General features: G+C 67.0%; 898 protein-coding genes, 4 tRNA genes, 3 pseudogenes and 3 riboswitches (2 of these 908 running past the window's edge). Of the genes and pseudogenes, 377 read left to right on the top strand and 528 right to left on the bottom strand.

What is annotated here, in order from left to right:
• Both OG976_RS20215 and OG976_RS20210 read right to left on the bottom strand, forming a co-directional pair.
• Positions 1 to 2,398 carry the 5' portion of a UPF0182 family protein gene (locus tag OG976_RS20215; RefSeq protein ID WP_328352687.1) on the bottom strand. Its footprint begins 611 nt before the window's first position, so the window shows 2,398 of its 3,009 coding nt (coding positions 1-2,398); its start codon is at positions 2,396 to 2,398; the stop codon falls past the left edge of the window.
• A 103-nt stretch (positions 2,399 to 2,501) separates the two neighbouring features.
• Positions 2,502 to 3,524, bottom strand: coding sequence for a YlbL family protein (locus tag OG976_RS20210; RefSeq protein WP_328352684.1), 1,023 nt, complete (start codon positions 3,522 to 3,524; stop codon positions 2,502 to 2,504).
• Positions 3,525 to 3,605: 81 nt separating this feature from the next.
• Between OG976_RS20210 and OG976_RS20205 the strand changes: the two genes are divergently transcribed.
• From OG976_RS20205 to OG976_RS20195, 3 genes are read left to right on the top strand one after another with little or no spacing between them, the layout of a single operon-like run.
• Complete coding sequence (locus OG976_RS20205) at positions 3,606 to 5,000, top strand: zinc-dependent metalloprotease (protein WP_328352681.1); 1,395 nt, start codon at positions 3,606 to 3,608, stop codon at positions 4,998 to 5,000.
• Positions 5,001 to 5,036: 36 nt separating this feature from the next.
• Entirely contained in the window at positions 5,037 to 5,879 is an 843-nt protein-coding gene (locus OG976_RS20200) for a TOMM precursor leader peptide-binding protein (RefSeq protein ID WP_328352678.1), read from the top strand.
• Position 5,880: 1 nt separating this feature from the next.
• Positions 5,881 to 7,230, top strand: coding sequence for a macrolide-binding ATPase MABP-1 (locus OG976_RS20195; RefSeq protein ID WP_328363823.1), 1,350 nt, complete (start codon positions 5,881 to 5,883; stop codon positions 7,228 to 7,230).
• Between the two features lie 42 nt (positions 7,231 to 7,272).
• Here OG976_RS20195 and OG976_RS20190 read toward each other — a convergent pair whose 3' ends face one another.
• Both OG976_RS20190 and OG976_RS20185 read right to left on the bottom strand, forming a co-directional pair.
• On the bottom strand, positions 7,273 to 7,542 hold the full coding sequence (locus OG976_RS20190) for a WhiB family transcriptional regulator (protein ID WP_328352675.1): 270 nt from the start codon (positions 7,540 to 7,542) through the stop codon (positions 7,273 to 7,275).
• A gap of 135 nt (positions 7,543 to 7,677) precedes the next feature.
• Positions 7,678 to 7,833: a hypothetical protein gene (locus OG976_RS20185; protein WP_328352672.1), complete on the bottom strand. Its 156-nt coding sequence runs from the start codon at positions 7,831 to 7,833 to the stop codon at positions 7,678 to 7,680.
• A 172-nt stretch (positions 7,834 to 8,005) separates the two neighbouring features.
• On the opposite strand from OG976_RS20185, the gene tpx reads away from it, so the two are divergent.
• Both tpx and OG976_RS20175 read left to right on the top strand, forming a co-directional pair.
• Positions 8,006 to 8,500 (top strand): thiol peroxidase, encoded by a 495-nt coding sequence (tpx, locus tag OG976_RS20180; protein ID WP_328352669.1) that lies wholly within the window; start codon positions 8,006 to 8,008, stop codon positions 8,498 to 8,500.
• Between the two features lie 91 nt (positions 8,501 to 8,591).
• Positions 8,592 to 9,995: a DUF1254 domain-containing protein gene (locus tag OG976_RS20175; RefSeq protein ID WP_328363820.1), complete on the top strand. Its 1,404-nt coding sequence runs from the start codon at positions 8,592 to 8,594 to the stop codon at positions 9,993 to 9,995.
• Position 9,996: 1 nt separating this feature from the next.
• Here the strand turns inward: OG976_RS20175 and OG976_RS20170 are convergent, their stop codons facing one another.
• Complete coding sequence (locus tag OG976_RS20170; RefSeq protein WP_328352666.1) at positions 9,997 to 12,096, bottom strand: ATP-dependent DNA helicase UvrD2; 2,100 nt, start codon at positions 12,094 to 12,096, stop codon at positions 9,997 to 9,999.
• A gap of 92 nt (positions 12,097 to 12,188) precedes the next feature.
• On the opposite strand from OG976_RS20170, the gene OG976_RS20165 reads away from it, so the two are divergent.
• Positions 12,189 to 12,440, top strand: coding sequence for a mycoredoxin (locus OG976_RS20165; RefSeq protein WP_328352663.1), 252 nt, complete (start codon positions 12,189 to 12,191; stop codon positions 12,438 to 12,440).
• 73 nt (positions 12,441 to 12,513) lie between these two features.
• Here OG976_RS20165 and nudC read toward each other — a convergent pair whose 3' ends face one another.
• Both nudC and OG976_RS20155 read right to left on the bottom strand, forming a co-directional pair.
• Positions 12,514 to 13,431, bottom strand: coding sequence for an NAD(+) diphosphatase (nudC, locus tag OG976_RS20160; protein ID WP_328352660.1), 918 nt, complete (start codon positions 13,429 to 13,431; stop codon positions 12,514 to 12,516).
• 4 nt (positions 13,432 to 13,435) lie between these two features.
• Entirely contained in the window at positions 13,436 to 14,509 is a 1,074-nt protein-coding gene (locus OG976_RS20155; protein WP_328352657.1) for a potassium channel family protein, read from the bottom strand.
• A 51-nt stretch (positions 14,510 to 14,560) separates the two neighbouring features.
• On the opposite strand from OG976_RS20155, the gene OG976_RS20150 reads away from it, so the two are divergent.
• The gene (locus tag OG976_RS20150; protein ID WP_328352654.1) at positions 14,561 to 14,965 is read left to right on the top strand and encodes a DoxX family protein; all 405 of its coding nucleotides are present in this window, start codon (positions 14,561 to 14,563) and stop codon (positions 14,963 to 14,965) included.
• Here OG976_RS20150 and OG976_RS20145 read toward each other — a convergent pair.
• Complete coding sequence (locus tag OG976_RS20145) at positions 14,940 to 18,215, bottom strand: ATP-dependent helicase (protein ID WP_328363817.1); 3,276 nt, start codon at positions 18,213 to 18,215, stop codon at positions 14,940 to 14,942. The two genes, OG976_RS20150 and OG976_RS20145, sit on opposite strands and share 26 nt — an antisense overlap.
• On the bottom strand, positions 18,176 to 21,331 hold the full coding sequence (locus OG976_RS20140) for an ATP-dependent DNA helicase (RefSeq protein WP_328352651.1): 3,156 nt from the start codon (positions 21,329 to 21,331) through the stop codon (positions 18,176 to 18,178). Before OG976_RS20140 ends, OG976_RS20145 begins: the two co-directional genes overlap by 40 nt.
• Positions 21,332 to 21,377: 46 nt before the next feature.
• On the opposite strand from OG976_RS20140, the gene OG976_RS20135 reads away from it, so the two are divergent.
• Positions 21,378 to 22,175, top strand: coding sequence for an alpha/beta fold hydrolase (locus OG976_RS20135; protein ID WP_442930364.1), 798 nt, complete (start codon positions 21,378 to 21,380; stop codon positions 22,173 to 22,175).
• A gap of 2 nt (positions 22,176 to 22,177) precedes the next feature.
• Entirely contained in the window at positions 22,178 to 22,474 is a 297-nt protein-coding gene (locus OG976_RS20130) for an MGMT family protein (RefSeq protein WP_328352645.1), read from the top strand.
• Here OG976_RS20130 and OG976_RS20125 read toward each other — a convergent pair.
• The 3 genes from OG976_RS20125 to OG976_RS20115 form a co-directional block, all read right to left on the bottom strand.
• On the bottom strand, positions 22,471 to 23,325 hold the full coding sequence (locus OG976_RS20125) for a TIGR02569 family protein (RefSeq protein ID WP_328352642.1): 855 nt from the start codon (positions 23,323 to 23,325) through the stop codon (positions 22,471 to 22,473). The two genes, OG976_RS20130 and OG976_RS20125, sit on opposite strands and share 4 nt — an antisense overlap.
• 36 nt (positions 23,326 to 23,361) lie before the next feature.
• Positions 23,362 to 24,540 (bottom strand): adenylyltransferase/sulfurtransferase MoeZ, encoded by a 1,179-nt coding sequence (moeZ, locus tag OG976_RS20120; RefSeq protein WP_328352639.1) that lies wholly within the window; start codon positions 24,538 to 24,540, stop codon positions 23,362 to 23,364.
• Between the two features lie 160 nt (positions 24,541 to 24,700).
• Positions 24,701 to 25,738, bottom strand: coding sequence for a DUF3152 domain-containing protein (locus OG976_RS20115; protein WP_328352636.1), 1,038 nt, complete (start codon positions 25,736 to 25,738; stop codon positions 24,701 to 24,703).
• Positions 25,739 to 25,900: 162 nt separating this feature from the next.
• On the opposite strand from OG976_RS20115, the gene OG976_RS20110 reads away from it, so the two are divergent.
• Positions 25,901 to 26,578, top strand: coding sequence for a TetR/AcrR family transcriptional regulator (locus tag OG976_RS20110; protein WP_328352633.1), 678 nt, complete (start codon positions 25,901 to 25,903; stop codon positions 26,576 to 26,578).
• Here OG976_RS20110 and OG976_RS20105 read toward each other — a convergent pair.
• Positions 26,575 to 26,829 (bottom strand): DUF3107 domain-containing protein, encoded by a 255-nt coding sequence (locus OG976_RS20105; protein ID WP_328352630.1) that lies wholly within the window; start codon positions 26,827 to 26,829, stop codon positions 26,575 to 26,577. The two genes, OG976_RS20110 and OG976_RS20105, sit on opposite strands and share 4 nt — an antisense overlap.
• Positions 26,830 to 27,005: 176 nt before the next feature.
• Here OG976_RS20105 and OG976_RS20100 point away from each other — a divergent pair, with 176 nt between their 5' ends.
• A complete protein-coding gene (locus OG976_RS20100; protein ID WP_328352627.1) occupies positions 27,006 to 27,569 on the top strand; it encodes an MmpS family transport accessory protein in 564 nt (187 codons plus the stop codon).
• On the opposite strand, the gene OG976_RS20095 is transcribed toward OG976_RS20100, so the two are convergent.
• Entirely contained in the window at positions 27,570 to 28,283 is a 714-nt protein-coding gene (locus tag OG976_RS20095) for a ferritin-like fold-containing protein (protein ID WP_328352624.1), read from the bottom strand.
• Positions 28,284 to 28,533: 250 nt separating this feature from the next.
• On the opposite strand from OG976_RS20095, the gene OG976_RS20090 reads away from it, so the two are divergent.
• Together OG976_RS20090 and OG976_RS20085 are read left to right on the top strand one after the other, a co-directional pair.
• Entirely contained in the window at positions 28,534 to 30,069 is a 1,536-nt protein-coding gene (locus OG976_RS20090) for a DEAD/DEAH box helicase (protein ID WP_328352621.1), read from the top strand.
• 20 nt (positions 30,070 to 30,089) lie between these two features.
• Positions 30,090 to 31,319 (top strand): Rv3212 family protein, encoded by a 1,230-nt coding sequence (locus OG976_RS20085; protein ID WP_328352618.1) that lies wholly within the window; start codon positions 30,090 to 30,092, stop codon positions 31,317 to 31,319.
• Here the strand turns inward: OG976_RS20085 and OG976_RS20080 are convergent.
• A complete protein-coding gene (locus OG976_RS20080; RefSeq protein ID WP_328363814.1) occupies positions 31,316 to 32,098 on the bottom strand; it encodes a ParA family protein in 783 nt (260 codons plus the stop codon). The genes OG976_RS20085 and OG976_RS20080 overlap by 4 nt on opposite strands.
• 90 nt (positions 32,099 to 32,188) lie before the next feature.
• Between OG976_RS20080 and OG976_RS20075 the strand changes: the two genes are divergently transcribed.
• From OG976_RS20075 to OG976_RS20065, 3 genes are read left to right on the top strand one after another with little or no spacing between them, the layout of a single operon-like run.
• On the top strand, positions 32,189 to 32,800 hold the full coding sequence (locus OG976_RS20075; RefSeq protein WP_328352615.1) for an acid phosphatase: 612 nt from the start codon (positions 32,189 to 32,191) through the stop codon (positions 32,798 to 32,800).
• The gene (locus OG976_RS20070; RefSeq protein ID WP_328352612.1) at positions 32,797 to 33,894 is read left to right on the top strand and encodes an isochorismate synthase; all 1,098 of its coding nucleotides are present in this window, start codon (positions 32,797 to 32,799) and stop codon (positions 33,892 to 33,894) included. Before OG976_RS20075 ends, OG976_RS20070 begins: the two co-directional genes overlap by 4 nt.
• On the top strand, positions 33,891 to 34,394 hold the full coding sequence (locus OG976_RS20065; RefSeq protein ID WP_328352609.1) for a GNAT family N-acetyltransferase: 504 nt from the start codon (positions 33,891 to 33,893) through the stop codon (positions 34,392 to 34,394). The genes OG976_RS20070 and OG976_RS20065 overlap by 4 nt, the downstream gene beginning before the upstream one ends.
• On the opposite strand, the gene OG976_RS20060 is transcribed toward OG976_RS20065, so the two are convergent.
• Together OG976_RS20060 and OG976_RS20055 are read right to left on the bottom strand one after the other, a co-directional pair.
• The gene (locus OG976_RS20060) at positions 34,371 to 34,763 is read right to left on the bottom strand and encodes a hypothetical protein (RefSeq protein ID WP_328352606.1); all 393 of its coding nucleotides are present in this window, start codon (positions 34,761 to 34,763) and stop codon (positions 34,371 to 34,373) included. The two genes, OG976_RS20065 and OG976_RS20060, sit on opposite strands and share 24 nt — an antisense overlap.
• Positions 34,764 to 34,779: 16 nt before the next feature.
• Complete coding sequence (locus tag OG976_RS20055) at positions 34,780 to 35,265, bottom strand: GtrA family protein (RefSeq protein WP_328352603.1); 486 nt, start codon at positions 35,263 to 35,265, stop codon at positions 34,780 to 34,782.
• Between the two features lie 81 nt (positions 35,266 to 35,346).
• Here OG976_RS20055 and OG976_RS20050 point away from each other — a divergent pair, with 81 nt between their 5' ends.
• Positions 35,347 to 36,315 carry a diacylglycerol/lipid kinase family protein gene (locus tag OG976_RS20050; protein ID WP_328352600.1) on the top strand — a complete coding sequence of 323 codons (969 nt, stop codon included), beginning with the start codon at positions 35,347 to 35,349 and terminating at the stop codon, positions 36,313 to 36,315.
• A 238-nt stretch (positions 36,316 to 36,553) separates the two neighbouring features.
• A complete protein-coding gene (gene whiB1, locus OG976_RS20045; protein WP_328352597.1) occupies positions 36,554 to 36,808 on the top strand; it encodes a transcriptional regulator WhiB1 in 255 nt (84 codons plus the stop codon).
• 87 nt (positions 36,809 to 36,895) lie between these two features.
• Here the strand turns inward: whiB1 and OG976_RS20040 are convergent, their stop codons facing one another.
• Positions 36,896 to 38,392, bottom strand: coding sequence for a sensor histidine kinase (locus OG976_RS20040; protein ID WP_328352594.1), 1,497 nt, complete (start codon positions 38,390 to 38,392; stop codon positions 36,896 to 36,898).
• A 5-nt stretch (positions 38,393 to 38,397) separates the two neighbouring features.
• Entirely contained in the window at positions 38,398 to 38,613 is a 216-nt protein-coding gene (locus OG976_RS20035; RefSeq protein WP_328352591.1) for a biotin/lipoyl-binding carrier protein, read from the bottom strand.
• Between the two features lie 117 nt (positions 38,614 to 38,730).
• Between OG976_RS20035 and OG976_RS26840 the strand changes: the two genes are divergently transcribed.
• Positions 38,731 to 38,805 carry a 50S ribosomal protein bL37 gene (locus tag OG976_RS26840; protein WP_369299095.1) on the top strand — a complete coding sequence of 25 codons (75 nt, stop codon included), beginning with the start codon at positions 38,731 to 38,733 and terminating at the stop codon, positions 38,803 to 38,805.
• A 37-nt stretch (positions 38,806 to 38,842) separates the two neighbouring features.
• Here the strand turns inward: OG976_RS26840 and rsrA are convergent, their stop codons facing one another.
• Both rsrA and OG976_RS20025 read right to left on the bottom strand, forming a co-directional pair.
• Positions 38,843 to 39,139, bottom strand: a complete 297-nt coding sequence (gene rsrA, locus OG976_RS20030) for a mycothiol system anti-sigma-R factor (protein WP_328352588.1) — start codon at positions 39,137 to 39,139, stop codon at positions 38,843 to 38,845.
• Complete coding sequence (locus OG976_RS20025) at positions 39,136 to 39,783, bottom strand: sigma-70 family RNA polymerase sigma factor (protein ID WP_328363811.1); 648 nt, start codon at positions 39,781 to 39,783, stop codon at positions 39,136 to 39,138. The genes rsrA and OG976_RS20025 overlap by 4 nt, the downstream gene beginning before the upstream one ends.
• A 245-nt stretch (positions 39,784 to 40,028) precedes the next feature.
• Here OG976_RS20025 and OG976_RS20020 point away from each other — a divergent pair, with 245 nt between their 5' ends.
• Both OG976_RS20020 and OG976_RS20015 read left to right on the top strand, forming a co-directional pair.
• The gene (locus tag OG976_RS20020; protein WP_328352585.1) at positions 40,029 to 40,520 is read left to right on the top strand and encodes an aminoacyl-tRNA deacylase; all 492 of its coding nucleotides are present in this window, start codon (positions 40,029 to 40,031) and stop codon (positions 40,518 to 40,520) included.
• Positions 40,521 to 40,525: 5 nt separating this feature from the next.
• Complete coding sequence (locus OG976_RS20015; protein ID WP_328352582.1) at positions 40,526 to 41,374, top strand: SDR family oxidoreductase; 849 nt, start codon at positions 40,526 to 40,528, stop codon at positions 41,372 to 41,374.
• A gap of 23 nt (positions 41,375 to 41,397) precedes the next feature.
• On the opposite strand, the gene OG976_RS20010 is transcribed toward OG976_RS20015, so the two are convergent.
• Both OG976_RS20010 and OG976_RS20005 read right to left on the bottom strand, forming a co-directional pair.
• Positions 41,398 to 42,936: an aldehyde dehydrogenase family protein gene (locus OG976_RS20010; RefSeq protein WP_328352579.1), complete on the bottom strand. Its 1,539-nt coding sequence runs from the start codon at positions 42,934 to 42,936 to the stop codon at positions 41,398 to 41,400.
• A gap of 55 nt (positions 42,937 to 42,991) precedes the next feature.
• A complete protein-coding gene (locus tag OG976_RS20005; RefSeq protein WP_328352576.1) occupies positions 42,992 to 43,753 on the bottom strand; it encodes an SOS response-associated peptidase in 762 nt (253 codons plus the stop codon).
• Positions 43,754 to 43,796: 43 nt separating this feature from the next.
• On the opposite strand from OG976_RS20005, the gene aroA reads away from it, so the two are divergent.
• Genes aroA through OG976_RS19990 form a run of 3 tightly spaced genes read left to right on the top strand, consistent with a single transcriptional unit; the run spans position 43,797 to position 46,976 of the window.
• Complete coding sequence (aroA, locus tag OG976_RS20000) at positions 43,797 to 45,089, top strand: 3-phosphoshikimate 1-carboxyvinyltransferase (protein ID WP_328352573.1); 1,293 nt, start codon at positions 43,797 to 43,799, stop codon at positions 45,087 to 45,089.
• Positions 45,086 to 46,075: a ribosome small subunit-dependent GTPase A gene (gene rsgA, locus OG976_RS19995; RefSeq protein WP_328352570.1), complete on the top strand. Its 990-nt coding sequence runs from the start codon at positions 45,086 to 45,088 to the stop codon at positions 46,073 to 46,075. The genes aroA and rsgA overlap by 4 nt, the downstream gene beginning before the upstream one ends.
• Positions 46,076 to 46,118: 43 nt before the next feature.
• On the top strand, positions 46,119 to 46,976 hold the full coding sequence (locus OG976_RS19990) for an aldo/keto reductase (protein WP_328352567.1): 858 nt from the start codon (positions 46,119 to 46,121) through the stop codon (positions 46,974 to 46,976).
• Between the two features lie 3 nt (positions 46,977 to 46,979).
• Here the strand turns inward: OG976_RS19990 and OG976_RS19985 are convergent, their stop codons facing one another.
• The 10 genes from OG976_RS19985 to OG976_RS19940 all read right to left on the bottom strand — a co-directional run bounded on the left by OG976_RS19985 (position 46,980) and on the right by OG976_RS19940 (position 56,337).
• Positions 46,980 to 48,173: a cytochrome P450 gene (locus OG976_RS19985; RefSeq protein ID WP_328352564.1), complete on the bottom strand. Its 1,194-nt coding sequence runs from the start codon at positions 48,171 to 48,173 to the stop codon at positions 46,980 to 46,982.
• A 3-nt stretch (positions 48,174 to 48,176) separates the two neighbouring features.
• Positions 48,177 to 48,632 (bottom strand): 2,4'-dihydroxyacetophenone dioxygenase family protein, encoded by a 456-nt coding sequence (locus OG976_RS19980; protein WP_328352561.1) that lies wholly within the window; start codon positions 48,630 to 48,632, stop codon positions 48,177 to 48,179.
• Positions 48,633 to 48,717: 85 nt separating this feature from the next.
• Positions 48,718 to 49,449 carry an HAD family hydrolase gene (locus OG976_RS19975; RefSeq protein WP_328352558.1) on the bottom strand — a complete coding sequence of 244 codons (732 nt, stop codon included), beginning with the start codon at positions 49,447 to 49,449 and terminating at the stop codon, positions 48,718 to 48,720.
• 2 nt (positions 49,450 to 49,451) lie between these two features.
• Positions 49,452 to 50,342 carry a phosphotransferase gene (locus tag OG976_RS19970; RefSeq protein ID WP_328352555.1) on the bottom strand — a complete coding sequence of 297 codons (891 nt, stop codon included), beginning with the start codon at positions 50,340 to 50,342 and terminating at the stop codon, positions 49,452 to 49,454.
• A gap of 248 nt (positions 50,343 to 50,590) precedes the next feature.
• A complete protein-coding gene (locus OG976_RS19965) occupies positions 50,591 to 51,841 on the bottom strand; it encodes a fatty acid desaturase family protein (RefSeq protein WP_328352552.1) in 1,251 nt (416 codons plus the stop codon).
• Between the two features lie 70 nt (positions 51,842 to 51,911).
• A complete protein-coding gene (locus OG976_RS19960; protein WP_328352549.1) occupies positions 51,912 to 53,054 on the bottom strand; it encodes a ferredoxin reductase in 1,143 nt (380 codons plus the stop codon).
• Positions 53,055 to 53,113: 59 nt separating this feature from the next.
• Positions 53,114 to 53,623: a DUF6912 family protein gene (locus tag OG976_RS19955; RefSeq protein WP_442930363.1), complete on the bottom strand. Its 510-nt coding sequence runs from the start codon at positions 53,621 to 53,623 to the stop codon at positions 53,114 to 53,116.
• 9 nt (positions 53,624 to 53,632) lie between these two features.
• A complete protein-coding gene (ppk2, locus tag OG976_RS19950; protein ID WP_328352546.1) occupies positions 53,633 to 54,505 on the bottom strand; it encodes a polyphosphate kinase 2 in 873 nt (290 codons plus the stop codon).
• A gap of 78 nt (positions 54,506 to 54,583) precedes the next feature.
• Positions 54,584 to 55,693, bottom strand: a complete 1,110-nt coding sequence (locus tag OG976_RS19945) for a sensor histidine kinase (protein ID WP_328352543.1) — start codon at positions 55,691 to 55,693, stop codon at positions 54,584 to 54,586.
• The gene (locus OG976_RS19940; protein WP_328352540.1) at positions 55,687 to 56,337 is read right to left on the bottom strand and encodes a response regulator transcription factor; all 651 of its coding nucleotides are present in this window, start codon (positions 56,335 to 56,337) and stop codon (positions 55,687 to 55,689) included. Before OG976_RS19940 ends, OG976_RS19945 begins: the two co-directional genes overlap by 7 nt.
• 173 nt (positions 56,338 to 56,510) lie before the next feature.
• On the opposite strand from OG976_RS19940, the gene OG976_RS19935 reads away from it, so the two are divergent.
• The 3 genes from OG976_RS19935 to OG976_RS19925 all read left to right on the top strand — a co-directional run bounded on the left by OG976_RS19935 (position 56,511) and on the right by OG976_RS19925 (position 60,435).
• Complete coding sequence (locus OG976_RS19935; protein WP_328352537.1) at positions 56,511 to 57,866, top strand: alpha/beta hydrolase; 1,356 nt, start codon at positions 56,511 to 56,513, stop codon at positions 57,864 to 57,866.
• Positions 57,867 to 57,920: 54 nt separating this feature from the next.
• Positions 57,921 to 59,684, top strand: coding sequence for an ABC transporter ATP-binding protein (locus OG976_RS19930; RefSeq protein ID WP_328352534.1), 1,764 nt, complete (start codon positions 57,921 to 57,923; stop codon positions 59,682 to 59,684).
• A 112-nt stretch (positions 59,685 to 59,796) separates the two neighbouring features.
• Entirely contained in the window at positions 59,797 to 60,435 is a 639-nt protein-coding gene (locus OG976_RS19925) for an MspA family porin (RefSeq protein ID WP_328352531.1), read from the top strand.
• A gap of 10 nt (positions 60,436 to 60,445) precedes the next feature.
• Here the strand turns inward: OG976_RS19925 and OG976_RS19920 are convergent, their stop codons facing one another.
• Entirely contained in the window at positions 60,446 to 61,855 is a 1,410-nt protein-coding gene (locus OG976_RS19920; RefSeq protein WP_328352528.1) for a WS/DGAT/MGAT family O-acyltransferase, read from the bottom strand.
• Positions 61,856 to 62,071: 216 nt separating this feature from the next.
• On the opposite strand from OG976_RS19920, the gene OG976_RS19915 reads away from it, so the two are divergent.
• Complete coding sequence (locus tag OG976_RS19915) at positions 62,072 to 62,530, top strand: Rv3235 family protein (protein ID WP_328352525.1); 459 nt, start codon at positions 62,072 to 62,074, stop codon at positions 62,528 to 62,530.
• A 9-nt stretch (positions 62,531 to 62,539) separates the two neighbouring features.
• Here OG976_RS19915 and secA read toward each other — a convergent pair whose 3' ends face one another.
• From secA to OG976_RS19775, 28 genes are all read right to left on the bottom strand, one after another.
• On the bottom strand, positions 62,540 to 65,341 hold the full coding sequence (secA, locus tag OG976_RS19910; protein WP_328352522.1) for a preprotein translocase subunit SecA: 2,802 nt from the start codon (positions 65,339 to 65,341) through the stop codon (positions 62,540 to 62,542).
• Positions 65,342 to 65,478: 137 nt separating this feature from the next.
• A complete protein-coding gene (gene hpf, locus OG976_RS19905; RefSeq protein WP_328352519.1) occupies positions 65,479 to 66,153 on the bottom strand; it encodes a ribosome hibernation-promoting factor, HPF/YfiA family in 675 nt (224 codons plus the stop codon).
• Positions 66,154 to 66,448: 295 nt separating this feature from the next.
• Positions 66,449 to 67,078, bottom strand: coding sequence for a ComF family protein (locus tag OG976_RS19900; RefSeq protein WP_328352516.1), 630 nt, complete (start codon positions 67,076 to 67,078; stop codon positions 66,449 to 66,451).
• 30 nt (positions 67,079 to 67,108) lie between these two features.
• Positions 67,109 to 67,276, bottom strand: a complete 168-nt coding sequence (locus OG976_RS19895; protein ID WP_328352513.1) for a hypothetical protein — start codon at positions 67,274 to 67,276, stop codon at positions 67,109 to 67,111.
• A gap of 207 nt (positions 67,277 to 67,483) precedes the next feature.
• Entirely contained in the window at positions 67,484 to 67,756 is a 273-nt protein-coding gene (locus OG976_RS19890) for a hypothetical protein (protein ID WP_328352510.1), read from the bottom strand.
• Positions 67,757 to 68,077: 321 nt separating this feature from the next.
• A complete protein-coding gene (locus OG976_RS19885) occupies positions 68,078 to 68,335 on the bottom strand; it encodes a hypothetical protein (protein WP_328352507.1) in 258 nt (85 codons plus the stop codon).
• A gap of 34 nt (positions 68,336 to 68,369) precedes the next feature.
• Positions 68,370 to 68,825, bottom strand: coding sequence for a hypothetical protein (locus tag OG976_RS19880; RefSeq protein WP_328352504.1), 456 nt, complete (start codon positions 68,823 to 68,825; stop codon positions 68,370 to 68,372).
• Positions 68,826 to 68,986: 161 nt separating this feature from the next.
• A complete protein-coding gene (locus OG976_RS19875; RefSeq protein WP_328352500.1) occupies positions 68,987 to 69,649 on the bottom strand; it encodes a hypothetical protein in 663 nt (220 codons plus the stop codon).
• A gap of 213 nt (positions 69,650 to 69,862) precedes the next feature.
• Positions 69,863 to 70,675, bottom strand: coding sequence for an Imm61 family immunity protein (locus OG976_RS19870; RefSeq protein WP_328352497.1), 813 nt, complete (start codon positions 70,673 to 70,675; stop codon positions 69,863 to 69,865).
• The gene (locus OG976_RS19865; RefSeq protein WP_328352494.1) at positions 70,662 to 70,931 is read right to left on the bottom strand and encodes a hypothetical protein; all 270 of its coding nucleotides are present in this window, start codon (positions 70,929 to 70,931) and stop codon (positions 70,662 to 70,664) included. Before OG976_RS19865 ends, OG976_RS19870 begins: the two co-directional genes overlap by 14 nt.
• A gap of 34 nt (positions 70,932 to 70,965) precedes the next feature.
• Positions 70,966 to 71,421, bottom strand: a complete 456-nt coding sequence (locus tag OG976_RS19860; RefSeq protein ID WP_328352491.1) for a hypothetical protein — start codon at positions 71,419 to 71,421, stop codon at positions 70,966 to 70,968.
• Positions 71,418 to 71,750, bottom strand: a complete 333-nt coding sequence (locus OG976_RS19855; protein WP_328352487.1) for a hypothetical protein — start codon at positions 71,748 to 71,750, stop codon at positions 71,418 to 71,420. The genes OG976_RS19860 and OG976_RS19855 overlap by 4 nt, the downstream gene beginning before the upstream one ends.
• Positions 71,751 to 72,297: 547 nt before the next feature.
• The gene (locus OG976_RS19850; RefSeq protein ID WP_328352484.1) at positions 72,298 to 72,858 is read right to left on the bottom strand and encodes a hypothetical protein; all 561 of its coding nucleotides are present in this window, start codon (positions 72,856 to 72,858) and stop codon (positions 72,298 to 72,300) included.
• 391 nt (positions 72,859 to 73,249) lie between these two features.
• Positions 73,250 to 73,846 carry a hypothetical protein gene (locus OG976_RS19845; protein ID WP_328352482.1) on the bottom strand — a complete coding sequence of 199 codons (597 nt, stop codon included), beginning with the start codon at positions 73,844 to 73,846 and terminating at the stop codon, positions 73,250 to 73,252.
• Complete coding sequence (locus tag OG976_RS19840) at positions 73,846 to 76,386, bottom strand: WXG100-like domain-containing protein (RefSeq protein WP_328352479.1); 2,541 nt, start codon at positions 76,384 to 76,386, stop codon at positions 73,846 to 73,848. The genes OG976_RS19845 and OG976_RS19840 overlap by 1 nt, the downstream gene beginning before the upstream one ends.
• Before the next feature lie 27 nt (positions 76,387 to 76,413).
• On the bottom strand, positions 76,414 to 76,704 hold the full coding sequence (locus OG976_RS19835; RefSeq protein ID WP_328352476.1) for a WXG100 family type VII secretion target: 291 nt from the start codon (positions 76,702 to 76,704) through the stop codon (positions 76,414 to 76,416).
• On the bottom strand, positions 76,697 to 77,011 hold the full coding sequence (locus tag OG976_RS19830) for a WXG100 family type VII secretion target (RefSeq protein WP_328352473.1): 315 nt from the start codon (positions 77,009 to 77,011) through the stop codon (positions 76,697 to 76,699). The genes OG976_RS19835 and OG976_RS19830 overlap by 8 nt, the downstream gene beginning before the upstream one ends.
• Before the next feature lie 93 nt (positions 77,012 to 77,104).
• The gene (locus OG976_RS19825; RefSeq protein ID WP_328352470.1) at positions 77,105 to 77,632 is read right to left on the bottom strand and encodes a VOC family protein; all 528 of its coding nucleotides are present in this window, start codon (positions 77,630 to 77,632) and stop codon (positions 77,105 to 77,107) included.
• Positions 77,633 to 77,646: 14 nt separating this feature from the next.
• Positions 77,647 to 79,389: an MtrAB system accessory lipoprotein LpqB gene (gene lpqB, locus OG976_RS19820; protein ID WP_328363805.1), complete on the bottom strand. Its 1,743-nt coding sequence runs from the start codon at positions 79,387 to 79,389 to the stop codon at positions 77,647 to 77,649.
• A gap of 23 nt (positions 79,390 to 79,412) precedes the next feature.
• Positions 79,413 to 81,050 carry an MtrAB system histidine kinase MtrB gene (gene mtrB, locus OG976_RS19815; RefSeq protein WP_328352468.1) on the bottom strand — a complete coding sequence of 546 codons (1,638 nt, stop codon included), beginning with the start codon at positions 81,048 to 81,050 and terminating at the stop codon, positions 79,413 to 79,415.
• Complete coding sequence (gene mtrA, locus OG976_RS19810) at positions 81,047 to 81,733, bottom strand: two-component system response regulator MtrA (protein ID WP_071947075.1); 687 nt, start codon at positions 81,731 to 81,733, stop codon at positions 81,047 to 81,049. The genes mtrB and mtrA overlap by 4 nt, the downstream gene beginning before the upstream one ends.
• A gap of 53 nt (positions 81,734 to 81,786) precedes the next feature.
• Positions 81,787 to 82,419, bottom strand: a complete 633-nt coding sequence (locus OG976_RS19805; RefSeq protein WP_328352461.1) for a dTMP kinase — start codon at positions 82,417 to 82,419, stop codon at positions 81,787 to 81,789.
• Positions 82,420 to 82,435: 16 nt separating this feature from the next.
• Positions 82,436 to 83,719 carry a lipase family protein gene (locus OG976_RS19800; RefSeq protein WP_442930551.1) on the bottom strand — a complete coding sequence of 428 codons (1,284 nt, stop codon included), beginning with the start codon at positions 83,717 to 83,719 and terminating at the stop codon, positions 82,436 to 82,438.
• Between the two features lie 100 nt (positions 83,720 to 83,819).
• Positions 83,820 to 85,280 (bottom strand): adenosylhomocysteinase, encoded by a 1,461-nt coding sequence (gene ahcY / locus OG976_RS19795; RefSeq protein ID WP_328352455.1) that lies wholly within the window; start codon positions 85,278 to 85,280, stop codon positions 83,820 to 83,822.
• Positions 85,281 to 85,387: 107 nt separating this feature from the next.
• Entirely contained in the window at positions 85,388 to 86,020 is a 633-nt protein-coding gene (gene alkX, locus OG976_RS19790) for a TetR family transcriptional regulator AlkX (protein ID WP_328352453.1), read from the bottom strand.
• A gap of 8 nt (positions 86,021 to 86,028) precedes the next feature.
• A complete protein-coding gene (locus OG976_RS19785; protein WP_328352450.1) occupies positions 86,029 to 86,217 on the bottom strand; it encodes a rubredoxin in 189 nt (62 codons plus the stop codon).
• Entirely contained in the window at positions 86,214 to 86,387 is a 174-nt protein-coding gene (locus OG976_RS19780; protein WP_328352447.1) for a rubredoxin, read from the bottom strand. The genes OG976_RS19785 and OG976_RS19780 overlap by 4 nt, the downstream gene beginning before the upstream one ends.
• On the bottom strand, positions 86,384 to 87,550 hold the full coding sequence (locus OG976_RS19775) for an alkane 1-monooxygenase (protein ID WP_328363802.1): 1,167 nt from the start codon (positions 87,548 to 87,550) through the stop codon (positions 86,384 to 86,386). Before OG976_RS19775 ends, OG976_RS19780 begins: the two co-directional genes overlap by 4 nt.
• A gap of 220 nt (positions 87,551 to 87,770) precedes the next feature.
• Between OG976_RS19775 and OG976_RS19770 the strand changes: the two genes are divergently transcribed.
• On the top strand, positions 87,771 to 89,177 hold the full coding sequence (locus tag OG976_RS19770; RefSeq protein ID WP_328352444.1) for an FAD-dependent oxidoreductase: 1,407 nt from the start codon (positions 87,771 to 87,773) through the stop codon (positions 89,175 to 89,177).
• Here the strand turns inward: OG976_RS19770 and OG976_RS19765 are convergent.
• The 5 genes from OG976_RS19765 to OG976_RS19745 all read right to left on the bottom strand — a co-directional run bounded on the left by OG976_RS19765 (position 89,134) and on the right by OG976_RS19745 (position 94,269).
• The gene (locus tag OG976_RS19765; protein WP_328352441.1) at positions 89,134 to 90,054 is read right to left on the bottom strand and encodes a cation diffusion facilitator family transporter; all 921 of its coding nucleotides are present in this window, start codon (positions 90,052 to 90,054) and stop codon (positions 89,134 to 89,136) included. The genes OG976_RS19770 and OG976_RS19765 overlap by 44 nt on opposite strands.
• A 14-nt stretch (positions 90,055 to 90,068) precedes the next feature.
• Positions 90,069 to 91,295, bottom strand: a complete 1,227-nt coding sequence (gene manA / locus OG976_RS19760) for a mannose-6-phosphate isomerase, class I (RefSeq protein ID WP_328352438.1) — start codon at positions 91,293 to 91,295, stop codon at positions 90,069 to 90,071.
• Between the two features lie 7 nt (positions 91,296 to 91,302).
• Entirely contained in the window at positions 91,303 to 92,376 is a 1,074-nt protein-coding gene (locus OG976_RS19755) for a TobH protein (protein WP_328352435.1), read from the bottom strand.
• Complete coding sequence (locus OG976_RS19750) at positions 92,373 to 93,767, bottom strand: phosphomannomutase/phosphoglucomutase (RefSeq protein WP_328352433.1); 1,395 nt, start codon at positions 93,765 to 93,767, stop codon at positions 92,373 to 92,375. The genes OG976_RS19755 and OG976_RS19750 overlap by 4 nt, the downstream gene beginning before the upstream one ends.
• A gap of 76 nt (positions 93,768 to 93,843) precedes the next feature.
• The gene (locus OG976_RS19745) at positions 93,844 to 94,269 is read right to left on the bottom strand and encodes a DUF3499 domain-containing protein (RefSeq protein WP_328352430.1); all 426 of its coding nucleotides are present in this window, start codon (positions 94,267 to 94,269) and stop codon (positions 93,844 to 93,846) included.
• A gap of 160 nt (positions 94,270 to 94,429) precedes the next feature.
• Here OG976_RS19745 and OG976_RS19740 point away from each other — a divergent pair, with 160 nt between their 5' ends.
• A complete protein-coding gene (locus OG976_RS19740; RefSeq protein WP_328363799.1) occupies positions 94,430 to 94,852 on the top strand; it encodes a metallopeptidase family protein in 423 nt (140 codons plus the stop codon).
• 7 nt (positions 94,853 to 94,859) lie between these two features.
• Here OG976_RS19740 and OG976_RS19735 read toward each other — a convergent pair whose 3' ends face one another.
• Entirely contained in the window at positions 94,860 to 95,213 is a 354-nt protein-coding gene (locus OG976_RS19735) for a WhiB family transcriptional regulator (protein ID WP_328363796.1), read from the bottom strand.
• A 297-nt stretch (positions 95,214 to 95,510) separates the two neighbouring features.
• Between OG976_RS19735 and cofD the strand changes: the two genes are divergently transcribed.
• Genes cofD through OG976_RS19720 form a run of 3 tightly spaced genes read left to right on the top strand, consistent with a single transcriptional unit; the run spans position 95,511 to position 98,391 of the window.
• The gene (cofD, locus tag OG976_RS19730) at positions 95,511 to 96,512 is read left to right on the top strand and encodes a 2-phospho-L-lactate transferase (RefSeq protein ID WP_328352428.1); all 1,002 of its coding nucleotides are present in this window, start codon (positions 95,511 to 95,513) and stop codon (positions 96,510 to 96,512) included.
• Complete coding sequence (locus OG976_RS19725) at positions 96,509 to 97,852, top strand: coenzyme F420-0:L-glutamate ligase (RefSeq protein ID WP_328352426.1); 1,344 nt, start codon at positions 96,509 to 96,511, stop codon at positions 97,850 to 97,852. Before cofD ends, OG976_RS19725 begins: the two co-directional genes overlap by 4 nt.
• Entirely contained in the window at positions 97,849 to 98,391 is a 543-nt protein-coding gene (locus OG976_RS19720; RefSeq protein WP_328352423.1) for an NUDIX hydrolase, read from the top strand. The genes OG976_RS19725 and OG976_RS19720 overlap by 4 nt, the downstream gene beginning before the upstream one ends.
• Positions 98,392 to 98,406: 15 nt before the next feature.
• On the opposite strand, the gene OG976_RS19715 is transcribed toward OG976_RS19720, so the two are convergent.
• The 4 genes from OG976_RS19715 to rfbD form a co-directional block, all read right to left on the bottom strand.
• Positions 98,407 to 99,315 carry a DUF559 domain-containing protein gene (locus OG976_RS19715; protein WP_328352420.1) on the bottom strand — a complete coding sequence of 303 codons (909 nt, stop codon included), beginning with the start codon at positions 99,313 to 99,315 and terminating at the stop codon, positions 98,407 to 98,409.
• A 118-nt stretch (positions 99,316 to 99,433) separates the two neighbouring features.
• Entirely contained in the window at positions 99,434 to 100,510 is a 1,077-nt protein-coding gene (locus OG976_RS19710; RefSeq protein ID WP_328363793.1) for an NDP-sugar synthase, read from the bottom strand.
• Positions 100,511 to 100,515: 5 nt separating this feature from the next.
• Positions 100,516 to 101,403 (bottom strand): glycosyltransferase family 2 protein, encoded by an 888-nt coding sequence (locus OG976_RS19705; protein WP_328352417.1) that lies wholly within the window; start codon positions 101,401 to 101,403, stop codon positions 100,516 to 100,518.
• A gap of 17 nt (positions 101,404 to 101,420) precedes the next feature.
• Complete coding sequence (rfbD, locus tag OG976_RS19700) at positions 101,421 to 102,278, bottom strand: dTDP-4-dehydrorhamnose reductase (RefSeq protein ID WP_328352414.1); 858 nt, start codon at positions 102,276 to 102,278, stop codon at positions 101,421 to 101,423.
• Positions 102,279 to 102,417: 139 nt separating this feature from the next.
• Here rfbD and OG976_RS19695 point away from each other — a divergent pair, with 139 nt between their 5' ends.
• Both OG976_RS19695 and OG976_RS19690 read left to right on the top strand, forming a co-directional pair.
• A complete protein-coding gene (locus OG976_RS19695) occupies positions 102,418 to 103,845 on the top strand; it encodes an LCP family protein (RefSeq protein WP_328363790.1) in 1,428 nt (475 codons plus the stop codon).
• Positions 103,845 to 104,552: a TIGR03089 family protein gene (locus OG976_RS19690; protein ID WP_328352411.1), complete on the top strand. Its 708-nt coding sequence runs from the start codon at positions 103,845 to 103,847 to the stop codon at positions 104,550 to 104,552. The genes OG976_RS19695 and OG976_RS19690 overlap by 1 nt, the downstream gene beginning before the upstream one ends.
• On the opposite strand, the gene OG976_RS19685 is transcribed toward OG976_RS19690, so the two are convergent.
• From OG976_RS19685 to OG976_RS19655, 7 genes are read right to left on the bottom strand one after another with little or no spacing between them, the layout of a single operon-like run.
• Positions 104,533 to 106,284 (bottom strand): amidase, encoded by a 1,752-nt coding sequence (locus OG976_RS19685; protein WP_328352408.1) that lies wholly within the window; start codon positions 106,282 to 106,284, stop codon positions 104,533 to 104,535. The genes OG976_RS19690 and OG976_RS19685 overlap by 20 nt on opposite strands.
• Positions 106,285 to 106,293: 9 nt before the next feature.
• Positions 106,294 to 107,130, bottom strand: a complete 837-nt coding sequence (locus tag OG976_RS19680; RefSeq protein WP_328352405.1) for an ABC transporter ATP-binding protein — start codon at positions 107,128 to 107,130, stop codon at positions 106,294 to 106,296.
• The gene (locus OG976_RS19675; RefSeq protein WP_328352402.1) at positions 107,127 to 108,122 is read right to left on the bottom strand and encodes an ABC transporter ATP-binding protein; all 996 of its coding nucleotides are present in this window, start codon (positions 108,120 to 108,122) and stop codon (positions 107,127 to 107,129) included. Before OG976_RS19675 ends, OG976_RS19680 begins: the two co-directional genes overlap by 4 nt.
• Positions 108,119 to 109,009, bottom strand: a complete 891-nt coding sequence (locus OG976_RS19670) for an ABC transporter permease (protein WP_328352399.1) — start codon at positions 109,007 to 109,009, stop codon at positions 108,119 to 108,121. The genes OG976_RS19675 and OG976_RS19670 overlap by 4 nt, the downstream gene beginning before the upstream one ends.
• Complete coding sequence (locus OG976_RS19665; RefSeq protein ID WP_328352395.1) at positions 109,006 to 109,953, bottom strand: ABC transporter permease; 948 nt, start codon at positions 109,951 to 109,953, stop codon at positions 109,006 to 109,008. Before OG976_RS19665 ends, OG976_RS19670 begins: the two co-directional genes overlap by 4 nt.
• A gap of 1 nt (position 109,954) precedes the next feature.
• Positions 109,955 to 111,592: an ABC transporter substrate-binding protein gene (locus OG976_RS19660; protein WP_328352392.1), complete on the bottom strand. Its 1,638-nt coding sequence runs from the start codon at positions 111,590 to 111,592 to the stop codon at positions 109,955 to 109,957.
• A gap of 13 nt (positions 111,593 to 111,605) precedes the next feature.
• Complete coding sequence (locus OG976_RS19655; protein ID WP_328352388.1) at positions 111,606 to 112,673, bottom strand: agmatine deiminase family protein; 1,068 nt, start codon at positions 112,671 to 112,673, stop codon at positions 111,606 to 111,608.
• 344 nt (positions 112,674 to 113,017) lie between these two features.
• On the opposite strand from OG976_RS19655, the gene OG976_RS19650 reads away from it, so the two are divergent.
• From OG976_RS19650 to OG976_RS19635, 4 genes are all read left to right on the top strand, one after another.
• Positions 113,018 to 114,103, top strand: a complete 1,086-nt coding sequence (locus tag OG976_RS19650; protein WP_328363787.1) for an agmatine deiminase family protein — start codon at positions 113,018 to 113,020, stop codon at positions 114,101 to 114,103.
• Positions 114,104 to 114,175: 72 nt separating this feature from the next.
• Complete coding sequence (locus OG976_RS19645) at positions 114,176 to 114,751, top strand: TetR/AcrR family transcriptional regulator (protein ID WP_328352385.1); 576 nt, start codon at positions 114,176 to 114,178, stop codon at positions 114,749 to 114,751.
• Positions 114,752 to 114,788: 37 nt separating this feature from the next.
• Entirely contained in the window at positions 114,789 to 115,784 is a 996-nt protein-coding gene (locus OG976_RS19640; protein WP_328352382.1) for a cation transporter, read from the top strand.
• Complete coding sequence (locus OG976_RS19635) at positions 115,781 to 116,590, top strand: biotin--[acetyl-CoA-carboxylase] ligase (protein WP_442930550.1); 810 nt, start codon at positions 115,781 to 115,783, stop codon at positions 116,588 to 116,590. The genes OG976_RS19640 and OG976_RS19635 overlap by 4 nt, the downstream gene beginning before the upstream one ends.
• Here the strand turns inward: OG976_RS19635 and OG976_RS19630 are convergent.
• The 3 genes from OG976_RS19630 to OG976_RS19620 are packed head-to-tail and all read right to left on the bottom strand — an operon-like array spanning position 116,587 to position 119,499.
• Positions 116,587 to 117,744 (bottom strand): acyl-CoA dehydrogenase, encoded by a 1,158-nt coding sequence (locus OG976_RS19630; protein ID WP_328352380.1) that lies wholly within the window; start codon positions 117,742 to 117,744, stop codon positions 116,587 to 116,589. The two genes, OG976_RS19635 and OG976_RS19630, sit on opposite strands and share 4 nt — an antisense overlap.
• 41 nt (positions 117,745 to 117,785) lie before the next feature.
• The gene (gene purE / locus OG976_RS19625) at positions 117,786 to 118,295 is read right to left on the bottom strand and encodes a 5-(carboxyamino)imidazole ribonucleotide mutase (RefSeq protein WP_328352378.1); all 510 of its coding nucleotides are present in this window, start codon (positions 118,293 to 118,295) and stop codon (positions 117,786 to 117,788) included.
• Positions 118,288 to 119,499, bottom strand: a complete 1,212-nt coding sequence (locus OG976_RS19620; RefSeq protein ID WP_328352375.1) for a 5-(carboxyamino)imidazole ribonucleotide synthase — start codon at positions 119,497 to 119,499, stop codon at positions 118,288 to 118,290. Before OG976_RS19620 ends, purE begins: the two co-directional genes overlap by 8 nt.
• A 67-nt stretch (positions 119,500 to 119,566) precedes the next feature.
• Here OG976_RS19620 and OG976_RS19615 point away from each other — a divergent pair, with 67 nt between their 5' ends.
• Positions 119,567 to 120,259 (top strand): GtrA family protein, encoded by a 693-nt coding sequence (locus tag OG976_RS19615; RefSeq protein ID WP_328352372.1) that lies wholly within the window; start codon positions 119,567 to 119,569, stop codon positions 120,257 to 120,259.
• On the opposite strand, the gene OG976_RS19610 is transcribed toward OG976_RS19615, so the two are convergent.
• A complete protein-coding gene (locus tag OG976_RS19610; protein WP_328352370.1) occupies positions 120,181 to 120,732 on the bottom strand; it encodes a PH domain-containing protein in 552 nt (183 codons plus the stop codon). The genes OG976_RS19615 and OG976_RS19610 overlap by 79 nt on opposite strands.
• 99 nt (positions 120,733 to 120,831) lie before the next feature.
• On the opposite strand from OG976_RS19610, the gene OG976_RS19605 reads away from it, so the two are divergent.
• The 7 genes from OG976_RS19605 (at position 120,832) to OG976_RS19575 (ending at position 128,289) form a co-directional block, all read left to right on the top strand.
• The gene (locus OG976_RS19605; RefSeq protein WP_328352367.1) at positions 120,832 to 122,460 is read left to right on the top strand and encodes an acyl-CoA carboxylase subunit beta; all 1,629 of its coding nucleotides are present in this window, start codon (positions 120,832 to 120,834) and stop codon (positions 122,458 to 122,460) included.
• Between the two features lie 67 nt (positions 122,461 to 122,527).
• Positions 122,528 to 122,803: an acyl-CoA carboxylase subunit epsilon gene (locus OG976_RS19600; protein WP_328352364.1), complete on the top strand. Its 276-nt coding sequence runs from the start codon at positions 122,528 to 122,530 to the stop codon at positions 122,801 to 122,803.
• Between the two features lie 28 nt (positions 122,804 to 122,831).
• Entirely contained in the window at positions 122,832 to 123,473 is a 642-nt protein-coding gene (locus OG976_RS19595) for a Maf family protein (RefSeq protein WP_328352361.1), read from the top strand.
• Positions 123,474 to 123,493: 20 nt separating this feature from the next.
• The gene (locus OG976_RS19590) at positions 123,494 to 124,390 is read left to right on the top strand and encodes a sulfurtransferase (protein WP_328352358.1); all 897 of its coding nucleotides are present in this window, start codon (positions 123,494 to 123,496) and stop codon (positions 124,388 to 124,390) included.
• Entirely contained in the window at positions 124,387 to 124,806 is a 420-nt protein-coding gene (locus OG976_RS19585; RefSeq protein WP_328352355.1) for a SufE family protein, read from the top strand. The genes OG976_RS19590 and OG976_RS19585 overlap by 4 nt, the downstream gene beginning before the upstream one ends.
• Positions 124,807 to 124,920: 114 nt before the next feature.
• Entirely contained in the window at positions 124,921 to 126,708 is a 1,788-nt protein-coding gene (locus OG976_RS19580) for an acetyl/propionyl/methylcrotonyl-CoA carboxylase subunit alpha (protein WP_328352352.1), read from the top strand.
• A 96-nt stretch (positions 126,709 to 126,804) separates the two neighbouring features.
• Positions 126,805 to 128,289 (top strand): sugar transferase, encoded by a 1,485-nt coding sequence (locus tag OG976_RS19575; protein ID WP_442930362.1) that lies wholly within the window; start codon positions 126,805 to 126,807, stop codon positions 128,287 to 128,289.
• On the opposite strand, the gene OG976_RS19570 is transcribed toward OG976_RS19575, so the two are convergent.
• Positions 128,255 to 128,995 (bottom strand): SDR family oxidoreductase, encoded by a 741-nt coding sequence (locus OG976_RS19570; protein WP_328352347.1) that lies wholly within the window; start codon positions 128,993 to 128,995, stop codon positions 128,255 to 128,257. The genes OG976_RS19575 and OG976_RS19570 overlap by 35 nt on opposite strands.
• A 17-nt stretch (positions 128,996 to 129,012) precedes the next feature.
• Here OG976_RS19570 and OG976_RS19565 point away from each other — a divergent pair, with 17 nt between their 5' ends.
• Together OG976_RS19565 and OG976_RS19560 are read left to right on the top strand one after the other, a co-directional pair.
• Positions 129,013 to 129,363 (top strand): DUF1707 SHOCT-like domain-containing protein, encoded by a 351-nt coding sequence (locus OG976_RS19565; protein WP_328352345.1) that lies wholly within the window; start codon positions 129,013 to 129,015, stop codon positions 129,361 to 129,363.
• Between the two features lies 1 nt (position 129,364).
• The gene (locus OG976_RS19560) at positions 129,365 to 129,682 is read left to right on the top strand and encodes a hypothetical protein (protein WP_328352343.1); all 318 of its coding nucleotides are present in this window, start codon (positions 129,365 to 129,367) and stop codon (positions 129,680 to 129,682) included.
• Here OG976_RS19560 and OG976_RS19555 read toward each other — a convergent pair.
• Positions 129,679 to 130,236 (bottom strand): nucleotidyltransferase family protein, encoded by a 558-nt coding sequence (locus tag OG976_RS19555; protein WP_328352340.1) that lies wholly within the window; start codon positions 130,234 to 130,236, stop codon positions 129,679 to 129,681. The genes OG976_RS19560 and OG976_RS19555 overlap by 4 nt on opposite strands.
• Before the next feature lie 33 nt (positions 130,237 to 130,269).
• Between OG976_RS19555 and OG976_RS19550 the strand changes: the two genes are divergently transcribed.
• The 5 genes from OG976_RS19550 to OG976_RS19530 all read left to right on the top strand — a co-directional run bounded on the left by OG976_RS19550 (position 130,270) and on the right by OG976_RS19530 (position 134,828).
• On the top strand, positions 130,270 to 132,168 hold the full coding sequence (locus tag OG976_RS19550) for a solute carrier family 23 protein (protein WP_328352335.1): 1,899 nt from the start codon (positions 130,270 to 130,272) through the stop codon (positions 132,166 to 132,168).
• Positions 132,165 to 132,674 carry a 2-oxo-4-hydroxy-4-carboxy-5-ureidoimidazoline decarboxylase gene (gene uraD / locus OG976_RS19545; protein ID WP_328352332.1) on the top strand — a complete coding sequence of 170 codons (510 nt, stop codon included), beginning with the start codon at positions 132,165 to 132,167 and terminating at the stop codon, positions 132,672 to 132,674. Before OG976_RS19550 ends, uraD begins: the two co-directional genes overlap by 4 nt.
• A 4-nt stretch (positions 132,675 to 132,678) precedes the next feature.
• Positions 132,679 to 132,999, top strand: coding sequence for a hydroxyisourate hydrolase (gene uraH / locus OG976_RS19540; RefSeq protein ID WP_328352329.1), 321 nt, complete (start codon positions 132,679 to 132,681; stop codon positions 132,997 to 132,999).
• Between the two features lie 2 nt (positions 133,000 to 133,001).
• On the top strand, positions 133,002 to 134,168 hold the full coding sequence (gene hpxO, locus OG976_RS19535; protein WP_328352327.1) for an FAD-dependent urate hydroxylase HpxO: 1,167 nt from the start codon (positions 133,002 to 133,004) through the stop codon (positions 134,166 to 134,168).
• A gap of 219 nt (positions 134,169 to 134,387) precedes the next feature.
• The gene (locus OG976_RS19530; protein ID WP_328352324.1) at positions 134,388 to 134,828 is read left to right on the top strand and encodes an STAS domain-containing protein; all 441 of its coding nucleotides are present in this window, start codon (positions 134,388 to 134,390) and stop codon (positions 134,826 to 134,828) included.
• Here the strand turns inward: OG976_RS19530 and OG976_RS19525 are convergent.
• From OG976_RS19525 to OG976_RS19510, 4 genes are all read right to left on the bottom strand, one after another.
• Positions 134,799 to 135,524: an RNA polymerase sigma factor SigF gene (locus OG976_RS19525; RefSeq protein ID WP_442930549.1), complete on the bottom strand. Its 726-nt coding sequence runs from the start codon at positions 135,522 to 135,524 to the stop codon at positions 134,799 to 134,801. The two genes, OG976_RS19530 and OG976_RS19525, sit on opposite strands and share 30 nt — an antisense overlap.
• Before the next feature lie 62 nt (positions 135,525 to 135,586).
• The gene (locus OG976_RS19520) at positions 135,587 to 136,024 is read right to left on the bottom strand and encodes an ATP-binding protein (RefSeq protein ID WP_328363782.1); all 438 of its coding nucleotides are present in this window, start codon (positions 136,022 to 136,024) and stop codon (positions 135,587 to 135,589) included.
• Between the two features lie 146 nt (positions 136,025 to 136,170).
• On the bottom strand, positions 136,171 to 137,388 hold the full coding sequence (locus OG976_RS19515) for a glycosyltransferase (protein ID WP_328352319.1): 1,218 nt from the start codon (positions 137,386 to 137,388) through the stop codon (positions 136,171 to 136,173).
• A 66-nt stretch (positions 137,389 to 137,454) separates the two neighbouring features.
• The gene (locus tag OG976_RS19510; protein WP_328363780.1) at positions 137,455 to 138,945 is read right to left on the bottom strand and encodes an FAD-dependent oxidoreductase; all 1,491 of its coding nucleotides are present in this window, start codon (positions 138,943 to 138,945) and stop codon (positions 137,455 to 137,457) included.
• A gap of 217 nt (positions 138,946 to 139,162) precedes the next feature.
• Between OG976_RS19510 and OG976_RS19505 the strand changes: the two genes are divergently transcribed.
• Both OG976_RS19505 and mbp1 read left to right on the top strand, forming a co-directional pair.
• Positions 139,163 to 139,348 (top strand): Rho termination factor N-terminal domain-containing protein, encoded by a 186-nt coding sequence (locus OG976_RS19505; protein WP_328352316.1) that lies wholly within the window; start codon positions 139,163 to 139,165, stop codon positions 139,346 to 139,348.
• 13 nt (positions 139,349 to 139,361) lie between these two features.
• Positions 139,362 to 139,604 carry a microaggregate-binding protein 1 gene (gene mbp1 / locus OG976_RS19500; RefSeq protein ID WP_328352313.1) on the top strand — a complete coding sequence of 81 codons (243 nt, stop codon included), beginning with the start codon at positions 139,362 to 139,364 and terminating at the stop codon, positions 139,602 to 139,604.
• A 47-nt stretch (positions 139,605 to 139,651) separates the two neighbouring features.
• On the opposite strand, the gene OG976_RS19495 is transcribed toward mbp1, so the two are convergent.
• Both OG976_RS19495 and OG976_RS19490 read right to left on the bottom strand, forming a co-directional pair.
• On the bottom strand, positions 139,652 to 139,972 hold the full coding sequence (locus OG976_RS19495; protein ID WP_328352310.1) for an ArsR/SmtB family transcription factor: 321 nt from the start codon (positions 139,970 to 139,972) through the stop codon (positions 139,652 to 139,654).
• Entirely contained in the window at positions 139,969 to 140,394 is a 426-nt protein-coding gene (locus OG976_RS19490) for an SRPBCC family protein (RefSeq protein ID WP_328352307.1), read from the bottom strand. Before OG976_RS19490 ends, OG976_RS19495 begins: the two co-directional genes overlap by 4 nt.
• Positions 140,395 to 140,521: 127 nt before the next feature.
• Between OG976_RS19490 and OG976_RS19485 the strand changes: the two genes are divergently transcribed.
• Both OG976_RS19485 and OG976_RS19480 read left to right on the top strand, forming a co-directional pair.
• Positions 140,522 to 141,355 (top strand): FAD binding domain-containing protein, encoded by an 834-nt coding sequence (locus OG976_RS19485; protein WP_328352304.1) that lies wholly within the window; start codon positions 140,522 to 140,524, stop codon positions 141,353 to 141,355.
• Positions 141,352 to 144,096: a molybdopterin-dependent oxidoreductase gene (locus OG976_RS19480; protein WP_328352301.1), complete on the top strand. Its 2,745-nt coding sequence runs from the start codon at positions 141,352 to 141,354 to the stop codon at positions 144,094 to 144,096. Before OG976_RS19485 ends, OG976_RS19480 begins: the two co-directional genes overlap by 4 nt.
• On the opposite strand, the gene OG976_RS19475 is transcribed toward OG976_RS19480, so the two are convergent.
• From OG976_RS19475 to OG976_RS19465, 3 genes are all read right to left on the bottom strand, one after another.
• The gene (locus OG976_RS19475; protein ID WP_328352298.1) at positions 144,041 to 144,718 is read right to left on the bottom strand and encodes a sensor domain-containing protein; all 678 of its coding nucleotides are present in this window, start codon (positions 144,716 to 144,718) and stop codon (positions 144,041 to 144,043) included. The genes OG976_RS19480 and OG976_RS19475 overlap by 56 nt on opposite strands.
• Positions 144,719 to 144,727: 9 nt before the next feature.
• The gene (lat, locus tag OG976_RS19470; RefSeq protein ID WP_328363777.1) at positions 144,728 to 146,053 is read right to left on the bottom strand and encodes an L-lysine 6-transaminase; all 1,326 of its coding nucleotides are present in this window, start codon (positions 146,051 to 146,053) and stop codon (positions 144,728 to 144,730) included.
• Between the two features lie 192 nt (positions 146,054 to 146,245).
• Entirely contained in the window at positions 146,246 to 146,719 is a 474-nt protein-coding gene (locus OG976_RS19465; protein WP_328352295.1) for an Lrp/AsnC family transcriptional regulator, read from the bottom strand.
• 30 nt (positions 146,720 to 146,749) lie between these two features.
• On the opposite strand from OG976_RS19465, the gene hglS reads away from it, so the two are divergent.
• Entirely contained in the window at positions 146,750 to 147,994 is a 1,245-nt protein-coding gene (gene hglS / locus OG976_RS19460) for a 2-oxoadipate dioxygenase/decarboxylase (protein ID WP_328352292.1), read from the top strand.
• Positions 147,991 to 149,580 carry an L-piperidine-6-carboxylate dehydrogenase gene (gene amaB / locus OG976_RS19455; protein WP_328352289.1) on the top strand — a complete coding sequence of 530 codons (1,590 nt, stop codon included), beginning with the start codon at positions 147,991 to 147,993 and terminating at the stop codon, positions 149,578 to 149,580. Before hglS ends, amaB begins: the two co-directional genes overlap by 4 nt.
• On the opposite strand, the gene OG976_RS19450 is transcribed toward amaB, so the two are convergent.
• Complete coding sequence (locus OG976_RS19450) at positions 149,577 to 150,023, bottom strand: ester cyclase (RefSeq protein WP_328352286.1); 447 nt, start codon at positions 150,021 to 150,023, stop codon at positions 149,577 to 149,579. The two genes, amaB and OG976_RS19450, sit on opposite strands and share 4 nt — an antisense overlap.
• Before the next feature lie 33 nt (positions 150,024 to 150,056).
• Complete coding sequence (locus tag OG976_RS19445) at positions 150,057 to 151,331, bottom strand: nucleotide disphospho-sugar-binding domain-containing protein (RefSeq protein WP_328352283.1); 1,275 nt, start codon at positions 151,329 to 151,331, stop codon at positions 150,057 to 150,059.
• A gap of 99 nt (positions 151,332 to 151,430) precedes the next feature.
• On the opposite strand from OG976_RS19445, the gene OG976_RS19440 reads away from it, so the two are divergent.
• Positions 151,431 to 152,078, top strand: a complete 648-nt coding sequence (locus OG976_RS19440; protein ID WP_328352280.1) for a TetR/AcrR family transcriptional regulator — start codon at positions 151,431 to 151,433, stop codon at positions 152,076 to 152,078.
• On the top strand, positions 152,075 to 152,329 hold the full coding sequence (locus tag OG976_RS19435) for a hypothetical protein (protein ID WP_328352277.1): 255 nt from the start codon (positions 152,075 to 152,077) through the stop codon (positions 152,327 to 152,329). Before OG976_RS19440 ends, OG976_RS19435 begins: the two co-directional genes overlap by 4 nt.
• Positions 152,330 to 152,336: 7 nt before the next feature.
• Here the strand turns inward: OG976_RS19435 and OG976_RS19430 are convergent, their stop codons facing one another.
• Both OG976_RS19430 and OG976_RS19425 read right to left on the bottom strand, forming a co-directional pair.
• Entirely contained in the window at positions 152,337 to 153,440 is a 1,104-nt protein-coding gene (locus OG976_RS19430; RefSeq protein ID WP_328352274.1) for an epoxide hydrolase family protein, read from the bottom strand.
• Positions 153,441 to 153,457: 17 nt separating this feature from the next.
• Positions 153,458 to 153,724 carry a hypothetical protein gene (locus OG976_RS19425; RefSeq protein ID WP_328352271.1) on the bottom strand — a complete coding sequence of 89 codons (267 nt, stop codon included), beginning with the start codon at positions 153,722 to 153,724 and terminating at the stop codon, positions 153,458 to 153,460.
• 68 nt (positions 153,725 to 153,792) lie between these two features.
• On the opposite strand from OG976_RS19425, the gene OG976_RS19420 reads away from it, so the two are divergent.
• The 7 genes from OG976_RS19420 (at position 153,793) to nei2 (ending at position 164,254) form a co-directional block, all read left to right on the top strand.
• Positions 153,793 to 154,161, top strand: coding sequence for a heme-binding protein (locus OG976_RS19420; RefSeq protein WP_328352268.1), 369 nt, complete (start codon positions 153,793 to 153,795; stop codon positions 154,159 to 154,161).
• Positions 154,162 to 154,185: 24 nt separating this feature from the next.
• Entirely contained in the window at positions 154,186 to 154,401 is a 216-nt protein-coding gene (locus tag OG976_RS19415) for a ferredoxin (RefSeq protein ID WP_328352265.1), read from the top strand.
• Entirely contained in the window at positions 154,398 to 155,792 is a 1,395-nt protein-coding gene (locus tag OG976_RS19410) for an NAD(P)/FAD-dependent oxidoreductase (protein WP_328352262.1), read from the top strand. Before OG976_RS19415 ends, OG976_RS19410 begins: the two co-directional genes overlap by 4 nt.
• A gap of 13 nt (positions 155,793 to 155,805) precedes the next feature.
• Positions 155,806 to 157,065, top strand: a complete 1,260-nt coding sequence (locus tag OG976_RS19405) for a cytochrome P450 (RefSeq protein ID WP_328352259.1) — start codon at positions 155,806 to 155,808, stop codon at positions 157,063 to 157,065.
• 51 nt (positions 157,066 to 157,116) lie between these two features.
• Positions 157,117 to 161,628 (top strand): ATP-dependent helicase, encoded by a 4,512-nt coding sequence (locus OG976_RS19400; protein WP_328363774.1) that lies wholly within the window; start codon positions 157,117 to 157,119, stop codon positions 161,626 to 161,628.
• 439 nt (positions 161,629 to 162,067) lie between these two features.
• Positions 162,068 to 163,471 (top strand): HNH endonuclease signature motif containing protein, encoded by a 1,404-nt coding sequence (locus OG976_RS19395; RefSeq protein WP_328352256.1) that lies wholly within the window; start codon positions 162,068 to 162,070, stop codon positions 163,469 to 163,471.
• 9 nt (positions 163,472 to 163,480) lie between these two features.
• Positions 163,481 to 164,254, top strand: coding sequence for an endonuclease VIII Nei2 (nei2, locus tag OG976_RS19390; protein ID WP_328352253.1), 774 nt, complete (start codon positions 163,481 to 163,483; stop codon positions 164,252 to 164,254).
• On the opposite strand, the gene OG976_RS19385 is transcribed toward nei2, so the two are convergent.
• From OG976_RS19385 to OG976_RS19375, 3 genes are all read right to left on the bottom strand, one after another.
• Positions 164,223 to 164,768 carry a DUF1269 domain-containing protein gene (locus OG976_RS19385; protein ID WP_328352250.1) on the bottom strand — a complete coding sequence of 182 codons (546 nt, stop codon included), beginning with the start codon at positions 164,766 to 164,768 and terminating at the stop codon, positions 164,223 to 164,225. The two genes, nei2 and OG976_RS19385, sit on opposite strands and share 32 nt — an antisense overlap.
• Positions 164,769 to 164,840: 72 nt before the next feature.
• Positions 164,841 to 165,221: a DUF1330 domain-containing protein gene (locus tag OG976_RS19380; RefSeq protein WP_328352247.1), complete on the bottom strand. Its 381-nt coding sequence runs from the start codon at positions 165,219 to 165,221 to the stop codon at positions 164,841 to 164,843.
• A gap of 1 nt (position 165,222) precedes the next feature.
• Complete coding sequence (locus OG976_RS19375) at positions 165,223 to 166,095, bottom strand: alpha/beta fold hydrolase (protein ID WP_328352244.1); 873 nt, start codon at positions 166,093 to 166,095, stop codon at positions 165,223 to 165,225.
• A 71-nt stretch (positions 166,096 to 166,166) separates the two neighbouring features.
• Here OG976_RS19375 and OG976_RS19370 point away from each other — a divergent pair, with 71 nt between their 5' ends.
• Complete coding sequence (locus tag OG976_RS19370; protein ID WP_328352240.1) at positions 166,167 to 167,180, top strand: AraC family transcriptional regulator; 1,014 nt, start codon at positions 166,167 to 166,169, stop codon at positions 167,178 to 167,180.
• Here OG976_RS19370 and OG976_RS19365 read toward each other — a convergent pair.
• From OG976_RS19365 to OG976_RS19355, 3 genes are read right to left on the bottom strand one after another with little or no spacing between them, the layout of a single operon-like run.
• Complete coding sequence (locus OG976_RS19365) at positions 167,166 to 168,026, bottom strand: pseudouridine synthase (protein ID WP_328352237.1); 861 nt, start codon at positions 168,024 to 168,026, stop codon at positions 167,166 to 167,168. The two genes, OG976_RS19370 and OG976_RS19365, sit on opposite strands and share 15 nt — an antisense overlap.
• A complete protein-coding gene (locus OG976_RS19360; RefSeq protein ID WP_328352232.1) occupies positions 168,023 to 169,768 on the bottom strand; it encodes a glycerol-3-phosphate dehydrogenase/oxidase in 1,746 nt (581 codons plus the stop codon). The genes OG976_RS19365 and OG976_RS19360 overlap by 4 nt, the downstream gene beginning before the upstream one ends.
• A gap of 9 nt (positions 169,769 to 169,777) precedes the next feature.
• Positions 169,778 to 171,193 carry an NAD(P)H-quinone dehydrogenase gene (locus tag OG976_RS19355; RefSeq protein ID WP_328352228.1) on the bottom strand — a complete coding sequence of 472 codons (1,416 nt, stop codon included), beginning with the start codon at positions 171,191 to 171,193 and terminating at the stop codon, positions 169,778 to 169,780.
• A 134-nt stretch (positions 171,194 to 171,327) separates the two neighbouring features.
• Between OG976_RS19355 and OG976_RS19350 the strand changes: the two genes are divergently transcribed.
• A complete protein-coding gene (locus OG976_RS19350; RefSeq protein WP_328352225.1) occupies positions 171,328 to 171,810 on the top strand; it encodes a gamma-glutamylcyclotransferase in 483 nt (160 codons plus the stop codon).
• A gap of 50 nt (positions 171,811 to 171,860) precedes the next feature.
• Here OG976_RS19350 and OG976_RS19345 read toward each other — a convergent pair whose 3' ends face one another.
• The 4 genes from OG976_RS19345 to OG976_RS19330 all read right to left on the bottom strand — a co-directional run bounded on the left by OG976_RS19345 (position 171,861) and on the right by OG976_RS19330 (position 176,169).
• A complete protein-coding gene (locus OG976_RS19345) occupies positions 171,861 to 172,748 on the bottom strand; it encodes a hypothetical protein (RefSeq protein WP_328352222.1) in 888 nt (295 codons plus the stop codon).
• 114 nt (positions 172,749 to 172,862) lie between these two features.
• Positions 172,863 to 173,819 (bottom strand): UDP-glucose 4-epimerase GalE, encoded by a 957-nt coding sequence (gene galE / locus OG976_RS19340; RefSeq protein ID WP_328352219.1) that lies wholly within the window; start codon positions 173,817 to 173,819, stop codon positions 172,863 to 172,865.
• Positions 173,816 to 174,988 carry an amidohydrolase gene (locus OG976_RS19335; protein ID WP_328352216.1) on the bottom strand — a complete coding sequence of 391 codons (1,173 nt, stop codon included), beginning with the start codon at positions 174,986 to 174,988 and terminating at the stop codon, positions 173,816 to 173,818. Before OG976_RS19335 ends, galE begins: the two co-directional genes overlap by 4 nt.
• Positions 174,985 to 176,169, bottom strand: a complete 1,185-nt coding sequence (locus OG976_RS19330) for a M20 family metallopeptidase (RefSeq protein WP_328352213.1) — start codon at positions 176,167 to 176,169, stop codon at positions 174,985 to 174,987. The genes OG976_RS19335 and OG976_RS19330 overlap by 4 nt, the downstream gene beginning before the upstream one ends.
• A 37-nt stretch (positions 176,170 to 176,206) precedes the next feature.
• Here OG976_RS19330 and OG976_RS19325 point away from each other — a divergent pair, with 37 nt between their 5' ends.
• Complete coding sequence (locus tag OG976_RS19325) at positions 176,207 to 176,992, top strand: purine-nucleoside phosphorylase (protein WP_328352210.1); 786 nt, start codon at positions 176,207 to 176,209, stop codon at positions 176,990 to 176,992.
• On the opposite strand, the gene OG976_RS19320 is transcribed toward OG976_RS19325, so the two are convergent.
• Positions 176,911 to 178,023 (bottom strand): AbrB family transcriptional regulator, encoded by a 1,113-nt coding sequence (locus OG976_RS19320; protein ID WP_328352207.1) that lies wholly within the window; start codon positions 178,021 to 178,023, stop codon positions 176,911 to 176,913. The genes OG976_RS19325 and OG976_RS19320 overlap by 82 nt on opposite strands.
• An 86-nt stretch (positions 178,024 to 178,109) precedes the next feature.
• Here OG976_RS19320 and OG976_RS19315 point away from each other — a divergent pair, with 86 nt between their 5' ends.
• The gene (locus OG976_RS19315) at positions 178,110 to 178,562 is read left to right on the top strand and encodes a MarR family winged helix-turn-helix transcriptional regulator (protein ID WP_328352204.1); all 453 of its coding nucleotides are present in this window, start codon (positions 178,110 to 178,112) and stop codon (positions 178,560 to 178,562) included.
• Positions 178,559 to 180,172 (top strand): phospho-sugar mutase, encoded by a 1,614-nt coding sequence (locus OG976_RS19310; RefSeq protein ID WP_328352201.1) that lies wholly within the window; start codon positions 178,559 to 178,561, stop codon positions 180,170 to 180,172. Before OG976_RS19315 ends, OG976_RS19310 begins: the two co-directional genes overlap by 4 nt.
• Here OG976_RS19310 and upp read toward each other — a convergent pair whose 3' ends face one another.
• From upp to OG976_RS19295, 3 genes are read right to left on the bottom strand one after another with little or no spacing between them, the layout of a single operon-like run.
• The gene (gene upp / locus OG976_RS19305; RefSeq protein WP_328352198.1) at positions 180,173 to 180,796 is read right to left on the bottom strand and encodes a uracil phosphoribosyltransferase; all 624 of its coding nucleotides are present in this window, start codon (positions 180,794 to 180,796) and stop codon (positions 180,173 to 180,175) included. It abuts the gene before it with no gap.
• A 30-nt stretch (positions 180,797 to 180,826) separates the two neighbouring features.
• A complete protein-coding gene (locus OG976_RS19300) occupies positions 180,827 to 181,789 on the bottom strand; it encodes an amino acid--[acyl-carrier-protein] ligase (protein WP_328352195.1) in 963 nt (320 codons plus the stop codon).
• A gap of 12 nt (positions 181,790 to 181,801) precedes the next feature.
• Positions 181,802 to 182,968, bottom strand: coding sequence for an acyl-CoA dehydrogenase family protein (locus OG976_RS19295; protein ID WP_328352192.1), 1,167 nt, complete (start codon positions 182,966 to 182,968; stop codon positions 181,802 to 181,804).
• 128 nt (positions 182,969 to 183,096) lie between these two features.
• Here OG976_RS19295 and OG976_RS19290 point away from each other — a divergent pair, with 128 nt between their 5' ends.
• The 8 genes from OG976_RS19290 (at position 183,097) to OG976_RS19255 (ending at position 192,333) form a co-directional block, all read left to right on the top strand.
• A complete protein-coding gene (locus OG976_RS19290) occupies positions 183,097 to 183,342 on the top strand; it encodes an acyl carrier protein (RefSeq protein WP_328352190.1) in 246 nt (81 codons plus the stop codon).
• Positions 183,339 to 184,280, top strand: a complete 942-nt coding sequence (locus tag OG976_RS19285; RefSeq protein WP_328352187.1) for a DUF1839 family protein — start codon at positions 183,339 to 183,341, stop codon at positions 184,278 to 184,280. The genes OG976_RS19290 and OG976_RS19285 overlap by 4 nt, the downstream gene beginning before the upstream one ends.
• A gap of 2 nt (positions 184,281 to 184,282) precedes the next feature.
• Positions 184,283 to 186,664 carry a glycoside hydrolase family 2 protein gene (locus OG976_RS19280; RefSeq protein WP_328352184.1) on the top strand — a complete coding sequence of 794 codons (2,382 nt, stop codon included), beginning with the start codon at positions 184,283 to 184,285 and terminating at the stop codon, positions 186,662 to 186,664.
• Positions 186,661 to 187,047: a holo-ACP synthase gene (locus OG976_RS19275; protein ID WP_328352181.1), complete on the top strand. Its 387-nt coding sequence runs from the start codon at positions 186,661 to 186,663 to the stop codon at positions 187,045 to 187,047. Before OG976_RS19280 ends, OG976_RS19275 begins: the two co-directional genes overlap by 4 nt.
• A gap of 219 nt (positions 187,048 to 187,266) precedes the next feature.
• Positions 187,267 to 188,796 (top strand): hypothetical protein, encoded by a 1,530-nt coding sequence (locus OG976_RS19270; RefSeq protein ID WP_328352178.1) that lies wholly within the window; start codon positions 187,267 to 187,269, stop codon positions 188,794 to 188,796.
• Positions 188,793 to 189,650 (top strand): glycosyltransferase family 2 protein, encoded by an 858-nt coding sequence (locus OG976_RS19265; RefSeq protein WP_328352175.1) that lies wholly within the window; start codon positions 188,793 to 188,795, stop codon positions 189,648 to 189,650. Before OG976_RS19270 ends, OG976_RS19265 begins: the two co-directional genes overlap by 4 nt.
• Positions 189,629 to 190,990, top strand: a complete 1,362-nt coding sequence (locus OG976_RS19260; protein WP_328352172.1) for a teichoic acid transporter — start codon at positions 189,629 to 189,631, stop codon at positions 190,988 to 190,990. Before OG976_RS19265 ends, OG976_RS19260 begins: the two co-directional genes overlap by 22 nt.
• A complete protein-coding gene (locus OG976_RS19255) occupies positions 190,987 to 192,333 on the top strand; it encodes an O-antigen polymerase (protein WP_328352169.1) in 1,347 nt (448 codons plus the stop codon). The genes OG976_RS19260 and OG976_RS19255 overlap by 4 nt, the downstream gene beginning before the upstream one ends.
• On the opposite strand, the gene OG976_RS19250 is transcribed toward OG976_RS19255, so the two are convergent.
• Positions 192,303 to 193,403 (bottom strand): right-handed parallel beta-helix repeat-containing protein, encoded by a 1,101-nt coding sequence (locus OG976_RS19250; protein ID WP_328352166.1) that lies wholly within the window; start codon positions 193,401 to 193,403, stop codon positions 192,303 to 192,305. The two genes, OG976_RS19255 and OG976_RS19250, sit on opposite strands and share 31 nt — an antisense overlap.
• Complete coding sequence (locus tag OG976_RS19245; protein WP_328352163.1) at positions 193,400 to 194,449, bottom strand: glycosyltransferase family 4 protein; 1,050 nt, start codon at positions 194,447 to 194,449, stop codon at positions 193,400 to 193,402. Before OG976_RS19245 ends, OG976_RS19250 begins: the two co-directional genes overlap by 4 nt.
• 50 nt (positions 194,450 to 194,499) lie before the next feature.
• On the opposite strand from OG976_RS19245, the gene OG976_RS19240 reads away from it, so the two are divergent.
• The gene (locus OG976_RS19240; RefSeq protein ID WP_328352160.1) at positions 194,500 to 195,609 is read left to right on the top strand and encodes a glycosyltransferase; all 1,110 of its coding nucleotides are present in this window, start codon (positions 194,500 to 194,502) and stop codon (positions 195,607 to 195,609) included.
• 5 nt (positions 195,610 to 195,614) lie between these two features.
• On the opposite strand, the gene OG976_RS19235 is transcribed toward OG976_RS19240, so the two are convergent.
• From OG976_RS19235 to OG976_RS19220, 4 genes are all read right to left on the bottom strand, one after another.
• Positions 195,615 to 197,375 (bottom strand): hypothetical protein, encoded by a 1,761-nt coding sequence (locus OG976_RS19235; protein ID WP_328352157.1) that lies wholly within the window; start codon positions 197,373 to 197,375, stop codon positions 195,615 to 195,617.
• Between the two features lie 27 nt (positions 197,376 to 197,402).
• Positions 197,403 to 199,031: a GMC family oxidoreductase gene (locus OG976_RS19230; RefSeq protein WP_328352154.1), complete on the bottom strand. Its 1,629-nt coding sequence runs from the start codon at positions 199,029 to 199,031 to the stop codon at positions 197,403 to 197,405.
• Between the two features lie 5 nt (positions 199,032 to 199,036).
• A complete protein-coding gene (locus tag OG976_RS19225; protein WP_328352151.1) occupies positions 199,037 to 199,867 on the bottom strand; it encodes an aldo/keto reductase in 831 nt (276 codons plus the stop codon).
• A gap of 324 nt (positions 199,868 to 200,191) precedes the next feature.
• Positions 200,192 to 200,746 (bottom strand): YdcF family protein, encoded by a 555-nt coding sequence (locus OG976_RS19220; protein ID WP_328352148.1) that lies wholly within the window; start codon positions 200,744 to 200,746, stop codon positions 200,192 to 200,194.
• Positions 200,747 to 200,789: 43 nt separating this feature from the next.
• On the opposite strand from OG976_RS19220, the gene satS reads away from it, so the two are divergent.
• Positions 200,790 to 202,049, top strand: a complete 1,260-nt coding sequence (satS, locus tag OG976_RS19215; RefSeq protein WP_328352145.1) for a protein export chaperone SatS — start codon at positions 200,790 to 200,792, stop codon at positions 202,047 to 202,049.
• 13 nt (positions 202,050 to 202,062) lie between these two features.
• Here satS and OG976_RS19210 read toward each other — a convergent pair whose 3' ends face one another.
• The 4 genes from OG976_RS19210 to OG976_RS19195 form a co-directional block, all read right to left on the bottom strand.
• On the bottom strand, positions 202,063 to 205,281 hold the full coding sequence (locus OG976_RS19210; RefSeq protein WP_328352142.1) for an MMPL/RND family transporter: 3,219 nt from the start codon (positions 205,279 to 205,281) through the stop codon (positions 202,063 to 202,065).
• 108 nt (positions 205,282 to 205,389) lie between these two features.
• Positions 205,390 to 206,478, bottom strand: coding sequence for an adenosine deaminase (locus OG976_RS19205; protein ID WP_328352140.1), 1,089 nt, complete (start codon positions 206,476 to 206,478; stop codon positions 205,390 to 205,392).
• Positions 206,478 to 207,773, bottom strand: coding sequence for a thymidine phosphorylase (locus OG976_RS19200; RefSeq protein WP_328352138.1), 1,296 nt, complete (start codon positions 207,771 to 207,773; stop codon positions 206,478 to 206,480). Before OG976_RS19200 ends, OG976_RS19205 begins: the two co-directional genes overlap by 1 nt.
• Positions 207,770 to 208,183 carry a cytidine deaminase gene (locus OG976_RS19195; protein ID WP_442930361.1) on the bottom strand — a complete coding sequence of 138 codons (414 nt, stop codon included), beginning with the start codon at positions 208,181 to 208,183 and terminating at the stop codon, positions 207,770 to 207,772. The genes OG976_RS19200 and OG976_RS19195 overlap by 4 nt, the downstream gene beginning before the upstream one ends.
• A 147-nt stretch (positions 208,184 to 208,330) precedes the next feature.
• On the opposite strand from OG976_RS19195, the gene sdhC reads away from it, so the two are divergent.
• The 5 genes from sdhC (at position 208,331) to OG976_RS19170 (ending at position 214,141) form a co-directional block, all read left to right on the top strand.
• Positions 208,331 to 208,750 (top strand): succinate dehydrogenase, cytochrome b556 subunit, encoded by a 420-nt coding sequence (gene sdhC / locus OG976_RS19190; protein WP_328352136.1) that lies wholly within the window; start codon positions 208,331 to 208,333, stop codon positions 208,748 to 208,750.
• Positions 208,747 to 209,208, top strand: a complete 462-nt coding sequence (locus OG976_RS19185) for a succinate dehydrogenase hydrophobic membrane anchor subunit (RefSeq protein WP_328352134.1) — start codon at positions 208,747 to 208,749, stop codon at positions 209,206 to 209,208. Before sdhC ends, OG976_RS19185 begins: the two co-directional genes overlap by 4 nt.
• A gap of 10 nt (positions 209,209 to 209,218) precedes the next feature.
• Positions 209,219 to 210,973: a succinate dehydrogenase flavoprotein subunit gene (sdhA, locus tag OG976_RS19180; protein ID WP_328352132.1), complete on the top strand. Its 1,755-nt coding sequence runs from the start codon at positions 209,219 to 209,221 to the stop codon at positions 210,971 to 210,973.
• A gap of 1 nt (position 210,974) precedes the next feature.
• Positions 210,975 to 211,751, top strand: a complete 777-nt coding sequence (locus OG976_RS19175) for a succinate dehydrogenase iron-sulfur subunit (protein WP_328352129.1) — start codon at positions 210,975 to 210,977, stop codon at positions 211,749 to 211,751.
• An 80-nt stretch (positions 211,752 to 211,831) separates the two neighbouring features.
• On the top strand, positions 211,832 to 214,141 hold the full coding sequence (locus OG976_RS19170; protein ID WP_328352126.1) for a cellulase family glycosylhydrolase: 2,310 nt from the start codon (positions 211,832 to 211,834) through the stop codon (positions 214,139 to 214,141).
• Here OG976_RS19170 and fadD1 read toward each other — a convergent pair.
• Genes fadD1 through OG976_RS19135 form a run of 7 tightly spaced genes read right to left on the bottom strand, consistent with a single transcriptional unit; the run spans position 214,138 to position 220,538 of the window.
• The gene (fadD1, locus tag OG976_RS19165) at positions 214,138 to 215,715 is read right to left on the bottom strand and encodes a fatty-acid--CoA ligase FadD1 (protein ID WP_328352123.1); all 1,578 of its coding nucleotides are present in this window, start codon (positions 215,713 to 215,715) and stop codon (positions 214,138 to 214,140) included. The genes OG976_RS19170 and fadD1 overlap by 4 nt on opposite strands.
• Positions 215,712 to 216,122 carry a Zn-ribbon domain-containing OB-fold protein gene (locus OG976_RS19160; RefSeq protein WP_328352120.1) on the bottom strand — a complete coding sequence of 137 codons (411 nt, stop codon included), beginning with the start codon at positions 216,120 to 216,122 and terminating at the stop codon, positions 215,712 to 215,714. Before OG976_RS19160 ends, fadD1 begins: the two co-directional genes overlap by 4 nt.
• The gene (locus OG976_RS19155) at positions 216,122 to 217,324 is read right to left on the bottom strand and encodes a thiolase family protein (protein ID WP_328363768.1); all 1,203 of its coding nucleotides are present in this window, start codon (positions 217,322 to 217,324) and stop codon (positions 216,122 to 216,124) included. The genes OG976_RS19160 and OG976_RS19155 overlap by 1 nt, the downstream gene beginning before the upstream one ends.
• Positions 217,321 to 217,758 carry an acyl dehydratase gene (locus OG976_RS19150; RefSeq protein WP_328352117.1) on the bottom strand — a complete coding sequence of 146 codons (438 nt, stop codon included), beginning with the start codon at positions 217,756 to 217,758 and terminating at the stop codon, positions 217,321 to 217,323. Before OG976_RS19150 ends, OG976_RS19155 begins: the two co-directional genes overlap by 4 nt.
• Entirely contained in the window at positions 217,755 to 218,255 is a 501-nt protein-coding gene (locus OG976_RS19145) for a MaoC family dehydratase (protein ID WP_328352114.1), read from the bottom strand. Before OG976_RS19145 ends, OG976_RS19150 begins: the two co-directional genes overlap by 4 nt.
• Complete coding sequence (locus OG976_RS19140; RefSeq protein ID WP_328352111.1) at positions 218,252 to 219,358, bottom strand: acyl-CoA dehydrogenase family protein; 1,107 nt, start codon at positions 219,356 to 219,358, stop codon at positions 218,252 to 218,254. The genes OG976_RS19145 and OG976_RS19140 overlap by 4 nt, the downstream gene beginning before the upstream one ends.
• Before the next feature lies 1 nt (position 219,359).
• Positions 219,360 to 220,538, bottom strand: coding sequence for an acyl-CoA dehydrogenase family protein (locus tag OG976_RS19135; RefSeq protein WP_328352108.1), 1,179 nt, complete (start codon positions 220,536 to 220,538; stop codon positions 219,360 to 219,362).
• 93 nt (positions 220,539 to 220,631) lie between these two features.
• Here OG976_RS19135 and OG976_RS19130 point away from each other — a divergent pair, with 93 nt between their 5' ends.
• Both OG976_RS19130 and OG976_RS19125 read left to right on the top strand, forming a co-directional pair.
• Positions 220,632 to 221,216: a carboxymuconolactone decarboxylase family protein gene (locus OG976_RS19130; RefSeq protein ID WP_328352105.1), complete on the top strand. Its 585-nt coding sequence runs from the start codon at positions 220,632 to 220,634 to the stop codon at positions 221,214 to 221,216.
• Between the two features lie 150 nt (positions 221,217 to 221,366).
• Positions 221,367 to 223,103, top strand: coding sequence for an APC family permease (locus tag OG976_RS19125; RefSeq protein WP_328352102.1), 1,737 nt, complete (start codon positions 221,367 to 221,369; stop codon positions 223,101 to 223,103).
• A gap of 60 nt (positions 223,104 to 223,163) precedes the next feature.
• On the opposite strand, the gene OG976_RS19120 is transcribed toward OG976_RS19125, so the two are convergent.
• The 7 genes from OG976_RS19120 to OG976_RS19090 all read right to left on the bottom strand — a co-directional run bounded on the left by OG976_RS19120 (position 223,164) and on the right by OG976_RS19090 (position 230,235).
• A complete protein-coding gene (locus OG976_RS19120; protein WP_328352099.1) occupies positions 223,164 to 223,838 on the bottom strand; it encodes a YoaK family protein in 675 nt (224 codons plus the stop codon).
• Positions 223,835 to 225,397, bottom strand: a complete 1,563-nt coding sequence (locus tag OG976_RS19115) for a gamma-glutamyltransferase family protein (RefSeq protein WP_328352096.1) — start codon at positions 225,395 to 225,397, stop codon at positions 223,835 to 223,837. The genes OG976_RS19120 and OG976_RS19115 overlap by 4 nt, the downstream gene beginning before the upstream one ends.
• A gap of 15 nt (positions 225,398 to 225,412) precedes the next feature.
• A complete protein-coding gene (locus OG976_RS19110; protein WP_328352093.1) occupies positions 225,413 to 226,213 on the bottom strand; it encodes an amino acid ABC transporter ATP-binding protein in 801 nt (266 codons plus the stop codon).
• A 7-nt stretch (positions 226,214 to 226,220) separates the two neighbouring features.
• Positions 226,221 to 227,003 carry an amino acid ABC transporter permease gene (locus OG976_RS19105; RefSeq protein WP_328352090.1) on the bottom strand — a complete coding sequence of 261 codons (783 nt, stop codon included), beginning with the start codon at positions 227,001 to 227,003 and terminating at the stop codon, positions 226,221 to 226,223.
• Positions 227,004 to 227,018: 15 nt separating this feature from the next.
• On the bottom strand, positions 227,019 to 227,888 hold the full coding sequence (locus OG976_RS19100) for an ABC transporter substrate-binding protein (protein ID WP_328352087.1): 870 nt from the start codon (positions 227,886 to 227,888) through the stop codon (positions 227,019 to 227,021).
• A gap of 126 nt (positions 227,889 to 228,014) precedes the next feature.
• Entirely contained in the window at positions 228,015 to 228,689 is a 675-nt protein-coding gene (locus OG976_RS19095; protein WP_328352084.1) for a TetR/AcrR family transcriptional regulator, read from the bottom strand.
• A 43-nt stretch (positions 228,690 to 228,732) separates the two neighbouring features.
• Positions 228,733 to 230,235 carry a gamma-aminobutyraldehyde dehydrogenase gene (locus OG976_RS19090; protein ID WP_328352081.1) on the bottom strand — a complete coding sequence of 501 codons (1,503 nt, stop codon included), beginning with the start codon at positions 230,233 to 230,235 and terminating at the stop codon, positions 228,733 to 228,735.
• Positions 230,236 to 230,357: 122 nt separating this feature from the next.
• Here OG976_RS19090 and OG976_RS19085 point away from each other — a divergent pair, with 122 nt between their 5' ends.
• The 4 genes from OG976_RS19085 to OG976_RS19070 all read left to right on the top strand — a co-directional run bounded on the left by OG976_RS19085 (position 230,358) and on the right by OG976_RS19070 (position 234,565).
• The gene (locus tag OG976_RS19085) at positions 230,358 to 230,873 is read left to right on the top strand and encodes an Lrp/AsnC family transcriptional regulator (RefSeq protein WP_442930360.1); all 516 of its coding nucleotides are present in this window, start codon (positions 230,358 to 230,360) and stop codon (positions 230,871 to 230,873) included.
• Positions 230,870 to 232,249, top strand: coding sequence for an aspartate aminotransferase family protein (locus OG976_RS19080; protein ID WP_328352078.1), 1,380 nt, complete (start codon positions 230,870 to 230,872; stop codon positions 232,247 to 232,249). Before OG976_RS19085 ends, OG976_RS19080 begins: the two co-directional genes overlap by 4 nt.
• On the top strand, positions 232,246 to 233,244 hold the full coding sequence (locus OG976_RS19075; protein ID WP_328352075.1) for an SMP-30/gluconolactonase/LRE family protein: 999 nt from the start codon (positions 232,246 to 232,248) through the stop codon (positions 233,242 to 233,244). Before OG976_RS19080 ends, OG976_RS19075 begins: the two co-directional genes overlap by 4 nt.
• Positions 233,245 to 233,320: 76 nt before the next feature.
• The gene (locus tag OG976_RS19070; protein ID WP_328352072.1) at positions 233,321 to 234,565 is read left to right on the top strand and encodes a D-alanyl-D-alanine carboxypeptidase family protein; all 1,245 of its coding nucleotides are present in this window, start codon (positions 233,321 to 233,323) and stop codon (positions 234,563 to 234,565) included.
• 163 nt (positions 234,566 to 234,728) lie between these two features.
• Here the strand turns inward: OG976_RS19070 and yhjD are convergent, their stop codons facing one another.
• Both yhjD and trpS read right to left on the bottom strand, forming a co-directional pair.
• Positions 234,729 to 235,754 carry an inner membrane protein YhjD gene (gene yhjD / locus OG976_RS19065; protein ID WP_328352069.1) on the bottom strand — a complete coding sequence of 342 codons (1,026 nt, stop codon included), beginning with the start codon at positions 235,752 to 235,754 and terminating at the stop codon, positions 234,729 to 234,731.
• 16 nt (positions 235,755 to 235,770) lie between these two features.
• Positions 235,771 to 236,787 carry a tryptophan--tRNA ligase gene (trpS, locus tag OG976_RS19060; RefSeq protein ID WP_328352066.1) on the bottom strand — a complete coding sequence of 339 codons (1,017 nt, stop codon included), beginning with the start codon at positions 236,785 to 236,787 and terminating at the stop codon, positions 235,771 to 235,773.
• 49 nt (positions 236,788 to 236,836) lie between these two features.
• Here trpS and OG976_RS19055 point away from each other — a divergent pair, with 49 nt between their 5' ends.
• Positions 236,837 to 237,883, top strand: coding sequence for an esterase/lipase family protein (locus tag OG976_RS19055; protein ID WP_328352064.1), 1,047 nt, complete (start codon positions 236,837 to 236,839; stop codon positions 237,881 to 237,883).
• Here OG976_RS19055 and OG976_RS19050 read toward each other — a convergent pair.
• Complete coding sequence (locus OG976_RS19050; RefSeq protein ID WP_328352061.1) at positions 237,880 to 238,683, bottom strand: exodeoxyribonuclease III; 804 nt, start codon at positions 238,681 to 238,683, stop codon at positions 237,880 to 237,882. The two genes, OG976_RS19055 and OG976_RS19050, sit on opposite strands and share 4 nt — an antisense overlap.
• 49 nt (positions 238,684 to 238,732) lie before the next feature.
• Between OG976_RS19050 and OG976_RS19045 the strand changes: the two genes are divergently transcribed.
• Complete coding sequence (locus tag OG976_RS19045) at positions 238,733 to 239,572, top strand: alpha/beta fold hydrolase (protein ID WP_328352059.1); 840 nt, start codon at positions 238,733 to 238,735, stop codon at positions 239,570 to 239,572.
• A gap of 6 nt (positions 239,573 to 239,578) precedes the next feature.
• Here the strand turns inward: OG976_RS19045 and OG976_RS19040 are convergent, their stop codons facing one another.
• On the bottom strand, positions 239,579 to 241,816 hold the full coding sequence (locus OG976_RS19040; protein ID WP_328352056.1) for an NADP-dependent isocitrate dehydrogenase: 2,238 nt from the start codon (positions 241,814 to 241,816) through the stop codon (positions 239,579 to 239,581).
• Positions 241,817 to 241,989: 173 nt separating this feature from the next.
• Positions 241,990 to 242,110, top strand: a riboswitch (SAM riboswitch).
• A 44-nt stretch (positions 242,111 to 242,154) separates the two neighbouring features.
• Here OG976_RS19040 and OG976_RS19035 point away from each other — a divergent pair.
• The 5 genes from OG976_RS19035 to OG976_RS19015 all read left to right on the top strand — a co-directional run bounded on the left by OG976_RS19035 (position 242,155) and on the right by OG976_RS19015 (position 247,755).
• Positions 242,155 to 243,504 (top strand): bifunctional o-acetylhomoserine/o-acetylserine sulfhydrylase, encoded by a 1,350-nt coding sequence (locus OG976_RS19035; protein ID WP_328352053.1) that lies wholly within the window; start codon positions 242,155 to 242,157, stop codon positions 243,502 to 243,504.
• Positions 243,505 to 243,515: 11 nt separating this feature from the next.
• Positions 243,516 to 244,655 carry a homoserine O-acetyltransferase MetX gene (gene metX / locus OG976_RS19030; RefSeq protein WP_328352050.1) on the top strand — a complete coding sequence of 380 codons (1,140 nt, stop codon included), beginning with the start codon at positions 243,516 to 243,518 and terminating at the stop codon, positions 244,653 to 244,655.
• The gene (locus OG976_RS19025; RefSeq protein ID WP_328352047.1) at positions 244,652 to 245,386 is read left to right on the top strand and encodes a class I SAM-dependent methyltransferase; all 735 of its coding nucleotides are present in this window, start codon (positions 244,652 to 244,654) and stop codon (positions 245,384 to 245,386) included. The genes metX and OG976_RS19025 overlap by 4 nt, the downstream gene beginning before the upstream one ends.
• A 121-nt stretch (positions 245,387 to 245,507) precedes the next feature.
• Complete coding sequence (locus OG976_RS19020) at positions 245,508 to 246,575, top strand: GGDEF domain-containing protein (protein WP_328352044.1); 1,068 nt, start codon at positions 245,508 to 245,510, stop codon at positions 246,573 to 246,575.
• Between the two features lie 145 nt (positions 246,576 to 246,720).
• Entirely contained in the window at positions 246,721 to 247,755 is a 1,035-nt protein-coding gene (locus tag OG976_RS19015; protein WP_328352041.1) for a GGDEF domain-containing protein, read from the top strand.
• A 54-nt stretch (positions 247,756 to 247,809) separates the two neighbouring features.
• On the opposite strand, the gene OG976_RS19010 is transcribed toward OG976_RS19015, so the two are convergent.
• On the bottom strand, positions 247,810 to 248,139 hold the full coding sequence (locus OG976_RS19010; RefSeq protein ID WP_442930359.1) for a DUF3017 domain-containing protein: 330 nt from the start codon (positions 248,137 to 248,139) through the stop codon (positions 247,810 to 247,812).
• Positions 248,136 to 248,984, bottom strand: a complete 849-nt coding sequence (locus OG976_RS19005) for a bifunctional methylenetetrahydrofolate dehydrogenase/methenyltetrahydrofolate cyclohydrolase (protein WP_328352038.1) — start codon at positions 248,982 to 248,984, stop codon at positions 248,136 to 248,138. The genes OG976_RS19010 and OG976_RS19005 overlap by 4 nt, the downstream gene beginning before the upstream one ends.
• 70 nt (positions 248,985 to 249,054) lie before the next feature.
• Between OG976_RS19005 and OG976_RS19000 the strand changes: the two genes are divergently transcribed.
• The 4 genes from OG976_RS19000 to OG976_RS18985 all read left to right on the top strand — a co-directional run bounded on the left by OG976_RS19000 (position 249,055) and on the right by OG976_RS18985 (position 254,395).
• Positions 249,055 to 250,254: an NADH:flavin oxidoreductase gene (locus tag OG976_RS19000; RefSeq protein ID WP_328352035.1), complete on the top strand. Its 1,200-nt coding sequence runs from the start codon at positions 249,055 to 249,057 to the stop codon at positions 250,252 to 250,254.
• A gap of 31 nt (positions 250,255 to 250,285) precedes the next feature.
• Positions 250,286 to 252,841, top strand: a complete 2,556-nt coding sequence (locus OG976_RS18995) for an FHA domain-containing protein (RefSeq protein WP_328352032.1) — start codon at positions 250,286 to 250,288, stop codon at positions 252,839 to 252,841.
• 72 nt (positions 252,842 to 252,913) lie between these two features.
• Complete coding sequence (locus OG976_RS18990) at positions 252,914 to 253,834, top strand: NADP-dependent oxidoreductase (protein ID WP_328352029.1); 921 nt, start codon at positions 252,914 to 252,916, stop codon at positions 253,832 to 253,834.
• Positions 253,835 to 253,927: 93 nt separating this feature from the next.
• Entirely contained in the window at positions 253,928 to 254,395 is a 468-nt protein-coding gene (locus OG976_RS18985) for an MPT63 family protein (RefSeq protein WP_442930358.1), read from the top strand.
• A gap of 7 nt (positions 254,396 to 254,402) precedes the next feature.
• Here the strand turns inward: OG976_RS18985 and OG976_RS18980 are convergent, their stop codons facing one another.
• The 4 genes from OG976_RS18980 to OG976_RS18965 are packed head-to-tail and all read right to left on the bottom strand — an operon-like array spanning position 254,403 to position 258,544.
• Positions 254,403 to 254,864 carry a DUF5078 domain-containing protein gene (locus OG976_RS18980; protein WP_442930357.1) on the bottom strand — a complete coding sequence of 154 codons (462 nt, stop codon included), beginning with the start codon at positions 254,862 to 254,864 and terminating at the stop codon, positions 254,403 to 254,405.
• Positions 254,865 to 254,874: 10 nt separating this feature from the next.
• Positions 254,875 to 255,213, bottom strand: coding sequence for a DUF732 domain-containing protein (locus tag OG976_RS18975; RefSeq protein WP_328352023.1), 339 nt, complete (start codon positions 255,211 to 255,213; stop codon positions 254,875 to 254,877).
• Complete coding sequence (locus tag OG976_RS18970) at positions 255,210 to 258,122, bottom strand: MMPL/RND family transporter (protein ID WP_328352020.1); 2,913 nt, start codon at positions 258,120 to 258,122, stop codon at positions 255,210 to 255,212. The genes OG976_RS18975 and OG976_RS18970 overlap by 4 nt, the downstream gene beginning before the upstream one ends.
• Positions 258,119 to 258,544, bottom strand: coding sequence for an MmpS family transport accessory protein (locus OG976_RS18965; protein ID WP_328352016.1), 426 nt, complete (start codon positions 258,542 to 258,544; stop codon positions 258,119 to 258,121). Before OG976_RS18965 ends, OG976_RS18970 begins: the two co-directional genes overlap by 4 nt.
• 155 nt (positions 258,545 to 258,699) lie before the next feature.
• Here OG976_RS18965 and OG976_RS18960 point away from each other — a divergent pair, with 155 nt between their 5' ends.
• The gene (locus OG976_RS18960; RefSeq protein ID WP_442930356.1) at positions 258,700 to 259,410 is read left to right on the top strand and encodes a TetR/AcrR family transcriptional regulator; all 711 of its coding nucleotides are present in this window, start codon (positions 258,700 to 258,702) and stop codon (positions 259,408 to 259,410) included.
• A gap of 6 nt (positions 259,411 to 259,416) precedes the next feature.
• Here OG976_RS18960 and OG976_RS18955 read toward each other — a convergent pair whose 3' ends face one another.
• From OG976_RS18955 to OG976_RS18935, 5 genes are read right to left on the bottom strand one after another with little or no spacing between them, the layout of a single operon-like run.
• On the bottom strand, positions 259,417 to 259,968 hold the full coding sequence (locus tag OG976_RS18955) for a pentapeptide repeat-containing protein (RefSeq protein ID WP_328352010.1): 552 nt from the start codon (positions 259,966 to 259,968) through the stop codon (positions 259,417 to 259,419).
• Positions 259,969 to 259,976: 8 nt separating this feature from the next.
• Complete coding sequence (locus tag OG976_RS18950; protein ID WP_328352007.1) at positions 259,977 to 260,558, bottom strand: GTP-binding protein; 582 nt, start codon at positions 260,556 to 260,558, stop codon at positions 259,977 to 259,979.
• Positions 260,539 to 260,907, bottom strand: coding sequence for a DUF742 domain-containing protein (locus tag OG976_RS18945; RefSeq protein WP_328352005.1), 369 nt, complete (start codon positions 260,905 to 260,907; stop codon positions 260,539 to 260,541). The genes OG976_RS18950 and OG976_RS18945 overlap by 20 nt, the downstream gene beginning before the upstream one ends.
• A gap of 6 nt (positions 260,908 to 260,913) precedes the next feature.
• Complete coding sequence (locus tag OG976_RS18940) at positions 260,914 to 261,327, bottom strand: roadblock/LC7 domain-containing protein (protein WP_328352002.1); 414 nt, start codon at positions 261,325 to 261,327, stop codon at positions 260,914 to 260,916.
• Positions 261,324 to 263,993 (bottom strand): sensor histidine kinase, encoded by a 2,670-nt coding sequence (locus tag OG976_RS18935; protein ID WP_328351999.1) that lies wholly within the window; start codon positions 263,991 to 263,993, stop codon positions 261,324 to 261,326. The genes OG976_RS18940 and OG976_RS18935 overlap by 4 nt, the downstream gene beginning before the upstream one ends.
• 261 nt (positions 263,994 to 264,254) lie before the next feature.
• Here OG976_RS18935 and OG976_RS18930 point away from each other — a divergent pair, with 261 nt between their 5' ends.
• Positions 264,255 to 264,719, top strand: coding sequence for a tRNA (cytidine(34)-2'-O)-methyltransferase (locus tag OG976_RS18930; protein WP_328351996.1), 465 nt, complete (start codon positions 264,255 to 264,257; stop codon positions 264,717 to 264,719).
• 35 nt (positions 264,720 to 264,754) lie between these two features.
• Here the strand turns inward: OG976_RS18930 and OG976_RS18925 are convergent, their stop codons facing one another.
• Positions 264,755 to 265,396, bottom strand: coding sequence for a nitroreductase family protein (locus OG976_RS18925; protein ID WP_328351993.1), 642 nt, complete (start codon positions 265,394 to 265,396; stop codon positions 264,755 to 264,757).
• 24 nt (positions 265,397 to 265,420) lie between these two features.
• Between OG976_RS18925 and OG976_RS18920 the strand changes: the two genes are divergently transcribed.
• Positions 265,421 to 265,831 carry a TIGR03667 family PPOX class F420-dependent oxidoreductase gene (locus OG976_RS18920; RefSeq protein ID WP_328351991.1) on the top strand — a complete coding sequence of 137 codons (411 nt, stop codon included), beginning with the start codon at positions 265,421 to 265,423 and terminating at the stop codon, positions 265,829 to 265,831.
• An 80-nt stretch (positions 265,832 to 265,911) separates the two neighbouring features.
• On the opposite strand, the gene OG976_RS18915 is transcribed toward OG976_RS18920, so the two are convergent.
• Entirely contained in the window at positions 265,912 to 269,205 is a 3,294-nt protein-coding gene (locus OG976_RS18915) for an error-prone DNA polymerase (RefSeq protein WP_328351989.1), read from the bottom strand.
• 77 nt (positions 269,206 to 269,282) lie between these two features.
• On the opposite strand from OG976_RS18915, the gene helR reads away from it, so the two are divergent.
• From helR to OG976_RS18900, 3 genes are read left to right on the top strand one after another with little or no spacing between them, the layout of a single operon-like run.
• Positions 269,283 to 271,481: an RNA polymerase recycling motor ATPase HelR gene (helR, locus tag OG976_RS18910; RefSeq protein WP_328351986.1), complete on the top strand. Its 2,199-nt coding sequence runs from the start codon at positions 269,283 to 269,285 to the stop codon at positions 271,479 to 271,481.
• A gap of 56 nt (positions 271,482 to 271,537) precedes the next feature.
• Complete coding sequence (locus OG976_RS18905) at positions 271,538 to 272,239, top strand: DUF899 domain-containing protein (protein ID WP_328351983.1); 702 nt, start codon at positions 271,538 to 271,540, stop codon at positions 272,237 to 272,239.
• A 16-nt stretch (positions 272,240 to 272,255) separates the two neighbouring features.
• Entirely contained in the window at positions 272,256 to 272,990 is a 735-nt protein-coding gene (locus tag OG976_RS18900; RefSeq protein ID WP_328351980.1) for a VIT1/CCC1 transporter family protein, read from the top strand.
• Positions 272,991 to 273,014: 24 nt separating this feature from the next.
• Here OG976_RS18900 and OG976_RS18895 read toward each other — a convergent pair whose 3' ends face one another.
• The 3 genes and pseudogenes from OG976_RS18895 to OG976_RS18885 all read right to left on the bottom strand — a co-directional run bounded on the left by OG976_RS18895 (position 273,015) and on the right by OG976_RS18885 (position 274,579).
• Positions 273,015 to 273,371, bottom strand: coding sequence for a VapC toxin family PIN domain ribonuclease (locus tag OG976_RS18895; RefSeq protein WP_442930548.1), 357 nt, complete (start codon positions 273,369 to 273,371; stop codon positions 273,015 to 273,017).
• 122 nt (positions 273,372 to 273,493) lie between these two features.
• Positions 273,494 to 273,646, bottom strand: a pseudogene (locus tag OG976_RS18890) (type II toxin-antitoxin system VapB family antitoxin); the annotation flags it as partial.
• 66 nt (positions 273,647 to 273,712) lie between these two features.
• Positions 273,713 to 274,579: a MaoC/PaaZ C-terminal domain-containing protein gene (locus OG976_RS18885; protein WP_328351974.1), complete on the bottom strand. Its 867-nt coding sequence runs from the start codon at positions 274,577 to 274,579 to the stop codon at positions 273,713 to 273,715.
• 92 nt (positions 274,580 to 274,671) lie between these two features.
• Between OG976_RS18885 and OG976_RS18880 the strand changes: the two genes are divergently transcribed.
• The 4 genes from OG976_RS18880 (at position 274,672) to OG976_RS18865 (ending at position 278,782) form a co-directional block, all read left to right on the top strand.
• Complete coding sequence (locus OG976_RS18880; RefSeq protein WP_328351971.1) at positions 274,672 to 275,379, top strand: histidine phosphatase family protein; 708 nt, start codon at positions 274,672 to 274,674, stop codon at positions 275,377 to 275,379.
• Between the two features lie 8 nt (positions 275,380 to 275,387).
• Positions 275,388 to 275,789 carry an acyl-CoA thioesterase gene (locus OG976_RS18875; protein ID WP_328351968.1) on the top strand — a complete coding sequence of 134 codons (402 nt, stop codon included), beginning with the start codon at positions 275,388 to 275,390 and terminating at the stop codon, positions 275,787 to 275,789.
• A 32-nt stretch (positions 275,790 to 275,821) separates the two neighbouring features.
• Positions 275,822 to 277,663: an SDR family oxidoreductase gene (locus tag OG976_RS18870; protein ID WP_328351965.1), complete on the top strand. Its 1,842-nt coding sequence runs from the start codon at positions 275,822 to 275,824 to the stop codon at positions 277,661 to 277,663.
• Positions 277,664 to 277,738: 75 nt separating this feature from the next.
• Positions 277,739 to 278,782, top strand: coding sequence for a nucleoside hydrolase (locus OG976_RS18865; protein ID WP_328363758.1), 1,044 nt, complete (start codon positions 277,739 to 277,741; stop codon positions 278,780 to 278,782).
• Here the strand turns inward: OG976_RS18865 and OG976_RS18860 are convergent.
• Positions 278,773 to 280,323 carry a DNA polymerase Y family protein gene (locus OG976_RS18860; RefSeq protein ID WP_328363755.1) on the bottom strand — a complete coding sequence of 517 codons (1,551 nt, stop codon included), beginning with the start codon at positions 280,321 to 280,323 and terminating at the stop codon, positions 278,773 to 278,775. The two genes, OG976_RS18865 and OG976_RS18860, sit on opposite strands and share 10 nt — an antisense overlap.
• 31 nt (positions 280,324 to 280,354) lie before the next feature.
• Positions 280,355 to 281,041 (bottom strand): hypothetical protein, encoded by a 687-nt coding sequence (locus OG976_RS18855; RefSeq protein ID WP_328351962.1) that lies wholly within the window; start codon positions 281,039 to 281,041, stop codon positions 280,355 to 280,357.
• Positions 281,042 to 281,196: 155 nt separating this feature from the next.
• On the opposite strand from OG976_RS18855, the gene OG976_RS18850 reads away from it, so the two are divergent.
• Positions 281,197 to 282,081, top strand: a complete 885-nt coding sequence (locus OG976_RS18850; protein ID WP_328351959.1) for a fructose bisphosphate aldolase — start codon at positions 281,197 to 281,199, stop codon at positions 282,079 to 282,081.
• Positions 282,082 to 282,159: 78 nt separating this feature from the next.
• On the opposite strand, the gene guaA is transcribed toward OG976_RS18850, so the two are convergent.
• Complete coding sequence (gene guaA, locus OG976_RS18845; protein WP_328351956.1) at positions 282,160 to 283,728, bottom strand: glutamine-hydrolyzing GMP synthase; 1,569 nt, start codon at positions 283,726 to 283,728, stop codon at positions 282,160 to 282,162.
• A gap of 64 nt (positions 283,729 to 283,792) precedes the next feature.
• On the opposite strand from guaA, the gene OG976_RS18840 reads away from it, so the two are divergent.
• A complete protein-coding gene (locus OG976_RS18840; RefSeq protein ID WP_328351953.1) occupies positions 283,793 to 284,791 on the top strand; it encodes an alpha/beta hydrolase in 999 nt (332 codons plus the stop codon).
• On the opposite strand, the gene OG976_RS18835 is transcribed toward OG976_RS18840, so the two are convergent.
• The 3 genes from OG976_RS18835 to OG976_RS18825 all read right to left on the bottom strand — a co-directional run bounded on the left by OG976_RS18835 (position 284,775) and on the right by OG976_RS18825 (position 288,898).
• On the bottom strand, positions 284,775 to 286,511 hold the full coding sequence (locus OG976_RS18835; RefSeq protein WP_328351950.1) for a GMC family oxidoreductase: 1,737 nt from the start codon (positions 286,509 to 286,511) through the stop codon (positions 284,775 to 284,777). The genes OG976_RS18840 and OG976_RS18835 overlap by 17 nt on opposite strands.
• Before the next feature lie 64 nt (positions 286,512 to 286,575).
• A complete protein-coding gene (locus OG976_RS18830) occupies positions 286,576 to 287,793 on the bottom strand; it encodes a CaiB/BaiF CoA transferase family protein (RefSeq protein ID WP_328351948.1) in 1,218 nt (405 codons plus the stop codon).
• 22 nt (positions 287,794 to 287,815) lie between these two features.
• Positions 287,816 to 288,898, bottom strand: a complete 1,083-nt coding sequence (locus OG976_RS18825) for a CaiB/BaiF CoA transferase family protein (protein WP_328351945.1) — start codon at positions 288,896 to 288,898, stop codon at positions 287,816 to 287,818.
• A gap of 166 nt (positions 288,899 to 289,064) precedes the next feature.
• On the opposite strand from OG976_RS18825, the gene OG976_RS18820 reads away from it, so the two are divergent.
• Together OG976_RS18820 and fadD4 are read left to right on the top strand one after the other, a co-directional pair.
• Positions 289,065 to 289,475, top strand: a complete 411-nt coding sequence (locus OG976_RS18820; protein WP_328351942.1) for an acyl-CoA thioesterase — start codon at positions 289,065 to 289,067, stop codon at positions 289,473 to 289,475.
• Positions 289,476 to 289,479: 4 nt separating this feature from the next.
• Positions 289,480 to 291,009, top strand: coding sequence for a fatty-acid--CoA ligase FadD4 (gene fadD4, locus OG976_RS18815; RefSeq protein ID WP_328351939.1), 1,530 nt, complete (start codon positions 289,480 to 289,482; stop codon positions 291,007 to 291,009).
• Positions 291,010 to 291,036: 27 nt separating this feature from the next.
• On the opposite strand, the gene OG976_RS18810 is transcribed toward fadD4, so the two are convergent.
• The 4 genes from OG976_RS18810 to guaB all read right to left on the bottom strand — a co-directional run bounded on the left by OG976_RS18810 (position 291,037) and on the right by guaB (position 295,824).
• Positions 291,037 to 291,339 carry a hypothetical protein gene (locus OG976_RS18810; RefSeq protein ID WP_328351936.1) on the bottom strand — a complete coding sequence of 101 codons (303 nt, stop codon included), beginning with the start codon at positions 291,337 to 291,339 and terminating at the stop codon, positions 291,037 to 291,039.
• Positions 291,336 to 292,853 carry a class I adenylate-forming enzyme family protein gene (locus OG976_RS18805; protein ID WP_328351933.1) on the bottom strand — a complete coding sequence of 506 codons (1,518 nt, stop codon included), beginning with the start codon at positions 292,851 to 292,853 and terminating at the stop codon, positions 291,336 to 291,338. The genes OG976_RS18810 and OG976_RS18805 overlap by 4 nt, the downstream gene beginning before the upstream one ends.
• Before the next feature lie 246 nt (positions 292,854 to 293,099).
• Positions 293,100 to 294,227: a GuaB3 family IMP dehydrogenase-related protein gene (locus OG976_RS18800; protein ID WP_328363752.1), complete on the bottom strand. Its 1,128-nt coding sequence runs from the start codon at positions 294,225 to 294,227 to the stop codon at positions 293,100 to 293,102.
• Positions 294,228 to 294,246: 19 nt separating this feature from the next.
• Positions 294,247 to 295,824 (bottom strand): IMP dehydrogenase, encoded by a 1,578-nt coding sequence (guaB, locus tag OG976_RS18795; protein WP_328363750.1) that lies wholly within the window; start codon positions 295,822 to 295,824, stop codon positions 294,247 to 294,249.
• 100 nt (positions 295,825 to 295,924) lie between these two features.
• Between guaB and OG976_RS18790 the strand changes: the two genes are divergently transcribed.
• The gene (locus OG976_RS18790) at positions 295,925 to 296,329 is read left to right on the top strand and encodes a DUF5319 domain-containing protein (RefSeq protein WP_328351930.1); all 405 of its coding nucleotides are present in this window, start codon (positions 295,925 to 295,927) and stop codon (positions 296,327 to 296,329) included.
• A 6-nt stretch (positions 296,330 to 296,335) separates the two neighbouring features.
• Here the strand turns inward: OG976_RS18790 and OG976_RS18785 are convergent, their stop codons facing one another.
• From OG976_RS18785 to OG976_RS18775, 3 genes are all read right to left on the bottom strand, one after another.
• The gene (locus OG976_RS18785) at positions 296,336 to 297,661 is read right to left on the bottom strand and encodes an anti-sigma-D factor RsdA (protein WP_328351927.1); all 1,326 of its coding nucleotides are present in this window, start codon (positions 297,659 to 297,661) and stop codon (positions 296,336 to 296,338) included.
• Positions 297,654 to 298,235 carry a sigma-70 family RNA polymerase sigma factor gene (locus OG976_RS18780; protein WP_328351925.1) on the bottom strand — a complete coding sequence of 194 codons (582 nt, stop codon included), beginning with the start codon at positions 298,233 to 298,235 and terminating at the stop codon, positions 297,654 to 297,656. The genes OG976_RS18785 and OG976_RS18780 overlap by 8 nt, the downstream gene beginning before the upstream one ends.
• Before the next feature lie 87 nt (positions 298,236 to 298,322).
• Positions 298,323 to 299,138 carry a hypothetical protein gene (locus OG976_RS18775; protein WP_328351922.1) on the bottom strand — a complete coding sequence of 272 codons (816 nt, stop codon included), beginning with the start codon at positions 299,136 to 299,138 and terminating at the stop codon, positions 298,323 to 298,325.
• A 365-nt stretch (positions 299,139 to 299,503) separates the two neighbouring features.
• Between OG976_RS18775 and OG976_RS18770 the strand changes: the two genes are divergently transcribed.
• Entirely contained in the window at positions 299,504 to 299,794 is a 291-nt protein-coding gene (locus OG976_RS18770) for a WhiB family transcriptional regulator (RefSeq protein ID WP_133690705.1), read from the top strand.
• 52 nt (positions 299,795 to 299,846) lie between these two features.
• Here the strand turns inward: OG976_RS18770 and OG976_RS18765 are convergent, their stop codons facing one another.
• Entirely contained in the window at positions 299,847 to 300,737 is an 891-nt protein-coding gene (locus tag OG976_RS18765) for an SDR family NAD(P)-dependent oxidoreductase (protein ID WP_328351915.1), read from the bottom strand.
• A gap of 116 nt (positions 300,738 to 300,853) precedes the next feature.
• Between OG976_RS18765 and OG976_RS18760 the strand changes: the two genes are divergently transcribed.
• Genes OG976_RS18760 through OG976_RS18745 form a run of 4 tightly spaced genes read left to right on the top strand, consistent with a single transcriptional unit; the run spans position 300,854 to position 304,582 of the window.
• Positions 300,854 to 301,297, top strand: coding sequence for a nuclear transport factor 2 family protein (locus OG976_RS18760; protein ID WP_328351912.1), 444 nt, complete (start codon positions 300,854 to 300,856; stop codon positions 301,295 to 301,297).
• Between the two features lie 6 nt (positions 301,298 to 301,303).
• Positions 301,304 to 302,491, top strand: a complete 1,188-nt coding sequence (locus tag OG976_RS18755) for a sulfotransferase family protein (protein ID WP_328351909.1) — start codon at positions 301,304 to 301,306, stop codon at positions 302,489 to 302,491.
• The gene (locus OG976_RS18750) at positions 302,491 to 303,744 is read left to right on the top strand and encodes a hypothetical protein (RefSeq protein ID WP_328351907.1); all 1,254 of its coding nucleotides are present in this window, start codon (positions 302,491 to 302,493) and stop codon (positions 303,742 to 303,744) included. Before OG976_RS18755 ends, OG976_RS18750 begins: the two co-directional genes overlap by 1 nt.
• Before the next feature lies 1 nt (position 303,745).
• Positions 303,746 to 304,582, top strand: a complete 837-nt coding sequence (locus tag OG976_RS18745) for an oxidoreductase (RefSeq protein WP_328351904.1) — start codon at positions 303,746 to 303,748, stop codon at positions 304,580 to 304,582.
• Here the strand turns inward: OG976_RS18745 and OG976_RS18740 are convergent.
• Genes OG976_RS18740 through OG976_RS18730 form a run of 3 tightly spaced genes read right to left on the bottom strand, consistent with a single transcriptional unit; the run spans position 304,560 to position 306,965 of the window.
• Positions 304,560 to 305,360 carry an enoyl-CoA hydratase gene (locus OG976_RS18740; protein WP_328351902.1) on the bottom strand — a complete coding sequence of 267 codons (801 nt, stop codon included), beginning with the start codon at positions 305,358 to 305,360 and terminating at the stop codon, positions 304,560 to 304,562. The two genes, OG976_RS18745 and OG976_RS18740, sit on opposite strands and share 23 nt — an antisense overlap.
• Complete coding sequence (locus OG976_RS18735; RefSeq protein ID WP_328351899.1) at positions 305,357 to 306,208, bottom strand: DUF4349 domain-containing protein; 852 nt, start codon at positions 306,206 to 306,208, stop codon at positions 305,357 to 305,359. The genes OG976_RS18740 and OG976_RS18735 overlap by 4 nt, the downstream gene beginning before the upstream one ends.
• A gap of 28 nt (positions 306,209 to 306,236) precedes the next feature.
• Complete coding sequence (locus tag OG976_RS18730) at positions 306,237 to 306,965, bottom strand: glycoside hydrolase (RefSeq protein ID WP_328351896.1); 729 nt, start codon at positions 306,963 to 306,965, stop codon at positions 306,237 to 306,239.
• A 79-nt stretch (positions 306,966 to 307,044) separates the two neighbouring features.
• On the opposite strand from OG976_RS18730, the gene OG976_RS18725 reads away from it, so the two are divergent.
• Positions 307,045 to 308,118 carry a hypothetical protein gene (locus OG976_RS18725; RefSeq protein WP_328351893.1) on the top strand — a complete coding sequence of 358 codons (1,074 nt, stop codon included), beginning with the start codon at positions 307,045 to 307,047 and terminating at the stop codon, positions 308,116 to 308,118.
• A 178-nt stretch (positions 308,119 to 308,296) separates the two neighbouring features.
• Here OG976_RS18725 and groL (OG976_RS18720) read toward each other — a convergent pair whose 3' ends face one another.
• The 10 genes from groL (OG976_RS18720) to alr form a co-directional block, all read right to left on the bottom strand.
• Entirely contained in the window at positions 308,297 to 309,916 is a 1,620-nt protein-coding gene (gene groL, locus OG976_RS18720) for a chaperonin GroEL (RefSeq protein ID WP_328351890.1), read from the bottom strand.
• Between the two features lie 80 nt (positions 309,917 to 309,996).
• Positions 309,997 to 310,299, bottom strand: coding sequence for a co-chaperone GroES (gene groES, locus OG976_RS18715; protein WP_003887755.1), 303 nt, complete (start codon positions 310,297 to 310,299; stop codon positions 309,997 to 309,999).
• 200 nt (positions 310,300 to 310,499) lie between these two features.
• On the bottom strand, positions 310,500 to 311,504 hold the full coding sequence (locus OG976_RS18710) for an alpha/beta fold hydrolase (protein WP_328363748.1): 1,005 nt from the start codon (positions 311,502 to 311,504) through the stop codon (positions 310,500 to 310,502).
• Positions 311,504 to 311,986: a nuclear transport factor 2 family protein gene (locus OG976_RS18705; protein ID WP_328351887.1), complete on the bottom strand. Its 483-nt coding sequence runs from the start codon at positions 311,984 to 311,986 to the stop codon at positions 311,504 to 311,506. The genes OG976_RS18710 and OG976_RS18705 overlap by 1 nt, the downstream gene beginning before the upstream one ends.
• On the bottom strand, positions 311,983 to 313,086 hold the full coding sequence (gene tsaD / locus OG976_RS18700) for a tRNA (adenosine(37)-N6)-threonylcarbamoyltransferase complex transferase subunit TsaD (RefSeq protein WP_328351884.1): 1,104 nt from the start codon (positions 313,084 to 313,086) through the stop codon (positions 311,983 to 311,985). Before tsaD ends, OG976_RS18705 begins: the two co-directional genes overlap by 4 nt.
• Positions 313,083 to 313,478, bottom strand: a complete 396-nt coding sequence (gene rimI, locus OG976_RS18695) for a ribosomal protein S18-alanine N-acetyltransferase (protein ID WP_328363745.1) — start codon at positions 313,476 to 313,478, stop codon at positions 313,083 to 313,085. Before rimI ends, tsaD begins: the two co-directional genes overlap by 4 nt.
• Before the next feature lie 56 nt (positions 313,479 to 313,534).
• On the bottom strand, positions 313,535 to 314,179 hold the full coding sequence (tsaB, locus tag OG976_RS18690) for a tRNA (adenosine(37)-N6)-threonylcarbamoyltransferase complex dimerization subunit type 1 TsaB (RefSeq protein ID WP_328351881.1): 645 nt from the start codon (positions 314,177 to 314,179) through the stop codon (positions 313,535 to 313,537).
• Positions 314,176 to 314,649 carry a tRNA (adenosine(37)-N6)-threonylcarbamoyltransferase complex ATPase subunit type 1 TsaE gene (gene tsaE / locus OG976_RS18685; protein WP_328351878.1) on the bottom strand — a complete coding sequence of 158 codons (474 nt, stop codon included), beginning with the start codon at positions 314,647 to 314,649 and terminating at the stop codon, positions 314,176 to 314,178. The genes tsaB and tsaE overlap by 4 nt, the downstream gene beginning before the upstream one ends.
• Positions 314,642 to 315,703, bottom strand: a complete 1,062-nt coding sequence (locus tag OG976_RS18680) for an alpha/beta fold hydrolase (protein ID WP_328363742.1) — start codon at positions 315,701 to 315,703, stop codon at positions 314,642 to 314,644. The genes tsaE and OG976_RS18680 overlap by 8 nt, the downstream gene beginning before the upstream one ends.
• A 136-nt stretch (positions 315,704 to 315,839) precedes the next feature.
• Positions 315,840 to 317,027: an alanine racemase gene (alr, locus tag OG976_RS18675; protein ID WP_328351875.1), complete on the bottom strand. Its 1,188-nt coding sequence runs from the start codon at positions 317,025 to 317,027 to the stop codon at positions 315,840 to 315,842.
• Between the two features lie 96 nt (positions 317,028 to 317,123).
• On the opposite strand from alr, the gene OG976_RS18670 reads away from it, so the two are divergent.
• Entirely contained in the window at positions 317,124 to 317,939 is an 816-nt protein-coding gene (locus OG976_RS18670) for a GntR family transcriptional regulator (protein ID WP_328351873.1), read from the top strand.
• 5 nt (positions 317,940 to 317,944) lie between these two features.
• Here the strand turns inward: OG976_RS18670 and OG976_RS18665 are convergent, their stop codons facing one another.
• Positions 317,945 to 318,673: an HAD family hydrolase gene (locus OG976_RS18665; RefSeq protein ID WP_328351871.1), complete on the bottom strand. Its 729-nt coding sequence runs from the start codon at positions 318,671 to 318,673 to the stop codon at positions 317,945 to 317,947.
• A 25-nt stretch (positions 318,674 to 318,698) separates the two neighbouring features.
• On the opposite strand from OG976_RS18665, the gene OG976_RS18660 reads away from it, so the two are divergent.
• From OG976_RS18660 to OG976_RS18650, 3 genes are all read left to right on the top strand, one after another.
• The gene (locus tag OG976_RS18660; protein WP_328351869.1) at positions 318,699 to 319,619 is read left to right on the top strand and encodes a choline/ethanolamine kinase family protein; all 921 of its coding nucleotides are present in this window, start codon (positions 318,699 to 318,701) and stop codon (positions 319,617 to 319,619) included.
• Between the two features lie 11 nt (positions 319,620 to 319,630).
• Complete coding sequence (locus OG976_RS18655; RefSeq protein WP_328351866.1) at positions 319,631 to 322,087, top strand: GcvT family protein; 2,457 nt, start codon at positions 319,631 to 319,633, stop codon at positions 322,085 to 322,087.
• 66 nt (positions 322,088 to 322,153) lie between these two features.
• Positions 322,154 to 323,065 (top strand): hypothetical protein, encoded by a 912-nt coding sequence (locus OG976_RS18650; RefSeq protein ID WP_328351863.1) that lies wholly within the window; start codon positions 322,154 to 322,156, stop codon positions 323,063 to 323,065.
• Here OG976_RS18650 and OG976_RS18645 read toward each other — a convergent pair.
• The 3 genes from OG976_RS18645 to glmS all read right to left on the bottom strand — a co-directional run bounded on the left by OG976_RS18645 (position 323,062) and on the right by glmS (position 327,928).
• A complete protein-coding gene (locus tag OG976_RS18645) occupies positions 323,062 to 324,441 on the bottom strand; it encodes a glutamate decarboxylase (RefSeq protein WP_328351860.1) in 1,380 nt (459 codons plus the stop codon). The genes OG976_RS18650 and OG976_RS18645 overlap by 4 nt on opposite strands.
• Before the next feature lie 12 nt (positions 324,442 to 324,453).
• A complete protein-coding gene (locus tag OG976_RS18640) occupies positions 324,454 to 325,914 on the bottom strand; it encodes an NAD(P)H-hydrate dehydratase (protein WP_328351857.1) in 1,461 nt (486 codons plus the stop codon).
• A gap of 145 nt (positions 325,915 to 326,059) precedes the next feature.
• Entirely contained in the window at positions 326,060 to 327,928 is a 1,869-nt protein-coding gene (glmS, locus tag OG976_RS18635; RefSeq protein ID WP_328351854.1) for a glutamine--fructose-6-phosphate transaminase (isomerizing), read from the bottom strand.
• 54 nt (positions 327,929 to 327,982) lie between these two features.
• Between glmS and OG976_RS18630 the strand changes: the two genes are divergently transcribed.
• Positions 327,983 to 328,834, top strand: coding sequence for a dienelactone hydrolase family protein (locus OG976_RS18630; protein ID WP_328351851.1), 852 nt, complete (start codon positions 327,983 to 327,985; stop codon positions 328,832 to 328,834).
• A gap of 119 nt (positions 328,835 to 328,953) precedes the next feature.
• On the top strand, positions 328,954 to 329,994 hold the full coding sequence (locus OG976_RS18625; protein ID WP_328351848.1) for an LLM class F420-dependent oxidoreductase: 1,041 nt from the start codon (positions 328,954 to 328,956) through the stop codon (positions 329,992 to 329,994).
• Positions 329,995 to 330,084: 90 nt separating this feature from the next.
• On the opposite strand, the gene OG976_RS18620 is transcribed toward OG976_RS18625, so the two are convergent.
• The 7 genes from OG976_RS18620 to OG976_RS18590 form a co-directional block, all read right to left on the bottom strand.
• Positions 330,085 to 331,434 carry a hypothetical protein gene (locus tag OG976_RS18620; protein ID WP_328351845.1) on the bottom strand — a complete coding sequence of 450 codons (1,350 nt, stop codon included), beginning with the start codon at positions 331,432 to 331,434 and terminating at the stop codon, positions 330,085 to 330,087.
• Positions 331,431 to 331,721, bottom strand: coding sequence for a type VII secretion target (locus OG976_RS18615; protein ID WP_328351842.1), 291 nt, complete (start codon positions 331,719 to 331,721; stop codon positions 331,431 to 331,433). Before OG976_RS18615 ends, OG976_RS18620 begins: the two co-directional genes overlap by 4 nt.
• Positions 331,722 to 331,770: 49 nt before the next feature.
• A complete protein-coding gene (gene glmM, locus OG976_RS18610; protein ID WP_328351839.1) occupies positions 331,771 to 333,108 on the bottom strand; it encodes a phosphoglucosamine mutase in 1,338 nt (445 codons plus the stop codon).
• A gap of 154 nt (positions 333,109 to 333,262) precedes the next feature.
• Positions 333,263 to 333,703: a hypothetical protein gene (locus OG976_RS18605; RefSeq protein ID WP_328351837.1), complete on the bottom strand. Its 441-nt coding sequence runs from the start codon at positions 333,701 to 333,703 to the stop codon at positions 333,263 to 333,265.
• A gap of 303 nt (positions 333,704 to 334,006) precedes the next feature.
• Positions 334,007 to 334,486 (bottom strand): 30S ribosomal protein S9, encoded by a 480-nt coding sequence (gene rpsI / locus OG976_RS18600; RefSeq protein ID WP_442930547.1) that lies wholly within the window; start codon positions 334,484 to 334,486, stop codon positions 334,007 to 334,009.
• Between the two features lie 41 nt (positions 334,487 to 334,527).
• Complete coding sequence (gene rplM, locus OG976_RS18595) at positions 334,528 to 334,971, bottom strand: 50S ribosomal protein L13 (RefSeq protein WP_328351834.1); 444 nt, start codon at positions 334,969 to 334,971, stop codon at positions 334,528 to 334,530.
• Positions 334,972 to 335,160: 189 nt separating this feature from the next.
• Positions 335,161 to 336,069, bottom strand: coding sequence for a PaaI family thioesterase (locus tag OG976_RS18590; RefSeq protein WP_328351831.1), 909 nt, complete (start codon positions 336,067 to 336,069; stop codon positions 335,161 to 335,163).
• Positions 336,070 to 336,105: 36 nt separating this feature from the next.
• Here OG976_RS18590 and OG976_RS18585 point away from each other — a divergent pair, with 36 nt between their 5' ends.
• Positions 336,106 to 337,854 (top strand): glycoside hydrolase family 3 protein, encoded by a 1,749-nt coding sequence (locus OG976_RS18585; RefSeq protein WP_328351828.1) that lies wholly within the window; start codon positions 336,106 to 336,108, stop codon positions 337,852 to 337,854.
• Between the two features lie 49 nt (positions 337,855 to 337,903).
• Positions 337,904 to 338,419 (top strand): GNAT family N-acetyltransferase, encoded by a 516-nt coding sequence (locus tag OG976_RS18580; RefSeq protein WP_328351825.1) that lies wholly within the window; start codon positions 337,904 to 337,906, stop codon positions 338,417 to 338,419.
• Here OG976_RS18580 and adhP read toward each other — a convergent pair.
• The 3 genes from adhP to OG976_RS18565 all read right to left on the bottom strand — a co-directional run bounded on the left by adhP (position 338,410) and on the right by OG976_RS18565 (position 342,415).
• Entirely contained in the window at positions 338,410 to 339,471 is a 1,062-nt protein-coding gene (gene adhP, locus OG976_RS18575; RefSeq protein ID WP_328351822.1) for an alcohol dehydrogenase AdhP, read from the bottom strand. The genes OG976_RS18580 and adhP overlap by 10 nt on opposite strands.
• A 19-nt stretch (positions 339,472 to 339,490) precedes the next feature.
• On the bottom strand, positions 339,491 to 341,014 hold the full coding sequence (gene adh, locus OG976_RS18570) for an aldehyde dehydrogenase (RefSeq protein WP_328351818.1): 1,524 nt from the start codon (positions 341,012 to 341,014) through the stop codon (positions 339,491 to 339,493).
• A gap of 111 nt (positions 341,015 to 341,125) precedes the next feature.
• Positions 341,126 to 342,415 carry a helix-turn-helix domain-containing protein gene (locus tag OG976_RS18565; protein WP_328351815.1) on the bottom strand — a complete coding sequence of 430 codons (1,290 nt, stop codon included), beginning with the start codon at positions 342,413 to 342,415 and terminating at the stop codon, positions 341,126 to 341,128.
• 96 nt (positions 342,416 to 342,511) lie between these two features.
• Between OG976_RS18565 and OG976_RS18560 the strand changes: the two genes are divergently transcribed.
• The gene (locus OG976_RS18560; protein ID WP_328351812.1) at positions 342,512 to 343,087 is read left to right on the top strand and encodes a TetR/AcrR family transcriptional regulator; all 576 of its coding nucleotides are present in this window, start codon (positions 342,512 to 342,514) and stop codon (positions 343,085 to 343,087) included.
• Between the two features lie 17 nt (positions 343,088 to 343,104).
• Here OG976_RS18560 and OG976_RS18555 read toward each other — a convergent pair whose 3' ends face one another.
• Positions 343,105 to 343,749 (bottom strand): NADPH-dependent F420 reductase, encoded by a 645-nt coding sequence (locus tag OG976_RS18555; protein WP_328351810.1) that lies wholly within the window; start codon positions 343,747 to 343,749, stop codon positions 343,105 to 343,107.
• 193 nt (positions 343,750 to 343,942) lie between these two features.
• Here OG976_RS18555 and OG976_RS18550 point away from each other — a divergent pair, with 193 nt between their 5' ends.
• Complete coding sequence (locus OG976_RS18550; protein WP_328351808.1) at positions 343,943 to 344,311, top strand: nuclear transport factor 2 family protein; 369 nt, start codon at positions 343,943 to 343,945, stop codon at positions 344,309 to 344,311.
• Between the two features lie 59 nt (positions 344,312 to 344,370).
• Here the strand turns inward: OG976_RS18550 and OG976_RS18545 are convergent, their stop codons facing one another.
• Genes OG976_RS18545 through eccCb form a run of 4 tightly spaced genes read right to left on the bottom strand, consistent with a single transcriptional unit; the run spans position 344,371 to position 349,765 of the window.
• Positions 344,371 to 344,664, bottom strand: a complete 294-nt coding sequence (locus OG976_RS18545) for a WXG100 family type VII secretion target (RefSeq protein WP_328351806.1) — start codon at positions 344,662 to 344,664, stop codon at positions 344,371 to 344,373.
• Positions 344,665 to 344,684: 20 nt separating this feature from the next.
• Positions 344,685 to 344,987, bottom strand: coding sequence for a WXG100 family type VII secretion target (locus OG976_RS18540; protein WP_328351804.1), 303 nt, complete (start codon positions 344,985 to 344,987; stop codon positions 344,685 to 344,687).
• Positions 344,988 to 345,032: 45 nt separating this feature from the next.
• A complete protein-coding gene (locus tag OG976_RS18535) occupies positions 345,033 to 346,217 on the bottom strand; it encodes a type VII secretion-associated protein (protein ID WP_328351801.1) in 1,185 nt (394 codons plus the stop codon).
• Positions 346,205 to 349,765, bottom strand: coding sequence for a type VII secretion protein EccCb (eccCb, locus tag OG976_RS18530; protein ID WP_328351798.1), 3,561 nt, complete (start codon positions 349,763 to 349,765; stop codon positions 346,205 to 346,207). The genes OG976_RS18535 and eccCb overlap by 13 nt, the downstream gene beginning before the upstream one ends.
• A gap of 90 nt (positions 349,766 to 349,855) precedes the next feature.
• Here eccCb and eccD point away from each other — a divergent pair, with 90 nt between their 5' ends.
• Together eccD and mycP are read left to right on the top strand one after the other, a co-directional pair.
• Positions 349,856 to 351,139, top strand: a complete 1,284-nt coding sequence (eccD, locus tag OG976_RS18525) for a type VII secretion integral membrane protein EccD (protein ID WP_328351795.1) — start codon at positions 349,856 to 349,858, stop codon at positions 351,137 to 351,139.
• Positions 351,140 to 351,183: 44 nt separating this feature from the next.
• Positions 351,184 to 352,455: a type VII secretion-associated serine protease mycosin gene (gene mycP / locus OG976_RS18520; protein WP_328363735.1), complete on the top strand. Its 1,272-nt coding sequence runs from the start codon at positions 351,184 to 351,186 to the stop codon at positions 352,453 to 352,455.
• Here mycP and eccB read toward each other — a convergent pair.
• A complete protein-coding gene (gene eccB / locus OG976_RS18515; protein WP_328351792.1) occupies positions 352,417 to 353,763 on the bottom strand; it encodes a type VII secretion protein EccB in 1,347 nt (448 codons plus the stop codon). The two genes, mycP and eccB, sit on opposite strands and share 39 nt — an antisense overlap.
• 75 nt (positions 353,764 to 353,838) lie before the next feature.
• Positions 353,839 to 354,399, bottom strand: coding sequence for a CGNR zinc finger domain-containing protein (locus OG976_RS18510; RefSeq protein WP_328351789.1), 561 nt, complete (start codon positions 354,397 to 354,399; stop codon positions 353,839 to 353,841).
• Positions 354,400 to 354,474: 75 nt separating this feature from the next.
• On the opposite strand from OG976_RS18510, the gene OG976_RS18505 reads away from it, so the two are divergent.
• From OG976_RS18505 to OG976_RS18490, 4 genes are all read left to right on the top strand, one after another.
• Positions 354,475 to 355,479 carry an EamA family transporter gene (locus tag OG976_RS18505; RefSeq protein ID WP_328351786.1) on the top strand — a complete coding sequence of 335 codons (1,005 nt, stop codon included), beginning with the start codon at positions 354,475 to 354,477 and terminating at the stop codon, positions 355,477 to 355,479.
• Between the two features lie 54 nt (positions 355,480 to 355,533).
• Positions 355,534 to 356,181, top strand: a complete 648-nt coding sequence (locus tag OG976_RS18500) for a cutinase family protein (protein WP_442930355.1) — start codon at positions 355,534 to 355,536, stop codon at positions 356,179 to 356,181.
• A 95-nt stretch (positions 356,182 to 356,276) separates the two neighbouring features.
• Positions 356,277 to 356,936 carry a cutinase family protein gene (locus tag OG976_RS18495; protein WP_442930546.1) on the top strand — a complete coding sequence of 220 codons (660 nt, stop codon included), beginning with the start codon at positions 356,277 to 356,279 and terminating at the stop codon, positions 356,934 to 356,936.
• Between the two features lie 53 nt (positions 356,937 to 356,989).
• On the top strand, positions 356,990 to 357,679 hold the full coding sequence (locus OG976_RS18490; RefSeq protein ID WP_328351780.1) for a cutinase family protein: 690 nt from the start codon (positions 356,990 to 356,992) through the stop codon (positions 357,677 to 357,679).
• Here the strand turns inward: OG976_RS18490 and truA are convergent, their stop codons facing one another.
• The 8 genes from truA to infA all read right to left on the bottom strand — a co-directional run bounded on the left by truA (position 357,680) and on the right by infA (position 362,381).
• Complete coding sequence (gene truA / locus OG976_RS18485; RefSeq protein ID WP_442930354.1) at positions 357,680 to 358,594, bottom strand: tRNA pseudouridine(38-40) synthase TruA; 915 nt, start codon at positions 358,592 to 358,594, stop codon at positions 357,680 to 357,682.
• Complete coding sequence (gene rplQ / locus OG976_RS18480; protein WP_328351774.1) at positions 358,557 to 359,162, bottom strand: 50S ribosomal protein L17; 606 nt, start codon at positions 359,160 to 359,162, stop codon at positions 358,557 to 358,559. The genes truA and rplQ overlap by 38 nt, the downstream gene beginning before the upstream one ends.
• 71 nt (positions 359,163 to 359,233) lie before the next feature.
• Positions 359,234 to 360,286 carry a DNA-directed RNA polymerase subunit alpha gene (locus tag OG976_RS18475; protein ID WP_328351771.1) on the bottom strand — a complete coding sequence of 351 codons (1,053 nt, stop codon included), beginning with the start codon at positions 360,284 to 360,286 and terminating at the stop codon, positions 359,234 to 359,236.
• 79 nt (positions 360,287 to 360,365) lie between these two features.
• Positions 360,366 to 360,971, bottom strand: a complete 606-nt coding sequence (gene rpsD / locus OG976_RS18470; RefSeq protein WP_328351768.1) for a 30S ribosomal protein S4 — start codon at positions 360,969 to 360,971, stop codon at positions 360,366 to 360,368.
• A 14-nt stretch (positions 360,972 to 360,985) separates the two neighbouring features.
• Positions 360,986 to 361,399: a 30S ribosomal protein S11 gene (gene rpsK / locus OG976_RS18465; protein ID WP_328351765.1), complete on the bottom strand. Its 414-nt coding sequence runs from the start codon at positions 361,397 to 361,399 to the stop codon at positions 360,986 to 360,988.
• Between the two features lie 6 nt (positions 361,400 to 361,405).
• Positions 361,406 to 361,783, bottom strand: a complete 378-nt coding sequence (gene rpsM, locus OG976_RS18460) for a 30S ribosomal protein S13 (protein ID WP_167105858.1) — start codon at positions 361,781 to 361,783, stop codon at positions 361,406 to 361,408.
• Positions 361,784 to 361,984: 201 nt separating this feature from the next.
• Positions 361,985 to 362,098 carry a 50S ribosomal protein L36 gene (gene rpmJ, locus OG976_RS18455; RefSeq protein WP_025737541.1) on the bottom strand — a complete coding sequence of 38 codons (114 nt, stop codon included), beginning with the start codon at positions 362,096 to 362,098 and terminating at the stop codon, positions 361,985 to 361,987.
• A gap of 61 nt (positions 362,099 to 362,159) precedes the next feature.
• Positions 362,160 to 362,381: a translation initiation factor IF-1 gene (infA, locus tag OG976_RS18450; protein WP_005140011.1), complete on the bottom strand. Its 222-nt coding sequence runs from the start codon at positions 362,379 to 362,381 to the stop codon at positions 362,160 to 362,162.
• A 313-nt stretch (positions 362,382 to 362,694) separates the two neighbouring features.
• On the opposite strand from infA, the gene OG976_RS18445 reads away from it, so the two are divergent.
• The 4 genes from OG976_RS18445 to OG976_RS18430 all read left to right on the top strand — a co-directional run bounded on the left by OG976_RS18445 (position 362,695) and on the right by OG976_RS18430 (position 367,691).
• Positions 362,695 to 364,395, top strand: a complete 1,701-nt coding sequence (locus OG976_RS18445; RefSeq protein ID WP_328351753.1) for an FAD-dependent oxidoreductase — start codon at positions 362,695 to 362,697, stop codon at positions 364,393 to 364,395.
• A gap of 37 nt (positions 364,396 to 364,432) precedes the next feature.
• Complete coding sequence (locus OG976_RS18440; RefSeq protein WP_328351750.1) at positions 364,433 to 365,908, top strand: ATP-binding protein; 1,476 nt, start codon at positions 364,433 to 364,435, stop codon at positions 365,906 to 365,908.
• A 72-nt stretch (positions 365,909 to 365,980) separates the two neighbouring features.
• Positions 365,981 to 366,814, top strand: a complete 834-nt coding sequence (locus OG976_RS18435; RefSeq protein ID WP_328351747.1) for an LLM class F420-dependent oxidoreductase — start codon at positions 365,981 to 365,983, stop codon at positions 366,812 to 366,814.
• Between the two features lie 16 nt (positions 366,815 to 366,830).
• Positions 366,831 to 367,691: an LLM class F420-dependent oxidoreductase gene (locus OG976_RS18430; RefSeq protein WP_328351744.1), complete on the top strand. Its 861-nt coding sequence runs from the start codon at positions 366,831 to 366,833 to the stop codon at positions 367,689 to 367,691.
• Here OG976_RS18430 and OG976_RS18425 read toward each other — a convergent pair.
• Entirely contained in the window at positions 367,682 to 368,137 is a 456-nt protein-coding gene (locus tag OG976_RS18425) for a MarR family winged helix-turn-helix transcriptional regulator (RefSeq protein WP_328351741.1), read from the bottom strand. The two genes, OG976_RS18430 and OG976_RS18425, sit on opposite strands and share 10 nt — an antisense overlap.
• A 27-nt stretch (positions 368,138 to 368,164) precedes the next feature.
• Between OG976_RS18425 and OG976_RS18420 the strand changes: the two genes are divergently transcribed.
• From OG976_RS18420 to mmsB, 5 genes are all read left to right on the top strand, one after another.
• Positions 368,165 to 368,782, top strand: coding sequence for a TIGR03086 family metal-binding protein (locus tag OG976_RS18420; RefSeq protein ID WP_328351738.1), 618 nt, complete (start codon positions 368,165 to 368,167; stop codon positions 368,780 to 368,782).
• Between the two features lie 43 nt (positions 368,783 to 368,825).
• Entirely contained in the window at positions 368,826 to 369,821 is a 996-nt protein-coding gene (gene rfbB, locus OG976_RS18415) for a dTDP-glucose 4,6-dehydratase (RefSeq protein ID WP_328351735.1), read from the top strand.
• Positions 369,822 to 369,921: 100 nt separating this feature from the next.
• A complete protein-coding gene (locus tag OG976_RS18410; protein WP_328351732.1) occupies positions 369,922 to 371,442 on the top strand; it encodes a CoA-acylating methylmalonate-semialdehyde dehydrogenase in 1,521 nt (506 codons plus the stop codon).
• Positions 371,439 to 372,629: an acyl-CoA dehydrogenase family protein gene (locus OG976_RS18405; RefSeq protein WP_328351729.1), complete on the top strand. Its 1,191-nt coding sequence runs from the start codon at positions 371,439 to 371,441 to the stop codon at positions 372,627 to 372,629. The genes OG976_RS18410 and OG976_RS18405 overlap by 4 nt, the downstream gene beginning before the upstream one ends.
• Before the next feature lie 17 nt (positions 372,630 to 372,646).
• Positions 372,647 to 373,516 (top strand): 3-hydroxyisobutyrate dehydrogenase, encoded by an 870-nt coding sequence (gene mmsB, locus OG976_RS18400; protein ID WP_328351726.1) that lies wholly within the window; start codon positions 372,647 to 372,649, stop codon positions 373,514 to 373,516.
• A gap of 98 nt (positions 373,517 to 373,614) precedes the next feature.
• Here mmsB and OG976_RS18395 read toward each other — a convergent pair whose 3' ends face one another.
• The 6 genes from OG976_RS18395 to secY form a co-directional block, all read right to left on the bottom strand.
• Positions 373,615 to 374,112, bottom strand: coding sequence for a MarR family winged helix-turn-helix transcriptional regulator (locus OG976_RS18395; protein ID WP_328351723.1), 498 nt, complete (start codon positions 374,110 to 374,112; stop codon positions 373,615 to 373,617).
• A 27-nt stretch (positions 374,113 to 374,139) separates the two neighbouring features.
• Positions 374,140 to 374,853 carry an anti-sigma factor family protein gene (locus OG976_RS18390; RefSeq protein ID WP_328351719.1) on the bottom strand — a complete coding sequence of 238 codons (714 nt, stop codon included), beginning with the start codon at positions 374,851 to 374,853 and terminating at the stop codon, positions 374,140 to 374,142.
• Complete coding sequence (locus OG976_RS18385; RefSeq protein WP_328351716.1) at positions 374,850 to 375,365, bottom strand: sigma-70 family RNA polymerase sigma factor; 516 nt, start codon at positions 375,363 to 375,365, stop codon at positions 374,850 to 374,852. Before OG976_RS18385 ends, OG976_RS18390 begins: the two co-directional genes overlap by 4 nt.
• Positions 375,366 to 375,438: 73 nt before the next feature.
• Positions 375,439 to 376,236 carry a type I methionyl aminopeptidase gene (gene map, locus OG976_RS18380; protein WP_328351713.1) on the bottom strand — a complete coding sequence of 266 codons (798 nt, stop codon included), beginning with the start codon at positions 376,234 to 376,236 and terminating at the stop codon, positions 375,439 to 375,441.
• Positions 376,237 to 376,242: 6 nt separating this feature from the next.
• Positions 376,243 to 376,788: an adenylate kinase gene (locus OG976_RS18375; RefSeq protein WP_328351710.1), complete on the bottom strand. Its 546-nt coding sequence runs from the start codon at positions 376,786 to 376,788 to the stop codon at positions 376,243 to 376,245.
• Complete coding sequence (secY, locus tag OG976_RS18370; RefSeq protein WP_328351707.1) at positions 376,785 to 378,110, bottom strand: preprotein translocase subunit SecY; 1,326 nt, start codon at positions 378,108 to 378,110, stop codon at positions 376,785 to 376,787. The genes OG976_RS18375 and secY overlap by 4 nt, the downstream gene beginning before the upstream one ends.
• 288 nt (positions 378,111 to 378,398) lie before the next feature.
• Here secY and OG976_RS18365 point away from each other — a divergent pair, with 288 nt between their 5' ends.
• Genes OG976_RS18365 through OG976_RS18355 form a run of 3 tightly spaced genes read left to right on the top strand, consistent with a single transcriptional unit; the run spans position 378,399 to position 381,145 of the window.
• A complete protein-coding gene (locus OG976_RS18365; protein ID WP_328351704.1) occupies positions 378,399 to 379,325 on the top strand; it encodes a class I SAM-dependent methyltransferase in 927 nt (308 codons plus the stop codon).
• Positions 379,322 to 380,227, top strand: a complete 906-nt coding sequence (locus OG976_RS18360; protein ID WP_328351702.1) for a class I SAM-dependent methyltransferase — start codon at positions 379,322 to 379,324, stop codon at positions 380,225 to 380,227. Before OG976_RS18365 ends, OG976_RS18360 begins: the two co-directional genes overlap by 4 nt.
• A gap of 6 nt (positions 380,228 to 380,233) precedes the next feature.
• The gene (locus OG976_RS18355) at positions 380,234 to 381,145 is read left to right on the top strand and encodes a class I SAM-dependent methyltransferase (protein WP_328351700.1); all 912 of its coding nucleotides are present in this window, start codon (positions 380,234 to 380,236) and stop codon (positions 381,143 to 381,145) included.
• 32 nt (positions 381,146 to 381,177) lie between these two features.
• On the opposite strand, the gene sppA is transcribed toward OG976_RS18355, so the two are convergent.
• Positions 381,178 to 382,965, bottom strand: coding sequence for a signal peptide peptidase SppA (gene sppA / locus OG976_RS18350; RefSeq protein WP_328351698.1), 1,788 nt, complete (start codon positions 382,963 to 382,965; stop codon positions 381,178 to 381,180).
• Between the two features lie 79 nt (positions 382,966 to 383,044).
• Between sppA and OG976_RS18345 the strand changes: the two genes are divergently transcribed.
• Positions 383,045 to 384,229, top strand: a complete 1,185-nt coding sequence (locus tag OG976_RS18345) for an FAD-dependent monooxygenase (RefSeq protein WP_328351696.1) — start codon at positions 383,045 to 383,047, stop codon at positions 384,227 to 384,229.
• A 57-nt stretch (positions 384,230 to 384,286) separates the two neighbouring features.
• Here the strand turns inward: OG976_RS18345 and rplO are convergent, their stop codons facing one another.
• From rplO to rpsJ, 28 genes and pseudogenes are all read right to left on the bottom strand, one after another.
• Positions 384,287 to 384,730, bottom strand: a complete 444-nt coding sequence (gene rplO / locus OG976_RS18340; RefSeq protein WP_328351693.1) for a 50S ribosomal protein L15 — start codon at positions 384,728 to 384,730, stop codon at positions 384,287 to 384,289.
• A complete protein-coding gene (gene rpmD, locus OG976_RS18335) occupies positions 384,727 to 384,909 on the bottom strand; it encodes a 50S ribosomal protein L30 (protein WP_328351690.1) in 183 nt (60 codons plus the stop codon). Before rpmD ends, rplO begins: the two co-directional genes overlap by 4 nt.
• A 2-nt stretch (positions 384,910 to 384,911) precedes the next feature.
• The gene (rpsE, locus tag OG976_RS18330; RefSeq protein ID WP_442930545.1) at positions 384,912 to 385,625 is read right to left on the bottom strand and encodes a 30S ribosomal protein S5; all 714 of its coding nucleotides are present in this window, start codon (positions 385,623 to 385,625) and stop codon (positions 384,912 to 384,914) included.
• Positions 385,626 to 385,650: 25 nt separating this feature from the next.
• Positions 385,651 to 386,055: a 50S ribosomal protein L18 gene (gene rplR / locus OG976_RS18325; protein ID WP_328351685.1), complete on the bottom strand. Its 405-nt coding sequence runs from the start codon at positions 386,053 to 386,055 to the stop codon at positions 385,651 to 385,653.
• A gap of 3 nt (positions 386,056 to 386,058) precedes the next feature.
• Positions 386,059 to 386,598, bottom strand: a complete 540-nt coding sequence (gene rplF, locus OG976_RS18320; RefSeq protein WP_328351683.1) for a 50S ribosomal protein L6 — start codon at positions 386,596 to 386,598, stop codon at positions 386,059 to 386,061.
• Between the two features lie 21 nt (positions 386,599 to 386,619).
• The gene (gene rpsH / locus OG976_RS18315) at positions 386,620 to 387,018 is read right to left on the bottom strand and encodes a 30S ribosomal protein S8 (RefSeq protein WP_328351680.1); all 399 of its coding nucleotides are present in this window, start codon (positions 387,016 to 387,018) and stop codon (positions 386,620 to 386,622) included.
• 82 nt (positions 387,019 to 387,100) lie between these two features.
• On the bottom strand, positions 387,101 to 387,286 hold the full coding sequence (locus tag OG976_RS18310; RefSeq protein WP_083736047.1) for a type Z 30S ribosomal protein S14: 186 nt from the start codon (positions 387,284 to 387,286) through the stop codon (positions 387,101 to 387,103).
• Positions 387,287 to 387,290: 4 nt separating this feature from the next.
• Positions 387,291 to 387,854: a 50S ribosomal protein L5 gene (gene rplE / locus OG976_RS18305; RefSeq protein ID WP_328351672.1), complete on the bottom strand. Its 564-nt coding sequence runs from the start codon at positions 387,852 to 387,854 to the stop codon at positions 387,291 to 387,293.
• A 2-nt stretch (positions 387,855 to 387,856) separates the two neighbouring features.
• Positions 387,857 to 388,174, bottom strand: coding sequence for a 50S ribosomal protein L24 (gene rplX / locus OG976_RS18300; protein WP_167105947.1), 318 nt, complete (start codon positions 388,172 to 388,174; stop codon positions 387,857 to 387,859).
• Complete coding sequence (gene rplN, locus OG976_RS18295; RefSeq protein WP_024440402.1) at positions 388,175 to 388,543, bottom strand: 50S ribosomal protein L14; 369 nt, start codon at positions 388,541 to 388,543, stop codon at positions 388,175 to 388,177.
• A gap of 326 nt (positions 388,544 to 388,869) precedes the next feature.
• The gene (locus OG976_RS18290; protein ID WP_328351664.1) at positions 388,870 to 389,754 is read right to left on the bottom strand and encodes a formylglycine-generating enzyme family protein; all 885 of its coding nucleotides are present in this window, start codon (positions 389,752 to 389,754) and stop codon (positions 388,870 to 388,872) included.
• Between the two features lie 4 nt (positions 389,755 to 389,758).
• Positions 389,759 to 390,463, bottom strand: a complete 705-nt coding sequence (locus OG976_RS18285; protein ID WP_328351661.1) for a hypothetical protein — start codon at positions 390,461 to 390,463, stop codon at positions 389,759 to 389,761.
• A 21-nt stretch (positions 390,464 to 390,484) separates the two neighbouring features.
• Entirely contained in the window at positions 390,485 to 392,833 is a 2,349-nt protein-coding gene (locus OG976_RS18280) for an arylsulfatase (protein ID WP_328351658.1), read from the bottom strand.
• Between the two features lie 72 nt (positions 392,834 to 392,905).
• Positions 392,906 to 394,579, bottom strand: coding sequence for an ABC transporter (locus tag OG976_RS18275; RefSeq protein ID WP_328351655.1), 1,674 nt, complete (start codon positions 394,577 to 394,579; stop codon positions 392,906 to 392,908).
• Positions 394,576 to 396,051 carry a glycosyltransferase gene (locus OG976_RS18270; RefSeq protein WP_328351652.1) on the bottom strand — a complete coding sequence of 492 codons (1,476 nt, stop codon included), beginning with the start codon at positions 396,049 to 396,051 and terminating at the stop codon, positions 394,576 to 394,578. Before OG976_RS18270 ends, OG976_RS18275 begins: the two co-directional genes overlap by 4 nt.
• Entirely contained in the window at positions 396,048 to 397,565 is a 1,518-nt protein-coding gene (locus tag OG976_RS18265; protein ID WP_328351649.1) for a hypothetical protein, read from the bottom strand. The genes OG976_RS18270 and OG976_RS18265 overlap by 4 nt, the downstream gene beginning before the upstream one ends.
• Positions 397,566 to 397,567: 2 nt before the next feature.
• On the bottom strand, positions 397,568 to 399,481 hold the full coding sequence (locus tag OG976_RS18260) for a hypothetical protein (RefSeq protein WP_328351647.1): 1,914 nt from the start codon (positions 399,479 to 399,481) through the stop codon (positions 397,568 to 397,570).
• Between the two features lie 237 nt (positions 399,482 to 399,718).
• On the bottom strand, positions 399,719 to 400,027 hold the full coding sequence (gene rpsQ / locus OG976_RS18255) for a 30S ribosomal protein S17 (RefSeq protein WP_328351645.1): 309 nt from the start codon (positions 400,025 to 400,027) through the stop codon (positions 399,719 to 399,721).
• Positions 400,027 to 400,260 (bottom strand): 50S ribosomal protein L29, encoded by a 234-nt coding sequence (rpmC, locus tag OG976_RS18250; protein ID WP_328351643.1) that lies wholly within the window; start codon positions 400,258 to 400,260, stop codon positions 400,027 to 400,029. The genes rpsQ and rpmC overlap by 1 nt, the downstream gene beginning before the upstream one ends.
• The gene (gene rplP / locus OG976_RS18245) at positions 400,260 to 400,676 is read right to left on the bottom strand and encodes a 50S ribosomal protein L16 (RefSeq protein WP_115321961.1); all 417 of its coding nucleotides are present in this window, start codon (positions 400,674 to 400,676) and stop codon (positions 400,260 to 400,262) included. Before rplP ends, rpmC begins: the two co-directional genes overlap by 1 nt.
• A 2-nt stretch (positions 400,677 to 400,678) precedes the next feature.
• Positions 400,679 to 401,509 carry a 30S ribosomal protein S3 gene (gene rpsC / locus OG976_RS18240; RefSeq protein WP_328351638.1) on the bottom strand — a complete coding sequence of 277 codons (831 nt, stop codon included), beginning with the start codon at positions 401,507 to 401,509 and terminating at the stop codon, positions 400,679 to 400,681.
• A gap of 32 nt (positions 401,510 to 401,541) precedes the next feature.
• Positions 401,542 to 401,976 (bottom strand): annotated as a pseudogene (gene rplV, locus OG976_RS18235) (50S ribosomal protein L22); the annotation flags it as partial.
• Positions 401,977 to 401,978: 2 nt separating this feature from the next.
• On the bottom strand, positions 401,979 to 402,260 hold the full coding sequence (gene rpsS / locus OG976_RS18230) for a 30S ribosomal protein S19 (RefSeq protein ID WP_010908582.1): 282 nt from the start codon (positions 402,258 to 402,260) through the stop codon (positions 401,979 to 401,981).
• A gap of 19 nt (positions 402,261 to 402,279) precedes the next feature.
• Positions 402,280 to 403,119, bottom strand: a complete 840-nt coding sequence (gene rplB / locus OG976_RS18225; RefSeq protein WP_328351632.1) for a 50S ribosomal protein L2 — start codon at positions 403,117 to 403,119, stop codon at positions 402,280 to 402,282.
• Between the two features lie 30 nt (positions 403,120 to 403,149).
• On the bottom strand, positions 403,150 to 403,452 hold the full coding sequence (gene rplW, locus OG976_RS18220; protein ID WP_328351629.1) for a 50S ribosomal protein L23: 303 nt from the start codon (positions 403,450 to 403,452) through the stop codon (positions 403,150 to 403,152).
• A complete protein-coding gene (gene rplD / locus OG976_RS18215; protein ID WP_328351626.1) occupies positions 403,452 to 404,123 on the bottom strand; it encodes a 50S ribosomal protein L4 in 672 nt (223 codons plus the stop codon). The genes rplW and rplD overlap by 1 nt, the downstream gene beginning before the upstream one ends.
• Entirely contained in the window at positions 404,123 to 404,776 is a 654-nt protein-coding gene (gene rplC, locus OG976_RS18210; RefSeq protein ID WP_328351623.1) for a 50S ribosomal protein L3, read from the bottom strand. The genes rplD and rplC overlap by 1 nt, the downstream gene beginning before the upstream one ends.
• A gap of 14 nt (positions 404,777 to 404,790) precedes the next feature.
• Entirely contained in the window at positions 404,791 to 405,096 is a 306-nt protein-coding gene (rpsJ, locus tag OG976_RS18205; RefSeq protein WP_003883485.1) for a 30S ribosomal protein S10, read from the bottom strand.
• A 437-nt stretch (positions 405,097 to 405,533) separates the two neighbouring features.
• On the opposite strand from rpsJ, the gene OG976_RS18200 reads away from it, so the two are divergent.
• Genes OG976_RS18200 through OG976_RS18180 form a run of 5 tightly spaced genes read left to right on the top strand, consistent with a single transcriptional unit; the run spans position 405,534 to position 408,964 of the window.
• Positions 405,534 to 406,028, top strand: a complete 495-nt coding sequence (locus OG976_RS18200) for a hotdog fold domain-containing protein (protein ID WP_328351618.1) — start codon at positions 405,534 to 405,536, stop codon at positions 406,026 to 406,028.
• Between the two features lie 33 nt (positions 406,029 to 406,061).
• Positions 406,062 to 407,123: an NAD(P)H-dependent amine dehydrogenase family protein gene (locus tag OG976_RS18195; RefSeq protein WP_328351615.1), complete on the top strand. Its 1,062-nt coding sequence runs from the start codon at positions 406,062 to 406,064 to the stop codon at positions 407,121 to 407,123.
• Positions 407,123 to 407,590, top strand: coding sequence for a VOC family protein (locus OG976_RS18190; RefSeq protein ID WP_328351612.1), 468 nt, complete (start codon positions 407,123 to 407,125; stop codon positions 407,588 to 407,590). Before OG976_RS18195 ends, OG976_RS18190 begins: the two co-directional genes overlap by 1 nt.
• The gene (locus OG976_RS18185; RefSeq protein WP_328351609.1) at positions 407,577 to 408,368 is read left to right on the top strand and encodes an SDR family NAD(P)-dependent oxidoreductase; all 792 of its coding nucleotides are present in this window, start codon (positions 407,577 to 407,579) and stop codon (positions 408,366 to 408,368) included. Before OG976_RS18190 ends, OG976_RS18185 begins: the two co-directional genes overlap by 14 nt.
• Positions 408,365 to 408,964, top strand: coding sequence for a TetR/AcrR family transcriptional regulator (locus OG976_RS18180; protein ID WP_328351606.1), 600 nt, complete (start codon positions 408,365 to 408,367; stop codon positions 408,962 to 408,964). The genes OG976_RS18185 and OG976_RS18180 overlap by 4 nt, the downstream gene beginning before the upstream one ends.
• Here OG976_RS18180 and OG976_RS18175 read toward each other — a convergent pair.
• Positions 408,961 to 410,535 carry a carboxylesterase/lipase family protein gene (locus OG976_RS18175; RefSeq protein ID WP_328363729.1) on the bottom strand — a complete coding sequence of 525 codons (1,575 nt, stop codon included), beginning with the start codon at positions 410,533 to 410,535 and terminating at the stop codon, positions 408,961 to 408,963. The two genes, OG976_RS18180 and OG976_RS18175, sit on opposite strands and share 4 nt — an antisense overlap.
• 189 nt (positions 410,536 to 410,724) lie before the next feature.
• On the opposite strand from OG976_RS18175, the gene OG976_RS18170 reads away from it, so the two are divergent.
• Positions 410,725 to 411,975, top strand: coding sequence for a cytochrome P450 (locus OG976_RS18170; RefSeq protein ID WP_328351603.1), 1,251 nt, complete (start codon positions 410,725 to 410,727; stop codon positions 411,973 to 411,975).
• Here OG976_RS18170 and OG976_RS18165 read toward each other — a convergent pair.
• The 8 genes from OG976_RS18165 to mftA all read right to left on the bottom strand — a co-directional run bounded on the left by OG976_RS18165 (position 411,941) and on the right by mftA (position 419,170).
• A complete protein-coding gene (locus tag OG976_RS18165; protein ID WP_328351600.1) occupies positions 411,941 to 412,597 on the bottom strand; it encodes a TetR/AcrR family transcriptional regulator in 657 nt (218 codons plus the stop codon). The genes OG976_RS18170 and OG976_RS18165 overlap by 35 nt on opposite strands.
• A 72-nt stretch (positions 412,598 to 412,669) precedes the next feature.
• Positions 412,670 to 414,094 (bottom strand): mycofactocin dehydrogenase MftG, encoded by a 1,425-nt coding sequence (gene mftG / locus OG976_RS18160; RefSeq protein ID WP_328363726.1) that lies wholly within the window; start codon positions 414,092 to 414,094, stop codon positions 412,670 to 412,672.
• 21 nt (positions 414,095 to 414,115) lie between these two features.
• On the bottom strand, positions 414,116 to 415,528 hold the full coding sequence (mftF, locus tag OG976_RS18155; protein ID WP_328351597.1) for a mycofactocin biosynthesis glycosyltransferase MftF: 1,413 nt from the start codon (positions 415,526 to 415,528) through the stop codon (positions 414,116 to 414,118).
• Positions 415,525 to 416,271 carry a mycofactocin biosynthesis peptidyl-dipeptidase MftE gene (mftE, locus tag OG976_RS18150; protein ID WP_328351594.1) on the bottom strand — a complete coding sequence of 249 codons (747 nt, stop codon included), beginning with the start codon at positions 416,269 to 416,271 and terminating at the stop codon, positions 415,525 to 415,527. The genes mftF and mftE overlap by 4 nt, the downstream gene beginning before the upstream one ends.
• Positions 416,272 to 416,398: 127 nt before the next feature.
• Positions 416,399 to 417,589 (bottom strand): pre-mycofactocin synthase MftD, encoded by a 1,191-nt coding sequence (gene mftD / locus OG976_RS18145; protein ID WP_328351591.1) that lies wholly within the window; start codon positions 417,587 to 417,589, stop codon positions 416,399 to 416,401.
• A 2-nt stretch (positions 417,590 to 417,591) separates the two neighbouring features.
• Positions 417,592 to 418,761: a mycofactocin radical SAM maturase gene (mftC, locus tag OG976_RS18140; RefSeq protein WP_328351587.1), complete on the bottom strand. Its 1,170-nt coding sequence runs from the start codon at positions 418,759 to 418,761 to the stop codon at positions 417,592 to 417,594.
• A complete protein-coding gene (gene mftB, locus OG976_RS18135; protein WP_328351584.1) occupies positions 418,758 to 419,072 on the bottom strand; it encodes a mycofactocin biosynthesis chaperone MftB in 315 nt (104 codons plus the stop codon). The genes mftC and mftB overlap by 4 nt, the downstream gene beginning before the upstream one ends.
• 2 nt (positions 419,073 to 419,074) lie before the next feature.
• Positions 419,075 to 419,170: a mycofactocin precursor MftA gene (gene mftA / locus OG976_RS18130; RefSeq protein ID WP_167106026.1), complete on the bottom strand. Its 96-nt coding sequence runs from the start codon at positions 419,168 to 419,170 to the stop codon at positions 419,075 to 419,077.
• 92 nt (positions 419,171 to 419,262) lie between these two features.
• Here mftA and mftR point away from each other — a divergent pair, with 92 nt between their 5' ends.
• Genes mftR through OG976_RS18115 form a run of 3 tightly spaced genes read left to right on the top strand, consistent with a single transcriptional unit; the run spans position 419,263 to position 421,712 of the window.
• Complete coding sequence (mftR, locus tag OG976_RS18125) at positions 419,263 to 419,892, top strand: mycofactocin system transcriptional regulator (protein ID WP_328351574.1); 630 nt, start codon at positions 419,263 to 419,265, stop codon at positions 419,890 to 419,892.
• Positions 419,893 to 419,940: 48 nt separating this feature from the next.
• Positions 419,941 to 420,456: an RNA polymerase sigma factor gene (locus tag OG976_RS18120; protein WP_328351571.1), complete on the top strand. Its 516-nt coding sequence runs from the start codon at positions 419,941 to 419,943 to the stop codon at positions 420,454 to 420,456.
• Positions 420,453 to 421,712 (top strand): VOC family protein, encoded by a 1,260-nt coding sequence (locus OG976_RS18115; protein WP_328351568.1) that lies wholly within the window; start codon positions 420,453 to 420,455, stop codon positions 421,710 to 421,712. The genes OG976_RS18120 and OG976_RS18115 overlap by 4 nt, the downstream gene beginning before the upstream one ends.
• Positions 421,713 to 421,729: 17 nt before the next feature.
• Here the strand turns inward: OG976_RS18115 and OG976_RS18110 are convergent, their stop codons facing one another.
• Together OG976_RS18110 and OG976_RS18105 are read right to left on the bottom strand one after the other, a co-directional pair.
• Positions 421,730 to 422,911: an NAD(P)/FAD-dependent oxidoreductase gene (locus OG976_RS18110; protein WP_328351565.1), complete on the bottom strand. Its 1,182-nt coding sequence runs from the start codon at positions 422,909 to 422,911 to the stop codon at positions 421,730 to 421,732.
• Between the two features lie 71 nt (positions 422,912 to 422,982).
• Positions 422,983 to 423,429, bottom strand: a complete 447-nt coding sequence (locus OG976_RS18105; protein WP_328351562.1) for an Lrp/AsnC family transcriptional regulator — start codon at positions 423,427 to 423,429, stop codon at positions 422,983 to 422,985.
• 122 nt (positions 423,430 to 423,551) lie between these two features.
• On the opposite strand from OG976_RS18105, the gene ddaH reads away from it, so the two are divergent.
• Genes ddaH through OG976_RS18085 form a run of 4 tightly spaced genes read left to right on the top strand, consistent with a single transcriptional unit; the run spans position 423,552 to position 428,049 of the window.
• Positions 423,552 to 424,400, top strand: a complete 849-nt coding sequence (gene ddaH / locus OG976_RS18100) for a dimethylargininase (protein WP_328351559.1) — start codon at positions 423,552 to 423,554, stop codon at positions 424,398 to 424,400.
• A gap of 2 nt (positions 424,401 to 424,402) precedes the next feature.
• Positions 424,403 to 425,638 (top strand): ornithine--oxo-acid transaminase, encoded by a 1,236-nt coding sequence (rocD, locus tag OG976_RS18095; RefSeq protein ID WP_328351557.1) that lies wholly within the window; start codon positions 424,403 to 424,405, stop codon positions 425,636 to 425,638.
• Between the two features lie 36 nt (positions 425,639 to 425,674).
• The gene (locus tag OG976_RS18090) at positions 425,675 to 427,171 is read left to right on the top strand and encodes an amino acid permease (protein WP_328351554.1); all 1,497 of its coding nucleotides are present in this window, start codon (positions 425,675 to 425,677) and stop codon (positions 427,169 to 427,171) included.
• The gene (locus OG976_RS18085) at positions 427,168 to 428,049 is read left to right on the top strand and encodes a universal stress protein (protein WP_328351551.1); all 882 of its coding nucleotides are present in this window, start codon (positions 427,168 to 427,170) and stop codon (positions 428,047 to 428,049) included. The genes OG976_RS18090 and OG976_RS18085 overlap by 4 nt, the downstream gene beginning before the upstream one ends.
• Before the next feature lie 3 nt (positions 428,050 to 428,052).
• Here the strand turns inward: OG976_RS18085 and OG976_RS18080 are convergent, their stop codons facing one another.
• Complete coding sequence (locus OG976_RS18080) at positions 428,053 to 428,907, bottom strand: mycofactocin-coupled SDR family oxidoreductase (protein ID WP_328351548.1); 855 nt, start codon at positions 428,905 to 428,907, stop codon at positions 428,053 to 428,055.
• 105 nt (positions 428,908 to 429,012) lie between these two features.
• Between OG976_RS18080 and OG976_RS18075 the strand changes: the two genes are divergently transcribed.
• Positions 429,013 to 429,375: a DUF2834 domain-containing protein gene (locus OG976_RS18075; RefSeq protein ID WP_328351545.1), complete on the top strand. Its 363-nt coding sequence runs from the start codon at positions 429,013 to 429,015 to the stop codon at positions 429,373 to 429,375.
• A gap of 45 nt (positions 429,376 to 429,420) precedes the next feature.
• Here the strand turns inward: OG976_RS18075 and OG976_RS18070 are convergent, their stop codons facing one another.
• The 8 genes from OG976_RS18070 to OG976_RS18035 all read right to left on the bottom strand — a co-directional run bounded on the left by OG976_RS18070 (position 429,421) and on the right by OG976_RS18035 (position 437,322).
• Entirely contained in the window at positions 429,421 to 430,668 is a 1,248-nt protein-coding gene (locus tag OG976_RS18070; RefSeq protein WP_328351542.1) for an arginine deiminase, read from the bottom strand.
• A gap of 49 nt (positions 430,669 to 430,717) precedes the next feature.
• Positions 430,718 to 431,566 carry an SHOCT domain-containing protein gene (locus tag OG976_RS18065; RefSeq protein WP_328351539.1) on the bottom strand — a complete coding sequence of 283 codons (849 nt, stop codon included), beginning with the start codon at positions 431,564 to 431,566 and terminating at the stop codon, positions 430,718 to 430,720.
• A gap of 75 nt (positions 431,567 to 431,641) precedes the next feature.
• On the bottom strand, positions 431,642 to 431,917 hold the full coding sequence (locus OG976_RS18060; protein WP_328351536.1) for a hypothetical protein: 276 nt from the start codon (positions 431,915 to 431,917) through the stop codon (positions 431,642 to 431,644).
• A gap of 137 nt (positions 431,918 to 432,054) precedes the next feature.
• Positions 432,055 to 433,245 carry an elongation factor Tu gene (tuf, locus tag OG976_RS18055; RefSeq protein ID WP_328351533.1) on the bottom strand — a complete coding sequence of 397 codons (1,191 nt, stop codon included), beginning with the start codon at positions 433,243 to 433,245 and terminating at the stop codon, positions 432,055 to 432,057.
• Positions 433,246 to 433,336: 91 nt separating this feature from the next.
• Positions 433,337 to 435,439, bottom strand: a complete 2,103-nt coding sequence (gene fusA / locus OG976_RS18050; protein ID WP_328351530.1) for an elongation factor G — start codon at positions 435,437 to 435,439, stop codon at positions 433,337 to 433,339.
• 89 nt (positions 435,440 to 435,528) lie between these two features.
• Positions 435,529 to 435,999, bottom strand: a complete 471-nt coding sequence (rpsG, locus tag OG976_RS18045; protein ID WP_328351527.1) for a 30S ribosomal protein S7 — start codon at positions 435,997 to 435,999, stop codon at positions 435,529 to 435,531.
• Positions 435,999 to 436,373: a 30S ribosomal protein S12 gene (gene rpsL, locus OG976_RS18040; protein ID WP_036343468.1), complete on the bottom strand. Its 375-nt coding sequence runs from the start codon at positions 436,371 to 436,373 to the stop codon at positions 435,999 to 436,001. Before rpsL ends, rpsG begins: the two co-directional genes overlap by 1 nt.
• A 316-nt stretch (positions 436,374 to 436,689) precedes the next feature.
• Positions 436,690 to 437,322 carry a TetR/AcrR family transcriptional regulator gene (locus OG976_RS18035; RefSeq protein ID WP_328351518.1) on the bottom strand — a complete coding sequence of 211 codons (633 nt, stop codon included), beginning with the start codon at positions 437,320 to 437,322 and terminating at the stop codon, positions 436,690 to 436,692.
• 121 nt (positions 437,323 to 437,443) lie between these two features.
• Here OG976_RS18035 and OG976_RS18030 point away from each other — a divergent pair, with 121 nt between their 5' ends.
• Positions 437,444 to 437,848 carry a DUF3060 domain-containing protein gene (locus OG976_RS18030; RefSeq protein ID WP_328351515.1) on the top strand — a complete coding sequence of 135 codons (405 nt, stop codon included), beginning with the start codon at positions 437,444 to 437,446 and terminating at the stop codon, positions 437,846 to 437,848.
• Positions 437,849 to 437,858: 10 nt separating this feature from the next.
• On the opposite strand, the gene OG976_RS18025 is transcribed toward OG976_RS18030, so the two are convergent.
• The 4 genes from OG976_RS18025 to OG976_RS18010 all read right to left on the bottom strand — a co-directional run bounded on the left by OG976_RS18025 (position 437,859) and on the right by OG976_RS18010 (position 441,994).
• Complete coding sequence (locus tag OG976_RS18025; protein WP_328351512.1) at positions 437,859 to 438,632, bottom strand: crotonase/enoyl-CoA hydratase family protein; 774 nt, start codon at positions 438,630 to 438,632, stop codon at positions 437,859 to 437,861.
• On the bottom strand, positions 438,629 to 439,342 hold the full coding sequence (locus tag OG976_RS18020) for a PaaX family transcriptional regulator C-terminal domain-containing protein (RefSeq protein WP_328363723.1): 714 nt from the start codon (positions 439,340 to 439,342) through the stop codon (positions 438,629 to 438,631). The genes OG976_RS18025 and OG976_RS18020 overlap by 4 nt, the downstream gene beginning before the upstream one ends.
• A 23-nt stretch (positions 439,343 to 439,365) precedes the next feature.
• The gene (locus OG976_RS18015; protein WP_328351510.1) at positions 439,366 to 440,277 is read right to left on the bottom strand and encodes a crotonase/enoyl-CoA hydratase family protein; all 912 of its coding nucleotides are present in this window, start codon (positions 440,275 to 440,277) and stop codon (positions 439,366 to 439,368) included.
• Positions 440,278 to 440,365: 88 nt separating this feature from the next.
• Positions 440,366 to 441,994 carry an acyl-CoA dehydrogenase family protein gene (locus OG976_RS18010; protein ID WP_328351508.1) on the bottom strand — a complete coding sequence of 543 codons (1,629 nt, stop codon included), beginning with the start codon at positions 441,992 to 441,994 and terminating at the stop codon, positions 440,366 to 440,368.
• Positions 441,995 to 442,044: 50 nt separating this feature from the next.
• Here OG976_RS18010 and OG976_RS18005 point away from each other — a divergent pair, with 50 nt between their 5' ends.
• Positions 442,045 to 442,395, top strand: a complete 351-nt coding sequence (locus tag OG976_RS18005) for a cupin domain-containing protein (RefSeq protein WP_328351505.1) — start codon at positions 442,045 to 442,047, stop codon at positions 442,393 to 442,395.
• Here OG976_RS18005 and OG976_RS18000 read toward each other — a convergent pair.
• From OG976_RS18000 to OG976_RS17935, 14 genes are all read right to left on the bottom strand, one after another.
• Positions 442,392 to 443,264, bottom strand: coding sequence for an extracellular catalytic domain type 1 short-chain-length polyhydroxyalkanoate depolymerase (locus tag OG976_RS18000; protein ID WP_328351502.1), 873 nt, complete (start codon positions 443,262 to 443,264; stop codon positions 442,392 to 442,394). The genes OG976_RS18005 and OG976_RS18000 overlap by 4 nt on opposite strands.
• A 2-nt stretch (positions 443,265 to 443,266) precedes the next feature.
• Positions 443,267 to 444,022 (bottom strand): deoxyribonuclease IV, encoded by a 756-nt coding sequence (locus OG976_RS17995; protein ID WP_328351499.1) that lies wholly within the window; start codon positions 444,020 to 444,022, stop codon positions 443,267 to 443,269.
• A gap of 139 nt (positions 444,023 to 444,161) precedes the next feature.
• Positions 444,162 to 444,809, bottom strand: coding sequence for a dihydrofolate reductase family protein (locus OG976_RS17990; protein ID WP_328351496.1), 648 nt, complete (start codon positions 444,807 to 444,809; stop codon positions 444,162 to 444,164).
• 126 nt (positions 444,810 to 444,935) lie between these two features.
• The gene (locus tag OG976_RS17985) at positions 444,936 to 448,892 is read right to left on the bottom strand and encodes a DNA-directed RNA polymerase subunit beta' (RefSeq protein ID WP_328351493.1); all 3,957 of its coding nucleotides are present in this window, start codon (positions 448,890 to 448,892) and stop codon (positions 444,936 to 444,938) included.
• A gap of 85 nt (positions 448,893 to 448,977) precedes the next feature.
• The gene (gene rpoB / locus OG976_RS17980; RefSeq protein WP_328351490.1) at positions 448,978 to 452,475 is read right to left on the bottom strand and encodes a DNA-directed RNA polymerase subunit beta; all 3,498 of its coding nucleotides are present in this window, start codon (positions 452,473 to 452,475) and stop codon (positions 448,978 to 448,980) included.
• 363 nt (positions 452,476 to 452,838) lie between these two features.
• On the bottom strand, positions 452,839 to 455,940 hold the full coding sequence (locus tag OG976_RS17975) for a lipocalin family protein (RefSeq protein ID WP_328351487.1): 3,102 nt from the start codon (positions 455,938 to 455,940) through the stop codon (positions 452,839 to 452,841).
• Positions 455,941 to 456,039: 99 nt separating this feature from the next.
• Positions 456,040 to 458,430: a hypothetical protein gene (locus OG976_RS17970; RefSeq protein ID WP_328351484.1), complete on the bottom strand. Its 2,391-nt coding sequence runs from the start codon at positions 458,428 to 458,430 to the stop codon at positions 456,040 to 456,042.
• Positions 458,431 to 458,588: 158 nt separating this feature from the next.
• A complete protein-coding gene (locus OG976_RS17965) occupies positions 458,589 to 459,638 on the bottom strand; it encodes an ABC transporter ATP-binding protein (protein ID WP_328351481.1) in 1,050 nt (349 codons plus the stop codon).
• Between the two features lie 190 nt (positions 459,639 to 459,828).
• Positions 459,829 to 460,215: a 50S ribosomal protein L7/L12 gene (gene rplL, locus OG976_RS17960; RefSeq protein ID WP_328351478.1), complete on the bottom strand. Its 387-nt coding sequence runs from the start codon at positions 460,213 to 460,215 to the stop codon at positions 459,829 to 459,831.
• Between the two features lie 39 nt (positions 460,216 to 460,254).
• Complete coding sequence (gene rplJ, locus OG976_RS17955) at positions 460,255 to 460,785, bottom strand: 50S ribosomal protein L10 (protein WP_328351475.1); 531 nt, start codon at positions 460,783 to 460,785, stop codon at positions 460,255 to 460,257.
• Positions 460,786 to 460,996: 211 nt separating this feature from the next.
• Complete coding sequence (locus OG976_RS17950) at positions 460,997 to 461,944, bottom strand: ROK family protein (protein ID WP_328351472.1); 948 nt, start codon at positions 461,942 to 461,944, stop codon at positions 460,997 to 460,999.
• Complete coding sequence (locus OG976_RS17945; protein ID WP_328351469.1) at positions 461,944 to 462,495, bottom strand: DUF7158 domain-containing protein; 552 nt, start codon at positions 462,493 to 462,495, stop codon at positions 461,944 to 461,946. Before OG976_RS17945 ends, OG976_RS17950 begins: the two co-directional genes overlap by 1 nt.
• On the bottom strand, positions 462,492 to 466,679 hold the full coding sequence (locus tag OG976_RS17940) for an NEW3 domain-containing protein (protein ID WP_328351466.1): 4,188 nt from the start codon (positions 466,677 to 466,679) through the stop codon (positions 462,492 to 462,494). Before OG976_RS17940 ends, OG976_RS17945 begins: the two co-directional genes overlap by 4 nt.
• Positions 466,680 to 466,729: 50 nt before the next feature.
• Entirely contained in the window at positions 466,730 to 467,680 is a 951-nt protein-coding gene (locus OG976_RS17935; RefSeq protein ID WP_328351463.1) for a helix-turn-helix transcriptional regulator, read from the bottom strand.
• 61 nt (positions 467,681 to 467,741) lie between these two features.
• On the opposite strand from OG976_RS17935, the gene OG976_RS17930 reads away from it, so the two are divergent.
• From OG976_RS17930 to OG976_RS17855, 16 genes are all read left to right on the top strand, one after another.
• On the top strand, positions 467,742 to 468,347 hold the full coding sequence (locus OG976_RS17930) for a DinB family protein (protein ID WP_328351461.1): 606 nt from the start codon (positions 467,742 to 467,744) through the stop codon (positions 468,345 to 468,347).
• 11 nt (positions 468,348 to 468,358) lie between these two features.
• Complete coding sequence (locus OG976_RS17925) at positions 468,359 to 468,955, top strand: DinB family protein (RefSeq protein WP_328351458.1); 597 nt, start codon at positions 468,359 to 468,361, stop codon at positions 468,953 to 468,955.
• A gap of 92 nt (positions 468,956 to 469,047) precedes the next feature.
• On the top strand, positions 469,048 to 470,394 hold the full coding sequence (locus OG976_RS17920; RefSeq protein WP_328351456.1) for an ABC1 kinase family protein: 1,347 nt from the start codon (positions 469,048 to 469,050) through the stop codon (positions 470,392 to 470,394).
• Positions 470,395 to 470,398: 4 nt separating this feature from the next.
• On the top strand, positions 470,399 to 471,319 hold the full coding sequence (locus OG976_RS17915; protein WP_328351453.1) for an alpha/beta fold hydrolase: 921 nt from the start codon (positions 470,399 to 470,401) through the stop codon (positions 471,317 to 471,319).
• 97 nt (positions 471,320 to 471,416) lie between these two features.
• The gene (locus OG976_RS17910; protein WP_328351450.1) at positions 471,417 to 472,301 is read left to right on the top strand and encodes a cyclopropane mycolic acid synthase family methyltransferase; all 885 of its coding nucleotides are present in this window, start codon (positions 471,417 to 471,419) and stop codon (positions 472,299 to 472,301) included.
• Between the two features lie 125 nt (positions 472,302 to 472,426).
• Positions 472,427 to 473,326 (top strand): cyclopropane mycolic acid synthase family methyltransferase, encoded by a 900-nt coding sequence (locus OG976_RS17905; RefSeq protein WP_328351447.1) that lies wholly within the window; start codon positions 472,427 to 472,429, stop codon positions 473,324 to 473,326.
• 110 nt (positions 473,327 to 473,436) lie between these two features.
• Positions 473,437 to 474,135, top strand: a complete 699-nt coding sequence (locus OG976_RS17900) for a YciI family protein (protein ID WP_328351444.1) — start codon at positions 473,437 to 473,439, stop codon at positions 474,133 to 474,135.
• A 3-nt stretch (positions 474,136 to 474,138) separates the two neighbouring features.
• Positions 474,139 to 475,356 (top strand): RNA polymerase sigma factor, encoded by a 1,218-nt coding sequence (locus OG976_RS17895; RefSeq protein WP_328351441.1) that lies wholly within the window; start codon positions 474,139 to 474,141, stop codon positions 475,354 to 475,356.
• 20 nt (positions 475,357 to 475,376) lie between these two features.
• On the top strand, positions 475,377 to 476,435 hold the full coding sequence (locus tag OG976_RS17890; protein ID WP_328351439.1) for an alpha/beta hydrolase: 1,059 nt from the start codon (positions 475,377 to 475,379) through the stop codon (positions 476,433 to 476,435).
• 253 nt (positions 476,436 to 476,688) lie between these two features.
• Positions 476,689 to 477,087: a hypothetical protein gene (locus tag OG976_RS17885; protein ID WP_328351437.1), complete on the top strand. Its 399-nt coding sequence runs from the start codon at positions 476,689 to 476,691 to the stop codon at positions 477,085 to 477,087.
• A gap of 164 nt (positions 477,088 to 477,251) precedes the next feature.
• On the top strand, positions 477,252 to 479,009 hold the full coding sequence (locus tag OG976_RS17880) for a DUF4012 domain-containing protein (protein WP_328363720.1): 1,758 nt from the start codon (positions 477,252 to 477,254) through the stop codon (positions 479,007 to 479,009).
• A 47-nt stretch (positions 479,010 to 479,056) separates the two neighbouring features.
• The gene (locus tag OG976_RS17875; RefSeq protein WP_328351435.1) at positions 479,057 to 480,538 is read left to right on the top strand and encodes a polysaccharide biosynthesis tyrosine autokinase; all 1,482 of its coding nucleotides are present in this window, start codon (positions 479,057 to 479,059) and stop codon (positions 480,536 to 480,538) included.
• Positions 480,539 to 480,623: 85 nt separating this feature from the next.
• A complete protein-coding gene (locus OG976_RS17870; protein ID WP_328351433.1) occupies positions 480,624 to 481,433 on the top strand; it encodes a class I SAM-dependent methyltransferase in 810 nt (269 codons plus the stop codon).
• 58 nt (positions 481,434 to 481,491) lie between these two features.
• A complete protein-coding gene (locus tag OG976_RS17865; RefSeq protein ID WP_328351431.1) occupies positions 481,492 to 482,934 on the top strand; it encodes an O-antigen ligase family protein in 1,443 nt (480 codons plus the stop codon).
• A gap of 194 nt (positions 482,935 to 483,128) precedes the next feature.
• Positions 483,129 to 484,205 carry a glycosyltransferase gene (locus tag OG976_RS17860; protein ID WP_328351429.1) on the top strand — a complete coding sequence of 359 codons (1,077 nt, stop codon included), beginning with the start codon at positions 483,129 to 483,131 and terminating at the stop codon, positions 484,203 to 484,205.
• A 257-nt stretch (positions 484,206 to 484,462) separates the two neighbouring features.
• Positions 484,463 to 484,744, top strand: coding sequence for a DapH/DapD/GlmU-related protein (locus OG976_RS17855; RefSeq protein WP_328351427.1), 282 nt, complete (start codon positions 484,463 to 484,465; stop codon positions 484,742 to 484,744).
• Positions 484,745 to 484,779: 35 nt separating this feature from the next.
• Here OG976_RS17855 and OG976_RS17850 read toward each other — a convergent pair whose 3' ends face one another.
• Positions 484,780 to 486,150: a nucleotide sugar dehydrogenase gene (locus tag OG976_RS17850; protein WP_328351425.1), complete on the bottom strand. Its 1,371-nt coding sequence runs from the start codon at positions 486,148 to 486,150 to the stop codon at positions 484,780 to 484,782.
• 33 nt (positions 486,151 to 486,183) lie between these two features.
• Between OG976_RS17850 and OG976_RS17845 the strand changes: the two genes are divergently transcribed.
• From OG976_RS17845 to OG976_RS17830, 4 genes are all read left to right on the top strand, one after another.
• Positions 486,184 to 487,113 (top strand): SDR family oxidoreductase, encoded by a 930-nt coding sequence (locus tag OG976_RS17845; RefSeq protein ID WP_328351423.1) that lies wholly within the window; start codon positions 486,184 to 486,186, stop codon positions 487,111 to 487,113.
• 123 nt (positions 487,114 to 487,236) lie between these two features.
• On the top strand, positions 487,237 to 488,370 hold the full coding sequence (locus tag OG976_RS17840) for a glycosyltransferase (protein ID WP_328351421.1): 1,134 nt from the start codon (positions 487,237 to 487,239) through the stop codon (positions 488,368 to 488,370).
• Positions 488,371 to 488,458: 88 nt separating this feature from the next.
• On the top strand, positions 488,459 to 489,928 hold the full coding sequence (locus tag OG976_RS17835; protein ID WP_328351419.1) for an oligosaccharide flippase family protein: 1,470 nt from the start codon (positions 488,459 to 488,461) through the stop codon (positions 489,926 to 489,928).
• 241 nt (positions 489,929 to 490,169) lie between these two features.
• Complete coding sequence (locus OG976_RS17830) at positions 490,170 to 491,390, top strand: glycosyltransferase family 4 protein (protein WP_328363717.1); 1,221 nt, start codon at positions 490,170 to 490,172, stop codon at positions 491,388 to 491,390.
• A 23-nt stretch (positions 491,391 to 491,413) separates the two neighbouring features.
• Here OG976_RS17830 and OG976_RS17825 read toward each other — a convergent pair whose 3' ends face one another.
• From OG976_RS17825 to OG976_RS17815, 3 genes are all read right to left on the bottom strand, one after another.
• Positions 491,414 to 492,391, bottom strand: a complete 978-nt coding sequence (locus OG976_RS17825) for a GDP-L-fucose synthase family protein (RefSeq protein ID WP_328351417.1) — start codon at positions 492,389 to 492,391, stop codon at positions 491,414 to 491,416.
• Positions 492,388 to 493,443, bottom strand: coding sequence for a GDP-mannose 4,6-dehydratase (gene gmd, locus OG976_RS17820; RefSeq protein WP_328351415.1), 1,056 nt, complete (start codon positions 493,441 to 493,443; stop codon positions 492,388 to 492,390). Before gmd ends, OG976_RS17825 begins: the two co-directional genes overlap by 4 nt.
• A gap of 269 nt (positions 493,444 to 493,712) precedes the next feature.
• Positions 493,713 to 494,753, bottom strand: a complete 1,041-nt coding sequence (locus OG976_RS17815; RefSeq protein WP_328351409.1) for an acyltransferase family protein — start codon at positions 494,751 to 494,753, stop codon at positions 493,713 to 493,715.
• Between the two features lie 186 nt (positions 494,754 to 494,939).
• Between OG976_RS17815 and OG976_RS17810 the strand changes: the two genes are divergently transcribed.
• The 3 genes from OG976_RS17810 to OG976_RS17800 all read left to right on the top strand — a co-directional run bounded on the left by OG976_RS17810 (position 494,940) and on the right by OG976_RS17800 (position 498,017).
• On the top strand, positions 494,940 to 496,118 hold the full coding sequence (locus OG976_RS17810; RefSeq protein WP_328351406.1) for a DegT/DnrJ/EryC1/StrS family aminotransferase: 1,179 nt from the start codon (positions 494,940 to 494,942) through the stop codon (positions 496,116 to 496,118).
• A 64-nt stretch (positions 496,119 to 496,182) separates the two neighbouring features.
• The gene (locus tag OG976_RS17805; protein WP_328351403.1) at positions 496,183 to 496,938 is read left to right on the top strand and encodes an FkbM family methyltransferase; all 756 of its coding nucleotides are present in this window, start codon (positions 496,183 to 496,185) and stop codon (positions 496,936 to 496,938) included.
• Complete coding sequence (locus OG976_RS17800) at positions 496,935 to 498,017, top strand: glycosyltransferase family 4 protein (protein WP_328351400.1); 1,083 nt, start codon at positions 496,935 to 496,937, stop codon at positions 498,015 to 498,017. The genes OG976_RS17805 and OG976_RS17800 overlap by 4 nt, the downstream gene beginning before the upstream one ends.
• Before the next feature lie 127 nt (positions 498,018 to 498,144).
• Here OG976_RS17800 and OG976_RS17795 read toward each other — a convergent pair whose 3' ends face one another.
• Complete coding sequence (locus OG976_RS17795) at positions 498,145 to 498,987, bottom strand: class I SAM-dependent methyltransferase (RefSeq protein ID WP_328351398.1); 843 nt, start codon at positions 498,985 to 498,987, stop codon at positions 498,145 to 498,147.
• Positions 498,988 to 499,266: 279 nt separating this feature from the next.
• Here OG976_RS17795 and OG976_RS17790 point away from each other — a divergent pair, with 279 nt between their 5' ends.
• The 6 genes from OG976_RS17790 (at position 499,267) to OG976_RS17765 (ending at position 507,371) form a co-directional block, all read left to right on the top strand.
• On the top strand, positions 499,267 to 499,803 hold the full coding sequence (locus tag OG976_RS17790; protein ID WP_328351396.1) for an arsenate reductase/protein-tyrosine-phosphatase family protein: 537 nt from the start codon (positions 499,267 to 499,269) through the stop codon (positions 499,801 to 499,803).
• 287 nt (positions 499,804 to 500,090) lie between these two features.
• Positions 500,091 to 501,581: a sugar transferase gene (locus tag OG976_RS17785; protein ID WP_328351394.1), complete on the top strand. Its 1,491-nt coding sequence runs from the start codon at positions 500,091 to 500,093 to the stop codon at positions 501,579 to 501,581.
• Positions 501,582 to 501,877: 296 nt separating this feature from the next.
• Positions 501,878 to 502,864: an endonuclease/exonuclease/phosphatase family protein gene (locus tag OG976_RS17780; protein WP_328351392.1), complete on the top strand. Its 987-nt coding sequence runs from the start codon at positions 501,878 to 501,880 to the stop codon at positions 502,862 to 502,864.
• A gap of 479 nt (positions 502,865 to 503,343) precedes the next feature.
• Positions 503,344 to 503,787 carry a hypothetical protein gene (locus tag OG976_RS17775; RefSeq protein WP_328351390.1) on the top strand — a complete coding sequence of 148 codons (444 nt, stop codon included), beginning with the start codon at positions 503,344 to 503,346 and terminating at the stop codon, positions 503,785 to 503,787.
• A gap of 193 nt (positions 503,788 to 503,980) precedes the next feature.
• On the top strand, positions 503,981 to 505,765 hold the full coding sequence (locus OG976_RS17770; RefSeq protein WP_328351388.1) for a DUF4012 domain-containing protein: 1,785 nt from the start codon (positions 503,981 to 503,983) through the stop codon (positions 505,763 to 505,765).
• Between the two features lie 148 nt (positions 505,766 to 505,913).
• On the top strand, positions 505,914 to 507,371 hold the full coding sequence (locus OG976_RS17765) for a polysaccharide biosynthesis tyrosine autokinase (RefSeq protein ID WP_328351386.1): 1,458 nt from the start codon (positions 505,914 to 505,916) through the stop codon (positions 507,369 to 507,371).
• Between the two features lie 7 nt (positions 507,372 to 507,378).
• Here the strand turns inward: OG976_RS17765 and OG976_RS17760 are convergent, their stop codons facing one another.
• On the bottom strand, positions 507,379 to 508,473 hold the full coding sequence (locus OG976_RS17760; RefSeq protein WP_328351385.1) for a glycosyltransferase family 4 protein: 1,095 nt from the start codon (positions 508,471 to 508,473) through the stop codon (positions 507,379 to 507,381).
• A 443-nt stretch (positions 508,474 to 508,916) separates the two neighbouring features.
• On the opposite strand from OG976_RS17760, the gene OG976_RS17755 reads away from it, so the two are divergent.
• The 5 genes from OG976_RS17755 to OG976_RS26835 all read left to right on the top strand — a co-directional run bounded on the left by OG976_RS17755 (position 508,917) and on the right by OG976_RS26835 (position 513,177).
• Complete coding sequence (locus OG976_RS17755) at positions 508,917 to 509,897, top strand: hypothetical protein (protein ID WP_328351384.1); 981 nt, start codon at positions 508,917 to 508,919, stop codon at positions 509,895 to 509,897.
• The gene (locus tag OG976_RS17750) at positions 509,894 to 510,829 is read left to right on the top strand and encodes a glycosyltransferase family 2 protein (protein WP_328351382.1); all 936 of its coding nucleotides are present in this window, start codon (positions 509,894 to 509,896) and stop codon (positions 510,827 to 510,829) included. The genes OG976_RS17755 and OG976_RS17750 overlap by 4 nt, the downstream gene beginning before the upstream one ends.
• A gap of 203 nt (positions 510,830 to 511,032) precedes the next feature.
• Positions 511,033 to 511,824 carry a hypothetical protein gene (locus tag OG976_RS17745; protein ID WP_328351380.1) on the top strand — a complete coding sequence of 264 codons (792 nt, stop codon included), beginning with the start codon at positions 511,033 to 511,035 and terminating at the stop codon, positions 511,822 to 511,824.
• A gap of 2 nt (positions 511,825 to 511,826) precedes the next feature.
• On the top strand, positions 511,827 to 512,318 hold the full coding sequence (locus OG976_RS17740; protein ID WP_328351378.1) for a hypothetical protein: 492 nt from the start codon (positions 511,827 to 511,829) through the stop codon (positions 512,316 to 512,318).
• Positions 512,319 to 512,517: 199 nt separating this feature from the next.
• Entirely contained in the window at positions 512,518 to 513,177 is a 660-nt protein-coding gene (locus OG976_RS26835; protein WP_442930543.1) for a polysaccharide pyruvyl transferase family protein, read from the top strand.
• A 27-nt stretch (positions 513,178 to 513,204) separates the two neighbouring features.
• On the opposite strand, the gene OG976_RS17735 is transcribed toward OG976_RS26835, so the two are convergent.
• Complete coding sequence (locus OG976_RS17735) at positions 513,205 to 514,713, bottom strand: lipopolysaccharide biosynthesis protein (RefSeq protein WP_328351376.1); 1,509 nt, start codon at positions 514,711 to 514,713, stop codon at positions 513,205 to 513,207.
• 14 nt (positions 514,714 to 514,727) lie between these two features.
• Positions 514,728 to 516,068 (bottom strand): O-antigen ligase family protein, encoded by a 1,341-nt coding sequence (locus tag OG976_RS17730; RefSeq protein WP_328351373.1) that lies wholly within the window; start codon positions 516,066 to 516,068, stop codon positions 514,728 to 514,730.
• 275 nt (positions 516,069 to 516,343) lie between these two features.
• Here OG976_RS17730 and OG976_RS17725 point away from each other — a divergent pair, with 275 nt between their 5' ends.
• A complete protein-coding gene (locus OG976_RS17725) occupies positions 516,344 to 517,690 on the top strand; it encodes a hypothetical protein (RefSeq protein ID WP_328351370.1) in 1,347 nt (448 codons plus the stop codon).
• Between the two features lie 95 nt (positions 517,691 to 517,785).
• Entirely contained in the window at positions 517,786 to 518,886 is a 1,101-nt protein-coding gene (locus OG976_RS17720; RefSeq protein WP_328351367.1) for a glycosyltransferase, read from the top strand.
• Positions 518,887 to 518,974: 88 nt separating this feature from the next.
• Here OG976_RS17720 and rfbB (OG976_RS17715) read toward each other — a convergent pair whose 3' ends face one another.
• Positions 518,975 to 519,970, bottom strand: coding sequence for a dTDP-glucose 4,6-dehydratase (gene rfbB, locus OG976_RS17715; RefSeq protein ID WP_328351364.1), 996 nt, complete (start codon positions 519,968 to 519,970; stop codon positions 518,975 to 518,977).
• 968 nt (positions 519,971 to 520,938) lie between these two features.
• Between rfbB (OG976_RS17715) and OG976_RS17710 the strand changes: the two genes are divergently transcribed.
• Positions 520,939 to 522,381: a sugar transferase gene (locus tag OG976_RS17710; protein ID WP_442930542.1), complete on the top strand. Its 1,443-nt coding sequence runs from the start codon at positions 520,939 to 520,941 to the stop codon at positions 522,379 to 522,381.
• 56 nt (positions 522,382 to 522,437) lie between these two features.
• Here the strand turns inward: OG976_RS17710 and rplA are convergent, their stop codons facing one another.
• The 11 genes from rplA to OG976_RS17655 form a co-directional block, all read right to left on the bottom strand.
• Positions 522,438 to 523,151 (bottom strand): 50S ribosomal protein L1, encoded by a 714-nt coding sequence (gene rplA / locus OG976_RS17705; RefSeq protein WP_328351358.1) that lies wholly within the window; start codon positions 523,149 to 523,151, stop codon positions 522,438 to 522,440.
• 115 nt (positions 523,152 to 523,266) lie between these two features.
• The gene (gene rplK, locus OG976_RS17700; protein WP_328351355.1) at positions 523,267 to 523,695 is read right to left on the bottom strand and encodes a 50S ribosomal protein L11; all 429 of its coding nucleotides are present in this window, start codon (positions 523,693 to 523,695) and stop codon (positions 523,267 to 523,269) included.
• 53 nt (positions 523,696 to 523,748) lie between these two features.
• Positions 523,749 to 524,507, bottom strand: coding sequence for a transcription termination/antitermination protein NusG (gene nusG, locus OG976_RS17695; RefSeq protein ID WP_442930353.1), 759 nt, complete (start codon positions 524,505 to 524,507; stop codon positions 523,749 to 523,751).
• Between the two features lie 30 nt (positions 524,508 to 524,537).
• Positions 524,538 to 524,981 carry a preprotein translocase subunit SecE gene (gene secE, locus OG976_RS17690; RefSeq protein ID WP_328351352.1) on the bottom strand — a complete coding sequence of 148 codons (444 nt, stop codon included), beginning with the start codon at positions 524,979 to 524,981 and terminating at the stop codon, positions 524,538 to 524,540.
• A gap of 90 nt (positions 524,982 to 525,071) precedes the next feature.
• A tRNA-Trp gene (locus OG976_RS17685) sits at positions 525,072 to 525,144 on the bottom strand.
• Between the two features lie 118 nt (positions 525,145 to 525,262).
• On the bottom strand, positions 525,263 to 525,793 hold the full coding sequence (gene hadC / locus OG976_RS17680; RefSeq protein ID WP_328351349.1) for a (3R)-hydroxyacyl-ACP dehydratase subunit HadC: 531 nt from the start codon (positions 525,791 to 525,793) through the stop codon (positions 525,263 to 525,265).
• On the bottom strand, positions 525,794 to 526,222 hold the full coding sequence (gene hadB / locus OG976_RS17675) for a (3R)-hydroxyacyl-ACP dehydratase subunit HadB (RefSeq protein WP_328363711.1): 429 nt from the start codon (positions 526,220 to 526,222) through the stop codon (positions 525,794 to 525,796).
• Entirely contained in the window at positions 526,209 to 526,688 is a 480-nt protein-coding gene (gene hadA, locus OG976_RS17670; RefSeq protein WP_328351346.1) for a (3R)-hydroxyacyl-ACP dehydratase subunit HadA, read from the bottom strand. The genes hadB and hadA overlap by 14 nt, the downstream gene beginning before the upstream one ends.
• 56 nt (positions 526,689 to 526,744) lie before the next feature.
• Positions 526,745 to 526,912: a 50S ribosomal protein L33 gene (gene rpmG, locus OG976_RS17665; RefSeq protein WP_059015841.1), complete on the bottom strand. Its 168-nt coding sequence runs from the start codon at positions 526,910 to 526,912 to the stop codon at positions 526,745 to 526,747.
• Positions 526,913 to 526,951: 39 nt separating this feature from the next.
• Positions 526,952 to 527,025, bottom strand: a tRNA-Met gene (locus OG976_RS17660).
• A 37-nt stretch (positions 527,026 to 527,062) separates the two neighbouring features.
• Positions 527,063 to 527,135 (bottom strand) — tRNA-Thr (locus tag OG976_RS17655).
• 128 nt (positions 527,136 to 527,263) lie between these two features.
• Between OG976_RS17655 and OG976_RS17650 the strand changes: the two genes are divergently transcribed.
• From OG976_RS17650 to OG976_RS17630, 5 genes are all read left to right on the top strand, one after another.
• The gene (locus tag OG976_RS17650; protein ID WP_328351340.1) at positions 527,264 to 527,980 is read left to right on the top strand and encodes an MBL fold metallo-hydrolase; all 717 of its coding nucleotides are present in this window, start codon (positions 527,264 to 527,266) and stop codon (positions 527,978 to 527,980) included.
• A 159-nt stretch (positions 527,981 to 528,139) separates the two neighbouring features.
• Positions 528,140 to 528,838, top strand: coding sequence for a crotonase/enoyl-CoA hydratase family protein (locus OG976_RS17645; protein ID WP_328351337.1), 699 nt, complete (start codon positions 528,140 to 528,142; stop codon positions 528,836 to 528,838).
• A gap of 3 nt (positions 528,839 to 528,841) precedes the next feature.
• A complete protein-coding gene (locus OG976_RS17640; protein WP_328351334.1) occupies positions 528,842 to 529,432 on the top strand; it encodes a TetR/AcrR family transcriptional regulator in 591 nt (196 codons plus the stop codon).
• 10 nt (positions 529,433 to 529,442) lie between these two features.
• Complete coding sequence (locus OG976_RS17635) at positions 529,443 to 530,180, top strand: glucose 1-dehydrogenase (protein WP_328351331.1); 738 nt, start codon at positions 529,443 to 529,445, stop codon at positions 530,178 to 530,180.
• Positions 530,181 to 530,182: 2 nt separating this feature from the next.
• Positions 530,183 to 530,947 (top strand): SDR family NAD(P)-dependent oxidoreductase, encoded by a 765-nt coding sequence (locus OG976_RS17630; RefSeq protein ID WP_328351328.1) that lies wholly within the window; start codon positions 530,183 to 530,185, stop codon positions 530,945 to 530,947.
• Between the two features lie 49 nt (positions 530,948 to 530,996).
• Here the strand turns inward: OG976_RS17630 and OG976_RS17625 are convergent, their stop codons facing one another.
• Positions 530,997 to 533,279 carry an IniB N-terminal domain-containing protein gene (locus OG976_RS17625; protein ID WP_328351325.1) on the bottom strand — a complete coding sequence of 761 codons (2,283 nt, stop codon included), beginning with the start codon at positions 533,277 to 533,279 and terminating at the stop codon, positions 530,997 to 530,999.
• 334 nt (positions 533,280 to 533,613) lie between these two features.
• The gene (gene usfY, locus OG976_RS17620) at positions 533,614 to 533,925 is read right to left on the bottom strand and encodes a protein UsfY (RefSeq protein WP_328351322.1); all 312 of its coding nucleotides are present in this window, start codon (positions 533,923 to 533,925) and stop codon (positions 533,614 to 533,616) included.
• Positions 533,926 to 534,105: 180 nt separating this feature from the next.
• On the opposite strand from usfY, the gene OG976_RS17615 reads away from it, so the two are divergent.
• Positions 534,106 to 535,092 carry a hypothetical protein gene (locus OG976_RS17615; protein ID WP_328351319.1) on the top strand — a complete coding sequence of 329 codons (987 nt, stop codon included), beginning with the start codon at positions 534,106 to 534,108 and terminating at the stop codon, positions 535,090 to 535,092.
• A gap of 236 nt (positions 535,093 to 535,328) precedes the next feature.
• Here OG976_RS17615 and OG976_RS17610 read toward each other — a convergent pair whose 3' ends face one another.
• The gene (locus tag OG976_RS17610) at positions 535,329 to 536,558 is read right to left on the bottom strand and encodes an Ig-like domain-containing protein (RefSeq protein WP_442930352.1); all 1,230 of its coding nucleotides are present in this window, start codon (positions 536,556 to 536,558) and stop codon (positions 535,329 to 535,331) included.
• 197 nt (positions 536,559 to 536,755) lie between these two features.
• A complete protein-coding gene (locus OG976_RS17605) occupies positions 536,756 to 538,012 on the bottom strand; it encodes a L,D-transpeptidase (protein WP_328351316.1) in 1,257 nt (418 codons plus the stop codon).
• Between the two features lie 144 nt (positions 538,013 to 538,156).
• Here OG976_RS17605 and OG976_RS17600 point away from each other — a divergent pair, with 144 nt between their 5' ends.
• The gene (locus tag OG976_RS17600) at positions 538,157 to 539,005 is read left to right on the top strand and encodes an NYN domain-containing protein (RefSeq protein ID WP_328351313.1); all 849 of its coding nucleotides are present in this window, start codon (positions 538,157 to 538,159) and stop codon (positions 539,003 to 539,005) included.
• On the opposite strand, the gene OG976_RS17595 is transcribed toward OG976_RS17600, so the two are convergent.
• Positions 539,002 to 539,421, bottom strand: a complete 420-nt coding sequence (locus OG976_RS17595) for a hypothetical protein (RefSeq protein WP_328351311.1) — start codon at positions 539,419 to 539,421, stop codon at positions 539,002 to 539,004. The two genes, OG976_RS17600 and OG976_RS17595, sit on opposite strands and share 4 nt — an antisense overlap.
• Before the next feature lie 105 nt (positions 539,422 to 539,526).
• Entirely contained in the window at positions 539,527 to 540,063 is a 537-nt protein-coding gene (locus OG976_RS17590) for an SAM-dependent methyltransferase (RefSeq protein ID WP_328351308.1), read from the bottom strand.
• A 120-nt stretch (positions 540,064 to 540,183) separates the two neighbouring features.
• On the opposite strand from OG976_RS17590, the gene OG976_RS17585 reads away from it, so the two are divergent.
• Positions 540,184 to 541,071 (top strand): cyclopropane mycolic acid synthase family methyltransferase, encoded by an 888-nt coding sequence (locus tag OG976_RS17585; protein ID WP_442930541.1) that lies wholly within the window; start codon positions 540,184 to 540,186, stop codon positions 541,069 to 541,071.
• A gap of 16 nt (positions 541,072 to 541,087) precedes the next feature.
• Positions 541,088 to 541,972, top strand: a complete 885-nt coding sequence (locus OG976_RS17580) for a cyclopropane mycolic acid synthase family methyltransferase (protein ID WP_328351302.1) — start codon at positions 541,088 to 541,090, stop codon at positions 541,970 to 541,972.
• On the opposite strand, the gene OG976_RS17575 is transcribed toward OG976_RS17580, so the two are convergent.
• Entirely contained in the window at positions 541,973 to 543,223 is a 1,251-nt protein-coding gene (locus OG976_RS17575; RefSeq protein ID WP_328351300.1) for a KasA/KasB family beta-ketoacyl-ACP synthase, read from the bottom strand.
• Positions 543,224 to 543,327: 104 nt separating this feature from the next.
• Here OG976_RS17575 and acuI point away from each other — a divergent pair, with 104 nt between their 5' ends.
• The 3 genes from acuI to OG976_RS17560 all read left to right on the top strand — a co-directional run bounded on the left by acuI (position 543,328) and on the right by OG976_RS17560 (position 546,113).
• Entirely contained in the window at positions 543,328 to 544,311 is a 984-nt protein-coding gene (gene acuI, locus OG976_RS17570) for an acrylyl-CoA reductase (NADPH) (protein ID WP_328351297.1), read from the top strand.
• A gap of 205 nt (positions 544,312 to 544,516) precedes the next feature.
• On the top strand, positions 544,517 to 545,833 hold the full coding sequence (locus OG976_RS17565; protein WP_328351294.1) for a DEAD/DEAH box helicase: 1,317 nt from the start codon (positions 544,517 to 544,519) through the stop codon (positions 545,831 to 545,833).
• Positions 545,834 to 545,909: 76 nt separating this feature from the next.
• The gene (locus tag OG976_RS17560) at positions 545,910 to 546,113 is read left to right on the top strand and encodes a cold-shock protein (protein WP_163806794.1); all 204 of its coding nucleotides are present in this window, start codon (positions 545,910 to 545,912) and stop codon (positions 546,111 to 546,113) included.
• A gap of 60 nt (positions 546,114 to 546,173) precedes the next feature.
• Here the strand turns inward: OG976_RS17560 and OG976_RS17555 are convergent, their stop codons facing one another.
• From OG976_RS17555 to OG976_RS17545, 3 genes are all read right to left on the bottom strand, one after another.
• Positions 546,174 to 546,683: a DUF5994 family protein gene (locus tag OG976_RS17555; protein ID WP_328351288.1), complete on the bottom strand. Its 510-nt coding sequence runs from the start codon at positions 546,681 to 546,683 to the stop codon at positions 546,174 to 546,176.
• Positions 546,680 to 546,823 carry a hypothetical protein gene (locus OG976_RS17550; RefSeq protein ID WP_328351285.1) on the bottom strand — a complete coding sequence of 48 codons (144 nt, stop codon included), beginning with the start codon at positions 546,821 to 546,823 and terminating at the stop codon, positions 546,680 to 546,682. Before OG976_RS17550 ends, OG976_RS17555 begins: the two co-directional genes overlap by 4 nt.
• 105 nt (positions 546,824 to 546,928) lie before the next feature.
• Entirely contained in the window at positions 546,929 to 547,447 is a 519-nt protein-coding gene (locus tag OG976_RS17545) for a DUF5994 family protein (RefSeq protein WP_328351282.1), read from the bottom strand.
• Between the two features lie 200 nt (positions 547,448 to 547,647).
• On the opposite strand from OG976_RS17545, the gene OG976_RS17540 reads away from it, so the two are divergent.
• On the top strand, positions 547,648 to 548,871 hold the full coding sequence (locus OG976_RS17540; RefSeq protein WP_328351279.1) for a N(5)-(carboxyethyl)ornithine synthase: 1,224 nt from the start codon (positions 547,648 to 547,650) through the stop codon (positions 548,869 to 548,871).
• Between the two features lie 19 nt (positions 548,872 to 548,890).
• On the opposite strand, the gene OG976_RS17535 is transcribed toward OG976_RS17540, so the two are convergent.
• The 5 genes from OG976_RS17535 to OG976_RS17515 all read right to left on the bottom strand — a co-directional run bounded on the left by OG976_RS17535 (position 548,891) and on the right by OG976_RS17515 (position 554,346).
• A complete protein-coding gene (locus OG976_RS17535; RefSeq protein WP_328351276.1) occupies positions 548,891 to 549,694 on the bottom strand; it encodes a transglutaminase-like domain-containing protein in 804 nt (267 codons plus the stop codon).
• An 81-nt stretch (positions 549,695 to 549,775) separates the two neighbouring features.
• Positions 549,776 to 551,251 (bottom strand): glycoside hydrolase family 130 protein, encoded by a 1,476-nt coding sequence (locus OG976_RS17530; protein ID WP_328351273.1) that lies wholly within the window; start codon positions 551,249 to 551,251, stop codon positions 549,776 to 549,778.
• A complete protein-coding gene (locus tag OG976_RS17525; protein ID WP_328351270.1) occupies positions 551,248 to 552,270 on the bottom strand; it encodes a glycosyltransferase in 1,023 nt (340 codons plus the stop codon). The genes OG976_RS17530 and OG976_RS17525 overlap by 4 nt, the downstream gene beginning before the upstream one ends.
• A complete protein-coding gene (locus tag OG976_RS17520) occupies positions 552,267 to 553,418 on the bottom strand; it encodes a glycosyltransferase (protein ID WP_328351267.1) in 1,152 nt (383 codons plus the stop codon). Before OG976_RS17520 ends, OG976_RS17525 begins: the two co-directional genes overlap by 4 nt.
• 154 nt (positions 553,419 to 553,572) lie before the next feature.
• Positions 553,573 to 554,346, bottom strand: a complete 774-nt coding sequence (locus OG976_RS17515; RefSeq protein ID WP_328351264.1) for a GAF and ANTAR domain-containing protein — start codon at positions 554,344 to 554,346, stop codon at positions 553,573 to 553,575.
• 106 nt (positions 554,347 to 554,452) lie between these two features.
• Here OG976_RS17515 and OG976_RS17510 point away from each other — a divergent pair, with 106 nt between their 5' ends.
• Together OG976_RS17510 and OG976_RS17505 are read left to right on the top strand one after the other, a co-directional pair.
• Positions 554,453 to 554,584, top strand: a complete 132-nt coding sequence (locus OG976_RS17510; protein ID WP_328351261.1) for a hypothetical protein — start codon at positions 554,453 to 554,455, stop codon at positions 554,582 to 554,584.
• A gap of 162 nt (positions 554,585 to 554,746) precedes the next feature.
• Positions 554,747 to 555,199: a DUF5994 family protein gene (locus tag OG976_RS17505; RefSeq protein ID WP_328351256.1), complete on the top strand. Its 453-nt coding sequence runs from the start codon at positions 554,747 to 554,749 to the stop codon at positions 555,197 to 555,199.
• Positions 555,200 to 555,206: 7 nt separating this feature from the next.
• Here the strand turns inward: OG976_RS17505 and OG976_RS17500 are convergent, their stop codons facing one another.
• Genes OG976_RS17500 through OG976_RS17490 form a run of 3 tightly spaced genes read right to left on the bottom strand, consistent with a single transcriptional unit; the run spans position 555,207 to position 557,423 of the window.
• Positions 555,207 to 556,370, bottom strand: coding sequence for an NADH-ubiquinone oxidoreductase-F iron-sulfur binding region domain-containing protein (locus OG976_RS17500; protein WP_328351253.1), 1,164 nt, complete (start codon positions 556,368 to 556,370; stop codon positions 555,207 to 555,209).
• Complete coding sequence (locus OG976_RS17495) at positions 556,363 to 556,905, bottom strand: ferric reductase-like transmembrane domain-containing protein (protein ID WP_328351250.1); 543 nt, start codon at positions 556,903 to 556,905, stop codon at positions 556,363 to 556,365. Before OG976_RS17495 ends, OG976_RS17500 begins: the two co-directional genes overlap by 8 nt.
• A complete protein-coding gene (locus tag OG976_RS17490) occupies positions 556,902 to 557,423 on the bottom strand; it encodes a hypothetical protein (protein WP_328351247.1) in 522 nt (173 codons plus the stop codon). Before OG976_RS17490 ends, OG976_RS17495 begins: the two co-directional genes overlap by 4 nt.
• A 129-nt stretch (positions 557,424 to 557,552) precedes the next feature.
• Between OG976_RS17490 and OG976_RS17485 the strand changes: the two genes are divergently transcribed.
• From OG976_RS17485 to OG976_RS17475, 3 genes are all read left to right on the top strand, one after another.
• Positions 557,553 to 558,011, top strand: a complete 459-nt coding sequence (locus OG976_RS17485) for a DUF5709 domain-containing protein (RefSeq protein WP_328351244.1) — start codon at positions 557,553 to 557,555, stop codon at positions 558,009 to 558,011.
• Positions 558,012 to 558,233: 222 nt separating this feature from the next.
• On the top strand, positions 558,234 to 559,868 hold the full coding sequence (locus OG976_RS17480) for a fatty acyl-AMP ligase (protein WP_328351241.1): 1,635 nt from the start codon (positions 558,234 to 558,236) through the stop codon (positions 559,866 to 559,868).
• 74 nt (positions 559,869 to 559,942) lie between these two features.
• On the top strand, positions 559,943 to 560,767 hold the full coding sequence (locus tag OG976_RS17475; RefSeq protein WP_328351238.1) for a GAF and ANTAR domain-containing protein: 825 nt from the start codon (positions 559,943 to 559,945) through the stop codon (positions 560,765 to 560,767).
• Positions 560,768 to 560,774: 7 nt separating this feature from the next.
• Here the strand turns inward: OG976_RS17475 and OG976_RS17470 are convergent, their stop codons facing one another.
• Together OG976_RS17470 and OG976_RS17465 are read right to left on the bottom strand one after the other, a co-directional pair.
• Positions 560,775 to 561,530, bottom strand: coding sequence for a GAF and ANTAR domain-containing protein (locus OG976_RS17470; protein ID WP_442930351.1), 756 nt, complete (start codon positions 561,528 to 561,530; stop codon positions 560,775 to 560,777).
• 46 nt (positions 561,531 to 561,576) lie between these two features.
• Positions 561,577 to 562,284 carry a GAF and ANTAR domain-containing protein gene (locus tag OG976_RS17465; protein WP_328351235.1) on the bottom strand — a complete coding sequence of 236 codons (708 nt, stop codon included), beginning with the start codon at positions 562,282 to 562,284 and terminating at the stop codon, positions 561,577 to 561,579.
• A gap of 272 nt (positions 562,285 to 562,556) precedes the next feature.
• Between OG976_RS17465 and OG976_RS17460 the strand changes: the two genes are divergently transcribed.
• Entirely contained in the window at positions 562,557 to 563,687 is a 1,131-nt protein-coding gene (locus tag OG976_RS17460) for a fatty acid desaturase family protein (protein WP_328363702.1), read from the top strand.
• Between the two features lie 4 nt (positions 563,688 to 563,691).
• Here the strand turns inward: OG976_RS17460 and OG976_RS17455 are convergent, their stop codons facing one another.
• On the bottom strand, positions 563,692 to 565,494 hold the full coding sequence (locus tag OG976_RS17455) for a bifunctional serine/threonine-protein kinase/transporter substrate-binding domain-containing protein (protein WP_328363699.1): 1,803 nt from the start codon (positions 565,492 to 565,494) through the stop codon (positions 563,692 to 563,694).
• A 367-nt stretch (positions 565,495 to 565,861) separates the two neighbouring features.
• Between OG976_RS17455 and OG976_RS17450 the strand changes: the two genes are divergently transcribed.
• The 12 genes from OG976_RS17450 to OG976_RS17395 all read left to right on the top strand — a co-directional run bounded on the left by OG976_RS17450 (position 565,862) and on the right by OG976_RS17395 (position 577,767).
• Positions 565,862 to 566,713, top strand: a complete 852-nt coding sequence (locus OG976_RS17450) for an MlaE family ABC transporter permease (RefSeq protein WP_328351232.1) — start codon at positions 565,862 to 565,864, stop codon at positions 566,711 to 566,713.
• 36 nt (positions 566,714 to 566,749) lie between these two features.
• Positions 566,750 to 567,568 (top strand): ABC transporter permease, encoded by an 819-nt coding sequence (locus OG976_RS17445; protein ID WP_442930540.1) that lies wholly within the window; start codon positions 566,750 to 566,752, stop codon positions 567,566 to 567,568.
• A complete protein-coding gene (locus tag OG976_RS17440; RefSeq protein ID WP_328351229.1) occupies positions 567,569 to 568,942 on the top strand; it encodes an MlaD family protein in 1,374 nt (457 codons plus the stop codon).
• Positions 568,939 to 569,994 carry an MCE family protein gene (locus tag OG976_RS17435; RefSeq protein ID WP_328351226.1) on the top strand — a complete coding sequence of 352 codons (1,056 nt, stop codon included), beginning with the start codon at positions 568,939 to 568,941 and terminating at the stop codon, positions 569,992 to 569,994. Before OG976_RS17440 ends, OG976_RS17435 begins: the two co-directional genes overlap by 4 nt.
• Positions 569,987 to 571,033 carry an MlaD family protein gene (locus OG976_RS17430; RefSeq protein ID WP_328351223.1) on the top strand — a complete coding sequence of 349 codons (1,047 nt, stop codon included), beginning with the start codon at positions 569,987 to 569,989 and terminating at the stop codon, positions 571,031 to 571,033. Before OG976_RS17435 ends, OG976_RS17430 begins: the two co-directional genes overlap by 8 nt.
• Positions 571,030 to 572,148: an MCE family protein gene (locus tag OG976_RS17425; protein WP_328351220.1), complete on the top strand. Its 1,119-nt coding sequence runs from the start codon at positions 571,030 to 571,032 to the stop codon at positions 572,146 to 572,148. Before OG976_RS17430 ends, OG976_RS17425 begins: the two co-directional genes overlap by 4 nt.
• Positions 572,145 to 573,326: an MlaD family protein gene (locus tag OG976_RS17420; RefSeq protein WP_328351217.1), complete on the top strand. Its 1,182-nt coding sequence runs from the start codon at positions 572,145 to 572,147 to the stop codon at positions 573,324 to 573,326. Before OG976_RS17425 ends, OG976_RS17420 begins: the two co-directional genes overlap by 4 nt.
• A 56-nt stretch (positions 573,327 to 573,382) precedes the next feature.
• Positions 573,383 to 574,573: an MlaD family protein gene (locus OG976_RS17415; RefSeq protein ID WP_328363693.1), complete on the top strand. Its 1,191-nt coding sequence runs from the start codon at positions 573,383 to 573,385 to the stop codon at positions 574,571 to 574,573.
• Between the two features lie 13 nt (positions 574,574 to 574,586).
• Complete coding sequence (locus OG976_RS17410) at positions 574,587 to 575,150, top strand: tetratricopeptide repeat protein (RefSeq protein WP_328351214.1); 564 nt, start codon at positions 574,587 to 574,589, stop codon at positions 575,148 to 575,150.
• Positions 575,151 to 575,155: 5 nt separating this feature from the next.
• The gene (locus OG976_RS17405; RefSeq protein WP_328351212.1) at positions 575,156 to 575,935 is read left to right on the top strand and encodes a mannan-binding lectin; all 780 of its coding nucleotides are present in this window, start codon (positions 575,156 to 575,158) and stop codon (positions 575,933 to 575,935) included.
• Entirely contained in the window at positions 575,932 to 577,152 is a 1,221-nt protein-coding gene (locus tag OG976_RS17400; RefSeq protein ID WP_442930350.1) for a TetR/AcrR family transcriptional regulator, read from the top strand. Before OG976_RS17405 ends, OG976_RS17400 begins: the two co-directional genes overlap by 4 nt.
• A 138-nt stretch (positions 577,153 to 577,290) precedes the next feature.
• The gene (locus OG976_RS17395; protein ID WP_328351210.1) at positions 577,291 to 577,767 is read left to right on the top strand and encodes a hypothetical protein; all 477 of its coding nucleotides are present in this window, start codon (positions 577,291 to 577,293) and stop codon (positions 577,765 to 577,767) included.
• Here the strand turns inward: OG976_RS17395 and OG976_RS17390 are convergent.
• The 4 genes from OG976_RS17390 to OG976_RS17375 form a co-directional block, all read right to left on the bottom strand.
• A complete protein-coding gene (locus OG976_RS17390) occupies positions 577,764 to 578,414 on the bottom strand; it encodes an NUDIX hydrolase (RefSeq protein ID WP_328351207.1) in 651 nt (216 codons plus the stop codon). The two genes, OG976_RS17395 and OG976_RS17390, sit on opposite strands and share 4 nt — an antisense overlap.
• 72 nt (positions 578,415 to 578,486) lie before the next feature.
• Positions 578,487 to 578,912 (bottom strand): cupin domain-containing protein, encoded by a 426-nt coding sequence (locus OG976_RS17385; RefSeq protein WP_328351204.1) that lies wholly within the window; start codon positions 578,910 to 578,912, stop codon positions 578,487 to 578,489.
• Between the two features lie 123 nt (positions 578,913 to 579,035).
• Complete coding sequence (locus OG976_RS17380; RefSeq protein ID WP_328351201.1) at positions 579,036 to 582,134, bottom strand: DUF3427 domain-containing protein; 3,099 nt, start codon at positions 582,132 to 582,134, stop codon at positions 579,036 to 579,038.
• Positions 582,135 to 582,218: 84 nt separating this feature from the next.
• Positions 582,219 to 582,857, bottom strand: coding sequence for a GIY-YIG nuclease family protein (locus tag OG976_RS17375; RefSeq protein WP_328351198.1), 639 nt, complete (start codon positions 582,855 to 582,857; stop codon positions 582,219 to 582,221).
• A gap of 95 nt (positions 582,858 to 582,952) precedes the next feature.
• Between OG976_RS17375 and OG976_RS17370 the strand changes: the two genes are divergently transcribed.
• Complete coding sequence (locus OG976_RS17370) at positions 582,953 to 584,041, top strand: HNH endonuclease (RefSeq protein ID WP_328351195.1); 1,089 nt, start codon at positions 582,953 to 582,955, stop codon at positions 584,039 to 584,041.
• Positions 584,042 to 584,068: 27 nt separating this feature from the next.
• Here OG976_RS17370 and OG976_RS17365 read toward each other — a convergent pair whose 3' ends face one another.
• The 5 genes from OG976_RS17365 to OG976_RS17345 form a co-directional block, all read right to left on the bottom strand.
• Entirely contained in the window at positions 584,069 to 584,500 is a 432-nt protein-coding gene (locus tag OG976_RS17365; protein ID WP_328351192.1) for a hypothetical protein, read from the bottom strand.
• Between the two features lie 93 nt (positions 584,501 to 584,593).
• Positions 584,594 to 588,499, bottom strand: coding sequence for a beta strand repeat-containing protein (locus OG976_RS17360; protein ID WP_328351189.1), 3,906 nt, complete (start codon positions 588,497 to 588,499; stop codon positions 584,594 to 584,596).
• A gap of 124 nt (positions 588,500 to 588,623) precedes the next feature.
• Positions 588,624 to 593,705: a hypothetical protein gene (locus tag OG976_RS17355; RefSeq protein ID WP_328351186.1), complete on the bottom strand. Its 5,082-nt coding sequence runs from the start codon at positions 593,703 to 593,705 to the stop codon at positions 588,624 to 588,626.
• Positions 593,706 to 593,824: 119 nt separating this feature from the next.
• Complete coding sequence (locus tag OG976_RS17350) at positions 593,825 to 595,282, bottom strand: beta strand repeat-containing protein (RefSeq protein ID WP_328351183.1); 1,458 nt, start codon at positions 595,280 to 595,282, stop codon at positions 593,825 to 593,827.
• Between the two features lie 143 nt (positions 595,283 to 595,425).
• Positions 595,426 to 595,508, bottom strand: a tRNA-Tyr gene (locus OG976_RS17345).
• Between the two features lie 98 nt (positions 595,509 to 595,606).
• On the opposite strand from OG976_RS17345, the gene OG976_RS17340 reads away from it, so the two are divergent.
• The 3 genes from OG976_RS17340 (at position 595,607) to OG976_RS17330 (ending at position 598,883) form a co-directional block, all read left to right on the top strand.
• Entirely contained in the window at positions 595,607 to 596,098 is a 492-nt protein-coding gene (locus OG976_RS17340) for a YajQ family cyclic di-GMP-binding protein (RefSeq protein ID WP_328351180.1), read from the top strand.
• 79 nt (positions 596,099 to 596,177) lie between these two features.
• The gene (locus OG976_RS17335; RefSeq protein WP_328351177.1) at positions 596,178 to 597,797 is read left to right on the top strand and encodes a flavin-containing monooxygenase; all 1,620 of its coding nucleotides are present in this window, start codon (positions 596,178 to 596,180) and stop codon (positions 597,795 to 597,797) included.
• Between the two features lie 60 nt (positions 597,798 to 597,857).
• The gene (locus OG976_RS17330) at positions 597,858 to 598,883 is read left to right on the top strand and encodes an NAD(P)H-dependent glycerol-3-phosphate dehydrogenase (RefSeq protein ID WP_328351174.1); all 1,026 of its coding nucleotides are present in this window, start codon (positions 597,858 to 597,860) and stop codon (positions 598,881 to 598,883) included.
• Positions 598,884 to 598,889: 6 nt separating this feature from the next.
• On the opposite strand, the gene OG976_RS17325 is transcribed toward OG976_RS17330, so the two are convergent.
• From OG976_RS17325 to grcC1, 3 genes are all read right to left on the bottom strand, one after another.
• On the bottom strand, positions 598,890 to 599,435 hold the full coding sequence (locus tag OG976_RS17325) for a hypothetical protein (protein WP_328351172.1): 546 nt from the start codon (positions 599,433 to 599,435) through the stop codon (positions 598,890 to 598,892).
• Positions 599,436 to 599,537: 102 nt separating this feature from the next.
• Entirely contained in the window at positions 599,538 to 600,401 is an 864-nt protein-coding gene (gene htpX / locus OG976_RS17320; RefSeq protein ID WP_328351170.1) for a zinc metalloprotease HtpX, read from the bottom strand.
• 72 nt (positions 600,402 to 600,473) lie between these two features.
• Positions 600,474 to 601,481, bottom strand: coding sequence for a nonaprenyl/(2E,6E)-farnesyl/geranylgeranyl diphosphat synthase (gene grcC1 / locus OG976_RS17315; RefSeq protein WP_328351168.1), 1,008 nt, complete (start codon positions 601,479 to 601,481; stop codon positions 600,474 to 600,476).
• A 20-nt stretch (positions 601,482 to 601,501) separates the two neighbouring features.
• On the opposite strand from grcC1, the gene menJ reads away from it, so the two are divergent.
• Positions 601,502 to 602,722: a menaquinone reductase gene (gene menJ, locus OG976_RS17310; protein WP_328351166.1), complete on the top strand. Its 1,221-nt coding sequence runs from the start codon at positions 601,502 to 601,504 to the stop codon at positions 602,720 to 602,722.
• 131 nt (positions 602,723 to 602,853) lie between these two features.
• Positions 602,854 to 604,437 (top strand): phytoene desaturase family protein, encoded by a 1,584-nt coding sequence (locus tag OG976_RS17305; RefSeq protein WP_328363687.1) that lies wholly within the window; start codon positions 602,854 to 602,856, stop codon positions 604,435 to 604,437.
• On the opposite strand, the gene OG976_RS17300 is transcribed toward OG976_RS17305, so the two are convergent.
• The gene (locus tag OG976_RS17300; RefSeq protein WP_328351164.1) at positions 604,434 to 605,120 is read right to left on the bottom strand and encodes a demethylmenaquinone methyltransferase; all 687 of its coding nucleotides are present in this window, start codon (positions 605,118 to 605,120) and stop codon (positions 604,434 to 604,436) included. The genes OG976_RS17305 and OG976_RS17300 overlap by 4 nt on opposite strands.
• A 56-nt stretch (positions 605,121 to 605,176) precedes the next feature.
• Here OG976_RS17300 and OG976_RS17295 point away from each other — a divergent pair, with 56 nt between their 5' ends.
• Positions 605,177 to 606,001, top strand: coding sequence for an SDR family oxidoreductase (locus tag OG976_RS17295; RefSeq protein ID WP_328351162.1), 825 nt, complete (start codon positions 605,177 to 605,179; stop codon positions 605,999 to 606,001).
• A 287-nt stretch (positions 606,002 to 606,288) separates the two neighbouring features.
• Here the strand turns inward: OG976_RS17295 and OG976_RS17290 are convergent, their stop codons facing one another.
• The 3 genes from OG976_RS17290 to OG976_RS17280 form a co-directional block, all read right to left on the bottom strand.
• Entirely contained in the window at positions 606,289 to 606,675 is a 387-nt protein-coding gene (locus OG976_RS17290) for a hypothetical protein (protein ID WP_328351160.1), read from the bottom strand.
• Positions 606,672 to 607,241 (bottom strand): hypothetical protein, encoded by a 570-nt coding sequence (locus tag OG976_RS17285; protein WP_328351158.1) that lies wholly within the window; start codon positions 607,239 to 607,241, stop codon positions 606,672 to 606,674. The genes OG976_RS17290 and OG976_RS17285 overlap by 4 nt, the downstream gene beginning before the upstream one ends.
• A 74-nt stretch (positions 607,242 to 607,315) precedes the next feature.
• On the bottom strand, positions 607,316 to 608,455 hold the full coding sequence (locus tag OG976_RS17280; protein ID WP_328351155.1) for a glycosyltransferase family 4 protein: 1,140 nt from the start codon (positions 608,453 to 608,455) through the stop codon (positions 607,316 to 607,318).
• A gap of 88 nt (positions 608,456 to 608,543) precedes the next feature.
• Here OG976_RS17280 and OG976_RS17275 point away from each other — a divergent pair, with 88 nt between their 5' ends.
• Positions 608,544 to 609,206, top strand: a complete 663-nt coding sequence (locus OG976_RS17275) for a DsbA family protein (RefSeq protein ID WP_328351152.1) — start codon at positions 608,544 to 608,546, stop codon at positions 609,204 to 609,206.
• On the opposite strand, the gene OG976_RS17270 is transcribed toward OG976_RS17275, so the two are convergent.
• The 8 genes from OG976_RS17270 to OG976_RS17235 all read right to left on the bottom strand — a co-directional run bounded on the left by OG976_RS17270 (position 609,167) and on the right by OG976_RS17235 (position 617,033).
• Positions 609,167 to 609,691 (bottom strand): DUF3592 domain-containing protein, encoded by a 525-nt coding sequence (locus tag OG976_RS17270; protein ID WP_328363684.1) that lies wholly within the window; start codon positions 609,689 to 609,691, stop codon positions 609,167 to 609,169. The two genes, OG976_RS17275 and OG976_RS17270, sit on opposite strands and share 40 nt — an antisense overlap.
• On the bottom strand, positions 609,691 to 611,316 hold the full coding sequence (menD, locus tag OG976_RS17265) for a 2-succinyl-5-enolpyruvyl-6-hydroxy-3-cyclohexene-1-carboxylic-acid synthase (RefSeq protein ID WP_328351149.1): 1,626 nt from the start codon (positions 611,314 to 611,316) through the stop codon (positions 609,691 to 609,693). Before menD ends, OG976_RS17270 begins: the two co-directional genes overlap by 1 nt.
• A 54-nt stretch (positions 611,317 to 611,370) precedes the next feature.
• Entirely contained in the window at positions 611,371 to 612,159 is a 789-nt protein-coding gene (locus tag OG976_RS17260) for an alpha/beta fold hydrolase (RefSeq protein ID WP_328351146.1), read from the bottom strand.
• Entirely contained in the window at positions 612,156 to 612,896 is a 741-nt protein-coding gene (locus tag OG976_RS17255) for a DJ-1/PfpI family protein (RefSeq protein WP_328351143.1), read from the bottom strand. The genes OG976_RS17260 and OG976_RS17255 overlap by 4 nt, the downstream gene beginning before the upstream one ends.
• 10 nt (positions 612,897 to 612,906) lie before the next feature.
• The gene (locus tag OG976_RS17250) at positions 612,907 to 613,854 is read right to left on the bottom strand and encodes a GlxA family transcriptional regulator (protein ID WP_328351140.1); all 948 of its coding nucleotides are present in this window, start codon (positions 613,852 to 613,854) and stop codon (positions 612,907 to 612,909) included.
• A 97-nt stretch (positions 613,855 to 613,951) separates the two neighbouring features.
• Positions 613,952 to 614,374, bottom strand: coding sequence for a hypothetical protein (locus tag OG976_RS17245; protein WP_328351137.1), 423 nt, complete (start codon positions 614,372 to 614,374; stop codon positions 613,952 to 613,954).
• 98 nt (positions 614,375 to 614,472) lie between these two features.
• On the bottom strand, positions 614,473 to 615,465 hold the full coding sequence (locus OG976_RS17240; RefSeq protein WP_328351134.1) for an o-succinylbenzoate synthase: 993 nt from the start codon (positions 615,463 to 615,465) through the stop codon (positions 614,473 to 614,475).
• Entirely contained in the window at positions 615,465 to 617,033 is a 1,569-nt protein-coding gene (locus OG976_RS17235; protein WP_328351131.1) for a long-chain-fatty-acid--CoA ligase, read from the bottom strand. The genes OG976_RS17240 and OG976_RS17235 overlap by 1 nt, the downstream gene beginning before the upstream one ends.
• Positions 617,034 to 617,162: 129 nt before the next feature.
• Between OG976_RS17235 and fadD8 the strand changes: the two genes are divergently transcribed.
• Positions 617,163 to 618,761, top strand: coding sequence for a fatty-acid--CoA ligase FadD8 (fadD8, locus tag OG976_RS17230; RefSeq protein ID WP_328351129.1), 1,599 nt, complete (start codon positions 617,163 to 617,165; stop codon positions 618,759 to 618,761).
• Positions 618,762 to 618,765: 4 nt separating this feature from the next.
• Here fadD8 and OG976_RS17225 read toward each other — a convergent pair whose 3' ends face one another.
• The gene (locus tag OG976_RS17225; protein WP_328351126.1) at positions 618,766 to 619,812 is read right to left on the bottom strand and encodes a serine hydrolase domain-containing protein; all 1,047 of its coding nucleotides are present in this window, start codon (positions 619,810 to 619,812) and stop codon (positions 618,766 to 618,768) included.
• Positions 619,813 to 619,928: 116 nt separating this feature from the next.
• Positions 619,929 to 620,144, bottom strand: coding sequence for a hypothetical protein (locus tag OG976_RS17220; RefSeq protein WP_328351123.1), 216 nt, complete (start codon positions 620,142 to 620,144; stop codon positions 619,929 to 619,931).
• A 92-nt stretch (positions 620,145 to 620,236) separates the two neighbouring features.
• Here OG976_RS17220 and OG976_RS17215 point away from each other — a divergent pair, with 92 nt between their 5' ends.
• From OG976_RS17215 to OG976_RS17190, 6 genes are read left to right on the top strand one after another with little or no spacing between them, the layout of a single operon-like run.
• On the top strand, positions 620,237 to 620,956 hold the full coding sequence (locus OG976_RS17215; RefSeq protein WP_328351120.1) for an HAD family hydrolase: 720 nt from the start codon (positions 620,237 to 620,239) through the stop codon (positions 620,954 to 620,956).
• 11 nt (positions 620,957 to 620,967) lie between these two features.
• Positions 620,968 to 621,420 carry a nitroreductase family deazaflavin-dependent oxidoreductase gene (locus tag OG976_RS17210; RefSeq protein ID WP_328351117.1) on the top strand — a complete coding sequence of 151 codons (453 nt, stop codon included), beginning with the start codon at positions 620,968 to 620,970 and terminating at the stop codon, positions 621,418 to 621,420.
• Positions 621,417 to 622,049, top strand: a complete 633-nt coding sequence (locus tag OG976_RS17205) for a hypothetical protein (RefSeq protein ID WP_328351114.1) — start codon at positions 621,417 to 621,419, stop codon at positions 622,047 to 622,049. Before OG976_RS17210 ends, OG976_RS17205 begins: the two co-directional genes overlap by 4 nt.
• On the top strand, positions 622,046 to 622,951 hold the full coding sequence (locus tag OG976_RS17200) for a 1,4-dihydroxy-2-naphthoyl-CoA synthase (protein ID WP_328351112.1): 906 nt from the start codon (positions 622,046 to 622,048) through the stop codon (positions 622,949 to 622,951). Before OG976_RS17205 ends, OG976_RS17200 begins: the two co-directional genes overlap by 4 nt.
• A gap of 29 nt (positions 622,952 to 622,980) precedes the next feature.
• Entirely contained in the window at positions 622,981 to 623,829 is an 849-nt protein-coding gene (locus tag OG976_RS17195; RefSeq protein ID WP_328351109.1) for an SDR family oxidoreductase, read from the top strand.
• Between the two features lie 15 nt (positions 623,830 to 623,844).
• A complete protein-coding gene (locus OG976_RS17190; RefSeq protein WP_328351106.1) occupies positions 623,845 to 624,231 on the top strand; it encodes a VOC family protein in 387 nt (128 codons plus the stop codon).
• On the opposite strand, the gene OG976_RS17185 is transcribed toward OG976_RS17190, so the two are convergent.
• Genes OG976_RS17185 through OG976_RS17175 form a run of 3 tightly spaced genes read right to left on the bottom strand, consistent with a single transcriptional unit; the run spans position 624,228 to position 626,117 of the window.
• Positions 624,228 to 624,542 carry a DUF3349 domain-containing protein gene (locus OG976_RS17185; protein WP_328351103.1) on the bottom strand — a complete coding sequence of 105 codons (315 nt, stop codon included), beginning with the start codon at positions 624,540 to 624,542 and terminating at the stop codon, positions 624,228 to 624,230. The two genes, OG976_RS17190 and OG976_RS17185, sit on opposite strands and share 4 nt — an antisense overlap.
• A 7-nt stretch (positions 624,543 to 624,549) precedes the next feature.
• Entirely contained in the window at positions 624,550 to 624,834 is a 285-nt protein-coding gene (locus tag OG976_RS17180; protein ID WP_328351100.1) for a hypothetical protein, read from the bottom strand.
• A gap of 29 nt (positions 624,835 to 624,863) precedes the next feature.
• Positions 624,864 to 626,117: an inorganic phosphate transporter gene (locus OG976_RS17175; RefSeq protein ID WP_328351097.1), complete on the bottom strand. Its 1,254-nt coding sequence runs from the start codon at positions 626,115 to 626,117 to the stop codon at positions 624,864 to 624,866.
• 244 nt (positions 626,118 to 626,361) lie between these two features.
• Here OG976_RS17175 and OG976_RS17170 point away from each other — a divergent pair, with 244 nt between their 5' ends.
• The 5 genes from OG976_RS17170 (at position 626,362) to OG976_RS17150 (ending at position 630,631) form a co-directional block, all read left to right on the top strand.
• The gene (locus OG976_RS17170) at positions 626,362 to 626,664 is read left to right on the top strand and encodes a DUF3349 domain-containing protein (protein ID WP_328363681.1); all 303 of its coding nucleotides are present in this window, start codon (positions 626,362 to 626,364) and stop codon (positions 626,662 to 626,664) included.
• Between the two features lie 68 nt (positions 626,665 to 626,732).
• A complete protein-coding gene (menE, locus tag OG976_RS17165) occupies positions 626,733 to 627,884 on the top strand; it encodes an o-succinylbenzoate--CoA ligase (protein ID WP_442930349.1) in 1,152 nt (383 codons plus the stop codon).
• A gap of 29 nt (positions 627,885 to 627,913) precedes the next feature.
• The gene (locus OG976_RS17160) at positions 627,914 to 628,786 is read left to right on the top strand and encodes an alpha/beta fold hydrolase (protein ID WP_328351094.1); all 873 of its coding nucleotides are present in this window, start codon (positions 627,914 to 627,916) and stop codon (positions 628,784 to 628,786) included.
• Entirely contained in the window at positions 628,783 to 629,175 is a 393-nt protein-coding gene (locus OG976_RS17155) for a TIGR03668 family PPOX class F420-dependent oxidoreductase (protein ID WP_328351091.1), read from the top strand. The genes OG976_RS17160 and OG976_RS17155 overlap by 4 nt, the downstream gene beginning before the upstream one ends.
• A 100-nt stretch (positions 629,176 to 629,275) precedes the next feature.
• On the top strand, positions 629,276 to 630,631 hold the full coding sequence (locus tag OG976_RS17150) for a hypothetical protein (RefSeq protein ID WP_328351088.1): 1,356 nt from the start codon (positions 629,276 to 629,278) through the stop codon (positions 630,629 to 630,631).
• Here OG976_RS17150 and OG976_RS17145 read toward each other — a convergent pair.
• From OG976_RS17145 to OG976_RS17125, 5 genes are read right to left on the bottom strand one after another with little or no spacing between them, the layout of a single operon-like run.
• A complete protein-coding gene (locus OG976_RS17145) occupies positions 630,545 to 631,024 on the bottom strand; it encodes a hypothetical protein (protein WP_328351085.1) in 480 nt (159 codons plus the stop codon). The two genes, OG976_RS17150 and OG976_RS17145, sit on opposite strands and share 87 nt — an antisense overlap.
• A complete protein-coding gene (locus OG976_RS17140; RefSeq protein ID WP_328351082.1) occupies positions 631,021 to 632,157 on the bottom strand; it encodes a molybdopterin-dependent oxidoreductase in 1,137 nt (378 codons plus the stop codon). The genes OG976_RS17145 and OG976_RS17140 overlap by 4 nt, the downstream gene beginning before the upstream one ends.
• Positions 632,154 to 632,780: a class I SAM-dependent methyltransferase gene (locus OG976_RS17135; RefSeq protein ID WP_328351079.1), complete on the bottom strand. Its 627-nt coding sequence runs from the start codon at positions 632,778 to 632,780 to the stop codon at positions 632,154 to 632,156. The genes OG976_RS17140 and OG976_RS17135 overlap by 4 nt, the downstream gene beginning before the upstream one ends.
• A 1-nt stretch (position 632,781) precedes the next feature.
• A complete protein-coding gene (locus OG976_RS17130) occupies positions 632,782 to 633,444 on the bottom strand; it encodes a TIGR04282 family arsenosugar biosynthesis glycosyltransferase (protein WP_328351076.1) in 663 nt (220 codons plus the stop codon).
• Positions 633,441 to 634,097: a glycosyltransferase family 2 protein gene (locus OG976_RS17125; RefSeq protein WP_328351073.1), complete on the bottom strand. Its 657-nt coding sequence runs from the start codon at positions 634,095 to 634,097 to the stop codon at positions 633,441 to 633,443. The genes OG976_RS17130 and OG976_RS17125 overlap by 4 nt, the downstream gene beginning before the upstream one ends.
• An 88-nt stretch (positions 634,098 to 634,185) precedes the next feature.
• Between OG976_RS17125 and OG976_RS17120 the strand changes: the two genes are divergently transcribed.
• From OG976_RS17120 to OG976_RS17110, 3 genes are read left to right on the top strand one after another with little or no spacing between them, the layout of a single operon-like run.
• Positions 634,186 to 634,890, top strand: coding sequence for a response regulator transcription factor (locus OG976_RS17120; RefSeq protein WP_328351070.1), 705 nt, complete (start codon positions 634,186 to 634,188; stop codon positions 634,888 to 634,890).
• Positions 634,871 to 635,899, top strand: coding sequence for a sensor histidine kinase (locus OG976_RS17115; RefSeq protein WP_442930348.1), 1,029 nt, complete (start codon positions 634,871 to 634,873; stop codon positions 635,897 to 635,899). Before OG976_RS17120 ends, OG976_RS17115 begins: the two co-directional genes overlap by 20 nt.
• Before the next feature lie 50 nt (positions 635,900 to 635,949).
• Positions 635,950 to 636,570 (top strand): TIGR03085 family metal-binding protein, encoded by a 621-nt coding sequence (locus tag OG976_RS17110; protein ID WP_328351067.1) that lies wholly within the window; start codon positions 635,950 to 635,952, stop codon positions 636,568 to 636,570.
• Positions 636,571 to 636,596: 26 nt separating this feature from the next.
• On the opposite strand, the gene OG976_RS17105 is transcribed toward OG976_RS17110, so the two are convergent.
• The 5 genes from OG976_RS17105 to OG976_RS17085 all read right to left on the bottom strand — a co-directional run bounded on the left by OG976_RS17105 (position 636,597) and on the right by OG976_RS17085 (position 641,456).
• Positions 636,597 to 637,724 (bottom strand): NAD(P)H-dependent flavin oxidoreductase, encoded by a 1,128-nt coding sequence (locus OG976_RS17105; RefSeq protein ID WP_328351064.1) that lies wholly within the window; start codon positions 637,722 to 637,724, stop codon positions 636,597 to 636,599.
• 54 nt (positions 637,725 to 637,778) lie between these two features.
• Entirely contained in the window at positions 637,779 to 638,810 is a 1,032-nt protein-coding gene (locus OG976_RS17100; RefSeq protein ID WP_328351061.1) for an NAD-dependent epimerase/dehydratase family protein, read from the bottom strand.
• Positions 638,807 to 639,583, bottom strand: coding sequence for an S-methyl-5'-thioadenosine phosphorylase (locus tag OG976_RS17095; RefSeq protein ID WP_328351058.1), 777 nt, complete (start codon positions 639,581 to 639,583; stop codon positions 638,807 to 638,809). The genes OG976_RS17100 and OG976_RS17095 overlap by 4 nt, the downstream gene beginning before the upstream one ends.
• Before the next feature lie 41 nt (positions 639,584 to 639,624).
• On the bottom strand, positions 639,625 to 640,128 hold the full coding sequence (locus OG976_RS17090) for a MarR family winged helix-turn-helix transcriptional regulator (protein WP_328351055.1): 504 nt from the start codon (positions 640,126 to 640,128) through the stop codon (positions 639,625 to 639,627).
• A gap of 62 nt (positions 640,129 to 640,190) precedes the next feature.
• The gene (locus tag OG976_RS17085; RefSeq protein ID WP_328351052.1) at positions 640,191 to 641,456 is read right to left on the bottom strand and encodes a hypothetical protein; all 1,266 of its coding nucleotides are present in this window, start codon (positions 641,454 to 641,456) and stop codon (positions 640,191 to 640,193) included.
• A 585-nt stretch (positions 641,457 to 642,041) separates the two neighbouring features.
• On the opposite strand from OG976_RS17085, the gene OG976_RS17080 reads away from it, so the two are divergent.
• A complete protein-coding gene (locus OG976_RS17080; protein WP_328351049.1) occupies positions 642,042 to 642,911 on the top strand; it encodes a 1,4-dihydroxy-2-naphthoate polyprenyltransferase in 870 nt (289 codons plus the stop codon).
• Here the strand turns inward: OG976_RS17080 and OG976_RS17075 are convergent.
• Positions 642,908 to 643,219, bottom strand: coding sequence for a DUF4229 domain-containing protein (locus OG976_RS17075; RefSeq protein WP_328351046.1), 312 nt, complete (start codon positions 643,217 to 643,219; stop codon positions 642,908 to 642,910). The two genes, OG976_RS17080 and OG976_RS17075, sit on opposite strands and share 4 nt — an antisense overlap.
• 56 nt (positions 643,220 to 643,275) lie before the next feature.
• Between OG976_RS17075 and OG976_RS17070 the strand changes: the two genes are divergently transcribed.
• Entirely contained in the window at positions 643,276 to 643,428 is a 153-nt protein-coding gene (locus OG976_RS17070; protein ID WP_442930539.1) for a hypothetical protein, read from the top strand.
• Here OG976_RS17070 and OG976_RS17065 read toward each other — a convergent pair.
• From OG976_RS17065 to OG976_RS17025, 9 genes and pseudogenes are all read right to left on the bottom strand, one after another.
• Positions 643,425 to 644,600 (bottom strand): MinD/ParA family ATP-binding protein, encoded by a 1,176-nt coding sequence (locus tag OG976_RS17065; RefSeq protein WP_328351040.1) that lies wholly within the window; start codon positions 644,598 to 644,600, stop codon positions 643,425 to 643,427. The genes OG976_RS17070 and OG976_RS17065 overlap by 4 nt on opposite strands.
• Before the next feature lie 75 nt (positions 644,601 to 644,675).
• Positions 644,676 to 645,683, bottom strand: coding sequence for a c-type cytochrome biogenesis protein CcsB (gene ccsB / locus OG976_RS17060; protein ID WP_328351037.1), 1,008 nt, complete (start codon positions 645,681 to 645,683; stop codon positions 644,676 to 644,678).
• 4 nt (positions 645,684 to 645,687) lie between these two features.
• Positions 645,688 to 647,235, bottom strand: a complete 1,548-nt coding sequence (resB, locus tag OG976_RS17055; protein ID WP_328363673.1) for a cytochrome c biogenesis protein ResB — start codon at positions 647,233 to 647,235, stop codon at positions 645,688 to 645,690.
• A gap of 89 nt (positions 647,236 to 647,324) precedes the next feature.
• On the bottom strand, positions 647,325 to 648,128 hold the full coding sequence (locus OG976_RS17050; protein WP_328351034.1) for a cytochrome c biogenesis CcdA family protein: 804 nt from the start codon (positions 648,126 to 648,128) through the stop codon (positions 647,325 to 647,327).
• Positions 648,125 to 648,733, bottom strand: a complete 609-nt coding sequence (locus OG976_RS17045) for a TlpA disulfide reductase family protein (RefSeq protein ID WP_328351031.1) — start codon at positions 648,731 to 648,733, stop codon at positions 648,125 to 648,127. The genes OG976_RS17050 and OG976_RS17045 overlap by 4 nt, the downstream gene beginning before the upstream one ends.
• Positions 648,730 to 649,311 carry a histidine phosphatase family protein gene (locus OG976_RS17040; RefSeq protein ID WP_328363670.1) on the bottom strand — a complete coding sequence of 194 codons (582 nt, stop codon included), beginning with the start codon at positions 649,309 to 649,311 and terminating at the stop codon, positions 648,730 to 648,732. The genes OG976_RS17045 and OG976_RS17040 overlap by 4 nt, the downstream gene beginning before the upstream one ends.
• 65 nt (positions 649,312 to 649,376) lie before the next feature.
• The gene (gene hemL / locus OG976_RS17035; RefSeq protein WP_328351028.1) at positions 649,377 to 650,693 is read right to left on the bottom strand and encodes a glutamate-1-semialdehyde 2,1-aminomutase; all 1,317 of its coding nucleotides are present in this window, start codon (positions 650,691 to 650,693) and stop codon (positions 649,377 to 649,379) included.
• Positions 650,694 to 650,763: 70 nt separating this feature from the next.
• Positions 650,764 to 651,351: a TetR/AcrR family transcriptional regulator gene (locus OG976_RS17030; protein ID WP_328351026.1), complete on the bottom strand. Its 588-nt coding sequence runs from the start codon at positions 651,349 to 651,351 to the stop codon at positions 650,764 to 650,766.
• Positions 651,348 to 652,151: pseudogene (locus OG976_RS17025) on the bottom strand (alpha/beta hydrolase); the annotation flags it as partial. The pseudogene OG976_RS17025 and the gene OG976_RS17030, both read right to left, overlap by 4 nt.
• Before the next feature lie 189 nt (positions 652,152 to 652,340).
• Between OG976_RS17025 and OG976_RS17020 the strand changes: the two are divergent.
• Genes OG976_RS17020 through OG976_RS17005 form a run of 4 tightly spaced genes read left to right on the top strand, consistent with a single transcriptional unit; the run spans position 652,341 to position 655,818 of the window.
• Positions 652,341 to 652,973, top strand: a complete 633-nt coding sequence (locus OG976_RS17020) for a pyridoxamine 5'-phosphate oxidase family protein (protein ID WP_328351023.1) — start codon at positions 652,341 to 652,343, stop codon at positions 652,971 to 652,973.
• 57 nt (positions 652,974 to 653,030) lie between these two features.
• Positions 653,031 to 653,336, top strand: coding sequence for a FeoA family protein (locus OG976_RS17015; protein WP_328351019.1), 306 nt, complete (start codon positions 653,031 to 653,033; stop codon positions 653,334 to 653,336).
• Positions 653,333 to 655,288, top strand: coding sequence for a ferrous iron transporter B (gene feoB, locus OG976_RS17010; RefSeq protein ID WP_328351015.1), 1,956 nt, complete (start codon positions 653,333 to 653,335; stop codon positions 655,286 to 655,288). The genes OG976_RS17015 and feoB overlap by 4 nt, the downstream gene beginning before the upstream one ends.
• On the top strand, positions 655,282 to 655,818 hold the full coding sequence (locus tag OG976_RS17005) for a NifU family protein (RefSeq protein WP_328351012.1): 537 nt from the start codon (positions 655,282 to 655,284) through the stop codon (positions 655,816 to 655,818). Before feoB ends, OG976_RS17005 begins: the two co-directional genes overlap by 7 nt.
• A 67-nt stretch (positions 655,819 to 655,885) precedes the next feature.
• Here OG976_RS17005 and OG976_RS17000 read toward each other — a convergent pair whose 3' ends face one another.
• Entirely contained in the window at positions 655,886 to 656,281 is a 396-nt protein-coding gene (locus OG976_RS17000; protein WP_328351009.1) for a nitroreductase/quinone reductase family protein, read from the bottom strand.
• 21 nt (positions 656,282 to 656,302) lie between these two features.
• On the opposite strand from OG976_RS17000, the gene OG976_RS16995 reads away from it, so the two are divergent.
• Positions 656,303 to 656,683: a nitroreductase family deazaflavin-dependent oxidoreductase gene (locus OG976_RS16995; protein ID WP_328351007.1), complete on the top strand. Its 381-nt coding sequence runs from the start codon at positions 656,303 to 656,305 to the stop codon at positions 656,681 to 656,683.
• On the opposite strand, the gene OG976_RS16990 is transcribed toward OG976_RS16995, so the two are convergent.
• From OG976_RS16990 to OG976_RS16960, 7 genes are all read right to left on the bottom strand, one after another.
• A complete protein-coding gene (locus tag OG976_RS16990; protein WP_328351005.1) occupies positions 656,645 to 657,109 on the bottom strand; it encodes a hypothetical protein in 465 nt (154 codons plus the stop codon). The two genes, OG976_RS16995 and OG976_RS16990, sit on opposite strands and share 39 nt — an antisense overlap.
• Positions 657,106 to 660,021: an MMPL/RND family transporter gene (locus OG976_RS16985; RefSeq protein WP_328351003.1), complete on the bottom strand. Its 2,916-nt coding sequence runs from the start codon at positions 660,019 to 660,021 to the stop codon at positions 657,106 to 657,108. Before OG976_RS16985 ends, OG976_RS16990 begins: the two co-directional genes overlap by 4 nt.
• Positions 660,018 to 660,470: an MmpS family transport accessory protein gene (locus OG976_RS16980; RefSeq protein ID WP_328351001.1), complete on the bottom strand. Its 453-nt coding sequence runs from the start codon at positions 660,468 to 660,470 to the stop codon at positions 660,018 to 660,020. Before OG976_RS16980 ends, OG976_RS16985 begins: the two co-directional genes overlap by 4 nt.
• Entirely contained in the window at positions 660,467 to 661,069 is a 603-nt protein-coding gene (locus tag OG976_RS16975; RefSeq protein ID WP_328350999.1) for a TetR/AcrR family transcriptional regulator, read from the bottom strand. Before OG976_RS16975 ends, OG976_RS16980 begins: the two co-directional genes overlap by 4 nt.
• A 72-nt stretch (positions 661,070 to 661,141) precedes the next feature.
• Positions 661,142 to 661,531, bottom strand: coding sequence for a hypothetical protein (locus OG976_RS16970; RefSeq protein WP_328350997.1), 390 nt, complete (start codon positions 661,529 to 661,531; stop codon positions 661,142 to 661,144).
• Entirely contained in the window at positions 661,528 to 662,457 is a 930-nt protein-coding gene (locus OG976_RS16965; protein ID WP_328350995.1) for a metallophosphoesterase family protein, read from the bottom strand. Before OG976_RS16965 ends, OG976_RS16970 begins: the two co-directional genes overlap by 4 nt.
• Positions 662,454 to 662,783, bottom strand: coding sequence for a cupredoxin domain-containing protein (locus OG976_RS16960; RefSeq protein ID WP_328363667.1), 330 nt, complete (start codon positions 662,781 to 662,783; stop codon positions 662,454 to 662,456). Before OG976_RS16960 ends, OG976_RS16965 begins: the two co-directional genes overlap by 4 nt.
• A gap of 260 nt (positions 662,784 to 663,043) precedes the next feature.
• On the opposite strand from OG976_RS16960, the gene OG976_RS16955 reads away from it, so the two are divergent.
• From OG976_RS16955 to OG976_RS16945, 3 genes are read left to right on the top strand one after another with little or no spacing between them, the layout of a single operon-like run.
• Complete coding sequence (locus OG976_RS16955; protein WP_328350993.1) at positions 663,044 to 663,583, top strand: RNA polymerase sigma factor; 540 nt, start codon at positions 663,044 to 663,046, stop codon at positions 663,581 to 663,583.
• Positions 663,580 to 664,293 (top strand): QcrA and Rieske domain-containing protein, encoded by a 714-nt coding sequence (locus tag OG976_RS16950; protein ID WP_328350991.1) that lies wholly within the window; start codon positions 663,580 to 663,582, stop codon positions 664,291 to 664,293. Before OG976_RS16955 ends, OG976_RS16950 begins: the two co-directional genes overlap by 4 nt.
• Positions 664,294 to 664,321: 28 nt before the next feature.
• Entirely contained in the window at positions 664,322 to 664,594 is a 273-nt protein-coding gene (locus tag OG976_RS16945) for a hypothetical protein (protein WP_328350989.1), read from the top strand.
• Here OG976_RS16945 and OG976_RS16940 read toward each other — a convergent pair.
• From OG976_RS16940 to OG976_RS16930, 3 genes are all read right to left on the bottom strand, one after another.
• The gene (locus tag OG976_RS16940) at positions 664,591 to 665,178 is read right to left on the bottom strand and encodes a TetR/AcrR family transcriptional regulator (protein WP_328350987.1); all 588 of its coding nucleotides are present in this window, start codon (positions 665,176 to 665,178) and stop codon (positions 664,591 to 664,593) included. The two genes, OG976_RS16945 and OG976_RS16940, sit on opposite strands and share 4 nt — an antisense overlap.
• Positions 665,171 to 666,046, bottom strand: a complete 876-nt coding sequence (locus OG976_RS16935) for an oxygenase MpaB family protein (protein WP_328350985.1) — start codon at positions 666,044 to 666,046, stop codon at positions 665,171 to 665,173. Before OG976_RS16935 ends, OG976_RS16940 begins: the two co-directional genes overlap by 8 nt.
• Positions 666,047 to 666,175: 129 nt before the next feature.
• Positions 666,176 to 668,266 (bottom strand): heavy metal translocating P-type ATPase, encoded by a 2,091-nt coding sequence (locus OG976_RS16930; RefSeq protein WP_328350983.1) that lies wholly within the window; start codon positions 668,264 to 668,266, stop codon positions 666,176 to 666,178.
• Between the two features lie 132 nt (positions 668,267 to 668,398).
• On the opposite strand from OG976_RS16930, the gene OG976_RS16925 reads away from it, so the two are divergent.
• Entirely contained in the window at positions 668,399 to 669,541 is a 1,143-nt protein-coding gene (locus OG976_RS16925) for an amidohydrolase family protein (protein WP_328350980.1), read from the top strand.
• Here OG976_RS16925 and OG976_RS16920 read toward each other — a convergent pair.
• The 9 genes from OG976_RS16920 to OG976_RS16880 form a co-directional block, all read right to left on the bottom strand.
• The gene (locus tag OG976_RS16920; protein ID WP_328350977.1) at positions 669,538 to 669,777 is read right to left on the bottom strand and encodes a hypothetical protein; all 240 of its coding nucleotides are present in this window, start codon (positions 669,775 to 669,777) and stop codon (positions 669,538 to 669,540) included. The genes OG976_RS16925 and OG976_RS16920 overlap by 4 nt on opposite strands.
• Positions 669,774 to 670,277: a DUF3093 domain-containing protein gene (locus OG976_RS16915; protein WP_328350974.1), complete on the bottom strand. Its 504-nt coding sequence runs from the start codon at positions 670,275 to 670,277 to the stop codon at positions 669,774 to 669,776. The genes OG976_RS16920 and OG976_RS16915 overlap by 4 nt, the downstream gene beginning before the upstream one ends.
• Positions 670,270 to 670,719 (bottom strand): hypothetical protein, encoded by a 450-nt coding sequence (locus OG976_RS16910; protein ID WP_328350971.1) that lies wholly within the window; start codon positions 670,717 to 670,719, stop codon positions 670,270 to 670,272. The genes OG976_RS16915 and OG976_RS16910 overlap by 8 nt, the downstream gene beginning before the upstream one ends.
• Before the next feature lie 20 nt (positions 670,720 to 670,739).
• Complete coding sequence (locus OG976_RS16905; protein ID WP_328350968.1) at positions 670,740 to 671,156, bottom strand: hypothetical protein; 417 nt, start codon at positions 671,154 to 671,156, stop codon at positions 670,740 to 670,742.
• A complete protein-coding gene (gene hemB / locus OG976_RS16900; RefSeq protein WP_328350965.1) occupies positions 671,153 to 672,142 on the bottom strand; it encodes a porphobilinogen synthase in 990 nt (329 codons plus the stop codon). The genes OG976_RS16905 and hemB overlap by 4 nt, the downstream gene beginning before the upstream one ends.
• A gap of 14 nt (positions 672,143 to 672,156) precedes the next feature.
• Positions 672,157 to 673,848 (bottom strand): uroporphyrinogen-III synthase, encoded by a 1,692-nt coding sequence (locus tag OG976_RS16895; RefSeq protein ID WP_328350962.1) that lies wholly within the window; start codon positions 673,846 to 673,848, stop codon positions 672,157 to 672,159.
• 4 nt (positions 673,849 to 673,852) lie between these two features.
• A complete protein-coding gene (gene hemC, locus OG976_RS16890; RefSeq protein ID WP_328350959.1) occupies positions 673,853 to 674,824 on the bottom strand; it encodes a hydroxymethylbilane synthase in 972 nt (323 codons plus the stop codon).
• A 5-nt stretch (positions 674,825 to 674,829) separates the two neighbouring features.
• Entirely contained in the window at positions 674,830 to 676,227 is a 1,398-nt protein-coding gene (locus OG976_RS16885; protein WP_328350956.1) for a glutamyl-tRNA reductase, read from the bottom strand.
• A 106-nt stretch (positions 676,228 to 676,333) separates the two neighbouring features.
• Positions 676,334 to 676,594 carry a glutaredoxin family protein gene (locus OG976_RS16880; RefSeq protein WP_328350953.1) on the bottom strand — a complete coding sequence of 87 codons (261 nt, stop codon included), beginning with the start codon at positions 676,592 to 676,594 and terminating at the stop codon, positions 676,334 to 676,336.
• 31 nt (positions 676,595 to 676,625) lie between these two features.
• On the opposite strand from OG976_RS16880, the gene OG976_RS16875 reads away from it, so the two are divergent.
• Entirely contained in the window at positions 676,626 to 677,573 is a 948-nt protein-coding gene (locus tag OG976_RS16875) for an HAD family hydrolase (protein WP_328350950.1), read from the top strand.
• A 46-nt stretch (positions 677,574 to 677,619) separates the two neighbouring features.
• Positions 677,620 to 678,117 (top strand): FAS1-like dehydratase domain-containing protein, encoded by a 498-nt coding sequence (locus tag OG976_RS16870; RefSeq protein WP_328350947.1) that lies wholly within the window; start codon positions 677,620 to 677,622, stop codon positions 678,115 to 678,117.
• A gap of 1 nt (position 678,118) precedes the next feature.
• On the opposite strand, the gene OG976_RS16865 is transcribed toward OG976_RS16870, so the two are convergent.
• From OG976_RS16865 to OG976_RS16825, 9 genes are all read right to left on the bottom strand, one after another.
• Positions 678,119 to 679,183, bottom strand: a complete 1,065-nt coding sequence (locus OG976_RS16865) for a lysophospholipid acyltransferase family protein (protein ID WP_328350945.1) — start codon at positions 679,181 to 679,183, stop codon at positions 678,119 to 678,121.
• Positions 679,184 to 679,213: 30 nt separating this feature from the next.
• A complete protein-coding gene (locus OG976_RS16860) occupies positions 679,214 to 680,287 on the bottom strand; it encodes an SDR family oxidoreductase (protein ID WP_328350943.1) in 1,074 nt (357 codons plus the stop codon).
• Positions 680,288 to 680,357: 70 nt separating this feature from the next.
• A complete protein-coding gene (locus OG976_RS16855; protein ID WP_003402602.1) occupies positions 680,358 to 680,459 on the bottom strand; it encodes a 30S ribosomal protein bS22 in 102 nt (33 codons plus the stop codon).
• Positions 680,460 to 680,573: 114 nt separating this feature from the next.
• The gene (locus tag OG976_RS16850) at positions 680,574 to 680,840 is read right to left on the bottom strand and encodes a helix-turn-helix domain-containing protein (protein ID WP_167106680.1); all 267 of its coding nucleotides are present in this window, start codon (positions 680,838 to 680,840) and stop codon (positions 680,574 to 680,576) included.
• Positions 680,841 to 680,979: 139 nt separating this feature from the next.
• The gene (proC, locus tag OG976_RS16845) at positions 680,980 to 681,843 is read right to left on the bottom strand and encodes a pyrroline-5-carboxylate reductase (protein ID WP_328350933.1); all 864 of its coding nucleotides are present in this window, start codon (positions 681,841 to 681,843) and stop codon (positions 680,980 to 680,982) included.
• A 29-nt stretch (positions 681,844 to 681,872) separates the two neighbouring features.
• Complete coding sequence (locus OG976_RS16840; protein ID WP_328350930.1) at positions 681,873 to 682,694, bottom strand: thioesterase family protein; 822 nt, start codon at positions 682,692 to 682,694, stop codon at positions 681,873 to 681,875.
• A 12-nt stretch (positions 682,695 to 682,706) separates the two neighbouring features.
• Positions 682,707 to 683,552: a sugar phosphate isomerase/epimerase family protein gene (locus OG976_RS16835; protein ID WP_328350927.1), complete on the bottom strand. Its 846-nt coding sequence runs from the start codon at positions 683,550 to 683,552 to the stop codon at positions 682,707 to 682,709.
• 7 nt (positions 683,553 to 683,559) lie between these two features.
• The gene (locus tag OG976_RS16830; protein WP_328350924.1) at positions 683,560 to 684,552 is read right to left on the bottom strand and encodes a hypothetical protein; all 993 of its coding nucleotides are present in this window, start codon (positions 684,550 to 684,552) and stop codon (positions 683,560 to 683,562) included.
• Complete coding sequence (locus OG976_RS16825) at positions 684,549 to 685,565, bottom strand: Ppx/GppA phosphatase family protein (RefSeq protein WP_328350921.1); 1,017 nt, start codon at positions 685,563 to 685,565, stop codon at positions 684,549 to 684,551. Before OG976_RS16825 ends, OG976_RS16830 begins: the two co-directional genes overlap by 4 nt.
• 68 nt (positions 685,566 to 685,633) lie before the next feature.
• On the opposite strand from OG976_RS16825, the gene OG976_RS16820 reads away from it, so the two are divergent.
• A complete protein-coding gene (locus tag OG976_RS16820; protein WP_328350918.1) occupies positions 685,634 to 686,410 on the top strand; it encodes a hypothetical protein in 777 nt (258 codons plus the stop codon).
• A gap of 390 nt (positions 686,411 to 686,800) precedes the next feature.
• Complete coding sequence (locus tag OG976_RS16815) at positions 686,801 to 688,186, top strand: sugar transferase (RefSeq protein ID WP_328350915.1); 1,386 nt, start codon at positions 686,801 to 686,803, stop codon at positions 688,184 to 688,186.
• 21 nt (positions 688,187 to 688,207) lie between these two features.
• On the opposite strand, the gene OG976_RS16810 is transcribed toward OG976_RS16815, so the two are convergent.
• The 6 genes from OG976_RS16810 to OG976_RS16785 form a co-directional block, all read right to left on the bottom strand.
• Entirely contained in the window at positions 688,208 to 688,894 is a 687-nt protein-coding gene (locus tag OG976_RS16810; protein WP_328350912.1) for a response regulator transcription factor, read from the bottom strand.
• Positions 688,891 to 690,093: a sensor histidine kinase gene (locus OG976_RS16805; protein WP_328350909.1), complete on the bottom strand. Its 1,203-nt coding sequence runs from the start codon at positions 690,091 to 690,093 to the stop codon at positions 688,891 to 688,893. The genes OG976_RS16810 and OG976_RS16805 overlap by 4 nt, the downstream gene beginning before the upstream one ends.
• Positions 690,094 to 690,223: 130 nt before the next feature.
• Positions 690,224 to 690,979 carry a phosphoglyceromutase gene (locus tag OG976_RS16800; protein ID WP_328350906.1) on the bottom strand — a complete coding sequence of 252 codons (756 nt, stop codon included), beginning with the start codon at positions 690,977 to 690,979 and terminating at the stop codon, positions 690,224 to 690,226.
• Positions 690,980 to 691,048: 69 nt separating this feature from the next.
• Positions 691,049 to 691,561, bottom strand: a complete 513-nt coding sequence (locus tag OG976_RS16795) for a YbjN domain-containing protein (RefSeq protein WP_328350903.1) — start codon at positions 691,559 to 691,561, stop codon at positions 691,049 to 691,051.
• Entirely contained in the window at positions 691,558 to 692,895 is a 1,338-nt protein-coding gene (gene mshA, locus OG976_RS16790; protein ID WP_328350900.1) for a D-inositol-3-phosphate glycosyltransferase, read from the bottom strand. The genes OG976_RS16795 and mshA overlap by 4 nt, the downstream gene beginning before the upstream one ends.
• Before the next feature lie 65 nt (positions 692,896 to 692,960).
• Positions 692,961 to 694,250 carry an ROK family protein gene (locus tag OG976_RS16785; protein ID WP_328350897.1) on the bottom strand — a complete coding sequence of 430 codons (1,290 nt, stop codon included), beginning with the start codon at positions 694,248 to 694,250 and terminating at the stop codon, positions 692,961 to 692,963.
• Positions 694,251 to 694,445: 195 nt separating this feature from the next.
• On the opposite strand from OG976_RS16785, the gene OG976_RS16780 reads away from it, so the two are divergent.
• Entirely contained in the window at positions 694,446 to 695,195 is a 750-nt protein-coding gene (locus OG976_RS16780; protein WP_328350894.1) for an SDR family oxidoreductase, read from the top strand.
• On the opposite strand, the gene OG976_RS16775 is transcribed toward OG976_RS16780, so the two are convergent.
• The 3 genes from OG976_RS16775 to OG976_RS16765 all read right to left on the bottom strand — a co-directional run bounded on the left by OG976_RS16775 (position 695,179) and on the right by OG976_RS16765 (position 698,793).
• On the bottom strand, positions 695,179 to 696,489 hold the full coding sequence (locus OG976_RS16775; protein ID WP_442930538.1) for an Ig-like domain-containing protein: 1,311 nt from the start codon (positions 696,487 to 696,489) through the stop codon (positions 695,179 to 695,181). The two genes, OG976_RS16780 and OG976_RS16775, sit on opposite strands and share 17 nt — an antisense overlap.
• 95 nt (positions 696,490 to 696,584) lie before the next feature.
• A complete protein-coding gene (locus OG976_RS16770) occupies positions 696,585 to 697,574 on the bottom strand; it encodes a hypothetical protein (protein WP_328350888.1) in 990 nt (329 codons plus the stop codon).
• A gap of 133 nt (positions 697,575 to 697,707) precedes the next feature.
• A complete protein-coding gene (locus OG976_RS16765) occupies positions 697,708 to 698,793 on the bottom strand; it encodes a UDP-N-acetylmuramate dehydrogenase (RefSeq protein WP_328350885.1) in 1,086 nt (361 codons plus the stop codon).
• Between the two features lie 5 nt (positions 698,794 to 698,798).
• Between OG976_RS16765 and OG976_RS16760 the strand changes: the two genes are divergently transcribed.
• From OG976_RS16760 to OG976_RS16740, 5 genes are read left to right on the top strand one after another with little or no spacing between them, the layout of a single operon-like run.
• Positions 698,799 to 699,305, top strand: coding sequence for a DUF2505 domain-containing protein (locus OG976_RS16760; protein ID WP_328350882.1), 507 nt, complete (start codon positions 698,799 to 698,801; stop codon positions 699,303 to 699,305).
• Between the two features lie 21 nt (positions 699,306 to 699,326).
• Entirely contained in the window at positions 699,327 to 699,839 is a 513-nt protein-coding gene (locus OG976_RS16755) for a DUF2505 domain-containing protein (RefSeq protein ID WP_328350879.1), read from the top strand.
• 19 nt (positions 699,840 to 699,858) lie between these two features.
• Positions 699,859 to 700,611 carry a class I SAM-dependent methyltransferase gene (locus tag OG976_RS16750; RefSeq protein WP_328350876.1) on the top strand — a complete coding sequence of 251 codons (753 nt, stop codon included), beginning with the start codon at positions 699,859 to 699,861 and terminating at the stop codon, positions 700,609 to 700,611.
• A gap of 22 nt (positions 700,612 to 700,633) precedes the next feature.
• The gene (locus OG976_RS16745; RefSeq protein WP_328350873.1) at positions 700,634 to 701,455 is read left to right on the top strand and encodes a carbon-nitrogen hydrolase family protein; all 822 of its coding nucleotides are present in this window, start codon (positions 700,634 to 700,636) and stop codon (positions 701,453 to 701,455) included.
• Entirely contained in the window at positions 701,452 to 702,384 is a 933-nt protein-coding gene (locus OG976_RS16740) for an LmeA family phospholipid-binding protein (RefSeq protein WP_328350870.1), read from the top strand. Before OG976_RS16745 ends, OG976_RS16740 begins: the two co-directional genes overlap by 4 nt.
• Here OG976_RS16740 and deoC read toward each other — a convergent pair.
• The 6 genes from deoC to OG976_RS16710 form a co-directional block, all read right to left on the bottom strand.
• Positions 702,381 to 703,100, bottom strand: a complete 720-nt coding sequence (gene deoC, locus OG976_RS16735; protein WP_328350867.1) for a deoxyribose-phosphate aldolase — start codon at positions 703,098 to 703,100, stop codon at positions 702,381 to 702,383. The two genes, OG976_RS16740 and deoC, sit on opposite strands and share 4 nt — an antisense overlap.
• A complete protein-coding gene (locus OG976_RS16730; protein ID WP_328350864.1) occupies positions 703,100 to 703,474 on the bottom strand; it encodes a DUF2599 domain-containing protein in 375 nt (124 codons plus the stop codon). The genes deoC and OG976_RS16730 overlap by 1 nt, the downstream gene beginning before the upstream one ends.
• A gap of 41 nt (positions 703,475 to 703,515) precedes the next feature.
• Entirely contained in the window at positions 703,516 to 703,800 is a 285-nt protein-coding gene (locus tag OG976_RS16725; protein ID WP_328363664.1) for a DUF2516 family protein, read from the bottom strand.
• Positions 703,801 to 703,876: 76 nt separating this feature from the next.
• Positions 703,877 to 704,482, bottom strand: coding sequence for a heparin-binding hemagglutinin (locus tag OG976_RS16720; RefSeq protein ID WP_328350862.1), 606 nt, complete (start codon positions 704,480 to 704,482; stop codon positions 703,877 to 703,879).
• A gap of 70 nt (positions 704,483 to 704,552) precedes the next feature.
• Positions 704,553 to 704,948 carry a helix-turn-helix domain-containing protein gene (locus OG976_RS16715; protein WP_328350859.1) on the bottom strand — a complete coding sequence of 132 codons (396 nt, stop codon included), beginning with the start codon at positions 704,946 to 704,948 and terminating at the stop codon, positions 704,553 to 704,555.
• An 89-nt stretch (positions 704,949 to 705,037) separates the two neighbouring features.
• Positions 705,038 to 706,372 (bottom strand): DUF445 domain-containing protein, encoded by a 1,335-nt coding sequence (locus tag OG976_RS16710; protein ID WP_328350856.1) that lies wholly within the window; start codon positions 706,370 to 706,372, stop codon positions 705,038 to 705,040.
• Positions 706,373 to 706,470: 98 nt separating this feature from the next.
• Here OG976_RS16710 and OG976_RS16705 point away from each other — a divergent pair, with 98 nt between their 5' ends.
• Together OG976_RS16705 and OG976_RS16700 are read left to right on the top strand one after the other, a co-directional pair.
• Complete coding sequence (locus OG976_RS16705; protein WP_328350853.1) at positions 706,471 to 707,181, top strand: TetR/AcrR family transcriptional regulator; 711 nt, start codon at positions 706,471 to 706,473, stop codon at positions 707,179 to 707,181.
• Between the two features lie 14 nt (positions 707,182 to 707,195).
• Complete coding sequence (locus tag OG976_RS16700) at positions 707,196 to 708,053, top strand: polyphosphate kinase 2 family protein (protein ID WP_328350850.1); 858 nt, start codon at positions 707,196 to 707,198, stop codon at positions 708,051 to 708,053.
• A gap of 9 nt (positions 708,054 to 708,062) precedes the next feature.
• On the opposite strand, the gene OG976_RS16695 is transcribed toward OG976_RS16700, so the two are convergent.
• The 4 genes from OG976_RS16695 to OG976_RS16680 all read right to left on the bottom strand — a co-directional run bounded on the left by OG976_RS16695 (position 708,063) and on the right by OG976_RS16680 (position 712,371).
• Positions 708,063 to 708,938: a cyclopropane mycolic acid synthase family methyltransferase gene (locus tag OG976_RS16695; protein WP_328350847.1), complete on the bottom strand. Its 876-nt coding sequence runs from the start codon at positions 708,936 to 708,938 to the stop codon at positions 708,063 to 708,065.
• A gap of 142 nt (positions 708,939 to 709,080) precedes the next feature.
• A complete protein-coding gene (locus OG976_RS16690) occupies positions 709,081 to 709,935 on the bottom strand; it encodes a 3-hydroxybutyryl-CoA dehydrogenase (protein ID WP_328350844.1) in 855 nt (284 codons plus the stop codon).
• Positions 709,936 to 710,018: 83 nt separating this feature from the next.
• The gene (gene aceA / locus OG976_RS16685; RefSeq protein WP_328350841.1) at positions 710,019 to 711,317 is read right to left on the bottom strand and encodes an isocitrate lyase; all 1,299 of its coding nucleotides are present in this window, start codon (positions 711,315 to 711,317) and stop codon (positions 710,019 to 710,021) included.
• Between the two features lie 229 nt (positions 711,318 to 711,546).
• Positions 711,547 to 712,371: an acyl-[acyl-carrier-protein] thioesterase gene (locus OG976_RS16680; protein WP_328350838.1), complete on the bottom strand. Its 825-nt coding sequence runs from the start codon at positions 712,369 to 712,371 to the stop codon at positions 711,547 to 711,549.
• A gap of 126 nt (positions 712,372 to 712,497) precedes the next feature.
• Between OG976_RS16680 and ramB the strand changes: the two genes are divergently transcribed.
• Both ramB and OG976_RS16670 read left to right on the top strand, forming a co-directional pair.
• Positions 712,498 to 713,922 carry an acetate metabolism transcriptional regulator RamB gene (gene ramB, locus OG976_RS16675; RefSeq protein WP_328350835.1) on the top strand — a complete coding sequence of 475 codons (1,425 nt, stop codon included), beginning with the start codon at positions 712,498 to 712,500 and terminating at the stop codon, positions 713,920 to 713,922.
• Positions 713,922 to 714,458 (top strand): carboxymuconolactone decarboxylase family protein, encoded by a 537-nt coding sequence (locus OG976_RS16670; protein ID WP_328350832.1) that lies wholly within the window; start codon positions 713,922 to 713,924, stop codon positions 714,456 to 714,458. Before ramB ends, OG976_RS16670 begins: the two co-directional genes overlap by 1 nt.
• 4 nt (positions 714,459 to 714,462) lie before the next feature.
• On the opposite strand, the gene OG976_RS16665 is transcribed toward OG976_RS16670, so the two are convergent.
• The 9 genes from OG976_RS16665 to OG976_RS16625 are packed head-to-tail and all read right to left on the bottom strand — an operon-like array spanning position 714,463 to position 722,195.
• Complete coding sequence (locus OG976_RS16665; protein ID WP_328350829.1) at positions 714,463 to 714,735, bottom strand: hypothetical protein; 273 nt, start codon at positions 714,733 to 714,735, stop codon at positions 714,463 to 714,465.
• Positions 714,732 to 716,132 carry a dihydrolipoyl dehydrogenase gene (gene lpdA, locus OG976_RS16660; protein ID WP_328350826.1) on the bottom strand — a complete coding sequence of 467 codons (1,401 nt, stop codon included), beginning with the start codon at positions 716,130 to 716,132 and terminating at the stop codon, positions 714,732 to 714,734. Before lpdA ends, OG976_RS16665 begins: the two co-directional genes overlap by 4 nt.
• A gap of 34 nt (positions 716,133 to 716,166) precedes the next feature.
• Positions 716,167 to 716,715, bottom strand: a complete 549-nt coding sequence (locus OG976_RS16655) for a hypothetical protein (protein ID WP_328350823.1) — start codon at positions 716,713 to 716,715, stop codon at positions 716,167 to 716,169.
• A complete protein-coding gene (locus tag OG976_RS16650) occupies positions 716,708 to 716,986 on the bottom strand; it encodes a putative holin (RefSeq protein WP_328350821.1) in 279 nt (92 codons plus the stop codon). Before OG976_RS16650 ends, OG976_RS16655 begins: the two co-directional genes overlap by 8 nt.
• 29 nt (positions 716,987 to 717,015) lie before the next feature.
• Positions 717,016 to 717,510 carry a DUF779 domain-containing protein gene (locus OG976_RS16645; RefSeq protein ID WP_328350818.1) on the bottom strand — a complete coding sequence of 165 codons (495 nt, stop codon included), beginning with the start codon at positions 717,508 to 717,510 and terminating at the stop codon, positions 717,016 to 717,018.
• Entirely contained in the window at positions 717,510 to 719,033 is a 1,524-nt protein-coding gene (adh, locus tag OG976_RS16640; protein ID WP_328350815.1) for an aldehyde dehydrogenase, read from the bottom strand. The genes OG976_RS16645 and adh (OG976_RS16640) overlap by 1 nt, the downstream gene beginning before the upstream one ends.
• A 10-nt stretch (positions 719,034 to 719,043) precedes the next feature.
• Complete coding sequence (locus tag OG976_RS16635) at positions 719,044 to 720,333, bottom strand: GAF domain-containing protein (RefSeq protein ID WP_328350812.1); 1,290 nt, start codon at positions 720,331 to 720,333, stop codon at positions 719,044 to 719,046.
• Between the two features lie 23 nt (positions 720,334 to 720,356).
• Complete coding sequence (locus OG976_RS16630; RefSeq protein ID WP_328350809.1) at positions 720,357 to 721,136, bottom strand: acetoin reductase; 780 nt, start codon at positions 721,134 to 721,136, stop codon at positions 720,357 to 720,359.
• A gap of 12 nt (positions 721,137 to 721,148) precedes the next feature.
• Positions 721,149 to 722,195: a 2,3-butanediol dehydrogenase gene (locus OG976_RS16625; protein ID WP_328350806.1), complete on the bottom strand. Its 1,047-nt coding sequence runs from the start codon at positions 722,193 to 722,195 to the stop codon at positions 721,149 to 721,151.
• 118 nt (positions 722,196 to 722,313) lie between these two features.
• On the opposite strand from OG976_RS16625, the gene OG976_RS16620 reads away from it, so the two are divergent.
• Complete coding sequence (locus OG976_RS16620) at positions 722,314 to 724,128, top strand: flavin-containing monooxygenase (RefSeq protein ID WP_328350803.1); 1,815 nt, start codon at positions 722,314 to 722,316, stop codon at positions 724,126 to 724,128.
• Between the two features lie 3 nt (positions 724,129 to 724,131).
• Here OG976_RS16620 and OG976_RS16615 read toward each other — a convergent pair whose 3' ends face one another.
• The gene (locus tag OG976_RS16615; RefSeq protein ID WP_328350800.1) at positions 724,132 to 724,824 is read right to left on the bottom strand and encodes a GGDEF domain-containing protein; all 693 of its coding nucleotides are present in this window, start codon (positions 724,822 to 724,824) and stop codon (positions 724,132 to 724,134) included.
• Between the two features lie 32 nt (positions 724,825 to 724,856).
• Positions 724,857 to 725,096, bottom strand: a complete 240-nt coding sequence (locus OG976_RS16610; RefSeq protein ID WP_328350798.1) for a hypothetical protein — start codon at positions 725,094 to 725,096, stop codon at positions 724,857 to 724,859.
• A 196-nt stretch (positions 725,097 to 725,292) separates the two neighbouring features.
• On the opposite strand from OG976_RS16610, the gene OG976_RS16605 reads away from it, so the two are divergent.
• Both OG976_RS16605 and OG976_RS26830 read left to right on the top strand, forming a co-directional pair.
• Positions 725,293 to 727,311: a prolyl oligopeptidase family serine peptidase gene (locus tag OG976_RS16605; protein WP_328350796.1), complete on the top strand. Its 2,019-nt coding sequence runs from the start codon at positions 725,293 to 725,295 to the stop codon at positions 727,309 to 727,311.
• A 61-nt stretch (positions 727,312 to 727,372) separates the two neighbouring features.
• On the top strand, positions 727,373 to 727,684 hold the full coding sequence (locus OG976_RS26830) for a DUF2563 family protein (RefSeq protein WP_442930347.1): 312 nt from the start codon (positions 727,373 to 727,375) through the stop codon (positions 727,682 to 727,684).
• A gap of 15 nt (positions 727,685 to 727,699) precedes the next feature.
• On the opposite strand, the gene OG976_RS16600 is transcribed toward OG976_RS26830, so the two are convergent.
• From OG976_RS16600 to OG976_RS16585, 4 genes are all read right to left on the bottom strand, one after another.
• On the bottom strand, positions 727,700 to 728,437 hold the full coding sequence (locus tag OG976_RS16600; RefSeq protein ID WP_328350794.1) for a hypothetical protein: 738 nt from the start codon (positions 728,435 to 728,437) through the stop codon (positions 727,700 to 727,702).
• A 28-nt stretch (positions 728,438 to 728,465) separates the two neighbouring features.
• Positions 728,466 to 728,705 (bottom strand): hypothetical protein, encoded by a 240-nt coding sequence (locus OG976_RS16595; RefSeq protein ID WP_328350791.1) that lies wholly within the window; start codon positions 728,703 to 728,705, stop codon positions 728,466 to 728,468.
• A gap of 66 nt (positions 728,706 to 728,771) precedes the next feature.
• Entirely contained in the window at positions 728,772 to 729,506 is a 735-nt protein-coding gene (locus OG976_RS16590) for a hypothetical protein (RefSeq protein WP_328350788.1), read from the bottom strand.
• 20 nt (positions 729,507 to 729,526) lie between these two features.
• A complete protein-coding gene (locus OG976_RS16585; protein ID WP_442930537.1) occupies positions 729,527 to 731,098 on the bottom strand; it encodes a putative alpha/beta hydrolase in 1,572 nt (523 codons plus the stop codon).
• A gap of 437 nt (positions 731,099 to 731,535) precedes the next feature.
• Here OG976_RS16585 and OG976_RS16580 point away from each other — a divergent pair, with 437 nt between their 5' ends.
• The 4 genes from OG976_RS16580 to OG976_RS16565 all read left to right on the top strand — a co-directional run bounded on the left by OG976_RS16580 (position 731,536) and on the right by OG976_RS16565 (position 734,667).
• The gene (locus tag OG976_RS16580) at positions 731,536 to 731,835 is read left to right on the top strand and encodes a DUF2563 family protein (protein WP_328350782.1); all 300 of its coding nucleotides are present in this window, start codon (positions 731,536 to 731,538) and stop codon (positions 731,833 to 731,835) included.
• Positions 731,832 to 733,355: a putative alpha/beta hydrolase gene (locus OG976_RS16575; RefSeq protein ID WP_328350779.1), complete on the top strand. Its 1,524-nt coding sequence runs from the start codon at positions 731,832 to 731,834 to the stop codon at positions 733,353 to 733,355. The genes OG976_RS16580 and OG976_RS16575 overlap by 4 nt, the downstream gene beginning before the upstream one ends.
• Positions 733,355 to 733,696 carry a hypothetical protein gene (locus OG976_RS16570; RefSeq protein WP_328350776.1) on the top strand — a complete coding sequence of 114 codons (342 nt, stop codon included), beginning with the start codon at positions 733,355 to 733,357 and terminating at the stop codon, positions 733,694 to 733,696. Before OG976_RS16575 ends, OG976_RS16570 begins: the two co-directional genes overlap by 1 nt.
• 629 nt (positions 733,697 to 734,325) lie before the next feature.
• Positions 734,326 to 734,667 (top strand): hypothetical protein, encoded by a 342-nt coding sequence (locus tag OG976_RS16565; RefSeq protein ID WP_328350773.1) that lies wholly within the window; start codon positions 734,326 to 734,328, stop codon positions 734,665 to 734,667.
• Positions 734,668 to 734,698: 31 nt separating this feature from the next.
• Here OG976_RS16565 and OG976_RS16560 read toward each other — a convergent pair whose 3' ends face one another.
• From OG976_RS16560 to OG976_RS16540, 5 genes are read right to left on the bottom strand one after another with little or no spacing between them, the layout of a single operon-like run.
• Complete coding sequence (locus tag OG976_RS16560; protein WP_328350770.1) at positions 734,699 to 735,538, bottom strand: hypothetical protein; 840 nt, start codon at positions 735,536 to 735,538, stop codon at positions 734,699 to 734,701.
• Positions 735,539 to 735,567: 29 nt separating this feature from the next.
• Positions 735,568 to 736,428, bottom strand: coding sequence for a polyphosphate kinase 2 (gene ppk2, locus OG976_RS16555; RefSeq protein ID WP_328350767.1), 861 nt, complete (start codon positions 736,426 to 736,428; stop codon positions 735,568 to 735,570).
• A 28-nt stretch (positions 736,429 to 736,456) separates the two neighbouring features.
• Complete coding sequence (locus OG976_RS16550) at positions 736,457 to 736,972, bottom strand: PA-phosphatase (RefSeq protein WP_328363661.1); 516 nt, start codon at positions 736,970 to 736,972, stop codon at positions 736,457 to 736,459.
• 38 nt (positions 736,973 to 737,010) lie between these two features.
• On the bottom strand, positions 737,011 to 737,535 hold the full coding sequence (locus tag OG976_RS16545; protein ID WP_328350764.1) for a mycothiol transferase: 525 nt from the start codon (positions 737,533 to 737,535) through the stop codon (positions 737,011 to 737,013).
• A gap of 11 nt (positions 737,536 to 737,546) precedes the next feature.
• Positions 737,547 to 737,948 (bottom strand): VOC family protein, encoded by a 402-nt coding sequence (locus OG976_RS16540; protein WP_328350761.1) that lies wholly within the window; start codon positions 737,946 to 737,948, stop codon positions 737,547 to 737,549.
• Positions 737,949 to 737,988: 40 nt separating this feature from the next.
• Here OG976_RS16540 and OG976_RS16535 point away from each other — a divergent pair, with 40 nt between their 5' ends.
• Both OG976_RS16535 and OG976_RS16530 read left to right on the top strand, forming a co-directional pair.
• Positions 737,989 to 739,743, top strand: a complete 1,755-nt coding sequence (locus tag OG976_RS16535; protein WP_328350758.1) for an N-acyl-D-amino-acid deacylase family protein — start codon at positions 737,989 to 737,991, stop codon at positions 739,741 to 739,743.
• A gap of 2 nt (positions 739,744 to 739,745) precedes the next feature.
• On the top strand, positions 739,746 to 740,309 hold the full coding sequence (locus tag OG976_RS16530; protein WP_328350755.1) for a carboxymuconolactone decarboxylase family protein: 564 nt from the start codon (positions 739,746 to 739,748) through the stop codon (positions 740,307 to 740,309).
• Here the strand turns inward: OG976_RS16530 and OG976_RS16525 are convergent.
• Positions 740,298 to 741,122, bottom strand: coding sequence for an SDR family NAD(P)-dependent oxidoreductase (locus tag OG976_RS16525; protein WP_328350752.1), 825 nt, complete (start codon positions 741,120 to 741,122; stop codon positions 740,298 to 740,300). The genes OG976_RS16530 and OG976_RS16525 overlap by 12 nt on opposite strands.
• A gap of 61 nt (positions 741,123 to 741,183) precedes the next feature.
• Here OG976_RS16525 and OG976_RS16520 point away from each other — a divergent pair, with 61 nt between their 5' ends.
• The gene (locus OG976_RS16520; RefSeq protein ID WP_328350749.1) at positions 741,184 to 741,549 is read left to right on the top strand and encodes a pyridoxamine 5'-phosphate oxidase family protein; all 366 of its coding nucleotides are present in this window, start codon (positions 741,184 to 741,186) and stop codon (positions 741,547 to 741,549) included.
• A gap of 65 nt (positions 741,550 to 741,614) precedes the next feature.
• Here the strand turns inward: OG976_RS16520 and OG976_RS16515 are convergent, their stop codons facing one another.
• The 3 genes from OG976_RS16515 to OG976_RS16505 form a co-directional block, all read right to left on the bottom strand.
• Positions 741,615 to 742,463 (bottom strand): DUF559 domain-containing protein, encoded by an 849-nt coding sequence (locus tag OG976_RS16515; protein ID WP_328350746.1) that lies wholly within the window; start codon positions 742,461 to 742,463, stop codon positions 741,615 to 741,617.
• Positions 742,464 to 742,603: 140 nt separating this feature from the next.
• A complete protein-coding gene (gene groL, locus OG976_RS16510) occupies positions 742,604 to 744,229 on the bottom strand; it encodes a chaperonin GroEL (protein ID WP_328350743.1) in 1,626 nt (541 codons plus the stop codon).
• A 180-nt stretch (positions 744,230 to 744,409) separates the two neighbouring features.
• The gene (locus OG976_RS16505) at positions 744,410 to 744,973 is read right to left on the bottom strand and encodes a TetR/AcrR family transcriptional regulator (RefSeq protein WP_442930346.1); all 564 of its coding nucleotides are present in this window, start codon (positions 744,971 to 744,973) and stop codon (positions 744,410 to 744,412) included.
• An 89-nt stretch (positions 744,974 to 745,062) separates the two neighbouring features.
• Between OG976_RS16505 and OG976_RS16500 the strand changes: the two genes are divergently transcribed.
• From OG976_RS16500 to OG976_RS16490, 3 genes are all read left to right on the top strand, one after another.
• The gene (locus OG976_RS16500; RefSeq protein WP_328350740.1) at positions 745,063 to 745,962 is read left to right on the top strand and encodes an SDR family NAD(P)-dependent oxidoreductase; all 900 of its coding nucleotides are present in this window, start codon (positions 745,063 to 745,065) and stop codon (positions 745,960 to 745,962) included.
• Between the two features lie 19 nt (positions 745,963 to 745,981).
• Positions 745,982 to 746,476, top strand: coding sequence for a cupin domain-containing protein (locus tag OG976_RS16495; protein ID WP_328363657.1), 495 nt, complete (start codon positions 745,982 to 745,984; stop codon positions 746,474 to 746,476).
• A 75-nt stretch (positions 746,477 to 746,551) separates the two neighbouring features.
• Positions 746,552 to 748,249 carry a DEAD/DEAH box helicase gene (locus OG976_RS16490; RefSeq protein WP_328350737.1) on the top strand — a complete coding sequence of 566 codons (1,698 nt, stop codon included), beginning with the start codon at positions 746,552 to 746,554 and terminating at the stop codon, positions 748,247 to 748,249.
• A 10-nt stretch (positions 748,250 to 748,259) separates the two neighbouring features.
• Here the strand turns inward: OG976_RS16490 and OG976_RS16485 are convergent, their stop codons facing one another.
• Positions 748,260 to 749,075 (bottom strand): HAD-IIA family hydrolase, encoded by an 816-nt coding sequence (locus OG976_RS16485; RefSeq protein ID WP_328350734.1) that lies wholly within the window; start codon positions 749,073 to 749,075, stop codon positions 748,260 to 748,262.
• Positions 749,076 to 749,134: 59 nt separating this feature from the next.
• On the opposite strand from OG976_RS16485, the gene OG976_RS16480 reads away from it, so the two are divergent.
• The 5 genes from OG976_RS16480 to OG976_RS16460 are packed head-to-tail and all read left to right on the top strand — an operon-like array spanning position 749,135 to position 755,107.
• The gene (locus OG976_RS16480; protein WP_328350731.1) at positions 749,135 to 750,055 is read left to right on the top strand and encodes an SDR family NAD(P)-dependent oxidoreductase; all 921 of its coding nucleotides are present in this window, start codon (positions 749,135 to 749,137) and stop codon (positions 750,053 to 750,055) included.
• A complete protein-coding gene (gene moeA, locus OG976_RS16475; protein ID WP_328350728.1) occupies positions 750,055 to 751,287 on the top strand; it encodes a molybdopterin molybdotransferase MoeA in 1,233 nt (410 codons plus the stop codon). The genes OG976_RS16480 and moeA overlap by 1 nt, the downstream gene beginning before the upstream one ends.
• Before the next feature lie 36 nt (positions 751,288 to 751,323).
• Positions 751,324 to 752,037 (top strand): phosphatidylserine decarboxylase, encoded by a 714-nt coding sequence (locus tag OG976_RS16470; protein ID WP_328350726.1) that lies wholly within the window; start codon positions 751,324 to 751,326, stop codon positions 752,035 to 752,037.
• The gene (locus OG976_RS16465) at positions 752,037 to 752,891 is read left to right on the top strand and encodes a CDP-alcohol phosphatidyltransferase family protein (RefSeq protein WP_328363655.1); all 855 of its coding nucleotides are present in this window, start codon (positions 752,037 to 752,039) and stop codon (positions 752,889 to 752,891) included. Before OG976_RS16470 ends, OG976_RS16465 begins: the two co-directional genes overlap by 1 nt.
• Positions 752,892 to 752,896: 5 nt before the next feature.
• The gene (locus OG976_RS16460) at positions 752,897 to 755,107 is read left to right on the top strand and encodes an AAA family ATPase (protein WP_442930345.1); all 2,211 of its coding nucleotides are present in this window, start codon (positions 752,897 to 752,899) and stop codon (positions 755,105 to 755,107) included.
• Positions 755,108 to 755,188: 81 nt separating this feature from the next.
• On the opposite strand, the gene OG976_RS16455 is transcribed toward OG976_RS16460, so the two are convergent.
• Positions 755,189 to 755,635: an SRPBCC family protein gene (locus OG976_RS16455; RefSeq protein WP_442930344.1), complete on the bottom strand. Its 447-nt coding sequence runs from the start codon at positions 755,633 to 755,635 to the stop codon at positions 755,189 to 755,191.
• 57 nt (positions 755,636 to 755,692) lie between these two features.
• Between OG976_RS16455 and OG976_RS16450 the strand changes: the two genes are divergently transcribed.
• The 8 genes from OG976_RS16450 to OG976_RS16415 all read left to right on the top strand — a co-directional run bounded on the left by OG976_RS16450 (position 755,693) and on the right by OG976_RS16415 (position 763,446).
• Positions 755,693 to 756,103: a DUF1707 domain-containing protein gene (locus OG976_RS16450; RefSeq protein ID WP_328350721.1), complete on the top strand. Its 411-nt coding sequence runs from the start codon at positions 755,693 to 755,695 to the stop codon at positions 756,101 to 756,103.
• 216 nt (positions 756,104 to 756,319) lie between these two features.
• Entirely contained in the window at positions 756,320 to 759,226 is a 2,907-nt protein-coding gene (locus OG976_RS16445; protein ID WP_328350718.1) for a Na+/H+ antiporter subunit A, read from the top strand.
• Positions 759,223 to 759,693, top strand: coding sequence for a Na(+)/H(+) antiporter subunit C (locus OG976_RS16440; protein ID WP_328350715.1), 471 nt, complete (start codon positions 759,223 to 759,225; stop codon positions 759,691 to 759,693). Before OG976_RS16445 ends, OG976_RS16440 begins: the two co-directional genes overlap by 4 nt.
• A 67-nt stretch (positions 759,694 to 759,760) precedes the next feature.
• Complete coding sequence (locus OG976_RS16435) at positions 759,761 to 761,362, top strand: Na+/H+ antiporter subunit D (protein ID WP_328350712.1); 1,602 nt, start codon at positions 759,761 to 759,763, stop codon at positions 761,360 to 761,362.
• The gene (locus OG976_RS16430) at positions 761,359 to 761,898 is read left to right on the top strand and encodes a Na+/H+ antiporter subunit E (RefSeq protein ID WP_328350709.1); all 540 of its coding nucleotides are present in this window, start codon (positions 761,359 to 761,361) and stop codon (positions 761,896 to 761,898) included. Before OG976_RS16435 ends, OG976_RS16430 begins: the two co-directional genes overlap by 4 nt.
• Positions 761,895 to 762,167, top strand: a complete 273-nt coding sequence (locus OG976_RS16425) for a monovalent cation/H+ antiporter complex subunit F (RefSeq protein ID WP_328350706.1) — start codon at positions 761,895 to 761,897, stop codon at positions 762,165 to 762,167. Before OG976_RS16430 ends, OG976_RS16425 begins: the two co-directional genes overlap by 4 nt.
• Positions 762,164 to 762,517: a monovalent cation/H(+) antiporter subunit G gene (mnhG, locus tag OG976_RS16420; protein WP_328350703.1), complete on the top strand. Its 354-nt coding sequence runs from the start codon at positions 762,164 to 762,166 to the stop codon at positions 762,515 to 762,517. The genes OG976_RS16425 and mnhG overlap by 4 nt, the downstream gene beginning before the upstream one ends.
• Positions 762,514 to 763,446, top strand: coding sequence for an SAM-dependent methyltransferase (locus tag OG976_RS16415; RefSeq protein ID WP_328350700.1), 933 nt, complete (start codon positions 762,514 to 762,516; stop codon positions 763,444 to 763,446). Before mnhG ends, OG976_RS16415 begins: the two co-directional genes overlap by 4 nt.
• Positions 763,447 to 763,461: 15 nt before the next feature.
• Here OG976_RS16415 and OG976_RS16410 read toward each other — a convergent pair whose 3' ends face one another.
• From OG976_RS16410 to OG976_RS16385, 6 genes are read right to left on the bottom strand one after another with little or no spacing between them, the layout of a single operon-like run.
• Positions 763,462 to 764,097 carry an LON peptidase substrate-binding domain-containing protein gene (locus OG976_RS16410; RefSeq protein ID WP_328350697.1) on the bottom strand — a complete coding sequence of 212 codons (636 nt, stop codon included), beginning with the start codon at positions 764,095 to 764,097 and terminating at the stop codon, positions 763,462 to 763,464.
• Positions 764,094 to 764,429, bottom strand: a complete 336-nt coding sequence (locus OG976_RS16405; RefSeq protein ID WP_328350694.1) for a hypothetical protein — start codon at positions 764,427 to 764,429, stop codon at positions 764,094 to 764,096. The genes OG976_RS16410 and OG976_RS16405 overlap by 4 nt, the downstream gene beginning before the upstream one ends.
• 19 nt (positions 764,430 to 764,448) lie before the next feature.
• Positions 764,449 to 765,603, bottom strand: a complete 1,155-nt coding sequence (locus OG976_RS16400; RefSeq protein WP_328350691.1) for a glutamate--cysteine ligase — start codon at positions 765,601 to 765,603, stop codon at positions 764,449 to 764,451.
• Complete coding sequence (locus tag OG976_RS16395; RefSeq protein WP_328350688.1) at positions 765,584 to 766,231, bottom strand: superoxide dismutase family protein; 648 nt, start codon at positions 766,229 to 766,231, stop codon at positions 765,584 to 765,586. Before OG976_RS16395 ends, OG976_RS16400 begins: the two co-directional genes overlap by 20 nt.
• Positions 766,232 to 766,241: 10 nt before the next feature.
• Positions 766,242 to 766,703 carry a LytR C-terminal domain-containing protein gene (locus OG976_RS16390; RefSeq protein ID WP_328350685.1) on the bottom strand — a complete coding sequence of 154 codons (462 nt, stop codon included), beginning with the start codon at positions 766,701 to 766,703 and terminating at the stop codon, positions 766,242 to 766,244.
• A gap of 40 nt (positions 766,704 to 766,743) precedes the next feature.
• Positions 766,744 to 767,052, bottom strand: coding sequence for a DUF3263 domain-containing protein (locus tag OG976_RS16385; protein ID WP_328350682.1), 309 nt, complete (start codon positions 767,050 to 767,052; stop codon positions 766,744 to 766,746).
• A gap of 127 nt (positions 767,053 to 767,179) precedes the next feature.
• On the opposite strand from OG976_RS16385, the gene OG976_RS16380 reads away from it, so the two are divergent.
• Genes OG976_RS16380 through OG976_RS16370 form a run of 3 tightly spaced genes read left to right on the top strand, consistent with a single transcriptional unit; the run spans position 767,180 to position 769,509 of the window.
• Positions 767,180 to 767,773: a peptide deformylase gene (locus OG976_RS16380; protein WP_328350679.1), complete on the top strand. Its 594-nt coding sequence runs from the start codon at positions 767,180 to 767,182 to the stop codon at positions 767,771 to 767,773.
• Positions 767,773 to 768,675, top strand: coding sequence for an N-acetylglutamate synthase, CG3035 family (locus OG976_RS16375; RefSeq protein ID WP_328350676.1), 903 nt, complete (start codon positions 767,773 to 767,775; stop codon positions 768,673 to 768,675). The genes OG976_RS16380 and OG976_RS16375 overlap by 1 nt, the downstream gene beginning before the upstream one ends.
• Positions 768,676 to 768,693: 18 nt before the next feature.
• Positions 768,694 to 769,509, top strand: a complete 816-nt coding sequence (locus tag OG976_RS16370; RefSeq protein ID WP_328363650.1) for an exodeoxyribonuclease III — start codon at positions 768,694 to 768,696, stop codon at positions 769,507 to 769,509.
• A gap of 3 nt (positions 769,510 to 769,512) precedes the next feature.
• Here the strand turns inward: OG976_RS16370 and OG976_RS16365 are convergent, their stop codons facing one another.
• Positions 769,513 to 770,526 carry an NADP-dependent oxidoreductase gene (locus tag OG976_RS16365; protein ID WP_328350673.1) on the bottom strand — a complete coding sequence of 338 codons (1,014 nt, stop codon included), beginning with the start codon at positions 770,524 to 770,526 and terminating at the stop codon, positions 769,513 to 769,515.
• Between the two features lie 137 nt (positions 770,527 to 770,663).
• Here OG976_RS16365 and OG976_RS16360 point away from each other — a divergent pair, with 137 nt between their 5' ends.
• Complete coding sequence (locus OG976_RS16360) at positions 770,664 to 770,948, top strand: hypothetical protein (RefSeq protein WP_167106924.1); 285 nt, start codon at positions 770,664 to 770,666, stop codon at positions 770,946 to 770,948.
• Between the two features lie 90 nt (positions 770,949 to 771,038).
• Complete coding sequence (locus OG976_RS16355) at positions 771,039 to 771,395, top strand: hypothetical protein (RefSeq protein ID WP_328350667.1); 357 nt, start codon at positions 771,039 to 771,041, stop codon at positions 771,393 to 771,395.
• 15 nt (positions 771,396 to 771,410) lie between these two features.
• Here the strand turns inward: OG976_RS16355 and OG976_RS16350 are convergent, their stop codons facing one another.
• Positions 771,411 to 772,661 (bottom strand): MgtC/SapB family protein, encoded by a 1,251-nt coding sequence (locus tag OG976_RS16350; RefSeq protein WP_328350664.1) that lies wholly within the window; start codon positions 772,659 to 772,661, stop codon positions 771,411 to 771,413.
• A gap of 104 nt (positions 772,662 to 772,765) precedes the next feature.
• Positions 772,766 to 774,472, bottom strand: coding sequence for an MFS transporter (locus tag OG976_RS16345; RefSeq protein WP_328363647.1), 1,707 nt, complete (start codon positions 774,470 to 774,472; stop codon positions 772,766 to 772,768).
• 146 nt (positions 774,473 to 774,618) lie between these two features.
• A riboswitch (TPP riboswitch) is annotated at positions 774,619 to 774,734 on the top strand.
• Here OG976_RS16345 and thiC point away from each other — a divergent pair.
• The 6 genes from thiC (at position 774,725) to OG976_RS16315 (ending at position 781,103) form a co-directional block, all read left to right on the top strand.
• Positions 774,725 to 776,317 carry a phosphomethylpyrimidine synthase ThiC gene (gene thiC, locus OG976_RS16340; protein WP_328350662.1) on the top strand — a complete coding sequence of 531 codons (1,593 nt, stop codon included), beginning with the start codon at positions 774,725 to 774,727 and terminating at the stop codon, positions 776,315 to 776,317. (Overlaps the previous riboswitch by 10 nt.)
• Positions 776,314 to 777,150: a bifunctional hydroxymethylpyrimidine kinase/phosphomethylpyrimidine kinase gene (gene thiD / locus OG976_RS16335; protein WP_328350656.1), complete on the top strand. Its 837-nt coding sequence runs from the start codon at positions 776,314 to 776,316 to the stop codon at positions 777,148 to 777,150. The genes thiC and thiD overlap by 4 nt, the downstream gene beginning before the upstream one ends.
• Complete coding sequence (locus OG976_RS16330; protein WP_328350653.1) at positions 777,147 to 777,770, top strand: alpha/beta hydrolase family protein; 624 nt, start codon at positions 777,147 to 777,149, stop codon at positions 777,768 to 777,770. The genes thiD and OG976_RS16330 overlap by 4 nt, the downstream gene beginning before the upstream one ends.
• Positions 777,771 to 777,884: 114 nt before the next feature.
• Positions 777,885 to 779,369, top strand: a complete 1,485-nt coding sequence (locus tag OG976_RS16325; RefSeq protein ID WP_328350650.1) for a flavin-containing monooxygenase — start codon at positions 777,885 to 777,887, stop codon at positions 779,367 to 779,369.
• Positions 779,370 to 779,393: 24 nt separating this feature from the next.
• Positions 779,394 to 779,654, top strand: coding sequence for a hypothetical protein (locus tag OG976_RS16320; protein ID WP_328350648.1), 261 nt, complete (start codon positions 779,394 to 779,396; stop codon positions 779,652 to 779,654).
• Between the two features lie 192 nt (positions 779,655 to 779,846).
• Positions 779,847 to 781,103: an APC family permease gene (locus OG976_RS16315; protein ID WP_328350645.1), complete on the top strand. Its 1,257-nt coding sequence runs from the start codon at positions 779,847 to 779,849 to the stop codon at positions 781,101 to 781,103.
• Here the strand turns inward: OG976_RS16315 and OG976_RS16310 are convergent.
• Positions 781,079 to 782,758: a SulP family inorganic anion transporter gene (locus OG976_RS16310; protein ID WP_328350642.1), complete on the bottom strand. Its 1,680-nt coding sequence runs from the start codon at positions 782,756 to 782,758 to the stop codon at positions 781,079 to 781,081. The two genes, OG976_RS16315 and OG976_RS16310, sit on opposite strands and share 25 nt — an antisense overlap.
• A gap of 93 nt (positions 782,759 to 782,851) precedes the next feature.
• On the opposite strand from OG976_RS16310, the gene OG976_RS16305 reads away from it, so the two are divergent.
• Positions 782,852 to 784,138 carry a uracil-xanthine permease family protein gene (locus OG976_RS16305; RefSeq protein ID WP_328350639.1) on the top strand — a complete coding sequence of 429 codons (1,287 nt, stop codon included), beginning with the start codon at positions 782,852 to 782,854 and terminating at the stop codon, positions 784,136 to 784,138.
• Between the two features lie 43 nt (positions 784,139 to 784,181).
• On the opposite strand, the gene OG976_RS16300 is transcribed toward OG976_RS16305, so the two are convergent.
• Entirely contained in the window at positions 784,182 to 785,708 is a 1,527-nt protein-coding gene (locus OG976_RS16300; RefSeq protein ID WP_328350636.1) for a M28 family metallopeptidase, read from the bottom strand.
• A 138-nt stretch (positions 785,709 to 785,846) separates the two neighbouring features.
• Between OG976_RS16300 and OG976_RS16295 the strand changes: the two genes are divergently transcribed.
• Both OG976_RS16295 and OG976_RS16290 read left to right on the top strand, forming a co-directional pair.
• Positions 785,847 to 786,734 carry a permease gene (locus OG976_RS16295; RefSeq protein ID WP_328363645.1) on the top strand — a complete coding sequence of 296 codons (888 nt, stop codon included), beginning with the start codon at positions 785,847 to 785,849 and terminating at the stop codon, positions 786,732 to 786,734.
• Positions 786,731 to 787,444 (top strand): TIGR03943 family putative permease subunit, encoded by a 714-nt coding sequence (locus OG976_RS16290; RefSeq protein WP_328350634.1) that lies wholly within the window; start codon positions 786,731 to 786,733, stop codon positions 787,442 to 787,444. The genes OG976_RS16295 and OG976_RS16290 overlap by 4 nt, the downstream gene beginning before the upstream one ends.
• On the opposite strand, the gene OG976_RS16285 is transcribed toward OG976_RS16290, so the two are convergent.
• The 4 genes from OG976_RS16285 to thiO form a co-directional block, all read right to left on the bottom strand.
• Positions 787,432 to 788,205, bottom strand: coding sequence for an SGNH/GDSL hydrolase family protein (locus tag OG976_RS16285; protein WP_328350629.1), 774 nt, complete (start codon positions 788,203 to 788,205; stop codon positions 787,432 to 787,434). The two genes, OG976_RS16290 and OG976_RS16285, sit on opposite strands and share 13 nt — an antisense overlap.
• The gene (locus tag OG976_RS16280) at positions 788,205 to 788,960 is read right to left on the bottom strand and encodes a thiazole synthase (RefSeq protein WP_328363643.1); all 756 of its coding nucleotides are present in this window, start codon (positions 788,958 to 788,960) and stop codon (positions 788,205 to 788,207) included. Before OG976_RS16280 ends, OG976_RS16285 begins: the two co-directional genes overlap by 1 nt.
• A gap of 1 nt (position 788,961) precedes the next feature.
• A complete protein-coding gene (thiS, locus tag OG976_RS16275; protein ID WP_328350626.1) occupies positions 788,962 to 789,159 on the bottom strand; it encodes a sulfur carrier protein ThiS in 198 nt (65 codons plus the stop codon).
• Positions 789,156 to 790,223, bottom strand: a complete 1,068-nt coding sequence (thiO, locus tag OG976_RS16270) for a glycine oxidase ThiO (RefSeq protein WP_442930343.1) — start codon at positions 790,221 to 790,223, stop codon at positions 789,156 to 789,158. The genes thiS and thiO overlap by 4 nt, the downstream gene beginning before the upstream one ends.
• Positions 790,192 to 790,303: riboswitch (TPP riboswitch) on the bottom strand. It overlaps the preceding gene by 32 nt.
• Before the next feature lie 24 nt (positions 790,304 to 790,327).
• On the opposite strand from thiO, the gene thiE reads away from it, so the two are divergent.
• Entirely contained in the window at positions 790,328 to 791,011 is a 684-nt protein-coding gene (gene thiE, locus OG976_RS16265; protein ID WP_328350618.1) for a thiamine phosphate synthase, read from the top strand.
• On the opposite strand, the gene OG976_RS16260 is transcribed toward thiE, so the two are convergent.
• A complete protein-coding gene (locus OG976_RS16260) occupies positions 790,995 to 791,576 on the bottom strand; it encodes an NUDIX hydrolase (RefSeq protein ID WP_328350615.1) in 582 nt (193 codons plus the stop codon). The genes thiE and OG976_RS16260 overlap by 17 nt on opposite strands.
• Positions 791,577 to 791,703: 127 nt before the next feature.
• Between OG976_RS16260 and glnX the strand changes: the two genes are divergently transcribed.
• Genes glnX through OG976_RS16245 form a run of 3 tightly spaced genes read left to right on the top strand, consistent with a single transcriptional unit; the run spans position 791,704 to position 796,276 of the window.
• Complete coding sequence (glnX, locus tag OG976_RS16255) at positions 791,704 to 793,026, top strand: protein kinase G-activating protein GlnX (protein WP_328350612.1); 1,323 nt, start codon at positions 791,704 to 791,706, stop codon at positions 793,024 to 793,026.
• A 29-nt stretch (positions 793,027 to 793,055) separates the two neighbouring features.
• On the top strand, positions 793,056 to 794,024 hold the full coding sequence (locus OG976_RS16250) for a glutamate ABC transporter substrate-binding protein (RefSeq protein ID WP_328363640.1): 969 nt from the start codon (positions 793,056 to 793,058) through the stop codon (positions 794,022 to 794,024).
• Entirely contained in the window at positions 794,024 to 796,276 is a 2,253-nt protein-coding gene (locus tag OG976_RS16245) for a serine/threonine-protein kinase PknG (RefSeq protein WP_328350610.1), read from the top strand. Before OG976_RS16250 ends, OG976_RS16245 begins: the two co-directional genes overlap by 1 nt.
• Positions 796,277 to 796,298: 22 nt before the next feature.
• Here OG976_RS16245 and OG976_RS16240 read toward each other — a convergent pair whose 3' ends face one another.
• Positions 796,299 to 797,174 carry a cytochrome c oxidase assembly protein gene (locus OG976_RS16240; RefSeq protein WP_328350607.1) on the bottom strand — a complete coding sequence of 292 codons (876 nt, stop codon included), beginning with the start codon at positions 797,172 to 797,174 and terminating at the stop codon, positions 796,299 to 796,301.
• A 91-nt stretch (positions 797,175 to 797,265) separates the two neighbouring features.
• Between OG976_RS16240 and OG976_RS16235 the strand changes: the two genes are divergently transcribed.
• Positions 797,266 to 798,273 carry a VWA domain-containing protein gene (locus tag OG976_RS16235; protein WP_328350604.1) on the top strand — a complete coding sequence of 336 codons (1,008 nt, stop codon included), beginning with the start codon at positions 797,266 to 797,268 and terminating at the stop codon, positions 798,271 to 798,273.
• Here OG976_RS16235 and OG976_RS16230 read toward each other — a convergent pair.
• Genes OG976_RS16230 through fgd form a run of 3 tightly spaced genes read right to left on the bottom strand, consistent with a single transcriptional unit; the run spans position 798,270 to position 802,561 of the window.
• Complete coding sequence (locus OG976_RS16230; RefSeq protein WP_328350601.1) at positions 798,270 to 799,436, bottom strand: acetate kinase; 1,167 nt, start codon at positions 799,434 to 799,436, stop codon at positions 798,270 to 798,272. The two genes, OG976_RS16235 and OG976_RS16230, sit on opposite strands and share 4 nt — an antisense overlap.
• Before the next feature lie 2 nt (positions 799,437 to 799,438).
• The gene (gene pta, locus OG976_RS16225; protein ID WP_328350596.1) at positions 799,439 to 801,511 is read right to left on the bottom strand and encodes a phosphate acetyltransferase; all 2,073 of its coding nucleotides are present in this window, start codon (positions 801,509 to 801,511) and stop codon (positions 799,439 to 799,441) included.
• 39 nt (positions 801,512 to 801,550) lie between these two features.
• On the bottom strand, positions 801,551 to 802,561 hold the full coding sequence (gene fgd, locus OG976_RS16220) for a glucose-6-phosphate dehydrogenase (coenzyme-F420) (protein WP_328350593.1): 1,011 nt from the start codon (positions 802,559 to 802,561) through the stop codon (positions 801,551 to 801,553).
• 59 nt (positions 802,562 to 802,620) lie between these two features.
• Between fgd and OG976_RS16215 the strand changes: the two genes are divergently transcribed.
• Complete coding sequence (locus OG976_RS16215) at positions 802,621 to 803,355, top strand: MBL fold metallo-hydrolase (protein ID WP_328350590.1); 735 nt, start codon at positions 802,621 to 802,623, stop codon at positions 803,353 to 803,355.
• Here the strand turns inward: OG976_RS16215 and OG976_RS16210 are convergent.
• The 5 genes from OG976_RS16210 to OG976_RS16190 all read right to left on the bottom strand — a co-directional run bounded on the left by OG976_RS16210 (position 803,318) and on the right by OG976_RS16190 (position 808,151).
• Positions 803,318 to 804,682, bottom strand: coding sequence for an NtaA/DmoA family FMN-dependent monooxygenase (locus OG976_RS16210; RefSeq protein WP_328350587.1), 1,365 nt, complete (start codon positions 804,680 to 804,682; stop codon positions 803,318 to 803,320). The genes OG976_RS16215 and OG976_RS16210 overlap by 38 nt on opposite strands.
• The gene (locus OG976_RS16205; RefSeq protein WP_328350584.1) at positions 804,679 to 805,800 is read right to left on the bottom strand and encodes an LLM class flavin-dependent oxidoreductase; all 1,122 of its coding nucleotides are present in this window, start codon (positions 805,798 to 805,800) and stop codon (positions 804,679 to 804,681) included. Before OG976_RS16205 ends, OG976_RS16210 begins: the two co-directional genes overlap by 4 nt.
• Positions 805,797 to 806,867 carry an LLM class flavin-dependent oxidoreductase gene (locus OG976_RS16200; RefSeq protein ID WP_328350581.1) on the bottom strand — a complete coding sequence of 357 codons (1,071 nt, stop codon included), beginning with the start codon at positions 806,865 to 806,867 and terminating at the stop codon, positions 805,797 to 805,799. The genes OG976_RS16205 and OG976_RS16200 overlap by 4 nt, the downstream gene beginning before the upstream one ends.
• Positions 806,864 to 807,373 (bottom strand): GNAT family N-acetyltransferase, encoded by a 510-nt coding sequence (locus tag OG976_RS16195; protein WP_328350578.1) that lies wholly within the window; start codon positions 807,371 to 807,373, stop codon positions 806,864 to 806,866. Before OG976_RS16195 ends, OG976_RS16200 begins: the two co-directional genes overlap by 4 nt.
• Before the next feature lie 97 nt (positions 807,374 to 807,470).
• Complete coding sequence (locus OG976_RS16190; RefSeq protein WP_328350575.1) at positions 807,471 to 808,151, bottom strand: SGNH/GDSL hydrolase family protein; 681 nt, start codon at positions 808,149 to 808,151, stop codon at positions 807,471 to 807,473.
• A gap of 66 nt (positions 808,152 to 808,217) precedes the next feature.
• On the opposite strand from OG976_RS16190, the gene OG976_RS16185 reads away from it, so the two are divergent.
• A complete protein-coding gene (locus OG976_RS16185) occupies positions 808,218 to 809,081 on the top strand; it encodes an SDR family oxidoreductase (protein WP_328350572.1) in 864 nt (287 codons plus the stop codon).
• On the opposite strand, the gene OG976_RS16180 is transcribed toward OG976_RS16185, so the two are convergent.
• The 7 genes from OG976_RS16180 to OG976_RS16150 are packed head-to-tail and all read right to left on the bottom strand — an operon-like array spanning position 809,078 to position 814,451.
• Positions 809,078 to 809,533: a hypothetical protein gene (locus tag OG976_RS16180; protein ID WP_328350569.1), complete on the bottom strand. Its 456-nt coding sequence runs from the start codon at positions 809,531 to 809,533 to the stop codon at positions 809,078 to 809,080. The two genes, OG976_RS16185 and OG976_RS16180, sit on opposite strands and share 4 nt — an antisense overlap.
• 2 nt (positions 809,534 to 809,535) lie before the next feature.
• Positions 809,536 to 810,753, bottom strand: a complete 1,218-nt coding sequence (locus tag OG976_RS16175; RefSeq protein WP_328350566.1) for an O-succinylhomoserine sulfhydrylase — start codon at positions 810,751 to 810,753, stop codon at positions 809,536 to 809,538.
• Entirely contained in the window at positions 810,750 to 811,163 is a 414-nt protein-coding gene (locus tag OG976_RS16170; protein ID WP_328350563.1) for a rhodanese-like domain-containing protein, read from the bottom strand. The genes OG976_RS16175 and OG976_RS16170 overlap by 4 nt, the downstream gene beginning before the upstream one ends.
• A gap of 44 nt (positions 811,164 to 811,207) precedes the next feature.
• The gene (locus OG976_RS16165) at positions 811,208 to 811,645 is read right to left on the bottom strand and encodes an Rv0361 family membrane protein (protein ID WP_328350560.1); all 438 of its coding nucleotides are present in this window, start codon (positions 811,643 to 811,645) and stop codon (positions 811,208 to 811,210) included.
• Complete coding sequence (gene purT / locus OG976_RS16160) at positions 811,642 to 812,823, bottom strand: formate-dependent phosphoribosylglycinamide formyltransferase (RefSeq protein ID WP_328350557.1); 1,182 nt, start codon at positions 812,821 to 812,823, stop codon at positions 811,642 to 811,644. The genes OG976_RS16165 and purT overlap by 4 nt, the downstream gene beginning before the upstream one ends.
• Positions 812,824 to 812,844: 21 nt before the next feature.
• Positions 812,845 to 813,960, bottom strand: a complete 1,116-nt coding sequence (locus OG976_RS16155) for an AAA family ATPase (RefSeq protein ID WP_328350554.1) — start codon at positions 813,958 to 813,960, stop codon at positions 812,845 to 812,847.
• 8 nt (positions 813,961 to 813,968) lie between these two features.
• Positions 813,969 to 814,451, bottom strand: a complete 483-nt coding sequence (locus OG976_RS16150; protein WP_328350551.1) for a MarR family winged helix-turn-helix transcriptional regulator — start codon at positions 814,449 to 814,451, stop codon at positions 813,969 to 813,971.
• A gap of 90 nt (positions 814,452 to 814,541) precedes the next feature.
• On the opposite strand from OG976_RS16150, the gene OG976_RS16145 reads away from it, so the two are divergent.
• The gene (locus OG976_RS16145) at positions 814,542 to 816,632 is read left to right on the top strand and encodes an MMPL family transporter (protein ID WP_328363637.1); all 2,091 of its coding nucleotides are present in this window, start codon (positions 814,542 to 814,544) and stop codon (positions 816,630 to 816,632) included.
• Here the strand turns inward: OG976_RS16145 and OG976_RS16140 are convergent.
• On the bottom strand, positions 816,629 to 816,754 hold the full coding sequence (locus OG976_RS16140; RefSeq protein ID WP_328350548.1) for a hypothetical protein: 126 nt from the start codon (positions 816,752 to 816,754) through the stop codon (positions 816,629 to 816,631). The two genes, OG976_RS16145 and OG976_RS16140, sit on opposite strands and share 4 nt — an antisense overlap.
• Positions 816,755 to 817,015: 261 nt before the next feature.
• On the bottom strand, positions 817,016 to 819,256 hold the full coding sequence (locus OG976_RS16135; RefSeq protein ID WP_328350545.1) for a carbohydrate-binding protein: 2,241 nt from the start codon (positions 819,254 to 819,256) through the stop codon (positions 817,016 to 817,018).
• A gap of 147 nt (positions 819,257 to 819,403) precedes the next feature.
• Between OG976_RS16135 and OG976_RS16130 the strand changes: the two genes are divergently transcribed.
• Positions 819,404 to 819,541 carry a hypothetical protein gene (locus OG976_RS16130; RefSeq protein WP_328350542.1) on the top strand — a complete coding sequence of 46 codons (138 nt, stop codon included), beginning with the start codon at positions 819,404 to 819,406 and terminating at the stop codon, positions 819,539 to 819,541.
• Positions 819,542 to 819,787: 246 nt separating this feature from the next.
• Here OG976_RS16130 and OG976_RS16125 read toward each other — a convergent pair whose 3' ends face one another.
• Positions 819,788 to 820,357 (bottom strand): TetR family transcriptional regulator, encoded by a 570-nt coding sequence (locus tag OG976_RS16125; protein WP_328350540.1) that lies wholly within the window; start codon positions 820,355 to 820,357, stop codon positions 819,788 to 819,790.
• Between the two features lie 130 nt (positions 820,358 to 820,487).
• Between OG976_RS16125 and OG976_RS16120 the strand changes: the two genes are divergently transcribed.
• Entirely contained in the window at positions 820,488 to 821,276 is a 789-nt protein-coding gene (locus OG976_RS16120) for an IclR family transcriptional regulator (protein WP_328350538.1), read from the top strand.
• Between the two features lie 49 nt (positions 821,277 to 821,325).
• Positions 821,326 to 822,405 (top strand): linear amide C-N hydrolase, encoded by a 1,080-nt coding sequence (locus tag OG976_RS16115; RefSeq protein WP_328350536.1) that lies wholly within the window; start codon positions 821,326 to 821,328, stop codon positions 822,403 to 822,405.
• A gap of 30 nt (positions 822,406 to 822,435) precedes the next feature.
• Here OG976_RS16115 and OG976_RS16110 read toward each other — a convergent pair whose 3' ends face one another.
• The 3 genes from OG976_RS16110 to OG976_RS16100 are packed head-to-tail and all read right to left on the bottom strand — an operon-like array spanning position 822,436 to position 825,066.
• Entirely contained in the window at positions 822,436 to 823,119 is a 684-nt protein-coding gene (locus OG976_RS16110) for a hypothetical protein (RefSeq protein ID WP_328350534.1), read from the bottom strand.
• A gap of 19 nt (positions 823,120 to 823,138) precedes the next feature.
• Positions 823,139 to 823,771 carry a PaaI family thioesterase gene (locus tag OG976_RS16105; RefSeq protein WP_328350532.1) on the bottom strand — a complete coding sequence of 211 codons (633 nt, stop codon included), beginning with the start codon at positions 823,769 to 823,771 and terminating at the stop codon, positions 823,139 to 823,141.
• Positions 823,768 to 825,066, bottom strand: a complete 1,299-nt coding sequence (locus OG976_RS16100; protein WP_328350530.1) for an adenylosuccinate synthase — start codon at positions 825,064 to 825,066, stop codon at positions 823,768 to 823,770. The genes OG976_RS16105 and OG976_RS16100 overlap by 4 nt, the downstream gene beginning before the upstream one ends.
• A 69-nt stretch (positions 825,067 to 825,135) precedes the next feature.
• Between OG976_RS16100 and OG976_RS16095 the strand changes: the two genes are divergently transcribed.
• Genes OG976_RS16095 through OG976_RS16085 form a run of 3 tightly spaced genes read left to right on the top strand, consistent with a single transcriptional unit; the run spans position 825,136 to position 827,131 of the window.
• Complete coding sequence (locus tag OG976_RS16095) at positions 825,136 to 825,744, top strand: peptidase M50 (RefSeq protein ID WP_328350528.1); 609 nt, start codon at positions 825,136 to 825,138, stop codon at positions 825,742 to 825,744.
• A gap of 25 nt (positions 825,745 to 825,769) precedes the next feature.
• Positions 825,770 to 826,342 (top strand): hypothetical protein, encoded by a 573-nt coding sequence (locus OG976_RS16090; RefSeq protein ID WP_328350526.1) that lies wholly within the window; start codon positions 825,770 to 825,772, stop codon positions 826,340 to 826,342.
• A gap of 9 nt (positions 826,343 to 826,351) precedes the next feature.
• The gene (locus tag OG976_RS16085; protein WP_328350524.1) at positions 826,352 to 827,131 is read left to right on the top strand and encodes a site-2 protease family protein; all 780 of its coding nucleotides are present in this window, start codon (positions 826,352 to 826,354) and stop codon (positions 827,129 to 827,131) included.
• Between the two features lie 141 nt (positions 827,132 to 827,272).
• Here the strand turns inward: OG976_RS16085 and OG976_RS16080 are convergent, their stop codons facing one another.
• Entirely contained in the window at positions 827,273 to 827,914 is a 642-nt protein-coding gene (locus tag OG976_RS16080) for a TetR/AcrR family transcriptional regulator (RefSeq protein WP_328350523.1), read from the bottom strand.
• Between the two features lie 135 nt (positions 827,915 to 828,049).
• On the opposite strand from OG976_RS16080, the gene OG976_RS16075 reads away from it, so the two are divergent.
• Both OG976_RS16075 and OG976_RS16070 read left to right on the top strand, forming a co-directional pair.
• A complete protein-coding gene (locus tag OG976_RS16075; protein WP_328350521.1) occupies positions 828,050 to 828,946 on the top strand; it encodes a cation diffusion facilitator family transporter in 897 nt (298 codons plus the stop codon).
• A 4-nt stretch (positions 828,947 to 828,950) separates the two neighbouring features.
• The gene (locus tag OG976_RS16070; RefSeq protein ID WP_328350519.1) at positions 828,951 to 830,738 is read left to right on the top strand and encodes an FUSC family protein; all 1,788 of its coding nucleotides are present in this window, start codon (positions 828,951 to 828,953) and stop codon (positions 830,736 to 830,738) included.
• A 56-nt stretch (positions 830,739 to 830,794) separates the two neighbouring features.
• Here OG976_RS16070 and OG976_RS16065 read toward each other — a convergent pair whose 3' ends face one another.
• The gene (locus OG976_RS16065; protein WP_167107064.1) at positions 830,795 to 831,211 is read right to left on the bottom strand and encodes a DUF3151 domain-containing protein; all 417 of its coding nucleotides are present in this window, start codon (positions 831,209 to 831,211) and stop codon (positions 830,795 to 830,797) included.
• Positions 831,212 to 831,302: 91 nt separating this feature from the next.
• Here OG976_RS16065 and OG976_RS16060 point away from each other — a divergent pair, with 91 nt between their 5' ends.
• Positions 831,303 to 832,037: an Rv0361 family membrane protein gene (locus tag OG976_RS16060; RefSeq protein ID WP_328350513.1), complete on the top strand. Its 735-nt coding sequence runs from the start codon at positions 831,303 to 831,305 to the stop codon at positions 832,035 to 832,037.
• Between the two features lie 12 nt (positions 832,038 to 832,049).
• Here the strand turns inward: OG976_RS16060 and fbaA are convergent, their stop codons facing one another.
• Positions 832,050 to 833,087 carry a class II fructose-bisphosphate aldolase gene (gene fbaA, locus OG976_RS16055; RefSeq protein WP_328350511.1) on the bottom strand — a complete coding sequence of 346 codons (1,038 nt, stop codon included), beginning with the start codon at positions 833,085 to 833,087 and terminating at the stop codon, positions 832,050 to 832,052.
• A 124-nt stretch (positions 833,088 to 833,211) separates the two neighbouring features.
• Here fbaA and OG976_RS16050 point away from each other — a divergent pair, with 124 nt between their 5' ends.
• On the top strand, positions 833,212 to 833,877 hold the full coding sequence (locus tag OG976_RS16050) for a VTT domain-containing protein (RefSeq protein ID WP_328363634.1): 666 nt from the start codon (positions 833,212 to 833,214) through the stop codon (positions 833,875 to 833,877).
• A gap of 130 nt (positions 833,878 to 834,007) precedes the next feature.
• Entirely contained in the window at positions 834,008 to 834,262 is a 255-nt protein-coding gene (locus OG976_RS16045) for a hypothetical protein (RefSeq protein ID WP_328350509.1), read from the top strand.
• 85 nt (positions 834,263 to 834,347) lie between these two features.
• On the opposite strand, the gene OG976_RS16040 is transcribed toward OG976_RS16045, so the two are convergent.
• From OG976_RS16040 to OG976_RS16015, 6 genes are all read right to left on the bottom strand, one after another.
• Complete coding sequence (locus OG976_RS16040) at positions 834,348 to 834,998, bottom strand: SRPBCC family protein (protein WP_328350507.1); 651 nt, start codon at positions 834,996 to 834,998, stop codon at positions 834,348 to 834,350.
• Positions 834,995 to 836,137, bottom strand: a complete 1,143-nt coding sequence (locus OG976_RS16035; protein WP_328350505.1) for an XdhC/CoxI family protein — start codon at positions 836,135 to 836,137, stop codon at positions 834,995 to 834,997. Before OG976_RS16035 ends, OG976_RS16040 begins: the two co-directional genes overlap by 4 nt.
• 114 nt (positions 836,138 to 836,251) lie before the next feature.
• On the bottom strand, positions 836,252 to 837,280 hold the full coding sequence (locus OG976_RS16030; RefSeq protein ID WP_328350503.1) for a hypothetical protein: 1,029 nt from the start codon (positions 837,278 to 837,280) through the stop codon (positions 836,252 to 836,254).
• Between the two features lie 96 nt (positions 837,281 to 837,376).
• Positions 837,377 to 839,191 carry a Na+/H+ antiporter NhaA gene (gene nhaA / locus OG976_RS16025; protein ID WP_442930342.1) on the bottom strand — a complete coding sequence of 605 codons (1,815 nt, stop codon included), beginning with the start codon at positions 839,189 to 839,191 and terminating at the stop codon, positions 837,377 to 837,379.
• Positions 839,188 to 840,288: a glycoside hydrolase family 76 protein gene (locus tag OG976_RS16020; RefSeq protein ID WP_328350499.1), complete on the bottom strand. Its 1,101-nt coding sequence runs from the start codon at positions 840,286 to 840,288 to the stop codon at positions 839,188 to 839,190. Before OG976_RS16020 ends, nhaA begins: the two co-directional genes overlap by 4 nt.
• A gap of 16 nt (positions 840,289 to 840,304) precedes the next feature.
• Entirely contained in the window at positions 840,305 to 840,949 is a 645-nt protein-coding gene (locus tag OG976_RS16015) for a TrmH family RNA methyltransferase (RefSeq protein ID WP_328350497.1), read from the bottom strand.
• A 692-nt stretch (positions 840,950 to 841,641) separates the two neighbouring features.
• Between OG976_RS16015 and OG976_RS16010 the strand changes: the two genes are divergently transcribed.
• Genes OG976_RS16010 through OG976_RS16000 form a run of 3 tightly spaced genes read left to right on the top strand, consistent with a single transcriptional unit; the run spans position 841,642 to position 846,388 of the window.
• Entirely contained in the window at positions 841,642 to 842,394 is a 753-nt protein-coding gene (locus tag OG976_RS16010) for a hypothetical protein (RefSeq protein ID WP_328350495.1), read from the top strand.
• Positions 842,391 to 844,532 carry an Rv1355c family protein gene (locus tag OG976_RS16005; protein ID WP_328350493.1) on the top strand — a complete coding sequence of 714 codons (2,142 nt, stop codon included), beginning with the start codon at positions 842,391 to 842,393 and terminating at the stop codon, positions 844,530 to 844,532. Before OG976_RS16010 ends, OG976_RS16005 begins: the two co-directional genes overlap by 4 nt.
• Positions 844,529 to 846,388 carry a putative bifunctional diguanylate cyclase/phosphodiesterase gene (locus OG976_RS16000; protein WP_442930341.1) on the top strand — a complete coding sequence of 620 codons (1,860 nt, stop codon included), beginning with the start codon at positions 844,529 to 844,531 and terminating at the stop codon, positions 846,386 to 846,388. The genes OG976_RS16005 and OG976_RS16000 overlap by 4 nt, the downstream gene beginning before the upstream one ends.
• Here the strand turns inward: OG976_RS16000 and OG976_RS15995 are convergent, their stop codons facing one another.
• Positions 846,389 to 847,174 (bottom strand): hypothetical protein, encoded by a 786-nt coding sequence (locus OG976_RS15995; RefSeq protein WP_328350489.1) that lies wholly within the window; start codon positions 847,172 to 847,174, stop codon positions 846,389 to 846,391.
• Between the two features lie 206 nt (positions 847,175 to 847,380).
• On the opposite strand from OG976_RS15995, the gene OG976_RS15990 reads away from it, so the two are divergent.
• Both OG976_RS15990 and OG976_RS15985 read left to right on the top strand, forming a co-directional pair.
• A complete protein-coding gene (locus OG976_RS15990; protein ID WP_328350487.1) occupies positions 847,381 to 848,079 on the top strand; it encodes a TetR/AcrR family transcriptional regulator in 699 nt (232 codons plus the stop codon).
• Positions 848,063 to 848,725, top strand: coding sequence for a ScbR family autoregulator-binding transcription factor (locus OG976_RS15985; RefSeq protein WP_328350485.1), 663 nt, complete (start codon positions 848,063 to 848,065; stop codon positions 848,723 to 848,725). The genes OG976_RS15990 and OG976_RS15985 overlap by 17 nt, the downstream gene beginning before the upstream one ends.
• Positions 848,726 to 848,728: 3 nt before the next feature.
• On the opposite strand, the gene OG976_RS15980 is transcribed toward OG976_RS15985, so the two are convergent.
• From OG976_RS15980 to clpB, 5 genes are all read right to left on the bottom strand, one after another.
• Entirely contained in the window at positions 848,729 to 849,127 is a 399-nt protein-coding gene (locus OG976_RS15980) for a PAS domain-containing protein (protein WP_328350483.1), read from the bottom strand.
• An 18-nt stretch (positions 849,128 to 849,145) separates the two neighbouring features.
• The gene (pyrE, locus tag OG976_RS15975; RefSeq protein WP_328363631.1) at positions 849,146 to 849,685 is read right to left on the bottom strand and encodes an orotate phosphoribosyltransferase; all 540 of its coding nucleotides are present in this window, start codon (positions 849,683 to 849,685) and stop codon (positions 849,146 to 849,148) included.
• 1 nt (position 849,686) lies between these two features.
• Entirely contained in the window at positions 849,687 to 850,463 is a 777-nt protein-coding gene (locus OG976_RS15970) for an SDR family NAD(P)-dependent oxidoreductase (protein WP_328350481.1), read from the bottom strand.
• 21 nt (positions 850,464 to 850,484) lie between these two features.
• On the bottom strand, positions 850,485 to 851,273 hold the full coding sequence (gene ttfA, locus OG976_RS15965; RefSeq protein ID WP_328350479.1) for a trehalose monomycolate transport factor TtfA: 789 nt from the start codon (positions 851,271 to 851,273) through the stop codon (positions 850,485 to 850,487).
• Positions 851,274 to 851,430: 157 nt separating this feature from the next.
• A complete protein-coding gene (clpB, locus tag OG976_RS15960; RefSeq protein WP_328350477.1) occupies positions 851,431 to 853,977 on the bottom strand; it encodes an ATP-dependent chaperone ClpB in 2,547 nt (848 codons plus the stop codon).
• Between the two features lie 152 nt (positions 853,978 to 854,129).
• Between clpB and OG976_RS15955 the strand changes: the two genes are divergently transcribed.
• On the top strand, positions 854,130 to 854,453 hold the full coding sequence (locus OG976_RS15955) for a hypothetical protein (protein ID WP_328350475.1): 324 nt from the start codon (positions 854,130 to 854,132) through the stop codon (positions 854,451 to 854,453).
• Between the two features lie 4 nt (positions 854,454 to 854,457).
• Here the strand turns inward: OG976_RS15955 and OG976_RS15950 are convergent, their stop codons facing one another.
• The 4 genes from OG976_RS15950 to OG976_RS15935 all read right to left on the bottom strand — a co-directional run bounded on the left by OG976_RS15950 (position 854,458) and on the right by OG976_RS15935 (position 857,275).
• Positions 854,458 to 855,204: a 3-oxoacyl-ACP reductase family protein gene (locus OG976_RS15950; RefSeq protein ID WP_328350473.1), complete on the bottom strand. Its 747-nt coding sequence runs from the start codon at positions 855,202 to 855,204 to the stop codon at positions 854,458 to 854,460.
• A 105-nt stretch (positions 855,205 to 855,309) separates the two neighbouring features.
• Entirely contained in the window at positions 855,310 to 856,254 is a 945-nt protein-coding gene (locus tag OG976_RS15945; RefSeq protein ID WP_328350471.1) for an antibiotic biosynthesis monooxygenase, read from the bottom strand.
• 18 nt (positions 856,255 to 856,272) lie between these two features.
• Positions 856,273 to 856,839: a nucleoside deaminase gene (locus OG976_RS15940; RefSeq protein ID WP_328350469.1), complete on the bottom strand. Its 567-nt coding sequence runs from the start codon at positions 856,837 to 856,839 to the stop codon at positions 856,273 to 856,275.
• Positions 856,840 to 856,915: 76 nt separating this feature from the next.
• On the bottom strand, positions 856,916 to 857,275 hold the full coding sequence (locus tag OG976_RS15935; RefSeq protein WP_328350467.1) for a hypothetical protein: 360 nt from the start codon (positions 857,273 to 857,275) through the stop codon (positions 856,916 to 856,918).
• 82 nt (positions 857,276 to 857,357) lie between these two features.
• Between OG976_RS15935 and OG976_RS15930 the strand changes: the two genes are divergently transcribed.
• From OG976_RS15930 to OG976_RS15890, 9 genes are all read left to right on the top strand, one after another.
• Positions 857,358 to 858,026 carry a GAP family protein gene (locus OG976_RS15930; RefSeq protein WP_328350465.1) on the top strand — a complete coding sequence of 223 codons (669 nt, stop codon included), beginning with the start codon at positions 857,358 to 857,360 and terminating at the stop codon, positions 858,024 to 858,026.
• Positions 858,027 to 858,083: 57 nt separating this feature from the next.
• The gene (locus OG976_RS15925; protein WP_328350463.1) at positions 858,084 to 859,253 is read left to right on the top strand and encodes an FAD-binding oxidoreductase; all 1,170 of its coding nucleotides are present in this window, start codon (positions 858,084 to 858,086) and stop codon (positions 859,251 to 859,253) included.
• Between the two features lie 96 nt (positions 859,254 to 859,349).
• Positions 859,350 to 859,607 carry a hypothetical protein gene (locus tag OG976_RS15920; protein ID WP_328350461.1) on the top strand — a complete coding sequence of 86 codons (258 nt, stop codon included), beginning with the start codon at positions 859,350 to 859,352 and terminating at the stop codon, positions 859,605 to 859,607.
• Positions 859,608 to 859,614: 7 nt separating this feature from the next.
• The gene (gene acsA, locus OG976_RS15915) at positions 859,615 to 861,408 is read left to right on the top strand and encodes an acetate--CoA ligase (protein ID WP_328350459.1); all 1,794 of its coding nucleotides are present in this window, start codon (positions 859,615 to 859,617) and stop codon (positions 861,406 to 861,408) included.
• Positions 861,405 to 862,376, top strand: a complete 972-nt coding sequence (gene pdhA / locus OG976_RS15910) for a pyruvate dehydrogenase (acetyl-transferring) E1 component subunit alpha (RefSeq protein WP_328350457.1) — start codon at positions 861,405 to 861,407, stop codon at positions 862,374 to 862,376. Before acsA ends, pdhA begins: the two co-directional genes overlap by 4 nt.
• Entirely contained in the window at positions 862,373 to 863,398 is a 1,026-nt protein-coding gene (locus OG976_RS15905; protein ID WP_328350455.1) for an alpha-ketoacid dehydrogenase subunit beta, read from the top strand. The genes pdhA and OG976_RS15905 overlap by 4 nt, the downstream gene beginning before the upstream one ends.
• Positions 863,395 to 864,615 carry a dihydrolipoamide acetyltransferase family protein gene (locus OG976_RS15900; RefSeq protein WP_328350453.1) on the top strand — a complete coding sequence of 407 codons (1,221 nt, stop codon included), beginning with the start codon at positions 863,395 to 863,397 and terminating at the stop codon, positions 864,613 to 864,615. Before OG976_RS15905 ends, OG976_RS15900 begins: the two co-directional genes overlap by 4 nt.
• Before the next feature lie 19 nt (positions 864,616 to 864,634).
• The gene (locus tag OG976_RS15895; RefSeq protein WP_328350451.1) at positions 864,635 to 864,877 is read left to right on the top strand and encodes an acyl carrier protein; all 243 of its coding nucleotides are present in this window, start codon (positions 864,635 to 864,637) and stop codon (positions 864,875 to 864,877) included.
• 9 nt (positions 864,878 to 864,886) lie between these two features.
• Positions 864,887 to 865,789 (top strand): aldose 1-epimerase, encoded by a 903-nt coding sequence (locus OG976_RS15890; protein ID WP_328350449.1) that lies wholly within the window; start codon positions 864,887 to 864,889, stop codon positions 865,787 to 865,789.
• A gap of 85 nt (positions 865,790 to 865,874) precedes the next feature.
• Here the strand turns inward: OG976_RS15890 and OG976_RS15885 are convergent, their stop codons facing one another.
• From OG976_RS15885 to dnaK, 4 genes are read right to left on the bottom strand one after another with little or no spacing between them, the layout of a single operon-like run.
• Positions 865,875 to 866,246: a heat shock protein transcriptional repressor HspR gene (locus OG976_RS15885; RefSeq protein ID WP_328350447.1), complete on the bottom strand. Its 372-nt coding sequence runs from the start codon at positions 866,244 to 866,246 to the stop codon at positions 865,875 to 865,877.
• Positions 866,243 to 867,430: a molecular chaperone DnaJ gene (gene dnaJ, locus OG976_RS15880; RefSeq protein ID WP_328350445.1), complete on the bottom strand. Its 1,188-nt coding sequence runs from the start codon at positions 867,428 to 867,430 to the stop codon at positions 866,243 to 866,245. Before dnaJ ends, OG976_RS15885 begins: the two co-directional genes overlap by 4 nt.
• A gap of 31 nt (positions 867,431 to 867,461) precedes the next feature.
• Positions 867,462 to 868,127, bottom strand: coding sequence for a nucleotide exchange factor GrpE (gene grpE, locus OG976_RS15875; RefSeq protein WP_328350443.1), 666 nt, complete (start codon positions 868,125 to 868,127; stop codon positions 867,462 to 867,464).
• Entirely contained in the window at positions 868,124 to 869,977 is a 1,854-nt protein-coding gene (gene dnaK / locus OG976_RS15870; protein WP_328350441.1) for a molecular chaperone DnaK, read from the bottom strand. The genes grpE and dnaK overlap by 4 nt, the downstream gene beginning before the upstream one ends.
• Positions 869,978 to 870,179: 202 nt before the next feature.
• Here dnaK and OG976_RS15865 point away from each other — a divergent pair, with 202 nt between their 5' ends.
• A complete protein-coding gene (locus OG976_RS15865; RefSeq protein ID WP_328350439.1) occupies positions 870,180 to 872,402 on the top strand; it encodes a TPR repeat region-containing protein in 2,223 nt (740 codons plus the stop codon).
• An 821-nt stretch (positions 872,403 to 873,223) separates the two neighbouring features.
• Here the strand turns inward: OG976_RS15865 and OG976_RS15860 are convergent.
• Entirely contained in the window at positions 873,224 to 873,538 is a 315-nt protein-coding gene (locus tag OG976_RS15860) for a WXG100 family type VII secretion target (RefSeq protein WP_328350437.1), read from the bottom strand.
• Between the two features lie 88 nt (positions 873,539 to 873,626).
• Between OG976_RS15860 and OG976_RS15855 the strand changes: the two genes are divergently transcribed.
• On the top strand, positions 873,627 to 874,040 hold the full coding sequence (locus tag OG976_RS15855) for a GlcG/HbpS family heme-binding protein (RefSeq protein WP_328350435.1): 414 nt from the start codon (positions 873,627 to 873,629) through the stop codon (positions 874,038 to 874,040).
• Here the strand turns inward: OG976_RS15855 and OG976_RS15850 are convergent.
• From OG976_RS15850 to OG976_RS15840, 3 genes are read right to left on the bottom strand one after another with little or no spacing between them, the layout of a single operon-like run.
• A complete protein-coding gene (locus OG976_RS15850) occupies positions 874,037 to 875,251 on the bottom strand; it encodes an MFS transporter (RefSeq protein ID WP_328350433.1) in 1,215 nt (404 codons plus the stop codon). The genes OG976_RS15855 and OG976_RS15850 overlap by 4 nt on opposite strands.
• A 49-nt stretch (positions 875,252 to 875,300) precedes the next feature.
• Positions 875,301 to 876,065 carry a GAP family protein gene (locus OG976_RS15845; protein WP_328350431.1) on the bottom strand — a complete coding sequence of 255 codons (765 nt, stop codon included), beginning with the start codon at positions 876,063 to 876,065 and terminating at the stop codon, positions 875,301 to 875,303.
• A gap of 4 nt (positions 876,066 to 876,069) precedes the next feature.
• A complete protein-coding gene (locus OG976_RS15840) occupies positions 876,070 to 877,089 on the bottom strand; it encodes a TIGR03617 family F420-dependent LLM class oxidoreductase (protein ID WP_328350429.1) in 1,020 nt (339 codons plus the stop codon).
• Positions 877,090 to 877,131: 42 nt separating this feature from the next.
• Between OG976_RS15840 and OG976_RS15835 the strand changes: the two genes are divergently transcribed.
• Positions 877,132 to 877,989, top strand: coding sequence for an SDR family oxidoreductase (locus OG976_RS15835; RefSeq protein WP_328350427.1), 858 nt, complete (start codon positions 877,132 to 877,134; stop codon positions 877,987 to 877,989).
• Positions 877,979 to 878,437, top strand: coding sequence for a protease inhibitor I42 family protein (locus OG976_RS15830; RefSeq protein WP_328350425.1), 459 nt, complete (start codon positions 877,979 to 877,981; stop codon positions 878,435 to 878,437). Before OG976_RS15835 ends, OG976_RS15830 begins: the two co-directional genes overlap by 11 nt.
• Here OG976_RS15830 and OG976_RS15825 read toward each other — a convergent pair.
• A complete protein-coding gene (locus OG976_RS15825; RefSeq protein WP_328350424.1) occupies positions 878,434 to 880,173 on the bottom strand; it encodes an acyl-CoA dehydrogenase family protein in 1,740 nt (579 codons plus the stop codon). The genes OG976_RS15830 and OG976_RS15825 overlap by 4 nt on opposite strands.
• Positions 880,174 to 880,387: 214 nt before the next feature.
• On the opposite strand from OG976_RS15825, the gene OG976_RS15820 reads away from it, so the two are divergent.
• From OG976_RS15820 to OG976_RS15800, 5 genes are all read left to right on the top strand, one after another.
• The gene (locus OG976_RS15820) at positions 880,388 to 882,166 is read left to right on the top strand and encodes an alkaline phosphatase family protein (protein ID WP_328350423.1); all 1,779 of its coding nucleotides are present in this window, start codon (positions 880,388 to 880,390) and stop codon (positions 882,164 to 882,166) included.
• Positions 882,167 to 882,253: 87 nt separating this feature from the next.
• Positions 882,254 to 882,802, top strand: coding sequence for a hypothetical protein (locus tag OG976_RS15815; protein ID WP_442930340.1), 549 nt, complete (start codon positions 882,254 to 882,256; stop codon positions 882,800 to 882,802).
• A 10-nt stretch (positions 882,803 to 882,812) separates the two neighbouring features.
• Positions 882,813 to 883,745 carry an LLM class F420-dependent oxidoreductase gene (locus OG976_RS15810; protein WP_328350422.1) on the top strand — a complete coding sequence of 311 codons (933 nt, stop codon included), beginning with the start codon at positions 882,813 to 882,815 and terminating at the stop codon, positions 883,743 to 883,745.
• Positions 883,746 to 883,793: 48 nt separating this feature from the next.
• Positions 883,794 to 884,438, top strand: a complete 645-nt coding sequence (locus tag OG976_RS15805; protein ID WP_328350420.1) for a hypothetical protein — start codon at positions 883,794 to 883,796, stop codon at positions 884,436 to 884,438.
• 18 nt (positions 884,439 to 884,456) lie between these two features.
• Positions 884,457 to 885,044: a hypothetical protein gene (locus OG976_RS15800; protein WP_328350418.1), complete on the top strand. Its 588-nt coding sequence runs from the start codon at positions 884,457 to 884,459 to the stop codon at positions 885,042 to 885,044.
• Between the two features lie 3 nt (positions 885,045 to 885,047).
• On the opposite strand, the gene OG976_RS15795 is transcribed toward OG976_RS15800, so the two are convergent.
• Positions 885,048 to 886,544, bottom strand: coding sequence for a dynamin-like GTPase family protein (locus tag OG976_RS15795; RefSeq protein WP_328350416.1), 1,497 nt, complete (start codon positions 886,542 to 886,544; stop codon positions 885,048 to 885,050).
• A gap of 57 nt (positions 886,545 to 886,601) precedes the next feature.
• On the opposite strand from OG976_RS15795, the gene OG976_RS15790 reads away from it, so the two are divergent.
• Positions 886,602 to 887,045, top strand: a complete 444-nt coding sequence (locus tag OG976_RS15790; protein WP_328350414.1) for a hypothetical protein — start codon at positions 886,602 to 886,604, stop codon at positions 887,043 to 887,045.
• Positions 887,046 to 887,048: 3 nt separating this feature from the next.
• Here the strand turns inward: OG976_RS15790 and OG976_RS15785 are convergent, their stop codons facing one another.
• The 3 genes from OG976_RS15785 to OG976_RS15775 form a co-directional block, all read right to left on the bottom strand.
• Positions 887,049 to 888,875 (bottom strand): dynamin-like GTPase family protein, encoded by a 1,827-nt coding sequence (locus OG976_RS15785; RefSeq protein ID WP_328350412.1) that lies wholly within the window; start codon positions 888,873 to 888,875, stop codon positions 887,049 to 887,051.
• A gap of 91 nt (positions 888,876 to 888,966) precedes the next feature.
• Positions 888,967 to 889,974 carry an IniB N-terminal domain-containing protein gene (locus OG976_RS15780; protein ID WP_328350410.1) on the bottom strand — a complete coding sequence of 336 codons (1,008 nt, stop codon included), beginning with the start codon at positions 889,972 to 889,974 and terminating at the stop codon, positions 888,967 to 888,969.
• Positions 889,975 to 890,195: 221 nt separating this feature from the next.
• Complete coding sequence (locus OG976_RS15775; protein WP_328350408.1) at positions 890,196 to 890,732, bottom strand: Rv0340 family IniB-related protein; 537 nt, start codon at positions 890,730 to 890,732, stop codon at positions 890,196 to 890,198.
• A gap of 232 nt (positions 890,733 to 890,964) precedes the next feature.
• On the opposite strand from OG976_RS15775, the gene OG976_RS15770 reads away from it, so the two are divergent.
• The 3 genes from OG976_RS15770 (at position 890,965) to OG976_RS15760 (ending at position 898,449) form a co-directional block, all read left to right on the top strand.
• Positions 890,965 to 892,908: an Hsp70 family protein gene (locus tag OG976_RS15770; protein WP_328350406.1), complete on the top strand. Its 1,944-nt coding sequence runs from the start codon at positions 890,965 to 890,967 to the stop codon at positions 892,906 to 892,908.
• 7 nt (positions 892,909 to 892,915) lie between these two features.
• On the top strand, positions 892,916 to 895,414 hold the full coding sequence (gene iniR, locus OG976_RS15765) for an isoniazid response ATPase/transcriptional regulator IniR (protein ID WP_328350404.1): 2,499 nt from the start codon (positions 892,916 to 892,918) through the stop codon (positions 895,412 to 895,414).
• Between the two features lie 146 nt (positions 895,415 to 895,560).
• The gene (locus OG976_RS15760) at positions 895,561 to 898,449 is read left to right on the top strand and encodes a (Fe-S)-binding protein (protein ID WP_328350402.1); all 2,889 of its coding nucleotides are present in this window, start codon (positions 895,561 to 895,563) and stop codon (positions 898,447 to 898,449) included.
• A 7-nt stretch (positions 898,450 to 898,456) separates the two neighbouring features.
• Here OG976_RS15760 and OG976_RS15755 read toward each other — a convergent pair whose 3' ends face one another.
• Positions 898,457 to 898,894 (bottom strand): hypothetical protein, encoded by a 438-nt coding sequence (locus OG976_RS15755; RefSeq protein ID WP_328350400.1) that lies wholly within the window; start codon positions 898,892 to 898,894, stop codon positions 898,457 to 898,459.
• Between the two features lie 160 nt (positions 898,895 to 899,054).
• Here OG976_RS15755 and OG976_RS15750 point away from each other — a divergent pair, with 160 nt between their 5' ends.
• Both OG976_RS15750 and OG976_RS15745 read left to right on the top strand, forming a co-directional pair.
• The gene (locus OG976_RS15750) at positions 899,055 to 900,344 is read left to right on the top strand and encodes a pyridoxal phosphate-dependent aminotransferase (protein WP_328350398.1); all 1,290 of its coding nucleotides are present in this window, start codon (positions 899,055 to 899,057) and stop codon (positions 900,342 to 900,344) included.
• Between the two features lie 31 nt (positions 900,345 to 900,375).
• On the top strand, positions 900,376 to 901,626 hold the full coding sequence (locus OG976_RS15745; RefSeq protein WP_328350396.1) for a YibE/F family protein: 1,251 nt from the start codon (positions 900,376 to 900,378) through the stop codon (positions 901,624 to 901,626).
• An 8-nt stretch (positions 901,627 to 901,634) separates the two neighbouring features.
• Here OG976_RS15745 and OG976_RS15740 read toward each other — a convergent pair whose 3' ends face one another.
• The 7 genes from OG976_RS15740 to dcd all read right to left on the bottom strand — a co-directional run.
• Complete coding sequence (locus OG976_RS15740) at positions 901,635 to 901,988, bottom strand: VOC family protein (RefSeq protein ID WP_328350394.1); 354 nt, start codon at positions 901,986 to 901,988, stop codon at positions 901,635 to 901,637.
• An 88-nt stretch (positions 901,989 to 902,076) separates the two neighbouring features.
• Positions 902,077 to 902,451, bottom strand: coding sequence for a nuclear transport factor 2 family protein (locus OG976_RS15735; protein ID WP_328350392.1), 375 nt, complete (start codon positions 902,449 to 902,451; stop codon positions 902,077 to 902,079).
• Positions 902,452 to 902,470: 19 nt separating this feature from the next.
• Positions 902,471 to 903,235, bottom strand: coding sequence for a maleylpyruvate isomerase family mycothiol-dependent enzyme (locus OG976_RS15730; protein ID WP_328350390.1), 765 nt, complete (start codon positions 903,233 to 903,235; stop codon positions 902,471 to 902,473).
• Between the two features lie 14 nt (positions 903,236 to 903,249).
• The gene (locus OG976_RS15725; RefSeq protein WP_328350388.1) at positions 903,250 to 905,592 is read right to left on the bottom strand and encodes a putative bifunctional diguanylate cyclase/phosphodiesterase; all 2,343 of its coding nucleotides are present in this window, start codon (positions 905,590 to 905,592) and stop codon (positions 903,250 to 903,252) included.
• Between the two features lie 105 nt (positions 905,593 to 905,697).
• On the bottom strand, positions 905,698 to 907,035 hold the full coding sequence (locus OG976_RS15720; RefSeq protein ID WP_328350386.1) for a UDP-glucose dehydrogenase family protein: 1,338 nt from the start codon (positions 907,033 to 907,035) through the stop codon (positions 905,698 to 905,700).
• A gap of 79 nt (positions 907,036 to 907,114) precedes the next feature.
• Positions 907,115 to 908,881 carry a DUF7159 family protein gene (locus OG976_RS15715; protein WP_328350384.1) on the bottom strand — a complete coding sequence of 589 codons (1,767 nt, stop codon included), beginning with the start codon at positions 908,879 to 908,881 and terminating at the stop codon, positions 907,115 to 907,117.
• Between the two features lie 156 nt (positions 908,882 to 909,037).
• On the bottom strand, positions 909,038 to 909,148 hold the end of the coding sequence (gene dcd, locus OG976_RS15710; protein WP_328350382.1) for a dCTP deaminase. The gene runs 471 nt beyond the window's last position; only the last 111 of its 582 coding nucleotides appear in the window; the start codon falls outside the window, past its right edge; the stop codon is at positions 909,038 to 909,040.

Genomic DNA, 909,148 nt, shown 5'->3' with positions numbered 1-909,148 from the left:
GACCCGGGATGGTCAGCACCGTGATCTTGCCGTACGTATCGGGATCCGAACTGGCGCTGATGTAGGCCGCCAGGAAGTCGCGGCGGAACCGGTTCATCGCACTGGTCAGCTGGAACGACGCCGAATTGTCATTGCGGGCAAGGTCTTTGGCCACGATGTAGTACGGCGGCTGGTAGCTGCTGGCGGTCGGGTTCGGGTCCAGCGGCACGTCCCAGAAATCCGATGTCGAGAAGAACGTCACCGGGTCGTCGACGTGATACTTGGCCAGCAGCATGCGCTGCACCTTGAAAAGGTCCTCGGGGTAGCGCAGGTGCGCGGCCAGGTCCGGGGAGATATCTGCCTTCGGCTTGATCGTGCCGGGGAACACGCTCATCCACGCCTTGAGAACCGGGTCGGACTCGTCCTGCGCGTACAGCGTGACGGTGCCGTCGTAGGCATCGACGGTGGCCTTCACCGAGTTACGGATGTAGGACACCTGCTTGTCCGGGGCCAGCCGGTTCAGCGCCACCTCGTTGGAATCCGCGGTCGCCGAGGACAGCGACGTCAACTCCGAGTAGGGGTAGTTGTCCAGCGTGGTGTAGCCGTCGACGATCCACACCATCCGCTTGTTGACGATCGCGGGGTACACGGTCGAGTCGGTGGTCAGCCACGGCGCCACCGCCTCCACCCGCTGCGCGGGATCACGGTTGAACAGGATCTTGCTGTTCTCCCCGATCACGTTGGAGAACAAGAAGTTCCGCTCGGCGAACTTAGCCGCGAACACGGTCCGGGCCAGCCAGTTGCCCACCGGAACACCACCGGTGCCGGAGTAGGTGTAGTTCTTGGTCTCGGTGTTGGTCTCGTAGTCGTACTCGCGGTCGGCGCCGGTCTTGCCGACGATCGCGTAGTCGTTGGCCGTGTTGGCGATCACCGGGCCGTAGTAGATACGCGGCTGATCCAGCGGTGCCGGCCCCGGCGAGATCACGCTGCCGTTGGCCCCGACGACGCTGGCCAGGAACTCCGGGTACCCGCCATTCTGGTTGGGGTCGTTGGCAATTCCGCGCACCGTGTTGGCCGGGGAAGCGATGAAACCGTTGCCGTGGGTGTAGACGGTGTGCTTGTTGATCCAGTCGCGCTGGTTGTCGATCAGTCGGTCGGGGTTGAGTTCGCGTGCGGCGACGACGAAGTCGCGCAGACCGCCGTCGGGACCCACGTAGCGGTCGATCGAGAGCTGATCGGGGAAGTAGTAGAAGTTCTTACCCTGCTGGAACTGGGTGAACGCGGGGCTGATGATCGTGGGATCCAGCACCCGGATGTTCGACGTGGTGGCCCGGTCCGAGGCGACCTGCTGGGCGGTGGCGGGCGCGTTACCGCTGTAGTCCCGGTAGGTGACGCTCTCGTTGGTCAGGCCGTAGGCCTGCCTGGTCGCGGTGATACTGCGACTGATGTATTCGCTTTCCTTCTGCGCCGCATTGGGTTTGACGCTGATCTGCTCGACGATCATCGGCCAGCCCGCACCGATGATCAGCGAGCTCAGTAGCAGCAGCACCAGGCCGATCGCCGGAATCCGCAAGTCGCGCAGGAACAGCGCCGAGAACACCGCCGCCGCGCAGATCACCGCGATCGCCATCAGGATCAGCTTGGCCGGCAGGACCGCGTTGATGTCGGTGTAGCCGGCACCGGTGAACGGCTTGCCTACCCGGGTGTGGCTGAGTAGCTCGTAGCGGTCGAACCAGTAGGCGACGGCCTTGAGCAGCACCAGCGCACCCACCAACGCCACCAGCTGGATGCGCGCCGGGCGGCTCAGAACGCCGGTGCGTCCGGCCAGCCGGATGCCGCCGAAGATGTAGTGGCTGACCAGATTGGCCAGAAACGCCAGGAACACCGCGGCGAACAGGAACGACAGCACCAGCCGGTAGAACGGCAGATCGAAGGCGTAGAACCCGAGATCCTTGCCGAACTGCGGATCGGTGACCCCGAAGTCGCCGCCATGCAGGAACAGCTGGATCCGCGGCCAGTAGCTCTGGGCCACGATGCCGGCCAGCAGGCCGATCACCGCGGGCGCCCCGATGCCGAACAGCTTCAGCCGTGCCATCACCGCGGTGCGATAACGCGCCACCGGGTCGTTGGGCCCGACGGTCGGCACGAACACCGGCCGGGTCCGGTAGGCCAGCGCCAGCCCGGCGAACACGATGGCGCCGACCAGCAGGCCGGCTACCAGGAACACCACCAGCCGGGTGACCAGCACGGTGGTGAACACCGAGCGGTAGCCCAGCTCGCCGAACCACAACCAGTCCACATAGGTGTCGATCAGGCGGGGACCTACCAACAGCAGGACCACCACCACGAGTGCGACACCGATGAGGATTCGGCTACGCCGAGTCAGCTTCGGCATCCTGGCAGCGGGCCGCATACTCACCTGTCAGGCTCCTGTTTCGTCTCGGGCAGCGGTCACACGCTGTCGGGAGAAGTACGGACCCAACTCTACGCATCACCGCGGCACAACCGGTTTACCGCGATCCTCAGCAGCTGGGCGGACGCCCGCCGGAGGTCAGCGTGTGCAGCGAGTCGACCGCCGAGTTCAAGGTGTCGACCTTCACCAGTTCCATCGAGTCGTCGCGCATCGAGCGGGCCTCGTCGCAGTTGTCGGCCGGAACCAGGAACACCGTCGCCCCGGCCTCCTGGGCGGCCATCATCTTGTGGGTGATGCCGCCGATCGGGCCCACTTTGCCGTCCTCGCTGATGGTTCCGGTGCCGGCGATGAACTTCGAGCCGTTGAGGTCGCCGGTGGTCAGCTTGTCGACGACGGCCAGGCTGAACATCAGGCCCGCCGACGGCCCGCCGATGTTGGCCAGGTTGAAGTCGATGCTGAACGGCGCCCACGGCGCATTGAGCACGGCCACCCCGAGGTAGCCGTAGTCGCGGTCCTCGTTGTTGCCCAGCGTGATCTTCGCCGAACCCGGCGGGGCGTTCTTGCGGCGGTAGTCCAGGACGATCTCCTGGCCGGGCTTGGTGGCCTTGAGCAGCGCGGTGAACTGCTCGACGTTGGCGACCTTGGTGCCGTCGACGGCGTCGATGGCGTCACCGACCTGCAACTTCCCCGCCGACGGGCCGGGATCGTTGACCTTCTCGACCCGCACGGCCTCGGGGTATTTCAGATACCCCAGGGCGGCGTACTCGGCGCTGAACTCCGACTGCTTGAAGTCGGCGCTCTGCGACTTCTCGACGTCCTCGCGGGACTTGTTCGGCGGGAACACCAGATCGCGCGGCACCAGCTGTTCGCGCCCGGACACCCACAGCGTCAGCGCCTGCCCCAGCGTCAGGCCGTCGCGCTGGGCCACCGTCGTCATATTCAGATGCCCCGACGTCGGATGCGTCTTGGTGCCCTCGATGTCGACCACCGGCTTGCCGTCGACCTCGCCGAGGGTGTCGAACGTCGGGCCCGGGCCCAGCGACACGTAGGGCACCGTCACCACTGCCAGCAGCACACCGAAGACCACGATCGGCACGAGCGCAGCCACCAGCGTCAGAATCCGCCTGTTCACGCCGCCAAGAGTACGGGCCGGTTCACTGACAGCGTGATCGCCAGTTACCCGACCGTCGTGGCGGATGAGTACGGTTGAGCTATGGCTGACCTGCCCTTCGGCTTCTCCGCTGGCGACGACCCCGACCGGGACCAGCCGAAGAAGGACCGCGACTCCGCCGGCAACGACCCGTTCGGGTTCGGCGGCGGCGACTTCAACCCGTCTGACCTCGGCCAGATCTTCACCCGCCTCGGCCAGATGTTCAGCGGCGCGGGCGGCGCGATGGCCGGCGGATCCGGCGGCCCGGTCAACTACGACCTGGCCCGCCAGTTGGCGTCGAACTCGATCGGGTTCGTCGCACCGATCCAGGAGGGCACCGCCTCGGCGATCGCCGACGCCGTCCACCTCGCCGACATGTGGCTCGACGGCGCCACGGCGCTGCCCGCCGGCGCCACCCGCGCCGTCGCCTGGACTCCCAGCGACTGGGTGGACAACACCCTGGACACCTGGAAGCGGCTGTGCGACCCGATGGCCGAACAGATTTCGTCGGTGTGGGTGTCGGCGCTGCCCGAGGAGGCCAAGGCGATCGCCGGCCCGCTGATGGCGATGATGAGCCAGATGGGCGGCATGGCGTTCGGCTCGCAACTGGGCCAGGCGCTGGGCAAGCTGTCGCGCGAGGTGCTGACGTCCACCGACATCGGCCTGCCGCTGGGACCCAAGGGTGTCGCCGCACTGCTGCCCGAGGCCATCGAGGCGCTGTCGGAGGGGCTCGAGCAGCCACGCAGCGAGGTCATGACGTTCCTGGCCGCCCGCGAGGCGGCCCACCACCGCCTGTTCAGCCACGTTCCGTGGCTGTCGAGCCAGCTGCTCAACGCCGTCGAGTCCTATGCCAAGGGCATGAAGATCGATATGAGCGGCATCGAGGAATTGGCCCAAGGCTTCAACCCGGCCTCGCTGACCGACCCCGCCGCCATGGAGCAGTTGCTCAGCCAGGGCATGTTCGAGCCGAAAGCCACCCCCGAACAGACCGCTGCGCTCGAACGCCTCGAGACCATGCTGGCCCTGGTCGAGGGCTGGGTGCAGACCGTGGTGAGCGAGGCGCTGGGCGACCGCATCCCGGGCACCGCGGCGCTCTCGGAGATGCTGCGCCGGCGCCGGGCCACCGCCGGGCCCGCCGAGCAGACCTTCGCCACCCTGGTCGGGCTGGAACTTCGGCCGCGCAAGATGCGCGAGGCCGCCGACTTGTGGGAGCGCCTCACCCAGGCCGCCGGGATCGACGCCCGCGACGCGGTGTGGCAGCACCCGGATCTGCTGCCCCGCGCCGAGGACCTCGACGAGCCCGCCGGGTTCATCGACCGCGTCATCGGCGGTGACACCGCCAACCTGGATATCGACGCGGCGATCGAGGAATTCCAGAAGGCAACGGAGGCCGAGGAGGCCGACAGACGGGCCGAGGACGAGAAGTCGCGCGACGACGACGGGCCTGTGGATAGCTGATCCCGGGCGGCACCCTCGGGATGCCATCCTCGCCGGATGGGCCGGCTCTATGCGCTCGACCCGGCGATGCCGGTACTGCTGCGACCCGACGGCGCGGTCCAGGTGGGCTGGGATCCCCGGCGGGCCGTTCTGGTTCGCCCACCCGACGGGGTCGGGTCGGCGGAGCTGGCCGCACTGCTGCGCGGCCTGCAGGTGCCACTGGACCACGAGGCGCTGCAGCGGCTGGCCGGCAGGCATGGATTCCACGATCGCGGCGCCCTCGATGACCTGCTCGACGCCCTGCTGAGCGCCGGGGTGCTCCGGCACCGAACCGGCCGCGCCGCTCCCCACGCACTGTCGATCCGGGTGCACGGCTGCGGCCCGCTGTCGGATCTTCTCCTCGACGCGCTGCGGTGCTCGGGTGCCCGGGTGGCGCACAGCAGCCACGCCAACGCCGTCGTCTCGGCGGCCGGTGCGGACATGGTGGTGCTCGCCGACTACCTGGTCGCCGACCCGCGCGTGGTCCGCGACCTGCACGCCACCGGAGTGCCGCACCTGCCGGTCCGGGTGCGTGACGGGGCCGGCCTGGTGGGCCCGCTGGTGATCCCGGGCGTGACCAGCTGCCTGGCATGCGCCGACCTGCACCGCGCCGACCGTGACGCCGCCTGGCCCGCGGTGGCCGCGCAGCTGCGGGATGTGACCGGAACCGCGGATCACCCGACTGTGCTGGCCACCGTTGCTGTGGCCCTGGCCCAACTGCAGCGGATCATCACCGCCGTGCGCGGCACCGAGGCCGCCGGGGACCCGCCGGCCACGCTGAACACCACGCTGGAAGTCGACGTGAGCAAGAACACGATCTCAGCTCGTCGCTGGTCACGGCATCCGCGCTGCCAATGCTGACATCGGTGGTTGCCAGTATTGCGCCGTCGGGGATGATGGTGGGGTGGCAGACATCAAGCGCGGCCGCGCCGCCCGTAACGCCAAGCTGGCCAGCATCCCGGTCGGCTTTGCGGGACGGGCCGCCCTGGGCTTCGGAAAACGACTGACCGGCAAGTCCCGGGACGAGGTCAACGCCGAGCTGATGGAGAAGGCCGCCAATCAGCTGTTCACCGTTCTCGGTGAACTCAAGGGCGGCGCGATGAAGGTCGGCCAGGCGCTGTCGGTGATGGAGGCCGCGATCCCCGAGGAGTTCGGGGAGCCCTACCGCGAAGCGCTGACCAAACTGCAGAAGGATGCCCCGCCGCTGCCGGCCGCCAAGGTGCACCGGGTGCTCGACGGGCAACTCGGCACGAAGTGGCGCGAGCGGTTCAGTTCCTTCGACGACGAGCAGATCGCGTCGGCCAGCATCGGCCAGGTGCACCGGGCGGTGTGGCACGACGGCCGCGACGTGGCCGTCAAGATCCAGTACCCGGGTGCCGACGAGGCACTGCGCGCCGACCTGAAGACCATGCAGCGCATGGTCAGCGTGTTCAAGCAGCTCTCCCCCGGCGCCGACGTGCAGGGTGTGGTCGACGAACTCATCGAACGCACCGAGATGGAGTTGGACTACCGCCTAGAGGCTGAGAACCAGCGGGCGTTCGCCAAGGGCTACGACGGCGACCCGCACTTCGTCATCCCGCACGTGGTGGCCAGTGCCCCGAAGGTGATGATCACCGAATGGGTCGACGGTGTGCCGATGTCCCAGATCATCCGCTCGGGCACCGTCGATCAGCGAGACCTTTGTGGCACAAGACTTCTCGAGTTGACGCTCGGCGCGCCGGCTCGGGTCGGGATGATGCACGGCGACGCACACCCGGGCAACTTCATGCTGCGCGACGACGGCAAGATGGCGGTCATCGACTTCGGTGCGGTGGCTCCGCTGCCCGACGGTCTTCCCATCGAACTCGGACAGATCATCCGGCTGGCGCGCGACAAGAACTACGACGAGCTGCTGCCCACGATGGAGAAGGTCGGCTTCATCCAGAAGGGCGAGCAGGTCTCGGCCAAGGAGATCGACGACATGCTGCGCCAGTACGTCGAGCCGATGGAAGTCGAGGTCTTCCACTACACCCGCCGGTGGCTGCAGAAGATGGCCGCGGCCAACATGTCGGTGTCCGCCGAGCAGATCAAGACCGCGCGGGCGATGGATCTGCCTGCCAAACTTGCGATTCCGCTGCGGGTGATCGCCTCGATCACCGCGATCTCGGCCCAGCTCGACGCGCATGTGCCGACCAAGGCGCTGACCGAGCAACTGGTCCCCGGCTTCGACTGACCCGAACCCGCGCAGTGCGGGTCCGGGTCAGCCAACGGCTGCCTAGGCCGCGATCACATCCTTACGGGGACGCCCGCGGGGACGCTTGCGGGCCACGACAGTGCCCCGCTCGATAATCTCGCCACCCCAAACACCCCATGGCTCACCGCGATCCAGTGCGGCGGCAAGACACTGCCGCCGGATCGGGCAGTCCCCGCAGAGCACCTTGGCGCGCTCCAGTTCTACGGGGCTCTCAGCGAACCACAGGTCGGGGTCCCCGACGTGGCACGGCAACACCGGCAGCTTTTCCTTTCGGACTGTCAGTGCCGACATGTCCGTCACCTGCTTCCTGGTCGTGTGGCTGTAGGTATCTCTTGTGGGATCCGGGCCAGGAAGAGTGTGGAAAAACTCTGGCCACGGATCCTTTGACTTCGGGTCCGTGGCCAGTGGCTGTGTCTGGGAGCTTTCCTAGATGAAGCTCCTGTCCACGGACGCGAGGGTCGGGGCGGCGTTGGCGCGACGCTTGCGCTGGGCAGCGGCGGCATGGGCCGCCGCAATAGCGTGGGAGGTCCACGGACGATGCGCCATGGCGGCTACGCCGAAGTCACCGGTGTAGATGTTCATCGTCCGACCCTCCTCTCAACACGTCGCTGCGGGCCATTGATCAGCACACGCAGATTGCGGTTTCGAGGATAAAGCCTACCCGATTTCGCCACAAGCGATTTTCTGAGCAGGGCTTTTGCGATCAGGTCACCCGATCACCAGGCGGTTAGGTGAGGCTGACAAACTAGTGCTCATGGCACAGATAACCCTGCGTGGAAACCCGATCAACACCGTTGGAGAGCTGCCCGCCGTCGGCGCCGCCGCTCCCGAGTTCACCCTGACCGGAACCGACCTCGGCAACGTCGAGACCGGGCAGTACAGCGGCAAAGCCGTGGTGCTCAACATCTTCCCGTCGGTGGACACCCCGGTGTGCGCCACCAGCGTGCGGACCTTCAACGAGCGCGCCGCCGCCACCGGAGTGCCGGTGGTCAACGTGTCCAAGGATCTGCCGTTCGCACTCAAGCGGTTCTGCGGTGCCGAGGGCATCGAGAACGTCGTCTCGGCGTCGGCGTTCCGCAGCAGCTTCGGTGAGGACTACGGCGTCACCATCGTCGACGGGCCGATGGCCGGCCTGCTCGGCCGGGCCGTCGTGGTCGTCGGCGCCGACGGCACCGTCACCTACACCGAGCTGGTGCCCGAGATCGGCCAGGAGCCGGACTACGACGCTGCCCTCGCCGCGCTGAGCTGAGCGCTGCGAAATACACCGCACAAGGATGCTCATCAAGCATCCTTGTGCGGTGAAGTCACGCGCCATCCTCGCTGCCGTCCTGCTGATCGCCATGACCGCCGGCTGTTCCGGCGCGAACAAGCCCAAGGAGACGGCGAGCTCAGCGCCGCCCGCCACCACCACCGGGGGTGCCGTGACGCCTGAGCAGGCGCGAGCGATCGCCAAAGAGGCCTACATCTTCGGCTTCCCGATGGTCGACAGCTATCGGATCCAGTACTCCTACTTCGTCGACTCGCACAGCCCGGAGTACAAGGGCGACTGGAACCAGGTGCACAGCATCGCCCGCGTCTACACACCGGCCGACACCGCGGTCCAGACGCCGAACTCCGACACCCCGTATTCGATGCTCGGCGCCGACCTGCGCACCGAGCCGCTGGTGTTGACCATCCCGCCGATCGGGCAGGACCGCTACTTCTCGGTGCAGTTCGTCGACGGCTACACCTACAACTTCGCCTACCTCGGCAGCCGCACCACCGGCAACAGCGGCGGCACCTACCTGCTGGCCGGGCCGGGCTGGAAGGGCGACAAGCCCGAGGGCATCAACGAGGTGATTCGCGCCGACACCGATTTCGCGCTGGCCATCTACCGCACCCAGCTGTTCGGCCCCGACGATCTGGACAACGTCAAGAACATCCAGGCCGGCTACACCGCGCAGCCGTTGTCGGCCTTCCTCAACCAGCCGGCCCCGGCGGCCGCCCCGCCCGTCGACTTCCCGGTGCCGCTGAGCCCCGACGAGCAGAAGACCTCGCCGAAGTTCTTCGAGCTGATGAACTTCGCGCTGCGCTACGCCCCGGTGCTGCCGTCGGACAAGGAAGCGCGGGACCGGTTCGCCACCATCGGGATTGGCTCCGAGGGCACGTTCAACGCCGACACGCTCACCCCGGAAATGCGCACGGCGATCACCGACGGCATGGCCGACGCCTGGGCCGAGTTGGACACCTTCAAGAAGGACAAGCTGGTCACCGGACAGGTCACCTCCGGCGACCTGTTCGGTACCAAGGACGAACTCAAGGGCAACTACCTCTACCGGATGGCCGGTGCGGTGCTGGGTATCTACGGCAACTCCAAGGCCGAGGCGATGTACCCCAGCCTCAGCACCGACGCCGACGGGCAGCCTCTGACCGGGGCCAACAACTACACGCTGACATTCCCGGCCGGTCAGCTGCCGCCGGTCAACGCGTTTTGGTCGGTGACGATGTACAAGATGCCGGAAAGCCTGCTGGTGGAAAACCCCATCAACCGGTACCTGATCAACTCGCCGATGCTGCCCAACCTGGTCAAGAACCCTGATGGGAGCCTGACCATCTACGTCCAGAACGCCTCACCGGGACCGGAGAAGGAAGCCAACTGGCTGCCTGCCCCGGCGGGACCGTTCACCGCGGTCATGCGGCTGTACTGGCCCAAGCCGGACGCGCTGAACGGGACCTGGCAAGCACCGAAACTGGTGAAGGCCTGAGCTACTGGCGGGCACGCACCAGCTCGAGCACGTCGGGCCCGAACTGTTCGAGCTTGCGCGCCCCGATGCCGGGAATGGCGACCAGCGCTGCGTCGTCGGCGGGTAGCGACTCGGCGATGGCGATCAGCGTGTTATCGGTGAAGACCACGTAGGCAGGGACTTTCAGCTCCTTGGCCGTGCGTGATCGCCAGTCCTTGAGCTGACCCAGCAGCTCGTCGTCGATGTCGACCGAGCAGGTTTCGCAGCGCCGCAACATGATTGCCGGTGGCGTGCTGAGCACCGCATTGCAGACCCGGCAGCGGGGTGTGGCGCCACGCTGCCTGCGCGGCTTGTTCGGGGTGGGTTCGGCCTGGGTCTGCGGCGCGATGCCGTTGAGGAACCGTGACGGGCGACGCCCCTGCCGGCCACCCGGGGTGCGGGCCAGCGCCCAGCTCAGTTGCAAATGTGTTCGCGCCCTGGTGATTCCGACATAGAGCAGGCGACGCTCCTCCTCGACCGCCTCGCTGTCGGGGCCGTGCGCCAGGGCGTGCGAGATCGGCAGAGTGCCGTCTGCCACGCCGACGAGGTACACCGCGTCCCACTCCAAACCCTTGGCGGCGTGCAGCGACGCCAGGGTGACGCCCTGCACCGTGGGTGGGTGGCGAGCGTCGGCGCGCAGCCGCAACTCGGCCATCAGCGAGGGCAGGTCCAACTGCGGGCGGGCGGCGACTTCGTCGTCGACGAGTTCGGCCAGCGCGGTCAACGCTTCCCAGCGTTCGCGGGCTTTGGTGCCCTGGGGCGCCTCGTCGGTGAGTCCCAGCGGTTCGAGGACCGCACGGACCACGGCGGGCACCTCACCCTGGGGATCGCGGTCCGCCGCGCGCTGCAACGCCACCAGCGACTGGCGAATCTCCTGCCGGCTGAAGAACCCCTCACCGCCGCGCACCTGGAACGGCACGCCGGCCGCCGTCAGCGCCTCCTCGTACGCCTCGGACTGGGCGTTGATGCGGTAGAGCACCGCGATTTCGGCTGCGGGAGTTCCGGATTCGATGAGTTTCTTGATGGAGCGCGCCACCGCGGCGGCCTCGGCGACCTCGTCGGGATGTTCGTGGAAGGTCGGCGACGGGCCCGGGTCGCGCTGGCCGACCAGGTGCAGCTTGCTGCCCGCCATCCGGCCGCGGGCGGCAGCGATCACCCGGTTGGCCAGTGACACCACCTGCGGCGTGGAGCGGTAGTCGCGCTCCAGGCGCACGACGGTGGCCTCGGGGAACTTTCGGGAGAAGTCGAGCAGGTAGCGCGGCGAGGCCCCGGTGAACGAGTAGATGGTCTGGTTGGCGTCCCCGACGACGGTCAGGTCGTCGCGGTTGCCGAGCCACGCCGACAGCACCCGCTGCTGCAACGGGGTGACGTCCTGGTACTCGTCGACCACGAAACAGCGATAGCGGTCGCGGAACTCCTCGGCGACGGCCGGATCGTTCTCGATGGCGCCGGCGGTGTGCAGCAGCAGATCGTCGAAGTCCAGCAGGGCGATGCCGTCGCGGTTGGCTTTGAGCTTCTCGTAGGCGGCGTACACCGCTGCCACTTTCGCGGCGTCCAGCGGAACGTCGCGGCCATTGCGGGCGACCTCGGCGGCGTAGCCCTCCGGACTGATCAACGAGGCCTTGGCCCACTCGATTTCACCGGCGAGATCGCGCACGTCGTCGGTGCTGACCTGAAGCTTGGATCGATTGGCGGCCTGAGCCACGACGGCGAACTTGGAGTCCAACAGCTGCCATCCGGTGTCGCCGACGACCCGCGGCCAGAAGTAGTGCAGCTGGCGGCGGGCCGCGGCGTGAAACGTCAGCGCCTGCACCGCGGCCACCGAGGCACCCGACCCGGCCACGGCGTCCATGGCCCGCAGCCGCGCCCGCATCTCCCCCGCTGCGCGGGAGGTGAACGTCACCGCAAGCACCTGTCCGGCCGCGACGTGGCCGTTGGCCACCAGGTGCCCGATGCGCTGCGTGATGGTGCGGGTCTTGCCGGTGCCCGCGCCGGCCAGCACACACAGCGGCCCGCGCGCGGCCAGCACGGCTTCGCGCTGTTCCTCGTCCAGGCCGGTCAGATGGTCTGTGGACACCGGCATGGCGTCCATCTTGTCAGGGGGCGGCGACATTTCCCGGTGAGCGCCGCGCCGGTTGCGGGCATGCCGACGGGCTCGGCTAGGTTGAAGCACTTATGAGTGCCAGCGATTCCCAGCTCACGATGTACACGACGGGGTGGTGCGGCTATTGCCGCCGCCTCAAGACCGCGCTGAAATCAGCGGGAATTCCCTACACCGAGGTCGATATCGAGGTCGATCCCGACGCCGCCAAGTTCGTCATGTCGGTCAACGGCGGCAATCAGACCGTGCCGACGGTGAAGTTCGCCGACGGCAGCGCGCTGACCAACCCGAGCCTCAAAGAGGTTCAGGCCAAGCTCGCGAACTAGTTTTCGCGCCGAGATCGACGAAATGGCCCCGCCTTCTCGACCTTTCGCGCCCGTTTGTCGGTGTGGGCGAGCCTTAGTCCTCGGCGGCCCAGGATTCGATGATCTCGCGGGCGATCGAGATCGACCCAGGCAGCAGCAGCCGCGACGGTGAGTCGCTGCTCCAGTCCCCCTGATCGAGCGCCTCGCGGACCTCGGCGCGGGTGAACCACGCCGCTTCGGCGATCTCACCGTCGTGGAAGGTGAACTCCTGCTCGGGGTCGCCGATGGCGTGGAAGCCCACCATCAGCGAGCGCGGGAACGGCCAGGGCTGGCTGCCCAGGTACTCCACGTCGGTGACGGACAGACCGATCTCCTCGGCGACCTCACGCACCACGCACGACTCGAACGATTCGCCGGCCTCCACGAATCCGGCGATCAACGAGAACAGCCGCGGCGGCCACAGCGTCTGGCGGGCCAGCACCGCACGGTCGTGACCGTCGTGGACGAGCACGATGATGGCCGGGTCGATGCGCGGGAACTCCTCGTGACCGGTCAGCATGTTCACCCGCGACCAGCCGCCCTTGGCCAGCCGCGTCGGCGAACCGTCGTGCGCGCTGAACCGGGCCTGGTCATGCCAGTTGAGCAGCGCGGTGGCGCAGGCGACCAACTGCGCGCTGACGTCGTCGAAGACGTGCCCGGCGCGGCGCAGATCCAGCACCGCGGACTCGACGTCCTCGGGCGCCTGCAGCTCCGCCCGGACCGCCCACACATGGCGGCCGTCCTCGATCCGGCCCAGGAACACCGCGTCGGCCGGTGGCTTGTCGCCGAATTCGGTTGCCGCACCGAGCACGACCCGGCCGTCGGCGATCAGTACCTGGTTGCGGTTGTCGACACGCAGCAGCAGCGCATCGGCCCACCCCGCGATGGCGGCGTCGATATCGGTGCGCAGCGTGTCGGCGCGGTCGGCGCCGACACGCGACAGCAGGGGGATGTTGCGCAGACGGAAGGCCACTGGCTCAGTCTCCGGCGCTGCGGACGTAGAGCAGCCGGTCGGTGGTTTCCAGTGCGTCGGCGTTCGGGTCGTCGACGCGCAGCAGCTTGCCCTCGCGGACCACGCCCAGCACGATGTCGGGCAGATGGCGCGGGGACCCGCCGACCTCCTTGGGTTCGACCTCACGCTCGGCGATCGCGAAGCCGGCGTCGGGAGTCAGCAGGTCTTCGATGATCTCCACGACGCTGGGCGCACTGGTCGCGATGCCGAGCAGTCGACCGGCGGTCTCCGAGGACACCACCACCGAGTCGGCCCCGGACTGGCGCAGCAGATGCTGGTTCTCGGCCTCGCGCACCGAGGCGATGATCTTGGCCTTGGGGGCGAGTTCTCGGGCGGTCAGGGTGACCAGGACCGCGGTCGGGTCGCTGTTGGTCGCCACGATGATCGAATGCGCGTGCTGGGCACCGGCCAAGCGCAGCACGTCGGATTTGTTGGCGTCACCGCGCACCGTCACCAGACCCGCGGCGCTGGCCCGGTCCAGCGAGGTCTGGTCGGTGTCGACGACGACGATGTCGGCCGGCGCGGCGCCGTCACCGACCATCGCGGCCACCGCCGTCCTGCCCTTGGTGCCGTAGCCGATGACGACGGTGTGGTTACGCACGCTGTTCCTCCAACGCTGGATCTTGAGAGCCTGGCGCGATGCCGTGGTCAGCGTTTCCACGGTGGTACCGACCAACACGATCAGGAACGCCACCCGAAGTGGCGTGATGACCAGGACATTGACCAGTCGCGCTGTCTCGGTGAACGGCGTGATGTCGCCGTAGCCGGTGGTCGACAGTGACACCGTGGCGTAGTACAGGCAGTCCAGGAAGGTCAGTCCGCCTTCGCGGACGTCCCGGTAGCCGTCGCGATCCAGATAGACGATGAACACCGCGGCGAACAGCGCCGCGAAGGCATAGAGCAGCCGGCGTGCGATACGCCGGCCCGGACTGACGAACTTCTCCGGGATGCGCAGATAGTCGACGAGTGCGCTGTCGGGTTTGGCGGCCAGGTTCTCGTCGATCGCTTCGAGCCGGCGCCGCAATCTACCTTTGGCCACGCGACCCCATCATCTTGCGCCCGGCTACCACCACATGAGCATTATGTACCCATGCCGACGACGACAACTGAACCCGCAGTCTCCAAGAGCCAGGCGCCTGCCTACCGCACCGCCGCGATGCTCATCGCGATCGGCCTGGGCCACTTTGCGGCACCCAAGCCCTTCGACACCATCGTGCCCGCCGAACTGCCGGGCGATCCCCGGTTCTACACCTACGCCTCGGGTGTCGCCGAGGTCGGCGTCGGCGCCATGCTGCTGGTTCCGCGGACACGGCGCGCCGGTGCGCTGGCCGCGATCGCGCTGTATCTGGCGGTGTTCCCGGCCAACGTCAACATGGTGCGGCTGTGGTGGGACAAGCCCTTGCCGATGAAGCTCGCCGCGCTGGCCCGCCTGCCCTTCCAGGTGCCGATGATCACCCAGGCGGTGGCCATCAGGCGCAACGCTCCGCGCTTCTAGCTGAGCCCAGCAGGTCGACCAATTCGGTTGCCCCAAGCAGGTTTTCGGGCATAACGGTCTGGCCCGATCGCACGTAATAGAACGCTGCGCGCACTGACGATTCGGGCTGTCCGCTCAGCGCGGCCCACGCCAGCCGATACACCGCGAGCTGGACGGCCGCATGCTTGCGGGCCGCGTCGTCAGCGGGTGGCTCGCCGGTCTTCCAGTCGACCACGGTCATGGTCCCGTCGGGGTCGGGGAAGATCGCGTCGATACGGCCACGCACGACGGTGTCGCCGATCGTCATCTCGAACGGCACCTCGACATCCACCGGTGTGCGCAGCGCCCACGGCGAGGCGGTGAACTTCTCCTGCAGTGCAGACAGTTCGGCGGCCTGGACGGGGCCGTCGTCGACCGCACCGGGCAGGTCGTCGAGGTCGAAGAGCCGCTCGGCGCCGTAGAAGCGCTGCACCCACTCGTGGAACGCAGTACCGAGAATGGCGTGCGGATCCGGCCGCGACGGCAGTCGGCGCGCCAGCCGCCGGGCCGCACCCGCCGGGTCGCGGTCGAGTTCGACCAGGGCGCTGACCGACAACTGGCCGGGCAGCGCCGGGGCGACCGGCGCAGCGCTGCGGGAGCGTTCGGCCAACAGCGCGTCGACATCTGCGGCCCAGCCCTCGGGATCGTCGTCGGCACCGTCGGGCAGTGCACCCGAGATCGCCGCGCTCACCAGCGCCGCGCCGCGCTCGACGTCGGCGCGGGCGTCGCCGAGCGGGTCGGCCGGCCACAGCGCCTCACGAGGCTTGTCCTGCAGGGGGTTTCGTTCGCCATCTGCGGGCACGGGGGCCCAGTGCTCCACCTGTCCGCAGGGTTCGCCCGCCGCGACGGAGGCCTCGATGATGTCCCTGATCTCGACGAGGAAGTCCGATGGGCCACGCGGCTTGGACTCGGTGAGCCCCCAGTGGTGGCCCGACAACAGCAGGGTGTCCTCGGCGCGGGTGATCGCGACGTACAACAGCCGGCGTTCCTCGTCGATGCGGCGCTGACCGAGCTGGTCGCGGTGGGCGATGATGCACTCGGAGAGCCCTTTGCGGTCGCTGACCGTCGAGGTGTCCAGGACCGGGACACCGTGCAGGCCCGCCGCGGCACGGTCGCCGCGCAGCAGTGGCGGCAAGTCCGACGGGTCGGACAACCAGGTCCGTTTCGATGCCGTCGACGGGAACACCCGGGCGGACAGATGCGGGACCGCGACCACCTGCCATTCCAATCCCTTGGCGGCGTGCACGGTCAGGATCTGGACCCGGTCGGCCGACACACTGACCTCCGCCGGCGCCAAGCCGTTCTCGACGACCGCGGCGGCGTCGAGGTAGGCCAGCAGGCTGTCCACCCCGATCCCCGGGCGCTGGGTGTAGGAGGCGACGACATCGGCGAAGCGGTCCAGGTGTTCGGCACCGCTCCACCCCGCGGCGACCGGACGGGCTGCGCGGGCCTCGACATCGACGCCGAGGGTCCGGCGCACCTCGGCCACCAGTTCGGTCACCGGGTTGCCCAAAAGTGTTCGAAGACGGGACAATTCGTCGGCCATCTGAGTGATCCGGCGGTATCCGTCCTCGGAGTATGCCCCGGCTGAGCCGGGGTCGGCCAGCGCGTCGGCCAGACTCGCAGTGTCGGCGTCCGGCGCGGCCGCGGCGATGATCTGCTCCGGGCTGACCGCCGCAGGCCGTTGCCCGTCGAGAGTGACCGCGCGTCGCCACAGCGCGGCGATGTCGTGCGCACCCAGCCGCCAGCGCGCACCGGTCAGCACCTGCATCGCGGCCCCGCCCGCCGCCGGATCGGCGACAAGGCGCAGCATCGCGACAACGTCGGAGACCTCGGAAATCGACAGCAGCCCGGCCAGGCCGACGACCTCGACCGGGACGCCCCGAGCCGTCAGTGCCTCGGCCATCGGGCCGGCGTCGGCATTGCGCCGGACCAGCACCGCGGCCGTCGGCGGCGGGGCGCCAGCCGCGCTCGCCTGCCGGTAGCGCGTGGCGATGTGGTCGGCGACCCACTCCCGTTCGGTGGCGACATCGGTGAGCAGCGCACAGCTGACCGTGCCTGGCTCGGCTCCCGGGCGCGACCTCAGCGGGCGTACCGCGACCGAACGGCGGCGGGCCTCGGCCGACACCGCATTGGCGACGTGCAGGGTGCTGGGCGGATTGCGCCAGCTGGTCCGCAGCTCCAGCGTCGGCGCCGGGGATCCGTCCGAGCGGGGGAAGTCGGTGGTGAACCGCGGCAGGTTGGTCGCCGACGCACCACGCCAGCCGTAGATCGACTGGATCGGGTCCCCGACGGCCGTCAACGCCAGCCCGTCGTCGGCTCCCCCACCGAACAACGACGACAGCGCGATGCGCTGGGCGTGGCCGGTGTCCTGATACTCGTCGAGCAGCACCACGCGGTACCGGCTGCGCAGCTCCGCACCGACCTGCGGGCAGCCGACGGCCAGCCGCGCCGCAGACGACATCTGCGAGCCGAAGTCCATGACCTTCTCGGCGCGCATCCGGCGGTGCACGGCGTCGATCAGCGGAACCAGGGCCGCGCGTTCGGTCTGGGTGGCCAGCATCCCGAGCAGAAACTGGCTCGGCCCGCGGTCGCGCTGGTAGCGGCCGGCGGGCAGGGCGTGCACGAGACGGTCGAGCTCGACGTGCGTGTCGAGCAGCGCGTCGGTGTCGACCAGGTGCTCGGCCAGCTCGCCGGCCAGCCGCAGCACCATCGCGGTGACCCTGGCGGGATCCTTGTCGGTGTCCAGCGGTCCCGGATAGGCGCTGACCACCTGGTAGGCCAACTGCCACATCTCGGTTTCACTGAGCAGCCGGGCATCCGGCTCGACCGGCAACAGCAGGCCGTACTCGCGCAGCAGCGTGCCGGCGAACGCGTGGTAGGTGCTGACGGTCGGTGCGCCGAGCGCGGCCGGGGCACCGAGATGGCCCGCCAGGCGGGCCAGCCGCGAACGGACCCGGCGCAGCAGCTGACCGGCTGCCTTGCGGGTGAACGTCAGCCCCAGCACCTGTCCCGGCTCGGCGAATCCGTTGGCCACCAGCCACACCACCCGGGCGGCCATGGTTTCGGTCTTACCGGCACCCGCGCCGGCGATGACCACCAGCGGCCCGGGCGGAGCCGCGATCACCGCGGCCTGCTCGTCGGTGGGGGCCGGAACACCAAGGGCCTGAGCGAGTTCCGCGGGGGTGTAGGTCATGAGGGCTCCGTCCGGGGTGTGGTGTGCGCGGGGCATCCGGGCCGCATCGGGCAGTGCGTGCACCCGTCGTTGACCTTGGCGACGAACTGCGGCCCCGCGGTGGCGGCGGCGGCACCCTGTACCGTCTGGCGCCACTGCGCCTGGGTGTCCTCGGTGAGCGGGGACTGCTCACGTTCGGTTGCCCCTGCCGCACTGGGCTTTCCGATATAGACCAGTCGACCACCGCCGGGACGGTCGTCCTCGCCGACGACCCCCTCGGCGACGGCGAGCTGATAGAAGCCGAGCTGGGCGTGACGCTGGGCGTCATCCTTGGTGACCGGGCTCTTGCCGGTCTTGACGTCGACGATGACCAGGCGTCCCTGCGCATCGCGTTCGAGGCGGTCGACCCGCCCGCGCACCCGGACACCGGGGCCCTCGGCGCCCGGTTCGGCGACCAGCCCGTCCACCTCGACCTCAGTGCCGGCCTCGGTGAGTTCATGGCGGGTCGCCGAACGCCACGCCGCGAATGCCTCCAGCATGCCGCGATGCCGGTCGAGCTCATTATCGGCATACCACGACGAATCGAACGGTATTGCCGCCCAGATCTTTTCCAGCTCCGTGACGAGCTGCTCCCCGCTCTTGCCGGACTCGGCGACCAGCGCGTGCACGATCGAGCCGAGGGTGGAGCGCAAGTCGCGCCGGGCAGCACCGCCGTGCCGCTCGGCCAGCCAGCGCAACGGGCAGTCGGTCAAGGCCTGCAACGTCGACGGGCTCAAGGTGACGGTGTGCTCGGCACCGGACCACAGGGGTTGCTCGGTGCTCACCGTCGCCATGCCGTACCACTGCGCAGGGTCGGCGCCCGGTACTCCCTCGGCGGCCAGCCGGGCCAATTGTCGTGCTGCGGTGGCACGTTGCGCGTCCTCAACAGCGCCCGGCGGGGCGCAGACCACCGCGCGCAGCCTACCCACCACCGCCGCCGGTGACAGCACCGGCGGTGCTGCGACCGGCTGAGCCGTGGCGATCGCCGCCTCGGTGGTGGCCCACTGCCCGATCTCGGCGACGAACGGCGAGGGCAGCGCTGCGTCGTCGCCGTCGTCGCTGTCGACCGCGGTGACCAGCAGTTCGCGTCGGGCTCTGCCCATGGCCGCGATGAGCAGCCGGCGTTCCTCGGCGAGCAGCGGCGCCCGCACCGAGACGTCGTCGCCCAACCCGTCGAGGACGTCGAGCAGCCGTTGAGTACCCAGAATCCCGCCCCGCGGGGTGGTGTTGGGCCACAGACCGTCCTGCAGTCCGGCGATCACCACCAGCTCCCAGTCCCGCTCGAGGGCGGCGTGCGGACTGAGCACCGAGACCGTCTCGGCCGATTCGGCGCCGTCGGACTTCACCGGCGGAAGCTGAAGCGCCGCAACATGGTCGAGCAAGCCGGGCAGTGAGGCCCCGGTGGTGCGGGAGACGTAGTCGTCGGCCAGGTCGAACAGTGCCGTGACGGCGGCCAGGTTCCGTTCGCCGGCAGCGCCGTCGGTACCGCCGCGTTCAGCGGCTGTAAGCCAGCGGCGCTGCAGGCCGCTGCGTTCCCAGGCCTGCCACAGCGTGTAGCGCGGGTCCCGGTTACCGCGGTTGGCGCGCGCCGCCGCGGCCAGCACCGCCCGCACCCGGTTGACCGGGCGGCCCAGCGTTGCAGGCAGATCCGTCGATCCGGCGGTGAGCACCTCGGCGAGCAGTTCGCCGAAATCGCGGGTGGCGTCGCCCACGTTGCGGCGCAAGGCCCGTCGTAGCTGGCGCAGCGACACCGGGTCGACACGGCCGATCGGGCCGGTCAGCAGTGCCAGCGCCTGCTCGCCGTCAAGCCCGTGGCAGGTGGCCGCGAGCACCGTCAGCAGCGCTCGGGCCGCCGGCTGCTGCGCGACCGGGCCGGCCGCCGACGGCGCGGCCACCGGAACCCCCGCACCGGCCAAGGCGCGGCTCAGCGATGCCGCCGCCGACGACGATCGCACAATCACCGCCAGCTGTGACCACGGCACACCGTCCACCAGGTGCGCGCGGCGCAGCCGGTCGGCGATCAGGGCCGCCTCGGCGTGCGTGGAGGCTGCCACCCGCACGGTGACCGTGCCGCCCTCACCGGTGCCGGCCAGTGCACGCCATGGCCCGCTGCCCGGCAGCCCGGCCGCGACACCGCTGATGGCGCGCGCCAGTGCGGGGGCGCAACGGTGGGAACGGGAGAGTTCGACGACCGGAGTGTCGTTGGCAGTCAACAGCTCAGGATCGGCACCGCGGAAACCGAACACCGCCTCGTTGGGGTCACCGGCGAGCAGCGTCAGCTCGGCACCGGCGGCCAGCACCCGCACCAGCCGGGCCGCCTGTGGGTCGAGATTCTGGGCGTCGTCGACCAGCAACAGCCGGATTCGCGATCGGGCGGCGGCCAGGAGTTCGGCGTCGTTGCCGAGCGCCTCGAGTGCGGCGCCGACCAGTTCGGCCGCCCCCAGCGCCGGGACGGTGGCCTGGGGTGCCGCGGTGCCGACCGCCGCCCGCAGCAGCATCACCTGTTCGTACTGCTGGGCGAAACGGCCCGCCGCCGCCCATTCCGGGCGTCCCGACAACCGGCCGAGCCGCTGCAGCTGCAGTGGGTCCACGCCGCGCTCGGCGCAGCGGGCCAGCAGATCGCGCAGTTCGGTGGCGAAGCCGGCGGTGCTCAACGCGGGCAGCAGCTGCGCCGGCCACCCGGACACCGAGGCCGCGCCGTCGGTGAGGTCACCGGCCAGCAGCTCGCGGATGATGCCGTCCTGCTCGGCGCCGGTGACCAGCCGCGGGGGCGGGTCACCGGCGCGGGCGGCCGCCTGGCGCAGCACCGCGAACGCGTAACTGTGCACCGAGCGCACGAGGGGCTCGCGCACCACCGCGCGGCACGGTTGCGCCGAGCGGGCCTTGAGCAGCTCGGCGGTCAGCGCGCCGCGTGCAGCGGCCGCCAGTCGGCCCGAACCCGTCAGCAGCAGAACCGATTCCGGATCCGCCCCGGCGGCGATGTGGGCTGCGGCCGTCGCCACCAGCACACTGCTCTTACCGGTGCCCGGCCCCCCGACGACACGAAACGTGCCGCGCAGCCCCGGCCGCATCAGGGCGTCGGGTTCGGCGACGTCGGCCAGTGAACCGGGGTTCACGCGGTCGGGGGTGGTCATGCCGGAATGACACCACGAGGCTCCGACAAGTTCGGGCAATGGCAGCATGAGGCCTGTGAGCGACCACCTGCACGTGCACCGCTACGGCCCGTCGGGACCCGTTCAGGTGCTGGCCATCCACGGACTGACCGGACACGGCAGGCGGTGGCAGGCACTGAGCGATCGGCATCTGCCCGGCGTCGCGCTGGCCGCACCCGATCTGCTCGGCCACGGCCGGTCCCCGTGGTCGGCGCCGTGGTCCATCGACGCGAACGTGGCCGCGCTGGCCACCCTGGTCGAAGAGCAGGCGGGCGGCCCGGTCGTGGTGGTCGGGCACTCCTTCGGCGGGGCCGTGGCACTGCACCTCGCCGCCGCCTGCCCCGACCTGGTGGCCGGGCTGGTGCTGCTGGATCCCGCCATCGGACTCGACGGCGTATGGATGAGCGAGATCGCCGACGCGATGCTGGCCTCCCCCGATTACACCGACCGCGCCGAGGCGCGGAGCGAAAAGTTCACCGGCTCATGGGCTGACGTCCCAGAAGAGGATCTCGACGCCGAACTCGACGAGCATCTGATCGCGCTGCCCAACGGCCGCTACGGCTGGCGCATCAGCGTGCCCGCGATGATGTCGTACTGGAGCGAACTGGCCCGCGAGATCGTGTTCCCGCATCCGGGCACCCGCACGACGCTGGTGCGCGCGACGTGGACCGAACCGCCCTACGTCAGCGCGGAACTGATCGACGGACTGGCGTCGCGCCTCGGCACCGCCTTCACGATGGTCGATCTGGACTGCCAGCACATGGTCGCCCAGGCCAAACCGGCCGAGACCGCGGCGATCATCCGGGACATGCTCGAATCGCGTTAGCCATGGCACCGGTCACCGACGAGCAGGTCGAACTGGTCCGCCGTCTGGTGGCGTCCATCCCGCCGGGCAGCGTCGCCACCTACGGCGACATCGCCTCGGCTGCAGAACTTTCCAGCCCGCGCATCGTCGGCTGGATCATGCGCACCGACTCCTCGGATCTGCCCTGGCACCGGGTGATCACGGCGTCGGGCCGGCCGGCACCGCACCTGGCGAGACGCCAACTCGAACTGCTGCGGGCCGAGGGCGTACTGGCCGACGACGGCAGGGTGAACCTGGCGCAGGCCCGCCACACGTTCTAGAGGATCAACCGGATCAGCGCCGCGGTGCGCGCCAGACCCGGGAACGCCGCCGCCGTCGAGCGGGGATGCAGCGCATGGACCGCCAGCCGGAACATCAACGCGCGCAACAACATCTGTGGCCACTCGGGCAATGCGTTCCACCGCTCGATGAGTCCGTCGTCAGCCTCGCCCCAGGCCAGGGCGTCGACGACGACGACACCGGCCGCCCACGGCGCGGGTCGCCAATACGGGGTGATGTCGGTGATACCGGGTGCCGCCGTTCCGGCGAACAGCACGGTGCCGTAGAGATCGCCGTGCACGAGTTGGCTGGGACTCTTGGTGGGCTTGCGCAGACTGGCCAATTGGTTGATCAGTTCGATCGACCGTTCCCCGTCGGCCGAGCCGGGTGCCACCGTCGCGCCCGGCGGCAGCGACTGCAGCGGACGGTCCTCCCAGGCTGCCCGGTCGGCGGCGACGAACACGTCGACGTCACTCCACGGCGCCACCGGGGCCTGGGTCAGGAATCGGGGACGTTCGAGCTTGGCGGTCGCCTCGTGCAAGCGCACGCCCGCCGAGACCACCTCGTCGTGGCGGGGTTCGGCGGTTCCGGCGACGAAGGTGTCTGCCCGCCAGCCCGCCACCACATAGCGGCCGTCGGTCGAGCGCACCGGCCGCGCCAACCGGACACCGTCGACGAAGAGCGTCTCGCGGACCTTGGCCGACCAGGCGGCGCGGGCGTGGTCGGCGATCGTCGACAACACGACCTCACCGCAGCGCCAGCCACCCTCCCAGCCGGCGCCGAGCGGCTCCGGTTCGGCGTACTTGAGACCGAAGGCCGCCAGGACATGGTCAGGCGGACGTTCGTCGGTCATCCCGTCAGGGTAAAGCGTGCCGAGGCCGAGAGGCCGTCAGTACATGACCATGTCGGGTTCGAGTTGCCGGGCCCACGCCACGATGCCGCCCTGAAGGTGCAGAGCATCGGAGAATCCGGCCTTCTTCAACGCCGCCAGCGCCTCGGCGGAACGGATACCGGTTTTGCAGTACAGCACCGGGATCCGATCCTGCGGAATCTTGGCCAGCCCTTCGCCCGACTCGAGCGCCGACTTCGGGATCAGCTCGGCGCCACCGATGTGGTTGATCTCCCACTCCACCGGCTCGCGGACGTCGATCAGGGCGACCTTCTTGTCCGAGTCGAGCAGTTCGCGCAGTTCCTGGGGGGTCAGTGTCGAATCGTGGGCCGCGTCGGCCGCGTCCTGCGACAGCACACCGCAGAACGCCTCGTAGTCGATGAGTTCGGTGATCTTCGGCGTTTCGGGATCCTTGCGGATCTTGATCGTCCGGTACGTCATGTCGAGGGCGTCGTAGACCATCAGACGGCCCAGCAGCGGGTCGCCGATGCCGGTGATCAGCTTGATGGCCTCGGTTCCCATCACCGATGCGATCGACGCGCACAGGATGCCCAGGACGCCACCCTCGGCGCAGGACGGCACCATGCCCGGTGGCGGCGGTTCGGGGTAGAGGTCGCGGTAGTTCAGGCCCAAGCCGTTGGGGGCGTCCTCCCAGAACACCGAAACCTGGCCCTCGAAGCGATAGATCGAACCCCACACGTAGGGCTTGTGCGCAAGTACCGCGGCGTCGTTGACCAGGTAGCGGGTGGCGAAGTTGTCGGTTCCGTCGACGATCAGGTCGTACTGTTCGAACAGCTCGACGGCATTGTCGGGTTCCAGCCGCAGCTCGTGCAGGTTGACGGTGACCAGCGGGTTGATCTCCAGGATGGAGTCCCGGGCGCTCTCGGCCTTGGACCGGCCGATATCGGACTGGCCATGAATGATCTGGCGCTGCAGATTGGATTCGTCGACGACGTCGAACTCGACGACGCCGATCGTGCCGACGCCGGCGGCGGCCAGGTAGAGCAGGGCCGGCGAGCCCAGCCCGCCGGCGCCGATCACCAGCACCTTGGCGTTCTTCAGGCGCTTCTGCCCGACGACGCCCAGGTCCGGGATGATCAGGTGACGGCTGTAGCGGGCTACTTCCTGGCGGGTGAGCTCGGCAGCTGGCTCGACCAGCGGCGGCAACGGTGAGGACACCGGACACTCCTCGGGTTTCGACGGTCCCCGCTCATCTCAGCAGGTGGTCGGTTCAACGGCAAACAGAAGCCAAAGCTTCCCTCGAACGCCGCGAGCGTGCGTGTCAGCCCGGCGACACGCCGTCGGGGCGTGCCTTGAGTGCACGCTCGCGCCGGAAGACTCAGGCGATCGGATACGGCCAGGGGTTGAACCGGCACGTCTTGCCGTCGGCCTTGACGGACTCGGGGTCGAACTTCGCGGCATCGTCGTCGGCCGTGGAGAAGGTCTGCTGCATCATGATCGGCGCCAGCCCACCGTTCTCGTCGCACGGCTCGTGGGTGGTGTAGCCGATGGCGTGGCCGACCTCGTGGTTGACCAGGTACTGCCGGTAGGAGCCGACATCGCCCTGGAACGGCACCGCGCCGCGCACCCAGCGCGCCTCGTTGATGAACACCCGCCGCTCGGCGTCCGGTCCGTAGGCGGGGTTGTAGCAGGACGACTCCAGCGGAATCTCGTATCCGCAGCCCTCGCGGACGGTCATCGGGGAGGTCAGCGACACCCGGAAGTCCGGTTTGACCTCGGGGGTGCTGGCGTCGATGCGCTGGAAGGCGAACTGGGGATTGTGAATCCAGCTCTTGGGGTTGGCCAGCGTCTCGGTGACCATGCGGGCGAAGCCCTCGTCACCGCCGAACGACGCGGTGTCGACACCGTCTTCCACCTCGACGGTGTAGGTGAACACCTTGGCGGTGCCCTGGCCGACCTTGGGTGTGGTGCCCGGCACGATGCGCCATGTCTTGGCGCCGGCCTCGGTGTAGGCGCCGCCCTCGGGCAGGATGCCGGTCGGCAGGTTCGCGTCGAACGCCGTCAGACCGCGCGGCGGGGCGCCGATGATCGCGGTGCCGCTGGAGCCGATCGTCGGCGGCCCTTGCACGGCGTCGTGCGTCTCGACCGCGGGGGCGGCCGTACCGGTGATCGTCTGATAGAGCACAACCCCGGTCAGCGCGATGAGCACCGGAAGGGCGTAGGCCCGCCAGCCGTAAGTCGAGATGAACCGGCCCAGCCAGGTCTGTTTGCGCCACTGGCGGCGCTGGTCGCGGTTGGATCTGGGCCGCCCGGAATCGCCGGCGAGCGGGTCGCGCTGGGCACGCAACGGCTCACGCCATTCGCTGCGCAGCACCGGTACACGACCGTCCCCGCGATGCCCCGGGTCGTAGGTCACCGACCCAGGATGGCACAAACCGGTGGTCGGCCGACTTCCGGCGCGCCAGTACCGCCGCCCCGAGACGGCTACGGGCCAGTAACTGCACCGAGTAGTACTGTCGGTGCGACGAGCCGGTAGAGCGAGGCATCGCGTCTTGGCTGACCATCAGATTGAGGACTCATGAGCGAAATCGCCAACACGGCCGAGCGGAAAACTTCGCGGGCTGGAACTGGCGACCGTCCGGCTAGCACCCCCGCACGACGCGGCAGCCGGCTGCCTCGTGACGAGCGGCGCGGCCAGCTGCTGACCGCAGCCAGCGAAGTGTTCGTCGACCGTGGCTATCACGCCGCCGGCATGGACGAGATCGCCGATCGCGCCGGTGTCAGTAAACCTGTTCTCTACCAACACTTTACGAGCAAGCTCGAGCTGTACCTGGCAGTGCTGCAGCAGCATGTCGACAACTTGGTGTCGGGTGTGCGGCAGGCGTTGCGCACCACCACCGACAACCGGCAACGGTTGCGTGCCGCCATTGCGGCGTTCTTCGACTTCATCGAGCACGACAGCCAGGGCTATCGGCTGATCTTCGAGAACGACTACGTCACCGAGCCCCAGGTCGCCGCACAGGTCAAGGTCGCCACCGAGGCGTGCACCGACGCGGTGTTCGACCTCATCAGCCGTGACTCCGGTCTGGATCCGCACCGCGCCCGGATGATCGCGGTCGGACTGGTGGGCATCAGCGTCGACTGTGCCCGCTACTGGCTGGACTCCGATCGCCCGATCACCAAGGAAGACGCCGTCGACGGCACGGTGCAGTTCGCCTGGGGCGGACTGGCACACGTGCCGCTGACCCGAGGCTAGGCCTCGGCGGGGGCGGGTCCTGCCGCGATCCCGAAGCCGACCCGGCGCACGTCAGCGACGCCGATCTCGACGTAGGTGATCTTCGATGCGTGGACGAGAATCCGGCGGCCCTTGTCGTCGGACAGGCTCAACACGTCCGGTCCACTTCCCGACAGCGCGGCCGTCACCAGGTCTTCAACCTCCGTGGGCGTCTGCGAACTGCTGAAGACGAGCTCACGTGGGCTGTCTGCGACACCGATCTTGACCTCCACGCTTGACCCTTCCGTTCGTGTGCGCTGTACCCCAGAAGGCTAGTGGACACCGACCACCCCGGCCGCGGGCAGGCGTTCGCGGACAGCGAATAGGGCATCAAGCTGCGGTAACAGCATGGCAACGACCGCGCGCGGCGTGTCGAGAGCGGCCGTGGCCGTCCCTAACCTTGATCTCGATGACCGACAACGGACGCCGCGCAACCGGGCCCCTGTGGCAACGGGCGGCCCTGGCTGCCGCGGTTGTGCTGGTTGCCGCCGTGGCGACGACGTTCGTCGTGAAGACCGGCGGCGCGGCCAGCGTCAGCAGCGACGGCACCGCACCGAAACGCACAGTGGTGGCTACCTCGGGGCCGCACCCGTCCACCCCGCCGCCGGCACCGGTCACTGTCACCGTCGCCGGCATGCCTGCCGAAACCCCCGTCACCGTCACGCCGAGTATCCCGGCGGCAGCGGCCCTGGCCGCCCCGATGGTCGATCCACGCCAGGTCGTCTACACGGTGTCAGGCAACCAGCGCCCCGACGACCCGGTGACCATCGTCTACGCCGACGAAACCGGGACGCTGCGAACCGCCGAGAACGTCGCGCTGCCCTGGCAGCTGACCGTGGTGCCCACTGTGCCGGTCAACTACATCACGGCAAGCAGTGCGGGAAGCCAGCTCAACTGCTGGATCACCGACGCGACGGGGACGACGGTGGCCGCCCAGGCCGACAACGCGATCTCGGCGACCTGCAACCGTTAGTCAGGCCAGCCCGAGCTGACGCATCCGGTCGTCGTGCGTCTGCTGCAGCCGGGAGAAGAAGTCGGCGACCTGACCGAGCCCGCCGGGACCGGACAGCACCAACTCGACCAGCTCGTCATGGTCGGCCAGCACGTATTGCGCCTGGGTGATCGCTTCGCCGAGCAGCCGACGCGACCACAGCGCCAGCCTGCTGCGCTGACGTCCGGAGGTGGTCACCGCGTCACGAACCTCGCCGACCACGAACTGCGAATGCCCGGTCTCGGCGAGCACCGAGCGCACCACCCCGGCGATCTCGTCGGGCAGCACGTCGGAGATCTCGAGATAGAAGTCGGCGGCCATCGCGTCGCCGACATACGTCTTGACCAGGGCCTCGAGCCAGGTGCTCGGGGTGGTCAGGCGGTGGTAGTTCTCCAGCGCGGGGGCGTAGCGCGCCATCGCGGGCACGACATCGACGCCACGCGCGGACAGCGCGTCGCGCAGCAGCTCGTAGTGGCCCATTTCAGCGGCCGCCATGCTCGCCATATTGATCCGGCCGCGCAGGTTGGGCGCCATCCGGGCTTCTTCGGTCAGCCGGTAGAACGCCGCCACCTCGCCGTAGGCCAGCAGCGTGAACAGCTCGTTGATGGCGGGATGATCGGCCTGCACGCGGGACAACCCCCGCCCCGCCGCATCCGTCACATCTCCGGCGGCCGGCACCGGCTGCGAGGCACTCATGGCCGTCACTGTAGTCGCGGGCGGGACACCGAACCGGACCCAAGTCGCCGACCAGCTATGATGTGGATGGACGACGGTGACAAACCGTTGTTCAGGAAATGTGCGTGCACGCAGTGGGCCCGCCTCCCTCAGTGCAGGGCCCGGCGAATCGGCATCGAAATTCTTGAAGCCGACTCCATTCCGACAGTCAGAACTCGTGCGCGCTGGATAGCAACACGAGGACCGACTACGGAAGGCACAACGCCGCCACATGACCCCTTTGACCACACATCCCCAGCTCTCATTCGCCCAGCTCGGAGTCCGCGAGGAGATCGTCCGCGCCCTCGCTGAAGACGGCAAGGAATTCGCCTTCGCCATCCAGGAACTCACCCTGCCGATGGCGCTCGCCGGCGACGACCTCATCGGCCAGGCCCGTACCGGCATGGGCAAGACGCTGGCGTTCGGCGTGCCGATGCTCCAGCGCATCACCACCGACAGCGAGCGCGAACTGTCCGGCATCCCGCGTGGTCTGGTCGTCGTGCCGACCCGTGAGCTCTGCCTGCAGGTGTACGAAGACCTCGCCAGCGCCGCCAAGTATCTGCGCGCCGGCGATCGCAAGCTCTCCGTGACCTCCATCTACGGCGGGCGCCCCTACGAGGCCCAGATCGCCGCCCTGCAGAAGGGCGTCGACGTCGTGATCGGCACGCCCGGCCGGTTGCTCGATCTCGCTCAGCAGGGCCATCTGCAGCTCGGCGGGCTGAGCATGCTGGTGCTCGACGAGGCCGACGAGATGCTCGACCTGGGCTTCCTGCCCGACATCGAGCGGATCCTGCGCCAGATCCCCGACGAGCGCCAGGCCATGCTGTTCTCGGCGACCATGCCGGACCCGATCATCACGCTGGCCCGCACGTTCATGAAGCAGCCGACCCACATCCGCGCCGAGGGCGTGCAAGGGGCGGCCACCCACGACACCACCGAGCAGTTCGTCTACCGCGCGCACGCGCTGGACAAGGTCGAGATGGTGTCCCGCATCCTGCAGGCCGAGGGCCGTGGCGCGACCATGGTCTTCACCCGCACCAAGCGCACCGCGCAGAAGGTCTCCGACGAACTCGCCGAGCGCGGTTTCAAGGTCGGCGCCGTGCACGGCGACCTGGGCCAGATCGCCCGCGAGAAAGCGCTCAAGTCGTTCCGCACCGGTGACATCGACGTGCTGGTGGCCACCGACGTCGCCGCCCGCGGCATCGACATCGACGACATCACCCACGTCATCAACTACCAGATCCCTGAGGACGAGCAGGCCTACGTGCACCGCATCGGGCGCACCGGCCGGGCCGGCAAGACCGGTATCGCGATCACGCTGGTCGACTGGGATGAGCTCGAGCGCTGGTCGATGATCGACAAGGCCCTCAAGCTGGACTGCGCCGATCCGGCCGAGACCTACTCGAACTCACCGCACTTCTACGAGGAGTTGGGCATCCCGACCGAGGCCGGCGGCACCGTCGGCGGTGCGCGTAAGCCGCGGCAGTCCGCCAGAGGCGCCACCAAGACCGAGGACAAGGACGCCACCCGGATCAGCTCCACCGACTCCACCCGGGAACGGTCCGGGCGCTCCCGCTCGCGTCGCCGCACCCGCGGCGGCGGCGAAGGCGCCAACGGCCATGCCGACAATGCCGCCGAGACGGTGACGGACACTCAACCAGACGGATCCTCGGTCGAGTCGGCCGCCGGTGACGGCAGCCCGGCCCGCAAGCGCCGGCGCCGTCGTCGCCCGAACAAGGCGGCCGAGGCCGGCGCAACCGCGAACTGACGACCGCTATCGTCGCCTAGATGGTCAGACCTGAGCGCCGCACCAAGGGCGACCTCGTCGCTGCGGCGGCGATCGTGGTTGTCGTCGCCGTCGTCGCCGCACTGTTCTGGTGGAACAGTTCGGCGCGGGCCACGATCAGCCGTCCCGCATCCGACCCGGCACCCAACCCGGTGCCCGCTCGGGCGGTGCCCGACACCCTGCGCCAACTCTGGACGGCGACCAGTCCGCGCACGCTGAGCCCGATCGTGGTCGGCGGGACCGTCATCACCGGCGAAGGCCGCACTGTCACCGGCCACGACCCCAAGACCGGCCAGACGAGGTGGACGTTCGCCCGCGATACCGACCTGTGCGGTGTGTCCTACGTCTATGACCTCGCCGTCGCGGTCTATCCCGATATACGCGGCTGCGGTCAGGTCAGCAGCATCAACGGCGGCACCGGACGGCGCGGACCGACCCGAACGGCCTACGCGGACAAGCAGATCGTGCTCAGCTCCAGCGGCAGCACGGTGTTGGCCGCCGGCCCGACGCGGCTGGAGTTATGGCGTTCGGATCTGGTGCGAATGTTGGCCTACGGCGAGATCGACGCTCGGGTGAAACCCGTCAACCAGGGTCTGGGAACCGGGTGCACGTTGATGTCGGCGGCCGCCAGCGACGAGGCGGTGTCAGTCCTCGAAGCCTGCCGCGACCAGAAAGACCTGCGCCTGACCCTGCTCAAGCCGGCCAAGGAAGAAGACGAGCCCGACACCAAGAACGTCCCGCTGCCCGGCGTCGCCACCGATTCGGAGGCCCGCGTCCTGGCGGTGTCGGGAAGCACCACGGCGGTGTACCTGCCCTCCCCCAAGCCCGAGATCGCCGTGTACGACGTCACCGGCACCAAGGTGTCGTCCACGCTGATGTCGAAGGCCCCGGTGCTGGCCAACCCGGCGCAAGCGGTGACCAAGGCCGGCGACCTGATCACCTGGTGGACCGGCGATTCCGTCGAGGTCTTCGACGCAAAGTTGGGTTACCGCTACACCATCAACGCGGCCGGGCCGGTCCGTCCGGTGGGGCCGGCGACGATGATGGGCGGGCGGCTCCTGATCCCGCTGACCACCGGCATCGGGGTGTACGACCCGTCCAGCGGCACCAATCAGCGGGTGATCCCCGTGAGCCACCCGGCCGGCAACGGTCCGGTGGTGCCCGCGGTGAGCGGGACCCAGCTGATCGAGCAGCGCGGCGCGGCGCTGACCGTGTTCGGTCCGCCGAGCTAGATCTCCGGGGCGAACGTCGGAAGCGCCTTACCGGACTTCCAATGTTTCAGCAGCGCTGTCGCAAGCTCGCGATAAGCGTTGCCGCCCTTGTTCTTTCGCCCTGCCAACACCGACGACCCCGACGCGCTGGCTTCGGCGAAGCGGACCGTGCGAGGGATCGGCGGGGCCAGCACCGGAAGGTTATAGCGGTCGGCGACGTCGAGCAGCACGTCACGGCTGTGCGTGGTGCGCGAGTCGTACAGCGTCGGCAGCGCGCCCAGAAGCTTGAGGTTCGGGTTGGTGATCTGCTGCACGTCATCGACGGTGCGCAGGAACTGACCGACCCCGCGGTGGGCCAGCGTTTCGCACTGCAGCGGCACGATCACCTCGTCGGCGGCGGTGAGGCCGTTGAGCGTCAGCACACCCAGCGACGGCGGGCAGTCGATGATCACCACGTCGAACTGGTCGCCCAGCTTGGCCAGCGCCCGCTTGAGCGCGTACTCACGACCGGCCCGCATCAGCAGCATCGCCTCCGCCCCGGCCAGATCGATGTTGGCCGGAAGCAACGTCATGCCCTCAGCCGTGTCGACCAGCGCAGTGCTGGGCTCGACGTCACCGAGCAGCACCTCGTGCACCGACACCGGGAGCTTGTCGGGGTCGCTGCCCAGCGAGAACGTCAGACATCCCTGCGGGTCGAGGTCGACGAGCAACACACTCTTGCCCGCGTCGACGAAGGCCGCCCCCAACGACGCGACCGTGGTTGTCTTGGCCACCCCACCCTTTTGATTGGCCACCGCCAGTACTCGGGTCACCTCTCCATCCTGACAGGTTCCGGGCCCGCGCGTCCCGCCTGCCACACCCCGCCTGGTCATCGGGCAGAATGAGTGGACGTGAGCGTCGGCACCCATCGTCTGGTCCTGTTACGGCACGGCGAGACCGAATGGTCCCGGGATCGTAAGCACACCAGCACCACCGACCTGGACCTGACCGATCACGGTCGCGAGCAGGCCGTTCTGGCGGCGCTGACACTCGAGCATCTGGCGCTGGACAACCCGCTGGTGATCAGTTCGCCCCGCAAGCGCGCGCTGACCACCGCAGCACTGGCCGGACTCACCGTCGACGAGGTGTCTCCTCTGCTCGCCGAGTGGGACTACGGCGACTACGAGGGCCTGACCACCCACGAGATCCGCACCGAGACCCCGGGCTGGCTGCTGTGGACCTACGGCTGCCCGGGCGGTGAGAGCGTGGACCAGGTCAGCATGCGCGCCGACCAGGCGGTCTCCTACGCCCTGGAGCACATGGTGGAGCGCGACGTGGTGTTCGTCGGCCACGGCCACTTCTCCCGTTCGGTGGTGACCCGCTGGGTCGAGCAGCCGCTGCGCGAGGGCGCGCGCTACGGGTTCGGGGCGGCGTCGGTCGCGGTGTGCGCCTTCGAGTACGGCCTACGGCAACTCTCGGCACTGGGCTTGACGAACCACCGAGAGCCGGTCACCGGGACGTGACGGCCTCTCCCTCGTTCGTGTTGCACGGACCGGCCGGGACGGTCGTCGCCGACGGGATCAGGGCGGGTTACGACACTGCCGCTGCGGCCTCGGCGGCACTGGCCGACGGCTCGGCCGACCTGGTGGTCGGAGCGCTGCCGTTCGACGTGCGCGGCGCCGCCGCACTGTTGACCCCTCGATCGGTGACGTTCGCCGACGCGCTGCCCGCCTGGCCGGTGGCCGCGCTGCCGAACGTGCGGATCGGTGCGACCCTGCCGCCTCCCGACGAGCACCGCACGCGCATCCGCACTGCCTTGACGAGGCTTACCGATCCCGAAAATGGTTTGCAGAAGGTGGTTTTGGCGCGAGCTCTGCGCCTGGTCGCCGACGGCACCCTCGATGAGCGGATGATCCTGCGCCGGCTGGTCGACGACGATCCCGAAGCCACCGCCTATCTGACCGATCTCTCGCCGGCCGGTGGTGACTACGCCGGCACCGCGCTGGTGGGCGCCAGCCCGGAGCTGCTGGTCGCACGCTGCGGAGACCAGGTGACCTGCCAGCCGTTCGCCGGTTCGGCGGCGCGTTCGGCCGACCCGGCCGTCGACGCGGCCAACGGCGCGGCACTCGCCGACTCGGCCAAGAATCGTCACGAGCACCAACTCGTCGTCGACACCATGCGTGCCGCACTGGGACCGTTGTGCACCGATCTGGACGTGGCAGCCGAACCTCAGCTCAGCCGCACCGCCGCGCTGTGGCATCTGTCCACCCCCATCCGCGGCACGTTGCGCGATACCTCAACGACCGCAATCGATTTGGCTCTTGCACTGCACCCGACGCCCGCGGTAGGCGGTGTTCCCACCGCGGCGGCGGTGGACCTGATCGCCGAGGTGGAGGGCGACCGCGGCTTCTACGCCGGCGCGGTCGGCTGGTGTGATGCCCGCGGCGACGGCCGCTGGGTGGTGGCGATCCGTGGCGCGCAGCTGTCCGCAGACCGGCGCGAGGCCCTGGCCCTGGCCGGTGGCGGTATCGTCGCCGAATCCGACCCGGACGACGAAGTCGCGGAGACCACAACGAAATTCAGGACAATCCTGTCAGCATTGGGAGTACCGCAATGACCACACAGATCCGGCGGGCACGGCCGGGTGACGAATCCGCGATCGTCACGATGATCCGCGAGCTGGCCGAGTTCGAGCACGCCTCCGAGGAGTGCACGGTCGTCGAAAGCCAACTCACCACAGCGCTTTTCGGCGACGACCCGGTCGGTTTCTGCCACCTGGCCGAGGTCGACGGCGAGCCGGCGGCGGTCGCGCTGTGGTTCCGCAACTTCTCCACCTGGGACGGCGTGGCAGGGGTGTACCTCGAGGACCTGTTCGTGCGGGAGAAGTTCCGCCGCCGCGGACTGGCCCGCACCATGTTGGCCACCCTGGCCCGCGAGTGCGTCGACAACGGCTACAGCCGGCTGAGCTGGGCGGTGCTGGACTGGAACGTCAATGCCATTGCGCTCTATGACGCCGTCGGCGGCAAGCCGATGTCGGAGTGGATCACCTATCGGGTCTCGGGCCCGCAGTTGGCGGTGCTGGCCGCCGAATCCTCACCGCTCGTCGAGGGCACCTAGCCACTGCAGCGTGGACGGGCTGAACAGCAGCACCAGCGCCGCGATGGCGACCACGGCGATGGGGATGGCGTAGGCCCACTGGTGTGAGCCCACGCCGATGTACCAGGTGACCGGCAGGAGCAGCAGCTGGGCGAACACCGCGATCCCGCGGCCCCACCGCCGGCCCGTCCACAGTGCCCACGCCCCGGCCAGGATGCCCGCGCCGACGAGAACGAACCAGGCGGCGTTGCCGAAACCACTGACCACGTGCTGGTCGGCACCGGCGAGCCCGCGGATCACGAACACCACCGCGGCCACCACCGCGGCAGCACCTTCGAGGGCCACCAGCACGGCTGCCTGGCGCACGGGTGCGGGTGCAGGAACGGTCACGGGCCAGAGCCTAACGTCAGCGCCGAAACACCACCCAGCGCATCGCGCAGTACATGAAGATGCCCTCGCAGGCGCCCGCCCCGATCCGGGCGATCCGGTAATCCACGCCGAGGGCGAGAAGTGCGCTCGACACCCCGAGGATGAACGCCAGGTAGTTGATCACCACGACCACCACATAGACGGCCACCTGCGGGCCCACCGGCGCGTGTGACCGGAAGTTGAACGTGCGATTGAGCACGTAGCTGGCCGCAAAGGCACACCCGTACGCCAGCGACACCGCCAGCCCGAACGGCAGCCGCAGCAGACCGTGCAGAACGGTGAGCAGTACCAGGTCCAGCGCGAAGGTGGCGCTGTTGATGACAACGAAGCCCAGAAGTGTAGCGGGCACAACCTTTTTCAGGCCGAAAGGCAAGCGTTCGGAGACCGCGACGCAGGCCCAGTGAAACCGGTCGACGAAATTCGGCAGCCGGGCACCGGGATCGACGACCACGGGTGCGAGCATCCCACCGGCAGCTGACCCCTACGTGATGACTAGGCAAACTCTCTCCGACAGGGGCACCTCGCGCCGATAGGCTCTTACCTTGTGCGCGCCGTGCTGATCGTGAACCCGAACGCCACCTCGACCACCGCGGCCGGCCGCGATCTTCTGGCGCACGCGCTGGAGAGCCGCGTGGACCTCTCCGTCGTGCATACCGACCATCGCGGACACGCGATCGAGATCGCCGAGGCCGCCCGGCGCGACGGTATCGACCTGATCATCGTCCACGGCGGCGACGGCACGGTGAACGAAGTGGTCAACGGGCTGTTGGGCAAGCCCCCCGCAGTGGTGCACTCGCTGCCCGCGGTGGCCGTGGTGCCCGGCGGGTCGGCCAATGTCTTCGCCCGTGCGCTGGGCATCAGCCCCGACCCGATCGAGGCTACCAACCAGCTCATCGACCTGATCAGCGCCCACCGCAACGGTTCGCCCTGGCGGCGGATCGGCTTGATGGACTGCGGCGAGCGCTGGGCGGTGTTCACCGCGGGTATGGGAGTCGACGGCGACGTGGTGGCCGCGGTGGAGGCCCAGCGCGCCAAGGGCCGCAAGGTCACCGCGGGCCGCTACATCCGGATCGCGGTGCGCGAGATGCTCTCCAACGTGCGCAAGGAACCGCGGCTGACCCTTGAGTTGCCGGGCCGCGAGCCGGTGAGCGGGGTGCACTTCGCCTTCGTGTCGAACTCCAGCCCGTGGACCTACGCCAACACCCGACCGGTGTGGACCAACCCCGAGACGACGTTCGAGACGGGGCTGGGGGTGTTCGCGACGACCAGCATGAACGTCTGGCGAAACCTGATGCTGGTGCGGCGGATGTTGTCCAAGAGACCGGTCATCAAGGCCAAGCACCTGATCCGGGACGACGACCTGGCGTGGGTGCGCATCACGAGCGCCGACCCGGTTGCCTGTCAGATCGACGGAGATTTTCTTGGCCTGCGCTCAGAAATGACGTTCCGTGCAGTTCCGGAGGCCGTGAACGTGGTCGCTCCATCAGCTAACCAAGGCGCTGACCAGCACTGATGCAAGATCACATGTGGATTTAGAGCGCAAGTGGGTTGAGTCTAGTACAAACGGGTGAGGGCATCGAGAACCCACCCCCGCAGTGAGATTGCACACGTGTTAACTGAGTTCTATTGACATCCGCCACGGCTGTGAAACGATCGGATGCAACAACGCAGAAACATTTGTGTGCACGCGTTAACAGCCGAAGTAAAAGACAGTGCGCCGTATTGCGCACACAGTTAAGGAGTAGCGACTAATGGATTGGCGCCACAAGGCGGTCTGTCGTGACGAGGATCCGGAACTGTTCTTCCCGGTCGGGAACAGCGGTCCGGCACTCGCACAGATCGCTGATGCGAAGCTCGTCTGTAACCGTTGTCCGGTCACCACTGAGTGCCTGACCTGGGCTTTGGACTCCGGCCAGGATGCCGGCGTCTGGGGCGGTATGAGCGAAGACGAGCGTCGTGCGCTCAAGCGCCGCAACGCTCGCACCCGGGCCCGCACCGGGGTCTGACCTCCACTTCGCAATACGTAAAGTCGCGGCCCCGGCAAATGCCGGGGCCGCGACTTTTTATTTGAATGTATTGCGCATCACACTTTGCTATTGCGGGACCCGCGCGGTCGAACGCCGACCTATCGGAACGCGCAACACCACATCGGTTCCGCCACCGGGTACGTCGTGCATTCCCAGCGATCCGTCGAGCTCGGCGGAGACCAGCGTCCGCACGATCTGAAGGCCCAGCCGGTCGGACTTCTCCAGCGAGAATCCCTCAGGCAGTCCGCGCCCGTCGTCGTGGACCACGACGTCCAGCCAGCGCGCTGAGCGTTCCGCCCGGATCGTCACGCAGCCTTGTTTGGCCGACTGGTCGAATGCGTGCTCAATGGCGTTCTGGACCAGCTCGGTGATCACCATGACCATCGCGGTGGCACGGTCGGCGTCGAGGACGCCCAGCGCGCCGTCCCGGTTGATCCGGATGGGCGCGTCGACCCGGGCCACGTCGTTCATGATCGGCAGGATGCGGTCGATGACCTCGTCGAGGTTGACCTCCTCGTCCACCGACATCGACAACGCCTCGTGCACCTGGGCGATCGACGCCACCCGGCGCACGGACTCCATGAGTGCCTCGCGGCCCTCCTCGTTGTTGGTCCGGCGGGCCTGCAGCCGCAGCAGGGCTGCGACCGTCTGCAGGTTGTTCTTCACCCGGTGATGGATTTCGCGGATCGTGGCGTCCTTGGACAACAGAGCGCGGTCGCGGCGCTTGACCTCGGTGACATCCCGGATGAGCATCGCCGCCCCGGCAGCGGCGCCGTGAACCACCAACGGCAGTGTGCGCAGCAGCACGGCGGCGCCGCCGGCATCGACCTCCATACGCATGCTGGAGCCGCCCGCCAGCGAGTCGCGCACGTGCGCGGCCAACTCCTGAGCCTCGAACGGATCGGAGATCAGCGGCCGGGTGATGGCGACCAGGTTGTGGCCCTCCAGCTCCGCCGACAGGCCCATCCGGTGATAGGCCGACAACGCGTTCGGGCTGGCGTAGGCCACCACACCGTCGACGTCGAGCCGGATGAAGCCGTCACCCACCCGCGGGCTGGACCGCGACACCGCGAGGTCACCGACGTTGGGGAAGGTGCCTTCCGACACCATGTGCAGCAGGTTGCCCGCACAGTCCAGGTAGGCCTTCTCCAGGGGCGAGGAGGTGCGCCGCTCCGCCAGCGCGGTCTGGTGGGTCAGTACCGCCACCACCTGGTTGGTACAGCGCACCGGCACGGCCTCCACGTTGAGGCCGGGCTCACGCAGGGACGGGTCTCCCCCGCCGAGACCGATCTCCCCCGACGTGAACGCCTCGATCACGAACGGAAGATCGGCATCTGCGACGACGGTGCCGACGGCGTCCTTGAGCAGGACGGTCGGGGCGGTGTTGGGCCGGCATTGCGCGACGCACACCAGCGCGCCGTCGTCGCGGCGCACCCACATCAGGTAGTCGGCGAACGAGAGGTCCGCCAGCAGCTGCCACTCGCCGACCACCGCGTGCAGGTGGTCCACGGCGCTGCCCGGCAGCACCGTGTGCTCGGCGAGCAGGTCACCGAGGGTCGACACGGGAGTTAGTCGATCACGGCAATGAGGTGGCCGGCCTGGATGACGTCACCCACGGACACGTTGACCTCGGTCACGGTGCCGCCCACTTCGGCCAGCACCGGGATCTCCATCTTCATCGATTCCAGAAGCACGAGGGTGTCGCCTGCGCCGATCTGATCACCCTTGCTGACCACGACCTCGAGCACACTGGCCACGATTTCGGCGCGAACATCCTCGGCCATCTCCACCCTCACTCTGTCGTTGAAATGCTGTCCTATCGAACCACACGACCGGGTGGTCAGCGGTGTGATGGCGCCGTGAGACACTGGAGGTAACGATCAAAACCCTGGAGGTACACCATGGCCAAGCGCGGCCGTAAGAAGAAAGCTCGCAAGCACAGCAAAGCCAATCACGGCAAGCGACCCAACAGCTGACAAAAGTGCCCGGCAATCTGCCGGGCACTTTTTCGTTTCAGGGCTCTTCGCGGGTGATGATCGTCGTCCGCCTGATCTCCAGGCGTACCCGCTCGAGCAGGTAGTGCGGAGCCTTCTCGCCGCTGCACTTGGCGGCGATCAGCGTCTTGATGCGTTCCTCGACCCCGTAGTGCCGCAGGCAGGCCGGGCATTCCTCGAGGTGGTGGCGCAACCGCTCACGGGTTTCTGAGGTGCATTCCCCGTCGAGCAGCGTCCATACCTCGGCGATCACGGCGGCGCACTCCGGGTGGTCGGGGTCCACCGGCCCGATCGGGGGGCTCCAGTCCTGGCTCATGACGACACCTCCTCCGCCGCATCCTGGCCGCGGGTAAAACCACGTTCCTTGGCCACGTCAGCGAGCAGCGTGCGCAACTGGCGCCTACCGCGGTGCAGACGGGACATCACTGTCCCGATCGGGGTATCCATGATCTCGGCGATCTCCTTGTACGGAAAGCCTTCGACGTCGGCGTAGTACACCGCCATCCGGAATTCCTCCGGCAACGCCTGCAGCGCTTCCTTGATCTCGGAGTCGGGCAATGACTCCAAAGCTTCCACCTCGGCCGAACGCAGTCCGGTTGACGTGTGCTCGGCGTTGGCCGCCAGCTGCCAGTCGGTGATCTCGTCGGTCGGGTACTCAGCAGGCTGCCGCTGCTTCTTGCGGTAGCTGTTGATGTAGGTGTTGGTCATGATCCGGTACAGCCACGCCTTGAGGTTGGTGCCCTCGCGGAACGACCGGAACGCGCCGAAGGCCTTGACCATGGTTTCCTGCACCAGGTCCTCGGCGTCGGCGGGGTTGCGGGTCATGCGCAGCGCGCCGCCGTAGAGCTGGTCCATCAACGGGATCGCGTCACGCTCGAAGCGCGCCAGCAGCTCCTCGTCGGGTTCGCGCACGGCGGTATCGGCAGCGCCGGACCCGTCGGTGCCTTCGGTGTCAGTCATCGTGATTGACATGGTCCCTTCTGCCGCGGCGCCCACTCGGAGCTCCGGCAGCGGTATCGGACGGATGAGAAACGACAGCGTGAGCTCGTCGCGCACCAGAGTCATGGAGACCGACACCGGCTTCTCTCCTTCCAATCCTAGGACCGTGGCCAAGATTTTTTCGTGTGCGGTCGTATTGACCGCGCCTAGCCACACCACATAACGGGATTGGCGACCCGGGTAATTCCCCGCCTACGCTGACCGGCGTGGCAGGTGCGGCAACTCCGGCGATCGCGGCGCTGGTGGCGGCCGGTGTCGACCACGAGGTGCTGCGGTATCACCACGACCCCCGCTCGGAGTCGTTCGGTGAGGAGGCGGTGACCGCTCTGGCCAGCGAGGGCCTGGTGCCCGAGCAGATCTTCAAGACGCTGATCATCGCCGGACCCGCTGGGCTCGCGGTGGCGGTGCTGCCGGTGCCGTGGAAGCTGTCGCTGAAGGCCGCGGCCTCGGCGTTGGGCCTGGGCAAGGCGACGATGGCGCAGCGGGCGGCCGCCGAGCGGTCCACCGGATACGTCCTGGGTGGCATCTCGCCGCTGGGGCAGCGCAAGCGCCTGCCGACCGTGATCGACGGCTCGGCGCTGACGTTCGACCGGGTGGCGTGCAGCGCGGGGAAACGGGGCTGGGACGTGGCGCTGGCACCCGAAAATCTGGTTCGGATCACCCTGGCGGTCACCGCTGATATTCGCGCCCTAGGGTGAGTCTCATGACCTTCGCAGGCAAAACGTTGTTCATTTCGGGAGCCAGCCGCGGTATCGGCCTGGCCATCGCCAAGCGCGTCGCGGCCGACGGCGCCAACGTGGCGCTGGTGGCCAAGACCACCGAGCCGCACCCCAAGCTGCCGGGCACCATCTACACCGCGGCCAAGGAGATCGAAGAGGTCGGCGGCCAGGCGCTGCCGATCGTCGGCGATGTGCGCGACGGCGACTCGGTGGCCGCGGCGGTGGCAGCAGCCGTCGAACAGTTCGGCGGCATCGACATCTGCGTCAACAATGCCTCGGCGATCAACCTCGGTTCCATCGAGGAGGTGCCGTTGAAGCGCTTTGACCTGATGAACGGCATCCAGGTCCGCGGCACCTACGCCGTCTCGCAGGCCTGTATCCCGCATATGAAGGGCCGGGAGAACCCGCACATCCTCACGCTGTCGCCGCCGATCCGGCTGGAATCGCAGTGGCTCAAGCCGACGCCGTACATGATGGCGAAGTTCGGAATGACGTTGTGTGCGTTGGGAATTGCCGAGGAGCTGCGCGCAGAGGGCATTGCTTCGAACACCTTGTGGCCGCGCACCATGGTCGCCACCGCGGCAGTGCAGAACCTGCTCGGCGGCGACGAGGCGATGGCCCGCTCACGCAAGCCGGAGGTGTACTCCGACGCCGCGTACGCGGTGCTGAGCAAGCCGGCGCGCGAGTTCACCGGGCACTCCCTGCTGTGCGAGGACGTGCTGCTCGACGCCGGGGTCACCGACCTGTCGGTCTACGACTGCATCCCCGGCTCCGAGCTGGGGGTCGACCTGTGGGTCGACACCCCCAACCCGCCCGGGTACTCGCCCGCCTAGTTCTTCGGGCGCAGCCCGCTGTGCTAGTTCTTCGGGCGCAGCCCGAAGCGACGCACGCCGGTGCCCGCCATGGCCCGCATCGCCGCGATCGCGATCTTGCCCTGGCGCTTCGAGGACGAGTACCACATCAGTTCGGACTTCTGGGTGGGGATCCGGGGCGCGGTGATGGCCTGCTGCCGGCAGAACTTGATCAGCCCGCTGGCGCCGCCGGAGCGGTAGCCGATGCCAGAATCCTTCCAGCCGCCCATCGGCAGCGACGGGCAGAACACGTTGGTCAGCGCGTCGTTGATGTTGACGGCACCGCACTCCAGCCGGCGGGCCACCCGCTCACCGCGCTCGACGTCCCCGGTCCACACGCTGGCGGACAGCCCGTACTGGGAGTCGTTGGCCAGCCGGACCGCTTCGTCCTCGTCGGCGACCTTGACCACCGGCAGTGTCGGACCGAACGTCTCCTCGGCGATGCACGACATGGTCGGGGTGACGTCGGCCAGCACGGTCGGCTGGAAGAAGGTCCCGACCCCGGTCGGCTTGCCGCCGGCCAGCACCCGCGCGCCCGAAGCGACGGCCTCTTGCACGTGCCGGTCGACGATGTCGCGCTGGGCGGCGGTCGCCATCGCGCCGGTGTCGAACCTGGCGCCCTCACTCTCCTGGCCCTGCTTGATGGCGCGGACGTTCTCGGTGAGCTTGGCGACGAACTCGTCATAGACCGGGGCCTCGACGTAGACCCGCTCCACCGAGATGCACACCTGGCCGGAGTTGAACATCCCGCCCCAGGCGATGCCGTTGGCGGCGCGGTCGAGGTCGGCGTCGGCCAGCACGATCGCCGGGTCCTTGCCGCCGAGTTCCAGGCTGAACGGCTTGAGCTGCTGTGCACACGCCACCGCGACCTTGCGGCCGGTGCCCGTGGACCCGGTGAAGTGGATGTAGTCGGCGTTGTCGATCACCGCGGCGCCGGTGTCGCCGTAGCCGGTGGCCAGGGCCAGGATCGGCGGAGCGCCGACCTCATTCCAGCCGCGGACGAACTCGACGGCCGACAGTGGCGTCACCTCAGAGGGCTTGAGCAGAACCGCCGCGCCGGCCGCCAGCGCGGGCACCACGTCCAGGGCGAGCATCGCCAGCGGGAAGTTCCACGGCTCGATCATCCCGACCAGCGGGTAGGGCCGGTACACCGTGGTCAGCTTCTTGACCTTGAACAGCAGGCTGTGCGGCTTGGGGTGGCGGTCGGCGAGGAACTCCTCGGCGTTGCCCGACCAGTACTTGATCGCGTCGGCCAGGGCCACCGGCTCGAGCATGGCGTCGCCTCGGGACTTGCCGGTCTCCGACATCAGGACCTCGGTCAGGTGGTCGGTGTTGTCGAGAATCCAGTCGCGCCATTTGAGCATCCAGACCTTGCGGCCGCGCGCGCCCATCTCTTCCCATTCCTGCTGGAACAGCCGCAACTCCCGGGCCTTGGCAGCCACTGTCTCCGGACCGTCGATCGGGACGGTGCCGGCGACCCGGCCGTCGGCCGGGTTGCGGACGGTGATGATGGCCTGATCGGACTTGGGTTGGACCGCGGTCATGGCCGCTCCTCTCGCTGGGCGGAATGTGCCTGTGAGCGTAGCGGCACCCGCCGCACTAGAACAGGCCAACCGGTTGGTTGTCTGCCTCGGCGGGCTCGATGAGCTCGGGCCCGTTGTTGCGGACACTGTTGACCAGGGTCGATACCTCCCGCACCGCGAGACCGCTGATATCGGGCGGGGCGGCCAGCAGGTCGGCGGCGGCCGGCTCGTCGGGGTCCAGCCAGCGGTCCCAGTCACCCTGCTCGACGATCAGCGGCATCCGGTCGTGGATCTCGGCCAGCTGGCCGACGGCGTCGGTCGTGATGATCGTGCAGGTGAGCAACGGGCTGGCGTCCTTCTCGGGCCGCCACACCGACCACAGCCCGGCCATGAACAACGGCTCGCCGTCGGCGCGGTGCATGAAGTACGGCGTCTTGCGGGCCTTCTTGCCGGCCGGGGTGTCCGGATTCGGCATCCATTCGTAGTAGCCGTCCATCGGCACCAGGCAGCGCTTGCTCTTGGCCGAGGCGCGGAAGGCCGGCGAGGTGGTGATCTTCTCGGCGCGGGCGTTGATCAGCAGCGGGCCCTTGTTCTCCGGGGTGCCCTCGGCGGTGCCCTTCACCCAGGGCGGGACCAGCCCCCACCGCATCAGCCGCACCCGGCGGGTGGCGGTGTCCTCGGGTTGGTCGTGGCGGCGCACGACGGTCGCGACGGTGGCGGTGGGCGCCACGTTGTAGTTGGCCCCCCGGCTCTCCCCCGCCGCCGTGGCTTCGTCGATGGCCTGGATCTTTTCGGCCAGCAGGGCCGGGTCGGTGGTGACCGCGAATCGTCCGCACATACGTCCATGGTTACCCACGGGTGCGACAAGGCAGGATGTAGCCGTGAGCACCGAACTGTGGACGGCACCGAGCGCACCCGCGCCCGTGCACGCCACCGTCACGGTGCCGGGCTCCAAGTCGCAGACCAACCGCACCCTGATCCTGGCCGGGCTGGCCGCTGCGCAGGGGCAGGGAAGCACCACGATCAGCGGGGCGCTGCGCAGCCGCGACACCGACCTGATGATCGGTGCGCTGCAGACGCTGGGCCTGACCGTCGACGGCGACGGTGCCGATCTGACCATCGGCGGCGCCCTCACCCCTGCCACTGCCCGGGCCCGCATCGACTGCGGACTGGCCGGCACGGTGTTGCGGTTCGTCCCGCCGCTGGCCGCCTTGAGCACAGCGGCGGTGGAATTCGACGGCGACGACCAGGCCCGGGCCCGCCCGATTGCTCCCCTGCTCGACGCGCTGCGCGGTCTGGGCGTCGATATCGAGGGCACCGGGTTGCCGTTCTTGGTTCGCGGAACCGGCAGCGTCCGCGGCGGCACGGTGTACATCGACGCCTCGGCGTCCTCGCAGTTCGTCTCCGGGCTGCTGCTGTCGGGAGCGTCCTTCCGGACCGGCGTGACAGTGGTGCACACGGGTACGTCGGTACCGTCGGCGCCGCACATCGAGATGACGGTGGCGATGCTGCGGGAGGCCGGCGTCGAGGTCGACGACACGGTGGCCAATCAGTGGCAGGTGGCGCCCGGACCCGTGGCAGCCCGGCACTGGGACGTCGAACCGGACCTGTCCAACTCGGTGCCGTTCCTGGCCGCGGCGGTGGCCACCGGCGGCGCGGTGCGCATCGTTGGGTGGCCCAGGACCAGCGTGCAGCCGGCTGACACCATACTGTCCATCCTGAAGCTCCTGGGTTCGACTGTGCACCAGGCTGATTCGTATCTGGAGGTGCGCGGCGCGGCCGGCGGGTACCCGGGTTTCGAGGTCGACCTGCACGATGTCGGCGAACTGGCCCCGGCGGTAGCGGCGCTGGCCGCGCTGGCCCAACCGGGCTCGGTGTCCAGGCTGACCGGAATCGCGCATCTGCGCGGCCACGAGACCGATCGGCTGGCGGCGCTGAGCACCGAGATCAACGCCCTCGGCGGTGACTGTGCGGAGACCGACGACGGTCTGGTCGTCACCGCCCGCCCGCTGCACGGTGGCAGCTGGCATTCCTACGCCGATCACCGGATGGCGATGGCCGGCGCGATCGTGGGGCTCCGGGTGCCCGATGTCGCGGTCGAGGACATTGCGACCACCGCCAAGACGCTGCCGGACTTCCCGCGGATGTGGGCCGAGCTGCTGGGGCGCGATTGAGACAACGCGAGTACGACGAGTCCGACGTCAAGATCCGGTCGGGCCGTGGCTCGCGTCCCCGCACCAAGACCCGGCCCGAACATGCCGACGCGGTGTCGGCCATGGTGGTCACCGTCGACCGCGGGCGCTGGGGCTGCGTACTCGGGGGTGACCCCGACCGTCCGGTGACGGCGATGCGGGCACGTGAACTCGGCCGCACCCCGATCGTCGTCGGCGACCAGGTCGACGTCGTCGGTGACCTCTCCGGCCGCCCGGACTCGCTGGCGCGCATCGTGCGGCGAGCAGATCGCCGAACGGTGTTGCGGCGCACCGCCGATGACACCGACCCGACCGAGCGGGTGGTCGTCGCCAACGCCGACCAGCTGCTGATGGTGGTGGCCCTTTCGGACCCGCCGCCACGGACCGGCCTGGTGGACCGGGCACTCGTGGCGGCCTACGTCGGCGGCTTGCGGCCGATCCTGTGCCTGACCAAAAGTGACCTGGCCCCGGCCGAGCCGTTCGCCGGGCAGTTCGCCGATCTGGACATCACCGTCATCATCGCGGGGCGCGACGACCCACTCGACGAGGTAATGCCGCTGCTCACCGGGAAGGTGACCGTGCTGCTGGGACATTCCGGGGTCGGCAAGTCCACCCTGGTCAATCGTCTTGTTCCGCAGGCAGATCGGGCCACCGGCGAGGTATCGGGTGTCGGCAAGGGTAAGCACACGTCGACCCAGTCGGTGGCGCTGCCGCTGCCCGAGGGCGGTTGGGTGGTGGACACCCCGGGGATCAGATCGTTCGGCCTGGCCCACGTGGAGCCCGACGACGTCCTGCGGGCCTTTTCCGATCTTGCAGATGCGATCGACGACTGCCCCCGCGGATGCGGGCACCTGGGACCGCCTGCCGACCCGGAATGCGCGCTAGACGGGCTGACCGGGCCGCAGGCGCGACGGGTGGATGCCGCCCGGCGTCTGCTGGCCGCGCTGAGCGAAGCCGCCGCGTACTGACTAACTTGTTTGACATAGGCGACAGAGAGGCACTCCAGAAGTCATGACCGCAAGCTCCCAGGTTCCCCAGATCACGCTCAACGACGGCAACACCATCCCCCAATTCGGCTTCGGGGTCTTCCAGATCCCGCCCGACGAGACAGCGGCGGCGGTTCGCACGGCCCTGGAGATCGGCTACCGCCACATCGATACCGCCGAGATGTACCAGAACGAGAAGGGTGTCGGCCAAGGCGTCCGTGACGCCGGGATCGACCGCTCCGAGGTGTACATCACCAGCAAGCTCAACAACGGCTTCCACAAGCCCGACGATGCGCGGCGCGCATTCGACGCGACCATCGAGGCCCTCGGCTTCGACTACGTCGACCTGTTCCTCATCCACTGGCCGTTGCCGACTCTCTACGACGGTGACTTCGTCTCGACCTGGAAGGCGTTGGAGGAGTTCAAATCCGAGGGCCTCGCCCGCAGCATCGGGGTGTCCAACTTCCAGATCCACCATCTCGAGCAACTGGCCCGCGACACCGAGACGGTGCCCGCGGTCAACCAGATCGAGGTACATCCGTACTTCACCAATGACGCGGTGCGCGCCTACGGTATCGAGCACACCATCTTGACCGAGGCGTGGTCGCCGATCGCCCAGGGCGCCGTGCTCGACGATCTGGTGGTGGGTCAGATCGCGCAGAAGGTGGACAAGTCCCCGGCCCAGGTGGTGTTGCGCTGGCACATCGAGCGCGGTGACATCGTGTTCCCCAAATCGGTGAGCCTCGAGCGCATCCGGGAGAACATCGACATCTTCGACTTCGAGCTCAGCGACGATCAGATCGATGAACTGACCGCACTGGACAAGGGCGAAGCGGGCCGGCGCGGGCCGGACCCCGACACCTTCGCCTGGATCCCGAAGTAACCCTCAGGACGCCAGGCGCACCGGCAGCGACTTCAGTGCATTGTTGAGGTTGGAGCGGACCCGAACCGGCTCACCGGCAAGCTCGATCGCCGGGAACGCCGCGAGCAGTTCGCCGAAGAACACCCGGCCCTCCAGCCGGGCCAGGTGGGCCCCGAGGCAGAAGTGCCCGCCCATGCCGAAGGACAGGTGTGGGTTGGGCCGGCGCGCGATGTCGAACACCTGCGGACGGTCGAAGACCAGCTCGTCGCGGTTGGCCGAGGTGTAGTACATGGCCACCTTGTCCCCGGCAGCGATGGGCACTCCGGCAAGTTCGGTGTCGACGACGGCGGTGCGCCGGAAGTAGTGCAACGGATTGTCGTGGCGGATGATCTCCTCGACTGCCGTCGCGAGCAGTGCAGGCTCGGCGCGCAACCGTGCCAGTTGCCCGGGATGTCGCAGCAGGGTCAGCAGGCCCGAGGAGAGCATGCCTTTGGTCGTGTCGTTGCCGGCGGTGACGAGTTGCACGAAGAAGCCGCCGAATTCGACGTCGCTCATCGGCCTGCCGCCGAAGTCGGCATTGAGGATCTCGCTGGTGAGGTCAGCGGTTGGCTCGCTGCAACGTCGGGTTCGCGCGAATTCCATGGCGTAGGAGGCCATTTCAGCACCGGCCTGCCCTTCGGCGATCTCGGGGCTGTACAGGTCGGGATCCTGGCTCGACGTGGTGATCTCGGCCAGCTTCTGTAGGTAGGCCCAGTCCTGCCGGGGCAGTCCGAACAGCTCGCCGATCACCTGCGTCGGCAATCGGGAGGCCACGTCATGGACGAACTCGACTTCACCGCGCTCCCGCGCCTGCGCGACGATGTCGCGGCAGATCTCGCGAACCCGAACCTCCATGCCCGCAACGATTCTCGGCCGGAAGTGCGACGAGAGCGGAGCGCGATGGATCTGGTGGCGCGGCGGGTCCATGCCGATGAGCATGTTGCGGACCCGCCCGAGGGTGTCCGGCGGGCAGTCCTCGACGACGATGCCGGCGGCCGCCGACGAGAAGATCTCCGGGTGACGGGCGACGTGGACGACGTCGGCATGCCGCAGCACCGCCCAGAACCCGGGCTGGCCGTCCATCGGCTGCCAGTACACCGGGTTGGTGCGACGCAGTTCGGCGAGCGCGTCGTGCGGTACGCCGGGGACGAAGGTGTCGGGGTCGGCGAGGTCGATCATCGTCTAGCCGATCAGCACGTTAGGGGCAGGCAGGTTCGCCGCCTGGCACAGTGTGAGGTAGGTGCTCAGCGCGCTGGTGCCGTCGACCACTCGCTCGACCTGGCCGTCGGCGTCGAGGTCGAGGTTGGCGCCGTAGATCTGGAACCACACGTGGGTGTCGTCCTCGAGGACCTGCAGGCTGTGGATCGAGCCGGCGGGTTCGTAGAGGAACGAACCGGCCCGATTGACGTAGTCGTACTCCTTGTACTTCCAGGCCCCCGACGTCGTGTAGGCGTAGACCGGGCCGGTGTGCTTGTGCCGGTGGACTTCGTAACCGGCGCGGAAGACGTTCTCGACGATCCACAGGCCCTCGGCCTCTTTGACCTGAATCACCTTGAGTTTCGAGCCGTCCGGCAGTTCGACGAACGGGAGCTCGTCGGCCCCGATGTGGACTGCGGATGGGATGTCGAACGTCGTCATTGATGTCGCCTCTCTCGCGGGTTGCGGATGTGGCTCACATCATACGATGCATATTTCCGGTTTTCAACTACCTGAAATGAGTGACCTAAAGACCGACGATGCCGAGCAGGTCGCGAAAGTCGGTGATGCGGTGTTCGGGCTCGCAGTCCTGGTGGTGTTTGGTGCCCTGGTCGGAGTCGTACATGACGGTGCGCATCCCGGCTTCGCGAGCGCCGTAGATGTCCCGATGCATGTCGTTGCCCACATAGAGGGTCTTGTCAGCCGGCACGCCCATGCCGTCGAGGGCGAATTGGAACAGCCGGCGATCGGGCTTGCGGAAGCCGTGGTCACCGGAGACGACGATGGGGTTGAAGTACTCGGTGAGGCCCACTTTGTGCAATTCGCCGCGCGCATAGCTGCTCTGGCCGTCGCTGACGATGGCCAGCGGGAAATGCTCCCGCAGGATGCGCAACGTCGAGCGCACGTGCGGGTACAACTTGAGCTTGCGCCGCGTGACCCCGCGGTAGATCTCGGCCAGCGTCAACGGCAACTCGGCGAGGCGCTGCGGCGGCAACCCCCGGGTGTAGTCGCTGGCGAAGTCCTCGACGATCGAACGCCAGATGCCCGGACCGTCGAATTCCGGGTGTACCTCCGGGCTTTGGCGCTGCTGGGCCTTGAGCCGCTCGAAGTACAGATCGCGGATGTGATGGCGGCGCAGATCAATCCCCTGATAGGTGAGGAAGTGGCCGACCGCCCGGAACGCCTCTTCGCGGTGATCGTCGGTGCGGATCTCGATCAGTGTGCCGTTGACGTCGAAAGCGATGGCAGCAAGGTCCATACTCACGAAGCCTGCAGCAGCAGCTTGGCTTTGCGGACCAGGCGCGCGCCGTACTCGGGTGAAATGTAGTCGTTGCGGGCGATCCGCAGCAGGTTGAGCGCCATGAAGTACGGCACCCGCGACGTGATCGACGCGAAAGCACTACCGCGGTCGGGGAAATGGCAGCTGTACTCCCACAGGAAGTGACCGATGAAGGGCTCGGCGCGCTTGCGGGAGCCGGTGGCGAGCATGAACGCATGCTGCAATTCCCCGGCCACCCGCCCGACGTCGAACATCCGGTCCCCGCGCTTCATCCGCTCCAGGTCGATGGCGGCGACGTCCAGGCCATGGCCGAACAGGAAGTTCGCCGGGGTGGCGTCACCGTGCAGCCACACCTGGCGGTCCTGCCACATCGCCGGGCGGTCTCGCCACAGCCCTTGCAACCACAGCAGTTCCTCGGCATCCCAGTGACCGATGCGGTGGTGGCGCTCGAGCCGCTCGACGATCTGGCCGAAGTAGCGGCAGTCGACGTCGAAGTCGACGGTCTTACCGTTCGCCGTCCGATTATGTTGTGTGGCAAGAAAATACGCGAGGGCCTTCAGGCGCCAGTACAGGTGGGCGTGGTCGTTGTCCCGGATGGACCGCTCGATGGCGGCACTGAACTGCTCACCGGCGTAGAACTCCAGGGCGATGACCCCGTTGATGTCGGGTGCCACCGCCAGCGGGCGGATCACGTGGTGCGGTGAGCCGACGAGGTCGTACCCGCGCAACCGCTGAAGACTGTCGTACTCGCGGTAGGCCATGCCCGCGGCTTTGTCGCGATCCCACCCGAAGCGCGGACCGTAGAACTTGCAGATGACCCGGGCCCGGCTGTGCTTTTCCTCGTAGGCGTAGACCTCATTGCTGCCGTGCAACCGAAAGGCCCGAAACGCCGGGGACGGGGTGTGCGCGCCAAGATGGTCTCGGCAGATGCTGCCGAGAAAACCATGTAGCCGGTCGTCGCGACGGACGTAGCCGACGTACTTTCCGATAACAGCGCCTCCCGATGCCAGACAGCGAGAGGCTGTGTTCGCCGATCAGTCACCAACTGTTCATCAGCGTAATGGCGAACCGTCATCTTGGCGCGGCGAGCAAACCGCGCAGCGGCAAAAGCGTTGCCGCCCTAGGCCGACCTGGCCCGCCGCCACTCCCGGACCGCGCTGATCGCGGTCTTGAGACCACGCTTGCGACCGGTCTGCGGATCCACCCCGGCGTAGCCCGGATCGAGATCGGCGAACATCCGCTCGCTGCGAGTCTCCGGTGCGTTATCGGCGGTGTCGCGCAGGAACCGGTCCGGTAGCGACAGCTTGGCGATGGTCCGCCACGACTTGCCGTACTGGACCAGGAAAGGCCCACTGGTGTACGGCAGGTCGTACTTCTCGCAGAGTTGGCGCACCCGCACCGAGATCTCGGAGAGCCGGTTGCTCGGCAGGTCCGGATACAGGTGGTGCTCGATCTGGTAGGACAGGTTGCCGGTCATGAAATCCATCGCCGGGCCGCCGTCGATGTTGGCGCTGCCGAGCATCTGGCGCAGATACCACTGGCCCTTGCTCTCGCCCACCATGTCGGTCTTGGTGAATTTCTCTGCGCCATCAGGGAAGTGGCCGCAGAAGATCACCGCGTTGGCCCACACGTTGCGGATCACGTTGGCCACCGCGTTGGCCGTCGCCGTCGAGCGGAACGTCGCCCCCGGCGACAGCGAGGTGATGGCCGGGAATGCCACGTAATCCTTGAACAGCTGCCTGCCGGCCTTGACGCCGAACTCACGCACACGGATCAGCGTGGCCTTGCGGTCGTCGCGGCCCTTGGAGATCTTGCCGAGCTCCAGGTGCTGCAGCCCCACGCCCCATTCGAAGCCGATGGCCAGCAGGGTGTTGAACAGCAGGTTGCCGTAGAGGTTGAACGGCTTCCAGCGCTGATCGCGGGTCACCCGGATCACGCCGTAGCCCACATCGTCGTCCATGCCGAGGATGTTGGTGTACTTGTGGTGCATGAAGTTGTGGGTGAACCGCCAGTGCTTGGAGGACCCGCTCATGTCCCACTCCCACGTCGAGGAGTGAATCTCGGGATCGTTCATCCAGTCCCACTGGCCGTGCATGACGTTGTGGCCGATCTCCATGTTCTCGATGATCTTGGCCACGCCCAGGGTTGCCGTTCCGGCCCACCACGCGGATCGCTTCGAGCTGGCGGCCAGCATCAGCCGGCCGGCGATCTCGAGGCCGCGCTGGGCGGCGATGGTGCGGCGGATGTAGCGAGCGTCCCGCTCGCCCCGGGAGTCTTCGATGTCTTGGCGGATGGTGTCGAGTTCGACGGCAAGGCTCTCGATATCGGCGTCAGTGAGATGCGCGAAGACGTCCACGTCGGTGATTGCCATGTGTCAGGCCTCCCTTCAGCTTCCTACGCTACCGTAACCTACGTACCCGTAGGTTACTAGCCAGTAAACCTCATACATCGAGTACACAGTCACCGGACGGCGACGAAACGCACGTCTGAATTCGGGTGCCGGGCTCGTGCTCGGCGCCGGTACGCAGGTCACGGACATGTCCGTCGACCAGGCTCACCACACACGACTGGCAGATGCCCATCCGGCAGCCGAACGGCATCCGGACACCGGCCTGCTCCCCCGCCTCCATCAGCGAGGTCGCCGCATCCACCGTCAGCGTCTTGCCACTACGCCCGAAGGTGACCGTGCCGCCCTGACCGTGACCGGGTGCGCGGGAGGCCGCGAAGCGCTCCAGATGCAGACGATCGGCGATGCCGGCCGCCCGCCACAGTGAGTGGGCATCGTCGAGCATGCCCTCGGGCCCACAGGCCCAGGTCTGGCGCTCACGCCAGTCCGGCACCAGTTCGCCCACTCGCTGGAGATCCAGCCGTCCCTCGGTGCGGGTGGTGCGCACCGTCAGCCGGTAGCCCGCGTGGTCGCGTGCGAGCTGTTCGAGTTCGGCAGCGAACATGACGTCGGATTGCGTTGGGGCCGAATGAATGTGGACGACGTCCCCAATCTGGTCACGGCGGGCCAGGGTGCGCAGCATCGACATCACCGGGGTAACCCCGGAGCCGCCGGTCAGGAAGAGCACCGACGCCGGTGCGGGATCGGGCATGACGAAGTTGCCCTGGGGTGCGGCCAGCCGCACGATGGTGCCCGGCTGCACACCACCGACAAGGTGGGTGGACAGAAAGCCCTCGGGCATCGCCTTGACCGTGATCGCGATCGTCCGGCTCGAGCCGGATGTCACCGGGCTCGACGTCAGCGAGTAGGACCGCCACCGCCAGCGGCCGTCGACCAGCAGGCCGATCCCGACGTACTGGCCCGGCTCGTAGTCGAAGGTGAACCCCCAGCCCGGCTTGATCACCAGCGTCGCGGAGTCCTCGGTCTCCCGGCGGACCTCGACCACCCGGCCCCGCAGCTCCCGCGCCGACCACAGCGGGTTGGCCAGCTGTAGATAGTCGTCGGGAAGCAGGGGCGTGGTGATCCGGCCGACCAGTGCGCGCGCCGCATCGATCAGCGGCCGCTTTCCGGCGCCCGCGACCACCGGCCGCTCCGTGTCGACCACATGTGCACTGCTCTTGACATCGCTTTTGCCCATGTCTGCTCCTGCCGTGTCCAACCTACGGTACCGTAACTTACGGTTCCGTATCCAGGCGCTCACAGCAGTTCGAGCAGGAACGGCAGCTCTTGACTGGCATACCAGGCCAGGTCATGGTCTTGGGCATCGCCGACCGTCAACTCGGCGTCCTCGTCGCCCAGATCCGCGTCGTCGATGACGGCGATCGCGGCTTCGACAGCGGATTCGGCCGCGGCATTGTCGACGTAGGCGGCCACCACCTGGTCGAGCCCGACCCGCCCGTCGAGGCGCACCACGGCATCGTCGAGGTCGGGGCGGGACGTCACCGCGGCGTCGGGGACGTCGGCCACCAGTACCGCGCGGCGCAGTGGCAGACCCGGGCCCGAATCAGACTCGGAGGCCAGCAGCCGCAGCGAGGCCAGCGCCGCTTCACCTAGGGCGACCTCGGCGAGTTCTTCGTCATCACCCTCGGCATAGGACTCACGCAGGGTGTGGGTCACCGCGAACGCCGTACCGGACAGCGGCTGCATGGAACTGTCGACGACCAACCGTTGGAGCATGGCCAACGTGGCCGGGATATACACCCGCACCCACGAAGATTAGCTGCCGTTCTCCTGATCGCCGACGAGGGTGGACACGTAGTCGGGCACATACGTCGCCAACTCACGTGCGGGGCGGTAGTAGCTGCCGCTGATCACCGGGCGCTCCGGCAGGTCGACCTTGGGCAGATCGACCTCGTGATAGTCGATGCTCGACAGCAGGTGGGCCATCATGTTCAGGCGTGCGTGCTTTTTGATGTCGGATTCCACGACGTACCACGGGCTGTTGGGCACGTCGGTGTGCACCATCATCTGGTCCTTGGCGCGCGAGTAGTCCTCCCACCGGTAGATCGACTCCAGGTCCATCGGTGACAGTTTCCATTGCCGCACAGGATCATTGAGCCGCGAGCGGAACCGGCGCAGCTGCTCCTCGTCGGACACCGAGAACCAGTACTTGCGCAGGAGGATCCCGTCGTCGAGGAGCATCTGCTCGAAGATCGGCGTCTGCCGCAGGAACAGCGAATGTTCCTGCGGGGTGCAGAATCCCATCACCTTCTCCACGCCGGCCCGGTTGTACCAGGACCGGTCGAAGAGCACGATCTCGCCCTTGGCAGGCAACTGCTGGATGTAGCGCTGGTAGTACCACTGCCCGCGTTCGCGCTCGGTCGGCGCGGGTAGCGCCTCGATGCGAGCCACCCGGGGGCTCAGATACTCGGTGATGCGCTTGATCGTTCCGCCCTTGCCCGCGGCATCACGGCCCTCGAAGATCACCACGATGCGCGCACCGGTGTGGCGCACCCACTCCTGAAGTTTGACGAACTCTGTTTGCAGCCTGAACAACTCGGCTTCGTAGGCCTCGTTGGAGATCTTGCGAACAGACTTCTTCTTCTGTTTGCCCTTCGGTGGTGAACCGTTCGTCTCGACGTCGCCCATCGCCGCATCGTACGACCGCGCGGTCCTGTGCGCTGAGCAAGTGGATTACTGGGCGGCCCCCGATGCCTGCCGCATGAGCTAGGTGTGAATCGGCAGGGTCATCGTCAACCGGTAGCCGCCGTCGTCGCAACGCCCTGCCGTCAGCTCGCCGCCCAGCAGCTCCGCGCGTTCCTGCAGGCCGAGCAGTCCGTGCTGGGAACTCGGCAGTTGTTCAGGCGCACGGGTGGGTTTGGTGTTGGTCAACGACACACTCACCCGGTTCGGGTCGACACGCAGTGCGAGAGTGGCGCTGGCGCCGGGGGCGTGTTTGGCGATGTTGGTCAGGCCCTCCTGGACTGCGCGATAGACCGCGCGCTGCACCGGAGCCGGGGGCGCAGCACCGAGATGGTCGACGGTGTCGATGCGGGTCGGCACGCGCGAGGACGCCACGAGGGCCGCGATGTCGTCGATCCCGGGTTGTGGCGCGAGACCGACACCCGGCTCCCCAGATGGCCGCAGCACCCGGACCATCTCCCGCAACTCATCGAGAGTCCGGACACTGAGCATCCGGATCGTCCGCGCCGCATCGATCGCGGCCGAGTCGTGCGAGGTGACTTGCAGCGCACCGGCCTGCACAGCGATGAGGCTGACCTGGTGGGACACCACATCGTGCATCTCGCGGGCAAGCGCCGCCCGTTCGCCGGCCACCGCGCGCTCGACGACCAGTTCCTCTTCATGCCGCCGGACCCGCTCGATCTCGGCCAGCTTGTCCGACAGTTCGGAGCGCGCGGTGATGAGCATGCCCAGCCACACCGGCGCCGTCGAGAAGATGATGGCGTAGACCAGGTTCAGCAACGTGTCGACGCCTGAGTAGGACTGATCCCACAGTGCGGTGTAGCAGACGAAGAACGCCGCGCAGGCTGCGACGATGCCGAGCCTGGCCGGCCGCCGCTCGCCGATGGTGTAGAGCGCGATCATCGCGGCGATGACCGCTGAATCCGTCGCCACCGCTGGCAGCGCGAGTATCAGCGCCAGGTACGGCGCCCTGCGGCGGATCAGCAGGCCCGTCACCGCGATCCCGGCCAACACCCAGTGGCGGACGGGCTCGTCGGGCAGCAGCGAGCCCAACGCGTCTCCGAGGCTCAGCGCGAACACCGCGAACTCAATGAGCACCCGCCGGGTCTTCGCGCTGGGAGCGGACTTCAACATGGATCGTCGAGCAGACGTGCGCGCTGGGCGATGATCGCGGCCTCGACCCGCGACTTGACGCCGAGTTTGGACAAAATCGAGGAGACCTGGTCCTTTACTGTTCCCACGCTCGAGTACAGGGTCGATGCGATTTCCCCGTTGGAACGGCCCCGCGCCAGCAGGCGCAGCACCTGGCCTTCCCGGTCAGACAATCCGCCGATGATCCGCACCGCAGTGTCGTCGGGCCGGTCACCCAGATATCCGGCGATCACCTTGGGGCTGACCTTGTTGGACAGGACCAGTCCGCCCGCGGCCAGACTGCGCACCAGGTGCGGCAGCTGCTCGGGGTCGGTGTCCTTCAGAAGAAATCCCGCAGCCCCCAAACGCAACGCCTTCGCGATGTACTCGTCAGTGTCGAAGGTGGTCAACATCGCCACTGCCGGGGGCGACGCCAACTGCGCAAGGTCGGCAAGGACGCCCAAACCGTCCTTGCCGGGCATCCGGATGTCGAGCAGAACGACGTCGGGCCGGCAATCGGTGATGACCCGCACCGCCTGCACGCCGTCACAGGTCGCAGCCACCTCGATGTCGTCGATGGCGGACAGAATCAACTCGAATCCGGATCGGATCAGCGCTTCGTCATCGACGATGACGACTTTCAACACCCGAGTTCTCCTCGCCTGCCTGTGACGGCTTCCCCCCGAGCTTATTCATCCGCGCCGGGCCGTCGACACGAGAACACCCAACTCCAGTCAGGTGACTGGTGACAAACAGCCGATCGTCGAAAGGCGCCATCTTGCCGTAAGACGACCGGCTGCCCGATCTGGCCGATCGGTGGATGGGCGAACCAGCCCTGGCCGTCGATCATCGAATCGTGCACATGCTGGACTGGCAGTTGTTGTCCGGCCCGCTTCCCCGACTGCTGCAGATCGCGGGAATCGTGGCGGCAACATGGTTGCTGGTCCGGATGCTGAAGGGTCCGGCACGGCCGCTGGCCAAGACAACAGCGTGCGTGATCTACCTGACCGTCGCGTTCGCGGTGACGGTGGCCGGTGATGAGTTGGCCCGCAATGTGTGGAAACTCTTCCCGGACCGGATTCCGGTCTCGGTGTTGCTGTGGGCCGGAGCAGCCGTCTTCACGTTGTGCCTGGCCGCCTCGCTTGCGGTGTCCGCTGAACGCTGGGCCGTCAGTGCGGGTTTGGTGGTGTCAACGGTCATTGTGATGACCGCCTGCGCCAATCAGGTCAACGCTCTGTTCGCCGCCTATCCGACTCCTCGGGACGCGCTGGGAATGGCCCGGCCGGATGACGTGGCCCTGCCTGCGTTGCGGACTCAGACACTGGCACGCGACATGACCGGACCGTTGGAACGATCCTGGACCCCGCCGCCCAGCCTCCCCACGCGGGGAAAGCTGAGCTCTGCAGACATCCCCGGCACGGTGTCGGGCTTCGTCGCACGGCGCGCGAAGATCTACCTGCCTCCGGCGTACTTCGGCGACGTCCAACCCCGCCTTCCAGTACTTGTCCTTCTCACCGGTCAACCGGGGACGCCGCAAGACTGGGTGGGTGCGGGAAAGCTGATGCGCATCATGGACGACTTCGCCGGCGCCCACCGCGGCCTGGCGCCGGTCGTCGTCGTGCCCGACCCGACAGGCGGGCCGTTCCGCGACCCGCTATGCCTGAATTCCCCGCTGGGAAATGTCGACACCTACCTTGCAACGGACGTCCCGGCCTGGATCAAAACCCACCTCAGCGTCGACCTGCGGCCCTCTGCCTGGGCCGTCGCGGGAGCCTCCTACGGCGGGACCTGCGCTCTGCAGCTGGGCACCAACCACGCCGATGTCTACCCCAGCTTCATCGATATCGCTGGATCGGCGGAACCCACGCTCGGCGATCGTCGGCGCACTGTCACCGAAGTCTTCCGTGGCGATGAGACGGCCTTCCGCCGCGTAAATCCGTTGGATCTGCTGAATATTCGTCGCTACCCTGACAGCGCGGCTGCAATTGTGGTCGGCGACGCTGACTATGACACCCGCGGCGATGCAGCTCGGGTCCACGAGGCAACCGCAGCCGCGGGGATGCAGAGCCACCTCACCGAACTCCATGGCGCACATGACTGGCGCGTCTTCTCAGCGGGACTGGCCACCGAACTTCCCTGGCTGGCAAGACGAGTCAACCTCATCAGTCCGACTTGACGGCACGGCTGAGCATCCCGCGCTACCCGCCGTATTGAACAGGAGCCGACCAACATGTCCGACAACCGCCCCGTGGCGACCCGCCGCGGGTTGGAACTGACGCGTTTGCAGTTGCTCTGGTCGTTCGCGTCCCCGCATCGCGGCACACTGGCCGGCGGGACACTTCTGGGCCTGATCGGCTCAGCCGCCGGCCTGGCCACACCGATGATCACCAAAGCGGTGCTGGACACCCTTGGTAGCCACGCTTCGCTCGTCGTTCCCGTCGCGAGCCTGATTGCACTGTTGTTGCTCAGCGCCACAGTTCGGTGTTGGCAGGCAATCCTTCTCGGCTCCCTTGGTGAACGAGTCGTGCTCGAAGCGCGCGAGACGATGGTGAACCGCATGCTGCGCGCCACCGTCCAGGCCGTGACCAAACGACCCGCGGGCGAACTGGTCACCCGGGTGACCTCCGATTCGGTTCTGCTGCACGAGGCGGCCTCCAGCAGCGTCATCGGACTCATCAACGGGTTCGTCATGCTGGTCGGCACGCTGGTGCTGATGGCTGTGCTGGACGTGCCACTGCTGCTCGCAACGCTCGGCGCGATCGTCGTGGTCTCGATCCTGTTCCTGGTTCTCATGCCGGGTGTCGCCGACGAAAGACAGGCTGCGCAGCAACATCTGGGCCGCGTGGGCGGCACTCTCGAAGCGACGTTGCACGCGATTCGCACAGTGAAGGCCAGCCGCGCAGAGCAACGCCAGTCCGACAAGATCATCGAATCAGCCAGGGTGGCAGCCGAGCACAGCATTCGCGCCGTCCGAAGAGAATCGATTGCCGAAACCATCGCATGGGCCGGCGTCGATTTCGCGATCATCATGATCCTGACGGTCGGCGCCTGGCGGGTGGGCAGCGGCGCCATGGAACTGTCCAGTCTGGTCGCTTTCCTGCTCTACGCGTTCGGCCTGATGGACCCAGTGACCGAGTTGTCCACCAATGTCACCACGCTGCAGACGGGGATCGCCGCCGCTGGGCGCATCCGCGAGGTCCAGCAACTGGACACCGAACCAATCCTGGATTCGGGCGTGCGCCCGGCCGGCGGAGCGCGTATCGGCCAACCCGCTCTGGAATTACGTTGCGTCACAGCTGCTTACGAGGGACGTCGGGCGGCCGTTCACGACGTGAACCTGATCGTCCCGGAGCGCGGACACATCGCGATCGTCGGCCCCTCAGGGGCCGGCAAGACGACGGTGTTGTCGCTCATCATGCAGTTCCTCGTGCCCCAGAGCGGCGAACTGTTCTTCAGCGGACAACCGTATTCGACCGTCGGACATGACCACATCCGCAGCCGGCTGGCTTTCGTGGAACAGGAGACACCTGTCCTGCCGGGCACGGTCCGGGAGAACCTGCTCTACCGCGCCGGTTCGGCGACCGATCAGCAATTGCACCGGGTGCTCGATGAAGTCCGCCTGGCAGACGACATCGCCGCGCTCGAACACGGGCTGGACACCGACCTCACATCGTCGGCGATATCGACGGGACAACGCCAGCGCATCGCACTGGCGCGCGCGATCATCAAACCGTCCGAGGTGCTGGTCCTCGACGAGGCGACCGCACACGTCGACGGACTCAGTGAAGCCGCCATCCACGACTGCATTCGGCTGCGAGCCCGGGTTCAGGCTGTCGTCACCGTCGCACACCGCCTGTCGACGGTGGTCGACGCCGACACGATCGTCGTGATGCAGGACGGACGCATCCGGGCGCGGGGCACACACGCTGAACTGCTGGCATCCGACGGGCTCTACCGCAATCTGGTCGCCGCGATGCACATCCCGACCCGGTAAGCACGTCAGCCATTCGGCGGCCGACAGCGGCCTGTCGGCGGATTCCGGTCCCATTCTCGGGCCGTCAGGCTGGTCGGGTCGTGGTTGGTCGCTACCAAGTCTGAGGTGCGTCATGAAGATCGTGGGTTCCCTTTTGGCACTGGTGACGTCGGTTGTGGTCGAACTGGCCTGCGGTGCAGGAATCTCCACCGCGGGTGTCGACAACCAACTCAGCGTGGTCGACGGCCAAGGCCGCACCTTGACCGTCGAGCAGGTGGACACCTTCCTCGACGGCGTCGCTCCCCTGGACCGCAATCGGTTGACTCGCGAGTGGTTCCACTCCGGCAAGGCCGTCTACACCGTGGCCGGTGACAGGGCCGACGACTTCGCCGGCACCTTGGAGCTGGGCTATCAGGTCGGCTTCCCCTGGTCGCTGGGGGTCGGCATCAACTTCAGCTATACGACGCCCAACGTCCTGCTCGACAAGGCGTCGATCTCGCCCAACAGGTTCAATCCGTTGGGGCAGGTGATCACACCCAATCTGCTTCCGGGCGTGTCGATTAAGGCCAACCTGGGCAACGGCCCCGGCATCCAGGAGGTCAGCACCTTCTCGGTAAACGTCAAGGGCGCCACTGGCAGCGTGGCGGTGTCCAATGCTCACGGCACCGTCACCGGGGCCGCCGGCGGGCTGCTGCTTCGGCCGTTCGCCCGCCTGATCTCCAAGACCGGGGACAGCGTGACCACCTATGGCGACGCCTGGAACATGAACTGAGACAAGAGGATTACCGGGCGGCTTCGAGAAGTTCCTCGAGCGATTCGGCCAACAGCGCAGGTAGGACGTCGACGTCGCTCATAGCGTCGCGGTCGGCGTTGATGCCGAAGTACAGCATGCCGCAGTAGGACGTCACGCCGATCGCGAGCACCTGGTTGTGCAGCAGCGGTGGGACGGCGTAGGTCTCCAACAGCTTCGTTCCCGCCAGATACATCTGGGACTGCGGACCGGGCACGTTGGTGATCAACAGGTTGAACTGGCGCGCGGAGAACTGGGTGGCCACCCGGGTACCCATCGCGTGCAGCGTCGGCGGCGCGAACCCCGACAGCGTGACGATGGTGCGGGCGTCGACCAGACTGGCCGCCGCCGAGTGCGACTCGGTGGCGTGCGCGATCTGGGACAACCGCACCACCGCATTTCCTTCTCCCACCGGCAGGTCCACCAGGAACGGCGCCACCTCGCTGATCGCCTGCCCGGGACCCGAGCCGTCCAGATCTGCTTCGGGATAGACCGACGTCGGGGCCATGGCACGCACCGTCGCCGTGTTGGTCACCGGCTCGCCGCGCGACATCAGCCAGTTGCGCAGCGCCCCGGCGATGACAGCGAGCACGACGTCGTTGACGTCGCAGTCGTAGCGCGACCGCACCTTGCGGTAGTCGGCCAGCGAGCCGCTGGCCACAGTGAACCGCCGGTTGCGCGAGACCTTGGTGTTCAGCGGGCTGTCGGGTGCGGTCCCGCGCGCCACGGTGCGGGCGACATCGGTCAGCCGGCGCCCCAGATCGGCCAGCTCAGTGCTGCTGGTGGCCACATCGGTGACCGCCGAACGGACCGCCTCGATCTGCTGGCCCGGGCGAGCCAGCCAGTCCCCGACCGCCCCGAGCAGCAGCTGACGGCTGCTGGGCTCGCGCCCAGGAATCCAGATGTCTTCGCCGAATGCCGGCGGCCGCTGCGTGCGGTCGGCGATGACGTGGCCGATCTCCAGGGCGGTCATCCCGTTGACCAACGCCTGATGCGTCTTGGTGTAGACGGCCAGCCGATTCTTGGCCAGGCCCTCGATGAGGTACATCTCCCACAGTGGCCGGGAGCGGTCTAGCGGCCGCGAACCCAGCCGGGCGATCAGTTCGTGCAGCTGGGCGTCGCTGCCCGGTGACGGCAGCGCCGAGCGGCGCACGTGATAGGTGATGTCGAAGTCGGGGTCGTCGACCCATACCGGGCGGGCCAGCCCCAGGGTCACCTCACGGATCTTCTGCCGGTACCGCGGGATCTGGGGCAGCCGGTGCTCGATGGTCTCCAGCAGGGTGTCGTAGCTCAGCCCGGCGCGCGGCTTGCGCAGGATCGACAGCGAGCCGACGTACATGGGCGTCGAAGTGTTCTCCAGGTGGAAGAACGACGCATCCGATGCTGACAACCGAGTCACCATCGTTGCGCTATTCCCCTCGTCGACTAGAACCATTCCCCCGGGTCGCTCCGCTCCTGCCCGCCGAGCAACCATTCCCGTCCCGACACGGTAACCGCCACCGGCGCTCGCCCGCATGACGGGTGCACACGCGACAGCGCCGACTGTGCCATCATGACGCCAACGGTTCGCTCCTCTCCAGCGGCCGGTCACCGATCGACCGATCACCGGAGAGTGCCCATGTCCAGCGTCGTTCCCGTCGTCGACTACGAGCCCCCCACAGCACATGTCGGGGTGGGCCCGGTGCGTCTTGTCCGCAGGCCGACGCCACACCCATCGCCTCGCCCGCTGCCCCCGCAGGACAGCGCACCGATGCGGGCGGCCGGCGGTTTCGCCGACGCCGCGCTGCGCCGAGTGCTGGAGGTGATCGACCGGCGACGTCCGCTGGCCCAGTTGCGTCCGCTGCTCGCCGGTGGCCTGGTCGACTCGCTGCTGCCCGCGGTGGTGCGCCAGCAGCGCCGCTCCCCGGCGCGGCTGCGCCGGTTGCGGGTTCAGCCGGTGGGAGCAGACGGCACCGCGGCCGAAGTGGCAGCGACGTACACCCGCGACGATCGGGTGCACGCGATCGCCTGCCGGGTACAGCAGATGCCGACGCCGGCCGGCCTGCGCTGGCAGGTGGTCGCCCTGCACATCGGCTGACCCGAGCGGTCAGCCGCGGCGCAGCGTCTTCTGGTCCTTGGCCCGCTGACGCGCGGCTTCGCGGCGCTCCTTGCGGGTGCCGCCGGCCGCCGCCGACGCGGCGTGCTTGCCGCCACCGTTGCGCTTGATCTCGGCCGAACCGTCCTCGGCCGGACCCGTGTAGGTCAGCTGGCGCGAGTCCTCGTCGTCAATTCCCTTGGCGCGCAACGCCGGTGCGGCATGTCGCGCTTGGGGCTCGGCCTCCGCGGCGCCCAAGTTGGCCAGCCCCTCGGGTACCGCCACCGGCGCCACCGAAGGTGTCTGCGGCACGGCCTCGACCTGGACGTTGAACAGGAAGCCGACGGACTCCTCCTTGAGGCCCTCGAGCATGGCGACGAACATGTCGTAGCCCTCGCGCTGGTACTCGACCAGCGGGTCGCGCTGCGCCATGGCCCGCAGGCCGATGCCTTCCTTGAGGTAGTCCATCTCGTAGAGGTGCTCACGCCACTTGCGGTCGATGACGTTGAGCAGGACGTTGCGCTCCAGCTGGCGCATCGCGCCTTCACCGGCGAGCGCCTCGATCTCAGCTTCCCGCTTGGTATAGGCGTCTTCGGCGTCCGCGATGAGAGCGTCGAGCAGCTCCTCGCGGGTCAGCTCGCCGGGTTCGCCAACGGCGTCGGAGTCGATCAGGTCGTGGTGGTCGATGCCCACCGGGTAGAGCTGCTTGAGCGCGGCCCACAGCTGCTCGAGGTCCCAGTCCTCGGAGTAGCCCTCGGCGGTGGCCCCGTCGACATAGGCGGTGACGACGTCGATGAGCATGTCGTGGGCCTGCTGCTGCAGGTTCTCGCCCTCCAGGATCCGGCGGCGCTCCTCGTAGATGACCTTGCGCTGCTGGTTCATCACCTCGTCGTACTTGAGCACGTTCTTGCGGATCTCGAAGTTCTGCTGCTCGACTTGGGTCTGGGCGCTCTTGATGGCGCGGGTGACCATCTTGGCCTCGATCGGCACGTCGTCGGGCAGGTTGAGCCGGTTCAACAAGCTCTCCAGCGTTTCGCCGTTGAAGCGCTTCATGAGCTCGTCACCGAGCGACAGGTAGAACCGGGATTCGCCGGGGTCACCCTGGCGGCCGGAGCGGCCGCGCAGCTGGTTGTCGATACGGCGCGACTCGTGGCGTTCGGTGCCCAGCACGTAGAGACCGCCGACGGCGATGACGTCCTCGGCCTCCTCGGCGGCCTCGGCCTTGACCTTGGGCAGCTCTTCGTGCCAGGCGGCTTCGTACTCGTCGGGCGTCTCGACGGGATCCAAGCCACGTTCCCGCAGGCGCAGGTCGACCAGGAAGTCGACGTTGCCGCCGAGCACGATGTCGGTACCGCGGCCGGCCATGTTGGTGGCCACCGTGATCGCCCCACGACGGCCGGCCTCGGCGATGATGGCCGCTTCCTGCTCGTGGTACTTGGCGTTGAGGACGTTGTGCGGAACGCGACGCTTCTGGAACTGGCGCGAGAGGTACTCGGACCGCTCGACGCTGGTGGTGCCGATCAGGACCGGCTGGCCCTTCTCGAAGCGCTCGGTGACATCGTCGACGACCGCGATGTACTTGGCTTCTTCGGTCTTGTAGATCAGGTCGGTCTGATCCTTGCGGACCATCGAGCGGTTGGTTGGGATCTGAACCACGCCGAGCTTGTAGATCTCGTGCAGCTCGGCGGCCTCGGTCTCGGCGGTGCCGGTCATGCCGGAGAGCTTGTCGTAGAGCCGGAAGTAGTTCTGCAGGGTGATCGTGGCCAGCGTCTGGTTCTCGGCCTTGATCTCGACGCGCTCCTTGGCCTCGATGGCCTGGTGCATGCCTTCGTTGTAGCGCCGGCCGATCAGCACGCGGCCGGTGAACTCGTCGACGATGAGGACGTCGCCGTTGCGGACGATGTAGTCCTTGTCGAGCTGGAAGAGTTCCTTGGCCTTCAGCGCGTTGTTGAGGTAGCTCACCAGCGGGGAGTTGGCGGCCTCGTAGAGGTTGTCGATGCCGAGCTGGTCTTCGACGAACTCGACGCCGAGCTCGTGCACGCCGACGGTGCGCTTGCGGATGTCGACCTCGTAATGAGTGTCCTTCTCCATCAGCGGCACGATGCGGGCGAACTCGGTGTACCAGTGCGAGGCGCCGTCGGCCGGACCGGAGATGATCAGCGGGGTGCGGGCTTCGTCGATCAGGATGGAGTCGACCTCGTCGACGACGGCGTAGTTGTGGCCACGCTGCACCAGGTCGTCGAGCGAGTGCGCCATGTTGTCGCGCAGGTAGTCGAAGCCGAACTCGTTGTTGGTGCCGTAGGTGATGTCGGCGGCGTAGGCGACGCGTCGTTCGTCGGGGGTCATCTGGGCCAGGATCACGCCGACCTCGAGTCCCAGGAAGCGGTGCACGCGACCCATCCACTCGCTGTCACGCTTGGCCAGGTAGTCGTTGACCGTGACGACGTGCACGCCATCCCCGCTGATCGCGTTGAGGTAGGCGGGCAGCACACAGGTCAGGGTCTTACCCTCACCGGTCTTCATCTCGGCGACGTTGCCAAAGTGCAGGGCCGCACCACCCATGACCTGAACGTCGAAGTGCCGCTGGGACAGCACCCGCCAGGCCGCCTCGCGGGCTACCGCGAACGCCTCGGGGAGCAGGTCATCGAGGCTTTCGCCGTCGGTGTAGCGCTTCTTGAACTCGTCGGTCTTGGCCCGCAGCTCGGCGTCGGTGAGCTTCTCTACGTCGTCAGACAAGGTGTTGACATAGTCAGCCACCCCCCTGAGGCGCTTGACCATGCGACCTTCACCAAGGCGCAGTAACTTCGACAGCACTTGTTCCCCTGGAACTTATAAGAGGGAGTTTCCCTCGTGGATTGGAGACGTGAGCGCTCTCCATCCTAGGTGAAGCGCTATTGGCCACCCGTCAGCCTGACCCGGCTCGCAGCGCGAGCCGGATCAGGCTGCTGAGCTCAGGACAGCCGGATCAGGCCGTAGTCGTAGGCGTGCCGGCGGTAGACGACCGACGGGCGGTCGCTCTCCTTGTCGTGGAACAAGAAGAAGTCGTGGCCCACCAGCTCCATCTCGTAGAGCGCGTCGTCGACCGTCATCGGCTTGGCCGGGTGGTCCTTGGTGCGCACGATGCGGCCCGGCTCGTGGTCTTCGACCGCGATGTCGTCGACGGCGCTCGCCGTGTCGGACTTGGGGGCGAATGCGGTGGCGGCGTCGATCACGGCGGTCGCCTGATGCAGCGAGACCGGGGTCTTGTCGCCGTAGTGAACCTTGCGCCGGTCCTTGCTGCGCCGCAGCCGGTTCTCGAGCTTGTGGACCGCGGCCTCGAATGCACCGTAGAAGCTCTCGGCGCAGCCCTCGCCGCGGACGACGGGGCCGCGTCCGCGCGCGGTGATCTCGACGTGCTGACAGTTCTTGCGTTGGCGGCGGTTGCGCTCATGCTCGAGCTCGACGTCGAAGCGGTAGATCGTGCGATCGAACCGCTCGAGCCGAGCGAGCTTGCTCGCGACGTACACGCGGTAGTGGTCGGGGACCTCGACGTTGCGACCCGTCACCTGGACTTCGGCGTTGGGCTGGGCTTCGGAGGTCTCGTCGGTATCGGTCAGCTGGTCTGTGTTCACGGATTGGATTGACATGCTTGACAACTCGTTTCTCTTACGGGTTGCACGCACTCGGGCGTGCCCGGCCTGTCATCGATAACTGCGCCGGACAGGAAAGGCACGGATTCTCGCCCGCCGGCGCCAGAGGTCGAGGAACTCACCTCCTACCGTTTCGGCGAAGTGGCGGGCCTGCTACTAGGCCGCCCCCGTGATGTGTTCACGGTGTGTTGGCCCCGACGGTAGTCCGTGTTCACACGGCGAGCCACCTTTTCCAGGTACCAGTTTGGGTGTTCTTTGGACCTTCACAACAAGGACCAAGGACATCGGGTGCTCAGGCGTAGGCGAGGGTCAGCACAGCCGTCACTTGCGCCCCTGCGGTTCGCAGGGTGTGTACCGATTCCCGAGCCGTCGCACCCGTGGTGACGATGTCGTCGATCAGCAGCACCGGACCCTCGACGGGCCGGGTCAGACGCAGCCGTCCGCGCAGATTGTGCTCGCGTGCGGTGCTCGTCAGACCGACCGAATCGCGGACCAGCGCCTTGGTGCGCAGGGCGGCGACGACGGCGATGCCGGGGTGGTGCTCGGTGGCGGCCGTCGCGAGGCGGGTGACGGGATCGCCGCCGCGGCGGCGCGCGGCCGACGCGCGGGTCGGTGCCGGGACGAGGGTGACCGGGGTGTCGGCGATGCCCCACCTGATGAGCTGGTGGATGCCGAGGGCCAAGGCGCGCGACAGCGGGGCGACGAGGTCGCGGCGGCCGTGTTCTTTGAACGCGACGATGGCCTGGCGTCTGGCCCCGGCGTAGTGGCCGAGGGCGAACACCGGCACATCAGGGTCTACGCGCGGAGTGATCAGATGCGGTTCGTCAGCGTGGACCTCCAGGGCCGCGGCGCACCCGTCGCACCACCGGGTCGACGGCGCACCGCAGCCGCCACACTCCAGGGGAAGGACCAGGTCGAGCATCCCTGCAGTGTGGCGCCGGGGTGTGACAGCTCAGAGCCCGGCCGAGCGCCTCTCGACGTCGGCGGCCGCGCCGATCCAGACCGCGTAGGCGGCCGACGTGGCGATCTGGTCGACGACGTCCTCGTTGCCGCCGAGTTCGCGGACCTGGTTGCCGATCGCATAGCGAATGATGTCGACCGATGTCATCAATGGGCTCATGGTTGCCTCCTCGTGCCCCCGTATGACGCCACGGTAGGCCGAGAAAGTTAGGTCGGCTAGGTGATTCGCTGCGGGCTGCGGAGAGGGTGTGACGGGGGTTACTTGGGAGGGGTTCACCCACTCGGATAGCGCTTGAGGTAGACGCAGATGACAGTGCTGAGGCCAGGGTCCGGACCACTCGTGTTCGGCGCCATCTCTTCTCGTTCGTCAGATCGGTGTGCCACGGTTCCAACCCGGCTCCTGAATGAGCAACTCATCATGTTCGCGGCGACGGCAGGACTCCACGAACGCAAGTGCAGAGTCGTGCTCGACCAGGAAGTGCTCGTACTGATCGGGCGTGAGTCGGTAGTACTCCTCGTAGTCGACGACACCGATGGTCACCGGGAACGACGCGTAGTAGCCACCGTCCTTCAGATCGATGCCCAAGGAAAAGCGCTCCTCCCGAGAGAAGTACGTGTCGTCGAACCTCTTGCTTGCCATGTGTGTGCCTCCAGATTGGCGTCGACATCACCCACGCGAGCTTTGGGTTGCTCGCAGAGCTGTTAGTACAAGCGCTCGGTTGTTCAGCCCTAGGTCTCCTGCGGGAAGAGCGGACGGCCGTCGGGTGATTCGTAGCTCCTTCTGATGGTGTCGAGGCCTTGACCGACCAAGTGGGACACGATAACCAACTGCAACAATTAGCTCGCCATTGATCCGCGGCGCGTTGGTCATCGAAGCGAACCCATCCTCTTCAGATCGTCCACCCAAAGTTGCCTCTGGTCTTCATCCAGGTCGACCACTTACATCAGGCCTGTACTGCTGTCACTCTCCACTCTCAGCCCATTTGATCCGCCAGCGTGCGATGAGCACCTCGGCATCACGTGCTGATATCTCCTTGTAGTCGTAGTCGTTGTGCCCCAATTCGTACTTGCGAAGAAACTCGCTAGGCCTCCAGCTGAAGTCGCGTCTCAGCGACTCATCCCTGGGCAGCGGTTGCCCGTGCGTGCGCCGCAGGAGACCCACGGGCCGACCGGCATCATCGAGAAGAGCGAAATACGACACCGGCTCTTCCACTGTCATGACATGCCCCCCTCCGAGGAATCCGCCCACCCGTTCACAGTCGCCTGAACGCGAATCTTCCTGGCGAATTGATCGCAACGTCTGGACGCAGCAGGGCGTCGCTTACCTGTTGCACAACAGCCACTTTCAGAGCTGCAGCATCGGCCGGTAGGCCCGGCGCGTCGCCAGGTTCAGCGAGCAGTACTACACCGCCCGGCACCCCCGGCACCTCCACAGAACCCGCGGGCAAGAGCAATGCGCCCGGCAGCATCGCGATTTCCTGCTCCTCGCGATATCGGGCGAACGGCGCGACGAGCCGACCCGTGATGCTCACAATCGCCGCCAGCCACTCGGCCGTGAAATTCTCGCTGGCTACCCGCGGATCCATTGACGTCGGCAGGATTTCGCTGAGTGTAAAAGCCCGAACCGGCTTCGGCCCTGCCATACCTCGGTAGGTGATCGCAGGCATCGCCGGCAGGCGGGAAATCGTGGTGACAATGTCATCGGTCACTGCGGCCTCCGTTGAGCGTCCTCAATAGCAGCGACAGTTGCACCGGCAGCCCTGCCAACGGATTCTGATCCGTGAGCGTCGCCAATCTGTCCAACGGCGAGTCCACAGTGAGTGTTCCGGGCTGCATCGGCCTGTCTCCGACTTCCTGTGGTGCGGGCGGGTCAGGCCTTCCCTCTTGGGTTCCCAGTCCCGTCGAGCAGCTGATTCTCCAAATCCCCATATGTGATGGGCATGACGTTCATGTAGGGCCTAACGCCTGGAAATCCGATCGACTGCACATCGGGGACAGCTCCCAAAACGAACTTCTCCAAGTGCTTACGCACCAGATCCTCCTTGCCAGGCGGAAGAAGGTCGATCATGCGTTGGCATTCCGCTTCCGCCGGGGCGGTCTTACTGATCCGTTCGTCAAGTCCGAGGTCCTGCCAGATAAGGAACAGCGTCTGGAGACCGTCGTCGACCCTGAGACTGTCACCCACATTAGCGATGATGAATTTCGCGGCATCCTCCAATCGCGTGAATATCGCCTGCACACTTTCGGCGCGCTTGGATGACCTCTCCGGCTTGCGCGTAAAGACGACTTCATACCCGCCACCGTGCGCCCAATCGATTGCGTAACCGGACCACTCGCCGCGGCTCCGCCAATTGGCCCGCCCCTGCTCGATACCCTCACGGTACTTAGTCCGAAAATACAGCCGCGAGCCGTCTTGCTCGGCCGGGTCGTACGGCTGAAGTCCCGCGTTCCGCTGCGCGTCCCGGAGGCGATCGAACGCCCGGACCGCCTCTGCGACAAACCGATTCATCTCATTGCCTGGGGACGAAGCCATTCGATCTCCTAACCTCACGCGCCCGGTGGCGGAATCCGGCGGATGTAACCGCCCTTGAGCAGTTGGTCAATCAATACGTGGTTATTGAACTCATCGGCCACCACGCACTGAGTGCTTCCCTCAGCTCGATGATCGTCGCCGTTCCACCGTCGTCCTGGTGGTCACTTCGATCTGCATGTCGCCGCTGTTGGCGAATCCGATGGGTCAGCGTGCCTACAACGGCTCACCGCGGTTGTCACTCGGCTGGTAGATCAACAGGTCGTCATGGCGGCGGGCACGGCACTCGTCGGCGAACCTGACGGCGGCCTGCCAATCATCGAGGAATCTCTCGTGCTGTTCCGCCGACAAGGCGTAGTGCTCGTTGTACTCGACGATCCGGTTACTCACGGGGATGGAAAGAAAGTGCCCGCTCGTCTTCAGATCGACACCTAGAGAGTAGCGCCCCTCCGCGGAGGCAAGAGTTTCTTGGAATCGTTTATTTGCCATCGTGGTAACTGACCTTGGGACTTTAATCGGAAAAACCGGACTGCCAGAGGCGTCCAAAAACGCACCCCTAAGCTCTGCCACCGAAAACTGGAGATAGTACGACATCATGACCAACAATGCCGCACCAAGGATACTGTCCCTGGTTTCTACTATTGCTTGTCCACGAGGATCAACGAGTCGCAGAAATCCTCGATTGCACCTGCTTAGCGAATAATCCTTGGCAATATCGGCGGGTTCCATCGGGAAATCAAGGCGGAACTGACGTCGCACCGTTCGGTTATCAGCGCCAAAAGTCACCCAAAGATACCTCTCTACGGTTCCGATGTCGTTCGCCGAGAAGACAATACGCTCCGGATCGGCTCGCGAGGCTCGTGTCACGTCAAGCCAGCCAGGACGGTCAGCGCTGTAGCGCACGTAATATCGGTACTCGCCCCCGCCGTTGGAAAAGACAGCAGCGGATGTCGATTCAAATTCCGAGGACGACATTCCTGCCCCACTAGACCAAGCGACCAGCTCATCATCGAACTTAGGAATCTCCATGCGATCGTCCCTCAGCCCATTTGATCCGCCAGCGTGCGATGAGCACCTCGGCATCACGTGCTGATATCTCCTTGTAGTCGTAGTCGTTGTGCCCCAATTCGTACTTGCGAAGAAACTCGCTAGGCCTCCAGCTGAAGTCGCGCCTCAACGACTCATCTCTGGACAGCGGTTGCCCATGCGTGCGCCGCAGGAGACCCACGGACCGACCGGCATCATCGAGAAGAGCGAAATACGACACCAGCTCTTCCACCGTCATGACTTGCCCCCTTCCGAGGAATCCGCCCGCCCGTTCACAGTCGCCTGAACGCGAATCTTCCTGGCGAATTGATCGCAACGTCTGGACGCAGCAGGGCGTCGCTTACCTGTTGCACAACAGCCGCTTTCAGAGCTGCAGCATCGGCCGGTAGGCCCGGCGCGTCGCCAGGTTCAGCGAGCAGTACTACACCGCCCGGCACCCCCGGCACCTCCACAGAACGCGCGGGCAAGAGCAATGCCCCCGGCTGCATCGCGATTTCCTGCTCCTCGCGATATCGGGCGAACGGCGCGACGAGCCGACCCGTGATGCTCACGATCGCCGCCGGCCACTCGGCCGTGAAATTCTCGCTGGCTACCCGCGGATCCATTGACGTCGGCAGGATTTCGCTGAGTGTAAAAGCCCGAACCGGCTTCGGCCCTGCCATACCTCGGTAGGTGATCGCAGGCATCGCCGGCAGGCGGGAAATCGTGGTGACAATGTCATCGGTCACTGCGGCCTCCGTTGAGCGTCCTCAATAGCAGCGACAGTTGCACCGGCAGCCCTGCCAACGAAATCCAATCCGCGAGCTTCCCCATGAATGTCCCACTGCCAGCTCCCAACGTAGACGACGTCGGTCCGATCAAGACCGGGAAATCCAACTTGGACCTGATCATTTTCGGTGATACTCGGCACTCGCCCAGGAAGGTCTTTCAGGAGGAAGACGATCACTTCTGGGGAATTCCCGACATAGTTGACAGGGCCGCCGAGGATCTGGATCAGATAGTCCTCCGGCGGTGCGTCACCACGAACAGTCTTGTCGGCCGCGACTCTCACACTCATCCCTGGGAGGCTAACCAAGACGCCATCACTGACACCCTCTACGGGGTAACGCAGCGCGATAAGCCCAACCGCGAGCGTCGCCAGCCTGTCCGATGGCCAAGTCCACAGTGAGTGTTTCGGGCTGCATCCGCCTGTCTCCACTTCCTGTGATAGGGACGGGTCAGGCCTTCCCCCTTGGTGAGGTGGCCAAGCATCCATTCCCTGACAGCGTCGGCCGATTCGAGTTGATATCCAACGGTCATTTCAGTTGCCTCATAACGATTCTCACGATTCCGTCCGCCCCGAGTTCGCGCGATTCTATTGCAAAACTAGATCCCCGCGGAAAGAGAATTCCCGATTCATCGACATATGCGACGAGCTCATTATCGAACTTAGGATTCTTCATGCGATCGTCCCCCACCAATCGTACTTATCGATAGCCTCATATTTACGCCCCTAGCAGACATAGTCGACAGAGGTCTCGACGCCTCCTGGCGCCAGCAAAGCCTCAGTCGGAACATGTGGGCACGATGGTCGGAAATCTGCCAACCCTTCGCTGGTCCCTTGTTCAAATCTGCGATAGGACCGATTCGGGCATCCCATCCAAGAGCAGGTCGTCCAGCTCGTTATATGTCAACGTCAACAGTTTGCTTTCCGGTTGGTCGCCACCGACTTGCAGAACGATGTACGTAGACGGATCGTCTTTCAGCTCGAACTTTGAGACATATCGGTCTAGAGACACCTGACGCACGCGGTGATCAAGGCCAGCGTCTTCCCATCCCCACTCGATCGGATCGAGTCGGAGTCTTATCCTCAGCGACTCACCAGTTTTGAGCACGATGTATTTTCCCGCGTCATCAACGGAGGAAAAATAGCCGGATAGCGACTCAATGGGTTCGTTTCGCCGCTCGCTTGTCACTGCGGAAACAGAGCACCCACTGCCTTCGGGCTCGATTATGTATCCAGTCCAGCCTGGTTGCGGGTAGCCCGCACGAAGGTGAAGCCGGGTGCCGTCCCACACCGCTTCGTCTCTGGGCAGCTCACCTAAGAGCGAATATATGCGGCGCCACTTGTCATACTGGGCTACCAATTGGTTCAACGAAGTAGGGGCCACGTCAGCGGAATCCATATCCACTCCTTAAGCACACTAGGTTGCATTCTTCGATCACTGAAGCCTCACCACCCTCTTCAAGATCAGCATCTCGACCGGTATCGGCGTTCCGTCGAATTTGTTGACAACCACCCATTGGGGCGCACCACCAGGCTGACCGAACGCTCCCTTTACTGGCCCGTGTCGCACCTCCCAAGGCATGTCGTCCGGCACTGATCGCCCAGTTCCAACGATTCTGTGGTACTCGGTCGCGACTCCGGGGGGCATCCCGCGGGACGACAACGGAGAGTCGCTTTCCGCGGTCCAGCTCAAGGCCCGCGGGGACGGGCCAGTCAGTTAGACACGAGATCGCGCGCAGAACTCTTGCGGGATCAGTTTTGGGCGGCGACATACTCGCGAAGATCGCTCCCTACGCCCGAACGATCCTGTCCCGCGAGATGCCCGTGGCTTCAATGAAGTGTTCAACGACCAAGTCCGGGTCATCAGATCCTTGACTCAGGAGCGCGACCTTGTCGCCCGGAGCATGGGAACCCACTAGTGCGAGAGTCTCACCGGTCCGCAAGGTAAGCACGAGCGCATACTTTCCATCCTGGCCCTCGCCTGCCGGACGAAACGGCCGGCGCAAAAGGGGGGTGAGCTCGAGCAGCGGAACGTCCAGTTCCGCGATCTTCGTAGACTGACGCAGAGACGCCCAAAGCGCAGGATCGTCGGCCGGCCGAAACCGCGGTTCGGGCCACGGACGCAACGCATCTAACCGAGACGCGAGAGAAGTCAAGAATTTAGAAAGCTCTTGTTGGCTGAACTGAGGCAGTTGGTCGGAGTTGTCCAGTCGCTCACCAGACGCCAAGGCATCTTGAATCGCTTCGACATAAACCGCTGGCCCACGGCCGAGTGACTGATAACGGATCGCGCTGTCGGCATTCCACTCAACAACATCGTCAGTCAGCTCACGGGTGTATGTCAGTCCAAAGAGGATCTGATTGATAGCTGTCCGCCAGTCCGCCACTATGTCCCCTCCGGTGCCCAGAATTCGACTCTTGCAGGATCAATCACGACCCCTTGACCTGCCAGCTGCTCAAGAACCTGCAGTGTGCGAGAACGACCTGGCATGTAGTGACCACTACGATCCGTCAACATTTCAATACGGCCGTCTCTGACAATCAACTCCCCCGCTGAAGCCACCTCGCCACCTGCAAGGAGGCTCGAATGGTGGAATATTTGATATTCCTGGTATGTCGACGCGTACAAATTGCCGTGCCTGTCCATCACGAAGATCGCCCGTCCTTCGTTCCCAGGCCCGAAGGCCGACACCCCGTCACTTGTGTCGAACAGCAGACCCCGCGAGTCGTAGACCAGCCCGTCATGGATCGTAATCCGATAGAGCTCTCGGCCAGCGTCGTCGAGGTAAGTCACGCCAGGCCAGCCCATGGGACCACCGGGCCATTGCTCGCCAACGTACCGGGGCTCGATTCCTACCGTCTCAAAAGGAGAGACGCGGACAAGTAACGGAGGGATCCCATCTGGCGGGGTTTGTTCGCGCCCGCCAGATGGAGTGTCTTGGCCATCGCGTCCTGGCTCCACGGCATGGTCATCCCGGCTATTGGGAGAGTGTTCGGGATGATGAGCGCGGCCGGAGATTGGGCCGTCGCCATGACGGCCCACATCGTGCGACGCTGGCGCTTCACGGACCGGGCTTTCGGACGGGGCGTGAGGCAGATGATTGCCGCCGCCGAGCGGAAGCGATTCTTGCAAAGCCGCTCTCGATGAGGGTGCCCCCACGTGAGGAATCTCGGGCACTGCCGGCATAGACGTCGTGGAAGTGCGGGGAGAAGCAGCCGCCTCTGGTGACGTGACGCCCTCGGAAACTGCAGTTGCAGAGGGAACTTCCCCCTTCGAAGCCGGGGCGCTCTCGGCGGACTGCGTGATCGGAGGACTCGCCGAATCACCCGATGGGGCCGACGTCGGCCTCCCACCCGTCGGCGCAGGGCCAGGATCGCGGGGAGCCGGCGATCCACCAGGTTCGGGCGCCCTCGGCAATGGGCCGGGGCTGCCCGCGGACGGCTTACCGCCGTCGAGAGTCGTCTTGTTCAGCTCGTCGAGTTTCGCGGTGACACCGTCGACGCTTCGCTCCACACCACGCAAACCACCTGCCGCCGTGGCAATCTCAGCTGCTTCCCCCGCAGCCCGTTCACCGGCTGTCACTTCACCACGGGCAGCGGCTCCCTCAGCTGCCCGCACACCCGCGCCCGCTTTGGTCGCCGCTCCGCCGGGGACTACCGCCGTTGCGACGTCGAAGCCCAGCCCGCCGACACCCAGGAAGGGACGGTTGCTGGTGACGATGTCGTCGAAATGCGTGATGTCCTTGACGATGTCGATGGAGCCTTGCGGATCCGTCGCGAATGCCATGGGAGCCGTCATCGGGTTGAGGGTCTGCGCCATCTTGCCCAGACCTTCGATCGCCGCCCAGGTGCCCTTCGGGTCACCGATGGGGTCGAAGCCGGTAACCAGACCACCGACGGTATTGATCGCCCGAAGTCCGAAACCGGTGGCGGTGTCGGTGAACGCGTCGTTGATGTTGGCCACGATTCGGCCGGCGCCCTCGCCAAGGTAGTTGACCAGCTCCGCCCGCATGACGATTTCCATCGCGCGCGTGTAGTTCGTAATCCCGTTGACTAATTGCGCCAACAGATCCTTGCGCGCGGCGGATTGCCGCTTGTGGTTAGCGATGACCGCTTTGATGTCGTTAGCGACCTCTTGGATCTTCTCCTCGGCGTCATCGGTGAGCAGCTCGAAAATGGTGCCCAAGACGCCCTGGTCGATGACGGATCCGACCACTGACGCGAGCTTGTTCAGCAGGTCGCGAATCGCGTGTTGCGTGGCTTCGACATCGGTGGCGAAGCCGCTCAGTTGGTTCGCGAGCTGTTGGGCTTCGCCGGCCAGCGAGGACATCGCCGAGTCGACATCGCGGACCGCGGCTTGCATCGGCTCTTTGTCCGGCATCTGCTGGGCGCCGATCGTCGCGTAGGCACCGGCGTTCTGCCCGGTCACCGCATACAGCGGTGCGGCGAAGGCATTCCACGCAGCGGCTGCGGCTTGCAGCTGCGCGGGCTCACCGTTGGGCCACCAGTCTCCGACCAGGGCTTCGACGAGATACCACAACACCGGCGGAGTTTGGCCGGGCCCGTTGACATCTGGGGCGCCGCCCGGCGTCGCGTATACCGGAGGAGCCACCGGCGGCGGCAAGGGCGAACCCGCGCCGCTGATATCGGCAGCGGCGTCGGCGCGAGAATAGTTGGCCGCAGAGCCTTGGATCAGATATCCGATGTGACGCAACGCGTTTACGCCATTGGCGACGGCCGAGACCAATGTCTTGGCCGAGTCCTGGTAGGCCAACCCGAACGCAGCTCCTGCCGCATCCTGACCGGTATCGGCGTTGTACGCCGCGGTCAACGAACTCACCGCCGCCTCAAGAGCAGCACTCAGTCCCGCGATCGACGAGCCTGCACCGGACAGAGCCGCAGGGTCCACCCGCAACGGCTCACCCACGAGGAATCCCGACGGGGATCACGGTCGTCAGCCCCAGATTCTCAGATTCGCCTCGACCGCGCCGCTGTAGGAGGTGTGGGCGTGCGCACCAGCCGACCGCAGCTGCGCCAGCGCGTGACGCATCATGTCGGCTCCCTCCTTCCACTGCTTGTGGACTTCGGCGTGGGATTCGCTGGCGACACCGTCCCACTGCGAATGCAGGTTCGCCACCACGACGTCGCACTCCTCCAACATGGAGTCGACCACGGTCTGATATTCGGCCATGCGCTCGACGAGGTCGGCGAGCCGGTCCAGATCGACGGCGAATGCGTCAGCCACGATGGACGGCTCCCAACTGCGTCGCCGAAGCCTGCTCCTGAGCGTCGAAAGTCTGCCCGGCCTGACCAAGCCGCTCAGCAATAGTCGCCAAAGCGTGTTGTACCTTGAGCGATCCGTCATGCCACTGCTTCCAGGCAGCCCGATACGAAGTGCCCGCCGACCCTTCCCAGCTGCCGAGCACCTGCTGGGCGTCGGTGTCGAGGCTGCGCAGACCCACCTGCAGATGCTCCGCCCCGGCGGTCAGTGCCTCGCACACACCGCGCAGAGCCGCGGGGTCAACCTTCAAGACGCCACTATCCCCACTCACGAAGCAAACGCTACTGGCTATCCGCCGTTACCACAATTCACCCACTTGATCAGCAGGAAACATGAATGTGGCTAAGTAACAGGACCGGCCCCGCTACCCCATCAACACGCGGATCGGGTCGCTGCCGTCCCACTCCACGGCAGCGGTGCGCACGAAGTCCACCATCCACGACGACGTCGTGGTGAGTTCCATCAACTCGATGATCGTCGCCGTTCCACCCGGCGCCTCGAAGTAGGCGTAGCGCGCGGACTCCGCGTCCCCGCCCGACCAGACCACCGGCCATCCGGCCGCCTGCCCGGCTGCCAGTGCCGCGTCGAAGTCGTCGGCCCAGTAGGCCAGCTGGTGATAGCCGTCGCCGCCGGAATCGGTGAACTCCGAGTAGATCGACGGGCTGTCGTCGTCCTGGTGGATCACTTCGATCTGCATGTCGCCGCTGTTGGCGAATCCGATGGTCAGGGTGACGGTGCACGGTTCACCGCGGTAGGTCCCCGACTGGGTGATGCCTCGCATCACGAACCATGGGCCAACACCGAGCTTCAGCCAATCCTGCAGCGCCGCATCGAAATCGCGCACGATGTAACCGACCTGACGGATCGGTCCGGGCAGCACAGGTCCGGGCACGTGGGGTCTCCTTGTCAGCCGGGCAGCACCGGAACGGCACCGGGAACCATGAACGGCCTTACATCCGACCAGGATTGGCCATTCTCCGCGTTGGTACCCGACAGCTGCAGCACGCCGCGCGCGTCGGAAACGTAGACCGCGGACGGATTGGCCGCCACTGCGGTCACGGGCATGGCGACATTGCCGCTGGGCCCGTCGGAGTTCACCCCGTCGAGATTCACATACGACACCGGATGCGCCGGATCGGTCCTGGTGACCACAATGTCGTCGCCGGTGCGCCACGACAGCGACACCACCGAGGCGCCGAGGCCGAAACCGAGCCGGCGCGGGTAGGTCAGTGCGAACTCGCCGACGGGGGTCTGCTCCACCCCGGCCAGCACCACCTGGCCGTTGATCACCATCGCCGCGCGGGTGCCGTCCCGGGACAACTGCAGCTCGGTGATCGCACCGGGGAACGCGGATGCCACCGCGGCGGAATCGACGGGGATGCGGGCGGGTTGACCGGAGGCCTGCTCCTGGATCACCCGCACCACACTGTTGCCGTCGACCACCACCCACACCGCGTCGTCCAGCGCCCACGACGGCCGGGTGAGCGAGCGCGCGTCGGTCGCCTGCGCCGCAGCACCACCGTTGGGACCGATCCACAGCGACGACGCCATATCGGGGGCGCCGGGGCGCAACACCACCACCGAGGCGATATCGCGGCCGGTGCGCGACAGCGAAGCCGCCTTCTGGTCACCGATCGCTCCGAAGGATCCCGGCACCGCGGTGGCGCGCTGGCCGTCCAGTGACACCATCGAGCCACCGATCAGCGCGTGCACACCGGCAGAGGCACCGTCGACCGCTCCCGGGTCGGTAGCCGCCACGTCGGTGGTGCTCCAGCCCTGGGCGAAGCGGTCGTCGAGCGCGGCGCCGTCAGCGTTGATCACGTACGGGCCCTTGATATCGGAGCGGGCCAGCGTCCAAATGATCTGCGCGGCAAGCAATTGCCTGCTGTGCGGGTCGGTGGTGGTGAGATTCTCCAGCTCGACGCGCGCGCCGCCGTACCCGCGGCCGATTCCGGTCTTGCTGCCGTCCGCTCGAGTCACCGGGCCGATCATCTTCAGCGGCGCACCCATCAGGTTGCGCACCGTCTTGGCCATCTCGGGCCGCGGTCCGCCGATCAGCTTGCTCACCAATTCGGTGGCCAACTGGTCGGCATCGGAGACCGCGACATACCGCGGGTCGGGGACGACGGTCTTGCCCGTCGGGTCGACGAAGTACAGGGTATTGCGCTTGTAGGTGGCCTGGAACTGCTGCCAGTCCAGGAACACTCCGTTGGGCAGCTTGTTGATCCGCCAGCCGTCGGCGGTCTGGATCATCTCGATCGCACCGGGGTCGGGCAACTTGCCGTCGGCGGTCTCGAACACCCCAATATCCGAAAGCGAACCGAGGATGTCGGCCTTCATCGTCACCGAAACCCGTTCGACGGTGCGGGTTTCGACGAACACCACCTTGTCGATCAGCAGGGCACTGCCCTGATCGTCCCAGGCACTCGACGCCGACTCGGTGAGAAACTGCCGTGCGGCCAAGTGCCGGTTGGCCGGATCGGCAGTGGCCTTGAGGAACTCCCGCAGCAGCTGATCGGGATCCATCCCGGGGTTGGGTTTGGGCAGATTCTTGGGCTGCGGCCGCTCGACGGTCCCGATCGCTTGCGGCGCCGAGGAATTCGGCACCCCCGCACAGCCCGCCATCGCAACCGCTACCAAACCGGCCATCAAGACGGCCAGCAACCGGCGTGTCACACGCTCTCCTGCGCGGGCTCGCGCTGCCGCAGGCGTTCTGTCGCAACGGGTTTCAACGGCAACGGACTGGTGGTGACCTTGTGTCCACGCACCAGCGGCAGCGTCAGCCGGAAACAGGCTCCCTTGCCGGGCTCGCCCCACGCCTCCAAGCGGCCCTGGTGCAGCCGGGCGTCCTCGATGCTGATCGCCAGACCCAGCCCCGTTCCGCCTGAGCGGCGCACCCGCGAGGGGTCGGATCGCCAGAACCGGCTGAACACCAGCTTCTCCTCACCGGGGCGCAAGCCGACGCCGAAGTCGCGGACCGTGACCGCGACGGTGTCCTCGTCGGCGGCCATCCGGATACGCACCGGCCTGCGTTCGGCATGGTCGATGGCGTTGGCGATGAGGTTGCGCAGGATCCGTTCCACCCGGCGGGGGTCGACCTCGGCGATGACCTCCTGCTCGGGCAGTTCGACCTGCAGCTCGACTCCGGCGTCGTCGGCCAGATGCCCGACGTTGCCCAGCGCGCTTTTCACCGTCGAGCGAAGGTCCACCGCTTCCACCGACAGCTCGGCCACACCGGCGTCGTGCCGGGAGATCTCGAGCAGGTCGTTGAGCAGGGTCTCGAACCGGTCGAGTTCGTTGACCATCAGCTCGGTCGAGCGCCGCAGCGACGGATCGAGTTCCTCGGCGTGGTCGTGGATCAGGTCGGCGGCCATCCGCACCGTCGTCAGCGGGGTGCGCAACTCGTGGCTGACGTCGGAGGTGAACCGACGTTGCAGGTTGCCGAACTCCTCGAGCTGGGTGATCTGGCGTTGCAGGCTCTCGGCCATGTCATTGAACGACACCGCCAGCCGCGCCATATCGTCCTCGCCGCGCACCGGCATCCGCTCGGAAAGATGGCCTTCGGCGAACCGTTCGGCGATCCGTGACGCCGAGCGCACCGGCAGCACCACCTGGCGGGAGACCAGCAGCGCGATGCCGGACAGCAACACCAGCAGCACCAGACCACCGGTGACCATGGTGCCCCGCACCAGGGTGATGGTGCTTTCCTCGCTGTTGAGCGGGAACACCAGATAGAGCTCGAGATTGGGCACCCGTGCCGGCACCGGGGTTCCGATCAGCAGCGCCGGGCCGGAGAACGACTCGGTGCGCACCGTCGAGTACTGGTAGGAGACCTGACCGGCTTTGACGAAGTCGCGCAACGACTTCGGGATCTGCTCGACGGGTCCGGTCGCCGTCGCCGCCCGCGGCCCGTCACCGGGCACCATCAGGACTGCGTCGAAAGTGCCGGCCAGCGCGGCCCCCGACGACTGACCTGTTTTGGAGATCAGGGTGTTGCGGGCCAATTGCAGGCTGCTGTCCAGCGAGCGCGCCTCTTCACCACTGACGATTCCGCTGACGGTGTTGCGCGCCCTGTCGATCTCCTCGGTCGCGGCATGCACCTTCACGTCGAGCACGCGGTTGGTGATCTGACTGGTGAGCACGAATCCCAGCACCAGGATCACAGCCAGCGACAGCCCGAGCGTCAACACGACCACCCGCAACTGAAGCGAGCGGCGCCAAATCTGCGCGACGGCCCGACTCAGCGCGCTCGTGCCCCGAACCAAGGGGCCGGATCGCCCCCAGGGACCGCGAACGCGCGCTCGGATCACGGCGGTCCGGCCTTGTATCCCACTCCTCGAACGGTGAGCACCACTTGCGGGTTCTCCGGGTCCTTCTCGACCTTGGCGCGCAACCGCTGGACGTGCACGTTCACCAAACGGGTGTCGGCGGGGTGTCGATAACCCCACACCTGTTCGAGCAGCACATCTCGAGTAAACACCTGCCGCGGTTTACGCGCCAACGCCACCAGCAGGTCGAACTCCAGCGGCGTCAGCGAAATCTGCTCGCCCTCGCGGGTCACCTTGTGAGCAGGCACATCAATGTCGATGTCGGCGATCGAGAGCATCTCGGCCGGCTCGTCCTCGTTGCGGCGCAGACGCGCCCGGACCCGCGCGACGAGCTCCTTCGGCTTGAAGGGCTTCATCACGTAGTCGTCAGCGCCCGACTCCAGGCCCAGCACGACGTCAACGGTGTCGGTCTTGGCCGTCAGCATCACGATCGGCACACCGGAGTCCGCCCGCAGCACCCGGCACACGTCGATGCCGTTCATACCGGGCAGCATGAGATCCAGTAGCACCAGGTCGGGGCGCAATTCACGCACCGCCGTCAGCGCCTGCGAACCGTCGCCGATGACCGCGGTGTCGAAACCCTCACCCCGCAGCACGATGGTGAGCATCTCGGCCAACGACGGATCGTCGTCGACAACCAGAATCCTTTGCCTCATGGTGTCCATGGTGTCACCGAATCGCGACAAACCCCGGCTACCACACGGGCGCGTCACGACATTTACCCTGCGTGCAACGACCGGGCCAGCTCGGTGGGGTCGATGTCGGGCTCGATGATCACCCACGGGCCGCCCCAATCCGCGGCGGCCAGTTCGGCATACACCGCGGCGGTGCGCTGCTGCAGCCCGTCGTCGCGCTCGTAGACATCGCGGGCCCGCTCGGCCTCCTGCTCGGCGCGCTGCCGGGCCCGCTGGGCGGCCAGCTCGACCGAGGCGTCGAGCAGGATCTGGCGGTCGGGCTTGGGCAGCCCGAACCGGCCGTACTCCAGGTCGCCCACCCACGACACCACCTCACCGGAGCCGCCCTGGTAAAGCCGCGCCGCGCTGTAGGCGGCGTTGGAGGCGACGTAGCGATCCAGGATGACGACGTCGTAGTCCGCGCACAGCGTCGCGATGTGCTCTTTGGCGCCGGCCCGGTCGAGGGCGAACAGCACCGCCATCGCGTAGACGGATTCGGCGAGGTCGCCGTGCCGGTCGTGCAGCGCCTCGCTGGCGAGGTCGGCGTGGATGGACTCGCCGTAGCGGGGGAAGGCCAACGTCGTCACCGACCGGCCGTCAGCCTCGAAGGCCTGCTGCAGTCCGCGAGTCAGCGTGCGCTTGCCTGCTCCGTCGAGGCCTTCGATGACGATCAGCACGCAGCGAGCCTAGTGCTCAGAACCGGCCGCAGTTCGGTGCGGTCGGCAGCCCGTTGAATCGGTCGGCGATCCACTGCATCGCGGCCTCACCGTCGACCAGCATCGGCAGCGCATGATTGACCACCGCCTTGTTCAGGAACGGCGGTTCCTCGTTGGTGCGGAATTCGACGTCGGCGCCCTGGGCACACCAGTCGCGGCCGAGTTGGTTGGCGCCTGTCCACGGCACCAGCGGGTCGTAGCGGTTGCTGTTGATGAGCACCGGCGCGTTGGGCTTGAGCCGGCCGATCCGCTGCTCGTCGAAGATGCTGGAGAACGGCTCGGAGTTCACCAGCTCGGTGAGGTCCCGGTTGAAGTAGGGCTGCAGATGGCGAAACATGAACTTGGTCAACGTCTCTGCCACGCACTGGTCGGCGACCTTGTTCAGCATGTCCTCGCCACGCGGGGTCAGGGTCGCGCGGATCTCGTCGGCGTGCTCGGGGTAGGCGGCGATCACCGAGTTCAGTGCGTACCCCACCACCCCCACCAGCGCACTGCCGTCGGCGTAGGGAAACAGTTCCTTCAGATCGGCGGGCGGGGCACCGGCATAGGTGCCGACGACATGCTCCTCGGGGGCATACGTCGCGGCCAGCTCGGCAGCCGAGGCGGCCGCCCCGCCGCCTTGCGAGTAGCCCCAAAAGGCAACCGGCCCATGTGGATTCAGCGAGGTATCTGGGAGCCGCATCGCGGCCCGGGCGCCGTCGAGCATGGCGTGACCCTCGGAGAGACGGTTGACGTAGGTGTGCTGGACGCCGATCGTGCCCAGGCCCTCGTAGTCGGTCATGAAGATGGCGAAGCCCCGCGCCACCATCGTCGCGACGAACATCTCCTCGTAGTTGAACGTGAAATCCAGATACGGCGCCCAGTGGAAGCCCTGGTTGAACTGACGCGACGGCGCGCACTGGTCACCTTGGCCCTGAGTGCCCGGCCCGTAGACGATCAGTGGACGCGGCCCCGCCCCCGGCCAGTCGTTGTCGGGTTCGAAGTAGGTGCCGGTGACGACGTCGGGATTCCCGCGGCCGTCGGTGCTGCGGTACATGACCCGGGTTCCGGTGGCCATGATCGCACCGAGTTGACCGGAGGGCTCGAGCACCAGCCGCGAGGGTTCACTGCGGACGATATCGCCCGGTTGCAGCTGCGGCGGCAACGGATTCGGTGGCGTATAGAACTCGGTGTACTCGTCTTCGTTGTAGTACGGGTCCCAGGCGCGGTCAGCATGCGCCGGTGGCGGGAATGCCGTTGCGGCACCGACACATACGACAATTACCCACCGCGTCCATCGCACCTGGCGGAGGTTACATCGAGTCTGCGCACAGATCGCCGATTTCGGTCACACGGCGATCTGTACGCAGAATCGTGCGGGATCAGTACCGGTAGTGCTCGGGCTTGTACGGGCCTTCGACGTCGACGCCGATGTACTCGGCCTGCTCCTTGGTCAGCCTGGTCAGCGAACCGCCGAGGGCTTCGACGTGGATCTTGGCGACCTTCTCGTCAAGATGCTTGGGCAGCCGGTAGACCTCGTTGTCGTACTCGTCGTTCTTGGTCCACAGCTCGATCTGGGCGATGACCTGGTTGGAGAAGCTGTTGCTCATCACGAACGACGGATGGCCGGTGGCGTTGCCCAGGTTGAGCAGCCTGCCCTCGGACAGCACGATGATGGAATGGCCGTCCGGGAACACGAACTCGTCAACCTGGGGCTTGATGTTGATCCGGCGGATATCCGCATCGCTCTCGAGCCGGGCCATTTCGATCTCGTCGTCGAAGTGTCCGATGTTGCCCAGGATCGCCTGGTGCTTCATCGAGCGCATGTGATCGAGGGTGATGATGCCCTGGTTGCCGGTCGCGGTGATGACGATGTCGGCCCAGCCGATGGCCTCCTCGACCGTCTTGACCTCGAAGCCGTCCATCAGGGCCTGCAGCGCGTTGATCGGATCGATCTCGGTGACCGCGACGCGGGCGCCCTGGGCCTTGAGCGCCTCGGCGCAGCCCTTGCCGACGTCGCCGTAGCCGCACACCAGCGCGGCCTTGCCACCGATCAGCACGTCGGTGCCGCGGTTGATGCCGTCGATGAGCGAATGCCGGGTGCCGTACTTGTTGTCGAACTTGCTCTTGGTTACCGAATCGTTGACGTTGATGGCGGGGAACACCAGCTCACCGGCGGCGGCGAACTGGTAGAGCCGCAGCACACCGGTGGTGGTCTCCTCGGTGACGCCCTGGACCGACTCGGCGATCGTGGTCCACTTGGTCTTGTCGGTCTCGAAGCGTTCGCGCAGCAGGCTGAGGAACACCTTGTACTCCGCGGAGGAGTCGTCCTCGGCGGGCGGGACCACGCCGGCCTTCTCGAACTGGGCGCCGCGCAGCACCAGCATGGTGGCGTCACCGCCGTCGTCGAGGATCATGTTCGCGGGTTCGCCAGGCCAGGTGAGCATCTGCTCAGCCGCCCACCAGTACTCCTCGAGCGTCTCGCCCTTCCAGGCGAAGATCGGCACACCCTTGGGCTCCTCCGGGGTGCCGTGCGGGCCGACGACGGTCGCGGCGGCGGCATGGTCCTGGGTGGAGAAGATGTTGCACGACGCCCAGCGGACCTCGGCACCGAGCGAGACCAGGGTCTCGATGAGCACGGCGGTCTGCACGGTCATGTGCAGCGAGCCGGAGATGCGCGCGCCCTTGAGCGGCAGCACGTCGGCGTATTCGCGACGCAGCGACATCAGGCCGGGCATCTCGTGCTCGGCGAGCCGGATCTCCTTGCGGCCGAACTCGGCCAGGGACAGGTCGGCGACCTTGAAGTCGATGCCGTTGCGGGTATCGGCGGTCAGTTCAGACATGGAATAGAGCCCTCTTCATTCGTTCATTGCCGGTGAGCGCGCAGATGCGCGGTGGCGACACCCCCAGCCTGCGGGCTCGCGGGACAGGCGCGTCGGCGCTCTGACAGCTAGGGAATATCCATAACACCGTAGCGTTCGGCGAACGGCGTCATCAAACGGGCCAGGTCTGCGGCGACGTTGTGGTTGGCTTCCGGCGGCATCGAGATGTAGCTCATCGCCAGCCGGACGATCGCCCGGGCCAGCACCCCGGCGTCCTCGTCGCTGGCGCCGACCCAGCTGTCGATGAACGCGGCGGTCAGCCGCTCGGAGGCTCGGGTGATGATCGGCGCGCTGTCGGTGGTGATCATCTGCAGCAGGTCGGGCTTGGCGACACCGGTGAGCAGGGAGATCACCAGCGGGTCGGCGGCCGACTCGGTGAAGAACATCCGAAAGCCCTCGGAGAACGCCGCAAAGACGTTGCCGACGTTGGAGGTGATCGCGTCGTTGATGGCGTCGACGAGACGATCGGCCAGCCGCAGGGCGTACCCCTGCGCCAGGCCCTGCCGGGAGCCGAACTCGTTGTAGATGGTCTGCCGGCTGATGCCGGCGGTGCGGGCCACATCGGACAGGGTGATCGCCGACCAGTCCTTGGTGAGCAGTTCCTCGCGCATGGCGTCGAGCACCGAATCCCGTAGCAACGCACGCGAGGCCTCGGGATAGGGAACCCGAGGCCTCGTCACACGCGCGAGCGTAGCTGACATCGCAGGTGTCACCCGCGGGCGACTTCCACCATTTCGAAGTCGGACTTGGCCGCGCCGCAGTCCGGGCAACTCCAGTCGTCGGGGATGTCGTCCCAGCGGGTGCCCGGTGCGATCCCGTCTTCGGGCCAGCCCTTGGCCTCGTCGTACTCGAATCCGCACTGCACGCAGATGAACAGTTTGTAGTCACTCGCACTCATTTGCTGACCTCCATTGCTTCGAAGTCGATCTTCTCCCGTACACCGCAGTCCGGGCAGCACCAGTCGTCCGGAACGTCGGCCCAGGTGGTGCCGGCCGGGAAGCCTTCCCGGGCGGCACCTTTGGCCTCGTCGTAGACGTAGTCACACACCGGGCACTTGTAGGAGCTCATGCGCCGGCCCCCGCGCCATAGCGGGCCAGGATCTTCTCGCGGCGCCGCGGGTCGATGTTCACCTTGGTGATGTCACCCTTGTAGTGCTCCAGCACGCGGTGGTCCATCATCCTGCGCCACACCCAGGGCAGGTAGGTGACGCCGATCAGGGTCGCGTAGCCCGTCGGCAGTTCGGGCGCCTCGTCCATGCTGCGCAGCGTCTGGTAGCGCCGGGTCGGGTTGGCATGGTGATCGCTGTGCCGCTGCAGGTGGTAGAGGAACAGGTTGGTCACCAGGTGGTCGGAGTTCCAGCTGTGCTGGGGGGAGCAGCGCTCGTAACGGCCGTTCTCGTTCTTCTGCCGCAGCAGCCCGTAATGCTCGAGGTAGTTGACCGACTCGAGCATGGCGAAGCCGAACACCGCCTGGATGATCAGGAACGGGATCAGGGCGGGACCGAACACCGCGATCAGCGCACCGAAGAGCACCGCCGACATCAGCCAGGCGTTGAGCACGTCGTTACCCAGCCAGGTCCGGGGGTCCCAGGGGCTCTTGCCGAGCCGGCGGATACGGGCCGCCTCGAGCTTGACGGCCGACCGGGCGCTCCCCCAGACACTGCGGGGCAGGAACTCCCAGAACGTCTCACCGAATCGCGACGACGCCGGATCCTCCGGGGTGGCGACACGGACGTGGTGGCCGCGGTTGTGCTCGATGTAGAAGTGGCCGTAGCAGGTCTGAGCCAGCGTCACCTTCGACAGCCAGCGCTCCAGCGACTCCTTCTTGTGCCCCAGTTCGTGGGCGGTGTTGATGCCGGTGCCGCCGAGCACGCCGACCGAGAGCGCCAGGCCGATCTTGGCGAACCAGCTCAGGCCGCCCTCGTAGCCCAGCCAGCTCAGGTTCGACGCGGTGAACATGTAGGCGCCGAAGATCAGGCTGACGAACTGGAACGGGATGAAGATGTAGGTGCAGTACCGGTAGTACTTGTCGTTCTCCAGATACTCCATCACCTCGTCGGGCGGGTTCTGGCCGTCGCGACCGAACTTGAGGTCCAGCGCGGGCAGCAGCATGTAGATCAGGAACGGCCCGACCCAGAAGAACACCTGCGAAGCGGCGGTCCAGCCGAGCTGGTTCATCCCCCAGACGACGGGCAGCACCACGATCAGTGCTGTGGGCGCGATCAGGCCCATCAGCCACAGGTAGCGCTTCTTGTCCCGCCACTGCGTGGGTTCGACCCGGGCAGTGCCGGCATCCAACTGAGACGTCACGACCAATACCTCCATGTGAGTGCCATCACCATTGATGAGTTGACTATAGAGGTTGATTTGTCGGCTGTCTAGACAAACGCCATCCTTTTGTAAAGTTGCTGGTCCGGGTTGGCCGGCGAAGCGGGAGGGTACGAGGACCGGCATGGGCAGACCAACCGAACCCGCGCAGCGACACCACGCAATCGTCATCGGCGCGAGCATCGCCGGACTCTGCACGGCCCGGGTGCTCTCGGAGTTCTTCGACCGGGTGACGGTGTACGACCGCGACACGTTGCCCGACGCTCCCGCCCACCGAGATGCCGTGCCCCAGGACCGCCATGTGCACGTCCTGATGGCCAGGGGGGCCGCCGAACTCGAGTCGCTCTATCCGGGGCTGCTCGACGCCATGGTGGCCGCCGGCGTTCCCAAGCTCGACAACCGGCCCGAGAGCATCCACTTCGGTGCGGCCGGTCACGTCCTGGGCACCCCACACCGGCTGCGCCGTGAGTTCACCACCTATGTGCCCAGCCGCAAGCAACTGGAGTTTCAGATCCGCCGGCGCACCACGGCGCTGCCGAACGTGGCGATCCGGCGCCGGGATGTCAACGCCCCTCGCTTCGACGGTGAGCGCCAGCGGGTCACCGGTGTGCTGCTGGCCGAGCCCGGCGGCGGCCAGGTCTTCGAGAGCTGCGACCTGGTCGTCGACGCCACCGGCCGCGGCACCCGGTTGCCGGCATGGCTCGATGAATGGGGCTTCGCCAGACCACGCGAGGACAGCATCGATGTCGGGATCACCTATGCCACAATGCAATTAACAATTCCCGACGGCCTGCTCGCCGAGAAGGTCGTGGTTGCGGGCGCCTCCCGCGAGCAGCCGGCCGGTTTGGGCATGCTGTTCTACGAGGACCACACCTGGGGACTGACCACGTTCACGGTGGGCAATACGCCCGTGCCACAGAACCTCAGCGAGATGTGCTCGCTGGCCGCCAAGCTATTACCCCAAGCGCACGTCAACGCGATCGCCGCCGCCGAGCCGGTGGGCGAGGTCGCCTTCCACCGCTATCCCGCCAGCCGCTGGCGCAGGTATGACAAGCTGCGCCGCTTTCCGGCCGGGATCGTCCCCGTCGGCGACGCCGTGGCCAGTCACAACCCGACCTACGGGCAGGGCATGACCATGAGCTTCCTCCAGGCAGCACAGCTGCGTCGCCTATTAGACTCGGGCACAGACGAATTGGCTACCGAGCTGAACCGCGCGACGGCACGGGTGACGTATCCGGTGTGGACCATGACCGCGATAGGTGACCTCGTTCTGCACGGCGCCCGGGGCCGTACGCCGTGGTGGTACCGCCCGGTGGGTGAGCTCTTCGATCAGTTCCTCGGCGCCGCCGAGACGAATCCCGTTCTGGCGGAGTGGTTCCTGCGCCGTTTCAGCCTGCTCGACAGCCTGTACATGGCGCCCTCGCCGCGGATCGTCGGTGAGGCGGTGCGCCACAACATGACGCTGTGGTGGGCCCAGCGGCGCACCGCTAGCGGGTCAGCGCGCGATCGAGATCCGGTTCCAGGTAGATGACGGCGGCGGCGGGCACCTTGGCCCGCACCGCCGCCTCGGCGTTGTCGATGGTGGCGGCCACGGTCGCCAGATCGATGTTGGCAGCGAGCGCGATCTTGGCACCGACAAGCATTTCCTCGGGGCCCAGGTACTGGGTGCGGAGGTGGATCACGCGGTCCACATGCGGGGTCTGCTCGAGGGCGGCCTGAATCGCACTGCACTCCTCGGCGGTGGCGCCCTCACCGATGAGGAGGCTGTGCATCTCGACCATGAGAATGATCGCGATCACCCCCAGCAGGGCGCCGATGAACATGGTGCCCACACCGTCCCAGATCGGGTCGCCGGTCACGATCGTCAAACCCACACCCGCCAGGGCGAAGACCAGACCGATCAGCGCGCCGGTGTCCTCCAACAGCACCACCGGCAGCTCTGGGTTACGCGAGCGGCGGATGAACTGCCACCAGCTGCCCTTCCCTTTGAGCGGACGGGATTCCACCATCGCGGTGCGAAAGCTGTAGGTCTCCAAGGTGATCGCCACACCGAGGATCACCACTGCCACCATCGGTGAGGTCAGCGGCGCGGGGTGCGAGATCTTGTGGTAGCCCTCGTAGAGCGCGAAGATCGCGCCGAGGGAGAACAACACCAGGGCCACGACGAACGAATAGAAGTACCGGCTACGGCCGTAACCGAACTGGTGCAGGCTGTCCGCCTCTTTGCGGGCCTGGCGCTGACCGAACAGCAGCAGGCCCTGGTTGGAGGTGTCGGCCACCGAGTGAACCGCCTCGGCGAGCATCGACGAACTTCCGGTGATGAAGAATCCGAAGAACTTCGCCGCCGCGATACCCGCGTTGGCGGTCAGGGCCGCCAGGATCGCCTTGGTACTGCCCTCGGTCGACATGAGGTCCTCCTTCGTCAGAGGCCCACGGTAGCCCGAAACAGTTTCGAGGGCTCACCCGCCTCCAGACGAATCGGGCCGTCATCAGCGGCTACCCACGCCGAGGATCCGCGCCGCAGCGTGACCACGTCGGACTTGGCACGCACGACCACCGTGCCTTCGGTGCACACCAGAATCTGCGGCCCGTCGTGGCGCGACGGCGCGTCGATCTCATGCCCCACACTCGGCTCGTCGAGCACCAGCACCGACGTGGCGAACTCCGGCGCCGGGGTCTGGTAGACCAGCTCGATACCGTCGCGATGCGTCGGCGGGTGCAGCTTCACGTCGTCGGCCGGGGTGAAGTCCAGTACCCGCAACAACTCCGGCACATCGACGTGCTTGGGCGTCAACCCGCCGCGAAGCACATTGTCGGAGTTGGCCATCACCTCCACACCGACACCCTGCAGGTAGCTGTGCAGGTTGCCGGCCGACAGAAAGATCGCCTCACCGGGAGCCAGGCTGATCCGGTTGAGCAACAGCGCGGCCAGCACCCCGGCGTCGCCCGGGTAGCGCTCCCCCAACTCCAGGACCGTCTTGGCCTCTGCCTCGAATTCGGTTGCCCCCGAGCGCATATAGTTCACGGCGCCCTCGAGAACGGCCGGGATCAGGACGTCGAGATCAGGCTGGGGCGCGGTGATCCAGGTGGTGAACAGTGCACGCAGCCCATCGGCGTCGGACTGTCCGCTGAGCAGGGCGATGTACGGGTTGAGGTTGGCGACACCCAGGGCGGTCAGCAGCTCCACCGTGCGGGCCGCGGGCCGGAATCCGGCAAGCGCCTCGAATTGCCCGAGGGCAACCAGCAATTCGGGCTTATGGCTGCGATCGCGGTAGTTGCGGATCGGCGAATTGAGCGGCACGCCCAACCGGTCCTCACGCAGGTAACCCTCGACCGCCTGCTCCGCGCTGGGGTGGGCCTGCAACGACAGGGGCTCGTCGGCGGCGAGCACCTTGACCAGGAACGGCAACACGTCGCCGAAGCGCGCCCGCACCGCGGGTCCGAGCTGCCCTTCGGGATCGGAGCGCACGGCGTCGAGCAACGACGTCTGGGTACCGGCCGTCTCCAGGCACGCCGGGTCGCCCGGATGGGCACCGAGCCAGAGCTCAGCCTCGGGATGCGCTGTGGGAGAAGGCCTCCCGGTAAAATCGGCGATGGCTGTGCGTGATCCCCACGCATAGGTGCGTATCGCTCCTCGTAGCAGTTCCACTGACCTGCTATCCCCCTGCCAGTCTCAGGTATACCGCTGCCATCTCGAACCGGACAGCCAGCGTCGCCAGCTGTTGTTCGGCCCGCCCCGCCGGCACCTGAACTGAACCAGCTTCCCCGATGTCCTCGGCGCCCACAACTTGGACATCGTCCATACCGGCCACCCGGGCGCTCACCACCGCCCGCTCGGCCGCCAGCGTCAGCGCGAAAACCCGAGTTCGGCTCGGCAACGGCCCGTCGAGCTCCTCGTCGTGGAACAGCGCGTCGACCGGGTCAGCGAAACCTCTTGCCGCACCGCCACGAAGCGCAACCAGTGCATCGGCCAGACCGGCTGCCGCCACCGGCTGGTGGCCGACCCGCAACAGCACCGCGGCAGCATGCCGGGCCAGCGCCAGCGTGGCCGCGCCGTCGCCGGCCAGCACCGGCTGGCGGCCTGTCATGCGCTCGGCCAACGACTTGGCCGGGTTGGTGAACACTTCGCGGCCGGCGCTGTTACGCAACGCCTCGGCATCGAGTGCGTCAGCCAGTGCGGTCAGATCGGCACCCAAGGCGGGGTCGACCGCCTCGAGGGTGGCCAGACCCGCGGCCAGGTAGCGGCACAGGCCGAAATCGTCGGGCACCCACAGCCGCGGAGCCAGCACCGCGGTGCGCCCCGCAGTGGCGTCGCGCAGCGGCCCCTCGTAGGGCGCCGCCACGACTACCCGGGCGCCGCGGCGAACCGCGGTGGCCGCGGCACTCACCAATACCGGATCGGCGGGGTCGTCGCCTGCCACGACCAGAACGTCCAACGGCCCGATCCACGGCGGAGACTCGGCGGCCACCACGATCGGCTCGCCGGCCTGACCACTGAGGCAGGCGGTCAGTATCGCGCCCGCCGCCTCGGCCGGACCCCGGCCGGCTACCCAGACCACCGTTCGCGGGCGGTCGGCACGCACCGAATCCAGCGCACCCTCCTCGACGGCGGCCGCGGTGGCCCGCACCTGGGCGCCGGCCATCGCCGCCGCCCGCAACAGCCCGTCGCGGTCGGCTTCCAGCAGGCCGTCGGTGTCGTCGAAGTCCACCGTCGCGTGCGGCGAACTCATGTGACGGTCTCACTGTGGGCCGATATCTGCTCACCCACCCGGGCGACGATGCCGTCGACTTCCTCGGAGGTGGGCGCCTCGACGTTGAGCCGCAACAGCGGCTCGGTGTTGGAGGTGCGCAGGTTGAACCACACCCCGTCGCCGAGGTCGACGGTCACACCGTCGAGGTGATCGAGCGAAACAACTTGGTCGCCAAAATCTTTCAGGACGGCCTCGACGCAAGCGGGGGCGTCGGCAACCCGGAAGTTGATCTCGCCGGAGGCTTGGTAGCGCTGGTAGTCGGCCATCAGATCCGACAGCGGGCGGTCCTGCTCGCCGAGGGCGGCGAGCACGTGCAGCGCGGCCAGCATCCCCGAATCCGCTCCCCAGAAGTCGCGGAAGTAGTAGTGCGCGGAATGCTCACCGCCGAAGATGGCGCCGGTGTCGGCCATCAGGGCCTTGATGTAGGAGTGTCCGACGCGAGAACGCACCGGCATGCCGCCGCGCTCGATCACCAGCTCGGGCACCGCCCGAGACGTGATCAGGTTGTGGATCACCGTGGCACCGATCTCCCGCGCCAGCTCCCGGCCGGCGACGAGCGCGGTCACCGCCGACGGCGAGACCGGATTTCCCCGTTCGTCGACGACGAAACACCGGTCGGCATCCCCGTCGAAGGCCAGGCCGATGTCGGCCTTGGTCTCCAGCACGAATTTCTGCAGATCCACCAGATTGGCCGGCTCCAGCGGGTTGGCCTCGTGGTTGGGAAATGAGCCGTCGAGTTCGAAGAACAGCGGCAGCAGCGTCAGCGCCGACAGCGGGCCGAGCACCGCGGGCGTGGTGTGCCCCGCCATGCCGTTGCCCGCATCGACGGCGACCCGCAGCGGCCGCAGCTCGCTCAGGTTCACCAGCGACCGCAGGAACTGCCCGTAGTCCTCGAGAACATCCTGATCATGCAGCTGGCCCCGGGGGCCGTCGTAGGCCGGTACCCCGGCGATCAGATCGTCGCGGATGATCGCCAGCCCGGTGTCGTCGCCGACCGGTTTGGCACCGGCCCGGCACAGCTTGATGCCGTTGTAGGCGGCCGGGTTGTGGCTGGCGGTGAACATCGCACCGGGGCAGTTCAGGAATCCGGACGCGAAATACAGCTGATCGGTGGATGCCAGCCCGATGCGCACCACGTCGAGGCCCTGGCCGGTGACGCCATCGGCGAATGCCGCGGCCAGCGTCGGCGAGCTGTCCCGCATGTCGTAACCGACGGCAACCCGGCCGGCCTGGCTGCCCTCGTCGCGCAGCAGCCGGGCGAACGCAGCCCCGACATCAGCGACAAAGGCCTCGTCGATCTCCTCACCGACCAGACCACGCACGTCGTAGGCCTTGATGACACGGCGTACCGCGGCGGCGGCCCTGGGCATGCGGTCTCCTGACTGAGGCAACTGTTGGCCGCCAGCCTATCTGTTCAGGGGCCGCGTTAGCGGTGTCCTTCTCGGCTCAGTCGGCCGGATCGGGCAGGACCCGCAGATGTCCGCGGCGGCGACCCGAGGTCGTCGGGTGTTGCATCGCCGACGGCATGAGGCCCGCACCGGGTGCGGTGGCGTGCGCGGCACCGCTCGGGTCGGAGAACCCGGCGATCGGCGGCCCGGAGGGCAGTTCACGGCCCTCCCGCACGGCGTCGGCCAGAGCGACCAGGTCGTCGTCCTCCAGAAACTCAGGCAGCGGAGCGGCATGGCGCACCAGCTCCCAGCCGAGCGGGGCGGTGATGCGGTTGGCGTGACCGATGCACAGATCCCAGGAGTGCGGCTCGCGATTGACCGCCAGCGGTCCGACGACGGCTGTGGAATCGGAGTAGACGAACGTCAATGTCGCCACCGCGTAATGGGGGCACGCGGGCCTGCAGCAGCGACGGGCAACATTCACGCCGTGAGGCTATCGCGCGGCAATTGCAGGTGGCGGGCGGACACGCGCAGCGGCGGAGGCGTCGATTCCCAACCGTTACGATCGCTCGGTGGCCGATTCCCGCAGTTCCCGGCGAGGCGGTCGATCCGGCGGTGGCGCCGGGTCCCGCCGTGGGCGCGAGATGCGCGGCCCCTTGTTGCCGCCGACGGTACCGGGCTGGCGCAGCCGTGCCGAGCGATTCGACATGGCGGTGCTGGAGGCCTACGAGCCCATCGAGCGGCAGTGGCAACAACGGCTCACCGCTTTGGATGTCGCGGTCGACGAAATCCCGCGCATCGCGGCCAAGGATCCGGACAGTGTCCAGTGGCCCCCGGAAGTGGTGGCTGATGGGCCGATTGCGTTGGCGCGGCTGATACCGGCGGGGGTCGATGTTCGCGGCAACTCCACGCGAGCCCGAATCGTGCTGTTTCGCAAGCCGATCGAACGCCGAGCCAAGGACTCGATCGATCTGACTGACTTACTGCATGACATTCTGGTGGCTCAGGTGGCCACCTATCTCGGGGTCGAGCCGTCGGTCATCGACCCGAGTCTTGACGAGGACTAGACGATGACTAGACGATGCCGCGCTTGAGGCGACGGCGCTCGCGCTCGGAGAGCCCGCCCCAGATGCCGAAGCGCTCATCTTTCGCCAAGGCATAGTCGAGGCACGCGTCCTTGACCTCGCAGCCCAGGCAGATTCGCTTGGCCTCTCGGGTGGAGCCGCCCTTCTCCGGGAAAAACGCCTCAGGGTCGGTTTGGGCGCACAGCGCCTTCTCCTGCCACAGCTCGTCCCCCGGTTCCATCGGGAGCACATCGATGGGATCGGGCACCAAACTCAAGTGAGTGCGCGCCGTTACCCCCGAGTTCTCCGAGCCGGTAATGGTGTGCGGGGCCCCGAGCGCTCCAATGAAGTGCTGATAGGACATTTCCGCCTCCTCACCTGGTTTCGTAGATTCCTGCATGTCGCCCACTATTCGAGTGTGGCCATCCCAATTCGAACATCTGGTCGAATCTCGGTCTGCGACACCGAAAACGGCAGGTGGACCGCGAAATGACACTGGTGTGATTAGACACGCCTATGGGGGTCCGGTCAAGCGAAAGAACCAAAATTGATACCACTTTCCTCGGACAATTCGGCGAGTCGATGCCCCGGCGTGTCTCGGTGGTGACTCGATCGTGACCGCGTGCGCGCCCAAACACCCGACCGCCTAGTGTCGATCGGTGTGAAGATCACCGTTCTGGTCGGCGGCGTGGGAGGCGCCCGTTTCCTGCTCGGGGTGCAGCGATTACTGGGTTTGGGTCAGTTCGCCGACCAAAAATCCGGAGCCACAGGCGATCTTGATCACGAGCTCACGGCAGTGGTCAACGTCGGCGATGACGCCTGGATGCACGGCGTGCGGATCTGCCCGGATCTGGACACGTGCATGTACACCCTGGGCGGCGGGATCGATCCCGAACGGGGCTGGGGACATCGCGACGAAACCTGGAACGCCAAGGAGGAATTGGCCGCCTATGGCGTTCAGCCGGATTGGTTCGGTCTCGGTGACCGCGATCTGGCCACGCATCTGGTGCGCAGCCAGATGTTGCGTGCGGGATATCCGCTGTCCCAAGTGACCGAGGCGTTGTGCCACCGCTGGTCCCCCGGCGCCCGACTGCTGCCGGCCAGTGACGACCGGTGTGAGACGCACGTGGTGATCGACGACCCGCAGACCGGTGAGCGCACGGCAATCCACTTCCAGGAATGGTGGGTTCGTTATCGAGCGCAAGTGCCCACGCACAGTTTCGCGTTCGTCGGGTCCGAGACCGCCAAAGCCGGACCCGGTGTGGTCGACGCGATCACCGACGCCGACGTCGTGATGCTGGCACCGTCGAATCCGGTGGTCAGCATCGGCGCGATCCTCAACATCCCGGGCATCCGGGCCGCATTGCGCTCCACCGGCGCGGCGATCGTCGGCTACTCCCCGATCGTGCACGGAAAACCATTGCGGGGCATGGCCGACGAATGCCTGTCGGTGATCGGTGTCGAAACGTCCTCCCAGGCAGTCGGCCGGCACTACGGCGCACGCTCGTCAACCGGGATCCTCGACTACTGGCTGATCTCCGAAGGCGACCACGCCGAGATCCCCGGCGTGACGGTGAAATCCATTCCGCTGCTGATGTCCAGCCCCGATGTCACCGCCCAGATGGTCCGCGCCGGATTGGAACTGGCGGGCGTGACCCCGTGAGCCGCGAGCATGGCAGCGCCGCACCCATCGAAATCCTGCCCGTTGCGGGACTTCCCGAGTTCCGGCCAGGTGACGATCTGGCAGCGGCGGTCGCCGAGTCCGCGCAGTGGTTGCGCGACGGCGACATCCTTGTCGTCACCAGCAAGGTGATCTCCAAGTGCGAGGGCCGCATCGTGCCCGCCCCCGCCGACCCTGATGAGCGGGACGCGCTGCGCCGCAAACTGATCAACGACGAGGCGGTGCGGGTACTGGCCCGCAAGGGCAAAACCCTGATCACCGAGAATCGAATCGGACTGGTTCAGGCCGCGGCCGGAGTCGACGGGTCCAACATCGGCACAACGGAATTGGCGCTGCTTCCGGTCGATCCGGATCGCAGTGCCGCGGCCTTGCGTGCGGCCCTGCGTGAGCGGCTCGGTGTCGATGTCGGTGTCCTGATCACCGACACCATGGGCCGGGCCTGGCGTAACGGGCAGACCGACGCCGCGATCGGCGCCGCGGGGCTGCCGGTGCTCTATGCCTACGCAGGCGCGGTGGATACCCACGGAAACGAGTTGCTCGTCACCGAAGTCGCCGTCGCCGACGAGATCGCCGCCGCCGCCGATCTGGTCAAGGGCAAGCTCACCGCGGTCCCGATCGCGGTGGTGCGCGGACTTCACCTGCCTGATGACGGGTCCACCGCGGCGCGACTGCTGCGCGGCGGCGAGGACGACCTGTTCTGGCTGGGCACCGCCGAGTCGATCGAGTTGGGCCGCCGCCAAGCCCAACTGCTGCGCCGCTCCACCCGCCGCTTCGCCGAGGAGGCGGTCGATCCGACCCTCATCGAGGAGGCGGTCGCCGAGGCGTTGACCGCACCGGCGCCCCATCACACCCGGCCCGTGCGGTTCGTCTGGTTGCAGGACCGCGGCAGGCGCATCACGCTCCTGGACCGGATGAAGGACGCCTGGCGCGCCGACCTGACCGGTGACGGCAGGCCCGCCGACAGCGTCGAGAAGCGGGTCGCCCGCGGCCAGATCCTCTACGACGCACCGGAGGTCGTCATCCCGTTCCTGGTTCCCGAAGGTGCGCACAGCTATCCGGATCCGGTGCGCACTGCCGCCGAACACACCATGTTCACCGTGGCAGTCGGTGCAGCCGTGCAGGGCCTACTGGTGGCGCTGGCAGTGCGCGGGGTCGGCAGCTGCTGGATCGGCTCGACGATCTTCGCCGCTGACCTGGTGCGCGAGATACTCGAGCTGCCGCCGGAGTGGGAACCGTTGGGCGCCATCGCGATCGGCTACCCCGTCGAGCCTCCTGAGCCGCGCGATCCCGCTGCGGTGGGCGATCTGCTGGTGCGCCGATGACGGTGCGGGATTCGGCGATCGAGCTGCTGACAGACTGGCAGCCACCCAATGACAGCCAGGACACGCTTCGGCACGCGGTGCTGGCGTTCCTGTACGCCCGCGAGGATGCCTGCCAACGCAGTTGCGTACCAGGCCATATCACCGCCTCGGCGTTGGTGGTCGCCGATTCCGGTGACAAGGTGCTGCTGACCCTGCACCCGCGGCTGGGACGGTGGGTGCAACTCGGCGGGCATTGCGAGCCGGAGGATTCCGATATCGTCGCGGCCGCGCTGCGCGAAGCCACCGAGGAGTCCGGCATCGACGGGCTGAGCATCGACGCCGACCTCGGCGCCATCCACGTCCACCCGTTGACCTGCTCGCTGGGTGTGCCGACGCGTCATCTGGATCTGCAGTTCATCGCACGCGCCCCGGCGAACGCGCAGATTGCCATCAGCGACGAGTCACTCGATCTGGCGTGGTGGACTGCCGATACGCTTCCGCCCGGGACCGACGGCGCGCTGGCGCACCTGGTGGCAGTGGGCCTTTCCCGCACTCGTTGACCCGCGAGTGGCTACTTATGACACGCTTTTCGACCGGAGCCGTGGCATAAGTGGCCACTCGATGGGGCAGCCAGCCGCGATCAGGGCCGCCACGACGCGGTCGATCACCACTCCGGGCGCATGGCGTAGCAGGTCCCCGCTGACCCGGACGATCCGCCAGCCGCACGCCTCCAGTTCGGCCAGGCGGTTGATATCCCGGGCGCGCTGCGCGGGGTCGGTCCAGTGGTGGGCACCATCGAACTCCACCGCAACCTTCCACTGTTCCCACCCCATGTCGACTCGCGCAACGAAGTGACCGCAGTCGTCGAGAACATTGATCTGGGTGGCCGGAGTCGGTAGTCCTGCACGAATCAGGATCAACCGGGTCCGGGTCTCTTGAGGTGACTGCGCTCCACCGTCCACCAGCTCGAGCACTTCACGCAATTGGGCGATCCCCCGGGCGCCGCGATGTCGAACCAGCACACGATCAATGTCTTTACGGCGCAGCCGGGTTGCGTTGCACAACGCATCGATGCGGACCACGGCCATGTCGAGCCCTGGGCGACGCCCCAGGTCGAACGCAGTCCTGGCGGGCGTCGTCACTGGGATTCCCGCGACGCGACACACCTCGTCGCCGTGAAGAATGTCGCGATGGATGACGATGCCCGGCACCGGTTTACCGTTGCGTCGTACGAGCTCAGCCGGATGGTGATCGTCGATCCAGCGACATCCCAACAGCGCGGCCGCGGACAGCCCGGCTACCGTCGCGGTACCTCCCGACCAGATGTACGCGGCCTTCGCCTTGACCGTGGCGGTGACTACGCAATCCCGCGGTAGGTATACGTCACGGTGGATCGGGCGGTAGTCGCGGGCGAGGGCCCGGCGACTGACGAGGCCGGCCGACAACGCTTCAGACCCCCGCAAAGGTGCATCGATGACCGCCATAACCGCACCCTGACACGCGGAGGCCGGTCAGGTTGTCACCCATCCACAGGCCCGCGAGTGGCTACTTATGACACGCTTTTCGGCCGGAGCCGTGGCATAAGTGGCCACTCGGCCGGGGCTAGATGTCCGACGAGTAGCGGATTCCACAATCGGGGATCGTCACGCCGGGCCACACCCGAGCACCGCGCAGCAATTCGCAGCGTGCCCCGATGTCGGCACCGTCGCCGATGATGCCGTCGCGCACCAGGGCCCGCGGCCCGATCCGCGCACCGAACCCGATGATCGACCGTTCCACAACCGACCCGGCCTCGATCTTGGCCCCGTCGAAGATCACCGCGCCGTCCAGTCGCACTCCCGGCCCGATCTCGGCACCACGGCCGACCACTGTGCCGCCGACCAGCACCGCGCCCGGCGCCACCGATGCGCCGTCGTGCACCAGGCTCTCCCCGCGCCGCCCGCCCAACGCCGGCGAGGGCGCCAACCCGCGAACCAGATCGGCCGAGCCGCGGACGAAGTCCTCGGGTGTGCCCATATCCCGCCAGTAGCTGGAGTCGACGTACCCGCACACCTTGACACCGTCGGCCAGCAGGGCCGGGAACACTTCACGCTCCACCGAGACTTCGCGTCCGCGCGGGATGCGATCGATGATCTCGCGCTTGAAGATGTAGGTGCCGGCGTTGATCTGGTCGGTCGGCGGGTCTTCGGTCTTCTCCAGGAACGCCACGACGTTGCCATCGGCGTCGGTGGGCACACAACCGAATGCCCGCGGGTCGCTCACCCGCACCAGGTGCAGGGTCAGGTCGCTTTCGCGGGCGTGGTGGGCTGCCAGCATCTGGGACAGGTCCATACCGGAGAGCACGTCGCCGTTGAACACCATCACGGTCTCGTTGCGCAGCTTGGGCACCACGTTCGCGATACCGCCGCCGGTGCCCAGCGGATGCTCTTCAGTGACGTATTCGATCTTCAGGCCGAGCTTGGAGCCGTCGCCGAACTCGTCCTCGAATGTGGCGGCCTTGTAGGAGGTGCCGAGGATGACGTGCTCGATGCCGGCTTCGGCGATCCGCGACAGCAGGTGCGTGAGGAACGGCAGCCCGGCGGTGGGCAGCATCGGCTTGGCAGCCGAGAGGGTCAACGGCCGCAGCCGGGTGCCCTTACCGCCGACGAGGACGACCGCGTCGACGGCACCCGGGTTCATATCGCTCACTGAGCCTTCACCCCTTTTCCCCGTTCCCGTTTCGATTTACGCACCGCCGCACGGGAGCGCACCTTCAATGCGCCCTTCATCGTCCACCGCAGCGGCGCCTGCCACCATCCGAAATGACGGTCCGCGAGATAAATGTAGGTGCTCTCATGGTGGGCGCGTAGGTTTCGGGCCGGATCACGCCCCGTCGAGTGGCCCTTGTCATGCAGGATCTCCGCGGCCGGGACGTAGATGTTCAGCCATCCGGCCCGACCGATCCGATCTCCGAGATCGACGTCTTCCATGTACATGAAGTAGCGCTCGTCGAAGCCGCCGACCTGCTCGAATGCCGCCCGCCGGATCAGCAGGCAGGACCCGGACAACCAGCCCACCGGCCGCTCGCTGGGCTCCACCCGCTCCTGGCGGTAGGCCTTGGTCCACGGATTCGTCTTCCACACGAAGCCGACCACCGCGTGCATGCCGCCGCGCACGAGGCTGGGCAGGTGGCGCGCCGACGGATACACCGCGCCGTCGGGGTCGCGGATCAGCGGCCCGAGCGTTCCCGCCCGCGGCCACCGCTGCGCCGCCTCCAGCAGGGCGTCGATGCTGCCCGGTGCCCACACCACGTCGGGGTTGGCCACGATCACGAACTCGTCGTCGGCGGGCACCGTCGCGACCGCACGGTTGACGGCGCTGCCGTAGCCCAGGTTGCCGCCGGTGCGCAGCAGGGTGGTGCCCGGGTAGCGATCGACCGCCTCTTCGGGTGTGCCGTCCACCGAGCCGTTGTCGGCCATCACCACGGTCAGCGGCAGATCGGTGGCCACGGTCAGCGAGGACAGGAAGCGGTCCAGATGCGACCCCGGTGAGTACGTCACCGTCACGACGGTGAGCGGGCGGGTGGAGGTCACGGCGTAGAGGTTAGCGGTCAGTCGGCGACGGGCTGGGCAAGCGCCTCGGCCAGGGCTTCACGCCACGGCCGCAGCGGCGCCAGCCCGGCCTGTGCCGACATCGCCATGGACAACGCGGAGTACACCGGCCGGCGGGCGGGCTTACGCGACTGCGCCGCGCTCACCGCACGAACCCGCTCGGGGTCGGCGCCGAGCTCTTCGAACACGGCGCGGGCCTGTTGGAAGCGGCTGACGGCGCCGTCGTTGGCGGCGTGCAGGACCGGCTCGCGGATACGCGCATCCCCGGCCTCGAACAGCGCCCCGACCAGGTCTTTGACGTAGGTGGGCGAGCCGGTCTGGTCGTCGCCGACCGCAATGGTCTCGTCAGTTGCGGCCACCCGCCGCAGCATCGCGACGAAGTCGCTGCCCGAGCCGCCGGTGTACACCCAGGAGGTGCGCACGATGGTGGCGTCCGGCTGTGCGGCGAGCACCGCGAGCTCACCGGCCAGCTTGGTGCGGCCGTACACGCTCAGCGGGTTCGTCGGGTCGCCGACCTCATAGGGGTGACGTTTCTCACCGCCAAAGACGTAGTCGGTGGACACGTGCACCAGGGCGGCGCCGACCCGCGCGCAGGCGTGGGCGAGGTTCTCTGGGCCGGTGACGTTCACGGCGTAGGCGGTGTCCGGTTCGGCCTCGGCCGCGTCGACGTTGGCGATGGCCGCGCAGTTCACCACCAGGTCATCCGCGGCCACGAAACGCTCGGCTGCCGGTGCGTCGGTGATGTCCCACTCGCGGCGCGTCAGCGCGCTGACCTGGTAGCCGCGCAGGGCCGCCTCACCTGCGAGAAAGCGTCCGACCTGGCCCCCTGCACCGGTAATGACGATCCTCCTGCCCATGACTTCGAGTCTGGCACGCCGGTTTCGGCTACCGGGTATGCGCCCATCTCGCCAGTAGCCTGGGCTGATGCCTGCTGACACCGATGCAGTGACGGGCGCCCGGCGGGTGGCTCGCACTGTGCTGGCGTTGTTCGCCGTGATGGTGATGGTCGGTACCGGCGTCGCCTGGGGGAAGATCCGCTCGTTCGAGGACGGCATCTTCCACCTGAGCACAGCCGCCCTCGGCGGCGGCGGTGAGGACGACGGCGCGATCGACATCCTCCTCGTCGGTATGGACAGCCGCACCGACGCGCACGGCAACCCGCTCTCGGAGGACGAACTGGCCACGCTGCACGCCGGCGACGACGTGTCCACCAACACCGACACGATCATCCTGGTCCGCATCCCGAACAACGGGAAGTCGGCGACCGCCATCTCGATCCCGCGCGACTCCTACGTCAAGGCGCCGGGGCTGGACAAGACGAAGATCAACGGCGTCTACGGCCAGGTGAAGCTCGAGAAGATGAAAGAGCTCGTCGAGCAGCAGGGCATGGACCCCGCGGAGGCCGAGCCGAAAGCGGTGGAGGCCGGCCGCGAAGCGCTCATCAAGACCGTCGCTGATCTGACCGGCGTCACGGTGGACCACTACGCCGAGATTGGCCTGCTGGGATTCGCTTTGATCACCGATGCCCTCGGTGGCGTCGATGTCTGCCTGAAAGACGCCGTCTACGAACCACTTTCGGGTGCGGACTTCCCGGCTGGCTGGCAGAAGCTCAACGGCGCGCAAGCGCTGAGCTTCGTGCGCCAGCGCCACGACCTTCCGCGCGGCGACCTCGACCGGGTGGTGCGCCAGCAGGTCGTGATGGCTCAGCTTGCCCACCAAGTGATTTCGAGCAAGACCTTGACCAGCCCGTCGACACTGAACCAGCTGCAGGATGCGATTCAGCGCTCGGTGGTGATCTCCTCGGGCTGGGACATCATGGATTTCATCAAGCAGTTGCAGAATCTGGCGGGCGGCAACGTCGCGTTCGCGACCATCCCGGTGCTTGACGAGGCGGGCTGGAGCGACGACGGCATGCAGTCGGTGGTGCGCGTCGAACCCTCGCAGGTGCAGGAGTGGGTGGCCAGCCTGCTGCACGATCAGGACGAGGGCAAGACGGAGAAGATCGCCTACTCGCCGGACCAGACCACCGTCGAGGTAGTCAACGACACCGAGATCAACGGCCTGGCTGCCGCAGTGTCGGAGGTGTTGACCGCCAAGGGTTTTGTCGAAGGCAACGTCGGCAACAACGAGAAAGACCACGTGATCAAGAGCCAGGTGCAGGCCGCCAAGGAGGATGATCTCGGCGCCCAGGCCGTCGCCAAGGAACTCGGCGGGCTGCCGGTCGCTGCGGAGGGTTCGCTCCCGGCGGGCACGGTGCGGGTGGTGCTCGCGTCGGACTACACCGGCCCCGGCTCGGGCCTGGACGGGACGCTGCCGACGGCCGCGACGGTGGATCAGGCCGCCGGGCAGGCCGGCGATGCGACGGCTCCCCCACCGTCGCCGATCATCACTGCGGGGTCCGACGACCCCAAGTGCGTCAACTGATGAATATCGCTGACGCGGTTCTGGATCCATTGCTGCGCGCCGACCCGATGGGTCCGCGCATCACGTTCTACGACGACGCCAGCGGTGAGCGCATCGAGTTGTCGACGGTGACGCTGGCGAACTGGGCGGCCAAGACCGCCAACCTGTTACGCGACGAACTCGGCGCCGGCGCCGGCTCGCGGGTGGCGGTGCTACTGCCCGCGCACTGGCAGAGCGCCGCGGTGCTGCTGGGTGTCTGGTGGATCGGCGCCGAGGTGGTGCTCGGCGGCTCATCGGACCTCGCGCTGTGCACCGCCGACCGCCTCGATGAGGCCGACGAGATGGTGTCCGGCGGTGAGGTCGCGGTGCTGTCGCTGGATCCGTTCGGCAAGTCCGTGCCGGATCTGCCCATCGGGGTGACCGACTACGCGACCGCGGTGCGGGTACACGGCGATCAGGTGATCGGCGAGTCGCGCCCGGGCCCGGCACTCGACGGGCGGACGGTCGAGGACGTGCTGGCCGGGGCGGCCGAGTCCGCCACCTCGCGGGGGCTGACGCGCGGCGACCGGGTGATGTCGTCACTGGCCTGGTCGACACCGGCGGAGATCGTCGACAATCTGCTGTCGGTGTTCGTGGCCGGGGCGTCGCTGGTGCAGGTGGCCAACCCGGATCCTGCCGCGCTGGATCGCCGCCGCGACACCGAGAAGGTCACCCGCGATCTGAGCTGAACGCCGAGGCGAGAGCGGGGGTCCGCGGTGGTGCGGTCCGCCGACTACCGGTGGCCTCGAACGCCGCGGCGAGCACAAGCAGTGCCGTGTCGTCGTATGACCGTCCGGCGAAGGTCAAGCCGACCGGCATGCCGATGTCGGCCATCGTGCCCATCGGTACGGTGACTGTCGGAATGCCGAGGTGCCGCAGCACCAGATTGCCGTTGGCAACCCACACGCCGTTGCGCCAGCCGAGGTCCGCGGACGCCTCGTTGACGTCCATGTCGGCGAGGCCGACGTCGGCGACGGCGGGAAACACGACCGCGTCCAGGCCCAGGCGGTCCATCCAATCCTCGAGGTCGAGGCGGCGCGACTCCTCCAGACCGCTCAGGCCCTGCGCGAGATGCGGGATGTCGGTGAGCTTTTCCACCGGATGCTCGCGCACACGCGCGGGGTAGGAGGCAACGGTGTCATCGAAGCCGTCGTAGCGGTCCTTCAGTGCACCCTCGGGGTGCGGGAAGATCGTTGCGCCGTCCACGTCGGTGAGACGGTCGAGGTTGGGGTCCCCGTTGGCGCGGAGGAAGTCGTCCCACGCCCAGGCGGACAGGTCGACAATCTCCCGATGCAGGTACTCGCGAGTCACCAAGCCACGGTTAGCGATTGTCGGCGCGCCGGGCCGATCGCCCTCGTAGTTCGTGACCGCGGGGAAATCGACGAGCACAAGCTCTGCGCCCGCCGCCTTCAGGTCTCTGCTGGCGGACTCCCACAGGTCGATGATGGATGCCCGAGTTTCGATGCGCTGTCCGGTCGGCCCGCCGATGCCAGGGTGCTCGGCGGTACCTGCCTCCGGGTCCGCATTGACGTACATGCGAGGTACCCCGAAGCGCTTGCCGGCGAGCGCTGACCGCGCCGCACGTGCGCCGCGGGGTGCAAGTGCCGGGTACGACTTCGGACGCACCGCGGAGGCGCGTGGGAGCTCGATCCAAGGCTGCATCCGCCAGAAGTCACCCCGTGAATCGGTGTCGTCGGCGACGACCACGTCGAGCACCTCGAGCAGGTCCGCGACGGTGCGGGTGTGGGGCACCACGACATCCATCGTCGGCACGAGCGGCCAGTTGCCCCGCATCGAGATCACCCCGCGCGACGGTGTGTACGCGCACAGGCCATTGTTCGAGGCGGGCGCCCGCCCGCTGGACCAGGTTTCCTCACCGAGGCCGAACGCCGCGAAACTCGCCGCGGTAGCGGTGCCCGAACCGTTGGACGATCCCGAGGCGAATGCTGACGTCAGGTACTCAGCGTTGTAAGGGCTTTCGGCGCGACCGTATACGCCGCGTTGCATGCCCCCGTTCGCCATCGGCGGCATGTTCGTCAGACCAAGACAGACGGCACCGGCGGCGCGCAACCGCTCGATCGCGAACGCATCGCGCTGCGCAACAAGATGTTCGAAGGCCGGCGATCCGGCGGCCGCGGTGAGTCCGCGCACGAGGTAGCTGTCCTTGGCGGTGTACGGGATTCCGTCGAGCGGCCCGAGCACCTCGCCGCGGGCCCGGCGCTCGTCAGAGGCTTCGGCTTCGGTGAGCGCCGCCGGGTTCATCACGACGACGGCGTTGAGGCGGATGCCGCCGCGATCATAAGTCTCAATGCGTGCGAGGTAGGCGGTCACCAGGTCTACCGAGCTTACGATGCCCGACTCGAGGGCATTGCGAAGTTCGGCGATGGAGGCCTCGACTACGTCAAATGTGTTCAACGACATGCCATCCTGTCACTTGTCATCCGCAGTTGAACCACGTCCCAACGGTAGCGGTTGGGTGGCCCCCAGCGCGCGCCGTTGCGGCGTCCACCCTGGGCGGGGCACGCTGTCCAGAAGCGCACGGGTGTAGGGGTGCTGCGGATCGCTCAGCAGATCGTCTGTTCGGCCGCGCTCGACGATGCGGCCACTCTGCATGACGACGCTGTATTCGGTGACCTGCCGGACGACGGCCAAATCGTGGGTGATGAACACATACGAGATCCCCGTAGCATCACGAATATCTGCCAGCATGTTCAGAATTTGCGCCTGGATGGACACGTCGAGTGCTGACACGGCCTCGTCGAGGACCAGGACGCGCGGCTGCGCGGCAAGCGCGCGGGCGATCGCCACGCGTTGGCGTTGGCCACCAGAGAGCCGACCGGGAATGGAAGCCAGCAATCGCGCGTCTAAGCCGACCAGTTCGGCGAGCTCCTGTAGTCGTTGGGAGCTCTCGGCCTGGGGACCGCCATACAGGCGCAGCGCCTCGGTGAGCGCTTGCGCTACGGTCTGGCGCGGGTCAAGGCTGGTCGACGGATCCTGGAACACGATCTGCGCTTCGCGGGCTCGCGCGCGTCGGGCACTCGTTGCCCGTGAGGGGCGCGAGCGATCGTTGCCGCAGCAGGTGATGGTGCCGGCAGTGGGGCGCTCCAGGCCAACGATCATTCGCGCGATTGTTGTTTTCCCCGAGCCGGATTCGCCTATGACGCCGATGGATGAACCCGCCGCGAGTTCGAACGAGACGTCATCGACAGCGGCGAAGGTGCCGAAGGCCTTGCTGAGGTGTGCCACCACCAGAACCGGATCGGTCACTGCGAGCCCCCTCGCCAGGATGCTCCGACTTCGCCGGCACGCAGGCAGCGCACCGCATGCGCGGGTCCACGCGTGAGCGGCACGGGCCCCGATGCCGTGCAGCGTGGCTGCCGATGCGGGCAGCGATCCGCGAAGCCACACGAATCTGCTGCCTCCCATGCGCCGACGGGGCGGCCGGCGATCGCGGCGAGCCTCGGTGTCGGCCGTTCGAGATCAGGCCGGGCTGCGGCAAGCGCCGCGGTGTAGGGATGCCGCGGTTCGTCATGCAGTCCAGTCGACTTCTGGACTTCGACGATCTGACCGGCGTACATGACAGCGGTGCGATCGCACACCGCGGCGGCGAGATCGAGGTCGTGCGTGATGAACAACAGTGCGACTCCGGCGTTGTGGCGTTGCTCGTTCAGGATCGCCATCACTTCCGATTGCGTGGTCACATCCAGGGCGGTGGTGGGTTCGTCGGCGAGGATCAGCTTCGGATTGCCCAGCAGTGCCGAGGCAATCATGACCCGCTGCAGCATTCCCCCGGACAAGTCGCCGGGATACTGCCGCATTCTTCGGGTGGTATCGGTGATACCCACTTCGGACAGCATCTGTTGGGCACGACGGGTCGCTTCGCGCCGGTCGACCCGCGCGAGCGTTCGAAGCTGTTCGGTGAGGAAGTCCCCGACACGACGTACCGGATTGATGGCGGCTCGGGGGTCCTGGGATATCACGGCCATCTCGGTGCGGGCGCGGCGCAGCGACTCGCCGCGCAGGCTTAGCAAGTCGCGGTCGGCAAACCTTATGGTGCCGGTCGCGACAGCCCGCTCCGGCAGTAGCCGGGCGATCGCCCGCGCAGTCATGGACTTGCCCGCACCGGATTCACCGACGAGACCGAGCGCCTCGCCGCGCTCGATGGTCAGCGATACGTCGCGCAGTACCAGCCGCCTCTGGCCGGAGACGTCAAGCGTCAGGTTCAGCGCTTCGACAGCGACCAGTGGTGCGTCCGTCATGCGAGTCCCTTGGCCTGCGTGTCGTTGAGCCGCTCACCCAGAACGTTGAACGCGATCACGACAAGGACCAATGCGGTTCCGGCGGTCAAGGATTCAGCCGGGAAGCCCTGCAGGACCCCGGTTTCACCTTCCGCGGCCATCACACCCCAGTCGGCCTGTGGTGGCTGCACACCGAGCCCGACGAAGGAGATCGCGGCCAGGTCGAGTGCGGCCCAGCCGAACAGGATGGTGGCCTGCGCGACGAGCATGGGGGCGATGTTGGGGATGACGTGCCGAACGCTGATCGACCAGGCGGCGCTGCCCTGCACCTCGAGTGCCTCGATGTAGGGCAGCGATCGTTCCCGCAGCGCCGCCCCTCGGACGATTCTGGCGACGTACGGGGTGTAGGCGACCGCAAGGGATGCCGCAGCTGACCACTGGCTGGGGCCGAAGACGGCCGCGACGAGAACCGCCAGCAGCAGTCCGGGGAACGCGAAGACCAGGTCTGTGCCCGAGGAGATGAGGTTGTCGACCCATCCTCGTCGCCAGGCCGCCAGCACCGCGAGGCACGTTCCGGCGGTCATTGCGAGCACAACGACGATGAAGGCGCCGAGCATCGATGAGCGCGCACCGACCAGCAGCCGAGACAGTAGATCGCGGCCCTGGGAGTCAAAACCGAGTGGATGAGCGGGATTTCCACCGACGAACGCCTGCGTGAGGTCGCTGTGGTTGGGCGGGAACGGCGCGAGAAGGGGACCGAACGCCGCGATCACCGCTGCCAACACGATGATCGCCGCACAGGCCCAGCCGAGCCAGCCCACGCCCTTCAAACCTGGGATTCCCCTACTCCGGGCGGTGGTGAAGGTCAGGCCTGGACTGGGGGCGTGCGCGGCCGGGGTGGCCATCATGCCGCCACCGTGCCAAGACCCACCCGCGGGTCGAGCAACGCATAGCAGAAGTCGACGATGCCGTTGATCACCACGAAGGCCACAACCATGAGCAGCGAAACAGCCTGAACCACCGCAAAATCCTTGTTCTGTGCGGCCTTTACCAACGTCGCCCCCAGTCCGTTGAGGTTGAACGCTTGTTCCACGATCGACACCAAGACGATGAGTGCGGCGATGGTGAGACCGGTTACGGTCGTGATGGGGATGGCGGCGTTGCGCAGGATGTGACGGCGCAGCACCACCGATGGTGGCAACCCGCGACTAATCGCGGTGTGGACATGTTCACGCTTCGACTCGGCTCGTACCGACGTCCGCGTGATGCGGGCAACGAGCGCCAGTGACGAGCTGGCCAATGCGACGGCTGGCAGGGTCAGGTGCTTGAGTTGGTCGGTGAAGCCCTCGCCTTCTCCCAATGCCGGGAACCAATGCAGGTTCACCGCGAACACACTGATCAGGATGAGCGCGGCGACGAAGGAAGGGATGGCGGAGAGCAGCGTGGTCACCAGAAGCGCACAGGTGTCGACGAATCCGGGCTTCAGGGCGCTGACGACACCGACTGCGATTCCGACTATGACGATGATTAGCGAGGCATAGCAGACCAATTCGAACGTCGTCATCGTGCGCTGCGCAATCAGAGTCGACACGTCTTCTCTGCTGGCGATCGAATATCCGAAGTCCCCGCGCAGCGCAGCGGTCAGCCAGCGCCAATAGCGCACCGGCAGCGGGTCGTCGAGGTGGTAGCGCTCGATCAGTAACGCCCGCGCTTCCGGCGTGACCTGCCGGCCTCCGGTCAACACCGCGATCGGGTCACCCGGCGCCGCGTACATCGCGGCATAGATCGCGATGCTGGCCGCGAGTACAGTTCCGACCAGCAGTGCGCACCGCCGAACAATGAACCGCTGCAACTCACTCCGCCTTTCCGAGTCGAGCCAGCCACGGCGCCTGCATGTAGGCGAACGACGACGGAGCGCCCGTCAGCTTCTTGTTGAGGACCAGGAACGTAGCGGGGTGAACCATCGGGATCCAGGGCAGCTCAGTCATCACCAGCTTGTCGGCTTCGATGGTCGCTTGGGCCCGCCGAACCGGATCCGGCTCCGTGCGCGCCTTGTTCAACGCCGCCGAGAGATCCGCGTTGTGATAGCCCGAGTAGTTCTGCACGCCTTCGGGTTCGACGTAGGTGGAGATCAGCGCAGCGGGATCCGCGTAGTCGCCATAGGTTGTGGTGCTGAACGCGTCGACCTCGGCGCGAGCCTGCGGATCGGTGAAGAAGTTGATGTAGTTCTCCGGGGAGACGTTGTGCAGGCTGGCGGTCAACCCGATCGCGTTGGCCGCCTCCACCCACGCGTTGGCTGCGGTGTTCACACTGGCGAGTCCGGTTGAGGTGCCAATGACGAGCGGTTTACCGGTCGCACCCGCCTCCGCGATGAGTTGCTTGGCCTTGACGAGGTCTCGTTGCGGCTCCGGAGCGGCTTTCCACGCCGCCTCGAATGTGTCGCGGGCGTATCCCCACGTCCCGGGATTGGTGGACATGCGGGGACTGACCGCGTTTCCGCCGTAGACGGCTGTACTGAAGCTGCTGCGGTCGAACGCCAGCGACAACGCCTGCCGCACGCGGACATCGCCGAGAACGCCGGTGAGGTTGGCGGGGATGAAGAACTCCGTCTCGAACGACGGCCCGAGGTGGACTGTCACGGCGTCCGAGCGTTGCAACTGAGCCAAGCTCGAGGTGTCCGTGATCCAGCTACCACTGATATCGCCCGTTGACAATCCGGTGGTCAGCGCAGCCACGTCGGAGACACCATGGAAGTCGATCTCACGGGTCAGCGGTTTGAGCGTGGCGTCCCAATAGTCCGGATTGGCAGTCACTTTCAACGTCTGGCCGGCCGTCCACTGAGTCAGCCGGTATGGACCCGTGCACATGGCGCCGCCATCGGGTGTGCCGTACGTGTGCCCGCGATCGCGGGCATAGGCCTCTTCGATGACGACGCCCGCCATCGACGAGAGTTCGCCGGGAAGCCAGTAGTCTGGGCTGCTCAGGGTGAGAGTGACGGTCTCGGGATCGTCGGCGCTGATCGAGGAAACCCGGTTGAGTACGGTGCGGTAGAAACCACCCAGCGCAGCGTCCATATTGCGTCGCAGACTGAACACGACGTCGGCGGAGGTGAGCGGCCGACCGTCCCAGAAGTGCACACCGGGGCGAAGTTTGAATACTAGTGTCGTGGGCGAGCTGAAGTGATACTCGCTCGCCAGCCCCGGCACCAGGGTGCCGTCCGGCTGCTGGCGCACCAGGGACTCGCACATCGTCGAGATGACCGTGTTCTCCGGGTAGTCGAACGCGGTGGCGGGGTCGAGGGTGGTGGGGTCGCGATAGAGCGCCCAGGTCGCGGTGTCGACCGGGCCACCCGCCGGTTCCGTTGTTGCGGGAAGGCTGAGGAAGTCCCTGCTTCCACTGCCGGCCGCCGAGTCCGGAGCCGTACGGCCACCGCAGCCCGCGATCAGCATTGCGACACTCATAATCGCCAGCGGCAGGCGAACTTTCGTCATGATCATCGTCGCCCTACGCTGTCGGAGCCGGGTTCGGCTGCGGAATCTGCTGGGTGATGCAGTGCACGCCGCCACCGCCGTAGGCGACGATGTTGCCGGGAACCCCGACGACCTCTCGGTCCGGAAATGCGCGCCGCAACGTCTCCAACGCGGATTCGTCGAGTTCGTGTCCCGCGATCGGAACGACCACACCGCCATTGGCGACGTAGAAGTTGGCGTAGGCCACCATCGTGGTCGTGCCGTCGGGCAGTGTGGTCACGGGAAACTCGGGCAGCTCGAGGATTTCGAAGGACCGTCCCGCCGCGTCGGTGGAATCCCGCAATACCTTCAGGTTCGCGGCCATCCGGTCGTAGTCCGGCAACTGGGGATCGTCGCAGGTTTGGGCGATCACCACGCCAGGCCGGACATAGGTGCAGACGCCGTCGACGTGCCCGTCGGTGTGCGCGTCGTCATAATGCCCGTAGGGCAGCCAGATCACCTTCGATACACCCAGGCGCCCTTTGAGTTCCGCCTCGATGTCGTCCCGCGTCATGGCCGGGTTGCGGTTCACATTGAGCAGGCACTGCTCGGTGGTGATGAGCGTGCCTTCGCCGTCGACCGTGATGGAGCCGCCCTCCAGGATCATGTCGGAGGCGGTCCGCTCGATTCCGAGGACTTCGAGAACGCGTCGGCTGATCGTGGCGTCCTGGTCGTAGGGCAGGAAGCGCTCACCCCAGGAGTTGAATCCGAAGTCAACGGCTGACCGTCGACCCGTGTGGTCGAGCACCACCAGCGGTCCCGAATCCCGGATCCACGAATCGTCGATCGCCAGTTCGACGACTTCCACTGCGGCGCTGCACGCGGCCCGAGCTTCGTCGGCCTGGCCGGGATTGGTGATCATCAGCACCGGCTCGAAGTGGCCGATCGCATTCGCGGTCGCCGCGTACTCGGCTTTGGCCTCTTCGAAGTACGGGCCCCACAGGGTTTCGCGGGTAGGCCACGCCATCAGGCAACGCTCGTGGGGAGCCCACTCTGCGGGCATCTGCCATGCGGTCGTGCCGGCGCCATTGGCCAGGTTGTGTTCGGGTGCGATCTCGGTCATGCGGCGATCGTCGCACTAACTAAAAATTTAGTCAATGATGTCTCCGCTATCGGTACGTCCCCGCGCGCCACCATCGGCGAGGGGTCTCGCGCTCCCTGCGTCGGGAGCACCCGGCCAAGCGCAAGGGCCGTATTGGCACGTTATCGCTGCTTAGGAAGATGTTTCCGAGGTTGATACGGCTAGCGCGGGCCGCAAAGCCCAGATGCCGCCGCGACCATGAGCCTCCCCCGACGACCTCGGTGATACCCTCATTCCTGTCTGACTTTTTCGTCAGTACTGGTGCGAGCGGCCGATGGTCGCTCGATTGGCATCGCGTGCGGTGGAGCAGCTAGGAGATCACAGTGATGGTCAGGCGAGAGTTTCTTCGGTCTGGGGTAGCGGTGGTAGGTGCACTGCTGGCGGCGGGTTGCACGGACTTTGACGACCAGCGCACATGGCGGATGCCCGAGGAGGGCGAGCCACACAAGCGGACCTGGATGGCCTTCGGTGCCAGCGAGGCGATCTGGGGGGCCAAGCTGCTCCCCGAGGCCCGGCGCAATCTGGCGACTATCGCGCAGACGATTGCGCAGTTCGAACCGGTGTCGATGCTGGTTCGGCCAGCGGAGATGGAGCTGGCCCGCAGCCTTGTCGGACCGTCCGTCGAGCTCGTCGCGGCGCCGCTCGACGACCTCTGGATGCGAGATACCGGACCGGTGTTCGTGAAGCGGAACAGCGCCAAGGCCGGCGTCAACTTCAACTTCAACGGCTGGGGTGACAAGCAGGACTTCACGCGCGACGCCGGGGTCGCGGACATCGTCACCGCCCACGCGGGTGTCGAATCCCTTCACACTGGCCTGGTTCTCGAAGGCGGCGGCATCGAAGTGGACGGTGAAGGAACCGCCATCATCACCGAGAGCTGCGTGCTCAACAACAACCGCAACCCGGGGTGGTCGAAAGCCGACGTCGAGGCCGAGCTGGCGCCGCTGTTGGGCCTGGAGAAGATCATCTGGTTACCGGGTATCGCCGGCAAAGACATCACCGACGGCCACACCGACTTCTATGCCCGCTTCGCCCGCCCGAGCGTTGTGGTTGCCGGATTCGACCCTGATCCGGAATCCTTCGACCACAACGTGACCGCACGCCATCTCGACATCCTCAAGTCCGCAACCGATGCCAAGGGCCGTTCGCTCGAGGTCGTCGTCCTCGAAGCGCCAGGCCACGTCCGGCCGGACTTCGAATCGGACGATTTCGCCGCCGGCTACATCAACTTCTACCTCTGCAACGGCGCTGTGATCGCTCCGGAATTCGGCGACCCCGAGACCGATCAGCGCGCCAGGCAGGAACTGGAACGGCTCTTTCCCGACCGCCGAATCGTGCAGATCAACATCGATGCCATCGCCGCCGGCGGCGGCGGCATTCATTGCACTACCCAACAAGAACCTGCCGACTGAGACCATGATGATGCTGGATGCTGTCAATCACTCAGGCCAGCGCCGCTGCCGATTCACTAGAGCGAGGTCGTTGTGTCCGATCGTCAGACAATGATCCTGGAGGCCACCATCCGGGTGATCGCCCAAAGCGGCGTGCGTGGGCTGCGGATCGAGAAACTTGCCGCCGAGGCGGGCATTTCGACTGCGTTGATCTATTACCACTTCGGAAGTCGTGCCGGGCTAATCCGGCGAGCGCTGGACTACATCAACGATCGCGCCGCGCGCTACACCGAGCAGGCTGTGGTATCAACCAATCCGCGGGCACAGATCGAGCAGATGTTGCTCCTCGAGATCCAGGGCACGCCGACGGTCCGCGAGAACAGCATCGCCTGGGGCGAACTCAGGGCCAGCGCGGTATTCAACGACGAGCTCCGCGAGCAGCTTCGTGACGCGACACAGGCGTGGTCGACCGATCTCGAGAACGTCATCCGATTGGCGCAGGATGCCGAAGTGGCCAGTCCGACAATCGATCCCCGTGACGCCGCCGAGCGGCTCACCGCGCTGGTAGAGGGACTCAGCGAACGCTGGCTCAGCGCAACAATCACGCTCGAACGCGCACAGCACCTACTCGCCGGCGCCATCACCGCGGAACTCGGGCCTCCCCGGTAGCGACAACATCACTCGCGGCGCCGCTAAGCTAACGCCCATGTCAGTGGCATCGGAGGCCGCGGTCCTTCGGGCCGAGCGGCGCAGTCTGCACACCTACATGTTCACCATGCTCGGCTTGGCCGTGCTCGGTTTCGCCGTGTACGCCATCACCCGCGTGTCCGCCACTCAGTTGGACGGCGTCATCTCGCTGATCAACGCCGCCGCGGCCTTCATCGCGGCGCGGTTGGCGGTCACGGCATCCCGGCCGGCTGACGTCGAAAGCCCCTATGGGCGGCTGGCTTTGGAGAACTTGTACGCGCTGTTCCGCTCGTTGATGATCCTCGGGGTCGTCGTCGTGGGTGTGGTCACCAACCTCATCAAGGTGATCGACTATGTGATCACCCGAAAGGGCACCGAGCCGGAGTTCGGGGTTGCCGCGGTCTACACGGCGGTCTGCGTGGTGATCTGCCTGGGCCTGAAGTGGAACCACGAACGCAACAACCGCTCGGTCAACAACGCCTCTGCCCTGCTGAAGGTGGAGGCCACCGCGGCGAAGATGGAAGCCTTCATCAGCGGCGGCATCTGCGCCTCGCTGGTCCTGGTGGCGGTGATACCGGAGGGCACCGTCCTCACCTCGGAGACCTTCAACATCAAGGACATCGCGGACAGCATCATCGTGCTCATCTTGTGCGTGCTGCTCGTCGGCGAGCCCGTCCGGCAGATCCGCCTGGAGTTCGGCCGGCTGTCGGGCCGGCGCGCGGATCCCGCTCTCGACGAGGCGGTTCGGGCCGCCATCGCCGCGGTCTCGGCCGAACACGCCCACGAACTCGAGCACGAATTGACCCTCGTCGACGCCCTGGCCATCGCCCGCGGCAAGACCATCGAGGTGGACCTGCGGGTGGCCTACACCGGCACGATGTCGGTACACGAGCAGGACGTGCTGCGGGCCAATACCTACACCGAGCTCCGCGAGCGCATCGGCCCGCTGCGGCTGACATTGGTGTTCAGTGAGCTGCCCATCCACGAGACTCCGACGGTGGCGTCACTAGGCTGACCCGCGTGGACCGCTCCCCGCTGAACCTCGCCTCACTCCGCCGGCAGCTGGTGGGCCCCGACGGACTGCAGCGCCTCGACGTTGTCGAGGACACCGGCTCCACCAACGCCGACCTGTTGGCACGCCACGCCGCCGGGGAGGACATCACCGGAGCGGTGCTGCTCGCCGAGCATCAGAGCGCGGGGCGTGGCCGCAACGGCCGCAGCTGGTCGGCGCCCCCGCGTTCCCAGATCGCCCTGTCCATCGGGGTCGACGCCGCGAATGTGCCTCCGGCAGCGTGGGGTTGGCTGCCCCTGCTCACCGGCGTGGCACTGGTCGGTGCGGTGCAGCAGACGACCGGCATCCGGGCCGCGGTGAAGTGGCCCAACGACGTCCTCGTCGACAACGGCAAGCTGGCCGGCATCCTGGCCGAGGTCGCCGCACCCGATCCGGTGATCGTCGTGGGCCTCGGACTCAACGTCACCCTCACCCCGCAGGAGGCGCCCGACCCGCGGGCCACCTCGCTGGCGATGCTCGGCGCCACGGTGCTCGACCGCGACGCGATCACCGTCGCGATCGTGGCAGAACTGAGCGCCGCGATCCGGCGCTGGCACCACGCGCAGGGACCCAACGAAGCGCTCGTCGAGAACTACCGGCGCACCAGCGCCACCCTGGGCAGCCGGGTCCGCGCGCTGCTTCCCGGTGATCGCGAAATCATCGGCACCGCAACACAAATCGACGAACTCGGTCGCCTACTCATCGACACCGACACCGGGGTGGTGACGGTCTCGGCGGGTGACATCACCCACCTGCGCGCCGCCGACTAACGCAGCAGCGCGCGGGACATCACGACCCGCTGAATCTGGTTGGTGCCCTCGTAGATCTGGGTGATCTTGGCGTCGCGCATCATCCGCTCGACCGGGAAGTCAATGGTGTAGCCGGCACCGCCGAAGAGCTGCACGGCGTCGGTGGTGACCTCCATCGCCACGTCGGAGGCGAAGCACTTCGAGGCCGCCGAGATGAACCCGAGATTGCCTTCACCGCGCTCGGCACGCGCCGCGGCCGAGTACACCATCAGCCGTGCGGCCTCGACCTTCATCGCCATGTCGGCGAGCATGAACTGCACACCCTGGTTGTCGGAGACCGGACGGCCGAACTGCTTGCGGTCCTTGGTGTATGCAATCGCGGCGTCCAGGGCGCCCTGCGCGATGCCGACGGCTTGGGCACCGATGGTCGGGCGGGTGTGGTCCAACGTAGCCAGCGCAGTCTTGAAACCGGTACCGGGCTCGCCGATGATCCGGTCGCCGGGGATACGACAGTTCTCGAAGTACAGCTCGGTGGTCGGCGAGCCCTTGATGCCGAGCTTGCGCTCCTTGGGTCCGACCGTGAACCCCTCGTCGTCGGCATGCACCATGAACGCCGAAATGCCATTGGCGCCCTTGTCCGGGTCGGTCACCGCCATCACGGTGTACCAGGTGGACTTGCCGCCGTTGGTGATCCAGGCCTTGGCGCCGTTGAGAATCCAGTCGTCGCCGTCGGCCTTCGCACGAGTGCGCATCCCGGCCGCGTCCGATCCGGCCTCCCGCTCGGACAGGCCGTAGGAGGCCATCGCGCCCTCGGCGATCTCGGGCAGCACCTTCTTCTTCAGCTCCTCGGAGCCGCGCAGAATCAGGCCCATCGTGCCCAGCTTGTTGACCGCGGGGATCAGCGACGCCGAGGCGTCGACCCGCGCCACCTCCTCGATGACGATGCACGCCGCCAGCGAGTCCGCACCCTGACCGCCGTACTCCTCGGGCACATGCACCGCGTTGAAGCCCGAAGCGTTCAGCGCCTCGAGGGCTTCGTCGGGGAATCGGGAGTTCTCATCGCAGTCGGCGGCGTAGGGAGCGATCTCCTTCTCCGCCAGCGCACGGATCGCCGCCCGCAGTTCCTCGTGCTCCTCGGGCAACTTGAATACGTCGAAATCCGGATTTCCAGCCATCACAGCCTCCTTGCTACTCGCCGGTAACTTTACCGCGGGCTTCACTCTCCGAGTAATCGCTCCCGCAGCGCACGATCCTTCGCCAGCACCTGGGCTTCAAGGTCGTCCTGGAAGCTCGCCATCTTGTCCAGCAGCACCGGGTCGGCGGCCCCCAGAATCCGGACCGCCAGCAGGCCCGCGTTGCGTGCTCCGCCGATCGACACCGTGGCTACCGGCACGCCGGCGGGCATCTGCACGATCGACAGCAGCGAGTCCATGCCGTCGAGCTTGCCCAGTGGAACCGGAACCCCGATCACCGCAAGCGGCGTGGCCGAGGCCACCATTCCCGGCAGGTGAGCCGCCCCACCCGCTCCGGCGATGATCACCTTGATGCCGCGGCCGGCCGCGCCGCGCGCGTAGTCCAGCATCCGGCCCGGGGTGCGGTGCGCCGAGACGACGCCCACCTCGAACGGCACGCCGAACTCGGCGAGCGCGTGCACGGCGGCTTCCATCACCGGCCAGTCACTGTCGCTGCCCATGATGACGCCCACCAAAGGCCTCGTATCAGGCATGCCCGTCCCATCCGTCGGTCCACTGCGCGTGCGACAACCAGTGTGCCGCCCGCTCGGCACGCTCACGAACACGGTCCGGGTCCGCACCCGCGCGACCCACGATGTTGACGTGGCCCACCTTGCGTCCGGGCCGCGCCGCCTTGCCGTACAGGTGCACCTTGGCTTCCGGGATGCGGCCGAACAGATGGTGCAGCCGCTCGTCAAGTCCCATCGACGGTTCCTCTTGCGCGCCAAGCACATTGGCCATCACCGTCACCGGCGCGATCGCGCTGGTGTCACCGAGCGGGTAGTCCAGCACCGCCCGCAGATGCTGCTCGAACTGGCTGGTGACCGCACCGTCCATGGTCCAGTGGCCGGAGTTGTGCGGACGCATCGCCAGCTCGTTGACCAGCAGGTCGCCGTCGGTGGTCTCGAACAGCTCGACCGCCAGCACGCCGACCACACCCAGTTCGGCGGCCAGCCGCAGCCCCAACTGCTCGGCCGACGAGGCCACGTCCTCGGACAGCCCCTGCGCAGGCGCCACCACGGTCACGCAGATGCCGTCGCGCTGCACGGTCTCCACGATCGGCCACGCCGCGCCCTGCCCGAACGGTGAGCGGGCCACCAGGGCCGACAGCTCCCGGCGCATGGACACCCGCTCCTCCAACAGCACCGGCACGCCGTCGGCCAGGTAACCCTCGACCACCTCCCGGGCGTGCGCCAGGTCCCGCGTCAGCACCACGCCGCGGCCGTCGTAACCGCCGCGGACGGTCTTGACCACCACCGGGGCGCCGCCGATGCGTTCGCTGAACGCCTCGAGGTCGGCAAGGGACGACACGGCGGTGAACCGCGGGATCGGCGCGCCCAGTGCCTCGAGCTTGCGGCGCATCACCAGCTTGTCCTGGGCGTGCACCAGGGCCTGCGGGGGCGGTGCGACCGTCACACCCTCGGCAATGAGCACCTCGAGCATCTCGGTCGGCACATGCTCGTGGTCGAAGGTCAGCGCAGCGGCACCGGAGGCGGCCTTACGCAGGGCCTCCAGGTCGGTGTGGGCCCCGATCACCACGTCGGGAGCGACCTGGGCGGCCGGGTCGTCGGGGCTCACGGCGAGCACCCGCAAACTTTGGCCAAGGGCGATCGCGGCCTGGTGGGTCATCCTGGCCAGTTGTCCGCCGCCCACCATGGCGACGATCGGAGGTCTGGGGTCGTTCGGCACGGCCCCCATGGTGTCAGACCTGCGGGGCACCGGCGCTTTAGGCACACCTGGCCCTACTTCCGTAGACTCGTTCCTTGTGTCTTTCGCTGATGCCACCATCGCTCGGTTGCCCCGACCGATGCGGCCCTTTGCCGAGCGGCATCACGAACTCATCAAGTTCGCGATCGTCGGCGCCACGACGTTCATCATCGACTCGGCGATTTTCTACACGCTGAAGCTGACGATCCTCGAACCCAAGCCGGTCACCGCCAAGGTGATCTCCGGCATCGTCGCGGTGATCGCGTCCTACGTGCTCAACCGCGAATGGAGCTTCCGTAACCGTGGCGGGCGGGAACGCAGCCATGAGGCGCTGCTGTTCTTCGGCTTCAGCGGCGTTGGCGTGTTGCTCAGCATGGCCCCGCTGTGGTTCTCCAGCTATGTGCTGGAAATGCGGGTGCCGCATGTGACCCTGACCGTCGAGAACATCGCCGACTTCGTCTCCGCGTACGTCATCGGCAACCTGCTACAGATGGCGTTCCGGTTCTGGGCCTTCCGGCGCTGGGTGTTCCCCGACGAACTGGGCGGTGACCCCGACCGGGCACTGGAGTCCGCACTGACCGACGGCGGCCTGGCCGAGGCGATGGAAGACGAGTACGAAGCCGGCGGCGGTGTGGTGACTCCGCTGCGGCGGCGCCGCCGCGGAGGGCTAGGTCAGTCGGCCGGCGGCGCGGGCCTGCGCGCGGCGCGACTGTCGGATTCCTCCGAACCCAAGGTGTCGAAAACTTCGTGATACAGCAGTGAGTGCACCTGTTCTACGCGGGGAATGTCGTAGAACTCAAGGGGATCCTGCGACGCCGATTCGATGACTAAGGTGCCTGTCCGCAGCATGCGGTCGAACAGGCCGTGCCGGAATTCGACACTGTTCACCCGCGCCAGCGGGATGTCGATGCCGGTGCGGGTGAGTAGCCCGTGGCGGAACATGACCCGGCGGTCGGTGATCACGAAATGTGTTGTCAGCCAGGTGAAGAACCGCCACACCGTGAGCCAGCCGACCAGAATCACCCAGATCGCCGCGATGACGATGTAGAGCACCTTCTTGGCGGTCGGATCCCAACCGGTCCGGTTCACCAGTGCCGCGACGAACGCCGCCGCCGCAGTGCTGAGCAGCAGGACGAACACCGGGCCGATCAGCCGCTTCCAATGCGGGTGCCGGTGCAGCACGACCTGCTCGTCGTCGGCGAGCACATTCTCGGGATATCCCATGGTCATCTACTACGGCACAGCGGCCCGGATCGCAAGACACCGACACGACAGCCAGGCGCCCTTAGCGCCTCCTTAAGGTTGCCGATACCATCGTCACCCATGACGAGCGTTAAGGAACCGGCGGCCGAGCACACGATCGACATCCACACGACGGCCGGCAAGCTGGCTGATCTCCGCAAGCGCGCCGAAGAAGCGCTCCACCCGGTGGGTGAGACCGCCGTGGAGAAGGTCCACGCCAAGGGCAAGCTGACCGCTCGCGAGCGCATCCTGGCCCTGCTGGACGAGGGCTCGTTCGTCGAGCTCGACGCCCTGGCCCGGCACCGCTCCACCAACTTCGGCCTGTCCGAGAACCGCCCGGTCGGCGACGGCGTGGTGACCGGCTACGGCACCATCGACGGCCGCGAGGTCTGCATCTTCAGTCAGGACGCCACGGTGTTCGGCGGCAGCCTCGGCGAGGTCTACGGCGAGAAGATCGTCAAGGTGCAGGAGCTGGCCCTCAAGACCGGCCGCCCGCTGATCGGCATCAATGACGGCGCCGGCGCCCGCATCCAGGAGGGTGTGGTCTCCCTGGGCCTCTACAGCAAGATCTTCCGCAACAACATCCTGGCCTCCGGCGTGATCCCGCAGATCTCGCTGATCATGGGTGCCGCCGCCGGTGGCCACGTCTACTCCCCCGCGCTGACCGACTTCGTCATCATGGTCGACCAGACCAGCCAGATGTTCATCACCGGACCCGACGTCATCAAGACCGTCACCGGTGAGGACGTCACCATGGAGGAACTGGGCGGTGCCCATACCCACATGGCCAAGTCGGGCACGGTGCACTACGTCGCCTCCGGCGAGCAGGACGCCCTCGACTACGTCCGCGACCTGTTGAGCTACCTGCCGCCCAACAACTACGCCGACCCGCCGCGCTACCCCGCGCCGCCGCACCCGGGTGCGATCGAGGACAGCCTGACCGACGAGGATCTCGAACTCGACACGCTGATCCCGGACTCGCCGAACCAGCCGTACGACATGCACGAGGTCATCACCCGGATCCTCGACGACGACGAGTTCCTCGAGGTGCAAGCCGGTTACGCGCAGAACATCATCGTCGGCTTCGGTCGCGTCGACGGCCGCGCGGTCGGCATCGTGGCCAACCAGCCCACCCAGTTCGCCGGCTGCCTGGACATCAACGCCTCGGAGAAGGCCGCCCGCTTCGTGCGGACCTGCGACTGCTTCAACATTCCGATCGTGATGCTGGTCGACGTGCCCGGCTTCCTGCCCGGCACCGAGCAGGAGTTCAACGGCATCATCCGCCGCGGCGCCAAGCTGCTCTACGCCTACGGCGAGGCCACCGTCGCCAAGATCACCGTGATCACCCGCAAGGCCTACGGTGGCGCCTACTGCGTGATGGGCTCCAAGGACATGGGCTGCGACGTCAATGTCGCCTGGCCGACGGCTCAGATCGCCGTGATGGGCGCCTCGGGCGCGGTCGGGTTCGTCTACCGCTCGCAGCTCAAGGACGCCGCAGCCAAGGGCGAGGACGTCGACGCGCTGCGCCTGGAACTGCAGCAGGACTACGAGGACACCCTCGTCAATCCCTACGTCGCCGCTGAGCGCGGCTACGTCGACGCGGTCATCCCCCCGTCGCACACCCGCGGATACATCGCGACCGCGCTGCGCCTGCTGGAGCGCAAGATCGCCCAGGTGCCGCCGAAGAAGCATGGGAACATCCCGCTGTGAGTCGAACGAGCGCAGCGAGTGAGCGAACGATCCGGCCCCCTGTGACGCTGACGAAAGGCTCCGCGCTGTGAAGCACGAGGACATCACCGAGGTCAGCGACCCCCGCGACATCACGCTGGACAACCCGGAACCGGGCGTGCCCGAGATCCGCATCGACCGGGGCAACCCCACCGATGAGGAGATCGCCGCCCTGGTGACCGTTCTGGCCGGTGTCGGCGGTGGGCATCCCGCGCCGGGGCCGCAGGAGGTCAACCTGTGGGGTCACCCGGTCGACAAGCTGCGCTACACCGTGACGAGCTGGCAGCGGGTGACGCTGATGGGGCGGACCCACATGCGCAAGTGATGAGCCGCTTGCGCGAAGAGCATCGGCCATGACCCGGGTCGTTCTGGGTTCGGCGTCCTCGGGACGCCTACGGGTGTTGCGCAACGCCGGGATCGATCCGCTGGTCATCGTCTCCGGTGTCGACGAGGACGCGATTGTCGAGCGCCTCGGTCGCGGCGCCGATCCCGCCGACGTGGTCAACGCGCTGGCTCAGGCCAAAGCGGAGTCGGTGCGCAACGAACTGGACGACGAGGTCGCCGCGGATTGCGTTGTGATCGGCTGTGATTCGATGCTGTTCATCGACGGTCAGCTGCGGGGTAAACCGGGAACACCGGAACAAGCTGTGCAGCAATGGAATTCAATGGCCGGCCGAGACGGCCATCTCTACACGGGGCACTGCGTGATCCGCATCCTCGACGGCACGACCACCCACCTGCAGACCCGGGCCGCGGTCACCACGGTGCGGTTCAGCTCCCCCGGTGACACCGACCTGGCCGCCTACATCGCCAGCGGCGAACCGCTCAACGTCGCGGGCGCGTTCACCCTCGACGGGCTGGGCGGCTGGTTCGTCGATGGCGTGGACGGTGACCCGTCGAACGTGGTGGGCATCGGGCTGTCGCTCACGCACGAGCTGTTCAACGGCGTCGGGCTGTCGATCGGCGCGCTGTGGGCCGCCAATCCGGTCGGCTGATCGGCGGTAGGCTCGTCGTCGTGCCGCTTTCTGCAGATCCCAGCCCCGCCCTCAAGGACTACGCCCACCCCGAGCGCCTGGTCACAGCCGACTGGCTGTCGGCTCACCTCGGCTCCAAGGGCCTGGCGATCGTGGAGTCCGACGAAGACGTTCTGCTCTACGACATCGGCCACATCCCCGGTGCGGTCAAGATCGACTGGCACACCGACCTCAACGATCCGAACGTGCGCGACTACATCGACGGTGAGCAGTTCGCCGCGTTGATGAACCGCAAGGGCATCTCCCGCGACGACACCGTGGTCATCTACGGCGACAAGAGCAACTGGTGGGCCGCCTACGCACTGTGGGTCTTCACGCTGTTCGGCCATCAAGACGTGCGACTGCTCGACGGCGGCCGCGATCTGTGGATCTCCGACGGCCGCGACACCACGCTGGACGTGCCGAGCAAGGCCACCACCGGCTACCCCGTCGTCGAGCGCAACGATGCCGCCATCCGCGCCTACAAGGACGATGTGCTGGCCTCCCTTGGTCATTCGACGCTGATAGACGTCCGCTCACCGCAGGAGTACACCGGGGAGCGCACCCACATGCCCGACTATCCCGAGGAAGGCGCCCTGCGCGGCGGCCACATCCCCACCGCCGTGTCGGTGCCGTGGGCCAAGGCCGCCGAGGACAGCGGCCGGTTCCGCAGCCGGACCGCCCTGGAGGACGTCTACTCGTTCGTCAAGCCAGGCGACGACATCATCGCCTACTGCCGAATCGGCGAGCGCTCCAGCCACACCTGGTTCGTGCTGACCTACCTGCTGGGGATCCCGGGGGTGCGCAACTACGACGGGTCCTGGACCGAGTGGGGCAACACCGTGCGGGTGCCGATCGTGGCCGGCGAAGACCCGGGAACGGTTCCCGGCGCGTCATGACGATGCCGGCCCCCCTGGCCGAGGTGGTGTCCGAGTTCGCCGAGATGCAGGGCCAGGACAAGCTCACCTTGCTGCTGGAGTTTGCCAATGAATTGCCAGCACTGCCGCCCACCCTGGAAGAGGCGGCGATGGAGCCGGTGCCCGAATGCCAGTCCCCGCTGTTCCTGCATGTCGACGCCGCCGATGCCGAGCACGTCCGGTTGTTCTTCAGCGCCCCCGCGGAGGCTCCGACGACCCGCGGCTTCGCCTCGATCCTGGCCGCCGGGCTGGACGGGCAGGCGAAAGCAGACATCCTGGCGGTGCCTGACGACTTCTACGCCGAACTGGGCCTGGCGGCGTTGATCAGTCCCCTTCGGCTGCGCGGAATGTCGGCGATGCTGACCCGGATCAAGCGCCGTCTGCGCGACGCCGGCTGAACTTACTCATTAGTAGGGGCACCGGCTGGTCCCGGTCGATTAGGCGCCGCTTACACTGCCGTGCGAACCTGTTTTTAAAGATCGTTCTTAGAGTCGGGAAACCCAGGAGGCGCAGTGCCCAATCAGACCATCTCGAAGGTCCTCGTCGCCAACCGTGGTGAGATCGCGGTCCGCGTGATCCGGGCGGCCAGAGATGCGGGTCTGGCCAGCGTTGCCGTCTACGCCGAGCCCGACGCCGACGCGCCGCACGTGCGGCTGGCCGACGAGGCGTTCGCGCTGGGCGGGCAGACCTCGGCCGAGTCCTACCTCGACTTCGCAAAGCTCCTCGACGCGGCCGCCAAGTCCGGCGCCAACGCCGTGCACCCGGGCTACGGCTTCCTGTCGGAGAACGCCGACTTCGCCCAGGCCGTCATCGACGCCGGGCTGATCTGGATCGGCCCGAGCCCGCAGTCCATCCGGGACCTGGGTGACAAGGTCACCGCCCGCCACATCGCCGCCCGCGCCCAGGCGCCGCTGGTGCCCGGCACCCCCGATCCGGTGAAGGACGCCGACGAGGTGGTGGCCTTCGCCAAGGAGTACGGCGTGCCGATCGCGATCAAGGCCGCCTTCGGCGGTGGCGGTCGCGGCATGAAGGTGGCCCGCACCCTGGAGGAGATCCCCGAGCTGTTCGACTCGGCCACCCGCGAGGCCATCTCCGCGTTCGGACGCGGTGAGTGCTTCGTCGAGCGCTACCTGGACAAGCCGCGCCACGTCGAGGCCCAGGTGATCGCCGACCAGCACGGCAACGTCGTCGTCGCCGGAACCCGCGACTGCTCGCTGCAGCGCCGCTTCCAGAAGCTCGTGGAAGAAGCGCCGGCACCGTTCCTCACCGACGCGCAGCGCAAGGAGATCCACGAGTCGGCCAAGCGCATCTGCAAGGAAGCGAACTACTACGGCGCGGGCACCGTCGAGTACCTGGTCGGCCAGGACGGCCTGATCTCCTTCCTGGAGGTGAACACCCGTCTGCAGGTGGAGCACCCCGTCACCGAGGAGACCTCCGGCATCGACCTGGTGCTCGAGCAGTTCCGCATCGCCAACGGCGAGGCTCTGGCCATCACCGAGGACCCGACTCCGCGCGGCCATTCCATCGAGTTCCGGATCAACGGCGAGGACGCCGGCCGCGGCTTCCTGCCCGCACCCGGTCCGGTTAACAAGTTCGAGCCGCCGACGGGTCCCGGCGTCCGGCTGGACTCGGGCGTGGAGACCGGTTCGGTGATCGGCGGCCAGTTCGACTCGATGCTGGCCAAGCTGATCGTCACCGGCGCCAACCGCCAGCAGGCCCTGCAGCGTGCCCGCCGGGCTCTCGACGAGTTCACCGTCGAAGGCCTGGCCACTGTCATCCCGTTCCACCGCGCCGTCGTCAGCGACCCCGCGTTCATCGGTGACGACAGCGGCTTCACCGTGCACACCCGCTGGATCGAGACCGAGTGGGACAACACCGTCGAGCCGTTCACCGGCGGTGGCCCGGTCGACGAGGAAGAGGCCCAGCCGCGCCAGAAGGTCATCGTCGAGGTCGGCGGCCGTCGTGTCGAGGTCTCGCTGCCCGGGGATCTCGCGCTCGGCAACGGTGGCGGACCGGCCGAGTCTGGTGTGGTCCGCAAGAAGCCGAAGGCCCGCAAGCGCGGTGCCCACGGTGGTGCCGCCGCGTCCGGTGACGCGGTGACCGCACCGATGCAGGGCACCGTCGTCAAGGTGGCCGTCGAAGAGGGCCAGACGGTGGCTACTGGCGATCTGGTCGCGGTGCTCGAGGCGATGAAGATGGAGAACCCGGTGACCGCGCACAAGGACGGCGTCATCACCGGGCTGTCGGCTGAGGCCGGTGCGGCGATCACTCAGGGCACGGTGCTCTGCGAGATCAAGTAGGCGCGGCACGAATCTTTGCCGTCGTTCGCGGGGGCAGTTCGGGTCCGTTACCGCTACGCTGACCTCGGTAGGAGGCAATCCGGGGGGTGAGCGGGCATGGTGGCGAGGTCGACTCGGTCATTTGAGCCAACGACGCCTGCCCCGGTGCACTCTGCCCGGCCCGACCGGAGATCATTTGCTGCGCTGATCCGTCAGGATCCGCTGAGCACCGCCGTCACGATCGGCATCGACGTGGTGTCGGCGACCGTCGCACTGGCGCTTGTCATCTGGTGGACGGTGGCGGTGGGCGCACAGCTGCCCCCCACCTGGATGCTGGCCCTGTTCGTCCCGGCCACCATCGCTGTCATGGCGACGCGGGGAATCTACCGGCGCCGGCTCAACCGACGATTCATCCACGAGGTCGGCCCCGTCGTCGCGACGGTGGCACTGGCGTCGATGGTGCTGCTGAGCGGTCTCATCCTGGCTCACGTGCCCGAGAACCCCGAGCAGTTCGTGCTGCGGGCCTGGATCTGCGCAACCGCGATGATCTTGACGGGCCGCCTGATTCGGGCCACCGTCCAACGACGCCTGCGACTGCGCAGGCACCTGCTGTCCCCGACCCTGATCGTCGGCAACGGCATCGTGGCCCATCAGATCATCGAGCGGCTGCTCGCCGCGCCGGAACACGGCCTGGATCCGATCGGACTACTCGACACCGACTCGCCCTGGCATCCCGACCACAACGAGCCCGTTGCCGGCGTCCGGCGGATCGGTGCGCCGGAAACAATCGAACAAGCGATCCTCGACACCGGCGCCGAGGCGATCGTCATCGCGTTCTCCCGCACGCAGGACGAGCTGCTCGCCCGCGTCGTTCGGCTTGCCCACGCAACCGGATCCAGGGTGTGGGTGGTTCCCCGGATGTTCGACGTCATCGGGGAGCGGTCGACCGTCGAGCATGTGGGCGGCCTGCCGCTGCTGTCGCTGCCGCGGACGGATCCGCGCGGGTGGCAGTTCACCGTCAAACACGTCTTCGACCAGGTCTGCGGCACAGTCGGTTTGGTGCTGATCTCGCCGCTGTTCCTGACCCTGATGGCTCTGGTCCGGCTGAGCTCCCCCGGCCCGATCTTCTTCCGCCAGCCCAGAGTTGGACGTGACGGGCGGGTCTTCGACTGCCTGAAGTTCCGCACGATGCGGCTGCCCGACGCCGCCGACGGCGGGTTCGAGCTGGGCAGCGGAACCGCGCCCGGCGGTGTCGAGGGGGTGGACCGCCGGACCCGGATCGGCCGGATCATGCGGTCGACGTCGCTCGACGAACTTCCCCAGCTGATCAACGTGGTCAAGGGCGAGATGAGCCTCGTCGGGCCGCGACCCGAGCGGCCGGAATACGTCGAGGTCTTCGAAGCCCAGATCCGGCGCTACGGCGAACGGCACCGAGTCAAGGCCGGGATGACGGGCTGGGCGCAGGTGCACGGCCTTCGTGGGCAGACCTCGATCACCGACCGCGCCGAGTGGGACAACTTCTACATCGAGAACTGGTCGCTGGCCCTCGACGTCAAAATCCTTGCCCTCACCGTCCTGGCGGTCCTTCGCCGAAGCGAGTGACCCCCAGCGCGGCCCCCGGGCCGGTGACGAGGCTGTCGTCGTCGACCGTGTCGCCGAAGTAGGTGGCGGCCGGGTCGATCACGATGTCGCGGTGTTCGCCGTTGCGCGCCAGCACGGTGCGGGCCAGGTCGGCGAAGGTGATCGTCTCCGGTCCCCCGATCTCGACGACGCCTGCCGGCGACCCGACCGCCGCACGGGCCACGTGGGCGACCACCTCCGCGGCGGCGATCGGCTGGATGCGGGCCTGCGGCACCCGCACGACGTCACCCTCGGTCAGGCTCGCGACGATGGCGTCGGCGAACTCGATGAACTGGGTGGCCCGCACGATCGTGTACGGCAGGCCCGAGGACTCGATCAGCGTCTCCTGGGCGACCTTGGCCCGCATGTACCCGCTGTCGGGCAGGCGGGTGTCGCCGACGATCGACAGGGCGACGTAGTGCGCCACCCCGGCCGTTCTGGCGGCGTCGACGAGGGTGCGGGTGGAGGTGCTGAAGAACTCCATCACCGGCTCGTCGTCGAACGACGGCGAGTTGAGCACGTCGACGAGCACGTGCGCGTCCACCAGGGCGTCGGCGACACCCTGGCCCGTCAGCACGTCGACGCCGCTGTCGCGGGATGCCCGGACCACGTCATGGCCCTCAGCGATCAGGAGCTCGCATACTCCGCGGCCGATCTGCCCGCTGGCACCGAAAATGGCGATTCTCATAGAGCATGATGTACCCCGTGGGCGAGGAATCAGAACAGGTGCGGATCGGCACGGCCGAACGTGAAGACGCCATGCAACTGCTGAGCAGACAGTTCTCCGAGGGGCGCCTGACGCCGGACGAGTTCTCCGAACGCTGCGCGACGGTGAGCGCCGCGCTCACCCGGGCCGACCTCGAGCCGGTCTTCGCTGACCTGCCCGCCAAACCGGCGATCGCGCCGAGCCCCGAGCACAGCCGAGACTGGCGGGCCATCGTGATGGCACTGATCCCGTTGGTCGCGTTGGCGTTCACGATGCTGGTCCCGCACGGCTGGCTGGCCTGGCTGGCGATGCCGGTGGTCGGCGCGCTGCTCTACGGATCTCGCCGCTGAGGTGGAGCCCGTCGAAATCAATTCCGGCGCATGGTATTTGCGAGCGCTGCGCGCCGACGAACGCATCGACGACCGGTATGCCCTGGCCCAGCTCGGCGAGACCGGACCCGACTACGTCGAGGCGAGTCTGGCCGCGTGGGCATCCGACACCGGATACTCCTGGGCGGTCTGTGAACCATCGACCGGTGAACTGCTCGCCGAGGTCAGACTCGATCCGCGCAACGGTGCGGTGAGCACCAGGGCGCGCCCCGGCCACGACAACGCCGCCGCGGTGGCCGCCGACGCGGTACGCAGATTCGCGGCCGCCTTCGGCATCTAGGGCTCGTCGATATCGGCGCCGGTGGCCAGATCCGCACAGTCGACGGCCACCACGTCGGTGCGTGCGGACAGGAACCGCCGTGCCCCCTCGTCGCCGCCCAGGGTCGCCAGTAGGGCCGGCCAGTGCCGTCGCGAGATCACCACCGGGTGGCCGGGCCTGCCCTCGTAGACGGCCCTGGCGATTCCGGCTGCCGATCCACGCGCTGCCGCCAGCACCCGCGTGATCACGTCGGCGCCGATGTCGGGGGTGTCGACGGTGAGCACCACCGCGTAACCGGCATTCCCGGCCGCGTCCAGACCGGCCCGCAGTGAGGCCCCCATCCCACGCTGCCAGTGCTCGGCGAGCACCGCGCGGGCCGGCGCTGGCACCTCCACGACCGCGGCACCCAGCACCACGATCACGTCGCCGCAGCCGCCCGCCGACAGTGCCGCCACCGCGGACGCCAGCCACTGCCCCTGTGCAGCAAGCACTTTGGGCATGCCATAGCGGACTCCGGCACCGGCCGCCAGCAGTATGCCGGCGGCCTCGCCGCCGGAGTCGTCGCGCTTCGACATGCGAATAGTGTGAACTGGCGGGATTCTTGTCCCATGTCCGCCCCGACGAGGCTCACCAAGAGGGTCCACCCGGTCGACGAGGTCCTGCCTCTGCCGAAGCTGGCCACCTACGGCTTCCAGCATGTGGTGGCGTTCTACGCCGGTGCCGTCCTGGTGCCCATCCTGATCGCCAGCGCGATCAAGCTGCCCGCCGACGAACTCGTCAAGCTGATCACCGCCGACCTATTCACCTGCGGCATCGCCTCGATCATCCAATCGGTCGGGTTCTGGCGGGTCGGGGTGCGGCTGCCGCTGCTGCAGGGAGTCACCTTCGCCGGGGTCTCGCCGATCATCGCGATCGGACTGGCCCACGGCGGCGGTGCGTCCAGCCTGCTCTACGTCTACGGCGCGGTGATCGTCGCCGGTGTCTTCACGTTCCTGATCGCACCGATCTTCATCAAGCTGCTGCGCTTCTTCCCGCCGGTGGTGACCGGCACCCTGATCACCATCATCGGGTTGTGCCTGGTGCCTGTCGGTGCACACGACGCCGTCACCAACCCGCACACCGGGGAGATCGACGCCTCCAACATCCGCTGGCTGCTCTACGCGGTCGGCACGATCGCGGTGATCGTGGCGATCCAGCGGATCTTCCGCGGCTTCCTGGCCACCATCGCGGTGCTGTTGGGTCTGGTGATCGGCTGTGTGGTGGCATTTGCTTTGGGAGACATGAACTTTGACAAGGTCGGCCGCGCCGATCTGATCGGCTTCACTCAGCCGTTCCTGTTTGGTCTGCCCAAATTCGACGTCGCCGCCTGTATCACGATGATCATCGTGCTGTTGATCACCGCCGTGGAGTCCACCGGCAGCACCATCGCCACCGGTGAGATCGTCGGCAAGCGGGTCAAGGCCGACGACATCGGCAACGTGCTGCGCGCCGACGGTCTGGCCACCGTCATCGGCGGTGTCTTCAACTCGTTTCCCTACACCGCGTTCTCCGAGAATGTCGGCCTGGTCCGGCTGACCGGGGTCAAGAGCCGCTGGGTGGTGGCCGCGGCCGGCGCCATCATGATCCTGCTCGGCTTCCTGCCCAAGGTGGCCGCCGTCGTGTCGTCGATCCCCCAGCCGGTCCTGGGCGGGGCGGCGCTGACGCTGTTCGCCACCGTGGCCGTCGTCGGCATCCAGACCCTCGGCAAGGTCGACTTCACCGACCATCGCAACCTGATCATCGTGACCACCAGCCTGGCCCTGGCCTTGTGGGTCACCAGCTACCCCGACGTCGCCAAGGCCATGCCCAAGGGCGCGGACCTGTTGTTCGGCAGCGGCATCAGCGCCGGCGCGATCGCCGCGATCCTGCTCAACATCGTGTTCTTCCACACCGGCAGCCGCGGGCCGCGGGTGGCCGGCGGCGGCACCATCACCCTCGACGAGGTCAACGCCATGACCGAGCAGCGGTTCACCGAGGTGTTCGGCCATGTGGTGCAGGACGTGCCGTGGGCGGTGGGCCGTGCGTTCCAGCAGCGCCCGTTCGCCGACACCCGGGAACTCCGGGAGGCGTTCCAGGACGCGCTGCTGACCGGCTCCACCGAACAGCAACTCGAGCTCATCAACGCCTTCCCCGACCTGGGCGCCGAAGACGAGAACGGCCATGTGCTGGCCGTCGACCACGTCGCGCTGAGCAGCCTCGGCGAACAGGACCACAATGACCTGGTGGAGTTAGCCGGCGCCTACCGCGAGCACTTTGGCTTCCCGCTGGTGATCTGTGCCCGCGAGACCAAGCCGTTCGAGAACGTGTTGCGCAACGGCTGGTCGCGGATGGACAACTCGGCCAGCGCGGAGAAGGCGTTCGCGCTCATCGAGATCGCCAAGATCGCGAACTACCGGTTCAGCGAATTGGTGGCCGATGCCAACCCGATCGCGGCGGCACGGTTCACCCGGCTCGACGAGCTGACGTGAGAGCCCTCGGTCTCGACGGTTTCAACCGGCTGTCCGACCGCCAGCGGATGCATGCGCTGTTCGAGGTGTGCTCGTCGCCGATCTGGGCCCGGCGGGTGCTCGCCGGCGGGCCGTTCGCCGACGTCGAGGCGCTGCTGGACCGCGCCGACCGGGTCCTGGCCGAACTTCCCGACGCCGAACTCGACGCCGCCCTCGACGGCCACCCCCGCATCGGCGAGCGGGCCGACAACCCGTCGTCGCAGCGCGAGCAGGCCGGCGTGACCGGTGCCGATACAGCCGTGAAAGCCGAACTGGCGGAGCGCAACAGGCAGTACGAAGACACCTTCGGCTACGTCTACCTGGTGTGTGCCAGCGGGCGCTCCGCCGAGGAATTGCTGGCCATCCTGACCGAGCGGCTGGGCAACGACCCCGACACCGAGCGGCGGGTGATGCGCTACGAACTGGCCAAGATCAACCGCCTTCGGCTGCAACGGCTGCTGAGCGAGCCGCTCATGGGGCAGGCTTGAGCACATGGCACACCTGAGCACCCATGTCCTGGACTCCACCACCGGCAGGCCCGCCGCCGGGGTCACCGTCACTCTCACCGGTGGCGGCAGCAGCATGCTGACCGAGCTCACCGATGCCGACGGCCGGATCTCGGGGCTCGGCGGTGACGTGCCGACCGGTGCGCACCGGCTCCATTTCGACACCGGCGCCTACTTCGCCCGCCAGGGTGTGACCACGTTCTACCCGGAGGTCGTCATCACCTTCGAGATCACCGACGCGGCAGGCAAATACCACGTGCCGCTGCTGCTGGCGCCGTACTCGTACTCCACCTACCGAGGGAGCTGAGCGTGAAGGTCGTGATCATCGGCGCGGGGATGGGCGGTATGAGCGCCGCCATCGCGCTGCGCCAGATCGGGATCGACACCGAGGTCTACGAGCGGGTCACCGAGAACAAGCCGGTGGGTGCGGCGATCTCGGTGTGGTCCAACGGGGTGAAATGCCTGAACTATCTGGGCCTGGAACACCAGACGGCCCAACTCGGCGGCATCGTCGAGGAGATGAGCTACCTCGACGCCTTCTCCGGGGAAACCCTGTGCCTGTTCGGGATGGCGCCCCTCATCGACGAGGTCGGCCAGCGCCCCTACCCGATCGCACGCGCCGAACTCCAACTGATGCTGATGCAGGCCTACGGCCTCGATGCAATCCACTTCGGCATGAAGATGCTCGAGGTGCACGACGGCGGGGACCACGCGACGGCCACGTTCGACGACGGGACGACGGTGACCGCCGATGTCATCATCGGCGCCGACGGTGCCGGCTCGATCACCCGCGAGTATGTACTCGGCTACCCGGTGACCCGCCGGTACGCCGGCTACGTCAACTACAACGGCCTGGTCGAGGTCGACGAGCGGATCGGTCCCGCCAACAGATGGACCACCTATGTCGGTGCGGGAAAACGTGTTTCGGTGATGCCGGTGGCCGACAATCGGTTCTACTTCTTCTTCGATTCACTCGAGCCGGCGGGGCTGGAGTACGACCGCGCCACGGCCCGAGACGTGCTGCGCCGGCAGTTCGCCGGCTGGGCCCCGGGTGTCCAGGCACTGATCGAGCGCCTCGACCCGATGACCACCAACCGGGTCGAGATCCTCGACCTCGATCCCTTCCACACCTGGGTCAAGGGACGGGTGGCCGTGCTCGGCGACGCCGCCCACAACACCACCCCCGATATCGGGCAGGGTGGCTGCTCGGCGATGGAGGACGCGATCGCGCTGCAGTGGGCGCTGCGCGATCACCCCGATGATGCGTCCGCCGCCCTGGCCGCCTACCAGCAGGCCCGCAGCGGTCGGGCGGGCGACCTGGTGCTGCGGGCCCGCAAGCGCTGCGACCTGACCCATGCCAAGGACCCCGACAAGACCGCCCAGTGGTATAACGAGCTGCGAAACGAGGACGGCAGCAACATCATTCGCGGCATCGTCGGCAACATCATGGGCGGCCCCCTGACCCCGCTGCCGTAGCGCTTGCCCGAAGGTCAATAACCGAACATGAAAACGATGAGAGTTTTCTGACCAACTGTCCTTTGACGCCCCCGCAGAGTAGTGTTGGCCACAGGTTGAGTTAACAGCCGCCCGGAAACAACGTCATTGACGTGCGGGGTAGGCATCAACTCCCTGCACTTCGGGCTTCGCCACCTTGACGTGATCCACAGTACGAATCCTTCGACTGATGGAGTCACCATGTCTGTTACAGGAACAGATCGATCCCGACGTTCGGCTGCGCAACACATCGTCGATTGCCACACCGCACGTTTCACCACCCAATGGCCCGACGAGACGGTCGGCATCATCACCGTCACCGGCGAGCTCGATGCGTCCAACGCGACCGAGTTCGCCAACCAGGTCGAGCAGTGCGCCGACGAAGGCGTGCGGCTCGTGCTGGACATGAGCTCGCTGGATTTCTGTGGTACGGCTGGCTTTTCAGCCCTGCACACGGTCAACGTGCGCTGTGCGCACGCCGGGGCCCGGTGGGCGCTGGTGTCGGGTGAAGCGGTAGCCAGGCTGCTGCGGGTCTGCGACCGCGACAACGTTCTGCCGGTCGCGGCCACCGTGCCCGAGGCGATCACGTTGCTCGACGGCGAACCGCGACGGTTACTGCAACTCGTCGCGGAGTCGAGCTAGCGATTTAGCCAGCAACCGCGAGACGTGCATCTGCGAGATCCCGACCCGCTCCGCGATCTGGGTCTGGGTCAGCGATTCGAAGAATCGAAGCAGTAGCACAGTTCGTTCGCGTTCCGGAAGCGCTGCGAGTAGGGGCCGCAGCGCTTCCCGGTTCTCGATCTGGTCCAGGCTGGTGTCCACGTCACCGAGGGTGTCGAGGATCGCAGGCGCGTCCTCGTCGCTACCGCTGCCGCCACTGTCGATCGACAGTGTGTTGTAGGAACTGCCCGCGACCAGACCTTCGATGACCTCTTCGCGGTCCATCTCGAGTTCCGCGGCCAGTTCGCTCGCGGTCGGCGCGCGGCCCAGCCGTTGGGAAAGTTCGGAAGTCGCCGCGCCGAGGCGCAGATGCAGCTCCTTGAGCCGGCGCGGAACCTTCACCGACCAGCTGTTGTCGCGGAAGTGACGCCGGACCTCGCCCATGATCGTCGGCACCGCGAAGGACACGAAGTCCGATCCGGTCTCGAAGTCGAACCGGATCACGGCGTTGACCAGACCCACACGCGCCACCTGGACCAGGTCGTCGCGGGGTTCGCCTCGGCCGTCGAAGCGGCGGGCGATGTGGTCGGCCAGCGGCAGGCACCGCTGCACGATCTTGTCTCGATGACGCTGGAACTCCGCCGAGTCCGGCGGCAGCGTCGCCAATTCCCGGAACATGTCCGGGACATCGGCGTACTCGGAGTTCGTCCGCGGGGACGAACTGTTGGCCGATCGCGGGCTCACCGTACTGAGCCTGCCCGCCTCGTCGTCAGGGTGATACCGAAGATCTGCCCCTCGCCGTTGGGCTCGTGACCGTTGTGGAACGTCTGCACGTCGTCGGTCAGCGAGCTCAACACGTGCCAGCTGAAGCTGCCGGGGGTGACGACGTCGTAGGTGTCGCATTCGGTGGAGGCCTCCACCATGACGACGTCCTCGCGCGGGTCGACCACGACGACCAGGGTGGCGTCCGGGGTGGCCGACCGGATCAGCCGGGTACAGGCCTCGTCGACGGCCAGCCGCAGATCGGCGACGGCGTCGAAATCGAGGTCTTCGAAGGTTCCGACCGCGCCGACCAGAGTGCGCAGAACTGCGAGGTTCTCCAGTCGGGCGGAAACCCGGAATTCGACAGCGCTCGCGCTGCGATCCAGCGCGCTGACTCGTCGTTCGCCATCCGTCATCTGGCCTCCCGGCACGGTCGCCCCGACACTACTCCAGTCCAGGGTTGAGCTGTCCGGTGTCGTCATGGTGCGCGTCTGGTACCCGTCCGGCCACTCAGGTCAAACCTGGAGGCCCACATTGTTACCCACGACACGATGTGCGCGCTCTAGCCGGCGGGTACCTGGGCGCGCCGACCCCGGACGCTGACCAGCTGGTCATACAGCCGCACGGTGTCGGAAGCGATGCGGTCCCAGGAGTAGCGGGCGCACGCGCGATCCCGTCCGGCGAGCCCGAAGCTGCGGCGCAGGAAGCCGTCGCGCAGCACCAACAACACCGCCTCGGCGAGCTCCCTCGGACGGCGCGGAGCCACGAGTTGGCCCGTCACATCGTGCACAACGGTATCGAGCATGCCGCCCACCGCGGAGGCGACGACGGGCACACCGCACGCCATGGCCTCCAGTGGCACGATGCCCGACGGCTCGAACCACGGGGTGCATGTCAGCACATCGGCCGACCGCAAGAGCGCAGGCATGTCCTCGTGAGGGACCGCACCGGTGAACTTCACCCGCTCAGAGACACCGAGCCGGGCGGCGAGCGCCCGCAACCGCGACACCTCCGGGTCGGTATCCAGGCGATCGGCCGGCGGACCTCCGACGATGAGGTACTCGGCGTCTGGAATCGACGGCAGTGCCGCAATCATGGTGTCGAATCCCTTGCGCGGCGCGGGCCTTCCCACCGCCATGATGCGGTGAATATTGCCCTGCCGGGCGGCGGCCGGGCCTTCGGTGGTGAAGGTGTCGAGATCAACCCCGCACGGCACCACCGAGATGCGGGTCCGCGACCGCCCCAGGTGGATCAGCTCGAAGACCTCGTCGGTACAGGTTGCTGCCACCCACGTGGACTGCTTGGCGACAAGGGGTTCCAGCTTCAGCCGGGCTTCCGGCCCGCTGTCACCGATCGGGTGATGGCGCCGCTCGACCGCGCCGAGGGTGTGGAATGTCTGCACCGTCAGCACATCGCGGCTGCGGGCCGCCAGTTGGCCGGCCAGGCCCGACATCCAGAAATGGGAGTGCGCGACGTCGGGCTGGTCATCAGCCCATCGCGCGTCCAGATAGCGGGCGAAGTCACTCATGTACTCAAAGGTGGTGTCCCGAACCATCTTCCTGGGCGGACCGGCAGGCACGTGCGCGACGGTGAAACCCTGCGGGGTGCGAACCCGGTCCGGCAACTCCGGGTCGTCGCGGCGGGTGTAGACGGTGACATCCTGGCCGCGCCGAGCCAGGGCCGCCGACAACTCGGCCACGTGAATGCTCTGACTACCGGCGTCGAATCCGCTGGCCGCGGCCAGCGGGCTGGCATGCGCAGAGATCATCGCAATCTTCACCGTGCCGCCTCCACCATGTTTCGGTGGTACCCGGGGCACCAGTGGCTAAAACAGGCCGCCCGCGGCTCAGCTCGACAAACCGCGGCTGGCGGGCCCCTCCAGGACGGCGCCGTCGGGGCCGAATCGCGATCCGTGCAGCGGGCAGTCCCACGACTTCTCGGCGTCATTCCAGGACAGCACGCCACCGAGGTGGGTGCAGACCGGGGAGACGCAGCGCTGGACACCGCCGACGACGCTGCGGGCTTCCATGTGCCAGGGCGGCCCGCTGACGACCCCCGCTCCGTCGCGCAGGTGGCCGTCGCGGCGGGCGATCGGCGCGACCCAGCCCGACGCCAGGTGCCAGCCGACCTCGAGGTTGGTCTTGATCGCCGTCGTCAGGCCGGTGAGCTCGTGAGCACTCCAGCTGTCGAAGGCCCTGCCCCAGCGGGCGGGCTCGCCACCGAGGATTCGCTTGGACAGCAGCATGGCGGCGGCCACCCCGTTGGTCATCCCCCACTTGGCGAACCCGGTGGCCACGAAGAAGTGGTCGCTGCCGGGAAGGAGCGGCCCGACATAGGGCAGTTCGTCGATGGCCACGTAGTCCTGGGCCGACCAGTAGTGGGTCGGTTCGGCTCCCGGGAAGTACCGCTTGGCCCAGCTGACCAGCTCGTCATAGGAGGTCTGCGGGCTGGTCTTGCGGCCGACGGTGTGCCCGGCACCGCCGACGATGAGCCGCTCGGAACCGGCGGTGCGCGCGTAACGCACCGAGCGGCTCGGCTCATCGGTGGACAGCATCATCGGGCGCGGCACCCCACCGGGAACCTCGAAGGCCACGCAGTAGGACCGGGCGGGATGCAGGCGGGCGAAGAAGGCACCCCGATCCAGAATCGGCGTGCCGGTGGCAAGCACGCACTGGTCGGCCGCGACGACCTGCTCGGTGCCGTCGTCGGCGCGCAGCGCCAGGCGCAGCCGGCCTCCCTCGGTGGAGGCCGCGTGCACCCGGCGACCGGTCAGCAGCGGGCCACCGCGGTCACGCAGCTCCGCGATCAGAGCGTCGAGGAACGGCATCGGATCGAACTGAACCTGACCGGCCAGCCGGACACCACCGGCGAACGGGAATGCGACGTCGAGGCGGTCCACCCATTCGACGCCCAGGCCGACCGCCCGGGCAGCCTCGAATTCGGCTTGTGCCGAGGGCAATCCGCGATCGGACTGGGCGTAGGTGTAGGCATCCTCGTATTGCAGGTCCACACCGTTGTCCTGGCAGTATTGCGTCAGCCAGGCCTGCCCTTCCCGGTTGCCCTCGACGTACTCGCTCACCAGATCGACCGAGTGGCGACGTCCGATCGTGGAGAGCCTGGTGCCCTGCAGAAGGCTGACTTTGGCGGTGGTGTTGCCCGTGGTGACCGCGCCGGGGGTGCGCGCCTCGATGACGACCACCCGCTTGCCTGCGCGCGCCAGCAGGACGGCAGTCACCAGGCCGGTGATTCCGGCACCGACAACGGCCACCTCAGCGTTGGGTGCGTGGGCGGTATCGGTTCGGTGATCTTGGGCGCGGTCGAGCCACAATGACGTCATGGCCACCGCGATACCCGCGTCGTGGTCATCGAAACCCGTCGCCGACGCCAAGCGGCCAGACGGTGAGCAACGAATCGGACGGCCACGAACAATGCCTGGTCATGGAGGATCTCGACTCCGGCGAACTCCGCCCGTCAGGTGATGTTTGACCCCTGCACCCCGGTGGGTACAGGCCTTTGCGGAGGTAAATCGCAATCCTCAGCAAAGGGGGTAGGAGATGTCGAACGTCGCTACCGCGGACAGGACGGGTGTCGATGACATCCGTTTCTTTCGCCCCAGTCGGTCATGCGCCTACGAGGGCTGGACCGTCGCCGAGCTCAAAAAGAGGGCGAAGCAACTCGGAATCTCGGGGTATTCCGGGCTCAGCAAGGAAAACCTGATCGCATTGATCCGTAGTTACTGATCCGAAGGAAGTCATGTCTGACGACAACAAGAACAGCGGACCGGCCGAAGCCGTCAAGGGCATCGTCGAGGACGTCAAGGGCAAGGCCAAGGAGGCCGTCGGTACGGTAACCGGTCGCAACGACCTGGTCGCCGAGGGTGAGGCTCAGCAGGACAAGGCCGAAGCCCAGCGCGATGCCGCCAAGAAAGAGGCGGAGGCCGAGGCGGCCCGTGCCGGCGCCAAGGCTGCCGAGGAGCGCCAGAAGGCCAATCAGTAGCAGTTCGCACGATCCAAAGGCCCGGCTTCGGCCGGGCCTTTGGCGTGTCAACGTTCGGCGATGCGCTTGATGGCAGCCAGTCTGCGATCCCAGACCCGGCCCAGCCGGTCGAGTTCGGCCCCCAGCGCCGATAGCGGCCCACCGAGTGCGCGGTAGCGGACCTCCCGTCCCACCGGCAGGGCCTCCACCAGGCCACTGTCCGCCAGGATCGCGAGGTGCTTGGCGATCGCCTGCCGGCTGACGGGAAGCCGGGTGGCCAACGCGCTGGCCGACAAATCCTCGCTACCGAGCGCGGTGAGAATCTGCCAGCGGGTCTCGTCGGCCAAGACCGCCAGCACGGCCGGGATGTCGTCGAGTTGGCTGCTCATCGGAGGGTCACGTACGCGACCAGGTCGGCGAGTTCCTTCGTCCAGCCCTCGGAGTTGCCGTCGTGGTGGCCGCGCGGATCGTCGAGTTCCTCGAAGCCGGTTTCGACCAGGGTCAGCCGGGTGCCGGCTGCGGTCGGCGCGAGATCGAAGCGAACGAGGGTGGAATTGCCCGGCACCGGGTCGACGTCACGATCGCGCGCCCACCGGTAGACCAGGGTCTTGGGTTCCTCGACATGCTCGACCGCCACCCGGAAGCTGCCGTGCCCTTCCCACCCGAACGCACCCGACGATCCCGCCTCGGCAACGAATTCGGCTGTGTCGCCGAACCATTCGGCAATGAGCTCCGGTTGTGTGAGGGCATGCCACACCTTCTCGACGGGTGCGTTGATATCGATAGTGCGAGTGATGTCCAGTGTGCTCACGAGTTCTCCTGATGGTCGGCTCTAATGCAACTCCAGAGTTGCACACCACCCCGATTGATGCAACCCACCAGTTGCATTTGGATCGCTTGCGCATGCGTGCAGCCGCTGGGGCGTCTACCTTTTTGAGGTGGATCTGCCTACGGTTGAGGTCGTCGACTCCCCGACGTGCCGTGCCGACGTGTGGCCACTGGGTCCCGGTGACGCGGTGCTGGCCGGCGGGACCTGGCTGTTCTCGGAGCCTCAGCCGCACCTGCGCAGGCTGGTCGACATCACCACACTCGGCTGGGAGCCGATCACGCTGAGCGACAACGGGATCGAGATTGCCGCCACCTGTACCGTCGAGCAACTCGCCGCGCTGTCGGCCCGGCTTCCGGCACAACACCCCCACTGGCGGGCCGCGCCGCTGTTCCATCAGTGCGCAGGCGCGTTGAAGGCGTCGTTCAAGGTGTGGAAGACCGCGACGGTGGGTGGCAACATCTGCCTGTCGTTTCCTGCCGGCTCGATGATCTCGCTGTGCAGCGCACTCGACGGCACTGTGCTGATCTGGCGACCTGACGGCACCGAGCACCGGATGGCGTTGACGGACTTCGTCACCGGCGCGGCAACCAACCGGCTGGCACCCGGGGAGATCCTTCGCTCGGTACACCTTCCCGCGGCGGCGCTGCGATCCCGCACCGCCTACCGCAAGATCGCGCCGTCGACCCTGGGCCGCTCCGGTGTCGTGGTGATCGGCCGGCGGGACACCGCTGACGACGGCGGGCGCGTCGCCGTGTCGATAACCGGCGCGACGGTGCGGCCCTACGTCTTCTCCTTCACCGGCGTGCCCAGCGAAGGCGACCTGCTCGCCGCGCATGCCGTTGTGCCCGAGGAACACTGGACCGACGACGCGCACGGCGACCCGGACTGGCGGGCGGCGATGGCTCTGCTGCTGGCCCGCCAGGTTGCGGCGGACCTCGCATGATCAGCATCAACGGCGTCGGGCAGCCCGACGCCCCGCGGCCCGGGCAGTGTCTGCGCACCTATCTGCGGGAGCACGGGCACTTCGAGGTGAAGAAGGGCTGCGACGCCGGCGACTGCGGGGCATGCTCGGTGCTGGTCGACGGCCAGCCCACCCACTCCTGCATCTTCCCCGCGTTCCGGGCCCGTGACCGCGAGGTGACCACCGTCGCCGGGTTGGGCACTCAGGAGGACCTGCACCCGATGCAGCGCCGCTTCGTGGAGGCCGGTGGATTCCAGTGCGGCTTCTGCACCGCGGGGATGATCGTGACCGCCTCGGCGCTGGCCGACGGCGATGACCTTGCCGAACAGCTGAAGGGGAACCTGTGCCGCTGTACGGGTTACCGTTCCATCACCGACGCACTGGCAGGTAAGACCAACACCGAGAAGCCCGCGCAGTCCGCCGACGTCGGGCGTTCGGTCAGCCCGCCCGCCGCGGTACGGGTAGTGACCGGGACCGAGCGCTACACCATGGACTTCGAACCCGATGAGCCGCTGCTGCACCTGGCGGTGCTGGGCAGCCCGCTGCCGCACGCCCGCATCGTGTCGATCGACACCGCTGCGGCACAGGCGATCCCCGGTGTGCGCCTGGTGCTCACCCACCGCGACAGTCCGCCGATCTGGTTCTCCACCGCCCGCCACGAACTGCGCGAAGACGACCCCGACGACACCCGCATCCTCGACGACACGGTGCGCTTCGTCGGCCAGCGGGTGGCCGCCGTCGTCGCCGACACCGTCGCGATCGCCGAGAGTGCCTGCCGGGCAATCGTCGTCGACTACGAACCGCTGCCCGCGGTATTCGATCCGGATCAGGCCCGCAAGCCGGGGGCTCCCCTGCTGCACGGCGACAAGGGACCCGAGGCACGCATCGCCGACCGCGGGCGCAACATCGTCGCCGAGGTGCACGGCGAGGTCGGCGATGTCGAGACCGCCGTCGCCGCCGCGCACGCCGCGGGTGGCGCGGTTGTGACCGGCCGCTACACCACCGCCCGCGTGCAGCACACCCACCTAGAGACCCACGGCTGCACCGGCTGGCGAGATGACAAGGGCCGCCTGGTGATTCGTAGCAGCACCCAGGTTCCGTTCCTGGTGCGCGACGAGTTGTGCCACCTCTTCGGACTACCCCGCGAGGGCGTTCACGTGTTCGCCGCCCGCGTGGGCGGCGGGTTCGGCGCCAAACAGGAGATGCTCACCGAAGACATCGTCGCGCTCGCCGTGCTGGCACTGGGCAGGCCGGTGCGCTACGAGTTCACCCGCAGCGACCAGTTCACCGTCGCCCCGTGCCGGCACCCCTACCGGGTCGACGTCACCGCCGCGGCCGGCCCCGACGGTGTGTTGACCGCACTGGCGGTCGACGTCCTGTCCGACGCGGGCGCCTACGGTAACCACAGCCTCGGTGTGCTCTTCCACAGCTGCAGCGAGTCACTGTCGGTCTACCGCTGTCCCAACAAGCGGGTCGACGCTGTGGCGGTCTACACCAATCACCTGCCGTCGGGGGCATTCCGCGGCTACGGACTCGGCCAGGTGATCTTCGCCGTCGAGAGCGCACTCGACGAACTGGCCGGCCGGCTCCGCATCGACCCGTTCGATCTGCGCCGCCGCAACGTCGTCGTCCCGGGTGACGACTTCGTCGACTGGCACGTGGTCTCCGACGACCTGACGTTCGGCAGCTATGGGCTGGATCAGTGCCTGGACCTTGCGCAGTCCGCACTACGCCGCGGCAACGGCGTCGAGCCACCGTCCGGTGAGCAGTGGCGCGTCGGTGAGGGCATGGCCGTGGCGATGATCGCGACCATCCCGCCACGCGGCCACCGGGCCGAAGCCACCGTGGAACTCAATCCCGAAGGCCGCTATACGGTTTCGGTCGGGACCGCCGAGTTCGGCAACGGCACCTCGACTGTGCACACCCAGCTTGCCGCGACCGCGCTGGCCACCACCGCCGACCGTATCGAACTGCGGCAGTCCGACACCGACACCACCGGCTACGACACCGGAGCGTTCGGGTCGGCGGGCACCGTGGTGGCCGGCACCGCCGTACTAGGGGCCTGCCGTCGGCTGAGTGAGCTGATCGTCGCGGCCGCCGCCGACATCAGCGGGGCGCCGATCGCGGACTGTACGTTGGGCCCCAACGGTGTTCAGTGCGGCGGGCGATTCGTCGACTTCGCCGATCTGCTCACGGAGCCACTACGCGCGAGCGGACAGCACGACGGCTCGCCGCGTTCGGTGGCGTTCAACGTGCACGCCTTCCGGGTCGCCGTGAACGTCGACACCGGACAGGTCCGGATCCTGCAGTCCATCCAGACCGCCGATGCCGGTGTGGTGATCAATCCCGAACAGTGCCGCGGGCAGGTGGAAGGCGGCGCGGCGCAGGCCATCGGCTCGGCCTTGTTCGAGGAGATGCGCGTCGGTCCGGACGGAGCAGTCACCACGGATGCGTTGCGCAACTACCACATTCCGCAAGTAGCCGATCTGCCGGTGACCGAGGTGTACTTCGCCGACACCGTCGACGAGCTCGGCCCACTGGGTGCGAAGTCGATGAGCGAGTCACCGTACAACCCGGTGGCCCCGGCGTTGGCCAATGCCATCGCCGACGCGTGCGGGGCGCGGATGCGCAGCCTGCCCATGACCCCGGCCCGGGTCTGGCGCGCCCTCAACGTCCCGACAGCTCCCACACCGTCGCCGACATCCGGTCGGTCATCCTGGTGACCGTCGTCTGGCCGGTGTCGTCGCCCTGACAGGCCATCGCCTGCACGATCACGTTGTTACGCAGGCGGGCCTCACCGAAGCAGGTCCAGTCGAACGGGATGGCCAGCTGCGACTTGCTCCAGCGCACGGTGTCGGAGTTGATCTCGGGAACGGTGAACTTCCAGGCCGCATCACCGCCGAGGCTCATCGCCCGCTGACCGTCGCAGGCCTTGGCACTCTTGGTCCCGGTAGTGAATTGCGTTGCGGCCGAGCCTGCATCGGGATAGACGGCCACCGCTTCGGCCACCACGTGGTCATGTTTGTCACCGTCGGTGAACAGCATGACGTGAAACCCCGACCAGCGGTCGCCGAGGAAGGCGGCCATGCCCGCAGCGTCCAGCGCCGAGCAGGCCGGCACGGCCGAGGAACCGGGGATGGGCCTGGCCTGGTCGGCGTCGGTCTGCAGTTTGACCCCGACCATGTCGCGCAGTTGCGCCGGACTGATCATCACCTGATCGGTGTCATCGGCGCGCAACGGCTGGATGGCCTGGGCGGGGTTGGACACCGCGCTGCCTGCGACGGTATGCGCACACCCGGCGAGCAGCACCGCCGACAATCCCACATATGCCACCGGCAGCCGCATACCCGAATGCTAGACCGCGGCGGCCAGGACCTCTCGGACCGTCGCCACGGCACGGTCGAGTTCCGCGGGCGTGACGGTGAGGGCGGGCCGGAAGCGGACACTGTCCGGGCCGCTGCCCAGCATGATCACGCCCCGCTCCCACAGCGCGCCCAGCAGGGCGTCACGCGCTTCGGTGGTCGGCAGGCTGAACGCGCACATCAGGCCGCGTCCCCGCACGTCGCGCACCACACCGGGGAACTCGCGCGCCAGCCCGTCTAGCGACGCCGCCAGATGGGCACCCATCCGCGCGGCGTGCGCCAGCAGGCCGTCGGCCTCGATCACCTCGAGGATCCGCCGCGAACGCACCATGTCGACCAGGTTGCCGCCCCAGGTCGAGTTGATCCGTGAGCTGACCGCGAACACGTTGTCGGCGACCTCGTCGACACGCCTGCCCGCCATCACCCCGCACACCTGAGTCTTCTTGCCGAACGCCACCACGTCGGGGGTGAACCCGAGCTGCTGGTAAGCCCATGCGGTGCCGGTGATTCCGCAGCCGGTCTGCACCTCGTCGGCGATCATCAGCGCGTCGAACTCGTCGCACAGTTCGCGCATCGCGGCGAAGAACTGCGGACGGAACTGCCGGTCGCCGCCCTCGCCCTGGATGGGTTCGGCCAGGAAGCAGGCGACGTCGTGCGGGTGGGCTTCGAAGGCCGCTCGGGCCTGCCGCACCGACTCGGCCTCGATTGCGTCCATGTCGGCGCCGGGACGGATGAAGGGTGCGTCGATGCGGGGCCAGTCGAACTTCGGGAAGCGGGCCACCTTGTTGGGGTCGGTGTTGGTCAACGACAGGGTGTAGCCGCTGCGGCCGTGGAACGCGCCGGTCAGATGCAGCACGCGGGTGCCAAGGGCCGGGTCGATGCCGTGGGCCTCGTTGTATCGGCTCTTCCAGTCGAACGCGACCTTGAGTGCGTTCTCCACGGCCAGCGCGCCGCCGTCGACGAAGAACAGATGCGGCAGCGCCGGGTCGCCGAGTACGCGGGCGAAGGTCTCGACGAAGCGGGCCATCGGCACGGTGTAGACGTCGGAGTTCGACGGCTTGTTGATCGCAGCCTGGAGGAGTTCGGCGCGGAACCGCTCGTCGTCGGCCAGTGCCGGATGGTTCATGCCCAGCGCCGAGGAGGCGAAGAACGTGAACATGTCCAGGTAGCGCCTGCCATCACGGGCGTCGACCAGGTGCGCGCCCCGCGAACGATCGAGGTCGAGCACCAGGTCCAGGCCGTCGGCCAGGATGCTGCGCGCCAACACCGCGTGCACGTTCCCCGGTTCGACGGCGGGGGCGGGAGAAGCGGGTGCCATGGCGTCGTCACGCGACAAGAGTTCCGTCATTAGGCGATCCTATCGTAATTTTTACGCTTTTCTATCATGTCAAGCGCATTTTTTCCTATGCGGCCGATCGGTGGCCGGCATGCAGCAGCCCGGGAGGCGGCGGCTGGCGCCAGGTATGGACCGTACAGTAAGAAAGCAGGCCACAGAGGCTCTAGACCGGAACTATTCCGGCAGAAATACGCGATCGCTGTAAAATGTGTTTAGAATGATCGTGCTTCGAGTGCGCACGTTCGCGGCGGTGCGGATCTGCTGCAGCAGCGTTTCCAAGTCCCGCGGCGACTCGACGCGCACGAACAGGACGTAGCTCTCCTCGCCGGCCACCGAGTAACACGCCTCGATTTCGGCAATGTGTTCCAGGCGAGAAGGCGCATCATCAGGTTGAGACGGATCCAAAGGGGTGATGGCGACGAACGCCGACAGCATGTGCCCGAACGCCTCGGGGTCGACGCGGGCGCTGTACCCGGTCACCACCCCGCGCGCCTCCAGGCGCCGCACCCTCGACTGGACCGCAGACACTGACAAGCCTGTCGTCGTGGCCAGGTGCGCCAGCGTTGCGCGGCCGTCGGCGACGAGTTCACGCACCAGCGTGCGGTCGATCTCGTCGAGCTCGTGGGCCGGCTCCGCGGTGTCCGCCATGGCCGCAGACTATCGGACCGGGGCCACCGGATGAGCACACCCGCGATCCCCACCTGGCAGCTGCGCGCCCGTTTCGCCGCCGCACTCTCGGCGATGTACGGCGCCGAGGTGCCCGCCTACACCACGCTGGTCGAGGTCAGCGAGGCCGTGAACCGTGACTTTGTGGCCGCCCATCCCGAAGCCGAGCGGCTCGGGTCACTGCAGCGCGTGACCGCCGAACGGCACGGCGCCATCCGCGTCGGCAGCCCAGCCGAGTTGGCCGACGTCGCAGATCTGTTCGCCGCGTTCGGAATGCACCCGGTCGGCTTCTACGACCTGCGCGACGCCGCCTCGCCGGTTCCGGTGGTGTCCACGGTCTTCCGCCCGATCGACTCGAAGGAATTGGCTCACAACCCGTTTCGGGTGTTCACCTCGATGCTGGCCACCCGCGACGCCCGGTTCTTCGACGACGACCTGCGGTCTCGCGTCGAGCGGTTCCTCGGTGAACGTCAACTGTTCGATCCCGACCTCATCACCCAGGCACACCGGATCGCGGCCGACGGCGGTTGCGCCGCAGGCGCCGATGAGGAGTTCGTCGCCCGCGCGGTGGCCTCGTTCGCGTTGTCCGCCGAGCCCGTCGACCGGGCCTGGTACGGCGAGCTGACCGAGGTCTCGGCGGTCGCCGCCGACATCGCCGGGGTAAGCACCACCCACATCAACCATCTGACACCACGCGTGCTGGACATCGACGATCTCTACCGCCGGATGACCGACCGCGGGATCTCGATGATCGACGCCATCCAGGGACCGCCGCGCTGGAACGGACCCGATGTCCTGTTGCGCCAGACGTCGTTTCGCGCGCTTGCCGAGCCGCGCCAGTTCCGCGAGGCCGACGGCACGGTCTCCGAAGGCACGCTGCGGGTGCGCTTCGGTGAGGTCGAAGCGCGCGGGGTGGCGCTGACCCGCAAGGGACGCGAACGCTTCGACGCCGCCATGGCGGCACCCGAACCGGCCGCGGTGTGGGGTGACTACTTCCCGGACAACGATGCCGAGATGGCGTCGCAGGGCTTGGCGTACTACCACCGGGGCGACCCGTCGTACCCGGTGGTCTACGAGGACTTCCTGCCCGCCTCGGCGGCCGGAATCTTCCGGTCCAACCTCGACGCCGATACCGAAGCCGCGGCCGTCGTCGACCGATCCGGCTACACCCTCGACTGGATGGCCGAGGCCATCGGCCATCACATTCTCGATCCCTACGACCTGTACGACGCGACAGCCCAGGAGCCGCCAGCATGAGCACGACCACCGCCACCGCACTGCCCACCCGCTCCGAACTGCAGGACCGGGTCCGCCGCGCCTTCGACGCCATCGGTGCCCACGTCGCGCTGGGTGAGCCCGGCGCCCACGGCCTACAGGCCCAATCCGATCCCCCGGTCGCTTCGCTCCTGCCCGCCGGCACTCCCCTGACCGGTGACGTGCTGTTCACCGTCACCGAAGCCACCGCTGCCGATGCCGAGCTCGCCATCTCTGATGCGGCGCAGGCATTTTCGACGTGGCGCACCACGCCGGGCCCGGTGCGCGGCCAGCTGGTCGCGCGCCTGGGTGAGCTGCTGCGCGAACACAAGGCGGAGCTGGCCACCCTGGTGACCATCGAGGCCGGCAAGATCACCTCCGAGGCCCTCGGCGAGGTCCAGGAGATGATCGACATCTGCGAGTTCGCCGTCGGCTTGTCCCGGCAGCTCTATGGTCGCACCATCGCCTCCGAGCGGCCCGGCCACCGGCTGATGGAGACCTGGCATCCGCTGGGCGTGGTCGGTGTCATCACGGCCTTCAACTTCCCGGTGGCGGTGTGGGCGTGGAACGCGGCCGTGGCACTGGTGTGCGGGGACACCGTGGTGTGGAAGCCCTCCGAGCTGACCCCGCTGACGGCGCTCGCCTGCCAGGCGCTGATCGAGCGGGCCGCCGCCGACGTGGGCGCACCGGCCTCGGTGAGCCGGCTGGTGCAGGGCGGCCGCGAGGTCGGCGAACTACTGGTCGACGATCCGCGGGTGGCGCTGGTGTCGGCCACCGGTTCGGTCCGGATGGGCCGTCAGGTCGGTCCGCGCGTCGCCGAGCGATTCGGGCGGGCGCTGCTGGAGCTCGGCGGCAACAACGCTGCCGTCGTAACCCCCAGCGCCGACCTGGATCTCGCGGTCCGCGGCATCGTGTTCTCCGCCGCAGGCACGGCGGGCCAGCGCTGCACCACACTGCGCCGGCTGATCGTGCACTCGTCGGTGGCCGACGAGCTGGTCGGCCGGATCGCGGCGGCCTACCGCAGCCTGCCGATCGGTGACCCCTCGGCTGAGGGCACCCTGATCGGCCCGCTGATCCACGAAACCGCTTACCGCGACATGGTCGGCGCGCTGGAGCAGGCCCGCGCCGACGGCGGTGAGGTGATCGGTGGCGAGCGCCACCACATCGGCGGCGACGAGGGCGAGGACGCCTTCTACGTGGCGCCAGCGGTGGTGCGGATGCCCGCCCAGACCCAGATCGTGCACAACGAGACGTTCGCACCGATCCTGTATGTGCTGACCTACGACACCCTCGACGAGGCCATCGCTTTGAACAACGCCGTCCCCCAAGGTCTTTCGTCGGCCATCTTCACCACCGACGTCCGCGAGGCGGAGCGCTTCCTGGCCGCCGACGGCTCGGACTGCGGCATCGCCAACGTCAACATCGGCACCTCGGGTGCCGAGATCGGCGGGGCCTTCGGCGGCGAAAAGCAGACCGGCGGCGGCCGCGAGTCGGGGTCGGATTCCTGGAAGGCCTACATGCGGCGGGCGACCAACACCGTCAACTACTCCTCGGAACTACCGCTGGCCCAGGGTGTGCACTTCGGCTAGGAGCCCAGCAGGCTGAGCAGTTCGCCACGCCCGATCTGGTTCACCAGCGTCGCGGCGTCGAAGTAGATCCGCTCGTTGGTGATGCGGTCGCCCTCAAAGGAGAAGACCGCGATGACCGGTACCCGGAAGGCCTTGCCGGTCGGCGGCAATCCGTAGAACTCGCCGAGGTTGGTTCCCAGCAGGTCGAATTCGACGATCACCGCGTCGTCGGCGAGGTGGAATACCGCGTTCTCATGCCGCTGGTCGGGAAACGCGGTGCGCGTGGTCAGGTAATAGGTCATCACCTCGTCGTCGCCGTCGAAAACCTGCCCGGTCGGGACGATCTCGTAGCGCGGATGGCCGTTGAACGTCGCCAGGGTCCGGTCGAACTCCTTGGACACCTCGGTGTCCATGTGTTCCCTGATGGTATCGAGCCGGCGCCTGCGTAGTTCGTCGGTGAGCATGACCGGCCTTCCAGATCGACGTTCTGTACAGGTCTACTCGAACTTCCGCTGCGAAACGTTGGTTTGGGCGTATGGAGGGGACAGTGGGGACAGCACCTGCTGCTCGACGAGGTCGGCGCCGCGCTGCACACCGCCAGTGGCGGCGAAGCCGTCGGCCACCCGCTGTGCACCGTCGGTCATCGTCATCGCTTCGGACACCTTGGCCCGCAACCGTTTCGGGTTGAGCTTGGCGGCGGGCAACCGGGTTCCGCAGCGGGCCACCTCGACGCGCATCGCCACCTCCGGTTGATCCCGCCCGAACGGCACCACACACACCGGAACGCCGCGGTCGAGCGCGCGCACGGTGGCCCCCATCCCACCGTGGGTCACCGCACACACCGCCCGGTCCAATACCGGGCCGTGTGGAACATACTGCCGGACAGTCGCATTGGCCGGAATGACCAGATCATCGGGCACCCCGGCCGGGAAGGTCGCGACGACGTGCACCGGCTCGTCGGCCAGCGCTTGCAGGGCGACCACGCCGAGGCGGGAGTCGGCCTGGCGGATCGACGACGTGGTGACCAGCACGATGGGATCGGAGATCTCGGTCAGCCAGTCCGGCGCCTCGGCGTCGGTATCGGCCGCGCAGGCACCGATGAGGTGCACCCGGTCGCCCCAGTCGGGGTGCGGGTACTCGAACGGCTCTCCCCCGACCACCAGCATCAGCGGCGCGCGGCGCAGGAACTCGTCGACCGACCGCACCGGCGGTGCACCCACCCGGGCCCGCACCGCGTTGAGTCGGGGCAGCATCGGGCGGTCCATCACCTGCCAGACCACCCCTCGCAGGATGCGGTCCCTGACCACACCCACCGGTCCCGACCACGGGCGCATACCCGGGCCCACCGGCGGCACCCCCCGCGACCGCAGGAACGGCGTGAACGGAGTGAAGACCGCCCATGGGATGTCGCCGGCATCGGCAGCCGATATCGCACCCCAGCAGTTGGCATCCAGGATCAGCGCGTCGGGTTTCACCTCGGCGATCGCCCGGGCCAGATCGTCGACCTCCAGTTCGGCGCGCCGGCACAGGACGTCGATCGTCATCTTCAGCACCCCGAAGACACTGCGCGCGGTCCAGTCCGGGCTGGTGATGGCCTCGATGCGCGGGTCGACGGGCCCGGCGTGCAGGCCCAGCCGCTGGCCGGTGCCGACACCGGCGGCCGACGTGCGCAGATGGACGTCGTGACCACGGCCGGCGAGTTCGCTCAACAGCGCGCTCACCGGCAGCAGATGCCCCAGCGCCGGTGCGCCGTACGCCAGAATCGTGGCCATATACCTATCCCATACCAGGTATGGCGGCGCTCCGCTGCCGGGGAGCATCACACGTTCTTGATTCGTCAGCAGCTGTTGGACATGTGTCAGTATGGGCGCATGTCCAGCCTGCCCGCCCGGCGCCGTCTGTCGCCCGACGACCGGCGCAGCGAGCTGTTGACGCTGGGGGCCGAAGTGTTCGGGCAACGCCCCTACGACGAGGTCCGCATCGACGAGATCGCCGAACGGGCGGGCGTATCGCGGGCCCTGATGTACCACTACTTCCCCGACAAGCGCGCGTTCTTCGCCGCCGTCGTGCGTGCCGAGAGCGAGCGGCTCTTCGAAGCCACCAGCACCCCGGCCGACGACGGGCACAGCCTCTTCGACCGGCTGCGCGCCGGCGTGCTGGCCTACATGCGCTACGACGTCGAACACCCGCACGGCGCCTGGGCGGCCTACATCGGAATGGGCCGCACAGACCCCGTGCTGCGCGGCATCGACGACATCGACAACGAGCGGCAGATGCAGCGGATCATGGCCGCCGTCACCGACGTCGTCTCCGGCGATCTGGACTCCAAGGTGGAACGCGACCTCCGGGTCATCGTCTACGGCTGGCTGGCCTTCACGTTCGAACTGTGCCGCCAGAGCATCCTGGACCCGTCGGTGGACGCCGACCGGCTGGCCGACTCCTGTGCCCACGTCCTGCTCGACGCGATCGCGCGGGTCCCCGGCATTCCCGACGCGCTGAGCGAGGCGGTACGCGCATGAGTTCCAGCACCCGGATCAAGGCCGACGATCTCACCGAGGACCACGTCGGCCGATTCCTCAGCTGTCACGACCCCGAGACCGGGTTCGTCTACCCGGCCAGGATTGCGCGCATCATGCGCCGCGACGACGGCGACTCACCGGGCGTCTCGGTCTGGCTAGAGCATCCGGCGCTGCCGTCGGGCCGGCTGGCCCGCAACGGCCTGGCCCACGTCCGCTTCGAGCAGGAATTCGAACTCGTCGAACCGGACTGACAGCGCCTCAGCGGAGCGTCGCGAAGAACGCCCGCACGTCCTCGGTGAACAGTTCGGGCTGCTCGAAGGCGGCGAAGTGCCCGCCGCGCGGCATGTCGGTCCAGTGCGTGATGTTGTAGCGCGACTCGCACCAGTTACGCGGGCTGGGCACGATCTCCTTGGGGAACGCCGCCACCCCGGTCGGCACCTCCACCGGGCCACCGTCGATGAGGTTCTTGAAGCTCTGCCAGTACAACCGTGCCGAGGACGTCGCCGAGGCGGTGGCCCAGTACAGCATCACGTTGTCGAGCATCTCGTCACGGGTCAGGACGTTCTCGGGATGGCCGTCGCAGTCGGTCCAGGCCCAGAACTTCTCCACGATCCACGCCAGCTGTCCCACCGGGGAGTCGGTCAGGCCGTAGCCCAGTGTCTGCGGCCGGGTGGCTTGCTCCTCGGAATACCCTGTGCCCCAACGCACGTGCTCGGTCATACGGGCATAGGCGGCGGCCTCAGCCGGGGTTGGATCTCCCCCGCTGTCACCGCTGGGGAATCCGAGCGGCATGTTGATGTGAATCCCGATGCAGCCCTGGCCGTTTCGGCCGATCTGCTCGGTGATGGCCGAGCCCCAGTCACCACCCTGGGCGCCGAAGCGGTCGTAGCCGAGCCGGGCCATCAGCGTCGCCCACGCGGAGGCGATCTTCTCCACCGACCATCCCGTGCGGGACGGCTTGCCGGAGAAGCCATAACCGGGCAGCGACGGGCACACCACGTGGAAATCCTCGGACAGCGGCTCGATCACCTTGTGGAATTCGACGATCGAGCCCGGCCAGCCGTGGGTGATGATCAGCGGCAGCGCATCGGGATTCGCACTGCGCTGGTGGATGAAATGGATGTCCAGTCCGTCGATTTCGGTGAGGAAGTGGTCGAACCGGTTGAGCGCGGCCTCGCGGGCTCGCCAGTCGTATTCCTGCGCCCAGTAGGTGGCCAACTCGCGGGTGTAGTCCAGCGGGATGCCCTGGCTCCAGTCGTCGACGCACTCCCGCTCGGGCCATCGGGTCCGCGCCAGACGGTCGCAAAGATCAGTCAGGACGTCGTCGGGAACTGCGATGCGATACGGACGAATCTCTGTCATCGGGTGTGCGTGCCGGCTCAGAAGAAGCCGAACGCAGGGAAACCGTAGAACCCTTCTTCTTCACCAGGGAACTGCTGTGGTGTCGCATTGATCTCGGTGTTGCCTGGCGTTGCGCACTCCGTGGTCTGCCCGCCGCTGATCGCGCTGCCCTCGACGTTGACACACTGCGGCAGCGTCGGCGGAGCAATCGTGGTGTCGGCGGTGGCGACGGGTGCGGCGAGTATCGCGGCCGCGACGCCGATCCCGGCGGCGGGAAGAAGTAAGAACTGACCAATCCGTGGCATGAGCGAATGGTACCCAGTTCGCGTGGCTAAACTCTGGACAAGCCGGATATTCGGGATTTAGGAGCCGCATGAAGTCTGCAACTCGTTCGCTTGGCCGCGCCGTCGCGGTGGTTCTGAGCACCGGCGGTGTGCTGCTCGGTGCGGCCGGCGTCGCCGCCGCCGATACCCCACCGAATTGCACGGCGGCCGACGTGACCGCGGTGATGACCGGGGTGTCCGCGTCGATGACGACGTATCTGTTCACTCATCCCGATGTCAACGACTTCCTCACTGGCCTGCAGGGTTTGAGCAAGTCCGATGCCAAGCAGCAGACCAAGGACTACCTGGCCGCCAACCCCCAGGTGCACGACGAGATCGAGGCGATCCGGCAGCCCGGCAAGGATCTGCGGGCCCGCTGCGGTATTCCGCTGAAAGCCGAGATCGCCGGCGTCCTCTGATCGGGCGCATTAGTCTCGGCGCTCATGCGCTTGGTCGTCGATCTGAACAAGTGCCAGGGGTATGCGCAGTGCGTGCCGCTGGCTCCAGAGGTGCTTGAACTCGTCGGTGAAGAGGCGCTGGCCTACGACCCGAACCCCGACGAGTCCCAACGGCAGCACGTGTTGCGTGCCGCGGCGTCGTGCCCGGTGCAGGCGATCATCGTCGAGATCGACCCGCCCGCCGATCGGGACACGCTGTGACCTACCAGCTCGACCGGGTGGTCGAACAGTTCCGGGCCGAAGGCCGAATCGCCATCGTGGGCGCCTCACTGGCCGGGCTGCGCGCGGCGGAAGCGTTGCGGGAGAAAGGGTTCGAAGGCTCGCTGACCATCATCGGCGACGAGCCGCACGAACCCTACGATCGTCCGCCGCTGTCCAAGCAGGTCCTCAAGGGGTGGGTGCCCGCCGACCACACCAAGCTGCCACGGCTTCGCCGGGTGGACGCCGACTGGAAGCTCGGGGTGGCCGCGATCGGCCTCGACCGGTTCAACCATGTGGTGAAGCTGGCCAACGGCCAAGATGTCGAGTACGACCGGCTTTTGATCGCCACCGGCACCCGGGCGCGGCCCTGGCCCAACCCGGAGGAAGGCGCCCTGCAGGGCGTCTTCACCGTGCGCACCGTGGAGGACGCCACCGCGCTGGCCGCCGCACTCAAGGCCCGCCCCAAGCGGGTGCTGATCGTGGGCTCGGGCTTCGTCGGCTCGGAGATCGCCTCGGTATGTCGCGATCTCGACCTGCCCGTCACGGTCGCCGAACGGGGCAAGGGCCCGCTGATGGGCGCCCTCGGCGGCGTGATCAGTGAGATCGCCGCGGGGATGATGCGCGACGCCGGGGTGGACCTGCGCACCGGCGTGGCCGTCCAGGGGCTTTCGGGCGACAGCACCGGACAGGTGCGCCAGGCACAATTGTCCGACGGCACGGTGCTCGACGTCGACGTAGTGGTCGCCTCGCTGGGCTCGATCCGCAACGTGGAGTGGCTCGACGGCGCCGGCCTTGCCGCCGGCCAGTGGGGGCTGGCCTGTGACGCCGGCTGCCGGGCCTTCGACATCAATGGTGTGGTGACCGACCACATCTTCGTCGCCGGCGACGTCGCACGCGCGCCGCACGTCCTCTACGACTACGAGTTCATGTCCCAGGAGCATTGGGACAACGCGGTTTTCGGCGCCGAGGTGGCCGCCAACAACATGATCCACCTCGAGGTGGGCCGGCGGCCACACCTGCCGCTGCCCTCGTTCTGGTCGGGGCAGTTCGGGGTGAACATCAAAAGCGTCGGGGTGTGTTCGTTCGGCGACGAGATCGTCTTCACCCAGGGGTCGCCATCGCAGCGTCGCTTCGCAGCGGCCTACGGCAAGCGCGGACGCATCGTCGGCGCAGTGACGTTCAACCACGGTAAGTGGCTGCCGCACTACGCCTCGCTGATCGAGAAGTCGGCACCCTTCCCTCCCCCGCCACCGGGCTACGACCGGCCGGTGGACGCCGAGGTGATGCCGGCCCGCTTCCCCGATCCGCGCGAACCCGCCGGCAATCCGGACGTAGTGCTCACCGGACATGACCCGACCGACCGCAGCGCCGAGTTCCGGCCGCGGGCTTAAGGAGACTCACGTCATGGATGCCGCAACCGCCTGGGCCGAGGCGATGAAGTTCGAGAACCGCCCGAACCCCTACCCCTACTTCGAGGAACTGCGCAAGACGCCGGTGGCCAAGGTGTCGGAGAAAACCTACGTGGTGACCGGCTACCCGGAAGCGGTTGCGCTGTCGCATGATCCGCGCATCAGCTCCGATATCAGCCGCAGCCCGTCAGGTCTGTTCGGCGAGAAGCAGACCCACCTCGAACCCGCCGAGTCCGCCCAGGCGCGGGAGTCGAGCATGCTGGTCTCCGACCCGCCCGACCATGACCGGATGCGCAGGCAGTTCATGCGGCACTTCGGCCCGCCGCACTCCCCCGACCTCATCCCCAGCATGGCGGGGATGGTCGCCGACCTGGCAGGAGATCTGCTGGACAAGGTCAAGGCACGTGGCGGCACCCGCCTGGATGTGGTCGAGGACTTCTCCTATCCGATCCCGGTGTCGGTGATCTTCCGGGTGCTGGGCGCACCGATGGCCGACGAACCCAAGTTCCACGGCTGGGTGACCGACTTCATGCAGGGCGCCGACGTGGGTCCCGAGGCGCACACCGAGGAGGGCAAGGCGGCAGCCACCAAGGCTGCGACGAGCATGATGGAACTGGGTTCCTACGTCCACGATCTCGTCGAGCAGCTGAGCCGCGAACCGGCACCGGGCATGCTGTCGGCGGCGCTGCACGACGACGGTCCCGACGGCCCGGTCTCGAAGGAAGCCGCCGAATCCAACGCGCTGCTGCTGCTGGTGGCCGGCCACGATTCGACGGTCAACACCATCACCAACTGCGTGATGACACTGCTGCGCAACCAGGGTTCGTGGGACCTGGTGCGCGACAATCCCGACCTGGTGCCGCGCACCATCGAGGAGGTGCAGCGCCTGCAGGGGGCGGTGCAGTTCTTCCCCAGCCGCTGGGCCACCGCCGACATCGAGATCGGTGGCACGCGGATTCCGGCCGGTTCGGCGGTGTTCCTGGTCTGGGCAGCCGCCAATCGGGATCCCCGCAAGTTCGAGAACCCCGACCGGTTCGACCCCCTACGCCAGGACAACGAGCACCTCGGATTCGGCAGCGGCATCCACACCTGCTTCGGCGGCCCGCTCGCCAGGCTGGAGATCAACATCGCGCTGGAGATCTTCCTGCGCCGGGTGCGTTCGCCGCGGTTGGTCGTCGATCCGCCGCCGTACCGCCAGAACCAGGTGTTCCGCGGGCCTCGGCATCTCTGGGTGGACTTCGCGTCGATCGACTGAGTTGTTGTCGGTGCCACCTGGCACTCTGGTGACGTGAGTCCCGCCGACCCGATGGCCCGGTTCAGTCCGCTGACCCGGAGTTGGTTTGCGGGCACGTTCGTCGAGCCCACCCCGGCCCAGGCGCTGGCGTGGTCGGCCATCGCTGATGGGGACAACACACTGGTCATCGCCCCGACCGGATCGGGCAAGACGCTCGCGGCGTTCCTGTGGGCGATCGACCAGTTGGCGCACGAGCCGGCCGGCAAGGGCACCCGGGTGCTCTACGTCTCGCCGCTCAAGGCCCTCGCCGTCGACGTCGAGCGCAATCTTCGTACGCCGCTGACCGGGATCACCCGCATCGCCGAACGCGAGGGCGTGCCGGCCCCGCAGATCAGCGTCGGGGTGCGCTCCGGTGACACCCCTCCTGCCGCCCGCCGCGCGCTGATCACCCGGCCGCCGGACATCCTGATCACCACCCCGGAGTCGCTGTTCTTGATGCTGACCTCGGCGGCCCGCGAGACGCTCGCCGGAGTGCAGACGGTGATCGTCGACGAGGTGCACGCGGTGGCCGGCACCAAGCGCGGCGCCCACCTGGCGCTGTCGCTGGAACGCCTCGATGCGCTGCTGCAGAAGCCGGCGCAGCGCATCGGGCTCTCGGCCACGGTCCGCCCGCCCGAGGAAGTGGCCCGGTTCCTGTCCGGGGCGCGCCCGACGACGATCGTGGCGCCGCCGGCGGCCAAGACGTTCGAGCTCACCGTGCAGGTGCCGGTTCCCGACATGGCCAATCTGGAGAACAACACCATCTGGCCCGACGTCGAGGCGCGCATCGTCGACCTCATCGAAGCGCACAACTCGACGATCGTGTTCGCCAATTCGCGGCGTCTGGCCGAGCGACTGACGTCGCGCATCAACGAGATTCACGCCGAACGCTCCGGCATCGAACTGGCGGGTCCGCCCAATCGGGCGGTGCCCGGCGGCCCGCCTGCCCACGTGATGGCCAGTGGGCAGACCTTCGGTGCCGACCCACTGCTGGCCCGGGCGCACCACGGCTCGGTGTCCAAGGAGCAGCGCGCCGCCGTCGAGGACGATCTGAAGACCGGACGCCTGAAAGCTGTGGTGGCGACCTCCAGCCTGGAACTCGGCATCGACATGGGCGCAGTCGATCTGGTGATCCAGGTGGAGGCCCCGCCCTCGGTGGCCAGTGGGCTCCAACGGATCGGCCGGGCCGGCCACCAGGTCGGCGAGATCTCCCGCGGCGTGCTGTTCCCGAAGCACCGCACCGACCTGATCGGCTGCGCGGTCAGTGTGCAACGCATGCTCGCCGGCCAGATCGAGACCATGCGGGTGCCCACCAACCCGCTGGACATCCTGGCCCAGCACACGGTGGCGGCCTGCGCGCTGGAACCGATCAGCGCCGACGAATGGTTCGACGTGGTGCGCCGCAGCGCCCCGTTCGCGACGTTGCCGCGCAGCGCCTTCGAGGCCACGCTGGATCTGCTGTCGGGCAAGTATCCGTCCACCGATTTCGCCGAGTTGCGCCCGCGGCTGGTCTACGACCGCGACACCGGCACGCTGACCGCCCGCCCCGGCGCGCAGCGACTGGCCGTGACGTCCGGCGGAGCGATCCCCGACCGCGGCATGTTCACCGTCTATCTGGCCACCGATTCTGAAAAGCCCTCCCGAGTAGGCGAACTCGATGAAGAGATGGTGTACGAGTCGCGGCCCGGTGACGTGATCTCGCTGGGAGCCACCAGCTGGCGCATCGCCGAGATCACCCACGACCGCGTGCTGGTGATCCCGGCGCCGGGGCAGCCCGCCCGGCTGCCGTTCTGGCGCGGTGACGACGCGGGCCGCCCCGCCGAGCTGGGCCAGGCGGTCGGCCGGTTCACCGGCGAGCTGGCCGGACTCGATCGGGAGAAATTCGAAAGCCGCTGCGCAGAGCTGGGTTTCGCCGACTACGCGACCGACAACCTGTGGCAGCTACTCGACGACCAGCGCAACGCCACCAAGATCGTGCCCAGCGACACCACATTGCTCGTGGAGCGCTTCCGCGACGAGTTGGGCGATTGGCGGGTGATCCTGCACTCGCCCTACGGGTTGAAGGTGCACGGCCCGCTGGCGCTGGCGGTCAGCCGCCGACTGCTGGAGCGCTACGGCATCGACGAGAAACCGACCGCCTCAGACGACGGCATCGTGGTGCGACTACCGGACACCGAGGACACCCCGCCCGGCGCGGACCTGTTCGTCTTCGAACCCGACGAGATCGAACCGCTGGTGACCACCGAGGTCGGCGGCTCGGCGTTGTTCGCCGCCCGATTCCGCGAATGCGCCGCCCGTGCCCTGCTGCTACCCAAACGCCACCCCGGCAAGCGCTCGCCGTTATGGCACCAGCGTCAGCGTGCGGCCCAATTGCTCGACGTGGCAAGGAAATACCCCGACTTCCCGATCGTCCTGGAGACGGTGCGGGAATGCCTGCAGGACGTCTACGACGTTCCGACGCTGACCGATCTCATGAGCCGGATCGCGCAGCGGCGGGTGCGTCTGGTCGAAGTCGAGACGCCCACACCGTCGCCGTTCGCGGCCTCGCTGCTGTTCGGCTATGTCGGGGCGTTCATGTACGAAGGCGACAGCCCCCTGGCCGAGCGGCGGGCGGCGGCCCTGTCGCTGGACAGCTCCCTGCTCGCCGAACTGCTCGGCCGCGTCGAGCTACGCGAACTGCTCGACCCGGACATCATCGCGGCGACAGCTCGCCAGCTTCAGCATCTGTCGGAGGACCGCAAGGCGCGCGACGCCGAGGGCGTGGCCGACCTGCTGCGCCTCCTCGGCCCGCTGACCGAAGATGAAGTCGCACAACGCTGCACGGCAACCGACGTCGGCGGCTGGCTTTCTGGCCTGCACGCCGCCCGTCGGGTGCTCCCGGTGTCTTACGCCGGCCAGTCCTGGTGGGTGGGTATCGAGGACATCGGCCGGCTGCGCGACGCGGTGGGGGTGGCCGTTCCGGTCGGGGTGCCGGCCAGCTTCACCGAGACGGTGCCCGATCCCCTCGGCGAGCTGATGGGCCGGTTCGCCCGCACCCGGGGACCGTTCACGACCGCGGAGGCCGCCGGCCGGTTCGGCCTGGGCCTTCGGGTGGCGGCCGACGTGCTGGGCCGGATGGCGTTGGACGGCAAGCTTGTTCGTGGCGAGTTCGTCGCCGGCCCAGCGGCAGATCAATGGTGTGATGCCGAGGTCCTGCGCATCCTTCGCCGCCGCTCGCTGGCTGCGCTGCGTGCGCAGGTGGAGCCGGTCAGCACCAGTGCCTACGCCCGCTTCCTGCCCGCCTGGCAGCAGGTCGGCCGGTCGGCGACATCCGGGGTGGACGGCTTGGCGGCGGTCATCGACCAGCTCGCCGGTGTGCCCATCCCGGCCTCGGCGGTGGAGCCGTTGGTGTTCGGGCCGCGGGTCCGGGACTACCAACCGGCGATGCTCGACGAGTTGCTGGCCTCCGGTGAGGTCACCTGGTCGGGTGCCGGATCAATCTCCGGCAGTGACGGCTGGATCGCGTTCCACCATGCCGACACCGCGCCGTTGACGCTGCCCGCGCCTGCCGAGATCGACTTCACCGACACCCATCGCGCGATCTTCGACGTGCTGGGTTCACCAGGTGAGGCGCGCGGGGCGTTCTTCTTCCGCCAGCTCGCGCAGGGTTCGGATGAGGCGTTCAAAACTGCTCTGTGGGAACTGATCTGGGCCGGCTGGATCACCGGCGACACGTTCGCGCCGGTGCGCGCGCTGCTTTCCGGCGGCCGTCGTCTCGGCGCGAGGCGGCCCGCCGCTCCAGCCCATCGGCAGCGCCGCACGCCGCGGCTGAGCCGCTACTCGGTGGCCAATCCGCAGAGTAGGGCCGCCGACCCGACGGTGGCCGGTCGCTGGTCCGCGCTGCCCGCGCGGGAGCCGGATTCGACTCTGCGGGCGCACTTTTCAGCGGAGCTACTGCTGAACCGCTACGGCGTGCTGACCAAGGGGGCGGTGGCGACTGAGGGCGTGCCCGGCGGGTTCGCGATGCTCTACAAGGTGCTCAGCGGATTCGAGGAGGCGGGCCGCTGTCAGCGCGGGTACTTCGTCGAGTCCCTCGGTGGTGCCCAGTTTGCCGTCGCGTCGACCGTGGACCGGCTGCGCACCTATCTCGACAGCGTCGATCAGGAACGCCCCGACTACCACGCCGTCGTACTGGCGGCGGCCGACCCGGCCAATCCGTACGGCGCCGCGCTGCCGTGGCCGGGCCGTGCGGATGCTGACGCCGGACACCGGCCCGGCCGCAAAGCGGGCGCGCTGGTGGTGCTGGTCGACGGCGAGCTGGTGTGGTTCCTGGAACGCGGCGGACGCTCGCTGCTGAACTTCAGCCCCGAGGAGGAGGCGCAGCGCGCCGCCGCCGGGGCGCTGGCGGAACTGGTGGGCAGTGGCCGGGTCGGTGGCGTCCTGGTCGAAAAGCTGGACGGTGTGCCGGTTCTGGAGGCCGCAGCACACCCCGATCGCCGCGTGACAGCCGATGCCCTGGTGGCCGCCGGGTTCTCCCGCACTCCGCGCGGGTTGCGGCTGCGCTGAGCTACCGGCCATCCACACTCGTACTCACGTTGTGGTGATCGACCTGATTGTTGAACACAGCGCCGGAGCCCGGGTTGGTGGCCTCGATCCAATCCAGGACACCGCCGCTGTCCTGGATTACTGCGTGGCTGGGGGCACCAACGCTGGCATCGCCGCTACCGGCCGCATCCGCAGACGCAGGTCCGGCAAGGAGCAGCGAGCATGCGGTCAGGGCGCCGCAAACAAGGGTGACAACGTGTGTCCGACGTACGTTCATTGTCGAGCTCTCCTTCATCCAAGACATTGACAGAGCCACTGTCGGGCAATGTCGTGCGCGAGACATCGGCCAACCGGGCCATCGAGGGGATGACGAGTCTGTCCGCCTATTGGTGGACAGGTTCCACATGCCGAGGATCCTGATCGGCAAATCTTGTCGTACCCCGGTGGCATACTCGAACACATGTTCGACGACCTCGATGAGCCTGCTCTCCTCGACACCATGCAGCGCGCCCAGCGGGCCGAGCGGGTTGCCGTCGCCGAACGGATTCTCGCGGCCGGGCGGCTGGCGCAGCGCCGCATCAGCGAATCCGGGACCGACAATCGTGAGCAATGGTGCATCGACAACTGGGAAGTGCTGGCCGCCGAAGTCGGCGCCGAACTGGGGATCAGCCGCAATCGCGCCTCGTCACAGATGCAGACCGGCCTGGACCTCATCGAACGGCTACCGCAACTCGCCGTAGTTTTCGCCGCTGGTGAAGTCGAGGTTCACATCGTGCGGGCGGCGCTTCACCGCACCGGGCTGATCATCGATGACGGTGCTCTCGCCAGCATCGACCACCGCATCGCGACCAACGCGCACACGTGGAATGCGCTGTCCCGGGCCAAGATCACCGAGATCATTGACTGGTTCGTTCGAGACCTAGATCCGGATGGAATACGCAACGAACGCCATGCCGACGATGATCGTCACGTCGAAGTCGGACCGGCCCGGGACGGCGTTTCTCAGCTCTGGGGTTCAGTGCGCGCCCCCGACGCGGCGTTGTTCAGTCGCCGGCTGGACCAACTGGCCGCGACGGTGTGTTCCGATGATCCTCGGACCCGGCGGCAACGCCGGGCCGACGCACTGGCCGCGGTGGCGGCGGGCGCCTCGACGATGGCCTGCGGTTGCGGCTCGAGTGATTGCCCCGCCACCCAGACCAGCACGGCCGACACCGGACAGATCGTCATCCATCTCCTTGCCGAAGCCGAGACTGTGTCCGGTAAGGGGAACGCGGCAGGATTCGTCTCCGGTTTCGGCGCCGTGCCCGCAGACACGGTGCGGGCGTGGGCCGCCCGGGCACGGCTGCGGCCCGTGACGAGTGGCAAGGAGCTCAAGGCGGAGGCGAGCTATCGGCCGTCGCGCGCCTTGGCCGAATTCGTCCGCTGCCGCGACCTGACGTGCCGGTTCCCTGGCTGTGATCGGCCGGCCGAGGTGGCCGACATCGACCACACCGTGCCCTATCCCTTCGGTCCGACCCACCCCTCGAACCTCAAACTTCTGTGCCGGCCGCACCATCTTCTGAAGACCTTCTACGGTGGCCCTGGCGGGTGGGCCGACCAACAGTTGCCCGACGGCACGGTCATCTGGACGTCCCCGACCGGCCGTACCTACACCACGAAACCTCATGGGGCACTGTTCTTCCCGCAACTCTCGCTACCCACGGAGGAGCTGACGGCGCCCACAACCCCGACACCCCTCATCCCGGGCCGAGGTCTCATGATGCCCACCCGCCGAAGAACCCGGGCGCAAGACCGGGCGGCGCGTATCCGATGGGAACGCAACCTCAACGAGGCGCGCGCGGCCGCTGATCCGCCACCCTTCTAAGCTGGTGCAGTGCCTGAGGGCGACACCGTTTTCCGTACCGCCGCCAACCTGCGCGAGGCGCTGGTCGGCAAAGCGCTGACCCGCTGCGATGTCCGGGTGCCGCAGTACGCCACCGTGAACCTGACCGGTGACACCGTTGACGAAGTGATCAGCCGCGGCAAGCACCTGTTCATCCGAGCGGGCCAGGCCAGCATCCATTCGCATCTGAAAATGGATGGCAGCTGGCGCGTGACGCCCAGGGGCACCCCGGCCAGGCAGGCCTACAAGATCCGAATCATCCTGGAAACTGGCGATGTTCAGGCCCTCGGCATCGACCTGGGCATACTGGAGATCCTCGACCGCGAGCACGACACCGATGTCGTCGCGCACCTCGGCCCGGACTTGCTGGGATCCGACTGGGACCCGAAACTCGCCGCGGAGAATCTCGCCGCGGACCCAGGCCGGCCGATCGCCGCCGCTCTGCTGGATCAGCGTGTCCTGGCCGGGGTGGGCAACGTCTACTGCAATGAACTGTGTTTCGTGTTCGGCCGGCTGCCCACCAGCCTCGTCGGCACCCTGACAGATCCGCTGCGGGTGGCGAATCGGGCTCGAGACATGCTGTGGGTCAATCGATCACGGGTCAATCGCACCACCACCGGCAACAGTAGATCCGGTCAGGAGCTGTGGGTGTACGGCCGCGCGGGCCAGCCGTGCCGTCGCTGCGGAACCCGTATCCAGCGGGCAGAATCCGCCGACGCCACCGGCGAGCGGGTTACCTACTGGTGTCCGGCGTGCCAGCGGTGATCGGGTGACCGATCTCCGCCATGACCTTGGCCACCTGGTCCTCGAGTGAGTTGACGGTCGACTTGTCCATCCGCAGCGAGGTGGTCTTGGCGGCGCGATACAACGTCTTCTCCACCGGTTCCCGGCCATTCGGGTAGACCACGGCGATCACCACACCGGTGCTGGTGTCGAGGGCCTCACCAATCTCGTGACGCAGGCCGATGCGCAGTTCGTGCTCGGCGAAGGATGCGACGAGCGCGCCGGCCGCACCGCCGAGCAGAACACCCAGGCCGACCGGCGGGATGAAGACGCCCAGCAGGAAGCCCAGTCCGGCGCCGACACCCGCGCCGATCCGCCCGTGCCGGTTCTGGGCCTCGACGGCATGGGGCTGGCCGTCGGCGTCCTTGGTGACCAGCACTGCGGCGCGCAGTTCCATGCCGTGCTTGATCCGCTTCTCCAACTCGTGGAAATCGGTTCGGGCACGGTCGAGATCGCCGTACGCGGCTACCAGGATCAGCTCATGGTCGTCGTCCATGGCTCCATAGTGACCCAGGTCACGCCACTGCGATAGGGGCCTAAAGCCACCCCCGCGAGGGCATTGCGGCCCTCAGCCGAGCATCCACTGCGACGTGGCCACCAGGTCGCCCTGCTCCAGCGCGGCGGCGCGGTGTTCGTGCACCTTCTGGTAGTCCGGGTCGAGCACCATGTCGACGAACGCCTGCGGCGAGGGGTACTCGACCACCAGGATCGCGTCCCACCAGGGCCGCTCGCCGTCGCCGATGACGTTGTGCGGTGTGGTGCCCGCGTAGCGGACGACGCCGCCGACCCGCTCCAGGTGCGGCACCACCTCGCGGGAGTAGGTCAGGTAGTGCTCCAGGCCGTCGCCCTCATGGAACTTGAGCAGGTTGATCATCACCACCGGGGCATCGGCAGGCAGGTTGGCGAACGCCTTGAGGTTGACGGGACGGTCGTCGACGGCATTGGACATTTCAATCTCCTTGAGCAGGTTGATCATTGACAGGCAGTGGGGCGCCGATCCGCTGGCGCAGGAATGGCAGCACATGCGCGGCGACCTGGTCGGTCTGTTCCAGCCACGGCCAGTGGCCGACGCCGGGCAGGATGTGGATCTCGGCGCGCGGAAACGCCTGCGTCTGGCGGTACGCCAGCTCGGCGGGAAGGTATGCGTCGGCGCCACCCCACACCACCAGCGCATCGTGGTCGTGGATCCGCAGCCGCGGCGCCAAGGCCGCGACGTCCTCGGTGCGGGTCGACCGGTAGAGCTTGAGCACCGCTCGCTTGGTCTCGGCCGGCACCAGGTGTCGGGCGATGGCGTCGACCCACTCGCGGGAGAGCCCGGGGTTCTCGCGGCCCAGTACCGCGCGGGCGACGCCAAGGGTGGTCCGCCACATCATCAGCTCACCGAGCAATGGTGTGCGCCAGATCCGCGCCATCCGGTGCCAGCGGTAGCCGATCATCACCCCGGTGTTGAGCAGCGCGATGCTGGCGACCTGCTCGGGGTGGTCGGCGGCCCAGGTCAAGGCGAACGGGCCGCCGAAATCGTGGGCGACGAGGTGAACGCGCTCGACGCCGAGCCGGCCGATGACCCCATCGAGGAACCGCGCGTAGCCGGCGACGGTGTAGTCCCCGTCGAGGCGCCCATCGGCGGCACCGAAGCCGGGCAGGTCCGGCGCCACCACGTGGGCGAACTCGGCGACCCGCACCATCAGCGGCATCCAGTCGGCGCCGGCATCGGGGTTGCCGTGCACGAACACCACCGCTTCCCGCGGCTCTCCGTGGCCGCCGACCAGCACCGACGTGGTAAGTCCGTCGACGGTGATTCGCCGGGTTGTGATCGCCGTCATGCCAGCCATGGTGCCCCACGCCGAGGGCGGGGGCCTTGACATTCGGCGACCAAAACTTGACATTTGAGGACATGTCGATTGTGCGCGGCACGTCGCTGTCGAACTATCCGAACCTGGTCAGCCAACTCGGCGGTGATCCGGTCGCGCTGCTGAGGGCTGCCGGGCTGGAACCAGCTGCCGTCGGCCGCCACGACGTGTTCGTGCCGCTGCCGCGGGTCGCGGTGGCCATCGAGTCGGCTGCCGCCGCGACGAACACCGCGGACTTCGGCCGCCGGTTGGCACAGCTGCAGGGCATCGAGATCCTGGGCCCGGTCGGCGTGGCCGCCCGCACCGCCGCCACGGTCGCCGACGCGCTGCGCATCTTCGAGAACTTCCTGTCCGCCTACAGCCCGGCGATCAGCCTGCGCACCACGACGACCGACGACCGGGAATGCACCTTCATCGAATACCTGATGGTCGGCCGCGACCTGCCGCTGCATCCGCAGGGCAACGAGCTGTCGCTGGGTGTCACGCTTCGAGTGCTGCGATTCCTGCTCGGCAACCAGCACTCCCCGCTCGCGGTGCACATCCCGCACGAACCGCTGACCGCCGTCGAAGACTACTGGTACTACTTCGGCTGCCGACCGGTATTCGACGAGCGCACAACGGGTTTCAAGATGGGCTTCACCATCCGGACCGCGGACCTGTCTCGCCCGCTTCGGCGCGACAAGCTGGCGCATGACGCTGTGGTCGGCTACCTGAGCACCATCACCACCGCCGAGCCGCGCACCGTGGCATCGGTCGCGACGCTGGTGCGCCAGCTGCTGCCCAGCGGCACCGTCACGCTGGACCTGGTCGCCGAGCAGCTCAACATGCACCCCAAGGCATTACAGCGCCGGTTGGCCGCCGACGACACCACCTTCGCAGCGATCGTGGACACGGTCCGCCGCGAACTGGCCGAGCGGTATCTGCGTGACAGCCGAATGACGTTGGCGCACTTGGCCCGCGAACTGGGCTACGCCGAGCAGAGTGTGCTCACCCGCAGCTGCCACCGGTGGTTCGGCGGCGGACCGGCGGCCTACCGTAAACAGTTACAGGACAGCTGAACTGCAGAAGCTGCGCCGCTCTCCGCTGAGCGGGTCGTCGAACTCCAACCGCTGCGCCAGCAGCTGCAACGGTGCCGAGAAGTCGTCGGCGGCCACGTCGATCACCTCGGGATACAGCGGATCGTTGTCGATCGGCAGGCCCAGTGAGGCCATGTGCACCCGCAGTTGGTGTGTGCGCCCGGTGCGGGGTGTCAGCCGGTAGAGCCCGTCGCCGAGCGCCTCGATCAACGTTTCGGCATTGGGCTCGCCGGGCTCCTCGACGGCCTGGAAGTGGCCACGGCGCTTGATGATTCGGCTCCGTAACAGTACGGGGAACCCGACGGTCGACAACCCCGCGGAGCGCGCCAGGTAGGTCTTGCGCACCAGCCCCTGGGCGAACAGGCTCTGATAGGCACCGCGCACCTCGCGGCGCACGGTGAACATCAGCACCCCGGCCGTCAGCCGGTCCAGCCGGTGCGCCGGGCTCAGTTCAGGCAGATCGAGCTCGCGACGCAGCCGCACCAGCGCGGTCTGCGCGACGTGCCCGCCGCGCGGCATCGTGGCCAGGAAATGGGGCTTGTCGACCACGACGATGTCGTCGTCGCGGTACAGCACCGGAATCTCGAAGGGCACCGTCACTTCGTCGGGCAGGTCCCGATAGAGGAACACGTGCGCGCCGGGCGGCAGGGTCGTCGTCGTGTCGATCACCGCGCCGTCGGGGTCGACCACCTCACCGGCAACAACCTTGGCCCGTCCGTCCGGGCCGAACCGCCGCTCGAACTCGTCGGCCACATTGCCGCCCTGCAGCCGCAACCGCGCCGGCCCCAGACCGTCGCGCACCGGCAGCGGCGGTGGACGACGGCTCACACCAACGGCACCGGTTCGAGAATCTCCGCGCGGGCCTCCGGCGCCGAGGCGCGCAGCGCGTCGGCCGACTCGTCGTCGGGCTGGGCCTGCGACAGCACCTCGGCCTCCACCCGCGCCAGGTAGGTCGCCACCTCGCGGGCGCAGTCGGCGTCACTCCAGCCCAGGATCGGGGCGACGATGCCGGCGACCTCGGCCGCGCAGTCCACCCCGCGGTGCGGGTACTCGATCGAGATCCGCATCCGGCGGGCCAGGATGTCCTCCAGGTGCAGCGCCCCCTCGGCGGCCGCCGCGTAGGCAGCCTCGACCTTCAGGTACACCGGGGCGTCGGTGATCGGCTCGAGCAGCTCCGGGCGGGCCACCGCGAGCTGCAGCATATCCCCGATCAGCGAGCCGTAGCGATCCAGTAGATGGCGCACCCGGTAGGGGTGCAACCCGTAGCCGGCACCGACGCTCTGGGTCTGGTTGACCAGCGCGAAGTAGCCGTCGGCGCCCATCAGCGGCACCTTCTCGGTGATCGACGGCGCCACCCGGGTCGGGATGTACTCGGCGGCGGCGTCCACGGCGTCCTCGGCCATCACCCGGTACGTGGTGTACTTGCCGCCCGCGATGGCCACCAGCCCCGGTGAGGGCACCGCCACCGCATGCTCGCGGGACAGCTTCGAGGTCTCCTCGCTCTCACCGGCCAGCAGCGGGCGAAGGCCCGCGTACACCCCGTCGATGTCGTCGTGGGTGAGCGGGGTGGCCAGCACGGTGTTGACAGTGTTGAGGATGTAGTCGATGTCGACCTTGGTGGCCGCGGGGTGAGCCAGGTCGAGGTTCCAGTCGGTGTCGGTGGTCCCGATGATCCAGTGGGTGCCCCACGGGATGACGAACAGCACCGACTTCTCGGTGCGCAGGATGATCGCCACCTCGGAGACGATCCGGTCGCGCGGCACCACGATGTGCACGCCCTTGGAGGCGCGCACCCGGAATCGGCCGCGTTCCTTGCTCAATGCCTGGACTTCGTCGGTCCACACCCCGGTGGCATTGATCACCACGTGCCCGCGCACCTCGGTGACCGCGCCGTCCTCGGAGTCGCGGATCGACGCCCCGACCACCCGGTCGCCCTCCCGCAGCAGCGAGACCACCTGGGTGGAGGTGCGCACCACCGCGCCGTAGTGGGCGGCGGTACGGGCGACGGTCATGGTGTGGCGGGCGTCGTCGACGACGGTGTCGAAGTAGCGGATGCCGCCGATCAACGAGCTGCGCTTGAGTCCGGGCGCCAGGCGCAGGGCACCGGATTTGGTCAGATGCTTTTGCGCCGGAACGGATTTCGAGCCGCCGAGCTGGTCGTAGAGGAAGATGCCCGCGGCGATGTAGGGCCGCTCCCAGACCCGCTTGGTCAACGGGAACAGGAATGGCAGGGGCTTGACCAGATGTGGGGCCAGCGTGGTCAGCGACAGCTCGCGCTCGTGCAGCGCCTCGCGCACCAGGCCGAACTCCAGCTGTTCGAGGTAGCGCAGACCACCGTGGAACATCTTCGAACTCCGGCTGGAGGTGCCCGAGGCGAAATCACGGGCCTCGACCAGTGCCACCTTCAGCCCGCGGGTTGCAGCATCCAGGGCACAGCCGGCGCCGACGACTCCACCACCGATGACGATGACGTCGAACTGTTCGCTACCCAGGCGTTCCCAGGCCAGTGCACGTTCCGACGGCCCGAGGGCGGTCTGGGCATTGCCCGGTCGAAGGATCGGGTCGCTCATGAGCCCAGGCTAGTCGAGATCGTCGTGGGCCATCAGCCGCCGCGCGGCCTCGACGATCGAGCCGGACAGCGACGGGTACACCGACAGCGTCTGGGCCAGGTCGGTCACCGAGATGCGGTTTTGCACCGCCAGGGCGATCGGCAGGATCAGTTCCGAGGCGATCGGCGCCACCACGACGCCGCCGATCACCACGCCGGTGGCGGGCCGGCAGAAGATCTTGACGAAGCCGCGGCGCAGCAGCGACATCTTGGCCCTGGCGTTGGTGGTCAGCGGCAACATCAGGGTGCGGGCGGGCACGGTGCCGTCGTCGATCGCCGACTGCGGCACCCCGACCGCGGCGATCTCCGGGCGGGTGAACGTCGCCGAGGCGACGGTGCGCAGCCGGATCGGGGACACCCCCTCGCCGAGTGCGTGGTACATCGCGATACGGCCCTGCATCGCCGCGACCGAGGCCAGCGGCAGCAGGCCCGTGCAGTCGCCTGCGGCGTAGATGCCCGCCGCTGACGTCCGTGAGACCCGGTCGACCGGAATGTAATTGCCCGGGCCGAGTTCGATACCCACCCGCTCGAGGCCCAGTCCGCCGGTGTTGGGCACCGAGCCCACCGTCATCAGGGCGTGGCTCCCGTCGACCGTGCGACCGTCGGCCATCGTCACCCGCACGCCGTCGGAGGTCCGCAGCACCGAATCGGCTCGCGCGTTCTTCACCAGCGTCACGCCGCGCTCGGCGAACGTCTCCTCCAGCACGGCGGCGGCGTCGCTGTCCTCGTGCGGCAGGATCTGGTCGCGGCTGGCCACCACGGTGACGTCCACACCGAGTTCGGTGTAGGCGTTGCAGAACTCGGCCCCGGTGACACCCGAGCCGACGATCACCAGATGCTTCGGCAGATCCTGAAGGTCGTAGAGCTGCCGCCAGGTCAGGATTCGCTCCCCGTCGGGCACCGCGCTGGGCAGCACGCGGGGGCTCGCGCCGGTGGCGATGAGCACCACGTCGGCCTTGAGGACGCCGACCTTCCCGTCGGATGTGGTGACTCTCACACGGTGGTGCGCCATGCCGGGTACGTCGTCGATCAGCTCACCGCGGCCGGCGACGACGTTGACCTTCTCCCGCAGCAGCTGGGTGCCGATGTCGGCGGACTGCGAGCGGGCCAGGGTCTTGACCCGGTTGTTGATCTGGGGCAGTGAGATCTTGGCGTCGTCGATGCTGATGTCGAAGCCCAGTCCGGCGGCTCGTCGCAGCTCAGTGCGCACGCCGGTGGAGGCGATGAAGGTCTTGGAGGGCACGCAGTCGAACAGCACGCAGGCGCCGCCGATGCCGTCGCAGTCGACGACGGTGACCTCGGCGACGTCCTTGCCGCGGCCCGCGGCCACCAGCGCAGCCTCGTAGCCTGCCGGTCCCCCACCGATGATCACGATCCGCGTCGTCACGCAGATATCTAATCACCGGAGTCGGTGCGCTCTGGTGTCTCGGACCTATTCCCCGAGTCGCTGCGCTCCTGCCCGCCGGACCTATTCCCCGAGTCGCTGCGCTCCTGCCCGCCGGACCCTTTAGGCTTGCCCCCGTGCCGCTGTACGCCGCTTACGGATCCAACATGCATCCAGAGCAGATGCTGGAGCGGGCACCGCATTCCCCGATGGCGGGTACGGGCTGGCTGCACGGGTGGCGCCTGACCTTCGCCGGGGAGGACATCGGCTGGGAGGGCGCCCTGGCCACCCTCGTCGAAGACCCCGACTCCAGCGTGTTCGTGGTGCTCTACGACATGACGCCGGCCGACGAGGAGACCCTGGATCGCTGGGAAGGCTCCGAGCTGGGCTTCCACAAAAAGATCCGCTGCCGCATCGATCGCGAATCCTCGGACACCACAACCGATCCCGTGCTGGCATGGCTGTACGTGGTGGACGCCTGGGAGGGCGGCCTGCCCTCGGCGCGCTACCTCGGGGTGATGGCCGACGCGGCCGAGATCGCCGGCGCTCCGGACGAGTACGTCCACCACCTTCGTACCCGCCCCGCCCGCAATATCGGGCCGGGCCACGGCGGCGGCTAGGCCCGCGAGCGTGCGTGTCGGTACACCGACACGCCGTCGCAGCGCGCACTTCACGCACACTTGCGCGCAAGAAGATGTGCGTGAATGCGTTCAACCAGAGCCCGCGGCCGGCGACGCACGTCGTCGACGACGATCGGCACGGAAATCCAGCCCAGGTCCTGCAGGGCGGCCAGCTTCTCGCGGTCCCGCCGAAGAGCTTCCGCGCCCAGGTGCCACTGACTGCTGTCGTACTCGGCAGCAACCCTGTACCGCGGCCACGCGAAGTCGAGTCTGCGCAATCTGCCCCGCGAGTCGAGGAGTTCGTATTGCAGGACCGGAGAAGGCAAACCGCCGTCAATCATCACCAACCGGGCCTCGCTTTCCATCGGGGACTCCGCTCGAGGGTCGGCTAGCGGCAGGAGCTCCCGGACCGCGACGATGCCCCGTCGTCCCCGCTGCGCGAGCACAGCCTGGGACAGTCCCGCCAGGTCGCAACGCCCAGAGCGCAGGGCGGCATCAAGTACGGCCAGCGTCCGCGGGCGGCGCAACGCGCACGCCACCTCGACAGCAGTCCACGCCGGGGCGGTGGCAGGTCGGCCGGACACTTCGACCAGCGGGGCTCCGTCCCGTCGGTGCACGATCAGACCCTCGGCGGGTCGTAGCTGCCGCCCAACGGGGTTGAGTACGTGGAGATCGGGAGCGCCTTGGACGTCGAACCCGTAGGCGGACGCCGCAGTGGCCATGCAGATAGCCACCTTCTCACCACACAGGAGATCGAGACCCCTAAGCCGAAGCTGATCGTCGGTGGCTCCGCGGCAGAACACTCCCCGCCATAGGCGTTCTACCGCAGCGCATTCCAACATCATCTCGAGTTGACGCCGGCTGACGAGGGCAAGAATCTGCGCAGTTGTCGCCACCCCGCCCTGACTGTCGAAGAGGGCGGCAAGATCGTCATCCACGCGGCCGATGCTGCAACCTCGACGCAGCCCCGGAAAGTCACCCCTGTGGATAGCGAGCGTGCGTGAAATGCCCGCTGCTGCGGCGTGTCCTCGTACCGACACGCACGCTCGCGGTCAGCGCGAGCGGGTGAACTCCCAAGCGTCGGAGACGATCTCGTCGAGACCGGTGTGCTTGGGCTGCCAGCCGAGTTCGGTGACGGCCTTCTCGCTGGAGGCGATCAGCACCGCCGGGTCACCGGCGCGCCGCTCGACGTCACGCGCGGCGATCGGCTTGCCGACCACCCGCTCGCAGCACGCGATGACCTCACGCACCGAGAAGCCGGTGCCGTTACCGAGGTTGTAGATCCGGTGCGAGCCGGGCTGGGCGGTCTGCAAAGCCAGGACATGCGCGTCGGCCAGGTCACGCACATGGATGTAGTCGCGGATGCAGGTGCCGTCAGGAGTCGGCCAGTCGGTGCCGAAGACCAGGATCTCGTCGCGGGCGCCGGTCGCGACCTGCAGCACCAGCGGGATCAAGTGTGTCTCGGTGGCGTGGCGCTCCCCCAGCCCGCCGTAGGCCCCGGCGACGTTGAAGTAGCGCAAGCTGGTGGCGGCCAGGCCGTGCGCCGCGGCATACGAGGTGATCGCGTGGTCGATGGCGAGCTTGGTGGCGCCGTAGGCGTTGGTCGGCCGGGTGGGCGAGTCCTCGGTGATGGGCACCGACTCAGGCTCACCGTAGGTCGCCGCCGTCGAGGAGAACACCAGCCGCGGCGTCCCGGCGGCGCGCATCGCCTCCAGCAGCTGCAGCGTCTTGACGACGTTGCCGAACCAGTACAGCTCCGGGGACACCACCGACTCACCCACGAGCGACTTGGCGGCGAAATGCAGTACCCCGTCGAAGGATCCGTCGCCGAGCAGCCCCGGCGCGGCCTCGACCATGTCGGCCTGCACGAACTGCGCACCCCGGGGTACCGCGTCGGCGTTGCCGGTCGACAGGTCGTCGACCACCACCACCTCGTGGCCCTCTTCGAGTAGCACCGCGGCACAGACGCTTCCGACGTATCCGGCTCCGCCGGTGACGAGAAGTTTCACTCGAAATCCCCCGACTGCTCGATGACGTTCACCAGCACCCGCACGCCCACCGCCAGTGCTCGCTCATCGAGGTCGAAGGTCGGCTGGTGCAGGTCGAGTTGCGGGCCCTCGCCGCCCCACACCCCGAGCCGCGCCATCGCACCGGGCACCTCTTCGAGGTACCAGGAGAAGTCCTCGCCCCCACCGGATTGGCGGGTGTCGGCCAGCGCTTCGGGGTCGACGGCCTCGATGGCGTGCGTCATGATCTGGGTGGACCGCTCCTCGTTGACCACTGGCGGCACGCCGCGGTGGTATCGCAGCGAATGCTCGATGCCCAGCGGCGCCAGCAGACCCGAAACAATCTCGTGCACAAGATCTTCCATGCCCACCCAGGTTTCCCGGCTGGCGGTGCGCACGGTACCGGCCAGCGTGCCGGTCTGCGGAATCGCGTTGGCCGCCACCCCGGCATTGGCCGCACCCCACACCATCACCGTGCTGTGCCGCGGGTCGATGCGCCGGGACAGCACCCCGGGCAGTCCGGTGATCAGCGTGCCCATTCCGTAGACCAGGTCCGAGGTCAGATGCGGACGCGAGGTGTGCCCACCGGGCGAGTGCAGCGTGATCTCGATCGAATCGGCCGCCGACGTGATCGGCCCGGGGATGATCGCCACCCGGCCGACAGCCAGCCGAGGATCGCAGTGCAGGGCGAAGATCCGCGACACCCCGCTCAGCGCGCCGGCGGCGATCGCGTCGAGGGCACCGCCGGGCATCAACTCCTCGGCGGGCTGGAAGAGCAGCCGCACACCGACCGGCAGTTCAGGCACCGCGGCCAGTGCGGTCGCGGCGCCGAGCAGCATGGCGGTGTGCGCGTCGTGACCGCATGCGTGCGCCACGTTCGGCACGGTCGACGAGTACGGCGCGCCGGTCCGTTCGGCCATCGGCAGGGCGTCCATATCGGCGCGCAGCGCGATCCGCGGGGCATGCTCGGGGCCGAAGTCACACGTCAGTCCGGTCCCGCCGGGCAGCACCTTCGGGTTGAGTCCGGCATCGACGAGGCGCTCGGCGACGAACTGGGTGGTGGCGAACTCCTGACGGCCCAGCTCCGGATTGCGGTGGATGTGGCGACGCCACTCGACCAGATCGTCGAAGTGGGCGGCAAGCCAGGACTCGGCGCTGTCGGCGAGGCTCATGCGCGAACCCGCCGTTGCTGCAATTCCAGCACCCGGTCTCGTTCGGACGGTGTCTGTGCCAAGCGAACTATTGTGCGCGCCAACATGATTGCCCCTTCGGCGACGGCCCGGTCAGCGCTGGGCCCGGCGGCAGCCGCGGTGAAACCGGGCTGGTGAATGACCGCACCGCCGGCCTCGATGCCGACCACCGGGTGGATGCCGGGCAGCAGTTGAGTGACGTTACCCATGTCGGTGGAGCCCAGCGGGAGCGCGGCCTCGACATCGGGGGGAACGGGCTGGCGTCCGAATCGGACCATCTCGTCGCGGAACACCTCGGCCAGCCAGGCATCCGGCTTGAGTTCGGCGTAGGCCGGCGCGGCCTCGACGATCGAGTACTCGCAGCCGGTGGCCAGCGCGCCGGCGGCAAAACAACCCCGCATCTTGTCCTCGAGCGCCAGCCGCGACGCGCCGTCGGCGGCCCGCATCGTGTACTGCAGGCGGGCCCGCCCCGGGATGATGTTGGTGGCCGCTCCGCCTTCGGTGACGATGCCGTGAGCCATCTGGCCGGGCGCCATCTGCTGGCGCAGCAGCCCGATCGCCACCTGCGCGACCGTCACCGCGTCGGCGGCGTTGACTCCCAGATACGGCGCCACGGCGGCATGCGACTCGCGGCCGGTGTAGGTCACCGTCACCTCCGAGAGCGACAGCGACCGGGCGGCCGCGATATCGATCGGACCCGGGTGGATCATCGCGGAGGCGACGACGTCGTCGAACAGGCCGGCGTCGATCAGCAGTGCCTTGCCTCCGCCGGACTCCTCGGCGGGCGTCCCGATCAGGGCGACGGTGAGCCCGAGGTCGTCGGCGACCTCGGCCAGCGCCAGCGCCGCTCCCACCGCGGCGGCGGCGATGATGTTGTGCCCGCAGGCGTGCCCGATCCCGGGAAGCGCGTCGTATTCCGCGCAGATCCCGATGACCAGCGGGCCGCTTCCGTAGTCGGCGCGAAACGCCGTGTTCAGTCCACCGGCTGCCGCGCTGATCGCGAACCCGCGCTCGGCTACCAGGGCTTGGGCCTTCGCAGCGCTGCGGTGCTCGTCGAACGCCAGCTCAGGCTCGGCATGGATCGAGTGCGACAACTCGATCAGGTCGCCACGACACGCACCGACGACGTCCTCGACCCGGGTCGACGCAGTCAGCGTAGGCATCCCCGCAGTATCGCATTGCGGACTAGGCTCGCAGGCTGTGAGTCCAGACGCCGAGCACGCCGCAGCGGTGATCGCCGAGCACACCTCGGTGCCGCGCCACGACGTCGCCGTCATCCTGGGCTCGGGCTGGGCTCCAGCGGCCGACGCGCTCGGCACGCCCGCCGCCGAGGTCCCGATGTCTGGACTTCCCGGATTCATCCCACCCTCGGCGCTCGGGCACCGCGGGCGGGTGCTGTCGATCCCCATCGGATCCCACAACGTGCTGGTCCTGCTCGGCCGGATTCACGCCTACGAGGGCCACGACCTGTGCGACGTCGTGCACCCGGTGCGCACCGCGCGGGCAGCGGGCGCCGAGGTCGTCGTGCTGACCAACGCCGCGGGCGGGTTGCGCGAGGAGTACCAGGTGGGCCAGCCGGTGCTGATCAGCGACCACCTCAACCTGACGGCGCGCTCACCGCTGGTCGGGGCGCATTTCGTCGACCTCGTCGACGCGTACTCCCCGCGGCTGCGGGCACTGGCCCGCGCCGTGGACCCGGCACTGGCCGAGGGCGTCTATGCGGGGCTGCCCGGGCCGCACTACGAGACGCCCGCGGAGATCCGGATGCTGCGGACGCTGGGCGCCGACCTGGTGGGGATGTCGACGGTGCACGAGACGATCGCCGCGCGGGCGGCGGGCGCCGAGGTACTGGGACTGTCGCTGGTGACGAATCTGGCCGCCGGGATGACCGGCGAGCCGCTCAGTCACGCCGAGGTGCTGGCCGCCGGGCGGGCCTCGGCGAGCAAGATGGGCTCGCTGCTGGCCTCGGTGCTGGCCCGCCTCTGAGCCAGCCGGGCATAACCGCGGGCCATCATCGGTGCGGCGAACAGCATCAGCAGCACCCGCAGCACCTGCGCGGCGACGATGAATGTGACATTGGATCCGGTTTCCACGGCCGTCGCGAGCACCGCGTAGATACCGCCCGGGCTGGTCGCCAGGTAGCCGTCGAGCATGCTCACCCCGGTGAGCTTCGCCAGTGCCACACCCAGGCCGGCGGTCGCCACGTTCAGCAGCACGATCAGGCCCAGTGCGGCGGGCAGCAGGCGTTCGATGGCGTGCAACGACTCGCGGGTGAAGGCCACCCCGGCCTGCCAGCCGATCACCATGTAGGACACCTGGACGAGAAGGACGGGCACCGCGAGCCCGAACGACACCCCGCCGAGTTCCACCGCGATGGTCAGGGCCATCGGGCCCAGCAGCCCGGCCCCGGGCAGCCGCACCAGCCGCGCCACCACCGAGCCGACGAGCACCAGGCCGGCCAGCATCGCGATGCTGGCGTACCACGGCGCCGACTGGTTCTGCACCGGCGCACCGGACACCGCGGAGCGTTCGGCGCGGAACACCAGCGTCACGACGAGCGGCATCGTCGCGGTGATCACCGCGACGCGCAGGTACTGCACGACGGCCACGATCCGGTCGTCACCACCGAGTTCCCGGGCGATGGCCACCAGACCCGACGCGCCCCCGGCCACCAGTGCCAGGGCTCCGGTCAGCGCACTGACGTCGCGGCGCAGGCCGAGCAGCACCCCGGCCCCGATGCTCAGCAGCAGGGTCACCAGGCTCAGTGCGACGACCACCGGCCAGTGCGGCCCGAGCGCACCGAGTGCGTCGGAGTGCACCATCGTGCCGATGTAGACACCGAGGATGCCCTGGGCGGCCAGACCCGCTTTCCGCGGTACGCCGGCAGGCGCGAGCCGAGCGATCGCCAGCCCCACGCCGACGAGCAGCGCGGCGAACAGGGCCGCCGACGGCACTCCGAGCAGGTCGAGCGGCACCGTGACACCGATCGTCACCAGAACCAGCAGAACCCATCGCATATAGCAAGTATAGACTTGCATTCTCATCGTCGCTAACCCGGTGTTTCGTGGTGAGACGCAGCGGATACCAAGGTATAACTTGGCATATGAGCAATGACGCCTCAGCCCCGGCCACCGAGCTCCGGGAGGCCATGATGGCGCTGGCCCGCCAGCTGCGCCGGCACCGTCCCGACAACGGGCTGACGCTGAGCCAGCTCGAGTTGCTCGGCGACATCAACCGGGCCGTCACCACCACCCCCGCCGAGATGGCAGCCCGCCTTCAGGTCCGGGTGCAGTCGCTGACCGACAGCATCAACGAACTGGAGTCACGGGGGCTGATCTCCCGGCGCCCCGACGACAACGATCGCCGCCGCCAGCTGATCGAACTCACCGCGACCGGGCTCGACCTGCTGACCCGAGACCGGGCCCAGCGCGACGCCTGGCTGTCCGACGCGATGCGCGAACACCTGACCGACCTCGAGTTCAACCTGCTGATGCTGACCGCGCCGGTATTGCGCAAGCTGGCCGACGCCGACCACGGGGCACAATCAGTGCCGTGACACCCGAGGAATGGATCGCCCACGATCCCGACCCGGTCACCGCCGCCGAGTTGGCCGGCTGCGACGCCGACGAGCTCGCCGCGCGGTTCGCCCGGCCGCTGACCTTCGGCACCGCCGGGCTGCGCGGGCCGGTCCGTGGCGGACCCGACGCGATGAACGTGGCGGTGGTGACGCGGGCCAGCTGGGCGGTGGCCGCGGTGTTGCGCGACCGCTGCCTCGGCGGATCGACGGTGGTGGTGGGCCGCGACGCCCGGCACGGATCGGATGCCTTCGCCGAGGCGACCGCGCAAGTGCTTGCCGCCCAGGGATTTTCCGTCATCGCCCTGCCGCATCCGGTACCCACCCCGGTGGTCGCCTATGCGGTCCGTCGAACCGGCGCCGCGGCCGGTGTGCAGATCACCGCCTCACACAATCCGGCTGCCGACAACGGCTACAAGGTCTACTTCGACGGCGGCATGCAGATCATCTCGCCGACCGACCGGGACATCGAGGCCGCCACGGCCTGCGCTCCGCCCGCCGACGAGATTCCCCGGCAACCGGTCACCCCGGCGGGCTTCGAACTGATCGACGACTACGTCCGATGCGCGGCCGGCGTGCGCCGCGGAACCGGATCGGTGCCGGTGGCACTGACGGCGATGCACGGGGTCGGCGGCGAGCTCGCACTGCGCGCGCTGGCGCTGGCCGGGTTCGACGATGTGCACACGGTCGCAAGTCAATTCGCGCCCGACCCGGATTTCCCGACGGTGGCGTTCCCCAATCCCGAAGAGCCCGGCGCCACCGATGCCCTGCTGGAGCTGGCGGCGCGCACTGGCGCGGGAATCGCGATCGCGCTGGATCCCGATGCCGACCGCTGCGCCGTCGGTGTACCCACCGCATCCGGCTGGCGGATGCTGTCCGGCGATGAAACAGGCTGGCTTCTCGGCGATTACATCCTCTCGACGTTGCCGGCCGGCGATCGGGCCGGCAGCGTCGTCGCCAGCAGCATCGTCTCCTCCCAACTGCTGGCCGCGATCGCGGCCGACTACGGCGCCCACCACGTGCAGACCCTGACGGGATTCAAGTGGCTGGCCCGAGCTGACGCCGCCGTTGCCGGTGCGACCCTGGTCTACGCCTACGAGGAGGCCATCGGCCACTGTGTCGACCCCGCCGCCGTACGCGACAAGGATGGAATCAGTGCCGCAGTGCTCGCCTGCGATCTCATCACTATGCTTGCTGCACAAGGGTATTCGGTCTCCGATGCGCTGGACCGACTGGCGCTGCGGCACGGCGTACACACCACCGCCGCACTGTCGCGCCGGGTCGGCGATCCGGCGCAAGCCGCTGCGATCATGGCCGGGCTGCGGTCCAGCCCGCCCGCCGAACTGGCCGGCTTTGCCGTCACCGCCAGCGATCTTCTGCAGGCCCGCGGCCAACAGCGCACCGATGCCCTCATCCTGGCCGGCGGCGGCGGGCAAACCTCGGTACGGGTGGTGATCCGGCCCTCGGGAACCGAACCGAAGATCAAGTGCTACACCGAAGTTCGCCGAGCCGTCACCGGCGACCTGGCCGCAGCGCGCACGGCTGCTGGCGCCGTCGAGCAGCAACTTCTCGACGCGGCGCGAACCTGGTAGTCAGCGCGGCCCGAATTGACGGTCACCGGCATCGCCGAGGCCCGGCACGATGTAGGCGACGTCGTTGAGCCCGTCGTCGATCGCAGCGGTGAACAACCTGGCCTCGGGGGCGGCTTTCTCCAGCGCCGCAATGCCTTCCGGCGCGCACACCACGCACACCACGGTGATGTCCACGGCGCCGCGGCCGTGCAGCAGGCCGATCGTGTGCGCCATCGAACCGCCGGTGGCCAGCATCGGGTCGAGCACCATCACCGGCTGAGTGCTCAGATCGTCGGGCAGCGACTCCAGGTAGGGCGTGGGCTGATGTGTGCTCTCGTCCCGCGCGACACCAACGAACCCGACCTTGGCCTCGGGGATCAGCGCGTGCGCCTGGTCCACCATGCCCAGCCCGGCTCGCAGCACGGGCACCAGAAGTGGTGGCCGGGCCAGGCGCGCCCCGACGGTGTCCGTCAACGGAGTCGTGATGGTGATCTCCTCGCAGAGCAGATCCCTGGTGGCCTCGTAGACGAGCATGTGAGTCAGGTCGCGCAACGCAGACCGGAAGCCGGCATTGTCGGTGCGCTCGTCGCGCAACGTACTCAGCCGCGCGGAAGCCAGTGGGTGGTCGACGACAGTCACGTCCATGCGGTGAGACTGTAGTGGCCCCGGCGCTGGCTAGCCGAAGTCGAGCCAGCCCAGCGCCGCCTGCACCGAAGAGGGCCATTGCGCCGGTCGCAGGCCGTGCGTGCGCAACAAGGCCAGCGCGATGCGCTCCATTCCGAATCCGACGCAGGCGCTGTTGGCGACGGCGCCGTCGGCGGTGCGCAGATCGAACGTCTCGCCGAAATGGTCGCGGTGGCAGTTGGCCGACACGATCGCGGTTCCCTCGTCGAGGTCGCCGTACAGCCGGACCGTCAGCTCGGTCTTGAGGCCCTCGTCGCGCTGGTTGGCGGCCAGCATCTTGCCGACCCGGCCGAAGAACGGGTCGTTGGCCGGCACGGCCTGCGCCTGCAGGCCGAGTTCTTCGAGCACCGCCATGCCGTGCCCGACCCAGGCGTCACGATGGGTCTCGGCCTGCTCAGCGGTCCCGACGATCACGAATTCGTGCATCCGGAACGCCTGCATGCGCGCGGGGTCGATCGCCGGCTCGTGCCGAAAGCAATAGCCGTAGATGTCCATGAGCTGCCCGCCGTCGGGCAGAGCCTTCGGCAGCGTCGAGTAGCTGGGGTGGCAGGCGGCAGGCACGAGCATGGTGCCGGCCGGATGCAGATGGCCGTCCCACGGACGGCCGGCGTCACGGTCCTCCAGCAGAGCGCGATGGTCACGGTTGTCGCCGCTGAAGGTCGAGATGGCGCCCGTCAGGTTAGGGAAAGACGCGATGTAGTCGGTGTTCTCGAAGGCGGCCCGGGAGAACACCGGCGGGAATCGGAGCACCTTGGCGCGCTCGCCGTGCACCTGCTGACCCTTGCGCCGGACCGCGACGTCGATACCGTCCACGACCCGCTCGAAGTCACCGCCGCGCCCGTACAGGCCGTCGATGCCCATCGGCACCAACAGGCCCGCGTCGACCAGCTCGGCATGGAATTGCTGACGCGCCCGCTGCAACGGGTCGACCAGAACCTCACTGGTCGAGCTCACGATTCCCCCTCTTCATCCCCGGTGTACGAACGCCAGCTGGGCGTTGTTCGCGCGGATCCGGTCGTTGGACACCATCAGCTGAGGGCCGAATGCGTCCCGCAACAGCCGGCTCATGGAGGCCTCGTGGTCCTCACGGTAGCCGTTGATGCCGATCAGTTGCAGCGCTCCGACGACCACATCGACAACTGCAGCCGAAGCGCCCAGCTTCAGGTTGTTCATAGCAATGGTAAAACCGACCGTTGGCTCGGTTTGGCCCGACCGCAAAAATTGGTCGTAACGTTGCACTTCTCGCATTACCAGCGACTCGAAGCCTTGGTGCACTCCGATCAGGTCGGCCAGTTTGGCGGCACCGACTCCGCGGTCGGAACGTCCCGAGCGCGCGGCTTGGCGCATCACCTGGCGTGCCTTACCCAGCGCCGCGTCGGCGATACCCAGCCACACCGAAGCCCACAGCGTGTGCGACGAAGGCAGCATCGTGTACTCGGAGATGGTCGAATAGTCGACCGGCACAATATTTTTCGACGATGTCCTACTCGCCAGCAGGAACCCGGGACTGCAGGTGCCGCGAAATCCCAGCACATCCCAGGTGCTGGTTTTCTCCAGCGTCGTGTCGGCAGCCGGGCATACCAGAAGTACCTGGTCGTTGGCGGGGCTGTCGGGTCCGCGGCGAGCGGTGACGCAGATGTAGTCGGCGTGCTCGGCGTAGGAGATCACCGGCGCGTTCTTCTCCAGCGTGACGTAGTCACCGTCGACGCGCACCGCGCATGTCGAGGACCGCACATCACCGCCGGTGGAGATCTCGGTCGTCGCCGAGGCCAGCAGGGCTTCCCTGGCGGCGATCGTCGCGGTGAGTTCGGCGATCTCCCCGGTGCTGCCGTGGTGCGCCAGCGTCAGCGCCTGGGTGTGGTGCATGGCGAAGATCATCGCGGCCGAGCTGCACGCCCCACCGATCGCACGGGCTGCGCTGGCTAACTCCGCAATACGAACCGACCCGCCGCCCAGTGCCACCGGGAGCGAACCCGAGAGAAGCTTTGCCTCCCTCATCGCCTCCACCGCCTCGGCGGGGAACCGCGCCTTGCGGTCGACATCGTCGGCCGCCGCGGCTGCCGCCTTGATCACCGCAGATAGCTGGGGGGAGGCAGAGGTGGCCGGCCCGGGGGCGAGAAGACGGTCTTCCATGGGGGCTCTCGTGTTAGCTGAAACAGCATCGGCGCGCATCACTTCTTGACTACGGTACCAGGCAGCTAAGATGTTGCTGAGAATCGCATGGCGAACAATATGGCGATAACAATCCAGGGAGCAGGCGCATGCAGGAGCGGATTCGTGAGGTCCTCGCGGCACATGGCCGCATGCCGGTCGATCCCCACACCATCGACAGCGACGCCGACCTCTACAAGCTGGGGCTGACCTCCCACGCGTCGGTGAACGTCATGCTGGCGCTGGAAGACGAATTCGATATCGAGTTTCCCGACGAGGCACTGAAGAAGTCGACGTTCGCGTCGGTGACCAACATCGCCCGCGTCGTGGGCAGTCTCGCCGAATCACCCGTGTGAGCCTCGCCGTCTGCGCTGAGCCTGATACCCACCAGCCGCACTTCACGCATTCACCCGAGCGAATCTGGCCGGAGACGAATTGCTACTTCGATCTCTGGATCGAGTTGCTGCATGCGCTCGGGCACGACCCGGTGCCCTCTTTCGCCAGCGCCCTGTCGGCCGATCACGACGGGATGCACTGGTCGTTCCTCAAACCGCTGCCGGAAGACCTCCGCCGTCTCTACGGTCTCGAGGTGACCGAGGAGAACGTCTGGATGCCGGTTCTGGAGACCGTCGAGTCCGGTCCGCCGCGCGCCGTGCTGCACACCGTGGAGGTGGACAGCTGGTGGCTGCCTGACACCGCGGGCACCAGCTACCGGACCGAGCACGTCAAGACCACGATCGTGCCCACCCGCGTCGACCGGGACCGCAGGCTGATGTGGTACCTGCACAATGCGGGCCTCTACGAGTTGCGCGACGACGACTTCGACGGCGTGTTCGGCGAGACGTCGAGCGCACTGCTCCCCTATATCGAGGCGATCCGCAGTTACCCCGAGCGCCGCGAGGCCGACGCGGTGGTCCGTATCGCCGCCGAGCATCTGTCGCGGCGCCCGGACGGCAACCCGGTCGAGCGACTGGCCGACGGTCTGCGCGGGGCCGCCGAGTGGCTGCCCGGAGCCGGGATGCCGCGGTTTCATCGTTGGGCGTTCGCGAACCTGCGGCAGTGCGGCGCCACCGCGGAGCTGGCGGCGGACTTCGCCGTCCACCTCGACGGCATCCGGCCGGGAGCCGCGCGCGCCGAGACCCCATTTCGCGCTGTGGCGTCCGGCGCGAAGGCGGTCCAGTTCAAGATGGCCCGCCTGGCCAACGGCCGGACCGTCGACGTGGCGGCAAGCCTGGCCGAGATGGCCCGCGACTGGCAGACCGCGATGGACTCCCTAGCGGCCGCGGTGGGTTGACGGTGCTGGGTCGGTGGCAGGTCGTCCGCAGCGGGGCGGGCGAGTTCGGAACGCCGGAGGAACTGGCCGAGCTGTGGTCGGGCGGCCTCGAACTCGACGGTGTTGCGCCGGTCGCCACGCTGGCCCCGGTGGACGACGACCACGACTGGTGGCACCGCACCACACTGCAGGCCACCGAGCCGGTGGTCGTGGAGTTCGCCGGGCTGAGCTTTCCGGCCACGGTGTTCGTCGACGGGCGCCAGGCCGCACAGTGCGTATCGATGTTCCTGCCGGTGCGGGTGCCGCTGGACCCCGGTGAGCACGAGATCGCGGTGTGCTTCCACGCCCTCAACGGCTGGCTGGCCACCCGGCGCCCGCGGGGACGCTGGCGATCGAGCCTGGTCGGATCGCCCGGGTTGCGCTGGGCGCGCACCACTCTGTTGGGCCGCGCCCCGGTTTACGGCGACGTGCCCGTCCCGATCGGTTTCTGGCGGCCGGTGACCGTCACCGCGCAGCGCGCAGCGTTCGACGTCGTCGTGGGCACCGACTCCGCCAGCGGGGCCGTCGAGGTCACCGGCAGCGGGCCGGACGCCGAGCTGACGTACACAATCGACGGGCCCGACGGCCAGGCGGTCGCCGCCGGCCGCGCCACCGTCGCCGACAACGCCTTCTCCATCCGGGCTGCGGTCGGCGAGCCCGACCTGTGGTGGCCCCGCGGCTACGGCGCGCAGCCGCTGTACCGGCTGCGTCTGAGCCTCGACGGTGAGCAGATCGCGCAGCGCACGTTCGGCTTCCGCTCCCTGACCGCCCTCGAGACCGATGGCGGCTTCGGACTGCGCGTCAATGGGGTCGACGTGTTCTGCCGCGGCGCAACCTGGTTCCCGCCGGACCCGGTGGCGCTGACCGTGGACGACGCGACGGTGCGCGATCAGGTCAGCACCCTCGCCGACGCCGGCGCGAACATGATCCGGATCGTCGGCGGGCTGGTGCCCGAGCAACCGGCGTTCTTCGAGATCTGCGCCGAACTCGGCGTGCTGGTGTGGCAGGACGCCATGCTGGCCACCTTCGATCCCCCGGCCGAGCTGACCGGGGTGATCGTCGAGGAGGTCACCACGATCCTTCGGGCCGTCTCTGGTAATCCGGCCCTGGCCGTCGTCAGCGGCGGCAGTGAGACGCTGCAGCGACCGGAGATGCTCGGACTCGACGACGCCGCACGCGCGATCGACGTGATCGACGTTGCCCTGCCCGAGGCACTGGCCGGCACGGCGGCAGTTGCCTATGTCCGCTCGAGTCCGGCGCCACCACCGGGCGGCGACGACCTGGCGATCCGGCCGGACACCGGTGTCGCGCACTGGTTCGGGGTGGGCGGCTATCTGCGCCCGGTGTCCGACGTGCGCACCGCGGGTGTCCGCTTCGCCGCCGAATGCTTGGCATTCGCCAATCCGCCGTCGAACGCCGCCGTCGAACGCTACTTCGGGTCGGCCGCGGTCGCCGGCCATGACCCACGGTGGAAAGCCGGCGTACCCCGTGACCGCGGTGCGTCGTGGGATTTCGAGGACGTCCGCGACTTCTACGTCCGGGAGGTGTTCGGCGAAGACCCGGCCGCGGTCCGGCGGGTCGATCCGGAGCGATATCTGGACCTCGGCCGCCTGGCCATCGCCGAGGCGATGCTGCAGTGCTTCGGCTTCTGGCGGCGTACCGAGTCAGGTTGCCGCGGCGCGCTGGTCCTGGCCGGCAAGGACGCCCGCCCCGGTGCCGGGTGGGGTTTGCTCGACGTCGACGGCGCGCCGAAGACGGCGCTGCAGGCGCTGCGCCGGGTCTGGGCTCCTCAGTCGGTGGTGCTCTCCAACGACGGGCTGTCCGGTATCCGCGTCGACATCCACAACGACGCCCCGACCGCGGCACGCGGCGAGCTCACCCTGGCCGCCACCGACGCCACCGGACAACTTGTCGCCGAGGCGCATCGGGACATCGAGGTGCCTGCGCACTCCTCGCTGAGCTTCGTCGACTCGCAGCTGTCCGGGGTGTTCCGCGACCTGCCGCATGCCTTCCGGTTCGGGCCGCCCACCGCCGACGCCGTCGAAGCCGTGGTGCGGCTGGGCGAGCCCGCCCAGATGCTGCGCGACGCGCTCGTCGTCCACCCGCGCGGCCTGCAGGTCCACACCGGTCTTCGGGCCGTCGCCGAGCAGGTCGACGAGGCCTGGGAACTGGAGATCAGCTCGGGCGTCGCGCTGCGCTACGTCTCGATCGACGCCCCAGGATGGCGGGTGTCGGACAACTACTTCCACCTGCCTGCGGGCCGCCCCTACCGGGTGCGACTCGACGCCGAGGCAGGCACGCAGCCGTCCGGCGTGATCGGTTCACCCGACTCGTACGCCCGTGCCGTGATCGAGGTCCCTGGGTGATCGACGGGATCCGGGTCGGCTGTGACGTGGTGGCCGTGGCTGAGGTCGCCGAGTCGGTGGCGACGTTCGGCGATCGTTACCTGCAAAGGGTGTTCACCCCCGCAGAACTCGATGACTGCGCCGGATCGGCCGAACGACTCGCCGCCCGGTTCGCCGCCAAGGAGGCCGTCATCAAGGTCTTCGGCGAGCCCGACGCGCACTTCCCGCTGCAGGAGATCGAGGTCCGCAGCACCGGATCGGCGCCGACGCTGCATCTGTCCGGGGCGACCGCCGCTCGCGCCCGAGCACAGGGCTGGCGCCAGACCGAGGTCTCGCTATCGCACGCCGACTGCCACGCGATGGCCGTCGTGGTCGTCGTGTGCCCGCCCTTGCCAGCAAGTTAACGAACGACCACTCGGCAAATTTCATCCGCAAGTATCGCGAAGAGATAACGCTTGCGACACAACGTTATTTCGCGTGCATGTGGCGTCACGCCAGGAGCCCACGCTGGCAGACAGTTATCCTGGAGCAAAATTCGGTTGGTTCGCCGCGCCGAGTGGCTCCACATATGACGGGCCTGACGAGACATCTTTGGAGTGGCAATGGGCAGGAGAGCACGGTCTGTGCTGTCACGGTGGCTGACGCCGTTGTGGCCAGCGACCGTGGTGGGCATCGCCGTCGGCGCCACCCTGGGCGCATTGGCGCTGCAGTCCTCGACCGCTGCCCCCTCGGTAAGCACACTGATCCGGATCGCCCAGCCGGTAGACCCCAACCAGATCATGACGACGAATGCACCGTCGGTGGAGTCCCAGGAGAGCTACATCTCCGGTGAGATCGCCTATCTGTCCTCCCCCGGTTTCACCGCTTCACTGCGCAGCGCCCTGGGCCAGGCCGACAACCCGAACCTGACCGCCACCCAGGATTCGCAGTCCTCGATCTTGACGCTGTCGGCGACGGCGCCCACCGCCGCACAGGCCACCGGAGTCATCGACACCGCACTGCGCCTCTACAGCGACCACGTGGTCGAGCAGAACCGGCAGCGCGAACAGGCCGCGATCGACGCCCTCAATGGGGTCATCGCTGGGCTGCGCGACCAGTTCCGGATCGCGGCCGAGGCGCTCAACGCGCCGCCGCAGTTCGACGAGTTCGGCAATCCGCTGCCGCCGCCCCCGGTACCCGACACCACTGGCGTGCAAGACCGCATCCTCGCACTCGAGTCGCAAAAGTCCTCGCTGGATGTGCAGATGCTGCGCCCGCCAGGGGTGCAGGTGGTCCAGCCGCCCATCGAGATGCCGTCGACCGGCGTCCCGCACTGGTGGCTGGGCGCGGTCGGCGGCGGCCTGCTCGGCGGCATGGTGGCTTTGACGCTGGCCGTGGTGTGGCGCAAGCGATCCGGAGTGATCACCTCGATGGCCGCCCTGGAGGGCGAGGTGGCCGGCGTGCTCTGGCCTGTGGTGCGGCTGCGTTCGCACGGCGAACGCGCGAAGGTCACCAACTCCGAGGCCGAGAACGCCCGCGCGGTCTACGCCCAGCTGCCCGCCGCGCGCGGTGCGTGCATCCTGGTCGTCGGGGCGTCGGCTCAGTCGGGCACCGACGGCATGGCCCGGCTGCTGTCGTTCGCGGCAGCTGAGCACGGCCCCGTCGACACCATCCGGCAACGCAAGGCCCAAGAGGTCATCGAACGGCGGATCCTGCCGCGCAGCCGCAATTCGACGACAGTCATCATCGACGGTGGTTCACTGACCAACTCCTCGGCGCTGCCGCGGGCAGCCGGGATGGCCACCCACATCGTCATCGTGGCGATGATCGGATTCGACTCCTACCGCCAGGCGCGCATGGTGATCGCGCTGGCACGCGCACACGGTGTGCCGGTGTTCGCGGTCGGCGCCCGCCGCCGGTGGTGGAGCGTGGGCGGCCGGACTCGGTCAGCGAAAGCCGCTCCGATGCCGGAAACTCCTAGCGGAGGCCTGCATCGGGCACCCCAGGCGGTTGAGGAGCACCACGAGATCGACGAGATCGACCACACAGCGGACGATATGGCAGACGACGAGCACACGCGGTCGGACGAGAACACCGAAGACACATCCCAGAGCAAGCACGGGGCGGAGAACGCAGACAGCCAAACTGAGCGTCTGCAACTGGAGAGCGCATGAGCGCTCCGGCCATCTCCCTGGTCTGTAGCACGGTCGGTCGGACGGATGCGCTCACACGCCAACTGGACGCGCTAGTTGCATGTGAGCTTGCCGAGCAGATCGAGTTCATCCTCGTCGATCAGAGCGTGGAGCAGGCATGCGCGCAGCTGGTGGCCGACCGCGGTCTGCCCGGTCCCTGGAAGGTGGCTACCAGCGGCCGGGGTGCCTCGGTCGGGCGCAACGTGGGCGTCGGGCTGGCCACCGCGCCGGTAATTGCCTTCCCCGACGACAACTGCTGGTATGCACCCGATACCGTGCGCAGGGTGTTGACTGTTCTTGCCGAGCGACCCGACATCGACGGCCTGTCGGCCAAGCAGGTTGCTGCCGACGGGTCGCCTTCGATGCTGCGCTGGCTGGACCATGAGGTCGAGATCACCAGGAACAACTTCATGCGCACCTCGATCTGCAGCACACTGTTCCTGCGGCGCGCGGCGCTGCCCTCGGCCGCCCCGTTCGACGAGGGCATTGGAACGGGATCGCCCGGCTGGCGGGGTTCCGGTGAGGAGTCCGACCTTCTACTGCGCCTGCTGGCTGCCGGAAGCACCGTGCTCTACCGCCCCGACATCGTCGTCTACCAGGATGACGACCGCACTGAACCGGGTGAGGATTACGTCGACAAGATGCTGCGCTATGGCGTGGGCATCGGTCATCTGTGGCGCAGGCACCGGCTGCCGGTGCGGATCCTCGCCTACTACTCGGGCCGCAAGGTTGTGGGTGCGGTCGTGCGGGCCGCGCGCGGCGAGCGGATCCGGTCCCGGGCCGATCGCGCCTACCTTCGCGGCACTGTGGCCGGATGGCGGGGCATCACGCCGTGACCCAGGGCCATGAGGCGACCGCCGAGCTCAAACGCAGCTTCTCGTGGCGGGTGGTCGCCGCGGCTGCGGGGATGATCTCCACCTTCCTGCTCACGGTCATCGTGGTCCGCACTCTCGACGACAAGGACGCAGCGGGCTTCTTCGCCATCCTGGCCGCGCTGTCCATCGGACCCCTCATCGGGCGACTTGGCCTGGGGCCCAACGCGGTTCGGTTGATCCCGGCCGAGCAAGACCACGCCAAACGGCGCATCATCGCCGGAACGCATCTGCGGGCAACAGCGCTACTGACATTGCCGTCGGCCCCGGTGGTGTCGTTCTTCGCCACCGCGGGCCTGATCGGCCACGGTGACTTCACCCCGGCGTTCTTACTGACCACCGTGATCATCGTGATCGAAACGCTGCGGCTGATGCTCAGCGACATCTTCGCCGCCTACGGCCGGGTGCCGGCGTCGGTGGCGACCATGCACTACATCCGCAGCACGATGGTGCTGCCCGTGGTCGGTGTGGTGGCGTTCACCCTGGAGCGCCCGACGTTGACCGTGCTGCTGTCGGCGTACGTGGCGGTGGCCGCGCTGCAGTTCGTCGTCGCCCTGTACTACGGACGCCGCGATATCGCGATCTCGAAGTCGGTCGGCATCGCTTCACTACGCGCCGCTATCGGCAGCGGCACCCGGCTGTTCAGCCTGGAGCTGTCGGCGTTCCTGATGATGTCGGGGACGATCTGGCTGGCGAACATGACGTTCCCCGCAGTCACCGCAACGCACTACTCGGCGGCCGCCACAATCGCCATGCAGGTCACCATCCTGGAGAGCCTCTTCGCCCTGGCCGTCACACCACCTGCGGCGCGCCTGTGGGCAGACGGTAAGAAGGACCACGTGGTGCGGCTGCTGTCCAACGTCGCCACGGTCAACACGGCGATCACCATTTGTCTGGTGATCGCGCTGGGCCTCTTTGGGGGCCTTGCCCTGCAGACCGCCTACGGACCGTCGATGCGCGACGCCAGCACGCTGCTGGTGATCCTGGCCGCCAGCGGCATCGTTCAGGCCGCGTTGAATGCCAACATCTCGCTGCTGATCATCGGCGGCTTCATCAACGAGGTCTCCCGCACCGCGATGATCGTGCTGGCGATCGTGCTGCCCTGCGGCATCGTCGCGGCCATCGTGGGAGGCCCGCTGCCGCTGGCCATCGTGTCCTCGTGCGGAGTTGCGCTGCTGTCGGTCGCCGAATGGATCACCGCGCGGCGGGTGATGGATCGCGCCCCTCGCGCCCACCGTCATCTCATCGCGGCCGCCCGTGAACTTCTGGAGCGCCCGCCCGGTTCGGTGGCGCTCGGCACGTGAGCAAGCACGCCGCGCCCACCACCAGTCCGCAGGTCTGGTTCCTCTCGCCGATCGCGGTGACTCTGGTGATCGCGACGGCGGCCATCGTGCCCACGGCATTGATCGGCGACACCGCATTCCGCGCGTTGTGGCGCACGCCGAAGTCGATCACCCCGGAGACCCTGTTGATGTTCGGATGCGGCGCGTTGGCGCTGGCGTTCGGTGCGCTGGTGGCGTCGACCTCGGTGCAGCAGCGTCCGCTGGCGGTGCGCTGGCCCGCGCTCAGCGGCGACGCTCTGGAACTGATGCGACGCGCGAGCTCGCTGCTGACCGGCCTGACCGTGTTCGGGTATGCGGGATTCGCGTTCCTCATGGTTCGCTCCGGGCTCTCCCCGGGCCAGCTGTTCGGCAACTCCTACAACTCCGGGCTGTCGGTGCGTGACACCATCGGGACGATTCCCGGTGTCACAACGCTGACGCAGTGCGGCATGGCCGCGGTGGTGGTGTCGTCGATTCTGTTGACACAACGGTTCACTCGCAACGAGCTCCTGAAAATCCTTGCAGTCGTCGGCCTTTCACTGCCCCGTTCGTTCCTGTTCTCCGAACGGCTAGCAGTGCTCGAAGTGGTCGTTCCGGTGGTGGTGGTCCTGTGTGCGTGGCTGTCGCTGAGTCCGGGCCCTCGGCGCGCCTCGGCACAGCTTGCCCCGGCCATCGGCCTGCCGTTGGTGGTGGTGGTGTTCGGCGTGTTCGAGTACTTCCGCTCGTGGTCCTACTTCCGCACCCGGACCAACAGCGGTTTCGTGGAGTTCACCCTGGAACGCCTTGCCGGCTACTACACCACCGCGCTGAATAACGGGCATCTGGTGTTGCACTATCTGGATTGGCCCGGCCGGTGGCCATACGACACCATCGAGGGGTTCTGGACCGCACCGGGAGTCGAGCAGTTGGGGCTCTACACCCGGTTGACGGGCCACCCACTGCCGTACTCGGGCAAGGGCTCTGCGGTCACCCCACTGACGATCATGCTCAGCCAGCACGGCAGTCCCGAATTCAACAACCCGTCGGGCTACGTCGCGCCGTTCATCGACTACGGCGTCGTCGGCGGCCTGATCCTCTTCGTGGTTATCGGCCTCGTGTCGGGCTTCCTCTACCGCGGGTTCTGCGGGGCCAGTCCGTTCGGCCTGCTGTTGTACCCGGTCGTGTTCACCGGCCTGCTGGAGTTGCCGCGCTACATGTACTGGACGCAGGGCCGGACCATGTACACACTGGTGGCGCTGATAACTCTGGCCATCATGCTGAGCCGATCTCAGGCGAAATCGACTGCCCTGGAACCTTATCCGACACTAAGCGGGTTACCGTCCTGAGTCCAGTCCGTCGTGGTGAACGCCTCGGGCGGCGCGTTGGTGACGAACGGTGCGACCGCTGACGTATCGAGACGCAGCCCGCTGAAAGCGATACCGGACACGGTGCCGCGGTCGACGATCAACCCGACATCGCGCTGTGCCGACTCCGGCGTCGCCGTCACTGACAACCCGGACAGCCGGACGTTGGTCAACGACGTGCCGTCGCGCCCGCTGTAGACCAGGATGGCGCCGTTGACGGTGCTGGTGTCGTGGTTGGCGGCGGTCACCGTGCCGTCGGAGATGCTGACGTCGTCGACCGACCCGGTGTTGTAGGGGTCGCCCTCGGTGGCCACGTAGATGCCGGCCGCGGCGGTGTCGTTGACGCTGATGTTGCGGGCGCTGATGTGCTCACCGCCCACGACAGCCAGCCCGCGTCCGTTGGTGGTGCCGTTGACGACCGGACCGGTGATGGTGATGTGCTGACAGGGCGGCTCGCCGCCGTAGGAGACCACCGCCACCCCGTCGTCACCGGTGCCTGCCGTGGTGATCCGGGTCAGGGTGCCGTCGGTGGCTCCCCCGGTGACGTGGACGCCGTCGGCGCGGGTGTTGGCCACCCGGATGTCGGACAGCTTGAAATTGTGCGCACCGTGGACGAAGACGCCTGCTGCGGCGGATCCGTTGACGGTGATGTCGTCGAGCGTGACGCCCTGGGTGCCCAGCACGGCGAGCTTCTGCTGATTGGGTGTGCCCCAGCGTTTGCCCTCGGTGGGCGCGGTCAGGGTGAGGTTGCGGACGGTCACGTTGTCGGCGACGACCTGCACCGAGGACGTCTCGTCGTTGAGGGCCTGCAGGGTGGCGCCGTGCCCGTCGATGGTGACGCCGGGCACGCTGATCTTGAGGACACCGCCGTGACCGTAGATCCGCCGGTCCAGCGTCAGCGTCTGACCCGGCTGCAGGCTGTCGAGGCGCTGCTGCAGCGCCGCGGTCTCGTCAGCCACGGGTGCGGACTGGGCGGGCGCGGCGGTGCTCTGACAGCCCACGAGCAGACCGCAGGCGGCCACGAACGCGAGGCCGATTCTGGTGAGGCTCATCCCGCCATGCTACGAATCGCCGCCACAACGCGGTTCGCGGACGCGGCCCAGGAGTAGCGGGAGGCGTTGCGGTGACCGACGTCGACGAGTTTGTCCGCCGCCGAGGAGTCGCCCTCCAAGAGATCGGCGTGCCGCAGCAAGGCCGAGGTCTGCTGCGGGTCGAAGTACAGCGCGCCGTCCCCCCCGACTTCGGGGATCGAGGCCCGGTCGGAGGCGATCACCGGGCACCCGAGGGTCTGCGCTTCCAGCACCGGCAGGCCGAAGCCCTCGTAGAACGACGGGAAGACCAACGCGGCGGCGTGCTCGTAGAGCCAGCGCAGTTCGGCGTCGGTCAGCCGCTGGGCGACGACGACATTGTCGGCGAGGTCGGCGGCGATGCCGGCGTACACGCGGCTGTCGCCGCCCGCGCCGACGACCACCACGTGGCGCCCCGAGCCGGCCAGCGCCGCGGCCGGGGCAACCACGTTCTTGTGCCGGGCCAGGGTGCCGACGAGCAGGTAGGTGCCCGGACGCCAGGGCAGATCGGGCTGGCTGGCGGGCACGCCGGTCAGCGAGTCGGCGGCGCACCCCACCACCAGGAATCGCGACGGCTTGACCCGCAGCACCTCGGACAGCTCCCCCTTGCTGAACTCCGAGACGGTCATCAGCCGGCGGGCGGTGCGGGCCAATATCAGGTAGGCCAGCAGGTAGAAGGCGACGAAGGCCTTGCGGTAGGTCTCCGGGAAGCGGAACGGGGTGGCGTCGTGGAACGTCACGAACTGGCGCCTCTTGAGCAACGGCGCCATGCCACCGAAGTTGAGCAGCAGGCGTCCCGCGGTGGCGAACGGTAGGTAGAGCTGCTCGAAGGCCACCCCCGCCAGCGGAGCGCGCCGCACGGTGATGTTCGGGGCGACGGCCCAGGACGGAGTCCGGGCACCTTTGGGGACGTGCAACACGAAGTCGATGCCGTCGTCGGCGACCACGTGGCGGGCCAATTCCTCGGAGTAGCGCTGCACGCCGGTGAAGGGCTGCCCCAGCCACTTGCCGTTGATATGAGCCGAGGGCATCGCACCATGCTAGCGAGCAACGACGGGTCCGGCCGGGCTAGGCTTGGCCGGTGAACAGCGCACCGACGATCGCGATCGTCCACGAGCGCCTGACCGAGTTTGCCGGATCCGAACAGGTCGTCGAACAGCTCGCCGCCGAATGGCCGTCCGCGCGGATTCATGTACCGATCGCCGCCCCGGGTTCCGACCGGGGTGCGCTGCAGGGCCGTGCAGCGGTCACTCCGGTCGATCGGGTGCACCGGCTCATCGGCCGCCGATCCCACGCCGTGCTTTTGCCTTTGTTCATCCCGGCCTTCAAGCACATGGACTTCGGTGACGTCGACGCCGTCGTCATCAGTCACCATTGCGCCGCCCTGTCCGCCGTCCACGCCACCGACCGGCCGACGGTGGCCTACGTGCATTCGCCTGCCCGCTGGGCGTGGGACCCTGCGATGCGAGAAGGTGAGGCGTCGGGGTTCGCTGGGCGCACGGCACTGACGGGATTAGCCGCCCTGATCCGCCGCGCAGAAGCCCAGGCTGCACCGAAGGTCACCCAGATCGTGGCGAACTCGTCTGAGGTCGCGGAGCGGATCCGCCGGTGGTGGGGACGCGACTCAGCGGTGGTGCATCCGCCCGTCGACACCGACCTGTACACCCCCGACGACACCGTCGAGCGCGAGGATTTCTTTCTGCTGGCGGGCCGGTTGGTGCCCTACAAGCGGCCTGATCTGGCCGTCGCCGCAGCCAAGGCGGCCGGGGTTCGGCTGGTGGTCGCCGGCGAGGGCCGGATGCTGGCGGCGTGCCAGGCTGTCGCCGGACCGGAGACGACGTTCCTGGGCCGGGTGTCCGATCAGGAGATGCTCGACCTGCAGCGGCGGGCCCGCGCTCTGCTCATGCCGGGCATCGAGGACTTCGGCATCGTGCCGGTGGAGTCGATGGCGTGCGGCACCCCGGTGATCGCCACGGGGGCGGGCGGCGCGCTGGACTCGGTGGTGCCGGGTGTGAGCGGCCAGTTGGTCGCACCGGGGTCGGACACCGAGCTCGTCGCCGGCTTCGCCGACGCGCTGCGCACCTTCGAGAGCACCCAGTTCGACGGCAAGCAGGTGCGCAAGCATGCCGAGCAGTTCTCGCATGCCCGGTTCCGCGAGCAGATGCGCGCGATCGTCGAGTCGGTGGTGTGAACGGCCTAGGCCGGTTCACCCTGGATGAAGTTCAGCACTGCGGAGCGCAGCGGTACGTACACGCCCTGGTGAAACCCAGCGTGGTCACCAGTGCTGACCACCAGCTGTGGCGGTGCCGCCGAGCGCCGAAGACGATGCAGCGCAACGTCACCGCGATTGGCACTGAACAGCTGCAAGTCGCGCGGGCACAGGATGACCGTCGCGGGACAACCCCGTCGAGCCAACGGCCCGAGCGTCAGATGCGGCGCTTGAACGGCTCCCGTTAGGCCCAGCGCCGACCATGCCCGGGCGGGAAGACTGCGCTGCAAGAACCGCCTGGTGCGAGCGCGCGGCGTCTGTTCCCAGTCTTGTCCGTCGTTGTCGCCGGGCTTCACGGCCAGCCGCAACGACTTCTTCACTCGGCGCGACCACTGGAGCTGGTTGGCCAAAACGACTGAATCGCATCCATATTCCATCGCCGAGATAGCGGCGAACCATGCGCCCGAGCACATGCCGACCAGTTGGAGCCGACTTGCCCCGCGGCGAGCGTGGCGCGCCGCGGCCAGGGCATCTTCAATACCTTCCGGCGAATAGATCCGAATCTCTTCGCCGGTTCGGGCGCGTTCTGATTCACCGACCATCCGGCGGTCCCAGCGCAACGCCGTTCCGCCGGCAGCGGCGACAGCCCGCGACAACTCGACCCATTCGCGGTTCGGCCCTTGGTGGGGCGCCAAGCCGTGCGAAAAGAACGCCACCGCGGGCCGCTCCACAACAGCGTCGCCGTCATCTGCGGGCAGAGCCCGGATCGCGAACAATCCGTGCGGCGCGATTCGTTCGATCCTCTCGAAGGTGGCCGCCTTGCCCGCTTCGTCGGGGATCCATGCCGAGTCGGCGTAGCCGAGTTGGGGTGTCGAGAGAGCATCCGACACCTGGCTGTCCAGCCATCCGGCAATGAAATGTATTGCCTCCCAGGATGTTTGGGTCAGCAACTGAGTTGGTTGAGCACAATCTTCCAGGCCGTCGATGAAGACGGATTCAGTGCGCCCGTCATCTGCTAGCGAACTGATCTGTTTGTCAGCACTGGCTCTGCGACCGACAACGAAACGGTCCAGCGTCTCGGGAAACTCGCCGAGCTTCAGCGCGCTGAACTCGGCGGCGGCCGCGGCGGTGAAACGCGCCCCAATGGTCGAGACGACCCCCGGCGGGACGTCGTCCTCCCCTGCACTCATCTTGAAGAATGCGGTCTGCTCGCGGAGATATCGACGACCGGTACTGACCGGATCCCAGTAGGCAACCCGGCGAACGGACTCAGGCAACGACGACAGCGTTGGATGCAGGATCAGGCAGCCGGCTCGGACGCCGACGGCTGAGAGATCGTTGATGCCTGCACTGTGCAGGTAGTCGACCGCATGCCCGATGCTTGCCTGCCATTCGGCGACAGCGTTGTCGCGCAGCTGACCGTACGAGGAGTCACCGCAGCCGAGGTAGTCGAAACGCAGCGTGAGAATCCGGCGCTCGGCGAGCAGATCCGCCAGGACACGCAGGCCCCGCAGGTTGTCCGCGTGGTCCTTCCCCAACGATCCGCACAGGATGACTCCCCCGCGCACTTGGCCATCTTTCGGGGCGTGCACCACACCGAACAGTGGCGCTTCAGACGATCCGAAGTAGGTCGGCGTCTCCTGAACCGCTATCAGCGACTCGGCCTTGGCGACGTGCGCACCGCCGCCAATCTGGAGATCCTCAAGCATTCCAATCCCCCTGCAGCACAATACTTTCAGAGCCCCCAACCGGCCACTTCACAGAATATCGCATCGTCATTCACCCGGCCTCGAGTTGTGCACTGCGCGGCCGGACTGGATCCGCTGTGCCAGCGCATCGGCGGCGCGCATGGCAAGTTGGATGATCATGAAGGTCGGGTTCGCACTGCCTGAGGTGGGAAAGACCGAGGAACTCGCAATAGCGAGGTTGGGCACCGCGTGCACACGGAGCGAGGTATCGACAACCGAAGAACCGGGATCGGTACCCATCCGGGTAGCCCCTGCAGGGTGGGCGAGTTGGACAGCCAGGTCGACGAGGCGGACATTCGGGTCGTCGACCTCAGGAATCCATTCCAGGTCCGCGATATCGCTCAGGTGGCGATTCCAGAACCCGCGGATCTTCACGACCGCCTGACGCAGCGTGCTCTCATCCGCGTCGGTCTTGGTGAGTTCACAGCGCAGGCGAGGTTGGCCGAGTGCATCGGCAGTGTCCGACAACACCAGCCGGTTATTCCACTCGGGCAGTTGCTCGATCCACACCTTCACTTCGACGACCGCGTCGGACGGCCAGTACTTCTTCTTGATTCCGTACCGCCCCCACGCAGTCCGCGCCAGGTCAGGGATACCGGCAAGACCATAGCGAAGCAGGTTGGCCACCGCAGCGGGCCGACGGCCCCTGGCTGAGTCCAGCGCCGATCTGATCTGGGTCAGCGCTGAGGAATCGGGCAGTGTGACGCCGAAGTCGAAGTAGGCGCTGGCAGTACGGGATTCCTGTTGGACGGTCGGACGGAGTTCGAAGTGAAGATGCCGGCTCGCTCCCAGGGTCCACCGATCGGCGAAAGCAGCGTTGGCCCGACGCCAGTTCTTCGGACGCACGGTGGCAACGTTGAGACCGAAATGATCGTTGAAATAACGCCCGAGAGCGTCGCTCTCACGGGTGATCACCCCACCTGATTGGCGATCAGCCACGAGCAACAGCCGCGTGGATTCGAGTGCACCGGCTGCAATCAGGAACTCATCTGCGGTCACGGTCAGCGAGTGCCCGAAGTGGTCCACCGCCACGATGCTGGTGAGCCGATCATTTCCGTCGAAGTCGAACGTGGACGCGGTGGCACCCAGCCAGATATCGATGTTCGGCCATGACGTGATCTGCTCGCGCAGGACGTCTGCAGTATTGAGGTCGGCGGGGCTGGGACGTTTGGGCCACCGTTGCACGAATTCCGAATCGTTTCGGGGTAGGAGCCGATCGGGATCGAGCAGCGGCGCTGCGTCCTCCTCATAGGAGGCCGAGTCGACGCCCATCATCTTTTCCAGGTCGTCGGTATAGCGGTCGAGTTCTGCGACATCGAAAGGCCATGGCTGCTGTGACACCCACGGCCGCTCGGAGGTGTCGCTTCGCGAGATCGGCAGAAGTTTGCCGTCCCAGCTGGCGGAGGTGCCCCCGAGGCGGCGGTCGCGGAGGTTCCCCTCATAGTTGCCGGCCGGGTTGTCGATCAGGTCCAGCGCTTGCGTGGCCGCATCGGCGATCCCGTCAACGCCGCTTTCGATGACCACCACCCGCACACGCGGGTCGCTGGCCAGACGCGCCGCCGCCACGAGCCCGGCGACCCCGGCACCAACCACGCACACGGTGGCAGACACTGAGGTGACAGGGGCGGCCACATCGGCCAGCGTGTGAATCGCCATCCGCGTTATCCGTTTGCAAACTCTACGAGCTGCGCCAACCGAGCGGTGCTGCTGGTTTGGACGATCACCGCGCCCTGCGGTCGACGGCCGAGCGCCTCGGTGAGGATGCGGCGGACCGATTCACTCGGCAGCGTGCCACCGGGGGCGGCCCGCACCGCGTCAGCGAACAGGCTGTGCGTGATGTCGGGCACCCACGGCCGGCTCCCCCAGCTGGACTCGTCGGTCTGGATGACGTCGATCGCGTCGCGGTACCGCTCGACAATCCCATCGACGTTTCCGGCGAGGCCCGAGACACCGATGGCCCGAATCGACCCGGAGGCCTTCGCTTTTTGCAGTTCGGCGATCACATCATCGGAAATCTGGCTGTCTTCCAGCGGTTCATGGAGGTGATAGATGTCGATGTAGTCGGTGTTCAGCGCACGCAGCGAGGCGTGCAACGCCTTGCGCATCACCTCTGGCGTATACGAACGCCGCGGGTAAGGAACCAGCCGAAGTTTGTTCAGCAGTGAGCGCACCTTCCGGGCCGGCATGGCGGCCGGGCCCAGCGACGCGATCAGCGGTGTGGGCAGAAGGCCGAACTTGGTGGTGATCGTGACCGACGATCGCCGTCCCGCCAGGGTCTGTCCGAGGGCCTTCTCGGAGAGCCCGTCGCTATAGAACCGTGCGGTGTCGAAGTGGGTGATCCCGAGGTCCAGCGCTCGGTTGATGAGGGCTACCCGGGTGGCCGGATCCAGCAGGTGAGCGTGCGCGAATCCAAGCCCGATGCGTGAAATGGTGAGCCCTGACCCAGGCAAACACGTCGTGCCGCATTGCCGGCCGGGGATGTCAGTAGTCACCCGGACACCACACGACAATCGCAAGCCAAGCGCTGGGGGTAAGCATGACCACCGACCGATAGTACGCGTGACCTGGGATAGGCCGTTCGGGTGAACACTGGTGGAGCGTAACAGACCATTGGTATGTAGCAACCGCAATCGCGATAGCTGAAGGACAATTCTACCGGGCGGCTGCACCCTCTCAATGCAGATAAATACCCTGGCAGTGAGCCTCTCGGCACATTATCGGCAAAGATAGCTTGCCATTTGCTAGCAAACAATAGCAGCATATTGACCAGGCCGATTTGTTGTGGATTTGTTGTTTCCGATCCGTAGTCGGACGAGTCAGCACCCCATCAGGACGGCCTTGCCGAGCGCGAAGTACTGGTAGGTGTAGGTCACGACCCATCGCGGCAGTGAGTAGTCGTAGGTCCGGGGCACCGGCGCCGTGGTCACCGTTCCGCCGAAACACTGGTCGAAGATGTAGCGGGCCCGCACCATGTGGAAGTTCCACGACACGACGATCACGTGTGTCCAGTTGCGTTCCTTGGCAAGTCGCGCCGTGAACTGTGCCTCACCGCGAGTCGTGTACGGGTCCGGGCGAAAGCACACGACCGTGATCGTCGCGGTACCCGACGCGCACGCCGCCGTGAACTCCGCGGCGGCGCCCGGAATGCCGTCGTAGCCATTGGACAGCACGACGGTGCTTGCGTAACCCTGCCGCGCCAGGCTCAGCCCGTACTGAATGCGGCCGTCGTTCTCGCCGCCGAGGACGACGATCGCGTCGGCCTTGACCAGCGGATCGGCATGCGACCGGGTGAACAGGAAGTACCCGGCCACCCCCGGCGCGACGACGAGCGCCACCGCCACCACAGCCAACACGCGACGCAGTCTGGCCACGGGGGCAGGTTACCGGTCAGAAAGCCTCGTTAGGCTGTGCGGCATGTCTGCTGAGCTCGTTCCGGTCCGCTTGAGCGTGACCGCCGGTGACCTGTACACCCTGTGGGCGCCCCGCTGGCGCGACGCCGGCGACGAGTGGGAGGCGTTCCTGGGCAAGGACGACGATCTCTACGCCTTCGAGTCGGTGGCCGACCTCGCGGCCTTCGTGCGCACCAACACCGACAACGACCTGACCGACCATCCGGCGTGGGAGGCCCTGACCGAGGCCAATGCGCACAAGCTCGAACCGGCGACCACGGGTGCGGCCGACCTCATCGCGGTCGAAGAGCTGCTGGCCGAGAAGCCGACCGAGGAGTCGGTGACCGCGTTGACGAACACGCTGGCGGTGGTGTCGTCGATCGGGTCGGTGTGCGAGCTGCCCGCGGTGACCCGGTTCTTCAACGGCAACCCCAACCTGGGGCTGGTGTCCGGCGGCATCGAGCAGTTCACCGGCAAGGCCGGGCTGAAGCGCTGGAGCGTCATCGGTGACATCGTGGCGCGCGGCTGGGACGGCGTGCTGTCGGCCGTCGACGAGGTGCTCGCGACCCCGGAGGTCGACGAGAAGGCCTCGAAGCTGGCCGCCGAGGAGCTCGAGGAGCCCTACGAGGAAGAGATCGACGAGGTCGACGACGCCGAACCGGCCGACGAGGAGGAGACCGAGGATTCCGAGGCAGCAGCCGTGGTCGCACCGCAACAGACGGTGGTGCTCGGCGGCGACGAGGAGTTCTGGGCCGAGGTCGGCATCGACCCCGTGCGCATCCTGACCGGTTCGGGCACGCTCTACACGCTGCGGTGCTACTTCGACGACCGGCCGATCTTCCTGGGCCGCAACGGCCGCATCAGTGTGTTCCCGTCGGAGCGGACGTTGGCCCGCTACCTGGCCGACGAGCATGACCACGACCTGTCGGATCTGAGCACCTACGACGACATCCGCACCGCGGCCACCGACGGCTCGCTGCGGGTGGAGGTCACCGACGACAACATCTATGTGTTGACCGGCCTGGCCGACGACATCGCCGACGGGCCCGACGCCATCGACCGCGACCAACTCGACCTGGCAGTGGAGTTGCTGCGCGATATCGGCGACTACTCCGAGGAGGACACCGTCGACCGGCTGCTGGCGGACGACAAGCCGCTGGGCAGGTTGTTCAACCACGTGCTCGAACCCGGCGACAACCCGCGCCCCGGTCCGCCGTATGCGGCTGCCGTGAAGGACTGGGAAGAGATCGAGCGTTTCGTGGAGTCGCGGCTGCGCCCCGAGTAAGGGGCCCCGTTTTCTAGCCGGCCGAGGCGTCGCCGGTGGTTTTCTCAGGCAGACAGGGATATTCGCCGGTCGGCTGCGGGAAGTCCTCCGGCATCTCCAGGGCCCCGTCATCTTCCAGCCTGTCGTCGTCCAGCAGGGCGACGCCTCCCCCGCCCACCACAGCGGGCACAGCGGCGGCAGCAGCGGCGGCGGCTTTGGCGGCGGCCTTCTTCTTCTCCTGATACTTGACGCTGGGCGGCTTGGACGGCCACCAGTTCTTCTCACCGACCAGGACGGCCATCGCGGGCACGGTCAGCGTTCGCACGACGAAGGTGTCCAGCAGCAGGCCGACCCCGATCACGAAGCCCATCTGCACGGCAGTCAGGATGCTGCTGAAGGTGAAGGCGAGCATGGAGGCGGCGAAGATCAGGCCGGCAGAGGTGATGACGCCGCCGGTGGCGCCCACCGTGCGGATGACCGCCGAGCGCACACCGTATTTCGCTTCGTCGCGGATGCGGGATATCAGCAGCAGGTTGTAGTCGGCACCGACGGCGACAAGAACCATGAAGGCCATGCCCGGCACACCCCAGGACAGACCCTGGCCGAGGATGAACTGGAACACGATGACGCCGATGCCGAGTGCCGCGGCATACGAAATAACCACCGAGGCAACGAGATACAACGGCGCAACGAATGCGCGCAGCACCACAACGAGGATCACGAACACCACAGACAGGGTCATGATCATGATGAAGCGGAAGTCCCAGTTGTAGTAGGAGCGCAGGTCGGCGTTGACCGCCGAGAGCCCCACCATCGAGATCTTCGCATCGGCGAGTGTGGTGTTCGGCCGGGAGTCGTTGGCGATCCGCAGGATGTCGTGGATCTGGTTCATCGCCTCGGCGCTGAACGGGTTGTAGGCCGTCTGCACCAGGTAGCGGGCCGAGTGGCCGTCGTCGGAGATGAAGATCTTGGCGGCCTTCTTGAACTCCTCCTGCGACAGGATCTGCGGCGGAATGTAGAAGCCCGACATCGGCGGGTCGGCCGCCTCGCGCTTCATCGCGAGCAGGAAGGCCGAGGCCTGGTCGAGACCGTTGCCCAGGTTTCGGGTCTGGTCGACGAGCAGTTGGACACCCATCGCCAGCTGACGGCTCGAGTCGGCCAGCAGGTTGGCGCCATCGACGGTCTCGTTGAGCTTCTTCTCCACCCCGCCGGGCTCACCGACACCGAGCGCGCGGGCGGCGGCGGTGGCCCGCTGGATGTTCTTGCTCAGACCGCTCACGAGGTCGTCGAGCTTCTGGTTGCCCTCTGTCGCCTGCAGCTGCCGGCCGATGTCGGCGATAGCGGCGAACGCCTCGGAGTTGCTCGCGTCGACGATCTTCTGCAGATCGGCCCGAGAGTTGACGCACGCCGGGTCGCCGTCACAGACCGGACTCTGGTTGAGCGCGTTGAGCATTGGCTGCGCCCATCCGGTGACGTCGGTGATTTGGTTCATGTTCAGTCCCAGCGCGTCGCCGAGCGATCGCATGTTCTTCATCAGCGCCGCGGTCTTGTCGATCTGGTCGAGTGTGGTTGTGCCACCGACCTTTTGCGACATGGCATCCAGTGCGGAGGCCAGACTGCGGACGCTGGCCAGTGATCCCACCAGCTGATTGCGGATCTGGTCGAGGACGTCGGCCATCTTGTCGGCGCCACCGGTGAGCAGCGCCAGTTTGTCATCGTTGCTCGAGATCAGATTGGATGCATCGCCGAGCTTGGTACCGACCTCACCGGCCTGCCAGGTGGCCTTGGCCTGCTCCAGCATCTGCCCGGTGGGCCGGGTGATACCGCGGATCATGTCGATGTTGGGCAGCTGGGAGATGCGCTGGGCCATCTGCTCCATGTCGGCCAGCGACTTGGGGGTGCGAAGGTCGGAGTTGGGCGATTGGATGAACAGGAACTGCTGCAGGGTGCTGCTGATCGGGAAGTGCTTGTCCATCACTTCGTAGGCCCGGTTGCTCGCCGAGTCCTGGGGCAGGTTCTTGCGGTCGTCGTAGTTGAAATTGGTCAGCAGTGCGCACGCGGCCAAACCGAGCAGGATGACCAGGCTGGTCGTGAGCAGCGCGCGCGGCTTGCGCACGATCATCACCGCCGAGCGCTTCCAGAGCTTTCCGGTGAGGTCGCGCTTGCGGGGTTTGATCCAGCCGCGGCGCCCGGCGATCACGATGAACGCGGGCAACAGGGTGATGGCGCCCAGGAAGCCGACGGCGATGGTGACCGTCATGGCCGGACCCACCGTGGCGAACACCGCGAGCTTGGTGAAGGACATGCCCAGGAATGTCAGGGCCACGGTTCCCGCCGAGCCGGCGATCACCTCGCCGATGGAGTGCAGGGCGTCGACGAGGGCGTCATCCGAGGAGACGCCCGTCTTCATGATCTCCTGATATCGGCTGAACAGGAAGACGGCGTAGTCGATGCCGGCACCCATGATCATGCCGGTCATGATCATGATGGTCTGGGATCCGATGGCCAGTCCGTGCTCACCGAGGATGGCCACCAACTGCTGCGCTACGACCAGCGAGATGCCGATGGTCAGCAGCGGCATGACCATGGCCACAAAACTTCGATAGACCAGGATGAGGATGCCGAAGACCATGATCACCGTGGCGCCTTCGATCATGTGCTGATCGTTGACGCCGATCTGGTTCATGTCTTCCATGGTTGCGGAGCCGCCGACCACGTTGACCTGCAGCGACGAGCCTTCCGTCGCTTCCTTGACGGTCTTGAGGACCTCCCGGTAGGCCTCCTGGCCCGGTGGGGTGCCCATCGTCCCGGACATGCTGACCGGAAGGTTCCAGGCCTTCTGGTCCTTACTCGTCATGACCTCGCGCAACTCCGGGGTGTTGATGAAGTCCTGAACGGACGACACCTTCGGGTTTTCCTTGAGCTTGGCGACGAGATTGCGGTAGGTGGCTTCCTGCTCGGGTCCGAGTCCCGCGTCATTACTGAGGATGATCGCGGCGAAGTTGCTGGTGTCGGCTTCCTTGAAGGCCTCCTGCATCTGCTTGCCGGCGACCAGCACGGGCGCGGTCTTGGGAAGGAAGTCCGGGGAGTTCCTGGCGGCCACCGTGAACAGCGGGGTCACGAACACCAGCAGTGCCGCGGCAGCACTCACCCACGCCACGATCACCAGGACCGGGTGGCGGACGATGAACCGGCCCAGCATCTCGAAGACGTTGTGCGGGAACACGCGCTTGAGTGCGGCGCGTATGGACATCAGATAAAGGTACCTGGCGTGATAGCCATGGCCGGTATCGCCGCAGCTCAAGGACTATAACGAATGGTGCTCAATTGTGTCGGAGCGCCATGGCGACGAGCCGCCGTTCTAGCCGATGAGCACCGCGTAGCGGGGCTTGATCACCTCGTCGATGATGGCCAGTCGTTCGTCGAAGTGCAGGAATGCCGACTTCATCGCGTTGATGGTGAATCGTTCGAGGTCACTCCACCCGTAGCCGAACGCCTCGACCAGCCGGAACATCTCCTGGCTCATGGTGGTGTCGCTCATCAGCCGGTTGTCGGTGTTGACCGTGACCCGGAACCGCAGCCGCGCCAGCAGGTCGAAGGGGTGGCTGGCGATGCTGTCGACCGCCCCGGTCTGCACATTGGAACTCGGGCACATCTCCAGCGGTATCCGCTTGTCGCGCAGGATCGCCGCCAGCGGGCCCAGCACCGCGCTCCCGTCGGGTAACACCTCGATGTCGTCGACGATGCGCACCCCGTGGCCCAGCCGGTCGGCCCCGCAGAACGCCAGCGCCTCCTGGATGGACGGCAAGCCGAAGGCCTCCCCCGCGTGAATGGTGAAACGCGCGTTGTTGGCTCGCATGTATTCGAAGGCATCCAGGTGCCGGGTGGGCGGGTACCCGGCCTCGGCACCGGCGATGTCGAAGCCGACCACACCCTTGTCGCGGAAGCGGATGGCCAACTCGGCGATCTCGCGCGATCGGGCGGCATGGCGCATCGCGGTCACCAGGCAGCGCACCACGATGGGATGCCCTTCGGCGCCAGCGGCTTTCTCCCCATCCGCGAAGCCCACCAGCACGGCGTCGACGACGTCGTCGAGTGAGAGGCCGCCGTCGATGTGCAACTCGGGGGCGAACCGCACCTCGGCGTAGACGACGTTGTCGGCGGCCAGGTCCTCCACACACTCGAAGGCCACCCGGTGCAGCGCCTCCGGGGTCTGCATGACGGCGACGGTGTGCGCGAACGGCTCCAGGTAGCGCACCAGCGAGCCGCTGTGCGCGGCGGTGCGGAAGAAGGTCGCCAGGGCGGCCTCGTCGGTGGCGGGCAGCCCGTCGTAGCCGATCTGTTCGGCGATATCCAGGACGGTCGACGGCCGCAGCCCGCCGTCGAGGTGGTCGTGCAGCAGGGCCTTGGGTGCCTGGCCGATCATGTCCAGCGTGAGCGGTGTGGGCATCAGGTGATCCGATCGATGATCAGGGGGCGCGCCGGCGGGGCGTCTGAGATGCTCCAGCCGCCGTCCAGTTCGGCCATGGCGCCGGGAATCCGGTCCGGGGTGTCGGTATAGAGCGTGAACAGCGGCTCACCGGCGGTGACCGGCTCGCCCGGCCGGCGGTGGATGCGCATTCCGGCCCCGGGTTGCACGCGCTCCCCTGGGCTGGCCCGGCCCGCGCCAAGCCGCCACACTGCCAGCCCCACTGCCATCGCGTCGATATCCCCCATTGTGCCGCCCGCGGGTGCCGTCACGGTTTCGGAATGGGCACCGATCGGTAGCGGCGCGTCGACGTCGCCGCCCTGGGCGGCAACCAACGCCCGGAAGCGGTCCATCGCGGTGCCGTCGCGCAGGGTCTGCGCCGGGTCGAAGCCGTCCACCCCGGCCAGCTCCAGCATCTCGGCGGCCAGCCGCACCGTCAGCTCCACCACGTCAGCCGGCCCGCCGCCGGCCAGCACCTCCAGGGATTCGGCGACCTCCAGCGCGTTGCCGACCGTGCGCCCCAGCGGGACGTTCATATCGGTCAGCAGCGCCCGGGTCGGCACCCCGTGGGCGCGGCCCAGGTCCACCATGGTGGCCGCCAGCTCACGCGATTCGGCCTCGGTCTTGAGGAACGCGCCGCGACCGACCTTCACGTCGAGCACCAACGAGTCCGCCCCCTCGGCCAGCTTCTTGCTCATCACCGAGCTGGCGATCAGCGGCAGCGACTCTGTGGTGGCGGTGACATCGCGCAGGGCATAAATCTTGCGGTCTGCCGGGGCCAGCTCACCGGCGGCGAAGATCGCCGCACCGATCTCGGAGAGCTGTTGGCGCACTTGGGCATTAGAGATCTCCGCGGTGAACCCGGGAATCGACTCCAGCTTGTCCAATGTGCCGCCGGTGTGCCCCAGGCCCCGCCCGGCAGCCTGGGGAACGGCCGCCCCACAGGCCGCGATCACCGGGACCAGCGGAATGGTGATCTTGTCGCCGACACCGCCGGTGGAGTGCTTGTCCACCGTCGGCAGCGGCTTGCCGTCTCGGCGCAGATCGGTGAAGTCCAGCCGCACACCCGAGGCGATCATCGCCGATGTCCAGCGGGCGATCTCGGCGCGGTCCATACCCTTCAGGAAGATCGCCATCAGCAGAGCCGACATCTGCTCGTCGGCCACCCGACCGTGGGTGTAGCCGTCGATCACCCAGTCGATGGCGGCGTCGGGCAGCCGGCCGCCGTCGCGCTTGGTCCGGATCACGGTGGGCGCGTCGAATGTGAACTGGGTCACGGCTTTTCCCGACGGACGCGTTCGAGGTCGTCGGGACCGAACGCGTCGGGAAGCAACTCGGCCAGGCTCCGCGGCCCGTCGGCGTGGTCGACGAGTAGATCAGGCCCGCCATGTTCCAACAGCAGCTGCCTGCAGCGCCCGCACGGCATCAGCGCGGCGCCGGTCGCATCGACCACCGCAACCGCCACCAACCGGCCCCCACCACCGGAAACGAGGGCGCAGACCACCGCACACTCGGCACAGAGACCTACGCCATATGAGACATTCTCCACATTGCAGCCCACCACGACCCGACCGTCGTCTACCAGGGCGGCAGCCCCCACCGGGAACCGAGAATAGGGTGCGTAGGCATGCTCCGATACAGCAATAGCTTTCTGCTGCAACACTTTCCAGTCAATATCGATCGTCATGCTCGCCTCGTCACCGCCGCTTCTGAATGCATTCCGCGCTGCTCACCGCAGGCGACCCGGGAGGATTCCAGTCACCACAACGTAATTCTTTGCACCCCATGATCGGAGTTAGAGTCCAATAGTGACAGGCCAGACGTTGGAGGCGTGATGAGTACCGCGTCAACTGTGCCTGCCCCTCGCGAGAAATCCGCGGGGCGGCGGCGCACCCTCTACCGCGGCGACCCCGGTATGTGGTCGTGGGTGTTGCACCGGATCACCGGTGCCACCGTGTTCTTCTTCCTGTTCGTCCACGTGCTGGACACCGCACTCGTGCGGGTCAGCCCGCAGGCCTACAACGCGGTCGTCGAGACATATAAGACGCCGATCATCGGCCTGATGGAGATCGGCCTGGTGGCCGCGGTGCTCTACCACGCACTCAACGGCGTGCGGATCATCCTCGTCGACTTCTGGTGGAAGGGTCCCCGCTACCAGCGGCAGATGCTGTGGGCGGTCGCGGGGGTCTGGCTACTGGTGATGGTGCCCTCGCTGGTGATCATCGGCATGCACATGGCGGAGCGGTTCCTGTGAGCGCGCCCGAAAGCCGGCTCGGCCCGCCGGCCCCGATCCTGGAACGCAATCACGACCGGCCTGCCGGGCTGGACAACCCGCGCGCGCCGCGCCGCCGCGGTGGCATGCCCAACTTCGAGAAGTACGCCTGGCTGTTCATGCGCTTCTCCGGAGTGGTGCTGATCTTCTTGGCGCTCGGTCACCTGTTCATCGGGTTGATGTGGGACGGCGGGGTGTACCGCATCGACTTCAACTACGTCGCGCAGCGCTGGGCCTCCCCGTTCTGGCAGACCTGGGATCTGCTGCTGTTGTGGCTGGCCCAGCTGCACGGCGGCAACGGCATGCGCACGATCATCTCCGACTACGCGCGCAAGGACTCCACCAAGTTCTGGCTGAACTCGCTGTTGGTGATCTCGATGCTCATCGTCTTGGTGGTGGGCACCTACGTTCTGCTGACTTTCGACCCGAACATCTCCTAGGGGCGATCACATGATTACCGAACACCGTTACGACGTCGTCATCGTCGGTGCCGGCGGGGCCGGAATGCGTGCCGCCGTCGAAGCCGGCCCGCGGGTGCGTACCGCGGTGCTGACCAAGCTGTACCCGACTCGCAGCCACACCGGCGCAGCCCAGGGCGGCATGTGCGCCGCACTGGCCAACGTCGAAGAGGACAACTGGGAGTGGCACACCTTCGACACGGTGAAGGGCGGCGACTACCTCGCCGACCAGGACGCCGTCGAGATCATGTGCAAAGAGGCCATCGACGCCGTGCTGGACCTCGAAAAGATGGGGATGCCGTTCAACCGCACCCCGGAGGGCCGCATCGACCAGCGCCGGTTCGGCGGGCACACCCGCGACCACGGTAAGGCGCCGGTGCGCCGGGCCTGCTACGCCGCCGACCGCACCGGCCACATGATCCTGCAGACGCTGTACCAAAACTGCGTCAAGCACGACGTGGAGTTCTTCAACGAGTTCTATGCACTGGACCTCGCGCTCACCGAAACCCCGAGCGGTCCGGTCGCCACCGGCGTCATCGCCTACGAGCTGGCCACCGGTGACATCCACGTCTTCCACGCCAAGTCCATCGTGTTCGCCACCGGCGGCTCGGGCCGGATGTACAAGACCACCTCGAATGCCCACACGCTGACGGGTGACGGGCTGGGCATCGTGTTCCGCAAGGGACTGCCGTTGGAGGACATGGAGTTTCACCAGTTCCATCCGACGGGCCTGGCCGGGCTGGGCATCCTCATCTCCGAGGCGGTGCGCGGCGAGGGCGGCCGGCTGCTCAACGGCGAGGGTGAGCGCTTCATGGAGCGCTACGCCCCGACCATCGTGGACCTGGCACCGCGTGACATCGTCGCCCGCTCGATGGTGCTCGAGGTGCTCGAAGGCCGCGGAGCCGGACCACACAAGGACTACGTCTACATCGACGTTCGCCACCTCGGCGCGGACGTGCTCGAGGCCAAGCTGCCCGACATCACCGAGTTCGCCCGCACCTACCTCGGCGTGGACCCGGTCAAGGAATTGGTGCCGGTCTACCCGACCTGCCACTACGTGATGGGCGGCATCCCGACGACCGTCACCGGCCAGGTGTTGCGCGACAACACCACCACGGTGCCGGGGCTCTACGCCGCGGGTGAGTGCGCCTGTGTGTCGGTGCACGGCGCCAACCGGCTGGGCACCAACTCGCTGCTGGACATCAACGTGTTCGGCCGTCGCGCCGGGATCGCGGCCGCGAACTACGCGCTGAGCCACGACTTCGTCGACCTGCCGTCCGCACCGGCGGGCATGGTGGTCGACTGGGTGGGCAACATCCTCTCCGAGCACGGCAACGAACGGGTCGCCGACATCCGCAGCGAACTGCAGCAGTCGATGGACAACAACGCCGCGGTGTTCCGCACCGAGGAGACCCTCAAGCAGGCGATGACCGACATTCATGCGCTCAAGGAGCGCTACGCCCGAATCTCGGTGCACGACAAGGGGAAGCGCTACAACAGCGACCTGCTGGAGGCCATCGAGCTGGGCTTCCTACTGGAGCTGGCCGAGGTCACCGTGGCCGGTGCGCTCAACCGCAAGGAATCCCGCGGCGGGCATGCCCGCGAGGACTACCCCAACCGCGACGACACCAACTACATGCGGCACACCATGGCCTACAAGGACGGTTCTGATCTGCTGAGCGACATCAGGCTGGACTACAAGCCGGTGGTGCAGACCCGCTACGAGCCGATGGAGCGGAAGTACTGAGATGACGATTGCCCCAGAGGTCGACACCCGCGAACCCGCATTGCCGCCGATCCCGGACGGCGCGGTGATGGTGACGCTGAAGATCGCCCGGTTCAATCCCGAGGATCCGGATGCCGCCGGATTCCAGAGTTTCCGGGTGCCGTGCCTGCCGAGCGACCGGCTGCTGAACCTGATGATCTACGTCAAGAGTTATCTGGACGGCACGCTGACGTTCCGCCGGTCGTGCGCGCACGGCGTATGCGGGTCGGACGCGATGCGGATCAACGGGGTCAACCGGCTGGCGTGCAAGGTGCTGATGCGCGATCTGCTCCCGAAGAAAGACAAGCCGCTCACCATCACCATCGAGCCGATCCGCGGGCTGCCCGTGGAGAAGGACCTCGTGGTCAACATGGAGCCGTTCTTCGACGCCTACCGCTCGGTCAAGCCGTACCTGATGACCTCGGGCAATGCGCCCACCCGCGAACGCATTCAGAGCCCCACCGACCGGGCCCGCTACGACGACACCACCAAGTGCATCCTCTGCGCGTGCTGCACGACGAGCTGTCCGGTGTTCTGGAACGAGGGCTCGTACTTCGGCCCCGCGGCGATCGTCAACGCACACCGGTTCATCTTCGATAGCCGTGACGAGGGTGCCGCCGAGCGGCTGGAGATCCTCAACGACGTCGACGGCGTGTGGCGCTGCCGCACCACGTTCAACTGCACGGAATCGTGCCCGCGCGGCATCGAGGTCACCAAGGCGATCCAAGAGGTCAAGCGCGCGCTGATGTTCGCGCGCTGACACACCGCAGATAACTGAGGCTTGCGTGTGACCCGCCTCACGCGCAAAATGTGGGTTTGCTCCGACCCGGAGGGTTACCCATGCCGCTGGCCAATTCGACAGGTACAAGCCTGCGCTACGGCCTTTACGCGAGCCGCCTCGGCGGCGTGACAGTTGCCCTGGGCGCCTGCCTCGCGCTCAGCTGCCCGACCACCGCATTTGCCGACTCAGGCGACTCAGACACCTCATCGTCCTCGGTGGGTCATTCCAAGCGCGCCGCCGCAACGAGCACACCGGCCCGCAACCGCACATCCGGCAAGCCCGCCGCGGCGGCCCGCGTACCGGTGATCCGGATTCCCAAGGCCGCCCAACCTGGTCCCGTCCGGATCCGCGCCAGCGTCGATGACGCACCGGCGGCCGCGGTCTCGGCGCGGACGCCACAGCCGGCGAGCACGGTCCAATTCGCCCCTGTGCAGGCCGCCGTGACGGTGGCGGTGGCGGCCCGAACGATGAACCCGATTGAGTCGGTCATCTCCGGCGTGCTGGGCATCTTCGGTTTCAACCCCGATAGAGACCCCGACCTGTCGTTCGGCATGGCGGTGGTGGCCTGGGTGCGCCGCGAGTTCGAGCACGCGTTGTTCAACCAGGCACCGACGATCACCTACAACCAGACCACCAACAGCCTGACCGCAGGCGGCGCGATCACCGGCAATGTCGGCGCGAGCGACCCCGAGGGCGACCCGCTGAGCTACCGGATCACTCAGCAGCCCGCATCGGGCACCGTCACGATCGCCGACGACGGCACCTTCGTGTACACGCCCGCTACACCCATGCAGGCGGGCGATACCGCGCAGTTCGTCGTCGCCGTCACCGACACCGGGCTGCACCTGCACGGCCTGGCTTCCCTGCTTTCCCCGCAGACCGCAGGCACGACCACCGCCACCATCACGGTCGCCGCGATCGTCGGCGGCCAGACCCCGGCCCTGAGCATCTCCGACGCCACCGCTAACGAACCCGGCAGCGGCACGGTCGGCGACGGCTTCTGGCACACCTCTGGAAACCAGATCCTCGACGCCGCAGGCAATCCCGTCGAGATCGCCGGTGTCAACTGGTTCGGCTTCGAAAGCGACAACGGCACCCCGCACGGGCTGTGGACCCGCAACTACAAAGACATGATGGACCAGATGGTCACGTTGGGGTTCAACACGATTCGGCTGCCGTACTCCCAGGATGTGCTGCACGGCCAAACCCCCACCAGCATCAACTACTACGCCAACCCCGATCTGGAGGGCCTGTCGTCGATCCAGGTGATGGACAAGATCATCGCCTACGCCGGCGAGGTCGGCCTGAAGGTGATCCTCGACCATCACCGCAACACCGCCGGGGTCGGCACCACCGAGAACGGGCTCTGGTACAACGGCACCTACAGCGAGACCGACTGGGTCAACGACTGGGTGACGCTGACCCGCCGCTACGCCGACAATCCGACGGTGATCGGCGTCGACCTGCACAACGAGCCCTACAACGGAACCTGGGGCGGTGGCGGGGCCAACGACTGGGCCCGAGCCGCCGAACGGGCCGGCAACGCCGTCCTGGCCGCCAATCCCAACCTGCTGGTCATCGTCGAGGGCATCGGCACCTACAACAACCAAAGCTATTGGTGGGGCGGCAATCTGATGGGCGTCAAAGACCGCCCGATCACGCTCAACGTCGCCAACCGGGTGGTCTACTCACCGCACGACTATCCGAACTCGGTGTACGCGCAGACGTGGTTCTCCGGCAACGACTTCGGAACGAAACTGCCCGACGTGTTCGACAACGCCTGGGGCTACATCTACGAGAACGACATCGCGCCGATCTACCTCGGCGAATTCGGCACCAAACTGACCGACCCCAAGGATGTCATCTGGTACGAGGCCATCACCTCCTACCTGTCCGGAGATCTGGACAACAACGGCACCATCGACATCCCGGCCGGCGACGAGGGCATCAGCTGGACCTACTGGTCGTGGAATCCGAACTCCGGTGACACCGGCGGCATCCTGGCCGACGACTGGCGGACGGTCAACCAGAACAAGGTCACCTACCTGCAGCCCATCATGTTCGACTTCGGCGACGGGACAGGCACATCGGCGGCACAGTTCACCGTCAGGCTGGCCTCGGCATCCGCCCAGACGGTCACGGTGCACTACGCCACCTCCGGCGGGACGGCCACCCAGGGCAGTGACTATGTCGGCGCGTCGGGCACCGTCACCTTCCTGCCCGGCGAGACCAGCAAGACCGTCACGATCCTGGTGCTCGGCGATACCACCGCCGAGAACAACGAAACCTTCACCGTCGCATTGTCCAGCCCGACCAACGCCACGCTGTCCGACGCCATCGGCGTCGGCACCATCGTGAACGCGGTCTAGCCGACCACCTGATAACTCCTCGCGCGCGCAGCCCGCTCCCACAGCACACCGGCGCCGGCGCTCACACCGGCGGCACTGAGTTCCCGCTTGAGGATCTTGTTGGTCGCGGTGTGCGGCAGGTCGTCGTTGATGCGGACGTAGCGCGGCCACGCCTTGGGTGACAGGTCGGTCTGGGCGCCGAGGAAGTCCTCGAAGTCCTTGGGCGTCAACGACTCCCCCTGGCGCAGCACGATGGCGGCCATCACCGCGTCGCCCACCGCGTCGTCGGGTACGGCATAGACGGCGACCTGGTTGACCTGCGGAATGCGTTGCAACACCCGTTCGATCGGGGCCGCCGCCAGGTTCTCCCCGTCGACACGCATCCAGTCCGCGGTCCGGCCGGCCAGGTAGATCCAGCCGTCGGCGTCGCGGTAGGCCAGATCCCCGGTCCAGTACATCCCGTGACGCAGCCGCTCAGAGGTCGCATCGGGGTCGTTGTAGTACCCGGTGAACGGACCGGCGCCGTCGGTGTTCACCAGTTCCCCGACGGCCTCGTCGAAGTTACGCAGGTTGCCGCTGACGTCGAACTCCGCGGTGGCGCATTCGGTCACGGTGTCGGGGTGATAGATCGCGACGCCGGGCCAGCCCCTGCCGATCGACCCGGGTGGGGTGCCGTCCTCGCGGACGACGACGACCGCGAACTCGCTGGAGCCGAAGCCGTCGACGATGCGGCAGTCGAACCGCCGCGAGAATTCGGCGATATCGCGGTCGGTGGCCTCGTTGCCGTACATGACGCGCAGCGGGTTGTCGGCGTCGTCGGGCTGCTCGGGGGTGGCCAGCACGAGTGCGAGCGGCTTGCCGACGTAGTTCATGAACGTCGCGCCGTAGTGCCGGATGTCAAGCAGCAGCCGCGACACCGAGAACTTCACCGGCACCATGGCCGCCTTGCCCGCGACGGCCACCGACCAGCCCGCTGCCACCCCGTTGGAGTGGAACAGCGGCATCGACAGGTAGCAGACGTCGTCGGCGGTGATGTCGAGTTGAGCGGTCAGGCTCAGACCGCACATCACGCTCATCGCGTGGGCGAACGGCACCGCCTTCGGGTTGCCGCTGGTACCGGAGGTGAAGATCATCATGAACGGGTCGGTGCCGCTGACCTCCCGATGCGGGACAAGCGGTTCGGCGCTCGCGACGGCCTCGGCGTAGTCGGGGCCGGTGACGTCGACGACGGTGACGCCGCTCAGATCCAGGCCGTCCAGCAGCGGCGCGTGGTCAGCATCGACCAACAGCAGCTGACAGTCCGCGCGCCGGATGTCGGACACCAGTCCCTCGCCGCGGCGGGTGGTGTTGATGCCGCACAGCACATAGCCGCCCAGGGCCGCGGCGGCCATCGCCCGGGTATAGGCGGGCGAATTCGTCAGCAGGGCACCGACGTGCAGTGGCCGGTCGGGGTCGGCCATCGCGATCAGGGCGGACGCTTCGGCGGCGGCCTCGGCCAGATGCTCACGCCAGGTCCAGGTCCGCTCAGGCGACAGCACCGCGATGCCGTCGTCGGTCAGCCGTTCGCGCAGCAGCGCCTGGACGGTGTCGATCACGATGCCGGCCGGTAGCGCAGCAGGGTCATCCCGGAGTCCGCGTCGTCACAGAACACCGGTTGCAACCGCATGCCGATGGCGATATCGGTGGGCTCGACGTCGACCAGTTCGGTGGAGAACCGCGGGCCCACATCCCATTGCACCACCGCAAGCAGTTGTGGCAGCGCATCGGCCCAGGGCGGGCCGGTAGGCCGTCGGGCAATCGTGTAGGTGTATAGCGTTGCCGCGCCGTCGATTTCGCGCCATTCCAGATCGTCGGCCAGCGTTCCCGGCGCCAGGGTGCGCGGATAGAAGACGTAGCGCTGCGACGACGGCGAGTACTGGACCATGACGCGGTGCTGGGCCAGACCGTCCCAGAAAGGTTGAGACACCGGCGTCGGCTCGGGCATCGGGATCGGTTCGGCCATCAGTCCCCTCCGAGCACGAGCGCGACCTGCTCACTCATGATCCCGCCGGTGCCTGCCACGAACGCGACGTCGGCGTCGGGTACCTGCGCTGCCGCCGAGCGGCCCATCAACTGGCGGGCGGCATCGACGACGTGGTGCATGCCGCCGGACATCCCGGCCTGGCCGTACGACAGCTGCCCGCCCGCGGTGTTGAGCGGAAAGTCACCCCGAAAGGTCAAGTCCCGCTCCTTGATCCACGCCATGGCCTGACCCTTCGGACAGAACCCGGCGTCCTCCAGCGTCATCAGCACGGTGATCGTGTAGCAGTCGTAGATCGAGGCCACGTCGACGTCGGCCGGAGTGCGCCCGGCCATGGCGAACGCGCGGGCCGCGGCCCTGGCGATCGGGGTGACCATCGGATCGTGCGCGTAGGTCATGGTCTTGAAGGAGATGTGCTCACCGAATCCGGTGATCCACACCGGGCGGTGCCGCGCGCGGCGCGCCAGATCGGCGTTGGCGATCAGCACACCGGTGCCGCCGTGCACGGGCATCACGGTCTCCAGCATGTGGATCGGGTCGGCGATCATCGGGCTGCCCAGTACGTCGGCCTCCGACAGCGGCTGACCGTGAAACACCGCTCCGGGGTGGGCGCAGGCGTTGGTGCGCTGATCCACGGCGATCTTGGCCAGCGCCGTCGGGTCGTAGCCGTACTGGGCGCCGTAACGTTGCGCGATCTGCGCGAACGGTGCGTTCTGGCCGAGGTTGCCGTACGGGATCTCGTACTCGGCCTGCGGCGATCCGTAGTTGTTGCTCGACGCCCCAAACCAATTCGTGCTCGCAGCAGGCCGTCGCGCCGAGCGCGGCAGCGCCCGCGAGCCGGGCACCACGGCCAGCACGGCATCGCAGAGTCCCAGCTCGACGGCGACGGCGGCACGCCACACCATGGCCGCCGACGTCGCTCCGCCGAGGTCCACCCGTTCACCGAAGTCGATCGGCAGTCCCAGGTACTCCGAGAGCGTCGCCGGGACGAACATGTCCGATTCGGCCACTCCGTGCGAGATCAGCCCGTTGACCACCCCGGCGTCGAGACCTGCGTCGTCGAGGACCATCCGCGCCAACGCGGCGTACTGGTCGAGGGTGAACTGCTCGGGGCGGGTCGGCTTACGCTGCGCGGGCAGCTCGGCGATCCCGACGATCGCCGCCTCACCGGCCAGCCGCATCAGGAGACGCTCTCGCGCAGCGGCAGTTCCACCGTCGCCGTGCCCGGCATCAGGATGTCGGCGTCACGACGGCCGACGATGTCGAGATCGACCAGTCCCCTGCCCTGCTCCAGTCGCTTGGCGGCGACGGTGCCCCCAAAGGTCAAGGGCTGCCCGGGAAAAGCCACGCCCCGGTTCTGCACCGAGTACTCGACGAGCCGGCCGGCGCCACCGATCCAGTCGGTGACGGCGCGGGCCAGGAGCGCGGCCTGCAGCGGACCCTGAACCAGGACGTCGTCGTAGCCTTCGACGTCGCGCGCCCAGTCCTTGTCGTAGTGGATGCGGTGGCCGTTGTAGGTCGCGGCGCTGAAGAAGAACATCTGCGTCTCGTCGACGGTCACGATGAGCGATGTCAGGGCATCACCGGGTTCGACGTCGTCATAGAACAGCTGGGTCATGGTCTGGCGATCATCGACGTGGCGGCCTCGGCCACCAGTTCACGGTGCTGGTTGCGGTACACGGTGTGCCATGTGACGAGAACGAACCTGCCTGAGCGACCGTCCTTTTCGACGATCGACTCGACGGTGCGCACCATCTCGATCTCGTCGCGGTGGTAGGCGGGCATGTGGAACGTGAAGCTCTCGCCGCCGGCCATCCGCCGTGGCGCCTTCGGGAAGGCGAGGCCGCCCGACACCGCACCGGAGGACCCGTCCGGTCGCAGCCCACTGAGCGGCGTGACGCCCAGAATGGCGTACTGCAGGTACAGCGGGGGGCAGATGATGTCGCGATAGCCATTGGCGCGGGCGTACTCCGGGTCGAACCACAGCGCGTTGTCGTCGCCGACGGCGACGGCCCATCGCTGCCAGTCGCGGCGCAGGACCTCGCCGGTGGCCGTGGCCGCGACGGTGCCGACCTTCGCGGCCGTATCGGCATCGACCAGGCTGTCGGCGGTCACACGCCGTCCTTGCGCCGCAGCCGATCGGTGACCGCCGCGCGGCTGACCTGATCGTCGTCGAGCCAGGTGGCTGCCACGTCGGCTCCCCCGCCGAGTGTGGAGAAGACCCGCGCCCGCTCCGACCACAGATACAGGTCGGTCTCGACCACGTAGCCCATCCCGCCGTGCAACTGGTGGGCGTCCAGGGTCGTCCGCTTGGCGGCGGTGGCGGAATGCATTCGCGCGATGGCGGTTTCGCGAACCGCCACCCGGCCCCGACTCAGCGCGAACACGGCCGCCTGCGCGGCGAGCCGCGCGCCGGTCAGCGCGATGTGCATGTCGGCAACGATGTGCTGGGCGGCCTGGAAGGACGCGATCGGCCGGCCGAACTGGTGACGCATGGAGGTGTAGGCCACGGTGCGGTCGAGCACGGCCTCGCCGACACCCACCAGGTCCATTGAGCTCAGGGCGATCGCGGTGTTGGCCGAACGGCGGAGTTCGTCGCGGCCCAGCGGCTCGCCGTCGCCCAGCACATCGTCGGGGACGACGTCGTCGAAACGTACGCACGAAGCGTGGTGGCCGCCCATCAAGGCCAACGGCCGTTGTGTCACACCGGGGCTGTCCAGACCGCAGACGAATCCCATGGTCCGGCCGGAGGCATCCATCCCGGACACCACGATCAAATTGGCGTCGGCCGCGTCGGAAACGAAGTCGGCTGTGCCGGTGAGCCGCCACTCACCGTCGCGGGTGCGGTCGGCCCGCAGGGTGGCGGTGACGTCGGCTGCGTCATAGGCGTTCCACAATGCGGTGGTGGCCGAGGTGCTGCCGCTCGAGAGGTCGCCGAGCCATCGTTTGCGCGAGCCGTCGCCGCCGAGCAGGTTTATCGCCTGAGCGGCGATCACCGTGCTGTAGACCAGCGACGGGCACAGCGCTCGGCCGCCTTCTCGTGCGAAGATGCCGAGATCGGTGAGCGATCCACCGGATCCGCCGTACTGCTCGCAGATGCCCAGCCCCAGAATGCCCGCGGCGGCCAGCGCCTGCATCGTGTCGTCCTTGCGGGCGGCGAGCAGTCCGCGCAGCATCGAGGCGAGGTCGCGTTCGTCCTGTCCGGCAACGAGTTTCATGTCAGCGTCCGTACGACGGCATGGCGTGGCCGCGCTGGGCGATGACATCGCGCAGCACTTCGTTGGTACCGCCGCCGAAGCGCATCAGCGGCGCGAACCGATAGAGCTTCTCGAATCGGCCACCCGCCGGGGCTTCCGGGTTGCGATGGGCCAGAAGACCTTCCGCACCCAGCAGGTCGATTCCCAGATCCGCGATGCGCTGGCGCAGTTCGCTGCTGAACACCTTCTCGACGCTGACGGGCACGGTCGGGATCACTCCGTCGGACAGCATCGACGACGCCTCGTAGCCCATCAGGCCGGCCACCTCGACGTCGGCCTCAGCCTGGGCGAGCCTGCGCCGCACGGCGGGGTTGTCGATCGGCACCGTCCCGTCGCGGCGCGGCATGCGCGCCAATACCTGCAATTCGTCGAGCGCACGGCGCAAATCGCCGGCGTTGGTCAAGGCGCCGCGCTCCAGGTCGAGCGCCCCGGTGATGTAGGACCAGCCGCGGTTCTCCTCGCCGACGAGGTTGGTCACCGGCACCCGGACGTCGTCGAAGAACACCTCGTTGGTGCGGTAACCGGACCAGGCGATCAGCGGTCGGATCCGCACCCCGGGGCTGTCCACCGGCACGACGATCACCGAGATGCCCCGGTGCCGCTGCGCGCTGGGATCGGTGCGTACGCAGAGCCACTCGTGAGTGGATCGCTGTGCCCCGCTGTTCCAGATCTTGGATCCGTTGATCACCCATTCGTCGCCGTCACGGATCGCCCGGGTCCGCAGCGAGGCCAGATCGGTACCGGCGTCGGGCTCGGAATAGCCGAGGGCACAGGTCATTTCGCCGCGCGCGATCAGCGGCAGGAACTCACGCTTGTTCTGCTCGGTGCCGTGGCGCATGATCATCGGCGCGATCGAGGTGACCGTCAGATCGGGTCCTGGCGCACCCCAGTACTCGAACTCCGACATCAGCAGGTGCAGGTGCACCGCCCCCAGACCGAGGCCGCCGTACTCCGCCGGCCAGTTGAGCCCGAACCAGCCCTTGTCACCGAGTTTGCGGCGGAAAGCCGCGACCTCGCCGCCGGGGTGCTCGAGGTTGTGCTCGGCGATCTCGGCGCGCAGCGCCTCAGTGACGTTCTCTCGCAGGAATTCACGCACCTCGGCCAACCAGGCCTGCTGGTCGGCGTCGAGGTCGAAATCCACAATTGGGTACCCTAACCGATTAGTTAGTCCGTCAACCCATTATCGAGTGGTATCGACGTGTCACATTTCTTGGCCGCCCGGCATCTAGAGGGCATGACAACCACAACTCGTCTCGAACCATTGTCCCCGGCCAAGGCCACACCACTGATTCGACTGATGTACCGATGGGCCAGACGGCGCTTCGGGCAGGTGCCCGAACCACTGGCCGTCTACGCCCACCACCGGCGGCTGGTGGTAGCCAACTCCGTGCACGAGGGTCTGCTACAGCGCGGCTCGACGATCCTGCCCGCAGCGGTCCGCGAACTCGCGGTGTTCTGGACGGCCCGCACCGTCGGCTGCTCGTGGTGCGTGGACTTCGGCGCGATGCTGATGCGACTCGACGGCCTCGACGTCGACCGCCTCCAGCACATCGACGACTACCTGAGCTCACCGCTGTACACCGACGACGAGCGCGCCGCGATCGCCTACGCCGACGCCATGACGACCGATCCGCACACCGTGACGACTGAACAGGTCGACGATCTGCGCCGCCGGTTCGGCGCCGCGGGCCTGGTCGAGCTGACCTATCAGATCGGGGTGGAGAACATGCGGGCCAGGATGAACGCCGCCCTCGGCATCACCGAGCAGGGATTCGGCACGGGCGAGACCTGCCGGGTTCCGTGGGCGGACGGGCAATAAACCGCTTGATCCGTCAATTAGGCAGCGTAGAGCCACTAATTCCGAAGCCATGTAACCACGGAGAAAACAATTCCGTACATTCCGCGCGCATCTGCCACTGAAACCGTAGTCTCGTCTAGTTCTGACCGCGGCGTTTAAGCAGGAGATGCCATGAGTAAAGGCGAGCTAGCGCTCGACCCCGGCACAGCCGGGAATTCCAATACCGTCGACAGCAAGGGCCTCAAGGGCGGTGCGCTGGGCCTGGTGTCCAGCATCGTCGTCGGGATGGCGTCCACCGCCCCGGCATACTCGCTGGCCGCGACGCTGGGGCTGATCGTCGCCAGCGGCGGCGCGCTACTAGCAGGTGTGAAGGCACCGGCAATCGTGCTCATCGCGTTCATCCCGATGTACATGATTGCGGTCGCCTACCAGGAACTGAACAAGGCGGAGCCGGACTGCGGCACCACGTTCACCTGGGCATCGCGGGCGTTCGGACCACTGATCGGCTGGCTGGGCGGCTGGGGCATCATCGCCGCCGACGTCATCGTCATGGCCAACCTGGCCCAGATCGCCGGCTCCTACTCGTTCACCTTTGTCGGCGGGCTGGGCTGGAGCTCGGCGGCCGATCTGGCCAGCAGCACGCTGTGGTCAACGGTGGCCGGCGTCATCTGGATCATCGTGATGACCTACATCTGTTATCGCGGTATCGAGGTGTCGGCGCGGATTCAGTACGGCCTGCTCGGCATCGAGATGGTCGTGCTGGTCGCGTTCTCGGTCGTCGCGCTGATCAAGGTGTACGCGGGCAAGGCCGAGACCTATTCGCTGCACCCGTCGCTGTCGTGGTTCTGGCCCGGCGGCCTGGACTTCACCACCGTGATCGCGCCGGCTCTGCTCACCGCGCTCTTCATTTACTGGGGCTGGGACACCGCGGTGGCCTGCAACGAGGAGTCCGATGATCCGGGCACCACGCCGGGCCGCGCCGCCGTCATCTCCACCTTCCTGCTGCTGGCCACCTACGCGCTCGTCGCGGTGTCGGCGGTCGCCTTCGCCGGCGTCGGAACCGACGGCATCGGTCTGGGCAACGAGGAGAACGCCGCGGACGTCTTCGCCGCGATCGGCCCCGATCTGTTCGGCGACAGCCTGCTGGGCAAGATCGCGCTGATGCTGCTCGCCGCGTCCATCCTGACCTCGGCCTCAGCGTCGACGCAGACGACGATCCTGCCGACCGCGCGGACCACGCTGTCGATGGGTGTCTACCGGGCGCTGCCGACATCGTTCGCCAAGATCCATCGCACGTACCTGACCCCCACCACCTCCACGATCGCGATGGGCGCGGTGTCCATCCTGTTCTATGTGCTGTTCACGCTCGTCAGCCCGAATCTGCTGTCGGCGCTGATCGGTTCGGTGGGCCTGATGATCGCCTTCTACTACGGCCTGACCGGCTTCGCGTGTGCCTGGTTCTATCGCAAGGATCTCACCAAGAACGTCCGCGATCTGGTGATGCGGGGCATCGTCCCACTGCTGGGTGGCGTGATCCTGCTGGTGATCTTCGTATACGGCCTGATCCAGTACGCCAAGCCGGACTGGCTGGTCGACGACGAGGGCAACAACGTCACCATCTTCGGGTTCGGCGCGGTGGCGGTCGTCGGTATCGGCGCACTGGTGCTGGGCGTGATCCTGATGATCGTCTGGTGGCTGGCCTCGCCGGACTTCTTCCGGGGCCGCACCCTGTCGCGGCGCTCGAGTGCGGACCTTGTCCTCACGCCGGCCACCGCGGTCGAGCCGATGTTCGGTCTGCCGGACTCCGGTGACATGCCGACCGTCATCGCACCGGACCTGTCGAACCTGCCGCCGGGTGAGACGGCCATCAACCCCGAGACGGGCGAGGAATTCACCAAGAGCCCGTAGGCCTAGACCGGCTGCGCTGAGCGTCACCTCCCGTGTGGCGCTCGGCGCAGCCGCCGTTGGTCAGCGGCCGTGCCAGGCCACGTGGCCGATCACAGCCACGACCGCGGTCAACACAGCGCCGAGATAGACCGGACAGCCGGGGCCGGCGAGGCGCAACAACAGGGCTCCGCAGAACGCTCCGGCGACGATGACGACGATGACCCACAACCGGCGGTGGGTCAGCCACAACCAACCGGGCCCGAACAGCGTTTCGCTCGCGTATGCGGTCAGCGTCGAGGTCACCACGACCGTGGTGATGTCGGCCACCGCCAGCATCCGTGCTGTCGCGGCCTGAGCACCCATCAGGATCGCCAGTATCGCGGCCAGGCCGACGCTGAGGCCGGTGTGGCTGTCGAGGGCGACGACCGTCAACACCGATGCGACCGCGGCCATGACGACGGCACCAGTGGCGAACACGGCCGTGACCAATGGTTCCCATCCGCTCCGGCGCCGCTGCAACAGCCGGCCGACGGCAGCGGCACCCACGACGTAGGCGCCCAGCGCTACCGCCGGACCAGCGACAGGCAGTCCGTCCTCACCGGCCATACCCATCCCGAGAATCACGACGTTGCCGGTCATGTTGCCGGTGAACACCCGGTCCAGCGCGAGATAGCCCACCGCGTCGAGCAATCCGGTGACGAAGGTCAGCACCAGCATCAGCCACAGCTGAAGATGCTGACGAACCAATCCGCTCACGATTGCGGTCGCGCGTAGTGCGCCACCACCGCCGAACCGTCCGAACGTGGGTCGGATGCAGCCGTGAGCGAGCCACCGTTGTCGACGAAGACCACGTTGGCCTGACCGAGCGCCTCAGTTAGCGGCGGCACCTCGGTCGGATCGAAGCCCGCCCGACGAATCGACGCCTTCGCCGCCGGCGGCAGGTCGGCCTCGACCGTCACGGTGTCGGGGCCGCCGCCGCACTGGTTGCCGACGATGGCGCGGGGCGCCGCGACCGCATCGACTGCACCGGCCCCGCCGAGCGCGCGGAGAAGGATCTGGGCGAGGATCTGCGGCTGCCCCTGACCACCCATCGTGGACAGCACATGGGCGATCCGGCCCTGCCGCAACGTCATCGCGGGCATCAGTGTGTGCGCCGGTCGCTTTCGCGGACCGATCACATTGGGCGACAACGGGTTTAGCGAGAACCCACAGCCACGGTTGTGGAACAGCACGCCGGTCACCGGGTCAATCAATCCCGATCCGAATGCGTGGTAGACGCTCTGGATCAGCGAGACGGCGTAGCCCTCGCCGTCGACGGCGGCGATACCCACGGTGTCCCCGCGGGGCACTTGCAGCGGCGAAGCGCCTACCGATCCCGGCTCGGTGTGCTCGTTGAGGTCCACCTCGCCGAACCGGGGGTCGGCCAGTCGGTTGTCACGAAACTCGTTGCCGCGGTGGAAGGCCCGCAGGAGATCGCCCATTCCCGCGCCCACCAGATCCTCGATTGCGCCGTCAAGGACCAGCCCGAGCGCGTGCAGCAGCACGAAGCCCTGACTGTTGGGCGGACTGGTCAGCAGCGTCAAATCACCAAACTCGGCCTGTAGCGGTTCTTGGATCTCCGGCTGGAAATCGGCGAAATCGGCCGCGTCGAAGCGGGATCCGCGCGAGCGCAGGTAGTTCACCATCTGCTCGGCGAGCTCACCGCGGTAGAACGCCTCGGGCCCCTGGGCACTAAGGGCCGCGAACGTCGCGGCCAGCGCCGGCTGCCGCAGCACATCACCGACACCCAACGGCACACCGCGCGGCCGGAACACCCGATCGAAATCCTCGGTGCCGACCAGGTCGGCGTTGTCAGGGTCGACGAGGTGGGTGGCCAATGACGGCGCCACCGCGACGCCGTCCCGGGCGAGAGCCTGCGCGGCACTCAGCGTCGCACTCCAGGAGGTGCGGGAACCGAAGGCGCGCATCGTCTCCCAACCACGCACTCCGCCTGGGACGGTGACCGGATCGGCACCACGTGCCGGCAGGCTGTCGCCGTGGCGGGCGCGCAGCGCTGTGGCGTCGACGCCTGCACCCGCCCATCCCGAGGCGTTGACACAGCGCACCACACCATCCGGCGTCCGGATCAAGGCGAAGAGGTCACCGCCCAGGGCAACGTTGTGCGGGTAGACCACGGTCAGCACCGCGGCAGCGGCGATGGCGGCGTCGATGGCGGTGCCACCGTCGCGCAGCACGGTGATCCCGGCATCGGTGGCCAGGACATGTGGGGTAGCCAGCGCTGCTAGTGCTGGTTGCCCGCCTCGATCGGCAGACACGAGAACTTCACTCCTTCAGCGGATTGTGGAAAGAAAGGCCTTGGTGCGTTCATGCTGCGGGTCGGTGAACAGTCGCACCGGCGGCGCATCCTCGATGATCCGGCCGGCGTCCATGACGACGATACGGTCGGCGGCATCTCGGGCGAATCGCATCTCATGTGTGACGACCACCATGGTCATGTGCTCCTCGGCCAGCTCGCGCATTACTGCCAGAACCTCCCCGACCATCTCGACGTCCAGGGCGCTGGTCGGTTCGTCGAACAGCATGACCTTGGGCCGCATCGCCAGGGCACGAGCGATCGCGACCCGTTGCTGCTGTCCGCCTGAGAGCTGGCTGGGTCGGGCATCGGCCTTGTCGGCCAGGCCAACTCGGCTCAATAGCGCCATCGCGGATTGGCGTGCCTCGTCTTTGGCGACTCCGAGAACACGGACGGGCCCGTTCCAGACGTTCTCCGCGGCGGTCATGTGAGGGAACAGGTTGAAGTGCTGGAACACGAAGCCGATCTCGCGTCGTCGCCGCGCTAGTTCGCTGGTGCCGACCTTCTGGGTACTGTGCGGGTCGCGATGCCCGATCGGCGTCCCGCCGATGAGGATGCTGCCGCTGTCGATGGTCTCCAAGCGATTCAGCGACCGCAGCAGGGTGGTCTTGCCCGCTCCGGACGGTCCGATCAGGACGACGACCTCACCGCGCATGACATCGAGCGAGACATTGTCGAGCACCTTGCGGCCGCCGAGGGTCCGCGAGACGTTCTGCACCGAAACAATCGGAAAGCTCTCTACGCCTTGACTCTTGATAGGACTCGCACTGATGTTCATGATCCCCTCAGGCCTCGGTCAAGACGGATGCGGGAGTGCGACGAGCCCCCAGGAGGCGTTGGGTGACACGCACGCGTTGGTTGATGCCGAGCTGGCGGGTCAACCTGTTCTCGATCTCGGCCTGGATGACCGTCCAGATGGTGGTCAACGCCAGGTAGTACAGCGCCGCCACGATGAAGATCTCGAAGGTATGGAAGGTCGCCGAGCTGATCGACTGCGTCACCAGGAACATCTCGCTGACACCGATGACCGACAACACCGAGGTGGTCTTCATCATCCCGTTGAACGAATTGCCCATGGGAGGCACCATGACGCGCAATGACTGTGGCACGATGATCCAGCGCATTACCTTGGCCGGTTTCATACCCAACGACTCAGCCGCCTCGAACTGGCCCTTGGGCACCGAATCAAGGCCTGCACGAATGATTTCGGCGATGTAGGCGCTCTCGTTGATGGTCAGCCCGACGATGGCCGCCTGGATGGCCGCCTTCACCGAGAGCCCGAGTAGCGACACGTCGTGAAACTGGTAGAGCCCCACCGCCGCCAGGCCGGTGTAGATAGTCACCAGCTGCACCAACAGCGGCGTACCGCGCACTACCCAGATGTAAAGGCTTGCACACCATCGTAAGACGGCGAAGCGGGACCGGCGCAGCAGCGCAATGGCGAGGCCGACGACGGTGGCCAGCACCATCGCCACCACGGAGATGACGATGGTGAGGACCAGGCCGTCCAGGAACGGCTCACTGGGCGTGAACAACGCCTTCCAGAAGAACTGCCAATCAAAGTGCACGCCGCCGATCCCCCGTCACTTCTGAATGTCGAGATCGGTCTGGCCCCACTCGCCCAGGATCTTGGCGTAGGTGCCGTTGGCCTCGAGGTCACCGAGCGCCGTCGCGATGGCGTCGTGCAGCGCGGTGTCGCCCTTGAGCGTGGCGGCACCGATCTTGATGGTTCCGAACGGCTTTCCTGCCAGCTGGATCCGCGCGCCGGTCTTGGTGGCGTAGTACCCCAGCGTCTCGGCAGTGTCGAGATAGGCGTCGACCTGACCGTTTTGTACCTGCTGCAGCGCGACGTCGGCGTGGCTGTTGCGGGTGATGTCGATCTCGGATTTACCTGCCGCGGTGCACTTTCCGGACTGCTCGACCGTCAACTCCTCGGCGGTGGTGGCGATGGCGACGATGACCTTCTTGCCGCACAGGCTCTCGTCCATCCCGGTGATGGCGGCGGGGTGTTCCTTGGAGACCGCGATGCCGGTCCCGGAGTAGACGTAGGGCACGAAGTCGACGACCTTCTCGCGCTCCGGCTTGATGTAGAGCTGGGCCATGATCACGTCGCACTGCTTGGCCTGCAGGGTGGGGATCACCGACGAGAACGCCGTCTCGACGAAGTCGGGCTTGAGCCCCAGCTGAGCTGCGAGCGCCTTGGCGAGGTCAACTTCGCTGCCCACGAGTGCGCCGGTCTCGTCGTGATAGACGCTCGGCGGGGTGCCGTCGTTGGGCGCACAGACCTTGAGGGTGCCGGCTTCCAAGATCGCAGGTGGGGTGACCTTGGCCGGGCTACTGGGCGCCGCGGCGGTGTCCTTGGCCTCCGACGAACAGCCGGTCAGCGTCACGGCCAGCGCAGCCGCGCACACCGCAATGCCGGTCAGTGCGCGGGTAGGCAGGGTTGCAGGCATGGAGCCTCCAGAATCTGTGGGGCAGGTGGCTCGACCAGCCGTTGTCGAGGCCCCCGCGAACTGCGGGTCTATCGAACGATAGGGGACTATCGATCGATAGGCAACAGATAGCCGGGTGCTGTCCCGCTACCCCGTCCCGTTCGGCAGTTCAGCGAGCCGGGCGGTGGTCGCAGCCCGCAGTCGGGTCAGTCCGTCTCGGTCGGTCAGCAGGGCCCGCAACACGAAGTCCGCCGCCTCCAGCGGTCGTGGTCCACGGACCTCCCCGCCGGGTCCACCCTGCTCACGCAAGGTCTCGAACAGCACACCATTCATCGCGCGCTGCACGAATCCGGGTTCGAAGGCCACGAATTCCCCTGCCGCACAACCCTCGCGGACCACCCGCTCGACGAGTTCGTGAAAGAGCGCGATCCCGGCACGCTCGTCGGCGAATTCGTCGAGGCTCAGGACCGCGTCCTGATACAGGCCACGCGAGTCGAACGGCTGGTTCAGCGCTTGGCGCACATCACACGCGATGCTCAGGTGCAGCTTCTCGGCCCAGCTCGACTCCTCGGCCAGGTAGCTGGAGATCCGCGCGACCGACGGCCCCAGGTCGAGCTCGACCAACGTCCGGTAGATCGCGTGCTTGGCCTCGAAGTGGTGGAACAACGACGGCTGGCGGATCTTGACAGCCTCTGCGATGTCGCGCGTCGAGGTGCCGAAGAATCCGCGCCGCGCGAAGAGGCTGGCAGAGGACAGCAGAATGCGACCCCTGGTCGAGGACCAATCGACCTCGACGGGTTGCCAATCCGGCCCGTACTTCACCGCCAGATTGTGTCACCACCACCGGCAGGGGTGAAACGCCCGGCTAGCGCAGCGTGAAGATGGTTCGGTGCCAACCCTTTTCGGCCACTCCGGTGATGTCGCTCATTACATGCTTGATGGTGAGGTACTCCTCGAAGGAGTAGTCGCTCATGTCCTTACCGAAGCCGGAGGCCCCGACACCGCCGTGCGGCATCTCGCTGATGATCGGGATGTGGTCGTTGATCCACACACACCCGGCGTTGATCTCCCGCGAGGCCCGCTGGGCGCGGTAGACGTCGCGGGTCCACGCCGAGGCCGCCAGGCCGTACTCGGTGTCGTTGGCCTGGCGCAGCGCGTCGTCGTCACCGTCATGCGGCCGGGCCACCAGGACCGGGCCGAAGATCTCGTTGCGGTAGACCTCGGAGGTCTCGGCGACATCGGCGATCAGCGTCGGCAGATAGAAGAAGCCGGGCAGATCCGGCACTTCACCGCCGGCGACGACGCGCCCGCCCTCCTTGGGTGCGTCGGCCACCATGGTGGCCACCCGGTCGCGGTGCATCCGGGAGATCAGCGGACCCAGGTCGGTATCGGGGTCCTGCGGGTTGCCGACGACCATCTTGCTCATCAGTTCGGCCACCCCGGCGACGAAGTCGTCGTAGAGGTGGCGCGCGACGATCGCCCGGGTGGCCGCGGTGCAGTCCTGGCCCGAGTTGATCAGCGAGCCCGCCACTGCACCGTGGATCGCGGCGTCGAGGTCGGCGTCCTCGAAGACCACGAAGGGTGCCTTGCCGCCGAGTTCGAGTTGGGTGCGATGCCCGTGCACGGCGGCCGCCGACATCACCCTGCGGCCGACGGCGGTCGAGCCGGTGAAGGTGACGACGTCGACGTCGCGGTGGCCGGCCAGCGCGGTGCCGACGTCGATGCCGGAACCGGTGACGACGTTGAACACCCCGTCGGGCAGCCCGGCCTCGGTGGCCAGCCGGGCCAGAGTCAGCGTGGTCAGTGGTGTCAGCTCGGCGGGCTTGATCACCACCGAACAGCCCGCGGCCAGCGCCGGGATCACCTTCCATACCGCCATCTGCAGCGGGTAGTTCCACGGCGTGATGGTCGCGACCACGCCGACCGCCTCGCGGCGGATGGACGACGTGTGGTCACCGGAGTACTCCGCGGAGGCCTTGCCCTCGAGGTGGCGGGCTGCGCCGGCGAAGAACGAGATGTTGTCGATACTGCCGGGAACGTCGAACTCGGTGGCCAGGCGGACCGGCTTACCGGTTTGGCTGACCTCCTCGGCGGCAATCTCCTCGGCGTGGGCTTGCGCGAGTTCGGCCAGCTTGGCCAGCACAGCGGAGCGTTCTGCCGGGGTGGCGTTCTTCCAGCCGGGCAGCGCGGCCCGCGCAGACGCCACCGCGGCGTCGACGTCTGCGGCCGTGGCCAGGGCCAGTTCTGCGGCGGGGTCGCCAGTAGCCGGATTCAGCACCTGGTGGGTGGTTCCTCCGGTCACCACAGCAGCGCCATCGATCCAGCTACTGGGCACAATTCTGGTCTTGTCAGAAGTCAGTGCAGTCACACGGCAACGGTAGCCGACCCGGTTGCGTCGTGCTACGCATTCCCACGCTCAAGGTGGGTACTGACGACCAATTTCATCGATCCCGTTGCCTAAAACAACGGATTCCGTGCACAATCATGGGCATGCGAGACTCGGGTGTGCCGACCAACCGGTTTCCCGTCCGCACTGTCGGGGCGGGCGCTGCGGCATCGGCCCAACTCGACGAAATGTCGAAGTCCATCATCGAGAAGTTGCAACAGGATGGGCGGCGATCGTACGCCGGAATCGGCAAGGCCGTCGGGCTGTCCGAGGCGGCGGTGCGCCAGCGTGTGCAGCGCTTGATCGACTCCGGGGTGATGCAGATCGTCGCGGTGACCGATCCGATGCAACTCGGATTCGCCCGCCAGGCGATGATCGGCATCCGTTGCACCGGCGACACCACCAAGGTCGCCGACAAGCTGGCACAGATCGAAGCCGTGGACTACGTCGTGCTCACCGCGGGCACCTTCGACGCGATCGTCGAAGTGGTGTGCGAGGACGACGCCGAGCTGCTCGAGCTGCTCAACACAGAAATCCGCGCGGTACCCGGCGTGATCTCCACCGAGACGCTGGTCTACCTGAAACTCGTTAAACAACAATACAATTGGGGTACCCGATGACTGCACTGCAAGAAGACCTGACGGCGGAACTGTCCGCCAAGGCGGACCGGCACCTCTGGGGTCACTTCGCCCGCCACGGTCATGGCATCACACCGCCGATCATCACCCGCGGCGAAGGCTGCTACATCTACGACAGTCACGGCAAGAAGTACTTCGACGGGCTGTCCGGTCTGTTCGTGGTGCAGGCCGGTCACGGCCGCAAGGAACTCGCCGAGGCCGCAGCCAAGCAGGCCGAAACCCTGGAGTTCTTCCCGCTGTGGTCCTACGCCACTCCCCCGGCCATCGAACTGGCCGACCGGCTGGCCCACTACGCTCCCGGTGACCTGAACCGGGTCTTCTTCACCACCGGTGGCGGCGAAGCCGTCGAGAGCGCGTGGAAGCTGGCGAAGAACTTCTTCAAGCTGACCGGCAAGCCCGGCAAGTACAAGGTCATCTCGCGGGCCATCGCCTACCACGGCACCCCGCAGGGCGCGCTGGCCATCACCGGCCTGCCGGACTTCAAGAAGCCCTTCGAGCCGCTGACCCCCGGCGGCTTCCGGGTGCCCAACACCAACTTCTACCGGGCGCCGGCGCCGTATGACACCGACCCGAAGGCGTGGGGCCGGTACTGCGCCGACCGCATCGCCGAGGCCATCGAGTTCGAAGGCCCCGACACGGTGTGCGCGGTGTTCCTCGAGCCGGTGCAGAACGCCGGCGGCTGCTTCCCGCCGCCGCCCGGATACTTCGAGCGGGTCCGCGAGATCTGCGACGAGTACGACGTCCTGCTGGTCTCTGACGAGGTGATCTGTGCCTTCGGTCGGATCGGCTCGATGTTCGCCTGTGAGGACATCGGCTACCAGCCCGACATCATCACCTGCGCCAAGGGCATGACCTCGGGTTACTCCCCGATCGGTGCCATGATCGCCAGCGACCGGCTGTTCGAGCCGTTCAACGACGGCAAGACCACCTTCGGGCACGGCTACACCTTCGGCGGGCACCCGGTGTCCTCGGCGGTGGCGCTGGCCAACCTCGACATCTTCGAGCGCGAGGGCATCAACGACCACGTCAAGACCAACGCCCCGGTGCTGCGCGCCACCCTCGAGCAGCTCCTGGAGCTGCCGATCGTCGGTGACGTCCGCGGCGAAGGCTTCTTCTACGGCATCGAGCTGGTGAAGGACAAGGCCACCAAGGAGACGTTCAACGACGACGAGAGCGAGCGGCTGCTGCGCGGCTTCCTGTCGGCAGCGCTGTTCGAAGCCGGGCTGTACTGCCGCGCCGATGACCGTGGCGACCCAGTCGTGCAGCTGGCCCCGCCGCTGATCAGCGGGCCCAAGGAATTCAACGAGATCTACGACATCCTGCACCGCGTGCTCGGCGAGGCCAGCCGGCTTCTGTGAGCGCCGCCGGGAAGCCGACGATCGATCCGGTCCGGTGGCAGCCGCCGCCGGTCGAGCCGCTGCCCGACTTCGGGCCGGCCGAGCTGACGATCGTCGCGGTGCCCGGTGATCAACCCGAGGACATCGTCGTCGACGCGGACGGCGCGCTGTGGACCGGTCTGGTCGACGGCCGCGTCGTCCGCATCGACCCCGACGAGGGCACGACGACCCTGGGGACGACGGCGGGCCGGCCGCTGGGGATGACGGTGGCCCGCGACGGACGGCTGCTGATCTGCACCAGTCCCGGCGGGCTGGTGGCAATGGACCGCAACACCGGCGAGATCGCAGTGGTGGCCGAGTCGGTGGCGGGCAGGCGTCTGCAGTTCTGCTCCAACGTCGTCGAATTGCCAGACGGCACAATATATTTCACCGAGTCCACGGCGAAGTTCCGCTTCGAGCACTTCAAGGGCGCGATCTTCGAGTCACGTGGCGACGGCGGATTGTTCCGGCTCGACCCGGACGGCACGGTCAGCACCGTGCTGGAGAACCTGTACTTCGCTAACGGCCTGACGCCGACGGTCGACGGGTCGGCCCTGGTGTTCGCCGAAACCCAGGCCCGGCGGCTGTCCAAGTACTGGCTGAGCGGGCCGAAGGCAGGCACCGTCACGCCCCTGGCGGTGAACCTGCCCGGGATGCCCGACAACCTGTCGACGGGTACCGACGGGCGGATCTGGTGCGCGATGGTGTCGGCGCGCAATGCCGCGTCGGACTTCCTGTCGCCGCGTTCGCCGCGGTTGCGCACATTGGTGTGGAAGTTGCCCGACAAGCTGCAGCCGCAGATCGTCCCGACGGTGTGGGCGGTCGCGTTCGACCCCGACAGCGGAGCCGCCGTGTCGGGCGTGCATATGAAGCATCCGAACTTCGGGCTCGTCACCGGATTGGTCGAGCGTGAGGGCCGGTTGTGGATGGCCACGATCGGGCATTCGGCGGTCGCGCACTGCGCGCTGCCAAGCTAACAATTACATCAATAACCACACCAGTAACAGCGCGGCTCCCCGGATTTTCGCCCCAAATCCCCTACCCTTCGAGTCGATGGCGACCTCGAAGACCTTGTTGCGCAGCGCTGCCGCGATCGCCGCGGCCCTCTGCGTCGTCGGCACGCCCGCGATCGCGTGGGCCGAGCCGAACGCAGCACCGGACCCCAACACCTGCCCGTACAAGGTGGCGACCCCGCCTGCTGTCGACTCCTCGGAGGTCCCCGAAGCCGGGGACCCGCCGCTGCCGCTGCCGGTGCCGGCCAAGCCGGTCGGCGGTGACGCGCTGGCCAGTTGCGGGGTGATCGTCGCACCGAACACGCCGCCGGTCCCCGACGATGTCTCAGCCGAGTCCTGGGTCGTCGCCGACCTGGACACCGGCGAGATCATCGCCGCGCGCGACCCGCACGCCCGGCATCGCCCCGCGAGCATCATCAAGGTGCTCACGGCTATGCAGGCGATCAACGAACTGCCGCTGAACAAGATGGTCGAGGGCACGCAGGACGACGCCAACGCCGAGGGCACCCGGGTGGGTGTCGATGTCGGCGGCCACTACACCGTCAATGATCTGCTGCACGGCTTGCTGATGCATTCGGGCAACGATGCCGCCCACGCGCTGGCCGCTCAGATCGGCGGCATGGACACCGCGGTACAGAAGATCAACGTGCTGGCTCGCAAGCTCGGCGGCGCCGACACCCGCGCGGCCACCCCGTCGGGTCTCGACGGGCCGGGCATGAGCACGTCGGCCTACGACATCGGGCTGTTCTACCGGTATGCCTGGGAGAACCCGGCTTTCGCGAACATCGTCGCCACGCAGAAGTACGACTTCCCCGGGCATCCGGCCAAGCCCGGCGATGAGGGAGACCACCCGGGCTACGAGTTGGAGAACGACAACCAGCTGCTCTACAACTATCCGGGGGCGCTCGGCGGCAAAACGGGTTACACCGACGACGCCGGCCAGACCTTCGTCGGCGCCGCGCAGCGCGACGGCCGCCGGCTGGTGGCGGTGCTGCTGCGTGGAACGCGTCAGCCGATCGCGCCGTGGGAGCAGGCCGCGCATCTGCTCGACTACGGGTTCGCCACCCCGCCGGGGACCGCGGTTGGCACGCTGATCGATCCCGATCCGTCGCTCAAGCCGCCCAAGCCCGATGCCGACGCCGCCAAAGCCACTGCCGCACCGCTGATCCCGGCGGCCGACGCGATGCCGGTGCGCATCGGCGTCGCGGTGATCGGCACGGGCATCGTGTTCATGCTGATCATGGGTGCACGCTCGATCAACCGCAGGCCGGTGCGCGGGCGGTAGGCGGTCGCGCTTCGGGCGGCGCCGGGAAGTGGGCACCGTTTTTTGCCCGCCTCTGAGCGACTTTGGCGATTCCCGAGGTCACGATGTCGACCACCTCGGCACTGCCCATCAAAAGTCGCTCAGAGGTGGGCAAAAATCACTGTGCCCCGAAGCCCGGCGACCCCTACCGCCCCCGCCATAGCCGCGAAAGGCCCAGTCCACCAAGCGCCCCCACTGCCATGGCGCCCATCCACTGCCGCGTCGAGAGCCCCTCGTCGGGACCCACCCGCGGCGAGATGACCGCCGGCGCGGGCGCGGGAACCGGCTCGGGGCGCAGCTCCGCGGTCGACGTCGCCGCCCACGCAGTGGCGAACAGAATCAGCCGCGCGGTGATGTAGGCGAACACCATCAAACCGAGCACCGGCCCGAACGTCGCACCGGCCGGGCCGTGCACAACTGACCGCAGATAGATCGAGCCCACCAGCTTGAAGATCTCGAACGCCGCCGCGGCCAGCAAGCCGGCGCGCGCGCTGCTGCGGAAACTGATCGACTCACGCGGCAGCCGCGCGATCATCCAGGTGAACAACAGCCACGACACCCCGAACGACATCAGCCTCGAGACCACCCGCAGCCCGGTGTTCAGCCCGGGAACATCATGCACGCCAAACCATTCCAGCACCCTGGTCATCAGCGACGGATCACCCAGCGCCGTCAGCGCGATCGTCACGATGATCGCGACGAACACCGACAGCAGCGCCAGCAGGTCGGACAGTTTGGTGCGCACGAATCCCAGCGGGTCACCGCGCTGCTCACCCCACATCTGGGTCAGCGCCTCACGCAGGTTGGTGATCCAGCCCAGCCCGGCCCACGACGCAGTGGCCAGACCGATGACGCCCACCGACGTGCGGGATTCGATCGCCGACTCCATCAGCCGCACCAACTGCGTCCCGAAGTCACCGGAGACCGTCGCCCGGATGCGGTCCTCGATCTCGCTGAGCAGCTCCGGCTGGCTGGCGAGAATGAAGCCGCCGGCCGCGAAGCCCACCATCAGCAGGGGGAACAGCGCGAAGATCGTGTAGTAGGTGATCCCCGCGGCGTAGAAGTCGCCCTTGGATTTGTCGTAGCGACCCTGGGCGCGGATCACGTGGTCGAGCCAGTGGTAGCGGGCCCGCAGCCGCTCGAGGATGCCCGGTTTGGCCGGTTGCGCCATGCCAGCCTCCTGCGGGTTACACACTCGTCGGCAAAAACCCTAACCGGTCGTATACCCGTCCGATGGTCTTGGCAGACACCTCACGGGCACGCTGGGCACCGGCGGCCAGGATGGCCTGGAGTTCAGCTGGGTCAGCCAACAGCTCGTCGACCCGCTGCTGGATCGGCGTCACATACTCGACGACGGCCTCGGCGGTGTCTTTCTTGAGGTCGCCGTAGCCACGGCCCTGGTAGCCCGCCACGAGGGTGTCGATGTCAACGCCGGTCACCGCGGACTGGATGGACAGCAGATTGGACACCCCGGGTTTGGCTGCCACGTCGTAGCGGATCTCCCGCTCGCTATCGGTCACCGCCGACCGAATCTTCTTGGCCGACACCTTCGGGTCGTCGAGCAGCGAGATGAGCCCAGCGTCGGTGGCCGCCGACTTGCTCATCTTGGCGGTCGGGTCCTGCAGGTCGTAGATCTTGGCCGTCACCTTCGGGATCATCGGCTCGGGGACGACGAAGGTGTCGGGGAACCGGGCGTTGAACCGCTGCGCGACGTCGCGGGCGAGCTCGAGGTGCTGGCGCTGGTCCTCGCCGACCGGAACCAGATCGGTGTCGTAGAGCAGCACGTCGGCGGCCATCAGCACCGGGTAGGTGAACAGCCCGACGGTGGTGGCCTCGGCACCCTGCTTCTGCGACTTGTCCTTGAACTGGGTCATCCGGGAGGCCTGGCCGTAGCCGGTGAAGCAGCCCAGCACCCAGGCCAGCTCGGTGTGGGCCGGCACGTGACTTTGCACGAAGACCGTCGCCCGGGCCGGATCGATACCCAGTGCCAGATACTGCGCCGCCGTGACCAGCGTGCGCTGACGCAGTGTCGCAGGGTCCTGGGGCACCGTGATCGCGTGCAGGTCGACCACGCAGAAGTAGGCGTCGTAATCGTCCTGAAGGCCCAACCACTGCTCGATGGCGCCGAGCGCATTACCCAGATGCAGGGAGTCGGAGGTTGGCTGGACGCCGGAGAAAACGACGCGACGCGGTGAGGTGCTCATGATGGAGCAATCCTGTCATGTGGGTCCGTGGGGGCTAGCATCCTGCTTCGTGCGCACACTCACCGTTCTGCTGTCGTCGTTGGCGTTGCTCCTGGCGGCCTGCGGAGGCGGGAGCGGCAGCGGGAGCGAGAAACGGGCGGCCTCGACCGCGGTGGTGATCGTCTCCGGCGGCGATGCGACGAGTCCGTTCACCACCCCCGATCAGGCGTGCGCCACCGGGCTGGCGGCCGGCAACACCGACACCGCGCTGCGCGAGTATCTGCTCAAGCAGGGCTACACCGTCTACACCTCACCGGCGATGAACGGTCGCGGCCAGGTGACCGACCAGACCGGGTTCGGCCCGTTCGGGGTCTGCCCGATCACGTTGCCGGAGAACATGACGGTCAACTCGACGGGCAGCATCGACACCGCCGGTGAGCACCTGGCGCGCTTCGTGAACTGGCTGCACACCGACAAGGGCGTCAACGAAGTCGACTTCGTCGCCCACTCGATGGGCGGCCTCTACTCGCGGGCGGCGATCCGGGTGTTGACGTCGACGAGCTCGCCGGTGAAGGTGCGCTCACTGACCACGCTCGGCACCCCGTGGCAGGGCTCGTATCTCTCCGACTACGCCAACAACCTGGTTCCGCTGACCGACTGCCTGGGCGACAAGCTCTGTGAGTCGGCGATGAAGGTCTTCAGGGACCGGGTGTTGCAGCTGATGGCCGGGTCCGGGCGCGAGGTCAACCAGGCCTTCCTGATGGGCAAGGGCGGCTGGAACGAATTCCAGTCCGGGGTCCTCGACAAGATCCCGGTAGTGCTGGTCGGCGGCAAGAGGTTTACAAAGGACGGGCAGGTCAACCCCGCCGTGTGGCCCAACGACGGCCTAGTAGCCCTGCAAAGCGCGCTGGCCAAGGACATCACCGATTCCGTACTGCCGCATCGGCGCTGCTTCACCTTCGACGACACCCACAGCATCTTCGTCTCGAACGCGGCCGGGCTGGAATGGAAGACCGCGATGACGTGGGATCCGCAGGTGTTCGAGGTGGTGCACAACGCCATCGAAGACGCGCCGAAGGCGCTCGACGGGCCCAACCGGGAAGGCTGCCCGAGCTAGGACTCGAATTCGACGGTCACCGGCGCGTGATCGGACCACCGCAGCGCGTACGCCGCCGGCTTCTCCACCCGTCCGGTCACCGTCCGGGCCGCCAGGGCTTCGCTGGCCAGGTGGTAGTCGATACGCCATCCCGCGTCGTTGTCGAACGCCTTGCCCCGCCACGACCACCAGCTGTACGGGCCGGCCACATCGGGGTGTAGCCGCCGCATCACGTCCACCCAGCCCGATTCCATGACCTCGGTGAGCCACTGCCGCTCGCTGGGCAAAAAGCCCGCTTTCTTCACGTTGGCCTTCCAGGCCTTGATGTCGTTCTCGGTGTGCGCGACGTTCCAGTCGCCGCAGATCACCGCGGCACGCCCGTCGGCGGCCAGCTCGCTCATCCGCTTGGCCATGCCGGACATGAACCGTTCCTTCTCCAGCTGCCGGTCGGTGCCGGCTTCGCCGGTGTGCACGTACACGCTGCCGACCGTCGTATCCCCGACGTCGACCTCGATGTAGCGGCCATGAAGTTCGAATTCTGTTGCGGGCAGGCCAATCCGGACCGCGTCGAAGGGCGCGCGGGACAACACCGCAACCCCGCTTCGCCCCTTGAGATGCGGGGTGGCCGAGGCCAGATGCCATCCGTCGGCCACCGCCGGAGCCAGCGCCTCGGCCAGTTGCTCGTCGTCGGCCCTGGTCTCCTGCAGGCACACCACGTCGGAAGACGTATCCGACAGCCAGGCCAGCAGGCCCAGGTTTTCCGGCGAGCGCTCACGCACCGCGGCGCGCACCCCGTTGACGTTGATGGTCGTGACGATCACGGAGAAAACCTACCTTGCGGTACCGGCGGTATCACCTTACGGTCTGGGTATGGCTCCACGCGATCCGATCCATCTGGGGATGGGTGAACCGGTCCTGCTGCTGCACCCGTTCATGATGTCGTCCTACGTGTGGAAGGACGTCGCGCCGCGACTGGCCGCCACCGGCCGCTTCGAGGTGTTCGCGCCGTCGATGGCCGGCCACAACGGCGGCCCACCGACGCGGTCCTGGTTCCTGGACACCGCCACACTGGCCGACCACGTGGAGCGCCAGCTCGACGAACTGGGTTGGGACACAGCGCATATCGTGGGCAACTCGCTGGGCGGCTGGGTGGCCTTCGAACTCGAACGGCGTGGCCGCGCCCGCACGCTGACCGCCATCGCGCCTGCGGGCGGCTGGCACCGATGGTCGCCGGTGAAGTACGAGATCGTGGCGAAGTTCGTCGCCGGCGCCCCAGTCTGGCTGACGGCGCTGCTACTGAAAGAGCGGGCACTGCGGCTGCCGCTGGCCCGGCGGGCCGCCAGCGTGCCGATCAGCGCGACGCCGGCCGGGTTGTCCGACACCGAGCTGACCGAGATCATCGACGACGTCACCCATTGCCGGGCCTACTACCAACTGCTGATCAAGGCGCTGCTGATGCCCGGGCTGATGGAGCTCACCGAGACCGCCATCCCGACCCATCTGGTGGTCTGCGAGCGTGACCGCGTCCTGCCGCACCCGCGCTTCACCAAGCACTTCCTGGCGCATATCCCCGCCATCGACAAAGTCACCACACTCGATGGCGTGGGCCATATTCCGATGTTCGAGGCACCGGACCGGATCGTCGAGCTGATCGCCGGCTGGGCCGATGCGCACACGACGCATCGGCGCGCCGACGACCGCGGAGCCTGAGCGGGCTCAGCCCTTCGCGCTCTCCAGGACGGCGTTGAACGTCTTGCTCGGCCGCATCACCGCCGCGGTCTTCTCCGGGTCCGGGTAGTAGTAGCCGCCGATGTCGGCGTGGCTGCCCTGGACTTCGTTGAGTTCGGTGACGATGGCGTCTTCCTTCTCGACCAGCTCCTTGGCCAACGGAGCGAAGTGCGCTGCCAGCTCGGCGTCCTCGGTCTGCGCCGCCAGTTCGCCCGCCCAGTACAGCGCGAGATAGAACTGGCTGCCCCGGTTGTCCAGTTCGCCCGTCTTACGTGACGGACTCTTGTTGTCGTCCAACAGCTTTCCGACAGCGGTGTCCAGCGTGGTCGCGAGAAGCTTGGCCTTGGCGTTGTCGGTCTTGTTACCGAGGTCCTCCAAGCTGGCCCCGATGGCGAGGAACTCGCCGAGGGAGTCCCAGCGCAGGTGGTTCTCCTCCACCAACTGGCTGACGTGCTTGGGTGCCGAACCACCCGCGCCGGTCTCGTACATGCCGCCACCGGCCATCAGCGGCACGATGGAGAGCATCTTGGCGCTGGTGCCCAGCTCCAGAATGGGGAACAGGTCGGTCAGGTAGTCACGCAGGATGTTGCCGGTGGCCGAGATGGTGTCCTGTCCGCGGATCAACCGCTCCAGGGTGTACCGCATCGCCCAGACCTGGGGCAGGATCGTGATCTCCAGACCCTCGGTGTCGTAATCGGCGAGGTAGGTCTTCACCTTCTTGCGCAGCTCGTTCTCGTGCGGACGCTCATCGTCGAGCCAGAACACCACCGGCATACCGGACACCCGCGCCCGGTTGACCGCCAGCTTGACCCAGTCCCGGATGGGCGCATCCTTGACGATCGGCATCCGCCAGATGTCGCCCTCTTCGACGTCCTGGCTCACCAGCACCTCGCCGGTCTCGTTGTCGACGATGTCGGCGACGCCGGCCTGCGGGATCTCGAACGTCTTGTCGTGGCTGCCGTATTCCTCGGCCTTCTGCGCCATCAGACCGACGTTGGGCACGGTGCCCATGGTGGTCGGATCGAACTGACCGTTGGTCTTACAGAAGTTGATGACCTCCTGGTACATCCGGGAGAACGTCGACTCCGGGTTGACGGCCTTGGTGTCCTTGGTGCGGCCGTCGGCGCCGTACATTTTTCCGCCGAGCCGGATCATCGCCGGCATCGAGGCGTCGACGATGACATCGCTGGGCGAATGGAAGTTGGAGATGCCCTTCGCCGAATCGACCATCGCCAACTCGGGCCGATGCTCGTGGCATTTGTGCAGGTCTTCGATGATCTCCTCGCGCTGCGAGGCGGGCAGTGCCTCGATCTTGTCGTAGAGGTCGGACAGACCGTTGTTGACGTTGACGCCGAGCTCGTCGAAGAGGGCTTCGTGCTTGGCGAAGGCGTCCTTGTAGAACACCTTGACCGCGTGTCCGAACACGATCGGGTGGCTGACCTTCATCATGGTCGCCTTGACGTGCAGGGAGAACATCACACCGGTCTTGTAGGCGTCCTCGATCTGCTCCTCGTAGAAATCGATCAGCGCCTTCTTGCTCATGAACATGCTGTCGATGACATCGCCGGCGTCGAGCTTGACCTCGGGCTTGAGCACGATGGTCTCACCGCTGGAGGTCTTGAGCTCCATTCGCACGCTGCGCGCCTTGTCCAGGGTCAACGACTTCTCGCCGTGGTAGAAGTCGCCGTCCTTCATGGTCGCCACGTGGGTACGCGACGCCTGCGACCACTTGCCCATGCTGTGCGGGTGCTTGCGGGCATACTCCTTGACCGCATTGGGGGCGCGACGGTCTGAGTTACCCTCGCGCAGAACGGGATTCACCGCACTGCCAAGGATCTTGGAGTAGCGGGCCTTGATCTTGCGTTCCTCGTCGGTCTTGGGGTCGTCCGGGTAGTCCGGCAGGTTGTAGCCCTTGGTCTTCAGTTCCTTGATGGCAGCCGCCAGCTGGGGTACCGAGGCGCTGATATTGGGCAGCTTGATGATGTTGGCCGACGGGTCCTGGGTGAGCGCGCCGAGCTCGGCGAGGTTGTCCGGCACCCGCTGTTCCTCGGTGAGGACGTCGTGGAATTCGGCCAGGATGCGGGCCGCAACCGAGATGTCACTGGACTTGACGTTGATCCCGGCCGGCTCCACGAAGGTGCGCAGGATCGGCAGGAAGGCGTACGTCGCAAGCAGCGGCGCTTCGTCGGTGAGCGTGTAGATGATGGTCGGCTGCTCGTCGCTCATATGCTGTTTCTCCAGGCGTCGTCTTATCTCAGATTCAGTGGCGGCTATCAGTATCGCGTCGCACTCGACGCTACGTCAGGGCGGTCCGCCCATCCGCGGAGAGGTCTGCGTCACATTCTCTCCGCCGGTAACCCGCTGGCCAGCGGTCCGTTCCGTGAGTTAACCTTGACGCCGGTCATGAGTGCCAGCGTCAAGCCCCGGCTCGCTGGCCGGCAACCCTCCAACCGCGGTGGGGTGCCCCGGGTGATTGACCAGGTTGAGCAGCTGCAGCTGGCTGCACGGCAAGCGCGGGTCCGCACGACGACGGGCCCCGGACGAGAGATAGGGGCAGTTCTGTCATGAGCACACCTGAAATCGAGGACCCGAGCGCCAACTGGTCGTTCGAGACCAAGCAGATCCACGCCGGGCAGAGCCCGGACGCGGCGACGCATGCGCGGGCCCTCCCGATCTACCAGACCACGTCCTACACCTTCGACAACACCGATCACGCGGCGGCGCTGTTCGGTCTGGCCGAACCGGGCAACATCTACACCCGGATCATGAATCCGACCCAGGACACGGTCGAACAGCGCATCGCCGCCCTCGAAGGCGGGGTCGCGGCGCTGTTCCTGGCTTCCGGCCAGGCCGCCGAGACGTTCGCGATCCTCAATATCGCCGTCGCCGGCGACCACATCGTGTCCTCGCCCCGGCTGTACGGCGGCACCTACAACCTGCTGCACTACACGCTGCCCAAGCTGGGCATCGAGACGACATTCGTCGAGGATCCCGACGACCTGGACTCGTGGCAGAAGGCCGTCCGGCCCAACACCAAGGCCTTCTTCGCCGAGACGATCTCCAACCCGCAGATCGACATCCTCGACATCCCCGGAGTGGCCAAGGTGGCCCACGACAACGGGGTGCCGTTGATCGTGGACAACACCATCGCCACGCCGTACCTGATCCAGCCGATCGCCCACGGCGCCGACATCGTCGTGCACTCGGCCACCAAGTACCTCGGCGGCCACGGCACGGCGATCGCCGGTGTGATCGTCGACAGCGGCAACTTCGACTGGACGAGCGGCAAATTCCCCGGCTTCACCACCCCGGACCCGAGCTACCACGGTGTGGTGTTCGCCGACCTCGGGGCGCCGGCCTACGCGCTCAAGGCCCGGGTGCAGCTGCTGCGCGACCTGGGCTCGGCGGCATCGCCGTTCAACGCCTTCCTGGTCGCCCAGGGCCTGGAGACGTTGAGCCTGCGGATCGAACGCCACGTCGCCAATGCCCAGCGGGTCGCCGAATTCCTCGAGGACCGCGAGGACGTGGTGTCGGTCAACTACGCCGGGCTGCCCAGCTCGCCGTGGCATGAGCGGGCAAAGAAGCTGGCGCCCAAGGGAACCGGGGCGGTGCTGTCCTTCGAGCTGGCAGGCGGAGTTGAAGCGGGCAAGGCCTTCGTCAACGCGCTGACGCTGCACAGCCACGTCGCCAACATCGGCGACGTGCGCTCCCTGGTCATCCATCCGGCCTCGACCACCCACCAGCAGCTGTCGGCCGAAGAGCAGCTGGCCACCGGCGTCACGCCGGGCCTGGTTCGGCTGGCCGTCGGGCTGGAGGGGATCGACGACATCCTGGCCGACCTCGAACGCGGCTTCGCCGCGGCCACGTCACTGTCTGCGGATGCTTCCGACCCGCGGGCCGTGGCGGCCTTTTGAGGGAGCCCGACGTGACCATCTCTGATGAGCGAACCGTGACACTGCCCGCCGAGGGCGAGATCGGTGTGGTCGACATCGGCCCGCTGACGCTGGAAAGCGGCGAGGTACTCGAGAACGTCTCGATCGCGGTGCAACGCTGGGGCGAACTCTCCCCCAACCGCGACAACGTGGTGGTGGCACTGCATGCCCTCACCGGTGACTCCCATCTGACCGGACCTGCCGGTCCCGGACACCCGACCCCCGGCTGGTGGGACGGCGTCGCCGGACCCGGCGCGCCGATCGACACCAACCGCTGGTGCGCGGTGGCCACCAACGTGCTGGGCGGCTGCCGCGGCTCGACCGGGCCCAGCTCGCTGGCCCGCGACGGCAAGCCATGGGGTTCGCGATTCCCCATCATCACGGTGCGCGACCAGGTGGCCGCCGACATCGCGGCGCTGGCCGCGCTGGGCATCACCGAGGTCGCCGCGGTGATCGGCGGGTCGATGGGCGGCGCGCGGGCGCTGGAGTGGATGGTGGGCTACCCCGACCGGGTCCGCGCCGGGCTGGTACTCGCGGTCGGCGCGAGAGCGACGGCCGATCAGATCGGCACGCAGAGCACCCAGATCGCGGCCATCAAGTCCGACCCGCACTGGCAGGGCGGCGACTACCACGGCACCGGCCACAATCCGGATGTCGGGTTGCAGCTGGCCCGCCGGTTCGCCCACCTGACCTACCGCGGTGAGGTGGAACTCGACACCCGCTTCGGCAACGACGCCCAAGGTGACGAGGATCCGCTGACCGGTGGCCGCTACGCCGTGCAGAGCTACCTGGAATACCAGGGCGCCAAGCTGGTCGACCGGTTCGACGCGGGCAGCTATGTGGCGCTCACCGAGACGCTGTCCAACCACGATGTGGGCCGCGGCCGCGGTGGAGTGGGTGCCGCGCTGCGGTCCTGCCCGGTGCCTGCGGTGGTCGGTGGGATCACCTCGGACCGCCTGTATCCGCTGCGGCTCCAGCAGGAGCTAGCCGACCTGTTGCCCGAGTGCACCGGGCTCAACGTCGTCGAGTCGATCTATGGCCATGACGGTTTCCTGGTCGAGACCGAGGCGGTGGGCCAGTTGATCCGCCGGACACTGGATATCGCCGACGGTGACGGGGAACGCCGGCGGTGACCGATTCACGGCGCCAACGTTCACTGTCTTTCGGGTCCGAAGCCGCCGCCTACGAGCGGGGCCGCCCGTCGTACCCACCGGAGGCGATCGACTGGCTGCTGCCGCCGGGTGCGCGTGATGTTCTCGACCTCGGTGCCGGGACCGGCAAGCTGACCACCCGGCTGGTCGAACGCGGGCTCGAGGTGATCGCCGTCGACCCGATCGCCGAGATGCTGGAACTGCTGAGCTCGGCACTGCCCGACACCCCGGCCTTGCTGGGGACCGCTGAACAGATCCCGTTGCCGGACAACAGTGTTGACGCGGTACTGGTCGCGCAGGCCTGGCACTGGTTCGATCCCGAGCGGGCGGTGGCCGAGGTGGCTCGGGTGCTGCGTCCCGGCGGCCGGCTCGGGCTGGTGTGGAACGCCCGCGACGAACGGTCGGGCTGGGTCAAGGATCTGGGCCGCATCATCGGCCACGAGAATGATCCGTTCACCGACGACGTCACGCTGCCCGAGCCGTTCACCGACCAGGCGCGCCATCACGTGGAGTGGACGAGTTACCTGACGCCCCAGGCGCTGATCGACCTGGTGGCCTCCCGCAGCTACTGCATCACCTCGCCGGCGGAAGTGCGCACCCGCACGCTCGCCGAGGTGCGCCAACTGCTGGCCACCCATCCGGCGCTGGTCAACTCGAGCGGCCTGGCGCTGCCCTACATCACGGTGTGTGTCCGGGCGACGCTGTCTGGCTAGGCTGACCGCCATGGTGTCCGTGGAGCAATGGCTGGCCACGCTGGCCGCGGCCGGCGTGCCCGCCTTCCACTGTCGGCGCGGGAGTGACAACCTCTCAATCGTTTCACGCACACCAGAATTCATGGCTGTCATGCAGGCCGCCAGCGGCCGACTCGATGAGCGGTCGCTGTTGGCGCGACTCGACGACCAGTGGTCTTCAGCCGTCTGTGCTGTCCCATTCACGATCGCCGCGGCCGACGAACCAGCCTGGCAGTGCACGATTCACGCGGTCGATGCCGAACAGCGCGACCACTTGGCGATACTCCGTCTGCCCGAAGAGTTATCGTCGCCCACCGACGCCTATTTCACGATCGTGGAGAATTTGCCCGACGTCGTCATCCGCTACGACGACGCACTTCGTTGTCTGTATTCGAATCCGGCCTTGGCCGAATACACCGGCATCCCGTCGCGGGCCCGACTCGGCAAGACCATTCCGGAGATGGGCGACGTCGCGATCACCGGGGATCTCGAAGCGGGCTATCGTCGGGCGCTTGACACCGGCCAGCCCGTAGAAGTCGAATTCCACTATGCCGGGCCGTCCGGTCTGCACCATTATGTGGGCCGCGCGACGCCCGAGTTCGACCACGAGGGCCGGGTGCAGACGATCCTTTCGGTGGTCCGCAACATTACCGAGGTCAGGCGGCTCCAGCATCAGTTGGAGCAACTCGCCCGCACAGACCCGCTCACATCGCTGCTGAATCGGCGCAGTTTCATCGCACGGCTGGACACCGAGTTGGATCGGATCCGCCAGGGGCAGGGCGGTTTCAGCCTGCTGATGCTGGACCTCGACAACTTCAAGCAGATCAACGATCGCTACGGTCACGTGGTAGGTGACCGGGTGCTGCAGGCCGTCGGACGAATCCTGACGGAGGAAACGGGTTCGCACGACGTCGCGGCCCGGCTCGGCGGCGACGAATTCTGTGTCGCCCTGATCGACTCCGATGCGGCACGCTCCCGCGACATCGCCGAACGGATCGGTCAGCGGATCGGCAATATCACCGACGACGATGGCCATCCGGTCGGAGTCAGTGTCAGTTCGGGTCTCGCAGTGGCCGACGAGCAGAACCTGACCGCACTGGATCTACTGTCCCGCGTTGACATGCTGATGTATCAGGTGAAGTTCCGCAGCTCGACCGCCGAGGGCCGCTAGGGTGCGGACCGGGGATCAATGGCTGGGCTGGCTCGCCGCTGCACAGGTACCCGCTTTTCTCTGTCGGCGTGACGGCAATGGAGTTGACATTCTCTCGCGGACAACCGAATTCACCGCCTCGCTCGAGCATTCCACTCTCGACGAGGTGGCACTGCTGGCGGCGCTGGAGGTGGCATGGCCCGAAACGGCCGATTCATCGGCGATGACACATCTGACGGATGACTCGGATTGGCAATGTGTATTGCAACCGCTGGATGACCCACCCACCCTGTGCCTGGGGATCCTGCGGCCGCAGAGCCTGAGCCAGCGTCACGACGAAGTCTTCTTCACCACCGTCGAGACACTGCCCGACATCGTCGCCCGGCTCGACCGCAATCACCGACACCTCTACATCAATCCCGCAATCGAGCATTTCACCGGACTGTCGGCCCAGCTATTCATCGGCAGGAGTAAACGCGAGATCGGCCTGCCTCCGGAGCTGGTGGCAGTGTGGGAGCCATTGGTCGACAAGGTCTTCGACACTGAGGAGCCCGCCGAGGAAGAGCACGAGCTTCCCACTGTGCACGGACCACGCACCTTCCTCACCCGCGCAGTGCCCGAACGTTCCGCAGACGGCGCGGTCCGCACCGTGCTCAGCACCTCCAACGACATCACCGAACTCAAGGCCCTGCAGCGGCAACTGGCCGAACTCGCCCGCACCGACCCACTGACGTCGGTGCTGAATCAGCGGGGTTTCGCCGAACGACTGGAAGCCGAGCTGTCTCGGGTGCGCGACGGCCGCGGGGGCCTGAGCGTGCTGCTGCTCGACGTCAACGACTTCAAGTCCGTCAACGACACGTTCGGCCATATCGCCGGCGACAACGTGCTGATGGCCATCGGTGAGGCGCTCCAACTCGAAGCCGGGCCCGACGATTTCGTCGGCCGCCTTGGTGGCGACGAGTTCTGCGTCGCCCTCGTCGACGCCGACGCCGTGCGAGCCGCGGCGGCTGCCGACCGCATTCGCCGACGGATCAGCGGGTATCGCCCGGACGACGGCAACCCGTATGCGGTCAGCGTGAGTATCGGTCTGGCGACCGCGGGCGACAGCGATGCCACGGTGGCCGATCTCATGACGCGGGTTGATCGGCTCATGTACCAGGAGAAGTCCGGCCGGGCCGCGGCGTCCAGTGGCCACTTATGACACGGATTTGGCCCTGAAGCGTGCGTTAAGTGGCCACTCGACCAATGACGCGGGTTACGACGTGCCCAGCGGGTCGATGGTGGACGCCACGTAGATCATGATCACGCACAACGTGGTCATGGTGGCGAAGTCCAGACTGCGGGAGCGCACCACCAGCAGACCGGCGCGCTCGTCGGAGAGCACCAGGCGCAGCGCGGCGGCCACCCCGACCGCGATGCCGATCAACAGCGAACCGCGCCGCCAGAAGCCCGCGGCCACCAGCACGAAGGCCAGCAGGAACACCGCGATCACACTCAGGATCGGCCACTGCGACCGCACGACACGTCGCGTGAAGGAGACCACCTCGTCGCGCGTCGGCGGCCGGCGCTTCACCCGAGCGGTCACAGGGACCCTTCGGCGGCCTCGACGACGTTGGTCAGCAGAAAAGCCCGGGTCAGCGGTCCCACTCCGCCGGGGTTCGGCGAGATGTGGCCGGCCACCTCCCACACGTCGGGATGCACGTCGCCGGTGAGCTTGCCGTCGACGCGGCTCACGCCGACGTCGACGACCGCCGCGCCGGGACGGACCATGGCGGGCGTCAGCATGTGCGGCACCCCGACGGCGGCGACGATGATGTCGGCCTGGCGCGTCAGCGCCGCAAGGTCACGAGTTCCGGTGTGGCACAAAGTCACTGTCGCGTTCTCGGTGCGGCGCGTCAGCAGCAGCCCCAGCGGGCGCCCCACGGTGACGCCACGGCCGATCACCACCACATGGGCACCGGCGATCGGGACGTCGTAGCGGCGCAGCAGGTGCACGATGCCACGCGGCGTGCAGGGCAGCGGGGCTTCCTTGCCGAGCACCAGCCGGCCCAGGCTGATCGGGTGCAGCCCGTCGGCGTCCTTGCGGGGGTCGATCCGTTCCAGGGCGGCGTTCTCGTCGAGGTGGCGCGGCAGCGGGAGCTGCACGATGTAGCCGGTGCACTCCGGATTGGCATTGAGTTCGTCGAGGGTGTCCTCGAGCTGCGCCTGGCTGATGTCGGCAGGCAGGTCGCGGCGGATCGAGGTGATGCCGACCTTGGCGCAGTCGGCGTGCTTACCGCGCACGTAGGCGTGCGAACCGGGATCGTCGCCGACGAGAACGGTACCCAGTCCCGGGGTGTGTCCGGCGGCGGTCAGCGCCGCGACGCGTTCGGTCAGGTCGACGAAAATCTCGTCGCGGGTGAGCTTGCCGTCCAAGGTGATAGCGACCACGGATCACATTGTTCCATTGACCGGCCAGGCAGCGTTGACAGCACTGTTCACCGCATGGTCAGCTGCGACGATGAACAGTGCGCCAGATGTGTTCAGTCCGGCCAAGCTCGGCCCGATTACGCTGCGCAATCGCATCCTCAAGTCGGCCACCTTCGAAGCCCGCACCCCCGATGACGTCGTCTCCGACGACCTCATCTCGTTTCACCGGCAGATCGCGGCCGGCGGGGTGGGCATGACCACGGTCGCCTACACGGCGGTGAGCCAGGGTGGACGCACCAACGGCGGGCAGATCTGGATGCGCCCGGCCGCGATTCCCGGCCTGCAACGACTCGCTGATGCCGTGCACGCCGAAGGTGCGGCGATCAGCGCGCAGATCGGCCACGCGGGTCCGGTGGCGAATGCGCGCTCGAACAAGGCACCCGCGCTGGCACCGGTGCGCTTCTTCAACCCGCTGTCGATGAAGTTCGCCCGGCACGCCACCCGTGACGACATCACCAACGTGATCGCCGCCCACGCCTCGGCCGCCCGGTTCGCCATCGACTCCGGCTTCGACGCCGTGGAGATCCACCTCGGCCACAACTACCTCGCCAGTTCGTTCCTGTCGCCGATGATCAACCGGCGCTCCGACGAGTTCGGCGGGTCGCTGGAAAACCGCGCCAAGGTGGCCCGCTCAATCGTGATGGCGGTGCGCCGCGAGGTCGAGCGGCTGGGCCCGGCACCGATCGCGGTCACCGCGAAGCTCAACATGTCCGACGGCGTACGCGGCGGCATCAGCATCGACGAGTCGCTGCAGACCGCGACCTGGCTGCAGAACGACGGCGGCCTCGACGCCCTCGAGCTGACCGCCGGGAGCTCGCTGCTCAACCCGATGTATCTGTTCCGCGGCGACGCGCCGGTCAAGGAGTTCGCCGCCGCGCAGAAGTGGCCGCTCAACTGGGGCATGCGCATGACCGGCACGAAGTTCATGCGGGAATACCCCTACGAGGACACCTACCTGCTGCGCGACGCGTGCAAGTTCCGCGCCGAGCTCACCATGCCGCTGATCCTGCTGGGCGGCATCACCAACCGCGACACCATGGACCGCGCGATGGCCGACGGCTTCGAGTTCGTGGCCATGGGCCGTGCCCTGCTGGCCGAGCCGGACCTGCTCAACCGCATCAAGGCCGACGGCGAGGCGCATTCCGTGCGGTCGCTGTGCACGCACTGCAACAAATGCATGCCGACGATCTACTCGCGGACGATCTGCGTCGAAACGGGCGCTCCCGCCTGACGGGCGAGGCGGGGCGCTACCGATAGAGTTGGTGGCGATGAGTCGACCTTCCGCACCCGCGCTGACCGTTCGGTACGACGGGTCGGAGCGCACCTTCGCCGCAGGCCATGACGTCGTGGTCGGCCGCGACCTTCGTGCCGATGTCCGTGTAGCCCATCCGCTGATCTCGCGGGCACATCTGGTGCTGCGGTTCGACAACGGCCGCTGGATGGTCATCGACAACGGCTCGCTGAACGGCATGTTCGTCAACGGCAGGCGGATTCCGTCGGCCGATATCACCGACGGGATGACCATCAACGTCGGCAACCCGGACGGACCGGCACTGCGCTTCGCGGTCGGCCGTCATCAGGGGTCGGTCGGACGCCCGCCGCAGACGTCGTCGACGCGTGTCTCGGCGCCGCCGTCGTCACCCTCGTGGCCGGCGGCACCCAGCCAGGGCCCGGCGACCGCGAACGCCTGGCCACCGCCGCCGTCACGGCCGCAGCCCACCTATCAGCCGCCGCCGGCCTACCCGACCCGGCCCCCGAGCGCGTCGGCGCCGATGGCCCCGCCGCCGGCAGCCGCACCCACCCAGATGCGGCCGGCGGAAGGCAAGCCCGCCGCGTCGTCGAACATCGCCACGTCGATGCTCAAGATCCTGCGCCCGGGCGCGCCCAGCGAGGTGCCGCCCGGCGGCATCAAGATCGGCCGCGCGACCGACAACGACATCGTCATCCCCGACGTGCTGGCCTCGCGCCACCACGCCACGCTGATCCCGACCCCGGGCGGCACCGAGATCGTCGACAACCGCAGCATCAACGGCACCTTCGTCAACGGCACCCGGGTCGACACCGCGATGCTCACCGACGGCGACACCGTCACCATCGGCAACATCGACCTGGTCTTCGCCGGCGGCACGCTGGCCCGGCGCACCGAAACCGAGGCGGCCACCGCGACCGGCGGCCTCGATGTCCGCGGCGTGACGTGGACGATCGAGAACAACAAGACGCTGCTGGAGAACATCTCGCTGACCGCGCGCCCCGGCACTCTCACGGCGGTCATCGGGCCCTCGGGTGCGGGCAAGTCGACGTTCGCGCGACTGGTCGCCGGCTACACCCATCCGACAAGTGGCACAGTCACTTTCGAGGGTCACAACGTCCACGCCGAGTATGCCTCGCTGCGTTCCCGGATCGGGATGGTGCCCCAGGACGACGTGGTGCACGGCCAGCTGACGGTGAACCAGGCGCTGATGTACGCCGCCGAACTTCGCCTTCCTCCCGACACCACCAAGGAGGACCGCCAGCAGGTGGTAGCCCAGGTTCTCGGGGAGCTGGAGATGACCCAGCATGGCGAGACCCGGGTGGACAAGCTGTCCGGCGGGCAGCGCAAGAGGGCCTCGGTGGCACTGGAGCTGCTGACCGGTCCGTCGCTGCTGATCCTCGACGAGCCCACCTCGGGCCTGGATCCCGCGCTGGACCGGCAGGTCATGACGATGCTGCGCCAGCTGGCCGACGCCGGCCGCGTGGTGCTGGTGGTCACGCACTCGCTGACCTATCTCGACGTGTGCGATCAGGTGCTGCTGCTGGCGCCGGGCGGCAAGACCGCGTTCTGCGGGCCGCCCAACCAGATCGGCCCGGCGATGGGCACCACCAACTGGGCCGACATCTTCAGCGGGGTCGCCGGCGATCCCGACGGCGCCTATCAGCGCTACCTCGCTCAGACCGGTCCGACTCCCCCACCGCCGCCGGTGGAGAAGGCCTCCGACATCGGCGAGCCGACCCACACCAGCCTGCTGCGGCAGTTCTCCACCATCGCGCGGCGTCAGATGCGGTTGATCATCTCCGACCGCGGCTACTTCGCGTTCCTGGCGCTGCTGCCGTTCATCATGGGTGTGCTGTCGCTGTCGGTGCCCGGCACCGTGGGCTTCGGGGTGCCCGACCCGATGGGCAACGCCCCCAACGAACCTGGCCAGATCCTGGTGCTGCTGAACGTGGGCGCCATCTTCATGGGCACCGCCCTGACGGTGCGCGACCTGATTGGCGAGCGGCCGATCTTCCGCCGCGAGCAGGCGGTCGGGTTGTCGACGACGGCGTATCTGCTGGCGAAGGTGTGCATCTATGCGGTCTTCGCGATCGTGCAGTCCTCGATCGTCACCGCGATCACGATCGCGGGTAAGGGTTCCCCGACGCAGGGCTCGCTGACGTTCCTGTCGCCGACGCTGGAGCTGTTCGTGGTGATGGCGGCGACGACGGTCACCGCCGCGATGGTGGGTCTTGCCCTGTCGGCGATGGCCAAGTCGAACGAGCAGATCATGCCGCTGCTCGTGGTGGCCGTCATGAGTCAGCTGGTGTTCTCCGGTGGCATGATCCCGGTGACCGGTCGCCTGGTGCTCGACCAGTTGTCCTGGATCACCCCGGCCCGCTGGGGATTCGCCGCGTCGGCGTCGACCGTCGACCTCATCAAGCTGGTGCCGGGACCGCTGACCCCCAAGGACCGGCACTGGGAGCACACCGCGGGGGCATGGTGGTTCGACATGGCGATGCTCGGCGCGCTGTGTGTCGGCTACCTGAGCTTCGTACGATGGAAGATTCGACTCAACAGCGCCTAGATTTTAGGGCGTAGCCCGCCCGGCAACGATCAACTACGTTGGAAGAAAGAACTTTTCAACGGAGGGATGACGATGCCACGAGCAGTGAAGTTCACCCAGCACGGCGACATCGATGTGCTTGAGGTGGTCGAGGTTCCCCGACCGGTCCCAGCGGCCGGACAGGTGCTGGTCGAGATGAAGGCGGCCGGGATCAACCCCGGTGAGGCATCAATTCGCAAGGGCTTGCTGGAGTCCGTGTTCCCCACGACGTTCCCGTCCGGGGAAGGCAGCGACATCGCCGGAGTGATCGCAGAAGTCGGCCCGGGCGTTGACGGATACTCCGCCGGAGACGAGATCATCGGCTTCACCGAGACGCGATCCAGCCACGCTGACCTCGTCCTGCTAGAGGTCGCCGACCTGGTCGCCCGCCCGGCCACGGTGCCATGGGAAGTGGGCGGCGCCCTGTACGTGGCGGGCACCACCGCCTACGCCGCTGTCGAGGCGGTGAGCGTCGCGGCCGGCGATGTTGTGGTGGTCTCGGGTGCGGCAGGCGGCGTGGGGTCGATCGCGGTGCAGCTGGCCGTCCACCGAGGCGCCAAGGTGATCGGTCTGGCCAGTGCGGCCAATCACGAGTGGCTGGCAGGCCACGGGGTCATCCCGGTGGCGTACGGGGATGGAGTCGCCGAGAGCATCACGTCAGCCGCCGGCGGCAAGGTTGATGCGTTCATCGACACCTTCGGCGCCGACTACATCCGACTCGCGCTGAATCTTGGTATCGCACCGGACCGGATCGACACGATCATCAACTTCGCCGATGCCGCCGAGTTCGGGGTGAAAGCCGAAGGCAACAGCGCGGCGAACAATGCCCGCGTCCTGGGCGGACTGGTCGACATGATCGCCGCCGGTGATCTCGACATCCCGATCGCGAGCGTCTACCCGCTCGCAGAGGTCCGCGAGGCGTATCGGGAACTCGAGCAGCGCCGTACCCGGGGCAAGATCGTGCTGGTGCCGTAACAGAACTCTGTTGTCGAGACCGAAGCACGCTGACATCTGATCGTTGGCGTGTATGTCAGCCACTGTTCACCGATCCGACATACCGTGCCGGTCATGACGATGAGAACGGCGATTGTCGCCGCAGGAGTGGCTTTTTCGATCGCGATGGCACCGGTTGCGGGCGCGGCTCCCACCGACCCGACAGCGGACACCTTCGGCGGCTGGAACCGGTTGCTCGACGACGGCGGCAACGTGATCACGGTGTGGCAAGTCAGCAACCTCAAGCCGAGCAGCGACACCATCCCCGGCTACCCGCTGGCGGGCAAGCTTTGGGAGGCCACCGCAGCGGTACGGGCCGCCAAAGGCACTGTGACACCGATCATTCCGGACTTCAATGCCCGCGCCGCCAGCGGCGCCAACTACCAGGTGCTCTGGCAGGCCGCGACTCCCGCCGGCATCAGCGGCGCGACCCTGCCGCAGGGCGCCAAGTCAGCAGGCAAGCTGTACTTCGACGTGACCGGGCCGGCGCCGACCCAGGTCGTCTACAACAACGCCGGAGTCGACCTGCTGGTCTGGAAGTAGTCGGCTCTCACTGCCGCTGGTTGGGTCCCCAGTTCCAGACGGCCGGATCGGCCTGCGGGTACTGCGCACAGGCGTCGGTGGCTTTGGCGACGACGCCCTTGTTGTTGAAGAACAACTTCGCCCAGTTGCCCCAGTGTGTGGCCATCTGCTCGAAGTAGATGTCGGTCGCCGTGTCTTCGGAGTATTGCCGGCGCCCCGCGGCGTCCAGCGAGAAGAACCAGTAGATCCGGTCGCGGGCGGCGTTCTCGATGTCGACGGGCCGGTTGTTGTAGTCGATCATGTAGCGCTCGTAGTAGATCGGCGAGGTGTCGCGCGCCGCGGCCATGTACTGGTCGACTGTGCAGGCGGTCTGGATGATCCGCTTGGGGATCGGGAAGTCGTCGGTGGCGTCGGCCGCCGCCGTGCCTGGAACGATGGTCAGACCCGCGACCACTGCTGCGACGACCGCAGCTGTCTGGCGTAAATGCACTGTGAATCCTTCAGCTGGGTTGGGTGGTTGCGGCCTGCTGCAGCAAGACCTGGCGCTCTGGGCAGTAGATGGGATAGGCCAGCGCCACGAACTGCCACGCCTGCACCGTGGTGGCATTCTTCGGGAGCTGCCCGGCGACGAACCGTGCCGAGTCGGCGGCACTGCGATCGACGCCGCCATTGAGCCGCTCGCAGGCGATCTTTGCGATCCAGGCGTTGTAGTCGCGCGGACCGTAGACACCGACGGTGTGCAGTTGATTGGCGAAATCGATATCCGGGTCGGCATGCGCGGCAGGTGCCGAAGCGACCAGCAGCGCGGTGAACAGAGCTCCCACGACCAACTTGTTCACGCCATTACCTCCTCGGGCGCAGCTGCGATCTGCTGCTGCTGTTTGGGCTGCGGCCAGGGCTGGGGACGGGGACGCTGCCGGACGCGCTGCGGCCACCAGAACCAACGGCCCAGCAGCGCTGCGATCGACGGCGTCATCAAGGACCGGACCACCAGGGTGTCGAACAGCAGGCCCAGACCGATGGTTGTTCCGACCTGCCCGATGATGACCATCTTGCTCACCGCCATCGACGCCATGGTGAAGGCGAAGACCAGGCCCGCGGCGGTGACCACTGAGCCGGTTCCCACCATCGCCCGGATGATCCCGGTGTTCACACCGGCCTTGATCTCTTCCTTCATGCGCGACACCAGAAGAAGGTTGTAGTCCGCGCCGACTGCCAGCAGGACGATCACCGACATCGGCATCACCATCCAGTGCAACGGCAGGCCGATGAGGTGTTGCCACAACAGGACTGACAGGCCGAAGGATGCGGCCAGGCTGAGCACCACCGTGCCGACGATGACGGCCGCGGCGGCCAGCGCCCGGGTAAGGATCACCATGATGACGAAGATCAGGATCAGCGCTGCGATGGCGGCGATGATCAGATCCCAGTTGGCACCCTGCTGCATGTCGGCGTACATCGCCGCGCTGCCACCCAGATAGATACTGGCCCCCTCCAGCGGCGTGCCCTTGATGGCGTCCTCGGCGGCGATCTTGAGCGGCTCGATCCGGGAGGTGCCTTCCTCGGTCAGCGGGTCGCCCTGGTGGACGATGGTGAAGCGCACGGCGTGCCCGTCCGGTGACAGGAACAGCTTGATACCGCGCTTGAAATCGTCATTGTCGAAAGCTTCCGGCGGCAGGTAGAACGAGTCGTCGTTCTTGGCTTGATCGAATGCCTGGCCCATCGCCGTGTTGTCTTTGATGTTGGCCATGGTCTGGTCCTGTTGCGCCTTCTGGGCCTGATACTGGTTGAGCATCAGCTGCTTCTGGCTCTTCATCGACTCGATCATCCCCGGCATCACCGTGACCATCTGCCCGGTCAGGTCGGACATGTGCCGCAGATCAGGAAGCAGCTGCTGGAAATCGTCGGACATCGTGGCGATGCCGTCCAGGGAATCGAAGACCGAGCGCAGCGACTGACACATCGGGATGTCGAAACAGTGCGGCTCCCAATAGAAGTAGTTGCGTATCGGCCGGAACTGGTCGTCGAAGTCGGCGAGGTGGTCGCGCACCGTCGCGATGTCGTCCGAGGTGACGGCCATCTTGTCGGACATGCTCCGGGTGACCTGGGATAGCTGCTGCGTGATGCCTTCCATCTTGGTCATCGAATCGATGGTCACCTGCATGTCATCGGCTTGTTTGAGCGTGTTGGCGATAATGGTCTGCTGGTAGTCATTGTTCATGAGCTGACCAGTTCCGTTCTGGCTCAGCGAGTATGGAATCGTGGAGTGCTCGATGGGCTTGCCGTCCGGGCGGGTGATGGTCTGAACCTGGGCAATCCCGTGCACCCGCGCCAGCGCCTTGGCGATCTTGTCGATCACCAGGAAGTCGGCCGGATTGCGCAGATCGTGGTCGGACTCGACCATGAGCAGATCGGGGTTCATCTTGGCCCGGGAGAAGTGCCGTTCCGCCGCCGCGTAACCGACGTTGGCCGACACAGTGCTGGGCAGGTAGATCCGATCGTTGTAGGTGGTGTGGTAGCCGGGCAGGGTTAGGAGCCCCACCAGTGACACCGCCACAGCGCAAACCAGAATGGCGCCGGGCCAACGGACAGTCGCAGTCCCAACTGCGTGCCACAGTTTCTGCTTCCCAACACCTTTGGGCTCCAAGACGCGGCCGAAGCGACTCGCCACCGAGACCAGTGCCGGACCCAGAGTGAGCGACATGGCGACCACAATCACCATGCCGGAGGCCAGTGGGATTCCCATGGACTGGAAATAGGGCAGTCGGGTGAAGTGCAGGCAGAAGGTAGCGCCGGCGATGGTCAAGCCCGATGCCAGCACCACGTGAGCGGTGCCGTGGAACATGTCGTAATAGGCCGACTCGCGGTCTTGGCCGGCGCGGCGCGCCTCCTGATATCTGCCGATCAAGAAGATCGCGTAGTCCGTCGCCGCCGCGATCGCCAACGTAACGACCATATTGGTCGCGAATGTGGTCAGCCCGAAAACGTTGTGGTAGCCGAGGAATGCGACCACCCCCCGAGCGCCGGACAGTCCGAGCCCCATCATCACCATCACGATGAGCGTGGTGATGATCGATCGATAGACGATCAACAGCATGACGGCGATGACGCCGAACGTGACGAGCTCGATCAGCTGCATGCTCTTGTCGCCGATGACGTTCTGGTCTGTGGTGGTGGCCGCGGGACCGGTGACATAGGCCTTCACCCCCGGCGGGGCCGGGGTGTCCGCGATGACCTTGCGGACGGCCTCCACCGACTCGTTGGCGAGTGTTTCGCCCTGATCGCCGCCGATGTACACCTGAACGTAGGCGGCTTTGTTGTCGGCGCTCTGGGCACCGGAGGCAGTAAACGAATCCCCCCAGAAGTCCTGGACATGCTGGACGTGTGTGGGGTCGGCGCGCAGCTGCTGAACAATCTTGTCGTAGAAGGCGTGCGCGTCGGCGCCGAGCGGTTGATCGCCTTCGAGGACCACCATCACCGAGCTGCTGGTGTTGTACTCCTTGAACACCTCGCCGACCCGTTTGGTCGCGATCAGCGACGGCGCGTCGTTGGGGCTCATCGACACCGCACGCAGCTTTCCGACATCCTCGAGCGAGGGCACCATCGTGGTCAGCACCACGATCAGCGCGATCCAGCCCAGGATGATCGGCACTGCGAACGTGCGGATGAACCGCGGAATGCGCGGGTGTGCGCGATGGCGGGCTGCGGGGATGGCGTCGGTCGGCGCCTCGCCGACGTCGAGGCTCATGCTGACTTCACCAAACAGAAGGTCGCAGCATTCATCCCCGTTGCGGTCCTCTCCTCTTTGACCACGTCATCGACGGTGATCCGGCATCCGATGGAATCCCCATCGCCCTGGACCAGGACGTTCGGCGAGGCCGAGGGGTTTGTGGTGGTCAGCGTCACCGACCAGGGCAGCGTGACGCTCCCGGTCCGCTGGGGCCGGCCGTCGAGGTCGACGTAGTTGACCACTGCCGTCGCGCCCGAACCGAAGACTTCGTAGGTCACCACCTTGGGATCGAAATCCTCTGCGCTGTCGGAGGTTTTCTGCGTCACGATCACCGGGTTGGAACCGAAGATCGTGCGGGCGTTCGTTACCGCGACCACTCCGACCGCGACAACGACGACCACCAGCGCGGGAATCCAGATCCGGCTCAGAACCCGGGTCACTGCGCACCCCACCCAAGCGGTGTGTCGTCGACAAATCTCATGACAGGTGGCCTTTCAGCGTGGACAGCGACCCCGATTTCGGCGGTCAGCGCGGTACTGAGCGTTGCTAAGCAGAAAGCTAACGGCATAAGTGGATAAAGTCAATCCGCTTTTGTGTGGCCGCCGTTACACTGGCCCAGGTGACGCCCCACCCGACATCGGATCGCCCGTTGCGCAAGGATGCGCAACGCAACCGGCAGCTGATCATCGACTCCGCCCGCGACCTGTTCGCGCGAAAAGGACTGGAGCCCAGCCTCAACGACGTCGCTCACCACGCAGGTGTCGGAGTCGGCACGGTGTACCGGCGCTTCGCGAGCAAAGAGGAACTGCTGGAGGCGATCTTCGAGGACGGCCTGATCCAGCTGGCGGCGCTGGCCGAAGAAGCGATGCACCATGAGGATTCGTGGCAGGGGTTCGTCTGGTTCTTCGAGCAGATGTGCCAGCAGACAGCCACCGACCGGGGTCTGCGTGAGGTCGCATTCAGCAAGCGCTACGCGGGAAACCGCGTGCAGGCCGCGCGGGAACACCTGGTCCCCGCGCTGACCAGGCTCGTCGATCGCGCGCAGGCCGACGGCCACCTCCGTCCGGAGATCGCCTCCGCGGACATGCCGATCATGGGGTTGCTCATCGGCACGGTCAGCGAGTTCGCCGGTGAGGTCAGACCCGACCTTTGGCGACGTTATGTGGCGTTGTTCATCGAGGGTTTGCGCCGTCGCCCCGAGCAGGTGGCGCTGCCGGTCGAGGCGCTCAGCGAGGCCGAACTCGATCTGGCAATGCACACCTGGGAGCCGGCGGGAACTCCCGCACAATCCACCCGCGCGCAGTAACGGCAGTCATTGCCCGGTGACGTCGAGGCCGTGGGCGACGGCGAACGCCAGCGCCTGAGCGACGTCGATCTTCGCGCCGCGGCAGGCCGCAGTAGTCCACAGGGAAGCATCCACCCGCGCCCCGCGCAGGTCGGCCTGCTCGAGGCGCAGCCCGTTGGTGCGAGCACCACTGAGGTCGGCCCCACGTAACACCGTCTTGCGCAAGTCGGCCTGCACCAGGCCCGCCTCCCGAAGCCGGCAACCGGACAGGTCGACCCCACGCAGATCGGCCCCACCGAGCACAGCCAGAGTGAAGTCGACCTCGTCGAACACGGCGGGTCGCATCCGGCAGTTCTCGAATGTCGAACCCAGCATGCTGCAATTGCGAAACGTGCTGTGCCACAGCGTTGTTCTCAGAAACCGGCAGTTGCGGAACGCCGATCCCAGATGGGTCGACTCGGCCAGGTTCACCCCACCGAAGTCACATTCGGTGAACACCACCCGCTCGGTCTGCAGGCCGGCCAGGTCCTCGTCACGGAAGTCGTGGCCGACGAACTCCCGGTCGGCCCAGTTCGGCACCGGCGCCTCTACGGGTGGCTCGTCGCGAGGCTGGCCAGGGCGTACTCGCTGACCGCGATCAGCGCGTCGGTGGCCGACTTGCGATCCCTGGCATCGACGGTGATCACCGGCGTGGTGTTCGGCAGCGTGAGTGCCTTGCGCACCTCGTCAGTGGGATAGCTTGGCGCACCGTCAAATTCGTTGACCGCGATCAGGAACGGCAGCTTGCGGTGCTCGAAGAAGTCGACTGCGGGAAAGCTGTCCTGCAGACGGCGCACGTCGACCAGGATGATCGCCCCGATGGCCCCGTGCACCAGGTCGTCCCACATGAACCAGAACCGGCGCTGCCCGGGCGTGCCGAACAGATAGAGCACCAGGTCGCTGTCGAGGGTGATCCGGCCGAAGTCCATCGCCACCGTCGTCGTCGACTTGCCCGGCGTCGCCTCCAGAGCATCGACGGACGCCGACGCGTCGGTCACCATCGCTTCGGTGCGCAGCGGCATGATCTCGGACACCGCTCCGACGAACGTCGTCTTGCCGGCACCGAACCCACCGGCGATGACGATCTTCGTCGAGGCGGCTGGGCGCCCCTCAGAGGGCTCGTAGGCCACGCAGGGTCCTCCCTATGAGTTCACGGCGCTCGTCCACCGAGGAGCGATCGGTCAGTGTTGTGTGTACCCGAAGATATCCCGATGTGACCAAGTCACCGACGAGGACCCGCGCGACACCGAGAGGCAATCCCAGCGTGGCCGAGATCTCGGCTACCGACGGGCTGTCGGCACACAGGTGACAGATCCGGCCACGGACGTCACCGGAGGGCCAATGGTGCGGCAGCGCCGAGCCCACGGTCTGGACCGGGGCCTCCAGCGGCAACTCGACGGTGGTGTCGGTGCGCCCGGACGTCAGCGCATACGGGCGAACGAGATTCGCCTGCGCCTCAGGTGTCGACCGTTCGTCCATGATGGATCACGACGGTTGCGGGGCTCGACGCGACGAGGAGACGACGTTGCCCACCCGCTCGACCAAAACCGCCATCTCATAGCCGATCTGGCCGATATCGCAATTCGGGGTGGCCAGCGTGGCCAGTTGCGAGCCGTCGCCGACTCGCATCACCAGCAGGTAGCCGCCGGCCATCTCGACCACCGACTGCAGCACCTGGCCGCCCTCGAAGAGTTGCGCGGCACCGGCGGCCAGACTGGCCAGCCCCGAGGTGACGGCGGCCAGCTGCTCTGCGCGGTCACGCGGGAGCTGCTCGCTGGCGGCGATCAGCAGACCGTCCACCGACACCAGCACCGCGTGCGACACACCGGGCACCTCGCGGGTGAAGTTGGACACCAGCCAGTCCAGCGAGTTGTTCTGCGCGCGTGGCGGATAGGTCATTGCTGATCTCGTCCGTTCTCGGTGGGACCGGATTGGGAATTGGCACGCGCGGCCCGCACACCGCCGAAGTGGCTGCTGAAGGACGCGCGGACGGCCTCGGGATCGCGCCGGGGAAGATCGGGCGCCGGGGGCTGCGGAGCGGGCGGAATTCCGTTGGCCGCCACAGTGTTCGGATCGGCCGCTCCGGGAACCAGCCGCGCACCGGGCTCACGTACCGGCAAGCCGTGCTCGGTGTGGGCCTGAACCGGCACGTTGTCGACATCGCCGGCCGTAGCCCAGCCGTTGTCCCACACCGACTTCCAGTCCTGCGGCACCGCCACCGTCTTGGGGTCGACCAGGAATTCCGAGAGCATCTTCTGGTAGATGAAGTCGGTGTCGGTGTCCTCGGCCTCCGGTGCCCCCAGGTCCGCGGCCAGCACGTCGAGGTCGCTGACGTCGATGGGCGTCTCCTCGAGCGTCTTCTCCGCACGTTCGCGCGCGGTGAAGAACGACGAGGTGTTGGTCGGCTGATCGTGCGCGGCGACGGGGGCGTCGGCGGTTGTCTCGGCGTCGGCGAACCATCGCGACGGCTGCGGTTCGGGCTCCGGTTCCGGTTCGGGCTGCTGGCCGGGAGGACCGGTGATGCCGCTGGATCCCGGGGAGCGCCGGGGCAGACCGACGACCGGCTGACCCTCGACTGCCGGGGCGGCGAACAACGCCGCCCGGGCGTCCTCGTCGTCGCCGGCCTGAAGCTCGGTCTCGGCGCCGAACCGCCGCGCGTCCGGGCCGATGGGCGCACCGTGTTCGAGGAGCCCCGGCGGCACGTAGAGCTCGGCGGTGGTGCCCGAGGACGGCTGGCCTGCGATCGTGTTGCGCAGCCGCACCACCATGCCGTGCATGTGGGCGAGCCGCCCGACCACGAAAAGTCCCATGTGGCGGGTGTTGTCGGGGCTGACCTCACCGCCGGCGTGCAAGCGCATGTTGGCGATCCGCAAGTCGGCATCGGTCATGCCGATTCCGTCGTCGTGAACCTCCACCAGCACACCCGCATTGCTGGTGTGCACCGCGGTGACCCGCACCGGCGAAATCGGCGGCGAGTAGCGCAGCGCGTTATCGATCAGCTCGGCGAGCATGTGCACCGCGTCGCCGGAAACCTTGCCCACCAGGGCCGAGTCCGGCACGGTGCCGATCTCGACGCGCTTGTAGTCCTCGACCTCGGACACCGCACCGGTGATCGCACTCGCCAGCGGCAGGGAGTCGCGTTGCTCGCGGGACACCTGGGCGCCGGCGAGCACCAGCAGATTGGCGCCGATGCGCCGCATCCGGGTGGCGAGGTGGTCCAGACGGAACAGACTCTCCAGGCGCTCGGGGTCCTTCTCGTTGCGCTCCAGCCGGTCGATCAGCGCGAGCTGCTGGTCGACCAGGGAGCGGTTGCGCCGCGACATGGTTTCGAACATGTCGTTGACCAGCAGCCGCAGCCGGGCTTCGTCACCGGCGAGCAGCAGGGCCTGGGTGTGCAGCTCGTCGACGGCGTGGGCTACCTGGCCGACTTCTTCGGTGGTGTAGACCGGCAGCGGCTGCGGCTCGCGCTCGTCACCGGCGCGCACCCGGGCGATCTCCTGCTCGAGATCGGTGTGGGCCACCTTCAGCGCGCCGTCGCGCAGCGTGCGCAGTGGCCGGATCAGCGACCGGGCCACCAGGAACACGACGATCAGCGCGATCACGAACACGGCGAGGATCAACAGTGCGTCGCGGATCGCGGCGTTGCGGCGGTCGTTGGCCAGTGCCTGAACGGACTTGGTGATCTCACGGGTGGTGCCGGTGACGACTTCTGCGGCGATCGTGTCGGTGGCCTGCAACGACTGGCGCAGGTCGAGGTTGCCGACCAGCACCGCATCCGGGTTCGACATGATGCCCATTCGGCGGACCATCTCGCCCTGGAGGATCTTGACGTCCGAGGATCCGACACCGAGCACCTGGCTCATATCGAACAACGTCGACGGCTCGGTGCCGGCCAGGGTGACCATCGAGGTCCGCAGTTCCGGCTCGGCCAGCTCACCGCCCTGTTCGACGAGTAACTCCTGCATGAACATCTGGCCGCGGGCACCGACGGCACGGCTGAGGCCCTGGGTCTGGGCGCGCAGCTTCTCGTCGTCGAGGCGAACCGACCCGTTGATGGCGTCCTCGGCGGTCAGCAGGATCGGCGCATAGGTGGTGATGCGCTCGCTCAATCCAATCGAGTTGGACGAGACCGCGCCGAGCAATTTCTGCCCGCCGGCCAGGATGTTGGTGACGCCGGTGCGGACGTCGGGGGCCACCCCGATGTCGTTGACTTTGCGCTGCAGCGAAGCCCGGGCGCTGTCGAAGGTATTGGTGGCCGACGCGGTGTCGCCGTTGGACGAGTACGCCAGCAGCGCCGCCTCCAGCGCAGACATGTAGTTCTCGATCGACGGGATTATCTGGACGCGGTCGGCCGCCAGTTGTAGATCGCGTGCGGAGTTGAGCCCGGCGTAGACCCGCGCGCCACCGAAAGCCAGCGCCAGTGCGAGCGGGACGGCGACGATCGCGAACACCTTGCGCCGCACCGGCCAGTTGCGCAACGACCACCGGGACGGAACCTTCACCGGCGCGACCGGTCGCTCAGGGTCCGACGGCACCTGCCCCACCCCGTCGGGGGTGGCGAACATGGTCACCGCACTGCGGCCGGGCTGACGACCGCTGCACCGATATTCAGTGTTCTCGCCTGCTTCATTGGGACTTCCTGGTCATCGCTCACCCGTGGCATGCCAACGAGACAGCGAATTACGCCTGGCAATTCGTCGAGTATGACAGCGTTCGCCCAGCATCTCCATAGTCGTTACTGAACAGAGAGGTTGTGCGGGCGGCTCTGCGCGGCTTTACGGGGTGGCGAGCAAATTGCACTGCAGCACAACTGAGATCATCATCGGATGTTCCGGGTGATGTTTTACCAGCCGCGTATCGCGCCGAATACCGGTAACGCGATCCGCATGGTGGCCGCGACCGGATGCGAACTGCACCTGGTCGAGCCGCTGGGTTTCGACCTGTCCGAACCCAAGCTGCGTCGCGCCGGGCTGGACTACCACGATCTGGCGTCGGTGACCGTGCACCCCGGCCTCGACGCCGCGTGGGCGGCGGTCGGCGGCGCTCGGGTGTTCGCGTTCACCGCTCACGCCGAGCGGCCGTTCACCGACGTCGCCTACCTGCCCGGCGATGTGTTGCTGTTCGGGCCCGAACCCACCGGGCTGGACGAGGCGACGCTGGCCGACCCGCACATCACCGGCCGGGTTCGCATCCCGATGCTGTCGGGGCGGCGCTCACTGAATCTGTCCAACGCGGCGGCCGTCGCCGCCTACGAGGCGTGGCGGCAAAACGGCTTCGCCGGTGGGGTCTAGGGGCAGGAGCGCAGCGACCGGGGATTGGGCGTGACTCACCAGGTATCGAAGTGGGCCAGCTGCTCGGCGGGCAGCCGCTTGGCCGGCTTGAAGCTGGTGCCCTTGGTGTAGGCGATCGGGAACAACCCACCCTGGGTGTACTGCTCGAAGGGAATGCCGAGCAACTCAGCGGCCTGCTTCTCACCGTCGCCGATCAGGTGCAGCGTGGTCCAGGCCGAGCCCAAGCCGCGGGAGCGCAGCGCCAGCATGAAACTCCAGACCGCGGGGAGCAGCGAACCCCAGAAGGAGGCCTGCATACCGGCATCGGCGCCCTCCGGACGGCCCTCCAGTAACGGGATCAGGAAGACCGGGGCCTTCTCCAGGTTCTCGTTGAGGTACACCGCCGAACTCAGCACCGCGTCCATCTGCTCGTCGCGGATATCGCCGCGGACGGGGCTGGGCATGCCCAGATACGGGGTGGCCGTCGCCCGGTAAATGTCGGCGAGCGCCTTCTTCTTGGCGGGGTCCTCGACGAACATAAACTGCCAGCCCTGCGCGTTTGATCCGGTCGGCGCCTGCAGCGCGAGGTCGAGACACTCGATCAGGACCTCACGCGGCACCGGCTTGTCGAAGTCGAGCCGCTTGCGCACCGATCGGGTGGAGGTCAGGAGTTCATCAGCGGTCAGATCGAGTGTCATGTCGCCGAGACTACATTCGGGTTCATGGCCCCCGACCTGACTCCTGAAGTTACCGATCGACTCGTTGCCGATCACTACGGCTGGCTCACCACCGTGGCGAAATCCGGCCAGCCGGTGCCCAAACTGGTGTGGTTCTACTTCGACGGCATCGACGTCATCGTCTACACCGAGCCGACTGCGGCCAAGGTGCGCCACATTCGGGCCCACCCGCAGGTGAGCCTGAACTTGGACTCCGACGGAAACGGGTCGGGCATCATCGTCGTCGGCGGTGCCGCCGTGGTGGACTCCGAGGATGCCGACCCCCGCGACGACGAGCCCTATTGGGCGAAGTACCGCGAAGCGGCTGACCAGTTCGGTCTGACCGAGGCGATGGCCGGCTACAACCTGCGGCTGCGGATCAGCGTCGACAAGGTGTGGACCACCCCGACGGCGTAGCGTCCAATTCTGGTGAGCGTGCGCCAAATGCCACCCCGGTCGGCGTGTCCCTGAGCCGACACGCACGCTCGCGAATGCACTTAACGGAAGTCGCGCGAGCGGGAGTTCACCTTCATCGTGATGCGGCCCATCCGTTCGGCGATCACCGTCACCGCGCCGGTGGCGTTCTGCACCTGACCGCGGATCAGCAGGGCTGAGGCCGTCTGCGCCAGCTTGCGGTGCCGGCTCCACACCCCCGGGGTGCACAGCACGTTGACCATGCCGGTCTCGTCCTCGATGTTCATGAACGTCACGCCCTGGGCGGTGGCCGGGCGCTGGCGGTGGGTCACCGCCCCGGCGATCAGGACCCGGCTGCCGTCGGGCACGCCGAGGAGCTGATCGGCAGGGACGACGCCCATCGCGTCGAGGTCCTCGCGCAGGAACTGCGTCGGGTAGCTGTCCGGAGAGATGCCGGTGGCCCACACGTCGGCGGCGGCCAGTTCCACCTCGGTCATCCCGGGCAGCGCCGGAACGTGCGACGACGAGCCCACCCCGGGCAGCCGGTCGGGCCGCTGGGTGGCCGCCGCCCCGGCCGCCCACAACGCCTCGCGGCGGGTGACCGCGAAGCAGCCCAGCGCCCCGGCGGTGGCCAGTGCCTCGGTCTGCGGCACTGAAAGCACCACGCGTTCAGTGAGATTCAGTAGCGAGGCATACGGCCCGTTGACCGCCCGCTCGTCGACGATGCGCTGAGCCAGCTCGTCACCGATATGGCGCACCGCACCCAGGCCCAGCCGCACCTGCAGGCCATGGTTCTCCAGCGTGGCGTGGGCAAGGCTGGCGTTGACGTCGGGCCCGTGCACCTCGACGCCGTGGCGGCGGGCGTCGGCGACCAGCGACTGCGGGGAGTAGAAGCCCATCGGCTGGGCGCGCAGCAGTGCCGCGCAGAACGCCGCCGGATGGTAGAGCTTGAACCACGAGGAGTAGTACACCAGCGAGGCGAAGCTCAGCGAATGACTCTCGGGGAAACCGAAATTGGCGAATGCCTCCAGCTTCTCGTAGATCCGGTCGGCCACGTCCCCGGTGATACCGTTCCGCTGCGCCATCCCGGCGTAGAAGCGGTCGCGAAGTCGCCGCATCTTCTCGGTGGAGCGTTTGGACCCCATGGCCCGGCGCAACTGGTCGGCCTCGGCAGCCGAGAACCCCGCACAGTCCACCGCCAGCTGCATGAGCTGTTCCTGGAACAGCGGAACCCCCAATGTCTTTCGCAGGGCCGGTTCCATCGAAGGGTGGTCGTAGACGACTGGCTCCAGGCCGTTGCGCCGCTTGATGTAGGGGTGCACCGAGCCGCCCTGGATGGGGCCGGGCCGGATCAGCGCCACCTCCACCACCAGGTCGTAAAACACCCGCGGCTTCAGCCGCGGCAGGGTGGCCATCTGCGCCCGGGACTCCACCTGGAACACCCCGACGGAGTCGGCTTTCTGCAGCATCTCGTATACCGCTGGATCGGACAGGTCCAGCCGGGCCAGGTCGACCTCGACCCCCTTGTGCTCGGCGAGCAGGTCGATGCAGTAGTGCAGCGCCGAGAGCATACCCAGGCCGAGTAGGTCGAACTTCACCAAACCGATTGCCGCACAGTCATCTTTGTCCCACTGCAGCACACTGCGGTTCTCCATCCGCGCCCATTCCACCGGGCACACGTCGGCGATCGGCCGGTCACAGATCACCATGCCCCCGGAGTGGATGCCCATGTGCCGGGGCAGGTTCTTGATCTGGAGCGCCAGGTCGATCACCGGTTCGGGGATGTCCTCGATGTCGGGCGAGTCGGCCAGCCCGTTCCACCGGCTGATCTGCTTGCTCCAGGCGTCCTGCTGACCCTGCGAGAAGCCCAGTGCGCGAGCCATGTCGCGCACCGCGCTGCGCCCGCGGTAGGTGATGACGTTGGCGACCTGAGCGGCATAGTCACGGCCATAGCGGTCGTAGACGTATTGGATCGCCTTCTCGCGCAGGTCGGATTCGATGTCGATGTCGATGTCGGGCGGCCCGTCGCGGGCCGGGGACAGGAACCGCTCGAAGAGCAGACCATTGGCCACCGGATCGACGGCGGTGACCCCCAGTGCGTAGCAGACCGCCGAGTTGGCCGCCGATCCACGGCCCTGGCACAGGATGTCGTTGCGCCGGCAGAACTCGGTGATGTCGTGCACCACCAGGAAGTAACCCGGGAACTTCAGCTGGGAGATGACGTCGAGTTCCCGCTCGATCTGGGCGTAGGCCTTCGGCGCACCGGCCCTCGGACCGTAGCGCCGGGCGGCCCCGAGCATGGTCAGCTCGCGCAGCCAGCTGTCCTCGGTGTGCCCCTCGGGCACGTCGAAGGGAGGCAGCTGGGGGGCGATCAGCGCGAGCCCGAAGGCACACTGCTCACCGAGATCAGCTGCGGCGGTGACCACTTCGGGATACTCGAAGAACAGCCGGGCCATCTCGTCACCGGAGCGCAGGTGCGCCCCACCCAGCGGGGCCAACCAGCCGGCCGCGGAGTCCAGGGACTGGCGGGCGCGGATCGCACCCATCGCCATGGCCAGCCTGCCACGCCCGGGGTCGGCGACGTGCGCGGCGGTGGTGGCGACCACCGTCAGCCCGAACCTCGGCGCGAGCGCGGCCAGGACGGCGTTACGTTCGTCATCGAGCGGGTCACCATGGTGGGTGAGTTCGATACTGACCCGCTCAGCCCCGAACCGGTCGACCAGGTCGGCAAGGGCCCGAGCGGCCGCGTCCGGCCCACCGGTCGAGAGTGCTTGTCGCACATGCCCTTTGCGGCATCCGGTCAGGATGTGCCAATGCCCGCCGGCGGCCTCGGCCAGCGCGTCGTAGTCGTAGAGCGGTTTACCCTTCTCCCCGCCGGCCAGGTGTGCGCGGGCGATCTGACGCGACAGCCGGCGGTAGCCTTCCGGCCCGCGGGCCAGCACCAGCAGATGCGGGCCGGGCGGGTCGGGGGCGTCGGTGCGCGGGGTATTGCCAAGCGACAGCTCGGCACCGAAGACGGTGCGCATGTCGAGTTCCTTGGCGGCCTCGGCGAACCGCACCACCCCGTAGAGACCGTCGTGGTCGGTGAGCGCGATGGCCCGCAGATCGAGCCGCGCCGCCTCCTCGACGAGCTCCTCCGGGGTGCTGGCCCCGTCGAGAAAGCTATAGGCCGAATGCGCGTGCAGCTCGGCATAGGGAACACCGGATCGCAGCGGTTGTTCGCCTGCCGGCTGGTAGGGCTGCCGCTTTCTGGTCCAGGCGGGGCTGTCCCCGCCGTCGGCGTGCGGCTCCCCCAGTGACAGGCCGGTCCGGCGGGGCTTGCTGTTGAGCACCCGCTCCATCTCGCCCCAGCTCGGCGGGCCGTTGTGCCATCCCACCCCGTCAGCCTAATCGAACATACGTTCTAAGCGCAGGCGGTAGCGGAGAATGGACAAGAACTAGGGAAACGAGGGGTATGACGTCCGACAGGCACGATCGTGAACTGGAGTCCGAGCAGGTTTACCTGGCCGGTCTCTACGACAGGCTCGACGACAAGCGCAGGCGGGTCAAGGCCCAGTACCTCGCCTCGTACGGCGGCCCGATCGACGTTCAGGACGGCGGAACGCTGGTCGCCCGCGACGCCGAGGTGCGTGCACTGGCCCAATCCGTGGCGCGGCTGGACGTGGCCGACCACGGCTTGTGCTTCGGACGGCTGGACTCCGTCACCGGTGAGCCGCTCTACGTCGGCCGCATCGGCATCTCCGACGAGCACAGCGACCACGAGCCACTACTGATCGACTGGCGGGCACCGGCCGCCAGCGCGTTCTACGTCGCCACCGCCGCCAGCCCGCAGGGCATGCGCCGGCGCCGCCAGTTCCACTCGCTGGGTCGCCGCCTGCTCGACTTCACCGACGAGGTGTTCGGCCGACCCAATGCCGACGCCGGCGACAACAGCCCGTTCAGCAGTGACGCCGCCCTGCTTTCCGCCGTCAACGCGCCCCGCGGTGATGGGATGCGTGACATCGTCGCGACGATCCAGGCCGAGCAGGACGAGATCATCCGGCTCGACCATCCCGGCGTGCTGGTGATCGAAGGCGGCCCCGGCACCGGCAAGACCGTGGTGGCGCTACACCGCGTCGCCTATCTGCTCTACACCCAGCGTGCGCGGATCGAACGGCACGGGGTGCTGGTCGTCGGACCGAACCAGGCGTTCATGAACCACATCAGCCGCGTGCTGCCATCCCTCGGCGAGTCCGAGGTGGTCTTCATGACGGTCGGCGATCTGGTTCCCGGCCTGCACGTCACCGCCGAGGACTCCCCGAATATCGCCCGCATCAAGGGATCACGCTCGATGCTGGACGTGTTGACTGCGGCGATCGCCGACCGGCAACAGTTGCCCGAGGACCCGATCCAGATCCCACTGGCCGACATCGACATGCAGATCGCCGCCGACGCCGCCCAGTGGGCCATCGACGAGGCGCGCACCAGCGGGCTACCGCACAACCCGGCCCGCGAGGTGTTCCGGGAGATCCTCACCTATGTGTTGAGCGAACGCGCGATCTCCCGGATCGGCCGGGGCTGGCTCACCCGGGACAATCGCGAGGCCTGGGAGAAGGTGCGCACGGATGTGCTCTCCGACCTCGACGACAACGAACAGTTCGCCGCCGCCCTCGATCGCCTCTGGCCGATCCTGACGCCGCAGGATGTGTTGACCACCCTCTACACCTCGGCGGATCGTCTTCGCGCTGCCGGCGCCGACCCGTTGCTGCAGCGCGAGGACGGCGCCGCGTGGACCGTGTCGGACGTTCCACTGCTCGACGAGCTGGCCGACCTGCTGGGCCCCGACAAGCCGGCCGACGATGCCGCCGAACGGGCACGACAGGCCGAAACAGCTTATGCAGAAGGCGTATTGGACAACATGGTCGACCGCGAAGACCTGATGGACGACGAAGACCACCTGCTGGCACAGGACCTGCTCGACGCCGAGGATCTCGCCGAGCGGTTCCTCGAACGCGACACCCGCGATCTTGCCGAACGTGCCGCCGCCGACCGGGATTGGACCTACCGGCATGTGGTGGTCGACGAGGCGCAGGAGCTCTCCGAGATGGACTGGCGGGTGTTGATGCGACGCTGCCCGAGCCGGTCGTTCACGGTCGTCGGCGATCTGGCACAACGCCGTTCGATGGCCGGGGCGACATCGTGGGCAGAGATGCTCGAGCCCTACGTCCCCGGCCGCTGGGTCCACCGGCCGCTGTCGGTGAACTACCGAACGCCTGCCGAAATCATGGCCGTCGCCGCTGCGCTGCTCGCCGACTTCGCCCCTGATGTCCGGCCGCCGGAGTCGGTGCGCGCGTGCGGTGAGCGGCCCTGGTCCCGCCAGGTCACCGCGCAGACGATGGCCGCCGCCATCGAGGAATTCGTCGCATCCGAAGCCGCCCGCGAGGGAACCAGCGTCGTGATCGGGCCACCGGGTGTGCCGGGTGCCGTCGCTGCGTCTGAGACCAAGGGCCTCGAGTTCGACGCGGTGCTGGTGGTCGAGCCCGACCAGATCCTGGCCGACGGGCCGCGGGGTGCCGCCGAACTCTATGTGGCGCTCACCCGCGCAACCCAGCGGCTGGGCGTGCTACATCAACGCCCACTGCCCGCAGCGCTGACCGGACTGGCGGCGCGATGAATTACGGCCCGCCGCGGAGTCGATAGAGAGAAGACCCCGGAACAGGAGGATTCATCGTGACCGACACCGCACCACCGAAGACAGCTCTACCACCGGTCGTCGACCAGCAGGACTGGCGCACCGCACTCGATGAGCTGCGCGCACGGGAGAAAGCCGCAACCCGCGAACTCGACGCCATCGCCGCCCAGCGCCGTCGGCTGCCGATGGTCGAGATGCCGCAGTACGTCCTGATCGGCGCGGACGGGCCGGTGTGTCTGGCCGAGGTGTTCGACGGCCGCTCGCAGCTGATCGTCTACAACCACATGTGGACCGACGGCGAGCAGTGGCAATGCCCTGGCTGCACCGGTTTCACCTCCCAGTTCACCCGGCTGGAGTTCCTGGACAACTACGACGCCCGCTTCGTCATCGTCACCAATGGACCCATCGAGGAGGCGCTGGCCTACAAGAAGAGGGTCGGCAACACGATGGACTGGTACTCCTCGTCGGAGAGTTCGTTCGGCGCCGATGTCGATGCCGGCCCCGGTGCGGGTTTCGCGGTCAACGTCTTCCTGCGCGACGGCGAAACCGTCTACCGGACATGGCATACCAATGGCCGCGGCACCGAGCAGCTCAGTCACTCCTTCGCCCTGATCGACCTGCTGCCGTACGGCCGGCAGGAGGAATGGCAGGACTCCCCCGACGGATGGCCGCAGCGGCCGACCTACTCGGGCTGGTCAGGTTCCCAGGACATCGCCGCGGCCTACGGAGACAAGGTCTGAGGTCTACGCTTTCCCCGTGACCGCGACACCCGATTCAACTGATCCACAACTGCATCCCGCCGAGCCGCACCACAGCGGCGTCGGCAGCAAGCTGAACTGGCTGCGCGCCGCAGTGCTCGGCGCCAACGACGGCATCGTGTCGACAGCGGGCATCGTGGTCGGGGTGGCCGCCGCCACGGCGGAGCGCGGCCCGATCTTCACCGCAGGCATCGCCGCGCTGGCGGCGGGCGCGCTATCGATGGCCGTCGGTGAGTACGTCTCGGTGAGCACCCAGCGCGACACCGAGAAGGCGCTGCTGCACAAGGAACGCCGCGAACTCGACACCCAGCCGGCCGCCGAATTCGAAGAGTTGGCTGCCCTCTACGAGGCCAAGGGACTGTCGCCGGCCACCGCCCGCACCGTGGCCGAGGAACTCACCGACCATGACGCGTTCGCCGCGCACATCGACATCGAACTCGGTATCGACCCCGAGGAACTGACCAATCCGTGGCAGGCCGCCATCTCCTCGGCCGTCGCGTTCACGGTCGGGGCGATCCTGCCGCTGCTGGCGATCCTGCTGCCGCCGCCGTCGATGCGCGTCCCGATCACCTTCGCCGGCGTGCTCGTCGCCCTGGCCTTCACCGGGTGGATCAGTGCCCGCCTCGGCGGCGCCAATGTCCCACGCGCGATTCAGCGGGTGGTCATCGGCGGAGCGCTGGCGATGGCGATCACCTTCGGCATCGGCCACCTGGTCGGTGGCGTCGTCGGCTAGGCCCGTCGGCGACGGCGCCGCTGGTCAACGCGGATCGACGACTCGCCGCGCGTGGACGTCGGGAAGGTGGCGCGCGGCCAGTTCATAGTCGGCGTCGTCATGCAGGACTATCAATCCGTTGACAGCCGCAGTGCCACAGACGAGTAGATCGACAACCGAAAGAGCGCGCACCGCGCCCGCGAGGGCCAGTCGGTGCTGCGCGGAATCGATCCACCGCCACACGGACTTTGGCACCGGCACATCGGGGTAGACGTCGCTGAACATCTGGTTCATCTGATCGACCTCATCGGCATTGCGGGCTGACCGGCGGAACTCTGCTCGTTGCGGTTCACATGACCCGACGGCACCACTGATGAGTGCATCCGTCCACACCTCGGCCAGATTCTGTTGCCGCTGGAGACGCCAGACTGCAGAGGAATCGACCAGGAAGGAGATCAACCTCCGAGTGCCTTCTCATCGGCTCGTGCGGCGAGCCAGCCGTCGTAGTCCCAGCCGCTGGCCTGCTCGCGGGACCGGGCCAACGCTTCGACCCTTCTGAACCGTTGGACGTAGTCGCGCATCGCGAGATTGACGGCATCTTTCTTGGTATGCACGCCAGCGATCCGCATGACCGCGGCCAACGCGTCGTCGTCGAGGTCAATCTGAGTCACAGCCACGACGGACTCCTTTGTTGGCGATATATGCAGTCAGCATACATCGCCAACAAAGTGCAGGTCCGCGGGTCAGAGATACTCGGCGACGCCGTCGTCGAGCACCACCCGGGCACCTGCGCCGTCGGGCCCGGCCGCCTCGGTGCGATAGATGGCCTTGCCCGCCTCGGTGCGCCAGATGGAGGTCGTCAGCGTCTCGCCGGGGAACACCGGAGCGGAGAACCGCGCGGCCACCGCCGTCAGCTTCGAGGCGTCATTGCCGGCCAGTTCGGCCAGCAGCGCACGCCCGGCGAAGCCATAGGTGCACAACCCGTGCAGGATCGGCGTCGGGAAGCCGGCCATCTCGCGGGCGAACCACGGGTCGCTGTGCAGCGGGTTGCGGTCACCGGAGAGCCGGTAAAGCAGCGCCTGGTCCACGCGGGTCGGCGAGACGATGCGGGCGTCGGGCTCACGGTCGGGGAACTCCGGGGCGGCCGGCCGCTGACCGGGCTGGCCGCCGAAACCACCGGCCCCGCGGATCACCGCGGTGGACAGCGTCTCGACAACGAGCTCGCCGGTGGCCGGGTCGGTGCCCTTGCCGCGCAGCATGACGATGCCGTTCTTGCCCTCGCCCTTGTCCTGGATGTCGGCCACCTCGCCCACCACTGACAGCGAGCCGGACGCGGGCAGCGGCTTGTGAAGGCGGATCTCCTGGGAGCCGTGCAGCAGTAGGCCGAAGTTGAACGAGCCCACTTTGCCGACCGCGGCGAAGCCCGTGCAGCAGATCACCGCGAACGTCGGCAGTACCTGCTGGGCGATGTCGTGGCTGTTCTCGGTGGTGAACGCCAGATCGTCGACGCCGGCGCCCACACCCAGGGCGTAGAGCAGCGTGTCGCGTTCGGTCCACTCGTAGAGGTGAGGTTCGGTCACTGCTCCGATTGCCGTGGGGTCAAGTGCCATTGCGCCGCTCCTGGGGTCTCCGATGATCGGCTCAATAGTCGCACTCCGGAAAATCTCGCACGCCGAAGCCGGGGACAAGGCACGCTATTGGCATGCATCGTTCGCGTCTCCGGTCTCTTGTCGCGGTCCTGGCCGCCCTGATGGCGATGGTTCTCGTCGCCTCCTGCAGCTCTTCGGCTCCCAAGGAGCGGACGATCACCCTGACCTTCATCCGGCACGGGGAGTCCCAGGCGAACAAGGACGGGATCATCGATACCTCGGTGCCCGGTCCGTCGCTGACGTCGGCCGGTGAGCAACAGGCCACCTCGGTGGCCAATCGGCTGAAAAGCAATGACTACGACGGGATCTACGCCTCGGAGATGGTCCGCACGCAGCAGACGGCGGCACCGATGTCGAAGGCGCTGAACGAACCGGTCAACGTGCTGCCCGGACTCAACGAGATCTCCGCCGGCTGGTTCAACGGCCAGAAGATGGACAGCGCCGCCGCGACGTACATGGTGGCGCCGATGGACTGGATGCGCGGCTTCACCAACTTCAGCATTCCGGGATCGGTCAGCGGCACCGAGTTCAACGGCAAGTTCACCGCCGCGGTGCAGCGGATCTACGAAAGCGGTGACAAAAAGCCCGTCGCGTTCTCCAGCGCCGCCTCGATCATGCTGTGGACGCTGCTGAACGTGCGCAACGGCAAGGACAGCCTCGCCAGCGACCACCCGCTGCCCAACACGGGCCGGGTCGTGATCACCGGTAACCCCGTCGACGGGTGGACGCTGGTGGATTGGGACGGAATCACCGAGTTCTAAGCTCCGGTGTGGCCAACTTCAGCATGCCGTTGCGCGTGCGCTACGTCGAGTGCGATATGCAGGGCCGGGCTTTCAACGGCCACTATCTGACCTGGGTCGACATGGCCCACACCGAAGCTCTGCGCGAGCTCGTGGGCGGCATCCAGATCCTGGTGGAACGCGGTATCGACGTGGTGGTGGCCGCCGCCGAGCTGCAGTTCCGCCGCCCGGCCGGGTTCGATGACGACCTGGTCATCGAGGTCACCCTCGACCCGCCCGGCCGGACGTCGCTGCGCAGCACCTACGTGATCCGGCGCGGCGAGGACGTGGTGGCCGAGGCGACGATGATCCACGTCTGCGTGGATGCGACGACGTTCGAGAAGCAGCAGTGGCCGGACTGGTTCCGCGACGAGGTTGCCGCCGCGTCTTGACCGCAGGCTGCAGGCCGGTCACGATGTCCACCATGCGCTATGTCGTTACCGGCGGTACCGGGTTTCTTGGACGCCGGGTCGCGGCCCGATTGACCGAACTCGACGACGCCGACGTACTGGTGTGGGAACTCTGCGACGACGGCGACACCGGACCAGTCGATCACGTCGTCAACTGCGCACCAGGTTCCACCGAGGCGGCGCTCGCGCTGGCTCGCGCATCGGGAGCCCGGCTGCACCACGTGTCGTCGATCGCGGTCGCCGGTGACTATCGGGGCGAGTTCACCGAGGACGACTTCGACGTCGGCCAGCAGTTACCCAGCGCCCACCACCGCGGCGCGTTCGCCGCCGAACATCTGGTCCGCACGGGCGAGGTCGACTTCCGGATCTACCGGACGGGCGTCGTCGTCGGCGACTCACAGAGCGGAGAGTCCGACCGGATCGTCGGTCCGCTGCACTTCTTTCCCCTGCTGGCCAGGCTGTCCGTGCTGCCGGCGATCACGCCGATCCTGTTGCCCGACATCGGCCGGGTGAACGTGGTGCCGGTGGACTACGTCTGCGACGCCCTGGTCGAACTGATGCACACCGACGGCTACGACGGGCGGACGTTCCACCTCACCGCGACCGATACGGTCGGACTGCGGGAGGTCTACCGTGCGGTGGCGCGCCAGGCGGGTCTTCCGCCGGTGCGCGGGTCACTGCCCCGAGCCATCGGCGGTCCGGTTTTGGGTGCACGCGGGCGAGGAAAAGTGTTGCGGGACATGGCCGCAACCCAGCTCGGTGTCCCGCCCGAGGCACTGGATTCGGCCGATACGCCGACCAGGTTCACCACGGACGCCACGCGAGAAGCATTGACGCCGAGTGGCATTCATCCACCCACGTTCCGCTCGTACGCCCCGGCACTGTGGCGCTACTGGGCCGAGCACCTCGATCCGAAACAGACACGCACCGGCGACCCGGCCGGGCCGCTGGTGGGCAGGCACGTCATCATCACCGGCGCATCCAGCGGCATCGGCCGCGCGTCGGCGGTCGCGGTGGCACAGCGTGGTGCCACGGTGTTCGCGCTGGCGCGCAACGGTGCGGCGCTCGACGAACTGGTGGCGGAGATCCGCGCCGACGGCGGTCAGGCGTACAGCTTCAGCTGCGACGTCACCGACGACGAATCGGTGGACGCGACGATCGCCGAGATCCTGGACCGCTTCGGCCACGTCGACTATCTGGTCAACAATGCCGGCCGGTCGATCCGCCGTTCGGTGAGCGCGTCGACCGACCGTATGCACGACTACGAGCGGGTGATGGCGGTCAACTACTTCGGTGCGGTACGGATGGTGCTGGCACTGCTGCCGCACTGGCGCAGACGCCGGTTCGGGCATGTGGTCAACGTGTCCAGCGCCGGGGTGCAGGCACGCAACCCGAAGTACAGCTCATATCTGCCGAGCAAGGCTGCACTCGATGCGTTCGCCGACGTGGTGGCAACCGAAACCCTCTCGGACAACATCACATTCACGACGATTCACATGCCGTTGGTGAAGACGCCGATGATCGCGCCGTCGGGATGGCGCAATCCGGTGCCGCCGATCAGCGCCGAGCACGCCGCCGCGATGGTGGTGCGCGCCCTGGTCGACAAGCCGGTGCGCATCGATACCCCGCTGGGCACATTGGCCGACGTCGGCCAGTACTTCACACCCAAGCTGGCCCGGCGGGCCCTGCATCAGCTCTACCTCGGCTACCCCGACTCCCCTGCCGCCCGCGGTGAAACGCCGCCTCCACCGCCGGCACGGCCGGCACCGAGCCTCCCGCGCCGCCGGGCCGTCCGGCTGCGCACACCCCGGCCCGTCAAACGGGCGGTGCGACTGGTGCCGGGCGTGCACTGGTGAGGTGCCGCCCAAGCACGTAGTGCCGGGTAGGCCGGTATCGTTACCGCGGTGACGGGGGACGACAGGGCTGCAGGGCTGCCCGTCTTCGCCGATGTGGACACCGGCGTCGACGATGCGATGGCCGTGGTCTATCTGCTCGCCAGTCCCGATGCCGAGTTGGTGGGGATCGCCTCCACGGGCGGCAACGTCGACGTCGACCAGGTCTGCCGCAACAACCTCGGGCTGCTGGAGCTGTGCCGGGCCGGCGACATCCCGGTCTCGCGGGGCGCCGAGCAGCCGCTGGCTGACACGATGCGCACCGCCGAGGACACCCACGGCCCGGCGGGCCTGGGCTATGCCGACTTACCCGCTCACAGCCGCGAACTGACGTCCTACGACTCGGCCGAGGCGTGGGTCGCAGCCGCGCACGCCCACCCCGGTGAACTGATCGGGTTGGTGACCGGCCCGCTGACCAACCTCGCGCTGGCCGTGCGGGCCGAGCCGCAACTGCCGTCGCTGCTGCGGCGCCTGGTCATCATGGGCGGATCCTTCGACTACCGCGGCAACACCACACCGGTGGCCGAGTGGAACATCAGCGTCGACCCGGAGGCCGCCGCCGAGGTGTTCAGTGCCTGGGGGCGGGCTGTGGAGTCGAATACGATTGAACCGCATCAACTTCCGATCGTGTGCGGACTGAACCTGACCGAGAACATCGCACTGACACCGACGATCCTGAGCCGTCTGGCCGGTGCGGCGGGATCGACGACGGTGGCGATGAGTGTGCTCGACGCCAGGGGAACCCGGTCGGTGGCCGATAACCCGCTGATTCGCGCACTCGAGGACGCGATGCGGTTCTACTTCGAGTTCCACTTCGACCAGGGTGAAGGGTTTCTGGCCCACCTGCACGACCCGTTGGCAGCAGCCGTCGCATTGGACCCGGGCATCATCGGCACCAGGGCGGCAACCGTCGACGTGGAACTGACCGGGACGCTGACCCGGGCCATGACGATCGCGGACTGGAGCCGCCACTGGGGACGGGAACCCAACGCGCACATCGGTGTTGACGTGGACCCGGCGGCCTTTTTCGACCGGTTCATCGAACGGGTGGGGCCGTTCGCCCGAGCGCTCGGTCATTCGTAAACCCCCTCCAGGTACCACCGGCGCTGCCGATAACACAGCAGCAGCGCGGTCCCCGATTCCTCACCGGCTTGCCCGCCCACCAGCACCTGGGCCCGCGCCGTGTGTCCGGTATGGGGTTGATCGGCCTGGTCCCACCACCGTTCGTCCACCGGCCACGGCCCGGCCCACCACCTCAGCTCGCCGCGGTACTGGCCGTCGAGCCGAGCCGGCTCGGCGGTGAACATCCCACGCGATGTCACTCGGATAGGGTTACCTTGGGCGTCAAGGAGTTCCACCGGGTCGTCGAGCAGAACGGTCGGCGCCGGTTCCGGAAGCCGGCCCGGCCACGGGCGGTCGGGGTCGGCCCTGGGCACCACCTCGCCACCCAGCGGGGTCAAGGTGATGCGCTCGGCGGGCCCACGGCCACCGGACAGGACCGGCAGTTGGACGGCCTCCTGGCCCAGCAGCCCCTGCACGCGGACCAGTGCCCGGCGGGCCCGAAGCCGGTCTTCCTCCCCTACGCCGCCCCACAGCGGCAGCTGAAGTGCTTCTGCGGAAACAACTTCCACCGGTTGCAGCCGCAACATCGTCACCGGCGCGCGCGGCCGGTCGGTAGCCCGCCGGGAAGTGAGCCAGCCGTCGAGTTGCCAGCGCACCCGGTCGGCGGTGGCATCCTCGGTCAGCGGTTCGGCACACCGCCACACCCGGGTCAGTTCACCGCCGTTGGCGGTGACGGCGTGGATGGCCAGCCGGGTGCACCCGACACCGGCAGACTCCAGGCTGCGGTGCAGGGCAGCGGCCAGCGTCCGGCCCGCGAAGGCGGCGGCGTCGACCCGCTCGATGGGCGGATCGCAGTCGAGCACGGCGTCGAGTTCGGCAGGCACATCACGGCCCGACGGCCCGCGCACCGGCTCGCCGCGCGCCAATCGGTGCGCGGCCACCGCGTCGGCTCCGAACCGGGAGGCCACATCGCTGCGGGACAACCCGGCGAACTGACCCAGGGTGCGAATGCCCATCCGCCACAACAGGTCGGCCAGGTCGTCACGGCCGGGGCCCGACAGGCTCGGCTCGGTGGCGAGCTGCCGGATGGACAGCGCCGAGAGGAACTCCGCGTCCCCACCGGGTTCGATGATCCGCCCGGCCCTGGCGGCGAACACCGCCGTCGCCAACTGATCGGCGATCCCCACCTGACATTCGGCACCGGCCGCGGCGACCGCGTCGACCAGCCGTTCGGCGGCGCCCTGCTCGGAGCCGAAGTATCGGGCCGCACCGCGGACTGCCAACACCAGCAGGCCTGGCCGCAGCACCTCGGCGCGGGGCACCACCTCGTCGACCGCGGCCGTCACCCCTTCGAAGAACCGCGCGTCCCGCGCCGGGTCGGCGGCGACCACATGCAACTGCGGGCAGCGGGCCTGCGACTCGCGCCGCCGCAGCCCGCGGCGCACCCCGGCCGCGCGTGCCCCCGACGAACAGGCGATCACCCGGTTGGCCAGGGTGACCGCCACCGGTGCGGTGGCCTCGAGCCCCGCCGCCACCGCCGCGGCGACCGCGGGCCAGTCCATGCACCAGATCGCCAGGACCCGGGCTGTCACGTCAGCCGGTCCTCGACCGGATGGAGCGCCCGCTGGCCCGGACCGACAACCGCACTCGGCTGATCCGCCCGCAGCCCGGCACCGGGACACCACTGCGCCCGGCGGTCATCTCGTAGCCACGTACCCGCGCGTCGAGCCGGATCGAGGCACCTTGCCACTCCCCCCGCACGACCACCAGGGTGCAGCCCTTCTGCCGGGCCCGCGCCACCACGGCCCGCGCCCGGGTGGCGGTGACTGTACGGCCGGCCAGGCCGAGCACCACCAGATCCATGCCGTCCATCAACACCGCGGCCACCTCGACGGGGTCGGTGCCGGGATCGGGGATCACCGCAATCCGGCTCAGGTCCGCACCCATCTCCGAGGCGGCGAGCAAGCCGAAATCCGGCACCCCGACCACCGCGACATGACCGCCGCCCGCGGTCACCGCAGCGGCCATGCTCACCGGCAACGACCTGGCTCCCGAGACCACCGCCACCGCACCGCGCGGCAACCCCCCGGGAAGCAGTCCAGCCAGCGATTCAGGGATCGGCAGCAAACATTCTGACGTCGGGAGCACCTCGTCGGTGTGCTCAGCGGCCTGCCGGGTGACACCGACCTTGCCGGACACCGCCGCCATCTGCTTGCGGAGCTGTTGTAGCTGCTCAGCACGGTTAAATCGATGTTCTTCCCGGGCAAGCGCCGCCGTCATCGCCCACCTCCACCTGCGATCGAGATCCACTATGTTCGAAAGTATGTTCGATACTGTGAGTAAACACCCGCCCACCGACAGCGTCAAGCGATCGCGATGTCCTCACATCGGCTGATTCGGCGCACCAACCCGGCATTCGCAGGCACGATGAAACGATGAATACCGAGCAGGCCGGCACGATCGCCCACGGCGACGGCTTCGTCGCCGCGCTGGACCAGAGCGGCGGCAGTACCCCGAAGGCGCTGAAGCTCTACGGCATCGCCGAGGACGCCTACTCCGGGGACGAGCAGATGTTCGACCTGGTCCACCAGATGCGCACCCGGATCATCACCAGCAGCAGCTTCGGCGGTGACCGCATCCTGGCCGCGATCCTGTTCGAAGACACCATGGACCGCGACATCGAGGGCCGCGCCAGCGCCGACTACCTGTGGAACGTCAAGAAGGTCGTGCCGATCCTGAAAGTGGACAAGGGCCTAGAAGCCGAAGAGGACGGCGCGCAGGTGATGAAGCCGATCGGCGGCCTCGCGGATCTGCTGGCGCGCGCGGTGGACAAGGGCATCTTCGGCACCAAGATGCGCTCGGTCATCAAGCTCCCCGGCGGTGGGCTGGACGCGGTGGTCGACCAGCAGTTCGAGGTGGCCGACCAGATCCTGGCCGCCGGCCTGGTGCCCATCATCGAACCCGAGGTCGACATCCACTCCCCCGACAAGGCTGCCGCCGAGGACCAGCTCAAAACCGCGATCCTGCGCCGCCTCGGCGCGCTCGGCAAGGGCCGGCAGGTGATGCTGAAGCTGACGTTGCCCGACACCGACGACCTCTACCGCGATCTGGTCGAGCACCCGAAGGTGATGCGGGTGCTCGCGCTCTCCGGCGGCTATACCCGCGCCGAGGCCTGCGAGCGGTTGTCTCGCAACCACGGTGTGATCGCCAGCTTCTCGCGGGCACTCACCGAGGGCCTGACCGCCCAGCAGAGCGACGCCGAGTTCGACAAGACCCTGGATGCAGCGATCGCCGAAATAGCCGCTGCCTCAGGGACTTAGGCCGTTGAGAAGGCACTCAGAGCGACATCCAAGCAGGAATCTCGCTCTCAGTGCCATGTCAACGTAGACGCTCTTCGTCTACTCCCACTCGATGGTGCCGGGTGGCTTGCTCGTGACGTCGAGCACCACCCGGTTCACCTCGGGGACCTCATTGGTGATCCGGGTCGAGATGCGCTCGAGCACCTCGTAGGGCACCCGGGTCCAGTCCGCGGTCATCGCATCCTCACTGGACACCGGCCGCAGCACGATCGGGTGGCCATAGGTACGCCCGTCGCCCTGCACACCGACCGAACGCACGTCGGCCAGCAGCACCACCGGGCACTGCCAGATCTGGCCGTCCAGTCCGGCCGAGGTGAGTTCCTCGCGGGCGATCAGATCCGCGCGCCGCAAGGTGTCCAGGCGGCCCGCGGTCACCTCGCCGACGATCCGGATACCCAGGCCGGGTCCCGGGAAGGGTTGGCGGCCAACGATGTCCTCCGGCAGGCCGAGTTCACGGCCGACCGCGCGGACCTCGTCTTTGAACAGCAGCCGCAGCGGCTCGACGAGCTTGAACTTCAGGTCGGCGGGCAGGCCACCGACGTTGTGGTGGCTCTTGATGTTCGCCGTGCCGGTACCGCCACCGGACTCGACGACGTCGGGATACAGCGTGCCCTGCACCAGGAAGTCGACGGGGTGGCCGTCGGAGTCACCCTCGGCCAGCAGATCGCGCACCGCGCCCTCGAAGGCTCGGATGAATTCACGGCCGATGATCTTGCGCTTGCCCTCCGGGTCGTGCACGCCCGAAAGTGCTTCCAGGAAGCGTTCTTCGGCGTCAACCGTGACCAGCCGGGCACCGGTCGCGGCGACGAAGTCGCGCTGCACCTGGGCGCGTTCACCGGCGCGCAGCAGGCCGTGGTCGACGAACACACATGTCAGACGGTCACCGATGGCCCGCTGCACCAGCGCGGCGGCCACCGCGGAGTCCACACCGCCGGACAACCCGCAGATCGCTTTGCCGTCACCGATCTGCTCGCGCACCTGCTCGATGAGCGACTCGGCGATGTTGGCCGGCGTCCAGGCCGCCCCGATGCCGGCGAAGTCGTGCAGGAACCGGCTGAGCACCTGCTGGCCGTGCGGGCTGTGCATGACCTCGGGGTGGTACTGCACACCGGCCAGCCTGCGGGCGCGGTGCTCGAACGCCGCGACGGGCGCACCGGAGCTGACGGCGACGACCTCGAAGCCCTCGGGTGCCGACGTCACCGCGTCGCCGTGGCTCATCCACACCGGCTGCTTGCCGGGCAGACCCGAATGCAGTTCCCCACCAACGACTTCCATCTCGGTGCGGCCGTATTCGCTGGTACCGGTGTGTGCGACGGTGCCCCCCAGCGCCTGCGCCATGGCCTGGAAGCCGTAACAGATGCCGAACACCGGCACATCGAGGTCGAACAGGGCGGGGTCGAGTTGCGGCGCGCCCTCGGCGTACACGCTGGCCGGTCCGCCGGACAGGACGATCGCCTGCGGGTCCCTGGCCTTGATCTCCTCGACGGTCGTGGTGTGCGGGATGACCTCGGAGAACACCCGGGCCTCGCGGACGCGGCGGGCGATCAGCTGGGCGTACTGGGCACCGAAGTCGACCACCAACACAGGGCGGGGAGATTCAGCTGTCACCGGCTCAGTCTAGTGGCGGCGCTCGCGCCCAGCCGTCCGGTCGGCCGAAGGTAGCCTTCGGCTCATGAAGAAGGTGCTGGCCGGCCTGGCTGTCGGCGCAATGGCAGTGACGGCGCGCCGGTACTGGACGACCAGGGCGGCAGTGGCCGCGGTACCCGTGGACCTTCGCAGTCCGCTGTTGCCGCTGTTGACGATGGATGTGACGCCACGCTCGTTGCGAACGAGCAGGCTGGGCTACCGGGTGTCCACCCGACCGGGACCGGGGGTCGCGATGACCCGCCGCTCCATCGACGGACGGCTGCCCGTCCTCGTGCTGGCGCCGACGGCACCGTCCGGGGCCCACACCCGGCCCGCGGTCCTCTACATCCACGGCGGCGGCATGATCACCGGCTCGCCCCAGACCGAAGCCATGGGCAGTGGTGCGCTCGCCCGCCAACTGGATGCCGTCGTCGTCTCACCGGACTACCGCCTGGCTCCTGAGCATCCCTTCCCGGCCGCGCTCGACGACTGCATGGCGACCTTGAACTGGATGCGCGACAACGCCGACGAACTCGGTCTCGACCCGGACCGGATTGCCGTCGCCGGATCAAGTGCCGGTGGCGGTCTGTCGGCGGCGGTCGCGCAACGGGCGCACGACGAGGGCATCGCGCTGCGTGCCCAGGCGCTGATCTACCCGATGCTCGACGACCGCACCGTCCTGCGCGACAGCGGCGGACGTGGCCGATTCCTGTGGACACCGGAATCCAACAGGTTCGGCTGGACGGCCTATCTGGGCCGGCCGCCGCGGATGTCGGACGCACCGGCGTATGCCGCGCCGGCCCGCCGCGAGGACCTCTCCGGTCTGGCCCCGGCCTGGGTGGGTGTCGGCGACCTCGACCTCTTCTACGACGAATCAGTCGACTACGCGCAGCGTTTGACGGCCGCCGGCGTCGCATGTGAACTCGTCACCGTCGCCGGTATGTACCACGGCGCCGACGGCCTGGCGGCAAAACACCCGGCTATGAAGGACTTTCGTCGCGGAGTGGCCGAGCACCTGCGGACGTATCTCAACCCGCCGAGTTGACCGGTGTGATCGGCAGATGACGCAGCCCGCCCGGCGCGTCGACGGGAACGACCGGGTTCTTGGGGGCAATCGGGTTCAGCCGCTGGTAGGCCTGGCCCTGGGCGGGCCGCAGGTCGTCCTCGCCGGAGTTGGGCCACAACGACGCCGCGCGTTCGGCCTGCGCGGTGATCGACAGTGACGGGTTGACGCCGAGGTTAGCCGAGATGGCCGCACCGTCCATCACGTGCAGCGTGGGATAGCCGTACACCCGCTGATAGGGGTCGATGACGCCGCGCTCGGGGGTCTCGCCGATCGCCGCACCGCCGAGGAAGTGCGCGGTGAGCGGGATGTTGAACAGCTCGCCCCACGTTCCGCCGGCCACACCGTCGATCTTCTCGGCGATCCGGCGGGTCACCTGGTTGCCGACCGGAATCCACGTCGGGTTCGGCTCGCCGTGGCCCTGCTTGCTGGTGATCCGGCGCAAGCCCAGCACCCCGCGCTTGGTGTAGGTGGTGATCGAGTTGTCCAGGTGCTGCATCACCAGCGAGATCATGGTCCGTTCGCTCCAGCGCCGCGGGGACAGCATGCGCAGCATGCCGCGCGGGTCCTCCCCGGCATTGATGAACAGCTGCTTCCAGCGGGGCACGTCGCTGCCCTTCGGGCCGGGGCCGTCGGTCATCAGCGTCTGCAGCAGACCCATCGCGTTGGAGCCCTTGCCGTAGCGGCAGGGTTCGACGTGGGTGTCGGGGGTGGGATGGATCGACGAGGTGATCGCCACGCCGTGCGTCAGGTCCAGATCCGGACGCGCCTCGAGTCGGCCGGCGCCGACGATGGACTCGGAGTTGGTGCGGGTGAGCACACCGAGCTTGTCCGACAGCTTGGGCAGCTTGCCGGTGTCGCGCATCTTGAACAGCAGGTTCTGGGTGCCCCACGTGCCGGCCGCCAGGATCAGCTGACGGGCGGTGAACGTACGGGCGCTCCTGCGGGCCCACCGTCCGGTGCGCACGGTGTGAATCTCCCAGGTGCCGTCGGCACGCTGCTCGAAGCCCGTCACCGTGGTCATCGGAAAGACTTGTGCCCCAGCCTTTTCGGCCAAACCGAGGTAATTCTTGACCAGGGTGTTCTTGGCGCCGTGCCGGCACCCCGTCATGCATTCGCCGCACTCGATGCAACCCGTGCGGGCCGGTCCGACGCCGCCGAAGTAGGGGTCGGGCACGGTCTTGCCCGGGGCTTTCTCGCCGTTCGGCCCGAAGAACACCCCAACCGGGGTAGGGGTGAAGGTGTCGCCGACACCCATCTCGTCGGCCACTTCCTTCATGATGCGGTCGGCGTCGGTGAAGGTCGGGTTCTTGACCACGCCGAGCATCCGCTGGGCCTGGTCGTAGTGCGGCATCAGCTCGCCGCGCCAGTCGGTGATGTTCTTCCACTGCGGGTCGTTGAAGAACGGGGCCGGTGGCACGTAGAGGGTGTTGGCGTAGTTCAGCGACCCACCGCCGACACCTGCCCCGGCCAGGATCATCACGTTGCGCAGCAGGTGGATTCGCTGGATTCCGTAGCAGCCCAGGCGCGGCGCCCACAGAAACTCACGCAACCGCCACGAGGTCTTGGCGAACTCGTGGTCGGCGAAGCGGCGGCCCGCCTCCAGCACGCCGACCGAGTAGCCCTTCTCCGTGAGCCGCAGGGCGCTGACGCTGCCGCCGAAGCCCGAACCGATGATGAGGACGTCGAAATCCGGTTCCATCGGTCCAGTATGAACTTACTGACGGGTAACAAGCTAGATAGGGCGGGCTAACGTCCCGCCTCAGTCACTTCGACGTGACGTTCAACCCCTGGTCACCTGCCAGTTCGGCGAGCACCTCGTCGGTGTGTTCACCGGGCGCGGGAGCGTGCCGACGCACCGTGAAGGGTTCGCCGTCGACGATGGCTGCCGATCCGACGTAGGAGATCGGTCCCGCCACCGGGTGCTCACCCTCGACGAAGACATTGCGGCCGGCGATGTGCGGATCGGCAGCGACCTCCTCGACCCTCTGGTGGGCCGCGCCGAGCGCGAAGCCGTGCTCGGCGGCCAGAGCCAGCCACTCGTCCAGCGTCTTGGTGGCGATCACCTCGGCAATCAGGTGGCGTTCGGCCTCATCGCCCCAGTCGACCGAGCCATTGGACGTGTCCGCTTGTCGCCCGATCAGATCCTCGCGCCCCGCGGCCGCTGCCCACTTGTCCCAGAAGCGTTGCTCGATACAGCCGAACAACACGACCCTGCCGTCGGAGGTCTCGTAGAACTGGTATCGCGACCCCGTCATCTCGCCGCCGGATCTGGTGGCCATTCCAGACCGGTCGGTGATGCGATGGTCGTTGCGCTGCAATGCCATTGCCACCCACGCCGTCATTGCGGTCGCATCCGAACCCGCGACGTCGACGTAGGCGCCGACACCGGTCTCCCTGGCCCGGTACAGCGCCGCAACGGCATGAAGTGCGGCATGGAGAGCACCCACACTGGTCGCCTCGCCGCCGAGATTGGCCCCGTCCTGTTCGAAGGACCCTTTCTCAAGCAGCCCGTCGTCGCCGCGCTGCACTGCGTGGGCACCCACCAGCGCGTTCATGAGCATCCCATGGGTCGGAATGTTCGCGTACGGGCCGGTGGCACCAAAACCGGTGTGCTGCACATAGACCAGGCTTGGTTTACGGGCGCGCATCGCGTCTGGCCCCACTCCCAACTTGTCGCATACACCGGGCCGGTTGCCGTCGACGAAGATGTCGGCGGTGTCGATGAGACGCCAGAACGTCTCCCGGTCGGAGTCGTCTCTCAGATCCAACAGCACCGAGCGCTTGTTCCGGTTGACCTGAGCGTGCGGCACGCTCACACCCGGGACGATCTGGCCGAGAAAGTAACGCAGGTAGTCGCCGGCAGGTGGTGACTCGACCTTGATCACATCGGCGCCCAGATCACCGAGCAGCATGCCCACGGTGTCACCGTTGAGCAGTACTGCCGATTCGATTACGCGCACTCCATCTAGCAGGTTGGACACGACAAACCTCTCGTCAGAGACACTAATTCCATTCCCGCAGAACACCTGCGGCCGCGACCTCCGAACCGCCCGGCGGGGCCGGCGTACCGGGGTGGCTGCGGGAGAATCGCGGCGCGGGCATCGGTTGGATGCCTTGGCCCGAACCGAACAGCGTGCCGCGCGCGACGAGATGCGCTTCGGTCTCGGCCTCACCGAAACTCAGAACCGGCGTCACGCATGCGTCGGTGCCGTCGAAAACGGCCGCCCAGTGGTCACGATCACGGGCACGGAAGGCATCGGCGAGCGTCTGCCGCAGTTCTGCCCAGCGGGTCACGTCATTCTGGGCGGGAAGAGCCGCCGGATCCAGACCCAGACCGGCCACCAGCTGGGCGTAGAACTGGGGCTCGATCGCGCCGACGGCAACGTGCTTGCCATCGGCCGTCTCGTAGGTGTCGTAGAACGGTGCGCCCGAGTCGAGCAGGTTGACCCCACGCCGGTCGTCCCATACGCCGAGACTGCGCATGCTCCACATCATCTGCGCCAGCACCGATGACCCGTCGACCATGGCGGCATCGACAACCTGTCCCTTGCCGGACGTCTGGCGCTCCCACAGCGCGGCAAAGATCCCGACGAGCAGGAACATCGATCCCCCACCGAAATCACCGACCAGATTCAGCGGCGGTACCGGCCTTTCACCCTTGCGTCCAATGGCATGCAGGATGCCGTTGACGGAGATGTAGTTGATGTCGTGCCCGGCCTGCTGCGCGCGGGGACCGTCTTGGCCCCAGCCCGTCATCCGGGCGTAGACCAGTCGATCGTTGACCTTGGCGCAATCCTCGGGACCCAGTCCCAGCCGCTCGGTTACGCCGGGTCGATACCCCTCGATCAGCACATCGGCCTTGGCGACGAGTTGCAGCACCAGGTCGCGACCCTCGTCACTCTTCAGATCGGCCACCACGACGCGTCGGCTACGCAGCATCAGATCGTTGGCGGGCATCGGCTCTCCGGCCGGACGCTCGACGCGCACGACATCGGCGCCGAGGTCACCGAGGACCATCGCGGCGTGCGGCCCCGGACCGATTCCGGCCAGTTCGACGACACGCAGGCCGTTCAGCGGCCCGGTCATGATTTCATCCACTGGGGTGATCGCTTCCCGCCGCAAGTGTCTCCTGCAGTCATCCAAGTAGCGTAATAGTCTGCCTATTTCAGGCTGCCGGATTCCGCTTGGAATCCGAGTTTCAGCCCCCTCGGCCGGTATCCGACTCACGACATATTGCGGTAGATTATTTTGCGTGATAGAGCTGCCGCCACCCCTGCGGATCGAGCCTCGCTGGACTGACCTCGATCCGGTCGGGCACGTCAACAACAACGTGTTCCTGGTGTACGCGGAGGAGGCCAGGGCTCGCTTTCTCCAGCAGGCGCTGCCGGATGCCTGGGCTCACATCGTCGTCGTGCACAACGGCGTCGACTATCACAGCTCCGTTGTGGTGACCGACACCCTTGAGGTGACCGCGCGGGTGGAATCGATTGGCAGAACATCGTTTACCACCCTGAACACAATCGCGACCGATACCGGACGCGCCTGCGCCACCGTGCGCACCGTGCAGGTGGTCCTCGACCAGGCACAGCAACGGCCCCGCCCATGGTCTGAGGCCGAGTTGGCCACACTGAACAGCCTCAGCACCGAGTCGGCAGTTCGCTAGCGCCATGCAGATTCGCGAGCACTGCGCAGCTGACACACCCGCGGTCATCCTGCACCCATCGGCTCGGCAGGTGACGTTCACACAGCTCGAAGCCCGGGCCAACCAACTGGCCCACTACTGGCGCCGGCACGGGCTGCGACACGGCGACACCGTCGCGGTGCTCATGGAGAACAACGAGCACATGCATGCAGTCATGTGGGCGGCCCGGCGTGCGGGGCTGTACTACGTCCCGGTGAACACCCATCTGACACCAGCCGAAATCGGATACATCCTGTCCAACAGCGGCGCCACAGCGATCGTCGCCTCCGCCACGATGAGCGAGCAGTGCCGTTCGCTCGATGACTATCTGAGCGGGGTCGCCCCCGAACTCAGACTGATCACCGCACCCGCGCTGCCCGGGTGGAGTTGCTATCCCGATGCGGTTGCCGCCGAACCGGTCAGTCCCGTCGCTGACGAATCTGAAGGCGACCTGCTGCAGTACTCGTCCGGGACCACGGGCCGGCCAAAAGGTATCCGGCGCGCGCTCCCGCACCTCACTCCGGCTGAAGCACCCAACCCGCTGACCCCGCTGCTGGGCGCGCTTGGCGTCACCGCACAATCGGTCTACCTGAGCCCCGCGCCGCTCTACCACACAGCCCCGTCGGTCTGGTCGATGTGCGTGCAGGCCCTTGGCGCCACCACGGTGGTCCTCGAAAAGTTCGACGCAGAGCAGACATTGGCCTGCATCGAGCGCTACGGCATCACCCATGGCCAGTTCGTTCCGGCGATGTTCGTGCGAATGCTGAAGCTGCCCAAGCAGGTCCGCGACTCCTACGACCTGTCGAGCCTGCGGCGCGTCGTGCACGCCGCGGCACCGTGCCCGCCCGAGATCAAGCGCCAGATGATCGAATGGTGGGGACCCATCATCGACGAGTTCTACTCGTCATCAGAGGGCGCGGGCATCACGTTCATCACCGCCCCGGAGTGGCTGGACCACCCGGGTTCGGTAGGTCGCGCGATTCTGGGCACGCCACACATCCTCGACGAGGACGGCTGCGAGCTACCTGTCGGCCAGGTCGGCGATGTGTACTTCGAGGGCGGCTACGCGTTCGACTATCTCAATGACCAAGCCAAGACGGCTGCCTCCCACAACCAGACCGGATGGGCGACCGTCGGCGACGTCGGACATCTCGACCAGGACGGCTACCTCTACCTCAGCGATCGCCGGCACCACATGATCATCTCCGGCGGGGTGAACATCTACCCCCAGGAAGCCGAAAGCCTGCTCGTCAGCCACCCTCAGGTCGCCGACGCCGCCGTCTTCGGGATTCCTGATGCCGAGATGGGGCAGCGAGTCGCCGCCGTGGTGGAGACAGTCACCCCGGGCGATGCCAGCGAAGTCTTCGCCGACGAACTGGCGCAGTGGCTGCGCGAGCGACTCGCTCATTTCAAGTGCCCGCGCCACATCTGGTTCGAGGACCATCTCCCGCGAACCGATGCCGGCAAACTCTACAAGCAATCGCTCATCGAAAAGTACAGCGCGGCAACACAGTAGGCGGTCAGCGCCTTCTCCGCGACGTCGTCAGTCACTGGCGGGAAGCGGCTTGGCTTCCTTGAGCTCCAGCGCCGTCGAACCCACGCTCAACGACCCCTTGCCGGCCTTGGTCACCAGCAGCTCAGCACCATCGGTATGGACGTAGCGCTTGCCCATCAACGCACCGGCCGCAAACGCGTCGTCCAGCGCGAGGTCCCCGCTCTTCTCCGTGCCGACCGGAACAGCCGGCGCACCACCGATGCGGAGGTCGTCGAGCGCCTCGGTGCTGCGCACCACGATGACCTGGGTATCGCACACCTGGCTCTGCAGGCGACTGCCGTTCTTGATCACACTGACTCCTTTGCGGATTCGTTGAGCTCGCGCACGAGGTCGCGCCGCAGGACCTTGCCGGTGGCGTTGGTGGGCAGCTCTTCTCGAAAGACGACGCGGTCGGGAGTGCGTGAGCCCCGCAGCTGAGCGCGGACGAACTCTCGCACACCCTCCGCATCAGGTGCAGCCCCGACGGCCGGAACGACGACGGCGACGATGATCTGACCCCACGACGGATCCTCGACACCGACCACGGCGCACTCGTGCACATCGGGGTGCTCAACCAGGACATCTTCGATCTCCGCCGGGGCGATGTTCTCGCCGCCGCGGATGATCGTGTCATCGGATCGGCCGCCGATGAACAGGTAGCCATCCTCGTCGAGATAGGCGACATCCTTCGTCGGGAACCAGCCCTCATCGTCGAGCACCGAGCCGATCCCGGTGTAGCGACCCGACACCTGTTCACCCCGGACGAACAACTCTCCGGTCTCGTTCGGACCGAGAACGGTGCCGTCCTCACCACGGACCTGTACCTCGATCGTGGGCACCGGACGTCCCACCGAACCCAACCGCCGCAACACATTCGGGTCATCGGCCACGAAAGCCACCCGATGGTCCTCGGGCGTGAGCACCGCGATGGTGGAACTGGTTTCGGTGAGTCCGTAGGCATTGACGAATCCGACGTCGGGCAGCAGATTCAGCGCCTTACGGACAAGGGGTAGCGCGACTTTCGAGCCACCGTAGGCCAGCGAGCGCAGCGTCGGAAGCCTCGTATCCGCAGCGTCCAACGCGGTGACGATGCGATCGAGCATCGTCGGGACGACCGTTGCCGACGTCACCCCCTCGGCATCGACCAGTCGCACCCACTGGGCCGCATCGAACGCCGTGAGGTAGACCATCCGGCGCCCGGCGTACAGATTAGACAGCGCCGCCGAGACACCGGCGATGTGGTACGGCGGCACGCAGATCAAGGCGGCGTCGCCAGGTTGAGCGGAGTCGAAGTCGACGGTGCCCATGATGTAGCTGGTCAGGTTGTAATGTGACAGCTCAACGGCTTTCGGAGCCGACGTGGTGCCCGAGGTAAACAACACCACCGCGACGGAATCAGGGTCCGGCTCGGCCGCGCCTGCGACTGGATCGGCGGTTCGGGCCGAGGCGACAAACTCAGCTGAGGTGATTACCTGCCTACCCGAGTCACCGACCGCGTTCCGGTACTCGTCATCGACGACCACCAAGGCCTCCGGCAACCTGCCGATCAACGTGCGCAAGTTCTCCGCCGAGAGCCGGTAGTTGAGCGGCGTGAACGGCACCGCCGCACGCGCAGAGGCAAACAACAACAGCGGTAACAGCGCACCGCCGGTGCCGACGTAGGCGACGTGCCCGGCACCGGAGGCCGCCACCACGCCCGCACCGCCATCGGCCAACGCACCGAGTTCGGTCACCGACAGCCGAAGATCTCCCGACACGATTGCGGTGAGGTCAGGGTCTGCCAGCCCGCCGCCCTGGGCCATGTCCAGCAGCAACGAAATGCTCACACGACCTCGCTGCTACGCGTGACCACAAGCAGACCCGATGGGGAAGACAAAAGGCACCTCATCCACGCAGACACTGACCGTCAGCTGGTGTGTCGGATCACCGAGACACCATGGGCGGCAAGCCCTTCCCGGCCGTCGACCGGGACGCTAATTCGTTAGACAGTTATACCAGCTTAGTAGCTGCGCGAAGGGTCCTGAGGGGCGACACCGCGTTTTCACCGCGACCCTTCTGCGCGGACGAAAGCCTCAGCTGCCGACGGTCAGGCCGACCTTCTGGAATTCCTTGAGGTCGCAGTAGCCCGCCTTCGCCATCGACCGGCGCAGCCCGCCGACGAGGTTCAGTGCGCCGAACGGATCGTCGGAGGGCCCGTTGAGCACCCGGTCCAGCGACGGCCGCTCACCCACCGCGACCTGCAGCAGTGCACCGCGCGGCAGCGACGGATGGGCTGCTGCCGACGGCCAGAACCAGCCGTCGCCGAGGGCTTCGGCCGACGCCGACAGGGGCGTTCCGAGCACCACCGCGTCGGCGCCGCAGGCGATCGCCTTGGCGAGGTCACCGGAGGTGTGGATGTCGCCGTCGGCCAGTACGTGCACGTAGCGCCCGCCGGTCTCGTCCAGGTACTCCCGCCGGGCAGCAGCCGCGTCGGCGATCGCGGTGGCCATCGGCACGCTGATACCCAGCACTTCGTCGCTGGTGGTGACCCCGGAGGTGGACCCATAGCCGACGATGACGCCGGCCGCTCCGGTGCGCATCAGGTGCAGCGCGGTGCGGTGGTCGAGCACACCACCGGCGACGACCGGGATGTCGAGTTCGGAGATGAAGGTCTTGAGGTTGAGGGGCTCACCGTCGTTGGCAACCCGCTCGGCGGAGATGATCGTGCCCTGGATGACCAGCAGGTCGATCCCCGCGGCCACCAGCGTCGGTGTGAGGAGCTGGGCGTTCTGCGGGCTCACCCGCACCGCGGTGGTCACACCGGCCTCACGGATGCGGGCAACCGCCGCCCCGAGCAGCTCAGGATCCAGCGGTGCGGCGTGCAGCTGTTGCAGCAGCCGGATCGACGTCGACGGCTCGGGCTCTTTCTGAGCGGCCTCGATCACCTGGGCGACCTTGGCTTCGACGTCGGCGTGCCTGCCGATCAGGCCCTCGCCGTTGAGCACACCTAGACCGCCCAGGCGCCCGAGTTCGATGGCGAACTCCGGGGAGACCAACGCGTCGGTCGGGTGCGCGACGACCGGGATCTCGAAGCGGTAGGCGTCGAGCTGCCAGGCTGTCGAGACGTCCTGGGAGGACCGGGTGCGACGCGACGGCACGATGTTGATGTCGTCGAGTTCGTATGTGCGGCGGGCGTTTCTGCCCATGCCGATTTCCACCATGTCACGCATTGCTCGACCCCTAGCGGGCGTAGTAGTTGGGCGCTTCGACGGTCATCTGGATGTCGTGCGGATGGCTCTCCTTGAGGCCCGCCGCCGTAATCCGCACAAACTGCGCCTGCTGCAGCGCCTCGATGGTGGCCGCACCGGTGTAGCCCATCGCGGCGCGCAGGCCGCCGGTCAGCTGGTGGATCACGGTGGACAGCGGACCGCGGAACGGGACCCGGCCCTCGATGCCCTCGGGCACCAGCTTGTCCTCGGAGAGCACGTCGTCCTGGAAGTAGCGGTCCTTCGAATAGGACTTCGCGGCGCCGCGGCCCTGCATGGCACCCAGCGAGCCCATGCCGCGATAGCTCTTGAACTGCTTTCCGTTGACGAAGATCAGATCACCGGGGGCCTCGGAGGTGCCGGCCAGCAGCGAGCCGAGCATCGCCGTTGAGGCGCCCGCGGCCAGCGCTTTCGCGATGTCGCCGGAGTACTGCAGACCGCCGTCGGCGATCACCGGCACACCGTGCGGTGCGCAGGCCGCGGTGGCTTCCAGAACCGCCGTGAGCTGGGGTGCCCCGACACCGGCCACGACGCGGGTGGTGCAGATGGAGCCGGGGCCCACACCGACCTTGACGGCGTCGGCGCCGGCGGCGACCAGCGCGGCTGCCGCGCTGCGGGTCGCCACGTTGCCGCCGATGACCTCGACGCGGTCGCCGACCTCTGCCTTGACCTTGCCGACCATCTCGAGCACCAGGCGGTTGTGGGCGTGCGCGGTGTCGACCACGAGCACGTCGACGCCGGCGTCGGCCAGCGCCATGGCGCGATCCCACGCGTCGTCGCCCACGCCGACGGCCGCGCCGACCAGCAGCCGACCGTCACTGTCCTTGGTGGCCAGCGGGTGCTGCTCGGTCTTGACGAAGTCCTTGACGGTGATCAGTCCGGTCAGCCGCCCGTGGCCGTCGACGATCGGTAGTTTCTCGATCTTGTTGCGCCGCAACAGGCCCAGCGCGGCGTCAGCACTGACACCCTCCTGGGCGGTGATCAACGGCGACTTGGTCATGACCTCGGCGACCGGCTTGTCCATGTCGACTTCGAACCGCATGTCGCGGTTGGTGATGATGCCCACCAGGGATCCGTTTTCGTCGACGACCGGAAGGCCGGAGATGCGGAACCTGGCGCACATGGCGTCGACCTCGGCCAGGGTGTTGTTCGGCGAGCAGGTGACCGGGTCGGTGACCATCCCCGCCTCGGAGCGCTTGACCATCTCGACCTGGCCGGCCTGTTCGGTGATCGACAGGTTGCGGTGCAGGACGCCCATCCCGCCCTGGCGTGCCATCGCGATGGCCATCCGGGCCTCGGTGACGGTGTCCATGGCCGAGCTGACCAGCGGCACCCGCAGGCGGATCTTCTTGGTCAGCTGGCTGGACGTGTCGGCATTGGCGGGCACCACGTCGGAGGCGGCCGGCAGCAGCAGGACGTCGTCGAACGTCAACCCCAGCATCGCGACCTTGTGCGGATCGTCACCCCCGGTGAAGACGGGGTCGTACACCAGGTGCTCCAGACGCTCGGTGAGGCCGTCGATGCGGCCGGTACTGCCTTCGGCAATGGACATCGGTGGGGCCCCCATCAGCTGGCGGAATGAGAGCACCATCCTATCGGCTCGGGTAGGCGTTCCCTGGCGCGATACCCGCCGCGCTGGCTAGGGTGGAGTCGTGCGCGACCACCTTCCACCAGGCCTGCCGCCAGATCCGTTCGCCGACGACCCGTGCGATCCGTCTGCGGCGCTCGATGCGCTGGAACCCGGTCAGCCGCTCGACCAGCAGGAGCGCGCCGCCGTGGAGGCAGATCTGGCCGATCTCGCGGTCTACGAGGCGCTGCTCGCCCACAAGGGCATCCGCGGCCTGGTGGTGTGCTGTGACGAATGCCAGCAGGACCACTATCACGACTGGGATATGTTGCGCGCCAACCTTCTTCAGCTCCTGGTCGACGGCACCGTTCGCCCGCACGAGCCGGCCTATGACCCTGAACCCGACGCGTACGTCACGTGGGACTACTGCCGTGGATACGCCGACGCGTCGCTGAACGAGGCGACGTCGGACTACGACGGCTTCCGCTGATTTAGATCAGCCTGCGCCGCTTTGCGTGGCTCCGCCCCCGCCGAGTGCCGGGAGCTGGGGCATCGGCACCACAGTGGTGGTAATCACGATTTGCGGCTGCGTCTTGGGCGCCTGAACAGCCGTTGAGGGCACCGCCGCGATCACGCTCGGAGTCGAGGCGATCGCGGGCGCGGAGGCCTCCGGCGCGGTGGTGGCCGCCGACTGCTGGACAAGCGCTGTCGTCGTGGTCGCAGCCGCCGGCGCCGGTGACTGTGCGGCCGCGGCCGCACTGGTCGTCGTCGTGGTCGGCGCAGCCGTCGTGGGCGCGGCGGTGGTGCTCGTGGCCGTAGTCGCCGCGGTCGTCGTGGGTGCCGCCGTCGTGGTGGGCACCGATGTCGTGGTGGGCGCCGACGAGGTGGTAGGCGCCGCCGTCGTGGTGGGCACGGCGGTCGACGTCGACGGGACCGTCGTGGTGGGCACGGCGGTGGTCGTCGGCGGCGCGGTCTGCTCCACCGGCGAGGTCGGTTCGGTGCTCGTCGGTGCCCCCGAGGTGCTCGGGCCCGGACTTCCGACCGCGCTGGACTCTCCCGGCGTCGTCGAGATGGTGATCGACGGCAGGGTCGGCACGCTGGTCGGCGGGACTTCAGGCCCTTCCGGCGGGGTGACGACCGCGGGCACCAGCTCGGTCGCTGACGGCGGCACGGTGAACGTGATGCCCGGCGGGACGGTTGCCTGCGGGTCCTGCTGGACGACCTTTGCCGCCAACTCGTTCCACTGCTCGAGCACCTGCTGCTTCTGCGGCGCGTCTGCGACCCCGGCCACCTGGTTGTTGACCTCGACCAACTTGGCCTGGGCCGCAGGCCAGTCGCCTTGCTGGACCAGCTGCTGAACCTGTTTGAGCTGCTCCGCAGCGGAGGCGAGGGAGACCTGGTCCTCGCGGACCTTCGTGGGCTCGCCGAACAACATCGTGTGCAGCCCATATAGCGCATCGCCGGGGCCGGCGCCGTAGACGACAGCACCGAAGCCACCAAACACCAGCACACCGGCCGCTGCCGCGCCGACGATGCTCAGGCCGCGCCGGCTGCGCCCGGTGCCGGGGCTGCGCTGCTTGCGCTTCTCGACGATTCCGGAATTCAGCGCCGTGACGGCGTCACGTTCGGTGATCAGGCCGGTGGCCGGCGGCCAGCGCATCTCCTCGCGCCATTCGCCGAGCAGCGAGGCCAGCATGGCGTCGGCGTTGTCCTGCGGCGCGACCGGGCCACCGGTGGCCAGGGCGTCGAGGAACTGGTCGCTGCGCACGATGGCGTCCAGCGACGGATCGTCCCCGCGGGAGCTACGGCCGAAGTCAGGCATAGTCGCCACCCCCGGCCGCGGTGATCTCCGACTTGAGCTTGGCGAGGGCCCGGTGCTGAGCCACCCGCACCGCACCCGGGGTGCTGCCGACGGCGTCGGCGGTCTCCTCGGCCGACAGCCCGACCACGATGCGCAGGATCAGGATCTCGCGCTGCTTCTCGGGCAGCACCTGCAGCAGCTTGTTCATCCGATCGGAGGTGTCAGCCCGGACGGCCATTTGCTCGGGACCCGCTTCCAGCGAGTACCGCTCCGGCACCACTTCAGTGGGGTCGGATTTGTTGCGGGCCGCGGCGCGATGAGCGTCGGCGACCTTGTGAGCAGCGATGCCGTACACGAAGGCCAGGAAGGGGCGACCCTGATCCTGGTAGCGCGGCAGCGCCTGAATGGCGGCCAAGCAAACCTCCTGTGCGACGTCATCGGCTGAGAGGCCAACCCGCTCCGTGGTCCCCAGGCGAGCCCGGATGTACCGGACCACGATGGGGCGGATGGTCTCTACTACTTCCCGGAGCGCATCCCGACTACCGGCCACTGCCTCAGCAACGGCGGCGTCGAGACGTTCTCCTGGAATTGTCATCGACGGCGATATCTCCAACGTTACGAAGCGGGCGCTACCTGGCAGCCATTCAGCTAGACAATATCGGCCAAGGCTGACGATCGGGCGTTAGCCGGGGCACCACTGCCCGCCGCGCCGTGCGATTGCTGCAGCGCTCTCGTCGCGGATCGCCCAGACTTGCTGTGACGTAAGCGTTGTGCTTTCGAGATCAACGAGCAGACACGCCAGAGCCCATCGCAAGGGCACCAGCCCGTAGGTCAGCGCGTCGGTGAGCGCCCGTTCGGCGACCGCACGGGAGCGGTCAGGCAAGCCCGCACTGCACAGCGCAGCGGCGAGCACCACGTCGCTCTTGACCCGATGCCTGCGTAGCGCCGGCAGCGCCGCCTCGGCAAGTTCGACACCACGCTCGGCGCTCTCCAGCGCCACTGTCCCCCGCCCGCCGGCCATCGCCAGTTCGGCGCGCACCCACGCCAGCCGGATCGCCAATCGCGGCGGTGGCGCGTCGGCGCGATCCAGGACGGCGCCGGCGCGCTCCAGCAGTGCTGCCGAGGCGGCGAGCCGGCCGACCCCCAGAGCGTCGGCGGCCAGACCGACCAGAGCGTCGACGGCGGCTTCGGCTGCCTTCGGGGTGTCGCCTGCGGCGCACGCGAGCGCGAACGCACGCCCGTCCCAGCCGCGGGCGAGGCGGTGTCCGCCCAGTTGCCGCAGAAACGACGCGTGGGTGCTCAGCGCCAGCGAGGCGAGCGGGCCCGTCGGCTGGAGGCGCCGCACCGTATCGAGGTCTGCGCGGGCGCTGCTGTAGTGCCCTTGACCGCCCGCGGCAACGGCGCGCAGCCACAGGTCTTCGGGCGACTGCGCGCCGGGAAGCGGCCAGCATTCCGGATCGCCGCCGAACGCCGCAGCGGTTAGCGTGGTGGGAGTCATGTGGGGGCGACGTTATCAACACGGATCTGCAGACACGTCAGTTAACAGTTTGTGGTCGCAGTGTTACGCGCATGTCAACTACCTATTGAGCGCTAGGAAATGGCAGGCCGGCCATCCTGGGTAAATCACGGAAGTGTCACGCTGCACCCTGGCGAATTAGCACTTCAGCCGGCGACGGTGGGTCGCAATGATGAACGTGATGTAAATTCTCAAGCTGCAGTTATGTGATTGCGCACATGGCGGGACTATTGACTCCCTTTGCAAGCCACCCCTAATTTTGTGGGCACGAGTAGTCATCGGCGACAGGCTCGGATCGGTTCCACAACTCACGCGTTCGAAAGATGCGCGGGGAGAGGGGTTTTCCAATGCCACAGCCGCAGCAGCTACCCGGCCCGAACGCCGACATCTGGGATTGGCAGATGCAAGGCCTTTGCCGGGGCGTCGATTCCTCAATGTTCTTCCATCCCGACGGCGAGCGCGGCCGGGCCCGCGCACAGCGCGAGATGCGCGCCAAAGAGATGTGCCGGAGTTGCCCGGTCATTGCCCATTGCCGTTCACACGCGCTGGCGGTCGGTGAGCCCTACGGCATTTGGGGCGGCCTGAGCGAGTCGGAGCGTGAACTCCTGCTCAAGCGCGGTATCCGCCGCACCGCCTGACGCAGCAAACATCGCAAGAGGCCCATCCCGGCTCGGGGTGGGCCTCTCGGCGTCACACGGGAAGCGTTGTCCCGGTCTCCTTTTCGGCGAACGCCCACAGCCGGCGGGCGATGTCGTAGTCACTGGCAACAGCGGATCGTCCGCTCAAAGTCGGTCCGCCCTTGAGCCCCAACCTGCTGTCGATACCCACGTAACTGCCCGGCGGAATCGGCTCGGCGATGCAGTACAGCGTCGTCGCGGCGCCGGCATCGATGTCGTTGCCCAGCCGGTTGGCGGCCGACTGCGCGACGGAGTGAAACACCGCCATCACGCGCTTGTCCGACAGATTCGTCAGATTGGATGCGACCCAGCCCGGATGGGTGAGATGGCTGACGACCGGTGACCCGGCGGCACGCAGCCGTCGGTCGAGCTCGAGTCCCCACAGCATGACCGCCAGCTTCGAGCGGGCATAGGCCGGGAATGACGACCACTTGCTCGACCGAAGGTGCGGGTCGGCGAAGTCGAGGGTGCCCTGCTTGTGGCCGTCGGATCCCACGTTGATGATCTGCGACCGCACCCGTTCGAAGAGCAGATTGGTCAACGCGAACGGACCGAGGAAGTTCGTGCCGAGCATGCTCTCGAAGCCGTCGACGGTCTCGCTTCGCGCCTGGGTGACGATCCCGGCGTTGTTGATCAGGATGTCGACGTCACCGTCCAACAGGTCGGGGAAGGCTCGCACCGACGCCTGGTCGGCGAGGTCGAGTTTGACGACCTGGGTGTCACCACCGATCTCGGCGGCGCGTTGGGCGCCCAGCTCGACGTTGCGGACCGCCATCACCACCTGGGCACCCGCCCGCACCAGAGCCCGAGCGGTGCCCAGACCGACACCGTTGGTCGCTCCGGTCACGATGATCCGTTTGCCGCTGAGGTTGCCGAGTCGGTTCGCCGACCAGTGTGAAGTCACGCCGCGAGAATAGCCACCGAGTGGTTGACACGACAGCCTCCACCTGATTACCTACGAGAAATATCGAGTAATCCTGGTCACATTGACAAACTTTACAAAGAAGTGGGTCTAACGGCATGAGCGATAGCGCCCGGGAGATCGAGAACCTGATCTACACCTACGCCGAGCGACTCGACGCCGGCGACCTCGACGGCGTGGCGCAGCTGTTCACCCACGGGCGCATCACCGCCATGGAGGACGCGCCCCCCGAGGCCACCTTCGAAGGGGCGGCCGGCGTGCGGGCGATGTACGAGATGGCCACCCGCCTCTACGAGGACGGCACCCCCAAGACGCGCCACTTCACCAGCAACGTTCAGATCTATGTCGACGAAGCGGCCGGGCGGGCCGACGGCAAGGCCTACTACTGCGTCACCCAGGCCACACCGGACCTGTCGCTGCAGATCATTGTCACCGGCCACTACCGCGACACCTTCCACCTCCTCGACGGGACGTGGTGGTTCGACACCCGAGTCATGTTCGTCGACCAGGTCGGCGACACCAGCCACCATTTGAAGTTCTGAACCTCCGTGACAACGCCCTTCGATGTCACCGGCCTGACGGCCCAGGCGCAGCAGAAAGAAGGCCTGCACGACTGGGGCCCGCTGAGCTTCCGCGAACCGCTGACGGTGCTCGCCGGAAGCTATGCCACCGCGGATCTCAACGACATCGGGGGCCACATCCTGCGCTCGGGCCTCGTGCACAGCCTGCGGATGCGATTGCGCGCCCAGGAATGGATTCGGCGCTACCCGGAGATCCTGGACGAGACCATCGTCGCGCCGATCGTCGTGGTCGGCATGATGCGCAGCGGCACCACTCTGCTTCAACGGCTGCTGGCGTGCGACGACCGGTTCCACTGCGCATACGGCTGGGAGGTGGTGGAGGTCGCGCCCAAACTCGACTACCAGTGGTCGGCCCACGAGGACCCCAGGGTCGCCATCAGCGAAAAGCGTGAGGCGGTGTCGCGCGAGATGACACCCGAACTGTTCGCCATCCATCCGATGCATGCCCGCGAACCCGAAGAGGAGATCGTCTTCCTCTCTGACGCGTTCCTGTCTCATGTGCCCGAATCCGGCGCCGAGGTACCCGAGTACCGAGCCTGGATCGATACCCAGGACTTCACCCCGGCCTACGCCTACCTTCACCGGATGCTGCAATTCCTGCAGTGGCAGAAGCGGCAATGTGGTCGGACCGCACAGCGTTGGGTGCTGAAGTCCCCTGCGCACCTGGGCTACCTCGATGTGCTGCGGGCACAGTTCCCCGATCTGCATATCGTTCACATGCACCGCGATCCCCGGGACACCATCGCCTCGGGCGCGAGCCTGAACGCCACCCTGCACGCGATGCACTCCGACCACGTCGACCGAAGCCGCGTCGGTGCGCAGTGGCTCAGCAGAATGGGCTGGACCAACGACCGGGCTATGGCGGTACGTTCCAGATGGCCCGATGAGTCGGCGCGGTGCACCGACATCGAATTCACCGACGCCGTAGCCGATCCCATCGGCCAGGTGACCCGCGTGTACGACGCGATCGGCGTACCACTGACCGCACCGGCCGAGGCCGCGATGCTTCGCTGGCTCGTCGAGCGTCCCCGCGATCCGGCCCGACCGCCCTACGCCGCAGCCGACTTCGGGCTCAGCGAGGCTCAGATCGCCGAACGGTTCGCCAGCTACAACTCCCGCTTCCGTTCCGACGCAGACAGTTCGAGGAGAAGATGATGTTCGCTGACACAGATCACCCGGTCGCCACGGCCTCCCAACACGAACAGGAACTGGCGGCGCTGGAACTCATGGCACACCCGACGGTGCGCGCGGCCTACAGCACGGTCGCCGAAACCTGGCTCGGGCGGGCCAAGGCCTCCGACGCCATGCGCGCGGTGTTCGACGACGCCTTCGCCGAAGTGATGTTCTCCGCGGCGGTGTGGTCGTCCAACCAAGACAAACTGCGGCCCAAGGTCACCTGCATCACCCGGCTGGGCCACCCCGTGGGTGGGCGCGCCATTCCCGGATCACGTTGGGGGATCGACAATCCCGACAGTGTGTACCGCGTCATCCCGATCTCGGGCGAGGAGCGCTACGAGATCCGGGGCCGAGTCGGCGAGCATCGGATGACGGAGAACTACTTCACCCTCTGGGACGCCAACATGGGTACCGTCGCCGTCCTCAACGGCCGCACCATGGCGGTCGATTCCGACGGCTCCTTCGTCATCACGGTCGACTCCGATCCGGCCGGTGATCGCCCCAACCATGTTCAGACCACCAGCGACGCGCACGAGTTCTACATCCGCGACGTGTTGTTGAACTGGGAGCGCGACGATCCCAACCACCTGACGGTGCAGCGCCTCGGTGACCGTCCGACGACCCCACCCCGCACGCTCGACGAGCAGGCCGAGGCCACTGCCGACATGATGGCGTACTTCGCCAACTTCACCGGCAAGCTCAGCCACGGCGTCTACAAGATGCCGCCCAACAACTTCAACCTCGCCTGGTCGGCCGACAAGGTCGGCGCGATGCGCAACCAGGTGTACGTGATGGGCCGCTTCGATCTGGCCCCCGGCGAGGCGTTTGTCGTCGACGTCGGCGACGGCGGTGCCGAATACTTCACCGTTCCGCTGAGCAACATCTGGGGCACAACGCTGGACATCGTCGACCGAACCGGCAGCCTCAACAAGTCCCAGTCCGTCGCCAACGACGACGGCACGTACACCTATGTCATCTCCCCCACCGATCCGGGCGTCGCCAACTGGATCGACTCCGATGGTCTGCGCGAAGGGATTCTGACGCTGCGGATGGCCGAGTTCGGGCCCGACGGGCCCACCGAGGATCTGGGTGCCCGTGGACGAGTCGTCAGGCTCGACAACCTCGAAGCCCAGGTACCGGGCCTGCGCCGGGTGTCCGAGCAGCAGCGCGCGACCGAACTCGCCGAGCGCCGGGCAGCGTATCTGCGCCGGCTTCCAGAAGGGACGAACTGACATGGGCCGCTGGTTGATCACGGGGTGCTCCACCGGAATCGGGCGCGAGATCGCCCGTGCCGCACTGGAGTCGGGGCACTCCGTCGTCGTGACCGCGCGCCGCACCGAGACCATCACCGACTTCGTCGACGAGTTCGGTGACCGTGCGGTGGCGGTCGCCCTCGACGTGACCGACAAGCAGCAGATCGCCGCCGCGGTGCAAGCCGCTCAGGATGCCTTCGGTGGCATCGACGTTCTGGTCAACAACGCCGGTAACGGTTACCTGTCGGCGGTCGAGGAGGGCGAGGACGAGCAGGTCCGTAAGTTGTTCGACACCAACTACTTCGGTGTCGTCGACACCATCAAGGCCGTACTGCCGGGGATGCGTGCCAACAAGTCCGGCTACATCGTCAACATCTCGTCGATGACCGGCCTGGTGGCCAATCCGCCCAACGCCTACTACTCGTCGACCAAGTTCGCCCTGGAGGCGCTGACCGAGGCGCTGGCCCAGGAGGTCAAACCGTTCGGCATCAAGGTGAGCGCCATCGAACCCGGAGCGTTCCGCACCGACTGGGCCGCGCGCTCGATGTGGGAGTCGGACACCCCGATCGGTGACTACGAGGAAAATGTCGGCAGCCGAAAGACTTTGATCAAGGAGTTCGCCAACCACCTACCCGGCGATCCCCGCAAGGTCGCCGAGGCGGTCCTGCTGCTGTCCACCCTGGACGAACCGCCGCTGCGGTTGCTGCTGGGCCGCGACGTCCTCAAAGCGGTGCGCGACAAGATCGCCACACTGTCGGCGTCGATCGACGAATGGGAAGCGGTCACCAAGGACGTCAACTTCCCTGCCGGGCAGTAGGCGACCACGTCGGCGGGCGCTTGTCGATGAAGGCCTGTACACCTTCGAGCGCACACGGATCCATCATGTTGGCGGCCATCGTCGCACCCGCATCGTCATAGGCGGCCGCGATGCCGGTTTCGATCTGGCGGTAGAACAGGGCCTTTCCCACGGCGAGGGCGGCCCGCGGCTTGGCCACGATGCGTGCCACCAGAGCCTCGATCTCGTCGTCGAGCGCGTCGGGCTCGGCCACCCGGTTGACCAACCCCAACTCCCGGGCCTCCTCGGCGCCGACGAAGTCTCCGGTGACTAGCATCTCGAAGGCCGCCTTGCGGGGCACGTTGCGGGACAACGCAACTCCGGGGGTCGAGCAGAACAGCCCGACGTTGATGCCGCTGACAGCGAAGCGGGCGTCTGGGCTGGCCACCGCGAGGTCGCACATCGCCACCAGCTGGCAGCCGGCCGCCGTCGCCACGCCGTGCACCCGGGCGATCACCGGAACGGGCAGCCGCTGGATCGACAGCATGACCGCGGTGCACTGGGCGAACAGTTGCTCGTAGTAGTCCAGCGACGGCTCGGCGCGCATCTCCTTGAGATCGTGCCCGGCACAGAAGGCCTTTCCCGCGGCGCCCAGGACGACGGCACGAACGGTGTCGTCACCGGCGAGGGCGTCGAGGGCAGAGCCAAGAGCGGTGAGCATTGCTTCGGACAGCGCGTTGAAGGACTGCGGCCGGTTCAATGTCAGGGTGACGACGCCGCGCTCGTCGCGGTCCTGGAGCACCAGTGGTTCGCCGGTCACGGCCGGCGCCGCTTCACCAGCAGGACGAGGCCGTAGGTGATGCCACCGGCGACGGCCAGCACCGCCAGCCACGGGAGCAGCAGACCGAACAGCAGCACCGAATCGCTGGCGAGGGACACCATCGCGTCCCACCCTCGGTGGACCTGGCCGAAGAAGCCCTGATACTGATTCGGTGCCGGGCCGCCGATGCTCTGGGCGGTGAAAGTGACGTTGACTGTGCTGTAGGCGATCTGGTCGCCGAGCGCCTCGCGCTGGGCGCGCAGACTGTCCAGGTCGGCCTGCCGCTGCGAGAGAGCATCTTCGGCTTTGATCAACGCTTCGGGATCCTTGGCGTCGCGCATGATGGCCAGCAGTCGATCCACCGATGTCTGCAGTGCCTTGATCCGGGCATCGAGGTCGACCCGCTGGGCGGTGACGTCGTCGGTGGTGACCTCGGCGTGTTCGACGGTGCCGAGCGCCTTGAGTTCGCGCATGACGTCGTCGAGCTTGGCGGCGGGAACGCGCAGCACCATCGTCGTTCGGGCTCTGCCGGTTCCCGATCCCGCGTCTTCGGAGCGGCTGTCGACCCGGCCCTGCTGGGTGTCGACGATCGTGGTGGCCTTGTCGCCCGCCTCGGCGGGGTCGGCCACATTGACGATCATCGCCGCCGTCTTGACTACGTCGCGCTGCACCGGCGGCGGCGCTTTCGGAACATCCTGAGGCACAGGCGCTTGCACCGCATCAGCGGTACCGGCGGGAGCCTGCGAGGGACGCACAGGTCCGCCCGTGCACGCGGTGAGCAGGCTCAGCACCGCCAGCGCGGCGACCAGCCATCGTGCAATGCGCAGTCTTGGCGGCGTCCGGTCCATCTAGCGAGGCTAGCGCGGTGCCGCGCGATCAGGCCGGAGCTAACCGCATCGAGCCCAGGAAATAGGTTTCCTGGCCGGTCGGATATCCGCCGCCGTCGGTGGCGATGTGGACATGGTCGTAGTGGTTGGCGGTCTCGTTGCCGTAGTCCGCTGTCCAGCTCGGAGCGCCGATGCCCGGGTAGAAGCCCTGCCGCCAGATGACGTGCAGCACTCCCCAGCGCTTGGCATTGGCCAGGGCATAGCCGGCGATCTGGTTGCCCAGGTCGATGCCCTCTTTGGTGTGGTAGTTCGGGATCATCACGTCGACGGCCAGCCCGTTGGGATGCCATTTCAGCGGATCCTGCCGGTAGCCGTACATGGTGTTGATCTCCAGGAACATCACGCTGATCGCGCGCGCCACCCAGATGGTGTGGATCTGCATGTTCTTCTCGTCCACGTCGCCGGGTGGCAGGGCGAACTGGAAGCCCGCTGCGTCGGCCACCGGTGCACTGGCTGCCAGCAGTTCGGCCTCGGTAGGGGTGGTCACGTTCGGCGCGGGCAGCGCTGTCGATGTCGGCGATGCGGCCGGGGCGGCGGGACGGTGCGGGGTCTCGTGGCTTTGGGCATAGAACATCGCGCCGGAGACGACGACGGACAGCCCGGCCGCCAACCAGCGACCTGCGTTACCGCCCAGCACCTTCGCCACGACGAGCAGCTTACTTTTCTCGTCGGCGGCGATGGCGCCATTGCCACAGAACCGCGACACGCGCCCCGTCATCGACGGCTGAGGTCTCCGACGTGCAAGAATCCGCTCGGGGTGCCCCTGAAAGACAGGCGGCAAAAGCGTGGTCGTTCGAGTGACCCACAGCCATCGCGGCGTTGCTGCTCTGGTGATCGTCCTGATGGCTCTGGCGGCGGGTTGGGCAGGCGTTCTGACGCGACCTGCACCGGCGAGCGCGGATGCCGGCGCAGATCGGGTGTTCGTCGGCGCCTACATCAAGGACTTACAGGACATCGATGTCGCCGCGGAGAGTTTCACCGTGGACGTCTACCTCTGGTTGCGGTGGACGAATCCGAACATCAACCCGCCGGCCACTCTTGAAGTAATGAACTCCAACGGCTTTCAGAACACCACAACTTCGTCCACTGGAGGCGTCGCGCCCCAGATGATCTATGACGCACCGGTCGAGGAACCTGATGGCTCCAAGTACATGCTCATGAGGTACCAGGGGGTGTTCAGCAGAAAGCTCATGCTGCAGAACTACCCCTTCGACACGCAGGTGCTGCGAGTGGTGTTCAAAGACCAACGCGCGGACACCCGCACACTGAACTTCGTGCCCGACACGCGGCCGATCTCGATCAACAGGTCACTGCTGGACACGATTCCCGGATACTCGCTGGGCACCCCGACGCTGTCCATCATCGATCATCAATACGAGACCAACTTCGGAGACAGCAGAGTTCCGCCTGACGGCGTGCCCTTCTCGTGCATCACGATCGACCTTCCGGTCAAGCGGAATGCATTGCCGTACATAGTGAAACTCTTCATACCGATCTTCATCGTCGTCCTGATCACCGCGCTGATCTTCGTGCTTCCCGCTCGCCTGGAAGAGGCGCGCGCCGGCATTGGCATCACTGCACTGCTGACCATCATCGCCCTGCAGTGGAGCACAGAAGGCGACCTGCCGTCTGTCGAGTACCTGACGATGCTGGACGTGATCTACATCCTGTCGATGATCTATATCGCGGCGGCGACTGGTTATTCGGTCCTCGCCAGCCGACGCAACCACCAAGAAATGTCGCCAGCGCTGACAGCCGCACTCGACCGTCGGGTCGGACTGATCTCGCTCGGCACCTATGCCGCGCTGGTAGCGCTAACGATCTTCCTTCACGTGTACAACGCGCCCCCGGCTACCCAGTTCTTCCACTAGCGACGGCGAGCACGGCGGCGTCGGAAATTCCGGGTGCCGAGTGTGCATCGGCATACGCGCCAGGCGGCGAGTCGCGGACGAAACCGCACACTCGCGAGGCCCCAGAGACGAGTGTGGGGCTTATGTACGCAAATCGAAGAGATCGCGTACATAAGCCCCACAGTCGAGGCAGTGCTATTTAGTGCGCGTGACCGTGATGGCCGTGGCCGTCGTCGGCAGCCTCTGCCGGCTTCTCCACGATCGCGGTCTCGGTGGTGAGCAGCATGCGCGCCACCGATGCGGCGTTGACGACCGCAGAGCGGGTCACCTTCACCGGGTCGATCACACCATCGGCGATCAGGTCGCCGTAGGTCAGCGTCGCGGCGTTGAAGCCGTGCCCGGCGGGCAGTTCGCTGACCGTGTTGACCACGACGGCACCGTCGTAGCCGGCGTTGGTGGCGATCCAGAACAGCGGGGCCGACAGCGCGGCGGAGAACACCTCGACACCGAGGGCCTCATCACCGGACACCGACGCACGCAGCGGCTCGAGCGCCTTGCGTGCCTGCACCAGTGCGGAACCGCCACCGGCAACGATGCCCTCTTCGACCGCGGCCTTGGCCGCCGACACCGCGTCCTCGACGCGGTGCTTGCGCTCCTTGAGTGAGGTCTCGGTGGCCGCACCGACCTTGATCACGGCGACACCGCCGGCCAGCTTGGCCAGCCGCTCCTGCAGCTTCTCGCGGTCCCAGTCGGACTCCGAGGCCTCGATCTCGCCCTTGAGCTGCTTGACCCGATCGGCGATGGCCTCCTGCGTGCCGCCACCGTCGACGAGCACAGTGGCGTCCTTGCTGACGACCACACGCCGCGCCGAACCCAGCACCTCCAGGCCGGCGTCGCGCAGCAGCAGACCCACGTCGGGGTTGACCACCTGCGCGCCGGTGACGATGGCCAGGTCTTCGAGGAACGCCTTGCGGCGGTCACCGAAGAACGGCGCCTTGACCGCAACGGCCTTGAGCGTCTTGCGGATGGCGTTGACGACCAGGGTCGACAGCGCCTCGCCTTCGACGTCCTCGGCCACGATCAGCAGCGGCTTGCCATCCTGGGCCACCTTCTCCAGAAGGGGCAGCAGATCAGGCAGCGAGCTGATCTTGTCGCGATGCAGCAGCACCAGCGCGTCCTCGAGGACGGCTTCCTGCGAGTCGAAGTCGGTGACGAAGTAGGCCGAGATGAAGCCCTTGTCGAAGCCGACACCGTCGGTGATCTCCAGCTCGGTGTTCATGGTCGAGGACTCCTCGACGCTGACGACGCCGTCGAGGCCGACCTTGGTCATCGCCTCGCCAACGAGCTCGCCGACCTCCTCGTCACGCGAGGACACCGTGGCGATCTGGGCGATGCCGGTCTTGCCGGCCACCGGGGTGGCCGCGGCCAGCAGCGCCTCGGAGACGGCGTCAGCCGCGCGGCCGATGCCCAATCCCAGAGCGATGGGGTTGGCACCCGCGGCCACGTTGCGCAGGCCGTGCTTGATGATCGCCTGCGCCAGAACGGTCGCAGTGGTGGTGCCGTCGCCTGCGACGTCGTTGGTCTTGGTGGCCACCGACTTGACCAGCTGGGCGCCCAGGTTCTCGAAGGGATCCTCCAACTCGATCTCCCGGGCAATGGTCACACCGTCGTTGGTGACGGTCGGACCACCGAAGGCCTTGGCGAGCACCACGTGGCGGCCACGCGGACCCAGCGTCACCTTCACGGCATCGGCAAGCTTGTCGACACCGGCTTCCATTGCGCGGCGCGCGGTTTCGTCGAACTGAATCAGTTTGCTCATATGTTCTTCCTGCCCTGTTGACGCATGCCGCCCCGGAAATCACCCGCGAATGCGGGGATCGCCGGGGCGGTACACGGGTGCTACTTGTTGACGACCGCCAGCACGTCGCGTGCCGACAGGATCAAGTACTCCTCGCCGTTGTACTTGATCTCGGTGCCGCCGTACTTGCTGTAGATGACGGTGTCGCCCTCGGCGACGTCCAGCGGAATCCGCTTCTCGCCATCCTCGTCCCACCGGCCGGGGCCGACGGCAACGACAGTGCCTTCCTGCGGCTTCTCCTTGGCGGTGTCCGGGATGACCAGACCCGACGCTGTGGTCGTCTCGGCCTCATTGGCCTGTACGAGGATCTTGTCCTCGAGTGGCTTGATGTTCACGCTCGCCACGATGGAGCCCTCCACTGTTAGGGGTGCGGGTCCGGGGCTTTTCCCCGGACCTGTCGGTTTAACCAGGTGTTCGGCATACGTCCAAGCCTTCGCGCCGTCGTCGCGGGAGCCGGCGCAGGGGGTTGGCCGCGTGCCACCTAGCACTCTATACATGAGAGTGCTAGCACTCAAGGGTGGCCCGGCGCAGATTCGCCCAGGGCTTAGCCCGCCGGTGTCCCCGGCCGCTCGTGGGCCACGCGGACGTCCCCGAAAAACGCGATGACCAGCGGATTGAACAGGTCGGCCCGTTCCCACTGCAGGAAATGCCCGGCGCCGGGCAGCACGACGGGCCCGGTCCGGTCGGTGAAGGCCACCTCGCAGGCATGCACGAAGTCGGGGCTGACGACCTGGTCGTCCATGCCGTAGAGCAGCAGGGTCGGCACGTCGACCTTGCGATCCATGATGGGGGCCTCGCTGACCGCTCTGCCGTAGGCCAGCTGGTAGACCGCCCACCCCGCCCGCAGCCGCGCCTCGGTGGCGAACGGCTCAGTCATGAAGTCGACGTCGGCGTCGTCGAACGTGCCCGGCGAAGCCCACAACCGGTGGCCGTACATGCCTCCGACGTAGCGGCGGCGTTTGTCGGCCGTGTCGAGTTCGGCGGCCAGCACGTCAGGCGTCTGCCCTTGCAACCGGCGGTAGTCGCCGGTCGGTCCGTCGCGCAACACGGCCGCCGGGTCGATGCCCGCGGCGATGTAGTCCTCGAAGACCAGCGGTGGCACCGAATCGAAGAACACCAGCTTGTCGACGAAACCGTCGAACCGGTGGATCAGGTCGATCGCCACGACCCCGCCGACGTCTCCGCCGACCACGCCGCAGTGCTGGTGGCCGAGCACGTCGTGCACCAGGTGGTAGACGTCGCGGCTGTAGGCGGCGAAGTCGTAGACGTCGTCCGCCGACAGATCGGAGTCGCCGTAGCCGCGCAGGTCCGGCGCGATGACCTCGTAGCCGGCATCGGCCAGCGCGGCGATGTTGCGCCACCAGATGCGCTTGGTCTCGGGATACCCGTGCAGCAGGAGCAGCGGGTAGCCGCCCACCCCTTCGTGGATGTACGCCAGCGTCAGCCCGTCGCGGCCGGGACTGGGCGGGACCTCACTGCGGTGGAGCGTGAACGCGTCGGCGGCAGGTGCGGGCGGTTGCGCCGGCCGCAGCCGCACGTCGTAGTGCATCACCTGTCGAACGCGTCCGGGGCGATCAGCAGGTGATCGGACACGTCCCCCACCATCTCGACATCGGCCTTGCGTTCGGTGAAGTACCAGCCGTCGCCGTCGCGGGCGAATCGGTCGTAGTAGCGGCCGGCGACGATGGGCTGGAACGCCACGGCGTCGGTGGCCTGCACGACCAGGAACGTCGACCGGGCGGCAGCACTGTCACCGTCGAGATCGACGAGGGCATTGAGGACGAGGTGGCGGGTCTTGGGGGTACCCGGAGCCGCCGGGCCGGCGACATCAGATGCCGTGTCGGGAAAGCGACGGGTGGTCATCGCGAACAGGCCAGCGATGTTCTTCGCGCCGGACACGATCGGCGTCTTGGCACCGCCGAATGTGGCGCGGCTCAACAACTGCCCGACGCCGTCGAAGTCGCCGGCGTCGATGAGTTCGGCGTAGCGGTAGAGCAGTTCGGTGATCTCGAGCTTGTCGGCCGCGCTCATGCCACCTGCCCCGCGATCACCGGCAGGCCGGGGTCAGTGGGCACGTCGAGCGGGGACGGCGAGGCACCGGCGGCGATCAGATGGGCCGCGAAGGAGGCGATCATCGCCCCATTGTCGGTACACAACCGCGGGCGTGGGATGCGTAACGTCAATCCCGCTGCGGCACATCGCTCTTCGGCGAGTTCGCGAAGCCGGGAGTTGGCTGCGACGCCGCCGGCGATCAGCAGCGTCGACACTCCCAGCTCGGCCGCGGCCCGCACGGCCTTGGACGTGAGCACGTCGGCGACGGCTTCCTGGAAGCCCGCGGCCACATCGGCGGCGTTGTAGTCGGGGTGGCTCTCCACATAGCGCGCCACCGCCGTCTTCAGGCCGGAGAAGCTGAACGCGAACCGTTCGTCGCGCGGGCCGGTCATACCGCGCGGAAACGCGATGGCCCCCGCGTCGCCGGTGCGGGCCAGGTCGTCGAGGGCCTTGCCGCCGGGGTATCCCAGGCCGAGCAGTCGGGCCACCTTGTCGTAGGCCTCCCCCGCCGCGTCGTCGACGGTGCTGCCGAGTTCGATGATCGGCTCGCCCAGCGAGCGCACGTGCAGCAGGTGGGTGTGACCGCCGGACACCAGCAGGCCGACGCTTTCGGGAAGCGGGCCGTGGTCGTAGACGTCGGCGGCCAGGTGCCCGCCGAGGTGGTTGACCGCATAGAACGGCACACCCCATGCCGCGGCGTAGGCCTTCGCGGCGGCGACCCCGACCAGCAGCGCGCCGGCCAGGCCGGGTCCGATGGTGGCCGCGACCACGTCGGGCTTGTCGATCGCCGCGGTGGCCAAGGCCCGGCGCATGGTCGGCCCGAGTGCCTCCAGGTGGGCCCGCGAGGCGATCTCCGGCACCACCCCGCCGTAGCGGGCATGCTCGTCGACGCTGGAGGCCACCTCGTCGGCCAGCAGCGCCACGGTGCCGTCGGCGTTCAGGCGGGCGATACCGACTCCTGTTTCGTCGCAGGAGCTTTCGATGGCGAGGATGGTTGTCGCCGGCGGGCAGGAGCGCAGTGACTCGGGGGTAGGTGTCGCCGGCGGGCAGGAGCGCAGCGACTCGGGGAGATTTGTCATTGCGCGTCCCGTCGCATCGTGTAGGCGTCTGCGCCGCTGGCCTGGTAGTACCGCTTGCGCACACCGATCCTGGTGAAGCCGAGGCTTTCATACAGCGCGATCGCCGGCTCGTTGTCGGTGCGGACTTCGAGGAAGACCACCGAGCCGGGGCCGACGGCATCGAGCAGTTCGGTCATCATCCGCCGACCGATGCCCTTGCCCTGATACGCCGGGTCGACCCCGATGGTGTGGATCTCGAATTCGAACGGCGGGGTGCGGCCGAGCCGGGAGATCCCGGCGTAGCCGACCAGCTTGTCGTCCACCCGGGCGGCGACGTAGCGGTTGTGGGCGGCGGCCAGTTCCCGCACGAACGAGAACTCCGGCCACGGGTCGTCGCCGTCGAACAGCTGCATCTCCAGTTCCGCGCAGCGGGCGGCGTCGGTCTTCTGCAGGGGGCCGTAGACGACGTTCACCGCAACACCCCGCGTTCGGCAAGGGTCTTGGCATCCGGCCGACGCAGGTACAGCGGGACCAGAGGTGCCGGTTCGCCATCCCAGTCCGTCACTGCGGCAACGAGTCCCGCCGGTGTCGGGTAGGTGAAGTCCAGTGCGGGCAAATCGAACAGGCCGACATGGTCAGGTGATCCGGCCACCGCCTGCGCCCCGCCGACCGGTACGTCGGCGACGGCCTCGACACCCGGGCCGTCAATGCGCACACCGGCGCGGTAGCGGGCCCAGTACACCTCGCGGCGGCGGGCATCGGTCACCACCAACACCTCACCGTCCGTCAGCACACCGATGGCGTCAAGGCTGCACACCCCGTGCACGGGCACTCCGAGGGCATGGCCGTAGGCGGCGGCGGTGGCCATCCCGACCCGCAGCCCGGTGAACGGCCCTGGGCCACAGCCGACCACGACGGCAGTCAGGTCGGCCATCGTCAGTCCGGCCTGGGCCACCGCGGAGATGACGTTGGGGGTCAGCAACTCAGCGTGCGCCCGGGCGTCGATGCTGACCCGCTGCCCGAGAAGCTCGCATCGTCCGTTGTCGTCACACGCGACGACGGCGGCGGTGACGGCCGGGGTCGCCGTGTCGAGGGCCAGGACGATCCGGGTCATCGGTGGCTCCAATGCCATGTCGCGGTACGGGTTTCGCCGTCGGCGCGGCGTTCCAGCGTGATGTCGAGGTGATTGTCGGAGAGCCGCTCGGCTACGCCTTCGCCCCATTCGACGACGACAACGGCGTCCTCGAGATCGGTGTCCAGATCGAGCGAGTCCAGCTCGGCCAACAGGTCGGCGCCCTCGTTGTCGAGCAGCCGGTAGATGTCCACGTGGATCATCGCCGGATTGCCGTTGCGCCGGGCACGGTGGACCCGTGCCAGGACGAACGTCGGCGAGGTGACCGGCCCCTCGACATCCATTCCGGCGGCGATCCCCTTGGCCAGGGCCGTCTTTCCCGCCCCGAGCGGACCGGACAGCACCACGACGTCACCGGCACGCAGTTGCTCACCCAGGCGTGCGCCCAGCGCGAGGGTGTCGTCGAGGGTGGCCAGGTGCGCGGTGCCGCTGCCGATTCCGGTCTCAGCCATGGGCACGATTCTTCAGCCGGCGGGCGAACGCGACCAGTTTCGACGGCGTCGCGCGTTCGACCAGGCGCACCAGCGCGTCGTTGATGATGTCGGGGTCTTCGAGTTGGACCAGGTGGCCGGCCCCGGGGACGATCACCAGCTCGGAGTCCGGAAGTACCGCCGCCATCTCCTCGGAGTGCTTCACCGGGGTCAGCACGTCGTGGTCACCGCAGGCGATCATGGTCGGGATGCGCGCCAGCACCGGCAGCGCCGCGCTTTCGTCGTGTACCTCCAGCGCGTGCAGGAACTCCACGAGCGTGGCGATCGGAGTGTCGTGAATCATGTTCTCGGAGAAGGCCACGACGCTCGGACTCATCGAGTCGTCCCCGAACGATGCGGTGCGCAGGATCGGGCGCAGCACCGATCGGGCCGCACCGCGGGTGCGGTGCACGATCTGGGGTGCGTAGCGGGCGGCGAATCGCACCGCCTCCAGGGCCGGGTTCTGCAGGATCTCACCGAGCGGGGAGCGCGAGAGGCCTTCGGCGGCCGAGGAGATCAGCGCCGCTCCGACGATGCGCTGACCGTAGCGTTCAGGGAACTGCCGGGCGTGCGAGAGTACCGTCATACCACCCATCGAGTGACCGACCAGAACCACCGGTCCACGCGGAACCATCACCTGCAGAATGGTTTCCAGGTCCTGTCCCAGCTGTGTCACGGTGTAGGTGTCGACCGGCGCCTCAGCCGATTGCCCGTGACCGCGCTGGTCGTAGAACACCATCCGCACCTGATCGCCCCAGCGCTGCGCCAGCGCCGCGCGCTGGAAGTGAAACGACCCCATCCGCAGACAGAAGCCGTGGGCGAACACCACGGTCAGCGGTGCGGTGATCGGGCCGACTTCGCGCACCACCAGGGGCACCCCGTCGGCGGTGGTCACCACGCAGCCGCGATCGGCGTCGAGCAGAGCGAAATCCTCACCGGAGTAGGCGTCTTGGATGAACTTCTTGTGACGCAACGCGCGGGCCGCCGATACGCCGGCGGCGGTGCCGACCGCGCTCAGGCCGGCGACCCCGGCCATCAGCCCGGCCCTGCGGCCCGCACCCAGTCCGGGATTGTCGGCTTTGCGGATCAACCGCGCAGCGGCCTTCTCGGCACGGCGGGCCAGACGTTCGTCGATACCCTTGGCGCCCTTGGGCTTCGCAGTGCCCTCGGAATCAGCGGCCACCGGCGTCAGCCTCCCGGTAGGTACGCACCACCCGCCCACGCGGACTGGTGACCACCTCGTAGTGGATGGTGCCCAGCATGTCGGCCCAGTCCTGGGCGGTCGGTTCGCCTGCCGCTCCGGAGCCGAACAGGATGGCCTCGTCACCCTCGGCAACGTCGGGGCGGCCGGGGCCGAGGTTGACCACCAGCTGGTCCATGCAGATCCGGCCGACGTTGCGCCGCAACCGGCCGTTGATCAAGGCGTCGATCCGGCCGCTCAGGGTGCGGTACACCCCGTCGGCGTAGCCGATCGGGAGCAGGGCGAGGTTGGTGTCCTCCTCGGCGATCCAGGTGTGGCCGTAGGACACACCTTCGCCGGCCTTCACCGACTTCACCATCGCCACCGTGCATTTCAGCGTCATCGCCGGGCGCAATCCCATGTCGCCGAGTTCCGGGATGGGACTGAGCCCGTAGACGGCGATGCCCGGCCGGACCATGTCGAAGCCGAGGTCGGGCCGGGTCAGCGCCGACGGGGAGTTCGACAGGTGCGCCACCTCGAAGTCGATTCCGCGCGCCCGCGCCTGGGCCAGCATGTCGGAAAAGCGTTGCGCCTGAATATCGTTGAGCGGGTCGTCGGGTACGTCGCCGCTGACCAGATGCGACATGATGCCGCGCACCCGGATCGCGTCCGCGGCAATCGCCCGCTGCAATTCGGTGAGCACGCCGGGATACTCCGCGGCGCTGACACCGTTGCGGTTGAGTCCGGTGTCGACCTTGACGGTGACCTGCGCAGTGCGCCCGGTGCGTTCGACGGCGGCCAGCACTTCACCGACCTGGCGCGCGGAGGAGACCCCGATCTGCACGTCGGCATTCAGTGCGGGCGCGAAGTCGGTGCCCGGCGGGTGCAACCACGCCAGCACCGGGGCGGTGATGCCGGCGCTGCGCAACGCGAGGGCCTCGTCGATGGTGGCGACACCGAGTGCGGCGGCTCCTGCCGCCACCGCGGCGCGGGCCACCTGTGGAGCGCCGTGCCCATAGGCGTCGGCCTTGACGACCGCCATCACCTCGGCGGATCCCGCGCGCTCGCGCAGAACCCGCACGTTGTCGGCGATCGCCCCGAGATCGACGAGCGCCTCAGCAGCCGGGCCGGACACCTGAGCCGGTGTCGACGGGGTCAACGAAGTCGTGTGCATATCCATGTCACCGTCGACAATTGTCCCAGAACCGGCCCGATAACCGCCCATCCGGTCGCTGACCTCACTATTCAGGCCGCAACGGGCGGTAGAGTCGGCGCTGTGCGGGTGCTGTCGATGGGCGACGCGGTACTGGGCAAACGCCCCGATCTGAGCAGCGTGTCCGATCAGCCCGCCCATGCGCGTATCTCGGCGTGGCTGGAGAAACTCATCGTCTCGGGCCGACTGGCACCCGGTGACAAGCTGCCTGCAGAAGTCGACATCGCCGCGGCGCTGGGCGTAAGCCGCATGACGCTGCGCCAGGCATTGGGGGCCATCGAGGCCAAGGGCCTGATCCGGCGCAGCCGGGGCCGCTTCGGCGGGAACTTCGTCGAGACCTCACGGCTGGAGTTCGACCACACGGGTATGCCGGGCTTCACCGAGCAGTTGCGCCGGCTGGACATGGCCGCGGGAGCACAGGTGGTCAGTGCCCTCACGCGCGTCCCGACGGCTGAGGTACGCGAGGCACTGGGCCTCAAACGCGGGGCGCGGGTGCACGAGGTCGTCCGGATCCGCTCGGCCGACGGTGCGCCGGTGCTCCTCGAGGAGACCTATCTGCCGGCGGGGCTGTTTCCAGGGCTGCTGTCCGCGGACCTCACCGGGTCGGTGTACGCGTTGATGGCCGACGAGTTCGGCACCCCGCTGTTCTCGGCCGACGAGCACATCGAGGCCGCACCCGCCACGGCGGCGCGCGCGACGTTACTCGGTATCGCGGTGGGTGACCCGCTACTGCTCGTCACACGGACAGCACACGACCGCGACGGCGTTCCCGTGGAGTTCTCGCACGACTACTTCCGGTCCGACCGGACTCGCATCCGGGTGAAGTCGTGGGTCGACCGCGACACCCAGGCCCGGGTGGAGACCTCGCCGGCGTCCTGAGCCGATCAGCCGCGCCGGGCGCGCAGCGCAGGCAGGACGTGACCGACGAGGTCGGCAGACAGCGCGGGCACCACCGCGGGGGCCACCGACAAGAGGGCTTCGCTCGGTGCGGTGCTGACGGCGATACAGCGCATACCTGCGGCCAGCGCGCCACGCACGCCCGGCACCGAGTCCTCGAACACCAACACCTGCGACGGCGGGTGGCCGAGAAGTGCGGCGCCGGAGAGGAATCCTTCGGGATCGGGCTTGCCGCGCCGGACGTCCTCCTCGGCGACGACGATCTCGATGACCTCACCGACCGGGCTGCTCGCCAGGACGGCGTGCACGTCGTCGCGCTGCGCACCGGTGACGATCGCCATCGGTACGCCGTGCTGGGCGAGGATCTGCACCAGGCTCACCGTGTCGGTGGTGATGGGATTGTGCTGGGCGACGAGATCGCGGTAGCGCTGCTTGCGCAACTCCAGCAGCGGGTCCACATCGACTCGTGCGCCGGTGATCTCGATCGCCTTCTCGACGATCTCGCGGTCACTGTGGCCCAGCAGGTGACGGTCGTAGTCGTCCTGGCTCAGTGCCCAGTTCAGGTGCTCGTCGAAGAGCTCGCCGAAGATCTGGAACAGGATCGGCTCGTCATCGGACAGCGTGCCGTTGAAATCGAAGATGACGGCGGGGTCGGCGACCTCGGCCCACTGTGCGAGCAATTCGTGTGCTTGCCCAGATTCGGGGTACGAAGACATGGCTAATAGTCTAGTCTTTTAAAGCATGCCGTTCCTCTCCGACTCGGAACTGGATGCGCTGCTCGAGCAGTTGCCGGCGCTGGCCGGTCAACCGCGTCAGCTCGAGGAACTGTCGGGCGGTCTGACCAACCGCAACGTGAAGATCACCACGCCCAGCGGGGCGTACGTCGCGCGCTGCAGCGTCAACAGCAAGAACCTGCTCGGCATCGACCGCGACAACGAGTACTACAACAGCAGGGCCGCCGCCGAGGCGGGAGTTGGCGCGCCGGTCATCGACTACCGCCCCGACCTCGGGATCCTGCTGGTCGGCTTCCTGGAGGGCGTCACCCTGACCAACGCCGACATGCAGCGCCCCGGCGTGCTGGACCGCGTTGCCACCGGAGTCCGGGGCCTGCACTCCGGGCCGCGCTTCCGCAGCCGCTTCGACATGTTCGAACGCCAGCCTTCGTACCTGAAAGTAGTGCAGGACAATGGCTTCCGGCTGCCGTCGGACTACCTGGAGCATGCCCAGGCGTTCGCCGAGATCCAGCGGGTGCTCGACGCGACCGATCAGACCACCGTGCCGTGCAACAACGATCTGCTGGCGGGCAACTTCGTCGACAACGGTCAGCGGTTGTGGTTGATCGACTACGAATACGCCGGCAACAACGACCCCTGCTTCGAGCTGGGCAACCTCGCCGCCGAGTGTGGGCTGTCCACCGCTCAGCTCGAAGAACTCGTCAGCCTGTACTACGGGCGTCCGCTGCGCCACAAGACCGCACGAGCACGCCTGCAGGGCATCGTCGGCAAGTACGGCTGGACCCTGTGGGGGTGCATCCAGAATGCCTCCAGTGCAATCGACTTCGACTTCTGGCAGTGGGCGATGGAACGCTACGAATCGGCCGTCGCCGAATTCCGCGGTCCCGACTTCGCCCGCCTGCTCGATGACGCGCAAGCCACCGACTAAGTGAGGAAGACATGTCCCCGCAAGAGCTGCCCGACCGCGCCCAGATCGTCATCATCGGCGGCGGTGTCATCGGGACCAGCCTCGCCTACCACCTGACTAAACTCGGTCGCACCGATGTGGTGCTGATCGAGCAGGGCCAATTATCTTGTGGCACAACTTGGCACGCCGCCGGTCTCGTCGGTCAGCTGCGCGCGTCGGAGAGCGGCACCCGGCTGGTGCAGTACTCCACCGAGCTGTATGCCGAACTGGAGGCCGAGACCGGGCTGAGCGCGGGCTACAAACAGTGCGGCGGGGTGACGGTGGCACGCACTGAGGACCGGATGACCCAACTGCGCCGCACTGCCGCCAGCGCGGCGGCCTACAACCTGGACTGCGAACTACTCACTCCGGAGGAGGCTTTCGAGCACTATCCGGTGATGCGGGTCGACGACCTGGTGGGTGCGATCTGGTTGCCGGCCGACGGCAAAGCCAACCCCACCGATCTGACGATGGCACTGGCCAAGGGAGCCCGCCAACGCGGCGCCAAGGTCTTCGAGCACGTCCGTGTGCTCGACGTCCTCACCGACGGCACCGCGGTGACCGGGGTGCGTACCGACGCCGGCGACATCGAAGCCCAGATCGTCGTCAACTGCGCCGGCCAGTGGGCCAAGGCCATCGGCGCCATGGCCGGGGTGAACGTGCCGCTGTACTCCGCCGAGCACTTCTACGTCGTCACCGAGACCATCGCCGGTGTGCACCCCGACCTGCCGATCCTGCGCGATCCCGACGGCTACACCTACTTCAAGGAAGAGGTGGGCGGCCTGGTGATCGGCGGCTTCGAACCGGAAGCCAAACCCTGGGTGGCGCCGGATGCGATTCCCTACCCGTTCGAGTTCCAGCTCCTCGAGGAGGACTGGGAGCACTTTGAAATCCTCATGGAGAATGCGCTGCTGCGCATCCCGGCACTGGACCACACCGGGCTGAAGAAGCTCTACAACGGGCCGGAGAGCTTCACCCCGGACAACCAGTTCATCCTCGGCGAGGCACCGGAATGCACGAACTTCTTCGTCGGCGCCGGATTCAACTCGGTCGGTATCGCCTCGGCCGGCGGGGCGGGCCGCGCGCTGGCCGAATGGATCGTCAACGGGTCGCCCACCACCGATCTGACCGGAGTGGACATCCGCCGCTTCGCCCCGTTCAACGGTAACGTGGCCTGGCTGCACGACCGGGTCGCCGAGGTACTCGGCGTGCACTACGAGATCCCCTGGCCTAACCGGGAACTGACCACGGCACGGCCGTTTAGGCGCTCACCCGTCCACCACCTGCTGGTTGACGCGAACGCGAACTTCGGCAGCCGGATGGGCTGGGAGCGGGCCAACTTCTTCGCCCCCGAAGGCGAGCAGCCCGTAATCGAGTACTCGTGGGGCAAGCAGAACTGGCTGCCGTGGTCGGCAGCCGAACAGGTCAACACCCGCACGGCAGTGACGGTGTTCGACCAGACCTCATTCTCGAAATACCTGCTGACCGGGCCCGACGCCGAGCAGGCACTGCAGTGGCTGTGTACCGCCGATGTGGCGGTGCCGGTGGGTAAGTCGGTGTACACCGGCATGCTGAACGCACGCGGCACCTACGAGTCGGACGTGACCGTCACCCGCACCGGGGCCAGTGAGTTCCTGATCGTCAGCAGCGCGGCCACCACCGAGCGGGACAAGGACCACATCACGCACAACCTCCCGGCCGGGGCACAGGCTGAACTGGTCGACCTCACGTCGTCGATGGCGGTGTTCGGGGTGATGGGTCCGCGCTCGCGCGACCTGCTGGCCAGCCTCAGTGACGCCGACCTTTCGGACGCCGCGTTCCCGTTCGCCACCAGCCAGGTGATCTCGCTGGGCTACGCCACCGTCCGGGCGACCCGCATCACCTATGTCGGCGAATTAGGTTGGGAGCTCTACGTTCCCGCCGAGTTCGCCGTCGGCGTCTACGAAGACCTGCTGCGGGCCGGCGCGCAGTTCGGCATCGGTCGCGGCGGGTACTACGCCATCGAGTCGCTGCGCCTGGAGAAGGGCTACCGCGCCTTCGGCCGCGAACTGACCCCCAACGACAACCCGGTGGAGGCCGGCCTGTTGTTCGCCTGCAAGCTCAAGACCGACATCGACTTCCTCGGCCGGTCCGCGGTGGAGAAGGCCAAGGCTGACGGGCCGCGGCGACGGCTGGTGAGCTTCGCCGTCGACTCCCCCGAACCGATGCTGTGGGGCGGCGAGCTGATCCTGCGCGACGGCGCGGTCGCCGGCCAGGTGACCTCGGCGGCGTGGGGTGCCACCACCGGTGCCTGCGTCGGACTGGCCTACGTGCGCGCCGGTGACGACACCACCGTCACCGCGGACTGGATTCGGGCCGGCAGCTACTCGGTCAACGTCGGCGGTGAGATCTACCCGATCACCGTGTCGCTGAGGGCGATCTACGACCCCGCAGGAGAGCGGATCCGTTAGCCGCCCCTTCGACGGCGCTCCCAGGAAAGTGTGAGATCGTGCCGGGGTGTTCCGGGACGTAGTCCGATGACCGAGGTCGGCCGCCAAGGCGACGTCCGGGCTCGGCTCGAGGAGCGCTACCGGCGCCTGGCCGCGTCCCGCAAGTTGCGGCTGGCGACGGCGACCCTGGCCAGGTTCCGTGAGATCGACGGCTCCACCCTGGGCATCCTCGTCTCGGTGCAGCTGTTCACGACAGTGATCCCGCTGATGATCCTCGGCTTCAGCTATGTCGAGAACTTCGCCCAGAGCGCCAGCGCCGGCACGATCTGGATCCGGGAACTCGGCCTGGTGCATCCGACGAGCGACCGGGTCCGCGGCGCATTCGGCAGTACCGCTGGACTGCGCTCGAGTTGGACGTTCATCGGCGTCGGCGGCTTCCTGATCTGGGGAATCCCGATGGCGGTCACCGTGGCCGCGATCTTCGCCAAGGCCTGGCGGCGCGAACAGTTCGGCCTGACCCAGCGGGTGCTGCGCGGCGCGCTGTGGTTCGCGTTGTACCTGACGATGATCGTCTGCCGCGAACGAATCACGTTCGGCCACCACCACAGCAGCGAGATGCGGGTGCTGATGTTCGTGTTGGCGCAGGTGCCGGTGTGGCTGTTCTGGTCGTTGACCCCGGCACTGCTGGTGCGCAACGGCGGCCGGAGTCTCGTCCACCTGGCGCTGGCCGGACTGGCCGGCGTGGTGGTCGACGGCGTGATCATCCCGCTGTCGAGCCGGGCCTTCTTCCCGATGGTGCTCGACGGCTGGGCCGAACTCGGGCCGATCGGGATCGCGATGGCCCTGTTGACGTGGTGCGGGGTGATCGGCACCGGATGGGTCGTCACGGCCTGCGTCGGCGCGGTGCTGTGGGAGCGCAACGCCCCGTCGGACACCGTGGTCGAGGTCCAGACCGACAACCTCGGAGAGGTCTACACCCCGACGGAGTCCACCGCCTAGTGCGCGAAGTGCTCCTGGTCGAAATGGCCGTTGGGCTTGGTCGCGTCCAAGTGACCCAGCACCGCGTTGAGGTCCTCCCACAGCGAGCGGGCCAAGTCGGCGGAGAAGCCCTCCCGCACCACCACCCGCAGCACTGAAATATCCTCTGCGCCTTCCGGCATGGTGTAGGCGGGCACCTGCCAGCCGTAGGACCGCAGCGCGGCCGACACGTCGAACTCGGTGTAGCCGAAGTCGCCGGAGAGCTTGAACGCCACCACCGGGATGTCAGACCCGTCGGAGATGACGTGGAAGTGCTGACACTCTTCCAGTCGGTCGGACAACCAGCGCGCGGTGGCGGACAGGGATTGCATGACATGGGTGTATCCGGCGCGGCCAAGGCGCAGGAAGTTGTAGTACTGCCCGACCACCTGGTTGCCCGGCCGGGAGAAGTTCAGCGTGAAGGTCGGCATGTCCCCACCCAGATAGTTCACCCGGAAGACCAGGTCCTCCGGTAGAGCATCGGCGTTGCGCCACACCACGAATCCGATGCCCGGGTAGGTCAGTCCGAACTTGTGGCCGCTGACGTTGATCGACGCCACCCGGGGCAGCCGGAAATCCCATTTGAGGCCCGGATGCAGGAACGGCGCCACGAACCCGCCGCTGGCGGCGTCCACGTGGACAGGGATGTCGAGCCCCTTGTCCTTCTCGAGTTGATCCAGCGCGGCGCAGATCTCGGCGATCGGCTCGAGTTCACCGGTGTAGGTGGTGCCCAGGATGCCGACCACCCCGATGGTGTCCTCGTCGACGGCGTCGACCACCTGCTCGGGAGTGATCACATAGCGATCCTCGGCCATCGGCAGGTAGCGCGGCTCGACTTCGAAGTAGCGGCAGAATTTCTCCCACACCACCTGAACATTGGAGCCCATCACCAGGTTGGGCGTGCGGGTCTTCCAGTCCTTACCGACGCGTTCCTTCCACTTCCACTTCAGCGCCAGCCCGCCGAGCATCACCGCTTCCGACGACCCGATCGTCGATGCCCCGACTGCGCTGGCGGCGTCGTCGTCGCGCAGGTTCTCGGCATGGAACAAATCGGCAACCATTGCGATGCAGCGGCTTTCGATCGCCGCGGTGGCCGGGTATTCGTCCTTGTCGATCATGTTCTTGTCGAACGTCTCGGCCATCAGCTTCTCGGCTTCCGGATCCATCCACGTCGTGACGAACGTCGCAAGATTCAGCCGGGAACTGCCGTCGAGCATCAGCTCGTCGTGGATGAACCGGTATGCCGCAGCAGGTTCCATCGCCTCGGCCGGCAACCGCAGCGACGGGATCGGGTCGGTGGACAACCGTCCCGTGTAGGCCGGTGCAATCGACGGGGAGCGGTACTTGACGTGCGGCATGGTTCCTTCTCTCTACAGTCCTGCAACAGCTGAACGAATGTGGGCAAGGATGCGCGACGCCGAGGTGGGTGCGGGCGCGGGGCCGGGGTCGGCCGCCGAGGCATTGGCGGCGCGGGCATGGACGAACGCCGCCGCCGCGGCGGCCTGCGCCGGTGGCAGTCCCGCCGCCAGCAGCGCTCCGATCATGCCGGACAGCACATCTCCGGATCCGGCGGTCGCCGCCCACGCCCCGCCCGCGGGATTGAGGTACACCGTGCCGCCGGCAGCGCTCGGATCGGCGATGACGGTGACGTTGCCCTTGAGCAGCACCGTGGCGCCGAAACTGTCGGCCAGGCGCCGCGTCGCGGCGACCCGATCCGCCCCGGGCGCCGCCGGGTCCGATGTCGCCGGCCATCCGGCTCCGGAAGCCAGCCGCGCGAACTCGCCGGCATGCGGAGTCAGTACCGTCGGCGCGTCGCGTTCGGACACCAGATGCGGATGGGCCGCCAGCATTGTCAAACCGTCGGCGTCGACCACCACCGGAAGATCGGTGTTGAGCGCGAAAGTGAGTGCCTCGAAGGCGGTTTCATCGGTGCCCAGACCGGGTCCCACCACCCAGGCCTGCACTCGGCCCGCCCCGGCGGCGCTCGGGGCGGCGACGACCTCGGGCCAGTGCGACACCACCTCGGCGGCCGCGGAACCCGCGTAGCGCTTCATGCCCGAGGTCGCAGCCACCGCGGCGCCCGTGCACAGGATTGCCGCCCCCGGGTAAGTCGAGGACCCCGCCAGGATTCCGGTGACGCCTTGGCTGTATTTGTCGTCGCGCGACTGCGGCACCGGCCAGCGCGCCTTGACGTCGGCGGCGTCGAACCCGATCACATCGGTAGCGGGCAGTGGCAGCCCGATATCGACAAGCTCGACGCGTCCGCAGTCGGCGAGCGCGTGTACGGGTTTGAGACCGCCGAACGTGACGGTGAGGGCGGCGCGCACGGCCGGGCCCGTGATGGCGCCGGTGTGCACGTCCACACCGCTGGGAATGTCGACGGCCACCACCGGGATGCCGGCGGCGTCCACCGCGGCGAAGACGGCCGCCGCGGCAGGCCGAAGCGGACCCGTGCCGGAGATGCCGACCACACCGTCGATCACCAGATCCGTCCCGGGTGCGACCTCGGCCACCACTCCGCCACCCGAGGCGCGGAATGCCGCCAGCGCCTTGGCATGGGTGTGCTCGGGGCTCAGCAGCACTGCGGATGCCGCGGCGCCGCGCCGGCGCAGGAAGGTCGCGGCCCACAGGGCGTCACCGCCGTTGTCGCCGGAGCCGACCACGGCGCAGATACGCCGGCCCGCGATGCCACCGGTCCGACTCGCCAGCTCGCGCGCGATCGCGGTGGCCAGACCATAAGCGGCACGGCGCATCAAAACACCGTCCGGCAGGCTGGCCAGCAGAGGCGCCTCAGCGGCGCGGATCGCCTCGGCGGTGAAGTAGTGCCGCATCGGAACCCAGGTTACGTGGCGGACGGGCGTTGGCGACGCACTCTGACGCAGTGTTCACCCCCGACCCACACCGCACTCATGTGCACTCGGGGCGGGAGTCTCGCCGCTGGTGCGCGGCCGCACGGTGGCGCGCAGCAGACCGCGACTATTCGACGGTGACGGACTTGGCCAGGTTGCGCGGCTTGTCCACGTCGTAGCCGCGCGCCCTCGCCACCGCCGCGGCGAATACCTGCAGCGGCACCGTGGATAGCAGCGGCTGGAAAAGCGTTGACACAGCTGGGATTTCGAAGATGTGATCAGCGTACGGGCGCACCGTGTCGTCGCCTTCCTCGGCGATGACGATGGTGACGGCACCACGCGCCTGCACTTCGCGGATATTGCTCAGCAGCTTGGCATGCAACGTCGCGGCATTCTTCGGCGAGGGCATCACCACGATCACCGGAAGGCCTTCGTCGATCAGGGCGATCGGACCGTGCTTGAGCTCCCCGGCGGCGAAGCCCTCGGCATGCATGTACGCCAACTCCTTGAGCTTGAGCGCACCTTCCAGCGCCACCGGGTAGCCGACGTGGCGCCCCAGGAACAGCACCGCAGGCGACGCCGCAAAGGCCTGGCCGAGCTTGGTGATCGAGTCCATGTGTTCGAGCACGCGGGCCACCTGGTCGGGCATCGACTCCAGTTCGCGGTACTCGCGTTCGACCTCGTCGGGGTACTTGGTGCCGCGCGCCTGCGCCAAGGCCAGACCGACCAGGTAGTTGGCGGCGATCTGGGCCAGGAAGGTCTTGGTGGCCGCCACCCCGATCTCTGGTCCGGCCCGGGTGTAGAGGACGGCGTCGGCCTCGCGGGGAATCTGGCTGCCGTTGGTGTTGCAGATGGCCAGCACCTTGGCCTTCTGTGTCTTGGCGTGCCGAACCGCTTCGAGGGTGTCGGCGGTCTCGCCGGACTGCGAGATCGCGATGACCAGCGTGCCCCGGTCGAGCACCGGGTCGCGATAGCGGAACTCACTGGCGAGTTCCACCTCGACGGGCAGCCGGGTCCAGTGCTCGATCGCGTACTTGGCCAGCAGACCGGAATGGAATGCCGTGCCGCAGGCGACGATGAACACCTTGTCGACCTCGCGGAGTTCCTGATCGCTCAGGCGCTGCTCGTCGAGCACGATGCGGCCGTCGACGAAGTGCCCGAGCAGGGTGTCGGCGACTGCCGTCGGCTGCTCGGCGATCTCCTTGAGCATGAAGTACTCGTAGCCGCCCTTCTCGGCGGCTGACAGGTCCCAGTCGATGTGGAACACCCGGGCATTGGCGGCATCGTCGCGGCCGTCGAAGTCGGTGATGCGGTAGCCGTCGGCGGTGATCACGACAGCCTGGTCCTGGCCGAGTTCGACGGCCTCGCGGGTGTATTCGATGAAGGCGGCGACGTCGGAGCCCAGGAACATCTCGTCCTGGCCGATACCGACCACCAACGGTGTCGAGCGGCGGGCGGCCACGATGGTGCCCGGGCTGTCGGCGTTGGCGAAGACCAGGGTGAAGTGGCCTTCGAGCTGTCGCAGCACCGAGAGCACCGAGGCCACGAAATCTCCGGCGGTGGGCCCCTGGTGGTAGGCCCGGGACACCAGGTGTACAGCCACCTCGGTGTCGGTGTCGCTGGCGAACTCCACCCCCTGGGCTTCCAGGTCGTGGCGAAGCGTGGCGAAGTTCTCGATGATCCCGTTGTGCACGACGGCGAACTTGCCTGCGGCGTCGCGGTGCGGGTGGGCGTTGCGGTCGGTGGGCCTGCCGTGGGTGGCCCACCGGGTGTGGCCGAGGCCCGCGGTGCCGGCCAGGGCGGCGGGGTCGGCCTCGGCCAGCGCCTCCTCGAGGTTGGCCAGCCGTCCCGCGCGGCGGCGGACCGTCAGCCCGCCATGTCCGTCGAGCAGAGCGAGCCCGGACGAGTCGTAACCGCGGTACTCCATGCGGCGCAATGCGTCGACCACGACGTCGCGGGCCGGGCGATGCCCGACGTAAGCCACGATTCCGCACATGGGTCCAAGGGTAGTGCAGCACCGGCGGCCCAGACGGTGGGCTACGGTCATGGGGTGGCCCGGACACGGAAGCTCTTCGCGGCGCTGACCCGCCGCGGCCCACATCAGGTTTTGCGCGGTGACCTGGCATTTGCCGGCCTTCCGGGCATCGTCTACACCCCGGCGTCGGGGTTCAATCTGCCCGCTGTGGCGTTCGGCCACGATTGGCTCACACCCGCCGATCGCTACGTCAAAACGCTGGAGCATCTGGCGTCCTGGGGCATCGTCGCGGCGGCGCCCAATACCGAGCGCGGACCCGCGCCGTCGGTGCTGAACCTGGCGTTCGACCTGGGCACGACACTGGACATCGTCACCGGGGTGCGGCTGGGTCCCGGTCAGATCAGCGTGCATCCCACCAAGCTGGGCCTGGCCGGCCACGGTTTCGGCGGCTCGGCGGCGGTGTTCGCCGCGGCGGGTCTGGCCGGGGCCGGCAAGTCGGCGCCCAAGGCGGTGGCCGCCCTGTTCCCCTCGGTCACCAAACCGCCCGCCCAGCAGCCCGCGGCCACCTTGAAGGTGCCGGGCCTGGTCCTGAGCTCGCCGGATGACCCGCAGTCGCTGCGGACCGATGCCCTCGACCTGGCGCAGGCGTGGCCCGGTTCAGTGCTGCACGTCGTCAGCAAGGCCGAGTCGGCCGGTCTGGCCGAGAAGCGCCGGTTCTCCAAGGTCCTGGGCGTGCCGGGGTCCGATCGCGGTACCCAGAAGGCGGTCCGGGCGCTGTTGACCGGCTTTCTTCTCTTCCAGCTCACCGGGGATAAGGCCTATCGCGAGTTCGCCGACCCCGAAGCGGTGCTGCCCAAGACCGGCAAACCTGATCCCGACGTCGAGCCGCTCAAGCCCGAGGACCGGATCGTCGCCCTGCTGAAGTAGCCCGGTTCGGAGCCGCGAGTGGCAAGTTACGGCACGCATTCGGCGCATTTTCGTGACGTAGGTGGCCACTCGATGACACCCGCTGACCCCGACCAACCGGTTGGTGATATAACTCCGTGATGCGCACCGGTGTTTTTCTGGAGTATTCGGGCGGCTTCCGTGAGGCTGTCGAGCACATCGTCGTGTTGGAGCAGGCGGGCGTGGATATCGCGCTGGTGGCCGAGGCGTACTCCTACGACGCGGTCAGCCAGCTCGGCTACCTGGCGGCCAAGACGTCGCGGATCGAGCTGGGTTCCGGCGTGGTCCCGATCTACACCCGGACCCCGTCACTGCTGGCCATGACCGCCGCCGGCCTGGACTACGTATCCGACGGCCGCTTCCGGCTGGGCATCGGCACCTCCGGCCCGCAGGTCGTCGAGGGGTTCCACGGTGTTCCCTTCGACGCCCCCATGGGCCGGACCCGCGAGGTCATCGAGATCTGCCGTCAGGTGTGGCGGCGCGAGCGGGTGCAGCATCAGGGCAAGAGCTACCAGATCCCGTTGCCCGCCGAGCGGGGCACCGGACTGGGTAAGCCGCTGCAGCTCATCAATCACCCTGTGCGGGAAAACATCCCGATCACCATCGCCGCACTGGGCCCCAAGAACGTGGAACTGACCGCCGAGATCGCCGAAGGCTGGCAGCCGGTCTTCTTCCTTCCGGAGAAGGCCGACGACATCTGGGGCGAATCACTTCGGGCCGGAAAGGCCAAGCGCGACAAGGCCCTCGGTGAGCTCGATGTGATGGTCGGGGTGTCGTTGGCCATCGGAGACGACGTCGAGGAACGACTCGGGTGGGTTAAACCACACCTGGCGCTCTACATCGGCGGCATGGGTGCGCGCGGTCAGAACTTCTACCACAAGCTGGCCACCCGGTACGGGTACGGCGAGATCGCCGACCACATTCAGGACCTGTACTTGGCCGGGCGCAAAGCCGAAGCCATCGCCGCGGTGCCCGACGACCTGGTGCGTCAGGTGTCGCTGATCGGGCCGCGGGGCTACGTCAAGGAGCGGATCGCCGCGTTCGCCGAGGCCGGGGTCACGACCTTGTTGGCGACGCCGGTGACCGCCGACGGAGCCGAGTACGTCAAGTACGTCGAGGAACTGCAGCAGCTGCTCCCCTGATCACTGGCGTTGTGACGCAACGCTGTTCGTCGGCCGGCCGTAACAGCCGACGCTGCGCCGCAGGGACCGCGGGCCGCTGCGTCGGCTCGGTCATTGGCCGACCTGCGGCAGTTCGTCGGCGGCGATCTCACACGGCGATCTCTCGTCCTGGGCCTCGGCGTCGGGTTGGACCACGGGTGGCGGCGGGTCAAGGGGCGGTGACGGTGCGGGCGTCGTCTGCTCGGTGACGGAGTCCTCGACCGGCTCGGTGGTAGTCACGTCCCCGGTCTCGGTGCCGTCATCGGACAGGTCGTTCTCCTGACCGTCGGCGTCCGCGCCCACCGGATCGGCCTGCGGCTCAGGGGTGGCGGCGTCGGCTTCCGGTGGCGAGTCGGTGTCGCCGAGTTCGCCAACGGCCTCGGCGTCGGACACCGGAGTATCGGCCGGGAGATCCGATGCACTGGCCAGCAGAGCGCTGATTGCATCGGCGATCTGGCCGCCGAGACCCGTCAGGCCGCCTCCGACATCACCAGCGGCGGGCATCGCCGGCCCCGGCATCGCTGGCCCGGAACCGAGGGGATCCACCGGCGTTGGCGGCGGAAGTGTCTGTGGCATAGGTATTTCCGGTGCGGGCAGCGCCGGGTTCGCGGCGGCAGGCGACGCGGCAGGGCTGTTCAGGACAGCAGGGGGCGGCGGGCTCTGGGTGGCGGCGGGCACGGTGAGCGGTGCGGTCGCCGGGCCCGCCGCCCACTGTGCGGGTTGCGGTGGCGTCGCGAAGAGTTGATCAGGAACTGCGAAAGCAACTGGGCCACAGGACATCACTTGCCGGATCACGTCGGCGTAGGCGGACTCCACCGCCGTTGTCGCGGCCCGCATCGCGGCGACCCACTCGGTGCGGATGTCGGCCTCGACGTACGGGGTTATCTGGTGCACGACGACGTCGACGGCCTCAGTCCGGTCCGGTGCCGCGCTCATCACGGTCTGGGCCGCACCCAGCCATACCGGCCGCTGGCCCGCTCGGCGGTCGTCGATCACGGTCGTGGCGTGCACCTTCTCGTCGACCACCCTGAGCACGGTGTCACGCAGCTGTGCGCAGCTGTCCGCCGCGGTGCGCAGGGCGCCCGCGACGGTGGCGCCGGACTGGCAGTGTCGTTCGACGAAAAGCGCTGCGACGGAACCGGAAGCACCACTCCAGGCCTCGGCCAGGGCACGCAACCCGTCGTGCTGCAGGCGAAGTGCGCGGTCAGCGGCGTCAGCCATGGCGCTCAATGCCACGCAGTCGGTGTCGAGCACGTCGAGGTCCAGGCCGTCCTCGGCGCCGTACCACTGCAGCACCTGTGCGCCATGGGTGGTCAGATCGGAATGGCTGTAACCCAGCATGTGGCAGGCCGTCACATAAGTCTGCACGTCGGCCACCGCCGGGCGGCCCCGGTCGAGCCGACCCGCGACGTCGAACGTCATCGCAGCGCCGCCGCGGCACGCATCTCAGCCTCGGCATACTGCTGGGCACCGGCGCGCAGCGCGGCAGCAACTTCTTCGGCGGCACGCGACCACTGGGCCAGGTGGACTCTCAACTCCTCGAGTGCGGCATGCAGCCGATCGCCGCTCGCCGTGTGCGCCCGGCCCGCCGTGGACCCGCAGAACCTCAGCCCACCGGGGTGCGCGGCGGTCTCGAGCAGTTCAGCGGCGGCGCTGAACCGTTGCGCCGCAGCATGCGCCGTCGCGGTGTCCACCCGTGTGTTGCCCATGTCCGATTGGACGTACGACCGCCCTGACCGGTTCCGCGTCGGCGAAAAATCAGCCTTCGGCGCTGACCGACTCGGCCACCCGGATGGCCAACTGCCGGGCGGTGTCCTCGTCGGCGGCCTCGACCATCACCCGAACCATCTGCTCGGTTCCCGAGGGGCGCAACAGGATTCGTCCGGTGTCGCCGAGCTCAGCCTCGGCCGCACGCACCGCGCTGCGCACTGCGGGCGCTTGCGCCACGGTGGCCTTGTCGGCCACGGTGACGTTGATCAGGACCTGGGGCAGAGTATGCATCGGGGCAGCGAGCCCGGCCAGCGACGTGCGGGTCTGGGCCATCCGCGACATCAGCCGCAGGCCCGTGGCGATGCCGTCGCCGGTGGTGGCTAGTGCCGGCATGACGATGTGGCCGGACTGCTCGCCGCCGAGCGAATACTCCCCGGCCCGCATCTCTTCGAGCACGTACCGGTCCCCGACGCCGGTGGTGCGCACGGCGATGCCGGCCTCACGCATGGCGAGGTGCAGGCCCATGTTGCTCATGACGGTGGCCACCAGCGTGTTGGAGGCCAGCTCACCAGATTCCTGCATGGCCAGCGCGAGGACCACCATGATGGCGTCACCGTCGACGATCTGGCCGGCGGCGTCGACCGCCAGGCATCGGTCGGCGTCACCGTCGTGGGCCAGGCCCAGGTCCGCGCCGTGCGCGACGACCGCCGCCTGCAGTTGGTCGAGGTGCGTCGAGCCGCAGCCGTCGTTGATGTTCACGCCGTTGGGCTCGGCGTGGATGGCGATCACGCGGGCGCCGGCGGCGTGGTAGGCGCGCGGCGCGGCAGCCGAGGCGGCGCCGTTGGCACAGTCGACGACCACGGTCAGTCCGTCCAGGCGCACCGGAGCCGCGGCCCGGACATGAGTCAGGTAGCGCTCGAGGGCGTCGGCGGCGTCCAGCGCACGCCCGATGCCGGCACCGACCGGCCGCAGGCCGGGACCCTGGGCGACGAGTTCCTCGATACGGTCCTCGGTGGCGTCGTCGAGCTTGTGGCCGCCGGGTCCGAAGATCTTGATGCCGTTGTCCGGCATCGCGTTGTGCGAGGCGGAGATCATCACGCCGAAGTCGGCGTCGTAGGCACCCGTCAGGTAGGCGACGGCGGGGGTGGGCAGCACGCCCACTCGCAGTGCGTCGACACCCTCGCTGGTCACTCCGGCGATCACGGCGGCTTCGAGCATCTCGCCGCTGGCCCGTGGATCGCGGCCGATGACCGCGACCGGGCGCCCCGAACGCGTGGTGGCGGCCAGGCGCCGTGCGGCGGCCGCCCCCAGGGCCAGCGCCAGCTCAGCCGTCAGTTCCCGGTTGGCGACACCCCGGACACCATCGGTCCCGAACAGTCGACCCATGCGGACAAATCTCTCACAATTGCCGTCTCAAACCACAACCGACGACGTTATCCGCCATGTCGCCGCCAAACCGACGTTCGGGCGAGACTCGGGCCGCAACGATGACCCCCCGCACCTGCGCGGGGAGGTGCGGGCGGTACGTCGCAGCGCAGGCCTAGCGGCTCGGGGCCGCCGACGGCGTGGTCGGCGTCGCGCTCGCGGTCGGGGCCGGAGTCATAGGAGTGGGGCTCTCGGCCGGTGCGAGCGGCGCGGTCTCCGCGGCCCCGCCGTTCTGGCTGAAGGTGTAGCTCAATCCGCCGGTGACGCTGTTGCAGGCCGGAACGGTCTGGATGAGGTTGGTATCGAGGTCGGCCAGGCGCGGCGACAGGTCATCAACCGGGCACACGGCCGCGGCCAGGGACTGCGCACTGGTCAGCGACACCTCTTGCAGGACGCCGAGCCGCTGCCCGTCGACGCTGAGGGTCACGTTGAGCTTGCCGTCGCCCACGACCGACTGGGCCTCCGGGGGTGCTGCGTGCGCGAGGCTGAGGCCGCCCGCGACGAGCAGCGATCCCCCGAGCAGTGTTCCGGCGGCCGTCTTCGTGAAGGTATTCATGTTCGCTCCTTGTTCTTCTGCGTTGTGGGCAGGGATCCAAGAGCTGCGCGAGGTTTGACACACAGCCCCGAAGGTGGACATCGACCCCCCGTAAAGGTCCTTTTCTCCCACCTCGGGCAGCCGACAGCAATGTCGGCTTCTTGAGGTCTAACCTCCGGTCGGCAAACTCAAACCGAAATTTAATGATCGGCGACCCGAATGCCCCTGAGCTGCGGGGATACCGAGTGACAAGTCCCACAAAAAACTCGCCGGGTGCATCCGTACGGACACACCCGGCGAGCTCGCGTCGAAACGCGCGGCAGATCAGCGCTTGCTGTACTGCGGCGCCTTACGGGCCTTCTTCAGGCCGTACTTCTTGCGCTCGATGGCACGCGGGTCACGCGTGAGGAAGCCGGCCTTCTTCAGGGCCGGGCGATCCTCGGGCTGCACCAGGATCAGTGCGCGGGCGATCGCGAGGCGAAGCGCACCGGCCTGACCCGAGGGGCCACCGCCGTCGAGGTGGGCGTAGATGTCGAAGGCATCCACCCGGTCCACGGTCACCAGCGGAGCCTTGATCAGCTGCTGGTGCACCTTGTTCGGGAAGTACGCCTCCAGGGTGCGGCCGTCGAGGTGGAACTGGCCGGTGCCAGGCACCAGCCGGACCCGCACGACAGCCTCCTTGCGGCGGCCGACGGTCTGGATCGGGCGGTCGATGATGACGGGCTCGCGCGGTGCGGGCTGCTCGGTGACCTCGGGCGCCTCGGGCGCTTCGGTTGCCTCGGGCGCCTCGGTGACCTCAGCCACTTCGGTTTCCTCGACGTCGGCCGTCACGTCTGTCGTTTCGCTCACTGCTCCACCTGCTTGATCTCGAACGGAATCGGCTGCTGGGCGGCGTGCGGATGATCCGGGCCGGCGTAGACCTTGAGCTTCTTCTGGATCTGGCGGCTCAGCTTGTTGTGCGGCAGCATGCCGACGATGGCCTTCTCGACCACGCGGTCGGCGTGCTTCTGCAGCTCGTCACCGAGCGTGCGGGCCCGCAGACCACCGGGGTAACCCGAGTGGCGGTAGGCCATCTTGTTGGTCAGCTTGTCGCCGCTGACGGCGATCTTGTCGGCGTTGATGACGATGACGAAGTCGCCACCGTCGACATTGGGCGTGAATGTCGGCTTGTGCTTGCCGCGCAGCAGAGTTGCTGCTGCAACGGCGAGCCGGCCGAGCACCACGTCGGTGGCGTCGATGACGTACCACGAACGTGTGGTGTCACCCGCCTTCGGCGTGTACGTAGGCACAGCGCTACCTTCTTCTCTTCTCGGGTTAGGTCCCGGTGTGACCCGGGTGTCGGTCGGACGTGACGGTCGGGCCTTACATCTCGGCGACCAACACTGACCCGAGACCCCGGCTGACTCCGCGGAGAACCGCGGCGTACCGCACGCCAACGTGGCAGCTTACCTGCGACGATCCGGGCAGGTCAAAACGCGTCAACCCCGCTCGTAGGCGATGTTGGCGGTGGCCCGGACGTACTCGGTGCCGCCGGGGTCGGACATGCTGGCACTCACCGTCGCCATGCGGCGCCCCACCCGATCGGTTGCGGTGGCCATGGTGAGCGGGCGGCCGTCGACCGGGGGCGAGCGGAAATAGTAAACGCTGAGGTCAGCGATGGCGTAGGTGTCGCCGGGGCCGGTGTGGGCCTGGCCGGCCAGTGAGCAGGCCTGCCCGATGATCGACGCGATCACTCCGCCCTGGATGGCCCCGAGCACGTTGGCCATCCACGGCTGCGGGTCGACGGTCACGACCGGGTCGCCGTCGGTGGCGGCGACGGTGATGGCCAGCAGTTCGCACAGCGGGCCGCGGGCGATCTCACCGCGGCCGATCGCTTCCAGGGTGCGCCGGCCGTCCCAGCCCGCATCGATGTCGGAGATCGTGGTGTCGACGTCCGGCGGCGCGGGCGGCAGGGCGCCGGCCCGGTTCGCGATCTCGACTCGGTCGAGTTCCCGCAACGCCGCGGTGCTGCGCCCCACCCGCACCGTGCGGCCCACCCCGGAGCAGACGACGTCGCGGGATCCGTTGGTGACGGTCACCGTGGGAACGCCGTAGTGCTCATCGTGGTGAGCCATCGACGCCGTCGCGGACAACAGGTCGCCCACCCGGGCCGGGGCGCCGGCACTCAGCGCGAGCCAGGACTGCACCGTGGCCACCGGTTCGGCGAACGTGTACCAGTAGGCGCCGCTGGTGGCCGACTCCGCGGTGACCGCGTAGGCGGGCATCTCGATGACACCGCGGTGGTCGAGCAGGCTCGTCGTGAGCTGCTGGTCCAGCGCGATGCCGCCCTCGCTGCGCCGGACGGAGCCGATGGAGAAGAGCTCCTGCGGTCGGTTAGCTGTGCTCATCAGCTGGCATCCTTGCAGAAGACGAGAGGAAAGCCGATGTCCGATCCCGTGCACCCGTATCGCGACGCCGGCCTGCCGCCGCACCAGCGGACCGAGGATCTGCTGGCCCGGTTGCCGCTGGCGGACAAGGTGGGGCTGATGTTCCACACGATGGCGGTACCGGCCGGCGTCGACGAGGTGGTGCACCTGTTCGGCCAGCGGTCGCTGCGCTCCCTGCTAGACCGCGGACTTAGCCATTTCAACATCCTGGGCTCACTGGCCGACGGGCGTGCGTTCGCGCAATGGCACAACAGCGTTCAGCGGGCCGCGCTGCAGCGCCCCCTCGGTATCCCGGTCACGTTGTCTACTGATCCACGTCATCACTTCGGGGACAACCCGTTGACGCAGATGATGGCGGGCCCGTTCTCGCAGTGGCCGGAGACGCTGGGACTGGCCGCCATCGGCTCGGCCGAGCGGGTGCGGGAATTCGCGGACATCGTCCGGCAGGAGTACCTCGCGGCGGGCATCCGGGTTGCGTTACACCCCCAACTCGATCTGGCCACCGAACCGCGGTGGGCGCGGATCAACACCACGTTCGGCGAAGACGCCGCGCTGGCGGCGCAACTCGGGGTGGCGTACGTCGTTGGGCTGCAGGGTGATCACCTGGATTCGGAGTCCGTGGCCGCGATGATCAAACACTTCCCCGGCGGTGGTCCGCAGAAGGACGGCAACGACCCGCACTTCGCGTGGGGACGCGAACAGGTCTACCCCGGCGACAACGCCGACTACCACCTGCGCCCGTTCCTGGCGGCGCTCGACGCCGGCGCCGCGGAGGTGATGCCCTACTACGGCATGCCGGTCGGCACTGACTGGGACGAGGTGGGCTTCGGCTTCAACAAGTCGGTGATCACCGGCATACTGCGCGATGAACTCGGCTTCGACGGAATCGTCTGCACTGATTGGGGTTTGATCACCGACCACCCCGAGCTGGGTGACCTCGGTACCGCCCGCGCCTGGGGTGTGGAGCACCTCGGCCGGGAAGACCGGGTGGTTCGGGTCCTGGAGGCCGGAGTCGACCAGTTCGGCGGAGAGGACTGCACCGACGTGCTGGCGTCGGTCATCGCTGCCGGCCGGATCAGCGAAGCCCGGATCGACGAGTCGGTGCGACGGGTGCTGCGGACGAAGTTCGAGCTCGGTCTGTTCGACCATCCCTTCATCGACGAGGAACACGCAGCGCTGACCTTGGGGCGACAGGACTTTCGCGATGCGGGGCTGCGCGCCCAGCGTGACTCGCTGACCCTGTTGACGAATTCTGGTGTTGTGCCGCTGCGCCGCGGTGTCAAGGTGTTCGCACCTGAGCTTCCCTCGCTACCGGGGTATGCCGAGCCGGTGGAATCACCGGCCGACGCCGACGTGGCGATACTGCGGCTCAAGGCTCCGTTCGAGCCGCGCTCGGAGGGCATGGCGGCGTTGTTCCACCACGGCTCACTGGAATTCGGGGCGCAGGAGGTGCAGCGGGTGCTCGACGTGTGCGCCCAGGTACCGACCGTGCTGGACGTGTATCTGGATCGGCCGGCGGTGCTGACGCCGTTCGTCGACGCCGCGGGGGCGATCATGGTGAACTTCGGGGTGAGCGAGCAGGCACTGCTCGACGTGCTGTTCGGCGAGTCGGAGCCGGCCGGGTCGCTTCCCTTCGACCTACCGCGCTCGGATTCGGCGGTGCAGGCCAGCCGCACCGATGTGCCCTTCGACACCGCCGACCCGGTGTTCCGGTTCGGGCACGGGTTGCGCTACCCGCGGCGGTAATTCGGTTTCGGAGCCGCCAGCGGTTGTGGTCCGATGGAGGCCATGACGAATGTCGTTCAGCGAACCGTGGACCGACGTCCCCTCCCCCGAATTGGAGCGCAATTGTCTGCGCTTCTACTGGCGCAACCGTGCCGAGACGAGCGTGCAGCGATGGAACCTCGACCTGGCGGTCCTGGTCGGCGATTCGGTGGTGGGAATGTGCTCGGTGCATGCCGAGGAGTTCCCCCGGCGGCGGAGGCTGACCACCGGGTCCTGGCTGGGCCGTGCCCATCAGGGACGCGGGATCGGCAAGGAGTTGCGGCGGGCGGCGCTGCACCTGATTTTCGCGGGGTTTGATGCCGAGGTGGCCGTCACCCGCGCCTGGCACGACAACGCCGCGTCACTGGGAGTGACGCGGTCGCTGCCCTACACCGAGACTGCAACCACCCGGGAGAACCGGCGCGAAAGCCCCGACACCATGGTCGAATTCACCATGACGTCGGGGCAGTGGGCCACGATCCGACGCGACGACATCCGTCTCGTCGGGATCGGGCCCGTTCGCGAGATGCTGGGGACTCAGCGGTAGTCGATGACCACGCGGCCGTCGATCTGTCCGCGTTGCATCCGGCCGAACACCTCGTTGATGTCCTCGAGGCGGGCGGCTTCCACCGTGGGGTGGATCAGGCCGCGGGCGTAGAAGTCCAGCGCCTCGGCCATGTCCTGGCGGGTTCCGACGATGGAGCCACGAATCGTCAGGCCCTTCAACACGATATCGAAGATCGGGGCCGGGAAGTCGCCGGGCGGCAGGCCGTTGAACACGATCGTGCCGCCGCGGCGGGCCAGCCCGATGGCCTGCCCGAACGCTTGCGGGTGCACCGCGGTCACCAGCACGCCGTGCACGCCACCGGTGGCCTTCTGCACCTCGGCGACGACGTCGGAGGTGCGGGCGTTGACGGCCACTTCGGCGCCGAGGCGTTCGGCCAGAGCTAGTTTGGCGTCGTCGATGTCGACGGCCACCACCCGCAGACCCATCGCCCTGGCGTACTGCACCGCGATGTGGCCCAGGCCGCCGATGCCGGAGATCGCCACCCACTGGCCCGGCCGGGTGTCGGTGACTTTGAGGCCCTTGTAGACCGTCACCCCCGCGCACAGGATGGGTGCGATTTCCAGCGGGTCGATGTTGTCCGGGATGCGGGCGGCGTAGGCGGAGTTGACCAGCATGTAGCTGCCGAAGCTGCCATTAACGCTGTAGCCACCGTTGCGCTGGCTCTCGCACAGCGTTTCCCAGCCGGTGCGGCAGTACTCGCAGGTGCCGCACGCCGACCAGAGCCAGGCGTTGCCGACCTTGTCGCCCAGCGCGAGGTCGGTGACGCCGGGACCGAGCGCGACGACGCTGCCGTACCCCTCGTGCCCGGGGATGAACGGCGGCTGCGGCTTGACCGGCCAATCACCATGTGCGGCATGCAGATCGGTGTGGCAGACGCCGGAGGTCTCCAGCTTCACCAACACCTCGCCAGGGCCGGGTGTGGGCAGGTCGACGTCGCCGACGCTCAGCGGGGCGCCGAATTCGGTGACGACGGCGGCCCTCATGGTGTCGGTCGCGGCTGCGGGGGTATCGGTGTCGAGTGTCTGAGTCATGGTCGTGTCCTTTCGTGGATCAGAAAAAGCCTTGGGCCTTGGTGGAGTACGAGACCAGGAGGTTCTTGGTCTGCTGGTAGTGGTCGAGCATCATGAGATGGTTCTCGCGCCCGATGCCGGACTGCTTGTAGCCGCCGAATGCGGCGTGCGCGGGGTAGGCGTGATAGCAGTTGGTCCACACCCGGCCGGCCTTGATATCCCGCCCGGCGCGATAGGCGGTGTTGCCGTCACGGCTCCACACCCCGGCCCCGAGTCCGTAGAGGGTGTCGTTGGCGATGCTGATCGCGTCGTCGTAGTCGGTGAACGAGGTGACCGCCACGACGGGCCCGAAGATCTCCTCCTGGAAGATCCGCATCGCGTTGTGACCGGTGAAGATGGTGGGCTGTACGTAGTACCCGCCCGAGAGGTCACCGCCGAGTTCGGCACGCTCGCCGCCGGTAAGTACTTGGGCGCCTTCGCTTTTGCCGATCTCGATGTAGGACAGGATCTTCTCCAACTGATCATTGGAGGCCTGCGCGCCAATCATCGTCTCGGTGTCCAGCGGATCACCCTGGCGCACCGCCTTGGTGCGGATCGCCGCCAGCGCCAAAAACTCGTCATAGATATCGGCCTGAATCAGGCTGCGCGACGGGCACGTGCAGACTTCGCCCTGATTGAGGGCGAACATGGTGAAGCCCTCCAGCGCCTTGTCCTGGTAGTCGTCATTGGCGGCGAGGACATCGGAGAAGAAGATGTTGGGGCTCTTGCCGCCCAATTCCAGGGTGACCGGGATCAGGTTCTGGGAGGCGTACTGCATGATCAGCCGGCCGGTGGTGGTCTCGCCGGTGAACGCGATCTTGGCGATCCGGTTGCTCGAGGCCAGCGGCTTGCCCGCCTCGACACCGAACCCGTTGACCACGTTGAGCACCCCGGCAGGCAGCAGATCAGCGATCAGCGACACCAGATACAGAATCGAGGCCGGGGTCTGCTCAGCCGGCTTGAGCACCACCGCATTACCCGCGGCCAACGCCGGGGCCAGCTTCCACACCGCCATCAGGATCGGGAAGTTCCACGGAATGATCTGACCGACCACACCGAGAGGCTCGTGGAAGTGATAGGCGACGGTGTCCTCGTCGATCTGGCTCAGCGACCCCTCCTGCGCCCGGATGGCGCCGGCGTAGTAGCGGAAGTGGTCGACGGCCAGGGGAATGTCGGCGTTAAGGGTCTCGCGGATCGGCTTGCCGTTGTCCCACGACTCCGCCAGCGCGATCGACTCCAGGTTCGCCTCGATCCGATCAGCGACCTTGTTCAGGATCAGCGCCCGTTCCGCGGCCGAGGTCTTGCCCCACGCGGGGGCCGCGGCGTGCGCGGCATCGAGGGCGAGTTCGATGTCGGCGTCGGTCGATCGGGCGACCTCACAGAACACCTCGCCGGTCACCGGCGTGCGGTTCTCGAAGTACTGCCCACCCACCGGCGCAGTCCACTCACCACCGATGAAGTTCTCGTAACGCGACTGGAAGGACATCACGGAGCCTTCGGCACCGGGCCTCACATAAACGGTCATTGGCATTCTCCTGCCTGTTCAGGACGACAAAGTGTGTCGGTCGTCACTCAAGGTAGGCAGTGCGGGGTTGCAGCACAGTTGCACGCAACCGTGCAACGTGGACCCCGGTGGTCAGCCGAGATCGAGATCCAGGCCCGCCAAGGCGCCGCGGGCCTGCGACTGCTGCACCGAACCGGGCAGTGCGCCGTCATGCAGGGCGCGCCAACCGTCCCGATCGTCACGGCCGTCGGGGCTGTCCAGCCAGCGGCGCAGCACAGCCGGTTCGCCGCAGGCCAGCACCGCCGCCCGCAGCGTCATCGTCAGCTCGGTGCGCAGCCGCGCGACTGCAGGCGACATCGATTGCGGCAGAAGCGGTCCGGGGTAGCGGTCCAACGCCACGCTCACCTCGCCGACCTCGATGGCGTCGTGGACTTCGTCGATGTCGGTGGTGATCGGCACCAGCAGCCGGTAGGGCCGCGATTCGATGACGTCGGCCCCGACGACCTTGCGCAGGCGTGACACCTCGGCGCGGACCGTCACGACATCGAGGTCCTTGTCGTCGAGCAGCATCGCGAGGTGGTCGGCGGACAGACCTTCGGGGTGACGGCTGAGCAGCACCAGGATGTCGGCATGCCGGCCGGTGAGAGTGGTCGAGCGCAGGTGGCCCACCTCGTCGGTGACCGTCCAGCGCGGACGGTCCGATCCGAGGACCGTGACGCGGGGCGGTCTGGGGGTGCTCGACTGCGGAGAGCCGGTCAGCCGGAGCAGCGCGAGATGGTTTTCGACGGCCACGACGGTGGCGCGCACCAGGGCCAGCGCCTGCGGTGTGGCCACCCGCGGGCCGCCGGTGAGGTCGATCGCCCCGATCTGGGCGCCGGTGTCGGGGTCGTGGACCGGGACGGCGGTGCAGTTCCACGGCTGGACCATCCGGGCGAAGTGTTCGGAGCCGCGGATCTGCAGTTCGGCGTCGAGGGCAAGCGCGGTTCCCGGCGCGTTGGTGCCCGCTCCGCGTTCACTCCAGTCCGCGCCGGGCACGAAGTTCATCCCCTCTGCCCGCCGGCAGGCGCTGCGGTCACCTTCGACCCAGAGCAGGGTTCCGTCGGCCGCGGTCACCGCGACCACCACTCCGGATCCGGCGGCGTCCTCGACGAGCAGTCTCCGGATCACCGGCAGGGTCGGCGCCAGCGGGTGGGTGTCACGCAAGCGGGCCAGCTCCTCCCCCACCGGGGAGGGCGACGCCGCACAGTCCGGGTCGACACCTTTGGCGAGACTTCGCTGCCAGCTCTTGGCGACGATCGGGCGCAGGCTGGATTCGAGATAAGAGGCGTCAACCTCGCCGGTGACAAAGAGTTGGTGGACCGCACGAAGCACCGCAGAGGGCCGAGCGGTCGATCCCCCGCTGGATATTCTGGATGCGCCCATCGCCGATCACACTCCTCGCACGGCCGTCCCGGCCAGCGCGTGTGGCCACGATACGCCACATCAGGTGCAGCAAGTCCTGAACCTTAGACTGAGTCGATGGCACGACCGCCGGAGTTCGATCGATCTCAAGCGTTGGTCAGGGCCTTGCACCTCTTCTGGGAGAAGGGCTACGAGCGCACGACGGTCCGAGACCTGACCGAAGCGATGGGCATCTCCGCACCGAGTCTGTACAACACCTTCGGAGACAAGAAGAAGCTGTACGACGAGGCGGTAGCGGAATACACCAGCGCCCCATCCCGCGTCATCCCGCCGGCACTCGGCGAGCGCCGGGCACGTGATGTGTTCGCCCGCATCCTCGACATCGCCGTGCGCGAGTACGGGAGCGCCGAGCATCCCCCCGGCTGCTTCGTCATCTCCGACCCCGTGCTGCGGGACGAACGTCTTGTGGGTCGGCAGGCAATTCGCGGCCGGTTGTTGCAGGCGGTCGGCGAAGGTGACTTGCCTGACGACACCGACGTTGAGGCGCTGGCCGACTTCATCGACATCGTCTTGCGTGGGATGTCCTCACTGGCCCGCGACGGGGCGGGCGTCGAGACCCTCCGCGCCGCGGCCGACGTCGCGCTACGCGCGTGGCCGGCGCAGGCGCGGCGCCGAAAGGCACGCGAGACCTGAGCGCGCGCCCGGCTCGCTCAACTGCCCTCGGCCAGATCCATGTCCGCCGGGCTGTCACCGGCGATCGGCTGCGAGATGAAACTATGTGTCGCCAGCGGTCCGCCGAACTGTTGCAGCAGACCGCCCTCGTCGTTGCGTCCCAGATCGATTGGTGCGAAGCCCAGTCGCTCGATCAGCACCGCGATCTCGCCGCGGGCGTCGGGGTCGTTACCGGACAGGAAGATCACCCGACGTCCGCCGTGGCCGTCACCCGGCTCTCGTGCCAGCACCTTGGCCCAGGTGCTACCGAACGCCTTGACAACGCGAGAATTGGCCGCCCATTCCTCGACCAGATCGGACGACGCCCGACCGCCCAGATCTGCAGGGCCGAAGGTGGTGTAGTCGATCGCGTTGGTGGCATCGACGATGATGCGTCCCCGCCAGTCGGGCACCTGCTGCGCGAGTCCGCGGACCGCATCGAAAGGAACCGCCAATACGACCACCTCGGCGCTCAGCGCTTCACCGACGTCGACCGGCGTGATCACCGGTCCGATCTGCTCCACCAGGGGTGCCACCGCCGAGACCCCCTTGGCAGTCGCCATGGTGACATTCAGACCGCTCCGGGCGAATTGTCGCGCCAACGCTTGGCCGATATTGCCGGTGCCGATGATCGAGTACGTCATGGTTCCCTCCTGTGGATTGTCTAAACCATCTGCGGGACGGGAACTTCCGAGGTTTCACTCGGATTCCGGGCGGAGCTTCCGCCTGATATCGTCATCGCCGAACCATTTTATCTGACATGTTACAAAACTTCCCAGGAGTATTGCCCTACCCACTGCGGAGAAACCAACCACCGACGACCGAAGGGAAAGCCAGATGGCTGACTCAGTAGAAAAACTGATGCACGACAACCTGCTCGCGGTGTTCAACGAGCGCGACGACGACAAGCGAACTGCGGCAGCGGCACAGACCTACGCAGCCGACGTCCGGTGGACCGATGCGGAAGGCACCACGACTGGACTGTCGGCGCTGGAGGCCAAATGTGTGGGTCTCCAGAGCGGCCTAGGCGGGCTACAGTTCGAGGCGGTCGGTCCGGTTCACGCGCTGGAGGGCTTCGGTTATCTGGCTTGGCGGCTGGTGGATCCCGCGAGCGGCCAGACACCGATGAGCGGATTCGACGCCGCGGTCATCGCAGACGGGCTCATCAGCCACTTGTGGACTGTCCTCACCCCTCCGCAGGAGTGACTGTGTGACCCCGACGGCTCTCCTCCGCCGGGGCCACACAGGGGTTCACCACCCCGGTGTCAGCTCCACAGCCGCGCGGCGCGCCGGTCAGCCTCGGCCACGTCGGTGGCGCCGTCGCGTACTGCGTTGCCCAGCCGAATCAGGATGTCGTGCAGAGCCACAGCGGCGTGCTGCCAGCGGGCCTGCTCCGACTGGTAGGCCGTCGCCGCGTCGCGGGTCCACACCTGTTGTAGCGGGGCGATCTGGCGACCCAGATCGTCGAGGGCAGCACCGAGACGCGTCGAGGTCTGCTGGATATCGGCGAGCACAGTCGCTTCGATCTGGGCGAAGTCATACGACAGGATGGGGTCCACGACAGCTTCTCCTTCTACGGTTATCCGGTGACGTCAGCGATACGCGCGGCATGCAGATGTGCCGCCTCTCGCAGCGTCTGTTCGTTGTGGCGAATCGTCTCGGCGATCGCGGCCAGCGCCCCGGTCAGCCGGTTGGATTCGGTGTTCCATTGCGCGACAACCTCTCTGAACCGAGCCGCGGCCAGGCCACCCCATACCGAATGCGGAACCGACTCCATCCGGGCGATGAACCCGTTCAACAGAGCGCGGATCTCCTCGCGGCGGGCGTCCGTGGCGGATGCGACGGCGCGCATCACGTCGAAGTCAGTGCTGAGTGTCGTCATGAGAATGTCCTGTCGAGTTGTTCTTGCTCACAATGGATTCGACGTTCACCGGCGTTGTTCGGTTCCACCGACTTCGCGCGCCGATCCCACCGCCGCATCGCAGACGGCGTCGACCGTCTCGGGTCGGCCGGGCGCGCTTTGGCATCCGATGCTGATGCGGGTGGAACCGTCGAGAACGATGAACCACCGGACCTCGCGCCCGATCCGGGCTTCGCGATAGCTCACCACCTGGCGGCCGGCCTTGAGGGTGCTGGGATCGAAGTCTGCGAAGACCCCCGGAGGCTGCTGGCCGATCGCCTGCTGGACCACGCGCGCGACACCGTCACGGGTCTGCTCCGGGTCGTAGGACTGGGTGATGTGCAGCGCGTCGGCAGGGTTCGCTCGGGAGGTGAGCTGCACACGGCGTGACCCCGGGCCTGCGGTGATGCGGGTCAGCTGCCAGTCCGGCGGAACCCGCACGCCGACACGACCTTCGACCAGGTTGACCGTGTGGTCGACCGAGGCCGGCTCGGTGGAACGGCCGGCGAGGATGCTGACCGCGCCGATCACGATGGCCACCGCCGCCGCAGCCGCGTGTACCGGTAAGCGCGAGGCGGGGGCGATGGCAGCAGCAGCGCGGGGTTGCTGTCCGGTCGGCGCGACGGCGTCCTCGATGCGGCCCGCACGACCACGAATACCGCTGCACCGCAAGTCGTTCAGGATCGCCGCTGCCAGCCGCTCCGAATGCGGCACACCATCGGGCGCATCGACGATGACCGGGGCAGCCGTGCCGCCGTCGACCGCCAGGGCGGCGATGGCGGCCACGTCCCCCGTACCGTGGAGCACCTCGGGTGTGGCGCTGTCGCGGCATACCGCCACCATGTCGGCGCCGATCTCGATGACCACTGCGGCGGCGCCCGACTGGTGGCGTGTCAGCAGTGCCGACCGCGGCACCGTCTGCACCTCCGCCGTCACCGAAGCCGCCCACTCACGGATTCGGGCAACCCGGCGAGACGGCCACCAGGAGGGGTGCACGACGGTCAGAGCAGCGGGCCGGCTGCCTGCGCTGGACGACAGGAGGTGTCGCCACAGCGACGCGACGGACACCGGGCGCTCGTGGAGCAGGATCGTCGTGTCATCGATCCCGGCCAGCGCGCACGCGACCATCTCCGGATCGAGCGCCGCGTCGTCGCGGGGCGGCAGCTGCCGCACAGTGGCGGGGCCGACCTCCAACACTGTCACGGCGGGCACCAGCCGACCTGAATACGCTGTGCACCAACACGTGTCACGAGAATGCCGCGACCGGGCGGTTGTGGCCCAGGCCGGTGTCCACCGGCCACAGTTCCCTCGTCAGGTGAGCCGCTCATCAGCAGGGTGGGGCAGCTACCGTCACGCAGGTGAGCGAGCAGCGGCTCGTAGAGTGCCCGGGCGATGCCTGCGCAGCGCCGGGCGACCACGAGGTGCAGGCCGATATCAGTCGCGTGTGGCAACAACTCGACCAGTCCTGCGAAGACATCACCCGCCAGCGCACTGACGAGGTCGTGGTCATCGATGACAACGAAGATCTCCGGACCGCTCCACCACGACCGGGACCGCAGTTGGTCGGCGGTCACGTCAGCCGCCGGCAGTCGGCCACGCAGCCGCGTCAGCAGGGCCGGAAGCGTCTCGGCCAGAACGGCGGCGGAGAAGGCGTACCCGTGCAGGTGCGCTGGGTCGACGACGCCGAGCAAGCTCCGACGAAAGTCCACGACGAATAGCTGAACCTGGTGTTCTGTTGCGCCGCGGATGGTTTCGAGACACACGGTACGCAGGGCAGCGGTCTTACCGCATTCCCGGTCACCGATGATCAGCAGGTGCGGGTCGCGCTGGAAGTCGAGGACCGTCGGTGCCAGCTCAGGCTCCCCGACGCCCAGCAGGACTCCGGAGCCCAGCCCGGCCTTGTCGAGCAGTGTCGAGTACTCGACCAGGGCAGGCAGAAGCCGAACCTGCGGCGCCGCCCACGTCCCCCGGACCGCGACATCCGACGGCGCCGACGTCGCGACGACGAAGTGATGGCCCTCGGCGGTGACGCCGCGGCCCGGCCTGCCGAGCGGGACCAGAGCCGCCTGCTTGCGGTTCATCTCGGAGTCGAGAGGGTCGCCGAGCCGTAGTTCGATCCGGGTACCGATCTGGTCCTTGAGGCCGGGACGGATGTCGGCCCACCGGCACGCGGTCAGGATGACATGGACCCCGAAGGACAGGCTGTGGGTGGCCAATGCGGAGATGCTTGCCTCCAGCTCACCGAACTCGTCGCGGACGGTCTGCCATCCGTCGACGACGAGGTAGACGTCGCCGAACTCGTCGTGGCGACCACTCTCGCGCGATCCGACGATCGTCTCGACGTGGCGCAGGGTTGCCCGCACCAGGTCGTGGTCGTGACGGCCGGCCACCGATCCGACATGCGGCAGGTCGCTCAGCGCGGCCAGCGCGCCACCGCCGAAGTCGAGGCAGTAGAACTGGATTCGACGCTGGTCGTGGCGCGCCGCCAGCGCCGTGATCAGGGTGAAGACGGTGTGCGACTTTCCGCTCTGCGGCGCGCCGACCACCGCGACATGTCCACCGGCGCCGGCGGTGTCGACCCTGAGCGGGGCGCGGCACTGCTCGAACGGGCGGTCGACGAGGCCGATAAGTGCACTGAGCTCAGGGCAATCGGCGGCCGGCAGATCCGGGAGCCGCGGTGAGGCTGACAGCGGCGGGAGCCAGATCTGGCGGGCCGGGGATCCGCGGCCCGCGAGTTGTGCCAGCATCGAATCCAGCACGGTGCGCCGGCTCTCGAGCGTGTCGGCAGGTGGTGCCGCCGGGATCGACGTGAACCGTCGGACAACGGGATCGGGTTCGCCGCGAGCAGGAATCTCGTCGACAGCAGGTGCGCCGAGATACGTCGTCTGGAAACGGGTCAGGCGGCCGTCGGCGGCCCGCAGGTACGCGGCCCCGGGTGTGGTGGGCAGCTCGGCGGCGTCGGGCACGCCGAGAACCGCGCGGGATTCCGCGGTAGTCGCGGTCTTCAAACAGATCCGGTAAGACAGGTGCGACTCCAAGCCACGCAGGCGCCCCTCGTCGAGGCGCTGGCTGGCCAGCAGCAGGTGCACCCCCAGCGACCGGCCCACCCGGCCGATCATCGCGAACAGATCCGCGAAATCCGCGTGTCTGTAGAGAAGTTCGGCGAACTCATCAACCACGACGAACAGCGAAGGCAGCGCGGGCAACTGCGGGTCGAGCTGGTGCGCCCGCCGGTAGGCGGTGAGGTTGACGGCATTGCCGGCCCGATGCAACAGCTGTTGGCGGCGGTGGATCTCTCCGGCGAGCGCTTCCTTGGCACGCATCACCAGGTGATCGTCCTCGGACAGGTTCGTGATGATCGCCGACACATGGGCGAGGCCGCCGAGCCCGAGGAAGGTTGCGCCGCCCTTGAAGTCGATGAGAACGAGGTTGAGGTCGTCGGGTGAATTACGGCAGGCCATCCCGACCACGACTGTCCGCAGCAGTTCGGATTTACCCGATCCGGTGGCGCCGATACACAGCCCGTGTGGGCCCTGCCCGCCCTGGGCGGCCTCCCTGATGTCGAGGTCGACCATGGCACCGTCGGGAGTGCGACCCAGTGGGACCCGCAGGGCGCCGCGCTCGTCGGGCGCACCCCGGTTGCCCTCGGCGGCCCGGGCGACCCGGTAGCGGGCCAGCCGGCGGGCGCAGTCACGCGCCTGAGCGACGGTCAGCGCGTCGGCCCGGGCGAACTCCTCACCGGACACCGACAGCCGGCCGGCATCGAGGTGAAGCGTGAGCGCGTCAGGGTCGGCGGTCGTTCCGACGACGACGGTCGTCGACGCCGCCCGGCCGACGGTGAATCGTTGGTCCGACCGGTCGACGAGGAGGATCACGTGCGCCAGCGCCGGCTCGGCGACAAGGGCCTCGAGACCGGTCGGGCAGTCGTAGACCATCGGGGTGCCCGACGCCGGATGATGGTTGTGCGGCAACCACTTCAGCCAGTCCCACTCATCACGCCGACCCGGGTCGACCATCGCGGCGATCAGCGTGGCGTTCGGCGGCTGCAACACCGCGAGCTGACAGATCATCGCTCTGGCCAGCGCGCGTGCCGCGTCCGGGTCACCGTCGAGCGCCACGGTGGGCACGCCTGTCAGCGCAAGCGCGATCGGCGCTTCGTCGACCACGGCATGGGTGCGGACGCAGTGCCGGAAGGCCTCCGCGGTAACTGGGTCGAGGTCGTCGGGGGCCGCGACGGGGGGCAGCACGATCCGGCGGCACAGCCGTTGTGGGCCCAGGCCCAGCCGCACGTGGCCGAAGTCGCGGTCCCCGGCGCGGCGTTCCCACATCCGCCGGCCGCCGATCAGGGCCCACAGCGCGGCCGGTGCCGGGTGCATCCAGGTGAGCCCGACATGCTGGCGCCCCGCGGCATCACGTATCTGCGCAGCGACGCTGTCGAGGTGGTCCAGATAGCGGCTCCGCTGCTCGTCGAGCCGACCACCTCGACCGCCACGCCCGCTGTGCACCAGCATCGCCAGTGCCGACATCAGCGCCATGCCGGGCAGCATCAGCATCATCGGACTGACCGCCGCGCTCGACCTCGCAGTCCAGACGAGCATGCCGACGCCTGCGACGATGCCCATCACGAGCAGCGGTGCGAACCGTGCCGCGCCGCCCGCCGGTTCCGGCACCGGTGGTGCTGCGATCACGATGTCCTCGCTCGGTATCTGCGGTGGTTGCAGCCGTGCCTCCGCGGCGAACTCGATCGTCGTCGTGGGCATGCACGGACGGTAGGCAGCCGCTGCCGCCGCGGCAATTCACCTGTGGACAGCCGAGTTCACCGCCACCGCGGCATGGCTAGCGTGCGCACCATGACTGTCATCACCGGCGCATGCCCCGTGTTCATCAGGTCCGGGCGCATCGAGACGGAGCTGGCGCTGCCTGCCGATCGGGTGCTCAGCGAGGTGCTGCCGTCATTGGCCGAAGCCATGGGCGAGGACCCGTGCGCTCAGGAGCTGCACCTGATCCGGCCGGACGGCACCGTGGTGGATTCGGCGAGATCCCTGGCACAGTGCGGAGTCCGCGACGGTGACGTGTTGTTCCTGGCTCCGGCTGACGGCCCGGCGCCCTACCCGGACGTCGACGTGTGCGGCGTGCTGGCTCGCATGGCCGAGCGGGCCGACCATCCGTCACCCGCCGCCGGATCGAGAGCGGCGGTCCTCACCGTGGTGTGGTCGGCGATCACCGTGGCGGTACTGCTCTTTCTGGATGCCCGCGCCGGCGAAGGAATCCACACCGTCTGTGGTTGCGCTGCAGCTGCTTTCGCACTCGGTGCGGCTGTCAGAGCCCGGTCGCGGGTATGGCCGTCGTTGACGTTGGGTGTCGCGGCCGTGGCCCTGGCCGGATTCACTGCGCTGCTCACCGAACCCGGGCTGGCCGGCTTCCTGCTGGCGATGTCGGCAGTGGCGGCCACCGCCCTGGTGGCCTGGCGGGTGCTCGATCGTGGTGCAGATGCGTTCGTTCCGATGGCAGCGGTGGGGATGTCGTCAGCCGCGATATCGGCGACGGCGCTAGCTGGCTGGGTGCCCGCCGCCGCGGCCGGCCCGCTGTTGGCCACCGCTGCCGCGGCCGTGCTGACCTGGTCGCCGCGGCTCGCGTCCGTGATCGCCGGCCTGTCACCCGCATCGGCCGGTGACGATGTCGAGACGCGAGCGAGACGAGGGCAAACGACCCTGACCTGGCTGGTCGCCACGGGCGCCGCGGCGATGACACTCGGCGCGGTCCTCACCGCGGCGCTGGCGGAACGGCCGGCCGAGGCTGCCACCTTCATCGGCGTGCTCGCGGTGACGATGTTGTTGCGCAGTCGAATTCACGCCGATCGGCGTCAGGCTTCAGCGCTGCACATTGCCGGCTTTGTCACCGCGACGGTGTTCATCGGGCACCTGGCCGTCACCGCACCGTGGACCGTGGGCCTGCTGTGCGCGCTGACCGTCGTGGCAGCGAGCGTCGCGGTTGCGCTTCGATGGACCTCGATCCGGCCCTCTCCCTCGGCGGTCCGAATGCTCATGGTCATCGATGTCGCGATCGGCGCTGCGGTGGTGCCCTCGGCATGCGCGGCGGCCGGGCTGTTCGCCACGATCGGCGGGCTGTTGTGAACAGGGCCGCAGAGGTCACTTTTGGCGTGGTCGCGACGGTGTTGATGGTGGCATTGGACTGCGCACCAGCGGCTTTCGCCGTTGCACCGCCGGCGATCGACGACTCGCTGCTTCCACCGCCGGCACCGCCGGCTCCGCCCGAACCCACCGCGCAGCGAAGGCCCTGCGCGGTACCGATGGAGGCGAGCGCACCACGACCGCGTGCCACCCAACTCGACGGCCTTGACCTGCAATCGATGTGGCGTCTGACCCGGGGTGCGGGTCAACGGGTGGCCGTGATCGACACCGGGGTGCAACCACACCCCCGACTGCCGAGGGTGATCGCCGGTGGCGACTATGTGGCCAGCGGCGACGGCAGGCAGGATTGCGACGGACACGGGACCGTCGTAGCCGGAATCATCGCGGCCGGCCAGGACGACGCCGACCACAGCGGTTTCACCGGTGTGGCGCCGGAAGCCACCGTGATCGCAATCCGTCAGTCCAGCAACATGTTCGGGCCGGTATCGGATCCGACGAGCGACGGCTTCGGCGACGTCACAACCCTGGCGAAGGCGGTGCGCACAGCCGCGGACATGGGGGCTTCGGTGATCAACATCTCCTCGGTCGCCTGCACCGACGGGATGCTCGACGACAGGGTGCTCGGTGCCGCGCTGTCCTATGCGGTCGACGTCAAGGACGCGGTGGTGGTTGCCGCGGCCGGCAACGTCGGCGGGCCGGGCCAGTGCACGGCACAGAACACCGGCGATCCGCCTACGGTGATCGCCAGTCCCGCGTGGTACGACGACTACGTCCTGACGGTCGCATCGGTGAACGGCGCCGGTGAACCTTCGCCGTTCAGCCTCAACGGCCCATGGGTTGACGTCGCCGCGCGGGGCGAAGCCGTCGTGTCCCTCGACCGTGACGGTCAGGGCATCGTCGACACCCAACCGGGACCGTCCGGCGCGGTGCCCATCTCGGGAACCAGTTACGCCACCCCGGTCGTCAGCGGCGTGGTGGCGCTCGTGCGGGCCCGCTTCCCGAGACTCTCGGCCCGGCAGGTGATGACACGGATCGAATCCACCGCGCACCAGCCCTCCCGCGGCTGGAATCCGATGGTGGGCAACGGTGTCGTCGACGGTGTTGCGGCGCTCAGCGACCAGCCCGTCACGTCATCGACACCCCGGCCGGTTCCGGAGCCCGCACCGGCGCACACCGCCGCCGACGCGGCACCCTCGCGTGGGGTCATCGTGGCGGGCGCGGCGCTGTGCCTGATCGGCCTTGCGGCGGCCTCGACCCGGCTACGGCGCCGCCCCGCCGAGGACATCCCTGCCGGCTAGTGCGGCCTGACGGCTGAGTTCGGGCCCGGCGGGAAGCCCGGCGATGACCGCCCATGGCACCTCAGCGGGATCGCGGCCAAGCCCGAGGGCGGCCGCTGCGGCCGAATCACGAACGGGGAAAAGCACTCCCGCCTCGGAGATCAGATAGCGTCCCGCCGTCGTAGCTCTGACGTCGACGCTGCGCCCGGGTGCAATGGCGACCACGTCGATGTTCGGTCCGTCGCCGTCGGCGGCGGCCAGGGTGACCGTGCTACCGCCGTCCATCTCGACGCCTCCGAGGGCGATCCCGGCAGTTCCGGAGTACCACGTCGCACATACTCCGGCGGAGCCGTCGCGCAGGGCCGGCACGGAGTCGGGGTAGGTGGCCACCGGCAACGTGTCAGCCAGGACAGCGCCGGCAACCACATCGGGCGATACGGCGGCAATGTCGGCGGCGGCGGCCGGGTCGGCGAAGCGGATCAGGTCGGCGGTCAGGCGGCCGACGCGTTGGAGTCCCTCGCGCAGGACCACGTAGAACTCCTCCGATCCCGCTCTGACCGTGCGCACCACCGCACCGACGGCGAGTCCGGCAACCCCGGACGGCTGTCCCAGCCCGGCGATGCGCGGCGGACCGATCGCGGGAACTTCGGGAATGACGTTCAGCACGGCCGAGGACACCGGCCGTGGCGTGTGCCCATGCAGGTGCAGCGTCCGGGCGGTGACCGGGTCGTCGGGATCGACGCGAGCCCGTCGCCCGTCGTAGAGCAGATACGTCGAGTTGTCTGCGTGTGCCGCAGACACCAGGACGGCGGTGCCGGGCCCGAGGTCTGCCCGATCAGCCGAAGCATTGACGCCGACCGTGGTCGTCCCGTCGGGGCCGTCGCACACTGCCCAACGCTGATCTGCCGGTGAGATCAGCGCGCCCACCGACTGCGGTGCCCCGGGGATACCCAGGACGGGACCGCGCTGGATCCCGCGCAGGGCTGCGTCGTCGACAACCCGGGGTGCGGCCGGGCTGCCCAGGATCAGGTCGGCGGAGACGAGGTTGGCCACCGGCCGCAGGCGATCATCCGCCCGGACGAACAGCGCACCGGACTGCCGTGACATCACCAACGGGCCGTCGGCCGGCACCGGATGCACGATCGTCGTCGAGGCGATGACCACCGCGACACCCGACGCCAACGCGCACCCGGCGAGCAGCGCGCGGCGTTGCGCGCGCAGCGGATCCTGCCCGGCAGCGACTGGCCGGCCCAGAAGTGCGTATTCCATTCGGCGCCAGAGGAACCGGCTGGCATTCGCCTGTAGCCGAAGGGATCCGGGGCGCCGCACGGACCCACGGTAGAGCAGCTGTCGCGCCCGGGTTTTCGGCTGTCAACACCCCGGATCCGTAGCAGGTGCAGGAAGTCAGTCGTCGGACTCCTTGGACCGCCGTTCCCGGTAGGCGGCGACGTGCTGGCGGTTACCGCAGTTGCCGGTATCGCAGAACATCCGCGACCGGTTGCGGGACAGATCGAGAAGCGCGGCGTCGCAGTCCGAGGCCGCGCAGATCTTCAGCCGCCGCAGTTCGCCGGCGCGGACCACGTCGGCCAGTGACATCGCCATCTCGGCACCCATGCGCTGAGCCAAGGGGTCGTGGATCGACGCCAGGTGCAGATGCCACTCGGGCATCTCCGGATGCCGGGTCAGCCACGGCGACGCCTCGGTGTCCGACAGCAGAGCGTTGATCTGGCCGACCGCGCGCACTTCGTCGTCGGCGGTGGCCCAGATCCGGCCCAGCCGCGAACGCAACGTGTGCACCGAGGCGAGTTCGGCGTCGTCGTGGTCGCGCCGTCCGGTCCAGCCCCAGCTGCCCAGGTAGGCGTCCAGCGCGGGCTGGTCACCCAACTGTTCACCCTCGACCCGGTCGCTGTTGATCAGGGCACAGGCCGCTCGCAATGTGAGCTCGGTGTCATGACTAAAAAGCATTTGACTCATGACTCCTTCCGGCCGTAGTGTCATGACCAATCGTTATTTTACTCATTACATTCGGGGAGGTGCCTCATGTCGACAATCGTGCGCGGTCAGGACCACTTTCGGCTCGGTCTGATGTTCGCGGTCGGATCGGCGTTCACGTTCGGCATGTCGGGCCCCTTCGCCAAAGCTCTGATGGGCGCGGGGTGGTCACCGACCGCCGCCGTGACGGCTCGACTGGCCGGCGGCGCCCTGGTCATGGCGATCTTCGCCACGATCGTCAAACCGGACTGGATCCGCGAAGCCCGTGACCACGCCCGCATCGTGGTGGCCTACGGCCTGGTCCCCATCGCCGGCGCGCAGCTCTGCTACTACAACGCCGTCTCGCACCTGTCGGTCGGCGTGGCACTGCTGCTCGAGTACGCCGCCCCGATCCTGGTCGTCGGCTGGATCTGGGGCACCACCCGGCGGCGGCCCCGGGGCCTGACTCTGGCCGGCGTCGGCCTGGCGATTGCGGGCATCATGCTGGTGCTGAACGTGTTCTCCGGAGCCGCCCACATCAATGCCGTCGGCGTGGCGTGGGGACTGGCCGCCGCGATCTGCGCGGCCTGCTACTTCATGATGTCCGACGAGGTCAGCGCCGACGGCAGCGGACTGAACTCGATCACCCTGTCGGCCGGTGGCCTGGTGGTCGGCACGGTCGCGGTCGCCGCGCTGGGCCTGTCCGGCATCATGCCCCTGACGTTCACCGCCAATGACGCGGTCGTCGCAGGCATGACCGTGCCGTGGTACCTGCCGGTCATCATGCTCTCCGTCGTCGCAACCGCGATCGCCTACACCCTGGGCATCAGCGGCGTGGCCCGGCTGCGTCCGAGTTTCGCCTCGCTGGTCGGCCTCGGTGAGGTGCTCTTCGCCGTGCTGTGCGCGTGGGTCCTGCTCGGCGAGTCGGTCACCGTGACGCAGGGCGTCGGCGGTGTCGTGGTGCTCCTCGGGCTCGCTCTGGCCCGCCAGGGCGACCGAAGCGCCGAGGTCACAGCCGCGACGTGGCCAGACGGCGGGCCGATCGAAGAGGTCGCCGCCGGCGCCCGCACGTAATTCGCGGACGCGCGTCGGGGAATGAAATTCGCTTAGCCTGCGTAACATTACGGCGTGACGATCTCCCTTGCCCTGCGCGGTGCCGCCGTTACCGCCCTGCTCGCCGGCGCCACGCTGGCCAGCCCGGCCGCCCTGCCCACTGCGCTCGCCGCCGGCTGTAGCGACATCCAGGTGGTGTTCGCCCGCGGCACCAGCGAACCACCGGGGATCGGCCGGGTCGGGCAGGCGTTCGTCGACTCGCTGCGTCGCAAAGTGGGCAACCGCTCGCTGGGCGTCTACGCCGTCAACTACCCGGCCAGCTACGACTTCCTAGCGGCAGCCAACGGCGCCAACGACGCCAGCGCCTTCATCCAGGACGTCATGAACACCTGCCCCAACACCAAGCTCGTGCTCGGCGGGTATTCGCAGGGAGCGGCCATCATCGACGTCATCACCTCGGTGCCGTTCCCGGCCGTGGGGTTCACCAACCCGCTGCCGCCCGAGGCGGCCGACCACATCGCCGCCCTGGCGGTCTTCGGCAACCCGACCGCCAAGGTGGGCCTCCCGCTCACCTCGAGCGCGGTCTACGGCCCCAAAGCCATCGACCTGTGCAACGCCGGTGACCCGGTGTGCTCGGACGGCGACGACGTACCGGCGCATCGCGATTACAGCTCGACCGGAATGACGAACCAGGCGGCGTCCTTCGTCGCAGGCCTTCTCTGAGCGCACAGAAGGGGTTTGGGTCGCGCGGTCCGGTGTGTGAGGATTAGCCGACTGTTCACGATCGAGGGAGTTGTTTGCGCGTGTCCCAGCCGCTCATGACGATTGCCCACCGGCTCAGCGTTGCCGGGGCGGCCACGGCCGCCGTCGCCGCCACGCTCGCCGGTACCGCTCCGACGGCCGCCGCCGATCCCTGCCCGGACGTGCAGGTCGTGTTCGCCCGCGGTACCAGCGAGCCCGCCGGTATCGGCCGCGTCGGCCAAGCCCTCACCGACACGCTGCAGTCCCAGCTCGGTGCCCGCACGATCGGCACCTACGGGGTGAACTACCCCGCCACCTATGACTTCCTGGCGGCGGCCGACGGTGCCACCGATGCCACCAATCACATCCTCGCCACGGCGGCCGCCTGCCCGTCGACCCGGTTCGTCCTCGGCGGATACTCCCAAGGCGCCGCGGTGGTCGACATGCTGCTGGGCATCCCGCCGCTGGGCAACAAGATCGGCGACGTCGGTTCGGCGCCGCCGCTGCCCTCCAGCGTGGCCAACAAAGTCGCCGCCGTCGCAGTCTTCGGCAACCCGGCGACCAAGTTCGGCAATCCGGTGTCGACCGCGGGCGCACCGTTCGCGGGCAAGGGAATCGACCTGTGCAACGACGGTGATCCCATCTGCTCGCAGGGCCGCAATCCGTTCGCCCATACCGACTACGAGAGCGGCCCGCTCCCCGGCCAGGCAGCCGGCTTCATCGCCGGTCTGTTGTAGAACCGCAATTTATTTGCTGACGACCCACCTCCGGCCTCGCGTACCATAGCGGGATGCACAGTAAGCGGCTCTTCAACGGCGTGATGGCGGTGCTTTCCGCTGCGGCCGTGATGTTGCTCGCGCCAGTGGTGTCACCGCAGCTTTCGGCGGCCTCACTGCCCACTGCCAACGCCGCCCCCTGCCCGGACGTCGAGGTGGTCTTCGCTCGCGGGCGGTTCGAGCCGCCGGGCACGGGCCGCATCGGGGTGGCGTTCGTTGACGCCTTGCGCTCCAAGACGTCCAAGAATGTGGGCTTCTACGCGGTGAACTACCCGGCGGACTACCAGGTGGACGTGGGCGCCAATGACATGAGCAAGCACATCCAGTACATGGCGAACAAGTGCCCCAACACCCGACTGGTCCTCGGCGGCTACTCGCTGGGCGCGGCCGTCACCGACCTGGTCCTGGCCGCGCCGTCGCCAGTCTTCGGCTACAACAATCCACTGCCGCTGGGGATGGACGGCCACGTCGCCGCGGTGGCACTCTTCGGTAACGGCACCCGCAAGGTGTTCGGGCCGGTGTCCGACGTCAGCCCACTGTGGGGCGACAAGACGATCGACATGTGCACTCCGGACGATCCGATCTGCAGCGACAACATGGACCCGGAAAGCTGGGCCGACAACTGGAATTCGCATCTTCAGGCCGCCTACATCGACTCCGGATTAGTCGACCAGGCCGCAGGTTTCGTGGCCGGCAAGCTCTGATCAGAGCGTGCGGAGATCGCGGGTGATGGCGATCCGCGCGGCCAACTCGTCATCGGGCGGATAGTCCACCCGGACCAGGGACAGTCCGCGGGCCGGAGCGGCCGCGAACGCACTGGATCGCTCGGTTGACGTCAATAGCGTTGCGCACCAGGACGGTTCGCGCCTACCCTCCCCGACGGCGAGTAGGGCACCAACCAGCGAGCGCACCATCGACCAACAGAAGGCGTCGGCGGTGACGAAGGCGGTCACCATATCGCCCGCACTCTCCCAGTCCAGCCGCTGCAGGTCACGAATCGTGGTGGCGCCGGGACGGTGCCGGCAGAATGCCGCGAAATTGTGCAGCCCCAACAGGTCTCGAGATGCGCTGGCCATCGCGTCCAGATCCAGGTGGCGCGGCCATGGCGTCACATACCGCGCCAGTTGCGGGTCGACGCCGTAGGGGGATAACGAGATCCGGTACTCGTAGTGGCGGCGCAAGGCCGAGAATCTGGCATCGAAACCGGCTGGTGCGCGGGTGATCTCGCGCACCCGGACGTCCTCCGGCAGAAACCGGGCCAATCGGCGCACCAGTGGCAGGAATTCGAGTTCACCTGGCCGCCGGGTACGCGGATAAGCATGCTCGAGTGCATCGGCCGGGACATCGACATGGGCGACTTGTCCGCTGGCGTGCACTCCACTGTCGGTGCGGCCCGCAGCGAACAACCGCACCGGTTCCCGGAACACCGTCGACAGCGCCTCCTCGAGAACGCCGGCGACGGTGCGGTGCCCCTCCTGCGCCGCCCAGCCGGTGAAAGCCGTTCCGTCGTAAGCAATGTCCAGCCGAAGACGAACATGCCCGCCACCGGAATCGGTGACGGGCACGTTCGAACTCACAACGTCAGGACTTGTCAGCGTCCGAATCCTCGGCGGATTCATCGGCCTGCTCCTCGGCGACCTCGTCAGCGGCCTCGGCGGTCTGGGCGTCGGCGATGCCGGCGTCCTCGGCCTCGACGGCTTCGATGCTCTCGACATCGGGGCCGACCGCTTCCTCGGGCTCCACCGCAGCCTGCGGCGCGGCCGCAGCAGCGACCGGAGCGGCCTTCTTGGCGGCGGACTTGGCAGCCCGGGTGGCCTCAGAGGTCACCGTCTTCTCCCGGACCAGTTCGATGACGGCCATCGGGGCGTTGTCGCCCTTGCGTGCCTCCACCTTGATGATGCGGGTGTAGCCGCCCTCACGGTCGGCGAAGAACGGACCGATCTCGGCGAACAACGCGTGCACGATGTCCTTGTCGCGGATCTTCTTCATCACCTCACGCCGGTTGTGCAGCGTGCCCTTCTTGGCATGGGTGATGAGCTTCTCGGCGTAGGGCCGCAGCGCCCGGGCCTTGGGCTCGGTCGTCTTGATGCGGCCGTGCTCGAACAGCGACGTAGCCAGGTTGGCCAGGAGCGCCTTCTGGTGCGAGGACGAACCGCCGAGGCGAGGTCCCTTGGTGGGTTTGGGCATTGCGACTTCTCCTAAATGGGGCCGGCCCCCGTATCAGGTAGGACCGGGACGGATCTCTTTCGAGACAGTGGTTAGAGCTGTTCGGTTTCGGCGTAGTCCTGGTCGGCGTCCAGGTCGTAGCTGGCGTCGCTGTTCCACGTGCCGGTGGCGACGTCGTAGCCGGCAACCTCGGACGGATCGAAGCTGGCCGGGCTGTCCTTGAGCGACAGGCCGAGCTGGTGCAGCTTGATCTTCACCTCGTCGATCGACTTCTGGCCGAAGTTACGGATGTCCAGCAGATCGGACTCCGTGCGGGCGACCAGCTCGCCGACGGTGTGCACACCCTCGCGCTTGAGGCAGTTGTACGACCGGACGGTGAGGTCCAGGTCGTCGATCGGCAGCGCGAACGCCGCGATGTGGTCGGCCTCGGCGGGCGAGGGACCGATCTCGATGCCCTCGGCCTCGACGTTGAGTTCCCGTGCCAGACCGAACAACTCAACCAGCGTCTTGCCGGCCGAGGCCAGGGCGTCACGCGGGGTGATGGAGTTCTTGGTCTCGACATCGAGGATCAGCTTGTCGAAGTCGGTGCGCTGCTCGACGCGGGTGGCCTCCACCTTGTAGGTGACCTTGAGGACCGGCGAGTAGATGGAATCGACCGGGATACGGCCGATTTCGGCACCGGAGGCCTTGTTCTGCACGGCCGGGACGTAGCCGCGGCCACGCTCGACGACGAGCTCGACCTCGAGCTTGCCCTTGTCGTTCAGGGTCGCGATCCGCATGTCCGGGTTGTGCACGGTAACGCCGGCCGGCGGGACGATGTCACCGGCGGTGACGTCACCCGGACCCTGCTTACGCAGGTACATCGTGACCGGCTCGTCCTCCTCGGAGGACACGACCAGACCCTTGAGGTTCAGGATGATGTCGGTGACGTCTTCCTTGACCCCGGGCACGGTGGTGAACTCGTGCAGCACACCGTCGATGCGGATGCTGGTGACGGCTGCGCCGGGGATCGACGACAGCAGGGTGCGCCGCAGCGAATTGCCAAGGGTGTAACCGAAACCGGGCTCCAGGGGTTCGATGACGAACTGGGAGCGGTTCTCGGCGATGACCTCTTCGCTGAGTGTGGGCCGCTGGGAAATCAGCATGGTGTTTTCGTTCTCCTTCTCGGCACCCGCTATTTGATGCCGTTAAGTGATCTGCCGGACGGATGCCCGGCAGACGTCTTTACTTCGAGTAGTACTCGACGATGAGCTGCTCGGCGAGCGGGACCTGAATCTGCGCACGCTCGGGCAGCTGGTGCACGAGGATTCGCTGACGCTCCCCGACCACCTGCAGCCACCCGGGGATCGGGCGCTCACCGGCGGTCTGCCGGGCCACCTCGAACGGCAGGGTGTTCAGCGACTTGTCCTTGATGTCGATGATGTCGTACTGCGACACCCGATAGCTCGGGATGTTCACCTTGACACCGTTGACGGTGAAGTGACCGTGGCTGACCAACTGGCGGGCCATCCGGCGGGTACGCGCCAGACCGGCGCGGTACACGACGTTGTCCAGCCGGCTCTCCAGGATCTGCAGCAGGTTCTCGCCCGTCTTACCCGAGTGCCGTGAGGCCTCTTCGTAGTACTTGCGGAACTGCTTCTCCATGACGCCATAGGTGAAGCGGGCCTTCTGCTTCTCCTGCAGCTGCTGGCGGTATTCGCTCTCCTTGATCCGCGCGCGGCCGTGCTGGCCGGGCGGGTAGGGACGCTTTTCGAACGACTGATCGCCACCGACGAGGTCGACGCCGAGGCGGCGCGACTTACGGGTGACTGGTCCGGTGTAACGAGCCATTGAACTTCTCTCCTCTAGACCCGGCGCCGCTTGGGCGGACGGCAGCCGTTGTGCGGCTGCGGAGTGACATCGGAAATCGCGCCCACTTCGAGGCCGGCGGCCTGCAGTGAGCGGATGGCGGTCTCCCGGCCCGAGCCCGGACCCTTGACGAATACGTCGACCTTCTTGACACCGTGCTCCTGGGCCTTGCGGGCCGCGTTCTCGGCAGCCAGCTGCGCGGCGAACGGAGTCGACTTGCGCGAGCCCTTGAAGCCCACGTGGCCCGAGGACGCCCACGCGATGACGTTGCCCTGCGGGTCGGTGATCGAGACGATCGTGTTGTTGAACGTGCTCTTGATGTGAGCGGCGCCGTGCGGAATGTTCTTCTTTTCCTTGCGGCGGGTCTTCTGCCCCTTCTTGGGAGCAGAGCCCTTCTTTGCTTGTGCCATCCGGGGTTACCTGGCCTTCTTCTTGCCGGCGATGGTGCGCTTGGGGCCCTTGCGGGTACGCGCGTTGGTCTTGGTCCGCTGGCCGCGCACCGGCAGGCCACGGCGGTGCCGAAGACCCTGGTAACAGCCGATTTCGATCTTGCGGCGAATGTCGGCCTGGACCTCGCGGCGCAGGTCGCCCTCCACCTTGAGATCGTTGCCCTCGATGTATTCGCGAAGCTGGGTCACCTGATCATCGGTGAGGTCCTTGCTCCGCAGATCCCGGTCGATGCCGGTCGCCGCAAGGATTTCCTGCGAGCGGGTACGGCCGATGCCGTAGATATAGGTCAGCGCGATCTCCATGCGCTTGTCGCGCGGGAGATCAACGCCCATTAGACGTGCCATCAGGCAGTGATTCCTTCTTCTATGCGGAGGTCTGTTCCCAGTCCGTTCCCGACGGCGTCGGGGCCCGGCCTCCGTCCGGGCGTGTCCAGGCAGCACTGATTCGTCTTTTTCGGCGCTGACGCGCCAATCCGCCTAGTGGAACTGGGAGGTCTGCATTCAGTTGTGGGTACTGCTCGTTGCCGCTCAAGCGGCGACAGGGTGTTAGCCCTGACGCTGCTTGTGGCGCGGATCAGTGCAGATCACCATGACCCGCCCATGCCGGCGGATCACCCTGCACTTGTCGCAGATCGGCTTGACGCTCGGGTTCACCTTCACGGCTCGTTGATCCTTCTAGTTCTCGGTGTTGTCAGTTAGTGCTTGATCGCGGTCGAGGCGATTACTTGTACCGGTACACAATGCGACCCCGGGTCAGGTCGTAGGGAGACAACTCCACTACCACCCGGTCCTCGGGAAGGATGCGGATGTAGTGCTGCCGCATCTTGCCGCTGATGTGAGCGAGCACCTTGTGTCCGTTCTCCAGCTCAATGCGAAACATCGCATTGGGCAGGGGCTCGACCACGCGGCCCTCGACCTCGATGGCACCGTCTTTCTTGGCCATAACCTCTCAGATCCTGCTTTGTCGGTTCTGTTCGCATCCGCCGCTCGCGCGACTGACCCTCACAGTTCGGGGCAGCCCTTCGCCCCGACTGCAAAACGTGAGCCGGTGACAGGAAATTCCAGGACTGGGCACGCAAGAGTCGGCGCGATCACCGCACCGTTGGTCTACGATACCCGTTTCCCGGCGCTACTCCAAAACGCGTGCTGCGCCGATCTCCACACCCTAAGGCGCAGGTGAACGCAGCGCGACCGGAACGGGACGAAGCCAAGCCCATCCTAAATAGGACTGGACGCGCAGCGCATACTGGATGGTGATGACTGGACCTCTCCCCCAGCCCCGAAAGCCCGCCATTCTCACCGTCGACGACGACCCGGCGGTGTCGCGCGCCGTCGCCCGCGATCTTCGCCGCCACTACGGCGAGAGATATCGGATCGTGCGGGCCGAATCCGGGCAGGACGCGCTGGAAACCCTCAACGAACTGAAGCTGCGCGGCGAGACCGTGGCGGTGTTCGTCGCCGACTACCGGATGCCGCAGATGAGCGGCATCCAGTTCCTCGAAGAGGCGATGGACATCTATCCGATGGCCCGCCGGGTGCTGCTGACCGCCTACGCCGACACCCATGCCGCGATCGACGCCATCAACGTCGTCGACCTCGACCACTACCTGCTCAAGCCGTGGGACCCGCCGGAGGAGAAGCTCTACCCGGTCCTCGACGCACTGCTGGAGGCCTGGCATGCGACCGGCGACCGGGCGATCCCGCACACCAAGGTGATAGGGCACCGCTGGAGTGAGCGGTCCTGGGAGGTCCGCCAGTTCCTGGCCCGCAACCAGCATTCGTTCCGCTCCTTCATGGCCGACGAGGCCAAGGGCCGCCAGCTGCTGGATGCGGCCGGACTGGACGGCTTCGAGCTGCCGGTGGTGATCACCGAGCAGGGCGAGACGCTGGTCGACCCCACCGACGCCGAACTGGCCGGCATGCTCGGCCTGTCGACCGAGCCGTCGCTGGAGATGTACGACCTGGCCGTCATCGGCGGCGGGCCGGCCGGGCTGGCCGCCGCCGTGTACGGCGCCTCCGAAGGCCTCAAGACGGTGCTCATCGAGGAGACCACCACCGGTGGTCAGGCCGGTCGCAGCTCCCGCATCGAGAACTACCTGGGTTTCCCGACCGGCATCTCCGGTGCCGAACTGACAACGTCGGCGCGCAGGCAGGCGGAGCGCTTCGGCGCCGAGGTGATCACCACCCGCAAGGCGGTCAAGCTGATCGCCGGGGACGCCGGGACCGCGCGGACCATCGCATTCGAAGACGGTGGTGAAATCGCCGCGCGCTCAGTCATTTTGGCGACCGGTGTCGACTACCGACAGCTGCGCGTCACCGGCTGCTGGGACAACCCCGACGACTCGGCCTGTAACTACGTCGGGCGCGGCGTCTACTACGGCGCCTCGGTGTCGGATGCCTCGGAGTGTGAGGGCGAGGACGTCTACCTCGTCGGCGGCGCGAACTCGGCGGGCCAGGCCGCGCTGTTCATGGCCGAGCGGGCGAAGTCGGTGACCATGCTGGTGCGCGGCCCGTCGTTGGAAGCGTCGATGTCGCACTACCTGGTCGAACGGATCGAGAAGCACCCGAACATCGGCGTGCGCACCTGCACCGAGGTGGTGGACACCCTCGGCGACGACGACCACCTCACCGGCCTGGTGCTGGAGAACAGGCAGACCGGCGAGCGCGAGACCGTCCCATCGACCCGGATGTGCTGCTTCATCGGGGCCGAGCCCCGGACCGACTGGCTCAAGGAGGTCGTCGCCGTCGACGACCACGGTTTCATCCTGGCCGGACCCGACCTGCGCGACGTCGCCGGCTGGATGCTGGACCGTCCGCCGCACCACCTGGAAACAAGTGTGCCCGGTGTGTTTGTTGCAGGTGACGTGCGCGCCGAGTCGGCCAAGCGGGTGGCCGCTGCGGTGGGCGAAGGATCGATGGCAGTGATGCTCGTGCACCGCTACCTGGCCGAGGCCTGACCACGCTGTATTCGAGAGCGCCGAGAGGGAGACATCGATGGGCGAGAAATGCCTGCCCGAGGAACTGCGGACGCTGTTCCTGTTCGAAGCGCTGACCGACGAACAGCTGCGCACGCTGTGCGAGAACGGCCACATCCAGGTTTTCGAGCCCGGCCCTGTCTGCGCCGAAGGTGATCCCGCGACGTGTTTCTACGTGCTGCTCGACGGCGAGTTGGTGATGTCGAAGCGCTCGGGTGGCGTCGACATCGAAACCAACCGAACGTCCCAGCGCGGCGTCTACTGCGGAGCATGGTCGGCCTACATCCCCGGCGAGGACCACGTCTACCAAGCCTCGGTGCGGGTCACCACGCCGGCGCGGTTCTTCGTGCTCGACGCCGAAGCGTTCGCGAAGTTCATGCAGTCGCAGTTCCCGATGGCCGTGCACCTTTTGGAAGGCCATATGGTCGGCGGCCTGCGGCAGAGCCAGATCATCGGACAGCGCGAGAAGCTGCTGGCGCTGGGCACCATCACCGCCGGGCTGACCCATCAGCTCAACAATCCCGCCGCCGCGATCTCCCGCGACGTGGCGAACCTGCGCGAGAACGTCGGCAAGATGCGCCACAAGCTGGCCATGCTCGCCGACGGCGAGTTCTCCACCGAGGCGCTGCGGGTGCTGGTGAGCATCCAGGACGAGGTGGCCGAACAGGTCGCGAAGTCCAAGGCCCAGCAGCTGACGGCGCTGGAGACCTCTGACCGCGAGGATCAGGTCGGGGACTGGCTCGAAGACCACGGCATCGCCGGCGGCTGGGACTATGCGCCGACATTCGTCGAAGCCGGCCTGGACACCCAGTGGCTGGAGCGCGTCGAGGCCTCGATCGACGACGTGGACTGCTCGGCGACCATGCAGAGCGCGATCGGCTGGCTGAAATACACGATCGACACCGAGCTGTCGGTGAACCGGATCTCGGAGGCCAGCAAGCGCATCTCGGCACTGCTCGCCGGAACCAAGCAGTACTCGCAGATGGATCGCGCGCCCTACCAGTCCGCCGACATCCACGAGCTGCTCTTCAGCACGCTGATGATGTTCGGCGAAAAGGTCGGCAAGGACGGGCCAGTCCGCGTGGTCAAGGAGCTTGACAAGACACTTCCCGAATTGCTGTGTTACCCAGGCGATCTCAACCAGGTCTGGACCAACATCATCGACAACGCCATCCAGGCGATGAACGGCGCCGGCACCTTGACAGTGCGGACGCTGCGGGAAGGCGAGTTCGTTCGGGTGGAGATCTGCGACGACGGGCCCGGTATCCCCGAGGAAATCATCGACCGCATCTTCACCCCGTTCTTCACCACCAAGCCGTTCGGCGAGGGCACCGGGCTGGGCCTGGATCTGGCCTGGCGGATCGTCGTCGAGAAGCACCGCGGCAATCTGCGGGTGGAATCCCAGCCGGGTGACACCCGCTTCATCGTGCTGCTGCCGATGGTCGCCCCGGCGCCCGAGGCGCCCACACCCACTGAGATTCTGGCCGCGGAATAGTTCGCGCCGCGCGCGAGGTTGGACGACAGATGAGCGGCGCATCCGTGCTGGGTTGATCCGAAAGGGACGTCCATGACCGACACCAAACCCGATCTGGGGCGTTTCGGAACGTTCGGCCTGGGGGTAACCCCCCAACAGGCCAACGAGATCGAAGCACTCGGGTACGGAGCAGTCTGGGTCGGCGGCTCGCCCCCGGCCGAATTGGATTGGGTGGAGCCGATTTTGGAGAACACCACCACGCTGAAGGTGGCGACCGGGATCGTCAACATCTGGACGGCCGCGCCCGGGCCGGTTGCGGAATCCTTCCACCGCATCGAGTCCGGCTACCCCGGCCGGCTCATCCTGGGCATCGGCGTCGGCCATCCCGAGGCTCATCAGCAGTACCAGAAGCCGGTCGAAGCGCTGAACAGCTACCTGGACAAGCTCGACGAATACGGGGTGCCCAAAGGCAGCCGGGTGGTCGCGGCGCTGGGGCCGCAGGTGCTCAAGCTCTCGGCACAGCGCAGCGCCGGCGCGCATCCGTACCTCACCACACCCGAGCACACCGCACAGGCGCGGGCACTGATCGGGCCCGGCGCCTTCCTGGCCCCCGAGCACAAGGCCGTTCTGACCACCGACGCCGACAAGGCGAGGACCGTCGGCCGCAAGGCCCTCGACGTCTATCTGAACCTGCAGAACTACCTCAACAGCTGGAAGCGGCTGGGATTCACCGACGACGACGTCGCCCGCCCGGGCAGTGACCGACTGGTCGACGCGGTCGTCGCCTACGGCACGCCCGAGGCCATCGCCGCGCGCCTGACCCAGCATCTCGACGCCGGGGCCGACCACGTCCCGGTGCAGGTGCTGACCTCGCCGGACAAACTCGTCCCCGCCCTGGCCGAACTGGCCGGGCCGCTCGGCCTCTGACCCTCAAGGAGATCTCGTGACCGACCCCGCGCTGCTCAAGCCCGACCTTGGACGATTCGGGGTGTGGACCTTTGGTGCGCCCACGCCCGAGCAAGCCGCGGAGATCGAACGGCTGGGCTTTCGCGCGGTGTGGGTCGGCGGCTCGCCGGCCGCGGACCTGGCGTTCGTCGAACCCATCCTCGAGCGCACCGAAAACCTCTCGGTCGCAACCGGAATCGTCAACATCTGGACGGCACCGGCCGCCGAGGTCGCCGACTCCTATCACCGCATCGAGGAGGCCTATCCCGGCCGCTTCCTGCTCGGCATCGGTGTGGGCCACCCCGAGCACACCCAGGAGTACCGCAAGCCCTACGAGGCGCTGGTTGCCTACCTCGACGAATTGGACGCCCACCGGGTACCGACCAGTCGCCGCGTCATCGCCGCGCTGGGACCCAAGGTGCTGGCGCTCTCGGCGGAGCGCAGTGCAGGCGCCCATCCGTACCTGACCACCCCGGAGCACACCGCCCAGGCGCGCGACCTGCTGGGCGGGTCGGTGTACCTGGCACCCGAGCACAAGGTCGTGCTGTCCACCGACGCCGAGGCCGCCCGTGCACTCGGGCGCGACAGCGTCGGCTTTTATCTGGACCTGAGCAACTACGTCAACAACTGGAAGCGGCTCGGGTTCACCGACGCCGACGTGGCCAAGCCGGGCAGCGACAAGCTGATCGACGCCGTGGTCGCGCACGGCACACCGGAATCAATTGCCGCGCGTCTGCGTGAACACCTCGACGTGGGCGCCGATCACGTGACGATCCAGGTGCTCGGCGGCGGGGACAGGCTGATCCCCACGCTTACCGAACTGGCCGGGCCCTTGGGGCTGACCGCAGATCAGGCATAAGGGCGCCGGCTGAGCCGGGTGAGCCCACGCAAAAACGCCCGTCGGTCCTCTGCTGACAGTTTCTGCAACCATCGGTCTTCGTTGCGCTGAATCGCCGACTGTGCGGCATTCTTGACAGCCCGCCCGGTGTCGGTGATGGCGAGCAGCCGCACCCGGCGGTCGTCGGGATCGGCATGGCGCTCGATGAATCCCCGCTCCTGCAGTTCATCGAGAACCGGGATGATGCGCGTCTTGTCGGCCCCGATCGCCTCAGCGAGTGCCGCCTGGGTGCGAACCGGCGACTCATCAAGCGCAAGCAACACGGTGTAGCCCCACATGGTCAGCTCATGCTCGTCAAGGACAGGCATCTCGGCCGCCACCAGTTCCCGCAGCAGTGGCGCGAGCATGGCCGCCAGATCCGGGCGTCTCGGTGATCCGGGCACGGCTCGATCGTAAGCATTGAACATTCATACGCATGCGCTTACTATCTACTCATGCATACTAATGTGGATCTTCTTCCGCTTCACCGGATAGCGGTCACCGCCTCAGTCGACGCTGTCGCACAGGTGACCCTGGGCCAGCTGGGTGACCCGACGCCGTGCGCCGGCTGGAATCTGGCCGACCTGATCGCGCACATGATCGCGCAGAACCGGGGCTTCGCCGCGGCCGCACGAGGGCTCGGTGCCGATCTTTCCGTGTGGGATCCGGCCACCGTCATCGGCGATGTCGCCCGCGATCCCCTGACCGCGTACACCGAGTCCGCCCGCGAGGTCCTCGACGCATTCGCCGCCGACGGCGTACTGGAGACGGCATTTGCGCTACCGGAACTGGGACCGGATGCGACGTTCCCGGCGTCCATGGCGATCGGATTCCACTTCGTGGACTCTGTCGTGCACGGCTGGGACGTCGCGCGCGCCGCCGGCACCCCGTTCGATCCGCCCGACGACGTCGTCGCCGCGGTCCTCCCGTTGGCCCTGGCCATCCCGGGCGGCAGCTTCCGCACCGCGGACGGTAGCCCGTTCCAGCCCGCGATCGCAGCGGACGACGGGGCGAGAAGCTTGGACCGGGTCCTGGCGCATCTCGGGCGATCACCGAGGTGGACCCCTCGCTGACACCCGATCTCTCGTGGGTGGAGCCTCCACTAGGGTCTGGGGCATGCGGCTGTTGGTCACGGGAGGCGCCGGGTTCATCGGCGCCAACTTCGTGCACAGCACGGTGCGCAACCGTCCCGGCGCATCGGTCACCGTCGTCGACGCGCTGACCTACGCCGGTAGCCGCGAATCACTGGCCGCGGTGCAGAACGAGATCTCACTTGTCGAAGGTGACCTCACCGACGAGGCGCTCGTCGACCGGCTGGTCGCCGACTCCGACGCGGTGGTGCACTTCGCGGCCGAAACCCACGTGGACAATTCGCTCGCCGACCCCGCGTCGTTCCTGCGCAGCAATGTGATCGGCACGTTCTCGGTTTTGGAGGCGGTGCGCAGGCACGGTGTCCGGTTGCACCACGTCTCCACCGACGAGGTGTACGGCGACCTGCCGCTCGACGGGGATGTCCGGTTCAACGCCGCGACCCCGTACAACCCGTCGAGTCCGTACTCGGCGACCAAGGCCTCGGCCGACCTGCTGGTCCGGGCCTGGGTGCGGTCCTACGGTGTGCGCGCGACGATCTCTAACTGCTCCAACAACTATGGGCCCTACCAGCACATCGAAAAGTTCATCCCACGCCAGATCACCAACGTCCTGACCGGGCGGCGCCCCAAGCTGTACGGCGCGGGCGCCAACATTCGTGACTGGATCCACGTCGAAGACCACAACACCGGCGTCTGGCGCATCCTCGAGGATGGGCAGATCGGCCGCACCTACTTGATCGGGGCCGACGGCGAGCGCGACAACCTCTCGGTGCTGCGGCTCATCCTGCAGTTGATGGACCGCGACCCCGACGACGTCGACCACGTCGCCGACCGGGCCGGGCACGACCTGCGCTACGCGATCGACTCCGGCGCGCTGCGTGACGAATTGGGCTGGGCGCCCAAGCACACCGACTTCGCCGAAGGGCTGCGGACCACCATCGCGTGGTACCGCGACAACGAGTGGTGGTGGGGCCCCTTGAAGGAACAGGTCGAACAGACCTACGCCGAGCGCGGCCACTGAGCGGCAGGCCGGCAGCAACGAACAACGCACTCTTGCGGTCCGGCATCCCCCGTTACTAGGATGTCCTAGTATTCAGCAGCCGGTCAGCCGAGGGACAACCATGAGCACACCGATCCAGCACTTCATCGACGGCAAGCGCAGCAGCCTGGGCAGCACGCGCACCGCCGACGTCCTCAACCCCAGCACCGGCGAGGTGCAGGCCCAGGTGCTCCTGGCCAGCGCCGCCGACGTCAACACCGCGGTCGCCTCCGCGGTGGAAGCCCAGAAGGAATGGGCCGCCTGGAACCCGCAGCGGCGCGCCCGCGTGATGATGAAGTTCATCGAGTTGGTCAACGCCAACACCGACGAGCTTGCCGAGCTGCTGTCCATCGAGCACGGCAAGACCGTCGCCGACTCCCGCGGTGACATTCAGCGCGGCATCGAGGTCATCGAGTTCGCCATCGGCATCCCGCATCTGCTCAAGGGCGAGTTCACCGAAGGCGCCGGCGGCGGTATCGACGTGTACTCGATCCGCCAGCCGCTCGGCGTGGTCGCCGGTATCACCCCGTTCAACTTCCCCGCGATGATCCCGCTGTGGAAGGCTGGCCCGGCGCTGGCGTGCGGAAACGCCTTCATCCTCAAGCCCTCTGAGCGCGATCCCTCGGTGCCGGTGCGCCTGGCCGAGCTCTTCCTGGAGGCCGGCCTGCCCGCCGGTGTCTTCCAGGTGGTGCAGGGCGACAAGGAAGCGGTCGACGCGATCCTGACCCACCCCGACATCAAGGCCATCGGCTTCGTCGGCAGCTCCGACATCGCGCAGTACATCTACTCCACCGCGGCCGCCCACGGTAAGCGCTCGCAGTGCTTCGGCGGGGCCAAGAACCACATGATCGTCATGCCCGACGCGGACCTCGACCAGGCCGTTGACGCGCTGATCGGCGCCGGCTACGGCAGCGCCGGCGAGCGGTGCATGGCCATCAGCGTCGCGGTGCCGGTCGGTGAGGAGACCGCGAACCGGTTGCGCGCCAGGCTCGTCGAGCGGATCAACAGCCTGCGCGTCGGCCACAGCCTCGACCCCAAGGCCGACTACGGACCGCTGGTCACCGGCGCCGCTCTCAAGCGGGTCCGCGACTACATCGACGCCGGCGTCGCCGCAGGCGCCGAGATCGTCGTCGACGGCCGCGAAAAGGCCAGTGACGAGCTGACGTTCGGCGACGCCAACCTCGAGGGCGGCTTCTTCATCGGCCCCACCCTGTTCGACCACGTCACCACCGACATGTCGATCTACACCGACGAGATCTTCGGGCCGGTGCTGTGCATCGTGCGCGCCCACGACTATGAAGAGGCCCTGCGGCTTCCGTCCGAGCACGAGTACGGCAACGGCGTGGCGATCTTCACCCGCGACGGCGACGCCGCCCGCGACTTCGTCTCCCGCGTGCAGGTCGGCATGGTCGGCGTCAACGTGCCGATCCCGGTTCCGGTGTCCTACCACACCTTCGGCGGCTGGAAGCGCTCCGGCTTCGGCGACCTCAACCAGCACGGGCCGCACTCGATCCTGTTCTACACCAAGACCAAGACCGTCACCGAGCGGTGGCCCTCGGGTATCAAGGACGGCGCCGAGTTCGTCATCCCGACAATGCAATGAGCTTCCTGAGTTTGGACGACGACGAACGCGTCATCGCCGAGACGGCAGCCGCGTTCGCCGCCAAACGCCTTGCGCCGCATGCACTCGACTGGGATCACACCAAGCACTTCCCGGTCGAGGTGATGCGGGAGGCGGCCGAACTCGGCATGGCGGCCATCTACTGCGGCGAGGACGTCGGCGGCAGTGGGCTGCGGCGGTTGGACGCCGTCCGAATCTTCGAGCACCTCGCCGCCGCCGACCCCGCGATCGCAGCGTTCATCTCGATCCACAACATGTGCGCGTGGATGATCGACAGCTACGGCACCGCCGACCAGCGCAAGACATGGGTGCCCAAGCTGGCCTCGATGGAAGCCATCGCCAGCTACTGTCTCACCGAGCCGGGCGCCGGATCGGATGCGGCGGCGTTGCGCACCAAGGCTGTTCGAGACGGTGAGAGTTATGTGCTCGACGGCGTCAAGCAGTTCATCTCCGGCGCCGGGCAATCCGATGTCTACGTGGTGATGGCGCGCACCGGTGGCGACGGGCCACGCGGGATCTCGGCGTTCATCGTCGAAAATGGCACGCCTGGACTCAGTTTCGGCGCCAACGAGGAGAAGATGGGCTGGAACGCCCAGCCCACCGCGCAGGTCATCATGGAGGGCGTCCGGGTGCCTGCCGACGCGATGCTCGGCGGACCCGAAGGCGAAGGCGGCGGCTTCGGCATCGCGATGAACGGGCTCAACGGCGGCCGGCTGAACATCGCCGCCTGCTCGCTGGGCGGCGCGCAGGCCGCTTTCGACAAGGCCGCACGCTATCTGGCCGACCGCCAGGCGTTCGGGGGCGCACTTCTCGACGAGCCGACCATCCGGTTCTCGCTGGCCGACATGGCGACCGCCCTGGAAACCTCGCGGCTGCTGCTGTGGCGCGCGGCCAGTGCCCTCGACGACGGCGACCCGGACAAGGTCTCGCTGTGCGCCATGGCCAAGCTGCACGTCACCGACGCCTGCTTCACCGTCGCCGATCAGGCGCTGCAGCTGCACGGCGGTTACGGGTATCTGCGGGAGTACGGGCTGGAGAAGATCGTCCGCGATCTGCGTGTGCACCGAATCCTGGAGGGCACCAACGAGATCATGCGCGTGGTCATCGGGCGGGGCGTGGCGAGCCGTGCTCGCAGTCAGGGTGAGTCGCCCGGACGAAATTCGGCGTGAGGCAAAGGAACCTACATATGACGACAATCGCGTTTCTGGGGCTGGGCAACATGGGCGGCCCGATGGCCGCGAACCTGATCAACGCCGGCTACACCGTCCACGGCTTCGACCCGGTACCCGCGGCCCGGCAGGCCGCGCAGGACAAGGGTGTGCGGCTGTTCGACACCGGCGCCGCCGCGGTGGCCGGTGCCGACGTCGTCATCACCATGCTGCCCAACGGCACACTGGTGAAGAGCTGCTACGACGAGGTGTTGCCGGCCGCGGCCGAGGGCGCACTGTTCATCGACAGCTCCACCATCTCGGTCGACGACGCGCGCGCGGTGCACCAGCAGGCTCTCGACAGCGGCTTTGCCCAACTGGACGCCCCGGTGTCCGGCGGGGTCAAGGGTGCCGTCGCAGGAACACTGGCGTTCATGGTCGGCGGCGAGGCCGACGCCCTCGACCGGGCACGGACCGTGCTGGATCCGATGGCGGCCAAGGTGATTCACTGCGGCACCTCGGGAGCCGGCCAAGCCGCCAAGTTGTGCAACAACATGGTGCTGGCGGTTCAGCAGATCGCGGTGGGCGAGGCTTTCGTCCTGGCCGACAAGCTGGGTCTGTCGGCGCAGTCGCTGTTCGACGTGATCACCGGGGCGACCGGGAACTGCTGGGCTGTGCACACCAATTGTCCTGTCCCGGGACCGGTTCCGACCTCGCCGGCCAACAACGACTTCAAGCCCGGTTTCGCCACCGCGTTGATGAACAAGGATCTGGGGCTGGCGATGGCAGCGGTGTCCTCGACCGGCGCGTCGGCTCCGCTGGGCACCCATGCCGCCGAGATCTACGCGACGTTCGCCGAGGAGCACGCCGACCTGGATTTCAGCGCCGTCATCGAGACGTTGCGCTAAGTCGGCACGGGCGAACGAAAACCGCCGAGCAGACGCAAACTCGCACACCTTCGGGCCGAATTGTGCGAGTTTGCGTCTGCTCGCGCCGAGTCCCGACTCTAGAAGTCGCCGGCGTGGTGGCGCAGCGTCTCGATCGAGGACACCAACGCACGGGCTTGCTGCGGCGCCATCCCGATCTCGGCGAACACCTGCTCGTTGAGCGTGGCGGTGGCGTCCTCCACCGTCGATCGCCCGAGGTCGGTGATCTCGACCAGCGTGGTGCGCCCGTCCGTCGGATGAGGCACCCGCTTGACCAGCCCGTCGGCCTCCAGCCGCCGGATGGCGTGGGTGACGCTGGTGACATGGACCTGCAGGCGGTCGGAGGCCTTGGTGATGGGTAGCGCACCGGTACGGCTGAAGGCCAGCAGCCGCAGTAATTCGAACCGCGAGAAGCTCAGGTCGTAGGGCCGCAGCGCGGTCTCCACCCGGGCCAGCAGAATCTGGTGTGCCCGCATCACCGAGGTCACCGCGACCATGCCCTCGGCGACGTCACCCCAGCCGGCCCGCTCCCAGTTGGCGCGCGCTGCGGCAATCGGATCGGGCTTCTCGGCTGGCATCCGCCAATAGTGCCCTACCCCGGCGGTCTACAGGGACCGCTGTAGCAGCACGTTCCCGGTGTCGGCCGAAACCACCTGCACCGCAGCGATCTCACCGATCGGCATCGAGGTGCTCCCCGACGGCGAGGCGGTAGCACCCTGCAGCGCCATCCAGGTCGCCAGCTGCACCCGGGTGCCGTCGCGCCCAACCGCATACATCGCCAACTCGTCGCCACCGGCTCCCCTGCGGGCACCCGGTTCCTCGCGGTAGGTACACGTCATCTCCACGTGGGTGCCCCACCCCTCGCTGCGGAGCACCACCGTGGCATCGAACTCCGACGGTGTCGCCGCCGGCGTCATGTTGAGCGCGACCGCAGTGCTGCGCGCGTCGTTCGGGCTCATCCCGAGCTGGGCGGGCTTGATGGCCAGGATCATCCCCACGGCCAGGACGGCGGCGGCGGCCACCCCTACCGTCCAGGTGACCCAACGGGCCCTACGGCGGCGGCTGCGGACCTTCAACAGCACCTCGTCGAGGAGTTCGGCGCGGATCGGCGGTGGCTCCAGCCCGCCCTCGTCGATCGACGCGACTTCGTCGGGACCGACCATCGCCAGCAGTGCGGGCATTCCGCTGAGCTCGGACACCCCCGATCGGCACGGCGGGCACACGCTCAGATGTGCCTCGTACTCCCGGCGTTCGCTACTCGACAGCGAGCCCAGCACGTAGGCGGCGTCCCACATCTCATAGGGATCGCGTTCGATCATCTGGTCACCCCCATCTCCTGCAACGTCAGCCTCAGCGTGCGCACCGCATAGTGCAGCCGCGATTTGACCGTCCCCTCGGCGATCTGCAGATCGGCCGCGATCTGGGCGGTGCTCCAGCCCAGGTAGTAGGACCGGCGGATCACGGCGCGATGATCGGCGGACAGCTGGGCCAGCGCGTCGCCAAGTAGCAGCCGGTCCAGCGCGGAGTTGACCTCGTCGGGGCCCGCGCGGTCCGGGGCGCCGGGGGTGTCCAGCGAGTCGGTCTCCTTGCGGAAGCGCGCACTGCGCCGTTCGTCGATGATCATGTTGCGCGCGACGGTGAACATCCAGGCCCGCGCGGAGCGGTCGGCCTCGTCGACTACCTCCGGGTGCTGCCAGGCCCGCAACAGCGTCTCCTGGACCACGTCCTCAGCGCGTACCGGGTCGCCGGTGAGTCGCACCGCGTAGCGCCACAGCGCTGCCGCGTGGTCACGGTAGAGCACCCGCATCAGCGCGGCTTCCGAATCGTCCATCGCCGACCTCCCAGACCAGACACGAGACCGGGCGGCATATGGTTCATCCGTGGAACAGCGAGATCCCGGCGAACTAGGCGGTGAGGATGCGCGGACCGTCGTCGGTCACCGCGACGGTGTGCTCCCAGTGGGCCGCACGGGTGCCGTCGGCGGTGACGACGGTCCATTCGTCGGCCAGCACCCGGGTCTTGGTGGTGCCCAGCGTCAGCATCGGTTCGATCGCCAGCACCGAACCCACAACTAGGTGCGGGCCGCGGCCGGGTTGGCCCTCGTTGGGCAGGAACGGATCCATGTGCATCTGTCGGCCGATCCCGTGCCCGCCGTAGCCTTCGACGATGCCGAACCGGCGGCCGAACGCCTTCTCGGCGGCCCTGGTGCCGTTCTCGATGGCATGCGAGACGTCGGTGAGGCGGTTTCCGGGGATCATCGCCGCGATGCCCGCCTCCATCGACTGCTTGGTGGCCGCCGACAGCGCCTCGTCGATGGCGATCAGCGGGCCGATGCCGAAGGTGATCGCCGCGTCGCCGTGCCAGCCGTCGATGATCGCGCCGCAGTCGATGGACACCAGATCCCCGGAGGCCAGCTTCTCCTCAGCGGTGGGGATGCCGTGCACCACGCGGTCGTTGACCGACGAACAGATGCTCGCGGGGTAGCCGTGGTAGCCCAGGAACGACGGGATTCCGCCGGCTTGGCGGATCACCGTCTCGGCGGCGTCGTCGAGATCCTTGGTGGAGACCCCCGCTACGGCGGCCTCCCGAACGGTTCGCAGCGCAGCCGCCACGACGGCACCCGCAGCTGCCATCGCGTCCAGCTCGCCCGGCGTACGGGCGGGCACAGTTCTACGGTGACGCAGTCCGGGCAGGGAGACCATCGACGATCAGCGACCGAGTGCGTGCAGTGCCCGCGCGAAGACCTCGTCGAGAGAGCCGACGGCGTCGACGGTCTTGAGCTCGCCCTGGTAGTAGTCCAGCAGGGGGGCCGTCTCGTCGCGGTAGACCTTCATCCGGTTGAGGATGACCTCTTCGGTGTCGTCGGCGCGGCCGCGGCCCTTGAGCCGTTCGACGAGTTCGGCCTCGGGAACCCGGAACTCGACCACCGCGTCCAGCGCCAGGTCGCGGCGGGCCAGCATCTGCTTGAGCGCCTCGGCCTGCTCGACCGAGCGCGGAAAGCCGTCGAGGATGAACCCGCCGGTCACGTCGGCATCGTTGAGCCGATCGTCGACCAGGGCGTTGGTCAGAGTGGCCGGAACCAGGTCACCGGCGTCGAGGTACTTCTTGGCTTCCAGCCCCAGCTCGGTGCCGGTGCTGATGTTGTGCCGGAACAGGTCGCCTGTGGAGATCTGCGGGATTCCGAGCTTGTCCGCCAGCTTGACCGCCTGCGTTCCTTTGCCCGCTCCGGGCGGTCCAAGCAAAACGATTCTCACTTCAGGAACCCTTCGTAGTTGCGCTGCATGAGCTGGCTCTCGATTTGTTTGACGGTATCCAAACCGACGCCAATCATGATCAGAACCGCTGTGCCGCCGAACGGCAAGTTCTGGACGCCGCCGCCGTTGCCCATCTGCAGGAACACGTTGGGCAGAACGGCGATCACGCCGAGGTAGATCGAGCCGGGAAGGGTGATCCGGTTCAGCACATAGCGCAGGTAGTCGGCGGTGGGCTTGCCCGGGCGGATCCCCGGAATGAAGCCACCGAACTTCTTCATCTCGTCAGCCCGCTCGTCCGGGTTGAACGTGATCGAGACGTAGAAGTAGGTGAAGAAGATGATCAGGCCGAAGTAGATCCCGACGTAGACCGGATCGGCCGGGTTGGTCAGGTAGTTCGCGACGAAGCGGTCCCACCAGTTGTTGCTCGGGGTCTTGCGGCCACTCTGGATCAGCTGGGTGATCAGGTGCGGGATGTAGATCAGTGACGAGGCGAAGATGACCGGGATGACGCCGGCCTGGTTGACCTTCAGCGGCAGGTAGGTCGACGTTCCGCCGTACATCTTGCGGCCGACCATTCGCTTGGCGTACTGCACCGGGATGCGGCGCTGGCCCTGCTCGACGAAGACCACGCCGACGATGATCACCAGGGCGGCCACACAGACCGCGGCGAAGATCAGGCCGCCGCGGCTGTCCAGGATGGACTTGCCCTCGGCGGGGATGCGGGCGGCGATGCCGGCGAAGATGAGCAGCGACATGCCGTTGCCGACGCCGCGCTCGGTGACCAGCTCACCCATCCACATGACCAGGGCCGCGCCCGCGGTCATGACCAGCACGATGATGATCAGGGCGAAGATGCTCTGGTCTTGAATGATGTCGAGCGTGCAGCCCTGCAGCAGCCCGCCGTTGGCGGCCAGCGCCACGATGCTGGTGGCCTGCAGGATCGCCAGGGCGATCGCCAGATAACGCGTGTACTGCGTCATCTTGGCCTGACCGGCCTGACCTTCCTTGCGCAGCTGTTCGAAGCGCGGAATCACGACCGTCAGCAGCTGCACGATGATGCTCGCGGTGATGTAGGGCATGACGCCCACCGCGAACACCGTCAACTGCAGCAGCGCGCCGCCGGAGAACAGGTTGATCAGCGAGTAGATCTGCGCGCCACTGCCGCCGCTGACCTGCTCGATGCACTGGTGGACGTTCTTGTAGTTGACCCCTGGTGAGGGCAGCGATGCGCCAACCCGGTACAGGATGACGATGCCCAGGGTGAACAGGATCTTTCGCCTCAGGTCGACTGTCCGCAGCGATGAGATGAAAGCCGAGAGCACTCTTCCTCCTGGGCAGCCGGACGACATGTCACGACGTGCCAATGGGGCTGGGCTGGCCAGCGGTTGGGTAATCCTGCCTTGCGGCGATCGCCGCCAGCTTTTAAGCCTGCAACACCGCGCGCTCAAACAGTCTACGAGAGTAACAGTTGGCGCAGGCAGGACCGCACTCCGTGCAGCCGCGCCGCGGCCATGGGCCACCCCGGCCCTGCTCACAGGCGGCTGTCAGTCGGCGGGGCGTACAGTCGCTAGTGGTTATATCAGCTAAGTATTAATTCGTACCAGTGAGGTTTGACGATGACGCGCACCGACAACGACACCTGGGACCTGGCCTCCAGCGTGGGCGCAACCGCAACCCTGGTGGCCGCCGCCCGGGCCGCCGCTTCCAGTGAGGCGCAGCCACTGATCGACGACCCCTACGCCGAACCCCTGGTTCGCGCGGTGGGCGTCGACTTCTTCACCCGGATGGCCGGCGGCGACCTTCCGGCACCCGATTCGCAGACCGCCATGGGTGTGACCCGGATGACCGACAACATGGCGGTGCGGACGAAATTCTTCGACGAGTTCTTCCTGGCAGCCGCCGGGTCAGGCATCCGGCAAGCGGTGATCCTGGCCTCAGGACTGGACTCCCGCGCCTACCGGCTGAACTGGCCCGCCGGCACGACGGTCTTCGAGATCGACCAGCCCGACGTCATCGCATTCAAAACGACCACCCTGGCCGGTCTCGGCGCGGCGCCCACCTGCGACCGGCGGCCCGTGGCGATCGATCTGCGCGACGACTGGGCCGCCGCCCTGCGGGAAGCCGGGTTCGATCCGCAACTACCCACCGCGTGGAGCGCCGAGGGCCTGCTGGGCTACCTGCCCCCCGACGCCCAGGACCGCCTGCTCGATACCGTGACGGCGCTGTCCGCACCCGGCAGCCGGGTGGCGATCGACTGCGCGCCGCCCTCGGACCCGGCCACCGAGCAGGACTCGCGGGAGCAGATGAAGACCGTCTCCGAGCACTGGCGCCAGCAGGGATTCGACCTGGACTTCAGCGAACTGGTGTACCTCGGCGAACGCAACGAGGCCGGTGCCTATCTGAGCGGGCACGGCTGGCTGGTCCAGAGCACGTCGGTCAATGACCTCCTCGCGGTATCCGGGCGCGACGCCTTCGGCGAGGATGAGCCAATGGGAAAGTTGACCTACATCGACGCCACCCTGGGCGGTCTCCGGTGACCCGCAGCGACGGCGACTCCTGGGACCTGGCCACCAGCGTCGGCACCACGGCCACCATGGTGGCGGCCGCCCGCGCGGTGGCCAGCAGCGAAGAGAACGCCCTCATCGACGACCCGTTCGCGGCGCCACTGGTCCGCGCCGTCGGCATCGACCTGTTCACCAAGATGGTCGACGGCGACATCGACCTGGCCGCCGTCGACACCGAGGGCACCGCAAGGGTGATGACCGACGTGATGGCGGTGCGGACCCGCTTCTTCGACGACTTCTTCCTCGAGGCGACCGGAGCCGGGGTGCGACAGATCGTCATTCTGGCCTCCGGCCTGGACTCCCGCTCGTACCGACTGGACTGGCCGGCGGGCACCGTGGTCTACGAGATCGACCAGGCGAAGGTCATCGATTTCAAAACCGAGACGTTGGCCGCCCTCGGCGCCTCCCCCACCGCCGAGCTGCGCACCGTGAGCGTCGACCTGCGCGAGGACTGGCCGGCCGCCCTGCGGGACAACGGTTTCGACGACACGAAACCGACAGCCTGGAGCGCCGAGGGACTGCTGGCGTACCTGCCGCCCGACGCCCAGGACCGGTTGTTCGACAACATCACCGCGCTGTCCGCGCCGGGCAGCCGCCTGGCCACCGAGTACCACCGCGACGGCGGCGCCGGCCTGGCCGACCGTTCCACGGCGATCAGTAACCGCTGGCGCGAACTCGGCCTGGACCTCAACATGGCCGATCTGTTCTACACCGGCGAGCGCAACTCCGTCGTCGACTATCTCGAAGAGCGCGGCTGGCAGGTCAGTGTCCGCACCCGCCCGGAGTTGTTCGCGAGCCACGGGCGCGAGTTTCCCGCCGGAGATCTGAGCGCGTCGCTTCGTAATTCGTTGTCCGTCACTGCAATCCGAAAGTAGCCTGCGATGTCCCGCACCGATGACGACTCCTGGGACCTTCGATCCAGCGTCGGGGCCACCGCGACGATGGTGGCCGCCGCGCGGGCGATGGCGACCAAGGATCCGCGCCACCTGATCGACGACCCGTTCGCCGAACCGCTGGTGCGTGCGGTGGGTCTGGACTTCTTCGTCAAGATGATCGACGACGAGCTCGATACCTCACCGTTCGGTGACGCCACGCCCGAGCGGGTTCAGACGATGATCGCCGGAATGGCCATGCGCACCAAGTTCTTCGACGAGTACTTCCTGGCAGCAGTAGGCACCGGCATCCGGCAGGCGGTGATCCTGGCCGCCGGATTGGATTCGCGCGCCTACCGACTGCCTTGGCCCACCGACTCGGTGGTCTATGAGATCGACCAACCACAGGTGATCAAGTTCAAGGCCGGGGTGCTGGCCGACCTCGGCGCAGAGCCGATCGCGGAGTTGCGCAGCGTCAGCATCGACCTGCGGGAGGACTGGCCCACCGCACTGCGCGCCGCCGGCTTCGACGCCTCGGCCCCCACCGCCTGGCTGGCCGAGGGGTTGCTGATCTATCTACCGCCCGAGGCCCAGGACAAGCTGTTCGACACCATCACCGCACTGTCCGCGCCGGGCAGCGCGATCGCCACCGAATACGTCCCAGGCATCATGGATTTCGACGTCGAGAAGGCCAGTGAGATGGCCGCCAACATGCGCCAGCAGGGGTTCGACCTCGACATGCCGTCGCTGGTCTACCCCGGCCCACGCAGCCACGTCATGGACTACCTGCGCGCCAAGAGCTGGGATGTGACCGGCGTACCGGGCGGCGAGCTGTTCGAGCGCAACGGATTACAACCACCCGAGCGTGACGGCTATGACCCGCTCGGCGAGATCGTCTACGTCAGCGCCACCCTGAGCTAGCCTGCCGCACCGGGGCGGCACGCGCGGACGCGTCAGAACCGGCTGTTACCGATCCACAGCACGCTGCTTCCCGCCAGCGTCCGCTCGCCGTGTTCGACGACTCCTCTGATCGTCTGGCCGAGTAACACCGCCGCGGCCTCGGGCAGCGACGCCGCAGCCGGCTGGGAAGATGACTTGGGACGCAGGAAGTCTCGCAGCGACGAGCCGGGCAGTCCGGTCACCTCGACCTCGGCGTCGGGCTCGAGGCCGGCCAGTACCTTCGCTCGGCGCACCGCGTCGCGCAGCCCACCGAGTTCGTCGACCAGACCATGCTCGGCGGCGTCAGACCCGGTCCATACCCGTCCGCGGGCCACCGCGTCGACCGCCTCGACCGACATGCCGCGAGCTTCGGCCACCCGCGCCACGAAGTCGGTGTAGAACAGATCGGCCTCGGCCTCCACCAGAGCGTGCTGCTCGTCGGTGAACGGCGCGTTGGTCGACCACGCGTCGGCATTGTCGTTGGTGCGCACCGAATCCGAGGTGACGCCGAGGCGCTCCTTGAGACCTCGCGCGATCAGCTTGCCGGTCAGTACCCCGATGGAGCCGGTAATGGTGCCCGGGTTGGCGACGATGGTGTCGGCGTCCATCGAGATGTAGTAGCCGCCGGAGGCGGCCACCGCACCCATCGAGGCGACCACCGGTTTGCCCTTGGCTCGCACCCGGGCCACCTCCCGCCAGATCGTCTCCGATCCGGTCACCGATCCACCCGGGCTGTCGACCCGCAACACCACCGCTGAGACGTTGTCGTCGGCGCCGGCCTGCCGCAGCGCGGCCGCGATGGTGTCCGCGCCCGCACTGGGCCGACCCAGCGGTGTGAGGTGCGGACCGCCGCGGCCGCTGACGATCGCACCGGCGACGGTCACGACGGCGATCGTCGGCTTCTTGCGACCCGGGAGCGGCGGTATCGGCGGAGTGTTCCTGCGGGCCTGGGCATAGCGGGACAGGAACAGCCGGGGCGGGCCGTCGTCGGAGTCGGCGTCCCCGGTATCCGGTGAAATCCCTTCCACTGCAGCCAGTTCGGCGACTCGGCTGTAAGCCTCGTCGCGAAAGCCGATGCGGTCGACCAGGTGGCCGGTGACGGCGTCGTCGCGCAGCAGCGGCGCCCGGTTAGCCAGCTCGTCCACGGCGGTGACATCGATGCCGCGGGAATCGGCAATGGCCTGCCAGACCTGGGCATGCAGGCTTTCGATCAGCCGGGAGTCGGCTTCCTTGTGCGCGTCGGTGTAGTGGTCCTGAGTGAAGACGTTGACCGCCGACTTGTACTCGCCGCGGGTGACGAACTGGGCCTCGATACCTGCCTTGTCGAGGGCGTCACGCAGGAACAGGGCGTTGGTGGCGAAGCCGATCAGTCCGACCGTCCCCGACGGCTGCAGCCACACCTCGGTGAACGCCGAGGCGAGGTAGTAGGCCAGCGTGCCCGGATAGGTCTCGGCCCACGCCACCGACGGCTTACGCGCCGTGAACGCGGCGATGGCTTCCCGCAGTTCCTGGACCGGACCGGCCGGCGCCGCCGAAAGCTGCACCCGCGCAATCAAACCCGCCACCCGGTCGTCCTCGGCTGCGCGGTGGATCGCGGCGACCGCATCGGCAAGCAGCAGAGGCCGGCCAGCGCCGGTGACGAAGGCCAGCGGATCGAAGCCACCGGTCTCGGCCGGGATCGTCTGCAGGTCGAGCTCGAGGATCACACCGCTGGGCACGCCGTGATGGCGTGCGGTGTCGACCTTACGGGCCAGCGCACGGAGGTCGTCGAATCCGGGCACGCCCGTCAGAAGAGAGAACATCCCTCGAGCCTACCGATGACCACGAACTGGTCATTTTCGCTTCCGCGGCCCGGTTCGCATCTTGGCTAGGGTTGAGGCGATGGACATCCTCATCTCCGGTGCCAGTATTGCCGGACCCACGGTGGCGTACTGGCTCGCCAAAGCCGGACACCGCGTCACCGTCATCGAACGCGCCGACTCGCTGCGCACCGCCGGCCAGAACATCGATGTCCGGGGCTCGGGACGGGAAGTGTTGCGGCGCATGAATCTCGAGGCGGCGGTGGCCGCACAGACGACAGGAGAGGTGGGCCTGCGCTTCGTCGATGAGGACAGCATCCTGGCCGAATTCCCGGCCGGCCGGGGCGACAGTGCCGGTGCCACCGCGGAGATCGAGATCCTCAGGGGTGCACTTGCCCGCACGCTCGTCGACGCGGGTGTGGGCGAGGTTTCCTACGTGTACGGCGACCAGATCGAGCGGATCGAGCAGGACGCCGACAGCGTTGCGGCGACCACGGCCGGGGGCCGCACCTACAGCGGTGACCTGCTCATCGTCGCCGAGGGAGCGCGGTCGCGAACCCGGAGCCTGGTGTTCGACGACGTCGTCCTGCGTGAGTTAGGGCTCTACACCGCCTTCGGCACCATCCCCCGCGACCGGACCGATGACAGCTGGTGGACCTGGTACAACGCGGTCGGCGGCCGGGCGATCACCGTGCGACCCGACAACGTCGGCACCACCCGGGTCGCGCTGTCGTTCCTGTCCGAGAATGCCGGGCTGCAGGATCTCGACGGCGCCGGGCAACGCAGAGCGGTCGCCGCCGCATTCGCCGACGTCGGCTGGAAGGCGCCCCGGATCGTCGCCGCACTCGCCGGCAGCGACGAGTTCTACTTGGACTACCTGACCCAGGTGCTGGCTCCGCGGTGGGCGCGAGGCCGGGTGATCCTCTGCGGTGACGCCGCATGGTGCGCCACCCCGGTATCCGGCGTCGGCACCACGTTGGCCCTTACCGGCGCCTACATTCTGGCCGGCGAAATCGCCTGCGCCGCTTCGCCTGCGGCCGCGGTGGCCGGATACGAACGGCGGATGCGACCGCTGGTCGACCGGGCCCAGAAGCTGCCACCCGGCACCCCGCGACTGGCCCATCCCCGCAGTCGAGCGGGGCTCGCGCTGACTCGCCGGGTGCTGCGGCTGGCGGGGTCCCGACCGGCACGGGCTCTCGCCGAGCGGTTCACGGCGCCCGCGACTCGAGCCGACGAACTGCCCCATTACCCGGTATCGGCATCCTGACCAAGCAAAAAGCTCCCGCACGCCAGGCGTGCGGGAGCTTTTGTGAGCGTTAGCGGATCAGAGCTCGGTGGCCGAGCCGCCCGCTGCGGTGATGGCCTCACGGGCACTGCCGCTGAACTTGTGCGCGGTCACGTCGATCTTGGCGGTGAGCTTGCCGTCGCCGAGGACCTTCACGAGCACGTTCTTGCGAACCAGGCCCTTGGCCACCAGCTCGTCGACACCTACGGTGCCGCCTTCGGGGAACACCCGGCTGAGGTCGCCGAGGTTCACCACGCCGTACTCGGTGCGGAACCGGTTGCGGAAGCCCTTGAGCTTGGGCAGCCGCATATGGATCGGCATCTGGCCGCCTTCGAAGGTCACCGGCACGTTCTTGCGCGCCTTGGTTCCCTTGGTACCGCGACCGGCGGTCTTGCCCTTGGAGGCCTCACCGCGGCCGACACGGGTCTTCTTGGTCTTGGACCCCTTGGCCGGCTTCAGGTCGTGCAGCTTGATGACACTCATTTGACTTCCTCAACCTCGACGAGGTGGTGGACAACCCTGATCAGCCCGCGGGTCTGCGGGGTGTCCTCACGGACCACCGACTGCCGGATCTTCTTCAGGCCCAACGACCGCAGGCTCTCACGCTGGTTCCAGCGCGTGCCGACGGTGCCGCGCACCTGGGTGATCTTCAGTTCTGCCATGGTTATGCGCTTCCCTCACGCGCTGCCGCAGCGGCCAGCGCTTCGCTTTCGCGACGTGCGCGCAGCATGCCCGCCGGCGCGACGTCTTCGATGGGCAGACCGCGCCGGGCGGCCACCTCTTCGGGACGCTGCAGCAGCTTGAGCGCGGCAACGGTGGCGTGCACCACGTTGATCGCGTTGTCGCTGCCCAGCGACTTGGCCAGCACGTCATGCACGCCGGCGCATTCCAGCACCGCACGCACCGCGCCACCGGCGATGACGCCGGTACCCGGGCTGGCCGGACGCAGCATCACGACACCGGCCGCGGCTTCGCCCTGGACGGGATGGGTAACGGTGCCGCCGATCAGCGGGACGCGGAAGAAGTTCTTGCGAGCTTCCTCGACGCCCTTGGCGATCGCCGCGGGCACCTCTTTGGCCTTGCCGTAGCCAACGCCGACCAGGCCGTGGCCGTCGCCGACGATGACCAGCGCGGTGAAGCTGAACCGGCGACCACCCTTGACCACCTTGGACACGCGGTTGATGGTGACCACGCGCTCGATGTAGTTGCTCTTCTCACCGCCGTCGCGTCCACCGCGTCCACCGCGGTCACCACGGTCGTCGCGGCGGCCGCGGCCACCGCGGTCGTCGCGCCCACCGCGCTGCTCGTCGGTGCGGGTGCCGGCGCTGGGACCGCCGGTGTTCGAGACCGGGGCCTCAGAAGTCTGGTCCGCCATTATGCGGTCCTTCCGTTGTACGTCTTCATCAGAATTTGAGTCCGCTCTCGCGGGCGGCGTCGGCGAGAGCGGCGATGCGGCCGCCGTAGGTGTTGCCACCACGGTCGAACACGACGGCCTCGATGCCTGCGGCCTTGGCGCGCTCGGCGATCAGCTGGCCGACGCGGACGCTGTGGGCCTTCTTGTCGCCCTCGACGGCGCGGACGTCGGCCTCGATGGACGACGCAGCGGCCAGCGTGGTGCCGGTGCCGTCGTCGACCACCTGCACGTGGATGTGCCGCGAGGAGCGGTTGACCACGAGGCGCGGCCGTTCGGCGGTGCCGACGACCTTCTTGCGCAGCCGTGAGTGCCGGCGCAGCCGGGACACCCGGCGGGCCGCCGAAGCGCTGGTGCCGACCGGCTTGTGCTCGGTGGCGGTCTGTGCTTGAGCCATGACTTACTTACCTGTCTTTCCGACCTTGCGGCGGATCTGCTCACCCTCGTAGCGCACGCCCTTGCCCTTGTACGGGTCCGGGCGACGCAGCCGACGGATGTTCGCGGAGATCTGACCGACCTTCTGCTTGTCGATACCCGAGACCGAGAACTTGGTGGGGGTTTCCACCGCGAAGGTGATGCCCTCAGGAGCCTCGATGACCACCGGGTGGCTGTATCCGAGCGCGAACTCCAGGTTGCTGCCCTTGAGCTGCACGCGGTAGCCGACGCCGAAGATCTCCATCTTGGTGACGTATCCCTCGGTCACTCCGGTCACCAGGTTGGCGACCAGCGTGCGGGACAGACCGTGGAGCGAACGGCTACGACGTTCGTCGTCGGGCCGGGCCACCACGATGGCACCCGCGTCATCGCGCGACACCGTGATCGGCTCGGCGACCTCCAGAGCGAGCGTGCCCTTGGGGCCCTTGACCGACAGGTTCTGCCCATCGATCGTGACATCGACACCGGAGGGAACCGGCACCGGCTGCTTTCCAATACGCGACATAGTCCTACTTCTCCTATCCCGCTACCAGACGTACGCGAGGACTTCGCCGCCCACGCCCTGACGGGCTGCCTGGCGGTCGGTGAGCAGGCCTGAGGACGTGGAGATGATCGCCACGCCCAGGCCACCGAGCACGCGCGGCAGACTGGTGGATTTCGCATAGACCCGCAGGCCGGGCTTGGACACCCGGCGCAGACCGGCGAGGCTTCGCTCGCGGTTGGGGCCGTACTTGAGCTGAACGACCAGCGCCTTGCCGACCCGGGCATCCTCGGTGCGGAAGTCGGTGATGTAACCCTCGCGCTTGAGGATCTCGGCGATGTTCGCCTTGATCTTCGAGTGCGGCAAGGTCACCTCGTCGTGATACGCCGAATTGGCGTTGCGCAGACGTGTCAAGAAGTCTGCGATCGGGTCCGTCATAGTCATGACTGGGCCTGTCTACCTTCCTCGCAGCGGTTCCCGTACGGGCCTGCTGCGCACCTGTTCTTCAAAATGGGTCTGGGGGTCTTTACCAGCTGGACTTCTGCACACCGGGCAGTTCGCCGGCGTGCGCCATCTCGCGCAGGCAGATCCGGCACAGGCCGAACTTGCGATACACGGCGTGCGGGCGGCCGCACCTGTTGCAGCGGGTGTAGCCCCGCACGGCGAACTTCGGCTTCTTGTTGGCCTTATTGACCAGAGCCTTCTTTGCCATCTGCTCAGTTCTCCTTGAACGGGAAGCCCAGCGCCCGCAGCAGCGCCCGACCTTCGTCGTCGTTCGTCGCCGACGTGACGACGGTGATGTCCATGCCGCGGGGGCGATCGATGGAGTCCACGTCGATCTCGTGGAACACCGACTGCTCGGCAAGCCCGAAGGTGTAGTTGCCGTGGCCGTCGAACTGCTTGGGCGACAGGCCGCGGAAGTCGCGGATACGCGGCAGGGCGATCGACACCAGGCGGTCGAGGAACTCCCACATCCGGTCGCCGCGCAGGGTCACCCGAGCGCCGATCGGCATACCCTCGCGCAGCTTGAACTGGGCGATGGACTTGCGGGCCTTGCGGATCTCCGGCTTCTGACCGGTGATCAGCGCCAGGTCGTTGACCGCACCGTTGATCAGCTTGGCGTCGCGGGCGGCGTCACCGACACCCATGTTGACGACGACCTTGACCACGCCGGGGATCTGCATCACGTTGGCGTAGTTGAACTCGTTGTTGAGCGCGTCCTTGATTTCCTCGCGGTAGCGCGCCTTCAGCCGGGGCTGAACTTTCTCCACAGTTGTCATCGTCAGATGTCCTTGCCGTTGCGCTTGGAAACTCGAACGCGCTTGCCGGTCTCCTCGTTGAGGCGGTAGCCGACGCGGGCCGGCTTGCCGTCGGAGTCGACGACCATCACGTTGGAGACGTGGATGGACGCCTCCTGAGTGACGATGCCGCCCGAGGACGCGCCACGCTCGTTGGCCGACTGCGCGGTGTGCTTCTTGATCCGGTTGACGCCTTCGACCAGCACCCGGTTACGCGTCGGGAAGGCCTGCAGCACCTTGCCTTTGGCGCCCTTGTCCTTGCCGGAGATAACCAGCACGGTGTCGCCCTTTTTGACCTTCATTTACAACACCTCCGGGGCCAGCGAGACGATCTTCATGAACTTCTTCTCGCGCAGCTCGCGCCCGACCGGGCCGAAGATGCGGGTGCCACGCGGGTCGTTGTCGGCCTTGATGATGACGGCGGCGTTCTCGTCGAACTTGATGTAGCTGCCGTCTGCGCGACGACGCTCCTTGACGGTGCGCACGACGACGGCCTTCACGACGTCACCACGCTTGACGTTCCCGCCGGGGATGGCGTCCTTGACGGTCGCCACGATGACATCGCCGATGCCGGCGTAGCGCCGCGACGAGCCACCCAACACGCGGATGCACAAGATCTCCTTGGCGCCCGTGTTGTCGGCGACCTTGAGTCGCGATTCCTGCTGAATCACTAGATCTCCTTGGATCTGGTAACTGTGTGCACGGCAAAACCCATCTGGACAGGCCACAAGGAACTTGACGTGCGCGGTCTTTGTCACCGAAGGGGCACGCAGGGCCGACCTGAATCGCGAGAAAATCGAATCCGGCCAGCCGAGGTCTGCCCTAGGCAACCCCTAAATACTAGGTGACGGGCCGCGTAGCTCCAAATCAGCGCAGTTCACGACGTCAGGCTCGGCGTCAGGCGAGGTGAAGGACCCGTCCAGGCTGTCGTTATCGCGAACATAGGCGACTCAAAGTCAAGTGGTGAGTGGAGATGTCGACAGCTACAGGCTCGGCGTCAGGCGGCGCTGACCACGCAGCGGAAACCGATGTGCGTGGTGGAAGTGTCCTGCGACTGCGGCGAGCGCGCGGCCGGCCGGTAGCGGTGGCAGTACTCCGGCGCGCACAGATGTGAGCCGCCCTTGAGGGCCTGGCTGACGCTCGGATCCGGGTCCGCCGGCGGCGGGCAACAGGCGTTCTGCTGCGCCGCCCCTTGGTGATGTGGGGAATACCTGGTGGTGGTCCACTCCCAGACGTTGCCGATCATGTCGAGCAGGCCGAACCCGTTGGCCGGGAAGCTGCCCACCGGGGAGGTCCCCGTCCAGCCCAGCGCCCCGTCGTTGCGGTACGGGAACCGGCCCTGCCAGGTGTTGGCCATCAGGGCGCCGTCGACGGTCGGCTGCTCCCCCCAGGCATAGGTGGTGTCGCTGCCGGCACGCGCCGCGTACTCCCACTCGGCTTCGGTCGGCAGCCGTCGGCCGGCCCACGCCGCGTACGCCGCCGCGTCGGGATAGGCCACCTGGACCACCGGGTGGCTCTCCTTGCCTGCGATGTCGCTGCCGGCCCCGAACGGCTGACGCCAGTGGGCGCCGGGCGCCCAGTCCCACCACTGCCGCCAGTCCTGCAGGTTCACCGGGCCGGCCGTGGGCCGGAACACCAGCGCACCGGGCAGCAGGTCGGCTTCGGCCACCCCGGGGTACAGCGCCGGGTCCAGTGGCCGCTCGGCGACGGTGAGGTAGCCGGTGTCGGCGACGAACTCGGCGAAGGCGGCGTTGGTCACCGGGTGCCGTTCGATCGCGAACGGCGCGACGGTCGCGGTATGGATCGGCGCCTCTTCGGGGTAGAAGCTGACCGAGCCCATGCGAAACGATCCGCCGGGCAATTCGACAAGCTCGGTGCGCACCATGTCAGGGTATGACGATGCCGAAGTCACCGGTCAGCTCGTCAGCTGCGGCATCGAAACCTGGTGCGCCCGAGGGTGCTTCGACATGGATGGCGACCAGGTAGTTCTTCGAGTTGGTCCAGATGTGCGCGATCCGGTCCTGGTACTGAATCGACTCGTCGGGGTCGTCGGCCCAGGTGCCCATCAGCTTCTGCCCGCTGAAGCCGCACAGGTCGGCCGGCAGCAGGCTCAGCGTGCTGATCGGGTACTTGGCCATCAGGTCGTCGGAGTACCTGCCGAACGCGGCGGCGGGGTCCAGCGGGGTGGCGGTGATCCTGATCTCGGCTTGCATCTCGTCCGGGCCGGCCAGCCGGGCTCCGACCTCGCCGGCACCGGGGCTCGCGGTCCACCCGTCGGGGACGGCGACGGTGATCGTGGGGGCGGCCGGATCGGCCACCGCCGCCACCGTGGTCGGTCCGGCCGGCGTCTGAGGGCAGACCGTCGCATTCGGCGCAACCGGGACCCGAGTGGTCTCCACCACCCCGGGTTCCGAGGACTCCGGGGTGTCGGTTGCCGTCGCGGAGCCCGGCGTCGTCGTGGTGGTCGTGGCCGACACCGAGACCGACGACTCGCCGCGGACTGCGCTTCCCGCGCTGTCGCGGTCGCAGCCGGCAACAAACGGGACGGCCAGCATCACCACCGCCGAGGCGGCCCACACCAGCCGAGTCACCCGTCCAGTATGACGCGGGGGTCAGTCCCGGGCGAAAGCCGCGGCGAGTTGACGCTCGGCGTCGATGTAGGCGCTTCCGGAGACATCGACGACGACACGGTGGATGGAGCCACCGCGGAACTCGAACGGCGCCCGGTAGGCCGTCGACACCGGCTGGCCCAGATTGCGGCCCACGCTGACCCCACCGCCGGCCAACCCGAATGTGAAGGGATGCGCCTTCACACCCGGCAGCGTCGCCACCGCGGCACCGTCGACGTAGAGGGTGGCGTCCCCGACGGGCGTGTGGGTGCCCTCCACCCCGGTGCGCGAATAGCCGACACCGAGGATGTGGTGGCCCAGCGGCACCGGGTCGGGTGCCATCACCCGCTGCTCCTCCTCGCCGAAGAAGTTGTAGACGAACTGCAACCTCCCGTCGGCGACGAACAGCACGTAGCCGCCGTGGCCGGCGCCTTGTTTGAGGATCACGCCTTCCACATCGGGGCCATCGACGGTCACGTCGGCCAGGACCGAGAAGGAGCGACCCCCGATCATCACGCAGGCGCCCATCGCCACCGGGGCGGTGTGCGGGTAATAGATGTAGCTCGACCGGTCGCCGGCGAGGCCGGGCCGCCAGCGCCCGACCATCTCGAAGACGTTGAGGTCGGACAGGGGCAGTCCGTTGTACTTGTGCGCCTCGGCGAACCACATCGCCTTGAGCTCCTCGAGCTTCTCCGGATGCTCGGCGGCCAGGTCGCGGCACTGACTGCGGTCGGACTCGATGTGGTAGAGCTCCCAGCTGTCATCGGCGAAGTGCGACCACCCCGACGGTGCAGCGGGGTGCACGGTGTTGGCGAACCAGCCGTCGTGCCAGATACCCCGGGTGCCCAGCATCGTGTAGAACTGGGTGTCCTTGCCGGTGTTGGCGTTCGGATCCTCAAGGGCGGCTTTGAAACTCACTCCGTCAAGCGGCTTCTGGGCGATACCTCGAACGGTCTGCGGCGGTTCGATTCCCAACAGCTCGTAGATGGTCGGGGTGATGTCGGCGACGTTGACGTAGTTGTCCCGCACCTCACCGTGGGCCTTGATTCCGTTGGGCCAGGACACTATTGCGGTGTCTGCAATGCCACCTTCATGGGAGGCGTAGCGCTTGTAGAGCTTGTAGGGCGTGTTAAACGCCATCGCCCACCCGATCGGGTAGTGATTGTAGGTTGCGGGAGAACCCAATTCGTCGAAGAACCGCAGGCTCTCCTCGGCGGTGTCGATGAAGCCGTTGAAGAATTTGGCTTCGTTGACCGATCCGTTGGGGCCGCCTTCGCCGCTGGCGCCGTTGTCGGAGATCACCACGATGATGGTGTTGTCCAGCTGCCCAGACTCCTCGAGGTAGTCCAGTACCCGGCCGATCTGGGCGTCGGTGTAGGACAGGAAGCCCGCGAACACCTCTGCCATCCTGGCGAACAGCCGCTTCTCGTCGTCGGACAACGAATCCCACGGCCGCACCGTGTCCTGCAGCGGCCACGGTTCGCCGTTGGGTCCGGTGACGTCGGCGTACGGGTTGACCCCGGACAGTTCGGTGTCGGGCGGGACGATGCCGAGCTTCTTCTGGTTCGCCAGCACGATGTCGCGGTAGTCCTCGTAGCCCATGTCGAACCGGCCGGCGTATTTGTCGGCCCATTCCTTGAAGACGTGGTGCGGGGCGTGACCGGCACCAGGGCACAGATAGGTGAACCACGGCTTGTCCGGGGCAACCATCGTGGAGTCGCGAATGAACTCGATGGTCTTGTCCGCGAGATCTTTCGACAGGTGGTAGCCCTCCTCCGGTGTCGCGGGCGCCTCCACCGGATGGTTGTCGTAGACCAGTTCGGGATACCACTGGTCGGTCTCGCCGCCCAGGAATCCGTAGAACCGTTCGAACCCGCGCGACAGCGGCCAATGCCGCCGTGTCGCAGCCAGATTGGACTCCTCGATGGGGGTCAGGTGCCACTTGCCGACGCAGTAGGTGTTCCAGCCCCGCTCGGCCAGCACTTCGGAGATCAGCGCGGTCTCGTCGGGGATGCGCCCGTTGTTACCCGGGAAGCCCTCGGTGAACTCTTCGACCATCGCCATGCCCACGGTGGTGGGGTTGCGTCCGGTCAGCAGCGCGGCCCGAGTCGGCGAGCAGAGCGCGGAGGTGTGGAACTGCGAGAAACGGACACCATGCTCGGCGATCCGCGACATCGCGGGCATGTCGACCAATCCGCCGAAGCAGTCCCAGGTGGCGATGCCGACGTCGTCCCACACTACGTACAGGACGTTGGGTGCGTTCTCTGGCGCCTTCGGCGCGGCATACGGCCCCCAGTCCGGTTCGGAGTCGCGAATGTCGAGTTCGACCTTGCCGTTGAATTCCGCTGCCATCAGCTGCCCCTATCGTCGAGGCGAGACTACCTGTGCTGGGTAGGAATCACCTGTGGAAATTCGGCCGTGTCCTCAGGCTTCGGGGACCGGTTCGTTGACCCGGTAGAGTCGCCAGTTCGGTTGGCCGACGCCGTCATTGGGGATCTCCAGCTCGAGTGTGGCCACATCCGCGCCAGTGTCGTAGAGCGTCGGGTACCTCTGGTTGAGGGCATCGGACACCCCGCGGCCCGTCGGCGGCACCGCAAGGAGGTACTTGATGCCGTTGCCGGACGGATTGTTGAGCAGCCGGACGAAGTCCGGGTCCGACGGCACGACGAACGTTCGCGGGTGCCGCGATGCGGCGACGACCGCGAAGCCGTAGACGGTGTCGGTGATGACCGAACTGTGCGGGAGGTCGAGGTCGTCGAGGTAGGCGGCGATCGTCCGTTCGGTCGAGAAGGTGCTGGCGATGCGATGTTCGACGGCCTTTTGCGGACTGGTGCTGTCGGGTGCTGGGTTGATCACCGCCCCCAGCGCGTACTCCTGGGGCGCGTACTGCGGCAGGCTCATCCCCCAGGCGGCCGCCGGCACGCTGACCGCGAGAGCCAGTGCCACCGCCGCGTATCCGGCGCGAGTGCGAGTCGAGCGCACGGGCGAGGGCGCCGGCGCGTGGCGGCCGCGCCGTTTCGGTGTCACGAAGGCGCCGTCGGGAACGGCCAGCATTGCCAGGCAGGCCGCGAACGGAATCGCGATGATGTAGAAGCGCAGAAACGGGAATGTCGAGCCGGCCGCGAAAGTGAACGCCTGGAAGGACAGCGCCGCACCGTAGATGGCGAGCGGCGGAATCAGCATGGTCCAGTTCGGCCGTCGCCAGCGGATGAGTCCGGCCCACACCCCGATCGGGATCAGGGTGGGCGCCAGCAGCAGAGTGCAGGTGGCGGCGAACAGCATGCCGCTGGCCGGGCCGGCCTGCTCGGCGCCGGACTGTCGAAGGATCGCCGAATTGCCGTACTGCGAGGTGAATTGGGCGAATGCCTCACCGGTGATCAGCCAGCTCGCGGCCGCCCAGCCGATGAACGCGATGAATCCCGGAGCGCTGACCAGCATGAGGTCCAGTAGGGCGCGGCGCTTTCGCGGGGGACGTCGCGCCCGCAGGTAGGTGGTGGTGCCGACGACGAAGCCGGCGGCCGCCACGCACGCGACGGCGTCATAGCGGGTCAGGTAGGCAAGGCCCATCGCGATGCCACCGGCGACGACCAGGTGGTGCACGTCGTCGTCGACCATCCACAGGATCAGTCGGCGCACCGCCCAGGAGATGAAGAAGATGAACGGCGCCTCGCTCATGCCGTTGGAACCGTAGAAGATGATCATCGGGTTGAGGCCGAACAAAGCTGCGATCGTCAACGCGTACCAGCGCGGCAGGCCGCGGTCGGTGCCCATCGACAGGATCTGCACCACCGCCCCGGCCATGAAGGCCGCGGACATGATCGATCCGGCGAAGGCCCGCGCCGCCAGGTCCGGGAAGATCGGGCTCGCCGCGATCACCGGGATCTGCACCATCGCGGTCAACGGGGTGAAGATGAAGCCGATGGCAGCCAAATGCGGTGAGCGGCTGAACAATACGCTTTGGGCTGCCGATACCCTCGACAGTGCGTCACCGAGGATGAAGCCGTTCTTCACCTGCAGCCAGTAGCCCACCGCCGCGTACAGCACGAACGTCGCGGCCCATGCCAGGATCTTGAGGCGTCGATCGGTGAGTGCACTCATGAGACCGCGGACTCGGCGTCCGGCTTCTGGGACAGACCGTGGAACGTCTTCTCCCAGTACGAGGGATTGCGGATCAGCTGATAGGTGCCCTTGGCCGCGGCGACGCTCATCATCACGAAGAACGCCGGGACCGTCAGCCCGGCTACCAGCAGATCCGCGCGATCATCCTCACGCAGCGCGATCAGGTTCATGTAGAGCGTGGCCCCATTGCCCAGGATCAGGGCCGCCAGCGCGGGAAAGTAGATGTACCAGGGGAAGACCGCCTCGACGACGGCCGGCTGCCCCAGGAACCACAGCGCCGTGATGAACCAGAACAGCAGGTTGAGCACCGCGATGATCGGGGTGCCCGCCATCACCAGGTTGAACCGGATGAAACTTCGTATACCGATGGTGCGCAACAACTGCCGAGGCCGCCGGATGTGGACCAGCCAGGTTTGCAGATAACCCTTGTACCACCGCGAGCGCTGCCGGACCCAGTTGATCGGGTCGCTGTTGGCCTCCTCCAGCGTCACCGAGTCCAGCACAGCCGTTTGATAACCGGAGGCGGCGATCCGCAGCCCGAGGTCGGCGTCCTCGGTGACGTTGAACGGATCCCACGCACCGATGCGGTCGAGCACGTCACGACGGAGGTGGTTGGACGTGCCACCGAGCGGGATCGGGGAATTGCTGCGCATCATGCCGGGCAGCAGATAGCCGAACCACAGGCCGTACTCGGCGGTGAACCATCCGGTCAGCAGATTCTGGTGCCCGTTGTGGTAGGCCAGTTTCGCCTGCACACATGCGGTGTTGTCGGGCAGTTCCCGGAACGCCGCCGCCACCCGGCGAAGCTGCAGCGGCTCGGGGAGGTCTTCGGCGTCGTAGATGGTGACGATCTCACCGGAGGCGAATTCCAGCCCGTAGTTGCAGGCCTTGGGTTTGGTCCTGGGCTCGGCCGGCGGTACGAGCACGATGGTGATCGTCTCGGAGTCGGCGCAGCTTTCGGCGGCCCTGATGGTGACATCGTCATCAGCTTCGAGCAGCAGCAGCACCTGCAACTTGTCCGCCGGATATTCCATGGCCGCCATGGCGCCGAGCAGGTCGGCCACCACCTCCGGTTCGTTGTAGGCCGGAACCAGAATCGTGTAGGCGGGCAGCTGGTCGTCGGGGATGGCGCGGGCCTTCTCGTCGGAGATCACCAGGGCAGCAGAGGCCAGGCCCTGTTTGAAGATGAGCACCCGGTCGAGCATCGTGAACACATAACCGAAGGTGCACAGCCCGATCAGCGCGACCGCGGTCTGCATCGGCACCCAGATCGCGAAGCCGACGGTCACCACCAACAGCGCCCACAGCACCGCGCGCTGCCAGCCCATCACCGGATTGGAGGCCGAGCGCATCGGATCGTCTTCGCGCAGACCCTCGACCGCGCGATGCAGCGCCCGCTGCTTCTCCTCCTCGGTCGCGTCGTCGTGATTGCGCACCGCGCGCCCGCTCATCCCAGGCTCTCCGAGCTCTTGAGTTGGGCATCCACCAGACCCCGGCCGAACTGGGTGAGCATCTCGGCGTCCTTGAACTCCGGATCCTTGTTGGTCGTGACGGAGTTACCGCGGAACAGCACGGTGAACAGCGTGCCCAACGTGGGCAGCAGTGCGCCGTTGGGTTCCGGGAACGGCGCTTCGGCCTCGTGGTTGTCCACCGAGCCGATCAGAACCCGCTGCGCCGAGTCCTTGTTGCGCCACTCGAATACCACGGTGTTCCAGGTCACCAGAAGCTGGTCGTCGATGATGCTGTACATGAAGCCGGTGACTCCGTGGCCGAGATCCACCCGGCGCGGCTCACTCAACCGGCTGGAGGCGACGTCGTAGAGCACCACGGACGGATAGACGTTCAAGGAGAACGGCCGCCAGGTGTTGGTGGAGTCCACGATGACGGTGCGTGGGCGGGCGAACTTGTCCCACTTGGGATTTCCCGTATCGGCAACCATTTCCTGGCGGAGCAGCGTGGAGTCGCGGCCGAAGAGCCGGCGGACCCAGTTGAACTCGATCTGCTCAGTGGTGTGCCAGCCGACCGGCGCGTCCAGCGGGCGCCCGAACGTCATCCAGGAAACCTGGGTCGCCGGCGGGTTGGTACTACCGGGCAGCGACACCAGCGACAAGGCGACCGCGACGGCCAGCACCAACACCAGACCGGACCAGACCTCCTTGGCGGCAAGGGGTTCCATCCGGCGGTCCAGGACGCGCTTGGGGGCACCACGACGCGCGCGGAAGTACAGGGCCAACCCGACCAGGGCGATCGCAGTGACCGACGGAATCATCTGGAACGCGAACACCGGTCCGTTGGGCCGTACGACGGCCATGCCCATCAGAACGATCAGGCCCACACCCCAGGAACCCACCGCGCCGACCACGGCCCGGCTTCTGGTGCGGCCGACGGCGATCGCGGTGGCACTGGCGGCGATGATCAGCACCGCCCCGCCGGCAGCCACCCGGCTGCCGCCGAGGAGGATGACCACGATCTGGTAGGGCAGCGGAAAAACGGCCAACAGCAGTGCCCACACCCATGCGAATCGGGTCACCGGCCGCAGTCCGAACAACACCACGCTGGAACTGACCACGAAGAACCACATGGCCAGCAGGTCGAGCCGCAGCAGGTGGAAATAGCTCGCATACCGTTGCAGCAGAACGCCGTGCACCATCAGGGCCACGCCCATGCCGATGATGCCGACGATGATGTCGGTCTGACGGTCGTGGATCGGCAGTTCGGTGCGCTCCCGGCGCGCTACCCCGATGGCGGCCATGATGGCGGCCATCGGCACCACCCAGACGTAGCCGTTGAGACTGCCCGCCCGGCTGGACTCGAGCAGCGATTCCAGGGACTCGTGGAACGCGAACACGGTCAGCACCGCGATGAAAGCCCACCGGAACACCAGCCGATAGATCGGCCGCAGTCCATGCAGCCACGGCGTGGGCGGTTCGGCCACGTGCGCCGGTGTCGCTGCCGTCGCCGTCATCGTCAGTCGCCGGATTCGCCTCTGCGGGAACGCACCAGGATCAACGCGGTTCCGATGGCGGCCACGGCGACGATGCCGCCACCCAATGCCCACGCCCACGTCTTGCGGTCCTCGGTGGCGGCTGGCGCCTCCTCGGCGGCGACTCCCGGCTGCGGACCCACAGTGACCGGGCTGTGGCCCGGTGTCGCGACGAGCGCCGTTCCGGTGAGCCTCGACCATCGACGTGGGTCGCTGCTGAGCCAGCGCAGCAGCTCGTCGAGTTGTTCGGGTGCGCCGTTGGACGTTGCGACCAGCATCGAGCGTTGTCCGTCGAACACCGTCTGCAGGGACCCGAACATGATGGCCGGGTCGAGGGTCAACGTGGTCGGCTCACCGGCGCTGTCGACCCCCTCCAGCGACAGCCTGCCGTTGGTGGGGCTGACGGGCAGGGTGACCTTGTTGAACTTCCAGCCGTCGGCAGCGACGATCACCGCGGGCAACCTGCTGTTGACGGCAGCCTGCACGTCGGTGACGGCGACGTCGATGGGCAGGGCACTGAGCCGTTGCAGACCGACGATGATCGTGGCGGCCCGCACGGTGTCGGCGAAGGCGTCGGAGCCGATGCCGACCTGGACCCGGGGCATCAACGACTGCGGCAGCGACTGGAACCCGCTGGGCACCGGCGGGGTGGCGGGGGTGCTCTGGACCACGCTGTCACCGTCGACGGTCAGGGTGAGTGGCTGGAATTCCCCGCACCGCCCGGTGTTGCCCGCGATGTTGAGTGCCACTCCGAGATTGGTGTAGCGCTGCAACAGCCGATCGGGCACGTTCACCCAGCGGTCGATCACCCCGCTGGTGTCGGTGGGCCAGCGGTCGATGGTCTCTCCCCCAACGAGGGCGACGAGACGGGCACTGACCGAAGGCGGGACCGGAGTGTAGGAGCCCATCAGGTGGACCCGCACGTTATGCGCCGAGCGGCCCAGCCGGGTCTGGTCCAGACCAACGGTGACCTGAGGCGCGAGCGCCACGGCCGTCACCCCGTTCTGGCCCAACTCGCGCAACGTCGTCACGTTGCCGGGCAGCTGCGCGGCGATTCGCAGCGGACCGGCAACCGCCTTGGAGCTCAGCGCGAGCCGGGAGATGTCCGAGGACAACAGTCGCGTCTGATTGGTCAGTTCGTTGGCAGGCCCCGAGATTCGCAGGGCGGGGATGACGCCGTCACCCGGCTGGAGCGACAGCCCGGTGTCGGGACCCTCCTGGATGACGATGCCCCGCTCGAAGGGAAACTGCGGCGCTGCCGGCCCGGAACCGATCGTGGTCACCGCGACGGTGGTGGTCTGGGTTCCGTAGTGGGCGACGGTGGCCGCGGCCAACCGGACAGCGGCTTCGGATTCCACCTTGCTCGGGTTGGCCGGGATCGAGATCGTCAGCTTGCGGAGCACCGGCGGGAGGAACTCGGCAACCGTGGTCGGCGGCAGTTCGATGCCGTCGAACGCGACCGAACCGTTGACGAGTCGCAGCGGGTTCGTCGGGTCCAGGCAGTAGCCCTCGACCGGGACCAGATACGTGCGCAGGGTGACGGTCACCGAGTTGTCGATGATCTCCGCCCCGACAAGCGGGATCACGATTGGCGCCTGATCGACCGGCGGCAGCGGGATGCGGGCGATCGTGCGGTCGTCCTGGGTGACACTGAGCGTGCCGGAGGCGACGTTGATCGGGACCTCGACGGTGGCATTCAAGGCCACCGGCACCAGGCCCTGCGGTACCGGGAAGGTCAGGGTCGCGGTGCCCTGGTCGCCGTAGAAGGCCAGCGGTGCGCTCGAACCCATGTCGACCAGCGCGATGACGGGTGAGTTCGACAGCGCGACAGGGTCGTTCGGTTCGGCAGTGACCGCGGGGGCGGTCCACATGGCCAGCGCGACCAGCGCGACAGCCATTGCCGACCAACGCGATGATCTGTTCTGCACGTGAGGCATCGGGCTCGCCTTGCTTAACGGGGACGTCAATTCACAAGAGTCTCACATACAACTTAGGCCCCTGCCGTGCTATCCCGAAAGCGAAACGCCCGGTCAGCGGGCGCATGCCGGAGGAGTCCGTGCCTCCACAACAACGCCGCCATAACAAACAATGCCCACCACCTGGTGAGGTGATGGGCATTGCGTGAAGTGCGTGGCCTACTTGGCCTTCTCCAGAACATCCACGAGCCGCCAGCGCTTGGTGGCCGACAGCGGACGGGTCTCCATCAGCGAGACCCGGTCGCCGATACCGGCGACGCCGTCCTCGTCGTGGGCCTTGACCTTCTTGGTCGTCCGGATGATCTTGCCGTACTTGGGGTGCTGCGCACGCGACTCGATCTCGACGACGATGGTCTTCTCCATCTTGTCGCTGACCACGTAGCCGATGGCGGTCTTGCGCCGGCCGCGGGGCTTCTCGGTCGCCGGGGTGTAGTTGGGTCCAGCCGATTTTGCAGGGTTTTCTGCCATCACGATTCCTCACCAGCGGGTCCGGAGGCCAGACCCAGTTCACGTTCGCGCAGCACCGTGTAGATGCGTGCGATTTCCTGCCGGACCAAGCGAAGCCGGCGATTGTTGTCCAGCTGCCCGGTGGCCATCTGGAAGCGCAGGTTGAACAGCTCTTCCTTGGACTCACGCAGCTTGTCGGCCAACTCGTCGTCGGTCAGTTCGCGCAGTTCACCGGCGCTGACGCCCACTGCCATCAGAACTGCTCCTCTCGGGTCACGATGCGTGCCTTGATCGGCAGCTTGTGGATTGCGCGGGTCAGTGCTTCGCGCGCAATCTGCTCATTGGGGTAACTCAGCTCGAAGAGCACGCGGCCGGGCTTCACGTTGGCCACCCACCACTCGGGTGAACCCTTACCGGAACCCATGCGGGTCTCGGCGGGCTTCTTGGTCAGCGGACGGTCCGGGAAGATGTTGATCCACACCTTGCCGCCACGCTTGATGTGCCGGTTGATGGCGATACGAGCGGACTCGATCTGCCGGTTGGTGATGTAGGCGTGCTCCAGTGCCTGGATGCCGTAGTCACCGAACGTCACCGACGTTCCACCGCTGGCGATACCACGCTGCCTGGGGTGGTGTTGCTTGCGGTGCTTGACTTTACGGGGAATCAACATGATCAGTTCTCCGTGTTCTCAACTGCTGGCTCGACGGCCGAAGGCTCGACCGTTTCCGCCGGACCTTCGCTGGCCGCGCGGCCGGCTTCGGTGCTCGTCGCGGTGGTGCCCGACGCGCCGCTGCGACGCGGCCGGGTGGCGCCCGAGGGACGCTCACGACGCGGCCGGTCGGCCGCAGGCGCCGCGGCGGTCAGCTCACGCTTGCCACCGACGATGTCGCCCTTGTAGATCCACACCTTCACGCCGATCCGGCCGAAGGTGGTCTTGGCCTCGTACAGCCCGTAATCGATGTCGGCGCGCAGGGTGTGCAGCGGCACACGGCCTTCGCGGTAGAACTCCGAACGGCTCATCTCGGCGCCGCCGAGACGGCCCGAGCACTGCACGCGGATGCCCTTGACGTTGGGCTGCCGCATGGCCGACTGGATGGCCTTGCGCATCGCGCGGCGGAACGCCACGCGGTTGCTCAGCTGCTCGGCCACGCCCTGGGCGACCAGCTGCGCCTGCGCCTCGGGGTTCTTGACCTCGAGGATGTTCAGCTGAACCTGCTTGCCGGTCAGCTTCTCCAGATCGGTGCGGATGCGGTCGGCTTCGGTGCCGCGGCGTCCGATGACGATGCCGGGACGCGCGGTGTGGATGTCGACCCGAACCCGGTCACGGGTGCGTTCGATCTCCACGTCGGCGATGCCGGCGCGCTCCAGGCCAGTGGCCAGCAGTCGGCGGATGGCCACGTCTTCCTTGACGTAGTCGGCGTACTGCTTGTCGGCATACCACCGGGACTTCCAGTCGGTGGTGATACCGAGCCGGAAGCCGTGGGGATTGATTTTCTGGCCCACTACTCCGAGCCCTCCTTCGTCTGATCGGCCGTCTTGTTCGCAGCCTTGCTGGCCTGCGCACGGCGGGCGCGGGTGGCGCTGGCCGAGGTGCCTGCGTCCTTCTTCTTGCTAGGACGGCTTTCCACGATCACGGTGATGTGGCTGGTGCGCTTGCGGATCCGGTACGCGCGACCCTGCGCGCGGGGACGGATGCGCTTGGCGGTCGGGCCCTCATCGGCGTACACGGTGGCGACCACCAGGCTCGCCGGGTCCAGGCCGTTGTTGTTCTGCGCGTTGGCGGCCGCCGAGGCGATCACCTTGGCGACCGGCTCGCTCGCCTGCTGCGGCGCCCAGCGCAGAATGTCCAGCGCCTCTTCAACCGACTTGCCGCGGACCAGGTTGATCACCCGGCGCGCCTTGCTCGCCGAGATCCCCACGTACTTCGCAACAGCGGAGGCCGAGGGATATTCAGTCGTCGTCGTTGTCATGGTTATCGACGCTTCGCTTTCCGGTCGTCCTTGATGTGACCCTTGAACGTCCGCGTCGGGGCGAACTCGCCCAGCTTGTGACCGACCATGGCCTCGGTGACGAACACCGGCACGTGCTTGCGGCCGTCGTGGACCGCGAAGGTGTGACCGATGAAATCCGGGATGATGGTCGAACGACGCGACCAGGTCTTGATGACCTGCTTGGTGTTCTTCTCGTTCTGAACGTCGACCTTCTTGAGCAGATGGTCGTCGACGAACGGACCCTTCTTCAGGCTGCGTGGCATCTCTGGCTACTCCCTCTGCCTAGCGCTTGTTCTTGCCGGTGCGCCGGCGTCGGACGATGAGCTTGTCGCTCGGCTTGTTTGGCTTGCGGGTACGGCCCTCAGGCTTGCCCCACGGGCTGACCGGGTGGCGGCCACCGGAGGTCTTACCCTCGCCGCCGCCGTGCGGGTGGTCGACCGGGTTCATCACGACACCACGGACGGTGGGGCGCTTGCCCTTCCAGCGCATACGGCCGGCCTTGCCCCAGTTGATGTTCGCCTGCTCGGCGTTGCCCACCTCGCCGACGGTGGCGCGGCAGCGCACGTCGACACGGCGGATCTCACCCGAGGGCATACGCAGGGAGGCGTAAGCGCCTTCCTTGCCCAGCAACTGGATGCTCGAGCCGGCCGATCGGGCCAGCTTGGCACCGCCGCCGGGACGCAGCTCGACAGCGTGGATGACGGTACCGGCCGGGATGTTGCGCAGCGGCAGGTTGTTACCCGGCTTGATGTCGGCGTTGGGACCCGACTCGACCACGTCACCCTGCGAAAGTCCCTGCGGGGCGATGATGTAGCGCTTCTCGCCGTCGAGGAAGTGCAGCAGAGCGATGTTCGCGGTGCGGTTCGGGTCGTACTCGATGTGCGCGACCTTGGCGTTGACGCCGTCCTTGTCGTTACGACGGAAGTCGATGACGCGGTAGGCACGCTTGTGGCCACCACCCTTGTGCCGGGTGGTGATCCGGCCGTGCGCGTTGCGGCCACCGGTGCTGTGCAGCGGGCGGATCAGCGACTTCTCCGGAGTCGAGCGAGTGATCTCGGCGAAATCGGAGACGCTGGCACCGCGGCGACCGGGGGTCGTCGGCTTGTACTTGCGAATTCCCATGTTCTGGTTCCTGAGTTCTTTTCGTGCCGGCTAGGCCGGTGCTCCGAAGAGGTCGATCGGCTTGCTGCCGGGGGCCAGGGTCACGATCGCGCGCTTGGTGCTCTTGCGCTGGCCGTAGCCGGTCCGGGTGCGCTTGCGCTTGCCCTGCCGGTTGGCGGTGTTCACCGAGTCGACCTTCACAGCGAAGATCTTCTCGATGGCGATCTTGATCTGCGTCTTGTTCGAGTCCGGGTGGACGATGAACGTGTAGACGTTGTCCTCGATCAGTCCGTACGACTTCTCCGAGATGACCGGAGCCAGGATGATGTCGCGGGGATCAGTCTGGATAGCCATCAGGCGGACACCTCCTGCTTCGCCTTCGCGGCGTGCTCGATGTAGGCATTGAGGGCCTCCACGCTGAACACCACGTCGTCGGCGTTGAGCACGTCGTAGGTGTTGAGCTGATCGGGCGAGATCACGTGCACACCGGGCAGGTTGCGCACGCTCTTCGCGCCGACCTCGTCGCTGCGCCCGATGACGACGAGCACCTTGGTGTTCTTGCCGGGCGTGCGATCCGGAACCAGCGCGCCCAGGAACGTCTTGGCACTCTTGGTCGACGGCGCCTGGCCGGCGACCAACTCGGTCACCGCGTGGATGCGCTCGTTGCGGGCCCGGTCGGACAACGCGCCGCGCAGCGCGGCGGCGATCATCTTCTTCGGGGTCCGCTGGCTGTAGTCGCGCGGCTGCGGGCCGTGCACCACACCACCACCGGCGAACTGCGGCGCGCGGGTCGAGCCCTGACGGGCGCGGCCGGTGCCCTTCTGCCGGTACGGCTTCTTGCCACCGCCGGAGACCTGAGCGCGAGTCTTGGTCGCGTGGGTGCCCTGACGCTTGGCGGCCAGCTGCGCGATGACAACCTGGTGCATCAGCGCCACGTTGGCTTCCACGTCGAACAGCTCGGCAGGCAACTCGACGCTGCCGTCCTTCGTGCCGCCCGGGGTATGGACGTCAATCTTGAGACTCATTACTTCTCACCTCGTTTGACCGCCGTGCGAACCATCACCAGGCCGCCGGTGCGGCCGGGGACCGCACCCTTGATCAACAGGACGCCGTTCTCGGCATCGACCTTGTGCACCAGCAGGTTCTGCGTGGTGATGCGGTCGCTACCCATCCGGCCCGACATGCGGGTGCCCTTGAAGACACGGCCCGGGGTGGCGCAGCCACCGATCGAGCCCGGCCGGCGGTGCACTGCCTGGGCACCGTGGCTGGCGCCCTGGCCCTTGAAGCCGTGACGCTTCATGGTGCCGGCGAAGCCCTTGCCCTTGCTGGTGCCGGTGACGTCGACGTAGGCGCCGTCGGCGAAGATCTCCGCCGTCAGCTCCTGGCCGACCTCGTACTCGGCGGCCGCGGCCTCGTCGTCCAGGCGCAGCTCGGCCAGATGCCGGCGCGGGTTGACCCCGGCGGCGGCGAACTGGCCGGTGACCGGCTTGTTGACCTTGCGGGGGCTGATCTCGCCGTAGGCGAGCTGCACCGCGCTGTAGCCGTCACGCTCGGGCGTGCGGATGCGGGTCACCACGTTCGGGCCGGCCTTGACGACCGTCACCGGGACCACGCGATTGTTCTCGTCGAAGACCTGGGTCATGCCCAGCTTCGTACCCAAGATTCCTTTTCTAGCCATCTGTCCGCCGACTCCTACTGAATGTTCACGTCGACGCTGGCCGGCAGATCGATGCGCATGAGCGCGTCAACCGTCTTCGGCGTCGGGTCGAGGATGTCGATGAGCCGCTTGTGAGTACGCATCTCGAAGTGCTCCCGCGAGTCCTTGTACTTATGCGGTGAGCGGATGACGCAGTACACGTTCTTTTCCGTCGGCAGCGGCACTGGGCCGACCACACTGGCGCCGGTTCGAGTGACCGTTTCCACGATCTTGCGCGCCGAGGCGTCAATGGCCTCATGGTCGTAGGCCTTGAGCCTGATGCGGATCTTTTGTCCCGCCACGCTTCTCCTACCTTCACTCCTGCTTGGTCCCCGCAAGGGGACACGGTGGTCTGCGCTACGCCCGAAAGCGTCGCGCTGGCTGTCGCCGCCGCTCTTTACCTGTCCTGGTGCTCCGGCCCCCGCGGTCGGGTGTGTCGCCCTCACGCGGCCTCAAAGGCGCGGGAAAATCCGTCGCACTCCGAGGATGGGACCGGACGCGCCCGTTTGGGCGCCGGTCGTACACCTTGAGCGGCACGCTCCCGACAGGGTGCGAACCCGGCTCAAGGCAACCCGAACAGTATGCCTCAGATCGCGGCGCCAGCCAAATTCGCTCGAGCGCCAGCCAAATTCGCTCGAGCGCCAGCCGAATTCCTGCACTGCCTGCTCAGCGTACGTGCGCCGGCGCTGCAGCGATCCGGCCCGGCGGGTTATCTTACCGCGGAGTAAGGTCGGCCGTCATGGCTACGCCCCCCGGGACAACGACGGGCACCTACCGAATCTGGCAACGACTGTCCTGCTACCCCGGCGGCAAGGTGGCGTTCTCCGCCATGGCGGCCGCCCGGGTGCCGTTCTTCGCGACAGTCCTGCCCCACGTCGTGCGCATGGAACCCGGATACGCCGAGGTCGGCATCCGCAAGTGGATCCTGACCTACAACCACCTGCGCACCGTGCACGCGATCGCGATGTGCAACGCCGCCGAGATGGCGATGGGGATGCTGATGGAAGCGACGGTACCGACCACGCATCGCTGGATCCCGAAGGCGATGGACGTGCAGTACCTGCACAAGGCCACGACGTCACTGCGGGCCTGCGCCCGGCTGGACCCGCCGGACTTCACCGCCCTCACCGAGGGCGCCGAGATCGTCGTGCCGGTCAGCGCCTACGACCGAGCCGGCACCGAGGTGTTCCGTGCCGAGATCACCACCTGGGTCACACCCGCGCGGAATTGCTGACAGTTACTGCCATAACGGCATAGCATGCCGAGCATGTACCGAGTCATCCAGTGGGCCACCGGCGGTGTCGGCAAGGCGGCCATCCAGGGCGTGCTGCGCCATCCCGAACTCGAACTCGTCGGCTGCTGGGTCCACAGCGACGACAAGAACGGCCGCGACGTCGGCGAGCTGATCGGTCAGGAGCCGATCGGTGTCGCGGCCACCACCGACATCGAGGCGCTGCTCGCCCTCGACGCCGACTGCGTCATGTACTCACCACTGCTCCCCGACGATCAGGTGGTCGCCGCAATCCTGCGGTCGGGCAAGAACGTCGTCACGCCGGTCGGCTGGGTGTACCCCGACCTGCAGAACCCGGCGGTGCAGGCCATCGAAGAGGCGTGCCTGGCCGGCGGGGCGACACTGCACGGTTCGGGCATCCACCCCGGCGGCATCACCGAACGCTTTCCGTTGATGGTGTCGTCGCTGTCCTCGGCCATCACCCACGTGCGCGCCGAGGAGTTCTCCGACATCCGCACCTACAACGCTCCCCTGGTGGTGCGTGAGGTGATGGGGTTCGGATTAACCCCGGAACAGGCGATGAGCGGACCGATCGCCGCACTGCTGGAGGCCGGCTTCAAGGCCTCGGTGCGGATGGTCACCGACCAGTTGGGATTCCGCGCCGAGCCGCGCATCCGCTCCACCCAGGAGGTCGCGGTCGCCGTCACCGGCACCGACGAACTCGTGGTGCCGATGGAAGCCGGCACCGTGGCCGCCCGGCGGTTCCGCTGGCAGGCCATCGTCGATGACACCCCGGTCGTCACCGCGGCGGTGAACTGGCTGATGTGCGAAGTCGAACTCGATCCGCCGTGGACTCTGGGCGAGCAAGGGGAACGCTTCGAGGTCGAGATCACCGGCGACCCCGACGTCTCACTGACCTTCAAGGGGCTGCAGCCCGAGACGGTCGCCGAAGGGCTGATCCGCAATCCCGGGGTGGTCGCCACCGCCAACCACTGCATCAGCGCCATCCCCTACGTGTGTGACGCCGCACCCGGCATCAAGACCTACCTGGACCTGCCGCTCATCGCCGGCCGAGCGGCCCCCGACCTGGCCCGCTGATGGAACCGCTTGCCGACCTACGGTTCTCGCACCTGGTGGTCGGCGTGACGGAGATGGACCGGGCGCTGTCCTTCTACCGGGGCCTGCTCGGGATGGACGTCGTGTTCGACCAAAGCATGTCCGGCCAACCATTCGACGAGGCACTCGGCGGCTCCGCAGGCCAGCAGGGGCGGGTCGTCGGTGGCCTGGTCGGCGGGGTGATGCTCGAGCTGCTGTCACTGGGCGGCCCGGCCCGCCCGGCCCGCAGGTCGATCGTGGGTAACCAGAACATCTCACTGTCGGTGGCCGACCTCGACGACACCTATCGCCGGGTCCGGGCGGCCGGCCACGAACCCGACCAAGCGCCCTTCGAGATCGCCGGGGTGCGGATGTTCTTCGTCAAAGACCCCGACGGGACTTCCGTCGAATTCATCGAATTCCCAACGCCGGCAAGGACATCGGAGGAACTACACCGTGGCATCCGATGACGGGACGACATACTGGCATCCCAGGTCCCTGACCGGCCTGCGCGCGATCGTCACCGGCGCCGCGCTGGGCGTCGGCCGGGGCATCACCGAGGCCCTGCTGGAACGCGGTGCGGCGGTGCTGCTGGTCGACCGCAACCCGAAGGTCACCAAGGTGGCCGACCAGTTCGCGGCCGAGGGACACCGGGCCGTCGGACTGGTCGCTGATCTGTGCGACCGCACCAGCTACTCCCAGATCGTCGACACCGCGGTCCAGCACTTCGGCGGACTCGACGCGTTGGTCAACAACGCCATCGCCAGCAACGAACCAAAGCCGTTCGGCGACATCACCATGGTGGACTACGACCTGGTCTTCGATATCGGGCCACGGGCGACCTTCTTTCTGATGCAGGCGGCCTACCCGGTGCTCAAGGCCGCGGGCGGCGGATCGATCGTGAACCTCGGGTCTGGCAGCGGCACCGGCGGGCAAACCTGGTTCGGCGCCTACGCCGCGGCCAAGGAGGCGATCCGGGGGATGTCGAAGGTCGCAGCCCTGGAATGGGGATCCGACAACATCCGGGTCAACGTGATCTGTCCCTTCGCCAACTCCGACGGCGTGCGGGGATGGAGCGAGTCGTTCCCCGACGTCTACGGCAAGGTCGTCAAAGGCATCCCGCTGCAACGCGTCGGCGATACCCACGAGGACATCGGCGCGATGGTCGCTTTCCTGGTCAGCGCGGATGCGTCCTACCTCACCGCGCAGACCATCCACGTCGACGGCGGGATGGGAACCTTCCGGTGACCGACACACCCTCGCTGCGTGACAGGCAACGCGCCCAGGTGCGGTCGGACATCCACGCCGCGGCCTACCGCCTGTTCGCTGCGCGGGGCTACGCCAACGTGACCACCGAGGACATCGCGGCCGAGGCGGCGGTGTCGCCCAGGACGTTCTTCCGTCACGTGGCCACCAAGGAGGAATTGCTACTCGGCGAGGTCCACCGCGGCGGCGCGGCGATAGCGGCACTGCTGCAGCGACGGCCGTCGGAGGAACCACCCGACCTCGCGCTGGCGGCAGCCATCATCGGGCGGGTCGGGTCCTTCGACGATGTCGACCTGCAGAACTGGCTGGCGGTGATCCTGACCGCACCGGAGTTACTCGACCGGGTGACCCTGCTCGCCGGCCCGGACCGCAACCGTCTGGTCGAACTGATCGCCGACCGGATGGGACTCGACCCCGCCGAAGACAGCAAGCCCGGCCTGCTGGTCCAATTATCGCTGGCAGCAGCAGATTTCGCGTTCCAACGCTGGGTGCGCGATGGCCACACCCGTCGCCGGTCGCTGTCCCGCGACGTGCAGGACGCACTCGCCGTCCTCGAACATCCCCGGTGGCGGGGCTAGCGCGCGCCCTTGAGCGTCGCCCAGAACTGACACTGATGGCGAGCGGCGTAATCGGTGACGACCGACGGCGCCCCGGTTTGCAACGACAACCGCGGACCGGTGGCCGAATCAGCGCCCAGCTGCGGCCAGTCCGGTAAGCCGTCGACGTCTGGGGCGCCGGTCTTCACGAACTGGCTCCAGTAACCGATCATCTGGTCGGAGAGCTCCCGCTGCGCCGGATTCAGCGGCGGCGCCCCACCGATGTCGAACAGATAGCGCAGGTCGAGCCCGTGGCTGGCGCCGACCGGAAACGGCACCCGATGGAACGGGTCGGGCGCCGGAGCGGTGCGGTCGTTGAACTCGTAGGCGTAGACCGGGCCGCTGCGCGCCAGGCTGTCCCCCATTTTATTTGCCGGGCAAGCGAATTCACCGTCAGTTACGGCCGCCGAATAAGCCCCGCCGGTACTGCCGTCGTAGCGCTGCAGCGGATAGTGCGCACCCACCGCCGCCGCGTCGGCACCGAACGTGTCGGCCAGCAGCTTCGGATACGGCGGCAATCCGTGCCCTCGGAGGTACTCGACGGCAACGAACAGGGTGAACTCGTCGGTGTTGGTGCCGATGAGCACGGGCACCCGGGGGACTCTGCCGAGAGCGAACGCCGTCATCGGGTCGACGGGCAGCCTGTCGGTTCCGGTGACCGGACCGGTGAGCCGGTCGGCACCGAAACCGACGTACAGCGGCGGACGCTGCAAGCGGTCGACGGGCATGGCACGCAGGCACTGCGCGGCGGTCGCCGGATCGGGGCAGCCGACCCGGCCGGCGTAGTCCAGGCTGACCCGCTGTGCGGTGGGCCGGTCGGCCTGGGTCTGGCAGGGCCCGCTCTGCAGGATCGCCGCGCGAAACAGCCCGGCGGATCCGGGCGCGACGAGATGGTCACACACCGACATCGCTCCTGCGGATTCCCCTGCGATGGTGACCTTGGCCGGATCGCCACCGAATGCGCCGATGTTGTCGCGCACCCAGTGCAGCGCGGCCTGCTGATCGGCCAGTCCGTAGTTGCCCGCGTCACCGTGTGGGCTCAGCCCCGGGTGAGCCAGGAAGCCGAGCGTGCCCAGCCGGTAGTTCACCGTGACGACGACGATGTCGCCCTGGGTGGCCATCCACCGCGCGTCGTAGATGTCGGCGCTGCCATTGAGGAAGCCGCCGCCGTGGATCCAGACCATCACCGGTCGAGGGGTGGCCGGGGTGGCTCCGTCCGGGGTCCAGACGTTGAGGTTCAGGCAGTCCTCACCGGTCGGACGCCCGTAGTCGGGATCGCTACGGGTGTCCTGCGGGCAGCGCAGGCCTGGCCTGGTGGCGTCACGCACGCCCTGCCACGGCGCCACCGGCGCGGGCGCTTGCCAGCGCAGCTCGCCCACTGGCGATGCCGCGTAGGGGATTCCGTTGAACACCCGGTATCCCGGAGCGGCGACGCCGCGAACCTCGCCGCCACTGGTGTGCACCACCGTCGGTTGGGGCGACGGTGTGGCGGCGGCCGAGGAGTCCGATTCACCGTCACCGCGGCCGCACCCGGTCACCAGCAGGAGGCTCATCAGGGCCGCAACGACCGCCAGGAGTCGGCGGGGGGTTCGGTGGGGCACGGAAATCGAGCCTACGCGGGAGCCGGGACAGGGCCTTCAGTCCTCAATCACCCGAAATGACTTCCCCTATCGGCGAGCATCACCCACACTACTAACCTGACACCCGTCAAGTTTTGCGCATCAGTGAGCGAGGAGACCCGTATGACCACCCGGATCATGGACCCCGCAGCCCGTGTTCTGGCCGACCCGCAGGCCTACACCGATGAGAAACGGCTGCACGAAGCGTTGGCCCACCTGCGCGCGCATGCCCCGGTGTCCTGGGTCGACGTCGAGGGCTACCGGCCGTTCTGGGCGATCACCAAGCACTCCGACATCATGGACATCGAACGGCAGAACGACCTGTTCACGAACTACCCTCGGCCCCTGCTGGCGATCACCGAGGCGGACGAGAAGCTGCTGCGCGACCTGGAAGCCGGTTCCGGACTGCGGACGCTGATCCACATGGACGACCCACATCACCGCGATGTCCGCAAGGTCGGCGCCGACTGGTTCCGGCCCTCGGTGCTCAAGTCACTCAAGGCTCGCTGTGACGAGTTGGCCAAGATCTGGGTCGACAAGATGGCCGAGAAGGGGCCGGAACTCGACTTCATGACCGAGATCGCGGTCAACTACCCGCTCTACATCATCCTGACCATGCTGGGCCTGCCGGACTCGGACTTCCCCCGCATGCTCAAGCTGACCCAGGAGATGTTCGGCGGCAACGACGAGGAGTTCCAGCGCGGCGGCGACGTCGACGACATGCTGGCGGTGCTGATGGACTTCTTCAACTACTTCTCGGCGCTGACGGCGTCGCGCCGACAGACCCCCACCGAGGACCTCGCCTCGGCGATCGCCAACGCCAAGATCAACGGTGAGCCGCTGTCGGACATGGACACCCTGTCCTACTACGTCATCGTGGCCAGCGCCGGTCACGACACCACCAGCGCAGGCATCGCCGGCGGCCTGCGGGCGCTGCTGGAGCATCCCGATCAGCTGGCCCGGCTGCAGAACGACATGTCACTGATGGGTACCGCGGTCGAGGAGATGATCCGCTGGGTGGTGCCGGTCAAGGAGTTCATGCGGACCGCCCAGGAGGACACCGAGGTGCGCGGTGTGAAGATCGCCAAGGGCGAAGCCGTACACCTGACCTACGTTTCGGCCAACCGCGATGAAGAGGTCTTCGCCAACGCCGACAAGTTCGACGTCGGCCGCGATCCCAACAAGCATCTGTCGTTCGGCTACGGCGTGCACTTCTGCCTCGGCGCCTCACTGGCCCGCATGGAGATGAACAGCTTCTTCACCGAACTGATCCCGCGGATCAAATCCATTGAGCTGGCAGGGAAACCGGAACTGATGGCCACGACGTTCGTCGGCGGCCTCAAGCACCTTCCGATTCGGGTCGAGCTGAAGTGACCTCGGGCGGCGCGGGCTTGCGGTGGACGGCCAGAAAGCCCTCCACCGCTTTACGCGCGCACTCGCGGTAGTCGAAGTCGGTCAGGGTGCTGATCCGTCCGGCGACCAGCGGTCCGATCAGCAGCATGATGGCCTGCGCCCGGTCCACCTCGCCGAGTTCCGCGGCGGCCTCCGGGCTGTCGAAGATCGCGTCGAACGGGGCGCCGTACTGCTGGGCGATCCGTTCACGCAGGGTGCTGATCTCGGTGCTGTCCCCGTCGCCGCTACCGGGAATCCGTTCCATGTCGGGGCCCAGCGCCAGCCAGTAGGTGGCGGTCAGCAGCACCGGGGTGTCGGCGATCAGCTCGGCTTGCGCCTGCACCAGGGCCACCAGTCGCTCGCGTAGCGAGCCGGTCTCCTGCGGCATCGGTGCCGGCGGGATCAGACTGTTGAACGCCGCGGCCAGCAGGTCGTTGCCACTGGGAAAGTGGCGATAGAGGGTGGCACGGGCGACGTTGGCACCGCGGGTCACGGCGTCGACGGTCACCGCGCTGGGGCCGCCGGTGCGCAGCAGAGCGGTCGCCGCATCCAGCAGCCGCGCGCGGGAGCGCGCCGGCCGCGGGTCGCTGCGTTGGCCCGCCATAGTGCACTCCTTCCCCGGCTCATGCCACCCCGATCCAGCCTGACAAGGGTACCGATAGCCGTCTGCCTGAGATCAGCAGACGAACTCCGCGGCACGGTGGCCGATCATCGCGATGGTGGCATGCGGGCCCCGGCTGGTGATCCTCGGCAGGATCGATCCGTCGACCACCCACAGCCCGTCGAGACCACGGACCCGGCAGCGCGGGTCAACCACGGCGTACTCGTCGCCGTCGAGACCCATGGGCGCGGTACCGCACAGGTGTTGCGATGTCGACCACATCGGTTCGCCGAGTGTGGTTGTCGTCCCGGCGATCTCGACTGCCAGCTGGTGTCCGCGACGCAGTTCGGCGACATCGCCTGGTTCGCTGTCGTAGCGGTGCTCGATGAGCGGGGGCTGGGCGGGATCGGCGGAGACCAGCGTCACGCGGCCGTGGGAGCGGGGCCGCATCAGTGCCACCCCGAGGTGCGGCCAGTCCGGGGCGCCCGCACTGCCATCGCCCACCATCGAGATGAAACCCCCGGTATAGGGCCGAATCTCGACGTCCCCGTCGAGGAGCAGCACCTCCAGGACCGGGCGCCCGGGCGCGACCGCCCAGGTGGTCGGAATCACCCACTCGGGGTGATCCCAGGTGCGCTGACCGACCGGCAGGTCGGCGACGACCCGGACCCCGGCGTCGCGCAGGGCGGTGGCAGGTCCGATGCCGCTCAGCATGAGCAGATGCGCCGACTCGATAGCGCCTGCGGAGAGAACAACCCGATCGGCGGACAGGGCGACCGGCCCGCCCGGCCCGATCGCGTCCACTCCGGTCACCCGCGTTCCGTTCAGGCGCAGGCGCAGTACCCGGTGCCCAGCCAGCACCGCCAGGTTGGGCCGGTCGAGGGCCGGCCCGAGGAACGCCGCGCCGGGGCCGGTGCGGACACCGTCGACGATGTTCAGCGGAACGGCACCGATGCCGGGCGGGGTGTTGTCACCGACCGGTTCGGCGTTGAGGTCCGGCAGCCAGTGATACCCGGCCGAGTGCACGGCATCAACGAACGTCGCTGTGCTGCCGAAGAATTCGTGGGTACGCCTGACCGCGATGGGACCGCCGTCATCCTGGTGCGGGAAGTCGAGGTCGGTTTCGACGGCCCGGTAGTGTCCGCTCACCTGCGCCCAGGACCAGCCCGGTATTCCTGGGCCGTCGAAATCCTCGGGCAGGGCCCGGCAGAAGTATCCGCCGTTGACCGCGCCGGAACCACCGACGGTGGCGCCCCGAACGATGTCGGCCGTCCGGACCGGGTTCTCGGTGAGCGCCGTCCGGTAACGGCGGGCCACGGTGCTGGCGGCGCCGATCGGCAGTTGCAGCCCGTTGGACGTCAGAGCCCGGACACCGGGTTCGGCCGGTCCGCGGCCGGCCTCGACCACTGTGACACGGCACGAGGGGTCACTCGAGAGCCGTTCAGCCAGAACGGATCCGGCGCTGCCCGCGCCGACGATGAGAACGTCACTGTGAGTGATGTCGACGACCCGGCCCGTCGATCAGGTCTTGATTTGGGGCTTGAGCGGCCGCAGGGTTCGCTCCCGGACGACACCGGTCCACAGGCCTGCCCCGTAGGCGAGGTCATCGAGGCGCTTGAGCAGCACGTAGGCCACCAGGCCCACCGGCTTGCTCTCACCGTCGCCGCCGCGGTTGCGGGCGAACCAGTCCAGCACCCCGTCGAGCAGCGCAGCCACCAGAACGGCCTGCCGGCAGCGCCGGGAGAACAGTGCGGCCACCAGCGCCAGCGGCCAGTAGTGCCGACAGATCGCGGCGGCCAGCTGCCGGGCTGCCGCGCCGATTCCACGCAGCGTCAGGATCGCGACGTCGCGCGGTCCGGCGTCGGTGTTCTGCATCGTCTTGGCCATCCGCCGGGTGGTGAATCCGGCGAACGCCAACGATGCCAGGTAACCCGGCGAGGAGCCCAGGGCCATCAGCAGCCAGACCAGCAGGCTCCAGGCCGAGATCACGACCGGGGCCGTCTTGTCCGGATGGCGAATCGACAGCGGGGCCGCCGAGCTTCCATAGAACGCTTTGCGCCCCAACCAGTCCCGCATCTTGGTGCGGTGCTCATGGGCCACCAGGGCGATCGGTTCGTAGCGCAACCGCGAGCCGGATTCGATCAGGCGCCAGCACAGGTCGACATCCTCGCCAGAGGGCAGCGTCTCGTCGAAGCCGCCGAGTTCCAGCAGCACCGAGCGCCGGCAGATGACGGCCGCACTCGGAACGTAGGACACCGGACCGTAGGGCATCACCGGCGCCTCGCGCTCGCCCAGGTCGAGCGACGATCGGACCGCCTCGTAGCGGGCGACCAGTTGATCGCTGTGGCCCAGGCCGACGATTCGGGGGGCGACCAGGGCGACAGCGGGATCGCAGAAATGGCCGAGCAACGCTTCGAGCCACCCCCGCTGAGGCACCACATCGGAGTCCAGAAAGGCAACGAAATCTGTTGTGCACAAGGCTAATCCGGTGTTACGCGCAGCAGCAGGACCCTTGCTGCGGCCATGTCGAACGACCTCGACATCACAGCGGGCGCCCTCGAAATCACTGGCCGACACCGGAGTCTGGGAACCGTCGTCGACGATCACCACCCGCATGGCGCGCATCGACATCACCAACCGGTACAGTCCGAAGGCGTTGTCGCGCACCGGGATCACCACGGTGACATCCCGGTGCGAGGGACCGCCCGCCGGGCGGGGATGAGCCACGGTGGCGTCCAGCAGGGTACGGGCCAACTGCGCGCTGACGGCGTCGCGAACCTCCAGCCGTCCACCGTCGAGCAGGGTCTGCGCCGCCGGGGCCAGTCGCAGCAGCCGGGTGGGTGAACCACCCAGCAGCGCCGATCCCGAGGCCAGGGTGCGCACCCGCCGATCGACTTGGACGGCGAAACCGTCAGGCAGCCGGTGCTGGCTCATAAGAGCATTCCGTCGGGAGCAGGGCTCCACCGCTGCACGCGCCGGTAACAGTCGGCGACCATCTGGCTGAAGATGCGTTCGCCGTCGAGCGCGGTCGCCGTCGTCGGGTCACCCAGCACGCCCACCTCACTCACCGCGGCAACTCCCCCACTGCGCATCTGGGGCAACAGGGTAGCCAGTGGCTCCCGGTTCCCGCTACACCAGTCCTCGGTCCGCACGTCGGCAGGCGAAATATGTAGCAATACAGATGTTTCCGTGTGCCCGGCGTGGGCATCGCCGTCCTGCGCGACGCACGGGCTCCAGGCCGCGTCGCGACCCTCCCGCCGCAGCTGGGCGACCGCGGACCGCATCGCCTCCAGGTTGCCGCCGTGGCCGTTGACGAAAACGATCCGATCAGCCCAGCCGCACGCCGAGCGGCCGTATTCGACCAGGACGGCGGTCAGCACCTCGGTACCGATCGACACGGTGCCGGGGAAGCCCTCGTGCTCACCGGAAGCGCCGTAGGCGATCGCGGGAGCCAGCAGGTACTTGCCGGAGTCAGTATCGCGGTCGAGTCGGTCGGTGACCGTAGACGCCACGGCGGTCGCGATCCGGGTGTCGGTATCCAACGGCAGGTGCGGACCGTGCTGTTCGGTGGAGCCGACCGGAATCAAGATCGTCGGAGAGGTGCCGCGGAGTTGTCCCGATGTCGAGTTACCCAACTCGCTCCGCTGCGCCACGCGCCGATGGTAGGCCGAATTCACCTGGTATGCGCCAATTGTTCGCTAGAGATACCGATTTCTTTCGCTTTGGGGAGCCTGGGCGGGCCCGGCGGGTTCACCGCCGTCCCGTCCGTCACGCCAGCCACACCGGGCCGGCTCCCCCGGGACCTCAGTCCGCGGCCGGCGGCACGCCCAGCGCTCGTGCGAAGCCGGGAGGCATCAAGACGTCCTCGGCAGTCAAGTCGTGGATCGAGGCCTTGCCCAGCCCGCGCAGGACCGAGTCGATCCCGCCGGAGAGGATGTCCAGGACGTTCTCCACGCCCGCCTGCCCCGCGGCGCCCAGGCCCCACAGGTAGGCCCGGCCGATCATCACCGCGCGGGCGCCCAGCGCCAGCGCCTTGACCACGTCGCTGCCCCGGCGGATGCCGCCGTCGAGCAGAACCTCGATCTGATCACCGACTGCCTCGGCCACCGCAGGCAGCGCCCGGATGGCAGCCGGGGTGCCGTCGATGTTGTTGCCGCCGTGGTTAGACACCGATATCGCCGAAACACCGGCATCGACAGCACGTTTGGCGTCATCGACACGCGTCACGCCCTTGAGCATGAAGGGTCCGCCCCAGTACTCACGCAGCCAGGCGATGTCCTCCCACGTTGGCGGGGGCGTGCCCATCCACTCGCCGTACGCCTGGAAGAACGGCGGGCCGCCCTCGCCACGTGGGCCCTGATTGGGCACGCTCAGTGCCGGTGGGCGCAGCGTCTTGGCCCATTCCAGGAACCACCGGGGCCGGACCAGGCCCTCCGGCGACAGCTTCACGATGGAGGCCAGGTTCATCTTCTCGGGGATCTTGGGGCTGCCCCAGTCCCGGCCGTGCGAGAAACTCCAGTCGGTGGTGACGATCAGCCCGACCGCACCGGCGGCCCGGGCCCGGTCGGCCCGCGCCGCGATGGCGTCGCGGTCGCCCAGCCAGTAGATCTGGAAGAAGGTCTTGGGGTTGGCGGCGACGACCTCTTCGACGGGCTTGCTGGCGAACGAGGACAGCCCCATCGCGGTTCCGCGGGCCGCCGCCGCGCGCGCGACGGCCACCTCACCGTCGGGGTGCACCGCCTGCACACCGGTCGGCGATATCAAGACCGGAAGCGAAATATCCTGTCCCATAACGGTTGTCGCCATATCGCGCTTGGCGCATGCGCCGATGACGTGGGGGGCGAAGCCGAGCTCGCCGAACGCCTCGACGTTGTCGGAGATCGTCAGGCCCTTTTCGCTGCCGGCGATCAGCGCGGCGTACACCGACTTGGGCAGGCGCTTCTTGGAGCGCTCCTGCGCGATTGCGACGGTTTCGAACCAGGTATCACGTGCCATGTCTAGATCGGACTTTCGTTACAGGGCTTGGCCGGCGGGCGGGTGGCCAGCGTCAGCATGATCGGCTTGCCACGGGAGTGGTCGGCACTGGGTCGGGGCTTGTCCCGCTCGGCGGCCAGCCCGTACGCGCCGTAGCCTTCGACGCACTCCGGGTCCGGACCGTCCAGCGGAAGGCCGGTGAAGAACTTGGCCGCCATACAGCCGCCGCGGCAGCTGTCGTAGTGCCCGCAGCTTCCGCAGGCTCCGGCGGACTGCGGCTCGCGCAGCTCACGGAACAGCGGGGCGTTCTTCCAGACATTATCGAAACCGCCGTCGGACACGATGTTTCCGGCCAGGAAGCGGTCGTGGATGGCGAACGGGCAGGCGTACACGTCGCCGACGGGATCGATCAGGCAGACGACTCGGCCGGCACCGCACATGTTCAGCCCCGCCAGCGCGCCCGGTGCACCCAGGCCCGACAGGTGGAAGAACGAGTCACCGGTGAGCACCCCGTCGCCCCTGGCCACCAGCCAGTTGTAGAGCTGGACCTGTTGGTCGGCGGTGGGGTGCAGCTCGTCCCACACATCGGCACCGCGGCCCGACGGGCGCAGCCGGGTGATCCGCAGGGTTGCGCCGAAGCGGTCGGCGAGCGCCTTGAAGTCGTCGAGCTGGTCGACGTTGTGCCGCGTGACGACCACCGAGATCTTGGCGTCGGAGAAGCCGGCCGCGGCGAGATTCTCCAGCGCGCGGATGGCCATCGCGAACGATCCCGGGCCGCGTACGGCGTCGTTGACCTCCGCGGTCGCGCCGTCCAGGGAGATCTGGACGTCGACGTAGTCACTGGCGGCCAGCTTCGCAGCCACCTCGGGGGTGATGCGAACGCCGTTGGTGGAGAACTTCACTCCCACGTGATGGGCGGTGGCGTAGTCGACCAGCTCCCAGAAGTCGGGGCGCACCGTGGGTTCGCCACCGCCGATGTTGACGTAGAACACCTGCATGCGCTCGAGCTCGTCGATGATCGCTTTGCACTGGTCGGTCGACAGCTCACGCGGATCGCGTTTGCCCGAGGAGGACAAGCAGTGCACGCAGGCCAGGTTGCAGGCGTAGGTCAGTTCCCAGGTCAGGCAGATAGGCGCGTCCAAGCCGTGCTCGAACTGCTCGATCAGCCGGGGTACCGGTGCTACCGAGGTCATTGGGTTTCCTTGCAGGTCAACATGTTCGAGGAGGCGAGGACGCCGAGGGCATGCAGATAGGGCGCCTCGGCGTCGGATTCGACGCCGGCGGCACGCAGGGCCGAGTGCACGTCCGGATATTCGGACAGCGACTCGACGACGGCTAGGATCGTCCGGTTCTTGAGGAAGGACAGCTTCCTGGTGCCGAAGTGGTAGAGCAGTGCACCGAACGGCTCGGGTCGCACCGCCACCTGAGGATGCAGACGCCAGCTGCGGGCCGGGTCGAAGCTCGACCCGGCCACAGCCGGATCGCCCACAGCGTGGGCGGGCACGGTCAGTAGACCCCGCACATCCCGTCGATCGAGACCTCTTCGACGAGGGTCTCGGTCACCAACTCGTTCTCAACCTCGGTGTTCTGGCTCGGCTCCATCAAAAGCACCCTTTCTCTGCCTGGGTTCTCGACAATTGTGATCGAGGTCGCCAGAATATGGCATCGAGTGCCGAAACGGAAGAGGTGGGTTGATGGCGGGTGGTTCGGCAGGTGAGCCGGGGGCCCGGGTCGGTCGTCGGCGCTCCACCACCCAGGACCACATCACCGACGTCGCGCTGGACCTGTTCGCCACCTACGGCTTCGGGGAGGTCAGCGTCGAGGACGTCGCGCAGGCCTCGGGCATCGCGCGGCGCACGCTCTTTCGCTACTACTCGTCGAAGAACGCCATCCCGTGGGGCGACTTCGATTCCCACCTGCAGCACTTCCGCAGCCTGCTCGACGCAGCCAGCCCCGAGCTGCCCATCGGCGCCGCGCTGCGCGCAGCCCTGCTGGCGTTCAACACCTTTGACGAGTCCGAGACGCAGCGCCACCGCCAGCGGATGCGGGTGATCCTGCAGACCGCCGAGCTGCAGGCCCACTCGATGACCATGTATGCCGGCTGGCGCGGTGTGGTGGCGGCCTTCGTGGCCGAGCGCACCGGCGCCAAAGCCGGTGATCTGGTGCCGCAGTCGGTGGCCTGGCTGATGCTCGGGGTGGCGCTGTCGGCCTACGAGTACTGGCTCGCCGACGAGTCGGTGGCGCTGCCGCGAGCACTCGGCGACGCCTTCGACGCGGTGGCCCACGGCCTCGGCGGGCTCGACCGGGTCGCTTCGCCGAAATAAATCGCGCAGGACCGTCGGAGTTCGGCCCCGCGCGACGACGATAGAAGTGTGAGCGCGGATCCGGACGTCACCGATGCCCCGCGCCGGCTGCTGCAGTTGTACGACGACGCACTTCCGGTGGTGTACGGCTACTTCGTGCGCCGCTGCCCGGACCGCGCCACCGCCGAGGACCTCACCTCCGAGACGTTCCTGGCCGCCATGGACGCCGCGCGCCGCCCGCAGCCGCCGCCGATTGCGGTGCCCTGGCTGCTCGGGGTGGCCCGGCACAAGTTGGCTGACCACTACCGGCGCCGCCAGTACCGCGAGACCATCACCGTCGCCGACGTGCCCGACGCGCAGGCCGACGACGGCTGGGAGGCCGAATTGGACCGGCTCGTCGCCGAGAGCGTGCTCGCCCGATTGCCGGACGTCCACCGCACGGTGCTGGCGCTGCGCTACATGGACGACTGTTCGGTACCCGAGTGCGCACGACTGATGGGTCGCACCGTGCACGCCACCGAAGCGCTGTTGGTACGGGCCCGCCGGGCCTTTCGAAACCTCTATCCGGAAGGAGGCGTCCAGTGACCGATCCGTTGAATGTGCTGAACGCCGAAGATCCTCCGGTAGCCCCGAATCCGGCCTTCGCCGCGCGCCTGCGGGCACGGCTGGAGTCGGCACTGTCCCTGCCACCCGGATCACAAGGAGTCGAGATGAGCACCACCACATCGGCACTCACCGCGCTGACCGAAAACGCCCCGGCGGCCGCCGAGCCGCCGCGGCCCGCGGCGCTGCCGTACCTGACGGTCGCCGATGGGCGCGCTGCCATCGCCTGGTATCGCGACGCCCTGTCCGCCGAACTGCTCGGCGACCCGATCGTGATGGACGACGGCCGCATCGGGCATGCCGAGCTGGCGATCGGCGGCGGTGTCCTCTACCTCGCCGACGAGTTCATCGAGATGGGGCTGCGGGCGCCGGCGCCGGAGTGGACGTCGGTCAGCCTGATGCTGCACGTGCCCGACACCGACGCGGTGCTGACCCGCGCGCGCGGGCACGGCGCCCGGGTGGAGCGCGAGCCCTACCAGGCACACGGGTCGCGCTCGGCGACCATCCGCGACCCGTTCGGCCATCGCTGGATGATCAGCGGACCGCTAGCCGAGCTGATCCGCCCCGGCGACATCGGCTACACCAGCGTCTGCACCCCCGACGTGGATCTTGCTGCGGTGTTCTACGGCCATGTCCTGGGCTGGACGGTCGACTCCCGCGGCGAGGTGACGAATTCCGTTGAGCGCATTGGTCTGTCGGCGGGCGAGCCCAGCACCCTGTTCTGCTGCTACGCGGTCGCCGATCTCGCGGCGGCCCAGGCCGCCGTGACGGCGGCAGGGGGGCGCGTCGGTGCACAACGCCGATTCCCCGTCGGCGAGGGGTTCGACGCCACCGATCCGGCGGGCAACCCGTTCGGGGTCTACGCCCCGGAGCCGGGCCAGCGCCGGCCGCTGCTCAACGGGGCCGGGCCGGGTGAGCTGTCCTACGTCACCTACGAGGTCGGCCAGGCGGCACTGTTCCGGGACTTCTACGGCGCGTTGTTCGGCTGGTCCTTCGAGCCGGGCCGAGTCGACGACGGGTGGCAGATCGGCGACACCCAGCCGATGGCGGGTGTCGCGGGCGGCTCACCCCAGCCGTCGACCGTGCCGATGTGGACGGTGGCCGACATCGACGCTGCCGTAGGACGGGTCCACGACGCCGGCGGGCGCATCATCACCGAACCGGCCCAGCAGCCCTACGGGTTGATGACCGAATGCGCCGACGATCAGGGGGGCCGCTTCTACCTCGGCCAGTTCTAGCCGGCTGTAGGTCGAGGTCAGCCCAGGACGTCGGCGATCGGTGCGCCGGCGGCGATCTTGGCGCGGGTCTTCATGACCTTGCCCGGCATGCCGCCGCCGACCACCCCGACCACCGCCCCGTCGCGCTCATAGAACGCCAGGAACTTGCGGCCGTCATCCTCGACGACATGCACGACGTCGGTGGCCTCGGGCTCACCGAGGCACTGGATCTTCACGTCGTACTGATCGCTCCAGAAATACGGCACGACGACGACGTCGGGCGGGTCCTGGCCCAGCAGCGCCGGCACCACCACCCGCGCCTGCTCGGCGACATTGCTCCAATGTTCCACGCGGGCTTGATGTCCCGTGGCATCACGCCAGGAGGCGACATCGCCGAGCGCCCACACGTTCGCGGCACTGGTGCGCCCCGCCGCGTCGCAGACCACACCGTTGTCCACCTCGATGCCGCTGTCCGCCAGCCAGTCGGTGGCCGGGCGCGAGCCGATGCCAACCACCACCAGGTCGGCAGGCAGTTCGCTGCCGTCGGCCAGCACCACGGTGCCGACATGGCCGTCGTCGCCACGAACCTCGGCCACCCCGACGCCGGTCCGGACGTCGACGCCCTCGGCGCGGTGCAGCCGGGTCACCAGATTGCCGACCTGCTCACCGAGCACCGACGCCAGCGGCGCCGGCTGCGGCTCCACCAGCACCACGGCCACGCCCAGTTTGCGCAGGCTCGCCGCGACCTCACAGCCGATGAAGCCCGCGCCGATGATGACCGCGTTGCGGGCCGAGGCCGCATGGGTGCGCAAGGCCAGCGCCTCGTCGAAGTTGCGCAGCACCCGGATGCCCTCGAGGTCCGGGAACGACGGAATGCGTTTGGGGATCAGGCCGGTCGCGATCACCAGCTCGTCGTAGGCCAGTACCGAGCCGTCGGTCAGCGTGAGGGTACGCGCGGCGGTGTCCAGCGACCGGGCCGCGCTGCCCAGGCGCAGCGTGATGTTGTTGTCCTCGTAGAACGATGCGGGCTTGAGTGCGACGTCGTCAAGGTCGGCATGCAACACGTCCTTGGACAGCGGCGGCCGGTCATAAGGCAGGTGCACCTCGTCGCTGACGATGGTGACCGGGCCGGCGTACTCCGCCTTGCGCAACTGCTCGGCGGTGCGGGCGGCGGCCAGTCCCCCGCCGACGATGACGATGCCATTCTCGCTACTGATCACGTGCTGTTCTTACATGATCAGCGCCGGAATGTGTCAGCCAGCCCGACCTTGCCGACCGACCGGTTAGCTGATCAGGCCGGTGAACGGTCGATCAGGTTCGACAGCACCACGATGCTCTCGCTGCGCTCGATGTCGGCACTCGAGCGGATGCGTTCCAGCGCCGCCTCCAGGTGACGCATGTCGCGGGCCAGCACGTGCAGGATCGCATCCGAGGTGCCGGTGACGGTGGCGGCGCTGATCACCTCCGGGATGTCAATCCAGGCCGCCCGCAACTGATCTGGCGCGATCGTGCCGTGGCAGTACACCTGAACGTAGGCCTCGGTGTTCCAGCCCAGCGCGCTGCGGTCGATGACGGTGGTGAAGCCGCGGATGACACCGCTGTCGAGCATCCGGTCCACCCGGCGCTTGACCGCGGGCGCCGACAGATTCACCCGGGCGCCGATTTCGGCGAACGTCGCCCGCGCATGCTCGGCGAGCTCGGCCAGGATCCGCTCGTCGGTGTCGTCGAGACGGTCCATCCCCGCTCCTCAGCTGTGTACGCAATAGATCGCCACTATCATAGCCCCCACGCAAGAAAGTCATCCCCTAGACGCAATAGGTATCGATTGATTGCGTAAGAGGGCCACCATATCGTTGATTCATGACGATGTCCCCCGATGTCGCCGCCACCACCATGGCGCCGCGCGCACGCAACCAACGCCTCCGCCACTACGTCATGACCAGGCCGACGTTCTTCACCGTCGAGTACGCGATCAACCCCTGGATGGACACCACCACCCCCGTCAATGTCGAGCGCGCCGTCGACCAGTGGGAGAACCTGCGCGACACCTACCGCAACCTCGGCCACACCGTCGACCTCGTCGACCCGGTGCCCGGCCTGCCCGACATGGTCTACACCGCCAACGCGGGCCTGATCATCAACGGGGCCGCGATCGTCGCCCGCTTCAAGCACGCCGAACGCCACGGCGAGTCCGCGGCCTACGCCGGCTGGATGGACCAGCGCGGACACACCCCCGTCCACACCCGGCACATCAACGAGGGCCAGGGCGACCTGCTCGTCGTCGGCTCGATAATCCTGGCCGGCACCGGCTTTCGGACCGACCCGCAGGCGCATCACGAAATCGCCGCACACACCGGAATGCCGGTGGTGTCGCTGGAGCTCGTCGATCCGCGCTTCTACCACCTCGACACCGCGCTGACGGTTCTCGACGACACCACGATCGCCTACTACCCGCCCGCGTTCACCGACGCCGCACGCACCCGGCTGCAGCAGCTGTTCCCCGACGCTATCGAGGTCGCCAGCACCGACGCCTACGTACTGGGACTCAACGCGGTGTCCGACGGCAAGCACGTCGTGCATCCCGCCCAGGCCACCGGCTTCGCCCAGCAGCTCTACGACGCCGGATTCCACCCGATCGGCGTCGATCTCTCCGAGCTGCTCAAGGGCGGCGGATCGGTCAAATGTTGCACACTGGAGGTATTTTCGTGACCATGGCCGATACCGTCGCAAGCATGGTGCCCTCGTCGACGGCAGCAGCCATCGCACTCGACGACGCCTACGCCGCCCACAACTACTCACCGCTGCCCATCGTGGCGGCGAGTGCGCAGGGCGCCTGGATCACCGATGTCGAGGGGCGCCGCTACCTCGATTGCCTGGCCGCCTATTCGGCGGTGAACTTCGGCCATCGCAACGACGAGATCATCGCCACCGCGCACCGCCAGCTCGACGCGGTGACACTCGTCAGCCGTGCGTTTCACTCCGACCGGCTCGGGCCGTTCTGCGCGGCACTGGCCCAGCTGTGCGGCAAGGACATGGTGCTGCCGATGAACAGTGGCGCCGAAGCTGTCGAGAGCGGTATCAAGGTGGCCCGCAAGTGGGGCGCCGACGTCAAGGGCGTCCCCGAGGGGATGGCCAACATCATCGTGGCCGACAACAACTTTCATGGCCGCACCATCAGCATCGTGAGCTTCTCCTCCGACGAGAGCGCACGCGGCGGATTCGGGCCCTTCACTCCGGGATTCCGCTCGGTTCCCTTCGGTGACGCCGACGCGGTGGCTGCCGCGATCGACGAGCACACGGTGGCCGTCCTCGTCGAGCCGATCCAGGGTGAGGCGGGCATCATCGTCCCGCCCGACGACTACCTGCCGCGGTTGCGCAGGCTGTGCACCGACAGCAATGTGCTGCTGATCGCCGACGAGATCCAGTCCGGGCTGGCCCGCACCGGTCACACGTTCGCCTGCGACCACTGGGGCGTGGTTCCCGACATTTATCTGCTGGGCAAAGCACTCGGTGGTGGTGTGGTTGCGCTCTCGGCGGTGGTCGCCGACCGCGACGTGCTCGGTGTGCTGCATCCGGGTGAACACGGTTCGACGTTCGGCGGCAACCCGCTGGCGACGGCCATCGGCACCACCGTGGTAGGTATCCTGCAACGCGGCGAATTCCAAGCCCGCTCAGCTGAATTGGGCCTTCATCTGCATGCGCGCCTGCGCTCGCTCATCGGCCACGGTGCGCTCGGGGTGCGGGGCATGGGACTGTGGGCCGGCGTCGACATCGACACCCGACTGGGCACCGGGAAGCAACTGAGCATCGCGTTGGCCAAACGCGGCGTGCTGGTCAAGGACACTCACGGGTCGACGCTGCGCTTCGCCCCACCGTTGGTCATCACCGCCGAAGAGATCGACTGGGCCGTTGAGCAGTTCGCATGCGCATTGAGCGAAGCGGGCTGATAATCGGCTGATTCGGCCGCAACCCAGGAGGCACCTATGACGGCCCCGTCGATTTCCCTCACCGAGCAGATGCTGCGCCGGCGGCCCGTCATCGGCGCGCCTGTCGCACACGGTGCGTCCGATCACCTCAAGCGGACCATCGGAACCTTCCAGCTGACGATGTTCGGCGTCGGGGCCACCGTGGGCACCGGCATCTTCTTCGTGCTGTCGGTTGCCGTGCCCAGCGCCGGGCCTGCGGTGGTCGCCTCGTTCGTCATCGCGGGCATCGCCGCCGGGCTCGCGGCGATCTGCTACGCCGAACTAGCCTCTGCGGTACCGGTTTCCGGGTCGACCTACTCCTACGCCTACACCACACTCGGCGAGTTCGTGGCCATGGGTGTGGCCGCCTGCCTGCTACTGGAATACGGGGTGTCGATCGCCGCGGTCGCCGTCGGCTGGAGCGGCTACCTCAACAAACTGCTGGACAACCTGTTCGGCGTCCAGATACCGCACATGGTGACCGCGGCGCCGTGGGATTCCGATCCGGGCTGGGTCAACCTGCCCGCCATCGTGCTGATCGTAATGTGTGCGCTGTTGCTCATCCGCGGCGCCAGCGAGTCCGCTGCGGTCAACACGGTGATGGTGGTCATCAAGCTCGGTGTCCTGGCGATGTTCGCGATCATCGCGTTCACCGCCTTCCAGGCCGACCGCTTCGCCGACTTCGCACCGTTCGGAGTCGCGGGCATCGGCTCGGCAGCGGGCACGATCTTCTTCTCCTACATCGGCCTGGACGCGGTCTCGACCGCCGGCGACGAGGTCAAGGACCCCCAGCGCACGATGCCCAAGGCGATCATCGCCGCACTGCTGGTCGTCACCAGCGTGTACGTCCTGGTGGCGGTGGCAGCGCTCGGCACCCAGCCGTGGCAGGAGTTCGAGAACCAGGAGGAGGCCGGGCTGGCCACCATTCTGGACCACGTCACCGGAAGTACTTGGGCCAGCACAGTTCTCGCCGCCGGAGCGGTGATCTCGATCTTCTCGGTGACGCTGGTGGTGATGTACGGCCAGACCCGCATCCTGTTCGCCATGGGCCGCGACGGCCTGCTGCCCGCCCGGTTCGCGAAGGTGAACCCGAAAACCATGACGCCGGTGGGAAACACCGTCATCGTCGCGGTGGTGGTCTCGATCCTCGCCGGCTTCGTACCGTTGGACAAACTGGCCGACATGGTGTCGATCGGCACCCTGGTCGCGTTCATGATCGTCTCGCTGGGTGTCATCATCCTGCGCGTGCGTGAGCCGGATCTGCCGCGCGGCTTCAAAGTGCCGGGCTATCCCGTCACGCCGGTCCTGGCCATCCTGGCCTGTGGCTACATCCTCTACAGCCTGCACTGGTACACCTGGATCGCGTTCAGTGTCTGGGTGACTGTCGCCTTGATCTACTACCTGGTGTGGAGCCGGCATCACAGCGCACTGAACGACGGCGGTGACGGGGTGATCGCCGGCGCGGCGGCCGGCGAGGAAGTCGAGATCATCAACCCGCCCAGGGACGCGTCGTGACGGTCGTCGTCGGCTACCTGGCCGGGAAGAGCGGCACCGCCCCGCTGAACTTGGCGGTCGGTGCCGCCCGCACGCTGCGCACCTCGCTGACGGTGGCGACAATCGTGCCCAAACCGTGGACCACCCCGTCGCCGGCGCGCATCGACGCCGAATATGCCTCGTGGGCAGACCAACTCGGCGCCGACTCGGCCAAGGAGGCGCAGCGATACCTGGCGACCGTCGCCGACGGCGTCGAGATCGCCTATCACAGCCATGCGCACCGATCGGTGTCCGGTGGACTGGTCGACGTGATCGGCGAGGTCGGCGCCGACCTGCTGGTGCTCGGATCGTCGTCCAATGGCCAGCTCGGTCAGGTGGTGGTCGGCTCGACCGCCGACCGACTGCTGCATTCCTCGGCGGTGCCGCTGGCGATCGCGCCGCGCGGCTACCGTGCCGCCCGCACCGGGGTGCTGACCCGCATCACGTGCGGCTACCCCGGCACCCCGGAGTCGGTTCACGTGGTGAAACGGATCGCCGACCTCGCCACCCGGCTCGAGGTTCCGCTGCGGGTGATCACCTTCGCAGTCCGCGGGCGCACCATGTATCCACCGGAAGTCGGCCTGCACGCCGAGGATTCGATTCTCGCGGCATGGGAGACCAGTGCCCGCGAGATGCTGGCCAAGCTGCGCACCGATGGCGTCGTCGGCAAGGACGCGGTGTTGGCAGTGGTCAGCGGCAACGGCTGGGACCAGGCGCTCGACGCCGCCGAGTGGCAGGACGGCGACATCCTGGCCCTGGGTACCTCACCGCGCGGCGATATCACCCGGGTGTTCCTCGGCTCGCGCGGCACGAAAATCATGCGGCACAGCCCCGTTCCGGTGCTGGTGCTTCCGGGCTGAGGTCTAGTACTTCATCACGCCGCGGTCGACGCTGATCTGCGACCCGGACAGCGTCGCGGAGTTGTCCCCGGCCAGCCAGACCACCACATCGGCGACCTCGTCGACGCTCATGAAGTCCGACCGCTTGCCGGTCGCGCTCTGGCCGACCGGGAGGTACGGCATCGGCGCGAAAGCGTTGAGGTAGCTCCCGTGCGCACCGAAAACGCCGAGCATGGCGTCGTTTTCGGTCATCGGGGTGGCCACCGAGTAGGGATGGATGGAGTTGACCCGGATGCCGTACTCACCGGCCTCCAGCGCCAGCGAGTTCGTCAGCGCCGTGAGCCCGTGCTTGGAGGCGGCGTAGTGGCTGTTGCCCGGAGTCGCCTTCAAGCCCGCCGACGAGCTGACCACGATGATGGACCCGCCGTTGCCCGCCTCGATCATCGCCGGGACCACCGCGCGCAGGGTGCGCCAGGTGCCGGTGAGGTTGGTGTCGATGACGGTGTTCCACTGTTCGTCGGTGAGCTCCCACAGCCGGCCCCAGGACAGCACCCCCGCGTTGGCGACCAGGATGTCGAGCCGGCCGAACTGCTCCACGCCGTCGGCCACCAGCTGGCGCACGGCGTCGTCGTCACGGACGTCGACCTCACGGGCCAGCACCTTGCGGCCCTCGGCTTCCACCAGCCGCACGGTCTCGGCCAGGTCCTCGGCAGTGGTGCCTGGGTACGGAATGGTGTCGGAGACCGTCGCGCAGACGTCGGAGACGATCACGTCGGCGCCTTCCCGAGCCAGCCGCACCGCGTGGGCACGGCCCTGCCCCCGCGCGGCGCCCGTCACGAATGCCACTCGTCCTTCGAGGGTGCCCATCCCTGCAACCATCAGTGGTCCTTTCGATCAGCCCACGTCAGGCTAGCAAAGCCAATTGGAACGTGTTCTAGATCCCCTGCGGATACGGTTGGCACAGCCCGATACCAGGAGGATGCAATGACGACGAACCGGAAGATTCTGTGTGGTGTCTACGCGGTCATCGCCGCCGTGGCACTGGTCGGCACATGGAGTCAGAATGTGGCCTACTTCGGCAGTCCGGGCGGCTTCCTGGCGGACTTCCTATCCGACACGTGGGTGACCGCGGCATCGCGGTCCATCACCATCGACATCGTGTTGTTCGCCCTGGCGGCGACGATCTGGATGGTGATCGAGGCCCGCAAGTACCGCATCCCCTACGTCTGGGCCTACATCATCGGCGGGATGCTCATCGCGATCAGCGTGACGTTCCCGCTGTTCCTGATCGCCCGCGAGCGCACACTGGCTGCCGCCGCCGCGAGCGTGAATCCCCATACGCCCTGACCGGCGTGTCGCGGATGACACCGCGCACTCGAAGGCCGAGCTGAGTCAGTAGTCGATGCCGTCGCGAATGATGGGACACGTCATGCAATGGCCGCCGCCGCGTCCGCGGCCCAACTCGGCCCCGACGATGGTGATCACCTCGATGCCGGCCTTGCGCAGCAGCGAGTTGGTGTGGGTGTTGCGGTCGTAGGCGAACACCACCCCCGGTGACACGGCGACCAGGTTGTTGCCGCTGTCCCACTGCTGACGCTCGGAGTCATACGCCGAGCCACCCGTCTCGACCACCCGCAACTCGGGCAGCCCGAGCGAGTCGGCCACCACCTCCACGAACGGCTTGGTCGCCGCGATGACCTCGAGGCCTGGTGCGGCATCGCTGGGCACCAGCGTGAACGTCTGGATGTTGTCGACGATGTCGGGATAGATCGTCACCACATCGCGGTCGGCGAAGGTGAACACGGTGTCCAGATGCATTGCGGCACGCAGCTTCGGCATACCGGCGACGATGACCTTCTGCGCACCGCCCTCGGCGAACAACGTCGCAGCCACCTGGGTGATGGCCTGGCGTGAGGTGCGCTCGCTCATGCCGATCAGCACCACGCCGTTGCCGGGCACCAGGACGTCGCCGCCTTCGATAGTGGCCATCCCCCAAGACTTTTCGGGGTCACCCCACCACACCCTGGAACCGACGAAGTCGGGGTGGAACTCGTAGATCGCCTTCATCAGCATCGTCTCGTCGTGACGGGCCGGCCAGAACAACGGGTTCAGCGTGAGGCCGCCGTAGATCCAGCAGGTGGTGTCGCGGGTATAGAGCGTATTGGGCAGCGGCGGCAGCAGGTATTCGGTCACCCCCGTCGCCTCGCCGGCCATTTCGCGGAACCCCGACCCGAGCTCGGTGGGCAGATCCCGGGTGGACATCCCGCCGATCAGGAACGCGGCAAGCTGCCTGGGCTCCAACGACTCCAGATACGCACGCGTCTCGTCGACGAGACCCAACCCGACTTCGTTGGGCACGATCTCCCGATCCAGCAGCCAGGTCTTGGCCGCCGGAATGCGCATGGTCTCGGCCAGGATGTCGTGCAGTTCGACGACCTCCACACCGCGGTCAGCCATCTTGGAGACGAAGTCATAGTGATCGCGGCGGGCGTTCTGCACCCAAAGCACGTCGTCGAACAACAGGTCGTCGCAGTTGGACGGGGTGAGACGCTCGTGGGCCAGCCCGGGCGAACAGACCAGCACCTTGTGTAGTTGACCCACCTCGGAGTGCACGCCATAGCCGGCGGACGGTTGAGACATTGCGACAGTTCCCTTCGCCTAGAGCTGCATCGACCTTCGGAGGGCGCTGTCAGAGTTCGGACAGGATCTGCTGACGCTTGGCGGTGTACTCCGCGTCGGTGATGGTGCCGGTCGCACGCAAGGTCTCGAGCTCCTGCAACCGCTGCGCGGTCGTCGGCTCCGGTGGCTGCGGCATGAACGGCGCAGGCATCGGGGGCGCGACCGGCGCAGCCGGGGCGGCAGCGGCCGGATGGCCGGCCGCGGCCCGTCGAACGATATCCATCACCTGCTGACGGACGACGGGATTGGACCGGATGTCGATGGTGCCGTCCATCGGAATGCCGTTGGCCCGCAGAATCTGCAGGATTCCCATGAGCGGACCGACCTGGCCGCGCAGGTCGTATGTTCGGTTGTCACTGGCCGAGGAGAACTGGGCCGGAACCACTCCGGCGATCAATGCGCTTGCATTCCAGTCGATTTCGTACTTCTGGGTGGCGGGATCGACGAGCGCCACCAGGTGATGGGCGTTGATGATCTGCATCCGGGCCGGGCTGGATGCCATGGTTTCCTGCGCGTCGAAGCCGGGATAGCCGGGGACCTCGAAGTGCAGGTTGACCTTGATCATCTGCTGGTCGTTGACGAACCAGGAGGTGTCGGAGATTCCGTTGATCTGGACCAGGGTGAGAACACCGCTGTGGGACAGCTGCTCATGGCTGGCCGCCTTCTTGGTGCCCGCGCTGGTCAGCCACAGGGCGACCAGCACATCGGCCGCGGTGATGAGAAGTCCCACCCAGAACATCCAGTTGAGGTAGGGCTGCGCCATCGGACCCAGCGCGAAATAGACGATGAGGAAGATCGGGCCGACCAGCCCGCCGCACAGCAGAACCATGAGCTGTGCCTTGATGTAGCGCGCCAACATGTCGCGGTGCCTCCCTGTTCGGAGACAGATTAACGCCATCGCAGCGGCTTCGAGGGCTTTGCTGCCGCCCGACAACTAGGGGGCCAGAAGTTGCCCCAGCGCCGGCATCGGCGGCAGTTCGCCGAACATGGCCTTCGGCTCGACCGGAGCCGCCGGGGCAGGTGACGCGGGACGCGCGAATACCGTTGTGGCGGTGGGGATGGCGAGCGGGGCCCGGCGGTGGACGGCGTCGACACTGGAGGCGCTGACCATCACGACCGCCGAGACGATCGCCGTCAGCACGGCAACCAGGCCCGCGCCGCCGATCATGACCGGCACCGAGTAGATCCGCTCCCGGACGTCGTCGTCCACCTCGTCTCCCCCACTTCGAGAGTTGCCGCAGCGTAGCACCCGGTACATATCCGAAATACGAAAACGGCGCCCACCCGAAGGTGAGCGCCGCTTTCGCTTAGCTGGTACTAGGTACTCAGACCATTGGTAGGCGGAGCCTACTTGTTGATCTTGGTAACCCGGCCGGCGCCGACGGTACGGCCGCCTTCGCGGATCGCGAAGCGCAGACCCTCGTCCATGGCGACGGGCTGGATCAGCTTGACGGAGATGTCGGTGTTGTCACCGGGCATCACCATCTCGGTGCCCTCCGGCAGCGTCACCACGCCGGTCACGTCCGTGGTGCGGAAGTAGAACTGCGGACGGTAGTTGTTGAAGAACGGCGTGTGCCGGCCGCCCTCGTCCTTGGACAGGATGTAGACGCTGCCCTCGAACTCGGTGTGCGGCGTGGTGGTACCGGGCTTCACGATGACCTGGCCGCGCTCGACGTCCTCGCGCTTGACGCCACGAACCAGCAGACCGACGTTGTCGCCGGCCTGGCCCTGGTCGAGCAGCTTGCGGAACATCTCGACGCCGGTGACCGTGGTCTTGGTGACACCCGGGCGAATGCCGACGATCTCGACTTCCTCGTTCACGTTGATCACGCCACGCTCGACGCGACCGGTGACCACGGTGCCGCGGCCGGTGATGGTGAAGACGTCCTCAACGGGCATCAGGAACGGCTTGTCGGTGTCGCGGACCGGGTCCGGGATCGACTCGTCGACGGCGTCCATGAGCTCTTCGACGCTCTTGACCCACTTCTCGTCGCCCTCGAGGGCCTTGAGCGCGGAGACCCGGATGACCGGGGCGTCCTCGTCGAATTCCTGGGCGGCCAGCAGTTCGCGGACCTCCAGCTCGACGAGCTCGAGGAGCTCTTCGTCGTCGACCATGTCGGCCTTGTTCAGCGCCACCAGGATGTAGGGGACGCCGACCTGGCGGGCCAGGAGCACGTGCTCGCGGGTCTGCGGCATCGGGCCGTCGGTGGCGGCGACCACCAGGATTGCGCCGTCCATCTGGGCGGCACCGGTGATCATGTTCTTGATGTAGTCAGCGTGGCCGGGGGCGTCGACGTGTGCGTAGTGACGCTTCTCGGTCTGGTACTCAACATGCGAGATGTTGATGGTGATACCGCGCTGACGCTCTTCGGGCGCATTGTCGATCTGATCGAATGCACGCGACTCGTTCAAATCGGGGTACTTGTCGTGCAGAACCTTGGTGATCGCTGCTGTCAGCGTGGTCTTGCCGTGGTCAACGTGACCGATGGTCCCGATGTTGACGTGCGGCTTCGTCCGCTCGAACTTCGCCTTCGCCACTTCTCTGTCCTCCTGGACTTGTTGGTGCTGTTAAAGCAGTTTGTTGTTTTCGGTTGTGGTCCGCCAGGTCGGCGAGCCAGGCTTTCTTCTACTACTGACCCGTCGCCTTAGCGATGATCTCCTTCGACACGTTCGCCGGAACTTCGGCGTACGAGTCGAACACCATGGAGTAGTTCGCCCGGCCCTGCGTCTTCGACCTCAGGTCGCCGACGTAGCCGAACATCTCCGACAGCGGAACCTGCGCCCTGACGACGCGCGCACCGCTGCGCTCCTCCATGGCCTGGATCTGACCACGGCGGGAGTTCAGGTCGCCGATCACATCACCCATGTAGTCCTCGGGTGTGGTGACCTCGACGGCCATGATCGGTTCCAGGATGACCGGCTGCGCCTGCGCGGCAGCCTTCTTCAGCACCTGCGAACCGGCGATCTTGAACGCCATTTCCGACGAGTCGACGTCATGGTAGGCGCCGTCGAGCAGGATGACCTTCAGGTTCACCAGCGGGTAGCCGGCCAGCACGCCGTACTGCATGGCGTCCTGCGCACCGGCGTCCACCGACGGGATGTACTCGCGGGGGATGCGACCGCCGGTGACCTTGTTCTCGAACTCGTAGGTCGCGCCGTCCTCGCCGGTGAACGGCTCGATGGCGATGAGGACCTTCGCGAACTGGCCGGAACCACCGGTCTGCTTCTTGTGGGTGAACTCGACCTTGTCGACCGCGCGCTTGATGGTCTCCTTGTAGGCCACCTGCGGCTTGCCGACGTTGGCCTCGACCTTGAATTCGCGGCGCATGCGATCCACCAGGATGTCCAGGTGCAGCTCGCCCATGCCACCGATGATGGTCTGGCCGGTCTCGTGGTCCTGGTTGACCTTGAAGGTGGGATCCTCTTCGGCCAGCTTCTGGATCGCCAGGGACAGCTTCTCCTGGTCGCTCTTGGTCTTGGGCTCGATGGCAACCTGGATAACCGGGTCCGGGAAGGTCATCGATTCCAGCACAACCTGGTCGTTCAGATCACTCAGGGTGTCACCGGTGGTGGTGTCCTTCAGGCCGATCACTGCGTAGATGTGGCCGGCGGACGCCGTCTCGACCGGGTTCTCCTTGTTGGAGTGCATCTGGAACAGCTTGCCCAGCCGCTCCTTCTTGCCCTTGGTCGAGTTGATGACCTGCGCACCGGAGTCGACCTTGCCCGAGTACACCCGGACGTAGGTCAGCTTGCCGAAGAACGGGTGGGTGGCGACCTTGAATGCCAGCCCGGAGAACGGCTCGTCCGCCGACGGCTTGCGCAAGACGATCTCGTCTTCCTTGCCCGGGCGGTGACCTTCGGCAGCCGCGACGTCCAGCGGGGTCGGCAGGTAGTCGATGACCGCGTCGAGCATGGGCTGCACGCCCTTGTTCTTGAACGCCGAACCGCACAACACCGGATAGCCGGCGCTGGTGACGGTCAGCTTGCGCAGACCGGACTTGATCTCGGCGATCGTGAGCTCTTCGCCGCCCAGATACTTCTCCATGAGGTCGTCATCGGTTTCGGCGATGGCCTCGATCATCGCGGTGCGATACTCCTCGGCCTTCTCCTGCAGATCGGCCGGGATGTCGACGACGTCATACTTCTCGCCGAGCTTCGTCTCGCCGCGCCAGACCTTGGCCTTCATCTCGACCAGGTCGACGACGCCCTCGAAGTCACCCTCGGAGCCGATCGGGAGCTGGATCGGGACAACATTCGCGCCGAGGCGGTCCTTCATGGTCTGCACCGAGAAGTAGAAGTCGGCGCCCAGCTTGTCCATCTTGTTGACGAAGCAGATGCGCGGGACGTCGTACTTGTCGGCCTGCCGCCAGACCTGCTCGGACTGCGGCTCAACGCCTTCCTTGCCGTCGAATACGGCAACGGCGCCGTCGAGCACACGAAGGCTGCGCTCCACCTCGACGGTGAAGTCGACGTGACCGGGGGTGTCGATGATGTTGATCTGGTTGTCGTTCCAGAAGCAGGTGGTAGCAGCCGAGGTGATGGTGATACCCCGCTCCTGCTCCTGCTCCATCCAGTCCATCGTGGCGGCGCCGTCGTGGACCTCGCCGATCTTGTAGCTGATCCCCGTGTAGTAGAGGATGCGCTCAGTCGTCGTGGTCTTGCCGGCGTCGATGTGCGCCATGATCCCGATGTTGCGGACCTTGTTCAGGTCAGTCAGCACGTCCTGTGCCACAGAAGTCTTCCCACTCTTTCGCTTGCGTGATTACTGTCAGTTGCGCCCGGTGCGCCGAGGCGTCCAGCCCTGCGGCCGGGCGCCCGGTGTCACCAGCGGTAGTGCGCGAAGGCCCGGTTCGCCTCGGCCATCTTGTGGGTGTCTTCGCGTCGCTTGACGGCGGCACCCAGGCCATTGCTGGCGTCGAGGATCTCGTTGGCCAGCCGCTCGATCATGGTCTTCTCGCGGCGCTGCTTGGAGAAGCTGACCAGCCAGCGCAGGGCCAGCGTGGTCGACCGCTCGGGACGAACCTCGACGGGCACCTGGTAGGTGGCGCCACCGACGCGGCGGCTACGCACCTCGAGGGCCGGCTTGACGTTGTCCATGGCGCGCTTGAGGGTCACGACCGGGTCGGTGCCGGTCTTGTCGCGGGCCTGCTCGAGCGCACCGTAGACGATGCGTTCGGCCAGCGATTTCTTCCCGTCCAGAAGAACCTTGTTGACCAGCTGGGTGACCAGCTGCGACCCGTACACCGGGTCGTTGACGAGGGGACGCTTGGGAGCGGGGCCCTTGCGCGGCATTAGCTCTTCTCCTTCTTCGCGCCGTAACGGCTGCGTGCCTGCTTGCGGTTCTTGACACCCTGGGTGTCCAGCGAGCCGCGGATGATCTTGTAGCGGACGCCGGGGAGGTCCTTCACACGACCACCGCGCACCAGCACCATGGAGTGCTCCTGCAGGTTGTGGCCCTCACCGGGGATGTAGGCGGTCACCTCGACGCCGGTCGTCAGCTTCACGCGCGCGACCTTGCGAAGCGCCGAGTTCGGCTTCTTCGGGGTGGTCGTGTACACGCGAGTGCACACGCCGCGGCGCTGCGGGCTGCCCTTGAGGGCCGCGGTCTTCACCTTCGCGACCTTGTCGGTGCGACCCTTGCGGACCAGCTGCTGAATGGTTGGCATCTACCGGCTTTCTACTCTCGTCATCTTTCGGCGTTCTTCAAGTCTCTGTACTGCAGTTATCACCCCGCCGCGTACCCCGCGACCGGGCGTGTCGCACGCACCGAGCACCGGTGAGAATCCGATGCATACTGGACATGCGAATTTGCCCGGCGTGCGCGCATGCGTCCCCGCTTGCGCCCCTATTGGCCAGGCACGAGCTCCCACAATACCAGGCTCGGCACAGCCCTCCAAACTCGGTGTACGGGGCTTTTCGAGGGCCTTACCGCAGGTCAACGCGGGAATGTCGGCACTGGTTCCCGAACTCCCCTGAACTGCGTCAGCCGGTGGCACCCTTGCGGTGCGCCATCCCGACCGCCAGCCGGAGCACCATATCGGAGAACACCGCGTCGGTGTCGACCTCGTTCATGACGCCGGTCATCTCCAGGAGCACGAACCCGTGCAGGGCGGCCCAGAACTCCAGTGATGCGTAGTAGGCGTCCTCACCTGCGAGTCCGTAAGACGCCAAAACCTCGATGACCGGGGCGGCCGCGGCGTGCGAGGCGGCGGTGAACTCAGGATCGTCGCCTTCCAGCGGCATCCGGGTGAAGGCCGAATAGCGGCCGGGGTGGTGGTGGGCGTAGCTGCGGTAGGCACTGGCCATCGCCATCACCGCGTCGTCGCGGGTGCGGCCCTGCCCGACCGTGCTCAGCATCTGCAGGATGTCGTCGATGACGTGCATGCGCACGGTGCGGCGCAGGTCCTCGAGGCTGTGAACGTGGTTGTAGAGCGACGGACCCTTGGTGCCGAGCTGGGTGGCCAGCGCGTTGATCGTGAGCGCGTCCCACCCCTCACGGTCCAAGAAGTTCAGCGCGGAGTTGACGATGACCTCGCGACTGAGCTTGGCCGAACGCGCCGACGACCGGACTCCGGCGCGCGACCGACCGCCCGCCGATTCCGGTGGTCTAGTCATGCGTTCGCCCTTCAGTTGTCTGATCAGCAAAAGAACTGTAGTTGACGTGGAGACCTCCACGTAGGCTCCAACCGTCGAGGAGTGATCGTGGACGACGACATCAGTTAGGAAGTAGCACCGGATGCACACCCCCACCCTGGTCGCCGGAATCGGAGCACTCGCCGCGGCGATGGTCCTGGCCGGCTGCGGATCCAACAGCACCGACAGCACCTCACCCACCGCGACGGCGGGCAAATCGGGTGCCCAGGTCGAGGTCGGCAACACCATCAATTACGGCTCGTTCGGCACCACGACCGAACTCGACTGCGCTGACGGCAAGTCGCTCAACGTCGGCGGGTCGAACAACACGCTGACGGTCAAGGGCTCCTGCGCGTCGGTGAACATCGGCGGTGCGGACAACAAGATCGTGTTCGACAAGATCGGCAACGAGCTGTCGGTCGTCGGGCTCAACAACACCGTCACCTACAAGGGCGGCGAGCCGAAGGTCAACAACCTCGGCACCGGGAACACCATCAACAAGGGCTGATCCGGGCCGCTCACGCTTTGGCGCCGTGTCGCCCTTCGCCCTTGGCGAAGCGAGCGGCGCCGGCGAGGGATTCTGCGGCCACCCGGGACAGGCTGCCGAACTCGACGTCCATGGCCTCGGCTTCGGATTGACCCCACTGGTGAATGGCCGAGAGCCGGTCAGCCCGCAGACATCCCTGCGGTAGGGCCGCCAGTTCGGCCGCCAGCTCCTCGGCGGCCTGCCGGGCCTGACCCTTGGGGACCACCCGGTTGGCCAGGCCGATCGCCAGCGCCTCGTCGGCGTGGACCGCCCGGCCGGTCAGGATCAGGTCCATGGCCCGGCTGTGTCCGATGAGCCGCGGCAGCCGGACTGTGCCGCCGTCGATGAGCGGCACCCCCCAGCGTCGGCAGAACACCCCGAACACGGCGTCCTCCTCGGCGACCCGCATGTCGCACCACAACGCCAGCTCCAGGCCACCGGCCACCGCGTAGCCGCTCACCGCGGCGATCACAGGTTTGGACAGCGCCATCCGGCTGGGCCCCATCGGACCGGGTCCGTCGCGGTGGGTAGGGTTGGAATCGGCGGTGCCGATGGCCTTGAGATCGGCTCCGGCACAAAATGTTCCGTTATCACCCCAGAGCACCGCCACTGATGCGGTGTCGTCGTTGTCGAACTGCTCGAAGGCGTCGTGCAGCGCCATGGCCGTGGGTCCGTCGACGGCGTTGCGGGCGTGCGGGCGGTCCAGGACCACCGTCGTCACCGCGCCATTGCGCTCTACTCGCACACCAGATGCCGCGCCTGTCATTTCGCCTCCACCAATCGTCCCTCGTCGCGCCGCGCCACCAGTTCGGCGGCGAAATCCGCATAGCTCTTGCGAAGTGCAGCGCCGGGCCAGTCCGGCGGTAGCAGTTCCTCGGGAAGCACCGGATCGGTGAGCAGGTGGCGCACCATGGCCGCGGCCGCGACGAAGCGTGCCGGAATGTCATCGGCGGCCGCCATGTCGCCGAGCAACTGACGGCCGGTGGCCGACCAGACATCGAGATCCCACAGTCGCACGGCAAGCTGCCCCGGGTCGCCATCGTGGGCACGAAGAATCCGCGTCCTGTCGACGATCTCGGCGGGCAGATGATGGTCGAGATTGTCCGGCCGCAGCCACACCCCTTCCCTGAGTTCCCCAAACCGGTTGCTCTGCAGAGCATTTCGCAGCGACGCGCGGGCGCGGGCGTCCATGCCGACGGCGGTGATCACCAGAGTGGTCCAGGTTCCGTCCCACTCCCGGGTGCGAGGGTCGAGCGCGTCGTCCTGCCTGCGCTGCCGGGCCAGCAGCCGGTCGGAGAGCCGATATCCGTCTTCGGAACGCACCAGGTCACCGGCACCGACCATCCGCGTCAGGGCCACCCGTAGCGTCTGCTCACGAATCCCGAAATCTGATGTCAGACGGAGTAATTCGGCTGAGGTTGCCCACGCCGGGTGGGCGCCGAGCATGACCGAGAGCACCACTGAGCGCGCGGTCATCCGGGATAGCGACTGCGTCACGCTCACACCCCGGATGTGCGGCGGCCGTGGTCGCCGAGCGGCTCGTCGCGGTGGCGCACCGCCTCCCGGAAGCCGTGTTCGCGGGCGTCGGCGACGAATGCGTGACCCTCCGGGGTGTGCCGGGCGATGCCGTCGAAGACGGTGCTGACCATCCGGCTGGTCGCCACGCCCTGCTGGTAGAGCGCGGCGTTCATGGCGAGCTTGACCATGATCAACTGGTTGACCGGGACCGCCGCGATGCGCGCGACGAGGCGTTCGGTGCGCTCGTCGAGATCGGCTGGATCCGGTGCCTCGACGGCGAGCCCCCATTCGGCAGCTTGCGCGCCGGTGATGCAATCACCGGTCAGCAGAAGGCGTTTGGCGCGCTGGTCGCCCAGCCGGTGTGCCCACAGGCCGGCCGCGGGTACGCCCCACACCCGGGTCGGGGGGTAGCCGATCTTGGCGTCGGCGGCGGCGATCACCTGGTCGGCGTGCAATGCGATGTCGGTGCCGCCGGCGACGCAGTAACCGTGAATCTTGACCACCGTGGGCTTGTCGGCATGCATCAGGCTGGCGAAGCCGCGCACGAACCGGCTCATCATCTGGTAGTCGACCATCGGGTCCCAGGGCTGGTTCGGCAGGTGGTTGACGGCCTGTGTCCTACCGTCGAGCACGGTGCCCGCGCGGTCGGAGCCGCCTGCCGATCCGGTGCCGTCGGCGTAGGCGCTCAGGTCGAAACCCGCACAGAAGCCGTCGCCACGGCCGGACACCAGAATCACGTGCACATTCGGATCGAGGTCGGCCCGCTCGACCAGCGCAGCCAGCTCCAGCGGGGTCTCTGCGATGATCGCATTGCCTTTTTCGGGGCGGTTGAAGGTGATTCGGGCGACCCGGTCGGTGACCTCGTAGGTCATCGTCTTGAGGGTTTCGCTCATGACGCCCTCCGACACCCGGCCGAGTGTGCGATTTCGTACGCAACACGCCTTGGAGGGCGTATCACACCGCACACTCGAGGACCCGACGTCATCCCTTCACCAAGCAGCGCTCGAGGATAGGCGCGAGGTCCAGCCCGGTGGGCAGGGTGCCGAATGCGCCGCCCCAGTTGCCGCCCATCCGGGTGGCCAGGAACGCCTCGGCGACTGCGGGATGGCCATGGCGCACCAGCAGCGAACCCTGCAGTGCCAGACAGATGTCCTCGGCGACCTTGCGGGCCCGGTACTCCACGGCGTCGGTGTCGTGCAGCTCGGCCCGCAGGGTGGCGACGTGGACGTCGAGGCGGGCATCCTGGCCTGCGGTGGTACCGAGTTCGTCGAACAGAACCGCCACGCACTCCGGCCGGGTTGCCATGGCGCGCAAGGTATCCAGCGCGCTGACGTTGCCCGAACCCTCCCAGATGCCCATCAGCGGCGCCTCACGGTAGAGCCGCGGCATGCCGGAGTCCTCGGCGTACCCGTTGCCGCCCAGGCATTCCATGGCCTCACCGGCGTGCGGGGTGGCCCGCTTACACACCCAGTACTTGGCAGCCGCCAGGCCGATGCGGCGCAGCAGCGTCTCGCGTTCGTCACCGCGAACCGCACCGTCGGTGGCACCGGCCATCCGCATCGCCACGATGGTGGCCGCCTCCGCCTCGACCGCGAGATCGGCCAGCACATTTCGCATCAAGGGTTGATCGATCAGGTAGGCGCCGAACGCCTTTCGATGCGCAGCGTGGTGAACGGCCCGGGTCAGGCCGCTGCGCATAGAGGTGGCGCTGCCCAGTGTGCAGTCCAGCCGGGTGAGGTTGACCATCTCGATGATGGTCGGCACGCCACGGCCCTCCTCGCCGACCAGCCAGGCGTGGGCGCCGTCGTACTCCACCTCGCTGGAGGCGTTGGCGTGATTACCCAGCTTGTTCTTGAGCCGCTGGATGAACATCCGGTTGCGGGTGCCGTCCGGCAGGACGCGGGGCAGCATGAAACAGCTCAGCCCGCCCGGCGCCTGGGCGAGCACCAGGAAGATGTCGCTCATCGCCGCCGACGTGAACCACTTGTGGCCGGTGACCCGGTGGCTGCCGTCACCGTTGGGCACCGCCTGAGTGGTGCCGGCCCGAACGTCGGACCCGCCCTGCTTTTCGGTCATGGACATCCCGGCGATGATCCCGGCCTTGGACGCGGGCACCGTGAGCTCCGGGTCGTATTCGCGGCTGGTGAGCAGCGGCTCGTAGACGGCGGCCAGATCCGGGTTGTGACGCAGTGCGGGCACGACGGCATAGGTCATCGAGATCGGACACACGTGGCCGGGTTCGGGCGTCCACACCGACATCTTCGCGGCGCGGACCACGTGAGCGCCGGGACGTGGGTCGGCCCACGGGGCGCCGTGCAGTCCGTGCCCGATCGCCGTGCGCATCAATTCGTGGTAGGCGGGGTCGTATTCGATCTCGTCGACCCGATGGCCGTAACGGTCATGGGTGTGCAGGACGGGCCGGTTGCGGTCGGCCAGGTCACCCCAGCGCTGGGCCTGGGCGCTCCCCGAGAGCGCCCCGAGTTCGGTGACCTCGTCCAGACCCCATTGGCCGCCTTCGCGGATCAGAGCCTCGACCAGCACCGGCGAATCAGCCGGATTGTGATCGACCAGCGGCGGGACTTGATTGGTGACGACATGGGTGTCCGACATATCCCCACTGTTACATCTTCTGGACAGTCGCACAAGATACGTAATATGGCATGCTGCTTGCCGTGAAGCCGAATGCCGCCGTCCATGCGTCCACCCAGTGGCTCGAGCACGAGCCGGTGCCGGCCGAGCAGTCGCTGGGTGGTGCGCCGCACACCGGTGTCGCAGAACTCGGGAGCTTCGGCGGACTCGAAGTCGGCGTGTGGGAGATGACGCCGGGAGTCATGAGCGACGTCGAGGCCGACGAGGTGTTCGTCGTGTTGTCCGGAGCGGCGAGCGTCGAGTTCGACGACGGCACTCCCCCGTTGACGCTGGGCCCCGGTGACGTGGTTCGGCTGGCCGAAGGCGCTCGCACCGTGTGGACGGTCACCGAGACGCTGCGCAAGGTGTATCTGACCGGCTAGCGCGGGTGCGCGGCGAAGAAATCCCAGATCATCTGCGTCGCGAAGGCCGGCCATTCGTGCCCGCCGCCGGCCACCGTGATCAGCTCGACGCTTCGCCTGTCCGGGCAGTCGGCGGCCGAGGTCGTCAGCGCCCCGTCGACCGTCATCACCGGTGGCGCACACCGATCGATGCCACGCCAGAAGGCGTTGACCTCCGGTACGGCCGGACCGTCGATGCGGGCGAAGCCCTGACCGGGCTGGCCGCCGTAGCGGACCACCGGATCGGCGGTGCCATGGATGTGCACGACCGACGTCGGAGACGGCGCCGGGCAGCTGTCGAGCTGGGTCGCCGAGTCCGGGCCGATGGCGGCGAAAACCGCTGTGTTGCAGGCGAGTTTGTAGGCCATCATGCCGCCGTTGCTGATGCCAGTGGCGTAGATCCGGCTGGGGTCGATGGCGATGTTGCCGGCGATGTCGCGTACCGCGGCGGTGATGAAGCCGACGTCGTCGACGTCGTCGCGGCTCGAGCGCCCGCAACAGTTGCCAGCGCTATCCGATGTCGGCGGCCCGGCGGTTCCGGCGTTCCAGGCCCGGCCGAGCCCGTCGGGATAAGCCACCACGAATTTCGCCGAGTCGGCCAGGTCATTCCAGCCGTAGGTCCGTTCGGCCTGCGCGGCGCTTCCGAAACCACCGTGCAGCATGACCACCAGCGGCGCGGCCGGTGGCAGCCCGGCGGGCAGATACAGCCGGTAGCTGCGGTCGACGCCGCCGACGGTGATCGTGTGCGCGGTGGCTCCCGGGGTGAACGGGGCCGGTGCGGCGAATCCGGACGGCGCGCAGGCTGCGACGAGTAGTAGGACCCCTAGTAGCGCGGTGACTCGGGTCCGCACGCTCAGCCCGAGACGTTGTCGCGGAGGAAGGCGATGTCGTTCTTGCGGCCCTCGTCGGCCGTCTCACAGATAACCGGTGCGCCGGCGGTGGTGACCACCGCGACCAACAGCTGCGGATCGATCTGTCCGGTACCGAAATTCGCGTGCCGGTCGGCGCCGGAGCCCTTGGCGTCGCGGGAGTCGTTGCAGTGCACCAGGTCGATGCGCCCGGTGATCGCCTTGATTCGCTCGACGGCGTCGATCAGCTCCTCGCCGGCAGCCCAGGCGTGGCAAGTGTCCAGGCAGAACCCGATTCCGGTGTCACCGATGTGGTCCCACAGCCGGCCGATGGTGTCGAAATGGCGGGCCATCGCGTGGTCGCCGCCGGCGGTGTTCTCCAGATACACCGGCACCTCGGTCTCGAGCTGCGCCAAGGCTTTGACCCAGCGCTCGAAACCGGCCTCCATGTCGTTGTCGTCGGCGTGACCGCCGTGCACGATCACCGCCGTCGCACCGACCTCGGCGGCGGCGTCGCAGGTGTCCTGCAGGATCTTGCGCGACGGGATACGTACCCGGTTGTTGGCCGAGGCGACGTTGATCAGATAGGGCGCATGCACGTAGAGCGGGATCGGCGAGCGCCGCAGCACGTCGGCGTCCTCGCGCGGCTTGGGCTTCTTCCAGCTCTGCGGGTCGCCCAGGAAGAACTGCACCGCGTCGGCATCGTCATGCAGCGCACCCACCAACGGGTTGTCGGAGCGGACGTGGGAACCGATGAGCACGTCGGCCAGTCTAGGCGGGTACGGACACGGCCGCCTCCCCGCAGAACGGGCCCCGTGCCGCGAGCAGACGCAAACTCGCACGAAATTGGCTCAGTCAGTGCGATTTTGCGCCTGCTCGTGGCATTTCTCACCCGCTGACTCAGTGTCGCCAGAAGAGGTGATGAGTCACCCCACTGGCGCTGGGCACAACCTCGTGACAGTAGCGGTCATCGAGCTCGTCCGGGGACTCCCACAATCGCTCTCCGGCGCCGATGTGCACGGCCGGGGTGACCGCGACGTGCAGGGTGTCGACCAGATCTGCGTCGAGGAACTCTTTGACGGTCGACACCCCGCCACCGAGGCGGACGTCCTTGCCGCCAGCTGACCGCTTGGCCTGCTCGAGAACCGTCGCAGGAGCACCCGAGACGAAGTGGAACGTCGTGTCCGACAGCGTGAAGGACGGACGCTCGTAATGGGTCAGAACAAACACCGGTGTATGAAACGGCGGCTGCTCACCCCACCAGCCCTGCCACTCGTGATCGCGCCACTGGCCGCGCTGAGGCCCGAACTTGTTGCGGCCCATGATTTCGGCGCCGATGTTGTGAGTGAAGTCGCGGGTGAAGTAGTCGTCGAGACCTCGGCTCCCGCCGGGCTTGGTGCGATTGGGCCAGCTTGCCGTCGCGCCGGCCCAGGCCATCATCATGCCGGGGTCGGCATCACCGAACGGGCGCTCGAGGCTCTGGTTGAGTCCAGCCCCGAAGCCGTCGCCCGAAACGGTGAAGTTCTGCACTCTGAGCAATTGGGTCACGAGTTCCTCCGGTGTCGTCGACTGTCACCTAGACAGACCCCGGATACCCGTTCGATTCATCGCGAGCAGCCCCGGCAACGGAAAAGCCCCCGGGACGAATCCCGGGGGCTTTTTCGTAGTGACTGACTAGCGGTAGTCGCTGTAGCCGTAATCGTCCAGCGGCACCGCGGCACCGGTGGCCTGGCCGAAGTCCGGGCTGTAGTACTGATCCTCGTAGGACGGGATCGTGTACGCCGCAGCGCGGGCTTCCTCGGTCGGCTGCACCTGGATGTTGCGGTAGCGGTTGATACCGGTACCGGCCGGGATCAGCTTGCCGATGATCACGTTTTCCTTCAGACCCTGCAGCTTGTCGCTGCGGCAATTGATCGCCGCATCGGTCAGCACGCGAGTGGTCTCCTGGAACGACGCCGCCGACAACCACGAATCCGTGGCCAGCGACGCCTTGGTGATACCCATCAGCACCGGGCGACCGGCCGCGGGCTCGGCACCCTCGGCAACGACCCGACGGTTCTCCGACTCGAACTCGCCACGCTCGGTCAGCGAGCCGGGCAGGAACTCCGTTGCGCCCGAGTCGATGATCGTGACGCGCCGCAGCATCTGCCGGACGATGACCTCGATGTGCTTGTCGTGGATCGACACGCCCTGGGCCCGGTAGACCTCCTGGACTTCCTTGACCAGGTGGATCTGGACCTTGCGCGGGCCCTCGACGCGGAGCACCTCGTGCGGGTCGGCCGAGCCCTCCATGAGCTGCTGGCCAACCTCGACGTGGTCGCCGTCGGCGAGCAGCCGCTCGGTCCCGTCGTCGTGCTTGAACACACGCAGACGCTGACGCTTGGACAGCTTGTCGTACACGACCTCCTCGCCCCCGTCATCGGGGACCACGGTGATCTTGTAGAACTTGTCGGTCTCCTCCAGGCGAACCCGCCCGGCGACGTCGGCGATCGGGGCGCGGTTACGCGGAACGCGCGCCTCGAACAGCTCCTGCACTCGCGGCAGACCACCGACGATGTCGGCACCACCGGTGACACCACCCTGGTGGAAGGTACGCATCGTCAGCTGCGTGCCGGGCTCACCGATGGACTGCGCGGCAACGATGCCGACAGCTTCACCGATGTCGACCAGCTTGCCGGTGGCCATCGAACGGCCGTAGCACATAGCGCACACACCCGAGGCGCTGCCGCAGGTGAGCACCGAACGCACCTTGACCTGCGAGATGCCGGCCTCCAGCAGTGCGTCGATGGCCGGGTCGCCCAGGTCGTGTCCGGCCTCGACGATGACGGTGCCCTTCTCGTCGACCGCGTCGGCGGCCAGCGTGCGGGCGTATGCCGAGGTCTCGACGTGCGGGTCGCGCAGCAGAGTGCCGTCGGCCTGACGCTCGGCCAGGTCGACCAGGATGCCCCGCTCGGTACCGCAGTCGTGCTCACGCACGATCACGTCCTGCGACACGTCGACCAGACGACGGGTCAGGTAACCCGAGTCAGCGGTACGAAGAGCGGTGTCCGCCAGACCCTTACGGGCGCCGTGGGTGTTGATGAAGTACTCCAGCACCGTCAGGCCCTCGCGGAACGAGGACTTGATCGGCCGCGGGATGAACTCACCCTTCGGGTTGGTCACCAGACCCTTCATGCCGGCCAGGGTGCGGGTCTGGGTGAAGTTACCCGTCGCCCCGGAATCCACGATCGTGATGATCGGGTTGTCATCCGGGTAGTGCGCCCGCAGCGCGTTACCGACCTCTTCGGTGGCGTCCTTCCACAGCTCCACAAGAGCGTCGTTGCGCTCCTGCTTGCTCAGCACGCCGCGCTGGTACTTCTTCTCGATCCCTTCGGCTACGGCCTCGTAACGCTCGAGGATCTCCTGCTTCTCCGGCGGCACGATGACGTCGGCCATCGACACGGTGACACCCGAACGGGTGGCCCAGTAGAAGCCGGCATCCTTGAGCTTGTCGACGGTCTGCGCGACGACGATCATCGGGTAGCGCTCGGCCAGATCGTTGATGATGCGGGCCTGGACCTTCTTGTGCATCTGCTCGTTGACGAACGGATACCCCTGCGGCAGAAGCTCGTTGAAGATCACCCGGCCCAGCGTGGTGTCGGCGATCCAGGCCATGCCGGGACGCCAGCCGTTCTCGCCGAACAGCTCGCTCTCGACATCGTGCGGCGGACGCAGCTGCGTCAGGCGCACCTTGATCTGTGCACGAACACTGAGCACACCGCGGTCGAGGGCCATGATGGCCTCGGCGGGCGAGCTGTACACACCGAACTCCGGGGCGTCCTTGCCGGCCGACACATGCTCACCGGCGCTGCCGGGGATATGCGTGGTCAGGAAGTACAGACCGGTGACCATGTCCAGACGGGGCATGGCCAGCGGCTTACCCGACGCCGGCGACAGGATGTTGTTGCTCGACAGCATCAGCACACGGGCCTCGGCCTGCGCCTCGGCACTCAGCGGCAAGTGCACCGCCATCTGGTCGCCGTCGAAGTCGGCGTTGAACGCCTCGCAGACCAGCGGGTGCAGCTGGATGGCCTTACCCTCCACCAGCTGCGGCTCGAAGGCCTGGATACCCAGGCGGTGCAGCGTAGGTGCACGGTTCAGCAGAACCGGGTGCTCGGCGATGACCTCTTCGAGGACGTCCCACACCTGCGGACGCTGACGCTCCACCATCCGCTTGGCGCTCTTGATGTTCTGCGCGTGGTTCAGGTCGACCAGTCGCTTCATCACGAAGGGCTTGAACAGCTCGAGGGCCATCAGCTTGGGCAGACCGCACTGGTGCAGCTTGAGCTGCGGGCCGACCACGATGACCGAACGGCCCGAGTAGTCGACGCGCTTGCCGAGCAGGTTCTGGCGGAACCGGCCCTGCTTGCCCTTGAGCAGATCGCTCAGCGACTTCAGCGGACGGTTGCCCGGTCCGGTGACCGGACGGCCACGACGGCCGTTGTCGAACAGCGCGTCGACCGACTCCTGAAGCATGCGCTTCTCGTTGTTGACGATGATCTCGGGCGCACCGAGGTCGATCAGTCGCTTGAGCCGGTTGTTGCGGTTGATCACGCGGCGGTACAGGTCGTTGAGGTCCGAGGTGGCGAAGCGGCCACCGTCGAGCTGAACCATCGGGCGCAGCTCCGGCGGGATCACCGGAACCGCGTCGAGCACCATGCCCATCGGCGAGTTGCCCGACTGCTGGAAGGCCGCGACGACCTTCAGCCGCTTGAGCGCACGCAGCTTCTTCTGGCCCTTGCCGCTACGGATAGTCTCGCGCAGCGATTCGGCCTCGGCGTCGATGTCGAAGTTCTGGATGAGCTTCTGGATCGACTCCGCGCCCATCGAGCCCTCGAAGTACTCGCCGTAGCGATCGACGATCTCGCGGTAGAGGTTCTCGTCGACGATGAGCTGCTTGGGAGCCAGCTTGGTGAAGGTGCTCCAGATCTCGTCGAGCCGGTCCAGCTCACGCTGGGCCCGGTCGCGCAGCTGACGCATCTCACGCTCGCCGCCGTCGCGCACCTTACGGCGCACGTCGGACTTGGCGCCCTCGGCCTCCAGCTCGGCCATGTCGGCCTCAAGCTTCTGGGCGCGGGCCTCCAGGTCGGAGTCACGCTGATCGGCGACGGCCTTCTTCTCGACCTGCATCTCCGCTTCGAGAGTGGAGAGCTCGTTGTGGCGCATCTCGGTGTCGACCGCGGTGATCACGTAGGCCGCGAAGTAGATGATCTTCTCGAGATCCTTCGGGGCCAGGTCGAGCAGGTAGCCCAAACGCGACGGCACGCCCTTGAAGTACCAGATGTGCGTGACGGGCGCGGCCAACTCGATGTGGCCCATCCGCTCACGACGCACCTTGGCGCGAGTGACCTCGACGCCGCAGCGTTCGCAGATGATGCCCTTGAAGCGGACGCGCTTGTACTTGCCGCAGTAGCACTCCCAGTCGCGAGTCGGTCCGAAGATCTTCTCGCAGAACAAGCCGTCCTTCTCTGGCTTGAGCGTGCGGTAGTTGATGGTCTCCGGCTTCTTGACCTCGCCGTAGGACCAGTTGCGGATGTCGTCCGCGGTCGCGAGACCGATCCGGAGTTCATCGAAGAAGTTGACGTCTAGCACGTAACTCCCTTTCCCCTTTCGGGACTAGAAAACTAACTACAGGCCGCAGGCAAGGCCGCGGTTCAGCGCCGCGGCTCCGCCGCGATCAGGCGAGGTCCTCGACGGACGCAGATTCATTGCGGGACAGGTTGATTCCGAGGTTGGCAGCAGCGCGCTCCAAGTCCTCGTCATCGCCGTCACGCATCTCGATCGCGGCACCGTCGCTGGACAGGACCTCGACGTTGAGGCATAGCGACTGCAGCTCCTTGAGCAGCACCTTGAACGACTCGGGAATGCCCGGCTCGGGGATGTTCTCGCCCTTGACGATCGCCTCGTAGACCTTGACCCGGCCGACAGTGTCGTCGGACTTGATGGTCAAGAGCTCCTGCAGCGTGTACGCCGCGCCGTAGGCCTGCATGGCCCAGCACTCCATCTCGCCGAACCGCTGGCCACCGAACTGCGCCTTACCGCCCAGCGGCTGCTGGGTGATCATCGAGTACGGACCGGTCGAGCGGGCGTGGATCTTGTCGTCCACCAAGTGGTGCAGCTTCAGGATGTACATGTAGCCGACCGTCACCGGGTACGGGAACGGCTCACCGCTGCGGCCGTCGTAGAGCACGGCCTTGCCGTCACCGTTGACAAGCACTTCGCCGTCGCGGTTGGGCAGCGTCGAGCTCAGCAGACCCTGCAGCTCGCCCTCGCGGGCACCGTCGAACACCGGCGTCGAGACGATGGAGTTCGGTTGCGACTCCCGCAGCTCGTCGGGCAGGTTGGCGGCCCACTCAGGTGTGCCGTCGACCTTCCAGCCGGCCTTGGCCACCCACCCGAGGTGGGTTTCCAGGATCTGGCCGATGTTCATCCGTCGCGGCACACCGTGGGTGTTCAGGATGATGTCCACCGGGGTGCCGTCCGGCAGGAACGGCATGTCCTCGATCGGCAGGATCTTGCCGATGACGCCCTTGTTGCCGTGGCGTCCGGCGAGCTTGTCGCCGTCGGAGATCTTGCGCTTCTGGGCCACGTAGACGCGGACCAGCTCGTTGACACCGGCGGGCAGTTCGTCGTCATCCTCACGGCTGAACACCCGGATGCCGATGACCTTGCCGGACTCACCGTGGGGCACCTTGAGCGACGTGTCGCGAACCTCGCGGGCCTTCTCACCGAAGATCGCGCGCAGCAGCCGCTCCTCCGGGGTCAGCTCGGTCTCGCCCTTCGGGGTGACCTTGCCGACCAGGATGTCGCCGTCACGGACCTCGGCACCGATGCGGATGATGCCGCGCTCGTCGAGATCGGCGAGCACCTCATCGGAGACGTTCGGGATGTCCCGGGTGATCTCCTCGGCGCCCAGCTTGGTGTCGCGGGCATCGATCTCGTGCTCTTCGATGTGAATCGAGGTGAGCACGTCCTCCTCAACCAGACGGCTGGAGAGGATGATCGCGTCCTCGTAGTTGTGGCCCTCCCACGGCATGATCGCGACGAGCAGGTTCTTGCCCAGCGCCATCTCACCGTTCTCGGTGCACGGCCCGTCGGCGAGTACCTGGCCCGACTCGACACGCTGCCCGGCATCCACGATCGGACGCTGGTTGGCGCACGTGCCGTGGTTGGAGCGGGCGAACTTACGCATCCGGTAGGTATGCCGGGTGCCGTCGTCGGCCATCACGGTGATGTAGTCGGCCGAAACCTCTTCCACCACACCGGCCTTGTCGGTCACGACCACGTCGCCGGCGTCGATCGCCGCACGCAGCTCCATGCCGGTGCCCACCAGCGGTGCCTCCGAGCGCACCAGCGGAACCGCCTGGCGCTGCATGTTGGCACCCATCAGGGCGCGGTTGGCGTCGTCGTGCTCGAGGAACGGGATCATCGCCGTCGCGACCGACACCATCTGGCGCGGCGAGACGTCCATGAAGTCCACTTCAGCCGGCGTCACGTTCTCGACCTCGCCGCCCTTACGGCGAACCAGGACGCGGGACTCGGTGAAGCTGCCCTTGTCGTCGATCGGCGAGTTGGCCTGCGCCACGACGTGGCGGTCCTCCTCGTCGGCGGTCAGGTAGTGGATGTCATCGGTGGCGACACCGTCGACGACCTTGCGGTACGGCGTCTCGATGAAACCGAACGGGTTGACCCGCGCGTACACCGACAGCGAACCGATAAGACCGATGTTCGGACCCTCAGGGGTCTCGATCGGACACATCCGGCCGTAGTGGCTGGAGTGCACGTCGCGGACCTCGAGGCCGGCACGCTCACGGGACAGACCACCGGGGCCCAGCGCCGACAGGCGGCGCTTGTGGGTCAGACCCGACAGCGGGTTGTTCTGGTCCATGAACTGCGACAGCTGGCTGGTGCCGAAGAACTCCTTGATCGCCGCCACGACGGGACGGATGTTGATCAGGGTCTGCGGCGTGATCGCCTCGACGTCCTGAGTGGTCATCCGCTCGCGGACGACGCGCTCCATCCGGGACAGGCCGACCCGGATCTGGTTCTGGATCAGCTCACCCACGGTGCGCAGACGACGGTTACCGAAGTGGTCGATGTCGTCGACCTCGACGGGCACCTCGACGCCGCCGGGGGCGGTCATCGTCGGCTGCACCTCGTGCAGGCGCACCAGGTACTCGATGGTGGCGACGATGTCCTCTTCGGTCAGCGTCGAGCTGGTGATCGGCTGGCCGGCGTTGAGGCCCAGCTTCTTGTTCACCTTGTAGCGGCCCACCCGGGCCAGGTCGTAGCGCTTGTCCTTGAAGAACAGGTTCTCCAGCAGGGTCTGCGCGGATTCCTTGGTGGGCGGTTCGCCCGGGCGCAGCTTGCGGTAGATGTCCAGCAGCGCCTCGTCGGTGCCGGCGGTGTTGTCCTTCTCCAGCGTCGACATCATGATCTCGGAGAAGCCGAAGCGCTCCCGGATCTGCTCAGCAGTCCAGCCCAGCGCCTTGAGCAGCACGGTGACCGGCTGGCGGCGCTTGCGGTCGATACGCACACCGACGGTGTCGCGCTTGTCGACGTCGAACTCCAGCCACGCACCGCGGCCGGGGATCACCTTGACGCTGTGCAGCGTCTTTTCGGTGGACTTGTCGATGGTCTCGTCGAAGTACACACCCGGCGAGCGGACCAGCTGGCTCACCACGACACGCTCGGTGCCGTTGATGATGAAGGTGCCCTTCTCGGTCATCATCGGGAAGTCACCCATGAAGACCGTCTGGCTCTTGATCTCACCGGTGTTGTTGTTGATGAACTCGGCCGTGACGAACAGCGGGGCCGCGTACGTCATGTCCTTGTCTTTGCACTCGTCCACCGGCGCCTTGACCTCGTCGAAGCGCGGGTCGGAGAAGCTCAGCGACATCGAACCGGAAAAATCCTCGATGGGCGAGAGCTCGGCGAGTACTTCTTCGAGGCCACCGACCGGGCTGGGATCGCCCAGGGCGATCGCCTTCTGCCGCCACTCGTCCGCACCGATCAACCACTTGAAGGAATCGGTTTGCACGTCGAGCAGGCCGGGAACCTCTAGAGGCTCGCGCAGCTTGGCGAACGAAATTCGTTTCGGTGCTCCGGGAACGGAGTTAGAAGTAGTAGTTGATTTGCTCTGGCTAGAGACTGCCAAGATGCATCCTTCCAGCACCTAATGCGACTTCCCGGAAAATCCGGCTCGTCGCGAGATCTGCGTCGGTTCAGGCTGGCGTCCTCAAGGACCAAAGCCTGTCCCCGACGCACGCGACACGCGAATAGGTCACTGAGCTGGAGTTACTCGCTCAGGCGTGGACCACGGTGTCAGGTGCGGGTTGAGGTGGGCAGGAGGCAGCCAGCGCAACGTCCAACAATAGCGCAGAACGGCGCATTCCTCAACAACCGCATGCTGGGTTGGCTGGCGCTGGCTGGCGAACTAGCTACCCATACACACATGCTGGACAACAGACTGACCCGTTTGCGCCCTTCCGTCAAGGGATAACGCGGTGTTTGGTGTGTAAAACTTCCGCCCGATCGCTCAGACGGTGACGGTGGTCGGGTACTGCTGAGTGGGCGTGATCGGCCCCCACACCCCGAGTTGCCGGGCCCGCGCGACGAGGGCGTCGTACTCGGGGGCGAGGATGGTCTGATCGCGGGTCAGAATGTAGCCGGAGAAGCGCGACGGGTCACTGACGATGACCCACTTGTAGTCCGGGTCGTAGTCCATGATCCAGTAGTTGCCCGGTTCGGCGCTGCTCGGCGTGCTGCCGAAGAAGCCCACGTCAAGACGGGTGTTGAACGCCGGGTTGACCGAGACGGCGGTGCCGGTGATGTCGGTCTTCGGCCCGTTGGGCCCGAAGTAATTGCCCGAGTTCTGCACCTTGACCGTGCCATCCGGGTTCAGCGTGTACACCGCCGTGGTGTTGACCAGGCCCCAGGCGAACGGCAGCTTGACACTGCCCTGCTCGTACCAGGGCTGCCCGTTGGCGTACTCGGTGACGTCCACCGGCGGCGGGGCGGGCAACGTGGTGGCGCCGGCTTCGCCGAGCACGATCGGCTCGTTGACGCCAGTGTAAGGACCGGTCGGGCCGTAGATGCCGTAGAGCGGGTCGGTCGGGCTCTTGCCGGCATAGATGTCGTTGATCCAGCCGGAGGCAAAGGTGCGCACCGCATCCTTTGCTCCGGGCGGGGACGGCCTGACGATGATGGCGCTGGCGATCTCACCCAGCCAGGCGAACAGGTTGTTGCCCTGGATGACATCGGTGTGCGAACCGTTGTCGATCTGCACGCCGTAGAACTGGTCGCCGTAGAACAGCTGCATCAGTTCGGTGGCCACACCGTAGGCGTTCCAGCTCTGCGGCGGCGCCGCGATCTGATAGTCCGGAATCCCGGCGTTCTGCAGCGCGGTGAGCGAGTCGGTGAACAGCGGGTTGCGCGAGACGCCGTCGAACATGACGACGCCGAGCAGGTTGTCCACCTGATCGGTCTCCGTGATCAGCGCGCCGACCGCGGTGGCGAAGTTGCCGCCCGCCGAGTGCCCGGTGAGCAGGAACTTCTCCGGCAGCACACCGGAAAATCCGGCGGCATTGGCGCTGATGTTCAGCGCTGAGCGGCTGTCCTGGAACATCGACGCGACAGCTTCGCGCATCACCGCGCCACCGAGGTAGCAGCCCGGGCACAGCGGGTTGTCGAACCAGAAGATGTTCGGCACCACCACGATGCTGTTGGTCTCCTGGGCCAGCTCCTGGGCCATGCTGCCGTACCAGTCCTTGAAGCCCAGGAAGCCGTGCTGCAGCCAGATGATGCCGTTGGCCTGCACCGTTCCATCGGCCTGGGTCGGGAAGTACCAGTCCGCGGGAGCGGCGTATCCGTTGGTGCCAGCCGGGATGTCCAGCACGGCTGAACCGGTCCGGACGCCGGTGACGCCATTGCCGACGGTCACGACGGGTGTGTTGGGGTCCAGCCCGTTATTACCGCTGTTGACCGCCGGGGGCAGCTGGAAGCCGAAGAGTCCGCCGACGGTGTCGATCAGCCCCTTGATGAGGTAATCCCCGAACGAGAGCTGGTTGGCCTCGGCCGCAGGCAGCCCGACCGCAGCGGTGGGACCCATGATGATCTGCTGGTTGGACGCCGCGTACAGGCCGTACTGCGGGGCCTGCGGGGTCGCGCCGGCATACATGTCGTTGATCCACCCGTCGCTGAGGGTGTACACCGCCGCGGTGTTGCCCGCGGGCACCGGCTTGGTCACCAGCTGCAGCACCAAGTCGAAGAGCGGGTTGACGCCGAGCATCGAGTCGACGTGAGAGCCGCCCTGCAGGACGACGCCGATGAACTGGCCGGGCAGGGTCGCCGCCAGCACGTTGGTGGTGGCGCCGAACAGGTTCCAGCTCTGGGCTGGGGCGGCGATCTGATAGACCGGCTTGTCCGCGGCGGCCAGCGCGGCCACTTGATCGGCGAACGAACCGTCCAACGCGCCGTTGGAGACACCGTCGAACATCACCACGCCCACCAGGTCGGTGGGGTCGTACTGCGCGTCGGTTCCCTCGAGGTAGTCGTCGGCCACCGCGGTGGCGAACCCGCCGCCGGCGGAGTGCCCGGCGAGCACGAAGCGCTCCGGCAGGGCGGTACCGGTGAATCCGGCCGCTGTCGCGCTGCTCAGCAGCGTCGCGCGGTTGGGCCCCAGCAGCGCCGCCGCGTCGACCTGGGTGACCTCGCAGGTGAGGCAGCCACCCGAGAACGTGATCGGAATGGAGGACAGGGTCGGGGCCACCACGATGCTGTTGGTCTGCTTGGCCAGGTCCTGGGCCAGCGCCGAATAGAAGGTGTTGGTGGCGCCGAAACCGTGCTGCAACCAGATCACGCCCTGGGCGTCGACGGTGCCGTCGGCCTGCGTCGGGAAGTACCAGTCGGCGGCGACGGTTTGGCCGATGAAGGCGCCGGGGAGTTCCAGCCGGGAATGGCCGATCAGGACACCGGTGACGCCGTTCGTGCCGTTGGGCAGCAGCACCGTCGAGTTCGTCACCAGCGCGGCGGGCTCGGTGGTGCCGGCCGCTGAGCGGGGGGCCACGCCCAGACCCGAGAGCAGGTTGAGCATGGCGGTGGCGAGCAGGCCGGACGCGGGCTCCGTCGTGGCGGCGGCGCTTGCGGTCACGGTGCCGGCCGAGGCGATGATCTGGTCGATCTGAGCCTGTCGCGCCGCTGCCACCGCCGCACGCCGCGAGGTCCCTACGGCAACAGAAACCGGGACAGTCTGCGGTGCTGCGGTTTGTGTCGTGGTCACGTCGGTGGCGGTGTCGACGGTGGAGGCCGCCGGTGTCGCGGTCGGGTCGGCCTCGTCCGTAGCGCCGGTGTCGACCTTCGGGGTGGTCGGTGTCGCGGGCTTGGGTGTCTGGCGGTCGACGGTCGAACGCGACGACTTTCCGGCCGAGGCTGCCGACCGTGCCGCCGCCGCCGCCTTGGCAGCGCGCTTGCTGCCCCCGGTGGCTTTCGGGCTCGACGGCGAGGAATTCGAGGACGCCTGCGGGTTGCCCGAGCTGTCGTCGGTGCCGTCGGCGTGGGCCGCACCCGACCCCGCTAACAAGGCCGCGCCCATTCCAACGACCACCGCACCAGTGCCCAACAAGACGCGCCGTTCAGCCATCCACTCCAGCCTTCCTATTGACGATGTCGGAAACGTATCTACTGAAGAGGCGTTCGGTATACGAAATCCGTTGTCCTGAACGGACACGTCATAAGTTGGTCAGACAGCGACGAGCGCGGGCTGCGTCGGCAGCACGATGCCGGCGGCCTGACCGAAAATGATCGCCTGGCCCGCAGCGCCGTAGTAGCCGTACTGCGGATCGCCCGGCCCGGCGCCGGCATAGAAGTCCTTGATCCACCCGTTGGCCAGTGTGTAGACCGCCGCGGTATTGCCCGCCGGGGACCGCCTCGTGACCAGCTGAGCGAAGAAATCGATGAGCGGGTTGCCGCCCAGCATCGAGTCGACGTGTGAGCCGTCGACCAGTTCCACCCCGACGAATTGGCCGGGGCGGCCCGCGATCAGGTCGCCGGTGGTCTGGCCGTTGGCATTGAGGGCCTGAGGCGGCGCGGCGATCTGATACACCGGGATCCCGGCCAGCGAGGTCAGTGCGGTGCCGAAAGAGGTGGAGTTGATGGCGACGCCGTCGAACATGACGACGCCGAGCAGATGGTTGTCGTCGCCGGGGGCCAACGCATCCTCGTAGAAGCCGCCGGAAATGGCCGCCAGGCCGCCACCCGCGGAGTGGCCGCTGAGGACGAACGACTCGGGAAGCGTTCCGGTGTAGCCGGCCTGGCTGGCGCTGATGGCCAGTGCGGCCCGCTCGCCGAGGAACAGTGACGCCACGCCCTGCTGCATGGGAATCCCGGACAGGAAGCAACCGGCACATGTCGGCGACGGGAATGACGGCAGCGTCGGTGCCACCACGATGCTGTTGGTCTGCTGGGCCAGCGACATCGCCAGCGCCGAGTACCACGGGGCTTGCGACAGGAAGCCGTGCTGCAGATAGATCACGCCGGTGGCGTTGACCGAGCCGTCGGCCTGCGTCGGGAAGTACCAGTCCGTCGCTGCTGTGTACGAGTTCGAGCCGACCGGGATCGTCAACGTCGAGTGGCCGGTCTTCACGCCCGTCACGCCGGTGGGCGTCGGAGCTGGATCGACAGGGGCCACCGGCGCGGGCGCGGTGGAGGCCACCGGTGCGCCAGCCGATCCGCCGAAGATCAGCGGCAGTGTGACGGCGGTCCAGGCTCGCATGGCCTGTTCCAGCGGGCCTAGGGAGTTGGCGATCGGCGTGGGCAGCACGACGGCGGCGGCGTCACCCATGATGATCGGCTGGCCGGCGGTGCCGTAGAGGCCGTACACCGGGGCGTCCGGCCCGGCACCGGCGTAGAAGTCGTTGATCCAGCCGGTGCTCAGTGTGTAGGTGGCCTGGGTGTTGCCCGGCGCGGACCACCGGGTGACCAGCTGTGCGGAGATGTCGACCAGGGGGTTCGACCCGAGCATCGGGTCGACATGCGAGCCGTTGACGAGCACGACGCCGTCGAACTGGCCGGGGCGCAACTCCAGCAGTTGATCGGTGGTGACGCCGAAGGCATTCCACGTCTGGGCCGGCGCGGCGATCTGGTAGACGGGGATGTCGCGGGTGTCCAGGCTGGTGATCGCCTGCGGCAGGGTGCCGTTCATGTTGACGCCGTCGTACATCACCACGCCGAGCAGGTGGTTGGTGTCAGTGGGCTGCAGGCTGTCGATGTAGTAGCCGCCCACCGATACCGACCAGCCACCGCCCGCCGAATGCCCGGCCAGGACGAAGTCCTCGGGCAAGGTGCCCTGGAATCCGGCGGCGTTGGCGCTGACGTTCAGCGCGGCCCGCTCGCCGGTGAACATGCTGGCCGCACCTTGTTGCAGCGGAACGCCGTAGAGCGTGCAGCCGGGGCATCCCAACGATGGGAACGACGACAGCGTCGGCGCGACCACGATGCTGTTGGTCTGCTGGGCCAGCGTGGTGGCCAGCGCGGAGTAGAACGCCTTGTCGGCCAGGAACCCGTGCTGCAACCAGATGACGCCGTTGGCTTGCACGGTCCCGTCGGCCTGGGTCGGTAGATACCAGTCGGCTGGGGCGTCGTAGGCGGTCGATCCGGCCGGGATGGTCAGCGTCGAGTGGCCGACCTTGACCCCGGTGACACCGTTGGTGGACGGCGGGGCGACGACCGCGGCGAGGCTGCGATTGCTGGTCCCGACCGCGGTGGCCGCGGTGGGTGCCGGCGCGGCAACGCCGGCCGCGGGGCTGGACTCGACGAGCACGGGGCGACCCGTCCTGCCGGTGGCTTTCGTCGTCGTCGAGGCAGAAGCCGTGGCAGGCGTCAGGTCGGCGGAGGAGTCGGCCCGCGCCCCCGAGACCACGGCGGCCGGCGCCGCGCGACGCTTGGCCGCCACCGCCTTGATGGCGGTGTTCGGCGACGGCGCGGCCGCAGACGTGGAGGTATCGGCGTGGCGACCGCTGCCGCCGGCGCCGTCGCTATCGGCCGAGGCCGTGCCCGCACCGGTCAGCAGTGCTGCGCCGAGCCCGACGAAGACAGCAGCGCTACTCCACCAGACCCGTCGGTTCCCCAGCACCCAGCCGCCTTCCTGTGACGATCGGGCACACGGTATCGAAGGCACGGGCTTACCGGCGGCGCTTTGGTCCTTTTGTCCCGCAGGCCGGTTCAGGCCTGGCGCACGGCCACCGGGATGCCGGTCAGCCGGGCCATCCTCCCGCCGCTCTGCGCGAAGGGTTAGCTCGTGGTGTCGTCGGCGTGCGCGGCGTGGGCGGGCTCGCCGACGAACGTGTGGGTCGGCAGCTTGTGGGTGCCTTCCAGGTCGTCGAGGATCGCCTGCTGAGCGGCCGGGGGCAGCGTGTGCAGGATCTGGCGAACGCGGGCCTGGCGACGACCGACCGCTTGACGCTCGGGCAGGCCCGGGGTCGCCTGGATCTGCGGCGGCACGCCTTCGATGTCTTCCACACCGCCGTCGTGGTGGCCGGCGTCGGCCAGCGCCTGCTCCTCGGCCATCGTCGACTCGTCCTTCTCCTCGGACATGCCGATCGGGCCGATGCGGCGGCCGTTGAGGAACTGCTTGACGACAGGTTCGTCGCTGGTCAGCAGCACCTCACGGGGGCCGAACATCACCAGATGCTTGCGGAAGAGCATGCCCATGTTGTCGGGCACGGTGCGCGCGATGTTGATGTTGTGGGTCACGATCAGGATCGTGGCGTCGATCTGGGCGTTGATATCGATGAGCAGCTGGCTCAGGTACGCGGTACGTACCGGATCCAGACCGGAGTCGGGCTCGTCGCAGAGGATGATCTTGGGATCGAGCACCAGCGAGCGCGCCAAGCCGGCACGCTTCTTCATGCCGCCGGAAATCTCACCGGGGAACTTGTTCTCGTCACCGCCGAGACCGACCATGTCGAGCTTCTCCATGACGACCTGGCGGATCTCGCTTTCCTTCTTCTTCGTGTGCTCACGAAGCGGGAAGGCGGTGTTGTCGTAGATATTCATCGAGCCGAACAGGGCGCCGTCCTGGAACATGACGCCGAACAACGTGCGGATCTCGTACAGCTCTTTAGCCGAGCACTGGATGATGTCCGTGCCGTCGACAATGATCTTGCCGCGCTCGGGACGCAGCAGACCGATGAGCGACTTGAGGAACACCGACTTACCGGTACCGGACGGGCCGAGCAGCACGCTGACCTCACCGGCCGGGACGTCCAGCGTCACGTCTTCCCAGATGCGCTGAGAACCGAACGACTTGGTCAGTCCCTCGACCTGAATACCAATGCCCACGCGAGATCCTTCCGCCCACACCGATGTTCCACTGGCTCGACGACCTGTGGTTTGAGTCACTGTAGCGCACGAGGTTAGCGCTCACTCAGTTTGTGCACCTACCTGTAATCGACCGGTGTTCATTGCACCTGAAGCAACGAAAATCCCCCGCGAGCACAGTGGCTCGCGGGGGATTTCGTGGATACGAAAACTACTTGACGGTGACCGTGGCGCCAGCGGCCTCGAGCTTCGCCTTGGCGTCCTCGGCGGCCTCCTTGGTGACCTTCTCGAGCAGCGGCTTGGGAGCGCCGTCGACGAGGTCCTTGGCCTCCTTGAGGCCCAGGCCGGAGACGATCTCGCGGACGACCTTGATGACGCCGATCTTCTTCTCGCCGGCACCCTCGAGGACGACGTCGAACTCCGACTGCTCCTCGGCGGCCTCGGCCGGGGCAGCAGCACCCGGAGCGGCGGCAACGGCGACCGGAGCGGCCGCGGTGACGTCAAAGGTCTCCTCGAAGGCCTTCACGAACTCGGAGAGCTCGAGCAGGGTCAGTTCCTTGAACGCGTCGAGCAGTTCTTCGGTGGACAGCTTTGCCATGGTGGTTCCTTTTCTTTATTCGGTGTGGGTTGGTTGGTCTCAGGCGGCGGATTCTTCGCCGGCCTTCTTCTCTTGCAGAGCTGCAGCAAGGCGAGCGACCTGGGACGCGGGCGCCACGAACAGCGCTGCGGCCTGGGACTGCTTTGCCTTCAGAGCGCCGGCGACGCGCGACAGCAGCACCTCGCGCGACTCGAGGTCAGCGATCTTCTCGACCTCGGCGAGGGTCAGCGCGCGACCCTCCATGTAGCCGCCCTTGATGACGAGGGCCTTGTTCTCCTTGGCGAACTTCTTGATCGCCTTCGCGGCGTCGACGGGCTCGCCCTTGACGAATGCGATTGCTGTCGGTCCGGCGAACAGTTCGTCGATGCCTTCGATCCCGGCTTCCGCCGCGGCACGCTTGACCAGCGTGTTCTTGGCGACGGTGTACGTGGCGGTGCCGGCGAGCGAGCGACGCAGCTCGGCCAGGTTGGCCACGGTCAGACCGCGATACTCGGTGACGACGGTGGCCGTCGCCTCTTTGAACTGTTCGGCGATGTCGGCAACCGCGGTGGCTTTGTCAGCCTTGGCCATACATGCCTCCTTGTGGTGGTTACACCGCCGGAGGGCCAGAACACACGAACGCCCCGACGCAGAGCGGCCGGGGCGTGAAGAAACCGCGTAGAAATGCGGTCGAGCCTCGTCCTCCTGCGTGGGCCGCCTGGGTATCCAGGACCTTCAACCGATTGCTCGGTGACCGACGGTCTTCGGTGGAACCCGACAAGAATAGCGTGACCGGCCGGGATCAGCCAAAACGGGCAGCTGCCCCGTTGCCCATTCCCGGCGAGTAGGCGCCCATGCGCAGCAGCGCGGCCGCCCCGACCAGTCCCGCTTCACCGCCGAGCGCCGCGGGTACCACCCGCAGCCCGGCGATGAAGTCCAGCCGGGCGTAGTTGCGCAGCGCCGCGGTCAGCGGGTCGAACAGCACCGCTCCCGCCTTGGCCACTCCCCCGCCGATGACGACCAGATCGAGGTCACACGTCGCGCCCACCGACGCGATCATGGCCGCGATGGCGGTCGCGCCCCGCCGGAAGGCCCGCAGCGCAATGTCGTTGCCGGCCGCGGCGGCGTCGGCGAGTTCCTTGGCGTCCGCGCCTGTCCAGCCCTGTTCGCGGGCCCACTTCGCCAGGTGCGGTCCACTGGCGATCGCCTCGACGCAGCCCCGGGCTCCGCAGCTGCAGGCCGGTCCGTCGGTGTCGACGATGACGTGCCCGACGTGCCCGGCGTTGCCCGTCCGGCCGGCGTAGGGCACCCCGTCGAGGACCAGGCCGCCGCCGATACCCGTCGACACGACCATGCCGAGCATGAACTGGGCGCCCTGCCCGGCGCCGCGCCAATGCTCACCGAGCGCCATGCACAGTCCGTCGCCGCCCAGCCGCACCGGTACCCCGGGCACGGTCTCGGCGACTTTCTGGCGGATCGGGAATCCTCGCCATGCTGGAATGTTGACCGGGCTGATGGTGCCGTCCGGCAGGTGGATCGGTCCGGCCGAGGAGATGCCGACGCCGGCGACCGGACCCGCTGCCGCCGTCAGCGTCTCGGCGACGGTGCGCGCCGCGGCCGCCCACACCACTTCGGGGTCGGCCGAGTCAGGGGTGGGCTCGCGCGTCTGGAAAAGCAGCCGGCCGTCGGGGTCGACGAGTCCGCCGGCGATCTTGGTGCCGCCGATATCGAGAACCAGGGTGGCTGTCATCAGTGCCTGTGGGTGTTGTCGGGTTGGCGGGGATCGCCGGGATGTTCGTAGCCGGGTGCGAGCCACACCAGCGCGGCGCTGCGCGCAACGAGCCATCTCCGGAAGACCTGCCGCCGCTGCGCGCCGCGCAGGTGTGCGGCCAGCTCGTCGCGCACCGCAAACCGGCCGGGATTGCGGCGCTCGTAGTCGGCGACCTGGGCCTCGGATACGTCCACCTCGCCGGTGACGTGGGCGAACACCGCGCGAGCCAGCGGCTCGGCGAGAACGGCGGCGGCGACGCTGCCGATCTCCAGCCGCGCGGTCATATCGGGCAGGACGTCGTCCTCGCTCGGGGTGTCCGCTGTGACGGCGACGCCCAGCGTGCGGGCTTCGGAGGCGACGACCTGTTCGGTCACCAACAGCTGGGTGAGCCAGCGGCGCAGTTGCCGGCCTTCACTGGTGCCCGGCCGGGGCAGGGCCGCCACTTGAGGTGTGCTGCGCAGCTTCGTCTCCCGCGCGTCGATCTCGCTGACGACGATCGGGGTGCCCGCGACGGTGGCGGCGACGCTCATCGGACTGTCACCGCCACAGCGGGTGTGTAGAGCAGTCGGCCCGTGCAGCCGATCCGGATCAGCGCCCACCACCGGCCGGGTGCCTGCCCCGGCGGTGGCGCGACGTCGAACACCACCTCGGCACTGGATCCGGCGCGTAGCACCGCACCGCGCACGGCCGGGCCGATCCACTCCCAGGTACCCCACGGACTGATCACATGGGCTTCCAGTGCGAGGTCAGCACGCGCGCCGGAGGCCACCGTGACAGCGAGTCGGGCGGTCTGTCCTGGTGCGACGACGACATCGTCGGGTTCGGTGGCCAGTCGCACGAGTTGACCGCCGGGTTCGGACCCGACCGACACCACGCAGACGTCTTCGACGGTCTGCCGCCAGGCCGGCGGCACCTTCCCGCCGAGCTTGAGCTGTGCGCGCACCGGATACTCGCCAGGCTCGGCATCCTCGGGCACGGTCAGGACGATGTCGGCCGCCTCATGTCCGCGAGCGGGCAGCGTGAAACGGACCTCTTCGGGCTGCGCCGACCAGCCGCGCGGAAGCCGCAGGCGCACAGCACCTTTCAGCGTGGTGTCGGTGCAGTTGCTGGCCATGGTGAGGCGCACCGCGACCTTCTTGCCCGGATCGGCGGTGAGGGCCTCCGGGTGCAGGTGCGCGACGGCAGGTAGACCGCCCAACGGTGCCGGGCCGCGGTTGTGCAACCAGTAGCGGGCATACAGGGGTTGCGCGTCTTCGGAGTCGGGCCCGAGTGCCGCGCCGGCACTGTCGAGAACGGGTGTGACCGTCAGCCGCGCCCGCAGGGTGGCGATCTGATAGCCGTGCAGGCTCAAGTCCGCCGCACCGCGGGGCTCCTCGAGCAGGTCGGCGGCGAGCACGTCGGACACCGTGCCCACCCCGGATGCCAGTGCGATATCGGCTGTCTCACCGCGTGTCTCGACGAGACGCAGGGTGACATCGGCGGGGTCGACGGTCGCCGCGCTTCCCACGGCTGTCGGATTTCCGGCGGATTTGAGCGCACCGAGCGCCACCGCACCCGAGGGCTCGACGCTCAGCAGCGAGCCGTCGGCAGGCAGGACACCGGCCGCCTCATCGGCGGCCACGACAACCAGCGGGTGGTTGAATTCTGCACTGCGTAGCGATGTTTCGCTCCGGCGCCAGTCACCGTCGCCGGATACCAGGGCGAAGTCGAAGCTGTGGGTCCAGTGTTGCAGCTGGAAGTTGGACCCGTCGGGGGCCTTACGTTGCGGCGGATCGATCCACACCCCGGACGGCCACCCCGTACATGACCGCATCAGCGAGCTGTGCAACGTGTGATCGGACTCGATGGCGAAGCCGGGCACACCGCGGTTGATCAGCGCGACGGTCCGCGACGCGAAGTCACCCAACTCTGCCGGGGCGTCCTGGGTGACCAGGATTTCAGCGTCGTCGAGGTCGTCGACCAGGGCGGCGATGGCATCGCTGAGGCCGTCGGCCCAGTGCCCGGCGACGATCAGCACGGGCAGCGCCAACACCGCGCGCAGATCGGCGTCGGGCTGCCACACCCGATCCAGGGGTGCCGACGCCGGCACCCACACCCGGGCCTGGCCGTCGGCGGTGAGTTGGCGGTGCAGTTCGGCGGTGTAGGCGTGGCCTGCGGCAGCGAGAACCTCTGCAGTAAAGGCATTCTCGTCGGGGCCGCCGAGTGAGATGCGGGCGTCGGGAAGGTTGGAGTCGACGTCGAGGTGCCCGTAACGAGGCCGCGATGCGCTGCTGCAGGTGGCGGTGACGCCGGCCCGCACCAGCGCGACCACGAGGTCGCGGGCCACCGCAGCCGCGGTATCCTCCGACGGCGCAATCACTTCGGCTACCGACACCGCACGCGTTCGGGTTCCGACCCGAACACGCACCGCCGAGGACAGTCCGAACCAGCCGTGCGCCGGATTGTCCAGCGTCCAGGGATGTTGGGCGGAGTCGACGGCGCGGTCCTCACCGGAGGCGTGGTCGTGCATGAGCCCGAACCCACGGCCGACGACCGCATCGCCCACTTCGCTGACCGGTAGCGCACCCGGCACCGGGCAGGGCCACCGCAGCCGGACGAGCTTGTCTGCGCCGGTGAACTCCTCGATGGTGGTGCGGCAGTCGACCCGGTCGATACCGTGCCAGAGGGTCAGCACCTGGTTGTAGCGCAGGGCGTCGCCGATGGTTCCGCGCACCACGATTCGCTGGCCGAGTGGGCTGCGATAGGCCTGTACCGTGTCGGCGGCGAAGGCCGAGGAACACAGGACAGCGCCCTTGGGCAGCAGATGCCACGGGCCTTCTCCGGCCTGCGGGTGCGCCGGATACTCGTCGTAGACGGCGAGTTCGTTGCCGACCCGACCCGCGGCGATGAGTTCGACGCCGGAATCCAGCTCGACCAATGACTCCACACCGCCACCGCGGGCGGGGTCGACGCGCAGCCGGTGGTGATCGTTGGCAATGTCGTTGCCCGCCAACGGCTCCCACGAAGACGGCAGCTCGGAGTCGCGTAGCTGATAGGAGCGCCAGCCCACCGATCCGACGTCGGCGGCCCGCCAGCTCACCTCATAGCCGTCATCGGAGACCACCGTCGGCAACTCGTTCCCGTCGGCATCGGTCACCGCGACCGCAGTGCGCGCCGGCTCGCTGAGGCGAACCGTGGCGATATCTGTTCGCTTGTGCGCCAAAGGATTCCAAACCACCAGAGAGCCCGCCGACGGCGCCACCGCACGCGAGAGCAGGGTCAACGCACTGGCACGGGTGACGCGCCCGATCTCCCACGCGTCGCGCCAGCCCGTCAACAGGTCCAGGTACACCTGGTCGGACTCCGAGCCGGTGATCGCATCGTGGTGGGCGCCGTAGGCCAGTTGGACCCAGGCCTTGGCCAGCGCCGCCTCGGGGTAGCGGGCCCCGGTCAGCAGGGCCGCGAACACCGCGAATCGCTCGGCGCCCAGCACCGCGTCCTCGGCGGCGCGGTTGGCCTGCTTGGTGTCGATATAGGAGACGTCCTTGCCGGTGTAGATCGGGTTCATGTCGCGGGTCTGGGGCGAGGGCGCCACGCCGCGTTCCGCAGCCTCCGCGCGCACGGCGGCGAAGAACTCGCTGGGGAGCGCGCAGACGAATCGAGGCCAGGTGTAGCGGGCATTCCAGTCGCGGTGGATCTCGGTGACCCAGGCGTTGGGCGGGGTGTAGTCGGTGCCCACCGGCAGCAGTACGTTGCGGGTCAGCGCCACCGATTTCAGCCCGGCGAACAACTCGTAGGTGGCCGCCTCGGCCTCCTGCAGCGAGGCCGACGAATCCATCCACCAGCCCGCCGAGTAGTGCGCAGGCATGTAGTGCGTCAGCAGCCCCAGCCCAGAAGGGGCGATCCACTCGAACTCGCTGCTGAACTGCATGCGCCGAGGGTCGCCGTCACCAGCCATCGGCCCCCACTGGTGGTGCGGACCGCGGGCCCACGAACTCGACGTCAGGCCGGCCTCGGCGGCCATCCCGGGGAACTGCGGGTCGTGGCCGAACACATCGAGCTGCCACGCCGTGGAGGGGTGCGCACCGAGTATGTCGCGCTGAAATCCGATGCCGTGCACGAAGTTCCGGATGGACGTCTCGGCGCCGGTGAGGTTGGTGTTCGGTTCGTTGTAGGTCCCGCCCATCACCTCGACCCGACCGTCGGCGATGAACCGGAGCAGGTCAGCCCGGTCTTCGGGATGGGTGTCGAAGTACGGCTTGAGGTAGTCGACCTCGGCCAGCACGAACTTGTAGACCGGGTCACGGCGGGCCATCTCCAGGTGCGCGGCGACCAGGGCGAAACCGTTGTTCTGCTTGGCGCGCCCGGGCGGTTCCTCATGCCACACGCTGGTGTAAGCGGCCTGGGTGTTCCACCACACCGGGTCGTAGTGGAAGTGGCTGACCATGTACATCGTCCAGCCCGCCTCGGCGACGATGAACTCGAAGGTCTGCTCGTCGCCGCCCCAGGACACCCGCGCCGCTCGCCGCTCCCTCGGCACCGCCCGCTCGACGAGCACCGGAACCTCCAGCGTCCCGTCGCCGGCCGCAACGGGTGCCTCACCGGCAAGCCCGTCGCCGTCGATGCGTACCAACTCGGCGCCCGAGGCGCCGGTGTAGCCGATTCGCACCACTTGCAGCGGCGCGTCGGGAGGCCCGACGAACAGCTCCGTTGATTCCGCGGAGGTCACACGCACGCGGTCAATCTACGACCGATACCCCCGTCACCGGGGCAACACGTCGATGATCAGGTGACCGCATCGGCCAGCAGCCGGGCCATCGCCGATGCTCCGTCGGCCACCTCGGCGGGCTCGAGCACCTCGAACGCGATGCCCGGCATCGCGAGGTACAGCGCCAGCCGCCGGGCGTCGTCAGCGCCGGTGACGACGATGCACGCATCGGGCCCGTCCTCCTCGACGGTCACCGACGACGGGGAGAAATGCTGCACGAGAACATCTTTGGATGCCCGATAGCGAACGCGGGCAACGTAGCGGTACGGCGAGGCGCTGATCGCACGGCCGACGTAGGCGGCGGCGTCGGGGGCGTCCCGCACGGTGAAGGTCGTTCCCCGCGCCCGCACATCGGCCATCCGGTCCAAGCGAAGGCTCCGCCAGTCGTGGCGGTCGCGGTCGTAGGCCAGCAGGTACCACCGCCGCCCGGTGGTGACCAGTTGATAGGGCTCGAGTCGACGGCTGCTGGGCGCGCCGGCGCGGTCGACGTAGGAACTGTCGACGTGCTCGTGGTCGCGACAGGCCCGCGCCAGCGTCATCAACACCTCCGGGTCGATCGGCGTCTCAGGGTTGGGCGTCAGCGTGACTGTCGAGTCGTGAATGGCCGCGACCTGCGAGCGCAGCTTGGCCGGCATCACCTGGTCGAGCTTGCTCAGCGCGCGCAGCGCCGCTTCACCCATCCCTGCGACGCTGCCGCCTGCGGCCAGGCGCAGGCAGACCGCCATGGCGACCGCCTCGTCGGAATCGATCAGCAGCGGCGGCAAAGAAGCGCCCGCCCCCAGCTGGTAGCCGCCACCGTGGCCGGTGCTGGCGTGCACTGGATAGCCCAGCTCACGCAGCCGGTCGACATCCCGGCGCACGCTGCGGGTGGTCACGCCGAGGCGCTGCGCCAGCTCGGGGCCGGACCACACCCGTCTCGACTGCAGCAACCCCAGAAGTTGCAGCACCCGGCTCGTCGTCTGCGGCATGCCACCAGTCTCGCGCACTTCGAGGACAGAACCTGTCCGCTATGGCTGACAACCTGGACCCATGACGTGGACCAGACAACTCGCCGACCAGCTCGACTGGCACTGGCAGCACCAGTTGCGCCCGCGCCTGGACGGCCTGACCGATGCCGAGTACTTCTGGGAGCCGGTGGCCGACTGCTGGACCGTGCACCGTGGGCAGGAGCGAAGCGACCCGGAGATAGCGACCGGCGGGCAGGAGCGAAGCGACCCGGGGATAGCCACCGGCGGGCAGGAGCGAAGCGACCCGGGGATAGCGACCGTCGATTTCTCGTATCCGCCGCCGCAGCCGGAGCCCTTCACCACCATCGCGTGGCGGCTGGCCCACGTCATCGTCGGCGTGTTCGCGATGCGCAACCACTCCCACTTCGCCGGCCCGCCCGCCGACTATCAGAGTTGGACCTATGCCACCGGCGCCGACACCGCGCTGACCCAACTCGACGAGGAATACCACCGCTGGAACACCGGGGTGCGAGCCCTGACCGACGATGATCTGCGCCGGCCCTGCGGCCCGGCCGAGGGTCCCTATGCCGACCTTCCGATGTCCGAACTGGTTCTGCACATCAACCGCGAGGTCATCCACCACGGTGCCGAAATCGCTTGTCTACGAGACCTGTACATCCACTCCTGAAAGGATTCCATATGCCCGCCCTCGCCCCACCCGTCCACGACGAACGCCACGCCCTGCGCGAGTTTCTCGCCTACCAGCAGAGCGCCTTCGTCGCCGTCGCCTACGGCCTGACCGACGATCAGGCACGTCAGACTCCGACCGCCAGTGCACTGTCGATCGGCGGGCTGATCAACCACGCCACCGGGGTCCAGAACAGCTGGATGCAACGCGTTGCGGCCGCCCCCGGCGAACCGCCGGCCGACACCCGACCGTTCGAGGAACGCGCCAGGGAATACGAGGAGCAATACGTGATGCGCGACGACGAATCGCTGGCGCAGGTCCTGGCGGCCTACGGTCGCCAGAACGCCGAAACCCTGAGCCTGGTCGAGTCCGCGGACCTCGACGCGGCGGTCCCGGTACCGCGTGACGCACCGTGGTTCCCGCACGACGTCGAGGCGTGGTCTGTGCGCTGGGTGTTCCTGCACATCATCAGTGAGCTGGCCCGTCATGCCGGCCACGCCGACATCATCCGCGAAAGCATCGACGGCGCAACCATGTACGAACTCGTCGCGGCGGCCGAGCAGCGGGAACCGCAACCATGGTTGACACCGTGGACGCCGAACCGGTGAAACGACCGCCAGCAAACACATCATTGTGACCGCCGTCGCTGCGCCACCGGGAAATTGGTGGTAATAGGCGCCGGTTTGGCACACTGGGAAGAATGAGTTCGACCAAACACCGCGAAGTAGCCAAGCTCGATCGGGTTCCGCTGCCGATCGAGGCGGCGCGCATCGGTGCGACGGGTTGGCAGCTCACTCGCACCGGCGCCCGAGTTCTGGCCAAGTTGCCCGGCCGTGGGCCCTGGCAGGACAAGGTCATCAAGGAGATTCCGCAGACCTTCGCCGAGCTGGGTCCCACCTACGTCAAGTTCGGCCAGATCATCGCCTCCAGCCCGGGCGCGTTCGGCGAATCGATGAGCCGCGAGTTCCGCAGCCTGCTCGACGCGGTCCCGCCGGCCGACGCCGCCGAGGTGCACAAGCTGTTCAAGCAGGAACTCGGCGGCGAACCGGGTGAGCTGTTCGCCACGTTCGAGGAGGAGCCGTTCGCATCCGCCTCGATCGCCCAGGTGCATTTCGCCACCCTGCACAGCGGAGAGGAGGTCGTCGTCAAGATCCAGCGCCCGGGCATCCGGCGCCGGGTCGCCGCCGATCTCCAGATCCTCAAGCGCTTCGCCCAGATCGTCGAGTTCGCCAAGCTGGGCCGGCGGCTCTCCGCCCAGGATGTGGTGGCCGACTTCTCCGACAACCTCGCCGAGGAGCTGAACTTCCGGATCGAGGCGCAGTCGATGGAGGCCTGGGTGTCGGGTCTGCATGGTTCGGCGTTGGGGCGCAACATCCGCGTTCCGCGGGTGCACTGGGAGTTCACCAGCGAGCGGGTGCTGACGATGGAGCGCGTTGCGGGCGTGCGGATAGACGACGTCAAGGAGATCCGCAAGAAGGGCTTCGACGGCACCGAGCTCGTCAAGGCGCTGCTGTTCTCCACCTTCGAGGGCGGGCTGCGGCACGGCCTGTTCCATGGCGATCTGCACGCGGGCAATCTGCTCGTTGACGACGACGGCAAGATCGTCTTCCTGGACTTCGGCATCATGGGCCGCATCGACGCTCGAACCCGTTGGCTGCTACGCGAACTGGTGTACTCGCTGCTGGTCAAGAAGGACCACGCATCGGCGGGCAAGATCGTGGTGCTGTTGGGCGCGGTGGGCACGGTCAAGCCGGAAGCCCAAGCCGCCAAGGACCTCGAGGCATTCGCCCAGCCGCTGACGTTGAAGACCCTGGGCGACATGTCCTATGCCGATATCGGCAAGCAACTCTCGACGCTGGCCGATGCCTACGACGTGAAGCTGCCGCGTGAGCTGGTGCTCATCGGCAAGCAGTTCCTCTACGTGGAGCGGTACATGAAGCTGCTGGCACCCACATGGCAGATGATGAGCGATCCCCAGTTCTCCGGCTACTTCGCCAATTTCATGGTCGAGGTCAGCCGCGAACATCAGAGCGACGTCGAGGTCTAGAACCTTGGAGATTCGTAGCGGCACGGCTCAAGTAGCCGACGGTGTGGAGATCTACTACGAGGACATGGGCAACCCCGGCGACCCGCCGGTGTTGCTCGTGATGGGCCTGGGAGCCCAACTCCTGTTGTGGCGCAACGGCTTCTGCGAGCGCCTGGTCAACCAGGGCCATCGCGTCATCCGCTATGACAACCGCGACGTCGGGTTGTCGTCGAAGCTGCACGGCCAACGCGCGGGCGGCGCTCTGGTGCCCAGCCTGCTGCGCTCCTTCGTCGGCCGGCCCAGCCGGTCGGTGTACACGCTGGAAGACATGGCCGACGACGCCGCCAACCTGCTGGATCATCTCGAGGTCGACCAGGCGCATGTCGTCGGCGCGTCGATGGGCGGCATGATCGCGCAGATCTTCGCCGCCCGGCACGCCCACCGCACCAATGCACTGGGAATCATCTTCTCCTCCAACAATTCTGCGCTGTTGCCGCCGCCGGCACCCAAGTCGCTGCTGTCGTTGATCAAAGGCCCGTCACCGGACTCGCCGCGTGAGGTGATCGTCGAGAACTCGATTCGAGTGAGCAGGATCATCGGCTCACCGGGCTATCCGGCATCCGAGGAGAAGCTTCGCGAAGAGGCCATCGAGGCCTACGAACGGGCGCATTACCCACAGGGCATCGCGCGGCATTTCGGAGCGGTACTGGGCAGTGGCAGCTTGAAGCGTTACGACCGGCAGATCAGTGCTCCTACCGTCGTAATTCACGGCCGCGCAGATAAATTGATGCGTCCGTCGGGCGGACGCGCGATCGCCTCGGCGATCCCCAATGCGCGTCTGGTGCTGATCGACGGGATGGCCCACGATCTGCCCGAGGAGTTGTGGGACGACATCGTCGGCGAGTTGAAGACGACGTTCTCCGAGGCGAGCCATTCGGCGGACTGAGCTAAGCTCGTCGGAGCAAGACCGCGGTGATCGCAGATCCCGTCGGGGGGGATGAGTGGTTGCTGCCTTAAGCATTCTGCGAAAGGCGCATCGAACAATGCCGAAACGGCTCACACCTCATTTCGACGACGTGCAGGCTCATTACGACCTGTCGGACGACTTCTTCAGGCTCTTCCTCGACCCCACCCAGACCTACAGCTGCGCATACTTCGAGCGCGACGAGATGACGCTGGAGCAGGCCCAGCTCGCCAAGATCGACCTGGCGCTGGGCAAGCTGGGGCTGCAGCCCGGGATGACGTTGCTCGACATCGGCTGCGGGTGGGGCGCCACGATGATGCGGGCGGTCCAGAAGTACGACGTCAACGTCGTCGGGCTGACGTTGTCGAAGAACCAGCGAGACCACGTCGAACGAATGTTCGCCGCGTCGGAGAGCCCGCGCACCACACGCATCGAGCTGATGGGCTGGGAGGAGTTCGACGAACCCGTCGACCGCATCGTGTCGATCGGCGCCTTCGAGCATTTCGGATTCGACCGCTATAACGACTTCTTCAACATGGCCTACAAGGCGCTGCCCGACGACGGGGTAATGCTGCTGCACACGATCACAGCGCTGACGTTGCCGCAGATGGCCGATCGCGGCATGCCGCTGACCATCGAGGTGGCGAAATTCGTCAAGTTCATCCTGACCGAGATCTTCCCTGGCGGACGCCTGCCGTCGATCGAGAAGGTCGAGGAGCATTCGGCCGGAGCCGGCTTCACCGTGACCCGCACGCAATCGCTGCAGCCGCACTACGCGCGAACCCTGGACCAGTGGGCTGCGGCGCTCGAGGGCAACCGGGATCAGGCGATCGCGGTGCAGTCCGAGGAGGTCTACGACCGGTACATGAAGTACCTGACAGGATGTTCACGGGCGTTCCGAATCGGGTACATCGATGTCGACCAATTCACGCTCGAGAAGCAACCACGACAAACGCACAGCTAGCAGCAGTTTCTGCGGATCGCCGGTGGCGCGACGGTATGGCCCGCGTCACATGAGGCATACTGACGGCCACACACCACCACACGCGGGGGCCGTGGTGCAGGAAATCTAGGAAGGTTTGAATCACCATGCCCGAGGCAACCGATACCAAGGACATGCGGCCCCATTTCGAGGAGATCCAGGCTCACTACGACCTGTCGGACGACTTCTTCGGCGTGTTCCAGGATCCGACCCGCAAGTACAGCTGCGCGTACTACACCGGACCGAATGCCACTCTGTCGGAAGCCCAGGTCGCCAATGTCGACCAGCACCTCGATCGGTTGGACCTCAAGCCCGGGATGACCCTGCTCGAGGTGGGCTGCGGCTGGGGACTGACATTGCAGCGCGCGATGGAGAAGTACGACGTCAACGTCATCGGGCTGACCTTGTCGAAGAACCAGAAAGCCTACTGCGATCAGCTGCTGGCCGGTGTCGACAGCGATCGCACCTTCGACGTGCGGCTCGAGGGCTGGGAGCAGTTCCACTCGCCGGTGGACCGGATCGTCTCGATCGAGGCCATCGAGCACTTCGGCTTCGAGCGCTTCGACGAGTTCTACAAGCGGTGCTTCGACATCCTGCCCGACGACGGCCGCATGACCATCCAGAGCAGCTGCGGCTACCACCCGGACGACCTGATTGCCCGTGGCAGGAAGCTGACGTTCGAGTTGGCCCGCTTCGCCAAGTTCATGGTCGACGTGATCTTCCCGGGTGGCCGCATCCCGAGCACGAAGATGTTGGTCGCGCACGGGGAGAAGGCCGGGTTCGTCGTGCCTGAACCGCTGTCGCTGCGCAACCACTACATCAAGACCCTTGGCATCTGGGCGGCGCGCCTGGAGCAGCACAAGGACGAGGCCATCGCGGCGGCCGGTGTCGAGAGCTACGACAACTACATGAAGTACCTCACGGGCTGCCAGTACTACTACCTCGACGAGACGCTCGACGTCAGCCTCGTGACCTACCTCAAGCCGGGTGCCGCCGCCTCCGCGTAGTCTCCGTTGGCATTTTCATCGGCGGGGTCTGTCGGATCGGGCGATCGTCGTTCGTCGAACAGGTAGAGAGTGCAACACAGGGTTGCACTCCCGACTCGAGGACGGCCACGATGTACTACTTCGCTCTGCTCCAGACGCCCGAGCGTGACCTCGCACCCGAGGATGCGCAGACGGAGATGCAGGCGTACCACGACTTCCACGCGCGGGCGCGCGAGGCCATCCGCGGCGGCGACGCGCTGGCCCCGATTTCCGAAGGCCTCCGGATCGACGGCGGACCCGACCATCCGGTGATCACCGACGGCCCGTTCGCCGAGGGCGCGGAGGTCGCCGGTGGCTTCTACGTCTTCGAAGCCGACAACCTCGACGACGCCCTCAAGCTGGCCGAACAGGTGCCGGCCGCCCGGTACGGCGCAGTCGAGGTGTGGCCGATGGTGCATTGGGCTCCCCCGGCTCAGCCGATCACCGGCGGCGACTGGCTGGCTCTGCTTTTGGAACCTCCCGCCGATGTCACCACGCCGGGCACACCCGAGTGGGACGCGGTTGCCCGTCGGCATGGCGATTTCGGTGCCGCGGCGGGCGACCACGCACTCGGCGGGGCGCCGCTGCATCCCCCGAGCACCGCAACGACGGTGCGGGTGCGCGATGGCGCGGTGCTCTTGACCGACGGGCCGTTCGCAGAGGGCGCGGAGGTGGCCAGCGGCTTCTATCTGTTGCGGGCTGCCGACCGCGATGAGGCGGCCAAGCTCGCCTCGATGATTCCGGCGTCGGCTGTGCAGCTGCGCCGCCTGGCGGGCGTTTCCCTCCTCTAGAGCATGCAGTCCCTGGACGGCGTCTTCCGGCGCGAGTGGGGACCGACGGTGGCCGCGCTGGCCCGTTGGTCCGGCGATCTCACCGTTGCCGAGGACGCCGTTCAGGAGGCGTGCTCAGATGCGCTCCGGGCATGGTCACGGGAGGGATTGCCCGACAATCCCGCGGCATGGCTGTTGACCGCCGCGCGCAACCGGGCCCGTGACCGTCTGCGTCGCGAATCACTTCGCCCGGGAAAGGAGTTGGCGGCTGTGCTCGACGACATCGTTGCCCGCACCGACCGGGCCGACGTACACCCGGTGCGCGACGACGAGTTGCGGATGATGTTCACCTGCGCGCACCCGGCCCTGGAACGCGCTTCGCAATTGGCGCTGACGTTGCGGCTCGTCTCGGGCTTGACGGTGGCCGAGATCGGGCGGGCACTGTTGCAGAGCGAGGCTGCTGTCGCTCAGCGAATCACCCGCGCCAAGAACAAGATTCGGCACGCCAACATCCCGTTACGGGTGCCCGAAGCTGATCTGCTGCCGCAGCGAACGCCACATGTGCTGTCGTGCATCTACTCGGTGTTCACCGAGGGCTACTGGTCAACCGCAGGCCCGTCGGCAATCCGCGACGAACTGTGCGACGAGGGCGTACGGCTGGCCGGTGAACTGTCTGCGTTGATGCCTGATGAGCAGGAGGCGCATGCCCTGTCGGCCCTTGTCCTACTGCATGATTCGCGGCGCACGACCCGCCTCGACGCCTCGGGTGCGTTGGTGCCGCTGGAGGAGCAGGACCGCAGGCGCTGGGACCGCGGCAAGATCGCCCGCGGGCTCGATGCGGTGGCCCGGGCGCGGGGTTCGACGGGGCCGTATCTCCCTCAGGCGGTGATCGCAGCGGTGCACTCGACCGCTCCGGACTGGCAACGGACGGACTGGGCGACGATCTGCCTGGCCTACGACCGACTGCTGGAGCTCACTGACTCCCCGGTGGTCCGGGTGAACCGGGCATTGGCGATCGGGCTTCGCGACGGACCGGAGGCCGGCTTGGCCTTGCTGGACAAGGCGGCCCACGATCCGCGGCTGGTCCGGTCGAACCTTGCCGCGACCGTCCGCGCCGACCTGCTGCGCCGCGCCGGGCGCCACCCGGAGGCCGCACAGTGGTACCGGAACGCTCTGGAACTCAACGGCTCTGAACCGGGCAAGGTATTTCTCCGACGGCGAATCACCGAATGCGGAGGGTGACGGCGAACTAGGGTCGGTTCATGCTCGCTGGTCGACTCGCAGATCCGAAATGCACGCTCGGCACCGATCCCCGGTCCGACCCACGAATGGTTGCCGCATTCGCCCCGCTCGGCCTGGCTGACGCTCTGCCGGATGCGCCGCTGACCGTCGACTCCCCTCTCGAACACCGGCTGGCATACGCGGCGGCCGCCGAGGAAGCGATCGGCGCGGTGTTCGACGCACTCGCCCTGGCCGCACCGGCACCCGGTGGTGTCAGCACGACGACGGTCACCATCCCCGGCGGCGACGGCAACGAGCTGACGCTGTTCGTCAGCCGGCCGGACGATGCGCGTGGGCCACTGCCGGCCGTCGTGCATTTCCACGGCGGTGGCATGGCGATCGGCAGCGCTTCGGATGCTGCGTATCGACATCTGCGCGAATGCCTGGCGGCGACCGGGTTGGTCGTGGTCGGTGTCGAGTTCAGGAACTCGGCGGGCCGACTCGGGGTGCACCCGTATCCGGCAGGACTCAATGACTGCGCGGCGGCCACCCGCTGGGTACACGCCAATGCCGCCGATCTGGGAGTCAGCCATCTGATCGTGGCGGGCGAGTCAGGCGGCGGGAACCTGACGCTGACGGTCACCCACAAAGCCAAGCGGGAGGGCTGGCTCGGCGAGATCGCCGGCGCGTACGCGCAATGCCCCTATATCTCCAACAAGTGGCTCGACTATCCGGCGGAGTTTCCGTCGCTGCGGGAGAACGACGGTTACTTCATCAGCTGCCAGCAGGCGGCGCTTCTGGGATCGGTGTACGACCCGTCTGGGGCGCATGTGAATGATGTGACCTGTTGGGCCGGCGAAGCGTCGGACGAAGAATTGACCGGATTACCGCCACACGTCATATCGGTCAATGAGCTCGACCCCTTGCGCGATGAGGGCCTTCTTTACTACCGGCGCCTACTCGCAGCGGGCGTTCCTGCTGCCGGGCGGATCGTCGTCGGCACCTGCCACGGCGGTGACCTGCTGTTTCCCGCTGTCATGCCGGAGGTTTTCGGGGCGAGCGTGCGGGATATCAGCGGCTTCGCGTATTCCTTGAGTTAGCAATAACTTTCGCGCAAGGCGACACCATGCGCGGCCGATTAAGATCAATTAATTTCGTCGTCAATAACCGCTCTCGTGCCGTTGGCGATTCCGTTGACAGCCCTATCTGGTGGTGGGACGCTTACGCCAGTTGTAAGGCTTTACACAGGGGGTCGGGGATATGTCCACAGCTACCGTGGTTCAGTTCGGAACCAAGAGGTTGCAAATCAGCACCGCAGCACTAGTAATCGCTGCGGCGGCCACGCTCACACCAGTGGTCGCTCACGCGGGGCCAAGCCTCGCACCTTTCGCCGAGAACATCGGCGGCGCCGCATCGCTCGTCGTAAATCCGGTAATCGTGCCGGGTAACTCCGCCAACGCGTCGGCGTCTGTCGTCACCGATCCATGCACCACAGCCAATTTCAAGCTGGGCTGCTACACGGTCGAGGGACTCGTCGCCGGTACCCAGGCCATCGTCCGAGGCGTGGTCGTTTACGTCGGAACTGTCGCCTATGTCTTCGTGGCGGCAACTGGCGAGCTCCTCAAGGCGGTAGGGAACATTCTCCCCGGCCCGGTGGGCGACTTCTTCACGAATGTCGGCGACGGAGTCAGCGCCTTCGCCACCAACATCGCCCAGACGTTCCACGTCGGACCGTATCTCACCGGCGCATAACCCAATTCAGGGAAACAACTCGTCAGCTGATGCCGACCGGCAGCTGGCGGGTTGTTCCACATTTGCCAGCTGTGTGGCTTCCACCCTAGGAAAGCCCGCATCAGAGCACGGGGGATTACTGAGTGGGTCTGAGCGACGAAGAAGACGACGACGAGCGGCGCCGCATGAGGCGCCGCAATGCTGCTTGGGCGGGGCTCGTAGTGCTCGTCGTCCTGATCGGCTTCGGTGCATGGCTCGGCTTCCGCGCGCAAGCGGCGAAGACTAACCTCGAACAGGCACGCGGTAGCGCCCAACAGGCCAAAGATGCCCTACTGCAGGGAAACACCGCGGACGCGTCGCGTTTCGCGGCCGACGCGCAGTCGCACGCCCAGGCAGCTCGCGATGCGACCTACTCCCTACCGTGGAACATCGCTTCTGCCGTGCCGTGGTTGGGCAGCCCGTTTAGAACCGGTCAACAGATATCGAACGTTGTGCTCGGCTTGACGACCGACGTGTTGAGGCCCACCGCAGATGCCGGCACAGTTCTCGCGCCAACGCAGCTGCTTGCTGACGGCCGGCTTGACGTAGCGGCATTACGCAAGGAAGGGCCGGCGCTGGCCAAGATCGCCGCTTCCGCCGCTCGAATCAACACTGACGCGATGGAGATTCCAGAGCCGGGTTATCTGTCCGCGATCGGCGAAGCGCGGTCACAACTACAGAAGCAAACGTCGGATATCGCCCGGCTGATGGACAACACAGCCTTGGCCGCGCAGCTGGCCCCGTCGATGATGGGCGCCGACGGACCACGCACCTACTTCATGGGCTTTCAGACGAACGCCGAAGCCCGAGGGACTGGAGGTCTGCTCGGGGGGTTCGCGATTCTTCGTTTCGACAACGGCAAGCCGAGCGTGGACACGTTGGGGGCCAACAGTGAACTCAACAAGCGGTTCACACCCACCACACTCGGCCCTGAATTCGATCAGGAGTACGGGTTCACCCATCCGACAACTGATTTCCGCAACAGCAATCAGAGCTCGCATTTCCCCTACGCGGCGCAGATCTGGAAGTCGATGTGGGCACAACAGTCGGGAATGAACGTCGACGGCGTCATCGCGATCGATCCGATCGCCCTGAGCTATATCCTCGGCGCAACGGGGCCGATAACGATGCCAGACGGCGAGACGGTGACCAAAGACAACGTCGTCGAGTTGACCGAGTCAACCGTGTACACCCGGTTCCCCGAGGATCAGACAGCGCGCAAGCAGTATCTGCAGGATATTGCTTCTGAAGTGGTCAAGAAGATTACGGAGCCGGTCGAGTCCCCGCGGACGTTGCTCGACGCGCTTGGACGAGCAGTCAAAGAGCGACGAGTCTCGGTCTGGAGCGCGTTACCAGCCGACCAGGAACTTCTGGAGAAAACTTCACTGGCCAATGCGATTTCGGAGGATCCGGCCCCATACGCAGAAGTTGTCATCAACAATCTGGGTGGGAACAAGATGGACTACTACCTGGAACGACAGATTGAGTACGTCGCCGACGGGTGCGACGGCGATACCCGAATGTCTACTGTGACAGTTCGGTTGACGAATACCCTCTCGGATCCCGCGCCGCTGCCGGATTATGTCGCCGGGCGGCTGGGCTTCTTTCCTAGTCTCGCGGAGAACATCCCGAGGGGCTCGATGCTGACATCGGTCCGCCTTCTCGCAACCAAGGGTGCGCAGGTAATCAGTGTTGTCGTCAATGGGAAGAGAATCCGAGTGTTTGGAGCGACGGAGCGCAACCATCCAAGCTTTGAAGCCCAGGTGGCGATCGCGCCCGGAAAGACTGCCGAATTGGTGTTCCGGCTCTCCGAACCAACTTCCCCGGGCGAAGCACAGGTTCCGGTTCAGCCTTTGATGGGCAACGTAACTCCGAAGGTCTCGGTGCCGACATGCACTCGATAGCCCACGGACATCTCAAGCACGGGCACGAAAGCCGTTAGGGGGGCATCTTGAATCTACGGGAATTCGCCAGGCTGCTGAGAGCTCGGTGGGTCACGATCACCGTGACAACACTGGCGCTGGTGTCGGCCGCCGTCATCTACACCCTGCTCACCACTCCCCTCTATGAGGCTTCTACTCGGCTCTTCGTATCCACCACTTCCGGCGGCTCGGTCCAAGACGTGTACCAGGGCAACCTGTTTTCACAAGAGCGAGTTCTGTCCTACGCCGAGCTGATAAAGGGTGAAACGCTGGCTCAGCGCACCGTAGACAAACTCGACCTCGCTATGAGCGCCGACGCGCTCCAGGCGAAGGTGACGGCATCGGTAAAGCCGAGCACAGTCCTCATTGATGTCGATGTTCTCGACGAATCAGCTGTTCGCGCAAGGGATATCGCCAACGCGCTGTCTGACGAGTTTGTGGGATTGGTGAACGAACTTGAAACTCCGAAGCCTGGGGCACAACCGGACGCCCGTGTGGTTGTCGAGCAGCGCGCGTCGATTCCCAAAGCACCAGTGATCCCGAATCCAGTTCGGAACGTCGCGATCGGACTGGTCTTAGGCGGCCTGCTGGGCATCGGCATCGCGGTTGTTCGCGATCTGCTCGACAATACGGTGAAGAGCCAGGAGACCTTGGAAGAGATCACCAATACCGGTGTTGTTGGCTATATTCCGGCGGACAAGGAGTTCCGCAAGACGCCGGCCATATCCTTCCCTACCGATAACTCCGGAACGGCCGAGGCATTTCGTAAGCTCCGTACCAACTTACAGTTCCTCGCGGTAGACAACCCGCCACGGCTGATCGTCATCACGAGCCCATCTCCGAACGAGGGCAAGAGCACCACTGCGATCAATATTGCGCTTGCGCTTGCCGAAGCTGAGCACAACGTCCTGCTCGTTGACGGTGACATGCGACGACCAAGCCTGGCGAAGTACCTCGATCTGGTCGGTCAAGTCGGGTTCTCGACGGTCCTCAGTGGCGCAGCGTCCGTGGACGAAGTGATACAGAAGACGCAGTGTCCACAATTGTCCGTCCTTGCGGCAGGGGCAATCCCGCCGAATCCGAGCGAGCTGTTGGGCTCCATGGCAGCCAAGAAATTGCTGAACGAACTGCGCGGTCAGTTCGACTACGTCATCGTGGACTCGTCTCCGCTGCTCGCTGTCACCGATGGAGCGGTCCTGGCAGCGAATGCCGACGGTGCGCTCATTGTCTCGCGATTCGGAGAGACCAAGCGTGAACAGCTCGCACACGCCATCGGGATCCTCACCGATGTCGGCGCAACGCTGCTCGGTTCAGTACTGACCATGATTCCGACACGTGGAAGCGCTTCGTACAGGTACAGCTATAGCTACAGCTATAGCCAGAGCTACAACGAGAGTAAGCCCGCGCAAGCTCCGAAAGCCCGTCCCGCTCCCACTATCCCGGACACGCTTGACGATGCCGAATTCCGAATCACAGAACAAGTGGAGTCTGGGCAGACGCCCGAGAAGTAGTTGGTGATGTAACCGTGCCAGAGAACGCAACTGCACCAAGCCTATTGACGTCGCAACTGGATGCGCATGAGGGTTGGAGTCACTGATGGCACTGCCGGCGTTCAACGATCATGTCGGCCATGCCAAGCTGAGCCCACTGACCGAACCAAGCCACCCCGGGGTGCCGATCGCTGACTGGTTGTCAGGAGTGTCCTCCGGTCGTGAGCGGGCCTCGGTTCGGGTGCTCGACGTGGGATGCGGGAAAGGCGGCACGGTCGCCTGGCTCCTGGACCAGGGTTTCGATGCCTATGGAATAGACGTATCCCCCGACTACATCGCGAATGGTCGCGCCTATCTCGGAGCGGACCGGCTGGCCGTGCTAGACAGCGACCGCTACCCCTACCCTGACAACCACTTCGACATTGTGATCTCCGACCAGGTCTTCGAACACGTCGCCGACTTGCCACAGCTTGCGACAGAAATCGCACGCACCACACGGCCAGGCGGAATCGGCTTGCATGTGTTTCCTGCGAAATGGATCTTCACCGAGCCACACCTCCTCGCGCCGGTTGTGCACTGGCTGCCGAAGGGGCACACACGGCGGAGCGCAATCAGATTCATGCTAAGGACTGGCCGAGCGGCCCCGTACTTCACTGAATGGCCGCTGGCCGAGCGGACGGCGATCTTTGCCCAATACAGCGACACCGAAACGTTCTACCGTCACCCTTCCGAGATCCGACGCGTGTTCGAGAGCGTGGGAGTGTCAGTGGATTACCGGGAAGCATCCGAGGCTCGGGTGCTCCTCAAGCTAGGGAATCCTCCACTGCCGGCACCGGTCCGGCGGCTGGCGGCATGGGCGTATCGCACCACACGAGTGATGTCCATGACCACCGTCAAGCCAGCCAGGCCTGCATAGATTCGCCGCCGCTGAGGCGCGGCAATTGCGAGGCAAGGCCTCGCTCGAGGGGAGGGGAATGATGGGCGCAACTGTTCGTCGTGGCATGCTGCACGAACCGAATCGGGTAGCGCCAGCCGTGACGAGCTTCCGTGTGGTGTCATTGGATGGCTTGGCGTTGGCAGCAGTATTCCTGCAGGCCACCAACCTGTACCTTCCACTCACCTACATCGCGGGGTTCACGAATTCCCGCCAGGCCAATATCGCATTCTCGCTCTTCTTTGTTTTCTACCTCGTGGCCCGCAACAAGACACTCGCCGAGCTGCATTCGGGGGTTCTCGCGGGCTGGGCATGCACGTTGGGCGTGGCGCCGGCCGTGGTGATGGCGTTGCAGCTAATCGACAACACCGTCACAACTGCCAGGCTGGTCTATTGGATCACTTTCGCCGTGCTGTTCCCGCTGCTGCTGCTGGTGGCTGTTGTGCTGTGGGCACGATGGGGTTCAAGACTGTCGACACCGTTCTTCCTGGCATGCATCGTGGCGACGTGGTTCGGCTTCTTTGTGAACTGGTTCGACTACGCGTTCCTACGCAAGATCCTGTTCTACAGCTCAAATCCGTTCGCAGCCTCGTTTGTGGCGGAACGGACTCTGGGGTTCTATCCGCATCCAAACGAAGCGGCGCTATCGCTCGTGCTGTGCATTGCGAGTCTCGCGTGCACCAGGGAATTCCTCACCAGCGGTTATGCCCTGCAGACGATCGCCACGACGGGTTCACTGGCCGGTGTTGTCATCACGGGGTCGCGCACATCCCTGATCCTTGTGGCCCTGGTCCTGGCATGGTACGTACGCAACATCTTGCGAGTTCACGGCGAAGCTTCCTCGGGCAACCGCAAGCGAGCGTTGCTCGCACCCTTGATTCCTGTTCTGGTAGTTGTCTCGAGCGCGTTTGCCATACAGCTGATCACTAGTTCGCGAGCGGACCTCGCGGCCACCGTCAGCGCGCGGATGGCGTCCATCAGCACACTGGCCAGCGGTACGGATGAATCGGCGGTGGCGAGAAAATCTGTTGTCACCCAGTACTATTCGGACCTTGTGGAGTCACCCCTTATCGGGAGGGGTCCCGATTTCGCAGCCTATCGGATCGCACAGGGGAGCTACCGCAGCGTCAGCCAGAACTCCTGGCTGGAATGGGCCATGAGGTTTGGAGTTCTGTATGCGGTCTTGATCGCGGTCATGATCATCTTCACCTATCGACTCGCTCTGAGGGTAGGCCGCTCGCAGCCGCTCCTGCTCTCCTACGCACGACTGGTTTTGACAATCTTCGTCCTCGTCACGTTCTCCATGGTCGACCTGTTTTGGATGCGACAACCAGTTCTCGTGGTTGGTGTGCTGTTGGGCGTGTTGCTGCATGATGGAAGCAAGCCGATCGATACAGCCCCGACCAAGCACAGCCGGGTATCGGCCCGCGCCGTCCGAACGCGCGACCGACCGTATGTCGAACCAGCGAACCGCGCGTTGTGACGTGGGTACATAGAGCCGAGCTGGGCTAGCACGGAACCGCCTCCACATTCAAAGAGCGCGACGCTCAACCCGTTTCCACATTGGTCCAGTCCGGGGCGTAGTTTGGATTTATTCTGTAACAGTCAGCGCTGGGGTGCGGCGCACTGGACTGCACAGTCGGGGACCTATGGCATGGCGGGTGGGGAGAACAGCCGGTGCGAGTTTGCTTCTTCATCACGAGTCTCGGTGATGGCGGAGCCCAGCGGCAATGCATCGCCCTGCTCAACGAACTGCAGAAAATCCGTGGTGTCGAAGTCCATTTGATCCTGGCGGGTCGCGGGGAACATGACCACGACCTCGATGTCTCGGGACTCCATCTCCATCGGATTGCCGTTGCCAGCTTCCGCAATCCGCTGTTGCTTGCCTTCGTGATCCGAACCCTCATTCGGGTGCGACCAGATGTCCTGATCTCGTGGCTCCAGGGCGCCGACATCTGGTCCTACGTTGCGACTCGCGTAGTTCGAGGAGTGCCGTGGATCATGACCGAGCGCGGGTCGGCCTACCCCGATGAGGCCATCTACAACCTGCGGAAGCGTTTGGGCCGCAAGGCGGACGCTATAGTCGCGAACTCACGTCAGGGCAGGGAGATGTGGGAGTTGCTAGCGCCTTCGGTTCCGGTACTGCAAATTTCGAACATCCCTCTGCGACAACCAGATTCAGCCGCTTCGACACCAAGGCGGATGGATTCGATTGAGTGCCTGTACGTTGGCCGGCTCGCACCGCCGAAGAATGTCGGCGCCATGGCTGCGGCTTTTGCTGCCTTCGCCGACGAGAACCCGCATGCCCAGCTCGTCGTGGCAGGTCAAGGTCCGGACGAACCAGCGATCCTCGAAGCTATGCTCACCAGGGGTGTGGGCGGACGAGCCGTATTGTTAGGTTTCCGAAATGATGTTCCACAGCTGATGTCGCAATCGCGTCTGCTGTTGTCCCTGAGCGAGCATGAGGGCATGCCTAACGTCATTATGGAAGCAGTTGCCGCTGGCCTTCCAGCGGTTGTGTCGGATATTCCGCAACACAGGGCGCTCCTCGGCGACAGCTACCCGTTCTACGTCCCGCTTGAAGCATCCCCAGAGAAAGCTGGCGCGGTCATCGCAAAGGCGTGGGCTGCTCCTCCGGACGCTAATCTATATGCCCATGCTCTGCGCGTTCTTTCGGGAATGACGCCGGATGTGGTTGTCGAAGAATTTCTGAAGGCTTTTACACGAGTGATCGATGGTAGGACGAGCAGGTAGCGTGCACGAGTTTAATTGCGGAGGGAAACAATATGGGGCCAAAGTATGCACTATCGCTGGCTGCAATTGTTGATCGCTTCAACCAGCAGCTCTACCGGCGGCTAGCTCGCAGAATTCTCATGGCTTACGGAGTGAAGGTAAGAGGCCTGCCGCTCTGGATAAGCCCTAACGTGTATTGGGACCGATCTGGTGGGATCACCATCGGGGACCGATGTGTAATCAGCCTCGATGTCAAGCTCCTCACTCACGATTTCAGCATGGACCGCGTGGCCGAAAGACGCCTTGGAGTTAGCGAGAAGGAACTTCTCAGGAGTGCGCCTATCGAGATCGGGGATCAAGCATTTATTGGAATTGGTTCGATGATTCTTCCCGGCGTGACGATTGGACCCGGCGCGATAGTAGGTTCAGGCTCCGTGGTAACCAAAGATGTGCCCGCGGACACCGTCGTTGCCGGGTGCCCGGCAAAAGTCCTTTGTGACACCGATGCCCATTGGCATCGAAATGAGGCGAAGTTCGAATGGCGCACCCGCCGGCCGTGAACTGCAGGCTTGCAGAATCCGTGAATCGGGCCCGCTCAGAAGTCGGACAGACGTGGGTTCGGAGCGCCAAGCTTGAAAACGTTCGCAGCTGGCACGTGGATGGCATTACGGGTGTCCACGATCAAGCGGGCCTCCGAGACGAGCCCGACGTAGTCGAAGTCCGTGTGGTCGGTGAGCACCACGACGCAGTCGGCCGATGCAACCGCTTCGTGTGTGTACGGCGTGGAGTCCATCTGCCGTCCGCTCTTCCAGTGGTCCCCGTCGATATGCGGAACGAACGGGTCGTGATAGGTGACCTGCGCACCCTTCTTTAGTAGCAACGCCATCACATCCAGGGCAGGCGACTCGCGTACGTCGTTGACGTCGCGCTTGTAGGCGACACCCATCACGAAGATGTTCGCCCCCTTTATTGACTTGCCACTCTCGTTCAGGGCGTCGGCGATCTTCTCCACGACGTGGTGCGGCATTGCTCCATTGACTTGGCCGGCAAGTTCAATAAAGCGGGCTTCAAAACCAACCTCTTTCACTTTCCACGAAAGATAGAAAGGATCGATGGGGATGCAGTGCCCGCCAAGTCCCGGTCCCGGATAAAACGGCATGAATCCGAATGGCTTGGTTGCCGCGGCGTCGATGACCTCCCACACGCTGATACCTATGCTTTCACACATCATCGCAAGCTCGTTGACAAGGCCGATATTGATCGCCCGGAAGGTGTTTTCCAGTAACTTGACCATCTCAGCCGCACGTGGTGAGCCAACCTGAACTACGCGTTCAATCGATGCGCCGTACAACGCGGCGGCCAGCGCCGAGCAGTCGGGAGTAAGTCCGCCGACAACCTTGGGCACATTTCTCGTATTCCATTTCTGATTGCCCGGATCGACGCGTTCGGGCGAGAACGCGAGAAAGAAATCCGTCCCGGCCTTCAGCCCCGTCTCCTCGAGAATGCTCTGGACGACTTCTTCCGTGGTACCCGGGTACGTCGTGGACTCGAGAACGATGAGCATGCCCGGCCGGAGAAATTCCTTGACCATTTGTGTCGCCGAAACGACGTACGAGAGATCAGGATCCTTCGTCTTGCGAAGAGGGGTGGGCACGCAGATGTTGATTGTATCTAGATCGCTATTCGAATCGATGGTGGTTGTTGCGCATAGCTTGCCCGCCTCGACAAGTGCGGCGACCTCTGAGGAAGGAACATCTTGTACATAGGATTCACCGCGATTGACCGCTTCGCACTTCTGACGGTCGGCATCAATTCCGACCACGGCGAAACCTGCGTGGCCAAACTCCACCGCCAGCGGCAATCCGACGTATCCGAGACCGAGGACCGCGGTCCGCGCGGTACGGTCTGATAGCCGTTTGTAAAGATCCGCAGCCCGGGGGCTATCGAAATTACGAGTGTCGGACATGTAAATTGATTCCTATCGGCTAGGGGGGTTGGGATGGCCATGTTTTTGGTTACCGGGGGCGCAGGTTTCATCGGCTCGCATCTGTCTGGAGCCCTTCTCGCTCGCGGACATCGCGTACGTGTGGTTGACAACCTGTCGAGCGGCCTGCTCGAGAACGTTCCTGCCGGGGCCGAGTTCATCGAGGGCGATCTGAGAGACCCAGCGATCGCCGCTGCCGTGGTATCTGGTTGCGAAATTGTGCTTCACCAAGCCGCCATCCCCTCAGTGCCGCGATCGATCGCAGCACCCCGCCCCTCTCACGAGGCTAACATCGATGGCACTTTCAACGTGCTGATCGCGGCACGAGATGAAGGAGTAAGGCGCGTCGTGTACGCGGCGTCGTCGTCGGCCTACGGGGACACCGCGGTACTTCCCAAAGTTGAAGACATGCCGGCCAACCCGCGTTCTCCGTACGCATTGCAGAAACACGTTGGCGAGGTCTACTGCCAGTTCTTCACGCAGCTCTACGGTCTTGAAACTGTCTCGATCCGCTACTTCAACGTGTTTGGGCCTCGCCAGCACCCCTCATCGCCGTACTCCGGCGTACTCTCCCTGTTCATCAAGGCTGCCTTGGCAGGAACAGCACCAACAATCCACGGCGACGGTGAACAGACGCGGGACTTCACTTACGTCGACAACGTCGTAGACGGGGTAATCCGGGCGGTCGATGCGCCGACGGCAGCGGGTGAGGTGATCAATGTTGCTATCGGTGGCCGGGTGTCGCTCAATCAGGCCTGGTCGGCACTAGGCGACATTGTGGGACCACTGCCCGCTGCGACATACGGCCCACCCCGTGCAGGCGATGTGCGAGATTCCCAGGCCGACATCAGTAAAGCCGAGCGCATTCTGGGCTATCGCCCTCTGGTCGCCTTCGAGGACGGCTTGCGCCGCACGGTCGACTGGGCCCGCAATGAAACCGACTGAGTCAGCGTTTCCAAAGGTCCATTCCCTTCGGCGGGCGAAGAACAGGGCGCCGCAACGGGTTGAACACCGGGAGTCACACGGTGCGATGGCACCCGCCGGACACCACGACCGCGAAGGTTAGCGATGCGAGTCTGCTTCTTCATCGCAAGCCTGGGCGACGGTGGTGCACAACGCCAGTGCATCGCACTGATCAACGCCATACAGCACAGTCCAGGTGTCGAGGTCCACCTCATCCTGCTAGGCCCAGGAGAACACGACAGCGACCTCGACCTGTCCCGGCTGCACGTACATCGCACCGAAATCAGCAACTTCGCCAACCCAATGGCACTCGCCTTCGTGGTGAGAACGCTGCGTCGGGTACGCCCCGATCTCCTCATCTCTTGGCTCCACCCCGCCGACATCTGGTCGTACGCGGCGACCCGCATAGTGCGTGGAGTGCCTTGGATCATCACCGAACGGGCTTCCGGACCACATCCCGACGAACGTGTCTACTTCAATCTCAGAAAGAGTTTCGGGCGGCGCTCAGCTGCCATGGTCATCGCGAATTCGCAAGCTGGAAAACAGCTCTGGGACTCGTTTGCGCCATATTCACCAGTGCGGATGATACCCAACATGGTGATCGACAACGCTGTGCCTCGCGGACCCCGGGCAGACCGGATGACCTCGGTCGAGTGCCTATACGTCGGCCGCCTGGACACCGAGAAGAACATCGGCGCAATGACCGCGGCATTCGCGGAGTTCGCTGCCTCGCACCCAGAGGCCAGGCTCCTCGTCGCAGGAAAGGGTCCCTTATCCGCCGAAGTGATGCGGATCGCTGACGAGACCGGATTCGCGAACCAAGTCGAATTACTGGGATTCCGCAGAGATGTTCGCGCTCTGATGTTCCGCGCGCGTGTGCTGTTGTCCTTCAGCCGGAACGAGGGCATGCCCAACGTCGTTATGGAGGCCGTATCCGCAGGCCTTCCCGCAGTAGTGTCCGACATTCCGCAGCATCGAGCGCTGCTCGGCGACGACTACCCCTATTACGCACGCCTGGACTCCCCCTCAGAGGAATCGGCCGCCGTCATCGCTAGAGCCTGGACGAACGGGCTTGCCGCAGAAGAGGAAATCTACGCCCATCCCCGGGCCGTACTGGCCACGATGACGCCCAGCAGAGTTGCCGCTGCCTATCTTGAGACGTTCGCCGAAGTCATCGGCCGCGCGACGGCTTCGAACAACCAGACACGCCAATCCCACCGCAGGCTGCGTCGCCCATGACACTGTCCAGCCGATTGTCGCCCCCGAGCCAGCCTCGGGCGGCAATGCTCGGAAGAGTGACTGACAGAGTCAGAAAGAGACCCCAGTAATGGACTCCGGAACGCGTCGCAACATCATCACCTACTACCTGAACTATGTCGTCACTGCGGCAGCAAGTTTCATCGTCAGTCCGCTTCTACTCAGTGCACTCGGACCCCTGATGTTCGGTGTCTGGAAATCGCTGCAGCGTTACCTCGACTTCGCCACCGTTGCGGACGGGCGAGCGTCCCAAGCACTGAAATGGATCGTGGCCAGTAGAACTGCGCACCCCGACGAAGACAAACGTCGTGATGTCGGAGCCGCCATAATCGTCTGGTTCCGTTGGCTTCCGGCGGCGGCCCTGGTCGCAGCCGGGGTCACAGTCGCGATACCACTACTGATCAAGGGGATACCGGACGACGCGCGATCAGCCGCGTACTCAGCCGCGGCGGTGCTGGCCGGTAACACCGTGCTGGCCGGCCTCCTGTCCATACCGGATTCCGTGCTAACCGGTATAAACCAGGGCTACAAGTCGATGCTCATTACGACTGCGGCCTTTGTCGCAAGCAATGCGGCGATGATCCTCGCGGCTTTCTCAGACTGGCCCCTATGGTCACTGGCAGTGATCGTCCTCATCGCGTCGATCGTCAACGCTGCGCTCACCCTGTTGGTCGCCAGGCGCTCGGTCCGATGGTGGGGCATTTCGCGACCTACCCGGCCGGACTTGCGCCGTGTCTTTAACTACAGCACATGGACTCTCGGTAACACCGTCGTGGAAAAGCTGCTGTTCTCAAGCGAACTCATTGTTATGAGCGTCATGGTGGGGGCGGTGGCCGTCACCCAGTACACCTTCACCAGCCTTCTCATGCAGTTCATCCTCTCGATTGCGCTTGTGACGGCGAGCGGCTTCATGCCCACGCTGGGCTCCCAGCTCGGCGGATCGGAAGTCGATGCGGCTGCCGAACTGGCGAGATCGGTCCGCCATCTGGTCATCGCAGTTGCCGTGTTGGGCAGTGGAACCGTCCTGGCCTTCAACGGGGCTTTTGTCACCCTGTGGGTCGGCGCTGATCAGTACTTAGGGACGACGATCAACGCCCTGCTCGTCGTATGTGGCCTGCAGGTCGCGCTCATCCGCATGGATGGACAAATCATCGATGTCACGATGAGGATGGCGCCCAAAGTTCTCGCCGGTCTTCTCATCACCCTGGGCGGGATCGTGTCCGGTTGCATCGGTTTTGCGATCAGTCACAGCCTCGCGGTCGCACTGGTCGCGGTGATAGTTCCTCGACTCGCCGGCAATGTGGCCTACGCAGTCCTCGTTGCGCGGTCGATCCCCGGGTCCGCGGTGCCGTGGCGGCCTGTGGTCCTGGCAGTGGGGTTCCTCGCATTCTCATTTGGCGTTGGCTCACTCACCGGTATAGGTGATCTCCTGGCCAAGGTAGGGGTCATCCTCATCTGGCTGCTAGTCGCAGGGGCCGCAGCATGGTTCGGGCTCCTACCGCGAACGACAGTGCGGGCGCTCCTCACCAGGAGCGGCTAACGATGAGCTTGAGGCGCCTGATCATTTCCTCCCGATCTCCGGGTCAGAGCGGTGTCCGAATGGGTAGGCTGACTCAAAGCTGGGCATTGTTGAACGGGGTTTGGGGGGATCAGTGATGCCGCACTCTACAAGCCGGGAGCGAGCCAATCCTATTGGGCGGCAACGAGCAGACGCGCGTCAAGGCACGTCGCCAAGATCCGGAGCCTCGGCGAATGCGACTGATCAACGCCCGGACGTCTGCATCCTCAGTCTCAACTACCCCCCTGAACCAACGGGTATTGCCTCTTACACCGGAGCGTTGGCCGCCGGTCTGACAGCAGCCGGGTACGCGGTCGAAGCTCACGTGGCACATCCGCACTATCCCGAATGGTCGATTCACGAGGGATACGGTCAGTGGACGAGCGCCGAGCAGCTTGACGGGGTTTCGGTTCTACGCAGGCTCCACTATGTGCCGCAACCGCCACGTGGTCTTCGACGTCTGCTGTCGGAGTTGAGTTTCGGCGTGCGGTTGGTTCTCTCCAGATGGTCCGGCCCCCGGGTAGTCATTGCGCTATCCCCCCCTCTGTTCGCCACTGCATTGACTGTTCTGCGTCTTCGATTGACACCTCGGCGGCCGCGCTTGATCGTGTGGGTGCAAGATATCTACTCGTTGGGTTTGGCCGAGACGGGGGAAGGCGGCGAACTCGTTCGGGTTGTGACCGGCCGGGTCGAAGCCCATACGCTCCGCGCAGCGGATCGGGTTGTCGTACTCCACCAACGGTTCGCCGACTTCCTGGTACGTGAGCTTGGGGTCTCGCCGTCACGCATTGTCGTGCTGCGCAACTGGACCCATCTCCGGCCGTCGGAAGAGGTCGACGCATCTTCGGCGAAAGCTGCGCTCGGCTGGCCGAATGACATGACGCTTGCCGTTCACACTGGCAACATGGGCGCCAAGCAGGCCCTCGAAAATGTCGTCGACGCAGCCCGAATCGCGGACGAAAGGGGTGCACCAGTGCACTTCATCCTCGTCGGGGACGGCGGGGAACGGCGCAGCTTGGAACACTACGCTGCTGGAGTGTCACGGATTTCGTTCGTAGATCCGCTCGACGATGCAGAGTATCGGCTTGCACTCGGCGCGGCAGACGTGCTTCTCGTCAACGAAAAACCCGGAGTTTCGGCGATGGCGATGCCCTGCAAGCTGACGTCCTACTTCGACGCCGGCCGTCCGGTAGTCGCCGCCACCGACTTGGATGGAATCACCGCATCGGAAATCGCTGAAGCGGGCGCTGGCGTGGTTGTGCATGCCGGTGATCCCGCCGAACTCCTTGACGCTGTGTTGTCGATGGCTGCCGACCCCGAAACCGCTGGGCGGTATGGGTTGAATGGCCGGCGTCATCGAGAACGAGTCTTGGATGAGCGAATCGCTATCGAGAACTGGACAGCTCTGATCGACTCCGTCGCCGCGGGCAGGGAAACGCCATGATGATCCGGTCCCAGGTCGATGCGCTAGGCACCACGTAAGCTACCAACATTGGCTCGGTACCAGGCGACGGTCCGCTCAAGTCCTTCGCGCAACCCGATGTTGGACACCCAGCCAGCATTCTTCAGTCTTGAGACGTCCAGTAGCTTTCGGGGTGTCCCGTCGGGCTTGGTTGTGTCCCAATCAGTCTCGCCGGTGTAGCCGACGACGGATGCGACCGTATCTGCAATCTCCCGAATTGTTTCGTCGGTTCCAGTTCCCACATTGACGTGCCCGGGTGCGTCGTAACGCTCGAGCAGGTACAAGCAGGCGTCGGCCAGATCGTCGACATGAAGAAACTCGCGTCGCGGAGTCCCAGTACCCCAGTTGGTCACCGATGCTGTTCCCGATGCACGCGCTTCGTCGTAACGCCGGATGAGCGCTGGCAGCATATGGGAGCTGTCCGGTGAGAAGTTGTCATTGGGGCCGTAAAGACTTGCCGGCATGGCCGAAAGCCACGGGAGCCCGTATTGCCGCCGCACCGCATCTACGTTGAGTATGCCTGCGATCTTCGCTATCGCGAACGCATCATTGGTCGACTCGAGAGCACCGGTGAGTAGTGCCTCCTCACGAATCGGCTGTTCGGCGAACTTCGGATATATACACGACGAACCCAGAAACAGCAGCCGCTCCACACCGACCTTCAACGCAGCGTCGATGACGTTGACTTGTATGCGTACGTTGTCGCTGAGATAGTCAACGGGATAGGTTCTGTTGGAGAGGATTCCACCGACTTTTGCAGCAGCGAGCACGACGTACCGCGGTTGGCAGTCGGCAAAGAACTCGAAGACGGCGTCGCGGTTTCGCAGGTCAAGCTCCGCCGACCGCTTGCCGATGACGTTGTCGAAGCCCTCCGTGCGGAGCTTTCGAACCATCGCGGAGCCCACGAGCCCACAGTGCCCAGCGATGAAGAATCTCGCACCACGGTCGAGGTCATGGGGTGAGTAGCTGACGGCGGTACTCAATGCCGGCCAACCTGGATCCCACTGGGCGTACTCCACCAATCCAGTTGGACCTTGTCGATCCATGCATCGCCCGCATGCTCAAGCGCTTCCATATCGGCGTCGACCATGAGGCGCGCAAGTTCGGCTCCATCTACCGAAGGCTCCCAGCCAAGTTCGGTGCGTGCTCGGTGCGAATCACCGATCAGCTCGTCAACCTCGGTCGGGCGGAGGTAGCGGGTGTCGAACCTGACGTGATCCTCCCAGTTGAGCCCCGCATGGTCGAAGGCGATCTTGAGGAACTCGCGCACAGTCATGCCCACTCCAGTCGCGAGGACATAATCGTTCGGCTCGTCTGCCTGCAACATCCGCCACATGCCCTCGACATACTCAGGTGCGTAGCCCCAGTCGCGAACCGCTTCGAGGTTCCCCATATAGATGCAGTCCTGCAGGCCGGCCCTTATCGCGGCGACAGCACGTGTGATCTTTCGAGTCACGAATGTTTCTCCGCGGCGCGGTGATTCGTGATTGAAGAGTATGCCGTTGACCGCGAACAAGTCGTAGGCCTCGCGGTAATTCCTAGTGACCCAGTAGCTGTACAACTTCGCGGCAGCATAGGGAGAGCGCGGCTGGAAAGTCGTTTGCTCATCCTGCGGCGGAGGCGCAGCGCCGTACAGTTCCGATGACGACGCTTGGTAGAAGCGGGTGTTGATTCCCGACAGGCGCACCGCCTCCAACATGCGGATTGTGCCCGTCCCCGTCGTGTCGGCTGTGTGCTCAGGCTCGTCGAAAGACACCCGCACATGTGACTGTGCCGCAAGGTTGTAGACCTCGTCTGGGTGAAGATCGGCGAGCAGCGTTACCAAACGGACGCCATCACTGAGGTCTCCGTAATGGAGGAACAGCTTTGCGCCAGGCGCGTGCGGATCTACGTAGAGGTGGTCGATTCGTGCGGTGTTGAACGTGGAGGCGCGCCGAATGATCCCATGGACTTCGTAGCCCTTGCTCAGCAACAGCTCTGCCAAGTACGAGCCGTCTTGCCCGGTGATGCCGGTAACCAAAGCTCGCTTGCTCATTGGTTCATCTTTAGAGTCTTGGCCGCCTCGCAATACGGCAACCCGGCCTCAGCCGTAGACGCCAATAGCGCCAATAGCGCCAATAGCGCCAATGCAAATATCCCCATGAAGCCCCCCAGCGGCCCCCGCCGCGTCCCCGAACTAATCAACAAGCCTGATGTCGAAACCTCGCCGACACCTGCTCCGATTCGGACAGTAGCAGCAGAAGACCTGATAGGTGGCGGATCAACATCTGTTGATCCGGTGAGTTGTCGCTCGCGGCCCGTCGGTCACGGGTTGAGCGCGTCCCGCGGGTCTTTGCCGGTCCGCCCGAACCTTGCAGCGACGACAGCGCGCATACGTCGCCGCACCGGCAAGTCGAATCCGTACGATATGGCTGTTGCAATTGCAATCGCGACTACAGCTGCCACCGCCACAGCACCGAGTTGCGGCACCCTCCATGCCGCAAGCGCCAGCAAGATCACGTATCCGACGTTCTGGTGTACGAGGTACACGGGATACGACAGCTCTCCAAGGTAATTGGACACGGGGCGGACTCGGTCGGGAAGCTTCACGTAGAGCGCACCAAGGGTGAGAAATGTGGCGACGATCAGCACTGGTACGACCGATAGATCGCCAGGCGCGATGACACAAAATGCGGCAACGATGACCAGAACCGGGAGCAGCCACCGCCCAGTCTTGTGACCGATGTTCAGTGCGATTCCAACCAGGAACATCGGCATCCAGTACGCGATTCCGCCAAGGATCTCGGTCACCGGGTTGCCCGGGGTCAGAAAGTGGGCCGCGCGGACGCCGAGATCCACCGCGAGCCAAGCGAACAGCGTGACGAACAGCCAGCGGTCGCTGAGTGCCCGAGAGCGGGCCAGCAACCCGATGACGACGTAGAAAGAAAGCTCAACAGCGAGCGTCCAATAAGCACCGTCGACGTAGGGGACGTTGAAGAATCCCTCGAGCATGGTCAGGTTGAACAATCCGACAGGCAGGGTGGTCTGACGACCAGGCAGGCCGAACACCGCCACCACGGTGAAGGTGATGATCACTGCGACCCAGTAGGCGGGATAGAGCCGAATCGCCCGATTAGCAAAGAACGGGCCCGAAGCAGTCCCCCGCACAGAGTCGAAAATGACGAATCCCGAGATGATGAAGAAGAGCTGCACACCGTACTGGCCCCAGACGAACCACGGATGCGACGGGCCAAGTTCGGAGTAGAGGTGCGGACCGCGATGAAGGTAGTGGTACGCGACAACGGCGAGTGCCGCCAGGCCACGCAGCCCGTCGAGCGCCCACAAACGACGTCGCTCCGGCATCATTGCGCCTTTCTGGTCGAGCGACCGAAGTTGGGCATGGCAACGGCTGCCTTTGTGCTGATGCCGGCCCCCCCAGTCCGAGGGCGTCAGGATAACCGAGCACCGCCCGGCGCGGCTCGGCTCGCGCGAAAGTCATCGGGGATGGTCCGCAGAGCCACGCGGGACAGCTCTGTCACGCAGCTTCTTGCAATGTTTGGCTACGTCGACATCCACGAGCAATCTGCAGAGTATGGTGATCCGCGACAGTTCGTGCCCTGGGGGGGAAGTCGACTAATGACGTGGGAAACAAACCAGATTGAACCGTGGTTCGATCACGAGGAACTCGACGCCACTGCGGGTTGCATAAGGGATCGCTGGCTCACCGAAGGCCCGCAGGCGGCTAAGTTCCTCGCTCAGATTCAGGAACAAACAGGCGCACGCCACGCGGTCTTGGCGCCCAACGGCACGCTTGGTTTGTTTCTCGGGTTGTTGGCTGCCGACTTGCCACGCGATAGCGAGATCCTGATACCGGCCTTTACGTTCTACGCTTCGGCCTCGGCAGCCGTATTCGCAGGACTGACACCGGTATTCGTCGATGCAGACCCGCTGACGTTCAACCTCGATATCAGTGCTCTCGAGTCCTTGGTGACCGAGCGGACAAGGGCAATCATGCCGGTTCACGTCTACGGCCACAGCCCAGCCCTCGATGAAGTCTGCGCCTTCGCCGCCAAGCACAATCTCGTCGTTATCGAGGACGCCGCCCAGGCGTATGGCGTGACCTATCGAGGTCGCCACGCAGGAACCTGGGGCGACCTTGGAGTCATTTCGTTCTTCTCCGACAAGACGATCACCACGGGCGAAGGCGGAGTGGTGCTGACGAACGACACTGCCCTCTACGAAAAGCTTCGTCTGCTCAGGAACCAGGGGCGCCCGCACAGTGGCACCTTCATCCACGACAGTCTCGGGATGAACTTCCGGATCACCGACCTTCAGTGCGCCGTGGGAAATGCACAACTGAAGAAGCTGCCGCAGATTGTTGCGCGGAAACGTGAGAACCACGATCGCTACGTGGCCAACCTCGGTGGCCTGCCCGGTTTGCGCTGGCTCCAAGTGCAACCCGGCTCTACCCACGTGCCCTTCCGGTTCGCGATGGTGAGCGAACGCCAGAAGAAGGTGGTCGCTGCACTCGAGGAAAACGGCATCCAAACCCGAGGGTTCTTCTATCCACTGCATATGCAGCCGGCCCTGCGTCGGTATGCTCGCGGGCCGCTGCCGGTAGCCGAGGAATTGGCCACGAATGGCATATGCCTTCCCGTGCACCAAGAACTCACCATGGCGCGTATCGACGAGATCTGCGAAATCATCCACGACGTCCATAGCGAGCCGTAAGGGGTCGCGGCTCGCATACGACTGCACCGCGCTGCGGCGACGATCTTCTCTGGGGGGTAACAACATGCGGTGGAAACACGAGCTGCGTCACGTCGTTCAGCGTTTTGGACTCGACATCGTTCGCTACCCGCTACACGATCCGCTCGCCCGCACAGTCAAGCTCCTCGAACATCATCACATCGACTGTGTGGTCGACGTCGGTGCCAATGACGGTGGGTTTGCAACCTCGATTCGTCGGCTCGGGTATGCCGGGCGCATCATCTCGTTCGAGCCGCTGCGGAGACCCTTTGAATCCCTCGACCGCAAGGCTGCTGCGGACCCGAACTGGGACACCCATCGATGCGCCATTGGCGATACCAATGGCGAGGTGACGATCAACGTCTCCGCCGACGCCGGACTGTCGAGCTCTGTGCTGCCGATGCTGCAAAGTCACACCGACGCTGCACCCCAATCCCGTCATGTGAGCACCGAGACGGTTTCCCAGAAGCGGCTCGATCAGGTGCTTCCCACGTTGAGGGTCGGCCCAACCCATCGCACTTTTCTCAAAGTCGACGTCGAGGGCTACGAGTCTGCGGTCCTGGATGGCGCTTCAGACCTGTTGGCTGCCGGCGGAATCGTCGGGCTTCAACTGGAGCTGTCATTGGTGCCGCTCTATGAAGGGGCAATGAAGTACCGGGAGGGGCTCGATCGCGCGGAAGGTCTCGGTATGACGTTGATGGGCCTTGACGCCGTCTTCGCCGACCCAGAATCAGGACAGTTGCTGCAGGCCGATGCGGTGTTCTTCGCTGATCAACCGACGGGTCAGCGGCGCCTCCGATGAGTGTCAGGGCTGCGAACCAGGTGCGGCTGACACTTGTTGGCCCGCTGCCGCCGCCTATTCATGGGCAATCGGTGGCGATGAGCCATATGGTTTCCCAGCTCGCACCGCACTTTGCCCAGATGCGAGTGGTGAATACGTGCGAGGGTACGGCCCACGGGTGGCGTCGTACTGCTGTAAAGCTTGGCCGAGCCCTGGGTTCGTGGTGGTCGACGATGCGTGCAGATGCCGTGTACATCGCGGTCAAGGCCGACCACGGCATGTGGCTGACCGCCGTAGCAGCGGCGTTGGCCCGCCTGACTGGGGCCCGCGTGTTTCTTCATCACCATTCGTATGCCTATGTGAGGGAACGCAAGTTTCGGATGGTCGTCCTGACGTTCGCTGCCGGATCGCGAGCGCGCCACATCGTGCTGTCCGAATCCATGGCGCACCAACTGACTCAAGTGATGCCAGAAATCCTCGAGCCGCTCATTGTCGGTAACGCCGGCCTGATAGACCGGTCTCTGACGGAACTGTCACTCAAGCCCGATCGGACCGACCCGGTACTGGGCCATCTGAGCGACCTGAGCTTGGAAAAGGGCATCGGCGAAGTCGTCGATCTTGCTGTGGCACTTCATAAATCAGGCACTCCAGCCCGGCTGATCGTCGGTGGACCTTCTGTCGAGGGCGAGTCGCGATACCACCTTGATCGCGCCGCCGCCGAGCTCGGCGACCTGTTCGAATACCGGGGGCTCCTAACCGGCGAATCGAAACATGCTTTCTACCAGGATATTACGCACTTCGTCTTCCCTTCTCGGTATGCTCACGAGGCAGTTCCGCTGGTCCTCTATGAGGCAATGGCCGCTGGCGCAGTGTGCCTTGCAACGCAGCAGGGGGCCATACCTGACCAGTTGAACGGGAGCCCTTGCCTACTCGCGCGAAGTGTCGAGTCTTTCAGCGGGGAAGCGCTGGCGTACATTGCCGGCACCCCAGTCTCCACTGCGATCTCAAGAGAATGCAGGCAGGCTTACCTGAAGGCGCTGTCAGAGTCCGAGCAACAGCTCAAACACCTCATTGATCTTCTCGATCAGCAGCAGTGGTGAAACGGCGAGTCCGCAGGATCTCCCACGACCGATTGTTCACGCGCATACCGCGAGCGAGTTCCGCGCGAATCCCCCAACGCCCCTTGCTTCCCGCTCCTCGATCTGAAACGAGCGCCTGGCATCAGACCTAATTGGTTAGTTCACTCCATGACTGCAGGCCTGTTTTCTCGCGGAGTTGATGAAGCTCATGGTCGTCCAGTTCAGGTTTGGGAACCCATCCGGCGGGCTTGCGAGCGACCATCGACCAGGTATCCCGTGTCGAAGGCAGAAGTCGGCTCAGTGCCAGGTATACCCCCCGCAACCGAGGCGGCACCCTGTTGAGCATGTGATGGGCGCCATGCAACTCGATGATCTCAAGCCCAAGAGCCTCCGCAAGAGCGACGCAGTCCCCACCGGTGTACTCCCGTACGGGCCCACGCCACCCGCCCGGATACCAGTAGTACAGCTCGTATCGCGGGTTGTTGGTCCTGCCGAAGAGCACCGCGAGCCGCTTTCGGAGGTTCACATGGTTCGGAACGGTGGCGAACAGATAGCCTCCGTCGCGAACACGCTTGAGAAGCTCGATGAGTAGATACCGTGGCGAGTCATGCAGTTCCTCGAGGACATCGTGAAGCATCACCATGTCGAATTGACCTGTGGCAGGCACACTCTCGAGCCCGAGCGTGCTGTACTCGATGTTCATGTCCGCCGCGAAGTCAAAGATGGCCTGTCGGGCGTTTCCGCGTTTATGCCACTCGTCGGCCAGATCGTCGACAGCGGTGCACTTGTATCCGAGGACGGCAAGGATGGCGGTCTTATCGGCAGGCCCAGCGCCGAAGTCAAGAAGACGCGATCCCGGGGGAAGATAGCGGGCGACCGTTTGGGCGATCGTCAGATGCCCGTTGAGGGCCGGGTCGAAGTAACCACGAAACGGAAAACGTTCGACCACCCGTGCCGAAGCACTTTCCAATTCAACCTTGGAAAACTGCATTCAACTGCCCCGCCCGATTCTCTCCAAGAACCCGGGTGCCCGGGCCTGCCAACGGCAATCGATCGCGAGACCCACCCCGCCCCTCGGTCAGGTTATACCACTGCGCCCTGCGGTCGGGAGAGTTCGCATCGCGACGCGTTGTCCCCGGGTTGCATAAGCGGTACGGTTTCGTGCTCGCCGTCGTGCGTGCAGAGACGGACCGCTGAAAGCGCAGTTCGACTGCGTTTGAGACCATCAACCAGGCGTCACCGCACCCACCATTTCGACCAAGGATCTGCTGTGCACTTGTTGTTCGTGTGTACCGGGAACATCTGTCGGTCCCCCACGGCCGAGCGCCTTGCCGCTGCCTATGGCGCTGCGCTGCAGATCCCAGATTTCAGCACATCCAGCGCCGGAACCCGCGCAGTAGTCGCCCAGCCGATTCATCCGCTCGCGGCTCGGGTGCTTGAAGACCTCGGGGGCGACGCAAGCAACTTCGCCGCGCGACGACTAACACCGCGAATCGCATCGGAAGTCGATCTGGTGATCGCGATGACCAGGGCACATCGCGACGCTGTCCTAGAAATCGCGCCGCACCGGCTTCACCGGACCTTCACCCTCAGTGAAGCCGCACGCATCGCGCTCGACCATGATCCCCGGAACATCTCAGAGCTGACCGCGCTCCGGCCGCACCTGACCGGGTACGCGCTTCCCGATATTCCAGACCCGATAGGTCAAGGACCTGAGTTTTTTGCGACAGTCGGCTCACAAATCGCCGATCTGCTGCCACCGATCCTCCTCCTGTGCCAACGGATGTCGGCCTCAGCACCCGATTAGTGTGCGAAATGAGTCTTCTGGATGGACTGGGGCGTGGATCAATTCAGCAGTTTGCAACCCAGCGTTGCCGTACCTGTCTAGATCCCTGGGGGATGTCGCGGGGCGGGAAGCCTGCCGGGCCGGCACTACACAACCGAGGCTGAAAGGAGAAGCCTGGGGGGCGGTTGCCGAATCGTTACGATTCCCCACGAACGCGGCACAAGTCGTGAGATCATCGCAACGGGTCAAAAGAACGTTCTTGCTGAAAAGCCGAGAACGTCGGGGGAGTATTTAGTGTTGGGGGACACATGACGCTGGCATTTCGGCAGCTGGAGTCTTCAGCAAGCATCTATCGAGTCCCGAAGGCAACTTCGGAATGGCAGCAGACGTACGCTCGCCGGCTGCTGGTAATCGATTCACTTAGTGTCATACTCGCAGTTGGGCTCGCTCAGTGGCTGCGGTTCGGCGGGTTAACTAGTACCGAACACAAATATGTGTACCCGAACTACATCATCGTGTCACTAGCTATCGCGACCAGTTGGTTGTTGGCGCTTTCAATTAATCACTCTCGATCACCGCGCATATTGGGCTCCGGCGCTGAGGAATACCGCCGCGTTTGGATTGCGACACTTGCAGTGTTCGGCGGTGTGGCAATTGTGTCGATGCTGTTGAAATTGGAAATAGCTCGCGGCTATCTGATGATCGCGCTGCCCACCGGCATCGCATTTCTTGGCGGGTCCCGCTGGGTGATGCGGCGAATCGTCGTCAAGGCACGGCAAAAGTATGGCCGCTACATCACCCGCGTCCTGGTGGTCGGCAACTCCTCGGCTGTGCGCGATTTCGCCCGGTCGCTAGCGCGAGAGCCATGGTCCGAATACGAGGTGGTGGGCGCGTGCATTCCGGGCCTGAACGGGCGCACAGAACTCACGGTTCCGGGTGTCGGCTCCATTCCCACCTTCGGAGATGAGTCCAACATCGTTGGCGCTGTGACCGCGACAAAGAGTCAGGCGGTAGCTGTAACGGCTACCGAACGACTGGACGGTCGCGGGCTGCGAGATCTCTCCTGGGATCTGGAGAAGCTCAATGTCGACCTCCTCGTCTCGCCTGGCGTAGTTGATGTTGCGGGCCCCCGCCTGCAGATTCGACCTGTTGCAGGCCTACCGCTAATCCACGTCGAGAAGCCCCAGTATCACGGTGCAAAGCGCTTTCAGAAGCGGACCTTCGACATCCTGTTCTCCAGCTTGGTTTTGTTCTGTGGAGTCCCACTCCTGGCCGCTGTCGCCCTCGCCGTCAAGTTGACCAGCAGGGGGCCGATCTTCTACCGGCAGGAACGTATCGGGCTCAATGGTCAGCCGTTCGAGATGATCAAGTTCCGCACGATGGTTGACGGGGCGGATCAGATGCTCGACGAGGTCATCGACATGAACGAAAGCGGAGGCGGCGTCCTGTTCAAGATCCGCACCGACCCGCGCGTTACGCCCGTTGGCCGATTCTTGCGCAAGTACAGTCTCGATGAGCTGCCGCAGTTCCTCAATGTTCTCAAACGCGACATGAGCGTCGTCGGGCCTCGGCCTTCACTTCGAAGTGAGGTCAAGTCGTATGACGACTACGCAAAGCGCCGCCTCCTAGTACGCCCCGGCATCACCGGTCTGTGGCAGGTGAGCGGACGCTCAGACCTGTCTTGGGAGGATTCGGTACGGCTCGATCTGTTCTACGTGGAGAACTGGTCAATGATCGCCGACCTCCTGATCTCCGTTAAGACACTCAAGGCGGTGTTCGGTCACGGCGGCGCGTACTGAGCAAGTTGCTTCCCCGCTCGGGTAAGCGACCAAGACGTGGCCGGCATCGCGAACTCGCGACATAGGCCCACCCGCCTTTGCGTCGACGGATTCGTACAGGTCTACTTCACTCGCGGTGTGCTGACCCGGGGCGCTGCGGCGGAATCACTCCGAGCTTTGGCTGTCCCGGGGTCTGACCATCGCGCATTGATCTCGACGATCCGAATACCGCGCAGCCCGCACTGAAACCGCGCTCGATCAAGCCGGCCCGAGCGGAGTTGTCCGCACCGACGCCCAGGCTGAGGGAGTACTGAATTATGTCGAGAAGAGTGCGCATGGCATTGCTGGCCGTGTTAACGGTCGGACTACTCGCTCTTGCCGTCGCCGGGGTAGTTGCGCGGGCCAGGCCGATCTCCAACGTCCTTGATCTAGTCCTCGCCAACGGTTCGCCGTACCTGACGCTCGCGGCGGTTGCGGGCTTGGTCGTGGCTGCGTCCTGCAGGCGCAGGCTTCTTTCGGTCCTCGCCGTGACGGTCGTAGCGGGGAGTCTGACCGTACAGGCCTCCTGGTACTACCTGAGCCATCTACCGAACTCTGTGAACGAGCACCACAACCTACGGGTCCTCTCGTCGAACCTTCGCTACGGACGGGCTGACCCCTCGTGCCTCGTTGGGCTGGCTGAGGACAGCGCCGACGTGATCACCGTCTCAGAGTTGACTTCAGAGGCGGTACAACGCTTCACGCAAGCCGGAATCGACACGACATTCCCCTACTCGCTACTGAACCCCGCTCCCGGTGCCGGGGGAATCGGCATATGGAGTCGCTATCCACTTATGCCCCTTTCGCCGCCACGACACCGGGGGGTATCAATGCCTGCCGTACGGCTCCAGATCCCTGGCCTCGCAACAGAACCCATCCTCGCCAGCATCCACGTCTACTCACCCGTTGCCGGCGACACGAACACCGTGCCACAGTGGCGCAGCGGAATGGCCGGAGCCAAGGCACAATTGGACAACTTCGCCCGAGCAGCGGGCCCAGGGTCAGTCATCATCGGCGGTGACTACAACAGCACACCTGACATGCGCCAGTTCCGCGATCTGCTGACCGACGGATACAGCGACGCCGTCGACCAGCTCGGTGCGGGCTTCTCGCCGACGTTCCCGTCGAACCGGTGGTATCCACCCCTGATCACCATCGATCACATCCTGACCCGCAATGGCACGGCGTCGGCGATCCACACCGTCGAGGTTCCGGGCTCCGACCATCGCGCGTTGCTCGCGACCATCCAAGTACCGACCGGGTAGGCGGACCGCTTCGTACACGGCGAAGCACTTTCGGCTTGCGTCGTTGATGTGATTGCTATTCGACGGCCGCCTCCGGTAGCCCCGCCGGGCCCACCGCTGCCGCAGCGGATCGGCATCCACCGGAGGCACGCCGACTCGCAGCACCTCCACAGATGTCTCGCAGCACCGCCACAGATGTTGTGACAGCGCAGATTCGGGACCAAGGCCACGCCATGTGCACGCGAGGGGGCCTCCTCGCTATCGACGTCGAGAGCCCGATCGAGCCCGGGAGCACGCCCTCTCGCACTAAACACGTGGACCAGCAAATTAATGCGAAAGAACGCCGATCCAACTGTCGTTACCGGGCAGCAGAGAATTTACAAACTTTGCGCTTGAAAGTAGGTATTTGCGTTTGACAGCACCCGGGCCTTCTGACACGATCTCACCAGCTCAAGCCCTTATCCAGATGTTTTTGCACGGCCGATAGTTGGGGGTCTCAAATGACTACTGCAGTCGCAGCCAATTTCGCTACCAAGTTCCAGGTGGGGACTGCGGCCGTGGTGCTGGCCACCGCTGCCGTGATCACGCCGACGGTCGCTCACGCAGCGGGAATCGGCGACTCGGTCTCGGGAGCTATCAGTTCGGTCGTCATTCCCAGTGCTGCGGCGTCCGCGACGACCGTGTGCACCCCGGGAGATGTGGGCTGCTATCTCGTTGAATCGGTCGTCGCCGGGGTGCAGACCTTCGTCCGCGGAACAGTAACCTTCATCGGAAACATCGCCTATGTCCTCGTGGACGGCACCGCTCAGCTGTTGAAGCTGGTGGCCACAACTGTCGGCGGTCCGATCGGTGACTTCTTCAGCAACGTGAGCGACGGTGTCAGTGCCTTCGGCACCTCCATCGCCCTGGCGTTCCATGCCGGCCCCTACCAAACTGCCGGCTAGCTCAATCTCACCGGAATCATTCGCCAGTTGGCGCCACCCGCGCCCGCTGGAGATTCGGTTCTTCAGAGTCAGCTATCGCGACTGCTGTCTGCTGTCGTCCAGCGTAGACCGCACGGGAGCACGGGGAATGTACTGAGTGGGTCTCTTTTCACGGCATCGGTCCAGTAGCGACTCGAACGATAGCGACACGACTTTGCTCGACGCCGATGAGCAGCCCTGGTTCAGGAGCCGCAAGGTTGCATGGGCGGGTCTTGGGATCCTCGTCGTGCTCATCGCGTTCGGCTGCTGGCTCGGTTTCCAAGCGCAGGCAGCCAAGACCCACCTCGACCAGGCGCGCAGCGCTGCGCAGCAGAGCAAAGATGCACTGCTGCAGGGTGATACGGCCAATGCGTCACGGTTTGCAGCTGATGCGCAGTCTCACGCGCAGGCCGCCCGGGACGCGGCGCACTCCCTCCCCTGGAACATCGCTTCCGCGGTGCCGTGGTTGGGCAGCCCTTTCGAGACCGGCCAACAGATCACCGATGTGGTGCTGGGACTGGCGGCCAACGTGTTGAAACCCACCGCGGATGCCGGCACGAGCGTGGCGCCGAAGCAACTGCTCGCCGACGGCCGACTCGACGTACAGGCACTTCGCAACGAAGCGCCGATTCTGGCCAAGATCGCCGCAAACGCAGCGCGGATTAGCGCTGAGGCACAAGCGATTGCGGATCCGCACTATGTTTCGGCGCTGGGTGAAGCCCGGACGAAACTACAAGCGCAGACTGCCGAAATCTCCCAACTGGTGGGCAACACCGCTGTCGCGGCGCGTGTAGCACCGGCGCTCATGGGTGCCGACGGCCCCCGCACCTACTTCATGGGATTCCAAACCAATGCCGAGGCCCGAGGCACCGGGGGGCTCCTCGGCGGATTTGGAATTCTGCGATTCGACAATGGCAAGCCCACAGTGGACACGCTGGGCCGCAACACCGAGCTCGATAAGCCCTTCACACCGATGTCTCTTGGCCCAGACTTCGACCAGCAGTACGGGTTCACCCATCCGACTACCGATTTCCGTAACAGCAACCAGAGTTCCCACTTCCCATACGCAGCCCAGATCTGGCAGTCGATGTGGGAACAACAGTCGGGAATGAAAGTCGACGGTGTTGTCGCCATCGACCCCGTCGCACTCAGCTATATCCTCGAGGCCACCGGGCCTGTCGTGATGCCGGACGGCGAGACGGTGGCGGAGAACAACGTCGTCGAGTTGACCGAGTCGACCGTCTACACACGTTTTCCCACAGATCAATCCGCGCGCAAGCAGTATCTGCAGGAGGTTGCTTCCGCGGTAGTCAAGAAGATCAGCGCGCCGGTACAGTCGGCGCGCAAGTTGTTCGACGCCTTGGGCCGTGCGATCAGCGAGCGCCGCATCTCGGTCTGGAGCTCGTCACCTGCCGACCAGAAGCTGCTTGAAGAGACTCCCCTGGCCCACGTGATTCCAGATGATCCAGCACCCTACGCGGAAGTCGTCATCAACAATCTGGGCGGCAACAAGATGGACTACTACTTGAATCGACAGATCGAGTACGTCGCTGACGGTTGCGATGGAGATAACCGGATGTCGACCGTCACGGTTCGGTTGACCAACACACTCTCGGATCCGTCGGGACTACCGGATTACGTCGCCGGGAAATTGGGGTTCTTTCCTGCTCTCGCAGAAAACATCCCGAGGGGCGCGATGCTGAGCTCGGTACGCCTGCTCGCCACCAAGGATGCCCAGGTCATCAGTGTTCTCGTCAACGGCAAGAGGGTTCGTGTCTTCGGCGCCAAAGAGCGCGGGCACCCCAGCTTTGAGAGTCAAGTGGCCATCGCGCCCGGAAAGACCGCGGAGATCACGTTCCGGCTCTCCGAACCCACCGCCGCTGGTGCACCGCGCGTGCCCGTTCAGCCGTTGCGCGACACCGTCATCCCGGAAGTCACGGTGCCGCAATGCTCCAAATGAATGTCCGTCACCACCCAAGATGGGTTCGTCGCACGCAGCCTGCCGACAATGCAGGTAGCCGCCGTGGAATGTTCGGTTCGGGCTCAAGCTCCTACTCAGGTAGGGCAACCGCCTGGGACGCTAGTCCGCCAATTGGAAGGGGAGCGCAATGAATCTCCAGGAGTTCATCAAAGTTCTTCGAGCGCGCTGGATTACAGTCGCCGCAGCCCTGACAGCCGCCCTGTTGGCGGCGGCCACCGTCACCCTGCTGACCACACCTCTCTACCAGGCCTCGACACGGCTCTTCGTCTCGACGTCCGCCGGTCAATCCTTGTCCGACGCCTATCAAGGCACCCTGTTCTCCCAAGAGCGGGTGTTGTCGTACACGCAGCTTCTCAAGGGTGAGACCCTGGCCAAACGCACGATCGACAAGCTCGGCCTCGACATGAAGCCCTCCGCACTGACCAAAAGGATCACAGCATCCGCCAAGCAGGACACGGTGCTCATCGATCTCCAGGTACTCGATGCCTCACCCCTCCGGGCCCGCGACATCGCCAATGCATTGTCCGACGAGTTCGTGAAGATGGTCAAAGAGCTCGAAACTCCGCCCGACGGAAGGAAACCCGACGCACGGGTGATCGTTGAGCAGCGCGCGACGATTCCCGAATCGCCCGTCGTCCCCAAGACCAGCCGCAACATCGCGTTGGGCCTGGTCGCCGGTGTGCTGTTGGGCGTGGGCCTGGCGATTCTGCGCGATCGTCTGGACAACAGCGTCAAGGACCGTGAGACGCTCGAGGACATCACCGGCGTCGGGCTGGTCGGCAACATCCCGGCTGACAAAGAACGGCGCAAGGACGCGGCGATCGCGTTCGACAAAGAGAGTTCGGGCATTTCCGAGGCTTTCCGCAAGCTTCGAACCAATCTGCAGTTCCTCGCCGTCGACAATCCGCCCCGGGTGATCCTGGTCGCCAGTTCGCTGCCGAATGAAGGTAAGTCCACGACGGCGATCAACCTGGCACTGGTGTTGGCCGAAGCAGGGCACACGGTCGTTCTGGTCGACGGCGATATGCGCAAACCGATGCTGGATAAGTACCTCAATCTGGTTGGCACAGCGGGTTTCAGCACCGTGCTCAGCGGCGCCGCCGAAATCGACGATGTTTTGCAGAAGACCGAGTTCCCCGGCTTGACGGTTCTTGCATCCGGTGCGATTCCGCCGAATCCGAGCGAACTGCTCGCGTCCCAAACCGCCAAAAGGATCTTGGGCGAGCTTCGCGAGAAGTTCGACTACGTCATTGTGGATTCTTCCCCGCTAGTCGCCGTCACAGATGCTGCCGTGCTGTCAGCCAGTGTCGACGGAGTGCTGATGATGGTGCGCTTCGGATCGACGAAGCGCGAGCAGCTCGCGCACGCAATCCGCAACCTCAGCGGCGTCGGCGCTTCCATCCTCGGAGCGGTGTTTACGATGACAGCCGCACGTGGCACCACGGCGTACAGCTATAGCTACAACTACAGCTATGGCAGCGATGGCGCGACGCTGAATGGTTCATCGGACAAGAACGGGTCGGCCGAGACTCCCGCTGATGTATCGGCCACGCCCGAGAAAGAGGCAGCAGAGTCAAAGCCCTGAGGATTCGCTACAGCGTTCTGTTGAAGACGCTCAGGTAGCGGTCGGCAGCACGTTGCCAAGAGTAGTGCTGCTGGACCAAATCCTTGGCGGCCGACCCTAGCCGGCGCGCGTCGTCGGGGTTCCTCATCGCCTGCACGACACACTCGGCGAACTCCGCCGGACGATGGCCGACGAGTGCGTGCACGCCGTTCTCCAAACCCTGGATCGGGATAGCGCTCGCTGGATTCAGAACGACGGGACATCCCATCGCCATCGGTCGGATGGCCTTCAGGAACACGCCCGCATCGAACATCGACGGCGCCAAAGTTACGCTGGCACGGCGGAATTCCTCCTCATAGTCGGCCACCGGCCCCACAACTGTCACGCCCGCCTCGCTCCCGAGCGCAGTCACCCGATTGGTGGGCCGTGCTCCGAAGATTCGCAGTGTGGCGTCCGGAAGCCGTTCGCGAACCAGCGGCATTACCTCGAGCGCAAGGTACTCAGCGGCGGCCTCGTTCTCCGACCGCCACAGTGCGCCACCGAATGCAGCAGTGTGGCGCCGATCCCCCAGCCATCCCTGTGCCGGCCGTGCAACTCCTACCGGAACTACCTCGACGATTCCCGAAGCATCAGGGATCTTGGCCCTGTCTCGCTCTGAATACACAAAGATCGCGTCGACGTGCTTCTCGATCGCATTTCTCGTGTGCCGACTCTTGACACGCTCGAGATCGTGCAACCACCTCCGCACCGGGTTGCTCCCAGGAGGCGGTGGACCGAAAACACCGCCCCAGGACAGGTCGTGAAGAGTGATGGTCGTCCGCGACATCGCGGTCAACCGGTTGACTCGCGCCCGAAGCAATGCCTCTGCGGTTTGGTTGTATTCAGAGTGGATGATGTCCGGCCGCAGTCGCTCAGCGATCGAGAGCGCTTCTCGCGTCGAATGTCTCGACCACGACCCACGACCGGCGTACGGATAAGTTCCGATTCGAGACAACTGCGTACGACGGACGGGAGATCCCGCGTAGTAGGTGACCCCGTCCACGTCCCACTGCCCGAGCGCACCGTTCTCCTGATCGGGCGCGTATACGTGCAGGTCCGAGAAGTCGGCCAGCGCACGGACCAATGGGAGCATCAGATCGTTCGCTGCATGGTCGTGCTGCAGAAGCGGCGAGTAGGGGGTCAGAAAAAGGACTTTCATGAGATCCCTCTTCTGTGGGGCGGGTGCATGACCGGAAGCCGGTTCACCCTAAGCTGCCGACGCGGTTAGAGCCTACGAGGGTTTTGTCGAATCCGCCCGCAATGAAGTGGCTTGCGCTGCTTGTCAGGTCCTGCCGCACGGCAGGCCACGTTTGCCGACTTTCGCGTGCGGGAGCATTCCACGACTTCATTCGAACGAACACCGGATCGGATGTGTTGCGGGACCCGACAACGTATTACAGCCGTCGGCACCATCCCACTTTCCGCGTACGTTCACGGGATTCCGGCTGCTATTGTCACGAACCAGGCAATGGCGCCTGCCCGGGTGCAGACGATTGACCGAAAGGGCCACCGGCGGATTTGTATGACGTGAGCAGTGCGCCAGTCAGGATTTACAATCCCCTCCACAATGTCCTCGCGCATTTCACCGACCGACTTATCGGAAGCCTTGCCAGTGCAGGTGTTTCGAGTGCTCAGCTCAGCTCACGAAACGGAGAGGTCGGTTCTAATCGCTACGACAAGGCACTCGCACTCGCGGCGCATCTCCGCAACGCCCGCAAGTACGTCGAAGCCGCCGAGCCGACTATCGTGGCCTGGCCCTTACTCGGCTGGTTGGAGATGCCGCTATGGCGGCACCGAAACCACCAGACCCTCATAGCGATGCATGATCCACAGCCCCTTGTCAGGCAAAACGGCCTCTCCCCGCGGGCCGCTGCCTTTTCAGCGGCGGCAAGTGGTTCACAGTGGCCGCATGTGGTGACGATGAGCCCGGAAGCCTACGACATCACCTCGAAGTATTTCGACGAGCGTCGAGTCCACATGGTGCCCCACCCGATGTCTCGGCCCAACCAGGACCCGGTGCCTGAGACAAGTCGCACGGTCTTGGTGCTTGGCCAATTCAAGTCGGCTCGCGATCTCGATGTGATGGCCTCGATCGCGCCAGAGCTGGCACGAGCCGGCTGGCGGCCCATGGTCGTCGGCCGCGGATGGCCTGCCATTGCCGGGTGGGAGGTCGTCAATCGATTCGTGACCGAGGAAGAGTTCGAACAGCTGCTGGCCAGTTCCGCGGCGCTTCTGTTGCCCTACAAGTATTACTTTCAGAGCGGAGTCGCACTGCGCGCTCTGGAGGCCGGCCTCCCTGTTGTGGGTCGCAGTTCAGGTTTCCTGACGTCGATTCTGGGCGCCGATTTCCCCGGCGCAGTGGAGGACTGGGACAGCCCGACGAGCTGGGTGGCTGCCGTACATGCGGCAACGAGTGGACGAGTTGAGCAGTTGTGCTCGGCTACTGCCTATTCCATGCGTGGCGCCCAGGAGTGGCGCGACCTGATCGCAATGTCGAGCGGCGCGTGAGCACGGACGGGAGCATCGCCGACGTGCTGCACGTGCTGACAGTCCACTACAACACACCAGAGCTGACCGCCCGCCTCGTAACGAGCTTCCCCACCCATACACCGGCGGGACGTGAGATTCGGGTTCACGTACTCGACAATGCCTCCCAGCCGCAGCACCTGCAGACGCTTCACGATGCGATCGATGGCGTGCCCGGCGTCACGCTGGATATCAGCCGACACAATGTCGGCTTCGGTGAAGGCATCAATCGGCTTGCCGGCCGCGACGACATTGCGCCGTCGCATACCATTTGGCTGCTCAATCCCGACACGCTGCTCGAGCCGGGCTGCCTGGAAGCTCTCGAGGCTGAGCTCGATGCTGGCCGGTTCGCCGCCGTATCTCCGCTGATCTTCAGCGGCGAGGGCAAGGCGAGCTGGATCTGGTACTGCGGCGGTGATATCAGCATTCAGCAGCTGAGGGTCCGCCACCAGCTGTACGGGTCGCCGGTGACTGCGGCAGAACAAGATCCGTTCGACACGGAGTTCGTCACCGGAGCAGCTCCCATGATGAGGGCAGCCACCTTCCACGACATTGGCGGCTTCCGGCGGGGGTACTTCATGTACTGGGAGGACGCTTACTTCTCCTGGCAGATCCGACAGCAGGGGGCGCGCCTGGGCGTTGTCCCGGCTGCGCGACTGTGGCATGCGGTGGGCGCATCATCGGGCTACGGCCAAAGCCGTACTTTCTATTATTGGTCAACCCGGAACCGCTTCACGTTCGCCGCCGACATCGGCTTGTCCCGGTGGCAGGTCGTCAAAGGCCGCCGCGGGCTGGAATGCCTGCGCCCGGTCGTTCACGCACTGCGAGAGAAAGAGGGCCGGTACTCGAAGGCCGGCCACGCCATTAGGGGCACTATCGACGGGTTCCGGAATTCACAGCAAGTCGACAGCTAGCCACTCACACCAGCGTTTGCACGGCGCCTGCACTCGGCGTCTACTAACAGGAATTTGAAGCAGGTTCGGGAAGGCGACAGATCGTGGCTATGGAAGTATCGCGGAGATCCGCCTTGCAGGCCGCTGGGGCTGCTTTTGGTGCAGGCATGGCACTTTCGGGCTGTGCACGCGATGACGCTGGATCGAACGAAGGTGGTGATGAATTGGCGTCCTCGTTCGGATTCGGTCGAGCCCCGCAACGCAATCCGCTCAAGGGCAAGGTCCTCTTTCACGACACCTTCGACGACGGCTTCAATGGCTGGCGCGACCATTTCAACGGTGGGCGGCCGTGCCCACCGATATCGCTGACGTCCTATCCAGTGATCTCGGGCAGCCACGCCCTCATGATCGGGTGTTCGGCAGCACCTGCAGACGGCTATGCCGCTGGCTGGGCATCCGGTACGAATGCCGCGGCGTTCAAGAACCTGTCCCGGTACTACGACGACGGTTTGGTCACGTTCTCCTGCTATCTGACACATGGCTGCGAGGGGTCACCCGAAGCGCTCTCCAGCTATTGGCTGATGATCGACACTCAGTTGTGGGACAGCTCCGACCGGGCGTTTTTCAAGTTGATGGTCGACCGCGACCCGAAAGGTGATCGCACGCTGTCGATTGCCAACAACAGCGAGGATCGGGTGCAGGTGCGCAAGGGATCCGATCTGTTCGCCGGCGACAACGAGAACAAGTTCAACTTCGACTGGCTGAGCTTGACTGTCGACCTCGGCGCCAACGGTGGACTCGGTGGCTATCACTCCTGCCAGGTCAACAAACAGACATTCGACCTGACCAGACTGTCGGCGGGCAATGCAAAGACGAAGCCGCAAACTGGGGACACCGAAGTGTCCTTCGCGGGCGGGCTCAACTTCGGCGTTCTCGCCATACCGGGCCCTCCGGGCTCCGGTGAGGCGTTCGTCGTCATCGACGAAGCTATCGCAACAGTGGACGAGAAGGCGTAATCGTGCTGCGGTATTCCAAAACTCAGATACTGATCTCCTCGTCGCAGAGCGACGGATGGGGACCCGTCCGGCCAGCATCGGCGAAGGGGCCGATCAGCTTGGCCCAGCCGGGGCATCCGATGGACTTCTCCTGGGCGAAAACCCTGACTTGGGCGCTCTGCATCGAAGCCGTCACCGGCGCTCCGACAGCCTGGACGCTGTTCGCAAGATTCCAGTACTGCCTGGACAACACCGACGGATATCAGTACACCAAGACACAGTGGTACGACGTCGCCGATGAGAGCATCTCGTCGGACATCGCCGAGGGCGTGGGCTGGCACGGACCGGGTTTGGCGGCACCGATGGCCGCCAATGACACCACGCTGTTGCCGGTGTTCATCAAGCGCACCATCCGCAACCATCCGAGACGGGTGCGGGTACTCCTGGACCCACAATTCACCGGCGGCACCGATCCAGGGCTCTACCTGAACCTGCAGGTGACCCCGAGGAGCTGATCAGCGAACTGCACGAGCACAGGCGTACGTCGAACATCTCCCACCGTCATACAGCCATCTTGGAGGCCGCCCCGTGCCAAAGGTCGTGCACTGGAACCCACGCTTGAGACTTGCCGAGCGAGGCGTTCTCTGGCGTGTTCAGCGTCTGAAGCGTCAGAACAACTTCGGTGATCTCCTGGGGCCCCTTGTCGTTGAGCGCATGTGCGCCATCAGGGGGCTCCGCCCCGACGATTCTGAGGACAAGCGCCTATTGACCATCGGGTCCATCATCAACATCGCCGCCCAGCAAGGCGACACAGTATGGGGCTCAGGAGTACACGGCAACTTCCTGCCGCTCCAGACGCCCCTTCCCGCACTCGATGTCCGTGCCGTACGCGGCCCCCTGACCGCGGAGGTTCTTCGGCAGAATGGAATCGCCGTACCAGAGATATACGGGGATCCCGCTTTACTGATCCCTCACCTGTGGAGCGACTCCGAACTCGGGATCACAAGGGGCACGGGGGGCACGGTGATCGTTCCGAATTTCTACGACCTCGCGGGCGCACCACGAGGTTCGATCAACCCCCGCGGAAATGTCCTGGCTCGAGTCCGAGCCATCGCGTCGGCTGAGAAAGTCATCGCGAGCTCACTCCACGGAGTCATCATCGCAGAGGCGTACGGGGTGCCGGCGGTCCTCGTGGCATCCTCCAGCGAAAAGCCGTTCAAGTACGAGGACTATTACCAGGGAACAGGTAGGCCGTTGCCTCCCATTGCACCGGACTGGGCGGCGGCATCTCGCGCACCCGCCGCACCACCGATCGAAACCTGGTCCCACCGCCCGCTATTGGACAGCTTTCCCACGGATCTGTGGCCGCAATAGGCCGGCGCGACTGGAGATCAGCAGAACTCAGACCGATTCGTCGGCAGTCTGCGTGCCACCTCCGCGCAGTGTCTTGATCCTGGCGCTGGCGTCTCCCCAGAATTCAAGCAGAAAGTGGCGCTCGCGCGAAAAGCTCAGCAGCAGAGGCACGTACACGACGAATGCAACAAGGAGTCCAACAGTGATCGTCAATCCCGCCGGGAAATGTGTGTCGAGCTTGACGACGACGAGCCAGCTCGCGACACCAGCTGCGAGTCCGCATCCGAGAATGTTGAGACCCGAGCGGAGAAACTGCATCGCGGGCATATCGTCGCATTTGGCCAACCAGACCAGACTGATGAACCACGAGACCGTCAACCCGGTGGAGAATCCCCAGGCCACACCCTCGAGGTGCCAGAGAGAGCCAATCACGATGCAGATGGCCAGAAGTGGCTTCGTCACAAGGCTGTGGAAGAAGAGCTGGCGAGCATTCCCCGATGCCAGAAACGCCCAGTACGCCATGTAACTGAGTATCTGTACTGCGCCGCCGACACAGAGTATGGACAGGATCGGCGCCGAGGCGTGCCACGCGGGCCCCAGACACACGCGAATCACGGGAACCGACATCGAGGCAACCGCAGCGAAGACGAATACCAGCCCCGACGAGATGGCTACCTGCGCCTTCCATAGCAGCGGGTAGAAATCGTGCCCGTCGTGACGATGACGGGACAGTATCGGGAGCGCCACGTTCGTCAGGGGCGGGAGTATCTGATTGGCTGGGACCGAGAACATCTGGAACGCCCGGTTGTACAACCCCAGCGAACTTGCACCCCAGCGGATTCCGATGATGTAGGAGTCGATGTTCGACGCCACGTACTGGATCAACTGCGCAGAACCCGCATGGAATCCGAATGTGTACAGAGCAGACATCCCGGGCTCTCGGCGCGGAAGACCAGGGAACCACCCGGCAATCAGCGCGCGCTGCACGGCGAGAACCCCGTATATCGTCAGCATCTGAATCACGAGCGACCAATACGATGCGCCGGCAAGAGCAGCTGTGAGCCCGGCGATGAAACCGGCCAGCTGCGAAACGACGTCGGTGACCGTCAGTGCGACAAATCGAAAATCCCTCGCCAGTCGCACCTGAAACTGAGTCTGCAATCCGTTGATCGTGAACGACAGCGCCACCCATGGCGCCAGCTGCCGCAGGGCGGGTTCGTGGTACATGTGCGCCACGGCCGGTGCGGCGAACCACAACAACGATGTCATGAGCAGCCCGACCAACGTATTGGTCCAGAACAGATTGCTCGCCTGCCGGCCGGTGAGTTCCGCAGACTGGATCGCTGCCTGCGAAAGTCCAAAATCACGAAGCAACTCGCCGAGCATGATGAAGACCGTCAACATGCCGATCAAGCCGATGTCATGCGGGCTGAGCAGATGCGAGAACACAATCAGGCCGGCGAACAGGATGCCGCCCTTGACAGCTTGTCCCAATAGCGTGACAAGCCCCGCGCGTTTCAGCGACATTCGCGGTCGTGATGCCGTCGGCTCAGCCACCGCGGGCGATATTCCTAGGCATACGACGCAGACGACCGGCCCGTGGCGGCCGCGTCAGCGCGGTCTTCGTGGACTCCAAGCCCCGATATCCCGTGCCGGGAGGCAAGGAATCCGAAAGCCAAGAACCACAGGGGAAGGGATACCTTCGCGATCATTCCCCACCCGGTCCAGGCAATGATCACTACGCCGGGGAGAACCGCCATAAGCGCGGCCGTTTGAACGTCGATCGCCCTCTCGTTCAGGTATCGCATAACCGCGTGCCCGAGTGTGATGACCACGGGCGCCAGAAGCAGCAGCCCGAGGATCAAGCCCATTTCGGCGATCGGATAGAGAAGCGAATTATGCAACGGGAACCCGTTAGCCGCGAGATGGTTGTACTGGCCGACAACCTCGGTGTAGTAATTCGGGCCCGTTCCGGTCCAGAACGCACTCTGGATCTGCTCTAGTCCCACGGCGAGAATCTGTTGCCGATATCCGCCTTCCGGATCGACCTCTTGTCGAAGTTGCAGGCCGCTGATCGTATCCAGATTGAGTATCGCCACCAGGGCGGCGCCGGCGAGGATGCCGACCCGCGTCGAGATGGTGTTGCGACGGCGATTGACGATCGCCCAAATGACCACGGCGAGAGCAATGGCAGCAGAGTTGGCACGCGACAAGGTCAACAGGGTTGCGACGGATCCCAATCCGAGTGCCACGTAGGCCAGGCGTCGCGTCGTGACATTGGCGCTGGTCGACAGTGGAAGCAGGAAGCAGAATGACAGGAACATCGCTTTACCAAGTTCACCGGGGTGGTTGAAGAGCCCCACCATACGGCCGTCCTGCACCCAGCCCTGCGCGGCTTCACTCACTCGGAACATCGATCCGCGAGATTGCGCGACGGAGGCGATGAACTGGAGGCCACACGAGATGAGGCAGGCGCTCACAAGGACATTCGCACCCTTCTCGGTCATGTTCTCACTCAGCCATCGACCAAGTCCGAACGAGATCAGGGCAGTCACGTACAACTCGAGCCCAGACCATTGCTCCGTGGTGTTGCCCCACACCGTGAGCACCATCACCAGACATGGCAATGCAAAGGCGGCTAACAGCCACCCAATTCTCAGCCGGCCGCCAGCTGCCCAAATCGCCAAAAGTGCCGCAAGCAGCAAGATGTCACTTAAATAGATCGTCGGAGCACTGGGGGCAATGCCGTAGTGAATGACGCCATTGCCCGGCATGGAAAAGATGATCTTATTGATCCCGCACATCGCGATCACGTAAGCGCTAATCAGCGCTGTCGGCCATCCACCCGCCGGAACTGCAAGTACCAGAAAGACGATGAAACCGAGATACATGGCCAGCTGACTCAGTTGCACCTTGCCCCGCAATTCTCAGAGATGGGCGTCGATCATTCGCCCGGTCAGCTTAGATGAGTATGCAACCACATGCGACAGCTGGTCCCCGCCATAATCCGTGGAAAGGGAGTCGACGTACGCAGGGTGTCAATCGACATCTCCGGACCAATCGCGCGGCATCGCAGCGACATCCGCACGCCACAGGCGGCGGCGAACATCGGACCCCCGTAGTCTGTTGCCCAACAGGGAGTATCGGGGAACCGACGCACAGCCAGCAACACTGCACAGGGGAGGCCTTGAACTCTCAGCTCTCACGTCGAACGCTGTTGCGCAGGGCCGCCCAACTCACGGCCACTGTTGCAGCACTTCCTGTCATTCCACCCGCGACTGCGTCGGACCCGAGCCCGACGTACTACGTTTCCAACGCGGGCAACGATCGCGCCGACGGGCTCACACCCGCCAGCGCGTGGGCGACAATACAGAAGGTCAACTCGGCACTGCCCGGTGGACGGTCGACAGTTCTCTTTCGCCGCGGCGACACCTTCTTCGGCGAGTTGGCACCGCCGTTTGGATGCGAGGTCGGCGCGTACGACTCCGGAGCCAAGCCGATCCTGACGATGTACAAGGTGCTGAACCGAGCCGACGGGTGGACCCAGCACAGCGAGGGCATCTGGACGATCGACCTGGGTTCGCCCGACACGCACGGCGGTTACAACGCGCTCGAAGACGCCAACATCGGCTTTCTCATGGTCGATGGCGCGCCGGTTCCGAACATGAAAGCCGATCCGGCTCAATTGACTTCACCGTGGGACTTCTGTACCGACATTCCAGGGCACATGCTCTATGTCAAGTCCTCTGCCAACCCGACCACGCTGGCCGGCGACATCCGCGCGGCGCCGAACGGCACCAGCGCGACCGGACAGGTGATCCACTGCATCAATGGGTCGATCGACATCCACGACTTACACATCACCGGCTCCGGCGGATGCGGCATCGCCGGAGAGGCGACAGACGTGCACGTCCACGACTGCCAGATCGACTACATCGGCGGCTCCATCCTCCAGAACGGAGCCAATCCTCGCTACGGCAACGGAATCCAGAACTGGGCCAACACCCAGCGCTGGCTAATCGAGGGCAACGAGATCGCGCAGGTGTACGACGCCGCTTGGACCGCACAGGGACGAGACGCCGCCGATGGCCCAGTGTTCTGGCGCGATCTCGCCGTACGTAACAACCACATTCACGATTGCGGACAGACGTTCGAGCTGTGGTCCGAGAGCAACAACGCGTCCTCTCCCGGCTTCGGCAGTATCAGCATTGAGGGAAATCTTTGCCAGCGCGGTGGTTACGGGATCTTCTCCGATGTTCGCCCAGACCAGGACGTGCGTACACATTTGCTCACATATCGGCTGCAAACGCCCGTCGATGTGACGATCCAGAACAATACTTTCGAGGACGCATACGGCGCGTACAGCTACCACTCCTCAAACGTGCCCATCGGCTATGCCACCCGCAACAACATCATCCGGCTGAGACCCGGAACAAAGATGGAATACCAGCGGCCTGAGACAGTCGAGGAAGCTCAAAGCTGGCAAACGGCGACCGGGCAGGAAAGCGGCTCGAGGATCTCAATTCTGCAGTGACCCAACGGGTCTACGACTGGCGCAATGGCGGCCGTCAATATATAACTTCTTGCTGACGAAACTATTTTAGTTGTCGCTCACAGTGAGGGATCATATTGCCGTCTGTCGCGCTGATCGGAACGCGGGGCTATCCGAGCTATTACGGTGGCTTCGAGACAGCAACCCGGAGGCTCGCCCCCTACCTCGTGGAGGAAGGTTGGGATGTCACCGTCTACGGCCGGCACAACGCATCCAGGCTTGATGACCCCGAGAGAGATCTGCGCGTTGAGACGCGGGTGACACGGGGCCTGGAGACCAAGAGCCTCAGCACCCTTTCCTACGGCCTCACATCGACATTCGACGCCGCAGTGCGGCGTCCAGATGTCGCACTGGTCATGAACGTCGCCAACGGGTACTTCCTCCCGCTGTTGAAGGCACGCAACATTCCCTCGCTGGTCAACGTCGACGGTATCGAGTGGGATCGCGACAAGTGGAACGCGCTTGCCAAACGCGTCTTCTATCAGGGTGCGCGGTGCACGGCGCGCTGGGGTGACAGTCTGATCTTCGACGCGAGGGCTATCGAGTCCTACTGGCAGAAGACATTCAGGGCGACAGGAACTTTCATCCCCTACGGAGGAGAAGTTCCGCCGCCGCTGCCTGTCCCCGACGGTTTGGTACACCGGGGCTATGTCCTCGTCGTTGCCCGTTTCGTGCCGGAGAACAGCGTCCCGCAATTCTTTGAAGCGGTGCGCACGATCGCCGCCAAGCATCCGGTGGTCATCGTGGGAACGACCGGATACGGCGGGGAGCTGGACGACGCAGCGCGGCAGTTGGCCAGCGACTGGCCGACGGTGACCTGGCTGGGGCACGTCTCCAACGACGCGTTACTGCTTGCTCTTTGGCAGCACGCCGGCGTGTACTTTCATGGCCACAGCGTCGGCGGAACCAATCCGGCCCTGGTCCAGGCCATGGCGGCAGGCGCCCCAACGCTGGCCAGGGACACCGTCTACAACCGCGAGGTACTCGGACCGGCCGGGCGGTTCGTGCCCGGCGACCCGCAGGCCATTGCACGGGCGGTTCTGGACATGATGGACGACCGCGCAGGACTCGACCGGGCAAGCCGGACCAACCAGACGCGCGCCGAGGACGACTACTCCTGGAAACAGGTGTGCACGGAGTACGAGCAGGCGTTACGCGCGTTGCTCAGAACGAAGTAGAACCCCATCGGTCCAGCTCTGGGCCAGGACGTTCCTCGATTCGAGTTTAACTGCGGTGCAGTGCATTTCCATACTGTGGCGGTGACGGTCACTGGCCGAGGTCGGCGTAGAACGCCTCGGTGGCATCTTTGGCCGGCCCCCACCAGTCTGCGTGGTCGCGGTACCACTCGATTGTGGCGGCCAGTCCCCGCGTGAAGTCTCGATACCTCGGCTGCCAGCCCAACTCTGCGCGCAACTTCGTGGCGTCAATCGCGTAGCGCAGATCGTGACCGGGCCTGTCGACGACATGGTCGTACGCGTTCGCGGGATGCCCCATCAAGGTGAGGATCATCTCGATGACGCTCTTGTTATCCCTCTCCCCGTCGGCGCCGATGAGATACGTCTCTCCGATGCGGCCCTTTTCCAGGATCCTCAGCACCGCTGACGAGTGGTCGTCCGCATGGATCCAGTCGCGAACGTTGCGCCCTTCTCCGTAGAGCTTGGGACGCAGACCGCACAGCACGTTGGTGATCTGTCGCGGGATGAACTTCTCGACGTGTTGGTAGGGCCCGTAGTTGTTCGAGCAGTTCGAGATCGTGGCTGCGACGCCGAACGAACGGACCCAGGCCCTCACCAGGAGGTCGCTTCCTGCCTTTGTCGCGGAGTACGGCGACGAGGGGTTGTAGGGACTGGCCTCGGTGAACCTGGCCGGATCATCAAGTGCCAGATCACCATACACTTCATCCGTCGACACATGATGGAATCTGGTTCCGTACTTTCGGGCCGCTTCAAGCAGGGTGAAGGTGCCCACCAGGTTGGTGTCCAAGAAGGGATGCGGCCCGTGCAGCGAATTGTCGTTGTGCGTTTCCGCGGCAAAGTGGACGACGGCATCGGCCCCGGCAAAAAGCTCATCAACCACGGCTGCGTCGGCGACGTCCCCGCGGACGAACGTGGCACGTTTGTCCGGCAGATCTTTGAGGGACGCACGGTTACCCGCATAGGTCAATTTGTCTAGCACCGTCACGTGGTAGCTGGTGCGGTCGATCACGTGTCGGACGAAGTTTGATCCGATGAACCCCGCGCCACCGGTGACAATCAACCGCATCAATGCGCCCTATCCCGCTAGATCTGATAGATACCAGCTATACCCCGATAATCACCGAGGTCCCGACCCGACTGGCGCAGCCCATCGTCGATGATGACGCCGTTCCACCTGCAATATGCTTGGCTACAACGACTTTCAGTTCGATGCGAATCCCGAGTCTGCAACCACACGCCGTTGTCGTCGAAGTATAGGCCAGGCACCGTGCAGATTTCTTTCAGAGACACCGGCTTGTCTTTCAGGCTGAGGATGCGTTCCCGCCTCTTCCTCCTAGAAATCCAGGAGGGGATCACGAAAGGTCCGATCGAGCTCCCGCTAGGCGGACCCCCAGCAATATCGCCGTATTGGAAGATGGCCCGGCGCAATGGATCACGCCGGCCGGCTCCCAGACCGACTCCCCCGCGGATCGTGTCGCGACCAATCTGACTGTTGACTATCTCGCCCCCGCGTCGGACGAAGTGGCCACTCGGCGGGCCGGTGGATTGCCTTGCTGCACAGGCTGTGCCGGAGTTGGCACGCTGGCACTGCGGACGCTCCCGTGTTCCGGTGGCCTGTTCTCGTTGCCGCACAGTATCGGAGCTAACACCACAGGAGTTCTTTTCCATGTTCATGCTCGATAAAGCACTTATTTTGCTTTGTCAAGCAAACTAGGTCAGGTTTCATTTGGTATAGAGCACCGTGCCCTTCGTGGACGTAATTCAGCCCCGATGAGTTATCGTCAACGGCCCGTTGCGATTTAGCTGAGGTTGCACGTGGCCGTAGATAAATTGTCGGGTCCGCCATTCGAACAGACGCCAAGCTGAAGATCCGCTGTCAATTTCGTTGCCCGCGCAAGCGGCACGGTACTTGATATGAGAAGATCACACGCGTTAAGCAATGGCGCTGGATGAGATTCTCGGGAATCGGGGGATTTGTTGACAGCTGCAGGCGAAAGCAATGAGCTACAAGTTGCAGCCCACACCGATACCTCGCTGAACAACAGATTTGCTTCGTGGCAGTACGGATACGCACGTCGCCTCGTCGCCATCGACTTTTTCGGAGTTGTTGCCGCGGTTGGGCTCGCACACTGGGTACGGTTCGGCAAAATGCCGGTCGTACCGCGAACTCCGCAGGGCCCCAGCTACACTGCGGTCTCGCTGATGATTGCCGTCGCATGGTTGGCGGCGCTGTACGTTGCCCGATCCCGCTCGGTACGTATCATCGGCGCCGGCGCAGAAGAGTATCGGCGAGTCTGGGCGGCGACCCTGTCCGTGTTCGGTGGGGTTGCGATCGTGTCGATGCTGTTCAAACTCGAGATCGCCAGGGGCTATCTGCTTGTGGCCCTCCCGGCAGGGATGGTCATTCTCGCCCTGATGCGCTGGTCGGTCCGCCGCTCACTGATCAGAGCCCGGATGAAGCACGGCCGCTACATCACTCGCGTACTGGCTGTCGGCAGCGTTCCCGCTGTTCGTGATCTGACTCAGTCCCTTGCCCGTGAGCAGTGGTCGGAATACCAGGTCGTCGGTGCGTGCATTCCCGGACCCAACATCCATACCTACGTTGACGTACCCGGCGTCAGGAAGGTCCCGACGTTCGGTGACGAATCCAATGTGGTGGAAGCCGTCCTGGCAACCGGCTGCCAAGCCGTAGCGGTCACGGCGACCGAGCGCCTCCACAGCCGCGCAATCCGTGATCTGTCATGGGAACTCGAGAAGCTCGACGTCGACCTCCTCGTCGCGCCCGGTGTCGCCGACATCGCCGGACCACGGCTTCAGATGCGTCCGGTGTCCGGGCTTCCGCTGATCCACGTCGAGAAGCCGCAGTATGACGGCGCCAAGCGCTTTCAGAAGCGCGTCTTCGACGTCGCGTTCTCCTCGGCAGTCCTGCTGTGCGGCTTGCCATTCCTCGTCGTTGTCGCACTCGCCATCAAGCTGACGAGTGCAGGACCAATCCTGTACCGATCGAGCCGCATCGGTCTGGATGGCAAGCCGTTCGTCATGCTCAAGTTCCGGACGATGGTCGATGGCGCTGACCGCATGGTCGACAAATTGGCGCGCCACAACGATTTCCAGGGCGGGGTACTGTTCAAGCTTCACGACGATCCGCGAGTGACCACCGTGGGGCGGTATCTGCGCAAGTACAGCATTGACGAACTGCCCCAGTTCATGAATGTCCTCAAGCGCGAGATGAGCGTCGTCGGACCGCGCCCCCCGCTGGCCAAAGAGGTCAAGTCGTACGACGCTTACGCGATGCGTCGACTGCTCGTACGTCCTGGCATCACTGGCCTGTGGCAGGTGAGCGGTCGCTCCGACCTGTCGTGGGAGGACACCGTCCGGCTCGATCTGTTCTACGTCGAGAACTGGTCGATGGTCGCCGATCTGCTGATCGCCATGAAGACGATGAAAGCGGTGTTCTCGCACTCTGGGGCGTACTGAGCCGCTAAACGACGAATGGCCACCTACCGCAGTAGGTGGCCATTCGCGCTAGAGATTTACACCTGATCTTCGGTGAAGTTGCGTGTGACGGCCGGGTCGACCGGGATGCCCGGGCCCGTGGTCGTCGACACGGTGACCTTCTTCAGGTAGCGGCCCTTCGAGGACGACGGCTTGGCCCGCAGCACCTCGTCGAGCGCGGCACCGTAGTTCTCGACGAGCTGCTTCTCGTCGAACGACGCCTTGCCGATGATGAAGTGCAGGTTGGACTGCTTGTCGACGCGGAAGTTGATCTTGCCGCCCTTGATGTCCTGCACGGCCTTGGCCACGTCAGGGGTGACGGTGCCGGTCTTGGGGTTCGGCATCAGACCACGCGGGCCCAGCACGCGGGCGATACGGCCAACCTTGGCCATCTGGTCCGGGGTGGCGATCGCGGCGTCGAAGTCGAGGAAGCCGCCCTGGATCTTCTCGATCAGGTCGTCGCTGCCGACCACGTCGGCGCCGGCGGCCAGCGCCTGCTCGGCTTTCTCGCCGACGGCGAACACCGCGACGCGCGCGGTCTTGCCGGTGCCGTGCGGCAGGCTCACGGTGCCGCGGACCATCTGGTCGGCCTTGCGGGGATCCACGCCGAGGCGGATCGCGACCTCAACGGTGGCGTCCTGCTTCTTCGAGGACGTCTCCTTGGCCAGCTTGGTGGCCTCGAGCGGGCTGTAGAGCTTGCTCTTGTCCACCTTCTCGGCGGCTTCGCGGTACGCCTTGCTTGTCTTGCTCATTGTTCTTCTCCTAGTGAGAGGTGTGGTCTCCGATGATTGCTCTTCTCGCAAGCGCTCATCGCCGAGCCGAAGCGGGCTCTCCCACGCGACGCCGCCCAATGCGGCGTCGAGTCCTTTATTCGACCGTGATGCCCATCGACCGGGCAGTGCCGGCGATGATCTTGGCGGCCTGGTCGATGTCGTTGGCGTTGAGGTCGGCCTTCTTGGTCTCGGCGATCTCGCGCACCTGATCCCAGGTCACCTTGGCGACCTTGGTCTTGTGCGGCTCGGCCGAACCCTTCTGCACACCGGCGGCCTTCAGCAGCAGCCGGGCGGCGGGCGGGGTCTTGAGCTCGAAGGTGAAGCTGCGGTCCTCGTAGACGGTGATCTCAACGGGGATGATGTTTCCGCGCTGGTTCTCCGTCGCGGCGTTGTACGCCTTGCAGAACTCCATGATGTTGACGCCATGCTGGCCGAGCGCGGGCCCGACCGGCGGGGCGGGGTTGGCCTGGCCGGCCTGGATCTGCAGCTTGATCAGCCCGGAGACCTTCTTCTTGGGGGCCATGGGTGTTCGGTTTCCTTACTTTGCTTTTCCTGGAGGGCGCATGCCCCCGATTACTAGATCTTGGCGACCTGGTTGAAGGTCAGTTCGACAGGCGTCTCGCGCCCGAAGATGGACACCAGCACCTTGAGCTTCTGCTGTTCGGCGTTGACCTCGCTGATCGAGGCCGGCAGCGTGGCGAACGGGCCGTCCATGACGGTCACCGACTCGCCGACCTCGAAGTCGACCAGGATTTCCGGACGTTCCAGCGTGGCTTCCGAGGATGCGGCCGACGCGGTCGAAGCCGCCTTGCCCTGCTTCTTGGCCGCGCCCTGCGGGAGCAGGAACTTCACCACGTCGTTGAGCGACAGCGCCGTCGGCCGCGAGGTGGCACCGACGAAGCCGGTGACACCCGGGGTGTTGCGCACCGCGGCCCACGAGTCGTCGGTCAGTTCCATGCGCACCAGGATGTAGCCCGGCAGCACCTTGCGGTTGACCTGCTTGCGCTGGCCGTTCTTGATCTCGGTGACCTCTTCGGTGGGCACTTCCACCTGGAAGATGTAGTCGCCGACGTCGAGATTCTGCACGCGGGTCTCGAGGTTGGCTTTCACCTTGTTCTCGTAACCGGCATAGGAGTGGATGACGTACCAGTCGCCCGGCTTGCTGCGCAGCTCAGCCTTGAGCGCGTCGGCCGGGTCGAGTTCTTCCTCCTCGACGGCCTCGGCGGCGGCTTCCGTCGCCTCGGCTTCAGGCGCCACCTCGAGCTCAGGTGTGGTCTCGTCGATGACATCGACGAGGCCTTCACCCGTGGGGGTATCGCCTTCGGGGGTTGTCACGGTAGTCAGTCCTCTCTCACAACATCCAGGTCAGCCGAACACCAGCAGCACCAGCTTGGCCAGGCCCAGGTCCACGCCGCCAATCAGCGCCACCATGAAAGCCAGGAACAGCAGCACCACGGTGGTGTAGCTGACCATCTGCTTGCGGTTCGGCCAGATCACCTTGCGCAGCTCGGCAACCACCTGCTTGAGGTAGTTCCACACGAAGACGAAGGGGTTACGCGACGGTCCGGTGGTGGCCTTCTTCGGCTTCTTGGCTTTCTTGCCGGACTTCTTCTCGTCGACGCCGAGTTCCTCGGCGCCCGATTCGACTTCCTCCGGCTCGGCCAGTGCGGTGGCCCCGGCACGCCGGGTCCGCTTGCCGGTCGGACGCTGGGGGCGGCTCACGACGACGGTCTGGCCGCCGGTGGTGTCCTCGTTGCCAGCCAGACCATCGTCGCCTGCGGCGTCAGCACTATCGCGCTCATCGCTCACCGCATGCTCCTTTGTGTCGAGTCCGTATGGGCCGGGCGTACCCAACCCGGTGTGCACCCTCCAGTGTCCACCATTGCCTATTCAGTTGAGCAGGGGCGACAGGACTTGAACCTGCAACCTGCGGTTTTGGAGACCGCTGCTCTGCCAGTTGAGCTACGCCCCTCTGCTGGTCCCCCACATAACTCGCGCGCTCCCCGTTCGGTGAAACCCGAACCGACGGACAGCGCGCTTACGTGGGAAAACCCCGAGGTCCGAGTGTACAACGGCACAACGAGCAGGTGTTAATCCGCTTCGTCGTCATCGTGGCGGACGGGCTTGCGCAGAACCTGACCGGTTTCGGGGTCCCAGCCTGCCGAGATCGAGTTGTCGCCCTCGTGGCCCATCAGCGTGGTGAAGGCCTCCATGACGACCTCGCCGGTCTTCACATTGACCAGGATGTTTCGGGAGGTGACGATGTCGGCACCGAACCGCTCGTTGACCGAGTCGATGGCCAAGCTGCCATGCAGCTCGTCACCCTCGGCGATGGGCCGGTAGAACTTGAACTTCTGGTCCACCTGGACGATCTGCATGGTTTCGAAGCCCACGTCGACGTGCTGGAAGAAGTGCCGCTGAATCATCACCGCGAAGATCGACATGAAGGTCAGCGGTGCGACGAGTCCGTCGTGGCCGAGTTCCTTGGCCGCGTCGATATCGAGGCTGGCCGGGTCGTGCGCCTTGATGGATTTCGCGTACTGCCGGATCTGCTCGCGTCCGACGATGAAGTTCTCCGGGTACTCGTAGACCATTCCCCGGATGTCCGTCTTGAGTGCCATCTATGCCAGCTTCGCGATGGCCACGGCGCGGCCGAAGATCTTCTTGCCGCCGGTGGTGGCGGTCAGCGCGATGTGGACGGTCTTGGTCTCGGCGTCGGCTGACTTCACCCGTCCGGTGAACACGATGTCGGTCCCGGTGCCGTCATTGGGTACCGGCACGATCGCGGTGAACCGCACGTTGAATTCGCTGACCGCGCCCGGGTCGCCGACCCAGGCCGTGACGTAGCCGCCGCCCAGACCCATGGTCAGCATTCCGTGGGCGATCGCGGTGTCCAGACCGACCTGCTTGGCGATCTCGTCATCCCAGTGGATGGGGTTCAAGTCGCCGGAGACCCCGGCGTAGTTGACCAGGTCTGCCCGGGTCAGGGTGATCACCCGCTCCGGCAGCTCTTCGCCGACTTTGACCGAACTGAACTCACGCAGTGCCATCGTTGAAGCCACTCTCTCCGTTTTCCTCGCTTCGCCCCGCCAGCGTCGTGTAGGCCTCTTGGACCACCGTGCCGTCCTGGTTCGTGACGATGTTTTTGGTAACGATGATGTCGGTACCGTGCGCTTGCCGAATGGAATCCAAGTAGACGTCACAGTAGAGCTTGTCGCCAGCCGTGACCGGGGCGAGAAACTTCAGCACCTGGTCGATCTGGACGATCTGGCGGTCGGAGATGCCGATATTGGCATTTTCGAAGAACGCCTTCTGCGCGACGTAGCAGAACACGCTGATGAACGTCAGCGGCGCCGGCAGCCCGTCATACCCGAGTTCCGCGGCGGCCTCGTCGGAGAGGAAGACCGGGTCGTCGTTCTGTACGGCTCTGGCGTACTCGCGAATCTTCTCGCGCCCCACCGCATAGTGATCGGGATAGCGGTAGTGCGTTCCGACGAGAGTCTGGGACAGCGCCACGGGCTAGAACCTACCTAGTAACTTTCTCCGGCCGTCGCACGGACGGCCGGGCGCGATCAGCGCGACTCTTTGTGCGGCTGATGCGTGCCACAGTTCGGGCAGAACTTCTTCAGCTCCAGCCGATCAGGATCGTTGCGGCGGTTCTTCTTGGTGATGTAGTTGCGGTGCTTGCACACCTCGCAGGCCAAAGTGATCTTCGGCCGGACGTCAGTACTGGAGGCCACGTTCGTTGCCTTCTTTCACACTCTCGTAGTTCGTTCCTGTAGCGGTGGGGAGGCTCGATCTCCCGACCTCACGATTATGAGTCGTGCGCTCTAACCAGCTGAGCTACACCGCCCCGATCGACGCGGGCGGAGCTCCGCTCGCGTCCACCGAGCCCCCTAACGGAATCGAACCGTTGACCTTTTCCTTACCATGGAAACGCTCTACCGACTGAGCTAAGGGGGCCTCACCCTCGGCGTCGGTGATACCGCGCCGTGGGCCTTAAAGAGGGTACAGCCTGCGGCTCGGCTGAACCAAACCGCTCGTCGAGGGGCGAAATCGGGCGCGGCGTGCAGACGCCATAGGCTGAGGTCATGTCATCGACGGACCGGCTGTACTTCCGCCAACTGCTCTCCGGCCGGGACTTCGCGCCCGGCGACATGATGGCGCAGCAGATGCGCAACTTCGCCTATCTGATCGGCGACCGGGAGACCGGGGACGCCGTGGTGGTCGACCCGGCCTACGCGGCCGGGGACCTGCTCGACGCCCTGGAGGCCGACGGCATGCACCTGTCCGGTGTGCTGGTCACCCACCACCACCCCGATCACGTCGGTGGAACCATGATGGGCTTCACGCTGGCGGGCCTGTCCGAATTGCTCGAGCGGGTCAGTGTGCCGGTTCACGTCAACACCCACGAGGCGCTGTGGGTGTCGCGGACCACCGGTATCCCGATGAGCGAGCTGACCGCCCACGAGCATCGCGACAAAGTCGCGGTCGGTGACATCGAGATCGAATTGCTGCACACCCCGGGGCACACCCCGGGCAGCCAGTGTTTCCTGCTCGACGGGCGGCTGGTGGCCGGCGACACCCTGTTCCTCGACGGATGCGGGCGCACCGATTTCCCGGGCGGCGACGTCGACGAGATGTTCCGCAGTCTGCAGCAGCTGGCCGCGCTGCCCGGCGACCCGACCGTGTTCCCCGGTCACTGGTACTCGACGGAGCCCAGCGCGGTGCTCTCGGAGGTCAAGCGGTCCAACTACGTCTACCGGGCGTCAAACCTCGAGCAGTGGCGCTCGTTCATGGGCGGCTGACCCCTCCCCGAGGCTGTGCTTTCGACCCAGAACCGTTGGTGGCGTGGGTAATTGAACCCCGGCTCGGCTCCCCTGACGGCTGACCGGGATTGCCTCTTGGCAATTCGGAACTTTGTTACGTAACGTCGGTCCAACTGACGCTGCGACGAAGGAGCACCCATGACCGGGCCGGTGAGTTATCGCAAGGACGACGCGATCGCCGTGATCACACTCGACGACGGCAAGGTCAATGTGCTGAGCCCGAGCATGCTGCAGGAGATCAACCACGCCATCGACCGCGCCGAAGCCGACAACGCCGGTGCGGTGGTCCTAGCCGGCAACGACCGGGTGTTCAGCGGCGGCTTCGACCTCAAGGTATTCCGCTCGGGTGATATCGACGCCTCGATCGCGATGCTGCAGGGCGGGTTCAACCTCTCCCACCGCTTGCTGTCGTTCCCCAAGCCGGTCGTCGCCGCCGTCACCGGGCATGCCATCGCGATGGGTTCGTTCCTGGCGTGCAGCTTCGACCACCGCGTTGCCGCGCACAGCTACAACTTCCAGGCCAACGAGGTGGCGATCGGGATGGTCCTGCCTTACCCGGCGCTCGAGGTGCTCAAGCTGCGGCTGACCCCGTCGGCCTACCAGCAGGCTGTCGGGCTGGCCAAGACTTTCTTCGGCGAGACCGCGGTGGCGGCCGGCTGGGTCGACGACATCGTCCTGCCCGAGCAGGTCATTCCGCGCGCCCTGGAGGCCGCCCGTGAGTTCACCACCCTGACCGCGGGGGCGCACCTGGCCAGCAAGCTGCGGGCGCGGCAGGCCACCCTCGACGCCATGCGCCACGGCATCGACAACATCCACACCGAGTTCGGGCTGTCCTAATCCGTGCCCAGGGTCAAGCAGCGCACACCTGAGCTGCGCGACCGCGTGGTCGACGTGGCCGTGGCCACGCTGTGCGAGAACGGCCTGTCCGGCTTCACGACGCGGCGGGTAGCCGAACGCGCGGGGACCTCGGTGCCCGCGGTCTACGAGTTGTTCGTCGACAAGGACGGGCTGCTGCGGGCGGTGTTCGTCGAAGGGTTCCACCGGCTCGGCCGCCAGCTCGCCGGACTGCCGGAATCCGCTGACCCACTGGCAGACCTACGGGCGGTGACCCCGGTTTTCCGGCGGTTCTGCTTGGACTACCCGCCGCTGGCCAGAGTGATGTTCAGCCGCCCGTTCCAGGACCTCGGCCCGGGACCCGAAGAGATCGGGGCCGCGCCGACAGTTCGAGAGATCCTCGTCGCCAAGGTGCAGCGCTGCATCGACGCCGGCACGCTGTCCGGGGATCCGGTCGACATCGCGCACGTATTGCTCGCTCTGGCACAGGGTTTGGCCGTCCAGGAGGCGGGTCGGTGGTTGGGTACCTCGGCCACCTCGGTCAACCGCCGGTGGGATGTCGGGGTGCAGGCCGTGCTGGCCGGGTTCAGCCGGTAGCGTGCCGCGGATGGGACGCGTCGACGGCAAGGTCGCAGTCATCAGTGGCGCGGCGCGCGGGATGGGCGCTTCACATGCCCGCCTGCTGGTCGGCGAGGGCGCCAAGGTCGTCCTCGGTGACGTCTTGGACGACGAAGGCCGGGCAGTCGCCGAGGAACTCGGCGAGGCCGCGCGCTACGTCCACCTCGATGTCACCGACCCCGACCAGTGGGCCGGCGCCGTCGACACGGCACTGCACGCGTTCGGCACGCTCAATGTTTTGGTGAACAACGCGGGCATCGTCTACCGGCGCACGCTGCGCAACCTCGAACCTGATCGCTGGCAGCGCGTTCTCGACGTCAACCTGACCGGGACGATGCTGGGCATCAAAGCGGTGATCGAGCCGATGATCGCCGCCGGCGGCGGGTCGATCATCAACATGTCGTCGATCCAGGGCATGCGTGGCACCCCGGGCAACCATGGTTACGTCGCCTCCAAGTGGGCGATCCGGGGCTTGACCAAGTCGGCCGCATTGGAGTTGGCGTCCAACAACATTCGGGTTAATTCGCTGCATCCGGGGATGGTCCGCACCCCGATGACCGCGCACATGCCCGAGGACCTCGTCGCCGCCCCACTGGGCCGCATCGCCGAGCCCGTCGAGGTGTCGACGTTCGTTCTCTTCCTGGCCAGCGACGAGTCCTCGTTCGCCACCGGCTCGGAGTTCGTGATGGACGGCGGATTGATCGCCGATGTCCCCCATAGGATGTGACGATGAGTGGCTTCGAAGGTCGGGTAGCAATCATCACCGGTGCGGGTGCGGCCGACGGCATCGGCTTCGCCGTCGCCAGGCGCCTTGTCGGCGAGGGTGCGCGCGTGGTGCTGGGTGCGACGAGTGATCGCATTCACGATCGAGCCGGTGAACTTGGTTCTGCGGCAATCGGCGTCGTGGCTGACCTGACTGTCGACGGTGCCGCTGAGACACTTGTCGCCGCCGCCACCGAGACGTGGGGCCGGCTGGACATTCTGGTGAACAACGCGGGGATGACCTCGGTGACGAGCGGGTGGGACACCGAAGCCGAGGTGGCCAAGCTGTCGTTGCGAGACTGGGACTCGGCGATAGCACGCAACATGACGACGGCGTTCCTGATGTGCCGGGCCGCGGTGCCCGTGATGACCGCGTCGGGCTACGGGCGCATCGTGACGGTGGGTTCGACGACGGGCACCGTCAATGCGATGCCCGGCCAGGCCACCTATACCGCGGCTAAGGCGGGTTTGGTCGGGTTGAGCCGCGCCCTGGCGCTCGAGGTGGTGCGCGACGGCGTGACGGTCAACGTCGTCGCGCCGGGCTACGTGCTCACCGGTTCACAGCTGGAGTTCGAAGCGACGGCCGCCGCAGCGGGGCCATTCGGCCGCAGCGGAACACCAGACGAGATCGCTTCGTGCGTCGCGTTTTTGGCCCACGAGACGGCCTCGTTCGTGACCGGCGCCGTCCTGGTTGCCGACGGCGGCCACAACCTTCCCGAGACCTGGAGATAAGTCGGCGGGGACCATGCGGTCCCCGCCGACATCGGATTGGCTCCTTCGGTCAGAAGCCCAGGTGCTGGTCGAACTGGTTGTGCGACGACAGGTCGGTGCCCGCTTGGGCGTGCGCAGCCGACGGATCGTGGCTGGCGTCGAACAACGAGTGACTCGAGTAGTCGGCCGAGGTGTGTGACGACTGGTCGACGACGGAGTGATCCGGTGTCGGTGTCGCCACATGGGTCGACGAGTCGACGGCGGCATGCTGGTCGACAGTGGTCGACGCGTGGCTGCCGCCAACCGAGGTGGCACCGCCTGCAGCGCTGCTGCCCTGCGCACCGGTGATCACCGAGGCCCCCTGCGAGCCGGCCGCGACCTCGCCACCACCCGAGGCTGATCCCCCGGTGGTGATGACTGCGCCCTGGCTCGGCGAGCCCGCCTGGGTGTGCGTGCTGACTGCGGCACCGCCACTGGCTGCACTGTGGCCACCAAGGGCTGCACTGTCCTGTCCCAGAATGTCAGTGCTGTTGTGCACGTTGGTATTTCCTCCGACGGTCGCCTGTCCTGCCGATGCTGCAGCATTGGTTGAACCGGCGGCCTGCACGGCGCTGTGCGCACCGAGCGTCGTCGCCTCGTGGGTGAGGAAGTCGGCACTGCCACCCGCCGTCGCGCCCGCGGCCACGTTGGTGTGGCCACCGATGGCCGCGCCTGCGGCAGGCGTCGTCACGTCGACGTTGGTGTGACCGCCGAACGCTCCACCAACGTTGGCTTGGGTACCGAACGCTCCCCCGACGTTAGCCTGCGAGCCGAATCCGCCACCGGCGTTGGCCTGAGTACCGAATCCGCCACCGACGGTGGACTGTCCCGCGACATTCGACTGGCCGCCGAGCGCGGCGCCTTCGTTGTGGAGGAAACTCGCCGCCGCGGTGTTGGTCGCTGCAGCCTGCGTGCTCAGCGCGGCACCGCCGAGCGGGCTGACGATTCCGGCTGTGGTCGCGCTCGACATCGCCGTAGTGCCGGACGCTCCGAGGCCGGCTCCGCCGAGACCGATCGCACCGCCACCGGCGGCTGCGGTCTGGTTGGCGAAGCCCGCACCGCCGAGCGGGCTGCTGAAGCCTGCGCTGGAGCTGCTGCTGAAGTTCTCCTGGGCGCCGACTCCGGTGTTGAGGGTGGGCGATCCGGAGTTGGCGTTCAGGGTCGCGCGGCGCTCGGCGTCGACACCACTGTTGGCCGAAAACCGGCTGCGGTCAACGGCTTCGGCGCCGGCACCCGCGGCCAGTCCGGAGCCGATGTTGGCTCCGCCACCGGCGTGGCCGCCGAACTGTGTGGCGCCACCGAGGCCGGCGTTGATGCCGCCGCCGAGTTCGGCTCCGCCGCCGATGTTTCCACCGGCGCCGAAGCCAGTACCGATGCCGGTGTGTGTGCCAGCACCGAGGCCGGCGTCGAAACCACCGCCAACCTCGGCACCGCCACCGAGGCCAAAGCCCGTACCCAGACCGCCACCGGCACCAGCACCCGCACCGATCTCGGTACCCAGCCCGGCCTCGAAACCACCACCGAACTCAGCGCCACCACCCACACCAAAGCCCGTGCCCACACCGGTACCCAGACCAATCTGCGAACCCAGCCCAGCCTCGAAACCGCCACCAACTTCAGCACCACCACCGAGGCCAAAGCCCGTACCCAGACCGCCACCGGCACCAGCACCCGCACCGATCTCGGTACCCAGCCCGGCCTCGAAACCACCACCGAACTCAGCGCCAGCACCCACACCAAAGCCCGTGCCCAAGCCGGTGCCCAGACCAATCTCCGAACCAAGACCAGCGTTGAAACCGCCACCAACCTCAGCACCGCCACCCACACCAAAGCCCGTGCCCAAGCCGGTGCCCAGACCAATCTCAGTGCCCAGCCCAGCCTGAAAACCACCACCAACCTCAGCACCGCCACCGATGCCCAGGCCGGTTCCGAGCCCAAGTCCGGTCGACAGGCCGGTTTCGAGGCCACCACTCAATGCGGTACCGAGCCCGGCTCCAATGCCCTCGCCGATCCCGGCCGCCAAGCCGGTACCCGCGTCGGCGCCAAGCTGAAGCGCTTGGTCGCCTATTACCGCGGCCTCCCCGACGGGTGCGAAGCCGTACTCGCTCGACACCGCCTGAGCCAAGCCCGCCACCGGGTCAGCTCCGGGCAGTTGCAGGCCCGGAACAGCGGAGGCGGCCACGGATTGGAGTTCCTGCGGGCTGACGTCGGCCAGCCCGGCATTCGCAAGCGCGGCGCTCGGGTCCGCGACGAACGTCTGCGCGGCGTTTTCATTGGCGAACAGATCGAGAATGAACTGCAGCAGGGTGTCCATGAAGGAGTGCCTTTCGTCTCAGGAGAGAAGCTCTATCCCCGGCTCGCCGGGTGACTTACTGCCACGCTATGGACAGCGCCGAGCCCCCAACATGGGGAGCGCTCCCCTGCCCGATAGGGCCCCTACCGGGATAGCCCAGCAATCCCCATTAGGGGGTTAGGGGATCGGGCAGTCGCTACCCGGCGTGAGCAGGGGCTTTCTCGGATTAGGCAGCAGATGTGCTGGTCAGATTCGGCCACGCGGGCAGCACCCATCGACCAGGCGATGCCGAACCGTTACCCCGAAATTGACATGCAGGTTAGTTCCAGCAAAGCAGAAGTGGCCTAGCGGACAGTCAGGCCCGCAAGCGGTTCTGCCAGTGATCCGGATGATCGGCCAGCCACCGACGCTCCACTCGCCGCACACGCTGGTGTTCGACAGTGATGGCCAGACCGCCGGCGATCGACAGTCCTGCGGCCACCGAGATCAGCGTCATCAACAACTCGTGGTGGTTGTAGGCGAGGGCGGCAACCACCCCGGCCAAACCGACCACACCCAGAGCGATGAGGAGCAATCCCGGCAACCACAGGGTGTCGACGAACGATTCGCCGGCATGCGGCTGAGTGGTTCGGGCGTGATCCACCGGATCGCGATATGCACCCTTCATGGCGTCTCCCTTCCGCGAAGAGACACCCTCATCGTACGCTCGTGTGAGCTAGCTCACACAATGGTGCTGGCTCGGCGGAGACCTTCTCATCGTTCGCGACGTTTTGTGCGTCAATTTCGTTGCCGAGCCCGCACAATGCTGAGTAGTCAGTGCCGCTTGCTGGCTGATCGGGGGTGTCCTATGACTGCACTCGTCGCGCGGCTGTCCGCGGTAGTGGTAGCGGTGTTCGTCACCCTGGGCCTGGCCGTCGCTCCCCCGAACGCACCCGACGCGGCCGCCCTTGCGACCGTCAGCATTGCCGATGTCCAACTTCAAGCGGCCGCTGCCGCCACGCCGCAAGCCAACGCCACCACGCCGACGATCAACGACGTCGTCGAGATCGCAGCGCTCATAGCGGCAACTCCACTGTGGTACGCGGCCCTCCCCATCACACTGCCGGCCAGCATTACTCTCGGCATCTGGTTCAGCCTTGCGCTCGAGGTCCTGCGCGGCAACTACAACGGCGTCAACCTTGGCGAAAGCCTGGTCTTCGGAGTCGCGGCTTTTTTCGTTGGCCCGCTGGTGCTGATCTCGTCGAAACTGTCAGCATTCCTGCCGTCGTCGGCACCACCTGCTGCAGCGCAGACTCTGCGGGCCGCCGCCGTGCCATCGCTACAAGCATTGGCTGACGTCGTCAAAGCTGTTGCCTCGGCGGCTTTCTCGTATGCGACGCTTCCCGTCACACTGCCCGGTGTCGTTGTGTCCGCAGCCTGGAAGGAGCTGTACACAAGTCTCATTAGCGGTTATCCGAACTTCGACATCGGAGCCGCGGTCTTGCGAGCCGTGACCGCGTACCTCAGCGCTCCGCTCGATGCGATCAAGCAGAGCGTGTCGAACCTGTTCCCGTCGTCTACTCCTGTTGCAGCACAGGCGCAGTCAGGATCCATCACTGAGCGGATATCACGTCAGTCGGCCGCACCTGAACAACGCAGCGTCGCGAGCTCTCGTCGTGCGGCACTGGCCGCTGTCCGCACCCAGGCCGCCTCCGCAGCCGTCGTCAGCGACGCAGGTTCGCCGTCCGCCCATCGAGCGGGAACGGATTTGGACGCCGATACGGCGAGCACCCCGGCCAAGCAGACCGCCACCGGCGGCTCGGCGCGGGGAGTCAAGAGAAGCCAGGCCGACTAGCCTCGGCGCCGCTGGTCCCGCGAGGGTGCGCCAACTGTCCGCGATGGCGGCGTGTCGGCGTACCGACACGCACGCTCGCGGAAGGCAAAGCGGCTCCTAGTCGGACTTACCGCAGCTGCAGCTGTCTCCGCACGTGCAGTTCTGGCACGTACAGTTCGCGTTGGTGCAGGTCGACGTCGTTGTCTGTTCAGTCATGACAACCATCCTATACCTCCAGGGGGTATAGAACCGACGCGCTACGGCTTGGGGGTCAGCGCGCTGCCCTTGAGCCACTCACCCCATGGCAGCGACCAGTCGCCGTTCTGCCAGATCTCCAGCTTGGGGCCGCCGGTGCCACGCACCTCGACGATGTCGCCGGGCTGGGAGAAATCGAAGAACCAGGCGGCGTTGTCACCGTTGAGGTTCAGGCAACCGTGCGACGTGTTGGTGTTGCCCTGCGCCCACGTGGTGGCGTTGAGCTGATGCAGATAGATGCCGTCGGTGCTGATCCGGGTGGCATAGGGGATCTTGAGCTTGTAGCCCATCGACGAGGCAACCGGAAGACCGTAGGTCGACGAGTCCATCGTCACCTCTTCGGCCTTGTCGATCACCGTGTAGACCCCGGGCGGGGTCCAGAACGAAAACGTCCGTCCCGCAATGATTTCGGTGCCACCGCGGCCCATCGATGTCGGCATGGCGCGCACCAGTTTGCCGTTGTTGAAGACGTTGACGGTCTTGGTGGCGTCGTCGGCGATCGACACGTGTGCATCGCCGATCGTCAGCGTCGCCTGCTCGTTGTTCTGGCCATACAGACCGTCGCCGAGGCGCATCCCGAACATGTTGGCGGCCACTGTCACCGTGGTGCCGGGGCTGTAGTACTTCTCTGGGCGCCAATGAGCCGTCGCGTCGTCAACCCAGTACCAAGAGCCCTTCACCGGCGGATTGGTCGTCACCACGAGCTGACGTTCGGCGGCCGCCTTGTCGGCGATCGGCTCGTCGAAGCGCGCGGAGATGATGGTGCCGATGCCGTAGCGCTGGTCGGCGTGGATCGGCAGACCGCCGGGCGTCTCCAGGTAGACCGCGGTCAGGTTGTTCGGCGTCGCCGTCGCGAAGGTGGTGGTGCGGGCCAACGGCACACCGCTGGTCCCGCGGCTGGCGACCTGCATGGTGTAGTTGCGGCCGTACTTCAGCTGCTCGGTCGGCTGCCACGACGTGCCGTCGGGCGACAGCGCCCCCGCAACCGTGTTGCCGTAGTCGTCGACCAGGGAGACGTTGGTGAGGCTGCCGGCCACCACGCGCGCCGAGACCCTGCTCAGCGGGCTCAGGTCAGCGGAGCCGTTCGCCGGAGCAACGCCCAGCAGCGGCGGCTGCGGAGCCGCGGGCGGGGCTGGAGCCGCGGCGGCAGCGGTCGGGGTCTTACAGCCGTCCTGGCACCCCGGCAGGCCGGCGACGTCGCTGCCGAGAACCGCAAGGAGCAACGCGCCCACAACCAAGATCGCCGTGCTTGCACGACCGGGACGACTCACCGAAATTCACTCCAGAGCTGGTCGACGATATGTTGCCGGCGTCACCATTGACGACTGAGATCATAGACGGAAATCCGCTCCTATTTCGACGTGATAAGGCCGGCACGGGCGGTGACCTGCAGCAAACACCTGTCGCTTAGCGGAACCTAATCGCTGCGCTACCCCAGTGCGCTGCCCTTGCGCCACTCGGCCCACGACACCGTCCAGTCGCCGTTCTGCCACACCTGCAGGGGCGGTCCCCCGGTGTTGCGCACCTCGACGACGTCACCTGGCTGGGAGAACTCGTAGAACCACTGCGCGTTGTCGCTACTGAGGTTCAGGCAGCCGTGGGAGACGTTCGTGTTGCCCTGGGCCCACACGGTGGCGTTGAGCTGGTGCAGGTAGATGCCGTCGCTACTGATCCGGGTGGCGTACGGGATGGTCTCCCGGTAGCCCAGCCGCGAATTGATCGGCAGGCCGTAGGTGGAGGAATCCATGATCACCGGGTTGGCCTTGTCCATCACGGTGTAGACGCCGGGCGGGGTCCAGAACGACAGAGTCTGCCCACCGATGGTCTCGGTACCGCCCATCCCCATCGAAGTGGGCATGGTGCGGATCAGCTTGCCGTTGTCGTACACGCTGACCTGTTTGGTGGTGTCGTCGGCGACCGAGACATGAGCGGCGCCGATGCGGAACGTGGCAGTGCTGTCCTGTGCGCCGTACAGCCCGTCACCGAGGGGCACCCCGTAGATGCCGGCTTTGACGGTCACCGAAGTGCCCGGGGCGTAATACTTTTCGGGCCGCCAGCGGGCGTTCTGGTCGTCCACCCAGTACCACGAGCCGGCGACCGCCGGCGAGGTGGTGACCGACAGACGCCGTTCGGCGGCCGCGCGATCAGTGATCGGCTCGTCGAAGCGGGCGACGACGATCGCCCCGATGCCCAACGTGGCGCCGTCGAGCGGCTGCCCGCCCGGTGCGGTCAGGTAGACCTCGGTCTGATTGCCCGGAACCAGGGTCTGGAACGTCGAGGTGACCGACGTCGGCACCCCGCCGGGGCCGCGGGCGTCGACGGACAGTGTGTAGGTGCGCCCGTAGCCCAGCGGCACGGTGGGCTTCCAGGTCTTGAAATCAGGGGTGACGACGCCGGGGACCGGCTTGCCGGCGTCGTTGAGCAGGCTGACGCCGGTCAGCATCCCGGTCTGCGCGACGGCTTTCACCGCGGCCAGTGGGTCGACGTCGCTGGCGCCGTCCGCCGGGGTGACGGTGAGCGCAGCCGGGTCGGTCGATGGCGCCGGGGCCGGAACCTGTGCGGCGGCTTCGGCGCGGCAGTGCTCGGGGCAATGCGGAGTCGTCGAGATCACCACACCGCCCAGGACCGCCAGCACACCAAGGACGGCGGCGAGGTAGGCACCGCGCGCACGACGACTCAAAGACACCCAGATACTCCACTAATAAGGTCGGCAGTTCTCGCCGGAAGCCCGTCCGATCGAAGGGGCCCCTGAATCATAGACGGGGCGGGCGACACAAGGGTTCTACGCAATAGCGCGTGCTTCGTCACAACATGGACAAGACTTCAGCACATGACCGAACCCGGTGCGGCCCGCGTCGCGGTGTATCTCGACTTCGACAACATCGTGATCTCCCGCTACGACCAGGTCAACGGCCGCAACTCATTTCAGCGTGACAAAGCCAAGGGCCTGGAGCCGGCGAAGCTGACCCTGGCCCGGGTGGACGTGGGGGCGATACTGGACTTCGCCTCCTCGTTCGGGACGGTGGTGCTGACGCGGGCCTACGCCGACTGGTCGGCCGGCGTCAATGCCGAGTACCGCGAACAGCTGGTCGGCCGCGCCGTCGACCTCGTGCAGTTGTTCCCGGCCGCCGCCTACGGCAAGAACGCCGCCGACATCCGGCTGGCGGTCGACGCCGTCGAGGACATGTTCCGGCTGCCCGACCTGACCCACGTGGTGATCGTGGCCGGCGACTCGGACTACATTCCGCTCGCGCAGCGCTGCAAGCGGCTGGGTCGTTACGTGGTGGGCATCGGGGTGGCCGGATCCTCGAGCAAGTCGCTGGCCGCGGCATGCGACGACTTCGTCATCTATGACGCACTGCCCGGGGTGCCGGTGCTCCAGCCGGCTGCCGCCGAGGAGAAGCCGCGTGCCAAGTCCGCGAAGTCCGCCGAGCCCGAACCGCCAGACGGGCAGGCAGCGGCGACCGCGCTGCTGAAGCGGGCCCTGCAGATCGGCCTGGAAAAGGACGACGTGGAGTGGCTGCACAACTCGACGGTCAAGGCGCAGATGAAGCGGATGGACCCGTCGTTCTCGGAGAAGTCGTTGGGCTTTAAGTCGTTCAGCGACTTCCTGCGGTCACGCTCGGACATCGTCGAACTCGACGAGAGCTCGACGACCCGGATGGTCAAGCTGCGCTAGGCGGTTCGGGTCAGCGTGAACGGCGCGGCGATGCTGCCGGCCTTGCCGTCGCACACCCCCGGGTTGTAGATGCCTGCCCACCCCTGGAACGTCGCCGCGTCCCACGAATAGGTCATCAACCCGGAATGCTGGACGCCGTCGTCACAGCTGATCGCGTCGGCTTGCTCGACCTTGAGGATCCAGGAGCCCACCGACCAGAACGCATCGGCGTTCCAGGGCTGCTGGCCCGGCATACCCGAGGAGGCGACGTGGACGCAGTGGTTGGTGTCGTCGGCACACGGTGTCATCACCCAGGTCGAGCCGACATTTCCGGCCTTGAAGGCAAACGTTCCGACGACGTTGGGATCGGCAGCGTGCGCCGGTGCGGCGAACCCCATCATGGTGGCTGCGGCGGCGACGATCAGGGCTCGCTTCATTGCGTTCCTCCCCTAGTGACAGTCCCCGGCCCGCCGATGATTATGCACGACGCGAGCCCGACCTCAGTCACACTGAAATTAACGGCAGCGCAGCATAATTCGACGTCAACGGCGGGCTAGCAGCCACGCCTGGCCGTCGGCCTCCGATGCGGCAACCACATCCAGGTCAGCAAAAGCCTGTGTCAATTCCCCCGCGGCCACCCGAAACGGGCCCGGCTGGGCGCCGACCTCGCTGAGCGCACTGATCGCCAGCAGACCGCCGGGCGCCAGCCGCTCGAGAATCGCGGCGTCGAGCCTGCGGTCGCGGAACTTGTTGCAGACGATCACGTTCGCCTGCGGACCCGGCGGAAGTCCACCGTCAAGATCGACCACCTCGAATCGACACCGCTCGTCAACGGCGTTGCGCACAGCCAACTCTCGTGCGCCGGCGATCGCCACCGGCGAGACGTCGATGCCCAGCACGTGCAGACCCCGCACCGCCAGCCACACCGCCGCCTCCCCTTGGCCGCAGGCCAGGTCAAGGGCATGTCCAGCGACCGGAAACGCACTCTCGTAGGGGGCGAAAACGCCCGGCGGGCCCACCGGCCCCGGCTCACGGTCGGCATGTCTGCCATCCCAGCGAACACGATCCTCGTAGGCCATCTGATGACCGTATCCGGTGATTGGAGCCGAACCGATGTGGGTATCTACCCCTAACGACCGATGACCCCTGCCTCGAGGACGCACGTGTCTCAATCCATTCCCCAGGCTCAGTCCCAGTGGCTGTCGAAGTCCGCATCAGCGACCCGCGGGTCCGACAAGGACGAAGTGCAGTTCCACTACGACATCTCCAACGAGTTCTTCAAGCTGTGGCAAGACCCCACCCAGACGTATAGCTGCGCCTACTTCGAGCGCGACGACATGACGCTGGAAGAAGCCCAGATGGCCAAGGTCGACCTGGCGCTGGGCAAGCTCGGGCTCGAACCCGGCATGACCCTGCTCGACATCGGCTGCGGCTGGGGTTCGACGATCATGCGCGCGGTCGACAAGTACGACGTCAACGTCATCGGGCTGACGCTGTCGGAAAACCAGCGCCGCCACATCGAGGAGAACTGGTTCGCCAACTCGACGAGCCCGCGACACAAGGAAGTTCGCCTACAGCCGTGGGAGGAGTTCGACGGCAAGGTCGACCGGATCGTGTCGATCGGCGCCTTCGAACACTTCGGCTTCAACAAGTACGACGACTACTTCAAGAAGACCTTCAGCTGGCTGCCCGACGACGGTGTGATGCTGCTCCACACGATCACCATTCCCGAGGACGAGGAGATCAAAGCCAAGGGATTGCCGCTGACCATGTCGCGGGTGCGGTTCATCAAATTCATCATGGACGAGATCTATCCCGGTGGCCGGCTGCCGCTGGCCTCGATGGTCCGCAAGCACGCGCTCACCGCCGGTTATGCCGTCACCCGTGAGCAGCATCTGCAGCCGCACTACGCCCGCACCCTGGACACCTGGGCGTCGAACCTGGAAGCCAGGAAAGACGAGGCCGTCGCGATCACGTCCGAAGAGATCTACGACCGGTTCCACAAGTACCTGACCGGGTGCGCAGACCTGTTCCGCAGCGGATACACCGATGTCTGCCAGTTCACCTGCGAGAAAGCCGCACGTTGAGGGAGGTCCGTCAGTCATGACGCAGAGCAGGTCGGGCTCTACGCAATTGCGCCCCGCATACGAGGACGTTCAGGCCCACTACGACATCTCGAACGATTTCTTCGGGCTCTTCCAGGACCCGTCGCGCACCTACAGTTGCGCGTTCTTCGAACGCGACGACATGACGCTCGAAGAGGCGCAGATGGCCAAGATCGATCTGGCGCTCGGCGAGCTGTATCTGCAACCGGGGATGACGCTGCTCGACATCGGCTGCGGCTGGGGTTCGGTGATGAAACGTGCCGTGCAACGCCACGACGTGAACACGCTGGGCTTGACGCTGAGCCGCAACCAACGCGCCCTGGGCCAGCAGATCCTCGACGATGTCGACTCGTCGAGGTCGCGGCAGATCCTGTTGCGCGGCTGGGAGGAGTTCGATCAGCCGGTGGACCGGATCGTCAGTATCGAAGCGTTCGAGGCGTTCCCGAAGGACCGCTACGCCGCATTCTTCGAGATGTGCCATCGGATATTGCCCGGCGACGGCCGGATGGTGCTGCAGACGATCATGGGCCATCCGCTGAAGCGCTGGCCGGAGATGGGCATCCCGATCACGATGAGCGACCTGAAGTTCATGCGGTTCATCGCCAAGGAGATCTTCCCCGGCGGGGCGGTGCCGTGCGACGACGACATCGCCGACTTCGCCGGCCGGGCAGGGTTTTCCGTCGAGAGCCTGAACTATCTGACCCCGCACTACGTCCGCACACTCGACATCTGGTCGCAGCGGCTGGAGGCCGCCCGCGAGCAGGCGATCGCCGCGACCTCGGTGGAGATCTACGACCGCTACATGCGCTACCTGGTCGGCTGCTCCGACTTCTTCAGCCGAGGGGTGTCCGAGGTCGGCCAGTTCACGTTGGTCAAGCAGTAGTCAGGCGGCGCCGAAGACCAGAGCCGCGTTGTGCCCACCGAGGCCGAATGAGTTGGTGAGGGCATACCGGTAGTCGCCGGGGCGCGGCCGGTCGACGACGACATCGAGGTCGATCGCCGGGTCGAGGTCTTTGACGTTGCGAGTGGCCGGCACGACGCCGTCGCGCAGCGCCTGCACGGTGAGCACCGCCTCGACTGCGCCGGCGGCACCGAGGGAGTGTCCCAGCGCGGCTTTGGGCGCATACACCGCCGGGGCGCGACCGGGCAGAGCACGCCGAATGGCCTGCGCCTCAGCCAGATCACCGAATGTGGTGCCGGTGGCGTGGGCGTTGACGTGGTCGATGTCGGCCGGTTGCAGCCCGGCCAGCTGCATGGCCCGGACGATGGCATCGGCGGCAAGGGCTCCGGTCGGATCCGGGCGCAGATCGTCGTATCCGTCGGAGTTGACGCCAACTCCCATGAGCCTGGCCAGAATTGGCGCTCCCCGGGCTTTGGCGTGCTGCTCGGTTTCGATCAGCATCAGGGCGCCGCCTTCGGCCAGGACCATACCGTCGCGATGCCGGTCGAACGGCCGGCAAGCGCCGGGCGGGTCGTCGTTGTTCGTCGACAACAAGCCCAGCGCCGAGAACGCGGCTACCGGCACCGCCTCGACCTGGGTCTCCACCGCTCCGCAGATCGCGATATCGGCCTCGCCCAGGACCAGGCGCCGCCACGCTTCGGCGATCGCGCCGGCACCGGCGGCATCGGCCATCACGGGGGTGATCACGCCGGCCTTGGCTTGGCGTTCCAACCCGATCGCGGCGGCGGGGGCATTGGGCATGAACATCTGCACGGCCAGCGGGGACATGGCCCGCAGGCCACGGTCCTCCCAGTCGTTGTACTGCACCGCGATCTCCTCGGTGGTGCCCAGCGCAATCCCGACCGACACCGTCAGCCGGGTGGTGTCCACCTCGGGTGCACCGGCCTGGTCCCACAGCCGCCGGCCCAGGACGGTGGCCATCTTGCCCAGGTAGGACAGCCGTCGAAGTTCGACGCGGTTGAGGTAGTGGTCGAAGTCCTCCTGCAACGGGCCGCCGATGATCACCGGCGAGGAGTACTCGCGGGTGAACCACTTATCGAGCGGGCGGATGCCGCTGGCGCCTTCCAGCAGCTGCTGCCAGGTCTCTTCGGCGTCGGAGGCCAACGCCGTGGTCGACGTCATCGCGGTGACAACGACGTCGGCCAGTCCCTCACCGGTGCGCAACACACCCATAGCCTGCTCACCCCTACACGTGCGTCTTTGACGCTTGGGGTTCCCAATTGCCGGGGAAAGTACGCCTGCGAGAATGGGCCTCTGGCGACGACGAAGGGACGACGGTGTTCTCCGGAATCTTGATCGACAAGGGCGAATCAGGGCAGACGGTCACCGTCGCCGACCTCGACGAGGCACAGCTTCCCGACGGCGACGTGACCGTCGATGTGGAGTTCTCCACGTTGAACTACAAGGACGGCCTGGCCATCACCGGCAAGTCCCCGGTGGTGCGCAAGTTCCCGATGGTGCCCGGTATCGACCTGGCCGGCGTGGTCACCGACAGCTCGCACGCCGAGTTCTCCGCCGGTGACCGGGTGGTGCTCAACGGCTGGGGTGTCGGCGAGACGCACTGGGGCGGCCTGGCGCAGAAGGCGCGGCTGTCCGGCGACTGGCTGATCGCGCTGCCGTCGGCGTTCGACTCCCGCCAAGCCATGGCGATCGGCACCGCGGGCTACACCGCGGGCCTGTGCGTGGAGGCGCTGGTGAAGTTCGGCCTCACCCCCGATCGGGGCGAGATCCTGGTGACCGGCGCGACCGGTGGCGTGGGCAGCATCGCGATCGCGTTGCTCAAGCAGGCCGGGTTCAGCGTCACCGCCGCCACCGGAAAAGACTCGGAGACAGACTATTTGGAGAAGCTGGGCGCATCGACGGTGATCGACCGCGCCGAGTTGGGCGCGGCCGGTAAGCCGCTGCAAAAGGAACGCTGGGCGGGTGCGGTGGACACCGTCGGCAGCCACACCCTGGCCAATGTGTGCGCGCAGACCCGCTACGGCGGCGCGGTCGCGGCCTGTGGCCTGGCGCAGGGGATGGATTTTCCGGCCTCGGTGGCGCCGTTCATCCTGCGCGGGGTGTCACTGCTGGGCATCGACAGCGTGATGGCGCCGCGGGCACCGCGGCTGGCGGCCTGGGAGCGGCTGGCGCGCGACCTCAACCCGGCGGTGCTGGAGACGATCGTGCGCGAGATTTCGCTGGGTGAGGCCATCGCGGCCGCCGGCGAGTTGATGGACGGCACCGTGCGGGGGCGCCTGGTCGTCGACGTCAACCGCTGACATCACAGGGGCGATTCGGCGTCGGCCTGCTATGCTCATCTCAACGCTGGCATCGCAACGCGCTGACCAGTACGTCGTGGAACACATTCACTTCACCGGCCGCAAGGCCGGGTTCAGCTGATAGTGCCCCCCGGGCACACAGTCTCGCGGCGATCGATTTTGCCTCCCGGCAATCTCGCCACCTCTTCATTGCCTGAAAGGCAGCATGACAACGGAATCAACCTTTGCCGGTCTCGGCGTGCCCGCACCTATGGTGCGTGCGCTCTCCGAGAACGGCATCACTGAACCATTTCCTATCCAAGTTTCGACCCTGCCGGACACGCTGGCCGGGCGCGACGTACTGGGTCGCGGTAAGACGGGCAGCGGTAAGACGCTGGCCTTCGCCATTCCGCTGGTCGCCCGACTGGCTGAGGTCAAGCGGCGCTCATCACGGCCGTCCGGCCTGGTCCTGGCGCCGACTCGTGAGCTGGCCACCCAGATCACCGCTGCGCTGACCCCGCTTGCCAAGGTTTACGGCCTGCAGGTCACCACCATCTTCGGTGGTGTGCCGCAGGGCAGGCAGGTCAAGGCCCTCAAGGACGGCGCCGACATCGTCGTCGCCTGCCCGGGCCGGCTCGAGGACCTGATGCGTCAGCGTCTGATCACCCTCGACGCCGTCGAGATCACCGTGATCGACGAGGCCGACCACATGGCCGACCTCGGCTTCCTGCCCGGTGTGACGCGCATCCTCGCCGCCACCCCCGGCGGCGGGCAGCGACTGCTGTTCTCGGCGACGCTGGACAACGGCGTCGACAAGCTGGTCAAGCGGTTCCTGCGCGACGAGGTCACCCACGCCGTCGACTCGGACACCTCACCGGTGGCCGCGATGACCCATCACGTGTTCCACGTCTCCGGCGTGGAAGCCAAGAAGCAGCTGGTGCACACCCTGGCGTCCGGCACCGGACGGCGAATCCTGTTCCTGCGCACCAAGCATCACGCCCGCAAGCTCGCCAAGCAGCTCAACGAGGCCGGTATTCCGTCAGTCGACCTGCACGGCAACCTTTCTCAGCCCGCACGTGACCGCAACCTGGCGGCATTCACCGCCGGGACGGCACGGGTTCTGGTCGCCACCGACATCGCCGCTCGCGGCGTGCACGTCGACGACGTCGAACTCGTGGTGCACATCGACCCGCCGGCCGAGCACAAGGCATATCTGCACCGCTCGGGGCGGACCGCCCGCGCGGGCCGCGCCGGTGACGTCGTCACCGTGGTGCTGCCCGAGCAACGCCGCGACACCCAGACACTGCTTCGCCGTGCCGGTATTGACGTTGCGCCGGAACAGGTTTCGTCCGACTCCGAGTCGGTCCAGGCACTGGTGGGCGAGGTTGCTCCCTACCAGGCACCAAAAGCCGTCGCCGTCGCTGCCCCGCAGCAGCGTCGCCCGGCACCGTCCACCCAGAACCGCCCGCGTACCGGTACCGGTGGTGGGCAACCCGGCCGTCGGCGCGCCCGCCGGCCTAGCTCCAGGGTTGGGGCTAACTAGATTTCGCGCCGGCACTCGCCGGTGCGAAGGATGGGTGTCGCAAGTAGGCATCCAACTGATGAAAGAAGAAAGACAGATGGCACAGGGAACTGTGAAATGGTTCAACGGCGAAAAGGGCTTCGGCTTCATCGCTCCTGACAGTGGCGAGCAGGATCTGTTCGTGCACTACTCCGAGATCCAGGGCAGCGGCTTCAAGTCGCTCGAGGAGAATCAGCGCGTTCAGTTCGAGGTCGGCCAGGGCCCCAAGGGTCCCCAGGCGACTCGGGTGTCCGCGGTCTGATCGGACCACAGACCAACCAAGGGCTGGTACGGCTATGCCGTGCCAGCCCTTGGCATTTGGTCAGCTAGGCGGGATGACCGCAGTCTGCGCGCCGCTCGCCTGAGCGGTCTGGGTGGCGCTCTGCGACTGCGCGGCTCGCACGACACGGTCGGCGGCCTGATACTCCGGACTGTCCTGCTCAGCGATGGGTATGGACATGTCGGCGGCGCGGCGCAGCACCATCATGGCCAGTTGGGGTGTGGTCATGTGCGGAATGACAAGCAGCCGCGCGCAGCCGAGCTTCCCGACGACCACCATGATGCGTTGACGGCTGTCGTTCCAGCGCATCTTCAGTAATGCGGCCGACGATTGCGTGATCATGAGCGGCGCACCGGCTGTCGACGACCAGTTGATGTTGATGTCGACGATCTCGCCCAGTTGCGCATGCAGAGACTCGATGAGTTCGGGTAGCTCGCGTGCCATCGCACCGGTGTGCGGCCACCACGCGCCGTCGATATCGGCGCCGAGGGTTCGATTGAGGGTCAGGCGTACCGGGCTCGCGGTCCGTCGTGGCCCGCGCAGCCCGTTCACGACGAGGCCGGCTTATTCGCTGGGCGGTCGGAGTCGTCGCGGTCGGAGAAGACCGGATTCTGCACGGGCTCGCTGTCCTTGTCGTAGACGGCGGCCTCGACAACCTCGACAGGCTGAGAAAAAAGGTCGGAGTGTTGCATTCGCGGGCCCTTCACGAGGAGGTGGGTAGATCCGCGGACGTTTCACGACAACGCATCACCGCTACTGACGGACCACACCTGACACTACACCCGCAGGCTGTGACCTCAGAGGGTCGACTGGGACGCCCAGGACGCACTCTCCGCCCTCGCAGCCCGCAGGATGCACTCCGCCGTCTCCATAATCGGATTGTTCTGGTCAGCGGCGGACATGGGCATCGACGCCGCCCGGCGCAACACCATCCGTCCCAGCGTCGGTGTCGCCGAGTCCGGAATGACGAGCAACCGCGCTCGGGCGGTGCGCCCGATGACGAATACGAGCCGCTGCCGGCGGTCGTTCCATCCCAGCATCGACATGGAGCCGGACGACAGCGGTTTGAGCACGGGAGCCCCCGCATTCGCAGTCCAGTTGAGCTTGATGTCGAGGATGTCGCCGAGAGCCGACTTCAGTGCGTCGACGAGCGCGGGCAACTCACGTGCCAGCGCTCCCGAGTGCGGCCACCAGGCCCCGTCGATGACGCCGCCCGGACAGGGGGTCAATGAGATGCGCACCGGGCTCGCGAGACGCCGCGCGCTCGAGCTGTGCTTCAACAACGACGCCGACGCGGATTCAACGGATCCAGCCATCTGAAATTCCTTTGGCGTAGCAGGGTTGATCCCCGACGTATCAGCACAACACGATCGCCGCCAATGCGAGATGGACCTCTACGCAGACCCTACACGGGAAAGGGCTGCCCACCGGCACTCTCGCGGTCGGTCTGGGCAGTCCCTGAAGGGTACGGTTGAGTCGACGGGTCCAACCGGACCCCCCTTAAAGACGGCCGGCAATGTCTGACGAATCCCAGCACTCATCCGATCCCGACGCGCACGGCACCGTTCCACAACGCAAAGACTCGAAGGATCAACAACTTTCACTGGGAGTGTTGGCGCACTCCCGCAAAGAGAACGAGAAGCGCCTGCCGATTCACCCGGCACATTTCGACCGGATCGATCCCGGGCTGCGGCAACGTATCTTTCTCGAACACGGCTACGGCGAGCACTTCGACACCGACGCCGACGAGTTGGCCGCTCTGGTGGCCGGCTTCAAGTCACGCGAAGAGCTGATCGATGAGTGCGACGTGATCCTGCTGCCGAAGGTGCAGGCCGAGGACCTCGCGGAAATGAACACGGGACAGGTTGTCTTGGGCTGGCCGCACTGCGTCCAGGACACCGCCCTGACACAGACCGCCATCGATAAGCGCATGACGTTGATCGCCTTCGAAGCGATGAATCACTGGCATGACGACGGCACATTCGCGCTGCACGTCTTTCACAAGAACAACGAGCTCGCCGGTTACTGCTCTGTCCTGCATGCGATGGCACTGGCCGGCACGACCGGCAGCTACGGCCGGCGGCTGCGGGCCACGGTGATCGGATTCGGCGCCACCGCACGAGGTGCGGTCACCGCCCTCAACGCACACGGCGTCGACGACGTGCGCGTGCTGACCAACCGCGAGGTGGCCGCAGTCGCGTCGCCGATCCATTCGACCCAGATCATCCAGATGCGCCAGGACCAGGATGTCCCCGATCGGACGTGGGCGGACTCCTCGAACGGGCCGGTCGTGATGGCCGATTTCCTCGCCGACAGCGACATCGTGGTCAACTGCGTCCTGCAGGATCCTTCCGCGCCACTGATTTTCGTCACGGCCGAGGAGCTTGAGGTGTTCACGCCCGGCACGCTGATCGTGGACGTCTCCTGCGATACCGGGATGGGTTTCAGTTGGGCACGGCCCACCTCGTTCACCGACCCGGTCATCGAGATCGCTCCCGGCGTGCACTACTACGCCGTCGACCACAGCCCGTCCTATCTGTGGAACTCGGCGACGTGGGAGATCAGCCAGGCGCTGCTGCCCCATCTGGCAACGGTGATGGGCGGTCCGGACAGCTGGGGCGGAGATTCGACCATCCCGCGGGCCATCGAGATTCGCGACGGCGTCGTCCTGAATCGGGCCATTCTTGACTTCCAGCACCGCGAGGATGCCTACCCGCACCTGAGCGCCGGCGCTCGCTAGCTGCGGCGCGGCGAACCACTCAGCCGATCGATACCAGCTGGTCGATCGAGTCCCGTGGCAGATCACCGTCGACGATCGCCATGACCTCGAGCCAGGTCAGTGTGATCGAACCCTTGTGGTTGTCCAGGAATGCGGTGTCCGCCGCGTCGCGGCCGGTGGCGATACGCACCAGGGACTGCCGGGGCGCCAGAAGCGTCCCGTCGACCACCCGCCACTGCCCCTCGACGTAGGCCTCGGCCACGGCATGGAAGTCCATCGGGTACAGGCCCGGCGCGTAGACCGCGACGACCCGGGCCGGAACGTTGACCGCCCGCAACATCGCGACCACCAGGTGCGCGAAGTCGCGGCAGACTCCCGCTCCGGCAAGCAGGGTGTCGACGGCTCCGTCGATCGGATCGCTGGAGCCGGGCACGTAGTTCAGCCGGGTGCCCACCCATCGCGACACCTTCTCCAGCAGGTCGGTCGAGTCCAGGTAGCCGCCGAATTCCGTTGCCGCAAAACCATAGAACTTGTCGGCCTCGGCGTAGCGGCTCGGCCGCAGGTACACCGACAGATCGTGCTCGGTGACCGGCGCCGGATCAGTCCGGCCCGTGACCGTCGCTTCGTAGTGCACCTTCAGCGTGCCCACCGGAGCCTCGAGCTTGTGGATCCGATTGCCGTGCGTACCGCTGATCTCCAAGGGAGTGACGGGAGAGCCGTTCAGCACGAACGACAACGCCTCGGAGACCGAAGTGCCCGGGTGCGGCGCGACAGCGATCTGGAACTCCAACGTCGTCGGCTCGGTGATCTCGACTTCGAGATCCGAACCCACCTCTCGCCTCATACCGACACATGATCCATGGCGGGTGGCTCAGCGTCCAACCGGGGAAGGCCCGGCATCAACCGCCCCGGTGCCGTTGCTGTCTCAGGCAACCAGGGCGGCCAGCAGGTCAGGAAGCCTGATCGTGGCGAATCCGATTGCGGCATCGCTCATCCCGTAGGGAATCACCAGCGTATCGGCGTGGACGATCGCCCCGCACGAGTAGACGACGTTGGGGACATAACCGTCGGACTCATCAGCGGCCGGACTCAGGAGCGGCTCGCGCAGCCGGCCGATCACGCGGGTCGGTTCATCAAGATCAAGCAGCAATGCGCCGAGGTGGTAGGTGCGCATCGGGCCGACACCATGAGTCAAAACCAGCCAACCGTAATCGGTTTCGATGGGCGCTCCGCAGTTGCCCAGTTGCAGGATCTCCCACGGCTCCACCGGTTGCTGGATTTCGATTGGGCTTGTCCACACGTACGGTCGATCAGAATAGGTGATCGCATTGGTCTCCCGGCCGGCCCTCGACAAGGCGGCATAACGTCCGTTGATGCGACGCGGGAAGATCGCGAGCCCCTTGTTGGCCGCGGCCGCTCCGACGATCGGCCGTGAGGTGAACGAGTGGAAATCGTGGGTCTCCAGCAGTTGCTGGGCGATGCTCGACCCGTTGTAGGCGGTGTAGGTGGCGTAGTAGGTCACCGATCCGTCCTCGTCCACGAATCGGACAAAGCGGGCATCCTCCATACCGACCGACTCGACGCTCATCGCCGGCCACAGGACACGTTCTGAGAGTGGGATTCGCTTGCGGAAGTCGACGGCGTAGTAGCGGTCTGCGATGGCCCGAACCTGGGCGATGGTCTCCTGGGCATGTCCGCGCGTACGTCGGTGGGATTGCAGCAGGGCGAGTTGGTCGTCAAGCTCGGCCCGGGTGAAGCGGTCACCCAGGGCTCCGAACACATAGTCGAACGCCTCCCCCACGTCGTCGCGTCGGGCCAACTCGGCGCGAAACGTTGCGGCGTCGAGAAGGGCGGGGCCGACCCAGCCAAGCGTGGCCAGCGCTACCGGGCGATCGATCCGAGGGTTGCCTGCCGAATCGATCACCCCGCTGCGAAAGCCGATCGAAGAGACGTGTCCTTCCCCGATGCCGCGCACGCTCATGACGAATCGCAGATCACCCTTGCGCAAGCCTGACTGATCGGGATCGGCCACGATGCTGGGATTGCACAGGGCAGCCCCTTCGATCGCATACTCACTCGTGAAGACTGCGCCCAGCAACAACATCCGGGTGTCTGACAGGGATTGGCCAGGCCCGAGTCGATCCGTGAGTTCGCGCGCGTGCTGACGGAAGGTGTCGGCGAGATCGCGGTGGCGTGGGTCGAATCGGGTGATCACGTCGTGCAGTGCGATCAGTACGTCCTCATCCGCCAGAGCGAGAACACGGTCGAGGACCAGCCCGGCACGGGAGTCCTGGTGGTCGAACCCCTCCTGCCCCGGCACGAAGAGCCGACTGATCACCCGAGTGGGGTCGGCCACCAGTCGCTGGGTGCTGCGGGTGGCCATCGCGGTTGTGGACGTCATTGCTGAAGCAGCGATAAACGACGGGCATGCTGCAGGGTGGCGATGACCGCGAGGGTGGACTCCGCACCTTGGTTGCGATTGACCCCGTCTGCGTGCAGGCCGTCGAAACCGGCCCCGGTCTGGGGGTCCCACATCAGCGCGTTGGCGTCGTTGGAGCCCTCGAACCAGGCTGCCGCGGCCCGGACACCGTCCGGCCAGGTTGCACTGGCATCGACTGCGGATGCCCGGGCACAGGCATCAGCCAGGGCAGAGACCTCGATCGGCTGCTGATCGAACGCGGGTTTGGGGTCCTGTGGTCCGCGGCCGGCCACCGGCGTGGGCGACAGATGACCGTCGCCGGTCTCGACACCGAGCAGCCAGGCCAGCAGTTCGAGTCCGCGCTGCCACAGTTTCGGCGCTTCCAGGGCGACGCCGGCTGCGATCATCGCTTCGGCGAACACCGCATTGGCATAGGCCAGCCGCGGCTCGGGCCAGGGCCACGCCTCGTCGCCGTTGGGTGCGGGAATCGACATTGCATAGTCGGTGATCAGGCTCAGGGCGGCGCTATGGTCGGGATACGCCGAGATGACTTCAGCAGCGCCCAGTGCCGCGTAGGCCATCGCCCGGGGGTGCGGCGAACGAACCTTGGCGGCCCGTTCGAACTGGATCAAAGCCGACTTGCGCACCCAGGTGACCTCGCTGTGTGCGGCCGCGGTACCCAAACCCCACACGCATCTACCCCAACAGTCCTCCAGGCTCGCCTCATCAACGAACTTGCCTGCGTTGTCCATCCGGTTGCGGCAGGCGCCGGTGAGCGCCTGCGCCTCGCCGAGGAACCGCAGCGCTACCCCGGCAAGGCGATTGACGTCCCCGGATGGATTGGGCTCCCGGGTGGTGACGACAAGGACCCGGGCTACGTCGTCGGTGCAGTAGCCGTGGCTGGGGTCGGGTTCGTCGAGAAGGGCATGCTCGAACGTGCCACGACGGTCCGTCATCTTGATCAGGTGATCGAAGACGGGGGCAGAAGAATCGGCTGTCATACGGATGCCGAGCGTTTGGCGCGCAACCGTTTCGCCAATGTCAGATAGTCACCGGCAACCATCGACCACGCCATCGTCGGCGCGATCTCACGTGACCTGGCGGCCATTTCGCCGGCCAGACAGGGTTGAGTCAGGACGCTGCGCAGCGCCGCGGCCAGCTGGGCAGGGTCATCGTGGTCGACGACGATCCCGGTGCCGTCGCCGAGCAACTCGACCGCATGCGGGAACTTGGTGGCGACCACTGGGCGGCCGTTGGCGATCGCATCCACCAACACCCCGGAGGTGACCTGATCGGTCGAGTCGTACGGCAGCACCACCACTGCGGCGGACTGAACCAGCGTGCTCAACGCGAGGCCGTCGCGGTAGGAGGGGTCGAAGTGCACCGAGTCGGCCACTCCGCGATCGGCCGCCCGGGCAATGAGCGACTCCCGATAGCTTTCCCCCTCGGCAGCAAGCACTTTGGGGTGGGTACGACCGGCGACGACGTATCGGGGACGGCCCGGCAGGTCGCTCAGCGAGGGCATGACGTCGATGACCCGCTCGATGCCCTTACCGGGCCCCAGTAGACCCCAGGTCAGCAGCATCGGTCGCCCCGAACGCTTGACCCGCATACCGGTCGCCACCGTGACGCCGTGGGCGATCGTGGACACCTTTCGGGGGTCGACGTCGTAGCCGCCGCAGAGACGATCATTGGCTGCCGCGGTCATGACGACGACATGGTCGGCCATGGCGACGATGGTCTCCAGGACAAATCGCTGATGCGGCGTCGGTTCGGTCAGGATCGTGTGGGCGATGACGATCGCGGGCACCCGCAGGCCGCCGATGAGATCGATGACATCCTCGCCGTCCGCGCCGCCGTAGATGCCGTACTCATGCTGAACAACCGCAACGTCATTGGCGTTCAACAGATCTGCGCACGCGGCCGTCGATGCCGACGATCCCAGGACCAGTTCGCCGACGACTGTGACGTCGTCAGTGGATGAAGCGTCGCCGATCCGCACCACGGCCACCTCGACACCGTTGGCACGCAGCCCCTCGGCCAGCGCCGCGCTGAAGGAGGCCAGGCCGCACCGTGTCGGAGGGTAAGTGCTGATGATCCCGACGCGCTTGACATCCAGAAAGTGTTGTGGCGCAGCAGAATACGTCAAAGAAGAAAGGGTCGATAGAAAACTCAAGGTGATCCCGCCTGGCGGTCGTCACCGGCGTGCCCGGCGTGAGCTGATGCTCGGCAAGTTCAGCGGCGGACAGCTGACTCATCCCGGACTGGCTGGGTTACCAACAGTGTCTACGTTACACCCCTGGTCACGGCTCTCGCCGGGCGCGGGCTCGACGCACAGCCTCGTCGACGACGCTACGGGCAACCTCGGCCAGCTTGCGCTGCTCGGCCTGACTGATCGCCCGGAGGTGTTCGAGCGCGTCCTCGGTGCTGCGTCCGGTGCGGCCGCGGATGACGCCGACCGCCTGGTCGATCACCGGCCGGATGAGCAGCGTGGCCTGGAGCCGGTCGGTGAGCGCCAGCGCCTGGGCGAGAATTCGGGCGTTGTGCACGGCTACCGCGGCGGGTTTGGCGAACAGTTCTCCGAGTTCGCAGGCGTGGCGGTCGAAAGCATCCTTGTCGCGGGAGTACACGCCGATGGCGCCGACCACATGATCGCCGACCAGCAGGGGCAGGGCCAGCACGCTGTGAATGCCCAGCCGTCCCGCGCGGGGACCGAACCGGGGCCACTGCCGCTCACCCCCCAAGGATCCGGAGTACACCGGGTGCCGTTGCTCAGCGGCGGTGATGCAGGGCCCCTCACCAAGGGTGACGTACTGGATGCGGTCGATCTGTTCGACCAGCTCGGCGCTGGCGGCTGACGCTTCGACCCCGATGTCGGGGGGCTGACCCCGCAGCAGCACCACGCTGACACCATCGGCTCGCGGTATCGCACTCGCCGCGAACGCCGCGACGTCGGCCAGCAGTTCGGGCAGCGGTCGGCTGTCCGCGACCAAACCCGCGAGATCGGCGATGCCGGCGCGCAGATTGGCGTCGTCGGAAGTCTGTGATTCCGCATCGTCTTGGCTCGCCCGCGCCATCGGATCAGCCTACGTCCATCCCGTCGCGGCCCCGGGCCCGGCTTTCGCGTGTACCGTCGGCTGGACGGGACCTAGCCACCGGCCCCCTGATGAAAGGGCGCCCTCAGTGTCTGACAAATCCCCTCGGCAGTCCATGACGAAGAAGGCCGGAAAGTCGTTGAAAGAGAAACGGGCCGACAAGCGCGGCAAGAGCGACGGCACGGCGAGTGACCCTGTGCTCAACATCAAGCGTCGCTGACCTCAGCGGGCTATTCGCGCGAAAATTATTGTTGACGAATAGTTTTCGCGTTCAATCGGTGAGGGCGTAGAGTCGAGGGCATCGGCGGTACGTCGCACAATCCAAAGTCGCTTCGTCGCTGACAATTTCGGTCGCTTTGCGGCCGACAGGCAGGAGCGTCTCATGACGCAGACCCACACTCGATCATCCCATGGCTGGCAGCAGACCCCTCCCCAGGAGACGCCACGGCTCCGGTTGAAACCCAAGGCTCCCCTGACGGGTCGGGTCGATGGCGCCTGGTGGCCGCACAGCGACAACCTCGAAGCCGAAGTGCCGGACCTGCTCGCGGTCCTGTCGGTCCGGCTCGGCCCGATCACGTACGTGCTCTACAAGTTGACCGAGTGGGTGAAGGCGCCCGCCAAGATGCTGGTCGGCGATCGCACGGTGCGGCTCGCCGGCTACCAACGCCAGCCGGACCACACCGTCGAGGTCCAGGGAATCGGCGGCGGCAAGCTCGTGCTTCTGGTGGTACCCGCCGCAACGGATCCTGAACGGGCACATGACATCATGATGGCCGCAGCCACACCGGACGACGCTTCAACGATCGAGAATCTGCTGGCACCCGCTCGGGGCTAGCCGGGCGTTAGTCGCGCACGACGGCGTCGGCGGCGGTGCAACGGTCGTTGTGGTGCAGTTCGATGTCGGCGGCGAAGGCGCGTAGTGCGCTGCGGATCATCCGTGCGGTGCCGTCCGGGTGCCGACAGGCACCGCGGCCGTCAACCAGCCGGACGATCCGTCGAATCTCCTTGGCCACAGCATCATTGGCGCGACCGTACGCGAGTTCGTCGACCAGCTCCGCCAGCCGCGGCAGGCCGTTGAGGCACGGTCCGCACTGGCGGGCACTCTCGTCGGCCAGATAGCCCACGATCTCGGCGGTGCGCGCGAGCCCGCACTCGGTTCGGCCCAGCGCGTGGATGATGCCGGCGCCAGGGCTGGCCCCCAGCTCCTTCAGCCCGGGCCTGGACAGCCGTGCGCCGGCGAAAGCATCTGCCGTCAACCAACTTCCGTGATAGCCACCGACCAGGACCGCGGAGACCCCGCGTGGGTCGATCAGGTCGGTGAGCGGTGTGCCCGTCGGCACCTCCAGCACACCCTGATTGTCGACCGCACCGGACAGGGTGACCAGCATGGTGCCGGGCTCGTCGCGCTCACCGACGGACCGGAACCATTCGGCACCGTAGCGGGCGATCAGCGCGATATGAGCGAGTGTTTCAACGTTATTGACCAGGGTGGGGCGTCCGCGCACACCGGAGATCGCGGTGGGGACGATACGGTCGCGCGGCAGGGCCGGGCCGCCTTCGATCCGCCGGACCACCGATGATTCCTCGCCGGCGACGAACGTGTCGGGAGCCTGGACCACGGTGACCCGATTCGGGCGTTCGGCCAGCGCTGTGGTGACCGCGGGCATCGCGTCGGCGTGCACGTAGAGATACAGCTTGTCGGCGTCGACCGCCGCGGCGGCGGCTTCGAGACCGTCGATCACCAGATGCGGTGCCCTGGTCAGCAGCATCGCATCCTTGCGGCTCAACGGTTCGCCTTCGGCGCCGTTGCCGACGACCACCGGTTTACCTCCGGTGACCGCGCCGATCTTGCGCGCGGTGGGAAAGCCTGCGCCACCACGCCCGGACAATCCGGCTTCGCCGATGGCCGCGACGAGGTCGGGTCCGACCTGTGGCATGGGACCGAAATGGCTCTGGTGTGCAGTGATTCCGGGCCCGCGCGCGCCCAGCAGCCGGGCGTCACGCATCGGCGTACTCGGTGAAGTTGGAACGCAGTCGCCACACCAGGCTGGCGGCCACGATCAGGGCGCAGCAGCCGGCAAACGCCAGGAACCACACGCGAGCGGTGTCGGTGCCATTGCCCAGGGCGTGGGCCATCGCGATCGGCCACAGCAGATAGGTCACCCAGTGGATGACGCGGAACACCTTGAGCCCCAGCCGTTGTCGTAGCAGGCTGGTGATGATGACAATGAGCAGCACATCGAAGGCGACGGTGCCCAGCCCCTGCCACAGCGGCCGGTAGGCACCGAGGAACGGCACCACGAAGTCGATGAGTCGAAGTTTGGCGTAGGGGTCCATGAACAGCAGCCCCATGTGCAGTAGCACGAGAAGTGTTGCGGCCAGGGCGACGAAGCGGTGCACGTCGGCGACGGCGAAGCGCGGCAGCACCACCAGCGGGCGACCTGACCGGGTGGCGATGCCGAGCGCCACCGAGATCGTCATGAACGCGAGCGCGACGATGCCGTTGCCACGCCCCAGCGCCCACAGGGCCTCACTGGTCATGACCCGCGCGAGACCGTCACGTGCGGGGAGAAGCTGTTACCGCCCGACACGGTGGCTCCGCCGGCCGGGACGTGGCTCTTGCGGATGGGAAACGAGGACTGACCCGAGCCCGAGGATGAGGACGACGACGGAGCCTGCTGCTGGACGGGCGCCTGCTGGACGGGTGCCTGCGTGTACTTGGGGGTGTAAGTCGGCGGAGCGGTGTAGGCCGGCGTGTAGGTCTGCACGGGTGCCTGCACGACGGGTGCCTGCACGACGGGAGCCTGCACGACGGGGGCGTCGGTGACGACCGGGTCGGCGGGCGGCGGCGGGGCGTCGACCGGCGGGGCCGGCAGCGGCGCCACCACCGGCGGCGCGGGTGCCAGGACCTCGGGTGCCGGGGCCTCCGCTGCGGGCGGCGGCTTATAGGTGTCGGCGTAGGCCAGGGCGGAGGCCCCGGCCACTCCGGCGACGCCGATTCCGGCCAGCGTCCACGAGGCGACGGCGGCCCGGCGGAACCCGGAACGAGGTGTGTTCATGTCCACGAGAGTGGCAGCCGATTTTTAGGCCGCTCAAAGAACTCGCTATGGGCCCGCTAGGTGGTGACCAAAGGCCCCAATGAAAGCTCTGACCGCCGCTTTCAGGTCGATTCGTGCCATTGTGGAAACGTGAGCAACTGGAACGACACCACCATCGAGTCCGGCGAATACAGCGTCGATGACGACAACCAGCTGCAGGCCGAGGACACCCTCGTCGACCGCGGCGTCGACGACATCCTCGACGAGGGAATCTCCCCGCCGGAGCGGCCGTACGCCAAGGCTGTGCTCGACCATCCCGGCAAAGAGACCCTCGATGAGCTGCTGGCCGAGGAAGAGCCCGATCCGCTGTCGCGACTGAACAACGTGCTCGACGAGTTGGAACAGGAACGCTCCGATGACTCCGAACGCGAATCGGAGTTCCCCCAGGACGACGAGGTGGGCGGCGCGCGCTCAGGCCGGCTGGTGGCCGCCAACCTCGGTTCCGGTGCGGACGACGACGCCGAACTGTTCGCCTCCGACGTCGGCATCGACGGTGGCGCGGCATCGGCCGAAGAGGCCGCCATGCACATCATCGGCGAGGAGACCTAGAGCCGAGTCACTCGGCCGTGCGTGCTTCAGCGCGGTACGGTCGATGGGGCTGACTCACCAGCCCCGCGGAAGCGTCACGGTGGCGATCTGGACACCCCACCGCACCGAAGTTCCGGTGAGAGACGCAAGCCGACCCGTAGTTCCGGCGCTTGGCATACGCAGATTGCTGCGCAGCCACGACCTTGCGGGCCGCGTCCTTGCGCGGCTGGCACAAGGACATTCATGAGCCAGTTCACCGAGACGATGTTCGGAAACGCTCAGTGGAGTGTGAACGGCATGGTCACCGGGGAGCCTGATGCTCCGGTCCGGCACAGCTGGGCCGACGTGCACGAGCGCGCCAGCCGGATCGCCGGCGGACTGGCCGCCGCCTGGGTGGGCCCGGGCGACGCCGTGGCCGTTCTCGCCGGTGCCCCGGTCGATATCGCGCCGACCGCGCAGGCGATCTGGATGCGCGGGGCGTCGGTGACGATGCTGCACCAGCCCACCCCCCGGACCGACCTGCAGCGTTGGGCCGAGGAGACCGCGGCGGTGATCTCGGTGATCGACGCGAGAGCAGTGGTCGTCTCCGACCCGTTTTTGGCGGCCGTACCGCTGCTGACCGGGCTGGGGATGCAGGTGCTGATCGTTGACGACCTCGCGCAGGCACGCGCGGTGCGCCCGGTGCCGACCGCAGAGACCGACCTGGCCTTGCTGCAGCTGACCTCCGGGTCGACCGGCTCGCCCAAGGCCGTGCACATCACCCATGCCAACGTCGTGGCCAACGCCGAGGCGATGTTCGTCGGCGCGGAGTTCAACCAGGCGTCCGACGTGATCGTCAGCTGGCTGCCCTGCTTCCACGACATGGGCATGACCGGCTTCCTGACCGTGCCGATGTACTTCGGCGCCGAGTTGGTCAAGCTCACGCCGATGGACTTCCTGCGCGATAACTTGTTGTGGGTCAAGCTGATTGACAAATACAAGGGGACGATGACCGCCGCCCCCAACTTTGCCTACAACTTGCTGGCGAAGCGTTTACGGAACTCGGCGACACCCGGCGAGTTCGACTTGTCGTCGCTGCGATGGGCGCTCTCGGGAGCCGAGCAGGTCGACCCGGCCGATGTCGAGGAACTGTGCGCGGCCGGCGCACCCTACGGATTGCGGCCCGAGGCGATCGTCCCCGCCTACGGGATGGCCGAGACGACGGTGGCAGTGTCATTTTCGGCCTGCGGTTCCGGCATGGCCGTCGACGAGGTCGACGCCGATCTGCTGGCCGTGCTGCAGCGAGCCGTGCCCGCGGCCCGGCACAACGTCCGTCGCCTGGTGACCCTGGGTCGCCCGCTGGACGGACTGGACGTCCGCATCGTCGACGAGGACGGCGCACTGCTGCCGACCCGCGGCGTCGGCGTCATCCACGTCCGCGGCGAACCCGTCACCCCCGGCTACACCACCATCGCCGGATTCGTCTCCGCGCAGGATGACGAGGGCTGGTATGACACCGGAGATCTGGGCTACCTCACCGAGAACGCCGAGATCGTCGTCTGCGGCCGGCTCAAGGACGTCATCATCATGGCCGGGCGCAATATCTATCCCACCGACATCGAGCGGGCGGCCTCCCGCGTCGAGGGCGTGCGCCCCGGCTGCACGGTCGCGGTACGGCTTGATGCCGGACATTTCCGCGAATCGTTCGCGGTGGCCGTGGAGTCCACAGCCTTCGATGACCGCGACGAGGCGCGCCGGATCGAACGCCAGGTAACCCACGAGGTGGTCGTCGAGGTCGAGGCCCGGCCCCGCCGGGTGGTGGTGCTTGCTCCTGGAACCATCCCGAAGACTCCGTCGGGCAAGTTGCGGCGAGCTCACGCCATGTCTTTGGTCGTCTGAGGTGGACGCGTAGATTCAGCCTCACGGGGTACGTACTGTGCGCATTTGCCACTGCGTAGGGAAGTGAAGGGGCGATGGCCGAGTACGACTACGACGTCCAGCCCGGCCGCAAGCTGCCCCCGGAACCCGAACTGTCACCCGCGCGGCTTCAAGCCGACGAGTTCGACCTCAACGCCGGGCTCAGCGGTGTGGCCAAGATCGTCGCAGGAGCCTGTTCCGTCGACGAAATGCTCAGTCAGGTAGCACAATTCGCCGTGCGGGCCATCCCGGGCGTCGACGGCGCAGGGGTTACGCTGGTCGGCTCGGACGACGTCTCTGGCAACGGTGCGCAGCCCCATGTGCAGGCATGGTCGGCCACCGCCGACTTCGTCCGCCTCATCGACACCGTGCAGTACGAGGAACTCGGCGAAGGGCCGTGCATCACGTGCGTTCGGACGCGGCGGCCCGCCGTGAGCGGCTCACTGGGCAGCGACCGCCGGTGGCCGCACTTCGGCGGCAGGGTGGCGCGCATGGGAGTGCACTCCGTGCTGGCTCTGCCGCTGACCATCGGCCAGCAGGTGATCGGTTCGATCAACTCCTACGCCCACGGCCGCGATGCGTTCGCCGAGCACGCGGTGCAACTCGGAATCCAATTCTCCGGGCCCGCCGCGGTGTCGGTGTACAACGCGCAGTTGCTGGCCAGCACCCGGCACCGCACCGCGCAGCTGCAGTCGGCCCTGGGCAGCCGGGCGGTGATCGACCAGGCGATCGGCATCATCCGCAGCCGATCGGGCGCCACCGCACAGGAGGCGTTCGAGCGCCTCACCCGCATCAGCCAGACCGAGCACATCAAACTGGCCGAGGTCGCCGAGCAGATCGTCGACGAGGCCGTCCGCCGGGCCCGAGCGCGTCAGCAGTAGCCGACGCTCACTGCGTGCGGGCCAGCTCCGATATGGCCCGCACGATCTCGGGCCGGGTATGGCGTTCCCGCATCAGCCGCCGCGCGACATCGGTCAGGTGCTCGCCCCGCGAGCGGCTGTAAGTGCGCAGCAGCTGGAATGACGTGTCCACCGACACTCCGACCATCTCGCTGAGGAAGCCTTTGGCCTGCTCGACGAGCATGCGTGAGGCCAGCGCCGAGCGCAGCGGTGCCACCACGGTGGCCAGCGTCGGCGGGTGTTCCTGCAGGACCGCCACACAGGCGATGTGGGCCAGGGTCTGACCGACGAGTCGATCCGCTTCGCTGAGCTCCCCGGGGCTGGTGTCGAACAGGCCGAGCGCGCCCAGCACGGAACCGGCTGCCCGCATCGGCACCGCGTGCACCGCAGCGAAGCCGGCGTCCACGGCGGCGGGGACGAACTGCGGCCACCGGTCGGCTTCGCTGCGCAGGTCGGGGACCAGAACCGGCTCACCGGTGCGGTAGCACTCGATGCACGGTCCCTGCTCAGCCTGCAGCTGAAACAGTTCGAGTTCACGGGTCTGCTCGGAGGTGGCGGCCAGCAGATGAAGTCGTTGCAGCGGATCGGCCAGCAGGAATCCGGCCGAGGCGACGTCGAGCAGTTCGGCACAGCGTTCGGTGAGTTCGGTGAGCAGATCGACGACGTCGAAGTCGTCGAGCAGGCGGTCGACCAGCGATACCACCGCGCTCAGCACTTGGGTTTCTCGGAGGTTGTCGTTCACCATCGCGGCCCTCCCGGCCTTGGCGTGGATGAGCATTCGGTGTCGCGCATCAGTCGGCGTCCAATCGCAGGCGCCGGTCCAGGATGTCGCGGGCGACCTCGGTGGCGCTTCGGCCGGTGGCGTAGGCGTGGGCACGGATGCGCACCAGAGCCTCCGTCGGATCGATATCCAGCTGTGCCACCAGCATGCCAGTCGCCTGGCTTACCTCGACCCGGCTGAGCGCGTTGAGCTCCGCCCAGGCGCTGCTCGCGGGGTCCTCAATGGCCGCCTGCAGATCGCCGGCCAGTAGATCCAGCACCGGTATGCAGGCCAGCTCCGCGGCGACGGCCATGCCCGCGATCTGCTCGCCCGGCAACGAGCCCGGTTCTGCCCGGAACAGGTCCAGGGCCCCGACGTACTCACCTGCTGCCAGCACGGGCATGGCGAACACGCCCCGGATGTGGTTCTCCAGCATCGCCCGGCCGTAGCTGGGCCAGCGCGCTTCACCCGGATAGCCCAGATCGACGACAAGCACCGGAGCCTGACCGGTCACCGCATCCAGGCAAGGTCCTTCGCCGTAGATGAATTGCAGCTCGTCATACAGCTTCGCCCGGGGTCCGCTGGCGCCCAGTGTGGCGGTATTCGTCCCGTCGAAGACCAGGGAGATCGCCGCGGCGTCGACATCGAGCAACTTCACGCATGCTTGACACAGAAGGTCGGCAGCCTGCGATCCGCGCCTGCCCTCGACTGCCGCGACAAGACCGTCCTGAATCGTCAAACTAGCCGGACCAGGCTTGCAGCGCCGGCACAGTGTGGGAACGTAGCGGCGCCATGGGTTCAGCCTGCCCCACTTCGGTCCCAAATGCTCGGGTTTGCTCAACGCTCGACCTGCGCTGCCGCGCGCCGCGGGTAGGCTGGACATGCTGACACCACAGCCGGCCCGAAACGGCATCGCCTCCGCGGTACCGCGAGCACCCGCTCACCGTCGGGCACGTCCTCAATACCGTTGTTGCCCAATCACACAACGTTCATCACCCTCGAGGACACAGCATCGCGATCAACGACGTCGCAGGGTATGCCCACCTCAGCCGAGATGACATCGACGCTCTGGGGGTCGCCCTGGATTCGATCCGGGCCGAGGTCGAGGCTTCCCGTGGGGCCCGCGACGCGGCCTACATCCGCAGAACCATCCGGTTCCAGCGGGCCCTGGATATCGGTTCCCGGTTGCTGATCTTCGGTACCCGCTCGCGAGCCGGATGGCTGCTGGGGACTGTCTCGCTGGCAGTGGCCAAGAGCATCGAGAACATGGAAATCGGCCACAATGTCGGCCACGGCCAATGGGATTGGATGAACGATCCCGAGATCCACTCCACATCCTGGGAGTGGGACATGGCCGGGTTGTCATCCCAATGGCGGTACTCACACAACTACCGCCACCACGTGTTCACCAACGTCGTCGACGTCGACGACGACCTGGGCTTCGGCATCATGCGCGTCTCCCGCGACGTCGCCTGGCAGCCACGCAATCTTGCCCAGCCGTTACGCAACGTGTTACTGGCCGTCATCTTCGAGTGGGGCATCGCCCTGCACGGACTGCATTCCGAGCACGAACGCGCGGAAACCGAGGCCGAACGAGCCGCCCACACGCAGGCCTTCAAGCGCAAGATCGGCCGTCAGATCCTCAAGGACTACGTCGCGATCCCGGCCCTCAACGGAACTCGATGGCGGCGGGCGTTGACCGCTAATGCGGCGGCCAACGTGCTGCGCAACCTCTGGGCCTACGCCGTGATCTTCTGCGGCCACTTTCCCGACGGGGCGGAGAAGTTCACCGCCGGCGCTATCGAGCAGGAGAGCAAGGGCGAGTGGTACGTGCGCCAGATGCTCGGCAGCGCCAACTTCAGGGCTGGCCGGGTGCTGGCGTTCCTCAGCGGCAACCTGTGCTACCAGATCGAACACCACCTGTTCCCCGATCTGCCGAGCAACCGCTACGCCGCGATCGCCCGGCGGGTGGAGGCGTTGTGTGCCGACTACGGGCTGCCGTATACGACGGGATCGCTGCCGCGCCAGTTCTTCCTGGCCCAGCGGACCATCCTGAAGCTGGCTCTGCCGGACCGCTTTCTGCGCGCCACCGCTGACAACGCTCCCGAGACCGCGTCGGAACGACCGCTTCAGCTGCAGTAGCGGCTCAGCGCACGGCGCCGTTGATCTGCGGCGTGTCGATCATGCCCATCTCCACACCCCACATGGTGGCGATGGTGCGGTACTCGCCGGTCTCGATCAGGTGCTCCAGCGCCTTCTGCAGTGGTTGGGCCAGGCCGGAATTCTTGGCGACCGGCCAGCCGTAGGGCGCGGAGTCGAACACCTCACCGGCGGCCTCGAGCTGACCGCCGCTGGTTTTGATGGCGAATCCGGTGACCGGCGAGTCGGCCGACATGGCGTCGACGTCGCCGGCCATCAATGCGGCGTTGAGGTCGTCCTGGCGGGTGTAGACGACCTTGGCGATCGGTGGCTTGCCTGCCGCCACACAGGCCTGGCTTTTGGCCGGGATCTCGGTGGTCTCCTGGATGGCGGCATAGGCCACACCGACTTTCAGCCCGCACGCGTCCTCGGGGTTCACCGGGGCGCCGGGGCGCTGAGCCCACAACGTGCCGGCCTGGAAGTAGGTGACGAAGTCGGCGGCGGCCTGGCGTTCCCTGGTATCGGTGAACGACGACATTCCAAGATTGAAGTCACCGGCACGCACCGAAGGGATGATCGCCTCGAACGCGGTCTCCTTGTATTCCGGTGTGAGACCGAGGGTTCGGGACACCGCGTTCATCAGGTCGATGTCGAAGCCGACGAGCTTGCCGTAGGCGTCGATGAACTCATTGGGGGCGTAGGGCGTGTTGACGCCGATGACGAGACGCCCGGTCTTGCGGATGGTGTCGGGGACGGTGGCGGCGATCTCGGGGACAGCGCCGGCCGGTGCCGGCGGAGCCTGCGAGGACGACAGCGCGCCGGCCAGGCTGGTGGGTGCGGTCGAGCCGCGATCGTCGCCGGCCCGCCACTGCCAGGCACCGATACCCAGGGTCGCGACGAGCAGGACGGTGGCCGACACGGCGAGCAGCACCTTGCCGGGAACTCGAATTCGCTTGGCGGGCAGGGAGTGCCGGCCCGACGTGCCCGTCTTGCGGACCGGTGAGTCGAGGGCCTTGCGGGCGGCGGCGGCCAGTTCACCCGCGCTCTGGTAGCGCTGTTCGGGCTTCTTGGCCATCCCCTTGGCGACGACATCGTCGAAGGCGGCCAGCCGTGGGTCTCTGTCGGACGGTTTGGGTGCGGGCTTGCGGATGTGCCCGGCGATCTGCTGCTCCATGCTGTCCGCCGGGTAGGGCCGCGACCCGGTCAGGCACTCGTAGAGCACGCAGGCCAGGGCGTAGATGTCGGCGCGGGGGTCGGCCTGGCCGCCGTCGAAGCGTTCGGGCGCCATGTAGGCCAGGGTGCCCAGGGTGCTGCCCGCGGTGGTCAGCCCGTTCTCACCCGCGGTGCGGGCCAGGCCGAAGTCGATGAGGTAGGCGAACTGGCGGTCGGTGATCAGGATGTTGGAGGGTTTGATGTCGCGGTGGATCAGGCCGGTGGCGTGTGCGGCGTCCAGGGCGGCGGCGACCTGCTCGATGACGTGAACGGCATAGGCCGGGTCGAGGGTCTTCGAGTCGGTGAGGGTGGCACCCAGCGGGCGGCCCTCGATGAGACGCATATCGAGATAGAGGCGGCCGTCGATCTCGCCGTAGCCGTGGATGGGCACCACGTGGGGTTCGTTGAGGGCGGCGGCAGCCTGAGCCTCGCGGCGGAAGCGTTGCTGGAACGTGGTGTCCTCGGCAAGGTGGTGCGGCAGGACCTTCAGCGCCACGATGCGGTCGGTTTTGGTGTCGAAAGCGCGGTAGACCTCGCCCATACCGCCACGACCTATCAGCTCGCGCAGCTGATAGTGCCCGAATGGCGTGGGATCCACCATCTACTCCTCGCCAACCCTGTGACCGTCGATTGAAGTTACCGCACGTTTGCCAGGGATGCCCCAGGGTCGGCTGAGCTGGTGCCTGGGGCCGGTTCTGGCCACCAGAGGCCGTGAGTGTGCGTTCTCATACGCCTTGCCCGGCGTGTTGCGTATGCCATTGCACCGTCGCGCCTAGGCCGCAGCCCAATTAAGTGAATCAATATTCTTCATTCCCTTGACGGCGCAGCCGGGCTGGTCCTACGGTGACGCAAGGCGCACCCAAGGGATCATCAGCACGCCCGTTTCCTCGACGCGCGGACTGATCGTCAACGACCCTCAGGGACAACAGCTTTGGTATCGCCTGCTTCATCACATAGCCGCCTCGATGACTAGTCGGCAACCGGCTGTCCGCGAGGGCACCGAGGCCATCGAGAACTGGGCCGGCGGCTATGTCACCCGTCACCCGCTGGCGTCCCTGACCACCGTCGGCCAGCAGTTCGTCCTGGGTGTGCGCACCATCCAGTACCTGATCCTCGATATCGCCACCGGCCGCTTCCCCTGGCGGGAGTTCGTCCGGCAGGGCGCCTTCATGGCCGGCACCGCGGTGGTGCCCACCGTTCTGGTCGCATTGCCGGTCGGGGTCACCCTGTCCATCCAGTTCGCCTTGCTCGCCGGACAAGTCGGGGCTACCTCGCTGGCCGGTGCCGCCAGCGGTCTTGCCGTCATCCGCCAAGCCGCCTCGCTGGTGGCCGCGATCCTGATGGCCGCGGCCGTCGGCTCGGCGATCACCGCCGACCTGGGCTCGCGCACGATGCGCGAAGAGATCGACGCCATGGAGGTGATGGGGGTCTCGGTGATCCGCCGTCTGGTGGTGCCGCGGTTCGCCGCCGCCATCATGATCGGCGTCGCGCTGACCGGGGTGGTGTGCTTCGTCGGGTTCCTGGCCAGCTACCTGTTCAACGTGTACTTCCAGAACGGCGCACCCGGCAGCTTCGTGGCCACCTTCGCGTCGTTCACCACCCCCGGGGACATGATCCTGGCCCTGCTCAAGGCGGTCGTATTCGGCGCGATCGTCGCCGTGGTGTCCAGCCAGAAAGGTCTTGCCACCCAGGGCGGCCCGACCGGGGTAGCCAACTCCGTCAACGCTGCCGTCGTCGAGTCGATCCTCATCCTGATGATCGTCAACGTCGTCATCAGCCAGCTCTACAACATGCTGTTCCCGAGGATGGGGTTGTAGGTGTCTGTGGCGACCTTCTCCCCGCTCGGTGCCCGGATCAGCACCCTCGCCAAGGCAGCCGCCGCGCCGATTCTGCGGCTCGGGCACATTCTGGCGTTCTTCGTCCGCGCGGTCGCGGCGGTGCCGATCGTCCTGCGCCACTACCGCGCCGAGTTCGGCCGGCTGCTCTCCGACATCGCCTGGGGCAACGGCTCCCTGGTCGTCGGCGGCGGCACCGCCGGGGTGGCGGTGGTCCTGGGCATGACGGTCGGCGCGATCGTCGGCATCGAGGGCTACAACTTCCTGAACCTGCTCGGGCTGGGGCCGGCCACGGGGATCATCTCGTCACTGGTCAACACCCGAGAACTCGCGCCGATCGCCGCGGCCCTGGCGTTTGCCACCCAGGGCGGCTGCCGGTTCACCGCGCAGCTGGGCTCGATGCGGATCGCCGAGGAGATCGACGCACTGGACTCGCTGGCGATCCGGCCTATCCCCTATCTGGTCACCACCCGGCTGATGGCCTCGGTGGTGGCCGTAATCCCCTTGTACGTCTTGTGTTTGGCGGTGAGTTACCTGACCACCCAGGTGGTCGTCGAGCTCATCAGCGGCGGCGCGTCCGGGGCCTACCTGCACTACTTCACCCTGATGCTGTCGGGCACCGACGTGCTCTACTCGCTGCTGAAGGCGGTCGTGTTCGTCTGGATCGCCTCGACGATCCAGTGCTACTACGGCTTCTACGCCAGCGGCGGCCCAGAAGGTGTCGGCATCGCCGCCGGGCACGCAATGCGGGCGGCCATCACCGTGGTGATCATCGTCAACATGCTCATGACGATGGCGTTGTGGAGCGTGGACGCCGGCGCACGGTTCGGCGGGTAGATGGGCAACTCCTTCGAACTCGACGGGCGCGGGCCCTCGGAGCGTCAGCTGCTGGTCTACGGGCTCGCCGTGCTGCTGGCCGCAGCCCTGATCACCACGCTGCTGGTGGTGAAGTCGACCGGCAAGCTCACCAACTATGTGCGGGTGGTGGCCGACCTGCTCAACGTCGGCGACGGGCTGCCGCAGAAGTCCGACGTGAAGTACCACGGGGTACTGGTCGGCTCGGTGGACACCGTGATCCCGGCCGCCAACGGCAGTCCCAACTACGTCCACATCGACCTCAAACCCGAGTACGCCGAATCGATTCCGGACTCGGTCACCGCCCGGGTGGTGCCCAGCAACGTGTTCGCGGTGTCCTCGGTGCAGCTCGTCGCCGACGGTGCCGGGCCGGCGATCCGGGCCGGTGCGCACATCCCCGAGGACACCGCCCTGCCGACGGTGTTGTTCCAGACCACCATCAGCAAGCTGCGCGATGTGCTGGCTGCGGCCGGCCGCGGACGCTACGACGACAGCGTCGGCATCCTGGCCGCGGTCAACGCCGCCACAGAGAACCGGCGGGGCACGCTGCTGACCGGCGGCGCCCAGCTCAGCAGGCTGCTCGACGAACTCAACTCGGTCATCAGCACCGAGCCCGGCCCGACGACGGTGTCGGCGTTGATCGACGCCACCCACGGGCTGGCCGCCACCGCACCGGACCTGCTCGACGCGCTCCACCAGGCCGTCGAGCCGATGCAGGTGCTGGCCGAAAAACGTTCAGCGCTGGCCACGTTGATCAGCGGCGGCGCCACCACCGTCGGCACCACCCGCACCGCCATCGACAACCACATCGACCAGCTGACCGGAATCACCACCCACCTGACCCCGGTGCTGGGGAGCCTGGCGATGAACGCCGGCAAGTTCGTTCCGGCGTTCACCAAGCTGAACGGCCTGTCCCGCAAGTTCTTCGACGAGGTGTGGATCCCCGAGTTGGAAGCGGGCAACATGCGGATCAACCTGTCGCTGACGCCGAGCTACAGCTACACCCGCGCCGACTGCCCGCGCTATGGCCAGCTGTGGGGCCCCAGCTGCTACACCGCCCCGCAGATCGTCGTGCGGCCCGACCTGCCGGAGATCCTGATGCCGCAGAACTATCAGCCGCCCAAGGATCTGGCGCCGCCGCCGGGGACGGTCGTCGGAGCCGACGGCAACCTGGTGGCCACCGGTCCGCCGCTGCTGAACCCCAACCCGAACCTGACCGACCCCAATCCCCCTGTTCCGCCATGGCTTTCACCGGCCCTGCGGGTGCCGGGCTCCGCGGACCCGGACAACACCCCCGCTCCGCCCGCTCCCCCGGCACCGCTGCCCGCTGAGGCCGATGCGGGAGGTCCGCGATGAAGATCCGCGGTTCGCTGATCGGGCTGTCACTGTTCATGGTGGTGGCGGTGACGGTGACCTGGCTGGTGTACGCGACGCTGCGCCGCGACGTCGCCGGGCCGACCACGCCGTACGCGGCGATGTTCACCGACGTCTACGGACTGCGTGAGGGCGACGACGTCCGGATGGCCGGCGTGCGCGTGGGCCGCGTCGAAAAGATCGAACTGCGCGGCAAATTGGCGAAGGTGTCGTTCGTCGTACAGAACGACCAGCGGCTGTTCGGCAACACGGTGGCGTCGGTGACTTACCAGAACATCGTCGGCCAACGGTATGTCGGGTTGACGCTGGGCAAGACCGGCGACACCGCGCCCCTGCCGGCCAACAGCACCATTCCCGTCGAGCGCACCGACCCGTCGTTCGACGTCAGCACCCTGCTCAACGGCTACGAACCACTGTTCAGCGTGCTCAATCCGCAGGACGCCGACAACCTGACCAAGGGTGTCATCGCCTCGCTACAGGGCGACGACGCGTCGATCATGCAGTTGGTGTCGCAAACCTCCACTCTCACCGACACATTCGCCGGACGCGACCAGGTGCTCGGCGATGTGATCACCCAACTGAACACGGTGATGGGCAGCCTCTCGGCCCAGAACGGCCACCTCGATCAAGTGTTGTCCCAGACCAGCCACGCGGTGTCCGACTTCGACGCGCGCCGCCCGGAGCTGGTGGCCTCCACGGGGTCGCTGGCACGGGTGATGCGCCAGCTGTCCACCATCACCGACACCGCATCGCCGACGCTGAACGAGATGCTCACCCGCCAGCCGGGATTCACCGGACATCTGCTCGCCATCGAGCCCCAGTTGGCGTTCACCGCCGACAACCTGCCGCTGATGTTGAAGGGGCTGGCCCGCATCACCAGCGAAGGCGCATACGCCAACGCCTACGCCTGCGACCTGAACGCCACCGGATTCTTCCCCGGCCTCAACGACGTGGTGCCGATCATCGTCGACGCCGCCACCCCGGGGAACAAGGCCTGGTACACCCCGCGATGCAGGAATGCTGGCAATGGCTGAGGGCTCGCTGCTGGCGCGGCTGCGCAGCCGACGGTTAGAAAGCTACAACGCGACGTGGCTCGGCCTGATCGCCGTGGCTGTGGTCGGCGTGGTCGTCGGCGCGATGCTGCTGGCCAATGCGGCCAACGTCGGGCACCGGCACTACACCGCGAAGTTCCTACAGGCCGCCGCCCTGCAAGCGGGCAACCCGATCACGATCGGGGGCATCCAGGTCGGCAAGGTCACCAGCATGAAGCTGGCCGGTGACCACGTGGAGGCCGGCCTGGAGGTCCGCGATGACGTGGTGCTCGGCGCCGACTCGAAGGCGGTCATCAAGGTGGCCACCATTCTGGGTTCGCGTTATCTGGCGCTGGTGCCCGAAGACGGTGGAACGTTGCCGGACAACACCTTCGATCTCGCGCACACCGAGGTGCCCTACGACCTGCAGGCCGCACTGGCCGACGTGTCGACGACCTACCAGCAGGTCGACACCGACGCGTTCGCCCAGTCACTGGGAATTCTCGGCAAGCAGATGCAGGGACTGCCCGCGGTGGTGCCGCAGGCCATGCAGAACATCCACACCCTGTCCACGGTGATCGCCGACCGCCGCGACCAGCTCGGCCAGCTGCTCGCCAGCACGGAGCTCGTGAGCACCACGCTGGAGCGCCAACACGCCAACATCGCGGCGATGATCAACCAGGGCCAGGATCTGATCGGCCAGTTCGTGTCGCGCAGCGCGCAGTTTCACGCGATGCTGGCCGCGCTGACCAACCTGGTGAACACCATGAGCACCACGGTGGTCGACAACCGCGCCGACTTCGACCAGACGGTGGCCAACCTCAGCGAGCTGACCACCTTGCTGGCCCAGCACGACGACCTGCTGCGTAGCATCCTGCAGTCCGGCCCGGTTGCGTTGCGCGGCTTCGCCAATGCCACCGGCACCGGTAACGCGATGGACTTCAACGTGCCCAACGGCCTGGCCGTGGACTCCTGGATGTGCGCGATCAGCGGGCGGGCCAAGCAGTTCGGGATGATCCAGTACTTCAAGGACTGCCAATGAGGCGGGCGCGGGTGAAGGTGGTGGCCATCACGGCCGCGGCCGTCGTGTTGGTGGCCTCGGCGGCCACCGCAGCGTGGGTGTTCTTCCGGTCGGCCAGCGACCACATCACGGTGACCGCCCAATTCGACAGCGCGGCAGGGCTGTACGTCAATAACACGGTGGCGGTGCTGGGGATGCCGGTGGGCAAGGTCACCGCCGTCACGCCGAAAAGCGGCTACGTCGAAGTCGAGTTCACCGTCGACCGCAACGTGAAGATCCCGGCCGACGCCCAAGCCGTCACGCTGTCGACGTCGATCCTGACCGACCGGCAGATCGAGCTGACGCCGCCCTATCGCGACGGCCCGACGCTGGCCGACCACGACACCATCGGACTACCTCGCACCAAGACGCCGGTCGAATTCGCCCGGGTGCTCGGCGTGCTCGACAAGATCTCCAGCTCGTTGAAGGGCGACGGCACCGGCAACGGCCCGGTCGCCGATGTGCTCAACTCCGGGGCCGCGATCGCCGACGGCAACGGCGAGAAGATCAAGACGGCCCTGGACCAGTTGTCGAATGCGTTGCGGCTCAGCGCCGACGGCGGTGCGCAGACCAGTGACCAGCTGACCACCATCGTGCGCAACCTGAGCTCGCTGATGCAGGCCGCGGCCGACAACGATGCGACGCTGCGCGACTTCGGTGCCACCGTGCGTCAACTCACCCAGATCGTCAACGACGAGGACTTCGGCAGCGGCACCACCGGAAAGAAGATGAACACCCTGCTGCAGCAGGTCGGCGACTTCCTGGAGAAGAACCGCGATCACATCAAGGCGATCGTCACCAACGCGCACACCTCGGCGGGCACGCTCGTCGACCGCCAGCGCGACCTCGCCGAGTTCATCGACGTTGCGCCGCTGACCCTGGACAACATGTACAACATCGTCGACCAGAACAACGGCGCCGCCCGCGCCCGGGTGCTCACCGACCGGATCTTGTTCGACAGCCAGAGCGTCAAGGAGGTCTGCAATCTGATGGGGCTGCGGCAGCTGGGCTGCAGCACCGGCACCCTGCAGGACTTCGGGCCGGACTTCGGGCTGACCTACGTGCTGGACGGTATGGCAGCGATGGGGCAGAAATGAAGCGCGCCGCAGCGGTTCTCCTGGTCGCGGTGACGGTGACGGGGTGCTCGTCGAGCGGGCTGTCCAGTCTGCCGCTGCCCGCACCGACCGTCGGCAGCGGCGGCTACCGGCTCACCGCGGTGTTCTCCAATGCGCTGAACCTGCCCGCCAAGGCCAAGGTCAAGCTGGCCGGCGCCGACGTCGGTGAACTCGAGTCGATGGTGGCGCGCAACTACACCGCGGTCACCACGCTGCGGATCATGGACGGGGTGCGGCTGCCGCAGGGCAGCACCGCCGAACTGCGCTCGGCTACGCCGCTGGGTGACGTGTTCGTCGCGATCAAGCCACCGGCCACCGCCAGCCCGCTGACACCGTTGCTGAAGAACGGCGACACCATCGGCCTGGACTCGACGACGGCGGCGGCCACCGTGGAGTCGGTGCTCAGCTCGGCGGCCATCATGGTCAACGGCGGCGCGGTGCGCAATCTCACCAACCTCATCAATGGGGCGGGCAAGGCCACCGGCGATCAGGGCCAGGCGTTCGGCGACCTGATCGCCAAGACCAACCGCACGCTGTCGAAACTGACCGCACGCTCCGGCGAGATCTCGGAGGCGATGACCCAAACCTCCTCGCTGGCCAAGGAACTCGACGCGAAGAACCAGACGCTCAGCGACGTCCTGGTGGCGGCGGGCCCGGCCGCCGACACGCTGGCGGCCAATACCGCGACAGTGGCCGACCTCGTCGAGCAGCTCGGCGCGACCAGCCGACAGCTGGAGAAGTTCCCGTCGATCGCGGGCACCGACACCAGTGGCCGCAGCATGATCAGCGACGCCGACGCCATCGCGTCGGCGTGGAACGACGTCGTGCTGGCACCGGACGCCAACCTGGCCGCGCTGAACCGGATCATGCCGCCGCTGGTCAAATCGACGGCCAGTGAAGCGATTTCGGTGCGGGCCAGCATCGACCGGCTGGTGCTGGGGTCGATCCCGGACATCGGGTTCGGCGGCGACCAGGGGTTGCACGGGCCGAAGCGCTACAACTGGGCACAACTCGTCGGGTCGTTCAAGTACACACTGTGGCGGCTGCAGCAGCGGGTCGTCGGGCAGGGCCCCGACGTGCCGCAGGTGGCGGTACTGCCCAGCCCGACCGAACCCGGGGAACAGATCGTCGCGCCCCCGACGACGGAGCCGCCACCGTGATCACCTGGGCAGCAGACGTTCTCGTGCGGACGGTCCGATTCGGGTACCGGCGCCGGATGTGGCTGTCGACAGCCGCGCTGGCGCTCACGCTGGTGCTGTCGAGTGCCTATGTGATGTTCGGTGCGCTGCGGGTGTCGCCGTTTTCCTCGGCCTATCGGGTCACCATCGAACTGCCGGAGTCCGGCGGGCTGCTGCCCAATCAGGACGTCACGCTGCGCGGTGTGGCGGTGGGTCGGGTGCAGTCGCTGGCGGTGACACCCGACGGGGTGGCCGCGGTGGCGACGGTGCGTTCGGATGTGCGGATCCCGGCATCGAGCCCGGTGCGGGTGTCGGGATTGTCGGCCGCCGGTGAGCAGTACATCGAATTCGTGCCGACCTCCGATGCCGGGCCGTATCTGGCCGACGGCAGCGTGATCGCGCAGTCGAAGACCTCGGTGCCGGTGAGCCTGGCGCAGCTGCTGGCCGATTCCGACGGCGTTCTGGCACAGGTCGATCCGGCCAAGCTCGAGCTGATCAAGCGGGAACTCAGCATGAGCAAGGACGGCCCACGCAAGCTGGCCGATATCATCGACGGCGGAACATTCCTGCTGTCGACCCTGGACTCGGTGCTGCCGCAGACCACCAGCCTGCTGCGGACCAGCCGGATCGTGCTGAGCTCGGCCGCCGACAAGAACGCTGGCATCGCGGTGGCCACCGGCAACCTGAGCCGCACGTTCACCGGGGTGAACCGGATGCTCGACGGGTACCGCCGCCTTGTCGATCAGACGCCGGCGACGCTGTCGGCCACCGACGCCCTGCTCGCCGACAACTCCGACACGATGGTCGGGCTGCTGGCGAGCATGGCCACCGCGTCGCAGCTGCTGTACGTGCGGGTGCCTGCGCTGACGGCGTTGTTCCCCGACTACCGCGGGTCGGTGCTCGACGCGCTGGGCACCACGATGCACGACCACGGTCTGTGGGTCACCGCCGACATCTACCCGCGCTACGCCTGCGACTACGGCACGCCGCGACGCCCGCCGTCGTCGGCCGACTATCCCGAGCCGCCGCTGAACACCTACTGCCGCGACGACGACCCGGCGGTGCTGATCCGCGGGGCCAAGAATGCACCCCGGCCGGCCGGGGACGACACCGCCGGGCCGGCGCCGGGCGCTGACCTGGGCCAGACCACCGACCCGACACCGAAGGGCCGCTTCACCATTCCGACTCCGTACGGCGGCCCGGTGCTGCCGATCGAACCGCCGAACTAGAAGGAGATCCCTCATGACTGCTGTGGCTGACGACGTCGAAGGCGACGAGTCCCCGGCCGAGGAGACTGCCATCCCCGAGGTGGTGGCGGCGGCGCCCACGCCGCGCAAGTGGCTGCTCCGCGGTGCGCTGGCGGCGTTGGTTGTTGCGCTGCTGGGGCTTTCGGGCTTCCTGGGCTGGCAGGTGTGGCAACAGCACCGGGTGGCCCAAGCCAGCCATGACGCCCAGCAGGCGGCGGTGACCTACGCGCAGGTGCTGACGAGCATCGACACCACCAACGTCGACAAGAACTTCGCCGACGTGCTCGACGGGGCGACCGGTGAGTTCAAGGACATGTACTCGCGGTCCAGTGCGCAGCTGCGCCAGCTGCTGGTCGACAACAAGGCGACCGCACACGGCGTCGTGGTGGACTCCGCGGTGCAGTCGGCGTCACCGGAGAAGGTGGTGGTGCTGATGTTCGTCGACCAGACGGTGGCCAACTCGGCGGCGCCGGATCCGCGGATCGACCGCAGCCGGGTGAAGATGACCATGGAGTACGTCGACGGTCGTTGGCGGGCAAGCAAAGTCGAACTCCCCTGACGCTGATGCGAGCTTCCGTCGTCACTGCCGTCGCGGCCCTGTCACTGGGACTCGCGCCGGTGGCCCACGCCTCGGCGCCGGACTTCTGCGCCGGGCTCGGCGGCGACTGGGACGGTCAGTACTGCCACACGTCGGTGCTCTCGGAGCGCAAGGCGGTGCGCGACATCAAGGTGGCGGTGCCCGGCGAGCTCGTCGACAACCCGGTGACCGGGCCGACCGTGCGCGACTACCTGACCACGCTGGTGAACAACTGGCGCAGCGTCGGCGTGCACATGGTGGCCGACAGCTTCGGTGAGGAGAACTTCGAGATCCTGCGCCGCGGCGACATCCTCACCGTGGTGTTCCACGAGGACTACCACGCCGACGGACCCAAGCCCAACAACGCCTACCGCACCTTCACCTTCGACATGGGCCGCGGTACCCGGCTGACGCTGGCCGATCTGGTGCGCCCGGGCGTCGAGCCGCTGGGGGCGATCGCCTCGCTCGGGCAGCCGTTCATCGAGGATGCCCTGAATCAGGCTCCACCCCAGCATGATCCGGGTACCTATCCGTTCGTCGTCGACCGGTGGGGACCGGACAAGGTGTACTCCGGGGCGTACAAGGCGTGGGCGCTGGGCCCCGACGAGCTGATCCTGTACATGCCCGACTACCCGGTGGCCCGCGACACCCCCACCAACTACACGCCGGGGATCATGCAGTGGTCGATGGACGGCGGCACCGTGCAGGCGCACATCCCGCTTGCGGCGCTGAGTTCGGTGCTGCGCCCGCAGTACGGCGGATCATGACCGGGATCGAGCAACGGCCCGAGGCGGTGCGGCGCAGACCCAAGGACCGCAAGGCGCAGATCGCGCGGGCATCAGCGGATGCGTTCGGGCTGCTCGGCTATCACGCCGTCAGCATGGAGGACATCGCCTCGCGGGTCGGCATCACCCCGGCTGCGCTGTACCGGCATTCGACGAGCAAGTACGACCTGTTCCGCGATGCGGTGCTCGAGCTGGGACAGACGCTGGTCGACGCGACGGACTTCGTCGAGGACGGCGAGGACGATCCGGCCTTGACGTTGGAGGCGTTGGTCACCGCGCTGGTCGACGCGACCATCGCCAACCGGACGGCGGGCGGGCTCTATCGGTGGGAGGCGCGGTACCTGCAGGGAGCCGATCGGGTGCGGCTCGTCGAGCAGGTCGAGCAGGTGAACCGGCGGCTGGACCGGCCGTTAGGGCAACTTCGGCCGAAACTGAGTCACCGGCAGCGCTCGGCGTTGACGGCGGCGGCGCTCAGCGTGATCGGCAGCATCACCGATCACGCGAACCCGCTGGCGGTCAACGAGATTCGGTCGTGCATGGCGAGGCTGGTGGCCGATGTGCTGGCGGCCGACCTTCCGGCGTTGCGGCGCCGTTCGGACCGGCCGACGATGCCGATGGCGGTTGGCGCCTCGGCCGGGATGTACGAGCATGTGCTGCACGAGTCGGTTCGGCTGTTCTACGAGCACGGGTATCGCAATACCAGCATGGAGGACATCGCATCCGCGGTAGGCATTCAGGCGTCCGGGCTGTACCGGTCGTTTCCAGGCAAGGCCGACATCCTGGGGCTGGCGTATCGGCGTGCCGTCGACCAGCACTCCAGCAGTGTGGCCGAAGTGCTTTCCCGCACAGACGAACCCGAGCTTGCGCTGATGAGGCTGATCGACGCCGCCCTGGTGCGGCTGGTGAAGTCGCCGGAGCTGGCCCACGTCTACTACACCGAGCGGCACAACGTGCCGGAGTCGGATCTGCGGGTGCTGGAGACCGTCGAGCATTCGGCGACGGAGTCGTGGGCGCGGCTGGTGACGGTGGTGCGTCCGGAGCTGAAGATCGCCTCGGCGCGGTATGCGGTGTGTGCGGCGTTCGCGCTGACGGTGGACTTCGGCCGGCTCTTCGACGGCGCGCTGGGCACGGAGTCGATCGCGGCGATTCGCCGGCTGATGGAAATCACGCTACTGGGCAGGCCGACGCGACGGCGTTAGGTTGGACAGCATGGGCTGGCCGGGCCCGCCGCCCCTGCCGCCCCTGCGCGAGATCGACATCAGGGTCGTGATTCGCGGCGATCAACAGCCCTCCTGAAGATCTCGCCGCATGTCTGTGGACGCCGTACGTTGGAAAGCATGGCAGAGCACAGTGCGGCAGTGAATGTCTCCGAGCCGCCCGGAGCGATCATGCGGGTGATGAACCCGCTGCTGAAGTTCTTGTTGGGCACGCCGGCGGGCGCGGCGCTCAAGCAGTTCATGGTGTTGCGGTTCGCCGGGCGCAAGTCCGGGCGCCAGTATGCGGTGCCGGTGAGCGCACACCTGCTCGACGGTGATCTGTACGCGTTGGCGAACGCGACGTGGAAGCTGAACTTCCGCGGCGGCGGGCCGGCGCAGGTGGTCCACGGCGGCAAGACGACCGCGATGCGGGGTGAGCTGATCGAGGATCCCGCGACGGTGGCCGAGCTGTTCCACCGCTGCGCGGTCGAGTACGGGCCGAAGAAGGCCGAGCTGATGATGGGGCTGAAGTTCCTGGGTTCCAGCGTGCCGACGTTGGACGAGTTCCGCGCGGCGGTCGTGGACAACAAGCTGGTGGCGATCCGGTTCACTGCCTAGCGTTTGCGGCGGAACAGCTCGGCGGGGCGGCCTCGGCTGCCGGTGTTGTCTTCCATCACCCCGGTGCCGGTCAGCCGGGGCTCCATCGTGCGGCGGAATCTGTCGCGCTGCAGCGGGGTGCCCGCGACCGCTTCGTGGACCTGCTTGAGCTCGCGCATGGTGAACCTGCTGCCGAGCAGCCGCTCGGGGTCGGGTTCGGTGTCGTAGCGTTGCCGGATGTCGGTCTTGGCCAGCCGGACGATCTCCGGGTGATCCCACGCCAGCTCGCCGGGCCGGTCCACCGAGGCGAGGCGGGTCTGTGTCGAGCCGGAGCCGAGGGTGTGCAGTTGGCCGGGGCGTACCACCGCCAGGTGGGCGACGGAGAGCACCCAGTCGCGGCCGTCGCGGTGCGGGTCGTCGAAGACGTGGAGCTGGCGGGGCCGGATGCCCTCGACGCCGAGCTTTTCGCGTAGACAGCGCTCGACGGCGTGGGCCAGGGTCTCGCCCTTGCGCAGGAAGGCGCCGGGCAGCGCCCACTTTCCCGTGTCTGGGCGGGCCATCTCCACCACGAGCAGGCCGCGGTCGGGGTCCCAGGTCAGCAGCGCGGTATCCACGGCGACGGTCGGCCGGGGATAGTCGTGATGCTTCTTGTCGGCGCTTGCGCCCATGGGGGCGACCCTACATTAAGGGCGGATAGTGCGCTTATTCTGAATCCGCTGCACGGGAACGGTTCGAGTGAGTTACTCGGGTGGGGGTGTGCCGATGAGGACGGCGTTGACGCGGCAGCCGTCGGGGCCGGCTTTCCAGGCGTGATCGGTGCCGGTCATGACGACCATGTCGCCCGCTTCGAGGGGGTGGACGCCGTCGTCGAGGATGAGGTCGATGGTTCCGCTGAGGACGGTTTGAAGGTCGAGGGTGTCGGTGTGGTGCACCGGGGTTCGAGAGTTCGGGCCGTAGTCGACGACCATCCAGCGGACGTGGCCGGGCGGGATGAACTGGTCGATGAGGTCGGCGTGGCCGTGCCGTCGTGGTGGCGGCGGACTGGCCTCGGTGGCGTACGGGATGCCCATCGCGAAGCCCGGGGCGACGGAGTTGATCTCGGCCTCAGTGTTGCTGACGACGCAGGACTTGCCGTCGGCGTCGACTCCGGTGATCAGTAGGCGCATGTGGGGTCCTTGAGGGTGGGGTTCACTTCGGTGAGGCGGCTAAGTCGAAACAAAGTTTGTGGCGGCACGAGTAGCTTGCCAACCAGTGCAGTTTTTGGATGCAGGCGCCCACTTTCGCCGGGCTCACGCAACGGCGGCCCGTGACGCGATAAACATCTCCATCGGCATCGGTCGGCGCAGTCGCCAGGTGATCGCAATCGGTCGATCCCCTTCGTGGGAGACATAGTCGGCAGGCCCGAGGAATACATAAGGTGATGTGCCAAGCGAATTCGTCTTCGCTTCCCGCACAAAGAGCAGAATGTGCGAACCCTTGTCACGATGGTTGAGGTACCTCTGCCCGGTCGGGGATGCCAAAGACGTCGTTGACTGCGACTCCCAATGAAAGAGCTCTGGGTTTAGCGCAAAGTCTCGATACATCGTTGTCGGCGAGTAGTCCGTGTCCGACTTTTTTAACGTGATCAGGAAGGCGTCCGAGTTCACACTTGGGCACCAAGCAACGCCCTCCCGCATCGTGCTTGGGGCACGGCCTTGAGATGTCCAGTCAAGGGCGGCAAGGATCTCTTCGCGGGTATAGCTGGCGTGCAAGGCGAGCGGTACGTGAGAAAGCGCCGGCTCAATCTCGCCAAGAGACCACGTGGATCGGTGAGCTGAATTAAAACTCAAGTCGATCACCTGCCGCATCTCGTCAACGACCGCCTCGTCACGCAGTGCCTCCAAACCTGATGTGGGATCTTCGGACCCACCGCCTGCCGGATAGAGCGAGTAGAAGAGCATCTCGGTGAGCCTGCGTTCAACCACGCTCCCGGTGTTGGCCTGGTGACCGAGCTGGGCTCGGTAAGCCTGCCAGCGCAGCCTATCGTCGACGTGAGCGAGTGCCCGGATCCTCTTGATCAGGTCTTGCTCGCGTGGCCCAGCGTCAACCTCGATCTTGCCCGCGTCTCGGCACAAGGTGGTCCACGACTTGCCAGAACGGAGGATGTCTTCGAGCGATCGTCCGGTCTTGTCGAGGTACGACGCCAGATCAAGGTCTGGATGGTCTCGCACCTCTGAAACCAGTGCCGCCCACCTCGGCGACACTTGCTGCCTAATGTTCTCCAGCACGAGATCTCGCGCGACAGAATCGAGGACGATCTGGCTCCCCGACGGAAGGAACGGGAATCCTTCCCTAACCTGTCGCTCTAATTCCTTGCGGTTGAGTCCTGTCAGCGCCCGGAAGCGCTCGTCGAATCGGAACTCATTTCGTTGATGACCAACGAAGTCGAGGGCTGTAAGGACGGTCTTGCCCTCTGTCAGACGAAGGCCCCGGCCGAGTTGCTGCAGGAACACCGTCGCACTCTCGGTTGGCCGTAGGAAAAGGACTGTGTCCACATCGGGAATATCAAGCCCTTCGTTGAAGAGATCAACGGCGAAGATGGCATTGATATCCATCGCTCGAAGCCGGGCTAATGCGGCCTGTCGGTCTGCAGATGACGTCGCAGCCGATACCGCCTGAGCCTTGATCCCGGCGGCGACAAACGCCTCCGCCATATAGCGGGCATGCTCGACACTGACGCAGAAACCGATAGCGCGCATGCTCCCAACATCGGCAACTTTGTCACGCAACTCCTTGAGCACGATGCGAGTTCGCGAATCGTTGCCGGTGTAGACATTGCTCAGCTGGGCCGGGTTGTAGCCACCGCGCTTCCACTCCAACGCCTCAAGGTCAGTCTGGTCGTGTATGCCAAAGTAGTGAAACGGGCAGAGCAGGTTCTGGTCCAAGGCGTCCCACAACCGCAGCTCCGACGCGACCCGTCCATCGAAGAACTCCCGAACGTCGACACCGTCAGCGCGCTCCGGGGTCGCGGTGAGCCCCAGCAGTTCCAAAGCCTCAACATGGTTCAGCAGACGCCGATACGAGGTTGCTTCCGCATGGTGGAATTCATCGACGATGATCACGTCGAACTGGTCAGGCGGCATGGTGGATAGTCGATGCGACGTGAGGGATTGAATGCTGGCGAAAACGTGCCGCCACTTCACGGGCTGGTCACCGTCGACAAGCAACTCGCCAAATGTCGGATCGATCAGCACTTCTTGATACATCCGCCTGGCCTGCAGCAGGATCTCCTTGCGGTGCGCCACAAAGAGCAGGGTCAAGTCTTTTCCGTGAGTCTCTCGCAGGCGTCGGTAGTCGAGCGCTGCAATGACTGTCTTACCGGTGCCGGTAGCGGCGACAATGAGATTGCGATGTCGATCGTGAAGTGACCGCTCCGCATCCAGTTGTTCGAGCATCTCGGCTTGGTAAGCCTTTGGTTGAACATCTAGACCCGACAAGGTGACGGTAACGTGCTCACGTTTTTGCCTGCCGGACGCGACACTCAGGGCCACGTCCAGCCGATCACGATCGGAGTCCGGATTGTAGAGTTCGAATTCTTTGTTTTCCCAATAGGTTTCGAACGTCGTCTTGATCTTGTCGAGCAGGTGAGGTGTCGAGATCGCCGACAGCCGTACGTTCCATTCCAGACCGTCGACCAGAGCCGCGTGGGATAGGTTACTCGACCCGACGTAAGCAGTGTGGAACCCTGTGTTGCGCCGTAACAACCATGCCTTGGCGTGCAGTCGCGTGCGGTGCAGCTCGTAGTTGATCCTCACCTGGGCACCGAAATCGTTCACGAGGGCATCCAATGCCCGCGCATCAGTGGCTCCGAGGTAGGTAGTGGTGATTACCCGCAGTGGGACGCCACGCTGACGGACTTCGTTCAGTTGATCCTCCAGCAAGCGCAGACCTTGCCACTTGACGAAGGCGCAGAGCAGGTCAACCTGGTCTGCGCTCGCCAGTTCGGTACGTAACTCCGCGGCAAGTGTTGGTTCATGACGCGCGTTGGTCATGAGTGCAGTCTCGGAGAGAGGTGTGGCCGGGCGCGGCAGGCGCCCGGCGGCAAGCCCCGAGACCCGCCTGACTTCGTCGAGGCGGCTGATCTTGTGGGGCTCAATCTGATGCAGTGCTTCTTCCGTCACCGACGATTGGGGAAGGATGCCAATGATCTGTCGAAGCAACTCAGCCCGATCGCTCGCTGTTGGTGCGGCTTTGAGTGACCGCTCAATCATCGGAATGAGATGCCGAGCCATAGCGAGGGCCTGCTCAGTGTCATCGACAGTCCCGAACTCTGCATGAAGATCGGCTCTATCACCGATTTGTGCGAATAGCCGCTCGGTGAGCAGTGATTCGTAGATCCCAAACTCCATAGCCCCGGACGCTAGCGGATTCTTCAGACAATTTCGGGTGCCTGGACTCCACCCGGTTTGGCGAGTTCACCCAAAGCCCAAAATTCATGTCCTCACTAACACCGGCAGTTGCCGTGCTCTAAGGGCTGCGTCGGCTCGAAGCCGCGTTAGCTCAGAATGAAAGGCACTGTGGGCGTTACCCTGCAAGTTCAGGGGCAGATTAAGTCGATCCGTGAGCATCTGTTCCGGTTTCCAAGGCTCGGGATGGCTCACCCACGACACCTGCGCGTTGTCTGCAATCCACTCCGACAACGCGGCCTCGCCAGAAGGACCAAACGTACGTCGCGCGCCTGAACCGACACAGCGCAATTCGATGTCCAGGTCCTCGCCCAGAAGGACGCCGAGCGTCAACCGGAGGGTCGATACTGCGGCATTTCCGCGAAGGTGTTGCCTGATTCGCTTACGTAGATTCTGCCGACTAGGCGGCCGGCCGTTTGTTGGCGGCTGCTTTGGACTGATGCCCGCGTAAAGCAGCGTCGCGCCATGCCGCTGGACACAACCCGTGGTGGGAACGCGTGGTGGAGCTTGCCTGAACCACCAGCCATACACACCTGGAACCTGCGGAACCGGACATGGCTGACTAAGAACCTCGCCAGGGGTGTGAAGGCGTGCGCTGAGGTAATCCTGGCAGAGGCTGTCGAAGTCGAAGTCCACGCATCTCCTTGACCGTGATCTGCGAAACATCCGGGAGTTTGTCCCGCACAAATTTGCCCACTCGGCTCAACCGCGACCATACAGTTGCTACTGCGGTTCCGCGGGAAGGAACCGACAAGAAAGGGATGGTTCAGGTGGACGAGCCGATCATCGACCCTTTAATGCTCGGGCAGCGCGTCGTCGCGGTCCTAGAAACGGGACTGCGCACCGCGACTTACAAGCTTGCAGCCTTGATGGCACTTATCGACCATTCGATTGAGAACCTTCCCGAAAGGGATGGAGACGAGTTGTCTGTGCCAATCCCGGAATTGGCACGACGCGTACTGGAGATCTACTGGCGTCAGGTGCGGCCGTTCGACGGCCACGAACTTCGGCAATCGACCCAAACACGCGCCCGGATCATTTCTGGTGCGAACCAACTTCGCTCCGCGACGAGCGGCGGCCAACACCCGAATACCTCGGTCGATCTTGCAGCTGCTCGAGCACCAGTTGTGTACGCGCAAGTTCTCGACGACATCACACTCTGCCTTGCGCAACAACCACTCCACCGCCTGCAGCGACTTCCCGGCTCGGACTCTTCCGATTGCTTCTTGTACGACGACTCATTCCTTCACGACCAGGTGACCCGGTCGACGCTTCGATCACATGGTGATGCCATCGTGCTCAAACCGGGAGTGGCATACGGATTGGGGCGCCTTGCTGGCCTACTCAAGCCGGCACTGGAGATCATGTGGGTCGACGATGTTCGACGGATGAATAAGTTCCTCCACGCCGAGGTGCCCGACGTCGCTGGGCACCTCTTCGGCCGCGAACGAATCGCTCTGACCGCAGTGCGGGAACCCTTTAAAGAGGCCTTCGGACCGTACTGCTTCTACTGCGGCATACGCCTGGCCGCGAACAATCCGATCGACCACGTGCTGCCGTGGTCATGGGTGGGCATCGACGGTCTTGCGAATCTCGTGCTGTCGTGCGCCAGGTGCAACGGCGACAAGGGCGGTGCGCTACCGGCGCTCGCGATCGTCGACCGAGTGTTGGATCGGGACGTAAACGTTCTCGAAGAGATCGCGTCGGAGATTCAGTGGCCTACTCAACGTGACCGGGTCGTCGCTGCCACCCGCGGAATTTACCGAGGACAGCCGAAGGGCGTTCCGACATGGTTGGGATACCGCCAGAGTCGCGGTCTCGATATCGGTTTCCCGACTCGGTGGATTTGACCGGTCTAATAAGGGCCGTGACCTCCCCTACCCGCTCGCCTTCACCAACTTGAACGGAATCTGTTCCTGCCCAGGCCGGGTCATCTGACACACACCCTGCTGCAGGGCGGTCAGCTGACCGTCCAGGGTCTGGGCGTTCCAGACGAACTGCATGATGCCCTTGGTGGTGGACTTGTCCGGGCAGATCGGCACCTGGCCCTTGAGCGTCATCACCCAGGTGTGCCCGCCGCGGTAGTACGCCTGCCCGTCGACCGACGCCGAGTGCACGTCGGACTCACACCCGATCGACACCTCACTGCACTGCGGCGTGATGGTCCACGTATCAAGCTTGCTGTTCGGCCCGACCACGTCAAAGGTGCCGGCCAGGATGTCGCCCTCAGCGTGCGCCACCGGCGCCGCTGCGAGCACCGCGAAGCACAGCACTGCTCCTACCGAAGCCACGCGGCTGCCGGTCGTCATGCGAGCTCCTTCGGGAACGAGGTCGATCAAGATCTCCCGAACCGTATCCCACCGACCCCGCACACCGGCAGTTAGAGCTTTTCTAACCAGGCGTTACCCCGCCGCGAGAGCCAGCTCAACCGTCACCAGCCGGTGCCCGCCCACGAATCCGCCGAAGTCGAACGAATCCACCCGCGGCAGCTCGCTGACCGCGGCCACCTCGTCGACCAGCGCCGCGGACGGCACCGGCTCGATCAGGTAAATGCTAGAGGCCGGCGCGACCGCCGCGGCACCACCGAATAGGTTGCGCAACCCGTTGAACAGCAGCGTCAGCCCGGACGCCGCGCTGAGCAGCAGTGTCGCCGCCGTCCCGATCACTCCGCCGACGATGGCGCCGACCGGGTTGTCACCCAGCAGCGACCCGATACCCTGGCCGATCGCCATCCCGAAGGCGAACTGCAGCGGCGGGCTGAGAAGCACCGCGTTGATCACCGTATTGATCACATCGGCGGGCGGCGTTCCATTGGCGAGGTCCACGACAACGTTGCTCAGCAGCGTCTGTGCCGCGGAGTTGGACACCAGCGAGTCGACCGCCCCCTGGACCAGCTGGCCGGCCACCGAACCAAGCCCGGACCCGAGCACCTGGGTGATGACGTCCTTCGCCGCCCCGGAGACGGCCCCCTGCACCGCCGGCACATCCAGCGTCGCCTTGAGTACCTGGGCCGTGAAGGCGTCGATGGCGGCCTTGACCGCCGGGTTGGCCGCCAACGTTTGCAACGCGGCCTGAATCGCGGCCGCGACCGTGGTGCCGCCGAGCACCGCGGTGACGATCTGGCTGGTCGCACCCGACAGCGCCGCGGCCACACCGGTCTGCGCGAGGAACCCGCTGACCGCGCCACCGACCGCCGCGGCGAGATCAGCCGCCGCCGTCGGGTCGGCCAAGATGCTGACGATCGCGGGCCCGTAGGTCGGGCCGAGCAACCCACCGACGAGTGACTGCACCGCCGGGTTGCCGGCCAGCTGGGTGATCAACGACGTCGCCGTCGAGGCCAGCGCGGAGATCAGCGGGGTATCGGTCACCACCGAGTTCACCGCACCGCCCAGCGTCGCCGCCAGCGCGGTCTTGATGGCCGGATTCGCCTGCAGCACAGACAGCATCGCTGCGATGACTTGTCCGGGATCGGCGCCGTCGAGCACCGTCAAGGTGCCCAGCTGCACCGCACTGGTCAATGCGTTCACCACGCCGGACTGACCGAAGAACGTGGTCAACACCGAACCCGTCAGGGCGCCCAGTTCGTCACTGAACACCGGGTTGGCCAACAGGCCGGCCACCGCGGCTCCGACCGCCGATGCGATCTGCTGTCCGCCCGCGTAGCTGCTAAACGCGGCGGCCAGCAATTCGCTGACCTTCCCGCCAACGGCCGTCGACACCGCCGGGTTGCCGATGATTCCGGACACCACGTCGGAGACGAACGCACCCAGCGCCGACAGCAGACCCGGAGCCGTCAGCACCGTCTGCACCACGTCGTGCACGACTAGCCCGACAACGGGAGCGACTTCGGTCTTCAGCGACGGCCACGCAGCGGACAGCGCCGCCAACAGATTCTGGCCGCCCAGAACCTTCGGGAGGACCGCATCGATCACATCCGCCAGCACCACGGGGATCTGATCGTCACCGACTGCCGATGCGACAACCGCCAGGAACCCTTGCACCGCAGCGGAATTCGCCAGCAGGTTCTGCACCGCGCCGCCGATCGCCGAGGCCACGCCGGATGCGACGTTCCCGCCGCCCAGCGCCGAGGTCAACGACTGCGTGATCTGCTGGCCGACCCAGCCCCGCACCGACGAATTGCCGGTGAGCTGGGTGACCAGGTTGCTCACGCTGGTGGCGACGGCGGAGCGCACATCGGGATCGCCCAACAAGCCGAGTACAGCGTTGCCGACCGTCTGACCGACGCCGTTTTGGACGCTCGTGTTGGCCAGCAGTGTCTGCAGTGCGGCGGCCACCGCGGTCTGCGGATTGCCGCCGCCGCCCACCGCCGTGGCGACCGAACTGGCGAAGGTGCCCAACGCGTCGGCGACCCCGTCCTGGCAGAGCAGGCCGCGGCAGACGACAACGTCGCCGACCTGCACTCCGCCGACCAGTCCGCCGAGCACCGACGCCAACGTCGCGTCGACCGCTGGATTGGTCAGCAGGTTCGTCACCGACGTGCCGATCGCCGTGCCGATCGTGGTCGCGACCGAGCCGCCGCCCAATGCTGAGGTCACCGACTGGCCGACCGCACCGCCGAGGAAGCTCACGAACGCGGTCGACGGCTGCGCCCAGGACGGGCTGCCGACCCCGGTCAGCACGTTCACTGCGGTCTTGATCCCGGTGGACAGCGCGCTCTGCACGCCGCCGTCGGCCAGGAACGTCGGCAGGTTACTGGCCAGCGCAGCGGCGCTCTGCGAGATGTCCTGGCCGACAAGGTCATCGAGGGTGTAGTCCGTCGCGGCCAGGGCCGCAGCCAGGTCGACCAAGCCCCACCCGTTGGGGACCAGCGTCAGGCTCTGGAAGAACGTGCCGAAGGCGTTCTGGAAGGCGGTGTTGTTCAACACCGTCTGCACCAGGGAGGCCACCGCGTTGCCGACCACAACGGCTGCCTGGGAGGGCACGCCTGAGCTCGTGAGCCCGCCTGAGACCTGCGTGACGACGTAGTTGAGGAAGTCGGTGTTGGCGGCCAGGCCCGAGAGTGCACCGTTGACCGAGTCGTCGAAGTAGTTGTCTCCGAACAACTCCACCGCGGCGCCGATGAAAGCGTCGGCGGCGGCCTGCGCGGAGGGGGTAAGGCCGGCGTAGTTGATGCCGGTCTTGATCAAATCAGTCAGAGCGGGTGCGACGACGTCGTTCCACAACGACCATTCGACCGGGTCAGCCGTCACTGGTTGGGTCGTCACATTGGTGTTGCCGTCGACCGCGGTGGCGGCACCGACGCTCTTCGGGCTTCCGACGGCCGCAGCCGAGCCGGTCGTCCCGTCCTTACCCTTCACGCCCAGGAAGCCGGCCTTACCGCCCTTGCCACCTTGGGCGGTCGGGCTGGCACCGTTGCCGCCGTCGCCGCCGTTACCGGCGATCAGTCCGCCGTTGCCACCGTTGCCGCCGGCGCCGCCGTTGATCCCGACGACGCCCTGCGCACCCTTGCCGCCGTTGCCGAGGTAGCCGGCCGAGCCGCCGTTGCCACCCATGAAGCCGTCGCCGCCGTTGCCGATGAAGCCGGCCTTGCCACCATTGCAGGCACCGCTGAGGCAGGCGCCCTCATAGCTGGTGTAGGTGTAGCCGTTGCCGTAGAGAATTCCGGCATCGGGATGGTCGGCGGTGCCGTCGCCGATGAAGATCCGGATGAACGCAGCCACCGGGTCGACGGCGACGCCGGACGCGACGGGTTGGCTGGTGGTCACCGACGCTGCCGCAGGTGCGACGGCGGTGGAGTTCGTGGTCTCGCGGCGGCTCACGGCCGCGGCGGCCCACGCGAACGGCGCAACCAACTGCGACAGCGGATCGTTGCCCCCCGCCAGCCAGTCCAGCGGACCCTGGTGCGTCACCGACAACGAGCCGCGCGGTGCGGCTGCGGTCAGAACAGGAGCGGCCGGCGCCGCTGCCGGCGTGTCGGCGGTCGGATTCGTGTCGACCGCCGAAACCTCGCCCCCGGCAACAGAGTTGGTGTCCGGGACGTCGCTCTCCGTGGACCCGAGGTGGATTCGGCGCGCGGAGGCGGCGGTCCCGGATTCGGCACCGGCGGCGCTGGCCGGCTTGTCGGTGCCGCGGCCTTTGCTGCCGCCGTTACCGGATGCCGCGCTGCCGGGACTGCGATCCGCGGCGGCCTTGCGGGCGCTGTGCGCCACCGACGAGCCCGTCGTCTTGCCCGAGTCGCCGGCACCGGTGTCGGCTGCGGCCACCGGCATACCGGCGATCGCCCCGCCAACACCCAAGGCCACGGCCAGTGCCCCGACCCGCCCGACGTAGTGGCGTTTGTGTCCCATTCCCATTGCTCCAACCCCCGATTTGACGCCTGAGAAAGATACGTCAGTCAGAGATATCACAGCGGCGCAGACCATGGCGCCATTTGCTGATGGCAAGCAGATAAACAACCGGTGGCTGGCCCGTTCAGGCCACTGCCACCTCGATGAGGAACAACGGGTTGTTCGTTGAGGTCAGTTCACGCAGTTGCGAGGAGCCCCGTCCGTCGCCGAGGGTCGACACCGGGTGGACGGCGGCCGCAGGAACGAGCAGCAAGCCGCTGCCAGCGGGGCTTGGCAGCGGTCCACCGAAGAGCGCACTGACCTTTTCGATCAGCAACGCGGTACTGGCCGTGAGACCGATCGCCAGCGCGGCGCCGACCCCGACGATGTTGCCGACGAAGGTGCCGATCGGGTTGGCGCCGAACAGTGAACCGACGCCGCGGCCGATGGCGAAACCGAAGGCGTATTGCAGGTTCGGGGTGGTGATGACGGCCTGCAGGACGGTTCCGGCGAGTTGGTCGGTCGACGTTCCGTTAATGACGTCGAGGGCGAGCGTGGAGATTAGGCCCTGCACGGCGGGATCCGACAGCAGCGAGGCCACGGCCGCCTTGGCGGCTCCGCCCAACGCCGAGTCCAGCTGCGGGTTGTCCAGCACGGTCCCCTGAAGCAGGCTGACCACCAGATCCCCCACCGCGTTACTCGCGGCCTGCTGCACGGCCGGCAGGCTCAGCACCGAGCTGAGCGCACCGGGGGTCACCGCGTCGATGGCGTTCTTGATCGCCTGGTTAGCCGCCAAGGCCGCCAGCGCGGCCTGCACCGCAGCATCGACGCTGCTGCCGCCCAATACCGTTGCGGCGAACTGGCTGGCGATCGAGGACAGCGCAGCGGCCACCCCCGGTTGCGCCAGCACACCGCTGAGCAGGGCCCCGACACCGGCGGCCAGGTCAGCGGCTGAGTGGGGAGTTGCCAGGATGCTCACCACGACCGGGCCGTAGGTGGGCCCGAGCAACCCGTTGATGTAGGCCTGCACGGCAGGGCTAGGTGCCAGCCGGGCGACCATGGTCTCCACAGCCGAGCCCAGCGCGGAGATCAGACCCGAATCGGTGACTACCGCATGGACTGCAGCACCCACCGTGCTGATGAGCGCCGACACAAACGCCTGATTGGCTTGCAGCCCCTGCCATGCCGCATTCGGGTCGGTACCGGACAGCAGTGCCGTGACGAGCCCGTCGGCCGCCTGGGACAACGCTGCCGAAACCCCTTGGGCACCAACAAGGTCCGACACCGCCTGACCGACGACCGACAGCAGTCCGTCGATCGCGGCCGAGTCGGCCAGGAAATGCTGCACGGCCGCGCGTGCCGCCGAGGCGACCGCCTCGGCCAGCGGAGTGTTGTTCAGCGCCGAACTGACGATGCCGGCGACCTCTTGACCGACCCACGCCCGGACCGCTTCCTGACTGGCAGCCCCGGCGAGCACGTCGTGGACAAAGGCGCCCAACGCAGGCAGCAGGCCTTGGTAGGTGAGCAACGTGTTCACCGCAGCACCGATGGCCGCGCCGACACCCTGCTGGAAAGCGCTCGTGCCCAACAGCGTCTGCACCGCCACCGCCGGGTCCGTGCCGGCGACGACAGCCGACGCGATCTGACCGGCCGCATCGGCCAATGCCGCGACGACCCCGGGGGCGTTCAGCAGGGTCGACACCGCGGAACTGACGACAGCCAGCACCCCGTCGACGCCAGCGGTGTTGGCAAGCAGGCCCTGCACCGCGGTGTTGAGCTGGCTGGCGAGCGCCGTCGCGGCGGCACCGCCGCCCAAAGCCGTTGTCGCCCATTGCTGGACGAGTTGGCCGACGAAGTTCTGTATGGCGGTATTACCGGCCAGGGTGGTGACGATGTCCGAGATCGCGGTACCGAGGTTCTGCAGCACCGCGGAATCGCCGAGCACTGCCGCCAGCGCATCCTTGACCGCAGCGCCGACACCGGACTGAATGGCAGTGCTGCCCTGCAGCGCCTGCAGGGCGGTGGCCACCGCGTCGGACGGATCCATCCCGGCCGCCAGGTGCTGGGCAAGCTGGCCCGCCACGTCGGCAAGGGCAGCGATCACGCCACTGTGATTCAGCAGACCTGAAATGGGCGCATCCAACACGTCCCCGAGGCCGTCGACGAACGCTGCGTTACCGAGCAGGTCGGCGAGCGCGGCGCTCACTGTGTCACCCACGAACGTGCTGAATCCGGCTGTGGCGGGGTTGTTTTCGAGTTCGGCGGTCAGCCACTGGCCAACCTGCGCCGCAATAGCTTGCACGGCGACGGTCTCCGACAATGCGGTGCTGATGAACAGGGTGGGCACGACGGCCAGCGCCGATACGACGCCCGGGCTGTTCAGCAGTGCAGAAAGCGCGTCGGTGGTCGCCGCGCCGACCCCGGTAGCGACCTGGCCCAGCAGAGCAGTCAACGCCGCCTGAACGGTTGCGGCAGTGGCAGTTCCGTCGAGAAGGTCGGTGGCGATCTGCTGGGCGGTGGCGATCAGGGCAGCGGGGATACCCGTCTGGCCGAAGAATCCGCTCACCGCCGCGCTGACCGCTGCTCCCAGACCATGGCCGAACGCCGGATCCTGAAGCAGTGCATTGATTGTCTGATCCACAGCGGCACCCAGAGCGGTACCGAGCGCGGTGTTGCCGAGCTGGTTGGCTACCAACTCTCCGATCAACTGGGAGACGTAATCAGGCACCTCGGGCGACAGCAAGAGGCCGTCGATCAGTGCGCCTGCCGCGGATGAAAGAGCATGTTGGACAGCGGTTTGCGAGAGGGATGTCTGGAGCGTGTCGAGTACGGCGGTAACCGTCGCCGTGAGTGTTGTCTTCACACCGGATTCGGACAAGAAGAAGGTCACGGCATCCTGCGCGGCCACGTTGGTCGCGGTTCCGTCGGCGACGTCGGTGACGAACTGTTTCGCGGCGGCCAACAGTCCGGAGTAGATGTCATCGTTGAGGAGCGCATTCAGGCCGGCATCGATCACCGATGTGAGCAATTCACTGATCGAGTTGTTGGCCAGCAGGGCGTCTACCGCCTGTTCGACGGCGTAACCGATAGCGCTGCCCAATCCGGCGGTCGCCGGGTTCTTGTTGAGTTCGCCGGTTACCAACTGACCGAGCCACTGGCCGGTGTCGGCATTCACTTGAGGTTCGGCCAGAACGCCGTTCACCAGTTGAATCAGGGTTTCGCCAACAAGTTGTTGGATGTCAGGTCTGCTCAGCAGAGAGCTACCGATGCCGTCTAGTGCTGCGATCAGGGTGGGCGGCAGCGCCGCCGTGACGGCAGGGTTTTCCTGGAAGTCGGCGATCAGTCTCGCGGGAATGGCCCCATTGAGCAGACCCCCGATGAGAACTTCGAGAGCGTCGGCGATTCCGCTTTGTGCGAGGAACGTGCTGACCACACCGTTGACCACCGCACTCAACCCGTTGCCCACCTGGACGGCAACGCCGCCGTCGGCGGTGAGGAAGCTCTGCACCGCGAACCCGACCTGGGTGGCGACGGCGAACCCGAGTGCCCCACCGCCCAGCGCCGAGGTCAGCGAGGGGACGATCAGCTGGTTGACCGTCCACGCGAACTCATCGACGGCGTCGACCGAGATCGCTCCGTCAGGGGGTGCCTGCGCCCCGAGCAGCACCCCGACAAATGTCTGTGCCGTATCCCCCACCGTCTGCTGAACTTCACTGTCTGCCAGCGCTATTCCGATCTCGCTGGCGATCTGGTCGGCACCGATGTGTTCAAGGATTTGGACGAGGCTGCCCCCATCTTCGATAACATCTTTCAACGCATCCAGGGCATCGTCGGGCAAGCTCTCGAGCAACTTCGCGGTGTAGTGGCGGACCGCGTCATCACTGAACAGCACTACCACTGCGGCGGCGACGGCGTTCCCGATGATGTTGGCGACTTCCTGCTGCGCCGCAGCCGGTGTCGAAATGGCTGCTAACGCGGGCTCGACCGCTGCGGCAACCGTTTCGGCGACGTAGGTGACGAAGGTCGAATCCTGAATGATGTCAAGGAGATCGGACTTGATGTCGCCGGTCTCGTCGAGAAGTGCGTGGGCGACGATCGCAGCGAGCTTCAGATAGATATACGCGGACAGGCTCGCACCCACCGGCGTCGGCGTGGTGACCGCCTCCGCCGACAATGCGACAGCAGAGGTGACCGACGAGGCACCTGCGCCGTCGGCACCCTTGTGGCCGCCGATGAATCCGCCGTTGCCACCGCGACCGGCCGCACCGGAGGTCACCGTGTCACCGTCGCCGCCACGGCCACCGTCGCCCATCAGCAGCCCGCCCCGGCCACCGTCGCCGCCGGCACCGCCGTTGATGCCGTCAACCCCGTGGCCGCCGGCACCGCCATTACCGAGCAGGCCCGCCGCACCGCCGTCACCACCGTTGAAACCGTTGCCGCCGTTGCCAATCAGGCCGGCCCGGCCGCCGTTGCACGCGCCGCTTTGGCACGCGCCCTCATAACTGGTGTAGCTGTAGCCGTTGCCGAACAGGATGCCGGCGTCGGGATGATCGGCGGTGCCGTCACCGACGAAGATCCGGATCAACGCAGCCAGTGGGTCGACGGCAACCGTGGCGGCGACCGGCTCGCTGGTGGTCACCGAGGCCGCCGCGGGCGTAACCGCGGAACTGTTCGAGGTCTCGCGGCGGCTGACCGCCAGCGCGGCCCACGCCAGCGGCGCGGTCAGGGCGGTGAGAGGATCGTCGGCTGCAGTCAGCGAGTCCGGCGATCCACTGTGGGACGCCGACAGCGATCCGTTCGGTGAAGCCGCGGTGAGCACCGGAGGCGACGGCTCCGCCACTTCGACCGTCGCGACGCCGTCAGCAGGCGGCGCCGACGGGTCGGCCGCCGAGGGTGCCGCCGAGTCCGGCTTGGCACCAGCGTCGGAACTCTCGGTGCTGCCGGTATGGATTCGGCGTGCCGACGTTCCGCCCGCGACCTCCGTGCTGGCGGCACTGGCCGGCTTGCCCGAGCCCGAACCCTTGTCGCCGTTACCGGACGATGCGCTGGCACCGCGGTCCGCGGCGGCCTTGCGGGCACTGTGCGCTACCGACGTGCCCGTCGTCTTCCCCGAGTCACCGCTTCCGGTGTCGGCGGCCGCCACGGGCAAGCCCGCGATGAAACCGCCTACACCGAGTGCGACCGCCAATGCGCCGACCCGACCGACGTAGAGACGCTTATGTCCCATAGCTGCCACCCCGACTTTGACGCGCACGAAAGTTAAGTGGTCAGCAGTATTGCACGATCAAGCATCACAGGCGCCATTTGCTAGTGGCAAATTGGCGAACAGTCGGCCCAGGGCGTCGGCTACTGATCGCCCCGCTTGCTCCCACCGGTCGCGGACGACTTTCCACCTGCGGTGCTCTTGCTGGTGGTTGCACTCTTCTTCGTGGCCTTGCCGCCCTGCGGGTTGACCGCCGACGCCCCGCCAACGACGAAGTTGTTGATCGCGATGCCCGGGGTGGTCTTGGTAACCGACTGGCCGTTCGCCAGGACGGTTCCGGCCAGGACCAGCGGTCCGGGGCCGGCGTTCACCGTGTTGGTGCTGCCCAGCGCGTTGAAGCCGGCGGTGAAGTTGCCGCCCGCCCCGCCGCCGTTGATGGTGTTGCCGTTGCCCAGCGTGTTGAGCACGGTGTTCCAGTTACTACCGGCGCCACCGACGGTCAGGATGTTGTCGCTGCCGATGATGTTGCGCACCGAGTTCACGTTGCCGCCCTCGGAGATGATCTTGTTGTTGTTGCCGCCCAGCAGATTGCTGGCGACGTTGTTGAAACCACCCGTGATCGAGGTGGTGTTGTTGGTGCCGAAGATGTTCTGTGCGGTGTTGCCGTTACCGCCGACGATCGCGACGTTGTTGCCGCCGCCGAACAGGGTCCTGGCCGCATTCTGATATCCGCCGGCGACGCTGACGGTATTGCCGTCACCGAAGATGCTGCGGCCCCAGTTCAGGTAGCCACCCAACGTCTGCACGGTGTTGTTGCTGCCGAACAGGCTGCTCGCGGTGTTCACCAGGCTGCCGTTGGTCTGGACGGTATTGCCATCGCCGAGAAGGTTGGTGGCCCAGTTGAAGATGCCGCCCTGCGCCGACACGGTGTTGTTGCTGCCGAACAGGTTGGTGGCAAGGTTGATCACCGAACCGGCTCCCGCCAGACCGGATTCCACGGAGTTGTTGCTGCCGCCGACGTTGGTCGCGATGCCGAACTGGCCGGCCGAGATCACGTGCATGCTGTTCGGATTTCCGGAGGTCCCGGTGCCGAACAGGTTGATCGCGAGGTTCCCGCCGGCGCCCGTTCCACCGGCCGAGACGGTGCTGCTGTTGGCCGGCGCCCACGGGGCGGTCACGTTCAGCGCGATGTTGACCCCGAGGTTGGCGAGCAGGCCCGAACCCTTGGTGACGGCACTGCCGTTGGGTCCGAGTTGGGTTGCCAGACCGAACAATCCCTGGGCGGTCGCGGTCGAGCCGTCGCCGACCGCGGTGGCGAAGGTGAACGCATCACCGGTCGTGGCAGCGGAGTTCGCGCCGAGAGCGAAGGCGGCGCCGAACAATCCGCTGGCGTTGGCGGTGGCGTTGGGGCCGATCGCGATCGCGATGCTCAACGGTGTGCTCGTGCATTCGGCACTGTTACCGAGGCCGAAGAATGAGGCACAGGTGGCGTTCGCGGTGGGGGCCGACCCGAGAGCGGCGCCGGTGAGCAGCCCGGTCGCGGCGGCGCCGGCGGCCAGAACACTGACTATCGCGGCACGAGACTTCACAGTGGTGGTCATTGATGCCGCTCCCCATTAGATGTATTGACGTCAGTGCAAGATGCTAGAGCGCTTCGCGATGGCCACATCATCAGGGGCTGGGGACACGCCGCGCGGTAGTCCCTAACGCAATCAAGCCCGTCGCGAGACGGGCCTGAACAGCGTGGCAGGTACAGGATTCGAACCTGTGTAGGCTTTCGCCGACGGATTTACAGTCCGCTCCCATTGGCCGCTCGGGCAACCTGCCGGGTCGCGCCTCACCGGGGACCGGTTTGGTGCGAGTAGCAGGGTACAACGAGGATGTACCCCAAGCACAAACCGGCCGATCACACCGAGGAGGCTCCAATGGCGGATTCATCGTTCGACATCGTCAGCAAGGTCGACCGCCAAGAGGTCGACAACGCGCTAAACCAGGCGGCCAAAGAGCTGTCCACCCGGTTCGACTTCCGCGGCACCGACACCACCATCGCCTGGAAGGGCGAAGAGGTCATCGAGCTCGTCAGCTCCACTGAGGAGCGCGTCAAAGCCGCCGTGGACGTCTTCAAGGAGAAGCTGATCCGCCGCGACATCTCGATGAAGGCGTTCGACGCCGGCGACCCGCAGGCCAGCGGCAAGACCTACCGGGTCAGCGGCACCCTCAAGCAGGGCATCGACCAGGAGCACGCAAAGAAGATCAACAAGCTCATCCGCGACGAAGGCCCCAAGGGCGTCAAGTCCCAGGTCCAGGGCGACGAGATCCGGGTGAGCTCCAAGAAGCGTGACGACCTGCAGGCCATCATCGCCTTGCTCAAGGGCGCCGATCTCGACGTCGCCCTGCAGTTCGTCAACTACCGCTAGCCACGGGCCCTCGCCCGACGCAGCGGTCAGTGCCTAATGTGGTGACCGAGACCACATAACGCACCAAGCGAGGACCGCGATGACCGCTACCCCGGAGATTGCCCCGACACTCGCCGAGCAGGACGGCGGGGTCTACGACGTCGTCATCATCGGCGCCGGATTCTCCGGGATCGGCGCCGCGTACCGCATCGCTGAACGCAACCCCGGCACCCGCTACGTCATCCTGGAGCGCCGGGACCGCATCGGCGGTACGTGGGACATCTTCCGCTACCCCGGCGTGCGCTCGGACTCCTCGATCTTCACCCTGTCCTGGCCGTGGGAGCCGTGGACCCGCAAGGAGGGCGTTGCCGACGGCGATCACATCCGCGAGTACATGACCGACACCGCCCGCAAGCACGGCATCACCCCGCACATCCGGTTCGGCACCTACGTGCAGTCCGCGGACTGGGACTCGGCCACCGACACCTGGACGGTGCATGTCGACGAGGACGGCACCCCGAAGACCTACCGCAGCCGGTTGGTCTTCTTCGGCTCCGGCTACTACAACTACGACGAGGCCTACACCCCCGAGTTCCCCGGCATCGAGAAGTTCGGCGGCACCGTGGTGCACCCGCAGTTCTGGCCCGAGGATCTGGACTACACCGGCAAGAAGATCGTCGTCATCGGCAGCGGTGCCACCGCGGTCTCGCTGATGCCGGCACTGGCGCGCACCGCCGCCAAGGTGACGATGCTGCAGCGCTCGCCGAGCTACCTGTTCTCCGGCTCACGGGTGAACCCGCTGAACGAGGCGATCCGGACAACGTTGCCGCGCAAGGTCTCTCATATGACCGTGCGGTTCATCGCCACCCTGTTCGAGGGTTCGACGTGGCTGCTGTCACGCCGGGCCCCGGAGGTGATGAAGAGCGTCATCCGCGCGCAGAACAAGAGCCTGCTGCCAGCGGGCTATCCGGTGGACGTGCACTTCAAGCCGCACTACAACCCGTGGGATCAGCGGATGTGCCTGGTGGCCGACGGTGACATGTTCGAGGCCATCTCCGATGGCCGCGCCGAGGTGGTCACCGACCACATCGACCACTTCGACGAGACCGGCATCGCGCTCAAATCGGGTCAGCACCTGGACGCCGACATCATCGTCACCGCCACCGGCCTGCAGCTCCAAGCGCTCGGCGGGGTGCGAATCAGCTTGGACGGCAACGAGATCAAGCCGCAGGACCGGTACTCCTACAAGGCGCACATGCTCGAGGACGTGCCCAACCTGATCTGGTGCATCGGTTACACCAACGCGTCGTGGACGCTGCGCGCCGACATGACCGCGAAGTCCGCGGCCAAGCTGATGGAGTACATGAAGGCCAACAGCTTCACCCACGCTTCCCCGCATCTGGGTGGGCAGCCGATCGCCGAGAAGCCCACCTGGGACCTGCAGGCCGGCTACGTGCTGCGCAACCTGCACGCGCTGCCGAAGTCGGGCACCAAGCGGCCGTGGACCGTGCGGCAGAACTACTGGGCCGACACCATCGACCACCATTTCGTCGACAAGGTCGGCGAGGACATGACCTTCGGCCGGGTCGGCTCGCCACTGAGCGCCGACGTCGCGGTACGCGCCGGCGGGACGGCGAAGAAGGTGGTGGCTGCGTCGGCGGTCGCCGCGGTCGCCGCGCTGGCGGTAGCACGGGCGCGCAAGGCTCGCCGGACGGCCTAGCGACGGTCCCAATTGCCGAACTCCCTGTAAACCAGGGACGTCGGCAATAACCTGAACGCCATGACACCTGACCGCCGCGAACCCAACGTCGTCGTCCTCGGCGGAGGCTCCTGGGGAACCACCGTGGCCTCCATCTGTTCCCGCCGTGGCCCGACCCTGCAGTGGGTGCGTTCGGACGAGACCGCCGACGACATCAACAAGAACCACCGCAACTCGAAGTACCTCGGCGACGAAGTCGAGTTGTCCGAAACGCTGCGCGCGACCACTGATTTCGCCGAGGCGGCCAGCTGCGCCGATGTGGTGGTCATGGGTGTCCCCAGCCACGGCTTCCGCGGTGTGCTCACCGAACTCGGCAAGGAGCTGCGACCCTGGGTCCCGGTGGTCAGCCTGGTCAAGGGCCTCGAGCAGGGCACCAACCTGCGGATGAGCCAGATCGTCGACGAGGTGCTGCCGGGCCACCCGGCCGGCATCCTGGCCGGACCCAACATCGCCAAGGAGGTCGCCGAGGGCTACGCCGCCGCCGCCGTGCTGGCCATGCCCGACCAGAACCTGGCCGCCAACCTCGCAAAGATGTTCCGCACCAAACGGTTCCGCACCTACACCACCGACGACGTCGTCGGCGTCGAGATCGCCGGCGCTCTGAAGAACGTCTACGCCATCGCCGTCGGCATGGGCTATTCGCTGGGCATCGGGGAGAATACCCGCGCGATGGTGATGGCCCGCGCCGTGCGCGAGATGTCCAAGCTCGGCGAGGCCGTCGGCGGCCAGCGCGACACGTTCTCCGGCCTGGCCGGCATGGGCGACCTCATCGTCACCTGCACCTCGCAGCGCTCCCGCAACCGCTTCGTCGGCGAGCAGCTGGGCTCAGGCAAGACCGTCCAGGAGATCATCGAGTCGATGAACCAGGTCGCCGAGGGCGTCAAAGCCGCCAGCGTCATCATGGAGTTCGCCGAGAAGTACGGCATCAACATGCCGATCGCCCGCGAGGTCGACGCCGTGGTCAATCACGGCGCCAAAGTCGACGACGCCTACCGCGGTCTGATGGCCGAGAAGCCCGGCCACGAAGTGCACGGCTCCCGGTTCTAGCCCGTTCTAGCCCGGCAGCGACGGGAAGTACGGGTTGGTGCCCTCGGGGCGGTCCAGCATCGGGCTGGGCCCCGAGCTGAACGTGGCGGTCGGGCCGACGACGAAGCCCACCTGGTCGTGTTGGTTGACGCACGCGACCACGCCGCCGCCGTCGACCCCGCAGCTGATGTCGCGGAAGCCCAGGCGGGTGTTCGGCGGCAGCGGCTTGACCGGACCTGCCAAAGCGAAGATCGGCCGGTCGGTCGTGGAGAAGCCCGGCTCACCGGAGGCACCGGCACTGACCAGGTTCGCACCGCCCGGCGCGCCCGGCAGCGGTCCGCTGCAGCCGTAGGTGGTGTTCTGCTTGTTGATCACGCACGTCACCCCGGGCGGGCCGGCGAAGGCATACCAGTTGCCGCCCATCACGGTGTAGTCCACCGGGCTGATCGGGGTGTAGACGTTGACGTTGGGAAGCACGGGCGCGGGGGCAGGCGTCGGATCGGCCGAGGCGCTACCCGCCAGACCGACCGCCGCGGAAACCCCCAGCACGCCGATCAGGATTCTGCTCAGCATCTGCCCACCCTATTCAGTCGCTTGCTTTGTTGCACTGTCGGTGTTCAGCGCCCTCGCGTTACCTCCGCGGCTGGGCCACCTTGCGCGGATGGGCCTGGAAAGCTAGTACCCGGCCATCTTCTCCAGCCGCGCGATCCGGTCCTGGATCGGCGGATGGGTGGAGAACAGCTTGCCGATCTTCTCCCCGGAGCGGAACGGGCTGGCGATCATCAGGTGCGCCTGGTCGGCCAGCTGCGGGTTCGGCGGCAGCGGCGCGGCTTCCACGCCACCGCTGATCTTGCGCAGCGCCGAGGCCAGCGACAGCGGGTCGCCGGACAGCTCGGCGCCGGACTCGTCGGCCTGGTACTCCCGCGAACGCGACACCGCCATTCGGATCACGGTCGCCGCGATCGGTCCCAGCAGTGAAACCAGCAGCAGAGCAAAGGGATTGGTGCCACCTTCGCGGTTACCGCCGAACATCCCGGCGAACATCGCCATGTTGGCCAGCGCGGTGACCACCGACGCCAGCGCACCGGCGACACACGAGATCAGGATGTCGCGGTTGTAGACATGTGAGAGTTCATGGCCGAGGACGGCCCGCAGTTCACGCTCGCTGAGCAGGTTCAGAATGCCGGTGGTGACGCACACCGCGGCGTTGCGCGGGTTGCGGCCGGTGGCGAACGCGTTGGGGTTGGCGGTGTCGCTGATGTAGAGCCGCGGCATCGGCTGATGCGCGGTGGTGGCCAGCTCACGCACCATGGCGTAGATCTGCGGAGCCTGCACCTCGGTGATCGGCTGGGCGTGCATCGCACGCAGCGCCAGCTTGTCGGAGTTGAAGTACACGTAGACGTTCATGCCGATCGCGAAGATCAGCGCCAGGAACATGATGTTGCGGCCGAACAGCGAGCCGAGGAAAACGATAAAGGCCGACATCCCGACGAGCAGAACGAACGTCTTGAGCCGGTTGGTGGTCGGATGCCAGGTCATCAGGTTTCCTCCTACGAACGCACTCTTCGGCAGACTAACGCCCCGCGTATGCCGCAAGGTTCCGCAGAGCAGTCAGCCGTGTCGGTTGATCGTGTAGTCAACAAGGGAGGCCAGCGCGCGCCGTCCCGGCACGTCGGGCAATCCCGCCAGCTCGGCCCCGGCCTGCTCGGCATACCGGGCCACGGTGGCCTTCGCTTTGGCCAGCCCGTCACCGGCGCGCAGCAGCCCCAGCGCCTCAGCCAGCTTGTCGTCGTCCTCGATCGGGCCCTTGAGTAGCTCCCGCAGCCGATCGGCGTCCGGGCCGGTCTCGTTCAGCGCATACAGCACCGGCAGGGTGTGCACGCCCTCGCGCAGGTCGGTGCCCGGCAGCTTGCCCGACTCGTCAGGATTGGAGTCGATGTCGATGATGTCGTCGGAGATCTGGAACGCGGTGCCGACGATGCCGCCCAGCCGGCTTAGCCGCTCGATCTGATCCTGGGTGGCCCCGGAGAACGTGCCGCCGAACTGGCCGGAGGCCGCGATCAGGCATGCGGTCTTTTCGTAGACGACCTTCAGGTAGTGGTCCACGGGGTCGATGTTGGTGGCCGCGCCCTTGGTCTCCCGCATCTGACCGGTGACCAGCTGGGCGAACGTTTCGGCGATGATGCGCACCGCGTCCGGGCCGAGCTGGCTGACCAGGCGGGAGGCCGTTGCGAACAGGTAGTCGCCGGCCAGGATCGCGATGTTGTTGCCCCACCGTGCGTTGGCGCTGGGCGCCCCGCGCCGGATCTGCGCCTCGTCCATCACGTCGTCGTGGTAGAGCGTGGCCAGGTGCACCATCTCGATGACCGCACCGGCCACGGTGACCTGCCAGGCGTCCGGCTCGGGCCCGATCTGGGCCGAGAGCACGGTAAACAGCGGGCGGAACCGCTTGCCGCCGGCCTCGAATAGGTGCAGAACGGCCTCGGTCATCAGCTCGTCACCGCCACGCAATTCGGTGCCCATGAGCTCTTCGACCCGGGCCACCCCGTCGCGAACGTTCTGGGCGAACTCCGGGTCGCCGAAGTCCACCCCCGCTACCACGGTCGCCGGTGTCCTCACCCTGCCAACATACTGGGAGTGTGGACAGGCACGCGGATGTGGTCATCGTCGGGGCAGGACCGGCAGGCTCTGCCGCGGCTGCCTGGGCCGCCCGCGCAGGCCGGGAGGTCCTCGTCGTCGACGCCGCCGAGTTCCCCCGCGACAAGGCGTGCGGCGACGGGCTGACCCCGCGCGCGATCCTCGAACTGCAGGGCCTGGGCCTGGGCGAGTGGCTCGACGGGCGCATCCGCCACCACGGACTGCGGCTGGCCGGGTTCGGCGCTTCCGTGGAAGTACCGTGGCCGGGTCCGTCGTTCCCGGGCTGGGGTTCGGCGGTGCCGCGCACCGAGCTCGACGACCGGATCCGCAAGGTCGCCGAGGACTCCGGGGCGGCGATGCTGCTCGGCGTGAAAGCCGTTGATGTGTCTAGGGATTCGCGCGGCGCGGTGGACGCTGTGGTGTTGGCCGACGGCTCGTCGGTGCGGTGCCGCTGGGTGATCGTGGCCGACGGTGCCCGCTCCCCGTTCGGACGGGTGCTGGGCCGACAGTGGCATCAGGAGACGGTGTACGGGGTGGCCGCGCGCGGATATGTGGCCTCGCCGCGGGCCTCGGAGCCGTGGATCTCCTCCGATCTGGAGCTGCGGTCGGTCGACGGGCAGGTGCTGCCCGGCTACGGCTGGATCTTCCCGCTGGGCAACGGCGAGGTGAACATCGGCGTCGGCGCGCTGGCCACCGCCAAACGACCTGCCGAGGTGGCCTTGCGGCCGTTGATCAAGCACTACACCGACCTCAAGCGGGAGTCCTGGGGTTTCCAGGGCCCGCCGCGGGCGGTGTCCTCGGCGCTGCTGCCGATGGGCGGGGCGGTCTCCGGGGTGGCCGGGCCCAACTGGATGCTGATCGGCGACGCCGCGGCCTGCGTGAACCCGCTCAACGGCGAGGGCATCGACTACGGGCTGGAGACCGGGCGGCTGGCCGCCGACATGCTCGGCGCCGCGGATGTCGCGACGGCCTGGCCGGCGCTGCTGCAGGACCACTACGGGCGGGGCTTCTCGGCGGCCCGACGACTTGGACTGCTGCTGACGCTGCCGCGCTTCCTGCCTGCGACGGGCCCGGTGGCGATGCGCTCGTCACGGCTGATGGGCCTGGCGGTGCGGGTGATGGGCAATCTGGTCACCGACGACGACGCCGACATGGTGGCCCGGGTGTGGCGGTCGACGGGCTTCGCGTCGCGAATCCTGGACCGACGCAAGCCGTTCAGTTGAGCCCGCCAGCCCCGAGCGTGCGCGAACTGCCCGCCACAACGGCGTGTCCGCGTACCGACACGCACCGTCGCGGGGCCCGCAGCGCGGATAAATGACAAATTTGACAAAACATCGCCCGGAGCGGGCCCGCGCTGCATAAACTCCGCCGCATGACTGACTATGACGCCATCATCGTGGGGGCTGGGCACAACGGTTTGACCGCGGCCGCGGTCCTTCAACAAGCGGGTCTGCGCACGCTGATCCTGGAGCAGAACACCTACAGCGGCGGCATGGCGGCCACCGTCGAGCTCATCGACGGGTTCCAGTTCGAGATCGCCGGCTCGATCCGCTTCCCCACCGCGGCGAAGATCAACTCCGAGCTCGGCCTGGACACGCTGCCGGTCCTCGAGAACGAGATCATGTCGGTCAACCTCGGCGAGAACGGCGAAGAGCCGATGGTCTTCCACCACGACCCCATGGTGATGATGACCCAGATGGCCGAGAAGCACGGCATGGAGGCCGTGATGGGCATGGCCGAGTTGTACGGCTGGGCCACCGGGCCACGAAAGGCATTGGGCCGCTTCGACGCTCTGGAAGCGCCGAAGACCATCGACGAGATGTACGCCTGCGCCGCCGACGAGAACGAGCGCCGCGCCATCCACGACATGCTGTTCGGCTCGGCGATGGACGTCATCGACCGCTACGTGCCAGACAAGGAGAAGCACGCCGTCATCCGCGGCATGCTGGCCTTCCTGGCGGTCAACTCCACCTACCGCGGGCCCTACACCCCGGGCAGCGCAACGTGTTTGGCGTTCGCCCTGGCCATGCCCGAAGAGGGCGGTCAGATGACCAGCAAGATCAAGGGCGGCATCGGCGCACTGTCCGACCACCTCAAGAAGCTCTACCTCGAGGCCGCCGGCGAGATCCGCTACCGCGCCAAGGTCGACAAGATCCTCGTCGAGAATGCCAAGGTCACCGGGGTTCGACTCAAGGACGGCACAACCATCACCGCACCCGTCGTCGTCTCCAACCTCGCACCCGACACCACGCTGCTGGATCTGGTTGGGGCCGAATACCTTCCGTCGTCACTGGTGACCCGCCTCGGCGGGCGTGACCACCGCGGCTCCTACCTGCAGATCCACTTCGCCCTCGACGGCCTGCCCGAGTACGCCGCACCGTACGACTTCCTCAACGAACCCGGCATGCAGATGTCGGTGGGCATGTTCGGCTCGCCGGAGACTCAGCAGCGACAGTGGGACAACTGCCGATTCGGCATCGTCCCGGACAACCCGGCGCTGTCGATCCAGATCCCGACCGTCGGCGACCCCGAGATGGCGCCGGAGGGTAAGCACGCGGCCAGCGTCTACGTCTACGCCTTCCCCACCGAGGCGCCGCGCGAGCAGCACGGTCACCTCAAGAACGAGATGGCCAAGGTCGTCATCGACAAGATCACCAAGTACGCGCCCAACTTCCAGGACATCGCGATCCGCAACATCACCTTCGCGCCGTACCACATGAACACCATGTTCGGTGCGCCCAACGGCGACTTCTGCCAGGGCCTGCTGCAGCCCGAGCTGATGGGGCCAAACCGGCCGGGGCCCAAGGGCTTTCTCGACGAGCCCATCCCGATCGAGGGCCTCTACCTCGGTGGTGCGGGCTGCCACGGCGGGCCGGGGATCACGTTCATCCCGGGCTACAACGCCGGCTATCAGGTGCTCGCCGACGCCGGCCGTTAGGGCTTGACGGCGGCGTGCAGGGCGACGATGCCGCCGGTGAGGTTGCGCCAGCGCACCTTCGACCAACCGGCCGCCTCAATGCGACGGGCCAGCTCGGCCTGATCGGGCCAGGCGCGAATGGACTCGGCCAGGTAGACGTAGGCCTCGGGATTGCTCGACACGGCGGTGGCCACCTTCGGCAACGCCCGCATCAGGTATTCCTTGTAGACGGTCGAGAACACCGGCACCACGGGGGTGGAGAACTCGCACACCACCAGCCGGCCACCCGGCTTGGTGACGCGGGCCATCTCGCGCAGCCCGGCGGAATGGTCGACGACATTGCGCAGGCCCAAGCTGATCGTCACCGCATCGAACACCTCGTCGGCGAACGGCAGCTTGGTGGCGTCGGCGCCCACCATGGGGACCGGCCGCTCCAGCCCCGCCTGCAGCATGCCGATAGAGAAGTCGGCGGCCACACACCACGCCCCGGACTTGGCCAGCTCGACCGTCGAAACCGCGGTACCGGCGGCGAGGTCCAGCACGGTGTCACCCGGCCCGATACTCAGCGCCGAGCGGGTGGCCCGCCGCCAGGCACGGTCCCGGCCCAGCGAGAGCACGGTGTTGGTGATGTCATAGCGGCGCGCCACAGCGTCGAACATCGACGCCACATCACGGGGATCCTTGTCCAGCGTCGCGCGGCTCACCGAAACGACGCTACCCGAGCGGGAATCCTGAGCCGCACCATGCGTTGGCTAAAACCATGAGCGAAAAAGTGTGGTTCATTACCGGCACATCCCGCGGCTTCGGCCGGGAATGGACGATCGCGGCCCTCGAACGCGGCGACAAGGTCGCCGCGACCGCCCGCAACACCGACACCCTGGCCGATCTGGTCGACACGTACGGCGACGCGATCCTGCCGATCGCGCTCGACGTCACCGACCGCGACGCCGACTTCGCCGCGGTCACAGCCGCCCACGACCACTTCGGCCGGCTCGACATCGTCGTCAACAATGCCGGCTACGGCCACTTCGGTTTCGTCGAGGAACTCAGCGAGGCCGACGCGCGCGACCAGATCGAGACGAACGTCTTCGGCGCGCTGTGGGTGACCCAGGCCGCGCTGCCGTTCCTGCGGGCCCAGGGCAGCGGCCACATCATCCAGGTGTCCTCGATCGGCGGGATCACCGCGTTTCCGCTCGTCGGCATCTACCACGCCTCGAAGTGGGCGCTGGAGGGCTTCTCCCAGTCGCTGGCCCAGGAAGTCGCACCGTTCGGCATCCAAGTCACGCTGATCGAACCCGGCGGGTTCGACACCGACTGGTCGGGACCGTCCTCGAAGCGTTCCGAGCCGCTGCCCGATTACGCCGAGCTGCACCAGCAGGTCGCCGAGGCGCGCGCGCAGCGCTGGGCCAAGCCCGGCAACCCGCAGGCCTCGGCCGCTGCCCTACTCAAGGTCGTCGACGCCGAGACCCCGCCGCTGCGGGTGTTCTTCGGGGAGTCGCCGCTGCAGGTCGCCAGGGCCGACTACGAAAGCCGGTTGGCCAACTGGGAGCAGTGGCAGCCTGTCGCCGTCGAGGCGCAGGGCTAGTTATATGGCGTGCGCGTCACGTGCAAGCAGCTGGAGCGCCCGCCGGGCCATGCGTTCACTGAGGTGAATCAGCCGATCCTCGTGGCCGGCAGGCATTGTGTATGCCAGCTTACGTAGTTCGACAGCAAACGATTGAAGTTCTTGGCGATAGGTCGCATCAGACATGAGATGCTGCCCCCGTCCATGGGAGGTTGAGTGGTGAGGTGCGGTCGGCTCCCGCGTCAATTTCCCCGATGTGCTCCAGTGTGCCCCGAATCACACTGAAAGGAAAGCCTTCTCGCAAATGTTCAGCTGACCGACAGCAACCGTTGGAAGAACTCGCGATAACTCTTCAACGCCTGGCGAAGATCCTCGGTGGAGGCCTCCTGCCCGCGAGACCACTGCTCCTCCAAGCGTTCCCGCGCCTGAGCAAACCCGGTGGTGAGTTGGTCGACGACCTCGGAAACCAACCCGTCCGCCTTCTGCACGCAGTCGCGCGGGTCGTCGACGAACGCCGCCTGAACCTCGTCCCACCGCGACCGCAGGCCGGAGAGGTCGACGCCGTGGAACAGCGATTCGCCGTCGTGGTGCGTCGCATCGGCGGCCACCGCGGAATGCTGGCCCGGTTCGGCCGACGGCTCGACCGGCGCGGCGGTCCGGGGCAGATCGGTGTGCTGCGGCTCAGGTGTTGTCATGCTTGCCTCTCCTTGGTGGACTCCTCGTCGGCGCCGAGGAGTTTGGTGAACAGCGCGCGGTAGTGAACGAAGGCCTCGCGCTGCTGCTCGGTCCCGACATCGCCGCGTTCCTGCGCCAGGTGAATGGCGTGCGCGCTGCGATAGTTCTCGACCACGTCGGGGTGGTCGACGGAGATGTCGGCGGCGCGCTGGTCGAACTCATCGACGGGATAGCCGCGTTCGCGCATCACGAGAGTGACCAGGCGATCGGCGTCGGCCACCGCGGCGGCGGGGTTGTCGATGAATCCGCTCTGCACCGCCTTCCAGTGCTCACCGAACTGCGCCTGCGCATCGGCAGGCAGCGCCACGATGTCGAGCTGCTTACGGTTGTGTTCGCGGGCCAGCAGCTCGTTTTCAGCGGCCTTCGGGTCGCCGGTCTGGCCGACCGCGCGGTGGTATTCGGGCCCATAGTGTTCTTTGAGCCTCGTGGTGCGGCGGCGCTCCGCGGTGGCGCGCGCTGCGACGACGATCGCCGCCAGCGCGATGACGGCCAGAACCGCGATCAGAATCCATCCCCAGTCGGGCATACGGCGACCTCCTCGTCTCGATGAGGCGCGGATACCCCGACGAGGTGTGCGCAAACGTCAATTTCCGTGCGGAACTATGCCGCCCGAATCCGACGCCGGGACCGGCCCTCGGCCTGCACGGCCTCGTAGTGGCCGAGCAGTTGATCGCAGATCGCCGGCCAGGTGCGGCCGAGCACGCTGCGCCGCGCGGCCTGTGCGTAGCGGGGGCGCTCGTCGAGCAGGTGCTCGACGGATTGGGTGAGCCGCTGCTCGAATTCGGGCACCGGCAACAGCAGCCCGGTGCGATATGGCGCGACGAGGTCGCGGGGTCCGCCCGCATCGGGCGCGATCACCGGCAGCCCGGAGGCCATCGCTTCCTGGACGGCCTGGCAGAACGTCTCGTGCTCGCCCGGGTGGACGAAGACGTCCATGCTGGCGTAGGCGGCGGCCAACTGCTCGCCGTAGAGCGCGCCGGTGAACACCGCGCGCGGCAGCAGGGCCGTCAGTTTGGCGCGGTCGATGCCGTCGCCGACGATCACCACCTGCAGGTCGTCGCGGTGGGCCAGGGCCGCCAGCCGTTCGACGTGCTTCTCCGGGGCCAGCCGTCCCACGAAGCCGACGATCGGTTTGCCCTGCGGCGACCACTCGCGGCGCAGTTCATTGTCGCGATTGGACGGCGCGAACCCGGTGACGTCGACGCCGCGACCCCAATGGTGTACGCGCGGAATATTATGTGCAGCAAGGTCTTCCATTGCCGCAGTGGACGGCGCCAGGGTGCGGTCGGCCCGGGAGTGCAGGTGCCGGGTCCACGCCCACGCCGCGCGGGAGGCGACGCCCACGCCGTAGCTCTCGGCGAACCCGGCGACGTCGGTCTGGAACACCGCGACCGTCGGCACCCCGAGATGACGCGCGGCGTGCAGACCGCCGTAGCCGAGCAGCGCCGGGGACGCCAGGTGCACGACGTGCGGATCGAAGCCGCGCAACACCCCGACCATCCGCGGCCGTGGCACCCCAAGCGGAAGTGAGGTCACCTTCGGGAACATCCGGGCCGGCACCCGGTGCACCCGAATCCCGTCGTGGATGCGGTCGGCGGGCTGTTCACCGCGCGGATTGTCCGGGGCGATGACGAGTGCTTCGTGCCCGGTACGGCGCAGATGCTCCAGCACCCGCAGCACCGAGTTGGTGACTCCGTTGACGTTGGGCAGGAAGGACTCGGCGACAATCGCAACGCGCACGCATCGAGGGTCTCAGCGGCGCCTGTCAGCGAGGTTGCCTCCAGGCATACGGGACACGAAAAGCTGGTGGGGCGGTACGGTGCGAGGCATGCGCTACCTGTCTGCGCTCATGCTGACACTCCTGCTGCTCACCGGCTGCACCAAGGCTGTCGCCGGTGTGGCACAAGTGGATCCGAACGGCCCGTCGACGGCGATCACCAAAGACGGGTTCGGCATCCTGGCCGGTGACCCGAATGCGCCGGTGCAGATCGAGCTCTACACCGAACCGCAATGCACCCACTGCGCAGATCTGCAGAAGGACTTCGGCGATCAGCTGGTCACCTACATGAACCTCGGCCGGCTCGCCGTCACCTACCGGCCATTGACGTTCCTGGACACCCCCGCTACCAAACGGCACTCCGAGCGGGTGGCCAATGCCCTGTTCGCTGTCGCGGGCCCCAAGACGTCGGCCAAAGCGTTCCAGAAATTCGTCGAGGACCTGTGGAGCCACCAGGATCCCGGCGGCACCGGACCGGGCAACGACGAGTTGGCCGAGATGGCGCGCGAGAGCGGGATCCCGTCCGAGGCCGTCGCGGTCGTCACGTCGGGCAAGGACGCGGTGAACCTGAAAGAGTTGGCGGACACCAACTTCGAGTACCTCTACGAGGTGGACCCGGTCAACACCGGCACTCCGACGGTGTATGACCTGACAAAGGGTGACACCGTCGACATCTACAACAACAACTGGCTGTCCAAGCTGATGTCGTCCTGACGGTTCACCCGGCGTTCCGCCACGACCAGGCCCGCCAGCAGCGCCGCACCGATCAGCCAGCCGACCACCGCGATCGAGCCGGCCGGGACGATCGCCAGCGAGGCGTTGCGGTATTGCACCCGAACGAGATCCGGGTCGTCCCTGTCGTACTCGACGTAGATGCGCATCCCCTCGGCCAGCTCCGACGGGTAGAGCACCCCGAGCTCGGGACGGTAGGTGATCCGGTCGGGGGTGACGAACTCGATCGTCGATCGCCGCGGCCCGGCCGAGAGCACCTCGGCCTGGGCGACTCCCATGTTGCGTTCGATCTGCCGGTCGTTGCGCCACGCCCCGGCCACCAGCAGGATCGACTGCAGACTGACCAGACCGATGACGATCCACACCGCACACTTGCTCCAGCGCAACACTTTCCGCCGGGGCGTGTCGGGAACATCGGGTGTGCGCCGGGGCAGCGCGGGTTCCAGCAGGGCTCGCAGCCTGCCGATCACAGTGCCGCCTTGATGGCGGCGTGCAGCTGCCGCAGCGAGGACCGGTCGGCCTTGACCTCCAAAACCCGCATCCCGTCGTGGCTTTCGGCAAGCGCAGCACCGAGTTCGTCGACCTCGATCTGGCGGGAGTCGACGTGGTAGGCCCGGCACAGCGCGCCGACGTCGACGTCGTGCGGGGTGCCGAAGATCCGCGAGGACACATCGGAGAACCGCGGGTCACCCTGTTCGAGCAGCTCGAAGATGCCGCCGCCGTTGTCGTTGGACACCACGATGGTGAGGTTGCGCGGCGTCGGCTCCGTCGGTCCGATCAACAGACCCGAGCTGTCGTGCACGAACGTCAGGTCACCGATGAGCGCCAGGGTGCGGCCCGGATGGGCCAGGGCGGCGCCGATGATCGTCGACACCGTGCCGTCGATGCCGGCCACGCCTCGGTTGGAGCGCACCTTGAGGTCCTCGGTGTTCAGCCCGACCAGTGCGGCGTCGCGCACCGGATTGGACGCACCCAGCACCACCTGGTCCCCCGGGCCCACCGCGTCGGCCAGGGCTGCGGCAACGTGCAGCCCGGTGGTCAGCGGATGGGCGGCCAGCTGCTCGCGGACCGCTGCCACCGCGTGCTCATTGGCCTGCGCGCAGCGGCGCAGCCAGTCCGGGTCCGGCTCACCGATCGTCTCGGCGCGGGTTCCGGTGGCCTGCGAGTTGCCCGACACGTCCGGCCAGCGCGGACCGGTAGTCAGGGCGAACACCGGAAGCGATGGGTCGGCCAGCAGGTTCGACACCGTCCGGTGCAGCGTCGGGCGGCCCAGCATGATGACCTGCTTGGGCCGCAGCAGCGGCAGGGCCAGCGGGTGCAGGGCGTTCGACGCGTGCGGGGCCGTCGGCTCGGCGACCGTCGGCAGATGCGCGAGATTAGGGTGCAGGCCCGCGCCGTGCCCGGCGATGACGACGGTGTCCGGGGTGAGGTCGATCTCCAGCGGCTGGTCGAACATCACCGGCGGGGTGTACGTCCACGGCCTGCCGTCGGGGCGGCCCGGCGGGAGGTCACCGGCGACGACGTTCTCGTCGGGCACCAGCGGCTCGCGCAGCGGGATGTCGAACTGCACCGGCCCCGCATTCGCGGTGCGCGCACCGGTCGCGGCGGCGACCACACGGCAGGTCGCCGACCGCCACTGCGCGTTGAGGGAGTCCAGTTTGTCCGAGGCACCTTCGGCCAGGCCCAGGCTGATCGCCGCACGGACCTGGGTACCGAAGTAGCCCAGCTGCTCGAAGGTCTGGTTGGCGCCGGTGCCCAGCAGTTCGTAGGGCCGGTTGGCGGTCAACAGGATCAGCGGCACGCGGGCGTAATTGGCCTCCACTACCGCGGGACCCATGTTGGCGACCGCCGTACCGGAGGTCATCGCCACACACACCGGCGCGCCCTCGCCGAGCGCGAGGCCGATCGCCAGGTAGCCGGCGGTGCGCTCGTCGATGCGTACGTGCAGACGAAGCCGGCCCGCACGGTCGGCGTCGTGCAGTGCGAAGGCCAGCGGCGCGTTACGTGAGCCGGGGCACAGCACGACGTCGCGGACGCCGCCGCGAATCAATTCGTCGACGACGACCCGAGCCTGAGCCGTCGATGGGTTCACCACTACAGCGTGTCATATCCGGAATTCGGACGGGAACGCCCAGGTCAGGTCAGGTCAGACGAGCGTGCCGGCGAAGAAGTCCAGCATCGCGCTGTTGACGGTGTCCGGGCGCTCCAGGAAGCCGAGGTGGCCGGTGTGCCCGATCTGGACGTAGCGGCCGTTGGGCAGGGCGTCGGCCACCTCACGGCCCAGCGCCGCCGGGGTGATCACGTCGTCGGCGAAACCGATCACGAGCACCGGCGTAGTGATCGACCGGTAGGCCGGCAGCCGGTTCTGGGTGGGCACCACCGTCAGCTGCGCCCGCCACCCCGGTGTGCGCTTGAGCGGGAACGCCGTGAACATCTCGTACCACTCGGTGATGGCGTTGTCGTTGTTGATCGTCTTGGGCGAAAAGTTCTCCAGCACACGAACTTTCGCGGCATACGCCGGTGGGAGGTCGATTCCGGAGTCGACCAGCGCGCTCTCGGCGGCGCGGAACGACTGCCGGGTGGTGTCGACGCGGCCACGGGTGCCCATCAGCACGGCCTGACTGACCAGTTCCGGGCGGGCCAGCATCAGCTCCTGGGCGATGAAGGCGCCCATCGACATCGCCACGATGCGGGTGGGTCCGCCCACGACTTCCTCGATGATCGTCGCGGTGTCGGCGATCATCTGCTCGGTGGAGAAGTCGCCGGCATTCTCGGTGGCGCCGATACCGCGGTTGTCGAAGGTGATGCAGCGGTAACCGGCGGACTGGAAGGCAGGGACCTGGTAGACGTGCCAGGTGCGGCCCGCGCCGCCGGTTCCAGCGATGAACAACACTGGATCGCCGGAGCCGGTGTCGTCGTAGGCCAGGTTGATCACCTGGCAGAGGCTACGCGACCCTTCCTGCGCTTATCGCGGGCCGTCTGCAACGCCGCCCGCCACAGCAGCCGCACGGACTGGGTGAGCTGATGGCCGGCAACGGTCTCCTTGGACAGCATCGCGGTGGCCGACGCCTTGGTGGCGGCTGAGGCTTTGGAGACGTGACCGGAGTCGAAGGGCGGATGCGGGTCGTACTCGATGACGAGCTGGATCGCCTTGGCGCGCGCCTCACCGCCGAGTTGCCCGGCGAGCCACAGACCCAGATCGATGCCGGCCGACACTCCGGCGGCGGTGACGATCTGGCCTTCCCGCACGATCCGCTCGTCGCTGACCGGGGTGACGCCGAAGGTGCGCAGCATCGGCACGACCATCCAATGCGACGTCGCGCGTTTGCCGTCGAGCACTCCGGCGGCCGCCAGGATCAGCGACCCCGAGCAGACCGACGTTGTCCAGCTGGCGGTTTCGTGCGCGCGGCGCACCCAGTCGAGCACCTTCGGGTCCTGGGCGTGTTCGAAGGTCGACATCCCGCCGGGCACCAAAACGATGTCCGGGGAGGGTGTTTCGTCGAAGGAGTGGGTGGCGCCGACGACAAGCACTCCTGAGTCGGCGGCAATCGGGCCCGGTTCGTGCCACACGAAGCGCACCTCGGTGTCAGGAAGGTTGCGCAACACCTCGTAGGGTCCGATGAAGTCGAGCGCGGTGAAACCCGGGTACAGCACGATGGCGATCTGGGTCATGGGTTCTCCTTTATGCAAACGTTTTGCGGTAGTGGTCCGGCGAGACGCCGATGCGGCGAATGAAGTTGCGGCGCATGGTTTCCGCGGTTCCGAACCCGCAGCGGGCCGCGATGGCGACGACGGTGTCGTCGGTCTCCTCCAACTGCCTGCGGGCGGCTTCGGTGCGGACCCGTTCGACGTAGGCACCCGGAGCCTCGCCGACCTCGTCGGTGAAGACCCGGGTGAAGTGCCGCGGACTCATCGCCGCACGCCGCGCCAACTCGGTAATGCTGTGTGCGGCGCCGGGTTCGGATTCGACGATCTCCTGCACCTCGCGGATCGGTACCCGCTTGGCGCGCGGCATCCACACCGGTGCGGCGAACTGGGTCTGGCCGCCCGGCCTGCGCAGGTAAAGCACCAGCCAGCGGGCGACGGTCTGGGCGACCTCGGTGCCGTGGTCCTCCTCGACGAGCGCGAGCGCGAGGTCGATGCCGGCGGTCACCCCGGCCGCCGTCCACACCGTCGGGGTGCTGCGCACGAAGATCGGCTCGGGGTCGACGGTGACGGCCGGGAACTCACTGGCCAGCCGGTCGGCGAAGGCCCAGTGCGTGGTGGCGCGGTGGCCGTCGAGCAGGCCGGCCTGTGCGGCCAGGAAGGCGCCGGTGCACACGCTGACGACGCGGCGGGAGTTCGCGACGGCCCGCTCGATCCAGGCCATGGTGTCCGGGTCGGCCCGGGCGGCGTCGACGCCACCACCGCCGGGAAGCACCAGGGTGTCGATGTCTGCGGGGTGCGGCATCGCCTCGGCGACGAACGCCAGACCCGTCGGTGTGGCGACGGGTTCCCCGGTCCGCGAGACCACGCTGACGCGGTAGCCGCCTTCGGTGAGCAGAGCCGCGCCGGTGAACACGTCGTGCGGCCCGACCAGGTCCAGCGCCTGAACGCCGGGGAAGCCGAGAATCACCACCGATCGCGTCATGACTTTCAGTGTTCGCCCTCGATGCGATGGCGTCTACGCCATGTATCCCACACATCAGGACAGATCCGGCGGCGCGGGTGGCGCCGGCGGCACTCCCCTAGCCCGCGCACTCGATTCGTCTGCGCAGCGTTCGGCGGGACCGCCAGGACAGCAGCGACCAGGAGTTGAGCACCTCGAACTGGGCCATCGACAGTGCCGTCGGCGTGCCGATGGCGCTGCGGGCACCGACCAGTACCAGTCCCCGCAACAACGGGACGTCCGCCGCAGTCCAGCGCGACGTCGCCAAAAGCAGTTGTGTCGCAAGGCGATTCACTGGCAAAGCTTGCGCGCCGGGGCCGGTGAACCAGAACACCACGCCGTGGCGGCTGCTCAGCGACTCCCAGCGCGACCCGCTCACCGTGGCCGCGACCAGTTCACGGGGAACCATGCCAACGCAGCCGTCAGTGCTCACCTTCACCGCGGCGGGCCCGGTCGGCCGGATCAGCGAGGCCATCGTCACCGACAGCACCCTTTTCCTCATGGCCGAACCTCCGATACACGCGTGGGCTCAGTATGGCGCGCGGCGGACCGCGGTGGGGTAACGAATCCATGACCGCGAGATCGACGTTTTGGCGCGATCTACTCGTAGCTTCCCGCCCGTTTGTCGGTTTGGGCGAGGGTGAGCAGGGGGTGGCAGTCGCGGATGCGGGCGATCCACCAGTCGCGGCGGTCGGCGGGGGCGGCGAGCGCAGCGAGCCGGGCCGGGTCGGGGCTGACGTCGACGACGGGAAGCCCGCCGTCCACCGGGACGATGTCGGCGACATCCTCGACGAACAGCCCGCCGGTGCCCAGGCCGCAGGCGTGTTCGAGGCGCGGCAGTGCCGCCGCTGCGGCCAGTCCGGCCGCGATGCCGACGGCCGAATCCAAAGCACTGGAGACCACCACCGGGATGTCGATCTCGGCGGCGATGTCCAGCAGCGCGCGGACCCCGCCCAGCGGTGCGACCTTGACCACCGCGATGTCGGCAGCCCGGGCGCGCACCACCGCCAGCGGGTCGGACGCCTTGCGGATGCTCTCGTCGGCAGCGATCGCGACGGCCACCCGCCGTCGCACCTCGGCCAGCTCGGCCACGGTGCGGCAGGGCTGCTCGATGTACTCCAGCCCACCGTCGACAGTCAATGCGCGCGCCGCCGCGACCGCCTCGTCGACCGTCCACCCGCCGTTGGCGTCCACCCGCACCGTCGGGATCACCGCACGCACCGCATTGACCCGCGCGACGTCGTCGGCCAGCGTCTGCCCCGGTTCGGCGACCTTCACCTTGGCGGTGCGCGCTCCCGGGAACCGTGCCAGGACGGCGGGCACCTGATCGGGCGGCACCGCGGGCACCGTCGCATTGATCGCGATGACGTCGCGGACCGCGGGAACCTTGGCCCCGTAAGCGGATTCGATGCCCGCCGCGAGCCAGAAAGCTGCCTCCGGTGGCTCATACTCCAGGAACGCGCCGAACTCCCCCCACCCCGAGGGGCCGTCGATGAGCGCCACCTCGCGAACGGTGATGCCGCGGAAGCGCACCTGCATCGGCAGCGAGACGACGTGCAGGCGCTCCAGTAGATCCTCGAGCGGCGGCGTCATCAGATGGCGCGGTCGCGGTTCTCCCAGTACGGCTTGCGCAGATCCCTCTTGAGCAGCTTGCCGGTGGGGTTGCGCGGCAACTCCGGGGAGATCTCCACACTGCGCGGGCACTTGTAGCGCGCCAGATGCTCACGGCACCACGCGATCAGCTCCTCCTCGGAAGTGCTTTGGCCAGAGGACAATTCGACGACTGCCTTGACCGACTCGCCCCATTTCTCATCGGGGACGCCGAACACGGCTGCATCCAGTACCGCCGGGTGGTCGGTGAGCACCCGCTCCACCTCGACGGAGTAGATGTTCTCGCCGCCGGAGATGATCATGTCCTTGAGGCGGTCTTCGACGAAGACGAACCCGTCTGCGTCGACGCGGCCGATGTCACCCGAGCGGAACCAGCCGTCCTCGGTGACCGCGGACGCGGTGGCGTCCGGCTTGTTGTGATAGCGCAGCATCAACTGCGGTGTGCGGAACCACAGTTCGCCGGGCTGGCCGATCGGCACCTCGTCAAGAGTGTCGGGGTCGACCACGCGCACCTCGACCTCACGGGCCGGCTGTCCGGCGCTGACCAGGCGATCCGGCCGTGACTCGTCGCGGTGGACCTCCGGTGAGAGCTGGGTGATGGCACCGCACACCTCGGTCAACCCGTACACCTGGATGAAATCGGTTTCCGGCCAAGCCTTCAGCGCGGATTTCAGCAACGCGGGCGGCATCGGCGATGCCCCGTAGACGAAGGTCTTCAGCGCGCCGAACAACTTGACCGCGTCCTCGCCGGACTCAAGGACCTTGCCCAGCACCGCCGGTACCAGGAAGGTGCGATTGGCGCCCTGCAGGATCGCCCCGGCCAGCGCCGCCCCGTCGGCTTCCCGGGTGATGATGGTCGGGATACCGGCGTGGATGCCGTACTGCACATACGACGATCCGCCGACGTGGAACAGCGGCATGGCTACCATGTTCTTGTCGGTGGGCCCGAACTCGAAGGTGCCGGCATTCAACGTGTGCGCCAAGAGGTTTCGCTGACTGAGCGTGACACCCTTGGGGTGCCCGGTGGTACCCGAGGAGTACATGATCAGGCAGGCGTCGTCGGGCTGCACATCGTGCTGACGCCCCACGGGCGTGGCCGCGTTGAGCATGGACTCGTACTGGTCGCCCTGGTCGCCCTCGGGGGTGACCTCGATGACGCTGTCGACGTGAACCAGCTTGTCGCGGATCTTGTCGATGCCCGGGATCAGTTCGGTGCCGACGACGAGAAGCTTGGCACCGCAGTCGTTGAGGACGTAGTCCATCTCCTCACCGGCCAGCCGGAAGTTGATGACCGCGGTGGCCGCGCCCAGCGAGGATGCCGCGATCGTCACCTCGACGCAGGCCGGGTGGTTCTTGTCCAGGAATGCGACCACGTCGCCGCGGCCGATACCGCGATCCTTGAGTGCGCCTGCGCATCGGCGGATCCGGTCATACCACTGCGCCCAGGTCCAGCTGCGGCTCAGATACGCGACGGCTTCGTTGTCGGGTGTGTGCTCGGCCCAGTACGCCGGCCGGTCGTCGAGAAAGCGCGGTTCGGGAGGCTGCTGCATACCGGACAGGGTGCCATGCGCGACAAATGTGGGTCTGCAGCTTGCAGATATCGGCCGCGGGCTTAGGCCGCGCAGGGCGAAGTAAGACAGCCCTTCCTTACGATCTGGAACACGTTCTAGTCTGGAGCCATGAGTGACCTGCTGCGCCATCCCCTGCATTCCGGCCATCTGACCGTCGGCGCGCTCAAGCGCAACAAGCACAAGCCGGTGCTGTTCCTGGGCGACACCACGCTGACCGGTGGCCAGCTGGCGGACCGGATCAGCCAGTACATCCAGGCCTTCGAGGCCCTCGGCGCCGGGACCGGCGCGACGGCCGGGCTGCTGTCGCTGAACCGGCCCGAGGTGCTGATGATCATCGGCGCCGGCCAGACCCAGGGCTACCGGCGGGTGGCACTACACCCTCTAGGCTCGCTCGACGATCACGCGTACGTGCTCAACGATGCGGGCGTGACGTCGCTGATCATCGACCCCAACCCGATGTTCGTCGAGCGGGCGCTGGGCCTGTTGGAGAAGGTGCCCGGCCTCAAACAGGTGCTCACGCTCGGCCCGGTGCCCGACGCGCTGGCCGATTCGGCGGTCGACCTGATCGCCGAAGCCGCCAAGTACTCCCCGAAGCCGTTGGTGGCAGCCGACCTGCCGCCCGATCACGTCGGCGGCATGGCCTACACCGGCGGAACCACCGGTAAGCCCAAGGGTGTGCTGGGCACCGCCCAGTCGATCACCACGATGACGACGGTTCAGCTCGCCGAGTGGGAGTGGCCGGAGAACCCGCGCTTTCTGATGTGCACCCCGCTGTCGCATGCCGGTGCGGCGTTCTTCGTACCGACCATCATCAAGGGCGGCGAACTGGTGGTGCTGACCAAGTTCGACCCGGCCGAGGTGCTGCGGGTGATCGAGGAGCAGAAGATCACCGCCACCATGCTGGTGCCGTCGATGATCTACGCGCTGATGGACCATCCGGACTCGCACACCCGTGACCTGTCGTCGCTGGAGACGGTGTACTACGGCGCCTCGGCGATGAACCCGGTGCGCCTGGCCGAGGCGATCCGCCGCTTCGGACCGATCTTCGCCCAGTACTACGGGCAGTCCGAGGCGCCGATGGTGATCACGTATCTGGCCAAGGCCGACCACGACGAGAAGCGGCTGACCTCCTGCGGGCGGCCCACCCTGTTCGCGCGCACCGCCTTGCTCGACGCCGACGGCAATGAAGTGGCCCAGGGTGAAGTCGGTGAGATCTGCGTGTCCGGGCCGCTGCTGAGCGGCGGGTACTGGAACCTGCCCGAGGAGACGGCCAAGACCTTCTCCGGCGGCTGGCTGCACACCGGGGACATGGCCCGCGAGGACGAGGACGGCTTCTGGTTCATCGTCGACCGGGTCAAGGACATGATCGTCACCGGCGGGTTCAACGTGTTCCCCCGCGAGGTCGAGGACGTCGTGGCCGAGCATCCCGCGGTGGCGCAGGTCTGCGTGATCGGCACCCCCGACGAGAAGTGGGGCGAGGCCGTCACCGCGGTGATCGTGCTGCGCCCGGATCATCCGTCCGACGAGGCGTCGGTGGCCACCTTGACCGAGGAGATCCAGTCCGCCGTCAAGGAGCGCAAGGGCTCGGTGCAGTCACCCAAGCAAGTGATCGTCGTCGACTCGGTACCGGTGACCGCGCTGGGCAAGCCGGACAAGAAGGCCGTGCGCGCACAGTTCTGGGAAGGCGCCGACCGCGCGATCGGCTGATCCGCTACGGCTTAGGGGGTATCGCCCGCGAGATCAGCTCACTGATCGCGGTTGCTGGCTCGGTGAGATCCGGGGCGAGCATCAGGTTGCTGAGCACGACGATGACGGTGCCGTCGGACTCGCGTCGGGCTGCTTGGCTCATGAAGCCGCTGATCTCGCCGTTGTGCCCGACGAGGCCGTTGATGTTGACGACGCCGAGTCCGTATTTCGCGTGCGGATCCCCGGTCGGGTACCACGTGAGTCGTTGCGCCTGGATGTCTGCGTCGAGCAGCTCGCCGGTGGCCAACGCACGCGCCCACACCACCAAGTCGTCGACGGTGCAGATGGCCTGCCCGGCACCGGCTGCCCATGACGGGTTGAAGTCGGTAACGTCCACCAGCGCCGGCAACGGCGCGGGCGGAGTCGGCGGCCGGTCCCACGTCGTGCTCAGCATGTAGCCACGCGAGCTCGGTGCGGGAATCGTGGTGTCGGTGGCGGCCGGGAACGAACACCCGGTCATGCCCAGCGGAGTGAAGATGCGATCGGTGATGAGCCGTCCCAACGGCGCTCCGGTGACCTGCTCGGCGATCATTCCCAGTATCACGTAGTTGGTGTTCGAGTAGTACCAGCTACTGCCGGCCGGGAACATGGGGGGCTCGTCGGCGATGAGGCCGACCAGCTCCGCGGGTGACCAAACCCGTTGTGGCGCAACGGCCAGCGCGTTGAGGAACGCGTCGGTGGTGTAGTCGGCGATTCCGCTTGTCAGCTGCAGGGCCTGACGGATCGTCGCCCGATTCGTCTGCACGCCGGGGAAATACGGTGCTAGCGGATCATCGAGGCGCAGCCGGCCCTCCTGCGCCAGCTGCAGGATCACCGTTGCGGTCAGCGATTTGGTGATGCTGCCGATTCGCACATGGTCGGCGACGTCCATGGGAGTCCGGGTCGCGACATCGGAAACCCCCAGCGCCGCTTGCCAGGACGCCCCGTCCGGGGTGTGCACCGAGACGATCAGCCCTGGGATCCCCATCGCCGTCATCTGCTCGGTGACCAGCGGCAGCAACCTGGCTTGCAATGCCGACGACTGGGGGTCGGCGGCCGCCGAGCCTGGCGAGGTCAGCGCAAACGCCAGCGTCGAGGCGAGAACAGCGGTTGTCGTCGCCAGGAATGACGTGGCGGCAGGTAAGCGCCTCAGCAGAGCGCTGCGGCGCCCAGCAGCCCGCCGGCGATCAGGGTGATGCCGACAACGGCGTGCCCCTGTCCGGAGGCTGCCGCGATCACGATGCCCACGATGGCCGCGATCACGACGAGGGTCAAAACGACAGCCATGAAGATGCGGGACAGGTTGCCGGGCGTCGACGACGACGCAGCCAGCGCCGCATGGGTCGGATCGTTCACAACCGTCATCGAACACCTCCATATGTGAGGGTGCTCACCTTATCAGAGATACGTGATTCAGGTCACTTACTGCCGGGGGTGTCAATACCCGAGGTGGAACGATGGGTGTCATGCCCATCCGCGCCGTCCTGTTCGACTTTTCCGGCACGCTGTTTCGGCTGGAGGAGGACGACAGCTGGTTCACCGGCATGGAGCTGGTTGACGACACTCTGTCCCCGACTGGCCGCCGCGCCGTCGACGCGCACGTCCAGGCTGAGCTGATGGAACGGCTCACCCACCCCACCGGCGGAAACATCGAGCTGACCGACGAGGCCTACCAGGCGTGGCTCAACCGCGACCTCGCGCCGTACCTGCACCGTGAGGCCTACCTGCATGTGCTGCGCGAGTCCGGCCTGCCGTCGCGCCATGCCGAATCCCTCTACAACAAGGTCGTCGACCCCGCCTCGTGGACGCCCTACCCCGACACCGTCGAGGTGCTGCGGTCGCTGCGGGAGCGCGGTCTGCGCACCGCGGTGGTCTCCAACATCGCGTTCGATATCCGCCCGGCGTTCGAGACGGCGGGAGCCGAGGCCGATGACTTCGTGCTCTCGTTCGAGGTCGGCGCGGTCAAACCCGATCCGCGGATCTTCCGCGTCGCGCTCGAACGACTCGGTGTCTCCGCCGAGGAGGCGGTGATGGTCGGCGACAGCGAGGAGAACGACGGTGCGGCGCGCGACCTCGGCTGCGACTTCGTTCTGGTGGACCCCCTGCCGGTCGCACACCGGCCGACCGGATTGATCGACGGGTTGCATGCCCACCTGGCCGGCCCGCGCGAAAGGTAGCGTCTGACCATATGGCCGACTCTGAGCGCATCACGCCGCCGTGGTGGCTGAAACCCATGAACAAGGTCTTCATGGGAGCCATGCGGCTGGGCATCGTCAAGGACGGTCCGGTGGTACTGACAGTGCCGGGCCGCAAGTCCGGCAAGCCGCGGTCGACGCCGATCACCCCGTTCACCGTCGACGGCACGCGCTATGTGGTGGGCGGCTTCCCCGGTGCGGACTGGGTGCGCAACGTCCGCGCCGCCGGCGTCGTCACCGTGACCCAGGGCAAACGGACCGAACAGGTACACATGGTCGAGGTGCCGGCCGACGAGGCCCGCCCGCCGCTGCACGCCTTCCCCACCCTGGTGCCGACCGGGGTGAGCTTCATGAAGAACGCCGGTTTGGTCACCGAGGGCAGGCCTGACGAATTCGAAGCGCTCGCCGGACGGTGCGCGGTGTTCCGGTTCGATCCGGTCTCATGACCCGGCTGCCACTGATCATCGCGGCTGCGCTGGTCGCCGCGGTCACGAATGCTCCTGCCGCCCAAGCTGATCCGATGTGCCCGGCCGGCGGAGCACCGCCGGGGTCGGCAAGCAAGCCCTACGACGGCGGCACCGTGTGGATCAGTCCGGACGGGCTCGTCGGCGTGAGCACCGCCGAGGGCAACGGCCGGGTCCGGGTGCCAAGCGCGTCTCCGATGCCGCTTCAGGCGATGGTGATCGACGCTCAGGCGAACGGTCAGCAGCAGCTCATCGTCAGCGACGGCCGCGTCGCGCACCTGTTTGCGCTGACCGGCTGCACCATCTCCGCTGTGTACGACGGGCAGGGTCAGCCGTTCCTGTTCGACCTGCAGAACCTGCGTGGCAACGGCACCGGAATCGGATGCAGTGACTTGGGTGACGGCCCGCGTCTGGTAGGACTGCAGGCGCTGCCCGACGGTGCCGGGTACACGGTGCGCCGCACCGCGATCGACCTGGACGGGTCGGCCGCGACCATCGGCCGCTCCGACACCGTCCCGGGCACGTCGCAGCAGGATCCGGTGGTCGCATGGGCGATGACCATCAGCTGTGGCGAGCGGACCATGACCCAGGACGGAGTTCAACAACCTTGAGCGCGGACAACCCCTTCGACCCGTCACTGTGGCGAGCCGTGGACGGCTTCGACGACCTGACCGACATCACCTACCACCGTCACGTCTCCGACGGCACCGTGCGGGTGGCGTTCAACCGGCCCGAGGTGCGCAACGCATTTCGCCCCCACACCGTCGACGAGCTGTACCGCGCGCTGGATCATGCCCGGATGTCACCCGACGTCGGCGTGGTGCTGCTGACCGGCAACGGGCCCTCGGCCAAGGACGGCGGCTGGGCGTTCTGCTCGGGCGGCGATCAGCGCATCCGGGGGCGCACCGGATATCAGTATGCCGAGGGCGAGACCGCCGACACCGTCGACGTCGCCCGCGCGGGACGCCTGCACATCCTCGAGGTGCAACGGCTCATCCGCTTCATGCCCAAGGTGGTCATCTGCCTGGTCAACGGCTGGGCCGCCGGCGGCGGGCACAGCCTGCACGTGGTGTGCGACCTGACCCTGGCCAGCCGCGAGCACGCCCGCTTCAAGCAGACCGACGCCGACGTGGGCAGCTTCGACGGCGGCTACGGCAGCGCGTATCTGGCGCGCCAGGTGGGGCAGAAGTTCGCCAGGGAGATCTTCTTCCTCGGGGAGACCTACACCGCCGAGCAGATGCACCAGATGGGCGCGGTCAACCGGGTGATCGACCACGCCGAGCTGGAGACCGCCGGGGTGGCGTGGGCGAAAGCCATCAACGGCAAATCGCCTCAGGCGCAACGCATGTTGAAGTTCGCGTTCAACCTGCTCGACGACGGCCTGGTCGGCCAGCAGCTGTTCGCCGGGGAAGCCACCCGGCTGGCCTATATGACCGACGAAGCCGTCGAGGGGCGCGACGCCTTCCTCGAGAAGCGCGAACCGGACTGGAGCCCGTTCCCGCGCTACTTCTGACATCGCACCTACCTAGAGACTCGGAACCCGTGAATCCGTTGCGCCGCAAGTTGACCGAAGCCATCGCATTGGCCGGCATGCGCCCCCCGTTCAGCATGCCCACCGGCACCACCGTCGACCTGCGCGGCAAGCGTGTCCTGGTGACCGGCGCGTCCTCCGGAATCGGGGAAGCCGGCGCCGAGTTGTTCGCACAGGCGGGAGCCGAGGTGGTCGTCGTGGCCCGCCGCGCTGATCTGCTCGACGCGGTCGCCGACCGCATCACCGCCGGCGGCGGGCAGGCGACCGCGATCCCCTGCGACCTTGCCGACCTCGACGCCGTCGACTCCCTGGTGGACACCGTCGGCGCGATCGACATCCTGGTCAACAATGCGGGCCGGTCGATCCGGCGGCCGCTGGCCGAGTCGCTGGATCGCTGGCATGACGTCGAACGCACCATGACCCTGAACTACTACTCGCCGCTGCGACTCATCCGGGGTTTCGCTCCGGGCATGATCGAACGCGGCGACGGGCACATCATCAACGTCTCGACATGGGGCGTGCTCAGCGAGGCTTCCCCATTGTTCGGTGTCTACAACGCCTCCAAGGCTGCGCTGAGCACGGTCAGCCGCGTCATCGAAACCGAATGGTCGGGCCAGGGCGTGCACTCGACAACGCTGTACTACCCGCTGGTCGCGACTCCAATGATCGCCCCGACCCGGGCCTACGACGGCCTGCCCGCGCTCACGCCGCAGGAGGCCGGCCAGTGGATGATCGAGGCCGCCCGGCACCGCCCGGTGCGCATCGCCCCGCGGATCGCCGTCACCGCCCGCGCCATCGACGTCGTCGCTCCCGGTGTGCTCAACCGGATGATGAAGCGTCAGCGCGTGCAGCCCAACTGAGGTAGACACGAGACCATGGAGATCCTGGCGAGTCGGACGCTGTTCCGGCCGGCCGACTATCCGCGCTCGGTCAGCTTCTACCGCGACGCCATCGGGCTGGCCATCGCCCGCGACTACGGCGGCGGCGTCGTGTTCTACGCCGGGCAGTCCCTCATCGAACTCGCCGCCCACGGCGCCCCGACGTCGCCGGGCGGTCCGTTTCCCGGCGCGCTGTGGCTTCAGGTCCGCGACGTCTACGCCACGCAGGATGAATTGCGAAGTCGCGGTGTGGAAATCGCCCGCGAAGCCCGCGAAGAACCCTGGGGACTACACGAGATGCACGTCACCGACCCCGACGGAGTCATACTGATCTTCGTACAGATTCCCGCCGACCACCCGTTGCGGCGGGATACCCGGAGTTAGAGCGCGGCCCCCACCAACGGCCACCCGACCGAGGCCAGCCGGGCCGCAACCTGGTTCAGCTCTTCAGGATTCGGCTCTTTTTCGATCACGTCACGGATAGCCTGATGCAGCTGCTCGGGCGTGACAGGGGTGTCGTAGTCAGTCTGCCGCAGGATGGCCGACGCGGCCTGAACGACCTCGTCCTCGGTCAGAGACCTCTTCAGCAGAGCCAGCAGGGGGTAATAATCCTTGGGCGGAACGCCTTCGGGATAGCCCTTGTGCAACCATCCGAGAACGCTCTCCAGAAAGTTGGGGTGCTCGTCGACAGTCATCGCAGCCTCACTTCTTGGGCAACATCGGGAACAAGTCAACGCCAAAGTGGTGAATGATCGTCGCCCGGGTGATCCATAGGACGGCGGTCACGATCACCAGGGAGACGAAGAGGAACAGGAGAATACCGACGTACTTCAGCGCCGGATTGGGCTTGTGGATGACGTGGTCGGCCTCTTCGCCGCCGGCGCCGAACGAATAGGCCAGCATGCCAGTCGCGAACAGGGCGGGCAGGCCTGCGCCGAGAATCAGCCCCACGACCAGCACCTTGAGGATCGACTCGAAGTAAACCATCTGCGTGTCCTTTGGTTGTCGGGTTGCGGTCAGACCGAAGCCGTGGGCTGGACGTCCTTCGGCTTTGAGGCCGCCCGAACCTCAGCTGGGACAACCGAGTTGGTCGAGGTGTCCCAATCGGCGTTGACGTTGCTGCTGTCGACCTTCTGCTGCTGGGCGCGCCACCACATGTAGCCGGACAGGCCCACCAGGATCACGAAGATGATCCCGTCACCTGCCAGCTGCGAGGAGGTGAGGGACTTCACTGCGTCGGACAGCCAGTAGGACAGCGCACCGACGAGTGCGGCTGCCGGCAGAGTGACCAGCCAGGCCACCGCCATCCGGCCGGCGACCGCCCAGCGCACCTCGGCGCCGGGCTTGCCCACGCCGCTGCCCAGGATCGAGCCCGTGGCGACGTGGGTGGTCGACAGCGCCATGCCGGCTGCGCTCGAGCTCAGGATGATCGCGGCCGAGGAGGCTTCCGCGGCGAGGCCCTGGGGGGACTCGATCTCCACCAGGCCCTTGCCGAGCGTGCGGATAACCCGCCAACCGCCGATGTACGTACCGAGGCCGATGGCCAGCGCGCAGGAAAGGATGATCCAGAACGGCAGGCCGTCCTTCTTGACGTCGCCGGTGAGGTGACCGGTGGTGATCAAAGCCAGCGCGATGACGCCCATCGTCTTCTGGGCGTCATTGGTGCCGTGCGCGAGCGCGACGAGGGAAGCCGTGGCGATCTGGCCCCACCGGAAGCCCTCCTCGCGACGCCGCGCCAGGACCTTCCGGGTGATCCGGTACACCAGCCAGGTGCCGCAGGCTGCGACGAGGCCGGCGATCACCGGTGCGGCGATGGCCGGGATGAGCACCTTCTCAGTGACGCCCTTCCAGTTGACACCCGCCATGCCGAGGGCCGCGAGACCGGCGCCGATCAGACCGCCGAAGAGTGCGTGCGAGGAACTGGAGGGGATGCCGAACAGCCAGGTGAGCAGGTTCCACAAGATGCCGCCGATGAGGCCGGCGAAGATGATCGTGAGGCCCATCGATGCGTCGATACCGGGTAGTAGCGCTCCGGTCTTGGCGTTCTGGACCTTGAGCACCGAGGTCGTCACCGTGACGGCGACCTCGACCGAGAGGAACGCGCCGACGAGATTCAGGATTCCCGCGAGCAGCACCGCGGTCTTGGGCTTCAGCGCCCCGGTGGCGATCGAGGTCGCCATCGCGTTTCCGGTGTCGTGGAAGCCGTTGGTGAAGTCGAATGCCAGTGCTGTGGCGATCAGCAGCACCAAAATGATCATCTCCGCGCTCATGGTTGTGATTGTGCTGGGTCATGGGACCTTGTGACTAGTTGCCGAAAGTCACCGAAAAGGCCCCGATCAGGGCATTTGCAAACCCCCCGAGAGCTGTTCATCGGCTGTTCACCTGCAAGAGTGCCGACGTTGGCCTATTTCGCTGGAGGCGGGGTAGATCCATACAGCGGGGCCTGTTGGCGCCGACTAACATTCTCGACGTCCATCGGGCGCCTTCGGACGCCCCGGCAAGGGAGATGCCGTGGTGTCCAATTTCATCACCAAGATCGTGGCCTGGATCAAATCCGGCTACCCCGACGGTGTTCCCCGCCCGGATCAGGTTCCGCTGTTCGCCCTTCTCCGTCGTCGGCTCACCGACGAGGAAGTCAAGGCCGTCGCACAGACACTCCTCGACAGCGGCGAGTTCGATCACATCGACATCGGCGTCCTCATCACAGAAATCACCGATGAACTGCCCGCGCCCGCGGACATCGAGCGGGTCCGGGCCAAGCTGGCCACCTACGGCTGGCCGCTGGACGATCCGCGCGACAGTGAGGACGCCGAATAACCACGCTGCGAGCGCTCGCGATTCCTCCCGGCCGGTCGGCACACTCACTGCTGGCCGCCCTCGGGGGTGTGCTCGACGGGCGTGACGCCCCACTGGTTCCCGTGCCCGCCGGAGATCTGCGGGAGAGCGAACTGCTGACGACCTCGTTGCGGGTCGGTGAAGAGATCGACGACGACGTCGCCCTGGTGGTGTCGACCTCAGGCACCACCGGAACACCCAAGGGAGCGATGCTCACCCCGTCCGCTCTGATCGCGAGCGCGGCGGCGACTCATGACCGCCTCGGCGGGCCGGGCACCTGGCTGCTCGCGCTGCCCACCCATCACATCGCCGGGATCCAGGTTCTGGTGCGCAGCCTGCAGGCTGGCACGGTGCCCGTCGAACTCGACGTCTCCGCAGGCTTCGATGTCACCGAATTGTCCACGGCGGTGGCGCAATTGGGCTCGGGTCGACGCTACACCTCGCTGGTGGCCACCCAGCTGGCGAAGGCGCTGCTGGATCCCGAAGCCACCGCTGCGCTGGCCGAACTCGACGCCGTGCTGCTCGGCGGCGGACCGGCCCCGCGGCCGGTGCTCGAGGGCGCGGCGGCCGCCGGCATCGCGGTGGTGCGCACCTACGGATCCAGCGAAACCGCCGGCGGCTGCGTCTATGACGGAGTTCCACTCGACGGGGTGCGGATACGGCTGGACGACGGCGCCCAGCCCGGCGAGGGGCGCATCGTGATCGGCGGGCCGACGCTGGCCAAGGGTTACCGCAACCCGCCGGACTCAGGTCCATTCGCCGGATCCGACGGCGATCCGTTCGCCGAGACGGGCTGGTTTCACACCGACGATCTCGGCATGGTCGACAACGACGGGCGGCTGGTGGTGCTGGGTCGCGCCGATGAGGCGATCAGCACGGGTGGGCTGACGGTGATGCCGGCGCCGGTCGAGGCCGTACTGTCGCGGCACCCGGCGGTCGCGGACTGCGCGGTGTTCGGAGTGCCCGACGATCGCCTCGGCCAGCGGGTGGTCGCCGCCGTCGTCGTCATCCCCGGTGCGGTCGAGCCGAGTGTGAGCGACATCAAGGAATACCTCGCCCAGACACTGGATTCGACGGCCGCACCGCGGGAACTCCACATCATCGACGAACTGCCCCGCCGGGGCATCGGCAAGGTGGACCGCCGGGCGTTGCGGCTCCGCTTCGAGAACGGTGGAGATTTGCCAGGCGGCTACGGTTGGTGAACAATCGTTCACTGAAGGAGGTCATTCCTATGGGCGACCTGAAGTATCTCGACCTACATGGTGACCAAGTGGCCTACCTCGATGAGGGCCAGGGCGAGGTGATCCTGCTGATCCACGGCATGGCAGGCAGTTCGCAGACCTGGCGGTCGGTGATCCGGCCGCTGTCGCGCAACTACCGCGTGGTGGCACCGGACCTGCTCGGCCACGGCCGCTCCGCCAAACCGCGCAGCGACTACTCGCTGGGCGCGTTCGCGGTATTACTGCGCGACCTGCTCGACGAGCTCGGAGTCGCACAGGCCACCGTCGTTGGGCACTCTCTCGGCGGCGGGGTGGCCATGCAGTTCGTCTACCAACATCCCGACTACGCGCGGCGGCTGGTCCTGATCGGCAGCGGCGGCCTGGGGCCCGATGTCGGGTGGACACTGCGGCTGCTGTCGGCCCCCGGAGCAGAGCTGATCATGCCGATCATCGCGCCACCGCCGGTGCTGAAGGTCGGCGAAAAGGTGCGCTCCCTGTTCGGCAAGATGGGAATCGGGTCGCCCCGCGGCGCCGAGATCTGGAACGCCTACAGCTCGTTCTCCGACGCCGAAACCCGACAGGCGTTCTTGCGCACGCTGCGCTCGGTGGTCGACTACCGCGGTCAGTCGGTCAGCGCGCTCAACCGCCTGCACGTCAAGGCGGATCTGCCGACTATGGCGATCTGGGGCGACCAGGACACCATCATCCCCGTCGACCACGGCTACGCCGCGCAGGCAACGCGGCCCGACGTCCGGCTGGAAGTACTGACCGGGGTGGGACATTTCCCCCAGGTGGAGCGGCCGACCGAGGTCGTCGAGCTCATCGAGGATTTCATCTCCACCGAACCGGGCGCCGTCATCGAGCAGCCCGCCACCCCTTTGTGATCTCGCGGTTCGCAGCCGCGCCTGTCGCGCGGTTGGCCACGGTGACTCCCGAGGGTCTGCCGCACGTGGTGCCGATCGTGTTCGCCGTCGACGACGGCGTCATCTACACCGCGGTCGACGGCAAACCGAAGTCCACGCAGCGGCTGCGCCGGCTGGCCAATATCGCGGCCAATCCCGGCGTCAGTGTTCTAGTGGACCACTACGCCGACGACTGGTCTCAGCTGTGGTGGGTCCGGGCCGACGGTATCGCCACGATCGTGGCGGATGGACCAGCCTTCGAGCGCGGTCGCGAGCTGTTGCGGGCGAAATACCCTCAGTATGAGTCGGTTTCACTTGACGGGCCGGCGCTGGTCGTCGCAGTCGAGAAGTGGGTGAGCTGGCCGAGGTAGGCCGCCTCGAGATCCACACCAGGGCTGTGGATCCGCACTTTTCACGACCCTGGAGTCGATCTCGCGGCGCTGTTCCAGTCGCGCCGTAAGCTGGGTACCCGTGAGCATCGGGCGCAAGGAAGCGATCGCGGTCAGCGTCGGCGGGCTCCTGTTGGCGGCGGCGTTCGTCGTGCCGGATCTGCATCTGGGCATCGTCACGCCGCTGGTCAATATGAAGCCGGCAGACCTCAAGGCATTCGCCGACGCCGCCCCCATTTTCGGCTGGTGGAACGCCCACGTGGGCTGGGGCACGGTGCCGGCCATCCTGATCGGCGCCGCGGCTGTGGTGTGGGGTACCTCGGTCGCCCAGCGACTGAGCTGGCGCGCACTGACCTTCACGGCGTGGGCGACCTCGTTCGCCTGGGCGTTCTCGCTGGCCATGATCGACGGCTGGCAGCGTGGGTTCGCCGGTCGGCTGACCGCCAGACACGAGTACCTGCGCCAGGTACCGACGATCACCGATATCCCCGAAGCTCTGCGCACGTTCTCCAGCAGAATCCTGGATTTCCAACCGAATTCGTGGATCACCCACGTTTCCGGGCACCCCCCGGGCGCCCTGCTCACCTTCGTGTGGCTCGATCGCATCGGGCTCGGCGGCGGTGCCTGGGCTGCGTTGTGGTGCGTGCTGATCGGTTCCAGTGCGGCCGCCGCGATCATCGTGGCGGTGCGGGCGCTGAGCGACGAGCCGACCGCGCGGCTGGTCGCGCCGTTCGTCGCGGTGGCCCCGACGGCCATCTGGATTGCGGTCTCCGCGGACGGCTACTTCACCGGAGTGGCCGCCTGGGGTATTGCCCTGCTGGCGTTGGCCGTTCGCCAGAAGGTGCGCTGGCCGTGGCTCGCCGCGACCGGGGCGGGCCTGCTGCTGGGGTGGGGAATCTTCCTCAACTACGGCCTGGCGCTGATTGCGCTGCCTGCGGTGGCGGTACTGATCTGTGCCGCCGACTGGCGGACGGCGCTTCGCACACTTCTTCCGGCGGTGCTGGCCGCGCTGGCGATCGTCGCGGTGTTCGCCGTGGCAGGGTTCTGGTGGTTCGACGGCTACATCCTTGTCCAGCAACGTTATTGGCAGGGCATCGCGAACAACCGGCCATTCCAGTACTGGGGTTGGGCCAACTTCGCCTCGGTGGTGTGCGCGATCGGTCTGGGCAGCGTCGCCGGCATCGGGCGGGTCTTCGACATCGCCGCGATCAGGCGCCGATCGGGCCTGCACATGCTGGTGCTGGCAGCCCTGGCGGCAATCGTGTTCGCCGACCTGTCAATGCTGTCCAAGGCCGAAACCGAACGGATCTGGCTGCCGTTCACAGTGTGGCTGACCGCTGCGGGAGCCCTGCTACCCGCCCGTACCCACCGATGGTGGTTGAGCCTCAACGTCGCCGGCGCCCTGCTGTTGAACCACCTGATTCTGACCAACTGGTAGCAAGCGGTCGCCGACGAGGTACAGCAGTGCCGCGCCCCACACCACCGCCAACGCGATCCAGAACCCGGCCTGATAGTTACGGTCCAGGACGGTGAGATTGTCCAGATGCAGACCGGGCTTGCTGTACACCGGAATCGCCAGGGCCACTAGTACTACCGTCAGCAACCCAGCCACCAGCACCGGTGTCCACCAGCGGTGCGGCAATACCCGCCGTCCGGCGAAACCCAAGGCCACACACAGCGGCGCGAACACCGCGTCGTGCAGCAACACCCCGATCAGCGACCAGGCCACGATCCGGATGATCACCTCGGTCGAGTTGTCCCACACCAGCACCGCGCCGTAGATCCCGACGGCCAGGCCCGCGACCACAAGAGCCGCCCGGATACCGTTCACGACACGACCTCGATCCTGGTCAACCACTTCGTCTGCAGCACACCGGGTCGAGTCGGCGCGATCAGCCGGCACGGGTAGCCGTGATCCAGATTGAGTGTCTCGCCGTTGATCTTCAACGCGATCAGCGTCTTCGAGTCCGCGGCGTGGCTGGCCGGCAGTACCGTGCGCGAGTACGGCCCCGGTCCCTCCAGCGAGATCATCCGGACATCGGAATCCGGCTTGCCACCAACTTCTTTGAGCAGATCAGCCAGCACCACACCGGTCCAGTCGGCCTCCGCGCTCCAGCCTTCGACACAGGCGATCGGCAGCCGGTGGGTGGTCTGCGGCAGCGCGCCGAGCTCGGCCAACGAGAACGCCTTGGTGGTGCCGCCGTTGACGACGGTCAGCCGATACTGCGGTGACTGCGCGGCGGGGATCACCCCGGCCGCCCACGCCGAGCGGTTCACCGGGACGCCCTGCGGCCCCTCGCCCGACCGGGGTGCCAGCACGGAGACCTTCCTGAGCCAGGAAACCGTTTGTCCGGCAGTAAGAACCGTTGCCACGCCCACCGCCAGCCAGGTACCTGCCAACACCGCGCGACGGCTCGGGCCGTGGTGCGGCATCAGCCCACCGGCCGCAACATCGTCGAGCGGTTCGCCCAGCGCGCGACGGATCACCGGGAGCTTGACGCCGATGTGCACCAGCACGGCCCCGGCCGCCACATAGGCCATCGCGTAATGGGTTGTGGTGAAGAAGAACTCGAACGCATACCACTGCGCGATGTTCATGATGCCGGTGGACAGCTGAAACAGCATGGAGCCCACCAGAACCAGGATCGAGGCCCGCTCCAGCTGCTTGGTGAGCCCGCCGATGATGGGACGCTCGAACAGTTTCGGGTACACCGACCACAGCTTGACCACCAGCAGCGGGATCGCCGCGATACCGGAGATCACGTGCAGGCCCTGGGTGAACTGATAGAGCCATACCGGCCGGGCGGGCCAGAAGAACCACGGCTGCGGATGCTGGATGAAGTGACTGATCAACCCCGTCACAAAGCAGATCGTCACGGCAATACCCAGTGCGACCCCGACCCTGGCCGTCACCGCGGTGCCACGCAAGGCGTACTTGGTGGCGACTTTCGCGTCCCCGGTCATTTCAGCGCGAGTGTAGCCACGACACGGTCGCCGATCGGGTGAATCGACACCAACGCCATCCCGACTTCATCTGCCAGCGTCGCCGCGCAATCCACGCCCACCGCAGCCCACCGAAACCACGGGCCGATGCTGCGCGACGATTCCAGGCGCACCCAGCTGGTACACACCCCGGCCACGGCCGGATCGAACTCCGCGACGCACCGGCCCCCGCGCGCCATCAGTTCGGCGGCCCGGCGCAGCACCCGCCACGGGTCGCCACCAAGGCCGACGTTGCCGTCGGCCAGCAGCACCGTGCGCCAGCGCCCGGTACCGGGAAGCGGGTCGAACACGTCGCGCAACAGGGCCGGAGCCCCGCTACGCCGGGCCATCCGCACCGCGGTCTCGGACTGGTCTACCCCGAGTGCGGGGATGCCACGCCGCACCAGGTCTGCCACCAAACGCCCTGGGCCGCAGCCTAAATCGATGGTCGGTCCGTCACACAGATCGACGACGGCGGAGTCGAAGCTCTTGTCCGAGCCCTGCCCTAGCCAGCTGTGCACCGGCAGGCGGTGCAGCCGGCCATCGTCGTGGCGCAGCCAGCAACACTCGCCGTCCAGGGCACGGTCGTAGAGCTGTCCCAACATGTCAAGCCTCTCGTGTGACACGCGCGAACCGGCTCGAAGACCGGCAGGCCGCGCGGACCAAAGGGATGTCGTCGACGGTGTCGACGTCGTGCAACTCCTCGACGAGCGACACGTTGACCACAGTGTGCCGCAGCGCGGCAAGCGTTACAGCGCCCGTGTCGGCTTGCGACATGGGCACATCACGCAGGCATTCGGCAGTGCCGGCCTCGGATACCCCGAGAATCCACCAGCCGCCGTCGCACGCCATCCCCAGCAGCGCGGGCGTGCTCAACAATGTTCGCGCGCAATTGGTGAGCAGTTCGGCATTCACCTGCGGGGTGTCCATCCCGATCTGCAGCACGGGCCGCCCCTCAGCGGCATCGGCGTGGGCGTTGGCCAGCCGGTCGGCGAAGTCGTCGCCCCGCTGGTCGATCACGGTGAACGCGCGCAACCGGTCGCGGATCTCCGCCTGTCGGCACGCCCGGTCGAGCTCGCCGGTCATCGCCACCACGCGCGCCGCCACCGGCGTCTCGGCCACCGCGTCGAGGGTGTCCAGCAATGCCGCCGCCGCGATCTCGGCGGCGGCTTCGTCACCCAGGGTCGCTGCCAGCCGGGTCTTGGCGAGCCCCGGTACCGGTGCCTTGGCCACCACGAGCACCGTCACCGGTATCGGGGGCTGTGTCACGAGATGACCTTCCAGAAGTCGACTGCTGCCGTGAAACTCCCCCGCACCGATCCGCTCACCTTCGACTTACCTCCGGTACGGGGGCCGTAGTCGACGTCGACCTCGACGACCCGCCATCCCGCAGCGGCGGCACGGACCAGTAATTCGAGCGGGTACCCAGATCGGCGGTCCGTCACGCCCAACCCGAGCAGGGCCTCGCGGCGGGCCACCCGCATCGGTGCGATGTCATGGACCGCCAACCCGTGCCGGGTGCGTAACCGCCAGCACACCGCAGCGGTGCCCAGCCGCGCATGCCAGGGCCATTTCAGGCCGCGCAAGGGCCGCCGGCGCCCGGTGACCATGTCGGCGCCACGCGCCAATTCGGCGACCAGACGCGGCAGATCGGCCGGATTCAGCGATCCGTCACCGTCGAGAACCGCCACCAATGGGGTTTCGGCGGCGACGACACCGGCGTGTACGGCCGATCCGTAGCCCGCCCGGGCTTCGGAAATCACCTCGGCGCCATGCACTTTGGCGACCTCCGCGGTGCCGTCTGTGCTGTTGTTGTCAACGACCAGAGCGCGATAACCAGCGGGAATGGCCGCGAGTACGGCGGGAAGTGACTCCGCCTCGTTGAGGCAGGGCAGCACCACCGTGACCGGATACGCGGACATGATGACAACTTAGGGCAGCGTTGGGGAGAGGATGACGAAACCGTGACGTTGGTGCAGGTGAGGGCCATTGTTCGTTACCCTCGGTTCTATGACGGCCAGGGTTCTGATCGCCGACGATGACACCGTCGTGCGCGATGTGGTGCGTCGTTACCTAGAGCGCGACGGCCTGGAAGTCACGGTTGCCGGCGACGGCAGCGAGGCACTGCGGGTCCTGGGCACCCAACGCATCGACGTGGCGGTGCTCGACGTGATGATGCCCGGACCCAACGGGCTGTCCCTGTGCCGCACGCTGCGCCAGGGCGGGGACTACAGCGTGCCGGTGATTCTGCTGACCGCCCTTGGCGAAGAGGACGACCGCATCGCGGGCCTGGAGGCCGGCGCCGACGACTACCTGACCAAGCCGTTCAGTCCGCGTGAGCTGGCGCTGCGGGTGCGATCGGTGCTGCGCCGCGCACCGTCGCCCGCGGCGGCGCTTCCGCTGGAGATCACCGTCGGCGACCTGACGGTGGCCACCGCGTCGCGGTCGGTGACCGTCGACGGCAAGCCGGTGGGGCTGACCAACCGAGAGTTTGATCTGCTGCTGTTCTTCCTGACCCACACCGACACCGTCTTCTCCCGCGAGGAGTTGCTGCAGAAAGTGTGGCGTTGGGATTTCGGTGACTTGTCGACGGTGACAGTGCACGTCAAGCGATTGCGCTCCAAGCTTGGCGAGCATCACCGCGTCCAAACGGTCTGGGGCCGTGGATATTTGTGGCGCGGTGAAGCCGGCGGCGGTGACCGTGCCACCGCGTGACATCGCTGAAATTGCCCTGCTGGCCCTGGCCTGTTCACTGCCGGTGGTGGTTTTTGGCTGGCTGATCATCCGGCTGGCCAGGTCGTGGTCGATGACGGTCACGATGGTGGCACTGGTGTTGATCCCGGTGCTGGCGACGCTGACCGGAGTCGTGGGGGCCAGCGGCTTCATGATCACCGACACCTTCGCCCGTACCGCCGTGGTGCTGGGCATCGTCGCGGTGGTGACGGTTCCGTCGGCGGTGATGCTGGCGCGCTACCAGGCTCGACGGACGGTGTGGGAGCAGGAGATTCGCGACGCCGAGCGGGCCGCCGAGCAGTCCCGGCGGCGGTTGGTCGCGTTCGTCAGCCACGACCTTCGCACTCCCCTGGCCGGTATCCGCGCACTGGCCGAGGCGATCGCCGACGGCGTGGTGAGCGACGACGAGGTTCAGGTTCAAGCCAAACACATCGAGCAGGAATCGATCCGGCTCTCGGAAATGGTCGACGACCTGTTCGAGATGTCGAAGATCAATGCCGGTGCGGTGTACGCGCCGTACGAGAAGGTGGCCCTCGACGAGGTGGTCGACGATGTTCTGTCGGCGCACCGGATCGCCTCCGAACGGGCGGGCGTGCACCTGGAGGTGTCGATGCCGCCCAAGCCGGTTCGAGTGGTCGGTAGCGACCGGGCATTGGTGCGCGTGCTGTCGAACCTGGTAGCCAATGCGATCGCCCACACCCCGACCGGCGGGACGGTGAAACTGGCGGTGGGCTCCGACGCCAAAGGCGCGTGGGCCCGGGTCGACGACACCGGCGTGGGGATCAACGAGGCGGATCTTCCCCGGGTGTTCGACGTCGCCTACCGCGGCTCCAACGGCCGGGTGTCGCGGGCCGACCCCTCGCTGCCGAGCGGTTCGGGCTTGGGACTGGCGATCGCGGCCGGGCTGGTGCAGGCCCATCGCGGCTCGCTCTCAGCACACAACCTGCCGACCGGGGCACGGTTCGAGGTACGACTTCCGCTCGCCGACTAGAGCTGATTGTCGTCCGACTAGGCTGGACATGCCGGTGAAGGGAGAGTCCGTTGTCTGTTGCCCAGCGTGAACGTGCCGCACTCGTCGAGAGCCTGCGCAGCGTAGGACCTGACGCACCCACTCTCTGCGAGGGATGGACGGCCCGAGACCTTGCTGCTCACTTGGTGATTCGCGAGTACCGCCTCGATGCGGCACCGGGCATCCTCATCCCGGCGTTCGCCGGACATACGGCCAAGGTGCAAGACGAGGTGGCCCGCGGCACCGAGTGGAACGCGCTGCTGGACAAGATCGCCGCGGGGCCGCCGTTGTATTCGCCGCTGAAGGCGCTCGACGCGGTGGCCAACGTCGCCGAGATGTTCATCCACACCGAAGACGTGCGCCGGGCACAGCCGGACTGGACGCCGCGGCCGACAGATCCGGAACTGGGCGCCAAGCTGCGCCGCACGCTGGGGATGACGGCCCGGCTGACGCTGGGCAAGATGCCGGCCCGCGTGGAACTACGCACACCGGACGGGCAGACGGTGCTCACCGCCAGCACCGGACCCGCCGTGACGGTCACCGGGCCGATCGAAGAACTCGTGTTGTTCGCTTCGGGGCGCGTGGCCCGAGTCGACTTCGATGGCGACGCGGCGGCCGTTCAGGCCGTGCGGGATGCACCCAAAAGCATGTAGACGCGCGCCGACCGTAACGCCGGCACTCAATCCTCCAGGGACCGGCACATCCGCTCGACGGCGTTGACGTAGTCCTCGATGAACTCCAGCACCACTTCGCGGGCGGGCCTGACCTTGTTCATCAGCCCGACACCCTGACCGACGAAGTACGTCGCCAACTGCTGAGCACCCGGATGACCGGTCTCGGCGAGCTTGTCGATCCGGCGCAGTACCGGTTCGGAGACCATCGACTGCAGCGGGAGTGGCAACGGCTGGCGGCCACCCTGGTTCGGCAGCCACGCGTCGGTCCAGTCCGAACGTAGTTGGCGCGACGGCTTTCCGGTGCGCCCGGCCGAGCGGACGGTGTCGCGCGAGGACGCGGCGAGCATCTTCTGCACGGTATAGGGGGCGGTCTCGGCCTCCTCCGTGGTCAACCACACCGAGCCCGTCCACGCACCGGCGGCACCGAGCGCGACCGAGGCCGCCATCTGCCGGCCGGTCACGATGCCGCCGGCGGCCAGCACCGGCACCGGCTTACCGATCGCCTCGATCGCCTCGATGACTTCGGGGATCAGCACCAGGGTGGTCACCTCGCCGCAGTGGCCGCCCGCCTCGGTGCCCTGCGCGATGATCAGGTCCACGCCGGCGTTGACCTGCTTGATGGCGTGCTCCTTGGCGCCGACCAGGGCCGCGACCGGAATGCCGGTCTGCTTGCCTGCCTCGATCATGTAGTCCGGCGGCACACCAAGTGCGTTGGCCATCAGCTTGATCGGGTGGTTCAGCGAGACCTCGAGCAGGCTCGCGCCGGTGTCACCGCTCAGCGACGAGGCAGCGACGCGCGGCTTGTCGTCCAGCTCGATGTCGTGTGCGGCCAGCAGTTCGTCGATGAAGCCGCGGAAGTCGGCGGGGATGCGGTCGGCGAGCTGGCCGACGGTGAGGTTCTCGCCTTTGCCCTCGAACTTGGCGGGCACGATGATGTCCACGCCGTAGGGCTTGCCCTTGACCTGCTCGTCGATCCAGCTCAGCTCCGCCTCGAGCTGATCGGGCCGAAACGCGGTGCCGCCGAGCACACCGAAGCCGCCTGCGTTGGTCACTGCCGCGACGACGTCGCGGCAGTGGCTGAAGGCGAACAGCGGGAAGTCGATGCCGAACTGGTCACAGATCTCTGTCTTCACGCGCCCCAGTATGCGCCCGCGGCGGCTCCCGACCAACCACCGGGTTGGGACAGCTCAGGCACGCAGTGGGGCAAACGCAAACTCTTGCAAACCGGCGGACGGGTCGATCACGGCCTGAAAGCCGAGGCGCTCGCGAGCCCGGGCCGGGTCCGCCACGATGTGGCGGACGTCGCCGCTGCGGTACGCACCCGTCACGACGGGCGCCGGCCCCCCGCGGGCCTCACACAGCCGGGTGGCGACATCCAGGATCGAGATCGGCCGCCCCGAGCAGACGTTGGCCGCCAGGAAGCCGCCCGCCTCCGATCGCACGGCGGCGACATTGGCGGCGGCGACGTCGTCGACGTGGATGAAGTCGCGCATCTGGCCGCCGTCCTCGAAAACCCTTGGCGGGTCGCCCTTTTCCAGGGACGACCGGAAGATCGCCGCCACCCCGGAGTAGGGGGTGTCGCGTGGCATCCCGGGGCCGTACACGTTGTGATAGCGCAGCGCCACCACCGAGCCGCCGGTCGATTCGGCCCATGCCAGCGCGTAGTGCTCCTGGGCGGTCTTGCTGGCGGCGTACAGACTGCGCGGCGTCAGCGGCGCGTCCTCGTCGACCAGCTGCCAGGCCAGCTCCTCACCGCCGAGCGGGCAGCGGTGCTCGAACACCCCGGTGTCCAGATCGGCCCGGGTGCGCGGCAGCGGATCGACCACCCCGTGCACCGGACAGGCGTAGCGGCCCTGCCCGTAGACCACCATCGACGACGCCAGCACCAGCCGGGTGATGCCCGCCTGGTACATCTGAGCCAACAGCACCGCGGTGCCGAAGTCGTTGTGGGTGGCGTAGGAGGGAGCGTCGGCCGTGTTGACCCCCGCGCCGACGACCGCAGCCTGGTGACAGACGACGTCGACTCCAACAAGCAAGGGTTGCAACGCATCTGCGTCGCGGACGTCGAGCCGGTGACAATCCTCGGGGAGTTCGGCACCGGCACCGTGCGCGGCACCCAGCAGCGCGTCCGCCGCCACCACCTCGTGCCCGTCGGCCACCAGTGCCGCCCAGACCCGGCTGCCGATGAAACCGGCCGCGCCGGTGAGCAGAACCCTCACGGCAGGTCGAACGGTAGCTCGACGCCCTCGTGGGCCAGGCAGTGCGTGCAGACCCGCTCGGAGTCCACCTGGTCGATCGCCTCGTGCACGAGCTTCTTGAACGGCACCAGGTTCTTCTCGAACTCCGCGAACACGTCGACCGCCCGCACCCCGGCTCCGACGTCGATCCCCGCGTCCAGATCCGTCACCAAAGCAATTGCTGCGTAACACATCTCAAGCTCCCGGGCGAGCACCGCCTCGGGGTATCCGGTCATGTTGATCAGGGTGAAACCCTGGCGCGCGAACCACTGGCTTTCCGCGCGGGTGGAAAACCGCGGACCCTGCACCACCACCATGGTTCCGCCGTCGATCACCCCGGGCAGACCGGTGGCCGCGGCCCGCAGCGTCGGGCAGTAGGGGTCAGCGAAGCCGACATGAATGCCGCCCGAGTCGAAGTAGGTATCGGCGCGGCCGCGGGTACGGTCCACCAGCTGGTCAGGCACCACGATCGAGCCCGGACCCAGTTCGTGAGTGAGGCTGCCCACCGCACACGGACCGAACACCCGACGCACCCCGAGCGCGCGCAGCGCCCACATGTTGGCCCGGTACGGGACGGTGTGCGGCGAGTACTCGTGACTCAGGCCGTGCCGCGGCAGGAACGCCACGTCGTACTCCCCCACCCGCCCGACTGTGATCGGCGCGCTGGGCTCGCCGTACGGGGTGTCGAGGTTGACACTGCGGGCGTCGGCACCGAAAAAGCTGTAGAAGCCGCTGCCGCCTATGACTCCGATCATCCGACCATTGTGGTGTATCGCGACGACTGCCCCCAAAGCCACTACGAACGCGGCACGCCGAGTGACGGATCGAGCTCCTTCAACCGGATGTTGATACGGCGGCAGCTGTCGCCCAAAGCGATCGCCTGACCTCTGCTCAGTTCGTTGAGAAAGTTCGCCCGCACGAGCCGGGAATACGTTTCCAGCGCAGCTTTCAACGATTTGGCACCGTGCGGAGTGATCCCTGCCATCACTCGTCGCCCGTCATCTCGGCCTGCGCGCCGATACACCAGTCGGCGCTGCTCGAGCCGTTGGGTTTGTTGGGTGAGGGTCCCCGGTGTGACCATCAGTGCCTCCGCGATCGCGCCCATCGGGCTGGGCCCATGGCTCTTCAGGTAGGCCAACATCTGGATGTCGACCAGACTCAACCGGTGGCTCTGGACCAGACCTTGGTTGACGATGTCATGCAGCACCTTTGCGACGAACTCGAAGTGCAGCCACGCAGTTGTCTCGACCTCGTCGAAGCCGAGTCTGAGGTAGCGCTGTTGCCGCACAGGCTGCGGCACCGGATCCTCTGCAACCCGCGCTGGGGACCCGCTCTCCGCATCGCCGCGAGCCATCCCGTCGGCTACTGGTCAGCGCCCCCGGCATTGTCGTTGCCCGCGCCCGAGTGGGGCCGGGCGCTCCTGGCGGAGGCAGCCTTCTTGGAGCCCGAACCCTTGGCGGCGTCGCCCGTGTCCGAAGCAACACCACCGGCGGAGGAAGCCGCAGCTTCAGACGACTTTGCCGGCACCTTGCCGCTCGGGCGGAAGCCGCCCGAGACAGACCGCGGGGAATCCTCGCCACCCTGGGTGGTCTTCGCCGGTTCGGACTGATCGCCCGACGGCACTGCTGATCCACCCGCGTTGGCGGTCTCGGTCGCCCCGACCTGACTGGTCGCCTCCGAGGTGTCCTCGGGTGCGGCGCTCGTTGCCGGCGCCGCTTCTGTGCTGGCGCCGGATGCCGCCGACAACGCAGCACCGCTGGGCGCCGTGGCCCCGAGCGCAGTACCGATCGCCCGCGGAATCGTCACCAGCAGGGTGTACGCGAGGCCCGCGTTGGCGCCGTTTTCATCCGGCGGTGTGAGCAGGCCCGGGTACAGGGAGCCGTCAAGAGTCGTATAGCCGTTGATGACCGCGCCGACCACCCTGGGCGCAACGTCGAAGATGGCCTGGACGGCAGCCGAGTAATTGGCTGCTCCAACCGCATCGACGAAGTCCTGAGCGGAGTCGCCGACCGCCCTGATCACCCCGCCGACCGGCCCGACGGTACCGATGAGGAGATTGACAAGAGTGCCGATGTCGGTGACCGCGTGGACCACCGCAGTCAGGTTGTCGGTGATCTGCGCGGGTATGGCGACTACGGGGAACAGCGGGAATCCGACCGCCAGAACGAACCCGATGAAGGCGTCGGACACGGTGGCGGCCGCGGCGGCTGGTTGCCCGTTGCTGAGCTGTTGGAATGCCGTCTGGAGAGCTTGCGGCGCCGCCGTCGTCAGGTAGTCGAACGCCGCCGTGGCCACGCCACCGAGGGCGGTCGCGGTGGTATCGCCGTAGCCGATCAGGTTGGTCAGGGCCTGCCTGGCCCCGGGCAGCGGGTCAGCCAACCATGCCGTGCCGAGTACGCCCGCATTGGTTACCGCGCTGGTGACCACGTTGACCCAGGGTGTGACTGGATCAGGAAGCCCCGTCAGGAAATCGGCGAATGTGGTGAGTTCGAGGCCTGCCACCGAGACGGCAGCGGCGGCTTCGATCCTCGGCAGCGTTCCGACTGGATGGATGGGGGCCAAGGCGGTCGCTCCGACTCCCACGAGCGCGACCCCGGTTGCGAACGATGACCGCACAGCAATGTGCATGACTACTCCCGTCGGGGGATTCTTGTGGACGCGGCAAAACCTACCGGAGGGAAATCTGAGTACCGTCGGCATTGCGGGAAAAACCGACCAATCCGCGGTTTAGGTCACACGACTCGCAATCCCACACCCCGGAGGATTTCCTGGTACGGCCCCGTTAGGTCGCTAGTAGCAAACAGTTCTTGCCCGCAGAGTATTTAAGGCCGCAACAATTGCCGCCGAGACTGGAACGCGTTCTTGGATAGAATTTGATTAGCTGGTGCGGCGAGGATAGCGGTTAAGCTGCTTGTAGGTAGGAATCTCTTTTGCTGACCCACTAGACCGGCAAGATTCTGTCGAGCGGGCCGCCGGGTTCGCTTTATGGATAGCAGCAATCATCTTGAAAATTCTTGCGGCAAAGCGACAGCGACTGGATTGGGGCTGTTTCGACCGACAGATGCGCAAAGCTGACCGCTTCCGGCGAAACGGACAGCGGCGCCACCAGCTACCCGGACAGACAACTGCGTGCTAGATCAGCAAACAACATCCAATACCCGGGGGTGGACACACCGCGGTTGCCTGCCACCGGTGCGTGCGACGATGGCGGGCATGGCAAGCGTCGCGCAGTGGATCGAGGGGGCCAGGCCCAGGACGCTGCCCAACGCGATCGCTCCGGTCATCGCCGGCACCGGGGCGGCGGCCTGGCTGCATGCGGCTGTGTGGTGGAAGGCCCTGCTGGCGCTGGCCGTGTCGATGGCCTTGATCGTGGGTGTCAACTACGCCAACGACTACTCCGACGGAATCCGCGGCACCGATGACGTGCGCTCCGGACCGCTACGGCTGGTGGGTTCCAAGCTGGCCACGCCGCGCGCGGTGCTCACCGCCGCCGTCGTCAGCCTGACGCTGGGCGCGGTCGCCGGGCTCGCGCTGGCGGTCCTGAGCGCGCCCTGGCTGATCGCGGTCGGCGCGGTCTGTATCGCCGGGGCGTGGCTCTACACCGGCGGCTCCCGGCCCTACGGCTATGCCGGGCTCGGTGAGATCGCGGTGTTCGTGTTCTTCGGACTCGTCGCGGTCCTGGGCACCCAGTACACCCAGGCGCTGCGCGTCGACTGGGTCGGTGCGGCGCTGGCGGTGGCCACCGGGGCGCTGTCCTCGGCGGTGCTGGTCGCCAACAACCTGCGCGACATCCCCACCGACACACTGGCCGGCAAGGTGACGCTGGCGGTCCGTCTCGGCGATGCCCGCACCCGGCTGCTGTATCAGGGCCTGCTGGGCGTGGCCGGCCTACTGACCCTGGCGCTGATGGCGGCCACCCCGTGGTGTGCGGTCGGCCTGGTGGCCGTACCGCTGGCGATCCGCGCCGCCGGCCCGGTGCGCCGCGGACTTGGTGGCCGCGAGCTCATCCCGGTGCTGCGGGACACCGGCCTGACGATGCTGGTGTGGTCGATCGCGGTCGCCGCGGCGCTGGGGCTGGGCTAGTCCGTCGGTTTGTCCCCGCGCAGCCGGGCCCGCAGTTGGTCGCGGTCGGTGCGGCGGCGTTCGTCGACCTGCGCGATGCTGGCGGTGGCCCGCTTGCGCAGCGGGGCCAGCACCCAGATGCCCAGCGGCAGCGCGATGACGATCGCGAACAGCACCGCGATCACCAGAGGAAACTCGTGGATGCCGATCAGCTGGGCAAAGTAATAGATCGCAGCGGTCAGAACGACCACCAGAACGAGCCTCGCCAGCGTGTACACGACGACGTCCCGGATCATGCGGCCAGTTGAGCCGCCCGAATTGTCTGACACGGCGCCGAGCCTACCGACGCGCGTATATTCGGACCAAGGAGGTTGTCGTGCTGTTCATGTTGCTGGCCTTGATTATCGCCGCCATCGTCTACGTTGGCTGGCGGGCGATTCGAGCGCAGGCGAACCGTCCCAAGACGCGCGTCATCGGACCCGACGACGATCCGGATTTCCTGTGGCGGCTCAACCACGGGGACAACAAACCCCGCTAGGCGAACCGCTCATGAGGGTCGGCGGCGGGAAACCCGTCAGCGACGACCGCCGCCAGCCCGATCAATGCTTCCCTGGTCTTCGGCCGTAGCCGCTCCAACTCGATCTCGGCGCCCTCTTCAAGATGCGGGTCGAACGGGACCACCTGCACCGAGCGGCATCGCCGGGAGAAGTGGTCGACCACCTTCTGCATGTCGACCTTGCCCGAGCGTGGGCGCACGGCGTTGATGACGCACACCGAACGGCGCACCAGGTCCTGGTGGCCGTGGGCGTCGAGCCAGTCCAACGTCGCCGAGGCGCTGCGTGCACCGTCCACCGAACCCGAACTGACCACGATCAACGTGTCCGCCTTGGCCAGCACCGACGACATCGCCGAGTGCATCAGGCCGGTGCCGCAGTCGGTGAGCACCAGGCTGTAGAAGCGCTCCAGCACCTCCAGTGCCCGGTCGTAATCCTCGGCGCTGAACGCCTGCGACACCGCCGGGTCGCTCTCGGAGGCCAGCACCTCGAGTCTGCTGGGACCCTGCGAGGTGTAGCCACGCACGTCGCTGTAGCGCTCGATGCCCTCGGCGTCACGCAACAGGTGCCGCACGGTGGCCGGGGTCTCCAAGGGCACCTTCTGGCTCAGCGTGCCGCGGTCCGGGTTGGCATCCACAGCGATGACCCGGTCACCGCGGATGGAGGCGAACGTGCCGCCGAGAGTGGCGGTGATCGTCGTCTTGCCCACGCCGCCCTTCAACGACAGCAGGGCGATCTTGTAGCAGCCGTGCAGGGGACGGTTCACCTGGGCGACGAGGTTCTTGTTGCGGGAGTCGCGGGGGCTCTCGCCGACGTTGATCAACTTTCCCGAGGCCAGATACAGCGCCCGGCGCCAGCCCGAGGAGGGCGGCGGCTTCACCTGGCGCAGCAGCGCGCTCGTCGACAGATCCGGGTACGGCGTCGGCGGGACGGTGGGCCGATAGGACGGCGCCGGCACCTCGTTGACGTAGGTGTTGTAGTACGCCGACACCGCCGGGATGGGATCGAGCGGGATGCCGATGGGCGGCGTCGAAGCCATCCAATCGGGTTCCGGTTGCGCTGCCGACGTGGCGGGATCGGAGAACCGCTGCGCGCGGAACACCGTTGTCGCATCAGTCAATTCGTGGTCCGGGCGCAGACCATGTCGATCGGACACGTGCACTTCCCCCTGACGTTCGTTTCGGGTCGAGTGATTCTCGTGCGGTGCCTCAAACCCTAGCGCAGGGTCCGATCAGCTGACTCCGGCGTACGAGTGCAGGCCCACGGTCACCAGGTTGATGAAGAACAGATTGAAGACCATCGCCACGAAGCCGACCACGTTGATCCAGGCGGCCTTCTTGTCGCGCCAACCGGCCGTCGAGCGGGCGTGCAGGTAGGCGGCGTACACCACCCATGCGATGAACGACACCGTCTCCTTGGGATCCCAGCCCCAGTAGCGGCCCCAGGCCTCCTCGGCCCAGATCGCGCCGAAGATCACACCGAACCCGAAGATCGGGAACGCGAAGATCGTGGTGCGGTAGGCGATGCGGTCCAGCGTCTGCGCGTCGGGCAGTTTCGCCACGATCCGGGCCAGCGTGCCGTCACTGGTCGGGTCGCCGAACCGCGACATCTTCAGCAGGAACAGGATGCTGGCCACACCGGCGACCAGGAACACCCCGGAGCCGAGGCTGACCACCGAGACGTGGATGGGCAGCCAGTAGGACTGCAGCGCGGGCATGACGGGCGCGGCGTTGGTGTAGAGCCACTTGCCCGACACCGCCAGCAGGATGAGCACCGGAACCAGGACGAACACCCACAGGGCGCGGTACTGCGGCCTGCGCAGCACCACCGCGGCCGCCACCAGACCGCAGAAGCTGGTCAGGTTGATGAACTCGTACATGTTGCCCCACGGCACGCGGGTGGTGGCCAGCCCGCGCAGCACGATGCAGGCGAACAACAGCGCGATGCCGACGTACACCAGGGACAGACCGGCCTTGCCGATGCGCTCGTCAGTCGACAGTTTGGGGGCGTCCACCACGACACCGGGCCGATCGCTGTCGGCGGTGACGGCTGTGCCTGATGTCGCCGGCCCAGCGGCTCCGCCGGCTGACACCAGCTCGCGGGCTTCGACCTTGCGGCCCCGGCTGTAGGCCAGCTCCACGGCCAGCAGCAGCAGTGCACCGACCAGGACGACGATCGACGATGTGAACGCCCAGTCGGAGTACCGGGCCAGGCCGATGTCGATGTGTTCGGTATTCACGCTCTCAGACCTTCTCTTGCGACGGCGCCGCGTCCGGCACGTCGGTCAACAACCGCTCGGTGAGCTTCTCGAACTCGCTGCCCCACCCGGAGTTATCGGTACGGGCCAGACCGCCCAGCTCGATGTTCACCGTACCGGGGGGTTGGGCGGACGGTTCAATCCTGGCCCACACCCGGCGGCGGCGCACGATCAGCGACACCAGCAGCCCCGCCATCATCGACATCGCGAACACCAGCACCCACACCTGGCCCGGGTCGTGGGAGACCTGCAGGTTGACGAACGGGGTGGCGTTGTCGAACTTCACCACGGTGCCGTCGTCGAGGCGCACTTCCTCGCCCTGGCGCAGGTTGACCCGCTTGACCTTGGTCAGCCGCTTCTGTTCGAGCAGCCGGTGATCCAGGGTGAACAACGACTGCGGGCGACCGGTGTCCAGCCCGGTGTCGCCGCGGTAGATGTCGATGGCGACGGCGGGATCGTTGAGTGCCGGGTAGCTCGACGACAGCAGGGTGCCGTCGAATTCGGCGGTCGGCGCGAACAGGCCCATGATGGCGAGCTGATGCTTGCGGCGTTCGTCGGCGTCGGGGTACATACCACCGGGCGGGTCGACGCGGATCACGCCCGACGACAGCAGAGTGCGGGGGTCGTCGGGCCGCCACTGCAGGGTCTGGGTGCGCTTCTGCCCGTTGGGGAACGTGACGGTGAACGTCGGCGCATATCCGTGGCCCTGCAGATACACCCGGTCACCGCCGATGCGCAGCGGGTGGTTGACCTCGAGGCGGTAGGGCCGCCAGGTGCCGGTGGCCAGGTCGGCCCCGGCCTGGTATTCGATGTCTGAGGCGAAGGACGTGGCCTGCCCGCCGGGGAGGTATCGGGCCTGGAAGTCGTTGACTTTGACACACATCGGGTACAGCGAGGTGCCGTCGACGTTGTTGCCGGCGCGGAACGAATCGAATGCGGCCGGGGAGGCCGAGCAGAACCCCGGGCCGCCGTTGGCGATGACGATGACGTTGCCCTCGTAGCCGAACAGCTTGCCGACCGCGATGGCCACCAGCAGGCCCAGCAGCGAAAAGTGGAAGACGATGTTGCCGAACTCGCGCAGGTAGCCCTTCTCGGCCGACACCTCCAGGCCCTCGTCGGTCTTGCGGGTGACGCGGCGCCAGCCCCGCAGCCGTCCGGTGATCGCCGCCGCGACCGCGTCCGGGGTTCCGGTGAGCTCGGCGCTCGCGTACTTGGGCAGCCGGGACAGGTTGCGCGGCGCGGGAACCGGGGTCGAGCGCAGGGTGCGGACGTGCTCGAGCATCCGCGGGGTGAGGCAGCCCACCAGCGAGATGAACAGCAGCGCGTAGATCGCGGTGAACCAGAAGCTGGAGAACACTCCGAAGAACTGCAGCCGGTCCAGCCACGGCCCGATGATGTTGTGGTCGGCGATGTACTGCTCGACCTTGGCCTCGTTGAGGCTGCGCTGCGGCAGCAGCGCACCGGGGACGGCGGCCAGTGCAAGCAGGAACAGCAGCACCAGGGCAGTGCCCATCGAGGTCAGTGCGCGCCACAGATTGCGGGGCAGCCGCGCGAGCCGACGCAAAGGTCCTGCGGGCGTCGGCGTATCGGGGATTTCGGTGTCTGCTTGCCAAGCGGAGGTGGTCATATCGGGAGCCTCACGTCGGAGACGAAGGCGTCGCGCACCCAGGACACGAAGTCGCTCCACAACCCGGTGACCAGCGCCAGGCCGACGGCGATGAGCAGCAGACCACCGAAGATCTGGATCGCCCGGGTGTGGCGGCGCAGCCAGCCGAATCCGTTGACCGCCCAGCCTGATCCGAGGGCCAGCAGCACGAACGGGATACCCAGACCGAGACAGTAGGCGATGACGAGCAGCACGCCGCGGGCGACGTTGGCGCCGTCGGTGGCCGAGGCGACGGTGATCACCCCGGTCAGCGTCGGGCCCAGACAGGGTGTCCAGCCGAGGCCGAACACCGCACCCAGCAGGGGCGCACCGGCGAGGCCGGCGAAGCGGCGGGGGGTGAACCTGGCCTGGCGCTGCAGCGCGGGCACGAACCCGATGAACACCAAGCCCATCACGATGGTCAGCACCCCACCGACCCGTTGCAGCAGAACCTGATTGGTGATCAGCGCGGTCGTCATGCCCAGCACCGCGACGGTGCCGAGGACGAACACCGCGGTGAAGCCCGCCACGAACAGCAGTGCTGAGCCGGCTACCCGCCACCGGGTGGTGGGTGGGAAGGCCAGGGGCTGGGTCTTGAGCGCGACCCGGCCGGTGGCCGCGTCGAGGTCGTCCACGCCGACGACGGCCGCCAGATAGGACAGGTAGCCCGGCACCAACGGCACCACGCACGGCGAGGCGAACGACACCAGTCCGGCGAGCACGCAGACACCCAGGGCCAGCAGCAGCGGCCCCGCGGCGGCGGTCTGGGCGAATCCGGTCACGGCGCAGCCGGTTTCGCCGACGGCCCGGGTTCGGCGGCAAGCCGCTGCACCACCGGAAGCAGGTCCTCGGCGAGCAGTTCGCGCAGGAACACCGCGGCCACCCGGTGCTCGCGGTCGAGCACGATGGTCGACGGGATGACGGTGGTGGGGTACTTGCCGCCGAAGGCGATCATGGTCCGCATCGCCGGGTCGTAGATCGACGGGAACGTCACCTTGCGGTCGGTGACGAAATCCTGCGGCGCGGTGATGTCGTTGTCACGCACGTCGATACCGAGGAAGGCCACACCGAGGTCGCGCGTCTGGTTGTAGACCTTCTCCAGCTGGGTGATCTCCGAGCGGCAGGGACCACACCACTGGCCCCAGACGTTGATCACCACGACCTTGCCCCCGAAGTCGTTGACGGAGATCGTTTTCGACGGGTCCATCAGTTCCGGGCCCGACAGCGGGCCGGGCTTGCCGCGGCTGGCCGGCGGGTCGTAGACGATGTCGGTCTTGCCACCCGGTGCGACGAACTCGAACGTCCCGCCCTGGGCGACGGCGTCGTCACCAGTGGAGCAGCCGGCCAGTACCGCCACCGCCACCAGGAGGACCGCCAGCCGCTTCACTGCCCGCCGAGCTCCGAGTAGCCCCAGCCGACGTAGTCGTCGCCGTCGAAGTAGAGCGACGTCAGCGATGCCAGGTTGCACAGCCTTCGGGTTGGAAAGTGATGCAGCGGAAGGTCATTCATCGCCCGACGTAGCGTCTCGACGGGCAGTTGGTGGCTGACGCACACCGCCTCGTGTCCGGTGGCCTTGGCCCTGGCCCGGTCGACCGCGGCTTTCATCCGCACGGCGATCTGGTGGTAGGGCTCGCCCCAGGTCGGCTGTCGCGGGTTGCGCAGATGCCACCAGTTGCGCGGGTCGCGCAACGCACCGTCACCCGGGGATACCTTCTGGCCCTGGAAGACGTTGAGCGACTCGATGAGCTCGTCGTCGACGTCGACCGCCAGACCGTGATGGGCGGCGATCGGCGCGGCGGTCTCTTGCGCACGCTCCAGCGGAGAGGCCACCACGTAGACGATGTCGCGGCTAGCCAGCCAGCTGGCCACCGCCGCGGCCTGGGCCCGGCCGCGCTCGGAGAGGTGGAAATCGGGCAGGCGGCCATACAGAATGCCGTCGGGGTTGTGCACTTCGCCGTGACGCATCACGTGCACGACCGTCCGGACGCTCGGGGCCGGCGCATCAGATTGAGTCTGAGTGGGTTCAATGCTCACTGCTTGGCCTCCGCGGCAGCTCGCGCGGCCGCCGGTAGCGCGGCCGCGATCCGGTCGAATGCGGCGTCGTCCAAAGCAGCTGAGACGAACCAGGTTTCGAAGGCACTCGGCGGCGCGTACACGCCGCCTGCCAGCAGGGCGTGGAAGAACGCCGGGAAGCGCCAGGTCTCGCTGGCCCGCGCCGAGGCGAAGTCCGTCACCGGCGTAGCGGAGAAGAACACCGACAGGAAGTTGCCGGCCCGCGGAACCTGATGGATGACACCGGCTTCGGTAAGCGCGTCGCAGAGAAGACCGGCCAGCTGGTCGGCGTTGGCGTTCAGCTTGGTGTACACCGCGTCGTCGGCGTGGCGCAGCGTGGCCAGCCCGGCGGCCACCGCCACCGGGTTACCCGACAGCGTGCCTGCCTGATACACCGGGCCCAGCGGGGCCAGCCGTTCCATGACGTCGCGGCGGCCGCCGAACGCCGCGGCGGGCAGGCCACCGCTCATCACTTTGCCGAACGTAAACAGGTCGGCGTCCACCGGATCAAGCCCGTACCAACCGCTTCGGCTCATCCGGAATCCGGTCATCACCTCGTCGATGATCAGCAGCGTCCCGTACTCGGCGGTGATGCGGCGCAGTTCGGCGTTGTAGCCCGGCAGCGGCGCGACCGCACCCATGTTGCCCGGGCACGCCTCGGTGATCACCGCGGCGATGGTGTCGCCGAACTTGGCGAACGACTCCTCGACAGCGGCAATATCGTTGTAGGGCAACACGATGGTGTCCGCAGCGGTGGCACCGGTGACACCCGGCGAGGACGGCAGGCCCAGCGTGGCCACCCCGGAGCCGGCGTCGGCCAGCAGCGCATCCACGTGTCCGTGGTAGCAACCGGAGAACTTGATGACCTTCGAGCGTCCGGTGAACCCGCGGGCCAGGCGCACCGCGCTCATGGTGGCCTCGGTGCCGGAGTTCACCAGCCGTACCCGCTCGACCGGCGCCACCCGGTCGATGATCTCGGTGGCCAGGTCCGTCTCGCCGGGCGTGGGAGCGCCGAACGACAGCCCGTTGGCCGCTGCGCGTTGCACCGCCTCGACGACGGCAGGGTGGGCGTGGCCCAGGATCATCGGACCCCACGAGCAGACCAGGTCGACGTAGCGGTTGTCGTCGGCGTCGGTCAGCCAGTAGCCCTTGGCGGAGGTGATGTACCGCGGGGTGCCGCCGACGGAGTTGAACGCCCGTACCGGGGAGTTGACCCCGCCGGGAATGACCGCACAGGCTTCGGCGAACATCCTCGCCGAGGCGGCGGTGTGTGCGGCCTGGTCAGTACTGCTCATGGCCACCAGTGTCCCAGTCGCGGCGGGGTGGTCAACTACAGGGTGTAGGAGCCGGGGCGGGCGGGCCTGCTCACGCCAGACCGGCGACCAATAGGTCGAGCAGGTGCTCGAAGCTGACGTCGGCGTTCGGCGTCTGACCGATGCCGGCGATCTCGATGGTGACGGCGCCGTGCACCGCGCTCCAGACGGACTGGGCGGACTCGGTCGGGCTGCTCGCCGCGTCACCGGTGGCGAACGCGTGGATCAGATCCACCAGCACGGCGAAGACGGTGTGACCGTGCTCCGCGGCCGGCGACGTCTGGTCCTCCAGCGGGGTCCCGGTCGCGAAGATCAGCCCGTATCGGGCGGGGTGGGCCAGCGCGTAGGTGCGGTAGTTCCGGCAGGCCTGGCGGAACCGCTCGACCGGATCGCCATCGGCGGAGTCGTCAATGACGACGCCCAGTTCATCCAGTGCCCGGATAGCAAGCGCGGCGAGCAGGGCCTCCTTGTTGGCGAACCTGTTGTAGACACTCATGGGCGCGACCGCGGCCTCGTTTGCGACGGCCCGGATCGTGACGCCGGCCGTTCCCTGGCGATCCAGCACGGTCTCGGCCGCGTGTAACACCACGGCCGAGACCTCTTCGCTGGCGGTGCGGCGACGTCGCGGAGTTGTCGTCATGACCGGCCGGCGACACCTCGGTCGGTCAGCCAGGCCAGCGCGGTGTCGGCGACGTCGCGCCAACCGTCGTCGATGGTCAGCGAGTGACCGCGCCCGTCGAACTCGTGGAAATCGGTGATCGCGTCCGATTTCCGGTACAGCCCGTGGGTAGCTTTGGCGCTGACGTAGGGCACGGTGTGATCGGCCGTACCGGCGGTGATCAACAGCGGTCCGCGATCGCTGGCGGCAGTGTCGATTTTCGCGGGCGAATCCGGGGCGAAGTTCGCGACCGCGGCCTGGAACAGCGGCTTGGCCGGCGACGGAATGGACCACTGGTCCCACAGTGCGTCGGATTCGGCGGACGTGAGCGCGTTGCCGAATGCGTAGCGCCACTGCGCCTGGGTCAGCCCCTTGGCTCGGCCGCGGTTGAGCGGATTGCCCAAGACGGGGAAGGCTGAGCGCAACTGCGCGATCGGCAGCGGCTTGACGCCCTTGATGGGGGCGGGGTCGATGGCGATGGCAGCGGCTGCCTTGTGCTGCCCGAGCAGCTTCTGGGCGATCAGCCCGCCGAAGGAGTGTCCGATCACCACCGGCGGGGTGTCGAACTGGTCGAGGATCTTCGCGAAGTGGTCGGTCAGCTCGTCGATGCCGAATCCCGCTTGGTCCGAGGGGTTTTCGCGGGTGGCGGCAACCGTGGCATGTTCGCCCGGCCAGGCCGGGGCGATGGCTTGGTAGCCCTGGGCGGCGAAGTGGTCGATCCATGGCTGCCAGGCGGAACTGGCGACCCACAGTCCGTGGATGAAGACGACGTTGGTCATGAGGTGGTCCTCCTGTCGAGGCTTCGCTGTTCCTTATGGAACAACGTTACATAAGTGTGCAATCGGTTGAACACGTGCAGGGGAACAAGAAATTCCCGGGCCGGCGTGTGCGTAATCACAGCGCGGCGAGGGACGGCATAGGGTCGTTATCGGTGACTGAAGTCCGGATCTTTGCCAACCAGAGGAGGCGGGATGAGCAAGCACTACGGCACCATCGCGTTCACCCCGGCCGTCCGTGACGTGCAGCGAGCACACGGCAGCGTGGGCTTCTACGATCGCAAGCGCGTCCAGGGCAAGGCCGCGCCCGGCGCTGACGCGCTGACCGAGGACGAGAAGGACTACCTCGCCGAGCGGGACTCGTTCTATCTCTCCACCGTCAGCGAGTCCGGCTGGCCCTACGTCCAATTCCGCGGCGGCCCAGTCGGTTTCCTGCGTGTCGTCGACGACCACACCATCGGATGGGCGGACTTCCGCGGGAATCTGCAATACATCAGCACCGGCAATCTCGCCGGCGACGCCCGGGTCGCCCTGATCGCCGTGGACTACGCACACCGGCGCCGGCTGAAGATCTTCGGCCACGCCCGCGTCGTCACCACCGAGGACGACCCCGCCCTCGTCGAGACCTTCGCCGATCCGGGCTACGACGCCGAGGTGGAACGCGCCGTCCTGGTCAGCGTCGAGGCCTTCGATTGGAACTGTCCGCAGCACATCACGCCCCGGTTCACCGCGGCCGAACTCGAACCCCACGTCGCCCCGCTGCAGCGCCAACTGTCGGCTCTGGAAGCCGAGAACGCGCAGCTGCGTGCGAGGCTCGACGGCGGCTGATAACACCAGCAGGTCACTCCCAGCAACGATGCTGATGGATGCGCATATTCTCTACGCGTGTCCTCCGTGTCCGACCGCATGAGCCGACGCCATCTGGCGTCGGGCTCCGAGGTGGGCACCCCCGCCACAATCACCCTGGCCGAGCTTGACCGCGGTCAGCGCGCCAAGGTCGTCGGCTACGGCGACGAGGTCGAAGCCAGCACCGCCCGCCGGTTCTTCGACCTCGGCATAGTCCCCGGAATCGAGGTCACCATGGTGCGCCGGGCGCCGCTGCGCGACCCGGTGATCTTCCGGGTGGGCGACTACGAGATCGCCCTGCGGACCACGCAGTCGCGCTGCATCCACGTGGAACGGGTGCATTGAGCGGACATCACCACCACGGCGGCGGAACCGCCGAGGCCAACATAGGGCTGACCCGCTTCGCCGTCGTCGGCAGCCCCAACTCGGGCAAAACCACCCTGTTCAACGCGATGACCGGTTTGCACGCCAAGACGGGCAACTACCCGGGCGTCACCGTGGCCCGCTTCGAAGGCCGGATGCGGCTCGACGACCAGCAGGCCGTCGTCGTCGAAGACCTGCCCGGCACCTACAGCCTTGATCCGATCAGCCCGGACGAGCAGATCGTCGTCGATGTCCTCGACACCGACCACCACAACACCCGCGTCGACGTCCCCGACGCCCTACTGGTGTTGCTCAACGCCACCACCCTGCGCCGCTCCTTAGGGCTGCTGGCGCAGCTGCTGCAGACCGGTCTGCCCGCGTGCGTGGTGCTGACCTTCACCGACGACCTCACGCGGCGGCAGGGCACGCTGGACGTCAACGCGCTGAGCCGGGCAATCGGCGTTCCCGTCATCCCGGTGATCGCCGGGCACCGCGACGGAGTGACGGCGCTGCGGGCGGCGATGACCGACCACCGGTCGTGGAGCACGCCGGTGGTGCTGCCGCCCACCGAGACCACCGAGGTGACCGCGTGGGTGGATTCGGTGCTGGGGGCCGCGGGCTACCAGGTCCCCGACCTCGACCACCGGACCCGGCGTATCGACGCGGTGCTGCTGCACCCGGTGGCGGGCACGCTGATCTTCCTGGCGACCATGTTCGTCTTCTTCCAGACGATCTTCACCGTCGCCGCACCACTGCAGGACTACGTCGCGCAGTTCTTCGGCTGGCTGGGCGACCTGGTGGCCAACCACGTCCACGTCTCCTGGCTGTCGGCGTTCCTGTCCCAGGCCGTCATCGGCGGTGTCGGCAGTGTGTTGGTGTTCGTGCCGCAGATCGTGCTGTTGTTCGTCCTGATCGCCCTGCTGGAGGGCACCGGGTATCTGGCCCGCGCGGCGTTCCTGATGGACCGCGTGATGGCCCGCGCCGGGCTGGAAGGCCGCGCATTCGTGGCGCTGCTGTCGTCGGTCGCGTGCGCCATCCCCGGGATCATGGCGACCCGCTCGCTGCCGTCGGCCAAGGACCGGTTGGCGACGATGATGGGCGCGCCGCTGATGACCTGCTCGGCGCGGCTTCCGGTGTACATCCTGCTGATCAGCATGCTGCTGAGCGCCGACGCACGGGTCGGGCCCTTCAGCGCCCGCGGTGTGGTGATGTTTGCGCTGTACCTCCTGGGGTCGCTGGCGGCGATGACGGTGGCCGCGGTGTTCAAACGGTTCACCTCGCGCGGCGGGGCGTCGCTGCCGTTCTACATGGAGATGCCGCCCTACCAGATACCGCGGCTCAAGACGGTGGCCGCCGAGGTATGGACGGCGGCCTCGGCGTTCCTGCGCAAGGTCTCCTCGATCATCCTGGCCACCACCGTCGTCTTGTGGGTGCTGCTCAACCTGCCGCTGCGCAACGACGCCGAGCTGTCTGCCGCCGGTGTGGACACCTCCGATTCGGCCGCGGTGTCGGCCTACGTGCTCGACCACTCCTACGGCGCCTCGGTGGGCCACGCGCTGGAGCCGGTGTTCGCACCGCTGGGCTTCGACTGGCGGATCAACATCGGCGTGCTGTCCTCGCTGGCGGCGCGCGAGACGTTCGTGGCCACGCTCGGTCAGGTAGCCGCCGCGCAGGACCCCGAGAATCCCGCCGAGTCGCTGCAGGCGATGCGGGTGCAGAGCGGGCCGTCTCAGGGCCGGTTGCTCTTCGACGCGCCGACGATCGCCGCGCTGCTGGTGTTCTTCATGTTCGCGCTGCAGTGCATGTCGACGGTGGGTGTGCTGCGGCGTGAAACCGGATCGTGGAAGTGGCCGCTGATCGCCTGGGTCTACATGTTCGTGCTGGCGTGGGGGCTGGCGTTTGCGGCCCGTTCGGCGGTGGCGGCGCTGTGGTGATCGCGCTGCACCCCGAGCGGGTGAGCGGCGAGCCACAAGCGGTGCGCTGGGTGGTCGGCACCGACGGTGTCCCTGTTGGCCGGGTGGTGGCCGCCCCGGGTGAGCTGGGCCGGCTGTTGGCTGAGAGCACGCTGACCGCCGGGCTGGTCGAGCAGACCGCGGTCTGGCTGTGGCTGCGCGACGGGCTGTCCTGGCGTGACCACGGCCCGGCGGTGTCGGTGGCGCTGCGCGAAGCGTTGTCTCACCCGCAGAGTTGGGTGATCGAGGCGTCACCCGGGGAGGTCTTGGCGCGGGTGACCGCCGATCTGCTGGACGGCTCAGTCGGTGACTTCGTGCGCTCGCACGGCGGTTCGGTGACCGCGGCACGGGCCGGCGATGTGGTGACGATTGCGCTCGGTGGGGCCTGTGAGAGTTGCCCGGCCGCCGAGCACACGCTGCGGGGGCGGCTGGTCGGCGAACTCCAGCGCCGCTGCCCGGAACTGGTCGAACTGGAATCCCGCGACGGGCGGCTGACGCTGGGCCTCGGCTGAATCGGCTCTGCTCACAGAGCCTGTTTTTGGGCCCGAATCGCGATCTGTCAGCAGAACCGATGCGGGTTCAGGCAGGGCTGAGACTGAATACCGGGTGATCGGCCGGGTCGGGCAGCTTGGCGAAGTAGCCGTCGACCGTCTTACCTAGCTTCCGCCGGTAGGCATCCAGGATCGGGCCGCGTTGTGCCAGAGGAACTTCCGCCGCGCGGTACGGGGTGGCACCAGACTTGGTGGTGAGGGTGACGGCAGGTTTGGCCCGCACATTCTTTACCCACTGCGACTCGCCCCTGGTGGACACCAGATAGCGGGTGCCATCCACCTCGACGGTGACCACCGGAATCGTCTGCATTGCTCCGCTGCTGCGAGCGGTCAGGGTCAGGCTCTCGGTGCCCGACATACCGGTCGCCATCGCGATCTTGTTGAACACGTTCGCGGTGAACCAGGAGGGCTTGAGATAGGCCATAGGTGCGAGTGTGATGGGGAGATGCAACTACCGCAATGGTTGGCCCGGTTCAACCGGCATGTGACCAACCCGGTGCAGCGCCTCTGGGCGGGCTACATCCCGACGATGGGGATTCTTGAGCACATCGGCCGGAAGTCGGGGCGTCAGTTCCGCACGCCACTGACGGTGTTCACCACCGACGAGGGGGTGGCCGTCCTGCTCACCTACGGCCCCGACCGGGACTGGTTGAAGAACATCACCGCGGCCGGCGGTGGACGACTCAAACGCTACGGGCGGACCTTCGCCATCTCCGATCCGCGCGTCACATCCAAAGACCAAGCAGCTGAGCATGTTTCGGGGCTGTGGCGACCGATCTTCTCGGCGCTACCGTTCGAGAAGGCTGTCCTGCTGCGCCGGGGCTGAGACCGGGACCGCCGGCAGCCGGCGCTTCAGCTTCGCGACCCGGAGCAGCTGGATGGTCAGGTTGGTGCCCGCCAGCATGGGGATGAGTCCGATGAAGGTTCGGATGGACGGCTGCCGACCGTGCAACTGTTCGAGGCTGCCGAACACATAGATGCATCCGACGGAGATGATGACGGCGGGGATGCAGAACGCCAGAAACGACCCGCGATCGGTGATGATCTGCGTGGCGTAGGCCAGCTCGTCGGCCGACATCGGCTCTTTCTTGCGGACCTTGCGCAGCACGGTCGTGGCGCTGCCCACTTCTTCGCTCAACGCGGTGGGCTCGCGTCGAAGCAGACGCTGCACCAACACGAAAGCGCACGCGGAGAACACCAAGATCGCCGCGTAGGAGATCAGCGTCAGTACACCCCAGAGGCTTTGGGTCATGAGGTCTCCTTGGCCGCGACGAGACCGTGGTCCTCGTCGTCGTCGTCCCACAGCAGCAGTTGGCGCACCGACGAGCGGCTGCCGTAGGGCTGCAGCATCTGGCTGGCCGGCCGGGGGCGTACCCGTTGCGGCCACCAGAACCAGCGCCCCAGAAGCGCCGCGATGGAGGGGGTCATGAAGGACCGCACGATCAGGGTGTCGAAGAGCAGGCCGAGCGCGATCGTGGTGCCGACCTGACCGATGGCACGCAGATCGCTGAACACGAATGCTGCCATCGTCGCGGCGAATACCAGCCCGGCGGAGGTCACGACCGATCCGGATCCCACCATGGCGCGGATGATGCCGGTGTTCAGCCCGGCGTGGATCTCCTCCCTGAATCGGGAGATGAGGAGCAGGTTGTAGTCCGATCCCACGGCCAGCAGCAGGATGACCGACAGCGCGAGAACGATCCAGTACAGCGGGATGCCCAGGATGTCTTGCCACAGCAGGACCGACAGCCCGAAGGAGGCACCCAGGGACAGGGCAACCGTTCCGACGATGACGATCGCGGCGACCAGACTGCGGGTCACGAACACCATGATCAGAAGGATGAGGCTGAGCGCCGAGATGGCAGCGATCATCAGGTCGTACTTGGCCCCCTCACTGATGTCCTTGTAGGTCGACGCCGTGCCACCCAGGTAGATGTCGGAGCTGCCGAGAGGTGTGCCCTTGACGGCATCCTTTGCGGCCGCGCGGATTGCGTCGATGTGGGCGATCCCCTCGGGGGTGGCGGGGTCGCCGTCATGGGTGATGATCATGCGGGCGGCCTTGCCGTCCGGGGACAGGAACAAGTTGAGTCCGCGTTTGAACTCCGGGTTGCTGAACACCTCCGGTGGCAGATAGAAGGAGTCGTCGGTCTTGGCGGCGTCGAAGGCCTGCCCCATGGCCGTCGCGTTCTGCAGGTTCGCCTCGCTGTTGGCGGTGATCCCGGAGTTGGTGGCGTAGTTCGTCATTGCCAGATCGCGGTTGGCTTCCTGGCTGGAGATCTGGGTGGGGATCAGGGCGAGTAACTTCGGCTGCAGAGCGGTCAGCTTGTCCAGGCTGGCGGTCACGTTGCCCAGCTGATCGGTGAGCGCGTCGAGACCGTCGAGGGCGTCGAAAACCGACCGCAGCGCTGCGCAGGCCGGAATATCGAAACAGTGCGGCTCCCAGTAGAAGTAGTTGCGCAGCGGCCGGAAGAAGTCGTCGAAGTTGGCGATCTTGTTGCGTAGATCCTCGGCGATCTCGACGGTCTGGTGGAACGCCTTGGCTTGCTCGTCGGTGGCCTCGTTGGCCTGCTGCTGCAGCGTCAGTTGCTGCTTGAGGGTGTCGATGGAGGTGTCGATCTCGGCGACCTGCTTGAGGATGTCGGCCGCCCGGGCCTGCTGGAAGGGCAGGTTCTCGATCTGGCCGACGCTCTGCGCGCTGAGTTGGAAGCCGAGCGAGGTGTGGTCCAGCGGGGTGCCCAGCGGGCGGGTGATCGACTGCACCTCGGCGATGCCCGGGGTGTGGAAGATGGCTTTGGCCACCCGTTCCAGCAGGATCATGTCGGTCGGGTTGCGCATGTCGTGGTCGGTTTCGATCATCAGCAACTCGGGGTTGAGCCGGGCCTGGGAGAAATGCCTTTCGGCGGCGGCGTACCCGGCGACCGCCGGAGCGCTGGATGGTAGGTACCGGCGCTGGTCGTAGCTGGTCTTGTAACCGGGCAGCGCAAGCAGACCGATGAGGGCGACCCCGATGCTGACCACCAGAATGGGACCCGGCCAGCGCACCACCGCCGTGCCGATCCGCCGCCACGTCCGGGTCCGGATCGTGCGCCGCGGTTCGAGTAGACCGAACAGCGAGGCCACGGTGAGCACGGCCGGCGCCAGGGTGAGCGCCGCGACGAGGGCGACGAACACGCCGATCGCGGCCGGGGGGCCCATGCTCCTGAAGTACGGCAGCCGGGTGAAACTCAGACACAGGACCGCGCCGACCACCGTCAGCCCGGAGCCCAGGATCACGTGTGCTGTCCCGCGATACATTGTGTAGAAAGCGCTTTCGCGATCCTCACCATGCTGACGGGCCTCGTGGTAGCGGCCGACGAGGAAGATCGCATAGTCCGTGCCTGCGGCGATGACCAGCAGCGTGAGCAGGTTCGTCGCGAATGTGGACAGGCCGATGACCCCGGAACTGGCCAGCAGGCTGACGATTCCGCGGGCCGCCGACAGTTCGACGAGCACCGTCAGCAGCGTCACCACCGCGGCCGAGATGGACCGGTAGATGAACAGCAGCATGGCCATGATCACGACGATCGTGATGACGGTGACCTTGCCGATGCCCGCGCTGCCGACCGAGAGTTGATCGGCGAACAACGGCGCCGCACCGGTGACATAGGTGTTGACACCGTGCGGGCGTGGAGTGTGGTCGACGACGTCGCGCACGGCCTCGACCGACTGCAGCGAGAGTGAATCACCTTGATTGCCAGCTAGATTCACCTGGACATAGGCGGCCTTGCCGTCGTTGCTCTGCGCAGCACCCGCCGTCAGCGGGTCGCCCCAGAAGTCTTGGATGTGCTGTACGTGCTTGGTGTCGGCGACCAGTTTGCGGACCAGGGTGTCGTAGTACTGATGGGCTTGCGGCCCGAGGGGCTGATCGCCTTCGAGCACGATCATCGCCATGCTGTCCGAGTCGTACTCCTCGAACACCTTGCCCATCCGTTTCATCGCCTGCAGCGACGGGGAGTCCGGCGAGATCAACGAAACGTTGTGGGCCTTACCGACGTCTTCGAGTAGCGGGACGAACACATTCGTCGTCGCGGCGATGAGCAGCCACAGCAGCACAATAGGAACCGAGAGCCTGCGAATGGTGCGGGCGATCTTGAGCACCGTGTCGTCGACTGGCTGCTCGGTCATCCGGACTTCTCCAGGCAGTAGGTGTAGGCGTTGAGCGTGTTGACCGTTCTCTCGTCCTTGACCTGTCCGTCGATCGTGATCCGGCACCCGAGAGAGTCGCTATTGCCTTGGGCCACAACGTTGGTGAACACCCCGGGTTGGGTGGTGGTGACGTCGTAGGACCACGGGAGAGCCGCATCGGTGACGCGTTGCGGTTGCGCATTGATGTCCAGGTAGCTGATCGTCGCCACCGCACCGGGAGCGCCGAACACTTCGATGAGAACACGCTTGGGCGTCGCCGCGGTGTTGTCGTTGGGCAGGGCACCGCCGGCCGAGACATTGTTGTGCGAGCCGAATATGCCGTGCAGCCGGTACACGCAGAAACCTGCCACCGCGATCACCACCACCGCGACCACGACCGTCCAGCGGCGTGCCAGCAGACGGCCGATCGACAGTCGCTTGCCGGTCACGGCCCGAGCTCCCCGCGCAGGTAGCGCTGAAACGTCGCAGCCAGATCGGCGATCACCCTGTCCCGTGGCCGCTTCGCCAACGGCTCCAGGCCCACGATGTAGCGGGCCATGGTGAAGCCGACGACCTGCGACATCACCAGCGCAGCGCGATACTCCGAGTCGGGCACGCCGAGCCGTTCGGCGATGGGCTGCAACACGTTTCGGGTCAGGAAGTTACGAACGAGTACCGCCGCGGCGGGCTCGGAGGTGGCGGCACGCATCATGCTCAGCATGCGCCCCCGGCGACTCTCGTCGTCGAGGATGTCGACCAGCGCGCGGGCCAACCGCAGGCCCACCAGGGATTGGTCACCGGTCACGACGGTATCGATGAGCGTGGGTGGATCGATCGGCAGTTCTACGACAGCCAGGAAGAGTTCCCACTTCTTGCCGAAGAAGTGCGACACCAGCCCCGGATCCACGTCGGCCTGCTTGGCAATCGATCGAATGGAGGTGCGGTCGTAGCCCAGCTCGGCGAACTGCTTGCGCGCTGCGTCCTCGATGAGCGCACGGGTGGTGGTGGCTCCGGGCCGTCGCCCGGTATGCACACGCTTAGCCGCCAACCCAGTCTCCTGACGATCCACGCCATGAATTCCGCACGTGAGGAATTCCGCGTGTCGAACTCTAACCCCGGTCTATCCGCTGGGCAAGAGCACCGGCCGATGTTGTCGTCGGCTGCCCAGTGCGAGGACACCCAGCACCACCGCCAGCACTTCAGCGCCCACGCTGATGGCCGCATACGGTGCAGGCTGCCAGCCGTACTCCACGAAACCGAACAACCCCACGGTGCGCGACAGCACGAAGGCAATGGCCGCCGCAAGCGATCCGGCGACTGCCGCAGCATGGAGCCACCGCGGACCACCCAACGCGATGAGAACCGCAAGCGAGACGAAAGCACTTGTCAGAACGAGAAAGCCGACACCGACCGCTGGAAGGTGGCGGTAGCCGTGCAGATACAGGTGGCCGTGGGTGGCGGCGCTCACCAGCAGAGTGATCGCGAGGCCGTAGTCGAGGCGCCTTGTCATCGCAGTCTTTCCTCCTTCAGGGCCAGCGCACGCTGCCCACGCGTGTACGAGACTTCGCGGATGCCCAGCGCGTCGTGAAGCTGCCCGGCGGGCAGTGTCAGCGGCTTGGGCGCCGGGCCGTCGCCGGGGTGCGGCAACGGGTAGGCGGTGGTGGTAGCGCTGTAGAACGTCACGTTGTCTTCGGTTTTGGAGAACAGCTGATGCACATGGCCGTTGAGGCAGGTGACCGACGCGAACCGGCGTAGGTAGCTCAGCGCCTGCGCGGCGTCGTCGGTGCCCCACCCCCAGTCCGGGTACATCGCAAACAGCGGGATATGGCTGAAGACGACGATCGGAGTGTCCGCCGACAACGGTGCCAGGTCCTTCTCGATGAAATCGAGTTGGTCGGCCCCAAGGTGCCCGAGCTTCTTCAGGTTCAAGGTGTTGACCAGGCCGATGACGTGCACGCCAGCGACATCGAAGCTGTACCACCCATCGCCACGCGATCCGGCGCCGAACGCCGCGCGGTACTTCTGGCCGGCGTCGTCGATCGAGTCGTGCTCGCCCGGCACGGTGAACACGTGCGGGGCGTTGATCCCGCTCATCATCTGTTTGACCTGGTCGAACTGAGCCGGAGTGGCCAGATGGGTCAGATCGCCGGTGTGGATGACGAAGTCCGGGGTGTAGCCGAGATTGTTGATCTGGTCGATTGCCCGGCCGAAGGACGCGGTGACATCCGGATTGGCGGCCCCGGCGAAGCCGATGTGACTGTCGCTGATCTGCGCGAACCGCAGGGTCGGCCGGGCAGCGTCTATCGCCGGGGCGGGGGCGACATGCGACAGCACCTCGCCACCCACGACGGCGATGCCGACGGCGGCCCCGAACCAGGCGCCGTGGCGGATCAGCTGACGGCGGGTCATCTGGTGTGGATCCTGCGCGGCGGTCATGGAGTCACCACCACGGTGCCGTGCATGAACGGGTGGATGCCGCAGATGTAGCTGTAACTGCCGGGCTTGGTGAAGGTGTAGCTGTAGGTGGCGTTGGTGTCCATCCCGGGCGAGTGGAACGAACCGTCGTCGGCGGCGACGGTGTGCGGCTCCTCGTCGTGATTCGTCCAGGTCACGGTGTCGCCTACAGTGACGGTGAGGGCAGCGGGGGCGAAGGCGAAATTATCGATGGCCACCGCCGTGCCGCCCACCGGGGCCGGCGTCTGGGCCGAGGTCGTCGCCGAGCCCGTCGAGGGCGCGGGTGCCATCGCCGTCATTCCCGGCATTCCGACCGATGTGCCGCCGTTGGCGCCGAAGTCGACCGTCGGTGGTGGGGCGCCGCCGGTCGGTGCGCAGGCGGCCGTTGCTGCCACCGCGATCGCGCACAGCGGGACGCACCATTGGGGCTGGGGTGTTTTCATGTCATCTCCTCCTGGACTGAACCATCTCGGTAGCGCGGTCGTCTCATGAAGAGGTAGGGCCGTAGTTACACCGCCGCGGCGTGTAACCCCCCGCCCTATCTAGATATGTGACGAGAGGCGGAGGTATGCCCGCGCACGACGATCGAGGGTCGAGAGGTGGGCTGCGACTGGTCTCTGACGAGTGCTACCCGGACTGGGAGGCGGTCTATGAGGACAACGTGTTGTGGCTGTACCGAACGATTTTCGGCCGGGTAGGGAACCGATCCGATGCAGAAGACCTGACCTCAGAGGTATTCATGACCGCGATGCGCCCGCTGCGGCTCACCGCGAGTGTGCCCGAGGTACGGGCCTACCTACTCGCGACAGCGCGCACCGTGCTGGCGGCTCACTGGCGCTCCACCATGGCCCGGGAGATCACCACCATTTCCGACGTCCCCGCCGTGGTGGAAGCGCCGGCCGAGGTGAGCCGAGCACCCCAGCGGGTCGCCGCCGTGCTAGCGGCGCTTCCGGACAGGTACCGCCGGGTGCTGGAACTTCGTTTTCTCCAAGGCCTTTCGGTGCGCGATACTGCGGGCGAACTCGGCGTGAGTGTCGCCAACGCCAAGGTGCTGCAGCATCGCGCCCTTCGGTTGGCCGCACAGATCGACGAAGGAGTGCAGCGATGAGCCGGCGCGACGTGCACAACTACATCGACGACCTGGCGGCCGGGCGCCGCCCCAGGCAATTCACTCCGGACGACTTCGAGGCCGCGCAGATCAGCACGGCCATCTCACTAGCCGCCGCCCGGAAGGGGGCTGACGAACCTCGCCCGGAGTTCATCGCCGGCCTCAAAGCTTCACTGGCGCAGGAAGGCTCGGCTAGCCAGCCCGAATCGGAATTACGCGAGGTGGAGCGTACCTCGGTGTCGACTCGTCGGCAGGTGATCGTCGGGACGGCCGCCGCTGCCACCGCCGCGGTGGCAGCGGTGTCGGTGGACCGGTTGTTCGTCGGTGTCCCTGTCGAGCGCGACGAGGTGGCCGACGGTGCCGGGCAGATGGTTCCCAACGACGGGTCTTGGGAGGCCGTCACGGACAGCTCCGCACTGGCCGAGGGTGCGGTCCACGCCTTCGACCTGGGTTCGGTCAGCGGCTTCGTCCGCCGCACCGGGGGCCGCGTGGAAGCAGTGTCCGGGGTCTGCACACATCAGGGTTGCAAGTTGTGGTTCGACCAGAGTTCCGACAGGTTGCGCTGCCCCTGCCATCTGACGTCCTTCTCCCCTGCCGGTCAGGTCATGACGCATGCGTTGCCCATCGCGCCGAAACCCCTGCCACACTTCGAAGTACGTGAACGAGCCGGGCTGATCGAGGTGCTGGCGCCACCCAGTCAGCCGGCCTGAGGTGTAACCCGGTCGGCTACCTAGATGCATGAACAAGTGCAGCAAGGCAATTGGGATTCTGACAGTCGTCCTCGCGGGGGCAAGCGCCTGGGCAGGCACCGCGAGCGCCGCCTCCAGAACCACCAACTCAACAGTCGATATCATTAGCGAACTATCACGCCAGGGCTACGACGTACAACTCAACGGCCAGCCCAACAGCGGGCTTGAGCAATGCACCGTCACGGGCGTACATCAAATCGCGAAGGCGCCAACTGACTTCGGTACGGCCTACGTCGACCTCGACTGCCCCGGTGGCGACTAGACGGAAACCGTGCGCAGCGCCTCGGGCAGGCTGGGCAGGAAGTGCTTGGTGGCGAACGCCCGGATGTCCGCGGCGGTCTCGACCGGTTCGGCGCTGGGCAGCAGCTGGATCATGAGTGCATATCGCCAGATGCAGTCGGCGAGGTCGTGGACGGCCTGCGGGCCGATGCGATCGGCGAAACCGGGCGGGAAGATCACCTGCAGGGCGTGCTCGATACGCGTGACCGCGGCCGCGTAATGCGTGCGAGCCAACTCCAGGGTGAGCGCCGGCTCGTCGAGGACCATCCGGTGCAGCACCCGGTGCTCGCGGCTGAGCAGGATGGCCTGGGTGAACGCCTCGACGTAGTAGTTGCTCTGTGGCCGGGCATTTTTGAGTTCCTTGGCGATGTCGGAGAACAGTCGCACGTTCTCCCGATCCATCACGGCAGCGACGAGGTCGTCCTTATTGGCGAACCGGCGGTAGATCGTCGTGCGGCTCACGCCTGCGCGGCGCGCGACATCGTCGAGGGCGACCCGGCGAATTCCGTGCCGGTCGAACTCGACGAGCGCGGCGTCGAGGATGGCTTCCGTCGACGGGTCAGACATGCCCCGCCCGCGCGAAACCCGCTGTGGCATAGCGGTTGTAGCGAACGTTCATCGGCAGATGGTCCCACAGCCAGTTCACCGGGCGTGAGCGCCACAGCGCGGCGAAACGCTGGTAGTTGCGTTCCTTGCGGTCACTCCACGGCAGGCCCAGAATCTCGCGGGTCCGCGGCGGCATCCCGCCGGTGGTCAGGAACGCCGCCACCGGGTTGAACACCGGCGCCACCAACCGCCACACCAGTGGGTGGACCGACTTGGGCCTGGGGAAGCCCTTGGTGACATAGCCGACGCCGTATTTGGCGGTGGGGTGCGCGACGAGCACCTCGTTGATCATGTGGTCCCAGTAGCGCTCGAACTCGGCGTAGTCGGCGGGCATCGGGCGATCACTGACCCCGTAGCGGCGGTACCAGGTCTTGGACTCCAGATACATCTGCTCCTTCTCGGCGCGGGTGAGGCGCTTGACGAAGGTGTCGGCGAAGTAGAGCGCCTGGTCGAAGAAGGTGGCGTGGGCCCAGAAGTAGGTGTCGGGATCCAGCGCGTGGTAGCGGCTCCCCTGCCCGTACTCGTCAGGCATGTCGCCCTTGATGTTGACGTGGAAGTCGCGGACCCGCGGGCCGGCGTTGTCGTCGTCGCTGCCGTAGACGGTCATGAAGATCGGCGGCAGTGAGCGCTTGATCCGCGCGGCGGTGTCGGCGAACCACACCGAGTGGTCGAACACCCCCTGGCCCAGTTCGGCCAGCATGTTCTGCAGCACCGCCGGGCGCGGCCCGATCAGCGGCATGCGGCTGTCCCCGAAGTAGCGCCACACCAGGGACTGCGGGCCCAGCGGCAGGGCATCGGTGGCGGACGTCGGTTCGGCGAGTTCCGTCATGTGCAACAGTGTTACAGATTTCGCACTTTGTACCAAGAGCACGTGGCGAGCGTCACGTGCCACCGTCGAGATCGACGAGTTGGCGCGATCTACTCGCAGTTCCGCGTCCAAACGTTGGTCTGGGCGCGACTAGGAAAACCGCTTGAGGCGGAGGCTGTTGGTCACCACCAGCACCGAGGAGAACGCCATCGCCGCACCGGCGATCATCGGGTTGAGCAACCCGAGCGCCGCCAGCGGGATGGCCGCCACGTTGTAGCCGAACGCCCAGAACAGGTTCTGCTTGATGATCCGCAGCGTGCGTGCCGACAACCGCAATGCCGTCGGCACCGTCCGCAGGTCCCCGCGCACCAGGGTGATGTCGCCGGCCTCGATGGCGGCGTCGGTGCCCGTTCCCATCGCCATCCCGACATCGGCGGTGGCCAGCGCGACCGAGTCGTTGACGCCGTCGCCCACCATCGCGACCGCGCGGCCCTGATCCTGCAGGCCCTTGATGGCGTCGGCTTTCTCCGAGGGCAGCACGCCGGCGATCACGTCGCCCGGCGCGATGCCCACCTCGGCGGCCACCCGGTGCGCCACCGCGGCGTTGTCCCCGGTCAGCAGCACCGGGGTTATCCCCATGGACTTGAGCTCCGCGATCGCCTCGGCACTCGTGGGCTTCACGGCATCGACCAACCGGATCACACCCTGCTGGCGACCATCCCAGCTCACCGCGACGCTGGTGCGCCCATCGTCATCCGACGCCCTGGCCACCCGCACCGTCACCCCGTCGACGACACCCCGCACACCGGTGCCGGGGTCGTTGACGAAGTCGCTGACCGCCGCGACGGTGAGTCCGCGCTCGCGGGCCGCGGCCACGATCGCGGCGGCGACCGGGTGTTCGGAGGCCGATTCGACGGCCGCAGCGCGGGCCAGCGTGAGGTCCGGATCGGCGCCCTCGACGTCGGCGACGCTCATGGTGCCCGTGGTCACCGTTCCGGTCTTGTCCAGCACGACGGTGTCGATGCCGGTGACCGTCTCGAGCACCTGCGGCTCCTTGATCAGCACGCCGAGTTGAGCCCCCCGGCCGGTGCCGACCAGGATCGCCGTCGGGGTGGCCAGGCCCAACGCGCACGGGCAGGCGATGATCAGCACGGCTACCGCGGCGGTGAAAGCCGCCGCCACCGAATGCCCGGAGAGCAACCAGGCCGCCAGCGTCACCGCGGCGATCCCGAGCACCACCGGCACGAACACCGCCGACACCCGGTCGGCCAGTCGCTGGATCGACGCCTTGCCACCCTGGGCATCGGCCACCATCCGGGCCATCCTGGCCAGCTGCGTGTCAGCACCAACCCGGCTGGCGCGCAACAGAATTCGTCCGTATGTGTTGACCGATCCGCCGAGCACCTCGGCACCGGGCCGAACGTCTGACGGCACCGACTCACCCGTCATCGCCGAGACGTCCAGCGCCGAAGCACCATCGATGACGACGCCGTCGGTGGCGACCCGTTCACCGGGTCGCACCACGATCACGTCACCGACCCGCAGTTCCCCGGCAGGAATGCGGACTTCGGCGTCGTCGCGCACGACGACGGCATCCTTGGCCCCCAGCGACAGCAGCGCGCGCAACGCCGCGCCCGCCGACCGCTTGGCTTTGGCTTCCGCGTAGCGGCCCGCCAGCAGGAAGACGGTCACCGCGGCGGCAACCTCGAAGTACACATGGGCGTGACCGTGCTGCGCCGTCCCGCTCACGACGGTGAACACCGACCAGAAATAGGCGGCCAGCGTTCCGATCGACACCAGGGTGTCCATGGTCGACGAGCCGTGCCGCGCACTGTTGAGGGCGGCTTTGTGGAACGGGTAGCCACCCCAGAACACGATCGGAGTCGCCAGCGCCAGCACGACCCACTGCCAGCCGGGGAACTGCCAGGGCATGACCATCGAGATAGCGACGACGGGCACCGCCAGTACCGCCGAGCCGATCAGCCGGGGCCGCAATTGGTCGGCCGGGATGTCGTGGTCCATGTGACCGGAGTGGTCGACGACGGAGGCGTGGTAGCCGGTGGATTCAACGGCGTGGATGAGGTCGTGTTCGGACACCTGCGACCCGTGTTCGACGTGCGCCTGCTCGACGGCGAAGTTCACCGTCGCGGTCACGCCGTCCAGATTGTTGAGGCTCCGCTCGATCTTGGCCGCGCACGACGCGCAGCTCATGCCCGTCAACTGGAGGTCGGTCGTGGTCATGCTGCCGACTATACCCCTGGGGGGTATCGCGTCAAGGGCCACGCAGAGCTACCCCACTACCCAATCTCAGCGATGCTGGCCACCACCGCATCGCTGAGTGACAATGGGGACATCCGAGCGGAGGTGGTCGAGATGACCCTGACCCATGATCGAGCGGCTCCGGCCGCAGAACGCATCGCGGTCCGCTGCGTTGATTCCGATGTTCATCCCGTGCCGCGGCGTGGCGTCATAGTCGACTACATCCCCGAGCCGTGGCGTTCGAAGTACTTCTTGTCGCATCCGATCGGCGAGAAGATCTACTACGACGCACCGGACTACGCCCACGCCTACGCCATGCGCGTGGACACCTTCCCCGACGACGGCGAGTTCGCCGGCACCGACCCGGACCTGATGTTCCGCCAGTTGATCATGGAGGCCGGCGCCGATATCGCGATCCTGGAACCCCTGGCGTTCGGGGCGCGACTGCCCGAAGCGGCGCAAGCGTCCGCCATCGCCACCAACCTGTGGATCGACGAGCACTGGCTCAGTGGCGCGAACAACTGGCACCAGCGCTGGCGCGGGTCGATCTCGGTGGCCATCGAAGACCCCGAAGGCGCGGCCCGCGAGATCGAGAAGTGGGCCGGACATCCCTTGATGTCGCAGATCCTGATCAAGGCCGAACCCCGCCCGTCCTGGGGTGACCCGCGCTACGACCCGATCTGGCAGGCGGCCACCAAGCACGACATCACTGTGAGCTGTCATCTAGCCCGCGGCTCATTCGAGACACTGCCGATTCCGCCGGTGGGCTTGCCCAGCTACAACCACGACTTCATGGTCAGCTACTCGCTGCTGGCCGCCAACCAGGTGATGAGCCTGATCTTCGACGGCGTCTTCGACCGCTACCCGGGCCTGCGAATCGTGTTGGTAGAGCACGCATTCAACTGGATCCTGCCGCTGATGTGGCGGATGGATGCGATCTACGAAGCCCGCAAGAACTGGGTGGAGATCAAGCGCAAGCCCAGCGAGTACGTCAAGGACCACATCAAGTTCACCACCCAGCCGCTGGACTACCCCGAAGACAAGACCGAGCTGCTGCGGGCCTTCGAGTGGATGGAATGCGAGAAGATCCTGCTGTTCTCCTCGGACTATCCGCACTGGACGTTCGATGACCCGCGCTGGCTGGTCAAGCACCTACCCGAACACGCCCGCGAGGCGGTCATGTTCCGCAACGGCATCGAGGTCTACAAACTTCCCGACACCGTCCCGGTTCTGGAGGGCCAGACGCGCGTCTTCTAGGCGCGGCGGCGGCGGGCGCGGACCAGACCGGCCACACCCAATACCAGCAGCACACCGGCCGCGGTGGCCAGCACCATCGTCAGCACCATCAGCGGCGGGTCGTACAACACCGAGGTGGTGGCGGGCTGCCCGTCGGTCACCGGTGCGACATCAACGATGCTGCGCACCTGCAACCAGCTCACGACCGCACCGGCCGCGGCGAGCACGGCCAGCACCAGCTGCACGACATGTCTCACGAGGAGCTCGCCGTCCTGCCCTCAACAAGCTTGGTCAGTTGCGCACGCAGCTCCCGGTGGTTACGGGCCCACGCCTGCGCGGTGCGATCGCCACTGAGCCCGACGCCGATTCCGGTGCGCCCCCGCGGTACGCCGCTCAACTCTCCCAGGGCTCTGGAGGTCTGCCATTTCTCCAGCAGCTCACGGGACTTCGCGCTGTGGGTGGCTTCGGGATACACCGCGACAATCGTGCGCAGCGGAACCACCTCGGTACCCTGCCGCAGGCTCGCCGCGGTGAGCTCGACACTGGTGTGGATACGGGCCGCCTTCACCTGCAGATAGAGAAAGCCGGTGACCAGGACGAGGAACAGCATCGGCACGAACGGCTGGAAACCCACACCGCCCTTGAGCTGGATGAGCAGCATCGCGAGCCCGGCCGCCGGCCCGGCCAGCAGCCAGTACCAGCTCGCGCCGCTCTCCTGGAACAACGGCTCGGACTCCAGATGGGGTGGTTCAGACATCTGACCTCGGGGTGTCGCCGGGATCGAACCAGGCTGCCACGACCGGTCTGGTCAGCAGCAGCGTCCCGGCGATGATCGGCAGCAGGCTCAGCAGCGTGACCAGACCGATGTTGACGAACACCTGCAGGACCCCGACCAGGACGATCAGCGTCAAACCCAGTCCGAGGGCCGCCCGGCGGTAGCGCACGTCACCGCTGCGGGTCTTGCCGGCAAGGAAGGCCAGGCCGAGGCCGGCGACGATGCAGACCGCCCCCGCCCCACGGCGGAAGGCGAGCAGTTGGTGCACCGCCGCGTCCGAGATCGAGGGTGAGACCACCTGGCGGAGTGCCTCGAAACCGAACGTCAGCGCCAGCAGCCCGCCGGCCATCAGCAGCACGGAGCCTGCGATCAGCAGCCAGAAGGCGATGTTGAGGGCGCGGGGCCTGGATTCGGATGCGGTCATCGTCGGGCAGCCTATCGGAGTCATCTGGTGAAGAAGCCGTGCGCATCCTGGCGGTGCAGCAGATACATGCCGCCGACGATGAGGACCGAGCCGACGATTCCGGTGACCGCGAAGGTCACCGCCGCCACCGGTTCGCGGGGCACCGAGAACAGGCTCACCGTGGTGTAGATGACCGTGGCCACGCCGCCACCGGTGAGCGCGGTGCGGGTCCAGCGGTATCCCGATCGCATCAGCAGGAGGAACGTCAGCACGACCGCGCCCAGCGTCAGCGCGAAGACCAGGGTGAGCGCGATGACCACGCTGGTGACGTGGTTGACCGTCACGGCATCGACGACATAGCCGATGAGGAGCAACACCAGGGCGACGAGCCAGAGCCAGAAGCCGGTGTCGACGTCGTCCGGCCGCACAGGCGCACCCGTGGGCGGCTGCGGTGTCACGCGAGCCACCCGGCGGCCTCGGCGGCCCAGTAGGTGAGCACGATGTCGGCGCCGGCTCGTCGGATGCTGATCAACGACTCCAGCGCGGCCGCGCGGCCGTCGATCCAGCCGTTGGCGGCGGCGGCGCTGATCATCGCGTACTCCCCCGAGACCTGGTAGGCGGCCACCGGCACAGGCGACATCTCGGCGGCCGCGCGCACGATGTCGAGGTAGGCCATCGCGGGTTTGACCATCACGATGTCGGCGCCTTCTTCGAGGTCGAGTTCGATCTCGCGCAACGCTTCTCGCGCATTGCCACTGTCCTGCTGGTAGGTACGGCGATCACCCTGCAGGCTGGAGGCGACAGCCTCGCGGAATGGGCCGTAGAACGCCGAGGCGAACTTGGCGGCGTACGCCAGGATCACCACATCGGTGAAGCCGGCGGCGTCGAGGCCGTCGCGGATCGCGGCGACCTGACCGTCCATCATGCCGCTGGGGCCCACCACGTGCGCGCCCGATTCCGCCTGGGCGACAGCAAGTTTCACGTACTGCGCGTTGGTGGTGTCGTTGTCGACCCGGCCGCGGGCGTCGAGCACACCGCAGTGGCCGTGATCGGTGAACTCGTCCAGACAAGTGTCGGCCATCAGCACGGTGTCGTCGCCGAGGTCCTTGGCCAGGTCGCGCAACGCGACGTTGAGGATCCCGTCGGGGCTTACACCGCACGACCCGAGGGCGTCCTTGTCCTCGTCGCGGGGCACACCGAACAGCATGAGTCCGCCGACGCCGGCTTCGACCGCATCGGCGGCGGCTCGGCGCAGCGAATCACGGGTGTGCTGCACCACGCCGGGCATCGAAGCAATCGGGCGAGGCTCGTCGATGCCGTCGGCGACGAACATCGGGAGCACCAGATGCCGTGGCTCCAGCGATGTTTGGGCTACCAATCGGCGCAGGGCCGGGGTCGAGCGCAACCGGCGGGGGCGGTGCCGCGGATAGCCGGGCAAAGTCATGCCTTCTCTTTCGATTAGCGGCGGCGACTCTTCTTGCGCGGCGGCGGCAGGGCACCCTCGGCGCGAAGCCGGGCGGCGTGCTCGGCCAGCGCGTCGACCAGCGGCCCCACCGCGGCGGTCTCCGGCTGAACGTCGACCCGCAGACCGAATTCAGCTGCCGTCTCGGCGGTCTTGGGCCCGATGCACGCCACGATAGTGCGGGCGTGCGGCTTGCCGGCGATGCCGACGAGATTGCGCACCGTCGAGCTGGAGGTGAAGCAGACGGCGTCGAACCCGCCGGTCTTGATCATCTCGCGGGTCTCAGCCGGCGGCGGTGCGGCGCGCACGGTGCGGTAGGCGGTGACATCCTCGATCTCCCAGCCGCGTTCGCGCAGACCCTCGGCCAGCGTTTCGGTGGCGATGTCGGCACGCGGCAGCAGCACCCGGTTGACCGGATCGAAAATGCTGTCGTACTCCGGGAATTCGTCGAGCAGACCCAGTGACGACTGCTCGCCGGACGGAATCAGCTCGGGACTGACACCGAAGGCCCGCACCCGATCCGCGGTGGACTCGCCGACACAGGCGATCTTCACACCCGAGAACGCGCGGGCGTCCAGACCAAACTCGCCGAACTTCTCCCACACGGCACGCACGGCGTTGGTGGAGGTGAACACCACCCACTGGTAGCGGCCGTCCACCAAACCCTTGACGGCCCTTTCCATCTGGGCCGGGCTGCGCGGCGGCTCGACAGCGATGGTGGGCACCTCGATCGGCAGCGCACCGTGGCCGACCAGCCGGTCGCTCATTTCCCCAGCCTGGTCCTTGGTGCGCGGCACCAGCACGGTCCAGCCGTACAGGGCACGGCTCTCCCACCAGTTCAGCTTGGCGCGATGCGCCACGGTCTTGCCGATGGTGACCACCAGCGTGCCGGTCAGCGGACCGGCCGGGTCGTTGCCGCCGGCCAGCGTGGCGCGATCCAGCAAGCCGGCCAGGGTGGTCTCCACCGAACGCTGCCCGCAGGTGGTGCCGTTGCAGGTGACCACGCACGGGGTGCCGTCGGCCAGGCCGTACTCGATCAGGGTGCGGGCGGCCTCGGGAAGGTGCGACGCGGTGGCGGTGAGGATCAGCGGACCCGGCGCGGCGGCCAGCGCTGCCCAGTCCACCTCGCCGCGGACGTCGGCGACGGTGTGGGCCGATCCCAGCGGCAGGCCTGCGTAGGTGGGCACCGCGCTGGTGGCAGGCAGCCCGGGCACGATCTCGAACTCGGCGTGGGCCCTGGCCACCGCGTTGACCTCGGTGATGACCGCATCCACCGACAGCGGGTCGCCAGCGACGAGGCGCACGACGTCGAAGCCGGCCTTGGCCTCGGCCACCAGGGTCTTGGCCACCTCGGCGGGGTCACCGAGGGCGGGCCGGATGTCGGGGCCGACCGACACCACCGGCGGGGCGATCTCGTCGGCGATGGGGCCGTCGGAATCCTGGCCGAGGCTCTGCTCGCGCGGAGCACCCTTCTCGGGCGCAAGCGCAGGGCCGGAGGCGGGCGGCAGTTCGGTGCCGACCACGTTCAGCACGGCTTGCGGCACGTCGGGATCGGTGAAGACCAGCGCCGCATTGGCGAGCACAGTTCGGGCACGCGTCGTCAGCAGGTTGGGGTCGCCAGGACCCGAACCGACGAACGTGATGTGTCCCGGCTTCGCCTTGCGTCGCCCGCTACCGTGGCCAGTCATCGCTTCACTCCCGCTCCACCGCTCCATCGCGGAGTTCGTTCGACATGACTTCGCGCGCACCGAGCTCGAACAACTCCGCGGCGACCGAGAGCCCAAGCTCTGCGGACCGGCCGGGCGTTCCGATTCCGGACGCACGGATCACGTCGGATCCGTCTGCCGCCGCCACGCAGGCGCGTAGCGACAGCTCCTCGAAGATCCGGCCGTCGTCATCAATGGACTCGACCACCTCTGCGATCGCGCCCACGGGTGCCGAACACCCGGCCTCCAGTTTGGCGAGCAGGGTTCGCTCTGCGGTGACTGCGGCGCGGGTGTCGGGGTCATCCAACTCCGCCAACAGCGCCACAAGCCCGGTATCGCCCGCGCGGCACTCGACCGCAAGCGCACCTTGAGCTGGTGCTGGCAACATCTGCACCGGCTCCAGCGTCTCGGTGACATCACCCAGTCGTCCGATGCGGGCCAGCCCCGCCCGGGCTACCACGATGGCGTCGAGATCACCGCTGCTTACCCTGTTCAACCTGGTATCTAGGTTGCCTCTTAGGGGGCGGATTTCCAAACCGAGACCCAGTGCTTTAAGCTGCGCGGCCCTGCGCACGGACGATGTGCCGATCACCGAGCCGGTGGGCAACTCCCCCAAAACCATGCCGTCGCGGGCGACCAAGGCGTCGCGCGGGTCCTCGCGGCGCGGAATCGCGGCGATGATGAAGCGGGCGTCCGGGGCCGTCGGCAAATCCTTGTACGAGTGCACGGCCATGTCGACGCGGCCGTCGGCGATCGCCTCACGCAGTGCGGCGGTGAACACCCCCACACCGATCTCGGCGACCGGCTGGTGCGAGCGGTCGCCTTCGGTGCTGATGATCACCAGCTCGGCGCGACGTCCGCGCCCGATGAGCTCGTCTCTGATGGTTCCGGCCTGGGTGGTCGCCAGCAGGCTGCCCCGGGTGCCGATCCTGATGACCGTGTCGTCGCTGCCGGCCAAGCGCACTACTCGGTGTGTTCGGGCAGACCGGAATCGAATTCCGGTGTGATCAAGGGCAGTTCACCGGCGGCCACGGCATCCACGGCCTGCGGATCGAGTTCGAAAAGCTCGCGCAGCGCTTCGGCGTAGGTGTCGCCGCCGGGGGCGCTGGCCAGCTGCTTGACCCGCACGGTCGGGGCGTGCAGCAGCTTGTCGACGACCCGGCGGACGGTGCGGGCGACCTCGTCGCGCTGGGTGTCGTCCAGGCCGGGAAGCCGGTTCTCCAGCCGCAGCAGCTCGGACTCCACGACGTCGGCGGCGCGCTGACGAAGTGCGGTGACGGTCGGGGTGACCTCCGCCATCCGCTGGCCGGCCAGGTAGGCAGCAACCTCGCCGGCGACGATCTGGCGGGCGGCCTCGGCGTCGGCGGCCGCAGCCCGGGCCGACGGCTCGCGCTGCACCCGGTCCATGTCGATGACGGAAACGCCGGGCAGCCCGGCAACCGCGGGATCGACATCGCGGGGCATGCCCAGGTCACACAGCACCAGCGGCGCCGCGGCCTCGTCGCGCTGCGCCGCGGCCAACGCGTGGTGCACGTCGGCCAGCGAGACGACCGGCCGCACCGCCCCGGTGCAGCTGACCACGACGTCGACGGCGGCCAGCGCGATCGGCAGATCCTCCAGCGTCAGGGCCTCGGCTCCCACACCCTGCGCGCGGATGCTCTCGGCCAGCCGCTGTGCGCGGGGCAGCGAGCGGTTGACGACGTGGATGTGGGTGACCCCGGCCCGCACCAGGTGCGCGACCGACAGTCCGCCCATCGAGCCGGCACCGACCACGGCCGCAGTACGGCCGGCCAATCCGCTCTCTGATGTCGCCGACCCGGCGGCTCCGGCCAGCCGCCGACCCGCGATGTCCAGGGCCACCGACACCACGCTCGCGCCCGCGGCGTCGATCGCAGTTTCGTTGTGCACCCGCTTGCCCACCGACAGGGCGCGCTGGGCCAGGTCGTGCAGGACACGACCGACCGTGCGGTTGGCTTCGGCGCTGGCGTAGGCGCGGCGGACCTGGCCGAGCACCTGCTGCTCGCCGATCACCGCGCTGTCCAGTCCGCTCGTCACCGCGAAGAGATGCTCGACGGCGGCCTCGCTGTAGCGGACGTAGGCGTACTTGGTGAGGTCACCCATCGACATGCCGGAATGCTCCGCGAGCACCTGGCCGATGGCCGACAGTCCGCCGTGGAAGGCGTCGACCACCGCGTAGACCTCGACCCGGTTGCAGGTCGACAGCACCATGGCCTCGGTCACCAGCGGGGACTGCAGCACCTGGTCGATGATCTTGACCTGGTCGGACTCGTCGGTCGACAGCTGTTCGAGCACGGAGACCGGAGCGCTTCGATGCGACACCCCGAAGAGCAGGACGCTCACGGCACGATCACCTGGCCCGCTCCCTTGCTGTCACGCCAATGTCGGTTAGTGAAACTTACTTCCACGGTAATCGGTGCGCATGCGGCTGACCAAATTGTCGGGCTGTTCATCCGCCGGCCAAATCGGCTCGCAGCCGCGCCTCGTCGACCTCCCAGTAACTGTGCTCCCTGCCGTCGAGCAGAACGACCGGCAGCCGGTCGCCGAACTCAGCGCGCAGAGCGCTGTCCCCGGCGGCCGCGGCGGCGTCCACGTCGACGCTGGACAACTCGAAGCCGAGTTCGGCGGCCAGCTCCGCCAGCCGTGCGTACGCGCGCTCACAGATGCTGCACCCGGCGCGGGTCAGCAGTTCGACATGTCGGCGGCTCATCCCAAGGAGTGTCGCAGTTAGGGTTAGTGCCATGGGTTCCGGGGACGACGACCAGGAGCTCGCGGGTCTAGAAGCCGGCCGAGCAAGCGCGCAGCGTGCGGCCGACGAGCTGGTGGCAGAGCAGGCCAGCGCGGTGGCCCGCGACGCCAGCATGGCCGCACATCGCGAGCCGGCGCCCGAACCCGCGCCCGAACCCGGTCCACCGCCGGCCGATCTGACCGCCGCGGCCTTCTTCGACGTCGACAACACGCTGGTGCAGGGCTCCTCGCTGGTGCACTTCGGCCGGGGCCTGGCAGCGCGTAAGTACTTCACCTACGCCGACATGCTGAAGTTCGTCTACGCACAGGCGAAGTTCCAGCTGACCGGCCGGGAGAACAGCGACGACGTGGCCGAGGGCCGGCGCAAGGCACTGGCGTTCATCGAAGGCCGGTCGGTCGCCGAACTCGTCGACGTCGGCGAGGAGATCTACGACGAGATCATCGCCGACAAGATCTGGGCGGGCACCCGCGCGCTGGCCCAGATGCACCTGGACGCGGGCCAGCAGGTGTGGCTCGTCACCGCGACGCCCTACGAGCTGGCGGCCACCATCGCCCGCCGGCTGGGCTTCACCGGGGCGCTGGGCACCGTCGCGGAGTCCCAGGACGGGGTGTTCACCGGCCGGCTGGTCGGCGACATCCTGCACGGGCTGGGGAAAGCCCACGCCGTGCGTCAGCTGGCCATCCGCGAGGGGCTCAACCTCAAACGCTGTACCGCCTACTCCGACAGCTACAACGACGTACCGATGCTGTCGCTGGTCGGTACCGCCGTGGCAATCAACCCCGACGCCGATCTGCGTGAGCTGGCCCGTGAACGCGGCTGGGAGATCCGCGACTTCCGCACCGCCCGCAAGGCGGCCCGCATCGGAGTGCCGTCGGCGTTGGCCCTGGGCGCGATCGGTGGGGCGCTGGCCGCGGCGGTATCGCGTCGGCAGGAGCACTGAGGGAGAGGTCTGGCGTGGCCGTTCGCCGCTGCTAGGCTCAAATCCCATGTCCATAGCCAGCGAGATCATCGGCACTCACTTCCGCTACCCGGACTACTACCTGGTCGGGCGCGAGAAGATTCGCGAGTTCGCCAAGGCGATCCAGACCGACGACCCGGTGCACTTCAGCGAGGAGGCCGCCACGGCGGCCGGCTACCACGACCTGGTGGCGCCGCTGACCTTCATCGCGATCGCGGGACGTCAGGTGCAGCTGGAGATCTTCCGCAACTTCGACGTCGGCATCAACCTGGCCCGCGTTATTCACCGCGACCAGAAGATCAAATACCACCGCCCGATCGTCGCCGGCGACAAATTGTTCTTCGACTCCTGGCTGGATTCGGTGGTCGAATCGCATGGGACCGTCATCAGCGAATTGCGCAGCGAAGTCACCGACGAAGAGGGCAGGCCGGTGATGACGACGATTGTCACCATGATCGGCGAAGCCAACGGCGAGGAAGACAACGCCCAGATCGCGGCCATCGCCGCTGCGGCGATGCGCGGCTGACTCAGCCCAGGAACATGTTGCGGCGCTGAGCCAGCAACTGATACAGCGTCTGCTGGATGGTCTCGCGCACCTGATCGGTGAGTTCGAAGGTAACCATCGGATCGTCAGCCGCGGATTCGTCGTAGTCGGCGGTCTCGATCGGTGTGCCAAATTCGATGTGCCACTTGGACGGAAGCGGAATGAGCCCGGCGGGCCCGGCCAGCGGGAACAGCGGCGTGATCGGGAAGTACGGCAGTCCGAGGACCCGCGCCAGCAGCTTGACGTCAGTCAGCATCGGATAGATCTCCTCCGAGCCGACGATCGAGCACGGGATGATCGGCGCCCCGGTGCGCAGTGCGGCCGAGACGAAACCCCCACGGCCGAAACGCTGCAACTTGTAGCGGTCCCGGAACTGCTTGCCCAGCCCCTTGTAGCCCTCGGGGAACACCGCCGTCAGTTCGCCACCGGCCAGCAGCCGATTCGCGTCGATGGTGCACGCCATGGTGTGGCCCGCCTTGCGGGCGATCGGCCCGAGCCCCGGCATGTCGAAGACCATGTCGGCGGCAAGCAGCCGAAGGTCGCGATGCGCGGGATGGTGATCGTGCACGGCCACCGACAGCATCAGACCGTCGAACGGCAACGTGCCGGCGTGGTTGGCCACGAGCAGACCCGCACCGTCGTCGGGCAAATTCTCGATCCCGCTGACCTCGACCCGGAACCAATTCTCGAAAAAGAACCGCAGCAAAGGCATAACGAGTGCCTTGTTGAACTGCGGGTCGAAGCCGAACTCGTCGACCGTGTAGTCCCCGGAAAGTCGCTTACGGAGAAAATCTGCGACCGCGGAAATACGTTGCGCGAGTTCGTTGGGTTCGCCCTCGGCGCGGCCAATCCCGGCGGCGCCGCGACGCGCGTCGATCTCGCGGACGACGGCGGCGATGTCGTCTGCCGACGCCCTGGTGCCCGAATCGGACAGCAGAGAGGGATGCCGGCGGGCCGCATCGGCGCGCTGCGAGGCGCGACGTGCAGCCGCTGCACGAGTCGAATTCGAGTGCAGCGGAATCACTTTCGCTTTTGATTCACCAGCCACCGCAGCTACCTCCTCCCCACCATCGAACGCTCAGCCACCCCATCGCTGCGCAACGGCGACCGCGCGGGTCTCCACCGAGCGTACCCATTTCGGGTCGATGATCGGTGTCAAACCTCGGCCGCGCACGTAGTCGTCGAATGCCTCCATCGTCGTCCACTTCGGAGCAAAACCCAACTCGGCGCGCATTCGGGTGGTGTCCATGACCCGGCCGTAACTCAGCCACTCCATCTGGTCGCGGTTGAGTTCGGAGTTCCTGGTGGCCCGTCGCAACGAATCCATCGCCCACACCCCCACGCTGGGCACCGGAAGCGCGATGCGCCCAGAACGCCGGATCGCCTGCGACATCATGATGATCCCGTCGGCCCCGACGTTGAACGTGCCCGGCTTGCCCGCAGTCGTGGCCCGCTCCAGGGCGCCGAGCGCGTCCTGTTCGTGCAACAGCTGCAGCCGGGCATCGTGGCCGAGCACGGTCGGCACCAGCGGGCCGGCCAGGTAACGCGAGAGCGCGGTGTCCATCGCGGGGCCGATCATGTTGGCCAGCCGCAGGATCGTCACGGCGATGTCGGGCCGACGCCGGCCCAGACCGCGGGCATAGCCCTCGATGTCGATGCTGTCGCGGGCGAAGCCTTCACCCGGGGGCCGACGGCTGCTGCTGTCCTCGGTGTAGACCACCGGGTCATGCGGATGCGAACCGTAGACCTCGGAGGTGGACTTGAGGATCACCCGCCGCACCGACGGCGCCTTCTGGCAGGCCGCGAACAGCTGCATGGCGCCCATCACGTTGATTTCCTTCAACGTGGCGCGGCCGCCGGAACGGGGCGCATACGACGCCGCGGCGGCATGCACCACGGTGTCGACGTCCCCATTTCGAATCACCTTGGCGATGAAGGGGTTCCTGATGTCAGCACGCACGAATTCGGCGCGGCCCATCCGGCGAAGTAGGTCCTTACTGGGGGCGATGGCGTCGACGGCGATGACCTTGTTGATCATCGGGTTCTGCACCAAACGCGCAGTCAGATAGCCACCGAGAAAACGGCAGGCACCTGTGACCAGCACAACCTTGGGGTAATGCGGTAACTCCGTGTCGGTGCCGCCGGATTCCATCTACCCACCCTATCGGGCCGATCCCGGCCCGGCAGGGCGCGGCGAGCCGGGCGGTGTGCCCGGCAGGCGACTACTTGCCCAATTTTCTGCGCTGAACCCGGGTACGACGCAGCAGCTTGCGGTGCTTCTTCTTCGACATGCGCTTACGCCGCTTCTTAATGACTGAACCCATGAAATTCGCTACCTAAGTCCTCGCAGTGCCCGCGACAGCGCGGGCTCGTCTCTCGTCCCGGTCACCTTACCTAAGCAGGTGGGAGGAACGGAAAACGGCCTCGCTGGCCCGGAGTTAACCAGCGTCGAAGTACGACGTCTCCAGCAGGTCGTGGACGGCCTTGGCGTGCACCCGGAACGAGCGGCCGACCCGGACGGCGGGCAGCTCTCCGTTGTGCACGAGCCGGTAGACCGTCATCTTGCTGACCCGCATGAGCGAAGCCACTTCAGCGACGGTGAGAAATTGAGCTCGAGCGACTGGCTGCGCGTCAGCGCCACCGGCATCCCGCGCCGATTTTCCGCCAGCCGCGTCCCGCGCCGATGGCCCGTTCATAGACGTCATCGCAACCCAATCCGTCAGGCACAGTCAGTTCCAGCGGCTTCCCCACCGCTGGCACCCACCCGTGCATACACGAGGAGAATAGCGTGGCCAATGGGGTTACTGCGACGGGTGTGGGTCAATCAGTCTGAAATTTCTTGAACTACTCTGATGTAATTCCTAGCTGCTCAGAGCGTGTTTTTGCGCCATCGATGGCAGCCAGCACCGCGGCCCGCACCCCACCGCGCTCGAGTTCCCGCAGGCCAGCGGCAGTGGTGCCACCGGGGGACGTGACCATGGCGCGCAGCCTGGCGGGGGTGGTATCCAGGCCCGCGTCACCACCGGCCGAGCGCTCGTCCTCGATGCGTTCGAGCAGCATTGCCGCCGATCCGGCCATCGTCTGGACCGCCAGATCGGTCGCGACGGCCCGGCTGAGGCCGTTGGCGACCGCTGCATCGACCAGAGCCTCGACGAAATGGAAGAAGTACGCGGGCCCCGAACCGGACACCGCGGTGACCGCGTCCAGCTGGCTCTCCGGCACCGTCAAGACGCTGCCGACGCACTCGAACAGCGAGGAGACCTCGGCGAGGTGTTCAGCCGTGGCGAAGCGGCCCCTTGCCAGCGCGCTGACGCCCGCACCGACCAGAGCCGGCGCGTTGGGCATCACCCGGATCACCGGGCTTCCGGCGGGCAGCCGGGACTCGTAGAAGCCGATCGTCACCCCGGCCACCACCGAGACCAGGACCTGCTCGACGCTGTTGCTCTCGGCCCGGGCGGCGGCGTCGGCGATCTGCTCGACCACGGATTCGGCGTCGGCAGGCTTGACGGCGACGATGACGAAGGCCGCCGTCTCCACCGCTTCGGTGACCGAGGCGACCCGTACCGAGTACTTCTCCGCCAGATAGCCGGAGCGCTCGGGCATCCGCTCGGCAATGACGAGGTCCTTGACTTGGCGCCCCGCCCGAAGCAGCCCCGCAAGGAGGGCCTCGCCCATACTGCCGCCGCCGATGATCGCGATTCTGGCCATGGGCAGACCCTAGCGGCCTGAGCGGCTCGTTACTGAGTCGGCACGAGGGCCAGTTGGCGCGTCTGCACGATGATGCGCCCGGTGCTGTCGACCACTGTGTGGTCCTCGTCAAACCAGTCCTGGCCGATCTGGGCCGCCGTGCACACCACCCGCAACCACCCGTCGGCCGGCATGCCACGCAGATAGGCGGTCAACTGCACGGTGGGCGCCCAGCCGCGGCGCTGCACCACGAACGAGACGGGCAGCGAGATGTCGCCGCACATGAGGGCGAACAGCACGTCGACGGGCCCGTCCTTGGGCCGCACCCAGATCTTGAAGACCGGTGCACCGGCGTCGGTGAAGGTCGGGGTCTGGTCGGGACGGATGTCACAGCCGCGGGCCAGGTGGTTGATGTCGGCCGCAGGGTGGCCCGGCCCGATCGGCTCGACGCCGGGCGGCGGCTCGGGGTCCATCAGTGGGGTCACCGGGTTGGCCGACAACAGCGGCTCGGCGAGGTGTTCGGGCTCCCCGAGGGTGACCACGGTCCGCACGCATACGCGGTCCCCCTGGCTGAGTTCGACGTCGACCAGACCGATCCGACGGCCGCGCTTGCGCACCGTGGTGATCAGCTCGACCGCACCGGGATCGGGTGCGGACAGGAAATCTGCCGACACCGCGACGGGTTCGAACGGGGCGCCGGTGCCGCCGCCGTCCCCATAGGCTTCGCGGGCCGCCTTGGCGCACAGCGCCAACATCACGCCGCCGTGGATCTTGGGTCCAATTGTCCAGTGCTCGTTGAGGTTTCCCGCGAAGCCGACGCGGCCGTCATCGAGTGGACGCAACGCCATCACGTCACCGAACCGGGGGATCATGAATGCTCTCTCTCAGCGCAACAGGTGTGTTCGAGCGAACTGTAGCGACTCGCTCAGCAACGCCTCCCGCTCGGCCTTGGTACGCGCGCCGGACGTGGTCACCTCCAGCACGACGTGTCCGGCGAAGTCACTGCCCGCCAGCATCTGGCACACCTCGACGGTGGGCTGGCTGCCGTGCCCGGGCACCAGGTGCTCGTCGGTGGACGCACCGCTGCCGTCACACAGATGAAGGTGAACCAGGCCCGCACCCATCCTGCTGGCCATGTCGAGCGCGTCGGTGCCTGCGGTCGCCGTGTGCGACAGGTCGAGCGTGTAGTGCGCGTGGTTACCGTCCAGGGGGTCGTAGGACGGCGCGAACGCCGAGACACCCACCCCGGGACGTCCACCGCGTTTGCGCATCCGCTCGATGGAGGGCTGGCCCGAACCGAAGAACCGGTCGGCGCGGAACGGGAACATGTTCTCCACCGCGACCATGACGTCGCTGCGGGTCTCGAGTTCGGCGACCTGATCGCTGAACCCGTCGGCGTAACGCCGCTGCCAGCGAAACGGGGGGTGCACCACGACGGTCTGTGCACCGAGGCGCTCGGCCGCCTGGACACTGCGGGTGAGTTTCGGGATCGGGTTGGCGCCCCAAACCCGTTGGGAGATCAGCAGACACGGCGCGTGCACCGACAGCACCGGCATGTTGTAGCGACGGGACAGCTTCGCGATCGCCCCGACGTCCTGGCTGACGGTCTCGGCCCACACCATGAGCTCGACCCCGTCGTAGCCCAACTCGGCGGCGTACTCGAATGCGGCCTCGGTCCTCAGCGGATAGACCGAGGCCGTCGAGAGACCGACCTTGATGGCTGGGCGCACTGCCGAATCAGGTCGACTGAAGGAGGGCCAGCGGCCCGAGCGTGACCAGCGCACCGACCGCGACCGCGATCAGTGTGCTGGCGATGTCCTCGGTCTTGCGGACCACCCTCACGGCCACCACCAGGCCGAGGATGACCAGCACCGACAGCACCAGCGCGACGATGTTGTTCCACCGCCACAGCTGGTCGAATGCGATGAACAGCCCGGCGCCGAACGCCACGGCAAGGAACGACTGGCCCACCACGATCAGCGCCCGCCACAGCGCGGCGAGCCTGCCCTCCCGGGGCAGGGCCTGGTCCTCCTCGACCGCCACATCGGTGGCGACCGCGGCACCGTCGTGCTCATCGTCCTGGGCCACGCCACGGCGGGCCAGGTCGTCGGCGACGGTCTGGCCGCCGAACAGCGTGCCGCCGGAGGACCGCAGGTAGGACTGCAGTTCGGCGGCGCTGTCCTCGTGTTCCTCGGCGGTCACGGCCAGGGCAGCCGACTCGTCGACCGGATCGAAAGCCATCTGCTCGGCATCGGAGTCGGCCGCGACCGGTTCGGCGGCCGGCCGGCGCAGCGGACGCGGGTCGTGGCTGCGCTCGGGCCCACGCTCACGGCGGGGGGTGGGCGCCTCGGACCGCTGCGGGGGTGCCTCGAACGGGCGTGGCGGGTCGGCCGGTGCGGACTCCGGAGCGACGACGGTCGCGGTCGCCGAGCCATTCGTGGCGGCCGGCGCGCTGACCGGCTCGGGGCCGGTGGACTCTTCGGGTTCCTCGGCTGCCGGTTCCTGCGCGGTGTCCTCGGCGTCGTCGTCATCGTCGTCGACGCGGATGACGGGAAATTCGCCGGTGCGAATGATGGGGATCTCGCCAGTGAGTTCGGCGACGGTCACCGCGTCGCTGTTGCCACGCCGCCGCCGGCGCCGGCCACCGACCGGCGGTGAACCGATCGTGCCGTTCTTGGCCAGCAGCTCGGCCACCGAGATGGGCCGGCTCGGCGTTTCATCTGCAGTCATCGTGTGCCTCTCGATCGGGCGGGAGTCGGCCGATCAAAGTTCTTGCTTTTAGCATCCCCCACCGATGTTTCCACCAGGGCGGTTCCATCGGCTTCGCTGTCGAGTCGCCGCAGGATGATGCCCTCACGCAGCGCCCACGGACAGATGTCGACGTACTCCAACGACAGTGCTCGCATACTCGCCTCCGCCACCAGCGCACCCGCAACGATCTGCGGCGCACGCTCGGCGCTGACTCCTTCCAGCTCGGCCCGGTCAGCCGTGGTCATCCTAGAGATGAAAGATATGAGTTGCCTCAGGCCGTTGGCGGTGAGCGTGCGCTTCACCCTCGGACCGGCTCCCGACGGCGCGGCTCCGGTGAGCCGGGCCAGCGACCGGAACGTCTTGGAGGTCGCCACAGCCAGGTCGGGCTCCCCCGCCGCCAGGACCGCCGCGGCGGACTCGGCGAGTTCGTTGTCCAGCCAGTCGCGCAGCATCGCCACCCGCCGCCGCCCCGGCGGATCGTCCGGAATCCACTCGCGGGTGAGCCGGCCGGCACCCAACGGCAGCGACATCGCGACCTCGGGCGCCTCGTCGACACCGTTGGACAACTCCAGCGAGCCGCCGCCGATGTCGAGGTTGATGATCCGGCCCGCACTCCAGCCGTACCACCGGCGCACCGCCAAGAAGGTCAGCCGCGATTCGTTGGTGCCCGAGAGCACCTGCAGGTTGACCCCGGTCTCGGCCAGCACCCGGGCCAGCACGTCTTCGGAGTTCTTGGCGTCGCGCACCGCCGAGGTGGCGAATGCCATCAGGTCCGCGCACCCCGAACTCGCCGCGATCTTGGCGAATTCGTCGACGGTGTCAACGAGCTTGTCGGCACCGCGGCGGGTGAGCTTGCCGGAGTCGTCGATGGCCTCGGCCAGACGTAGCGCCGCCTTCGTCGAACTCATCGGGGTGGGATGACCGCCCCGATGGGCGTCGACCACCAACAGATGAACCGTATTGCTGCCCACGTCGAGCACCCCGAGTCGCACGTGACCAACCTATCTGTAGTGGCCCGCCCAAGATTCGGGGCGCAGAGATTTCGTCTACCGTTACCACTGTGACGCATGGGCACCCTGGCGAGGTTGAACTGGACTTCCCCCGCGAATGGGTGGAGTTCTTCGACCCGGACAATCCCGAGCACGTGATCGCAGCGGATCTGACCTGGCTGCTCTCGCACTGGACCTGCGTGTTCGGCACGCCGGCGTGCAAGGGCACCGTCGAAGGCCGCCCGGACGACGGCTGCTGCTCCCATGGGGCCTTCCTGTCCGACGACGACGACATCGCCAAGCTCGACGACGCCGTCAAGCAGCTCACCGACGCCGACTGGCAGTTCCGCGACAAGGGGCTCGGCCGCAAGGGCTACCTCGAGATGGACGAATACGACGACAAGCCCAACCTGCGCACCCGCAAGTACAAGGGCGCCTGCATCTTCCTCAACCGGCCCGGCTTCGGCGCCGGTGTCGGCTGCTCGCTGCACACCAAGGCCCTCAAGCTGGGGGTCGAGCCGCTGACGATGAAGCCCGAGGTGTGCTGGCAGCTGCCGATTCGTCGGAGCCAGGAGTGGGTCACCAGGCCTGACGGCACCGAAATCCTGCGGACCACCATCACCGAGTACGACCGGCGCGGCTGGGGTGAGGGTGGCGCGGACCTGCACTGGTACTGCACTGGTGACCCCGCCGCGCACGTCGGCGAGAAGCAGGTGTGGCAGTCCTACGCCCCCGAGTTGACCGAGTTACTGGGCGAAAAGGCCTACGCCGAACTGGCGGCGATGTGCAAACGGCGCAGTGGTTTCCCGCTGATCGCGGTGCACCCCGCCACGCGCGCTGCGCAGTAGCCCCCACCTGCAGGATCATCTCGATCCGCATTCCGTAACGCTCCACTGTGACTTTGCTGTGTTTGCACTAGCGAAAATTTTCTTTGTGAGGTACATCACAATCCGGCTAGTTGCCGCTTTTCCGCTACGCACCTAGTGTTCTTAGCTAGCGCGCCATTCGGGGGGACGGTGCCGATGTCCCCCTAAGAGACTTGGTTGTTAGCTTTGACCTCCGAAATCATCAGTTCGCCCAATAGCAAGCGGGTTTTGCTGCAATCCAAGATTCGCCGTAGCTACAAAACTGAGCATGATTTTGGCGACGATTCACTGCCGCTGACATCCGGGATAATTCGCTCAGATCGCGAGATCCGGCATCGCTTCTACGCGCGCAAGCTGTTGCTCAGCGATTGTGTGATCATTTGCCTGGCCGTCGCGGCCGGGCAACTGCGCTTCGCCAGCCAGCCGCCTGACCTCGGCTTCCCCTGGCCGGGCTCGCCCGAGTTGGGCTACACCGTCGTCTCCGTGGTGCTTGCCATGCTGTGGATGACGTTCCTGAGCCTCGTCGGCAGCCGGTCGCCCCGGGTCGTCGGCCACGGCAGCGAGGAATACGCGATCATCGCGCTGGCCACCTTCCAGCTGTTCGGGCTCGTGGCCATCATCTCGATGTTGCTGCACATCGAACTGTCCCGCGGCTACCTCGCCATCGCCCTGCCACTCGGCGTGGTGGGCCTGATGTTCAGCAGGCGCTACTGGCGCCGCAAGACCTCGCGTCGCCGGATGCGTGGCGAGGACCTCACCTCGGTGCTCGTGGTCGGTACACCGAAGGTGGCCGCCGAGATCGCCACCACCTTCGCCAAGGATCCTGAGGCCGGCTACCAGGTGGTCGGTATCTGCACCCCGACCGGCCCCCTCGACGACGCCGACACCGTCACCGTCGGAAGCACCGCCATCCCGGTCGTCGGGATGGACGAGGCCGTCGTCGACGCGGTCCGCAGGACCGGCGTCGGAACGGTGGCGCTGGCCGCGACCGAGCACCTGCGCCACACCGAGATCCGCCGCCTGATCTGGGAACTGGACTCACTGGGCGTCGACCTCATCGTCGCCCCCGGTCTGGTCGATGTCGCCGAGCAGCGGCTGCGCAGCCGCCCGGTGGCGGGCATGGCGATGCTCGAGGTCACCAAGCCGCAGTACAACCGGGCCAACTCGCAGGCCAAGCGGGCGTTCGACATCGCATTCACCGCGGTGGTGCTGCTCGTCATGTCGCCGGTGTTCCTGGCCGCGGCACTGGCGGTGCGGCTGTCGAGCCCTGGCCCGGTCTTCTACGTCTCCGAACGCATCGGCCTCAACGGCACCACGTTCAAGATGTTCAAGTTCCGCAGCATGTTCGACGGCTCGGACGCCCGCGCGGCCGCCATGATCGCGGCCACCGAGAGCAACCCGCTGTTCTGGAAGGTCAAGAACGACCCGCGCGTCACGCCGGTGGGCAGGTTCCTGCGCAAGTTCAGCATCGACGAACTGCCTCAGTTCCTCAACGTGCTGCGCGGTGAGATGAGCGTGGTGGGTCCGCGGCCGCAGGTGCGCCGCGAGGTCGACTCCTACGACGACCTGGTGCGCCGCCGGCTGGCAGTCAAGCCGGGCCTGACCGGCCTGTGGCAGGTCAGCGGACGGTCCAACCTCCAGATCGAGGACGCGGTGCGCCTGGACCTCACCTACGTCGAGAACTGGTCACTGTGGCAGGACCTGGTGATCATCGCCAAGACGGTGCGCGCCGTGCTGTACAGCGACGGCGCCTACTGAGGCTGGTCGCCCAGCCCGGGCTCAGCCCTCCAGCTTGTAGCCCAGGCCGCGCACGGTGACCAGATGCACCGGGTTGGCGGGGTCGGCCTCGATCTTCGATCGCAGCCGCTTGACGTGCACGTCGAGGGTCTTGGTGTCGCCGACGTAGTCGGCGCCCCACACCCGGTCGATCAACTGGCCGCGGGTCAGCACCCGGCCGCTGTTGCGCATCAGGTACTCGAGGAGATCGAACTCCTTGAGCGGCAACGTAATCGGATCGCCGTTGACGGTGACGACGTGCCGTTCGACGTCCATCCGCACCGGGCCGGCCTCCAGGATGGCATCGCCGAGGGTGGAGTCGTCAGCCTCGGTTCCGCGACGCAGCACCGCGCGGATGCGGGCGATCAGCTCGCGCGCCGAGTACGGCTTGGTGACGTAGTCGTCGGCGCCGAGTTCGAGCCCCACCACCTTGTCGATCTCACTGTCGCGGGCGGTCACCATGATCACCGGCACGCTGGATCGGGCGCGCAGCTGCTTACAGACGTCGGTGCCGGTCATACCGGGCAGCATCAGATCCAGCAGCACGATGTCGGCGCCAGCCCGGTCGAATTCGGCCAGCGCAGACGGCCCGTCACCCACGACGGTGGCCTCGAAACCCTCTTTGCGGAGCAGGAACGCCAGCGGGTCGGCCAGCGACTCCTCGTCCTCGACGATCAAAACATTGGTCATTGGATTTCTTTCTCCTCGTCACGGGCCGTCAGGTTGGTCGGCTCGTCGTCGTTGTCGGTGTAGGCGGGAATGGACAGGGTGAAGGTCGAACCGGTGCCGGGCTGGCTCCACAGCCGGATGGTGCCGTTGTGGTTGGCCGCCACGTGCTTGACGATGGCCAGCCCCAATCCCGTGCCGCCGGTAGCGCGCGAGCGGGCCTTGTCGGCGCGGAAGAACCGTTCGAAGACGCGCTCCTGATCGGCGCGGGCGATGCCGATCCCGCGGTCGGTGACAGCGATCTCGACGTTTTCGCCACGACGGCGCCGCGAGATCGACACCCGGGACCCATCCGGGGAGTACGCGATCGCATTGGAGATCAGGTTGGCCAGCGCGGTGGCCAACAGGCCCTGGTCGCCGAGCACCTGCAAACCGCTCGGGGCATCGGTGGTCACCATGATGTCGGCGGTGTCAGCGGCCACCTTGTGCCGCGAAATCGCTTCGCTGACAACACTATCGACGTCGACCACCTCGAGTTCTGGCAGCGGCTCGGCGCCCTGCAGCCGGGACAGCTCGATCAGCTCACCGACCATACTGGCCAGCCGCTGGGACTCGGTGAGGATCTTCTCGCCGAAGCGGTGCACAGTGTCGGGGTCGTCGGTGGATTCCAGCAGAGCCTCGGCCAGCACGCCCATCGCGGCGACCGGGGTCTTGAGTTCGTGGCTGACATTGGCGACGAAGTCGCGCCTGCTGGCCTCCATACGGGCCTGCTCGGACTGGTCGTCGAGGTAGACCACGGCGAAGCGCGGATCCTGCTCGCTGAGCAACCGCACGTGGCCGCGCACCGACAGACCGGATCGGCCCGCAGGGGCCCGCCGCGGGGGCGACAGGTCGACCTCGACGTCCTCGCCGGTGGACAGTGTGTGCTGGGCGGCCTTCCAGGCCCGCTCGTCGAGCAACCGGTCACGCACCAGACCCAGCTCCACCGCTCGGTCGTTGATGAACACCACGTCGCGCATGCTGTCGACGACGACCATGCCGATCGGGGCCAGCGCCACCACATGCTGCAACATCTGGGAGACGGTGATGCCGGCTTCGGTGATCGCCCGGCGCTGTCTGCGCTCGAGGATGCGTGGGGTGAGTCCGGCCCCGATACCGAGACCAAGCGCGAGCGCACCTAGCGCCGCGACGGTGACCAGTAGTGCCACCGAAACAACACTCACACGAAAATCGTACGCATTCGGTGAACGTCATCCCAGCAGCGTGCGGCCAATTCGGGATACGTCACACACCCCGGCCGATGTATTTCATCGCTGTTCACCCCGTGTTCGCCGAACGGGCCGCGGTGGAGGGCTACTTTGCGCCCTGGTTGGCGACTGCGGCCGCACCGGCCGCGGCGGCCTCGGGATCGAGGTAGGTGCCGCCGGCCACCAGGGGCTTGAGGTCGGCGTCCAGGTCGTACCGCAGCGGAATCCCGGTCGGGATGTTCAGGCCCACGACGTCGTCCTCGGACATGCCGTCGAGGTACTTCACCAACGCCCGCAGCGAATTGCCGTGCGCGACGATCAGCACCGTCTTGCCCGCCCGCAGGTCCGGCACGACGGTGTCTTCGAAGTAGGGCACGAACCGGGCGACCACGTCTGCCAGGCATTCGGTCAGCGGGCCGCCGCCGATATCGGCGTAGCGCGGGTCGGCGTCCTGGCTGTACTTGCTGCCCTTCTCGATGGGCGGCGGCGGGGTGTCGTAGCTGCGGCGCCACAGCATGAACTGCTCGTCGCCGTACTTCTCCTTGGTTTCGGCCTTGTCCAGGCCCTGCAACGCGCCGTAGTGGCGCTCGTTGAGCCGCCAGTCGCGCTGCACCGGAATCCACAGCCGGTCCGCGGCATCCAGCGCCAGGTGCGCGGTCGTGATCGCGCGTCGCAGCAACGAGGTGTACAGGACATCGGGCAGCACGCCCTGTTCGGCCAGCAACGTACCGCCACGCACCGCCTCGGCGCGGCCCTTGTCGGTCAGGTCGACGTCCACCCAGCCGGTGAACAGGTTGAGCGCATTCCATTCGCTCTCGCCGTGCCGGAGCAGGATCAGGGTCGCCGCAGGATCTGAAGCCATGACAAAAGTCTCTCACGGCCTGCTTCAGCCGTCGCGATCGTCATCGACTCCGGCGCCCAGCCGCAGAGATCAGTCGTCGTCTTCGGAAATCAGATGCTCGAAGGCTTGCAGGTTCGTCAACGACTCGCCCCGGGCCACCCGCCACGCCCACTCCTTCTGGATGGACGACTTGAAGCCCAGTTCCAGCAGCGTGTTGAAGTCGGTGTCGACCGCTTCGAGTACCTGCCCGAGCACCCGGTCGATCTCGTCAGGGGTGACGGCCTCCAGGGCGATCCGACCGATCAGGTAGATGTCACCGATGTTGTCCAGCGTGTAGGCCACACCGTAGAGCCGGCGATTGCGCTTGAGCAGGAAGCGGTAGACACCCTGGTGGTTCTCGTCGGGCTGGCGGCAGACGAAGGCCTCGACACGTACCGAGTGCTCGCCGATGCTCAGCAGGGTGTTGGTCTTGAGCTTGCGCTCCCCGGGCAGCTCCACGATCAGGCCGGGCAGCCCGCCGTGGGAACCCTCGAACCGGGTGTACGTCAGGTCGTTGTCGATCAGCGTCTTCTCGATGATCTGCTGGGCGGTGGCCTGTCTCACGCCCGCACTCCTCTGCGCATCGTCCACCGGCGCCCGTTGCGCCGGGCCAGCAGGTCGCGGGCGGCGCTGTGCCGGTGCGTGCTGGCATAGTCGGTGATCGCCCGGCCGTAGCTGGCCAGCAAGCCATCAACGGTGTTGTCCCAGGAGAACTTTCGCGCGTGTTCGACGGCGCCGCGGCTCAGCTCTGCGGGGTCGCGGCGCAGCAGCGCGTTGATGGCGGCGGCCCACTGATCGGGATCATGGCCGGGCACCAGGCTGCCGCTGACCCCGTCGGCCACCGCCACCGGCAAGCCGCCGACCGACGCGGCCACCACCGGCGTGCCGCAGGCCTGCGCTTCGACGGCGACCAACCCGAACGACTCCGAATAGCTGGGCACCGCCACGAGATCGGCGGCGCGGTAGACGTTGACGAGGCTTTCGCGTGATTGCGGCGGCAGGAACGTCACCCGTTCGGTGATACCCAATTCGGCGGCCAGCCCGGCGAGCGCATCGGGGGCGGCCAGGCCGCTTCCCGACGGTCCGCCGGCGATGAGCACCCGCACATCGGGCAGCAGCGCGGCGGCCCGCAACAACACGTCCGGCGCTTTCAGCGGTTGGATACGGCCGACGAACGCGACCACCTTCTCGTGCGGCGCCAGCCCGATCGCGGCGCGCGCGGCGCGCCTGTCCCCCGGACTGAAAGTCTCCAGATCGACCCCCGGGTGGACGATGTCGATCCGGTCCGGGTCGGCGTTGTGCAACGAAACCAGTTGGCGGGCTTCATCATCGGTGTTCACGATCAGGCGGTCGGCCTCGTCGACCACCTGCTGCTCGCCCACCGCGCGCAACGGCGGCTCCGGTGCGTCGCCGTCGGCCAGTGCCGCGTTCTTCACCGCGGCCAAGGTGTGACTGGTGTGCACCAACGGCACCGCCCACCGGTCGCGGGCCAGCCACCCGACCTGACCGGATAACCAGTAGTGCGAGTGCACGACGTCGTAGTAGCCGGGCTCATGGTTGGCCTCGGCGCGCAGCACCCCCGCGGTGAACGCGCACAACTGGGTGGGCAGGTCGTACTTGTCGAGACCCTCGAACGGGCCGGCGACCACGTTGCGCACCAGGACCCCCGGCGCTACCCGAACCACGGCCGGATCAGCCGACGACGTGGCCCTGGTGAAGATCTCCACCTCGACGCCGCGACGGGCCATATGCAGCGCGGTTTGCAGCACGTAGACGTTCATTCCGCCGGCGTCACCGGTGCCCGGCTGGGCCAGCGGTGAGGTGTGCACCGACACCACGGCCACACGGCGGGGCAGCACATCGGCCGAGCCATCGCTCAGATCCCGGGCGTGCCGCACGCCTCCATCTTTACACCCGCCGCAGCCGGCACCCGCTCAGGCCACCGGCAGTGCCGGCGGCAGCCTCAGGCCGACACGTCGGGGCGACGGTTCTGCGAACGCCGCAACGCTCCGATCGGATCGGCGTAGAGCCCGCCCAGCGACACGATGCCCGCACCGGCCTCCTGCACGCGGTTGCCGAACGCGGTGACCCGGATGTCGCGGGCCGACAGCACCGAACGCTCGGCGAACGCGGCCTCCACGTGCTGCATCCCTTCGGGATACTCAGTGAAGGCCTGGCCGCCGACGATCACATCGTCGGGGTTGAGCATGTCGCGCAGCAGCGCCACCGCGCCGCCCAACACCCGGGCCCGCTCCTGCAGCAGTTCACGGGCTGCGGTGGTCTCGGGCTGGTCGCCTTGTCGCGCGGTACGCAACAGCGTCGACATCGTGGCACTCGGCCCGGCGGCGGGGATGAGTCCGCGCTTACGGGCGGCGGCCAGAACGGCTTCGTCGCTGACGGTGGATTCCAGCTGACCTGTGCCGCCGAGGATGTCCGATTGCACCGGCAGCGCGGCGATGGTGCCGGGGCCACTGGCCGGGCTGTGCACCCGTCCGCCGATCACCAGAGCGAAACCGACTGTCTCACGGGCATATACGTACAGCGTGCTCGCTGTCGGCGACGGTGCGCGGCGCATCCCGAGCAGCAGTTCCGCACCGGCCATCGCATCGACGTGCGAGGCCACCGATACCGGCAGGCCCAGCGTCTCCGCCAGCACCGGGCCGACCGGGGCCTGAGTCCAGCCGAGCCGCGGATGGTCGACATGGCCGGTGACGCTGTCGACCACGCCGCCGATGGCCACGCCCACCCACAGCGGACGACGGCGATGCCAGCGGCTCAGGTAGCGCCGGGCGCTGCCGGCCAGCGAAGCCAGGGCCTGGGCCTGGCCGCCACGCGGGGTGGGCGTTTCGACGGCGTCGAGGGTGCGGCCGAACAGGTCGGTGGCCACAATGCTGGTGGTGCGTGCGCCGATGTGGATGCCCAGGGTCAGGAACGGCTCGTGGTTGACCTCGACGGGCACCCGCGGCCGGCCGATCGCACCGGAGACGGCGAGGTCGGCGCGTTCACGCAGGACCCCGGCATCCAGCAGTGCGGTGACCTGGCGGTTGACCGTGGCGATCGAGAGCTTGGTGACCTGGGCGATGACGTCGCGGGCGATGGCGCCGCGCTGGCGGACGGCGGCGAATACCGCTGCCGTGGCCGCTTCGGGGATCCGCAGCGACGGGGCGATGATGTGGTGGCGGGTCCGCAGCGGATGCGGCCGTGCGGCAGCGGTGCGGACGGGGCTATGGGAGGGGAGAGTTGTGGTGCGCACTGGGGTGTCCTTCTCGAGTCTGGGGGGCGGGTCCTGTGCCACGCCTGGCGACTTGATCGGGACGAAGAAGAAGTGTCCGGTCGGGTCAGACGCAGCGAATCGCGCGACAACAACACGCGGTGTGCGCGACCAGACAGCTGGTCAGACCGATACGGATCACGCGAAGAACTTAGCACAGTTACTAGAGTTGGTCCGATGACGACTCCAGATGCCCATTCTCGCGTGGCCGTGGTGACCGGCGCCAGCTCCGGAATCGGCGAAGCGACCGCGAAAACACTTGCCGCTCAAGGCTTTCACGTGGTGGCCGTGGCTCGCCGAGCAGACCGTATCCAAAGGCTGGCCGACGAGCTCGGTGGAACTGCGATTGTGGCCGACGTCACAGACGACGCCGCGGTCGAGGCGCTGGCCGCAGCACTGACCCGGGTAGACGTGCTGGTCAACAATGCCGGCGGGGCCAAAGGACTCGAACCGATCGCCGAGGCCGACCTGGAGAACTGGCGCTGGATGTGGGAAACCAACGTCCTGGGCACCCTGCGGGTCACCCGTGCCCTGTTGCCCAAACTGATCGCCTCCGGTGACGGGCTGATCGTCACGGTGACATCGACTGCCGCACTGGAGGTTTACGACAACGGCGGCGGCTACACCGCCGCGAAGCACGCCCAGGGCGCACTGCACCGGACGCTGCGTGGCGAGCTGCTGGGCAAGCCGATCCGGCTGACCGAGGTCGCCGCCGGCGCGGTGCTGACCGAGTTCTCGCTGGTGCGCTTCGGCGGCGACGAGGACCGGGCGCGGGCCGTCTACAACGGCATCACCCCGCTGGTGGCCCAGGATGTCGCCGACGTGATCGGTTTCGTGGCGTCGCGCCCGTCCCACGTCGACATCGACCAGGTCGTGATGCGGCCGCGCGATCAGGCCAGCGCCAGCCGGTTCAACCGCCGGGTGTAGCCGAACTGGTCGTCGAGCTCGGGGCCGTCGTGGTGGGCGTGCCCGACAGGGTCGGGGCGTCACTCGGGGTGGCCGGCGCAGTGCTGGGCATGCTCGACAGCGACTTTTGGGCCGACAGCGCGGACATCGACGTCCACTCGTCCCAGTCCACCGCCCAGTCCCAGATGTCGCCGTCGGCGTAGGACAGCTGGATAGAGGTGCCGGTGACCTCGACCGGGTCGCCGTAGACCGCGGTGTAGTAGTACTGCTCGGCGTCACCGGTGGACAGGTTGATGCACCCGTTGGTGACGTTGGTGTTGCCCTGCGCACCGGCACTGTTGGGGTTGGCGTGGATGAACTCACCGTTGTTGGAGATCCGCACCGCCCAACGCTCGTGGATGTTGCTGTAGCCGGCCGCCGGGTTGGACATGTAGAAGTCCGAGTACTTCTCGGTGACCACATGGATGCCGCTGCGGGTGACGTTGCGCGGTAGATCGGCCTCGCCGTAGCTGCACGGGAAGTCCATGATGACGCCCGCGTCGGTGATGACCTGGATGCGGTGCGAGAGGGCGTCGGCCTTGACCACCTGACGGCGCCCGATGTCGAAGTCGAGCGTCGAATCCGCCGCCCCGTAGGCGTCGTCGCCGAACTTCACGCCGTACAGACGGGCGTCGACGTGGACCTTGGTGCCCGGCTGGTAGTACTCCCGGGTGCGCCAGTGCAGCCGGGAGCCCTGCGCCTCGTCGGGCAGCCAGGCCCAACTGCCCTCAGTGGGCGGATCGGTGACGACCGTCAGGGCACGTTCCACGTCGGGTTTGTGCGCATCATCGATCGAGGCGTCGAACTGCATGATGATCGGCGCGGCCACGCCGACGGTCTGGCCGTCGGAAAGCTGGAACTGGCCGTTGACCTGGGTGGTCGGGTCGAGGGTGGCGAACGACGCCGCCACCGGGGCAGCTTTGCCGTCCCGGCCCACCACCGAGCCACCCCAGGTGTAGACACCGCCGTAGCCCAGCGGTTCGGTCGCGGTGAAGGCCGTGCGCTCGCGGTTGAGCGTGCCGGCCACCGGTTGGCCGTCGGCGTTGGTCAGCGTGACCCGCTGCAACCACCCGTCCTTGACCTCGAGGCTGACCGGCGCTGTCGGCGCCACATCCTTGGCGGCGTCGGCCGGGCTGAACGTCAGCGACGGCTTGGCAGGCGCCGCCGGCGACCCGGACTGTGTGCCGGACCCGCCGAAGCAGGCGGCCAGCGCGTTGGGGGCAACAACGCCGAGCGCCAGGGCCGTCAGCGCACGCCGGCGGTTGACCGGCGGCATTCTGTCGGCAGGGCTCACGTCAATCCAAGATACGGAAAGCGACCGTCACCCTGCCAATTGCCGCGGTGTGGTCATGGCCTCACCTAGGCAGCGTTTCAGATGCCGAAGATCTTCAGGAAGGCTGGTGCCGCCCCGCCCAGCTGGGATCCGGCGAAGTCGATGCTGCCACCCACGAGCGCGATCTCGGCTCCGGACGTCGGGTCGACAGAGCTGTAGTCACCCCAGCTCAACGACACCGGCCGCAGCGACGAGAACAGCCCGCCCACCGGGATGTGCGCCACGAAGGTCGGCCCGGGGCTCCCGAGCGGCAGCGACAGGTCCAGGTTCTGTCCACCGAACAGCAGGGCGTTGGTGAACCGCGGCGCGGCCTCAGCCCAGGCCCCGAAAGCCCCGAGGATGTTGCCGCTGCCCAGTGCCGTGGCGAACGTCTGCAGGCTGTCGTACGCGGTGAGGCCGGCGTTGATCACCGCACCCGCAACGCTGGCGGCGAAAGCGACCGTGGAGGGCACGGCGAGCGTGCCACTGGTCAGCGTGTTGGTGCTCTTGAGCGGTGAGGCCGTGAACGTGGTTGTGCCGGCGAGCGCGAACGTGGCGCCGCCGATCGGGGTCGTGGCGGTCACGTTCAGCGACACGGGGCCGCTCTGGCCCAGATCCGGTGCGCTCACGTCGGCGGACAGCGAAATCGGTCCGAACGGCGTGTTGATGGTCTGGTTGAACGGTTGGCCGGAGACAACGTTGGAGGACGGCGTGGCCGACCGCTTCGACAACGCCGCGGATGCGCTCAGCGGGGTGGTGCTCACCTTGACGCCCCGAGCGCTCACCGCGGTGGTGGTCACCTGGGCGACAGTTGCGCTTGCTCGTTTACTCGACGCCACGCTGGAGGCGCTGGCAGGCCCGGCGTCGGGCTTGCTGTCCGACGCGGAGTTCGACGGCTGGTGGCGCCCGGTGTCTGCCTGAGCGACTCCGGCCGCACCGGCCAAGGCCGCACCGACGCCGAGCGCCAGCGCGCCGGCACCCAGCCACGTCCGGACCCCGAGCATGGGGGTGCCCCCGCGCGTTGCGATCGACGAATTTCCACTGGCCATTTCGAATCCCCCATATCAGCGAAGCAAACCCGCACGTGCGCTTACATCCGCAATTATTTTCCCCATTATTCGTCGCCGGGGTTAATTCCCGGAATTCCCCGAGGTTAATTTTCTGCTGCGGGACGGAATCGGACTACAGAGCGCAGCCGACCAGCACGGGTTCCGGGATCAGGGTGATGCCGAAAACGTCGCGCACGCCGTCGCGGACTGTGCGGGCCACCGCCAGCACGTCGGCCGCGGTGGCATTGCCGCGGTTGGTCAAGGCCAGGGCGTGCTTGGTGGACAACCGGCAGGGCGAGGCGGGCCCGGGGAACCCCTTGCCGAAGCCGGCACGCTCGACCAGCCAGCCCGCCGCCAGCTTCACCCCGTCCGGGGAGGGATAGCGCGGCACCGGGCCGTCCTGGCCGGCCAGCAGCGCCTCGAACTGCTCGGCGGTAACGACGGGATTGGTGAAGAACGACCCCACACTCCAGGTGTCGTGGTCGTCCGGGTCGAGCACCATGCCCTTGCGGGCGCGCAGGTCGAGCACCGTCCGGCGGACCGCGCCCGGCTGTGCCCGCTCGCCGACCGCCACGCCGAGCGCCCCGCACAGTTCGGCGTAGCGCAGCGGCGCCGACAGGCCCGCCGCGTCCAGGCCGAACTCCACCTCGAGGACCACCGCGTCCGGGGAGTTCTTCAGCACGCTGTGCCGATAGCCGAAGCCCAGCTCGCCGGCCGCCGCCCAGCGCACCTGCCCGGTGCGCCGGTCCAGCAGCCGCACCCGGGTGAGCGTGTCGGCCACCTCGACTCCGTAGGCCCCGACGTTCTGGACGGGCGTGGCCCCGGTTGAGCCGGGGATGCCCGACAGACATTCCAGCCCGCCGAGCCCACGCTCGAGCGACAGTGCGACGACGTCATCCCACACCGCGCCGGCCTCGGCGCGCAGCACGGAGCCGTCGACGCTGACGGTGCGATTGGCCAGCAGGACGACGGTCAGGTCGGCGAGGTCGTCGGCGATGACCACGTTTGAGCCACCGGCCAGCACCAGAACCGGTCCGTCGGCGGCCTCATCGAGTGTGCGGACAGCGGCCACGACCTGATCGGTGGTGGTGCAGGTGATGACACGACGGGCAACCGGACCGACCCGCAGAGTGGTCAGCGACGCCAGCGCAACCCGCTCGGCGACCGCCGCGCCGCCGAAATCTTGCAGGGGTCCCACGGCCCGTAACGGTAGCCTCACCAGCTATGCCGCGTTCATTCGACATGGCCACCGACTACGACGGAAGCGTCGAACAGGTGCATGCGGCGCTGTGCGACGAGCAGTACTGGCTGGCCCGCCTGGCCGACTCGGGTGCCGACGACGCCACGCTGGACTCGATGCGGCTCAGCGCCGACGGCGGCGTCGACGTCGCGACCACCCAGATTCTGCGTTCCGACCGACTGCCGGGCGTCGTCACCCAGTTTCACCGCGGCGACTTGCGCATCCAGCGGGTGGAGCGCTGGTCGGGCCTGCTCGACGGACAGGCACAGGCCGCCGTGGACGGCGTCATCCCGGGTGCGCCGGTCACACTGACTGGCAGCGCGCTCCTGACACCCGCAGAACAGCGGGCGCGCTTGGCTTTTCGAGCCACCGTGGAGGTTCGGATCCCGTTGGTCGGCGGCAAGGTGGAGAACTTCATCGGCAACCAATTGGTGGACCTGCTGATCGCCGAACAGCGATTCACCACGATGTGGATCGCCGAGCACGGCTGAGCCCGCGGGTACCGTGATTCCATGTCCCGCCGCATGGACTACGTGATCGCACTCGACAAACCCGCATCCGACCTTTACGTGAGCTTCACCAGTCGCGAGTACTGGGAAGATCTGGTCGCCGAGCACGCCCGGCACTACGACTCGACGCTGACGCACTTCGCCTCCGGCGACGGCGGCACCGACATCGTCTTCACCCACACGCTGTCGAGTAAGGACCTGCCGTCGGTGGCGGCCGCGGTCGTCCCGCTCAACCTGACCGTCACGCGCGAACAACATTTCGCGCCGTTCGACGCCGCGTCCCAGTCGGCGCGCGGGCACTACAAGGCGCTGGTGCCGTCGGCGCCGATGGACTTCGGCGGAACCTACGTGCTGAGCGAGTCGCCGACCGGCAGCGAGTTGCGGCTCAACAGTGTCTGCACGGTCAAGGTGCCGATCATCGGCGGCAAGATCGAAGAGTGGGTGCTGGGCGGACTGCACGGATTGTTCGACAACGAGCGCGATTTCACCCGCGACTGGATCGCCAGCCATTACTAGGACACAACGGCCGGTCGGTGTGCCGACCCGCGGAACGACCAACGCCAACCGTCTGCGGCGCGCCGACCGCTGGCTGCTGAACTCCCCGCGGGTGCGCTCGGCGCTGGAGTCGGCGAGCGAACCGCTGATCGTCGACCTCGGCTATGGCCGGCTCCCCGTCACCACCCTGGAGATGGCCGCGCGACTGCGCGCGCTGCGCCCCGACATCCGGGTGGTCGGCCTGGAGATCGACCCGCAGCGGGTGGTCCCCGCGGTCGACGGTGTCGAATTCCGGGTCGGTGGTTTCGAACTGGCCGGCCTGCGCCCGGTTCTGGTGCGCGCGTTCAACGTGCTGCGCCAATACCCGCCGGAGGCGGTCGACCAGGCGTGGGAGGTAATGCGCTCGCGCCTGGCGCCCGGCGGGCTGATCCTCGACGGCACCTGCGACGAGTTGGGGCGGCGGTGCTGCTGGGTGCTGCTCGACGGCGACGGCCCGGTGAGCCTGACACTGGCCTGCGATCCCCGGCACATCGAGCGGCCCTCCGATTTGGCTGAACGGTTGCCGAAAGTCCTTATCCACCAAAATGTTCCGGGCCAACCCATCCATGAACTCCTCACTACCGCGGACCGGGCGTGGGCCGCATCGGCAGGGCATTCGGTGTTCGGTCCGCGGGACCGGTGGCGGGCGATGATCGCCGAGATGCGCAGTGCGGGCATCGCACTGGAACCGCAACGCCGAAGCGTGCGCGACGCGGTGCTCACCGTCCCGTGGTCGTCGGTCGCACCCGGTTAGCTGCGGCGCCTAGCATCTAGACATGCGGATCGCCCTGGCCCAGATCCTCTCTGGCACCGACCCCACCGCCAACCTGACCCTGGTCGAGCAGTACACCCGGCAGGCCGCCGAGGCGGGCGCACAACTGGTCGTGTTCCCCGAGGGCACCATGAGCCGGTTCGGGGTGCCGCTGACCCCCGTCGCCGAACCGCTGGACGGACCATGGGCCGACGCGGTGCGCGGCATCGCCGCGCGCGCCGGGATCACCGTGGTCGCGGGAATGTTCACCCCCACCGCCGATGAGCGGGTCACCAACACCCTGCTGGCCACCGGACCCGGCGTCGATGCCCACTACGACAAGATCCACCTCTACGACGCGTTCGGGTTCGCCGAATCCACCGGCGTCGCGGCCGGCCGCGAACCGGTGGTCATCACCGTCGACGGCGTCGGCGTGGGCCTGACGCTGTGTTACGACATCCGCTTCCCCAGCCTCTACATCGAGCTGGCCGACCGCGGTGCGCAGGTCATCACGGTCAGCGCATCGTGGGGGGCGGGTCCCGGCAAGCTCGAGCAGTGGACCCTGCTGGCCCGCGCCCGGGCGCTGGACTCGGCGTCGTTCATCGCCGCCGCCGGCCAGGGCTATCCGGGTGACGAGCTGGCGAACTCCTCGAAGGCCCCGACCGGTGTCGGCGGCAGCCTGGTCGCCTCCCCGTTCGGCGAGGTGCTCGCCTCCGCGGGCCCCGACCCCCAACTCGTGGTGGCCGACGTCGACGTCGACACCGTGCCCGCGGTGCGCGAAACGCTCGGTGTCCTGCGCAACCGCTCAGAGTTCGCTCAGATTGATAGGGCAGAATCGCGCGGGTGACGTATCCGCCACAGGGCCCGAATCACCCGGTCGGACCCGGCGACCCCACCGCCCCGGCCTGGCCGGCCGCTACTCCTGAGCAGCCCACCCAGCACATCCCGCGGTCCCCCGGACCCGTCGACCCCGTCACCCAGTACATCCCGCAGCCGGGCCCGCCGAGCGCGCCGCCGCCCGTCGAACCGCCCGCCGAACCCAAGTCCGGGTTCCTGCGCGATCCGCTGTCGATCGTGCTGGTGCTCGTCACCGTCATCGCGCTGGCGATCGCCGCACTGGTCGGTACCGAGCTCTACGTGCGGCACCGGGCCAACACCGTGGTGGCCAACGCGGTGGAGTGTGTGGTCAAGGACTCCGCCACCGTGTCGTTCGGTATGCGTCCCTTCCTGCTGCAGCACCTGACCGGCAGCTACAACGACATCCGGGTGGAGACCGCGGGCAACCAGATCCGCGAAGCCAAGGGCATGAAGCTCGACCTGCTGCTCGACGACATCAAGATCAACAAGACCGCGGATTCGGCGGGCACCCTGGGCGCGCTGGACGCCACCATCACCTGGTCCAACGATGGCATCCGGCAGACGGTCGGGGACATCATCCCGTTGCTCGGCGGCTTGGTCACCTCGGTGGCCACCAGCCCGTCAGACGGAACGATCGAGCTCAAGGGTGGTCTGGGCACGGTGACGGCCAAGCCCGAGGTGTCCAACGGCGGCCTGAACCTCGAGGTGGTCAACCTGACCGGCCTCGGCTTCAGCCTGCCCAAGGAAACCATCCAGCCGGCGTTGGATGCCTTCACGACCGCGCTGACGAAGAACCTGCCGATGGGGATTCACGCCGACAGCGTCGCCGTCACCGATACCGGCGTCACCGCCACGTTCATCACCAGGAACGCGACGATCCCCAACGGTCAGCAGGATCCCTGCTTCGCAGGCGTTTAGTCCAGGCCGTCGAGCACGGCGCGGGTCCCGGACAATCCGAGCCGGGTAGCGCCGGCGTCGAGCAGGGCCAGCGCGTCCTGCGCGGTGCGGATACCTCCGCTGGCTTTAACACCGAGGCGACCACCCACCGTTGCGGCCATCAGTTCCACGGCCGTCACGGATGCGCCGCCTGACGGATGAAATCCGGTCGAGGTCTTGACGAAGTCCGCGCCAGATTCCTCGGCGGCCCGGCAGACCGCGACCAGCGTGGGTTCGCCGGCCAGGCTCAACAGCGCCGCCGACTCGACGATGACCTTGAGCAGCGCGCCGGGAACCGCGGCGCGAACGGTGGCGATATCGGCGGCGACGGCGGCGAAGTCACCGGCGACGGCGGCCCCGACGTCGATCACCATGTCGACCTCGTCGGCCCCGAAGCCCACGGCCAGCGCCGCCTCGTGGGCCTTGACGGCCGGCAGGTGCTTGCCCGACGGGAAGCCGGCGACAGTGGCGATCAACAGGCGTTCCGGATGCCCGCTGCCGGCCTTGTGGGCGGCGGAGACCATCGACGGCGATACACAGACCGCCAGCACGCCTAGTTCGGCGGCTTCGTCGACCAGTGCGGCGATGTCGGCGTCGGTGGCTTCGGGTTTGAGCAGGGTGTGATCGACGAGCGCGGCCACGTCGGCTCTGCGCCAGATATCCCCGAGCCGCTCCGCTCCTGCCGGCCGGCGGGTCATCAGAACGGCTCCTCGGAGCCGCCGGGATTACAGCCCGCGGCGGTCATGGCGTCGTCGTCGACCACAGGCCGCCACGGCTCGAGGTTCCAGCTGGTCTTGCCGGGTTCGACGATCTCGGCGAAGCGGAAGTGGCAGACGAACTGCTCTCGCATGCCGGGTATGGCCGCGTCGGGGGCAAGCGCGAGGACCTCGCTCCAGGCCTCGTCGATCTCCCACGGCGGTTTGAACATCTGCCCGCCCGCCTGCCTGCCGGTCGCAGTGGGATAGACCCGCAGGCTGGACAGGTCGCCCCAGTGCTGCCATTCGGCGTGATCGATGAAAGGCGGTGCGGGGGTGGTGTCGGCCGCCGCGGGAGCGGCAAGGCACAGGGCCACCGGCACGACGGCAAGGACGCCGGCCAGCCGGTGTCGAGTGCTCAGCGGGACTTCCCCTGGACGTCGAGCAGCTTGGGCCGGACGTCGACGAGGTAGACGCCCGAGGCCACCGCGGCGATCGCGACGCCCATTACGTCGAGGACACCGACAACGGCGAGAAGACCGGCGACGCCGAGGATTACCAGCCACACCGGCTTGGTCAGCTTCTCGGCGGCGGTGTAGGCATCTGGCCGCTGAATCGCGGCGTGCACGAACGAATAAAGGGTGGCGACAATAACCAGCCACCGAATGACTTCGAGGATGGTACCCGCAAGACCGGCAAGCATCACGCTGCCAGACTATGCGGGCACCACCCTCACCGTCGAACTAGTCGCCCCAGTCATGCCCCGAGGCGACCCGGTTTCACTTCTGGGTGACCTTCTTGGCCGGAGCCTTCTTGGCCGGGGCCTTCTTGGCAGCAGCCTTGGCCGGAGCCTTCTTGGCGGCGGCCTTCTTGGCCGGGGCCTTGGTGGCGGGGGCGGCCTTGGCGGGCAGCTCGACGCCGACCAACTTGGCGGCACGCTCACCGACCGCGCGGGTCTGCGAGGACACGCTGCCCAGCGCGTCCTGGGTCAGCTCGACGGCCTGGTCGACGTAGCCCTCGACCTGCGCGGCGGCATCCTTGAAATCGGGCTGGTTGCGCAGCCGCTCCAGGGCGGCCTCGCCACGCTCGACCAAGGTGTTGTAGGTCGCGGTGGCGTCTTCGACGAAGCCCTCGGCGGCCTTGCGCAGCTCTTCGGAGCTCAGCTTGCCGCGGATTTCCTCGGCGCGCTGGGGCAGGTCTTCCTGCAGCTTGGTCAGCTTGGCGCGGCGGCCTTCGACGCGCTCGGCGGCCTCGGTGCGGGCATCCTCGGCGCGGTCACGCAGGTTGGCCAGGATCTCGTTGACGGTGGCCAGGGCCAGGTCGGCAGCACCGACCGCAGCGAGCAGCGGGGCCTTCAGTTCCTCGATGGTGGGGTTCTCGGCCATGTGAATGGCTCCTTTCAGACTTTTCAAATCGATTGTGGTTGACGGTTTTTCAGCGGATGTGGAGATGCGGCTATTCAGACGTCAGCTCCTCACGGGCAGCTTCGTTCTGCTGACAGAACGACATGTAAATGTCGAGCAGAACCTGCTTTTGGCGTTCGGTGATGGCGGTGTCCCCGATGATCGCGTCGTTCACCTGACTGCTGCCCTCAATGGGCTCCAGGATTCCGGCGCGCACATAGAGCACCTCCGCCGACAACCGCAGCGCCTTGGCGATCTGGCTCAGCACCTCCGCAGAAGGTTTGCGTAGTCCCCGTTCGATCTGACTGAGGTACGGGTTGCTGACGCCGGCCTTCTCGGCCAACTGCCGCACCGAAACCTGAGCGGCTTCACGCTGCGCCCTGATGAAGCCGCCGATGTCGTGCGCGGCGATGGAAACCACGGCCTGGATGTCTGCATCCTGTGCCATGACTACCTCCTCGCGCAATGCTGTTCCGGTGCGTACGGAACTCACACTACGCGGGGGTGCTAACTTTTGCAAGCACTAGTTAGCGCAGGTCAGAATATGATTTGTGCCACTGTGTAGATCACGAGGCCGGCCAGAGCTCCCACTACGGTGCCGTTGATCCGGATGAACTGGAGGTCGCGTCCGACGTGCAATTCGATGCGCCGGCTGGCTTCCTCGGCGTCCCATCGCTCGATGGTGTCGGTGATGATCGTGGTGATCTCCGCGCCGTACTGCCCGACCAGATGCTGCGCCCCGCGCACGATCCAGTTGTCCACCTTGTCGCGTAGCTCGATGTCGTCCCGAAGTGACTCACCGATGCGCACGACGGAGTCCGCGACCCGGGTCCGCAATGCGCTCGACGGGTCGTCCACGCCGTCAAGAACCAAGCGCTTCAACGTCTTCCACGCCGTCTCGGCAGCACGGGTCACCTCGTCACGGGCCATCAGCTGTTCCTTGACCGCCTCGGCCCGCGCGATGGTGGCGTCGTCGTTCTGCAGGTCGTCGGCGAACTCGAACAGGAAACGCGTAGCCGAAAGGCGCAGTTCATGATTCGGGTTGCGGCGCACCTTGTCGGTGAAGTCCATCAACTCGCGGTGAATCCGGTCGCCGACCAGATGGTCGACGAACCGCGGCGACCAGGTCGGCGAATCCCGGGTGACCACCCGCTCGATGGTCTCCCCCGCATTCAGGGCCCACTCGAAAGCTCTGTCGCACAACAGCTGTATGAGTGCTTCCTGACGGTTCTCGGCCAGCAGCTGGCCCAGCACCCGGCCCACCGGAGGTCCCCACTGCGGTTCGGCCAGCCGCCGGACGATGGTGCGATCGATGACCTGCTGGATGTCGTCGTCGTTGAGGAGCTCCACCACGACACGCAGTACCGTCGCCGCCTCACCGGCCACCCGGTCGGCATGGTCGGGCTGGGAAAGCCACTTGCCCAGCCGCCCGGCGACGTCGGCGTCACGCAGTTTCGTCTCGACGACAGCGGGCGACAGGAAGTTCTCCCGGACGAAGTTGCCCAGGCCTTCACCGAGCTGGTCCTTCTTGCGCTTGATGATCGCCGTGTGCGGGATCTTGAGCCCCAGCGGATGGCGGAACAGCGCAGTGACGGCGAACCAGTCGGCCAGCGCGCCCACCATGCCGGCCTCGGCCGCGGCGCCGACATACCCGACCCAGGCCGGCCCGCCCTGGGCCTGGCCCCAGCGGCAGACCAGGAACAACACCGTGGCGCCGAGCAGGAAACTCAGCGCCACCGCCTTCATCCGGCGCAGCGAGCGCGCCCGTTCGGCGTCGGCTTCGGGGTCTGCGCCGGCAAACGACTCCGCCAGGGACGCCCCGGCGCGCACTACAGCCGCCGGCAACGCCGGACGGTCAGGTTCGGTAACCACTCCACCATCATCCGCTATGTGCCGGGCCAGTTAATGTGACCTTGCCGTCAGGACAGACCGTAGAATCGTCGAGAACAAGGGGAACGGACTCCGCGATAGTGGCACAGCAGATAAGCGACGGGGTCGCCAAGACCGATGGTCGCAAGCGACGCTGGCGTCAACACAAGGTGGAACGCCGCACCGAGTTGGTCGACGGTGCCCTCGAAGCCATCCGCCAGCGCGGTCGCGACGTCAGCATGGACGAAATAGCTGCGGAAATCGGCGTCTCCAAGACCGTTCTGTACCGCTATTTCGTTGACAAGAACGACCTCACCACCGCGGTGATGATGCGGTTCGCGCAGACCACTCTGATCCCCAACATGGCCGGTGCACTGTCGTCGGACCTCGACGGCTTCGACCTGACACACGAGATCATCCGGGTGTATGTCGAGACCGTGGCCGCCGAGCCCGAGCCATACCGATTCGTCATGGCAAACAGTTCGGCCAGCAAAAACAAAGTCATCGCCGATTCGGAACAGATCATCGCGCGAATGCTTGCGGTCGTGCTGCGCCGGCGTATGCAGCGCGCCGGGATGGACACCAGTGGCGTGGAGCCGTGGGCCTACCTGATCGTCGGCGGGGTTCAGCTGGCGACGCACTCGTGGATGTCGAACCCGCGGATGACCAGCGGTGAATTGATCGACTACCTGACCATGCTGTGCTGGAACGCACTGTGCGGAATCGTCGAGGTCGGCGGCTCGCTGGAGAAGTTCAACTCCGACCCGCACCCGTCTCCGGTGCTGCCGCCCGCACTGCGGCGCACCCGCTAGCTAGGCTCTCGGCTATGGCCGACCTGCCGTCGCAGTGGACTCACGAACCGCACACGATCCTCCAGTTCCGCACCGGCGAGAAGATCGCCGATATCGACCCGAACTCCAGCCCGGGCTATACCGGCGACAAGAATGGCTCCAGCGAGGTGCAGGCCGAGCGCAACGAGCGCTTTGCGGGGCTGCAGGAAATGCTCTACGCCAGCGGCAAAGCCGGGGACGGCCGCTCACTGCTTCTGGTGCTGCAGGGGATGGATACCGCAGGCAAGGGCAGCATCGTCAAGCACGTGGTGGGGGCCGGAAACCCGATGGGCATCCAGTACGCGAGTTTCGGTGTGCCCACCGAGGAGGAGCGGGCCCATCACTACCTGTGGCGCATCCGCAAGGCGCTGCCGTCCGCAGGCCACATCGGGGTGTTCGACCGGTCGCACTACGAAGACGTGCTGGTGGTGCGGGTGCACGATCTGGTGCCCCGCGAGGTCTGGGAGCCGCGCTACGACGAGATCAACGCGTTCGAGAAGGAACTCGTCGACTCCGGGACGACGGTGGTCAAGTGCGCCATGTTCGTGTCCCTCGACGAGCAGAAACGCCGGCTGTCCGAACGGCTAGAGCGCCCCGACCGGTACTGGAAGTACAACCCCGGCGATCTGGACGAGCGCAAGCTATGGCCGGCCTACCAGGAGGCCTATCAGGCCGTCCTCGACCGCACCTCGACCGACTACGCGCCCTGGTACGTCATCCCGTGCGACAAGAAGTGGTACAGCAGGTTGGCGATCACCGAGCTGCTTATCGAAGCGCTCAAGGACATGAATCTCACCTGGCCACCCGCCGACTTCGACGTGGCGGCCGAGAAGAAGAAGCTCGAACAAGCCTGAGCCGGTTGGTCAGCCCTTGACCAGGGTGAACTGACCGATGTTGGTGATGCCACGGCGGAAGAAGTCCGCGCAGCCGACCAGGTACTTCATGTAGCGGTCGTAGACCTCCGGGGAGGTGATGGCGATCGCCTCCTGGCGCGCAGCCAGCAGGTTGGCCGCCCACATGTCCAGGGTGCGTGCATAGTGTTCGCGCAGCAGGTGGGTGCGCTGCAGGGTGAAGCCGGAGTCCGCCGCGAGCACTTCGATGTCCTCGACGGCGGGTAACCGGCCGCCGGGGAAGATCTCGGCTTCGATGAACTGCATGAACTTCAGGTCGCTGATGGTCACCTTGATGCCGTTGTCGCGGAAGAACTTCTGGGTGTGCGCCAGGATCGTGTGCAACAGCATGCGGCCGTCGTCGGGCAGCAGGTTGTAGGCCTTCTCGAAGAACAGCGGGTAGCGCTCGACCTTGAACGCTTCGAAGGCGCCGATGCTGACGATGCGGTCGACCGGGTCACTGAACTCTTCCCAGCCCTGGAGCCGAACCTCGACCGAGCGGGCGGTGTCCAGCTTGGCCAGCCGTTTGCGGGCGTACTCCGACTGGTTTTTACTGAGCGTGATGCCGATCACGTTCACGTCGTACTTCTGGACGGCCCGCTCCAGAGCCCCGCCCCAGCCGCAACCGACGTCGAGCAGAGTCATCCCCGGCTCGAGATTCAGCTTGCCGAGCGCCAGGTCGAACTTGGCGTTCTGCGACTCGTCGAGGTCCATGTCCTCGCGCTCGTAATAGCCGCAGGTATATCCCATGGTCGGGCCGAGGAACAGGGCAAAGAAGTCGTCAGAGACGTCGTAGATGGACTGAGACTCCTCGTAGTAAGGAGTCAGGTCCGCTTCCACGTTCGCCATCAACAAAGCCCTTCAGGTTTCCGCTTGCTAGGTCGGGCCGTGGACAGCGGGGGTTCGCTACAAACGGTCCCCCGACCAGGGCCACAGGCCCACCGGCGTGCAGCCTAGTCAATTAGTCTGGGGATTGCATAAGCACAGGTCGTCAGTAGCTGTAGAAGCCCTGTCCGGATTTCTTGCCCAGCATCCCCGCCTCGACCATGCGCAGCAGCAACGGTGGCGGCGCGTAGTGGGCGTCCTTCAATTCCTCATACATCGAGTCCGCGATGAGCTTCATGGTGTCCAGTCCGATCAGGTCGGACAACCGCAGCGGGCCCATCGGATGCGAGAGCCCGGCCACGATCGCGGTGTCGACATCCTCGACGGTGGCCACACCGGCCTCGACCATCCGGATCGCCGACAACAGGTAGGGCACCAGAAGAGCGTTGACGACGAATCCGGAACGGTCGGCGCAACGCACCACCTTCTTGCCCAGGACCTCACCGGCGAACTGTTCGACCCGGGCGATCGCCCCCTCGGAGGTGACCAACGTGTTGACCAGTTCCACCAGCGGCAGCACCGGCACCGGGTTGAAGAAGTGCAGGCCGATCACCCGGCTCGGATTCTTCGTTGCCGCAGCGATTTTCATGATCGGGATGCTGGAGGTGTTGGATGCCAGCACAGCGTCGGGGTCGGTGATGATGCGGTCGAGTTCAGCGAAGATCTTGCCCTTGACCGTCTCGTCCTCGACGACGGCCTCGATGACGAGCTGGCGGTCCGCCATGTCGGCGAGGTCGGTGGTGAACGTCAGCCTGGCCAGCGTGGCGTCGCGGTCGGCCTCCGACAGCTTGCCGCGGCTCGTCGCACGCTCCAGCGACCCGGTGAGCCGGCTGCGGCCGGCGTTGAGCAACTCGTCCGTCGGTTCGAAGACGACGACGTCGGCGCCGGCCTTGGCGGCCACCTCGACGATCCCTGAGCCCATCTGCCCCGCGCCGATCACACCTACTCGTTGAATACTCACTTCATCTCCTCACGCGTCAGGCCCCGCCCAATATAAGGACGGGGCCTGAACTGCGAAACGGCGGGACCTGCTCGTGCAGAGGCTTAGTGGAACTGTCCCTCTTCGGTCGAGCCGGCCAGCGCGGTGGTCGAGCTGGTCGGGTCCACGGTGGTGGCGATCCGGTCGAAGTAGCCGGCGCCGACCTCACGCTGGTGCTTGGTCGCGGTGTAGCCGCGCTCCTCGGCAGCGAACTCGCGCTCCTGCAGCTCGACGTAGGCGGTCATCTGGTTGCGGGCGTAGCCGTAGGCCAGATCGAACATCGAGTAGTTCAGGGCGTGGAAGCCGGCCAGCGTGATGAACTGGAACTTGAAGCCCATGGCGCCGAGTTCCTTCTGGAAGCGGGCGATCGTCGAGTCGTCCAGGTGCTTGCGCCAGTTGAACGACGGCGAGCAGTTGTAGGCCAGCATCTGGTCGGGGAACTCGCTCTTGACGCCCTCGGCGAAGCGGCGGGCCAGGTCCAGATCCGGGGTGCCGGTCTCCATCCAGATCAGATCCGAGTACGGCGCGTAGGACTTGGCGCGGGCGATGCAGGGCTCCAGGCCGTTCTTGACCCGGTAGAAGCCTTCCTTGGTCCGCTCGCCGGTGATGAACGGCTGGTCGCGCTCGTCGACGTCGGAGGTGATCAGCGTGGCGGCCTCGGCATCGGTACGGGCGATGACGACGGTCGGCACGTCGGCGACGTCAGCCGCCAGGCGAGCCGAGGTCAGGGTGCGGATGTGCTGCTGGGTGGGGATGAGCACCTTGCCACCGAGGTGGCCGCACTTCTTCTCCGAGGCCAGCTGGTCTTCCCAGTGCGAGCCCGCGACACCGGCGGCGATCATGGCCTTCTGCAGCTCGTAGACGTTGAGGGCGCCACCGAAACCGGCCTCGCCGTCGGCGACGATCGGGGCCAGCCAGTTCTCCACCGAGGTGTCACCCTCGACCTTGGCGATCTCGTCGGCACGCAGCAGCGCGTTGTTGATGCGACGCACCACCTGCGGCACCGAGTTGGCCGGGTAGAGGCTCTGGTCGGGGTAAGTGTGGCCGGAGAGGTTCGCGTCACCGGCGACCTGCCAACCCGACAGGTAGATGGCCTTGAGGCCCGCGCGGACCTGCTGGACGGCCATGTTGCCGGTCAGCGCGCCGAGCGAGTTGACGAACTCCATCTCGTGGAGCTGGTTCCACAGCACCTCGGCGCCGCGGCGGGCCAGGGTGGCCTCCTCGACGACGCTGCCCTGCAGCGCGACAACGTCGGCCGGGGTGTAGGTACGGGTGAGACCCTTCCACCGGGGGTTGGTGTCCCAGTCGCGCTGGATCTCTTCTGCGGTCTTCGGCTTGCCGACGTTGGACCCGACGTTGGGCATGGGCCTGCTCCTTTTGCTAACTCTGGTACAGCTTGGCTGGTGTGCTGCCTTCGAGCATGCCTCGCACCATTAGTGCACTTCAAGCCACTGCGAATGCCAATTTTCGCCAAGCAGTACGTTCATCTTGCGAAGTTTGCGAAGGTCCAATCCAGCTGAACCGGTTCAGAAGTTACTGGCGGGTAGCGGATTCCCGCAGGTCAGTACGCTTGTACTGTTAAAAACTCGTCGCTCAGAGCCCGAAGATCGACGCGACGGCTTTGACCTCGTCGCCGACCATGTATGTGAGCGTTCTAACAGTGCGGTCGGTCAGCTCCGGACCGAATTTGTCGGTCGATCCGGGCGGATAGACGTGCGACAGAATCTCCAGCTTGTCGCCGAGGGCGACGGGTGCGTCGTGTTCGATGGTCACCCGCAGCGGTGACTCGAACAGTTCGGGATACGGGGCGAGGAACTCCTCGACCACCTTCCAGTACACCGAATTGTTGACGTGATCGAAGAAGTCGATATCGCTGACCCGAATCGGGAACGCGCGGATCTCGTCGGCGTCCTGCCGGGCTCCCGGAGTCAGGTAGGCCTTCCACCGCAGCCGGCTGACTTCGGTGGTCCTCTTCAAGCCGTCCAGGAAGTCGTCGGCGATCCGGGCCGGCCCCTGGGTCTCACGGTTGATGTTGATCCAGAACGCCTCGGATTCGATCAGCCCGCCTTTGCGACCGTCGACCCGCACCCGCATTTCACACCAGCGGTTGGAGGTTCCCGAACACCAGCGGCGCATCCGCAGCATGTCCTGGAACTCGATCGGACGGATCAGATCGACCATCGTGCGCCGGACGATCCACAGCGGGTGGGTCTCCTCGTGGCCCATCTCGCGCAGCTGGTCCTGGCCGATGTCCTGGATATGGCGGCACGCCGCGTCCAGCCGCAGACGGCCGGCCCGGTCGATGTCACCGACCCGCAGCGACCATTCCCGGTCGAACACATCGGGGTGCGGATCGGGTACGGGCATCAGCACCTTGGCCAGACCGCTTACGGCCGTGTCCTTCTCGGTGGTACTCATGGTGCCTTCTCCCCAGGCTGAAGCTTTCCCGCCCAGCGCGATCATGCCAAAGGCCTCAGCGAATGCCAACAAGCGTCCTTGCCAATCCTGCTAAGCAGGCCTTCGCAGCGCCGGTACCCTGGGCAGGTGTCCAAGACGTTCGTCGGGTCCCGCGTGCGTCAACTCCGTAGCGAACGCGGATTCAGCCAGGCCGCGCTGGCCCAGATGCTGGAGATCTCCCCCAGCTATCTCAACCAGATCGAGCACGACGTCCGGCCGCTGACCGTCGCGGTCCTGCTGCGGATCACCGAGGTGTTCGGTGTGGACGCGACGTTCTTCGCCTCGCAGGACGACACCCGGCTGATCGCCGAACTCCGGGAGGTCCTGCTGGATCGCGACCTGGATGCCGGCATCGATCCCGCCGAGGTCGCCGAGATGGTCAACACCCATCCCAATCTGGCCAAGGCGATGGTCACCCTGCACCAGCGCTACCGGATGGCCACGACGCAACTCGCCGCGGTGACCGAGGACCGGTTCAACCTCAACGCCGGAGGCAGCGGCTCGGGATCGATCTCCATGCCCCACGAGGAAGTTCGGGACTACTTCTACCAACGGCAGAACTATCTTCACGAGCTCGACACCGCCGCAGAGGACCTGACGGTGCGGATGCGCCTGCACCGCGGCGACCTCGCCGGCGACATCGGCCAGCGCCTGGCGCAGGTGCACGGCGTGCGCATCGTCAGGCGCGTCGACCTCGGCGACACTGTGCTGCACCGCTACGACCCCGAGACCAAGACGATGGAGATGAGCGCCCATCTGTCCGGTGGCCAGCAGGTGTTCAAGATGGCCGCCGAATTGGCCTATCTCGAATTCGGCGACCTCATCGACACCAAGGTCGCGGCCGGTACGTTCACCAGCGACGAGTCACGCCGACTGGCCCGGCTCGGGTTGGCCAACTACTTCGCGGCCGCAACAGTGTTGCCCTACGGGCAATTTCACGGCGTCGCCGAGAGCTTCCGCTACGACATCGAGCGGCTCTCGGCGTTCTATCAGGTCAGCTACGAGACGATCTGCCATCGGCTCTCGACACTGCAGCGACCGTCGATGCGGGGAGTGCCCTTCTCGTTCGTCCGGGTCGACAAGGCCGGCAACATGTCGAAACGCCAGTCCGCCACCGGATTTCACTTCTCATCCTCGGGCGGCACCTGCCCGCTGTGGAACGTCTACGAGACGTTCGCCAACCCGGGCAAGATCTTGGTGCAGATCGCGCAGATGCCCGACGGCCGTAACTACATGTGGGTGGCCCGGACCATCGAGCGTCGCGCGTCCCGATACGGACAACCCGGCAAGACCTTCGCGATCGGGCTGGGCTGCGAAATGCGCCACGCCAACCGGCTGGTCTACTCGAAGGGTCTGGATCTGTCCGCGGACACCGCGACGCCCATCGGCGCGGGGTGCCGGGTGTGTGAGCGCGACAACTGCGCCCAGCGGGCGTTTCCCGCACTCGGCCGCGCGCTCGATCTCGACGAGCACCGCAGCACCGTGTCGCCCTACCTGGTCAAGGAGTCCTGATGGCAGAACGTATCCCGCCCGGCGGCCGCCGCGAACTCGGCGTGGTCAATTGGGCCATCGCCAGAGCGGGGGCGCGATCCATTCGTGCGCCGCGGATGCACCTGTTCGAGGTACTGGGCCAGCACCGGCTGTTGTTCTTGTCGTTCCTGCCGTACTCCGGTGTCCTGCTCAACTGGGGCAAGCTATCCAAGCAGGACAAGGAGTTGGTCATCCTGCGGGTGGGGCACCTGCGCGGATCGCAGTACGAACTGCAGCAGCACCGTCGGCTCGCGCGCTCACGCGGGCTCGATGCGGCGTTGCAGGACAGGATTTTTGCCGGCCCGGAGGCCGAGGGGCTCACCGCCCGCCAACGGGCGCTGCTGACGGCGGTGGACGAGTTCATTCTCAACCGGGATCTGACCGACGAAACGTTCGCGGAGCTGGCCCGGCACCTCAACCGCCAGCAGATCATCGAATTCTGCGCGCTGGCAGGCCATTACGACACCATTGCCGCCATACTGGCCACGCTGCGGGTGCCGATGGACTTCCCGGACTGAACGCCTACACGTAGGTGACGCCCAACACGATCAGGGTGAACACCACCGGCGAGATCGGAAGGCAGGCCAGAAAAGCCGCCGCTACCAATCGCTTTCGCTGATACAGCTGCCAGGCGAGCCAGCCGACCGCGGCCGACGCGACGGCGATCAATGCCGCGAGGATCAGTACCCAGAAGTTCACCCGGTAGGCCGACGTGGCGATGGAGATCCCGACCAGCCACAGGATGTGACCGATCACGAAACCGCCGATCGCGGCGACGATAGTCGACGGGCTCAAAAGTTGATCATGTGGCCGGCGAGGCCGTGGAAGCATTCCTGGAGCGCCTCCGACAGCGTCGGGTGGGTGTGCACGTTGCGGGTCAGCTCGTTGACCGTCAGATCCCATTTCTGCGCCAGGGTGAGTTCGGGCAGCAGCTCGGAGACGTCGGGTCCGATCAGGTGGGCGCCGAGCAGTTCGCCGTACTTGGCGTCAGCGATGACCTTGACGAAACCGGTGGGGTCGGCCAGGCCGTGTGCCTTGCCGTTGGCGGTGAAGGGGAACTTGGCGACCTTGACGTCGTAGCCTTCGTCACGCGCCTGCTCCTCGGTGAGGCCGAAGCTGGCCACCTGCGGCTGACAGAACGTCGCGCGCGGCATCATCCGGTAGTCACCGAGGGCCAGCGTTTCGGCGCCGGCAATGGTCTCGGCGGCCACCACACCCATGGCCTCGGCGACGTGCGCCAGCTGCAGCTTGGCGGTGACGTCACCGATCGCGTAGATGTGCGGCACGTTAGTGCGCATGTAGTCGTCGATGCCGATGGCCTTGCGATCGGTCAGCGCGACCCCGGTGGCTTCCAGGCCGAAGCCCTCGACGTTGGGGGCGAATCCGATGGCCTGCATCACCTTGTCGGTTTTGATCTCCTCGGTCTTGCCGTCCTTGCTGACCACGACAACGACGGAACCGTCAGCCTCGTTGTCAGTGATCGACTCCACCTTGGTACCGGTGAGGATCTTGACGCCCAGCTTCTTGTACTGCTTCTCGATCTCCTTGGAGACCTCGGCGTCCTCGTTGGGCAGGGCGCGTGGCAGGAACTCGACGATGGTGACGTCCACGCCGTAGTTCTTCATCACGTAGGCGAATTCCATGCCGATCGCGCCGGCGCCGGCGATGACGATGGACTTGGGCAGCTCCCGGGACAGGATCTGCTCTTCGTAGGTGACGACGTTCTTCGACAGCGAGGTGCCGGGCACCAGCCGGGTGCTGCTGCCGGTCGCGATGATCGCGTTATCGAAGGTGACCGTCTCTGTTCCGCCGTCGTTCAGCTTGACCGACAGGGTGTTGGCGTCGGTGAAGGTGCCGTAACCCTGGATCTCGGTGATCTTGTTCTTCTTCATCAGGAAGTGCACGCCGGCGACACGGCCGTCGGCGACCTTGCGGCTGCGGTCGAACGCGGCACCGTAGTCGAAGGTGGCCTCACCGGTGATGCCGAAGGTCTTGGCTTCCTTGGTGAAGATGTGCGCCAGTTCGGCGTTGCGCAGCAACGCCTTCGACGGGATGCAGCCCACATTGAGGCATACCCCGCCCCAGTACTTGGGCTCGACGATGGCGGTGTTCAGCCCGAGTTGGGCCGCGCGGATCGCCGCGACGTATCCACCGGGTCCGGCTCCGAGAACGACGACGTCATAGTGGGTCACGCAGATAACCCTAGCGCGGCCGCGAGGCAGGCGGTCAGCCGATCGCGGGCCGGGCTACCCATTCGAAGTAGTAGGCACCGTGCAAGACGGCCGCGGCCGCCACCGAGGCCATCGGCGCCGACATCAAAGCGATGGCCAGGGCGATTACCGCAGGTCGGTTCGGCACCATCGAGACGAGCACGCCAGCCACCGCACACCCGATCAGATACAGCAGCACTCCGAACGTGGCGGGCGTCTTGTGCAGCGAGGTGTACCACCAGAAGTAGAAGCCCAGCCCGCAGGCCGCGGCCAGCAGCCACACTGCGGCCACGATGAACACGAACTGCCAGCGCCTGACATGCAGGTACGAACTGTCCGCCACCGCGGGTGCGGGCGGCACGACCACCGGTTCGGCATGCACCAGACCGCTCAGCGGCTGCATGAAGGCGTCGGTGTCGAAGTTGTCCAACTCGCTGAATGCGTGCGGTGAGGACAGGTCCGGCACCGGGTCGCCGAGTGCGCGCAGTGGGCCGGGGTGCGGGCCGGTGTCGAAGATCGGCGCATGATGCGGTTCGGTCGAGGGCAGGGACGTCTTTTCAGCCACCGGATACCACCTGAATGAGAACCAGCGTCGCGAGCCAGCCTGGGGCCATCGCCAGGACGAACGCGCCCACTGTGGTGAGCCAGCGGCGAGGAGAGAACAGGATCGTCAGCATCCCGATTGCTCCGGGTACGCCGATGACCAGGGCGACCACGAGGTCGGGACGAATCGGGGCTTTGACCAGCACTGTGGTGACGACGGCGGCGACCAGGCCAGTCACACAACCGACCAGCAACGCGCTTGTGAGCAGCCATGCCCGAGGCAGGGGTATCACTCTTGTGACGATACGTGCCGCAGCGCCGACTACGGCTGAACGACTCCGGCGCGCCGACCTGGGATTGCGCAGGCGTCGGCGGCTTCGGCGACCACGAGATCGGTCCGCTCCGATGGTCGGGCGCCCAGCTCGTAGTCGGTACCGGTCAGCGGCGGGGAGGCGGTCAGCAACGCGTTCTCCGCATCGGTGAACGCCCGCCCGCGGCTGAGAAAGCGCATGCCCTCCGGGGTTTCCAGGCTGAACCCGCCCCCGCGGCCCGGCACGACGTCGATGACGAGTTGGGTGTGTTTCCACGCCTCGAACTGCGAGCCCGAGATCCACACCGGCGCACCTTCGAGCACCCCGAGCAGCACGTCACGGTCACCGACGATGAAGTCACCGGCGGGGTAGCACATCGGCGAGGAGCCGTCGCAACATCCGCCGGACTGGTGGAACATCACCGGGCCGTGCCGTTCCTGCATCCGGTGCAGCAGGTCGGCGGCCGCCGCGGTGATCAATACCCGCGGCGGCCCGAAATCACTCATCAGAAGAAGCCCTGGGCCTTGTTGCTGTAGGAGACCAGGAGGTTCTTGGTCTGCTGGTAGTGATCGAGCATCATCTTGTGGTTTTCGCGCCCGATGCCGGACTGCTTGTAACCACCGAAGGCGGCATGGGCGGGGTAGGCGTGATAGCAGTTGGTCCACACCCGGCCGGCCTTGATATCCCGCCCGGCGCGATAGGCGGTGTTGCCGTCACGGCTCCACACCCCGGCCCCGAGTCCGTAGAGGGTGTCGTTGGCGATGCTGATCGCGTCGTCGTAGTCGGTGAACGAGGTGACAGCCACGACGGGCCCGAAGATCTCCTCCTGGAAGATCCGCATCGCGTTATGACCGGTGAAAATCGTCGGCGCAACGTAATAGCCGCCACCCAGATCCCCGCCCAACTCGGCACGCTCACCACCGGTAAGCACCTGAGCGCCTTCGCTTTTGCCGATCTCGATGTAGGACAGGATCTTCTCCAGCTGATCATTGGAGGCCTGCGCGCCGATCATCGTCTCGGTGTCGAGCGGATCACCCTGGCGCACCGCCTTGGTGCGGATCGCGGCCAGCGCGAGGAACTCGTCGTAGATGTCGGCCTGAATCAACGACCGTGACGGGCACGTGCAGACTTCGCCCTGATTGAGGGCGAACATCGTGAAGCCCTCCAGCGCCTTGTCCTGGAAATCGTCGGCAGCGGCCAGCACATCAGAGAAGAAGATGTTGGGGCTCTTGCCGCCCAGCTCCAGCGTGACCGGGATCAGATTCTGGGAGGCGTACTGCATGATCAGCCGGCCGGTGGTGGTCTCGCCGGTGAACGCGATCTTGGCGATCCGGTTGCTCGAAGCCAGCGGCTTACCGGCCTCGACACCGAATCCGTTGACCACGTTGAGCACCCCGGCAGGCAGCAGATCAGCGATCAACGACACCAGATACAGAATCGAGGCCGGGGTCTGCTCAGCCGGCTTGAGCACCACCGCATTACCCGCGGCCAACGCCGGGGCCAGCTTCCACACCGCCATCAGGATCGGGAAGTTCCACGGAATGATCTGACCGACCACACCCAACGGCTCATGGAAGTGATAGGCGACGGTGTCCTCGTCGATCTGGCTCAGCGAGCCCTCCTGGGCGCGGATCGCGGCAGCGAAATACCGGAAGTGATCCACCGCCAACGGGATATCGGCCGCCATCGTCTCGCGGATCGGCTTGCCGTTGTCCCACGACTCGGCCAGCGCGATCGACTCCAGGTTCGCCTCGATCCGATCGGCGATCTTGTTCAGGATCACCGCCCGCTCCCCCGCCGAGGTCTTGCCCCACGCCGGCGCTGCCGCATGCGCGGCATCGAGAGCCAACTCGATGTCCGCCGCGGTCGACCTCGCCACCTCGCAGAACACCGCGCCCGTCACCGGCGTCGGATTCTCGAAGTACTGACCCTCCACCGGCGGCGTCCACTGCCCACCGATGAAATTGTCGTAGCGCGACTGGAAGGACATCAACGATCCCTCCGAACCCGGCCGTGCGAACACTGTCATAAGTCCTCCTCTACGAGACACTTTCCTTGCAACGAATAGCGCGGACCGCGGGTGCGGTGGACGCGGGCAACACCATTGACATGTCCGCGGGATAGCGGACGGTCACGTCGATTCCGCCGGCGAACCGATACGGCTGAGCGGCCAGCAGGCCGGCGAAGTGCTTGCGCAGCCGGGACAGTTCGGCCCGAACGGTGACGACGCGCGATCGGTCGCCGTACAGCTCGGCGGCCAGCTCGGGAGCGGTCCGGCCCTGCGGGTTGTAGGCCAGGATGAGCAGGATCTCGGCGTGGCGCAGCGACACGTCGTGGCGCCACCGCCCGAACTGTCCCGTCATGTCCAATGCCGGCGCGCCGGCGACGCTGAGGTCCAGCGACACCTGCGCCAGCGCCGGTGCGTCGTCGTCGTCGGTGGGGCGAACCAGCCACCCGCCGGGGAGCACGTCGACGTCGCACATGCCGAACGTGGGAATCCACAACCGGCCCGGCGTCACCAGTTCGGGCAGCAGGATTCGGTTGTGCAGCGGCAGCGAGTCGACGGCCGCCACCCAGCCCTCCGGATCGACGGCCAGGGCCGGTTTGCCGATGCGGGCCAGGATCGGGGCGGCCACCATGCGCAGCCGGTTCAGGTTGCGGTCGTGCTGCTCACGCAGATGCGATTCGGCCAGCCGGGCAACCGCGTCGACCAGGGCGACCGTGGTGGGGTGGACGGTCGCGGCGGGTCCCGATACGTCCACCACCCCGATCACGTGCCCGGTCCGCGGATCGCGGATGGGCGCACCCGCGCAGGTCCAGGAGTGGTGGCTGCGGACGAAGTGCTCGGCCGAGAACACCTGCACGGCGCGGTTGGACACCAGTGCGGTGCCGATGGCGTTGGTGCCGACCTCGCCTTCGGCCCAGCGCGCACCTTCGACGAATCCGAGCCGGTCGGCGTTGCCCAGCACCGCCGGCGATCCGGACCGCCACAGCACGCGGCCCTGCGCATCGGCGATGACGAGGATGTTGGTGCCGTCGGCGACGATCGATTCCAGCCCGCGGGACACCTCGTCGAGCACCGCGATCAAGCCTGACGCCCGGCGCAACGCCTCCAGACCGCCGGACTCGACGACGGGTGGGGTGCGGCTGTCGGGGTCGACGCCGGCCGAGATGAGGCGGCGCCAGGATTCGCCAATGACGTCACGCGGCCGCGCCGGGGCGCGGTGGCCTGACATCGTCGCGTCATAGACAGCCGACATCAACCGCGCATAACTACGCGGGTCTTCGCCGAGCGCGACTGCGGGCTCAGGCACGGCCGTCACTTGCATCACTGCCGATTGTGCTCTGCATCTCAGCGGTAAACCAGGCCGCCGTCGATTAGGCCGGCTTGGCCGGTCATGTAGTCGGCATCGGGGCCGGCCAGATACGACACGAATCCGGCCACATCGTCGGGGGTCTCGGCACGGCCGAGGGCGATTCCGCCGACGAACTTCTGGTAGGTCTCGCCCTCGGCGGCGCCGGTCAGTTCGGCGAAGCGCTTGTCGATCTCCACCCACATGTCGGTGCCGACCACGCCGGGGCAGTAGGCGTTGACGGTGATCCCGTCGGCGGCGTGTTCCTTGGCGGCGGCCTGGGTGAGCGCCCGTACCGCGAACTTCGACGCGCTGTAGACGCCGAGCATCGCGAATCCGTCGTGGCCGGCGATGGAGGAGGCATTAATGATCTTTCCGGGGCGGCCGAGTTCCTTGAACTTCGCGGCCGCCGCCTGAATGCCAAACAGCACTCCGTTGACGTTGATCGCCCAGACTCGCGCCATCTCCTCGGGTGTCACCTCGGCGATGGAGCCGACCAGGGCGATGCCGGCGTTGTTGACCATGATGTCGAACCCGCCCAGCGCTGCGGCAGCGTGCTCGACGGCGGCGAAAACCTGGTCACGGTCACTGATGTCGGCAGCGAAAGTCGTTGCTTTGCCGCCTATTTCGGCGATCTCGGCGGCGACCGACTCGACGCCGTCGGTGCGCAGATCGACCAGCGCGATGTCAGCGCCGTCGCGGGCCAGTCGTAGCGCGATCCCTCGCCCGATCCCGCGGGCTGCTCCGGTGACCAGGGCCACCTTGCCTTCCAGTGTCATGCGATGCTCCGTTCAGATGGTGGGGTCGACGAGAACTTTCATCTTCTTGCCGGCGTGTAGCGCCTCGAATCCTTCGTCGACGACGTCGTCGATGGGGATCGTGGCGACCCAGCCGGTGGTGTCGTAGGCACCTTTGGCCATGAGTGCGATGACGGCTTCGAAGTCGGCTCCGGTGTAGCACAGTGAGCCCTGGATGCGACTCTCGTTCATAACGAGATTCAGAAGTGGTGTTTCCAAAGGCTTTTCGTAGATCGCGACACTGATCATCGGTTTGCGCGATCCGACACACGCCAGGGCGGTCGCGACGGCCGGGGTGACGCCTGCGGCGTCGAAGGCTGCGTCGGCTCCCCTGCCACCGGTGTGATCGGCAATGAAGGCAGCCACGTCCACCGCGGCCGGGTCGAGGGTGCGGGCGCCGAGCGCTTCGATGGCGGCGCGCCTCGTGGCTGACGGCTCTACGACGAGAACATCGTCAATCCCCTTGCCCCGCAGGGCGAACCAGAGGCCGATGCCGATCGGGCCGGCGCCGAACACCATGGCGGTGTCGCCGGGGTGCACGTCACCGAGGGTGGCGGCGTGGTAGGCCACCGACATCGGCTCGACGAGAGCGCCGAGCTCCAGGGAGACGTTGTCCGGCAGCTTGTGCAGCATGGACGTCGGGACGGTGGTGTACTCGGCCATGCCGCCGTCGGACATCAGGCCGTGGAAGCCGATCTGCTGGCAGACGTTGTAGTTGCCGGCTTGGCAGGGTCCGCAGTGGTCACACTTGTAGATGGGTTCGACGGCCACCCGGTCACCCTCGGCCCAGCCGGTGACACCGTCGCCCAGCGCGGTGATGGTCCCGGAGAACTCGTGGCCGATCGTCAGCGGCAGTTGTTGTCCGGTCAGCGGGTGCGGCTCGGTCGGCACGAAGATCGGGCCCGCGTAGTACTCGTGGAGGTCGGTGCCGCAGATGCCGTTGAATCCGACCCTGAGTTTGACGCTGCCCGGCGCCGGCTGCGGTTCGGCGACGTCATCGATCTCGACTTTGTTGGGTCCGTAGTAGACAGCTGCTTTCATAACGCAGTTCTATGTGACCGCGACCACACCTCGAAAGAGTTGCAGGGGGTTGCAGTCCCCGGTTGCAACGCCTCGCAACTCTTGTCGGCCCAGGCAGACGCGGTGTGTCCTGGCTCACATGACATCAACACTTGAACCTCAGACGGGCCTGACCCCGCAGCAGCGGGTCGACGCCTGGCTGGCCGACTTCGAAGCCGCACTGGCGGCCCGCGACATCGACCGGGCTGCCGCGAAATTCGCCACCGACAGCTTCTGGCGCGACCTCGTGTCGTTCACCTGGAACATCAAGACGGTCGAGGGCCGCGACGCCATCGCCGGGATGCTGGGTGCCCGGCTGGCCGACACCGACCCGTCAGGGTTTCGGACCCGCGAGACGCCCACTGCCGATGGCGACGTGACCTCGGCGTTCATCGAGTTCGAAACCGCCGTCGGCCGGGGAACCGGACATCTTCGGCTCAAGGGCGACCAGGCGTGGACGCTGCTGACCGCGCTGCAGGAGCTGACCGGGTTCGAGGAGGCCAAGGGTCCGTCGCGGGTGATGGGTGCCGTGCACGGTGACGACCCGGACCCGCGGTCCTGGGCGGAGAAACGTGCCGAGGAGCAGGCCGAACTGGGCCGCTCGATTCAGCCGTACGTACTGGTCATCGGCGGCGGTCAGGGCGGCATTGCGCTCGGCGCGCGGCTGCGTCAACTCCGGGTGCCCGCCATCGTCGTCGACCGCCACGAGCGGCCCGGCGATCAGTGGCGCAAGCGGTACAAGTCGCTGTGCCTGCACGACCCGGTCTGGTACGACCACCTGCCCTACCTGCCGTTCCCGCCGAACTGGCCGGTGTTCGCCCCCAAGGACAAGATCGGTGACTGGCTGGAGTTCTACACGCGGGTGATGGAGGTCCCGTACTGGTCGAAGACGACGTGCCTGTCGGCGTCCTACGACGAGTCCGCCGGCATCTGGACGGTCGAGGTGGACCGCGACGGTGAGCGACTCACCCTGCATCCGACGCAGCTGGTGCTGGCCACCGGGATGTCGGGCAAGCCGAGCGTGCCGACGCTGCCGGGACAGGACGTCTTCCGCGGCGACCAGCACCATTCGAGTGCGCATCCCGGGCCGGACGCCTACGTGGGCAAGAAGGCGGTCGTGATCGGATCGAACAACTCCGCCCACGACATCTGCAAGGCGCTCTACGAGAACGGCGTCGACGTGACGATGGTGCAGCGGTCCTCGACGCACATCGTCAAGTCCGACAGCCTGATGGAGATCGGCCTGGGCGACCTGTACTCCGAACGCGCACTGGCGGCGGGAATGACCACCGAGAAGGCCGACCTGACATTCGCCTCGCTGCCCTACCGGATCATGCACGAATTCCAGATCCCGCTCTATGACCAGATGCGCGAGCGGGACAAGGACTTCTATGACCGGCTTGAGGCGGCCGGCTTCGAGTTGGATTGGGGCGCAGACGGTTCCGGACTGTTCATGAAGTACCTGCGGCGCGGGTCCGGTTACTACATCGACGTCGGCGCATGTGATCTGGTGGCCGACGGCAAGATCAAACTGGCCCACGGCCAGGTCGCCCGACTCACCGAGGATTCGGTGGTGCTGGCCGACGGCACGCAGTTGCCCGCCGACGTGGTGGTCTATGCCACCGGGTTCGGCTCGATGAACGGCTGGGCGGCCGATCTCATCGGCCAGGACGTCGCCGACAAGGTGGGCAAGGTGTGGGGTCTGGGCTCGGACACCCCGAAGGATCCCGGACCGTGGGAGGGCGAGCAACGCAACATGTGGAAGCCCACCCAGCAGGACAACCTGTGGTTCCACGGCGGCAATCTGCACCAATCACGGCATTATTCGCTGTATTTGGCGCTTCAGCTCAAGGCACGGTTCGAGGGGATTCCGACCCCGGTGTACGGCTTGCAGGAGGTGCATCACCTGAGTTAGGGCTCAGGCTGCGGCGGTGAATTGGCGGATCTGGTTTCCGCCGGCCCGCTTCGCCGCGTACATCGCCATGTCGGCTTCGGCGATGAGGCCCTCGATCAGCCCGCGGACGTCCTGGGCCGCGTCAGTTGCTGTGACACCGGCAATTCCGAGGCTCGCCGTGACGCCCCACGGCGAGGAGGCGATGGCCGAGCAGAGGCTGCGCGCGAGCATCTCTGCCTGGCGTGGCGGCGATGCCTGAGCGACGAGGAATTCCTCACCGCCGACGCGCGCGGCAATCAAGTCCCGGCCGCCGACGTCCCGGATCCTCGTGGCGACCTCAACGAGTACCTGGTCCCCGACTGCGTGGCCCCGTGTGTCGTTGAGCTGCTTGAACCCGTCGAGGTCGATCATCACCACGCTGAACGACGCCAAGCCCCCGGGCGCGGAGGCGATGAGCGAGCGGGCCGAGCGGCGGAATCCCCGCCGATTCGCCAGGCCGGTCAGCGGGTCGGTCGATACCGCGTCGTTCCACAGCAGTCGTATCAGGATCTGACCGACGAACGGAACTGTCAGCAGGCCGCCGCTGCACAGCAGCAGCGTGCCCACCGCCATCGGCACATCGCCGGCCAGCCCTATCCGCACCGCGCATGCCCCGGCGGTCGCCAGCGCCACACTCACCGTGAGCACGAGGAGCCGCGGGCTGTGTGCCGCTGCCACGTACGCGACGAGGCCGACGAACGCCCAGCAGGTCAGCAATCCGGCGTGCTGGTCGGAGGGGTCAGAGCCACAACGGCAAGGCCGATACTGCCGGCGACCGAGAAGGCCGCCGATTGTCGCCGGCTCGGCCAGCGCGTGGCGTACACCGCGGCCATTGCGGCGAACAGGGCCGCGATCGCCAGCGCGACGCCCCGCCCGACTCCGTGATGACCGGCTGGACTGATCGACATCAAAGCCACGGCGGCGGCCAGGACCGCGACGATCACGGTCATGCCGCCACGCGCAGCGCCAAGGAGTCGGCGGGAACGGAGGTAACCCGACAGCCAGTCGTAACGGTCAGGCTGTCGCCACCACCCGCGGACGTGGTTCACCCCTCACCCCCGATCTTCGACCACGTTGATGGTAACGAGCGTCCACTAGTCGCGACCAGATCGAACACCACCGGACCGGTTGCGCAGAATAGAGCGCGTGACCAACGCGCCTGCATCAGACGACCCCCACCTCTGGCTCGAAGAGATCGCCGGCGACGACCAGCTCGACTGGGTTCGCAGGCACAATGAGCCGACGGTCGCCGAGTTCAGCGACGAGACGTTCGAGCAGATGCGCGCCGAGGCGCTGGAGGTGCTCGACACCGATGCGCGGATTCCTTACGTCAGGCGGCGCGGCGAGTACCTCTACAACTTCTGGCGTGACGCCGCCAACCCGAAGGGCTTGTGGCGGCGCACCACCCTGGAGAGCTACCTCGCCGAGGCTCCGGACTGGGACGTCATCCTCGACGTCGACGAACTGGCACGCGCCGACGGCGAGAACTGGGTGTGGGCGGGGTCCGACGTCATCGAGCCCGACCACAGCCTGGCGTTGATCAGCCTGTCCCGCGGCGGGTCGGATGCGGCCGTGGTGCGCGAATTCGACATGACGACAAGAGAATTCGTCGCCGGTGGCTTCAAGCTGCCGGAGGCGAAGTCGAATGTGACGTGGGAGGACCACGACACCGTGCTGGTCGGCACCGACTTCGGCCCGGATTCGATGACCGAATCCGGCTACCCGCGGGTGGTCAAGCGGTGGAAGCGCGGGCAGCCCCTGAGCGATGCCGCGACAGTGTTCACCGGGCCCATCACCGACGTCATCGTGTCGGCCTCGGCGGACCGCACACCGGGCTACGAGCGCACCCTGATCTATCGGGCGATCGACTTCTTCAACGATGATGTCTACCAACTGCGTTCGGGGGAACTCGTCCGGATCGACGCGCCAACCGATGCCAGCTTGTCGGTGCATCGGCAGTGGCTGCTCATCGAGTTGCGCACCGACTGGCACACCGGCACCGGCTCGTATCGGGCGGGTTCACTGCTGGCCGCTGACTACGAGCAGTTCCTCGACGGCACAGCCGAATTGGCGGTCGTCTTCGAGCCCGACGAACACACCTGCCTGCACCAGTACTCGTGGACCCGGGACCGGCTCGTGATGGTGACGTTGGCGGATGTGGCGAGTTATGTCGAGGTCGTGACGCCCGGAACGTGGACGCGCGAACCGGTGACCGGTCTCGCCTCGAGCACCAACACCGTCATCGTGGCGGCCGACAGCGACAGTGACGAGATCTTCCTGGATTCCAGCGGTTTCGTCACTCCATCGCGGCTCTTGCACGGTGTCGTCGGTGGCGAACTCACCGAGATCAAGCGGGCACCGTCGTTCTTCGACGCGGCCGATCTCGAAGTCTCACAGCACTTCGCGACATCCGAGGACGGGACGGCGGTGCCGTACTTCGTGGTCGGGCACAAAGGTCGCGAGGCTCCAGGACCCACACTGCTCGGCGGGTACGGCGGGTTCGAGGTGTCCCGGACACCGGGCTACGACGGGGTGCTGGGCCGGTTGTGGCTGTCGCGCGGCGGAACCTATGTGCTGGCCAATATCCGCGGCGGCGGCGAGTACGGGCCGACGTGGCACACCCAGGCCATGCGAGAAGGCCGGCACAAGGTGGCCGAGGACTTCGCGGCGGTGGCGCGTGACCTCGTCGACCGCGGGATCACAACCGTCGCGCAACTCGGGGCGCAAGGCGGCAGCAACGGCGGACTACTGATGGGCATCATGCTCACGAAGTACCCGCAGCGCTTCGGCGCGCTGGTCTGCCAGGTCCCCCTGCTGGACATGAAGCGCTTCCATCTGCTGCTGGCCGGTGCGTCGTGGGTGGCCGAATACGGCGACCCGGACGAGCCGGCGGACTGGGAATTCATCGCCGAGTACTCGCCGTATCAGAACATCAGCGCCGAGAAGCGCTATCCCCCGGTGCTGATCACGACCTCGACCCGCGATGACCGGGTGCATCCCGGGCATGCCCGCAAGATGACCGCCGCACTCGAGGAGGCCGGACACGACGTCTGGTACTACGAGAACATCGAGGGCGGGCACGCCGGGGCGGCCGACAACGCGCAGACGGCCTTCAAGTCGGCGCTGAGCTACTCGTTCCTGCACCGGATGCTGGGTTCTGGGTGAATTGACCAGCAAACGTACCGTAGTACCCTCTAGCTAACAGCTAACTGCGGAGGGTTACAGCATGTTCGTTGACTTTGGTGGGCTCCGCCAGGGAGCCAACACCTCGTACTCCGCGGCTGACCACGCATACGAGGGTGCCAGGCGGTTGGGCCGAGGCGGTATGGATGAAACGGTCTTCGGCAACTTCGCTGCGGCTAGAGCGTTCGGCCAGATCGTCACGGAGGCGCAAGACCGACACACAAGCCTCATCACCAGGCACTTCGAGGCGTTGGGCTCCATCGGTGACAAGGCTCATACCGCGGCATCTACATTTGCCGAGATGGAGGAGCGCAACTCCTTGGCTCTACGCGCGGTCATCGACTCAAGGGACTAGGCGCTGAACCCAACCCTATTGCTGCTTCCGTTGATGCCGGGGATGCGCTCGATATTCGAGAGACTCCTTGCGCCGTAGCGGCCATCGCCAACCAGCTACGAAGGCAGTGAGGTAAAGAACGGTGAACGTACCCACCGTGAGAATTCCGATAATCGCGAACTGAATGTGCTGGCCGCGGGCGACCCGGTAACCCCAACTTGCATCTCCGTAGCCGAAACCCAGCGCAAAGATCACAAAGGCAACCGCCGCGGCTAGCGTTGTCCACTCGACTTTGTCTGCGAGCACGGAGAATACGACGTTTCCCACACATATGACGACGATGCCGATCATGACCCACCATGCTTTAGCGGCAGTGACGCCGTTCCCATAGGCGTCCGGCCACGGATCGTCGTCCGGGGTGGCGACTCGTCGAGGCTCTCGATCAGGTTCAGCGTCTCGAATGTGGTAGGCGAAGACCCTTCCTCGGACTTTGATCAGTGAACTGGTGAAGTACGCCGGAAAGACCATGAACGCCACGCCCGCGGCCGCGAGCGCGAGTCCGGCCTGCCAATTAGGGAGTACCGCAAAGAAAGCGCTCGCAGCCGCCGCAAAAGTTCCCAACCAGTAGAACTTCCGCTGCCGGCCAATCTCCATCCGCGTCCACAGAGGCACGAGAGCCACAACGAGGCACACCACAGCGAGCACGCTGAAGATCACACTGTGAAGTTCGCGGCTGGCGGGCGGAAATGCCATGTAGTTGATCCCCGTTGCCACGTGCATCATCGTGAACGCCTCTGAATCGTCATTCCTTCAACCAATCGATCATCGCTCCTGCGCCCTTCTCGCCGACGATGCCGCCGACCGTGCCGAGTATGAGCGCACCGGCGAATGCACCAGGGGGACCTGCAACCATGCCACCAAACGTGGCCCCACCTTCGCCCAGCAACCACGCACCTGCCATCCCACAGCCAGCCTTCACTAGTACCTCACCAGGTGAGGTGCCCTCGAAGACGATCTCGTAGATGGCGGGGGTCTGCTCCACGATCAGGTGACAATTTGACACAGCGGCGGTGTGCCGCGAGCTGGGCGTGTGTCGGCACGACAACTGTCAGGGCTCGGGCTTCCGCAGGTGCGGGTGCGCTCGGTACTCCGACGAAATCTTCGGCCGCAGCGGCCAACGCATCGCGATGCGGTAGGCCAGCAGATAGATGACGGTAAAGGTCCCAGCTGTCACCAACCCGACGAGTAGGAACTGAACGGTCTGCCCGCGGGCGATCCCGTATCTCCAGCTTGAATCGCCATATCCGTAGCCCGCGGCAACCACCACCAGAGCGACAGCAGCAGCCACTGCTATCCATGGCTTCGTCGTTCCAGCAGCCAACGCGGTGACGATATTGAAGGAGCACAGTGCCGTCGCCGGCACCATCAGCCACCACATCTTCGGCGCTGTGACGCTGCCTGAATACGAGTCGGGGTAGGCGTCGCCATTAGGGGCATCGCGACCAAGCGGCGGTGTCTCTCCTGCCTGGGTGTCGTCGATATGGAAGGCATAGATTTTTCCCGCGATCTTGATGTAGGGCGAGCTGAAATACGCGCTGATAACCATCGAAATCAGATATCCCACAGCCAAATAGCCGGCCTCCCAGAAAGGAATACAAGCAATCACGACGCTGATGGCCGCCCCAACCGCCCCAAACCAGAACAGACGCCTTTCCAGATTCCGATCTCGGCGCTTGACGATCGGCATCAAGGTCAGACCAACGCAGCCAATCGCGACGACAGAAAAGATCAACGTGTGCGGATCATGAAACGACGGGTGCGTCGCTTGCTCGGCGATGTTCATCGGCTCAAGCACCTCATCAGCTATTCCTTAATCCAATCGATGGCGCGCTCAGCGGCGCCTTCACCCAGGAACGCACCCGCCGTGCCAAGTACGAGCGCGCCGGCGAACGCACCAGGGGGCCCTCCCACGGCGCCGATTCCAGCGCCGATCTCACCCAGGGCCCACGCTCCGGCCATGCCACCAGCCGCTTTTGCGGCAACCTCAACCGGGTTCTTACCTTCGCTGAAGACCTCATAGAGTCCCGTCCCAAGCTCAAGGGCACTCCCGGCGTAGCCGATGTGTTTGCCCAATCTGATGAACGATTGCACATCGGCCTCGGCGAACACCCAGTCCTTTGGCCCCCAGGGGTGATCGTTGGGAAGCGCCTCGGCAAATGCCTTCACGCCATCTTTGCCCCCGTCGAAGGCTTTACTCGCCGCATTCGCCGCATCGATGTACTGCTGCGGCACCACTCCGTGCGAAATGCTTTCGGCGACTTGGCTAGCCGCCGCAGGCGAGACGCCGCAATCTCGAAGCTGCTCTTGAAGCCGAGTCAGGGCCGCCACCCGATCCTGCACCTCAAGTTTGTCCATCAGTGCGGTCGCCGCGTCAGGGCTCATCGGGATCTGACTCCAAGGAAGCTGAGCATCCTCGAGCTGACGTTGCATCAACAGACGCGCCTTCGCCCGATCTCGTGCATCACCCCCGAGGACCGGATCTTTCGCAACTGGCCCGGTTGAGGTAGCCACGTTGAAGTCCGCGAGTCGCTCGCCGGCCAGTCTGGCGGCTTGATCCTTCGCATGAGTATCGCCGTAACGCGCCGCCCCGTGATTGGGGTCAGTGACCGCGGTGTAGTCCGCTAGTCGGCGCGCAGCTGCCTTCTCGTCCAGATCCCAACCGAGTTCACCACGGGAATGTTCTCGCCGTGCCTTGTCCACTACAGCCTGGTCTCGCGCCCGCTGTCCGGATCGCTCGTAGTGATCAGCGGATTCGCGTGGTGTGTCACCAGGATTACCGTCGACGGCGTCAACTGCGTCCGGTACGTATCCCGATGCCATCATTGCTGTTTCAGCGCCGCGAAGTTGGTCGGCGTAGGCGCCCTGGATGTTCTCAAGGTTGCCGAGCGCAATCCGGGTGCCGTCCACAGCCTCCGCATGCAAACCAGGAATCAGCCAGGGCGCCTGAGTGCCCTCTGTCGAAATCTGCGTATCCACAGCGTGGAGGTACCTGTTCAATCCGTCTATCTGGCTGGCACTTTCGCGTTGTGCCACAGCGAGCGCGGCCGCAGCCTGCTCCAGGTCAACGGCGATGTTGCCAAGTTCTTCGGGGTGTCCCTTGAGGACCGCACTCAGCCGTTGAACCTCGGCCGAATCGTTGATCGGATGCTCTGCGCCGCCATGGCGATTCCACGACTCCTCGAATGACTTCTTGGCGGCATTGAACTGATCGTCTGCTTCTCTAGTGCTGAGACCTGCTTGGCGGAACGCGGTGGCCAGCTGGTCGATCGCGCGCGCATCGCCTGCCTGCAACTCATCGTCGAGCTGCCACGGGTTACCGCCTGCGGCGGCCGCCAGCTCCTGTGCGCTGAAATGAACGAAACTCGGCATTGGCATGGACGTCACCGGTCCGCAGCTGCGGATTGAGAACCCGGACAAGCGCCCACTTCACGAACAATACCGTTTGCTGTGGGCATCGCAATTCATCCTTGACCTATGTTGCACCGTCATGTCTCTATTAACCAGGGCGCCCTGGACGCTGGGGCAGCCTTGATGGACACTGACGCCTTATCGGCTGCTGACACGAAGCATTCGATCTCGTCGAACTCGGTCTGGCCGTTCCGGATTAGATGCGCGGCGAAAGCAATAAGGTCTCGCCGCGGCGGTGGGTCCGTCTTGGGCGGCACGTCGACATCCAGCACCGCTGCAGCCGTGTTCACACGGCCTTGCACGGCAACTGCCGTCGCAGTCGGTGGACCCTGTTGGCGGTGAATTGACCAGCAAAGTACACGTAGTACCCTCTGGCTAACAGCTCACTGCGGAGGGTTACAGCGGTGCAGGTCGACGTCGGTGAGATGCGTTCGGGTGCAAACCGGGCATATGGCGCGGCCTGGCTTGCCATGGAGGGCGCCGATCGGCTGGCGCGTGGCACCGTCGCCGCAGGGATCTTCGGTGAGTTCGGCGCAGCCGAGTCATTCTGCGGGGCTCTCGACGAAGCGCACTGCGCCCACGTGCAACGGCTGCGGGATCACCAGACCCGACTGGGGGTTCTTGGGGACAAGGCTCACACGACCGCTTCGGTGTTCGTCGACATGGAGGAGCGCAACGCCGAGGCGCTGCGTTCGGTGCTGTGAGCGGATATCCGCGCCTGACCCACATCAGCGTCGCGGCGCTGATCGGTGAGGCAGGCGGCGATCCGTGGAACGTCGATGCGACAGTCCAGAGCGGGGACCCCGGTGCGATCTCCGATCTGGGGCGGGCCTTCTTCGAGGCCGGTGCGTGCACGGCCGAAACCTACAAAGAGTTCGAGGCGGCACAACTGCGGTTCCGGGCGTCCTGGAATCGGGAGAATGGCGAGCACCCGATCAATGACAGTGCAGAGGTACAGCGGGCGACCACCAAGCTGATGGTGCAGCAAGACCAGCTGCCGGCTATCGGTGCCGATCTCGCCGGCGTCGCGGCGACTCTGGCTGAGACACAACGGTTCTCGGGTATGGAGGTCGCGAATCTCAACACACAGCTGGAGTACATCGACGCTCTGATCGGTCAGGCACTGGCCGACGACCAGGACATCTCAGCGTTGGAGGACAGTGCAATCACTGTCACCTCGAACGTCTTTCATCAGGTCACCGCGTTGCGCGACGACTACTCCGGCAAGCTCGACGCAGCGCTGACGGCGTTGCGCGCCGACCACGGCTACGACCCGGCACCGATCGAAGACGTTGACGGAGACGGCGCGCCGGGTGCCGAACAACGCGGACGGGAAGCCACGGACTGGTACGACGCGAACCAACGGGCCAAAGACGAGGCTTTGGTGAATGACGGCGGTCCCTTGACGGCAGAAATGGCAGATGCTGCAGCACGTTTGCGCGATCTTGCTACCACCACCGATCCTGCTGCCGCGCCCGATGCGCGCAAGCTGGCCGGTGAGCGACTCGATGACTTCCGGATGGCCCACTTCGTCGGGCCGTTGCCTACCGATCCGGTCGTCGGTGGCGACGCTCGGAGTCGGGCGCGATCACGGCTTGAGATGCAGCAGCGACTGGAACAGGGAACTTACGGCTTGGCGCCGATGACGGCGGATCAGGCGACGCAGGCGCTGGACGAGGGTGAGCAGTTCGGGCGTGTCGTTGCGGTGGACCGGGCGATGACGGCGCTGACGAGTCACGGACTGTCCAGGGAGGGAGCTGGACTCGTACTCAGCGATTTGCTAAACCATGCAGCTGACCTCTCGGACTATGTCGGCCCGGCGGCCGCCGGCGTCGAGGCCTATGCCGACGGAGTCCCGACTGGACGCCATGCACGACTAGAGGACTTGTTGTCGCCAGCTGACGCTGAAAGTTGGTCTTCGATTGCCCGCAAGACCGGACGGATTGCAGACTTCGTCGAACTCGCGGTGGCTGTCGACAACGCCTATCACGGAGGTAGTAAAGAGGAACTCGGAGGCGCCGTGGGTAGCGTCGTAGGTGGCTCTGCCGCCGCGTGGGGCGCTGCAGCACTTGCCGGCTCGGTCACCGGGCCGTGGACAACCGCGGCCATCGTGGTGGCAGCCAGTGTCGTTGGAGGCGTCGCGGGGGAAGACATAGGTTCCGGGGTCGGGTCGCTGTTCGACCCGGCATTCGGCTCGGCTGGCGGCGGCGGAAAGGGTTGGTAGTGATTCAGAATGCACTTGGCTACGCGGGACTGGGTGCGCTAGCCGCTGGACTCCTGCTCAGTTTGTTTCCGCTCTGGAAGTCCGCGACCCTATCGCCCGACTCGATCGAGCGTCGGGTCTATTGGGCCGGTTGCGCAACAGGGCTGCCGCTGCTGTTCCTGTCGCGGCTCCCCGACTGGGGAAGCAGCTTCTTCGTTGCGATCGCGACTGCGATCGGAATGGTGAGCATCGCGTTGTTTTGGACCAATTTCGTAAAGATCAACGGTCGCATCTACTCCGCATTCCATCTCAACCGGCGGCCTGATCGGCCGCCGGCGCTCGGGGCTGATGGAACAGAATGAGCACAAAAATGCGCCGCGAGACAACGCTGACGGCGACGACGTGGGGCCAACCGATTGGTCGATCAGCGCGACTACTCCGAAGGCACCTTCGCCGCTGCAGTGATTCCCAGCGTCGGGGCAGCAGCACGCGACTAGTGGGCAGGCGCACGTGAATTTGCCGATGCCAGAATGGTCCGCGATCCTGTTCGTCGTCGGAATCGCAGCTATGGTTGGTTGCTTAGTCGCCCTCCTAGTGTGCCGCGAAATCTGCTGGGAGCGAAGGTTTTATTGGTCAGCATGGCTGATCGGTGGCGCCTTCGGCTCGGCGTCACTCGTTCCACGAGGATTTACGCTCGCACTCGCCACCTATGCAGGTCTGACATGTGTTGCCATTGCGTGGGCATTCTTCCGCACGAACTACATCAAGTTGGGCAATTGCATCATCGCAGCGACGCCCGCAGACCGCAGGCCGGACCCAGATCAATGACCGGGTGTGCCGTTGTGACTTGTTGGCTCGTTCCATTCCTGTCCTGTGTCCATGCCATCCTGGTCAGCTTGGTTGGTGGCATCGGCGGCAAGACCTTGGCGGCGGGACCGGCGGATACTTTGATCGAAGCACCGCGGTCGGCGGCGGAAAGAGCTTGGTAGGAATGCAGCATCTGTTCGGGCTGACAGCCCTAATCGCTCTTGCCGCGGGCACGATACTCAGCATGTTTCCACTCTGGAAATCGGCCATTCTGTCCCCCGACTCGATCCAGCGTCGGGTTTGGTGGACGGGGTGCGCCATCACTACGATTTCGTTGTTCTGCTCCCAATTACCGTATTGGCAAGGCGGACTGTTTGTTTCGACCATGACAGCACTCGCGTTAGTCGCGGTTGCCGGCTTCTGGACCAACTTCATCAAGATCAATGGCCGTGTCTACGGGGCCTTCAACCACAACCGACCCGACCGTCCACCTGCGTTGGCTACAGCGGATGGCGAGGAGCAGTAAGTACGCCGACGCCGCGCCGACGCGCCTAGTCCTAACTCGACTTGGCCAGGCCCACTAGCAGCGTCACGATCACCCCGATGACGACCAGTCCACCGCCGACGACCAGCGAGATATTCAACCATTGATGCATGCTGTTCACAGCGGTATTCACCATGGCCTCGGCGATCCGCCGAATGTTGCCCGACGAGTTGTCCAGCACAGTGTTCAAGTGCCTGCGGCCGAATTCGATTGCCGCCCAGCCTAACCCGCCAACCAGCAGCGCCGAGACGCCGAGGCCCACCAGCATCTTGCCGCGGCTGCGGGCGATGAACAACGTCAACAAAGCGAACACCGCGGCCAGCACGGTCAAACCCACACTGGCCCACGGCCCGTACGTGGCCACCTGCCGCAAGGCACCAGGTCGCAGTATCGATGGGGCGTTGTCAGTCAACGGGATTGGCACCGACGTCGGCACGGTGATGTTGTAGTCGCTCAGCGTTTCCTTGAATGCGGCGTCGGACAGCATCGGCGCGAAGTCGATCACCCAGCGGCCCTGGGAGTCGACACTGGACTGAACCGAATCGGTGAACAGCCACCGGTGGGCAAAGCGGTTCGCCTGCGCGAACTGCCCGGGGAACGCTGAACTCGCGGTGTAGGTGGACGCGACCAGGCTGACGGTCCCGGTGTTGACGCTCGTACCCAGCCGGGCCACCTGCGTCGTCAGCTCCCCAGCCATCGCCGCCTTCAGGGCAGGGTCAGCGGCGGCCTTCTGCGCCAACGCCGCATACCCGTCCCCGTCGACCAGATGCTGCTGCACCCACGCCGCCGGCAGAGCAAGCGCCAGCAGGAGCGTCGTGACAAGCCACATCAACAGCGTGGCCACGAACCGCACGCGTCCCCACTTTCCGGGACGCGCGCGACTCAGTCGGAGTGAGACGTGGCGCGGCCCACGATCAACGGATCAGGATTGCCGACCACTTCATGATCCTTGTTGTCGTAGTTGAACTTACTCAGGACATGCCGCATGGCGTTGATCCGGGCACGCTTTTTGTCGTTGCTCTTGACGACCGTCCACGGCGCGACCTCGGTGTCGGTCCAGGAGAACATGTCTTCCTTCGCGGCGGTGTAGTCGTGCCACTTGTCCAGGGAGGCCAGATCTGTCGGCGACAGTTTCCACTGCCGCACCGGGTCGACCTGCCGGATGGTGAACCGGGTGCGCTGCTCAGCGGAGGTCACCGAGAACCACAGTTTGGTCAGGCTGATGCCGTCGTTGACCAGCATCTGCTCGAACAACGGCGCCTGCCGGACGAACTCGGCGTGCTGCTTGGGCGTGCAGTAGCCCATCACCCGCTCGACTCCGGCGCGGTTGTACCAGGACCGGTCGAACAGCACGATCTCACCGGCTGCGGGGAGGTGGTTGACGTAGCGCTGGAAGTACCACTGGGTGGTTTCCTTCTCGGTCGGCTTCTCGAGTGCCACCACCCGCGCGCCGCGAGGGTTGAGATGCTCCATGAACCGCTTGATGGTGCCGCCCTTGCCGGCGGCGTCGCGACCCTCGAAGACGATCACGTGCCGGTGCCCGTGGGCCTGGCTCCACTTCTGCAGCTTCAGCAGTTCGATCTGCAGCAGCCGCTTCTGCTCCTCGTACTCGCTGCGCGACATCCGCTCGTCGTACGGGTAGTTCTCCCGCCACGTATCGACGGCGAGTCCGGCGGCATCGAGCAGCACCGGGTCGTCATCGTCGTCGTCATAAACCTTGAAGCCGTTCAGTTCAAGTGTCACGCGGGCAAATTAACCTGCGCGTTCAACGTCAAGGTGACGCAGGAGTGAACGACGGGTGTTGCGCTCGATGCACGATCACCGCGGCAATACACACCACCGAGGTGCCCAGCAGAACTGCGCCGACCGCGTCGGTGAAGTAGTGGTAAGACACGGCCTGTCCGAGCACACCGAGCAGTGCCCACACCGCGACACCTGCGACCACCCACCAGCGGGCGGCCAGCACCAGCACCACCATTCCGAGCACGACCACCATCAGCGTCGTGTGGCCGCTGGGATAGGCCAGCGCGCCTTCCTTCTGCCGGCCGAACAGGAGCTTGAGTCCACGCGCAATCATCACCGCCGCAACAGGACTCACCATCATGACGATCGCGAGCACCCATCGTCTGCCCGCCAGCGCCACTACCACCGCGCACAGCAGAACCAGAGCAACCGTGCGCAGGTCGGTGAAGAACAGCAACGCACCCAGCGCACTGCCGCGAGCCCGCTGGAACCAGTCGTCAACCGGCGTCGAACCGTCCCCCACCGCGACACCGAGCGCCACCATCAGCGGCACGGCGATCAGCGGCCACCGCAGCAGGCCCCTCAGCGCGAGATTCCCCGGATGTAGGCGGCCTGGCCGAGATGCTGCATGCAGTCGTCGAAGATGCTGACAAGTCGCGCGCTGGCCGTGACCGGCGGATCCCAGTTCTCGTCGACCACGCGGGCGAGTTCCTCGGTGGTGACGGTGGCGATGTACTCCAGCGTCATCTTGTGCACCGCGTGGTAGTAGCCGGCCAGCAGATCAGCCGGAGCCCGCACCTTGCCGACGTCCTCGGACGTGTGCCCGTAGCCGTGGGCATCCCGCGGCAGGTCGAGATTGAACTGGTCCACCCAGTCCCCGGTGAACCACACCTGCTCGCTGCCGACGATCGCCGCCAGTTGCGCGTCCTGGATCCGCGCGCTGTGCCAGATCAGCCAGGCGATGCTGTTGGCCGTTGAGGTGGGCCGGAAGAAGGAGACCTCGTCGGTGAGGTCGTCGGTGAGGTCGTCGACGTGCTCGATGATGCGGGTGAAGGAGTCGCGCAGGAGTTCGCGCGCGGCTTCGGCATCCGTAGGTGAGTCGGCCATGTCCTGTGACGCTACGCGGAGTTGGTCGGGGTCGGGGCCGCGGGTTGTGCGCCGTGGAAGACCGCCTCGACGTTGTTGCCGTCCGGGTCGCGGACGAACGCACCGTAATAACCGGGGTGGTACTCCGGCCACAACCGCGGCGCGTGCAGCGACTCCGCACCCAGACCCACGGCGGCCTCGTAGAACCCGTTGACGGCGTCGGAGTCGGTGGCGGCGAACGCGATGTGCACCTCGCGGTTGGGGCCCATCCCGGCACCATCGGCGATCCAGAACTCGGGATGGCCGTCTCGGCCGTAACCGACAGCGGGGCCAACGTCCATCACCGGCAGATAGCCCAGCACGGCCAGCACCCGGTCGTAGAAATCCCGCGATCTCGGGTAGTCCGAACAATTGATTCCGAAGTGATCGATCACAGCTTCCATCATGCAGGCCGCTCCGACGTAATCTCGTCCCATGAGCTACGACCTGGTCATCCGCAATGGCACCATCGTCGACGGTCTGGGAGGTGAACCGTATCTCGGCGACGTCGCCGTGTCCGACGGCGTCATCGCGGCCGTCGGCACCGTCCCCGAGGACGGCACCCGAGAGATCGACGCCACGGGTCTGCTGGTCACCCCCGGTTTCGTCGACCTGCACACGCACTACGACGGGCAGGCGATCTGGTCGGACCGAATGACACCGTCGTCGGCGCACGGGGTCACCACCGCGGTGATGGGCAACTGCGGCGTCGGGTTCGCGCCGTGCCGCCCCGAGGATCACGACGTGCTGGTCGACGTCATGGCCGGCGTCGAGGACATCCCCGGCGTGGTCATGGTCGACGGACTGCCGTGGACCTGGGAGACCTTCCCCGAGTTCCTCGACGTACTGGAGTCGCGGCAGCGCGACATCGACGTCGCCGCATTCCTTCCGCACTCCCCGCTGCGCGTCTACGTGATGGGTCAGCGTGGCGTCGATCGCGAACTTCCCACGACCGAGGACCTGGCGCTGATGCGCAAGCTGGCCGAGGAGGCGATACGCGCCGGCGCGCTCGGCTTCGCCTCGTCACGGCTTACTTTGCATAAAACCTCTGGCGGACAACCCATTCCGAGCTACGAAGCACAGTACGAGGAGATTGAGGCGATCGCCCGCGGTGTCGACGACGCGGGCGGTGGCCTGCTGCAGTTCGTGCCGGATCTGATGGCCGGCGATTACGAGGGTGCGCTGAGCGCGGTATTCGACGTCGCCTCGGAGGTGGGGCTGCCGGTGACGTTCACACTCGCGATCGGCAACGCAGGCCCGCCGATCCACCTCGACGCACTACGCATGGTCGAGAAAGCCAACGCCAATGGCGGCGACGTCACGGGACAGATCTTCCCGCGCCCGATCGGCCTGGTGCTCGGCCTGGACTTGTCCGGCAACCCGTTCGTCATGTACCCGTCCTACCGGGAGATCGCCGATCTGCCGCTGGCCGAGCGTGTCGCCGAGATGCGCAAACCCGAAGTGCGCGAGCGCATTCTGAATGACAAGCCAGCGAGCGACGGGCATCCGCTGATGTTCGCCGCCCAGGCGTGGGACTACATGTTCGCGCTCGGCGATCCGCCGAACTACGAACCCTCGCCCGAGGATTCGATCGGCGCACGGGCTCGCGCCCGCGGCGTCAGCCCACTCGAGGAGGCCTACGACCGGCTGCTCGACGACGACGGTCACGCCATGCTGCTGGTCACGCTGGCCAACTTCCGCGATAACTCGCTGGACACGGTCGCGGAGCTGATTCAGCGCGACGACGTCGTCCTCGGCCTCGGCGATGGTGGCGCCCATTACGGAATGATCTGCGACGCGAGCTTTCCCACCTACATGCTGACGCACTGGGTACGCGACCGGGAGTCGGGCCGGTTGTCGGTGGAGCGGGTTGTCCAGGAGCTGACGTCGGTTCCTGCACGTGTCGCCGGGTTGGCGGACCGCGGCCGGCTCGCGGTGGGCTACAAGGCCGACGTCAACGTGATCGACGCCGACGCGCTGCGACTGCACCAGCCGACCGTCAAAGCTGACTTGCCCGCGGGCGGGCGCCGACTCGACCAGACGGCCGACGGGTATGTCGCGACGATCGTCGCCGGTGAAGTGATCGCGGAGAACGGCGTGCCCACGGCGGCGCGGCCGGGCAAGCTGATCCGGGGACGGCAACCGGCGCCTCCGGAGGGCAGGAGCGCAGCGAGCCGGGAATTAGCCTGAGCGTGAGCCGTGTCGCACCGCTGGCTGAGCCGTGGAGTGACACCGACGCGGCCGACATCGGCAGCTGGGGCCATCCCGATCGCAGCTATGAGCCGCTACTGCTGGTGCGTTGCCTGCAGCGCCACCCGGACATGGCACGCAAGCTGCGCGCGATGGGCGAATCGCTTTACCTCGACACACGGTTGCCGCCGCGCACCCGAACCATCGCAATCCTGCGGATCTGCGGGCTGGTTCGGTGTGCCTACGAGTGGGGCGGGCAAGCAGCGTTCTGGGGCCCTCTGACCGGGGTGTCCGGCGACGAGGCCGATGCACTGGCCGTCGGCGACCCCGCCGATCCGCGGTGGAGCGCCCAGGAGCGCACGCTCATCACGGCGGTCGACGAACTGGAGCACACCGGTTCGTGGTCGGATAAAACCTGGGCGTCGCTCGGCGAGAGCTTCGACGACGAACAGCGGATGGAGCTGTTGATGGCCGTCGGCTGGTACCGGACGGTGTGCACGCTGTGCAACGGGATGGACTTGCCGGTCGAGGGGTGGATGCGCCCCTGGCCCGGTTCAGCGCCGTGACGTGTCGCGCTTGAGTGCGGGGTGCTGACGGGTCAGGAGCGGGAGCAGCACCTTGTGCGGCAGCAGCTGGAAAATCCGGGTACTGATGACGTTCTGGACCCCGGCGATCACGTCGCCTCGATCCCCGGCGAGCGCGTCGATGCCGATCTTGGCGACGGTCCTCGACGGCATCCACATGAATTTCGGGAAAGCAGCGGCGAATTCGCGTTCGTCGATGCCCGCCGCGCTGAGGAACTCGGTACGCACCGGACCGGGGTGTAGCACCGCCGCGGTGACGCCCGTGCCGGCGAGCTCGCCGCGCAGCCCGGCGGTGAAGGAGCGGACGAACGCCTTGGTGGCCGCGTAGCCGGCTTGGCCCGGGAAGGGCTGGAAGCCTGCGGTCGACCCGACGTTGAGGATCGCTCCGCGACCGCGGGGCACCATCTGCTGAACAGCCCGCGTGGTGAGGTCGATGACGGCCTCGACGTTGACCCGAACCTGAGCGATCTCGTCGGCCACTGGGGCGGAGGCCACCGAGCCGACGACGCCGATGCCGGCGTTGTTGACCAGGATGTCGATGGTCAAGCCGCGGGCGGCCACCTCGTCGAACAATGCGGCGCGGGCGGCGGGGTCGGCGACATCGCAGGCGATGACTTCGACGCGGACCTGGTCGGCGAGTTCGGCGGCGAGCTCGCGAAGCTTGTCCTCGCGGCGGGCGACCAGCGTGACACCGTGCCCGCGCGCTGCGAGTTCGCGGGCGAGGTCGGCTCCGATACCCGAGGATGCCCCGGTAACGACTGCGGTGGACGTGGGCGAGGGCTGCGGTAACGGCATGTGGTCGGCAACCTGTGTGCTCCCCGTCATATTCCCGGGCGCCGCGACGTATCGTCGGCCCATGAGCGTCAAGGTGGATCTCGATCAGCTCGTTGCGACCCTGGACGACTACGCATTCGGCTACCTCATCACCGTGAGCGACGACCATCGGGCACATACCGTTGCCGTCGATCCGGTGCTGCGCAACGGCGTGTTCGGTGTCGGCGGCGTGGGCAACAGCACGCGCCGCAACGCGTCGGCTCATCCCCACGTGACGATGGTGTGGCCACCGAATAAGCCCGGCGGATACAGCCTGATCATCGACGGCCTGGCTGAGTTCATCGCGGATCAACTGCAGGTGACGCCGCAGCATGCGGTGTTGCACCGGCCGGCCGTGCCCGGCGTGCCGACCGCCTCGGGGTGCGGTGACGACTGCGTACCGCTGTGAGCCGCGAGTGTGGGGCTTGTGCACACAAATTCGCCGAAATCCGTGCATAGCAACCACATTCGTGACTAGACCGGGCAGCCAGAGGCGCGCAGCTTGGCACGAACACGTTCGACGATGACGTGCGGCCGCGACATCATCGCCGCGCTGACTCGGACTACCACCCAACCAGCCGCCTCGAGTAGCGCGATGCGGTCGATATCCCATGACCGCTGCCTGCGGTCAGTCCAGTGCTGCACGCCGTCGTACTCGACAGCGACCTTCCATTCCCGCCAGCCCATATCAACGCGGACATGCAGATCATCAACGCGGACATGCAGATCGCGGAACTGAATCTGCGTCTCCGGCACCGGTAGACCGCCCCCGACAAGAATCAGACGCAACCGGCTCTCCTGCGGAGACTCGGCGCCGCCGTCGACGACGTCGAGGCTCCGGCGCAGTCTCGCGACACCACGACTTCCTTGGTGTCGTTCAGTCAGTTCTCTCACCTCGGCCGGCTTGATCCCCGTGGCGTTCAGTAGCGCATCCAGGATTGGGACGGGCTGGGGGTGAAGCCGGCCAATGTCGAACGCCGTGCGGGCCGGCGTCGTGACGGTCATGCTCGCCACGAGACACACCTCCTCAGGAAGCAGGCTCCACGAGCGGATGACCATTCCCGGCGGCGAATGCCGATCCGCACGAAGCACTTCCGCCGGCACGGACGCGTTGATCCATTTCGTGCCGTGAGCCGCCGCGGCGGACAGCCCGCACAACGGTGAACCGGTGGACAACCATGCAGCACGCGCCCGCAGGTATGCCGTCAGCTCGACATCACGCCGCAGATACACGTCGCGGTAGATGGGTGTGTAGTCGCGGGCAAGTCCGCGTCGGGTGAGGTCGCCGCGACGTACCGCCGCGCTGCCGATGATGAGTTCCATACGGGCAAAGGTGTCCGGCGGACCCGACGAGCGTGGGCCCCGTACACGGATTTCGAGCCGATCCTGTGCATGAGGCCCACACTGGGGACAACGAAAAGCCCCGGCGTGCAGAGCACGCCGGGGCTTCTTCGTACAGGGACTTAGAAGTCCATACCGCCCATGCCACCGGTCGGGTCGCCCGCGGGTGCGGACGCCTTCTCCGGCTTGTCGGCGACGACGGCCTCGGTGGTGAGGAACAGCGCCGCGATGGACGCCGCGTTCTGCAGCGCCGAGCGGGTGACCTTCACCGGGTCGGCGACGCCGGCCTTGAGCAGGTCCTCGTACACACCGGACGCGGCGTTGAGGCCGGTTCCGGAGGGCGAGTTGGTGACCTTCTCGGCGACAACACCGGGCTCGAGACCCGCGTTGAAGGCGATCTGCTTCAGCGGAGCCGACAGCGCGACGCGCACGATGTTGGCACCGGTGGCCTCGTCGCCCTCGAGCTTGAGGTCGTCGAGAGCAGGAGCCGACTGCAGCAAGGCCACGCCGCCACCGGCGACGATGCCCTCCTCGACAGCAGCCTTGGCGTTGCGCACGGCATCTTCGATGCGGTGCTTGCGCTCCTTGAGCTCCACCTCGGTGGCAGCTCCGGCCTTGATCACCGCAACACCGCCGGCCAGCTTGGCCAGGCGCTCCTGCAGCTTCTCGCGGTCGTAGTCGGAGTCGCTGTTCTCGATCTCGGCACGGATCTGCGCCACGCGACCGGCGATGGCCTCGGAGTCACCCGCACCTTCGACGATGGTGGTCTCGTCCTTGGTCACCACGACCTTGCGGGCCTGGCCCAGCAGCGCCACGTCGGCGGTCTCCAGGGAGAGGCCGACCTCTTCGCTGACGACCTGGCCACCGGTGAGGATGGCGATGTCCTGCAGCATGGCCTTGCGGCGGTCACCGAAGCCCGGGGCCTTGACGGCCACAGACTTGAAGGTGCCACGGATCTTGTTGACCACCAGGGTGGACAGGGCTTCGCCCTCGACGTCCTCGGCGATGATCAGCAGCGGCTTGCCGGACTGGATGACCTTCTCCAGCAGGGGCAGCAGATCCTTGACGGTCGACACCTTGGAGCTCACCAGCAGGATGTAGGGATCCTCCAGGATGGCTTCCTGACGCTCGGCGTCGGTGACGAAGTAGCCCGAGATGTAGCCCTTGTCGAAGCGCATACCCTCGGTGAGCTCCAGCTGCAGGCCGAAGGTGTTGGACTCCTCGACGGTGATGACACCCTCGTTGCCCACCTTGTCCATGGCCTCGGCGATCAGGTCGCCGATGGTCTGGTCGCCCGCGGAAATCCCGGCCGTGGCCGCGATCTGCTCCTTGGTCTCGACCTCCTTGGCGCTCTTCAGCAGCGTCTCGGTGATCTTCTCGACGGCCTTCTCGATGCCGCGCTTCAGGCCGAGCGGGTTGGCGCCGGCCGCGACGTTGCGCAGACCTTCGCGAACCAGAGCCTGGGCCAGAACGGTGGCGGTGGTGGTGCCGTCGCCCGCGACGTCGTCAGTCTTCTTGGCGACTTCCTTGACCAGCTCTGCGCCGATCTTCTCGTACGGGTCCTCCAGCTCGATCTCCTTGGCGATGGACACACCATCGTTGGTGATCGTGGGGGCGCCCCACTTCTTCTCCAGGACGACGTTGCGACCCTTGGGGCCCAGCGTCACCTTGACCGCGTCGGCGAGGGCGTTGAGGCCCCGCTCGAGGCCGCGGCGTGCCTCTTCGTCGTAAGCAATGATCTTGGACATTGCGAAGTGAATCCTCCGGTTGGGGGTTACACGCTTCTGGCCGGACGCAGTGCCCGCGACGGACGACCGCTGCTGTGTTCGGCTGCGGTCTCACCGTCCCGACCTAGCACTCACTGGTCGCGAGTGCCAACGTCATTCTTAGCACTCGACCATGGCGAGTGCAAGGTTGCCCGGAGGTGTTCACGCAGCGCGTAGACCGTCGAGGACCACCTCGATGAGCCGTTCGGCGGCCGCATCGTTGTACCCCTGCATCGCTTGCAGCCCGACCAGCAGCGCCTTGACGTCAGCGACGCCGACGTCGCGTCGAACCGCACCGGCGTCCTGCGCAGCCCGGAGAAGGTCCGCGAGCACCCGCAGGAAGTCACTCTCGGCATCGGGCATGACCGCTTTGACGTCGACCCCCAGGCCAGCCAGAGCCTCGCTGAGGCCGCGATCGGTCGCACCCCACTTGAGCACCATCGATCGCAGGAAGGCGAACAACGCGTCGTCGGGAGCCGCGGTCGCCAGCAGTTCGCGCCCTTCCTCGACGATGTCGCGGATCCGGTTCTCGACGACGGCGCGGTAGAGATCCTCCTTGGTCGGGAAGTTGCGGTACACCGTGCCGGCGCCGACCCCGGCCCGGCGGGCGATCTCGTCGATGGGCACCGACAGCCCTTCGGCGGCGAAAGTGTCATAGGCGACCTCGAGGACGCGGGCGCGATTGCGGCTCGCGTCGGCGCGCATCGGCCGGTCCATGGTCACCACCTTTTGGAATAGATAACCGGGGCGTACGTTCCGTATAACTGAAAGCAACCGGAGCGCTCGCCCCGTTTAGCCCTATCGTAGGAGAAGACATGAGCAAGTGGACCGCCGCCGACATTCCCGACCAGAGCGGGCGCACCGCCGTGATCACCGGCGCCAACACCGGCCTGGGTTACGAGACCGCCCGAGCCCTCGCCGCGCACGGCGCTCGCGTGGTGCTCGCCGTGCGCAATCTCGACAAGGGCAAGGCGGCCGCCGACCTGATCGCCAGGCGCTCCCCCGGCGCCGAGGTCTCGGTTCAGGAGCTGGACCTGACATCACTGAACTCCATCCGCGCCGCCGCCGAGCAGTTGCGCGCCGGCCACGACAGCATCGACCTGCTGATCAACAACGCGGGAGTGATGCTGACACCCAAGGCCACCACCCAGGACGGCTTCGAGCTGCAATTCGGCACCAACCATCTGGGCCACTTCGCGTTGACCGGCCTGCTTTTGGACCGGCTGCTCGCCGCCAAGGACTCGCGGGTTGTGACGGTCAGCAGCAACGGACACCGCTTCACTCGCCGCGGAATCCGCTTCGACGACCTGCAGTCCGAGCGCAGCTACAACTCGCTGACCGCGTACGGCCAGTCCAAGTTGGCCAACCTCCTGTTCACCTACGAGCTGCAGCGACGCCTGGCCGGCACCAGCACGATCGCCACTGCCGCACACCCCGGCGCCTCGAGCACCGAGCTCGCGCGCCACGTACCCGGGCCGATGCAGTCTGCCTTCCGGCTGTTGGAACAGAGCTCCGAGATGGGCGCGCTGCCCACACTGCGGGCCGCGACCGATCCGTCGGTGCAGGGCGGCACGTACTACGGACCACGCGGACTCCTGGAGTTGCAGGGCTATCCCAAGCAGGTCAAGTCCAACAACCGCTCGCACGACGTCGAGGCCCAGCGCCGGCTGTGGTCGGTATCCGAGGAGCTGACCGGGGTGGTCTACCCAGTCTGAGGCGGGCAGAGTGGGTGGGGTGTCGCTGATCGTGCCGCCCTACCCACCGCCCCGCTACACCGCCGACGAACCGGAGGTGAGCGCCTGGCTCAGGCGCGGCGACGAGCCGCCCGATTTCGACGCGTTCGGCTTGGTGAAGTACCACTACCTCGCCGACCAGGCGGCCACCGGCGGCGACTACGGTCTGTACCGCGTCGAGATCGCACCGCACGGCGGCGGCCCCGGACCGCACTTCCACCGCGCCATGTCGGAGGCGTTCTTCGTGCTGTCGGGCACCATCTCGCTCTACAACGGAACCGACTGGGTCGACGGGCACCCCAATGACTACCTGCATGTGCCGCCGGGCGGTGTCCACGGCTTCCGCAACGAGGCCGACGCGCCGGCGTCGCTTCTGATGCTGTTTGCTCCGGGCGCGCCGCGCGAGCACTACTTCGAGGGCTTGGCCACGCTGAGCGAGCTTTCCGACGACGAGCGTCGCGAGTTCTTCATCCGCCACGACAACTTCTTCGTCTGACGACACGCCGGATCGAAATGCGGATGCGGATCCGCTTGCGTTAGAGTCCATTCCGTTCAGAGAGGAGTCCCACGGGTGCGGGCAGAGGATGCGCCCAGCACCCAGGCATTGCGGGGCTGGCAGCGGCGGGCGTTGGTCAAGTACCTGTCGGACGCTCCTCGGGATTTTCTCGCAGTCGCGACTCCGGGCGCCGGTAAGACCACCTTCGCCCTGCGGATCGTCGCCGAATTGCTCGCCGAAGGCACCGTCGAAACCGTCACCATCGTGGTGCCCACCGAGCACCTCAAGATCCAGTGGGCGCAGGCCGCCGCGCGGCACGGCATCGCGCTGGACCCCAAGTTCTCCAACTCCAACGCGCGAACCTCGACCGACTATCACGGCGTCGTCGTCACCTACGCCCAGGTTGCCAGCCACCCCACCCGGCATCGGGTGCGCACCGAGAACCGCAAGACCCTGGTCGTCTTCGACGAGATCCACCATGGCGGGGATGCCAAGACGTGGGGCGACGCCATGCGCGAGGCGTTCGACGACGCGACCCGGCGGCTCTCGCTGACCGGCACGCCGTTCCGCAGCGACGACAGCGCCATCCCGTTCGTCACCTACGAGGCCGGACCCGACGGATTCGCCCGCTCCCAGGCCGACCACATCTACGGGTACTCCGAGGCGCTGGCCGACGGCGTGGTGCGGCCGGTGATGTTCATGGCGTACTCCGGGGAGGCACGCTGGCGTGACAGTGCGGGCGAGGAGCACGCCGCCCGCCTCGGCGAACCGCTGACCGCCGAGCAGACCGCCCGGGCGTGGAAGACCGCCCTGAATCCGGCGGGTGAGTGGATGCCCGCGGTGATCGCCGCCGCCGACACCCGGTTGCGTGGCCTGCGCGAGCATGTCCCCGACGCCGGCGGCATGATCATCGCCTCCGACCAGACCGCGGCCCGCGCCTACGCCGACCTGCTGCTCAAGATCACCGGCGAGTCCCCGACGGTGGTGCTCTCCGACGACCCGGGCTCCTCGGACCGCATCTCGCAGTTCTCGGCGGGCACCTCACGGTGGCTGGTAGCCGTGCGAATGGTGTCCGAAGGGGTCGACGTGCCGCGCCTGGCGGTGGGCGTCTACGCCACCAGTGCGTCCACCCCGCTGTTCTTCGCCCAGGCGATCGGCCGGTTCGTGCGGTCACGGCAGCCCGGCGAGACGGCCTGCATCTTCCTGCCGTCGGTGCCCAATCTGCTGCTGCTGGCCAGCGAGATGGAAGCCCAGCGCAACCACGTGCTGGGCAAGCCGCACCGCGAAACCGAAGACGATCCCCTCGATGCCGAGTTGGCCGCGCAGAAGCGCGACGAGCCCGACGACGAGCAGGGCAAGATCGAGTACCTCGGCGCCGACGCCGAACTCGACCAGGTGATCTTCGACGGCTCCTCGTTCGGGACGGCGACTCCGGCGGGTAGCGACGAGGAGGCCGACTACCTCGGCATCCCCGGCTTGCTCGACGCGGCGTCGATGCGAGATCTGTTGCGGCGCAGGCAAGAAGAGCAGTTGACCAAACGCACCGCCAGCGGTGAGGTGCCGCGTCCGTCGACCCATGGCCAGATCAGGGACCTGCGACGTGAGCTCAACACCCTGGTGTCACTGGCCCATCACCGCACCGGCAAGACACACGGGCAGATCCACAACGAACTGCGCCAGATATGCGGTGGCCCACCGGTGGCCGCAGCCAGCCGCGATCAGCTCAAGGCGCGGATCGATGCGGTGCGCGGACTCACCGCACGGCCCGGGTGACGGATCGGGCTCACAGCCCCAGTAGCCCCGGAACGTCCGCCACCGAATCCAGCACGTGATTGGGCTGCATGGCGAATTCGTCTGCCACCCAACGGTCTAACGTGTCCTGACGGAATTTTCCGGTGCGCACCAGCACCCCGGTCATGCCGACCACCTGGGCGGCCAGGACGTCGTTGTTGAGGTCGTCGCCGACCATGTACATCTCGTCGGGATCCACCCCGAGGCGCGCCGCCGAGGCCACGAAACCGGCCGGTGCGGGCTTGCCGACCGCGGTGGCCTTGCGGCCCGAGGTCTGTTCCATCCCGATCAGGTACATGCCGGTGTCGATGCGCAGTCCCGCGGTGGTGTTCCAGGCGGTGCTGCGATGCATGGCCACCACCGGCACCCCCTGGGCCATCCACTCGTAGACCCGCGACAGCGTGCGGTGGCTGTACTCCGGTCCGGCCCCGCCGAGCAGGATGACGTCCGGCGTTCCGGGGTCGACGCCGTCGTCGTAGACGGCCGGGTCGACGATGTCGATACCGGGCATGTCATCGGTGATCTCGCCGTTGTTGACCAGAAAACAGCGCGCGTCCGGGTAATTGGCGCGCACGAAGTCGGCGGTGAGCACCGCGGCGGTGATGACCTCGTCGGGCCGAACCTCCATGCCGGCCGTGCACAACGCCGAGGCGATCTGCTGGCGGGTGCGCGTCGTGGTGTTGGTCAGATACGACCGCGCGACCTGGTGGTCGGCCAGCACCCGAAGCGCCTCGGCCGCGCCGGGAATCGGCTCCCAGGATGTGACCAGGACGCCATCGATGTCGAACAACACACCACCGATAGCCATACCGCGACAGTAAACGGCCCCGGCTTGTATGCAAGTTGGGCCGACGTATCGTCTGACACATGAGCGGCAGCAGATGGACCGCGGCCGACGTCCCCGACCAGAACGGGCGCGTCGCGGTGATCACCGGATCCAACACCGGTATCGGCTACCAGACCGCAGCAGTGCTCGCCGACCGCGGCGCCAAGGTCGTCATGGCGGTGCGCAATCTCGACAAGGGACGGGCGGCCAGAGCACAGATTCTGGCGGCAAGCCCTGATGCCGACGTCGCTGTGCAGGAGCTTGATCTGACGTCGCTGGAATCGATTCGCGGCGCGGCGCAGGCGCTGCGATCGGACTATCCGCGAATCGACATGCTGATCAACAACGCCGGTGTGGCGTGGACGTCGAAGCAGACCACCAAGGACGGCTTCGAGCTGCAGTTCGGCACCAACCATCTGGGCCACTTCGCGTTGACGGGGCTGCTGCTCGAGAACGTGCTGGCGGCCCCGGCCTCCCGCGTGGTGACCGTGTCAAGCCTCGCCCACGGCACTCTGGCCGAGATCGACTTCGACGACTTGGGTTTGGACCGCCGCTATAACCGCATCGCCGCCTACGCCCGGTCGAAGCTGTCCAATCTGCTGTTCACCTACGAGCTGCAGCGCCGGCTCGAGAACGCCGGTTCCGAGACGATCGCCGTGGCGGCGCACCCCGGGGTGTCGTTCACCGAGCTGGGCCGCAACCTTCCCGCAATCCTGCAACCGGCCACCCGGCTGGTGGGCCCGCTGATCCTGCAGAGCGCCACGATGGGCGCACTGGTGCTGCTGCGCGCTGCCACCGATCCCGGTGTCAGCGGTGGCCAGTACTACGGCCCCGACGGCACCGGGGAGCGCCGTGGCCATCCCGTCGTCGTCCAGTCCAGTTCCCGCTCGCACGACGTCGATCTACAGCGGCAGCTGTGGACGGTGTCCGAAGAGCTCACCGACGTGAGGTTCCCGATCTGATGCGCACCGTCGAAGAACATCAGCGCGTCGTCGCCGACCTGATCACGGCCGCGCCGCCGGCGACCGTTGGGCTGGCCGAGGCCGAGGGACGGGTGCTCGCCGGCGATGTCGCGGCCCCGCTGTCGTTGCCGGTATTCGACAACTCCGCGATGGATGGCTACGCCGTGCGCGCCGAGGACGTCGCGGGCGCCGACGCCGAGCATCCGGTGAGACTTCCTGTCGCCGAGGACATTCCGGCCGGCCGCACCGACCCGCTGACCTTGGCGCCGGGTACCGCCCACCGCATCATGACCGGCGCTCCGCTGCCTGCCGGTGCGACGGGCGTCGTCGCGGTGGAACTGACCGACGGCGGAACCGAGACGGTCGAGATCCGGTCGGCAGCCAGGGAAGGGCAGTACATCCGGCGCGCCGGCGAGGACGTGGCCGCCGGGACGACGGTGCTGCACTCCGGGCACCTGGTCACCCCGGCCGCACTGGGACTGGCTGCCGCCCTGGGCCTGGGCAGCCTGACGGTAGTGCCGCGCCAGCGGGTGCTGGTGATGTCGACAGGCTCGGAACTGGTGTCGGCGGGCACAGACCTCAAGCCCGGCCAGATCTACGAGTCCAACGCCATCATGCTGGCCGCCGCGGTGCGCGAGGCGGGCGGCGAGGTGGTGGCCAACCCGACCTCCAGCGACGACGTCGTCCAGTTCAGCGCCGTGCTGGAGGGCTATCTGAATGACCCGGCCGGCCAGGTCGATCTGATCATCACCTCCGGTGGGGTCAGCGCCGGCGCCTACGAAGTGGTCAAGGACGCCTTCGGGGGTGGGGCTGCCGACGGTCGCCGGCCCAGCGCGGTCGAGTTCGTCAAGGTCGCGATGCAGCCCGGCATGCCGCAGGGCGCGGGCCTTATCAACGGCACCCCGATCATCACGCTGCCGGGCAATCCGGTGAGCGCGCTGGTGTCCTTCGAGGTATTCGTCCGGCCCGCACTGCGCGCGGCCATGGGCCTGCCCGATCCGCACCGCCCGCGGCGCAGCGCCGTGCTGACCGAAGGGTTGAACTCACCAAAGGGCAAGCGGCAGTTCCGCCGCGGCGTGTACGACGCGGCGACGGGCACGGTCACCACCTACGGTCCGCCGGCCTCGCATCACCTGCGCTGGCTGGCCTCGGCCAACTGCCTGCTGGAGATCGCCGAGGACGTCACCGAGATGGCCGCCGGCGACCAGGTCCAGCTGTGGGACCTCACCTAGATCCGGACCTGCTGTCGCATCAGTAGAATCACGCCGATGGCCAGACGCCCCCGCACAGCGGACGACACCATGAAGTCCGGCCCGCAGCGGCTGGTCGCGCTGGTGCGTTCCTCGGTTCCACCGGTTCACCCCGCCGGCCTGCCCTTCATCTCGGCCGGACTGGCCGTGGCGGCGCTGGGCCGCAAGAACCGCTGGGTGCGCCGGGCGGGCCTGGCAGCCGCGGCGGCCAACGCCGGGTTCTTCCGTCACCCACCACGGCTGCCACCGAGCCGTGCCGGTGTGGTCGTCGCCCCCGCCGACGGCCTGATCTGCCTGGTTGAGGAGGCCGAGCCGCCGGCCGAGCTGGGCCTTCCTGCCGGCCCGGTCCCCCGCGTGAGCATCTTCTTGTCCCTGCTGGACGCCCACGTCCAGCGCACACCCGTCGGCGGCGAGGTCATCGACGTGCAGTACCGGCCCGGCAGATTCCATTCCGCCGACCTGGCCGCCGCCAGTGAGGACAATGAACGCAACAGCGTGCTGATCCGCACGCCGGAAGGACGGGATGTGGTGGTCGTACAGATCGCCGGACTGGTGGCGCGCCGCATCGTGTGCGACATCCACCCCGGAGACAAGGTGGCCATCGGCGACACCTACGGGCTGATCCGGTTCGGCTCCCGCCTGGACACCTACTTCCCCGCCGGATCGCAGATACTGGTCGAGCCGGGCCAGCGTGCGCTGGCCGGCGAGACGGTACTGGCGCAGCTGCCGTGATCACGCCGCGCATCCGCTCCCGCCGGGGGCTGCGCATCCTGCCCAGCGCGACCACCGTGCTGGCCATCTGCGCCGGTCTGACGTCGATCAAGTTCGCCCTCGACGGGCGCCCGCACGTCGCGCTCGCACTGATCGGCGCTGCCGCCGTGCTCGACGGCATCGACGGTGGCATCGCCCGGGCTCTGCAGGCGCAGTCCCCGATGGGCGCCGAGATCGATTCGCTGGCCGATGCGGTCAACTTCGGTGTCGCTCCGGCACTGGTCATCTACGTGACGCTGCTTCCGACCTCGCCCATCGGCTGGATCTTCGTATTGCTCTACGCGGTCTGCGTGGTGCTGCGGCTGGCGCGATTCAATGCACTTCTCGACGACGACACCCGCCCGGCCTACACCAGGGAGTACTTCGTCGGCATGCCGGCGCCGTGTGGTGCGGTGGGCGCGATCGGCCCGCTCGCCGCGATGCTGCAGTTCGGCCACGGGTGGTGGACCTCGACATGGTTCCTCTGCGCGTGGCTGGCGGCAAACTCGATCCTGCTGGTGAGCCGCGTGCCTACCCTGGCGCTCAAGTCCGTGTCGGTGCCGGCCAATGCCGCGCCGATCCTGCTGGGGCTGGTGGCGGCCGTCGCCGCCGGACTGCTGTTATTCCCCTACGTACTGGTCCTGCTGATCATCGTCGGGTACCTGTTCGTCATTCCGTTCACCGTGTACAGCCAGCGCTGGGTGGCCGCGCGTCCGGAGACCTGGGATGCCAAACCCGGCCAACGGCGCGCGGCGCGGCGGGCCATTCGTCGCGCCGAGCATCCCAACCGCCGCCGATCCGTCAGCCGGCTCGGCCTGCGCAAGCCAGGAGGCTGAACCCGGTGTCATCCCTCGACGTCGCCGGCCCGCCACCGCCGGCTTCCAGCCTGGCTCTGACAGCGCGGCTGAACACCTCGGCACTGGATTCCCGCCGCGGCGTGGTGCGGCTGCATCCGGAGGCCATCGCCGCCCTGGGCATCCGGGAATGGGATGCGGTGTCGCTGACGGGTTCTCGCACCACCGCCGCAGTCGCCGGCGTCGCCTCACCGGACACCCCTGCCGGGACCGCTCTTCTCGACGACGTCACGCTGTCCAACGCGGGCCTGCGCGAGAACACCACGGTGCTGGTCTCTGCGGTGACGGTGTACGGGGCGCGGTCGGTGACGTTGCGGGGCTCGACGCTGGCCACCCAGTCGGTGTCCTCGGCGACGCTCCGGCAAGCGCTGCTGGGCAAGGTCATGACGGTCGGTGACACCGTGTCGCTGCTGCCCCGCGACCTGGGCCCCGGCACCTCGACGTCGGGGGCCAGTTCGGCGCTGGCGTCCTCGGTGGGGATCACCTGGACCTCCGAGCTGCTGACCGTCACCGGCACCGATCCCGCCGGACCGGTGAGCGTGCAACCTAATTCGTCGGTGACATGGGGCGACGGGGTGACGCCGGGTCCGGCACCGGTGGGCCACGGTGCCGCGGTGAGCCCGCCGATGGTGTGGCCGGAGGCGCCGCCGGTTTCGATGGACGACCTCAAGGGTCAGCATGTGCAGGCCGGCCGGCTCACCGAATGGCTCAAGCTCGCACTCGACGAGCCGGCCCTGCTGGAAAAGCTTGGCGCCAAACCGAATCTGGGCGTGCTGATCACCGGGCCCGCCGGTGTCGGCAAGGCGACCCTGGTGCGGGCGGTGTGCGCGGGTCGGCGGCTGGTCGAACTCGACGGCCCCGACACCGGGGCACTGGCCGCCCAAGATCGGCAGCGGGCCGTCGCCGAGGCGGTGGCCACGGTGTGCGACGGCGGCGGCGTCCTGCTGGTCAGCGATATCGACGCGCTGCTGCCCACCCCGCCCGAACCGGTCGCGACGATGGTTCTTTCCGAGCTGCGCAAGGCAGTGGCCGCCCCCGGGGTGGCTCTGGTGGCGACCTCCCAGCAGCCCGACGCACTGGATCCGCGGCTGCGCGCCCCGGACCTGTGCGACCGGGAACTGGGCCTGAGCCTGCCCGACGGAGCGACCCGCAAGGCACTGCTGGAGGTACTGCTGCGCGACGTCCCCGCCGAGGAGCTCAATCTCGACGAAATCGCCGATCGCACACCGGGATTCGTGCGAGCCGACCTGGCGGCACTGGTCCGCGAGGCTGCACTGCGGGCAGCCGCGCGAGCCAGCGAGGACGGCAAGCCACCCGCACTGATCCAGGACGACCTCAAGGGAGCACTGAGCGTCATCCGGCCGCTGTCGCGCTCGGCGACCGAAGAGGTGTCCGTCGGCTCGGTGACCCTCGAGGACGTCGGCGACATGGTCGCCACCAAGCAGGCGCTGACCGAAGCCGTGCTCTGGCCACTGCAACATCCGGACACCTTCGCCCGCCTCGGAGTCGAACCGCCGAAGGGTGTTCTGCTCTACGGCCCGCCCGGCTGCGGCAAGACGTATGTGGTGCGGGCGCTGGCCAGCTCCGGACGGCTCAGCGTGCACGCTGTCAAGGGTGCCGAACTGATGGACAAGTGGGTCGGCTCCTCGGAGAAGGCGGTCCGCGAACTGTTCCGGCGGGCAAGGGATTCCGCGCCGTCGCTGGTGTTCCTCGACGAGATCGACGCGCTGGCCCCGCGGCGTGGGCAGAGTTTCGATTCCGGGGTGACCGACCGGGTGGTGGCCGCGCTGCTGACCGAGCTCGACGGTATCGAGCCGCTGCGCGATGTCGTGGTGCTCGGCGCCACCAACCGTCCAGACCTGATCGACCCCGCGCTGCTGCGTCCGGGCCGACTCGAGAAGCTGGTCTTCGTCGAGCCGCCGGATGCCGAGGCCCGCAAGGAGATTCTGCGCACCGCCGGAAAGTCGGTACCGCTGGCCGCAGAGGTCGACCTCGAAGCGCTGGCAGGCGAACTCGACGGCTACAGCGCCGCCGACTGTGTGGCCCTGCTGCGCGAGGCGGCTCTGACCGCGATGCGCCGCTCCATCGACGCCGCCGACGTCACCGCCGCCGATGTGGCCAAAGCCCGCGAGAACGTGCGCCCCTCACTGGATCCCGCACAGGTCGAGTCCCTGCGGGAGTTCGCCGCCGGGCACTAGTTCCGCTGCCGAGTGTGAACCCTGATACGCCCGGGGCGGCGTGTCGCGGATGACACCGCACACTCGCTGCCGGCGAGCTCCTCAGGCGCCTTCGGCGATGCCTGCCAGTCGGTCGATCGAGGCGCGGAGGTTCTCGGCCGTGGTGTTGCGGGCGCGCTCGAGCCGCGCGGGATCGGTCAGCCGGGTCCAGTCGTAGGTGTGGGTGACCAGGGTGCGCTCCTGGTCGACCGGGCGCAGTTCCCAGCGCCACAGGTGACCGGGCGGCGGCGTCCCCTGCTGGGAGGGCTGCCAGGCGATCAGCCGCCCCTCCTCGAACTCGACCACGTGGTTCTCCCGGACCGCGCCGTGGTTGAGCGTCATGGTGAAGACGGCGCCGGCCGAGCGGACGCGCTGGCCCGCCGGGGCATGGCCGAGGTTGTCGTTGCCGTCCCATTCCGGCTGTCGCGCGGGATCGGCGATGAGGTCGAAGATCGCCGCAGCGGGCGCGGCGATCTCACTGCTGGCACTGACCACTTGTTGTTCGGACACCCGATCATTCAACACAACCATTGACAGTCCTATAGTGACATGTCAAAGTTGGACGGTATGAACACCACCACAGCCCGCGTCGGAGACCACGACCGCACCGCCACCGCTGACCTGCTGTCCCAGGCCCTCGCCCAGGGATATATGGACCTCGCCGAGTATGAGACCCGCGTCCAGGCGGCATTCGCCGCACAGACCACCGACGACCTGCGCCGCATCGTCGCCGACCTGCCGGTGGCCCATCTGCGCCGCACCGACCCGCGTCGGATCACAGCCCGCAAGAGCGCCGCACGCACCTCGGTGCGGCTGCACCTGGGCGCCTATGCGGCCATGGTCATGATTGTGCTGACCGTCTGGCTCGCCGTCGCGCTGACCGCGGGTGCCTGGTACTTCTGGCCGATCTGGCCGATCCTCGGCGGGGCCGTCGGCGTCGTCGGCCACGCCCTTCCGGTCCGGACCTACTGCCGCTGAGAAAGATTGCTGCGCAGTCTGATTCAGCGTCGATACCGAACACCTGACGGCAGGGGCTCTCCGGGCGGGATTCGTCCGGCCGGCTCAACAACGTAGACTAGCTGGCAAGACCTAGCCGAAAACCTTGGCTGACACCCCGACCGACCGGTAGATCACCGACGCGCTGGCGCGTGGAATAGATCACGACGCGCCGCGCGCCCTACAGACCGGAGTGCCATGCTCGTCATCCTGCTCGCGCACGCGATCGCCGCCGTCCTGGCGCCGGTTCTCGTGCGCCGCTGGGGACGGCAGGCGTTCTATCCGCTGGCACTGGTTCCCGCCGCATCGCTGATCTGGGTGGCGACGAACTGGCCGCAGCCGGGCCGGCCCGCCCCGAGCGTCGATGTGCCCTGGGTGCCCGAACTGTCGATGAACATCACGCTGCGCTTCGACACACTCTCAGCGGTCATGAGCGTGCTCGTGCTCGGCATCGGCGCCCTGGTGCTGTTCTACTGCGCGGAGTACTTCCATCACCGCGACGGCCACACCGAGAACCGGCTGCCCAGCTTCGCCGCCGAACTCGTGGCGTTCTCCGGCGCGATGTTCGGCCTGGTCGTCGCCGACAACATGCTGCTGCTCTACACCTTCTGGGAGCTGACGACGGTGTTGTCGTTCCTGCTCGTCGGGCACTACGCGGAGCGGGCCACCAGCCGCCGCGCCGCCATGCAGGCCCTGCTCGTCACCACCGCGGGCGGTCTGGCGATGTTGGCCGGCATCATCATCCTCGGCCATTACTCCGGGACCTACCTGCTGTCAGAACTGGTGGCCGCACCACCGCACGGGGTTGCCGTCGGGGTCGGCGTCGTATTGGTGCTCGTCGGCGCGGTATCGAAGTCGGCGCTGGTGCCCTTCCACTTCTGGCTACCCGGCGCGATGGCCGCGCCCACCCCCGTCAGCGCCTACCTGCACGCGGCGGCCATGGTCAAGGCGGGTGTCTACCTGATCGCCCGGCTCAACCCCGGCTTCGCCGACTCCCCCGGCTGGCGTCCGACCGTCATCACCCTGGGCCTGGCCACCATGCTGCTGGCGGGGTGGCGCGCGGTGCGTGAGTACGACCTCAAGCTGATCCTGGCCTTCGGCACGGTGAGCCAACTCGGCTTCATCACCGTGATGGTCGGCGGCGGCGGCCAGGACCTGATGCTCGCCGGGCTGGCCATGCTCTGCGCACACGCACTGTTCAAGGCCACGCTGTTCATGGTGGTCGGCGTCATCGACCACTCCACCGGCACCCGCGACATCCGCAGGCTGGCCTGGCTGGGCCGCCGGATGCCTGCGCTGTTCGTCATCGCGGCCGGGGCGACCGCCAGCATGGCGGCACTGCCGCCGTTCCTCGGCTTCGTCGCCAAGGAGGCCGACTTCGAAACCCTGGCCCACAGCGAGTCACTGGGCCCGTGGGCGCCCGTCGTCCTGGCCGGGGTGGTCGCCGGATCGGTGTTCACCACGATCTACAGCCTGCGATTCCTGTGGGGAGCCTTCGCGCGCAAGGGTTCTCATGGGCCGACAGTCCTGGTGGCCAACCTGCACCGGCCGTCGGCGGTGTTCCTGGTGGCCCCGGCCATCCTCGCCGCGGCCGGGCTGTTCTTCGGGCTGGTGCCCAGCACGCTGGACCACACCCTCGACAACTACGCCGAGACACTTCCTCCCGCCGGTGCCGCCGACGGCACCTACAACCTGGAGCTGTGGCACGGGTTCGGCCTGCCGGTGCTGCTGTCGGCGCTTGTCCTGGCGGCGGGCACCGCGGCGTTCGTCAGCCGTGACCGGTTGCAGCGGGCCCGCATCGGCCGCTACCAGCCGCTGGGCAACGCCGACCGGGTCTACGACGCGGTCATCCGCGGTGCCGACGTGGTGTCGGTTCGGTTGACGGCGGCCACGCAGCGCGGCTCGATCCCGGTCACCCAGTCGGTGATCCTGTCCACGCTGGTGCTGCTACCCGTCGCGGTGCTCGTCCTCGGGGCGCGCGACCGTCCGGATTTCCGGCTGTGGGACTCCCTGGTGCAACCGGTGGTCGGCCTGCTGATCCTGGCTGCGGCGGTGGCCGCGACCGTGATGCGCAACCGGCTTGCCGCGGTCCTCCTCGTCGGCATCACCGGGTACGGGTGCGGTGTCATCTTTGCGCTGCACGGTGCCCCGGACCTGGCGCTGACCCAGTTCCTGGTGGAGACCTTGTTGTTGGTCATCTTCGTGCTGGTGCTGCGGACACTTCCGGCCGAAGCCGAGGAGGCCGGCGCCAAGCGCCACCGCCTGCCCAAGGTGCTGCTGTCGCTGGCGGTCGGGGCGACGGTGACCACCCTGGCGGTGTTCGCCAAAGCGGCCCGCACCACCACACCGATCGCCGACCTGCTGCCCGATGCCGCCTATTTCCGCGGCCACGGCGCCAATACCGTCAACGTGCTGCTCGTCGACATCCGCGCCTGGGACACCCTGGGCGAGATCTCGGTGTTGGTGGTGGCAGCCACCGGGGTGGCCTCACTGGTGTTCCGCAATCGCCGATTCGGTTCGGCACCAAGGGTTTCCGATGTCGGCCAGCCCGATATTGCTGTGCTGCAGACAGTTCCGTACAGCCCAGCGGTCAGCGACACCACCTGGCTGCGGGGCAGCGAACTGCGTGACCCGCGCTACCGCTCGCTGGTACTGGAGGTCGCGACCCGACTGATCTTCCCGCTCATCATGGTGCTCTCGGTGTACTTCTTCTTCACCGGTCACAACACACCCGGTGGCGGCTTCGCAGGCGGATTGACCGCCGGGCTGGCCCTGGTGCTGCGCTACCTGGCCGGCGGCCGCTACGAACTCGGCGAGACCCTGCCGCTGGACGCCGGCAAGATCCTCGGCTTCGGCCTGGTGCTGTCGGCGGGCACCGCGGTGGGCTCGATGCTGTTGGGAGCACCGGCATTGTCGTCGGCAGTGATCACCCTGGACATACCGTTGCTGGGCACCGTCAAGTTCGTCACCGCCCTGTTCTTCGACCTCGGGGTGTACCTGATCGTCGTGGGACTGGTGCTCGACGTGCTGCGCAGCCTAGGCGCGCGCATCGACGTCGAGATGGCCGAAGCGGCGCCGTCGGCAGCGAAGGCGGGGGCGCGGTGAACACCTACCTCGTTCTGCTCGTCATCATCGGCGGGCTCACCAGCTGCGGGGTGTACCTGCTGCTGTCGCGCAATCTGACCCGAATGTTGTTGGGCCTGTTGCTCGTCGGCAACGCCGTGAACCTGCTGATACTCACTGTGGGAGGACCGTCGGGCAATCCTCCGGTGCGCGGGCGCACCAGCGGATCGGAGACCACGACGGCGGACCCGTTGGCGCAGGGCATGATCCTGACCGCCATCGTCATCGCGATGGGCATCGCCGCATTCGTGCTCGCCCTGACCTACCGCTCGTTCCGGTTGACCACCGAAGAGGACGTCGAGAACGACCCCGAGGACACCAGGGTGTCGAAGCTGTCCGACGAGGAGGCCTCCTCGATCGACGACGACGCTCCGGTGCACGAGCCGGCCCGCGACACCGACGAGCCCGACGAACTCGACGCGCTGCCCGGCCATCAGGGGTCGCGATGACGGCCCAGCGAGAAGCGCCACTCTTTCCCTGGTCGCTTCGCTCCTGCCCTCCGAAGCGGGATCGCGCATGAGCACAGCTGGTGTCCTCATTCCGCTGCCGGTGCTGATCCCCTTGCTGGCCGCGGCGTCCACGCTGGTTGCCGGGCGACGGCCACGGTTGCAGCGGTTGATCACCGTGGTCGCGCTCAGCGCGGTGGTGGCGGTCTGCGCGGTGCTGGTCTACCTCACCGACCGGGACGGCACCCAGGCGCTGCACGTCGGCGGCTGGGGCCCGACCGACGCCGGCCTGGGGCCACTGGGCATCACGCTGGTGGCCGACCGGCTCTCCGCGCTGATGCTCGTGGTGTCCTCGATCGTGCTGCTGGCGGTGGTGTTCTACGCCATCGGGCAGGGCATCCGCGACGGTGACGACCGCCAGCCGGTGTCGATCTTCCTGCCCACCTACCTGGTGCTCTCCGCCGGGGTGTGCACAGCCTTCCTGGCCGGTGACCTGTTCAACCTGTACGTCGGATTCGAGGTCCTGCTGTCGGCGAGTTTCGTGCTGCTCACCATCGGCGCCAGCAAGGAGCGGGTGCGCGCGGGCATCTCCTACGTGATGGTGTCCATGGTGTCCTCGCTGATCTTCCTGATCGGCCTGGCCTTGATCTACGCCGCCACCGGCACGCTGAACATGGCCGAGCTGTCCCTGCGGCTCGATGGCATCAGCAGCGGTACCCGCGGTGCGCTGTTCGCGGTGCTGCTGGTGGCGTTCGGCATCAAGGCCGCCGTGTTCCCGCTGTCGGCGTGGTTGCCCGACTCCTACCCCACCGCGCCGGCCCCGGTGACCGCGGTGTTCGCCGGCCTGCTGACCAAAGTCGGTGTGTACGCGATCATCCGGGCCCACTCGCTGCTGTTCCCGGCCGGTGGCCTGGACAACGTGCTGCTGGTCGCCGCGCTGCTCACCATGCTGGTGGGCATCCTCGGCGCGATCGCACAGAGCGACATCAAGCGTCTGCTGTCCTTCACCCTCGTCAGCCATATCGGATACATGGTGTTCGGGATCGCGCTGTCGAGCCGGCTGGGGATGTCGGGAGCGATCTACTACGTCGCCCACCACATCATCGTGCAGACCACCCTGTTCCTCGTCGTCGGACTGATCGAACGGCAGGCCGGCGCATCCACCCTGCACAGACTCGGCGGATTGGCGGCCGCCAGCCCGCTGCTGGCGTTCGTGTTCATCGTGCCTGCGCTCAATCTCGGTGGTATACCGCCGTTTTCCGGCTTCATCGGAAAGGTCGCACTGCTGGAAGCCGGCACCCAGGGCGGCTCGGTGCTGGCCTGGCTGCTGGTCGGCGGCTCGGTGGTGACCAGCCTGCTGACGCTCTACGTCGTGGCCCGGGTATGGACCAAGGCGTTCTGGCGGGCCCGTGTCGACGCCCCCGACGGCGATATGGCCGACTCCGCGCCGTCGGCGCTGCTCGAGGACTACTCGCAAGACGTCGCGTTCGTCGACCGTGACGATGTCGGCCGGATGCCCATCGGAATGGTCGTTCCGACAATGGCATTGATCGCCGTCGGGCTGGCGTTGACGGTGGCGGCCGGGCCGATCTTCGGCTTCAGCGATCGAGCTGCCGACGAAGTCCTGGACCGAAGCCAGTACGTCACCGCGGTGTTGGGGACGCGGCTATGAAGACGTGGCTGGTGCGGATCTGGGTGCTGGTGTGGCTCACCCTGGTGTGGCTTCTGCTGTGGGGCAGCGTCTCGATGGCCAATGTGCTCTCCGGGCTTGCGGTGGCGATCCTGATCACGGTGCTGCTGCCACTGCCCGCGGTGCCGGTACAGGGCAGGCTGCATCCGCTGTCGCTGCTGTGGCTGGCGGCCAACGTCGGCTGGTGGCTGGTGGTGTCCTCGATGCAGGTGGCGTGGCTGGCGCTGCGGCCGGGACGCCCGCCGCTGTCGGCGGTGCTGCGGGTGCGCCTGGCATGCAAGTCGGATCTGGTTCTGGCGCTTGGCGTCAACATCATGAACCTGACGCCGGGCACGATCGTGCTCGAGATCGACCAGACCCGCCGGCTGTTGTACGTCCATGTGCTCGACGTCGGTTCGCAACGCTCGGTGGACCGCTTCTACGGGCAGGCAGCCAAGTTGGAGCGGCTTCTGGTGGCCGCGTTCGAACGCGACTCCGAATGGCGCCCGGCAAGCGAATCCGAGGAGGCCAGGTCATGACGGTCGTGTGGGTGCTGGCGGGCACCATGCTGGTCGCGGCCGCCGCGGTGACGATGATCCGGCTGCTGGCCGGCCCCAGCACGCTGGACCGGTTGGTCGCCGTCGACACGATGGTGGCGGTCACGATGTGCGGCATCGGCACCTGGGCGGCGTTCACGCTGGACACCACCGTCACCTACAGCCTGGCGGCCCTGGCCTTGATCAGCTTCGTCGGATCGGTGAGCGTGGCCCGGTTCCGGGTGCCCGACGTGGAGCAGCGGGACCGATGACGACAGCCCTGGACATCCTGGCCGCCGTGCTGGTGCTCGGCGGCTCGGCGCTGGCGCTCACCGCGGCCATCGGCGTGGTGCGTTTCCCGGACACCTTGACCCGCATGCACGCCGCCACCAAGCCCCAGGTGCTCGGGTTGCTGCTGGTTCTGGGCGGCGCCGCGATCCGGCTCCGTGGCAACGTCGACATCGGCATGATCGTCCTGACCGCGATATTCACCCTCATCACCGCACCCGTGGTGGCGCACCGGGTGGGCCAGCTGGCATACCGTGAACAGAACATCCGCGACGACCTGCTGACCACGGACGAGATGCGGGACACCGGCGAAGGGGCGGAGAAGAACTCGTGAGCCGCAGCGACGACGACACCTGGGATATCACCGAGGGGGTCGGTGCCACCGCACTGACCGTGGCGCGGGCGCGGGCCGCCGAATCCGATTCCGACTGCCCGCTGTACACCGACCCCTACGCCCACTTCTTCGTCGAGGCGGCACTCGACGCCGGCTGGCAGCCACCGTTCACCGAGGAGACGCTGGCCCATATCGGCAAAGCCGACGAGCAGGTGACGGCCCGGTTGACCACGATGACCGCCTATATCGCCTCGCGCACCAAGTATCTCGACGATTTCTTCACCACCGCCGGTGCCAACGGCCTCGATCAGGTGGTGATCCTGGCCGCCGGCCTGGACACCCGGGCCTGGCGGCTGCCGTGGATCAGCGACACCGCCATCTACGAACTCGACCAACCCAAAGTGCTCGAGTTCAAGGAGCGCGTGTTGGCCCAACACCGGGCCCGCCCCGCCGCGGCCTACACCGCGGTGCCCGTCGATCTACGCCATGACTGGCCGCAAGCTTTGCAGCAGAAGGGCTTCGACCCGTCCCGCCAGACGGTCTGGTGTGCCGAGGGCTTGTTGCCCTATCTGTCGGCAGAGGCCCAGAACGGGCTGTTCGAACGCATCGATGCGCTCAGCGCCGCAGGCAGCCGACTAGCCGTGGAGGCGTTCGGCCACGACTTCTACTCCCCTGAGGTGATGGAACAGCGTCGCACGCGGATGGCGCAGGCGCGCCAGGCAGCGGCGGAAGCGGGACTCGACGACGTCCCTGACACCAGCGCTCTGTGGTACCTCGAGGCACGGACCGACGTCGCCGACTGGCTGACGGCGCACGGGTGGCAGGTGGAGACCATCGACGCACCGGATCTGATGGCGCACTTCCACAGACCCCCTGCCGACCCAGAACTGGTGCCGGACACGACGTTCGTCCACGCCACGAAGAACTGACGACGAACCGCCCTGCTACTCCTCGGCGATCTGGAACTCCACCATCGCCGCAACGGTTTCCAGCGCGTCGGTGAACAGATCCACCCGCTGCGCCAACGTCGGCGCGGACAGCAGCGCGTACCGATCGGCCTGGCCCATCGGCACCCGCGACGCCAGCGCGTAGATGTGCCGGGACGGATCGTCGGCGATCTCGGGTTCGACCGCCAGCGCATCGGGACGCAACTGCGCACCGCGGGAACTGACGATCCGCTCGAAGAGCGCAAGGATCTTGTCGACGACCTCACCGATGCGCTCGGGACCCACCGGCGGGCCGGGCTCGTCCGGCCACGGCTGCACAACGGCCCGTGGGTACGGGTCGTCATCGAGCCACTCCGCCACCCGGATACGTTCACTCACAACGGCATTCAGCTGATACTGACCCATGCCGTGGTCGGTGTACTCGGCGATTCGGGCCAGTGCGCCCACGTCGCCGCGGACATCGCCGCCACCGACCTCGCGGCCACGGGTGATCAGCACGACCCCGAACGCCGGGTCGTCGCTCGCCAGGCAGTCCTGCACAAGTTGGGAGTAGCGCGGTTCGAAGATCCGCAGCGGCAGCACCTCGCCGGGCAGCAGGGCGGACTGCAGCGGGAACATCGGCTGCGCGCTCACCGCATACCCTGACCGACGAGGATGTCTCGGACCGGGGCGCTGGGGGCCACGAAGGTGCACAGCGCGCCGGCGACTCCCACCCACAGCTCCGGGTTCATCCCGACCAGGCCGTTGCCCTTCTCGCCGATCGCCTTGATCACCTCGCGGCGGGTGGCTTCGTCCATGGCCAGATACTCGCGGCAGGTGGCGCTGGCCAGATCGGTGGGGACCAGTGGCTTGCCTGCCTGACCCGGCACGGCGACCGGTGTGCCGGGAATCGGCTTGGCACACCCCGCTCCCGCCAACACCACGACCGTCGCCAGCACCGCGAGTCCTACTCGGCGGATTGCCATGTGGCGCCTCCTCTTTGCGCTAGATGTCGAGCTCGGCGACCAGCGAGTCGACCACGGCACGCAGGTCGCCGCCGTTCTCGTCGGCTACCCGGTGCTGGCGCAGATATGACGCGCCGCGGCGCGGAATGTCGGCCACCGCCGCGAGTTCATCGGCGCAGTGCAGTGATTCGGCGACCGGCTGCAGACGGGTCAGCAGGTCGTCGAGATCCTCGGTGACCAACCGTTCGTTGCTGTCGGCGTCGAGGATGATGATCGCGTCCAGTCCGTAGCGCGCCGCCCGCCACTTGTTCTCCTGCACATGCCACGGCGGCATCACCGGCAGCTGCTCACCGGCATCCAGACGACGATCCAGGTCGACGATCAGGCAATGGGTCAACGCCACCAGAGCCGAGAGCTCGCGAAGGTTGGACACCCCGTCGAAGATGCGCACCTCGACGGTGCCCAGATGCGGCGAAGGCCGGATGTCCCAACGCACTTCGTTGATGTGGTCGATGATGCCGGTCTTCTTCTGGTCGTAGACGAACTCCTCGAACTGCCGCCAGGTTTCGAACTGGAACGGCAACCCGGCCGTGGGCAGCTGCTGGAACATCATCGACCGGTTACTGGCATAGCCGGTGTCGCCGCCGGCCCAGAATGGCGACGACGCCGACAGCGCCAGCAGGTGCGGGTAGTGGTTGAGCAGCGAAGAGATGATCGGCATCACCTTGTGCGCGGAGGAGACGCCGACATGCACGTGCACGCCCCAGATCAGCATCTGCCGTCCCCACCACTGGGTCCGCTTGATCAGTTCGGCGTAGCGCGGCGCGTCGGTGAGCTTCTGCTCGGCCCACTCGGCGAACGGGTGGGTGCCGGCGCAGAACAGTTCCATCCCGCGGTCGCGGACGATGCCGCGTACGTCGCGCAGCGTCGAACGCAGGTCCTCCATCGCCTCGTCGACGGTGTCGCATACCCCGGTGACGATCTCGACGGTGTTGCGCAGCAATTCCTTGTGCACATGCGGGTTCTCGCCAAGATCGGCGATCACCGCGGCGGCCTCGTTACTCAGATCGCGAGACTGCGCGTCGATGAGGGCGAACTCCCACTCGACGCCGAGTGTCGGCCGCGGGGACCCCGCGAAATCGATGCGCTCGGCGGCGCGTCTGTTCGGTGTCGTACTAGCCGGAGCTGAGGACACCGCACGCCACCCGCTTGCCGGCGGCCTGAGTGGTCTGATCTGCCGCGACCGTGTCGGACTTGTCGTAGATGACGATGGCCGACTTGTCGCCGTCGAGCAGCTGCTCTTCCTTGAACGCGTCCGTGGTCGTGACGAGCATCCCGGTGCCGTCGCCGCGGATCTGCAGCGGCACCAGCGGGCCGCTCGGCGCTGCGGGCGCAATCGGGTCACCGGCGGACAGGAAGTCGGCCGGGTTACCGCCGGCCGGGCCCACCGAGTTGGGTTCACACTTGCCGACCGAGGTCAGCTGCAGGTTGTGCAGGCCGGGCGCGAGCTTTCCGGCGCCGGTGGTCTGCACGGTCACCGTGGCAAACTTCTCGGACAGCTCGATCGTGGCGGCAGCGAGCTGTGAGCCGTCCGCGCCGGTGATGATCGCGTTGAGGGTCTTGGTCTCCTGGGTGACCTGCTCTTCTCCCATACCGTGAGCTTCTGCCTCGGCCGACGGGTCCGGCGAGCCGGTCCAGACGGGCGGGGTGGTGCCGGGCTGAGTCGCAACGGGCTCATTGGGCGAGCAGGCCGTCAGCAACACGACGGGAGCGACGAACAGGACTGCGGTGGCAATTTTGCACTGGCTGACGGGCTTAACCATGCCCCGAACTCTATCCCGTCACCAGAACGATCACGCCCGGTGGTTGCTCGGCGATTTCCGGGATTCGCGGGGCGACCGGCGCCTCGAGCACCTTGGCCACCGCTTCGGCCGCCTGTTGTTCACCCTCGGTGGTGCCGTAGTACACCGTCGTGGCGGTGAGTCCCGGCGCGGCGAGATTGCTGGTGTCGGTGACGTTCCAGCCGGCCTCACGCAGCCGGTCACCGATCCGGCCGGCTCCGCCTTCCTCGCCGCCGACGTTGAACACCCGCACGTCGGCCTTGGCAGCCGGGGCGGCCGAGGTCTTCGACGTCGTGGTGGTCACCGTCTGTGACGTGGAGCTGTCGTCGCTGCTGTCGTCGCCGGAACCCATGGCCTGGAATCCGACCAGCAGGAAGATGACGCCCAGGAACAGCAACACCATCACCATGGCCCGAAGGGGCAGACCCGAGGAGTCGGGGACACGCTCGTTCATCGGCCCCACCTTAACCAGCCGCGGCGGTCAACCCGAAAAATCAGGGAACCTCGAAGCCGAGTCGGCGGGCGGCACGCGCCTTCTGCCTGCTCGCCCGCAGCCTGCGCAGGCGCTTGACCAGCATCGGGTCCGCGGCCAGCGCCTCGGGACGGTCGACGAGGGCATTGAGCACCTGGTAGTAGCGGGTCGCCGACATCGAGAAGAGCTCCTTGATGGCCTCTTCCTTGGCTCCGGCGTACTTCCACCACTGCCGCTCGAAAGCCAGGATGTCGTATTCCCGGCGGGTAAGCCCCGCGGGCAGGTCGACGTCGTCGTTGGACCGCTCAGCCCGTGCCATGGCGCCGTCCATTTCGCTCCGTGGACCCTTTCGCAAAGTTCTGATCGTGAGACATCCTGCGTTGGCGTCATTCAATCACGGTTGCATCACTTGGGACGGCAGCCGAGCCCGCGCGTCGGCTCACTTAAGCTTGCCGGTCATGGCAGTCAGACCAATTGTGATCTTGGGCGATCCAGTTCTGCACAACCCGACCACTCCGGTGGCGGTGGGTGCCGACGGCTCGCTGCCGGCCGAACTGGCCGATCTGATCAAGGACATGTACGAGACGATGGACGCCGCCAACGGTGTTGGGCTGGCGGCCAACCAGATCGGCGTCGGATTGCGGTTGTTCGTCTACGACTGCGCCGACGACCGCGGCCAGACCACGCGTCACCGCGGCGTGGTGATCAACCCGGTGCTGGAGACCTCTGCGATCCCCGAGACGATGCCCGACCCGGACAACGACGACGAAGGTTGCCTGTCGGTTCCGGGTGAGTCGTTTCCCTGCGGCCGCGCGACATGGGCCAAGGTGACCGGACTTGATGCCGACGGCCAGCCGGTCACGCTCGAGGGCAACGGGTTGTTCGCCCGGATGCTGCAGCACGAGACCGGTCACCTCGACGGCTTCCTGTACGTCGACAAGCTGATCGGCCGCCACGCCCGGGCCGCGAAGAAGGCCGTCAAGCACAACGGCTGGGGTGTGCCGGGACTGTCGTGGATTCCCGGCGAGGTTCCTGACCCGTTCGGTCACTGATGGCCGGCGTTGCACCGCTCGGCGCCCGGGTGAGCATCCGCTACCGGCTGCCGGCGGGCAGCGAGCCGCCGATGACCGACGTGATCGGTCATGTGCAGTCGCTGGACCCGGTGGTACTGCGCACCAAGTCCGGCGAGGTCGTGTCCATCGCCCCCGGCGATGTCGTGGCGGTTCGCGAGCTCAGCGACGTTCCGGTGCGGGCCTCAGAGATCCGTGCGCTGGAGCACGCCGCGGCGCTGGCGTGGCCGGGCACCGAGCAGCACTGGCATGACGGCTGGTTCCTGCGGGCCGGCGGCGGCTACACCAGCCGTGCCAATTCTGCTGTGCCGTTGGACTTCTCGGCCACGATCGCCGGAATCGACGGAGTGATCGACTGGTATGCGCAGCGCGGGCTGGAGCCCTGGCTGGCGCTGCCTGAGCGGTTGTTGCCGGTGCGCACCGCCGGGATCAAGAACACCCGGGTGATGGTCACCGAGCTGACGGAGCCCAACACCGTTGCGGCAGTGACGCTTCAGGACCGCCCGGATAACGACTGGCTGGCGGGCTACGAGCGTGACGTGCCCGTGCAGGTGCTCACGGCCGTGCTCGACGGCGAGGTGGTCTTCGCCGCCACGGCCGGCGTGGCGGTGGGCCGCGGCGCGGTGACCTCGGCGCCGGACGGCACCCGATGGCTGGGCATCTCCGCGGTGCACGTGGCCGACGGACACCGCCGTCGCGGCCACGCCCGAACGCTGTGCCAGGCGCTGCTGGGCTGGGGCGTCCAGCACGGGGCCACCCGCGCCTACGTGCAGGTGCTGGCGGAGAACACCTCGGCGATCGCGCTATACGGCGGGCTGGGATTCGTGCTGCACCACCACCACCGCTACGTCGATGCGCGGTCGGTGCTCGGTCGTACGCTGTAGCGCATGCCCGCCGACGTCCTGCGCATCGCCACCTGGAACGTGAACTCCATCCGAACCCGGGTGGGCCGCGTGGTCGACTGGCTGCAACGTGGTGACGTCGACGTCCTGGCCATGCAGGAGACCAAGTGCTCCGACGACCAGTTCCCCACCATGCCGTTCCTGGAAGCGGGCTACGAGGTGGTGCACTGCGGGTTCAACCAGTGGAACGGGGTGGCGATCGCCTCCCGGGTCGGCCTGGACAACGTGCAGGTGGGCTTCGACGGCCAGCCGTCGTGGAGCAAGGACGGGGTCGACGCCAAGGCCGAGGCCCGTGCGCTGGCGGCGACCTGCGCCGGGGTGCAGGTGTGGAGCCTGTACGTGCCCAACGGCCGCACCCTGGACGACCCGCACTACCAGTACAAACTGGAATGGCTTGCCGCCTTGAGGAATACGGCCGACTCCTGGCTGCAGGCCGACCCCGGCGCACAGATCGCGCTCGTCGGCGACTGGAACATCGCGCCCACCGACGAGGACGTCTGGGACATCGCGGCCTTCGCCGAGTCCACGCACGTCTCAGACGCCGAGCGCGCGGCGTTCGATGCGATCGTCGACACCCGGTTCAGCGATGTGGTGCGCCCGTTCACCCCGGGCCCGGGGATCTACACCTACTGGGACTACACCCAGCTGGCGTTCCAGAAGCGCCGCGGCATGCGCATCGACTTCATCCTCGGCTCACCGGCTTTGGCGCAGCAGGTGGTGCACGCCGAGATCGTCAAAGACGAGCGGCGCCCCGGCAAGAAGGGTGACCCGGCACCCAGCGACCATGCGCCGGTGCTGGTGGACCTGCAGCGCTGAGCGTCAGCTCGGGTCGTTGACCTTCACCAGCATCTTGCCGATGTTGGCACCGGTGAACAGGCCGTTGAGGGCGTCGACGCAACTCTCGAGCCCGTCGAAGACCGTCTCGCGGTGCACCAGCCTTCCCTCGGCCTCCCAGCGGCGCAGGTCGGTGTAGGCCTGCTCGAACCGGTCCCACATGTCCAGAGCGTTGAAGCCCTGCATCGACGCGGACTTCGCCAGCAGGTTGACGTAGTTGGCCGGGCCGGGGTGCTCACCGGTCAGGTAGCTGGAGATGACACCGCACAACACCACCCGCGCCTTCATGGCGAGCCTGCCGAGCACGGCGTCGAGGATCGGGCCGCCGACGTTGTCGAAGTACAGGTTGACACCCTTGGGGCAATGCTCCTTGAGGGCGGCGCGGACGTTCTCGTTCTTGTAGTCGATGCACGCGTCGAAGCCGAAATCCTCGACGACCGCCTTGCATTTCTCCGGGCCACCGGCGATCCCGACGACGCGGGCTCCGGCGACCTTGGCGATCTGCCCGGCCACCGACCCGGTTGCGCCGGCCGCCGCGGACACCACGACGGTCTCACCCTCCTGCGGCCGGCCGATGTCGGTCATGCCGAAGTAGGCGGTGGCCCCGGTCGGACCGTAGATGCTCATCACCGCCAACTGGTCGCTGCCGCTCGGGACCGGGGTGCTGAAGATGTCGTCGCGGATGACGACGTAGTCCTGGAAACCGGTCAGGCTGGTGACGACGTCGCCGATCTTGAACGCCGCGCAGCGGGTTTCGACGACCTCGCCGATGCCCGCCGCGCGGATGACCTCCCCGATCTGGACCGGCGGCAGATAGCCCGGCTGGTCGTTGAGCCAGGTTCGCGCGGCGGCGTCCAAGCCGACGTAGGTGGTGCGCAGCAGTGCCTCGCCCTCGGCGAGTTCGGGCGCCGGGGTGGACACCATCTCGGTGTCCTCGGGTCGGACGAGGCCATCCGGACGTCGGCGCAGCAGAATCTGGCGGTTGGTCAGCGGGGGCACGGTCAGTGAAACTACCCAAGGCGACGGCCGTGCCGGGGCGGGATTCCGCACATCGAGACGCGTGCGCACTGTGGCGGGCAGGTAAACATTGGGCTAATCGCGTGGCCATCGCCGCGCCGTGACGCAAGGATCGAGGGGTGGGATCGTTTGTTTCTGTCTACGTCGATTGGGCCGCCACCATCGAGCAGGTGAGTTCCGCCGCGGCGGGGCTGCCCAAGCCGGAGGGTGTGCTGCGCACCGAGGTGGTGGCCGCCGGTGACACGTTCGGCTGCCGCGTCGCCGTCGACCTGACGGGCGACTTCGACGAACAGCGGGACGGCCCGCGGATCGCCAGGCGTTACGCGACACAGCTTTCCGAGGTGCTCGGCGTGCCGGTGTTCGCGCTGCACGACCTGATCCTCGCCGGCCGTTCGGATTGGTGAGTCGAGGCCGTCTCCCAGGGGTCACGTGGTGTTCGCCGGCGCATGGTGTGGTGACTGAAGAGACGGCCGCACTGCGAAGTTGGTGACCTGATGAGTTCCGACATCCTGATCCCGAAGAGCACTGCACACCAGACATTGGCGTGCATCGAGGCGCTCATCGAGTTCCATCGCAGGCAGACGCCGGCGCCCGCGGCACGCACCGTCGGCGATCTCATCGAGTTCCGCGAAGTCCTGGCGCAGAGCGTGCGGAGCTCCCGGGATCGCACCACCCGCGTGGCGGCGGCGACGCTGGCCAGGATCTCCGACCGGCTCACCGTGTCGGCACAGGCCGAACTCGGCCCCGACGAGATGCAGGCCGCGATGTGGCGCACCGCGGGGCGGCTGCACCGCTGGGTCGTCGAAGCCACGCCGGCCCCACCGGAACGGCCGGCGCGGCAGTCACGATAGGCGCACCCGTCTGCGTCACCCCCGCATCACCGTGACGGTCAGGGCGACACCGAACACCACCGCCGGCACAGCCATTGCGGCGACGAAACCCAGTCCGAAGCGGCGGCCCCCCGCGGTGAAGGCCAGCACGGTCTTGACGAGCAGATTCGACCCGAGTGCGGCGGCAATCGACAGCAACGCGGTGTCGACTGTGATGTCACCCTTGGCGGCCAGACTTGCTGCCGCCACCGACCCGGCGTGCGCGTCGGCAAGGCCGGCGGCGAACGCGGCCAGAACCGCGCCTTGGGGCCCGAATACCTCCGCACCCCAACGACCGACGAGCAAGGCGCCGGTCAGCACCGCTGCCAGCACCAGCGCGGGCCGCAGGGCGAAGGGCCGACTGGCCGGTGTCGCCGGGTTGTCGTCGGCGGCGTCACCCGTCGGCTGCTCGTGCGCCGCGCCCCGGAACACCAGCGCGGCAACTGCCAGGAGAACGACGAACCCGGCGACCACCGGCAACCACAGCCGACTCAGTACCTCGGGGCTGACCAGCCCGATCACCACGAGCAGTTGTACGAACGTCGCCAGGCTCGCCAGCAGCGCGCCGGCCAGCGGTGCGCGCAACCCGGCAGTTCGGCTGATCTTTCCCATCGAGGCGGTGGTCGCGGAGGCGGAGACGAATCCGCCCGCCAAGCCGGTGAACAGCAGTCCGCGTTGCGGTCCGAGCGCCCGGACACCGATGTAGCCGAGCCAGCCGATTCCGGTCAGCAGGACCACGAGCAGCCAGATCTTCGCCGGATTGAGCACCCCGTAGGGCCCGATCTGGCGATCCGGCAGCAACGGCAGGATCACGAACGCCACCACGAAGAACTTGATGGCGTCCTCGAGTTCGATCTCGCTGACGATCTCGCGGGCGAACCGGTGAATCCGGGATTTCGATACCAGCAGAACCACGACGACCACAGCCAGTCCCACCGCCAGCGCCGGCTTGGTGTAGGCCAGCGCGCCGAGGAGGTAGGCGACGATCGCGGCGATCTCGGTTGTGGTCCCTGGATCGTCGGCGCTGGTGCGGAAGTACGCCAACGCCAGCAGCGCTCCGACGCCGAGCAACCCGGCGACGACAAGCCAGGTGTTGAAGCTTGCGGCCACCGCGCCGGCGAGTGCCAGAAGCGCGAACGACCGCGAACCGGCCGGGAGCTTGCGGCTGTGACTGCGTTCGCGTTCGAAGCCGAGCAGCAGCCCGATCGCCAGGGCGACCAGGAACGGCTGGATCTGCTGCCAGGTCACAGTGACTCCTCCGCACCGCCGGAAAGCTCAACCGTAGGTTGACACACCCTGGTGCCAGCAGGGCCGAAAGTCACCGGGAACAGCGGCAATTCGATGTACTGCTACTAGTCCTCGCCGTAGCGGCCCGGGTTGAACAGTGAGGCGATCGCACCGATCACCATCATCAGCGCGGCCGCGCCGAACACCACGATCAGTCCGGCGTGGAACGGCTCGATGATGAGGTTGGGGAAGAACGTCTTTCCGGTCAGCACTTCGGCATTGACGCCGGGCTGGTTGAGCGCACCGTGGGGCGCCAGCAGTTCGGCGATCGGATTGTAGCCGAGGAACGCCGCGAACAGGCTGCCGACCGGCGGCATGTTGGCCACCTCCTGGGCCACCGACGCCGACACACCCTGAGCCTGCAGTCCGCGGCTCATCGCATCGGGCAGGGTGCCCGCGAGTCCGACGATCATCAGGGAGAAGAAGATTCCGATCGACAGCGACGACCCGGCATTGAAGAACGTGGCACGCACACCGGATGCCGCCCCGCGCTGGGCGGCCGGGACGCTGGACATGATCGCCGCGGTGTTGGGGGCGGTGAAGATGCCACCGCCGAGGCCGTTGAGGAACACCAGGACAGCGAACACCCAGTAGTTGAAATTCACCGGGATCATCAGCAGCGCAACGAATGTCAGCGCCATCAGCACCATGCCGCCGACAGTGAAGGGCCGGGCTCCGAATCGGTCGGCCAGTGACCCGGCTATCGGCGCGGCGGCCAGGAACCCGAACGTGGCGGGCAGCAAATAGATGCCGGCCCACAGCGGAGTGGATTCAAAGCTGTAGCCGTGCAAGGGAAGCCAGATGCCCTGCAGCCAGATGATCAGCATGAACTGCAGGCCACCGCGGCCCACCGACGACATCAACCCGGCCAGGTTGCCCATGCCGAACGCCGCCGACCGGAACAACCGGATGTCGACCATCGGTTGCGCGACCCGCAGTTCGATGAGACAGAACACCACCAGCAGCAGCAGTCCACCGATGATCGCGCCGAGCACCATCGGGTTGGTCCAGCCGGTCGTCGCGTCGCCGTAGGGCTGGATTCCGTAGGTGATGCCGATCAGCAAAACGGTAAGGCCCACACCGAAAGTCAGCGTGCCCGCCCAGTCCATCCGACCGGGATTGCGGACCCCCATCTCCTTCAGCGACGTCACGCTCCAGATGGTGCCGATGATCCCGATCGGCACACCGACCCAGAAGATCAGCTGCCAGTGGATCTCGGAGAGCACGCCGCCGATCAGCAGGCCCAGGAACGACCCGGCGACGGCAGCGACCATGTTCACGCCCAGCGCCATGCCCCGCTGGTTGGCCGGGAAGGCGTCGGTGAGGATCGCCGACGACGACGACATCAACATCGCGCCGCCGACGCCTTGGACGACCCGCCAGGCGATCAGCCAGATGGCCCCGCTGTCGAGGTGGAACGGGTCGAAGGACAGCGCGACGGCGGCCAGCGTGAACACCACGAAGCCGATGTTGTAGATCTTTACCCGGCCGAACATGTCCCCGAGCCGGCCGAACGGCACCACCAGGACGGCGGTCACCACCAGGTAGCCCATCAGCATCCACAGCAGATAGCTCACGTTGCCGGGCGCGAGCGGGTTCAGGCCGATGCCGCGGAAGATGGCGGGCAGGGAGATCAGCACGATCGAGGCGTTGACGGCTGCCAACAGGATGCCCAGGGTGGTGTTGGACAGCACGACCCACTTGTAGCGCGGGTGGTCGTGGTAGACCCGTCGCCGGATATTGGCGGTTTCGGTGTGAGCGGGCGGCTTCATCTCGGTGGTCACCGGCGTGTCTCGTTTCGTGTGCAATCAGTCAAAAGCAGCATCGGGCGCCCACGGCGCAATAACGCATATGTTAGCTATACAAATCTTTTCAGGCCAATCGGTATTCCCACACCCCTGCTAGCGTGGGACCCGACAACTGAACACACGGGAGCGCACGCCCAAGTGCGCTGAGAGGACGGCTGATCAGGCGCCGTCGACCGTACGAACCTGTCCGGGTAATGCCGGCGTAGGGAGTGAACGATGACCGATCTCTTTGTCGACCCCACCGTCACCACGGGCCCCATCGCGGGAAGCGCGAAGGGCTATACCGAACTCGACGGGGATTTCCGCGGCCTGAGGGTGCCGTTTCGCCGGGTGAGCACCGCCGACGGCGAGCACATCGACCTTTACGACACCTCCGGGCCGTACACCGACTCACACGCCGTGATCGACCTGCGCGCCGGACTGCCGCCTCGACCGGGTGTGGTCGGTGACCGCGGGACGCAACTGCAGCGCGCCCGCGCCGGCGAGATCACCGCGGAGATGGCTTTCATCGCCGCCCGCGAAGGCGTGCCCGCCGAGCTGGTGCGCTCCGAGGTGGCGGCCGGCCGCGCGGTGATCCCGGCCAACCACAACCACCCCGAATCCGAACCGATGATCATCGGTAAGGCCTTCGGCGTGAAGGTCAACGCCAACATCGGCAACTCCGCGGTGACCTCCTCGATCGGCGAAGAGGTCGACAAGATGGTGTGGGCTATCCGCTGGGGTGCCGACACCATCATGGATCTGTCCACCGGCGCCGACATCCACACCACCCGGGAGTGGATCCTGCGCAACTCGCCCGTCCCGGTCGGCACGGTGCCGATCTACCAGGCCCTCGAGAAAGTCAACGGCGATCCGACCCGGCTGAGCTGGGAAGCCTACCGCGACACCGTGATCGAACAGTGTGAACAGGGCGTGGACTACATGACGGTGCACGCCGGGGTGCTGCTGCGGCACATCCCGCTGACCGCACAACGGGTCACCGGCATCGTCAGCCGGGGCGGCTCCATCATGGCCGCGTGGTGTCTAGCCCATCATCGAGAGTCGTTCCTCTACACTAATTTCGGCGAACTCTGCGAGATCCTGGCGCGCTACGACGTGACGTTCTCATTGGGCGACGGTCTGCGCCCCGGCTCGATCGCCGACGCCAACGACGCGGCCCAGTTCGCCGAGTTGCGCACCCTGGGCGAGCTGACCACGATTGCGAAATCCCATGGCGTGCAGGTGATGATCGAGGGGCCCGGCCATGTTCCGATGCACAAGATCGTCGAGAACGTCCGGCTCGAGGAAGAGCTTTGCGAGGAGGCCCCGTTCTACACACTCGGGCCGCTGGCCACCGACATCGCGCCGGGCTACGACCACATCACCTCGGCGATCGGTGCGGCGATCATCGCCCAGGCCGGCACCGCCATGCTGTGTTACGTCACCCCCAAGGAGCACCTGGGGCTGCCGAACCGTAAGGACGTCAAGGACGGGGTGATCGCCTACAAGATCGCCGCACATGCCGCCGACCTGGCCAAGGGTCATCCGCGAGCCCAGCAGCGCGACGACGCGTTGTCCAAGGCGCGCTTCGAGTTCCGCTGGAACGACCAGTTCGCCCTGTCTCTGGATCCCGACACCGCGCGCGAGTTCCACGACGAGACGCTGCCCGCCGAACCTGCCAAGACCGCCCACTTCTGCTCGATGTGCGGGCCGAAGTTCTGCTCCATGCGCATCACGCAGGACATCCGCGACGCGATGGCGGCCAAATCCGAGGAGTTCGCCGCACACGGCAACCGGGTGTACATCCCTCTGGAAGACTCGAGGCCGTGAACTTCCTGCCACTGACCGCGCCGGCCCACACCCCGCCCCGGGTGCTGACGATCGCCGGTTCCGACTCCGGCGGTGGTGCCGGCATCCAGGCCGATATGCGCACCTTTGCCCTACTCGGCGTGCACTCGCTGGTCGCAGTCACCGCCGTCACCATCCAGAACTCGTTGGGCGTCAAGGGCTTTCACGAGATCCCGACCGAGATCATCGCCGGGCAAATCCAGGCGGTGGTATCCGATATCGGCGTTCAGGCCGCCAAGACGGGCATGCTGGCATCCTCGGCCATCATCGAGACCGTCGCGGGCACCTGGCGCGATCTGGGCCTGGCCGGCACCACCCCGTTCGTGGTGGACCCGGTGTGCGCCTCGATGCACGGCGACCCACTGCTGCACCCCTCGGCGCTGGAGACACTGCGCACCCAACTGTTCCCGCTGGCCAGCCTGGTCACCCCCAACCTCGACGAGGTGCGGCTGATTGTCGGGATCGACGTGGTCGACGACCGCACCCAGCGCGACGCCGCCAAGGCTCTGCATGCGCTCGGTCCGCAGTGGGCCCTGGTCAAAGGCGGGCACCTGCGCGGGTCGACACACAGCCCGGATCTGCTCTACAACGGCACCGACTTCCACGAGTTCGACGCCCCGCGCGTGGACACCACCCATGATCACGGCGCCGGCGACACGCTGGGTGCGGCCACCGCTTGCGCACTGGCGCATGGCTATTCGATGCCCGAGGCGGTGGCGTTCGGCAAAGCCTGGGTCACCGAATGCCTGCGCGCGGCCTATCCCCTTGGCGCCGGGCACGGCCCGGTGTCGGCGCTGTGGCGCCTGCAGGCATGAGTCCGGCACTCGCCTCGATCGACGGCATCGCCCACGAGCCGGCCGGCACCCCGGCCGGCGTGGTGGTGCTCACCCACGGCGCCGGTGGTAGCCGCGAGTCGCCGATGCTGATCCGCCTGTGCGATCAGTGGGCGTCGCGCGGCTGGCTGGCCGTGCGCTACAACCTGCCCTACCGGCGGCGCCGTCCGAAGGGCCCACCCTCGGGGTCAGCGGCCGGTGACCGCGACGGGATCGTCGAGGCCGTCGCGCTGGCCCGCACCCTGGCCGCCGGCCCGGTGATCGCCGGCGGGCACTCCTACGGCGGTAGGCAGACCTCGATGGTCGTCGCGGAGAATCCCGGTCTGGTGGAGTTGCTCACACCGTTCTCCTATCCCCTGCACCCGCCGGGTAAGCCGGAGCGGCTGCGCACCGAGCACTTCGGTGCGATCACGGCGCCGACGGTGTTCACCCAGGGCAGCGCCGACCCGTTCGGGACCATCGACGAGCTGCGCCAGGCCGTCCAGCTCATCCCGGGCCCGGTGCAGATTGTGGAGGTCACCGGCGCGCGCCACGACCTGGGGTCCAAGACGCTCGACGTGCCCGCCCTGGCCGTCGACGCGGCCTTGTCGGCGCTGTCCTGAATTCGCCGAAGCGGCAGTGAATGCCGCTGGTACAGCCGGTGAGTGACCTTGGTCCCACGGACTGAGGCTGCGCAGGTCCCGGGTGGTTACCGGCGGGTCAGGTACCGTCTTTGCATGGCCGAGCAGCAATTCGACGCGATCATCGTCGGCGCCGGTTTCGCCGGAATCGGCGCTGCGATCCAGCTCAAGCGACTGGGCATCGACGACTTCGTGATCCTGGACCGTGAGGACGACCTGGGCGGCACCTGGTACGTCAACCACTACCCCGGACTGACCGTCGACGTGCCCACCACCACGTACTCCTACTTCTTCGAGCCCAACCCGAACTGGGACCGCCTGTTCTCCACCGGGGCCGAGATCAAGCAGTACGCCGACGACGTATCCGCCAAGTACGACGTCCGCCGGCACATGCGGTTCAACTCGTCGGTGGACAGTGCCCGCTGGGACGAGGACGCCGCCCTGTGGCGGGTCACACTGTCCGGCGGCGACGGCCTGACCGCGCGGTACCTGATCACCGCGACGGGATTCCTGTCACAGCCCAAGACCCCCGAGATCCCCGGTATCGAGAACTTCGAGGGCAAGGTCATCCACACCGCCGACTGGGACAACTCCTTCGACCCCGCCGGCCACAAGATCGGCATCATCGGCACCGGCGCCACCGCGGTGCAGGTGATCCCGGAGCTGGCCAAGGATGCCGCCGACCTCACCGTCTATCAGCGGACCGCGATCTACGTCGTGCCCAAGGTGGACATCAAGTTCTCCGCGCGGGCCAAACGACTGTTCGCCCGGGTGCCGTTGACCCAGCGGGCCATCCGCACGGTCACCGACTCGCTGTATGAATCGTTGGTCTACGTCGGGGTGCTGCGCCAGCGGCACTTCCGGCGGGCCACCATCGCCGCTGCCGACCTGGCCAAGATGTGGCGATTCGCGACCATCCGCGATAAGGAACTGCGCGACAAGCTCACCCCGGACTACGACTTCGGGTGCAAGCGGCCGACGTTCTCCAACAAGTACTACCGCACCTTCACCAAGCCCAACGTGCATCTGCAGACCAGCGGGATCGACCATGTCGAGGCGGACGGCATCGTGGCCAACGACGGCACCAAGGCCGCTATCGACACCCTGGTTCTGGCAACGGGTTTCGATATCTGGGAGGCCAACTTCCCGGCCTTCGAGGTGATCGGCCGTGAGGGCCGCAATCTCGGGAAGTGGTGGCGGGAGACTCGTTTCCAGGCCTACCAGGGCGTATCTGTGCCGTACTTCCCGAACTTCCTGAGCCTGGCGAGCCCGTATGCCTTCCTCGGCCTGAACTTCTTCAACTCGATGGAGTACCAGATGCGGCACATGGACCGCCTGCTGGGCGAGGTCAAGCGGCGCGGCGCAACCACATTCGAGATCACCGAAGACGCCAACAACCGGTACCTCGACCGCATGACCGAGATGCTCGGGGACACATTGTTCACCCAGGGGAACTGCGCGTCGGCGAGGTCGTACTATTTCAATCCCAGTGGTGAGGCAGCGCTGTTGCGGCCGATGTCCACGCGTACCGCGGTGCGCGAGGCGTCGAGCTATCCGATCAGCGATTACCGCATCAGTTAGAAGCGCACTGCCGAGAGGACGACGATGTCTGCAGATGGATTGATCAAGCTGACGGGGCTGGCTGTGGCCGCCACCGGAATCTCGCACTTCGTGCGCCCCGCGCTCTACGAGTCGGTGACGGCCCAGGCGTTCCCGAACAATACGCTGGCGCACACCTACATCGATGGCGGTATCGAGACCGCGATCGGCGTGGCGTTGGTGGCGCCCAAGACCCGCAAGCTCGCGGTCGCCGGATTGCTCGCGTACGGCGCCTATCTGGGCGCGAACATCGCCCGAAACCGCTGAGTGCGAAGGTCACAACTTCAGCAAGATTTACGACCTCGTCAGAATTTTGTCCTAATCTGATCGAGCACGGCGACGCCGTAAGTCGTTGGCTCGCGATGATGCCACGCTAATCCGGGTCGGGGGACCGTGCCGGACCGGCGTGGGAGCGTTTTGCGCTCCCACACCGGTCCGCATTCATCTGCGGGGCCTAGCATGCCGCCCGTGGACAATCTGAAACGCCGGCTCGGCACGGGCGACGCGGTGGTCATCGGCCTGGGGTCGATGATCGGCGCCGGCATCTTCGTCGCGCTGACCCCGGCTGCGGCAGCGGCGGGTTCGTGGCTGCTGGTCGGCCTGGCACTGGCGGGAGCGGTGGCCTACTGCAACGCCACCTCGTCGGCGTGGCTGGCCGCCCGCTATCCGGCCTCCGGCGGAACCTACGTCTACGGCCGCGAACGGCTCGGCCCGTTCTGGGGTTATCTGGCCGGCTGGAGTTTCGTGGTGGGCAAGACGGCGTCGTGTGCGGCGATGGCCCTCACCGTCGGGTTCTACGTGTGGCCGCAGTACGCACATGCGGTCGCCGTGGCCTCGGTGGTGGCACTGACCGCGGTCAACTACCGTGGCGTGCAGAAATCGGCGGTGCTCACCCGGATCATCGTCGCGGCGGTGCTGGCCGTGCTTGCCGGAGTGATTGTCGCCGTTGGACTTTCGGGCCAGGCCGACACCGGACGACTGGCGCTCGGTGACGGGACGCTGGTCGGTGTGTTGCAGGCGGCCGGGCTGTTGTTCTTCGCATTCGCCGGATACGCGCGCATCGCGACGCTGGGCGAGGAGGTGCGCGACCCGGCCAGGACGATCCCTCGCGCCATCCCCATCGCGTTGGGTTTGACGCTGGTGGTGTACGCCGCGGTGGCGGTGACGGTGCTGAGCGTGCTCGGACCCGACCGATTGGCAACTGCTGCAGCACCATTGGCTGAGACGGTCCGCGCGGCCGGCGCCGGCTGGTTGGAGCCGGTGGTACGCGTGGGGGCGGCGATCGCCGCGCTGGGATCGTTGCTGTCGCTGATCCTCGGGGTGTCGAGAACCACGCTGGCCATGGCCCGGGACCGGCATCTGCCTGCCGGGCTGGCTGCGGTGCATCCGCGCTTCGGTGTGCCGCACCACGCTGAGCTGGCGGTCGGCGTGCTCGTCGCCGCATTGGCCGCGGTGGCCGATCTTCGTGGCGTGATCGGCTTTTCGTCGTTCGCGGTCCTGGTGTACTACGCGATCGCCAACGCCTCGGCGTGGACCCTGGGGCGCCGCCGCAGCCCATCCCCCGGTCGCTTCGCTCCTGCCCGCCGGGTGATCCCGGCCGCCGGCATGGCGGGGTGCGTGGTGCTGGCGTTCGCACTGCCGACGCAATCCGTGCTCGTCGGTGCGGCGATGCTGGCGCTCGGCGCCGTGATCTACGCGGTGCGCCGGTTGCGGTAGGCCTCCACCGCGGTAGGCAGCGTCGGATAGATGTGATCTTCGCCGATCTTGTCCAGCAGCCCGGCGGCGTCGAGCATCACCCTCAACTCTTGTTTGACCCGGGCCATGGCGAAGACGATGCCGCGCGCCTCGAGGTCCGCGCGCAGCTGATCCAGGGCGTCGAGAGCGGTCAGGTCGACGTCGACGTTGGCCTCGGAATTCAGCACGAACCACTGCACAGGGTCGGGGTTGTGGTTGACAGCGGCCATCGCCCGCGCCCGGAAGTCCTGGGCGTTGGCGAAGAACAACGGCGCGTCGTAGCGGTACACCAGCAGCCCGGGCTCCAGGTGGGCCTCGGGGTAGTCCACGATGTCGTGCATGCCGGCCACGCCGGGGACGAAGCCCAGCACGCTGTCGTGCGGCCTGGCGACCCGGCGCAGCAGATCGAGGATGGACAGCCCGATCGCCGCCAGCACACCGGCGAGAACGCCCAGCCCCAGCACGGCGACCGTCGTCAGCAGCGCCAGGATGAACTCGCTGCGCCGGAACCGGGCCAGCCGCCGGAACTCGTCGAGGTCGATGAGCCGCAAGGCGGCGTAGACCACCAGGGCACCCAGCGCGGCCGTCGGGAACTTCGCGAGCAGCCCGTGCGCGGTCAGCATCACTACGAGCACCAGACCCAGCGCCACAAGGGAATACACCTGTGTGCGACCGCCGACGGCGTCGCTGAGTGCGGTGCGGCTGGCACTCGAACTCACCGGAAACCCGTGAGTCAGGCCGGCTCCGAGGTTGCAGACGCCCAGTGCCCGCAGTTCGGCGTTGGGGTCGACGTAGCCGCGTTGTCTGGCCGCGAAGGTCCGCGCGGTCAGCACGGTGTCGGAGTAGGCGACGATCGCCACGCCACCGGCCACCGCGGCCAGCGTGCCGAGGTCATGCAGGGGTATGGCCGTCAGCCCGAAGGCGGGCAGTCCCCCGGGCACCTGGCCCACCACCCGAATCCCTTTGTGGTCCAAGGAGAACACCGCCACCGCGACCGTGGCCAGCAGCACCGCGATGAACGGTCCCGGGACACGCGGCAGCCACTTGGACAGCGCGAGCAGGGCGACCACGACCACCGCCGCGAAGATCGCAGTCGGCACGTGGACGCGGTCGATCGAGTCCGCCAGCGAGCGCACCTGATCGACGATGCCGTCGCCGGTCACCGGTGCCCCGGTGAGCTTGCCGAGCTGGCTGCCGATCATGATGATCGCGACTCCGGTCATGAAGCCGATCAACACCGGCCGCGACAGCAGGTCGGCGAGGAAGCCGAGCCGGATCAGGCCCCCGACGAAGCAGAAGACGCCGACCAGGACCGCCAGCATCGCCGCCAGCGCGGCATACCGCACCGGGTCCCCGCCGGCCAGCGGAGCCAGGGCCGTCGCGGTCATCAGCGCCGTCGTCGCCTCCGGTCCTGCCGACAACTGGCGCGAGGTGCCCAACACCGCGTAGATCGCCAACGGCAGCAGCGACGCCCACAGGCCCGCCACCGGCGGCAGGCCCGCGATGGTGGCGTAGGCCATCACCTGCGGGATCAGGTAGGCCGCCACCGTGAGGCCGGCCGCCACGTCACCGCGCAGCCAGGATGGCCGGTAATGCCGGAACTGCGCCAGCCCGGGGGCTAGGGCAGTCCAGTTCATCGGTGCAGCATGTCACCTCCTGTTCACTTTGCGGCCATACTCGTGGCCTGATCGCCGTGCGCGTCGCGCCGCAATGGTGTGTAGTTGCAGACCGTGATCCCGCTGACTTGGACGCGCGTCGACTCCCATCCCGGCGACAACCTGGTCGTCGGCCCCGATCAGCGGCTGAGCTGGCCGCGCACGCTGGGCCTCGGGGCCCAGCACGTGGTTGCGATGTTCGGGGCGACGTTCCTGGTACCCGTGCTGACCGGCTTCCCGCCGGCCACCACCCTGCTGTTCTCCGGGGTGGGAACCCTGCTCTTCCTGGTGATCACCGGAAACCGGCTGCCCAGTTATCTGGGGTCGAGCTTCTCGGTGATCGCTCCGGTGACCGCCGCGGTGGCCTCACACGGTGCCGGCAGCGCGCTGGGCGGCCTGGTCGCCGTCGGGCTGCTGCTGATCCTGATCGGCGTCACCGTGCAGGTGGTGGGAACACACTGGATCGAGGTGACCTTGCCGCCGGTGGTCACCGGCGCGATTGTCGCGCTCATCGGGTTCAACCTCGCCCCCGCCGCCAAGACGAACTTCGAGAAGGGGCCGCTGGTCGGCATCGTCACCCTGGTGCTGCTGGTGGCGGCCCTGGCGTTCTTCCGCGGCATCCTGGGCCGGCTGGCGATCTTCCTGGCGGTCGTCGTGGGCTACCTGCTGGCACTGGCACTCGGCGAGGTCGACACGTCCGGCATCGCCGCGGCGGGCTGGGTGGGGTTGCCGACGTTCCAGACACCCACCTTCACCCTGGCCGTGCTACCGATGTTCCTGCCCGCGGTGATCGCCCTGGTCGCCGAGAACATCGGGCATGTGAAGTCGGTCGGCCAGATGACCGGGGTCGACACCGACCCGCTGACCGGACGGGCCCTGGCCGCCGACGGGGTTGCCACCGTACTGGCCGGCCTGGGCGGCGGGTCAGCCACCACCACCTACGCCGAGAACATCGGCGTGATGGCAGCCACCCGGGTGTACTCCACCGCGGCCTACTGGGTGGCCGGGCTGACGGCGATCGTCTTGGCACTGTGCCCCAAGGTCGGCGCCGCGATCTCGGCGATCCCCGCCGGTGTGCTCGGCGGTGCCACAATCGTGCTGTACGGACTCGTCGGTGTGCTCGGGGTGCGGATCTGGCTGACCAATCAGGTGGACTTCGGCCTGCCGATCAACCAGATGACCGCCGCGATCGCGCTCATCATCGGCATCGCCGACTTCACCTGGCAGATCGGCAGTCTCACGTTCACCGGAATCGCCCTGGGCTCGATCGCGGCGCTGGTGGTCTATCACGGCATGCGGGCACTGGCCGCGTTGCGCGGGACCTCCCGGCCCGGCATCGATTCTGCGCCCAGATCGCGCTGACGCGCGAAAAGCACGCTCTACGCGCAGAACCGGTGAACCGGACTCACGGTTGGGCGAGGACGTGGCGGGTGCGGTCGTCGCGGACCGGAACGCCGTTGCGCCCCGAGATGTCCTGCGCATACAGCCCCACCGCGAAAGCGACACCACCGCCCTGGATTTCCAGGCACGGGCGGTCGATGTGGTCGATGGTGTCGGTCGCCTTGTGATAGTTCGGGTCGAAGGGCGCGTTGGCGGTACCGCCCCACAGCTTCTGCTGCTCCTCGGTCTTGTTCTCCTCGGCGCCGGAGAACAGCCCACCGGCGGGAATACCGGCCATGGTGAACGCCTCGTAGTCTGAGCGGCCATCGAACGAGGTGTCCTGGGCGGCCTTTCCGGCCGACTTCAGGTACGCGACCAGTGTGCGTTCGATACCCGGTGACCCCTCGGGCACCCGGGGCACGCTCTGGTCACGGCCCGGTGCGGTGGACTGGTCGCCGTCGTAGGTGAAGTAGCCGGGGTTGGGCGAGCCGATCATGTCGAAGTTCAGGTAGAGCGCAATGTCCTTGAGCTGCTCGACATTCAGCGACTCGATGTACTTCGTGGACCCAACTGTGCCGAGTTCCTCGGCACCCCAGAAGGCGAACCGCACGGCGTTCTTCACCTGGGGATTCGGACCGAGCTGCTTGGCGGTCTCCAGCACGGCCGCTACCCCGGACCCGTTGTCGTTGATGCCGGGGCCTGCCGGGACGCTGTCCAGGTGCGCGCCGACCACCACGACGTCGCCGGCCGAGCCGGTCTTGGTCTGAGCGATCACATCGCGGGCGGTGACGGTCTTGGTGCTCGCCTCGAGCATGATCGTGGTCGGCCCGGGGTTGGCGCGCAGTCGTTCACCGTCGGCCTTGCTCACCCCGACCACCGGAATCGTGGCGTCGGTGTCCTCACCGAGGGTGGCACCCATGTGTTGCTCGTCGACGTTGTTGGCCACGACCATCGCCACCGCGCCCTCCTTGGCGGCGATCGCCTGCTTCGCCGCGAACGGGCAGCTGCCCCGGTCCACTAAGACGATCGCCCCCCGCACCGGTAAACCGGCGTAATCGGCGGCCGCGCAGCCGGGCGTCTCGTCGGCCGGCGCGGCGACCAGCGGACCGCTGATCCCCGCGGGCGGGGTGCCCGGGCTGAACTCGAGGGCACGGGCCTCGACGGCGGCGCCGCCGACGGTCATGTCGGTCTTGCCGGTCTGGAAGATGCGGGTGGTGAATTCGGGGGTCTGCACGTCGAAGCCCTTGTCGCGAAGCACCCCGGCGACGTAGTCGACGCTGGCGTCGAACCCGGGGGTGCCCACCGCCCGCGTGCCGTTGTTGGCGTTGGCGATGTCCTGCAGCTTCTGCAGGTGCGCCATCAGGGCGTCAGCGCTGACCTGCTTGCGCAACGCCTCGGCGAACTCCGCGGCAGGCTTTCCCTGCGCGACCGGTGTGGCGGTGTCGGCCGGCCTGCTGCAGCCGGACAGGGCGACGGCGGCGGCGAGCACGGCAAGCCAGGTCGTCACCGCCGGATAAGTGCGCTTCACTGCGCCCAGGGTAGACGTTCGCATCGCGGTCACCGCGCGGTTAATGTCGACGCCGTGGAGCCTGCCGCCGAGACCGAGGTCGACACGGCCCGCCGCCCCGCGATCACCTCCACCGAGGTGTTGGTGGCCGGCCTGGTGGTGTGTGCACTCGTCGGCACCTGGATGCGCGACGGAGTCGCGGGCAACGAACGTCTGGCGACCGCGGGCACCGTGTTCAGCGGGGTGTTCCTGCAGGCGGTGCCGTTCCTGGTCCTCGGAGTAGTGATCAGCGGACTGATCGCCGCATACGTCTCCACCGAACGGCTGGCCCGCTGGTTGCCCAGCAAGACCCCGGCGGCGGTGCTGGCCGCCGGGGTAGCCGGAGCGGCGCTGCCGGGCTGTGAATGCGGCTCGGTGCCGGTGGCGCGGCGGCTCTACGGCGAGGGTTCGGTGGGGGCGGCCGCGCTGACGTTCATGCTCAGCGCGCCGGCGATCAACCCGGTGGTCCTGGTGGCGACCGCGGTGGCGTTCCCCGGTCAGCCGAAGATGGTGCTGGCGCGCTGCGTGGCCTCGCTGGCCACCGCGGTGGTGATGGGCTCGCTGTGGTCGCGGTGGGGCCGTCCCGGCTGGATCACTCGTCGGCAATCGCGTTCCGAGGACGACGATGCGTCGCGCTGGACGGTGTTCAGCGAGGCCGCCCGCCATGACTTCCTGCAGGCCGGCGGCTATCTGGTCATCGGTGCCGCCGCGGCCGCGACATTGCGGGTGATGGTTCCGCCGTGGGTGTTCGAGCATGTGGCCGGCCACCTGCTGCTCGGGGTGGTGACCATGGCGCTGCTGGCCTTCGTGCTGGCACTGTGCTCCGAAGCCGACGCGTTCGTGGCGGCCAGCCTGACGATGGTGCCGCTGGTTCCGCGCCTGGTGTTCCTGGTGGTCGGCCCCGCTGTCGACGTGAAACTTGTTGCGATGCAGGTGGGTCTGTTCGGCCGGGCGTTCGCGCTGCGCTTCGCCCCGGCGACGCTGGTGGTCGCCACCGTGCTGGCGACCGCGGTGGGCCTGGTGCTGCTGTGAGGCGCGAGACGGAGAACGTGGTGCTGCTGGTCGTCGGGATCAGCGTGGCGATGGTCACCGTGACAGGCGCCTACACCCGCTACGTCAAGCCGGGAATGCTGCCGTGGCTGGCCATCTCCGCCGCGGTGTTGATCGGTTTGGCACTGGTGGCCATCGTGCGCGACATCCGCGGCGGTGGCGCGCACGAGCACGGGGACCTGCACGCTGGGCACACGCACCGCAACGGCGTGGTCTGGCTGCTGGTGGTCCCCGTCGTGTTGCTGATCTTCGTCGTGCCACCGCCGTTGAGCGCGAAGGCCACACCGCCGGCCACGGTGAATGTGACTCAGGCGCAGACCTTTCCGCCGCTGCCGGCCGGGCAGGCGCCGACGGTGTCGCTGCCCGAGGTGTTGATGAGGATCGCGGTCGGCCGGGTCGGCGGCCTGGACGGTCACGGGCTGACCATCACCGGCTTCACGATGCACGACGGCGATCGGGTGTATCTGGCGAAGATCGTCATCTTCTGTTGCGCCGCCGACGCGCAGCTGGCCCGGCTGCAGTTGTCGGGGCCCGCCTTGCCGGTCGCGGCGGGCTTGCCGGAGAACACCTGGGTACGGGTCGAGGGCACGGTGCCGCCCGGCCAACGGTATTCGGGAACCGATTCGATTCCCAGGATCGACGTGTCCAGCGTGGTGCGGATCGACCCGCCGGCCAACACCTACGGCTCCTGAAGTCTCGCCACGATCAGCTCGGCCACCGCGCGCATGCCCTCTGCATTGGGGTGGAACGGTTTCGGCCGCCACCACGGCAGCAGCGATCCCGCGCCGACAGTCCACGGCTGTGCAGACCAGGCATGGTGATCCCGGCTGGCGTGCGCGGCGCCCACCACCTCGCAGCCGGTGTCCCGGGCGGCTTCGGCGGTGATCTCGGCCAGCCGGTCGGCGACATGGCGACCCAGGTCGGCGACATCATCGGGCAGCGGCGGGGCCGGGACTCCCGCCGGCGGCAGCAGAGTCAGATAGTCCACGAACAGGATTCGCGCCTGCGGGCAGCGCAGGCGCAGCTCGCGCCCCACCTCCCTTAGCGACCCGCCGACCGCGTCGAGCGCCCGATCCCGGGCCGCGGGGTCCAGGAGCTCGCGCAGGCTGGTGCCCAGCACCGGCAGCCGGCGCAACAGCGGCGGCAGGGTCGCGGCGAACAGCAGGGGCACGTAGCCGACATCGTTGCCGCCGATGGTGACGGTGACCAGATCCTCGGTGCCGTCTAGTGCGTCGACCTGCGGCGGTGCGCCGCTCTGGCGATCACGCAGGATGTGCGCGGTGGTGGCACCGGAGTAGGTGACGTCGACGAGGTCGAGGCCCAGCTGCTGGGCGACCAGGTGCGGGTAATTGTGGGCCGAGCGGCCCGCTGCCACCGGCGAACCGGCTGCACGGGGCGTGATACCGGGACCGGCCGCCATCGAACTGCCGAGGGCCACATATCTTTTGGTCATCACACCGTGCTCGGGCTGGACGCCTGCGCCCAGAACCGCTTGGGTATGCGGCCGGCATGGCGGGCCAGCAGACCGGCGGTGACGGCCGAGGCCATCGCAGCGGCCATCGCGGGCGGATCAGCCGCCCGGGTCACCGCGCTGGCCAGAAGCACTGCGTCACAACCCAGTTCCATCGCCAGTGCCGCGTCGCTGGCGGTACCGATCCCGGCGTCGAGGATCACCGGCACCCCGGCGGCAGCGACGATCATCTCGATGTTGTGCGGGTTGGAGATGCCCAGCCCGGTACCGATCGGGGAGCCCAGCGGCATGACCGCGGCGCAACCGGTGTCCTCCAGGCGGCGGGCCAGTACCGGATCGTCGTTGGTGTACGGCAGCACGACGAAGCCGTCGTCGACCAATTGTTCTGCTGCTCGGACCAATTCGACCGCGTCGGGCAGCAACGTCCGTTCGTCGGCGATCACCTCGAGCTTGACCCAGTCGGTGCCGAGCGCCTCGCGCGCCAACTGGGCCGTCAGTACCGCCTCGGCCGCGCCACGGCAGCCCGCGGTGTTGGGCAGCGGGGTGATTTCCAGCCGGCCCAGCAGATCCAGCACCCCGGTTCCGCCTTCGGCGTCCACCCGCCGCATCGCCACCGTGGTCAGCTCGGTGCCGGAGGCGATCAGCGCCTCCTCCAGAACCGTCAGGTTCGGCGCGCCACCGGTGCCCAGGATCAGCCGCGAGCCGAATGTCCGGCCCGCGATCGTCAGTTGTTTGATCTCACCCACCCTGCACCGCCGTCACCACCTCCACGTGCGCCCCGTCGGGCAGCACCGAATCCCATTGCGAGCGCGGCAATACCGCCCAGTTGACCGCGACAGCGATGCCTTTGACCGGGAAGTCCAGGTCGGCGAGCAGCGCCGCCACGGTGGTGTCCTCGCCCACCTCGATCTCGGAGTCGTTGACCGTGAGCTTCACGCGTGTGCTCCGACCAGAAGTTCGGCGGCCACACGTTCGGCCGTCCACGGCGCCAGCAGGAAACCGGAGCGCCCGTGGCCGGTGGCGACCAGGGTGCGCTCGTCGAGGCGGCCGACGATCGGCAGGTTGTCCGGCGTCATCGGCCGCAGGCCGGCTGAGCATTCGGCCAGTTCGTACTCGCCGAGGGCGGGCAGCACCTCGCAGGCGTCGTCGAGCAACTCACGAACACCGTTGACCGAGGGGGCGGTGTCGCGGCCGTGCTCGTACTGGGTGGCACCGACCACCATGCCGTCGGCGCGCGGCACCAGGTACACCGGCCGGCCGTGCACGCGGGCCCGGATCACCCGGCGCGGCACCGGCATACAGCCCGGCCGCCAGCGCAGCCGCAACACCTCACCCTTGACGGGCCGCACCTGCAGCCCCGGCCACAGCGCGGGGGCGTCGATACCGTTGGCGATCACGACGGTGTCCACCCCGTCGCGGGCGTCGTCGATCCGCTCGACGGGCCCGGCCCAGCGCACACCGAGTTGCTCGCAGTGGGCCTGCAGCGCCTCCACGAGCTTGCGGTTGTCGACCGCGAGTTCGTCCTCGGCGAGGAATCCGTGCCGGATGCCCTGCGCCAGCAGCGGCTCGAGATCGCGGGCCGCAGTCGTCACGGTCACCGGGTGTCCCCGGGCGGCCAGCCAGTCCTGCACGGTGCGCAGGTCGGCGGCGTCAGCCCGGTCGACGGCGACGACCAGTGACTCCCGGGCCGTGACGACGTCGTCGGGCAGGCCGTCGAGGAAACCGCCGTGCCACAACCGCAGCGATTCCAGCCCGATCGTCAACAGCTGGTCTTCACCGGGCCAGCCCTCGCTGCGGGGGGCGAGCATCCCGCCGGCCACCCACGAGGCGCCGGTCGTCGCCGGGTCGGTTCGCTCCTGCCCCCAGGGGCCGCTGCGATGGACCCGCACCGACAACCCCGCCTGCGCGGCGCGGCGCGCAATGGCCAGACCGATGACGCCGCCCCCGACGACGCCCAGCGATTCCACCGACATATCCCTTTCGCTTCCCTTCGCCGGCATGACCCGGATCAGGTGGTGACGGTCTGGAGGTGTTCGCCTCCACTCTCAGTCCCGCTCCAGGGACTCCCGTGCCGGCCTTCCACGCTAGCCGCTACCGTCGCGGTGTGCACGAACGTCGAACCAAGCTCGGCTCGAGGCTCTCCGCTGCCCGGCTGTACCTGTGCACCGATGCCCGCCGCGAGCGCGGCGACCTGGCCGAGTTCGCCGACGCCGCACTGGCCGGCGGAGTGGACATCATCCAGCTCAGGGACAAGGGCTCGCCCGGGGAGCAGCGGTTCGGGCCGCTGGAGGCCGGCGCTGAACTGGGCGCACTGGAGATCCTCGCCGACGCGGCGCGCCGGCACGGCGCCCTGCTGGCCGTCAACGACCGCGCCGACATCGCCCGTGCCGCCGGTGCCGACGTGCTGCATTTGGGGCAGGACGACCTGCCGTTGGACGTGGCCCGCGAGATCGTCGGCCCCGACACCGTGATCGGCCGCTCCACGCATGCCTCGGGCGAGGCCGCCCGTGCGTTGATGGAGGACGTCGACTACTTCTGCGTGGGGCCGTGCTGGCCGACGCCGACCAAACCGGGCCGTCCCGCGCCGGGACTGGATCTGGTCCGGGAGGTGGCCGGGATGCGCCCGGACAAGCCGTGGTTCGCCATCGGCGGTATCGACGAACAGCGCCTACCCGACGTATTGGCCGCCGGCGCCCACCGGGTCGTGGTGGTGCGCGCGATCACGGCCGCCTCAGACCCCGCCGCGGCGGCGCGGCGGCTCGCGTCGGCGCTCAGAACTGCCGGATGACCTCGACCGGTGCGCACCAGATGAACACGCCGGTCTCGATCTCCACGGTGTGCGCCCCGGGCAGCAGGCACGCGTCGTGCTCATGAGGCCGCACCTCGGTGATCCGCAACTGCTGCCAGCTGGCGGCGAAGCCGGGGTGCAGCGGCAGGTCGTCCACGTCGTCCTCGGCAACCCACCGCAACTCCGAGCTCTCCCGGTTGGGGATGGTGGACAGCTGTTCGTGCGCGTCGGCGATGACGGTGGTGTAGGTCCACGAGGTCTCACCCCGGCCGGCGATCTGGGCGGTGACGATGGTGGTGCGCACGGTGAGCTGCTCAGCGAGCAGCCCGGCCTCCTCGTGCGCCTCACGGATGGCGGCCTGCTCGGGCGTCTCGTCACTGTCTCGGGCGCCGCCCGGCAGGGCCCAGGTACCGCCCTGATGGCTCCACGGTGCGCGATGCTGAAGCAGGACGGCAGGGGTCCCGTCGGGGCGAGGCGCCCGCAACAACAGCCCTGCGGCGCCGTGCCGGCCCCAGTAGGGCGTGCCGGTTTCGGACACCACCCACCCGTCGCCGTCGCCTCGCACGCGTTCAGGATAAGCACGCCACGCCGGTACTCGTCGGCCGATCCAGCCCCATCCGTCACAGGTGCTCTTAGAATTCACTCAGAATGCGCGATTGGGATCCGGGCGAAGGAAATGAGGTCCGCGCGAGGTGACCGTTGAGGTGGCGCACCCGTCGACCGAGCCATTGGCATGGCGGTCGCCGACCGAGCCCGCCCACCCCCGGTGGTGGTTTTTCAAAACCAGCCCGGGACGCATCCTTGCCATCGGCATCATCCTGGCCACCCTGGGCCTGATGAGCGCCTTCGCGACCTCGACGACGATCAACGATCGCCAGAGTCAGCTGACCACCGTGCTCAACCACACCGAGCCGTTGGCGTTCGCCGCCGGCCAGCTCTACACCACGCTGTCGGTGGCCGACGCCGCCGCGGCCACCGCCTTCATCGCCGGCTCCGAGCCTCGCGCGGTGCGGCAACGCTACGAGCAGGCGATCACCGACGCGGCCGTCGCCGTCACCCGGGCGGCCAGCGGACTCACCGACGAGCCGTTGATCCAACTGCTCGGCCGGATCAACGCCCGGCTGGCGGTCTACACCGGGCTGATCGAGACGGCGCGCACCAACAACCGGATGGGCAACCCGGTCGGTTCGTCGTACCTGTCGGAGGCCTCGGCCCTGATGCAGCAGCAGATCCTGCCCGACGCCCAGCAGCTCTACGAGCAGACCTCGGCGCGGGTCGACGCCGAGACCACCGCCTCCACCCGGATTCCAGCGCCGGTGATCGTCGTCGTCGCCATCACGCTGGTGTTCGGCGCGTTCGCCCACCGCTGGCTGGCGGCGCACACCAAGCGCCGGGTGAACGTCGGCCTGGTCGCAGGCGGCCTGGCGATCGTGATCATGATGATCTGGGTGGGCTCGGCGCTGGCTATCTCCACCGCAGGCAGCCGGGCCGCCAAGGACACCGCGGCCGAATCGCTGAAAACGGTGACTACCCTGGCGATCACCGCGCAGCAGGCGCGCGCCGACGAGACGCTGTCCCTGATTCGCCGCGGTGACGAAGACCTTCGCAAGCGGTCCTACTACCAGCGCGTTGACACGATGCACCAGCAACTCACCGAGTACCTCGCCCGCGATGACGCGATCGACAAAACCGATCTGGCCGGCGCCGATCAGTTGCTGATGAAGTGGCGCCAAGCCGATGAGCGGATCAACGCCTATATCTCCGTTGGCAATTACCAGGCCGCCACCCAGGTGGCGTTGGGAACCGGGGAAGACGATTCGACGCCGGCGTTCGACAAGCTCGACGCCGCGCTCTCCAGCGGTATCCGGGAAAGCCGCAACCAGTTGCGTAACGACATCCTGTCCGCCCGCCGGGTGCTGTCGGGGACGACGGTCGGCGGGGCCGTCCTCTCGATCGGCGCGGCGTTCGCAGTGGCGCTGGGGTTGTGGCCGAGGATGAGCGAGTACCGGGGATGAGCGCTTGCGCGAAGACCAGCGGGGTGGGGATGCGACTACGGGTGCTCGCCTGCCTTGCGGTCGTCGCGGCGACCGTCGTGAGCGGCTGCGGCAGTACGCAGTACACGAACGCCCCGCCGGCACCGACCCTGGCGCCGCCGACACCGGCCGGGATGGCCGAACTCCCGCCGGAACCGCCACAGCCGCCCAACCCCGACGACAACGACTGCGACCGCACCGCCAGCCTGCGGCCGTTCACCAACAAAGCCGACGCCGACGCCGCGGTGGCCGCTATCCGGGCCAGGGGCCGGCTGATCGTGGGCCTGGACATCGGCAGCAACCTGTTCAGCTTCCGTGACCCGATCACCGGCGAGATCACCGGATTCGACGTGGACATCGCCGGTGAGGTCGCGCGCGACATCTTCGGTACGCCCTCTCAGGTCGAGTACCGCATCCTGTCCTCGGCGGACCGGATCAGCGCACTGCAGAGCAACACCGTCGACATCGTCGTCAAGACCATGACGATCACCTGCGAGCGCCGCAAGCAGGTGAACTTCTCCACGGTGTACTTCACTGCCTACCAACGCATTCTGGCTCCGCGGGAGTCGCCGATCGCCCAGGCCTCGGATTTGTCGGGCCGGCGGGTCTGCGTGGCCCGCGGCACCACGTCGCTCAAGCGGGTGCAGCAGATCGCGCCGCCGCCGATCATCGTCACGGTAGTGACGTGGGCCGACTGCCTGGTCGCGCTGCAGCAGCGCGAGGTCGACGCGGTCAGCACCGACGACTCGATCCTGGCCGGCCTGGTGGCCCAGGATCCGTACCTGCACATCATCGGACCGAACATGGCCCAGGAGCCGTATGGCATCGGCATCAACCTGGAGAACACTCCCCTGGTGCGCTTCGTCAACGGCACATTGGAGCGCATCCGCCGCGACGGCACGTGGAACACGTTGTACCGCAAGTGGTTGACGGTTCTCGGTCCCGCTCCGGCACCGCCGACTCCGAGGTACGTGGACTGATGGACACGCCGGAGCCCCCCGAAATCGACGTCGGCACCCAACCGGCGAGCCTGGACGACCTCGGCATGGATTCGATGTCGACGATGCGCCCGATGGCCACCCAGGCGATCTTCCGCCCGCACTTCGACGACGACGAGGACTCCGTCGGCAGTGTGAGCACCGAACCCGAAGACATGCACCACACCACGGTGGCGCGGCTGCTGTCGCCGACCCGCCGGCTCGGCGGTGGCCTGGTCGAGATTCCGCGGGTCCCCGAGATCGATCCGCTGGCAGCGTTGATGGTCGACCCCGTGGTGGCCGAGTCCAAGCGGTTCTGCTGGAACTGCGGGCGGCCGGTGGGCCGCTCGTCGAAGGATCACCCCGCGGAGTCCGAGGGCTCCTGCCCGTACTGCGGAAGCATCTATTCCTTTGTGCCGCAGCTGGATCCCGGCGACATGGTGGCCGACCAGTATGAGATCAAGGGGTGTGTGGCCCACGGCGGGCTCGGCTGGGTGTACCTGGCTGTCGACCACAATGTCAACGAACGGCCGGTGGTTCTCAAAGGCCTGGTGCATTCCGGTGACGCCGAGGCCCAGGCGATCGCGATGGCCGAACGGCAGTTCCTGGCCGAGGTCGTCCACCCGTCGATCGTGAAGATCTTCAACTTCGTCGAGCACCCGGACTCCCGCGGCGAGCCGGTCGGCTACATCGTCATGGAGTACGTCGGCGGCAAGTCGCTGAAACTGCCCAAGGACGAGCGACTCGGGGTCTCCGAGGCGATCGCCTACATGCTCGAGATCCTGCCCGCGCTGGGCTATCTGCACTCGATCGGCCTGTGCTACAACGACCTCAAGCCGGAGAACATCATGGTCACCGAGGAGCAGCTCAAGCTCATCGACCTCGGCGCGGTCTCGCGGATCAACTCCTTCGGCTACCTGTACGGAACCCCGGGTTACCAGGCTCCCGAGATCGTGCGCACCGGGCCGACCATCGCGTCCGACATCTACACCGTGGGCCGCACTCTGGCCGCGTTGACGCTGAATCTGCGCACTCGCAAAGGCCGTTACGTCGACGGGCTGCCGCCCGATGATCCGGTGCTGGCCAAGTACGACTCCTTCGGCCGGCTGTTGCGCCGCGCGATCAACCCCGATCCGCGGCGCCGCTTCGCCACCGCCGAGGCGATGTCGTCGCAATTGCTCGGCGTGCTGCGTGAGGTCGTCGCCGAGGACACCGGGGTGCCCCGGCCCGGTCTGTCGACGGTGTTCACCCGAACCCGTTCCACGTTCGGGGTGGAACTGCTTGTCGCACATACTGATGTGTACCTCGACGGACTGGCACACGCTGAGAAGCTGACCGCACCGGAGATCGTGACGGCGCTACCGGTCCCGCTGGTCGACCCCACCGATGTGGCGGCCACGGTGCTGTCGGCGACGGTGCTGTCCCAGCCGGTGCAGACATTGGATTCGTTGCGTGCGGCCCGTCACGGTTCGCTGGACTCCGAGGGGATCGATCTCAGCGAGTCGGTGGAGCTTCCCCTGATGGAGGTGCGCGCGCTGCTCGACCTCGGTGACGTGGCCAAGGCGAACCGTAAGCTCGACGACCTGGCCGAGCGGGTGGGCTGGCGGTGGCGGCTGGTCTGGTTCAAGGCGGTCTCGGAGCTGTTGACCGGCGACTATGACTCGGCGACAAAACATTTCACCGAGGTTCTGGACACTTTTCCCGGTGAGCAGGCGCCGAAGCTGGCTCTTGCGGCCACCGCCGAGCTGGCGGGCACCTCTGGCGAGCGGCCGTTCTACCAATCGGTGTGGCACACCGACAACAACATCATCTCGGCGGGTTTCGGCCTGGCGCGCGCGCAGTCGGTCGAGGGTGAACGTGAGGCCGCCGTGCGCACCCTCGACGAAGTTCCGGTTTCCTCACGGCATTTCACCACCGCGCGGTTGACCAGTGCGGTGACCCTGATCTCTGGCCGCTCGGCGCAGGAACTCACCGAGGAGCAGATCCGCGACGCGGCCCGCCGCGTCGAGGCGCTGCCCGACAGCGAGCCGCGGGTGCTGCAGATTCGCGCACTGGTGCTGGGCACCGCGATGGACTGGATCACCGAGAACGAGGCCAGCACCAATCACATTCTCGGGTTCCCGTTCACCGACCACGGCTTGCGCCTGGGTGTCGAGGCCGCGCTGCGCAACCTGGCGCGGGTGGCTACCAGCCAGGCCCACCGCTACGCCCTGGTCGACATGGCCAACAACGTCCGGCCGACGAGCACGTTCTAGCCCGCCGGCCTCGAGTGTGCAATCACCGCAGGCCGAAGCGCTCGCGCAGCACCGGATCGTTCTGCCACCACAGCGCCGCCGCCCCGGCGTCCGGGGCGGCGGCCAGGCCGGCATCCACCCGGGCGGCCTTGACCCGCTCGTGGCGGCCGAGGGCCCGCATGAGGACCAGGATGAACGGAATGCCCACGACGTCACCGAGAATCCACAGGATGCCTGCCCCGATCGACTGGTCCACCCGCTGACTCGGACCCCAGCCGCGGTGCAGCGACGCGTAGTACTGGACCGCGATGACCGGACCGAGCCAGAGCACCACACCGAGGAGTCCGTCGGCGAGCGCCTCGATCACGCTGATCCCGATGGACAGCAGCGGTGAGTGCCGCGTGGGCACCGGGTCTGCTTGCAGCCGGGCGTAGAAGTACCCGAACCCGATGACCACCAGGGCGACTCGCGTCAGCGCCGCCAGCGCTCCGGTCATCGACGCCACGTACCACGGCGTGAGGTAGAGCAGCCACGGCGTGGCCAGCATGGCAATCGAGGTGGCGGGCGCCGAGCAGCCCACCCGCATCAGTCGGGACTGCAGGGCCGCTTCGACCACCCGGCCACCCCGCTGCGATCCCGCCCGCAGGGCCGTCAGCGGGCGTCCGAGCGCCAACAGGAACGGGACGACGAACAACAGCAGCAGAACCTGCAGCGCCCGGACCCAGAACAGCACCGGCGCGTAAACGGCCACGGCGCTGACCGTGGCCAGCACCCAGACCACCAATCCCACCCCGAAGCACGCGGCCTGACTGCGGCTGACCGCTACGCCCGCCGCTCGCCGACACCGGACGTACAAAGCACCGACCGCCGTGATCACCACCAGCGTGGGCACGTCGAGAGTCCACGACAGCAGGACCATGAGCGATGACGCTACGTGCGTTGCCTGGGAACCCGCCGTGACGTTGCTGGGCATCCTCGCCTGCGGGCCGCAGCTTTGTAAGCCTGGCAGCATGACCGTCCCCGTGCTCGGCACCTTCTCGCTCTCCGGCTTCCAGCACGGGTGGTTCTTCCTCTACGGGTTCATCGCCCTGGCCACGCTCGGCGGGTACCTGGCCGCTCAATTCGCCAAGCGCACCAGTGTTTTGCGTTTCGCGAACTTCGAACTCCTGTCCCGCATCGCCCCGCGGCCACCACGGCGGGCGCGCCACCTTCCCGCCGCTCTGCTGGTCGTCGCGCTGCTGACACTCACGGTCGCACTGGCAGGTCCAACCCACGATATGCGGGTGCCGCGCAACCGGGCGATCGTGATGCTCGTCATCGACGTGTCGGAGTCCATGGCGGCCAGTGACGTCGCTCCCAGCCGGCTGGCCGCGGCGAAGGATGCCGGCAAGGCGTTCGCCGACGAACTGACCCCCGGCATCAATCTCGGCCTTGTCGCATTCGCGGGCACCGCCTCGGTCCTGGTGCAGCCGACCACCAACCGCGCGCTCATGAAGGCGGCGATCGACAAGTTGCAGACGGCCGATCGGACGGCGACCGGTGAGGGCATTCTCACAGCCCTACAGGCGATCTCGACGGCCGACAACGTTCTCGGTGGCGGTGACGGTCCGCCGCCGGCCCGCATCGTTCTCGAATCGGACGGTAAGGAGACGGTGCCCCCCAACCCCGACGATGCACGGGGTGCGTTCAGTGCCGCACAGAGCGCCAAGGAGCAGGGCGTGCCGATCTCGTCGATCTCGTTCGGAACGCCGGACGGCGCGGTGGATCTGGACGGTCAGCACATCGCCGTCCCGGTCGACGATGCCACCCTCAAGCAGATCAGTGAGATCTCCGGCGGAGAGGTCTTCCACGCGGGCAGCCTGCCGCAACTCACCTCGGTCTATTCCACCCTGCAGCAGCAGATCGGGTACCAGTTGATCCCCGGCGACGCCAGCGCCGCCTGGGCGATCCTGGCGTCACTTCTGGTGGCGGGTTCGGCGTTGGCCGGCGTGCTGGTGAACAGCCGGATCCCGGCCTAGATCACCGTCAGGCACTCCCGGGCGATCGCCAGCTCCTCGTTGGTGGGGATCACCAGGACGGTGGTCGGCGACTTGTCGGCGGAGATCAACCGCGCACCGCGCGAAGGGCTGTCGTTGAGGTGTTCGTCGAGCTCGATGCCCAGCGGCGCCAACCCCGTCAGGGCGTCGCGCCGCACCGAGGCGTCGTTCTCCCCCACGCCGGCGGTGAACGTCAGCACGTCGGTGTGGCCGAGGATCGCCAGGTATGCGCCGATGTACTTGCGCAGCCGGTGAATGTAGACCTCGTAGGCCAATTGAGCGTGCTCGTCGCCGGATTCGATGCGCTGGTGCACCACCCGGAAGTCGATCTCACCGGCCAGGCCGAACATCCCGGACCGGCGGTTGAGCATCGACTCGATGTCCTCGACGCCCATCCCGGCGGCGCGCGACAGATAGCTGATCACACCCGGGTCGATGTCGCCGGACCGCGTGCCCATCACCAGGCCTTCCATCGGCGTCATGCCCATCGAGGTGTCGACCGGCCGCCCGCCGGCGATCGCCGAGGCCGACGCGCCGTTACCGAGGTGCAGCACGATCTGGTTCAACGTCTCCGGGGGCACACCGAGGAACTCCGCTGCTTGTCGGCTGACGTATTGGTGCGAGGTGCCGTGGAAGCCGTAGCGGCGAATCTGCCAGCGCGCAGCCAACTCCCGATCGATCGCATACGTCGCGGCGGCAGCGGGCAGGTCGTGGAAGAACGCGGTGTCGAATACAGCCACATGCGGGAGGTCGGGCAGCATCCGGCGGGCCACCTCGATTCCCAGCACCGCGGGCGGGTTGTGCAGGGGGGCCAATGCCGACAGCGCGCGCAGTTGGTCGAGCACGGCATCGTCGACCACCGTCGGGCGGAACAGGAGCTGCCCACCGTGGACCACCCGGTGTCCGACCGCGATCAGACCGAGGTCGTCGAGGTGCTGTCCGTCGGCGGTCAGCCGCTCGAACGCGAGCCGTAGCGCCGCCTCGTGGTCCGGGACACCCCCGTCGTCGCCGATCCGCTCGACGATGCCGTGCGCCACGGACTCACCGGTATCCGGTTGGATGAGTTGGTATTTCAGAGACGACGAACCGGAGTTGAGGACGAGAACGGTTCCTGATGTCGCCGGCCCAGCGGCTCCGGTACCCATCGTCAGTCCTCCTGTGCCTGGATCGCGGTGATCGCGACGGTATTGACGATGTCCTCCACCAGGGCACCGCGAGACAGGTCGTTGACCGGCTTGTTCAGCCCCTGCAGGACCGGACCGATCGCGATGGCACCGGCGCTTCGCTGCACGGCCTTGTAGGTGTTGTTGCCGGTGTTGAGGTCGGGGAAGATGAGCACCGTGGCCCGGCCGGCGACGTGCGAGCCGGGCATCTTCGCGGCAGCCACCGTCTCGTCGACGGCGGCGTCGTACTGGATCGGACCCTCCACCAGCAGGCTCGGCGCGCGGGTACGGACGAGTTGGGTTGCGGCGCGGACCTTCTCCACACCTGCTCCGCTGCCGGAGTCACCGGTCGAGTAGGACAGCATGGCCACCCTGGGTTCGATACCGAATTGGGCGGCGGTGCGGGCCGAGCTGATCGCGATGTCCGCCAGTTGTTCGGCGGTCGGGTCGGGCACGATCGCGCAGTCCCCGTAGGCCAGCACCCGATCGCTCAGGCACATCAGGAAGATGCTCGACACCGTGGAGACATCGGGTTGGGTCTTGATGATCTCGAAGGCCGGGCGAACCGTATGCGCGGTGGTGTGTGCCGCGCCCGACACCATGCCGTCGACGATGTCGTTGTGTACCAGCATCGTTCCGAAGTACGAGACGTCGGCGATGATCTCGCGGGCCTGCTCCAGGCTGATGCCCTTCTTCTTGCGAAGCTCGGCGTACTGCGCGGCGAACTGATCGCACAGCTCGCTGGTGCGCGGGTTGAGCACCGTCGCAGCACTCAGGTCGACACCCAGTTCGGCTGCGCGGGAACGTACTTGGGTCTCCTCGCCCAGGATCGTCAGCTCGGCAACCCCGCGGCGCAGCAGCCGGCCCGCCGCGCGCAGGATGCGGTCGTCGTCACCCTCCGGCAGCACAATGCGCTTGAGGTTCGCCTGCGCACGCTCCATCAGCTGGTGGGTGAACATCTGCGGGGTTGTCACCGTCGGAATCGGAATGGACAGCCGCTCGAGCAGCTCGGCGATGTCGACGTGGCGCTCCATCAGTTCGATGGCGGTGTCGACCTTGCGTTGCGACGTCGCCGTCACTCTGCCCCGCGCCCCCGCCACCGCGCTCGCGGTCTCGAAAGTGCCCAGGTCGGTGGCTACGATCGGCAGCCGAAGGCCCAGCCCGGTCACTAGTTCGGCGATACTGCGGTGCAGGGCCAGACCGCCGTTGAGGATCACAGCTGAGAGCGACGGAAATCCTTCTGCGGCATGGGCGCTCGCGACCGCGAGCACCACGTCGGAACGGTCTCCGGGGGTGATGACGGCAACACCCTCGGTCAACCTCTCCACGACGTGCTCGGCCGTCATACCCGCGACGAGCACGCCCATGACCTCGCGGCCCAGCAGCGACTCGTCGCCGTGGATCAGCACACCGTCGACCGCGGTCCGCAGATCAGCGACGGTCGGGGCCACCAGCAGCGGCTCCTCGGGAAGCACGTAGACGTGTGGGCCCAGCCCCTTGCAGGCCTCGGCGACGGCGTCCATCTGAGCGGGGTCACACCGGTTGGCCACCACCGCGGCGGTGTGGGCGTACTGCAACGCCAGTTCGGCCAGGCACAGTTCGATGACCTGGGCGACTTCCTGCGGGGTACGGTCGCGGGCCCGCACCGAGAGCACGACGGGGGCGCCGAGGTTGACCGCGATGCGGGCGTTCACGCTCAGTTCGGTGGGGGTGGCGACGTCGGTGTAGTCCGAGCCGACGATGACCACGGCGTCGCAGCGGTCGGCCATCGCGTGATACCGGTCGACGATATCGGCGATGGCCCCCTCAGGATCTTCGTGCAGCCGCTGGTAGCTCACCCCGACGCAGTCGTCGTAGGTCAGGCCCGCATTGCTGTGGGCCAGCAGCAACTCCAGGATGTAGTCGCGGTCCTCACGGCGGGTGATGGGCCGGAACACCCCGACTTTGGGCACCGTGGCGGTCAGGCGGTGCAGGATGCCCAGCGCGACGGTCGACTTTCCGGTGTCGCCCTCCGGGGAGGCGATGTAGATCGAGGTGGTCGCGCGGGCGGAGGTCACGGCTTCAGCATTCCTTAGTCCGCGGCGACCGCCAGCGAGTTAACCGAGTTTTCGCAATCTCGGTGCCAGATCCTTCTCGAAGAGTTCGAGGAACCGGCGCTGGTCGTGGCCCGGGGCGTGGAAGACGAGGTGGTTGAGCCCGTACTTGACGTAGTCGGCGACCTTCTCGACGGCCTCGTCGGGGTCCGACGACACGATCCACCGTTTGGCGACCTGTTCGATCGGCAGCGCGTCGGCGGCTTTCTCCATCTCGATCGGGTCGTCGATCGAATGCTTCTGCTCGGCGGTCAACGACAACGGTGCCCAGAACCGCGTATTCTCCAGCGCCAGTTCGGGATCAGTGTCGTAGGAGATCTTGATCTCGATCATCCTGTCGATGTCGTCGACGTTGCGGTCAGCCGCGGCTGCGCCTTCCTTGACGGCCGGGATCAGCTTCTCGGTGTAGAGCTCCTCGCCCTTGCCGGACGTGCAGATGAAGCCGTCGCCGGCTCGCCCGGCGTACTTGGCCACCGCGGGCCCACCCGCGGCGATGTAGACCGGAACGCCGCCTTCGGGGACGTCGTAGATCGACGCACCCTTGAGGTGGTAGTAGTCGCCGTCGAAGTCGACGCGGTCGCCTTGCCACAGCTCGCGCATCAGCCGCACCGACTCGCGCAGCCGGGCGAAGCGCTCCTTGAACTCGGGCCACTCGCCGACGAAACCGGTGGCGATCTCGTTGAGCGCCTCACCGGTGCCCACCCCGAGGAACACCCGGTCGGGGTACAGGCAGGCCATGGTCGCGAATGCCTGCGCGATCACGGCGGGGTTGTAGCGGAAAGTCGGTGTCAACACCGATGTGCCCAGAATGATCCGCTCGGTACGTTCACCCACCGCGGTCATCCAGGCCAACGAGAAGGGCGCATGGCCACCTTCGTGCCGCCACGGCTGGAAGTGGTCGCTGACCGTCGCACTGTCCATCCCGTGCGCCTCGGCGAGCACCGCCAGCTCCACCAACTCACGCGGCGCGAACTGCTCCGCCGACGCCTTGTATCCCAGTTTCAGTTCAGCCACACTCTCGTTTCTACTCCAATGGCGGCGGGACCGGCGGACCAGGTTGCCTAGACTGAGACATGCCCGCGGCACTGGAAGCCATCACCGACACGGTGCACGTCGCCAGAACCGAGCTGGTGAACTGGACACTTGTCACCGACAGCGCGGGCGTCATGCTCATCGACGCCGGCTTTCCCGGCAGTCGTGACGATGTTCTGACATCGCTGCGCCAGTTGGGATTCGGGCCAGCTGACGTGACCGCGATCCTGCTCACCCACGCCCATGTCGACCACTTCGGCTCGGCGATCTGGTTCGCCAAGACCCACGGCACCCCGGTGTACTGCCACGCCGACGAGGTGGGGCACTCCAAACGCGACTACCTCGAGCAGGCCGGCCCGGTGGACCTGCTGGCGCACGCCTGGCAGCCGCGCTGGATCAAGTGGTCGCTGGAGATCGCCGGCAAGGGTGCGCTGGTGCGCGCCGGCATCCCCAGCACCGAGGCACTGACCGACGACGTCGCTGCGAGGTTGCCCGGCAGGCCGCTGGCCGTGCCGACACCGGGGCACACCGGCGGGCACTGTTCCTACCTTGTCGACGGGGTGCTGGTCAGTGGTGATGCGCTGGTGACGGGTCACCCGCTGGCCCGCCGCCGCGGACCGCAACTTCTGCCGGGGGTGTTCAACCACGACGAGCAGGGCTGCGTACGCAGCCTGGCGGCGCTGGCCATGCTGGAGACCGACACGCTGATCCCCGGTCACGGCGAGGTGTGGCGGGGGCCTATCCGGGAAGCCGTTCGGCAGGCGACACCTGCTTGAGTTCCAGGTTCTCCCGCAGTGTCGCGCCGCTGTACTCGGTGCGGAACACGCCGCGCTCCTGCAGCAGGGGCACCACGGTGTCGACGAACTCGTCGAGGCCGTGCGGCGTGAGATGGGGCACCAGGATGAATCCGTCGCAGGCATCTGACTGCACGTAGTGGTCGATCTCGGCGGCGACGTGTGCGGCGGTGCCGACGAACTGCTGGCGGCTGGTCACGGCGATGACGAGTTCCCTGATGGACAGGTTCTCGGCCTCGGCGCGTTCGCGCCAGGCGGCGGCCAACGCCTTCGGGTCGCCGTGGCGCACCCGGCCCTGGGTGACCGTGGGATCGTCGGCGGGCTCGACGTCGGGAAGCGGACCGTCGGGGTCGTATACCGACAGATCGCGTTGCCAGACCTGTTCGAGCATCGCGATCGCGGTCTGCGGGCTGACCTGTTGGCGGCGGATGTGGCGGGCCTTCTCCTCCGCGTCGGCCGCACTGTCGCCGAGCACGAACGTCACGCCGGGAAACACCTTGAGCTGGTCGGGATCTCGGCCGTTGGCGGCGGCCCGGGCTTTGACGTCGGCGTAGTAGCGTTGCCCGGCCTCCAGCGTCCCGTGCACGGTGAACAACGCGTCAGCATGTTTGGCGCCGAAGTCGCGGCCCTCGTCGGAGTCGCCGGCCTGCAGCAGGATCGGGTGGCCCTGCGGGGTGGCGGGAAGCGTGGCGATGCCGCGAACGTCGAACTGGGGGCCGTGGTGTGTGACGGTGTGAATCCTGTCGTGGTCGAGGTACACGCCGGCGGCGGAGTCGGCCACGACAGCCCCGGGTGCCCAGCTGTCCCAGAACTCCCGGGCGACGGTGACGAATTCCTCGGCGCGGCGGTACCGGTCGGCATGGTCGAGGAAGCCGCCGCGGCGGAAGTTCTCCCCGGTGAACGCATCCGAGGAGGTGACCATGTTCCAGGCCGCCCGCCCGTCGGACAGGTGGTCGAGGGTGGCGAATTGTCGTGCCACCTCGAAGGGTTCGTTGAAGGTGGTGTTGATGGTTCCGGCCAGGCCGAGATGGTCGGTCACAGCGGCCAGCGCGGCGAGCACGGTGAAGGTATCCGGCCGTCCGACGACGTCGAGGTCGTGGACGCGGCCGCGATGCTCGCGCAGCCGCAAGCCTTCGGCAAGGAAGAAGAAGTCGAACAATCCCCGTTCGGCGGTGCGCGCCAGGTGGACGAAGGAGTCGAAGTCGACCTGGCTGCCCGACGTCGGGTCCGACCACACCGTGGTGCTGTTGACCCCGGGGAAATGCGCGGCGAGATGAACCTGCTTGCGCTGCTTGCCTTGCCGTGTCATGCCGTCAGCCCCCAGCGCCGGGCCAGCAGTTCATGGGAGCGCAGACGGTCGCTGTGACGGTGGGTTGCCGTGGTGACCACCAGTTCGTCGGCGCCGGTGACCCGTTGCAGCGCCGACAGCTTGTCGGCGACCTCGTCGGCGTCGCCGACGAACTGGGTTGCCAGGCGGTCCTCGACGACGGTGCGCTGGTCGTCGGTGAGCGTCGGGTAGTCATCGGGATCGGGGTAGGGCACTGCACCGCCCTGTGCCCGAATCGAATACACCCAGGAGCCGAACGGCGCGGCGAGGTGGCGGGCGGTCGCGGAGTCGTCGGCGACGACCACGTCGGCCGAGACCACGACATAGGGCTCCGACAGGAACGGCGACGGGGTGAACGCCGCCCGGTAGGCATCGACGGCCTCCAGTGCCGTGCCGGGGGTGCTGTGGTAGCTCGCGACGAACGGCAGGCCGCGTGCTCCGGCGACCGCCGCGCTCTGCCCCTTGCTGCTGCCGAAGATCCACGGCGTCAATGCCGAACCCTCGCCGGGTACGGCGCGCACCGGGAAGCCGTCGGCGGTGTGCTTGCCTTCCAGCAGGGCCAGGATGTCACCGACCTGGTCGGCGAAGTCAGGTGGCTGGGCTTCGGGCTGGGCCAGCACGGTTGCGAGCGCGCGCATCTTCGGGCTTGCCAACAGCACCCGGACGTCGAACTGGGGTGGGATCACCACCCCGTCGATCTCGCGCCAATCCTGTTGTCCGGTTTCCTGCTTCGGTGCCGACTCGCCACGCTCGACTTCTCGGCGCCGCTGTCCCGATCGGCCCAGCCCCAGGTCGATGCGGCCAGGGTGGAACGCATCGAGGATGCCGAAGCTCTCCACTACCGACAGTGCGGTGGTGTAGCCGAGTTGGACGGCGGCAGCGCCGACCCTGATGCGTTCGGTGACCGCCGCGATCTGGGCGATCAGCACCGCCGGACGAGAACTCGCCACGGCGACGAAGTGGTGTTCGGCAACCCAGTAGCGCCGGTATCCCCAACGCTCGGCGTGGCGGGCCAGATCGACCGAGTTATGCAGTGCTGCAGCGGCATCGGAACCGGCGCTGATCGGCGACAGATCCAGGATGGACAGGGGGACAGTCATGGCAACCTCACCGGGACATAACGGTTCGCGGCAGCCGGCAGCCCGAACCGCTCTCGCAGTGTCTCGGCGTCCCGGTAGCTCGACCGGAACCGCCCTGCGCGCTGTAGTGCCGGCACCACCTCGTCGGTGATCACCGGCAGATCGATGGCAGTGACCGCGGGTCGCAGCCGAAACCCATCGACACCGGCGTCGTGCCATGCGAGCAGGAGATCCACCAATTCGGTTGGGGCACCGCCCCACACCAGCGCATCGGAGCGCACGTCGGTGTCCCCGCCGAAGCTGACGACCAGATCGGCGATCACCCGCAGGTGCCCGCCGCCGGCTGCGGCCACCTCACCCAGGATCGAGCCGAGCGACACCTCATCGGCGGGCGTCACGAACACGATATCGGCTGAGCCGGAAGCAAATTCGTAGGCCGGCAGAGCGTGTGCCAGGGCGGCGACCACCGGCTGCCCCTGCGGCGGCCGGGGCGTGATCGAGGGTCCTTTGACCGAGAAGTGACGGCCGGTGAAGTCGATGTAGTGCAGCCGGTCCCGGTCGATGTAGCGCCCGCTGGGCACGTCGCGGATCACCGCGTCGTCTTCCCAGCTGTCCCACAATCGCCGGACCACCTCGACGACATCGGCTGCTTCGTCGAATAATTCGCCGGGCTCGGGCTTGCCCCGCCGACCGAACAGGGCCGCCGCCTGGGTGGTGGGGCTGACCCGTGCCTGCCACCCGGCGCGACCATGCGAGACGTAGTCCAGGGTCGCGATCGCCTTGGAGACGTGGAACGGCTCGGTGTGCGTCACCGTGGCGACCGGGATCAGCCCGATGTGCCGCGTCACCGGGGCGATCCGCGCTGCGACCAGCACCGCGTCGGCGCGCACGGCGGGCGGGTGAGTGTCGAAGGTGTCCTCGACCGTCAGGAAGTCCAGCAGGCCCTGCTCGGCGATACCCGCCTGCCGCGCCCAATGCCGGCCGGTGGTCACGGGGGCCGCGGCCGGATCGGCGGACAGCGTGCGCCGCCAGGCCTCGGGGTGCCAGCCGTACCCGTCGAGCGCGACACCGAGGTACAGCGGCTTCACGGCTGCACGAGTTTCTCGAAGGCGACCGGATACACCTCGCCGAACGCGGGCAGCGGCTCACTCAGGCGGGTGTAACCGCGGGCGAGGTAGAGCGCCTCGGCCTCCGGTTGGCGGTCACCGGTGGTCAGGTAGATCCGTTGATAGCCACGCTCGACGATCTCGGCTTCGAGTGCGTCGAGCAGCCGGCTGGCGTGGCCCTGGCGCCGGAATCGGTTGTCGGTCCAGATGCGCTTGAGTTCGGCGGTCTCGCGGCCGTCGACCACGCCGAACCTGCGGAACGCGCCGCCGGTCACCGGTTCGCCGTCGAGCACGCCGATCAGCAGTCCGCCTTGCGGCGGCTCGAACTCGTGGCCGGGGTAGCCGCGCAGGCCGCCGAGCACGGCGTCGACCGACCCGCCGTAGCGGGTCGCATACTCCACGGCGAGCTCGCTCAGCAGGGGCTGAGCCAGTTCGTCGTCCTGTCGAACGCGGACGAACCGCAATTCGCTGCGGGCGGACACAGTCATCACCTACCTGTCTACCGCGCGACAGCCCACCGCATTCCGCTGGCGGGTGATCAGCTCGCCATGATTGAAAATCTGCCCAGGTCGACTGTCCGCGCGGTCATTTCGGTGGGGGCAGTTGGGCTTCGATCAACGGCAGGATCCGCTGCGCCAGGTACTCGTTGCCGGCCCGGGTCGGATGGACCCGGTCCCACCCGATGAGGTTCGGGTCGTCCCACCACCAGCGCTGCGCCAGCGGGTCGGCGAACGTGGCACCGATACCGGCGGCCTCGTCGCGCACGATGTCGCGAACCTGCCACACCTCGGGCGACGGATCGGGCCGCGGCCACGCCGGCCCGATCACCAGCAGCCGTGCCGCCGGGGCCGCCGTTCGCGCCCGCGCCAAGGTGTCGTGTACGGCGGACCGCAGGGTATCCGGCGGGGTTCCGACGTCGTTGGGGCTACCGAAGATGATGACGAGGTCGGTGGACGGCTGCACCGCGGGAAGCTTGTCGGCGAAGACGCCACCGCGGGTGCCGATGTTGACGTAGCCCGCGCCGCCTTCCCCGGCCACCGTCGGCTGGATCTCGTAGTGCAGGTCGCGTAACCGGCTCCACACCATCGCCGGCCACAGGTCGGGATCCTCGGGATCGTTGTCCACGCCGACCGTGTAGGAGTCGCCGATCACCACGACGTGCTCGCCGGGCAGCGCTGCCTGCTGCGCCGGGGTCAGACGGGGCGCGGGACCGCATGCGGCGAGAATCAGCGCCACGACCGTCGCTACCAGAACTGCCCTGCTCACGGGGCCACAGCCTACGCACCCAGGACCACTTCCCAGTCAAAATTGACACCTGTAAAGTTCATCGGCATGGACAACATCCGTGGCAAGACCATCGCCATCACCGGGGCGGCCCGCGGTATCGGCTTCGCCACCGCCCGCGCCCTGCTCCAGCGGGGTGCGCGGGTGGTGATCGGTGATCGTGACGTAGCGCTGGAGGAATCCGCCGTCGCCCAGCTCAGCAAGATCGGGCCGGTGTCGGGTTACCCGCTCGATGTCAGCGACGCCGAGTCGTTCGCGACCTTCCTGGACAAAGCCCGCGCCGACGGCGGCGGCCACATCGACGTGCTGATCAACAACGCCGGTGTGATGCCGGTCGGGCCGTTCCTCGACCACTCCGAGCAAGCCGTCCGCACCGCGGTCGAGGTCAACTTCTACGGGGTGCTCACCGGCTGCCGGCTGGTGCTGCCCGAGATGGTCAAACGCCGCAGCGGGCACATCATCAACATCGCCTCGATGGCGGGCATGCTGGCCGTTCCGGGCCAATCCCTTTATGCCGGAACTAAATTCGCCGTCGTGGGATTAACAACCGGGCTGTCCGACGAGTTCGCGCCGCAGGGGGTGCACGTCAGCTGCGTCATGCCGACATTCACCAACACCGAGCTCATCGCCGGCACCAACGCCACCGGCGCCAATAAGCCCGTGCAGCCCGAGGACATCGCCGCAGCGGTGGTCAAGACGCTCGACAAGCCGAAAACGGCTGTCTCCGTTCCCTATCCGTTGCGCTTCATCGCCGCCGGCACAGCGTTCCTGCCACCGCGGGCCCGGCGCTGGCTGAGCGCGAAGTCCGGTACCGACCGGGTCTTCCTCGACTTCGACGCAGGCGCGCGGGCCGCCTACGAGCAGCGTGCCCAGGCAGCCACTGGCGTCGTGGAACCGCCGACGACCGACTAGCCGAGATCGGGTACGGCGTCGCCGGGGCGGTAGGCCTCGATCGGCTCGATATTGTGCAGCAGCTTCTCCGGCTCGACGGTGTAGAGCTTGCCCTGCTCTCCCCCGGTGCCGACGAGCACCGCGGTGGCGCGTTCGGGGAAGTCGTCGCCGTTGCCGGAGAACGTGATCCAGATTCTGGTCACCGGTTCGAACTGCTCGTCGGAGAATTCGGCGGCCGACGGGGCGAAGTACCAGCTCAGCACCGTCTGGCTGGAGAATTCGGTGTCGAACGTCCACCCGCGCGAGAGCAGCCACTCATCGAAGGTCGCAGCGGCCTGCTCGAGTTCGTTTCCCTCGTCGTCGAAGCGGTCGCCGAGCAGCTCGTCCATCACCGGCTCGGGGATCCACCGCGAGTCGCGTGCGGCCTGCCGTTTCTTGCGGCGGGCTTTCTTGGCATCGGAGTGCCGGGACACCGCTAGCCCAGTGCCCGATCCAGGTCGGCGATGAGGTCCTCGGTGCCCTCCAGCCCCACCGAGACGCGCACCACGCCGTCGCCCAGGCCGATCGCGGCGCGCCCTTCGGGTCCCATCGCGCGATGGGTGGTGGTGGCGGGGTGCGTGATCAGCGACTTGGCGTCGCCGAGATTGTTGGATATGTCGATCACCTGCAGCTTGTCGAGAACCTCGAACGCCCGGTCCTTGCCACCGTCGAGTTCGAAGGTCACCACTGTGCCGCCGCCGCGCATCTGCCGCTTCGCCAGGTCGAACTGGGGATGCGATTCCAGGAACGGGTAGCGCACCCAGTTCACGCCGGGCTGGGTCTCCAGGAACTCGGCGATGCGCTGCGCGGAGCGGTTTGAGTAGTCCACCCGGACCGACATCGTCTCGAGGCCCTTGAGCAACACCCACGCGTTGAACGCCGACAGCGCGGGCCCGGTGTGGCGCATAAGTTTCTGCACCGGCCCGTCGATGTACTCCTTGTCGCCGAGGATCGCCCCGCCGAGCACCCGGCCCTGCCCGTCGATGTGCTTGGTGCCCGAGTACACCACGACGTCCACCCCGAGCGGGAAACCCTGCTGCAGCAGCGGGGTGGCAAAGACGTTGTCCAGCACTACTTTTGCACCGGCAGCGTGGGCGAGATCCGAGACCGCCGCGATGTCGACCAGCGACTGCATCGGGTTGGACGGCGTTTCGAAGAAGACTGCCTGGGTGGGCTTGCTCAGCGCTTCTTCCCACTGCGAGAGGTCCTCGCCGTCGACGAACTCGACCTCCACTCCCCAGCGCGGCAGGATCTCGCTACACACCACGAAACAGGAGCCGAACAGGCTGCGGGCGGCCACCAGCCGATCCCCCGCACCCAGCAATGCCCCCAGCGACGTGAACACCGCGGACATTCCGGAGGCGGTGGCGAACGCCGCGGGAGCACCCTCGATCAAGCGCAGCCGTTCCTCGAACATCGAGATCGTCGGGTTGCCGTAGCGGGAGTACACGTAGCGGTCGACCTCGCCGGTGAAGGCCTTCTCGGCCTCGCCCGCCGAGGAGTAGACGTATCCCGACGTCAGGTACATCGCTTCGGCGGTCTCCTCGAAGCCCGACCGCAGCAGGCCGCCGCGAACACCGATGGTGGCCTGGCTGACTCCGTCGGGCAGCGGCGCCGGAATCCGCACCGACGGCACCTCACTGGGTCCGGTCATGACTGCCGCCAGGGCAGGCCCAGTGCCCGCCAGCCGTTGACGCCCCGGTGGCCCTGCTCGTCGAGCTGTCCTTCGAAGCCGTCGAGCATGTTGTAGGACGGCGCGATACCGGCAGCCGTGGCGGCCTCGGCCGCGGGGATCGAGCGGTTGCCGGAGCGACAAAGGAAGACCACCGGGCGCTCGCCGGGCGTGACACCGGCGTCGATCAGCTCGGCGACGAAACCGTCGTTGCGCTGTCCGTTGCTGCGATTCCACTCCACGAACACCACGTTGCGGCCCAGGCTGGTCAGATCGGGCACACCGACCCAGCGCCATTCGGCGTCGGTGCGGCAGTCCACCAGCACCGCATCCGGGTTCTCGCTGAGCAGTTTCCAGCTGTCCTCGGGGGTGATGTCACCTGCATAGCTCACGGCCGTGAGTGTCGCACATACGCCTGAGATGAATCGAGTGCCGGCTAGGCCGGACCAGGCGAGCAGACCTTCCAGTCCCCGCTCTCCCGCACGAACGCCATCGAGGTGTCCAGGCGCTTGTCGGGCGTGCGCTCGAAGTGGTACACCACGGTCGCGGTAGCCCGATCGCCGTCGATCTTCACCGCCGTCACATCGTCGATGAAGCGTGCGCCGTGAGCGGTCGTCGACTGCTGTTGGCGGGCAAGGACTTCAGCTTCGGCGCCCTGTTGCTGGACGCAGGTGTACTTACGGAAGTCCGGATAGTTCTCGCGTTGCAGAGCGTCGTTCTGGCCCACCGCGGCGCGGCCCACCTGGGTGTCCTCGGTCATGCCGTCACCGCGGACCAGCCACGAGATGCCGACTCCGATCAGGACGAGCGCAACCACCCCCAGCGCGATGAGGATCGGCATCGGGCTCGACCCGCTGTTCTCTTGTTCGGTCATGACTCCCACAGCCTTCGCAGAGTGGTCGAGACCTGGCGCACCCGATCACGTGCGGTGGTGACGTCGCCCGCGGTGGCCAGCGCCAGCGCCAGCCGTAGCCGGGACGCGCCCTGGTGTCGCCAGAACAGCCGGACGTCGCTTTCGGGCACGGTCAGCGCCTCGGCGAGCACCGGAGCCGGCTCCGGATTGCGCTGGGGTCCGCTGTCAGCCTCGTCGGCGTAGGTGACCTCGGCCGCGCCGGGCGAGATCATGATGGTGTCGACCGGCAGGCCCAGCACGGCGCGGGCGTGCAACTCGAACTCCGAGAGCCGCTGGGTGCGCAGCGTCACCAGGGCACTGTCGCAGGGCCGAACCCGGACGTCGGAGAAGTACACCTCGTCGCCGCGAACCAGCAGTTCCACCGCGAACACCCCGCGACCGCCCAGGGCGCGCACGATCCGCGCGGCCACCGACTTCGCCGCGCCGAGCGCGGCCAGCGTCATGTGCTGCGGCTGCCATGACTCCAGGACACCGCCGTCGAGCTGGCGGTACCCGATCGGTTCGCAGAAATGCAGCTGCGGTCCGGCCGGGCCTTCGGTGCGCACCGTGAGCAGCGTGACTGCGTAGTCGATCTCCACGACGGTCTCGGCCAGCACCCGGTTGTGCGGTACCCGCCCGCCGGCATCGACGGCCCGCTGCCAGGCCGGCTCGACATCGTCGGGGCGCAGCAGCACCGACTGGCCCTGGCCGGGAGCGCCCACCACCGGCTTGACCACGAGCGGGAACCCGGCATGCTCGGCGACCGCCGCCAGTTCTGCCTCCGACCCGGCGAACCAGAAGGGTGCCGTCGGCAGACCCAGGTCGTCGGCGGCGAGCTTGCGGATGCCCTCGCGGTCCAGGCTCAGCCGGGTGGCGTGCACCGAAGGCACCACCTCGACGGCAGGGTTCTCCTCGACGGTCCGCAGCGCGTCGATCGCCACCGCGTTGGTGTTCACCACGAGAAAGTCGGGCCGGCTTTGCCGGACCGCGGCGGCGAGCTCCTCGGGATCGGTGATCGCCACCACGAGCGCTTCGTCAGCGGCATCGTGTGCCGGGGCACCGGCGTGGTGGTCTACGGCGATCACCTCGGCACCCAGGCGCTGGAACGCCAGCACCAGCTCGCGGCTCAGCTCACCGGATCCCACCAGCATCACACGCATGATGCCCAAGGATAGGTGCGCTCAGCTCCGGGCAGGCCAATGCCAGGACGGCTCGTCGAGCAGACCCTGGCCGACGATCGCGGTCTGGCCGTCGTCCTTGGTGAGTTCGACGGTATTGACCTCGCTTCGGTCTTCCAGCGCGGTCACCAGCCGTGCGGCGTGGGTGACGACGATGATCTGCGAACCCTCCGCCGCGCGGGTGATCAGCCGGGCCAGCGCGGGCAGCAGATCAGGGTGCAGGCTGGCCTCGGGTTCGTTGAGGACCGTCAGTTCGGCCGGACGCGGTGTCAGCAGCGCCGCCACCCACAACAGGTAGCGCAGGGTGCCGTCGGAGAGTTCGGCGGCGGTCAGGGCACGCAGCATTCCCGGCTGGCGCAGTGTCACCTCGAAGCGGGCGTCTGTGCAGTCGATCTCTACCCGGCTACCGGGAAAGGCGTCGTCGACCGCCTCGGCCATTGCCGCGGCGTCCCCGACCTCGGCGATGGTCTGCAGCGCCGCTGCGAGGTCGGAACCGTCATGGTTCATCACCGTGGTCCGGGTGCCGATCTGGGACTGCCGCGCCGGGGCGTCGCCGTCGGTGCGGACGTGGTCGTAGAACCGCCAGGACCGCACCCGTTCGCGCAGTGCGAGCAGTTCCGGTGCGGCCTGCGGATCGCCGACCTCGCTGAGCATGCTGTCGAACGGACGCAGTCCAGCCGGCGTGATTCGCCAGCCGCCGTCGATGTCGCGGATGCGCACCGCAGGGCCCAGGCGCTCGGCAAGCAGGGTCGCGGGCCGCAACACCGGGCCGGCCCAGACCGCCTCGGACTTGACCTCCGGGTCCAGGTTGAACGCGGTGCGACCGGGGACGGGTACGCCGAAGTCGACGGCGTAGCCCAGGTCCTCGCCGGCGAAGCCCAGTTTGAGGCTCGCCGGGCCTGTCTTGCCCTGCCCGGCCCACATGGTCGAACTCAGACCGCCCTCGCGGGCCAGCGCGCTGACCGACCCGTTGCGGGCGCAGTCGGCGAGCAATCGCAAGGCGCGGTACAGACTCGACTTGCCGCTGCCGTTGGGACCGGTGACGACGTTGCAACGCCCCAGGGGGACGACAAGCCGGCGCAGCGATCGGTAGTTCTCCACAGCGACGGTGTCGAGCACGGCGCCAGCTAACCAGGCGGCGCCGACAGGTCGGCGCGGAACCCGGCCATCGCGGTCAGCACCGCGGCGAACACCCGATGGGCGGCCGCCAGGTCGGACTCCGGCAGATCCGCCAGTGCACGGTGGGTGTGCGTGGCCAGTGGGGTGAAGAACGCCTTGCCCACCTCGATGCCGTGATCCGCGTACCGCAGGATCACCTTGCGCCGGTCGGCCGGGTGGGATTCCCGGCGCAGATGACCCGACTCGATCATCCGCTCGACCAGGTAGGTAATGGCCGCACCGGACATCCCCATCCGGTTCTTCAGTTCCCCCGCCGTCAGCGGGGTCCCCGCGTTCTCGGCGACCATGATGTGCACCAGCGCGCGGAAGTCGTTGGCGGACATGTCGTGCACACCGGCGAACGCCCGGCCGATCTGGTCGGACTCCGCGGAGAGCGCCTGTACATCGGCGACCACCGCGGATTCCAGAGCGGGCCGGCGCGATTCGTCCATGACGCCAGCATATCCCTTAAGTAGATGAACTGTTAAGAATATGAAGCTATGCTGGTCGCCATGCGTAAGACGCCTCAACCGACACCGCCGATGTGGGACCGCATCGGCGAGCTGCTCTCCGTCCGCTTCTCCTGGGTGATCGCGGTGCTCGTGGCCATGATCGGCGTCGGGCTCATGGGCGCCCTCGGCGAAAGCGCATCGGCCGACAAGTCGCCGGTCTCCCTGCCGCCGGGCGCGGAGTCAGCGAAAGCGGCGGCGTTGCTCAAGGAGTTCCCCGGCGGCGACCAGGCACCGGTGATCCTGGTCGCCACCCGCGGCGACGGCGGCACACTGTCGCCATCGGATCTCGCCGCGGCCGAGGACGCCCGCGGCCGGATGGTCGCCGTCGCCGGCCCTGCGGGTCCGCCGATCCCTGTCGTGCCGTCGACCGACGGCAAGGCCGCCCTGGCGCCGGTGCCGCTGGACTCCACACTGTCCGGGTTCGCGCTCAGCGACACAGTCAAGGAACTTCGCGAGGCCGCCAAAGACGGGCTGCCGGGCGATCTGGTGGTCAATGTCACCGGCGGCCCGGCGTTCGGCGCCGATATCGCCAACGCCTTTTCCGGGGCCAACGTCACCCTGCTGGCCGTCACCGGCGCCGTGGTGGCGCTGCTGCTGATCATCACTTACCGCTCCCCCGTGCTGTGGCTGGTGCCGCTTCTGGTCATCGCTTTCGCCGACCGGGTGGCTGCCGTGGTGGGATCGGCGATCGCCGATGCCAGCGGGATGACGGCCGACGGCTCGACCTCAGGTATCACCAGCGTGCTGGTGTTCGGCGCCGGCACCAACTATGCGCTGCTGCTGATTTCGCGCTACCGCGAAGAACTGCGCCACACGCCGGAGCCGCCCGGCCGGCGACATCCGGTCGAGCACCACCGCCAGGCGTTACAAACGGCGGTGCGCCATGCCGGTCCGGCCATCGTGGCCAGCAACGCGACCGTGGTCCTGGCGCTGCTGACACTGCTGTTCGCGTCCTCGCCGAGCACTCGCAGCCTCGGCGTGCAGGCCGCGTCAGGACTTCTGGTGGCTGCGGTGTTCGTGCTGCTGATGCTCCCGCCGCTGCTGGCCCTGTTCGGCCGGAAGTTGTTCTGGCCCTTCGTCCCCAAGGCCGGATCCGAGGAGATCACCACCACCGGCGCGTGGCATCGGATAGCAGACTGGGTGTCCCAGCACGCCACCCGGGTCGCCGTCGTATCGATCGCCGCATTGGCCGTGCTCGCCACCGGCCTGCTCGCGACCCCGGTCGGCCTCAACCAGATCGACCAGTTCCGGGTGAGCGCGGACTCCGTCACCGGCTTCAAAACCCTGTCAGCTCACTACCCCAGCGGCCTGACCGACCCCACCCGGGTGTTCGGCCATACCGACAAGGCCGACGCCGTCGCCGCCGCGATCCAGGGCACCCCCGGGGTAGTGTCGGTGAACCTTGCCGGCCAGTCCCCCACCGGACTGACCCAGTGGCAGGTCGTCACCGACGCCGCACCAGGCTCGCAGAAGGCATTCGATACCGTTGCAGCGCTTCGCAGTTCCCTGAGGGACGCCGACCCCGGTGCGCTCGTCGGCGGCTCCGATGCGCAGGCGTTCGACGCCAAGACAGCCGCGATCCACGACCGCTGGGTGGTGATCCCCGCCATCCTGATCATCGTGCTCGCCGTGCTATACGTGCTCCTGCGGGCGATGATCGCACCGCTGGTACTGGTCGCCGCGACCGTCTTGTCGACGATGGCCGCACTCGGCCTCGGCGGCTGGGTGAGCGTTCACGTGCTCGGCTTCCCAGCCCTCGACATCACCACACCGCTGTTCGCCTTCCTGTTCCTGGTGGCCCTCGGCGTGGATTACACGATCTTCCTCGTCACCAGGGCCCGGGAAGAGACGCCGATGTACGGCACCCGCGGTGGCATCGTGCGCGCGGTGTCGGCCACCGGCGCGGTGATCACCAGTGCGGGAATCGTTTTGGCCGCGGTGTTCTGCGTGCTTGGTGTGCTGCCTCTGATCGTGCTGACCCAGTTGGGCATCATCGTGGGCCTGGGCATCCTGCTGGACACCTTCGTGGTCCGCACCGTGGTGATCCCGGCGCTGTTCACCTTGATCGGCCCGCGGATCTGGTGGCCGGCGTTCAAGCGCGAGGAGATCGAGGCGCCTTAGTGGCCAGCGCCGCCGGGTCCACCGCCGTTGTTGTTCTTGGGGCCGCCGTTGTTGTTCTCGCCCGGACCGTTGTAGCCGCTGTTACCGGAGTTGAGCGGGGGCGTCGTCACGGGGGCGGTCATCGTCGGGGTGAATTTGTTTGCCCCGCCGTCGGTTCCAGCACTCTTCTCGGTCTGGGTAACACTTGGACTGGACGTGGTGGCCGGTGCTGGCGACTCGTTATGCCCGCACGCGCCGATAAGGCCGGCCAGCGTCATCATCACCGCGGCACCGACAACTCTCGCGGGTGCTCGGTGGCGCTCTCGGGATGAATCGTTCGCGAACATAATCGCCCTCTCTTTCACTGTGCCTGACATGGATGTCACGCGGGTGGTCATCGTCAGCTACATCTGGACGCTGGTGGGGATGGTAGAAGCAGCCTGGCCGGAGTGGCCGAGGATCGCCGCGAAGGCGTAGTCGCTCTGGCTGAGGCTGCTGCTGGTCGGTGAGGCCCACCGCGTTCCGGCGCCGGAACCGTTATCGCGGGCCAGCGACCACATCGAGAGCTCCGCGATACGCGGGTCCGTCGCCGCATACGCCACCAGTTCGCGTGCGTCGGCAAGGGTGAAAACCTCGCTCGAGACGTCGTTCTGGCCGATCATCGGAGTCACCCCGATCTTGGTGTCGGCCAGTCCGATCTTGTCGAGCTGGGCCTCGGTGCTCTGGACCGCCAGGATTGCGCTGAGCCCCATGTCACCGCCATTGTCGACGGCCGAGCCGTAGTCCATGGCCATGATGTTGACGATGTCGACGTGGGCCCCGGCGGTCGTCGCCGCCGCGAGGACGCTGAGACCATCCTGGGTGAGCCCGGTAGGGAGAACGGGCAGCGTGAAGCTGATCCTCAGTCCGGGGTTTGCAGCCTGCAGGGCGGCGATGGCTTGGCCGCGAATCTGATTGGCTGCCGCGTTGGCCGTCGCCGATCCCTCGACATCGAAATCCAGGGAGTTGACGCCGTAGCGGTCGATGACCGACTGCAATTGGCTCTGCAGTTGACGTGCCGACGTCGCTGCCACAGCCGGGTCCACCCCGACCGCACCGCCCAAAGAGATCGTCACGTCGACGTTGTTGCTCTGCAATTGCTGCACAACGGTTTTGATCGAGGTTCCGTTGGACAGCTGGTCGTTGGCGATTGATCCGCTACCACCCCACCCGATGTTTCCCGAACCGCTGCTCTGCAGGAAGGCCAGTGTGACGTGGTCCAGGCCGGCCTGCTGTGCCATCGACACGACGTTCTGGCCGACGGTGAGCGACATGTCGACGTACGGCGAGAAGTAATACCCGGCGGTCGAGCCCTGGGCCGAGGTCGTCACCGACAGTGGGGAACTCTGCGCAGACGCCCCGTAGGAGTTGACCGCTGCGACAGTGAACATATATGCGGTCGAGGGCGTCAGTCCGCTGACGAACGCTGAGGTGCCCGCGACCGTCGCTGTCTTGAGTCCGTCTTGGAAGACGTCGTAGCTCGCCGCGTATCCACCGCCGTTGCTCCACGACAGGGACACCGCGTTCGCGCTGACGCTCGACACGGCAAGGTTGACGGGAGCTGACGGCGCTGCCGTGGCAGTCGGTCCGACGAGAGTCCATGCCTGACCGGATCCGACGGCACCGCTGTTGGTCGCCGGATCGGCGCCGCTGGTCCACCAGTTGGCCTGGTAGGTAATCCCGTTCGCGGTCACAAGCGCTCCCGCGGTGTACACCGAGCCGGCCGAGTAGGTCACGACTCCGCTGGAATTCGTCGTGCCCGTGCCACTCGTGCCGGAGCTACTCGTTCCGGAACCAGTCGTGCCGGAACCGGTCGTGCCCGAGGAGACGACGGTCCAGGGCTGACCGGATCCGACAGCACCACTATGGGTCGCCGGATCGGCGCCACTGGTCCACCAATTAGCTTCGTAGGTAACACCATCCACGGTCACCACGGCTCCAGAGGTGTACACCGAACCAGCTTCGTACGTACCGGTAGTGCCCGAACCCGTCGTGCCGGAACCCGTCGCGCCCGAACCCGTCGTGCCGGAACCCGAGGACACGACGGTCCAGGGCTGACCGGAACCGGCGGCGCCGTTGTTGGTCGTCGGATCCGCGCCGCTGGTCCACCAGTTCGCTCGGTAGGTCACCCCGTTCACAGTCACCACCTGACCGCCGGTGTACACGCCGGAAGCCTCGTAGGCGGTTGTGGTCGTCGCTACGCCGTTCGACGCGACTGCGGCTCCGGCGGAGTTCACCGCGGAGGCGGACCGCACCGTCGTCGCGGCGACTGCCGGTGTGGTCGCAGTCTTCGTCGTCCCCACCGACGGTGTGCGCTTAGCCGAACCCGAAGATTTGGCGGCACGGCCCGCAGGCTGGGCGGTCGCCCCGCCTTTGGTCGGCGACTGCGCGTTCGGCGAAGCTGCACTGCCAGCAGAAGATCCGTCGTCGGCGTGGGCCACGCCGGATCCGTAGGCCAGCGCGGCACCCATGCCTAGGGCGACTGCCCCGGCGCCCAGCCACGAGTAGGGCTCGATTCGGCGCTGCGACCGCTTGCGGTGGCGCCCGCTATTCGCCTGTGCGTGCCGGTGGACGGCCGTTCTGGGCGACGACGAGTGAGTTCCCACGGCAGTTCCTCCTCGATGTCGAGTTGGCATGGACTTCCCGACAGACCGCGTGTCGGCATTGCCATTCACGCCGCCGGTGAGGCGTCTGGCTGCCCTCGTTGGCTTTAATTCCTAACGGCAGCAAGCTATCTGAAAACACTCAACCCGATGCCGTCGAATCGGTTGTGGACGCCCGGATTCGGGGGCCACTCGGTGTTCCGCCCCGGCCGGCCGACGTCGTCGCGCATCGTGGAGACAGGGCGCCTGGCACCGACGGGCGTCGCTCTCGGCGCCGCCATGCCGTGATGGAAGGCGACGGCGGCCTAGCGCACCGGATTTGCGCGGTGAGCTGGACTTACACCGCGGCTGGGCGCACCACGGTATCGCCTCGCATCGTTGGTACTGGCGGCATCGGGGCCGGCCTTGTGGCGTCGGCCGGGCATCGTCGGAACACGTCCCCGACGGCGCTCGGGAGTGCGCTGTTTTACTGTCCCGAGAATCGGGACGGGGCAACGGTTCCCGATCGGCCGGCAGCTACTGCCCGATCACCGATCACGCTCGTACGGCGATGACGCGGGCAGCGGCCTCCACCGCGGCCGCACGGCGGCGCGCCACTACGGCCGGATCGTCGGACACGGCGTTGGGATCGGGTGAATGCGCCCAGGCCAGTCCGATCCCGAACAACAACATCAGAAGATCGAACGGCTGCCACACCGGATCGACGTAACCCCTGTCCTGGGCGACGCGGAGTGCCTCGACAGTGTCGTCGACGACGGAGTGACCATCGGCCTGCGGTTCGTCGAGGACGACCCCTTCCAGGCGTGCCCAGTTGTTCATCCGCACATGCTCGGGTTGTTCGCGGGCCAGGTCGTAGATCTCGCCGACGAACTCGGCGACAGCATCAGGGCGCAGCGTCACCGCTTGGAAGAACTCGGCCGTGTCGCGGGCGACCACTGCACGAAACAGGGTCTCTTTGTCGCCGAAATGCGCGTAGAGGCGTTCCTTGCTGGCGGGCGCGGCCTTGGCGATCCGGTCGATACGGGCGCCGGCCAGCCCGTGCTGGGCGAACTCAGCGCGAGCCGCGGCCAAGATCTCATTCCGCAGCTCTGTCGCGTTCCGCACTCCCCGATCATAGCCAGACGAAATAGTCCGTCCGGTACGCTATAGTCAGACGAACGAACCAGTTCGTCTGGTCCGCGAAGCGCAATACGACCCCTGCGGTGCCGACCGCGGGCAGTGAAGGGAGCCGACCATGCCGGACCTGCGGCGTGTCACTGTGGTTCTGGACGTCATCTCCAAGGGCCGGGGTCCGCTGACCGTGACCGACCTGGCCACCCGCACCGGGCTCTCACGCTCCAGCGTTCACCGCATCCTGCAGGCCCTCGAACGCGAGCAGTACGTGACGCGTGTGGCGGCACGCACCTGCTACACGCTCGGCCCCGGACTGCTCAACTTCGGGATCGATGCACACCTGCGCCTGGTGTCCGCGAATCGGAGCCACCTGATCGCCCTCTCACGCGCGTTGGGTGAGAACACCGAGCTGGCCGTCGTCGGTGGCCACAACGCCGTCATCGTCGACGGGGTGAGCGGGCCGGAGCCGCTCGGCGGAACCGCAAGCATCGGCAAGCGTTTTCCGTTGCACGCCAACGGTTTAGGAAAAGCGCTGTTGTCGCGGATCACAGACAGTTCTCTGCACAGTCTCCTGCAGGGGCCGATGCCCCGGTTTACCCCGGCCACCGTCACCGATCGCGACGAACTAGTGAACCAACTGGAGACCATCAGGCGGCTGAACGTGGCCATCGATGCCGAAGAACACCGCACCGGAGTCTGCGCACTGGCCACGGCGATCAACGCGCCCATTGGGGGGCTGCAGGCGATCGGGGTCGTCATCCCCACCCGCCGAATGCGGCAGAAGCTCGGCGTGGCCATCGAGGCGCTTGCCCGGTTCAATCCCCAGATCGACGTGATGGCCGCGAAAACAGCGTTGGCTGCTGAGCTGACGTCGATCGAGACGCGGCCCGGCGCCACCTTCACCCCTTAGTATCGTTCGGCCCCGCCCCGGAGCCGGCGCACGAGCAGAAATGGATCACATGAGACATCGCACTTGGACCCGCATTCTGGCCCCGCTCGTCGCGGCCGTGTGCCTGCTGGCCACCGCGCCGGGGGCGGGCGCATGCACACGCGTCACTTGGCTGGGCCCCAACGGTGCGGTCATCACCGGAAGGTCGATGGACTGGCCGTACTCGTTCGACGCTCACCTCTACGTCATTCCGGAAGGCCTCACCCAGGACGGTTCCGGCGGTGTCAACTCCCTGTCGTGGACGAGCAAGTACGGCGCGGTCGTCGTCGCCGGTGCGGCGAATCCGGGCGGACCGGTCAACGGGGTCTTCGACGGCATGAACGAAACCGGGCTGGTGGCCAACCTGCTGTACCTGTCCGAAGCCGACTTCGGCCCCGCACCGACCGACAACCGGCCGCGGCTCTCGTTCGGCGGATGGGTGCAGTACGTCCTGACCAGTTTCTCTACCGTCAACGAAGTGGTCGACGCCTTCAGTAACCCGTCGATCTACATCGTCCCGGTCGACTTCGGCCCCAACAAGATCGGCAAACCGACCGTGCACCTGGCCGTCTCCGATGCCAGCGGCGATTCGGCGATCTTCGAATACCTCAACGGCAAGGTCGTGGTTCACCACGGCCGCCAGTACCAGGTCATGACCAACAGTCCGACCTATGACAAGCAGCTCGCGCTCGCCGCGCAGTGGAAGAACAGGGATCCCAACAGCGAGCTGCCGGGGTCCATCCGCTCGGAGGATCGATTTGTGCGCGCGTCCTACTACCTGAGCCAGCTGCCGCAGACCACCGATGATCGCAAGGCCGTGGCTGGCGTCTTCAGCGTGATGCGCAACGTATCGGTGCCCTGGGGTGTGTCCGACGCCGCGCACCCCAACCTGTCCCCGACGTATTGGCGGTCGGTCTCCGATGCGACCACCAAGGTGTACTACTTCGAATCCACGTTGAGCCCCAACATCGTCTGGGCGAACTTGAATCAGCTGAACTTTGCGCCCGGGTCAGGAGTGCGTGCCGTCTCTGTCGAGAACAACGATGCGATCATCGGCAATGTCGACGCCGACTTCGCCCCAGCCGAACCGATCACCTTCCTCGCGCCATGACCGCTCGGCGGCACGATGTGCTCGGTACGGCTAGCCATGCTCCCAGTACTCGTCGCGATGCCGCTCGAAAACCCCTGCGCGGGTGAGCAGTAGCACGCTCACGATGAGAACCCAGACCGGGAACGCCATCACGATCCACATGTTCAGGTCGCTGGCCACCAGGATGCCCACGGCCGCAAGGTAAGTCAGCCCCACGAGCCACTTCGGCATCAAGTCGGTGCGCAACCAGATGGTCGCCAGCGACATCATGAAGACGGCGGCCATCTTCACTGCGTACGTCTTCGACAGCGCCAGCACCGTCATCTGACCGAAGAGCGCGACGTCGGTGTTGATCTCGGTACCCGCGACCGCGAGGTTGCTGCCGGCAAGACCGGCTCCGACCGCCGAGGTCGCGAACATCATGGCCAGGAACAGCAGCCCGCTGCCCAGGAACACCGTGGAGAAAAACCTGTCCTCATAGCGCCCGAACCCGTCGCGGATCACGCCGATGAACCACAGGAAGCTGATCCCGGCGAACGGCATGAGCTTGGCCGCGACGTTCATCTTGGCGCTACCGGTGTCGAGCCACTGCGATCCCGGCGAGCCGCCTTCGGGCAGCGACGTCCGGATCAGGATGAGCACCGCGCCGAACAGCAGGGCGAACAGCACTCCGGCCAGGGCGGCGGCCCGCGGGGTTGTCAGTGCCTTGAGCGTCCTGGAGCGATGTTCGATCACGCCGTCATGGTGACAGATGTCAGGGCTGGCCGGGCAGCAGACGCACCATCAGACCATGAGCTTCAGCGAGCAGTTTTCCGTCCGGGTCGGTCATTTCGGCCTTGACGAACGCCTTGCGACCCTCCGCCCGGTCCAGCCAGCCCCGCACGGTCAGCGGCACGTCGATGGGTGTGACATTGCGGTAGTCGACGTGCAGGAAGGCGGTGCGGCTGATCGGGCGCCCGGTGGCGTGGATGACCATGCCGAACACGGAGTCGAACATCAACGGCAGTACCCCGCCGTGGACGGCGTAGTTACCGCCGACGTGGAACCGGCTGAACTGCACGCTGAGCTCGACGCCGTCGCCGGTGAACTTCGCTACGCGATAGGGCGCCATCAACAGGCTGCCTGCGCCGGGAAGGCTCGGCACCCGGTTGGCCGGACCCACGCCCTCGGGCGCCTCGAACGGCGCGAGCAGTGCGGCGAGTTCTTCGGCGCGGTCCGCGGCGACGTCCCAGGTATCGCGATCGGGGTCGGCCGACACCGCGAAGTCCTGCACCCGCCGCATCGCCTCAATGAACCGGCCGAAGCCCGGACCGGGGTCGGCGGGCTCGAACTTCGGGAAGCCGCCGTGGCGGTCGTACTCGGGGTCTACCTGGTGCGGGTCGCTCATCCCCGCGGCGCCAGTATGTCGCGCCGCACGATCGTCTGATCCCGGCCGGGGCCGACGCCGATGCACGAAACATGCGCTCCGGCAAGCTCTTCCAGCCGCAGCACATAATCACGTGCCTTCGCGGGCAGGTCGTCGAACTCGCGGGCTGTGGAGATGTCCTCCCACCAGCCGGGCAGTTCCTCGTAGATCGGCTCGGCGCGGGCGATGTCGCTCTGGGTCATCGGCATCTCGCTGGTGCGCTTGCCGTCGACCGTGTACCCGACGCAGACCGGCACGGTCTCCAGGCTCGACAACACGTCGAGCTTGGTCAGGAAGTAGTCGGTGATGCCGTTGACCCGGGTGGCGTAGCGCGCGATGACAGCGTCGAACCAGCCGCATCGCCGGGGCCGCCCGGTGGTGACGCCCACCTCGCCGCCGGTCTTGGACAGGTAGGCGCCGTACTCGTCGAACAGCTCGGTCGGGAACGGACCCGACCCGACCCGGGTGGTGTACGCCTTCAGGATTCCCAGCACGGTGGTGATCCGGGTCGGACCGATCCCGGATCCGACGGCCGCACCGCCGGCGGTGGGGTTCGACGACGTCACGTAGGGGTAGGTGCCGTGGTCGACGTCGAGCAGCGTGCCCTGCGAACCCTCCAGCAGCACGGTCTCGCCGGACTCCAGGGCATTGTTGAGCAGCAGCCGGGTGTCGGCGATGCGGTGTTTGAAGCCCTCGGCCTGTTCCAGCAGGGTCTCGACCACCTCGTCGGGGTCGAGCGCCTTGCGGTTGTAGATCTTGACCAGGATCTGGTTCTTGAGCTCCAGGGACGCGCCGATCTTGGCGGCCAGCAGGTCACGGTCGAGTACGTCGGCGACCCGGATGCCCATGCGGGCGATCTTGTCCTGATAACAGGGGCCGATGCCGCGACCGGTGGTGCCGATCTTCTTGCTGCCCATGTAGCGCTCGGTGACCTTGTCGATGGCCACGTGATACGGCATGAGCAGGTGCGCATCTGCCGAGATCAGCAGCCGCGACGTGTCGACACCCCGCTGGTCGAGGCCCGCCAGCTCGGTGAGCAGCACGCCGGGGTCGACGACCACCCCGTTGCCGATCACGTTGGTCACCCCGGGCGTCAGGATGCCCGACGGGATCAGGTGGAGTGCGAAGTTCTCACCCGTCGGCAGCACCACGGTATGGCCGGCATTGTTGCCGCCCTGATACCGCACCACCCACTGCACACGGCCACCGAGAAGATCGGTGGCTTTTCCCTTGCCTTCGTCACCCCACTGGGCGCCGATGAGGACGATTGCCGGCATGGCATTTCTCCTGCTTATTGTGGTCAAGCCGGTGACCCACCCTATCGGAGCGCGAGACGAGGAGTGTCGTTGACCAACACCGATATCTCCGTGTTGCGTTTCGGGGACCGTCGGATACCCCGTCCACTGGCCTCGTTGCGGTGCCACGACGCGGACGGCGCGGCGGGTATCGACGCCGCGGTCGAGGGGCTGCGACGGGTCGTCGTGGTGGGCACCGAGGCAGACCTGGCGACGGTGCTGACCCGGCTGCTGCGCACCGAACGGCTGGACGTCGAAGTCGCCCACGTGACGGGATGGCGCGGGGCGCGGGCGGCGGTAACGGCTGCGGCGCAACGGGTTCCGTTGATCCGCGACGAGTCGGGCACGGTGGTGGTGGGGGCGGCGTTGTGGCTGCCGCCCGGGGATGAGGCCACGCTGCACGGGGAAGCCGTCGTCGACGACGAGGTGCTCTTCGACGGGCCGGTCCGGGGTGTGCGGATCGAGCCCATGACGGCGATGCCGGGGCTGCGGGCCGCGGTCCTGACGGGCCGGATGCGCCCACAGCGCTGGCTGACAGGCCGGGCCGTCCAGTTCGGCGGCACGGGCGCCCGGGTGGTCCGGGACGGGGTGAGCGGGCCGCGCGAGGTCAAGCGGGCGGCGTTCTACCGGCACGTCACGGGGTGGCTGCGCGTCGGCTGACCGCGACGGATGACATGATCGCGCCGTGTGGTGGTTCTACACCGTCATTCTGGGCACGTCGTTCGCCCAGGTACTGGGTGAAATCGCGGTCGCCGTACGGGAGTGGTCGCGAGACCGCGAGCGGCGGCCATTCGTTCCTGCGCTGTTGTGGCAGGTGTTCCTGCTCGCGCTCATCGTCGAGGTGTGGCTGGCGGTGACCTACTACCGCGACACCGTCACGCAGATCTCGATCCTGGAGTTGCTCGGGTTCCTCGCCGTCCCCGCCGGAATTCTGATCATGTCGTTCCTGTTGCCCGCGGCGAAAAGTGACCCCGGCGACGTCCTGTCCCCGGCTGAGTCATTCGACCGGGTCCGGCGGGTGTTCTTCGGGGTGTTGATCGGCGTGGTCGCCATCAATCTGCTGCACGGGTTCGCGATCGGTCAGCAGGGATGGGACTCCGACCTGCTATTTCAGTCTCTGATCATCGCCGGCGGCGTCCTCGGGGTGTTCCTGCGGAGAACACTCGCCGACACCGCGCTCGCTGCGGTGATGATCGTCGTCCTTGCCGCCTACATCGGACTCGGCTACTCCACGGTCCTCATCGACAGCACCGGGTAGCTTCGTGGCGTGAGTGTCCGCCCCCTGCATCAGTCCGTGCGTCCGAGCCCGATCTTCCTGGTCATCGTCGCCGTCACCGTGCTGGGCGGGGTGCTGGCATGGCTCGCCGCGGACACCGTGCGGCCGATGGCCTACGCCGGGGTCGTCATCTTCGTCATCGCAGGCTGGGTGGTCTCGCTGTGCCTGCATGAGTTCGGGCACGCCTATACCGCGTGGCGGTTCGGCGACCACGACGTCGCGGTGCGTGGGTATCTCACGCTCAACCCGCTGAAGTACTCCAGCCCGCTGCTGTCGATCGGCCTTCCGCTGCTGTTCATCGCGTTGGGCGGGATCGGACTGCCGGGCGGAGCGGTGTACGTCCGTACCGGGCTGATGACGCCCCGGCAACGCACGATCGTCAGCCTCGCCGGCCCGTTCGCCAACCTGGTGCTCGGGGTGCTGCTGCTGGCCGCCACCCGGCTGTTCTACGACCCCGACCACGGCGTGTTCTGGTCAGCCGTCGCATTCCTGGGGTTTCTGCAGATCACGGCGTTGCTGCTGAACCTCCTGCCGATCCCCGGGCTGGACGGCTACGGCGCCCTGGAGCCGCATCTGAGCCCCGAGACGCAGCGGGCGGTGGCACCGGCCAAGCAGTTCGGGTTCTTGATCCTGCTGGTGGTCTTGCTGGCACCCGGGCCGAACCGGTGGTTCTTCTCCCTGGTGTACGGAGTCTTCGACGTCTCTGGCGTTCCCGGTGGTCTCGCGGCGATCGGAGCCCAGCTGACGCGGTTCTGGTCTGCCTGGGCATAAACGAAGACCGGGGCGTGACCGCAACGACCCCCTCTTTCGTTGCCGCCTCACCCCGGTCCTCATACCCCGGTAGGCATCACAAACATACTGACATGTATGTGAGTGCGGAAGTGACTTTCGTCCCTATTTACTAAAGCGTCATTAATTTGGGGACTCCAGCCAGTCGCGGAGCTCCGGATGCACCATCCGGCGCAGAACGGTGGCCGCGGTCTGCCACCGACGCTCGGCCTGGGTCTTGTCGGCATCGACGAAGCTGGGGATGAGAATGCCGCGCAGGGTGTCCATCGCGGTGTAGACGAACTCGAGCATTGCCGGGTGCAAGTGGTGCGGAACCGGCTCGAGCACGGCTGCGGTGACCGCACTGGCCGCGATCGGCGCGAACTTCGAAACCTCTCGGGCCAGCTCCGGATCAGTGCGGCCGGCAACCCAAAGTTCAACCACTGGAACGAATCCCGGTGCAGCGTGGACGTCCCAGATGAGGTCGAGAATCGCACCGATCGGGTCAGCGGCTCGGGTGAACCCGTCCTTGAACCCGGTGACCACGGTGGTGACAGTCCGGGCCGTCATGTGGTGCATCGCGGCCGTGATCATCTCGTGCTTGGAGCCGAAGTGATGCATCTGGGCGCCACGGGTCAGGCCCGCCATCTCGGCGATGCGCGGGGTGGTCGTGCCGGCATAGCCATAGATCGTCAAACACTCGACGGTCGCGTCCAGGAGTCGGGCACGGGTCGCCGCACTGCGTTCCTCTTGGGTCCGCCTGGGCTGGTTGGGCGACATCGACATGGCTCGAATTCTACTGAGGGTCTGTTTTCAGGTGAGGTTACATTCCCAATGGTACGTAAATGTGACCACAGGCGGGGGATCAAACGTCAGACCGTCGCTTGCGACATATGCAACTTCTTGCATATATTGCTCGGCATGGGAGCAGGGCACGACCACAGCCACGGCGCAGACACCCGCGTGAGCCGGATGCTCATCGCGGCGGCGATCCTGACCGTGTTCTTCGTCATCGAACTGACGACGGCGCTGATGATCGGATCGATCGCCCTGCTGGCGGACGCCGGGCACATGCTGACCGACCTGGTCGCGATGTTCATGGGCCTCACCGCGGTACTGCTGGCCAAGCACGGCCCCGCTTCCGCAGCACGCACCTACGGCTGGCACCGCGCCGAGGTGTTCACCGCCGTCGCCAATGCGGTGCTGCTGATCTGCCTGGCGATCTTCATCCTCTACGAGGCGTTCGAGCGCTTGGGTGATGCGCCGGAGGTTCCCGGCGTGCCGATGATCGTGGTGGCCATCGCGGGCCTGATCGCCAACGCGGTGGTCGTGCTCCTGCTGCGGTCCCAGTCCGAACAGAGCCTGGCCGTCAAAGGCGCCTACATGGAGGTGGTGGCCGACACCGTCGGCAGCGTCGGGGTGCTGATCGCCGGCATCGTCACGGTCACCACCAGCTGGCCGTATGCCGACGTGGTGGTCGCGGTCTTCGTCGCGCTCTGGGTGTTGCCCAGGGCGATCGCCCTGGCCAGGGCGGCTCTGCGGATTCTCTCCGAATCCTCACCACGCCACATCGACGTCGACGAACTGCGCACAGCGCTGGCAGCGGTCGACGGGGTCACCGAGGTGCACGATCTGCACGTGTGGACGCTGGTGCCGGGCAAGGACATGGCGACCGCCCACCTGACCAGCAGCGGGGATTCCGACCGGGTACTCGACGACGCCCGGGCGGTGCTGGCCGCCCGCGGCCTCGCGCATGCGACCATCCAGGTCGAGCCGCCCGGCTGCGCCGACGACTGCCCCGGTCAGACGGACTGGTAGCTAGTTGAGCGTCCCGTCGCGCTGGCCCGTCGGCCTGCGCGCGGCAATCAGCACTGCCATCCCCGCTACGGCCGGCTGGGCCGCGGGGGCGATGGGTTCCGGACTTATCGCCACCCTGGGCGCGTTCACCTCACGCTTCGGCGGGGGCCGCCCATACGTCAACCGCGGTATCGAACTGGCGGTGGTGGCGGTGTCACTTGCCGCGGCCGTCGCAGTGGGCGACTGGTCTGCTCAGGTGCCGTGGGCCGGTGTCATGACGGTGTCATTGGTCGCGGTCATGGCGGTGTGGCTGTGCAATGCGCTCTCCGTTGGGCCGCCGGGCGCTTATGTGTTCGTGGTGGCGTGTGCCGCCGGTATCGGGGTCTCGGCTGCCCACCTGGCCCCCTGGACGATCGGGGTGCTGGTGCTCGCCGGCGGAGCGGTGGCCTGGCTGGTACAGATGGCAGGCGCGCTGGTCGCGTTCCGGAGGCCCGAGCGTGCCGCCGTCGCGGCGGCAGCCGAGGCCGTCGCCGACTACATCGAGTCGGCTGACTCCCTGCAGGAACGGGCAGCCCGCCACCGCGCGGCCAGCGCGCTGCACAAGTCCTGGAGCGTTCTGGTCAACTACCAGCCGTTGGCGGCCTCCAAAACCAGCGTGCTGCACCGGCTGCGCGCGGCCAACCACGCGGTGCATGTCCTGTTCACCACCGCGGTGGCCGCCGCAGCACAGGGGTTCGCCCCGGCCGCGGACTCGGCGGAGACAGCGCGCCGGATCGGTGCGCTGCAGTTGGCACCGGAAACCGTCGCGGCCCGGCCGGCTGACCAGATACCGCTGGGCAGCCCGCCGCTGGTGACCGTGTTGCGCCGCGCGGTCAGCCCGGGCTCGCATGTCCGCCACATCATGCAACGGGTCGCCGTCGGAGTTCCGCTGGCCGGTGCGGCAGCGATGGCGTTGGGGATCGACCACGCGTACTGGGCCATGGCGGCTGCAGTGCTGGTGCTGCATCAGGGCGCCGACCGCAGCAAGACGTTGCGCCGAGGTGCCGAGCGGCTGGTGGGCACATGGGTGGGCCTCGGGCTGGCCGGGGTGATCCTGTCGCTACATCCTCGCGACCTGTGGCTGGTGCTGCTGTTGGCGCTGCTGAATCTCGTCATCGAGCTATTGGTGGTCCGAAACTACACATTGGCAACGGTTTTCATCACCACGACAGCGTTGACCATCTCGTCGGGAACCCACCCCGTCGACATCGGCCATCTGCTGCTGGCGCGTGGCACCGACACCCTCATCGGTTGTGCGGTCGGGGTGGCGGTCTTCTTGGTGGCGGCACGGTGGCAGGAGTCGACCCGGCTCATCGATGCGATCGCGCGCACGCTGGAGGCGGCCGCCGAGGTCTTCCCCTACATCGCCGCCGGCGACACCGCCGGTCTCGCGGCCCGTGCGGCCCGCCGAGATCTGCAGATCGCGGCGATCGGATTGATGGAAGCTGACGAGGCCGCCGCGGCCGGCGCACCACGCAACCGGGCGATCGCCGAACAACTGTTGCCGGCGGTCACCGCGAGTGAACAGTTGGCGTACCGCACAATCGCGGCCTGCTGGACCGTTGAACACCGGTCCGATGGCGTCGACTTCGGCCGGTCACTGTTCGGCGGACGTTCGGTTCAACCGGACGTCCTGGCCCTGCGTGAACTGGCGGCCGCGGTGCGCGGTGGCGAGGTGACGCCCGAGCCCGGCGATCCCCCGCCCTTCATTGCAGACCAGGTCATCGAGCTTCACCGATCGCTGGGCCACCTCGCCGAAATCGACGAAAGGTAGCGGTCATCTCGCAGTTCCGCGCCCAGAGGTGAATATGGGCGCGGAGTGCTGGACCGCTAGACCAGACCGAGTGCCGGACGGGCTGCCGGGTCGCAATCGTCAAGCAGGTCCAGGCAGCGGGCGAACTCGTCGGTTTCGCCGATGGTGTCGGCCGCGCGTGCGAGTGCGGCCACACAGCGCAAGAAACCGCGGTTGGGTTCGTGATGGAACGGGACGGGACCGAATCCCTTCCAGCCGTTGCGGCGCAGCTGGTCCAGACCACGGTGGTATCCGGTCCGCGCGTAGGCGTAGGCGGTGATCGCCTTGTCGTCGGCCAGCGCGTCCTCGGCCAGGCACGCCCACGCCACCGAGGCCGTCGGGTGAGCCGCCGCCACGATCGCCGGGTTCTCGCCGGCCTCCAGTTCGGCTTCGGCCTCGATATCACCGGGCAACAAGACTGGCGCGGGCCCGAGCAGATCCCCAAATGACGTCATCGGACCATTGTGCCGTGCCGCCGCGGCCCGGTGGGACCACCCAACCGATAGGGTCAAGAGCACCAGCACTCGAGGAGGACCGCAGCACGCCATGTCGAACCCGCCCGGGCCCGACCACGACGCCGACGAACCCGGCGCCGAAGACCACGGCGGTCAGCCGCCTCAGGACACCGAGGGCACCACAGAGGTGTTCACGGCGGCCGACCCCAACCCTGAACGTCGTTACACCGCACCAGGTTTCGATGCCGGCTCGACGCAGATCATCGACCGCCCGCCACCGGACCCCGAGACCGAGATCATCTCGACCCCGACCGAGGTCTTCCCCGTTGCCGAGCCACCGGTCCGCACCGGCCCGCAGCAGATCCTGCCGCGGGCGCCGCTGACGCGGCGGCGCAGCTGGGGTGTGGTGATCGCGGTCATCGCCGGCATCGCGGTGCTGGCGGCCGTGGCGATCCTGGCCGTCATCCTGTTCACCCGGAGCAACGCGCCCAAGGTGTCCCAGGAAGAGCTCGTGCGCACCACCATCGAGAACTTCGACACCGCCGTCCAGAGCGGTGACCTGGCGACGCTGCGCACCATCACCTGCGGGCCGACCCGGGACAGCTACGTCAACTACGACGACCGGGCCTGGACCGACACCCACGCGCGGGTGGCTGCCGCCCGTCAGTACCCGGTGGTGGCCAGCATCGACGAGGTGGTGGTCAACGGCGAGCACGCCGAGGCCAACGTCACCTCGTTCATGGCGTTCGACCCCGCGACCCGCTCAATCCGCAGCTTCGACCTGCAGTTCCGCGACAACCAGTGGAAGATCTGCCAGACCTCCTAGTGATGTGGGCAGTCAGCCCGCGGAGACCGAACGCCCGGCGCTGTGCAGGTCGTTGCAGGCCTCGACCACGCGCTCGGACATGCCCGCCTCGGCCTTCTTGAGGTAGCTGCGCGGGTCGTAGACCTTTTTGTTGCCCACCTCGCCGTCGATCTTGAGCACGCCGTCGTAGTTGGCGAACATGTGGCCGGCCAGCGGCCGGGTGAACGCGTACTGGGTGTCGGTGTCGACGTTCATTTTCACCACGCCGTACTTCAGTGCGTCCTCGATCTCGGACTTCAGCGAGCCCGAGCCGCCGTGGAAGACGAAGTCGAACGGCTTGGAGCCCTCCGCCAGGCCCAGCTTGGCCGACGCCACCCGCTGGCCCTCGGCGAGCACCTCGGGCTTGAGCACCACATTGCCCGGCTTGTAGACGCCATGGACGTTGCCGAAGGTCGCGGCCAGCAGGTACTGGCCGTGCTCACCTGCACCGAGGGCGTCGATGGTCGCCTCGAAGTCCTCAGAGCTGGTGTAGAGCTTCTCGTTGATCTCGGCTTCCACACCGTCCTCTTCACCGCCGACCACGCCGATCTCCACCTCGAGGATGATTCTGGCGGCAGCAGCCTGCTTCAGCAGTTCCTGGGCGATCGCCAGGTTCTCTGTGATCGGCACGGCCGACCCGTCCCACATGTGCGACTGGAACAGCGGATCGTTGCCCTTGGCGACCCGCTCGGCCGAGATGGCCAGCAGCGGGCGTACGTAGGTGTCGAGCTTGTCCTTGGGGCAGTGGTCGGTGTGCAGGGCGACGGTGATCGGGTACTTCGCCGCGATCACATGCGCGAACTCGGCCAGCGCCACCGCACCGGTGACCATGTCCTTGACCCCCAGACCGGAGCCGAACTCGGCGCCGCCGGTCGAGAACTGGATGATCCCGTCACTGCCTGCGTCGGCGAAGCCCTTGATGGCGGCGTTGATGCTCTCCGAGCCCACACAGTTGATCGCTGGGAACGCAAAGGAGTGCTCCTTGGCGCGAGCCAGCATCTCCGCGTAGACCTCGGGGGTGGCGATGGGCATGGCACTTCCTCTCGGCAAGTTCGGCGCAACGGAGTCAGTATGACAAGAAGCCGGTCGGCTGGCACAGGGCGCTCGGGCGCCACCGGTACCCTTGGGCGTCGTGACCATCACCACCCTGGCCCTCATGCCGGATTTCCTCGACCCGATCAAACTGATCGAGCAGTTCGGCGCCTGGGCTCTGGTCGGCATTCTGGTCGTCGTCTTCGTCGAGTCCGGGGTGCTGTTCCCGGTGCTGCCGGGTGACACCCTGCTCTTCGTGGCGGGCATGCTCGCCGCCGGAACCGCCGCGCGCGGCGCCGCCGTGGACGCCAACTTTCAGTTGTGGCAGCTGCTGGTGTTCATCCCGATCGCCGCCATTCTCGGCGGCCAGGTCGGCTATTTCATCGGCCGCTTTCTCGGTACGGCGATGTTCAAGCCGAACGCGCGGATCCTCAAACAGCGCTACCTCGACGAAGCCCACCTATTCTTCGAGCAGCGCGGGCCGTTCGCGATCGTGCTCGCCCGTTTCGTCCCGATCGTGCGCACCCTGGCCCCGATCACGGCGGGCGCGGCCAAGATGAAGTACGCCGTCTTCACGCTGTACAACATCATCGGCGCGCTTTTGTGGGGTATCGGCCTGACATTGCTCGGCTATGGCCTCGGCCAGTTCGAGATCATCCAGAAGCTGATCGAGCCGATCTTCATCCTGATCGCGGTCGCCTCGATCGCGCCGATGGTGTGGGAGTGGTATCGGCGCCGCAAGGCGGCCGGCACGGCAACCGACGCGACGGACCCGGTCACCGAGCCGTAACCGGCCTCAACCGACGCCGCCCGGACGAAGGCGACCCCACCGCGTCCAGCCAGCTCCCAGGAAATGGCCAGCAGTTCTGCCAGGGACCGCGTCTACCTTTTCGGAATCTGTACGAAAGGACACAGGTTCCATGAAGCTCATTCTCAAGGCATCGGCAGTCGCAGCGGGTATTGGCTTGGCGACGCTCTTCGGCGGCACCGCAGTGGCTTTCGCGGGTAGCCCGACGACCACGCTGACGATTCAGGACGGCGACAGCGGCCACGACGGCGCGGCCATCGACAGCGACGGCACCCAGGGCAGCTACAAGGCGGCGATGGACGGCTCGGAGACCGGCCCGCTCATGGTTGCCACACCCCAGGACAAGGCGCACTCCACCAACGGCTGACGCCCCGGGGTGTCCTCGCTGAATCCATCAGCGCGGCAACAGAATTGCGCGGCCGCAGCGTCGACACCCCGCAGTAGCAGTCAGGTCACCCCCGGTGTCGCCGGCGCAAAATCACGACGAGGATGAGCAGGGCCAGCGCGGCGACGCCCGCTGCGGCGTACTTCGTCGCGGCGGTGCCGCCTGCCAGCTCGAGCAGGTCGATGGGCTCCGGCTCCGGGGCCGGGGTCAGACGGGGCGTCGGCTCGGCGACCGACGTAGCGGCGGGTTCGACAACCGGTTCGGCGGGCGCGTCACCCTCGCCGAGCTTGGCCTCCAGCGCGTCGACGAACTGTCCCAGCAGTTTCTCCGAGACCTGCTGGAGCATGCTGCTGCCGAACTGGGCCAGCTTCCCGACGATCTTGAGATCGGTGTCGACGCTGACGCGGGTGTTCTGACCCGCCTCGTGCAACTGCAGGGTGACTACCGCTGCGGCATTGCCCGTCCCCCGGGCCTCCTTGCCGCGCCCGTCGATCAGCGCGCGGTGCGCGACGTCGTCACGTTCCAGGAAGTGCGCCTTGCCGTTGAACTCACTGGTGACCGGACCCACCTTGACCTTGACCTTGCCGATGAAGTCGTCGCCCTCACGGCCCACCAACTGCGCGCCGGGCATCAACGGAACCACCTGCTCCATATCGCTGAGCACGGCCCAGGCCTTCGCGATCGGGACGCTGACGGTGAATTCGTTGGCGATCTTCATGGGTTCTCCTCATCGGTGGTGTCGTCGTCGTGGTGAATCCGGCCGGCGATATCTGACAGTGGACGCCCGCCGCCACCCCACTGCCGGGAGATGATCTCCGCAGCGATCGACACCGCTGTCTCCTGTGGTGTGCGCGCGCCGAGATCCAGTCCGATCGGGCTGGCCAGCCGGCTCAGCTCGGCGTCGGTCAGGCCCGCCTCGCGCAGCCGGGCGAGCCGGTCGTCATGGGTGCGGCGCGAGCCCATCGCCCCGATGTAGCCCACGTCGAGGCGCAGCGCCACGTCCAGCAGTGGGACATCGAATTTGGCGTCGTGGGTGAGCACACAGATGACCGTGCGGGCATCGATCGCTGCGGCGTCGACCTGCGCCGCCAGGTATCGGTGCGGCCAGTCCACGACCACCTCGTCGGCGGTGGGGAAACGCGCGCTGGTCGCGAAGACGGGTCGGGCGTCGCACACGGTGACCCGATAGCCGAGGAACGAACCCTGTTGAGCCACTGCTGCGGCGAAGTCGATGGCGCCGAAAACGAGCATCCGCGGGCGTGGCGCATGGCTGGCTACGAACACCTCCATGCCCTCACCGCGACGCTGACCGTCCGGGCCGTATGTCAGCACCTCGCTGCGCCCGGCGGCCAGCAGGCCGCGAGCATCGTCGGTCACCGCGTCGTCGGCCCGCGCGGACCCCAGGGTCCCTTCGACCCGCTCGGGCTCGATGACCAGCCGCTGGCCGATGCGTGCGGCGTCGTCGTGGGTGATCACAGTCGCGACCGCGACGGGGCGATGACCGTTGATCGCCTCGACGAGGCGATCGATGTGGGGGAAAGTATTGCGAGACAACGGTTCCACAAAGATGTCGAGGACTCCGCCGCACGTGAGACCGGCGGCGAAGGCGTCGTCGTCGCTGACCCCGTAGCGCTCGAGGCGCGGGACTCCGGTCTCGACGACCTCGACGGCGCTCTCGTAGACCGCACCCTCCACGCAGCCGCCCGACACCGACCCGGCGACCGAGCCATCGGGCGCCACCACCATCGCGGCACCGGGCTGCCTTGGCGCCGAACGGAAAGTGCGCACGACGGTGGCCAAGCCGGCGGTTTCGCCGGATCGCCAGATCGCGACGAGTTCCGCGAGGACGTCCTGCACGGCATCAAACGTAGGCGACGGGTTCCAGAACCGGCACCTGCGGGGTCGGCGAAACCTAAGCGAAGTGCTGAATTCTCAGCGGAATTGCGGGGATGGGCACCGCGGCGGTAGTGATCACGCGAGCCTGATCACGGCGGCATAGCCGTCGTGATCACCGGTGCTCGCCGCCTGGCTGGAGTATGTGTTGCCCAGGTTCACCAGACCCAGATCGCTGCCTCCGGCGCGGATCAGGCCGGCCCGCAGCGCCTCACGCGCGATGTGAAACGACACGTACAGGTGTCTGGGGACAAAGTGATACAGCCCGACCTGCTCACGACTGAACGACGCCGTCCACACGAAACCCGTCCCGCCTGACAGTGGAGCGGGGCCGAAGACCCGGCCATGGTTGTTGGGCAGCAGGAAGTTTCCGTCTGAATAGGCGCCCAGCGTGGTCGAGGGCTGCTGGGTGTAGATGACCCCGTCGATCAGTCCGGTGAAACCGGTGCTGTGGATCGACATACTGGGGAACCCTGCGGCGGCCATGGCCGCATTGAGCCGCTGGGTGGACTGCGCCACCGTGGTCGACGTCGAATCGACGATGACGATGTTGATCGGCTCGTAGAGCGTCTTGCATCCGTGCTTCACACCGCCCCAGTCGGCAACCGCGTTGTCCGGACGCAGCATCCACTTCCCGATGTCGCCGTACGGCGTGTGGGCGGTGTCGGCGGGTAAGGGCGGCGCGACGGTGACGACGCCGCCGGCAGGCACGTGCCAGCTGGCGACCCAGTCGACAACCTCGGAGACATCGCTGGGCGTGATCCCGCTGGCCCGCTGGGCCGGTCGGCCGACGGTAATCGTCGTTGTGCGGATGGCGGTGGCCACCGTCGCCGACGAGGCTCTGCGGGTGCCAACCGTGACGACCGGTGGCCGGGTGGACGGCGCGACCGCTGCGGACGGCGCAGCCGCGGTGCGCCGGGTACGCGCGGTCGCAGCGGTGGCTCTGCCGGACGGACCCGGCGAATGCGATGCGGTGCTGACCGACGAACTCGACGCGGAGTCCACGTCGGCTGAAGCGGCCCCCTGACCGGCCACCAGGACCGCCGCACCGAGTCCCAGCGTCACCGCCGCGGCGTACCACCACGACTTCGGTGCCGCTCGCGGCATGTCGGTGCTCCACGGGTTATCGGCCACACGGACCGGTCTTGCGCTGGAGCATACGGGCCGAACTGTGGCTCTGTGACGCACTCGGGAAATACGAACTCAGCGAGGTCTGGTGGCCTCCAGCGCACGGATCAAGCTGGCCGAATCGTAGGGTCCGCGGTGCCTGATCCCGTTGACGAAGAACGTCGGCGTCCCGTTGAGGTCCATCACCTCGGCGTCCTGAGCGTCATCCTCGACGCGGTGCAGCACCCTGGCCGAGTGCAGGTCGTCGTCGAACTGTGCGATGTCGCAGCCCACCTGGTCGGCGTAGCGATAGATGTGCTGCCATTCCAGGAAGTCCTGGAACTCGAACATCGTCGCGCCCATCTCGAAGAACTTGCCCTGCAACGCGGCCGCTTCGCTGGCGCGCGCGGCATCCAGTGATCGCGGGTGCACCCGTTCCAACGGCAAATGGCGCCACACGTACCGCAATTCGTCGCCGAAGTGTGCCCGAACCTCATCGATCGAACCGGTCGCCCGGCTGCAGAACGGGCACTCGAAGTCGCCGTACTCGACCAGCGTCAAGGGTGCCTCGGCGCGGCCACGGATGTGATCGCGCTCGGGGTCGACGTCGCGCACCAGCTTGAGCCCCACCGGAACCGGCGGGCTGAGCCGATCGGTGAGCCGAAAAATGGCCCAGCCCAACGTGAATGCCAACACCGACGCGAACAGCACACCGACCCGGGCTAGATCCTGGGACCTCGGATCCTTGATGGCGATGTCAACGATGAACAGCGCGATGGTGAAACCGATACCGGAGAGTGCGGCGCCGCCGGCCACCCGTCGCAAGGTCAGACCCGGCGCCAACCGGCCGAGGCCGGAGCGCTGGACCAACCAGGTGGCGCCGGTGATACCGATCAGCTTGCCGGCCACCAGGCCGACGACCACACCCCAGGTCAGCGGGGAACCGACGGCCTCGGCGATCGTCGCGGAGTCCAGGTGGACACCGGCATTCGCCAGCGCGAAGACCGGCAGTACGCCGAACGACACATACGGGCCGAAGGCGGTCACGAGTCGCTCGTTGATCGAGATGGAGTCGCGCAGGCTGCGGGTGGCGGCCCGGGCGTACTGCGAGTTGGGCGACTGCCGGAACGCCTGGATCACCTCGACGGCCGCCTCGACCCGCTGGCGCTCCGGGGTGAACACCGGGATGAGAAGTGCGACAGCAACTCCGGCCAGCGTCGGGTGGACTCCACCGGCGAACAGCGCCAGCCACAGCCCGACGCCCAGGATGGAATAGCCCAGCCCGCGGGCCGCCGCGGGCAGATACCGCACACCGACCAGTCCGGCCAGCAGGACCACCGCGATCAGGAGGGGAACGACCCTGATCTTGTCGGAGTAGAACAGCGCGATCGCCACCAGGGCACCGACATCGTCGACGACCGCCAGCGTCAGCAGGAATGTCCGCAGCCGCGCCGGGTACTTCGGGGCGATGATCGCCAACGCGCCGACCAGGAACGCAGTGTCGGTCGAGATGACCACACCCCACGCGCGGGCATCGTCGCCGGAGGGGTTGAACAGCAGGAAGATCAACGCGGGCAACGTCAGCCCGGCGAGTGCGGCCACCACCGGAACCAGCGCGCGAGACCGCTCGGTGAGCTCACCAATGGTGAACTGCGCCTTGACCTCCAGGCCGACGATGAAGAAGAAGAACGCCATCAGGCCGTCGTTGACCAGTTCCTTGACGGTCAGCTCGGCGTGCATATTGCCGACGCTCAGCCCGACAGAGGTTTCCCAGAACTCCGAATAGGTATGCGCCCAGGGGGAATTCGCCCACAACACCGCGGCCAGCGTGAAGGCCAGTAGCAAAGCTGCCGCGGCATTCTCGCCGAAGCGTTTGGCGGTCGGGTCACGACCGACTCGAATTGCCCTCACAGGGACACCGTGTGTGCGGCCTCCATCAGCATCCATCCTGACAGCTGCACGGACAGGTCGCGCTCCGGCATCGCTGACGAGTGCACCGCGCCCTCGATGAACTGTGCTTCGGAGCCACCGGCCGCGGGAACCTCGGCCGTCTGGTCCCAGAAGGCGCCGAACAGCGGCAGCCCGTCGACGGTCTGGCGGTTGTCCCAGGCCGCTTGTGCCGAGGCCTGCACGATCCTGCGGGCGGTGTCGCGCGCCGCAACATCCTCGGCCGCGTCACCCGGCAGGTCAGTCGCCGTCAAAGCCAGGTACCGGGCGGTGATGCCGGAGAACAGGCCGCCGTCTCCGCCGCCCGCACCCTTGATTACGCCGCCCGGCGCCATGTGCGCATCGATGGCGGCGACCAGTCGCCGCACCCGCGCGGGATGCCGCGCGTCGGCGGTCCGCACCGCCAGTTCGGTTTCCAGGCCCAGCACCACACCCTGGCAGTAGGTGTACTGGGCGCGCACCAGCGAGCCCGCCTTGATGCCGTCGAACACCAGATGGGTCTCGGGGTCGATCAACGTCTCGTCGATCCAGTCGGCCATCTGCTGAGCACGACGCAGCCGGTCGCCGTGGCGGGCCAGGAAGATTCCGGCCGGACCGTTGGCGGGCGCATTGAAGAACTGATCCTGCTTGCGCCATGGGATTCCGCCGCCGTCCTCGGGGACCCAGGATTTCACGAACTGCTCCGAGAGAGTCTTGAGAGCACGCTCACGATCGACGCCGGCGAGCCGGCCGGCACGCTCCAATGCCAGCGCCAGCCACGCCATGTCGTCGTAGTAGCTGTTGGTCCAGCGGCCGTTGTTGCGGATTCGGTGCCCGCGGATCTGCCGGGCGATACTGGTCAGCCGCTGCGGCTGCGGGTCGCGGGCCTGCGCGTCGACCAGGCAGTCCAGCAGATGTGCCTGCCACCAGTAGTGCCATGTGCCGTAGGACGAGTCACGGCGGGTGGGCGGCCAGCCGACCACACCGAGCTGGGTGCCGGGAAGCTGCCACAGTCGTTTGAGGTGTCGCTTCGCGATGGCGGCCTCGGCGCTGGCCGCCCGGTTCGCCCACAGCTGGTCCATGGTCTGCAATCCTGCCCTACCAAGCGCGGGAAAGGTCGGCCCACTGCCTGATCCAGGCGTGCATGGCGATTCCCGCCGCAACCGCGGCATTGATGCTGCGGGTGGAACCGAACTGGGCGATCGACACCGTCAGTGCGGCGCCGGTGTGCGCCGCCGCCGAGATGCCGGGCCCCTCCTGGCCGAACACCAGCAGGCAATCTTGTGGCAGCGCAGTCGTTTCCAGCGGAACGGCGCCGGGGATGTTGTCCACGGCGATCACGGTCAGCCCGGCTTCGGCCGCGAAACCCAACAGCGCCTCGGTGCTGTCGTGGTGGGTCAGGCGTTGGTAGCGGTCGGTGACCATGGCGCCACGGCGATTCCAGCGCCGACGTCCGACGATGTGCACGGAGTCGACGGCGAATGCGTTGGCGGTACGGACGACGGCGCCGATGTTCGCGTCGTTGCCGAAATTCTCGATCGCCACGTGCAGCCGGTGCCTGCGACGGTCGATGTCGGCGATGATCGCGTCCCGGGTCCAGTATCGGTAGGCGTCGACGACGTTGCGGGCGTCGCCGTCGCGCAACAACTGTGGGTCATACCGCGGATCGTCGGGCGGGTCTGCGGGCCACGGCCCGACACCGGGCGCCCCCGTGGTCCATTCGGTGGGACCGGTATCAGTCACGGGTGATCCACACGGCGGCGGCGGGCACGATGGGACACTCGAGCACCCTATGCGCCTCGCTGCCGCCCCGCCCCGCACCCGGGGCGCCCGGCGACACAGTGAGCTTCAGCGCTTCGCGCATTGGCTACCGACCCGGGCCGCTGAGATGGCCCACCCACCGCCCGGCCCGAGGCGAAACGCCACCGACCGAAAGTTTGCTGGGCAAGCTCGTCGCGGATGCGTCGAAAATCGGTTCTGCGCGGTTCGGAAACGCTGCGTCCCGGACCGCTCCGGCACCCTCTCGCAACGCCATCAGACGCGTCGCAATCGGCCTTCCCGACGGGCCATCCGAGGGCCGTTGTGGCCCGTCAACCCCGCTTTGAACGTGTCGAAGACCACCCAACCCGCCGGTAACGACACTCTCCCTCGCGCCGATCGAAAGTGTAGGGTCTCGCGACCGGAATCCGACCCCACCACCTGTGACCTCGGTCATTGTCGATTCCGGACATCAAGTTCCGGGTTTCGCCAGTGTGGGTTTGCCATCGGAGGTAAACCCTACTGCCCAGTAGGCAATGTTTTTCGGGCTGACGGCTGGAGTCTTGGCACCTTTGAGCGAGATACTAATAGTTGCGTAATCCCATAACTGGGGATTACACAACCGTGGCGTGACCTGCGGCAACCCCGTACGCAAGCCGTCTGATGGATGGGAAACGATGAACACTTCCGTGCTGGCCGTTCATGAGGAAACCCTGTACCAACTGCCTGAAACGATTAGCTGGCAGGACGAGGACACGGGGTGCACCATCGTGCTGGCTCAGCCCGACAGCGAACCCACTCTCTGGCAAGACTACCTGCAGGGAGCACAGCGCAACTACCAGAAGCACGGTGTGGAAGCTGCCCTGGACCTGGATTCTTTCAGCGACGGCCGCGACACCACGCTGTTCTACACCGCGCTGGACGCCGACGGTCGGGTGGTGGGCGGCCTGCGCGCCAAGGGTCCGTACTTCGATGCCGACGAGTCGCACGCCATCGTCGAATGGGAAGGACAGCCCGGCCAGGATATGGTCCGCAAGATGATCACCGACCGACTGCCGTTCGGCGTGGTCGAGATGAAGTCCGCGTGGGTGTCCGACGACCCGGAGCGGGCCGGTTCGTTGACCAACACCTTCGCACGGACCGCGTTCCCCACAATGTCGTTGCTCGGAGCGCAGTTCATCATGGCCACTGCCGCGGCACACGTGCTCGATCGGTGGAGCTCATCCGGTGGTGTCGTGGCGAGCAAGGTGCCCGCCGCCGCCTACCCGAGTGACCGCTACCGCACCAAGTTGATGTTCTGGGATCGGCGCACGTTCGCCAACCACGCCGCGCCAAAGCAGCTGGCGAAGATCGTCAAGGAAATGCGCATGCTGGCCGCGCTGTCCGACGAGTTCAGCGGCTTCGGCATGCAGTACGGGAGTGGCATGTGAGTTTCGACGTCTCCGCCGATATCGGCGCGGACGCCCACAGCGCACAATTCCTGCACAGCGACGAACCCCACCACACCGCCGAGCTGGATCGGCTGCGGTCTGACGCAACCATCGAATTCGTCGACCGGACCGCCGAATTTGCGGACGCTCTGCGGGCGCTGCGTCCGACACCCGATTCGAGCCTTCTCACCGAGCCGACACGCTGGGCCTACTACCCGTGGCGGCGGGCGGTTATCGCGATACCCGGTCCGCGGGCGTTTCGCCGGCTGCGGCTGGACCGCAACCGCAACATGATCACCAGCGACGAACAGGACCGACTGGCCACCCTGCGTCTCGGCGTGATCGGACTGTCGGTGGGCCATGCGATCGCGCACACCCTGGCCGCGCAGGGACTGTGCGGCGAGCTGCGTCTGGCCGACTTCGACACCCTGGAGCTGTCGAACCTAAATCGAGTTCCCGCAACGGTATTCGACATCGGCGTCAATAAAGCCGTCGTCGCCGCCCGCCGGATCGCCGAACTCGACCCCTACCTACCCGTCAGCGTCTCGACCGCCGGGATCACCCCGGACTCGATCGACACGTTTCTCGACGGCCTCGACATCGTGGTCGAGGAGTGTGACTCCCTGGACATCAAGGCGGCCGTGCGCGAGGCCGCCCGCGCCCGCGGCATCCCGGTGCTGATGGCCAGCAGTGACCGTGGGCTGATCGACGTGGAGCGCTACGACCAGGACCCCGCGCGGCCCATCCTGCACGGGCTCCTCGGTGCGGTGAGCACTGCCGATCTGGCCGGGCTGAGCAGCAGCGACAAGGTTCCACACGTGCTGCGGATCGTCGACGCCGCACGCCTGTCCGACCGCGGGGCGGCATCACTTGTCGAAGTCGGCCGCACCCTGTCGACGTGGCCGCAGGTGGCCGGCGACATCGCAGTCGGGGCGGCCAGCGTGGCCGAGGCGGTCCGCAGGATCGGTCTCGGCGAGCCGTTGCCATCGGGGCGGGTGCGCATCGACGTCGCCCGCGCCCTCGACGATCTGGCCGAACCTCCGCAGCCGCCAACGGTCCCGCCCGCCGACGCCGCACCTGGCCGTGACCACAGTCTGGAGCCGGTGCCGGTTGCTGTCGCCGCCGCGGTGCAACGCGCCCCGTCGGGGGGCAACATGCAGCCGTGGCACATTGTGGCTCAGAATGATTCGGTGACCGTCGAGATGGCAACGAAGTACACCTCGACGATGGACGTCGCCTATCGGGGCAGTGCGGTGGCCATCGGCGCCTCGATGTTCAACGCCCGGGTGGTGGCTGCCTCGCGCGGCGCGCTGGGCCCGGTCACCTTCACCGAGGGCACCGGGGCGGTTCCACTGCGGGCCACGATCCAGCTGGCCGACGGCCGGGACGACGCGCTGGCGGCGCTGTACGGCCCGATGCTCGGCCGGGAGACCAACCGGCACCGCGGCACACCGACACCGTTGGACGCAGCGACTGTGGCGGCGCTCAAGGGTGCGGCACAGGCCCAGGGCGGTGTCCTCCGGCTGCTGACCGAGCGCGCCGACATCGAACGCGCCGCCGAGATTCTCGCCGCCACCGATCGGATCCGCTATCTCGAGCGCCGCCTGCACGCCGAGATGATCTCCGAGCTGCGCTGGCCCGACGAGGACACCAGCGACGGACTCGACATCCGCGGACTCGAACTCGAGCCGGCCGATATCGCCACCCTCGACATCCTGCGCCGCGGCGACGTGATGGCGCGGCTGGCCGCCTGGGATGCGGGCACGGCCCTCGGCGACGACGTGTCCAAGCGGGTCCACAGCAGCTCAGCCCTCGGCGTGGTCACGATGTCCGGACACACCCTCACCGACTATGCGCGCGGCGGCGCGGCCGTGGAAGCGGTGTGGATCGCAGCCGAGCAGCACGGTATCGGGATCCAGCCGGTGTCACCGGTTTTCCTCTACGCCCACGACGACGGCGACCTGGCCGAGCTCGCGGCCGACCACGTGCCGGCGTTGCGCTCCCTGCGACAGCAGTTCCGCGACCTGACCGGCACCGAGCCGACCGAAGGCCAGGCCCTGGTACTGCGATTCATCCACGCTCCCAAGCCCTCTGTGCGGAGTCGGCGCCGGCCACTGGATGGCGAACAGACTCGATGAACGTGCCGCACCGCCTCGACAATCTCGTCACCGAGGTCGCCACCCAGTTGATGGCGGCGACCTCGGCCACGTCGGCGGAAGTCAGTCGTGATGTGCTCGCCGAACTGGTGGCGACCTTCGGCGTCGATGTCAGTTTCCTTCGCTACAACGACCATTCGATCCGCGCCACCAAGCTGGTCGCCGAGTGGCCGCCGCGGCCCGAAGTTCCGGATCCGGATCCGCTCGGAGTGGTCTATTTCGCCGACGCGGACCCGATCTTCGCGGCTGCTGAGCATGCCAAGGAACCGGTGTTCTTCTCCCCCGAGCCGGTGGAAGAAGAGGCCGAGGACTACCAGCGCCGCGTCGCGGAGGCCGGCTACGCGCTGCCCTCGCTGGCCTCGGTGCCGCTGTTGTCCGGCGACGTCACCACCGGGGCGCTGGGATTCATCAAGTTCGGCATCAAGGACTGGTCGCCGGAAGAACTCAACGCGCTCCGGGCGATTGCATCGCTGTTCGCCCAGGTGCAGGCACGTGTGGTCGCCGAAGACCAGCTGCGCTACCTCGCCGAGCACGACGACCTGACCGGCCTCAGTAACCGCCGGGCGTTGCTGGCGCATTTGGACGAGCGCCTGCGCACCGGCAAGCCGGGCCCGGTGTCGGCGCTGTTCCTCGATCTCGACCGGCTCAAGGCCATCAACGACTATCTCGGCCACCACGCCGGTGACTGGTTCATTCGGACCTTCGCCGAGCGGCTGCGGGAAGAGACCAACGAAGCCGACGTGATCGCACGCCTCGGTGGCGACGAGTTCGTGGTGGTTCCTGCCGCTCCGATGGGTGCCGCTGAGGCCGAGTCGCTGGCGTACCGGCTGCAAGCGCTGCTGCGTGAGCGGGTGGCGATCGGTGGCGAAATGCTCACCCGCACAGTCAGTATCGGCGTCGCACTGGGATCACCAGGACGGGACACCACCTCAGATCTGCTACGCCGTGCCGATCAGGCGGTGCTCAACGCCAAAAATGCCGGCGGCAACAAGATCGCGGTCTTCACCGACGAGATGTCGCTGAGCAGCGAGTTCCGCAACGACATCGAATTGCACCTGCAGGGCGTCATCGAGACCGGTTCGCTGATACTGCACTACCTGCCCGAAGTCGACATGCGCACCGGTGAGGTACTGGCGACCGAGGCTCTGGTGCGCTGGCAGCACCCGACCCGGGGACTGTTGCTCCCGGACTCGTTCATCCACGTCGCCGAATCCATCAACCTGGCAGGCGAATTGGGCCGCTGGGTCATGCGCACTGCGTGCGAACAGTTCAGCCGCTGGCATGCCCAGGGCATCGGCGAGAACGCGACGCTGCGACTCAACGTCTCACCGGTACAGCTCGTCACGGACGGATTCGTCGAGTCGGTGCGGGATGCCATCGAGGAGTTCGGGCTCGACGGCAAGTCGGTGTGCCTGGAGATCACCGAAAGTGTTGTGGTGCAAGACATCGAGACCACGCGGACCACACTTGCCGGGCTCAAGGAAGTCGGAGTGCAGGTCGCGATCGACGACTTCGGCACCGGCTACAGCGTGCTGACCCACCTCAAGTCCCTGCCGGTCGACACCCTCAAGATCGACAAGAGCTTCGTGTTGGACCTGGGGTCGAACCCCGGCGATCTGGCGATCGTCCGCGCGGTCATCGCGCTCGCGGAAGCCTTCGAGCTGGAGTTGGTTGCCGAGGGTGTGGAACACGAAACTGCGGCGTTGACCCTGCTGCAGCACGGCTGCTATCGCGCCCAGGGTTTCCTGCTGTCGCGCCCGCTGCCCGCCGACGCGATGGCCGAGCTGTTCGCCAAGAAGTTTGTCTCGGTGGACTTCAACGCCCCCAAAGGGCGCTGATCAGCGCTGCTGGAGCAGTTCCACCCGGCCGAAGCGGCTGGCCGCACGGCTGACGATGGCAACCTCTACCTCGATGTCGCGCAGTTCGGGTTGGGCGGGCCACTCGGCACCGCCGGGGGCGGGCCCAATCGACAGCGCGACGCCGTCCAGCGCCCGCACCAGCCTGACCCCGGAGGGACCCTCGATGGCCGCTCCGGCCACCCGCCCGTCCTCGAAGACCAACCGCTGTATGCCCGTTCCGTCGCTTTCGATGTCACGCTCGCGGGCCTGATCGGCCAGCCAGGCCGCCAAGGCCGGGCCGGGCCGGTCGGCGTCGGGCCGATAGCTCCCGAGCACAGCCGCACCAATCGCGGTGCCGGACTCGCTGCGCATCGGGGTCATGCCGTCCGGCACGCCGCTGTAGATCACCCCGAACGGGGACACCGCGCACTGGGCCGCCCAGTCCCGCAGTCGGGAGCCGACAAACGGCGCGATGGCGGCGTGCTTGCCCTTCTTCGGGATGACCGGCGGAGGTTCGGGCTCCGCGCGGACCAACGGCACCTCCAGGTTCCCCGGGACCCGGGTCAGGGTTCCGAGGTCGTCGATCATCGCCTGCAGATACCCCAGCGTGTCCTCATCGGAGAGGTCGGACGGCGATACTGCGTCGGCGAAGGCGACGCTGAGGCCGAGATCGGCGCACAGAATCGCGTGGGCCAACACGCCTGGACCGCTTCCGGCGCAGACGACGTCGACGACGTCATCCCAGTACAAGTTGGAGAACGGTTCAACATCATCGTCAGCAGTCATCGCCGCCAGCCTCGAGTAGCCACCTTCGGACCCTGAACCGAGAGTACGCATCGTGCGATTCTTCCATACTTTTCCGCTGGTTTCCTGCGGCCTGCATGACCTCGAGTTCTACGACAGCCATGTTCTACTTTGATCCGTCGGGAAACACCCTAAGAAACGGGTTGTGCGTCAGCGGTGCTGCATAATCGACAGTCGCGGGGGCACGGATGAAATGGATTCATTTGGTCATGCAGCTGGGCGACAAGGCGACCGACACGACGCGCACGCAGATCATGCGCGCCGCGTGCCGGGAGTTCGCCGACAAGGCCTACAGCTCGGTGAGCCTCGATGACATCCTGACCAACGCCGAGGTCACCAAAGGCGCGATGTACTTCCATTTCCGGTCCAAGCACGCCCTGGCTGAGGCCATCATCGACGAACGCACCTGCATGACCCGCGGCTCGATCAGGGAGATCATGGGCCGCAAGCTCTCCGGGCTGGAGACGATCGTCGACATCGTCTACCTGGTCGCGGCCCAGGACTACACGACCGAGGTCGGCCGGGCCGGACTGAACCTGATGGACTCGGTCGGCCGTATCGAAGGTGTGCAGGCCAAACGCCTCGACGAGTGGGTCAAGGGGATGGCCACGGCGGTGGCCCGCGCCGTCAACGAAGGCGACATCGCCGAAGGCCGTGATCCCGAAGACGTCGCCCGCCTGATCATCTCGATGTACACCGGAACCAGGCTGACCACCGAACTGAACAATGCCGAGCAGTTCCTGCGCAACATGGAGACGAACTGGAAGCTCATCCTGCCGGGGTTCGCCGCACCGGACCGGATCGACTACTTCAGCCAGTTCATCGCGCGCCGGACCGTCCATGCTTTGAAGAACTGGAGGACCCACAACGATGGGCCGTCAAGCTAGAGCGGAGGTCACCCGCGCCAAGATCATCGACGCCGCCGTTGATCTCTTCGATGAAATCGGCTTCGCTGCAACAGGTCTCGGTGACATCATCGGACGAGCCGACATCACCAAAGGTGCGCTCTACTACCACTTCGACTCCAAGGAGTCGCTGGCCGCAGCCATCATCGAGGAGGCCACCGAGCGGGTGATCGGAACCTTCCGGGAGATCGCCGGCTCATCGTCACCGGCGCTGGAGAACATGGTGCACGGGTCGTTCGTCGTGCTCGGCCTCATCGCCAACGACAAGCTGGCCCGCATCGGCCGCCAACTGGCGCGTGCCCTCGGCCAGTTCAGCGGCGCGGGTGCACAAACCTACCGAGACTGGAGCGCAGTCGTTTCCGGGCAGGCCCACAAAGCCGCCGAGGAAGGCGATCTGAGGGACGGAGCCGACCCTGACGTCGTCGCCGCGACGATCATCGCGGTGCTGCTGGGCGTCGAACAGTTGTCCGCTGCCCTCAACGCGGGCTCCGACATGCTGGTGCGGTTGCTGTGGTCCTGGCAGCTGTTGCTGCCCTCGATCGCTGCCGAGGAGTCGCTGGCGTACTTCCAGCAGTACCTCGCCAGGGAATCGGTGCGGTTCCACCCGGGCGAACCCCAGCAGGGCTGACGTCTACTTCTCGTCTTCCCAGAGTTGCTCGGTGAGGTCCTGAAAAGTCGCCAGCGCCACCGGGTCGTCGCCACGCAGCAGTGCCGATCTGCTGAGCTTCGCGCGCACCGTCGAGCCGTCCGCATGTCGCAGTTCCACCAGCAGGTCGGCGTATGCGCGAACAACGGAGACCACCGACGCGTCCGGCACGCTGCCGAAGATGTCGTCGAACTTCATCGCGAGCACGTCGTGAACCGGAAACCCGACCATTGCACCGAATGCCGCGTTGGCGAACAGAATCGTCCCGTCTTCCCCGACGGCGAGAACCGGCACCGGCAGACGCTCGAGCACCACCAGCGCAGGCATCTGCTGAAGGGTTTCCAGCGGTGACTGGTCAGACCGCCCCTGCTGTCGCCGCTCCATGACCCGGGTTATCCCGACTCAGGCCAGACCGAGATCGGCCAGCCCGAGGATGCTGCGGTAGGGCACGCCCTCGGCTTCGATCGCCTCGGCGGCCCCGGTCGCCCGGTCGACCACGGTCGCTACACCCACCACCGTGGCACCCGCGTCACGGACCGCATGCACCGCCGCCAGGGCCGAGCCTCCGGTGGTGCTGGTGTCCTCCACGACGAGCACCCGCTTACCCACCACGTCGGCACCCTCGATCTGTCGTTGCAGCCCATGGGCTTTCGCCGACTTACGCACGACGAAGGCATCGATGGGTCTGCCAGGTGCATGCATGACGGCGCCGGCCACCGGGTCGGCACCCATCGTCAGTCCACCGACCGCGGCGTAGTCCCAGTCGGCAGTGAGCTCGCGCATGAGCCGGCCGATGAGCGGCGCGGCCTGGTGATGCAGAGTCGCCCGGCGCAGGTCGACGTAGTAGTCGGCCTCTTTACCCGAGGACAGGGTGACCCGGCCGAAGACCACCGACAGCTCCCGCACCAGTCGGGCGAGTTCGTCGCGTTGATCGGAAGACAGTTCAGGTGCGGTCACGGCCACGTCCAAATCCCTTGGTGAGCGCGCGGACCAGCCCGCGCGGAACGAGGCGTCCACCGGTTGTCAGCACCTTGTACTGCAGACCGGGAACGCTGATGACTTTGCCCTTGGCCACATCGGCCAGGCTTTCGGCGACCACGTCGTCGACGTTGAGCCACATGATGTTCGGGATCGACTTCATGTCGATGCCGGCGCGCTGATGGAATTCGGTGCGTACGAAGCCCGGGCACACCGCGTGAATGCTCACGCCGGTACCGCCCAAGCCGTTGGCCAACCCCTCGCTGAACGAGACCACCCACGCCTTGGACGCCGAATAGGTCGAGCCGCGACCCGACAGCAGTCCGGCCACACTGGAGATGTTGATGACCGTGCCGGAACCGGCGGCCAGCATCGACGGCAGCGCGGCTCTGGTCAGCTGCATCACCGCAGTCACGTTGACGTCGAGCTGTGCCTGCAATGCCGCGGGATCGGCGGTCCAGAACTCACCCGAGGTGCCGAAGCCGGCATTGTTGACCAGCACGGCAACCCCGGCGGCAAGCCGGTCAGCCACCGCGGCCCGGTCGGCTGCCACGCTGAGGTCGGCGGCCAGCACCTCGACATCGACACCGTGGGCGGCGCGGAGTTCGGCGGCGAGGTCCTCGAGCCGCTCCGCGTTGCGGGCGACGAGGACCAGGTTGTACCCATCACGGGCATAGCGGCGGGCGTAGCCGGCGCCAAGGCCTGACGTGGGCCCGGTGACGAGGGCGACGGGACGGGACACGACGTGACCCTATCGAAAAGGTCAGCGCTGGTAATTGGGGGCTTGCGTGCCGGCCTGGCTTGAGCCGCGCGGCTGCTGCGGACGCAACGGGGGCGGCGCGTCGCTGCGGCCGGTCGGCAGCTCACGGCGACCTGCCGGTGCCAGCGGCCGACCCGGGGACGCGTTGCGCCGGCCCGCCGACTGGGCGAGCACACCCTGCTGGGGCAGCGGCGGCAGCACGCGCAACAGATCGTTGAACTGCCGCACGGTGCGCAAGCCCTCGTCCCACTGGGCGCGGCTCGAGGTGATCGGCATGGACACCAACGTCCAGTTCTGTTCGTTCCACATGATTTCCGCACAGTCGGGTGCGGTGTGGGCGAAGGTGACCATCCGACGGTCGCAGGCGCGACGGGCGGCGTCGAGGTTGGTGGAGTACACCATCCGCGGGCCGATGGCGCCGAGCAGCCAGATGTCGTTCTCGCGCGGCTCGGCGATGCCCTTGAGCCGCAGATCCATCACGACGTTGGTGCCGACCTTGCGGTGCAAGGCGATGACCGTCGCGACGTCCTCCAGATCGAAGATGTACACAGCTTCGCCGCGGATCTGGCCGAGGACCACGTTGCGGGCAGTGACCTCACCGACCGTCGACATCACGCCACGGGTCCAGCGGCTGACGATCTCGCTGGACTCGGGCTCGTAGTCGAAGCCGTGGGAGCGGGCCCAGGACTTGCGACGCCGGCCGAGGCCGCGGCGTCGGCCGAGGTCGATGTATAGCAGCACCGCCGCGCCTACGAAGCAGAGCGCGGACAGCGTGAACCAGAACGGAACCATTAGCCCTAGCGTATCTGCTCGCGGGCCTCTACGGAGAATCTCACCAGGTCACAACCGGATCACACCTGCGGCCGAACACCCCTGCTGCGCGAGCGGACGCAAACTCGCATAATTCTGGCTCCGCCAGTGCGAGTTTGCGTCTGCTCGACCAAGGACGTCAGCCCAGAATCAGCGATTCGCCGTCCGGCGACACGTCGACCGGCACCACGTCACCGTCGTGCACATCACCGGCGAGCAGCAGCTTCGCCAGCTGGTCACCGATGGCCTGCTGCACCAGCCGCCGCAGCGGACGAGCGCCGTAGACCGGGTCGAACCCGCGGTCGGCCAGCCACTTCTTGGCCTCCAGCGATACCTCGAGCTCGAGGCGACGCTGGGAGAGCCGCTTCTGCAGCTGGGCCAGCTGGATGTCGACGATCTGCACCAGCTCGTCGGGCTTGAGGCCCTCGAAGATCAGCACATCGTCGAGCCGGTTGATGAACTCGGGCTTGAACGCCGCCCGCACCGCCGCCATCACCTGCTCCTCGCTGCCACCCGAACCGAGATTCGAGGTCAGGATGAGGATGGTGTTACGGAAGTCGACCGTGCGGCCCTGACCGTCGGTCAGCCTGCCCTCGTCGAGAACCTGCAGCAGCACGTCGAACACGTCCGGGTGAGCCTTCTCGACCTCGTCGAACAGCACGACCGTGTACGGCCGGCGACGCACCGCCTCGGTGAGCTGACCGCCCTGGTCATAACCGATGTACCCGGGTGGGGCACCGACGAGCCGGGCCACCGAGTGCTTCTCGCCGTACTCGCTCATGTCGATGCGGACCATCGCCCGCTCATCGTCGAAGAGGAAGTCGGCCAGCGCCTTGGCCAGCTCGGTCTTGCCGACACCGGTCGGGCCCAGGAACAGGAACGAACCTGTCGGCCGGTTGGGGTCGGCCACGCCGGCCCGGCTGCGCCGGACCGCGTCCGACACCGCCTGCACCGCCTTCTTCTGGCCGACGACTCGCTTGCCGAGTTCGTCCTCCATCCGCAGCAGCTTGGCGGTCTCACCTTCGAGCAGCCGTCCGGCGGGGATGCCGGTCCATGCCGCCACCACATCAGCGATGTCGTCGGGACCGACCTCTTCCTTGAGCATGACGTTGGCCTGGGCCTCTGCCTGGGGCAGCGCGGCGTCGAGCTTCTTCTCCACCTCCGGGATACGGCCGTAACGCAGCTCGGCGGCCTTGGCCAGATCGCCGTCGCGCTCGGCCCGCTCGGATTCACCGCGCAGGTGGTCGAGCTCCTCCTTGAGGTCGCGGACGATGTCGATGGCGTTCTTCTCGTTCTGCCACCTCGTCGTCAGCTCGGCCAGCTTCTCCTTCTGGTCGGCCAGTTCAGCACGCAGCTTCTCCAGGCGTTCCTTGGAAGCCGCGTCCTCTTCCTTGGCCAGCGCCATCTCCTCGATCTCGAGCCGGCGCACCAGGCGTTCGACTTCGTCGATCTCGACGGGGCGTGAGTCGATCTCCATCCGCAGCCGCGATCCGGCCTCGTCGACCAGGTCGATGGCCTTGTCCGGCAGGAAGCGTGAGGTGATGTAGCGGTCGGACAGTGTCGCGGCCGCCACCAGCGCGGAGTCGGTGATCCGGACGCCGTGGTGCACCTCGTAGCGGTCCTTGAGGCCGCGCAGGATGCCGACGGTGTCTTCCACCGAGGGTTCGCCCACCAGCACCTGCTGGAAACGACGCTCCAGGGCGGCGTCCTTCTCGATGTACTTGCGGTACTCCTCGAGAGTGGTGGCACCGACCATCCGGAGTTCGCCACGGGCCAGCATCGGCTTGATCATGTTGCCGGCGTCCATCGCGCCTTCGCCGGTCGCGCCGGCACCCACGATGGTGTGCAACTCGTCGATGAAGGTGATGATCTGCCCGGCCGAGTTCTTGATGTCGTCGAGCACGGCCTTGAGCCGCTCCTCGAATTCACCGCGGTACTTCGCACCGGCGACCATCGACCCCATATCCAGAGATACGACGGTCTTGTCCCGCAGGCTTTCCGGAACGTCGCCTGCCACGATGCGCTGGGCCAGGCCTTCGACGATCGCGGTCTTGCCGACGCCGGGCTCACCGATGAGCACCGGGTTGTTCTTGGTGCGGCGAGACAGCACCTGGATGACGCGACGAATCTCGTTGTCGCGCCCGATAACCGGGTCGAGCTCGCCTTCACGGGCCCGTGCGGTCAAGTCGGTGGAGTACTTCTCCAGCGCCTGGTAGCTCGCCTCGGGATCCGGGCTGGTGACCCGGGCGCTGCCGCGCACCTTGACGAACGCCTCGCGCAGGGCCTGCGGAGAGGCGCCCTGTCCAGTGAGCAGCTTGGCGACGTCAGAGTCGCCGGTGGCGAGGCCGACCATCAGATGCTCGGTCGAAACGTACTCGTCGTCCATCTCGGTGGCCAGCTGCTGGGCAGCGGTGATCGCGGCCAGCGACTCACGCGAGAGCTGAGGCTGCGAGGTCGCACCACTGCTCGTGGGCAGCCGGTCGATCAGGCGCTGATCCTCGGTGCGGACCGTCGCCGGACTGACGCCGACTGCCTCGAGCAGCGGCGCGGCAATGCCGTCGGCCTGCGTGAGCAGCGCCATCAGCAGATGGGCGGGCCTGATCTCCGGGTTGCCGGCCGCACTGGCAGCCTGCAACGCGGCGGTCAGTGCCGCCTGGGTCTTGGTGGTCGGGTTGAAAGAGTCCACGACACCTCCGTTTCTTCTAGAAAAGCTTGTCGAGGTTTACAACGCCGCCAATCTTGAGTCTGTTCCGCTCAAGTCTACGAATTTCGGCGAATCTACGGTAGGGCCTTCCGGCACATCTTTTGCCACTCCACATTCGAACATATGATCGATCAGTGGGTGAGCTCACCTCGATCGGATACAACGGCCAGCCGGTACGGCCGTCGTTTCGGGCGGTCCACCCACCGATTGCGGTGCTCGTCGACTTGACCGTGCTGTTTCCGCGCGCACCGCACCGCACCGGCACCTATCAACCACACGGCCTGCAGATGCACAAGGTCGTCGAAGGAACGCTCAGCTGCTGGGGCCTGTGCGAGCAGGGCGACTGGTGGGGCCTGGTCAGCTACGAGATCGCCTACGGCAGCAAGCGCAAGACGGTGACGCACTGGGTGCCGGCGTGGACGCTCAAACCGAGCACCAGGACATCGGGCAGCAGCTGATGTCCTAGACGACGAAACCGCCGTCGACGGTGACGTGGGCGCCGGTCATGAATCCGGACTCGGGGCCGGCCAGGAAGCTCACCATGGCGGCGATGTCGCGGGTGTGGCCGTAGCGCCCCAGCGGGATGATCTGCCGGAGGCTGTCGGCGAACTCACCCTCGTCGGGATTCATGTCGGTGTCGACCGGGCCGGGCTGGACGTTGTTGACAGTGATCCCGCGCGGGCCGAGTTCGCGGGCCAGGCCACGGGTGAACGACGCCACCGCGCCCTTGGTCATCGCGTACACCGAAAGCCCCGGACCCGGCACCCGTTCGGCGTTCACGCTGCCGATGTTGATGATCCGGCCGCCCTCGCCCAGGTGCGGAACCGCGCTGCGGGCCGCCCAGAACACGCCACCGATGTTGATCGCCACCATGGTGTCGAACTGCTCCGCGGTGATGTCCTCGATGGGGGCGATCTCGGCGACGCCGGCATTGTTCACCAGCACGTCCAGTCCCCCGAGTTCGGCAACGCTCTGCTCGACCGCGGCCGCGACCGCGGTGGGATCGGCGGCGTCGGCCCGGATCGCCACCGCCTTGCCGCCGTTGGCCGCGACGTCGGCGACCAGCTTCTCGGCTACCGTCGCCGAGCTGGCGTAGGTGAAGGCCACGGCGGCGCCGTCGGCGCTCAGTCGCCGCACGATCTCGGCACCGATTCCACGCGATCCCCCGGTTACCAGTGCTCGCCGGCCGGCCAGTGATGCTGTGCTCATTCCCGTTCTCCTGAAGTCGTCGTGCGGTGACGTGCCTGCCTTCGGGTCAAGCCTGGCAGCGACAACGAGATTCCAGATGTGACCGGCATTACATCTTTCCACCCTCTACGTGTGTGGGTAGTCCCAGTACTGCAGCCACTGCACGGCCGCGAACACCGCGAGGGTCAACACGTAACAGACGACCAGCACGACGACACCCACCACGCTGACGCGCGCCCCGGCTCCGTCGACCGGGTCGAGCCAGCGGCGAAACCAGCGCCCCGCCCAGGGCATCAGCACCCATTGCAGGGCGGCCAGACTGACCACCTGACTCAGCCACATCACCAACCACGGCTGCGCCCCCCACTCGAAGAGCACCGGCCCCAGGAACCGCGACAGCAGCATGACGGTCGGGTAGAGCACCATCAGCAACAGCATCGCGGTCTTCCACTTCGGGGTGATCGCGGTCCGGCCGTTCTCGGTGCGAATGGTCGTACCGAAGGCGGTGGTGGCGGACACCTGGGAAAAGTCCCGGGTCAGACTCGAACGCAACGGGCGCAGCGCCTCGTTTCGCTCCGGCGAACTCAGCCAGGTCGTCAGCTGACGGTCAGTGCGAAACCGCAATACCGAAAACGACTCCCCGCCTGCGCCTGGCGCGAAAATGCAGCACCCTTCGAAACCACCAAACCGGGAACTGGCGTTGGCCAACTGCGCCTGGGCAGCAATGAACTCGTCTTCGCGGCCGACGGAGACCGCATGCCGGAAGAGGCCGACGCCGGTCGGCACCCCGCCACCCTCGACGATCACCAAATCAGCTGTTGCACAGAATATTCCACGCTCCTCACCGAGGTCGAGCAACGCTCGACTAGCCGAGCTGTCCAGCCAGTCGTGCAAGGCTTGCTCATCACCGAAGGTGGCCGCGACACCCCAGTCCAGATGGTCCTGCGCCAGGACCGAGACCCTGAAGTCGGTCGCGCCGGAAGCCGTGGCCTGCAGCTCACCGGCCCACTGACGGAAGCCTGGAGAGTCGCTGGTCGGGTGGAAGATCGTGACGACCGTCGCTGCGCTCATGGCCGTCAGGATCTCACCTCAATAGGGATGTTTGTTGGGGCGGTGGCGCCAAGCCTCGTAGGCAGCCGAGGCCAGATCGGGCCGGAACTGCCGGATGGCGATACTGCGCTGCGCATAGGGCTTGGCGAAATCCTGGTACTGGAACTCGTCATCGAAGCCGATTCGGCTCGTCTCGGCGAGGTCGTTGGCGAAGTAGACGGCGTCGAGCCGGGCCCAGTAGATAGCGCTCATACACATCGGACAGGGTGCACCACTGATGTAGATCTCATGTCCCATAAGCATTTTCGCTCGCATCGGAACCTTGTCCGCCGAACCCGGTGGGCGCGGGACGAGCTCGAGGAGCGACTCGTTGACCCGGCCGACGGCGATGGTGGGTGCCTCGGGATTGAGCGTTGCACAGGCCTTGCGGATCGTCTCGATCTCGGCGTGCGCGGTGACGTCACCAGTGAGCAACACCCGATTCTGGCCGCGCGCGACGATCTCGCCGTCCTTGACGATCACTGCCCCGAACGGCCCGCCCCAGCCATACTCGACCGACTCCTCGGCCAGCCGGCACGCTTCGGCCATCAGCTCGTCAGGGGTCATTGCTATTCCCTCCGCCGACAACTGATTTCGCCTGTGCCGCTACGGTAGCGCTTCAGTCCCCACTCGCAACCCCAGCTCAGAACGCTCCGGCGATCGGCGGTGTGGTCGAGGTGCTGTTCAGGTCGGTGGACGTCGTCGTCTCCGACGTGGTCTCCGGCGGAGGCACCATCTCTACTGCGCTCTCCGTGGGCTCACTCGTCGACGTCGTCTCAGTGGTGGACGGAGTCGTCGATGTCGTCGTGCGGGTCGACGACGTCGTCCTCGCGTATGGGGCCGACGTAGTGGTGGTGCGCACGATCGACGGCACCGACTCGGGATTGTGGTTCTGCGAACTCTCCGCGGTGTGCATCACGGCCCACACCAGGATCGCCAACAGCAGCAGAGCAGCAACACCCGAGGCGTACACCAGCGTGTGCTCGCGACTGTCGGGGTCCACGCGCAGTGATAGTACGGACCCCTGCCAGTGGGGAAACCCACAATTGCCCGGTACAGCGGGTCCGGGTTGGTAGGTTTCTCCCGTGACGAGCAGTCTTGGCTCAGAGCTGGCCGAAATCATCCCACTGGCGCTTGTGATCACGCTCTCGCCGCTATCGATCATTCCCGGCATCCTGATGCTGCATACGCCCGCCCCGCGGTCGACCAGCCTGGCCTTCCTGCTCGGCTGGCTTGTGGGCATCGGTGGTCTGACGGCGGGGTTCGTGGCGATCTCGAACGCGCTCGGCGGGCTCAACAAACAGCCGCACTGGGCTCCCTACGTCCGCATCGCGATCGGTGTCGCACTTATCGTGTTCGGGCTCTACCGGTGGTTCACCCGCAACCGCTCCGCGCACACACCGGCCTGGCTGACGTCGATGACCACCATCAAGCCCCCTCGCGCATTCGTCACCGCGGTCGTGCTCGCGGTGATCAACCCGAAGGTCCTGTTCATGTGTGCCGCAGCCGGTTTGGCCATCGGGTCGGCCGGACTGGGCGCCACCGGCGCGTGGACGGCGGACCTGGTGTTCACCGCAGTCGCCGCATCGTCGGTGGCGCTGCCGGTGCTGGCCTACCTGGTGGCCGGCGAGCGACTCGACGAGCCATTGGCCAAGCTGAAGAACTGGATGGAAGAAAAGCACGCCGTACTGGTGGCAGCGATCCTCGTCGTGATCGGCGTGATGGTGTTGTACAAGGGCGTTCACGGCCTCTAGCCGCAGGTGAGCCCGGGCCGCGGGAGCGGGGCGCGCACACGCGCCTAAGATCGCGCCGTGGGCCTCGAGGACCGTGACGCGCTGCTGGTGCTGCAGGCTGCGCTGGACCCGCACGCGCCCGGCTCCGACGAGCTGATCCGCCGGCTGTACGCCCGCTGGTTCGCCATCGACACCGAGGTACGGGACCTGTTCCCGCCGGAGCTGGACCACCAGCGCGCCGTGTTCGGGCAGGCCATGCACTGGGTGTTCGGCGAGTTCGTGGCGCAACGGGCGCAGGCTCCGGTGGCATTCCTGGCGCAGCTCGGCCGCGATCACCGCAAATACGGTGTGACGCAACGCCATTACGCGAGCATGCGCAAGGCCTGGTACACCACCATGCGCAGCCACCTGATCGACAACTGGAGCAATGCGGTCGACGACGCCGCCAATCAGGCGATCGACCTGATCATCGGAATCATGTCCGGGGCGGCCGACGCCGAGAATGGCCCGGCCTGGTGGGATGGCACGGTGGTCGAACACCACCGGGTCTCACGCGACCTCGCGGTCGTGCGACTGCAGCTGGATCGGCCGATGCCCTACCACCCCGGCCAGTACGTCAACGTCCAGATTCCGCAGTGGCCCCGGCGGTGGCGTTACCTGTCCCCCGCTATGCCGTCGGACCCGGACGGCTATATCGAGTTCCACGTCCGCTCCGTACTCGGCGGGATGGTCAGCAACTCGATGATCTCCGAGTGCAGGCCCGGCGACCGCTGGCGGCTGTCGAGTCCGCACGGCGCGATGGAGGTCGACCGCGACAGCGGCGACGTGCTGATGGTGGCGGGCAGCACCGGCCTTGCGCCACTGCGGGCGATCATCATGGACCTGTGCCAGTTCGGCGACAACCCGCGCGTGCACCTGTTCTTCGGTGCCCGGTACCCCTGCGAGCTCTACGACCTGCGCACCCTGTGGGAGATCGCCGCCACCAGCCCGTGGCTGTCGGTCTCGCCGGTGTCGGAGTACGCCGGCGACCCGCCGTGGGCTGCGAACTATCCCGACGTGCAACCGCCGCGCGGACTGCACGTCCGCCAGACCGGACGACTGCCCGAGGTGGTCACGAAGTACGGCGGCTGGGGTGACCGGCAGATACTGATCTGCGGTGGACCCGATATGGTTCGCGCCACCCGCGAGGCCCTGATCAGCAAGGGCGCACCACCGGATCGCATCCAGCACGACCCGCTCTCGGGTTGATGCCGCCGGCCACGAGTTCTGTGACTTTCGTCCCTTACGAACCTCTCTGGATGCGACGAGCATCACAGTCCATGGGGTTGGTAGTAAGGGGCTGGGATGACGACCACCGGTCCGGCTGACGAAGCCGGGGACCGCGAACTCGACTCCGTCGCTTGGCAATTCCTCTGTTCGCGCTTCACCGGGCGCGAGTACTGGGACTACTCGCTCGAGCGGCGGCTCGACGCATTCCTGCGTCATCACGGCCATGGGGACATCCTCAAGGACGGCGCGGCCTACGCCGCGGTGATCGAACGGGTGATGGCAAACATGGGGCGTGCACGCCGCGACGGCGTGCTCACCCCGCCGCAGCACTAGGGGGGACATGGACGTCATCCACAAAGGGGTGGGCGACTTCAAACTCGCACCGAACCTGACCGACTACGACAAGACCCGGGCGTCGTTCAGCTGGTCGGAGGTACCCGAGTTGTGTGCCGGAATGGGCGAGGGCGGCTGCAACATCGCCTACGCGGCCGTCGACCGTCACGCCGAGGGACCACACGCCGAACGCACCGCCCTGCGGTTCGTCGCCGACACCCCGGACAGCGACGACCTGCACACTCACGATGTCAGCTACGCCGAGCTGGGTCGGCTGACCCGCAAATTCACCAACGTGCTGCGCGGACTGCAGGTCGGCAAGGGTGACCGGGTCTTCGTGATCATGGGCCGCGTCCCCGAGCTCTACGTCAGCATGCTCGGTGCGTTACGCAACGGCAGCGTGGTCTCCCCGCTGTTCTCCGCCTTCGGCCCCGAGCCGATCGCCACCCGAGTCACCATCGGCTCGGCCGACGTAATCGTCACCACCGCGGCGATCTACAAGCGCAAGATCGCCAAGATCCGCGACCAGCTGACCTCGGTCAAGCACGTGCTGGTGGTTAGCGACGACGACACCGATCTCCCCGGCACCCAGAACTTCCACCGCCTGATGGACGGTGCCCCCGACGAGGCGCCCATCGAACACACCACCGCCGCCGACCCGTCGCTGCTGCACTTCACCAGCGGCACCACCGGAACACCCAAGGGCGCCCAGCACGTTCACGGCGCTGTCGCCATGCACTACATCACCGGCCGCTACGCCCTCGACCTGCATCCCGCCGATATCTATTGGTGCACAGCAGATCCCGGGTGGGTAACCGGCACCTCGTACGGGATCATCGCACCACTGCTGCACGGCGTCACCTCGATCATCGACGAGGCCGAATTCGACGCGCAGCGCTGGTACCGGATCCTGCAGGACGAGGAGGTCAGCGTCTGGTACACCGCACCGACGGCGATCCGGATGCTGATCAAGGCCGGACCGGAACTGGCTGCCGAGTACAGCTTCCCGCATCTGAGGTTCATCGCCAGTGTCGGCGAGCCGCTCAACGCCGAGGCGGTGTGGTGGGGAAAACGAGTGCTGGGCTTACCGATTCACGACAACTGGTGGCAGACTGAGACCGGCGGAATCATGGTTGCCAACACCCCCGCATTCGACATCAAACCGGGCTCGATGGGCCGACCGCTGCCGGGGGTGGATGTCTGCATCGTTGAGCACGACCAGGAGACCGGCGCGGTGCGGGTCATCGCCGAACCCGACGTCGAAGGCGAGCTGGCGTTGCGGGTGGGCTGGCCGTCGATGTTCCGCGGCTACCTCAACCAGGACGAGCGCTACCGCAAGTGTTTCCACCCCGACGCAGGCGGGGACCTCTACCTGTCGGGCGATCTGGTCAAACGTGACGCCGACGGCTACCTGTGGTTCGTCGGGCGTGCCGACGATGTCATCAAGGCATCGGGGCACCTGATCGGGCCGTTCGAGGTCGAGAACGTGCTGACCGACCATCCTGCCGTGGCCGAGGCCGCCGTGATCGGCAAGCCCGACCCGACCTACGGCGAGGTGGTCAAGGCGTTCGTCACGCTCAAGGCCGGCTACAGCGGCGACGAAGCGCTGCGCCGCGACCTGATGGGCCAGGCGCGCAAGCGACTCGGGGCGGCGGTCGCGCCCAAAGAGATCGACTTCGTCGACTCGCTGCCACACACCCGCTCCGGCAAGATCATGCGCCGACTTCTCAAGGCTCGTGAACTGGGGCTGCCCGAGGGTGACATCTCGACCGTCGAAAGCCCGGCGGGGGTGAAGGCATGACCGACCCCGCACTGGCCCGCGCGCTGCTGACCGACATGATCCGGGTCCGGCGCATGGAGGAGAAGTGCGCCGAGATGTACAGCGCAGGCAAGATCCGCGGCTTTCTGCACCTCTACGTCGGCGAAGAAGCAGTAGCGGCGGGGTCCTTGCGGGTGCTCGGCCCCGAGGACGCGGTGATCGCGACCTACCGCGAGCACGCACACGCCCTGCTGCGCGGCATCCCGATGACCAAGATCATGGCCGAGATGTTCGGCAAGCAGCAGGGCTGCTCCGGCGGTCGCGGCGGCTCGATGCACCTCTTCGACGCCGACAGGCGCTTCTACGGGGGCAACGCGATCGTGGCGGGCGGCCTGCCCACCGCGGCGGGCCTGGCCTTCGCCGACGCCTATCTGCACCGAGACCGATTGTCCGCCTGTTACTTCGGCGAAGGCGCGATGGCCGAGGGCGCTTTTCACGAGACCATGAACATGGCCGAGTTGTGGAAGCTGCCGGTGCTGTTCTGCTGCGAGAACAACCGCTACGCCATGGGTACGTCGATCGAGCGGGAGCTCTCCGACGTCGACCTGGTCACCCTGGCCGAGTCGTATCGGATTCCCGCCGCCAGTGCCGACGGCATGGATGTGCTGGCCTGCCACACCGCCATGGCGCAGGCCGTCGATCACGTCCGGACCAACGGTGGCCCGTTCTTCCTGGAGTTCCGCACCTACCGGTTCCGCCCGCACTCGATGTTCGATCCCGAGCTCTACCGCGACAAGTCCGAAGTCGAGAAGTGGCGTGAACACGACCCGATCCGCACCTTCACCGACACGTGTGTGACCGACGGGCTGTTGTCCGCCGACGACGTCGCGGCCATCGAGCAGACGGTGGCAGGCGAGGTTGCCGACGCCGTGGCCTACGCCGAGGCCGGAACCTTGGAGAACGTCGAGGATCTCACCCGGGATGTCATGACACCGCAGGTGCTGTCGTGAAGGCGACCTACCGCAGCGCCCTGCACGATGCCATCGCCGACGCCATGCGCGCCGACGAGCGGGTGGTCCTGCTCGGCGAGGACGTCGGCCGCTACGGCGGCACATACGCGGTGTCCAAGGGGCTGCTCGAAGAGTTCGGGCCCGATCGTATCCGCGACACCCCGATCTCGGAGCTGGGATTCGTCGGCATCGGGATCGGTGCTGCGCTGGGCGGTCTGCGGCCACTGGTCGAGGTGATGACGGTCAACTTCAGCCTGCTGGCGCTGGACCAGATCGTCAATACCGCGTCGGCGCTCCGGCATATGTCCAACGGGCAGTTCTCGGTTCCCCTGGTGGTGCGGATGGCGACCGGCGCCGGGCGCCAGCTGGCGGCGCAGCATTCGCACAGCCTGGAGAACTGGTATGCCCACATCCCCGGCATCACGGTGCTGGCGCCCGCCACGGTGGCCGACGCCTACGGGATGCTGCGCAGCGCGCTCGACAATCCCGATCCAGTGGTGATCTTCGAGCACGTCGGCCTGTACAACCTGGCAGCCGATGTCGACTCGTTCTCGGCGACCGACATCGCGCGCGCGGCGATCCGTCGCGCCGGCACCGACGTGAGCATCGTCGCCTACGGCGGCAGCGTGCCCAAGGCGCTCGACGCGGCCGATCAGCTGGCGCAGGCCGGAATCGACTGCGAGGTCATCGATCTGCGGGTGCTGCGGCCACTGGACGACCAGACGATCCTGGATTCGGTGCGTAAGACGCATCGCGCGGTGATCGTCGACGAGGCGTGGCGTACGGGCAGCCTGGCGGGCGAGATCAGTGCGCGCATCGTCGAGGGGGCGTTCTACGACCTCGACGCGCCGATCGCCCGGGTGTGCACCGTCGAAGTGCCGATCCCCTACGCCAAGCATCTCGAGGAAGCCGCACTGCCGCAGCCGGACAAGATCGTGGCCGCGGTGCGAGGGCTGTTCGGGGATGCCGGGGGCGGCACCGGCGGGCAGGAGCGCAGCGACCGGGGAATGGGCACATCGTGATCGAGTTCACGATGCCGGCGCTGGGCGCCGATATGGACGAGGGCACGCTCAACGAGTGGCTGGTGAAGCCCGGTGACACCGTGAGCCGCGGCCAGATCGTCGCTGTCGTCGAAACCACCAAGGCGGCAGTCGAAATCGAATGCTGGCACGACGGCATCATCGGGGAACTGCTCGTTCCGGTGGGCCAGACCGTGGCGGTCGGTACACCGTTGGCCACCATCGTGGAGGCCGGGGAGACGGTGCAGCCGCGCGCCGCCGCACCCACCGCCAGCGCCGTGGAAGCACCTGCGGCCGAGCCATCCCCACATCCGGTCGCCGCACCGTCACCGGTTGGCCATCGGCTGTGGGTGTCACCCGTCGCCCGGCGCACCGCCGCCTCGCTGGGCGTGGACCTGAAGACCGTGGCAGGTACCGGGCCGCAGGGCGCGATCACCCTGCACGACGTCGAACATGCCGCCGCCATCACACATCACGAGAAACCCACACCCGCGCCGGCACCCACGCCGGCCGTCGCCGCCGAGCCGAAGACCCCCGCACAGAAGGCCCGCGAACGCGGAGCGGCCATGCGCGCGTCGATCGCTGCGGCGATGAGCCGCTCGAAGCGGGAGATCCCGCACTACTACCTGTCCGACGAGATTATTCTCGACACCGCACTGACGTGGCTCACCGAGCAGAATGCCGGGGTTCCGATCACCGAGCGGATACTGGCGGCGGTGCTGCAACTCAAGGCAGTTGCTCTGGCCGCGCAGCGGTTCGGTGAGTTCAACGGGTTCTGGCGTGACGACGTCTTCGAAGCCTCCACGCAAGTCCATGTGGGAGTGGCGATCTCGCTGCGCGGCGGCGGCCTGGTGGCTCCGGCGATCCACGATGTCAACGAGAAGAAGCTCGACGAGCTGATGCGCGATCTCACCGACCTGGTGGCCCGAGCCAGGGCCGGCTCGCTGCGCAGCTCGGAAATGTCGGACCCCACCCTCACCGTGACCAACCTCGGCGACAAGGGCGTCGACTCCGTGTTCGGGGTCATCTATCCACCGCAGGTGGCGATCGTCGGGTTCGGCAAACCCGCCCAGCGGGTGGTGGTGGTCGACGGCGGCATCAGGGTGGCCACGACGGTGCAGGCCAGCCTGGCCGCCGACCACCGCGCCAGCGACGGAGCGCGGGGCGCGCTGTTCCTGGCCGAGATCAACCGGCTGCTGCAGCATCCCGACGAACTGTGATGGCCCGTAAGGAGACACGATGAGTACAGCCGACATACGTGACCAGGTGGTGGCCGAACTGATCGCCATCGCCCCCGAAGTCGAGGAAGGCGACCTGAGCGACAGTGAGCTGCTGCGCGACCAGGTGGACCTCGATTCGATGGACTGGCTGAACTTCCTGGTGCGATTGCACCAGCGGTTCGAGGTCGACATCCCCGAGTCCGAGTACAAGTCGCTGCGCACCATCGAGGACCTGACGAGCTATATCGGCGCACACCGATAGAATTCGACGATGGCCCAGCTGCCGTCCGTCGTCCTCACAGATCCCACCTCTGCGCTCACCGCCACATTCGTGCCGTCGGCAGGAATGATCTGCACCTCGCTGTCCGACGGCGGCGTCGAGCTGCTCGGGCAGCGGCGTGGCCTGCAGGCCTATCTGGACAACGGCAAGACGATGGGTGTGCCCATCCTCTACCCATGGGCAAACCGGTTGAGTGCCAACACCTATAACGTCGACGGCGGCGCGGTGACGTTGACACCCGGGGTGGGTGGCGTACGTGCCGACGAGCACGGCCTGCCGATCCACGGTGTGCTGTCGGCCTACCCGGGCTGGCTGGTCACCGAGCAGTCCGACACCCGACTGACCGCCGTCCTCGACTTCGCGGGCCAGCCGCGGCTGCTCGCCAGCTTCCCGTTTCCGCACATCCTCACCGTCGACGTCACGCTCGACAACCGCGCTATGACCGTACGGACGACCGTCACACCGACCACCGCGGCGCCGGTGCCGCTGTGTTTCGGATTTCACCCCTACCTGACCATTCCCGGTGTTCCGCGCGCGCAGTGGACGTTGCGGGCGCCGGCGCTGCGCCACTTGCCGGTGGACGGTCAGGGGATCCCGTCGGGGGTTGTCGAGGACTGGGCGGCATTCTCCGAGCCGTTGGGCGACAAGACTTTCGACGACGGATTCGACGGGGTTACGCCTGGGGCGGTGTTCGCTCTGTCGGGCGGGGACCGCCGCATCGAGATCGTCTTCGACCACGGCTATCCCGCAGCCCAGATCTTCGCACCGGGTGGTGAGGACTTGGTGGCGATCGAACCGATGGCTGCACCCACCAACGCTTTACGTGCCGGTGGCTATCCCGTCGCGGTACCGGGACGGCCCGCGACGTCGACCTTCACCATCCGGGTCGGCTGACTTCTCGTCGAGATTGAACCTGCGCAGCTCGCCACTCGCAGTTCTCCTGCGTGAGTTCAATCTCGGCGCGGCGAGTTCACGAGCCTCAGCGGCGGGGCTTCCAGACCACCAGCGCGGTGCTCTTGGGCACCACGGCCAGATCGCGGCGCTGGTTGGCGCGCAGCAACTCCAGCTCCCTGGCCATCTCCTGGATGCGGGACTGCAGCGCCTCGACCTGATTGGTCAGCTCGATGATCCGCTTGATACCGGCGAGGTTGACACCCTCGTCCTGCGACAAGCGCTGCACCTCGCGCAACAGTTCCACGTCGCGTTCGGAATAACGCCGCCCGCCACCGGAACTGCGCCGTGGGCTGACCAGCCCGAGCCGGTCATAGGTACGCAGCGTCTGCGCATGCATACCGGCCAGCTCGGCGGCCACCGAGATCAGGAATGTGCGCGACTCCTCTGATGCGCTCATGCCCGATTACCTGCCCACCCGGCTCTCGGGTCGAAACCGCTGGCCTTCTCGGCTGCGGCGTATGCCTCGAGCGCTTCGAGTGCGGTGCCCTCAAGGCTGGGCGGAACCGCCACCTTGACGGTGACCAGCAGGTCGCCATGCCCACCGCTGCGCTTGGGGACACCTCGCCCGCGCACCCGCAGGATGCGTCCGTCGGCCGTCCCCTTGGGCACCCGAACACCGACCTTGCCTTCCAGAGTCGGCACGGAAAGTGTTGTTCCCAAAGCCAGTTCGGTGAAACTCACCGGAACCGTCACGGTCAGGTCGTCGCCATCGCGGCCGAAGACCTTGTCCGGGCGCACGTGCACGGTGACGTACAGGTCACCGGACGGCGCGCCGCGCAGCCCGGCCTCGCCCTGGCCGGCCAAGCGGATACGCTGACCGTCCTCGACGCCGGGAGGGATCCGCACGTTGATGGTGCGGGTCCGGGTCGCGACGCCGGTGCCGCGGCACTCGTCGCAGGGGTGCTCGATGATCGAGCCACTGCCCCGGCAATCGGTGCACGGTTCGGAGAACCCGAACGCGCCCTGATTGCGGTTGATCATCCCGGAGCCATTACACGTGGCGCAGACCTTCGGGCTGGTACCCGGACGCGCGCCGCTGCCATGACAATTGGTGCACGGCGCCGGACTGGTCAGCCGCAGCGGCATGGCGACACCCTTGGTCGCCTCCAGAAAATCGAGATCGGTTTCGGTCTCGAGATCCTTGCCGCGACGCGGTCGGCTCGGCCGTTGCTGGGCGCCCCGGCCGAACAACCCGCCGAACAGGTCGCCGATGTTGGCCCCGCCGTCCTGGCCGGCCTGGCCGAACAGGTCGTTGAGGTTGAAATCCCCACCGTCGCCGCCGAAGCCGCCGCCCGGAGGGGCACCACCGCCATTGCTGAACCGGCGACCGAATCCGCCGCCACCGGCGAACAGACGACGGGTCTCGTCGTACTCCTTGCGTTTGGCCGGGTCGGTCAGCACATCGCGGGCCTCGCCGACCTCCTTGTAGCGTTCGTCGGCGGCGGAATCGCCCGGATTGCGGTCGGGATGATTATCGGCGAGCAGCTTTCGGGATACCCGCTTGATCTCCGCCTCGTCGGCGTCGGAGGAGACGCCGAGCACCTTGTAAAAATCCTTTTCAACCCATTCGCGTTGAACCATGCCGCGTCACCTCCTCACCGTGTTGTCGTTCCTACTGATCTGATTCTGCGTTCTGAGCGCCGGAGTCTCCTGCGTTCTGCCGCGTGTCGGCCCCATCAACGTCACCGTCGACCGTGTCGACAACGCCGACGAGGGCATGTCGCAACACCTGATCGCCAAGGGTGTAGCCCTGCCGCATCACGGTGCCGATCACCGGCTTGGAGCCTTCACCCTCATGCTGCACGGCCTCGTGCAGCGACGGATCAAACTCGTCGCCCTCGGCGCCGAAGGCGGTCAGGCCCAGCCCGGTGAGGGCGGACACCAGCTTGTCGGCAACCGACTTCAGCGGGCCGGCATCCAGGTCACCGTGACTGCGGGCGCGGTCGAGATCGTCGAGCACGGTGAGCAACTGGCTCACCACGACGGCCTTGGCCCGCTCGCCGGCTACCTGCTGGTCGCGCAGCGCACGCTTGCGGTAGTTGGCAAAGTCGGCCTGCACACGCTGCAGGTCCGACGTGAGTTCGGCGACCTTGTCGGCCAACTCGCCACCCGCCGGCCCGGACCTGAATCCCGAGTCGCTTCGCTCCTGCCCACCGGCGTCCCCCGTCCCCGGCCCACTCGGGGCCGGGGCGGAGGACTCGCGAACTTCGCCAGTCAGCGGGTCGATGCGACGCTTGTCGGTGAAGGTCACCGGTTCGTCTGCATGCCCTTCGCTCACTTGGTCTCCTGATCGTCTTCAACGACCTCGGCGTCCACCACGTCGTCGGACGACGAGCTGCTGGACGAGTCACCACCGGCGGCCTGCTCGGCCTGGGTGGCCTCGTAGATGGCCTGGCCCAGGGCCTGGCTCTCGACGCCCAGCTTCTCCATCGCCGACTTGATGGCGCCGATGTCGGTGCCCTCGAGTGCGGTCTTGGCCTCGGCGATCGCGCCATCGACCTTCGTCAGCGTGTCCTCGGGAACCTTGGATCCGCCTTCGGCTTCACGCTGCTCCTTGACGAACTTCTCCGTCTGGTAGACCAGCGACTCGGCCTGGTTGCGCACGTCAGCCTCTTCGCGACGCTTGCGGTCCTCGTCGGCGTGCGCCTCGGCGTCCTTGATCATCCGGTCGATCTCTTCCTTGGACAGGCCGGAGCCTTCCTGGATCTTGATCGTGTTCTCCTTGCCGGTGCCCTTGTCCTTGGCCGTGACGTGCACGATGCCGTTGGCGTCGATGTCGAAGATGACCTCGATCTGGGGCACGCCGCGCGGAGCCGGCGGGATACCGGTCAACTCGAAGCTGCCGAGCAGCTTGTTGTGCGAGGCGATTTCGCGCTCACCCTGATAGACCTGGATCTGCACCGACGGCTGGTTGTCGTCGGCGGTAGTGAAGGTCTCCGACCGCTTGGTCGGGATGGTGGTGTTGCGCTCGATCAGCTTGGTCATCACCCCGCCCTTGGTCTCGATACCGAGGCTCAGCGGCGTGACGTCAAGCAGAAGCACGTCCTTGACCTCGCCCTTGAGCACGCCGGCCTGCAAGGCGGCGCCGACGGCGACGACCTCGTCGGGGTTGACGCCTTTGTTGGGCTCCTTGCCGCCGGTGAGTTCCTTGACCAGGTCGGTCACCGCGGGCATGCGGGTGGAACCACCCACGAGCACCACGTGGTCGATGTCGGCCACCGAGATGCCGGCGTCCTTGATGACCTGCTGGAACGGCTGACGCGTGCGGTCGAGCAGATCCTGGGTGATCTTCTGGAATTCCGAGCGGGTCAGCTGTTCGTCGAGGAACAGCGGGTTCTTGTCCGCATCGACGGTGATGTAGGGCAGGTTGATCGAGGTGCTCTGGCTGGAGCTGAGTTCGATCTTGGCCTTCTCGGCGGCTTCACGAAGCCGCTGCATGGCCATCTTGTCCTTGGTCAGGTCGATGCCGGCCGAAGCCTTGAACTTGTCGACGAGCCATTCGACGATCCGGTCGTCCCAGTCGTCGCCACCGAGGTGGTTGTCGCCCGAGGTCGCGCGGACCTCGACGACACCGTCGCCGATTTCCAGCAGCGAGACGTCGAAAGTACCGCCGCCGAGGTCGAAGACCAGGATGGTCTGTTCCTTGTTGCCCTTGTCCAGGCCGTAGGCCAGGGCCGCGGCGGTGGGTTCGTTGACGATGCGCAGGACGTTGAGTCCGGCGATCTGGCCGGCCTCCTTGGTGGCCTGACGCTGGGCGTCATTGAAGTACGCGGGCACGGTGATGACCGCGTCGGTGATGTCCTCGCCGAGGTAGCTTTCAGCGTCGCGCTTGAGCTTCATCAGCACGCGGGCGCTGATCTCCTGCGAGGTGTAGTCCTTGCCGTCGATCTCGACGGACCAGTCGGTGCCCACGTGCCGTTTGACCGAACGGATGGTCCGGTCGACGTTGGTCACTGCCTGGTTCTTGGCGGGCTGGCCGACCAGCACTTCGCCGTTGCGCGCAAAGGCGACCACCGACGGCGTGGTGCGGGACCCTTCGGAGTTGGCGACCACGACGGGATCGCCACCTTCGAGGACCGCGACGCACGAGTTGGTGGTCCCGAGGTCGATACCGACCGCACGAGCCATGTTGTGTTCCTCCTGAATAGTTACGTCTTGAGTCTGAGCGGACCAGACTCAAGCCTGCTCCTGTCGACGGTCTTCTGTCAACTCAGACTTGAGCCTGATTCACTCAAGTGTCGAAGTGGTCAACGGCAGGTATCCCGGATTTGTTCCCGGCGCCTTCCAGGTGACTGGAACCGCCATCAGATTTGGGTAGAGTTTGCTCATTGTGGGCATCACCCTCGCTGACCTGGAACGGTGGGACGCCGGAGCTGTTCGCTCGGTTGCCGATGCAGCCACCGAGCGCGCTCACGACACGCGTGCCGCCGCCCATGACCTCGGCGCGATCATGAACCGCTTGGTCTGGGAAGGCGAAACCTACGAGTCGGCGATGGCCAAGGCCAGGACCATCAGCAGCGAACTCGAGAAGCATGCCGACGAGTGCGATCAGGCCGCGAACGCCGTCAGGTCCGCAGCCTCCGAAGTCGAGTCGATCAAAGCCGAGTGGTCACGGATCCAGCACATGGCCGACCGCTGGAGCATCACCATCGACGTCGCGGACGGGGCACTGCACTACCCGACACCGGCCGACCCTCAAGCGCGAGCCGAGATCGAGCACCACGTCCAGATCGTTCACGACGCCATCGTCGACTTGCTACGCCGGGCGGACTCCACCGATCAGCACCTGAGCGCAGCGGTGAACGGCGCGATCAGCGACATGGCCGACGCGCTGGGCACCGATCACATCGATTCGCCGCAAGACGCCCAGCAGACGGTGGAGCAGGCGCTGGCCGGCAACCGGGACGCCGCGGCCCAAGTGAAGTCGGTGCTCGATTCGATCACTGCTGACCAGCGTGCGGGGAAAGCCCCACTCACCCCCATGCAGGCATCGGTGCTGAGCCAACTGCAGGCCCAGCAACACGGAATGTCCATCGACGCCCTCAACACCGCCGAACAGGGCCTCGGCGACAGCAGGGGCATCATCGGCGATTCGTGGCAGTTGATGAGCGATCCGAACATTCACTTCCCCAAGACCGAACTGACGCCCGGCGCGCTGGACGACCCCAAGACCATGGGCGCGGGCGGATTCGGGCAACTTCCCGCTAAAGTGCAATCAGTGCTGTCGTCCAAAGGAATGTCCAACCTCAATGAGATGGGCAAGCTGACCAACATCGTCAAGGACGGCAATCCCCTACTGCGACAGGGCACTGCGCTGGACCGCACCATGCTCAACAAAGCCACCGAAATGATGGATTCCCCGACGTTCGCCGGGACGACCATCGCCGACCGTGGCGGTTCGTCAGGAATCATCAACGACGGCAGGCCGATTGCGCTCGATGTGCTAGCAACGGCCGGACAGGATCATCTGGCGGTTCACGATGTCGTTCGGGATTCGGCCTACGCCGACCGCTTCATGAAGGGCGCGACGTCCACCGACTGGAGCGACGGCGGGAAGGCCGCGGGGGCGATGTTCAGTTGGACCGGCGATGCCGTCAACGGTCCCGATGCCAAGCTGGCCGCTGAAACCGCCTCGGCTTACGGGTCCTACGTCGGGCATCACGAGCAGGAGCTGCTGCACATGGGCGGCAACCAGACACTGGGACAGATGAATCCCGAACTGGTGCAGGGCCTTTCGCACGGCCTCGCCCCCTACATCCCAGACATCGCAGAGCTCTCGGAGGGGCGTCACCCGGGGTTTGCCGTGCCGGATACGGCCGGTGATGCACAGAGTGGGAATATGCCTGTTGCGAAAGGGATCTTCTCGGTACTCAGCACCGACCAGGAGGCTTCCGCTTATTTCAATGGTCAGACCGGCCACGCCGCAGTCGATGCACAGATGGATTACGCAGATGACTTCAAGAACGGGGCCGACATGTCCAGCAATAACCACCGGTTACGCGATTCAATGACCCTGCAGGGACTGGTCGACTCCGGAATCCACAATGCCACAGACGCGGCCGGCATCAACGACGACGCCAAGACGGCGGCTGCCTACGCAGCCAAGAAATCCGCCTATGACTTGGCCTTTGGTGGGCTAGACGCCGCGGGTGTGCCCGGTACCGACCTGGTATCCAACGCATTCGCGCAAGCGCTGATTGGTGAGCAACCCGCCGCCAAATGGGATGCGCACGCCGTGCCCGACCTCGACATCGGCCAAGGCGAGCAGCAGGTACTCAACGCCCTGGCACAGAGCGGCGTGCCCATCCGGGGGCTGCCGGACGAGTTCTTGTCGGCACCAGACCCCGGCAATCCAGACGCGCCGAGACGCATCTTGTCGTTCGAGGAGTACAGCTCGCTGCGGGAAGACCAGGTCCTGCCGAGCAGTAAATACAACGACGTCATAAAGGCGGCTATGAACGCGACCCTGGGTGAATCAGTTGTAAACGGTGTTGACGACCAACTGACGACTCGCTTCAACGCCGTCACAGAAGATGTGGATCCTCAGAAATGAGGCACGGTTCAGTCAGCACACAGAGAGCAGCAGCACTGCTCGCGCTCGTCATGATGCTCAGCAGCTGCAGTCGTGGGACACCGGCACATGAAGCAACAAAACCACCGCAGCGGTGGCCAGCGATGCTCTCGGAACTCCACTTCACTTGGAGCGCGGAGCCGGGCATCGACGTGGCGGCGCGCCCTGCCGTAATCGTTCGCGCGTACCAGGAATCAGTCACCGCGGCATCCTTCGGTGGGAGCAACGACTACCTGTATCCCGGGTTCGCCCACGCAGTCGCGCCCAATCAGCCTGTCGGAAATCCCCGTTCCACCTTGGCCCTGTGGCCCGAGATCGGCCGTCCCCTCGACCGGCCACAAGTCGGGACACTTCGCTACCACATACTCGCCGTCGACGAGAGCGATACCAATGTCACTGTCGTTGTATGCGCCTGGCTGGGGGGCTCTGCCCGCCAACAGCCCGACGGGTCGTACAAATCAGTGAGCCGCTACGTCGACGGCAGAGCTGTCGTTGTCGACCGATTTAATCTCCGTTCGCCCTCCCGGCCTGCAGCAGACAACATCCGCCCGCAAATTGGGCCTTCCCTGTATGCCACTAACGACGTCTTTGGCCAATGGCGGGTGGTAGGGGCACTCTCAGCCACGGACTCCGTCGGTGCAGGCCCCGAGTGGCCCGAATTCGATCAAGACCTCGCCGCCTGCGCGGCCAAAGCACCCGAATCAGAGGAACGCCGTAAGTTCCTCACCACGGGCGAACACCCTCGTTCAGACTTCCCCACCCTGCCCGCCTACCCGGGCTGGCCGGCCGAAACCCAGTAGCGGCTACAGATCCTCCGGCCCCGCAACGCTTTTCAGCTCGGCGGCGTTGCGCTGTTCCATATCGCCGAAGAGCCGCGCCGCAGTGTCGATATGGGTGGCGTGGCGTTCCAGTGCGGCGGTGTGCCGAGCACTGATCGTCTGCCATTTCTCGGCCATGCTCACCAACGCATCCGCCGACGCGCCCACCCAACCGGCCTCTGCTGCGGCGAGGCCGGTCAACGAGTTCGTGTGCGAGCCGGCCAGCGCACCTGCCCGGTCGGCGACCTCTGAGCTTGCGCCGATCAAGCCCGCAATGTCGACCTTCAAAGTCCCAGCCATTCCGGATACCTCCGATTCGGATGCTAACCGTCGCACCCGCGAGCGGCCAGTCACCCGTGCACACGCCCCACCCGCTAGGTTGACGCCCATGCCCACTGTCACCCTCGCCACCGCCCAGGCCCTGATCGCAGCCGCGCATACCGAGGCCGACGGCCGTTCGGTGACGATCTCGGCGGCCGTCGTCGACGCCGGCGGCAACCTGGTGGCCTTCGGCCGGATGGACGGCGCCGAGATCGCCGGCCCGGTGCTCGCCGTCGACAAGGCCTACACCGCCGTTGCCAACAGCATCGCCACCGCGGATCTGGCCGTCCTGGCCGCCCCGGGCGGTGAACTCTTCGGCTTGCAGGCCAACGGCGGCGGCCGCTTCGTCATCTTCGGCGGCGGCATCCCACTGGAGGCCGACGGCGTGATCGTCGGGGCCGTCGGGGTGAGCGGGGCCAGCACCGCCGACGACATCGCCTGCGCCGAGGCGGCGGTGAGCTGCTGGGCCTCGGAATCCTAGCGGCGACGGCGCAACAGACGCACCACCATTACCTGCGCTACGGCGAACAGGGCCAGCATTCCGCCCACGATGCCGAACCCGCCGTACACGCTGCCGCCGAACGAAAATGCCCCACCCACAGCACTGTTGATGCCCACCGAGATAGCCGTTCGGCCGAACTCCGAGGCGGCCGTCACCCCGCCAGCGTGCTCCAGGGGTGTGAGTTCCTGACGCCAGCGGGTCAACACCAGCCTGGCGCACACGTTGCTCACGCCGAAGAGGAACACCGCGACGATCATCACCGGCAGGTTCACCGGAATCCAGCCGACTGCGAGTAGCAGAGTGCCCACGACACCGGCGACAATCCAGCCGGCGCCGGACCCGCGGTGCTTGGTCACCGAGTACAGCAGTGCCCCCACCACACCACCTAGCGCGAACGCCGAGCCGACGTGGCCGACGGCAGCGGGATGGTGCAGTAACCCCTTGGCAAAGAACGCGCTGAGGACCTTGCGCAGCTCATATAGATGGAAGAGCATCAGCCCCACCACCACGATCAGCAGGTACCGGTGGGCGAAGATGTACTTCAGACCGGCCCAGGTCCCACCGTGTGGAGCCGTGGAGAATTCCTCGGTGCCGTTGGGCTGCAATCGTTTCGGAATGAGCAGATACAACGCCGCCGACACCGCGAATCCGATCGGGATCACGATGTGCGGGACGATGCCGCTCGACCAGATCATCAGACCGCCGAGCATGAGCGGCCCGATGACGGCACCGACTTCGAACGCGACTTCGTAGCGGGAGTTGATCCGGTCCAGCAGGTCACCACGATGCCCGGCGAGTTCGAGCGGAACCGTGTGCACCGCGGTGTCCACGTAGCCCCGGATCAGCGCCTCGAGCGTGTAACAACCCATAACCCAGGCGAGGCCGGCGAACCCCAGCGCCATGCCGATCGGGATGCCCGCCAATGCGATACCGCGCAGCAGGGTCGCCGCCACGAGCACATTTCGGGCCCCGAACCGTTCGGTGGGCCACCCCGCCAGATACGTGCCCAGCATGTGCACCCCGGTGCCGAACGCCGAGAAGAACGCCGCGCTGCCCAGCGAGCCCGACATGTCCGCCACCAGCAGTGGCTGCGCCAGATGCACGGCGCTGTTGACGATCTGCGTGACGAAGACCCCGCTGAGCAGACCACCCAGCCGGACCGAGTTCACACCAGCAGTCGCCGGATTCACCGGTCTGATTGTCCATCGAGCGGCGCCCGCACCGCGGCACTATGACATGTCAATGTGACGGTAGGTGGACGAACGCGTTGTGGGCGACGAACGCCCCGACGGCCAGGAGAAGGACCGCGACGATCCAGCGTCCGTGCACCCGCATGATGCGTTCGTAGCCGTCCTTGATTCGTGCCGGGGAACCCGGCCGGACGAGTTCGATCACGGCAGGTGCCAACGCCGGCACGACGGCGATCACGGCGAAGATGACGACACCCAACGTCCGTTCGGTGCGGTCGCTGATCTGCAGGATCTGATGGCCCGCGGCAATCGCGATCGGGAAGACCTTGGGGTTCAGACCGCAGACCGCGAATCCGGCGAAGGCGCCCCGGCCGACTCGCTGTCGCGCAGTGAGATCCGCACTCGGATCGAGCCGGTGCATGGCTGCCGGAAAGAGCTTGGTGAGGCGGGCGCGCAATCGGCCCGAATCATGTTTGTGCTCAGAGACATCCGCGATGGGCTTCTGGCGGATGGCTGACACTGCACGGTAGAGGCCGAGGGTCAGCAGCGCGGCGGCGATGACGGCCCGCAGGATGAAACCTGCCCACGTGTCGTGGTGCGCGGCGGGGGAGGTTCCAGACCCCGAGAGATGGGCCAGCATGACACCGACGACGGTGGCGAAGGCGACGCCCGCGATCCCGCCGGCCGCGAAGGCCACGGCGGCCCCCCGGGGCACCTTCTTGTCGCTGGCCACCACGAGGCCGAGAACCAGCGTCTCCGGGCTGAACAAAATCGCCAGCGCCAGCGTTGCGAGGACTGTCAGATGCGCGGACACCGGATCACACCCCCGACAGGCGTGCAGCGACGTCACCGTAGCGCCGGAACCGCTCCTCGCTCGCGCTGGCGGCGTTGTACAGCACGATTCGGCTGGCGATGCCCGCGTATCTGGCGGCCAGCGCGTCGGCCAGCCCATCCCAGGTGGCTTCGGTGGCGAAGGTGGCGATGTGGTCGTCGGTGATCTGCGCGGCCATGCCCTTGACGTCACCGGCCTTCTGCTTCTCCCGGATCCGGGCCGTGGTGCCCTCGAACCCGGCCTCGTCCCAGATGAACGCGTAGTTGGGCGTGCTGCCATAGAAGCTCATGCTGGCCCGGACCAGCTCCCGGTCGGCCGCACGCTCCTCGTCGGTGTCACCGACGACCGTGAGCACCGGCACGATCAACGCGATGTCCGAGGCTGACCGGCCCGATTTCGCCGCCCCCTCAGCCACTTTCGGCACCACATGCCGGGCGATGTAGCCGGGCTCGCCGATGGGATGGACGTGGACACCGTCGGCCACCTCACCGGCCATCCGCAGCATCCACGGGTTCACCGCTGCGACGTCGACCTTGGGATCGGGGGCGTCGATGGGACCGGCACTCCATTGCGGGGTGATGAAGTCCAGGTCGTAGAACTCGCCGTGGTGATCGAGCGTGCCGGTGCGGAACGCCGCGAAACAGGCTTTGACCGCCAGGACGTAGTCACGCAGACGCGGACCCGGCCGTTCGAACGCCGAGCCGTAGCGCCGCACCACGTGCGTGCGGACCTGGGTGCCCAGTCCCAGCCGGAATCTGCCCGAGGTGGCCTCCTGTAGTTCCCACGCGGTGGCCGCCGTGACGAAGGGACTTCGTGGGAAGGCAACTGCCACACCGGTCGCCAACTCCAGACCCGGAGCGGCTTGCGATGCCACCGCTGCGTTGAGATACGGGGTTCGGCCGGTTTCGGTGAACAGCATCCCGGAGAACCCTGCGGCCTGCGTACGGGCGGCAAGGGCGCCGATCTGGCCGAGCGGAAGGGCCGAAGTCATCACATCGACGTACACGCAGCGGACAGTACGCGACCGCCGAGCGCATAAGGTGCAGACGTGGGTACCTATGCAGTCACCGGTTCGGCGTCCGGGATGGGCCAGGCGGTCGTGGCCAAGCTTCGCGCCGAGGGCCATACCGTCATCGGCGTCGACATCAAGGAAGCCGAGGTGGTGGCGGACCTGTCCAGCGCCACCGGACGCCGCACCGCAGCCGAAGCGGTGCTAGCCGCCAGCGGTGGCCGGCTCGACGGTGCGGTGATGGCCGCCGGTCTCGGCCCGACTCCCGGCGCCGATCGCGCGCGTCTCATCGCGCAGGTGAACTACTTCGGTGTGGTGGACCTGCTGCAGGCGTGGCGCCCCGCGCTGGCCGCTGCCGACCGGGCCAAGGTCGTCGTCTTCTCCAGCAACTCGACGACGACGGTGCCGGCGGTGCCCAATCGCGCCATCGGCGCCCTGCTGGCAGGCGACAGCGACAAGGCGGTGCGCGCCGTGCGCTTCTTCGGCCGCAACGCACCGCCGATGATGTACTCCGCCTCCAAGATCGCGGTGAGCCGGTGGGTGCGCAGGCAGGCGGTCACGCGGGACTGGGCGGGGGCCGGCATCCGGCTCAACGCGCTGGCTCCGGGCGCCATCCTGACGCCGCTGCTCGAGCGGCAGCTGGCCACCCCGAAAGAAGCCGAGATGGTGCGGTCGTTCCCGGTTCCGATCGGGGGGTTCGGCGATCCCGGACAGCTGGCCGACTGGGTGGTGTTCATGCTGTCCGAATCCGCTCAATTCCTCTGCGGCAGCGTGATTTTCGTTGACGGCGGATCGGATGCCTACTTCCGCGCCGACGACTGGCCCCGGCAGGTGCCGGCCCGCCGGCTGGTGTCCTATCTATGGCGCAGCAGACGGTTCACACCCTATGACCAGTGACATCGCCGCCCGCCGGATCCCGGTGTTGGCCCTGGCTGCCGCACTGGCAGCGGCCGGCGCCGTGTCGGCCTGCAGCCATGCCTATCCGCCGCCGCACCAGACCGTGACGCTGTCGGTGTCCTACGACGAGCTGCTGAGTCAGAAGACCATCACCCGACAGGCCGGCCTTCGCGTCGGCGACACCCTGACAGTCGCGCTGGCCGCCAACCCTTCCACCGGCTACCAGTGGACGGCTCAAGCACAGATCAGCGACGGCGCCGTGCTGACCCAGACCGGCCACCGCACCATCGCCGCGGCCGGCGGGCCGCCGGGTGCGTCAGGAACCGAAGAATGGACCTTCGAGGCGGTAGCGCCCGGTACGGCGACGGTGACGACCAGCTACGGCCAGCCCTGGCCCGGGGGACAGAAGAACGCCTGGACCTTCACCGCCAAGGTCTCGGTCAGCTAGGGCCGCATCGTGTAGGCGCCGTCGTGGCCCTTCACCTGCTCCCAGATTCGATCGAAACGATCGGTGTCGGTCACCGGTTTGCGCACCGCGGCCAATGCCCATTCTTGCTGCGCCTGCGTCGAACTCGTCTTGCCGTGCAGGGCAACGGCATACGCCGAGAAGTCGCGGACCTGAACGTCGAAGATCTGGTCGATCACGTCATGGTCGATCGCGCGCAGGTCGGCCTGCTCCAGGATCAGCTGGCCGTAGACGACCAGGGTGAACAGGTGCCCGACGACGAGCATGAAATCAAGGTCGCGCAGTTGATCGCCATCGGGTGCCGCGGTGGCGAACAGGTGCTGCAGGGCCTTCGCCTGTTCGAAGAACCGTGCGACGTTCGGTATCGCCGAGAACCGTTCGTAGGCCGGCGTCCAGTCGGCGAACTGCACTTTGGACGCACCCCCGGCCGGTCCTTGGGACCAGAAGAACACATCGTCGGCGGGGTCGTCACGGGTGCCGATCGCCGTGTAGTCGGCGGGATTGAACAGGTAGTTCGGCATGAACTTCAGGATCTGCGCCACGTTGACGTGCACGGTGCCTTCAAGCCGGGGTAGGGCACCGATGAGTCGCGCCACTTCGGCGAAGTATGTGTTGCGCTCGAAACCCTTGGCCGCCAATACATCCCACAGCAGTCGCACCACCACTTCACCCTCGGAGGTCACCTTCGCCTTGGTGACCGGGTTGAACAGCAGATAGCGCCGGTCCTGCAGGCTCGCGCTGCGGAAGTAGTCGATGGCACGGTCGCTGAACAGCTTCATCGCCACCAGCCGGGCGTAGGCCTCAACGAAACTCGCTCGTACATGCGGGAAGTCGGTCACCGGGTTGCCGTACAGAATCCGGTTGTTGGAGTGCGTGATCGCCTCGTAGAACGCGTGCTCGCACATCCCGATGGACGCGGTGCACAGATTGAACTTGCCGACGTTGACGGTGTTCAGCGCCACCGAAAAGGCGTCGGGGCCGGTGCACAAGATGTCTTCCTCGCGAACCGGATAGTCCTCGAGTCGGAAGTTGCTGACATACATCTGGCCGTGAACGACGTTGCCGATCAGCTTGTACGCGGGGTGGCTGCTCTCGGCTGCGAACCACACGTAGCCGTCGGGGCCGTCCACGTCGGCTCGGCGAGAGAACACCGACACCATGCCTGCCACGTTGCCGTTGCCGATGTAGTACTTCTCCCCCGACGCGCGGAACACCACGCCCTCTTCGTCGCCGTCGGCTGCGGGAGTCAGAACCATGTCGGTGTTGTAGATGTCGGCGCCGTGCTCACGCTCGGAGAGCGCGAAGGCCATCACACCGCCGTTGTCCAACTGCGCGGCGGCACGTTCCTTGGCCTTGATGTTGTCGCTCTGCCAGATCGGGCCGAGGCCGAGGATCGTGACCTGCTCGGCGTACCAGTAGGCCAGGCCGTAGAAGCCGAGGATCTCGCTGAGCGCGGCATTACGGGAGGTGTCCCAGCGCTTGTTGTCATCGCCGATGCCGTACTCGGCGGGGGTCAGGAAAGTCGCGAAGACGCGCTCGCGCTTGATGAAGTCCAAGAAGTCCGAAACCCAGGTCGCGTCCACATCGTCCTGCAGCAGCCTGGCCTTGCCACGCGACTCGAACCACTCGACTAGTGCCTGAAGTTGGCGACGGGTCTCCGCATCGAACTGCGAGAAATCCTGGTTGTTCGGGTTGAACAGTAGTCGGGGGGTCGCCATCGGGCTCCTTTCGTCACTACGGCGTTCGAATCTAGCCTGATCGGGGCCCAGAGATTCCTGTTCGCCGACAACTCGATGGTGACGTCTTCGTCGTGCCGGAAGTCCTGACCAGGAACCGGCCCGCGAAGACTGTGAAAACCCTGTGCACCGGCGGGCCAAGGATTAGCGTCACGCCCGAAGCCGGATGCCAGCCGCTCGTCATCGGGAGTGCGATATGACCACCATCAAACAAGTTTGCCTGGGCGCCGCGATCGCCGGCGTCGTCGCGGGCGGCGGGTCGGCGCTGGCAACAGCGGTCGCCTACGCCGAAACACCGGGGTCAGACTCGCCCGGCACATCTCAGTCCGATTCCTCCGGCGGCGCAGGGGCCAGCTCGCACAGCGGCCCGGCCGGCCGTTCGGCGAGGTCCGCAGCCACCGCGACCCGCAGCGGGTCGGCCGGAGGCAACGACACCAAGCAACCAGCGGCCGCCACACAGACCCGATCCCCCGGAGCGAGCGCGGCGCAGCGCCGGACCACCTCGCTGTTGCGCGACATCGGCACGACGCAGGATCAGGCACCAGAATCCGTCGCTGCGCTAGACGCCGTCCCCGCGTTGGTCCGCACCCCTGCGCCGGCGGCCGCCGCGCCGACACCCGCGGCGCCGGTGGCTCTCGCGAACGTTGTCGCGTTCAGCGCGTCGGCGACCAGTGGCCGGGTCCGCAGCGCAAGCGCCGTCACGACCCTGCTGGCAGCGCAGCCCACACACGTCCTGCTGATCGGCACCGACGGCACGAACCTGGACAAGATCCTCGCCGATCCGGTCGCCAACGCCGGATTCATCGACCTGATGAACCAGAGCGTCACCGGCGCAACGAGCATCGTCGGGCATACGACGATTTCCGGACCGTCCTGGACGACGATCCTGACCGGCGTGTGGGACAACAAGAGCGGCGTGATCAACAACCTCTTCAACCCGGCGCCGTACAACTCCTGGCCCACCGTGTTCAACCTGATCGAGTACAACAACTCCGCGATCGACACCGCGGTGATCGCTGACTGGAAGTACATCAACGACATCGGCAACGCCGGCGGATACAAGGCCGACACCAACACGTTCGTCGACTTCACCAACAGCTGGGCCGACACCGATGCCCAGGTCGTGTCGAACACCATCCAGATGATCCAGAACACCCAGGCCGCTGATTCGACCTTCATCTTCTCCTACCAGGTGCAGGTTGACGAGGCCGGTCACGCCTACGGCGGCGGCTCACCGCAGTACGCCCAAGCCGTCACCAATGTCAGCGACAACATCGCCGACATCATGGCCGCGATCGACGCCTGGGAAGCCGACCCGAACAACAACGGTGAGAAGTGGACGGTGATCGTCACCACCGATCACGGCCACCAGCAGTCGCAGGGCTTCGGCCACGGCTTCCAATCACCCAATGAGACATCGTCTTTCGTGATCTTCGACCTCGAGGGCGACGACGCCAACGACGGCAAGCAGAACCTCGGCTACACCAACGCCGACATCACGCCCACGATCATCAACCTGTTCGGTCTTCCGGCCCGCTCGGACTTCGACGGCGTTCCGCTGGACACCAAGTCCAACAGCATCGTCTCCCCGGTCGATCTGGTGCAGGCCCTCAACGACGCGGTCGACATGTACGGCTACCCGAACATCGGCATCGACCTCGCCCTCGGAGTCCGGACGGTGTTCGCGTCGATCCCCTACTTCCTGGACGGCTTCGTCACCAGCATCACCGCGCAGTTGCAGGGCATCGTCGATCAGGACATCTTCTTGATCAGCGCACTGGCGGGCATCGCCGAGGCGCTGGTGAAGATCACCGGCGACATCGTCGTGGGCACCACCCAGGCCCTCGCACGGGTCGTCGCCCGGGCAACCGGCTCCGGTGTGATCGCACCGACCGATCCCCCGCTGCCCCCGCCGCCGGGAGCCGCCGTGGTGCCGACGCCGACGCCGGTGCTGCTCGCGGTCAACGTCGCCTGAGCGGACGCCTCGGCTCCCCGCACGATCGACGCATAGCCCCTCGAGTCACTGCAGTAACTTTCGTCACTGAGTGCGTAGTCTGGTCAGATGCGCTCATGGAACGGCGTGAAGGCCTGCGTTGCGATGGTGTGGTTGGTCATCGCCGGCGTCACGGCAGCCGGGTGCAGTAACACCGTCGACGGCGCGGCCAGTTGCCCGGGCTGCGGCCCCGGCGGGGAGCCCAACTTCCCCACCAGCCGTCCCACCGCGGCACCGCCGACCACGTCGACGGCACCGAGCATCCCGGCCCCCGGCGGCGGCACTTTGGCGCCCAGTTCCAGCGGCTACGTCTACATCGAGACGAAATCCGGCCAGACCCGCTGCCAGATCAACTCCGAGTCGGTGGGCTGTGAGTCGAACTTCACCAACCCGCCCGTCGTCAACGACGAGCCCGCCAACGGCGTCGAGGTGACGGCCGACGGCAGCGTGCGCTGGATCAGCGGCAACCTCGGCGCGATCCCCACCACCGCGCTCGACTACAGCACCTATCAGGCGGTCGGCTGGACCATCGACGCCAGCAGCAGCGGCACCCGCTTCACCAATGACGGCACCGGCCACGGGATGTTCATCAGCACCGAAGGCGTCGAGGTCTTCTAAGCTGGCGAGGGTGGACTTCCGTGTGTTCGTCGAACCCCAGCAAGGTGCCAGCTACGCCGACCAGCTCGCCGTTGCCCAGGCAGCCGAATCCCTAAGCTATTCAGCGTTTTTCCGCTCCGACCACTACGTGGCGATGAGTGGTGACGGGCTTCCCGGGCCGACGGATTCCTGGGTGACCCTGGCCGGGATCGCACGCGAGACCACCACGATCCGGCTGGGCACGCTGGTCACCTCGGCGACGTTCCGCCATCCCGGACCGCTGGCGATCTCGGTCGCCCAGGTCGACGCGATGAGTTCGGGCCGGGTCGACTTCGGGATCGGCGCCGGCTGGTTCGAGGCCGAGCACCTCGCCTATGCCATGCCGTTCCCGCCGCTGGGCGAGCGCTTCGAACGGCTCACCGAGCAACTCGAGATCATCACCGGGTTGTGGGCGACGCCGCCAGGCGAGACCTTCGACTACGCAGGCACCCACTACACCGTCAAGGATTCACCCGCCCTGCCCAAGCCGGTGCAGCAGCCGCACCCGCCGATCGTCATCGGCGGCGGCGGCGCGAAGCGGACACCGGCGCTGGCCGCCCGGTTCGCTGCCGAATTCAACCTCGCCTTCCCGTCCCTGGATTTCGTCGAACCGCAATACGGCCGGGTCCGCGCAGCTCTGGAGAAAATCGGCCGCAGCCCCCAGGACATCGTCTACTCGGCGGCGTTCGTGGTGTGCGCCGGCCGCGACGACGCCGAGATCTCGCGGCGCGCCGCGGCGATCTCCCGGGAGGTCGACGAGTTGCGGACCAACACCCCGCTGGCCGGGACGCCGTCGGAGATCGTGGACCGGCTTGCGCCATATATCGAGGCCGGCGTCGAGCGGGTGTACCTGCAGGTGCTCGATCTGTCTGACCTCGACCATCTGGAATTGTTCGCCAGCGAGGTCGTCCGCCAGCTTTCGTGATTGCGGATCAACCCAAATGCCCTGGCAAGGTGGCTAGCATAGATAGCCGTGGCGAAAACTGACCCCACCGGGGCCACCGGTTATTCGACCGAGGACGCCATCGCTTTCCCCGACCCGTTCGGGCCGTATCCCGATCAGCCGTACCCCAGCGCCTCGGCCGCAGGCCCCACCCAGGCCGTTCCCGACCGCCCGCACGCGGCTTCGGAACCTCTCGACGAGGCAGACCCACCGACCGATCCGGCGATGGCGCCGGTAGCCGCCGCCGACGCTTTCGACCCGTTCGCCGCTGACGCCTTCTGGTTCCCGGAGCGACCCTGGTATCGCAGGCAGTCGGCGACGATCGCGCTGTGGGCCATCGGTGCGGCCGTGGTGGCCATGCTGGTCGCCGGCGTGCTGCTGGTGTTCCGTGACTCCGGGGAGTCCGGCCGGTCCGAGGACACCAGCCCCGCCTCGACCGCCCCGTCGAGCGCCGCGCCCACCCGCTCGCAGTCACCGGAACCGCCGCCGCCACCGCCGCCACCACCGGAAAGTCCGCCGCCGTCGGCGCAGCCCCGCAACACCTGGGTGCCGCAATACCCACGGCAAGCCGACAACGGCCGGCCCAACGTCACCACGCCGCAGACCCGGCCACCGCAGATCAGCGTTCGCCCCACGCACCGCCCAGCGTTCCCTAACCAGCCCGGCGGGGGCTGACGACTACTATCGGAACCCGTGGCGCGCGACGGTTCACCCGACGACCCGGGCAACTACTCCGATAGCGACCCCACCCAGTACGCCAACTACGGCGGCACCGGCGGTGAGGCCTACAGCGACTACCAGCAGGCCGGCTACAACGAGCCGACGGGCTACGGACAGCACCCCGAGCCGCCGCCGCCCTGGCATCGAAAGCCGCTGGCGCTGATCGGTCTTGGCGTCCTGACCGCGATCGTGCTGGCGTTTCTGGTCTACGCCATCGTCAAATTCACTAGCGGGGACTCGAGCAGCCCGACGGACACGTCGACAACCACGCCGACCTCGTCGGTGGACACCTCCTCGGCGTCGGTCGTCCCGGGTCCCGGTGGCACCACGCAGACCGTGACCGAGTCGCCGACCGCCAGCGCGGAGACTCCCACGACCACCGAGTCGACGGGCACGACAACAACCACCGAGTCGCCCTCGACCACGTCAAGCACCAGTTCGAGTACCTCGACCAGCACCAGCACGACGGTGGTGACCAGCACGTCCACCGAGACCGTCACCACGACCCAGCGGGTGCTGCCGACACTGCCGACGTTGTTCCCACGGCCCGGCGGCCAGTAACCCTCAGGACCCCCGCGACGCGTACTGCGCCACCAGTGCCTCGGCGCTGCGCACCGCAGCCCGGCATGCCCTGGTGGTGAACGGGTCGTTGAGCGGATGTTCGGCGCGCCGGCGCCAGCGCTGTGCGGCGGCGAAGGCTGCCCGCGGCCCGTCATAGGGCACCTCCGGCGTCAGCCCCAGACGGCTGGCCGCGTCGGTGCCCGACCCGCCGATGATGCGCCGCAGCGACGCCATCTCGTCATCGGTGAAAGTTGTTGGACGTGAGCGCAGTTGGCTGAGCAACCGCAGTTCTTCGAAGGCGTGGGTATCGGCGAGCAGTGGATCGATATCGGCGATGACGTAGGGGGTCGCCGGTATCGGGTGGGCCTCCACGAAACGGCGCAGCGACACCAGCGCGGTGTGCGCCTTGAGGGATTCCGACCGCTGCGCGAACTGCTGGTCGATCACGTCGCGCAACGCGACCAGCCCGCTGCGCTCCAGCAGCTCATCGGCCAGGGCCACCGAATCTGTTATGCCGGAAAGTAATACAGCGATCGAGATGCGGATACCGAACATGCCGAACCTGTCGAGCAGCGCGGCACGGGTCGGCGCGTCGACGGGCAGCTCGAGGTCGGGCCGGACGAACCGGTCGACGCTGAGCATGGCCTTGTTCAGCTCGGCAGGGTCGACGGCCGCCAGTTTCTCGAGGGCGGCGAACTCGCTTTGGCGCAAGGTGCGGGCCGTCAGCGCGAGCAGCCCCGAGACCGGGACCACCGCCTGGCAGATACCGGTGCGGTCGAGCTCCTCGGTGAACCGGTTGGCCACGTCCTTGGCCGAGAGCATGGCGTCGAGGCGGCCGGCGCCGATCTCGTCGGCCCGGGAGGCCACCCCGATCACGCCGAGGGCACCGGAGGAGCCGCCGACCAGCTCCCCGATCTGGCGCAGCAGCGCGATGTCGGCGGCGTTGAGCGTGCGCAGCAGGAACACCACGGCATCCACCCGCGGCACACCGTCCTCGGGCACCAGCAGGCGAAGCGTGCGTTCGGAGACGTCCCGCGACAGCGACGACGTACCCGGGGTGTCGATGATCGTGGCGTTGATCAGCTCGGCCGCCGGCCACTCCACGTCGAGGTCGGCGACGTCGACCGCATCAAGGCTGCCGAAGTCGAAGGTCAGCCCGGCCCAGTTGCTGACGCCGCGGGCGATCGGCACGTTGCTGCGCCGCCCGCCGACGTGGTTTGCGGTCACCTTGGGGGTCGGGCCGTGCCGGAACCAGGTGACGATTCGGGTGGCCTCGGTGGCGTCGGTGGGTGCGATGCTCTCCCCCACCAAGGCGTTGACCAGGGTGGACTTTCCGGCCTTGAGGGTGCCTGCCAGCGCGATCCGGATCGGCTGGTTGAGCCGGGCCGCGATGCGGTCGAGCTCGTTGAACACATCGGGTCGCTGCCGGTATGCGGGTTCACCCTCATAGGCGCGACGGGTGCCGGCCAGGATGGCGCGTACCTGATCGCTGGTGCTCATCGAGCATCGAGTCTACGGCTGCGCACCCGCGGTGCCGGACGGCTAGTATCAGCCGCCATGGCCCGGGACACGACGCCGTGGTACCGCTCCTCGGCGGCGACCCTCGCCGCCGGCCTGCTCGGTTTGGGAATCATCGCCGCACTGGTGTTCACCGTCGTGCGGATGTCGGGCCAGTGGAACACCGGCGAGACCGACACCGTCGTACCGCCGGGCACGCATCTGCCCGAACCCCCGCACTTCGCCGCGACCACCACCGCGGGCACATCCACCACCTACACCACGGTGCGGCTGTCGACCACCGACATCGGCCTGCCGGGCGAGACTCCCTCGACCACGGGGACGACGACACCGACCGACGTGTCTGCACCACCGACACCGCCGCCGGGCGCCGTCGCGCCGACTTTCCCGGGAAGTTTCCCCACCCGTGTCACACATCCGCCGGGGACCACCCGCTCGGGTCCGCGGCTCAACGAAACCCGAACCCTGTATCCGCAGCCATAGCAGTTACCTTGCCGGAAGCAGCTTTTCGGCGTTGTCGATGACCTGTCCGAGAATGTTGAGCTGCCGCTGCAGTTCACCGATGCGATTGTTGCGTTCGGTCTCCTCCAGACGCGCGGACGCGATGGTGGACTGCAGTGACTCGTTCAGCGAGCGGGTGGTCTGGTTGGCGATCTCGCGGTAGTGGTCGCGCAGCTGGCGCTGGACGTTCTTGAGGCGGTCCCGCGATTCCTTGGTGACCACGAACAGCACGTCGTCGACGAACCGGCGCAGGTTGGTCTTGGCCTCGTTGCGCACCCGCATCATCCGGTTCTCCATGTCCTCCTTGTAGGCCTTGCGGCCCAGCAGCAGACCGGCGCCCAGCGACAGCGGGTTGAACATGCCCAGGCCGGCCACCGAAGTCAGCATTCCGAACATCAGCACGCCGCCGTAGGAGCCGCGCATGCTGGTGATGACCTTGTGGCCCTTGCCGATCGGCTTGGATTCCAGGCGGGCGAGCGACTTGAGCCGGCCCACTTCGGCACCCATCTCGCGGGCGCTGACCTCGGGCATTTTGATCGCATCGAGGCCTGCTTCGACGAAGGTGCGGGCCACCTCCTGGGCCAGCGCCTCGGCCCGCTGGTATGCCCAGACGAAGTTGTCGCCGACGGCGTTGGCGACGTCGTCCTCGACCTCGGCGCCGATCTCGGCCCAGTGCTGGGTCGGGTCGCACGAGTCGATGACTCCCTCGGCGTGGGAGGTGATGGCCCGGAACCGGGCCCGCAGATCGTGGTCGACGTCGGCGGTCAGGTCGGCGATGCCGTCGTTGAGGACCTGCTGCCACAGTGCGGTCTGCTGCAGGGCGTCCTGAGCTTCCTGCTTGCGACGCTCCAGATCCTCGGTCAGTCTGCTGACTTCGTCGGGATCGTTGAGGGCAGCCAGCTCGGAGTCCACCGCTAGCCGCAGATGCTCTGCAGCCGAACGGATCTCGTTGACGACATGGTCGCGCACCCGATCGTTCTCGCGGGAGAGCACCTTCTCGGAGAGGAACTTGACGATCGCCGGGAAGTTGGACTCCTCGTTGAGTTCCTTGTCGTTGTGCGTGATCGCGTGGCTGCGCAGCAGCGAGGACACCGGGATCAGCGGCAGGTTCAGCCCGGCACGCTGCAGGTGCGCGCCGTTGGTCTCCACGATCTGCCGCCAGAACGGGTACAGGTCGGTCTTGGTGGCCACGATCGCCGCGACCGGGCAGACCTCGTGCGCCTGGCGGATGAACCGCATCTCGGGTTCGGTGAACTCCTGGCTGGTGTCGCTGACCATCAGCATGGCGTCGGCGTCGGGCAGCAGGCCCAGGGTCGCCGACAGGTGCGGCTGGCCGTGGCCGCCGACACCGGGGGTGTCGATCAACGTCAGACCGCCCTTGAGCAGCGGGCTGGGCGCCCCGACCTCGACGCGCAGGACCTCGCGTCCGCCGGCCTGTGGGGCGCGCCGCAGATCGTGGCGGATATCGGTCACCGGGATATCGATGACCTGGGGCTCCAGGCCCTCACCGGCCGAGACGATCAACCGGGCGCACGGCTCGTCGGCGTAGCTGACCACGGTGACCAACGCGGTGGTCTCGTCGTCGCCGACGCGCGCCACCGGCACGTTGAGCAGCGAGTTGAGCAGCTGGCTCTTGCCCTGCTTGAGCTGGCCGGCGATCACGACCCGGATCTGCGGGTCGCAGATCCGCTCCTTGGCCGCCGCCAGGCGGGCCGCCAGATCGCCGCGATCGTTGAGATTGGCGATGGCACTGGTGTGCTCGATCAGTTCGACGATCACCCTGACCCTGCGGGGGTCCTCAGATTGCGTCACTTGCCCTCACTTGTCCTCCCACTGCTCGCCGCTAACACCGTATGCGCACGCAGGCGGCGGGGACCGTCAACCGGTCCCCGCCGCCGTCCGCTCAGAAGCCGAGCAGGTGGTTGCCCGATGCCAGCGACAGGTCGTGGCTGTTGTCGAGCTGGCTGTTCACCAGGGTGGTGTCGTGGCTGGTGTCGAACAGCGAGTGGCTCGAGCTGTCGTGCGTGGAGGTGTCGGTCATGGTGGTCGGGTGCACCGAGCTGTCGGAGTGGTCGACCACCGTGGTCGTGGTGGTGGTCTCGCTCTGCGTGTGCGACGGCGTGCTCACCGAGTTGCCGCTGTTGGTCGACGTGTGTCCGTCGATCACGGTGATGCCACCGCCGCCGGCGTCACCACCCGAGGTGCGACCGCCACCGATACCGATCAGGCTGCTGCCGCCCGATGCCCCGCCGCCGTTGCCGCCGCTGGCGTCCACGTCGTGGAAGACCGGCCCGCCGTTGTCCTTGATGACGGTGCTGCCACCGGTGGCCGTGGTGCCGTTGTCGTCGATCTGGCCATGTCCCACAGCGACATTCGAGCCGGTTCCGGCCAGCACGTCGCCGTTGTTGACGTCGTTGTTGTTGCCGAGCACCGCGCCGTCACCGCTGACGATGTCACCGTCGTTTCTGCCTCCGACGACCACGCCGCCGTCGGTGGCGGTCTGCGTCGTCTTGTTGCCGAAGGTGATGTCACCGAAGCCCAGGTTGAATGCACCCTGCTGAGCGTTGGCGCCGGCGTCCTGGTTGGGACTCAGCAGCGACGTGTCGTTGTGGCTGGCCAGGTCGGTCTGTGGGGCGAAGGTCGGCGCCGGGGCGTACACCGGCTGGAACGACGGCGCGTAGGCCGGCGCGAACCCGTACTGGTTGGACACGGCGCGCTGCAGGCCGACGATCGGGTCCCCGTTGCCGAGCACCAGTCCGGGGACGGCGGTGGCGGCGACGGCCGAGACCTGGGCGGCGCTGACGCCGGCGAGCCCGGCGTCGCGCAGGGACTGCTCCGGTGCGGAGACGAACGCGCGGGCGGCGTCCTCGTCGCGGAACAGGCCGAGGATCCAGTCGATGAGAGTGAGCATGGTCGGAGCCTTTCGGTCGTGCTCGCCGGGCTGTCCGGCGATCTGAAAGACACGCTATGGCCGTCAGACAGCCCCGGAAACGGGGCGACCACCCCTGCTCGACCGACCCCCACTAGGGCCGACTAGGGCACGATCATTAGGGGATTAGGGGGTCCCTAGGGATAGGCCGCGCAACGCAGAAAACCCCACGTCGCAGGACGTGGGGTTGACGCGGGACGAGCTCAGAAGAGGTCGAATCCCTGATGGTCGGGGGTGGCGTGCGAGCCGTCGGTGTGCGAATGGTCCAGGCCGCCGTCGGCGATCCAGTCCGGGGTGAGGCCCGGATCCGGATGCTGGCCGAAGTCCGGGTCGGTGAACTGCGTCGACGGGTCCACGGTCATCGGGTCCACCGCGGCGGGATCCGCTCCGGTGTCGACGACCGTCACGTGGCCGGCGTCGGGCGGTGGCTGGATCACTCCCGCGTCCACCGGATGGGAATCCGGCAGCGCAGCGGGCACGGCCGCGTCGAAGGCGTCGAAGGCGGCCGTCGCGGCGCCACTCGCCCACACGTTGCCGCCCGCGTGCGGGTCGGCCCCGAAGGAGGGCACAGCCGTGGACAGCGAGTCGGCCACCATCGGGATCAGATTGTTGACGTCGACACTGGTCACGTCGGTCAGCTGGGCGTCGGCGATCGCACCGGCTGGGTCGGCCGCGTAGCGTGCAGCGGCGTCGGGGTCGCGCACCAACGACATCACAAAGTCGAGCAACGAGTTTGCCATGTCACGCCTTCTCCCCTACCACCGATAGTCACAGCGGAATGCCAGCTGCTGCCCAGAATGCTATCGGCGAATCCGGTCGCCGGGATCGGTGCCGAACCCAACCCGCGGGCATCGCCATTAGGGGATGCGACCTTAGGGGATTCGGCGGCATTAGGGGTTGGATGCCGGGGTTCGGGGCAGTCAGCCGCTATGGTGAAAATCGCCGCTGCGCGCAGCTGAAGGGAAGTGCGAATTGAGCGACTCGCTGGGGTTGTCGATCGGGACGGTGAACCTGGCGGCAGCCCGCCCGGGACGCCAGCCGGTGACCCGCCGATCGGTGCTGACGCTGTGGGGCAGCCGTCCCGCCGAGGTCGGCGTGCCCTCGCAGAATCCGGAGCTGACGAGCCCGAATCTGACCGAGGCGGGTCTGGTTCTGCGCGGGTTCGTGGAGCGGGTCGGCGATCCGGTTCCCCTCGTCGCGGCCGACGGTTCGCCGCACCGGGGCGAGGAGCTTGCCGCCGAGGCGCTCGAGGCGATGGCCCGCACGGTCGACGATGGTGAACCGCCCTCGACCATCGTGATCGCCGTGCCGGCGTACTGGGGTGCCGCAGCCGTCGGCGCACTGCGCGGCGCGCTGCGGACGCGGCCGTCGCTCTCACCCGGCGGAGTGCCGCCGACGCTCATTTCGGATGCCACCGCGGCACTGGCCGCCCTGCAGGCCGATCCCGGTCTACCCACGCAAGGTGTGGTGGCGCTGTGTGATTTCGGTGGCAGCGGAACGAACATCACCCTTGCCGACGCCGGTGCCAACCTGGCGCCCATCGGCGAGACGGTCCGCTTCCCGGACTTCTCCGGTGAGCAGATCGACCAGGCTCTGCTGACCCAGGTGCTGGCCGCGGTGCGCGACGCATCCAACGCCGACCCCGCCAGCACGGCGGCGGTGGGCGCGCTGACCCGGCTGCGCGACGAGTGCCGACAGGCCAAGGAACGGTTGTCCTCCGAGACGGCGACCGTCGTGCCCGCGGATATGCAGGGCTTTCGCTCCGAGATCCGGGTGACCCGCGCCGAGCTGGAGACTCTGATCGCCGAGCCGCTGGCCGGATTCCTGGACGCGCTCGGAGATGCACTGGAGCACAACAGGATTCCGGCGGTCAACCTTTCGGCGGTGGCAACGGTCGGCGGCGGCGCAGCCATCCCGGTCATCACCCAGCGGCTGTCGGAGGAACTGCGCGTTCCGGTGATCACCACTCCGCTCGCGGGTCTCAACCCAGCGATCGGGGCCGCGGTGATCGCCGCCCGCGGCATCGCGCCGGACGCACCGACGAGCATGTCGGTCGCCGCTGCCGACGCGCCGACCGGTCTGGCACCGGCGGCGTGGGCGGCCGGCACAGCGGGGGCCGCCGCAACCGAATCTGCAACCGACGGTTCGCCGTCGGCGACGTTCCGCGCGCTGGCGTGGTCCCAGGACGACGATGCGGGTGAGGAACCGGTCCCCTACTCCGGTGAGGACTACACCTTCGACTACGCCCAGGCCCAGGGGCCCACCGGCGCCCGCCCGATGGTCGAGTTCGATTCCGACGACCAGGAAACCGCGCTCGTCGATACACCTGTGCCGTGGTATCGGCGACCTCCGCTGCTGTTCGGCCTGGCGGCCGCGGTGGCCGCGGTGGCCGTCGGCGGATTGGCGATCACGCTCACCAGCTCCGACAGCACCCCGACCACCACCACAACCCGAGTCACCAAGCCGGGCGAGCAACCCGCCGACGTCCCAAGCACGAGTGTCGTTCCGCCGCAAACGGTTACGATCACCGGCGACAACGGCAACGCGACGGTGTCGACGATCCCGGCGTCGACGTCCACTCTGCCGCCGTCATCGACGACGACAACCACGACGACGACACCGTCGACTACCACGACGACAACGACCACCACCACGACGACCACCACGACGACGACCACCACCACGCCCCCGACCACGACCACCACGACGACTCAACCCACGACGACGACGACGAGGCCGCCGACCACCACGACGACGGTCCCCCCGCCGACCACCACGGTGGCACCGCCGACGACCACGGCCGCCCCGATCACGACGACGGCGGCGGCGGGACCAACGACACAACCCGTGCCGACGACGCAGGTGGTGGTCACGACGGAGGCGCTGATCCCCGCCGTCATCGAACCCGAGAGCTAGCCGGGCCGTGGCCGAACCGGTTGCGTCGCTGAGCCTTCCACCGAATGCGAAGGTCGTCATCGATGCGCTGACGGCGGTCCCGCCGGCACCGGTCAAGCTGCTGGTCACCGGCGGCATGGGCACCGGCAAGAGCACGGTGCTGGCGGCGATCCGCGAGGCTCTGCGCGACGCGGGAGTGGCCGTCAACACGCGGCCACCGACGTCGGACACTGCGCACGCGGTGGTCGTGATCGACGACGCGCACCTGCTCAGCGCCGAGGAACTGAACTTCCTCACTGAGCTGGCGGCGAAGCCGGATGCGACGGTGATCGCCGCCATCGAGGCCCGCGAAAGCGACGGTGCGCTGCGCGAGTTAACCACCGTCATCGAGCGGGAACGCCCCCGCGTCGCACTGGGACCGCTTGCCGGAGGCGAGGTTTCACGACTTCTGGTCGACCCGTCCGGGCATCCCCCGGGCACCGAACTGGTGGCCAACATTCTGGTCGCCACCGCGGGAATCCCGTTCCTGGTGGCGGCGGTGACCGATTCGGCGCTTCCGCCGTCGGCGAATTCGATTGCGCAGAAGGCGTTCTTCGCTCTCATCGAGCGGCTGCGGCGGCTCGGCGAGCCGGAGCTGGATGCACTCCTGATCTGTTCGCTGAGTTACGACCTCGGCGCCACCGACCTCGCAGCGGCGCTGGACCTTCCCGCCGAGCGTGCCCAGGTTCTGGTCGACCGGGCTCGCGCAACCGGCCTGGTGGAACCGTCGCACAACCCGCACTTCCTGCGCTCGGTGCACCGTGCGGTATCCCAGGTTGTCGGCAATGCCCGCCATCGCGAGATCGAAACCGCGCTTCTGCGTTCACAAATCGAGATGTCCACGCTGTCACCGGGTCTGGCACTGCGATTGGCCGAACACGGTGTGCTCGATCAGCAGCTGGCCGACGTTCTGCGTCGGCAGGCCGCCGCGGGGCGTACCGATCCGGCCGAGGCCGCTCGGCTCTACCGGGCCGCGGTCGACGCCGGCGCGGTAGAACTGCGTCCCGAGCTCGCCGATGCGCTGGCGCGCTCGGGTGACAGCGCCGCCGCCGTCGCCGAGACCGACGAGCTGCTCGGATCTGCCGATGCCCGCGAGCGGGCCGCCGCGGTGCGCGTCGCGGCGAGCATGGCAGCGCACAGCGGCAACAGCGCCCAGGCCGCCGAGCTGTTCACCTGGCTCGGTCCCTATCCCGACGCCGTGGTCAGCGCCGCCGCGGCGATCGTGCTGACCTCGGTGGGGGACGCCGACGCGGCCCGGGCGGCGTTGGCCCCCGATGCCGACGGACCGCCGACGGCCGCATCACGCGGTGCCCGCACGCTGGCCGACGGCCTGCTCACGACGGTGTCGGCGCCGTACTCGACGGCAGCGGGAAAGCTCGGCCAGGCGATGGCGGCCGAGCACTCTGCGGGCCAGGTACTGCCCGACAGCCCGGCCGCGCTGGTGGCACTGGCCGCACTGCACGCCGGGGATGCGGTGCGCGCGCGCAGTGTGATCGCCCGGGCCGTGCGGGCAGGCCAGGACAGTCCAGACCCCCTCTATGGGCACCGGCACCGGCTGCTGCTGGCCTGGACCAAGATGCAGGACGGCAACCTGTCCGGCGCCGGCACCGAGCTGTCCGCCGTCGACGATTCGGTGCTGCAACGCCGCGATGCGCTGTGGGCGGCGGCGCTACGCACCGCGATCGCCCGACGGGGCGGCGACGCCGGGGCGCTGCAGAAGTATTGGTATGCGGCGATGGAGGTGCTCGCCGAGTACTCGGTGGACCTGTTCTCGCTGCTGCCGCTGGGCGAGCTGTGGGTCGCCTCGGCCCGGCTCCACCAGCAGGACCGGCTGACGCCGGCGCTCGAACAGGCCTTCGCGATCCTCGCGGCGCTCGGTAACCCGTCCACCTGGTCGGTTCCGCTGCATTGGGCCGGGGTCCACGCCGGCATCCTGGCCAACGATCCGGGCGCGGTGGCCCCGCACGGCCAGGCTCTCACCGCGGCAGCCCCGGACAACCCGTTCGCCAAGGCGCTCGCCGGGGCCGGACGCACCTGGCTGCGGGTGCTCGCCAACCAGGTCGACGCCGACGAGGTCAACGCTGCCGCGCACAGCCTGGCGCAGTTCGGCCTCACCTCCGATGCGACCCGGCTGGCCGGCCAGGCCGCCCTGCAGGCCACCGATCCGAAGGTCTCAGGCCTGATGCTGCAGGTGGCCCGGGACCTGAAGGTGTCGGCGGGCGAGGCCGACGAACCGGCGACGGTTGCCGCCGGCGCCGCACCCGGACCGGGCGCTGTCCGGTCGGCGTCGTCGCCGTTGTCGGACCGGGAGCGCGAGGTCGCCGAGCTGTTGCTGCTGGGCATGCCCTACCGCGACATCGGTGCGCAGTTGTTCATCTCCGCCAAGACCGTTGAGCATCACGTGGCACGCATCCGCCGGCGTCTCGGCGCCGAATCCCGGTCGGAGATGTTGTCGATGCTGCGGGCGATCCTGACGACGCAGGGGTGACGTCGGACACCTCCACCCGAAGTTAGGACAGCCTTTGTAGCGTCGCCGAACCGGGGGATGCAACTATGAGCTGGAGTGGAGTCAAGTTACTGGTCGGTAACTTGGATCAAGTTACCGCTGAGTAACTTACAACAGGGAGGCAACCCGTGAGCGGTCTCGACTGGGGCAGACTGGTGATCGGACTGCTGGCCACCGCCGTGGTGCTGGTGTTTGCCGCGCGCCGTGTGCAGTTCTTGACCAAGCTCATCCGGTCGGGTCAGCCCGTCGGTGACGAGGCCGGGCGCAAAGACGACATCCCCGCTCGGATCAAAGCTCAGTTCACCGAGGTCTTCGGGCAGAAGAAGCTGCTGAAGTGGTCGATCCCCGGTATCGCCCACTTCTTCACGATGTGGGGCTTCTTCATTCTCGCCACCGTGTACCTCGAGGCCTACGGCGTTCTGTTCAACCCGGAGTTCCACATCCCGATCGTCGGCCGATGGAACGCGCTGGGCTTCCTGCAGGACTTCTTCGCTGTCGCCGTGCTGCTCGGCATCATCACCTTCACGATCATCCGGTTGCGCTCCGAGCCCAAGGAGTACGGCCGCTCGTCGCGCTTCTACGGCTCGCACACCGGCGGCGCCTGGCTGATCCTGTTCATGATCTTCCTGGTCATCCTGACCTACGCCATCTTCCGCGCCGCCTCGGTGAACGTTCTCGGCGATGCGTTCCCCTACGGCTGGGGCGCCTTCTTCTCGCATGGTCTGGCCAAGCTGCTGGAGCCGCTGGGCCACACCGCAAACGAGTGGATCGAAACCATCGCGCTGATGGGCCACATCGGCGTCATGCTCGCCTTCCTGCTGATCGTGCTGCACTCCAAGCACCTGCACATCGGCCTCGCGCCGATCAACGTCACCTTCAAGCGTCTACCCAACGGCCTGGGGCCGCTGCTGCCCGTCGAGTACAAGGGTGAGCCGGTCAACTTCGAGGATCCCGCCGAGGACGCCGTGCTCGGCCGCGGCAAGATCGAGGACTTCACCTGGAAGGGCTACCTCGACTTCACCACCTGTACCGAGTGTGGCCGCTGCCAGTCGCAGTGCCCGGCGTGGAACACCGGAAAGCCGTTGTCTCCCAAGCTCGTCATCATGAACCTGCGCGATCACCTGTTCGCCAAGGCGCCCTACATCATCGGCGGCAAGCCGATGCCGAGCGGTGAGAACGAAGCCGAACAGTTCGCCTCCGCCGAGGGCGGCTTCGTCGAGACCAAGCACGACGCACACGATCACGTTCCCGAGTCTGGCTTCGAGCGCGTGCTGGGCTCCGGCCCGGCACAGGCAACCCGCCCGCTGGTCGGCACCGCCGAGCAGCTCGGTGTGATCGACCCCGACGTGCTGTGGTCATGCACCACCTGCGGTGCCTGTGTCGAGCAGTGCCCGGTGGACATCGAGCACATCGACCACATCGTCGACATGCGCCGCTACCAGGTGATGATGGAGTCGGAGTTCCCCACCGAACTCGGCGTGCTCTACAAGAACCTGGAGAGCAAGGGCAACCCCTGGGGCCAGAACGCCAAGGAACGCCTCGCCTGGATCGACGAAGTCGACTTCGACGTGCCTGTCTACGGCAAGGACGTCGACTCCTTCGCCGGCTTCGAGTACCTGTTCTGGGTCGGCTGCGCCGGCGCCTACGAAGACCGTGCCAAGAAGACCACCAAGGCGGTCGCCGAGCTGCTGTCCGCGGCCGGGGTCAAGTTCCTGGTCCTCGGCGACGGCGAGACCTGCAATGGCGACTCGGCCCGCCGCTCGGGCAACGAGTTCCTGTTCCAGCAGCTGGCCTCGCAGAACGTCGAAACCCTCAACGGTCTGTTCGAGGGCGTCGAGCAGGTGGACCGCAAGGTCGTCGTCACCTGCCCGCACTGCTTCAACACGCTGGGCCGGGAGTACCCGCAGGTCGGCGGCAGCTACAGCGTGGTGCACCACACCCAGCTGCTCAACCGCCTGATCCGCGACAAGAAGCTGGTCCCGGTCAAGCCCGTCGAGGGCGGTGCCAACGTCACCTACCACGACCCCTGCTACCTGGGCCGGCACAACAAGGTCTACGACGCTCCGCGTGAACTCATCGGTGCCTCCGGCGCGCAGCTGACCGAGATGCCACGCCACGCTGACCGTGGCCTGTGCTGCGGTGCGGGCGGCGCGCGGATGTGGATGGAAGAGCACATCGGCAAGCGCGTCAACCACGAGCGTGTCGACGAGGCGCTGGCGCTGGATCCCGCCAAGATCGCCACCGGCTGCCCGTTCTGCCGCGTCATGATCACCGACGGTGTCGGCGATCGGGAGAAGGCCGACGAGGTCGAGGTGCTCGACGTCGCTCAGCTGCTGCTCGGCACGCTGGACCTGAGCACGGTCACGCTGCCGGCGAAGGGGGCCGCCGCCAAGGCGGCCGCTGCAGCCGCACCGGTCGAGGCGCCGCCCGCGCCCAAGGCCGAGCCCGCCCCGGTCGCTGCAGCACCTGCCGAGCCCGCCGCGGCTGCCGCGCCGGCGGCACCGGCCAAGGAGGCCGCACCGGTCAAGGGTCTGGGTATCGCTGGTGGGGCCAAGCGCCCCGGCGCCAAGAAAGCTGCCGCACCCGCTGCCGAGGCCGCACCCGCGGCCGAAGCGCCCGCTGCCGAAGCTCCGGCAGCTGCAGCCGCGCCCGTGAAGGGCCTGGGCATCGCATCCGGCGCCAAGCGCCCGGGTGCCAAGAAGGCGGCGGCACCGGCGACCGAAGCGGCTCCTGCCGCGGAAGCGCCGAAGGCTGAGGCTCCCGCCCCGGCCGCTGGGGCACCGGCGGCACCGGCGGCCCCCGTCAAGGGGCTCGGCATCGCTGCCGGCGCGCGTCGACCGGGTGCCAAGAAGGCTCCGGCGGCAGCACCTGCCTCGCCCACACCAGCTGAAGAGGCGCCTGCGGCCGCACCCGCTGCGGAGACCGCACCTGAACCGGCCGCCGAATCCGCCCCGGAGGTCGAGGTCAAGGGACTCGGCATCGCCCGGGGTGCACGGCCGCCGGGCAAGAAGCGCTGAGCTCGCCCTAGCCGATCTTCTGCATCTGGAAGGCGGCCTGGGTGATCTGCCCGCCCGGGCACTCGCCGTTGGAGTCGGTGGTCAGCACACCCGCGAGGGTGGCGGCGTCGACCGTGTAGGCGATCGACACCGGCGCGTAACTGCCGTCGGCGCAGACGACTCCGTCGGGTTTGGTGACGGTGAAGTTCCAGCGGCCGCCGGTCAGGGTGGCCACGCTGGTCCAGCCGACGGTGCTGACGAGATTCGCCGTGCAGCCGTCGGTGAGTGTGACGCAGTTCGTCGTCGCCGAGACCTGAGCACCGTCGGCGCCGCCGACGATGGCGTAGGTACCGCTCAGCGGTGACGGGTTGGCATTGGCCGGGGCGCTGAAGGCCACCGGGACGACGGCCGCCGTGGCCGCCGCGACGAACGCCGCCGCCAGTGCAGCAGTGATGTGTTGTTTCATTTCTGCGCCTCCTACTCGACTCAGCAAATTAGCAGCCTTCCCGCAGGGAATTCGGCAAGAAGCGGCCCAAGGCCCGGTTGTGTCCGGGATGCCGCCCAACCGATGACGAACAGTTACGTAGGCACAGCAAAATCGTCGTCGCGGCCGTCGGCAAATCGGTTTGCACCGAGATGGGACAATTCTTCACGTGAGCACTCACCAGCTGCCGTGGCACGGCACGCAGCATCCGCGGCAGCGCACGTTCGCGCAGTCGACCAAGCTGCAGGACGTTCTCTACGAGATCCGCGGCCCGGTACACGATCACGCCGCACGCCTGGAGTCCGAGGGTCACCGCATCCTCAAACTCAACATCGGCAATCCCGCCCCGTTCGGTTTCGAGGCACCCGACGTGATCATGCGCGACATGATCCAGGCGCTGCCCACCGCGCAGGGCTACTCGGACTCCAAGGGCATCCCGAGCGCCCGGCGCGCGGTGGTCACCCGCTACGAGTTGGTCGACGGGTTCCCCCGGTTCGACGTCGACTCGGTGTTCCTGGGCAATGGCGTCTCCGAACTGATCACGATGACCTTGCAGGCGCTGCTGGACAACGGCGACCAGGTGCTCATCCCGGCGCCGGACTACCCGCTGTGGACGGCGTCGGCCTCACTGGCCGGCGGCACCCCGGTGCACTACCTGTGCGACGAGACCAACGGCTGGCAGCCCGATCTGGCTGATCTGGAATCCAAGATCACCGACCGCACCAAGGCGCTGGTCGTCATCAACCCGAACAACCCCACCGGCGCGGTGTACAGCCGTGAGGTGCTGGCCCAGATGGCCGAGCTGGCCCGCAAACACCAGCTGCTGCTGCTGGCCGACGAGATCTACGACAAGATCCTCTACGACGACGCCCGGCACATCCCGCTGGCGACGGTCGCACCCGACCAGCTGTGTTTGACGTTCAATGGCCTGTCCAAGGCCTACCGGGTCGCCGGCTACCGGTCCGGCTGGCTGGTGATCACCGGTCCCACCGATCACGCCACCAGTTTCATCGAGGGCATCAGCCTGCTCGCCAATATGCGCCTGTGCCCGAATGTGCCTGCGCAGCATGCCATTCAGGTGGCCCTCGGCGGACACCAGAGCATCGAGGATCTGGTTCTGCCCGGCGGCAGGCTGCTCGAGCAGCGCGACCTGGCCTGGACCAAACTCAACGAGATCCCCGGCGTTTCCTGTGTGAAGCCCGAGGGTGCGCTGTATGTGTTCCCCCGCCTCGATCCCGAAGTGCACGACATCGTCGACGACGAGAAGCTGGTGCTCGACCTGCTGCTGCAGGAAAAGATCCTGGTCACCCAGGGCACCGGGTTCAACTGGCCCGCACCCGACCATCTACGGATCGTGACGCTGCCCTGGTCGCGGGATCTGTCCAACGCCATCGAACGCCTGGGCAACTTCCTGGCCAGCTACCGCCAGTAACGGTCCGCCCCGACACATCTACCCTGTGCGAGTGACGCACTCACACTCGCATTCGCACACCGGCCCAGCTCCGCTGAGTCCCCTTGCGGCCAGGATCGTGGCGATCGCACTGGCGGTTATCGGCTTGGCGGTGGTCATCGGCGCGGCCCTGCTGTGGCCGAGCAACGCGAAGGTCGACATCCCGCTGCCGTTCCAGAACGCCGCGGGCGGCGCCGTCACCACCGAGGGTGGCCGGGTGGTCTCGACCGGCCTGGCCGACTGCGGAAGTACGTCAGCGGGTCAGGTGCTCACCACCACACCGGCTCCCGGCTTGCCCGGCAGCGGAAGCTGCGTGCAGAACATCGTCTCGATCGACACCGGCCCGAACCGTGGTGCCACCACCATGTTGGAGTTCTCCCAAGGACCCGGCCAGCCGAACTTGTTGGCCGGAGACAACATTCGCATCTTCCGCCAGGTCGACCAGCAAGGCGCCACCAGCTACGGTTTCTACGACTACGAGCGCACCTGGCCGCTGATCGCACTGGCGGCGGCGTTCGCGATCGTCATCGTCGCGGTGGCCCGCTGGCGAGGGTTGCGGGCAATGATCGGAATCGTCGTCGCCTTCCTGGTGCTGGTGATCTTCATGCTGCCCGCCCTGCGCGACGGGTCACCGGCGGTCCCGGTGGCACTGGTCGCCTCGGCGGCGATTCTCTACGCGGCGCTGTACCTGGCGCACGGCGTGAGTCTGCGCACCAGCGCGGCGCTGCTCGGCACCCTGACGGCGATGCTGTTTTCCGCCGTGCTGTCCTGGGGTGCAATCGAATTCGTGCATCTGACCGGGTTGTCCGAAGACCAGAACAACGTGGTGGCCGCGTCCATGGGCCAGGTGTCGATCAAGGGACTGCTGCTGGCCGGATTCATCATCGGATCGTTGGGCGTGCTCAACGACGTCACTATCACCCAGGCCTCCGCCGTCTTCGAACTGGCACACCTCGGCCATGGGTCGCGCCGCCAGATCTTCCTGCGCGCCATGCGAATTGGCAGCGACCACATCGCCAGCACGGTCTACACCCTGGTGCTGGCCTATGCCGGTAGCTCGCTGTCGCTGCTGTTGCTGTTCAGCGTGGCCAACCGGTCACTGGGTGACGTGCTGACCAGTGAGAGCGTGGCCATCGAGATCGCACGCTCGGCGGTGGGCGGTATCGCCCTGGCGCTGGCCGTGCCGTTGACCACGGGGATCGCCGCGATCCTGGCCACTCCCGCTGCGCCAGCTGCGGAAGGTCACCGCCACAGCCTGCCGTGAGCAGGGGTTCAGTACTCGACGCGAAAGCCCCCGATGATGGTGATCTCGTTGCCGTCGGGGTCGATCAGCTTCGATAGCCGCACACCCTTGTTGGCCTCGAGCACACTGCCGGGCTCGAGGCCGCGGCCGCGCAGTTCGGCCAGGTGTGTCTCGAGATCGCCGACGGCGAGGTTGAGCAGGCCGTTGCCCGCCTTGCCCGGTTCACTGAACACCTGCACCCAGGCACCGGGACGTACCTGCCACTCGACGAGCGTCGGCATGGGGTTGTTATCGGCTGGCCTGCCGAACAGATCGGCGTACCACGGGGCGCTCGTGTCGACGTCGCTCACCGGGATTACGGCCAGCACGTGGTCAATGGCCATGGGACATACCTCCTATCGGTCTCGGAAGTACTGACCCGCTCAGCGCGGCGAACTCATCGCGGATTCGGGCCGAGCACCGCCTCGCCGGTCACACCTGGAGGTCTTCGTCGGTCAGTTCGGTGGCCTCCAGCGCGGCGGCCAGGGTGTCGTGGCGGAACGCCGAGGTGACGTGGTCGTGCACAACCCGGAACGCCGAGGCGGCGGTGGCGGTCTCGGCGGGGTCGGTTTTCGACGTCAGTTGCTCTTCGACGACGACGACGCCGTCGTGGTAGTAGATCTGGCCGACCTCGATAGCCGCGGTGGTGCGCTGCGCCCACGCCCGTAATGCGGCATGACCCTGGGCGGCGCCGGTGGCGTCACCGATCTCGATGTCGTCGCTGGACAGCGACACCAGGGTGTCGAGGTCCGCGGAGTTCAGTGCGTCATGCCAGGCGAGAACGGTGGCGATCTCCGAAGTGCTCATGAGCGCTCAAGTTACCGGCTCAGAACGGCGTGCGGGCCAACCAGGTCTCCCAGAGCTGCGCATCACCGAACATCTCGATGTCCAGGTCGGCGACAGCACCGCGGCGTACCACGGCCAGGAGCAGGTCGCGGGCGGGCCCGCGCAGCGCGGTGGTGGCCTTACCGTGCTCGTGGTCGACGGCAATTCCGTCCGGGCGGCCCAGGATGGTCCACTCGCCGTCCTCGCCCAGTCCGGGGTCGGTGGCGTGCAGGTGCAGCGACTGTCCCTCGAACAGCGGCCGGTCGCCCGCGGCCGGACCTTCCTGGTCGGCGCGGACCACGACCCGCTCGAGATATTCGCTGATGCCGTCGGCAGCCAGCGCGGGGTCGAGGTAGTACCCGGCACCCAACGCCAGTGCGGCGTCGGCGCGATGCACGGCGGTTTCGTGCAGACGGCGCCGAATCCACCACTTCGCCGGACGCGGGCCGAGGAAGGTCCACACCTGGGTGTCCATCCCGGTCTGGTCGACTGCCTCCAGGAGCAGCTGCGGCCCCTGGTGCAGCCATGCCAGCTCAGCATCCCGGCCTTCCGGCGGCTTGCCGTCGGCGACGGTACGCGGGTCGATGACGTCCATCGCCTGTTCGGCCACGATCCTCGCGCTCCAGCGATCACCGCGCCCGACATGGCGCATCAGCTGCCCCAGCGTCCAGTCCGGGCAGGTCGGCACCGGAATCGACAGGTCTGCCTCGCAGACGAGTTCGGTGAAGGCCGCGTTCTCTCTGATCAGCTCCTCGGCTATGTGCATACCGGCAACCTACGTCAGAGGTGTGCGTTCGAGTTTTCGGCGGCCGAATGATCTCGCAGACAGGACTGCAGGAGGTCCACAAGAGCCGCGGGTGCGAGCGGGGGGCTGAAATAGAAACCCTGCACCACGTCACAGCCCAGCGCGGCAACACGGGCCGCCGCCTCGGCGTCCTCGACTCCTTCGGCGACGGTGATCAGGCCCAGTTCGTGGGCGAGGTCGACGACGTGTCGCACCACCGTGGCCACTCGGGCGTCCTCGACCACGGATGCCACCAGCTTGCGGTCCAGCTTCACTTCGTCGACGGGCAGCTCGCACAGGTAGGACAACGTGGAATAGCCGCTTCCGAAGTCGTCGATCGCGATGCGTATTCCGTTGCGGCGCAACTCTTCCAACACCGTCTGCGTCTTCTCCATATTGCCCAGCAGAAGGTCCTCGGTGATCTCCAGGCACAGTACCGACGCACTGAGGTCGCGGTCGGCCAGTGCGCGGGCGATCCGGGCAGGCAGGTGCGGATCGGCGAACAACGGCGCCGACACGTTGACCGCCACCGGCAGGGAGGTCGCGACGCGCTGGAACCGGACTGCCTCGTCGAGGGCCATGTTGATCACCAGATCGGTGATGGATCCCATCAACCCGTGCCGCCGGACCAGCGGGAGGAACTCGTCGGGACCCAGCAGCCCCCGCTCGGGGTGCGGCCAGCGCACCAGGGCCTCGACCCCCACAATCCGCGAGGTGCGCACGTCGAACTTGGGCTGATAGAGCAGCGTGAGTTCGAACTGATCGATGGCCTGGCGCAGTTCGGCCAACAGCGGAGTTCCGCCGTGCTCGGATCCGACGGACATCGCTCCCAGCCGGTTGAACAGACCGTCGTCCAGGCTTGCGGTAGCCGGCATCTCGGGTCCGAACCTCTGTACCGCGGCCGTCCGAGACTTCTTGGCCGCGTACATGGCCACGTCTGCCTGCTTCAGCAGATCCTCGGCCGTCAGCGCGGGCTGGTCGATGTCGGCGACCGCCAGCCCGACGCTGGGGCGGATGAACACCTCGCGGTTCTCGATGACGAACGGCTTGTCGAAGGACTCCACGACCCGGCGGGCGATGTGGTCAGCGACATTGGCCTCGCCTTCGACCAACACCACGAACTCGTCGCCGCCGAGGCGGGCCACCGTGTCGCTGTTGCGCACGCACCCCAGGACTCTCTCCCCGACCCGGTTGAGCAGCTCGTCACCGGCCGGATGACCCATCGCATCGTTGACGAGCTTGAAGTCGTTGAGGTCCAGCGCGATCAGACCGACCGCGGCTTGCTCGCGTGCGCGCTGCTGCATCGCCTGGTTGAGTCGCTCGGAGAACATCGCTCGATTGCCCAGCCCGGTCAGCGGATCACGCAGCGCCTGCTCGGCGACCACCTTCAACAGCCGACGGTTGTCACTGACGGCGAGGAACTGCCTGGCCAGGACCGTCGCCACCACCAACGCTCCGACGATCTCCACCAACGGAGTCTGGAACATCTCGGGTGGCTCCGCTGCGGCGACGACGCCGGCCAGCAACAGCGGCGCATAGGGGAACCAGATCGACGCCCATCCCGGCAGCGACAACGCACCGTCCTTGTGGTGCGGCGTTTCCCGCCCTGCGGCCGCCGCCACCGTGATGAGCAGTAGTCCCGCGACCCATCCGATGTCGATCACGCTTCCGCTGCTGTATTCCGCCTTGGCCGAAAGATAGGCGAATGCACTGTCCGACAGCGCAATACAGGCCATCGCCGCGGTGATCAGACCGAGCACCAGGCGCTGTTCGGGGGCCGCTCTGATAGCCGCAATCGCGGCGATCGTCAGGATGACCACATCCGATATCGGATAGGCCAGTGAGATGACGAACGCCAGAGTGTCGTCGCCGCCGGCCTGGTACAGCGGGTTGAGGATGGTGACCCAACTGGCGAGAAACAGCGAGCCCGCCACAATCAGACCGTCGAGGAGCATGCGGCCTCGGAAGCGGGCACTGTCCTCGGCCGGGAACAGCAGCAGGGCCACACAGAATGCGACGGGCATGACCAGGTATGCCGCATCGGCAATCGACGGAAACGGGGCCCCGTTCACTACGAGTTCGTAGTACGTCCAGATGCTGTCGCCGAGCGCCCAGCCCAACAGGCCAATCGCCATCGCAATCCACGCCATCCGGAGCCGGCCGTGGGTCGATCGGGCGGCCATCGCGGCAAGGGTGATGGCGGGAATCGCCAACACCACGAAGACGATGTCGTCGACGGCGCTGAGCGCCGTCCCCTGCGAGACACCGCTGAGGATCCACGCCGCGAACGCGACGAAGACGACGACAGCGGCGGTGGCAACATGTGCGGTCCTGAGCACGCCACCTCCCCCAGACGACCGCCTGGTCGGGCGGCGCGCGATCACCTGCCAAAACTTGGCACGGCAAGGTGATTGTAAAGAACCAGACCCCGGATACTGGCAGGGTCAGCCATGTTCGTGGGCCGGTGGCCGGCCCAACGCATAAACCCGCCAGCCGGCGTCTGCCCAGCGGCGGCTGTCGAGGCAGTTGCGGCCGTCGACGACGACTCTGGCCCGCACCGTCGTGGCCAGCGCCTGCGGCTCGAGGTCGAGGAACTCCTGCCACTCGGTCAACACCAGCACCGCGTCGGCGCGATCGCAGGCCTCCAGCGCCGACGTCGAGTAGTTCAGCGTCGGGAACAGCCGCTGAGAGTTCTCCATCGCCTTGGGGTCGTAGACGTTGACCGTGGCACCGTTGAGTTGGAGCATGCCGGCCACGTTGAGGGCCGGGCTGTCGCGCACATCGTCGGATTCGGGCTTGAACGCCGCACCCAGGACGGCGATGTTGGCGCCCAGCAGCGACCCGCCGCACGCCGTGGTGGTCAGTTCCACCATGCGGGTGCGACGGCGCATGTTGATGCTGTCGACCTCACGCAGGAAGGTCAGGGCGTGGTTGGCGCCCAGTTCGCCGGCGCGGGCCATGAACGCACGGATGTCTTTCGGTAGGCAACCGCCGCCGAAGCCCAGACCGGCGTTGAGGAATCGGCGGCCGATGCGCGGGTCGTAGCCGAGCGCATCGGCGAGCACGCGGACGTCGGCGCCGGCGGCCTCGCAGACCTCCGAGATCGCGTTGATGAAGGAGATCTTGGTGGCCAGAAAGGCGTTGGCCGACACTTTCACCAGTTCGGCGGTCTGCAGGTCGGTGAGCAGGAACGGCACGTCATCGGCGAGCAGCGGAGCGTAGAGTTCACGCAACGCGGCCTCCGCACGTCGCGAATCCTGTTGCACTCCAACGACAATCCGGTCCGGGTGCAGGGTGTCCTGCACGGCGAATCCTTCGCGCAGGAACTCCGGGTTCCATGCGATCTCGACGTCCACGCCGTCGCGGGTCAACGATTGCGCGCGACGCACCAGATCGGCGGCGGTGCCCACGGGCACAGTGGACTTGCCCACGATGACCGACGGGCGCGTCAGCCGGGGCACCAACTCGTCGATCACTGCATTGACGTGACGCAAATCCGCGCCGTACTCGCCCTTCTTCTGCGGCGTTCCGACCCCCAGGAAGTGCACGTCGGCGAAATCGGCGGCCAGCTCGTAATCGGTGGTGAACTGCAGACGTCCAGCAGAGAGGTTGTCCTGCAATACCTTTGCCAGTCCCGGCTCGTAGAACGGGATATCACCGGCGGAGAGCTTCGCGATCTTCCCGGGGTCGATGTCGACTCCGACGACCTCGTGTCCCAGTGCGGCCATGCCGGCGGCGTGCGTCGCCCCCAGGTAGCCCGTGCCAAACACAGTGCATCGCATACTGCCTGAATAGGCTGCGGCGATGAGCTAACTGCATCGCGACACCAGCCGTGAGGCTAACGCCTGGTGAACTCGGGCCTCACTGGCCGAAGTTGGGCCACAGCGGCCACATCGGGCCCTGCGAGCCGCCGCCGGAGCCGCGGCCGCTGCCGCCGTGCGAACCGCCGCCGGAGTCCGAACCGGAGCTGCCGGAACCGCCAGAACTGCCGGAACCTCCCGAGCCGGAGCCATAACCCCCGGAACCGGACCCGGCGGCCGGGGCGGGTGCCTCAGCGGTGGGCGGGCTGTAGGTGGGTGCCGGGGTGTAGGTCGGCAGCGGCGTGTACGTGGGCGGCTGGGTGTAGGTCGGGGTGGGCGTGTAGGTCGGTGACGGCGTGTAGGTCGGCGTCGGGGTGTAGGTCGGCGTCGGGGTGTAGGTCGGTGTTGGCGTGTAGGTCGGCGGGTTCGACGGATACTGCGGGTACTGGGGGTACTGCGGGGCCCGTGGCCGCAGGAACGGCGGCAGGAGCGGCGGCAGGATCACTACGGGCGGGGCGATGATCGGTGCGGGAGCCTCGACGACCGGCGCGGGGGCCGGGGCAGCCGGAGCGGGGGCGGGGGCTTCCGGAGCCGGGGCCGGAGCGGCAGGCGCCGGAGCGGGAGCCTTCGGTGCGGGGGTCACGAACACGGTCCGCGGAGCCTGCTGCACCACCTGAACCGGTTCCTGGATGGTCTCGGCGGCCGACGGCGGAGCCGGTGCCGGCTGCTGGGCTTCCGGGGCGGCCGAGACCGGCGCCTGGCTGCTCGGGACGATCACGCTCTCACCGGGGCTGGGACGCTGGTCCACGGTGGGGCGGATGCTGACCGCCAGGGAGATCACCAGAGCGACGACGCCGACCACGAAGACTGAGGTGAGTGCGCTGCCGACCAGCAGGAAGGGCTTGCGGCCGGGTTCTTCGGCGATGTCGTCGACGGCATCGATCTCGGCGATGTCGGCGGGCACCGCGTCGTAGCCGAGGTCTCCGAGGTCACCGTCGGGCACCTCGCTGTAGCCCAGGGGCGCCATGTATCCGGCAGCAGCCAGTTGGGTAGCCCCGGCGGCCATCTCGGTGTCGGCACCTGCGGAGTAGGCGGCGCCGGCGGTGGTGCCGTCGCGGTCGGGGGCATGGGCTAGGCCCACGGTCGAGGCCTCGTAGCGGGGAGCTGCTGCCGAGGCCAGCGCGGCGCCGCGGGCCAGCGCCAACTCGGCTTCGTCGGGGGCGTGCACGGGCAGGGTGGTGCCCAGTGCGATCTGCGACTTGACCGCGGCGACGTCGACTCCGGAACCGATGATGAACAGGCCCTGTGGGGGCTCGGCGGCCGATTCCAGTCCGGTGACCATGCGGGCCAGTTCGGCCACCGCGTCGGGGGCGTGCAGGCTCTGGCTTTCGACCTTGACGATGGCTCCGGTCGCGGTCTCGACGACGGACAAGGTGGCGGTGTCGCGCTCGAGGAACATCAGGGCGGTTCGCTCGTAGCCGACGGCCTGTCCGACCGCCTGGGCCAGCGTCCCGGCGGCGTGAAGCTCCGAGATCAGCAGGACGTCGTCGATCTTGCGGGCCGCCAGGGCTTCGCGCAGTTCGGCGGCGCCGACGTAGTCGGTCCACGTGACGCCGGTGGCGATCAGGCGGTGGCCGCCCTCCTCGGCGCTCTCCCGGGTGCCGAGGATTGCGGCGATCACCTGTTCGGCCGCTGTGGTTGCCGTGCCGTCGTCGGTGGTGATGTCGAAGGTGTCGTGGTCGACGGTCACACCGTCGCCCTTCGCCCCTTCGACCAGCACCATGCGGACCGTTGTTGGTGTCATCGACACACCAAGCACGATGTCCACGAACCCTCCAAGGTTGTTTGCTAGCTGGTTCCCGACCCGCTACCGCGCTCCCCCGGCGTTAGCCGGTCGACCTAAAGTTTCATCGCCGCAGGTAGGGGCGGTGTTACAGCCAATCGGCTTAGCTGGCGGGGCGCAGCTGACCCTGGAGTTCCGAGGTTACTCGCCCACCGGCGACTGGATGAAGTTCTGATACGAGCGCGACGGCGTGGGCCCACGTTGGCCCTGGTACTTCGAACCGACCGACGCGCTGCCGTAGGGATGTTCGGC

Origin of the sequence: Mycobacterium sp. NBC_00419, from assembly GCF_036023875.1 — a bacterium.
Classification (GTDB): domain Bacteria; phylum Actinomycetota; class Actinomycetes; order Mycobacteriales; family Mycobacteriaceae; genus Mycobacterium.
The sequence above is the reverse complement of the archived record's forward strand: the minus strand, read 5'-3'. Positions and strand labels throughout refer to the sequence as shown.

Excerpts from the sequence above, each read along its gene's own strand:
- OG976_RS20205 (WP_328352681.1), top strand. The coding sequence starts at position 3,606 with ATGGCTGACCTGCCCTTCGGCTTCTCCGCTGGCGACGACCCCGACCGG.
- OG976_RS20200 (WP_328352678.1), top strand. The coding sequence starts at position 5,037 with ATGGGCCGGCTCTATGCGCTCGACCCGGCGATGCCGGTACTGCTGCGA.
- OG976_RS20190 (WP_328352675.1), bottom strand. The coding sequence starts at position 7,542 with ATGTCGGCACTGACAGTCCGAAAGGAAAAGCTGCCGGTGTTGCCGTGC.
- OG976_RS20185 (WP_328352672.1), bottom strand. The coding sequence starts at position 7,833 with ATGAACATCTACACCGGTGACTTCGGCGTAGCCGCCATGGCGCATCGT.
- tpx (WP_328352669.1), top strand. The coding sequence starts at position 8,006 with ATGGCACAGATAACCCTGCGTGGAAACCCGATCAACACCGTTGGAGAG.
- OG976_RS20175 (WP_328363820.1), top strand. The coding sequence starts at position 8,592 with ATGACCGCCGGCTGTTCCGGCGCGAACAAGCCCAAGGAGACGGCGAGC.
- OG976_RS20170 (WP_328352666.1), bottom strand. The coding sequence starts at position 12,096 with ATGCCGGTGTCCACAGACCATCTGACCGGCCTGGACGAGGAACAGCGC.
- OG976_RS20165 (WP_328352663.1), top strand. The coding sequence starts at position 12,189 with ATGAGTGCCAGCGATTCCCAGCTCACGATGTACACGACGGGGTGGTGC.
- OG976_RS20150 (WP_328352654.1), top strand. The coding sequence starts at position 14,561 with ATGCCGACGACGACAACTGAACCCGCAGTCTCCAAGAGCCAGGCGCCT.
- OG976_RS20145 (WP_328363817.1), bottom strand. The coding sequence starts at position 18,215 with ATGCCCCGCGCACACCACACCCCGGACGGAGCCCTCATGACCTACACC.
- OG976_RS20140 (WP_328352651.1), bottom strand. The coding sequence starts at position 21,331 with ATGACCACCCCCGACCGCGTGAACCCCGGTTCACTGGCCGACGTCGCC.
- OG976_RS20135 (WP_442930364.1), top strand. The coding sequence starts at position 21,378 with ATGAGGCCTGTGAGCGACCACCTGCACGTGCACCGCTACGGCCCGTCG.
- OG976_RS20130 (WP_328352645.1), top strand. The coding sequence starts at position 22,178 with ATGGCACCGGTCACCGACGAGCAGGTCGAACTGGTCCGCCGTCTGGTG.
- OG976_RS20125 (WP_328352642.1), bottom strand. The coding sequence starts at position 23,325 with ATGACCGACGAACGTCCGCCTGACCATGTCCTGGCGGCCTTCGGTCTC.
- OG976_RS20110 (WP_328352633.1), top strand. The coding sequence starts at position 25,901 with ATGAGCGAAATCGCCAACACGGCCGAGCGGAAAACTTCGCGGGCTGGA.
- OG976_RS20100 (WP_328352627.1), top strand. The coding sequence starts at position 27,006 with ATGACCGACAACGGACGCCGCGCAACCGGGCCCCTGTGGCAACGGGCG.
- OG976_RS20095 (WP_328352624.1), bottom strand. The coding sequence starts at position 28,283 with ATGAGTGCCTCGCAGCCGGTGCCGGCCGCCGGAGATGTGACGGATGCG.
- OG976_RS20090 (WP_328352621.1), top strand. The coding sequence starts at position 28,534 with ATGACCCCTTTGACCACACATCCCCAGCTCTCATTCGCCCAGCTCGGA.
- OG976_RS20085 (WP_328352618.1), top strand. The coding sequence starts at position 30,090 with ATGGTCAGACCTGAGCGCCGCACCAAGGGCGACCTCGTCGCTGCGGCG.
- OG976_RS20065 (WP_328352609.1), top strand. The coding sequence starts at position 33,891 with ATGACCACACAGATCCGGCGGGCACGGCCGGGTGACGAATCCGCGATC.
- OG976_RS20055 (WP_328352603.1), bottom strand. The coding sequence starts at position 35,265 with ATGCTCGCACCCGTGGTCGTCGATCCCGGTGCCCGGCTGCCGAATTTC.
- whiB1 (WP_328352597.1), top strand. The coding sequence starts at position 36,554 with ATGGATTGGCGCCACAAGGCGGTCTGTCGTGACGAGGATCCGGAACTG.
- OG976_RS20035 (WP_328352591.1), bottom strand. The coding sequence starts at position 38,613 with ATGGCCGAGGATGTTCGCGCCGAAATCGTGGCCAGTGTGCTCGAGGTC.
- rsrA (WP_328352588.1), bottom strand. The coding sequence starts at position 39,139 with ATGAGCCAGGACTGGAGCCCCCCGATCGGGCCGGTGGACCCCGACCAC.
- OG976_RS20025 (WP_328363811.1), bottom strand. The coding sequence starts at position 39,783 with ATGACTGACACCGAAGGCACCGACGGGTCCGGCGCTGCCGATACCGCC.
- OG976_RS20015 (WP_328352582.1), top strand. The coding sequence starts at position 40,526 with ATGACCTTCGCAGGCAAAACGTTGTTCATTTCGGGAGCCAGCCGCGGT.
- OG976_RS20010 (WP_328352579.1), bottom strand. The coding sequence starts at position 42,936 with ATGACCGCGGTCCAACCCAAGTCCGATCAGGCCATCATCACCGTCCGC.
- OG976_RS20005 (WP_328352576.1), bottom strand. The coding sequence starts at position 43,753 with ATGTGCGGACGATTCGCGGTCACCACCGACCCGGCCCTGCTGGCCGAA.
- OG976_RS19990 (WP_328352567.1), top strand. The coding sequence starts at position 46,119 with ATGACCGCAAGCTCCCAGGTTCCCCAGATCACGCTCAACGACGGCAAC.
- OG976_RS19985 (WP_328352564.1), bottom strand. The coding sequence starts at position 48,173 with ATGATCGACCTCGCCGACCCCGACACCTTCGTCCCCGGCGTACCGCAC.
- OG976_RS19980 (WP_328352561.1), bottom strand. The coding sequence starts at position 48,632 with ATGACGACGTTCGACATCCCATCCGCAGTCCACATCGGGGCCGACGAG.
- OG976_RS19975 (WP_328352558.1), bottom strand. The coding sequence starts at position 49,449 with ATGGACCTTGCTGCCATCGCTTTCGACGTCAACGGCACACTGATCGAG.
- OG976_RS19965 (WP_328352552.1), bottom strand. The coding sequence starts at position 51,841 with ATGGCAATCACCGACGTGGACGTCTTCGCGCATCTCACTGACGCCGAT.
- OG976_RS19960 (WP_328352549.1), bottom strand. The coding sequence starts at position 53,054 with ATGGGCAAAAGCGATGTCAAGAGCAGTGCACATGTGGTCGACACGGAG.
- ppk2 (WP_328352546.1), bottom strand. The coding sequence starts at position 54,505 with ATGGGCGACGTCGAGACGAACGGTTCACCACCGAAGGGCAAACAGAAG.
- OG976_RS19945 (WP_328352543.1), bottom strand. The coding sequence starts at position 55,693 with ATGTTGAAGTCCGCTCCCAGCGCGAAGACCCGGCGGGTGCTCATTGAG.
- OG976_RS19935 (WP_328352537.1), top strand. The coding sequence starts at position 56,511 with ATGGGCGAACCAGCCCTGGCCGTCGATCATCGAATCGTGCACATGCTG.
- OG976_RS19930 (WP_328352534.1), top strand. The coding sequence starts at position 57,921 with ATGTCCGACAACCGCCCCGTGGCGACCCGCCGCGGGTTGGAACTGACG.
- OG976_RS19925 (WP_328352531.1), top strand. The coding sequence starts at position 59,797 with ATGAAGATCGTGGGTTCCCTTTTGGCACTGGTGACGTCGGTTGTGGTC.
- OG976_RS19920 (WP_328352528.1), bottom strand. The coding sequence starts at position 61,855 with ATGGTGACTCGGTTGTCAGCATCGGATGCGTCGTTCTTCCACCTGGAG.
- OG976_RS19915 (WP_328352525.1), top strand. The coding sequence starts at position 62,072 with ATGTCCAGCGTCGTTCCCGTCGTCGACTACGAGCCCCCCACAGCACAT.
- hpf (WP_328352519.1), bottom strand. The coding sequence starts at position 66,153 with ATGTCAATCCAATCCGTGAACACAGACCAGCTGACCGATACCGACGAG.
- OG976_RS19900 (WP_328352516.1), bottom strand. The coding sequence starts at position 67,078 with ATGCTCGACCTGGTCCTTCCCCTGGAGTGTGGCGGCTGCGGTGCGCCG.
- OG976_RS19895 (WP_328352513.1), bottom strand. The coding sequence starts at position 67,276 with ATGAGCCCATTGATGACATCGGTCGACATCATTCGCTATGCGATCGGC.
- OG976_RS19890 (WP_328352510.1), bottom strand. The coding sequence starts at position 67,756 with ATGGCAAGCAAGAGGTTCGACGACACGTACTTCTCTCGGGAGGAGCGC.
- OG976_RS19885 (WP_328352507.1), bottom strand. The coding sequence starts at position 68,335 with ATGACAGTGGAAGAGCCGGTGTCGTATTTCGCTCTTCTCGATGATGCC.
- OG976_RS19875 (WP_328352500.1), bottom strand. The coding sequence starts at position 69,649 with ATGGCTTCGTCCCCAGGCAATGAGATGAATCGGTTTGTCGCAGAGGCG.
- OG976_RS19870 (WP_328352497.1), bottom strand. The coding sequence starts at position 70,675 with ATGGAGATTCCTAAGTTCGATGATGAGCTGGTCGCTTGGTCTAGTGGG.
- OG976_RS19865 (WP_328352494.1), bottom strand. The coding sequence starts at position 70,931 with ATGACGGTGGAAGAGCTGGTGTCGTATTTCGCTCTTCTCGATGATGCC.
- OG976_RS19855 (WP_328352487.1), bottom strand. The coding sequence starts at position 71,750 with ATGAGTGTGAGAGTCGCGGCCGACAAGACTGTTCGTGGTGACGCACCG.
- OG976_RS19850 (WP_328352484.1), bottom strand. The coding sequence starts at position 72,858 with ATGGATTCCGCTGACGTGGCCCCTACTTCGTTGAACCAATTGGTAGCC.
- lpqB (WP_328363805.1), bottom strand. The coding sequence starts at position 79,389 with ATGGCCGGTTTGGTAGCGGTTGCGATGGCGGGCTGTGCGGGGGTGCCG.
- mtrA (WP_071947075.1), bottom strand. The coding sequence starts at position 81,733 with ATGGACACCATGAGGCAAAGGATTCTGGTTGTCGACGACGATCCGTCG.
- ahcY (WP_328352455.1), bottom strand. The coding sequence starts at position 85,280 with ATGTCTGAACTGACCGCCGATACCCGCAACGGCATCGACTTCAAGGTC.
- alkX (WP_328352453.1), bottom strand. The coding sequence starts at position 86,020 with ATGTCAGCTACGCTCGCGCGTGTGACGAGGCCTCGGGTTCCCTATCCC.
- OG976_RS19785 (WP_328352450.1), bottom strand. The coding sequence starts at position 86,217 with ATGAGTGCGAGTGACTACAAACTGTTCATCTGCGTGCAGTGCGGATTC.
- OG976_RS19780 (WP_328352447.1), bottom strand. The coding sequence starts at position 86,387 with ATGAGCTCCTACAAGTGCCCGGTGTGTGACTACGTCTACGACGAGGCC.
- OG976_RS19775 (WP_328363802.1), bottom strand. The coding sequence starts at position 87,550 with ATGGGCCTGATCGCGCCCACAGCACTGATCGTGGTGCTGCCCGTCGTC.
- OG976_RS19770 (WP_328352444.1), top strand. The coding sequence starts at position 87,771 with ATGGGCAGACCAACCGAACCCGCGCAGCGACACCACGCAATCGTCATC.
- OG976_RS19765 (WP_328352441.1), bottom strand. The coding sequence starts at position 90,054 with ATGTCGACCGAGGGCAGTACCAAGGCGATCCTGGCGGCCCTGACCGCC.
- OG976_RS19755 (WP_328352435.1), bottom strand. The coding sequence starts at position 92,376 with ATGAGTTCGCCGCACGCGACGGTGGACTTCGACGACACCGACGGCCTG.
- OG976_RS19750 (WP_328352433.1), bottom strand. The coding sequence starts at position 93,767 with ATGCCCAGGGCCGCCGCCGCGGTACGCCGTGTCATCAAGGCCTACGAC.
- OG976_RS19740 (WP_328363799.1), top strand. The coding sequence starts at position 94,430 with ATGCGCGGCCCCTTGTTGCCGCCGACGGTACCGGGCTGGCGCAGCCGT.
- OG976_RS19735 (WP_328363796.1), bottom strand. The coding sequence starts at position 95,213 with ATGTCCTATCAGCACTTCATTGGAGCGCTCGGGGCCCCGCACACCATT.
- OG976_RS19720 (WP_328352423.1), top strand. The coding sequence starts at position 97,849 with ATGACGGTGCGGGATTCGGCGATCGAGCTGCTGACAGACTGGCAGCCA.
- OG976_RS19715 (WP_328352420.1), bottom strand. The coding sequence starts at position 99,315 with ATGGCGGTCATCGATGCACCTTTGCGGGGGTCTGAAGCGTTGTCGGCC.
- OG976_RS19710 (WP_328363793.1), bottom strand. The coding sequence starts at position 100,510 with ATGAACCCGGGTGCCGTCGACGCGGTCGTCCTCGTCGGCGGTAAGGGC.
- rfbD (WP_328352414.1), bottom strand. The coding sequence starts at position 102,278 with ATGGGCAGGAGGATCGTCATTACCGGTGCAGGGGGCCAGGTCGGACGC.
- OG976_RS19695 (WP_328363790.1), top strand. The coding sequence starts at position 102,418 with ATGGTGATGGTCGGTACCGGCGTCGCCTGGGGGAAGATCCGCTCGTTC.
- OG976_RS19690 (WP_328352411.1), top strand. The coding sequence starts at position 103,845 with ATGAATATCGCTGACGCGGTTCTGGATCCATTGCTGCGCGCCGACCCG.
- OG976_RS19685 (WP_328352408.1), bottom strand. The coding sequence starts at position 106,284 with ATGTCGTTGAACACATTTGACGTAGTCGAGGCCTCCATCGCCGAACTT.
- OG976_RS19675 (WP_328352402.1), bottom strand. The coding sequence starts at position 108,122 with ATGACGGACGCACCACTGGTCGCTGTCGAAGCGCTGAACCTGACGCTT.
- OG976_RS19670 (WP_328352399.1), bottom strand. The coding sequence starts at position 109,009 with ATGATGGCCACCCCGGCCGCGCACGCCCCCAGTCCAGGCCTGACCTTC.
- OG976_RS19660 (WP_328352392.1), bottom strand. The coding sequence starts at position 111,592 with ATGACGAAAGTTCGCCTGCCGCTGGCGATTATGAGTGTCGCAATGCTG.
- OG976_RS19655 (WP_328352388.1), bottom strand. The coding sequence starts at position 112,673 with ATGACCGAGATCGCACCCGAACACAACCTGGCCAATGGCGCCGGCACG.
- OG976_RS19650 (WP_328363787.1), top strand. The coding sequence starts at position 113,018 with ATGGTCAGGCGAGAGTTTCTTCGGTCTGGGGTAGCGGTGGTAGGTGCA.
- OG976_RS19640 (WP_328352382.1), top strand. The coding sequence starts at position 114,789 with ATGTCAGTGGCATCGGAGGCCGCGGTCCTTCGGGCCGAGCGGCGCAGT.
- OG976_RS19630 (WP_328352380.1), bottom strand. The coding sequence starts at position 117,744 with ATGGCTGGAAATCCGGATTTCGACGTATTCAAGTTGCCCGAGGAGCAC.
- purE (WP_328352378.1), bottom strand. The coding sequence starts at position 118,295 with ATGCCTGATACGAGGCCTTTGGTGGGCGTCATCATGGGCAGCGACAGT.
- OG976_RS19620 (WP_328352375.1), bottom strand. The coding sequence starts at position 119,499 with ATGGGGGCCGTGCCGAACGACCCCAGACCTCCGATCGTCGCCATGGTG.
- OG976_RS19610 (WP_328352370.1), bottom strand. The coding sequence starts at position 120,732 with ATGGGATATCCCGAGAATGTGCTCGCCGACGACGAGCAGGTCGTGCTG.
- OG976_RS19605 (WP_328352367.1), top strand. The coding sequence starts at position 120,832 with ATGACGAGCGTTAAGGAACCGGCGGCCGAGCACACGATCGACATCCAC.
- OG976_RS19595 (WP_328352361.1), top strand. The coding sequence starts at position 122,832 with ATGACCCGGGTCGTTCTGGGTTCGGCGTCCTCGGGACGCCTACGGGTG.
- OG976_RS19585 (WP_328352355.1), top strand. The coding sequence starts at position 124,387 with ATGACGATGCCGGCCCCCCTGGCCGAGGTGGTGTCCGAGTTCGCCGAG.
- OG976_RS19575 (WP_442930362.1), top strand. The coding sequence starts at position 126,805 with ATGGTGGCGAGGTCGACTCGGTCATTTGAGCCAACGACGCCTGCCCCG.
- OG976_RS19570 (WP_328352347.1), bottom strand. The coding sequence starts at position 128,995 with ATGAGAATCGCCATTTTCGGTGCCAGCGGGCAGATCGGCCGCGGAGTA.
- OG976_RS19555 (WP_328352340.1), bottom strand. The coding sequence starts at position 130,236 with ATGTCGAAGCGCGACGACTCCGGCGGCGAGGCCGCCGGCATACTGCTG.
- OG976_RS19550 (WP_328352335.1), top strand. The coding sequence starts at position 130,270 with ATGTCCGCCCCGACGAGGCTCACCAAGAGGGTCCACCCGGTCGACGAG.
- uraH (WP_328352329.1), top strand. The coding sequence starts at position 132,679 with ATGGCACACCTGAGCACCCATGTCCTGGACTCCACCACCGGCAGGCCC.
- OG976_RS19530 (WP_328352324.1), top strand. The coding sequence starts at position 134,388 with ATGTCTGTTACAGGAACAGATCGATCCCGACGTTCGGCTGCGCAACAC.
- OG976_RS19525 (WP_442930549.1), bottom strand. The coding sequence starts at position 135,524 with ATGTTCCGGGAATTGGCGACGCTGCCGCCGGACTCGGCGGAGTTCCAG.
- OG976_RS19520 (WP_328363782.1), bottom strand. The coding sequence starts at position 136,024 with ATGACGGATGGCGAACGACGAGTCAGCGCGCTGGATCGCAGCGCGAGC.
- OG976_RS19510 (WP_328363780.1), bottom strand. The coding sequence starts at position 138,945 with ATGACGTCATTGTGGCTCGACCGCGCCCAAGATCACCGAACCGATACC.
- OG976_RS19505 (WP_328352316.1), top strand. The coding sequence starts at position 139,163 with ATGTCGAACGTCGCTACCGCGGACAGGACGGGTGTCGATGACATCCGT.
- mbp1 (WP_328352313.1), top strand. The coding sequence starts at position 139,362 with ATGTCTGACGACAACAAGAACAGCGGACCGGCCGAAGCCGTCAAGGGC.
- OG976_RS19495 (WP_328352310.1), bottom strand. The coding sequence starts at position 139,972 with ATGAGCAGCCAACTCGACGACATCCCGGCCGTGCTGGCGGTCTTGGCC.
- OG976_RS19480 (WP_328352301.1), top strand. The coding sequence starts at position 141,352 with ATGATCAGCATCAACGGCGTCGGGCAGCCCGACGCCCCGCGGCCCGGG.
- OG976_RS19475 (WP_328352298.1), bottom strand. The coding sequence starts at position 144,718 with ATGCGGCTGCCGGTGGCATATGTGGGATTGTCGGCGGTGCTGCTCGCC.
- lat (WP_328363777.1), bottom strand. The coding sequence starts at position 146,053 with ATGGCACCCGCTTCTCCCGCCCCCGCCGTCGAACCGGGGAACGTGCAC.
- OG976_RS19465 (WP_328352295.1), bottom strand. The coding sequence starts at position 146,719 with ATGGCGGACACCGCGGAGCCGGCCCACGAGCTCGACGAGATCGACCGC.
- hglS (WP_328352292.1), top strand. The coding sequence starts at position 146,750 with ATGAGCACACCCGCGATCCCCACCTGGCAGCTGCGCGCCCGTTTCGCC.
- amaB (WP_328352289.1), top strand. The coding sequence starts at position 147,991 with ATGAGCACGACCACCGCCACCGCACTGCCCACCCGCTCCGAACTGCAG.
- OG976_RS19450 (WP_328352286.1), bottom strand. The coding sequence starts at position 150,023 with ATGCTCACCGACGAACTACGCAGGCGCCGGCTCGATACCATCAGGGAA.
- OG976_RS19445 (WP_328352283.1), bottom strand. The coding sequence starts at position 151,331 with ATGGCCACGATTCTGGCGTACGGCGCACCGGCGCTGGGGCATCTGCTG.
- OG976_RS19440 (WP_328352280.1), top strand. The coding sequence starts at position 151,431 with ATGTCCAGCCTGCCCGCCCGGCGCCGTCTGTCGCCCGACGACCGGCGC.
- OG976_RS19435 (WP_328352277.1), top strand. The coding sequence starts at position 152,075 with ATGAGTTCCAGCACCCGGATCAAGGCCGACGATCTCACCGAGGACCAC.
- OG976_RS19430 (WP_328352274.1), bottom strand. The coding sequence starts at position 153,440 with ATGACAGAGATTCGTCCGTATCGCATCGCAGTTCCCGACGACGTCCTG.
- OG976_RS19425 (WP_328352271.1), bottom strand. The coding sequence starts at position 153,724 with ATGCCACGGATTGGTCAGTTCTTACTTCTTCCCGCCGCCGGGATCGGC.
- OG976_RS19420 (WP_328352268.1), top strand. The coding sequence starts at position 153,793 with ATGAAGTCTGCAACTCGTTCGCTTGGCCGCGCCGTCGCGGTGGTTCTG.
- OG976_RS19415 (WP_328352265.1), top strand. The coding sequence starts at position 154,186 with ATGCGCTTGGTCGTCGATCTGAACAAGTGCCAGGGGTATGCGCAGTGC.
- OG976_RS19405 (WP_328352259.1), top strand. The coding sequence starts at position 155,806 with ATGGATGCCGCAACCGCCTGGGCCGAGGCGATGAAGTTCGAGAACCGC.
- OG976_RS19400 (WP_328363774.1), top strand. The coding sequence starts at position 157,117 with ATGGCCCGGTTCAGTCCGCTGACCCGGAGTTGGTTTGCGGGCACGTTC.
- OG976_RS19395 (WP_328352256.1), top strand. The coding sequence starts at position 162,068 with ATGTTCGACGACCTCGATGAGCCTGCTCTCCTCGACACCATGCAGCGC.
- OG976_RS19385 (WP_328352250.1), bottom strand. The coding sequence starts at position 164,768 with ATGGACGACGACCATGAGCTGATCCTGGTAGCCGCGTACGGCGATCTC.
- OG976_RS19380 (WP_328352247.1), bottom strand. The coding sequence starts at position 165,221 with ATGTCCAATGCCGTCGACGACCGTCCCGTCAACCTCAAGGCGTTCGCC.
- OG976_RS19375 (WP_328352244.1), bottom strand. The coding sequence starts at position 166,095 with ATGACGGCGATCACAACCCGGCGAATCACCGTCGACGGACTTACCACG.
- OG976_RS19370 (WP_328352240.1), top strand. The coding sequence starts at position 166,167 with ATGTCGATTGTGCGCGGCACGTCGCTGTCGAACTATCCGAACCTGGTC.
- OG976_RS19360 (WP_328352232.1), bottom strand. The coding sequence starts at position 169,768 with ATGAGCGACCCGATCCTTCGACCGGGCAATGCCCAGACCGCCCTCGGG.
- OG976_RS19335 (WP_328352216.1), bottom strand. The coding sequence starts at position 174,988 with ATGAGCCTCGCCGACAGCGCCGAGTCCTGGCTTGCCGCCCACTTCGAC.
- OG976_RS19330 (WP_328352213.1), bottom strand. The coding sequence starts at position 176,169 with ATGCCTACGCTGACTGCGTCGACCCGGGTCGAGGACGTCGTCGGTGCG.
- OG976_RS19320 (WP_328352207.1), bottom strand. The coding sequence starts at position 178,023 with ATGCGATGGGTTCTGCTGGTTCTGGTGACGATCGGTGTCACGGTGCCG.
- OG976_RS19315 (WP_328352204.1), top strand. The coding sequence starts at position 178,110 with ATGAGCAATGACGCCTCAGCCCCGGCCACCGAGCTCCGGGAGGCCATG.
- upp (WP_328352198.1), bottom strand. The coding sequence starts at position 180,796 with ATGGACGTGACTGTCGTCGACCACCCACTGGCTTCCGCGCGGCTGAGT.
- OG976_RS19295 (WP_328352192.1), bottom strand. The coding sequence starts at position 182,968 with ATGGAAGACCGTCTTCTCGCCCCCGGGCCGGCCACCTCTGCCTCCCCC.
- OG976_RS19290 (WP_328352190.1), top strand. The coding sequence starts at position 183,097 with ATGCAGGAGCGGATTCGTGAGGTCCTCGCGGCACATGGCCGCATGCCG.
- OG976_RS19265 (WP_328352175.1), top strand. The coding sequence starts at position 188,793 with ATGAGCGCTCCGGCCATCTCCCTGGTCTGTAGCACGGTCGGTCGGACG.
- OG976_RS19260 (WP_328352172.1), top strand. The coding sequence starts at position 189,629 with ATGGCGGGGCATCACGCCGTGACCCAGGGCCATGAGGCGACCGCCGAG.
- OG976_RS19250 (WP_328352166.1), bottom strand. The coding sequence starts at position 193,403 with ATGAGCCTCACCAGAATCGGCCTCGCGTTCGTGGCCGCCTGCGGTCTG.
- OG976_RS19245 (WP_328352163.1), bottom strand. The coding sequence starts at position 194,449 with ATGCCCTCGGCTCATATCAACGGCAAGTGGCTGGGGCAGCCCTTCACC.
- OG976_RS19230 (WP_328352154.1), bottom strand. The coding sequence starts at position 199,031 with ATGGCGATTCACACGCTGGCCGATGTGGCCGCCCCTGTCACCTCAGTG.
- satS (WP_328352145.1), top strand. The coding sequence starts at position 200,790 with ATGTCTGCTGAGCTCGTTCCGGTCCGCTTGAGCGTGACCGCCGGTGAC.
- OG976_RS19210 (WP_328352142.1), bottom strand. The coding sequence starts at position 205,281 with ATGTCCATACGCGCCGCACTCAAGCGCGTGTTCCCGCACAACGTCTTC.
- OG976_RS19205 (WP_328352140.1), bottom strand. The coding sequence starts at position 206,478 with ATGCCCACACCGCTCACGCTGGACATGATCGGCCAGGCACCCAAGGCC.
- OG976_RS19195 (WP_442930361.1), bottom strand. The coding sequence starts at position 208,183 with ATGACGATCGATATTGACTGGAAAGTGTTGCAGCAGAAAGCTATTGCT.
- sdhC (WP_328352136.1), top strand. The coding sequence starts at position 208,331 with ATGAGTACCGCGTCAACTGTGCCTGCCCCTCGCGAGAAATCCGCGGGG.
- sdhA (WP_328352132.1), top strand. The coding sequence starts at position 209,219 with ATGATTACCGAACACCGTTACGACGTCGTCATCGTCGGTGCCGGCGGG.
- OG976_RS19175 (WP_328352129.1), top strand. The coding sequence starts at position 210,975 with ATGACGATTGCCCCAGAGGTCGACACCCGCGAACCCGCATTGCCGCCG.
- OG976_RS19170 (WP_328352126.1), top strand. The coding sequence starts at position 211,832 with ATGCCGCTGGCCAATTCGACAGGTACAAGCCTGCGCTACGGCCTTTAC.
- OG976_RS19160 (WP_328352120.1), bottom strand. The coding sequence starts at position 216,122 with ATGGCCGAACCGATCCCGATGCCCGAGCCGACGCCGGTGTCTCAACCT.
- OG976_RS19150 (WP_328352117.1), bottom strand. The coding sequence starts at position 217,758 with ATGACCCAGCTGTTCTATGACGACGTCGAACCCGGTGATGCCCTGACA.
- OG976_RS19140 (WP_328352111.1), bottom strand. The coding sequence starts at position 219,358 with ATGAAACTCGTTGCCGGACAGGACGAACGCGACCTCGCCTCGATGCTG.
- OG976_RS19130 (WP_328352105.1), top strand. The coding sequence starts at position 220,632 with ATGACAACCACAACTCGTCTCGAACCATTGTCCCCGGCCAAGGCCACA.
- OG976_RS19125 (WP_328352102.1), top strand. The coding sequence starts at position 221,367 with ATGAGTAAAGGCGAGCTAGCGCTCGACCCCGGCACAGCCGGGAATTCC.
- OG976_RS19110 (WP_328352093.1), bottom strand. The coding sequence starts at position 226,213 with ATGAACATCAGTGCGAGTCCTATCAAGAGTCAAGGCGTAGAGAGCTTT.
- OG976_RS19100 (WP_328352087.1), bottom strand. The coding sequence starts at position 227,888 with ATGCCTGCAACCCTGCCTACCCGCGCACTGACCGGCATTGCGGTGTGC.
- OG976_RS19085 (WP_442930360.1), top strand. The coding sequence starts at position 230,358 with ATGCGAGACTCGGGTGTGCCGACCAACCGGTTTCCCGTCCGCACTGTC.
- OG976_RS19080 (WP_328352078.1), top strand. The coding sequence starts at position 230,870 with ATGACTGCACTGCAAGAAGACCTGACGGCGGAACTGTCCGCCAAGGCG.
- OG976_RS19070 (WP_328352072.1), top strand. The coding sequence starts at position 233,321 with ATGGCGACCTCGAAGACCTTGTTGCGCAGCGCTGCCGCGATCGCCGCG.
- yhjD (WP_328352069.1), bottom strand. The coding sequence starts at position 235,754 with ATGGCGCAACCGGCCAAACCGGGCATCCTCGAGCGGCTGCGGGCCCGC.
- trpS (WP_328352066.1), bottom strand. The coding sequence starts at position 236,787 with ATGAGCACCTCACCGCGTCGCGTCGTTTTCTCCGGCGTCCAGCCAACC.
- OG976_RS19045 (WP_328352059.1), top strand. The coding sequence starts at position 238,733 with ATGGCTCCACGCGATCCGATCCATCTGGGGATGGGTGAACCGGTCCTG.
- OG976_RS19040 (WP_328352056.1), bottom strand. The coding sequence starts at position 241,816 with ATGAGCGACGAGCAGCCGACCATCATCTACACGCTCACCGACGAAGCG.
- OG976_RS19035 (WP_328352053.1), top strand. The coding sequence starts at position 242,155 with ATGAGCACACCTGAAATCGAGGACCCGAGCGCCAACTGGTCGTTCGAG.
- OG976_RS19020 (WP_328352044.1), top strand. The coding sequence starts at position 245,508 with ATGGCTGTCATGCAGGCCGCCAGCGGCCGACTCGATGAGCGGTCGCTG.
- OG976_RS19000 (WP_328352035.1), top strand. The coding sequence starts at position 249,055 with ATGAACAGTGCGCCAGATGTGTTCAGTCCGGCCAAGCTCGGCCCGATT.
- OG976_RS18990 (WP_328352029.1), top strand. The coding sequence starts at position 252,914 with ATGCCACGAGCAGTGAAGTTCACCCAGCACGGCGACATCGATGTGCTT.
- OG976_RS18985 (WP_442930358.1), top strand. The coding sequence starts at position 253,928 with ATGACGATGAGAACGGCGATTGTCGCCGCAGGAGTGGCTTTTTCGATC.
- OG976_RS18970 (WP_328352020.1), bottom strand. The coding sequence starts at position 258,122 with ATGAGCCTCGACGTCGGCGAGGCGCCGACCGACGCCATCCCCGCAGCC.
- OG976_RS18945 (WP_328352005.1), bottom strand. The coding sequence starts at position 260,907 with ATGGACGAACGGTCGACACCTGAGGCGCAGGCGAATCTCGTTCGCCCG.
- OG976_RS18940 (WP_328352002.1), bottom strand. The coding sequence starts at position 261,327 with ATGACCTATCCGCCACGCGCGCAGAACAACTCGCTGGACTGGCTGGTG.
- OG976_RS18935 (WP_328351999.1), bottom strand. The coding sequence starts at position 263,993 with ATGTTCGCCACCCCCGACGGGGTGGGGCAGGTGCCGTCGGACCCTGAG.
- OG976_RS18930 (WP_328351996.1), top strand. The coding sequence starts at position 264,255 with ATGTTCCGGGTGATGTTTTACCAGCCGCGTATCGCGCCGAATACCGGT.
- OG976_RS18925 (WP_328351993.1), bottom strand. The coding sequence starts at position 265,396 with ATGACACTCGATCTGACCGCTGATGAACTCCTGACCTCCACCCGATCG.
- OG976_RS18920 (WP_328351991.1), top strand. The coding sequence starts at position 265,421 with ATGGCCCCCGACCTGACTCCTGAAGTTACCGATCGACTCGTTGCCGAT.
- helR (WP_328351986.1), top strand. The coding sequence starts at position 269,283 with ATGACGTCCGACAGGCACGATCGTGAACTGGAGTCCGAGCAGGTTTAC.
- OG976_RS18885 (WP_328351974.1), bottom strand. The coding sequence starts at position 274,579 with ATGGCACTTGACCCCACGGCAATCGGAGCAGTGACCGAACCTCACCTC.
- OG976_RS18880 (WP_328351971.1), top strand. The coding sequence starts at position 274,672 with ATGCATCGTTCGCGTCTCCGGTCTCTTGTCGCGGTCCTGGCCGCCCTG.
- OG976_RS18870 (WP_328351965.1), top strand. The coding sequence starts at position 275,822 with ATGCGCTATGTCGTTACCGGCGGTACCGGGTTTCTTGGACGCCGGGTC.
- OG976_RS18860 (WP_328363755.1), bottom strand. The coding sequence starts at position 280,323 with ATGGACTGGCCCGCGGTCGCCGCGGCGGTGGCGGCGGGGCTCGAGGCC.
- OG976_RS18855 (WP_328351962.1), bottom strand. The coding sequence starts at position 281,041 with ATGACGGCGGCGCTTGCCCGGGAAGAACATCGATTTAACCGTGCTGAG.
- OG976_RS18850 (WP_328351959.1), top strand. The coding sequence starts at position 281,197 with ATGAATACCGAGCAGGCCGGCACGATCGCCCACGGCGACGGCTTCGTC.
- OG976_RS18840 (WP_328351953.1), top strand. The coding sequence starts at position 283,793 with ATGAAGAAGGTGCTGGCCGGCCTGGCTGTCGGCGCAATGGCAGTGACG.
- OG976_RS18835 (WP_328351950.1), bottom strand. The coding sequence starts at position 286,511 with ATGGAACCGGATTTCGACGTCCTCATCATCGGTTCGGGCTTCGGCGGC.
- OG976_RS18825 (WP_328351945.1), bottom strand. The coding sequence starts at position 288,898 with ATGACCGGGCCGCTGAACGGCCTGCGTGTCGTCGAACTGGCCGGAATC.
- fadD4 (WP_328351939.1), top strand. The coding sequence starts at position 289,480 with ATGCAGATTCGCGAGCACTGCGCAGCTGACACACCCGCGGTCATCCTG.
- OG976_RS18800 (WP_328363752.1), bottom strand. The coding sequence starts at position 294,227 with ATGGTGGAAATCGGCATGGGCAGAAACGCCCGCCGCACATACGAACTC.
- guaB (WP_328363750.1), bottom strand. The coding sequence starts at position 295,824 with ATGTCCATTGCCGAAGGCAGTACCGGCCGCATCGACGGCCTCACCGAG.
- OG976_RS18785 (WP_328351927.1), bottom strand. The coding sequence starts at position 297,661 with ATGCCTGACTTCGGCCGTAGCTCCCGCGGGGACGATCCGTCGCTGGAC.
- OG976_RS18780 (WP_328351925.1), bottom strand. The coding sequence starts at position 298,235 with ATGACAATTCCAGGAGAACGTCTCGACGCCGCCGTTGCTGAGGCAGTG.
- OG976_RS18775 (WP_328351922.1), bottom strand. The coding sequence starts at position 299,138 with ATGACTCCCACCACGCTAACCGCTGCGGCGTTCGGCGGCGATCCGGAA.
- OG976_RS18770 (WP_133690705.1), top strand. The coding sequence starts at position 299,504 with ATGCCACAGCCGCAGCAGCTACCCGGCCCGAACGCCGACATCTGGGAT.
- OG976_RS18760 (WP_328351912.1), top strand. The coding sequence starts at position 300,854 with ATGAGCGATAGCGCCCGGGAGATCGAGAACCTGATCTACACCTACGCC.
- OG976_RS18750 (WP_328351907.1), top strand. The coding sequence starts at position 302,491 with ATGTTCGCTGACACAGATCACCCGGTCGCCACGGCCTCCCAACACGAA.
- OG976_RS18745 (WP_328351904.1), top strand. The coding sequence starts at position 303,746 with ATGGGCCGCTGGTTGATCACGGGGTGCTCCACCGGAATCGGGCGCGAG.
- OG976_RS18735 (WP_328351899.1), bottom strand. The coding sequence starts at position 306,208 with ATGGACCGGACGCCGCCAAGACTGCGCATTGCACGATGGCTGGTCGCC.
- OG976_RS18730 (WP_328351896.1), bottom strand. The coding sequence starts at position 306,965 with ATGACGGGGCGCGTGTCGCGGTTCTGTGGCAATGGCGCCATCGCCGCC.
- groL (WP_328351890.1), bottom strand. The coding sequence starts at position 309,916 with ATGAGCAAACTGATTCAGTTCGACGAAACCGCGCGCCGCGCAATGGAA.
- OG976_RS18710 (WP_328363748.1), bottom strand. The coding sequence starts at position 311,504 with ATGCACTACGACGTGCGGCTGCGGCCGGCGCAACCGCCCGCACCTGCC.
- OG976_RS18705 (WP_328351887.1), bottom strand. The coding sequence starts at position 311,986 with ATGAGCGCGGCCGACAAGCTCGAGATCACCGAACTGCTCTACCGCTAC.
- tsaD (WP_328351884.1), bottom strand. The coding sequence starts at position 313,086 with ATGACAAATCTCCCCGAGTCGCTGCGCTCCTGCCCGCCGGCGACACCT.
- rimI (WP_328363745.1), bottom strand. The coding sequence starts at position 313,478 with ATGCAGCTGTTCGACGGCGACGACCCGTGGCCGGAGTTCTCGTTCGTG.
- tsaB (WP_328351881.1), bottom strand. The coding sequence starts at position 314,179 with ATGACCCGGATCGTCCTGGCCCTCGACACGGCGACCCCGGCCGTCACC.
- tsaE (WP_328351878.1), bottom strand. The coding sequence starts at position 314,649 with ATGGCTGAGACCGGAATCGGCAGCGGCACCGCGCACCTGGCCACCCTC.
- OG976_RS18680 (WP_328363742.1), bottom strand. The coding sequence starts at position 315,703 with ATGGCCGGGGTCGCCGGCCTGAGCGCGGTCGGCACCGCCGCCGGCGTA.
- alr (WP_328351875.1), bottom strand. The coding sequence starts at position 317,027 with ATGGATATGCACACGACTTCGTTGACCCCGTCGACACCGGCTCAGGTG.
- OG976_RS18665 (WP_328351871.1), bottom strand. The coding sequence starts at position 318,673 with ATGTCTTCGTACCCCGAATCTGGGCAAGCACACGAATTGCTCGCACAG.
- OG976_RS18660 (WP_328351869.1), top strand. The coding sequence starts at position 318,699 with ATGCCGTTCCTCTCCGACTCGGAACTGGATGCGCTGCTCGAGCAGTTG.
- OG976_RS18655 (WP_328351866.1), top strand. The coding sequence starts at position 319,631 with ATGTCCCCGCAAGAGCTGCCCGACCGCGCCCAGATCGTCATCATCGGC.
- OG976_RS18650 (WP_328351863.1), top strand. The coding sequence starts at position 322,154 with ATGACCGAGGTCGGCCGCCAAGGCGACGTCCGGGCTCGGCTCGAGGAG.
- OG976_RS18645 (WP_328351860.1), bottom strand. The coding sequence starts at position 324,441 with ATGCCGCACGTCAAGTACCGCTCCCCGTCGATTGCACCGGCCTACACG.
- OG976_RS18640 (WP_328351857.1), bottom strand. The coding sequence starts at position 325,914 with ATGCGGCACTACTTCACCGCCGAGGCGATCCGCGCCGCTGAGGCGCCT.
- glmS (WP_328351854.1), bottom strand. The coding sequence starts at position 327,928 with ATGTGCGGAATCGTGGCTTACGTCGGGCATCGCCCGGCCCGCGACGTC.
- OG976_RS18625 (WP_328351848.1), top strand. The coding sequence starts at position 328,954 with ATGCGCACCGGTGTTTTTCTGGAGTATTCGGGCGGCTTCCGTGAGGCT.
- OG976_RS18620 (WP_328351845.1), bottom strand. The coding sequence starts at position 331,434 with ATGACGTTCGACGTCGCGGGTCGGCTCGACCGGGGCCGCCCGGCGGTG.
- OG976_RS18615 (WP_328351842.1), bottom strand. The coding sequence starts at position 331,721 with ATGGGCAACACACGGGTGGACACCGCGACGGCGCATGCTGCGGCGCAA.
- glmM (WP_328351839.1), bottom strand. The coding sequence starts at position 333,108 with ATGGGTCGACTGTTCGGGACCGATGGTGTCCGGGGTGTCGCCAACCGG.
- OG976_RS18605 (WP_328351837.1), bottom strand. The coding sequence starts at position 333,703 with ATGAATACCTTCACGAAGACGGCCGCCGGAACACTGCTCGGGGGATCG.
- OG976_RS18590 (WP_328351831.1), bottom strand. The coding sequence starts at position 336,069 with ATGAGCACAGCTAACCGACCGCAGGAGCTCTTCTCCATCGGCTCCGTC.
- OG976_RS18585 (WP_328351828.1), top strand. The coding sequence starts at position 336,106 with ATGTCCGATCCCGTGCACCCGTATCGCGACGCCGGCCTGCCGCCGCAC.
- OG976_RS18580 (WP_328351825.1), top strand. The coding sequence starts at position 337,904 with ATGTCGTTCAGCGAACCGTGGACCGACGTCCCCTCCCCCGAATTGGAG.
- adhP (WP_328351822.1), bottom strand. The coding sequence starts at position 339,471 with ATGACTCAGACACTCGACACCGATACCCCCGCAGCCGCGACCGACACC.
- adh (WP_328351818.1), bottom strand. The coding sequence starts at position 341,014 with ATGACCGTTTATGTGAGGCCCGGTGCCGAAGGCTCCGTGATGTCCTTC.
- OG976_RS18565 (WP_328351815.1), bottom strand. The coding sequence starts at position 342,415 with ATGGGCGCATCCAGAATATCCAGCGGGGGATCGACCGCTCGGCCCTCT.
- OG976_RS18560 (WP_328351812.1), top strand. The coding sequence starts at position 342,512 with ATGGCACGACCGCCGGAGTTCGATCGATCTCAAGCGTTGGTCAGGGCC.
- OG976_RS18555 (WP_328351810.1), bottom strand. The coding sequence starts at position 343,749 with ATGACGTACTCGATCATCGGCACCGGCAATATCGGCCAAGCGTTGGCG.
- OG976_RS18550 (WP_328351808.1), top strand. The coding sequence starts at position 343,943 with ATGGCTGACTCAGTAGAAAAACTGATGCACGACAACCTGCTCGCGGTG.
- OG976_RS18540 (WP_328351804.1), bottom strand. The coding sequence starts at position 344,987 with ATGACGACACTCAGCACTGACTTCGACGTGATGCGCGCCGTCGCATCC.
- eccCb (WP_328351798.1), bottom strand. The coding sequence starts at position 349,765 with ATGCCCACGACGACGATCGAGTTCGCCGCGGAGGCACGGCTGCAACCA.
- eccD (WP_328351795.1), top strand. The coding sequence starts at position 349,856 with ATGACTGTCATCACCGGCGCATGCCCCGTGTTCATCAGGTCCGGGCGC.
- mycP (WP_328363735.1), top strand. The coding sequence starts at position 351,184 with ATGGTGGCATTGGACTGCGCACCAGCGGCTTTCGCCGTTGCACCGCCG.
- OG976_RS18510 (WP_328351789.1), bottom strand. The coding sequence starts at position 354,399 with ATGCTTTTTAGTCATGACACCGAGCTCACATTGCGAGCGGCCTGTGCC.
- OG976_RS18505 (WP_328351786.1), top strand. The coding sequence starts at position 354,475 with ATGTCGACAATCGTGCGCGGTCAGGACCACTTTCGGCTCGGTCTGATG.
- OG976_RS18495 (WP_442930546.1), top strand. The coding sequence starts at position 356,277 with ATGACGATTGCCCACCGGCTCAGCGTTGCCGGGGCGGCCACGGCCGCC.
- OG976_RS18490 (WP_328351780.1), top strand. The coding sequence starts at position 356,990 with ATGCACAGTAAGCGGCTCTTCAACGGCGTGATGGCGGTGCTTTCCGCT.
- truA (WP_442930354.1), bottom strand. The coding sequence starts at position 358,594 with ATGAATCCGCCGAGGATTCGGACGCTGACAAGTCCTGACGTTGTGAGT.
- rplQ (WP_328351774.1), bottom strand. The coding sequence starts at position 359,162 with ATGCCCAAACCCACCAAGGGACCTCGCCTCGGCGGTTCGTCCTCGCAC.
- OG976_RS18475 (WP_328351771.1), bottom strand. The coding sequence starts at position 360,286 with ATGCTGATTTCCCAGCGGCCCACACTCAGCGAAGAGGTCATCGCCGAG.
- rpsD (WP_328351768.1), bottom strand. The coding sequence starts at position 360,971 with ATGGCTCGTTACACCGGACCAGTCACCCGTAAGTCGCGCCGCCTCGGC.
- rpsK (WP_328351765.1), bottom strand. The coding sequence starts at position 361,399 with ATGGCACAAGCAAAGAAGGGCTCTGCTCCCAAGAAGGGGCAGAAGACC.
- rpsM (WP_167105858.1), bottom strand. The coding sequence starts at position 361,783 with ATGGCACGTCTAATGGGCGTTGATCTCCCGCGCGACAAGCGCATGGAG.
- infA (WP_005140011.1), bottom strand. The coding sequence starts at position 362,381 with ATGGCCAAGAAAGACGGTGCCATCGAGGTCGAGGGCCGCGTGGTCGAG.
- OG976_RS18445 (WP_328351753.1), top strand. The coding sequence starts at position 362,695 with ATGACTGGACCTCTCCCCCAGCCCCGAAAGCCCGCCATTCTCACCGTC.
- OG976_RS18440 (WP_328351750.1), top strand. The coding sequence starts at position 364,433 with ATGGGCGAGAAATGCCTGCCCGAGGAACTGCGGACGCTGTTCCTGTTC.
- OG976_RS18435 (WP_328351747.1), top strand. The coding sequence starts at position 365,981 with ATGACCGACACCAAACCCGATCTGGGGCGTTTCGGAACGTTCGGCCTG.
- OG976_RS18425 (WP_328351741.1), bottom strand. The coding sequence starts at position 368,137 with ATGTTCAATGCTTACGATCGAGCCGTGCCCGGATCACCGAGACGCCCG.
- OG976_RS18420 (WP_328351738.1), top strand. The coding sequence starts at position 368,165 with ATGCATACTAATGTGGATCTTCTTCCGCTTCACCGGATAGCGGTCACC.
- rfbB (WP_328351735.1), top strand. The coding sequence starts at position 368,826 with ATGCGGCTGTTGGTCACGGGAGGCGCCGGGTTCATCGGCGCCAACTTC.
- OG976_RS18410 (WP_328351732.1), top strand. The coding sequence starts at position 369,922 with ATGAGCACACCGATCCAGCACTTCATCGACGGCAAGCGCAGCAGCCTG.
- OG976_RS18405 (WP_328351729.1), top strand. The coding sequence starts at position 371,439 with ATGAGCTTCCTGAGTTTGGACGACGACGAACGCGTCATCGCCGAGACG.
- mmsB (WP_328351726.1), top strand. The coding sequence starts at position 372,647 with ATGACGACAATCGCGTTTCTGGGGCTGGGCAACATGGGCGGCCCGATG.
- OG976_RS18395 (WP_328351723.1), bottom strand. The coding sequence starts at position 374,112 with ATGCCAGCCGAGAAGCCCGATCCGATTGCCGCAGCGCGCGCCAACTGG.
- OG976_RS18390 (WP_328351719.1), bottom strand. The coding sequence starts at position 374,853 with ATGATCGAACGCGATCCCTATGAGATGTGGGACGCCGCCTACGTGCTG.
- OG976_RS18385 (WP_328351716.1), bottom strand. The coding sequence starts at position 375,365 with ATGGACGATTCGGAAGCCGCGCTGATGCGGGTGCTCTACCGTGACCAC.
- map (WP_328351713.1), bottom strand. The coding sequence starts at position 376,236 with ATGGTCTCCCTGCCCGGACTGCGTCACCGTAGAACTGTGCCCGCCCGT.
- OG976_RS18355 (WP_328351700.1), top strand. The coding sequence starts at position 380,234 with ATGTCCCGCACCGATGACGACTCCTGGGACCTTCGATCCAGCGTCGGG.
- sppA (WP_328351698.1), bottom strand. The coding sequence starts at position 382,965 with ATGTTCTCTCTTCTGACGGGCGTGCCCGGATTCGACGACCTCCGTGCG.
- OG976_RS18345 (WP_328351696.1), top strand. The coding sequence starts at position 383,045 with ATGGACATCCTCATCTCCGGTGCCAGTATTGCCGGACCCACGGTGGCG.
- rplO (WP_328351693.1), bottom strand. The coding sequence starts at position 384,730 with ATGAGTGTCATCAAGCTGCACGACCTGAAGCCGGCCAAGGGGTCCAAG.
- rpmD (WP_328351690.1), bottom strand. The coding sequence starts at position 384,909 with ATGGCAGAACTGAAGATCACCCAGGTGCGCGGCACCGTCGGCACGCGC.
- rplR (WP_328351685.1), bottom strand. The coding sequence starts at position 386,055 with ATGGCTCAAGCACAGACCGCCACCGAGCACAAGCCGGTCGGCACCAGC.
- rplF (WP_328351683.1), bottom strand. The coding sequence starts at position 386,598 with ATGTCGCGTATTGGAAAGCAGCCGGTGCCGGTTCCCTCCGGTGTCGAT.
- rpsH (WP_328351680.1), bottom strand. The coding sequence starts at position 387,018 with ATGACTATGACGGACCCGATCGCAGACTTCTTGACACGTCTGCGCAAC.
- OG976_RS18310 (WP_083736047.1), bottom strand. The coding sequence starts at position 387,286 with ATGGCAAAGAAGGCTCTGGTCAATAAGGCCAACAAGAAGCCGAAGTTC.
- rplE (WP_328351672.1), bottom strand. The coding sequence starts at position 387,854 with ATGACAACTGTGGAGAAAGTTCAGCCCCGGCTGAAGGCGCGCTACCGC.
- rplX (WP_167105947.1), bottom strand. The coding sequence starts at position 388,174 with ATGAAGGTCAAAAAGGGCGACACCGTGCTGGTTATCTCCGGCAAGGAC.
- OG976_RS18280 (WP_328351658.1), bottom strand. The coding sequence starts at position 392,833 with ATGGCAGCGGAATTCAACGGCAAGGTCGAACTCGACATTCGCGACTCC.
- OG976_RS18275 (WP_328351655.1), bottom strand. The coding sequence starts at position 394,579 with ATGAGTGCACTCACCGATCGACGCCTCAAGATCCTGGCATGGGCCGCG.
- OG976_RS18270 (WP_328351652.1), bottom strand. The coding sequence starts at position 396,051 with ATGAGCGGGCGCGCGGTGCGCAATCACGACGACGCGACCGAGGAGGAG.
- OG976_RS18265 (WP_328351649.1), bottom strand. The coding sequence starts at position 397,565 with ATGACGGCGACGGCAGCGACACCGGCGCACGTGGCCGAACCGCCCACG.
- OG976_RS18260 (WP_328351647.1), bottom strand. The coding sequence starts at position 399,481 with ATGGCTGTCGCGCTGGTCGCGCTGGCCATGTGGACCGCCCCCGCGGTC.
- rpsQ (WP_328351645.1), bottom strand. The coding sequence starts at position 400,027 with ATGGCAGAAAACCCTGCAAAATCGGCTGGACCCAACTACACCCCGGCG.
- rpmC (WP_328351643.1), bottom strand. The coding sequence starts at position 400,260 with ATGGCAGTGGGCGTCAGCGCCGGTGAACTGCGCGAACTGACCGACGAC.
- rplP (WP_115321961.1), bottom strand. The coding sequence starts at position 400,676 with ATGTTGATTCCCCGTAAAGTCAAGCACCGCAAGCAACACCACCCCAGG.
- rpsS (WP_010908582.1), bottom strand. The coding sequence starts at position 402,260 with ATGCCACGCAGCCTGAAGAAGGGTCCGTTCGTCGACGACCATCTGCTC.
- rplB (WP_328351632.1), bottom strand. The coding sequence starts at position 403,119 with ATGGGAATTCGCAAGTACAAGCCGACGACCCCCGGTCGCCGCGGTGCC.
- rplW (WP_328351629.1), bottom strand. The coding sequence starts at position 403,452 with ATGGCTATCCAGACTGATCCCCGCGACATCATCCTGGCTCCGGTCATC.
- rplD (WP_328351626.1), bottom strand. The coding sequence starts at position 404,123 with ATGAGTCTCAAGATTGACGTCCATACCCCGGGCGGCACGAAGGACGGC.
- rplC (WP_328351623.1), bottom strand. The coding sequence starts at position 404,776 with ATGGCTAGAAAAGGAATCTTGGGTACGAAGCTGGGCATGACCCAGGTC.
- OG976_RS18200 (WP_328351618.1), top strand. The coding sequence starts at position 405,534 with ATGGCTACGCCCCCCGGGACAACGACGGGCACCTACCGAATCTGGCAA.
- OG976_RS18195 (WP_328351615.1), top strand. The coding sequence starts at position 406,062 with ATGTACCGAGTCATCCAGTGGGCCACCGGCGGTGTCGGCAAGGCGGCC.
- OG976_RS18190 (WP_328351612.1), top strand. The coding sequence starts at position 407,123 with ATGGAACCGCTTGCCGACCTACGGTTCTCGCACCTGGTGGTCGGCGTG.
- OG976_RS18175 (WP_328363729.1), bottom strand. The coding sequence starts at position 410,535 with ATGAGCCTCCTGCTGGTGACCGGGTGCGGCCGCGGTGACGGTGAATCG.
- OG976_RS18170 (WP_328351603.1), top strand. The coding sequence starts at position 410,725 with ATGACCACCCGGATCATGGACCCCGCAGCCCGTGTTCTGGCCGACCCG.
- OG976_RS18165 (WP_328351600.1), bottom strand. The coding sequence starts at position 412,597 with ATGGCGGGCCAACGCAGCGACCCGCGGCCGGCGCGCTCCCGCGCGCGG.
- mftF (WP_328351597.1), bottom strand. The coding sequence starts at position 415,528 with ATGAGCCAGCACCGGCTGCCTGACGGTTTCGCCGTCCAAGTCGATCGG.
- mftD (WP_328351591.1), bottom strand. The coding sequence starts at position 417,589 with ATGGCACGTGATACCTGGTTCGAAACCGTCGCAATCGCGCAGGAGCGC.
- mftC (WP_328351587.1), bottom strand. The coding sequence starts at position 418,761 with ATGACCTCGGTAGCACCGGTACCCCGGCTGATCGAGCAGTTCGAGCAC.
- mftA (WP_167106026.1), bottom strand. The coding sequence starts at position 419,170 with ATGGAGCCGAGCCAGAACACCGAGGTTGAGAACGAGTTGGTGACCGAG.
- mftR (WP_328351574.1), top strand. The coding sequence starts at position 419,263 with ATGGCGGGTGGTTCGGCAGGTGAGCCGGGGGCCCGGGTCGGTCGTCGG.
- OG976_RS18105 (WP_328351562.1), bottom strand. The coding sequence starts at position 423,429 with ATGGACCGTCTCGACGACACCGACGAGCGGATCCTGGCCGAGCTCGCC.
- ddaH (WP_328351559.1), top strand. The coding sequence starts at position 423,552 with ATGACGATGTCCCCCGATGTCGCCGCCACCACCATGGCGCCGCGCGCA.
- rocD (WP_328351557.1), top strand. The coding sequence starts at position 424,403 with ATGGCCGATACCGTCGCAAGCATGGTGCCCTCGTCGACGGCAGCAGCC.
- OG976_RS18090 (WP_328351554.1), top strand. The coding sequence starts at position 425,675 with ATGACGGCCCCGTCGATTTCCCTCACCGAGCAGATGCTGCGCCGGCGG.
- OG976_RS18080 (WP_328351548.1), bottom strand. The coding sequence starts at position 428,907 with ATGGTTGCAGGGATGGGCACCCTCGAAGGACGAGTGGCATTCGTGACG.
- OG976_RS18075 (WP_328351545.1), top strand. The coding sequence starts at position 429,013 with ATGACGACGAACCGGAAGATTCTGTGTGGTGTCTACGCGGTCATCGCC.
- OG976_RS18070 (WP_328351542.1), bottom strand. The coding sequence starts at position 430,668 with ATGTCTCAACCGTCCGCCGGCTATGGCGTGCACTCCGAGGTGGGTCAA.
- OG976_RS18065 (WP_328351539.1), bottom strand. The coding sequence starts at position 431,566 with ATGTTGGCGCGCTACATCAAGGCACAGCTCATGGTTCTGCTGTGCGGC.
- rpsG (WP_328351527.1), bottom strand. The coding sequence starts at position 435,999 with ATGCCGCGCAAGGGCCCCGCTCCCAAGCGTCCCCTCGTCAACGACCCG.
- rpsL (WP_036343468.1), bottom strand. The coding sequence starts at position 436,373 with ATGCCAACCATTCAGCAGCTGGTCCGCAAGGGTCGCACCGACAAGGTC.
- OG976_RS18035 (WP_328351518.1), bottom strand. The coding sequence starts at position 437,322 with ATGACTAGACCACCGGAATCGGCGGGCGGTCGGTCGCGCGCCGGAGTC.
- OG976_RS18030 (WP_328351515.1), top strand. The coding sequence starts at position 437,444 with ATGCACACCCCCACCCTGGTCGCCGGAATCGGAGCACTCGCCGCGGCG.
- OG976_RS18025 (WP_328351512.1), bottom strand. The coding sequence starts at position 438,632 with ATGACAGGCGCGGCATCTGGTGTGCGAGTAGAGCGCAATGGCGCGGTG.
- OG976_RS18020 (WP_328363723.1), bottom strand. The coding sequence starts at position 439,342 with ATGACCGCGCGCTCAGTGGTGCTCTCGGTCATGCTCGGCGCCCACCCG.
- OG976_RS18015 (WP_328351510.1), bottom strand. The coding sequence starts at position 440,277 with ATGAGCGAAACCCTCAAGACGATGACCTACGAGGTCACCGACCGGGTC.
- OG976_RS18010 (WP_328351508.1), bottom strand. The coding sequence starts at position 441,994 with ATGTCGGACACCCATGTCGTCACCAATCAAGTCCCGCCGCTGGTCGAT.
- OG976_RS18005 (WP_328351505.1), top strand. The coding sequence starts at position 442,045 with ATGCTGCTTGCCGTGAAGCCGAATGCCGCCGTCCATGCGTCCACCCAG.
- OG976_RS17975 (WP_328351487.1), bottom strand. The coding sequence starts at position 455,940 with ATGGCTGAACGGCGCGTCTTGTTGGGCACTGGTGCGGTGGTCGTTGGA.
- rplL (WP_328351478.1), bottom strand. The coding sequence starts at position 460,215 with ATGGCAAAGCTGTCCACCGAAGAACTGCTCGACGCGTTCAAGGAACTG.
- rplJ (WP_328351475.1), bottom strand. The coding sequence starts at position 460,785 with ATGGCCAAGGCTGACAAAGCCACCGCGGTTGCCGACATCGCCGAACAG.
- OG976_RS17950 (WP_328351472.1), bottom strand. The coding sequence starts at position 461,944 with ATGACAGCCACCCTGGTTCTCGATATCGGCGGCACCAAGATCGCCGGC.
- OG976_RS17945 (WP_328351469.1), bottom strand. The coding sequence starts at position 462,495 with ATGAGCGTCGCCGCCACCGTCGCGGGCACCCCGATCGTCGTCAGCGAG.
- OG976_RS17935 (WP_328351463.1), bottom strand. The coding sequence starts at position 467,680 with ATGCCGCAGACGACGAGCCGGGTGCTGCAACTTCTGGGGTTGCTGCAG.
- OG976_RS17930 (WP_328351461.1), top strand. The coding sequence starts at position 467,742 with ATGACGTGGACCAGACAACTCGCCGACCAGCTCGACTGGCACTGGCAG.
- OG976_RS17925 (WP_328351458.1), top strand. The coding sequence starts at position 468,359 with ATGCCCGCCCTCGCCCCACCCGTCCACGACGAACGCCACGCCCTGCGC.
- OG976_RS17920 (WP_328351456.1), top strand. The coding sequence starts at position 469,048 with ATGAGTTCGACCAAACACCGCGAAGTAGCCAAGCTCGATCGGGTTCCG.
- OG976_RS17910 (WP_328351450.1), top strand. The coding sequence starts at position 471,417 with ATGCCGAAACGGCTCACACCTCATTTCGACGACGTGCAGGCTCATTAC.
- OG976_RS17905 (WP_328351447.1), top strand. The coding sequence starts at position 472,427 with ATGCCCGAGGCAACCGATACCAAGGACATGCGGCCCCATTTCGAGGAG.
- OG976_RS17900 (WP_328351444.1), top strand. The coding sequence starts at position 473,437 with ATGTACTACTTCGCTCTGCTCCAGACGCCCGAGCGTGACCTCGCACCC.
- OG976_RS17895 (WP_328351441.1), top strand. The coding sequence starts at position 474,139 with ATGCAGTCCCTGGACGGCGTCTTCCGGCGCGAGTGGGGACCGACGGTG.
- OG976_RS17890 (WP_328351439.1), top strand. The coding sequence starts at position 475,377 with ATGCTCGCTGGTCGACTCGCAGATCCGAAATGCACGCTCGGCACCGAT.
- OG976_RS17880 (WP_328363720.1), top strand. The coding sequence starts at position 477,252 with ATGAGGCGCCGCAATGCTGCTTGGGCGGGGCTCGTAGTGCTCGTCGTC.
- OG976_RS17870 (WP_328351433.1), top strand. The coding sequence starts at position 480,624 with ATGGCACTGCCGGCGTTCAACGATCATGTCGGCCATGCCAAGCTGAGC.
- OG976_RS17865 (WP_328351431.1), top strand. The coding sequence starts at position 481,492 with ATGATGGGCGCAACTGTTCGTCGTGGCATGCTGCACGAACCGAATCGG.
- OG976_RS17855 (WP_328351427.1), top strand. The coding sequence starts at position 484,463 with ATGGACCGCGTGGCCGAAAGACGCCTTGGAGTTAGCGAGAAGGAACTT.
- OG976_RS17850 (WP_328351425.1), bottom strand. The coding sequence starts at position 486,150 with ATGTCCGACACTCGTAATTTCGATAGCCCCCGGGCTGCGGATCTTTAC.
- OG976_RS17845 (WP_328351423.1), top strand. The coding sequence starts at position 486,184 with ATGGCCATGTTTTTGGTTACCGGGGGCGCAGGTTTCATCGGCTCGCAT.
- OG976_RS17840 (WP_328351421.1), top strand. The coding sequence starts at position 487,237 with ATGCGAGTCTGCTTCTTCATCGCAAGCCTGGGCGACGGTGGTGCACAA.
- OG976_RS17835 (WP_328351419.1), top strand. The coding sequence starts at position 488,459 with ATGGACTCCGGAACGCGTCGCAACATCATCACCTACTACCTGAACTAT.
- gmd (WP_328351415.1), bottom strand. The coding sequence starts at position 493,443 with ATGAGCAAGCGAGCTTTGGTTACCGGCATCACCGGGCAAGACGGCTCG.
- OG976_RS17815 (WP_328351409.1), bottom strand. The coding sequence starts at position 494,753 with ATGATGCCGGAGCGACGTCGTTTGTGGGCGCTCGACGGGCTGCGTGGC.
- OG976_RS17810 (WP_328351406.1), top strand. The coding sequence starts at position 494,940 with ATGTTTGGCTACGTCGACATCCACGAGCAATCTGCAGAGTATGGTGAT.
- OG976_RS17805 (WP_328351403.1), top strand. The coding sequence starts at position 496,183 with ATGCGGTGGAAACACGAGCTGCGTCACGTCGTTCAGCGTTTTGGACTC.
- OG976_RS17800 (WP_328351400.1), top strand. The coding sequence starts at position 496,935 with ATGAGTGTCAGGGCTGCGAACCAGGTGCGGCTGACACTTGTTGGCCCG.
- OG976_RS17795 (WP_328351398.1), bottom strand. The coding sequence starts at position 498,987 with ATGCAGTTTTCCAAGGTTGAATTGGAAAGTGCTTCGGCACGGGTGGTC.
- OG976_RS17785 (WP_328351394.1), top strand. The coding sequence starts at position 500,091 with ATGACGCTGGCATTTCGGCAGCTGGAGTCTTCAGCAAGCATCTATCGA.
- OG976_RS17780 (WP_328351392.1), top strand. The coding sequence starts at position 501,878 with ATGTCGAGAAGAGTGCGCATGGCATTGCTGGCCGTGTTAACGGTCGGA.
- OG976_RS17775 (WP_328351390.1), top strand. The coding sequence starts at position 503,344 with ATGACTACTGCAGTCGCAGCCAATTTCGCTACCAAGTTCCAGGTGGGG.
- OG976_RS17765 (WP_328351386.1), top strand. The coding sequence starts at position 505,914 with ATGAATCTCCAGGAGTTCATCAAAGTTCTTCGAGCGCGCTGGATTACA.
- OG976_RS26835 (WP_442930543.1), top strand. The coding sequence starts at position 512,518 with ATGTGCGCCATCAGGGGGCTCCGCCCCGACGATTCTGAGGACAAGCGC.
- rfbB (WP_328351364.1), bottom strand. The coding sequence starts at position 519,970 with ATGCGGTTGATTGTCACCGGTGGCGCGGGGTTCATCGGATCAAACTTC.
- rplA (WP_328351358.1), bottom strand. The coding sequence starts at position 523,151 with ATGAGCAAGACAAGCAAGGCGTACCGCGAAGCCGCCGAGAAGGTGGAC.
- rplK (WP_328351355.1), bottom strand. The coding sequence starts at position 523,695 with ATGGCCCCCAAGAAGAAGGTCTCCGGGCTGATCAAGCTGCAGATCCAG.
- hadC (WP_328351349.1), bottom strand. The coding sequence starts at position 525,793 with ATGGCACTCAAGACGGACATCCGGGGAATGGTCTACGAGTACCCGGAG.
- hadB (WP_328363711.1), bottom strand. The coding sequence starts at position 526,222 with ATGGCACTGCGTGAGTTCAGTTCGGTCAAAGTCGGCGAAGAGCTGCCG.
- OG976_RS17650 (WP_328351340.1), top strand. The coding sequence starts at position 527,264 with ATGTCATCGACGGACCGGCTGTACTTCCGCCAACTGCTCTCCGGCCGG.
- OG976_RS17645 (WP_328351337.1), top strand. The coding sequence starts at position 528,140 with ATGACCGGGCCGGTGAGTTATCGCAAGGACGACGCGATCGCCGTGATC.
- OG976_RS17635 (WP_328351331.1), top strand. The coding sequence starts at position 529,443 with ATGGGACGCGTCGACGGCAAGGTCGCAGTCATCAGTGGCGCGGCGCGC.
- OG976_RS17630 (WP_328351328.1), top strand. The coding sequence starts at position 530,183 with ATGAGTGGCTTCGAAGGTCGGGTAGCAATCATCACCGGTGCGGGTGCG.
- OG976_RS17625 (WP_328351325.1), bottom strand. The coding sequence starts at position 533,279 with ATGGACACCCTGCTGCAGTTCATTCTCGATCTGTTCGCCAATGAAAAC.
- usfY (WP_328351322.1), bottom strand. The coding sequence starts at position 533,925 with ATGAAGGGTGCATATCGCGATCCGGTGGATCACGCCCGAACCACTCAG.
- OG976_RS17615 (WP_328351319.1), top strand. The coding sequence starts at position 534,106 with ATGACTGCACTCGTCGCGCGGCTGTCCGCGGTAGTGGTAGCGGTGTTC.
- OG976_RS17600 (WP_328351313.1), top strand. The coding sequence starts at position 538,157 with ATGACCGAACCCGGTGCGGCCCGCGTCGCGGTGTATCTCGACTTCGAC.
- OG976_RS17595 (WP_328351311.1), bottom strand. The coding sequence starts at position 539,421 with ATGAAGCGAGCCCTGATCGTCGCCGCCGCAGCCACCATGATGGGGTTC.
- OG976_RS17590 (WP_328351308.1), bottom strand. The coding sequence starts at position 540,063 with ATGGCCTACGAGGATCGTGTTCGCTGGGATGGCAGACATGCCGACCGT.
- OG976_RS17580 (WP_328351302.1), top strand. The coding sequence starts at position 541,088 with ATGACGCAGAGCAGGTCGGGCTCTACGCAATTGCGCCCCGCATACGAG.
- OG976_RS17575 (WP_328351300.1), bottom strand. The coding sequence starts at position 543,223 with ATGGGTGTGTTGCGCACCGGTGAGGGACTGGCCGACGTCGTTGTCACC.
- OG976_RS17565 (WP_328351294.1), top strand. The coding sequence starts at position 544,517 with ATGACAACGGAATCAACCTTTGCCGGTCTCGGCGTGCCCGCACCTATG.
- OG976_RS17560 (WP_163806794.1), top strand. The coding sequence starts at position 545,910 with ATGGCACAGGGAACTGTGAAATGGTTCAACGGCGAAAAGGGCTTCGGC.
- OG976_RS17550 (WP_328351285.1), bottom strand. The coding sequence starts at position 546,823 with ATGCAACACTCCGACCTTTTTTCTCAGCCTGTCGAGGTTGTCGAGGCC.
- OG976_RS17545 (WP_328351282.1), bottom strand. The coding sequence starts at position 547,447 with ATGGCTGGATCCGTTGAATCCGCGTCGGCGTCGTTGTTGAAGCACAGC.
- OG976_RS17540 (WP_328351279.1), top strand. The coding sequence starts at position 547,648 with ATGTCTGACGAATCCCAGCACTCATCCGATCCCGACGCGCACGGCACC.
- OG976_RS17535 (WP_328351276.1), bottom strand. The coding sequence starts at position 549,694 with ATGAGGCGAGAGGTGGGTTCGGATCTCGAAGTCGAGATCACCGAGCCG.
- OG976_RS17530 (WP_328351273.1), bottom strand. The coding sequence starts at position 551,251 with ATGACGTCCACAACCGCGATGGCCACCCGCAGCACCCAGCGACTGGTG.
- OG976_RS17525 (WP_328351270.1), bottom strand. The coding sequence starts at position 552,270 with ATGACAGCCGATTCTTCTGCCCCCGTCTTCGATCACCTGATCAAGATG.
- OG976_RS17515 (WP_328351264.1), bottom strand. The coding sequence starts at position 554,346 with ATGGCGCGGGCGAGCCAAGACGATGCGGAATCACAGACTTCCGACGAC.
- OG976_RS17505 (WP_328351256.1), top strand. The coding sequence starts at position 554,747 with ATGACGCAGACCCACACTCGATCATCCCATGGCTGGCAGCAGACCCCT.
- OG976_RS17500 (WP_328351253.1), bottom strand. The coding sequence starts at position 556,370 with ATGCGTGACGCCCGGCTGCTGGGCGCGCGCGGGCCCGGAATCACTGCA.
- OG976_RS17495 (WP_328351250.1), bottom strand. The coding sequence starts at position 556,905 with ATGACCAGTGAGGCCCTGTGGGCGCTGGGGCGTGGCAACGGCATCGTC.
- OG976_RS17490 (WP_328351247.1), bottom strand. The coding sequence starts at position 557,423 with ATGAACACACCTCGTTCCGGGTTCCGCCGGGCCGCCGTCGCCTCGTGG.
- OG976_RS17480 (WP_328351241.1), top strand. The coding sequence starts at position 558,234 with ATGAGCCAGTTCACCGAGACGATGTTCGGAAACGCTCAGTGGAGTGTG.
- OG976_RS17475 (WP_328351238.1), top strand. The coding sequence starts at position 559,943 with ATGGCCGAGTACGACTACGACGTCCAGCCCGGCCGCAAGCTGCCCCCG.
- OG976_RS17470 (WP_442930351.1), bottom strand. The coding sequence starts at position 561,530 with ATGGTGAACGACAACCTCCGAGAAACCCAAGTGCTGAGCGCGGTGGTA.
- OG976_RS17450 (WP_328351232.1), top strand. The coding sequence starts at position 565,862 with ATGACTAGTCGGCAACCGGCTGTCCGCGAGGGCACCGAGGCCATCGAG.
- OG976_RS17440 (WP_328351229.1), top strand. The coding sequence starts at position 567,569 with ATGGGCAACTCCTTCGAACTCGACGGGCGCGGGCCCTCGGAGCGTCAG.
- OG976_RS17435 (WP_328351226.1), top strand. The coding sequence starts at position 568,939 with ATGAAGATCCGCGGTTCGCTGATCGGGCTGTCACTGTTCATGGTGGTG.
- OG976_RS17430 (WP_328351223.1), top strand. The coding sequence starts at position 569,987 with ATGGCTGAGGGCTCGCTGCTGGCGCGGCTGCGCAGCCGACGGTTAGAA.
- OG976_RS17425 (WP_328351220.1), top strand. The coding sequence starts at position 571,030 with ATGAGGCGGGCGCGGGTGAAGGTGGTGGCCATCACGGCCGCGGCCGTC.
- OG976_RS17420 (WP_328351217.1), top strand. The coding sequence starts at position 572,145 with ATGAAGCGCGCCGCAGCGGTTCTCCTGGTCGCGGTGACGGTGACGGGG.
- OG976_RS17415 (WP_328363693.1), top strand. The coding sequence starts at position 573,383 with ATGTGGCTGTCGACAGCCGCGCTGGCGCTCACGCTGGTGCTGTCGAGT.
- OG976_RS17410 (WP_328351214.1), top strand. The coding sequence starts at position 574,587 with ATGACTGCTGTGGCTGACGACGTCGAAGGCGACGAGTCCCCGGCCGAG.
- OG976_RS17405 (WP_328351212.1), top strand. The coding sequence starts at position 575,156 with ATGCGAGCTTCCGTCGTCACTGCCGTCGCGGCCCTGTCACTGGGACTC.
- OG976_RS17400 (WP_442930350.1), top strand. The coding sequence starts at position 575,932 with ATGACCGGGATCGAGCAACGGCCCGAGGCGGTGCGGCGCAGACCCAAG.
- OG976_RS17395 (WP_328351210.1), top strand. The coding sequence starts at position 577,291 with ATGGCAGAGCACAGTGCGGCAGTGAATGTCTCCGAGCCGCCCGGAGCG.
- OG976_RS17390 (WP_328351207.1), bottom strand. The coding sequence starts at position 578,414 with ATGGGCGCAAGCGCCGACAAGAAGCATCACGACTATCCCCGGCCGACC.
- OG976_RS17385 (WP_328351204.1), bottom strand. The coding sequence starts at position 578,912 with ATGCGCCTACTGATCACCGGAGTCGACGCCGACGGCAAGTCCTGCGTC.
- OG976_RS17380 (WP_328351201.1), bottom strand. The coding sequence starts at position 582,134 with ATGGAGTTTGGGATCTACGAATCACTGCTCACCGAGCGGCTATTCGCA.
- OG976_RS17375 (WP_328351198.1), bottom strand. The coding sequence starts at position 582,857 with ATGTTTCGCAGATCACGGTCAAGGAGATGCGTGGACTTCGACTTCGAC.
- OG976_RS17370 (WP_328351195.1), top strand. The coding sequence starts at position 582,953 with ATGGTTCAGGTGGACGAGCCGATCATCGACCCTTTAATGCTCGGGCAG.
- OG976_RS17365 (WP_328351192.1), bottom strand. The coding sequence starts at position 584,500 with ATGACGACCGGCAGCCGCGTGGCTTCGGTAGGAGCAGTGCTGTGCTTC.
- OG976_RS17360 (WP_328351189.1), bottom strand. The coding sequence starts at position 588,499 with ATGGGACACAAACGCCACTACGTCGGGCGGGTCGGGGCACTGGCCGTG.
- OG976_RS17355 (WP_328351186.1), bottom strand. The coding sequence starts at position 593,705 with ATGGGACATAAGCGTCTCTACGTCGGTCGGGTCGGCGCATTGGCGGTC.
- OG976_RS17350 (WP_328351183.1), bottom strand. The coding sequence starts at position 595,282 with ATGACCACCACTGTGAAGTCTCGTGCCGCGATAGTCAGTGTTCTGGCC.
- OG976_RS17340 (WP_328351180.1), top strand. The coding sequence starts at position 595,607 with ATGGCGGATTCATCGTTCGACATCGTCAGCAAGGTCGACCGCCAAGAG.
- OG976_RS17335 (WP_328351177.1), top strand. The coding sequence starts at position 596,178 with ATGACCGCTACCCCGGAGATTGCCCCGACACTCGCCGAGCAGGACGGC.
- OG976_RS17330 (WP_328351174.1), top strand. The coding sequence starts at position 597,858 with ATGACACCTGACCGCCGCGAACCCAACGTCGTCGTCCTCGGCGGAGGC.
- OG976_RS17325 (WP_328351172.1), bottom strand. The coding sequence starts at position 599,435 with ATGCTGAGCAGAATCCTGATCGGCGTGCTGGGGGTTTCCGCGGCGGTC.
- htpX (WP_328351170.1), bottom strand. The coding sequence starts at position 600,401 with ATGACCTGGCATCCGACCACCAACCGGCTCAAGACGTTCGTTCTGCTC.
- OG976_RS17295 (WP_328351162.1), top strand. The coding sequence starts at position 605,177 with ATGAGCGAAAAAGTGTGGTTCATTACCGGCACATCCCGCGGCTTCGGC.
- OG976_RS17290 (WP_328351160.1), bottom strand. The coding sequence starts at position 606,675 with ATGACAACACCTGAGCCGCAGCACACCGATCTGCCCCGGACCGCCGCG.
- OG976_RS17285 (WP_328351158.1), bottom strand. The coding sequence starts at position 607,241 with ATGCCCGACTGGGGATGGATTCTGATCGCGGTTCTGGCCGTCATCGCG.
- OG976_RS17275 (WP_328351152.1), top strand. The coding sequence starts at position 608,544 with ATGCGCTACCTGTCTGCGCTCATGCTGACACTCCTGCTGCTCACCGGC.
- OG976_RS17255 (WP_328351143.1), bottom strand. The coding sequence starts at position 612,896 with ATGACCCAGATCGCCATCGTGCTGTACCCGGGTTTCACCGCGCTCGAC.
- OG976_RS17250 (WP_328351140.1), bottom strand. The coding sequence starts at position 613,854 with ATGACGCGATCGGTGGTGATTCTCGGCTTCCCCGGCGTTCAGGCGCTG.
- OG976_RS17245 (WP_328351137.1), bottom strand. The coding sequence starts at position 614,374 with ATGAGGAAAAGGGTGCTGTCGGTGACGATGGCCTCGCTGATCCGGCCG.
- OG976_RS17240 (WP_328351134.1), bottom strand. The coding sequence starts at position 615,465 with ATGACGCCGCCGCTCGAGGATCTACTGGAGCGCCTGCACGTCGTCTCG.
- OG976_RS17235 (WP_328351131.1), bottom strand. The coding sequence starts at position 617,033 with ATGCAGCAGCCTCCCGAACCGCGCTTTCTCGACGACCGGCCGGCGTAC.
- fadD8 (WP_328351129.1), top strand. The coding sequence starts at position 617,163 with ATGAGTGACCTGCTGCGCCATCCCCTGCATTCCGGCCATCTGACCGTC.
- OG976_RS17220 (WP_328351123.1), bottom strand. The coding sequence starts at position 620,144 with ATGACGGTTGTGAACGATCCGACCCATGCGGCGCTGGCTGCGTCGTCG.
- OG976_RS17215 (WP_328351120.1), top strand. The coding sequence starts at position 620,237 with ATGGGTGTCATGCCCATCCGCGCCGTCCTGTTCGACTTTTCCGGCACG.
- OG976_RS17210 (WP_328351117.1), top strand. The coding sequence starts at position 620,968 with ATGGCCGACTCTGAGCGCATCACGCCGCCGTGGTGGCTGAAACCCATG.
- OG976_RS17205 (WP_328351114.1), top strand. The coding sequence starts at position 621,417 with ATGACCCGGCTGCCACTGATCATCGCGGCTGCGCTGGTCGCCGCGGTC.
- OG976_RS17190 (WP_328351106.1), top strand. The coding sequence starts at position 623,845 with ATGGAGATCCTGGCGAGTCGGACGCTGTTCCGGCCGGCCGACTATCCG.
- OG976_RS17185 (WP_328351103.1), bottom strand. The coding sequence starts at position 624,542 with ATGACTGTCGACGAGCACCCCAACTTTCTGGAGAGCGTTCTCGGATGG.
- OG976_RS17180 (WP_328351100.1), bottom strand. The coding sequence starts at position 624,834 with ATGGTTTACTTCGAGTCGATCCTCAAGGTGCTGGTCGTGGGGCTGATT.
- OG976_RS17175 (WP_328351097.1), bottom strand. The coding sequence starts at position 626,117 with ATGAGCGCGGAGATGATCATTTTGGTGCTGCTGATCGCCACAGCACTG.
- OG976_RS17160 (WP_328351094.1), top strand. The coding sequence starts at position 627,914 with ATGGGCGACCTGAAGTATCTCGACCTACATGGTGACCAAGTGGCCTAC.
- OG976_RS17140 (WP_328351082.1), bottom strand. The coding sequence starts at position 632,157 with ATGACCGGGGACGCGAAAGTCGCCACCAAGTACGCCTTGCGTGGCACC.
- OG976_RS17135 (WP_328351079.1), bottom strand. The coding sequence starts at position 632,780 with ATGTTGGGACAGCTCTACGACCGTGCCCTGGACGGCGAGTGTTGCTGG.
- OG976_RS17125 (WP_328351073.1), bottom strand. The coding sequence starts at position 634,097 with ATGTCCGCGTATCCGGTCACGGTGGTGCTGCCCTGCCTCAACGAGGCG.
- OG976_RS17120 (WP_328351070.1), top strand. The coding sequence starts at position 634,186 with ATGACGGCCAGGGTTCTGATCGCCGACGATGACACCGTCGTGCGCGAT.
- OG976_RS17095 (WP_328351058.1), bottom strand. The coding sequence starts at position 639,583 with ATGATCGGAGTCATAGGCGGCAGCGGCTTCTACAGCTTTTTCGGTGCC.
- OG976_RS17085 (WP_328351052.1), bottom strand. The coding sequence starts at position 641,456 with ATGCACATTGCTGTGCGGTCATCGTTCGCAACCGGGGTCGCGCTCGTG.
- OG976_RS17080 (WP_328351049.1), top strand. The coding sequence starts at position 642,042 with ATGGCAAGCGTCGCGCAGTGGATCGAGGGGGCCAGGCCCAGGACGCTG.
- OG976_RS17070 (WP_442930539.1), top strand. The coding sequence starts at position 643,276 with ATGTTGCTGGCCTTGATTATCGCCGCCATCGTCTACGTTGGCTGGCGG.
- OG976_RS17040 (WP_328363670.1), bottom strand. The coding sequence starts at position 649,311 with ATGCGTCACGGCGAAGTGCACAACCCCGACGGCATTCTGTATGGCCGC.
- hemL (WP_328351028.1), bottom strand. The coding sequence starts at position 650,693 with ATGAGCAGTACTGACCAGGCCGCACACACCGCCGCCTCGGCGAGGATG.
- OG976_RS17030 (WP_328351026.1), bottom strand. The coding sequence starts at position 651,351 with ATGACGACAACTCCGCGACGTCGCCGCACCGCCAGCGAAGAGGTCTCG.
- OG976_RS17020 (WP_328351023.1), top strand. The coding sequence starts at position 652,341 with ATGAGCAAGCACTACGGCACCATCGCGTTCACCCCGGCCGTCCGTGAC.
- OG976_RS17000 (WP_328351009.1), bottom strand. The coding sequence starts at position 656,281 with ATGGCCTATCTCAAGCCCTCCTGGTTCACCGCGAACGTGTTCAACAAG.
- OG976_RS16995 (WP_328351007.1), top strand. The coding sequence starts at position 656,303 with ATGCAACTACCGCAATGGTTGGCCCGGTTCAACCGGCATGTGACCAAC.
- OG976_RS16990 (WP_328351005.1), bottom strand. The coding sequence starts at position 657,109 with ATGACCCAAAGCCTCTGGGGTGTACTGACGCTGATCTCCTACGCGGCG.
- OG976_RS16985 (WP_328351003.1), bottom strand. The coding sequence starts at position 660,021 with ATGACCGAGCAGCCAGTCGACGACACGGTGCTCAAGATCGCCCGCACC.
- OG976_RS16970 (WP_328350997.1), bottom strand. The coding sequence starts at position 661,531 with ATGACAAGGCGCCTCGACTACGGCCTCGCGATCACTCTGCTGGTGAGC.
- OG976_RS16965 (WP_328350995.1), bottom strand. The coding sequence starts at position 662,457 with ATGACCGCCGCGCAGGATCCACACCAGATGACCCGCCGTCAGCTGATC.
- OG976_RS16960 (WP_328363667.1), bottom strand. The coding sequence starts at position 662,783 with ATGCCGGGAATGACGGCGATGGCACCCGCGCCCTCGACGGGCTCGGCG.
- OG976_RS16955 (WP_328350993.1), top strand. The coding sequence starts at position 663,044 with ATGCCCGCGCACGACGATCGAGGGTCGAGAGGTGGGCTGCGACTGGTC.
- OG976_RS16950 (WP_328350991.1), top strand. The coding sequence starts at position 663,580 with ATGAGCCGGCGCGACGTGCACAACTACATCGACGACCTGGCGGCCGGG.
- OG976_RS16945 (WP_328350989.1), top strand. The coding sequence starts at position 664,322 with ATGAACAAGTGCAGCAAGGCAATTGGGATTCTGACAGTCGTCCTCGCG.
- OG976_RS16940 (WP_328350987.1), bottom strand. The coding sequence starts at position 665,178 with ATGTCTGACCCGTCGACGGAAGCCATCCTCGACGCCGCGCTCGTCGAG.
- OG976_RS16935 (WP_328350985.1), bottom strand. The coding sequence starts at position 666,046 with ATGACGGAACTCGCCGAACCGACGTCCGCCACCGATGCCCTGCCGCTG.
- OG976_RS16930 (WP_328350983.1), bottom strand. The coding sequence starts at position 668,266 with ATGACCACGACCGACCTCCAGTTGACGGGCATGAGCTGCGCGTCGTGC.
- OG976_RS16925 (WP_328350980.1), top strand. The coding sequence starts at position 668,399 with ATGACCCTGACCCATGATCGAGCGGCTCCGGCCGCAGAACGCATCGCG.
- OG976_RS16915 (WP_328350974.1), bottom strand. The coding sequence starts at position 670,277 with ATGTCTGAACCACCCCATCTGGAGTCCGAGCCGTTGTTCCAGGAGAGC.
- OG976_RS16910 (WP_328350971.1), bottom strand. The coding sequence starts at position 670,719 with ATGACCGCATCCGAATCCAGGCCCCGCGCCCTCAACATCGCCTTCTGG.
- hemB (WP_328350965.1), bottom strand. The coding sequence starts at position 672,142 with ATGACTTTGCCCGGCTATCCGCGGCACCGCCCCCGCCGGTTGCGCTCG.
- OG976_RS16895 (WP_328350962.1), bottom strand. The coding sequence starts at position 673,848 with ATGACTGGCCACGGTAGCGGGCGACGCAAGGCGAAGCCGGGACACATC.
- OG976_RS16880 (WP_328350953.1), bottom strand. The coding sequence starts at position 676,594 with ATGAGCCGCCGACATGTCGAACTGCTGACCCGCGCCGGGTGCAGCATC.
- OG976_RS16875 (WP_328350950.1), top strand. The coding sequence starts at position 676,626 with ATGGGTTCCGGGGACGACGACCAGGAGCTCGCGGGTCTAGAAGCCGGC.
- OG976_RS16870 (WP_328350947.1), top strand. The coding sequence starts at position 677,620 with ATGTCCATAGCCAGCGAGATCATCGGCACTCACTTCCGCTACCCGGAC.
- OG976_RS16860 (WP_328350943.1), bottom strand. The coding sequence starts at position 680,287 with ATGGAATCCGGCGGCACCGACACGGAGTTACCGCATTACCCCAAGGTT.
- OG976_RS16855 (WP_003402602.1), bottom strand. The coding sequence starts at position 680,459 with ATGGGTTCAGTCATTAAGAAGCGGCGTAAGCGCATGTCGAAGAAGAAG.
- OG976_RS16850 (WP_167106680.1), bottom strand. The coding sequence starts at position 680,840 with ATGACGTCTATGAACGGGCCATCGGCGCGGGACGCGGCTGGCGGAAAA.
- proC (WP_328350933.1), bottom strand. The coding sequence starts at position 681,843 with ATGGCCAGAATCGCGATCATCGGCGGCGGCAGTATGGGCGAGGCCCTC.
- OG976_RS16840 (WP_328350930.1), bottom strand. The coding sequence starts at position 682,694 with ATGATCCCCCGGTTCGGTGACGTGATGGCGTTGCGTCCACTCGATGAC.
- OG976_RS16830 (WP_328350924.1), bottom strand. The coding sequence starts at position 684,552 with ATGACTGCAGATGAAACGCCGAGCCGGCCCATCTCGGTGGCCGAGCTG.
- OG976_RS16810 (WP_328350912.1), bottom strand. The coding sequence starts at position 688,894 with ATGACCAATGTTTTGATCGTCGAGGACGAGGAGTCGCTGGCCGACCCG.
- OG976_RS16800 (WP_328350906.1), bottom strand. The coding sequence starts at position 690,979 with ATGGCTTCAGATCCTGCGGCGACCCTGATCCTGCTCCGGCACGGCGAG.
- OG976_RS16780 (WP_328350894.1), top strand. The coding sequence starts at position 694,446 with ATGACGACTCCAGATGCCCATTCTCGCGTGGCCGTGGTGACCGGCGCC.
- OG976_RS16775 (WP_442930538.1), bottom strand. The coding sequence starts at position 696,489 with ATGCCGCCGGTCAACCGCCGGCGTGCGCTGACGGCCCTGGCGCTCGGC.
- OG976_RS16770 (WP_328350888.1), bottom strand. The coding sequence starts at position 697,574 with ATGGCCAGTGGAAATTCGTCGATCGCAACGCGCGGGGGCACCCCCATG.
- OG976_RS16760 (WP_328350882.1), top strand. The coding sequence starts at position 698,799 with ATGCCGCGTTCATTCGACATGGCCACCGACTACGACGGAAGCGTCGAA.
- OG976_RS16755 (WP_328350879.1), top strand. The coding sequence starts at position 699,327 with ATGTCCCGCCGCATGGACTACGTGATCGCACTCGACAAACCCGCATCC.
- OG976_RS16745 (WP_328350873.1), top strand. The coding sequence starts at position 700,634 with ATGCGGATCGCCCTGGCCCAGATCCTCTCTGGCACCGACCCCACCGCC.
- deoC (WP_328350867.1), bottom strand. The coding sequence starts at position 703,100 with ATGACCCGCCGGCCGGCAGGAGCGGAGCGGCTCGGGGATATCTGGCGC.
- OG976_RS16725 (WP_328363664.1), bottom strand. The coding sequence starts at position 703,800 with ATGCTTGCCGGTCTTGCGGGTACCATCCTCGAAGTCATTCGGTGGCTG.
- OG976_RS16720 (WP_328350862.1), bottom strand. The coding sequence starts at position 704,482 with ATGGCCGAGAACCCCACCATCGAGGAACTGAAGGCCCCGCTGCTCGCT.
- OG976_RS16715 (WP_328350859.1), bottom strand. The coding sequence starts at position 704,948 with ATGGCACAGGATGCAGACATCCAGGCCGTGGTTTCCATCGCCGCGCAC.
- OG976_RS16700 (WP_328350850.1), top strand. The coding sequence starts at position 707,196 with ATGGCCGACCTGCCGTCGCAGTGGACTCACGAACCGCACACGATCCTC.
- OG976_RS16695 (WP_328350847.1), bottom strand. The coding sequence starts at position 708,938 with ATGGCGAACGTGGAAGCGGACCTGACTCCTTACTACGAGGAGTCTCAG.
- aceA (WP_328350841.1), bottom strand. The coding sequence starts at position 711,317 with ATGCCCAACGTCGGGTCCAACGTCGGCAAGCCGAAGACCGCAGAAGAG.
- OG976_RS16680 (WP_328350838.1), bottom strand. The coding sequence starts at position 712,371 with ATGAGTACCACCGAGAAGGACACGGCCGTAAGCGGTCTGGCCAAGGTG.
- OG976_RS16670 (WP_328350832.1), top strand. The coding sequence starts at position 713,922 with ATGGCAGAACGTATCCCGCCCGGCGGCCGCCGCGAACTCGGCGTGGTC.
- OG976_RS16645 (WP_328350818.1), bottom strand. The coding sequence starts at position 717,510 with ATGAGTGATTTCGGGCCGCCGCGGGTATTGATCACCGCGGCGGCCGCC.
- adh (WP_328350815.1), bottom strand. The coding sequence starts at position 719,033 with ATGACAGTGTTCGCACGGCCGGGTTCGGAGGGATCGTTGATGTCCTTC.
- OG976_RS16635 (WP_328350812.1), bottom strand. The coding sequence starts at position 720,333 with ATGCAAGTGACGGCCGTGCCTGAGCCCGCAGTCGCGCTCGGCGAAGAC.
- OG976_RS16630 (WP_328350809.1), bottom strand. The coding sequence starts at position 721,136 with ATGACACTGGAAGGCAAGGTGGCCCTGGTCACCGGAGCAGCCCGCGGG.
- OG976_RS16625 (WP_328350806.1), bottom strand. The coding sequence starts at position 722,195 with ATGAAAGCAGCTGTCTACTACGGACCCAACAAAGTCGAGATCGATGAC.
- OG976_RS16620 (WP_328350803.1), top strand. The coding sequence starts at position 722,314 with ATGACATCAACACTTGAACCTCAGACGGGCCTGACCCCGCAGCAGCGG.
- OG976_RS16610 (WP_328350798.1), bottom strand. The coding sequence starts at position 725,096 with ATGACCGTGATCGTCGCGGTCCTGGCCGCCGCCGTGGCTTTGATGTCG.
- OG976_RS26830 (WP_442930347.1), top strand. The coding sequence starts at position 727,373 with ATGTTCGTTGACTTTGGTGGGCTCCGCCAGGGAGCCAACACCTCGTAC.
- OG976_RS16590 (WP_328350788.1), bottom strand. The coding sequence starts at position 729,506 with ATGAACATCGCCGAGCAAGCGACGCACCCGTCGTTTCATGATCCGCAC.
- OG976_RS16585 (WP_442930537.1), bottom strand. The coding sequence starts at position 731,098 with ATGCCAATGCCGAGTTTCGTTCATTTCAGCGCACAGGAGCTGGCGGCC.
- OG976_RS16565 (WP_328350773.1), top strand. The coding sequence starts at position 734,326 with ATGCAGCATCTGTTCGGGCTGACAGCCCTAATCGCTCTTGCCGCGGGC.
- OG976_RS16550 (WP_328363661.1), bottom strand. The coding sequence starts at position 736,972 with ATGGTGGCGCTCGGTGTCGCGGTGGGGGACGGTTCGACGCCGGTTGAC.
- OG976_RS16545 (WP_328350764.1), bottom strand. The coding sequence starts at position 737,535 with ATGGCCGACTCACCTACGGATGCCGAAGCCGCGCGCGAACTCCTGCGC.
- OG976_RS16535 (WP_328350758.1), top strand. The coding sequence starts at position 737,989 with ATGAGCTACGACCTGGTCATCCGCAATGGCACCATCGTCGACGGTCTG.
- OG976_RS16525 (WP_328350752.1), bottom strand. The coding sequence starts at position 741,122 with ATGCCGTTACCGCAGCCCTCGCCCACGTCCACCGCAGTCGTTACCGGG.
- OG976_RS16520 (WP_328350749.1), top strand. The coding sequence starts at position 741,184 with ATGAGCGTCAAGGTGGATCTCGATCAGCTCGTTGCGACCCTGGACGAC.
- OG976_RS16515 (WP_328350746.1), bottom strand. The coding sequence starts at position 742,463 with ATGGAACTCATCATCGGCAGCGCGGCGGTACGTCGCGGCGACCTCACC.
- groL (WP_328350743.1), bottom strand. The coding sequence starts at position 744,229 with ATGTCCAAGATCATTGCTTACGACGAAGAGGCACGCCGCGGCCTCGAG.
- OG976_RS16500 (WP_328350740.1), top strand. The coding sequence starts at position 745,063 with ATGAGCAAGTGGACCGCCGCCGACATTCCCGACCAGAGCGGGCGCACC.
- OG976_RS16485 (WP_328350734.1), bottom strand. The coding sequence starts at position 749,075 with ATGGCTATCGGTGGTGTGTTGTTCGACATCGATGGCGTCCTGGTCACA.
- OG976_RS16480 (WP_328350731.1), top strand. The coding sequence starts at position 749,135 with ATGAGCGGCAGCAGATGGACCGCGGCCGACGTCCCCGACCAGAACGGG.
- moeA (WP_328350728.1), top strand. The coding sequence starts at position 750,055 with ATGCGCACCGTCGAAGAACATCAGCGCGTCGTCGCCGACCTGATCACG.
- OG976_RS16470 (WP_328350726.1), top strand. The coding sequence starts at position 751,324 with ATGGCCAGACGCCCCCGCACAGCGGACGACACCATGAAGTCCGGCCCG.
- OG976_RS16450 (WP_328350721.1), top strand. The coding sequence starts at position 755,693 with ATGAACACCACCACAGCCCGCGTCGGAGACCACGACCGCACCGCCACC.
- OG976_RS16445 (WP_328350718.1), top strand. The coding sequence starts at position 756,320 with ATGCTCGTCATCCTGCTCGCGCACGCGATCGCCGCCGTCCTGGCGCCG.
- OG976_RS16435 (WP_328350712.1), top strand. The coding sequence starts at position 759,761 with ATGAGCACAGCTGGTGTCCTCATTCCGCTGCCGGTGCTGATCCCCTTG.
- OG976_RS16430 (WP_328350709.1), top strand. The coding sequence starts at position 761,359 with ATGAAGACGTGGCTGGTGCGGATCTGGGTGCTGGTGTGGCTCACCCTG.
- OG976_RS16425 (WP_328350706.1), top strand. The coding sequence starts at position 761,895 with ATGACGGTCGTGTGGGTGCTGGCGGGCACCATGCTGGTCGCGGCCGCC.
- mnhG (WP_328350703.1), top strand. The coding sequence starts at position 762,164 with ATGACGACAGCCCTGGACATCCTGGCCGCCGTGCTGGTGCTCGGCGGC.
- OG976_RS16405 (WP_328350694.1), bottom strand. The coding sequence starts at position 764,429 with ATGGCAATCCGCCGAGTAGGACTCGCGGTGCTGGCGACGGTCGTGGTG.
- OG976_RS16395 (WP_328350688.1), bottom strand. The coding sequence starts at position 766,231 with ATGGTTAAGCCCGTCAGCCAGTGCAAAATTGCCACCGCAGTCCTGTTC.
- OG976_RS16390 (WP_328350685.1), bottom strand. The coding sequence starts at position 766,703 with ATGAACGAGCGTGTCCCCGACTCCTCGGGTCTGCCCCTTCGGGCCATG.
- OG976_RS16385 (WP_328350682.1), bottom strand. The coding sequence starts at position 767,052 with ATGGACGGCGCCATGGCACGGGCTGAGCGGTCCAACGACGACGTCGAC.
- OG976_RS16380 (WP_328350679.1), top strand. The coding sequence starts at position 767,180 with ATGGCAGTCAGACCAATTGTGATCTTGGGCGATCCAGTTCTGCACAAC.
- OG976_RS16375 (WP_328350676.1), top strand. The coding sequence starts at position 767,773 with ATGGCCGGCGTTGCACCGCTCGGCGCCCGGGTGAGCATCCGCTACCGG.
- OG976_RS16355 (WP_328350667.1), top strand. The coding sequence starts at position 771,039 with ATGAGTTCCGACATCCTGATCCCGAAGAGCACTGCACACCAGACATTG.
- OG976_RS16345 (WP_328363647.1), bottom strand. The coding sequence starts at position 774,472 with ATGAAGCCGCCCGCTCACACCGAAACCGCCAATATCCGGCGACGGGTC.
- thiC (WP_328350662.1), top strand. The coding sequence starts at position 774,725 with ATGACCGATCTCTTTGTCGACCCCACCGTCACCACGGGCCCCATCGCG.
- OG976_RS16330 (WP_328350653.1), top strand. The coding sequence starts at position 777,147 with ATGAGTCCGGCACTCGCCTCGATCGACGGCATCGCCCACGAGCCGGCC.
- OG976_RS16325 (WP_328350650.1), top strand. The coding sequence starts at position 777,885 with ATGGCCGAGCAGCAATTCGACGCGATCATCGTCGGCGCCGGTTTCGCC.
- OG976_RS16320 (WP_328350648.1), top strand. The coding sequence starts at position 779,394 with ATGTCTGCAGATGGATTGATCAAGCTGACGGGGCTGGCTGTGGCCGCC.
- OG976_RS16315 (WP_328350645.1), top strand. The coding sequence starts at position 779,847 with ATGCCGCCCGTGGACAATCTGAAACGCCGGCTCGGCACGGGCGACGCG.
- OG976_RS16310 (WP_328350642.1), bottom strand. The coding sequence starts at position 782,758 with ATGAACTGGACTGCCCTAGCCCCCGGGCTGGCGCAGTTCCGGCATTAC.
- OG976_RS16300 (WP_328350636.1), bottom strand. The coding sequence starts at position 785,708 with ATGCGAACGTCTACCCTGGGCGCAGTGAAGCGCACTTATCCGGCGGTG.
- OG976_RS16295 (WP_328363645.1), top strand. The coding sequence starts at position 785,847 with ATGCGCGACGGAGTCGCGGGCAACGAACGTCTGGCGACCGCGGGCACC.
- OG976_RS16285 (WP_328350629.1), bottom strand. The coding sequence starts at position 788,205 with ATGACCAAAAGATATGTGGCCCTCGGCAGTTCGATGGCGGCCGGTCCC.
- thiO (WP_442930343.1), bottom strand. The coding sequence starts at position 790,223 with ATGCCGGCGAAGGGAAGCGAAAGGGATATGTCGGTGGAATCGCTGGGC.
- OG976_RS16250 (WP_328363640.1), top strand. The coding sequence starts at position 793,056 with ATGCGACTACGGGTGCTCGCCTGCCTTGCGGTCGTCGCGGCGACCGTC.
- OG976_RS16245 (WP_328350610.1), top strand. The coding sequence starts at position 794,024 with ATGGACACGCCGGAGCCCCCCGAAATCGACGTCGGCACCCAACCGGCG.
- OG976_RS16240 (WP_328350607.1), bottom strand. The coding sequence starts at position 797,174 with ATGGTCCTGCTGTCGTGGACTCTCGACGTGCCCACGCTGGTGGTGATC.
- OG976_RS16235 (WP_328350604.1), top strand. The coding sequence starts at position 797,266 with ATGACCGTCCCCGTGCTCGGCACCTTCTCGCTCTCCGGCTTCCAGCAC.
- OG976_RS16230 (WP_328350601.1), bottom strand. The coding sequence starts at position 799,436 with ATGGGTACCGGAGCCGCTGGGCCGGCGACATCAGGAACCGTTCTCGTC.
- OG976_RS16215 (WP_328350590.1), top strand. The coding sequence starts at position 802,621 with ATGCCCGCGGCACTGGAAGCCATCACCGACACGGTGCACGTCGCCAGA.
- OG976_RS16210 (WP_328350587.1), bottom strand. The coding sequence starts at position 804,682 with ATGACACGGCAAGGCAAGCAGCGCAAGCAGGTTCATCTCGCCGCGCAT.
- OG976_RS16205 (WP_328350584.1), bottom strand. The coding sequence starts at position 805,800 with ATGACTGTCCCCCTGTCCATCCTGGATCTGTCGCCGATCAGCGCCGGT.
- OG976_RS16195 (WP_328350578.1), bottom strand. The coding sequence starts at position 807,373 with ATGACTGTGTCCGCCCGCAGCGAATTGCGGTTCGTCCGCGTTCGACAG.
- OG976_RS16185 (WP_328350572.1), top strand. The coding sequence starts at position 808,218 with ATGGACAACATCCGTGGCAAGACCATCGCCATCACCGGGGCGGCCCGC.
- OG976_RS16175 (WP_328350566.1), bottom strand. The coding sequence starts at position 810,753 with ATGACCGGACCCAGTGAGGTGCCGTCGGTGCGGATTCCGGCGCCGCTG.
- OG976_RS16165 (WP_328350560.1), bottom strand. The coding sequence starts at position 811,645 with ATGACCGAACAAGAGAACAGCGGGTCGAGCCCGATGCCGATCCTCATC.
- purT (WP_328350557.1), bottom strand. The coding sequence starts at position 812,823 with ATGCGTGTGATGCTGGTGGGATCCGGTGAGCTGAGCCGCGAGCTGGTG.
- OG976_RS16150 (WP_328350551.1), bottom strand. The coding sequence starts at position 814,451 with ATGGACGAATCGCGCCGGCCCGCTCTGGAATCCGCGGTGGTCGCCGAT.
- OG976_RS16145 (WP_328363637.1), top strand. The coding sequence starts at position 814,542 with ATGTGGGACCGCATCGGCGAGCTGCTCTCCGTCCGCTTCTCCTGGGTG.
- OG976_RS16140 (WP_328350548.1), bottom strand. The coding sequence starts at position 816,754 with ATGACCGCCCCCGTGACGACGCCCCCGCTCAACTCCGGTAACAGCGGC.
- OG976_RS16130 (WP_328350542.1), top strand. The coding sequence starts at position 819,404 with ATGCCGTCGAATCGGTTGTGGACGCCCGGATTCGGGGGCCACTCGGTG.
- OG976_RS16120 (WP_328350538.1), top strand. The coding sequence starts at position 820,488 with ATGCCGGACCTGCGGCGTGTCACTGTGGTTCTGGACGTCATCTCCAAG.
- OG976_RS16115 (WP_328350536.1), top strand. The coding sequence starts at position 821,326 with ATGAGACATCGCACTTGGACCCGCATTCTGGCCCCGCTCGTCGCGGCC.
- OG976_RS16105 (WP_328350532.1), bottom strand. The coding sequence starts at position 823,771 with ATGAGCGACCCGCACCAGGTAGACCCCGAGTACGACCGCCACGGCGGC.
- OG976_RS16100 (WP_328350530.1), bottom strand. The coding sequence starts at position 825,066 with ATGCCGGCAATCGTCCTCATCGGCGCCCAGTGGGGTGACGAAGGCAAG.
- OG976_RS16080 (WP_328350523.1), bottom strand. The coding sequence starts at position 827,914 with ATGTCGATGTCGCCCAACCAGCCCAGGCGGACCCAAGAGGAACGCAGT.
- OG976_RS16075 (WP_328350521.1), top strand. The coding sequence starts at position 828,050 with ATGGGAGCAGGGCACGACCACAGCCACGGCGCAGACACCCGCGTGAGC.
- OG976_RS16065 (WP_167107064.1), bottom strand. The coding sequence starts at position 831,211 with ATGACGTCATTTGGGGATCTGCTCGGGCCCGCGCCAGTCTTGTTGCCC.
- OG976_RS16060 (WP_328350513.1), top strand. The coding sequence starts at position 831,303 with ATGTCGAACCCGCCCGGGCCCGACCACGACGCCGACGAACCCGGCGCC.
- fbaA (WP_328350511.1), bottom strand. The coding sequence starts at position 833,087 with ATGCCCATCGCCACCCCCGAGGTCTACGCGGAGATGCTGGCTCGCGCC.
- OG976_RS16050 (WP_328363634.1), top strand. The coding sequence starts at position 833,212 with ATGCCGGATTTCCTCGACCCGATCAAACTGATCGAGCAGTTCGGCGCC.
- OG976_RS16045 (WP_328350509.1), top strand. The coding sequence starts at position 834,008 with ATGAAGCTCATTCTCAAGGCATCGGCAGTCGCAGCGGGTATTGGCTTG.
- OG976_RS16040 (WP_328350507.1), bottom strand. The coding sequence starts at position 834,998 with ATGAAGATCGCCAACGAATTCACCGTCAGCGTCCCGATCGCGAAGGCC.
- OG976_RS16030 (WP_328350503.1), bottom strand. The coding sequence starts at position 837,280 with ATGCCGCGAGCGGCACCGAAGTCGTGGTGGTACGCCGCGGCGGTGACG.
- OG976_RS16020 (WP_328350499.1), bottom strand. The coding sequence starts at position 840,288 with ATGGACCAGCTGTGGGCGAACCGGGCGGCCAGCGCCGAGGCCGCCATC.
- OG976_RS16010 (WP_328350495.1), top strand. The coding sequence starts at position 841,642 with ATGAACACTTCCGTGCTGGCCGTTCATGAGGAAACCCTGTACCAACTG.
- OG976_RS16000 (WP_442930341.1), top strand. The coding sequence starts at position 844,529 with ATGAACGTGCCGCACCGCCTCGACAATCTCGTCACCGAGGTCGCCACC.
- OG976_RS15995 (WP_328350489.1), bottom strand. The coding sequence starts at position 847,174 with ATGACTGCTGACGATGATGTTGAACCGTTCTCCAACTTGTACTGGGAT.
- OG976_RS15990 (WP_328350487.1), top strand. The coding sequence starts at position 847,381 with ATGAAATGGATTCATTTGGTCATGCAGCTGGGCGACAAGGCGACCGAC.
- OG976_RS15985 (WP_328350485.1), top strand. The coding sequence starts at position 848,063 with ATGGGCCGTCAAGCTAGAGCGGAGGTCACCCGCGCCAAGATCATCGAC.
- OG976_RS15980 (WP_328350483.1), bottom strand. The coding sequence starts at position 849,127 with ATGGAGCGGCGACAGCAGGGGCGGTCTGACCAGTCACCGCTGGAAACC.
- ttfA (WP_328350479.1), bottom strand. The coding sequence starts at position 851,273 with ATGGTTCCGTTCTGGTTCACGCTGTCCGCGCTCTGCTTCGTAGGCGCG.
- OG976_RS15950 (WP_328350473.1), bottom strand. The coding sequence starts at position 855,204 with ATGAGCACAGCATCACTGGCCGGCCGGCGAGCACTGGTAACCGGGGGA.
- OG976_RS15945 (WP_328350471.1), bottom strand. The coding sequence starts at position 856,254 with ATGAGCGCAGCGACGGTCGTCACGATCTTCCACCCGACCAGCGACTCT.
- OG976_RS15940 (WP_328350469.1), bottom strand. The coding sequence starts at position 856,839 with ATGACCCCTGACGAGCTGATGGCCGAAGCGTGCCGGCTGGCCGAGGAG.
- OG976_RS15920 (WP_328350461.1), top strand. The coding sequence starts at position 859,350 with ATGACGACCACCGGTCCGGCTGACGAAGCCGGGGACCGCGAACTCGAC.
- acsA (WP_328350459.1), top strand. The coding sequence starts at position 859,615 with ATGGACGTCATCCACAAAGGGGTGGGCGACTTCAAACTCGCACCGAAC.
- pdhA (WP_328350457.1), top strand. The coding sequence starts at position 861,405 with ATGACCGACCCCGCACTGGCCCGCGCGCTGCTGACCGACATGATCCGG.
- OG976_RS15895 (WP_328350451.1), top strand. The coding sequence starts at position 864,635 with ATGAGTACAGCCGACATACGTGACCAGGTGGTGGCCGAACTGATCGCC.
- OG976_RS15890 (WP_328350449.1), top strand. The coding sequence starts at position 864,887 with ATGGCCCAGCTGCCGTCCGTCGTCCTCACAGATCCCACCTCTGCGCTC.
- OG976_RS15885 (WP_328350447.1), bottom strand. The coding sequence starts at position 866,246 with ATGAGCGCATCAGAGGAGTCGCGCACATTCCTGATCTCGGTGGCCGCC.
- dnaJ (WP_328350445.1), bottom strand. The coding sequence starts at position 867,430 with ATGGTTCAACGCGAATGGGTTGAAAAGGATTTTTACAAGGTGCTCGGC.
- dnaK (WP_328350441.1), bottom strand. The coding sequence starts at position 869,977 with ATGGCTCGTGCGGTCGGTATCGACCTCGGGACCACCAACTCGTGCGTC.
- OG976_RS15860 (WP_328350437.1), bottom strand. The coding sequence starts at position 873,538 with ATGGCTGGGACTTTGAAGGTCGACATTGCGGGCTTGATCGGCGCAAGC.
- OG976_RS15855 (WP_328350435.1), top strand. The coding sequence starts at position 873,627 with ATGCCCACTGTCACCCTCGCCACCGCCCAGGCCCTGATCGCAGCCGCG.
- OG976_RS15830 (WP_328350425.1), top strand. The coding sequence starts at position 877,979 with ATGACCAGTGACATCGCCGCCCGCCGGATCCCGGTGTTGGCCCTGGCT.
- OG976_RS15825 (WP_328350424.1), bottom strand. The coding sequence starts at position 880,173 with ATGGCGACCCCCCGACTACTGTTCAACCCGAACAACCAGGATTTCTCG.
- OG976_RS15820 (WP_328350423.1), top strand. The coding sequence starts at position 880,388 with ATGACCACCATCAAACAAGTTTGCCTGGGCGCCGCGATCGCCGGCGTC.
- OG976_RS15815 (WP_442930340.1), top strand. The coding sequence starts at position 882,254 with ATGCGCTCATGGAACGGCGTGAAGGCCTGCGTTGCGATGGTGTGGTTG.
- OG976_RS15795 (WP_328350416.1), bottom strand. The coding sequence starts at position 886,544 with ATGAGCACCAGCGATCAGGTACGCGCCATCCTGGCCGGCACCCGTCGC.
- OG976_RS15790 (WP_328350414.1), top strand. The coding sequence starts at position 886,602 with ATGGCCCGGGACACGACGCCGTGGTACCGCTCCTCGGCGGCGACCCTC.
- OG976_RS15780 (WP_328350410.1), bottom strand. The coding sequence starts at position 889,974 with ATGCTCACTCTCATCGACTGGATCCTCGGCCTGTTCCGCGACGAGGAC.
- OG976_RS15775 (WP_328350408.1), bottom strand. The coding sequence starts at position 890,732 with ATGGCAAACTCGTTGCTCGACTTTGTGATGTCGTTGGTGCGCGACCCC.
- OG976_RS15755 (WP_328350400.1), bottom strand. The coding sequence starts at position 898,894 with ATGAAACAACACATCACTGCTGCACTGGCGGCGGCGTTCGTCGCGGCG.
- OG976_RS15740 (WP_328350394.1), bottom strand. The coding sequence starts at position 901,988 with ATGGCCATTGACCACGTGCTGGCCGTAATCCCGGTGAGCGACGTCGAC.
- OG976_RS15735 (WP_328350392.1), bottom strand. The coding sequence starts at position 902,451 with ATGAGCACTTCGGAGATCGCCACCGTTCTCGCCTGGCATGACGCACTG.
- OG976_RS15730 (WP_328350390.1), bottom strand. The coding sequence starts at position 903,235 with ATGCACATAGCCGAGGAGCTGATCAGAGAGAACGCGGCCTTCACCGAA.
- OG976_RS15720 (WP_328350386.1), bottom strand. The coding sequence starts at position 907,035 with ATGCGATGCACTGTGTTTGGCACGGGCTACCTGGGGGCGACGCACGCC.